The following is a 922746-nucleotide window of genomic DNA, read 5'->3' as shown; positions in this document are numbered from 1 at the left end:
TGAAGTTCGGCTCCGGCGCGTTCATGAAGGACCAGGATCGCAGCCGCGAGCTCGCCGAGACGATGGTGCGCCTCGGCAAGGACGCCGGCGTCAACACGGTCGCCCTCCTCACCAACATGAACGTGCCGCTTGGCCTCGCCATCGGCAACGCCAACGAGGTGCGCGAGTCAGTCGAGGTGCTCGCCGGTGGTGGGCCAGCGGATGTCGTGGAGCTCACGGTCGCACTCGCGCGCGAGATGCTCGCACTCGCGGGGCAGCCCGACGCCGATGTCGAGGCCGCATTGCAGGACGGCCGCGCGATGGACACCTGGAACGCCATGATCCGCGCGCAGGGTGGGGACCCGGATGCCGCGTTGCCGGAGCCGCGGGAGTCGCACACGGTCACCGCTCAGGCCGACGGCATCCTGTCGATCCAGGAGGCACTGCCGTTCGGCGTGGCCGCCTGGCGCCTGGGTGCCGGACGCGCGCGCAAGGAGGACCCGGTGCAGCACGCCGCGGGGATCGACCTGCACGCCAAGCTGGGGGATGCCGTGACCAAGGGCCAGCCCCTGTTCACGCTCCACGCCGACGAGCCAGCCCGCTTCGAGCGCGCCCTCGAGGCCCTGGACGGCGCCTACGCGATCACGCAGGACCCCCCGACCCTCACCCCCCTCATAGCCGCCCGCATCGCGTAGCGCTTTCCGAGGTAAGCCGATCCGCCCTTATTTCGGCTCCTGGACGGGCCGGTTGGCTTACCTCAGCGCGTGGGGGACCAGCCTCGCGCGACCAGAGTGCGCCTTGCTCGGCCGATGGCATCTCGGTCGTCGGCCAGGTCATCGCCGGAGAGGCGGGTGTGGTGCCATCCTGCGTCCTGGAGGCGAGGCACGCGGGCAAGATCCTTTCGCCACTGTGCGCGGTCAGTGCGATGATGATCGCCCTCATAGTCAAAAGCCATCTTGTACTTGGAGAACTGAAGATCTGGCATCGCCAGAAAACGCCCCGATGTGTCGTAGATCCGCTCGTTCGGACGGCACTCGGGAAAACCCGCGCGCAGGAAGCGCAAGCGGAAGGCTGACTCCGGCGGTGCGTCTGATCTGTCAGACGCGAGCGCCGTCATCTCGAAGAGGCGAGCCCGTCCCCGTCGACCGCGGAAGCGGTGGACCGTCGCCTTCAGCCCGGCACCGGTCGCGCGCTGGTTGGTCGGCCGTCGCCACCACAGGATGTTGTCGATCGCTGCGAGCAACTCTTCATCGTGCAGTGATGCCGCGAGGTCACACGCCGTTCTCGCGAGCGACGTGACGCGGATGTCGCCCCGCAGGACGATGTCCTGTTCCGTGACCTGGAGGTGGTGTCCGGCGACTCCGCTCCACTCGGCCCCCGGCGCTCTCCCGGGACGGAGACATGGAGCGACGCATCCTCGGCCAGTTCGCGGGGCAAGGGGATGCCCCAGAGCAGCGCCGCTGTCGCGTGCGAGAAGAACGCACCGACCTGCATTCGCGCCGCGAACGCGCGTGCGCGTTCGACGAGTGTCGTGCTCGCAGTCGCGCGCACGCCCCAGAACGGCGCGGCGAGGTCGCTGCCGCGGAGCCGTTTCTCCGTGACGCCCGCGCGAAGTGCCTCGTCCACGCGGAAGGGTCGACCCCCAACGGACTCTGGCAGCGGGCGTGGCATCCACCAATCGTCCGACCGCCGGCCCGATTACGAGCCGGTCTCTCCACAGGCCTGCTGAGGTAAGCCGATCCGTCCCTAATTACCTGCTCTGAGGGGCAGTTCGGCTTACCTCGGAAGGCTCGGGTCGCCGATGCGCTCTAGCGCGTCGACGACGAGGGCCCAGAACTTGGGATGGTCCAGAGTGCGGGCCACCTGTGTCGTGCAGTCGTCCGGGGCAGGGGCCCTGAAATCGGCCACAGTCATGCCGAGGGTGAGGGTGCCCGCGAGCTCGATATCGAGCGGAACCCGCACCGTCTCCATCACGGACTGGTCGATCACGTAGGCGACGGCGCAGGGGTCGTGCACTGGCGGGTACTCGAAGCCCTGCTGGTCCTTGTAGGTCTCTCCGAAGAACTCGAGCAGCTCGCCCACAAAACGGGCTGGCGGAGTGCCGACAGCGGCGATCGCCGCTGCGACGGAGGGGGTCGCGAGCGCATCGTGGGTGAGGTCGAGCCCCACCATCGTGAGCGGCCACGTTTCGTTGAAGACGATGTGCGCGGCCTCCGGGTCGATGACGATGTTGAACTCGCTCGTCGCGCTCCAGTTGCCCACGTTCACACCGCCGCCCATGAGCACGACCTCGCGAACGCGCGAGGCGATGCGTGGCTCCTTGCGCACGGCGAGGGCGATGTTCGTGAGCGCACCCGTGGGCACGAGCGTGATCTCCCCGGGCTCGGAGGCCATGACGGTGTCGATGATGAAGTCGACGGCATGGCGCGGGTCCAGTTCGCCGACGGGCTCGGGCAGCACGGGCCCGTCCAGCCCGGAGTCGCCGTGGATCGACTCCGCGACTTCGACCTCGCGCACGAGCGGGCGGTGGGAACCGCGAGCGATCGGGACTCCCGTCATCCCACCGACTCTGGCTACCGCCCGGGCATTGCGCGTGACCTTCTCGATCGTCTGGTTGCCCATGACCGTCGTCACGCCGACGAGGTCGATCGCTGGGCTGCCCCAGGCGAGCAGCATCGCGATCGCGTCGTCGTGGCCGGGGTCGCAGTCGAGGATGATCTTTCGCGCCATGAGCCGAGCATACTGCCGACGCATATGAAAATGACATTCGTATATGTAGAATCGAGCGCATGACAGATCTCAGCAGCACCGAGCTCAGCGCACGCGGTGCCGCCCGCGTCGAGTGGATCCGGTCGCGGATGCCACTGCTCGCGAGAACCCGCGAGGACTTCGGGTCATCCCGTCCCTTCGCGGGCCACCTCATCGGCATGTCTCTTCACGTCGAACCCAAGACGGCGGTGCTTCTCGAGACCCTCGCCGCGGGAGGTGCGGAGATCGTCGCCACGGGCAACCACGGCTCCACGCAGGACGACATCGTCGCCTACCTGCGCGACCTCGGCATGACCGTCCACGGGCGGCGTGACGACAGCCTCGAGCAGCACCACGAGAACGTGGCAGCCGTGGCAGCAGCGCGCCCCGACATCCTTCTCGACAACGGCGCGGATCTCGCGGCGCTCGCCGCTGGTGCAGGCGAGGACTGGCGCATCATCGGCGGTACCGAGGAGACGACCTCGGGCGGTTTGCGCCTGCGCTCCCAGCTCGAGGGTCGCATCCCGTTCCCGGTCATCGTCATCAATGACAGTCTCCTCAAGGCGATCGGCGAGAACCGCCACGCGGTCGGCCAGTCGGTCGTCGAGAGCTTCATGCGCATCACCAACCTCATGGTGCCGGGCAGGCGTTTCGTCGTCGCGGGCTACGGATGGTGCGGCAGCGGTGTCGCGCACTACCTCCGCGCTCTCGGTGGCAAGGTGGCCGTCGCGGAGATCGACGAACTCAAGGCGTTCGAGGCCGCGATGGACGGCTATCGCGTCGCGCCCCTCGAGGATCTCGCCGAGTGGGGAGAGGTCTTCATCACGGCGACGGGTCACCCCGGCGTGCTCACCGAGCCGTTCTTCGAGCGGGTCGCGGATGGCGCCGTGCTCGCCAACTGCGGCCACTTCCCCTGGGAGATCGACGTGCCGGCGCTGCGTGCCTACTCGACGGGCGCGACGGTGCTCGACGAGGCGATCGAGCGCATCGATCTCCCGGGCGGGCGCCACGTCATCCTCCTCGCCGATGGCCGCATGTTTAACCTCGCGGGCCGCGAACCGAAGGGCAACTCCCTCGAATCGATGGACCTCGGCTTCCTCCTCCAGTCCCTCTCCCTCGAGCGCGTCGCCACCGCACCCGAGTCGCTCCTCCCGGGCGCCCAGCCCGTGCCCGACGTCCTCGACCGCGAGATCGCGAGACGGATGCTCGCCGCGATGGCCGCGCACCGCTGATGGCCGAGCAGCCCTCCACGTACCAGGCCCCTGCCCTCGACAAGGGCCTTGACATTCTCGAGCTGCTCGCCGACCAGCCGGGCGAGCTCAGCCAGTCCGAGATCGCGGACGGTGTGGGCCGCAGCGTGGGGCAGGTCTTCCGCGTGCTGGCGACCCTCGAACGGCGCGGGTACATCGTGCGGGACGCGCAGTCCGGCCTGTACTCGTCGTCCATGAAGCTCTTCGACCTCGCGCACCGCAACCCGCCACTGCGGGGGCTCATCGCCGTGGCATCCGCCCCCATGCGTGACCTCGCCGAATCCACGCGGCAGTCGTGCAATCTGAGCGTGCTCGATGCTGGCCGCGTGCGCGTGATCGCACAGGTGGAGAGCCCCGCGGACTTCGGCTACCGGGTGCGGGTCGGCGCGGAGTTCGCGGTGGAGGAGACGGCGACGGGCAGGGCGCTTACGATGGGCGAGACCGTGGTGCGGCCCGACCCGCTCCAGGCCGGGATCACCGATGTCGTGGTGCCGGTCAGCGATGCATCCGGCACGATCGCCGCCCTCACGGTGCCGTACGTCGCCACGACGTTCAGCGCGATTCCCGCCGAGGACGTCGTCGCCGCTGCCACTCGGGCGGGGGCCGCGATCTCACGCCTATTGCAGGGCGAACCCCGGTAGATTGGAGGCATGAACCCCGCTGCTGCCGAATTCCTGATGCCCGGGGGAGGAGCAAGCATCACCGCGCTCCCGAAGGTCTCCCTGCACGACCACCTCGACGGTGGGTTGCGGCCGCAGACCATCATCGATCTCGGGAGCGAGATCGGCCTCGAGCTTCCCGCCACCACGGCCGACGAACTCGGAGAGTGGTTCGCCGAGAAGAGCGATTCCGGCTCGCTCGTGGAGTACCTCAAGACCTTCGACCTCACGACGGCCGTGATGCAGACCCATGACGGTCTCGTGCGTGTCGCGCGTGAGTTCGTGCAGGATCTGGCCGCAGACGGCGTGATCTACGGCGAGATCCGCTGGGCTCCCGAGCAGCACGTCGCCCGTGGTCTCACGCTCGACCAGACCGTCGAGGCCGTGCAGGAGGGCCTGGACGCGGGAGTGGCGGATGCCGCGGCCAGCGGCCATGGCATCCGTGTCGGCCAGCTCGTCAGCGCGATGCGCCACGCGGACCGCGGCCTCGAGATCGCGGAACTCGCGAAGCGTCACTTCGGCAACGGCGTCGTCGGATTCGACATCGCGGGTGCCGAGGCGGGCTTCCCCGCTGGCAACCTCCGGGACGCCTTCGACTACCTCGCCCACAACTTCATCCCCGCCACCGTGCACGCTGGTGAGGCTGACGGCATCGAGAGCATCCGCGGTGCGCTCTTCGACGGCCGCGCGCTGCGCCTCGGCCACGGCGTGCGTCTGGCCGAAGACGTGCAGACGGCCCGCGAGGACGACGAGAACACCTACGTCACGCTCGGCCCGGTCGCGCAGTGGGTGAAGGATCGCGAGATCGCCCTCGAGCTCTCCCCGTCGTCGAACCTGCAGACCGGCGCGATCGAGCAGTGGGGCGATGAACTCATCGATCACCCCTTCGACCTGCTCTACCAGCTCGGCTTCCGCGTGACCGTCAACACCGACAACCGCCTCATGAGCGCGACGTCGCTCAGTCGCGAGCTCTACCTGCTCGCGGAGACCTTCGGCTACGACCTCACCGACCTCGCCGTCTTCCAGCTCAACGCTGCAGCAGCCGCGTTCCTCCCGCTTGAGGACCGCGAGGCGCTCGCCGACACGATCGTTGCCGCCTTCGACGAGGCCCGGTAACGGATGGCACTGCCCCCACTCCCGGAGTCCGCCATCGTCATCGGTGCCGAGGTCGCTACCTGGCGCGATGCGGTGACGGTTGCCGCCGACGCCCTCGCGGCATCCGGCGCCGCTCGCCCCGCGTACGCGCAGGAGATGATCCGCATGATCGAAGAGCACGGCCCCTACGTCGTGATCGCGCCGGGTCTCGCCCTCGCCCACGCCCGTCCGGGGCCCGAGGTTCTCACCGATGGGCTCGCGATTGTCACGCTGCGCGAACCGGTACGGTTCGGGCATCCGCACAACGACCCGGTTCGCGTCGTGCTCGGGCTTGCGATCACCGATCCAGGCACGCACCTCGGTGCCGTCGCGAGCCTCGCCAACGTCTTCAACGACAGCTCGGCGATCGCGGATCTCGCCGCGGCGACGACCGCGGCAGAGGTGCGAACCATCATGGGTGTCGCATGAAGATCGTCACGATCTGTGGCGCGGGCATCGGCAGCTCGGGCATCCTCCGGGTCAACGCCGAGCGGGTGCTGCGCAAGCTCCGCATCGAGGCGGACGTCGTGGCGGCGGATGTCACGACCATCGCACAGGTCGCGGCCGACGCCCAGGTCATCCTCACCTCCGCTGAGTTCGTCGAGGCGATCGGCTCGACCTACGCCGACGTCATCGTGATAGAGAACTACTTCGACACGGCGGAGCTCACGGACAAGCTCGAGGCCGCGCTGGGCTGATCAGACCCCGAGGAGCGTGTGCATCCCCGCGTCGAGTTCGGTGATCACGGCCTCCGCTGCCGCGATCCGCGCAGCACCGTCACCCTCGTTGGAGCTCGCATCGAGGTAGACCTTGAGCTTCGGCTCGGTTCCGCTCGGGCGCACGATGACGCGCGCGCCGTTCTCGAGGTGGATGCGCAGGATGTCGCCGGGCGGGTACGGACCGAACCCGTCGATGAAGTCATCGATGCTCGCGACGGCCAGGCTGCCGATGTGGCTCGGGGGTGCCGAGCGGAGGGCCGCCATCATCCGCCCGATGTCGGCGAGGTCGGAGACGCGGACCGAGATCTGACCAGAGGCGAAGCCGCCGAACTTCTCGGCGAACGCGAGCAGGTGCTGCTCGACGGTTGTTCCCGCGGCCTTCAGCTCGGATGCGAGGGAGAGGAAGTCGACCGCGGCCGAGATGCCGTCCTTGTCGCGGATCTTGGCGGGGTCAACGAGGTAGCCGAGTGCCTCCTCGTAGCCGAAGCTCAGGCCGGGAGCGCGAGAGATCCACTTGAATCCCGTGAGGGTCTCGACGTGCTCGAGGTGGTAGGCGACGGCGACCTCGCCGAGAGCAGGGGAGGAGACGATGGATGCGGCAAGAACACCGTCCTTGCCCGCGCGTTCTGCGGCGCGCCACCCGAGTAGCCACCCGATCTCGTTGCCGGTAAGGCGGCGCCAGCCGGTCGCTGTGGGGATCGCGATCGCGAGACGGTCGGCATCGGGGTCATTGGCCACAACGATGTCCGCGTCGGATGACTCGCCGAGCGCCATCACGAGATCCATGGCACCGGGCTCCTCGGGGTTGGGGAAGGCAACCGTAGGGAACGCAGGGTCAGGCTCCGCTTGCGCTGCGACGATCTCCGGGATGCCGAATCCCGCGGCCTCGAAGACCGCGCGGGCCGTCTCCCACCCGACGCCGTGCATGGGGGTGTAGGCAATGCGCAGGGGGCTTGCGACGCTCGCGATCGCCGCGGTTCGCCGCACGTACTCGTCGATGACGGACTCGTCAGCGAGCACGAAGTCGGTGGAGCGCGGAAGCTCCGAGATGGGCGCATGGGCAACCTGGTGGATTGCCCGGGCGATGTCGGCATCGGCGGGCGGCACGATGAGGGAGCCGTGATCGAGCCCACCCAGGTAGACCTTGTAGCCGTTGTCCCGTGCGGGATTGTGCGACGCGGTGACCATGACGCCCGCGCTCACGTCGAGGTGGCGCACGGCGAACGCGAGCACGGGGGTGGGGAGGTGACGGGGCAGAAGGATGGTGTGCACCCCGGCGCCCGCCATGATGACGGCTGTGTCGCGCGCGAAGACCTCGGAGTTGGTTCGTGCGTCGTAACCGATCACGACGCTCGGGCTCGGCTCGCGGTGGAGCAGGAAGGCGGCGAGACCAGCGGCGGCCTGCGCGACGAGAACACGGTTCATCCGGTTCGGGCCGGGACCGAGCTCGCCGCGGAGGCCAGAGGTGCCGAACTCCAGGCGGGAGCCGAACCAGTCACGGAGCTGGGCCCCAGCGACGGCGTCGCCCGCCTCGGCCGCGACGATCGCAGCCTCGAGTTGCTCGCGGGTCGTGGCATCCGGATCCTGCGCGGCCCACGCCTTGGCGTGCTCGAGCAGCTCGTCGGCACTCACAGCTGACCAACGATCTGCGCGAGCAGCGCGCTGATGCGGCCCTCGGCCTCGCGCCCGGCCTCGATGACCTCCTCGTGGCTGAGGGGGGTCTTCTGGATGCCCGCGGCGAGGTTCGTGATGAGTGACATGCCGAGGATCTCCATGCCGGCCTGTCGCGCAGCGATCGCCTCGAGAGCGGTGGACATTCCGACGATGTGTCCGCCGATGGCCTTCGCCATCTGCACCTCGGCCGGCGTCTCGTAGTGCGGGCCGCGGAACTGGCAGTACACGCCCTCGTCGAGGCTCGAGTCGACCGTGCGGGCGAGATCCCGGAGTCGCTTCGAGTAGAGGTCGGTGAGGTCGATGAACGTCGCGCCCTCGAGGGGTGAGTCGGCGGTGAGGTTGATGTGGTCGCTGATGAGCACAGGGCTGCCGGGCTTCCAGGTGTCCTTGATGCCGCCGGCGCCATTGGTGAGGATCATGGTGGTCGCGCCGGTCGCCGCTGCCGTGCGCACGGAGTGCACGACCCGGCGCACGCCGTGGTTCTCGTAGTAGTGGGTGCGGGCACCGATCACGAGGGCGCGCTTGCCCGTCGGCAGGAGCACGGAGCGGAGGGTGCCGACGTGTCCCTCGAGGGCGGGCTTCGAGAATCCGGTGATGTCGGATGCCGGAATCGTTGCCGTCGTCTCGCCGATCAGGTCGGCAGCCTTCGCCCATCCGGAACCGAGGGTGAGAGCGATGTCGTGGCGCTCGACGCCAGAGATATCGGCTATCTCCGCTGCGGCGATCCTGGCGATCTCGAAAGGGTCTGCTGAACGGTCATCCAGCGGGTTGACGGTGTGTACCTGCGACATCCCTCAAGCCTAATGATCTGACCCACGATCGTTATCTGGGCGCGCATTTTTCGTGACCAGGTGATGGCATCATGGCACCATGAGCGCTCCTCGTCTTGTTGCCGCGGTTGCCGTGGTGCTGCTCCTCGCGGGATGCGGGCCGACCGCGCCGCAGGCCACTCCGACTCCCACACCGACTCCGACGATCTCCACGCCGAGTCCGACGCCTGAAGCGCCGGCCCCGGCAGCGCTCGTGCTGTCGCTCGACGCGCTCACCCTGCAGGACCAGAACGGCGCAGCGCTCGAGTCCGCTCCGCTTGCCGACCCGGATGCCGCGATCACTCTCGTGAGTTCGCTCACGGGAATGACGCCCGACCCCGAGGACAACGGCAAGTTCGGCATGTCCTACGAATGGCCGGAGATCAGACTCACCGTGAACTTCTCCGTCACCTCGGTCCGCGTGATGTCCGCGACAGTAGCGGGCCTTCCCGTGTCGACGAGCCAGGGCATCCACGTGGGATCCTCTCGCTCCGATGTCGTTGCGCTTGACCCTTTCGTCCAGCAGTACGACGGTGACGCCGACGGGCTACCCGACATCTACGGACTCGAGCCCGTGAGCGTGCCGGAGCACGAGTCGCTGAGCAATCCCGGCAACCCGGGCACCGACTACATCGCGGTCTTCATGAGCGGCGACACCGTGGCTTCCCTTGGCGCGCCGGGCGGGGACTACCGCGACATTTAGCAGCCCAGTGCCGCTGTCGACCCGTGACACAATTTACGCATGGCCTATGAGTTCGAGCGGAAGCAACGCATTGCCGTACTCGGGGGAGGTCCGGGTGGCTACGAAGCCGCACTGGCCGCCGCGCAGCTCGGAGCAGAGGTCACGGTCGTCGAGCGCACCGGCATCGGTGGCTCGGCGGTACTCACGGACGTGGTGCCCTCCAAGACCCTGATCGCCACCGCAGAAGCGGTCGGCAATGTGGGGGAGGCCACCGACCTGGGTGTGCAGTTCTTCAGTCGAACGGATGCCGGCCGCCCCGTCCGACCGGAGATCACGGTCAATCTCGCCGCCGTCAACGCCCGCCTCCTGCGGCTGGCGCGCCAGCAGTCCGAGGACATGAAGTCGCAGTTGCTCAAGGCGGGGGTTCGCATCATCCAGGGCGACGGTCGCCTGGACGGACCCAACCGCATCGTCGTCTCGACCGGCAAGGGCAAGTCACGGGTCGACTTCGACGAGTGCGAGGTGGACACGATCGTCGTGTCCGTGGGTGCCCGCCCGCGCATCCTGCCCACCGCCAAGCCCGACGGCGAGCGCATCTTCACGTGGACCCAGCTCTACGACCTCAAGGAGGTGCCGGAGCACCTCATCGTGGTGGGCTCCGGTGTCACCGGCGCCGAGTTCGCCTCCGCGTACCGTGCGCTCGGCTCCGAGGTCACCCTCATCTCGTCGCGCGACCAGGTGCTGCCGGGTGAGGATGCCGACGCCGCCCGTGTCATCGAGGACGTCTTCAAGCGCAACGGCATGACCGTGCTCTCCAAGTCGCGGGCCGAGTCGGTCACGCGCACCGCCGATGGCGTCGTCGCGACCCTGTCGGACGGTCGCACGGTCGAGGGCTCGCACTGCCTCATGGCGGTCGGTTCGCTTCCCAACACCGAGGACATCGGGCTGGTCGAGGCGGGAGTTCAGCTCACGGCATCCGGTCACATCCGTGTCAACCGTGTTGCTCGCACGTCGGTCCCGTCGATCTATGCGGCCGGCGACTGCTCGGACTTCCTGCCCCTGGCATCCGTCGCGGCCATGCAGGGGCGCACCGGTGTCTTCCACGCGATGGGGGATGCCGTGAACCCCACCGAACTGCGCAACGTGACGTCGAACATCTTCACCCAGCCCGAGATCGCGACCGTCGGCTGGTCGCAGAAGCAGATCGAGGACGGCATCGCCCAGGGCGAGATCTACAAGCTGCCGCTGGCCTCCAACCCGCGCGCCAAGATGATGGGCATGCGCGACGGCTTCGTGAAACTCTTCGCCCGCACCGGTTCCGGCACGGTCATCGGTGGTGTGATCGTGGCGCCCCATGCATCCGAGCTCATCATGTCGGTCGCCCTCGCCGTGGAGCACCGCCTCACGGTCGATCAGCTCGCCCGCGCCTTCTCGGTCTACCCCTCCCTCACGGGCAGCATCACGGACGCCGCCCGAGCCATGCACATCGTCAACTAGGGGTCTCCCGGGGTTCTCTTCCCAAACAGCGCGCCCCTTGACTGAAAGCGCGCACATTTCGACACCTCTCGTCAACATGGACGACCCGTCGCCATCATCACCCAGATGGGTGGTGCGCGGTCTCCTCCCAGCGGCCGGCGACGCACGCTATCGGGATGCCCCACAGCACGTCGACTCCCTGGCTCAACCACCTTGTCTCATCGACCGCCATCCGCCGGTCGGGCGACGGCCCGACGTTCTACCGGCAGGCGCGCGCGGGTCACTTCACCCGGCTCTGCGAGGGATGGTACGTCCCCACCGATTACTGGCTCGGGCTCGACACCGACACGCAGTTCCTTCTCCGTATTCACGCCGCAGCAAGGGCATCCCGCTCGGGTCTCCTGTTCTCGCACCTGTCCGCGGCGGCACTCTGGAGGTTGCCGATGGTGGGCGCGTGGCCGGAGCGGCCGGAAGCCACCGTCGGTGACTCGCCTAGCGCGACGAGGCGGGCGTTCACGGCGCGACGGTACCCGCTGCCCAACGACAACGACACGATTGACGGCCTCGACGTCACCACGATGGCGCGCACCCTCATCGACGTCGGACGCACCCAACGGCTCAGCACGTCGGTAGCGATGATGGATGCTGCGCTCTCCCTCGCGACCGATGGGAGCCCGATTCGCACCCGCGTCACCCGGCCAGAGCTAATCGACGAGTTATCGCAGGGCTCCGCTCGCGGGCAGTCGCGCTGCGCTGATGCCGTGGAACTCGCGGACGGTGCCAGCGGATCGGCTGGGGAGTCGCTCAGCCGAGTAGGCATACACCTGCTCGGATTGCCAAAACCACAGTTGCAGCACGAGTTCCGCGACGAGCGTGGCCGCATCGTCGTCGACTTCTGGTGGCCCGAGTTCGGACTCGTCGGCGAGTTCGACGGGGTGGGGAAGTACCAGCGCGACGAGTTCCGCAAAGGGCGCACTCCGGGGGAGGTGGTCGTCGACGAGAAACTTCGGGAGGACCGGTTGCGCGCGCTCGGCCCTCACGTGACGCGGTGGGGTTGGGTGGTGGCATCCTCTCTGCCCGCACTTGAGGCGCACCTTCGCTCGGCGGGTCTGCGCTAGCTGCTGGCTGCGTTAGTCGATCAGAGTGACAAGCAGCGTGCACATGTTCGCGACTTTTCCCAAGGAGCGCGCTCTTTGGGAAGGAGACCCCCGGAGAGGCAGGCGGGCAGGGGTCAGTCGGTGATCGAGAGGAGGACGTGGCCCGAGGAGACCGTGGTGCCGACCGAGGCGTTGATGCCGGAGACCGTGCCATCCTTGTGCGCCACGATCGGCTGCTCCATCTTCATGGCCTCGAGCACCAGAATCAGGTCGCCCTTCACCACAACGTCGCCCTCAGTCACGGCGAGCTTCACGATCGTCGCCTGCATGGGCGCGGTCACCGAGTCGCCCGTCACGGTGCTGACGGATGCCGCCCCCCGGCGCCGCGGAGGTGCAGCCAACGCGGCTCCGCCGGCCGTCGTCGGCACGAGCTTCGTCGGAAGGGACACCTCGATGCGCTTGCCATCGACCTCGACGACCACATTGTGGCGGGCCGGCGCGGGTGCGCCCTCGACGAGGGATCCGCTCCACGGCTCGATGTCGTTGTCGAACTCGGTCTCGATCCAGCGCGTGTACACCGAGAAGGGCTCGCTCGTGAAGGCCGGGTCCCTGACGATCTTGCGGTGGAACGGCAGCACTGTGGGGAGCCCGGCGATCTCGAACTCGTCGAGTGCGCGGCGCGAGCGCTCGAGGGCATCCTCGCGGCTGACGCCCGTGACGATGAGCTTGGCGAGGAGCGAGTCGAACGCACCGGTGATGACATCGCCGGTGGTCACGCCGCTGTCGACGCGCACGCCGGGGCCGCCGGGGAAGCGGAGGGCCTGGACGGGGCCGGGGGAGGGGAGGAAGTTCATGCCCGGGTCCTCGCCGTTGATGCGGAACTCGAACGAATGGCCCTGAGGAACGGGGTCACCGTACTCGATCACGCCACCCTCCGCGATGCGGAACTGCTCACGCACGAGGTCGATGCCGGTGACCTCCTCGGAGACGGGATGCTCGACCTGGAGTCGCGTGTTCACCTCCAGGAACGAGATCGTGCCGTCCTTCGCCACGAGGAACTCGCACGTGCCAGCGCCGACGTAGCCGACCTCCTTCAGGATGGCCTTCGAGGACTCGTACAGTGCCGCATTCTGAGAATCGGTGAGGAACGGAGCCGGTGCCTCCTCCACGAGCTTCTGGTGCCGACGCTGCAGCGAGCAGTCGCGCGTGGAGATGACGACCACGTTGCCGTGCTGGTCTGCGAGGCACTGGGTCTCGACGTGGCGCGGCTGGTCGAGGTACTTCTCGACGAAGCACTCGCCGCGTCCGAAGGCTGCGACGGCTTCGCGCGTGGCCGAGTCGAAGAGTTCGGGGACCTCTTCGCGCGTACGCGCGACCTTGAGTCCGCGACCACCGCCACCGAACGCGGCCTTGATCGCGACCGGCAGCCCGTGCTGGTCGACGAACTCGAGCACTTCCTCGGCGCCGGAGACGGGGTTGAGCGTTCCGGGGGCGAGGGGGGCGCCGACCTTCTCGGCGATGTGGCGTGCGCTGACCTTGTCACCGAGCTTCTCGATCGCCTCGGGCGACGGGCCGATCCAGATGATGCCGGCGTCGATCACGGCACGGGCGAAGTCCGCGTTCTCGGCAAGGAACCCGTATCCGGGGTGGATCGCGTCGGCACCGGAGCGCTTGGCGACGGAGAGGATCTTGGGTACGACGAGGTAGGTGTCGGCACTCGTCATCCCATCGAGGGAGTACGCCTCATCCGCGAGCTTGACGTGCCGGGCATCCCGGTCCTGGTCCGCGTAGACGGCGACGGTGGCGATACCACTGTCCTTGGCGGCGCGGATGACGCGAACGGCGATCTCTCCACGATTGGCAATCAGGACTTTTGTGATTCGAGCCATAGTTTCTCCAGCTTAGGGCGCGCGCGAACGCCAGCACTGTGGGCGACACACAAAGAAGGACGGGGAGCGTTGTGAGCGTCAGCGATTCCAGAGCGCGGTCCAGGGGATGCCCACCTCACGCACCAGGCGGCGTGCGAGTGACACCGACAGCCCCACGACGGCGTGCGGGTCACCGTCGACGCTCGTGATGAAGGCGGAACCGAGGCTGTCGATCGTGAACGCGCCGGCCACCGTGAGCGGCTCACCTGTCGCGATGTAGGCGTCGAGTTCCTCGTCGTCGATGTCGTCGGCGAAGGTGACTCGCGCGGTGGAGACGCCGCCGACGGCCGAGGCGGCAACCCCGTCACGGTGGTCGATCACCCAGTGGCCGGAGTGGAGCAGGCCGCTGGCGCCGCGCATCCCGAGCCACCGTTCGCGCGCGACCTCGGGGAGGTGCGGCTTGCCGTAGACGACACCATCGAGTTCGAACATCGAGTCGCCGCCGAGGATCACGCCGTCGATCGGCTCGCCATCGACGAGCGTGCCGACGATCGCCTCTGCCTTGGCCCGCGCGAGCAGCTGCACCGTCTCCGCCGGTGAGAGCGGGCCAGCTGCCGCGACCACCGCGTCCTCGTCCACATTCGAGGGCACGAGCACGGGCTCGATGCCCGCATTGCGGAGCGTGGCCAGTCGCGCGGGAGAGGTCGAGGCGAGGTAGAACCGCACGGCACTCCTAAGCTCTACAGAATGGGTGAACTGCTGGGAAAGACGATCGAACTCGACGTTACCAACATCGCGCACGGCGGAGTCGCCGTGGCGAGGCATGAGGGTCGGGTGGTGTTCGTCTCTGATGCCATCCCCGGGGAGCGTGTGCTCGCGAGGGTCACGAATGACGCGAAGAAGTCGTTCCTGCGCGCCGACACGGTGTCGGTGGTCACGCCGAGCGAGTTCCGCCGGGACCACGTCTGGGACGCGGCATCCCTCGACCGCGACCCCGATGAGCGCGCCGGCGGCGCCGAGTTCGGGCACATCCAGCTCGCCCACCAGCGCGAGCTCAAGCGCCGCGTGCTCGCGGAGTCGCTCCAGCGCATGGCGAAGACGGACACGGATGCCACGGTCGAGCCAGTCCCTGGCGAGACCCCCGACGGCACCGGGTGGCGTACCCGTGTGCGACTCCACGTCGACGAGGCCGGCACGATCGGCCCCTACGGCGCACGCAGCCATCGCGTCATCCCCATCACCTCTCTTCCGCTCGCGACGCCGGAACTCGCCGAGGCTGCGCCGCTCGGCGAGTCGTTCCGCGGCAACGACAGCGTCGACATCCTCGCGCCCTCGGCAGGCGGAGTTCGGCTGGTCGTCGGCGCCCAGAAGCCGTCGGTGATCACCGAGGTCGTGGGGTCGCGCGAGTTCCGCCTCCACGACACGGGCTTCTGGCAGGTGCACCGCGGCGCGGCATCGCTCCTCAGCGAGGTCGTGCAGACGATGATCGACCCCGACCGATTCGATCCCTCGGCAGCCAACCTCGACCTGTACGGGGGCGTGGGCCTGCTCGCCGCAGCGGTCGCCGACCGCTTCGGCCCTGGCACCCGCCTCACCTCGATCGAGAGCGACACCTCGGCAACCGACTTCGCCTCGGACAACCTCAGCGAGTGGGTCGGTGCTCGCGCCGAGACAGCCAGGGTGGAGCGCTGGATGCCACGCTTCGCGGCCGACGCGAGTGCGACCGAGCGGGCCCGCCTGGCCCGTTCCACCATCGTCCTGGACCCGCCGCGATCGGGCGCCGGGCGCGAGGTCGTCGACGCCGTGGCCTCCGTCTCGCCCGCGCAGATCGTGTATGTCGCGTGTGACCCCGTGGCTTTCTCCCGCGACGTCGCCTACTTCGCCGAGCACGGGTACACCCTCGAGCGGTTGCGTGCGTTCGATCTCTTCCCGAACACGCACCACCTCGAGGCCGTGGGAAGGCTCTCACGCACGAACTGAGCGTCGCCGCACTGCCTTCCGCGGTATGTCACCGGCGGGAGCGGGACGGCGACACTACACTGGGGGGCAGATTTCGAGACAGGAAGCACCATGGTCGCAGAGGCAGCTACCCACCCGACGACAGGGTCGCGAGTGCGAGTCGCGGTGGTCGATGACCACGAGTCCGTTCGCCTCGGACTGAAGGCAGCATTCCTCGACGAGGGCTACGACTTCGTTCTCGAGGCGCCCACCGTCGAGCAGCTCATTACCGGCCTCGCCGGTCGCCAGGTGGATGTCGTGGTACTCGACCTGTCGCTCGGTGACGGGTCGACCGTCACCGACAACGTCAAGAACGTGCAGGCCACCGGCTCCGCCGTGCTCGTGCACTCGATCGCCGATCGAGTCGCGAGTGTGCGGGAGGCACTCGCTGCCGGTGCGGCAGGCGTCATCCCCAAGTCCTCAGCGACCAAGACGGTCCTTGCCGCGGCAGCGACTGTCGCGCGAGGCGAGGTTCTCAACAACCTCGAGTGGGCGACGGCGATCGATGCCGACCGCGACTTCGCGAAGGCACAGCTCGGTCGTCGCGAACGCGAGATTCTCCACCTCTACGCGTCCGGTCTGCCCCTCAAGCTCGCTGCGCAGCAGCTCGGCATCGGGTACTCGACCGCTCGCGAGTACCTCGACCGTATTCGCGTGAAGTATGTCGAGGTGGGCAGGCCAGCGCCCACCAAGGTCGATCTCCTCCGACGAGCCGTCGAAGACGGGATCCTTCCGGGACTCGACCCGGACGGCGGAGATGGCCGATAGGCAGGCCGCTCCCGGCCCTGTGCCCCAGGGCAAGCAGCCCAGGAATCCGATCAGCCGCAAGCAGGTCGAGAAGGTAATCTCCCGGTCCGTCGCCGTGTTCGGCCTCGTCTTCGGCGCCCAGACGGTGCCGTGGCTGATGGGACAACTCGACGAGGCGTACCCGATCTGGTTGTGGATCGTCGTGCCCGTGCTTTTCGGGCTCCTGATCTTCGTGGTGATCATGTCGTTCGCGCAGGTGTGGGTGCGCAAGGCCCACGGGACCTTCGCGATCACCTACTTCGTTGTACTCGTCTCCTGGCCCCTTGCCGTGCTTCCCGGTGCCGACATCTTCGGTGGCATCCACTGGCTCAACTACCTCATCACCGTGGCCACGGCGATGGCGGCGATCGCCTTCACCTGGCGCATTGCGACCGGCTATCTGGTCCTGACGTCCGTGATCTACTCGACCATTCGGGCGACGCCCGTCGGCGGCAACGCGGGCTGGGAGCTCGCCGTGCTCGAGGGCATGTACGCGCTCATCCTCGGTGGTGCGGTGCTCATCATCGTCACGATGCTTCGGCAGGCGGCGTCCTCGGTGGATGCCGCGCAGGCGACCGCCCTCGAACGGTACAGCCACGCGGTCCGCCAGCACGCCACCGAGGTCGAACGGGTGCAGGTCGACTCAATTGTGCACGACAGTGTGCTCACGACCCTCATCTCGGCCGCGCGTGCGTACACGCCCCAGGCCAAGGAACTCGCGGCGACGATGGCGGGCAACGCCATCGGTCATCTCCGCGACGCCGCCGGTGCCTCGCCGGAGGATGACACGACGGTGCGCTTCACGACGCTCGTCGATCGCATCACCGAGGCGGCGTCCTCGCTCTCCAGCCCCTGGGAGCTGCGGGTGCGCAGCATCGGCACGGCGTCACTGCCCGTGCAATCAGCTGACGCCATTTACGCGGCAACGGTGCAGGCGATGGTCAACAGCCTCCAGCACGCTGGGGAGGGGAACGTCACGCGCTGGGTGGCGATCCGCGGCGTGCGCCCCGGTGGCATCGAGGTGGTGATCGCCGACACGGGCGCGGGCTTCCGGCTTGCCGACATCCCCACGGAGCGGCTCGGCGTTCGCGTCTCGATCATCGAACGCGTGGCCAACGCCGAGGGACGCGCAGTCATCCAGTCAGCCCCGGGGGAGGGCACGATCATCACGATCCGCTGGCCCTACCTTCACCCGACAGCGCTTCCCGTCCCAGAGCCCCTCATCGGCTACGACGAGGAGGAACTGGCGTGAGAATCGGAGTTCCCCGCTACCTGATCGTCGGCATCGCCGCACTGTTCTCGGCCTACCACCTCGTGCTCGCGACGTACACGATCGATATGCCGCGCAACCCCGTGCCCGTCTTCGTGGCGATGGCGCTCTACGCGATCGCCACGATCATCAGCCTTCTGCCCATCGGCCCCATCAGGATGCCGATCTGGATGGCCGCCTTCAACTTCGCCATCGTGGTCGCCATCACTCTCCTGGTCTCCAATGAGCTCGACTTCACCGGGCCGGGTGGCCCCGGGTACGCGAGCTGGTACGTTGCGGCGAGCGGAACCCTGTTGACGATCACCTCGACGAGGCTCAGGCATTCCTTCGCCTGGCTCGGCATCGGGTTCCTCGTTGTGCAGTCCGCGGTGCTGGTCGGTCCGGGGCTGTTCGCCCTCGGCATCGTCGGCAGCGCCTCGTGGGTCGCCGTCTCGCACGTGCTCAGCACAGCGCTCGCGAAGGCCTCCAAGGACGCGCATCGGTTCGCGCTCGCCGAGCGCGAGGCCACCGACTGGCAGGCCGCGCAGGAGGCTCACGTCTACGAGCGCCAGTTCCGCCTCGGCCAGACGAGCGCGATGGCCCTCGGGATGCTGCGGCAGATCCAGGACAGCGGTGGCGAGCTCACCGATGCCCAACGACAGGAGTGCCTGCATCTCGAGGGTGCGATCCGCGACGAGATCCGCGGGCGCAAGCTTCTCAACGACGCGGTGCGCGATGAGGTCATGAACGCGCGCCGCCGAGGGATCACCGTGACGCTACTCGACGAGGGTGGCATTGACGACCTGTCGGAACAGGACCTCGATCGCGTGCTCAACCGCCTCGCGGTGGCGCTGCACGAGACGAAGGCCGACAAGGTCATCGCCCGCACCGTGCCGGAGGGCTCGGAGGTCGCCGTCACCGTCGTCGGGCTCCGCACTGTCGCCGATGGCGAGGCTGTGGCACTCGGCCAGGATTCGCTCGAGGACGACGAGGTCGATCTCTGGCTGGAGATCCCCCGTTCGGTGACCGTTCCGGCCGAGGCGTAGCAGCCTGTCGGTCTGCCCCGGAGATCGCTGTGAATCTGCGCCGGGTTACAGTGAGCGTCGCTAGCCTTCTGGTGTGACATCCCCCCGAACTGTCCTTGCGGCGCCACTCGGACTGGCCGTCGTGCTCGTGCTCTCCGCGTGCGGGAGCTTCTCGTCTGACGGGGCCTGGGTTCCCGCTGGCCACTGCACGGTGGGCGAGTCGATGGACGTCGCCGGCACGACGGATGCCACAACTCGCGCCGCAGCACTACAGGAGTGGCGCGAGTACTACGCGCAGCGGCTCGAGAGTCTTCCCGCGGAAACCTCGGTCGATCCGGAGTACCTCGACTACGACCGCGACAAGTTGGGGATCGTGATCGCGGGCTTCGACGCAGCACTGGAGAACGTCGGGGAGGCCGAGGATTCCCTCGGAGCCGTCGACGCCGCCGAGGACGGCGGAGAAGCGGCGAGACTCCAGGTGAGTGCAGACGGTGACGACGGCACGGCCGGCTACGTCTCGGTGAGAACGGACGATGGCGGCGCGAGCTATCTCGTCGACGCGTTCTCCGTCACGGGCCCGAGCCCGAGTGGCCACTGCTGAAGTCCCGGCGAACCCTCGAGCGAACACACGCAGGTGCTGGTGAGGCCCCGGTAGACAGGGGCTTAAATGATTCGGGTCAGGGCGATAACCCGAATATCGCCCTGACCCGCCCCCAAGGTACTGGCCCGCTTACCCTAGTCGGCCACTACCTGGTTGTGCCTCGATGAGACACCTAGCACGATCAATACTGCACCCCTTGCCGCAGGTGCGCTAGTCATCCTTTTGGGGGACACCGGGGTACGTCGTTCGGGTTGCAGCCCAGCAATATTCTGGTTGCTTCGCCCTGAGCTCCACAACGCCGATCCTGATCCGGGGTACAAATTCGGTCTCACCGACGGAATCCTCCGTCACGGCCGCGAGAACATGACGGGATGCTCCGTGGCTGCTGCGCATCCCGTTGTGGGCCCGTGGATCAGGACTGGCGCCAGGCTCCCGGCCCGGGGTGGATCGGCGAACGCAGGCCGCGCTGACTCCGGCGCCATGCGGACACCTCGGCCGGTTCCGCGGACGGCTCGGAGGAGAGTTCCTCCAGTGCGGCGGTCACAACAGCCGTCACCGCGGCGATGTCGACCGCGGTCGCGTTCCTGGACACGACCCTGATCGGGGACATCTCCACGTCGGCACCGGTCGGCTCCGCTCCGCTATCGGTCACAGCGGGATGTTCCCGTGCTTCTTCGCGGGCTGGCTCGCGCGCTTGGTGCGCAGCGCCCGCAGTGCCTTCACGACGGCGACGCGTGTGGCCGCCGGTTCGATCACGCCGTCGAGCTCGCCGCGCTCGGCCGCGAGGAACGGGGATGCCACGTTGTAGGTGTACTCGTTGGCGAGGCGTGTGCGTACCGCCGCGACATCCTCGCCAGCCTCCTCCGCGGCCTTGATCTCGCCGCGGTAGAGGATGTTGACGGCACCCTGGCCGCCCATGACGGCGATCTCTGCGGTAGGCCACGCGTAGTTGAGGTCGGCGCCCATCTGCTTGGACCCCATGACGATGTACGCGCCGCCGTAGGCCTTGCGGGTGATGACCGTCACGAGGGGAACGGTCGCCTCCGCGTAGGCGTACAGCAGCTTCGCACCACGGCGGATGACGCCGGTCCACTCCTGGTCAGTGCCGGGCAGGTAACCGGGGACATCGACGAGCGTGAGGATCGGGATGCTGAACGCGTCGCAGAAGCGGAGGAAGCGCGCTGCTTTCTCGCCAGCCTCGATGTTGAGGGTTCCGGCCATCGCGGAGGGCTGGTTGGCGATGACACCGACCGTGCGGCCCTCGACCCGACCGAAACCGACGACGATGTTCGGCGCGAAGAGCGGCTGCGTCTCGAGGAAGTCGCCGTTGTCGACGATGTGCTCGATGATCGTCTTCACGTCGTAGGGCTGGTTGGGGGAGTCGGGCACGATCGAGTTGAGCTTGCGATCCTCGTCGGTGATCTCGAGCTCGACATCGCTGTCGTAGACCTGCGGGTCGGACAGGTTGTTGTCGGGGAGGAAGCTGATGAGCGCGCGAGCGTAATCGAGCGCGTCATCCTCATCACTCGCGAGGTAGTGGGCGACACCGGACACCTTGTTGTGGGTGAGCGCGCCGCCGAGCTCCTCCATGCCGACGTCCTCGCCGGTGACGGTCTTGATGACGTCGGGACCGGTCACGAACATCTGGCTGGTTTTGTCGACCATGATGACGAAGTCGGTGAGGGCCGGGGAGTAGACGGCGCCGCCAGCGGCCGGACCCATCACGATCGAGATCTGCGGGATGACGCCGGAGGCCTGGGTGTTGCGGCGGAAGATCTCGCCGTACTTGCCGAGCGCGACGACACCCTCCTGGATGCGGGCACCACCGGAGTCGAGCATGCCGATGATCGGAACACCCGTCTTGAGCGCGTGGTCCATGACCTTGATGATCTTCTCGCCGGCGACCTCGCCGAGGGAGCCGCCGAAGATCGTGAAGTCCTGCGAGTACACGGCGACCTGGCGGCCGTGGATGGTGCCGAGACCGGTGACGACCGCGTCACCGTACGGCCGCTTCTTCTCCATGCCGAACGCGTGGGTGCGATGCCGCACGAACTCGTCGAGTTCGACGAACGAACCGTGGTCGAGGAGCTGCTCGATGCGCTCGCGGGCGGTCTTCTTGCCCTTCGCGTGCTGCTTCTCGATGGCGGCCTCGCCGCTCGCGGTCACGGCTTCGTGATACCGCACCTTGAGGTCGGCGATGCGTCCAGCTGTCGTGGAGAGGTCGGGCGTGTGGGTCTGCTCGGTCACCTTGCCACTCTACCGAGGGCCGGGCGCGAGCCTTTGGTGATCGCCTACATCGCTTTCGCCCGTTTCTTGGCCCTGGAGCCACACCGCATGACTAGCCTTGGCGGATGCACGTGGAATGGGTGGGCACGATCGACTCGACCAATGCGGAGCTGGTGCGCCGGGCATCCGTTGCCCCGCTCGCTGACCTGACGGTGCTCGCGACGACCGACCAGACCGCGGGCCGTGGTCGGCTCGGGCGCGCCTGGGTCGCACCGGACGGCTCTGCCCTCGCCGTGTCGATCTACGTCGCACAGGGGAGCGCATGGCTGCCGCTCCTCACGGGTCTCGCGATGACGCGGGCGGTGCGAGGTCTCATCGAGCCGCCCGGAGCGACGCTCAAATGGCCGAACGACGTGCTCATCGGGGAGCGCAAGGTCTCCGGCATCCTCGGCGAGATCGTCGGCGGGGGTGCCGTCATCGGTGCCGGGCTCAATCTCGGGATGACGGAACAGCAGCTGCCCGTGCCGACAGCGACGTCGCTCGTGATCGAGGGCGCCGACCCCTCCGGACTCGTCGAGCGGGCGCTCGACCGGTACCTCACGGAGTTCGTCGCGCTGTGGGAGGGGTTCGTGGCGTCCGGACTCGACGCGGAGGGCGGGCTGCGGCAGGCCGTCTCCGACGCGTGTGGCACTCTCGGCCGCGAGGTGCGGGTCGAGCTGCCGGGGGGATCCGTGCGCGAGGGGATCGCGGCATCCATCGACACCGACGGCAGGCTCGTCGTGCGTGACGGGTCTGGCGAGTTCGCGGTCGCCGCGGGTGACGTGACGCACGTGAGGGTCGTGTGAGGACGTCCGACGGGGAATGGGTCGTCGCGCGGCTCCGGTCGCACGGCAGGGCATTGTTCTGGCCGACGCTGCTCCTGCTCCTGGTCTCCGGTGGCATCGGATTCGGTTACGGGAGGCTCCCTGAGGAGTGGCAGAACCTCGCGATCCTCGGCGCAGCCGCGCTCATCGTGCTCGTCGGGTGCGTCGGGCCCTGGGTGCGGTGGATGGCACGCACCATCACCATCACGAGCGAGCGCATCATCCTCCGCAGCGGCGTCCTCGTGCGCGAGCGGCAGGAGGTTCGGCACTCGCGCATCGAGGAGGTTGCCGTGCGCCGCAGCGGACTGCAGTTGGTGTTCGCCACGGGGGACGTACTGCTGCACACCGGGGCCTCGCGGCCCGTGGTGCTGAGGGATGTCTCGTCGCCGAAGCTCGTGGCCGAGGCGATCGACGATCTCGTCGACGACGCGCCGGGCGAGGACTGGGATGACGACGAGTACGACGCCGACGGTGACTTTCCTGAAACATCGATCAGATAGGGTTCACGCGTGAAAATCTCCGTAATCGGTTGTGGGTATCTGGGGGCAGTCCACGCCGCGTGCATGGCCGAATTGGGCCATGACGTGGTGGGCATCGATGTGGACGCGGCGAAGATCGCGAGCCTGTCGGCTGGCGCCGCCCCCTTCTTCGAGCCGGGCCTGCCCGAGCTCCTGTCCAGTGGTGTCGCGAGCGGACGCCTGCGTTTCTCGACGAACATCGAGGAAACGAAGGGCGCGACCGTGCACTTCGTCGCGGTGGGCACGCCCCAGAAGCCGGGGAGCGACGCAGCCGACCTGCGATTCGTGGATGCCTCGTTCGAGGCGCTCCTCACCCAGGTGGGGCCGGGCGACCTCGTCGTCGGCAAGTCCACGGTGCCCGTGGGCACGGCCGCGCGACTCTCGGAATCCGTCGAGGCAGCCGGCGCGACCCTGGCGTGGAACCCGGAGTTCCTGCGTGAGGGCTTCGCCGTGAAGGACACGCTGGCGCCGGATCGCCTGGTCTACGGCGTCAAGGCGGGGGACGCTGCATCCGTCGCCACCCTCGACGACGTCTACGCCACTGCGATCGCCGCCGAGACCCCTCGTCTCGTGACCGACTACGCCACCGCGGAGCTCGTGAAGGTCGCGGCCAACGCGTTCCTCGCCACCAAGATCTCGTTCATCAATGCCATGTCTGTCGTGGCGGATGCCACGGGCGCGAACATCACGGAACTGGCCGACGCGATCGGCCACGATGCCCGCATCGGCCGCCGGTTCCTCAATGCCGGTGTCGGCTTCGGGGGCGGCTGCCTGCCGAAGGACATCCGTGGTTTCATGGCCCGCGCGGACGAGCTCGGCGTTGGCGACTCCCTGGACTTCCTGAAGAACGTCGACGCGATCAACCTCGCCCAGCGCGAGCGTGTCGTGCAGCTCGCGCTCGCTGCGGCAGGCGGCGACCTCGCCGGCACGCGCGTCGCGATCCTCGGACTCGCCTTCAAGCCGGATTCCGACGACGTACGCGACTCGCCGGCCCTGGATGTCGCGGTGCGGCTGAAGTCGCTCGGCGCGACCGTGCTTGCCACAGACCCCGAGGCCATCGAGACCTCGCGGCGTGTGCAGCCGGACCTCGACTACGTCGCCACCCTCGAGGAGGCCGCGAAAGGTGCCGACATCGTGCTGCTGCTCACCGAATGGAAGCAGTACCGCGAGCTCGATCCTGCGGCCCTCGCCGAGATCACGGCCGGCCGCACGATCATCGACGGCCGCAACGTGCTCGACTCGGCGCGCTGGCGCGAGGCCGGCTGGGAGTATCGCGGTCTCGGTCGCCCGTAGTACGTGCCGGTCCCGAGGGGCGTTGTCGTCTCATTGCTCTGGCAGTACACAGAGCCGCCGCAATAAGACGACAACGCCCCTCGCTCCCTGTGGCACTTCGGTCGCCGAGGCGCTGGGCGGGATAATGGTGTGACCACGTCTGCGAAAGGAATCACTGTGCGCGTTGGAGTGATCGGGGGCGGCCAGCTCGCTCGCATGATGGTGCCGCCGGCCGTCGAGCTGGGCCTCGAGATCGCCGTGCTCGCCGAGACGGTGGGCAGTTCAGCCGGCATCGCGGCGACGGCAGTGGGCGACTACCGCGGCCTCGACACCGTGCTCGCCTTCGCCGAGACCGTGGACGTGGTCACGTTCGACCACGAGCACGTGCCGCAGCCCATCCTCGCCGCGCTCGTGGACGCTGGCGTCGCCGTGCACCCCGGCCCGGATGCACTCCTCTACGCGCAGGACAAGCTCCTCATGCGCGCCAAACTCTCCGAGCTCGGGCTGCCCGTTCCCGGATGGGCCGCTGTCGAGAACGAGACACAGCTGGACGCGTTCCTCACCGAGTACGGCGGGCGGGCGGTCGTGAAGACGCCGCGCGGCGGATACGACGGCAAGGGGGTGCGGGTCGTGGCATCCGCAGCCGAGGTCGCCGACTGGTTCGGGGATGGGCCACTCCTCGCGGAGGAGCTCGTGTCGTTCCGGCGCGAGCTGTCGCAGGTGCTGGCGCGCCGCCCCTCCGGCGACATCGCGCTCTGGCCTGTCGTCGAATCGATCCAGCGTAACGGGGTGTGCGCCGAGGTCATCGCTCCCGCGCCGGGTTCGGCCGGCAAGATCGCGGACATGGCCGCCGATATCGCGACGGCCGTCGCCGAGAACCTCGGAGTCACGGGGGTGCTCGCCGTCGAACTTTTCGAGACCACCGACGACCGCATCCTGGTCAACGAACTCGCCATGCGCCCCCACAACAGCGGCCACTGGACCATCGACGGCTCGACCACGAGCCAGTTCGAACAGCACCTGCGTGCAGTGCTCGACTACCCGCTCGGGGCCACCGGATGCCGCGAGCCCTGGAGCGTCATGGTCAACGTGTTCGGCGGGGTCGCGCCAGAGCGCGTGCCGCTCGCGCTCGCGGACCCCGCGGTGAAGGTGCACGGCTACGGCAAGGAGCCGCGGCCCGGGCGCAAAGCCGGGCATGTCACAGCGGGCGGGGAGGACCTCGACGACGTCGTGTTCCGGGCGCGTGCCGCAGCAGCATTCTTTGAGGAATGACCCATACCCTTGACGGGTGACTGACCCCGCAACCGTCGCCATCGTGATGGGCTCCGATTCCGACTGGAACGTGATGTCCGCCGCTGCCGACGCCCTCGACGAGTTCGGCATCAGCCACGACGTCCAGGTCGTCTCCGCGCACCGAAGCCCCGAGAAGATGATCGAGTTCGGCAAGCTCGCCGTGAGCCACGGCTTCCGCGTGATCATCGCGGGCGCGGGCGGTGCTGCACACCTTCCCGGCATGCTCGCGTCGGTCACCACGCTCCCGGTGATCGGTGTTCCGGTTCCGCTGGCCCGACTGGACGGTATGGACTCGCTCCTGTCGATCGTGCAGATGCCTGCTGGTATCCCCGTCGCCACTGTCTCCATCGGTGGGGCCCGCAATGCAGGCATCCTCGCGGCTCGCATCCTCGCCTCGGGGGATGCCGCGCTCACACAGAAGCTCGACGCCTTCGCGGAGTCCCTCGCCGCGCTGGTCGAGGAGAAGAACGCGGCGCTCCGCAGCGGCCAGTGAGGACTGAGTGAACCAGGCATCCCCGACCGTCCGGTACCCGGACGCGAACTTTCCCGAGGGCATGACCCGTCGCGGGTGGTGGCTCGTCGGGCTCAACATCCTCGTTCCGGGTTCGGCACAGCTGCTCGCGGGCAACCGCCGTCTCGGCCGGTTCGGTGTCGGTGCCACCTTTGTGCTCTGGGCCCTGATCATCCTCGGCGTCGCGCTCTACTTCGTGTGGCCGACCGCGATCTTCACCCTTGCGACGACAGCGATCACGCTCTGGGTCGTCGCGGCCGTGCTGGTGTTCTACGCGGTGCTGTGGGTGATCCTCACCCTGGACACCCTCCGACTCGTGCGCTTCGTCAAGACGCTCCCCTCCGCCCGCGCCTGGATCGCCGGACTCGCGACGGTTTCGATGGTGCTCTTCGCCGGTGGCGCAGGCTACGCGGCGTACCTCGCGACCACGGCAGGCTCCTTCGTCGGTGATGTGTTCGCGGTCGCCCCTCCGGAGCCACCCATCGACGGCCGGTACAACATCATGCTGCTCGGAGCCGACGCCGGCCCGGATCGCGAGGGTCTTCGCCCGGACTCGATCACGGTCGTGAGCATCGACGCCACGACCGGCGAGGCGACGATGATCGGCCTCCCGCGAAACCTCGAGTACGTTCCGTTCCCCGAGGGATCCCCGCTGCAGGCCCTCTACCCCAACGGCTACGGCTGGGACGACGGGTGTGAGGTCGATGTCTGCTACCTCAACTCGATCTACACCGAGGTCGAACTCATGAGCCCCGAGATGTACCCGAACGCGGTCGCCGAGGGCAGCGAGCCGGGCATCGAGGCGATGCGGGATGCCGTGTCCGGCGTCACCGGCCTCACCATCCAGTACTACGTGCTCGTCGAGATGCAGGCGTTCATCGATCTCGTTGACTCGCTCGGCGGCGTCGACGTCAACGTCGAGAACGCCGTGCCGATCCACACCGACGAGACTTTCACCGAGGTCTCGGAGTGGATCGGGCCGGGCGTCGTGCACCTCGATGGATGGCACGCGCTCTGGTACGCCCGGTCGCGACACGAGACGAGCGACTACGACCGCATGGTGCGGCAGCACCAGTTGCAGGAGGCGATCCTCGAGCAGTCGAATCCCGCCAACGTGCTGAGCAAGTTCCAGGCGGTGGCAGCTGCAGGAGCGCGGCTTGTGAAGACAGACATCCCACAATCGACGCTGGGGCTGTTCGTCGAACTCGCGAGCAAAACGAAGGAACTGCCGATCACGCAGGTGGAGCTCACGCCCGACAACGGCGTCGACCCCGAAGAGCCCGAATACGACTACATCCACCAGCTCGTCGCGGATGCCACGGTCGTAGCCGATCCCGAGTCCCAGTAGCCGGTCGCTGAGGAGCGGCGGAGCCCTATCTCGGTCGCTGAGGAGCGGCGGAGCCCTATCTCGGTCGCTGAGGAGCGGCGAAGCCGCGTCTCGAAGCGCAACCAACGAACAACCCCTGTGCACAACCTCGAGCGCGTGCCCACCAACTCCACCATCCTCGCTGCATGACGTGGGTCTACATCCTCGAATGCTCCGATCGCAGCTACTACACGGGCAGCACTGTCGACCTCGAGCGAAGGTTGGTCGAGCACAACGAGGGTCTCGGAGCGAACTACACCCGCGAACGGAGACCGGTTCGGATCGTCTTCGCGGCGGAGACCGACAGCATTGCGACTGCATTCGAGTGGGAGAAGAAGATCCAGGGGTGGAGCCGCGCGAAGAAGCTGGCTCTCATCGAGGGGCGCCTGAGTGATCTCCCGGTGTTATCGGCGAGGGGGTACCGGAGTGGGGCGTAGGTCTCCCTTCGAGACGCGGCTTCGCCGCTCCTCAGGGAGCGGAGGTCAGGGAGCGGCCACTACAGGTCGGCGTGGAGCTGCCAGACCTTGTCGGCGGCACCGCGCCACGTGAAGACCTTGGCCCGGTCGGTGCCGATGTAGTGCAGGCGCTCGGCGAGTGCCTTGTCGCTGAGTACCGAGTTGATGCCGTCGGCGAGGCGGGCAGGGTAGTCGTCACCATCGCGCTCGACGACGATGCCCGCATCCGCCGCGAGCTCGAGCAGCGCAGGGGCGTCGGAGTGGACGACCGGGGTGCCGTGCGCGAAGGCCTCGAGCATGGGCATCCCGAATCCCTCCTCGAGGTTCGGATAGGCGAAGACGGATGCCCGGGAGAGCGCTACGGCGAGGTCGGCGTCGCTCAGCGAACCGAGATTGCGCACACGCCCCTCGTCGAGGCCAGCGTCCTGGACCGCCGAGGCGAGTGCCTCGTCCGCCACGCCGTGGCCGACGAGGAGAAGCGGGACTGCGTCGTGGACGTGGGCCATCGCGCGGATGAGCTGGTCGATCCCACGGCGTGGCTCGATGGCGCCGATCGCCAGCACGTAATGCTCGGGGAGGCCGAGCCGGGCGGCGCGCTCGTCGGCGTCGACCGGGACCGCGAGTGTGGAGCTCGGGGCACCGGCGATCACGCGTACGCGATCGCCGAAATCGGCGATCTCACGCAACTGGTCGGCCACGGAGTGGCTGGGCACCACGACGGCGTCCGCGTAGCGCTGGGCACGCTTGACCATGGCCTTGTGCCACGACACGACCCGGGGACTGAGCGACTCCGGGTGGCTCCACGCGATCGTGTCGTGGATGCTCACGGCGATCTGGTCGCCGTCGTTGAGCCGATCGTGCCGCGAGAGCGGCGCGAAGAGACTCGGGGCGTGGACCATGCCGGAGCCCGGAAGGCGGGTGAAGCCGTGCTGCCATGCTGCGGACAGCTCGCGCCGGGCGAGGGCGCTCTTGTGCAGGAGCGCGAGCCCGGGAAGCCGCCGCGTGATGGTCTCGTAGTCGGGTTCGGGTGAGGCGGCGACGAAACCCTCGACCGTGCATCCGCGCGGTGCCGCCTCAATGAGCGCGGACGCGAGTTCCGCAGTGTAGCGGGGGAGGCCGCCCGGGTTCGGCGCCAGCATGTCATCGAGGATGACGCGAAGAATTGTCATGAGATGTACCTGCTCACCTCAGAAAGGTACAGGAAGGAAACGTCGGTCACGGTTCTCCTGGTCCCACCGCGGGCCATGTGCCCGTGTCGTAGACCGATCGTCTCACACCCACCTGAGAACCCCGGAACATCGTCCACAGCCAGCGGGTTCCCCTCGAGCGTGCGAGGGCACCGCGGCCAGCCGAGGCTCCCGCGGGGAGTGTTACGGTACAACGCAGAAAGGTGAGGCCGCGCAGCGATATGAAGACGATCTCCTACATCTTCCCGATCTACAACGAGGCGGAGAACATCCCCCTCCTCTACGAGACGGTCAAGGATGTCACGCGACCCCTCACCGACCGCTACAAGCTCCAGTTCGTGTTCGTCAACGACGGTTCGCGAGACGAATCGCTCGAGCAGCTCAAGCAGATCCAGGAGCAGGACCCCTCGGTGGTCGTCGTGGACTTCGCGCGCAACTACGGACACCAGATCGCGGTCACCGCAGGCATCGACTACGCGGACGGCGACGCGATCGTCATCATGGACAGCGACCTGCAGGACCCGCCCAGGGTCAGCCTCGACCTCATCGCGAAGTGGGAGGAGGGCTTCGACGTCGTCTACGCGATCCGGGCCAGTCGCAAGGACTCGCTGTTCAAGCGCGCCACCGCCCATGCCTTCTACTGGCTCCTCCACAGCGTCGCCGACATCCACATCCCCAGGAACACCGGCGACTTCCGGTTGATCGACCGTCGCGTCGCCGAGGAGTTGAAGCGGTACACGGAGCGCAATCGCTTCCTGCGCGGAATGGTCAGCAGCATCGGGTTCAAGCAGACGGGCGTCTACTTCGATCGCGACGAGCGCAACGCGGGGGAGACGGGATACCCGCTCAGGAGGATGTGGGCCTTCGCCCTCGACGGCTTCTTCAGCTTCTCGAGCGCGCCCCTCAAGGCGATCAGCCGCCTCGGGTACGGCATGGCGATCCTCAGCCTGCTGGGCGCGCTGTACGCCCTGACGGTCAAGATCTTCTTCCCCGAGACGGTGATCGACGGCTGGACATTCATCGTCATCTCCGTGTTCCTCGTCGGCGGCATCCAGCTGATCATGCTCGGTGTGCTGGGCGGCTACATCGGCCGCATCTACACCGAGGTGCAGAACCGGCCGCTCTACAGCGTCCAGGACGTGTACGCGGCCAACAGCCCGCGAGCGAACGGATGACGCGACCGCCAGCCCCCGACGAGCCCTCAGCGCTCGCTCGGCTGCTGCGAGACCACCGTCTCCGCTTCCTTGCGGTCGGTGCGACGAACACCGCGGTCGGATACCTCGTCTTCGGCGCCCTCACGGTGTGGGTCTTCGCGCAGGTCCCCTTCGGCTACCTGATCTCCCTGGCGCTGTCCTACGCCGTATCGATCACCCTCGCGTTCTGGCTCTACCGCACCTTCGTGTTCGTGGTCCGTGGCCGGGTGCTCACCGACTTCGTGAGATTCGTGGGTGTCAACCTGGTCGCCATCGGGCTCAACGCGCTGCTCCTGCCACTCCTCGTCGAGGTTGTGGGGTTGCATCCGCTCGTCGCCCAGGCGATCAGCCTCGTCGTCACGACACTCGTGAGCTACTTCGGGCACAAGCACGTGTCGTTCCGGCGACCCGTGGCGCCATCGTCTCCGGACGGCGATGCGGAGGAGTCGCAGGGCGTCAGTCCGTGATGCGGTAGACCTCGAGGGTGCAGCCCCCGAGCCCGCCGTTCGCGAACGCCGCCGTCTCCGCGATCGCGGTCGCGACGTTCCAGGGTTCGATGCCGGTCCTCTGGCGTGCCGGAACGGTCTCCACCGTCAGTTCGAGGGGGTAGTCCGATCGGATGGCGTCGTACATCGCGCGCTCGTCGGCGTACTTCTCCGCGGTCCAGAACCTGTCGTGGAGGCAACTGGACAACAGGATGAACTTCTTGCCCTCGTACGCGGGGACGATCCGCCCGTCCTCCCACTTCACGACGTCATCGAGGTACATGGGGCCATTGGGCACGAGGGGCGAGTAGCCCTCGTCGACCGAATTGTCGGGGGTGATGCCGAGATCGGCGAAGGTCTGCGCGGCCTCGTTGCGCGAGTCCGTGGCCAGCAGACGGGCGACCGTGGCCACCGATCCCGCGGCGAGGTTGAGGAGCACAAGCGCCGACACGATGATCGTGACGAGTCGTCGCCACCTCCACTCGGGATACCGCTGGCCCACGAAACGGTACGCGTACCACCCTCCGACGGACGCGAACAGCAGCGGCGACAGGTACATGGGGATCGCCCAACGATCCCAGTGCAACGCGACAGCACTCAGGATGACCCACGTGAGGAACCCGAGTGCGAGGGGGAGCGCCACAAGGGCGCGCATGCGGATCGCGAGCACGACGCCGAGGATCGAGATTGCCGTGAGCAGCACTCCCGCGACGAGGAAGAAGCCCTCAGCGTAGAAGAGCAGGTTGCCGCCCCATCCGAGCCCGTCAGCCCCGCTGTGCTCGGTACGTGCCTCCTTCTGGATCGCGGCGATCACGCCGGTCACGTTGGTGAAGAGCACGGGGGAGATCGTGAAGAGGAACGCCACGACACCGGCGATCGCGGCCGCGCCATGGCTCAGGATGCGAAGCGGTCGCCGGTCACGGATCGCGAGAACCACCACGACGATGGCGATCATCGTCGCCGAGATCGCGCCCGGGTACTTGATGGCGATCGAGAGGGAGACTCCCGCGCTCGCCACGAGAAGACTCACGTAGCCGGGCTTCGACACGTAGTACATGAGCGCGAGGATCACGATCATCGACGCGAGCGCGAGCGGGATGTCCGGGGTCGCGTAGTGCGAACTCAGCACGAACGGCGGGAAGATCGCGAACAGCACTGCGGCGATCGCACCGACCGGGCGCGAGAAGCGACGACCGATGAGCGCGGCCATCACGATCATCGCGGTGCCGAGGACCGCGGTGATCAGGCGCGAGATGAGCAGGAACGTCGCCGGGTCGTCCGCGTACGCCACGGGCACGGGTACGCCATGGAGTATCACCGCGTACAGCGTGTACGCGAGGAAGCTCAGTTTGATCTCGACGTGGTCGGGACGCAGGAACAGCGAGGGCTCGAACGAGTTGCGCTGCGCAAGGTCGAGCGCACCCTGAACGATGGTCCACTCGTCGGGATGCAACCCCAGGGGAAGGCCCCAGCTCGTGCCGAGTACCCGCAGCGTGCCGCCGACGAGCACCGCGCCCAGCACCACGAGGGTGCTGGCGCGGAACCAGCCCCGCACGCCCTGCCGCGTCACTCTAGAGTGCAGCGCGAGCCTTCAGCGGCTCCCACCATGCTCGGTTGTCGCGGTACCACTGGACGACGTCGGCGAGGCCCTGCTCGAACGGCACCTGGGGCTCGTAGCCCAGTTCCGCGCGGATCTTGGAGATGTCCACCGAGTAGCGGAGGTCATGGCCGAGCCGGTCGGCGACGCGGTCGACGTACGACCAGTCCTTGCCCGTGGCATCCAGCAGCAGCTGGGTGAGCTCCTTGTTGGTGAGCTCCGTGCCGCCCCCGATGTTGTAGATCTCACCAGCGCGCCCGCGCGTGAGCACCATGGCGATACCGCGGGTGTGGTCGTCAACGTGCAGCCAGTCGCGGATGTTGTTGCCCTCGCCGTACAGCGGCACGTGCTTGTCATCGATGAGGTTCGTGACGAACAACGGGATGACCTTCTCGGGGAAGTGGTACGGGCCGTAGTTGTTCGAGCACCGCGTGATCGACAGGTTGAGGCCGTGGGTGCGGAAGTAGCTGCGTGCGAGCAGGTCGCTGCCCGCCTTCGACGCTGAGTAGGGCGAGTTGGGCTCGAGCGGGCGCTCCTCGTCCCACGATCCCTCGGCGATCGAGCCGTAGACCTCGTCGGTGGAGACGTGGACGAAGCGCTCGGTGCCGTGACGGAGGGCAGCGTCGAGGAGGCGCTGCGTGCCGAGCACGTTGGTCTCGACGAAGATGCCGGAGTCGCGCACGGAGCGGTCCACGTGGGATTCGGCGGCGAAGTGCACGATCGCGTCGATGCCGGGGAGAGTGGCATCCAGCAGCTCGGCGTCGCGGATGTCGCCCTTGACGAACGAGTAGCGGGGCGAGTCGGCGACGGGCGCCAGGTTCTCGAGGTTGCCGGAGTAGGTGAGGGCGTCGTAGACGACGACTTCGGCACCCTCGAGGCCCGGGTAGGCGTCCTGCAGGGTGCGCCGGACGAAGTTCGAGCCGATGAAACCGGCACCGCCGGTGACGAGAATTTTCATGGAGTTACCAGATACCAATCGTTATGAGCAGTCCAATTATCCGCTGATCGCGCGGTCGCCGCCGCAACCGGGGGGTGAGACGGGCCAGCTGGCGCCGATTGCGCCACCCATCGCCGGTCAGATAGCCGAGGATGCGACGCAGCTCCGGCCGGCTCTCCTCGGGCGCAACGTGCAGGGCAACACGGGTGAGCAGGGTCGCGTGGCGGCGGAGCCAGTGCTCGCGGATGAGCCGGAGACGCTCGAGCGCGGCGCTCGCGCCCTGGTTCGACCCGAGCACGTTGTCGTCGTGCTGGCGGTAGTTCACGCTCGGGTACCCGTCGATGTGCCAGCGCAGGCCACGCCCTCGCGCGATGGCGTAGATGAGGGAGTCGTGGTACTCGACCTGCCGTGCATCCTCGCTCGTGCGGAGGGTCTCGCGCACGAGCGCGAAGAGCTCCGGGGTCATGAGGAAGCTGCAGCCAGGCCCAGGGCTCTCGAGGAGGTAATCGAACTCGCGTTGGGGGTAGTCCTTGCGCACGAGTTCGGTGCGCCCGTTGCTCCAGAACGAGAGCACACTCGACGAGACGCCCGCGTTCCCCTGCTCGAGGAGGGCAACGTGTCGCGAGAACTTGTCGGGCTGCCACACGTCGTCCTGGTCGGAGAACGCCACGAGTTCGCCCTCATGGATCGTGGCGGTGTCGATGAGCCGGTAGAAGTTGCGGGCCGAACTCCCGCCGGTCCCGTCATCCGTGAGGACCGTCAGTCGGGGTTCGGATGCCGCGCGCGCGGCGAGCCACTCCGGCGTGCCATCCGTCGACCCGTCATCGAGCGCCACGACGCGAACCCGAGCGCCCTCCTGGGCGAGGATGCTGTCGACTTGCTCGTCCAGCCAACGCACTCCGTTGTGGGTTGCCAGGAGTACGACGATCGCGGGCTCGCCCGATCGTTCTCCACTGGCTGCAGGCATGAACACTGATGTTACCGGCGGCATCCTAAGATCAGTGCTGAGAGCCTCATTCTGACGATGGCTCACGGGGGGAACGAGATGTCAGCTGTAGGACTTCGCGCTGTGGCCGTGCCGGCTGGCCTCGCACTGGTTGTTGCGACTTTCCTGGCACCCACGCCCGCTCTCGCGGACGAGGTGCCAGGGCTTGAGCACATGCCGGTTTATGACGCAGCGGATTTTGTTGACGATGTTGCTGACCTGCCCACCGACCTGCTCGCAGCTCTCGAGCGAGATACTGACCTGACCCCAGAGCAGTACCTTGCTCAAGGAGCGGCCGCAGTGGTGGCGGTCGAGGTTGTCGACTCGATAGAGGCCTCGGGGGTCGAGGTACTTGGCTCGCGACTTGAGGGTACTGAGCTGGTGGTCAATGTTGATTCACTCGAGGACGCATCGCTCGTTGAATCAACAGGTGCGACCGCAGAATTCGGCGAGCCAGACCCGCTCTGGCAGCCGGCGACGCAGACGCCCGAGTTCGCTGCGGACCTCTACGACGGACAAGGCTGGATCTGGCAAGACTCGCAGTACCGTCACCAATGTTCGGTGGGGTTCACCGGATATCTTCTCTCCACGGGTGCACCACAGTTCGCAACCGCAGGGCACTGCACCGCCGACATGACCGGAAACGCGTTCATTTTCAATCAGACGTCCCCAGGCCAGGTTGGTACCGTCGGGGCGACGATCGGGGCTCAGGTGCCTGGAACGTCGGTATTCGGCTCAGGGAACGATGTGGGGCGCATCAGCTCGGGTGGTTCCGGCATAGTTCAGAAGAGCAGTGCTCTCACCTGGGGGATGGGCTCGGGCGCTCCCCTTTCCAGCACTCCCGACCTTGTAACCGGCCGGTCTGCGGCAATCGAAGGCCAGACCACGTGTAAGTCGGGTAGCCGCACAGGATGGGCGTGCGGTCCGATCGTTGACGTCGACTACACCGCGAGCGTGGACGGTGTCCAGGTGAATTCGATCGTGGCGGCCCTGTGCGTTCTTCCTGGGGATAGTGGCGGAATTGCCATTGCCCCGGGTGGAAAGGGGCTGGGAATCACCTCATGGACGACTACTCCAGGGGGGTGCAACAAGGACTACACGGTCTATTACGACAACCAGGGACACCCGTATGTAAACGGAAGCTATGCGGGGTTCTTTCCGCTTGTGTCTTCCGCTGGTGGCCCGAGTGTGACGCAGAACTATTCATCGACTTGGGAGATAGCCGCGACGGTGGCACCCCCGACTGTTACATCCATTTCGGCTTCCGGCGGCAGCGACACCGCGATCAACGGATCGGTGCCCGGCGCTGGCGTCGACTACAGAGTCGACCTCTACGTCGACGGGTCGTCCTCGGTCTTCTCCACGGTGAACGTCAGCGCAAGCACCGGCTCCTGGTCGGTCAACGTCTCCTCGCTCCCCACGGGCATCCACTCGTTCTCGGCGGTGGCGCGCTACGGCACGTACTCGACGTCGAGCCCGACCACGGGCTTCGTCAAGCGGGGAATGACCGTTGACCGCATCTTCGGTGCCAACCGCTACGAGACGTCCGCCGCGATCGCCAGCAGGTTCTCCGGCTCCAACACGGTGTACCTCGCCAACGGCCAGAAGTACCCGGATGCCCTGAGCGCAGCCTCCCTCGCGGGCGCCAGCAACGCACCCCTTCTGCTGACCGAGCCCGGCGTGCTGCCGCAGTCGATCAGGGACGCGATCGCGGCCGTGCAGCCCGACAAGGTCGTCATTCTCGGAGGCCCGGACTCGATCTCCGACTCCGTGTTCGACTCGGTCAGGTCACTCGTACAGGGTCTCGACTCTTCGGCGACGGTCGAGCGAGTGGCCGGGGCGAACCGATACGCGACATCCCTGCTCGTCAGCTCGCGGTTCGGCACGAGCACCAAGGCCTATGTGGCGACCGGTGAGAACTTCCCCGACGCCCTCTCCGCGGCGGCGGCAGCCGGGGATGTCTCGGCTCCCGTGATCCTCGTCAATGGCACCGCTCCCACCCTCGACACCGCCACGCGCAACCTGCTCGTCCAGCTGGGTGTCACCGACGTGAGGATCACCGGTTCGAGCCTCTCGGTCTCGACGGGTATCGCGAACGCGATCGACGCCATCCCGAACGTGAGCGTCCAGAGGCTCGAGGGCGTGAACCGCTACGTCACCTCCGTCGCGATCAACCAGAATGCCTTCAGCTCCTCCACCTCGGCATACCTCGCCGTTGGTACCGGCTTCGCGGACGCCCTCTCGGGTGCTGCGCTGGCGGGCCAGCAGGGCGTTCCCCTCTTCGTGGTGCGCAACAACTGCGTGCCGCCGGAGACGCTCGCGGCCATGAGGACGATGGGTGTGACCACAGTGCACCTCCTGGGTAGCTCCAGCACGCTCGACGCGAGCGTGTTCGCGCTTCGCTCCTGCTAGGAGGAGACCGAGCATCCGCCCCCGGAACATCGGGTTACAGTGGAATCGTGTCGTTACGATCCACGGTGGCAAGGATTCCCGGTGCCAAGTGGCTCGCGGGACGCCTGGGTCTCAGGCCTTCCCTGAAGGGCTACGACGACACTCCGCAGACCGTGGCCGACGTCGTCGAGATGGCGCGACTGTCGTGGCGCAACCGGTTCTCCCGCGAGCCCGTGGTCGAGGCATCCACCCCGCTCGTCGTCTCGATGACGACATACGGCCAGCGTGCCCGCCGCGTGCACGTGGCCCTCGAATCGATCGCCCGTGGCTCGCTGAAGCCGCGCAGACTCATCCTCTGGCTCGATGACCCCACCATCGCGATCACGCCGGCTCTTCGCCGTCTCCAGCGTCGCGGCCTCGAGATCATCACGGTCGAGCACGGACTGCGCGTCCACACCAAGTACTTCCCGTACGCGCGGTCCGAGGCGCGGCACGAGGTGCCCATGGTCACGAGCGACGACGACATCATCTACCCGAAGGACTGGCTTGCGGGCATCGCGGCCGCGGCTTCCCGGGAGCCGGACGCGATCGTCTGCTACCGCGCTCACCGCATGGACTTCGAGGGCGAGCGACTGCTGCCGTACAGCGAGTGGCAGCCCACGAGCACCATCGACGCGAGCCCCCTCAACTTCGGCACCTCCGTCTCGGGCCAGCTCTTCCCCGCGCGTCTGCTCGACCTGCTCCGCGAGAAGGGCGAGGCGTTCCGCGAGGTCTCGCCCATGAACGATGACATCTGGGTGCACTGGGTGGCCATCAGCAACGGGATGCCCGTGGCCCAGGTCACCGCGGAGACCCAGCACTTCACGCTCGTCCCCGGCACCCAGGCCTCCGGTCTCTTCATCACGAACGTGTGGGGCCGCGAGAACGACGAGCAGTTCGCGGCCACCTACTCGCCCTCCGACCTGCAGGCTCTCCGTGCCTCCCGCTGACGCAGGGCCGCTCGGAGCGGTGGCGCGCGTGCGACGCGCGGTCGGTCGCATTCCCGGGGTCCGCGCCCTCGCGGAGAAGCTGGGCGTGGTGCAGCCGCCCCCGCCGCCGGGGTTCGACGATCGCCCGATCTACCCCGAGGTACGTCAGTACCTCCGGGAGCTCGACCGGTCGAACAGGTTCTCCCGGCGCAGCGCCATCGATCCGGACTCCGAGATGGTCGTGACGATGACCACCCACGGTGACAGGTTCCGTCGGGTTCACGTCGCGCTCGAGTCGATCGCGAGCGGAGTCGAACGCCCGGGTCGTCTCATTCTCTGGCTCGACGACCCATCGCTGCGGCCCTCACGTGCCCTGCGCAGGCTCATGCGCCGAGGTGTCGAGGTGCGCCAGGTCGAGCCCGGTCTCGGCGTTCACACCAAGTACTACCCCTACGTCTCGAGCATCGATCGTCACTCGCGCCCGCTCGTCACGAGCGACGACGACAAGCTCTACCCGCCAACCTGGCTCGCCGAGCTCGCGGCAGCCGCACGCCAGGATCCCGACATCGTGCACTGCCTCCGGGCCCACCACATCGAGTTCGAGGGGGACCGGATCGCACCCTACGAGTCATGGACGCCCTGCACCTCCACCGAGCCGAGCCTGCGCACCTTCGGCACGTCCGTGTCCGGCCAGGTGTTCCCGCCACGCGTACTCGACCTGCTCCGCGAGGCGGGCACGGCGTTCCTCGAGATCGCGCCCAAGGCTGACGATGTCTGGCTGCACAGGATCGCCATCTCGGCGGGAATCCCCGTCGCGCAGGTGACCGAGACCCCGAGGATCTTCCCGTTCGTTCCGGAGACGCAGGCGGGTGGGCTCTACATGTCGAACCTCTGGGAGGGCGGCAACGACGCCCAGATCGCCGCCACCTATACGGAGGACGACCTCCGCGCTCTCCGCGCGGCCCGGTAGACTCGCTCGGTGCAGATTAGAGAGCTGTCCATTCCGGACTCGTACGAGATCACTCCCATCATCCGCGGCGACGACCGTGGGGTCTTCCTCGAGTGGTACAGGTTCGACAAGCTCTCCGAGGCGGTCGGGCACCCCCTCACGCTCCGGCAGGCGAACACCTCCGTGTCGAAGAAGGGTGTCGTTCGTGGCATCCACTTCGCCGACGTGCCGCTCGGCCAGGCCAAGTACGTCACGTGCACGCACGGTGCAGTGCTCGACTACGTCGTCGACATCCGCGTGGGCTCTCCGACCTTCGGCCAGTGGGATTCAGTGCTGCTCGACGACGTCGACCGCCGCGCCATCTACCTCTCCGAGGGGCTCGGTCACGCCTTCGTCGCCCTCACCGAGGGCGCCGTCGTGAGCTACCTCGTCTCCGACACCTACAACCCCACCGGTGAGCACGGCATCGACCCGCTCGATGTGGGCATCGGCCTCGTGTTCCCGCCTGAGGCTGGTGAGCCCCTGTTGTCTCCCAAGGACACGGATGCCCCGACTCTCGCCGAGGCGGCCGAGCAGGGGCTCCTCCCCACCTGGGACGACATGAGGGAGTACTACGCGAGCCTGTCCCGGGCCGCGGACACGGGAGGCGCGAACTGATGCGCGGAATCATCCTCGCCGGCGGGTCCGGCACGCGTTTGTGGCCCATCACCAAGGGCATCTCCAAGCAGCTCATGCCCATCTACGACAAGCCGATGATCTACTACCCCCTGTCGACGCTCATGATGGCCGACATCAGCGAGATCCTGATCATCACGACCCCCGAGTACAACGACCAGTTCCGCGCGCTGCTGGGTGACGGATCGGACCTCGGCATCCGCCTCGAGTACGCGGTGCAGCCGAGTCCGGACGGTCTCGCGCAGGCGTTCATCATCGGCGAGGAGTTCATCGGCGACGAGTCGGTCGCCCTCGTTCTCGGCGACAACATCTTCCACGGTTCGGGCCTCGGCAGCTCGCTGCGCAACAACGGCGACATCGATGGCGGCCTGATCTTCGCGTACCAGGTGGCCAATCCCACGGCGTACGGCGTTGTCGAGTTCGACGACAACAACGTCGCGATCTCCATCGAGGAGAAGCCGGTCAAGCCCAAGAGCAACTACGCGGTGCCCGGCCTCTACTTCTACGACAACGAGGTGGTGAAGATCGCCAAGACGATCGAGCCGAGCGCCCGCGGCGAGCTCGAGATCTCGACGATCAACGAGCGCTACCTCGAGGCTGGTCGCCTTCAGGTGCAGGTTCTCGACCGTGGAACGGCCTGGCTCGACACCGGGACCTTCGAGTCGATGATGCAGGCCTCCGAGTACGTGCGCGTGATCGAGGACCGGCAGGGCTTCAAGATCGGGTGCATCGAGGAGATCGCCTGGCGCGCGGGCTGGATCGACGACGCCCAGCTCGCCGTGCTCGCGGCACCGCTGCAGAAGAGCGGCTACGGAACCTACCTCCAGCGACTCCTCGCGGCGGACTACGAGTAGCAGTCCCCGGCCGGAGTCACTCCGCTAGTCGCAGGCCTCGTAGCGGGCGACACCCTCGCTGAGGGTGGGGGTTCCGCCCAGCAGTACAACTGAGCTCGCACCGAACGCGGTGATGTCGGCACCCGTGCTCCGGCGCACGCACGTGGGCTGGGTCAGGATGAGCGCCGACCGGGTCGTGGCGGCCAGGGCCGCCGCGGAGAGGGCGTCGGGGAACGACGTGCCGGCCGCGAGGTACACCGTGCTGCTCGTCGGGAAGGCATCCCGGGCGATCAGCCCAGCGGTGGCGTAGCGGTTGGCCCCGCCGAGACGGTTGACCGTGACATCCGGCAGGGCATCGATGGATGCCGCGATCCCCGCGCTGACCGTCTTGTCGCTACCCGCGATCGTCACCTTCGTGACTCCGAGCGTGGTGAGTGCGTCGGCCGTGGCCTGGTCGATGCTTCCCTCGGCACCATCGACGAGGATGATCGGCGCGGACTTCGAGCCCGCTGCCGCCCCCGCCGCCAGCGCGTCAGCGAAGTCGAGTCCGCTGACGACGTAGGCCTCGCTGGCCCGCTCGCGCGGGAAGAACTGGGTGAGCATCCTGGCCGTCTCGAAACGGTTCGCTCCGCCGACGCGTACGACCTCGGGCGTGAAGGCGGCGAGTTGCGAGGCGACATCGGCCGACACGGAACTCTCGTTGCCGACGACCACGATGCGCGTGGGGGAGAGGCGCTGCAGCTCGGCCGAGACCGAGGCGGGTATGTCGGTGCCGTTGACGAGGAGCACGGGAGCGCCGGCGACAGCCGCGGCGGGTGCAGCCGCCAGGGCGTCGGGGAACTTCACGCCGTTGGCGATGAAGACCGTCCCCGTGCTGGCCGGGATGCGCTGGGACACCTCGACGGCCGTCTCATACCGGTCGGCACCCGCGATGCGCGAGGAGGCCGGCATGTTGGGGATGGTCGGCACGGGCGCAGACCCGGTGGGGTTGCCGAACCAGTTGTAGTAGAAGGTCCAGAAGTTGCGGTTACCGTGGGCTCCGCAGCTGCCGCCGCTGCCGTAGAGGTTCGCGAGGGATGCCGCGTTCGGCTGGTACGGCGTGTAGTTGTAGAGCGCCGCGGTCGCGTTGTTCTGGATGTTCACCCACGACCCACCGCAGTCGGGGTTGGGGTTGTACTGGATGTAGTTCGATCCGGGGCGGAAGTTGAAGTACCAGTAGTCCGGCACGGAGTAGCGCTTGAGCTGCCAGGCGGCCTGGTAGACCTGGTTGAAGAAGCCGTAGTAGCCAGCGTCGCACTCGCCGGGGGTGGAGTCCGGGCATCCGTAGCCCATGGCGGCCTGCATCTGCCAGCTGGTGGGCGACTTCGCCGAGAGCAGGCTCTGCTCCTTCTGCAGGGTGACGAGCAGGACGCGGGCGCTGATGCCGCACGACTGCTGCACCTTGAAGATGATGCGTGCGGCCGACTCGTTGCTTGCGGCGGTGTAGCCGTTGCAGACCACGACACCACCGGCACGGATGTCAGCGGGCTTGGATCCCGTGTTGGCGCGGTACACGGCGAGGCAGTTGGAGGTGCTGCAGCCGCCGACTTCGGCGATCTTGCCGCTGAGGAAGGACTGGATGTCGCCTTCCGACATCGCGTTGCCGTCGTAGAAGTTCGCGTCACTGATGATGTACCCGGCGTTGAAGTCGGCACCGGTGAACGCCTGAGCGGGCGCGGCGGGCGAGGCGACGAGGGTCGCGAGAACGACGGCTGCGGTCGCCATCATTCCCCAGAATGTCGGCCTCACGCGGGCCCGTGCAGTCACCATCGAATTCCCCCACTCGGATAGCAGGGGAAAGCCTACGGTAAACCAGTGGGTTTGGCGAGGCTTATGTGACTGGTGTTACTCGTGTGATTTTGCCTAGCTGACGAGGATCTCCGCCTCGGGTTCGGTGTTGACGATGCCGTAGTGACTCCGCGGATCGTGGCTGTTGAACGAGGTGGCCTGCAGCCAATCGTGCAGATGCACGCCGCTCGGATCCATGATCGACAGGTTGATGAAGTACTTGCCGGGCCCGAAACGCGTGTCGCGCAGAGTGAAACGCAGCGTGCTGTCGCCCGGCGTGCTGGGGAGGGTGAGGCCGAGTCGCTTGGTTGTTGTGCCCCAGACATCCTGGCCTGTCGGAGTGTTGAGGTGCACGGCGATGACCATGTCGGACATGTCGAGGTCCGAGTGGATCTTGAGGTCGAACGTGACGTCGGCGCCCGGGAGGATCTCGCCGCGGGGGCCCTCCTCGCTCGCGGTGACGACGATGTCGGTGAAGCCGAGGTTCTCGCGATCCCGATCGGACGGCTTGATGCTCTCGAGCCTGCGCTCCTCGAGGATGTCGCGGAACATCGCGACCGCCTTGCTCGGGTCGCCGTCGATCACGATCTCGCCGCGATTCAGCAGGACGGCGCGGTCGCAGAGCTCGACGACCTGGCCGAGGGCGTGCGTCACGATGATGATCGTGCAGCCCTCCTCCTGGAACTCGCGGATCTTGTCGAGGCACTTGCGTTGGAACGCCTCGTCACCGACCGCGAGCACCTCGTCGACGAGGAGGATGTCGGGTTCCGTGTGCACCGCGACGGCGAAGGCCAAACGCACGTACATGCCGGAGGAGTAGAACTTCACCTGGGTGTCGATGAAGTCACCGATGCCGGAGAAGTCGAGGATCTCCTCGAAGCGTTCGTCCGTCTCATCCTTCGACATGCCGAGGATCGAGGCGTTGAGGTAGACGTTCTCGCGGCCCGTGAGGTCGGGGTGGAAGCCCGCGCCGAGTTCGAGCAGGGCGGCGATGCGGCCGCGGTTGTGGACCGTTCCTGTCGTGGACTCGAGGATGCCGCCGACGACCTTCAACAGCGTGGACTTACCGGAACCATTGTGGCCGATGAGGCCGATGGTGGTACCGGCAGTGATGGATAGCGAGATGTCCTTGAGCGCCCAGAAGTCCTCGCGGTGGGTGCGGCCTGCGCGGCCGAACGTGACGAGGCGTTCCTTGAGCGAGTTGTCACGACGCACGACGAAGCGCTTCGAGACGTTCTCGAGGCGCACGACCTCGGGGGCGTTGAGCAGTGTCCTGGCCATCGGTTGCTCCTACAGTTCCTGGGCGAAGTTGCCCTGCAGGCGGGTGAAGACTCGGTGGCTGATCGCCAGGAACACGAGTCCGATGAGGAAGGCGATCACCATCCTGAGCAGCAGGAAGTCGGGCGTCGGGAGGCCGTCTCCGCCGATCCAGAAGGCGCGCTGGAACCCGAGCACCGCGAGGGTGATCGGGTTGTTGGTGTAGACCTCGAGCAGCCAGGGAGCACCCAGGCCGCCGACGATGGCGTCACGCACCATGCCCCACGAGTAGACGATCGGGGATGCCCACATGAGCACGAGCAGGACGACCTCGAGGAGGTAGCCGATGTCGCGCAGGTAGACGTTCCATGCCGAGAGCAGGAGCGCGAAGGCAATTCCCCATACGAGGAGAACGGCGAGGCTCGGGAGCACGTAGACGATCTCCCAGTGCCACGGGATGCGACCGAACACGATGGTCGCGAGCAGGAGGATTCCCAGCTGGATCGCGAAGTTGAAGAGTGCGGAGCCCACGCTCGCGAGCGGGAATACCTCCCGCGGCAGGTAGACCTTCTTGATCAGACCGCTGTTGCCCACGATCGACGAGGTGCCGCCAGCGACGATCTCGCTGAAGAGCATGTACGCGGTGAGGCCGGTGAAGACGTAGATGGCGAAGTCGGGGATGCCCCGAGCCGCGCCGAGGAAGTGCCCGATGACCACGTAGTAGATCGCGATCTGCGTGAGCGGGCGCGCGAGGGTCCAGAGGAACCCGAGTGCGCTGTCCTTGTACCGGGACTTGAGATCGCGGCGCACGAGGAGGTTGAGCATCTCGCGGTGGCGGAAGATCTCACCGAGCTGCCGGAATCCAGCCGTTGGTGTGCGACCGCCGGCACCGACGCGCCGGAAGGGCTCGCGCTCCAGCATCGCAAAGCGTTCCTGCGCGTTCATCTGTCCATGTCTCTCGTCGGGCAACGCCCCAGTATAGCTTTGCCCCCTTGTTAGACTGCCTCGGCGATACCGCCAGCGCATCGAGAGGACAGCAATGCCCACCGTGAGACCCGGCGTCGTCTCCGTCGTACTCGTCAATTTCCGAGGCACGGATGACACGCTCGAGGCCATCCAGCGGCTCGGCGAGCTCGAGTGGCCGGCCGACCGACTGGAGATCGTCGTCGTCGAGAACGGGTCGGGGGATGACAGCGCCGAGCGTATCGCCGCCGCTGCACCCCACGTCACCCTCCTCGTCTCCACCACGAACAACGGCTTCGCCGGTGGCTGCAACCAGGGGGTCGCGGCATCCTCCGGCGAGTACATCGCCCTGCTCAACAACGACGCCAAGCCGGATCCGCAGTGGATCGCGGCCGCCGTGGCGCGTTTCGAGGAATCCGACAGGGTCGGTGCGGTGGCCAGCCGTGTCCTCGACTGGGAGGGTGAGCTCGTCGACTACATCGGCTCGGCGATGACCTGGTACGGCATGGGCTACAAGCCGTTCACGGCCGAGCGCATCCCGCGCACGCCGGATCACTCCCGGGACGTGCTCTTCGGCACGGGCTCCGCGATGTTCGTGCGCCGGAGTGTCTACGAGGCTCTCGGCGGTTTCGACGAGCGCTACTTCATGTTCTTCGAGGACGTCGACCTCGGCTGGCGCCTCAACCTCGCGGGCTATCGGTTCGTGTACGAGCCGGCCTCCCTCGCCTTCCACAAGCACCACGCGTCGATGTCGGCGTTCGGTTCGCACAAGGAGACCTTCCTGCTCGAGCGCAACGCGCTCTTCACGCTCTACAAGAACGCCGGGCAGGCGGCGCTCGCCGACCTGCTGCCCGCCGCCCTCGGCCTCTCCATCCGCCGTGGAGTCACGCGCGGCGAGCTCGACTCCACGGACTTCGACCTGCGCAAGGGCGGCAGCGACGAGCCGACGATGGAGTTCCCGACGCAGACGGTCGCCGCGGTCTACGCGATCGACCAGTTCGTCGAGGAGCTGCCCTCCCTGAAGGCGTCGCGCGAGGAGATCCAGCGCACCCGGGTCGTCTCCGAGGCGATGATCTGGAGCCTGTTCGGCCAGTACGACGCCCCGATCATCCACGAGAAGAAGTACCTGCAGGGCTACGAGAACCTCGTCGAGGCGTTCGATGCGGCATCCCCCCGCCTCACCAACCGCGTGGTGGTCGTCACGGGCGACCCCATCGGCGCCAAGATCGCCGGTCCGGCCATTCGTGCGTGGAACATGGCGCTCGCGCTGTCCGCTGCCAGCGAGGTCACCCTCGTGAGCCTGTCGGGGGTCGAGCAGGTGGATGCGCCGTTCCGGCTCGTGCACGTGGCATCCGGCAACGACCGCGAGTTCTCGAAGCTCGAGTCGTGGGCCGATGTGATCGTCTTCCAGGGGTCGGCGATGTCGGTCTTCGAGTCGCTGCGGAAGTCGTCGAAGGTGATCGTCGTCGACATCTACGACCCCATGCACCTCGAGCAGCTCGAGCAGGGTCGCGAACTCGGCCCGGCCACCTGGCACGCCCAGGTGGAGGGTGCAACGGAGGTGCTCAACGAGCAGCTCGCTCGCGGTGACTTCTTCATGGCGGCGTCCGAGCGGCAGAAGCACTTCTACCTCGGCCAGCTCGCGGCCCTCGGCCGCATCACGCCGACGACGTACGACGGCGACCCCGACTTCGACGGGCTGCTGTCTGTGGTGCCGTTCGGCATCCCCGGCGAGGAGCCTGTGCACGAGCGCGATGTGCTCAAGGGCGTGCGCCCCGGCTTCGGAGTGGACGACAAGGTGTTGCTCTGGAGCGGGGGGCTCTACAACTGGTTCGACCCGGCGACGCTCATCCGTGCCGTCGCCACGGTGGACAAGCGTCGCGGTGGTGTGCGCCTGTTCTTCCAGGGCACGAAGCACCCCCACCCCGACGTTCCCGAGATGCGGGTCGTCTCGGAATCGCGCGCGCTCGCGGCCGAGCTGGGCGTTGCGGACAAGGCCGTGTTCTTCAATGATTCCTGGGTCGACTACGCCGACCGCCAGAACTACCTGCTCGAGGCCGACGCTGGCGTGAGCACGCACTTCTCGCACGTCGAGACGACGTTCTCGTTCCGCACGCGCATCCTCGACTACCTCTGGGCGGGGTTGCCGATGGTGGTCACCGACGGGGACCACTTCGCCGACCTCATTCGTGCGGAGGGCCTCGGCATCGTTGTTCCCGCCGAGGACGCGGATGCCCTCGCCGACGCCCTCGAGACCGTGCTGTTCGACGAGCAGTTCGCGGCCTCTGCGCGGGAGAACATCGCGCGCGTGCGTGAGCGGTTCCGCTGGGACGTCGTGCTGGAGCCTCTCGTGAGGTTCATGGCCGATCCGCGGCACGCGGCCGACTGGACAGGTGACCCGCGACCCTCCCGGCCACAGATCCGCTCGCGACGTCGTTCCGGCCTCGCCCACAACGTGCGCCAGACACTGTTCCACCTCCGCCACGGAGGGGTGCGGGTCGCCTGGAGCAAGGTGCGCTCGAGGCTCGGGTTCGGCTCGTGAGCTCGGCGGAGCCGCCCGCGCCGTCGGCGCTGACCGTGAGCGTCGCGATGGCGACGTACAACGGTGCCGCCTACGTGGAGGAGCAGCTCCGCAGCATCCTGTCGCAGTCCCACGCTCCCGAGGAGCTCGTCGTCGCCGACGACGGTTCAACGGATGACACGCTCGCGATCGTTCGCGCGGTGGCGGAGGAGTACCCCGGCACGCGGCTCGTCGTGCTGGAGCCCGGCGCCAGGTCGCTGGGCGTTGCGGGAAACTTCGCGCGGGCCATAGGGGCGGCATCCGGCGACCTCGTCGCCCTGTCGGACCAGGATGACCGCTGGCACGAGGGGAGGCTCGGGGAACTCGTCGCGCGTTTCACCGTCGACGAGCAACTGCTGTTCCTGCACCACGACGCCGAGCTCGTGGACAGCGCGGGGGCACCGCTCGGCCAGCGCCTGCTCGATTGGCTGCGTGCGAGCGTCGAGGAACGCCGGGCGCTGGTCGCGGGCCACTCCTTCGGCGTCTACATCCGCCGGAACCTCGCGACGGGCGCGACGGTCGTCTTCCGTCGGCGCCTCGTCGACACGGCCTTCCCGATCGGTGATGGCTGGATCCACGACGAGTGGCTCGCCGCCGTCGCCGCCGCCCTCGGTGGCGCGCGGCTGGATGAGCGCGCCCTTGTCGACTACCGCCAGCACGGTGGCAACCAGATTGGGGTCGCGCGGCCGACGCCCGGCCACCTGATGCGCCGCATGTTCGAACCGCGCGGCACTCGCTACGAGTGGCTGGCGTCGCGGTCGTCCGCGCTGGTCGAGCGGCTGGAGGGCATCCCGCTGTCCACGGAGGTGCTCGAGCTCGCCCGCGCGAAGCAGCGCTTCGAGACCGCGCGTGCGCAGTACCCAGCGCGCCGTCTCGCGCGCGTGGCCCCGGTGCTGCGGCAGAGGCGGAACTACCCGCGGCTCTCGAGCCAGGGCAGCCTCGACATCCTGCGCGACCTGCTGCACGGTGCCTGAGCCCTCCGCTGTCTCACGAGTGTGAGGTACGCGACCCCCTCACCCCGCGGGAGGGCCGGGCTGCTTGACCCCCACGCTCCAGATGAACTCCGGCACCACGCCGTTGACCGACCAGTTGCCGAGCTCGCGGGCCTTGAAGATCCAGGGATTGTGGGATGCCACCGCGCGGGCGTTGCGCCAGTGCCGGTCGAGCCGCTTCGACCCGCTGATCGCGGAGGCTCCGACGGTGTCGAAGAGTCGGGTAGCTGACCGGGTGACGAGCTCGGAGAGCACGATCTGAGCCTGCGCGGAGCCGAGTTCGGCGGCGACGACCGCCTCGATGGCCTCAGGGCTGTCCCGGTCGCCGGAGAGGTCGACAGCGTGCTGGACCGCGCGCGCGACCGCCTGCACCGATGCCCGGGCCACCGCCGCGGCGGCGGAGATCTCACCCACGATCTGGAGCACCTGCGGGTCATCGTGCGTGCGGGCGGCCGTTCCGTGGCTGTACACGCGTGTTCGCGATCGGATCTGCTCGCCGGCATCCCGTTCCACGGCAGAGGCTATGCCCGCGAGAACGCTCAGGAGCACGAGCTGGTAGACGGCGGTCTGGTAGCGGAAGCGCGCATCGAACGCCGCGACATCCTCGGGGTCGACCACGGCACCGTCGAAGACAGCCCCTCCCGTGCCCGTGAGGGGCTGACCGAAGCCATCCCAGTCGTCCTGCACGACGACACCGGGCTGATGACGGGGGATGAGCACGGTGACGGTGGTGTCTCCCTGCGTGGCCGTCGCATCGATCCAGTCGGCGAAGATGCTGCCGGTCGTGTAGAACTTGCGGCCGTCGACCCGAAGCTCCCCGTCTTCGGCTGTGGACACCACAGTGCTGTTGGTGCCGAGCGCACCGGAGCCCACCTCGCTCCAGGCGTTGCCCACGAGCTCGCCGCCGGCGAGTCGTCGCAGCCACCGCTCGCGCCTGTCGCTCGGGGGAGAGGAGATGAGGTCCTCGACGTAGGCGATGTGCCCACGGAAGATCTGCGGGAGGTTCGAGTCCAGGGCGGCGAGCTCGACGAGGAGTTCCGCGAACTCGGGCCAGTCCAGGCCGTCGCCGCCGAACTCCACCGGGATGCGCAGGCGACCGAAGCCCGCCTCCAGCAACGCCGCGACCTCGGCGTAGGGCAGGGTGCGCGTCCTCTCGCGCTCCACGGTTCCAGCACCGATCCGGGCGAACACGGGCTGGAGCCTCGCGCGTGCGTCTGCTGCGCTGGCCATCAGGTGTACAGCGAGATCGGCTGGAGCTGGCCGTTGAGCTCCCACGCTCCGACCTCCAACTTCTTGTAGTCGACGGGGTCGTGCAGCGAGTGGGTGCGCACGTTGCGCCAGAACAGGTCGAGACCGATCGAGCTCCTGGCCGAGCTCGATCCGGTGATCTCGAAGATACGGTTTGCCACCTCGATACCGACCTCGGTCGCAACCACCTTGAGCTTGGCGATCTCGATCTCGATGCGTCCGCGATCCTCGGGGGTGGTCGCCGCTCCGAGCGCGACCGTCTCGTCGAATCGGCGCCCCGCACGGTCGGCCAGCGCCTCCACGGCGGCGATGTGGGAGGAGAATTCGCCGACGACGCGCTGGATGAACGGGTCATCCCGGTAGGTCTCCGCCTGGCTGAGGAACCACGCGTTCTTTCGGGCGCGGGTGAGCTCAAGGCCCTGCGCGAGCGCGCCCTCGGCGATACCGAGGTAGATGTTGCCGAACGCGAGCTGGATGCCCGGGGTGATGAGATTCGCGAAGGGCTCCGCGCTCAACTCGCCGAGGATGTCCGCTTCAGCAACGGCGACCGCGGAGAAGCGCACCGAGCCGCTCGCGGAGAGGCGCTGGCCGAGGGCGTCCCAGTCCCCGAGGTACTCGATGCCCTCCCGGTCGTGGTCGAGCACGGCGAAAACCTGGCGACCGTCGCGCGCCCCGCCCTTCACGAGTGCCGCTGCGAGCACGACGTCACCCGCCGAGGCGCCCGTCGAGAATCGCTTCACGCCGTCGAGTCGGTATCCGTCACCGTCGGGGGTGAGCACGAGGTCCGGGTCCACCGGGTTGACCGAGTCACCCCAGACCCAGTGGCCTGACACGGTGCGGCGGTACCAGTCGGGCTGCGAGACCGGGTCGGCGGCGAAGCCGATATTGGCCGAGTTGATGTAGTGGTACGCGAGCACCTGCGCGACGGATGCATCGGCACGCGACAGGATCCGAACTGCACGGAACGCGGTCTCCCAGTGGCCGCCACCGCCCCCGAACTCGACGGGGTGGAGCAGGTCGACCAGGCCGGCGTCGCGCAGGAGATCCAGCTCCGTCGTCGGGTCGAGATTGCGGCGGTCCCGCTCGAGCGCGTCGGTGGCGAGTTGTGCCGCGACTCGTTCAGCCACGCCGCTCCAGTGGGCCAGCTCCTCTGTCGGCGCCGTGCCGCTCCAGTAGCTGCGGGAGGTGGTGGCGGTCATGCGTTCTCCTGTCTGTTCTGTGTGTTCTCCGCGCGAGGTGCGTTCTCCAGCGGCGACGGGCGTTCGTCGTCGAGTGTGCTGGGCTTGTCGGCGTACGCGCCGCGGTACGCATGGGCGGGGTGCCACTCGGGGATCACGGGTGACCCATCGCCGCGCAGTCGCCCGCGGAGCGTGCCCCCGGGGTACTCGTCCCACATGAGACCGCGCGCCCGCAGCTCGGGGACGGCGAGTTCGATGAAGTCCTCGAACGTGCCGGGCGTCACCACGTAGGCGAGATTGAAGCCGTCGATCCCACCCACCTCCACCCAGCGCTCGAGCTCGTCCGCGACGGTCGAGGGGCTTCCCACGATGACCGCACCGATGCCCCCGATCCCGACGTAGTGGGCGATGTCCCGCGGCGTCCACTCGCGTTCGGGGTCGGCGGTCGTGAAGATCGAGAGCGCGGAGCGCGCGGCATCCGTGTCCACGTACTTGAGCGGAACGTCTGGGTCGAACTGCGAGAGGTCGAGGCCAGACCATCCGCCGTAGAGCGCGAGTGCGCCCTCGAGGCTCACGTACTCGCGGTACTCCGCGTACTTCGCCTGCGCCTCCTCATCGGTGGGCGCGACGATCACGGTGGCCAGCGTCAGGATCTTCACTGAATCGCGAGGGCGTCCGAGTGCTTCGGCGCGGTTGCGGATGTCGTCCGTCGCTTTGCGGGTGATCTCCGGGCGCAGGCCGTTGATGAAGATCGCCTCGCCGTGCCGAGCAGCGAACTCGCGACCGCGCGGCGATGCGCCGGCCTGGAAGATCACCGGGGTGCGCTGCGGGCTGGGCTCGGACAGGTGGATGCCCGGGACCCTGTAGTACGAACCCTCGTGCGAGATGGGGTGGACCTTGGCCGGGTCGGTGAACACTCCGGCCTCCCGGTCGCGGAGCACCGCGCCATCCTCCCAGGACCCCTCCCAGAGCTTGTAGCTCGCGTCGAGGAAGTCCTCGGCGACCTCGTAACGGTCATCGTGCCCGAGTTGCTGGTCGAGCCCGAGGTTCTTGGCGGCCGAGTTGAGGTAGGAGGTGACGACGTTCCATCCGATGCGACCCTTCGTGAAGTGGTCGAGCGTCGAGAACCGCCTGGCGAGCTGGTAAGGCTGGTCGTAGGTGGAGGCGACAGTGACACCGAAACCGAGGTTCTCGGTTGCCTGGGCCATCGCCGAGACCTGGATGACGGGGTCACCGAGAGGCACCTGCGCAGCGTCGACGAGAGCGGGGGCGGCGGAGTCGCGGTACACGTCGTAGACACCGAGCACGTCGGCGATGAAGACCGCGTCGAAGGTCCCGCGCTCGAGGAGCCTGGCGAGGTCGACCCAGTAGTCGAGATCGTTGTACCGGTCCGCCTGGTTGTCGGGATGGCGCCAGAGACCGGGCGCCTGGTGGGTGACACAACTCATGTCGAAGGCGTTGAAGATGATGCGCCGGGTCATGTCGGAGGCTCCTTGGGTGCGCGGTCGGGCTGTGATCGTGTGCACGCTAACCCGCACCGGAACGGCGTGCGGGCGGGCTCGTAACGGGGCGTCGCAGTTCGTCACCCTGGCCGGTCGACGCGTAACAGTGCGTCGCCCTGCGACACGTCAGCACGGCAGGCCGCTGCCGACTTTTAGCATGACGGCGTCCTCACAGCAGATCCGCTGTTTCACACCAAGGAGCACTCATGACCACCCGAACCACGCAGCAGGCCAGGCGACGCAGGATCGTCGCGGCGACTGCATCCATCGCCTCACTAGCCCTCGCCCTCACGGCGTGCGCGGCGCCGAGCGACGGCGGGGAAGGTGCCGGTGACGGCGACTTCTCCGGCCAGACGCTCAGCGCGCTCCTCATCACGTCCCACGAGGGTGCAGCGAACTGGCTCAAGGAGAACTTCGAGGCGGAGACGGGTGCGACCGTCGACCTCACGATCGTGCCCTACGACGAGATCGGGTCCACCCTCGCCCTCGACCAGCAGTCCGGCGCGAACACCATCGACGTCGCGGCTCCCTGGTACGTCTCGATCGGCGACCTCGCCGCCGGCGGCTCGATCCAGGACCTCACCGACTGGATCGACTCCACCCCGTCGCTGCAGACGGATGACTTCATCCAGTCGATCTACGACCCGTACACGCTCGTCGACGGGCGGCGCTATGGCCTCCCGTTCGACGGAGACACCCACGTGCTCTTCTACAACAAGGAGATCCTCGAGCGGAACGGCATCACCGAGCCACCCGCCACGTGGGACGAGTACCTCGAGGACATCAAGATCATCACGGCCAACGAGAGCGCGAATGGTGTCTACGGCTCGGCGATCTTCGGCCAGAAGTCCCCGTTGATCCTCGGTGCCGCCTACGCCAACCGCCTCGCTGGTTTCGGTGGAACGTTTGTGGACGAGGACGGCAAGCCGACCATCAATTCCCCGGAGGCCGTCGCGGCAGCGCAGGCGCTCGTCGACGCCGTGCCGTATGCGTTCCCGACTCCCGCCGAGACCGACTTCGGCGTCGGGAACGGAGCCTGGTACGACGGCAAGGTCGGGTTCATCGAGAACTGGACCGACCTGGGTGTCGGCTCCGAGACGAACCCCGACTCGACCGTCGCAGGCAAGTGGGGCGTAACGACACTGCCCGTCGGTGGCGACAACACGGAGCCCCGGGCATCCCTCGTCGCGGGCTTCACCTGGGTCATCGCAGCCAACACGGAGAAGACCGACCTCGCGAAGGCGTTCATCGAGTTCGCTGCATCGAGCGAGGTCAACTCCGAACTGATCGTCGCGGACCCGCAGACGGGAATCGACCCGAACCGCAAGTCCTCGCTCGAGAGCGACGCGTACGGCGAGAAGTACCCCGAGCTCCAGAACGTGAACCGCACGACCCTGTCGGGATCGCTCGCCTGGCCCACGGGTGAGAACGCCACGCAGGCAGCCCAGATCCTGACTGATGAACTCGCCAAGCTCATCGCCGGCGAGGGCGGAACCGCCCAGGAGACACTCGACCGCGTGCAGGCCGAGTGGGAGAAAATCCTTGGCTAATGCCACCACAACGGTGCGCCCGCGCCTGTCGTCCGGCTTCGTGCCGCGGCAGGCGTGGGCGCACCGCCTGTACATCTCCCCGACGGTCCTGTCGATCGTCGTGCTCGGTCTCTACCCCTTGCTCTTCATCCTCGCGGCCGCCTTCAGCGACTCGACACTCGGCAAGCCATTCCGCGAGTGGGTGGGCACCGAGAACTTCGGGGTCGTGCTCGCCGACGGTGACATCGTCGCCTCGTTTCTCCGAACCGTGCTCTACGCCCTGTCCATCTCGATCGTGAGCGTGGTGCTCGGCGTCGTCATCGCGGTCTCCCTCGACCGCGCCACCCGGTCGGGATCGGTCGTGCGAACGCTCCTGCTGCTTCCGCTCATCACGCCGCCCGTCGTGGTCGGCACGCTGTGGAAGCTCGTCTTCAACCCCGGCGGGGGGCTGCTCGACACGCTCCTGCGCGGGGTCGGTGTGGAGGGTGCATCCGTCGCCCCGCTGTCGTCGACATTCTGGGCTCTTCCCGCGATCGGACTAGCGGATGTCTGGCAGTGGACGCCACTCGTCACGCTCCTGGTCTACGCGGCGCTCCTGACCCAGGACGGCGCCGTCCGTGAGGCGGCCGCGCTCGATGGTGCGCACGGCTTCGGGCTCTTCCGGCACATCACGTGGCCGGCAATCGCGGGAACGGTTGCCGCCGTGTTCTTCGTTCGCCTCGTGATCGCCCTCAAGGTCTTCGACCTCGTCTTCATCATGACCTCGGGTGGGCCGGGCCAGGCCTCGACGACCACCTCGTACGTGATCTACCAGGTCGCCCTCAAGGAGTTCGACGTTGGTCGGGCCTCCGCCATCACCCTTCTCTTCGCGGTCGTCGTCACTCTCGTCACACTTCCGGTCGCCGCGCTCGTCAGGAGGCTCTCCCATGACTGACACCAGCCCAGTCGCACGGCCCCGCTTCGCCTTCCAACACCGCTCCGTGGTGGCCTACGCGGTACTCGGAGTCGCGCTCCTCGGCACGGTCGTGCCCCTCGCGTACCTGTTCTCCGTCTCGCTCATGGGGCGCGACGAGACGGTTTCGGGGATCCTCTGGACGCCCGACCCGCAGTGGTCGAACTGGGGTGACGTGCTGGGGTCGGGCATCCCGGCATCCATCGGCAATTCGCTGCTCGCCGCGCTCGGCGGTGCGCTCATCACGCTCGTGATCGCCCTGCCAGGGGCCTGGGCGATCGCCCGGTTCCGCGCCGGTGGTCGAACGCTCGGCGCGACACTCATGAGCCCGTGGCTGCTCCCTCCGATCGTTGCCGTCGTGCCACTGCTGACGCTCCTGCGCATCGTCGGGCTCAACAACACCGTGCTCGGTCTCGCTCTCGTCTACGCGCTGGCGAATGCTCCCGTGGCCGTGTGGCTTCTGGAGGGGTTCGTGCGTCGTCTGCCGATCGAGATCGAGGAGGCCGCGACGCTCGACGGCGCGGGCCCGTTGCGCACGCTCGTCTCGGTCATCGCGCCGCTGCTGCTCCCCAGCATGATCGCGGTGGGGATCATCGTCGCGATCCTGAACTACAACGAGTTCCTGCTCGCGACGTTCCTCACGCAGAGTGCGGATGCCCAGACCTTCCCGGTGGCCCTCTCGCTGTTCTACGGCGATCGCACGCCACACTTCGGCAAGATCGCTGCCGCGTCGTTCATCGGTGTGATCCCGGTCTTCGCTGCCGCGGTGTTCTTCCAGCGCTGGCTCGTCGGCGGGCTGACGGGCGGTGCGGTTCGGTAGGGGCGGGGCCGTCGCTCGACTCAGTCGAAGCGCGGGTCGCGCACCGAACTGCGGCGGCGCGAGAGGCGCCACCCCGCTGGTGTGCGCACAAATACGTCGCGATAGTCGCCGGAGATCGGCGGCCCCTCGTTGGAGAACCCGATGAACTTGCTGCGCACTCGCGCGGTGTCCTCGTCGACCTCCTGGATGAAGATGTTCGTCGAGTGGTGCGAGTAGACCTTGCGATTGCGAAGGGCTGACTGGAGTTCGATGACGCCGTTCAGATTGGGCCGCCCGAACTCGCTGAAGTCGAAGACGAAGTCGTCGGTGAACACGAGGTGGGCGCGATCCCAGGCGTTGTCGTCGACGACATGGCCGTAGATGGCGATGACCTCCTCGATCTCCGCGCGGTCCGACCTCGTGAGCATGATCCCTCCTGACACTTCGACGGTACGTGGGAGACGCGGCGATCGTGGTGCGCGCCTGTAACAGCGCGCAACCTGGCGACACAGAGGGAAAGGTTGGGGCAGCGGCGAGGGTTAGCGAGGCACGGATGCCGCGGCATCCGTCTCGACATCGTCCGCCGTCTCCACCGCGGTAGGGGCCGTCAGCGCCCAGCGCCAGCCCAGTGCAGCCGTGCCCGCGGCGACGACCAGGAACGCGAGCAGCACGGGGACGATACCGCCGGGGGGCTGCCATTGCGGTTCCAGGATCATGGCGAACCACGACCCGCTCGCACCGACCGTGTAGCGCTGCATGGCCGTAGTGAAGGCGAGGACCTGGCACACCAACCAGATCGCGGCCGCGATCGTGGTGAGGATCACGAGCGTGCGACGGGGAAGGCGGGCGTAATGGTCCGCGAGGGCGATGCCCAGCCCCACGATCGCGATCACCAGCACGGGGAGTGCGTAACGCCCCTGCCAGATCCACCCGCCCGAGGTGATGAACGCGCCCTGCACGAGCGCAGGCACGAGGGGAACCATCACGATGAGGGCCAGGGCGAAGAGGAGCTGGCGGCCGCGCAGGATGGCCACAGCAGCAACCACGAGCGCACCGAACAGCAGGCCCCACAGAGCGTAGACCTCGGTCGGCGCGGCGGTGTCGAGCCAGCCGAAGACGCCGATCATCTCGCGCAGGTGCTGGCCGAAGCGCAGCATCATGAGGGCGAACCCCTCGAGGGGGGATGACCCGGCATAAGGAACCTCGGGGGCCTCCCCGCCCGCCTCGGAGGAGGTCGCCACCGTGTTCGTCAGGCGCAGCCAGAGCAGCGCCACGGCCGCGCCCACGACGACGACGGAGGCCGAGATGATCACGGGTCGGCTCCGCACGAGCGACCGGATTTGCTCGCGCGAGGCGAGGATGAACGGGACGAGAACCGCGATGGCGACCCACAGTGGCGAGATCGCCCTCGTGTTGGACGCGATGACGCCAGCGACGGCGATGATCGTCGCGCGTTGGGTGAGCAGCGCGGGGTCCGGCCTCACGATCACGGCGGTGACGGCCGTGAACGCCGTGAGCGTGGCCGCGACCTCCAGAGCATTCGGATTGACCGACCCGGTGAGGAACAGCACCATGGGCGTCATGGCCGTGCCGAAGGCGATCACGGGGAGGGTCCGCGCGCGCCACCCCGCCAGGATCATCACGGTCAGGGCGAGGAACACGCTCACGAGAACACCGCTCAGGATGCGCATCGCGTAGATGCCCCCCGCGTTCTCGAACACGAGACTGGGGGCGCCCACGAGCACGTAGTACACGGGGTTGTAGCGACCCGCGGTCGTCGTCGATTCGACGAGTTCCGTGGTGTCGCCCGGCGCATCCTGGATGCAGGCTGCCGTCACCTCCGCGTTGAACGCCGCGCAGGTCTGCGCGTGGGTCCACGCGATGTACTGCGGCACGTCCACCAGGGCGCCCTTGCCCTCGTCGGCGTTGTTGAACGCGCCGCGAACCACGGAGGCTGCCTTGATGATGTGGGCGGGCTCATCGGGGGATGCCGCGAGGGGAGTTGCCACGGACCACAGGGCCGCCAAGGCCGAGAAGAGTACCCACGTCACGAGGAAGACGACCCACGGGCGCGGCGACGTGGAGCGGGCGGGCATGGCTTCGATAGTACGCGGATAGGCTGAACGGCATGCCCAAGTCCGGCCTGCCCGTGCTGCTCGGTGCCACAGCGATCGCCGGGGTTACGTCGTACCTGGTCACGTGGCTGGTGCCCCGGGCGATCGGGTTCGCCGAGTATGCGACGTTCGCGGCCTTCTGGGCGGCCCTGTACCTCGTGGTCGGTGCCCTCTACGGTCTGCAGCAGGAGGTGACGAGGGCCACCGGCGCGGTGGAACCGGGGAGTGCCCACGTGGTGAACCGGGCGCGCAACGCCGGGCTCGCGGCATCCCTTCTCACCTTCGGGGTGATCCTCGCTACCGCACCGCTGTGGGCGGATGCCGTGTTCCCGGGCCGCGGCTGGCTTCTCGTCCTTCCCTTCGCGGCGGGGACCGCGAGCTACGCGATCGTCGCCGTGCTCGCCGGAACCCTGTTTGGCCTGGCCCGCTGGCGCGAGGCTGCGGCCCTCGTGCTCGCCGATGCCCTGCTGCGACTGCTGGCCGTCGGCGTCGCGCTGCTCTTCACCCACGATGTCGTTGTGCTCGCGTGGGCCGTCGCAGCCCCGTTCCTTCTCGCGGTGGTCGTGCTGTGGCCGTTCATCCGCTCGCAGGTCGTGGGGCGCGCGCAGCTCGATGTCGGCTACCGGCAGCTCGCGTGGAACGTCGCCAGAACCATCACGGCCGCGGCATCCACCGGAATCATGGTCAGTGGCTTCCCCCTCATCTTCACCCTCGCGACCGCGGGGGAGCAGCCTGCCCTGGTGGGGATGGTCGTGCTCACCGTCACCCTCGTGCGAGCCCCGCTCATCGTGGTGACGATGTCGCTGCAGGGGTGGCTCCTCGTGCAGTTCCGCGATGCGCATGTCGCCGGTCGGCTCGCGCGTATTCTCGGGGTGCTCGCCATCGGGGGAGTCCTGCTCGGTGTGGCCAGCTGGTTGCTCGGCCCGACCATCTTCGCGTGGCTGTACCCGGGGGAGCCGGTGCCCGGGGCCTGGTTCATCGCTGTGCTCGTGGCATCCTCTGCGGTCGTCGCGGCGCTCTGCGTCACGGGTGCAGCGGTGCTCGCGCGCTCGCGCCACCACATCTTCACGGCAGGGTGGGTGACGGGAGCACTCGTGACGATCGCGACCGTGTTCCTGCCGCTTCCGCTCGAGGTGCGCGCGAGCATCTCGTTGCTCGCCGGCCCGCTCGGTGGCCTCGCCGTGCACCTCGGTGGCCTCGCCGTCAGTCGGCGCGACAGGCGGGGCGATGGCGATTCGCAGTCGTCCCCGGAACAGTGATCGTGCCAGACTGGACCGGCATTCCGCATCCGGCCATCGAGGCCGCAGTCACCCAGCAGTGAGGCAAGTCAACCAGTGACCCTAGGAACTGTGCTCGTCACCGGCGGGGCCGGCTTCATCGGCACCGCACTGGCTGACCTTCTCATCGACCGTGCAGACCGCTGGATCGCCTTCGACTCCCTCCATCCCCAGGTGCACCCCGGGGGGACACCCCCCGTCGAGCTGGATGCCCGTGTCGAGGTCATCGTCGGCGACGTCGCCGATCCGGCCGAATGGGACAGGGCGCTCGCCGTGGCCCGCCCCGATACCGTCATCCATCTCGCCGCCGAAACCGGCACTGCGCAGTCCCTCGATGAGGCGAGCCGCCACAGCAGGGTGAACGTCGTCGGCACCACCGAACTCACGGACGCCTTCGGGCGCTCGGGCCATCTCCCTGCGCACGTGGTGCTCGCCAGCAGCCGCGCCGTGTACGGCGAGGGCAGCTGGCGCCGCTCCGATGGCACCGTGTTCCAGCCGGGCATGCGCTCGCACGCGCAACTCGAGGCCGGCCAGTGGGACTTCGAGGATGCCACGGCCCTCCCCATGCAGGCAGGCGTCACACCGCCTGCGCCCACGAGTGTCTACGGCGCCACCAAGCTCGCCCAGGAGAACCTGCTCAACGCCTGGGGCGGATCCCGTGGTGTTCCCGTGAGCATCCTGCGTCTGCAGAACGTGTACGGTCCTGGCCAGTCGCTCATCAACTCCTACACGGGCATCGTCTCCCTGTTCTCGCAGTGGGCTCGCGAGGGCACAGCGATCCCGCTCTACGAGGACGGCGCCATCGTGCGCGATTTCGTGTTCATCGACGACGTCGCGTCGGCGATCGGTGCGGTGCTCACCGCGGGTCCGGATGCAGCGCGACCCGTGCTCGACGTGGGTACGGGCATCCCGACCACGATCCACGACATGGCCGACGCGATCGCGCGCTACTACGGCGCACCGGCCCCGGTGGTGGTGGGCAAGTTCCGCGATGGGGATGTGCGGGCGGCATCCGCCGACATCTCGGCGACAACGCAGTGGCTCGACTGGTCTCCGACCGTCGGCCTCGACGAGGGCGTCGCTCGTCTCCAGGAGTGGATCGCTCCGCGCCTGGCCGGCAAGTAGCGCCGGCGACTACGGCTTCTTGTCGCCCTGGGCTGACTCGAGTTCGCGGATGCGCAGCTCCAGGAGCGCGACCTGCTCGGCGAGGGTTCGCGTTTTGGCCTCCAGCCGGGTGAGCTCGGCGCTCGTCTGCAGCGCGACGAAGAACAGGATGCCGATACTCACGAAGAACAGCAGGTTCGTCGGGACTTCGATCCCGACGGCGCGCGCGGCCCAGGCCAGGGTGCTCGGGAAGACGCCCGCGATGAGGGCGAGTACGCCAGCGATGACCCACCAGACCGCGTGACGCTCGCGCAGGCGACCGCGGCGGAGCATCTCGATGACGACGACGAGGATCAGCAGCGCGGAGACGATGCCGAAGATGTAGCTGGCGACACTCATGTTCATGTCTGATCTCCCGTGCGGTACGACGACTCGGGCCGGATGTAGGCGAACACGAGGGCGATCGCGGCTCGACCGAGGTATGCCGCCGACTTCACGAAGTTCTGCGAGGGCACACCGGCCGCCCGGGGACGCATCGCCACGGGGACCTGGGTGATGCGCATGCCTGCCTTGGCCGCGATGACGAGCGCCTCGATAGTGTCGCCCAGGTACTCGGCGGGGTAGTGCTCGGCGAAGAGTGCGACGGCGCGCGGCCCGGAGGCCTTGAACCCCGAGGTCGTGTCGGTGAGCTTGGTTTTCGCAGTCCGGCTGAGAACCCCGGAGAGCACTTTCATCGCCCACGCTCGCGGCCCGCGCACGCTGTACTCACCCTCGCCGGCGAATCGTGCGCCCATCACGACGTCGTAGTTGTCCAGTTGGGCGAGGAGCGCAGGCACTCCAGCGGGATCGTGCTGGCCGTCGGCGTCCACCTGTACGACGTTGCGGTAGCCGTTCTGCAGGGCGTAGCGAAAGCCCGTTCGCATGGCGCCGCCGACACCGAGGTTGAACGGGAGGGTGGCGACGCGGGCGCCCGCAGCGCGAGCCACCTCGGTCGTGGCATCCGGCGATCCGTCGTCGACCACGAGGATGCCGACGCCGGGAAGTTTCTCGAGAACCTCGCGGACGACGTCACCGACCGCGCCCGCCTCGCGGAATGCGGGCATCACGATGAGGGTTTCCGCAAAGCTCGACGACACCCGAGAATCCTAGCGCCGTCGACCGCGCGGTTACTTGGCGCGGACGCTGCTCTCGTGGTCGAGGTACCAGTCGTAGGTGGTCTTGATGCCCTCGTCGAGGGAGGTCTGCGCGCTCCACCCGAGGTCGTTGAGGCGGCTCACGTCGAGAAGCTTGCGGGGTGTGCCATCCGGCTTCGTCGTGTCGAGAAGGATGTCGCCCTCGAAGCCGACCGTGGTCGCAATAGTCTCCGCGAGCTCGCGGATCGAGAGGTCCTCGCCGACGCCGACGTTAATTGTCTGCGGGTCGTCGTAGTTCTCGAGGAGGAAGAGGGATGCCCGTGCCAGGTCGTCCACGTAGAGGAACTCCCGCCGCGGGGTTCCGGTGCCCCAGATCGTGACGGACTCGGCACCGTCTCGCGCAGCCTCGTGCAGGCGGCGCATGAGGGCGGGCAGCACGTGCGAGTTCTCGGGGTGGAAGTTGTCGCCCGGGCCGTACAGGTTCGTCGGCATCGCGGAGATCCAGTGGCGGCCGTACTGCTTGCGCGCGGCCTGCACCTGCATGATGCCGGCGATCTTCGCGATCGCGTAGGCGTCGTTCGTGGGTTCGAGTTCACCCGTGAGGAGCGAGGACTCCTTGATGGGCTGCTCGGCGAACTTGGGGTAGATGCATGAGGAGCCGAGGAACAGGAGCCGGTCGACGTCGACCGAGTTCGCGGCATCCATCACGTTCACCTGGATCAGCAGGTTGTCGCTCAGGAAGTCGGCGGAGAAGGTGTCGTTCGCGTGGATGCCACCGACGCGGGCCGCGGCGTCGATGACGACATCGGGGCGCTGCTCGTGGAGGAAGTCGAACACCGCGGAGCGGTCACGCAGGTCGAGCTCGGAGGAGGTGGCGCCGACGAGGTTGGTGTAGCCCTCGCTCTCGAGGTGCCGCCAGATGGCGGAACCCACGAGACCGCGGTGTCCCGCGACGTAGATACGGCTGTCCTTGTTCATCGTCGTGGTTGCCATGCTCGCTCGTCGCTCCCGTGCTCTCGCTATACTCGCTGGGGCTCGCCCTGCAGCAGATCTGTGGCTAAGCCACCAGACTCAGCGCCACCGGGCACGACATTATTCCGTGCGGTGCGCTCACCCCCGCTGATCGTAGCAACAGCGCAGAAACACTCGAGGAGACAGCTCATGGCCTCACCAGAAGTGCTCGTTGTGCTTCCCACCCTGGGCGACCGGCTCGACACCCTGCGCGAGACGCTCGAGACGGTGGATGCCCAGCGCGCCGACGTCGCATTGACGCTCGCCGTCGTGCTCCCCGCCGGGGCGACCGAGGCCCGCGCGATGGCGGCGGAGTTCGGTGCCGTGATCGTCGACGACCCGAAGACCGGCATCTCCGAGGCGATCAACAGGGGACTCACCGCACGTACGACCGAGAAGTACTACGCCTGGATCGGCGACGACGACATCTTCCGCCCGGGCGGTCTCAAGCGCCTGCGTGGCATCCTCGAATCCCGCCCGGACGCGGTGCTCGCCTACGGTGGCTGCGACTACATCGACGCGGAGGGCCGCACCATCGTCACGAGCAACGCGGGGCGCCTCGCGATCTTCCTCCTGCCGTGGGGCCCTGACCTCATTCCGCACCCCGGCACGATGGTGCGCCTCGATGACTTGCTCGCGATCGGCGGCTTCGACCCGCAGCTCAAGTACGCGATGGACCTCGACGCGTTCCTCAAACTCCGCAGCCACGGAAAGTTCGCGTTCACGCGCGAGTCGGTCTCCGGCTTCCGCTGGCATCCCGATTCGCTCACCGTGGCCAACCGTCTCGCCTCGAGTCGTGAGTCCGAGGCGGTCAAGCGCCGCCACCTGCCAGCGGTCCTGCGCCCGGTCAGCCCGCTCTGGCAGTACCCGATCCGCTGGGCTTCGGCGTTCGCCGCCCGCCGAGTGAACGCCACGGCCCGCTCCCTGTAGTCTGTCTGGGTTCACCAGCCGCGCCCGGACGGGCCCTTTTCTCCCCGACCAGATGGAGCACACGTCATGACAGAGCCCGTAGCCAAGAAGGCGATCATCACCGGAATCACCGGTCAGGATGGCAGCTACCTTGCAGAACTCCTGCTCAGCAAGGGCTACGAGGTTCACGGCCTCATCCGTCGTGCGTCGACGTTCAACACCGACCGCATCGACCACATCTACCAGGACTCGCACGACGACAACCCGCGCCTCAAGCTCCACTACGCGGACCTCACCGACGGATCCCGCCTGGTGACCCTCCTCGGCGAGATCCAGCCGGACGAGGTCTACAACCTCGCGGCCCAGTCGCACGTGCGCGTGAGCTTCGACGAGCCCGAGTACACGGGGGATGTCACGGGCCTCGGCTCGATCCGCCTGCTCGAGGCCATTCGCGCCCTGGGTCTCAAGACGCGTTTCTACCAGGCGTCGAGCTCGGAGATGTTCGGTGCGACCCCGCCGCCGCAGAACGAGGAGACCCCGTTCTGGCCTCGTTCGCCGTACGGTGTCGCGAAGGTCTACTCGTACTGGATCACGCGCAACTACCGCGAGGCGTACGACATCTTCGCCGTCAACGGCATCCTGTTCAACCACGAGTCCCCGCGCCGTGGCGAGACGTTCGTGACCCGCAAGATCACCCGCGCGGTCGCCCGCATCGCCGCGGGCGTGCAGTCGGAGCTCTACATGGGCAACCTCGACGCCGTGCGTGACTGGGGCTACGCCCCCGAGTACGTCGAGGCGATGTGGCGCATGCTGCAGCACGACGAGGCCACCGACTACGTCGTCGCCACCAACACGGCCTACACGGTCAAGGACTTCCTGCAGTACTCGTTCGAGCACGTCGGGCTCGACTGGGAGAAGTACGTGAAGTTCGACGAGCGCTACCTGCGCCCCACCGAGGTTGACGCGCTCGTCGGAGACCCCGGCAAGGCGGAGCGCCTGCTCGGCTGGAAGCCCTCCGTGCTCACGCCGCGACTTGCCCAGATCATGGTCGATGCCGACATCAAGTCGCTCGAGCAGGCGGGCAGCTTCTACGTGGACACCGTCCAGACCGCCTGATCATGACCGCAGCGCCCGCAGTTGCGCTGTCGATGCTCACCCTCGTTCCCGGGGGCATGGGCGGCAGTGAGACGTACGCGAGGGAGCTTACGCGCGCGCTCGCGGGAGCCCCGGATGCCACAGCCACCGCGTACGTGCCCGCCACGGCCGCGGGCTTCAGCGCCGGCATCCCCGAGCGCGTCGCCGCGCACGTGACGACCGGCCCGTCCACGGGCCAGCGCCTGCGCGCGCTCGCCGAGGCTCGCCTGCGCTCTGGCGACGTCCTCCGCGAGATGCGGAAGGCCGACGTCGTGCACTTCCCGTTCACGGTCAGCGTGCCGCGCCCCGCCAAGGGTCAGGGCTTTGTGCAGACCCTGCTCGACGTGCAGCACCTCGACCTCCCCGAGCTCTTCTCGCGCGCTGAGCTCGCGTACCGCAAGGTGTTCTACGAGGGTGCGTCGAAGCGCGCCGACCTCGTCATCACGATCAGCGAGTTCGCGAAGGAGCGGATCGTCGAACTGCTCGGCATCGCTCCCGAGCGTGTGCGCGTGGCCCCACTCGGCGTGGACCTCGGGGGCTTCACGCCCCAGCGGGGACCACGCGAGTCGTTCGTGCTGTACCCGGCCCGGGGTTGGCCGCACAAGAACCACCGCAGACTCATCGAGGCTATGGAGATCGTTCGGCTCGAGCATCCCGACATGTCACTCGTGCTCACTGGCGGAGACCTCGACCGCCTGGGTGAACTGCCGGAGTGGGTCGACCGCCGGGGTCTCGTGTCGGGCGAGGAACTGAGGGGCCTCTACCGGTCCGCCGCGACACTCGCCTTCCCGAGCCTCTACGAGGGCTTCGGGCTGCCTCCGATCGAGGCGTTCGCATCCGGGTGCCCGGTCGCGGCATCCGCTGCTGGGTCGATCCCCGAGGTGTGTGGGGATGCCGCCGTGCTCTTCGATCCTCTCGACCCAGGAGCCATTGCGGCGGGGATACTAGAGTCGTTAGCCACGGGCAGCGACCGCATCGACGCGGGGCTCGCCCAGGCCCACCTGTTCACCTGGGATCGCTGTAAGGACGTGCACGTGACCGCTTACCGGGACGCCGCATGACCGCGCGCCGCGCCTTCGTCACCGGGGCAGCAGGCCAGGACGGCCGCTACCTCGTCGAGCGACTCCTCTCCGACGGCTTCGACGTGGTGGGCATGTGCCACTCGCAGGAGAAGGCCGACGAGCTCTCCATCGACCAGCCGGGCGTGACCGCCGTCGTGGGAGACCTCGCTGACGCGGAGGGACTCTCCGCCCTGATCGAGGCGGCAGAGCCGACCCGCATCTTCAACCTGGCCGGCAACACGTCTGTCGCACGCTCGTGGGAGTTCCCCGCCGAGACGGCCGACGTTCTCGGCGTCGGCCCGATCCGCATCTTCGACACGGCATGGCGGCTCTCGGAGCGCACGGGGACCCAGGTGCGCGTGCTCCAGGCCTCCAGCGCGGAGATCTTCGGCAACGCCACCGAGATCCCCCAGAGCGAGACGACACCCCGACGCCCCGTCACCCCGTACGGTGCTGCCAAGGGGTTCGCGCACGAGATGGCTGGCGTCTACCGGGCTCGCGGGATGCATGTGAGCTCCGCGATCCTGTACAACCACGAGTCCCCTCGGCGTCCTGAGCAGTTCGTCGCCCGCAAGATCGCCGTTGCCGTCGTCGCGATCGCACTCGGCAAGCAGGAGACCATCTCCCTCGGCAACATCGACGTCCATCGCGACTGGGGTTACGCCCCCGACTATGTTGACGCGATGATCCGCATCATCGAGAACGACGACGCGGGTGACTTCGTCGTGGCGACGGGCGAGTCGCACAGCGTGCGCGACTTCGTGGCGGAGGCGTTCCGAGCGGCGGGTGTGAGCGACTGGGAGCGCCGCGTCGTCATCGACCCGGCCTTCTACCGCCCGGCCGACCCCGAGCAGCTCGTGGGGGACTCCTCGCGGCTCCGGTCCATCGGGTGGGAGCCCACCGTCGGATTCACCGAGCTCGTCGGCATCATGGTCGAGTCGGAGTTCGAGCGGCAGGGTCGCCCCTAGCGCTTCCGGGGTGCAACCCCGTCAGAGGTCGGCGACCTCGACGCGGTACTCCTTGTTGGGGCACTCGGCGGCGAGGTCGGCCTCGCTCGCGGGGTCGGCGGTCCACACGACCGTGCGGTCCCCGAGCATTCCGATGACCTCGCACACCTGGCCAGCGGTCATGCTGGCGACGGTCGCGTAGGTTCGCACCGGGTTGGTGCGGGGGTCCGGGACATCCACCTGCAGCAGCCAGCGGTTCGGCCAGTTGTCGCCCACGGCGGTGCGCCACAGCACGTTGTAGCCGCCCTCGTCACCGGAGAGCTCGAAGGTGACCTCTGCGGCCTCGTTGGTGTTGTCGAAGGCCGTGCCGGCCACCAGTTGTGGCAGCGGCAGCTGCGCCGCGGGCGTGCCCGGACCGAACAGCAGGCTTGCGACGACCGCTGCCGCCGACACCGTCAGCACGGTGCGTCCCCGGCCGCGCACGTCGGCGAGCAGGCCGATCCCGATGCTCGCGACGACGGGAATGAGCATGCACCACGTCGTCCAGGCGAACTTCGCGGGGTAGTAGCCCCAGTAGAACTCCTCGCCGACGCGCTGGAGCAGGAGGTAGGTGAGGCCCAGGCCAAGCCCCGCGAGTACGGCGAGAATGCCGAGACCGGACTGCCGGTCGCCGCGCTGCCAGGCGAGGAGGGCGACAAAGATGGCGATGGCCCCGATGATGATCGACTGGCTCGATGGGATGTCAGGGAACCCGCCGTCGCTACCGAGGGCATCAGACTGCTCCAGGAAGAGCGGGACCGTGACGAAGAGGGCATAGGCGAGGAAGCCGAGGGGCGCGAGCGCCGCTGCCGCGAGCCGCGCGGGAGCGCTCGCGAGGAGCTCACGCCGCCGCTGGACGACGAGGATCACCCCGAGGCCCACGACACAGACGATGAGGGGGCTCCAGACCGCCAGAAGGGCGAGCAGCACGAGCCAGAGGCCCACGAAGGCCAGCAACGGATGCTCGGCCCCCGCCCGATGGAAAAGCCACGCACACAGCAGCAGCACGATGGCGAAGGAGGAGTTGATGAAGCCGAACTCGAACTGCACGCCGACCACGAACCACAGCAGCGGGATGGTGCTGCCGACCGCCGTCACTGCGAGCCTCCACCGCCGGCTCCCGCCTCGTACCGTGGAGCCGACGATGACGCCGACGAGCAGACACGTCACGGCGATCATGAGCACCCACACCTGGGCCATGCGCGCGACATCGTGCTCGAGCAGTGCGGAGTCCGCGAGAGTCGAGCGCCCGCCCTCCATGGATGCCGCCGCCATCGCGAAGGGCAGCGGGGTGGGCTGCGGCACCGCGGACTGGTCGATGCCGCCAGCCGCCAGCATGAGGCGCGAGAAGACCATGACGTTGACCGTGTCGCCGTTCATCGCCCACGCGAGGCGGAGCGCGCCCGGTACGACCTGCGTCGCGACCATGGTCAGCAGGAAGAGCCCGGCGCCGACACTCGAGGCGAGGGCCAGCCGCCAGTCACCGAGCACCGCGCCAGCACCGCGATGGGCGCGGGTGAACCACGCGCACACGAGCGAGATCGCCACGAGCAGCACGACGTGGGGGAGTGTCATTCCCGCGCCCAGCAGCGGCGTGAGCATGAGGAGGCCGAGCTCGAGCACGAGGAGACCCACGGTCGCCAGCGCGAGGGAGAGCGAGCGGGGAAGACGCGCGGCCAGCGCAAGGGCGGCGGCGGCGAGAGTCACGATCCAGAGCGGTACAAGGCCCAGCCCCAGCATCCCGACCGTGCCTGTGACGATCGCTGCGGCCGCGAGGATGACCGCGATCACCGGTCGGCTCGTTTCGCTTCTGCCACCCGCCGATCCTACCGGCGGTGCAGGCGACCCCAGCGGTGGCTAGTCCTTCGCGGGGGTGTCGAGCCGGGCGAAGGCCTGCCTCCAGCTGAGCTGCTTCGCGGCTTTCAGGGCGCAGAGCACGAAGGTCAGCCAGGCGAACTCGCCGAGGATCGAGCTCTCCGCCAGCGCGTTCGTGACGAGTGCGAGCAGCACGAGGGCAGGCCAGGCGTAGACCTCGCTGCGGCGGCGCGAGGCGAGCAGCCAGGACCTCGTGAAGGCGAGTCCGAGCAGGATCAGGAAGATCACGAGACCCACGAGCCCCAGCTGGAGCCACACGTCGACGTACGCACCCGACGCGGATGTCTCGACGCGGGCCGACACGTCGGCGAACAGGCTGAACGGCGGGAGGTCGGTGCGCCAACTCCCGATCCAGCCCCATCCTTCGAGCGGGTGGAGGGAGATGAGGCTCCACGCGCGGTACCAGACGTCGAGACGGTAGGTCAGTTCCTCGGTCGCGCCGAGAAACGTGATGATGGCCGAGCGGAACCACCACGCGAGCAACGCAACGACGATGGCGCCGCCCAGCACCGCGAACTGCCAGTACCGCCGGCGCTCGGGGGAGACCCTGCGCAGACCGTAGAGAACTCCGGCGGCGACGAGCACGAGCAGGAAGACCCCGAACGCTACGGGGGACTGCGCCAGGTAGAGACACAGGGCCGCGCCCACTGCCGACCCGATCGCGAGTCCGCGGGGAACCGACCTCGTGAGGTATTCGGTCGCGAAGGTGATGAGGGCGATGATCGCGATGAAGCCGAGCTCGTTCCGTGAGCCGACGATCCCCTGGATCGGGCCGAGATCGGCGAGATTGCCCTGGATGTCGAGGAACTCGATCGGCGAGTCGATGAGCACGCCGGACAGGATCTCGATGCCGATCGAGATGCCCAGGACGAGGCGCAGCGCGTCACCGTACGCGCGCACGATCTGGATGGTGTCGCGGACGAGCGCGATGTACAGCGCCAGCAGGGTGAACGCGAGGAGGTAGGCGAGGCCGGACAGCGTGGCCCACTGGTACTGGCTCCAGAGCAGGGTGAGGCCCGCCCACCCGATGAAGACGAGCAGCGAGATGGGCGGCACGGCGCGCCACTCGATCGTCTCCCACCGAGCCGCGACCGAGCCAGCCGCGAGGAGGACGAGCACCACGAGGATTCCGATGAGGCCAGCCCACCCGGACAGCTGCCGGATCGGGAAGGTCAGGAGCGCAACCCCGACGATCGCGGAGGTCAGGGCTGTGGCGAAACGGGGAGCGCCGAGGAACGCCCGGGCGGCGACGAGGACCCCCTCCCGTGGCATCCTCATGGCGTGGCGTCCACCCGATCGGGGCGTTTGGTCTTGAGAGCGATCATGACGAGGAACATGATGCCGAACTCGACGAGGAGCCTGCTCTCGGCGATGCTCTGGATGATGAGCGCGACCATGACGGCGAGGGGGAAGAGAGTGAGCGCGGTGTAGCGCAGCGGCTCGCCGGGCACCAGCTGCTGGCGATCGACCGCGAAGAGCCAGGATCGTGCGAGCGTCGAGATCACCAGTGCGGCGAAGATGACGACCCCCACGATTCCGAGCTGCAGCCACACATCGAGCCAGGCGTCGTGGGCCTGCAGCATTCGAACCTTGTTGCTGAAGGCGAGATTGTCGAACGGCGGCGCCCACGGCACCCAGTAGCTGACCCACCCCCAGCCGAAGACGGGCCGCTGCTGCGCCAGGGCCGTCACGCTCTCCCAGATCTCCACGCGTCCGGTGAGGTCGGTGCTACGCCCGAGCGCCCCGATGATCGCGGTCGGGAACGCGATCACTGCTGCGGTCGCAAGCGTCAGCGAGGTCGCGAGGCTCACGTAGGTGATCGTCCGTGCTCGCGGCGAATCGCGGCGCCGAAGTAGGAGAACGATTCCGATGATCACCAGGGTGACCACGAGCGCGACGGTGACCGTCGCGGACCTCGTGAACACCAGCGTGACGCCGGCGATCACGAGCCACGTGATGGCCACCGATCGGCGTCGGCGACGATCCGCGAGTTCGATCGCGAACACGATGACTCCCAGCAGTGCCAGGAAGCCGAGGTGGTTCGCGTTGCCGACGATGCCCTGGATTCGTCCCTCGTCGAAGACCTCGAGGAGCTCGTTGCGCGACCAGTAGAGCAGCGGGGGAACCTTGTCGAAGTCCTCGGGGTTGGCGTTGATCTGCGGGGCGAGGGGTAGAACCGGCTGCCGGATCACGAACGCGACGAAAGCCTCGAAGATCAGGGATGCCGCGAGCACGAACCGCACGACAGCGCCGATTCCTCGCACCAGCTCGCCCCAGCTGTAGGTGATCGCGAGCATCACGCCTGCGATCACGAGCATCCAGGTCGTGAGCAGCCCGATGGCGGTGGCCCCCGGGTAGTACGACCAGGCCAGGGACGCCGTGGCGAGCACGAGGAAGGCGATGAGCGGGTAGGGGAGTTGCCCGACGTGCCAGCGCCCGCGCTGTGCCACCAGCACGATGACGCTCACGATGGAGCTGGCCACGGCGACGACGCCGAACACCCACCAGCCGACCGAGTAGCGCCACGCGTCCGGGGCGAGCGCGAGTGCGAGAACCAGGACGAGGAACGCGAATCGCGCGCGTGGGCCGGTGATGATCCGCATTCCGTAAGGCTAGACGACGGCAACCTATGATCATGGTGGACAAGTCGTGACCCCGGCCCACCCAGAAGAAGAGTCCCTGCAATGGTGCATCCCGCTACTCCCGAGCGCCGATCGCGCGCGCCCTGGGTGCGCATGTACACGCGACGGCTCGTGTTCTCCGACTCGCTCGCGATTCTCATCGCCGTCGGCGGATCCCACCTGCTCTGGTTCGGAACCCGGCGCGTGGAGCTCGCGGGCCTGCCGCACGCCGTGCCCGTGGAGGTCGAGTACCTGACCGTGAGCGTCGTGCTCGCCGTCAGCTGGTTGATCTTCCTCAACGTGTTCGGGACGAGGGACGCCCGAATCGTCGGCTCGGGCCTGCAGGAGTACGCGCGAACCGGGGACGCCACCGTGAGGCTCTTCGGACTCGTCGCGATCGTGAGCCTCCTGCTGCTCGTCGACGTGGCCCGCGGGTACATCATCACGGCATTCCCCGTTGGGCTTTTCCTGATCCTCCTCGGTCGCTGGGGGTGGCGCCAGTGGCTTCGGGAGAAGCGCTACACGGGGCTCTACCTCGTCCGTCTGCTCATCGTCGGTTCGCCGGACTCCGTGATGGAACTGGCCGGCGAGCTCCGGCGCCACGCCTACGCCGGGTACGAGGTGGTCGGCGTGGTGCTCACGGGTCGGGATGACACGCCGGAGAGCATCGCGGGGCTCGGCGTCCCCGTCTTCCACTCCCTCGGCGACCTGACCGCCGTCATCCGTGAGACCGACGCCCACGTGGTGGCGCTCGCGGGATCCCACGGGTTGCCGCCGAGTGCGGTGCGCAGCATCAGCTGGCAACTGGAGCGCACCGGCATCGAGCTCATGGTCGCGCCCTCGATCACGGACATCGCCGGCACGCGCATCCACACCCGTCTCGTCGCAGGTCTCCCGCTCATCTACGTGGAGTCGCCGAGCTACGAGGGTGGCGCGAAGGTCATCAAGGGGCTCTTCGACTTCTCGGCAGCCATCGTCCTCACGATCCTGCTCTCTCCCGTGCTGGTCGCGATCGCGATCGCCGTGAAGGTCACCACGCGCGGCCCGATCTTCTTCACGCAGGAGCGCGTGGGGCTCGGCGGGCGACTCTTCCGGATCTTCAAGTTCCGCACGATGACGGTGGGTGCGCACGAGGAACTCATGGACCTCCTCGCCGAACGCGATCTCGCGGGCAGGCCGCTCTTCAAGATCCGCGACGACCCGAGAGTCACCCGCCTCGGCCGCTTCCTGCGGAGCACATCGCTCGACGAGCTGCCCCAGCTGTTCAACGTGATCAAGGGCGACATGAGCCTCGTCGGTCCGCGCCCGCAGATCGCCGCCGAGGTCGCGCTGTACACGGATGAAGCGGCGCGGCGCCTGCTCGTCAAGCCCGGCATCACGGGTCTCTGGCAGATCAGTGGCCGGTCCGACCTCACGTGGGAGGAGGCGGTGCGCCTCGACCTGTACTACGTCGAGAACTGGTCACTGACCGATGACTTCGTGATCCTCTTCCGCACGGCGCGCGTCGTGCTGCTGCGCATCGGCGCCCACTAGCTGTTCCGGGTCACCCACTCCCGCAGTTCCGCCCCGAACCGTTCGCGTGAGAACTGCGTTGCCCAGTCAGTGACGCCCTGCCGCGGAAGCGCCGCCGCCGCCTCGATGGCTCGCGTGACGGATGCCGCGTCCCCCGAGTCGAAGTGCACGCCCGAGACACCGGCCCCCACCGTCTCCGCCGAGCCCCCCACTCGGTTGGCGGCGACGGGTGTCCCGAGCGCCATGGCCTCGATCGGCATGATCCCGAAATCCTCGACGGGGGGAAAGACGAAGACCGCGGCGGCCTGGTAGAGCGCATACAGCAGGGCATCCCGCGGCTCGATCACGAAGGTCACGGGCACGGATGCCGCCTCAGCACGAGCACGCAGCCGCTGCTCCTCCGGTCCAGCGCCGGCCAGCACAACCGGCAGCCCACTCGCTTGCCCGGCATCGATCACGAGGTCGAGCCGCTTGTACGGGATGAACCGCGAGGCCCCGAGCACGAAGGTCTCCGGGAGTCTCGCGAGTATGTCGAGTTCCCGTGCGTCGAGTTCGGTGCGCCAGTCGGCCACGGCACGGAGGCGCTCCACCTCGACGGGCGGGTAGATGACCGTGGCATCCTGCTCCCACGTCGCGGCGATCCGGTCGGCCACGAAACGGCTGATGCCCGCGATCGCCGTTGCCTCGCCTGCCCTGCGGCGGTCGATCGGCCGCAGCGCCGTCGCCCCGAGCCGCGCCGCGAGACCTGAGCCACGATCGTCGAGCTCCGGCGTCCACAGGTAGCGGGCAGGTGTGTAGGCGTAGACGAGCTTGGCGGCGTCCCTGGAGGCCCCGCGGGGTTTGAGGTGGTGGGAGAACGAGTGCGAGCTCGCGATGACCCAGTCGAGCTGCTCGTGCGGGTCGATCGCGGTGCGCCAGGCCGCCGCGAGGGCGGGCATGGCGAGCGCCTTACGGCCGCGGAGCGGCGAGCGGGCGAGCCACAACTCGCGCACATCGCGATCCGGGAAGCGGTGCGGTGCATTCGTCCAGGGCGTGAGTATCGGGGCATCCGGAAACTCCGCAGCGATGGCCTCGAGCACATTCTCGGAGCCACCGAACGGTTCGATCCACTCGTGGGCGATCAGGCCGGGCACGCGGATGAGTCTAACGGCGGGCTTCTGTCGCCCCGTTGCCGCCGGACGAGAGCAGGCCCGCGAGCATCACGTCGAGGAGGAGCTCGCGGTCGGCGCCGTCGCCCAGTCGCACAGCATGCTCGACGCCGCACACGAGACGCTGCACGTGGCCGATCGTGATCCTCTCGCTCACCGCGCCGCTGCGCACCGCCCGATCGAGCACCACGCCTGCCGCAGTCAGGAGCTCGTCCCGCAGTGCGCTCACGGTGGGGGAGACATCCGCGGACACGAGGGTCGCCTGCAGCCCGTCGTGCTGCAGCTGCACGCCCACCGAGTCGCGAACGAGTGTCGCGACCGCCTCGCCGGGGTCGTCGATCTCGGATGCCGCGCGCGCGAGTTCGATGAGTTGCTCCAGCGCGTCGGTGTTCAGCGCCTCGACGAGCGAGGCAACTGTGGGGAAGTGGCGGTACACCGTGCCCACTCCGAGCCCTGCATCCCGCGCGAGATCGTTGAGTCGCAGGTCGGCGACCGGCACGGCTCGGGCGGTTTCGAGGATCGTCGCCCGTGATCGCGCTGCGTCGGAGCGGAGGCGGGTCATGGCACCATCGTAGCCGAAGCGGATGTTTCATCCGCTTGGTCTACTCTTAACCGGATTGCTTATCCGATTAGAGGAGAACAAATGACCTGGGACCCCGAACACCTGCCCGACCTTCGCGGCCGCGTTTATGCCGTCACCGGCGCAACGGCCGGTATCGGCTACTTCGCCGCAGAGCAGCTCGCTGCTGCGGGTGCGGAGGTGGTGCTCGCCTCGCGCTCTGCGGCCAAGATCGACGTCGCTGCCGACACCCTCCGGCACCATGTGCCGGGTGCCGTGACGCTTCCTGTGACTATCGACCTCGCCTCACTCGACTCGGTAGCGGCAGCGGCGGATGAGCTTGCGGCGCTCCCGCGGCTCGACGGCATCCTGCTCAACGGGGGACCAATGGAACTCTCGGCCAGGGCGAAGACCGTCGACAGCCTTCCGCTCATCCTCGGAGCCCACACGGTCGCGAATGTCGCGCTCCTGGCTCGCCTCCTACCCGCCCTCGCGTCCGGTGCTTCCGCTCGGGACTCTGTCGCGCGCGTCGTTCACACCTCCACCGGCTTCGTCGGCCTCTTCCCCACGGATGCCTCGGACCTCAGTTCCACACCCCGCATCGGCGTGCGTGCCTACACGAAGGCGAAGACGGTCACGGAGATCTTCGCGTTCGAGCTGGACCGGCGGCTGCGTGCGGCCGGCCTGCCCGTGGCATCCATCGTCACGCGTCCCGGTGTCGGTGTCGACGCTAAGACTCCGGAGCGCGCTGGTATTCGCGACTCGACCGTTCCGTACCGGCGTAACCCCTACACGCCGTGGGCTCAGGGCAAGGACTCTGCGGCGTGGTCGGGCGTGCGCGCCCTCGTCGACCCCTCCGCAACGGGCGGCCAGTACTACGCGCCGAGGGAGGGGAGGCGGGGAGTGCCCGTCGCCGTCGAGCCGTACCCGCACACCGCGGATCCGGACCCCGAACTCGCGACTCGCCTCTGGCGGGAGCTCGAACAGCTCGCGGGCGTGAGCTTCTCGATCTAGACGAACGCGGCCTTGCCGGTGATCGCCCGACCCACGATGAGCGTGTTCATCTCGCGCGTGCCCTCGTAGGAGTAGAGCGCCTCGGCATCCGCGAACGGGCGCATCGCCCCGTAGTCGAGCACGATGCCGTTGCCGCCGAGCGCCTCGCGGCACCAGGCGACGGTCTCGCGCATGCGACTCGTCGTGAACTCCTTGGCGAGTGCCGAGTGCTGGTCACCCTGCGTGCCCTCGTCGAGCATCTCGGAGACGCGCGTGACCATCGCGATCGACGCGGTGATGTTGCCGAGGCTCTTGGCGAGCAGCTCCTGGATGAGCTGGTGCGAGGCGATCGGCTTGCCGAACTGCACGCGCTCCTTGGCGTAGGCGACCGCCGCCTCGTAGGCCTGGATGGAATTGCCGACCGCGGCCCAGGCGACCTCGGCGCGGGTGAGGCGCAGCACGGCGGCGGTGTCGCGGAACGAGTTCGCGTTCTGCAGGCGGTTCGACTCCGGCACGACGACATCCGTGAGGGTGATGTCCGCGTTCTGGATGATCCGCAGCGAGCCCTTGCCGGCGATCGAGGTGGCCTCGTAGCCGGGGGAGTCCTGCGGAACGATGAATCCCTTGACCTGCCCGTCCTCGGCGTCCTTCGCCCAGATCACCGTGACGTCGCCGATCGACCCGTTGCCGATCCAGCGCTTCGACCCGTTGAGAATCCAGGTGTCGCCGTCGCGGCGGGCGACCGTGCGCAGACCCTGCGCGGAGTCCGAACCGGAGAGTGGCTCCGTCAGTCCGAACGCACCGAGGAGCTCAGCGGATGCCAGGCGCGGAAGCCATTCAGCGCGCTGCTCCGGCGAGCCGCACTGGGCGATCGCGCCCATCGCGAGACCGTTCTGCACGCCCACCAGGGTGGCTGCGCTCGCGTCGACCCTTGCCAGTTCCAGAGCCACCCACCCGCGGAACACCGCGGAGTTCTCGAACGGGCGGGTCTCCTCCCAGGCGAGTCCGTAGATGCCGAGATCCGCGAGACCCTGGTGCACCTCCGGGCCGAACATCTCGGCGCGCTCCCACAGCCCGTTGGCCACGGGTCGCACCGTCGCATCGAGGAACTCGCGGAGCGCGACGAGCTTGTCGAGCTCCGGTGCGGTGAGGCGGCTCTCGAAGCCGTAGAAGTCACTATCGAGGGTGGGGAAGGTCATGGTGAGCTCCGTTGCGTGGGGTCGACGAATGTCGCAGGCGTTACTCAACCAGCGTGCAGCCTGCCGTTTCCACACCGTTGTTAGGGTGATCCAATGCGTACAGGGGAGTGGGGCGGATGTTTGTAGGCATCACCAACGAGGCACGTGACTACGCGTGGGGAGGCGTCGGCGCGATCTCGCGCCTGTTCGGCCACGCGGAGTCCACCAGGCCGGAGGCCGAGCTGTGGCTGGGGGCGCACCACGGGTCTCCGAGCCGCGTGATCGGCGTGGGTGGAACGGATGCCGCAGCATCCGTCGATCTCGCCGAGTGGATCGCCGCCGACCCGACCAAGCGCGTCGGCGCGCACCGTGAGGGGCGCCTGCCGTTCCTACTCAAAGTGCTCGCCGCTGGCGGCCCGCTCTCGCTCCAGGCGCACCCCACGACGGAACAGGCCCAGGAGGGCTTCGCGCGCGAGAACGCGGCGGGCATCCCGCTGGATGCACCGCACCGCTCGTACAAGGACCCGCACGCCAAGCCCGAGCTCATCCTTGCCGTGAGTGACACCTTCGATGCCCTCTGCGGGTTTCAGGCCTCCGAAGAGACACGTGCCTCCCTGGAGCGGATGAGCGCGCTCGCGCATCCCGAGGAGCAGCGGGCCCTCGCTCGCATGCTCGATCGTCTCGGCGATGACGAATCGCTCAGGGCAGCCTTCGCATGGCTGCTGTCGCTCACCACGGGCGTCGACGACGTCATCACGGCGGTGTCCCACGTGGCCAGCAGGAACGCTGACGACTTTCCCGTGCAGGCGGAGCTCGCCGCTCTCTACCCCGGTGACCCGGGCATCGCGATCAGCCTCATGCTCCACGAGGTGACGCTCGCGAAGGGCGAGGCGCTGTACCTGCCGGCCGGCAACATCCACGCCTACCTGCACGGCGTGGGCATCGAGCTCATGGAGGCGTCGGACAATGTGCTCCGCGGCGGCCTCACACCCAAGCACGTGGATGTCGCGGAGTTGCTCTCCGTCCTCGACTTCACGCCGCGCTCCGCGCCGTACCTCGTGCCGGAGGTGCCTGTTCCCGATGTGCGGGTGTTCCGACCGGAGGATGCGTCCTTCGAGCTCATCGAGTTCGAAGGTGATGGCCCGTGCCCCCTGGACGGTCCCGCGATCGCGCTGTGCGTCTCCGGGTCGTTCATGATCTCCGGTCGCGACTCCGTGACGCTGTCCCGGGGCGAGGCGGTCTACGTGACCCCGGACGAGGGCGATCTCACCGTCGAGGGCACCGGTCAACTCGTGGTGGCGACAACCGTCTGAGTGGCGCAGCGCGCCTAACCAGGCGTTGTGATCACGTTATCGATGTTATCAATCGGTGACACATTCTCACCCTATGCTGGCGCTATGCGACCCCTTGCGATAGCTGCCCTGACTGTGCTCCTCCTGGCTGGGTGCACGGCCACCCCACAACCGGAGCCCACGCCAACGCCCACGGCGACCCCGTCTCCCACGCCCACTGCGGCTGCGGTGCCAACCTCAACGGTTCCCCTGACCTGTGAGGAACTGCTCACCGACGCCGAGGCGTCCGAGGCAGTGCAGAGGCCGGTCACCCTGCGTGATCCCGTCTACACCCGTACTGGGCTCGCGGGGGCAGCTGAGGCGCAGGCGGGCATGCTCACGTGTGCGTGGTCACCGGAGGGGTCCACTGCGCTGCCCTCGACCCTCACGGTCTCAGTGCTGTCGGGGGCCGCGGAGGACTTCGCGTCGCCCGAGACTGAGCACTACAGCGAGGGATGCGACGGAGTGCAGCCGCTGATCCGCTGCACCACCGACCAGCTCGCGGGCGAGTACTGGTTCGTGGCATCCGCCCATGACGCCGAGGCGCCCGCCGAGCGAACCAGTGCTGCGGCCTCGAGCCTCTTCGCCGAGCTCGGGTCGACTCTGGCGGAACGGCTGAACACGGCCGGTCCTTCGAACCCGCCGTGGGAGGCGCCCGGAACCGGCTTCCGTGCCGCGGCGTGCGACGAGGGTGAGGGCGCGCCATCGTCGGTTGACTACCAATCCGACTACGCGATCGAGCGCGCTCCCTTCACCCGATGCTTCCTTGCGGATCAGTGGGTATTTGGTTCGCTCGCCGATGGCGAGTGGGCCATGGGCGATATCGTCGCCGCGCTGCCCAGCGCCGGCAAGGAGATGGGCAGGTGGGAACCCATCGAGATCCCCGGCACCGACAAGGCACTGGTCGCATCGGGAGAGGCCTGCGCGGCGCTGGTCTCCATCGAGGGTGCATTGATCTCAGTCGGCGGACCACTCGTGCTCGACGGCGATCAGGCGAGCTGTGCGCAGTTCCAGCGCGACCTGCCGGGCCGCCTCCAGGAGTTCATCGCCGCTGGTTAGCCAGCCTCGCGCTCGCCGAAGGCTCGCCGGTACGTCATGGGCGAGACCTGGAGCACACGCACGAAGTGATGCCGCATGACGGCGGCCGACCCGAAGCCGGTGCGCTGGGCGATCGTCTCGAGACCGAGATCGCTCTGCTCGAGCAGTTGCTGGGCCCTCAGGAGCCGCTGGCGGTTCAGCCAGGCGGCGGGCGTCGTGCCCATCTCGGCGCGGAAGCGCCTGGCGAAGGTGCGGCTCGACATGAGCGCCTTGCGGGCGAGCTGGTCGACCGTGAGATCCTCGTGCAGGTTCTCGAGCATCCACTCGGCCACGAGCGCGAAGGAGTCACTCGTGGCTTCGGGGATCGGGGAGTCAATGTACTGGGACTGGCCGCCCTCGCGCTGCGGTGGCACCACCATGCGGCGCGCGATCACGTTCGTCGCCGCAGCTCCGTGCTCCTTGCGCACGATGTGCAGTGCGGCATCGATCCCCGCCGCTGTGCCGGCGGATGTCACGACCTTGCGATCCTCGACGAAGAGCACATCGGGGTCGACGGTCGTGTGCGGGTACATCGCCGCGAGCCTGTCGGTGTGCATCCAGTGCGTCGTCGAGCTGCGCCCGTCGAGGATGCCTGCCTGTGCAAGCGTGAAGGCGCCGCTGCACACGCTCAGAACCCACGCCCCGCGCGCCTCCGCGTCTCGGATCGCCTGGAGGAAACGTGGGTCGACGTGGTCGATCTCGTGAGCGGGCACCGCGAGAAGATCGGCGTCGGCAGCCAGTGACAGGTCATCGAGGATGTGCATGTCGTATCCCAGGCTGGTCCGGACGGGCCCAGGGTCGGCAGTGACGATCGAGAACTCGAAGGCCGGACCGCCGGTGTCGCTGCGATCGACCCCGAACACCTCACACACGACCCCGAACTCGAAGGGCGCGACTCCGGGGATGGCCAGCAGCACGACTTTCCTGAGCACGATGCCTCCCATGGCAGCAAGTGGCGGATCTCTCGTAATCCTGCCACCCGTGGCGGGATTCCACAATTCGTCCCGTTACTGCCACGAGCATTCCCGATAGCGTTGGGGCATGACCTGGCTCGTAACTGGTGGTGCTGGCTACATCGGATCCCACGTCGTTCGCGCGCTCCTGGACGCGGGAATGCGTCCGGTCGTTCTCGACGACCTCTCCACGGGGCACGAGTCGTTCGTCCCGGAGGACGTGCCCTTCGTGCGCGGCTCGCTCCTCAACGGCGGCTTGCTGATCGACGCCATGCGTGAGTACGACGTGACGGGTGTCATCCACGTCGCAGGCTTCAAATACGCGGGAGTCTCCGTCACCGAGCCGCTCCACACCTACGAGCAGAACGTCACCGGAACAGCACGCCTTCTTGCGGCGATGGAGTCGCACGGCGTGGATCGCATCGTCTTCTCGTCCAGCGCGGCCGTCTACGGCACCCCCGACGTCGATCTCGTCACCGAGGACACCCCCAAGAACCCCCAGTCGCCCTACGGCGAGTCCAAGCTCATCGGTGAGTGGCTGCTGCGCGACCAGGGTGTAGCCCGCGGCCTGCGCCACACGTCGCTCCGCTACTTCAACGTGGTGGGGTCCGGCGACCCGATGCTGTACGACTCGAGCCCCCACAACCTCCTGCCGCTCGTCTTCACAGCCCTCCTCGAGGGCCGCACCCCCCGCATCAACGGCAACGACTACCCCACTCCTGACGGAACGAACGTGCGTGACTACATCCACGTCGCCGACCTGGCGCTGTCCCATGCGGTCGCCGCTCGGCGGCTCGACGCCGGGGAGCCCCTGGAACCCGCGTACAACCTGGGCTCCGGCGACGGATCGTCGGTCGGCGAGATCATGAGGGCGGTCGCGGATGTCACGGGCATCCCCTTCACCCCGGAGATTGCACCGCGTCGCGCTGGCGACCCCGCGCGGATTGTCGCAGCCGGAACCCTCGCCGCCCGCGACCTCGACTGGCAGATGCGGCATTCGCTCGTCGACATGGTCGAGACCCAATGGATAGCGACTCGCGGCGCGTCACGTCCCTCGGAGTAGGGTCCAGCGACTTATCATCTGCGACTTGACGGGAGGGTAACTACACGGGTGTAATTATCCCTAACGGTTTCACGCGCTTCGGGTGGGCCGGAGGGGAGACGAATCATGGCGGCTATCGAGCACCGCAGCACGCCACACGGCCCGGGGGTCCCTGACAACTGGTTCGTAGACCCGGTACGACTCGGAGTTCCGGGCGTCCGACAGGTCACGGACGATGAGGAGAACCCTCTCGCCTGGCAGAGCGACTCGCTCTGCGCGCAGACCGATCCTGAGGCCTTCTTCCCTGAAAAGGGCGGGTCTACTCGCGATGCCAAGAAGATCTGCGGCTCCTGCGAGGTGCGCACGCAGTGCCTCGAGTACGCGCTGGCCAACGACGAGCGCTTCGGAATCTGGGGCGGACTGTCGGAGCGGGAGCGTCGCAAGCTCCGCAAGCGCGCCTGATCAGCATTCTGCGGCTCGCTGTGGCGTCAACTCCTTCCTGTGGATAGTCGCGAGCGCCGTGTCACGCCGGGGATGAGCAAGTCCGGCACTTAGTCTCGATCTGATGCAGCCGAGAGTCACCGCAGTTCTCGTCGCCCGCAACGGCGCCGAGTTCCTGCCGAGAACACTTGCCGCCCTTGCGGCCCAGCTTCGGCGACCCGATTCCGTCGCGCTCGTCGACGCCGGATCGACGGATGCCACGAGCGCACTGCTCGCCGACGCGGGCAACGTCATCACGACGCCGGGCCGTCGCTCCTTCGGTGGGGGAGTCGAGCACGCGCTGCAGGTCTCGGGGCAGCAGCAGTCCGACAACGAGTGGCTCTGGCTCCTCGCCCACGACAACGCGCCGGAACCGGGAGCACTCGCAGCCCTCCTCGGTGCTGTCGAAGTAGCTCCTTCGGTGGCGATCGCGGGACCTAAGCTCATGCGCTGGGATGACGCATCCATCATCGCGAGTTTCGGCGAGACGATCACGACATTCGGCAAGTCGGTTCCGCTCGTCACCGACGAACTCGACCAGGCGCAGCACGACGTGCAGAGTGACCAGCTCGCGGTCGCGGCGGGCGGGATGCTCGTGCGCCGCTCGGTGTGGGCAGCCCTCGGCGGTTTCGACCCGGCGCTTCCCTCCGCGGATGCAGCGCTCGACTTCTCCGTGCGCGCGCGCCTTGCCGGGCACCGAGTGATCGGCGTTCCCGCGGCACGTGTGGCGAGCGCTGGCCCGCCGGAGCTGTTCGGGCGTCGTTCGTTGCCCGAGGGCACGAGGACGCGCATCCAGCGCTCGGCCCAGCTCCATCGCAGGCTTGCCTGGGCGCCGGCGTTCGCGGTACCCCTGCACTGGCTCACCCTCGTCCCGCTCGCGATCGCTCGATCTCTCGGGCATTTCATCGCCAAGCGGCCCGGGTCGGTCGGCGGCGAACTCGCTGCGGGCTTCACGGCGGCCTTCGACGGGTCGATCCCCGCGGCCCGGAGCCGCATGCGACGCAATCGTGTCCTGGGCTGGGCGGCCATCGCGCCGCTGCGCATGCCGTTCTCCGAGGTGCGTGAGCGGAGGGCGCACGAACGTGCCGCCTCCGTGATCGAGTCGACGGGCATCCGCGAACGTCCCGGCTTCTTCGCCGGAGGGGGAGCGTGGGTCGTGCTCCTCACGATCCTTGTCGGACTTGTGGCGTTCGGGCGATTCATCAGCGCGCCCGCCCTCGCCGGCGGCGGACTGATCCCCCTGTCATCGACGGTCTCGCAGCTCTGGTCGAACATCGGGTACGGCTGGCACGACATCGGCGCCGGGTTCGAGGGCGCGGCCGATCCGTTCACCTACGTGCTCGCCGTCCTCGGCAGCCTCACCTTCTGGTCGCCGTCGTTCTCCATCGTGCTGCTCTACCTCGCGGCGATCCCGCTTGCGGCCCTGGCCGCGTGGTGGTGCGCTGCGGCGTTCTCGCGCCGGGGCTGGGCTCCCGCGATCGCCGCCTTCGCGTGGGCGGTGGCGCCTCCGTTCCTCGCCTCGCTGAACGGTGGACACCTGGGCGCCGTGATAGCGCACATCCTGCTGCCGACGTTCGTGCTCGCCCTCTTCCGTGCCTCGCGCAACTGGTCGATGTCGGCGGTTGCGGCACTGTTGTTCGCGGCGGTAACCGCGGCAGCCCCGATCCTTGCGCCTGCCCTCCTGGTGCTGTGGCTAGCGTGGATGCTCGCCCGCCCCCGCTCGATCCACAGGATCATCGGCATCCCCCTCCTCGGTGCTGCGCTCTTCGCACCGATCGTGATGGACAAGCTCGGGCGGGGCACGTTCGCTGCGATCTTCGCCGAACCCGGAGCCCCCGTTCTGCGCGAGGCGGTGTCCGCGTGGCAACTCGCGGTGGGATCCCCCGGGGAGGCACTGCACGGCTGGGACCAGCTCCTGGCGGCCCTCGGTCTCGCCCCGGCGGTAGGCCCGATCGTCGTGATCGCGATGCTCGCCCCGCTCGCCATCCTCGCCGTGCTCGCACTCTTCCTGCCGAGCACCGTGCGGGCCATCCCCGCGCTCCTGATCGCGCTGCTCGGGTTCGTGACCGCTGTCGTGGCGACCCACGTCGAGGTGACGCTCGTCGGGTCGCAGGCCACTCCGATCTGGCCTGGCGCGGCACTCAGCCTCTACTGGTTGGGTCTCGTCGGTGCCATGGTCGTCGCGCTCGAGACGCTCGCCACCCGGGCGGCGGTTCCCGCGTGGCTGACCGGTATTGCGCTGCTCGGTCTCGCTGCGCCCCTCCTCGTGGCCGCGGCATCCGGCACCGTTGCCGTCACCGAGAGCAGCGGCAGGCTCCTTCCGGCGTTCGTGACGGCCGAGGCCGGCACTCGCCCGACCCTCGGCACTCTCGAGCTCACCGCCCAGTCCGACGGTGGGCTCGCGCTCACGGTCCACCGCGGCGAGGGCACGACACTCGACGAGCAGTCGACGCTGGATGCCACGAACACCGAGCTGGTCCCGGGCGACGAGCGACTCGCGGTACTCGCGGGCAATCTCGCCTCGCGCAGCGGGTTCGACATCGCCGCGGAACTCGACGACCTTCAGATCGCGTTCGTTCTCGTTACGCCGGGTGCCACGACGGAGGCGGGTATCGCCGTGCACCAGCGCACCACGGAGTCGCTTGACGGGAACCGCCTCCTCACTCCCGTCGGCGATACAACTCAGGGCTTCCTGTGGGCCTACGAGGCGCTCGGTGACGGCGAGGCTCCGTCCGGCCCCGGACCCCTCGGCACCCGGTGGGGAATCACCGTGCTCGTCGTCCAGGGAGTCATCCTGCTCATCACCGTGCTGCTCGCGATCCCGACGACGCGCCGTAGGCGCGTGCACACGTCACGCGGGTCCGACGGTCCTGATGCATCGGACGTGACCGACGAGGACGCCCCGGAGCTCCCGACTGAGGAGGCCCGACCGAATGAGTGACATCGAACCCACCGGTGAGACCGTCGAGACCGACAGCTTCTTCCCCGAACAGGACGAGGACGTCCGTGAGGTGCGCGAGGAGCGCACACCCATCACGGCGCGGGGGATGGCGATCCTGGGCGCGCGCGTGGCCACGGGGGCTGTCGGTATCGCCGTGGCAGCCGTCGTCGTGACCTCCGCTGCGCTGCTTCCCCTCCCCACCGTGACCGCCGTCGCCCCGAGCGAGGTCGTCGTCCCCGTACCCACCGCCCAGCAGCTCGTGTGCCCCGGTTCCGTGCTCCGTCTCTCGGATGACACGGGCCAGGGCGCGACGCAGGCCTCCGCCGTCGGCACACCGGAGCTGAGGAGCGACTCCAGTTCCGGCGACGTCGTGCAGGACCCGTTCGTCGAGTCGGACGCCGGCACGGGCGGCACCGAAGCGGCCCCCCAGATCATCAGCACCCCGCCGGATCCGGCAGACCCCAGCCAGCGCATCCTCATCAGTGGCGCACAAGCGCAGACCGTGGGCGCGGGCGACTTCGTCGGGCTCGCCATGGGCAACTGCACGGCGGCATCGGCGGACGCCTGGCTCGTCGGTGGTGCCACGATCGTCGGCCGAACGACGCTCCTGACCCTCAGCAACCCCACCGAGGTGCCCGCGACGGTCGACCTTGAACTGTTCGGCGAATCCGGGCCCATCACCGCGCCAGGAACGAGCGGCATTGTTGTCCCCGCGAGCGGCCAGCGGGTGCTCTCGCTCGCCGGATTCGCGCCAGAGGTGGAATCGCCCGTCGTCCACGTCACGAGCGTCGGCGGCCAGGTCGTGGCAGAGCTCCAGGAGACGATCGTCCGCGGACTCCGGCCCGGTGGCGTGGATGTGTTCGGCGCCTCGACACCGCCCTCGCTCGACACTGTCATCCCCGGCCTCACCATCGAGGGCGCCGCCGACATCGAGACGACGCTCGGCATCGGTCCCGGCTTCGAGGATCTCCAGACGGTCCTGCGCGTGTTTGTCCCTGGCGACGTGGAGGCCCAGTCGACCGTCCGCGTGACGCCGGAGGACGGCGTCGGCACGGGAACGTCCTTCGACTTCACCTTCGACGCAGGACGAGTGGTGGATGTCCCGATCCCCGAGCTCGCCGATGGCCGCTACACCGTGCGCGTCGAGTCCCAGGTGCCCCTCCTCGCGGCAGCGCGTGCGTCGGCCGCGGCAGGGCAGCGGACGGACCTGGCCTGGTTCGCGGCATCCCCGGAGCTCACCGGCCCCACGCAGGTGACGATCGCCCCGGGCCCCGCCCCCGTCGTCCACATCGCCAACACGGGAGCCGAGCAGGTCACCGTGACCCTCACCAACGCGAGCGGTGACGACATCTCCGTCGATGTCCCGCCGGGAACCTCGGTGCACCGCAAGGTGACCCCGGGAGCGACGTACCTCCTGGAGGGCTTCACGGGCAGGATTCATGCCGCCGTGACCGGTCTCGCCGACGGGGCTGTGGCGCACTACACGGTCGCGCCGCCGGGAGTCGGATCCAGTTCGATCCTGATCTACCCGTAGGCATCGATCACCGGCGACCGCCCTCTACAGGTGCCGGAAGCGCTCCGGGGCCAGGTCCCAGGGGTCCTTGCCGAGCAACTCGGCGACCGCGCGGAACACGCAGCTCTCGATCATCATGCGCTTGTGCACCTCGTCGTACTTGTGCAGGCGCGACAGGCGCTCGATGGGCAGGCGGTAGAGCACGACCCTGCGCTCGAGCGCATCCGTCAACCAGCGATCGACCACGGGCCCACCACTGAGCTCGGCCGGGAGGCCGGCGACCTCGAACGTCACGCTCGAGAGCTCCTCCGGCCACAACTCGCGAAGGTACTCGGCCGTCGCCGCCACGGTCATGTCGAAGACGTCGGCGCGACTGTTGAGGAGAGGCAGATGCGGCCCCGTGACAGCCGAACGGATGCCGCGGCCATGCCGGTCCCGCCACCCTGTCCTGGCAGAACCAGCCCCGTCCCGCTTGCCCGTTCTCGCCATCACTCCAGTCTACGACCGGGCATCGGCGTTGCTCCCCGCGCGCACGGCCCGCGGGTCCTAGGCTGTCGCTCACGATGAGCGAGATCATGAGTCGCGAGGTCAGCGACGTGGAACTGAGCGATCGGCCGTGCAGCAAGGTCGCCTGCAACGCGGAAGCCGTCTCCACTCTCACCTACGTCTACGCCGACTCGATGGTCGTGCTCGGGCCGCTGAGCGGTTCGGCCGAGCCGCATTCCTACGACCTGTGCGAGCGCCACGCTGAGCGACTCTCGGCTCCGCAGGGTTGGCAGGTCGTGCGCCATGTAGTTTTGGGTGCGTGATTTCTTCTCGCCCTGCCATCCGCGCCGTCGTCTTCGACCTCGATGACACCCTCGCGGAGTCGAAGTCGACTATGCACCCCGATATGAGCGCGGCGCTCGCCGCCCTGCTCGAGCGCGTCGAGGTCTGCATCATCTCCGGGGGCCGCTTCGAGCAGTTCCAGGCACAGGCCCTCAACGGCTTCGAGGCCAGTGAGGACGCCCTCGGTCGACTGCACCTGATGCCGACCTGCGGCACCCGCTACTACCGCTGGGGAGACGGTGACTGGGCGCTCCAGTACGCCGAGGATCTGAGCGACGACGAGAAGTCGCGTGCGATCGCTGCGGTGGAGGAGGGTGCGCGAGCGCTCGGTCTGTGGCATCCGGAGCCCTGGGGGCCCATCGTGGAGGACCGCGGCAGCCAGATCACCTTCTCGGCGCTCGGCCAGCAGGCACCGGTGGCCGAGAAGGTCGCGTGGGACCCGGACGGCGCCAAGAAGCGCGCCCTGTGGGAGTACGTCTCACCGCGCCTGCCCGACCTCGAGGTGCGGGGCGGCGGCTCGACGTCCATCGATATCACCCGCAAGGGCATCGACAAGGCCTACGGCATCGCCAAGCTGCAGGAGGCCCGTGGTTACGCGCTCGACGAGCTGCTCTTCATCGGCGATCGTCTCGACGAGACGGGCAACGACTACCCGGTGTACGCGCTGGGCGTGACATCCGTTCCCGTGCACGGATGGCGCGATACCCACGCCGCCGTGACCGCCCTCGTGGCGTGGCTCGACGAGCCATCGGGCGAACTCCCCGTTACGACCCTCCCGCCTCTGGGAGAATAGGTCCATGACCACCGCAACCACCGCACTGCCCTTCAAGGTCGCAGACCTCTCCCTCGCCGAAGCGGGCCGCCACCAGATCCGCCTCGCCGAGAACGAGATGCCCGGCCTCATGGCCCTGCGCGAGGAGTTCGGACCCACCCAGCCGCTCGCCGGTGCCCGCATCATGGGTTCGCTCCACATGACCGTGCAGACTGCGGTCCTCATCGAGACGCTCGTCGCTCTCGGCGCGAAGGTGCGTTGGGTCAGCTGCAACATCTTCTCCACGCAGGATGACGCGGCCGCTGCCGTCGCCGTCGGCCCGACCGGAACCGTGGATGCACCCGCCGGTGTTCCCGTCTTCGCGTGGAAGGGTGAGACGCTCGAGGAGTACTGGTGGTGCACCGACCAGGCGTTCGACTGGAGCGCAGAGGCATCCGCCGCGGGTGCCGACTTCATCGGCCCGAACATGATCCTCGATGACGGTGGGGATGCCACCCTCCTCGTGCACAAGGGCCGCGAGTTCGAGCTCGCCGGCGCCGTGCCGCAGAAGCAGGACGGCGACAGCCAGGAGTACGGCGTCATCCTCGACCTGCTGCGTCGCTCGGTCGCCGAGAGCCCGAACCGCTGGACCACCATCGCGGCCGAGATCCAGGGCGTCACGGAGGAGACCACGACGGGCGTTCACCGGTTGTACGAGCTCGCCAAGTCCGGCGACCTGCTGTTCCCGGCCATCAACGTCAACGACTCCGTCACCAAGTCGAAGTTCGATAACAAGTACGGCATCCGCCACTCCCTGCCCGACGGCCTCAACCGCGCGACCGATGTGCTCATCGGTGGCAAGGTCGCCTTCGTTGCCGGCTATGGCGATGTCGGCAAGGGCGCCGCTGAGGCCCTGCGTGGCCAGGGCGCTCGCGTCATCGTGAGTGAGGTCGACCCGATCTGCGCGCTGCAGGCTGCGATGGACGGCTACCAGGTCACCACCATCGAGAGCGTCATCGACCAGGTCGACATTTTCGTGACGGGAACCGGCAACGAGAACGTCATCACCGTCGATCACCTGCTCGGCATGAAGCACCTCGCGATCGTCGCCAACGTCGGCCACTTCGACAACGAGATCGACATGGCCGGCCTCGAGTCGCTTCCCGGCGCCGAGAAGGTCGAGATCAAGCCGCAGGTGCACGAGTGGCGCCTCCCGTCGGGCCGCAGCGTTCTTGTGCTGTCCGAGGGTCGCCTCATGAACCTTGGCAATGCGACGGGGCATCCCTCGTTCGTCATGAGCAACTCGTTCACCAACCAGGTGCTCGCCCAGATCGAGCTGTGGGTCTACCGCGACCGCTACGAGAAGAACGTCTACGTGCTGCCGAAGCACCTCGATGAGAAGGTCGCGCGCCTGCACCTCGACGCGCTGGGCGTCGTGCTGACGGAGCTGACGCCCACGCAGGCCGCCTACATCGGCGTGCCCGTGGATGGTCCGTACAAGGTCGACCACTACCGCTACTAGCGCGGCTCGTGGCGCGACGGCATTCGCCGCCGTCGCGCCTACAAGGTCGACCACTACCGCCACTAGCGCGGGCGTGAGGCTTCGATAGCGCCGGGCTACTCAGCTATCGCTCGGGCCGCTAGCGCAGGCCGATCGCGCGCACGAGCATCGCGATGAGTTCGTTCCCGGAGACGTCCCATTTCTTCTGGGCGAGGTGCCCGGCCAGTTCCATGCCCGCAATCCCGTACGCGCTGGAGAGCAGTAGGGCGCCCACCCGCCGGGCATCCTCGTGCCCGACGATGTCGGCGACGATCTCGATGAAGTCGTCCTGGGACCTGCCAGCCGCGGAGATCAGCGATGCCTCGTCCCCAGAGGGAGGCGGCGTGAACATCAGTGCGTAGAGGTGCGGATCGTCCCGGGCGACGTTCACGAAGGCGATGAGCGCGCGCTCAAGCCTCGCCTGAGGTGTGAGGTCTGCGTCAGTTCTCAACGCGGCGAGGTCGTCGGCGAGCCGGTCCCACGCGTCGATGGCGAGCTGCGTGAGGAGTTGTTCCTTGTTAGCGAAGTGCCCGTACGGCGCTCCCCGTGAGACTCCAGCCCGCGCGCCCACAGCCCTGAGGGTTACACCATCGGGCCCGCCGTCACGAAGCAGTTCGGATGCCGCAGCCAGGAGCGCGAGGCGTGTGGCGGCTGCCGTCTCCGCTCGAGTGACCATGCTGAACATTCTAGTTGACAATGTCACTTGAATCGCCGATCATTTTCATATGACAACGTCACATAAAAATGAACTCATCGTGATCTCCGGAGCATCAACCGGCATGGGGGCAGCCACCGCACGCGACTTGGCAGCGCGCGGCTACCACGTGTTGGCGGGTGTCCGGTCGGAGAAGGATGCCAACGCCGCCAGTGCCGCAGGCATCGAACCCGTCCTCCTCGACATCACCGTGCCGGACCACATCAGCTCACTCGCGGCGCGGATCGACGGCGACCCCAACGGTCGTCAACTCCGCGCGATCGTGAACAACGCAGGGATCGCCATCAACGCCCCCGTCGAAGCACTCCCACTCGAGCAGTGGCGCCAGCAGTTCGAGGTGAACCTCTTCGGACACATCGCTGTGACCCAGGCGTTGCTGCCCTTCCTTCGTCGGAGTCACGGGCGAATCGTCAACATCAGTTCCGTCGGCGGAAAGATCTCCCTGGGCACCTACGGCGCCTATGCGGGCGCCAAGTTCGCGTTCGAGGCGGTGAGCGATTCGCTCCGTCGAGAACTTCTGCCGCAAGGCGTCCAGGTTGTCGTGGTGGAACCCGGCGGGGTCAAGACGGAGATGACGGGGCGGGGGATCGTCCGTGCGCGCAGTTTCGTCGATGATCTGGATTCGCGTCAGCGCGAGCTCTACGGCCCACTCATGCAGGCCGTCATGAGTCATGCAGCGGCATTCACCGAGTCCGGGGTCTCTGCGGAGAAAGCCGCTTCCGTCATCGCCACGGCTGCGACGGCCGCACGACCCAAGACCCGGTACACCATCGGCAGGGATGCCGCGATGATGACGCGACTCGCCAGGGTGCTGCCCGATCGAGTTCTCGATCGGATCACAGCGGCAGACCTTCGCCCCCACTTCCCGACGGTGAGTACCGCGCACTAGTAGCGCAGTTGGGGCTTAACCGCGGTCGGGGAAGCCCCTCGGCATGCCGGTGAGCGTGGGCGCGAGGCGCTCGAGCCCACGCTTCTCCTGCTCGAGGGCGGCGCGCTCGCGGTCCCGGCGCACCGAGGCCACGGCGGCGATGAAGAGCTCCGGATCGCTCGCCGGGAGCGGCGAGACGTAGGCCGCGGCCTCGTTCGCGAGGTCCAGGGCCAGGCGCTGCCGCGTGGCGGGCGTGAGTGCGCCGGCCTGGGAGAGGAACTGCGCGATCCGTCGGGCCAGCGCATCGGGCATCCGGGCCACGTCCGCGGTCAGCGACCACGCGTGCAGCTGGTACGGCACCCCGTACACCGGCCGCACCTCCTGCGCGACGCGCTCGTTCTGGCTGTAGGTACCGGCGACGAGGTCACCGAGGCGTCGGGATCGTGAGTTCAGCAGTGCGACGATCGCGGCGCCACCACCGAGGGTTCCGAAGATCTCGAATATGCCCGTGAACGCTCGGATGAGAGCGTGCCGGAAGCCGATCGCACCACCGTCGTCCCTGACGATGCGCGCGCCGACGGCAAGTCGACCGAGTGACTTGCCTTGGGTGAGAGTCTCCACCGCCGTCGGAACGCCCACGATCGCGGCCGCGAGACCGACCACGGAAAGAGCCGTCAGCATCGCGTCGTCGAGACGCAGCGAGTCCGCCACGCTGAACAGGACCCACAGCAGCAGAAGGTACCCGCCGAAGTAGGCGATGAAATCGATCGCAGCCCCAGCGGCACGCAGGATGAAGCTCGTCGGGCGCAGGTCGAGTGCCACGGCCTCACCGATGATCAGCTCGTTCGGGCGCTCGTCATGAGCGATCGCGTCAGTGTTCAGTGCCGCGTCAGAACTGAGGGTCGCTCTGGCCATGACATCATTTAATCAGAATGGATCTCGACGCCTACTCCGCCGCCCACCGCGATGAGTGGGATCGCCTTGCCGAACTTGGGTCGAAGCGCCGTTTCTCCGGTGCCGAGGCCGACGCGCTCATCGATCACTACCAGGCCGGGGCCAGCCAACTTTCGGCCATTCAGACGACCGTGGGCGAATCCGTTCCCGGTGATCGCTTGTCCCTCTCCCTCAGCCGCGCACGGCTTCGATTCACCGGGGCGTCGGCCAACGTGCTCAGTCAGATGCCTCGATTCTTCGTGGCGCAGCTCCCTGCGGCCCTGTACCGGATCCGTTGGTTCTCGCTCGCGATCGCTGCCGCTTTCGTGCTCATCGCGGTTCTCTGCGGCTGGTGGGTTGCCTCGGATCCCGCCGTCCTTGCGCAGATGGGCAGTCAATCCGAGCTCGAGGCGTACCGACAGCAGTTCATCGACTACTACTCCGAGTACTCTGGCACCTCGTTCACGAGCGTGGTTTGGACCAACAACGCGTGGCTCGCTGCCCTCGCCATCGCCTTCGGCATCACCGGCGTCTATCCGCTGTACCTGCTGTTCAACAACGCCGTGCAGCTCGGCATGAGCGGGGGCGCAATGGCCTCCGTCGGCGCGCTGGACGATTTCTTCCTGTACATCGCGCCACACGGCCAGCTCGAGCTGTACTCGATCTTCGTTGCCGGCGCGGCGGGACTCCGGCTCTTCTGGGGGTGGATCGCGCCAGGCGGGCGCACCCGTGCCCAGGCACTCGCGCACGAGGGCCGCTCCATGTTCACGATCGTCGTGGGTCTCACCATCGCGCTTCTCATGTCCGGCCTCGTGGAGGGCCTCGTCACCCGCCAGGACTGGCCGTGGCCCATCAAGATCGGCATCGGCACGATCGTGTTCGCGACCTTCCTCTTCTACCAGTGGGTCATCGGACGTCGCGCCTACCGCGCTGGCGAAACCGGGGACCTGGACGAGTTCGAGGCCGGCGCGCGGCAGCTCGTCGCGGGCTGACGCGAGCCGCGGCATCCCGCCTCGGGTATTGCGCCTTAAAGAGCGGATGCCCAGAACCGAAGCCCCGGGCATCCCCTGCAGAAGCGGCTAGGCGCTCTTCTTGCTGTCGAACAGTGCCGAGTAGGTGAAGCCGGCGATCAGTGCGCCGACGATCGGCGCCACGATGAAGACCCACAGCTGGAGCAGTGCGTCGCCGCCGCCGTAGATTGCCGTGGCGATCGAGCGGGCCGGGTTGAACGAGGCGTTGCTCACGGGGATCGCGACGAGGTGCAGGAGCGTAAGGGTGAGGCCGATCGCGAGGGGCGCGAAGCCGGTCGCCGAGCGACGGTCGGTGACACCGAGGATCACATAGAGGAACACCGCGGTGAGTACGACCTCGGTCACGATCACGGAGATGAGGCCGAATCCGCCGGGGGAGTGGTCGCCGTACCCGTTGGAGGCGAAGCCGTCGGCCTGGAAGCCGGCGAGCATCCCGGAGGGGCCGTTGGATGCGATCACGAACAGCACGGTTGTGGCGAGGGCACCACCGATGATCTGGCCGACGATGTAGTAGGGGGTGTCCTTCCAGGCGAAACGACCGGATGCCGCGGCACCGAGCGTCACGGCAGGGTTGAAGTGTCCGCCCGAGATGTGGCCCACTGCGTAGGCGCCCGCGAGGACCGCAAGGCCGACCGCGAGTGCAACACCGAGCAAGCCGGTGTTGGGGGACGAGAAGAGGGCGGTGCCGATCACACCGCCGACGAGCAGGAACGTGCCGAAGATCTCGGCGGTGACGCGCTGGGGGAGTGACGCGCTGGTATCGACGTCGATTTCAGCATCGGCAACTGGCTTGGCCATGGCAGGACCCTTCCGTAGACAACGAGGTACGCCCCGAGCCTAGTGGAGGGGCTTCACCTACAGGCGGCCTGCGGCTTTCAGTGCAATATAGCGATCCGCAAGGGCCGGAGGAAGATCCTGCGGGGCGCCCGTGACGACCTCTCCGCCGAGCTGGCGGACGGCCGCGGCGACGCGGGCCTGGTCGAGGAGCGCGCGCTCGGCGGCGGCCGCCCCGTACACCTCGTCGCGAGTCGAACGGTGGAGCGTGGCATCCAGCACCGTGGGGTCGGTCACGGACGAGACGACCACCGTGTGCTTGCGCGTGAGCTGTGGCAGCACGGTGAGGAGGCCACGCGAGGCACCAGGCGCATCGATCGTGGTGGCGAGCACCACGAGGGCATGGTGCGACGTCACCGACCGGACGAGCCCGGGGATCGAGGCCCAGTCCATGTCGATGAGTTCCGGCTCAACGGGTGCCATGGTTGTCACCATGCGCGAGAGCAGTTCAGCGCCGGTCGCGCCCTGCACGCGCCCGCGGAGGCGCCGATCGAAGATCACGAGATCGACGCGGTCGCCGGCGCTCGACGCGAGGGCGGCGAGAAGGAGCGCCGATTCGAATGCGGTGTCGATGCGCGGCTCGTTGTCGATGCGGGCGGCGGAGGTGCGACCGGAGTCGATCACGATCACCACGCGCCGGTCGCGCTCGGGGCGCCACGTGCGCACCACGAGCGCACCTCCGGGCGACGCGGACCGTCTCGCCGTCGCGCGCCAGTCGATGGACCGCACGTCGTCGCCGCGAACGTAGTCGCGTAGGCTGTCGAACTCGGTTCCCTGCCCCCGCACCATGACGCTCGTCGCACCGTCGAGCTCGCGCAGTCGCGCCAGCCTGGAGGGGAGGTGCTTGCGTGAGTTGAACGGCGGCAGCACGAGGAGCGAGTCCGGAGCGCCGAGCGTCGCCTGGCGGGCCCAGAGGCGAAGCGGGCCGTACGAGCGCAGCGTGACGTGGGTGGTGCGCCGATCCCCGCGACGGAACGGTGTCAGCGTCGTCGTGCGCGTCCGACGCTCTCCTGGCGGGATCGTGACCGGGTGCCGAGACGGCCGCGCACCCGCTGAGGGCTGCCAGCCGTCGCGCACGACGCCGCGGATGGTGCGGCGCCCCAGGTTGGTCACGGTGAGCACGGATGCCGCGGACTCCCCGAGCCGCACCCGTCCGGGCAGCTCGCGCGAGAGGCCGACCTGCCGGGGTGACCCGGCCAGCAGCAGGTCCACGGCCCCGAGCGCGACGGAGCCCAGGAGCCACCACACGGGCACGAGGGGGTCACCGAGGATGATCGTGGGCAGCACGCCGGCCACGACGAGGAGGACGAACCATCCTGAAATCGCCAACTACCTCACTCCTCCCGTGGTCACTGTCGTTCGAGCATCTCGGGGACTCCGCCCACGATTAGATCGGCACCTGCACCTGCTGGATGATCGAGCGCAGGATCGTGTCGGCGGTCACGCCCTCGAGCTCCGCCTCGGGGCGCAGTTGAATGCGGTGACGCAGCACGGGCAGGGCCATGGCCTGCACGTGGTCGGGTGTGATCGCGTCGAAGCCGTTGAGCCATGCCCACGCCTTGGACGCGGCGAGCAGCGCGGTCGATCCTCGGGGGCTCACACCGAGCTTCACGGAGGGGCTCTGGCGGGTCGCTCTCGCGAGGTCGACGGCGTAGGCGAGAACGTCCGCAGATGCTCCGACCGAGGCGACGGCGGCCTGGGCTGCGGCGAGCTGCGTGGCATCCAGCACGGGCGTGACCCCGGCGGCGCGCAGGTCGCGCGGGTTGAAGCCCGCCGCGTGGCGCTGCAGCACCTCGACCTCGTGCTCGCGAGCGGGTAGTTCGAGGGTGAGCTTCATGAGGAACCGGTCGAGCTGCGCCTCGGGGAGCGTGTAGGTGCCCTCGTATTCGATCGGGTTCATGGTCGCCGCGACCATGAAGGGCACGGGAAGCTTGCGCGTGATGCCGTCGGCGGAGACCTGCCGCTCCTCCATCGCCTCGAGCAGGGCGGACTGCGTCTTCGGGGGAGTGCGGTTGATCTCGTCGGCGAGCAGGATGTTCGTGAACACGGGCCCCTCGCGGAACTCGAACTCGCCGGCCTTGGAGTCGTACACGAGCGAGCCGGTCAGGTCGCCGGGCATGAGGTCCGGCGTGAACTGCACGCGCTTCGTCTCGAGCGCGAGCGCATGGCTGAGGGTGCGCACGAGCAGCGTCTTCGCGACGCCCGGCACGCCCTCGAGCAGCACGTGGCCCCCGGCGAGAAGCGTGATGGTCAGGCCGGTGACGGCGGCATCCTGACCGACGACGGCCTTGCCGACCTCGGCTCGCAGACGCAGGAACGACTCGCGTAGCTGGGTATCTGTCATGACTGGATTATCTCCCGGTAGTGGGTCGGTCGCCGTGCGATCACGGGCTGGTGGGTCACGGGCGGAGCGCTCGCGTCACGTCGTGTTCGAGCGTGAGGAGAGCATCGGAGTAGGCGATGAGGTCGCGATCGGTCTGGGGCTGCGCGTCGACGAGGAGGCGATGGATGTCAGCGGGCTGGGCGCCGGTGAGCCCGGCCACCGCGGCCACGACCTCATCGACCGTCGCGACCCGCGGCAGGCCGCACAGAGCCGCGAGCCGCTGGATGCTGCCGATGCGGAGCGCATCGAGCGCTCGCAGGCGCGACGATGATCGCGAGTAGAGGCGCGCTCGCCCCAGCATCGTCTCGCTGGACTTGACGGTGACCGGCAAGTTCTCGATGACGAGCGGCCCGAGACGGCGCCCGCGCCAGATCGCGGCAACGATCCCGGTGATGATGAGCAGAATGATCACGGGCGTGACCCACGGAGGGGTAAGGTCGGCCAGCGACTCGTCCACCTCGAGGTCGGCGAAGCCCGGCAGGTACCACACGAGGTTCTCGTGCTCCCCGAGTAGACCGAGCGCGAACGCCGCGTTGCCATTCTCGACAATGAGTTCGTTGGTGAGTGCTCCGACGGCGCCCAGCGCGATGAAGCTGGTTCCGTCGCGCCGCAGCTCGATGACGGAATACACATCGTCCCCGCTCCCGAGGCAGGTGATCGCGTCGGCGTCCTCGTCGATCACCCGGTAGCCCGTGCCGTCGCCCGAGACCGTGCCTGCGCGCTCGACGGGGGGCAGCGCGCAGTCGGCATCGAGGATGCCATCGACCGCACCAGCCTGGGTGAGTTCCGGTGCCACGGCCTGCAGCGCGGCGAACTCGGGATCCATGAGGATCACCGTGTCCGCCAGGCCCACGGCCTCGCGGAGCTTCGACTCGTCGAGAAAGAGCGCGGCGTCGTAGATGACGAGGGTCGTGGTGGTGCGATCGGTCACCGCATCCCTCGCGTCATCGAGCGACCGTGCGACCGAGACATCCACGCCCTGGTCGCGCAGCACCTCGGCCAACGCCATGGTTCCCCCCGGGGCAGGGCTCTCCGGGTCCAGCGGCGCTGCATCGCCGGCGGAGCCGACGGAGGCGAACGCGATGAACGCGACGAGCAACACCACGAGGCCTGCTCCCACCCAATAGGCCCAGCGACGAGCCGTGGTGCCCAGACGCGGGGTCAGCGCAGGAGCCTGCTCGAGTGTGCTCGTCACGAGGACACCGCCTCGGCCTGGGCCCGCGCTCGACGCACCTCGGCCCGGCGCACCTCAGATTCCAGGGCAGCGACCTGGTCGTACTGTGCCTGGGTGCCTTCGCGCCCGAGGTAGCGAACCTCATCGAACGCTGTGGCGGATGCCACGAACCTCTCGCCGAGCGCAGGCAGCTCATCGCTCGCCCGCGCCGCGAATCCGCTCGCCGTCGTGCCCGGCGTCGTCGACAGCACGCCCCGTTCCGCCAGCCCCCTGGCGATGGCGCGGAACATCTCGGCAATGGCCGTGGACCAGTCCGAACGCGCGGCCGCGGCCTGGGCATCCCGTCGCATCGCGGCGGCATCCCGCTCGTCGTCCTCGCCGAACAGGGCACCCGTCACGCTGCTGCGGCGGTTGAGCTTGGGAACGCCGAAGACGAGGAGGGCGACAATGATCGCCGCGACCACGAGCACGAGCACGATGCCGAGCCCGAAGGCGGGAGGTCCCTCCACCGTTCCGATCTGGAGCGAGTTCAGCCAATCCCAGAACGCCTGGGCGAGCTGATCGAAGAGCGTCGGGCGAGCCGCCTGGTACTGCGGTCCCGACAGCTCCTGGACCAGCCAGTCCCTGGCCTGCTCGACGTCGGGATCGACCGGGACATCGAGGGGGAGCACGATCACGCGGTGGTCGGTGCTGCCTGTCGCAGCAGGTAGGGGTCGGGCACCGGTACTCCGGCCTGGCGCGCCTCGACGAAGCGGGCGAGTTCGAGGTCGAGCCCCTCCTTGCGCATCCGGATGTCGATGTAGATGAGGGCGGTCGTAGCGGATTGCACGACGGCGCTCACGGCACCGATGGCCACCGAGACGAGGATGCTCAGGATGTAGGCGACCACGACGACCGCTATGGCCACCCCTTCGTCCGCCTGGGGGTTCACGAGCCCTCCCGCGAGCCCGACGACGAGGGTGAGGGGCAGCGAGACGATGTTGGAGACGGCGGAGATGATGACCGCCACGAGGAGCTGGATTCCGAGGGTCTTCCAGAAGTAGCCGGTGGTGAGCGACCAGGAGCGCCGGATTGCAGAGCGGATGCTCAGACGCTCGATCACGATGGCAATCGGGACGAGGCAGAGGCGGGTCCACAGCCAGGCCCACAACACGACCGCTCCGAGGGAGGAGAGGACTCCCAGCAGCACGGCGACGGCGATTCCCGCGCTTCCACCCAGGGTGGCGATCAGCACGATCAGCAGTACGACGAGGGTTGCGGCCACCGTCACGACCAGCGTGGCCAGGAGCGACCATCCGATGAGTGCCCAGATCCGTCCCTTGGCCGCGCGCAACAGCCCGCGAAGAGGGAGCTTCTCGCCGAGTGTTCCCCTCGCCACCTCGAGCACCACGACTCCCTGCAAGATCGCGAGAACGGCGATGGAGAGGGCGATCGGGATGAGCGAACCCAGCAGTGCGGCGGCAACCCCTCCCGCGGCGATGGCGTCGGCATCCTCACCGGTTGCCGCCGTGACCCGGCTGATTCCCCAGAACGTGAAGAACCCCAGCACGAAGAGCGTCAGGAGAAAGACGGCCCCCGTGAGCAGGAGCGAGAATCCGAACATCGGCCGCGGGTTGCGGCGGAGCACCTGGAAGGAGGCGCCGAGCAGAGTGCCGAGGGTGAGGGGGCGGAGGGGGATGAGCCCGGGTTTCGGCGGAGGCGTCCATCCGGTGCTGGCGGCGGGGTTCGGCCCTGTGGCTGGCGCGCCGGCCGGTGCCCCGAACTGCGGAGCCGGCGGACCGAACGGCGTGGCGGGAGCGCCAGCGGGTGGCGGCGCGATCGGCGGAACGGGCGGAACAGGTGACGAAGCGGGTGGGACGGGTGGAGTGGTGGGCTCAGGCTGCGGCTGGGGGGCTCCCGGTGCCTGCCACGGGCTGTTATCGGTCACCGAACACCTTCCACCGTTCACTGTGGGTTCCCAGAGCCGCGGTGCATGCTGAGAACCGAGCCCATTCTTGGTATTCATGCTTTCACACTCGGCTACTCTTGTGCGAAAGCTCCCGAGGGATGCCCACGTTATGAATGAACCCCGTTGCGAGGACGAGTGAACGCGCGAATTCTGGTGGTCGATGATGACACCGCGCTCAGCGAGATGATCGGTATCGTGCTGAGGTCCGAGGGCTTCGAGCCCTCTTTCTGCGAGGACGGCTCTGGCGCTCTCGAGGCCTTCCGCACCGTGCGCCCCGATCTGGTTCTGCTCGACCTCATGCTTCCCGGCATGAATGGCATCGAGGTGTGCTCGCGCATCCGCGAGGAATCCGGCACCCCCATCATCATGCTCACTGCCCGGAGCGACACCTCCGATGTCGTCAAAGGCCTCGAGAGTGGCGCCGATGATTACGTGGTCAAGCCGTTCAACCCCAAAGAGCTCGTCGCCCGCATCCGTACGCGCCTGCGCCCGACCCCCGAAGCGACGGCCGAGGAACTTACCATCGGCGACCTGACGGTGGATGTCGCGGGCCACGAGGTCAAGCGCGGTGACACGCCCATCAACCTCACGCCGCTGGAGTTCGAGCTCCTCCTCGCGCTCGCCATGAAGCCCCAGCAGGTGTTCACGCGCGAGATGCTGCTCGAGCAGGTGTGGGGTTACCACTACAAGGCGGACACGCGGCTCGTGAACGTGCACGTCCAGCGCCTCCGGGCCAAGGTCGAGGAGGACCCGGACAACCCTCGTATCGTCATGACCGTGCGCGGGGTCGGCTATCGCGCTGGCGCCTCCGGCTAGAGCAATGCGCTACTTCGACTGGCGCGGGTGGATGGATCGGCTCGCCCGCCTGTGGCGTTCGTCGCTGCAGGTCCGCACAGTCGCGATCACCGTCATCCTCTCGGCCATCGCAGTCTTCATCATCGGTACCACCATGTCCTTCAGCGTGGGGACCAACCTCTTCGATGCGCGACGCGCCGAACTCGAGGCGACGAGTGCCAACGCCACCCTCACCGGCCAGCGCTTCTTCAACGAGGCGGCGGAGCAGGTGGGCACCGACGACCTGGACGTCACGATGTACGACGCGGCGGCAGCGATCGCCAGCGCCGCCTCGACCACCGGGGGTACGGCGTTCGCGATACTGCGGACACCGGGCCAGGACGGCTCGCGGGCACCCGCTGATATCCAGTCACCGGGGCTCCCCGACGACGTCATCTCGCCCGAGTTGCGCGAGGCTGTCCAGACCTCCAACGACTCGAGAACCCGGTCGCAATCGGTCGGGCTGGTGGTGGACGGCGCGACGCATCCTGGTCTCGTCGTCGGGTCGTTGCTCGACATCCGCGGGATCCAGTACGAGCTCTACCTCGTGTACGACATTGAGGATGCCGCGACCACCCTCGGCTTCGTCCAGCAGACCCTCGCCGTGGGCGGCCTCGCGCTCATCCTGCTCATCGGTGCGGTCACGGTGATTGTCGTGCGTCTCGTCGTGGGACCGGTGCAGCTCGCGGCCGAGACCAGTGAGCGGCTCGCTGCCGGTGACCTTGAGGTGCGTATCCCGGAGAAGGGTGAGGACGTGATCGCGACTCTCGCCCGATCGTTCAACGGCATGGCGCAGAGCCTCCAGAACCAGATCGAGCGACTTGCCGCCCTCTCGCAGGTGCAGCAGCGTTTCGTCTCCGATGTCTCGCACGAGCTGCGCACGCCGCTCACGACCATCCGTCTGGCTGGCGACGTGCTCTACGACCAGCGCGAGACCTTCCCTCCCGCGACTGCTCGCACGGCGGAGCTCCTGCACACCCAGGTGGAGCGCTTCGAACTGCTGCTCGCCGATCTTCTCGAGATGAGCCGCTACGACGCGGGAGCCGTCGACATGGAGGCGGAGCCCACCAACCTCGTGCGACTGGCTGAGGACGCCATCGAGTCGGTAGCGGCGCTCGCCGAGTCGAAGGGCAGCGACCTGCGACTTGTGGCGCCTGGCGGCTACTTCGAGGCCGACGTTGATGCTCGTCGCATCCGTCGCATCCTGGGCAACCTGCTCGGCAACGCCATCGACCACGGTGAGGGAAAGCCCATCGTCATCTGGGTGGACAGTGACTCGGATGCCGTGGCCATCGCGGTGCGCGACTACGGTGTCGGGATGACGCCTGCCGCGATGGAGCGCGTGTTCGACAGGTTCTGGCGCGCAGACCCGTCCCGCCAGCGCACCACGGGGGGCACCGGACTCGGCCTCGCGATCTCCCTCGAGGACGCCGCACTGCACGGCGGATGGCTCGAGGTCTGGTCCGCGCCGGGTGAGGGCTCCTGCTTCCGCCTGACGCTCCCGCGTGAGCACGGCGGCGTCGTGCGCTCCTCGCCCCTCGAGCTGCCTCCGGTCGAGGACGTCCCCCTGGCGGTGGACGATGCGTAGGGGCCTCGTGGTGATCGTCGCGGCCGCACTGCTCCTGACGGGGTGCGTTGGCATCCCGACGTCCGGGAACATCGTTGCCGGCCCTGAGATCGCGGAGCAGGTCGACCAGGACTTCGTTGTGCTGCCGTCCGAGCCTCGTCCGGGGTCCACGCAGGAGGACATCCTCATCGACTTCATGCTCGCGCTCCGCGGTCCGCAGTCGGGTTATGCGATCGCGCGCCAGTACCTCGCTGACGACATCGCCGCATCATGGAATCCCGATGAGGGGACCCTCATCCGCTCTGGCGCATACTCGATCGGCGCGGGCCCGGCAGAGAACACGCTGCAGTACACATTCACGAGTAGTGCGGAGGTGGACTCCAACGGTCGCTACAGCGAGACACCGCTGGCATCCCAGTCCCTTGGCTTCTCGTTCGTGCAGGAGGACGGGGAATGGCGCATCAGCGACGCCCCCAACGGAATCGTGCTGTCGCAGTCGAGCTTCGACGTCGTCTTCACCGAGCAGGCCCTCTACTTCTTCGACCCCAGCTACCAGTACCTCGTGCCGGATGTGCGGTGGTTCCCGTCGCGTGCCAGGGTCGCCTCGCGCACCGTTCGCGAGCTGCTTCAGGGTCCGTCCCCCTGGCTCCAACAGGGCGTCGTGGTGAGTGCGTTCCCGATCGCCACCACCGTCATCAGGTCCGAGGTCGTGTCGGGCGCCGCGACGGTGGAACTGAGCGGCGAGGTCCTCACGGCCTCCCCAGTCGAACGGGACAGGATGCGTCAGCAGCTCGCTGCAAGCCTCGATGTCGCCACCGTCGACATCACCGTCGCGGGGATCGAACTCGCCACCCCCGATGGGCTCCCGGCTGCCATCCGCAATCCGCTCGTCGAGTCGGCCGTGCTGCTCGGAACGGCCGACCAGTTCGGCTTCGCCTCGGGCAACGACGTCGCCCCCATTCCCGGTATCAGCGAGCAGGCTGTCGCCGCAGCTCCGTCGGCGGCGACCCTGGCCTCTGACAAGCAGACTGTCGCCATGCTCACGGACCAGGGCGTCGCCGTCGCCCGCTCCGGTGGCTCCGAGGCGACGATCGTCGACCCGCGTGGCGGTCTCATCGCGCCCGCGCTCGATCCTTTCCGGTACGTCTGGTCGGTCGAGGGCACGAGTGCGGGCTCGCTCTCGGTCTTCGAGGCGGACGGCACGCAAGTGTCGATCACGAGCACCCTGCCCTCCGATGCGCGCGTGAAGTCCATCGATGTGTCGAGGGATGGCACGCGCATCCTGTTCTACCTCGAGACGAACGTCGGTCCCCGGCTGGTCGTCACCGGAATCATCCGGCAGCAGGGCACGAACGTGCCGACCGCGCTGGGGGAGCCTTTCGACCTGACGGTCCGCTCCGGTACCCCCGTGGATGCCACGTGGGCGAGCGATCGCACGGTGGCCACCCTCGCGCGTACCGATTCCGGAACCGAGGTCTCCCTCGTCGAGATCGGGGGACCGAGCGCTGGCCTCGGCACTGTCGAAGCCGCAACCACGATCGCGGGCGGCAACGGTGGCGTGGCTGGGTTGCGCATTCTCGACGAAGGCGGCGTCGTGCTGAGTCCACGCGGGAGCGGCGGGTGGGTCGACACCGGCCTTCGCGGTACGTTCCTCGGCACCAAGCAGTAGTTCTCCACAGATCGCGACGCCCACCGACCACGGCCCCCCGGTCGGTGGCACGGTCAGGGGATGATTCGCGATGCCTTCCGCGACGCACGGGCGCTCCTGTTCCCCGTCGAGTGCGCGGGGTGCGGGGTGCCCGACCGCGCACTCTGCGACGAGTGCCGTCTGGCGCTGCGCCCCGCTGTCACCCCGCGGAACGTGGCGGGGGTGCTCGCCCACACCGCGCTGAGGTACGAGGGGGAGGTGAGGCGCCTGATCCTCGCGCTCAAGGAGGAGGGCCGCACCGACATGGCCCGTCCGCTCGCGATCCCCTTCGCTGCGGCGATCGACGCCGCGATCGCCGCGAGCCCGTCGGCGATCCTGGTGAGAGTGCCCCGGGGCCGCAGCTCGTACCGTACGCGCGGCTACGACCCCCTCCACCTGTTGCTCAGGATGTCGCGTGCCGGTCGCGCACCCGGGCTTGCCGTCGCGCGCAGAACCCGCGCGCAGAAGTCCCTCGGCGTCGAGGAACGGCTCGGCAACACCGCAGGGTCAATGTCCGCGAGGTGGGATTTCGAGGGCCGCGAGGTGGTTCTCGTGGACGATGTCATTACCACCGGAGCCACCCTCGCGGAGGCCGCACGCGCCGTCTCGGAGGCGCGCGGAAGGGTCGTTGGGGCCGCGTCACTCGCGTTCACTCCGAGGTTGCAGGGAATCCGTGACATCCGTCTGGGCGAGGACTACGGTGGGGCCTAAAGGCGCGTGAACCGCCTGGCAGATCCGGGCGGCGAACGCAGTGAGACGGCTGGAGGTCGCCATGGAAATCACCATCACCGGACGAAACCTGGGAGTCACGGACCGCTTCCGCGAGTACGCGACGGAGAAGGCGGAGAAGGTGGAACACCTCGCCGACAAGGCGATCGCGTTCGAGGTCAAGGTGACCCGCCACCATGAGACCCGAGGGTCATCCGGGGATGATCGCGTCGAGCTCACCCTCATCGGTCCGGGACCGCTCGTGCGTGCCGAGGCGGAGGGCTCAGACAAGTACGTCGCCCTCGATCTCGCCATGGCCAAGCTCATCGAGCGCATCCGGCAGTCGAAGGACCGCCGCAAGGTGCACCGCGGCAAGCATCGTCCGGTGTCGCTGCGTGAGGCATCCGCCGACGGGTTCAGTGTCGTGGACATCACGCCCGTCACACCCGACGTGCTCGCTGCTGTCGCCACGGGTGAGATCCCGGTGCAGAACGACGAGGAGACGGAGCCGGAGTACTCGCCCGTCGTCATTCGTCAGAAGGTGTTCCCCACGAGTCTGATGACGGTGTCGGATGCCGTGGACCACATGGAACTCGTGGGCCACGACTTCTTCCTCTTCATTGACGCCGAGACGGACCGCCCGAGTGTGGTCTACCGCCGCAAGGGCTGGGATTACGGAGTCATCTCACTCGAGGAAACGGTCGAGGAGCCGCGCAAGCTCGCCGGACGTCGCTAGGGCATCGGCGACGGGGCCTCCTCTCGTGGGGCTCCGTCGCCGGACGCTCGGAAGAGTTTCCCAGCCACTAGTTGCTAGCATTACAAACCGGTAACACTGCCTATTCGTGTGCCGTCAAGTCGGGACATCCCGACGACGTAAGGGAGTCATTGGTGGCGAACGTACTCGAACGTGTGCTGCGGGTCGGCGAGGGACGGCTTCTCCGCCGTCTCTCCAACTACGCTCAGGCGGTCAACCAGCTCGAGGAGGACTTCACGTCCCTCACCGACGAGGAACTGAAGAACGAGACCGTCGAGCTCCGCGAGCGCTACGAGAAGGGTGAGTCGCTCGACGACCTCCTTCCCGAGGCCTTCGCTGCGGTGCGCGAGGCCGCCACCCGTACCCTCGGCATGCGCCACTTCGACGTGCAGCTCATGGGTGGTGCGGCCCTCCACCTCGGCAACATCGCGGAGATGAAGACCGGTGAGGGCAAGACCCTCGTCGCCACCCTCGCCGCCTACCTCAACGCGATCCCCGGCAAGGGCGTCCACGTCATCACGGTCAACGACTACCTCGCGAGCTACCAGTCCGAGCTCATGGGTCGCATCTTCCGTGCCCTCGGTATGACCACCGGCTGCATCCTCTCCGGCCAGACCCCGGCAGAGCGCCGTGAGCAGTACGCCGCCGACATCACCTACGGCACCAACAACGAGTTCGGTTTCGACTACCTGCGCGACAACATGGCCTGGCAGGCCGTCGACATGGTCCAGCGCGGACACGCCTTCGCGATCGTCGACGAGGTCGACTCGATCCTCATCGATGAGGCCCGCACCCCGCTCATCATCTCCGGCCCGTCCTCCGGCGAGGCCAACCGCTGGTTCGGCGAGTTCGCGAACATCGCGAAGAAGCTCGTCGAGGGCGAGGACTACGAGGTCGACGAGAAGAAGCGCACCGTCGGCGTGCTCGAGCCCGGTATCGAGAAGGTCGAGGACTACCTCGGCATCGACAACCTCTACGAGTCGGCGAACACCCCGCTCATCTCGTTCCTCAACAACTCCATCAAGGCCCGCGCGCTGTTCAAGAAGGACAAGGACTACGTCGTCATGAACGGCGAGGTGCTCATCGTTGACGAGCACACCGGCCGCATCCTGATGGGTCGCCGCTACAACGAGGGCATCCACCAGGCGATCGAGGCCAAGGAAGGCGTCGCGGTCAAGGCCGAGAACCAGACCCTCGCCACCGTGACCCTGCAGAACTACTTCCGTCTCTACGAGAAGCTCTCGGGCATGACCGGTACGGCCGAGACAGAGGCCGCCGAGTTCATGAGCACGTACAAGCTCGGTGTCGTTCCGATCCCGACGAACAAGCCCATGCTCCGCAAGGACCAGGTCGACCTTGTCTACAAGAACGAGCAGTCCAAGTTCGAGCAGGTCGTCGAGGACATCGTCGCCCGCCACGCCACCGGCCAGCCGGTCCTCGTGGGTACGACGAGCGTCGAGAAGAGCGAGCTGCTCTCGAAGATGCTCGCCAAGAAGGGCGTGCGCCACGAGGTGCTCAACGCCAAGAACCACGCACGTGAGGCAGCGATCATCGCCCAGGCTGGTCGCCTCGGCGCCGTCACGGTCGCCACCAACATGGCCGGTCGTGGTACCGACGTCATGCTCGGTGGCAACGCCGAGTTCCTTGCCGTGGCGCAGATGAACGCACGTGGCCTGAGCCCCGTCGACACTCCGGAGGAGTACGAGACGGAGTGGGACTCCGTCTTCCAGCAGGTCAAGGGTGAGGTCGAGGAGGAGGCAGCGAAGGTCATCGAGACTGGCGGCCTCTACGTTCTCGGTACCGAGCGTCACGAGTCGCGCCGTATCGACAACCAGCTGCGCGGTCGTTCCGGTCGTCAGGGTGACCCCGGCGAGAGCCGCTTCTACCTGTCGCTGCAGGACGACCTCATGCGCCTGTTCAACTCGGGCGCTGCCGAGGCCCTCATGGGTCGCAGCAACGTTCCGGACGATCTGGCCATCGACTCGAAGATCGTGAGCCGTGCCATCCGCTCGGCGCAGAGCCAGGTGGAGTCGCGCAACGCGGAGATCCGCAAGAACGTGCTCAAGTACGACGACGTTCTGAACCGCCAGCGCGAGGCGATCTACGCCGACCGCCGTCACATCCTCGAGGGCGACGACCTGCAGGATCGCGTCTCGAAGTTCCTCGAGGACGTCATCTCCGAGGTCGTCGACGAGCACACGCTCGGCGGATCGTCGGACGACTGGGACTTCGACGCCATGTGGGCGGAGTTCAAGACGCTCTACCCGATCTCGCTCACCCCTGACGAGGTGATCTCCGAGGCCGGCGGTCGCATCAGCCCGGCCTTCATCAAGCGCGAGGTGCTCTCCGACGCCAAGCTCGCCTACCAGCGCCGCGAGGAGTCCCTGGGTGCCGAGGCAACCCGTGAACTCGAGCGTCGTGTTGTGCTGTCGGTCATCGACCGTCGCTGGCGTGACCACCTCTACGAGATGGACTACCTCAAGGACGGCATCGGCCTGCGTGCCATGGCCCAGCGCGACCCGCTCATCGAGTACCAGCGCGAGGGCTTCGCGCTCTACCAGTCGATGATGGGTCAGATCCGCGAGGAGGCCGTCGGGTTCCTGTTCAACCTGGACGTCGAGGTGTCGAACGCCGGCGCCGGAGCTCCCGTGGTTCAGGCTCGCGGTCTCACGGCGGATGTCGCACCGGCAGCCCAGCTCAGCTACTCGGCTCCGAGCGAGGACGCCACGGGAGACGTCGAGGTGCGCAACCAGCGCGGCCAGGTCGAGCGTGCCGCCACGGCTCGCGCCCAGCAGGCTCAGCGTGCTGCCGGGTCGGGGCGCATGACGCCCGCGGCTCCCGCGCAGCCCGCTGCCCGCGGTGCCTTCGGCCAGCGCACGGACGACGGCGAGCAGGCTGCTCCGCTCAACCGCGCGCAGCGTCGGGCCCAGGACCGCAAGGGCTAGAGCCGCTCGCGTTGCGTGCGCGGGATTTCTCTGACTAGAGTCAGGGAATGGATGCAGGGTCGGTAGCCGCCGTACGTCGGTTCAACCGTGCCGTCACCCAGCGTGTGGGTGCGCTGGATGACGCGTTCCTCGCGCGCGGACGCAGTCTCGGCCAATCGCGGCTCCTCTGGGAGATTGGCGAGACGGGCGCCGGACTCAAGGAACTCCGCGACCGGCTCGGGCTCGACTCCGGGTACCTGACGCGGATGGTTCAGGCGCTGGAGGGTGCCGGGCTCGCCGTCGTCGTGGCATCCGACGGCGATGCGCGCACGCGTTCCGTGCGGTTGACCGACGCGGGACTCGCGGAGCGCGCCGAGCTGGACCGGCTCTCCGACGCGCAGGCGGAGTCGATGCTGGAGCCGCTCGACGAGAGCCAGCGACAGCGCCTCGTGGACGCGATGGAGGTGGTGGAGCGGCTTCTGCTGGCCTCAGAGGTGCAGTTCGAGGTGGTCGAGCCGTCGAATCCCGATGCCCGCGCTGCTGTGGGCGCCTACTTCGCCGAACTGGCGACGAGGTTCGACACCGGCTTCGAGCCCGGCTCGACGCTGCCTCTCGGAGATGAGGCCCTCAGCATGCCTGCCGGCCTCATGCTCATCGCGAGAGTCCACGGTGAGACGGTCGCCTGTGGCGGGCTCAAGCTCCTGGCCGATGGCGTTGCGGAGATCAAACGGGTGTGGGTGTCCCCGGCGGCGCGCGGCATGGGGCTCGGCAAACGGATGCTCGGGGAGCTGGAATCACGAGCAAGAGAGCACGGTCGCACGGTCGTGCGCCTCGACACCAACCGAGCACTCGTGGAGGCGATCGCCCTGTACCGCCGCACCGGGTACTACGAGATCGAGGACTTCAACGGCGAGCCGTATGCACATCACTGGTTCGAGAAGACGCTGTAGGAGTACACGAATGGATCGCTTCGCTTCGCTCACCACCCCGCATATCGCTGACGCCTGCCTGCGGTTGGGTCTGCCACTCCGTATCGCACCACCGGGCCTTCGTCCCGTGGTGGCGGGGCACAGGATGGCGGGCCGCGCACTTCCTGTTCGCCACGTCGGAAGCGTCGATGTCTACCTCGAGGCGCTCGAGACCGCGTCGCCGGGGGATGTGCTCGTCGTGGACAACGGCGGGCGCACCGACGAGGCCTGTGTCGGGGACCTCGTGGCGATCGAGATGCGCGAGGCTGGACTTGCCGGCATCGCCATCTGGGGACTCCATCGCGACTCGACCGAGATCGCCGCGATCGGGCTCCCCGTGTTCAGCTACGGCGCGACGCCGCCCGGCCCGCGGCGGGCGGACCCGCGTCCTGTCGATGCGCTCGTCGCGGCATCCTTCGGAGAGTTCACCGTGACCGCTGAAGACGCGGTGTACGCCGACGCGGACGGCCTGATCGCTGTGCAGCTGGATCGTCTTGACGAGGTGTTCGGCGTTGCCGAGTCCATTCGCGATACCGAGACGGCGCAGGCCGAACGGATCGGCGCGGGTCGGTCGTTGCGCGAGCAGGTGAGATTCGCGGAGTTCCTCGCGGCTCGTGAACGGGATGCCTCGCTCACGTTCCGCGAGCACCTGAGGAATGTCGGCGGCGAGATCGAGGTCTAGGAGATCACAGCACGTTGATTGCGCTCGCGCGCCAGCGACGGTCCAGGCCCTCGAGCCGGATGGCGACCGCGCGAACTCGCGCACGACCACGAACGATCACGACGGCCTCGACCACCCCGTCGGCGGGTTCGCACGTACGTACCGTGCCGATCGTGAAGGCCGGCCGCACCGTCTTCTGCCCCTTGGCGGCACGCGCCCGTGCGGAGAGCACAACCCGACGCAGCAGGTGGCGCTGCACGTCGTCGGTGATCCACCGAGCCACCTGGTCGATGTCACGGGCGCCCGCCAGTATCTCGATCACACAGCGGGCAAGGTTCTCGATCAGTGGTTGCGGGTCCGGCAGCGAGGAGGTCGAGGTGGGCTGATGGCCGAAGAAGTCTTCCGCCGCCACTCGCGCTGAGATGACGCGCGACGGGAGCCGATGCTCCACGGGGATGACCTCGGTCGGAAACTTGATCTCGACCTGCTGTACTGCTGCTGATGGCATCCGCCGCCTCGTTTCTGTAGACGAATCTGTCTAGTGAACGTTGCGGTACACACACCTAAGCAGGTCGGGGGCGCGGTGTCCAACGAGAGCGGTGGTGTGTGGACAACCGTGGCTGTGCAGGAATCGGGGGCAGATGTGTCAGGGCATGTCGCGGTGGCTGGCCAGGTTGGAACCGTTCCACAGGCTTCTGCGCCTCGTCTCCTCGTACAGCGCCTCGATGTAGGACTCCAGGACTGATCGCTCGATACGCCACGGGCCGTCTGCGCCAACACGGATAGCTGGCAGCTCGCCCGAGCCGATGAGGCTCTCGGCGTGGTCCGGTGAGATGCCGAGTACGCGCGCCGCGTCGTCCAGAGTGATGAAGCGCGACCCACCGTCGTCGAGACTCAGGGTGTTCATGCCTCGATTATCTGCACACGGTGCGCCACGGCGACGCCCCTGTGCATAAGTGCCTGCCCGATCCGCGCGCGATGGCCACCATGTCGGGATGCCCCGGCCTCGAACGTTCTCCTCAGCTCGCGTGCGACGACTCCTCGTCGATCCACGTCTCGTCATCGGCATGGTTCTCGTCGTGAGTTCGGTGGCGGGTGTCGTCGCCCTGGTCACGGCGGCGGATGATACGGCCGACGTCTACCTCGCCCCGGGCCCGCTCGCTCCCGGGCAGCACCTCGGCGCCGACGACCTCGTGGAGTCGCGAGCCGCGCTCCCGTCGAGGGGCGCGCGCTACCTCCAGCCCGGCGATGTGCCCGCGGCAGGTGTCGTGGTGCTTCGGGCCGTTGGCGAGGGGGAGGTGATCCCTCGCGACGCCGTGGGCAGCGCCTCGGGCATCCGCCTGTCCGCCGTCGTCGTGGAGTCGGGAGGGTTGCTGCCGGGCTCGGTGCGACCCGGAGCGCACGTCGACGTGTGGGCGGCGAGGGTGGGGGAGGGCGGCGCGGTCGACGCCCCGGCCGTGATCGCGCCGGGGGCGATCGTGGTTCGCCTGGTCGAGTCCGATTCGATCGTGGGGGGTGGAAGCACGGCGGGCGTCGAACTCCTCGTGCCGAAGGACCGGCTTGCGCGTGTGATCGAGGCCCTGGCGCGCGGAGACACCCTGACGGTCATCCCGGTGGGCATCCCCTTGGAGGGCTGATGGTCGACCTCCTCGTTCTCCTGCCCCACCGCGGACGCGATGAACTGCTGCGCGACGCCGAGCGTCACGGGCACGCCGTAGTGGGCCGTTGTGACACCCCCGATGCTCTCCTCCCTCTCCTGGCGGCGTCCCCGACCGCGGTGGCACTCGTTGCGGCGAGTCATGACCTGTTGACCGCGTCGGTGCTCACCGCAGCGGATGCCGCGGGTGTGAGGCTCATCGCCGTGGCAGCCAGCAGCGCTGAGCGGCTCCACGCCGCCGGGCTGGGTCTTCACGAGGTTGTCGAGTCCCGCGCCGGGTGGGACGGCATCGAGGAGGTGATCGGAGGTGCAGCGCGCAGGCGGGGGAATGCGGCATCCGCTCGGTCCACAGTGGGGCAGTTGATCGCCGTGTGGGGCGCTGCGGGCGCTCCTGGCCGGACCACGGTGGCCATCACGCTCGCGGCCGAGTTCGCGGCACTCGGGCACCGGGTGATTCTCGTGGATGCCGATACCCACGCCGCCGCGATCGCCCCCGCTCTTGGACTCGCCGAGGAGGCACCCGGATTCGCTGCTGCGTGCCGACTCGCCGCGGCGGGCAGCCTCACGGTTGCGGAGATGACTCGGGTGGCGCAGACCTATTCGTCGGTCGCGGGGTCGTTCCAGGTGCTCACGGGGCTCCCGCGCCCCGCCCTGTGGCCCGAGCTCGGCGGGCCGGCGATCGCGAGCACACTCGCGGAGTGCCGGACGTACGCCGATGTTGTTGTCGTGGACGTTGCCTCGTCGCTCGAGCATCGCGACCAGGACGATGCCTCGGGGGTGACACGCAACATCGCGACGCGCACGGCCATAGCCGCGGCCGATCGGGTGATCTCGGTGGGCTCGGCCGATCCGGTGGGGCTCTCGAGGTTCCTCCGCGGCCACGCCGACCTGCTGGAGGTCGCCACGGGCGAGGTCACCGTGCTCGTCAACCGTGTGAGGGCTTCCGCCATCGGGTTCGCGCCGCGCGACCAGGTCGCCCAGGCGCTCGCGCGGTTCGGTGACATCCGCTCCGCCGTGCTGGTGCCCGACGACCGGCCGGCGTTCGATGCGGCGATCCTCGCCGGGCGGACCGTGACGGATGCGATGCCGAGGTCCGGGGCGCGTGGTGCGCTCAGCGCCCTGGCCGCCGAACTCCTTCCACCACCGCGGCCGGCGCCCGAGCGTCGGGGCCGGAGACTTTCGAAGCGCACCAGATAGCCTTGGGATGTGTCGACCCTCAGTGATCTCGTCCAGGCGCAGGGGCGCTCCAGCGAAGCCGATATCGAATGGCTTCACCTCCTGGTGGGGGACTGGCAGCTTCTCGCCGACCTAGCCTTCGCCGATATCGTGCTCTGGGTGCCGAGCGCCGAGGGCAGCTTCGTCGCTGTCGCGCACGCTCGCCCCTCGAGCTCGGCGACGCTCTTCTACCGCGACTTCGTCGGTCAGGCCGTCAAGCCGGAGTGGAAGGCGCAGGTGACGGAGGCGTTCGAGACGGCGACGATCGTGGACACGTCCGCCCCCGACTGGTACGAGGAGACACCCACGCGCGTGAGGGCCGTGCCGGTGCTGCGGCGCCTGAGCCCGAGTGGCAGTGCCACCACGGAGCATCCGATCGGCGTCATCACGCGCCACACCAACCTGAGCGAGGCGCGCACGCCGAGCCGCCAGGAGCTGACCTTCAACGAGTGCGCCAACGACCTCTTCGCGATGATCGCGTCGGGCGACTTCCCGGACCTCGGCGCTCCGAGCGGACCGCGCCGTGGCGCGCCCCGCGCATCCGACGGTCTGATCCGGCTCGACGTTGACGGCCTCGTCACGTTCGCGAGCCCGAACGCGCTCTCCGCGTTCAACCGGATGGGTTTCGCCGGCGAACTCGAGGGTGAGTCACTCGCTGAGGTGACGACCGAACTTCTGCACGGCCGCCTCACCGTGGACGAGTCGCTGCCTCTCGTGGTGACGGGCCGTGCCCCCTGGCGCACGGACATCGAGTCGCGCGGGGTGACCGTCTCGCTGCGCACCATCCCGATTCGCAACCGGGGCGAGCGCGTCGGCGCGATCGTGCTCTGCCGCGACGTGACCGAGGTGCGCCACCAGGAGCGCGAACTGATCACGAAGGATGCCACGATCCGCGAGATCCACCACCGGGTCAAGAACAACCTCCAGACCGTGGCCTCCCTCCTGCGCATCCAGGCCCGGCGGACGCATTCGGATGTCGCGCGCGAAGCCCTCGGGCAGGCGATGCGGCGCGTGGCATCCATCGCCGTCGTGCACGACACCCTCTCCGAGGGGCTCACGCAGAACGTCGACTTCGACGTGGTCTTCGACCGCGTGCTCAAGCTCATCGCCGAGGTCGCGTCGAGCCACAACACCACCGTGCATCCCCGGTCGACCGGAAGCTTCGGCCACCTGCCGAGTGAGTACGCGACCCCGTTGGCGCTTGCGCTGACTGAGCTGGTCACGAATGCGGTCGAGCACGGGCTCGCCGGGCGTGACGGCGAGGTGGAGATCGCGGCATCCCGAACCGAGGATCACCTGAGTGTGAAGGTGCGCGACAACGGCGTCGGCCTGCCGGAGGGTCAGGTCGGGTCAGGGCTCGGCACGCAGATCGTGCGCACGCTCATCCAGGGTGAGCTCGGCGGCACTATCGACTGGCACACCCTCATGGGCAGCGGCACCGAGGTCACGATCGACGTGCCGCTCACGTGGCTCCGCGGTGGCGCGTAGCACGCCAACTGCGTGCGATCCGCGGTTGCGGTGAGGCCGAGGCGTGGTGCCGACAGTGCACCAACGACTAGTGCGCCCGAAGCGCACTAGTGCGAACTGCGTTCTCGTGGGGAGTTAGGAGGCGCGGCGAGCGCGGGCGGCCCTGCGCTTGAGGGCGCGGCGCTCGTCCTCGCTGAGGCCTCCCCAGACGCCGGAGTCCTGGGAAGTGTCGAGCGCGTACTGGAGGCACATCTCGGTGACGGAGCAGCGGCCGCAGACGGCCTTGGCCTTGTCGATCTGGTCGACGGCAGGACCGGTGTTACCGACCGGAAAGAACAATTCCGGGTCAGCTGTCAAGCAGGCAGCTTTGTCGCGCCAGTCCATGGTGGTACTCCTTCGATGCTCGCGGTGGGTGTCCGCGGACAGGCGCCGTACACGACGGTACGCCTGTTGGATGGGGTGTGGAAAAAATCCGGGGGACCCGCTCGCGACATTGGGAGCGTGAAATCAACCTCAACTAGAATCGCATACCGGTAGATGCAAATCAATGATTTTTTGGGGAAGGACGCTGTGAGCGGGCCGTCGCGTCATCCTCTCCTCACCACCCTGGCGGTCATTGTCTTCGCCGAGGCTCTCCTTCTCGCGGTGACCGCGCTGTGGCTGATCGTCGAGCTACTGGTGGACGAGCCATCCTCCATCGCGAGTGCCCTCGCGCTCACCGCCCTCGTGACCCTGGCGGCGGTCTGGCTGTCGATCGTCGGCGCCAACACACTGCGTGGCGCCCCGTGGGTGCGCAGCGCGATCGTGGTCTGGCAGATCCTGCAGATCGCGATCGGAATCGGGTTCCTGAGCTACTTCGATCGTCCGGAGATCGCGTGGGTGCTGATCGCGGTCGCGGTGTTCGCGCTCGTGCTGGTGTTCACGCGTCCGGTGATGGCGGCAACCGTCCGCGAGTAGGCCGCTACGCCGCGAGGCCCAGCTTCTTGCGCAGCATCGCCACGTGACCGGTCGCCTTCACGCTGTAGAGCGCGTGCGTGATGATGCCGTCCTCATCGATGACAAACGTGGATCGGATGACGCCCACCACCTGCTTGCCGTAGAGGTTCTTCTCGCCCCACGTGCCGTAGGCCTCGTGCACCGCGCGGTCGGGGTCGCTGAGCAGGGCGAAGTTCAGGCCGTCCTTGGCTCGGAACTCCGCCAGCTTGGCCGGGTCGTCCCGCGAGACGCCGAGCACGGTGTAGCCCTCTGACTTCAGGGACGAAAGATTATCGCGGAAGTCACAGGCCTGCTTCGTGCATCCCTCGGTCATGGCCTCGGGGTAGAAGTAGAGGATCACCTTCTGTCCGCGCAAGTCGTGGAGCGAGACATCCTTGCCCTGCTCGTCGGTGAGTGTGAAGTCAGGCGCGGCAGTGCCGGCCTCGAGTCGTGCGGACATCAATCTCCTTGGGGTCTGACTCATGCTAACCTTGTTCCTCGGCCCACCTGGTGGGCTGCGCACCTCTAGCTCAATTGGCAGAGCAACTGACTCTTAATCAGTGGGTTCCGGGTTCAAGTCCCGGGGGGTGTACGGATCGCCCCGCCAACTCTCGCCAGTTCGCGGGGCTTTTCATTTGCTCGGGCGGATTGGCCACACGCGACCCGCGACGAGAGTGGCAAGGTGCGCGAAGTTTTTCGCGCGGATCATCAAGGCGCGCGCTTCTTGCGGATTCGCCGTGAGAGTCGGACCTCGCGGAATACCCATCGGCGCGACCCGGTTGCCCCGGGCATGACTACATTCGGCATCATCGGTTCAGGCAACATCGGCAGCAACGTGGCACGGGCGGTCATCGCCCACGGGCATGACGTGGTGATCTCGAACTCCCGCGGCCCCGAGTCGCTCATTGACCTCGTCGCCGAGCTTGGCCCGAAGGCTCGCGCGGCGACCGTCGAGGATGCCGCGACCGCTGGCGAAGTCGTGCTCGTGGCCGTGCCGCTGAAGGCCTACAAGGATGTCCCGGTCGAGCCCCTCAAGGGCAAGATCGTCCTCGACGCCAACAACTACTACTTCGAGCGCGACGGACACATCGACGCGCTGGACCGCGGAGAGGCGACGACGGCCGGCCTGATGCAGGCGCACCTGCCGGAGTCGAAGGTCGTCAAGGCCTTCAACCACATCGGTTCGGCGGAGATCCCGACGACGGGGAAGCCCGCGGGCAGCGCCGACCGTCGAGCGTTGGTCGCGGCATCCGACAGCCCCGAGGCGCTCGCCTTCGTCACCGCCCTCTACGACGAGCTCGGCTTCGACACGGTGCCGATCGACAGCCTCGACGAGTCGTGGCGGATCGAGCGCGACCGCCCGGGTTACGGCATCCGGAGCACGCGCGAGCAGCTCGTGGAGCGCCTCGCAGCGGCCACTCGGCTGCCGTAGCGCTCACAGGCAGATCCAAGGTCCATTCGCAAGTATGGACCTCTAGGCTCTGACCCTCGAACGGGGGCACTGGGGAAGGGGGCGCGTGGCAGACCTCGTCGTTGACTCAAGCACACGCCGCCTGGATCTCCAGGCACTCCGCGCCCTCGCCGTCGTCGCCGTTGTCGTCTACCACTCCTGGCCGGGACTCGTTCCCGCCGGGTACCTCGGCGTGGACATCTTCTTCGTCGTGTCCGGGTACCTGATCACCAGGCATCTCGTGGGGGAGCGCCTGCGCACGGGACGCATCCGCCTCGGCCGCTTCTACCTGCGTCGTGCCCGAAGGCTCCTCCCCGCCGCCACGGTCGTGCTCGCGGTGACCGCCGTCATGACCGTGATCGTCGTGCCCACCTACCAGTGGCGCGCCTACTTCGAGCAGATCGTCGGCAGTGCCCTCTACGTTCAGAACTGGGTCGTGCTCGCCACGGCCGATCGTGTCCCGTTCGACACCGCGGTGCTGCACTTCTGGTCCCTCTCGGTGGAGGAGCAGTTCTACCTGGTCTGGCCGCTCCTCGTGATCGCGGCGGCCGCGCTCGCAGTTCGGCTGCGCAAGCCACCCAGGGCGGTGCTCATTGCCGGCGCGGGTGTGATCGTTGTGGCATCCCTCGCCCTGTGGATCATCACGAGCGCCCAGGACTACGACCTCGCCTACTTCAGCACCGCATCTCGGGCCTGGGAATTCGCGGCTGGTGGCGTGCTCGCGCTGCTTCCGGCGCTGAAGGTCACGGGCGTACGCGCGGACGCCCTGTTCTGGGCCGGGCTCGCGGCGCTCGTGGCCTCGATCCTGATCATCCACGGCAACCCCGGGGCGCTCACCGTCATCCCCATCGCGGAGACGATCGCCATCATCGTCGCCTGCAACGCCGGGCTGCCACGCTCGGCCCGGGCTCTCGTCTCCTGGAGGCCCATCCAGTGGACCGGAGACATCTCCTACGCCCTCTACCTGTGGCACTGGCCGGTGTTGGTGTTCGCTCCCTTCATCACGGGTGTGCCGAGCGAGTCGTGGTTTATGGTGCTGCTCCTGGGTTTCGCGGTCGTGCTCTCGTGGGCCACCACGCGCTTCATCGAGAACCCCGTTCGGCGCACGCCGCTCGAGGGCGCGCAGTTCCGTTCGCGACGGAGGGTCCAGGGTCTCGCGGTCAGTCTCGGCCTCGCCACGACGCTCGTGCTCGCAGGCTCCGCGACGTGGATCGCCAAGGACCACCGATCGCTCGACCAGGCCTGCATCGACCGCAACAACACGAGGATCATCAGCGACCCGCAGGGCTGACTCACGCCCTAAGGTGGGCGACATGCAGGAGCATGTGATCGGCCCGTGGGCCAAGTCGTTCCCACCGTCCGCGTGGGGGATGACGCAGCAGGAGTTCCTCGCCACGGCTCCGGCCCTCTCGACCTTCGCCACCCCACTCCTGACCCTCGACCGCGGCGCCATGGCCCACAACGTCGCCCTCATGGCCGAGTGGGCCTCGGAACGCGGCCTCGAACTCGCACCCCACGGCAAGACGACGATGGCCCCGCAGCTCTGGCAGCAGGTGCTCGACGCTGGTGCCTGGGGCATCACGCTCGCTACGGGGTGGCAGGTTCAGGTCGCCCGATCGGTGGGCGTGCGACGCGTCATTCTCGCGAACGAACTCGTGGACCCGGTCGCCCTTCGCTGGCTCGGCGCAGAGCTCGCTGACCCCGACTTTGAGTTCGTGTGCTGGGTCGACAGCGTCGCGGGAGTGGAGGCGATGGATGCGGGGCTCACGCACGCGGCTCGGCCCGTCGATGTCGTGCTCGAGGTCGGGCAGGCCGGCGGCCGCGGGGGTGCGAGGAGTGCGGATGACGCGCTCTCCGTGGTGCGCGCGGTCGAGGCATCCCGTCACCTGCGCCTCGTCGGAGTCGGCGGGTACGAGGGCACGTACTCCACCGTGCGCACACCGGAGGGCACGGCAGCGGTCGCGAAGTACCTCGACCGGATCGTCGAACTCCACGCGATGCTCGAGTGGCCCGAACGCCCGATGGTGACGGCAGGAGGCAGCGCGTGGTTCGACCTCGTTGCCGAGAAGCTGGGCCCACTTCGCGACCAGGCGACGGTGATCCTCCGCTCCGGTGCCTATCAAGTGCACGACGACGGGCTCTACGGAAGACTCACCCCGCTGGCAGACCTGCGTCCGGCGATGCACGGCTGGGCGCGGGTGGTCTCGCGGCCGGAGTCCGATCTCGCGCTGCTCGATGGCGGCAAGCGCGACTTCCCCTACGACGAGGGGATGCCGGTCACCCCGCTCGGCACCGTCGAGAAGTTCAACGACCAGCACGCCTACCTGCGCAGCGACCGCGTGGAGGTCGGGCAGGTCCTGAGGCTGGGGCTGTCGCATCCATGTACAGCCTTCGACAAGTGGCGTCTCATCCCCGTGATCGACGACGCGGACGCTGCCGACCCGACCGTGGTGGACCTGGTCCGCACGTACTTCTAGCGAGGGTGACCCCTACGCGCAGGGAACCAGTTGTTCCACGGCCGTCGACAGAGTCGGGGTGCCGCCCAAGAGCACGATTCGCTCCGGGCCCAGGCGGGCAAGATCGTTGAGTACTCGCTTGGGAACGCAAGTGGGAGGGACGATGTACAGTGGCGCACCCTGAGCACCTGCCAGAGCCGCACCTGCCAGGGCATCCGGAAAGTCCTCCCCGGTTGCAAGGTAAACCACATCAGCGGTGTCAAAGGAGGCACCGTTGAGGTTCTGCGATGTTATGTAGCGGTTGGGGCCGGAGAAACGTTCGTAGCTGAACTCTGAGCTGTAGTAGTCACCGAGCCAGTAGAAGAACTGCCAACGAAGTGAGGGCTGCCCCCCGACTGCCACAGCTTCTTTGACGCCGAGATCCGAGAGGAGGTCGATGATCTGCGGGTTCCATGTCTCGCTCGTGCCAGGAACGAGCATCACCGGGGCGCGCTCGGCACCCGCAGCGCCGCCAGCGGAAAGCGCATCGGCGAAGTTGGCTCCGGTGGCGATGAACACGCGCTCGGGCGGATTCGCCTCAAAGGCGTACCGCACGATGAGGTCGGCCGTTTCGTACCGCGTCGCGCCGGCGAGTTCCACCAGGGGTTGGGGTGCGAGTGCACGGAGCTGCGTCCTCACGGCCGACCCGATAGTAGGAAGGCCGCCGACGATGACGATCTGCTCGGGCGAGAGGCGAGCAATTTCAGTGAGCACCACCGGAGGAATCGTGTCCCGTGACACGAGTAGCAATGGCGCCTGTTGGGATGCCGCGGCCGCCGCCGCCGCGAGGGCGTCCGGGTAGTTCTGGCCCGTGGCGATCCAGAGAGTACCCACCTCGCTCGGGTACCCCTCCTCAGAGATCTTCACGGCAGTCGCGTATCGGTCGATTCCGCTCAGACGCTCCGTGAGGTCGGCCGAAACTGTCCGATCGGCGCGGGTGATGACAGAGACGGTATCGTCGCCACTGTTGGCGACAAAAACCTTCGTTCCGTCCGGGGACACCTGCACTCCACGTGGGCGCAGGCCGACCGGAATCGTCTCGATGATCGATTGGTTGCCGAGGTCAACCACTGACACGGTGCCGTCGCCGGTATTCGTCACGTAGGCGTGGGACCCGACCGGGGTCACCGCGACAGCGCTGGCTTGGTCGTCGAAACCGGAGATGTACTGGGGGTTGGCATCGTCGGTGCCTGAGATCTTGAGCTGCCCGTAACTGACGAGGCTCAGGATCTTCGAGCTGTCCGGAGTCATCGCGGCCTTCGCCCTATGCGAGCCGTAGCCTCCCTGAGAGACAACCTGGCGCGTCGCGGTGTCGATTCCGGTGTATTCGCCGGGCCAGGACCCGAGCCCGCCAGTGACGTAGGCGATTCGTCCATTCGGTGCCATCAGGAGGTCATGCGCGTCGATGGGTACCTCGACATGGCCAGCCGAGGCTCGAGTCGCGGTGTCGATGAACGTCAGTTGCCCATTGATGCCGAGAATCCACGCAAGTTGCCCGCCGGAGCTGAATTCCACTGACGATGGGGATCCAGTAAATACGTCGACGTTGACTACGGCGCCCGTGGCGATGGTGATGATCTGAACCGAGTCCAGCGCGCCGGGGTCCCAACCGACTACCCACGCGTGCACACCGTCGGGTGTGACAGCTATGTCCCGCGGCGTCCGGGCCACTGCAACCGTCCGCACTACGGAACTCGTTGCAACGTCAATGATCGAGACTGATCTGGAGCCCTCATTCGCGACGAGTGCTTTCTTGCCGTCCGGGGTGAACGTGACTGTAGTGGGCATGGTTCCCACCCCGATCGTCGTGGCCGGGGCAGCGATGGCGGACGGGGACGCTACCAGTGCCGCGAGAACGAGGGATGACGCGGAAATGAGAATCGCCACGGGGCGAGCAAGCTTCATGCTCGAAGACTAGCTTGCTTCAGTTTCCCGAAGGTTAACGACGGAACGGCCCCCGCACCCGAAGCGAGGGCCGTTCCCTGGAGGGAGTTACTTCGTGGAGTCCTTCGCATCCCCGTCGAAGACCTCGTCCTCCATCGCGTCATACCCCTCTGCCTGTGGATCTCCGTGCAGGCCCCCGCTGATCGCGTACTCCTCCTCCGGCGACAGGACGAGTCGGTGGCGTCCCCACACCCCGAACCCGATGAGGATGACGACGTACACGATCACGATCGCGATGATCGCGGGCTGGAAGGTCGGGTTCAGCAGGAACCCGAAGAACACGAGGGCGGCGATGCCTGCAGCAACGTAGGCACCGGGGAGTCCCCACGGGCTCTTGTACGGCCGCTTCGCGTCGGGGAACTTCCGGCGGAGGATGATGAACGACACCATCTGCAGGAAGTAGGCGAGAACCGCGCCCCACACCGCAATGTTGAGGATGATCGCTCCCGCGACTGCGCCTGCACCCTCCGGGTCCGCCTTACCGAGCAGGTCGAGCACAACGAGCGCAACGAATCCGATCACCGCACCGACGATGAGCGCGACCCACGGGGTCTGACGCTTGCCCGTGAGCGAGAAGAACTTCGGGTAATACCCGGCGCGGGAGAGGGAGTACATGTTGCGGCCGTAGGCGAACATGATCCCCTGCAGTGAGGCGAGCAGTCCGATGAGTGCGAACAGCGCGAGTACCGCGGCGGCCTGGTCGCCGACCATGGCGCGGAACCCGTCGAGCAGCGGCTCGAGGGAGACACCCGTCACGTCCGCGCCGAGGATGCCCGTGTTGAGGAACAGCACGAGCAGGCCCGTCACGATGAGCGTGCCACGGGCCCAGAGCCCTGCCTTCGGGATGTCACGGCTCGGGTTGTGCGATTCCTCCGCGGCCAACGGCAGCTCCTCGATGCCGAGGAAGAACCACATCGCGAACGGAAGCGCGAAGAGGATCGGAACGACACCGTGCGGGAGGAAGGCGCTCTGGCCCTCATCCGGCGGGATGTTCCAGAGCGAGTCCCAACTGAAGAGGCCGGAGAACGCCGCCATGACGGAGAACACGAGGATGATGCCGATGGAGATGATCGACACGACGATCGCGAACTTGAACGAGATGTTGGCGCCCGCCGAGTTGAGGGCGATGAAGACGACGTAGAGGATCACCCACCAGATCCACATGTTCGCCGACAGGTCGAAGCCCAGGAGTTCGGTCGTGATGCCGTTGGCGTACTGGGCGGAGAAGAAGACGATGACGCCGGTCGTCGCGACGTACTCGATGGTTTCGGCGAGTCCCGTGACCAGGCCGCCCCACGGCCCCATAGCCGATCGGGCGAATGAGTAGGCGCCGCCGGTGTGGGGCTGGGCCGCCGCCATCTCTCCGATGGAGAAGATGAGGCCGTAGTACATCGCCACCAGGATGACGAAGGCGATGAGCATCCCGCCGAAGCCGGCGAAGTCGATGCCGAAGTTCCAGCCGGAGAAGTCGCCAGAGATGACTGCGGCGACGGCGAGGCCCCAGAGACCCCAGACGCCAGCCGATCGCTTGAGCGAGCGCTTCTCGAAGTAGTCTTGGCCAGCTTTCGTATAGGTGACGCCGGACACCTTCGTGGTGTCCTTCAGCTCCGCCATGCTTCCTCCACTTGCGTCGGTTCGGGTACAGGCATCATCGCCTGCGGAATTCCCATGAGTTTGTCGGCTATTGGTACTCCATGTCTACCTTTGGATGTAAATTGCGCGTTACAGTGGGCCGGGAATCCCGTAATTGCCCTGTGGTGTAATGGTCGGCAGGCACTCGAAGAGGAGCTACAGGTGGCTAAAGAACGCACGGGTAATCTCAGTGTCGAGGAGCTGTCGGCGAAGTACGCCGCGGGCGAGATCGACACGGTGATCATCGCCTTCACCGACATGCAGGGGCGACTCATCGGCAAGCGCGCGTCCGCCCGCCTGTTCCTCGAGGAACTCGCCCAGCACGGTGCGGAGTGCTGCAACTACCTCCTGGCCGTGGACGTCGAGAACAACACGGTCGACGGCTACGCGATCTCCTCCTGGGAGCGCGGCTACGGCGACATGGCGATGATGCCCGACCTCGACACCCTCAGGCTCGCCCCGTGGCTGGATGGCACGGCCATCGTCACGGCAGACCTCACCTGGCTCGACGGTACCCCCGTGAACCCCGACCCCCGCCAGGTGCTCAAGCGCCAGCTCGCTCGCCTGGCCGAGCGCGGCCTCGAGGCCTTCGTCGGAACGGAACTCGAGTTCATCGCCTTCGAGGACACCTATCGGGATGCCTGGAAGAAGGGCTACACCGGACTCACCCCGGCCAGCGACTACAACATCGACTACGCGCTGCTTGCCTCCACGCGGATGGAACCGCTGCTGCGTGACATCCGGAACTCCATGGACGGTGCCGGAATGTACTGCGAGGGCGTGAAGGGGGAGTGCAACCTCGGCCAGCAGGAGATCGCCTTCCGCTTCACCGATGCGCTCGGCACGTGCGACAACCACTCGATCTACAAGAACGGTGCCAAGGAGATCGCGGACCGGCACGGCAAGTCGATCACGTTCATGGCCAAGTTCAATGAGCGCGAGGGCAACTCGTGCCACATCCACCTCTCGGTGCGCGGCACGGACGGGTCGACCGTGATGGCCGACAAGGACAGGCCTTACGGGTTCTCCAAGCTCATGGAGCACTGGCTCGCAGGCCAGCTCGCGACCCTCCGCGAGATGACCCTGTTCTTCGCGCCGAATATCAACTCCTACAAGCGTTACGTCGAGGGCAGCTTCGCGCCGACGGCCGTGGCGTGGGGACTCGACAACCGCACGTGTGCGCTGCGCGTGGTCGGTCACGGGCAGTCCCTGCGCGCGGAGAACCGCGTGCCGGGTGGTGACGTCAACCAGTACCTCGCGGTTGCCGCCCTCATTGCTGGCGGTCTCTACGGCATCGAGCACGAGCTGGAACTCGAGCCGATCTTTGAAGGCAACGCCTACACGTCGGATGCTCCCCGCGTGCCCTCAACGCTGCGAGACGCCGCCGAACTCTTCGAGGCCTCCGAGGTGGCTGTCGAGGCCTTCGGTGAGGACGTCGTCGCCCACTACCTGAACATGGCGAGGGTCGAGCAGGCGGCGTTCGACGCGGCGATCACCGATTGGGAACGAGTTCGCGGGTTCGAGAGGCTGTGACGTGAAGCCGGTTATTGGTCTGACGACCTACCTTGAGCGCGCCCAGACTGGCGTGTGGGACGTGCAGGCATCCTTCCTCCCGAAGGTGTACTTCGACGCGGTGAACAAGGCTGGCGGCATCGCCGTGCTGCTGCCGCCGCAGCCGGTGGATGACGCGATCGCCGCGCGCATCATCGATGGCCTCGACGGCCTCATCATCTCGGGCGGCAAGGATGTCGACCCCGCGCGCTACGGCCAGGAGCCGCATCCCACCACCGACGAACCGCGCCTCGACCGTGACGCCTGGGAGGATGCGCTCCTCACCGCCGCCCTCGACCGCGGCCTGCCCTTCCTCGGCATCTGCCGTGGCGCGCAGCTGCTCAATGTGGCACGCGGCGGAACGCTCATCCAGCACCTGCCCGACGTGATCGGCAGTGACCGGTACAACCTCGGCGGGGGAGTCTTCAACGAGAACCCGGTCGTCGTCGATTCCGGGTCCGTCGTCTCCGACCTCGTCGGCACCGAGCTGACGGTCAAGAGCTACCACCACCAGGCGATCGACGAGCTGGGGGAGGGACTCGTCGTGACCGCGCGCTCCGATGACGGCATCATCCAGGCCGTGGAGGTCGCGGGTGCACCGTTCGCCGTCGCGGTGCAGTGGCACCCCGAGGAGGACGCGGCAGAGGATGCCCGGCTCTTCGCCGGCCTCGTGGATGCCGCGACGAACCACCGGTCCCTGACGAGCGGCGAAGCCGCGTCTCGAAGGGCCCCACTCCCTGAGGCTCTCGAAGGGGCACGATGACCACCACCACCCTCGTCAACCCGGCCGACGCGACCCCCTTCCGGGACGTCGAGCAGACCTCCCTCGAGCAGGTCGACGACGCCATCGCACACGCCCTCTCGGCGCAGAGGGCCTGGCGCGCGCTCACGCCAGCGGCCCGCGGCGCCGCGCTCCGCGACTTCGCGAAAGTCGTCGACGAGCACATCGAGGACCTCGCAGCCCTCGAGGTCATCAACTCCGGGCATCCGATCACGCAGGCCCGCTGGGAGGCCGGGCACGTCCGTGACGTGCTCACCTACTACTCCGCCGCGCCCGAGCGGATGATCGGCAAGCAGATCCCGGTCGCTGGTGGCATCGACGTGACCTTTCTCGAGCCGATCGGCATCGTGGGGGTGATCGTGCCGTGGAACTTCCCGATGACGATCGCCAGCTGGGGCTTCGCGCCCGCGCTCGCCGCGGGCAACGCCGTCGTGCTCAAGCCGGCGGAGTGGACTCCGCTCACCGCGATCCGCCTCGGCGAGCTGGCTCTCGAGGCCGGGTTGCCCGAGGGTCTCTTCCAGGTGCTTCCCGGCAAGGGATCTGTGGTCGGCAACCGCTTCGTCACCCATGAGGACGTGCGCAAGATCGTCTTCACCGGGTCAACCGAGGTCGGCAAGCAGGTGATGGCCGGGTGCGCTGCCCAGGTCAAACCCGTGACGCTCGAGCTCGGCGGCAAGAGCGCGAATGTGGTGTTCGCCGACGCGGACCTCGAGAAGGCCGCGGCATCCGCCCCCTACGCCGTCTTCGAGAACGCGGGCCAGGACTGCTGTGCTCGCAGCCGGATCCTCGTCGAGCGCAGTGTGTTCGACCGGTTCATGGAACTGCTCGAGCCCGCCGTGAAGGGCGTCGTCGTCGGTGCTCCCGGCGATGAAGCCACCGAGATGGGGCCGCTCGTCTCGAAGACGCACTTCGATTCGGTGAGCGCGTTCGTGCCGGATGATGCGCCCATCGCCTTCCGTGGGTCAGCGCCCAGCGGCCCCGGTTACTGGTTCACGCCGACCGTGCTCACCCCGGCATCCCGCACCGACCCCGCGGTGACGGAGGAGATCTTCGGTCCTGTCGTGGCGGTGCTGCCGTTCGACGACGAGGCCGACGGCATCGAGCTCGCCAACGCGAGCATCTACGGCCTCAGCGGATCGATCTGGACGCGGGATATCGGTCGAGCCCTGCGCGTGAGCCGAGCGATCGAGAGCGGCAACCTCTCGGTCAACTCGAACTCGAGCGTGCGCTACTCGACCCCGTTCGGTGGCTTCAAGCAGAGCGGCCTCGGGCGCGAGCTCGGCCCCGACGCCCTCGACGCGTTCACCGAGACCAAGAACGTCTTCATCAGCACCGACTGACGCCCGACCGAACAGCTCCCGCCGCACAGCACCGACTAAGGAACCCCATGACCATCACCCCCATCGACCTCAGGCAGCGACTGGCAGGCAAGGTCGCCGTCATCACCGGCGGCGCGAGCGGCATCGGCCTGGCGACCGCACGTCGGTTCGCCGCCGAGGGCGCGACCGTCGTGATCGGCGACTTCAACGCCGAGGCCGGCGAGGCTGCCGCACTCGAGGTGGGCGGCCTCTTCGTACGGGTGGACGTGACCGACGAGGAGCAGGTCAACAACCTCTTCGACACGGCGGCCGCGACGTACGGCTCGGTCGACATCGCGTTCAACAACGCAGGCATCTCGCCCCCCGACGACGACTCGATCGAGACGACCGAGCTCCCGGCCTGGGACAAGGTGCAGGATGTCAACCTCAAGAGCGTCTACCTCTGCTCCCGGGCTGCGCTCCGCCACATGGTGAAGCAGCAGTCGGGGTCGATCATCAACACGGCATCGTTCGTCGCGGTGCTCGGGTCGGCGACCTCCCAGATCAGCTACACGGCATCGAAGGGTGGCGTCCTCGCGATGACCCGCGAGCTGGGTGTGCAGTTCGCCCGCCAGGGCATTCGAGTGAACGCACTGTGTCCTGGACCCGTCAACACCCCGTTGCTCCAGGAACTCTTCGCGAAGGATCCGGAGCGCGCCCAGCGTCGCCTCGTGCACATCCCGACGGGACGGTTCGCCGAGCCGGAGGAGCTCGCGGCATCCGTCGCCTTCCTCGCGAGCGACGATGCGAGCTTCATCACGGCGTCGACCTTCCTCGTGGATGGTGGCATCAGCTCCGCCTACGTCACCCCGCTGTAACTGCCACCGGTAGGCTCGCCGCATGGCCGATGGCGATGGAGGTCTCGCGGACGAGGTGCTGTTCCGCCCCGTCCGCAGCGGCAATGCCTTCGAGGACACCGTCGCGCGCCTGCTCCAGACGATCCGTCTCGGTATCGTCGACCCGGGCGGTGCGCTCCCGCCGGAGCGTGATCTCGCGACACGCTTCTCCGTGAGCCGCGACACCGTGCGCGACGCGATCCGATCGTTGGCGGATGCCGGCTACCTGGTCGCCCGTCGTGGCAGGTACGGCGGTACCTTCGTGAGCGACCCGCTACCCGAACCGGTGGCGCCGGACACCCCGCCCCTGACTTCCGCGGAGCTCGAGGATGTCCTCGGGCTGCGTCGGATCCTCGAGGTCGGTGCGGCGCGTGCTGCCGCCGCGCGGGAACTCTCGGCGGCCGAGCGCGAGCTGCTCTGGACGCAGTCCCGTGAAACCGCTTCTGCCTCCGTGGAGGACTACCGGAGGCTCGATTCGCGGCTGCACCTGGCGATCGGGGAGGTCGTCGGCATCCCGTCGCTGGTCTCGCTGCTCGCCGACAACCGCACGCGTGTGAACAACCTGCTCGACACGATTCCGCTGCTCTCCCGCAATATCGAGCACTCCAACCAGCAGCACGAGGCGATCGTGGTCGCGATTCTCACCGGCAACCCGGACCGAGCCGCGGACGAGATGGCTGAGCACCTCGAAGGTTCAGCTGCGCTGTTGCGCGGATTCCTCGGCTGATGGGGCCTAGCTCGCCGCTTCGACCATCTTCGCAAGGTTCTTCTCGCGGGTGGCGTCGGTCTTCGCCGCGACCCACGGGTCCACGAAGGAGCGCTGCTTGGAATACGAGAGGGCCAGGAACTTCTCCAGCACTCCTGCTGCCGTCAGCTGCTCGCGGAGCGCATCGGGAATCTCGACCACTCTGGGTGCATCGTCGATCTCGAGGGTGACCTCGACCTCGTCACCGCGCGTCACGCCCGATGCCTTCTCGTGCTCGGAACTGAAGGCGATGCGGAACGCGCCCTTGTACCAGCTCACCGAATTGCGGTAGGTGTAGCCCGCGATTGTCACGATGACCGGGTACCTCTTGGCCGGTCCGAGTTGCGCCATGGCGTCTTCGGGCACCGTGATGCCGATCGCGCCCGGAGCGGTATCGAGCGCGGTCGTGAACGTGACACTCATGTCAGGCCGTGGGAGGCGTCTTCGGTGTCCGCGGTTTCGCGGCGGGCTTGGTGGCCGGCTTCGTCGGGGTCGCGGCAGTCGGCTCGGACGCGGTCGCCGGCGCGGTCTCGGAGGCGGATTCGACGGGGGTCTCCGGCTTCTCGGCCGTGTGATTCGCGACGTAGATCTGCGCCGCCTTCGTGGCGACCAGGAGGAATCGCACGAGAAGAACGACGAGCGCAATGGTCACCAGAACGCCGACCAGCCAGAAGAAGCCCGATACCAGCATCAGGATCGTGTGGCCGATCCACGTGAACGGTCCATCTCCGTAACCCATCTCAGTCCTCCAACTCGTTGAACATCTCGCCGTCCTGGCTGTCCTTGATCACGGTTCCGACCGCGATCGCGACCGAGAGGCCCCAGCTCAACCACATGGCGATGAGTCGCCAATCCCGCGGCCCTCGTCGCGTGGTCTGCACGAGACCCCAGATTCCGAACAACGAACTCAGGATGCTCGTGTTGAACAGGAACTTACGCATTGTGCCTCCATCGGTCGTCCTCCACGCTAGCGGCTGCGGCGGATCCCTGCCCCCCTCTTGACAAGGGGAATGGCCCTCGTTTGCTGAAAGTTCTCTGGCAAACTGACCGATCGGTTAGTCTCTGACCGATCGGTCAGTTAGCGTGATGATCATGTCCACCAGCCAGGATGACCTCCGCGCGATAGCGCTCGCCGAATTCGCCTCGGCAGGCTACGTGGGCACGTCCCTCCAGAGAATCGCCGAACTGGCCGGGCTCTCGAAGTCGAGCGTGCTCTACCACTACGGCTCGAAGGAGCAGCTGCTCGAAGCGGCCATCGGCCCGGCCGTCGATCGCATGGAGGAGATCCTCGTTCCGCTCAACGCTGTGGGCCTCGCCGCGGCCAACCGCCAGGAGTTCCTCGAGGAATTCGTCGACTTCCTGCTCCAGTACCGCCTCGAAGTCCACATGTTCATCAACCAGGGGCCGGCGCTCGTCGACGTACCAGTCATCGACCGTGCCAATGCCGTCATCGTGCGCCTCGCCGAGTTCTTCTCCACCCACACGTCGTCCGTCGAGGAGAAGGCGCGCTTCGGCGTCGCCCTCGGTGGCGCGGCCTACATGCTGAGCACCGCCCGCAACCTCGGGCTGGATGCACCCCCCATCGACGAGACCAGGGCTGCTCTCGTGACGATCTTGAGTGAACTGCTCACCCCCGTCCGAATTCCCTAGCAGCCTCTCGGAGCTTCCATGGCAACCCTCCTGTACCGGCTCGGCCGGTTCTCCTACCGTCACGCCTGGCGCGTCATCCTCGTCTGGGCGGTGCTGCTCATCGGCATCCTCGGGGGAGGGTTCGCGCTTGGCGGCCAGACCCAGGAATCCTTCGCGATTCCTGGTACGGAATCGCAGAACGCGCTCGATCGACTCGAGGCTGTGTTCCCGTCGGTCGCGGGGGCGAGTGCGCAGGTCGTGCTCGTAGCGCCGGACGGTGAGAAGGTCACCGACGCGGCATCCGAGGCGGCCATCGAGGACCTCGCCGATGAGATCGACACGATCAAGGGCGTCGACTCGGTCGTCTCGCCGTTCAGCGAGTATGCAGGTGAGGCCGTCACTGACGACGAGTCCATGGCCATCCTGCGGGTGCAGTTCGACGGGCCATCATCGGATGTCACCGACGAGACCCTCGACGAGCTGAAGGCCACGGCATCCATCGCTGAGGACGCAGGGTTGCGCGCCGAGTTCGGCGGACAGGTCTTCCAGGACAACACCTTCGGCATCACCATCACCGAGGCCTTCGGCGTGATCTTCGCCGGCATCGTGCTCTTCATCACCTTCGGCTCGCTGCTCGCCGCCGGGATGCCGCTGCTCAGCGCCCTCATCGGTGTCGGTATCGCGATCGGGGGCATCACCGCGTACACCGCGTTCGCCACGGTCTCGAGCACCGCGCCCCTTCTCGCACTCATGATCGGCCTCGCGGTCGGGATCGACTATGCGTTGTTCATCCTGTCGCGCCACAGGAACCAACTCGCCAATGGCGAGGACCCCGAGGAGTCTGCCGCGATGGCCGTCGGGACGGCGGGAAGCGCCGTGGTCTTCGCCGGCGTGACCGTCATCATCGCGCTCCTCGGGCTTCTCGTGGTCGGCATCCCCTTCCTCTCCGTGATGGGCGTCGGTGCGGCCTTCGCTGTACTCGTCGCGATCTTCATCGCGGTGACCCTTCTGCCCGCCCTCATGGGTCTCGCGAAGCACCGGCTCATACCTCGCGAGGGGTCGCGCGCCTGGCGTCGCGCCCAGCCCGTGATTGACGAGGTCGTCGAGGGCAAGCGTCAGAAGGTAGCGCTCGGACAGCGCTGGGTGCGCGGCGTGATGAAACGTCCCGTCCTGGCCTCAATCGGTGTGGTCGCCCTTCTCGGCACCCTCGCGATCCCTGCCCTGAGCCTCGACCTCAACGTTCCCGACGGCGGTTCCGAGCCCACGGGTTCGACCCAGCGCGAGGCCTACGACCTCGTGACCGAGGGCTTCGGACCGGGCTTCAACGGGCCGCTGATCGTCGCAGTCGACATCACACAGACCACCGACATCCTCAACGACCTCGACGGCATCCGCGACAAGCTCGCGACCCTCGACGACGTCGCCTATGTGCAGCAGGGATTCCCGGACGAGGGACTCGACACGGCGATCATCCAGGTCACGCCGGAGAGCGCCCCGGACTCGACCGAGACCAAGGAGCTCGTGCAGGCCATCCGCGACATGGCCCCCGAGATCGACTCCGAGTTCGACACCCCCATCTCGGTGACCGGAACGACGGCAGTCGCGATCGACATCTCGAACCGCCTGTCGGCTGCCCTCCTGCCTTTCGCGCTCGTGGTGGTCGGGCTGTCCATCATCCTGCTGATGATCGTGTTCCGCTCGGTGCTCGTGCCGCTCAAGGCCGCACTCGGCTTCCTGCTGTCGGTCGTGGCATCCTTCGGTGTCGTCGTCGCGATCTTCCAGTGGGGATGGGGCGCCGACCTGCTGCACGTCGAGAATCCCGGGCCCATCCTGAGCTTCCTGCCCATCCTGCTGATGGCCGTGCTGTTCGGACTCGCGATGGACTACGAGGTGTTCCTGGTCTCGGGCATGCGCGAGGAGTTTGTGCACACCGGTGACGCGCGACGTGCCGTCGAGAAGGGCTTCGCGGGGGCCGCGCGTGTGGTCACTGCCGCCGCCCTCATCATGTTCTTCGTCTTCTTCGCCTTCGTGCCGGAGGGCTCCGGCATGATCAAGCCGATCGCGCTGGGACTCGCAGTGGGCATCGCGTTCGACGCGTTCCTCGTGCGTATGACACTCGTACCCGCCCTCATGACGCTCTTCGGCAAGGCGGCATGGTGGATGCCACGCTGGCTCGGTCGCATCCTGCCCCGTGCCGACATCGAGGGTGAGCAGCTGCGTGAGCATCGGCTCGCCGTCGAGTGGGCTGACCAGCAGGAGGGCCTGGCCATCAGCGCCGAGTACCTCGTGGTCGGCTCGCAGGACCAGCAGACCGGGCCGATCTCCGCGGAGATCCCCGCCGGTTCGCTCGTGATCGCGAGCGGGGATGCCACGTCCCGTCGACTCCTCGCCGCGACCCTCTCCGGCCGCCTCGACCCGGTCTCCGGTCGTGCACAGGTGATGGGAGTGCCCATCCCCTCCGATGCCGCGAAGGTGCGCACGATCGTCGCCCTCGCGAACGTTGGGGGATCGGAGCGCTCCGAGACGAGCGTCACGATCGGCCAGCTGCTCGTCGAGCGACTCGAGACGACCCAGCCGTGGTTCCGGTTCTTCGGCAACCACCGCCGTGCCGACCAGTGGTTGCAGCGCGTCAACGCGGCTGTGCGTAACGCGACGGGCCGTGAGGTTGTACCGGTACGGGCATCCCACACCCTTCTCGAGCTGCCGCAGCTCGAGCGGGCCGTCGCCCTCGCCGCGGTCGCCCTTGCCGAGAACACCCCCGTCGTGATGCTCGACCAGATCGACTCGTTCGCGAGTTCCGACGACGAGCAGGCCTTCATCGACGCTCTCCAGCTGCTCGCGCCGCCTGAGACGACCATCGTGATCGGCACGCCGCTCCCGGCACGCGCGATCAGCCTGGACGATCCGGATGCGCGGCTCCTCCTCACCATCGACCTCTACTCGCTCACCACGGAAGGATCCCTTCGATGAGCACCCCCGTCTCACTCCAGAAGCGCGCGAGCGTGCTGCGCAGGCTCGGTCTCGTGGCCGTCGTGCTGATCCCCCTCGCGTTCGCGGGCCTCTTCGTCGGTGCGCTCGCACAGTCCGACTCCGCGCTCGACCGCATCCCCGCGGCCGTCGTCAACAACGACGAGATGATCACGACGACCGACGCCGACGGCAACAAGCAGATCGTCTTCGCGGGCCGCCAGCTCGTGACCGAGCTCACGGGCGCCGAGGGCTTCGACTGGACCATCACCAACGAGGAGGACGCGCAGGCACTCCTCGACTCTGGCAAGGTCTACGCCGTCCTCACCGTGCCGAGTGACTTCTCCGAGTCGATCCTGTCCATCTCGGGTGACGACCCCGTGAAGGCCGACATCTCCATCGCCACGGATGACTCGCACAGCTACCTCACCGGCTCGGTTGCCCAGGTTGTCGGCCAGACCATGACCGACACCTTCGGTCGCGAGATCACCAAGCAGTACCTCGCGGGTCTCTACGACGGCATGGGGCAGCTGGGCTCTGCGCTGTCGGAGGCGGCGGATGGTGCGGACGGACTCGCCGACGGTGCGACGCAGCTCTCGAGCGGCCTCACCCAGTACACAGGCGGCGTCGACGGGCTCGCAAGCGGGCTTTCGCAGCTGGATGCTGGTGCCAGCGGTCTCACGGACCTCAGCAACGGCGTCGCTGGTTATGCGAACGGTGTTGCCCAGTTGAGGGACGGTTTGTCTACATTCGCTGAGATGCTCCAAACACCAGATCCTGAGACCGGGAAGGCCTTCACCGATCTTGGCCCTGGCGTGAAGAGTTACACCGGCGCGGTATCGGGTGTCTCGGCGACGCTTGACCAGCTCGCTCCAGACCTCCTCGCGTCGCTACCGGAGGAAAAGGCGCTAATTCTTCAAACGCAACTGGGCACGCTCCAGTACCTGAGTTCGTCCGGCCCTGAACTGGCGAACGGAACGACGAAGGGCGTGGATGGGGTGCTCGACGGACTCGAAGGCAGCATTGCGGGAGCCTCCGAGCTGGCCGGAAAGGGGCAGGAACTGGCGAGCGGAGCGGCGTCGGCGATCTCGGGTGTCCAGTCGGGCATCTCGCAGAGCGCCTCGGGCGCTGAGCAGCTCTCCGCAGGGTCCGGAGGCCTCAACTCCGGCGCCTCGGGTCTCGCCTCGGGCGCGAGCCAGCTCGCCAGCGGGCTCCAAGAGGGAGCCGACCAGGTCCCGACGACCGATGCGGACACCGCAGCCAAGACCGCTGACGTCGTCGTCGAGCCCGTCGGCGTCGATGTCACGACCGCCAACGCGGTAACGGATGTCGGCCAGGGCGTTGCCACATTCTTCGTGCCCCTGGGGCTCTGGATCGGGGCGCTCGCCGTGTTCCTCGTGCTCAAGCCGGTCTCGCGGAGGGCGCTCGCCTCGACTGCGCGCAATGGACGTCTGGTCGCGGCATCCATCGGTCGCGCTGGCGTCGTCACGGCCCTGCAGGCGCTTCTGCTCGTCGGGCTGCTGCACGGTGCGCTCGGCGTCGCGTGGAGCCTTCTCCCCGCAACGCTCCTGTTCTCGCTCATCACGGCTCTCGCGTTCACCGCGTTCCACTACCTGCTCACGATCGGCCTCGGTCGCGGGGGACTCGTGGTCTCGCTGTTCGCGCTCGCGATCCAGGTGACATCGACGGGCGGCATCTACCCCGTTGAGCTGCTGTCGACGCCGTTCCAGGTGATCAGCCCGTTCCTTCCGCTCACGTGGGCGGTCAGCGGGATGCAGGGCATCATCGCCGGGGGAAGCGCTGGCACCGTGGTGTCGTCCGCGCTCATCCTGCTCGCGTTCGGCGTGGGCAGCGTCATCCTCTCGCTCTTCGCCATCCGGCGCACGCGACGAGCCGACGTGCTCGGGCTCGTACCGCTACCCGCGTAGTCGAGTGAGCAGTTGTGGCCGGTTCTCCGCGGGAGGGCCGGTCACAACTGCGTTATCGCGAGGTTGCGAGCGTCGAGAACTTACGCGGCGTGAACGACGCGAAGGCTGGCGGCTGCGGCCTCGGCCTCGCGCTCGACCACGACGTCGATGGACTGCGGTCCGGTGCGACGGAGCAGCAACTCCTGCTCGATGTGACGCCAGAGCTGGTCGTGCGCGACCTGTGGGTCGACGGGCTCTGCGGCGTGGCTGCCCTCGTGATGCGTTGCGGTGAGAGAAGCCGTGACATCCCACGCGATCGTGTCGGCGACGGTCTCGACGAAGAGTGCGTCATCGGCAGTTGCGCGGCCGAGGGTGATGCGGAAGCTGCCACCCGGTCCGAAGAGCGCGAAGAGCTGTTCGCGGAGGAGATCGAAAACAGCCTGCTGGTCTGCTTCGTTCGCGGGCACCGGGGCATCGTGTCGCTCGACCATGCTCCCAGTGTCCTCGCTGGGGTGCGCCGGGCGCTCGACGACACGCCGCACCCGCATCCTGGATGCGATTCCCGGGTTGGATGGGTACCCTTCGCGCACGAGAGAAGGTTCGAGCGAGTGGAGGCTGGCCATGCGTCGAAAGTGGATCATCGGGGGTGCCGCAGGACTAGCTGCGGTCGGGCTTGTCGTGGCCGCACTGGTGTTCCAGCCCTGGCTCCTGTTCGTGAATGTCGAGGTGGATGACGCCCTGCCGACCGTTCCCACGTCGGCCCCGAGTGTGTCCGCACCCTCCGCAGCCCCCACGGCCACCCCCACCCCAGAGCCGCAACCCGTGCAGCTCTCGGCTGGCGAGCTCATCAGCCACGAGCACGAGACGTCGGGCAGCGTTCGCATCGTCCAGAACCCGGACGGCTCGCGGGTGCTCGCCCTCGAGAACCTGTCCACCTCGAGCGGACCGGACCTGCGCGTGTGGCTCGCGGCCACTCCGGTCGTGCCGGGGTTCGACGGCTGGTTCCTCGCCGACGACGGTGCGTACATCGACCTCGGCCCACTCAAGGGCAACCTGGGCAACCAGGTCTACGAGATCCCCGCAGACGTCGATCTCGGCCAGTACCCGAGCCTCTACGTGTGGTGCGAGCAGTTCGCGGTCTCGTTCGGTGGTGCATCCCTCGCCTGAGCGGCAAAGAGCGGCCTAGAGCCAGCCGCGTTTCTTGAAGACGAAGTACAGGGCTGCACCAGAGCCGACCATGAGTGTGACGGCGAACGGGTAGCCGAGCGGCCAGTCGAGCTCTGGCATGAAGCGGAAGTTCATGCCGTAGACGGCGGCGACGAGCCCGGGAACGAAGAGGATGGCAGCCCAGGAGGAGATCTTCTTCACCTGCTCGCCCTGTTCGACGCCGATGCGCGACAGGGTGCGCATCTCGTCGTTCTGCGCCTGGGTGACGAGCGTGGACTGCACCGTGAGGGCGTTCTGCAGCACGGCCCGGAACGAGTCGGCCCGTTCCACCGTCTTGAGGGCATGGTCCGCGACATCCCGGAAGTCACGGCGGAGTTCGATGTCCACGCCGTACTTCTCGAAACCGGCCTCGAGTGACTCGAGCATTCCGACGAGGGGATGCGTGGCGCGCTGGAAGGCCATGGCTTCACGCGCGAGCTCGTAGATGCGGCGGGAGACCGCCGAGTCACCCTGGAAGATCTGGTCCTCGATCTCGTCGATGTCGTTCTCGAGACCGTGGATGACCGGGCCGTATTCGTCGACAACCTGATCGAAGACCGCGTAGAGCACTGCCTGCGGGCCGAGGGCGAGCAGCGACGGCGTCTCCTCGACGCGCTTGCGCACCCTGCCGAGGTCGGGGGATTCAGCGTGCCGGACCGTGATCGCGAAGTTCGGACCGATGAACAGGTGCACCTCGCCGAATTCGACCTCCTCCGGCGCATCGAGGTAGCGGGCGGAGCGCAGCACCACGAACAGTACGTCGCCGTAGCGCTCGAGCTTCGGACGCTGGTGGCCGACGAGCGCGTCCTCGACGGCGAGCGGATGCAGGGTGAACTCGTTCGCGACGGCGCGAAGTTCCTCCTCCGTGGGCCGGTACAGGCCGATCCACGCGAACCCGCCATGGTCGCGGAGTTCCTCGAAAGTCTGGTCAAGAGTCACGGGGAGGGACAGGCGCGCGCCGTCCCGGTAGATCGCGTTGTCAACGATCGGCATCGGTCCCTCATTCCGTTCGACGATGCGTGCGTCTCAGGATAAGCCGGGGTGGGGCTTCGGGGCGGCTGCTACCGTGGAAGAAGGATGTCCTCCACCAGCACTACCCGTCAGTACGACTTCGTCGTCGTCTCCAATCGCCTGCCCGTCGACCGTGTGGTCGACCCGGACGGCTCGGAACGCTGGGCCACGTCGCCCGGTGGCCTGGTCGCCGCCCTCGAACCCGTCATGCGCGAAGCGGATGGCGCGTGGGTGGGGTGGGGAGGCCAGCCAGACCTCGGTCTCGAGCCCTTCGAGACCGGTGGCATCCACATCGTTCCCGTCGACCTCAGCGAGGACGACATCGAGAACTTCTACGAGGGTTTCAGCAACGACACCCTCTGGCCGCTGTACCACGACGTCATCTCGCCGCCGAGCTTCCACCGCGTCTGGTGGGACAGCTACGTCGAGGTCAACCAGCGATTCGCGGATGCCGCAGCCGCCGTGACCGCCGTCGGCGGCACCGTCTGGGTCCACGACTACCAGCTTCAGCTCGTGCCGCGCATGCTGCGGGAGTCGCGTCCCGACCTGAGCATCGGCTACTTCTGCCACATCCCGTTCCCGCCCTACGGCATCTTCTCGCAGCTCCCGTGGCGACTGCAGGTCGTCGAGGGACTCCTGGGCGCCGACGTCATCGGTTTCCAGCGGGTGGCGGATGCCGGCAACTTCTCCCGCGCGGTGCGCAGGCTCACCGGACTCGCCACGAAGAGCCCCGTCATCGAGGTCACAGCGCCGTACCAGCCCACCCGTCGCGTCATCGTCAAGGCGTTCCCCATCTCGATCGACGCGGCCAACTTCGAGGCGCTCGCCCGCACCGCGAGCGTCCAGGCGCGAGCGCGGGAGATCCGCGAGGGTCTCGGCAATCCACGCACGATCATGCTCGGCGTCGACCGCCTTGACTACACGAAGGGCATCGCCCACCGGCTGAAGGCGTTCGGCGAGCTGCTCAGCGACGGCTCGCTCGACGTCGAGGACGTGACGCTCGTGCAGGTGGCGAGCCCCAGCCGCGAGCGCGTGGCGGCCTACATGGCCCTGCGGGACGAGATCGAACTCACCGTCGGCCGAATCAACGGTGACCTCAGCACCATGAGCCACCAGGCAATCAGCTACCACCACCACGGGTATCCGCGCGAGGAGATGGCAGCGCTGTACGTGGCAGCCGACGTGCTGCTGGTCACGGCGCTGCGCGACGGCATGAACCTCGTGGCCAAGGAGTATGTGGCATCCCGGTTCACGGAGGACGGCGTGCTCGTTCTGAGCGAGTTCGCTGGCGCGTCCGACGAGTTGAAGAAGGCCGTGCGCATCAACCCGCACGACATCGACGGTCTCAAGGCCGCGATCCTCCAGGCGATCGACATGCCGCACCGCGAGCAGCAGGCGAGGATGCGTTCGCTGCGCAAGCGGGTGGCAGAGTTCGACGTGGCCCGCTGGTCGCGTGAGTTCCTCGAGACCCTCGCCGAGGCGACTCGAAGCCGCAATGGTGCGGCGCATTCCCACGACATGGACGACGTTCTCGACTGGACGATCGACCGCAGGAAGGCCGACTAGCTCCACATGGTCGACATCGATACACCACCCCGTTACTCGCGCCTACCCGAACCCCTCGTGGGTGCCCTGCGGGAACTCGCACGTACCAAGCGCCTGCTCGTGGCGCTCGATTTCGACGGCACCCTCGCGCCGGAGGTCGACGACCCGCAGCAGGCCAGGGCCCTGCCCGAGGCGCAGGAGGCGGTGCTTCGGCTGAGCCGGATGCGAAACACCCGGGTCGCTCTCGTCTCCGGTCGCGCCCTCGACAGCCTCATCCACGTGGCCCAGGTTCCCGACAACGTGCTCCTGATCGGCTCGCACGGCATCGAGATCCGCTTGGATGACCCGGCCGACCATCTGGCCCTGGACGACGCCGAACGGCAGAGGGTCGACCGCCTCGGGGCGGTGCTCGAGGAGGTCGCCGACTCCCTCGACCAGATCTGGATCGAACCGAAGCCCGCCGGGTTCGCCCTGCACACGCGACTGGCGACAGAGCACAACAGCCGCATCGCCCACCTGGTCGCGCGGACCGAGGCGACGGCAGCGCTCGACGAGCTCACGATCCGCGAGGGCAAGAACGTTCTCGAGTTCTCCGTGCGATCGACGACCAAGGGCGAGGCGATCGAGCACCTCCGCCGGTACACCGACGCCGACGCGGTCTTCTTCGCGGGAGACGACGTGACCGACGAGGATGCCTTCGCGGCGCTCGGGGCCGATGACCTCGGGCTGAAGAGTGGAGAGGGCACCACCCTTGCGGGCTTCCGTGTGCCGGGGCCGGTGCAGGTGGCAGCCGCGCTCGCCCTGCTCGCCGACCTGCGCGAGGGCGACGTCCACGAGCAGTAGGCGTCCACCGGGGACGTTCAGGAGGCCCGGGTAGACTGGTCCCAGCCGCCGCTGCGAAGCGCGACTTCCCTCCGGAAAACGCGACGTGGCTCCGACCCGGGGGAGGACCCATGATTGGCATCCTCCTGTCGTTCGCCATCGGATCCCTCCTGGTTCCGCCTCTCACCCGGCTTCTCGGCACCAAAGTCTTCCTCGTCGCTGCTCTCGTCCCGACCGCAGCGTTCGTCTACACCCTGCTGCAGTCCTCCGCAGTAGCGGCAGGGGATGCCGTGATCCAGACGGTCCCGTGGATCCCCGAGCTCGGCCTCGCCCTCTCCTTCCGCATGGAGACGCTGTCGTGGGTCATGGCACTCATCGTCTCGGGCGTCGGAGCGATCGTGATGCTCTACTGCGTCTGGTACTTCAGCGACGACGAGGCCTCGCTCGGCCGTTTCGCGGGCGTGCTGCTCGCCTTCGCCGGGGCGATGTTCGGCCTCGTCCTCTCTGATGACGTGTTCCTGCTCTTCATCTTCTGGGAGGCGACGAGCGTGCTGTCGTACCTCCTCATCGGCCACAAGACGTCGAGCAAGGCCAGTCGCGGGGCAGCCCTCGAGGCACTCCTCGTCACCACGTTCGGCGGCCTCGTCATGCTCGTCGGGCTCGTCATGCTCGCCGTGACCACCGGCACGACGAGCCTGGCCCGCATCATCGAGCTGGCGCCAGGTGGCGGTGTCACGGTGGTGGCGATCGTCCTGGTTCTGGTCGGCGCGCTCTCGAAGTCCGCGATCTTCCCCTTCCACTTCTGGCTCCCCGCCGCGATGGCAGCGCCGACCCCCGTCAGTGCCTACCTGCACGCCGCGGCGATGGTGAAGGCGGGAATCTTCCTCGTCGCCCTCCTCGCGACCGGCTTCGCCGACCTGCCGGGATGGCGGGAGATCATCATCACCCTCGGCGTCGTGACGATGCTGCTCGGCGGCTGGTTGGCCACACGCCAGAACGACCTCAAGCTGCTCCTGGCGTACGGCACGGTCAGCCAACTCGGCTTCCTCATGATCGTCATGGGGATGGGTACGCGCGACACGGCCCTCGCCGGCATCGCTCTCGTCACCGCCCACGCGCTTTTCAAGGCCACGCTCTTCCTGGTGGTCGGCATTATCGATCACCGCGCGGGAACCCGCGATCTGCGCAGGCTCTCCGGCATCGGCCGTGAGATGCCGCTCGTCTCGCTGTTCACGGCGCTGGCCCTGGCATCCATGATCGGTCTCCCGCCCCTGCTCGGGTACGTCGCGAAGGAAGCGGCCCTCACAGGTCTCATCGAGGCGGCTGGCACGCACGGGCTGATCGGATGGATCGCACTCCTCGGTGTCGTCGTGGGGTCCGCTCTCACGGCCGCCTACGCGTTCAGGTTCTTCTGGGGCGCCTTCGCCGTGAAGGAGGGGGTGGAACCGCATCGTCGGGCGCCGGAGCACCCCGCGTTCCTGATCGCGCCGGGCATCCTCGCGGTGACGGGCCTCGCTCTGGGGCTCCTCGCCCACCTCGTCGATGGGTGGGTTCGGGGGTACGCCGACCTGTTCCCACCGCAGGGCGACCACGAGTACCACCTGGCCCTCTGGCACGGGTGGGAGCCCGCGCTCGCGATCTCCGCGGGGACGATCCTCGCCGGGCTCGGGCTGTTCGCACTCCAGCGGCGCATCGGTGCCACCGCAGAGGCACCGATGTTCCCGTTCACGGCGGCCCAGGGTTACGCCGCGACCATGCGCTCGATCGATCGTCTGGCGGCTCGCACCACGAGCCTCACGCAGCGCGGATCGCTGCCGTTCTACCTCGGCGTGATCTTCCTCGTCTTCGTCGTCACCCTCTCAACGGCCCTGCTGCTCAACGGCTCGTGGCCCACCGAGTTCCGATTCTGGGACTACCCGGCGCAGCTCGCGATCGCCCTCATCATGATGGTGGCCGCGATCGCGGCCCTCCGGGCATCGAAGCGTTTCCAGGCCGTCGTTCTCGTGGGCGTCACGGGCTTCGGGATGTCAGCACTCTTCGCGCTTCAGGGTGCACCCGACCTCGCCCTCACCCAGATCCTCGTGGAGGTTGTGACGCTCGTCGCGTTCGTACTCGTCCTGCGGCGCCTCCCGGCGCGACTGGGGGAGCGCAACGGCACCGCGCATCGTGGCATCCGTGCGGCCATCGGGATCTCCGTTGGCCTGCTCATGGCGGCCGTGGCCGTGGTTGCAGCGGGCGCACGCAGCGACCTGCCCATCTCCCTCGAGTGGCCCCAGCTGGCCTACGAGGAGGGCCACGGGTTGAACGTGGTCAATGTCGCCCTCGTCGACCTGCGGGGCTGGGACACCATGGGCGAGCTCTCGGTCGTCATCGCCGCGGCGACCGGCGTGGCAAGCCTCATCTTCATCTCGGGGCGCACCGACAACCTGCCCCGGCTGCCCCGCCGCGATGCGCGCAAAACCATGCTCGGCCGGCGCGAGAGCCGAGCGAACAACCCGGAGGAGCGCGGCTCGTGGCTGCTGGCCGGTCGCACTCTCGCCGCGCGCAACCGGTCGATCCTGCTCGAGGTCGTCGTGCGCCTCATCTTCCACGCCGTGATCGTGGTCTCGCTCTACATCCTCCTCGTCGGGCACAACGCACCGGGCGGAGGCTTCGCGGGTGGTCTCGTCGCAGGCATGGCACTCGTCGCGAGGTACCTCGCGGGCGGCCGGGTGGAATTGGGTGCCGCCGCTCCCGTGGATGCCGGCAAGCTCCTCGGTACCGGTCTCATCCTCGCCGTCGGAACGGCCCTGGTCCCGCTGTTCTTCGGCGCGGACGCCCTCACCTCGACGTGGTTCACGATTCCCCTCGGCGTCTTCGGCAGCCTCGACTTTGTCACGTCGACGATCTTCGACATCGGTGTCTACCTCGTGGTCGTCGGCCTTGTGCTCGACGTCCTGCGCAGCCTCGGTGCCGAAGTCGATCGCCAGCAGGAGAGCGAGGTGGTCGGCTCATGAGCGTCTCCCTCGTGCTCCTCGCCGTCATGGCCGTGCTCTACGCGTGCGGTGTCTACCTTCTTCTCGAGCGCAGCATGACCAAAGTGCTGCTCGGCTTTCTCCTTGTGGGCAACGCGACCAACCTCCTCATCATCACGATGGCAGGCAAGGCCGGCTTTGCGCCGATCGTCGCGCCGGGTGTCGACGCCGATGAGATGACCGACCCGCTGCCCGAGGCCCTCATCCTCACGGCGATCGTCATCACCTTCGCCGTGTCCGCCTTCCTCATGGCGCTCATCTACCGCTCGTGGCGTCTCGGCACGCAGGACCGCCTCGAGGACGATGTCGATGACGTCGCCATGCGTCGCGGTGAGTCGATCCAGGGAGAGTCCCACGACGAGCTCACGAGCGACACCGAGTTCAACGACCAAACGCCCGTCGACGTGCCATCCGAGGAGGAGTCCTCGTGAACGCGCTCGTGCCCCTCGTCGTGCTGATCCCCCTCATCGGGGCGGCGACGGCCCTCGCTCTCGGCAAGCGTCCCCACGCGCAGCGTGCTGTCGCGATCGTCGCCCTCAGCTCGGTCGTCGTCATCGGCAGTGTCATGCTCTTCATCGCCGACGCCGAGGAGGCACTCGTCATGGAGGTCGGCGGGTGGTCGGCACCCTTCGGCATCGTGCTGATCGTCGACAGACTCTCCGCGCTCATGGTCGTCGTCTCGGCGATCGTGCTCCTCGCCGTGCTCGTCTTCTCCATCGGCCAGGGTCTTGCCGACGGTGACGACGAGACGCCCGTCTCGATCTACTACCCGACCTACCTCATCCTCGGAACCGGCGTTTTCACGGCCTTCATCGCCGGGGATCTCTTCAACCTCTACGTGGGCTTCGAGATCCTTCTCGTGGCGAGTTACGTGCTCATCACGCTCGGCGGCACGGAAGCTCGCATCCGCGCCGGCGTCACCTACATCGTCGTGAGCCTCGTCTCCTCGATGATCTTCCTGGCGTCGATCGCGATGATCTACGGGGCAGTCGGCACGGTCAATATCGCGCAGATCTCGCTGCGGATGAACGAGATCCCGCCTGACGTCCAGGTGATCCTGCACGTCATGCTGCTCATCGGGTTCGGTATCAAAGCCGCAGTGTTCCCGTTGTCGTTCTGGCTGCCGGACTCCTACCCGACGGCGCCAGCGCCCGTCACGGCAGTGTTCGCGGGACTTCTCACCAAGGTCGGCGTGTATGCGATCATCCGCACCGAAACCATCATCTTCCCCGGCCCAGAGCTCAACCCGGCGCTGCTCATCGTCGCTCTGCTCACCATGGTGATCGGCGTGCTCGGTGCCGTCGCGCAGGCGGACATCAAGAGGATGCTGTCGTTCACGCTCGTCAGTCACATCGGGTACATGATCCTCGGAGTCGCGATCGGCAATGCGATCGGCACGGCTGCGGCGATCTACTACATCGTCCACCACATCATCGTGCAGGCGACCCTGTTCCTGGCCGCCGGACTCATCGAGCGGCTCGGTGGAACGACGTCCATCACCAAGCTGGGCGGGCTGCTCAAGGCATCCCCTCTCATCGCGCTGCTCTTCTTCATCCCTGCGCTGAACCTGGGCGGCATCCCGCCCTTCTCGGGGTTCATCGGCAAGCTCGCGCTCTTCCAGGCGAGCGCTGAGCTCGGCACGGCGCTCGCCTGGACGCTCGTCGGTGCTGGTGCGCTCGTGTCACTGCTCACCCTCTACGCGCTCATGCGCGTGTGGAACTTGGCGTTCTGGAGACCGGCCGCCGACGTCGAGGGGTACGAGTCGCCGATGCTGGACAACGTGCGGGAGGCGCCGGGCAACACCGACGTGAAGAAGAGCCGCAGCATCCCGAAACTCATGACCGGCGCAACCGCGGGCATGGTGCTCGTATCGCTTGCGCTCACGGTCTTCGCGGGCCCGCTCTACGGCATCAGCACGCGCGCTGGTGAGGACCTCGAGGGGCCGTCGCAGTACGTCCTCCTGGTGTTCCCCGACGGCTACGACGAGGGGGAGGCACTCAGTGAGTGACCAGCCGACCGCCAAGCAGTTGCGGTCCACCTTCGTGCAGCAGATCCCGCTGCTCGTCGCACTCGTCGTGCTCTGGATGCTGCTCTGGGGAACGATCAGCTGGATCAGCGTGCTGAGCGGCGTCATCGTCGCGATCGCGGTGACGCGCTTCTTCTACCTGCCGCCGGTCGAGCTCTCCGGCCGCTTCAACCCGTTCTGGCTCCTGGTCTTCCTCGCGCGATTCCTGTGGGATGTCGTTCGCGCATCGTTCCAGGTCGCCTGGCTGTCCTTCCGCCCGAGGGGAGTGCAGAGCAACGCCGTCATTGCCGTCGACCTCGTGACGGTGTCGGACTTCATCACCACCCTGACCGCGATCACCATCTCGCTCATCCCGGGATCCCTCGTGATCGAGGTCGACCGCGACCGCTCGATCCTCTACCTGCACGTGATGTCGGTCGACGACGACGAGAGTCTCAACAAGGTGCGCGAGAAGGTGCTGTCCGTTGAGCGTGCCCTGGTTCGCGCCGTCGGGTCGAAGGATGACGTGGAGAGGACAGCGCGATGATCGACACCGTTCTCTACTGGGTCATGGCGGCGCTCTTCACGTCGGGTGCCTTCCTGGCGCTGTACCGCATCGTTCGAGGGCCCACGATCCTCGATCGGATGATCGCCTCCGACGTTCTGCTCACGACGCTGATCCTCGTGGTGGGAGCCGAGATGGTCGTCAACGGCCACACCCGCAACATCACCCTGATGGTGGTGCTCGCGGCGATCGCGATCTTCGCGACCGTCGCCGTGGCCCGGTACGTCTCGAAACAGGACAGGGTTCCGGATGCGCCCCTCGACCCCACGAGAAAGGATGCCGACTCATGATGCTCGACGACTGGCTCGACGCGATCTCCGCCGGGTTCCTCGTGCTCGGTGGCATCCTCTCGCTCGCTGCGGGCCTCGGACTCGTACGGTTCCCGGATGCCCTCAGCCGCCTGCACGCGGCGACCAAGCCGCAGATCCTCGGCCTCATCTTCATCCTCGCGGCGATCGCGCTCGAGGACCGCAACTGGTCGACGCTCCTCGTGCTCGCCCCGATCCTGCTGTTCCAGGCGCTCACTGCCCCGATCTCGGCACATATGGTCGGGCGTGCGGTCTACCGAACCGGCAACTTCAGGGGTGACATCCTCATCGCCGACGAACTCGATGACGCGATCGAGCGGGCTTCGAAGGAAGTCGGCGCGTGACCCCGTTCGCGCGCAGAGTGGCGCTCGCGGAGGCGCTACCCTCGTAACATGCCGGAAACGCATGACATGAAGCCGCGCTCACGCACGGTCACAGACGGAATCGAAGCCACCACCTCGCGCGGAATGCTCCGTGCCGTAGGCATGGGAGACGCCGACTGGGACAAGCCCCAGATCGGTATTGCGAGCTCGTGGAACGAGATCACCCCCTGCAACCTCTCGCTCGACCGCCTCGCCCAGGCGGCGAAGGAGGGTGTGCACGGCGGGGGAGGGTACCCGCTCCAGTTCGGCACCGTCTCCGTCTCCGACGGTATCTCGATGGGCCACGAGGGGATGCACTTCTCGCTCGTCTCCCGTGAGGTGATCGCCGACTCCGTCGAGGTCGTTATGCAGGCCGAGCGTCTCGACGGCTCCGTGCTGCTGGCGGGCTGCGACAAGTCGATCCCCGGCATGCTGATGGCAGCTGCCCGCCTCGACCTCGCGAGCGTCTTCCTCTACGCCGGATCGATCGCCCCGGGCTGGGTCAAGCTCTCGGACGGCACCGAGAAGGACATCACGATCATCGACTCGTTCGAGGCCGTCGGTGCCGTCAAGGCAGGCAAGATGAGCCTCGAGGATGCCAAGCGCATCGAGTGCGCGTTCGCTCCGGGTGAGGGCGCCTGCGGTGGCATGTACACCGCCAACACCATGGCTTCCGTTGCCGAGGCCCTCGGCCTCTCGCTGCCCGGTTCCGCCAGCCCTGCTGCTGCGGACCGCCGCCGCGACTACTACGCGCACCGTTCCGGTGAGGCCGTCGTCGGCATGCTCGAGCGCGGCCAGACTGTTCGTGACATCCTCACCAAAGAGGCGTTCGAGAACGCCATCGCCGTCGGTATGGCACTCGGTGGTTCGACCAACATCGTGCTGCACCTCCTGGCCATCGCCCACGAGGCCGAGGTTGAGCTCACACTCGACGACTTCAACCGCATCGGCGCGAAGGTTCCCCACATCGGTGACCTCAAGCCGTTCGGCAAGTACGTCATGAACGACGTCGACCGTCACGGTGGCATCCCCGTGCTCATGAAGGCGTTGCTGGATGCCGGACTCCTGCACGGCGACGTGCTCACGGTCACCGGTAAGACCATGGCGGAGAACCTCGAGGAGTTGAACCTCGCGCCGCTCGACGGAGAGGTGCTCCGCACACTCGACAACCCCATCCACGCCACCGGTGGTCTCACGATCCTCCACGGTTCGCTCGCTCCCGAGGGAGCCGTCGTCAAGACGGCCGGCTTCGACGCCGAGGTCTTCGAGGGCACGGCCCGCGTCTTCGAGCGCGAGCGTGCCGCGCTGGACGCGCTGACCGAGGGAAGCATCAAGGCAGGCGAGGTCGTGGTGATCCGCTACGAGGGCCCGAAGGGTGGCCCTGGAATGCGCGAGATGCTCGCGATCACCGCCGCCATCAAGGGCGCAGGGCTCGGCAAAGATGTACTACTCTTGACGGACGGCAGATTCTCAGGCGGCACAACCGGCCTGTGCATCGGCCATATAGCTCCCGAAGCGGTGGACGCAGGTCCCATTGCCTTCGTGCGCGATGGTGATCTGATACGGGTCGATATCGCAGCTCGCTCGCTTGACCTACTGGTCGACCCAGCAGAGCTCGAAGCTCGCCGAAACGGCTGGGCTCCCCTTCCTCCGCGTTACACCCGTGGCGTCCTCGCGAAGTACTCCAAGCTGGTGCACTCCGCAGCAGTAGGCGCCGTCACGGGCTAGACGCTGATCATCTTCGATACCCGTCTGTAAGGAATCATTCATGTCTACCGACCAGGCCCCTCGGCCTAAGTCGACCACGCCCGAGATCCTCACCGGATCGGGCGCGATCCTGAAATCACTCGAGCACCTGGGCATCACCGATGTCTTCGGGCTCCCGGGCGGCGCGATCATGCCGTTCTACGACGAGCTCATGGCCTCGACCGCCATCCGGCACATCCTCGTGCGTCACGAGCAGGGCGCGGGCCACGCGGCAGAGGGCTACGCCTCCTCGACCGGCAAGGTCGGTGTCGCGATCGCGACGAGCGGCCCCGGTGCGACGAACCTCGTCACCGCGATCGCCGATGCCTACATGGACTCGGTGCCGCTCCTCGCCATCACCGGCCAGGTCTTCTCGACCTCCATGGGAACCGATGCGTTCCAGGAGGTCGACATCGTCGGCATCACGATGCCGATCACGAAGCACTCCTTCCTCGTGACCCGCCCAGAGGACGTGCCTGCCACGCTCGCGGCGGCGTACCACATCGCCACCACGGGTCGCCCCGGCCCGGTGCTCGTGGATGTCACGAAGGACGCGCAGCAGAAGAGTGCACCGTTCATCTGGCCGCCCAAGGTGGACCTCCCGGGTTATCGTCCGGTGATCAAGGCGCACGGCAAGCAGGTCCAGGCCGCCGCCCAGATGCTCGTCGAGGCCGAGAAGCCGGTGTTCTACGTCGGAGGCGGTGTCATCCGTGCCGGTGCGTCGAAGGAGCTCTTCGAGCTTGCGACGGCCGTCGGCGCGCCCATCGTCACGACACTCATGGCTCGCGGTGCGTTCCCCGATTCCAACCCGCTGCACCTGGGTATGCCCGGCATGCACGGATCGGTTCCCGCGGTCCTCTCCCTTCAGGAGTCGGACCTCATCATCTCGCTCGGCGCCCGGTTCGACGACCGCGTCACGGGCAAGCCCAGCGAGTTCGCCCCGCACGCCAAGATCGTCCACGTCGACATCGACCCGGCCGAGATCGGCAAGATCCGCGCGGCGGACGTGCCGATCGTGGGGGATGCGAAAGACGTGATCGTGGACCTGACCGCCGCATTCGCCGAGGCATCCAAGGCGACCAAGCCCGACTATGCGGCGTGGTGGAAGCGGCTCGACACCCTGCGTACGCAGTATCCGCTGGGCTACACGATGCCGGATGACGGCCTGCTCTCGCCGCAGCAGATCATCCAGCGCATCGGCGAGCTGAGCGGACCGGAGGCGATCTACGCCTCGGGCGTCGGCCAGCACCAGATGTGGGCAGCGCAGTTCATCAAGTACGAGCGCCCCAACGCGTGGTTGAACTCGGGTGGAGCAGGCACGATGGGCTACGGCGTTCCCGCCGCCATGGGTGCCAAGGTCGCGAACCCGGACCGCGTGGTGTGGGCGATCGACGGCGACGGCTGCTTCCAGATGACCAACCAGGAGTTGGCCACCTGCACGATCAACAACATCCCGATCAAGGTCGCGATCATCAACAACTCGTCGCTCGGCATGGTGCGCCAGTGGCAGACCCTGTTCTACGACGGTCGCCACTCGTTCACCGACCTCAACACGGGCCACGACACCGTCATGATCCCCGACTTCGTGAAGCTCGGTGAGGCCTACGGTGCGCTCGCGATCCGCGTCACGAAGCCTGAAGAGGTGGATGCCGCGATCAAGCTGGCCCTCGAAACCAACGATCGCCCCGTCATCATCGACTTCATCGTCAGCCGGGACGCGATGGTGTGGCCGATGGTTCCGCAGGGCGTCGGCAACTCGAGCGTGCAGTACGCCCGGGATCACGCTCCCGAGTGGGAAGAGGAGTAGGACATGTCGCACGTACTCTCACTCCTCGTCGAGGACAAGCCGGGTCTGCTCACGCGCGTCGCTGGCCTGTTCGCCCGCCGAGGATTCAACATCGAGTCGCTCGCCGTGGGCAAGAGCGAGATCGAGGGCCTCTCCCGCATCACCGTCGTGGTGGATGTCGAGCAGCTGCCCCTGGAGCAGGTCACGAAGCAGCTCAACAAGCTCGTCAACGTGATCAAGATCGTCGAGCTCGACCCGGCCTCGGCCGTTCAGCGCGAGCACCTGCTGATCAAGGTCAAGGTGGACAACGCGACCCGCTCGCAGATCCTCGAGGCCGTGAACCTCTTCCGCGCCCGCGTCGTGGATGTCGCGACCGACGCCCTCGTGATCGAGGCCACCGGCGACTCCGGCAAGATCCAGGCGCTGCTGCGCATCCTCGAGCCCTACGGCATCAAGGAGATCGCGCAGTCGGGTCTGCTGGCCATCGGCCGCGGGTCGAAGTCGATCACCGAGCGCGTTTTCAAAAGCTAGATCCTCGGTCGCTGAGGCACTCGAAGCGACTGAACACATGACCCCACGGGCCCTTCGAGAGCCTCAGGGACCGAACTCAAGAAAAGGAAATCCCATGACCGAACTCTTCTACGACAAGGACGCCGACCTGTCCATCATCCAGGGCAAGAAGGTCGCCATCGTCGGCTACGGCTCGCAGGGTCACGCCCACGCGCAGAACCTCCGCGACTCCGGTGTCGAGGTCGCCATCGCGCTCAAGGCCGGCTCGCCGTCCGCCCCCAAGGCCGAGGAGCAGGGCTTCGATGTCAAGTCCGTTGCCGACGCGACCGAGTGGGCCGACCTCATCATGATCCTCGCGCCGGACCAGTACCAGCGCACGATCTTCAGCGAGTCCATCAAGGACAAACTGACCCCCGGCAAGACGCTCGCCTTCGCCCACGGTTTCAACATCCGCTTCGGTTACATCGAGGCGCCCGAGGGTGTCGACGTGATCCTCGTCGCGCCGAAGGCGCCGGGTCACACGGTGCGTCGCGAGTTCGTCGCCGGCCGTGGCATCCCGGACATCATCGCCGTCGAGAAGGATGCCTCTGGCTCCGCTTGGGACACCGCGCTCTCGTACGCGAAGGCCATCGGTGGCACCCGTGCCGGCGTCATCAAGACGACCTTCACCGAGGAGACCGAGACCGACCTGTTCGGTGAGCAGGCAGTGCTCTGCGGTGGAACCTCGCAGCTCGTGCAGTACGGCTTCGAGACCCTCGTCGAGGCTGGCTACCAGCCCGAGATCGCCTACTTCGAGGTGCTCCACGAGCTCAAGCTCATCGTCGACCTCATGTGGGAGGGTGGCATCGCCAAGCAGCGTTGGAGTGTCTCCGACACCGCTGAGTACGGCGACTACGTCTCCGGCCCGCGCGTGATCGACCCCCGCGTCAAGGAGAACATGAAGGCTGTGCTCGGCGACATCCAGTCGGGTGCCTTCGCCAAGCGCTTCATCGACGACCAGGATGCCGGTGCCCCCGAGTTCAAGCAGCTGCGTGCCAAGGGCGAGCAGCACCCGATCGAGTCGACCGGTCGCGAGCTGCGTGCGCTCTTCGCCTGGAAGCAGCAGGACGAGGACTACGTCGACGGCAGCGCTGCGCGCTGACATCGCCGCAGTCCTGGCGGACGCTGTGTTTGTTGGCGCGTGAGCAGGCTCACGCGCGCGGACGGTAGCGCTGCGCGCTAGTTTCAGCCAGACACTCGGGGACCTCCGCTTGCGGGGGTCCCCGACGGCGTTAAGGTGGCCCCCTTAGGGGAGGTGGGCGAAGTCTCGACCTGTACCCCAGAACTGGGGTAGTCAGCCCGTGCGAAGCTGGCAAAAAGCTGGGAGCAACGCCGATAGTGTGGACAGAACGTGTCTCGCAGGCATCCGCAGATGGGTCTGTTGGCACCACATCACAAAGGGGAAACATCGCGATGAAGTCCGTCGTCAAGGCCGCCACGGCCGTAGGTATTGCAGGAATCATGGCCGTCGCAGCAGCTGCTCCGGCCCAGGCCGATCCGTGGGATGGCGGCGACGTCACTTTCGGTCTCGGCGAGTGGGACTACGAGAATTCTGACGTCGCGATGGACGATGTCTATCTCATCACCGGTCCCGACTCCTCGGAGTACACCGATATCTGGGATGGCATGGGCTACACCTACATCGACTCGGAGGACGCCAACCTCGACTTCGCCGGCGTCGCCTGTGAGCCCGAGGACAGCGTCGACGTAACCGTGGAGGAGGCCACTGGAGATCTCCTCTACACCTGTACGGCAGAGGGAACCGGCTTCGCCGAGGCCGGTCTCGTCGTTACCTCCGAGATCCGCGTGTACTCGACGAGCGACCTCGTTCGCGTGGCCACCACCATTACCAACGTGAGCGGTGCAGATATCGTGATCGACGGCGTTGGGTTCTACACCGACTTCGGAAGCTCCGGCGAGATCTGGGGCTACCAGGGCCAGGATGACGCGATCCTCCCCGTACCCGCGGCAGAGGACTCGACCAGCACCGACGCGCTGATCGCCGCTGGATCGCAGTGGGCTGTGCACTACAACGAGTACGACGCCCCCGGCGGTGTCGCTTGGGGCGCCGCTGGTGCAGAGGCCCCGGCATCCCTCGAGAGCATCAGTGGCGACGAGTACTCCGCACTGGTGAGCTCGTTCACGATTCCCGCCGGTGAGTCGCGCGCGGTCGCCTACTTCGCGCTGTGGAACCCCGCGCTGCTCATCGAGCTCGGCTACACCAACGAGACCGACAGCGGTCAGGTTGAGGCTGCCGACGCTCTCGTTCCCGCGATGGCCGAGTTCGACACCTTCGCTGGTCGCCTCACGGTCGGCCTCGAGGGAGTCTCGGTGGTCAACTGGGGCCCTGTGGCACCGGCACCCGCCCCGGTTCCGGTCCCCGAGCCTGAGGCACCAAAGCTCGCTGCCACGGGCTCAGAGAGCTCCGCCGGCACCGTCGGTGTCGCCGGCCTGCTCGTGTTGCTCGGTGCTGCTGCGCTCGCTGTCAGCCTCCGTCGCCGGAACGCGACGCGCTAGTCGCTCTGACCATCCGGTCCTAGACACATCCTCGGGGACCTCCGCGTGCGGGGGTCCCCGAGTGCGTTAAAAGGGGGCGACGGACTCGATCGTTCACCGCGGACCGAGGGCAGAATGTGCGTATGAAGGGCACCGGCGTCGTCTACTTCTGAGTGGAGCCCGCCACTCTGTGCCTATACTGAAGTTTCTACATGTCACGTTCCGCGATGCTGGGGTCATGGTCGCAGGATCTACTACGACTACTACGGAGACATATCGCCATGTCACTTCACCTCCGCCACATCTCTGGTGCCTCAGCCGCTCTCATCGTCGGGGCGATAGTCGCCGTCGGCGTGGCGGGCCCCGCATCGGCCGACACGATCACTGCCTACGATTCGATTCCCTCGTCGTACAGCGGGGCCGAGACGAGCCTTGGTTTCGGTGTGACCAGTACCGCAGAGTTGGGCCAGCACGTTGAACTCGCTGGTAGCTCTCGAACCGTCGAGACGGTATCTGTCGGCTTCACCAGTTGGGCGTGCGAGTCCGGGATCTGGAACGACGGCTGCCAGTCCACGGCCGGGGGCTCATTCGACCTCCCCATTACGCTCAATGTCCACGCCGCGCTTCCTGACTCGGATGTCGATGGCACGCTGCCAGGCGAGTTGCTCGCAACTGTGACCAAGGTCGTCGCTGTGCCCTTCCGTCCGTCGGCCGACCCGGTGGCGTGTGAGGGTTCCGCCGGGTGGTTCTTCGACACGGCAGCCGGGGAGTGCGTGCCGGGGGTGTTCTTCGTCGAGTCCTTTGATCTGTCATCCCTCGATGTCGTGTTGCCCGACAGCGTCATCGTGTCGGTGGCCTTCGACGCCGAGGCAGATCCGGGTCACTCGGACGCTCTCAACGTCAGCCTCCAGACGGATGGCCCGACCGTCGGGACTGAGCCCGACCCCGACAACCTGTTCTGGAACACGACCAACGCGAGCTACTACACGGACGGGGGAGCTGGCGGTGTTGGCATCCTGCGCAGCGACAGCGGCTGGGGTGAGAGTGGGCTCATGGTGATCGCGATCGACGTGACCGCGCCCGTCGTTCCTGCACCGGCTACTCCGGCAGCACCCGTCCTCGCTGCCACCGGGTCCGACGTTCTGGGCAGTGTCGGTATCGCAGCGGCACTCCTGCTGCTCGGTGCCGCAGCGATCGGCATGGGCCTGCGTCGACGCGCCGGAGCCGAGCACCACTAGGCAGCGCCCGCCCGATCTGCGGGGTTAGCTCGCGCGTCGCGCCTACGGGCGCTCGAGCACCACGAGGGGGATCTCGCGCGAGGTCTTCCTCTGGTAGCCGCCGTAGTGGGGGTGGCGCTCGACGATGCGCTCCCACGCTTCGGCGCGCTCGCCCCCCTCGAGAACGCGGGCTCGACGCGGCTCAGGTTGTCCGCCCTGTTGTGCGACCAGTACGTTCGGCTCCGCTTCGAGGTTGAGGAGCCATGCGGGGTGCGCGTCGTCACCGCCGCGGGATGCCACCACGACCTCGTTCCCGTGGATCCGAAGTGGGCTCGTGAGCATGCTCGTGCGGGGCTCGCCGCTACGTCTACCGGTCGTGGTCAGCTCGACCACGGGCATCCCGCGCAGGTTCCACCCGGCTCGGCCGCCAGTGACGGCAATCATCGCTCGGTGGATGGCGTTCATCGCCTTCATGGAGAACGTACTGGGCATGAGTTGAGGCTACCGCGAGTGCGAACGAGACGCAGTCGCGGCTAGTATCTAGCACATGAGTCGCAAACGCGGTAAATCATGACGAATTTCACCGTGCGTGAAGCTGCCGCGCTTCTCGCCGTGAGCGATGACACCGTGCGCCGATGGGCGGACTCCGGGCGACTCACGCTGAACCAGCGTGAGCATGGCGCTGCCGTGATCGAGGGTGCCCAGGTTGCGGCTCTCGCCCAGGAGCTCGCGGCGGATTCCGCTCTTGCCTCCGCGTTTCCGCAGACACGGGCATCCGCCCGCAATCGCATCACGGGGGTCGTCACGAAGGTGACCAAGGACGGCATCATGGCCCAGGTCGAGCTGCAGGCCGGCCCGTTCAGGATCGTGTCGCTCATGAGCCGTGAGGCCGCCGACGAGTTGGGCCTCGAGCCGGGGTCGCTCGCGACGGCGAGCGTGAAGGCCACGAACGTGGTGGTGGAGCTCCCGTGACCACGTCGCGTCTGGCTCCGGCTGTGCTTGCCGCGGCCACGTCGATCATTCTCGCCGGGTGCGCGACGAGCGCGCCTGCGCCCTCGGGAGATGCCCTCTCGGGCACCGTGACCGTTTTCGCCGCGGCATCCCTCACCGACTCCTTCGACGAGATCGCAACCGCCTTTGAGGCCGAGCACCCGGATGTCACGGTCGTACTGAACTACGGAGGCAGTTCCGGTCTCGCCACCCAGATCGTGGAGGGTGCGCCGGTCGACGTCTTCGCTGCCGCGAGTGGAACCACGATGGCGACGGTCGCCGACGAGGGGCTCATCGACGACCCCACGCCGTTCGTGACCAACACCCTCGAGATCGCGGTGCCGGCGGGCAACCCCGGCGACATCACCGGGCTCGCGGACTTCGCGGACCCCAGCCTGTCCATCGCGGTGTGCGCCGCGGAGGTGCCCTGCGGTGCCGCCGCCGACTCCGTGTTCGGCGCGGCGGGCATCACGCCCGCCGTCGACACCTACGAACAGGACGTCAAGGCGGTGCTGACCAAGGTGACACTGGGCGAGGTGGATGCCGGGCTCGTCTACCGCACTGACGTGCTCGCCGCGGGGGCCACTGTCGAGGGCATCGAGTTCCCGGAGGCGGTGGATGCCGTCAGCAGCTACCCGATCGGAGTTCTCCTCGCGGCCCCCAACCCTGCGGCTGCGGCCGCGTTCGTCGAGTTCGTGCTCGGGCCAGAGGGCACGAGCATCCTGACCGATGACGGCTTCGGCGCCCCGTAGGCGCGGGCGGGGATTCCTCGCCCCCGCCCTATGGATTCCTGCGGCCGTCGGGATTGCCCTGCTCGGATTGCCTCTCGCTGCACTCGTGGTGCGAGCGCCGTGGGCCGAGCTGCCCGAGCTGCTGTCGCGCACCGAGGTGCTGCAGGCACTCGGGCTCTCGCTCGGAACGGGTGTGCTCTCGACCCTCATCGCACTCGTGCTGGGCATCCCGCTCGCGCTCGTGCTCGCCCGGAGTGCTCAGTGGCCCGCCGTTCCGCGACGCCTGCTGCGCGCCCTCGTGACCGTGCCGCTCGTGCTCCCGCCCGTGGTCGGCGGTGTTGCGCTGCTCCTCCTGCTCGGCCGACGCGGGCTCATCGGGCGGTGGCTCGATGTGTGGTTCGGCATCACGATCCCCTTCACAACGGCTGCCGTCGTGATCGCGCAGGTGTTTGTGGCGATGCCGTTCCTGGTGCTCGCTGTCGAAGGTGCTGTGCGGGCATCCGACCGTCGTTTCGAGGTTGTCGCCGCGACGCTGGGTGCGTCACGGTGGACGGTATTCCGCAGGGTGACGCTGCCACTCGTCGCGCCCGGCGTCGCGGCGGGGGCACTGCTCTGCTTCACGCGGGCGCTCGGGGAATTCGGCGCGACGATCACGTTCGCCGGCAGCTTTCCCGGCGTCACCCAGACGCTGCCGATCGCCACCTACCTGCAGTTGCAGACCGACCCGAATTCCGCGATCGCGCTCTCCCTCCTCTTGATGGCGGTGAGCGTGATCGTGCTCGTGAGCCTGCGTGACCGTTGGGTTCCGGGGGTGACGGCGTGAGCCTCGAGGCCGCCCTCGACGTGACGCGTGGATCGTTCACTCTCTCCCTGTCGTTCACGGTGGAACCCGGCGCGACCCTGTGTGTGCTCGGGCCGAACGGGGCGGGAAAGTCGACGGTGCTCGGGGCGATCGCGGGCACCGTGGCCGCATCGGGTTCCGTGACGGTCGGTGGCCGTGAGCTGCTCGGGATGCCCGTGGAGGAGCGGCGGGTCGGCTACCTGTTCCAGGAGTACCTGTTGTTCCCGCACCTCACCGTGCTCGAGAACGTGGCATTCGGGCCGCGGGTCCAGGGCGTTCCCCGCGCGGTCGCACGGGATCGCGGCCTCGAGTGGCTCGCGCGCCTCGGCATCCGGGAGTTCGCGGATCGCCGGCCGTCGCAGCTCTCGGGCGGCCAGGCCCAGCGGGTGGCGCTTGCTCGCGCTTTAGCGGGGGATCCCGAGGTGCTGCTGCTCGACGAGCCGCTCGCCGCCCTTGATGTCGAGGTTCGCGATGACGTGCGCACCGAGCTCGCGCGGTACCTCGCCGATTGGGGTGGCGTGGCGATCGTGGTCACCCACGATGTCGCGGACGTCCGGGCCCTCGCGAGCGACGTCATCGTGCTCGAGGGTGGGAGTGCGACCCAGCGCGGCACCGTCGACGAGCTGGCGCGGCATCCCGCGACCCCCTACATCACCCGGCTTTTGGGAGCCGCTGAGGCGACGCAATAGGGTGGGCCAATGGATGCCCTGCAGCCCGGTCACGGGCCGATTCGCTCCGCGACCTACCTCCCGGCGGAGCCAACCGACGTGATCTGGGGGCAGCTGCCCTGCGAGACGGATGACCCGGTCCTGACGATCGACCCGGGAACCGAGGTCACGATCGACACGATCAGCCACGAGGGGATCCTCGAGGACCAGGGACGCAACCCCGTCGAGTTCTTCGGGAGCTTCGGGGTACCGCGCGAACTCGTGCTGGACGATGCGGTGGCGCTCGCGGCATCCGACCGCTCCCGCGGGGAGTTCGGCCCGCACGTCGTGACCGGGCCCATCCGCGTGCGCGGAGCGCGGCCGGGTGACCTGCTCAGGATGACCGTCGTCGAGACGGTGCAACGAGTGCCGTATGGCGTGGTCTCGAACCGCCACGGGCGCGGGGCGCTCTCCGGTCACTACCCCGTCGACGGCGAGACGGTGAGCGTCTTCGCGGGCGTCGACGCGGAGGGACGCGGCACCTTCCCCCGCAGGCTCGGGGCCGAGCACAGCGTGCGGTTCCCGCTCGCGCCCTTTCTCGGCATCATGGGTGTCGCCGTCCCGGGGGAGAACCGCGCGCACTCGGTGCCACCCGGTCGTCACGGGGGAAACATCGACATCAACCTTCTGACCGAGGGCGCCTCGCTCTACCTTCCCGTGCAGGTGGACGGCGCGCTCGCCTACGTCGGGGACCCGCACTTCGCCCAGGGCGACGGGGAGGTCGCGCTCACCGCGATGGAGGCCTCGCTGCGTGCGACCATCCGGTTCGAGGTGGTCGCCCACGAGGATGCGCTGCGCGAGTTCGGCGCGCTCGCCGGCCCCCTTGCTGAGACGAGCGAGTACCTCATCCCCACGGGACTCGACGAGGACCTCGACGTCGCGGTGCAGGATTGCGTGCGCGCGGCGATCGCGCTCCTCCAGGCCCGCTTCGGGATGGACGCCGAACACGCGTATGCGTACCTCAGCGCCGCGACGGACTTCAACATCAGCCAGGTCGTCGACCTCGTCAAGGGCGTGCACGCCCGAATCAGGGTGGCCGACTTTGACTGAGCACACCGCGTTCCCTGAGGCGACCCCGTTCCCTGAGGCTCTCGAAGGGGCCTTCTGGGAGTACGAGCGCGCCCTCATGGCCAACGACCTGCCAGCGCTCGATCGGCTCTTCGCGCCGGGGCCCGATACCCTGCGCGGGGATGCGTCGGGCATCCTCGTCGGGCACGACGCGATCAGCGAGTTCCGCCAGGGCAGAGGTGGGGCGCCAGCCCGTGACATCCTGCACGTCGAGGTTCGGCAGGTCACGGATGACGCGGCCCTCGTGATCGCCATCACCGCGCCACGCACCGGGGGCCGCGGGCAGCAGTCGCAGCTCTGGCGACGGATCGACGGGGAGTGGAGGGTCACGGAGGCTCACGTCTCGCTGCCGGCCCCCGCGATCGACCCTCGCGTGTGGCGAGTGATCGGCAGCCCGCTCGTCGCGGGGTCGACCGACGGGCCTCTCGTGGGGGAGACCATCGCGGTCAAGGACCTCTTCGCGATCGAGGGCCAGCGGATCGGGGCGGGCAACCCCACCTGGCTCGCCGACGCTCCCGTGGAGAACGCGACCGCACCTGCCGTGCAGCACCTCCTCGACGAGGGCGCGAGCGTCACGGGCATCGCCCAGACGGACGAGTTCGCCTACTCGATCGCTGGCCAGAACGCGCACTACGGTACCCCGCCCAATCCCGCAGTGATCGGGGGACTGCCGGGTGGTTCGTCGAGCGGGCCGGCCTCCGCTGTCGCGCTCGGGCAGGCGAGTATCGGACTCGGCACCGACACGGGTGGCTCGATCCGAGTGCCCGCCTCCTACCAGGGACTGTGGGGTCTCCGCACAACGCACGGTGCCGTGCCGGTCGACGGTCTGCTCCCGCTCTCGCCCACATTCGACACCGTGGGGTGGCTCACGCGTACCTCCGCCGCGCTCAAGGGAGCGGCCGGTGCCAGCCTGCGTTCGCACGCGCCGGCCGGCTCGCACGTCGTCGCTCCTGCGCTGCTCGAGTACGCGCAGCCTGATGTGCGGGCGGCCTTCCTCGATGCTGTTGGCGACGACCTCGACACCGTCGACCTCGGTGACATCGACGAGCTGCTCGCCATCTTCCGCACGGTGCAGGCCGCCGAGGCGTGGGAGTCCGACGGGGCGTGGGTTGCCGAGCATCCCGAGGCCCTGGGGGCGGATGTCGCGGGGCGCTTCGCCGCCGCAGCCCTCGTCACCCCCGAGCAGGAGGCCGCGGCGCGCGCCGATCTCGTGCACGCCCGGGCGCGGCTCGAGGAGGCGCTGGGGGAGCGGGTGCTGTTACTGCCCTCCGCGTCATCCGCCGCCCCGAGCGCGCTCGCCGACCCCGCGGAGATCGAGGCAACACGCCAGGGGACGATGCGCCTCACGTGCATCGCGGGCATCACCGGACGACCCGCGCTGAGCGTGCCGGTGCTGTCGGTTCCGCAGCCGGGAGCACTTCTGCCGGCGCCCGTTGGCCTGTGCCTGGTCGGTCCGCAGAACAGCGAGATCGCCCTCATCGCCATGGGTGAGCTGCTGCACACACGCCTCCTCTGACCCCGTTCCATTTCACTCTTTTCCGGAGGGCTGTTTTCCACACCCCTGGAAAGTCGCGGTGCTCGGTGTGGGCGGTGTGACTAGCACCCACAAGCTCCGGAGAAGAGTGAAACGGCGAATGTTGATCCCAGTAACATTCCCGTAGCACGCGGAGAATACGATGGGGCACATGCCAGCCGAGCCCATCAACCCGCCGCCGCGCCTGCTCATGGGCCCCGGCCCGATCAACGCCGATCCGCGCGTGCTTCGGGCGATGTCGGCGCAGCTCGTGGGGCAGTACGACCCGGCGATGACGGCGTACATGAACGAGACGATGGAGCTCTACCGCGGTGTCTTCCGCACCAGCAACGAGGCGACCCTCCTGGTGGATGGCACGAGCCGAGCCGGCATCGAGGCCGCCCTGGTCTCACTCCTCGAACCGGGCGACATCGTGCTCGTGCCGATCTTCGGGCGCTTCGGTCACCTCCTGCGCGAGATCGCGGAACGAGCCCAGGCCGATGTACGTGTCATCGAACGCGAGTGGGGAACGGTCTTCACGCCGGGCGAGATCGAGGCTGCCATCATCGAGCACAAGCCCAAGGTGCTCGCGGTCGTACACGGTGACACCTCCACCACGGTCGCCCAGCCGCTCGACGAGCTCGGCGCGATCTGCCAGCGCCACGGTGTTCTCCTGTACTCCGACACGACGGCGTCCCTCGCCGGCAACACCTTCGAGACCGACGAGTGGGGGCTCGATGTCGTGACCGCTGGCCTGCAGAAGTGCCTCGGCGGTCCGTCGGGCAGTGCGCCCATCACGATGTCGCCGGCTGCCGTGGAGGTCATCAACTCCCGCAAGTCGATCGAGGCGGGCATCCGTTCGGAGGGGGACGCTGTGAGCGCGCACCCCATCCGCAGCAACTACTTCGACCTCAGTCAGATCCTCGACTACTGGGGACCCAAGCGGCTCAACCACCACACCGAGGCCACGAGCATGCTCTACGGAGCGCGCGAATGCGCTCGGCTCCTTGTCAAGGAGGGGATCCCCAACGCGGTCGAGCGGCACCGCCTCCACGGTGGGGCGATGGTCGCGGGGCTCGACGCTATGGGCTTCCGCCTGTTCGGCGACCAGTCCGTGCGCATGAACAACGTGGTCGGCGTGTACATCCCCGACGGCATCGACGGCGATGCTGCGCGTGCTGCCATGCTGAACGACTTCGGCATCGAGATCGGCACGTCGTTCGGTCCGCTGCACGGCAAGGTGTGGCGTATCGGCGTGATGGGCTACAACACGCGCAGGGATGCGGTGCTCACGACTCTCGCGACGCTCGAGCAGGTGCTTCGCGCCGGCGGCGTGCCGATCACGGCGGGCAGTGGCGTCGGGGCTGCGGTGGACTTCTATGGGTGATGCCCAGCGCATTATGGATCGCAGTAACGAGCTCGCTGCGATCTCCGCCGACCCGGACCACCTCGTGCGAGTGCATCTCTCGAAGGAGCACAAGGCGGCCAACGAACTCGTCGCCTCGTGGATGGAGGAGGCTGGCCTGTCGACCTGGCAGGATGCCGCGGGCAACCAGTGCGGTCGGCTCGAGGGTCGCGAACCCGGCCTCCCCGCGCTTCTGCTCGGGTCTCACATCGACACCGTGCCCGACGCAGGACGTTACGACGGGATGCTCGGTGTGCTGCTCGCGATCGAGGTCGCGCGCCGGCTGCGCGATCGGGCGGCCGAGCTGCCGTTCGCCCTGGAACTCGTGGCGTTCAGCGACGAGGAGGGAACCCGCTTCGGCAATGCCCTCATGGGCAGCCGCGCGCTCTCCGGCCAGTGGGACGACGACTGGTGGAACCTCCGTGACGAGGAGGGTATCTCGCTCGCGGAAGCCTTCGTGGACTTCGGGCTGGACCCCGCGCGGCTTCCGGGGGCCTTCAGAAGGCCGGAGCAGTTCGTCGGATACCTGGAAGCGCATATTGAACAGGGGCCGTGGCTTGAGGACGCAGGCAAGGCACTCGGGGTCGTGACATCCATCGCCGGGGCTCGGAGGTTTGAGCTGACGATGGTGGGCAAGGCCGGGCACGCTGGCGGCTCGCCGTACGACCGGCGACGCGATGCGCTCGTCGGCGCCAGCGAGCTCGTCGTGGAGATCGAGCGCATCTCGAAGGAGCGGCGCGTGATCGGCACCGTCGGCAAGATGGAGGTGTTTCCGGGGGGTGTGAACGTCATCCCGGGGCGGGTCGAGTTCAGCCTCGACCTGCGCGCGGAGTTCGACGAGGACAGGGATGACGCGCTCCGCCTGATCTGGGACGCCGCGCGCGAGATCGCCGCACGCCGACGGCTGGAGTTCCACCACGAGGAGCTCTACCGCGCCGACGCGACGGTGTGCGACCTCGACCTGCGCGCGGCGGTGGAGGCGGGCATCCGTGCCACCGGCGACGAGGAGCCCATGTCGATGTGGAGCCGCGCCGGACACGACGGGATGGCTGTGGCCGCGGTGGCGCCGATCGCGATGCTCTTCATCCGCTGCAAGGGCGGCGTGAGCCACCACCCGGACGAGTCGGTCACGAAGGCGGACGTGGCGGCAGCCCTCGACGCCTACGAGGCAACGGTGCTGGCCCTGGCTGCGGGTAGTTCCGCCCCCGCGTAGGTTCATTTCACTCTTTTCCGGAGGGTCGGTTTCCCACGCCGCGGTTCTTCGCGGAAGTTGATGTGGCGCGTGTGACCCGAGGCCGAAGGCTCCGGAGAAACGCGTGATCACTCCGGCGAGGGCACTAGCGGGATGGAGGCAGGTCCACGTCCGCGCCATCCCACAGGTCGCCGCACTCGACCTCGTCGACCCCGTGCTCCAGCAGGTACGCGCGCGCGCCGCGGTCGCCGTCGAGGCTCTCGGCCGCCCACCGCACGTGGTCCCGCCCGATGAGCACCGGATGCCCCGGCCGCCCGCCGTACACGGCTTGCCGTAGCACCCCCGGCCAGGCCCCCTCGACGATCCGTTCGACGACGGATGCTGGCATCCCGGGCAGGTCCACGAGCGTCACCAGTGTGCCGTCGCCGGGTGGAACCGCCTCGAGGCCGGCACGCAGGGACGCCGACATCCCACGCTCCCACTCGGCCGCAATGACTACTCGCACACCCACGGGCACGGGGGCATCGGGCGCCGCCCCCAGCACGACGATCACGTCGTGTGTCACGCTCCGTAGCGCGTCCACGGCGAGCGAAATCCACGGCGTTCCGTCGGCGTCAACCCGCAGCGCCTTCGGCCCGCCGGCCCGAGTTCCGGCTCCAGCGGCGAGCACGATCCCGGTGATTCCCGCCATGGGTACAGTTATACACATGGCCCTGAACGTCACCGACACCGCGCTGCGTGAGGGGCTGGTCGCGAGTCTCGCGGTTCCGCGCTGGGTGCAGGATGTGGCATCCCTCGCGCCCTTCGAGTCGCTCGACGTGCTGCTCGCCGTCGCCTACGACGCGGCCACCCCGCTGAGCGTTGACGAGATCGAGCAGGCCATCGCCCACCACCCGCGTATCGGTGAGAAGCCGAAGGGCGAGGGCACGTCGCAGGCTTTCAGCCGCGCCGAGCAGGGCGCTGATACCGAGTTCGCCGACGAGATCGCCGCGGGTAATCGTGCCTACGAGGAGCGCTTCGGGCGTGTCTTCATCATCCGCGCCGCCGGTCGCAGTCGCGCCGAGATCCTCGCCGAGATCCATCGTCGGCTCGAACTCGACGACGCCACAGAACTCGCCATCGTTGGCGAACAACTGCGCGACATCGCCCTGTTGCGCCTCGAGAAACTCTTCGGAGGGGATGCCGCATGAGCCACGTCACCACACACGTGCTGGATGCCGCGCTCGGTCGCCCCGCGGAGGGTGTGCCCGTCATCCTGTCCGGCCCCGACGGCGAGATCGCTCGCGCCGTCACCAACCCCGACGGCCGCGTGCCGGACCTCGGCCCCGAGCTCCTCGCGGTGGGCGACTACCGTCTCGAGTTCGACACCGGCCTCTACTTCGAGGCCTCGGGCCGCGAGAGCTTCTACCCCCGCGTCGTGGTCGATTTCATCCTCGCCGACGCCGACGCGCACTACCACGTGCCCCTCCTGCTGAGCCCGTTCGGCTACAGCACCTACCGCGGCAGCTGAGCGGTTCCGCCGTTGTAGTCCCAAATGCAGGACATTTGGGGATGCTGCAGCTGAGACCCGCCTCGTTGCAGCGCGGGTGGCTCCGATCTCCTGCATTTGGGATGCGACGACGGGCCGTGCAACGCAAACGGGCGGGAGCGCCGCAGCACCCCCGGCCCGTTGCGCGCAACCGGGCTAGCCCAGCGCGGTGAGCGTGAGCGTCGCGGTGTAGGTGCCCTGCGTGACATCCACCGGCAGCTTCAGCAGCAGGTCAGCACCGATGCGTGCCGATCCGCGCTCGTGGCCGGATGCCGCGGACCCGAGCACCGACGGAACCGAGAGGCCGTCGCCGCCATCGAAGCCCGACTGCACCGAAGCACCAGCAACGGCGCCACCGCCCGCCTCGACAACCTGCGGCGTCCAGCCGAGGTACTTGCCCGAGAAGGTGTCGCTACCGGCGGCGAAGTCGCCGACCTGGGCCGCGATCGACCAGGCCGGTCCAGTAGTGCGGGTGTCGGTCACGCGGATCGGGTTGATCGCGCCGGCTGCCTCGAAGTGGTCGCCCTGGGCCGTTGCCGTGCCGAGGTCGATCAGCTCGTTGCTGCCGTCGATGCTCCACACGAACTCGCCGGGGAGCTGCTCCGGCACGTCAACCTCGAGGATCTGGTCGCCACTGGAGGGTTCCGGCGTTACCGTCTCGGACACGGCCGTGAGCACGGGGCGGGCATTCTGCGCGTCCATCGTCCACACGGTCGTGAAGTCCCAGCCGATGCCCTCGTAGGTCGCCTGCTCCGCCAGCTGCTGCGCGGTGCGGTTGGCTCCGTTGCGGTTGCTGGCCGTGCCATCCGTCACGACCGCTCCGTTGACCGTCGCCGTGTCGAGCGAGAGGTTGTTGGAGTAGGTCGGCGTGCCGTTCTCGCGGGCGAGGATGCGGGCGCGAGGTGTGTTCACGGTCGTGACCGACCCGCTCATCACGACGTTGCCGACCACGCGCGTGCCCGTGTATCCGTAGCCGGTGAGGATGCCACCGTTCTGCACGTCAGCCTTCACGTCGGCCCCCGAGACGTAGTTCCTGGTCAGGATGCCCGATGCCGAGTTCCACGCGACGAGGCCTCCCGCCTCCCAGTTGGAGACGACCGTCGAGTCCGCCGTGTAGCTGTCGCGCACCTCTCCGGTGTTCTCCGCGGCGATGGGGGCCGTGCGCCAGCCGCCCGAGACATCCGCGCCGATCGTGAAGACCTGCTCGATGAGCCCACTGTTGTTCACGGCGACGGCCGCGACACGGGTGGACTGCACGTATCCGCCCGTGACCTTCGAGACGGGCTCGATGAAGCCGAGCTGTCGGATCGTGCCGGAGTTGCTCACGATGAACGCCTTCGACTCGGAGCCTGCGACCTCGAGGCCCGAGATCTTGTGGCCGTTGCCGTTGATCGTGCCCAGGAACAGCGGAACGGGCGTCCACGGCTCCGTGAGCGTGATGTCGGCGGTGAGGTTGAACGTCGCCATCGGGTGCTGGGCGATGAGCGCCAGGTCCGCGGCGTCGTCGATCGAGTAGGCGTTCGAGCCACCCTCGCCGAGGGGGTTGTCGATGGCCTTCGTCGTGATGCGCACCACGAAGCCTCCGCCCGACTTGACCGTCGGGGTGAGCGTCGTGGAGCGGTCGACCGTCGAGGTGGCGCGGTCCATGCTCGTTGACGCGCTCTTGTCGGTGTAGACATCGGCGTTGTACGTGGTGCCCTCCGGGAGGAAGTCGAGCGGGATCGACAGCTGTCCGGGCGCCGTGGTGCCAGCCGTTGCCGCGATCCAGTACTCGCCGTCCGAGGTCTCGCGCACGACCGCCGCGAGGCCGCCGATGGAGCTCTGCGGAAGCATCCAGCTGCGCTTCCACGTGGTGGGCATGTTGGCGATGACGTCGCCCAGGAGGTCGTGGTACTGACCGCCGGGGGCGATGTACGACGGTCGCTCCGAGATCTGCAGGTACGGCATCGAGTACACGAGCGTCGAGGCGAGCTGGTGTGCCCACGTGACGTTGCCGCCCGAACCCGAGAGCAGAAGCGGCGTGTAGTCCGCAGTGCCAGCAACGAGTCGCGTGAACGGTGCGAGCACGTTCTGGTTCGCGTCGTAGCCCGACTGCAGGCCCTTGATCGCCTCGCGGCCGATCTCGTTGGGGTATGTCCGGTTGAGGCCGGTCGGCTCGAGCGGGTTGTGGTAGATCACCATGAGCTGGCGCGCAGCCATGTCGCGGTTCGTGTCGCGGAAGAAGTTGACCTTTGTCTCCGTCTCCTCGTTCGTGTGGTCGATCTTGAGGCCGGCAATTCCCGTCGCCTTGACGAGGTCGAGGTAGGCCTCGCGCAGGTCGGGGTTCTGCAGGCTCACCTGCGGGTACGGGCTTCCGCTGTCATAGGTGACGGTGCTCGTGAATGTCGTGTCGACGCCAGCGGCCTTGTCGTAGTCCGTCCAGAGCCACACCGACACGGGGAAGCTCTTTGCTGCTCCGCGCTCGACGAGGGCCTTGATGTTGGCGAACCGCTCAGCGGTGGTCGAACCCCACGACGAGTGCGTGATGTTGCCCTCGATGAGGATGCCGTCGATCTTGGCTTCGGATGCCGCGTCGATGAGTGCCTGCATGCCCGAGAGCGTCTGGTCGTTGGTCGAGAGGGTCGACCACGAGTTGGTGCCCGGCTTCACCCAGCTGAAGTCACCACCGGGGAAGACAGTCTCATCAATGGGGTCGTTCACCGCGGTCACGATGTCCGAGTTGGTCAGATCGCTGAGGTTGTCGGCGATCGTGATCACACGGAACGGCGAGTGCGTCGTCTGCGGCTTGACCGTGAAGGTGCCCTGACCGTTGTCCGTCGCCCAGTAGTAGGTCGAGATGCTGCCGGACGGGGTGGTCTTCAGCGCGATAGCCGGCCAGTCGAGCACGTTGGCCTCGGTGATGTTGGCGACGTGACCGTCGGTGGTCTGGACAGTCGGCAGCACCGTGATGTTCTGGTTCCCGGCCGATCCGAACGTGCCGCGGCTGAACGAGTTCTGCAGGTCGTCAATGGTGCTGGATGTCACGACCTGGTAGTTCAGCGTCGACGCTGGGTCGAACGCGAAGGTGGTGTTCTCCTTCGACACAACGGTGCCAGCGAGCGACGGGTCTAGCACGTAACGGAGTGCGACACCCGCGTCGAACACGCGGACCTCGACGGAGACGAGGCTGCCAGAGGCGGAGACAAGCGGGATGACGCTCGTGTTGCGGTGGTCGCGACCGGTGTCGTGGAAGCCGATCAGGGGGTACGTGGCATCCGTCGTCGACGTCGTGGGGGTGCCGAGCGTGACCGCGGTTCCCCAGTCCTTGCCGTCAACGACGAGGCCGAGCGTGGAGGGCTTGACGACGGTGACGCCGTCCTGGGTGACGCTGTAGCTCAGGGTTCCGGCGGCGTCGGTGGACACTGTGGCGACGGTGAGTCCGTCGGGGCTCGTCGTTGCGACCTGTGCTGCGAAGTCACTGGGTTCCTCGGTGGGCGGGTTCGTCGGCTCGATGACGGGGGGAGTGGTCTGCTCCGCGACGGCCTTGAGGTGGGGTTCACCGTTAGTGCTGAGCGTCCAGATCGTGGAGAAGTCCCAGCCGATGGCCTCGTACGTGGCTTGCTGGGCGAGCTCCGTCGCAGTCTTGCCCAAACCCTGTCGGTCGGTCGCCGTGCCCGTCACGGTCGCACCGCCGACGGTGTTGGTCGAGAGCGCGAGGTTGTTCGAGAGGGTCGCACCCTTGTTGCCGACGCTCGTGTTGTTCTGTCCGAGGATGCGGCCGATGTTGTTGGCCGACTGGCCGGAGCCCTGCGCGACGGTGCCCGCGAGGGCCACAGCGCCGGAGATCGTGGCGGTGCTGTAGCTGTAGCCGCTGATCGCGCCGATGTTGCGCGTTTCGGTGACGAACGTGCCGCCGGCCCACACGTTCGTGATGCGCTCGGTGCCTGCGTTGTCATTGCGGGCCGCGATGCCGCCAGCCTCCCAACCGGAGTGCACCGTTCCACGGAAGTAGCTGTTGCTGATCGTGCCGCCGGTGAAGTTGTCGGCGACGATTCCTCCCGTGCGCCATCCTCCGTCGACGCTGCCGAGCACGTACACCTGGTCGATGAGACCGTAGTTCTGCGCGGCGACGGTGGCCTTCTTTGTTGCCGTTGTCTGGCTCTCGGCGGAACTGGTGCCGCTGATCGAGACCTGGCTGAAGCCGATCTCCTTGACCGTGCCGCGGTTGTTGTAGATCAGGGCGGCGGAGCGGTTGACTCCGCTCGAGGTCGTGTAGGCGGTCGACGTCGAGAAGTCGACGGTCAGGCCGAAGACGGTGTGCCCGTCACCGTCGAGCACTCCGGCGAAGTTGTTCATCATGGGCACAGGGGTGGTGAGCACGATGTCGGACGCCAGCGCGTAGCTTGCCGCAGCGGCGGCGGTGCCCGCCGTGTCCGCGTTCACTCCGTCGATGAACGACCGGAATCCGGCGTCGTCGCTGATCCGGTAGGGGCTCTCGGCGGTGCCGGACCCTTCCAGCCCGGATGCCGGGGCCGCGAGCATCGCGGACGTGAGGCCGACGGCCACGAGGGCGGCCGCGAGTCCCGCGGCGAGGAACGAGCGCGGGTGTCGCGCGGACAACAGTTGCTGCAGGGGCATGAATATCTCCGTGAGGGAATGCGCATGGCGACCCTCCGGGGAGCATTGCTCGGCCCGCGAGTCGGCCTGGGTCGCTGCAAGAGTGTTGGCGGTGGGAGACTCAGCGCCTGCAAGCGAATGAAGAACGTCTCGCCGCGAGGTGAACACTTCCCCCGTGAAAGTGAATGCCGGCGCGAACGAGTCCTACAGCACGGTGAACCGGAGTGCATCGGGGTCGAGAACGCCGCGATCGATCAAGCGAGAGCGCACCGCCTCGTACTGCTGGATGAGTCGATCGGATGCACCAGCCTCCACCAGAACGTGGGCACGGGCGGGTGCATCGCTCAGCGGGCGGCTGACGGTGGGTAGCCCGAGCAGACGACGGGATGCCGCGATCCGCTCGAGGTTCCGAACCTGCTCGTCGCCCGACCATCCGAAGAGCTCCAGGTCCACGTGGGCCTGGGCCGCCGCGAACCGCAGCTCCGGCGCGCGGGACGTGTAGGCGCGCACCAGCTCGAGTCGTCCGTGCTCGTCGGCGACGACCGCGTCCGGTGCCGCTGAGAAGAACGGTGCGCCGCCGGGGATGGGTGCCGGGAGCAGCGCCTCCTGCGTGGTGACGACGGACGTGGCATCCGTCAGCGGGCCCGACACGAGGGGCGCGTAGTCCTGCGTGAGCATCCCGAACCGGCCGAGTGCATTCACTGCGAAGTGCGTGCGGGATGACACCTCCGAGAGTGCCCGCGAGGCGAACGTCACCGCGCGCGCCACGGGCCCCGCCGAGGCCGAGTTCGGGTGCCAGAACGAGTCGAGCGTCACCGCAGCGAGCTTGGTGAACGGGCGTCGTGCGCTCACCTGAAAACGCACCGGGGACCAGTCGATGTCGAGGATGCCGATCGTGCCGGAGACGATGCGCGCGCGGTGCATCTGGGCCTGGTTGTCCGACCAGAGGTGGAGGTCGGCACGTGGCGATGCCGACCGCACCCACTCGGTCAGCGGGGCGAGCGAACCGCCCTCCGCGAAGGCCGCGACGAACTCCACCGCGGGCGCGCGCAGCCACGGTTTCGTCCCCTCGCCGACTCTCACCCTTCCAGCATGCTTGACGACCAGAGGCGAAAGTCCCAAGGGGGCCAACCTTTACGACCGAGTAACCACGATGAAACAGGCGCGTAACAGCGCGCCGCGACAGTAGTACCTGTCACTTGGTGTTCTGGGAGCCTCGACTCGTTCGAGCCATGACCGGAAGACGGGAAGTGTGTGGTCGTTCACGACCGCCCATAACCGACTCCGTTCTGAGGAAGCTCCGACCATGACATTCCGCGTTCCCGCTATCGACATCTCTCCCTACATCTCCGGCTCGCCGGATGACGCCGCAGCCCGCGACCGTGTGGCCCGCGAGTTCGCCGCGGCCTGCCGCGAGGTCGGCTTCGTGCAGGTGCACGGGCACGGCATACCCGCAGACGTCATCGACGGGCTCGCCGCGGCATCCGACGACTTCTTCGTCGGCCTCGAGCCCGACGCCAAGAAGAAGTACCAGACCCCTCCCGGCATCAATCGCGGGTACTCGCCGCCCAAGTCGGAGGCCACGAGCCTGAGCCTCGGCGTCGAGCCGGCCAACAAGATGAATGACTTCTTCGAGGCGTTCAACGTCGGGCTCACCGTCGACGACTACGACGCGGACGACCTGCTCGAGGAGCAGTACCAGCAGAACGTGTGGCCGGATGTGCCGCTCTTCCGGGAGCGGGTCGAGACATACATGCAGCACGCGCGCGCCGTCTCCCAGACCCTCATGCGGATGAGCGCCGACGCGCTCGAGCTGCCCACCGACTTCTTTGACGCCGCGTTCGAGCACGCCACAGGCACCATGCGCATGAACAACTACGCGCTCACGCCCGGCATGAACGTCACCCTCGACGGCGAGCTTCGGGGCATGGGTGAGCACACCGACTTCGGCGTCATCACCGTGTTGTGGGCCGATCGCGTGCGGGGGCTCCAGGTGCTCGGCACGGACGGCGGATGGCACGACGTGCAGCCCGACGAGGGTGCACTGCTCATCAACCTCGGTGACATCACCGCACGGTGGACCAACGAGCACTGGATGTCGACGCTGCATCGGGTGAAGCCGCCCGTGATCGACGGCACGATCATCCGTCGTCGCAGCGTCGCCTACTTCCACGGCTGCAACTGGGACGCGATCGTCGAGCCGCTGCCCGAGCTGCTCGCGGAGGGCGAGGCACCGCTCTACGAGCCCGTGACCGCGACCGAGCACATGCGGGCGAAGCTCGCGGGCACTCGGGCCGGTGTGCTCAACACCAAAGCGGAGCGCGAGGGCGCCCGCGTGATCTCCGCGAAGTAGATACCGATGGGAGCAGCAATGACCTCACCAACGGAAGGCCCCCGCGTCGAGGTCGCGGGCGTCGGCAAACAGTACGGGTCCGGAGTGCGCGCCGTCGACGCGATCGCGAGCCTGGACCTGCAGCTTCGCCCCGGCACGACGACCGCTCTCGTCGGCCCGTCGGGCTGCGGCAAGTCCACCCTCCTGCGCATCATTGCGGGACTCGACCACCCGACGAGTGGCTCGGTCACGATCGACGGTGAGTCACCCGACGCCTACCGCGCTCGCGGGGACATCGCGGTGGCGTTCCAGGACCCGGCCCTGCTGCCGTGGCGCAGCATCGAGTCCAACCTCTCGCTCGCGCTCAAACTCACCCGCAGGCCGGCCGACGCCGAACGCATCGCGCACCTCTTGAAGCTCGTCGGTCTCGAGGGCTTCGAGAAGTCGCGGCCGGCGCAGCTTTCCGGCGGGATGCGGCAGCGCGCTGCGATCGCGAGGTGCCTCGTCACCCAGCCCCGGCTGCTCCTCCTCGACGAACCGTTCGGGGCGGTGGACGAGCTCACCCGCCGCCGCCTCAACCTCGAGTTGCCCGTCATCTGGCAGAGCCAGCCGACGACCACCCTCCTCGTCACGCACTCGATCACTGAGGCCGTGCTCCTGAGCGACGAGATCATCGTGCTCAGTCCCCGGCCGGCACAGATCGTTGCTCGCGTCGACGTGGAGATCGAGAAGCCGCGACGCGCCGACCAGCTCACGAGCCCCGAGTTCGTGGACCTCGTTGCCCGGGTCGAGCACCACCTCGGTATCGATTCACAGGCCGCGATTCCCGCATGACCGTTACACAGCACACCACCACCCAGCACCGCCAGAACCAGCACCGTTCCTTCCCGGCACCATCCACGAAAGGCGTTCCCATGGTCACCACAGCCCCCACCCACCGCATCACCCGACGAAAGCTGACGGCGGCCCTCGCGGCCGTCGCGACGGCAGGGCTGCTCGCAGCCTGCGCGGCTCCCGCCGAGACATCCGAATCCGCTGTCGACGACAGCCCCGTGCGTTTCGCCGTCAACTGGGTGGCCGACGTCGAGTGGGCCTCCCTGTACGTCGGTGAGAGCGAGGGCTACTTCGAGGATGAGGGTGTCTCCATCGAGATCGTCCACGGCGGCCCCAACACGCCGGCGGTTGCCCAGGTGCTCGCGGCTGGCCAGGCCGACATCGGCATCGCCTCAGACGAACTCCAGCTCATCAAGGCCAACGAGGAGGGCGCCGACTACGTCGTGATCGGTGCGATGTACCAGCAGTCGCCCTCGTCGTACACGTGGCTGAGTTCGACGGACATCTCGACCGCGGAGGACCTCGTCGGCAAGCGCATCGGTGGCATCCAGGGCGACCAGATCCGCATCGACGCGCTCTTCAAGATCAACGACCTCGAGCCCGACTACACCTTCGTGCCGATGAGCTACGACCCGCAGCCGCTCGTCGATGGCGAGGTCGACGTCATCACGTCCTACGCGACCAACCAGCCCATCCAGCTTCGACAGGCCGGCACGGATGTCACGGACCAGACCTTCTCCGAGTTCGGCCTCAAGGCCTACGGCGACGTGATCTTCGCCTCCCGCGCCTACCTCGAGGAGAACGAGGACAAGGTGATCGCGGCCCTCAAGGCGCTCATCGCGGCGACCGAGGCGAACATGGCCGACCCGTCCATCGCGGTGGACCTCACGGTCAACGAGTACGCGAAGGACAGCGGGCTCGACGAGGCCTTCGCGACCGAGGCCAACGACGGCTACATCTCCTTCATCGAGAGCGACTACACGGACGCCAACGGCATCCTCAGCGTCGACCCCGAGTACATGGAGAACGAGGTCTTCGCGGGCTACCTCGCCGCGGGTGAGACCGACCTGCCGGATGTCGCGGACTTCGTCGACACCTCGTACATGAAAGCCGCGCACGGCCAGTAAGGCTCCGCCCACTCCATGAAGATCACCGCCGTCACCCCCGTCATCCTCGGCTACCGCAAGTCGGACCCGCCGATGTCGCGCAGCTTCGCGCTCGTGCGCATCGACACCGACGCAGGTATCACCGGGTGGGGCGAGGCGAGCACCAACTGGGGACACAGCTACCCCACAGTGTTCGCCTCGGCGGTGACCGACATCTGCGCCTCGGCGCTGGTCGGCCAGGAGCCCCGAGCGATTCGGGCGCGCCTGGCCGACCTGCACGCGCGCATGGACGGCTACCTCGGCTGGGACGGCTTCACGTCGCAGACGATCGGGGCGATCGAGATGGCGCTGTGGGACATCCTCGGCAGGTCCGTGGATGCGCCCGTCTGGCAGCTGCTCGGCGGCGACGGCGGGGCGTTGGACCTGTACGGAACGGGCACGACCATGTTCGAGGCATCCGGCCAGTGGCATGCCGAGTACTTCGACCAGGCGCTCGCCGCCGGGTTTGGTGCTGTGAAGGTTCGACTCGGCCGCACGCAGGAGGCGGACGTCGACGTGGTGCGCCAGGTGCGTGAGCACGTGGGGGAGTCGGTGCGCATCGGGGTCGACTCGTACTGGTTCCACGACGCGCGGTCGGCGCTGGCACTCGCGGAGAAGCTGACCGACCTCGGTGTGTTCTTCTTCGAGGAGCCTCTTCCGCAGTATCGGGCCGCGGAGCTCGCGTGGCTTGCCGAACGGAGCCCGATCCCTATCGCGGTGGGGGAGCGGGTCTTCTCGCCGCGGCAGTACGGCGAGCTCGCACGAACTCGGGCCGCCGGTGTCTTCCAACCGGATGCCTCGATCTGCGGCGGAATCCTCGCGAGCCTCGAGATCGCCGACCTCGCAGCGCAGGCGGGCATCGCGGTGTATCCGCACGTGGGGGGACCGACGGCAGTGGGGCTCGCAGCCAACCTGCACTGGGCGAGTGTGGCATCCGTGCCGCTGCTCGAGTACGACATCGACCCGTACCAGCCGCTCGTCGACGAACTCAGCCCTTCGCTCGCCCTCAGCGCGATCAGCGACGGGATGCTCGCACCGCCCACCGGGCCCGGCCTCGGCGTCGAGGTGCCGGACGACATCGCGGAGCGCTTCCCGTACATCCCGGGCGAGACCTACGCCGACGTTTTTCCGCAGCACGAACGCGGAACAGGAGAACCAGCATGAACGAGATCGCCAGCACGGCAGCGCCTGTCTTCGTCAGAGCGCGGCAGCCGAGGCCGTGGGCCGGTTGGGGGCGTGCACGTACGACCGGCGCCTACGCCGCAGGTGTTCTCGTGCTGCTCGCCGCGTGGGAGATCGCTGGGCGCGCGGGTCTGGCCGACGGCTTCGTCATCACGCCGGGGGAGGCCGTCGCCACCGTCTTCGACAACAAGTACCGAGACCTCTACTGGAGATCGGCCGGCGCCACGTTCTCGGCCGCCGCGATCGGGCTCGTCATCGGTGGTGTGCTCGCGGCGATCTCCGCGCTCCTCGCGCACCAGGTGCGGTCGTTGCGACGCATCGTCGACCAGTTCGCAGCGCTCGCCAATTCGGCTCCCTGGGTCGCCGTCGGGCCGGTCGTGCTCGTCGTCGCGGGCCGCGAGAGCGGGCCGGTCGCCATCGCCGCGCTCGCCGTCTACTTCTACTTCTTCGTCTCCATCTCGGTCGGGCTCTCGGCCAGCGAGGGTTCGCTGCGCGACCTCTTCTCCTCCCTGGGCGCCTCGGGATGGCGCACCGCGACGCTCCTCACGATTCCCCGGGCACTGCCGTCCCTCGCGGAGGGCTTCAAGCTCGCGGCCCCCGCCGCACTCGCCGGCACGATCTACGGCGAGTGGTACGGGTCATCCACCGGGCTCGGGGTGCTGCTGATCTCTGGGATGCAGGGCGGCGACGTTCAGCGGCTGTGGGCGGCGTCGGTGCTCGCGGCCGCTGGCGGAATGGTCGCGTTCGGCGTGGCCGCGCTCGCGCAGTGGGTGCTGCGTCGGCGTTACGGGGTCGGGATCGTGTCGCGCAGCGAGCCGGACACGCGGACGACCCGGGTTCGTGTCATCCAGACCACGCTCGAGGTCGTGGGTATCGCTGTGGTGCTCATCGGGGCCTGGCAGCTGTGGATCACGGTTGGCAAGGTCTCGCCACTCATCGTGCCGGCGCCTGCCGCCGTCTTCGCCGACCTCGTGTCGCGGCCGCTCGAGTACGCGACGCTGGTCGGTCAGACCCTGTCGACTGCCTCGCTCGCCCTGCTCCTCGGCGTCGCCGTCGGCGTCGTGCTAGCGATCGTCGCGCGGCTATCGACGTTCACCTCCGGGCTCGTCGTGCCCGCCATGGTGCTGCTCACGGCGACTCCGCTCGTGGCGATGTTCCCGCTCCTCGCACGCTTGTTCGGCTACCGGGACAGCACGGTCGTTGTGATCGCCTCGGTACTCGTGATCCTGCCGGCCTTCGTGTACACGAGGTCGGGTCTGGATGCGGCGCTGCCCCAGCACCGCGACGTGGCGCGTTCGCTCGGGGCATCCGCCACCGCCACGTTCCGGTGGATCGGCCTCCCGAGCGCCCTGCCCCACATGTCGACGGGCCTGCGCATTGCGGCGAGCTCGGCGATCATCGCCACTGTCATCGGCGAATCGCTCATCGGAACCACCGGCCTCGGGGTCGAGTTCACCTACCAGTACCGCCTGCTCACGATGGCGCCCGCATTCGGTGCGGCGATCCTCATCGTGCTGCTGTCACTGCTGGTCTTCACCGTCTTCGGCTGGATCGACCGCCGAATCCACCAACGCTGGGGAGCCTGATGCCCGTTCTCACCAATGCCGACATCGTGCGCGAGTATCACGAGCGCGTCTGGGTGCGCGACGACCTGACTGCGATCGACGAGTGCTGGTCGCCGTCGGCTTCGGTCGCCGTCACGGGTTTCGAGAGTTCGACGCTCGATGCCATCCGAGAGGATGTCGCCCGCTACCGTGGCGCGTTCACCGAGGTCGAAGCGCACATCCTCGACCTCATCGCCGAGGGTGACAAGGTCGCGCTGCACTGGCGCACCTCCGGTCTCCACGTGGGCCCCTACGGATCGGTGGCAGCAACGGGTCGCGTCATCACCATGGAGGGCATGGACATCTTCCGGGTGGAGGACGGCCTCATCGTCTCGTGCCAGTCCTTGTGGGATGGCCTCAGCGTGTACGAGCAACTCGGGGTGCTCGATTACCCTGAGTAACCCTCCCAGGCACCTCACGGAGGTGGACTGAGGCTGATTCCCACACCGTGCTGCGGCTCAGCGGCGCTCACCACCCCGTGCGCAGCAGGTGCTGCACGATGAGCGCGAACGTGACCTGCAGCACGAGACCCCCTCGGCGCCAGCGTTCGGGTAGCAGGGCGGTGCCCACGAGCAGCCAGGGCACGAACGGCAGCCAGATGCGCTCCACCTCGGCTTTGCTCATCTGCGAGAGGTCGGCGATCAGGATCGTGGATGCCGCAGCCAGCGTCAGGAGCACGACCACCCGGTCTCCGCTCGTCCACTCCCGCCAGCGCCGCACTCGGGCGACCGCGCCGGCGACCGCGGAACCGACGAGCGGGCCCGCGCTGATCGACAGTGCGGCGAGGTTGCCCCATATCCAGTAGCCCGCAGGCCTCCGCGTGGCGATGCCCGCCCAGTAGCGCTCGACCAGCACGGGGTAGGCCTGCCACCACGCGAAGCCGCCCGCCGCGAAGCTCAGCGCGACGGTCGCCGCGCCCCCGAGCGCCCACGGCAGAGCCCACCACGATCGCGCGATCACGAGGATCGCGACCGCCAGGACGCCGAGTAGCGGCAGGCCGTAGGAGAGGAACACGCAGTACCCGAGAACGAGCCCCGACCCCACCCCGCCCAGGGCGAGGACCCGCCGGCGCTTCGCGGTGGCCGCGACCGACAGAAGGTACAGGCCCCACGCGGCGAAGGCCGCGAACATGGCGTCAGCGGAGACGGCCATCCAGATCGCGGCGGGCCCGAACACGAGGAGCGGTGCTGCACGGCGAGCCGCGTCATCCGCCCCCAGCCGACGCAGGGTGAGCAGCACCGCGACGGGCACCGTGGCCGCGAGCAGAAGCACGACCGTTCCCGCGGCAGGCCAACTGCCGAGGCCAAGCGTCACGAGAACCCAGAAGAACAGCACCGCCCCGGGTGGGTGGCCCGCGATGTGGATGGGCCAGTGATCTACCGAGTCGAGCGGGATGTGGGCGATGTAGTCGGCCAGGAAGGCCGGAACGTCGCTGATGGTGCTGGCCGTCCGCAGGTACTCGTGACGGCTCCCGAGGATGGCGCCCAGGCCGGAGGGGCCGTCGACGAGGGCGAGGCTCGCGAGCCAGAGCGCGGCGGTTCCGAAGGCGGCGGGAAGCAGTCCGCGCCACGGTAGCCGCGCAGCCAGATCGACGGCGAAGCGTGCCGCGAGAATCGCGAGAACGATCGCGGGAATGGTGCCGGGGCCCACGTGCGGAGCCCATTCTGCGTGCAGAGGCGGAAAGTGGTTGGCCCACACCTCCCAGGCGGTCAGCGCGGGGATCGCGACAGCCGTGACGATGAGTGCGGATGCCACACCCACCCCGATCCACGCAGACCTCGCGCGGATCGGGGTGGTGGTGGTGGCCTTTCCGCCCGGCACGGTCTACCCCCTGGCGAGCGCGACGAAGGCGCGCCCACCAGCCGACCACTGGGACGACACGACGAGTCCGGCCTGTCGTGCGTGCCGACGAAGTGCCACCGCGCCCACCTCGGCCCACGCGAACGGGAGGCTCGCCCGCCCCAGGTCGTCCACGAGCCTGGCGGTGAATCGCCGGTCACGTCGTGCCGCGGCGTGCGTCTCCACCACCAGCAGCCCCTGGGCGTCGATCAGGCTCGCGCACCGCTCGATAAGGGTCGTAGGATCGCCACCGATCCCGATGTTGCCGTCGAGCAGCAGCACGGTGCCCCATGATCCCTCACGCGGGAGCGGATCGAAGACCGACCGACGGAGCACCGGGAGGCCGCGTTCATGGGCGAGTGCCACGGCGGTGGCCGAGACATCCACTCCGAGCGCCCGCCGGCCGGCCTGCACGGCAGCCTCGACGAGTCGTCCCGGCCCGCATCCGAGATCGAGGACCCCGCCTCGTGTGCGCGTCAGGATGTCGCGGTCGACGGTGTCCGGGGCGCCTCGGTACCGCGACACCTCCAGGCTGGCCGCCCTCGAACCCCCTGCCCGGGTGCCGAACTCGTGCAGGCGCACGTCTCGCTGTGGGTCGCGCAGGGCGAGCTCGTAGGGGTGGTCGGCGGCGAGACCGAAGGTGCCGTGAGCTGGCCCCGCGAGGAGGGGTGATGACATCTTCCGAGCGTAGAAAGCCACGGACGCGAGGTGGCCCGGCAAACCTTACAAGGTGGGGACGACCGCCCCCGTATCCCTCCGGCGCCTGTCGGATCGCAGCGCACGAACCTATCCTGTGTGCATGGGCTCCACCACCTCGATTGCCGCGCGCCGCGACGTGCTTGCCGACCGACGCGTGCTCGTCGTTGAGGATGACCCGACCGTGCGTGAGGTCGCGTGCAACTATCTCAAGGCCGCAGGATTCGTCGTCACCTCGGCGCCCGACGGATTCGCCGCGCTTGATGCCGTGGAACGGGAACGTCCGGACCTCATCGTGCTCGACCGCATGCTCCCCGGTATCGACGGCGCGGAGGTGTGCCAGAGGATCCGACGCACCCTTCAGGTTCCCATCATCATGCTCACGGCCCTCGGATCGACCGAGGATCGCATCAGCGGGCTCGAGGTCGGAGCAGACGACTACCTCACCAAGCCGTTCTCGCCGCGAGAACTGGTGCTGCGCGTCAAGTCCATTCTGCGGCGCAGTGTCACCGAACTGACCCCGGAGTCCGCCTTCACCCTCGGCGATTTCTGGATCGATCCTGCCGCCCGCATCCTCCGCAAGAACGACCAGGAGATCGCGTTGTCCGCTCGGGAGTTCGACCTGTTCGCCTTCCTGCTGAAGCATCCCCGCCAGGCGTTCAGTCGCGAGCAATTGCTCAAGTCCGTGTGGAACTGGGACATCGGAGATCTCTCGACCGTCACCGTAACGGTGCGCCGCGTGCGGGAGAAGATCGAGGATGATCCGACCGAGCCGACAGCGCTCGTGACCGTCTGGGGCGTCGGCTACCGCCTCGACCTTGCGGGGAGCGATGCTCTCCCTCGCTGACATCGGCATCATCGCCGGGATCGCACTGCTGTGCTCACTTGTCGTGGCCATGCTTGCGATCGTCGTGCTGCGCCTCGTGCGGCGAGCCTCGATGTACGTGCACCTCTCGGTCATCGTCGCCGCGGCGATCCTCTCCGTAACTCTCGGCATGATCGCGACGGCGCAGTACATGTATGTCTCCGAGCATGACCTCGTCGTCACGTTCGCCGTCGCCGCATCCTCGGCGGTTGTGACCCTCGGCCTCGCCGTTGTGCTGGGTCGAGCCTTTGCCCGGCGCAGCGAACGGGTGCGGATGCTCGCCGCAGCGCTCGGGCAGGGCCAGCGCATCTCGCCCGACGTCACGGAACGGGAGAGCAGCGAGCTCGCTGCCCTCTCGGCGGAACTCGCGGCAACGGGGGAGCGGCTGGCACTGGCTCGGGAGCAGGTCGAAGCGGCCGAGGCATCCCGTCGGGAACTCGTCGCGTGGATCTCGCACGACCTGCGCACGCCGCTTGCCGGTCTTCGTGCCATGGCGGAGGCGTTGGAGGATGACCTCGCCGACGATCCCGTGCGCTTCCACCGCCAGATCCGCGTGCAGGTCGACCGGCTCTCCGCCATGGTCGACGACCTCTTCGAACTTTCGAAGATCACGTCGGGGACGCTCACCCTGAATCGCGGACCGGTGTCGCTCTACGACCTTGCGAGCGATGCGGTCGCCGAGCTCGCCCCCATCGCGGCAGCGCGGCAGGTCGAGCTCGTTGCGCCGGAGCGCGGCGACTTCCTCGTCATGGGCGACCCACAGGAACTCACGCGTGTCGTCGGCAACCTGCTCATGAACGCGATCCAGCACTCGCCACCGTCGAGCCGAATCCTCGTGACCACCCGGCACGGCGAGGAAGACGACGTCGTGCTCGCAGTCGAGGACGCCGGTGGTGGCATCGCCGAGGCCGATCTCTCGAAGGTGTTCCAGGCGGGATGGCGCGCCACGACCTCGCGGACACCCTCCGAACTGTGGGGCCGCTCGGCAGGCGCAGGGCTCGGACTCGCGATCGTGCAGGGCATCGTCGAGGCACACGATGGCGCCATCACGGTGTGCAACGTGCCGGGGGGTTGCCGCTTCGACGTGCGCCTTCCCCGCCACGACGCCGTCGCCGCATAACTGTCACCACCCCGTCACCGTCTCGGCCGGACAGCGGGGGTGTGCCGAACCTACAGTGACGACATGACCAGAGGTTCGGCATGCTCCTGATCGCTGAGCGCACGCAGCGTGTGCTCCATGAGCTGCGTCACGCGCTCATCGCGCCGTCGCGTCGGCCCCGCACGACCGTCGTTGTGGGCCGCGTGCTCGGTATCGCCTTCCTGCTGTGCTTCGCAACCGGCCTCTACAGTCACTTCCTCCAGGAGCCGCTGCCGGGCATGGCATTCCTTACGAGGCCCGTCTGGATCTACCAGCTGACGCAGGGCATCCACGTGACGGCGGGAATCGCCTGCATACCCCTGCTGCTCGCCAAGCTCTACACGGTATTCCCGAGGCTGTTCACCTACCCGCCAGTGACGTCGTTGGCGAACCTCCTCGAGCGCGCCTCGATCGCGCTGCTCGTCTCGGCTTCGCTCGTGCAGGTCACCATCGGCCTGCTCAACACCTACCAGCTGTACCGGTTCTTCCCGTTCTCGTTCCGTACAACGCACTGGGTGCTCTCGTTCGTCATCATCGGGTCGCTCCTCGTGCACCTCGCGGTCAAGCTTCCCGTGATCGCGGCCCACTGGCGCGCGTCGGATGCCACGCCAGCACCCGATCCGGACGCGGTGCGCGACGTCCCTGACGAGCTTCGCCGTGTCACGGGTCGACGAATGGACGGGGGCCTGACCGGTCGGCTCTTCGCGTGGATCGACCGCGAAGAGCCCATCGCGGAGCCGGACGCGCGTGCTGCCGTCAGCAGGCGCGGCTTCCTCGCGACGGTCACGCTTGCGACCGCGACAGTCGTGGCCTTCACGGCGGGCCAGTCGACGCGTGCGCTCGCGGGGCTCAACCTGTTCGCTCCGCGGGCCATGGGCGTGGGGCCTCAGGGGCTTCCGGTGAACCGCACGGCTCGGGCCGCGGACGTGGTGGAGGCCGCGACATCCGCCGACTGGGCGCTCACGGTCGTCCACGGCGAGAGGAGCGCGGTCTTCAGCCTCGCGGATCTGCGTGCCCTCCCGCTCACCGAGGCGCGCCTGCCGATCGCGTGCGTCGAGGGGTGGAGCCAGGATGCCACGTGGCGCGGCCCACGCGTTCGCGACCTGCTCGACGCCGTCGACGCGCCTCACGACGCATCCGTTCGCGTCGTGAGCCTGCAGACCAACAGCAGGTACGGCCACAGCACGCTCTCGCCTGAGTTCGCCCGCGACGAGCTCACCCTCGTCGCCCTCGACCTCGAGGGGGAACCACTGCATCTCGACCACGGCTTCCCTGCCCGCCTGATCGCGCCGGCCCGGCCGGGTGTGCTGCAGACCAAGTGGCTGAGTGTTCTCGAGGTGATCGTATGAGGACGGCGCGGATGGCGCTCGCCGCCGCGGGAATCGTGGTGCTCGCAATCGGTGCCGTGCTGGCTCTCACGGAGCTGCGGCCCAGCTGGTACGCCAGCATCGCGCTGTGGCTCATCGCCGCGCTGGTGATCCACGATGGCGTCATCGCCGTCGGGGTGCTCGGTGTCTCGATTCTCGCGCGTCGCGCGTCGCGCAGGATCCCCTTCGCGGTCGTGCTCGTCATCCAGGGGGCCGCGGTGATCGCGGCGATCGTCATCGCTCTCGTCGTTCCGGAGATCATCGGGCAGGCGTTCGGCACGGCCAACTCGAGCGTGCTCCCGCTCGACTACGTGCGCAACCTCCTCGGCTTCCTTGCAGCGCTCGTTGCGCTCGCGGCCGCGACGTCGGCCGGAATCGTGATCATGGGTCGGTTCAGAGAGCGAGCGTCGACGAAAGCTCCGTGAACTGCCGCGCGAAGGAGGTGTCGGGGGCGAGTTCGGCGACGGCCCTGGCATCCTCGACCGTGTCGACATCGCGGAGGGGCGGCAGGAGTCCGATCTCGAGTCCCGCAGCGACGAGCCGCTCGCGCTGCAGCGCACCCGTGTCGGACCGGGACATGGGGATGCCACGCACGAGGTCGCCGCGCGGCCGGCGCAGGCCGAGCGCCCAGAACCCGCCGTCCTCCGCGGGCCCGAACCACGCCGCGGGACCATCGTCACGAGCCAGGCCCTCGAGCGCAGGCTGGATGTGCGCGGTCGTCACCTGCGGGGTGTCCATACCGATGAGCAGTGTCGGCTCGTCGAGCTTGTCGAACAGCGTGGCAAGGCGCTCGTCGAGTTCTCCGTCGGACTGGGGGAGGAGCTCGAGGTCTCGCGCGCTCGCGGGAACCCGCGACCCCGAGTAGTAGAGAATGCGTCGAGTCGCGGCCGACTGCATCATCGTGGCAGCGGTGTCGTCGATGCTCGCGGCTGCGAGGCTGGCCGCGTCCTCGAGGCTGAGCGGTGGGTGCAGCCTCGTCTTCACCCGACCCGGGAGCGGCTCCTTGGCGATGAGTACGAGCGCCGTCACGATGCCTCCCGACGATGTGCGTCGACCTCGGAAGGCTCCGTCGGTGCGGCAAGCAGCCTCGACATGTCCGAGATCGCCGTGAGCGTTCCACGTACGGTTCCCGTCACCTTCGATCGTCCAACACGCGGCGAGTAGGGCACGGGCACCTCGCGCACACGCCAGTGCGCCTCGTGGGCGCGCAGCAGCATCTCGAGCGGATAGCCGCTCCGGCGATCCTGCAGGTCGAGTGCGACGATGTCCGCCCGGCGAGCGGCCCTCATGGGGCCGAGGTCGTGAAGAGCGAGCCCCGTGCGAGCCCGGATGAGCCCGGCCAGCACGCCATTGGCCAGGCGCGCATGCCACGGCCACGCTCCGCCGGAGGTCGCGCGACGACGGCCGAGCACGAGATCGGCGCGACCCTCGAGTATCGGGTCGGCCACCGTCGGCAGGTCGGCGGGGTCGAGGGAGGCGTCGGCATCGCAGACCGCGAGGACGGGAGCCGATGCCGCCAGCACTCCGGCATGCACGGCCGCGCCGAAGCCCCGGCGGGGCTCGGCGACCACGAGGGCGCCGTGCTCGCGTGCGACGGCGGCCGTGGCATCCGTAGAACCGTTGTCGACGACGATCGCCCGATAGCGGTCGGGAAGGCGCGAGAGCACCCAGGGAAGCGCCTGCTCCTCGTTGAGGCTGGGCAAGATCACGTCGACCTCGGTCATGCGACGGCCTCGCGCAGGAGAGCGGTCGCGAACTCTCGCATACCCTCCTCGAAGGTCACCGTCGGACGCCAGCCCAGCTCGGCGCGAAGTCGAGCCGAAGAGGCCGTGATGTGGCGCACGTCGCCGAGGCGGAACTCGCCCGTCACGACCGGTGCCACACCGTGTGCGTGAGCGGTGATCGCACTCGCGAGATCGTGGATCGTGTGCACCTCGCCGCTCGCGACGTTGAAGGCTCGGCTGTGCCCAGGCCCCGCGGTCATGGCCGCGTCGATAGCTGCGAGGTTCGCGGATGCCACGTCCCGGACGTGCACGAAGTCCCGGCGCTGGCGGCCGTCCTCGAACACCCGCGGGGCCTCGCCGCGCTCAACGGCGCTGCGGAAGAGCGACGCCACTCCGGCGTACGGGGTGTTGCTGGGCATCCCCGGCCCGTACACGTTGTGGTACCGCAGGGCGATCACGACGCCACCCGTCGAGCGCGCCCACGCGCTCGCGAGGTGCTCCTGGGCGAGCTTGGTCGCAGCGTAGACGTTGCGCGGGTCGAGCGGGAAGTTCTCGTCGATGAGCTCGGGCACGAGGGGCGTGCCGTCGGCATCGAGAGGGTCGAAGCGGCCCGCTTCGAGGTCGGCGAGCAGGCGCGGACTCGGTCGCACCGGGCCGCTCGGTGAGCCGTAGGCGCCCTCGCCGTAGACGACCATGGAGCTCGCGAGCACCAGCCGCCGCACGGATGAACCGGCCATCGCCGCCAGCAGGGTCGCGGTGCCGAGGTCATTCGACGAGACGTAGTCGGGGGCGTCCGAGAAGTCGACGCCGAGGCCGACCTTCGCGGCCTGGTGGCACACGACGTCGACCCCGCGCAGCGCGTCGGCCAGCGCGGAGGTGTCACGAACATCCGCTCGGATGCCGCTCCCGATGCTCGCGGAGGGCCCGTGAACGTCGGGGCGCAGGGAATCAAGCACGACGACCTCGTCGCCACGGGAGCGCGCCGCCTCGACGATCTGGCTCCCGATGAAGCCGGCGCCGCCCGTGACGAGGATTCTCACGCGGCCCTGCCGGCGAGCACGAGGTCGATCTCCGCGCGGTCGATGAGCTCGCGTCCGGCGTAGTCCGCGGGGATGGCCGCCGCGATGCTCTCGATCGCACCGATAATGCGCGGCTGGGCCGCCCGCAGACGGGAAAGCACGGCATCCGCCGTCACCGTGTCGCCGGGCGTCGCGTCGTTGTCGGTCACGTAGACGAGCGTCACCGTGCCCATGCCGAGTTCTGCCGCAAGAGGTACCTCGGGGTAGAGCGTCATATTCACGAGATGGGCACCAGCCTCTCGGAACCACAGCGACTCCGCACGTGTGGAGAACCGCGGCCCCTGGATGACCGCGACCGTTGCCGTCGGGCGCACCTCAGGCCCGAGGGAGGCGATCGCGACCTTCCTCAGTACGGGACAGAACGGATCGGCCGACGGCAGGTGCTGCACGTGATCGCCGTCGAAGAAGGTGTCTGCGCGACCGTAGGTGCGATCGAGGTACTGGTCGACGAGGGCGAGTGAATCGATGGGGTAGTCGGGGCTCACGGCGCCCACGGCCGCCGTCGAGACGATCGCCCGCACCCCCACCGAGGCGAGTGCCCACACGTTGGCGCGAAAGTTGATGCGATGGGGTGGCACGGTGTGACCGGCCCCATGGCGCGGAAGGAAGACGGCGTCGCGCCCGGCGAGCGTGCCGAAGGTGAGCGTTGCCTGGCCGTAGGGGGTATCGGTGACACGGGTGAGCGAGGCGTCCGGGTCGAAGAGGCTGTAGAGCCCCGAGCCGCCGATGATGCCGAGCGGTGCAGGTCCGCCGTGAGTGGGAGTGCGTGTCATCCGGTGAGTCCTTCCTCGAGGTGCGCGATCGGGTCGTACCAGCCCTGCTCGATCACGAAGGCTTGAACGACCTTGTCAATGCCCAGGGCAACGGCGAGTCCCACGACGACCATGAGCACACCGATGGTGACGCGGAACCAGCCGCGCGGAGCCGAGAGCCAGCCGAGTTTGCGGGCGAAGGCCTGACCGAGGAAGGCGACAAGCAGGAGGGCCCCGGCGAGCCCCACGGCGTACGCGACGATGTAGAGCAGACCCTCGGCAAACGACGCGGGGAGCACGGTCGCGATGATGAGCGCGTACGTGGGGGAGCAACTGCTGAACGTGGGGCCGAGCGAGGCACCCAGAAGGATGTCACCGGCTATGCCCCCACGACGGTAGGAGCGGTCCATCGCCTCGTTGGCCCGGCGCTGCAGGCCGGTCGCGGTCATGATGCGCTCCCAGGCCTGCGGGAAGAGAAGGGTGAGGCCGAAGGCGACGACGATCGTCCCCGCGAGAATCTGCCACACCTGCTGGGGAACGCCGAGCAGGCTCGTCGTTGCCTTGAGCAGGAGCGTGAAGACGATGACCGAGACCGCGAGGCTCGCAGCGATGACGAGGGGCCTGAACCACTGGCGCTGTGCGACCTCGGACGAGGCATCCGTGCGCACGATCGAGCCGCCGACGATGACAGGCAGCAGGGGCAGCACGCACGGGGCTGCGACCGTGAGTACTCCGGCGACGAACGAGACGAGAAGAAGGGTGGGCACGGCCGCCTACAGGAGGGCGTCGGTGACGGCCTGCACGCGCGGGTCGTCGTAGGCCACGAAGCTCTCGACCTTCTCGCCCGAGGCGTCCACGCGCACGAAGGTCGTCTGGAGGGTCACACCGTACTTCTGGCGCAACTCCTGGTTGCTGTCGTAGTCGACCTTGATGACGGTCACGCCGTCGGGCAGACCGTTGTGGAGGATGTCCTCCTCGACCGTCTTGCACTGGATGCACCACGGAGCGTGGAAGAACAGGATGGGAGTGCCTGCCGCATTCGCGATCGCGGTTTCGGAGTAGTCGACATACTCACCGGCGCTCGCGGTCGGCTGGGTCTCGGCGGGCGCGGTCGGTTCACCAGGCTCTGATTCGGGAGGTGCCGGCGTCGATGCCGTGGGCGTCGGTGCGGCCTCCTGCGCCACCGGTGTGCGCGAGACGGCGAGGGCGACCACGGCTCCCACGATCACGACGGCGAGCACGGCGATAATGATCACGACGCGTCTGTTCATGCTCCCAGCGTCGCATCCGTCGCCCGCTCGGCGGGTCCTGACCGGGCACCTGTCACGGCTTTGTAAGCCCTTGCCCCTGGGGGAGAGACGGGTCAGTAGTCCGTGCGCTCCTCGTGGGCGAGCCAGGCGTCGAAGGGCGCTGCCGCGTTCGCCGGGCGCGCGGCGTCGATCGTGACATCCCACTCCGAGCGGGGGCGTGCGAAGAGCTCGTAGAACTCGCGGTCATCGAAGCCGCCTCTGGCCGCGTCATCCCGGTCGGCGGCGAAGACCACGCGGTCGACGCGCGCCCAGAGAGCTGCCGAGAGGCACAGCGGGCAGGGCTCGCACGAGGTGTAGAGCGTGGCACCCGCGAGTGAGAAGTCGCCGACGGCCTGGCACGCGGCGCGGATGGCGACCACCTCCGCGTGCGCGGTGGGGTCGAGGTTCGCGGTCACCCGGTTCTGGCCCTCCGCAAGCAGCGCGCCGTCGCGCACGATGAGCGCGCCGAACGGGCCGCCACCGTTGGCCACGTTCTCGACCGCGAGCTCGATGGTGCGCGCGATCCAGTCCGAGTCGGTGCTGGTGCTCACGCGAGCCCCGCCGAGAAGTGCCAGGCGTCGCCGGCGGGGGGCGCGTCATCCGTCGTCACGGTCGCTTCGATGAGGCCGTACGGGCGGTCGTCCGCGTGGAAGACCTCACCGTTGTTCGCGATGCCGAAGCGCTGCAGGTCGTACAGGAAGTGGTGCTTGTTCGGCGCCTTCAGCCGCACCTCGACGAGCTCCGGCACCGCTTCGATCGCGGCCTTGCCCATGTGCCACAGTGTCTGCTGCAGGGCGAGCGACTGCAGGGTCGCGAACTGTTCGACCATCACCTGCTTGATCGTCGCGTAGGCCGCGTTCCAGTCGGCTGGCTCGCCACCGAAGCGCCACTTCGCCACGAGGGATGTCGCCATCACCCGGTCGTGCGTCGGCTCGAGTGTCGTGAACTCGTCCTCGAGGAAGTCCGCGAACTCGGAACCGGTGGACTTGAGGATGACGAGGTCCTTGAAGCCCCCGATGACGTACTCGCCCGTCGCATCCACAGTGATGGCGGCGGTGCGCACCTCCTGGCCCTTGCGGATCCACGCGTGATCGTGCTCGGTGCCGTCCACGAGCACACGATCCCAGTCGTACTGCTCGATCTCGATTCGTGCACCCTCGACGGGTTCGATGTCACCGACGAAGTGGCGAGCGAGCGCGAGCCCGTAGGCCTCGATCGACTCGACCCCGACCGTCTTCGCATAGGCGTAAGCCGTGTTCTTCTGTGTGTCGGTGGGCAGCACGTTGGTCTGATCGCCCACGAGGTATGCGGGCTCGAACGGACCGCGCAGCGCGGTTGTCACGTTGATGTCGCGGATCTCATGGCGAGGGGTATCGCGCACGAACCGAACGATGCGGTTCTCCGCCTTGCCGTACTGGTTGCCGCCGAGGATGATTCCCATCCCCGGATTCTCGCAGTCCCATGTGACGACGGTGTTACCGGTCCCCCTTAAGGCGGACAAGCGAGTCGATTTCAGTGTTTTCGCGTCATGAGACGACTCGGGCTCCCTCTCATGTGAGTTGCCGGGAGCCGCATCCCAGCGCCCTGACGAGAGGTGTGGGATGCGGATCCTGTGGATGCTGACACTGGTACTCATTGCGGCTGTTCTGCCGATGACGGCAGGGGGCTCTGCCGCGACGGCGGCGGAACCGGTGTGCTCGGAGCTCGTATCCTCGGCACCGTGTGACTCCGATCGGGATGGTTTCAGTGACAGCCTCGAGAAGAAGGTCTGCGGCACGGCGACGTGCGCGACCGGCCGCGAGGACAAAGACTCCGACGGCATCCCGGACACGAGCGAGTTCGTCGTCTGTGGCGAGGCAACCTGTGCAGACCCGGCGCGGGACACCGATCGCGACGGCATCCCGGACTTCGCGGAGATCTACGTGTGCGGCGAGGCACCCTGTTCGACGGGTCGCGAGGACAGCGATGGCGACGGCATTGGCGACTGGGTCGAGTTCGTCATCTGCGGCAATCGAGGATGCGCCGACGGTACCGAGGATTTCGACGCCGATGGGATCTCGGATGCCTGGCAACTCGCCGCGTGTGTGGTGAAGTTTGACGTCACGACGGCCAGCAGCCTCACGGTCGAGGAGAAGCCCGATCGCGTCACCACGACCGTTCGTGAGGTGACCGAGCGAGACGTGATCATGTGGTGGCCCTTGATTCCGGCGATCGGCCTCTTCGCGATCGGCCTCGGGTTCTTCATCGCCGCGATGCGCCGCCGCCAGGCCGAGGACGAGCCCATCGAGGACTCCGCCGAGCTGCTGGGCCTGAACCAGTGAGGCTCGGGCGCGCGGCGATCGCCGTCACTGCGATAGCCGCGATCGTTGTCGGCCTGGGAGCCACTCCAGCCTGGGCATCCGATGCCGAGCGTCTGGCCTGGATGCTCCGCGATCGCACCATCGCGCAGGCCAGGGCGGCCGCCGAGTGGGAGACGGTGGATGCCGAGGAAGAGCCCGCACCGGAGGAACCGGTCGCCGAGGCAACGCTGGATCCGGGCACACCCGTCACGGTGGCGGCACCCGAGCTGGGTGCCACCGTCGAGTTCTCGGGTTTCCAGGTCGACGAGCAGCTGACGATCGAGGCGAGCCCGCTGCCCGAGGAGGTCGTGGCATCCGCTGAGTCGGAGTTGGCCGCGCAGGTTGTGGCCGAACCATTCGAGGTCACCGCGACGACGGCCAGTGGGGAGGATGTCACGGAGTTCCCTGCGGAGCCGACCTTCGATGACCCGGATGCAGCGCAGCCCATCGTCACCGAGGTGACTCCCGGAATCGCTCTCGACATCGCTGTCGACAAACTCGAGGGCCTGGACCCGGCGAGCCTGCGCATCGTCACGCGTGAGCAGCCGGGCGACCCGTGGCTCGAGGTGCCGTCGTACTACGACGAGACGACGAGTTCGGTGAAGGGCGAGATCGACCACCTGTCGCAGTTCGCGGTGATCGGCACGCCGTTCGTGCCACCGCCCGGGCCGCGCATCGTGCTCGATCCGGACGACAACGTGGGGCACACCGTGGGGCCGAACGGTCCGGCGGAGGAGTTGCCGCTCAACGTGCGCCTCGCGAACGATCTCGCGGCGAAGCTCACGGAGATCTGCCTCGCGGATGTCGCGGTCACGCGGCCCGTGGCGTCGCCGGACTTCCTCTCCGCGGAGACGAGGGCCGCGCTCGCGGCGTCGCACAATCCCGACCTCACCGTCACCATCGCCTTCAACGCGCTGTTCGGCTACGAGTGGGACGGCGATGAGGACGGCGGCACCCAGGTCTACTCCCGCGGGGGAGCCGCCGACGATGCACTGGCCTGGTCGGTCGCCAATACGATGCCCGGCTACACGGGACGCCCTGCACACCAGATGTCAAACCCGGCGTACCCGAACGATGCGTTCGACGGCCTCCCCGGCGCCGTGGTGCAGGTCGAGACCCTCTTCATGGATCACTCGCAGGACCGTGCCGTCATCGATGCCGGGTTCGACTACATCGTCGCCGGCATGGCGACGTCGCTGGGTATGTACGCCGAATCACTTGGTGCGGATTGCACCGACCCGGCGACAGGCGGTTGGCCGGCGAAGCCCTCGGCGGCGACTCTCGCCTCGTGGAAGCAGCTCGGCTACCACTACCACCAGACCTTCATGGGCGACCCGGTGTCGATGTCGACCGGCAACCTGCTCGAGGATGAACCGCTCTTCACTCTCGCGGGTCCGGGCAACACCGACCTCGACCTCACGCTGATCTACAACTCTCAGGATGGCCGGGAGTCCCGCGTGGGCACCGGCTGGTCCTTCGGGCTCGGGGCCAGGGCGCAGCGCTTCGATGACGGTTCGGTGCTCGTGGTGCGGGGGGACGGGGCATCCGTCGTCTTCGAACCGGATGGCGCGGGCGGCTACGTGACCGACCCCGACGTGCACGACACGCTCGTCGAGGCGGGTATGGGTCGGCTGCAGCTGGCGACTCCCGCTGGTGAGGTGAGCGTTTTCGACGCGGCGGACATCGAGGGTATCGGTGAGCTCGTCTCATACCGGGACGCGCTCGGCACCGGCTACGACCTCGCTTACGGGCCACCGGATGAGGACGACCGGTTCGTTCCGCTCACGTCGATCACCGATACCGCCGGGCAGACGATCGCGATCACGAAGAACGCCGCGGGGCAGATCGAGACCCTCACTCACCCCGACGGACGCGCCTGGACTCTCGGGTACGGCACGGGCGGCGACCTCGTGTCGATCACGGGGCCGGATGGCACGCGCGCCTTCACCTACGACGACGAGCACCGCATGCTCACGGCGGCGGATGTCGCGGGCGTGACCTACCTCCGCAACCAGTTCGACGACCAGGGCCGCGTCACCAAGCAGTGGGATGCCGACGGCAACCTCCGCACGTTCGAGTACACGGGCGGCATCCTCGAGAGCGGCAGCACCGTCTACACCGACAATGAGGGCGAGAAGACGGTCTTCGAGTGGGACGAGGCATCCCGCATCACGTCGATCACCGACGCGGAGGGCGGCGTCGAACGGTTCGAGTATGACGAGGCGGGCAACACCGTCGCCCACACCGACGAGAACGGTGCGACCACCGAGTTCGCACACGACGAGAACGGCAATGTCACCCGGGAGACGCTCCCGGATGGCACGGTGCGCTCGTACACCTACACCCCGCTCGGTGTGGTCGCCTCCATCACCGACCAGGGTGGCGCGTCGGGCGCCGCCCGCACGACGACGTTCGAGGTCACTCCGCAGGGACTGACGACCGCGGCGCACCTCCCGGACGGCTCGACGGTGAACTTCACCTACACCGCTGCCGGTGACCTCGCGAGTGTCACCGACCAGGCCGGGAACGTCACGACCTTCGTCTACGACGCGGTCGGCAACCTGCTCTCGGTGACCGACCCGCTGGGGCAGGTCACCTCACACACGTACGACGCAGCCGGCCGCGTGCTCACCACGACCGACCCGACGGGTGCGGTCACGAGCTTCGCGTGGGATGACCTCGACCACCTCGTGTCGACAACCGACGGCACGGGCGCAACGACGACGTACACCTACAACCACCTCGACAAGGTGTCGTCGGTGACCGACCCGCTCGGGGCAACGACGCGATTCGAGTGGGACGACATGGTCCATCTCGTCGCGGTGACGGCCGCCGACGGCGGGGTGACGCGGTTCGAGTACAACGCGGAAGACGCGCTCGTGGCATCCGTCGATCCGCTGGGGGTGCGCACCGAGTTCGAAGTCGATGCCCTGGGCCGTGTTATCGAAACGACTGATGCCGCGGGCAACACCTGGCAGACCGCCTACGACGCCGTCGGCAACCTGACCACAGAGACCGACCCACTCGGCGGCGTCACAAAATATGCCTACGACGCGCTAGGCCAGGTCACGGTGGCGACCGATCCCACGGGTGCTGTCACACGGTTCTCCTACGACCAGGTTGGAAGACTCGCGACCGTGACGGATGCCCTGGGCGGCGTCACGACGAACCGCTACACGCTCAACGACCTCGTCGCGTCGGTGACGGATGCCGAAGGTACCCGCCAGCAGTTCCGCTACGACTCGGTGGGCAACCGCACGACGGTCATCGATCAGCGCGGTCAGACCTGGCGCACGGCCTACGACGCGCTCGGGCGAGTCACGTCGGAGACCGACCCGCTCGGCGCGGTCACGCGCTACACGTACGACTCGGCGGCGCGCACGATCAGCACCACCGATCCCGTCGGCGCGACCACGACCATCGGGCTGGATGCCGCGGGCCGAGCGGTCACGGTCACCGATCCTCTCGGCGCGGTGACCTCCGCCACCTACGATCTCGCGGGGCGCGTGACGGCTGTCACTAACCCGCTCGGCGCGACCGAACGCACCGCGTACGACACCGTCGGCCGGGTCACCGCGCTGACGGACGCGCTCGGTGCCGTCACCGCGTACGACTACGACCGTGCGGGCCGCGTGACGCAGGAGACCGACGCGCTCGGGTCGGTGACGGCGTACCGGTACACGAAGCTCGGGCAGCTGGCATCCGTCACCAAGGGCTACAAGCAGACCCCGACGACGGCGACCGGCTCCGACGTGAACCTCACGACCCGCTACACCTACACGCCGACAGGTCAGCTGGCCTCCACGACGAACCCGGTGGGTGCGGTCACGCGGTGGGAGTACGACCCCCGCGGCCTGCCCGTTGCGGAGACCAACCCGCTGGGCATCACGAGTCGCACCGCCTACGACTCCCTTGGCCGCCCGGTCGAAGCCACCGACGGCAACGGGGCGACCACCCGCACCCAGTACTCGTCGACGTCCCTCGTGGAGCGTATCGCCTACCCGGATGGCACGACGGTCGGCTTCGAGTACGACAAGGCTGGCAACCCGATCGTCATGACCGACGCTCTCGGCGCGACGGGCTGGACCTACGACAAGGCGGGTCGCCTCACGGCCCAGACCGACCCGCTGGGTACGACGCTTGGCTACGGGTACGACGCCGCAGGAAACCGCACCCGCCTCGATGTCGGGAGCACGTCGCTCGGGTACCGCTACGACAAGGCGGGCCAGCTGGTCGAGCAGACCTCGCCGGGCGCCTCGATCGGTTACGCGTGGGATGCCGCCGGCAACCTCACCCAGCAGTCCCGCTCCACGGGTGTGACGACCACGTTCGGCTACGACGCCGCAGGTCAGGTCACGCGTATCGCCCACCAGACCCCGGTCGTCGGCCCCGCCGCCACCTCGGGTGCACAGTGGCTCGAGGCTGCGGTCACCGAGACGAAGCCTGTCACGTGTGCATCTGCTGCGACGGTCGGCGACACCGCCGTGACCTCCTACCTGTCCGACCGCTCGCTGCCGACGGCGGGTGTGCAGGAGGGCTGCGAGAAGACCGACGAGTACGCCGCCGACCGCGACCTGCCGGACCTTGCTGAGGTGTTCACCGCGGGCGAGGCGATCACCTACGACTACGCCTACGACAGTGTCGGCAACGTCACCTCGGAAGTCGAGACCCTCGGGTCGCAGGGGTCAACGACGACCGGGTACCTGTATGACCGTGTCGGGCGGATGACCCAATCCTGGGACACCACCGGAACCGTCAACACGTACCGCTTCGATAAGGCGGGCAATCGCACGGCGTGGATCACTCCGAAGGCTCCGGATACGGGTGAGCCGTTGATCGTCGATTCGGCGTTCAACGCGGCCGGGCAGGTGACGAGTCAGTACAGGGCTCGCCCTGAAGAGGGTGCCACGAGTGTGGGGTTCACGTATGACGGTGCCGGTAACCGGGTTTCGCAGTTCGTGTCGGGCCCGGATGGGGAGGAGTCCACTTCCTACGCCTACACGTCCACGGGTCGCCTCGCGTCGGTCACCGCCGGGGATGACACGACGACGTTCGGATACGACGGTCTGGGTCGCAACCTCACGGTCACTGAGGAGTCGTGGGCGCAGGATGTCACGACCACCCGTTCCTGGGATGGTCTGACCCCGGTCACCCAGACTTCCACCGCGGGTGGCACGTCCACGTTGGTGCGTGACGCACTCGGTGTTATCGCGTTGCAGGGCGGGGATGACCCGACCTGGGTCCTCGGGGATCGTCTCGGGTCCTCAGTGGCGACCACCGACAGTTCCGGTCGTGTGGATGGGTTGGCGGACTACTCCGACTACGGGGTCCCCACCTACGCCTCCACCGGGTTCGCTGCCGTGACCGGGTTCAGCGGTGAACTGTCGGGCACGACGACGGGGTACTCGTCGTACTTCGCTCGGACGTTTGACACGTTCACGAGCACCTGGTTGACCCCGGACACCTGGCGGGGCACCCTCACCGACCCGGCCTCGCAGGCCCGCTACGGGTACACGGAGGGCAACCCTGCCACGTTCGTGGACGCGTTCGGATTCCTCACGGCCGACCGGTTGGAACGGGATGCGTTGGCTCGGGGTAAAGCCGGGAGTGGTTCGTGGGGGTGCCGGAGTGCGGCCTGCGACACCAGCTACACGGGCGGTGGCGGGGGCTCTGCGCCATGTGTGGGTCGTGGTTGCCGGACAGCAGCGGGTGACTCGTACTCTCCGCCGAGGCATCCACCCGTGTGCGGTGCTCGTGCGCAGCTGCCCGGATGCACACCGCGCGTGATCACACAGCAGCAACGTGACAACGCCCAGAACGTATGGGCAGCTGTCGGTGGCGTTGCGATGGGGTTTGCGTACACCGCAGCTATCGCCGGATTGCTCGCGTGCACCGTCGTCACACTCGGTGGTTGCGGTGTCGCCGCAGTGGCGATCGCCCTCGGTGTTGGTGGTGCCGCCGGGGCGCTGGCGACGTACAACTGGTCCACCGGCCCGAAAACCACCAGCGGCTACGTCAACGCAACCGTCCTTGGCGGGGCCACCGGAGCCATCGGAGGCGTCGCAGGACCAGCACTACGACCACTCGGCAGCGCCTTCACCCGACCGGCAAGTAGTGCGGGCACTTCGATCGCTCCGGTTTCTCTCGCGAACGCCACGCAGGTGACTGGCATGCGGTTCGCGAAAGAAGCAGCACCGAACACTGTGCTGTACAAGACCGGGAGCGACGGCCTGGTGACGAGTTACCAGACTTATGACTCCGTCGGTCTGCCCATCAAGAGAGTCGACCTCATTGGCGCTCCCCACAATGGAATTCCGACTCCACACGTTCAAGAGTTTGGGCGACACACGAACCCCGAGACCGGAATAACCTATGTCACGAAGTCAGGCGACGACGTTCGTCCAGCAGAGCCTTGGGAGATTCCACAGTGACCGAATCAGAGCAGGTTGGAGAGTTCTCCGGCATGAAGCCTCTCGACGTCTACCTTCGTTACGATGTGTCTGTTGAAGAGGTCGTGGAGTTTGCCCTAGCGACTGTGGACGGGCGGGCCGGGCGCATCTCGGGAATGAAGAAGGAGACTCGAGAGGCGCTCGAGAGTCTCTTCTGGCCCAGGTGGTCCCTGGTTAGCGGCTCTATCGTTCTTTCGGACTTCGCGTCCCGCAATCTGGACGCCTGGGTTGAAGAGTTCGGGGGCGATGTGCGCAGAGCCGAGGAGATGGTCAATCACATCCATCTGTGGGACTGGTTTGAAGGCGATGATTCAGAGCTCGCCCGCCTGGAGGGAACTGCAGCGATCATCGCCCAGTGTTGGGAGTCAAAGCTGCGCGACGACTTCCCGGGCCGGTCTCAACGCGTGCGTTGGTCTGTCGGAAGCTACGGGCCAGAAGTAACCATGTCCCGCGCCTAAGGTGCACGCCGTGACAGATGTGCGCCTAAGTCCCGTCGGAAGGCTCCGCACAAAGGGGCGGCTGAGCTCGTGACTCCGTACCCGGAAGCGAGATTGGGCGCGTTTGACACTGGGGATCGCCCGTTGGCATGCGAATGGACACGTCGTTGAGTGACTGGCTCTCGCCTCATCGCAGGAAGGAAATGATGTTGGATTTGTCGACCGCGCCGCAGCCCATATGCGAGGCGGTCCAAGGTCAGCCATGTGTTGACTGCGGGGTCGTAACGCCGACGCAGGTCGCGGATCACGTTGAACCGCTTGTGATTGAGTACTACAGAACCGGATCGATTGACGTTGACAATATGAGATCACTCACCGCAGTTCAGCCGCAGTGCCCGACTTGCTCTGCGAGCCAGGGTGGGACCCTAAGCCAGTTCTCTAAGCAGATGAAGGGCAAGATCCAATGACAACAATCTCCGAGCAGCGAGCCTTGTGTGATCGGTTCGGGGTAGTCCCTGATTATCCTCAAGCAGGGAGCCGACTGGGGATCTCCGAGGGTGCTCTTCGAGGTTCAGAACCCCTACATGGGCTGCGGCAGCGAGCTGACGGCTTGTCTACGTGGTACATCTGGTCGGGTGAGTACTCGGACTCGAATGACTTCTTTCGAAGCATCCACTACGAACACGTCGCGGAACACCGGCCAGAGGCGCTGGCGTACCTGGCCCTGCCGGCGGGCTGGCGGTTCCTGCTAGCCGAAGGCTTTGAAGACGTCTGGTTCGACGAGTAGCTCCTAGACCGCGAGGAATGAGTCTCGGGCACGTCCGATGGTAGGCGTCCGGCAAACCGAGGGAAGATCAGAACGCCCCGGGGGTTCAATATGTTGGAGGAAGCGGTGGGCATGGGCTCGCAAGTAACGTGACCGACGTGAGGATCATGGATCCGCACAATAAGGAGCCATTCCCACAGCCAACCGGGTATGTCTCTTACTCAGCTGCGCAGCCGTAGGCAAGCCGCAGACAGAGAACCCGTACTCGGGCAAAACGGTCGGAAAAGACGATCCTATGTGGCACTGGGAATTAGAGGGCGAGAAATGACAACGCACAAACCACGGGAGCTCGCACATTTAGCATTGGCGATGACGCATGGTCTTCAATGTCTGCATCAGAGCAATGGATTCGAAATCAGCGGTTCTTGGAAGACGCGATCTCTCAAGGTAGCGAGATTCAACTCGCGACACCCCTGAATCAGGTGAAGGAAGGAAGTTCCCTTGAGAGAGAGATCGCCTTCTTGACTAGCCGTGGGTACGTTTCAAATCCAGCTGGAACGCAGATGGTACCGGGAGGCAAATAATGCCGGACCTTTCGCTCGCACCCCCATCTGTGCGGGCTCTCGCAGAGTTCCTCACGAGCAGACGAGCTTCCCTCTCGGTGGTTCGGTTCGATTCTCCCGTCAATCAGGAGTTGCGGTCTGAGACACCTCGCGGCACCGTTCAGGTGCTGGTCGATCGCGGCCAGTGGTTCGTCGAACTCGCTCCGTCTGGCTCAAACGAGTTCTTCAACGTGGCGGTCTGGATTGCTTGTCTGGAAGGGGGGGACGAGGACGCGATACTCTTGCCTCTCGATGCGCAGACGACGTGGATTGCCAACTACCTGGCAAGCAGCGAGCCCAGAAAGTTCTCGATCGAGTGCCTACTCAACGTCAGACGCGCGCGTGCCTACAGACGAATGGGACTGCGACCGTAGCCCGACGAATTGGGCGTCACTGTTGGGTTCCTTGGGAGGGAACCGCTGGGGGTCTGAGCTGCTCCGCGCGGCGGGAGCACGCAGTATCCCTCCGCGGAAAAGTAAGTACCCTCACTGAACTGGGGTACTTGGGAAGGCGTTGCAGGGCGGGGATGACCCGACCTGGGTCCTCGGGGATCGTCTCGGGTCCGCAATCGCGACCACCGATGCTGACGGTCGTGTGGATGGGTTGGCGGACTACTCCGACTACGGGGTCCCCACCTACGCCTCCACCGGCTTCGCTGCCGTGACCGGGTTCACCGGTGAACTGTCGGGCACCACGACGGGGTACTCGTCGTACTTTGCCCGCACGTTCGACACGTTCACGAGCACCTGGTTGACCCCGGACACCTGGCGGGGCACCCTCACCGACCCGGCCTCGCAGGCCCGCTACGGGTACACGGAGGGCAACCCTGCCACGTTCGTGGATGCGTTCGGGTTCCTCACCGCCGACCGTATGGAACGAGACATCATCGCAGCCCGGAAGGCCAGCGCGAAGAGCACGGGATGTCACGGCTGGGAGTGCAACGCGATCATCACTGGCACCACCGGAGGTGGTTCACGTTCGGGTGGTGGTTCGGCGTCGGGTAGTTCGTAGTCCCCGCCGCGGCATCCGGAGACGTGGAATCCGCCCGGGTGCGGAACGATGTCGTTCAACCCGTGTGGGGTGCCACGACCAACCTCGATACGTAGGGACCAGGGTCGTGTGTTCACCTGCAACGACATGGCTGTTGGCTTCAGCTCCCAGCAGCTGGCCCTCAACCAGGCCTGCGGCAGGGCAATGCAGGATCAGGCTCTCGCGGGTCAACCGCAGTGGCTGCGGGACTACATTCGCGGCACGCAAGCCATCTCCGACAAAAAGGACGCCATGTTGCCCCTCCTCGGGGCACTGGTAGGCGGTGCCGGTGTACGGGCGCCGGGTGGTGCAATATCGGTGAACCCTCCGACCCAGTTCACCTCTGGCAGAGCGGTACCTAACGCCGTGACAGGGCCTGCGGGCGAAACTTTCGCAATCCCGCAATACGGGCCCGCTAACCTATCGAATACGGGCAAAGGCTTGGTTTACCCGATCCCGAACCCGGCAAGTCATGGGCTATCCCAACGTGTGGGATCCGTTCGAGTCATGGACCCCACGGATTCGAAGCAAAACGGCTACGTGGTGTACCAGAACTCCAACCCGACGAACCCTCAAGCAGTCCATCCGGTGACAGGACAGACTATGAAGAAGTCCGATCCGTACTGGCACATTGAGTTTGGCCCAAACGACTAGAGGACACGAAAATGACGACCACAGTTGAGCAACTGATTGAGCCGGTTGCCCTGAACAAGCTCGCATCGGAAGCGTTTCCTAACGTTGATCTGAAGGGCGGCATCTTGGACTATGCCGAACCGTTCGACGTTAGGTGGCAACCATGGCGAGGTAGCGTAGCGTCGATCCTCAGGCTGGGTGACGATAACCTCAGCATCGGCGACTTTGCACTTCTCGTTTGCCGACGAGTGTCGCAGTTTTCGTACCGCACGGAGGGTCGATTTCTTACTCCAAGTTTCCGGGCGATCGGAAAGCACTCCCTCGCGGTCGGCGACGGGATCATCGCGACTCTCGACCTAGCGCGAGGCGAGTCTGTCTCGTTTGAGTGCGAGGGTGTCGTTCTCGTTACGGGCCAGGTATCGAAGCCTGGACACCCGGATGCCTATCCGGACTATAGCGAGATGGACGAGGCATACCTGTCGACGCTCCAGCAGTCCTGGGACTATGCCATCGATCCGGTTACCTTCACTTCGCTGGGGAAATGGAGTTAGGACCACGCGAGAGTTTGGAGGAACGTTGTTTCAGTGGCGAAAGTGAGCACCTGGGTCAGCGCGTCTCGAGCGCAACCGCTGCCAAAGGAGTAGTTATGTATGGCCTCGATAAACACGCTGACCTCAGCTTCCTGCCAGCATCCGTCTTCATCCAGCTCCGAGTGGGCCAGAATGAACTAGTCCTCGCGTTTGATTCAGACGCGCTCGTCACTGTTGAGGGATCTATAGAGATCGGGATGCCTGGCAAGGAATCTCGCCATGACGACCTGCTCGGTGCAGTCCCTGCGTTGCTTGGGCTCCTCGGCAGATCAGTGATCTCGTATGAAGTCCGATCTTGCATTCCCGCGAGACTCGACAACTGTCGGCGGAAGGCAATGACAGCGGTGACGGGCCGGTCTGACGCTGATTCGAGGTCCCGCTTGGCAGGCGAGGTTCTGAGTTGAACAAGCCCGACCTAGCCTCCTACCTTCAGCAGAAGGGTGTCCCAGCGGACTCCTACTCCCTAGAAGGTGGCAACCCCTCTGAAGCCATGGTGCTCGATCATTCGCGATCAGGTCTGTGGTACGTCTACTACTCGGAGCGCGGGAACCGCGTTTCGGAGCGAGTCTTCGCCCGTGAGGAAGACGCCTGTGAGTATTTTCTCGAGCTCCTGCGGCGCGGATATGGATTTGTTCTGCCCGATCTGTAGCCAGAGTGGGGTGACGAATCGGCCGCGTTACACCACGGTCACACGAGGGGCGTAGGGTCGCGGCATCCGTTGCCGAAGGGAGCCGCCATGGCCTTCGAAGTGCCCACCGTCGACATCACGCCGTACGTGAAGGGCGGAACGCCCGAAGAGAAGGCGGCGGTCGCTAGAGCGTGGGATGGCGCGTGCCGCACGGTCGGGTTTGTGCAGGTGATCGGACACGCCGTCCCCGACGAGACCATCGACGGGTTGAAGCAGGCGATCGACGATTTCTTCGCCCAGGACATGGACACGAAGATGCTCATGCGCACGCCGCGCGGCGTCAATCGCGGGTACTCGCCGCCCAAGTCCGAGAGTCTCAGCCTCTCGCTCGGCGTCGTGAATGCGTCCCTCATGAACGACTTCTTCGAGGCGTTCAACGTGGGCCTCACGCGCGCCGACTACCCGGGCGTGGACCTGCCGGAGAGCGAGTACCAGGAGAACGTCTGGCCGGATGTTCCGCTGTTCCGGGAGCGTGTGATGGCCTACTTCGCTGAAGCGCGACGGGTGGCGGAGACGCTCGTGACGATCTTCCCCGACGCGCTTGGACTCCCGTCGGACTTCTTCGCGGATGCCACGACCCACAACACCGCGACGATGCGCATCAACAACTACGCCCTGCCGCCGGGCACCGTCGACCTCGATGGAGAGCTCCGCGGTATGGGTGAGCACACCGACTACGACATCGTGACCGTGCTGTGGGCTGACCAGGTTAAGGGGCTGCAGGTGCTCGGCACCGACGGGAGTTGGAACGACGTCAACCCCGCCGATGGCGCCCTGCTCGTGAACCTCGCCGACAACATGGCCGGCTGGACCAACGACCAATGGATGTCGACGCTCCACCGCGTGAAGCCGCCCGTGATCGACGGTCGCATCGAGCGGCGTCGGAGCGTCGCGTACTTCCACGGTGGACGACCGGATGCCGTGATCGCACCCATCCCGGAGCTGCTGGCCCCCGGCGAGGAACTGCTCTACGAGCCGATCACGGTGGCGGAGCACCGCAAGGCGAAGCTCGCGGGCTCGCGTGGCGGGCGGCTGAACACGAAGGCTGAGCGTGAGGCGGCGCGGGTGCGGGCTGCTCGGTAGGTCTCGTGGTTGTCGTTTTACGTCGGTGAGGTTTCGATAACGGCCGCTTCGCGGGCCTACTCAACCCGCAAGAACTCGCTGGTTGAGTAGCCGCGGCGAAGCCCGGCGTTATCGAAACCTCACCCGCGCCTAAGCAGCGCCCCCGCCACCGGCTCCGCACCGCGCACCCACGTGCGGCGGACGGCGCCGCGCAGCTCGCGGCCGTCGTAGGCGGAGACGGGGTTGCGGTGCAGGAGCTGTTCCTTGTGCACGGTCCACGTGGCATCCGGGGCGAAGGCTACGAGGTCGGCGTCGGCTCCCACGGCGATGCGGCCCTTCTGCGAGAGGCCTACGAAATCGGCCGGGCCCCGCGACATCCACTGCAGTACGCGTTCGAGGCCGATGCCTCGACGAGCGGCCTCCGTCCAGACGGCAGGGAGTTCGAGCTGGAGGCCTGCGATGCCGCCCCAGGCCTCCTCGAAGTCGCCGCCTCCTCGGGTCTTGAGGTCGACGGTCGCGGGGGAGTGGTCGCTCACCACGATGTCGATGTCGCCTTCGAGCAGCGCCCGCCAAAGGAGGTCGCGGTTCGCGTCATCCCGAATCGGCGGGCAGCACTTGAACTGGGTCGCCCCATCCGCGATCTGCTCCTCCGAGAGCGTGAGGTAGTGCGGGCACGTCTCCACCGTGATGGGCAGCCCCTCGGCGCGCGCGGCACGCAGCTCGGGCAGGGCAGCGGCCGAGGACAGGTGCAGGATGTGGGCGCGAGCACCCGTGCGCCGCACCCCCTCGATCACGTTGCCTATGGCAGTGATCTCGGCCTCATCGGGACGGGACTCCACGAACCGGTGGTAGTCGCGGCCGCCGTGGTTGGCGTGTGCGTCGAGCACGGCCGGGTCCTCGGCGTGCACGATGAGGAGCCCGTCGAAGGACGCGATCTCCTCCAGCGCTGCGAACAGCTGCGGGGTGTCGAGGTGCCCGAATTCGTCGACCCCCGAGGGCGCGAGGAAGGCCTTGAACCCGTAGACACCAGCTTCGTGCAGCCCGCGCAGCGTTCCGAGATTCTCGGGAACCGCGCCACCCCAGAAGCCGACGTCAATGACGGCCTTCTCAGCGGCGACCGCGCGTTTGGCCTCAAGCGCTGACACCGTCGTCGTCGCGGGGATGCTGTTGAGCGGCATGTCGATGATCGTTGTCACGCCGCCCGCGGCTGCGGCGCGAGTCGCTGTCGCGAAGCCCTCCCACTCGGTGCGGCCCGGCTCGTTCACGTGAACGTGCGAGTCGACGACACCCGGCAGGAGAACCTCATCGTCGGCGAGCGTGACGACGGTCTCACCCTGCAGCGGAAGCTCGGAGACCGCCTCGATGTGACCCTCCCGAACGCCGATCTCGCGTGGCTGGAACACCCCGTCGACGAGCACGGATGACGCGCGCACGACCAGCTCGTACCTGTTGCCCATCGTGCCGTCCGTTCCGTGTTTCCGTTGTGGCTACCATTGAAACAGACCAACATTTCAGAGGAGTTTCCCCCGTGCCGACCGAGCTCCTCGACGTGACAGAAGCCCCTTTCTCGTGCCCCAAGAGCATGGTCTACGGGCCCTGCGGTGGGGTCGAGTTCGACGGCACCTGTGAGGTCGCGCCGCACGCGTGCGTGTTCCTCGAAACGCCCACGGTGCGCTGGCACGGTGTGGACTCGGAGGAGCAGCCAGGGCACTCCGATCCCGTTCCGCCGTCGCCCGTGTCGGCGGGAGCGACCGCTATGCGCGAGCTCATGGGGGTGCGGCCGGTTGTGGTGGCCGACTTCCCGGCGCGGGCTCTGGATGCGGCATCCCTCACCGAATGCGCGACGCTGCTGGCAGGGTCGGTGGATGCCGTGCTCGCGGGTGACGCGGGGGCTGCGCGTGTGCAGTTCCCCCCTGCGTACCGGGCTTCACTCATCCAGGCGACCGGGCTCCTGGCCTGGACGGGCTTCAACTGCCGCGACCGCAACCGTGTCGCGATGGAGGGCGAACTTGCAGCCCTCGCGCACGTCGGGGTCGCCGGGGTCCACTGCGTAACGGGCGACCACACCAACACCGGCCAGCGTCCGGACGCGAAGCCCGTGTTCGACCTGGACTCGACGGAGGCGGCATCCCTCGCCCGGGCGAACGGACATCTCGTCTCGGTGGCAGAAGCTCCCGCGACGCCTCCCGTGGGTCGCCGGCCCGACCGGCTGCTCGAGAAGATGCGTGCCGGGGCCGAGGTGTGCTTCGTCAATCACGCCGGGGGTGTGGCGCCGGTCGCCGACTTCATCGGCCGGGCGCAGGATCTCGGGGCTGACATGAAGTACATCCCCTGCATCCCCGTGGTCATCGATCGCGAGAGCGCGAGCCTGCTGCGCACCTTCACCACCCTCGTGCTGCCACCCGGCTACCTCGACCGGATCCTGTCGGCGACCGACCCGTTCGAGGAGGGGATCGCGGCTGCGGTCGAGCTCGCGCATGGTTTCCTGTCGATCGAGGGCGTCGCCGGCGTCAACCTCTCGGGGGGAACCGGCCCCGGTCGTGAGGCGTGGTTCGCCGAGGCGCTCGCCCGCATCGGTCGCGAGGTTCTCGCGTGAGCCGCGAGTTCTGGGACGAGCGGTACGCAGCGGGTTCGGTCTGGTCGGACACCCCGAACGCGTGGGTGGCGGCCACCGTAGCCTCGCTCGATCCGGGCCTCGCGGTCGACCTCGGCGCCGGAGAGGGTCGCAACGCGATCTGGCTGGCCGAGCGCGGCTGGGAGGTCACGGCCGTTGACTTCTCGTCCGTGGGACTCGCGACGGGAGCTGCGAAGGCGGCCGAGAAGGGCCTCGACATCGAGTGGGTCACGGCGGATGCCACGGCCTGGGTCAGCCCGCAGCTCGTCGACCTCGTGGTCGTTGCCTACCTGCAACTCCGGGCGGACGCGCTGGCCCTCGCGATCGGCAACGCCGCCAGCTACCTCGCGCCGGGCGGCACGCTCGCGCTGGTGTCCCACGATCGCGAGAACACGGTGGGCGGGCCACAGGACCCCGCGATCCTCACGACCGTCGAGCAACTGCGCGCCGCGGCATCCGGCCTCGAGATCCTCGAGTGCGCCCAGGCCGAGCGCGAGACCGCAGCCGGTACGGCCCTCGACACGGTACTCATCGCGCGTCGATAGGACTCACAGCGGCATCTCGCGTCCGTTCCACCGTCGCCGTAGCCACCTGTCGTGGCTCGCCACGACGACCGCGCCCGGGTAGCTGTCGAGCGCATCCTCCAGCTCGGTCGCGAGGGTGAGTGACAGGTGGTTGGTCGGTTCATCGAGGAGGAACACGTGCGGCGGCTTCGCAATGATGAGCGCGAGCGCCGCGCGTCTCTGCTGCCCTATCGACAGTGCACCGACCGCTCTCTCGGCGTCCCGTTCGGTGAGAAGACCGAGGCTCGCCAGAGGCACCGCTTCGGCTCGCTGCTCACCGAGTGTGCGCTCGTAGATCGACAGCGCACTCAGCGAGGGGTCGGCCCACCGAACATCCTGTTCGAGCAATGCGATCCGGAGCCCCCGGCGTCGCTCGAGGGTGCCGGCATCCGGTCGAATCCGGCCAGCGAGCACACTGAGCAGTGTCGACTTGCCCGCGCCGTTAGCCCCGGTCACGAGCACCCGATCCGCGGATGCCACGACCAGCTCGTCGAGCCGCAGCCTCCCGTCAACTCGAACTCCCGTGGCCCTCAGCACCTCACCCTCGAGCGGGTGCGAGCCGCGCGTGATGCCACGGAACCTGAGCGCCTCGGGCGGCTCCTCGACCCGCGTCTCGAGTAGGTCCTCGATGCGCCCCTCCACGTTCCGCACGCGGCGCGCGATCGTCTTCTGCACGTTGCCGCCCTTGAACCGGGTGATGAACTTGTCGTTGTCCCGCGGGCCGCGATCGTGGGCGACGGTGCGCGCACTACCGAGAGCGTTGGCCTGCAGCGTCGCCAGCTCCTTCTCCTCCGCCGCGAAGGTTGCCTCCCACCGCGTGCGCTCGGCCGCCTTCGCAGCGAGGTACTCGCTGTAGTTGCCGCCGAAGCGCGTGACGCCAGCGCGCGACGGGTCGATGTCGAGCAACCCCGTGGCGACATCGTCGAGGAAGTCACGGTCATGGCTGGCGAACACGATGGCTCCGCGCCATTCCTGCAGGGTGTTGGCGAGGAAGTCCACCGCGTCGTCGTCGAGGTGGTTGGTCGGTTCGTCGAGCAGCAGCGCGCCGGGCCGCCCAAGGAGGAGCGCAGCGAGCGCTACTCGGCTGCGCTGTCCGCCCGAGACCTCTCCGAGCGTGCGGTCGAGTGGGATGCCGGCCACCCCGAGCCCCTCGAGCAGCGCATCACGGCGTGACTCGAGGCTCCAGAGATCCATGGCCTCCGCGAGCTCGAGCGCTGCGGCGTAGCGTGCCTCGGCTGTCGGGTCCGTGGTGAGGGATGCCGCGGCATCCGCTATCTCACGGTCGACCGCGCGCAGTGGTGCAATGGCGTCCTCGATGAGCGCCGACAGGGGAGCGGCATCGTCGAAGCGCACCTCCTGGGCTAGGTACCCGGTGCGTTCGGGGCGCTGGATGTCGCCCCGGTCGGGCTCCTCGATGCCAGCCAGCAGACGCAGCAGCGTCGACTTTCCGGCGCCGTTGTCGCCGAGGAGGCCGAGTCGTTGACCGGCGGAGACGGTGAGGGAGAGGTCGGTGAGGACCGTGCGGTCGCCGTAGGCATGCGAGATGCCGTCGGCGCGCAGCAAAGATATCGCTGGCAAGAGGGGTGTGTCCTGTCCGTGGGAACGAACCCCGCCGGGCATGGCCGCGGACGCGGGGAGGTCAGGACTTACAGGATCACGGCGTCGAGACTAAGCGCACCGGGGCGGGCGGGTCAAGTGGGGAGCCCGTCGCGCCAGGCGCGCAACCCGGCGATGCCTGCGGCGCCGACCCCGCAGCATCCGCCCACGATGCGTGCTCCGGCGTCTAGCCACTCTCCGACGACCGCGCGGTCATTGGCCGCGACGGGTGGGCCCTCCCACACGCCGAGGGCCGAGTTCCAGACCTGCCCGCCGTTGGCGTAGGCGAGCAGCGGAAGGTCGGTCACGGTGGATGCCCGGCGCAGCAGTTCCCCGATGTGCTCGGGCGACGTGCAGTTCACGCCCACCGCCGCGACCCCGGGGATGCCACTGGCCACGGTGATCGCGTCCTCGATGCGGTCACCGCCCGCCGTGTGCCCACCATCGCCGCACGTGAAGGCGAACCAGATCGGGGGAGCGTCGAGCCCGTCGAGCGCCTCGCCCAGGGCTCGGGCCTCGGCGACGGTGGGGATGGTCTCGATCGCGAGGAGGTCGGGCGCGGAGTCGATGAGCAGCTCGAGGCGCGACCGGTGGAAGTCGCGGAGGTCGTTGTGATCGATTCCGTAGCGTCCGTGGTACTCGGAGCCGTTGGCGAGGGTCGCGCCGAAGGGGCCGACGGATGCCGCGACTACGGCCGTCGCATCCGCTACGGCTTCTCGCGCCAACCTCGTGGTCGAGCGCAGTGCGGCCTCGGCCTTTGCTCGACTCAGGCCCGCGGCCTCAAACCCGCCGACGCTCGCCTGGTAGCTGGAGGTGATGATGACCTCGGCGCCGGCGGTGACGAAGGCACGGTGTGCCTCGACCAAAGCCTCGGGTTGCTGAGTGATCAGCCGCGCGGTCCACAACTCATGCCGAAGGTTGTGGCCTGCGTCCTCGAGCACGGTCGACAGCCCACCATCGAGCACGGTGAAGGGACGCTGCATCCCTCGATGGTGTCACGCTATCCGGGGAGGTAGGACTTCTCCCAGTCGCCGTCGGTGAGGGTGAACTCGGTGCGGCGGGAGGCGGCGAGCGGGTCGCCCTCCCAGAAGGTCAGGCGGTGCGGGCGCACGAGGAAGCCGACCCAGGTCGCGGGCGGCTGGAGAGCGTCGGGGTCATCGGTGAACGACGCCCAGCGCTCGCGCCGTTCCTCGACGGGCAGCTGCGCGTTCTCGTAGTCGTTGAGCCAGGCGAGCTGTTTGAGGTAGGCCGATCGCGCGCGGTAGGCGCGGGCCTGTTCTTCGATGGGGGCGAGTTCCGCGTCGCCGAGCACCACGAGCTGCCGCGTGAAGTCGGGCCACAGGAACGTCAGCGCCACGCGCGGGTCGTCCGCGAGTTGCTGCACCTTGCGGGACCGCGAGTCGGTGTGGAAGTAGAAGCCGTGCTCATCGAACTCGCTCATGAGGAGAGTTCTGGCATCCGGCACCGCCGTCGAGAGTGTGATGCGCGGGCGGTTCGGGTCGTCGTTCGCGGGAAGCCACTCGACGAGCTTCTGCCAGTGTTCGCTCACAGTTGCGCTCCCGGGCTGTGGCGGAACCGCGAGATCTCGTCGAGCGCAGCGACACCCTGGGCGACGGATGCCGCGAGCAGCGCCTCGCCCTCTGCGAGGTTCGCCGTGGTGGGGTCGCCCACCACGCCAGACGGCCCGAAGTCGTTGGAGACCCACCCGAAGGCCACCGGCCCGCCGTTGAACTTCACCTGCTCGAACTCGGCGAGGTGGTCGGGAACCCAACGCTCAGTCATCGTGAGGTGAACCAGGTCCGGGCGCAGCGCCATGATCAGCGAGGTCTCGCCGTGGCCGCCGTGGATGCCGAACCCCGCCTCGGTCTCCCCTGCGGGCACCGAGGCGCTCATGAGGAAAGTGCGGAGCCCCGTCCTGCGCCGGATCTCCCGCAGAGCCACCTGGAGGAGCGCTATATTGCCGCCGTGTCCGTTGTAGAACACGAGGGTGCGAGCGGGCGTGGCAGCGATGGAGTCACCGATCTCGACGACCGTGCGCATGAGCGTCTCCCAGCCGATCCAGACGGTGCCGGGGGCCCAGTCGTGCTCGTCGGACTTGGTGAAGGCGAGCGGCGGGAGGAGCCAGACATCCAACGGCGACGCTTCGACGATGCGTCGGGAGAGCTCGTCGGCCATGATCAGGTCGGTCGACAGCGGGAGGTGCGGTCCGTGGTGCTCGATCGAGCCGACCGGCAGCACGATGATCGATTCGGCCGTGAGGGTCGTCGCCAGAGCGGGCCCCGGCAGGTCGGTGAGCAGGCGGCTCACACCTGGCTCCCGGTCGCCACGGCGGGCTTCGCCTGGAGCTTGCCGGGGTTGAGCAGGTTCTGCGGGTCGGTCGTCTCGGCAAGTTCGAGGGTGCGCTCGGGCTCGTAGTCGACGAACCACTGGTGCGGGTTGTGGAAGCCGATCCCCAGGGCGGCGAGCTTGTCGAAGCCCGCCCAGACGTCATCGGCAGTCGTGTACGTGCCGGCGAGCATCCCGATCGGTCGGCCCTTCTGCGCTTCGATGTGCAGCATGCCGCCAGGGTAGACCGCGTGCACCTCGTCGATACGGTCGACGAGCGCGTCGCCCGCGACCTCGACGTGGAAGTACGTGTTGGGGTAAGCCTTCTGCAGCCACTCGATGGGGTGGTTGTAGCTCATCATCGAGAGCTTCATCGACTCCTGTGCTCCCTCGCGGATGTCCTCGACGCGGCCGCCGGCACCCTCGACGAGCGCGGTCGCGGCCTCGAGGGATGCGACATCCAGGATCGCCCGAAGGGATGCCCGTCCCGCGGGAATCGCGGGGTTGCTGGGCAGTGCCTCGGCCAGGGTCGGGAGGTCGGCGGACACCAGGCGCGGCGTGGGCTCGAGATCGGCGAAGGGCCGGATCACCGAGAGCGCCTGCTCGAAGGTGTCGAAGCTCGCGTAGAACGCTCGCCAGTCCTGCAGGGGCTCGAGCGCGACGGTGACCGTCGCGACGATTCCGGCGGTGCCGTAGTTGTGGATGTACGGCTCGGTGTCCTTGCCCTCGAGGTGGACTAGCTCGGCATCCGGCACGGCGTGCACGACGTCGAGCGCGAGCACGAAGTCCTCGTGGAGCATGCCGTGTTTGATCGAGCCCGTGCCGCCGGAGCCGCCCGAGATGAAGCCGCCGATCGTGGAGTTCGCGGTGGACGGGTACATGAGTACCTGCTGACCTGCCTTGTTGGCGGCGAGCTCGATGGAGACGAGCGTCGCGCCGGCCTCGGCCACGAGGTAGCCATCGCCGACCTCGACGATCTGCCGCGCGCGCGAGGTGTCGAGCACGAGACCACCCTCGAACGGGATGGCCTGGCCGTAGTTGCCGGTGCCCTTGCCGCGTGGGGTGATCGGAACCCCGTGGCGCACGGCCGCTGCGACGGTCGCGGCGATGAGCGCCGAGGTGGTCGGGTAGGCAACGATGTCCGCGAGACCCAGCGGCAACTGCTCACTGATCACGGGCGAGAGCCGCGCGCCGTCGATCGATGCTCGCTCCCGCGCCGCGAGATCCGTGCTGACACCGGTGTCCCCGAGCAGGGTCCTGAGTTCTTCGGCGAGGGCTTCGACAGTCATGGTGGTGCGTCCGTTCGTGGTGGCGATTAGTGCATGACCATCCCACCGGTGACGTTGATCGCCTGGCCGGTGAGGTAGTCGGAGTCTGAGCTTGCGAGAAAGAGAGCGACGGATGCGACATCCGACGGTTCACCGAGGCGCCCGAGCGGCGAGTACGCCGACCACGCGTCGATCTTCTCCTGGGTGCGCGTAGCCGCACCCATCTCGGTGAGGATGTAGCCGGGGCACAGCGAGTTCGCGGTGATGCCGTGCACGCCCCATTCGAGTGCGGCCTGGCGGGTCAGTGCGACGACCGCAGCCTTGGATGCAGGGTAGGCGCCCTCGCCCGCCCCGCCCTTCTTGGCTGCCATGCTCGCGAGGTTGATGATCTTGCCGCTCGTGCCCTCGGCGATCATGCTGCGCACGCACACCTGCATCGTCGTGAGCATGGCGCGCGTGTTGATGGAGAAGGTCTCGTTCCAGTCCTTGACCGTGAGGTCGAGCAGGGGAGTGAAACGCAGGATGCCGGCGGAGTTGACGAGCACGTCAACCCCTCCGAGTCCCTCGACGGCGGCCTTGGTCGCGCGCTCGGCGTCGAGCGGGTCCAGCAGGTCCACCTCGTGGAAGTCTGCGCCGAGGGATGCCGCGTGTGCGGCTCCCTCGGCGGCGAGGCGGTCGAGGATGCTCACGCGAGCCCCCTCGGCCACGTAGCGGGCCGCGATGGCTCCGCCGATACCGCGAGCCCCGCCAGTGATGACGATGCGCTTTCCTGCGAGCCGGAGCTCGGGGGTGGAGACGTCAGTCACTGGCGGGGCTCTTTCGGTGTTATCGGGTGCAGTTGTTATCCAACTGCGGGTGCTGTGTTACGGGTGGAACTAGAACCCGATGGACGGGTCGATGAACTTGTCCGTGAAGATGTCCTCGGCCGTGATGCCTTCGGTGATGTTCTTCTCGGAGTCGTCCGCGTAGATGCCGGTAGCGATGTCGACGAGCGACTGCACGCGGTCCATGTCGACATTGCCGACCGTGTCATCCGGACCGTTGCCGACGAGGCCGATCTCCTGCTGGGTTGCGACCGAGAAGTCCGCGACGCCCTGGCTGTAGACCCAGAAGGTGTCGTAGGTCTCGACAGCGTCGAGGATCAGCGCGTTCGTCTTCTCGGGGGCGGCGTAGTAGTCGACCGTTGCCTGCTGCAGCACCGGTACGAGCGCCGTGAGGCACTCCTCGTACTCCGTGATGTTCTCCGGGATCACCGAGACGACAGCGGCGTACTTGGGGTAGCCAGCGTCGTTGATGAGCTGGTAGTCAACCGGCTTGGCCCAGTCGGTGATCTCGTTCTCGTAGATGTACGGCTCGGCGGAGGCGAAGCCCTGCTGGGCGACGGTTCCGTTCGCAGCGACGAAGCCCGCGGGGGAGCCGTCGTAGCTGTAGTCGAGCTGCGACTCCTGCAGGATTCCCTCCGACAGGAAGTAGTCGATGTAGAAGCCACCGGGGAAGAGACGGATGGACGTGCCAGCCTTACCGAGGTCGGCGATGGACTTGACATCCGTCAGCGTCGCCGGGTCCCACATGATCATCTGCGGGTCCTTCTCGAGCGGTGCGAAGACACCGACCGTCGGGAACTCGCCGGAGTGGACGACGGCCTCGTCGGAACCGACGTATCCCATGAAGATGGTGGGGTCGGAGTACATCATGGCGTCCGGCTGCAGGAACGCGGAACTCGCGGCACCACCGGAGATGACGGTGACATCGACTCCGGTGTACTCGCCGCTGGCCATGAGCGGGCCCGTGACGGAGAACTCTGTGTCGGTCTCGATCGTGTAGTCGTCGCCGATGAGCTCGTAGAGGTGACCGTGCTCGGCCTCGGGGAACCAGTCGGTGGCGATACGGATGTCCGCGGGGCAACCGGCTGCGGCGAGGTCGACCGAACCGATCGTGAGCTCACCGCCGGACATGTCCTCTTCTTCTGCTGCGGGTGCGGCGCAGGCGGCGAGCGTCATCGTGCTGGCCACGAGGCCGGCGATGACGATCGCGCGGGTGCGGGATGTGCGCATTGGATCTCCTTCTGTGTTTGGTGTGTGGTGCAGGGGGTCAGGTTGGTCTGTGGGTTTTTCTTGGGGAGCGGATGCCGCGGCGTGCTGTGCCCGGTGGAATCAGCTGTAGTCGTACCACTTGCCGACGGCGAGCCGCGCGAGCAGGCCGAACAGCAGGAAGACGAGCACTCCGAAGACCACCGCGACAAGCACGGTGGCGAGAAGCTCAGCGTTGTCGACGCGGCTCTGGTACTTGCGCATGAGAGCACCGAGCCCGAGCTCTCCCTTCTGGAAGAAGAAGTCGCCGACGATCGCTCCGACGACAGCAAGTCCCGCCGAAATGCGCAGGCCAGCGAAGATCGCCGGAGTGGCCGCCGGGAGCTCGAGCTTGCGGAGCACCGTGAACCGCGAGGCCTTCTGCAGTTTGAAGAGCTCCCGATGACTGCGGTCGACCGACTGCAGTCCGAAGAGGGTGTTGGACACCATCGGGAAGAGTGCGATGAGCACACAGACGATGGTGCGAGCCCAGAACGCATCGGTGACCCAGATCGAGATGACCGGTGCGATGGCGAGAATGGGCACGGCCTGGAGGATCACTGCGTACGGGAATGTCGACCGCTCCACCCACCGCGCGACGTTCATCAGGATCGCCCAGGCGATGCCGATGACCGACGCGATGATGAGGCCGAGCACCGCAACCTGCGCCGTGCTCAGGAAGGCGTCGATGACATCCATTCGGGTCTTCTCGACGAGGAGGGTGCCCAGCACCTCGTTCGGCGGCGGAAGAAGGAACGACCTCGTGCCGAGAATCACGAGTGAGATGAAGTACCAGGCGCCGATCACTGCGGCGAGCACGAGCAGCGGTGGCCCCCACAGGAGGATCTTGCCCGGGCCGTGCGGCAGCTGGCGCCGGTGCGGGGTGCCCCCGGTCGCGGGAGCTGGAACGACCATGTCGTCGTTTGCGGTGAGAACTGTCTCGGACATCAGGCGTGCCCCTCTCGGAGTGCGTGCGAAACTTTGCCGACGAGGTCGGCGAACTCGGCGGTGAAGCGGACCTCGGGGTCACGCGGGGTGTCGAAGGGCACCTCGAACTGGTCCACGATGTGGCCGGGGCGTCCCGACATCACGATCACCCGCGTCGACAGGTACACGGCCTCGGACACGGAGTGGGTGATGAAAAGGCCCGCGAACTGCTTCTCAGTGAAGAGTCGCAGCAACTCGTCATTGAGGCGTTCGCGGGTGATCTCGTCGAGCGCACCGAAGGGCTCGTCAAACAGGAAGATCTCGGGATCGAGGGTCAGCGAGCGGGCCAGCGACGTGCGCATCCGCATGCCGCCGGAGAGCGCCTTGGGCAGGTGCTTCTCGAAACCCGCGAGGCCGACCAACTCGATGGCCTCCTGTGCTTTGGTCGCTCGCTCGGACTTGCGGATCCCCTGCAGTTCCGCGAGCAGTTCGACGTTGGATGCCACGTCCCGCCAGGGGAGGAGCGTTGCATCCTGGAACACGTAGCCGATGCGGTCGGTGCTGACCTTCGCGGTGCCGTGGGACGCCGTCTCCAGGCCGGAGGCGATGCGCAGGAGCGTCGACTTGCCGCAGCCCGAGGGGCCGACGACGGTGACGAACTCACCCCGCTTCACCGTGAGGTCGACACCGGAGAGAGCCACCGTGCCGTCGGGGAAGGTCATCGCGACATCCTGGAAGTCGAGCAGCGTGTCGGTGTCGGTCACCACGGGTGCCGTCGTCGCTGTGGACATGGGAGTCACCTCATTTCCAATTGGGGGAATCGTGCGGGGATGGCCATGTCGGTGACGACGTGGCTGCGGGCGACGAGTCGACCCGCGTGGATGACGAAGCGGTCGGCCGGGGCGTTGGCGATCACGTCGGAGAGGCTCGACCCGCGCACGGCGACGAGCTCGGCGCGCGAACCCACCGAGACGCCGGCCGGAGGCAGCGACATGACGGAGCGGGAACCCGTGCTCACCGTCGACCAGGCCTCCTCGAGCGAGAGGTGGCCAGCGGTCACGAGGAGGGATGCGGTCTCGAACGCATCGCTGCGCCCCACCGGGTTGAACGGGTCGCGCACGTTGTCGGCTCCTGCACCGACGCGAACGCCCGCGTCGATGAGAGCGCGCAGCGCGGTGAGGCCGCGAGGTGTCGAGACCGGGTGGTCCCAGCCCTGCAGGTAGAGGTTGGTGATCGGCAGCGACACGATGCCGATGTTGCTCGCGAGCACCTCAGCGATGACCTCATCGAGTTCGGACGCCTCGAGGGTGCCGAGGCGCACGCAGTGGCCGGCGGAGACGGGCTGCTGCCAGTCGCGGACGATGCGTGCGTACTCGATGATCGTCAGGTGGCCCGTGAGGCCCTCGTCGGTGTGGAGGTCCACACCGACGCCGCGGCGGGAAGCGATGGCCAGCAGTCGTCGGAGATCGGCGCTCGGGTCGGGCGCGAGGTGCGGTGCGCCCCCCACGAGATCGACTCCGAGGTCGAGGGCGGCTTCGACCGCGGCATCCGTCGCCTGCCATCCGGCGAGGGCGACGAGCTCGATGTCGATGAGGTCGGCGAGTTCGTCACGCACCTGCACGAGGGCCTGCACCCCGCGAAGGGGCTCCGGGCCGAGCAGGATGTCGACGTGGCAGCGGATCGCGGTCGTGCCGTTGCGGAGCATCGCGAGGGCCTGGGTTCGAGCGCGGTCGGCGATCGACTCGACGGTCATGCCCGCCGAGTACTCCTGCCAGGACGCGATGGCCTGCACGAGATCGCCGGCCGGGGGGTTGATGAGGTCCCAGGTCAGCGCCTTATCGAGGTGCGCGTGCGGCTCCGCTGCTGCAGGCAGCAACATGAAGCCGGTCAGGTCCAGTTCGGACGACCCGACCTCCGCCGGGCGGCCCTCGGAGGGACGCACACCGCGGACGACGTCGTCGATGAGTTCGACGTCGCAGGTGGACCCGTCAGGGAGCGTGGCGTTCCTCAACTGCGATAGCTGCAGGGGAAGTAGTGTCACGCGATTTGGCCTTCGAGTTCGGGGTGGAATGCCCCCACCGCTTCATTGGGCTGGTAGCACGCGAATGTTGATGCTCTCAACATGTTCGAATCTAGGGATCCCGCGTTTCTGGCACGTAACGCGATCATTTCCACGTGTTAATTCAGACTAATTCACTCGTGGGGCTCCTCCGCGCTGTGATAGTTCTGGTGGCTCAGCCCACCGGAGGAGACCCCAGTCACAACCCTGACCGCCGCGCTCGATCGACAGGCCGAGCTCATTGGCAGCCGAATTCGCGAACTTCGACGCGCTCGAGGATTCACGCTCGTGCAACTCGCCGCGGACTCCGACCTGTCGCACCCGTTCCTGAGCCAGCTCGAACGGGGCCTTGCGCGACCCAGCATGGTCTCGCTCGAGAAGATCGCTCGGGCGCTCGGCACCAGCCAGCTCGAGCTCATCGCCGCAGCAGAGGAACAGGACTCGGTGATCGATCGGGCAGCGACCGTCGTGCGCGCGGGGGAGGGAACGAGGGGCCACTACGCCGAGGGTGAGGCCCGCATGCTCGTCCACGGCATCCGTCGATTCCATCCGATGGAGTTCACGGGCAACAACGAGACGTTCGGCGACTACTTCGCCCACGAGGAGGACGAGTTCCTCAACGTGATCGAGGGTGCGGTCGAGGTCGATCTCGGGCCGGAGGGGACGCTCATTTTGGAGCCCGGAGATTCGCTCTATTACGGTGGGGGAACCCCGCACCGGTGGCGGGCGGTGAGCCCAGGGGGTTTCCGGTTGTTCGTGGTCAAGGAGAGGCCCCGCAAGCTATGACGGCACACGTGACCGGCGAGTTCGAAGCCGTCATCGTCGGCAAGAGCCGCGGAGCCGAGGGCATCGCATTGTTCGAGCTGGCCGCGACATCCGGCGCTCCTCTGCCTCGATGGCAGCCGGGGTCGCACATCGACGTGCTGCTGCCCGACGGGGATGCCAGGCAGTACTCGCTCTGCGGAGTGCCCGGCGACCCCACGTGGCGTATTGGAGTGCTGCGTGAGGACGACGGTCGCGGTGGATCCCGATGGATGCACGAGCGCTCGGTCGGTGACACCATCACGATCGCGGGGCCGAGCAACCACTTCGAATTCGTGCCGGAGAAGGGCACGAGCTACCTCTTCATCGCCGGCGGCATCGGCATCACGCCGATCTCGGCCATGGTGGCCTCGGCTGCGGCGGCCGGTGTCGACTTCCGTCTCGAATACGCGGGGCGCTCGCGGTCGACGATGGCACTGCTGGATGAGCTCGTGTCTGCGTACCCGTCGCAGGTGACTGTTCACGCTGCCGATGAGGGCGCGCGGCTCGACCTTTCGGCGCTATTTGCGGACCTCAAACCGTTCACGACCACGTACTGCTGCGGGCCAGCGCGACTCATCGAAGCCGTCGAGGTCGCCGCGCGTGGGCGCCAGCTGAAGGTCGAGCGCTTTGAACCGAAGGAGGTCGGGCCGCCCGTGCTGGCTGGCCCGTTCGAGGTGGAGCTCGCCTACTCGGGGCTCACGCTCGAGGTGCCGCCGGAGAAGACGGTGCTCGAGGTGATCGAGGAGGCTGGCGTGCTGCTGCTCTCCTCGTGCCGCGAGGGAACGTGCGGCACGTGCGAGACCCAGGTGATGGAGGGCGAGGTCGACCACCGCGACTCGATCCTCACCCCCGACGAGCAGGCGGCGAACACCGTCATGTACCCGTGCGTCTCCCGCTCCGCGTGCCCTCGCCTGGTGCTCGAGCTCTAACCTCGCTGCGGCAACGCACACCCGCCCACCCCGGGTATCCATTCCACAAAAAGCGCGCTCCTTAGCAACCTGCGTTGAAAGGTGCGCGCCTCTTGTACATCAGCGCGCTGTTTGGCAGATCAGCCCGTGGGGGGTGTCAGCGGGCAAGGCGTGCGGCGAGGGATGCCACGAGTTCGTGTTCGTCGGCGGTGACGAGTTCGTAGTCCCGCACCACGACGTGGCCAGCAACCACGACGTGGCGGGGACGACGGCCGGGGCTGGCCCAGAGGAGACCGGCGACGGGGTCGGCGACGCCGGCATCGGCGGCCCCCGAGACATCCCACAGGCAGAGGTCCGCGGCGGAGCCCTCCCGCAGGGTGCCGAGTTCGGGGCGGCCGAGTCCGGCGGCCGAACCGGCCATGGCCATACCGAGCACCTCGCGCGCGGCGATCGGCGGGCCGACCAGCGGCGCGACCTGCATCGCGAGCCGGGCATCCGCGAGCAGGTGTCCCGCGTCGTTGCTGCCGCCGCCGCTCGTGCCGAGACCGACGGGGATGCCGGCTGCCTTCAGGGCGGCGACCGGAGCGATGCCCCAGCCCATCGGCAGGTCGCATCCGGGTGCATGGGTCGCGGTCACGCCCGCCGAAGCGAGTCGCGCTATCTCCTCGGGCGTGACGTCGCACAGGTGGGCGAGCGTGACATCGTCGGCGAGCCAGCCCCACTCCTCGAGAAGGTCGATGGGGCGGCGTCCGTACTTCTCGAGCGCGATCGTGACGTCGACCTGCTCGTTCGACTGGGTGCGCCTGCGGAGTCCGTGCTTCGCCGCGACCTCGCCGAGCAGCTCGAAGGTCTCGCGGGAGTCGCTGTGCACGCCGGCCGGGCCGACCGCGAGTTGCAGCATCCCGTCGAGCGTGCGCGGGGCTAAAGCCGTAGCGATCGCATCGGCGGATGCCGCGGCCTCCTGCGGATCGTCGCGAGCAGAGCCGCGCACGAACACCAGCCTGGCCCCGAGTGACGCGGCGGCATCGGCCGTCGCCGTCGCGATGGCGACGGTATCCGCGCCGCTGGGCCATGTCAGGTGGTGGTCGGCCACCGTGGTGACCCCGGAGAGCAGCGCTTCGGCGAGGCCGACGGATGCCGCCACCGAGGCGAGCTCGGCATCCACCCCAACCTCGGCGTACGCGGCTGCCATCGTGGGCAGCCACTGCGCCATGGGAACGCCGCGCGTGCCGGGCAGGGTGCGGAAGGCGGTCTGGAGGAGGTGATGGTGAGCGTTGACGAGACCGGGGGTGACGATGCATCCGCTCGCGTCGAGTGTTTCTGCACCCGGCGCGGTTGCGGCGACGAGGCCGTCGGCGAGGTGGAGGTCGCCCGTCGTCTCGGTGTGGTCGTCGACGACGATGGCGGTGGCACCCGTGATGGTCAGCATGGTGTCGTTTCTAGCACCGGGTCGTGTCGGTGGAGTTACGGCCCGCGTTCACACCGACGAAACCGTCGGTGTGCGACGCTGGAGCCATGCACGAGATCGCGGATCGTCTTCTCGCGGCGTCGGCCGCAGGTCGCCCGATCGCAGTCGCCACGGCGATCTCCGTTGAAGGTAGCGCGCCCCGCACCGTGGGCACGTCGATGGCCTACGACGGCAGCGCGGTGATCGGATCGATCGCCGGTGGATGCGTCGAGGGTGCTGTTGTCGACGTGTGCGAGGAGGTGCTCGCCGACGGCGAGCCGCGCACCGTCGACTACGGGGTCGACGACGAAACAGCCTTCAGCGTCGGACTCACGTGCGGCGGGCAGATCAGGGTGCACGTGCAGATGCTGACGCCCTCGCTGTTGGCGGCGCTCGGCGACTCTGCACCGATCGAGGTATGCCGCGACTACACCGAACCGGCGCCCGTGGAGCGCCGCATGATCATCTTCGGCGCCATGGAGTTCTCGTCGGCGCTCGCCGCGGCAGCTGGCGTACTCGGGTACCGCGTCACGGTGTGCGATCCGCGGCCGCTCTTCGCGACACCAGCGCGGTTTCCGGGCGCTGAGGTCGTGGTGCAGTGGCCGACGGAGTACCTGCGCGGGGCATCCATCGACTCGAACTCCGCCATCTGTGTGCTGAGCCACGACGCGCGCTTCGATGCCGAACTGGTGGAGCTCGCCCTCGCGTCGCCAGCGGGTTTCGTCGGTGCGATGGGCTCGCGCACCACCCACGAGCGGCGGGTGGCCTCGCTGCGCGAGCGCGGTGCGAGTGAGGACGCGATCGCGCGGCTTCGGTCTCCGATCGGGCTGGATGTCGGGGCATCCACCCCCGAGGAGACGGCCGTGTCGATCCTTGCCGAGGTGCTCGCGGTGCGCTCCGGTGCGACGACGGCTCCGCTCGCGACCACGACCGGGGCGATTCACGCGTCGCTCGGGGCCTCGCAACCTCACTGACCCGGCGCTTCAACGGGGCATTAACTCCGCAAAGAGCGCGCTGCTTGGCAAGTGTCGTGCAACTTTCATCGCGTCTTGTCACTCTGAGGGCAGTACGAGCGGGCGAGTGGGGACGCCGCATTCGCGGTACGCCCTGTGGGCGACTCTTGGGCAGGCGCCCACCGCGTGCCACCGCCCGCGTGCCACGGCTCGTAAGCGTCGGCGCGCGATCGCTGGAAGCGACCAAAGTGACGAGGAGCGCCCAGATGTGCGCGCTTCTTGTCAACCAGCGCGCGTTTTGCGATGGAGGACAGACCCGAGGGGGCGCTAGGTCGGGTTGACCAGCCGCCAGAGGCGGTCGCGCGACATCGGCAACTCGTAGGGGCGGATGCCAAGAGCATCCCGTACCGCGTTGGCGAGGGCCGGCGCCACCGGGTTGTACGGCGCCTCGCTCATCGACTTGGCACCGAGCGGGCCGAGCTCGTCGAAGGTGTCGGCGAAGTACGTCTCGGTGAACGGCACATCCGCGTACTGGGGGATGTGGTAGTTCCGGAGCGCCGCCGTGGTCACGGTACCCGCGCCATCCAGGAGCACCTCCTCGTACAGCGACGACCCGATGGCCTGGGCGGTTCCGCCCTCGAGCTGGCCGCGGAGCTGTTCCGGATTGAGGACGGTCCCGGCATCCGCCGCCTGCACCGACTGGAGGATGCGCACCTCGCCGGTGGCAGGGTTCACGGCGACCCGGAAGCCGTGCACGTTGAACGCGACCGACCGTGGCGTGCCGTCGTTGTGGCCGCGTCCGATGAGCCCGGGCAGCGGGCCCGCCGAGGCGATCTGGTCGCGTAGGTTCACGGCCGCCGCGTACAGGGCCTTGCCCGCCACGACGACTCCCGCCGACCCGAAGGCTCCCGTGTCGTAACCGATGACGTCGGTGTCCGACTGCCTGATGTGGACCTGCTCGGCCGTCAGCCCCAACACGGATGCCACGAGCTGGGCGTGCACGGTGGTGGTGCCGTTGCCGAACTCGGCCGTGCCCACATGGATCTCGACGTCGCCGCCCTCGAGCAGGGTGACGGATGCTTCGGCAAAGTGCCCACGCGGTGGAAGCGTCGCGATCATCGACAGGGCCATACCCTGGCCGAGCGCCCATCCTTCCGGCGCTCGGAGTCCGCGACCGGAGGCCAGGGCCCCCTCGACGAGGTCGAGGCACTGGTCGAGGCCGTAGCTGTTCATCCCGAGGTCGGACTCCTCATCGGGGTCGGCGACGACCATGCGGTCGCCTGGCACGATCACGTTCCGGCGGCGCAGCTCGAACGGGTCGATCCCGAGTTCGCGCGCGAGCTCGTCCATCGCCGACTCGATCGCGAAGATCACCTGTCCGAGTCCGTACCCGCGGAACGCGCCCGACGGCAGGTTGTTCGTGTACACCGACTGCGCGTGGATGCGCTTATTCGCGCAGCGGTACACGCTCACCGACTCGTGCACCGAGTGGTACATCACGCCGATGCCATGGTTGCCGTACGCGCCGGTATCCATGAGCTGGTCAACGTCCATGGCGGTGAGCGTGCCGTCGGCGTCGGCCGCGAGCGTCACCCGCACGCGCATCGGGTGGCGGGGGGATGTCACAGTGAACTCCTGCTCGCGCGTGAGCTCCAGTTGCACGGCCCGCCCGGTCTTCAGCACCGCAAGGGTCACGAGGTCCTCCGTGAAGAGTTCCTGCTTGCCGCCGAAGCCGCCGCCGACCCGAGCGGTGAAGACCCGCACCCGGTCGCTCTCGAGCCCGAAGATGTGGCACAGCTCGTCGCGCACGAGGTACGGCACCTGGCTGGAGGTGCGCAGGGTGAGCCTGCCGTCCGAGTCGAGCCAGCCGCGCGTGGCGTGGGTCTCGAGCGCTGCGTGGTTGACCCGTGCGGTCTGCCAGGTTCCCGTGACGGATGCCGCGGCATCCCGAACCGCGGAGTCGACGTCGCCCGTCTCACCCGAGAACTCGGCGAGGGTGTTGCGGGATGCGTCGAAGACGCGCTGGTCGGTTCCCTTGCCGGGGTGCACGAGCGGGGCGCCGGGTTCCCGTGCCACGAGGGGGTCGAAGACGGCGGGAAGCTCCTCGTACTCGACGACGATCGCGGCAAGTGCCAGTTCGGCCTCGGCCGCCGACTCGGCAACGACCGCCGCGACGCGCTGTCCTCGGAAGCGCACGACGGTATCGAACACGAGTGTGTCGTCCGGGTCGTCGGTGCGATGCTCGTGGCGCCCGGTCGAGAAGAGGGTCGCGGGGGAGTCGCGATGATCGAGAACTGCGATCACGCCGGGCATCGCCAGCGCTGCCGTCGTGTCAATCGAGAGTATGCGCGCGTGGGCATATGGGCTCGGCAGCACGGCTATGTGGGCGAGTGCCGTTGTCGTGAAGTCGAGAGTGTAGGGCTCGCGGCCCGTCACCACGCGGCGCGCAGCGGGCGCTGCGACCGAGCGGCCCGTGGCATCCCCGGCGGGCGCGACCTCGGTGTTGGCGGTGCCGCAGATGGCGTCACGGATGCTGCGATACCCCGTGCAGCGGCATAGGTTGCCCTTGAGCAGCCGGGGCAGCTCCGCCTCGTCGACCGGGCCCTCAGACGTGATGGCGGATGCCGTGACCACCATGCCCGCCGTGCAGAACCCGCATTGGAACCCGCCCGCGTTGACGAAGCTCTCCTGCGCGGGATGCAGGTGGTCGGGGTCGCCGAGGCCCGCCACAGTCGTGACGCTCGCGCCCTCAAGACGCTGGGCCGGGTAGATGCAGGAGTGGATGGCACTGCCGTCGAGCAGCACGGTGCAGGCGCCGCAGTCCCCGGCGTCGCATCCCTTCTTCACCTCGTAGTGCTCGAGATCGCGCAGCAGCGTGCGGAGTACCTGCCCGGGGCGCGGCGTGGCGTCGACGGGCTCACCGTTCACGAAGAACTTCAAGACAGCTCCTCCCTGAGTTCTTCGGCGAAGCGCAGACTCATCGCGCGGCGCCAGTCAGGGGAACCGTGAGCGTCGTCGTACCAGTCGTCTATGCCGTCGACGGCATGCGCGAGTGTCTCGGCGTCGGGCAGAGACTCGAATCGCAGGACGTAGGGCTTCGGGGTTCCACCAGTCACGGTCACGATCATTTCTCCGGAGGGCTCCACGCGCGCCGTCACGAGCGTCCCAGTCCTCCCCAGTGGCGACAAGGCAATGCGCCGGAACCCCTGCCGTGAGTTGAGTGCATGCTCCGGAAAAACGATCGACCGGAGCACCTCGTCTGGCCTGAGCGCGGTGTGCTGCACGCCGAGCACGAACTCGGAGGCGGGCATCCGTCGCTCGGAGTCTGCCGACCACAGCACGACCTCAGCGTCCAGCGCGACGGCGAGGGAGGTCATGGGCCCGGCGGGCAACGCGGTGGCGATGTTGCCGCCCACGGTGGCGACGTGCTGGATCTTCCACGAGGCGAGCAGGGAGTCGGCGCAGAGCTGGAAGAGCGGCGAGTCAGGGAGCTCGCGCAGTGCCTCGATCGTGCAGGTCGCGGCGATCTCAAGGGCGTTATCCGTGCGAACGACGGGTTGCCACTCGAGTCCCATGAGGTCGACGACACCTGACACCTCGGGCTGCGGCTCCGAGAATAGCCACGTGCCGCCGCCGATCGCCCGTTCGCCGGGCGCGAGCGCGAGATCACTCCGGGTGGTGGCCACCCGGTACTCGCGAACGCCGACCAGATCCATTGTTCATGCAGTCAACATGATTCGTGTGTCGCGCGCATTACGGGCGCGCCCAACCCCCGCGAAAAGCCACTTATCGAGCCGTTCGTCGCGAAAACCCTCAGAAAGTGGCTTCTCGCGGGGGTTGGAGGGCGGCTACCCGACCTCCAGCGCGGTCACGCCGCGCAGGTCCACCCGCAGCCGTTCGCCCGTGCGCACGAGGGTCATGAGCACGTCACCGCACACGTGGCAGCGCACGCACCAGCCGGGCGCGGCATCCCACACCTCGGCCTCCGCGAGCACGGAGACGTCCCCGCAGTGCGCGCAACGGCCGGTCGCGGTGGTCATGTCGTCGCGGAAGAGCTCCGAGAGCGGACCAGCGAGAACGTTGCCGTCGAGGTGTGTCATCCGCCGAACCTCTCCGTCTTGATCGTGTCGGCCGGGTAGCCGAGTTCCACGAGCCAGGTCGCCACGGCCTCGACAAAGGCCGTCGGGCCGCACACGAAGATCGCCGGACTCTCGGACGCCGGGATGACGGATGCCGCGAGCACATCCTTCGTCAGCCGCCCTGGCGCCACGGGCCACCCCTCGGGCACCGCCCTGGTGTACACGTACGTCGTCGACAACGTCGGACCCTCCGAGGCCGCGAGCTCCTCCCGGTAGAACGCGTCACCGGGGGAGCGCACTGAGTACAGCAGCCTGAACGGAGCCGCGGAGCCCGAGTCGGCGTGCGACCGGACCATCGCAACGAGGGGCACGATGCCCGAGCCGCCGCCGATGAGCTGCACCGGGCCCGTCTGCTCCGGTTTCCAGACGAACCAGCCACCGAGGGGGCCGCGCAGTTCGAGCATGTCGCCGGGCAGGAGGTCGTCGACCAAATACGGGGACACCTCCCCGGTGGGGATCTTGTCGACCGCGAGTTCCACCATCTCGGACGGGCCAGCGGAGGCGATCGAGTAGGAACGCACAGCCTGGTAACCGTCAGGGGCGGTGAGCCGAACATCCACGTGTTGGCCGGCGATATTGCCCGGCCACCCGGGCAGGGACACGACGATGCTGCGCCCACTGGGCGTCTGCGTCTGAACCGTCGCGACCGTACCCACGAGCCACTTGCCTACCAATACCGTTCTTCCTGCCATGGGTCGCCGTACATGTGGTACCCGTTCTGCTCCCAGAACCCGGGCTCGTCCTGCGGCAGCATCTCGAGGCCACGGATCCACTTGGCGCTCTTCCAGAAGTACAGGTGCGGCACGAGCAGGCGCGCGGGCCCGCCGTGCTCGGGGTCGAGCGGCTCACCATCGAACTCGAACGCGATCCACGCCTTGCCGTCGAGCAAATCGGCGAGCGGAACGTTGGTCGTGTACCCGCCGTAGGAGTGCGCCATCGTGTACTCGTACGACGTGTCGACCTCCTCGAAGAGGGTGTCGAGCGAGACGCCGCGCCAGCTGGTGCCGAGCTTTGACCAGCGGGTCACACAGTGGATGTCGGTGCCGACTTCGTCGATCTTGAGGGCCATCAGCTGGTCCCACGTCCACGCGTAGCGCTTGCCCAGCTCGTTCGTGATCGTGAACTGCCAGTCGGCGGTGTCGATCTCAGGCGTCGGTCCTGCCGACAGCACAGGGAAGTCCTCGGTGAGGTACTGGCCCGGCGGAAGGTCGGGGTTGTTGTCCCGGCCCCGCCCGGAGAATCCTCGCGTAAAGATGCTCATGGTTCAGAGTATCCAGAACCCGTTCTAGGGTGAAGAGATGACTCGCCTCGGTTTGGGCCTACCGACGATCCGTCGTGCGCCCACCGAGCGCCCGGACACGACGGGGCGACCGGATGCCACGGGCCTCCTTGATCGCTTCGGACGCGTCGCCCGCGACCTCCGTATCTCCCTCACCGAGAAGTGTTCTCTCCGCTGCACGTATTGCATGCCGGCAGAGGGGCTGCCGGCCATCGCACGCGAGGACCTGCTCACCCCAGTCGAGATCGCCCGGCTCGTGCAGGTCGCGGTTCGCGACCTGGGGGTGCGTGACATCCGCTTCACCGGGGGAGAGCCGCTCATGCGTGCCGACCTCGAGGAGATCATTGCCCGGTCCACGGAGGTGGCCGAGGGGGCGAGCGTCTCGATGACGACCAACGGCATCGGGCTGGATAAGCGGATCGGCGGGCTCGTCGCCGCCGGGCTCACGCGCCTCAACGTGTCCCTCGATACTGTCGACCGCGACCACTTCGCGCGCCTCACCCGCCGCGATCGTCTCGCGGCCGTGCTCGCGGGCATCGAGGCCGCCAAGCTCGCGGGCATCGCGCCGCTCAAGATCAACGCCGTGCTCATGCGCGATACGCTCGGCGGCGCTGTCGACCTGCTCGCCTGGTCGCTCGACAACGGTGCGCGCCTGCGTTTCATCGAGCAGATGCCCCTCGACGCCGACGAGGCGTGGGCGCGCGACAACATGGTGGATGCCGCGGAGCTCCTCGATGTGCTCAGCTCCCGTTTCACCCTCAGCCAGCCGCATCGCGAAGACCCGTCCGCCCCGGCCGAGGAGTGGCTCGTCGACGGCGGACCGGCCACGGTCGGCATCATCGCGAGCGTGACGCGCAGCTTCTGCTCCGCGTGTGACCGCACCCGAGTGACCGCGGAGGGCACCGTTCGCTCGTGCCTCTTCGGCGACGACGAGACCGACCTTCGTGCGCTGCTGCGCGGCGGTGCCGACGACGCCGAGCTCGCCGACTGGTGGCGCGCAGCCATGTGGGGCAAGCAAGCCGGTCACGGCATGGAACGCTCCGACTTCGTGCGCCCAGTGCGCAGCATGGGGGCGATCGGTGGTTGACACTCGCTCCCTGAGGAGCACCGAAGGTGCGTCTCGAGGGTGGTCCCTGAGGAGCATCGAAGATGCGTCTCGAAGGGCACCCCGTGGTTGAGGTTCGCTACTTCGCGGCGGCACGGGACGCCGCGGGCGCGTCGTCCGAGCAGCTCGAGGGCCCCGCGACGGTCGGGCAGCTCAAGGCCCTGCTCGTCGAGCGTTACGGCGACGCGATGGCTCGGGTCGTGGCATCCGGCTCGTTCCTCGTCGACGGGGTCGTGAGCCGCGACGATGCGCGGCCTCTCGGTGCTCGGGTCGACGTGCTACCGCCCTTCGCCGGCGGCTGACGTTCCCACGGTGCGCGACAGGATGCCCAGGCACGCGAACGTCAGCGCGAGCTGCGCGATGCCCGTCGTGAGGTAGAGCGTGTGCAGGAACGAGTACACCGGCAGGAGAGCGACCTCCACGTAGATCCACAGCACCATACCGAAGCCCGCGACGGCGTTCGCGAGGTAGCCCCACGGTCTGCGGAGCAGCAGGAGCACGAACGCGAGGCCCTGGGTTCCGCCGACGACGATCAGCAGGATGACACCCGCCATCGGGTACGTGAAGCCCGTGCCCTCGAGCCACCAGTCGGCCATCCCGATCGCTCCCGGCGTCATGAGCCCGATGCCCCCGGCAAGCGCGGAGAGGGTGTTGAAGCCCGCAACGATGAGCAGAAGTATGCGCCAGAGTCGAGTCATGGCCTCAAGCTACGGTCGCATCGCCGCGGGCCACAGGGGCCAAGGTCCCTACAGCCCGACCCACTCCGTCACGCCGTCGGCGAGGTGCTGCCGCTTCCAGATCGGAACGCGCTGCTTGATGAGTTCCACAAGCTGCTCGCACGCCGCGAAGGCCTCCGCTCGGTGCGGTGCGGCAACGGATGCCACAAGCGCAACATCCCCGATCTGCAGCGAACCCGTCCTGTGGCCAGCGGCCACCCGTAGCCCGCTGGCGTTGCTCACCTCAGCGCAGCACGCGGCGAGGAACCCCTCAGCCTCGGGGTGCGCCTCGTACTCGAGTGCCGACACCGCTTCGCCGTGATCGTGGTTGCGCACGACTCCGCGGAACGTCACGACCGCGCCATCCGCCGAGGTCAGCACAAAGGCCTCGAAGGTGTCGGCATCGAGCGGCTCTGCGGTGACGACCGCGAGGGTGTCACTCATGTGCGCCGCCCCCCGCGACCTGGGCGACGACGTGCTCCAGGAGCTCGCCCAGCACGGCGAGACCGTCCTTGACGCCTCCGCTCGATCCGGGCAGGTTCACGATCACGGTGCCACCGGAGACCCCGGCGAGCCCACGGCTGAGTGCGGCGGTCGGCACGTGCTCGAGTCCGCGGGCGCGAATGGCCTCGGCGATGCCGGGGAGTTCGCGATCGAGCACCGCGCGCGTGGCCTCGGGGGTGGCATCCGTCGGGGAGACACCCGTGCCGCCGGTGGTGATCACGACGGCGGGGCCGGCGGCGAGCACCGTGTCGAGTTCGGTCGCGACATCCACGTCGGCGACGACGGTGTGGTTCACGGAGTAGCCGCGCTCGCCGAGCCACGCGGCGATGACGGGCCCGGTCGTGTCCTCGCGTGTTCCCGCTGCGCCACCGGTGGAGGCGACGATGACGGCGGCCGTGCCGGGAACGATCGTCGGGCGCGTTCGTCCGCCGGACTTCGAGAGGAGCCGGATGTCGCCGATCACCGAGTGCGGGTCGACGGCCTTCGTCATGTCGTGCAGGGTGAGCGCTGCGATCGAGACCGCGGTCAACGCCTCCATCTCGACCCCGGTCTTGCCGGTCGTCTTGGCGGTCGCGGTGATGTCGATCCAGTTCTCACCGAACTCGAAATCGACGCTCACCGAGCTCAGGGCGAGCTGGTGGCAGAGCGGGATGAGCTCGCTCGTCCGCTTGGCGCCGCCGATGCCGGCGAGGCGTGCGGTCGCGAGCACGTCCGCCTTCGGGAGGTCGTCGGATGCCACGAGCGCGATGACCTCGGGCGTCGAGGTGAACCGCCCGCCCGCGGTGGCGGTGCGCCGTGTGATCGCCTTGTCACCGACATCCACCATGCGGGCGCGTCCGTCGGAGTCGAGGTGGGTGAGTGCACTCGCTGAATGGCTGGTATTCACAGGGCCCATGTTTCCACGGACTCGCCCGCCGCGAGGGAGGTGATCTCCTCGGGGATGACCACGAGCAGGTCGGATGCTGCGAGCCCGGCTACGAGGTGGGAGCCCGGGCCGGCCACGATCTCCACCATGCCGGGCGCACCCGGATCGCCGGGAAGTGCCCGTCCGCGTAGGAACTGCCGCTTGCCGAGCACCGACCGGACCGGTGTAGCGAGCCAGCGTCGTTCGCGCACGGAGGCCGGAATGCCGGCGAGCTCGCGCAGCAGCGGTGCGAGGAACACCTCGAACGACAGCTGGGTGCTCACCGGGTTGCCCGGGAACGAGATCACCGGCACCCCCTCGAACACGGCCGTCGACTGCGGTCCGCCGGGCTGCATGGCCACGTGGCCGACGTGGGCCCCGCGCGGCTCGAGAAGGTCGCGCACGACCTCGAAGTCGCCGTGCGAGATGCCGCCGGACGTGATGATGACGTCGGCAACTCCGGCTGCCTCGTCGAGAGTCGCGAGGAGCGCGGCGGGGTCGTCAGGCACTCGTCGCGCGAGCGTCACAGTGGCCCCTGCGGCACGTGCCGCGGCGATGAGCGCGATGGCGTTCGAGTCGTAGATCTGGCCAGCACCGGCCTCCTCGCCGGGCTCGACGAGTTCTGCACCGGTGGTGACGATGGCGAGCCGGGCGACCCCGCGCACCTCGACCTCGGTGATGCCAGTGGCGGCGATCGCCGCGAGATGGCGGGCAGCAAGCGTGGTTCCGCCGGGCAGCAGCAGGTCGCCGGCGCGGATGTCAGAGCCCCTCTCCCGCACGAATTCCCCGGCAGCACGGCCCCGGGAGATCGTGACGGTGTCGTCACTAACCTCGGTGTCCTCGACGGGAACGACCGTGTCGGCGCCGTCCGGAACGGGGGCGCCCGTCATGATGCGCAGCGCCGTTGTCGGAGCGAGGGCGGGTGGGGTGCCGGCGGCGGCCGCGATGACACCCGCGACCGGGAGTGTGACGGGGGCGGCCGTGACATCCGCCGCCCGGACGGCGAAGCCGTCCATCTGGGAGTTGCGGAACAGCGGAAGGTCCACCGGGGACAGCAGGTCGTTCGCCGTGACCCGGCCGAGCGCCATGAGCAAGGGAAGGCGTTCAGGGGGGATGGCATCGAGCCGGGGCGCGACGAGCCCTCCAACGATCGCGGCGTGTTCGTCGACGGAGGTCGCCATCAGTACCTCGCCAGGCTCGGGTCGACGCGGCGGGCCCAGGTGTCGATGCCGCCCGAGAGGTGGCTCGCGCGGAAACCATGGTCAGCGAGGAGCTGCCGGGCGCTCGCGGAGCGGACGCCGTGGTGGCAGTAGACGACGATGGGGCGGGCCTGGTCGAGCGCGCCGAGTGATCCGGGAAGCTCGCCGAGAGGAATGAGCACCGACCCGGGAAGGCTCACGATCTCCGCCTCCCACGGCTCACGCACGTCGAGGAGGAGGAAGTCGTCGGTGCGCGATGCGAGATCCTCCGGGGTGATCGTGTCGGTTCCGCACAGGGCGTCGTAGTCGACGAGACGCGTGACGGGGGTGGCGAGCGGGTCGGGCAGGTAGTCCAGGGAGGAGAACTCGCCGGAGAGGCCGTCGAAGAGGGTGACCCGACCTCGGAGGGCCGTGCCGACCTCGCTCAGGATCTTGATGGCCTCCGTGGCCATGATCGAGCCGATCACCCCGACGACGGTCGGCAGCACGCCGCCCACCTCGCACGAGAGCACGGCTCCGGGAGGCGGTGGAGCGGGGAACAGATCGCGGTAGTTCGGGCCGGAGTCCGGCCAGGAGACGCTCGCCTGGCCTCCGTACTGCGACACGGAACCCCACACGAGAGGGATGCCGGTGACAAGAGCGGCATCGCAGGCCAGGTACCGCGTCGCGAAGTTGTCGGACCCGTCGATCACGAGGTCGTACTCCGCGAAGATCGCGAGCGCGTTGGCAGCGGTGAGTCGGTCGCGTCTGGCGATGACGATGGTCGTGGGGTTGAGGGCCGCGATCGTGTCGACCGCGGATTCGGTCTTCGAGCGGCCGACGTCCTCCATGCCGTGAATGTGCTGGCGGTGGAGGTTGCTGACCTCGACAGTGTCGTCGTCCACGATGCCGATCGTGCCGACACCGGCCCCGGCGAGGGCGGGAAGCACGGTGCTGCCGAGGCCTCCAGCCCCGATCACGAGCACTCGTGCCTCGCGGAGGCGTTGCTGCGCTGCGACGCCGAACCCGGGCAAGGCGACCTGACGGGAGTACCGGGCATCCATCTGAAGATTCTGCCACCCGAGCTCGCTGGTTGAGTAGGCCCGCGAAGCCCCCCTTCTCCGCTGGTTGAGTAGGCCCGCGAAGCGCCCCTTCTCTGCTGGTTGAGTAGGCCCGCGAAGCGGCCGTATCGAAACCCCACCAACTCCCAACCCCCAGCACACTGTTCACCCGACACGCACCCCCGTGATGCCCCTCGTTCACCGCGGCCCGCGAGTGTGGCGCCGTGCTCAGGACCCAGGTCACCGCGCTCCTGTCCCTCGCGATCGTCGCCGGGGGTGCTGCCGTCCCCGCGATGGCCGACAGTCCGCCGGAGTCGAGTCCCAGCATCCTCATCAACGAGCTCGCCAACGGAAGCAGTTCGTCCGACTCCGATGGCTTTGTCGAGCTGCGCAACTGGGGGAGTGACTCCGTCGACCTCACCGGGTGGCAGGTCTTCCGCTGCAGCGCGCAGGGCCTCCGCAGCAACGTGGGTCGCCAGGAGGCGGACCTCACCGGTGTCGTGCTGGCGCCTGGCCAGATCTTCACCATCTCGCGCGTCGGTATGCCGGGCGACGCCCACGTGACCGAACCGTATGCGGCGACCGGCTTCGGTATCTACCTCGAGGGTCCGGATGATCGTCTCGCCGACGCAGTCGGTGTCTACCCCAACGAGCCATGGCCGACGGAGTCCGAGTGCACGCACGGCAGCAACCTCGCGAACCGGCTCGACTTCGCGGCATCCGAGAGCTGGCAGCGGATCTCGGCCACGGGTGACCCGGCCAGGGACTTCATCGTCGCGCCCTCCACGATCACGAGTGCGAACCGCACGGAGCCCGTGGCGAGGGCCACGACCGGCATCGTGATCAGCGAGGTCGCCTCCGCTGGCCCTGCCTCGCCCGACGACGAGTTCATCGAACTGCTCAATGCCGGCACCCAGGTGGAGTCGCTCGATGGCTGGCAGATCTACCGCTGCACGGCGTACGGTCGCGCTACCCCCGAAACGCTGGAGGCCCGGATCGCCGCGGGCACGACGCTCGCACCGGGGGAACGCTGGGTCATCGGCGGTCACGGGTTCACCGGTGAGTCGCAGGCGACGCTTCGCAACCAGCTCGCCACTGTGACGTTCGGCGTCATGGTGCGAAGCGCGGAGGGTCTGCTGGTCGATCGGGTCGCGGCATCCCACCACGCGGACTCTGCCTGCCAGGACGGCGACGCCAAGCTGCCCGCGGTGCTCGACGCTGTTGCTGGCGAGTCGTATCAGCGCGTCGAGAGCAGCTTCATCGTTGCGCCGCGCACGCCGGGGGCGGAGAACGCGAGCGACGCGGCATCCGTCTACGCCCCCTTCGCCTACGAGACCCGCGGCGTCGCCGTGAGTGAACTCGCCAACGACCCAGCCGAGATGCCGACAGGTCACGACCAGCAGAACTACATCGAGCTCGCGAACTTCGGCACCGCCTCGGCGGACATCTCCGGCTGGACCATTCGTCGCTGCCAGTTCGATGGCACCCGGGCGCTTGACCTCCAGGCGACGATCCCGGAGGGCACGACACTCGCCCCCGGCGAGACGTGGCTCGCGGCGCGCGAGGGCACCACGGCTGCGGCGGCGGCCGACGCGACCTACGCCAACTCGCTCAACTTCCTCGGAACGGGCGTCTGGGTCGAGGATGCCACCGGCCACCGCGTCGACAGCGTCGGGGTGTACGCCACGAACGAGCTCGACTCGAGCAACGTCATTCCGAGCCCCTGCACCAAGGGAGCGGCGCTGACCGTCTACCAGCCCGATCGGATGCTCGGTGAGACGTTCCAGCGTGCGAGGTTCACCGGATCCGACTCCGATGACTTCCTGGTCGCACCCGCGACCCCGGGCGTGCTCGACGAGCTCCACTGGGTCGACCCCACGGCCCGCGTGGTCACGTCGGAGACGGCCGCTCTTCCGGAGTCGTTGCGCGCTCGCGCGGTCGTCACGAAGCAGCCGACGACGCAGGCGACCGTGGTCGAGGCATGGGGTGGCGTGAGTGATGGGCCGCTCGCCTCGCGCGTCGGGCAGGCGGAGGTGGCGCTCGACCCGGCGGCCCCGGGTGCAACGGCCGACTCCGCCTGGGGTCTCCCGTATCAGCGGCTCGTGCTCGACGCCTCGGCGCTGCGCGCGGGTTCGCTCGTCGGGTGGAACGGCAGCACCGTGGGCGGCGGTGAGGTGCAACTGAGCGTGTGGTCGGGCCGTGACTGGCGGCTTCTGGACGCCGGGGGAGCTGGACTGCTGTCGGGGGAGCTCGTGGCATCCGACATCGTCGATGGACGCGTGGAGCTGCTCATTCAGGACGGCCAGCGAGTTGCGCCCACGGTGACGACAGAGCGCGACGGGAACCTCGAGGATCCGGGTAACTACGACTTCGCGCTCACCCACATCACCGACACGCAATACCTGACCGAGAGCTACCCCGAGGTCTACGCGCAGCTCGCGAGCTGGCTCGCCGACAACGCGGCGGAGCGCAAGATCGCCTTCGCGGCCCACACGGGCGACCTCGTGCAGAACTGGGTGGACCCCGACCAGAACGAGCAGCGCGCCCGTACCGAGTTCGAGCGGGCGTCACGCGTGCAATCGATCCTGGATGACGCGGGCGTGCCCAACAGCGTTCTGCCCGGCAACCACGACAACAAGCGCGGCGTGACCAACGACCTCTTCAACGAGTACTTCCCGCCGTCGCGCTACGAGGGCACCCCCTGGTACGGCGGTTCGATCGCTCCGGGCGACAACAGTGCGAACTTCTCCACGTTCGAGGCTGCCGGGGCCAGGTTCCTCGTGCTGAGCCTGCCGTACGCCTACGGCGAGGATGACCTCGCTTTCGCCGAACAGGTGGTGACGAGTCATCCCGACCACAACGTCGTGATCGCCGCCCACGAGCACGTGAGCCCGAAGACGCTCGAGCAGCCGGCGCTGCGGTCATCGAACTCGCGCTGGGTGTCGCGGGCGAGCGAACTGTGGGAGCGCGTGATCGCGCCGAACCGCAACGTGGTTGTCGTGCTCTCGGGTCACTTCCACGGCATCGGGCAGATCGTCACCGAGAACGCCGGGGGCATCGAAGGTCACACGGTGACGGAGCTACTCGCGGACTACCAGGAGTTCCGCACCCACAGCGGTGAGCGGGCGACGGGCTTTTTCCGGATGCTGCAGGTGGACATCGATGGGGGAGCTATCGCGGTCGACACACGCTCGGTTCGGCTCGCCGCGAGCTACAGCTCCGAGTACGACTACCGCCAGTTCGTGCCGGAGAACGGGTCCGTGAATGCGCCGACCAACGCGCGACCCTGGAACGTCGTCGACGCGGGGCTGCAGCACCGTTACACCGAGGAGGACGACGAGTTCACCGCGCGGCTGCGGCTGCAGCATCCGAAGCTCGTCGACACCGCCGCGGTGCTGGTGGGCTGAGCGCTGTGTCGTCGGTTGAGGAGCCGCAGCGCCAGCCCGGCGCTATCGAAACCCTGAGCTACTCCCGCGACCGGCGCAGTGCCTCGGCCTCCTCGGCCGGGTCCATGGGTGGCATCTCCTCGGTGAGCTGACGCGCGCGGTTCGGATGCCGCAACCCAGCCATGAACATCTGGCCGAGCGCGGTCCGACGGCCGTCGCCGTGGAGCTTGCCCTCCCATCCGTTGGCCTGGTGGAAGGCATCCGCGGTGTACAGGAGCGTGGATGCCACGAACCGCCGTCTCCACTCAGGTGCGACGAAAATCTGATGCACGAGGCCTCCACCCGGATACCACCGCACCGCTCCAGCCTGCTCGCCGTTGGGGACCCCGGCGGTGGCGAACGCATAGCGAGAGACGATCGTGCCGGGGGCGAAACGGTCGCCGCCGAAGGCCACCAGGTTCGTTGCGGGCTTGGGCGCTTTCGGTTCGTCGACCCACACGTACCAGAGCTCGGGCTGCTCGGGCAGCAGGTAGCGTCCGATGGTCACGCGCGCGAGTGCATCCGTCGCCTCTCCCACAGACCATGCTGCCTCGTGGTCGGGCACCGGACCACCCTCCCGGATGCTGCCGTCCTCCGCGGAGTCGTCGCCGAAGGCCGCGACGTCCCACAGCCCGGAGGGAAGTCGACCGCGCCGCACGTAGACGGCATTCCGAGCAGTTCTCATACTGATATTGTCGTGCCAACAGCAACGCTCGCTGTACGACTTCCCAGGGGGACAACACGTGAAGAAGACTCTGGCCGCCATTGGCGCCTCCGTTCTCGGCCTCGGCTCCGTCGCAGCGGGAGCGGCACTGCCCGCATCCGCCGCAAGCGGACCCACGGAAGGCGCGTGTGCCGATATCCAGGACCAGATCGAAGCGACCGGCAACATCACCGACAACTGGTTCCAGGACTGCGTTCCCCAGTACGGCATCGGCAAGGCCGAGTTCACGATCGTGCCCGACGAGAACAACCCGTCGGAGGAGTTCCCCGAGGGCTTCGTCGATCTGACCGCTATCGAGGACCCGTCGCTCAGCGTCACCTCGACGCTCGACATGGCAGCGATCAGCCAGTACTTCGCGGGCATCGAGGCGCCCGATGTGGTGTCACCGATCTTCCCGCTGGAGATCGCGGACAGCACTCCTACCTCGCGGACCTACGCCTCGTCCGTTTTCGCCCCGATCACGTCGATCGGCCTGGCCACCGACGTTCCCGCCGCGGTCACCGCAGCATGCAGCCTCGACACCGCGGAGTATGACGGTGGCTGGGTCGCGACGTACGCTCCGATCGACACGACCTTCAGCCAGACGATCGACGGCAAGGCCTGGAACTACACGATCACCGGCACTCCGAAGCCCAGCTACTTCTTCGTCGGAACCGACACGAGCACGTTCTGCGTCACGGACGGCGAGTACACGCTCACCGACGAGGGCGAGGGCACCGGAGTCGTCCAGGCGCTCTTCGGCGGGGTGTTCACCTACATTCCCGGTTCCATCGATGAAAGCCTCACCGAGCTCCAGAGCCTCGGAGTCTTCAGCCGCGACGGACTTGTGCCGCCGCCCGCGCCTGCACCCGCTCCGGCACCCCAGCTCGCCGCGACCGGTGCGGATGCCGCATCCCTCGCCCCCGTCGGACTGCTTGCAGCCGGCGTGCTCGCCGCCGGTGGTGCTCTCGTGACACTCGGCGCGCGCCGCAAGCGTCGCAACGCGTAGTACTCACGAGCATCAACTGCCCCTCGTTCGCTTCGGCGTCGAGGGGCAGTTCTCGTTCGGGGAGTCGAAGGGGCCGCTCAGAGCGCGACGAACACCAGCAGCGCGATGAGCGCGAGCTGTGCGAGCAGTCGCGGCCAGAACGGGATCGCGGCTCGCCCGAAGCGCTCCGGGTGCCGCGCGGCGTACGCGTTCGCGGGGAACACCGCGATCAGGAACACGATGAGCGCGATCGCAGCCCAAGGGCGCAGAACTGGCACCAGGAGGCCGATGCCGCCGGCGATCTCGCAGAGCCCTGTGAATCGCACGAGGGTCTTGCCGCTCACACGCTCCTTGATCGCCGGGGGGATGATCGCCGACATCCCGCGTGCCACAGAGGGCACGAAATGCAGGATGCCCATGCCGACGAACATCACGGCGAGCAAGATCGCGACCACGAGTCGCAGGGTTTCGAGCATCCCCCATCGTCGCACTGGTCATGTCATGTGGCGCGAGGAGCCTCGGCGGGCGCAGTAAAGTGGCATTCGCGTTGTGCTCGGCGCCTGGTGCGTCGAGCCGCGCCGTTCCAGCGCCTGATGCGCACCCAGCTACCTGAAGGATTCGATCCGTGGCCAAGCCGATCGTGCTGATCGCCGAAGAACTTTCCCCCGCTACCGTCGAGGCCCTCGGCCCCGACTTCGACATCCGCACCGTGGATGGCACGGACCGCCCGGCTCTCCTCGCCGCGCTCGCCGATGCGCACGCCATCCTCATTCGCTCAGCGACGCAGGTCGACGCCGAGGCGATCGCCGCAGCGAAGAGCCTCAAGGTCGTCGCGCGTGCGGGTGTCGGCCTCGACAACGTCGACATCAAGTCGGCCACCGAGGCCGGCGTCATGGTGGTCAACGCTCCGACGTCGAACATCATCTCCGCCGCAGAGCTCACGGTCGGTCACATCCTGAGCCTCGCCCGTCACATCCCCGCAGCCCACGCGAGCCTTGCCGCGGGCACCTGGAAGCGCTCGAAGTACACCGGCGTCGAGCTGTTCGAGAAGACGGTCGGCATCATCGGCCTGGGTCGCATCGGCGCGCTCATCACTGCCCGCCTCCAGGCGTTCGGCGTCAACGTCGTGGCCTACGACCCCTACGTCACCGCCGCCCGCGCGCAGCAGCTCGGCGTGACCCTCCTGACCCTCGACGAGCTTCTCGCCGAGTCGGACTTCATCACCATCCACATGCCGAAGACGCCAGAGACGACGGGCATGATCTCGACCGAACAGCTCGCGCTCATGAAGCCGACGGCGTTCATCGTGAACGTGGCGCGCGGTGGACTGATCGACGAGGACGCGCTCTACGCGGCACTCAAGTCCAACCGCATCGCGGGTGCCGGCCTCGACGTATTCGTGAGCGAGCCGCCCACCGACTCGCCCCTGCTCGAGCTCGAGAACGTCGTGCTCACGCCGCACCTCGGCGCGTCCACCGATGAGGCGCAGGAGAAGGCTGGTGTATCCGTCGCCCGCTCGGTGCGCCTTGCGCTCGACGGCGAGCTCGTGCCCGACGCAGTGAACGTGGCTGGTGGAGTCATCGACCAGACGGTTCGCCCTGGCATCCCGCTCATGGAGAAGCTGGGCCAGGTCTTTGCGGGCCTCGCCGACTCGCCCATCACGAGTGTCGATGTGGAGGTGCGCGGCGAGATCGTCGAGTTCGACGTCAACGTGCTCAAGCTCGCCGCCCTCAAGGGCATCTTCTCGAACATCGTGAGCGAGTCGGTCAGCTACGTGAATGCCCCGCTTCTCGCCGAGGCCCGTGGCGTCGATGTTCGTCTGCTGACGGATGCCTCGAGCGACGAGTACCGCAACCTGCTCAGCATTCGCGGCGCTCTCTCGGATGGCTCGCAGATCTCCGTGTCGGGAACCCTCACGGGCACCAAGCAGACGCAGAAGATCGTCGAGATCAACGGCTACGACGTCGAGGTGCCGATGGCCGAGCACCTCATCGTGATGATGTACACGGACCGCCCTGGCATCGTCGCCGTCTACGGCAAGGAGTTCGGCGCAGCGAACATCAACATCGCCGGCATGCAGATCGCGCGTCAGAGCGCCGGCGGCGAGGCCCTCTCGGTGCTGACCGTCGACTCGCCGGTGCCCGAGGAGCTTCTCGAGACGGTCCGCACGGCGATCGAGGCAAGTCTCCTCCGCGAGATCGACATCGTCAGCGAGTAACAAACCAACCCGGCGCGATCCTGCGACCCGCTCGTCCCACCTTCACAAAGAGCGCGCTGATGTGCGTTACGCGTGCGAATTTCCGCACAGGTTGCACATCAGCGCGCTCTTTGTGGATCAAACTCGGGCCCCGCGGATGTTGCGTAGGCGAGAGGCGCAGGGTTTCAGGCCCGCGGATGTCGCGGATGCGAGAGGCTCAGACGACGTCGCTGGGCGGGGTGCTCGAGGTGCGACGCTCGGTGACGGCAGCGCCGTTGGCATCCACACCCGACTGCACAGTGGTGACGGACTGGCGCTTGCGGTACATCAGGATCAGGCCGAGCAAGAAAATGATCACTCCGGCAGCCATCAACAGGTAGCCCACCATCGTGAGGTTGATCCAGGTCACCTCAACGGTGATCGCGAACGCGAGCACAGCTCCGACGACGAACAAGAAAATTCCGCTTCCAATACTCATGTCGCCACCGTAGGGCGACCGGGGAACCAACGGTTAGCCATTGACAAACCGCGACGGGTGTGGTTGTCAGGGGCCGAGCAGGTAGGCGCGGACGGCCGGATTCTGCGTGAGACCCACCGCACGGGACTGGGCGGATGCCGCGGCATCCACCTTCCCGAGGGCGCGAAGCACCTGTGCCAGACACACCCAGTACGGCTGATACGTCGCGACGGACTCCGACGGCAGCTCGTCGAGCAGTGCGAGAGCGGCGCCGGGGTCACCAGCTTCCGACCGCGCACTGGCAGCTCCCACCGCGGCACCGATCGACGGCGCGATCGACAGGACCCCCGAGTACAGCGTGACGACGGTTGCCCAGTCGGTCGGATGCCCATCCGCCCGCGCCGAGTGGGCTGCACTGATCGCGGCCTCAAGTTGAAAGCGCCCGAGTGACCCGGCGGCGCTCGCGCGCTCGAGCAGCGAGTTCGCCTCACGCCTTAGGTCGGACAGCCAGAGCGAGGTGTCCTGTTCGGCGAGCGGAACAAACCGCCCGTCGATCACGCGGGCTGGTCTGCGGCTCTCGGTGTGCAGCAGCAGGGCGAGCAGCCCGAGGCATTCCGGGTGGTCCGGCATCACGTCGACCATGAGCCGGGCCAGCCGGATCGCCTCCTCACGCAGGTCGGCATCGCGGTCCTGAGTTTCGGCCGCTACCGGGTCGCCGACGCCGTAGCAGGCGTAGATGGCCTGGAGCACCGGCTCCAGCCGTTGCGGCAGCTCGGGGGCTTCCGGCACGCGATACCGGATGCCAGCATCGCGGATCTTCGCCTTGGCGCGACTGAGTCGCTGACCCATCGTCGAGGGCCGGGCCAGGAAGGCCGAGGCGATGCGCGCCGCGTCGATGCCGAGCACGGCCTGCAGCATCATCGGAGCGTGGATGCGCGGGTCGAGGGCCGGATGCGCGCAGACGAACAACAGGCCGAGTCGTTCATCCATTGCCGCCACAGGCGTCTCCGCGGCCTCCCAGGACTCGAAGTCCTCTGGCGCGGTGTTCAGGTTGCGGGAGGCGACGCGGAGCGCGCTCAGTGCACTGTTGCGCGAGGCCACCCGCAACCATGCCTCCGGCGAATCGGGAACACCGGATGCCCGCCATCGCGTCACCGCGGAGGCAAAAGCTGACGCGACCGCATCCTCCGCCACCTGCAGGTCGCCGCAGTACCGGAAGAGCCAGCCGACAAGACGCCCGAAGTACTGGCGGTGCGCCGTCGCGAGCGCCTCGTCGGCTGTGCTCATCGAGTGACTCAGTTGACCGGCGGGAGCACCGGGCGCACCTCGACCGACCCGGTCGCCGCGGCGGGGCACCGAGTCGCCCACTCCAGGGCGGTATCGAGGTCCGGGACGTCGATGACGAAGATCCCGCCGAGTTGTTCCTTGACGTCCGCGAAGGGCCCGTCCTGCACGTCGGTCGATCCGCCCCGCACCCGCACGGTGGTCGCGGTCGCCGGGTCCTGGAGGCCAGCCCCAGCCTTGACGATTCCGCTGGCGTAGAGGGAATCGACGTAGGCCGACCAGGCGGCGAAGTACGGACCGGCCTTCTCCGGGTCTTGCCGAATCGCGAAGTCCTCCTCGGACTCCGCCAAGAGCAGTGCATATTCCATGATCTTGATTCTCCTTCTCTGTCGCCACGGTGGCTACACCAGACAGACGCACGATCCCAACCCGTTTCGACAAGTAACCTAAAGCCATGCCCAGCACGTTGAATCTCGCCGTCATTCCCGGCGATGGAATCGGTCCAGAAGTCATTGCAGAAGCCGTCAAGGTCCTCAAGGCGACGGGGGTGGATGCCACGGTCACCGAGTACCCGTTCGGTGCAACCCACTTCCTGGCCACGGGCAACATCCTCGACCAGGCCGACCTCGACGCGCTGGCCCGGCACGACGCGATCCTCCTCGGTGCCGTCGGTGGCGACCCCCAGGATCCGCGCCTCAAGGGCGGCATCATCGAGCGCGGTCTGCTCCTGAAGCTGCGCTTCGCGTTCGACCACTACGTGAACCTCAGGCCTACGCGCATCTACCCGAGCGTGACATCCCCTCTGTCCAACCCGGGCGAGGTGGATTTCGTCGTCGTGCGCGAGGGAACAGAGGGGCCCTACGTGGGCAATGGCGGCAGCATCCGCACCGGCACCCCTCACGAGATCGCCAACGAGGTGAGCGTCAACACCGCATTCGGCATCGAGCGTGTCGTGAAGTTCGCCTTCGAGCAGGCCGAGCGGCGTCGCGGCAAGCTCACCTTTGTGCACAAGACCAACGTGCTCACCTACGCTGGCGGGCTGTGGCAGCGTCTCGTGCAGGCTGAGGCGGCCAATCACCCGTCCGTGGACTGGGATTACCTCCACGTGGATGCCGCGACTATCTTCCTCGTCACGAACCCTGCTAGGTTCGACGTCATCGTCACGGACAACCTCTTTGGCGACATCCTCACCGATCTCGCTGCCGCAATCAGCGGCGGCATCGGACTGGCTGCCTCGGGAAACATCAACCCGGACGGCGCCTTCCCCTCGATGTTCGAGCCCGTGCACGGCTCGGCTCCGGACATCGCAGGCAAGCAGCTCGCCGACCCCACGGCGGCGATCCTGTCCGTTGCACTGATGCTGGCCCAGCAGGGACAGGCGGATGCCGCGGCCAGGGTGTCCGCAGCGGTGGAGGCCGACCTCGCCTCCCGTGGCAGCGCCAAGCGCTCCACGTCCGAGGTGGGGGATGCCATCTCCGCGGCCGTCTCCGCTGGTTGAGCAACCTCCGCTGGTTGAGTGACCTCCGCTGGTTGAGTGACCTCCGCTGGTTGAGGTTCTCGAAACCCCCGGGCTTACGATTTACACACTTCTCCTCTAAGGAACCACCATGAAGAACCTTCTGGCCCCCAGAACCCTCGAGTTCACCGTGACGCGCAACGAGGCCGCGCGCGATGCGGCCGAGCACGCCGACATCATCGCCGAGCCGGGCTTCGGCAAGCACTTCACCGACCACATGGTCGACATCTGCTGGTCGGAGTGGGGTGGCTGGCACCGTCCGCGAGTGCAGCCCTACGGGCCCATCCAGCTGGACCCGGCCGCTGCCGTTCTGCACTACGCCCAGGAGATCTTCGAGGGACTCAAGGCGTACCGGTGGGCGGATGGCTCGATCTGGTCATTCCGGCCGGAGGCCAACGCCGCGCGTCTTCAGCGTTCTGCCGTTCGCCTGGCGCTCCCGGAGCTGCCCACCGAGTACTTCATCGAGTCACTCAAGCAGCTCATCGCGGTGGACGCGCGCTGGGTGCCGAGCGCACCTGAGACGAGCCTCTACCTGCGTCCGTTCATGTTCGCCAAGGAGGCATTCCTCGGCGTGCGTCCGGCGAAGAAGGTCAACTACTACGTGATCGCGAGTCCGGCCGGCCCGTACTTCACGGGCGGTGTCGCACCGCTGTCGATCTGGCTCTCCGAGGACTATGCCCGCGCAGGCAAGGGTGGCACGGGTGCTGCGAAGACGGGCGGCAACTACGCCTCGAGCCTCGTTGCCCAGCAGGAGGCCTACGACAACGGTTGCGCGCAGGTGCTCTTCCTCGACTCGCAGGAGGGCAAGTGGATCGAGGAGCTCGGCGGCATGAACGTTGTGCTCGTGAAGAAGGATGGCACGCTCGTGACTCCCGACTCCGACAGCATCCTCGAGGGCATCACCCGCGACTCCGTGCTTCAGCTCGCTGAGGACCGCGGACACAAGGTGGAGCGCCGCAAGGTCAGCATCGAGGAGTGGCGTGAGGGTGTTGCCAACGGCGACATCGCGGAGGTGTTCGCGTGCGGCACTGCTGCCGTGATCACGCCCATCGCGCAGCTGAAGGCCAAGGACTTCACTGTCGGCGATGCGGATGCTCCGGCCGGTGAACTGACGATGTCGCTGCGCGAGGAGCTCACCGACATCCAGTACGGCCGGCGTCCCGACCCGCACGGGTGGATGACGCGCCTCGACGCGTAAGCGCCACTCTGTAGGAGCCGCGGCGAAGCCCGGCGTCCACTCGTGGGTTGAGTAGCCGCGGCGAAGCCCGCCGTCATCGAAACCTCACATCCGAAGAACTTCCGTGGTGAGGTTTCGATGACGGCCGCTTCGCGGGCCTACTCAACCAGCAGAAGCGGCCCGCACGAACTCCGCCACGGCCTCCGCACCCTCCTCTAGGTTCTGTGCGTAGGTGCGTCCGCTGATCGTCTTGCGGGGCCGCAGGCTGTGGTCGCCGTCGCCTAGCCAGTGCACCGCGATCGCGGGGGAGAGGCCGTAGCCGGCGACCTCGTCGGGCGAACCGAATTCGTCGCGCGTGCCCTGGATGATGAGCGTCGGCACCGTCAGGTCCAGCAGGTGCGCGGTGCGCAACTGGTCGGGCTTGGCTGGCGGATGGAACGGGTACGAGAAGCACACGAGCCCGGCGATCACATCCGCGTCGTACTCCTCCTGCGCGACCATGCTCGCGACGCGACCACCGAGTGAGTGGCCGCCGATGACCAGGGGCTTCGCGTCCGGTGCCTCCTGCAGAACGGATGCCACGGCATCCCGGTACTCGCCCAGCAGGGTGTCGCCCCTCGGCGGTGGCTTGCGCACGCCCCCGCGGCGGCCTGCCATGTACGCGAACTCGAAGCGCGCGACACGGATGCCCTGCGCCACGACCGCGGAGGTGATCGCGTTCATCCCCGCGCTGTCCATGGCGGCTCCCGCACCGTGGGCGAGCAGCAGGGTGGCGTCGAACTCGGGCGGTGTGTCCCACAGCAGCTGCGTCATCCTGCGATCGTAGCCAGTGGTTTTACTCTTTTCCGGAGCTTCTGGCATGAAGTCACAGTGGTTGCAGGATGCCGCGGCGTGGCGGCCCAACCCTCCGGAGAAGAGTGAATGCACCGTAGGGTTGTGGGGTGAAGATCGCACGTTTCAGTCATCAGGGTGACATCCGGTTCGGCATCGTTGACGAGGACGACGTGGTGGTGCTCAAGGCAGACCCCATGTTCGCCGGTCTCGAGACGATCGATGAGCGGATCCCACTCGCCGACGTGAAGCTGCTCGCTCCCGTGATCCCGCGCTCGAAGGTCGTGGCGATCGGTCGCAACTACCGCGATCACGCTGCGGAGTTGGGCAACGATGTCCCGGACGAGCCGCTCATGTTCCTCAAGCCGAACACCTCGGTCATCGGCCCGGGCGACACCATCGTGCTTCCCCCTCAGAGCGAGAACGTCGCCTTCGAGGGTGAGCTCGCCGTGGTTGTCGGTGCGATCGCCAAGAATGTCGCCGTGGCCGATGCGGAGAGCGTCATCTTCGGCTTCACCATCGCGAACGACGTCACCGCTCGCGACCTGCAGATTCGCGATGGCCAGTGGTCGCGCGCTAAGGGCTTCGACACGTTCTGCCCGGTCGGTCCCTTCATCGAGACCGAGTTCGCGGTGCTGAGCCAGCACATCGTCACGACCGTCAACGGCGAGGTGAAGCAGGATGGCCCGGTCTCGGACCTCATCCACTCTGTCGCGGAGATCATCGCGTACGCGTCATCCGTCTTCACCCTGCTGCCGGGCGACCTCATCCTCACGGGTACGCCCGCTGGTGTCGGTCCGCTGGTCTCGGGCGATGTGGTGGATGTCACGATCGAGGGCATCGGAACGCTCTCGAACCCCGTCCGCTAGCCGCGGACGAGGCGCAGTAGTTCGTCACCGGATCGGTCGAACAGCACGAGCTCGTCGCCGTCGAACCCCGCTGTGCGCATCGCGGTGATGAGCGGAGCGACATACGGGCCGCCGCAGCCCAGCCCAACCATGACTCCCGGTCCCATCGCGACGACGTAACCATCGCCCAAGTCCTCCCAGCGGCCCGAGCCGAAGCATCCACCGCTGATCTCCCACGTGCGCTCGGTGAACTCGACGAATGTGGGGTACCGAGTTATCGCGGTGGGATCGGCTGCGCCGAGTGCTGATTCCGCGGCCTCAGTGACAAGCCACCGGCCGGCGATCGCGCCGGTTGACAGATCGACCGGGAGGGGTTGCGCGCTATATATGACGTCAGCGTCTGGCGTGCCGGCCGCCGTTCCCCCGGGTGTTCCCTCGGTCAGGGTTGCGGTGATGCCGCCGTCCGGCGCGAGAAGGTGCCAGCCGGCGTCCGTCGCCTCCACGCCTGCCGTCGACGTGAGCCACGGGGCATCCAGTGCGCCGTCGCGGACGCAACCCGGGTCGGACAGGCTCATCTCGCCGAGCCACGCGTCGCCCGCGGTGACCCAGACTCCATCGATCGTGCCGCACGGCATGGTGCCGGTCAGACCGGTGGCGGAGAGGGTGAGTTCACCGATGTCCCCCGTCGCGGAGTCCGTGAGTGTCCACGTGCCGATCATCGATGCGGCGACGCTGCCTGGCGGAGCTGGGCGTGGCGCCGGTTCGTGGGTGGTCGTGGGCGGAAGAGCGGTGCAGCTCGCGAGGAGGGCAGAGGCGAACAGGAACGGAAGCATGAAGGGAAGGCGCATCTCAGGTGACCTTTCCGAACCGAGCGAGCTCGGCACCGTAGGCGTCGAGCAGCACAAGGGTGTCCCCGTCGAATCCGGCCAACCGGGCCTCGCTGGACCAGCGCGAGTTCGTCGCTCTCTCCACGCACTGGGCCTGCTCTACGGGCGGCGGTGAGAGGAGAAGCACGTCACCGATCTGCCGCCAGCGGCCGCCGGCATCCGAGCAGTGTGACATCGACCACGTTCCATTGGCGGTGAATGCGAGCTCAATGCTGGACGCGCCTTCTACCGACCAGGCCCCTGCGACCGATCCGCTGTCGAGACTGCGAGGTAGCGGGTGCGGAGCCTGGTGTCCCGCCCGGAGCAGTGCGCGCTGGGGCTCGTCGAGAGGGTAGTTCTCGTCCTGAGGCCCGCTTCCTTCCGGCTCCCGCATCGTCGCGGTGACAGTGCCGTCACGGTTGGTGAACTGCCACGCGTCGTCGATCTTCTCGAACTCGACGCTTCGCTCGAAAGCCCGGACAGCGGGCTCGCCCGGCGCCAGACAACCGTGACCTGAGTAGGCGCTCGCCAGCATCTCGCTTCCGACCGACAGCCACGTGAACGAGACGCTCCCACAGATGTTCGTGAGCGCAAGATAGCCAGGGCCGGCAAAAAGGCTCGTGGCTTCATCGAGCCCTTCCACGTCAGCCAACCACAGCCCGAGGAGATCAACTGCGCGCATCGGGTCGCCGGTGCGAATGAAACGCCCAATCTCCCTGGCGTCCCCGTCCAGAAGCACCAGTGTCTCCCCGTCGAACCCCGCCAAACGCAGGTCAGCGAAGGCTGCCGTCAACGCAGAGACGTCGCAACTCTCGAAAGGCGCCACCACAAGCGTTGTGGCAAGGGGACCACCACCCTCTGGCTGCGCCCAGCGTCCGTAAATCTCTCCGCAATCGTCGGAGATGTTCCAGCCATCGGCCCAGAACTCAAGGATGACGCCCGCCAACGAGCCGCCCGTTGACTCCCATCGTCCGGTCACATCGCCCTCGGCAAGGCCTGAGGGCAGGGGCGCGGGAGGCGCCAACCACTGACGTGCCTCGTCGTCGAGCACCGGCGGGGGTGTGACTAGTCTCGGGGCATCCCCGTCCCTGGCCGGTACGAGTCGCACCGTTCTCTCGCCGTCGGAGTCGCGAAGACTCCAGCCGTCGCCGTCGCGCACCACCGTTGCGGCGGCCGTCAGCCACGAAAACATGGGACCTGCCATGTCCGCGTTCGGGCAGTCGGGGTATCCCTCGGGTTGCGCGACGATCGCCCCGTTCAGGGCCGCCCAGGTGCCGTGGTAGTCCTGGTCACAGGTGTGAGCGGTGAACTCTCGCGTCGCGAATGAGATCGTGTTGTCGGCGAACACCTCCCCGCCGAAGTCGAGACGCCACGTGCCGATCAGACCGTTCGGGTAGCCGGTGTCACTCGGGTATGGCTCGCGGGTGGGCTGCGGCGCAGTACACGCTGAGAGCAGCAGTGCAGCAAACGCGACCAGGCCAATGAGCGATCGTCTCGCGGTCCGCTTCGGCGCCGCTGGTTGTCGACGCGAATCCCGCAGCGTGAAGCGCATGCGCTAAGGCTAACATCCCTCACTAATCGGCCAAGGGTCCGCCGTCCGCAAACGCGAACCCAGCGAACCGCTCGCCGATCATGCGTTGAGTCTCCGCGTCGGGGTGCAGCGCGTCGGGGAGGGGGTGGGTCGCGGCATCCGTCTCGCCGTACAGTTCGAGGCCATCGAGGTGGTGGAGGTTCGGGTCCTGTGCGCGACGCTCCTCGACGATTCGTTTCAGCTCGCGTCGGATTACCGTGAGCGTGAGCTTGCCCGCGGCGACCTCGGCGGGGTCGCCCGTGGAGATGAAGCGCATCTCGCCTCGGGCGATCGCGTCGAGATCGAACGCGCCGGGCCCGGGGGTGTTCTCGTGGATACCGCAGTAAATGGGGCTGATGACGAGGAGCGGTGTCGTCGGATGCCCGTCCCTGATGGTGTCCAGGAACCCGTGTACGGCCGGACCGAACGCGCGGAGCCGCATGAGGTCGGTGTTGAGGAGATTGATGCCGAGCTTGAGGCTGATCGCGTCGGCGGGGGTGTCGCGGATGGTGCGCGCGGTGAACTGGTCGAGCAGGGCGCTTCCGCCGAAGCCCAGGTTGAGCAACTCGAATCCCGCGAGCCTGCTGGCGACTGCGGGCCACGTGCCCAGCGGGTGGGTCGCATTCGAACCGTGGCTGATCGAGCTGCCGTGGTGCACCCAGACACGCCGATCGGATGCCACGACCTCGACCGGCGCGTTGGTGCGAAGGCCGCGCACCTCGATGGTCTCGTTGTGCGGTAGCCAGATCTCGACGTCCTTGGATTCGCCAGGAAGTCCGGCGAAGAAGCTCGTCTGGGGCGGGCCGACGGTCGTGGTGGGAACGCCGGTCGCGGGGTCGATAACGATCGCGATGCCATCCGTCGTCGCATCCTCGACCGCGGGCGAGCCGTCGATGACGAGCTGGATGATGCCGTCCGGTCGCAGGGGGAACCCCGCGAGATTGATCGTGGTGCGCGAGGTCTCGAGCTCGATCTCGGTCGCCACCGTGCGGAAGGCGAGCCGCACGCCGGACGGCTGCGACTCCGCCTTCAGGATCTGCGGATCGGCGGCCTGGGTGCGCGCCCAGGCCGGGAGGCGGTGGGGAAGCACCCCGTGTTCGGTGCGCTCGAGTTCGATCGCGCCGCGGAAGAGGTTGTCGGTCAGCGGAATCGTGAGGAGGTCAGTCAATGTCATGTGCATTCGTGGAGTCGGTGGTGGGCCAGGTCTGGATCATGGTGTCGAGCGCGCGAAGGATCTCGCGCCAGCTGACGTCGGCATCGGGGGAGCTGTGCGCGAAGCTGCCGCCCTGCTCGAGCGTGATGAAGCCGCGGATGGTGCTGCCGATGAGGCGTATCGCGTGCACGCGAGCGGTGGGCGCGAGGTCGTAGCCGTCGAGGATTGCCTCCAAGAGGCGGGCGTGGCGTGGGCCGGCGCTCGCGGCGGCGGTCTTGGCATCCAGCGTGACGAGCGTTGCGGTGAAGTGTCCGGGATGCTCGCGCGCGTAGCCGCGGTAGGCGTCGGCGAGCGCGGCTATGGCATCTCCGCGAGACTTGCCCGCCGTGGCATCCGTCGCCCGGTCCGCCAGCTCCTCGAGAGCCAGCAGGCTGATGCGCTCGCTGAGATCGCCCGTGCTTGCCACGTGGGAGTACAGGCTTGCCGTGCGTACGCCCAGCCGACGCGCGACCTCGGCAACGGTCACGTGCTCGAAGCCGATCTCGTCGGCGAGTTCGGCGCCGACGCTGGTGACGCGGTCCGGGGTGATTCCTGTGCGGGGCATACGCGATTCCTAACGTGATTAGGCTTAAACCTAAGCCACTTAGGTTTGGGATGCAACCCGTAGACTGGGCGGCGATGTCTGCAGCCTTCTCCACCGCCACGGGAACCGACGTTCGCGTCCGTTTCTGCCCCTCGCCCACCGGTACGCCTCACGTCGGCCTCGTCCGCACCGCGCTCTTCAACTGGGCCTACGCGCGCCACACGGGCGGCAAGCTCGTCTTCCGCATCGAGGACACGGATGCCGCGCGCGACAGCGAGGAGAGCTACCTCCAGTTGCTCGACGCCATGCGCTGGCTCGGGCTCGACTGGGACGAGGGCATCGATGTCGGCGGCCCCCAGGCGCCCTACCGCCAGTCGCAGCGCACGGAGATCTACCTCGAGATGATCGAGAAGCTCACGGCATCCGGTCACCTCTACGAGTCGTTCGTGACCCCGGAGGAGATGGAGGCGCGCAACGTCGCCGCCGGTCGCGACCCCAAGCAGGGCTACGACAACTTCGAGCGCGACCTCACGGACGCCCAGCGCGAGGCATTCAAGGCCGAGGGTCGCCTGCCGGCGCTGCGCCTGAAGGTGCCGGACACCGACCTGAGCTTCGACGACCTGGTGCGTGGCGAGATCACGTTCCCCGCAGGTTCGTTCACCGACTTCGTCGTTGTGCGGCCGAACGGCGCTCCGCTCTACACGTTCGTCAACCCTGTGGATGACGCGCTCATGGGCATCACGCATGTGCTCCGCGGCGAGGACCTCCTGTCGTCCACCCCTCGCCAGATCGCGCTCTACACGGCGCTCATCGAGGTGGGGGTGACCACGTTCATCCCGCGCTTCGGCCACCTGCCCTACGTGATGGGGGAAGGCAACAAGAAGCTCTCCAAGCGCGACCCCGAGTCGAACCTCTTCCACCACCGCGACCGCGGCTTCATCCCGGAGGGGCTCGTCAACTACCTCTCGTTGCTCGGCTGGTCGTTCTCGGCCGATCAGGACGTCTTCTCGGTCAATGACCTCATCGCCGCGTTCGATGTGGAGAACGTCAATCCGAATCCTGCTCGCTTCGACCTCAAAAAGGCCGAGTCGATCAACGGCGACCACATCCGCCTGCTCTCCGCCGATGACCTGGCGTCGCGCCTCGAGCCGTACCTGCCCGGTCTCATCAACACCGAAGCCGATCGCCAACTGCTTCGGGATGCCACCCCCCTCGTGCAGGAGCGCATGCAGCTCCTCGGGGAGGCCCCCGGCCTGCTCTCGTTCCTCTTCACGGCGGACGACGACCTCGTCGTCGAGCCGGATGCGCTGCCCGGGGCGGACGGGGCTGCTGTGCTGGATGCTGCGTTGCGCGTGCTGCCGGGCATCCTCACTTTCGGACACGTCGAGATCGAGCAGGTGCTGCGCATCGAGCTCATCGACACGATGGGGCTCAAGCCTCGTCTCGCGTTCGGGCCTTTGCGTTCGGCGATCTCGGGTCGTCGCATCAGCCCGCCGCTGTTCGAGTCGATGGAGCTGCTGGGTCGCGAGTCGACGATCCGTCGCATCGAGAAGCTCCGCGCCGCGCTCTGAGCCGGTGTGACGAGACCCCTCGCGATACGCTAAAGTAGACAGTCGGCTCGGGCCTCGGCTCTAGCTATTGGGGTATGGTGTAATTGGCAACACGGAAGATTCTGATTCTTTTGTTCTTGGTTCGAGTCCAGGTACCCCAGCCAAAGGTTGGCTCCCGACTTACGTAGCGTCGGGCCTTATTGATCGGTTCTCGCATCTAGCTGACTTTCGCGCATTTCCCGAGACGTTTCCTCTTTGCGCGGCATATCTAGATTTGCCCAGGGTCTCGACTACGGCTTCTCACTCAGGTACTCCCGTCCCTGTTCGATCACCTACACGATCTGATTCGTCTGACTCAAACTTGATGGGCTGACGTGGACAGCGCGCCTCTTACGAGCGTCGCCTGCGCGCTGCCCACGTCATCTTCAGCAGATGGTGAAGTCCTCCATGGCGGAGCTGAGGGTGTTGTTGTTGCCGAGGATGTAGAACTCGGTGACTCGGAGGCCGCTGAGTTTTCCTCCGATGGCGGAGGGCATGCAGGACGGGCTTGTGATGAACACGGGCACGTCCCATTCTGCGGCGAGGGTTATGCCGCCGAGGGCGTCGACGTAGTCGGTTCCGTTGGTGATGAGCGCGGTGTCTGCTCCTTGCGGGAACGCGAAGGTGATCAGCTGGGCTGACGTTTCGTATCGGTTAGCTCCTGCGATGCGGATCACGCTTGTTACGCCCGCGAGCCCGCGGAGGGTGGTCTCCTTGGCGGTGGGGATGGATGATCCCACGATGACGATTCGCTCGATTCCCAGCTCCTGAATCAACGTGCTTGTTGCGGAGTCGAGGCTGGTAGACCCGTTGTCGAGGATCACAGGCGCGTGCTGTGCGGCGGCGGAGGAGCCTGCGGCGATTCCGTCGGGGAAGTCGCTACCGATCACCATGTAGGCGGTGTGGGTGTCGTAGCCTGCGAAGGCGAATCGTGCGAGTTTGCGGGAGGTGTCGTAGCGGTCGGTTCCTGCGATGCGGGTTATCTCCGCGTCAGGTACCGCGGTGGCGATCTCATCCTCGACGTCGTCTGACACCGATGTGGGGCCGCCAAGGATCACGACTTTGCGGGGTGTGAGGCGTTGTAGCTCTTCGGTGACGTGCGTTGAGAGAGCGTCCACGGCGGTGAGGAGCAGAGGGGCGCCGAGGGTTGCGGCGGCGGGTGCCCCGGAGAGGCCGTCGGCGAATCCGGTGCTGTTGGCGATGAAGACGGTTTCGGGTTCGTGGAAGCCTAGTGACGACATGAGGGCGCTGGTGTCATACCGGTTGGTGCCTGCGACGCGCTGAGATTCGCGGGTGAGGCTCATGCCGGGCTCGCTGATGCCCGGGGTTGTTTGGCCTGGCTTGACGACGACGGGGCGACTCTGCGGGATTCGGATGGTTTTCTTCCAGTAGCTTGCCGGGGTGCCGGCTGCCGGTGGCACGTACTTCACGATGTATTCGCCGGGCGGGAGGCCGGTCAGCGAGTAGCTGCCGTTGCTGGTGGTTTCGTAGGTGATGGGTTCGAACTGGAGGGCGTACGGGTTCCACAGGAGTGCATTTACGCGCCAGGTGTTGGGTGCTGAACCGGAGATACCACCGGACGCGCTGAGCGTCGCGGCGGGGACGGTCACTGCCGAGGATCCAACGGTGATGACCTGTGCTTCGGTCCTAAAACTGGTCGTGCCAGTGGGTTCGGTCGAGGTGCTCCACGCCGGAGCGGTGCCACTCGGCGGGGCAAATCGAATGAAGTACTTGCCGGACGAGAGACTCAGGGTGAACGCCCCGGACGAGGTGGTGGTGGTGGTCGTGACCGTAGAAGGGTTCGTGGAGGTGAACGGTGCGGAGTACACCTGAACGGTCACTCCGGACAACGCTCCGCTGGGTCCATTCACCGTTCCGGTGATTGTTGCTGCCGAAGCTGAATAGGCCGTTCCTAGCGCGATCACCAGCCCTAGCGCCAGTGCGGTAGCTGCCGCCACCATGCCCCTGCGTGCACGCCGAAACGCCATTTCTTCCCCCACATCTTCGATTCTCTCGGAGGTGAACACCCCTCAAAGGCCCAAACGTATCTTGTCGAAAATATGTTGCCTAATCCCCCCATATGGGGGTATCGACGGGTGGACAGGATGTTCTATGGTGAGTCCGACTGAATGTTGAGCCGGAATCGACAATAGCGCTGGGGTAGTGCGCTGGAGTTGTGTGCGCACTAGGGGGAACTGTTGTCTAACTTGTCTCGTGGTATCCGCGTTTGCCTCACGGCCGTTCTCGCGATATCGCTGGCGGGGGTTGTGAGTGTCGCACCTTCGTCCGCCCGTCCGGCTGCGGAAGCGACTCCAGCTTCAGTGTCGGAGGAGGAGCCCGAGGAGCCTTCTGAGGGTGAAGAAGAAGCGCTTGATCAGATCACCAATGAGGAGCTGATCGCGTCGGGTGAGGCGCAGCGCTTGAATGAGCCGGTCGTTGTGGAGTCGCTCACCACGGAGAACCAGTTGGTGGAGGCACTCCCGGACGGCACCTCACGCGTGACCATTGATTCAGTTCCGGCGCGGACGCAGATTGACAACGAGTGGGTGCCGGTCGACCCAACCCTCGAACAGGCCGGCCCGGAGGAGTTCTGGTCACCGGCCGCCACCACGGTCCCGGTCCGCTTCTACGGCGATGAAACGGACACCCTCGCCGAAGTGCAGATGCCGGACGGATCCTGGTTGACCGAAAAGTGGCCGCTGGGTCCGCTACCGGAACCGGTCATCGATGGACCGCACGCGACTTACGCGGATGTGTTGCCCGATGTCGACCTTCGCCTGACGGCAACGGCGACTGGTATGTCTGAAGTCTTGATCATTCACACCGAGGAGGCTGCAGCTGATCCCGACGTCCAAGACCTGTCAATCCAGATCGAGGGTGCAGCCCTATCGACGGACGCGCACGGCACCGTCACGGCAACCCCGGAAGGCGATGAACCGGCCGAGAGCGACTTGCGCTCAAACTCCCCGATCATGTGGGACTCGACCGTGGAGGGTAGCAACGCGGATGGGCCCCACCCGAGCACGATCGCTGTGGGTCTCGAGACTGAGGATGTCCCTGACGAGATCGATCTCGGCCTCGATGCCCTTGCCGAAACAGAAGACCTCAACTACCCGGTATATGTCGACCCAGACTGGACCGGCGGCCGCTTGTATGCGTGGTACATCGACGAGCTGTACCCCAACCAGTCCTACCCGGAGGGCGGCGCCTACACCGACCCGAACATGATGGTCGGATACATTCACTCCAGCATCGCGTACCCCGACTACCAGACCCACCGTGCCAGGTCCTTCTGGTGGATGGACACCTCCGCCGTCGTCGGCAAGCAGATCCTCGGCGCCGCCTTCAACACGACCGAGGTGTGGGCTGCTTCCTGTAGTCCCCGATCTGTCCAGTTGTGGCGTGTGTCGAACGCAAACGGTGGCGCCAGTTGGAACGGTTCCACTGGCGTGAGCTGGGACCAGCACCTAAGCGATGCCAATGTCGCATATGGATACAATTCCTCCTGCCCGGTGAACACCGTGGGATTTGATGCGAAGGCTGCCCTTGAGTGGTCGGCGGCAAACAACCAGAGCAGCATCGTGCTGGCGATGAGGGCTGCCGACGAGAACGACATGTACTCCTGGAAGCGTTTCTCCTTCGGCGTTCAGCTCATCGTCACCTACAACACGCGACCCCAGGCCCCGTACTCCCACAGCATTCTCAGCCCGAAGCGGTCCTGCGGCAGCTCCGGGGACCCCGAGTGGATTTCTTCGGAGATTCCGTGGACCTTCCGTTCCCGTCTCTGGGACGCTGACGGCGGCAACCTCTACCCGCTGCTCTACCTGGAGCGCAAGGTTGGCTCGTCATGGAGCAACGTCCTCGACGATGCGCACCTTATTGGACCAGCGATGGTTGGTGGTTTCCATCAGATGACGCTCAGTCCAGGCGACGACATCCTCAATCTTTCCCCTGGTGCCGGGCACAGCTATGTCATCGACGGAAGCCGCTACCTAGTAGAGGGCGTCTATCGGTGGACGATGCGATCCTGGGATGGTTACGCAAATTCGCCCTACCCTTCCCAGTACTGCTACATCCGGGTCGAGAACGACCCACCAGCAACACCGACCGTGTCGCCTCCTCCGCCAGGCCTCACCATCGGTCAGCCGGTCGAAATTACCGTGCAGGCGAACTTCGAAGAAGACCAGCCGGCGATGTACCAGTACTACTGGGAGCCCAACGGGATCGAGCTTGACCCCGTCGATCCGCCAACCGATGTGCGCGGCTGCGACCGACATGGTGCCGGATCGTCCCGCTTCGCCTGCGCCCGCGGAACCGGGCCCGTGCTCCTCACCGTTGCCCCTACGAGCGAGTTGGGAACGTTGCAGGTGCGCACGGTTGACGAGGCTCACAACGTCTCGCCGTGGTTCTCGAGGACGTTCAGTGCAAGCCCTGACTACACCAGTATCTCCACGACCGCAGGTCACACTTGGATGCTGGACACGTTCACGAACCCGATCGCGGACGCCAACACCACCGCGACGCGACCTCTCTCTCTGGGGGCGGCAGCGAACACCAACCCACTTGCGACAGCTGTTCTGGGAACAGAACACGCAGTCATTGAGCCGACCGACACCATCCCGATCTCGGTGTTCAAGAACATCGATGGCACCTACCTCGACGTTGTCGGGACCACCCCCGGGCGCGGTACCGAGCTCCTCCACACCGCAGGGTGGGTGTACAAGCCCAACGGCACGGCGACCGCGCTCACGGGACAGCGCACCCTGTGCAAGTCGGGCACCCACTCGAGCCTCACCCTGGCACCGGTGGGGGGAAGCTGTGCCGTCGGCAGCCCGCTCGGATATGTCGGTGCAACCTCGGGCGATGTGCCGTCGCCAGTCCAACTGCGCGTCTGCTCGGGGGGCACGCCCGTCGTGTACTACGTGAAGTCGGCCGCCTGTGGCTCTGATACGCAGGTTGAGCTCCTCGGATGGGGAATGTCGTACGACGCGGTTGCCAAGACGGCACTTCCCGTCATTGACACCAGCGAGTCCTTCTCTGTCTCTGCCTACCTTCAGGCCGACGCCTCTGCCCGGCCCGGCCAGGAGCAGACTGCCCTTTCGCAGGCCTCAGGTGCCAACTCCGGCTTCCGCCTCGGCATCAACGAAGACGGCGGATGGCAGTTCTGCATGTCCGATCAACGCCCAGGTTCATCCGAAGTGTGCGCCACAGGAACTGACCCTGCGGGCACCGAGTGGACGCTCGTCACCGGGGTGTGGGACAAGACCAATGAGCAGCTGCGCCTCTACCTGAACCAGGATGACAATCCCACCTGGATCTCCTGGCGTGCCCCTGCGACCTTCGAGGACGGCATCAGCTCAGGAGGCTTCACCGTGGCCAACGCCCAGCGTCGTGAAGCGCCAGCCGAACGCTGGTTCGGTGCCATCTCGGGACCGGCGATCTTCCCCGGTGTCATTGACGTTGGCCAACGCTTCTCTCTCATGTTCGAAGAACCCCTCCCGACCGGACCGTAAGTTCCGACACAACACGACGCAACAACGAAAGGCACTTACAGGTGAAGATCACGGCTCAAACGGAGGCCCGTCGGAGAGTCCGCCGGATCGGCGTCGCGACAGCAGCAGGGGTTGCACTCCTAGCAAGCCTGCTGGTGGCAACACCCGCATCCGGTGCACCACCCAAGCTGCAGGAAGACATCAGCGTCCCCGGCACCACCGCCGGACCCATCGCCGAAGCTCCCACCCCTGAGTCGTCCATCTCGGTGCTCACGGAGAAGGTGGAGCTGCCCGACGGGGAGACCGCCGTCATCGAGCTGACAAGCGAGCCCGCGCCTCTCGGATCTGCTGCGGCGCGGGCCACAGCCGGTGACGAAGAACCCACCCCGGAGGTCACCGGATCCCCGATCGAGGGGACCCCCGGTGCGGATACTGAGCCCGAACCTACCGAGACCCCTTCGGTGGAAGAGCCGGAGGAGAGCGCACCTTCTGCGACACCAGAGCCCACCGAAACTGCAGAACCCGAACAAGAGCCGGACGTCTCGGCGCAGTGGGAAGAGATCGGCGACTCGGGAATCTCGCTGTCCCTCGCTCCCTCCAACGTTGCCGCGCGAGGAACTGCCCCAACGTCTCCCTCTATCGAGGCCACAATCCTCAGCGACGACGAGCGCGAAAAGCTCGGCCTCAGCGGGCTGGCGATCGCCCTCGTGCGGGAGGACTCTGACGCATCGACCGACGTGATGCTCCGTGTTCCCGACTCTCTGATCGATGGGCTGTACGGCGCCGACTACGCCTCCCGCGTAAGGTGGCGCGTTGCTGATCTGCCTGCCTCGGCCACTTCGCTGACTTCCCGTTCGAGCACCCAGTCCGTACAAAGAGCAACACCTGCTGACACCGAGATTGACGACGAGAACGCCTACATCACCGCAAGTGTGTCTTCTGAGCCCCTGATCGTCTTCGCTGCGGCGTCCGCATCCTCCTCAAGCGGTGCGGGGGACTTCTCTGCCACCAGCCTGAAATCCTCCAGCTCCTGGGATGTCTCAGCCCAAACCGGTGCCTTCTCCTGGACCTACCCGATGGAAGCTCCACCGTCGCCCGCTGGGATGAAGCCCCAGGTTTCCCTGAGCTACAACTCCCAATCAGTGGACGGAAAGACCTCCGCAGCCAACAACCAGACATCGTTCGTTGGGGAAGGCTGGGACCTTTCTGGTCTCGGCTTTATCGAGCGGTCGTACGTGACGTGCTCGAAGGACGACGTCGACCCGATCAACGGATCGGGTGACCAGTGCTGGAAGATGGAGAACGCCACGGTCTCGTTCGGCAGCATGTCCGGGCCACTGGTTAAGGACGCGACGAATGGGTGGCACCTCGAGACGGACGAGAACGTTCGCGTCGACCAACTGTTCGAATGCGTCAGCGGTTCCGACAACAACGGCACCACGAACGACGAATGTTGGCGACTCACTTCTACAGACGGAACTCAGTACTACTTCGGGAAGCACCGCCTCCCGGGGTGGAGTTCCGGAAAGCCTGAAACGAAATCTGCCTGGGCCGTCCCTGTCATCGGCAACACCCCTGGTGAGCCCTGCGATAACGGGACGGTAACCCTCTGCATGAGGGGCTGGCGGTGGAACCTCGACTACGTCGTCGACGTGTCCGGCAACGCGATGGTCATTTACTACAACGCGGAGAAGAACAGATACAAGCTCAACGGTGGCACGCCGGTCGACTACACGCGCGGGGGATCCCCGAATCGCATCGAGTACGGGATGCGCAGCAGCGACATCTACACCACCAACGCTCCGACGGGGATCGTCCAGTTCCAATACGATGCCAACGGGCGGTGCAACGGCACAGGAGCCGATTGCAGCCCCCAAGCGGTCGACGGTCTCGTGGCCAGTCCATCCGACCCTTCAAAGTACCCCGACGTGCCATACGACCAGAACTGCATCAGCGGCACATGCACGGGACTCACAACACCGTCGTTCTTCACCACAGCAAAGCTTAAGACGGTCCTTACGAAGGCATTCGTGGTCGACAGCAGCCCCGCCTACGACACGGTCGACAAGTGGGACTTCAACCACTCATTCCCTGACCCTGGAGATGGATCACCTTCTCTGTGGCTTACGGACGCAACCCACACTGGATACTCAGGGTCCACGGCACTGGCGGAACCCGCCATCCAGTTCGCGGGGATCACGAAACAGAACCGGGTTTGGGTCACCTCGAGTGGCGTCGCCCCGCTCAACAAGTACCGCCTCAATGACGTGACCTTGGAGACGGGTGCCAAGATTTCCGTCACATACAACGACTACGACTGCAAGCCTTTCGAAGCCGCGACCTTGCTCGCGAACGTCCACAACAACTCCCGCCTGTGCTTCCCCCAAACCTGGAATCCCGAGACGGACTATCCGGTCGCGCCGCGGAAGGACCTCTTCCACAAGTTCGTTGTCACCTCGACGACAGCCTGGCCCGAAACTGGAGGGGCTGGATCGCCGAGCCTCGAAACCTACTACGACTACTCCGCTGGTACGCCGGCATGGCGGTACAACGACAACCCGTTCACTCCAGAGGATTACCGGACGTGGTCGGAATATGCCGGATACGACAAGGTCGAAATTCGGGTGGGCGCGAACAGCAACCCGTCCAAGCAGGAGACCACCCAGTACTGGTTCTACCGCGGACTTGATGGTGACCGGGCGGCTCCGGCCGGTGGGACGAAGTCGGTGAGTGTCACAGATTTCCCTGGCGTCACCGACTCGAAGTGGCTCGCCGGACGGACCTACCAATCAAAGGTCCTCAACGGTGACGGTGGAACGGTTGCCTCGACCACGGTCACAACCCCCTGGGACAGTGGTGTTCGTGCCTCCGACGGTTACCGTCAAGCGCGAACCGTGCGCGACGCAGTCGTCACGGTGACCGAGCCGCTCGCCAACGGCACGTCTCGTGTCACCTCGACCACGTCCACATATGACTCGCGCGGCTTCACCCTGAACGTCAGTAAGGCCAACGAAGCAGGAGCAGTCTCGACCTGCACCGAGTATCAGTACGTGCCGGACAACGCCTCAGCCTGGATTGTGGGTCTCACGAAGCAGGAGATCACTCGGGAGGGTGTCTGCAGCACCACGCCGACCTACCCGCAGGATCACATCTCGGGTATTCGTCACTACTACGACAGCATTCTCGACACGTCCTACGGAAGCGCGCCGACGCTCGGTCGGGAGCTTCGCACTGACGAACTCACCTCGTATGATCCGACGACGTTGGCGCCAGTCTGGACGAAGGTCGGAACGAAGTCTTTCGACACTCGCGGACGCGTTGTCAGCACTGTCGACCGTAGAGGCAGGGAAACCACCTCGACCTACACGCCTTCTGCCGGGGCAGCGGCAGCTAGCGGTGGCCTCAAGACGACGTCGGTGACGAATGTCGCGATGGGGTGGACGACCACCACTGACTACGACACCACGCGCGGCAACATCCTTGCCGTCACGGACAAGAACGGTCTAAAGCAAACAGCGGAGTACGACCCGCTTGGGCGCACTCTGCGGGTGTGGGGCAATGATCGTCCTAAGGCGAGCAACCCGATCCCGTCCGTCGCGTTCGCCTACGTCCAAGCGCCTCTGACGCCTTTGTCGGTTGCGACCACTGCACTCACGTCATCGACGACCTCAACGAGCTACACGATTTTCGATGGTCTGGGACGACAGGTGCAGACACAGTCTCCGTCACCCAACGGCGGGACGATCATCTCGGACACTGCATACGACAGCGCCGGGCGAGTGATCTCAACTCACGCACCGTACTGGAATCAGACACTGGTTCCGTCTGGTCTGATCCACGTGCCGTCTTCCCCGACGTTGATTCCCTCGAGGACCGAGAACACCTACGACGGACTTGGACGCGTCACTCAGCAGAAGCTGGTATCACTGGGCACTACCCAGTCGACGACCTCCACCACATACCTCGGTGCCGACCGGGTCGATGTCACACCGCCCAGCGGCGGCACCCCCACGACCTCCATCTCGAACTCACTGGGACAGCAAACCTCCCTGACGCAGTATCTCGGGTCAGCGCCCGGCCCCTCCGTTCCGCAAGTGACAACTACCTACGGATACGGCGTCCAGGGGCAGATGACGTCCATGACCGACGCCAACGGAAACGACTGGACCTGGACCTACGACACCGTCGGTCAGCTGGTTGCCTCGTCCGACCCCGACTCCGGCACCAGGACCACCGAGTACGACAACGTTGGACGGAAGATCGCGGCGACGGACTCGCGCGGTGAAACGATTCGCACCGTCTATGACGACGCCGACCGTGTCAAGGAAGTGTGGGAGGACTCGGTCACAACCGGCACCCTCCTGAGCTCCTACGTCTACGACACCCTGTATAAGGGGCAGCTCAGTTCGGTCTCCTCCTACGTGGCGTCCACGTCGGAGCTTGCGCATGACCCCTACGTCTACACAGTCAACTCCTACGACACGGGGTACCGGCCCACGCAGACCACGGTCAGCATCCCGAGCTCAGCTCCTGCTTTCGGCGGATTCAGCTACACCGAGAGCACCAGCTACCTGCGAGACGGGACAGTAAACACCATCTCCATGCCCGCAGTCGGCGGTCTCGGTGCTGAGAACCTGCGTACTTACTACAACTCCCAAGGCATGCCGAACCTGCTACGTGGAACCGGCGGAGCAACTGTCAACTACATCTCGACAATCGGCTACACCGCCACCGGTCTGCCACAACAGTTCAAGCGCGATGCCACCGTTGATGTCACGACAGACCTCGGGTACGACCCTGCCACGCGCCTTCTGAGCCAGATCCGCGACTACAAAATGGTTTCCGGATCCGTCTTTGACTATTCCAACCGGATCTACACCAGAAACCAGGTTGGCAGTATTACCTCGTCTTCGGTGACCGCCAATGGGGTAGCGAACAGTCACGAGTGCTTCCAGTACGACTACCTGCAGAATCTCACACAGGCATGGACAGCGAACGCGCTCTCGTGCAGCTCCGCACCGACAGAGACCACCATCGGCTCCGCAGCCCCGTACTGGAAGAGTTGGACCGTTGACCCCGTCACCGGCAACCGCACGCAGATGGTGGACCACCCCACCAGCAGCAGCGATGTCGAGACCACGGACGCCTACACCTACCCGACAACCGGGGATCAGCCCCACACCGTCGACTTGGTGTCGACGTCGGTCGACGGCGTTCACGCTAGCGCGGAAGACTTCACCTTCGACGACGCGGGAAACATGGTTGCTAGAGACGGCCTGACCTTCTCCTACGACGCAATGAACCGGCTCGAACGCATCGAGACGTCCGGATTGGAAGAGCAAGACAACGTCTACTCCGCCAACGGACAACTCCTCCTCCGCCACGACTCCGTAGAAGGCACCACCCTTTACCTCGGATCGACCGAGCTCCACGTTCCCGCAGGATCGACAACAGTCTCGGCACTCCGCACCTACTCCATCGCAGGTCAGACCGTGGCCGAACGAGAGGCAACCGCCGGCGTCTCCGGATTCACCCTTCGGTGGCTCTCGATGGACGTCGTGGGAACCTCAAAGGTGTCGATCGATGCGACGACAGGTGTCGCGATTCGCCGCAACACCGACCCATTCGGCGTCGGGACCAACCCCAACATCCTCACAACCCCGTGGCCGACGAGTCATGGCTACCTTAACTCGCCAGAGTCTCAAACAACTGGACTTACCAGGCTCGGGGCGCGTGAGTACGATCCGGAGTTGGGCAAGTTCATCTCCCTCGACCCTGTGCTCTCACCGTTCAACCCGCAACAGAACAACGGCTACTCCTACGCGAACAACAGCCCTGTCGCCAGTGCAGACGCAACCGGATACTGCAGCGCGCTAATCCAGTTCGGTGCGCGGCAATGCCCGACCGGGACCAAACCGAACAAGGACGGAACAGGCTTCGAGTACAAGCACGACACCCCACCGCCTCCGGGCGAGACCGAGTCTGGGACGGGATCGGGAGACTCGAGTGGAGGTGACCCCCAGTGGTTCAACCCCTTCACATGGTCGGGCGACACCTGGCAAGACATGGGCGCCATGGTCGCCGGCATTGCCGTCACCGTCGCGATCACCGCAGCAGTAATCGGAGCCGTCGGATGCACCGCGGTAACCTTCGGAGTCTGCGGCGCAGTCATTATCGGCGTTGGAGTGGCGGCCGGAGCGATCGGTGCGGCAGTCACCTACGGACTGCAAAGCGGCGAAAAGAGCGCCGAGGGTCTCGGTCAATCCATGCTCCTGGGTGGTTTGGGCGGATTGGTGCCCGGTGCCGGAGCAGTGCTCGGGAAAGTGCTCACCACAGCGGGCAAACCTGTCGCGGCAGCAGTCGTCACCGCAGTCACAGGTGCCGCCAGCAAACCCGCCTTCACTGCCGGGGGTGCCGGCATAAAGTCCGGCACAAACGCTATTCAGAGTGTCGCTGCCTCCGCCTCCAAAGGCCCAGTCGGAAAAGACCTTTTCCGATATGTAAGCCAACCAGAGCTGGATGACATAGCGTCGAACGGCTTCCGCGAAGGTGGCAACTCATTGGGTGGTAAGTTTTTCGCTGAATCTGCGGAAGATGCAGCAAATTGGGGTGCCAAGATGGGCCCGGAAGGTGGGTCGATCGTGCGAGTGGAAGCCCCAGACGACTTCGTATCTAGTTTGCAATCGTGGGACAATCTGGACGGAATTGGCCCGGCGCGCTACGTAGAGCCAGAGCGGTTTCCAGAACTGAACCAATTCCCTTGGAGCGTTTCCAAATGATCGAACGAGAAGGGACGCTCGAGTTCTTCTCAACATGGGCCAAGCGGCGCGAGTTTGATCCTGAGCAGAAGTTTTACGCGATCGCGATCGGAGGGCTTGTCACCAAGGGTCCCGTCGTTAGCGAACACCAGTTCAGTATCGAGGTAGCGGCGGTAGGCAAGGCAACGGATGGTCGGTTGCCTGTCAAGGTGCGCCCACTAGTCGGGGACGCCCCCGGCGTAGGAGCCCTCAGCGACGGGAGTGAAATCACAGTGTTTGATGGCACCACTCCGATTGCGCACATCACATTCGACTAATGCCGATGGAGGGATCCGTTGATACAAGGATCTGCATTGCATATCTCTGCAACCAGCGGAGGGTTACCGCCTTACTTGATAACGCCGATCGTCTCGGTTGCGATCATCGGGTTGTTTGCGTGGTTCTTGATCTCTCGCTCGCGCAAGGCGCAGGAGGTTGCCGCCGCTGAGCCTGGAGTCATCCTGTCGATCACGACGTTCCCAGCGCGACCGGTCATGAAGCAGGTTGCTGATCTTCGGCGCAGCTACGGGGTGGAAGCAGCGAAGGGGCCGAGCACTGGGTACGGGCGTCCGATTGCAGTGCTCGACTCAGGCGAGCTTCGAATGACGCTCAACGGGTCGCGCTCCACGGCGTACCTCTCGATTCCTCGGTCGGCGATTACAGATGCAGGGATCGTTGAGGTGCGCGACCGTCTCATGAAAGCCCGAGCGATACGGCTCGCAGTGAGGGCCGAAAACACCTCGCTCCCGCTCGATCTAGTGGTGCTTGACCCGAAGAATCCGACGAACGTGACTCCGGCGTACGTTGACGCCGTCTTCGCTCAGCTCAAGTCCGAGCTTGGGCTCCGTTAGCTGGACCACTCATCCAGCGATCCGAATCAGTCGATCCCTAACTCTGTCCGCACGGTGTCGGTCATGGCGGATCCGCTTCAGCTTTCTCGGTGGAGACGTGTCCGCGTCGCCAGATCATTTGTAGGGCCCGAATGCCTGCGTTAGCTGACTGATCGTCCAGCGCCGCATGTGGCGAGCAGAACTGGGCATCAAATCTTCGCCCTCACTCGGGTGAGGGCGAAGCGGACGGACTGCCACCGTGGCCCGTCGGGCGCTCTCACCTGACTCGTAGTGCGTGACCGGGGACCCAACTGCCTTACGACCTGGTCGTTCTTTAAGTCCGTGAATGCGTGAGACCTCCGGCGCCGACCGTTTCTCCGTAAGACCGCGTAGCTGCTCAACGAGTGCTTCGTCGATTGGCTTTTCCAGATGCCGAGGCTGCGCGAATCTCGTGAGCGACTCGATCTTTTGGTTTGGGTACTCAGTAACTGCGCCGTCAAAACCGAGTTAGTCAACCCCGTCGCTACCTCGCCTAACGGATATCCAAACGTAGGCTTGGTTCATGGTTGACGCTGATCTCATGTCTGCCCACAGTGAAGTGCAACGCACTGACCGCACGGGAACGATCTGGTTCGCGGCAGCGCTCCTCTCGGTCACGATTTTCGTGGCGAGCCTGATTCTCATCGGCTGGCGGCCATCAGCCCTTCCTGATGCGGCACGCATCGTCTGGTGGATCGGCTTTGCTCTCGCCGCGCTGGGTCTCGGAGGCATCGGCTACGCGGGTTGTCCGATCTACTGGGGCAACGTCGATGTCGCGCATGCCCAGAAGTCACTCGCCATTCGGGCCGGGCTGGTGCTGTTCCTCATCGGTGGGGTTTCTATTGCCGTCGTGACTCTCGCCAACTCGTAGCGCCCAGACCGGGGAGGCGTCTCGCGGCTGGTAGCGTTCGAGCGTGAGGCTGGGGCAGGCATACTTCGCGGCGCAGGCGCTCGCTGGGGTGCTCTGGTGGGTGGCCGTTTTCGCTTCCGAGATGGTTCGCTCGGCCACGCTCGGTGGTCTCGATCCGGTGTTACTCGCGCTCGCCGACATCCCCCTGTTCGCGGGTGCGTCTGCGGTGGCAGCGACGGGCAACCGTGTGGGTCTGTGGATCGCGACGGGCTGGACCGTGCTCGTGGCTGCGGGCATGGCGCTGTACGCGACACTCACTGGTGAAGCCGGGTGGGGCGCGCTGCTCATGCTCGCCGCGGGTGGTGGAAGCGTGGTTGCAGCCCTGCTGATAGTGCGCGGCAGCATCCCGACCAGATGGCTCATTGCCGGCCCGTTTCGGTTTCGAACTGCCCCGCGCGCCACAGTGACCCACTACGTACTGTGGACTCTCGGGCAGCTGGTGCTCTTCTGGTCGCTGTTCCTCGTGATCCTCCCGGCTGTGATCGTCCTGATCGAGCATCGCTGGGGTCTGTGGATACCGTTCCCGTTCGGCCTTCGAGTCTTCGGCCTTGTCGCTCTGCTGTTGTTCAGTGCGCTCGGCCTGTGGTCGGCGTTCGCGATATCCAGGAACGGCCGCGGTACCCCCCTCCCCATGGCGATGCCGACTGCGCTCGTGACCACCGGCCCCTATCGCTGGGTTCGAAACCCGATGGCGCTCGCTGGCATTGGTCAGGGGGTTGCGGTGGGGCTCAGTATCGAGTCGTGGCTGGTCGTGCTGTACGCACTTCTCGGGTCGGCGATCTGGAACTGGGCAGTTCGGCCCCATGAGGAGGCCAACCTTCTCGAGACATTTGGCGTCGTCTATACCGACTACCAGTCCAGAGTCCGCTGCTGGATCCCGACGTTCCGTGCGTCCGCGATGGTGCCGAAGGGGTGAGCGCGGGGGTGCCGTCGATGGCGAAGTTCTGAACGATCGAGCGTGTGCTCGTGAATTCGGCCAAGGCGTGCAAAGATGAGTTGTGCTCCGTTTTGTCCCGCCCCTCATCGTGGTGGGCCTGTGTCTGGCGGCTCTCACGGCATGCACGCCGAGAGGTGACGACTATGCGGCATCCCTTGCCGAGCGAGTCGCCATCGCTGTCGGCGACGATATAACCCCGCCGTACAGCCAGTCGAGAAGTGCCGAGTACCTCGCGGCCCGTGCGATTGACTCGCCCAGGATGCCGAGCGCCGGGTCCCGTGGACATCGTCGTTGACGTGCTCGGCTGGGCTGGCGAGTCCGGTCCGCAGGAGGGGGCGACGATCGACCTTCGCGTCAGTGTGCATGTGCACCCCTACAGCGCGAATCGGATCGGCGACTTCAGTTCCGTGGAGGAGGGCTTCTCCACTCGCTGTTGGACGCTGTCGATCCTGTCTCGCAACTATGACAACTACGCGCTCGACGAAGTCGCGTGCCACGAGGGCGCGGTCGCCAAGGTGCCGATGCCGGCGCCGCTGCCCGACATCCCCGAGGACGTGGAGGAGCGGTTCGCCGCGGCGTTCGCAGACGCGACGCCCGAGAACGCGGCATCCCGAGTCGCTGAGGCGTTCCCTGACGAGTTCTACGCCATCGAGGTGCGCGAGCTGTACGGCGAAATCGTCGCGGCGGTTGGCATCCCCTCTGTTCGCAAGTGCGTGCTCGGCGTGCGAGCGACGGATGGCTCGGTCAGCACCTTGCGTGGCTTCGAGTGGGAGCAACTGATGCCCGGGGAGCGGGGATGCGCGCCCAGTCTGTACACGCCGGCACCGAGAGACTTCGGCCCTCGGTCTGGCGCTCAGGGCGAGGCAACCGCCTTGGAGGACGGCACGTTCCAGTACGTCGTCGCTGAAGGAGACGCTTCCGTCGAGATCCAGAACCGGTTCGGACTCATCAGCCTTGGTCAGATTCGCAATTCCGACGGCCTCGGCGTTGGCGACAACATCCCGATCGTCACGGGCGAGGTTCTGCGGATCGTTCGCTCACCCTAGATCGCGCCAGATATAGACAGTATCACTATCGGATAGTTACACTATCCACATGCGAATCTCCGAACTCTGCGAGGTCAGCGGCGTCGCGATGCCGTCAATCAAGTACTACCTCCGCGAAGGGCTGCTGCCAGCGGGGGAGCGCACCGCCGCGAACCAGGCCGAGTATGGCCCCCAGCACGTCGAGCGGCTGCGGCTGATCCGAGCCCTGATCGATGTCGGCGGGCTCTCCATCGCGACGGCCCAGCGTGTGCTCGAGGCGATCGACACCCCGGACATGCCGCTCACGTACCTCTTCGGCGTAGCTCAGTACGCGATCTCCGACACCGCCGTCTTCGCCGAGGTCGAGCCGGAGAGTCCGGGACTCGCCCGCGTCGACGCCCTCATCGCTGAGCGCGGGTGGGCGGTCACCGCTGAGAACCCCGGTCGCCAGGGTGCGGCACGCGTGCTCGACACCATGGAGAGTCTCGGCCAGGGTCACATCGCCGAACAGCTGCCCCGATATGCGGATGCCGCCGAGCTCATCGCCGCTGCGGATCTCTCCACCCTCGCGCACCACTCCGACCCCGCCGACATGGCGGAGAACGTCGTCGTCGGCACGGTGCTGGGGGACACCCTCGTCGCCTCGCTCCGCCGCATCGCCCAGGAACACCTCTCGAATCAGGTCTACCCCGTCAGGAGCTCGTCATGACCACCACAGTCCGAACCCCCGAGAACCTCGACTCCCGCGGGATGAGCACCATCACGTGGCACCGCCCGCTGATCGTGTTGGCCGCGGCATCCGCCCTGCTCGCCGTTGCGTGCGGTATCGGCATCCTCGTGGACTCACGCGTGATCCTCGGCGTGAATCTCTGGGAGAAGCCCCTCAAGTTCGCCATCTCGATTGCGGTCTACGCGATCACGTGGTCGTGGCTCATCGGCCAGCTCACGCGGTTCCGCAAGGTCGCGTGGTGGGCCGGCACAGCGTCCGCGGTGCTGCTCGTCATCGAGATGGTGATCATCGTGGGCCTCGCGGCCGCCGGAGGCACGAGTCACTTCAACGTCTCGACGCCGTTCAACACGGCCATGTGGTCGATCATGGCGTTCTCGATCACGGCGCTGTGGGTGGCGACCTTCGTGATGAGCATCATCCTGTTCCGCAATCCGTTCGCGGACCCGGCGCGCACCCTCGCCGTGCGGGCGGGCGCGCTGATCGCGCTCGTCGGGATGGGCCTGGCGTTCCTCATGACCGGTCCGACGGCCGCCCAGCTGGACGACTGGCAGGGCATCGCCGGCGCCCACACCGTGGGGCTCGCCGACGGAGGGCCGGGTCTGCCCGTGCTCGGATGGAGCACGGTGGCAGGTGATCTCCGCATTCCCCACTTCGTCGGGATGCACGCCCTCCAGCTGATCCCGCTCGCGCTTCTGCTTCTCGAACTGGCGTCGCGTCGCGTCGCGATCCTCCGCAGCGCGACCGTGCGGCGCGATCTCGTCTGGGTCGTCACCGGAGCGTACGTGGCGACCCTCGGCCTGCTCACCTGGCAGGCGTTGCGGGGCCAGTCGATCGTGCAGCCGGATGCCACGACCCTTGCCGTCGCGGCAGTGATCGCCGCGGCATCCGTCGCCGCCGTGGTTGCCGTGCTACGGAGTAACGCGGCCAGCGTCGTTCGTGGGTGAGGTTTCGAGACGGCCGCTGCGCGGCCTCCTCAACCTGCGGGGCTGACGGCCGCTGCGCGGCCTCCTCAACCTGCGGGGCTGACGGCCGCTGTGCGGCCTCCTCAACCTGCGGGGCTGACGGCCGCTGCGCGGCCTCCTCAACCCGCGGGGCTGACGGTCGCTGCGCGGCCTCCTCAACCCGCGGGGCTGACGGCCGCTGCGCGGCCTCCTCAACCCGCTACGGGCGCTCTCGCGAGATGACCGTCCCGCCCAGTGACGCGATCGCCTTCAGCACCGACGGCCGGGCCGCGACCCACGCGACGATCATCACCACGAGCGAGACGCAGAAGATCGCGAAGCCCAGCCAGCTCACCTCGTCGCGGCTCGCGTACATGTGGTTGAGGTTGCGGAGCGCTCCGGTCGTGAACACGAGGAACACGTGCACGATCGTGAAGCCGACGAACCACCACAGGGTCCAGAAGTGCACACGCTTGGCGACGGCGAACGGGTAGAGCGCGTCGAAGCGGCGCATCCTGATCGACCAGGCAGGTGACATCCGGATGCCCGTGAGGATCGCCAGCGGTGCTGCGATGAACACCGTGATGAAGTACGTGAGCAGCTGGAGCGCGTTGTAGTTGATCCAGCCGTTCTCGAGGGGCCACTCGAGGGAGGCGTACTGGAGGCCTGCCGAGATGGCGTTGGGGATGACATCCCAGTGGGTGGGAACGAGCCGCACCCACTGTCCGGTCACGAACAGGAGTGTCACGAACACGACACCGTTCAGCACCCAGAGCGCGTCGAGGGAGAGGTGGAACCAGGTCGTAAGGGTGAGCCGGGTGGGCGGGTTCTTGGTTCGGATGAGGCCCGTGTTGTTGCGCGTCCAGAAGATGGTGGCGCGCTTGGCCTGATGCAACTGCCATCCCGTGCGCACGATCAGCAGCAGGAAGAAGCTGTTGAGGAAGTGCTGCCATCCGGCCCACGCGGGGATGCCGACGGGGGCACCCTCCGGCAGGGTCGACTGCCCGGGGAACTGCTCGATCCAGGCAGCCACCTCGGGGAGGTCACGGAGCCAGCGGGCGAAAAGAACGACGATCACAGCGAGAACGAGCGCGACGGGCACGACCCAGACGAGGGGGAACCAGCGGCTCTGGCGGAAGGTGGTCACGACCGGATCGCCGATACGGCGGCCTGCGCGTCGATGAACACGACTCCGACTTTACCGAAGTCGCGGACCCGCTACGGTTGACCAGATGCCGAACGACAACAAACTGAGCTTCAAGACCTGGTGGAGCACCAACCCGTGGGGAACGACCCGCGGTGGCCTCGCCCTGCGCCTTGCGGGCGCCGCGCTGGCGACGTGGGCGGTGGTCGTGTTCTTCTCCGTCACCGTGGAGCTCGGCAACCTGTTCCTCATCGTCGTTGTCGCCGTACTCGGTGTCCTGTTCTATGTGCTCCCGTGGCTGGTGGAGCGTGCCACGACCTCGCCGACGCGGTTGCCGCGGTGGGTCGACAATGTCACGGTCTTCCCCTCGCTCGGTCTCACCCTCATCGCGGTGCTCGTCGTCGTCTCCGTCGGGTCCGCTCACGTCGGGGTGATCATCGCCATCGTGCAGACGGTGGGGATCCTGATCGCGCTTTTTGTCCCTCCGGTACAACCAGCCGCCGAGTAGCCACTCGTCCGTCTACGGTGGGATCGATGGATGACACCGTCGACACCCCAGAGGTGCGTTTCTCCGTCGAGCGGGCGCTGGGCACCGTCACGCTCGACCGTCCGCGTGCGCTCAACGCCCTGACCCATCGCATGGTCGTCGAGATCGCCGCCCATCTCGACGAGTGGGAGACGGATCCCCAGATCGAACGCGTGCTGATCCAGGGTGCTGGCGATCGCGCGTTCTGCGCCGGCGGCGACATCGTCGGCATCTACCGGGACGCGGTCGGCGGCGGTGGCGCGACCGAGCAGTTCTGGCGCGACGAGTACACGCTCAACGCCCGCATCGCCCGCTACCCCAAACCGATTGTCACGGTCATGGACGGCATCGTGCTGGGCGGGGGAGTGGGGCTCGGCGCCCATGCGAGCCACCGCATCGTCACGGAGACCTCGAGTGTCGGGATGCCAGAACCCACGATCGGCTTCGTGCCCGACGTCGGCGGCACCTGGTTGCTGTCGCGGGCGCCGGGTGAACTCGGAACGCGTCTGGCACTCACCGCCGGCTCGACGGATGCAGCGGGCGCCATCCACCTCGGACTCGCCGACTCGTTCGTCCCCCGCGATCGCCTTGCCGAGCTGCGGGAGGCGCTCACGACTCACGGGGCGGACGAGTCGATCGCCCGCGTCGCAGAGGAGGCCAGGCATCCGCAGATCGTCGACGACCAGGTGGCGCTCGACGAGTGCTTTGCCCTCGACGACGTGGCGAGCATCCTCGCTGCGCTGCGCGACGCAGGGTACGACGACCTCACCGACGCGATCGAGTCGAAGTCGCCCTCCGCCCTTGTGCTCACGCTGGCGTCGCTGCGGCGGGCGAGGAGCCTGCCCGATCTGGAGAGTGCGCTCACGCAGGAGTTCCGGGTGTCCGTGCGCTGCCTCGGTCTTCCCGACCTCGCGGAGGGAATCCGCGCACAGGTGATCGACAAGGATCGCTCGCCACGCTGGAATCCGGCAAGCCTCGCCGACGTCGATGCCGACGCGCTCGCCGCCTTCTTCGACCCGCTGCCCCACGATCTGATCCTGCCGAACCGAAAGGACCTCCAATGACCGAGACCATCCGCACCGATACCCGCGGTTCCGTCGGCCTCATCACGCTCAACCGCCCCCAGGCTCTCAATGCCCTCAACGGGACGGTTCTGCACGAACTGCTGGAGGCGGCCGAAGCATTCGGTGCGGACCCGGGCATCGGCGCGATCGTGGTCACCGGCTCCGAAGCGGTGTTCGCCGCAGGCGCCGACATCAAGGCGATGGCAGAGCTCACCTACGAAGAGGTCAGCGCCAACGACCCGTTCGCCGAGTGGGATCGGTTCGCGGCGATACCGATCCCGGTCATCGCCGCGGTGTCCGGCTACGCACTCGGCGGCGGCTGTGAACTCGCGATGTCGTGCGACATGATCTACGCCTCCGAGACGGCCAAGTTCGGGCAGCCCGAGATCACCCTCGGCATCATCCCCGGCATGGGCGGGTCGCAGCGTCTGACCCGCGCCATCGGCAAGGCGGCCGCCATGGACCTCGTGCTCACGGGTCGCACGATAGGTGCGGCCGAAGCACTGCAGTACGGGCTGGTCGCGCGCGTCTACCCCGTGGAGACACTCCTCGAGGAGACTCTGTCCGTTGCGAACGAGATCGCAGCGCGGTCGCGGCCCGCGAACGTGGCCGCCAAGGCGGCCGTGAATCGTGTGTTCGAGGCATCCCTCGATGAGGGTCTCGCTTTCGAGCGCCATGAGTTCATCGAGCTGTTCGCGACGGAGGGTCGCGCCGAGGGGATGGCTGCCTTTATCGAGAAGCGCGCACCCGACTTTCGACGCGGGTAGGCGCTCCAGCGTTAACTGAAACATCGTCACATGCTGGCCTGCTTTTGTTTCGCTGTGGAAACAGTTTTGCCCCATGTGTTACAACTTCGTGAACTTCCACTGTGAAAGTGATGTTTGTTGCTAAGCAAGACATATGACTCAGCATGTTCATCAACATCCATCAGTACGCAAGCGATCTCGAGCGAGAATCGGGGTACTCGCAGGCGCACTGACCCTCGCCATCGTCTCGAGCACCGTTGCTCCTCTGGCGGCCTCCGCAGCCACCCCCGCAGGCATCTCGATCGCCGATGGCAAGTCGGCGATCGCCTACAGCTACGAGACCGCTATTCGCGAGCGCGTCTTCGTGCCGGTCGAGGGTGTCGACCAGGATCTCGACGGAGTGACGGATGTCACGGCCATCGACATCATCCGTCCCAACGACCCGAGCGGAACGCTCAAGTCGCCCGCCATCATCGACCCGAGCCCCTACTACACGACCCTCGGCCGTGGAACCGAGGCCCAGCTTCTCAACAACAACGGCGACGGCGTCACTGACCTGTTCCCGCTCTACTACGACAACTACTTCGTGCCCCGCGGCTACGCGATGCTCCACGCACAGATGAATGGAACCGCGTACTCGACGGGCTGCCCGAACCACGGTGGCCCCGGTGACATCCAGAGCATGAAGGTCGTCGTCGACTGGTTGAACGGACGTGTGCCCGGCTACGACGCCGACGGCGCCCCGGTCACGGCCACCTGGCACAACGGCAAGTCGGGCATGATCGGCAAGTCCTACGACGGCACCCTGGCCAACGGCGTTGCCGCGACGGGTGTCGACGGTCTCGCCACGATCGTCCCGATTGCCGCGATCAGCGATTGGTACCGCTACTCGCGCACCAACGGCATCCGCCACAACTCCAACTACCCGCAGAGCCTGTCCAACACGGTCACCAACCCCGACCGTCGCGCCCTCTGCGCCCCCGTGCGGAACTCGTGGGTCCCGCTCATCGGAGAGCCCTCCGGCGACTACACGCCGTTCTGGGACGACCGCAACTACCTGCTGGACGTGGACAACGTGAAGGCGTCCGTCTTCGCTGTGCACGGCTTCAACGACGACAACGTGCGTATGAGCCAGTTCGGTGACTGGTGGAACGCGCTCGCGGAGAATGAGGTTCCGCGCAAGACGTGGCTTGCCAAGATCGGTCACGTCGACCCGTTCGACTACCGCCGTGGCGTCTGGGTCGACACGCTCCACCGCTGGTTCGACTACTGGCTGCTCGACATCGACAACGGCATCATGACGGAGCCGATGGCGACGGTCGAGACGGCCGCGGGAACGTTCAAGGACGAGGCGAACTGGCCGGCGCCCGGCACCGCTGACGTGCCGATCCATCTGACCGGAACCGAGGCTGGCGTCGCGGGTGGTCTCGAGCTGCAGGCCGGGACCGGACTCGATTCGCTCACGTTCACCGGCGTCACCTCGGCGTCGATAAGCGAGACGAACCTCATCACGAGCCCGGAGGGATCGCAGGCCACGAGGCTCGCGTTCCTCTCCGACCCGCTCGAGTCCGAGTTGCGCCTCTCCGGAACTCCCGTCGTGTCGCTGACTGCATCGCTCGACAACACGCAGGCGAACTTCGGTGTTGCGATCGTCGACTACGGTCCCTCGACCCTCACGCCCCGTTCCCCGGGCGACGGATCCCAGAAGACGAGCCAGTCGACGTGTTGGGGTGTCTCGAACGCCACCGACAGCGCGTGCTTCCCCGAGTCGGTCAACTACTCGGCTGACGTCGAGCAGTGGCGCATCTCTCGTGGCGCGCTCGACTCGTCGAACCGCGCGAGCCTCGTCGAAGGTCAGGCGACGCCGGTCGTTGCCGGTGAGAAGAACGTGTACAACTTCCCGATGGAGCCCTACGACCACATCGTGCCTGCCGGGCACCGTATCGGTGTGCTCCTCACCACTAACCTGTCGGGCTACAGCAACGACGGCACTCGTGGCGTGACGGTGACCGTTGACGCGAAGGCGAGCACGATCACCCTTCCCGTCGTGGGCGGGATGTCCGCAGCGGCGGCGTCGGGTGCGCTCGGCGACGCGGCACCGGTCACGCTCGGCTTCGACCTCGGGGGTCACGGTGAGCCGATCGAGTCACAGACCGTGGCGTACGGTGCAACTGCGACGGCTCCTGAGGACCCGGCCGTCGAGGGCTATGTCTTCATGGGCTGGTACACGGATGCCGAGTTCACGACGCCGTTCGATTTCGAGGCGCCGATCATGGCAGACACCATGGCCTACGCGCACTGGTACACGATGGAGGAGTTCATCGAGAGCCTCGAGATCACGCCGAGCAGCCTCGCGGTCAAGAAGGGTGACACGATCACCGTCTCGGTCGAGGGCTTCGGACCGGAGAACGAGTCGGTGGGGGATGTCACAGAGCTGGTGACCCTCACGAGCTCGGTGGCGACCGACGTCATCGAGGGCAACGAGATCACGTTCCCCACCGCGAGCCCGCACGAGATCACGGCAACGCTCGGTGAGATCTCGGCGAGTGTCACCATCCAGGTCGAGGCTCCGGCCGTCGTGGCGCCGACCGACGAGGATGACACGGCCGCGCCGATCCTCGCCCTCACGGGTTCCACGCCGCTCGTTGGTGCAGGCCTCGTGGCGCTGCTCCTCGCGCTGGCCGGTGGAACACTGCTGGTCGTCCGCCGTCGCCGCGCATCGGGTGCGTCAGCGACCGACTAACGCACAACCAGCGACTGGGGCGTCTCGGGCTTCGTGCCCGGGGCGCCCCAGTGCCGTGCTGGGTCAGACGTCGAGCGTGTCTCCTGGCTCGAGCACCGTGTACTCCCCGCCCCACTGGCCCAGCACCGACTCCAGGCGAGCGTTCGCCATCGTGCGTCCGATCACGGAGAGTGTGGACTCGTGCACCGGGTACGCGCGGGCCGGCTTCACCGCGGCGACGTAGTCCATCGCCTCGCCGATCTTGAGCCACGGGGCGCCGATGGGTGCGGCCAGCACGTCGACGGGTACGCCGGGCACCGCATAGGAGTCGCCCGCGTAGTAGAGCGATTCGTTGACGAGAACCCCGACATTGTCGACCACCGGGATCGATGAGTGGATGACGGCGTGCTTGCCGCCGAAGAAGGTGAGGGTGAACGGTCCGACGTCGACCGTGTCGCCAGGGGCGACGGCCTCGATGGGGTACTCGGCGCCCGCGGCCGCCACGCCCGCGGGCCCCAGGATCCGGGCATCCGGATTCATCTCGCGGATCGCGTCGAGGTGTGCGGGTGTCCAGTGGTCCTCGTGCTCGTGCGTGATCACGATCGCCGCCACCTCCGTGAGGTCGCCCAGCGGGAGCGTGAATGCTCCCGGGTCGATGACGAGGGTCGCGCCGCCGGTTTCGATGATCTGGCAGGAGTGTTCGCGCTTGGTGATCTTCATGAAAGGAGCCTAAGCATCCGCGCGTGCATTAAATACCCCCTAGGGGTATTATGGGCGCATGATTGACGACATCAAGCGCCGTGCGCTACACCGCAGTCGGATCCTCGAGGGACAGCTCCGTGGCATCACCAAGATGATCGAGAGCGAGGACTACTGCGTCGACATCATCACGCAGTCCCTGGCGGTGCAGAAGTCACTGCGCAGCCTCAACAAGCTGCTCGTGGAGAACCACCTCCGCACGCACGTGGCCCACATGTTCGAGAACGGCGAAGAGGATGTCGCGGTCGATGAGCTGCTGCGTGTGTACGAGCTGAACAACAACCGGGCGGAGTGACCACATGAACCACGACGAGCACGAGCACCACGACATGCACGAAGGCCACGACACGCATGCTGGCCATGGCGACCACTCCGCGCACGACCCCAGGATCTTCCGCGCGAAGTTCTGGATCAGCCTCGCGCTGACCATCCCCACCCTCGTCTTCTCGGAGGGTCTGCAGGACATCCTCGGGCTAAGTGGTCCGCGATTCCCGGGCAGCCAGTTCATCCCTGCGGCCTTCGGTGTCGCGATCTTCCTCTACGGCGGCCTGGTGTTCCTCCGGGGTGCCGTCTCCGAACTGCGGGGCCGCCAGCCGGGCATGATGACGCTCATCTCGCTCGCGATCGTCGTCGCCTTCGGCTACAGCGCTGCCGTCACCCTCGGCCTTCCCGGTATGGACTTCTGGTGGGAACTCGCCACGCTCATCACGATCATGCTGCTGGGTCACTGGATCGAGATGTCCGCCGTCATGAGCGCACAGGACGCGCTGGGGGAACTCGCGAAGCTCCTTCCCGACGAGGCCGATGTGCTGCACGGTGACCACGTCATGACGATGCCGGTGTCGAGCCTGTCTGTTGGCGACGTGGTGCTCGTGCGACCGGGCGGTAGTGTCCCGATCGACGGCGAAGTGATCGAGGGCGAGTCGGAGGTCAACGAATCGCTCATCACGGGGGAGTCCGCACCCGTCTCGAAGTCGGTGGGTGACGGTGTCATCGGGGGTGCCGTCAACGGCTCCGGTGCGCTGACGGTCCGTGTGACGAAGACCGGCGGAGAGACGGCGCTCGCGGGCATCATGAAGCTCGTCAGCGACGCGCAAGCGAGCAAGTCAGGCGCGCAGGTTCTTGCCGATCGCGCCGCGGCACTGCTCTTCTACGTCGCGCTGGGTGCCGCCGTGCTAACCCTCGTCGTGTGGCTCTTCCTCGCTCCGGGTGACCCGGCCTTCGTGCTCGAGCGGGTCGTGAGTGTGCTCGTCATCGCGTGCCCCCACGCTCTCGGGCTCGCGATTCCGCTCGTGTCGCAGATCTCCACCGCCCTCGGTGCCCGACGCGGCATCCTCGTCAAGAACAAGTTGGCCCTCGAGGCTGCCCGGTCGGTCGATGTCGTGCTCTTCGACAAGACCGGAACGCTCACGACCGGAACGCTCGGGGTTGCCGTCGTCGTGCCCGCTGTGGGAACCGAGAACGAGGTGATCTCGCTGGCGGCGGCCGTGGAGGTGAAGTCCGAGCATCCGATCGCGCGTGCCATCGTTGCCGAGGCCCACGATCGTGGCGTGACTCTGCCGGAGTCCGCGGAGTTCGCCGCTCTCGCCGGTCGCGGTGCCAAGGCCGTCGTCGATGGGCGTGAGCTTGTCGTCGCCAGCCATCGCGTCGTCGTCGAGCGCGCCATCACCCTCCCTGTCGAGCTCGTTCAGGCTGCAAGGGATGCCACCGTCAACGGCAACACCATCGTGTACCTGCTCGAGGGCGAGACGGTCCTGGGGATGTTCGCGCTCGCCGACACCATTCGTCCGGAATCACTCGAGGCAGTCAGGGACCTTCAGGGGCGCGGGGTGCGCGTCGCGATGCTGACGGGCGACTCGCACGAGGTCGCGAGGACCGTGGCTGGCGCACTCGGTATCGACGAGGTGTTCGCCCACGTGCTCCCGGGCGAGAAGGCCGACGTGGTCGCGAAGCTTCAGGAGACGGCATCGGTGGCAATGGTCGGTGACGGCATCAACGATGCGCCAGCGCTTGCGCGAGCCGACGTCGGCATCGCGATCGGTGCTGGAACGGATGTCGCGATCGATTCGGCCGGCATCGTGCTGGCCTCGAGCGACCCGCGGGCCGTCGGCGCTCTCCTCACCCTCAGCAGGGCCACCTGGCGCAAGGAACTGCAGAACCTGTTCTGGGCGACCGGCTACAACGCGGTGGGAATCCCGCTCGCCGCGGGTGTGCTGTTCGGCGCTGGGATTCTCCTCCCGCCCGCGCTCGCAGCTGTCTTCATGTCGGTGTCGACAATCGTCGTCGCCATCAACGCACAGCTGCTGCGGTTCACGAAGCTCGGACTCCCGGAGCGCGCAAAGCCCAGCGCGTCGACTCCGCCGCCGTCGAGTGACGATCGTGATCATGGTTCGCACGAGCATGGCCATGAACATGGCCACGAGCACGAGCACGAGCACGAGCACGAGCACGGCGACAGTGCGGAATCCGCCGATCCGACCCACCACGCGGAGGCGTCCGCCGAGGACCTCGTCGAATGCCCCGTCATGCCGGGCAGCACCACGACCAAAGCGGTCGCGGAGGCGAAGGGACTCGTGCGCGAGTTCGAGGGCGTCACGTACTACCTCTGCTGCTCGGCGTGCGCGGCACCGTGGGACGCTGACCCTGCCAAGTACGCTCGCGCGGCCTGAGCAGCCATACTGGGCGGATGACGCCGCCGTTACGCCTCGTGGTTGCCATCAATCCGACAGCCTCGTTCGGCAAGGGGCGGGATGTCGGCCCGGCGGTCGTCCAGACGCTCCGCGCTCTCGGGCACGACGTGACGAGCCTCCAGGAGCCGGACTTCGATCAGCTCCTCGAGGCGGGTCGACGTGCCGTGGCCACCAGGCCCGACGCGCTCATCGTCGTCGGCGGTGACGGCATGGTCAACCTCGGCACCAATCTCGTGGTCGGCACCAAGGTGCCACTGGGCATCGTTCCGTCGGGCACGGGCAACGACATGGCGAGGGGACTCGGCATCCCGCACGAGAACACGGAGGAGTCGATCGAGGCGCTCATCGCCGCACTCGCGCGGCCTGCGCGCGTCATCGACACGGGTCGCATCGAGTACATCGACGACGAGACGGGGGAGCCGGCGACCCGGTGGTTCGCGTGCGTCCTCTCCGCGGGGTTCGATGCGACTGTCAACGAGCGGGCGAATCGGATGCAGCACCCCAAGGGCGCGAGCCGGTACATCCTCGCTCTCGTGCTGGAGTTGGCTGGCCTCAAGCCGATCGCCTACCGGCTGGGCCTGGACGGCTCGATGACGGACGTCGATGCCCTACTCGTATCGATCGGCAACAACGTCTCACTCGGAGGCGGGATGAAGGTCACGCCCGACGCCCTCGTCGACGATGGCCTGCTCGACGTCATGGTCGTCCGGCCGTTGTCGCGCCTGGCATTCCTACGCATTTTCCCGCGCGTGTTCAAGGGCACGCACGTGTCCGATCCGCGCGTCTCGATCGATCGCGCGAAGGCCATCACGCTGGATTCGCCGACAGCGGTCGCCTACGCCGACGGGGAGCGCATCGCCCGTTTGCCCGTCACCGTGACCGTGGACCCGAAATCGCTCAGGATGCTGGGGGCCTGACCCCTACTGAGTTGCGGCCTCGATCGTCGTGGCGGTGTCCGTCGCCAGGCACGAGTACTTCGTGAGTTCCACGCCGTCTTCCTCGAACGTCGTCGAGATGAACTGCTGCTCGGCTTTCACGCCGTCGGCGAGCGTCTCCTTGAAGACCGCGAACGGTTCGTCGCACGACGCGTTGACGGCGTTCTGCTTGCCACCCGCGGTATCGATGGCTGCAGCATCCAGGGTTCCCTGCCCGATCACCCGGAACTCGTGGGCCTCGTCGCATGGAACGACGGTGGATTTGGAGAGGTTCGTGCCGTCGACGAACGTGAAGCAGTCGTCGAGGAGAAGGTCCGCCGAATTGATCTCCGTGGGTTCCGAGAACGTGCCGTCCGCGCCGCGGGTCGGACCGAGCAGCGAGCACCCCGCGAGGAGCAGGGCTGTGCTTGCTGACAGCAGTGCAACGAGAACGGAAGTGCGGCGGCGAGTCATCGGGTCCCCCTGGTCGGTGAGCTGCGTGTTTTGGTGTGCCTTCGATCCGTGTGGCATACTCGTGTAGTTGTCGTGACGGCCCCATCGTATAGAGGCCTAGTACGCCGCCCTCTCACGGCGGTAACGCGGGTTCGAATCCCGCTGGGGTCACCATAGCGAAAAACCCCCGGTTCTCCGGGGGTTTTGTGCTGTTCCGGGCGGTGTTTCGAGCCGTCCCTGCCGTGAGCGCTACCCTCGCCTCATGCAGTTCGACGGCTTCGACCCTGACGGTTTCGCGTTCTACGACGAGCTCGAGCGCGACAACACACGCGAGTGGTGGCTCGCCAACAAGACGCGCTACGACGACCATGTCCGCGCGCCGGCTGAGGCGCTCGCGGCAGAGCTCGAGCCGGAGTTCGGGCCGCTCAAGATCTTCCGTCCCTACAAGGATGTGCGTTTCAGCGCCGACAAACGCCCGTACAAGGACCACCTCGGCATGGTGTCCACCAGTTTGTCCGAGCCCGCCCTGTACCTGCAGTTCTCGCAGCACGGGCTCGTGCTCGGTGGTGGTCTCTACCAGCCATCCCGCGAGCAGCTCGCCCGATTCCGTGAGCTCGTCGATGAGTCGCGCAGTTCAGAGGATGTCACGGCGGCGGTCGCCCGGGCCGAGGCTGCCGGTTTCGCCCTCACGACAGAGGGGAAAGTCGCGACCGCCCCGCGCGGCTACCGGACGGATCATCCGCGCATCGAACTACTGCGGCTTACCCGGCTCGCGATCTCCCGGCGGTACCCGCAGGAGGACTGGATGCTCCGTCCCGAGGCCCTCGACACGATCAGCGCCGACTGGCGCGTCGTGAGTGCCTGGAACGACTGGCTGGCTGCCGCTATTCGCCCTTGAGCTTGCGCACCTCGGCGTCGATCGCGGCATCCGTGATGACCCCGTGTTTGCCGAAGACGTCGATCGCCTGGAAGATCGCGGCTATACCCATTCCGCCGATCACCCAGCCGGGCCAGAAGTAGCCCATGCCGCTCAGAAACCAGATGAGCGTGACGAGCGCCGAGACGGCGAGCCAGACCCACAGGTAGTTGTAGAAGTTCGCTCGTGCTTTGAGTCGCTTGGCCGCGATCGACCGAAGTTCTGCGTCGTCCATGATTCGTAGCGTATCGCGCTAGAGCTATCGTGCGAAGGGGAGTATTCCACTCCACTAACCCGGCAATATGGGCATCATCATCGCGCTCGTGCTTCGCGGTATCTTCATCCTTCTCGGAGCTCAGCTCATTGAGAACTTCTCCTGGATCTTCTACATCTTCGGTGCGTTCCTGCTCTGCACGGCGGTGCGCCAGGTGTTCGCGAAGATCCGCATCGCGTTCATCCGCCTGTGGGGTGCCGACCGGGTTGCCCCCGGTCGGGGAGGTATCATCGTGCAGATTGTCGCCCTTGCGACGCAAGGCGTCGGCTGCCGTTCTCGGGCCGCGAAGAAGGAGCGCTACCGGTGAGTTCAGCAACACTCGATCCGAAGCTGATCCCCGGTAAGAAACAGCTCCAGTCGATCCAGGTTGCTCGCGGCTTCGCTGCGCTCTCGGTTGTGGCGTTCCACGCGCTCGACAGCCAACCGAGGTACTTCTCGAATATCTCCGTACTGCCCGGATTCTTCAACGGCGGTATGGCTGGCGTCGACCTGTTCTTCGTCATCAGCGGTTTCGTGATGGTGCTCACCACCCGTGGTCGCCACGGCAAGCCCCGCGAGGTGGGCAAGTTCCTCTGGAACCGTTTCTTCCGCATCTACCCGACCTACTGGTTCTACTTCCTTCTGCTTCTCCCCGTGTTGATCCTCGCGCCAACGTGGATCAACGCATCGCAGGGCAATCAGGTCGATCTCGTCGCCTCGTTCTTCCTGTTGCCCTCAGATCTACTGCCGATCCTGCTTGTCGCCTGGACCCTCACCATCGAGCTCTGGTTCTACATCGTGTTCGCCGTGCTGCTCTTCCTTCCCGAGAAGGTGCTGCCGGCGGCGCTCGCGGTCTGGTTCGTCGTGCTCGTCATCGTGAACTGGAACGGGCCCATCTCCGCGAGCCCGTTCGTCGAGGTGCCCGCCAACGCCATGGCGATCGAGTTCATCTTCGGCGGGGTGGCCGCGCTGGTGTTCCGAAAGGTCAACCTCGTGGCGGCGGCCATCACCGCGGTCGCGGGTCTGGCAATCATCGTGTTCTTCGGCGAGGCGACAGTCTCTGATCTCACGGCTGGCCCGGGTCTGCACCGCCCCCTCACCCTCGGCCTGGGATTCGCACTGCTGCTGCTCGCCTTCACGGCGTGGGAGAACCGGGCGAGCATCGGATTCCTCGGGCGCTTCACGGTGCTCGGCGACATGTCGTACTCGCTGTACCTGAGCCACGTGCTTGTGCTTGTGGCGATGGGCAGGATCTGGGCGGCAATTGCCGGTCCGTTCGCCACCAACATCCCCGCGATCATCGCGTGGTGGCTTGTGACGTTCGCGGTCGTGCTCGTGGCTGGCTATCTCAGTTACCGACTCATCGAACGCCCGGTCATGGGTCTTTCGCGTCGCTGGCGCGCGAAGGTGTTCCGGGAGACCTGACCTCGACTCGGCGCACGGTAGGCTTGCGGGGCGAAGGGGAGTATCCCACTCCACCATCCCGTCAGTACGGACCCCAGCGTTGCGGTCCCGGGAGGTGACGCGCGTCTGCGCGGGGGAGAGACTTTCGGTTATCGTCCTGCCCTCATCGCGAATGGATCTCCATGGAAGCCGCACTGCCCGTCTGGTTCGAAATCACCTCTTTCGTCGTCCTCCTGCTCATCCTGGCGGCCGACCTGACGCTCGCGTTCAAGAGGCCGCACATCCCCTCGACGCGGGAGTCCGCGCTCTGGGTGACCTTCTACGTCGTGCTGGCGCTCATCTTCGCCGGCCTGATGTTCTGGCAGGGCTCCGTTGATCACGCCGCGGAGTTCATCGCGGGCTGGGTGACCGAGTACTCGTTGTCGATCGACAACCTGTTCGTCTTCGTCATCATCATGGCTCGGTTCCAGGTGCCGAGAAAGTACCAGCAGGAAGTGCTCATGGTGGGCATCATCATCGCCCTCGTGCTGCGCGGTATCTTCATCCTTCTCGGAGCTCAGCTCATCGAGAACTTCTCCTGGATCTTCTACATCTTCGGTGCCTTCCTGCTCTACACGGCGGTGCGCCAGGTGTTCGACAACCACGACGCCATGGAGCAGCAGGAGAACGGCATCATCCGCTTCCTCCGCAAGCGTGTGGCGATCACCGACGAGTTCGACGGCGCGAAGATCCGCACCGTCATCGACGGCAAGAAGGTCTTCACGCCGATCCTCATCGTGTTCGTGGCCCTCGGCCTCACCGACCTTGTGTTCGCGCTCGATTCGATTCCCGCGATCTTCGGTATCACGCAGGACCCGTTCATCGTGTTCACGGCCAACGTCTTCGCGCTCATGGGTCTGCGCCAGCTGTACTTCCTTCTCGGGGACCTCATTGAGAAGCTCGAGTACCTCCACTACGGCATCGCTTTCATCCTCGGTTTCATCGGTGTGAAGCTGTTCTTCCACGCCCTCCACGAGAACGAGCTGCCCTTCATCAACGGTGGACAGCACGTCGAGTGGGCGCCCGAGATCTCCACGTGGACCTCTCTCATCGTCATCCTCGCGGCAATGGCTGTCGCAGTGGTGGCGAGCCTCATCAAGATCAAGGTGGACTCCAACCGCTCCCTTCGCGACGAGGTCAAGGAGCACAGCATTCCCGGGCCGGGCGCGGAGTAACGCGCTTCAGACCGCTCATGCGTGCCGACCATGGGGAGGACTCCCCATGGTCGGCACGCTGCGATTCCGGGGCGGCTTGCTACCGTGGACGAAGCGGGGGCTCGTCCCGCGCCGTTGACGCTTACTGGGAGGCGTCGACACCCCTGGGAGGCACGAATGTCGATCGAAGGCAGGCGCGATTTCGCTGCTCACGGCATCACCGCGAGCTTCCGGTTCGAGGGCTATAGCGATCGCGGCTCCGTGCGCCGGGTCAACGAGGACAGTTTCATCGCGTCGCCACCGGTTTTTGTCGTCGCCGACGGGATGGGCGGTCATGCCTACGGTGACCGTGCCAGCCAGGCGGCGATCGCCGCGTTCGCGGACTCCATCGACATGACGGCACCGGCATCCGCCCGGGAGGTGCTCGCCACAATCGCCCGAGCCAACGACGCAGTTCTCGCCCTCACCGACAACGCACAGGTTGCCGTCATCTCCGGTACAACGCTCACCGGTGTCGCGCTCGTCGATATCGGGAGCAGTGACAACTATCACTGGATGGCCTTCAACGTCGGCGACTCCCGCACCTACTCGTGGGACGGCCGTACGCTCACGCAGGTCACGGTCGACCACTCCGCGGTGCAGGAATTGATCGATCTGGGAGAACTCTCCCGGGCGGATGCCGAGCACCACCCGCACCGCAATGTGGTTACTCGCGCGTTGGGAGCCGATACCGTCGTCGACCCGGACATCTGGATCCTCCCGGCGAGAGCCAGGCAGACCTTCCTCCTGTGTTCGGATGGCCTCACTAAGGAGCTGAGCGATGACGAGATCGCTCGCATCATCGTCTTCCACGACGCCGAACAGCTGCGCGAGAGCGACAATCTCCCACTGACCCTCGCGGAGCGCCTGGTGCGCGCAGCCGTCGCGGCTGGCGGATCGGACAACATCACCGTCGTGCTCATCGAGTGCGAGTTGACGGGCGTGGTTGGGGGCGACATCGGCGACGACACGCACGAACGAGGTAATCTGCCCGGGGTACTCGAAGACACCAGGCCGAGAGGGTAGTCATGCCGTACGAAACGCTTCCCGCCGTCTCCGGTGGGTGGCTCGGGTTGTTCCGCGGGGCCCGTGCGCTACTCGTCGCCACTGCCGACGACTCATTCGTGGCTGGGGCCTGGGCAGCCATCGCCGACGACAGCGCGCTCCAGGCACTTCTCGACCTGCTCACCTCCAACGGCCTCGCACAGACGCCAGAGTTCGCGCTGCTCGAATGGCAGCCGGGAGCGGATGCCCGCGTGATCGTTCGCGGGCAGAGCACCCTCCTGGTAACGGATGCCACGGGCCAGACGGAGCTCTCCGGCGCTGGCGTCTCGACCTGGGTCGAACGGACCATCGCGGCGGTCAGCGCCATCGAGTTGACCGTCCCCGGTGCTGTGGCTGCGACATCCGGCTACCTCCCGCTCGTCGAGGGCGCCGTGCTGCTCGCGGGCGCACGGGTCACACTGCAACCCCAGTCCGCTCCACTGGGCGGCAGCAAGCTTGCCGCGCCGGTCACCGCCGCAGCGACTGCAACGCCTCCCAGCGCGACGCCCGCCAGTACCCCGCCCGCCCCGACCGAGTCACCGGTCGATGTCGAAGCCACGATCGTTGTCGCACCGGAGTCCGAGCCCGAGGTGCTGGAGCCCCAGGAGGGCGGCTACGACTACCTGTTCGGCGAGACGGTGTTCCGCTCGGTGGCCGAGGCCGCGGTGTCTGCTCCCGAGGAGGACGCAGCGGCGGACGACGAGCCCCTCGCGGGTGACCACGACGGTGAAACGGTGCTCACCTCGGACATCGCGGGTCTGCGGCGTGCGCGCAAGGCGCGCCCCGCCGAGTCCGTCGCGCCGCCAGCGCCGAAGCTCGTGCTCCTCGTCTCCACCACCGGCGCGCGCGAGCCGCTCAGCGAGCCGATCCTCGTCGGCAGGAGCCCCAGCGTGAGCAAGGTCTCCGGCGGTGCGCTCCCGCGACTGCTCGCGCTCGGCAGCATCGACCAGGACATCTCGCGCAATCACGCCCAGTTCACCCTCGAGGGTGACACTGTCGTCGTGACCGACCTCCACTCCAAGAACGGAACGGTCATCGTGCTGCCCGGCAAAGAACCCCAGACACTCCGAGCCGGCGAGCCGACGTCCGTGCTCGTCGGAACGGTCGTCGACCTTGGCGGCGGAATCACGCTGACGGTCGAGGAAGACCAGTGAGGCGCTCGGCGTCCACCCCTCCCGACCTGCCCGGGTACAGCTTCGTCAAGCTCCTCGGGTCGGGTGGCTTCTCCGATGTGTTCCTCTACGACCAGGCACTGCCCAAGCGTCGAGTCGCCGTCAAGGTACTCCTGACCGAGGAGCTGACTGCGGCGAATCGGGCGGCGTTCGTTGCCGAGGCCAACCTCATGGCCCAGCTCTCCGCGCATCCGTACATCGTGACGATCTACCAGGCCGACGTTGCCAGCGACGACCGGCCGTACTTCGTCATGGAGTATTGCTCGGGGCCGAGCCTCGCCGAGCGCTACAAGCGTGAGGCGTTCGGTGTGGCCGATGCCCTTCGCACGGGGGTCCGGCTGTCGAGTGCGGTCGCGACGGCGCACGGCGCTGGCATCCTTCATCGCGATATCAAGCCGGCCAACGTCCTCAGCAACGACTACGGCTGGCCAGCGCTGACCGACTTCGGGATCTCCTCCGCGGTCGACGACGACGCGCTGGCCTCGCACACGACGACCCTTGCGGATGCCCTTGCCGACACCGCATCGAGCGGCACGAGCCCGTCCATCGGTATGTCGGTGCCGTGGTCGCCGCCAGAGATGTTCGAGGACGACCCCAGCCCCGACGTCCGTTCCGACGTGTTCTCGCTCGCCGCCACGATCTACACGATCCTCGCCGGCCAGTCGCCCTTCGAAGTGCGCGGCCGGTCGAACGGGACCCTCGATCTGATTGGCCGAATCGAGCGCGGGGCGATCACGCCCATGTCGCGCGACGACGTACCGCGTTCCCTGCTTGCTGTACTGCAGAAGGGCATGTCGTCTGACCCAGCCGACCGGTTCGCCACTGCTGTCGACTTCGCCCGTGCACTGCAGCGGGTCGAGATGGAACTCGGCTACACCCCGACCTCCATCGAGGTACCCAACCTTCTGGTCGACGCTCCCGAGAAGTCGGGTGGCCCGGATGACGCAGACGAGACCCGCGCCCGGGGTGTTGCGACCATCAACGCCCAGCCCGCAGTGCCAACCCCACCTCCGCCGCCTTCCACGGACGACGCCACCCTCCTGCGCGAGGCGCCGAGCATCGTGGCCCAGCCGCAGCACACGCCGCCCGTCGACCCAGCGGCCAGCGAGCCCATCGGCGAAACCGTTGTTCGTCCCCGCATCATCGGCTCTCCGGCGCCGGATGAGCAGGCCACCGAGCCGCAGCCATCCGGTCGTTCCAAGGTCGTCGGCTGGGTGATTGCAGCCGTCGCCGCAGTCATCGCCGTTGCCGTGATCGTAAGCATCGTCGTGATGGGAGGACCGACGGCCCCCGTCTCCGAGACCGCTGGCGCCAGTCAGGCACCCGTCGTGATCGAGAGCGTTCCGACGCCGACTCTCGTGGGTGCCACGGCCGACGGTGCGACGCTGACCTTCACCGTCGATAACCCCGATCCGGTCGACGGCGATGTCGTCGTGTGGCGCGTGAGCAACCGAACGGAGGGGGAGCCCCTGCACCGTGCGGAGGGGACCTCGTTCCAGGTCACCGATTATGCGGAGGGTTCAACGCTGTGTGTCGAGGTGAGCATCCTGCGGGCCGGCAAGACCTCCGCTAACCCCCTTGAGGAGTGCTACCCGGCATGAACCCGTTGAAGATCGAGTTCTGCGGCGAGTGGTACGACATCGCCTCGCCCAACGATTTCCACATCGGGCGCGAGTCCGACCTGGTCATCGACGACAACCCGTACTTGCATCGCCGGTTCCTGCGGATCTACGAGGACTTCGGGATGTGGTGGCTCGCGAACGTGGGAACGCTGCTGTCTGCCACCGTGACCGATTCGAGCGGCCAGGTGCAGGCGTGGCTTGCGCCCGGTGCTCGCCTGCCGATCGTCTTCCCGCAGATGCAGGTGCTGTTCAGTGCCGGCTCGACGACCTACGAATTCACGATCCACTCCGACAACGACTACTACTCCACGGCGGCAGCGGCAGGGGTGGGCGGCGGAGAAACGACGATCTCACCGGTCGCGCTCACGACGACCCAGCGCCTGCTGATCGTCTCACTCGCCGAGAACGTTCTTCGACAGGATTCGCCCGGTCGCGGCGAGATCCCCAGCTCCACGGATGCAGCAGCGCGCCTTCACTGGTCGATGACGACGTTCAATCGCAAGCTCGACAACGTCTGCGACAAGCTCGACAAGACGGGTGTTCAGGGTCTGCGCGGCGGCAAGTCCAACCTCGCCACGAATCGCCGACAACGCCTCGTGGAGTACGCGGTGGCCACCCGCCTCGTGAGCAAGGATGATCTCTACCTGCTCGATCGCAACGATTCCGAACACCGGGCGGAGCTCGCGACAGCCGCCGAGGATGGGTAGTCCTCCCCATCGCGACGGACTAGCGTAAAAGCATCCGCGTATAAGATTTTGACGAATCCCCACCACTCGATGAGCGTGGGATCGGGAACACCAACGCGGGAGCACTTGAGTGAATGCGCTGACCGGATGGGTCAAAACTCGCAAGACGACCGCATCTGCACTCGTGATCGCGGTCATCGTCGGCGTGCCGCTCACCGTTGCCGCCCTTCATCCCGGGTTCCCCGTCTCGGATGTCGACCTCACCTCGCGTGATGTCTGGGTCACCAACGGTGAGCAGTTGCTCGGCGGGCGACTCAACCGCCAGATCGACGAGTTGAACGGCTCGGTCATCGCCTCAAGCGCCAACTTCGATGTTCGGCAGGACGGCGACACCCTGTTCCTCATCGACCCCGACGCTGGCCGAGTCGAGTCGGTCAACCCGGCGTCAACCGAGGTCACGTCCGCAATCGACGTTCCCGTCGGATCCGAGGTGACCTACGGCGGCGACACGATTGCCATCGTCGATCCCGATGGCAACCTGTGGGCCATCCCGTCGGTGGGTGACCTCGTCTTCAACTACGTGTCGAACCCTCCGCTCATCGAGCTGGGCCCGGATGCCCACGCCGTGGTCACGCGCGAGGGGGCCGTCATCGCGGTCTCGCAGCGGGACAAGAAGCTGTACCGCATCGCCGACCTCGCGAGCGTGCCCGAGCAGAAGGACTTCCCCGCCGTGGGTGAGTTCCAGCTCGCCGCCGTGGGGGAGACCGCCGTCGTCTTCGACCAGTCGACGAACGAGATCATCACCCAGGGCGGTGCTGCCTACGGCCTCGGTGAGGAGCAGGGCCTTCGCCTCCAGCAGACCGGTCCGGACTCCCCTTCAGTGATCGTAGCGACCGCGGATTCGCTGGTCAGGGTCTCTCTCGCTTCTGGCGCGACCGAGGTCATCTCCGCGGAGTTCGACAGCGACGCCACGAGCGCGGATGGCGTCGCTGCTCCCGTCAACCAGGAGGGATGCGCGCATGGCGCCTGGGCGAGCGCCCAGAAGTACCTCCTGTCGTGCGAGGGGCAGGACCCCGTTGCACTCGACATCGAGGAGCCGACCGAGGGTGGCGTGCTCGAGTTCCGCGTCAACCGCACGGTTATCGCGCTCAACGACCTGACCAACGGCAACTCGTGGCTCATGAACGAAAACATGCGGCTCGTCGACAACTGGGACGACGTGATTCCGCCGGAGGAGGAGGAATCCGAGGAGGTCGGCGAGGAGGAGTCATCCATCCAGTCCTTCGAGGACACCCTCGCCGAGCGCACGGACACCAACCGGCCCCCGACCGCCCAGGACGACCAGTTCGGTATCCGGCCCGGCCGCACGACCGTGCTCTCCGTGCTCGACAACGATTCGGACCCCGACGGGGATGTCCTCGTCATCTCGAACTACGACGCGATTTCGGAGTCCACCGGACGACTCGACCCGATCGATGGGTCGCGCGCTCTCCAGTTCACTCCGGCCGAGGGATTCGTGGGCACGATCGCTTTCAACTACACCGTCGACGACGGACGCGGGGGTACCGCGTCGGCGAATGTCTCCGCGAGGGTCGTTCCCGACGGGGTCAACGAACAGCCGTACTCCGTGCGCAATCCCGGTGTGAGCGTCGAGGCGAACCAGACGATCAATTACAACGTGCTCACCGATTGGCGCGACCCGGATGGCGACGACCTCTACCTGGTCGGGGCTTCGCCGAAGTCGGGTGACCTCGTTCGGTTCACCCCCGATGGCTTCATCACGTTCACTCACCAGACCTCGGAGCTGGGCGAGAAGGAAGTGCAGTTCCAGGTCACCGACGGCACGGGAGCACCCGCCGTCGGTACCCTCAAGGTGCAGGTCGAGCCCGCTGGCTCCCTCAATCCCGTGGGCACCCCGGACTTCGAGACCGTGTTCGTCAACGAGTCGGTAGTGATCAAGCCGCTCGCCAACGACCTCTCTCCCTCTGGCGCGCAACTCCTCCTCGTGGGCATGGATGATCCGGCCGCTGGTGCCGCCGCATCGTTCAGTACCGACCGCGAGATCATCACGTTCACCGCGGATGCACCCGGCGTCTACTACATGAAATACACGCTGCAGGCCGGAGCGAACACGAGCGTGGGGATCGTGAGAGTCGACGTTCTCGAGAGGCCGGAGAACACGAACCCGCCGCCGGTCGCGGTCAAAGACACGGCGTATCTGCGCAGCGATGAGCCCGTGACGGTGTCGGTGCTGTCGAACGACGTCAGCCCGACGGGCAAGATCCTTGCCGTCCAGTCGATCGATGTGCCAGCCGAGGCCGCAGCGAAGGGCCTCGTGGTCGAACTCCTCGAGTCGACCCTCGTGCGCATCACATCGACCTCGGCGCTCACTGAACAGGTGAACTTCACCTACACGATCTCGGATGGCGTCGCGACTGCAACAGCGGGAGTGACGGTCGTACCCGTTCCAGCGCTGACGCGTCACCAGCCGCCCGTCGCGGCGAATGACACGGCGACCGTGCGGGTGGGTGACATCGCCACGATCGACGTGCTCGACAACGATTTCCACCCGGACAGCACCACGATGTTCCTCGATGACGAGCTCATCACTGAGCCCGAGGATGGTCTCGCTTTCATCTCGCGCGACGAGCTCCGGTTCCAGGCCCCCACGACGCCGGGGGAGTACCACGCCGACTACCGCGTCCTCGATTCGTTCGGGGAGACCGCCGCGGCCACGGTGACTTTCACGGTGACCCCGCTCGACGAGGACGCGAACCAGGATCCCGCGCCCGAGCCGCTCGTCGGTCGCGTTCTCGCTGGCGGCTCGATCCGCGTCGACATTCCGCTGCAGGGCATCGACCCCGACGGCGACTCGACCCAGCTCCTCAAGTTCCCCACCAACCCGTCGCTCGGCTCGATCGCCGAGCAGGGTACCGATTACTTCATCTACGAGGCATCCACCGCCGGTGCCGGAACCGACACGTTCAGCTACCAGGTCTACGACGCCTTCGGCGCCACCGGGCAGTCCACCATCAAGATCGCGGTCATCCCCGAGCCAGACGAGCTGCAGCCACCCACCGCGGTGCCCGACAGTGTCTCCGTTCGCCCCGACCGCATCGCCCAGGTCGACCTGATGGCGAATGACTCGGACCCGCAGGGTGCTCCCATCAAGGTCTCACCTGAGCTCCTCGATGTGCCGGACGGTATCGAGGCCGAAGTCGTGAAGGAGCGCTACCTGGTGCTCACCGCCCCGGCCGACGAGCAGTCGTTCTCGCTGCGGTACGAGCTCACGAACAATCGCGGTGGCTCCTCGATTGGTTATGTGCTCGTGCAGGTCACGCCGGATGCGCCGCTCCTGCCGCCCTCGGCTGACGACCTCGCGATCGCCCGCAAGGACATCGCGGGAGAGAAATCCATCACTGTCGACGTCTTCGACGGATTCGCCTTCAACCCCGGGGGCAAGACCGAGGACCTGGTACTCACCGCCGAGGGTCCGAACGCGGGGGCAGCGGAGGTTCTCGAGCAGAACGGCAGGATCGAGGTGACCCCGGGCGCGACGCGCCAGGCGATTGCCTACCGGGTCACCAATACAGAAGACGAGCTGAGCGCGATGGCGTTCATCCTCGTTCCTGCTGCGGTGAGCGATACGTTCGATGATCCTCCGCAGATCGATCCCGATCTTCCTGTCCAGTACGTGGCGATGAACGAGACGAAGGAGTGGAACCTCGAGGACATCCTCGACGTGCCATCAGGGCGTGACGCCAGCATCTACGACAAGAGTTCGGTGAGCGGCGTGCAGGGCAACGGAGCCTCGAGCTACGTCGATGAGGACACCATCACGTTCACGCCTGCGCTCGACTACCGGGGTCCGGCTGCCATCAACTTCACGGTGTCGGATGGCGACTCGGCCGACGACCCGAAGGGCAACACCGCCTCGCTCACGCTGCCCATCATCGTCGGCGATCCGGAGTTCAAAGACACGCCTCCGGAGTTCACGACACCGAACGTGCAGGTCGAGATCGGCGAGACCACAACGATCGACCTGAGGAGTTCCACCGCCCACCCGAACCCGCAGATCCTCCAGGAGGTCGGCTATTCCGACATCCGCCCATCGAGTTCGGATCTGTCGGCGAACCTCAGCGGATCCCAGCTGTCGCTGAGCCTGCCGCGCACCACACCCAAGGGCACCACCTTCACTGTCGCAGTCACCCTCCGCTGGGGTAGTTTCACTGTCCCGGGAACGATCAATGTGACGGCGGTCGGCTCGACGCGTCCGCTGCCTGTTGCTGTCACCGACGAACTCGAGTCCGCACGCCCGGTGAGCGCCTTCACTGTGAACCCGCTGGCCAACGATTCCAACCCTTACCAGACGAGCGGCGAGCCGCTTCGGATCGTGGATGCGACGATCACGAGCGCCGGCAATGTCGGCTCCGTCTCGTTCACCGACAACGCGATCAAGATCACGCCGGCCTCGAGTCCGCCCTACTTCGTCATCGAGATCACCTACACGATCGAGGACGCCACGAAGGATCCGGACCGGCGGGTGAACGGCCTCGTTCGCTTCACCGTGACGGACGTTCCGGATGCGGCATCCAAACCCGATCGCGAGGGCGGATCGGCCATCGGCGACGACCAGAGTGCGACGATCCGATTCTCCGCCCCGGCGTCGAACGGCAAGGACATCTCGAGCTACGACGTGCGCACCGTGCAGACCAATGCGGTCACGTCGGGATGCACGGCGGGCCAGGCCTGCACGATCGGTGGCCTGACCAACGGCACCGCGTACACGTTCCAGGTGCGCGCGATCAATGCGAACGGGGCCGGCCAGTGGTCCGTGCCGAGCGACCAGATCACCCCGTACGGCACGCCCAACGCTCCGGTCCCGTCGGTGTCCGTCACCGATCCGTGGGCACCGGGGGGAGAAATCCAGGCCTCCTGGCCGGCGGTCGCGGGTACGGGCGGCGAGACCACCTACTACTGGACGGCATCCAACGGTGTGACCGGCACAACGAACGGCACCAGCACGGGCCCGATCGGTAACCTCGGCGGAGGCAGCTACACGGTGTCGGTGCGGGCCGTGAACTCGGGCGGCAAATCGAGCGGCGACGGCACCTCGAATGCCGGGGTCATCACGGCCCAGAGCCCTCCGGATACTCCCACGATCACTGCGGCAAACGCCTCCGGTCCCTACGCTGGCAGCAGTATCACGTGGACCTGGAGTGCGGTCACGGCCAACCCCGGCGGTTCGGCGAACCTCTCCTACGACGTGCGACTCAACGGCGGCGGGTGGACCAACGTCGGCTCCGTAACCTCCTACACCTGGAGTAATCGACCAGCGGGCAACTACACGCTCGAGGTGCGCGGAACGAACAAGGCGGGCCCCGGCGGTTCGAGTCCGGGTTCCACCGTGACGATCCAACCGACGCCTCCGCCCCCGAGCAACGCGACGGTGTCCGTCAACGGGGCGTGCCTGCTCAATTCGACGAACTTCTACAACTACACCGACAGCTGTTCGGGCACGCTGAACGCCGGTGATCCCATCCAGGCCGCGTGCCGCGGTGTGCGTAACGGCGTGTGGTGGTTCTACCTGAGCAGCGTCAACAACGGTGGCGGAATGTTCATCAAGGTCGGCGACACCAACCAGCCCCTCGGAATCGTGGGTGAATGCTGATGCGCGAGTCAACACTCGATAAGGAAGAGAGAGCATGCCAGTAACTCAGGAGCAGGCAACGTGGTTCGCTGACGCGTTCCAGAAGCTGGTCGCCAACATCGACAAGGCGATCGTGGGCAAGGATCACGTCATCCGTCTCGTGCTAACCGCACTCATCTCTGACGGCCACGTGCTTCTCGAGGACTACCCAGGCACCGGCAAGACCGTGCTCGCCAAGGCCCTCGCCAACACGATCGACGGCACCAACTCTCGCATCCAGTTCACGCCGGACCTCCTACCGTCGGATGTCACGGGCGTGCAGATCTACGACCAGGGCAAGGGCAAGTTCCAGTTCCACCCCGGCCCGATCTTCGCCTCGGTGGTGCTGGCCGACGAGATCAACCGGGCCAGCCCCAAGACGCAGAGCGCGTTGCTCGAGGTGATGGAGGAGGGCATCGTCACCGTCGATGGCGAGAGCCACTCCGTCGGCGCGCCCTTCCTCGTCATCGCGACACAGAACCCCGTCGAGCAGGCTGGTACCTACAAGCTGCCGGAGGCCCAGCTCGACCGGTTCCTCATCAAGACGTCGCTCGGATACCCCGACACCAAGACCGCCGTGGCGCTCCTGATGGATTCGGGCACGCGTGCCCGTGCATCCCTCGTGTCTCCCATCATCAAGTCCGAGTCGATCGTCGCCATGGCCGACCTCGCGGCCGAGGTCTTCGTCGACGAGTCAGTCATGCAATACCTGAGCGACATCGTCGACGCGACTCGGAGAAACAAGGACGTCATGCTCGGCGTGAGCATGCGCGGCGCCATGGCACTGGCCCGGGCGATCAAGACGTGGGCCATCACCATGGGGCGCACCTATGCGACTCCCGATGATGTGCGCGAGCTCGCACCGTACGTTCTCGGCCATCGTCTACTGCTCGACCCGGAGTCGGAGTTCGCCGGCGTCAAGGCGAACGATGTGATCCAGCGCATCCTGGTGGACATCGAGCCTCCCGCCTACCGCGCCGCGTAGTCCATGACCACCGCGACCAACCGCACGACCTCCCTGCCCGCGCCCCTTGCGGCCGCGGGGCGCAGTGTCGCGCGCGCCGGTCGCGTGGTGTGGGGGCTCGTTGGCCCCGTGGTCAGGGCGGTCTGGCGCATCCTCGGTCCGATCCTTGCGGTCGTCACTCCGGTCGGGTGGCTCGTGCTTGTTGTCGCCGCGGTCTCCCTCGGCTTGAGTTTCGCATTCGGATGGCAGGAGTTCACCTACCTCGGCACCGTGCTGTTGGCGGCCTTCGTGCTCGGCACCGTGTTCCTGTTCGGCCGTGCCTCCTACGGTGTCGACATCGAGCTCAACCCCCGAAGAGTGGTCGTTGGCGACCGTGCCATGGGCCGGATGGTCGTGACCAACGTCGGGCAGCGGGCGCTACCCCCCACGCGGATGGAACTCCCGGTGGGGGCTGGCATCGCCGAGTTCCAACTCCCCGCGATGAAGCCCAAGGACGAGCAGGAGGAGCTCTTCGCCGTCCCCACGAACAAGCGAGCGGTCATCGTCGCCGGCCCGGCGGAGTCGGTCAGGGGTGACCAGATCGGCATGCTTCGGAGGGCGCTGAAGTGGGCAGACCCAGTCGACCTGTTCGTGCATCCCCGGACGGTTCGCCTCGCCCCCTCTGCGGCCGGCCTCGTTCGGGACCTCGAGGGCCAGGTCTCGAAGAAGATCACCAACAACGACATCGCCTTCCACGCCCTGCGGCCCTACGTTCCCGGGGATGATCGCCGCAACGTTCACTGGCGCACGTCCGCCCGCATCGGCCAGCTCATGGTGCGCCAGTTCGAGGAGACCCGCCGGTCGCAGCTGACCATCATCCATGCCACGCGAGATGACCTCTACGCCTCCGACGAGGAGTTCGAGCTGGCGATCTCGGTGACCGCCTCGATCGCGGCCCAGGTCATCCGCGACGGAACGCAGATGAACATCGTGAGCGAGAGCGGGGTCTGGAAGACCCCCACGGTGACCTCGATGCTCGACGCATCCTGTCGGGTCGACCCGGTAGGACGAATCTTCCCGAGCGTGCGGGCATTCGCGAGGGAGCGGACCAAGCGTCTCGCGAACCCCTCCGTCGTGATGATCGTCGGCGGGTCCAGGATGTCGACGCAGGACTACCGCAGCGTGCAATCGCTCTTCGGCCAGGACACCAGCAAGGTCGCGTTCCACGTCGAGCTCGGAGCACAGGCGAAGCTCGGTTCGATCGCCGGCCTCACCGTCATCACCGTGGGTTCCCTGGAGGACCTGCCGAGTCTCGTGAGGGGGCTCCAGCAGTGAGCGAACGCCAGGCCGAGACGCTGCGGGACACGGGGCAGGGGCTACGACTGCCCTCCGGTCGCACGTGGGCGGACATCGCCGTGCTCCTCGTGCTCGCGCTCCTCGGCGTTATCGGATTCGAGCCGTCGTTCGGCGGTTACGGCTTTCTTGTCGCCGGTCTTGGAGGGCTCGTGCTCGGCGCGGCGACGGGCATCCTCGCCTCGGTATTCCGGCTCGGAGCCATCACGACGGCGCTCGGCGCGATCGTGCTGTACTTCCTCATCGGTACGCCCCTCGCGGTGCCTGCGCAGGCCGTCTTCGTGGTGTTCCCGAGCCTCCAGTCGCTCGCCAGTATCGCGATCGGCACGGTCTACGGCTGGGCGGACATCGTCACACTGAGCACGCCGATCGGTGCGCCACAGTACATCGCCGTCGTGCCGTATTTCGCCGCGTGGATTGTCGCGCTGGTGTCCACGACCCTCGCCACACGATGGCTCTCGGCCCGACCCCGCACCGCGTGGCGCTTCGGTGTCGCGCTCATCGCGCCCGTCGCGCTGTACCTCGCGGGGATCCTGATCGGCACCGACGAGCCCTATCAGGCGGGCATGAGAGGGATCGTCTTCGGCGTGCTCGCCCTCGTCTGGCTCGGGTGGCGTCGGCAGGGACTCTCCGTTGCGCAGGAGGGCGCTGCGCGGCTCCGTCGCCGCAAGCTCGCTGGTACCGCCGCGATAGTGGCGGGGGCGGTGCTTCTCGGGGGTGCTGCCGGATTCTGGGCCGCGCCAGCGAACGACCAGCGCTTCGTCCTGCGCGAAGAGATCGATCCGCCCTTCGATCCGCTCGACTACCCGAGCCCTCTCTCCGGCTTCCGTCATTACACGAAGCAGGTCACCGACGACGTGCTGTTCACCGTCGAGGGTCTTCAGGTGGGCGACGTCATCCGCGTCGCAACCCTCGACAGCTTCACCGGCAAGCTCTGGAATGTCACCGGGCCGGAGTCGAGCGCCGACGGATCCGGATCGTTTGCTCTCGTGGGCCGCGATTTGCCAGCACCCGCGTTCATCACCCCCACCGAGCGCGACAACATCACGTTCACGATCGCCGACTACGACGACGTATGGATCCCCTCGGTCGGATACGCGACCGATCTCGACTTCACGGATGGCGCGGCAGCGAGCCAGACCGACAGCCTCCGCTACAACGCACTCACGGGCACTGCGGTACTCACCACCGGCCTCACGGCAGGGGACCGCTACACGATCGACGCGGAGGCCCAGGAGGTGCTCACTCCCGAGGACCTGCGGGATGCGGAGATCGCACCGGTCGAGCTGCCGCCCATCGAGGGGTCGCCCGACATCGTCACGGTGCGCGCGCAGGAGTTCGCCGGGTCATCCGAGAGCCCCATTGCGCAACTCGAGGCGATTCGTGTTGCACTCGTCGACACGGGCTTCCTGAGTCACGGGCGCGCGTCCGACGCCGTGCCCTCTCGCGCCGGCCATGGTGCCGACCGCATCACGGAGCTCTTTGAGCGCAACCAGATGGTGGGCGACCAGGAGCAGTACGCGTCGGCGTTCGCGCTCATGGCGCGCAGTCTCGGCTATCCCGCTCGAGTCGTGATGGGTTTCGCTCCGGACATCGCGGAAGGTCAGGCATCGGTCGACGTGACGGGCGACGACGTGACCGCGTGGGTCGAGGTGGCTTTCGAGGGCGTGGGGTGGGTCGCCTTCAACCCGACTCCGGACGAGACAGACATCCCTCAAGACCAGGTGCCGAAGCCGCAGAGCGAGCCACAGCCGCAGGTGCGACAGCCGCCGCGCGCCGACAACGACGACGAGAAGCTGCTCTCCCCGGTGGAACTCGAGGAGACCGAGGACGACGACAACGGGCTGGAGTTCATCATCCCCGGCTGGGTGTACGTGCTCGCGCTCAGTGTGCTCATTCCTGCAGCCCTGTTCTTCATCCCGCTGCTCATCATCGGAGCGATCAAGGCCCGTCGCTCGCGCCGTCGGCGCGGGGCGCCGGAGGGCCATGACCAGGTGGCGGGTGCGTGGGAGGAGCTCACCGACCAGTACTCGGAGCTCGGATTCACCGTCCCGCAACGCCTGACCAGGCCCCTTGTCGCCGCCCAGCTCGAGCAGCAGTTGCATGTCGAGGAGCTGCCCCGCCTTCGCAGTCTCGCAGCGACGACGGATGAGGCGGTCTTCTCCGGTCACCCCGTCGATGAATCCACGGCCGAACAGGTCTGGACCGAGGCTCTCGCCGCAGTGGCTGTGGCGAAATCCACGCTCTCGGGCTGGCGGAGGCTCGTCAGTCGATTCCGCATCCGTTCAGCGCGGGAGTGGGTCGCTCGACTCGGCTCTCCGCGGGCAGGCAGGTAAGGGGCCCATGAAACTCAAACTCACTCTGCAGCGACCCTCGGGGCCGGACACCGACGTCGTCATCACCACGGATGCAGCCGCGACTGTTGGCGAGGTCGCATCCGTTCTTTCGACCATCGGATCCCAGAGTTCCCCCCAGCCCGCCACTGCAGCAACCCTTCGCATTGTCGATCCCGTCGGCTCGGCGCACGCCGTTCTCGAGCCCGAGGTCGCTCTGGGGGAGGCCGCGGTGGGGTCGGGCGCAACGGTCGCCGTGGTACCGCCGGGATCCACCGCACCCGCGAAGCTCGACAACGTCGCCGTCCTCACCGTGATCGAGGGCCCCGACACCGGTGCGAGTTTCGCGCTGCCTCTCGGCACGCGTTACCTCGGACGCGACGCGTCGCTGTCGGATGTCACGCTCACCGACCCGCTCGTCTCCAAGCGTCACGCCCGCCTCGACGTGTTCAGCCAGGCTGTGCGATTCGTCGACCTGAATTCCGCCAACGGGCTCGAGGTCGATGGTGGCCTCGTCACGCGCGTCGACCTCGACAACGGGGCGACCGTGCGCGTGGGAGACACCGTTCTGCGCGCGGACATCGCCCCGACCGAGGCGCCGTCCGTGCTCGTCAATGACGGGCCTGTGGCCTTCAACCGCTCGCCCCGTGTCGACGCCCGCTACCCGGGCGAGAAGTTCGTCGCGCCCCTCCTGCCGAGCGAGGAGGACAAGGCGCCCTTCCCGTGGCTCGTTCTCGCTGCACCGCTGATTCTCGGCCCCGTGATGTTCATGGTGACGGGCCAGCTCACCTCTCTCATCTTCATCGCGATGTCCCCGCTTCTCGTGGCGGGCAACTTCCTCGCACAGCGCGCTACCAAGAAGCGCAAGAAGAAGCTCGACGGCGAGAAGTTCGACACGCGGTTCGACGACCTCTCCGAGACCCTCGCTCGCGAGCGCGACCGTGAGCGCACGGTTCGTCAGGCGGAGACCCCGTCGACGAGGGAGGTCTACGACGACGCGATGCGCCTCGGCCCGCTGCTGTGGACCCGGCGGCCTGAGCACTGGCAGTTTCTTTCGCTGAACCTCGGCCGTGGCATCCTGCCCTCCCGCAATTCCGTGACCATCAGCGGCGAGGAGTCGGCCCTGCCCGAGTATCTCGTGCGGCTGCGCGAGCTCGTCGAGAGCTACGAGGAGATCGACGAGGTTCCTGTCGTCGAGAACCTGTACTTCGCCGGTGCCCTTGGGGTCGTCGGACGCCAGGATGTCGCGGCAGACCTTGCACGCGGGCTCATCGTTCAGGCGACCGGCCTGCACTCCCCGGCAGAACTCGTTATCGCGTCGATCGTCAGCCCGGCCTGGACGCCCGAGTTCGAGTGGCTCAAGTGGTTGCCCCACACCGGATCGGTGCAGAGCCCCATCACGGGCACGCATCTCGCCAACAGCTCGGCCACGGGTGCAGCGCTCCTCTCGGCGCTCGAGGAGATCGTGGCCAGCCGCACGGCGAGGGCCAAGTCGGAGAAGCGCGGGGCGGCCTCGCTCAAGACTTCCGCGATCGTGGCGGGCGCCAGCGCGGGGGAGAAGGGGGCAGCGACCGAGCCGCCGCCCACACCCACTCCCGCGATTCTCGTGATCATCTCCGACGACGCGCCCGTCGACAAGGCGCGGCTCGTGCAGATGGCCGAAGCCGCGGCCGATGTCGGCATCTTCCCCCTCTGGGTGTCGTCGAAGGTCGAGAATCTGCCTGCCGTCGCACGCACGTTCGTGACGACCGAGGGGCCCGAGTCGACCGAGGTCGGCTTCGTGCGGCTCGGGTCGCAGAGGGTGTCCGTCGTCGCCGATCATGTCACTCGCGCGGAGGCGCTCGCCTTCGGCCGTCGCCTCGCGCCGGTGTTTGATGCTGGTGCCGTGCTCGTGGACTCGAGCGACCTGCCGCGCACGGTGTCGATGCTCTCGCTCGTCGGCAGTGACCTCGCCGATGACCCGCAGGTTGCCGTCGAACGGTGGACCCAGAACGATTCCATTCACGTGCGCTCGGGCATTCCGGCTCCGCGGCGCGCTGGTCGCCTTCGTGCGATCGTCGGGCAGTCCGGTGTGGATGCCATGCATCTCGATCTCCGGAGCCAGGGCCCGCACGCCCTCGTCGGCGGCACGACCGGTGCGGGCAAGAGCGAGTTCCTCCAAGCCTGGGTCCTGGGAATGGCGGCGGAGTCGAGCCCCGACCGCGTCACCTTTCTCTTCGTGGACTACAAGGGCGGGTCGGCGTTCGCCGATTGCGTGAACCTCCCGCACTGCGTCGGCCTCGTGACCGACCTCTCTCCGCACCTCGTGCGCCGAGCGCTCACCTCGCTCAAGGCCGAGCTTCGCTACCGTGAGCATCTCTTCAACCGTAAGAAGGTCAAGGACCTCATCGAGTTCGAGAAGACCGGCGACCCCGAAGCGCCGCCAGCACTCGTGCTCGTGATTGACGAGTTCGCCGCTCTCGCCAAAGAGGTACCGGAGTTCGTTGACGGCGTCGTGGACATCGCCCAGCGTGGACGCTCGCTGGGCATCCACCTCATCATGGCCACCCAACGGCCGGCTGGTGTCATCAAGGACAACCTGCGTGCCAACACCAACCTGCGCATTGCGCTGCGCATGGCCGATGAGTCGGACTCGATGGATGTCGTGGGCGACAAGGTCGCGGCAGGCTTCGACCCCGGCATCCCGGGCAGGGCCATCGCGAAGACCGGTCCGGGGCGTCTGACATCGTTCCAGTCCGCGTATGCGGGTGGCTGGACCACCGACGAGCCGGTTGCGCCCTCGATCGAGGTAGCCGCACTGCGGTTCGGCGTCGAGATCGCGTTCGAGTCATCGGAGGGGACGAAGACGGATGCCCCGACCGACCAGGGGCCCACCGACCAGACGCGCCTGGTCAAGACCCTTATCGCGGCCGCGAACGCCGCAAAGATCCCCCTGCCGCGGCGACCGTGGCTCGACGAGCTCGCCTCTGCCTTCGACGTCACCAAGTTGCGCCAGCGCACCGACACCGAACTGGTTCTCGGCGTCAGCGACATCCCCGAGGAACAGCGCCAGGATGTCGTGGTGTTCCGCCCGGACACCGACGGTCATCTGGCTGTCTACGGCACGGGAGGGTCCGGCAAGACCGTCACCATGCGCACCCTCGCGTCGGTGGCCGGCATCACTCCGCGCGGCGGGCCCGTGAATGTGTACGCTCTCGACTTCGCCGGCAACGGACTGAGGATGCTCGAGAGTCTGCCGCACGTCGGTGCGGTGATCCCGGCCGATGACACCGAGCGAGTCATCCGTCTGCTGCGCACCCTCCGCGACGAGCTCTCGAGCAGGTCCGAGCGCTACGCGGCCGTCAACGCGTCGACGATTACGGAATACCGGGCGCTCGCGGGCAAGCCGGAGGAGCCGCGCATCCTCCTGCTCGTGGACGGCTTCCCCGCCTTCAGAACGGATTTCGAGGCCACCAGCGCCACGTCCCCCTGGTACGCGGTCTTCCTCGACCTGCTCACCGAGGGGCGCCAGGTCGGCATCCACGTCGCCATCACTGCCGACCGGCCAGGGAGCATCTCGACGTCGGTGAGCTCAGCGATCCAGAAGCGCGTCGTGCTTCGCATGGCGGATGACACGAGCTACGCGATCCTCGATGCGCCGAAAGACGTGCTCGACAGCACGTCACCTCCCGGCCGTGCGGTCATCGACGGCCTCGAAACCCAGATCGCCATCGTCGGTGGCAGCCCGAACACCGTTGACCAGTCCACGGCCACGGCCGCGCTCGGTGAAGCCATCGCTCGAACCGGCCGTGCGCCCGCGCCGGCGGTCGGCTCCCTGCCCAAGGAGTTCGCGGCATCGAGCCTGCCCGCTTCGTTCGGCGGAAAGCCCGTTCTGGGCATCTCGGATCTTGATCTCGGGCCCGTCAGTTTCGATCCGGTCGGTGTGTTCCTCCTTGGCGGCCCGCCTGCCAGTGGTCGGTCGAATGCCCTGAGATGGATGGTCGAGAGTGCGGGCCGTGCGGGCAGCACTGAGGCGTACTACCTGGGCAATCCCCGGTCCGAGCTGGGGGCGGCGGCGGGCTGGACCACGGTCGCGCGCACCCTCGATGAAGTCAACGAACTCGCGCGCACCCTGTCTGCCCGGGTGGCAGACGCCGCCGACGAGCCGCGCATCGTCATCGTCGTCGAGGGGATCGGGGATTTCCTCTCCTCCGCCGCGGACAGCGCTCTCGTCGAGCTGATCAAGGCTGTCAAGAGGTCGAATCACTTCCTCATCGCCGAAGCAGAGACCGCCGCGTGGAACTCGTCGTGGCCACTCCTCGCGGAGGTCAAAGCGGCGAGAACGGGCCTGTTGCTGCAACCGGAGACCATGGAGGGCGACATGGTGCTGCGGACCGCGTTCCCGCGAGTGTCACGCTCCGACTTCCCGCCAGGCAGGGGATTCTTCGTCGCGCGGGGCAAGGCTCTTCGCGTCCAGCTGCCCCTCGCTGAAGGGTAGTCGAATTCGATGGGGAGTGCTCCCCATCGACAGAGGAAAACTCGGCAACTAGATTCACAACTACAACCGAAGCCGTGCACACCGTGCGGAGAAACCTAAGGGGAATGCCATGAGCAACATCAACGTCAGCTACGACAGCATCAACAACGCCGCAGGCCGCCTCGAGCAGGGCCGCGACGATCTCACGACCAAGATGCAGGAGCTCAACACCCTCATCAACCAGCTCGTGGGAGACGGCTTCGTCACGTCACAGGCCTCCGGCGCGTACCAGGCCGCCTTCGAGAACTACTCGAACGGCGCCAAGCAGACCATCGAGGGTCTCACGGGGCTCTCCAACTTCCTGCGCAAGACCGCGCAGACCCTCCAGGAGACCGACCAGGCAATCGCGTCCTCCATCCAGTAGAACTCGCGACCACCGAGTGGGATCGCTCGACTAGAAGGTAGAAGGGACCGTCAGCCATGTCAGGTGATCTGAACATCTCCGGGGAGTTGCTTCGCGGGGCAGCAGGGAGCCTCACCGATCTGGTCGGCTCGATGCCTCAACACTCCATCGTCGATCTGAGCGGATGCGGCAGCCCCGCGGTCGCGCGGGCTGCGGCCGACTTCGACCTCTGGGTCGTGCTCACTGGTCGCATCGCGTCGGAGCGCATTCAGGGACTGTCGGGCGACGCGTCTCTCGCGGCCGATGAGGCCGACGAGTTGGATGCGGCCCTCGCTGCAGGAACGGAAGGCTGATCGTGGCTGAGCCATGGACCGATGACAACCCGGGGTCGGTGGAGCTCGGATGCATGACCAACGCGACCTCAGCGCTGACGACGGCCTCGACGAGCTACTGGGACGCGCAGGAGGCCCTCGGCGCGATCGCGACGAGCGTCGCAGCGTGGACGGGGCTGGCGGCCGACGCATGGCGCGAGGCGAACACCGCTCTTGCCGCTGATCTGACCGCGTCCCGCGACCGCATTCTTGAGGGAAAGAGTGCGATCAGTGCCTATCACTCGACGACGCTGAGCATCAGCAACCGCGCGGCCACCGCGAAGGGCGCTCTCGCCGATGCTCTCGATGTGTACACGGTGGCGCAGCCCAACCAGCTCACGGACCCCGAGGGTTTCGAGCGCTGGCAGAACAACCGCTACATGGCCCAGTACCAGGCGCAGGATGCCCGGGACGAGATCTACCGTCTGGCTCTGGAACGAGCGGCAGCCGACGATGACGCGATCCGCGCACTGTCAGCTGCACTGCCCGACAACTGGACGGACACCGTGGCCGCGCTCGCGAGCGTGGGGATCACTGGCGTTGGTGACCTGACTCGAGGTCTGAACAAAGAGGCGCTTCTCGAACTCGCCCAGCGGATCGCTGCGGGCGGAGCGGACCCGGCGGACTACGACGCTCTCGCGCTCATGCTCGGCATGTACGAGAACAACGAGAGCGTGATGTCGGACTTCTACCTCGCGCTCGGTGGCGAGGACACGGTCAACCTCATCGAGGCGATCGGTGACTGGGGTGCGAACGATCCGTCCGTGGCAGCGGCAGCGCTCGCGCTCGCCGTGCTCACGAGGTCCGGCCTGTCGACCGGTTCGCGCAACTGGACACAGCCCGTGGCCGACGAGTTCGCAGACAGCATGTTCGACGTTGGACAGGACAAGGGCGATTCGATCGCCTACCTGTTCAGCGATGTCGTCGATTCGCCGCTCGGCCTCACTCTCGCCATCGCCGCAGCAAACGAGATCGACGAGTTCGAGCGCGTGAATGGCTTCCAGTGGCTGATGGACGAGACTGGCGGTGGTCTCTGGCTGGGGCTCCAGGAGTTCGGCAACGACGGAAACCGCATGTCGGATGCCTCTGGGCCGATCTTCTCGACGCTCGGACAGTACCCCGATGCAGCCTTCGAGTGGCTCACGGATGGCGGCACGGGTGACGACCGCGTCGACTACTGGTACCACGACCGCTACGACAACATGTACTGGCTTGACCAGAACAACGCCGACATCCCCTGGTACATCACGCACGACGGATTCCAGGGTGTCGCCGACCTCTGGTTCGGCAGCCAACAGGCTTCCGGCGGTCCAGTCAACGGTGGTGATGGGGCCGCGACCCCGGAGGATGTCGCGATTCTTGACGGTCGGATCATGCGGGCCCTCATCACCAGCGAGCTGTTCCTGCCCGAGAACATCAGCGATGCCGCGAGCGCGTCTCTGGCGGCAGGATTCGTCGTCAACATCGCGGGGCTCACCGAGTACACGATCATGGGGAACGGCCCACAGGGCCTGCTCTCGGGCGCGACGCAACTCGAGAACGGGGAGTGGGTGCCAGTGCTCACCGAGAAGGAGCTCGCGGTGTTCCTTGCTCGGTCTGGGAGCCACGAGAGTGGAGCGGCGGTTCTCAGCTTCGGAGTCTCGTCGTACCAGGAGACGTTGCTCAACATGGCGATGTCCAGTGGCAACACCGCCGACATCGACCGTGCTCTTGATCGCATGGTGGCCCTGCAGGCCGCGGTGGAGGCCGCAACTCAGGGGCAGTTGATTGAGAATGCCGAGGGCAGTGACGCGGATCGAGAGGCGGCCGTCTCAGCTATCACGCTTGTGCTGGGCGCGGTGCCTGTTCCGATGTTGGGCGACGCCGTGGGGGGAGCGGCAGGGTTCGTCCTCAGCTGGGCCCAGGGCGTGGCTACCGGCGCTGTGCTGGATATGGGGTCAACGGCCGTCTCCGATCTCTGGGCATCTCAGACCGAGCAGGCTCTCGCGCAGTTCGACGAGAACAGGGAGGGGACTCTCCAGGACTCCATTCGAACGACAATCGCACAGTCGATCTACCAGTACTTCAGCGAGGTCGACCCGAGCTACATCGCCGGTATCGACCCACCGAGCGGCGACCTGCTCGATTGGTATAACAGCGATGGCACCGGTGCCGCTCTGCAGGATGCCCTCGAGGCCTGGACGAATTCCGGACAACCGGACAGTGCCTTCGACGACAACATCATTGACACACTGGCCCAGCAGTACGACGACAAGCTCGGCAATTGGGCGGATCATGTCGTCAAGTACGATGGCGTCGTGAAGTATGAGGACCAGTGGTGAGAAAGCCCGTGAAAGCTCTCGTTGCGGGCGTGACGGCTGTCGCCGTACTCATGCTCACGGCCTGCGACCCGTCGGGTGGTGCGCCCACGGAGATTGCCACACCAACCATTAACTGGCAGCCCTCGGAACCCACCGGAGGGCTCTACGACGATCCTTACGTAGAGGTCGCCCTCGCAGCATCCCTGGGATTCGTGCTCGCCAACAATGTGGCTGACTACACGATCTCGCAGCTGACGGAGACCACGACGGCTGAGCGTATCGAGGCGGTGTACAGGGCGCATATCTCTGATCGCGGCGAGGACAACAGCGATCCCCTCGTCTACCCGGGTCCTCTCCCTCAGATACCGATCTCGGTTACCGAAAACGATGAGGGCGGCGCCGATGTTTTGATGTGCGCCGTTTCGGGCCAGTGGTATGTGTCGGAGGACCACCCCGAAGCGACCACTGAGGGCGTCGAACCACTGAGTATCACGCTCGTCGTGATCGATGACGACGGCACTCTGAAACTCGATGATGTGCGCGGCGGAGAGGGCGGATGCGATGCGGATGACATCGCGCTTGGGTACTTCGATCCCCAGCCGTCTCTCGAGAGTAAGACCGTCCGGGCTCCCCTCAGCGCCGACTGACGCACTCCAGTAGCATCGATCCCCGGAGCATTTCTCGCGAAGGGGGCAGCCATGGCGGATGACGACGGCTTCATCTCCCTGCCGCCCGGCCTCATCGATCCCGACTCCGGCACGCATCGACGCCCTCGTCCGGAGCGCACGGAGCGGATCCCGGCCGACGAGATCGTGTTCGTGCCGGTGGTTCCCGGAGCTCCACCGGTCGTGCCGGCAGTGGCCGAGACTAGCGACGAAGTCGAAGAGCCAGGCGACGCTGCATCCGTCGAGGCGGCCGATCTCGCGGACAACGACGAGACGCGAATCGTTCCGCCCCGAACTCTCCCGCGGGCTTGGCGATTGACGGTACCGGGAATCGAGGCTCCCGTGGTGGTGGAGGGTGCGCTATTCCTCGGTCGTAACCCCTCCTCGACCGCGGAGTTCCCCGACGCTGAGTTGCTCGTGGTGCCCGATCCGTCGAAGTCCATCTCGAAGACCCACGCACTACTCGAGGTGGACGACGACGGCCTCTGGGTCCACGACCTCGACTCGACGAACGGTGTGTGGGTCGTGCTGCCGGGGGAGAGCCCCAGCGAGGTGGCCCCGGGTACTCGCGCAGCGCTCGCTCCGGGTGCCGATCTCGAACTCGGAGATGTGACGATTCAGGTCGAGTTCAGCTGACACAACCAGCGGGTGGGTTCCGCCGATTGCCCCGGCCCGCAGTGGTAACCTCGACGAATGCGTTTCGTTCGACTTCTTCTTCGCCGCCGCGACGAGGTCTAGTCACTAGCCTCCCTCGTCGCGGAGTCCGACCGCGCGCAAGGCGGCGACAAGGGCTGGGCATTCGGAATCCGACGAAGGACAGCATTCATGACGGAAACAGCACGACCCCGCACCCTCGCTGAGAAAGTGTGGGACGACCACTTGGTGGTCAAGGGTGAGAACGGCAGCCCCGACCTCATCTACATCGATCTCCACCTCGTTCACGAGGTGACGAGCCCGCAGGCCTTCGACGGTCTTCGGATGGCAGGACGCCCCGTGCGCCGCCCCGACCTGACGATCGCCACCGAGGACCACAACACCCCGACGCTGCTCATCGACCGGCCCATCGCCGACCCGATCAGTCGCACCCAGATCGAGACCCTTCGCGCCAACGCCAAGGAATTCGGCATCCGCCTGCACTCGCTCGGCGACATCGAGCAGGGCATCGTGCACGTCGTCGGCCCCCAGCTCGGCCTCACGATGCCCGGCATCACGGTGGTCTGCGGTGACTCGCACACCTCCACTCACGGTGCCTTCGGGGCCATGGCGTTCGGTATCGGAACGAGCGAGGTCGAGCACGTCATGGCGACGCAGACCCTGCCGCTGAAGCCGTTCAAGACCATGGCGATCACGGTCGAGGGCGAGCTCAAGCCGGGTGTGACAGCCAAGGACATCATCCTCGCGGTCATCGCCAAGATCGGCACCGGTGGTGGGCAGGGCTACGTCCTGGAGTACCGCGGCAGTGCCATCCGTTCGCTCTCCATGGAGGGCCGCATGACGATCTGCAATATGTCGATCGAGGCCGGCGCGCGCGCCGGCATGGTGGCCCCGGATGAGACGACCTACGCCTACCTCAAGGGTCGCCCGCACGCGCCGGAGGGGCAGGACTGGGATGACGCGGTCGCCTACTGGAACACCCTCGCCACCGACGACGACGCGGTGTTCGATGCCGAGGTCTTCCTCGACGCCGACGAGCTCGAGCCGTTCGTCACGTGGGGAACGAACCCCGGCCAGGGCATCTCGCTGAGCGGGTCCGTTCCGCAGCCGGCCGACTTCACCGACCCCAACGACCGTGCGGCCGCCGAGCGTGCACTCGAGTACATGAATCTGGTGCCCGGGACTCCCATGAAGGAGATCCCCGTGGACGCTGTCTTCATGGGCTCCTGCACCAACAGTCGTATCGAGGATCTCCGTGTCTTCGCGTCGATCATCAAGGGCCAGAAGAAGGCCGATGGCGTGCGCGTCATGGTCGTGCCCGGGTCTGCGCGAGTGCGCATCGAGGCCGAGGCAGAGGGTATCGACAAGATCGTGGAGGAGTTCGGTGCCGAGTGGCGCTTCGCCGGCTGTTCCATGTGTCTCGGGATGAACCCGGACCAGCTCGCTCCCGGTGAGCGGTGCGCCTCCACGTCCAACCGCAACTTCGAGGGCCGTCAGGGCAAGGGTGGGCGTACCCACCTCGTCTCGCCCGTCGTTGCGGCAGCGACGGCAATCCGTGGCACACTGTCGAGTCCGAGCGATCTCGACGCCCCGTTCATTGAGGCTCTCGAAATGTCACCAGCGGGAGGCAAATAATGGATGCGATCTCCACCGTCACCGGTATTGCCGTGCCGCTCCAGCGCTCGAACGTCGACACCGACCAGATCATCCCCGCGCAGTTCCTCAAGCGCGTGACCAAGACCGGTTTCGATGACGCCCTGTTCTACCAGTGGCGCCAGGACCCCGAGTTCGTGCTCAACCGTGAGCCATTCCAGGTCGCGAACCCGGGTACCGAGGTGCGCGTTCTCATTGCCGGCCCCGACTTCGGCACCGGTTCCAGTCGCGAGCACGCGGTCTGGGCCCTGCGCGACTACGGTTTCGCGGCCGTTCTCAGCCACCGCTTCGGTGACATCTTCCGCGGCAACTCGGGCAAGCAGGGCCTGCTCGCGGCGGAGCTCACGGAGAAGGACATCGAGACGATCTGGTTGATCGTCGACGAGAACCCGGGAATAGAAGCATCCGTCGACCTTGTTGCCAAGACGGTGACCGTCGGAACAGCCAGCTTCCCCTTCCAGATCGACGATTACACTAGGTGGCGCCTGCTGGAAGGTCTGGACGACATTGGCCTGACTCTTCGGGATGAAACGCACATCACCGAGTTCGAGAGCCGTCGTGAGAGCTGGCGTCCCACAACCCTCCCGGCCAAAAGCTGAGTGAACACAGGCAGACAGAGGAATACATGAATTCGGTGACGAAGGACGCACGGAAGGCGGCCGCACGAGTGGGCCTCTCCTCGGACGAGATCATCATCAACGGCGGCAAGCCGCTGCGTGGACGTGTCGATGTGCGCGGGGCCAAGAACCTCGCCACCAAGGCCATGGTCGCAGCGCTTCTCGCCGACACCCCGAGCCACCTCCAGGACGTTCCCGACATCAGTGATGTCGGCGTCGTCACCGGGATGCTCGGTGCCTACGGCGTCACGGTCACCAAGGTCGGTGAGGGCGAGCTACTGCTCGACCCCTCCAACGTGCTCAAGGCGCACTTCGCGCAGATCGATGCGCTGGCCGGCTCCAGTCGCATCCCGATCCTCTTCTGCGGGCCGCTCCTTCACCGTCTTGGTGAGGCTCTCATCCCGGACCTCGGGGGTTGCCGCATCGGTGACCGTCCCATCGACTTCCACATGGACGCGCTCCGTGCGTTCGGTGCGATCGTCGACAAGAGCTACGAGGGTATCCGCCTGACGGCTCCGAACGGTCTCAAGGGCGCCAACATCGAGCTGCCCTACCCGAGTGTCGGCGCGACCGAGCAGGTGCTGCTCACGGCCGTGCTGGCCGAGGGTGTCACCGAGCTCAAGAACGCGGCCATCGAGCCCGAGATCATGGACCTCATCGCGATCCTGCAGAAGATGGGCGCGATCATCAATGTCGAGCCCAACCGCGTGATCTTCATCGAGGGTGTTGAGAAGCTCCAGGGCTACACGCACCGTGCGCTGTTCGACCGCAACGAGGCCGCGAGCTGGGCTTCTGCCGCTCTCGCGACCGGTGGCGACATCTTCGTCGCCGGCGCCAAGCAGCAGGAACTCATGACGTTCCTCAACATCTACCGCAAGGTGGGTGGCGCGTTCGACATCCAGGAGGACGGCATCCGCTTCTGGCACCCGGGTGGTGTGCTCAAGCCCGTCGTCGTCGAGACGGACGTGCACCCCGGTTTCATGACGGACTGGCAGCAGCCCCTCATCGTCGCGCTCACGCAGGCGGAGGGACGCAGTGTCGTCCACGAGACGGTGTACGAGAACCGCTTTGGCTTCACCGACGCACTCATCGAGATGGGTGCCGACATCGTCGTGCACAAGGACGGCCTCGAGTCGGTCACCCGCCGTGTTCCGCGTCGTCCGCTCGAGCAGGCGGCCGTGATCGTCGGTCCGACCCCCCTTCACGGTGCGGATGTCGAGATCCCCGACCTGCGCGGTGGTTTCAGCCACCTCATCGCAGCGCTCACGGCCGAGGGCCAGTCGCGTGTGACCAACATCGGCATCATCAGCCGTGGTTACGAGCACTTCATCGACAAGCTGTCGGAGCTCGGTGCCGACTTCGTCTACGAGGGCTAACTAGCGTTGGCAACGGCCGGGAAGAAGAGCGAGAAGACCTTCGTCTGGCGTGTTCTCGCCGCGATCGTCGTTCCGTTTCTGCTCCTGGTGGGCCGGTATCGGTTCAGGAATCTCGACCGTCTTCCCGAGGGCGCCTTCATCCTGACGCCCAACCACTACTCGAACATCGACCCGCTCGTCACGGCGTACACGTTGTGGCGGGCAGGTCGCGTTCCCCGCTTCCTCGCGAAGGCTGGACTCTTCAGGGTGCCCGTCCTGGGTGCTGCCCTGCGTGCGACCGGGCAGATCCCGATCGAGCGCGGAGCTGTCGGGTCGAGTGGTTCGGACCCACTGATGGCCGCGTCACGGCTCGTGGACCACGGGCTCGCGGTGATCGTCTATCCGGAGGGCACCCTCACGCGCGACCCGGATATGTGGCCCATGCGCGGTAAGTCTGGAGCGGTTCGACTTGCCCTGGAGCATGACATCCCGATCATCCCGTGTGCCCACTGGGGTGCGCAGCAGATCCTGCCGCGCTACTCGAAGAAGTTGAGCCTGTTCCCGCGCAAGAACGTGGAGATCATCATCGGCGAGCCCGTCGATCTGTCCCCGTGGAAGGATGCACCGCGCACGTCTGCGACCTTCGCCGCCGCGACGAATGCCGTGATGCAGGATGTCACGGCCCTCCTTGAGGAGCTGCGTGGCGAGTCGGCGCCTTCCGAGCGCTGGGACCCGACCGAGCACGGCCAGACGGAGTTCGGCAAGCTCGAGAGCTAGGCCCGCTTCGTGACCGGCTGCCGCAGGATCGTGCGCAGCTTGCTCGGCTCGACCTTCCTGAAGTCACTGAAGTAGATCTCGTGATGCGTTCCCGTCATCGCGAGCCCGTTGTTCGGGATGAACTCGTCGTGCAGTCGCGCGAGGGTCGCGGTCTCGTCGTCGAACGAGCCGATGTGCAGGGTCTGAACGCACAGCCCTTCCTCGAGGGTCTCGAATCGCACGTTCTCGATGGCGGCGGATGAGTCGGCCTTGCGCGCGGCGACGGTCCTGGCCGTCTCGACCATCTCCGCGTCGATCCACTCCGGCACCATGATCATGAGCGTCCAGTTCCAGCGGGACTTGTCCCGCGCGCTTGTGAACGCGCTCATGTCAGGCGACCACCACAGGCCTTCGAGCGGCGGGACGACGTAGTCGCGTCCGAGTTCGTTCTTGCTCGCGAACTTGAGCTTGTAGGCGACGGGATACAGCGCCGTGATCGCTTCGGCGAAGGCCGGGGAGGTGTTGGGGTCGCCGTGTCCGTCAAGCATGAGGTACTGCATCCGGGGTACCTCGAGGATGCGGAACTCCCCGCGCCGAGCCTGGTAGCTGTCGAGTGTCTTCTTGACGTCGACAGCGGTCGATGGTGCCATGACGCTAGGCCAGGGACGACCCGACGAGCACTGCACCGGTGATGGCCAGTGCGAGGAGGACTAGCCCGGATACGGCGAGGACGATCGTCACCGCGAGGTGGGTCCGTGCGAGTGCACCGGTAGATGTGTGTCGGACGTAATAGACGACGCCCAGGACGATGGACGCCGCAGACAGGAGAAAACCCGCCACGAGGATGATGAACCACACGACCAGCACGATCGCGTAGAACAGGAGGAAGAACGGCACGCCCCGAGTCTAGGTGGATAGCGAGAACTCCTCGCGAGCCCAGACTCGACACCCGCCGGTACCGCCGCAACACACCCCCATGCCGCAGAATGGTCGAGTGTCAGACAACAGCGTGACCCCCGCTCGCCGTGTCGCCGTTCTCGGCGCTGGATCGTGGGGCACCACGTTCTCGAAGATCCTCGCGGACGGCGGCTCCGACGTCGCCATCTGGGCTCGACGCTCCGAGCTGGCGCGCGAGATCACCCAATCACATCGCAACAGTGACTACCTGCCGGGTATCAACCTGCCCCGCAACCTCTGGGCCTCCTCGCGCCTGCCCGAGGTTCTCGAGGGTGCCGAGCAGGTCTACCTCTCCGTTCCCTCGCAGTCCCTGCGCGAGAACCTCCGCATCGTGCGCGACCTCATCCCGGACACTGCCATCGTCGTCTCCCTCATGAAGGGTGTTGAGAAGGGCACAGGGGCACGCATGAGCGAGGTGATCCGCCAGGAGTTGGGCATCGGCGCGGAGCGTGTTGCCGTGGCATCCGGCCCGAACCTCGCGCTTGAGATCGCCAAGGAGCAGCCGACAGCAGCCGTGATCTCGTCGGAGCACCTGCCGACGGCGACTGTTGTCGCCATGACTGCGACGAACCCCTACTTCCGCAGTTTCGTGAACACGGATGTCATCGGCACCGAGTTCGGCGGAGTTCTCAAGAACCTCGTGGCCGTGGCGATCGGCATCGTCGACGGGGTCGGCTACGGCGAGAACACGAAGGCCTCGATCATCACACGCGGTCTTGCCGAGATGACCGACTTCGCCGTCGCCTACGGCGCCAAGGCGGAGACGCTCGCGGGCCTAGCCGGCCTTGGCGACCTCATCGCGACGTGCGAGAGTTCGCTCAGTCGCAACAACACCGCTGGACGCCTGCTCGGGCAGGGCTACAGCTACTCCGAGGTGATCTCGCAGATGAACCAGACCGCGGAGGGACTCTCGTCGGTCGCCCCGGTCCTCGAGCTCGCCCTGGCCAAGGGTGTGCAGATGCCGATCGTCAGCCAGGTCGCCGAAGTGCTTGCCGGTACGCTGAATCCGCGGGATATCGCCCCGCACCTCACCACCGACGAACTGCCGCAGGGAGAGTAATCGTGACCAGGCTGACCGTCGCCCTCCTCTTCGGCGGGCGATCGTCAGAGCACGAGATCAGCTGCTCGACGGCGGCCGGTGTGCTCTCGGCGATCGATCGCACCAAGTACGACGTGATCCCGATCGGCATCACCAAGGACGGCGCTTTCACCCTCCAGCCCGACGACGCAGCGCTCTTCGCGATGAACCCCGACAACATGCCGGTCGTGCACGACAACGGCACGCGCATCCACTGGCCGAGTTCCGCGCTCACCCGCGAGCTCACCGTCACGGATGCCTCGGGCGAGACTCGCTCGCTGGGGGATGTCGACGTGGTGTTCCCGATCCTCCACGGTCCCTTCGGCGAGGATGGCACGATCCAGGGTCTCCTCGAGCTCGCGGGTCTGCCGTATGTGGGCAACGGGGTGCTCGCGTCATCCCTCGGCATGGACAAGCACTTCGCCAAGACGGCCCTCGAGGGTGCCGGGGTCACTGTCGCGCCCTGGGTCACCGTGTCGCCGCGCAGCTGGAGCGAGGACCGCGACGCCCTGCTCGCCCAGGTCACGAGCCTGGGCCTGCCGCTCTTCGTCAAGCCTGCACGGGCCGGTTCGTCCGTGGGCGTCACGAAGGTGTCGTCGCTCGACGACCTCGACGCGGCTCTCACGGTGGCGTTCGCGGAGGATTCCCGAGCGCTCGTCGAGGCCGCAATCGTCGGTCGCGAGGTGGAGTGTGGCGTGCTGTCGGGGCGCGGCGGCTCGGCTCCGCGCGTGAGCGTTGCGGGCGAGATCATCATGCATGGGCGTGAGTTCTACGACTTCGAGGCGAAGTACATCGACCCGGATGCCGCGGAACTCGTGTGCCCGGCATCCCTCGAGCCCGACGAGCTCGCCGAGATGCAGCGCATCGCCGCACGTGCCTTCGACGCGATCGGCGGGTCGGGACTCGCCCGCGTCGACTTCTTCTTCACGGGCACGCAGTTCGTGGTGAACGAGCTCAACACCATGCCCGGCTTCACTCCGATCTCGATGTACCCGAAGTGCTGGCAGGCGAGCGGTCTCAGCTACACGGAACTGATCGACGAGCTGATCCAGCTCGGACTCGAGGCTGTGCGGTAGGGCTCAGCCCCGCATCTCGATCGCGATCTCCGACGCATCAAGGTCGGCGAGAGCTTTCTCGAGCACGTCGGCATCGAACGTCCCGTTGTCGCGAGCATCGAGCAGCGCTGTGCGCTGGGCTCGAAGCACCGTGAGCCGATACTCCTTCCGACGCGCGAAGGTTGCGAGCCGCGGCTCACCCTCCACGGTCGCAGGCTCGTCGAACTGTTTGGCCGTCGTCATGAGGAGGTCCATGATCCCGGCGGTCTCGGCGTCATGGTCGATCTCAGCGGCGCTCTTGTCCGCTGCGCGCCCGAGTCGCCTGATGACCGCCGCGAGCGTGCCACCCTGGATGGTGAGCGAGAAGAGGGCGACGGCGAAGGCGATCAACACAATCACCGACCGGGCGGGCGTCTCCTCGGGGAGAATCTGTGCCGCCGCGACCGTCACGGCTCCGCGCATGCCAGCCCAGACGACGATCGTGCCCTCTCGCCATCCCAGTGGCTGCCGCCGGAAGTAGTCGATGTCGGCCAGGACGCGCGTGACCCGGGTGGCGAATCGTTGGGCGTCCCGAGCCTTCGGCGCTCGGCCCCTCGCGAAGTCGGTATAGGCCGCGACGCGTTCGTTGGGATCGGCGAGCTTCTCCTGAAGCCCCTGAAGTTGCCCCTGCATGTTCGCACCCCGTCGAGTCAGACGGGAGAGCACGGCGAGGAGGGGAGCGACGTACGCAGCCCGGATGAGGATGATGAGCGCGAGCGCCGCAAAGGCGATCACGAGTGACACTCCGACGCCGGCATGGTCGCGCTCGACGTCGGTGATGATGGCCTTGATCTGGATGCCCATGGTGAGGAAGACAGCGCCCTCGAGGACGAGCTCCACGGTGCGCCAGTTCTGCGAATCCGACAGTCGGTGCTGGGGCGATAGCTCGCGCGGAGCGCGGATTCCCGTGATCAGCCCCGCAACGACTGCGGCGACGAGCCCGGAGGCCCCGAGGAGCTCCGCGGGCACGGAGGCCAGGAACGGCACCGTGAAGGAGATCACGGTGTTCACGGTCGGTGAGGTGATGCGCCGCCGGACCGCCAGATTGAGCGCCGCGACGACCACGCCGATGACGATGGCGATGGCGACCGAGTACGCGAACGTGCCCACGGAACCCCAGAACGAGAAGGTTGCCGCGGTGGCGACGATGGCGGTGCGCAGGACTACCAGGGCAGTCGCGTCGTTGAGGAGGCTCTCGCCGTCCAGCAGTGCGACGACCCGGGGCGAGACGGGTGAACGCTTGATGATCGAGGTGGCCACGGCATCCGTCGGGCTGATGATCGCGCCGAGTGCGACGCCCCACGCGAAACCCAGACCGGGGATAACGAGCATGAAGAACAGCCCGAGCAGGAGCGCGCTCACGACCACCAGCAGCACGGAGAGCCCGCTGATCGCCCCGAACTCACGACGGAAGTTCATCGTGGGCATGGAGACGGCCGCCGAGTAGAGGAGTGGGGGAAGCACCCCCTGCAGTATGAGCTCGGGGTCGACCTGGATCGAGTCGAAGAGGGGTAGGAAGCTCGCGCCGACACCCACGGCGACGAGGATCAGCGGAGAAGCGACACCGAAGCGCTCGCCCAGGAGAGTCGCCGCGGCGATGACGACCAGTCCGATGACGAGGATGACGAGGATCTCTTCCATGGCACCAGCCTGTCGCTCGTGTTGGCGAGTGTCGAATCAGCCCTCGGGGGTGATGCAGGCACCCTCGACGGGCAGGCGCCCGACCGCCGGGGCCAACGCTGTGAGTGCGTCCAGGCCGGAGGCGACATCGGAGTCCACGACGACCTCGACGGCGGGGGTGCGGCCGTAGCTCGTAAAGACGTAGCTCGGTGCATCCGTGTCATCCCGGAGCCAGTCGATGCCCTCGACGGTCACGCACGGGAACTCGGCGGTGGGGGCCGGGGTCGGCACGCCGCAGTGCAGCACGACCGCCACGGGCTGACCCCACGCGCCCGTCGCCTGGGCGTTGGTCTCGCGCGCGGCGAACTCGTCGATGGCGTCGGGAAGCCGAACGGTCACCTCCGCGCACAGCGGGCTCGCCGCGTCGTCCGCGGGCTCGAGCGCCACCGTCGGAGCGCATCCGGCGAGCAGGAGGGCGACGGCAGCGATGCCGAGGGGCAGTGAGACTCTCATCCCCTTCAGGCTAGCGTGGTCGCATGACGACTCTCGGCTCCCTCGGTGAGTCCGCCGTTCTTGCGCGCATCTTCCCGAAGCTTCCCGCCGCTACCGCGCAACTGCTCGGCCCGGGGGATGACGCGGCCGTCGTTGCGGCGCCCGATGGCCGGTTCGTGGTGACGACCGACATGATGATCCACGGGCCGGATTTCAGGCTCGCATGGTCGACACCGTACGACTTGGGGTGGAAGGCCGCGGCATCCAATCTCTCCGATGTCGCCGCGATGGGTGCGGTTCCCACGGCGCTCGTGGTGGCGCTCGCGGCGCCGGCCGAAACATCGATCGAGTTCCTGGAGTCGTTCGCCGACGGCCTGCGCGAGGGGTGCGCAGCGCTGGCACCCGGGGCGGGAGTCGTCGGCGGTGACCTCTCCGTCTCGAGCACGCTCACGATCGCGGTGACCGCCTTCGGGGACCTCGAGGGCAGGGCACCCGTGCTGCGATCCGGAGCGCGAGCGGGTGACATCGTGGCTGTCTCCGGCGACCTCGGCGCCGCGGCCGAGGGCCTTCGTCTGCTGTTCGAGCGCGGTGTCGTCGATGGTGTCCCGGATGCCACGGCAGCAGCCCGCGTAGCCGCCGAGCATCCCGTGCCGATCGCCGCCCAGCTCAGGCCGCACCCGCCCATCGCGGACGGCAGGGCCGCCGCGACGGCCGGAGCCACCGCGATGCTCGACCTGAGCGATGGCCTCGCGATCGACGCGGCACGCATTGCCTCCGCGAGCGGTGTCGCGCTCGCGCTGGAGGGGCTCACGCCGGAGGAGTTCACCGGAGGAGAGGACCACTCGCTGCTCGCGACGTTCCCTCCCGGCACGGAACTGCCGGGAGGTTTCCGCGCGATCGGCGTGGTCGTCGAGGGCCTGGGCATCACGCTTGACGGGGTCGACGTCGAACGCGCGGGCTGGGATCCCTATCGCGGGTGGAACGGCGGCGTGGGCTAGGCCGAGATCCAGTACAGCGCGGTGTCGCCGTAGTCCTTGCGGCGCTCGAGCTCCAGGCCCTCGGGAAGTTCTGGCTCCCGCGATCGCGTGCTGCGTTCGACGATCACGAGCGCGTCGGGGGAGAGGCGCGGAGCGAGTGACGCGAGGTTGCGCTCGAGCTCCTCGGTGCTGAGTTCGTAGGGCGGGTCGAGGAAGACGAGATCCCAGAAGCTGCGGGCGCCGTCGAGGAACGCCTGCACGGACTGGCCGGACGTCACCACCTCCGGTCGCGCACTCTTCGGGGCGAGGCCAGCGACGCGTGCGCCGTTCTTCCGAGCCGTCGCGATCGAGCGGTCGACGAGGGTGACGTGGGTGGCTCCCCGCGATAGCGACTCCAGTCCGAGTGCGCCGGAGCCGGCGTAGAGGTCGAGCACGCGCATCCCGTCGATGGCGTCCCGGGCCTCGAGGGCGGAGAACAGGGCCTCGCGCACCCGATCACTCGTGGGTCGCGTGCCGGAGCCGGGCACCGCGATCGTGATCGACCCGGCGAAGCCTGCGATGATGCGGGTCACGCGAGCCATCCTATCGAGGGCCCTGGCCACGAGTGGTGGTGGTCGCGGTTAGCCTCGTACCGTGAACTCTCCGCTCGACGCCAAGCTCGCGACCGCCCTCGGCGGCCGCACGGCTGCCGCGTTCGAGCGCGGGCTGGGACTCGCGACGATCGGCGACCTGCTCAGCCACTACCCCCGCCGCTACGCGCGGCGTGGCGAGCTCACGGTGCTCACGGAGCTCCCGCTCGACACCAACGTGACCATCGTCGCTGAGGTGCTCGAGGTGCGGTCGCGATCGATGCAGGCCAGGCGCGGCACCATCTCAGAAGTGCTCATCGGTGACGGCAAGGGAACCCTCACACTCACCTTCTTCAACCAGAAGTGGCGCGAGAACGAGTTGCGTCCAGGCGTGCGTGGCATTTTCGCCGGCAAGGTCGGCGTCTACCGCAACTCACGTCAGCTCGCGCATCCCGACTACGAGCTGTTCGACGAGCAGACCGACCCCGCGACGGTGCAGGCGTGGGCCGAGCTCCCGATTCCGATCTACCCCGCGACCTCGACGGTGTCGAGTTGGCAGATCCAGAAGTCCGTCGCGCTCGTGCTCGACACACTCCCCGAACTCGAGGATCCGGTCCCGGATGCTGTGCGCAAGGGTCGCAATCTGATGACGTTCCGTCGGGCGCTGGAGCTGGTGCACCGCCCCACGAAGGACTCGGACTGGGCGGTTGCCCGGGCCACTCTGCGGTTCCAGGAGGCGTTCGTGCTGCAGGCCGCGCTCCTGCGTCAACGCGAGCGCCTGCGCGAGACCGCGGCCACGGGTCGTACTCCGGGCGCGATCCTGGAGGGGTTCGACGCGACCCTACCGTTCACGCTCACGTCGGACCAGCGCACGGTCGGCGAGGAGGTCGCGAACGATCTCGCCGCCGAGGTGCCGATGAACCGTCTCATCCAGGGCGAGGTCGGTTCGGGCAAGACCCTCGTCGCGCTGCGGGCCATGCTCGCGGTCGCTGAGTCCGGTGGTCAGTCGGCGTTACTCGCGCCTACCGAGGTGCTCGCCCACCAGCACCTGCGATCGATCGTGCGCACGCTCGGCCCCGATCTGGCCGCACGTCTGAGGCCCACCATCCTCACGGGGCAGCTCCCCGCAGCGGAGCGCCGCAAGGCTCTGCTCGCGATCGTGTCGGGCTCCGCCCGGATCGTCGTCGGTACGCACGCCCTTCTCGGTGACGCCGTCACGTTCTTCGACCTCGGGCTCGTGGTCGTCGATGAGCAGCACCGCTTCGGTGTGGAGCAGCGTGAGGCCCTGCGGGTCAAGGGGGAGCGGCCACCGCACGTGCTCGTGCTCACGGCCACGCCGATCCCGCGAACCGTCGCGATGACCGTCTTCGGGGACCTCGACATCTCCACCATTCGTGAGCTTCCTGCCGGTCGACAGCCGATCTCCACCCACGTTGTACCCACGGCCGAGCGGCCCGGCTGGATCAACCGCGTCTGGGAGCGGCTCTCCGAGGAGTTGGCCAAGGGGCACCAGGGTTTCGTCGTATGTCCGGCGATCGACCCCTCGTCGGGCCCTGAGGCTCTCGAAGGGGCCGCCCCGGCCGACTCCGACCTTCCCGAACCGATCGAGGGGCTTCCCGCAGCACGGCTCGCCACCGTCACCGAGACTCTCGCCTCCCTCCGCGCGAACCCGCTCTTCGAGGGCAGGCGCATCGAGGGACTTCACGGCAAGCTGCCGAGCGACGAGAAGGACGCCATCATGCGTGCCTTTGCCGCGGGCGACATCGACGTGCTCGTCTCCACGACCGTGATCGAGGTGGGTGTCGACGTGCCGAACGCCTCGGCGATGGTCGTGCTCGACGCGGAGCGGTTCGGCGTCTCGCAGTTGCACCAGTTGCGTGGGCGGGTGGGTCGTGGATCCGTTCCGGGGCTGTGCCTGCTGGTGACGGGGGCGGAGGTCGAGACGCTCGCACGCGAGAGGGTGGAGGCCGTGGCATCCACGCTCGACGGCTTCGAGCTCGCGAACAAGGACCTCGAGCTGCGGCAGGAGGGCGACGTGCTCGGGAGCACGCAGTCAGGTGGCAGGTCGAGCCTGCGTCTCGTCCGCGTCACGCGAGACGCCGAGGTCATCGCCGAGGCGAGGGAGGTTGCGGCGGCGATCCTCGCGGACGATCCGACCCTCGCGCAGCACACTCCGCTTCGTGACGCGCTCGATCGGCGGCTCGACGCCGAGGCCGAGGCGTTCCTGTCGAAGAACTGAGCATCGTCGACATTTCGGGTCATTGTCACGAACCGGTAACACCAACCGGCTATCGTGAGGGACATGAGCAGGATCGCCGTTGTTCCTGGGTCGTTCGACCCGATCACCCTCGGGCACTTGGATGTGATCGAACGAGCCGCCGGCATCTTCGACGAACTCCACGTGCTCGTGGTCCACAACCCCGACAAAGCGGCGCTGCTGCCGATTGCGCAGCGTGTCTCGCTCATCCAGGAGGCCATCGCCGAAGCGGGGTTCGGCGACAACATCCTTGTGACGAGCTGGAGCGTCGGCCTCCTCGTGGATTACTGCCGCGATGTCGGCGCGACCGTGCTCGTCAAGGGCATCCGTTCGCAGGTGGATGTCGCGTACGAGACGCCCATGGCGATCGTCAACCGTGACCTCGGGGGAGTGGAGACCGTGTTCCTCCTCCCCAGCCCGGCGCACTCGCACGTGTCGAGTTCCCTCGTGCGCCAGGTGTCGGCGCTCGGTGGGGATGTCACACCCTACGTTCCGCCGGTCGTTGCACGATTCCTGCAGGTGCCGGGCGACGTCGAATAGCTCCGCCCGGCGCGAGCTGGCTGAAGCCCGAACGGGGTACAGAGGCGCTTGCCGCCCGTGCCCTAAGGTTGGGGCACTGGAGATGCGGAGCCGCAACACGGGCTTCGCATCTGCGCTTTAACAGCAGCCATTCGATCGCCGTAGGGGGAGTGCGACCGTGACTGATCCGACGATTCCGCCGTCAGCGCCACCCGCGACCGCACCCTTCGCCTCCGGTCCGACGCCTGCACCCCCTCCCGCCGCACCGGGATGGGGGACATCCGCCACGGCCATCCACGGAATCCAGCAGATCCCCAAGCCCATGCTCGTCTCCCTCTCGCCGTCGGGGTTCGGCACCATCGCCATCGACCTCCGGAGCCAGGAGTACGTGTGGCAACACCGGCTCGCGGAGTTCCCGCCGCTTCCCGACAATGTGGTCATCGGCACCTATCCGATCGAGGGGGATGCCCCCGGACTCGCCGGTGAACGTCTCGGGCTGGGGCCGTTGCTGTGGATGATCGGCCTTCACGCGTTCGGTAGTGAGCGGGCATCCTGGCTGCGGCACGGCGACAAGTACCGTCTGAAGTGGTGGCCGGACTTCGACCTCCTGCCCTCCACTCCCGAACAGGTCCACGTGGTGAAGACGAGCGTGAAGTCGCTCATGACCGTGGAGAAGCTGGCGCAGGTCGCGAAGCTGCCCCTCGAGCAGGTGCAGCCGGTGATCAACGCTCTCAGCCTCATGAACGCGCTGCGGCGCGTCGAGGGAAAGGGCGGAAGCCCCGTGCTGCCGCCCATGGCCAATGTGATCGCGGCCCAGCCCGACAGGGTCCGTGGCCGCCACGTGCGGCGCGGTGGCTAGCTCTTCTTCTTGCGCGGATCCTTCGGGGGCAGCTCGCTTGTCTGCGCGAACGCGACACCGAGCCAGTCGCTCAGTTCGTCGCGGGGCCAACTCGTCGGCAGCCCCACGTACTCGCGCAGCGGCTGCTCGCCCGGGCCGAAGCCCACGGTGCCCGGAGCGTTCCGCAGTTCTTCGCGGATCTCCTCATCGAGCAGCTTCACTCCGATGACATCGCCGAGCAGTCCCGCGAACATGTTGCCGTTCACGAACGCGCCGAGGTTGGCGAACATCGGCTTGACCGAGGCGCCCGCGAAGTCACCCACGAGATCGCGGAAAAGCTCCTTGTCGGAGTCGGTGGGCCGCGGCATCCTCATGCCGACAGGGTAGCGCTGGCCAGCACGTCGACTGAACGTGACACGAGACTCCACGCGTGGCGGCATAGCCGCCCCGCTAGGTCACCACCGCTGGAGTGTCGGCGCTACGCCCGCGCGTACAGGCCCTCGAGCGCGGCCTCGATGGACGGGAAGTTGCCCACGGTGCGACCGTTCTCGTTGCGGAGACGAAAGCCGTTGGCGGTGCGCAGGATGGTGCCCGCGAAGAAATCCGTGATCTGGTGGCGGATGATCCAGTGCCCGTGCCCATCCTCGATGAGCGAGAAGTGTGCCGTGTGGTTCACGCCTCCAGTGTGGCGGGGACGGGTGACATGGCATCTGGCGCGCCGGTGAACGTGGGGTGAACTCACGAGCGAAGTACACTCACGTCTGTGGCTACCCTCACCTGGATTCGCGCGTGGTTGATCTTCTTCATCGTGGCACTGGTGGTCAGCGGGGTGACTGCGTTCCCGCTCGAAGCCGAGGTGACGCTGGGGTCGAGCATCCTGCACGCGACGCCGATCGCCGAGTGGTTTCCGTGGCTCGTCGAGTGGATCGAGGTGGTGCGATACGGACTCACGGATACCTACGCGAGCTACCCGTGGATCGCCTACGGAACCGACTGGCTCGCCTTCGCGCACCTCGTGATCGCGATCGCGTTCATCGGCCCGTTCCGTGACCCGGTTCGCAACGTGTGGGTCATCCAGTGGGGCATGATCGCGTGCATCGCCGTGATCCCACTGGCCCTCATCGCGGGGACCATTCGCGGCCTCCCGTGGGGGTGGATGCTCATCGACATGTCCTTCGGAATCTTCGGCATCATCCCGCTCATCATCGTGCTGCGGTTGACCCGGAAGCTGGAGCGGGAGCAGTCCGAGGCCGTCGCCCCGTAACATCCGTCGCCGTATCCCGCAAGGGGGTTGATGCTTCGCGCGACCTTTGGAATCGTGGCTGACTCGTCGGGGCACACTGCACCGGCTTGCCGCGGTGCACCTCGTGTGCCGCTCTCGCTGCATAAGGAAAGGAAGCACATGCTCACCCTCACTGAAACAGCCTCCACGGTCGTCAAGTCGATCATCGACCGTGATCCCAATTCGACCGATGGGGCGCTTCGCATCGCTCCCGGAGCGAATGAGCGCGACTTCTCGATCGCCGTCGTCTCGGCCCCCGAGCCCGGCGACGAACTGGTGGAGTCGCATGGCGCCCGCGTGTTCCTGGAGCCCACGGCATCCGCCGCGCTCGGGGACAAGACGCTGGACGCCGAAGTCGCCGAGACGGGTGCGGTCAGTTTCGCGCTCGTCAACCAGGGCTGACGCTCGACCAAGTTTTCGGGGCCCGGTGGCATCTGCCACCGGGCCCCGTTCTCGTTCCTCGCCTGCCGCTACTGTTGTGCGCGTGAACGACCCCATCTCCGCACCCACGCTGATCACGGCCGCTGTCGCGCTGTTCACCATCGCGAACCCGATCGGCACCCTGCCCGTCTTCCTCGAGATCACGAAGGCGATGACGCCCCAACAGCAACGCCGGACCGGGATGCTGGTGGGCTTCGCCGTGATCGTTGTGCTCCTGATCTCACTCGTCGCGGGCACATTCGTGCTGAAGGCATTCGGCATCGACATCACTGCCTTCAAGATCGCGGGAAACCTCCTCGTCGCCATGATCGGCTGGGCGATGCTGCTCGACCGGCAGAGTCCCGTCGCCTCCAACGGATCCGAAGCGTCGCCCGTGGTCGTGCCCCTCGCCATCCCGCTCGTCGCCGGCCCCGGAGCGATAGCCCTCGCGATCACCTTCGCCCACAGTTACACCTCGGTGCTCGACTACGTGGCTGGCGGCGCTGTCGTGGTCGTCGTGGGGCTGCTCGTCTCGGTGATCTACTACTTCGGCCCCTACGTTCAGAAGCTCCTCGGCCCGGCGGGCATGAGTGTGCTCACGCGCGTCTTCGGGCTCCTCCTGCTCGCGATCGCGGTGCAGTCGATCCTCTCGGCACTCGGGCATGCCTTCCCCGAGTGGGTCGCGACGAGCAGCTGAGGCGCGAGTTGCGGCGCGCCCGCGACAAAGGAGACTATCGCGCGATTCGCGAATAGGATTCGCCAAAGCTGACCGTTTCAAGGGAGAAACCGTGGCGGAAGAAACTGCATCCAAAAGCCGACTTCCGGTGTGGGAGGAGAATGCGCGCTCGTCGATCAAGACGGGAATCCGCCGGTTCTCCAAGCCCCTCGCTGACCTCGTCAGCAGGGATGCCAACGAGGGTGATACAAGGCTCCTCATCACCGACTTCCTCTGTGAGGCTCTCGGATACGACAAGTTCGAGGACCTGACAACCGAATACGCCGTACGGTACGAATTCGCCGACTATGGAGTGCGGATCAATAAGCAGTTGACCGCCTTTATCGAGGTGAAGCGCGCGGCACAGCAGCTCAGCCAGAAGCACCTACGTCAGGTCGAGACCTACGCCGTGAAGGAAGGTCTCGAATGGCTCATCCTGACCAACGGCCAGCACTGGCAGGTGTACCACGTGACGGCCGCGACCGGCAGGCAGGTCCAGACTGAGCTCCTCTTCGAAGTCGACCTTCTTGGTGATGAGTCTCCGGCGCGCAAGACGGACAAGCTTTTCTACATACATCGCGATGCGTTGAGGAAGAACGCGATCGCAGAGGAGTGGCGCCGCCGAGCGGCCACGTCGCCCGCGGCAGTTGCGCGGGCACTTCTCTCGACAACAGTCCTTGATGCCGTGCGAAGAGAGATTCGTACGACGACGAAATTCAATGCCGACGTCGACGACCTTGCCGTAATTGTTCGATCCGAGGTGTTGAAACCAGGCTTGGCCGATTGACCTAGGGTGCGCGCCTACGCTGGAGGCATGCTCTCCGTGTTCGCGCTCGACGGGTTGCCTGAAATCCAGCCCGGCGATGATTTGGCCACGATGATCGGCGATGCCGCCGGTGAGCTCGAGGCCGGTGACATCCTCGTGGTCACGTCCAAGATCGTCAGCAAGGCCGAGGGCCGCATCGTGCGCGCCGACGACCGTGAGGCCGCCATCGACTCGGAGACTGTGCGCGTGGTTGCCACACGCGAGCACCCCGGCGGGGTCACGCGCATCGTCGAGACGCGGCACGGACTCGTGCTCGCGGCCGCGGGCGTTGACGCATCCAACGCGCCCGACGGCACGGTGCTGCTGCTCCCCGAGGACCCGGATGCCTCGGCCAGAGCCATTGCGGAGGCCCTGCGCACACGATTCGGTGTCGACCTCGGCGTCATCGTGACGGACACCCTGGGGCGACCCTGGCGCGAAGGCCAGACGGATGTCGCAATCGGGGCGGCGGGCATCCGCGTGCTGCACGACCTCCGCGGCACCACCGACACCGGCGGCAGGCGACTGGATGCCACGATCGCAGCGGTCGCGGACGAGATCGCTGCCGCCGCCGACCTCGTTAAGGGCAAGACGTCCGGGAGGCCGGTTGCCGTCGTGCGGGGGCTCGCCGAACTCGTCGGGCCGCTCGACCTGCCCGGTGCCCGCGCGATCATCCGCTCCGCGTCGGACGACATGTTCCGTCTCGGCACGGCCGAAGCGTGGGACGAGGGCTACCGCGCCGGGCTCGAGGCTCGCACCTAGAGGCCTGCGCCAGCCGTGGGTACCATCGACGCATGCAGGTGCTTCTCACGGTCGCAATCCTCGCGGTCACGATCTTCACCCTCGTCGACGCGATCAAGATCGACTCCTCCCGCGTGCGTCACCTCGACAAGGTCTTCTGGGTGATCATCATCCTTCTCGTCCCACTCGTGGGAACGCTGCTCTGGTGGACGATCGGTCGTGAGTACTGGACACGCCCCTCCCGCCCGGTCGCCTCGCAGCCGTACCGGGCGAGCCGGATCGCCGAACCCCTCAGCGAGGAGGAGATCGACGCGGCGGTGGAGGCCGAGATCCAGCGGCACGAGAACGAGGCGCGCATCCGTCGGCTCGAGCGCGAGCTGCGCGACCTGAAGGGCGAGTAGGCCCGTCCCGCCGTAGTGCCGTGGCAGACTCGTCCGGTGCAGGACTGGACGATCGTGATTCCCGTGAAGGGTGCCGCCGTGGCATCCAAGTCCCGGTTCGGGCCGGGTGATCACCGAGATCTCGCGCTCGCCATGGCGCTGGACACCGTGGAGGCCGCGCTCGCCGTCGCACCCGTGATCGTCGTCACCGTCGAAGGGGCAGAATTCCAGTCGCTCGGGGCGCGGGTGGTTCAGGAACGCGGAACCGACCTGAACGAGGCGATCGAGCAGGGCCTCGCGGAGACGAGCGGCAACACTGCGGTGCTGCTCGGCGATCACCCCGCGCTGCTGCCGGAGGAACTTCGCGCCGCATTGATGGATGCGACCGCACATCCGCTCGCTATGGTGGCCGACCACGACGGATCCGGCACGGCACTCGTGACCGCCCTCGCGGGGGAGCGTCACCGACTCGCGTTCGGCGTCGACTCGCGCGCGGCGCACCTCGCGAACGGCTACACGGAGCTGACCGGCCCCTGGCCCGGTCTCACGCGGGACATCGATGTGCCCGACCACCTCGATGGGTTGCGGCTCGGCCAGCGCACCCGCGACTTCCTCGGTAAGCCGCAGTTCTAGCCGGACCACCGCACGCTGGGGGCGAACTCACAGGGTCCGCGCACGGGTCCCTGTGAAAGAGTGAAGAGGTGGACGACACTCGAACCGATCTCACCGCTGAGTCGCAGGCCATGCCGCGCGAGGACTTCTACGCTCGCAGCGCCGCGATCCTGCGCTCCATCCAGACCGTCATCGATGGCAAGCGCGAGGCGGTGGAGATGGCTCTCACGGTGCTCCTCGCGGAGGGCCACCTCCTCATCGAGGACGTGCCCGGTGTCGGCAAGACGATGCTCGCACGGGCGATGGCCCGCTCCGTGGACTGTTCGGTCAGTCGCATCCAGTTCACGCCCGACCTGCTGCCGGCCGACATCACGGGCATCTCCGTCTACAACCAGTCCGACCGGCAGTTCGAGTTCAAGCCAGGCCCCATCTTCGCGAACATCGTCATCGGCGACGAGATCAACCGCGCGAGCCCCAAGACCCAGTCGGCCCTCCTCGAGAGCATGGAGGAACGCCAGGTCACCGTCGACGGTCGCACCTACCTTCTCGCGACACCCTTCATCGTCGTGGCGACGCAGAACCCGATCGAGATGGAGGGCACGTACCCGCTCCCGGAGGCCCAGCGCGACCGCTTCATGGCCCGTATCTCCATGGGATACCCGGATGCCTCGGCCGAACTCGAGATGCTGCGAAGCCGCGACACCTCGAGCCCGCTGGACGCGATCACGCCGGTCGTGTCGGGGCGGGAGCTCGCGAGCATGATCGCCACCGCGCGCAGTGTTTTCGCCAGTCGGCCCGTCGAGGAGTACGCCGTGGCGATCTCGCAGGCCACACGCACCGATCGCGACCTGCGACTCGGAGCGAGCCCGCGCGCCACACTCCAGCTCATCCGCGCAGCGAAGGCGCGGGCGGCTCTCAGCGGCCGCGAGTTCGTGTTGCCAGACGACATCAACGCGCTCGTGGTGCCGGTGTTCGGGCACCGGGTCGTGGCAGCCCGCCGGGTTGCGGGCAACTCGCTCGTGTCCGGGGCGGACACCGCCGACATCCTGACCAGGATCACCGCCGAGACTCCCGTTCCGCTCGGGTCACCGGCCCCGAATTAGGATGGCGGGCCTCCGACATCGTTCCGCAGCCCGCGCTGGCGGCACGCGCCTGACCCGGCGGGGCTGGTGGTTCCTCGTGTCGGCGGCGACGGCCCTCTTCGTAGCGTACGTGGGAGGTCGCGAGGTCTTCCTCTTCGTCGGATGCCTCCTCCTCGCCCTCCCGCTCCTGTCGCTGGTCACGGTGATCCTGCGGCGCCCGCGGGTCGAGGCCACGCGCGTCTTCACTCCCGCGATCATCGCCGCGGGCGGCTCGGCGACCGTCAGCATCACGGTGAGCAACAGGGCCGGCCGCCGCAGCATGGCCGGCCAGTGGCGCGACGCGCTGCCCTGGTACCCCCACGCGACAGCGCCGGCAGCCCTGCCGGCGCTCGACGCGCGCGGCCAGGGGTTCGGGGGTCGCAGCCAGACCACGGTGAGCTACGAGATCGTGCCCCCGTTCCGCGGCGTGTTCTCGATCGGGCCGCTCGCGGTCACGATCACCGACGGCTTCGGTCTCGCCACGAGTTCGGCGGTGGTCGGTGAGCCCCAACCCCTGATCGTCACGCCCGAGGTCGTTCCGCTCGCGAGCGCCGCACTCACGATTCCCGCCGGCGACGGTGAGGCAACTCTCGTCCAACGCCGAGCGGCCGGCGATGAGGACGACCTCATGACGCGCGAGTACCGCAGCGGTGACGCGATGCGACGCGTGCACTGGCGAGCATCCGCCCGGCATGGCGATCTCATGGTTCGCCAGGAGGAGCAGCGGAGTTTTCCGGAGGCCCGCATCCTCGTCGACACCCAGGAGCTCGGCTACCGCGATCTCTCCGCGGATGTGAGCGACTTCGATGTCGAGAGTCTCGCCTTCGAGTGGGTTGTGCAGATGCTCGCCTCGAGCGCGGTGCACCTTCGGCGTTCTGGCTTCCTCGTGTCGATCCTCGAGTCCGGGCAGGCGCAACTCGACGGCAGGGGCCACAGCAAGCGTCGCACCTGGGGTGATGATGAGTTCCTCGCGCAGCTCGCCATGCTCGAGCTCACCGAGCCGGAGAAGGAGCATCCCGGCCGGACGGGCAAGGGCCCGGTCATCGCGCTGTTCAGCTCGCCGACCAGGGAGACCGTCGAGTGGATGCTCGCCCAGCGGCGCCCCGGCGAGTTCGCCGTTGCGATGCCCGTGAAGGCCCTGACCGCTATGGATCGTCTCGACCGTGGTTTCGCAGCCGGTCAGGACTCCACCGCGATCGCGGAGCGGTTCATGGAGGCGGGTTGGCTCGTGGTTCCGGTACGGGCCGACGATGATCCTGCCGCCGTATGGGAAGCCGTGGTCGTGGAGACGGGACGTGCGCGTGGCCGAGAGTAAGCAGGCGAACGCGCCCCTGTCGCCGGGCACCCGGTGGCTCACCAGTGGCCTGACCGTTGCCGCGATCGGCATCGCCCTCTGGGGCCTCCACCCTGTCTTCGATGGCACGGGCTGGTGGTTGCAGGGCGTCGTGCTGGCAGCGCTCGTGGTGCTCGGCGCGACGGTCGTTCGGTCGTTCGCTCGGCGACGGGTGTGGGGGACCGTGGCGGCCGTGGTCGTGGCGATCCTGGCGATGACGCTCATGTTCGTGGCATCCACGGCGATCCTCGGCATCGTGCCCACGTGGGACAGCTTCCTGGCATTCCGGGCGCTGGACCAGGCGGGCAACCGGGACATCGCGACGCAGGTCGTGCCGGCAGAGGCGACCGAGGGCATTCGCTTTCTCGTCTGCCTCGGTGTCGCCGTCGTCGCGGTTCTGATGGATGCCCTGGCGCAACTCTTCCGTGCTCCCGCGCTCGCGGGCCTGCCCCTGCTGGTGCTCCTGCTCGTACCGAGCTTCGTGCGCTCCGAGTTCGTCGACCCTGCACCGTTCGTGCTCGCCGGCGCACTGTGGCTCGCCATGATCGCGGCCCAATCAGCAACGCCGAGGACCGCGATCGGAGTCGGTGCCATCGCCGTGGTGGCGGCGTTCCTCGCGCCGCTCGCGCTTCCGACCGTGACGCCTCCCAGCAACGACAGCACCTCGGGAGCCGGGGGCGGCTTCGCCTCGGGCATCAACCCGATGATCACCCTGGGCGATGACCTCCGCCAGGGCAATCCGACCGTCGCACTCACCTACCGCACGAGTGACGGCACGAGCGAGTACCTCAGGATGACGGTGCTCACCGACTTCTCCGGGCAGACGTGGGCTCCCACGGTGCCCGAACCGGGCGCCGACGTCGAGCAGATGGGACCGCCCCCGGGCCTCGGAGACGGTGTTCCCCTCGAGAGGCTCACGACCCAGATCTCTGTGGCGAGCATCCTGAGCACCTGGCTCCCCGTGCCGTACGCCGCCGAGTCGGTGCGTGGACTCGAGGGAACGTGGACTTGGGAGCCGGAGGGGCTCACCGTGCGCGCCGTGCGGTCCAACGCGGAGGGGCAGGCCTACCAGGTCGACAGCGTTCAGGCGCAGCCGTCGGTGCAGCAGCTGACGGGGTCCGGAAGCGGACCCTTCCAGGGAATGGACGAGTACCTCGAGCTCCCCAACGAGCTACCGCAGATCGTTCGGGATGACGCGACCGAGGTGACCGCGGGCGCCGAGTCCAACTACGACAAGGCACTCGCCCTGCAGGAGTACTTCAGGGGCGGCGAGTTCACCTATTCCGAGGAGACTCCCGTCGCGGAGGGGTTCGACGGCTCGGGTGCCGAGGCCCTCGGCCCGTTCCTCGAGGTCAAGTCCGGTTATTGCGTGCACTTCTCGTCGGCGATGGCAGCTATGGCCAGGTCTCTCGGCATCCCCGCCCGCGTCGTTGTCGGGTTCACTCCCGGCGATGCCTATCCGACCGGGGAGAACGGCGAGGCCACCGCGTACCGGGTATCGACGGACAACCTGCACGCGTGGCCGGAGCTGTACTTCGGGAACATCGGCTGGGTGCGGTTCGAGCCGACGCCCGGGCGTGGAAGCCCGCCCGCATTTGCCCCGCTCGACGCGGATGACCCCACCACCCCCGATGTCGACGAGTCCGTGCCGCCGCCCCCTGCTCCGGCACCCACCCCGACGGCAACGCCGAGCGCGGCTCCCGATGTGCCCGACGACACCGTGGACTCGCCCGTCGACCAGGCGACGTCACCGTCGGGTACCACCACAGGGTCGCCGTGGCCCATCGCCAGCGCGTTCCTGGCGCTGCTGGTGCTGGCATCCCCGGCGCTCGTGCGGTTGGCCCGGCGCACTCGCCGCCTGTCGCGAGTGCGCCAGGGTTCGGCGATCGACGGGTGGGACGAACTGCGCGACATCGCCTACGACCTCGGAATCCCCGGCGATGTCACTCTCACACCACAGCAACTCGCGTCCGTGCTCGCACCACATCTGGACGACGACGGCGCGGCATCCCTTGCCCGGTTCCGCGCCTCCCTGGAGTCGCAGGCGTACGCGCGGGAGGGCACTGCGCCCTCGGTTCCGGACCTTCGTCGGGTGCTGCGTTCCCTGCGGCGCCGGGCGGGATTGGCCCGTTCGCTGGGTGCAACCGTCGTGCCACTCTCCCTCGTGCGCGAATGGCTGCCGGCCCGGCAGTAGCACTGGGCGTCCCGGCCGAGTCCTCGGCGGGTTTCGTATCTGTGTGGGGTGAGTGGTGACGGCTGGACGGGTCGTCCGTGAGGTTTCGATACGGCGGCCTTCGCCCGCCTACTCAACCCCCAGGTAGCGCACCGCTCCGGGCGAAGCCCGCTCCTTCTGCTGGTGGAGGCGGGGCGAGCCCGCTCCCTTTCTGCTGGTGGTGGCGGGGCGGCCCTGCTCCTTTTCTGTTGGTTGAGTAGCCGGTCGAAGACCGGCGTATCGAAACCCCGCATCGCCCAATCGAATGGCTGCCGCGTGCCAGTAGCTCGATCAGGCTCGGGAGGCCGCAGCGATGGCCGACGCTATCTCGTCAGCGTCGCTGTGCACGAGCCCGACGGTGATGCGCACGTGGGGCGAGCCCGCGCCGAGCTGGAACGGGGCGCCGGGAGCGACGCGGATGCCAGCTGCCGCGAGACTCACCATCGCGGCGCGTTCATCGGCGACCGGCAACCACGCGTTGAGTCCATCTCCCGCGGAGAGCCGGACGCCCTGGCTCTCCATCGCTCCGCTGAACCCGCGCTGGCGGGCTGCGTAGGCGTCGCGGGCGTCCAGGACAGTGCCTACCGAGGCGTCGTCGGTGAGCAGGTCGTGGAGGATGGCCTGCACCATCCGCGAGGTCCAGCCCGGGCCGAGCAGGCGCCGCGCGACGATCCGGTCGACGAGGTCGCGCGATCCGCCGAGCGCCCCGATCCTGAGATCGGGTCCGTGGGTCTTGGAGAAGCTGCGGACGTGCAGCACCCGATCGGGCAACCACGTCGCGAGGGTCACATCGGGGGCCGTCGAGATCGCGCCGGAGTGGTCGTCCTCGATCACGACCGCGTTCTCCGCCGTGCGACTGCGCCGGAGCAGGCCGGCAAGGTTCTGTGCCCGCGCGGCCGTCATGGACACGCCCGTCGGGTTGTGCGCCCTGGGCTGCAGCAGCACCACGCGGGGCGCCGAATTGAGCGCGGCCGAGAACTCCTGCGGGCGCATCCCCTCGGCATCGAGCGACACCGGAACACCCTGCAGGCCGTACTGCTCGAGCAGGTCGATGAAGGGCGGGAAGGTGGGGCTCTCGATCACCACTCGGTCGCCGAAGCGCACGAGGGTGGCGAGTGCACGATCGATCGCGTCGAGGGCACCGTTGGTCACGGTGATGGACTCGACGGGGGAGGGCCAGGTCGCGCGCAGCAAGTCATGGAGTTCCGGGATGTCGGGCTTCCGCTGGTAGCTCTCGGTCTCCGTGATTGCGGCGATGCGATCCAGCGCGATCCTGGGCAGCAGCGCCGGGTCTGGGGTCCCGCGTGAGAGGTCGAGGCGGGCATCCGTCTCACCCTCGAGGTCGCGGTACCGCAGGGGGAGCCACTCGCGGGGCGCCGAACGGACGGTGCTGCCGCTGCGTCCCCTCGTCACGATGAGACCAGCCGCGGCGAGCGTCTGCCACGCGTGCGACACGGTCGCGGGGCTCACCCCGAGCTCGGCCGCGAGCGCCCTGACGGTCGGAAGACGGTCGCCAGGCGCGAGGTCTCCTGAGGTGATGAGCCGCGCGATTCCGGCCGCGATGCCGCGCGGTGTTGGTTCTTCGATCCCGAGGGCTACCGACTTCACGCCCACCACCGTAGTGTTACGCAGACGTCATAGTGCGTAACGTTCGAGAAATGTTTACGCTCCAGAATAACAAAGGCCAGTTGCAAGGAGAGCACCCATGACAGTCGTACGCGCAGCCATCACGCAGACCACCTGGACCGGTGACAAGGAGTCGATGCTCGACAAGCACGAGCAGTTCGCGCGGGATGCCGCGGCCGACGGCGCACAGGTCATCTGCTTCCAGGAACTCTTCTACGGGCCATACTTCGGCATCACGGAGGACAAGAAGTACTACCGCTACGCCGAGCCGGCGGACGGCCCCATCGTGCAGCGCTTCGCGGCCCTCGCGAAGGAACTCAACCTCGTGATGATCCTCCCGATCTACGAGGAGGACATCACGGGTGTGTACTACAACACCGCGGTCGTGGTCGATGCGGACGGCACCATCCTCGGCAAGTACCGCAAGCACCACATCCCGCACCTCGACCGCTTCTGGGAGAAGTTCTACTTCCGCCCCGGAAACCTCGGCTACCCCGTCTTCGACACCGCCGTCGGCAAGATCGGCGTCTACATCTGCTACGACCGGCACTTCCCCGAGGGATGGCGCGAGCTCGGGTTGAACGGCGCGCACATGGTCTTCAACCCCAACGCGACCAAGCCCGGTCTCTCCAATCGCCTGTGGGAGGTCGAGGGGCCGTGTGCCGCGGTCGCCAACGGGTACTTCGTGCTCCAGCCCAACCGCGTCGGCCGCGAGGACAACGAATACGGTGACCTCGCTGTCGACTTCTACGGCACGAGCCAGGTCATCGACCCGCGTGGCAACTTCGTCGGCGAGAAGGGGTCTGGCGAGAGCGAGGAGATCGTGATCCGCGATCTCGACATGGACATGGTCCAGCAGATGCGCGACGACTGGCAGTTCTACCGCGACCGTCGCCCGGAGTCCTACACGTCGATCCCCAAGCCGTAACGGAGGCACACGATGGCTACCACACTGATCACGGGCGGCACCGTCGTGACCGCCACCGGCCGCTCACTCGCAGACGTCCTCATCGACGGCGAGGTCATCGTCGGCGTTCTGGCGCCGGGCTCGCAGCTGCTCGGCACCGACCTCGCGGCATCCGTCGACACGGTCATCGACGCGACTGGAAAGTACGTCATCCCCGGCGGCGTCGACGCCCACACGCACATGGAGCTGCCCTTCGGTGGCACGTTCGCGTCCGACACGTTCGAGACCGGAACCCGCGCAGCAGCGTGGGGCGGCACGACGACCATCATCGACTTCGCGGTGCAGACCTACGGGGGGCGTGTGATGGATGGGCTTGCCGCCTGGCACGCGAAGGCCGCTGGCAACTGCGCCATCGACTACGCGTTCCACCAGATCATCGGTGACGTCAACGACGACTCGCTGCAGGCGATGCGCGCACTCCCCGACGAGGGCGTGTCGAGCTTCAAACTCTTCATGGCCTACCCGGGTGTCTTCTACTCGGACGACGCGCAGATACTCAAGGCCATGCAGGTCTCCGCCGAGACCGGGCTCATGACGATGATGCACGCCGAGAACGGGCCCGTCATCGACGTGCTCGCCGCCCAGCTCATCGAGAAGGGCAAGACCGACCCGTACTTCCACGGTGTCGCCCGCGCGTGGCAGATGGAGGAGGAGGCCACGCACCGCGCGATCATGCTCGGCAACCTCACGGGAGCTCCGCTCTACGTCGTGCACGTCTCCGCGAAGCAGGCCGTCGAGCAGCTGGCCTGGGCCCGCGACAACGGGCAGAACGTCTTCGGCGAGACCTGCCCGCAGTACCTCTACCTGTCGCTCGAGGACCAGCTCGGTGCATCCAGTGACGAGTGGGGTGCCTTCGAGGGTGCGAAGTGGGTGTGCTCGACGCCGCTGCGCTCGAAGGAGGAGGGCCACCAGCACCACATGTGGCAGTCGCTGCGCACCAACGACATCCAGATGGTCTCCACCGACCACTGCCCGTTCTGCATGAAGGGTCAGAAGGATCTCGGGCTCGGCGACTTCCGTAAGATCCCCAACGGCATCGGCTCGGTCGAGCACCGCATGGACCTGCTCTACCAGGGCGTTGTCACCGGCCAGCTCACGCTCGAGCGCTGGGTGGAGGTGACGTCGACGACGCCGGCCCGCATGTTCGGGCTCTACGGCAAGAAGGGTGTCATCCAGCCGGGCGCGGACGCCGACATCGTCGTCTACGACCCGAACGGCCACACGAGCATCGGGGTCGGCAAGACCCATCACATGAACATGGACTACTCGGCGTGGGAGGGCTACGAGATCGACGGTCACGTCGACACCGTGCTGTCGCGCGGCAAGGTCGTCATCGACGACAACCAGTACCTGGGCACCAAGGGCGACGGCCAGTTCGTCAAGCGCGGCCTCTCGCAGTACCTGATTTAGTCGGTCCCTGAGGCTCTCGAAGGGCGAGAGCCTCAGGGACCGAGTCAAACGAAACGAAAGTGTCACACATGGAATTCGGAGCAGTCCTCCAGACCCACCCGCCAGCATCGCGCACGGTGTACCTCGCCAAGCTCGCTGAGCAGTACGGCTTCGAGTACGTGTGGACGTTCGACTCCCACCTCCTGTGGGAGGAGCCCTACGTCATCTACTCCGCGATCCTCGCCGAGACCCACAGGGTGATCGTCGGCCCCATGGTGACGAACCCCGCGACCCGTGACTGGACGGTCACGGCATCCGTGTTCGCAACCCTCAACGAGATGTATGGCAACCGCACGATCATCGGCATCGGTCGTGGCGACTCGGCCGTGCGCGTGACGAACGGCAAGCCGACGACGCTCGCCGAGCTGCGCGAATCGATCCACGTGATCCGTGAGCTCGCCAACTCGCGCTCCGTCGAGTACAACGGCGCGCAGCTGCAGTTCCCGTGGTCCAAGGGATCCAAGGTCGACGTCTGGGTCGCCGCCTACGGCCCGCTCGCCCTCAAGCTCACGGGCGAGGTCGGGGATGGCTTCATCCTGCAGCTCGCCGACCTCGACATCGCCGAGTGGATGATCAAGACGGTTCGGGATGCCGCGGAGAAGGCCGGCCGCGACCCCATGGCCATCAAGTTCTGTGTCGCCGCGCCGATGTACGTCGGTGATGACTGGGAGCACATGCGCAACCAGACGCGCTGGTTCGGCGGAATGGTGGGAAACCACGTGGCCGACATCGTCGCCAAGTACGGCACGGATGGCACGGTGCCCAAGGCACTCACCGACTACATCAAGGCGCGCGAGGGCTACGACTACAACGAGCACGGCCAGGCGGGCAACTCGCACACCGACTTTGTGCCGGACGAGATCGTCGATCGTTTCTGCGTGCTCGGCACCGCCGCCGACCACATAGAGAAGCTCAAGGCCCTCAAGGAGCTCGGCGTGGACCAGTTCTCGGGCTACCTGCAGCACGACAACAAGGAGGAGACCCTCCGCGTCTACGGCGAGACGATCATGCCGGCGCTCCGCGAGCACGTCATCGCCAAGAAATCTGGCGCATGAGCTTGAGGGCCCGAGGCATCCTGCGCGCAGCCCTCCTGGGTGTCGCCGGGGTGCTTGCGCTCGTCGCGATCTGGGAGCTCTACAAGTTCCTCGGGCCCTCCGAGGGGGTCGTGCTCGGTGCCGTCGACGGCGAGACGGGGTCGGGCGTCATGATCCTGCCCCGCACGAATGACCGCGCGATGCCGCACGTCTGGGAGATGTTCATCAGGCTGGGCGAGTCGACGAGCGGCGGCAGCACGCCTCCACTCTTCGTGTCGGTCGCGACCGCAGCGCTGACCACCCTCGGCATCGCAGCAGTCGGCTGGCTGATCGGCGTTGTGGTGGGCATCCTGCTCGGGGTGCTCATGCAGCGCTGGCGCCTCGTCGAGTGGGGTCTTCTCCCGTGGATCGTGGTGAGCCAGACGGTTCCCCTCATTGCCTTCGCGCCGGTTGTCAACAGCATCGGTCTGCAGATCGACCGGGGTGGCACGCCTTGGCCCCAGTGGCTCTCCGTGGCCATCATCGCGTCATACCTCTCGTTCTTCCCGGTGGCCGTCGGCGTGCTCCGCGGGCTCGAGACGCCCGACCGCATCCATCTCGACCTCATGCGCAGCTACGCCGCGAGCTACCGGCAGACGCTCCTGAGCCTCAGGTTCCCGGCCGCGGTGCCTCACCTGCTGCCCGCGCTGCGGCTCGCCGCAGCCAGTGCCGTGGTCGGTGCGGTCGTCGCCGAGGTCTCCATCGGCATGCGCGGGGGAATCGGGCGGATGCTCATCCAGCTCGCGGGCCAGGGCTCGAGTGACCCGGCAGCACCCTGGGGACCCGTGTTCGGCTCCATCGCCCTCGGACTCGTCGCCGTGGGCTCCGTCGCCCTTGTTGGGCTCGGACTCAAGAACTACCGCAGGGGAGAGGCCACAGCGTGAAGTACAGCACCACGGCAGGCGCACACGCGGGGGACCTCGCAGTTCGTGCGACGGACATCGGCAAGGTGTTCCACGAGCGGACGGGGGATGTCACGGCCCTCGTCGACGTGCAGCTCGACGTCCGCGCCGGCGAGTTCGTCTCCCTCATCGGGCCGTCCGGGTGCGGCAAGTCGACGCTCCTGCGTCTCATCGCCGACCTGGACCAGGCATCGTCGGGCGAGCTCACCGTCTTCGGCAAGTCCGCACAGCAGGCCAGGCTCGACCAGGACTATGGTGTCGCGTTCCAGCAGGCGGGCCTGTTGCCGTGGCGCACGGTCGGCGGCAACATCGCGCTCCCGCTCGAACTGCACAAGGTCGCCAAGGCCGAACGGAGCGACCGGGTTAGGGAACTCGCGGAGCTCGTGGGGCTCACCGAGTTCATCGACTCCTACCCAGACCAGCTCTCGGGAGGGATGCAGCAGCGCGTCGCCATCGCGCGAGCCCTGGCATCCAAGCCCAGACTGCTCCTCATGGACGAGCCGTTCGGCGCGCTCGACGAGATGACGCGGGAGTACCTGCAGTCGGAGCTCACGAGGATCTGCGCCGAGACGGGCGCTGCGGTCGTGTTTGTGACCCACTCGATTCCCGAGGCCGTGTTCCTCTCCGATCGTGTTGTGGTCATGAGCCCGCGGCCGGGACGCATCACCGAGGTGATCGAGTCCGACCTCGGTGTGACCCGAGACGAGGCGCTGCGGGAGTCGCCGGAGTACTTCGACTACGTGACCGCCGTGCGAGAGGCGCTCCACGGCACCCGCGTGGAGAGGGCCAACGAGCGATGACGGTGACCTACCCCGGCTGGGTGCGCGTTGTCGCCCCCATCGTGGTCGGGCTGCTCGGGCTCACGCTCTGGGTCGTGTACGTCGACGTGCTGGGTGCTGCGCCCCGCATGCTCCCCAGCCCCTTCGCGATCGTCGAGGAGTTCATCAAGCGCTGGGACATCATCTGGAACGCCATGATCGTCACCGCCACGAACGCGTTCGTCGGGCTCGTGGCCGGGGCCATCATCGCGATCGTGCTCGCGGGTATTGCGGCATCCTTCAGGAGTTTCGATGGGATGCTGGCGCCCATCGTCGCGGCAGTCGCCGTGATCCCGATCGTGGCCCTCACACCCATCCTCAACACGATGTTCGGAGCGTCGAGCCAGTTCGGACGGCAGGCTGTTGCGGCGATCGCCGCCTTCGTGCCCGTGTTCATCAACGTCCTGAGGGGCCTGCGCCAAACCAAGCCGGTGCATCGCGACCTGTTGCGGGTATCCGCAGCGACCCCCGGCCAGTCGTTCCGGTTCCTCACCCTGCCCACGGCGCTGCCGTACCTCATGACGGGCCTTCGCATCGCCAGTTCGCTCGCGGTCATCGCAGCTCTCGTCGCCGAGTACTTCGGCGGACCAGCCGACGGCGTCGGCACCGCGATCGCGACCTACGCCAAGTCCGGGCGGGCCACCCTCGCCTGGTCGTTCGTCTTCGGGGGCATCCTCATCGGCCTCGTCTTCTTCCTCGTCACGTCGCTGCTCGAGCGGCTCGTGACGAGGCGACCGCCGGTCTGACCGGCATCCCACACAGCACCACCTACGCACCACGAAAGGAAACAGCATGAGACTCAGCACTCGACGCGGTCTCGCGGCCCTGTCTGTTGCCGCGGTCGCGGCTCTCGCGCTCAGCGCGTGCGCCCCCGCGGCGGAGGACACGGCATCGGGGGACTTCGAGCCGATCACCGACATCAAGCTCCAGCTTCAGTGGCTTCCGCAGGCGCAGTTCGCGGGTTACTACGTCGCTGCCGACCAGGGGTACTTCGAGGAGGAGGGTTTCGACTCCGTCGAGATCGTCCCCTCCGGTGGTGACATCGTTCCGCAGGACGCACTCGTGGCTGGCGACGTGGACTTCGCCATCGCCTGGGTTCCCAAGGTGCTCGGCACCCTCGAGGCACAGGGCGTCGAACTCACCAACATCGCGCAGGTCTACAAGAAGTCGGGAACACTCCAGGTCTCGTGGGCTGACAGCGGCATCGACTCGGTCGCCGACTTCGAGGGCAAGCGCATCGGCTCCTGGGGCTTCGGCAACGAGTGGGAGATCTTCGCCGCCATGGCGGACGAGGGGCTCGATGCATCCACCGTGTCCATCACGACGCAGGACTTCAGCATGAACGCCCTGCTCGACAAGGACGTGGATGCCGCACAGGCCATGACCTACAACGAGTGGGCGCAGATCCTCGAGGTCGTGAACCCGGACACCGGTGAGCTCTACACGCCGGAGGACTTCAACGTGATCTCCTACGAGGACACCGCGGGAGCCATGCTCCAGGACGCGATCTGGGCTGACACCGCTCGCCTCGCCGACGACCCGGCCTACGCCGATGCGGCCGTTCGCTTCCTCAAGGCCGTCATCAAGGGCTGGGTGTTCGCTCGTGACAACCCGGAGGAGGCAGCCACCATCACGTACGACGCAGCGATCAACGCCGAGGCGGCATTCCCGGTCGGTCCGACACACCAGCTGTGGCAGATGAACGAGGTCAACAAGCTCATCTGGGACGGCAGCGAGTTCGGTGTCATCGACCAGGCCGCCTGGGACAAGACGGTGGCCGGTGCGCTCGCCGCGGTCAACCAGGACGGTCTCGAGCTGATCACTGAGGAGCCCGCGGAATCCGCGTTCTCGAACGAGTACATCGAGGAGGCTCTCGCAGCGCTCAAGGAGGAGGGGATCGTGGTCGACGGCGAGTACACGCCGATCGATGTTGTCCTCACCGAAGGCGGGCAGTAACCACCAGCAGTACCGTGGGCGGGGGTGGTTTCGGCCGCTCCCGCCCACGGGCCCCCGGGCATCACGAACAGAAAGCAACACCATGAACGACCAGCTCAATCCTGCTGACGGCGAGCTCGCCTACGACCTCGACCGCGCCCACGTTTTCCACTCCTGGTCGGCCCAGGGGGCGCTCAAGCCGCTCGTCATCGCCGGCGGGCTCGGATGCGAGGTGTGGGAGTACGACGGAACCCGCTACCTCGACTTCTCGAGCCAACTCGTCAACACCAATATCGGCCACCAGCACCCCGCCGTCATCGACGCGATCAAGCGCCAGGCTGATGTGCTGACGACCATCGCGCCCGCCACGGCCAACCTCGCGCGCGGCGAGGCAGCCAAGCGCATCCTCGGCCTCGCAGGCCCCCAGTTCGGCAAGGTCTTCTTCACCAACGGCGGTGCGGATGCCAACGAGAACGCGATCCGCATGGCGCGACTCACCACGGGCCGAGACAAGGTGCTCTCCACCTATCGCTCGTACCACGGCAACACGGGTGCGGCGATCGTCGCCACGGGCGACTGGCGCCGTGTTCCCAACGAGTTCTCCCGGGGCCACGCCCACTTCTTCGGACCCTTCGAGTACCGCAGCGATTTCTGGTCGGACTCGCCGGAGCAGGAAACCGAGCGCGCCCTTCGCCACCTCGAGCGCGTGATCCAGTCTGAGGGTGCGTCGTCGATCGCCGCGATCCTGCTCGAGACCGTTCCCGGCACCGCCGGCGTGCTCGTGCCGCCGCCCGGCTACCTCGAGGGCGTGCGGGCGTTGTGCGACGAGTACGGCATCGTCCTCATCTTCGACGAGGTCATGTGCGGCTTCGGGCGCACGGGGGAGTGGTTCGCGTGGCAGGGCTTCGGCGTCACGCCCGACCTCATCACGTTCGCGAAGGGTGTCAACTCGGGCTACGTGCCGATCGGCGGCGTCGTGATCTCCGAATCCATCGCGAACGCCTTCGAGGACCAGGTGTTCCCCGGGGGGCTCACCTACTCGGGTCACCCGCTGGCCGCGGCATCCATCGTTGGCGCGCTCGACGCCATGAAGTCCGAGGGCATCGTCGAGAACGCTGCCATGATCGGGCGCGACCACCTGGGCCCGGGCCTTGCCGAGCTTGCGGCGAAGCATCCGCTCATCGGCGAGGTGCGCGGTCTCGGCGTCTTCTGGGCGCTCGATCTCGTGGATGACCCGGACTCGCGCCAGCCCGTCTCCGCTGGCCTCATGGCCGAGCTCAAGACCGCGCTGGTCACACGCGGTCTGCTCCCGTTCATGGCCGACAACCGCATCCACGTCGTGCCACCATGCATCGTCACGCCCGACGAGGTGGCCCGTGCCCTGGCGATCTACGATGAGGCCCTCACGGAGGTGGAGGCGCGGCTCTAGCCCGATTTATCGTGAGTTGCCGACTTCGGCCAGTGTTTTCCGCGCTGACACTGGCCGAACTGGGCAACTCGCGGATGCTCGGACGCGGGGCCGTAGAATCGTCTCTCGTGTCACACCTCAAGAAAACGCCTTACACCGTCTCGGTGGTCGATCTCGTGCACCGTCCGGGCGAGATGCGCGAGAAGGTTCTCGACATCGCGGAGCCCGAGGGTTTCGGTAACGCCGTTATCGGCGTCAAGCAGGGCTCGAACGTGCACATCGACGTGCGCCTGGAGTCGCTGCACGACGGAATCCTGGTCTCCGGAACGGTGGATGTCGACGCCGAGGGCGAGTGCGTTCGCTGCCTCACGGATGTCTCGCTCCCCGTCGAGGTCGAATTTCAGGAGCTTTTCGCGTACTCTGAGGACGAAGCTTTTGACTACACGGTGCACGAAGACCACGTGGACCTGGAACCGGTAGTCAGGGATGCGGTAGTGCTGGCACTACCATTCCAGCCAGTCTGTCAGGCCGATTGCCTCGGCCTGTGCCCGCAGTGTGGGGTGCGACTGCTGGACAACCCCGGTCACCAGCACGAGGCTCCCGTCGATCCCCGATGGGCCGCGCTCGCGGGACTCGATGCTGAAGTGCCCCAAGACGATACAGAGAAGAGATAACCATGGCAGTTCCCAAGCGCAAGATGTCGCGCGCCAGCACCCGCATGCGCCGTGCGCAGTGGAAGGCTGACGCGCCCACGCTCGTCAAGACCGTCGAGAACGGCAAAGTCACCTACAGCCTCCCGCACCGCGCGAAGGTCGTCGAGGACTCCGCCGGCAACCCCCTGTACATGGAGTACAAGGGCCGCAAGGTCGCAGACATCTAGTCAGATGGCTCGCCCCTCGGGCGATGCGTCGGACCCGAACGACGCCCGCGACTCGTCGCACCCGGACGGTTCCCCCGCCGCCACAAAGTTGTCTGCCCTGCTCGGCGTCGATATCGACGCAGAGCTGCTTCAGCTTGCCCTCACGCACCGCTCGTACGCGTACGAGCACCCCGGGGACTCGCACAACGAGCGCCTCGAGTTCCTCGGCGACTCGATCCTCGGGCAAGCGGTGACCGTGATGCTCTACACCGAGCATCCCGATCTCGATGAGGGCGACCTCGCCAAGCGTCGCGCCAGTCTCGTCTCGTCGGTGGCGCTCGCCGAAGTGGCGCGGTCGATCGGACTCGGTGAGTTCGTGCGACTGGGCAAGGGCGAGGAGCAGACCGGCGGCCGCGACAAGTCGTCGATCCTCGCCGACACCGTCGAGGCGATCATCGGTGCCGCATACCTGGACTGCGGAGGGGATGTCGCGACAGCAATGGTGCTGCGCCTGATCCAGCCCCTCCTGGCCAACCCCGAGCGCTTCGGTGCCGCGATGGACCCGAAGACGAGCCTCCAGGAACTCGCCGCCAGACGCGGCCACGGACTCCCCGTGTACCAGGTGTCGGACTCAGGCCCGGACCACTCGAAGCGCTTCCACGCGACAGTGCTCGTGGGTGGCAAGGAGATCGCCACGGGCGACGGGTCCAGCAAGAAACAGGCCGAGATGGCCGCCGCGCTCGAGGCGTGGTCCGTTCTCCAGGCGCGCTGAGGTGCCCGAACTCCCTGAGGTCGACGTCGTGCGCGCCGGGCTTGCACCGGCCGTGACCGGCGCTGTCGTGACATCCGTCGAGGTGCTCGACGAGCGCTCGCTGCGCCGCCATGTCGGCCCGGCAGAGGACTTCGTCGACAGGCTCGTCAGCTCCCGGATGCTCGCCCCGATGCGGCGCGGAAAGTTCCTGTGGATCCCGCTCGAGCCGCCCGGCTCCAGCGCGCTCGTCGTGCACCTCGGCATGAGCGGCCAGGTGCTCCTGCGTGCTGCCGGCGCCGAGGACCCGCTCACGCGCATCCGTATCGACATCGCGCACCCCACAGAGGGTGCGCTGCGACTCAACTTCGTCGACCAGCGCATCTTCGGGTCCATGGCGATTGACGAGCTGCTTCCGCTCGGCGACGGCGAGTACATCCCCTCGCAGGTGGCGCACATCGCCCGCGATCCGCTGGACCCGCGCTTTGACGACGCGGAGTTCCTCCGCAGGTTGCGCGCCCGCCGAACGACGGTCAAGCGTGCCCTGCTCGACCAGACTCTCGTGAGCGGCATCGGCAACATCTACGCCGACGAGTCGCTCTGGGCTGCTCGCGTGCACTACGACCAGCCCACCGCGACACTCAGCGCCGTGAAGGCCCGCCAGCTTCTGGCCGAGGTTCGCACGGTGCTGAACCGCGCACTGCTCGAGGGCGGTACGAGCTTCGACGCCCAGTACGTCAACGTCAACGGGCAGTCCGGGTACTTCTCGCACGCCCTGCGGGCCTATGGGCAGCAGGGCAGGCCCTGCGAGCGGTGCGGCCGCCCCATCGTGCGCGAGTCGTTCATGAACCGCGGCTCGCACTTCTGCGCCCATTGCCAGCGCATTCGCTAGAGCGTCTTCTTCCACGAGCCGATCGAGGTGAACCGCTCGAAGCCCAGGGCCTCATTGACGGAGAGCATAGGTCGGTTCTCCTCGGCGTTGAACGTCACTATGGACGGATGCCCGGGCGCGACCTCCTCGAGGTACCGGGCGTTCGCGACCTTGAGCAGCACTCCGAGACGGTGTCCTCGGTGCTCGGGAAGCACGATGGTGTCATCCTGGCGAGCTGGCCGGCGTGAGTCAGGCGGAACCGAGATGCTCGTGAACCCCACGAGACGACCGCTGGGCACATGCTCTGCGACGGTGACGACCTGCGTTCGTGGGTTCGAGCTGTACGCCGCCTCGTCGTGGGTGAGCCGTTCCACGGTCCAGGTGTCCTCTGTCGCGTCGAGGCCCCCGGCCGGTGCGTCAGTGCTCATGCGTGTGTGAAGCACGGCCATGTCGTGGAGCCATCGCTCTGGGGTGTGATCGATGTAGTGGTGGAGGCGATACTCGCCCGTCGCCCTCTCCCTGGCCTCCGCCAGGAGCTCGGCCGTGACTGTGGCGTCGAGGGGGAGCCTGAGCCGGCTGCCGCGATCGACCTGCTCGAGTGACCAGCCGCGATTCAGCAGGAATCGCACGGACTCGTCGGCGATCGAGACGCTACCGAATCCGGTCGGGGGGCTCAGTCGCTCGCCCTCGAGATCGCGTGCGAGGCTGAAGCCCTGCACAGTCGTGCGGCTGTCGGCGATCGCTCTCTCCTCGAGACGTTCGAGTAGGGCAGACCCGATGCCCTGGTCGCGCTTGTCCGGCAGAACCTGGACTGTCAGCCAGGCGACGGAGGCCGATCCTTCCGTCGAATACTCGTAGATGCCGCTGCCGACCACCCGTCCCTCGACCCGCGCGAGGATCGCGTGGCGCGGAGCGAAGGGATCGTGCCAGGCAGGTAGCTCCTCCTCGGCGACCAGCGCCAGGTCGTCCCCGCCATAGACGTCGGACTCCACGATGTTGTTCACCCGGTAGAGCTCGCGGAAGTCCGGCCCTCCGGCGACGGCGAGACTCGCAGGGCGATCGATCTCCTGGATCGTAAACGTCGGCACGTGCTCCATCCTTGGACGAGGAATCACAAGACCCATCTGCAAATCTAGGCCAAGCTGGTCCCATGGACATGGGAATTCTTCTTATTCCGTTGGCCGCTGTGATCGCCCCGCTCCTGGCGGCGCTGGTCAGTAGGGCCATCCTCGTTCCGCTCGTGGTCTTCGAGATCGGGCTCGGGATGCTCCTCGGCCCGGCTGGCCTCGGGTGGGTTCAGGATTCCGACACCCTCGACGTGTTCTCCCAGCTGGGCCTCGCCCTGTTGTTCTTCATGGCCGGCAATGAGATCAACCTGGACTCGGTGCGCGGCAAGGGCGGAGTGCGAGCCCTCGCCGGCTGGGGTGGATCGGCGGTCCTCGCGCTCGTCGCGGGATTCTTCCTCGGTGGCGGGGATGCCTCGACAGGGGTGATCATCGCTATCGCCCTCAGCGGCACCGCTCTCGGGACTCTCACGCCGATCCTCCGCGACGCGGGCCTGACCTCGGGGCCGGTGGGCAACGCTGTCGCAGCGGCGGGGGCGGTGGGCGAGTTCCTGCCCCTCGTGGCGATCTCGATCTTCCTGAGCGGGAGGCAGCCCCTCGCGGGCGTGATCTCCCTTGTCGTGTTCCTCGCGGTCGCGGGTTTCGCGTTCGCGACGTCGGCACGATCATCCGGGCATTGGCTGCAGCGCATGGTCACTCGCACGCTTCACACGAGCGGCCAGTTCGCCGTTCGCGTCGTCATCCTCATCCTGGCGGCTCTTGTGGTGCTCGCTGTTGTGCTCGATGTCGACTTCCTCCTGGGGGCCTTCACGGCAGGACTCCTGGCCCGCGTCGTCCTCCGCGGGAGTTCGCCTGCTGAGCAGCACATCATCGAAGCCAAGTTGGAGTCCATCGCGTTCGGGTTCTTCGTGCCGCTGTTCTTCGTCACGACAGGTGTCGCCTTCCCCCTGGCAACACTCCTCGCAGACCCCGCATCCCTGGCCCTGGTTCCCCTCGTCGCGGTCGCCATTCTCGTGATTCGCGGAGTGCCCGGTTTTCTCTCACCGGAGCGGGGCGTCTCGTTCCGCGACAGAACTACCGTCGGCCTATTCACCGCGACGACGCTCCCTCTCGTCATCGCGGTCACCGAGATCGGCACGGACGCAGGCGTCCTGGATGCGAGCCTCGCCGGAGCGCTCGTCGGTGGCGCGATGGTCACCGTCCTGCTCTTCCCCATGCTGGCGCTGGTCGGGCGCGCGAGATCCGTCCCTGCCGAGGGTGCAGAGGTGGGGAAGATCGACGACGACCCCCTGTCGCAGTCGCGGCACGAGTGATCCCCGGCCTTATAGGCTCGCGCCATGCGGATTGTCGTCTCGGGAACCCACTCCTCGGGCAAGAGCACTCTCATCAGCGATTTCGCGAGCGCTCGTCCTGGCTTCACGAGGCTCGACGATCCCTACGAGTCAACAGACGACCCCGACTCTGCAGGTGTCGCCTCATTCGCCGCCCAGTTCCGTCTCGCGTGTGTGCGTCTGCTCGAGGCGCCGGCGACAACGTCACTGATCGCCGAACGCGGGCCCTCGACTTCCTGGCCTATCTCATGGCGCTTGATGCCCTGGGCCGGGCAGACACGTCGGCGCTCGTGCGCAGCGGTCTTCCGGTCGCGCGCAGCACCATGGACACCGTCGACCTGCTCGTGGTCCTTCCGCCAGACACCGCGCCCGTCGCGCCGGACGAGGACCGCGCGTTGCGTGGTGCCATGGCCGATGCCCTGCTGGACCTCGTCGACGACGCGGACGTGACGGGCTCAGCACGGGTCGTCGAACTCTCGGGGTCGCCCGAGAGGCGTCTTGCCGAGCTGCTCGAAGAACTCGATGGGGGTTCGTCGCCCAGTCCCATCTAGTACCGTGGACCCAGGTCGCGCGGTATGACAGAAGGGCAGGCCCTGTGTATCTGAAGAGCCTGACCCTCAAGGGGTTCAAGTCCTTCGCGCAGCCGACCACGTTCGCCTTCGAGACGGGCGTCACGTGTGTCGTCGGTCCGAATGGCTCCGGCAAGTCGAATGTCGTGGATGCCCTCGCCTGGGTCATGGGCGAGCAGGGAGCCAAAACACTGCGCGGCGGCAAGATGGAGGACGTCATCTTCGCCGGCACCGCCACCAAGGGTCCCCTCGGTCGCGCCGAGGTCATTCTCACGATCGACAACGCGGATGGCGCGCTGCCCATCGAGTACGCCGAGGTGACGATCAGCCGCACCCTGTTCCGCAACGGCGGCAGCGAGTACGCGATCAACGGCGAGCAGTGCCGACTCCTTGACGTGCAGGAGCTGCTCTCCGACAGCGGTCTCGGCCGCGAGATGCACGTGATCGTGGGCCAGGGCCAGCTGGATGCCGTCCTTCACGCCACCCCGGAGGACCGCCGCGGCTTCATCGAGGAGGCCGCTGGCATCCTCAAGCACCGCAGGCGCAAGGAGAAGACCCTCCGCAAGCTCGACGCCATGCAGGCCAACCTCACGCGCCTCTCCGACCTGGCTGGGGAGATCCGCCGCCAGCTCAAGCCGCTCGGCGCCCAGGCCGAGGTGGCGAAGGAAGCCGCGACCATCGCCGCGATCGTGCGCGACGCCCGCGCCCGTCTGCTCGCCGACGAGGTTGTGGAGCTACGCACCGCGATCACAGCGTTCTCGCGCAGCGAGTCCGAGCGCAAGTCTGAGCGCATCGTGCTCCAGGAGCAGCTCGACCAGGCCAAACTCCGCGTGGGCAGGCTCGAGCAGGCCCAGCTCGGGGACGCCGTCGACGGCGCTCGCCGCACGGCGTTCGGGCTGGAGAGCGTGCAGGAGCGGCTCCGCGGCCTCTTCACCCTGGCGAACCAGCGGCTTGCGCTCCTTGGCCAGCAGGTCGAGAGCCCCATGATGGGCTCGACAACAAGCGAATCGGCCGTTCAGGATGCTCGCGACGAGGCGACCCGCCTGGCTGAGACGGTCTCGGAGGCCGAGGAGGCCGTGGGCGCCGCAGCGGCCGCCACGGCGACGGCCAAGGCATCCCTCGACTCTCTCGACGAGGAGATCGCCGCCCAGAGCGCCCTCGTCTCTCGGCACTCCCTCGAACTCGCCGGGCTCGCCGCACGAGTGGATGTCGCGCGCACGAGTCTCGCGTCGGCGCGGGGTGAGCTCCTCCGCCAGCAGAACGCCCTCGAGGCCGCGGAGCAGCGCCGTGACTCGACCCGCACGGAGTTCGTCGCGCTCGAGGCCGAAGCCGCGACCACCGAGGAGGGCGATGGATCCCTCGACGCCGCCTACGAGGCCGCCGAGGCGACGGTCTCGAGCATCCAGGCCGAGATCGAGACCCTGCGCGACGAGGTGCACGCGGCGGAGCGGGAACGTGACGCGCTCGCCGCACGCTCCTCGGCACTCTCGCTCGCCGTGGAGCAGAAGGACGGCTCGAACGCCCTCGTGGGCGCGAAGCTTGCCGGCATCCGCGGCCTTGTCGCCGAGCACGTCCGTGTCGAGCCCGGGTATGAGGCCGCGATCGCCGCCGCACTCGGGTCGCTGGCCGATGCTGTCCTCGCCGACTCGCGTGAGGCAGCCTTCGACGCGCTCAGCCACTCGGCGGAGAAGGACTTCGGGCGGGTCGAGGTCGTCGTGTCCGATGCCGTCGTGCGCGCGGCATCCGGTTTCACCGCCGAGGGCATCCGCCCAGCCTCCAGTGTTGTGACGGCTCCGGACGGCGTGCTCGGCCTGCTGGCTCACGTCGCCGTGGCCGACGACCTCGCCGCCGCTCGCGCCGCCTGGAAGAACGCTCCGGACGATACGACCTTCGTTACGCTCCAGGGCGACGTGCTCACCCGATACGTGTTGCGCGGGGGCTCTGGCGCGAAGCGTTCGCGCCTCGAGCTCGTGGCCGAGCGGGATGCCGCGGCAGCGCGCCTCGCGACGGTGACGACCCAGATCGAGCGGACCCGTTTCGCCCTGGCCGAGCGCCGGGGAGCCCTCGAGACCGCCAAGACGGAGGCCGCAACGGCACTGCAGGCGCTCCGCGAGTACGACGCGCAGCTCGCCGCGCAGTCCGAGCAGCTCGGCCGCTACCGCATCCAGCTCGAGGCTGCCCAGGCCGAGTGGGAGCGCCTCTCGCAGGCCGTGGAGGTCTCGAACGAGGCCGTGCGCACGGCTGAGGCCGAGGTCGAACGGGCTAAGGCAAGCCACGACGAGTACGAGGCAAAGCCCCGCCCCATGCTCGATGTCTCCGCCCGCGACGCGGTACTCGCCGAGGTGGAGGCCGCCCGCGCAGCCGAGCTCGAGCAGCGCATGGCCCTCGAGACGATCCGCGAGCGGGTGCGCGCCCAGCGGGCCCGTGCCGACCAGCTGGCGGCGCAGCTCGTGGCCGAACGGGAGGCGGCCCAGGAGCAGGCCAGACTCGCCGTCATCCGTCAGCATCAGGTGGCTGCGGCGAACGATGTCATCGCGAAACTTCCCGCCGTTCTGGATGTCGCAGACCGCGCGGTCTCGCAGGCCCGCGTCGAGCTCGCCGCCGCCGAGGCCGAGCGCGCCGCACAGAACCAGGAACTCGCCGACCTTCGCCGCGAGGAGAGCACACTGCGTGAGCGCCTCGCTGGAGTGAGTGAGAACGTGCACGGCCTCGAGATGCAGATCTACGAGAAGAAGCTGCACCTCTCCACCCTGCTGGAGCGCGCGGGGGAGGAGCTCGGTCTCGTCGAGGACGTGCTCGTCGCCGAGTACGGCCCGCAGGTTCCCGTGCCCGAGGATGGCGAGCTCACCGTGGCGGCCCTGGCCGGGGCATCCGTTTCTCCGGAGGGTCCCGCCGAGGAACCGCTCTCTGAGGGCGACACGCCGGATGCTGCGGCAGAAGCTCCGGAGAAGAGTGAAGACGAACCATCCGGAACGCCTTTTGTGCGCGCCGAGCAGGAGGCGCGACTGGCTCGTGCGGAGCGCAAGCTCGCCCAGCTGGGGCGCGTGAACCCGCTCGCCCTCGAGGAGTTCGCCGCTCTCGAGCAGCGGCACAAATTCCTCACCGAGCAACTCACGGACCTCACGAACACCCGCAAGGACCTGCTGACTATCATCGAGGAGCTCGACGAGAAGATGCAGGACATCTTCGCGAGCGCTTTCGAGGACACGAAGGCGGCCTTCAACCAGGTGTTCCCCGTGCTGTTCCCGGGCGGAACCGGCAGCATCGCGCTGACCGACCCAGACAACCTGCTCACCACCGGCATCGAGGTGAGCGTCAAGCCGGCGGGCAAAAAGATCGAACGCCTGTCGCTGCTCAGCGGTGGGGAACGATCGCTCGCCGCCGTGGCGCTCCTGATCGCGATCTTCAAGGCTCGCCCCAGCCCGTTCTACATCATGGACGAGGTCGAGGCGGCGCTGGATGACGCGAACCTCGGCCGCCTCCTCGCGATCTTCGAGGACCTCCGCCAAAACTCCCAGCTCATCGTCATCACCCACCAGAAACGCACCATGGAGATCGCTGACGCGCTCTACGGCGTGAGCATGCGTGCCGACGGCATCAGCGCCGTCGTCGGCCAGCGTGTGGGCGACCGCGCCGCTACAGAAGCGGCCGGCTGACCCTACGGCGCTGGCGGCCGCGCCACGAGCAGAGTGCCAGCGCCCTCGATTGTGATCCGGCCGTCGGATGCCGGAGCCAGGAGCGTGCTCCCCGCGCTGGCGCTCTCGCCGCCGATCGTGAGTGCACCATCCACGACGAAGAGGACCGCGAAGCCCTCGTCGATCGTCAGCCGGTCCCGCACGGTGAAGCGCTCCAGCCGGAAGAACTCATCCGCGGCAGTGGGGAGCACTGACCCGGGGGACGTGGTTCGACTCACGAGGGACTGGGGTCCGCCGAGCATCCGCCGCGACCCGTTCACCGCGGTGAGTGCCGTGGCGAAGCCCAGGCCGAGGTGCCCGGCGACAGCCCCGTCGATCGCGAAACCCTGCCATTCGAGCAGGATCGAGAGGTCCTCGGGCTGCTGCAGCTCCAGCAGGAGCACCTCGGCCCCGATCGCGTGCAGCTCGCCTGGCGGTACCCAGACGACATCGCCGGGGGACACGACCACCTCATTCAGGAGGTTGAGAAGGGCCGACGAGTCCTGGTTCTGCACGAGCGAGGCCAGGTCACTCATGCCGACGTCCTCGCGCAGCCCGATGTGCACGCTCCCGCCCTCGAGGATGTACCAGGCCTCCGCCTTGCCGTGCGCGTGACCGAGGTGCCGCTCGGCGAAGTCGTCGCTCGGATGGGCATGGACGGGAAGCCGCTGGCCGGCATCGAGCAGCTTCACGAGCAGCCGGAGGTCGGTGCCCCAGCGGGCGACATGCCGTGCCCCGAGCCAGGCGACGGGGTCCGCGACAATAGCGTCGCGCAGCAGTCGTCCGTCCGCGAGCGTGGTGAGTCCCAGGCTCGGCTCACCGAAGACGGTCGTCGTCGAGCCCACCCAGTCCTCCGGCTCGTACTCCGGCATCGCCGACTCCCCACGGAGCGCCGCGAGGCGCGCACCACCGCGGTAGAACCGGGCGGGTGGTCGATTGGAGGTGACCCGGATCGTCATGCGCCGCTGGAGAGGGCTGCGAAGAAACCGCCGACGAAGGTGTCGCCGAGACCGATCGTGGTGGGCGTCGCCACGTCGAGAACGTGCGCGGCAATGCCGACGGAGCCCGGGATGCGCCGTTCCGCAGCGTCCACGACGGCTGCTCCTCCCGCGTGCCGCGGTATCCCCGCCGTCTCAGCGAAGTCCGCAGCCGTATGTCCATCGCCGATGCGGTACCTGGTGGCAGCCATCCGCACAGCGCTCTCGACGGCCGCGCCGAGTTCGCCCGCACGAGGACCGACGCAGATCGCCCAGTACTTCGTGTGCACCAGGAGCGCCGGTGCCGGGATCAGCTCGTGCAGCTCGCGCAGGGCGGCCACCACGTCGTCGGGGTCGAGTAGATCCACCTCGCGCCCGACGTACTCCTGCAGTTCGTCCTCGTTCATGCCGTAGACATCGATCCGGGGGAGGAGTCGCTCCCGCACGATCGCCCGGAACCCTGGCACGTAGAATCCCGCGTCCTCGTAGTAGACGAGGGAGTCGGCCGGGAGGCTCTCGAGCGCGGAGAGCAGCGCGTCGAGTCGGGCCCGGAGCAGCGCGACATCCTGCATCGTGTTGAAGCCCGAGACGAGGAACGCGCGAGCCCGCGAGAGGGTCTCGGCGAGCTCAGTCGAGAGCAGCATCTCCCGGTTTGGCGGGTCGTTGGCGAAGATCAGCCGGTTGGAGTGGGGTGCCACCAGCGGTTGCCCCTCCACGAGGAGGGTCGCACCAGCCGGGTACTGCACGATCAGGTGGGGGTCGAGGGTGTCCCGGGTGGCGCTCGAGATGTAGTCGACGGATGCCGGCAGCAGCCGTCTCACGTTGTCGTCGATGCTCACGAGGTGCTGGGTACTCCCGATTCCCAGGCTGTCGAGCGCGATTCCCGCCCGCACGCCCGTTCCGCCCAGCGTGATCCTCGTGTCGAAGTGCGCGGCGAATTGCTCGACGATGGCGGATGACTCGACAAAGCGCTCGCCGCCCGAGCCACCCGCGAGGAACGCCAGGATCACCACAACGAGCGATCGTTCGTCAACGATCGGCGCCATGGTGTGCAACTCGCTCCGCGTGATCCCGTACTCGCGAACGAGTCGTTCGAGAACGTCGGAATCCCAACGGACCTCGTAGTCGACGGTTCCGCCGAGTCCGAGAACGAGTTCCTTCTCCATGGCGCCGATCATCCCAGCCCTATCCCCGATCAGTGCGTTGCGGTTAGTAGAGGTCCGCCTTGCCCGCGGCGCCGAACAGCTCGATCTTCTGCGCTGCGGTCGCCTTGAGGGCCTCCACCGACGGCGGCTGGATCTGGTTCGGCTCGCGCAGGCGCTCGTCCGTTCCGAGCACCTCACGCATGCGGTTGTGGTACGCCACCTTGATGTCGCTCGAGATGTTGATCTTGTTCACACCGAGACGCACGGCCTTGGCGATCTCGTCATCGGGGTTGGAGGAGCCGCCGTGGAGCACGAGCGGGATGCCGAGGGCAGCCTTCAGCTCCTTGAGCAGGTCGAGCTTGAGCTCGGGCTGCTTCTCGGCCGGGTACAGGCCGTGCGAGGTACCGATCGCGACGGCGAGGCTGTCGACTCCGGTCTCCTCAACGAAGCGGATGGCGTCGGCGGGGTCGGTGTAGATGATCTCGGCGGCACCCGCCTCGCCGTAGCTGTCGTTGGCACCGATCGTGCCGAGCTCACCCTCGACCTGCACACCCACCGCGTGCGCGGCCTCGACGGCGCGACGCGTCTCCGCGACGTTCACCTCGAACGGCTCGAGGGACTTGTCGATCATGACCGAGGTGAATCCCGCCTGGATCGCAACGATCATCTGCTCGTAGCTTCCCCCGTGGTCCCAGTGGATGGCGACGGGCACGCTCGAGCGGTGAGCACGCGAGCGCATGGCGAGGATCAGGTCCGTCGTGACGTGGCTGACCTCATCGGGGTGGATGGCGATGATGACCGGAGCGGCCAACTCCTCGCTGATGTCCATGACGCCGTTGAACATCGTCCAGTCGCTGATGTTGAACGCGGGAATCGCGAAGTTGTTCGCGTTCGCGACATCCAGGATGGACTTGCCGGTGTAGAGCACAGTTGGTTTCTCCTATTCGGTGGGTGGTGTCCACGAGAGCCGGGTGGCCATCGTCAACTCTTGACGGCGCCGGCGACGAGGCCGCCGACGAAGTAGCGCTGGAAGAAGAGGAAGAGGGCGAGGACCGGGATCGACCCGAGGATGCTCATCGCCATCATTTCGTTCCACTCATACGAGTGCTGCCCCATGAGCAGCTGGATGCCGATCGGCACCGTGCGCATGTCCGTGGTCTTGGTGAGGGTGAGCGCGAAGAGGTACTCGTTCCACGCGATCATGAAGGTGTAGACGCCGACCGAGACGATTCCCGGCACCGAGATCGGAACGAGGACCCGCCACAGAGCGGTCCAGGAGCCGGCGCCATCCATTCGGGCGGCCTCGTCGAGCTCGCGCGGGAGGGTGTTGAAGTACCCGGTCATCATGATGATCGCGTAGGGGAGCGTGAACACCATGTACGTGAAGATCAGCCCCGGGTAGGTGTTGAACAGCCCGAGCGCGACCACGAGACCGAAGTACGGCACCAGGAGCGTGATGGGCGGCACCGCCTGCACGCTCACGATGACGACGTTGAGCGGCTTCTTGCCCCAGAAGTCGAAACGGCTGAAGGCGTACGAGGCCAGAATGGCCACGAACAGCGTCAGGATCGTCACCGCCCCCGAGACCACGTAGCTGTTGATGAAGAAGCGAACCTTCTCGGGGTCGGTCAGGATCGAGACGTAGGCGTCGAAGGAGAATCCCTCGGTGAGCAGCCTCGGCGGGAACTCGAAGATCTCGGTGTTCGACTTGAACGAGCTCGACAGCATCCAGAGGATGGGCGAGAAGGCGAAGGCAGCCCCGGTGAGCAGGCCCAGCAGCAGGGCCACGCGCTTGAGCGTGTGCCTCTGGCGGGTGGTCGTCGTGGCCATCGGTCAGTCCCTCGCTCTCTGGTGACGCACGTAGAGGATCGCCAGGATCATCGAGAGCAGCAGCACGAGAACCGCACTGGTGGATGCCAGGGCGAATTCGTACTTCGCGAAGGCGAGCTTGTACGTGTAAGTGCTCAGAACTTCGGTGGCCACGATCGGCCCGCCGCCCGTTGTCATCCAGATGAGAGCGAACTGCTGCGACGTCCAGATGAAGTCCAGCAGCGCCATCGAGATGATGATCGGCTTGAGCTGGGGAACCGTGACGTTCCAGAACCGCTGAAGCGGCCCGGCCCCGTCCACCTTGGCGGCCTCGTGGAGGTCGGCGGGGATCCCCTGGAGGCCGGCGAGCAGGCTGATCATGAAGAAGGGGTACCCGGACCAGATGTTGATGAAGGTCACGGAAGCGAGAGCGAGTGCTGGATCGGCGAGCCACTCCGTCGAACCCGACGTGAGTCCGACACCGGCCAGCAGGAAGTTGACGACTCCGTTCGGCGCGAGCAGCATGCGCCAGAGCACCGCGACGATGGCGGCGGTGAAGAGCCATGGCAGGATGAACAGCCCTCGGAAGAATCCGATGATGCGCGGCCCGAGGAGCGTCGAGTTCAGCATGAGGGCGAACGCGAGGCCGATGAGCAGGTGGGCGAGCACGCTGCCCGCCACGAACACGAAGGTGTTGCTGATCGCGGTGGTGAACACGGGGTCCGTGATGACCGCGATGTAGTTGTCGAACCCGACGACTTCGGGGTTCTTGTTGAGGATGACGTTGTCCAGGAACGAGTACCCGATGACCATTCCGATGGGAACGAGCATCAGCACGACCATGAGCGTCACCGTGGGTGCCAGGTAGGCGTACGGTTCGATTCGACGACCGACGGCGATCCGTCGTGACGTGCGGGGGAGCGTGGCGCTCACCGGCACCTCCAATTCTGAGGGGGAGGGCCGTGCCACGGCATTCGCCGTGGCACGGCCACAGGTGGAACTTCTAGAACTCGGCCATCCAGGATTCCTGCACGGTGCTCAACATCGTGTCGACGTCGACCTCACCGGAGAGGAGCCGCTGGAACTCGGTGTCGAACTGGCGCATGAGGTCCTCCGCGACGGGCAGTCCGGTGAACTCGTTCGCCGGGTATCCGCTCTGGTAGATCTCGAAGGCCTTCTGGAAGAGTTCGCTGTTCTCGCCGAACTCCGGAGCCGACTGCGTGTTGCCGGGGAAGGCGTTGGCGATCGTGGAGAGCTCGGAGTTGACATCCGTGCTCATCAGGAACTCGACGAGCTTCAGGGCCTCGGCTTTGTGCTCGCTGCCGTCGGCGACACCGATACCCCACGATGCGTAGGGGATGCCGCGGGCTCCCGTGTAGTCGTCCTCGGCGGGGATCGCCGAGATGTCGAAGTTCAGGTCGGGGTTGCTCTCCTGGATGAGCTTGATGTGCGAGAGCGAGTCGATCATCATGCCGACGCGGCCGTTGGTGAACTCCTCGACCTTGTCCTGCTCCTTCATGGTGAACGAACCCGGCGCGATCACGCCGGCGTCCCAGAGGGACTGGACGTACTCGACAGTGCTCATGACATCCGCGTTGGTCAGGTCGGGCTGGCCCGACTCGGTGAGCATGGTGCCGCCGGAGGCCCAGTTCCACGACATGACGTCGTTCTGGATGCCGTTGGGAGCTTCGAGCGAGAGGGGCAGAACCCAGCCGCTCGCTCCCGTGCCCAGGCCCGTGATCGCCTTGGCCGCAGAGGTGAACTCGGTGCGGGTGCTCGGAGCCTCGGAAACCCCGGCTTCGCCGAGCAGGTCGGTGTTGACGAAGAGCGGGTACACGAAGTTGACGACGGGGATCATGTAGGTCGAACCGTCGATCTTGATCTGGCTCGCCAGGTTGCTGTCGTCCATGCCGTTCTCGTCCATGAGGGCGGTGAGGTCGGCGATGGCGCCCTGCTTGGCGAAGTCGCTGACCCAGGCGCCGTCGAGGCCGACGACATCGGGCATGGTGCCGGATGCTGCGCCGGCGAACAGCTGCTCCTTGGTCGACGCGTACGGGCCGCTGATGAGTTCAACGGTGATCCCGGGGTTCTCCTCTTCGAACTGGTCGATGAGGGCGCGGAATGCTCCGTCGGGGAGCTCGGGTTCCCACCACTGGGCGAACTCGATAGTGACGCCGTCTGAGCTTGAGTCGGCAGGTGCGCAGCCGGCTGTAACCAGAAGCATCGCGGATGCGGTGACCGCGCCCGCGACCGTGAGAGCGGTGCGACGCCCTCGAGCCAATATGGCCATCGTTTCTCCTCTTTGAGAGTTTGCTGTTTCACGCGCCCTTATGCGCATGTTTGCATCTTATGGGGATCATATGCTCCGTTCTTCGCGCGAGTCAACTCGACAATCGGGCACGTTTGCTCACTTCCTGCCCGGATCTGTGGGAATTCCGGGCAAGGGAGGGGTGCGTCATTGTGCGGTATTTGCGTGATTTCGAGACGAATACTGCGCATAACGGGATGCGCTGTGCTAGATATTGAAGACATGAGCGACACCAAGGAGCACGCACGGCGCCTGCCTGCGGGAAGGAAGTCGGACCTCGCGACGTACGTCGCCGAGGCCGGACAGGTGACGGTCGCGGAACTCGCAGAGCGTTTCGACGTCTCCATAGACACCGTGCGCCGCGACCTCGACCAGCTTGATCGGGAGGGCGTGCTGGTTCGCACGCACGGTGGAGCGGTGAGCATCGACGGCGGTCCCCGCACCGATCGCGGACTCGACGTGCGCCTTCGCATGCAGGCCGCGGAGAAGGACAGGATCGCGAAGGTCGCGGTGGGTCTGGTCGAGGACGGCAGCGTCATCATGCTCAACGCCGGCACGACCACTCTCGCCGTTGCCCGCGCGCTGCGCAACCATCGCGAGCTCACGATCGCCACCAACAATCTCCGTATACCCGGCGAGATCTCGCCCAAGGTCTTCCGGGACCTGTACGTCTTCGGGGGAGCGGTGCGCACGATCACGCAGGCCACGACCGGGCCGGTCGCCTTCACGATGACCCCCGGTGGTGCGGAGGTCGACATCCGGTGCGATCTCGTGCTCATCGCCGTCGGTGCTGTCTCCGAATCCGGCTACTCCACGAGCAATCTCGGCGATGCGGCCATGATGAGCGAGATGATCCAAAAGGGCACCCGCACGGCGATCCTCGCCGATTCGACCAAGTTCGGGCGGCAGCTCTTCGCGCAGGTCGGCACCCTGGACACGGCGGACTACCTCATCACGGACCGAGCGCCAGGCGCCGCGCTCCAGGCAGCCCTCGACCAAGCGGGCGTCACGGTTCTCACCCCCTGACCTCCCTGCGCCTGGCGCGCTGTATGCCCCGCAGGTCATACCCTTGGAGCATGGCAACCTGGTCACTGGGCGGGGCCCTCAAGGGCATGTTCTCGCGCGCGACGATCGACGAGACGACGTGGGAGGACCTCGAGAACGCTCTCCTCTCCGCCGACTTCGGCCCCGACATCACAGAGTCGGTCGTCGAGGAGCTCCGCGCGAGCGTCGCGAAGTACCGCACGACAGACCCCACGGACCTCAGAAGGATGCTGCGCGAGAACCTCGAGGAGCGCCTGGCGCGGCTCGACCCCACGCTCAAGCTCACGGCCCGCCCCGCGGTAGTGCTCGTGGTTGGCGTGAATGGCGTCGGCAAGACGACGACCATCGGCAAATTCGCCAAGTTCCTCGTGGGCTACGGGCGAACCGTCGTGGTGGGCGCGGCAGACACGTTCCGTGCTGCGGCCGTTGAGCAGCTCGCAACATGGGCAGAGCGGGGTGGGGCCGAGATCGTTCGACCCCAGCAACAGGGGCAGGACCCGGCATCCGTCGCCTTCCAGACAGTTGAACGCGCCCAGCGCGAGGGCATCGACATCGCCATCATCGATACGGCTGGGCGCCTTCAGACGAAGAGCGGGCTCATGGACGAGCTCGGCAAGATCCGCCGCGTGATCGAGAAGCAGACCGAGATCGCCGAGGTACTGCTGGTGCTGGATGCCACGACCGGCCAGAACGGACTCTCTCAGGCCCAGGCGTTCATCGAGCACGCCGGGGTGACCGGTCTCGTGATCACGAAGCTCGACGGCTCCGCGAAGGGCGGCTTCGTGCTCGCGGTACAGGAGAAGACGGGCATCCCGATCAAGCTCGTCGGCCAGGGCGAGGGCATTGGCGACCTGACCGGCTTCACGCCCCACGTCTTCGTGCAGGGCCTGATCGGCTAGCGGATGGCGAACCCCCAACCGTCGCGTGCGTTCGCCCTCTGGGTGATTCCCGTGCTCGCACTTGGTGCCATCGTGGGTGTGAGCATGCTCCTGGCTCTGTTCTTCGGCGTTGTTTCTGTCGTGGATGCCCTTTCCCCGAGCCGGGGCGCGAATGAGGCGGCCACGGCCCAGGACGACGGAGGGCAGCCCCTCGTCCAGGGCACCGCGAGCGCCTCCGAGGCCGAGAGTCCGATCGTCTGCCCGGATGAGTGCTACGACTCCCAGTCGGTCAGACTTTTGACGATGGGAGATGCGGACTTCCGCAAGCTCGGCGTTGCGGAGCTGGCGGAAGTGCCACCGAACTTCACTCCGATCACCGTGGGCTCCGTCTACGACAGGGAGAATGAGGACTGGACCTCGTCGGAAGGTTCGCCCGACAACTGCTTCTTCTTCCAGGCTTCGGCGGCGTACGGCTCTGTGATGGACGCTGCCCTGAGCTCCGACGATGACGAGGTCTACTACCTCGGAACCCACACGGGGGACCGGGCAGCGTTCGCGGACCAATCAGTGCGTCTCTTCGACAGCACCGAGGCGGCGAGCGCGTATCTCGCTGAACTTCAGGAGACCATCGACGGATGCTCGCGGGTGGAGATCGGTCCGCGAGACGACCGTTTCACGGCAGCGATCACGCCTGCACCCGCCCTTGACGTACCCGAGACGATTGCCGCTGTGGGGTGGGTGCACACAGCCGATCCCGGCACCCGCTGGAGGGCGTACGTGTTCGACCTTCAGGCTGCCAACGCGGTCGTGCGCATCCGGCTCGTGACCGACGGCGCCATCAGCGAGAAGCGTTTTCGCACGGCGGTTGAGACCTACATGTTCCAACTGGAGTTGAACAAGCCCTGATGAGGGAGTAGTTCCGCGGACGCTCACCTCCGCGCTACCTCGCCGCGCTAGCCTCCCAGCATGCGCACTCGCAGCGATTCCACCCTCACGAGCGGGTACCGCCTGTTCGCCTGGTCGGTTGTGGCCGTCGTGCTGCTCGCGTCTGCAGCGATCGGCCTTCTCCAGGCGACATCGGATGGCACGGGCGGCGATGCCCTGTGGTCGACGGTCGGAGTGATCGCCGTCACAATCGCCAGGGGAGTGGTCGTGGTGGCCGTCTCCAATCTGATTCGCCACCGCCACGAGGTCGTGTCCACCGCGGCCGTGCTGGTCGCCTCGGTTCCGCTGGTGGGGATCGCGATCTTCCTCGCCCCGACGTGGGGCTGACGCCGACGCATCCCGAGCCCTAGGGTGAGCGCATGAATGCTCGTCGCGGAGTCATCCCGCTCATCGCCGTGATCGTCGGTCTTGGCCTCATGGCATGGTCGTTTCTCAACGGAATCGCCGCCGCCCTCGACGGCTCAGGCACCGGCGCGCTCGGTTACCAGGTGATCTTCATCGCCTCCGCCGTGCTCGTGCTGGCCTCCCTCGTCATCGCGGTGATCAACCTGGTGCGCGGGGACTCACGTGTGCTCGCCATCATCACGATCATCGTGGCGTTCCTGCCGATCGTGGGCGCCGTCGTGTTCGCCATCGCGGCGAATCAACCATACCCGGGTTCCTAGCTGTTCGCCTCGCGGTGGGCCGCGGCGAGCTCGAGGTAGTGCTTCGCGTTCGACCGGATGCCCGCCCGCTCCTCCTCGGAGAGCTCCCGTCGCACCTTGCCCGGCACGCCTGCGACGAGCGACCCGGGAGGCACCACGGTTCCCTCGAGCACGACGGCGCCCGCCGCCACGAGGGACCCCGCCCCGATGACGGCCCCGTTGAGCACGGTCGCGCCCATACCGATGAGGCAGTCGTCCTCCACAGTGCATCCGTGCAGGATGGCGCCGTGGCCGACGCTCACGCCCGAGCCGACGCGCGTGGGCTTGCCGGCGTCGCAGTGCACGGTCACGTTGTCCTGGAGGTTGCTGCCCTCTCCTAGAGAGATGGTGTCCGAGTCGGCCCGGAGGACCGCGCCGTAGAAGACGCTCGCGCGCTCGCCGAGCGTGACCGCCCCGATGAGCGTCGCGGTCGGCGCCGCCCAGGCGCTCTCGGGGAGTGAAGGGGTGCTGCCGTTGAACGGAACGATGGTCGCCATACCTCCAGAGTAGTTTTGAGTCATGCCGCATAAGACCGACCACTGGGATGTCATCGTCATCGGCGCTGGGCCGGCAGGAACGGCGGCGGCACTCCGTGCGGCCGAGCTCGGGGCATCCGTCGCGGTCCTCGAGGCCGATCGCACCGGCGGCACGTGTGTCAACACGGGCTGCGTCCCGACGCGCGTGCTCGCCAAGACCGCCCGGCTGGTGCGTGAGGTGCAGACAGCGCAGGCCTACGGCATCCTCGAGTCCGGTCCGGTGCTCGACTGGGCCGCAACTGTCACCCGGGTGCGCGAGACCGTCGAGCGCGTCCGCTCGATCAAGGCCGAGGCCGAGCGCTTCGCCGCAGCGAGCGTCGACTTGATCCTCGAGGGCCGGGCGCGGTTCACGGATGCCACGACCCTCACGCTCGACTCCGGCCGCACCGTCACCGGCGACAGCATCATCGTGTGCGTCGGAGGTCACTCGCGCCGCCTGCCCATCCCCGGTGCCGACCTCGCGATCGTTCCCGAGCACGTGCTCGACCTCCCGGAGATCCCGAAGCGTGTCGCCATCATCGGCGCAGGCAACACGGGAGCGCAGCTCACGACCGTCTTCAACGCGTTCGGGTCACACGTGACGCTGCTCGACCTCGCCCCGCGCATCCTGATGCCGTCCGATCCCGACATCTCCGCCTCGGTGGCGCAGGCGTTCGTCGAGCAGGGAGTCGACGTGCGCACGGGCATCGACACCGTGACATCCCTCGAGCGAACGGATGCCGGAGCCATCGACATCACGTGGGCGGAGGGTGGCACACCCGTGGTGGCCACCCTCGACGCTGTGGTCATGGCGACGGGCTGGCCGGCCGACGTCGAGGACCTCGGCCTCGAGAATGCGGGCGTCGAGGTCGTGCGTTCCGCCATCCCCGTCGACCAGTACTTTCGCAGTGTCGTGCCGCACATCTTCGCCGTGGGCGACGCGAACGGCCGCGACATGCTCGTGCAGGCCGCGCACTTCGAGGGGGAGGCGGCCGCGGAGAACGCGGTGCTCGACGCCAACCGTCGAACCCCGCACCACCTCCTCCCCGCCGGTGGGTTCACCGACCCCGACTATGCGGGCGTCGGCCTCACGGAGGAGCAGGCGCGCGAGCGCGACCCGCTCTGCCTCGTTGCCTCGGTGCCGTTCACCGGTGTCGACCGTGCGGTCATCGACGACCGGGAGCGTGGGTTCCTCAAGCTCATCACCGATCGCAGGCGCGAGCTCATCCTCGGCGCGCATGCGGTGGGCGAGAACGCGGTCGAGGTCGTCCAGTCGGTGACCACGGCGATGGCCGCAGGCATCGACGTTGCGACCCTCGCTGGCGTCAAGTTCGCCTATCCGACGTACAGCGCGGTCATCGGGATGGCTGCCCGGGCGCTGCTCGCAGAACCCTCCGAGCGATAGCTCGGTAAACTGGGTTCACCATGGCCCTCTTCGGAAACCTCACGGATCGCCTCGCCGATACCTTCACCAAACTTCGCGGCAAGGGCAAGCTGAGCCCTGCGGATGTCGACGGCACCGTCCGCGAGATCCGCCGCGCCCTCCTCGACGCCGACGTTGCCCTCGAGGTCGTCAAGGATTTCACCGCGCGTGTCCGCGAGCGTGCCCTCGGCGACGAGGTGTCGAAGGCGCTCAACCCCGCCCAGCAGGTGGTGCAGATCGTCAACGACGAACTCATCACGATCCTCGGCGGCGAGACCAAGCGCATCGAATTCGCCAAGCAGCCCCCGACGGTGATCATGCTCGCGGGGCTCCAGGGTGCCGGTAAGACCACGCTTGCGGGCAAGCTCTCCAAGTGGCTGAAGTCGGAGGGTCACACGCCGATGCTCGTCGCGGCCGACCTCCAGCGCCCCAACGCCGTCACGCAGCTGCAGGTCGTCGGCGAGCAGGCCGGAGTGCCCGTCTTCGCGCCCGAGCCCGGGAATGGCAAGGGTGACCCGGTCAAGGTCGCCAAGGAGGCCGTCAAGGAGGCCAAGCGCAAGCAATACGACATCGTGATCGTCGACACCGCCGGACGCCTTGGTGTTGACGCCGAGCTCATGAAGCAGGCCTCGAACATCCGCAAGGCGATCGACCCCGACGAGGTGCTCTTCGTCATCGACGCGATGATCGGCCAGGACGCCGTGCAGACCGCACGCGCATTCCAGGACGGCGTCGACTTCACCGGAGTGGTGCTGTCGAAGCTGGACGGCGACGCACGCGGCGGTGCCGCGCTGTCCGTGGCATCCGTCACCGGCCGTCCGATCATGTTCGCCTCGACGGGTGAGGGCCTGGACGATTTCGAGCCGTTCCACCCCGACCGCATGGCGAGCCGCATCCTCGACCTCGGTGACATCCTCACGCTCATCGAGCAGGCCCAGAAGAACTTCGATGAGGAGGAGGCGCTCAAGACCGCGGAGAAGTTCGCGACCGACAGCTTCACCCTCGAGGACTTCCTCGCGCAGATGCAGCAGCTCAAGAACATGGGCTCCCTCAAGAGCATGCTCGGCATGTTGCCCGGCGGCAAGAACATGCGCCAGCAGCTCGACAACTTCGACGAGAGCGAGCTCACGCGCACCGAGGCGATCATCCAGTCGATGACCCTGCAGGAGCGACGCATGCCGAAGGTGCTCAACGGCTCGCGCCGCCTCCGTATCGCGAAGGGTTCCGGCACGACGGTGACCGAGGTCAACGCCCTCGTCAACCGGTTCGAGCAGGCCGCCAAGATGATGAAGACGGTCGCCAAGGGCGGCACGCCGCAGATCCCGGGCATGGGCCCGATCCCCGGCCAGAAGTTCGGCGGCGGCAAACAGCAGCAGAAGAAGAAGGGGTCGCGATCTGGCAACCCTGCCAAGCGCGCCGCGGAGAATGCGGCGCTCGCGGCCGGTCGCTCTGCCACCCCGGCCGCCAGTGGCTCCGGCTTCGGTCTCGGCTCCACGCCGGGAGGCCCGAGCGAGGAGGAGCTCGCGAGCCTGCAGAAGTTCCTGGGTCGCTAGGACTTTGGTGGAATCCTTGGGCGGTCGCCGCGTCAGGGTCGCAGCACAGGTCGCACCGCAGCACGCGACGTGGCAGCAGATCTCCGACGCCGTTCGTCGCGTCGAGGATCTCGGTGTCGACATCGTCTTCAACTGGGACCACTTCTACCCACTGACGGGCGATCCGGATGGCGCGCACTTCGAGGCGTGGACCATGCTGGCCGCCCTTGCCGAGAGCACCGAGCGCGTCGAACTGGGAACGCTCGTGAATTGCACGATCTTCCGCAACGCCGACCTCCAGGCCGACATGGCGCGCACGATCGACCACATCAGTGGCGGCCGCTTCATCTTCGGAACCGGTGCTGGATGGTTCGAGCGCGAGTTCGACGAGTACGGCTACCCGTACGGCACCCCCGGCCAGCGCCTCGACACCCTCGAGAGCGATCTCCACCGCATCCGCGCTCGGTGGGGCAAGCTCAACCCGCCGCCCGTGAGGCCGATCCCGGTGCTCATCGGGGGCAAGGGTGAACAGAAGACCCTGCGCATCGTCGCCGAGCACGCGGACATCTGGCACAGCTTCGTCGAGCCAGAGGCCTATCAGCAGAAGGCTGCGGTGCTCGCGCGCTGGTGCGAGACGGTGGGGCGGGATGTCTCCGAGATCGAGTTCGCGTCGGGCACCGGCCCGCGCGGCCAGGGCTCGTTGGACTTCGACTACCTCGACCGGCAGCACGAGGTCGGCGTCACGCTGTTCTCGACGCACGTCATGGGCCCGGAGTTCGACGACTCGGGCGTTCGTCGCCTGCTGGAGTGGCGTGCATCCCGGGGTCTTTCCTGACGCACGGAATACTGCCAGTGACCCGGCGTTCGCTTAACGCATGACCTCTCGCCCCGTTCGCATCGGCATCCAGCTCGCGCCCCAGCACGCCACCTACTCGAAGATTCGCGACACCGTCGTCGAGCTCGAGCAGTTGGGTGCCGACATCCTCTTCAACTGGGACCACTTCTACCCGCTGTCTGGCGACCCCGACGGGATGCACTTCGAGTCGTGGACCGAGCTCGCCTCCTGGGCCGAGATCACGAGCCGCGTCGAGTTCGGCGCGCTCGTCAACTGCAACAGCTACCGCAACCCCGACCTGCAGGCTGACATGGCCCGCACGATCGACCACATCAGTGCTGGCGATTCCGGCGTTGGCCGTTTCATCTTCGGGACGGGGTCTGGATGGTTCGAGCGCGACTACGACGAGTATGGCTACGAGTTCGGCACACCCGGCCAGCGCCTGGACGCGCTCGCCGACGCGCTTCCCCGGATCGAGTCGCGGTGGGGCAAGCTCAATCCGGCGCCGACGCGTGACATCCCAATCCTCATCGGCGGTGCCGGCGAGAAGAAGACCCTGCGCATCGTCGCCCAGCACGCCGACATCTGGCACAGCTTCGTCTCGGCGGCCGACCTGCCGCGCAAGCTCGACATTTTGCGCGAGCACGGTGAGGCAGTGGGGCGCGACATCTCCGAGATCGAGCTGTCAAACGAGCCACGCGTGAAGGACCTGCGTATCGCGGACGACCTTCGCGCACAGGGCGTCACGCTCTTCACCCTCGGCATCTCGGGGCCCGACTACCCCCTCGACACGGTGAAGGAGTGGCTCGCCTGGCGCGACGCGCAGAACGGTTAAGCGCTCGCGGCTGCCAGAGTTCGGCAGGTTTCGGTCACCGTCATCCTGATCCTTCAGTGACGTCCGAGGCCGGGTCTACGGTGAAGCCGTGAGCACTACTACGACTACCGGTCGACTCTCGACGAGGGTCATCATCGCGATCACCATCACGATCCTCGCGTGGGCGAGCGCGTTCATCGTCATCCGAGGGACGGCGCCGTACTTCTCCGGGGGAGCGCTTGCGCTCGCGCGTCTTGTGGTCGGCACAGTTCTGCTCGGGATTGTCGTGCTCGCCGGGCGGCGCTGGGTCAGGCCGACGGCCCGGGAGTGGCTGCAACTCGCGGGCTTCGGCATACTGTGGTTCGGTGCGTACAACATCGCGCTCAACGTTGCGGAGCAGACTCTGGATGCCGGTACCACGGCCATGATCGTGGGCGTCGGGCCCATCCTCATCGCGCTCGGCGCGGCGCTGTTCCTCCGCGAGGGACTCTCGAAGTGGCTCGCGATCGGCACCGGGGTGGCGTTCCTCGGAGTGCTCCTCATCGGGTTCGCGTCCGGCGGGGCCGAGCTCGGGCTGTCCGGCATCCTGTGGGCCCTCGTCGCCGCCGTCACGTATGCCGCCGGGGTGCTGCTGCAGAAGCCGACCCTCCGCAGGCTCCCGAACGCGCAGGTCACGTGGCTCGGCTGCGCGATCGGGATGCTCGTGTGCCTGCCCTTCACCGGCGAGCTGATCACGGGGCTCCAGAGCGCCCCCACACACGCGATCGTGGGCGCCATGTACCTCGGGGCCGTTCCCACGGCCCTGGCCTTCTCCACGTGGGCCTACGCCCTCTCGCGCATGCCCGCTGGCCAGCTCGGCATCTCAACCTACGTCGTGCCGCCGCTGGCGATCCTGATGGGCCTCATCGTGTTCGCGGAGGTACCCGCGCCGCTCGCGATCGTGGGCGGTGTGTTGAGCCTCGCGGGGGTTGCACTCTCGCGCAGGAAGGCTGCCGCGGCATCCGTTGCCGCCCCCGACTCGACGCCCGTTTCTGCTCCCGCCAAAACCGTGGCAGAATAGCCAGTCGAGTCCTGTCGCCCCCGACCCTCTAATCAGGCGCGGCCAGGATCCATCAGAGCTTTCGCGTTCGAGTGTGCCCCCACGCCCACGACCGCGAGTACGCCACCACACACATCAGGAGAATTGTGGCTGTAAAGATTCGTTTGAAGCGCCTCGGCAAGATCCGTGCGCCGTACTACCGCATTGTCGTGGCCGACTCGCGCACCAAGCGCGACGGCCGCTCCATCGAGGAGATCGGCAAGTACCACCCCACCGAGGAGCCCTCGTTCATCGAGGTCAACTCCGAGCGTGCCCAGTACTGGCTGAGCGTTGGCGCCCAGCCGAGCCCGCAGGTTGAGGCCATCCTCAAGCTCACGGGTGACTGGGGCAAGTTCAAGGGTGACGCGGACGCCGTGAGCACCGTGCGCACCAAGGAGGCGAAGGCGGAGTTCACCGCCGACGAGTCCAAGAAGCCCGTGCTCAAGCCCAAGGCGGAGAAGACCGAGGCCAAGGCCGAGGCTCCCGCCGAGGAGGCCCCCGCGAGCGAGGGCGCTGCCGAGGAGGCTCCCGCCCCCGAGGCTGCTGACGAGGCTCCCGCGGTTGGCGACGAGGCCCCGGCCGACGCCGCCGAGGCACCTGCCGACGACGCTGACAAGGCCTGATCTTGCTCGCTCCCGCTCTTGAGCACCTCGTCAAGGGGATCGTTGATCACCCGGACGAGGTGCAGGTGTCCTCGAAGTCGTCACCCCGCGGTGACGTGCTTGAGGTGCGCGTGCATCCCGACGACCTCGGTCGCGTGATCGGACGCGCTGGTCGCACCGCAAAGGCTCTGCGCACCCTCGTCGGCGCTCTCGCCGACGGTCGCAAGGTGCGTGTCGACGTCGTCGACACCGACCAGTAGCGGTGGCTGCGAAGAAGACGGCCGGCACCCAGCTCAGAGTGGGCCGCCTGACCAAGGCGCACGGCCTCAAGGGCGCAATCAAGATCGAGCTGTACACGGATGCCCCGGAACGACGTTTCGTTCCGGGCGCCGTGTTCACCCTGCAGGTGCCGACCAGCTCACCCTGGCACGGCAAGACTCTCGAACTCCTCGAGCTGAAGTGGTTCAACCTCCAGCCCGTCGCGTTCTTCAAGGACGTTACCGACCGCAGCACTGCGGAGACGCTCATCAAGGCGATCCTCTGGATCGAACAGGACCCCACTGAGGCTCCCGAAGAGGACGCGTGGTTCGACCACCAGCTCGTCGGCCTCAGTGTGCTGCGCGACGGCACGAATGTCGGAACGGTGGCCCGCGTCGACCACATGCCCGGCCAGGACCTCCTCACCGTCACGACCGAGAACGGTGACGTGCTCGTTCCGTTCGTCAAAGCGATCGTGCCCTCCGTCGACATCGACGCGGGAACCCTCGTGGTGACTCCACCGCTCGGCCTCTTCGAGGAGCTCACCGAGGAGCCGGCGCCCGACGCGACTCCCGAGGCGTAGCCGCTGACGCCCGTCCGCGCGACGGGCAGTGTGTGCGACGGGCCGTGTGTGCGTACGTTGCGGAGGATGGCGCGCCGCCCGAGGCCCGTGGCATCCACGGCAAGCGGCGCGGCATCCTCCGCAACGTCTCAGGACACGAGTCCCTCGCGGCGGTGAGTCGCCGACCAGACGTGCTCGCGCCGCATCACCAGCGCCCGCACGGTGTGCTCCACGAGCTGCCACTCGTTCACCACGTGGTGGTACCCGACGCGAACGACGACGTATCCGCGCCGCATGAGCGCAAGATCGCGGGTGCGGTCGCGCAGAAACGTGCCCTCGTGGGTCTCGCGTCCATCTGCTTCGATGATGACCCGATCCCCGAGGACCAGGTCGACACGGCCGATATCACCGAAAGTCACCTGCGATCGGACGGCGAGACCGAGCTGCCTGAGTCGATACCGGCACAGGGTCTCAAGACCCGACTCGCTCGCAGGGTCCGTGTCATCCAGCACGCGGGAGAACCGTGGCGGCAGAGTGGCGAGCATCTTCTTCAGTTCGGTGAGCGTGAGCCGACGCTGGTTGAGCGCCGAATCGACCATGGTCAGGGCATCCTCGTACTCGCAACACAGCAGCACCTGCCGCAGCAGGGCGGGCATGCTCTCAATCGCACTCTCTGTCGAGCCCCACGTGCTCGACTGCCAGTGTTCGATGAATCCCGTCGGATCACCGAACGTGCGCCCTGCGTGTGCGGGACGGGCGATGTGGATGCCAGGACCAAGGTCGGGCGTCCACAGGCCGGAGTATTTCGCGGCCGAGACGCAGGCGAGGCGGCCGCCGAGCGACACCGCGTGGATGAGTTCCGGTGCGGCATCGGACGTGTGCAGCCATCCCTTCCGTATGCGGGACAGGGTGCCATCCGCAACGGCCGAGCGGATGTGGGCGGCTGTAGCGCCACTCGCGTGCAACTGGGCGGTGCGAAAGACGCCACCGGTCCTGCGGGCGAGTTCTGAGTATGTCGTCATGCAGTCAGGGTGAGGTGGTTGCCCTGTCCATGGCGGCCGTCCGGGCCCGACGGGGGACGGGCTGACGCGGTCGTACGTTGTGGAGGATGACACGCCGATCCCGCCCCGCTCAGCCGAGCCAGCACGGCGCGCCATCCTCCGCACCGACCGGGCAGAACGCAGGCGAGCTTGGACGGGGCCTACGCTGGAGTGGTGCGCATCGACATCGTCACGATCTTTCCCGAGTTCTTCGGGGTGTTGGATGTCTCGCTCCTCGGTAAGGCTCGCGACCGCGGCATCCTCGACTCCCACGTGCACGACCTGCGCGACTTCACGCACGATCGTCACCGCACGGTGGATGACACGCCCTACGGTGGCGGCGCGGGCATGGTCATGCGGCCGGAGCCGTGGGGCGAGGCGCTCGACGCCGTGCTGACGCCGGACTCACTCCTGATCGTTCCGAGCCCCGCGGGGGAGCGGTTCACGCAGGCGATGGCCCGCGAGCTCGCGACCGAGGAGCGGCTCGTGTTCGCGTGCGGTCGCTACGAGGGCATCGATCAGAGGGTGGTGGAGTACGCGGCATCCGTCGCCCGTGTTCGCGAGGTGAGCCTCGGGGACTACGTGCTCAACGGCGGCGAGGTCGCCGTGATGGCGATCATCGAAGCCGTGGGGCGACTGATCCCGGGAGTGGTGGGCAACCCCGTGAGCCTCGACGAGGAGAGCCACGAGGACGGCCTGCTCGAGTACCCCAGCTACACGAAGCCCGCGGAGTGGCGCGGGCGCGAGGTGCCGCCCGTGCTCCTGAGCGGCAACCACGGTGCGATCGCCGCCTGGCGGCGCGAACAGCAGCTCGAACGCACGCGGCGGGTGCGACCCGATCTGCTCGACACCACGGATGACGCCCCGTGAAGTTCTGGTACTGGATTCTGCCTGTCACCGGCGTCGCACTGATCGTGCTCATCGTCTACACGCTGATCGCCTTCGCCGGGGACGGACGCATCTTCTCGTTCGCGTTCCTCGCCAACGGCGTGCTCGTGTTCCCGGCGATGATCATCTCGCTCGCGATCGACCAGTTCATCCTGATGCGGCGCCGACCGATCGGTCCCACCCGCACGGAGCGCGTCCTGATCGCGGTGCTCGTCGCTATCCTTGTGGCGCTCGTCACGACCTCGCTCTCGGAGGACACGAGCTTCCTCACCGTGTTCGGCTGGCCTGTGCTGCTGGTCGTCGCGATAGCCACGACGGCCGTGCTCGGAGTCACGAGCGCACGGTTGGCGCGGGCGGGCGAGTCATCCGCTGAGGACGGCGACCTCGACGACTTATTTGCGGGCGGAGAGAACTAGCGGTCCGTCATCAGTGACCGCGACGGTGTGCTCGAAGTGGGCGGCACGCGAGCCGTCATCGCTGCGAAGCGTCCAGCCGTCGTCATCGGTGTAGATCCGCTTCGTGCCGAGCATGAACCACGGCTCGATCGCGAACACGAGCCCCGGCTGCAGCGGGAAGCCACGCTTTGGTCGCCCGTCATTCGGCACATGAAGGTCACCGTGCATCACCCGTCCGACGCTGTGACCGCCGAAGTCCAGGTTGATCTTGAGACGCGCGGCCCGCGCGACATCACCGATCGCCGCGGAGACATCGCCCATGCGGTTGCCCACCACGGCCGCCGCAATACCGGCATCGAGCGCGCGCTTCGTGACCTCGATCAGCCGGGCATCCTCGTCGCGCGGGGTGCCCACGATGATGGTGACGGCCGAGTCCGAGACCCAGCCATCGACGGATGCCGCGAAGTCCAGGCTCAGCACGTCGCCATCCTTCAGCGTGTAATCGTGCGGGAGCCCGTGCAGCGCGGCGTCGTTGACCGACGTGCAGATGACCTTGCCGAAGGGCGAGCCGCCGAACGACGGGTGGTAGTCGATGTAGCAACTCTCCGCGCCTCGCGCACGGATCATGTCGTGCGCGAGGGCGTCGAGTTCGAGCAGGTTGACTCCCACGGCTGAAGCTGAGGTCGTCGCCTCGAGCACGCCGGCGACAAACTCACCAGCTGTGCGCATCTGCTCCAGTTCCGCGGGCGTGCGGAGTTCGATCACGCGACGTCGTGGGAGGTGAGGAAGTCGCGAACGATCTCGCGGAGGCGCGCGATGTAGCGCTCGTCGCCCTGCGTGTCGTAGCGGAATGCGCGGTGGAGGAGTGCGTCAGCGATCTCGACGAGCACCTCGATGTCGAAGGCGAGCTCGGGAGTCGAGCTGACGCCGTACCGCGTGACGAGCAGCTCAGTGAACATCGACGACATGCCGACGGTGACACCGGGCTCCTCGCGGATGAAGCGGTCCTCGATCACGTCGCCGAACCGGAGAGCACGGAAACCGGGCTCGGTACGGGCCATCTCGATGTAGGTGTCGATTCCCGCGTTCATGGCACCCAGCGCGTCGTTCGCGTCCTCGGGGAGCTGCTCGCGAAGGCGCGTGGTGAACTTGTCCAGGTTGCGCGCGGCCAGAGCCTTGAGCAGGGACTGGATGTTCGGGAAGTAGCGGTAGACGACGCCGACCGAGGAGCCGGAGCGGGTCGCGACGTCACTGGTGGTCAGACCGTCGATCCCGTTGGCGTCAATCAGCTCGGCAGCGGCATCCAGCAAGCTCGTGATTCGTTCCGCGCTTCGCTGCTGAACGGGTTCAGCGCGAACGGAGAGGGATGTGACTGTCATATCTGCCTTGAGGGTCATGTTCATCTTTCTGTCGTCCCTGAGACCATAACTGTCGGAAAAGGAACTCGTGGGGAGTGGCACGCCGACGTCAATCTGTGCGAGAATCGTCGTTCGTGTCCTGTTCCGGCTCTGCCACAGGGGTACCGGCATTCTACGAGACACACCTTCACCTTTCCTGAGTTTTATCAACATGGCGTTCGACCTGTGGCGGGCGCAGAGAGCGAAGAACAATGCACATCCTCGACAGCGTCGATGCAGCATCCCTCAAGGACAACATTCCTGATTTCCGCGCCGGTGACACCGTCAAGGTTCACGTGAACATCATCGAAGGTACGCGCTCGCGTATCCAGGTGTTCCAGGGCGTCGTCATCGGCCGTTCGGGCGAAGGCGTTCGCGAGACCTTCACGGTCCGCAAGGTCAGCTTCCAGGTCGGTGTCGAGCGCACCTTCCCCGTGCACTCCCCGGTGATCGACCACATCGAGATCGTCACCCGCGGTGATGTGCGTCGCGCCAAGCTCTACTACCTGCGCGGTCTGCGCGGCAAGAAGGCCAAGATCAAGGAGAAGCGCGAGTTCTAATTCGCACTGCTTCAGTGTCATCCACCTGAGCTCCCCGCCACGTAAACTGGCGGGGAGCTCAGGGGTTTAATGACAGACAACACCATCAACGATGCTGCGCCGGCGGACACGTCCGACGACCAGCCGAAGCAGCCGCGTTCCAAGGGATGGAAGCTATTCATCCGGGATGTCCTCCTCATCCTCCTCGCGGCGCTCCTCATCTCATTCCTCATCAAGACGTTCCTGATCAGGTCGTTCTACATTCCGTCGTCGTCGATGGAGGAGACCCTCCAGATCGACGACCGCATCATCGTCAATCAGCTCACCCCCGAGCTGATGCCGCTCGAGCATGGAGACGTGATCGTGTTCCGCGATCCGGGTGGCTGGCTCTCGGCCGCGCCCACCCCGCCACCGCAGAACTGGCTGACGGGTGCGGTCGACGGCGTGCTCTCCTTCGTCGGGCTGACGGCACCGGACAGCAACGAACACCTCATCAAGCGGATCATCGGGATGCCCGGCGACACCGTCGTGTGCTGCAACGATCTCGGCCAGATCACCGTGAACGGCGTGCCGCTCGACGAGCCCTACATCACGATCCCGGCGGATGCCACGAAGGCGACGCGCGAGGACTTCGAGGTCACCGTGCCTGAGGGCTACCTCTGGGTCATGGGCGACAACCGCTACAACTCCGCCGACTCCTCGTACCACTATGCCCTCGATCCGAACGGCTCCTGGGCGGTCCCGATCGAGAACGTCGTCGGCCGCGCGCTCGTCGTCAGTTGGCCCGCCGACCATTGGACCTGGCTCGACAACTACCCGCTCACGTTCGCGGATGTCGACGAGGCGAAAGTCGAGCAGGGGTCCAAGAAGTAGTGGCAGTCGCCGACCCCACTCTGAGCGTGGAGCGATCCATCCTGAAGTCCGGGGCCCGGTACGTGATCGGGTGCGACGAGGTGGGTCGCGGCGCGATAGCCGGACCGGTCGCGGTGGGGCTCTCGGTTGTGGAAGTCGGCGTGCGTGGCATCCCGGCCGGCCTTCGGGACTCCAAGCTGCTCAGCGAGAAGCGCCGTGAGGAGCTCGCTCCCGTCGCTGCGGCGTGGGTGCGCTACTCCTCTGTCGGTCTCGCAAGCGCCGAGGAGGTGGATCGCATCGGGATCATGGCCTCACTCGGGCTCGCCGGCAAGCGCGCGCTGCTCGCCCTGCACGAAGCTGGCGTGGGTATCCACGAGAGCGTCGTGCTGCTCGATGGCGCGCACGACTGGCTCACGGGCGCGCTCGTGAAGCCCCCACGGGTGCAGACACGAGTCAAGGCCGACCGGGACTGCGCGTCGGTGGCCGCGGCATCCGTCATCGCCAAGGTGCATCGCGATCACCTCATGATCGAGGCCGATGGCGACCACCCCGGATACGGATGGCCCGGCAACAAGGGCTACGGATCCGCCGACCACTACGCCGCGATCGGAACGCTGGGGCCATCGCCCCTCCACAGGCACACCTGGCTCAAGCAGCCCGCCCTGATCTAGCGACCCATCTGCTCTAGCGATAGGCGAACGCCGACCAAACGCGTCTAGACTCGACAGCAGCATGGACGAGGACGAGTTCGAGGATTACGACCGCGAGGTCGAACTGGCGCTGTACCGCGAGTATCGCGATGTAGTGAGCCAGTTCCGTTACGTCGTGGAGACCGAACGCCGTTTCTACCTCGCCAACGAGGTCACCCTGGTTCGCCAGGACACCGAGCACGACTTCTACTTCGAACTCACGATGAACGATGTCTGGGTGTGGGATGTCTACCGTTCCGACCGCTTCGTGAAGAGCGTGCGTGTGCTGACCTTCAAGGACGTCAATGTGGAGGAGCTCTCCGCGAAGGAGCTCGAGCTGCCGAAGGAACTAGCGCTCGACGAGTAGCTCGCCCCTCCTGCGTTCCTGAGCTCGCGCTCCCTTCGTTCCTGTGGCTCCTCGGGTTCCTCGGGTTCCTGCCATTCTGCAAAGAGCGCGCTGCTTGACGAGAAGCGCGCACATGTCCACGACTCTCGCCAATTTGACCACACCTCGCGAGATTCGAACATATGTTTTGGCGTGTCGCGATGACTCGACGTAATCTTCGAACACAAGTTCGAGCGCCGAGGAGATGCCATGACCCTGATCGATGCCACGCGGCTCACCATTTGGTTCGAGGGCGGGGTGCCGTATGGCCTCGTCTGGGAGGGTCGCCATTACCGGGTGACCGATACCCCGACCCATCTTGAGGACGAGATCGCGGGGCTCACGCACCCGCTCGATCTCGTCGGATGGCGCTTCCAGGGCACGGATGACGACGACCGCTCGCGCATGTTCGACATCCGCCAGATCGGCGGCGAGTGGATCGTGGTGCGCGTCTACGAGTGAGCCAGTTCGCGGGCCGCTCGCGCGATGGCGTCGGCGACCCGGTCGAGCGCGGTCGTGTGGAGCGCCCACTGCTGCCAGTAGAGCTCGACGTGTTCGGGCTTGCCGCCAGCGAGTTCCACGAGTTCGCCGCGCGACTCCGGACCGAACGACTGCTGGTCGGGAAGCATCGCCCACCCCATGCCGAGTCGCACGGCCTCGGCGAATTCGGTCGACGCCGGAACGTGGTGCCGCGGGGGAGTGAGGCCCTTGCCGAACGAGCGGAGGTAGCGATCCTGGATGTCGTCCTTGCGATCGAACACCACGACGGGCGCCGCGTTGAGGGCGGATGCTGCAACTCCATCGCCGAACCAGCGTGCGACGAAGTCCGGCGTGGCCATGGGGCGGTAGCGCATCACTCCGAGAGGGGTGGACGTGCATCCCTGCACTGGTCGTGCCTCGGTCGTGAGCGCCGCCATCACGGTGCCGTCGCGGAGCAGGTCCCACGAGTGGTCCTGATCCTCACGGTGGATGTCGAACGTGAGCTCGTCCGCGAGGGACGCGAGCGCGGGGAGTGCCCAGGTGGCGAGGGAATCCCCGTTGATGGCGAGCGGTATGACGGGGAACGCCGCCCCTTTCTCTGGAGTCGCCTCGGTCGCGGCATCCGCTGCGAGTGCCTCGATCTGACGTGCAAGACGGAGATAGGGGATGCCAGCAGCTGTCGCCGTCACGGGCTTGCCCCGCGTGAGCAGCACCCCGCCGACGGAGTTCTCGAGCGCGCGGATGCGCTGGCTGATCGCGGAGGGCGTGACATTGAGTGCCCGCGCAGCAGCGTCGAACGTGCCCGTGTCGACGGCCGCAGCGAGGGCCTCGAGCTGGGGGAGATCCATGATTAGCAATTCTAATGGTATGCAAGAAAAATGAACTGGAGTTATTGACCGGTGCGCCCTACCGTCGTGATGTGTTCACCTCGCTCTTCGCCGGCCTCGGCCTCGGTCTCTCGCTCATCGTCGCCATCGGAGCGCAGAACGCGTTCGTGCTCCGCCAGGGCCTGCGGCGCGAGCACGTGCTCGCGGTCGTCGCAATCTGCGCGGCGGCGGATGCCGTGCTCATCACCCTAGGAATCGCCGGGCTCGGCGCGATCATCCAGCAGGCGTCGTGGCTGCTCGTGGTTGTGCGGATTGGCGGCGCTGCGTTCCTCATCTGGTACGGCGTGCGGGCGGGCATCCGTGCGCTGCGGCCATCCACACTCGACACCGACCCGGCGGGTGCGCCGACCTCGCTGCGCACCGCTGTGCTGACCGTGCTCGCGCTGACCTTCCTCAACCCGCACGTGTACCTGGACACGGTCGTGCTTCTCGGCTCGATCGGCGCCACCCATGGCGAGAACCGCTGGTGGTTCGCGGTCGGTGCGGCCCTCGGCAGCGTGCTGTGGTTCAGCGCTCTCGGCTTCGGTGCACGGATGCTGCGGCCCCTGTTCGCGCGCCCCGTCTCGTGGCGCATCCTCGACGGGGTGATCGCGCTGGTCATGATCGCGATCGCGTTGAGCCTGCTGGTGGGCCTGGCGGGATAGCTGGGGTTGGACGTCGCTCAGCGCCGCGTCGCGCGCTGAGGTTTGGGCGGCGCGCTGCTGTTCAAACCCCAGCACTCGCGTCAAAGCTTGCGGCCCGGCCTTCGCGGTCTTCTCCCCATGGCCGCTGGGCATTCAGGGATGCTCCACAGTTCGCCGGTCTTCACGATGCGAGCTGTCCCGCCCGGGGGATTCTGGACCCATGGCAGCGAAAGACGACCTCGGCAGGAGGGGTGAGCTCCTCGCGGCGCAGCGCCTGGCTGCGTCCGGGTTCACGGTGATCGAGCGCAACTGGCGCTGCTCGCAGGGCGAGCTCGACATCATCGCTCGCACCGGGGACGAGCTCGTGTTCGTCGAGGTGAAGACGCGGTCGAGTGTTGCGTACGGGCATCCGTTCGAGGCGATAACACCCGTGAAGCTGGCGCGGCTGCGGAGGCTCGCGGGCGCATGGTGCGAGGCGCACCCCGACCAACGTGGTCGGGTCCGCATCGACGCGGTGGCGGTGCTCGCCCCGCGAGTCGGCGCAGTCACGATCGAGCACCTCGAGCGGGTGGGCTGATGCGCGTCGGTCGCACTCACTCCATCGCGCTGCTCGGCCTCACGGGCGTGGTGGTCGAAATTGAGGCGGACATCTCCAGCGGGCTCCCGAACTTCGCGCTCATCGGTCTCCCGGACGCCGCACTCTCCCAGTCGAAGGAGAGGGTGAGAGCTGCCATCGGCAACTCCGGCAGCGACTTTCCAGGGCAGAAGATCACGGTCAACCTTTCGCCTGCGGCGCTTCCCAAGCAGGGTTCTGCGTTCGACCTGGGGATAGCGATAGCCGTGATCGCGGCAGCGGGGGAGGTCCAGCCGGAGTCGATCCATGGGGTGGTGCACATCGGCGAGCTCGGCCTCGATGGCAGGTTGCGGCCCGTCAACGGCATCCTTCCCGCGGTACTCGCGGCCTCGCGCGCGGGGTTCGCCTCGGTCATGGTCCCCACGGCCAATGCGGACGAAGCGAGTCTTGTACCGGGCATCCGTGTCATCCCGGTGGCCTCGCTACGAGACGCCGCGATCTGGCACGGCGGCGAACTCGACCCGGAACCCGTCGAAGCCATCGCCCGCACGCCAGTCGAGTCCACACCCGAGCCCATGGGGGACCTGGCGGATGTCATCGGCAACACTGACGCCGTTGAGGCCATGCTCGTGGCGGCCGCTGGTGGCCACCACGTCTTCCTGCTCGGACCGCCCGGCGCTGGCAAGACCATGCTCGCTGCGCGCCTGCCGGGGCTCCTCCCCGATCTGGAAGCCGAGGCGGCTCTCGACGTCGGTTCGGTCCGCTCGTTGGCAGGGTTGCCGGTGGGAGGGGAGTTGAGCCTCCGCCCTCCGTTCGAGAGCCCCCACCACACCGCCTCGGCGGCAGCCCTTGTCGGGGGCGGTAGTGCAGTGATCCGTCCGGGGGCAGCGGCGCGGGCATCCGACGGTGTGCTCTTCCTCGATGAGGCTCCCGAGTTCAAGCCGACCGTTCTCGATGCCCTCCGGCAGCCGCTCGAGTCCGGGGTCATCACGATTCATCGCGCGAGCGCGGTGGCGAGCTTCCCAGGACGGTTCCAGCTCGTGCTCGCGGCAAACCCATGCCCGTGCGGGCAGTACGGCGCGCCCGACTCGGAGTGCACGTGCCCTCCGCTGTCGCGGCGCAAGTATGTCGGTCGCCTGTCCGGACCCTTGCTCGACCGCATCGACATCCAGTTCAGGGTGTCGCGGATCACTGCCGCGCATTTGCGCGCGGCACAGGACGAGCCCAGGACGTCCAGCGCGGAGGCGCGGGCGCGCGTGGCCACGGCTCGGGGTGCGGCGGCGGAACGCCTGGCCGCAACGCCGTGGCGACTGAACAGCCAGGTTCCGGGCTCCTGGCTGCGTGGCCCGAAGATGCGCCTGCCACCTGCCGTGACCGCGAGCCTCGATCGGGCGCTCGAACGTGGGGGTCTGACGATGCGGGGCTACGACCGGGTGCTCCGTTTGGCGTGGTCCGTCGCAGACCTGCACGGCGCCACACGACCCGACGCCAGCCATCTCGGTCAGGCGCTGTACCTGAGGAGGGCGATCACCACATGACCATGTTCGGGCTGAAGGAAGCGGAGGTGTCCGAGCTCATACGAGCTGTCAGTGTCGACGGGGCGTCGCTCGATCGTGACGCGATCGAGGAGCGTTTTGCTCGATCCGCGTGGTCAGGCATTGCGGAACCCGGCGACCGCGTCGCGGGTGTGCTCATCCGCGAGTTGGGCCCGGCGGCGGCACTCTCAGCGGTGATCGACCGACTCCCTGTTGAGGGAGTGCGTGTGATGCTCGGCACGGAAAGTGACGTGGTCGAAAAGGACCTCCGGGCGGCCTTGGATCGATGGGTACCCCGCCTCACCTCGGCGACCGCCCTCACGGCGCTGCGCCAGGCAGTCCGCTTCGGTGTGAGGCTCACCGTCCCCGGCGACGCGCTGTGGATCGCGGGAGTCGACGACCTCGAGCAGCATGCGCCGATCGCGCTGTGGATGCGAGGCAATGTCGTGGGACTGGCTGGGCTCGAGAGGTCGATTGCCATGGTCGGAGCACGAGCCGCGACTGGCTACGGCGAACACGTCACCATGGAGGGCGCGGCCGGTCTCGTGGATCGCGGGTTTGCGATCGTATCGGGTGCGGCGTACGGCATCGATGGAATGGCCCACCGAGCGGCTCTCGCGAGTCACGGGTACACCGTCGCCTTTCTCGCCGGGGGAGTGGATCGCTTCTATCCTTCCGGTCACGACGCGCTTCTCACGCGAATCGTCGAGAACGGGTGTGTGATCTCCGAGTTGCCCTGCGGCGCCCAGCCCTCCAAGTGGAGGTTCCTGCAGAGGAACAGGCTCATAGCGGCTGCGAGCCAAGCGACGGTCGTGCTGGAAGCGGGATGGCGGTCCGGTTCGCTGAACACGGCCAACCATGCGGCATCCCTCGGCCGTCCACTGGGAGCGGTGCCAGGTCCGGTCACGAGTGCGGCGTCGGCGGGATGCCACCGCCTCATCCGCGAGAACCTCGCCACCCTCGTCACGACCGCAGAGGAGATGGCGGAGCTCGCCGGTCTCTGGGACACTGATGCCACCGCCACCGCCCCCACGGACGATCCCCTGAGGATCCGGGTTCTCGACGCCATCAGTACTCGCGCCGCCCGTCAGCCAGCCGATATCGCGGCACGCTCGGGCCTCTCGCTCACCGACGTGATGTCGACTCTCGGCGCCCTCGACCTTGAGGGGATTACCCGCGAAACGCAGAAAGGGTGGGTGAGGCGAATCCTCCGTGATTCATGACGCGGGGGCGACGGCGAGCCTAGGCTTGGCGGGTGTTCCGACTCCGACAGGTACCGGCGATGACCTGCGTTAACTGGCAGGTTTCGCGCTGGTGAGCCGCCGATGAAACCCAGCGACGTGTCAGTCCGACCCGCGACGCCGGGCGAACTGCCACGCCTTTTTGGTTGGGCGAGCGCTGAGCCCGTCGCCTGGGTCGATGATTCGCGACTTCACCGCGAGCTGAACACGCGCAACTACAGGCCGGAGTGGTGCTGGACCGCGGAACTCGATGGAGCGCTCGTCGGACGCGCACTCTGGTGGGGTCCGGCTGACGCGGAGCTGCCGGTGAGCCTCGACTGCCTCCTAGTCCGCGATACCGCTGTCGCCCCGGAAGACATCGGAGCAGCGCTCATTGAGGTGGGGCTCGAAACGTTCGGATCGAGCCAGGTCCTGGAGTTCAACGTGGACGTCGCCACCGACTGGGCAGACGATCCAGCGGCGGTGCATGCCATCGAGTGGCGCGGGAGGGCTGCACGCGCCGGCGGTTTCGCTCGGACCACCGAGCGCGTCACGTTTGCACGGGAGTCCTCTGACCCCCGTCCCGAACGATCCTCTCGGCTGCAGTTCGCGCCGGCGGCGGACGAGGAATTCAGGGCCCACTTCGCCCGTGTTGCCGAGGGCAGTCTCGATGCCCACACCCTCGACATGGTCGCGCGCGAAGGAGTGGAGGCTCTCGCGGACAATGACCTCAAGTTCTACCTGTCGCTGCCCGGGGAACGCAGTGCGTGGCGCATCGCTACATGGACCGATCAATCGATCGGATTCATCATTCCCACGCGAACCGCGTACGACGCGAGCATCAGCTATCTCGGCGTGCTGCCGGAGTACCGGGGGCGCGGCTACGTGAACGACCTGCTGGCGGAAATGGTCCACACCCATCACGACAGCGGCGAGGCTCGAATCGTCGGGACGACCGACGCCACCAACACTCCCATGCGTGGTGCGTTCGAGCGCGCCGGTTTCGCGGCTACCAGGCGAAGGATCGTGCACGCCAAATAATCCCTGACGCCACGGCAACGCCCCGCCTAGGCTGGCCGTGTGATGCAACTCGGACAGTACCCAGCACCCACCCACGTCATCGCTCACATCAGTGACACGCACCTCCTGGCCGGCGCGCGACCGCTGTACGGCAAGGTCAACGTCATCGAGCACCTCGAGCAGGCGCTCACGCAGCTCGAGCGGTCCATTGCGAAGCCCCAGGCGCTCGTGTTCACGGGCGACCTCGCCGACCTCGGTGAGCCCGACGCCTACGAGCGGCTCAAGGCCGTCGTCGAACCGGCAGCCGAGCGCATGGGTGCGCAGCTCATCTGGGTGATGGGCAACCACGACGAGCGGCCCGAGTACTCCCGCATCCTCTTCGGCCTGGAATCCGACGCGCCCCAGGACCGCGTTTATGACATCGACGGCCTGCGCGTGATCTCCTTCGACACGACGGTTCCGGGCTACCACCACGGCGACGTCACCGAGGATCAGCTCGACTGGCTCGCCGACGTTCTGTCCTCACCCGCGCCGCACGGCAGCGTCATCGCCGTGCACCACCCGCCGATCCCCACGCCCATGCTCGAGGCCATGGGGATGCTCGAACTCCAGCACCAGAACCGTCTCGCTGACGTCATCCGGGGCACGGATGTTCGTGCCATCCTCGCGGGCCACCTGCACTACTCCACCCACTCCACCTTCGCCGGCATCCCCGTCTCGGTGGCGTCCGCCACCTGCTACACGCTCGACCTGAGCGCCGAGGACCGCATCCTCTCGGGGGTCGATTTCGGGCAGTCGATCAACCTCGTGCACGTCTACGAGGAGCAGCTCGTGCACTCGACGATCCCCGTGGGGGACACGAGCGAGGTCTCGGGTGTTCCCGCCGCGGGTTGGGAGCAGATCGCGGCCATGACGCCGGAGCAGCGCATGGAGGTTTTCTCGCGCAAGGACTCGGCCTTCAACAAGGGCGAAGTCGACAGCAGCAGCTAGCCCCCGGGGCGGTTCCAGCGATCGCGCTTCGCCGCTCGCGTCACCAGCCACATCGGCACGAGCGGCGCCACGAGCGAGATCAGTCGGTAGCGCACGGATGGCACGGAGACGGCCCGCCCGCGATCTGCGTCGCGCAGCGCCCTTCGCACGAGCGGCTCGACATCGAGCCACAGCCAGTTCGGGGCCATGCTCGAACGCTCGACGTTCATGCGCTCGTGGAACTCGGTGCGCACGAAGCCGGGGGCGAGGGCCGTGACGGTCACCCCGGCCGGGCGGTAGAACGCGTTGGCCCACCGCGTGAAGAAGTGCAGCCAGGATTTTGCCGAGGAGTACGGGCCCAGGGGCGCGTAGGCAGCGATCGACGTCACGTTGACGATCGTGCCGTGGCCGCGGGCCACCATCGCGCGCAGCGCCGCGTGCGACAACCGCAGGGGCGCGGACACGAGCACCTCGAGCAGCCGGAGCTCATCCTCGACGGGGGAGAGGTCGAAGTCGGTGTGGAGACCGAAACCGGCATTGTTGACGACAACCTCGATGGGTCGTGCCTGGTCCGCGATCCGAGCGGTGACGCGCTCGACGTCGGCGGCGTCCGCCAGATCCGCGGGCAGCACCTCCACGGCGACGCCGGATGCGCGGAGCTGCGACGCGAGGGTCCCCAGGCGCGTGGCATCCCGAGCCACAAGCACGAGATCGTGCCCGCGCGCTGCGAGTTGCCGCGAGAACTCGGCCCCGATGCCGGCAGTCGCACCGGTGACGAGTGCGGTGCCGGGGAGGATAGCCATGGTTCGACGGTATCAACACGCCACCCCACCGCGGCTCCGGCGTCGGTGCGATGGCGCACCATGGACACGTGGACCTGTCGACCGCCGTGGATGCCTACGCCGTGCACCTGTCGGCCGAGCGCGGTTTCAGCCCCAACACCGTGCGGTCGTACCGGTCGGACCTCGCCCAACTGGTGACCTTCGCCCAGGAACGAGCGGCGACCACCGCCGACGATCTCGACCTCGAACTCCTCCGCGAGTGGCTCTGGCACTCCTCCCAGGCCGGTCTCTCCAAGGCGACGCTCGCGCGGCGAGCCGCCTCGGTGCGAGGGCTCACCGCGTGGCTCAGCCGCACGAACGCAGCGCCGACGGATGCCGCCACCAGACTCAAGGCACCGAAGGGTGACCACCACCTTCCCCGCGTGCTGAACCGTGACCAGATGGCGAGCATCCTCGACCGCGTGCAGGTTCGGGCCGACACCGGCGACCCCGTCGCCGTGCGGGATCTCGCGATCATCGAGTTGCTCTACGCGTCAGCGCTCCGCGTGAGCGAGCTCACTGGCCTCGACCTCGGCGACCTCGATGTCTCGCGCCTCACCGTGCGGGTTCTCGGCAAGGGCTCCAAGCAGCGCGTGGTTCCCTTCGGTGTTCCTGCGCGGGCTGCCATCCAGCGCTACCTCGACACGGCGCGCCCGCACCTCAGTGCGGATCAGAGCGCGGCATCCCCCGTCTTCGTCGGTGCGCGTGGCGCCCGACTCCACACGCGAGCCGTCTACGAACTCGTCTCGGGCCTTCTGGCTACCGTCCCCGGCGAAGGGCCGTCAGGGCCACACACGCTCCGGCACACGGCCGCGACCCACCTGCTCGACGGGGGAGCCGACCTCCGCTCGGTGCAGGAGATGCTCGGGCACGCGAGCCTCGGCACGACGCAGCTGTACACGCACGTGAGCACTGAGCGCCTCAAGGAGGCCTACAAGCTCGCCCACCCGCGCTCGTAGCCGATCACTCGGCGTCGGGAATGTGCGTCCGGTACACCTCGAGCACGCGCTGCAGGTACGCGGTGATGACAGCCTGTTGCTCCTCGTCGAACTCGTCGAGCACTCCGTCGACACCCATGATCATGGGCATGATCGTGCCCATGGCCTTCTGCACCGAAGCGGGCTCCGGCACGATGACGACACCGCGGCGGTCGGTCGGATGCTGCGTCCTCTGCGCGTGACCGACTGCGACGAGCCGGTCGACTACGGCCGTCGTCGCTGCAGTGGAGATCCCGAGGCGACGGGAGAGCTCCGTGGGGCTCGACGGCCCATGCATGATCAGGTGCTCCATCGCCTGGAGATCAGTGGGGTTCACGGTGAGTTCCCGGCCCACGTGCGCTTCGAAGTCCTCGCTCACTGTCAGGAAGTCCCTGATGAGTTCCGTGGGACGCCGCACCGCGGGCCGCTGGGCTGCGACCGGGGGAGTCCCGGCGCCCGGGGACATCGCTGCATCCGGCGAAGTTGTCATGGCATCAGTCTACCGATAAGTTATTCGACAACCTGATTATTAGATTAATTAGCTAATACCGCTTGCGACCGGAGACACCATGAAGCGCCTCACGACATTCATCACCGCCCGCTCGACCTCGTGGATCGTCCTGGTGGCGGCTCTCCTCGTATCGGGAGCCATCTTCGCGATGGGAACGGGCGCCACCGAGGAGACCGCACCGGGCGTCGGTCTGCCGGAGTCCGCCGAGTCGGCGCAGGTCGCAGCCGCCCAGGAGGATCTGCCCGGCGCAGACTCCACGACTGCACTTCTCGTGTACTCGAAGGATGGCGCAGAGCTGACCGACAGCGACGTCGAGGCGATCACCGCCTCGACCGAGGCGCTCGCCGATCTCTCGAACGCCGACTTCGTCCCGCCGCCGACCGTCTCTGACGACGGGACCACCGCCCTCGTCGTCGTGCCGCTGGACGTCGTCTCCGACGTCGGGGAGCAGGCCGACCGTGCCGACGAGATCCGCGCCGCCGCGAACGACGGCCTGCCCAGCGGTGTCACCGCACTCCTCACCGGACCCGAGGGCTTCGCGGTCGATGTCGCCGCAGTCTTCGAGGGAGCCGACTTCACACTTCTTCTAACGACGGCGGGCGTTGTCATCGTCCTGCTGCTGGTCACGTACCGCAGCCCGTGGCTCTGGCTCGTCCCGGTCGTGGTGGTCGGCACCGCCGACGGGCTCGCGCGCATCGTCGCCACCCGCGTGGCCGACCTGGCCGGCATCGCGCTGGATGCCTCGGTCACCGGCATCCTGTCGGTGCTCGTCTTCGGTGCCGGCACGAACTACGCCCTGCTCCTGATCGCCCGATACCGCGACGAACTCCGCCTCGTCGAGGACCGCCGTCAGGCGATGGCCCGAGCCCTGCGGGGAGCTGGCCCCGCGATTCTCGCGAGCGGAAGCACGGTCGTGCTGGCGCTGCTCACGCTCGTCTTCGCGCAGCTGGAGGGCAACCGTGCGCTCGGCATCGCGTGTGCGACGGGTGTCGTCATCGCCATGATCTTCGCCCTCTTCGTGCTTCCGGCTGCCCTTCTGCTGTTCGGCCGCGGCCTGTTCTGGCCTTACGTTCCCAAGTTCGGTAGCGAGGGGAGCACGGGTCGGGGTTTCTGGTTCCGCCTCGGAACGCTCGTCTCCCGCAAGCCCGCGGTCGTCGCGATCATCGGTGCGCTCATCCTCGGTGGACTCGCGCTCGGATCGACGCAGATCCAGGTGGGTCTGGCCCAGACCGAGCGCTTCACGGCAGTCCCCGAGGCAGTCGTCGGCCAGGAGCTCCTCGCTGACGCCTTCTCAGCGGGCAGCGGTTCACCGGCGGCGGTCATCACGAATGCGGACTACGCCGACGAGGTCGCCGAGGCCGCGGCATCCGTCGAGGGTGTCGACTCCGCCCGAGTCGGCGAGACGAACGGCGACATCACCCAGGTGGACGTGGTTCTCAGCTCGGCGGCGGAGACCGACGAGTCGTTCGCGACGATCGACGCCCTGCGCGCCGAGCTCGGCCAGATCGACGGTGCCGACGCGATCGTCGGCGGCCTCGACGCGCAGGCGCTCGACGTTGACCGGGCACAGCAGGCGGACCAGGACCTGGTCATCCCGCTGATCCTCGCCCTCGTGTTCCTCGTGCTGGTGCTCCTCCTGCGGGCACTCGTGGCACCCGTGCTCCTCCTCGCCACGGTTGTCGCGTCGTTCTTCGCGAGCCTCGGCGCGAGCTGGCTGCTCTTCCAGTCCGTGTTCGGGTTCCCTGCCGTCGACACGAACGTGGTGCTCTTCAGCTTCCTCTTCCTTGTGGCTCTCGGCGTGGACTACAACATCTTCCTCGTCACGAGAGCGCGGGAGGAGGCCCTCCAGTACGGCACGCGCACGGGCATGATCCGCGCGCTCGCCGCGACCGGTGGAGTGATCACGAGCGCGGGAATCCTGCTCGCCGCGGTCTTCGCAGTGCTCGGGGTCCTGCCGCTCATCACGCTCACGCAGATCGGGATCATCGTGTGCATCGGCGTGCTGCTCGACACCCTTCTCGTGCGCACCGTGATCGTGCCATCCCTCGCGTTCCTCACGGGGGAGCGCTTCTGGTGGCCGGGCCGCGCGATCTCGGTCGGCGCAGAGGTGCGGGCCGGGTCCGACAAGGCATAGCGCGGCTCCTACCCTCGGGTGGGAAGGAGCACCGCCCGCGGGATCTCGCCGAAGAACGCCAGGGGAGACACGTACTCGCCGTCCACGCGCACCCCCACATGCACGCAGGGCGAGCGGCAGTGACCCCCGACGACCGTGCCGATCACCTGCCCGGCCGCGACGCTGTCACCCTTGGCGACGGATGCCACGACCGGCTCGTAACTCGATACCACCCCGCCCCCGTGGTCGATCGACACCACCGGTCGGTCGACCACCACGCCGGCAAACCGCACGGTGCCGTCCGCGGGCGCGTAGACGGTCGACCCGGCGCGCAGGTCCACGCCACGGTGCCCCGCGGAGTAGCGCGTCGCGGGAGCGATGAACGGCCGTTCGACGACTCGCGGTGGGTCAACGGGCCAGGTCCACGTGCCGGACGGTGCAGTCGCCGGGGAGATCAACGCGAGTGTGCCGACGAGGAGGGCGGCGAGCATCCGGACCATGCCCTCAGTGTCGGCTGCGGAACGCCCGCAGAAACGGCGGCCGTCGGGCCGGTGGAGAAGGCGGAGGCCCCGTGCATCGGGGGAGGAGCGGTGCTACCATGATCGAAGCGCCTCAGAAATGGGGCGACTTCGCGTGCCCGCGCAGCGTCAGCACAGAGCGTCACAGCTCGATGCACATGACGTGGCACACTTCCACCAGTCCTCGGGAAACCGTTGCGGAGGTGCGTCCGGGTACCAGGCTCCGCACCGACCGGTAGCGGTGAACAACTGAGTAGGCGCACGCACGCGTGCGCCAGAGAAGGAGAACGGCCATGGCCGTCGTCACCATTCGCCAGCTGCTCGACAGCGGCGTTCACTTCGGGCACCAGACCCGCCGTTGGAACCCGAAGATGAAGCGCTTCATCTTCACCGAGCGTTCCGGCATCTACATCATCGACCTGCAGCAGTCGCTGGCCTACATCGACAAGGCGTACGACTTCGTCAAGGAGACGGTCGCCCACGGCGGCACCATCCTCTTCGTCGGCACCAAGAAGCAGGCCCAGGAGTCCATCGCGGAGCAGGCGCTCCGCGTCGGCCAGCCCTATGTTAACCAGCGTTGGCTCGGCGGTCTCCTCACCAACTTCCAGACGGTCTCCAAGCGCCTCGCGCGCATGAAGGAGCTCGAGGAGCTCGACTTCGAAGACAGCTCGAAGAGCGGCTTCACCAAGAAGGAACTGCTCATCAAGAAGCGCGAGCTCGACAAGCTGCACAAGTCGCTCGGCGGTATCCGCAACCTCACCAAGACGCCGTCGGCGCTGTGGGTTGTCGACACCAAGAAGGAGCACCTCGCCATCGACGAGGCGCGCAAGCTCGGCATCCCCGTCATCGGCATCCTTGACACCAACTGCGACCCCGACGAGGTCCAGTACCCGATCCCGGGTAACGACGACGCGATCCGTTCCGTCGCCCTGCTGACCCGCATCATCGCGGATGGCGCGGCCGAGGGTCTCATCCAGCGTCACCAGAAGCCCGAAGAGGGCGCAGAGGTCGAGCCGCTGGCCGCGTGGGAGGCGGAGCTCCTCCAGGCTTCCGAGACCCCCGCGTCCGAGGCCGAGAAGATCGAGGCCGTTGACGGTCTTGTGACCTCGACCACGCATGACACCGAGGCTGTTGCCGAGGTCATCGCCGCCGAGGTCCCCGTCGAGGAGAACGACGCCGACGCCGTTGCGGCCGAGCACGAGGCAGCCGCGGACGAGACCATCGTCCCCGAGCACCACGTCGAGTCGGACGCCGAGACCGAGGCCAAGATTGAGGCGGAGGCAACGTCCGCCGAGAAGAAGCCCGCGGCCGAGAAGAAGGCTCCGGCGAAGAAGGCACCGGCCAAGAAGGCCGACGCCGACGACTCGTCCTCGAAGTAACCAGACAACAAGCAACCAGTAAGGATCCACACCGTGGCAGACATCAGCCTCGCTGACATCAAGGCCCTGCGCGAGCGCCTGGGCACCGGCATGGTCGACACGAAGAACGCTCTCGTCGAAGCCGAGGGCGACATCGAGAAGGCCGTCGAGATCCTCCGTCTCAAGGGTGCGAAGGGCAACGCGAAGCGTGCCGACCGCTCCACGAGCGAGGGCCTCATCGCCGCCGTCGAGTCGGCAACCGCCACCACGATGATTGAGCTCGCCTGCGAGACCGACTTCGTGGCCAAGAACGACAAGTTCGTCGCACTCGGCGAGAAGGTCCTCCAGGCCCTCGCCGACTCGGGTGCCGAGACCCTCGAGGCCGCTCTCGCCGTTCCGCTCGATGGCGGAACCGTGGGCAGCGTCATCGACGACCAGGCCGCAATCCTGGGCGAGAAGGTCGAGCTCCGTCGTGTTGTGCGCATCCCCGGCGACAAGTTCGCCGTGTACCTGCACCGCACCTCGAAGGACCTCCCGCCCCAGATCGGCGTCGTCGTCGCCTACACGGGTGACGACGCGGAGACGGCCCGTTCAATCGCCCAGCACATCTCGTTCGCTGCGCCCCAGTACCTGGGCCGCGACCAGGTGCCCGCTGACGAGGTCGAGAACGAGCGTCGCATCGTCGAGGAGATCAGCCGCGGCGAGGGCAAGCCCGAGGCGGCCCTGCCGAAGATCGTCGAGGGTCGCATCGGCGCCTTCTTCAAGCAGGTCGCACTGCTCGAGCAGGACTACGCGAAGGACAACAAGCTGTCCGTCAAGAAGGTCCTGGATGACGCCGGCCTGACCGTGACGGGCTTTGCCCGTTTCAAGGTCGGCGCGTAAGCATTTCGCTGAAGTAAAACCTCAGTGACGAGGGGCTCAGGACTTCGTGTCCTGGGCCCCTCTTTTCGCGCCCGGACCAATAGCCTGTACACAGCACCACCCAGCAGACACAACAGAAGGATTGATTGATGACCGAAAAGAAGCGCCGTGTTCTGTTGAAGCTGTCGGGTGAGGCCTTCGGCGGTGGGCAACTCGGCGTGAATCCCGATGTCGTCAGCGCTCTCGCGAAGGAGATCGCACTCGCCGCGCAGGATGTCGAGATCGCGATCGTCGTCGGTGGTGGCAACTTCTTCCGCGGTGCGGAACTCAGCCAGCGCGGTATGGACCGTGGCCGCGCCGACTACATGGGAATGCTCGGCACCGTCATGAACGCGCTCGCCCTGCAGGACTTCCTCGAGCAGGCTGGCGCCGCCACGCGTGTGCAGTCGGCGATCTCGATGACCCAGGTCGCCGAGCCCTACATCCCGCGTCGCGCGGAGCGTCACCTCGAGAAGGGCCGCGTCGTGATCTTCGGTGCCGGTGCCGGTCTCCCGTACTTCTCCACCGATACCGTCGCGGCCCAGCGCGCGCTCGAGATCAGCGCCGACGTCGTCCTCGTTGCCAAGAACGGCGTGGACGGGGTCTACACGGGTGATCCCCGCAAGGATGACTCGGCCTCGAAGCTCGAGCACGTGACCTACCAGGAGGCGCTCGTGCGTGGCCTCAAGGTCGTCGACTCGACGGCCTTCAGCCTCTGCATGGACAACTCGATGCCCATGGTCGTCTTCGGCATGGAGCCAGCGGGCAACGTGACCAAGGCCATCCGCGGCGAGTCCATCGGCACGCTCGTCTCCAACTAGGCCGCACCGCTAGACCGGCCCGTGTCGACTGGCCTGATCGTCGCGCTGCTCATCGCGGGCGCGGCGATCGCGCACGCCACCTGGAATGTCGTCGTCAAGAAGGCGGGGATGTCCGGCCCGAGCTACATCTGGGCCGGGATCGTCGTGGGCGCTGTGGTGTTCGCACCGTTCGGGGTTGCATCGCTCGCTGCCGATGGGGCCGACCTCCTGGAACTCCTGCCGCTCGCTCTCGTGAGCGGTGCGCTCCAGGTCGTCTACTTCCTCGTGCTCCAGCGCGGATACAGGCTCGCGGATGTCTCGGTCGTCTACCCCCTCGCGCGAGGCACCGGCCCTTTCCTCGCCGTCGTGCTCGCGGTGCTCGTGCTGGGGGAGCGCCCGGGGTGGCTCGGCATCCTCGGTGCGGTCGTGATCACGCTCGGCGTCGTGATCATCGGTCTCGCTGGAGGGCGCAGCAGTGCGCGCGATAATCGGACGGGCATCCTCTACGGTCTCGGTGTCGGCGTGCTCATCGCGATCTACACACTCTGGGATGCCTCGGCGGTGACCGTGCACGACCTGCCACCCGTTGGCTTCTACTGGGGTTCCCTCGTGGTGCAGGCGGTGCTCCTGGCCGCCCCGGCCCTTCGGCGCTGGCCGGAACCCCTGCGCATCGCGCGGTCGCACCGGGTGGCGGTGCTGCTCTTCGCGATTCTGGGGCCGCTGGCATACATCCTCATCCTCTTCGCAGTGCAGATCGCGCCCGTCTCGATCGTCGCGCCCGCGCGCGAGGTGAGCGTGGTGCTCGTGGGTCTCGCGGGCTGGTTGCTCTTCCGTGAGCCGCATCCCGTCCAGCGGCTGATCGGTGCGACGGTGGTGCTCGCGGGCGTTGCACTCCTTGCCGCCTGATGCCGTTGCATCCGTTGCGGTCACGGCTCCCAGCGGTGCCCGACTAAACTCGACCTGACACAAAGGAGTTGCCCGTGATCAGCGACGTTTTGGCTGAAGCCAAGGACAAGATGCAGAAGGCCGTGGAGGTCGCCAAGGACGATTTCTCGACGGTGCGCACCGGCCGTGCAAACCCCGCCCTCTTCCAGAAGGTGCTCGTCGACTACTACGGTTCGCCGACACCTCTCGCCCAGCTCGCATCGATGGTCAACCAGGAGGCTCGCACGCTCCTGATCACGCCGTTCGACAAGTCAGCGCTCAAGGACATCGAGAAGGCGCTCGCCGCGGCGACGCACATCGGCGCGAGCGTCGGTAACGACGGCTCGGTCATCCGCGCGACCCTCCCGGAACTCACCGAGGACCGTCGCAAGGAGTACGTCAAGATCGTGCGCGACAAGGCCGAGCAGGCGCGAGTCGCGATCCGTAACATCCGTCGCAAGGCGAAGGATGACCTCGATGGCCTCAAGGAGGTCGGCGAAGACGAGGTTGCCCGGGCCGAGAAGGAACTGGATGCCTCGACCAAGAGCCACGTCGACGCCATCGACGACGCCCTGAAGCGCAAGGAAGCCGAGCTTCTCGAGGTCTGATGGTCTCCGACTTCGAAGCCCAGGTTCGCGCGACGAACGACAAGATCAACGCGCGTACCGGGCGACCCCTCCTGCGCGCGATCCTCGTGGGCCTCGTGCTCGGCGGGGCGGTGCTCGTCAGCCTCGTCCTGATCAAAGAGCTCTACATGGTGCTCGCGGCCGTTCTGATCGGCTTCACGAGCTTCGAACTTGCCAGCGCCCTGAGGTTCGCCGGGCGCGATGTGCCCAGGGTGCCGACGGTTATCGCCGCACTCGCTGTCGTACCGGCATCGTTCTACTGGCTTGCGACGGGCCACTGGCTGGTGACCCTCGCTGGGGTGCTCGCGATCACCATCTGGCGACTCGTGGAGATGATCCGCCCGGAGCATCGTGTGTCCGGAATGGACCTGCTCAAGGATCTGGGCGCCGGCGCCTTCATCATGGCCTACGTCGCGTTCATGGCCGGCTTCACGGTGCTCCTGACGGCCCAGGAGGGCGGCCAGTGGTGGACGCTCGCGTTCCTCATCGTCGTGGTCGCCGTCGACACGGGCGCCTACGCGACGGGGCTCACGTTCGGTAAGCACAAGATGGCACCGCTCATCAGCCCAGGAAAGACCTGGGAGGGCTTCGCGGGCTCGGCTGCCGCCGCCATCCTCGCGGGAGTACTCGTCGCCATCTTCATGCTCCAGCAGCCATGGTGGGTCGGCGTGATCTTCGGTCTGGTTCTCCTCGGTACGGCGACCCTCGGTGACCTCGCGGAATCCCTCATCAAGCGTGACCTGGGCATCAAGGACATCAGCACCTGGCTGCCGGGACACGGGGGCTTCCTCGACCGTGTCGACTCCTCGCTGCTGTCGGGTGCAGCGGCCTATGCGCTCTTTCTCATCTTCGCGTAGGGCACAATGGTGCGGTGAGTACTACCTTTCCGCGAGCACGTAAGTCACACACCGGATACAGCGTTGAGCAGGTCGAGGAATTCCTCGAGGAGGCCCGCGCCGCCTACACCGCCGACCGAGGCAGCCTCGGCACCGTGACTGCCGAGAGCATCCGCACCACCGCGTTCGCGATGGAGAAGGGTGGGTACTCCACCAAGCACGTTGATGCCGCACTCGAGCGCCTTGAGGACGCCTTCGCCGCGCGCGAGCGCGAGCGGGCCTTCGCCGAGATCGGGGATGCCGCGTGGTACGCCGCGGCCCGTGCATCCGCCCAGGAGATCCTCAACCGGCTCGCACGCCCGGCGGGACAGCGCTTCTCGCGCACCGGCATCCTCACCGATGGCTACGACCCCAAGGCCGTCGACGCCTTCGCGGACCGCCTCGTGGGCTACTTCCAGAACGGCAAGCCGATGAGTGTTGAGCAGGTGCGCGCCGTTGCCTTCCCGAGCAAGAAGCGCGGGTACAACGAGGGTCAGGTCGACCTGCTCCTGGACTCGGTCATCAACGTCATGCTGGCGGTGCGCTGAGGCTCAGCCGGTGCGCGCACCCCGCTCTGGGGATGCGCATCCTCTGGGTTTTGTCAGGCTCGTGGGATACAGTTTTTCAACTGTGGGTTCACATACACGAGCGACTTCCCTTCGCGCGCAGCTGAAAAGCTCCGGCGGGGACCTTTCGGGACGCCACGTGCGGTCCACTTGGTCGCTCCCCATTTTCGCGATCGCCGTGACCACGGCACTCCTCGTGACGAACTCGCTCAGCCCCCAGTCGCAGGCCAGCGCGTCGGAGATCGTCGCGCCCGGCACGACCGTGAAGGTCGATGCCCAGGAGCTCACCGTCGCGGGCCAGTACCAGCACACCGCCGCGCGCGACACGTTCACGACGAGCGAGATCGCACCGCCTGCCCCAGTCGTCTCCGCCGCGCCCGCAGCTGGTACGCCGGACCCGGGCAGCGCGCAGGCTGCGGCGTGGGAGATCCTGCAGGGCATGGGCTGGGGTCAGGACCAGTTCGATTGCCTGGTTGCCCTCTGGAACAGGGAATCCGGATGGAACGTCTACGCGCACAACGCGAGCAGTGGCGCCTACGGCATCCCGCAGGCGCTTCCCGGAGACAAGATGGCGTCGGCTGGAGCCGACTGGGCGACGAACCCGGCTACCCAGATCTCGTGGGGCCTGAGCTACATCGCCGGACGTTACGCGACGCCGTGCGGTGCGTGGGAACACTCCGAGGTCGAAGGCTGGTACTAACCGCTCGCACCCCGCGCCATCGATAAGCTGGCGCGATGGATCAGGTGCTTGAGCTCGCCCTCTTCTTCGTCATCGCGATCATCACGATCGTGGCAGCCGGTATCTTCGGCAAGAAGCTCGGCATCGCCACCCCGCTCATCCTCATCGTGATCGGTGCTGGTCTCAGCTTCGTTCAGGGGGCGCCGGTGAGCGTTCCCAGTGAGATCGTGCTCTTCGTGCTTCTGCCCCCGATCCTCTACGCGTCCGCCATCAGCGTTCCCGTCATCGACTTCCGCAGGAACTTCCCGTCCATCGGGGTGCTGAGCGTCCTGCTCGTGATCGCGACGACCTTCATCACCGGGGCCCTCCTCTGGGCTGTGTTCCCCACCCTGTCCTTCGCGGCGGCGGTCGCCGTCGGCGCCGTGGTGAGTCCGACCGACGCCGTCGCGGCCACCGCCATCGCCAAGCGGTTCGGCCTGCCCCCGCGACTCGTCACGATCCTGGAGGGCGAGAGCCTCGTCAATGACGCCACGGCGCTCGTGCTTCTGCGGTCGGCGATCGCGGCGACCGCAGCTACCGTCACGTTCTGGGATGCACTCGGCGACTTCGCCTTCGCCGTGACCGTGGCGATCGCGGTCGGCGTCGTCGTCGGATTCATTACCGTCTGGGTGCGTTCACGGCTCAACGACCCGCTGCTCGACACCGCGATCTCCTTCGCGGTGCCGTTCATCGCGTTCCTTCCCGCCGAGCAGTTCGGGGCGAGCGGGGTGATCGCGGTCGTCACCGTTGGCCTGTATTCGGGCTATCACTCCTCACGCCGTTTCTCGCCGCAGTCACGAACGACCGAGCGCACGAACTGGCGCTCGATCCAGTTCCTCCTCGAGAACGGCGTGTTCCTGCTCATGGGGCTCGAACTGACCAACGTCGTGGGCAACGTGCGCTCGGACGACCTCAGCGTTCCCGTGGCCGTGCTGCTGGGCATCCTCGTCACCGTTGTGGTCATCGCGACGCGCTACCTGTTCGTGGGACCGCTGCTGCTCATCCTGCGACGGCAGGAGCGGCGGGCACTGCTGAGGCACGAGCGGAGCAAGGAGTATCTCGAGCGAATACCGGCTGAGAACATCACGCCTCGCCAGGAGCGTCGCCTCTCCGCTGCGCGCAGGGTTCTGGGTCGGCGCGGCAACGACATCAAGCAGTTGCACGATGACGGCCTCGAGTGGCGCGGCGGCATCATCCTGGGGTGGGCGGGGATGCGCGGCGTGGTCACCCTCGCCGCGGCCCAGTCCCTGCCCGACGACATCCCGCACCGCAACCAGCTCGTCCTCATCGCGTTCACGGTCGCTGTCGTCACGCTGCTGGTGCAGGGCGGCACCCTCCCGTGGCTCATCCGCATGCTGGGCGTGCAGGGCTCGGATGCCACGGCCGATCGCCGCGAGTTCGCCTCCCTCCTTGCCGAACTCAACGAGGCTGGCCTCCAGGTGCTCGAGGACGCCACCGACAGCGCGGGGGAGCCCGTGGACCCTGCCATCATCGAGCGTGTTCGGCACGACACCGAGATCGGAACCAACCTGCTCCATGAGCAGGTTGAGGCTGCTGGGGACCCGGAGAAGCTGGCCGACCTGCCCCTGACCCGGTATCGGATGCTCCGCTACGACGTGCTCCGCGCGGAGCGGGATGCCCTGCTCATCGCTCGCTCGGAGGGGCGCTATGCCTCCCGCATTCTCGTGCGCGCGCAGACCGTGCTCGACCTCGAGGAGACCCGCCTCGCCCAGTTCGACACCGACTGATGGTCCCTGTCGTCGTCGTAGGCTTGGAGTATGCCCAGGTCGAACCGTCCCCGCGGTCGTAGGGCCTCCGACGACGCACCGGAGATCGACCTGTCGAGAGCTCTCGCCGGCCAGCGCCACGTGGAGTCCAAGCGCGACGGAAGCTGGAACGTACAGCCCATCGCCGCGGCGAGTGCCCTCAAGTCGTACGTCTGCCCCGGCTGCAGCCTCGAGGTCTCGCCGGGCACCGCACACGTGGTGACGTGGCGCGCGGACGGACTCATGGGGGAGGCCGACGACCTGGCCGCGCGTCGGCACTGGCACACCCACTGCTGGAAGATCAGGAGCTGACACGATCGTGACAGAGATACGGGGCGGGACGATCCTGCCAGCACGCCGCGAGGAGATCGAACTGCACACGGCCGACGGGCTCACGCTCGTGGGGGAGCTGGCGCTGCCGGAGACGGCGGAGCCGGTCGCGACCATCGTGGCGTTGCATCCGTTGCCGACCGCCGGCGGTTTCATGGACTCGCATGTGCTGCGCAAGGCCGCCGCCCGGCTGCCGGCGCTCGCCGACATCGCCGTGCTTCGGTTCAACTTCCGGGGCGTCACGTCGCCCCGCGGCACCTCGGAGGGCACCTTCGGCCACGGTGTCGATGAGCGGCACGATCTCGCGGCCGCCATGGCCTTCGTAGCCCAGCGCGGGCTGCCGAACCCCTGGCTCGTTGGCTGGTCCTTCGGCACCGAGGTCACGCTCAAGTATGGGCTCGAGCATCCCATTGTCGGTGCGATCCTGCTCTCGCCGCCCCTGCATCGCGCCACCGCTGACGAGGTTGCCGCGTGGGCGGGGAGCGGCAAGCGCCTCGTCGCGATCATTCCCGAGCTCGACGACTACCTGCGCCCAGCGGAGGCGGCCGAGAGGTTCGCGAGCGTGCCAGAGCTCGAGTTCGTCGCCGTCGAGGGTGGTAAGCACCTCTGGGTGGGCGAGGAGCAGACCTATCGCGTGCTCACCGAGATTGTGGCCAGGCTGAACCCCGGCGTGCTTCCGCTGCCGCGCGAGTGGGACTAGTCAGCATCCCGCCTAGAGCTCTTCCTGCCGGGGAACGACCACCTGGTCGATGACGAGCATGATGCCAGCCGCGACGGGGATGGCGATGAGTGCCCCCAGGATGCCCAGCAGCGTGCCGCCAGCCAGTGCGGCGATCACGACCACAGCGCCGGGGATCTTGACGGCCTGCGCCATGATGCGGGGGCTCAGGAAGTATGCCTCCACCTGCATGTAGACGAGGTAGTAGATGCCCACGATGAACCACGAGGGCGCGCCGTCGAACAGCAGGACGAGAAGCGTGATCACCGCCGCGCCCGAAACGGTTCCCACGAGTGGGATGAGGGACGCCAGGAAGGCGATGAACGCGAAGAGCGCGGAGTAGCTCACCGGCACCGCGAAGGCTGGGAGGATGAGCGTCAGCACGATGAACGACAGCACACCATTGCTCAGGGCGAGCACGAACTGGCCGCTGACGAAACGCCCGACGGCCGTGCTGGTCTGCTCGGCGAGGTCGATGAACTTGGGCCGCTTCGAGGCCGGAACCAGGCGGTAGATCCCGCGCTTGAGGTTGCTCAGCGATGAGACGAAGTAGAGGGTGAGGATGAGCACGATGACAGCGCCCGTGATGCCGGTCGCTATCCCGACGCCGACGGTCAGCACACCGCCGGTGATCTGGGTCGGGTCGAGCGTTGCGACCCAGTTCTGGGCTCCCGTGATCACGCTGTCGACGTCCAGCCACGGCAGCGCATCCTGAATGGCCTTGCGCGCGCTGCCATCGAAGAACGAGTTGATGAACCCGGGGACCGTGCGGATGGCACGTTGGATCTGGTCGCTGATGACCGGGATGATCGCGAAGATGAGGCCGGCGAACACTGCGAGGACCCCGACGAGCACCGTAACGATCGCGAGCGGTCGCGGGAACTTGTGCCGTTGCAGCCAGCTCACCACCGGGTCGAGCCCGAGTGCGAGGAACAGCGCGGCGCCCACGTAGGTGAGGATCGTCGCGAGCGAGCCGATCGTCGCACCAATCGCCACCGCCACGATGACGCCCAGACCACCGAGCAGTCCTACCCGAAAAGCATTCTGGATCTTCATTTCGGTCCCGCTCCCGCTCAGCGCGCTGTTGTTACTGCCCGGTGTTGATACTGCTCGGTTCTGCTACTGCTCCGATGCAACCGATTCGACCTGCTGCAGTACGCCCCGCAGGTTCTCGAGGTATCCAGCGACCGTTTCGCGCTCAATCCTAATCTTCGCCAGTCGCTCCTCAGCGTCAGCAGTCAGCGCGGCGCTGCGGTGCTCAGCCTCTTCCACGAGTGTGCGAGCGCGCGCCTCGGCGTTCGAGACGAGCTCCTTCGCCTGCTTCTCTGCGTCGGTGCGGATCGCCTTGGCTGCCGCCGTGGACTCCGTGGTGAGGCGATCGACCTCGGCGCGGGCCTCCTCGGCGCGCGCGGTGGCCTCCCTCAGCTGGGCCTGGGCCTCCTCGAGATAAGCGGCGGTCTGCTCTGCGGCCTCCTTCTGGGCGGCCAGTGCTGCGGCCTCGGCCTCGTCACGACGCGTGGCGATCTCCAGCGCCAGGGCGTTCCTGGCCTGCTCTGCCTCGCGCTCGAGCGTCGTGCGGGTCTCGTCGCGCTGGTGCTGCAAGTCGGCGCGCGTGGCCTCCGTCTCGCTCGCCAGCTCCGCCCGCTGGCGCTCGATGTCGCGCTTGAGGTCGGCGGTCTGCTTCTCGATGTCGTGTGCGAGTGCCGCGCGGGCACTCGTGGTCTCCGCCTCGAGCGCCGCCGTCTTCTCGGCGATGTCCGCTGTGAGCGTCGCGCGCAGCTCGGCCATCTCGGTGTTGAGGGCCACCTGGGCTTCGGATGCCTGGGCCTCCAGGTCGTTCCGAGCTGCGGCGGTCTCGTTCTCCAGTTCCGCCCGCGCCGTGGCGATCTCCCGTTCGAGCTCGGCACGCGCCGTTGTGATCTCGTGCTCGAGGTCGGAACGGGCGGCCGTCGTCTCGGCCTCCAGAGCAGCCCGAGCGGAGTTCGTCTCCGCTTCAAGCGCGGCACGCGTTGCCTTGGCCTCAGCATCGAGCGCGGCTCGTGTGGAGTTCGCCTCGGACTCCAGCGCCGTGCGCGTGGCCGCGGCCTCCGACTCGAGCGTCGCCCGGGTGGCGGTCGTCTCGGACTCGAGGGCGGCGCGTGCGGCCGTCGTCTCCGCTTCGAGCGCGGCCCGCGCAGCCTCCGTGTCCGCCTCGAGCGCCGCGCGAGCGGTCTCAGTCTCGACGCGCAGCTTCTCCTCCGCGGCGGTGGTGTCGTTCTCGAGCTTCTCGCGGGCTGCGGCCATCTCGTTGGCGAGCTCCGTGCGTGCCTTGGCTGTCTCGGCCTCGAGCTGCGCCCGTCCTGTGGCGATCTCGCGCGCGAGGTCGGTGCGACCCTGCTCGAGGTCGCGGGCCAGGTCGGCACGCTTCGTCGCATTCTCGTTCTCGAAGTTTGCGCGACCCAGCTCGGAATCGCGGGCCAGCTCGGCGGCCATCTCGCGGGCATTGCTTGCCTCGCGGGCGGCGGACTCCTGGAGTTCGGCTGCGGCCTTCTCAGCTGCGGCGCGTACCGCGGCAGCCTCCCGGGCGGCGGTCGACCTGGCCTCCGCGACCTCGGTAGTGGCGGCCCCACGCAGTGCCGCGGCCTCGCGGCGAGCATCCTGCACGAGCGTCTCGGCCTCGGCGCGAGCGCGGGAAAGGAGGGCGTCGGCCTCCATGGTGGCGTCGCTGAGGGTGGCGGATGCCCGTTCCGTGGCATCCAGGATCGTGCGCTGTGCCTCGGCTGCCGCATCCGACGTGAGCTTCTTGACTTCGGCGGCGACGCTGCTGCGCATCTTCTCCGCATCGATGTCTGCCTGGGCGATGAGGCGAGTGGACTGCTCCTCGGCGACCCGCAGGGTGTTCTCGAGCTTGGTGCCGAGACCCGCATAGGTGGGGCTGCCCGTCTCGTCGAGCTCCGCCTGCAGGTCCTCGTTCACGGCGAGGAGTCGCTTGACCTCCTTGGCCGATTCGGCACGTTCCGCCGTGGCTTTCGCGAGTTCGGCGCGCAGGCTCTGGATGGTGGCATCCACTTCATCCTTGCGATAGCCGCGCATCTCGGTGCCGAAATCGGTCTCGCCTGCAGCCATGAACATCTCCTTGTGGGCGTGGGGATGCAGAGAAGTCTAGGGCGTGAAGAATACGGCTTCATTTCAGCATCCGTGCGGGGAATGCCCCTCGCTTTCCCAGTCACTTCCCAGTGCGGACGTTAGGCCCGAGCAGAGGCATCCGCTATTCTTGAACGTCTTTGTTGCTGCTTCTCCTGGGTTTGCGGGAGGTCCCTCCTCGTCCAGTGAGAGTGGTCGCGTCTGCTGCTGGAGGTCCCGACCTCCCGGATCGCGCCGAGCGGCACGAAAGGAGTAGTCCGTGAGATTTGTTCTCGCCATTGTTGCGTTCGTCGTCGCCGCAGGTCTTCTGGGCATGGGCATCGCGCAGCGCACGATCTTCGCGTCCCCCAATAACGTCACCCTGTCCGTGTCCTCGACTGCCGACGCGCCCGTGACCATCATCGACGGTGCGACGCTCGCTGCCTTCCCGGGCAGCCAGACCATAACCCTCAGCGGCAGCGAGCAGGTGGTGGCCGCCTACGGTCGCACCACCGACGTGCGCGCGTGGGTCGGTGACGCCACGCACAACGAGGTGACCTACGACGCCGAGACGGGCGAACTCGTCAGCACCCTCGTGCAGGGCGAGGAGAGCGAGGTGCCGAATCCGGATGGCTCAGACCTCTGGTTCGACGACTACGTGGAGGAGGGTGTGCTCACCCTCACCGTCACGGTTCCCGAGGACGTCTCCTTCGTGATCGCCTCGGACGGTGTCGAGCCCGCGCCCGCGAACCTCAGCATCAAGTGGCCGCTCGACAACTCGACCCCCTGGGTCGGCCCGCTGGTCGTGAGTGGGGCGATCGTCCTGCTCCTCGGTATCGGCCTGCTGATCTGGGCGACCACCCACATGCGCAGCGCCCACGGTCCGCGCCGCTCGATGCCCAACGTGCCCAAGGCCAAGCGCACGTTCGGCCTGAAGAAGCGTCAGCCCGCTCAGCCCCCGGCCAACCCGTGGGACGAGCCCGCGGTCGAATCGGACGCTGCAACCCCCGCCGAGAACGACGGTGCGCCGGAGCAGAACGCCGAACCGGCGATCGCCGTGCCGCCCATGCCAGAGCAGATCGAGTCGGGATCGCCCGATGACTCCGAGATCGCGAACGATGAGCCCACCTCCGACGACCCCGCCGATGTCGTACCGCCCCGCAAGACCGAGATCATCGAGCTGCCGGATGACACCAACCCCGAGGCGGGGCGCACCTCGATGCTGACGCGTCGTCGCGGCCTCGTCGCCGTGCCGATCTTCCTCGTCACGGCCCTCGTCATGAGTGGTTGCTCCGCGGACTTCTGGCCCGATCTCGAGGCCGGCGCGACCCCGACGCCGACCGCGACTGTGCCTGCCGCCGCCGAGCTGAGCCCCCCGGCGACCACCGTCCGCCAGGTGGAGCGCATCGTCGCGAAGGTCAGCGCCGTCACGACCGAGGCAGATGCCAACCTCGACGGCTCCCTCCTCGAGACGCGCTTCGCAGGCCCGGCACTCGAGCTCCGCCTCGCCAACTACACGATCCGCGGCGCCGACCCCAGTGCGGCTGCACTCCCCGCTATTCCTGACGGCCCGGTGAAGGTCACGCTCCCGCAGCAGACCGACACGTGGCCGCGCACGGTCTTCGCGGTCATCCAGGACGACAAGGACGCGACCATCCCCCCGGTCGCCCTGTTCCTCGTCCAGGAGGACCCCCGCAGCGACTACAAGGTGAACTACGCGATCACTCTCGAGCCGTCCGCGGTCCTGCCGGACGTCGCGCCGGCGAGCATCGGCGCCGCGCGCCTGCCGGCCGACAGCGGCCTGCTGCTCAAGACGCCGGAGAACACCGCTGTCGCGTACGCCGACATCCTCATGCAGGACGTCGACAGCGAGCACTACCTCCTGTTCGAGTCCGAGGGTGACTCGCTCCGCACGAGCGTCGGCCTCGAGGCCAAGAACGCACTGAAGGCGAGCCTGCCCACGACGGCGACGGCGTCCTTCAGCAACGCGGTGGGGGAGGCGGAGCCGATCGCCATCGCGACCAATGACGCCGGTGCGATCGTGGCCGTGAACCTCGAGGAGACGACAACCGTGACTCCCACCGAGGCTGGCGCCGCGATCAACCCCTCCGGCCAGGTCAAGACGCTCTCGGGCGTCGCGGTCAGCACGAAGGGCGTCACCGCGACGTATGGCGACCAGCTGCTGTTCTACATTCCTCCGGCCGGTGGGAATGGAAAGATTGTGCTGCTCGGTTACAGCCAGGGACTCATCAAGGCATCGGAGGTCGGATGACCAACGCACCGCTCAGCGGCGCAAACCTGCGCGGCGCCGTCGACCTCTCGTCGCTCGTGCGCCCCGCCGTTCCCGCGACGAGCGACGCTCCCGCCGGTGGCGTGAGTCGTTCGGCGACGGACGCCACGTTCACGCAGGTGCTCGACCTCTCGCAGACGGTTCCCGTCATCGTCGAGTTCTACGGCCAGGGGATTCCCGCCTCGCTCGCCCCGATCATCGGCTCATACGAGGGTCGAATCGCGCACGCTACCGTGGATGCCACGGCCAACCCCCAGCTCGTGCAGGCGTTCCAGGTCGCGGAGTTGCCCACGGTCGCCGCCGTGGTCGCAGGGCGTCCCGTCCAACTCTTCGCCGGACTCCCCGCCGAGGAGGAGGTGCGCGCAGTCCTCGACCAGGTGCTCCAGCTCGCAGCCCAGCAGAACGTGACGGGGAGCATCCCCGTGGGCGACGGCGACGCGGAGCCTGCAGAAGAGCCGCTGCCGCCGTTGCACCAGGAGGCCTACGACGCCATCACCGCGGGCAACTACCCCGCCGCGATCAAGGCGTACGAGACCGCGATTGCCCAGAACCCCCGCGACCAGCTCGCGGTGGCGGGGCTCGCGCAGGTCTCGCTCCTCGCCCGCCTCGATGGCGTGACCGCCGATGCGGTGCGGTCGGCCGCGGCCGAAGCGCCCACCGATGTCGAGGCTCAGCTCGCCGTTGCCGACCTCGACGTCTCCGGTGGTCACCTGGAGGACGCCTTCCTCCGTCTCCTCGACCTCTTCCCGACGCTCGATCCGGCAGGCAAGAACCTCGTGCGCGCACGCCTCCTCGAGTACTTCGAGATCGCCGGCGCCGAGGACCCGCGCGTGGTGGCGGCACGGCGGCGGCTGACGCTGCTGCTGTTCTAGGTCGCACGTGAGTGACCTGGGCAATGGCATCCGTCCCACTGCGTGGCAGTGGGATCTTCTGGCGAGAGTCGCCCAGCTCGCTGGTGTGCTCGCACTCGTGGGTCTCGGCATCTCTGCCGTGGCTGGCGCTGTCACGCTCGCCGGAGTCTTCGCAGGGGTGATGTTCGCGCTCTTCGTGGTGTCGATCATCCTTGCGTTCCGTGTCGGATCCGCGTCGAACCGTGAGCGTGCGGCCGGCTACTCGACGATCTTCGACTTTCCCGGGTTCGAGCTGCGGGATGGTCGCACGCTCGACGTGCTCCGCGAGGCATCGGTCGACCCCGAGACGCCAGGCCGTCGGTCCCTGCTGCGCGGCATGATCGCCTCCCTCCGCAAGGACGACAAGGAGTGACGTTCTCGGTAGCTGACGTGCGTCGTGACTTCCCGATCCTCGATACCGAGGTGAACGGGCATCCGCTCGCCTACCTGGACTCCGCCGCCACGTCGCAGAAGCCACTGGCCGTGCTGGACGCCGAGCGTGAGTACTACCTCCACGCGAATGCCGCCGTGAACCGCGGTGCGCACACGCTCGCCGCTGCCGCCACGGACGCCTTCGAGGATGCCCGAGCCACCGTCGCACGGTTCGTCGGCGCTCACGACGACGAACTGGTGTGGACCTCCAACGCCACGGAGGGCATCAACCTCGTCGCGTACGCCCTCTCCAACGCGGCGACGGCCCCCGAGCGGTACCGTTCGCTCGCTCTCCGCCCTGGCGACGAGATCGTGGTCACCGAGCTGGAACACCACGCGAACCTCATCCCGTGGCAGCAGCTCGCCGAGCGCACAGGAGCAGTGCTCCGTTACGTTCCGGTCGATGACGACGGAGCACTGCGCCTCGACCTTGTCGAGACGACGATCACCGAGCGTGCGAGGGTGGTTGCGGTCTCGCACGTGTCCAATGTGCTCGGCACGGTCACACCTGTCGAGACGTTCGTGGCGCGTGCCCGTGAGGTCGGCGCGATTGTTGTGCTCGACGCGTGCCAGTCGGTTCCTCATCTGCCCGTCGATCTCCACGCCCTCGACGTCGACTTCGCGGTCTTCTCCGGGCACAAGATGCTGGCACCGACGGGTATCGGCGCGCTGTACGGCAAGCGCGAGATGCTCGCTGCGCTCCCTCCTGTCACGACGGGCGGCTCCATGATCACGACCGTGACCATGGAGCGGGCCGAGTTCCTTCCGCCCCCGCTGCGCTTCGAGGCCGGCACCCAGCGGGTCTCGCAGGCGATCGCCCTGGCCGAGGCGGTGCGCTACCTCGACGCGCTCGGGATGCCCGCCGTCGCCGATCACTCGCACACACTCGGCGCGCGCCTCGTCGATGGCCTCCGCTCGATCGAGGGCGTCCGCGTGCTGGGGGACCAGGGCGGCGCGCCTCGCATCGGCCTCGCGGCTTTCGAGGTGGACGGCATCCACGCCCACGACGTCGGCCAGTTTCTCGACGACCTCGGCATCGCGGTGCGCGTCGGGCACCACTGCGCGCAGCCCCTCCACCGCCGGCTCGGGCTCATCGCGAGCACCCGTGCGAGTTCATCCGTGTACACGACGGACGCGGAGATCGACCGGTTCCTCGAGGCACTGTCCGGCGTTCGCGGGTTCTTCGGGGTGGGCGCATGAGCGACCTCGGCAACCTGTACCAGAACCTGATCCTCGACCATGCCAAGCGCCCGCAGGGCCGCGAACTCCTCACCGACCCGACCGCGAGCTCCCACCAGGTCAACCCGACCTGCGGTGACGAGGTCACGGTGACCATCCGCGTCGAGGGTGGAGCGGTGACGGCATTCGGATGGGAGGGGCATGGCTGCGCGATCTCGCAGTCGTCGGCATCCTTCCTCAGCCTGCTCGTCGGGGGGCAGCCAGCCGAGGACGTACGCGCACTCATCGAGGAGTTCCGCGAGGTCATCCGTTCACGCGGCACCCTGGAGCTCGACGAGGAGCGCTTCGGCGATGCGATCGCCCTCAACGGGGTCTCCCGCTACAGCGCCCGCGTGAAGTGCGCGATGCTCGCCTGGGTCGCCCTCGAGGACGCCCTGTCGCTTCCCTGACGTGACGTGCCCACTTCAGCCAGTCTCACGCGCGACACACTGGCCGAACTGGGCAAGTCACGAGGGACAGACTAGTTCGGGGCGAGCCAGAGCCCGCCCAGCGGGGGGAGGGTCAGCTCGACGGATGCCGGGCGCCCGCTCCAGGGCTCGTCGCTCGCGTCAACCGCACCGTAGTTGCCAACACCGGACCCACCGAACTCGGTGGCGTCGGTGTTGATGACCTCGCGCCAGGTGCCGCCGAACGGCAGGCCGATGCGGTACGGCCCCACCGGGTTGCCGCTGAAGTTGAAGACTCCGACGAGCGGCTGACCGTCGCGGGACCACCGCAGGAACGCGATCACGTTCTGGGTGGCGTTGCCGCCATCGATCCACTCGAAGCCCGCAGGGGAGTTGTCCTGCTCCCAGAGGGCGGGGTGCGAGCGGTAGGCGCGGTTGAGTTCACCGACCATGCGCTGCAGGCCCCGGTGCACGGGCTGGTCGAGGATCCACCAGTCGAGCCCGCGCTCCTCGCTCCACTCCGACGGCTGGCCGAACTCGCTTCCCATGAAGAGCAACTGCTTGCCGGGATGGGCCCACATGAAGGACAGGTAGACGCGCAGGTTGGCGAGCTTCTGCCACTGGTCGCCCGGCATCTTGTGCAGGAGCGACCCCTTGCCGTGAACGACCTCGTCATGGCTGATCGGCAGGATGAAGTTCTCGCTGAACGCGTAAAAGAACGAGAACGTGATGTCGTTGTGGTGGTACGAGCGGTACATCGGATCCTCCTGCATGTACTGCAGGGTGTCGTGCATCCAACCCATGTTCCACTTGGTGCCGAACCCGAGACCCGACGCGGAGGTTGGCTTGGTGACCCCGGGCCAGCTCGTCGACTCCTCGGCCATCATGACGATGCCCGGGTTGCGCTTGTAGGCGGTCGCATTGACCTCCTGCAGGAAGCTGATCGCCTCGAGGTTCTCGCGCCCGCCGTACTGGTTGGGCAGCCACTCGCCCTCCTTGCGGGAGTAGTCGAGGTAGAGCATGGATGCCACGGCATCCACCCGCAGGCCGTCGATGTGGAACTCCTCGAGCCAGTACAGTGCGTTAGCCACGAGGAAGTTGCGCACCTGCGACTGCCCGAAGTTGAAGATGTACGTGCCCCAGTCCATCTGCTCGCCGCGGCGGGGGTCGGAGTGCTCGTACAACGGCTCACCATCGAAGCGCGCAAGTGCCCACTCGTCCTTGGGGAAGTGGCCGGGCACCCAGTCCATGATCACGCCGATGCCCGCATTGTGCAGCCGGTCGATCAGGTACTTGAGGTCGTCGGCGTGCCCGAAGCGGCTCGTCGGCGCGTAGTAGCCGGTCACCTGGTAGCCCCAGGAGCCGCCGAAGGGATGCTCGGCCAGCGGCATGAACTCCACGTGCGTGAAGCCCAACTCTTCGATGTAGCCGATGAGCTCATCGGCGAGGGAGCGGTAGTCGAGACCAGGGCGCCACGAACCCAGGTGCAGCTCGTAGACGCTCATCGCCTCGTTGAGCGGCTCGGAGGACGCGCGCCGTGACATCCACTCGCTGTCGCGCCACTCGTACTGGGAATGCTCGATGCGGGATGCCGTGGCCGGCGGTACCTCGGTGAACCGGGCCATCGGGTCAGCACGCTTGACCCACTCGCCACTCGGCGTGAGGATCTCGAACTTGTACGCGTTGCCCGGCTCGAGCCCTGGCACGAAGATCTCCCACACGCCGTTGTCGTCGAGGCGGCGCATGGCGTGGCCGAGGCCGTACCAGCCGTTGAAGTCACCGATCACACGGACGGCTTGGGCGTGGGGCGCCCAGACGGAGAACGAGGTGCCCGCGACATCCTCGTGAGGCCGGAAGTGCGCGCCGAGCACGTGCCAGATCTGCTCGTGCCGACCCTCACCCCACAGGTAGAGGTCGATCTCGCCGACCGAGGGTACGAAGCGGTACGGGTCCTCGGCGGTCCACGTCGGACCGTTGTCGTACTCCGTCTCGATCGTGTAGCTCTGGCCAGCCCCGGGCAGGAGGCCGTGCCACAGACCGTCGGCGACGTGGTCGAGCGGAACGCGCGACCCGTCGCCGCGAACGATCGTGACGGCCGCGGCGAGTGGACGGACCACGCGCACGACGAAGCCCGTGTCGACGGGGTGCTGGCCGAGCGAGGCGTGCGGCTGCGGGTGGCGGCCCTCGACGAGGGCGGCGATGTGGTCGGGGTGAAGCTCGGGGAGTGCGGTGGTGGAGGCCATGCTCAACTCTTTCCCTTGGGGTACTCGACGTGCAGGATGTGCATGGGCTGCGTGAAAGCATCGAGCCGCACGTAGTTGTCCGCACCCCACTCGAAGCGCTCGCCGGTGAGGAGGTCGCGCACCGTGAAGCGCGCGTCCGACTCGAGTCCGATGCGGCTGAGATCGAGGTGCACCGTCGTCTCGCGAACCGAGTGGGGGTCAACGTTGGCCACGATGATCAGGGCATCCGTCTCGCCGCCCTCGATGTAGGCGCCGTCGAGGTACTTCGAGTAGACGAAGATCGAGTCGTCGTCGCTCCAGTGCACGTCGAGGTTGCGGAGCTGGCGGAGAGCGGGGTGCGCCGCGCGGATCAGGTTGAGCGTCGTGAGGTACGGCGCGAGCGAGACGCCGTTCTTCTCCGCGGTCGCCCAGTCGCGCTGCTTGTACTCGTACTTCTCGTTGTCGATGTTCTCCTCGCTGCCCGGGCGGGCGACGTGCTCGAAGAGCTCGAAGCCCGCGTAGACGCCCCAACTCGGGCTCGCCGTGGCCGCGAGCCCCGCACGGATGCGGTAGGCGGGGACTCCACCGAACTGGAGGTACTCGGTGAGGATGTCCGGGGTGTTGACGAAGAGGTTGGGACGCAGGAACGCCGACGTCTCGTGGGAGATCGAGGTGAAGAACTCGGCGAGCTCCTCCTTCGTGTTTCGCCACGTGAAGTAGGTGTACGACTGCTGGAAGCCGACCTGGGCGAGGGAGTAGAGCATCGCCGGGCGGGTGAAGGCCTCGGCGAGGAACACGACGTCGGGGTACTCCTCGTTGATCTCGTGCAGTACGAGCTCCCAGAACCGCAGGGGCTTGGTGTGGGGATTGTCCACCCGGAAGATCCGCACGCCGAGTCCGATCCAGTAGCGCAGCAGACGCAGCACCTCGGCACGGATGCCTGAAGGGTCGTTGTCGAAGTTGATCGGGTAGATGTCCTGGTACTTCTTGGGTGGGTTCTCCGCGAACGCGATCGTGCCGTCGGGCAGTGTCGTGAACCACTCGGGGTGCTCGGTGACCCACGGATGGTCGGGCGAGGCCTGAAGCGCGAAATCGAGCGCAACCTCCAGGCCAGCCTTCTTCGCCTGGCCGAGGAAGTACGTGAAGTCCTTGATGGTCCCCAGGTCGGGATGCACGGTGTCATGCCCGCCGTCGGCAGAGCCGATCGCCCACGGCGAGCCGGGGTCGCCCGGCTGGGTGACGAGGGTGTTGTTCGGTCCCTTGCGGAACTGGTGGCCGATGGGATGGATCGGGGGGAGGTACAGCACGTCGAAACCCATCTCCGCGACGGCCGGCAGGCGCCGCGCGGCAGTACGGAACGTGCCGCTCGTCCACGTGCCATCCTTCGCGCGCTTGGCGCCCTCGCTGCGCGGGAAGAACTCGTACCAGCTGCCGAGGCCAGCCCTGGCGCGCTCGACGCGGATCGCGAGGGTCTCGCTCTCGGTCGTGAGGCTCGCGAGGGGGCGAGCGTCGATGGCGGCGGTCAGTTTCGGGTCCTGCGCGATGGCGAGCTTGGCGTCGGGCGTGATGGATGCGTCGGCGAAGGCGGCCGCGGCATCCTTGACGACCTTGCGGGTGCCCGCTCGCGCCAGCAGCTGAGAACCCATGAGAACCATGAGGTCGACATCGACGCGGGCAGGGATCTTGATCTCCGCGTTGTGGAGCCACGTCGCCCAGTCGTCGTTGAACGCGCGGATCTTCCACGTCCACGTGCCCTCCGTGGGCAGTTGCGCCTCCGCGCGCCACCGGTCGGTGCCCGGCGCGATGGGACGCATGCGGTACGTGGCAGTCTGCCCAACCGGATCGGTGAGGAGCAGCTGCACCCCGAGAAGGTCGTGGCCCTCTCGGAAGACGGTCGCTTCGAACGGCACCACCTCCCCGGCGAAGGCCTTACTCGGCCAACGGTTCTCGGGCACCTGGGGTGCAAGGTGACGGATCGGAATGCGACCCAACGCTGGTTCGTACTCGGTAGCCACGTTCCGACCGTACCCCTTTTGGGCCTGCGGCGTCCGGGGTTCCGGGCGGGCGGCAAGTCCTCTACACTCCCGCACCTGCGCGGCCCCATCCGTGAGTGCACGGGGTCTTTACGCCACGGTAACTTTGTCGCCGTAGGGTTGACGGGTGAAGGCCATCAGAAGGTTTACCGTCCGAACCGTCCTCCCTGAGCGTCTGGCACTGCTCGAGGAACTCGCCACCAACCTGCGTCGCTCATGGCACCAGCCCACCCGCCAGCTGTTCAAATCCATGGATCCGCAGCTGTGGGAGGAGACATCGCACGACCCGGTCGCGCTGCTCGGTGCCATCCGGCCGGAGCGTCTCGCGGAACTCGCCGACGACGAGGCGTTCGTCCAGGCCGCGACAGAACTGCGTGACGAACTCCACAACTACCTGCGTGAACCGCGGTGGTACCAGTCGCTGGATGACGCGCCAGCCACGATCGCGTACTTCTCTCCCGAGTTCGGCATCGCCGCCGCACTGCCGCAGTACTCCGGCGGACTCGGAATCCTCGCCGGCGACCACCTCAAGGCCGCGAGCGACCTCGGCGTGCCGATCATTGGCGTCGGGCTCTTCTACCGTGCCGGCTACTTCCGCCAGGCGATCTCGCGCGACGGGTGGCAGCTCGAGTCATACCCCGTGCTCGACCCAGACGGCCTGCCGCTCAGTGTCCTGCGGCATCCCGACGGCAGCGCAGCCCAGGTGGTGCTCGCACTGCCCGACGGTGGGGCGCTGTACGCCCGCATCTGGCAGGTCTCGGTGGGGCGCATCCAATTGCTGCTGCTCGACACCGATATCCCCGAGAACGGGGAGGCCCTGCGCGGGGTGACCGATCGCCTCTACGGCGGTGGTGGCGAGCACCGCCTCCTCCAGGAGCTGCTGCTCGGCGTCGGCGGCGTGCGCGCCATCAAGGAGTACACCGAGCTGACCGGCACTCCCTTCCCGGGGGTGTTCCACACCAACGAGGGCCACGCAGGCTTCCTCGGGCTCGAGCGCATCTCCGACCTCATCGGCCAGGGGCTCTCGTTCACCGAGGCGCTCCAGGTTGTTCGTGCCGGCACGGTGTTCACGACCCACACACCGGTCCCTGCCGGGATTGACCGGTTCGAGGTCTCCCTCATCGAGAAGTACGCGCGCACCGACCTCCTGCCCGGCGTCGCCGCGGAGGATGTGCTCGCGCTCGGCACCGAGAACTACGAGGGCGGCGACCCGACCAAGTTCAACATGGCGGTCATGGGCCTGCGCCTGGCGCAGCGCGCCAACGGCGTTTCGAAGCTCCACGGCGAGGTCTCGCGCGGAATGTTCGGGGTGCTGTGGCCGGAGTTCGACGCCGAGGACGTGCCGATCACGTCGGTGACCAACGGGGTGCACGCGCCCACCTGGACCGACCCGCTCCTCGGAGCGCTCGCCGCCGAGAAGTTCGGCAGCTCCGACACGACGACCGCCGACTGGATGTCGAACGTTGTCAGCGACGCCGACATCTGGGCGGTGCGGGGGCGTATGCGCGACCAGCTGGTGCGGGATGCCCGCCGCCGCGTGCGGCTCGCGTGGCAGGAGCAGAACCCCGGTGTGGGAGACCCGACCTGGTTCAGCGAACTGCTCGACCCCGAGGTGCTGACGATCGGCTTCGCCCGACGCGTGCCCACCTACAAGCGCCTGACGCTCATGCTGCACGACCCGGAACGCCTGCGCGCACTGCTGCTGCACCCCGAGCGGCCCATCCAGCTCGTGATCGCTGGCAAGTCGCATCCGGCTGATGACGAGGGCAAACGCCTCATCCAGAAGCTCGTCGAGTTCGCGGCCGAGCCGGAGGTGCGCAAGCGCATCGTCTTCCTGCCGAACTACGACATCGGCATGGCGAAGGTGCTCTACCCGGGAACGGATGTGTGGCTCAACAACCCGCTGCGTCCGCTCGAGGCCTGCGGCACCTCCGGCATGAAGGCCGCCCTCAACGGCTCGCTCAACCTGTCGATCCTCGACGGCTGGTGGGCCGAGTACTACGACGAGGACAACGGCTGGGCAATCCCGTCGGCGGACTCGGCGGGCGATGGCGAGGAGCGCGACAAGCTCGAGGCCGAGTCGCTCTACGACCTCATCGAGCACCAGGTGGCACCGCGGTTCTACGACCGGGACGCGGACGGCATCCCGACCCGGTGGGTGGAGTCGATCCGCCACACGCTCGCGACCCTGTCGCCGTCGCTGTCCGCCGACCGCATGGTGAAGGAGTACGTCGAGCGCCTCTACATCCCGGCGGCGCGCGCCGAGCGCGAGATCGTCGTCAAGGGCTTCCAGCCCGCGCGCGACCTCGCAGCGTGGAAGGCCCGCGTGACGGACGCCTGGCCCGGGGTGCACGTCGCCCACGTCGAGTCCGGGGGAGTGGACTCCGTGCCGCAGGTCGGCGACGAGCTGCACCTGCGGGCCACGGTGGAGCTCGCGGGCCTCTCGCCGGACGATGTGCTCGTCGAGGTCATCTACGGTCGCGCCCAGGCGAGCGACAAGCTCATCTCGGTGCGGCGTGAGCCGCTTCTGCCGGTCACTGAGGGTGCCGGTGCTCCCGTGTTCGCGGGCACCGTGCCGCTCGAGCGAGCCGGCAGCTTCGGCTACACGGTGCGCGTCGTTCCCAAGAACCCGCTGCTCGCGTCCGACGCAGAGCTCGGGCTGGTGGCCGTCGCGGGGTAGCGGCTCGGCTAGGGCTTCGCGATGGGGGCGATCGTGGCATCCGTGATGCGCACGAGATCGGCGGGCGCCAGCTCGAGGTCGAGGCCTCGACTGCCGCCGCTCACGAAGATCGTGTCGTAGAGTTCGGCGGTCTCGTCCAGCACGGTCGGATGCACCGTCTTCTGGCCGATCGGACTGATGCCGCCCACGACGTATCCGGTGCGGCGCTCCGCCAGCTTCGGGTCGGCCATCTCGGCCCGCTTGCCGCCGACGGCCGCAGCCAGCGCCTTGAGGTCGAGCTTGCCCGTCACGGGCACGATTCCGACGACCAGCTTGCCGTCGACATCCGCAAGAAGCGTCTTGAACACCTGCTCGGGGTCGAGCTCCAGGGCCGCGGCGGCCTCGAGTCCAAAGTTCGTGTTCGCCGGATCGTGCTCGTAGGCGTGTGCGGTGAACGGGATGCCCGCTGCCGTGAGCGCAACGGTGGCTGGGGTACCTGCGGCCATAGCTTCAGAGTACCGAGCCGCTCGGAGTGCTAGCAGCGTGTCTCGCCCTCGAGGCTCACGTCCACCGTCAGCAGGCCAGCGTCCGCAAAATCCTGGTTGACGCGGTCGGCGATCAGCCTTACGAGCAGGGACGCGTCGGAAGCGCCCCTTCCCCGGAAGCGATCGAGGTCCTCTTCGGAGTACTCGTCGAGGCTGACCTCGACCGAGCTCCAGTCGCCGCCCTGCAGAAAGGCCCTCGCGGAGTCCGCGTCCGGACCGTCCCCGTTCGCGCGCACGTAGGCGACGCACTCGACCCCCGCGAACTCGCGGCGGACCACGACATCCCACTCCTCATCGATCAGGGTGGGCATGCTTTCCTCGGCTCCTGGCGACGGCATGGTCGTGGGAGGGACGGCGGCGGGTGTTTCCGCTGCCGAGCATCCGGACAGCATCAGCCCAGCCACCACCAGGGCGGCGCAACGGTGAGCAAACGTCATGTGCCGAGCCTAGTGGTGTCGCGGAGGGCACGAGAAGGCAGTTGCGACCAGTGGAGCGAGATGCTCCTGCTCACAACTGCCTTCTCGGTGCTAATTGCGTGGTGCTACTTACGGGGTGCTACTTGCGTGGTGTGGGCGTGGGTGCAGATTCGTCGGGCTTCGCGGATGCCGCGGCCGCTGCATCCGCGTGGGCTGCAGCCTCGAGCGCCTCGGCCTCCTCGCCGCCGATGGCCTCACCGCGGGCGACCAATCCGGCCACGTCCGACAGCGGGATCTCCTTGAGGAAGAGCGACAGGATGAACGCGATCCCGATGAAGGGCAGGAGATACCAGAACACGGGAGCGAGCGCGTCCGCGTAGGCGGTGACGATGCCGTCGCGCACCGCGTCGGGGAGTGCAGCGAGCGTCTGCGGGTCGAGCGTCGCGGTGGAGTTCGATGCATCCTCTGCGCTGGCACCCGCCGCCGTAAAGACCCCGGTCAGATTCTCGGTGAGGCGCGTCGTGAAGATCGTGCCGAACACGGCAACACCGAGTGACGCGCCCATCTCGCGGAAGTAGTTGTTGGTGCTCGTCGCCGTGCCGATCTCCGAGGCGGGCACAGCGTTCTGCACCACGAGAACCACGACCTGCATGATGAGGCCCAGCCCCGCGCCGAAGAAGAACAGGTACACGCAGATCAACCAGATCGGGGTGTCGGCGGTGAGTGTCGTCATCGCGACCATCGCGGCTCCCGTGACGAGTGTGCCGATGATCGGGAACAGCTTGTAGCGACCGGTCCGAGTGATGAGGATTCCCGAGGCGATCGAGGTGCCGATAAGGCCGACCATCATGGGCAGCATCAGGAGCCCGGATGCCGCGGCCGACGTTCCGGACGACATCTGCAGGAACGTCGGCACGAAACCGATGGCCGCGAACATGCCGAGCCCGAGGGTCAGACCGATCGCGGTCGCGTTGACGAAGATCGGATTCTTGAAGAGGTGCAGCGGGATGATCGGATCCTTGGCGCGTGCCTCGACGAGCACAAAGAGGAGCGCTGCGACGAGCATCCCGGCGCCGAACAGCCACGTGATGGGGGAGTCCCAGCCCTGGTCGGCGTCACCGCCGAAGTCAGTGAAGAAGATGAGGCACGTCGTGAACGCGGAGAGGAGGATGACACCGAGGACGTCGATGGGCGCGGTCGCCTTCTTGCTCGGGAGCCGCAGGGTGAACCACGCGATGGCGAATGCCGCGATACCGACCGGGATGTTGATGTAGAACGCCCACTGCCAGGTGAGGTGATCGACGAAGAAGCCGCCGAGCAGCGGTCCGCCGACGGCCGAGAGGCCGAAGACCGCGCCGAGCGGGCCGAGGTACTTGCCACGCTCGGACGCTGGCACGATGTCGGCGATGATCGCCTGGGAGAGGATCATGAGACCGCCGCCGCCGAGACCCTGGACTGCCCGCCAGATGATGAGCTGCGTGAAATCGGTCGAGAATGCGGCACCCGCCGAGGCGATCGTGAACAGCGCGATCGCGATGAGGAAGAGGTTGCGCCGACCGAGCACGTCGCCGAACTTGCCGTAGACCGGCATCACGATCGTGGTGGCGAGCAGGTAGGCCGTGGTGAGCCAGACCTGGTGCTCGACGCCGCCCAACTGGCCGACGATCGTCGGCATGGCCGTCGACACGATGGTCTGGTCGAGGCTCGACAGAAGCATGCCGGCGATGAGCGCGCCGAAGATGATCCAGATCCGCCGCTTCGTGAGAAGCAGCGGGGCGGGGGCAACGGATGTCACGGGAGAGCCTTTCGGGTCAGTTGTCGGTGAGGATGCCGCGCATGACGGCGACGGTCCTGTGGAGGGCCGTGCCGAAATCGGCAGCAACCTCGGGATCGGGGAGGCATTCGCCCGTGGAGCGAATGACCGTGGTGAAGAGGTCAAGTGTCGCCCTGGCGCGCCGGTCGTCGGTGGGGACGCCCTCGCGGTGGGCGATGAGCTCGAGGATCTGCTGATCGCGCTGACGGGAGAGGCCGATGAAGCGGGCGAGGATGCGCGGCTCCCTGTCGAGCACCCGCATGAGTTCGGCATGATCATCGGCGCCGAGGCCCACGGTGTTCGCATGGTCGGCGGCGAGATCCACGAGATCATCGAGCACGGCGGACCAGCCGCGGGATGGGCGGTCGAGGAACTGCACCGCGAGCTGCTCCATGATGCCGTCCTCGCTGACGCCGACAACTGCCTCCTCCTTGGAGGGGAAGTAGTTGAAGAAGGTGCGTCGCGAGACGCCCACCTCTGCGCAGACTTCCTCGACAGTGAACCCGGCCAGTCCCCGCTCCGCGGTCAATCGGCGGCTCACGGAGGTGAGCTGCCGAGCGGTCTGCTGCCGACGTTCGACGCTGCGGGGAGTGGTTGCACTATTGGGCACAGAGTGCAGTATTGCACGATTGAACCGAGAGTGCAATTGGGAGTCAACGGCATCCGGGCGCTCGTGGCCGCGCGGAACACGCACCCTGGACGAGCACCGTCGAGGCGCGCGCGACCGTGACCTGCACGGTGGGTGCCGGAACGGCGAGAGTTCCCGCGATGGGAATCCAACCACCCGAGCCCACGCGATACTCGGCCCGGAAGTCGACGGTCAGCGTGACCCCGAATGTGCCCTCGCGGGCGAAGACGTGACTGGTGGGCGTCGCGGAGAACTCCCGCCCGCCTGTCGTCGTCCAGGGGCTGCCGCCGGTCGCGAGTGTCGCTCGCGAACCATCGCCGTAGTCCCAGCGCCACGCGACGGGCGTGAAGCGAACGGTGGCCGCTCCACCGAGGAGGGTCCCGTCCACCGAATGAACGGATGCCCCGGACCACACATTCGCGGGCAGTCCAGCGACCGCCCATCCGTCCGGTTCCATCACGTGATCACCCACCACCGGCCGGAACTGTGCGATATCCGCGAGGGTGATGGGCGCGGTTGCCGCCTCAGTCGGCGGGGTGACGGACCAGCACGTGAGGTCACCGACGCGATCCATGCAGAAAGTGTTGGGGTCGCCGTCGCTGTCTCCGCCGTCGACGTCCACGGTCCGGTCCGACTCGGTGTCGGGATCGGTCCCGGGGGCGGTGAGGGTGCCGTCAAGCGTGACGCTGTCGCTGCCGATGGACCCGGAGGTGCAGAGGCTTAGATCGAAACCTAGGTCCCCGCAACCACCGCTGGTCGCGAGGATGATGAACGCTAAGAGGAACATGACGACCCCGTCCTCCAAAGCTCGTTCTTCGAGATCACGAAGGAGTCCGGCGTCTGAGAGAGCGTCACCTCGAAGACCGCATACCTATCGCGCGGAGGCGTGATGTCAATCCCCGAGGCGTCGATCACCTTTAGTTCGCCGTAGTCGTGGCAGGCATAGGCAGTGAGATTTGGCGGATCAATCTGCTGGAGACGAAAAGCCACCAACGGTGTTTCACCCTCAGTGTGTCGACCACTCAACCGAGCTTCTTCATAGACGCGCTGTTGAATCTCGAACCAATCGGCGGTCGTTAGCGCGCGAATGCCGTCTAGCCCAGTGTCAGCGCCAGATGAGACTGATCGGAGTTGCAGCGAGTACTCCCGATACACCTCCTCCGCTGCGGCCAGCGCCTCCTCGTCCGTCGCGAAGAGTGGCGCCTCTGTCGCGGCATCCGTGGGCGTCGGGGCGGCCGCGCGCGTCGGCACACACGCACTCAGCAGCGCGAGTAGGGCTATCGGGAGGGTGAGGTGCAGCAGTCGCATCCGGGAACGCTAGGCCAGCACAGCGCTGTGTGCGCCCGGCTTTCCACAGGAGGGTCAGACCGTGGAGTCCGCGCCGTGCGCTCTGAGGAGCTGCATCGAGGCTCCCGACACCCTGCGCAGCGAACCCGGCAGGTAGTCGACGAGCGGGTCGGCATGCTCCTCGACGGACGAGTCCCACAGCAACGAGTACCCGGCCACACCCTCGTGCGCCGGAAGCACGACGTCCACGTCGTCCTCGAGGCCGTGCACGATGAGCAGGATCCGGTTGAAGTCCTCGAACTCGGGCGTGGAGGCCGCGAGGTACTGCAGCGTGCGTTCCTCCGGCGAGTCCCAGTCCTTCTCCGACATGGAGACGCCCTGCTTGTTGAACCAGTCCATCTGCGTCGCGCTCGGCACGGTCTCGCCCCAACGCCCGTACCGCACCGGGCGCAGCGCAGGGTTCTCCCGCCGGAACCGGATGAGGTCCCGGGCGACCTGCAGCAGGTCCTCCTGCCAGGGGTCGTGCTTCCACGGCAGCCAGGTCAGCTCGCTGTCGTGGCAGTAGGCGTTGTTGTTGCCGCGCTGGCTGCGTCCGAACTCGTCGCCGGCGGTGAGCATCGGAACACCCGCCGACAGCAGCAGTGTGCCGAGGAGGTTGCGCATCGCCTTGCGTCGCGAGTCGATGATCGCGGCATCCTTCGTCGGCCCCTCGACGCCGTGATTGAACGAGTGGTTGTTGTCGGTGCCGTCGCGGTTGTTCTCACCGTTGCCCATGTTGTGCTTCTGGTTGTAGGCGGTGAGGTCGGCCATCGTGAAACCGTCGTGGGCGGTGATGAAGTTGACGGATGCCACCGGCCCCCGCTCTTGCGAGAACACGTGTGCAGACCCCGCAAGCCGTCGCGCCAGCGACCCGATGCCGTTGGGCGCCGTGCCGTTGGCGCGAGCGGCACCGATGTCGGTGAGCCAGAAGTCGCGCATCCGGTCGCGGTATCCGTCGTTCCACTCGGACCAGCCGCGGCCTGACTCGCTCACACCGGGGAAGTTGCCGACCTGCCATCCGCCCATGCCCACGTCCCAGGGTTCGGCGATGATCTTGGTGTTCTGCAGCTCCGGGTCATCCCGGATCGCGAGCAGCAGCGGGTGGTCGGGCTGGAACTCGTGGTTGGCGTCCCGCCCGAGTTCTGCGGCGAGGTCGAAGCGGAACCCGTCGATCTGGAGGTCGTTCGTCCAGTACTTGAGGGAGTCGAGGATGAGCCGCTGAACGGCTGGCGTCGCGGTGTTCACGGAGTTGCCGCATCCCGTGGTGTCGACGTAGTCGCCGTCGGCGGTCTGCCGGTAGTAGCTCTTGTTGTCGATGCCGCGGAACGACGTCGTGGGGCCGGTGGGTCCCTCCTCGGCCGTGTGGTTGTAGACGACGTCGAGCACGACCTCGAGGCCGGCCTCGTGCAGCAGCTTGACCATGCCCTTAAACTCGCGCAGCACGGCTCCCGTGCCGCCGAACTGCGCATCGCGCGAGGCGTACGCGGCATGCGGCGTGAAGAAGTTGAGGGTGTTGTATCCCCAGTAGTTGATGAGGCCCTGCTTGATGAGGCGCTGCTCGCTCACGAACGCCTGCACCGGCAGCAGCTCGACCGTCGTCACGCCGAGGTCCTTCAGGTAGGCGATCGTCGAGGGATGCGCGAGACCCGCGTACGTGCCGCGGAGCTCCTCGGGCACATCGGGGTTGAGTTTGGAGATGCCCTTGGCGTGCGCCTCGTAGAGCACCGTGTGGTCCATGGGGATGCCGGGTTTAGTCGAGGAACCCCAGTCGAACGAGTCGGGCTCCTGCACGTAGCCGCGCCACACACCGTTGGAGGCTCGTGCGAGTCCCCGCGCGTATGGGTCGATGAGGTGGGTGGTGGGGTCGAAGTCGTGCCCCGGGCCGGTCGGTCCGCTCACCCGCACGGAGTACTGGGTGCCGGGGGTGAGGTACTTGGTCGTGACCGACCAGACCTCGCCGTTCTGCGTCATCGGGAGGGTTTTTGCGACCCAGGTGCTGTCCTTCTCGTCGAAGATGCAGAGCTCCATCGCGGTGGCGTTAGCCGACCAGACGCGAAGCTGCCCACCGCGCGACGTCAGGCGCACTCCGAGGTCGGACAGGGCGTCTGGCATGCGTTCTAGAGTAATGAACGTGGCGATCTATCTTGACCACGCAGCAACGACCCCCATGACGCCCGAGGTGCTGGAGGCGTACACCTCCGCCCTCATGGTGGCTGGCAACCCCTCCTCGATCCATTCGCAGGGCCAGGCGGTGCGCGGCATGCTCGAGAACGCCAGGCACACGATCGCCGAGGCGGTGAGTGCCGACACGATGGAGGTGACCTTCACCTCCGGCGGCACCGAGTCGATCAATCTCGCCATCAAGGGCCTCTTCTGGGCGGCCGGGGAAGGTCGCACGCGCATCCTGTCGACACGGGCGGAGCACCATGCGACCATCGACTCGATCGAGTGGCTCGAACGCTACGAGGGTGCCGTGGTGGAGTGGATCCCGGTGGATGCCACGGGCCGCATCGATCTCGACGCCCTTGCCGCGGCGCTCGGCCCCGATGTCGCTCTCGTCACCACCCTGCTGGCCAACAACGAGGTCGGAACTCTCCAGCCCGTGAACGAGATCGTCGCCCTCGCCGCCGCTCACGGCGTTCCGGTCCACGTGGACGCGGTGTCCGCCCTGGGTTCGGTGCCTGTCGACTTCCGCGCGACGGGGGCAGCCGCCCTGAGCATCTCGGCGCACAAGGTCGGGGGGCCGGTCGGCGTGGGGGCTCTCGTGATCGGGCGCGGGGCATCCATCACTCCTCTCGTGCACGGGGGCAACCAGCAGCGGTCCCGCTCGGGCACCATGGATGCCGCGGGAGCGCATGCCTTCGCGGTCGCGCTCGCGGCGGCCGAGGGCGCGCGCCGGACCCATTCGGGCGAGGTGCGCGCGCTCCGCGATCGGCTGATCGCAGGGGTCCAGCGAGTGGTCCCGGAGGCGATCCTCCGCGGCGACCCGACCGAGCGGCTGCCGGGCAACGCGCACTTCACGTTCCCCGGCTGCGAGGGTGACTCCCTGCTGTACCTGCTGGATGCCGCTGGCTTCAGTGTCTCGACGGGCTCGGCATGCCAGGCGGGGGTGCCCGAGGCATCCCATGTTCTTCTCGCGATGGGACTCAGCGAGACCGACGCGCGCGGCGCCCTGCGGTTCACCCTCGGTCACACGACAACGGCGGCCGAGATCGACGCCCTCATCGGCGCCCTCCCCGACGCGGTGGAGCGCGCTCGCCGGGCCGGGATGGCCTAGCTCGAGAGTTCACGTACCGGTAACACGCGACCACTTTTCGGCGAGAGCGTTTCACTGTTAGCGTGTGGATCAGTCACTTCCGTTGAGGTGCGCTACCCGACGGGAGAAGTAACCCACCATGTCTTCACGAGTACAGCGACGTGCGCTCATCGCGATCACCACGGCCATCGCCCTGACCTTCGGAACCATCCTTGTCGGAGCGCCAGCCAACGCCGCCGTGGGAGGCACCGTCTCAGGACGGGTGTTGCTCGAGTACGGCGAGACCCTTCCGACGTACTCGGGTGAGGCGATGTTCTTCCCGCTGTGGGGTGCCGGAACCCCGACCTCGACGCCCATCGATGACGGCCACTACTCCGTCAGCGGGCTGGAGCAGGGCGACTACCGCGTGCTCTTCCGTTCGCTCGACCCGACAACGCCCTACGCCGACGTGTGGCTGGGCGGTTTCCTGCACGAGTCCGACTCGACCGTCCTCACGGTGGGTGCCTCCAACGTCGAGTTGGACGACGTGGTGATCCCCCAGGGCGGAAGCATCAGCGGCACCATCACCTCGGCGTCGTCCACGGACCGTGGAGCAGCGGCAGCCTTCCTCTGGGATCCCGCCACCGGCGAGTGGGAGCGCTACTCGCGGTGGGCCAACGCCGATTCGAGTGGCAACTACCTGCTCAACGGGCTGGGCGATGGCACGTACCTGCTCCGCTTCGCCGCACAGGGCGACAGCGTGCTCCTCTCCACGGAGTACTGGGATGATGAGGAGTACTGGTCCAACAGCACACCGGTCGTCATCGAGAGCGACGCGGACCTCACCGGGTACAACGCCTCTCTCGCCGCGGGCCCCATCGACCTGCTGCGGATTGCCGGAGCGAACCGCTACGCCACCGGAGTCTCCATCTCGTACGGCCAATGGGACACGGCCGATGCCGTGTTCATCGTGAGCGGCACCAACTTCCCGGATGCACTGAGCGCCGGTCCCGCGGCAGCGCACATTGCCTCGCCGCTCCTACTCACGGCCCCCGACTCACTGTCGCCCGTCGTCGCGGAGCGCCTGGCAGAACTCGAACCCGAGTACATCTTCATCATCGGGGGAACCCCGACCATCAGCCAGACGGTGGAGAACCAGCTGCAGGGGTACGCCTCAGACCAGGTGGTCAGGATCGCAGGCGCGAACCGATACGAGACGTCGCGCCTCATCGCCAACATCTTCTTCGATGGCACAGGTGCCGACACCGCGTACCTGGCTACCGGTGTCAACTTCCCTGACGCGCTGAGCGCGGGGCCCGCAGCGGCGAATGAACACGGTCCCGTCATCCTGGTGCCCGGGGCGAACTCTTCTGTGGGTGGCGAGACTCTCGAGCTGCTTGACGGGCTGGGGGTCTCCAAAGTCGTGATCGCCGGCGGTGCCCCGTCCGTGTCGGGTGCCATCGAGGCGGAACTGCGCGGCACCGACTTCCTCGATGAGGTGTACCGCAGGGCGGGCGCCAACCGCTTCGAGACCTCCCTCCTGATCTCGCAGGGCTCGTTCCCGATGACGGACGGTGTCTTCTTCGCCACCGGACTTGGATTCCCGGATGCGCTCGCAGGAGCGGCGCTCGCCGGCCACCCGGCCTGGCGCTCGCCGATCCTGCTTGTTCGCACCAACTGCGTTCCAGCCGGTGTCAATGAGGAGATCGCCCGTCTCAAGCCGTCGGACATCTACATCCTCGGCGGCGAGCCCACGATCGGGCAGGGAGTCGTCAACGGCGTTCCCTGCTGACCGGTCCGCCGGTCGCAGACTGGCCGACGATGATCGGACCCTCCCGCCCCCGCGCGAAGTAGCCTGAAACGAGGGGGATGCCCCCTGTGAGCTACAGGACCGAGGGGGACCGGCGAATGCGCACACGTGGAGCACGGACGAGACTGGTTGCCGCGACGGCAACGTTCGCGATGGTGCTGGGTGGCATCCTGGCGGCAACACCGGCGGCTGCGGCCGTGGGAGGTGCAGTCAGCGGCACCGTGTCCGCGACATCCGGGCCGCTCGCGAACATTCGGGTGACGTTCTTCCCGCTGTGGGGGAGTGGGGATGCCGCGGGCACCGCGCTCACGAACTCCTCCGGCGCCTACTCCGTCACGGGGCTCGAACAGGGCACGTACCGCGTGCGCTTCGCCCCCGAGGACCAGGCGAGCACCTACGCCGCGGCGTGGTGGGGAGGCGGTTCGCTCGAGAGTGAATCGAACATTCTCACGCTCGGTGCTGCGGCGGTCACCGGTGTGAACGTGACGCTCGCGGCAGGCGGGTCGATCAGCGGCACCATCACGACCGGCTCCTCGACCGACAAGGGGGCGGCAGCGGCGTTCCTCAAGAACTCCGTCACCGGGCAGTGGGAGCGCTTCTCGCGCTGGGCCAACGCCAACAGCTCCGGCGCGTACACGATCCGGGGCCTCGCGAGTGGCCAGTACCTACTGCGGTTCGCACCCCAGAGCGACAACCAGCTGATCTCGACGCGGTACTGGCAGAACAAGACCTTCTGGGCAGAGGCTCAGCTCGTCACGATCTCGGGAACGGGCACCGTTTCGGGGCGCGACGCGACACTCCCCTCGAACGGTCGCAAGGTGGCGCGCGTCGCCGGGAGCAACCGCTACGCGACGAGCGCCCTCATCGCCGGGGTGAACCCGGACTTCGCCAACCCGGACTCGGTGTTCATCGTCAACGGCACCGGTTATGCCGATGCCCTCAGTGCTGGGCCGGCCGCCGCTCACCTGGGTTCACCCGTGCTCCTCACCCGAGCGGATTCGCTCGCGCCCGAGATCACCACCAAGCTCAGCTCGATGGACCCCGACACGATCTACATCGTCGGCGGAACGCCCTCGATCAGTGCTGCCGTCGAGGCGCAACTCGCACCGTACGCCAACGTCGGTGTCGTTCGCATTGCGGGGCCTGATCGGTACGCCACCTCCCGGCTCGTCGCGCAGACGATCTTCGGGGATGGCGCCGACACCGCGTACATTGCGACCGGGGCCAACTTCCCCGACGCCCTCAGCGCCGGACCTGCTGCCGCCGTCGAGGGTGGGCCCGTGCTCCTGGTCAACGGTGCTGCGGCGACAAGTGACGCCGACACCCTCGCGGCCCTCCAGGGGCTGGGTGTCTCGAAGGTCGTGATCGCCGGCAGCGAGGGGACGATCTCGGCGGGCATCGAGGCGTCGCTGCGGTCCGCGGCATCCGTGACCGAGGTATACCGTCGGTCGGGCAACAACCGGTACACGACATCGGTGCTTCTCGCGCAGGGGTCGATTCGTCTCGCCGATGCGGTGTTCCTCGCCACGGGCACGGACTTCCCGGATGCCCTCGCCGGGTCGGCGCTCGCCGGATATGAGAGCTTCAGGTCCCCGATCTACCTCGTGCGGCCGGACTGCGTGCCGCAGGCCGTGTTCGACGAGATCGCACGGGTCAAGCCCGCGGAGATCTACATTCTCGGCGGCACGACGACGGTCGGTGACATCCTCGGCAGCCCTGCTTGTTGATCGCTGACAGGGAGTGCCCTGGCGGCCGCTCGTAGACTGGATGCCATGAAGGTTCTGGCGGCGATGAGTGGCGGGGTTGACTCCGCCGTCGCTGCAGCGCGCGCGGTGGATGCCGGACACGATGTCGTCGGCGTGCACCTGGCGCTCAGCCGCCAGCCCGGAACCCTCCGCACGGGCGCACGCGGATGTTGCACCATCGAGGATTCGATGGATGCGCAGCGCGTCGCTGGCCAGATCGGTATCCCGTACTTCGTGTGGGACTTCTCCGAGCGGTTCAAGGCCGACGTGGTGGATGACTTCGTCGCCGAGTACTCCGCCGGCCGCACGCCGAACCCCTGCATGCGCTGCAACGAGCGCATCAAGTTCGCGGCCCTCCTCGACAAGGCCCTCGCGCTCGGATTCGACGCTGTCGCGACCGGTCACTACGCGACCATCCAGTTCGACGAGCAGGGCAATCGTGAGCTCCACCGTGCCGCCGCCTGGGCGAAGGACCAGTCATACGTGCTGGGTGTGCTCACCGCCGACCAGCTCGCGCATGCGATGTTCCCGCTCGGCGCGACCCCGAGCAAGGCCGAGGTTCGCGCGGAGGCCGCTGAGCGGGGCTTCCTGCTCGCGGCCAAGCCGGACTCGCACGACATCTGCTTCATCCCCGACGGCGACACCCGCGGCTGGCTCGCCGACAAGGTCGGGGCAGAGCCGGGCGCGATCCTCGACCGCACCGGCGCCGTTCTCGGGACCCACGAGGGTGCCGCCGCCTTCACCGTCGGGCAGCGCAAGGGCCTCAACATCGGCTTCCCGGCCGACGATGGCAAGCCGCGGTTCGTCCTCGAGGTGCGCCCGAAGACCAACGAGGTCGTCGTCGGGCCACGCGAGGCGCTCGCCGTCGCGGAGATCGCGGGCTCGCGGTTCAGTTGGGCCGGTGTACCGCCCACCCAGACAGAATTCGCCTGCGAGGTGCAGATCAGGGCCCACGCCGACCCGGTGGATGCCACGGCTCGCGTACTCGACGACGAGGTCGTCGTGACGCCCGGAGAGCCGCTGGGCGGCGTCGCGCCGGGGCAGACCGCGGTGATCTACGTGGGAACCCGTGTGCTTGGCCAGTTCACGATCGATCGCACGGTCTCGGCAGTTCCGGTGCCGACGGCCTGACGGTCATTGCCCACGTCGCCTGGTGCGGTCAAGCCCCGCGCCGAGGTCGGTGGGCGGCCCTAGGCTGGGCGCGTGGCAGGGAACACTCACGAGAGCACTGGGCCGGTAGCGAGCACGGAGTCAGCTAGCACCGAGTCATCGAGCACCGACCAGGTCGCCCAGCACGCCAACCCTGAGCTGGTTGCGGCGAAGGCAGAGGTCGATCGGCTGACCACGCGCATCCTCGAACTGCGTGACGCGTACTACGAGCGCGACGAGGAGCTCGTCAGCGATGCGGAGTACGACGGCATGATGCGCTCGCTCGAAGAACTCGAGCGAGCCTTCCCGGAGTTGCAGGGGCAGGACAGCCCGACCCAGACAGTGGGTGGGCGCGCCGCGAAACTCTTCGACCCCGTGCGCCACGCCGAGCGCATGCTGAGCCTCGACAACGTCTTCAGCATCGACGAATTCCTCGCCTGGGCCGCCAAGGTCGAGCGCGACTCCGGCAGGAGCGTCGACTACCTGTGCGAGCTCAAGATCGACGGGCTCGCCATCAACCTGCGCTACGAGAACGGTCGCCTCACGAGTGCGGCCACCCGTGGCGATGGCGTCGTGGGGGAGGACGTCACCGAGAACGTGCAGTTCGTGCCCGGTATCCCGACGCGGCTGGAGGGTTCCGGGCATCCCGAGCTCGTCGAGGTGCGCGGGGAGATCTTCTTCCCGGTCGAGGCATTCGAGCAGCTCAACGCCGAGCAGGCGGCGGCGGGCGAGCGCATCTTCGCGAACCCCCGGAACGCGGCATCCGGGTCACTGCGCCAGAAGGCGGAGGGCAAGTCAGAGGCCGGCCTCGACCTGATGCACCGCAGGCTGTCGAGGCTGCGGATGCTCGTCCACGGCATCGGCGCCTGGCCCGACCCGCCCGTCGCCTCCCAGAGTGAGGTGTACGGCCTGCTCAAGGGGTGGGGACTCCCCACCAGCAGCCACTTCTCGGTGCGGCACACCGCGGCCGAGGCTGTCGAGTTCATCGAGTACTACGGCGAGCACCGCGGCAGCGTCGAGCATGAGATCGACGGCATCGTGGTGAAGGTCGACGAGCTCGCCCTCCACGAGGAGCTGGGCGCGACATCCCGTGCTCCCCGCTGGGCGATCGCCTACAAGTACCCGCCGGAGCAGGTCAATACCAAGCTGCTCGACATCGTGGTCTCGGTCGGTCGCACGGGGCGGGCGACGCCCTTCGCCGTGATGGAGCCAGCCCGGGTCGCCGGTTCCGTCGTTCGTCAGGCGACGCTGCACAACCAGGATGTCGTCAAGGCCAAGGGTGTGCTCATCGGTGACACCGTTGTGCTGCGCAAGGCGGGTGACGTGATCCCCGAGGTGCTCGGGCCCGTCGTCGAGTTGCGTGACGGCACTGAGCGCGCGTTCGTGATGCCCGAGTTCTGCCCGGAGTGCGGAACGCGACTCGCTCCTGCCAAGGAGGGTGACATCGACCTCCGTTGCCCCAACACTCGAGCGTGCCCAGCGCAGGTTCGCGGACGCGTCGAGCACGTCGGCAGCAGGGGAGCGCTCGACATCGAGGGTCTCGGCGAGGTGGGTGCCGCTGCCCTCACGCAGCCACTCGTGCCCGAGGTGCCGCCGCTCGTGAACGAGGCACGCCTCTTCGACCTCACGCTTGAGGAGATCCTCCCGATCGAGGTCATCGTTCGCGACGCCGAGACCGGGCTCCCCAAGGAGGACGAGGATGGCGCGGCCAAGCGTCGCACCCCGTTCCAGCGGGTCGAGCTCACCTATCCACCCGGCACGGAGGACATGGACCCTGCCGAGCGCCGTCGCCAGGGCATCCGCAAGGACTACCGTCTCGTGCTGCCGTCCGCCGCAGCGACGACGCTGCTCGAGAACATCGAGATCGCCAAGACCAAGGAGCTGTGGCGGTTCCTCGTGGCGCTCTCCATTCGGCACGTCGGGCCCGTGGCCGCGCGGGCGCTCGCGGGGTACTTCGGGTCGCTCGATGCGATCCGTTCAGCATCACGTGACGAGCTCGCCGCCGTGGACGGTGTCGGCGGCATCATCGCCGACGCCCTCATCGATTGGTTCGCCGTCGATTGGCACCAGGAGATCGTCGCAGCGTGGGCTGCCGCCGGGGTACAGTTCACCACTCCTGGGCATCCGGGGCCCGGTGCTGCGGCCGACACGGAGGGTCCGCTCTCGGGCCTGACGGTGGTTGCGACGGGGTCGCTGGACGGGTTCACCCGCGAAGGTGCGATCGAGGCAATTGTTGCGGCAGGCGGCAAAGCCGCATCGAGCGTGAGCAAGAAGACGGACTTCGTCGCGGCGGGCCCAGGAGCTGGCTCGAAGCTCGGCAAAGCCGAGGAACTCGGCGTGCGAATCATCAATGCTGAGGAATTCGCAAAACTGCTGGCTGGAGGGCCGTCAGCGCTCGATTGAGTCGTCGGGAGCGCCCCTGACCGACGTATTGCGTTGTGTGCGTTCACAAACCGAGGAATGTTTTTACGCCCGAAACATTCCGTACCCCATACGGGGTGGTCTATCCCCTACCATGAGGGGGTGGTCGCCCATTTCTGGGCATTTCTTGTGAGCGACCGTGGGCAAGGGGACTGGCCAAATTGCTGTTCGAGATTGCAGCGCTACTGTCGACCTCGGTGGGATCCGCCACCGAGGCGTTCAGCCTGCCCTCGCCCGCCTATTCGGTGGTGTCCACCTCCGTTAACGGGGGAAATTACAGTCTCACCTCGCCGATCCGACTCGGAACTCCGCAGGCGAGCGTTCCCGGACCGTTCATCGGTCCGGACCCCGGCGCGAGCGTGCAGCTCCGGGGTACAAGATTGCTCCAGGAACTCACCCTCCTGAGCGCGCCGCAGGTGACGGAGTTCCTCCACGCAAACCCTGCAGCAGTCGACAGTCTTCTCGCGCAACCGCCCGCGGCCCAGGAGGTCACCATGTGGTGGGGTGCCATGGGCGACGAGCACCGCGATGCGGTGATGGCAGCAAGCCCACAACTCGTCGGCAACCTCGAGGGCATTCCCTACCAGTTTCGGGATGAAGCGAACCGGGCCTTCCTCACGGCAACCATCAACGACCTCAACGCCGTGATCGCGCAGCCCGACACTGGCCGAACGGTCGTGGACCTCGCCCAGCGCCAGCTCGTGATGCTCGACTCCATCTCCACCGCGCTCAACGTGGAGGACACGGCAGCGCCGCGAACTCTCCTGAGCCTCGACGTCACGGGGCAGGGCCGCGCCGCGATCATTCTCGGTGACCTCCGCGAAGCGGACTACGTGACCTACCTCGTGCCGGGCATGTTCTTCACGATCGAGAATCAGATGTCGGACTGGTCCAAGGCCGCCAGTGACCTGTACACCGAGCAGCTGCAGTGGCTCGACCGTCTGGGCGAGAGGGACAGCTCGGTCGCGACCATCGCCTGGATCGGCTACCCGACGCCCAACCTCACCAACGTCGGCGGCATCGGCAACGCCGAGATCGGCCGGGACACGTTGGCGAGGTCGATCGAGGGCCTGCAGGCGCTGCGTTCCGCTGACGAGCCGTACGTCTCCGTCATCGCCCACTCCTACGGGTCCACGGCCGCGCTGCTCGCCCTCGCCGAGTACGACTTCCAGATCGATGCACTCGCGCTCGTCGGGTCACCCGGCAGCCCGGCACGCTCGGTGGACGAGCTCAACGTGCGCGACAAGAACGTGTGGGTGGGGGAGGCGCCGTGGGACCCCATCCCGAACAGCGCCTACTTCGGCAGCGATCCCGGGGCCGCGTCGTACGGTGCCAAGTCGATGAGCGTCTCGGGTGGGACAGACCCCATCACCCACACCGCGCTTCTCGGCTCGACCGGCCACAACGAGTACTTCACGGCCGGCACCGAGAGCATGCGCAACTTCGCTCTGATCTCCATCGGCCGCGGCGATCTCGTGACGGGAAACTCCACGCCGGCGGTCGTGAGCGCGAGCGGCGCCCGGAAGTAGCGGGGCGGGCATCCCGCCCACCGTAGACTTGTGCGGTGTCCGAGATAACACCCCAGACCGTTACGCACCTCGCAGGCCTCGCCCGCATCGCCCTCACTCCCGAAGAGATCGAGACTCTCACCGGTGAGCTGGGCGCGATTGTGGACAACGTCGCGAAGGTCAGCGAAGTTGCCACCCCGGATGTGCCAGCGACGAGTCATCCGATTCCCCTCGTCAACGTCTTCCGGCCCGATGTGCCGGGCGTGACCCTCACCACCGAGGAGGCGCTGGCCGGTGCCCCCGAACACGACGGCAGTCGTTTCGTCGTGAGCGCGATCCTGGGGGAGGAGCAGTGAGCCTCATCTACGAGTCGGCTGCGTCGCTCGCCCAGAAGCTGTCCTCCGGCGAGGTGTCGTCGGTGGAGGCCACGCAGGCGCACCTCGATCGCATCGCGGCGGTTGACGGCGACGTTCACGCCTTCCTCCACGTCTCAGAGACCGCGCTGGCGGATGCCGCGGCCATCGATGAGCGTCGTGCATCGGGTGAGTCCCTTCCCGAGCTGGCCGGTGTCCCCGTAGCGATCAAGGACGTCCTGTGCACGATCGGGATGCCCTCGACCTCGGGGTCGAAGATCCTCGAGGGCTGGATCCCGCCCTACGACGCGACGACGGTCGCCAAGCTCAAGGCCGGTGGCCTCATCGCCCTGGGCAAGACGAACATGGACGAGTTCGCGATGGGCTCCTCGACGGAGCACTCCGCGTACGGCCCGACGAAGAACCCGTGGGACTTCGACAGGATCCCCGGCGGTTCGGGCGGTGGTTCCGCTGCGGCGGTTGCCGCATTCGAGGCGCCGCTGGCTCTCGGCTCCGACACGGGTGGCTCGATTCGTCAGCCCGCGGCCGTTACAGGTTCCGTGGGTGTCAAGCCGACCTACGGTGGTGTCTCCCGTTACGGCGCGATCGCCTTGGCGTCGTCGCTGGACCAGGTGGGCCCGGTGTCGCGTTCGGTTCTGGATGCCGCGCTGCTCCACGACGTCATCGGAGGGCACGACCCGCGCGACTCGACGTCGCTCACCGACGAGTGGCCGTCGTTCGCGGCGATCGCCCGTGAGGGTGCTCGTGCGGATTCGCTCAAGGGTCTGCGTGTTGGTGTGGTGAAGGAGCTCGACAGCCCCGGTTTCCAGGCTGGTGTGTCGCAGCGGTTCCACGAGGCGTTGCAGTTGCTGACGGCGAATGGTGCGGAGATCGTGGAGGTTAGTGCGCCCCACTTCGAGTACGCGGTGGCTGCGTATTACGTGATTCTTCCGGCCGAGGCATCCAGCAACCTGGCCAAGTTCGACTCGGTGCGCTTCGGTATGCGCGCGAAGGTTGCGGGAACGGTCGAGGATGTCATGGCCGCCACTCGCGAGGCCGGCTTCGGGCCTGAGGTGAAGCGTCGCATCATCCTCGGTACTTACGCTCTGTCGGCCGGGTACTACGACGCGTACTACGGGAGTGCCCAGAAGGTGCGCACTCTCATCCAGCGTGACTTCTCGGCGGCGTTCGAGCAGGCGGACGTTCTCGTCTCGCCGACCGCGCCGACGACAGCGTTCGAGTTCGGTGCGAAGCTCGCGGACCCGCTGGCCATGTACCTCAACGACGTCACCACGATCCCCGCGAACCTTGCTGGTATCCCCGGTATGAGCCTGCCGATTGGTCTGGCTCCGGAGGATGGTTTGCCGGTCGGCTTCCAGATCATGGCGCCGGCGCGTGAGGATGCTCGGCTCTACCGTTTCGGTGCCACTCTCGAACGTCTGCTCGAGGAGGGTTGGGGCGGTTCGCTGCTCGCGCAGGCGCCGAAGCTGTAGCCCTGGTGCGACTTGTCCGCGGTGTAGGTGTCGCGGACGGGAGGTTTCGATACGCCGGGCTTCGCCGCGGCTACTCAACCCACAGTGGTGGGGTGCCGGGCGTCGTTGCGGCTGCTGAACCCGCAGTGGTGGGGTGCGGGCCTTCGCTGCGGCTGCTGAACCCGCGGTTCTGCGGTGCTGGGCTTGCGGGGCGCCGGGCTTCGCTGCGGCTGCTCGAGTTGATGCGTGGCTGGTGTCCACTGGTGGGGCTCGGGGCTGCCGTAGCTGCTGGTTGAGGAGCGACCGCAGGTCGCGTCTCGAAACCTCACCTCCGTGAAGGCGGAGCCCCGCTACCGCCCCTGCGCCCCGCTACGCTCCTGAGCCCGTTGCTGCTCTCGAGCCCTCCACCGCACCTCGGCCCGCTAGCGCTCCTGGGCGCGCTCTCGGAACGCCAGCTGGTTCATCCGGTTGCCGCAGCGGACGCTGCAGAACCGCTTCGATCCGTTGCGCGACAGGTCGAGCAGCAGTCCCGTGCAGTCGTCCGCTTCGCAGACTCGCATGCGTCCCGTTTCGTCAGATCGGATCATGTCGGCGAGAGCCAGCGCCGCCTCCACCCGGATGCGTTCGGCGAGCGGCGCATCGTTGGACGTGGCGTGGAGGTGCCAGTCGAAGTGGTCGTGTCGGGTGAGGTACGGCATGGCCTTCGCTTCCGCGAGCATGAGGTTGATCTGTCGGGCCGCGTCATCCCGATCGAGGCTCCAGAGCCGCCGCAACAGGTCACGAGTCTCCTGGACTTCGCGCAGCTCCTGCTCGTCGCCGTCGATACGACCGGAGTAGACGTTCTCGGTCAGGAGCACCCCCAATTGCTCGGGCGTGGCGAGCTCGTCCTCCCCGCTGCGAGAGGCGCTCGGGTGTGTGTTTCCGAGCGCGACGATGAACTCGAGCGTGTCTTCGCTGTCAGGGGCAAAATGCAACTTGACTCCTTATCTGTCACGAGTCTACTGTCATGAGCGTAGTCAGTTTCGGTCATTACATGCGGTGGGCAACGCCACCCCTGTCACCTTCGTGAGGTCGCCATGAGTTCTCCTGCTTCGCGTGCCGCCGTCGTTCACTCCAGCACGCGTCTGGCGACTCCGGTAACCACCGGCACTGGCCTGCCCCGCACTACCCGCGGCCTCATCATCGGCGTGATCGCCTCGCTCACGTTCGCCACCTCCGGCGCCTTCCTGAAGCCGCTCCTCGAGTCCGGGTGGAGCCCAGCGGCGGCGGTCACGATCCGCGCCGGCATTGGGGCGATCGTTCTACTCCCGGTCGCGCTCGTCGCGCTGCGTGGCCGCTGGGATTCGGTGTGGCGTGCTCGCTGGCGCATCGTCGGCATGGGCCTCATCGGCGTCGCGGGCACGCAACTCGCATACTTCGCCTCCCTCCAGCGCATCCCCGTGAGCACCGCGCTGCTGATCGAGTACCTCGCCCCGCTGCTGCTCGTCGGATTCGTGTGGGTCTCCACGCGTCGCGCGCCGAAGGCCGTCGTGCTCGTGGGGTCTGCAGTCGCGATCAGTGGTCTCGTGATGGTCATCGGTCCTGGTTCCTTGGGGGCCTCGGATGGTCTGGGTCTGGTTTTCGCCGGCCTGGCGGCTGTGGGATGCGCGATCTACTACCTCATCGCGGCCCGCCCGAGCGACGGTCTTCCGCCGGTGGCCTTCGCCGCGTTCGGCCTTCTCCTCGGTTCGGTCGTACTTGGTGTCACCGGTCTCGTGGGTCTCGTGCCCTTCAGCATGGACTTCGATGATGTTTCGTTGTTCGGTGCTGACGTCGCGTGGTGGCTGCCGCTGGTCTTCGTCGGGGTGGTCGGCACTGCGGTTGCGTACGTGACGAGCATCGCGGCATCCGAGATGCTGGGCTCCCGCCTCATGTCGTTCGTCGGCCTGCTCGAGGTGGTGTTCGCCTCGATCTTCGCGTGGATGCTGCTCGGCGAGGCGCTCACCCTTCTGCAACTGCTCGGAGGCGTAGCGATCCTCGGGGGCATCGCCTTGGTGCGCTCGGAGAAGCAGGCCGATGTGCCCCTCGAGCCCGGTTCGGTGGATGACAAGGCGCAGGCAATCCCGGGCACCGACAACACTTCTCTCATACCGACACCAGCTCCCGTGCTTGCTGCGGCGGAGGCGGCGGATCGGCCAGAGTCCGCGCCGGCGGGTGCTTCTGCAGCGATTCCAGTCGTCTCATCGCAGGACTCTTCGTCCTGACGATTCGCGGAGTTCGACTCGGATCGATGGCCGCGGGCGGCACAATCGCGTACTGGCTGCCGCGACGGATTATCTGCCACCCGTTGTTGTGCACCAGGAGGTGATGGTGTTTGCAGAGCAGTACTCCATCGGCAATGTCGGTGCGACCGTTGCGGGACCATTCCACGATGTGATGCGCTTCACACCACGATGGTGGTCGGTCACAACCGGGCCAGATGCATCCGCCATCGCGGGCTGCAAGCGCCATCCGTTGCTTGCGGTTGTAGAGCCGAAGCTCACGACCAAGGTTCAGCACCTGGCCGCTCTCCATCAGGATCGGCAGCGAGCCCGATTCGCACACATGCCGCTTCGCGGTCTGGGTGCTGAGCGCTTCGCTCTGCCCTTCGATGAAGGCCACCCCAGCCTGCCGGTCGAGGTCCGCCTGGGTGACAAGAACCTGCACTGCTGGCTTGCGGGCACCGATGAACGCTGTGACGTCGGCGAGCGTGCCGAGGCGCAGCAGTTCGACGAAGGTGTCGAGCGCGATCTGCTCGGTCGTGCGCGAATCCTCGAGGAGGGCGTCCGCTTGCGCCGCCGCGGCAGTGGGGTCCACGAAACGCGGCCCGCCGCGGCGGGGTGAGGTGGCCGCGTCGAACACGGCGGTGACCTGTGCCGCGGACTCCGGGTCGAGCAAGCCGTCGAGTCGCGTCATGCCGGTCGACAACGGGACGAGATGCAGATACCTCTGCGACCGAAGCAGCTCCTCTCGCTCGGCGACGTGCTCAGCGTCGAGCGATGCGCGGATCTCCCGAGCCCGAGCACCGAGCTTCTCGATGGTGAGCTCCCGTGCGTAGTGCAGGAGTCGCTCGACGGCGTCCGAGAGAGCCGCGACAGTCACTCCCGAACCGGGCTTTCCCAGCCCGGTTCGTATCGCGTCCGCCGCGTCGAGCGACAGGTCGCCAGCGGCAACGGCCGCCGCGACGGGGCGCAGCCATGGCTCGGCAGGAGGCGCGTCATCCGTCAACGACGCCACAAGGCCACCCACCCGAATCTGCGTGCGCGCGTCGCGAGCGGTGACTCCTGCCACGCGCTGAATGAGCTTCTCCGGGGTGCGCGCGCCGAGCCGCTGCGCCAGGCCGTCGTAGCCGAGTTCGGGGCGTGAGCGGTTGGCGATCTCCGCAGACACTGCGGAATCTGCTGCATCCAATCGCCGACGGATCTCGGCAAGCTCACGCTTCAGTGCAAGGAGCTCGGAGTCGTCGAGACCATGAGGCGATGGGGGCGCAAAAGGCACCGCGAGGTCTGCCAGAGCGGCATACGAAGCGGTGGAGAGGGTCATGCATCCATTCTCCCAAAGCTCGAACGCATGTTCTAGAGTCGGCGATGAATCTGGGGATAGGTTCTTTCCACAAGGCCAGAAGAGGAGGAGATGCAACTAACGTGAAGCCCATGACCCCGCAGGAGCTCGAGAACCTCGCGCACCTCCGCCGCGCCCGCGACCGCATCGACCGCGACTTCGCGAGCCCCCTCGACGTGCCCACCATGGCCGCGACCGCGCTCATGTCGCCGGCCCACTTCGCGCGCCAGTTCAAGCTCGCGTACGGCGAAACCCCCTACGCGTACCTCATGACCCGTCGCATCGAGCGCGCGATGGCGCTGCTGCGCGACGGCATGTCCGTCACCGACACGTGCATGGCGGTCGGTTGTACGAGCCTCGGCTCATTCAGCAGCAGGTTCAGCGAGATCGTGGGGGAGAGCCCGACCGCCTACCGCGCGCGCAGCCACGGCGCGATCGACGAGCTCCCCACGTGCATCACCAAGACGCAGACCCGCCCGCAACGGAGCAGGATTCGAGAAGCCGCGAGCACTGTCGCCGCGTAGCTTCGGTGCATGACAATTTCTCTCCAGTACGTCAACGTCACTGTGACGGACGTCGAAGCATCCATCCCCTTCTACCAGACGCTCGGCCTCGAGATCGTCATGGACGTGCCCTACGGCGAGTTCCGCTGGCTCACCATGGGCAGCCCCGACCAGCCCGGCCTCGGCATCACGCTGTCGGTGCCGCACGCCGGCCGCTCGAAGGAGAACGGGGATGCCCTGCTGGAGCTCCTCGTGAAGGGCGAGCTGCCCGCCCTCGTGTTCGTGACCGACGATCTGGATGCCACGTTCGAAACCCTGCGCGCGAGTGGCGCCGAGGTTCTGCAGGAGCCGATCGACCAGGGTTACGCGCGGGACTGCGCATTCCGTGACCCGTCGGGCAACATGGTGCGCATCTCGGCGGCCGCCGCTGGTTGAGTAGCCGCGGCGTCGCCCGGCGGTATCGAAACCGGGCCGACGTAGTTCGATGGCTTGGTTTCGAGACGCGAACCTGCGGTCCGCTCCTCAACCAGCGCACACCTAGAATCGTTGGGTGGCTAAAGCTGACCTGATGGACTACGACAAGGCCCTTGAAATCTTCGAGCCCGTGCTCGGCTTCGAGGTGCACGTCGAGTTGAACACCCAGACGAAGATGTTCTCGGATGCTCCGAACCCGGCCGCCCTCGGCGCCGAGCACGGTGAGCCCAACACGATGATCACCCCGGTGGATCTCGGTCTGCCGGGCAGCCTGCCCGTCGTCAATGAGGCTGCGATTCGGTCATCCATCAGCCTGGGCCTGGCGCTCGGCTGCCAGATCGCGCCGACGAGCCGCTTCGCGCGCAAGAACTACTTCTACCCCGACCTCGCCAAGAACTACCAGATCAGCCAGTACGACGAGCCGATCGCGTTCGAGGGTTCCGTCGAGATCGAGCTGCCGAACGGCCGCATCATGCAGATCCCGATCGAGCGTGCGCACATGGAGGAGGATGCAGGCAAGCTCACCCACGTCGGTGGTGCAACCGGTCGCATCCAGGGTGCCGAGTACTCGCTCGTCGACTACAACCGTGCTGGTGTTCCACTCGTCGAGATCGTCACGCACATGATTCTGGGCGCCGAGTCGGACGCGCCCGAGGTGGGCAAGGCGTATGTGGCGGCGATCCGCGACATCGTGGTGGCGCTCGGCATCTCGGAGGCACGCATGGAGCGCGGCAACCTGCGTTGTGACGCGAACATCTCGCTGCGGCGTCGGTCTTCGGTCGCTGAGGCTCTCGAAGCGGGGCTGCCTGTACCGCTGGGCACCCGCACCGAGACGAAGAACGTGAACTCGCTGCGCTCGGTGGAGCGTGCCATCCGCTACGAAATCCAGCGTCAGGCCGCCATCCTGGAGAAGGGTGGCACGATCATCCAGGAGACGCGCCACTGGCACGAGGACACCGGCGTCACGAGCGCCGGTCGCCCCAAGAGTGACGCGGACGACTACCGCTACTTCCCGGAGCCCGACCTCCTGCCGGTCGAGCCGTCGGCTGAACTCATCGAGGAACTGCGCGCCGCCCTGCCCGAGGCCCCCGCGATCCGTCGCCGCCGCCTCAAGGAGGCGTGGGGCTTCACCGACCTCGAGTTCCAGGACGTCGTCAACGGCGGCCTCCTCGTCGAGATCGAGGAGACGGTCGCCGCAGGTGCCGCGCCCGCCCAGGCCCGCAAGTGGTGGACGGGCGAGCTCGCCCGCATCGCGAACGCGCAGGGGGTGGATGCTTCAACCCTCGTGACCCCGAAGGATGTCGCCGAACTCGCCGTCCTCATCGACACCGGTGCCCTCACTGACCGCCTGGCCCGCCAGGTGCTCGAAGGCGTGATCGCGGGGGAGGGGACGCCAGCCGAGGTCGTGCAGTCCCGTGGCCTCGAGGTCGTCTCGGATGACACGGCCCTCATCGCCGCCATCGACGAAGCCCTGGCGGCTCAGCCCGACGTGCTCGAGAAGATCCGCGACGGCAAGGTGCAGGCTGCCGGTGCCGTGATCGGTGCGGTCATGAAGGCGATGCAGGGCAAGGCGGATGCCGCGCGCGTGCGCGAGCTGGTGCTGGAGCGGGCGCAAGGCTAGGAGCAGGATCCCGTGGGAAGCGACAAGCTTGCCGACCATGGTTTCGGTGATCGGCTTGCCGCGGCGCTCCGCGCGGCTCCGCCTCTGGAACTCGCTCCTGAACTCGTCGCGTCATGCATCGACTCGAAACATGAAGTTGCGCAGCTTGCCGAGTCGCACTTCCGCACTGCCTTCGAATCCTCGCTCTACCGGATTCCCCGCCACGAGCGGGCCGGTGGGCTAAACGGTGTAACAGGCCACATTGCGGAGTCTGTTGCTGAGACGATTCTCGTTGATGCCGGATGGACCCCGGTCGAACATTTCGTGGGCCCATTCTCAGGCGGCCACGGGATCGATCTCGCCATGCTCTCACCAGACCAAGAGCATCTGTTCGTGGTCGAGGTGAAGGGGACCCTTCAGCCCACGCGTTGGCCGAGGCTCACTCGGGGTGAGCTCGACCAGATGTCGCCCGAGTGGCTCTCTCAGCCGGATAATCCAGGCATGCAGAGCATCGGCGTGGAGGGCGACGACGTGAGTGGTCTAGTTGTGTCAATCCAGTTCGCCCGAAGGCAATGGAAGGCGGTGGTGACGCCTGACTTCCGTGACATCCAGACCGTGTCCGCAGTCGAGCAACTAGACGAGCTTCCTGCTTCGTGGTTCAGCTCATAAGTCGCAGCGGAACAGGTCCTTCGGGATGAGCTCGCTGTTCACTACTTGGCTTTCGCGCTGAAGAACTCAGGGTTTGACTGCATTGCTAGGTTAATCACCTCGTCGCTCCTTGTCGCAGCGGTGTTGGCTGCGTTCGACGCGGACATGGCTGCGTCAGCGGCCGTGGTTGCCGCAGAGCCGGCGGACGTTGCCGCCGCATTTGCTGACGTCGCCGAGGCATTTGCGCCTTCCGCCGCTTTTCCCGCCACTTGGATGCCAAAGTATGCGGACCCGATCGCGACAACGGGAGTGGCGATAGCTGCGAAGGCTGTAGCGAGATCCGCGCCCGTATCCGAGTTGTACACAAGGATGGTGAAGACCGCGCCAAGCACGACCAGAGCAACGACCGCTACCAATGCCCCCCAAGTGAACCTGCCAAGCGCATTCCAACCGGGGTTTGTTGACGGCGACCCATTCGGAGCAGCGGGCGCCGGGGCGCCAGATGGAGCGGCCGGGACGGTTACCTTGTCGTTCATTTTGCACTCCTCGAATAGTGAAGCACTTTCTGTTCGGTTGCGGCAAGTATCACCCTCACTGATGTAGAGCGCAAGCCTTCATCGGAACAAATGGCGAACTGGATGTCGCATCCGTTGTCTCGCTCGTCGAGAGCGGCACTCTCACCGACCGTCTTGCTCGCCACGCTATAAAGGGCTTCGTAGTCAGCCCGTCTGCCATGATTCCCTCATGGTGAACAATCGAATCCACGTCAACTCATCGTGGAATCTGGATGTGTTGCGCCAGGAGTTCGACCTTGCCGAGTTTGCGACCTACAAGGCCGCGGCCCTTCAGTCGCCCTTGGGTCGGGAGGTTCGAGCACGAGCTGCTGTGGCCCGTCCCACTATTGCAGTCATGGGCCTCATAGCGGTGTGTAGTGGGTTGGTGATCCTGGGATGCGTGATCAGGTTCGCAGCCGCCTGGCCGATCACGGAGAAGGTCTTTCCCTTGCTGGGTGCTGTCTTGTTCGGACTCGTTCTTGTGTTCTCGATGCGGATTGCACGACGCGAGTCCGCTGAACTTGATCCGTGGCGCCGCTGGTACGAGTTGACGCGGTTCGCGAAAGCGAACGGGCTGTCGTTTCATCCGATGCTGCGAAACCCGCGGCACGACGGTCTGATCTTCTCTTCAGGTGAGGACCGGTTGGCGCTCGACGTTCTGGCGACCAAGGCTGGTCGGTACGTTGAGATCGGCAACTTCCGTTCAGTTGGAGAGATCGGCTCCAAGCGAGTCGCAACGTGGGGCTATCTCTGCGTACAACTGGATCGTCCGCTTCCCCACATGGTTGCGGAGTCGCGCGCACATCGTCGCTCAGAACTCCCCGGCTCATTCTCGCGTCAGCAGGTGCTCGGCCTTGAAGGTGACTTCGACAAGCACTTCACTCTCTATGCGCCACTCACGTACGAGCGCGACGCACTCTACGTCTTCACGCCCGACTTGATGGCCGTGCTCATCGACGATGCAGCGTTGTTCGATCTTGAGGTTGTGGAAGATCGCCTTTATCTCTACTCCCGAACACCATTCGATTTGCTCGGCCGGGAGCCGTACGACCTTGTGGCTAGGGTGCTCCAGTCGGTCGGAACGAAATCAATCCGACGATCCTCGACCTATCGGGCTCCAGCTGCAGTGCGCGGTGGTGCCGCGCTCCCAGGACCGCGGCTTACTCAGCGCGTCAGCCCGGTCTATATCGCTGCCGCGGTTGTGGGTATTGGGGTTGTCGCTGCCGGGATTGTGGCCATCTTTGCGAAAGTTCTTGGCTTGTAGCGACGGCTTCCCTGGCTCGACTGCAACCAAAGAGTCGCGAACGCGCAGGGGATGGATGCCTCAACCCTCGTGACTCCGAAGGATGTCGCCGAGCTCGCCGTCCTCATCGACACCGGCGCCCTCACTGACCGCCTGGCCCGCCAGGTGCTCGAAGGCCTGATCGCGGGGAGGGCACGCCGGCTGAGGTCGTGCAGACCCGTGGCCTCGAGGTCGTCTCGGATGACACGGCCCTCATCGCCGCGAACGACGAAGCCCTCGCGGCTCAGCCCGACGTGCTCGAGAAGATCCGCGACGGCAAGGTGCAGGCCGCCGGCGCCGTGATCGGCGCGGTCATGAAGGCGATGCAAGGCAAGGCGGATGCTGCGCGCGTGCGCGTGCTGGTGCTGGAGCGGGCTACTCAAAGCTAGGAGAAGGCTCCTTCGCTAGCCTCTTGCAATCAGTCGAGGCATGGCCACTACGCTCGTGCATATGGCACGAATCACGCTCCCGATTACGTTCCTCGACGCCTACACGCATGGGGTCATCGACACTGATCTCGTAGGTGAAGCTGATGACAGCGTGCAGGCCCTCATGCGTCCACTCTCTGAAACGATGTCGGGCTTTCACGTCTTCGTGAAGGTTCAGGGAAACGAACACCCCACAGCGCTGGTTGCCGATGTGACCCTTGAACAGCTAGACGAAGTGCGCGACATTCTGGAGGCCGATGACCGCGGGCGCATCCGCTTTGACAATGCCGGGCGCGGCGGCGACCCCCTGCCAACTCTTCTTGAACTCATCAACGTGCTCGGCTACATTTCGACGCCCTACGCGTTAGGCAAGGTAGCCCACAGTGCGTGGTACGAACTCGTCTATGGCCGGAAGCAGAGAGCCGCCCAGGATTGGCTACGTGGCGGGCGCGAAGACGTGCTCGAACCGCTTCGAAGCTGGGTGCGAGGCCATGACGCATGGCGAGAGGATCAGTTCCAAAGGATGTTTGGCCTGAATCGCGACGAGGCTTACCGACTCCTGAGGGCAGTGGGATACGAGTACCGGGACAGGGACGGCGCGTGGTGGATCAACGCGCGCGAGGATTGACTGTAGGCCGCAGCCCAGGTCACCGTTGAAGCTGCGGCTAGAAAGATAAGGAGCGGCGACCTATGGCAGGTTCTGGACTTCGTCTCGCAGATTCACCGGGGGACCCGCCTAGATGGTAGAGCCAACGATCTTCCTTTCTCCCGCGATTGGTCTCGTGGCAAGAATCGCCACAGCGGTGGCGCCCGGACTGTTCAACCCCGTGAGGTGGGTCTTCACCCTCCACGAGGGCGACTTGTGGCACGTGAAGCGGGCCAGTGGGCCCGCTGCGGAGAACATCAGATTCACGCACGATTTCAGCGCGGGTCCCGCCGTTGCGACGCTCGGCACACCATCCCATTTCGATCAGTTGGATCGGCTAGAGAAGGGCCACCGCTACCTCGTGGACATGAGGGGGTGCGCCAGAGGATTCAGGATTCACTGGAAGGAACGTAGCGGCCGAAAGCAACGTTGGACTTATGTCGAGCTACCGCCCTACACGAATCGTCGAGAAGTGCGAAAGTCAGAGGTCAAGAAGGGGGAAAGTCCCCGTCGGGGCCCTCGTCAGGAGCGAACAAGCTAGGCCGATCTTGAAGGAAAGCGTGGCTTTGCTGGCCGATCGAGAGCCACTTGGGCGGGCCGCAACTACGGGATGAACGGACCGTCGTCGCGGGTGCTGCACCCGCCGAAGCCTAGTAGGCCATGATGTAGCCATGGATGAACTGCCTGCGAGTAAGCTGCTAAATCTTCTGAAACTTGGGTCACCTGTGGCTGAATTTGACAGCGCACTCGCGAACTACTTCGTCGAAACGGACACGTTCAGCCAGTTGGTCAACGATGGCGGCGACACAATAGCCGGGGACAAAGGTAGCGGCAAGACAGCCCTTTTCCGGATATTGAAAGACCGATTCGCCGAGTATGAGGCCCTAGACGACGTTGAGGTAATCGCCGCCTTCAATCCCGCTGGAACGCCGAACTTTCAACGACTCATCGACGCTGGCGTACTAGATGAAGGCGAGTACAACGGGGTCTGGAAGACCTACGTATTCACCCTCGCGGGAAACTGGCTCCTAGATCTTTACGAAACTGCTCGGCCTGGAAGTCTGGATCAGCTTGAAGACCTACTGCAGCGCACCGGGCTTCGCGTACGTGAAGGCTCACCTAAATCGCTGTTCGAACGCCTTCTAGCATTTTTCCGCCCGAGGACGATAGAGGCCACCACGGCGTTCACCCCTGATGGCATACCCATCTTCACAAGCAAGATGACCTTCGAGTCGCCCACGCCACCACTGGAAGAACCAGACGGATTTGTCCCTCACGATGAGGCGCTAGCTCTACTGGAGAGGTGCCTTGAGGAAACAGGGTTCTCACTCTGGCTCGTTTTTGATCGACTTGACGAAGCATTCCAAGCAGTCCCTGAAGTCGAGAGACCTGCGCTCCGGGCACTCTTCCGCGCCTATCTGGACATGCAGGACCTGACAAGAGTGCGCCTCAAGCTCTTCGTGCGACGAGATCTTTTCGCGAGGATGATCGAGGGAGGGTTCGTCAACCTAACCCATATCAACTCGCGTCGAATCTCGATCACTTGGGAAGATGACGACCTCTACGTGCTTCTCCATAGGCGCCTAATCGAGTCAGAGGCTTTTCTGGCCGCTACCGATCTGACCCGCGAGAGTTCACCGGATGACGTGTTCAGTTTCGTTTTCCCGGCAAAAGTCGACCCAACGTCCAAGCGGCCCACGACCTGGAACTGGATCCTGACCCGCATTCGCGACGGCAATGACGTGAAGTCACCGAGGAACTTAGTTGATCTCATCATCAAGGCAGTAGAAGCGCAAAAGCGTCGAGAGGCTCAACAGCCTCGAGTGATCGGAACTGGCGGACCACTGATCACAGGAGATGCGCTTAAGCGCGCATTATCGGAGCTAAGCGAGGCAAGGGTGGAAGACACCCTTCTTGCGGAGGCTGGGGAGACCGCGGAGTTCATCAAGAGATTCGAGAATGGCAAGGCTGAGCACAACGCGGAAAGTCTGGCCAACCTGCTTGGTAAAGATGCGCCTGAACTGACCAAGAGGCTCATTACGCTGGGGTTTCTTGAGCCTGTTGGCAAGACCTACAAGGTACCGCCTCTATACCGTCAAGGACTCAAGATAACGCAAGGCAAGGCCTTCCAAACTCTCGAGGGTCAGCCGGAAGACGACGCCAATGAGGATGACGAATAACAGCCAACTGCGCGAGGTGCGCGCCCGTTTAGGCAGCCTCAACGGCGAGGGTTGTTGAGGGCGTGGGGTCTAGTCCGCGACCTCCGCGTCAGCCCCGCCCTGCACGATGACCATCGGCTCCGGCAGGGCAACCATCAGGCTCCGCGTCACCCGAGCGCGACATCCGCTGCGAAGGCGATCTCACCACCGCTCGGGACGTCGGGGCGGTGGCGCCGAACCAGCGGCCGTCTTTTAGGCGGGTGACGGCGTCCGTGGAGGAGACCGGGTCGAAGGTGCCCTACGCCTCCACCCCCACCGATTGGCCGCAGGCGTAGGAAATCTCGCGGGTTGGACGAGCTCACGTGCGTTTGCATTTTCACGCCGCGGCCCTTGTTTCACTCGATGCGCTGCGCGATGGCCTTGCGGAAAATTCGACGTCGGAAGATGAAGAAAGCGACACCCCTGAGTCCGAGAATGGGCCCCAGCACTATTGCCACCGATTGACTCTCTGTCACGGAAGGACGGTACTCCATTACGCCTTCACACGAATGATGTGGCAATCAGGCTTTCAGCTCCTCCAGCGCCCACAGGAAGAACGCCTCCGCAGCGGCGATCCCTTCAGCAGGAGCCGTAGCATCCGCCGACTCGTACAGCTCCGTCGCCAGCTCGAACTCCGACGCGATGAACGCCGTCACCTCCGCGGGCACATCGCCCGTGCCGACCTCGCGCGTGCGGCTCTTGAGCTCGATCAACTCGTCGATGCGCGAGACCAGCGGCCCCGAAACGTCGCTCTGCGCGAGAAGTGAGCCGAGGTCCATGGGCGGTACGCCCTGGCCCGAGTTGTCGCGCAGCCAGCGGAGGGTCGCCGCGGGACGCAGGGAGTAGAAGACGCGCTTGAGCGTCATCTGCTTCGCCGCCTGCTGGCGACCGACGTGGAGGTAGTGGCGTCCGGCGCGGATCGGGTCGTAGAGGGATGACGCGAGCTCGAGCATCCGGTCACGGAAGAGTTCGCTGCCGCCGTAGACGATGGGGGAGCGCAGCCACTCGGTCACCGTGGCGTTGCCCTTCACGAGTAGGCGGAGGGCTTTGGCGAGGTCCCAGCCGTTGACGTCGAAGATCTTGTCGAGCGGTGTCTCGATCACGTCGCGCGCGGGCCACGGCGAGAGATACGAGTCGCGGGACCGCAGGTAGAAGAATCGGCAGTCGTAGTCGCTGTCGGGCGACGGGAAGCCCCACGCGCGGCTACCGCTTTCGATGGCCCAGAGGATGTTGACGCTCTCGTCACGCTCGACGGCGGCGAGCCGGGCATCCACCGCCTGCACGATGGTGGGGTCCATGGAGGCTGGGATCGCGCGCATTGTGCGATGGTACCGGGGTGCGGCTACGAGGAGCCGATCGACATGAACCTCGCGATCACTCGTGCCCCGACCGGCGACACGAGGAACACGAGCACCCCGACGTTCGCCACGACCGTGAACCAGTGGTAGCCGCGGAACGGCTGCTTGATCGTCTTATGCCGCAGCGTCTGCTGCGCGACGATCGCGCCTGGCCACCCTCCGATGAAGCCGAGGAAGAGCAGCGTGTTCTCCGACACCCGTTGTCCGTAGCGTTGTGCCGCGCGCTTGTCGGCGAAGTACACGAGGAACGTGATCAGGCTCGCTCCGACGTAGATGAGTGCTGGCCACAGCGGGGCGTTCCAGACGAGCACCGTCGCCGCGTAGATGCCCGCGAAGATCGCGATCGGGAGGAAGTGGGCCGGGGATCGCCTCGACTTGCGCCGTTGCATCCGGGGCGGTTGGGTTCTCGTGCCGCTCACCCTACGACCCCCACCCACAGCCCATCGCGCGCACGCGTCATCGCCACATACAGCTCCCGCCGGAGCAACTCGTGGCGCTCCAAGCGGCCGCCGTCGGAGGGCACGCGGTTGTCGAGCACCTCGGAGGGCACGCCCGCCAGAAGCACGTGCTTGAACTCGAGACCCTTGCCCCGCTTCACGGTTCCGACCTTGACGGCGGGCACGCGCTCGCCTCGGTAGGTGTCGAGGTCGACGGTTGGGATGCCGGCGCGTTCAAGTGCGCGAAGGGTGGGGCTCAGCATCCTGCGGTCGAGGGCGAGGATCGCGACATCCCCCAGGTCCGTGCCGACCGCCGACGTCACACGACGAATGTGGTCGACCAGCAGGCCGTCGTGCTGCGTGCGCGCCGTGCAACGTGCGACGCGAGGCTGCTCACCGTTGCGCAGCACTGCGGGCGCGTCATCCGCCAGCCCCTCGAGGTCTGCCTGCTCCAGCCCTTCGACCATTCCCGCTGCATAGGACAGGATCTCCGCCGTATTGCGGTAGTTCGTCGCCATCACCACACCCCGACCGGCGAGCGAGATACCGACCTCGGCGAGCGAATAGCCGCCCGGGTAAATGGTCTGGCGGCCGTCGCCGATGAGGGTGAGACCGTCGGGCTCGTTGCCGACGAGACCGTGCAGCATGCGGATGGTCTCGCACGAGAGATCCTGAGCCTCATCGACGATCACCGCGCGGTACTTGCCGAGAGGGGTGGTGCGAATGGATGCACTCGCCATCGAGATCACGTCGGTGAAATCGTGCACCCGCCGCTCGCGCAGCCGGCGCTGGTAGTCCAGGTACAGCTCCCATACCGCGCGACGTTGCTCAAGGCGCAGAATGCGCTTGCGTCCGGCGCGGGCGAGGTTCGCATAGTCCTCGAACCGGGTGATCGTGCGGCCCTTGATGACGTGTTGCAGCTCGTCATTCCAGTAGGCGGAGTTGGCGTCGATCGTGGCCAGCGGCCCGGGAATCCCCACCGCTCGCCACGCCTCGTCGAACGCCTGACTGGCGGCCTTCGGGTCGAGACTGCAGGGAATGCCACGATCCCTCAGCAGTCGGAACGCGAAGGCGTGCGCGCTCATGAAATCGATCCGGTCGGCGACGGCGGGTGCCATCCGCTGCATGAGCGTCTGCTGCACGGCGGGGAGCGACTTCACGAACGTCGTGACCAGCACGCGATCGTCGCCGGTGACCTGTCGCGCAAGGTAGGCAGCGCGATGCAGGCCCACGACCGTCTTGCCCGTTCCGGCCGCCCCGCGGATGCGGGAAGGCCCGGAGAAGCTGCGCCGCACGAGCTTCGCCTGGTCGGGATGCAGGAACGACATCCACTCCTCGATGGGCGCCGCAAGGATTCCCTCCATCAGGGCCTCGCGCACCTCCTCGTCGCTGATGAGTGGTGGCTGGATGCTGGGTTCCGCGAGAACCGGCTCGGGCACAGCCGCCACGACCGGGGCTGGCGCGCCGACGAGAGGGAAGTGCTGGAGCGTCGCCGCGAGCACGGTATCGACCTGGGCGTTCGTGAGTCGCGTGCCGTAGTGGGCGATGTGGCGGAGGATGTCGTGCTCGCCCACCACCTCGACAGTGCCGACTCGCTCCTTGATGCCGCGTTGGCCCGCGAGCACCGCTATCGCATGCACCTCGCCCGGCGCGAGCCCGATGTCGGCCATCGCCTGTTCGGTTCCGTAGGCGAGGTCCGCGAGGTTGTCGAGGTCTTCGGTGACATCGGCCTGCCCTCGGAAAATGTGGCCCGCGGCCACGGTGACCTCTTTCCACGCCTTGGTGTCGACGATGAAGAGCCCACCCGGCCCGACGACAACGAGGTCGACCTGGGCGCTTCGGCTGCCGGGCCATCCGCGATCCGGTAGCAGGTGGTACCCGACGGCGCTCAGCGAGGTCAGCCTGCGAGCGACGCTCTCCTCGGTCACCGCCGCGATGCGGTAGCGAGCCGACGCCTGTTCTGCGTCATCCGCCGCTCGCCGATGCTCGGCCGCGAGTGCTGCCTGCCGCTCGGACTCGAGGCGCGCGGATGCCCCAGCAGAACTCATGGCACCCCCCGAGCGACATCCGGCCATCGCATACCCAGTCTGGTGCTGAGTTCGACTCAGTGAAACGCCGTGTTCGGGGGGCAGTGCGCTAGCTGAGTACGAAGACGACGATGTTGACGATGATGACGACTACGCCGAATGCTCCGATCAAGATTCCCGCGAACGCCCGTCGTGCTTGCCGGTCGGTCGCTGACGGGTCTCGCCTCACCCGAACACCCAGGATCACCGCGAGAGTGCCGAGGCCTGTACTCGGGAGCAGAGCCACCCAGGCCATCACGAGCTGGACGGTGTCAAAAGTGTTCATCGCGGATCCTCCGCCAATGAACAGCATCACCGCGTATCGCGAAAAGGTGGCGAGCAGCCTCATTCCGAACGGCGCCAGCGCGAAGATGAGCGAGAGGGCCGCCATGAGACCGATGTCACTCTGACCCGCAGCGCTTGGGGCATCGTCCACTAGAGGCGAGGGCGCGGTCGACATGAGAAGACCTTACCTTGGCCCGCAGCGCGACCTGTCGATCGTGAGGACTCCTGGTCGCTCCTACCTATCGACTCTCGATTGTTACGATTCGTCAACTGTGTGGCTGAGATGATGCTGGGATGGCGAAGCAATCGACGAAGGTACTCGTCGGTGTGCTCGTTCCCGTGGGTGTTCTGTTTGTCGCCCTGGCCGGGATCTTCGTTATCGCGGGCATCGGCCTGTTTTCGATCCTCGGTGGGAGCGAGCACGACTTCGTTGAGCCTGCGGCACACTCGGGAGAGTGCTTCCGGCTGGAGGATGGCACTGCGATAGTCCAGCTGGAGGTCGCTGGTACCGAGGGCAGCCTTGAGGTGGACCATGCCGAGTTGATCGGCGCGAGCGGGCTCGAGATCGACGCCGTCGGTCTGGCCGACGGCCCAGAGCCGCCCATTTCTCGAGTGGAACCGATCACGCGCGGGATAGTTGACGCTCTGACGGAGCCCAACGAGCGGTTCCTCGGATTGAGGAGTTTCACGCCCGAGTCCAGCTTCTTACTTCTCGTGGTCCAAGCGGATTCGGGCCAGGGAACGGCCTCAGGAGTGGAACTCGAGTATGTTCCGGGCGAGCCGCTCCTCCTGGACTCGATCGGATTCGACCTCGAGGTGTCGAACGGCAACTGCTTCGTCACGCATGTCACGGGCTAGCGGTGGCGCGCCCTGTCAGGCAGGTGTTGAGCTGCTCCCATGAATGACGCGAAAGAAGTGCGTTGGGTGGATATCGACACCGAAACGAGCCGAGATCTCGCGTTGCTCAACGAGTGCAGCGGCGACCTTGACGAGGCCGTGGATGCGCTCACCCGGGTCATCGAGATTGACGAGGGCGAGCATCCCCACGGCGACGCGGAGCTTCGACAGCACCTGATCAGCGCGGGAATGATCGCGTACTGGCGTTGCTACATGACGAACGAGCGGCCCAATCTTGGCGATCTTGTCGAGACCCCGACTGGGATGACTGAGACGCACCATGCCGCGAGGAAGTTCAGGAACCGCGCAATCGCGCATGCTGACAGTGCCACCAAGAGGGCTTCTGTGGCGGTCGAGCTCATCAGGGATGCGGGCGGCATCACGGTTGGTTCACTGTGGCCCTACACGAACACCATCGAGTGCCCAACAGAGTTCGTTGCTCAGATGATCGAGCTAATCGAGGAGCTTCAGGTTCAAGTGCACTACAAGCACCTAGAGCTTCGCGACCTTCTCGCGAGCGAGATCGCTGGCGATCGGGGACAGCAGTTGTGGGACGGTCCGCAGATGTCAGTCTCACCCCTCGCTTGGACGCCGGTGGCCAAACGAGAGCGGCCCTAAGGCTGCCTCAAGGTGGGATCGCGCTACCCTCGCCCTCGTGATCATTGATAGCCACGCATCCCTTCTCATTACGAGTAAGACGCACACCTCTGCCGAGGTCACGCGAGTGCTGGGTCTGGAACCGAGCCGCTCGTGGGAGAAGGGCGAGCCGATGGGCAAGCCGCGAGATGGTCGCGAGCAGCGATATCGCGATCGGTCCGGATGGCAACTTTCGTGCGCCGAAGGCGAGCCCAGCAGCATAAGTGGGTTCATGGGACTCGCCAGCACTCTTGAAGGCAAGGAAAGCCTCCTCGCGGATCTGCGCGCACACTACGAGATGTCGATCTGGTGGGACGGGATCACCGACAGCGAGCAACCCGGGTTCTACTTCACGATTGAGGCGCTCCGCCGCATCGCGGAGCTCGGTTGCGACGTCAAGGGGAGCGCGGCGCTCGTGTTCGGCACCGAGTCTGGGCCCATACAAAATGTGCAACAGCTTCGGGTAAGCGAGCCCGCTCAGGCGCAGTTCGAGGAGCATTTCGACAATGCTCGGTGGTCCCTGCTTGACCTCGAAGGGTTCCAGGGCGCGGACCTGGCTCGAGCGGCGGATGAACGCGGAACCTACCTGCTCACGACCCGATGGGCGACAGCGGTGGATGCCGACTCCGCTGCTTTCGCCGAATGGTGCGACGCCCTCCCCGGTGTGTCCGTCGGCGAGCCACGGCGGTACGTCGAGGTGAGCCGAACGGCGCCGTAGCTCACGGATGTCGCCAGCGAGCTAATCGACAAGCACGCCCGTGTCCGCACTCTCTGGGTCCACCATCGGCTCGATCTGCATCGGCTCCGGCAGGGCGATCACGCCGTCGACGAGGCTGACGACCGAGTTCCACCAGCCCTCGTCCATCTGCATCGCGTAGCCGGGGACGAGCCAGGCGTTGCCGTCTACGTCCCAGAGCATCACCAGAGTTGCGGTGGCGTTGTCGATGGTCACGTCGACGACCTCGGGCGTGGGCTCCGGGAGGGGAGTCTCCTCGGGCATCGGCGTGGCCGGGTCGACGGCACCGGGCTCGGGCGTCGCGGCGTCGGTGGGCTCAGCCGGTGCGGTCGGGTCGACGGGGGAGGAGATGGACGTGTCGCCCGAGTCCGTGGCATCCGTCACCGCTTCGTCGGGGCCGGCGAGGTCGACGAGGTTCGGGTCGGGGGTGCCGCGCATGCCGTCCGCCGCAAAGGCGATCGCGCCGCCGCCCTGGAAGTCCGGGCCGGCAGAGCCGAACCAGCGCCCATCCTCGAGGCGAGCAACGGCATCCGTCGCAGAGACTGTGTCGAAGGTGCCCTGCGACTCCACGCTCACTGAGTGACCGCTCGCGTAGGCGAGGCCCCCGGTGTTCGACCAGCTTGCGCTCCAGGCGAGCGCGGTTCGCTGACCATCGACGCTGAGGTAGGCGGTCGCCGAGGTGCTCCAGTTGTCGGAGTAGACATCGATGTCCGCAGCATCCACGGTGAAGCCGGTCGAGGCGAACAACTCCTGCGCGAGTGTGCGAGCCTCATCGTCGGTGGGGGCGAGGCTCACCGGGTTGTCGGCAGTCAGCCGGCAGCCGTATTCGTCGGACTCCTCCGGGGTGCCCGTGGTGTCGCATACATACGTGGACACTGCGGAGGGGTCGTTGAACCACCAGTCCCCGGTGCCGTATGCGCTGAGTGAGACGTTCTTGTCGGTGCCGTCCTGGGAACCCACAACCAGAGTGGGGTAAGCCAGGTCGGACCACTCGGGGGCCACCGCAGCACCGCTGACACCGAACCTCTCGGCTAGGTCCGCGATGCGCTGCTCAGGGTCCGATCCATCAAGCACGAGCCGGTAGACCTCCCCGCGTCCACCTTCGTTGGAGAGCGACGGGCCTGCGGTGTAGTTGTAGTCGACCCACCAGCCGATCTTCGAGTCGCTCGTAGCGCCGCGGCTGTCTCCGGCGACCATAGCGCTCGTCTGCCCAGCACTCTCGGCTGCGGCAAACAACGGCGAGGCCTGCGGCGTGACGTTCGGCACAACGACGAGGGCTGCAACGGCCAGAGCGGCGATAGCCAATCCGGCACTGCCCGCAACGCGCAGAGTGCGCGCGGGGCTCGCCAGGTGCGGTGCGGTGCGGTCGGCGGCACCCGTCACGAGGTCCGACGAGAGTTCGGGGGCGGTGCCGCGGTCGACTCCGTGGCGGAGGCGGTTGCTGAGGTCGTCGTGGTTGGTCATGTAGAGGGGATGTCGCGAGATGCGAGTTCTTTCACGTGCATCCGAAATTCTTCACTCAGCCAGCAGCGCTGCGAGTTTGGCGCGGGCCCGATGCAGCCGGATCGTCGCGGCGTTCACACTCACGCCGAGCGCCACGGCGAGCTCCGCGGGAGCCAGATCCTCCACGAGGGCGAGGGTGAGCAACTCGCGCTCGGCGGGCTTGAGCTTTCGCCACGCGGAGGCGAGCGATGCATCCGCCACCACGATGTCCTCAGCCGACGGCGCCGAATCCGCCGGGCGCAGCGATGCCAGCAGAACGACACCGGTCGCCTGCTTGCGGCGATGGTTCGACACGACGTTCGCGGCGATGCGGTACAGCCACGGCAGTTCCTCGCCCTCGGTGACGGATGCCCGCTTGCGCCAGGCAATCGCGAAAACGTCCGCTGCGAGGTCCTCCACATGCTGGCGCTCCACCCGTCGGAACAGGTAGCCGCTCACGGCAGGCAAGTACTGGCTGTAGGCGCGCTCGAAGGAGGCGTCGGGTGTGACCATGTAGTTAGCATCGCGGTTGCGGCGAGCAACGACAACGCAACGTTTCGCGCGAGTTGCGCGTCACGGGCCGAGACAGGTCGTGTCTCGGCCCGTCGCTCAGTTCAGGTGCCGGGCGAAGAACCTCGCGGCATCCTCTCCAGCGAACGCAGGGATGCCGGTGTGCCCGCCCAGATTGGCCTGCAGGGTCTTCTCGCTGGACCCGAACGCGTCGAAAAGATCGAAAGCGAGTTGCCGATCGTTGCCCTCATCGTCCCATTGGAGAAGCACGTGGAGGGGGATTGTGACCTCACGGGCCTCCTCCACCATGGCGTGCGGAACATAGCTTCCCGCGAAAAGTCCGGCGGCGACAAGCCGAGGTTCGACTCGCGCGAGACGGATACCGATGCCGATCGGGCCGCCCGAGAGGGCCACCGGGCCACAGATCTCAGGCAACTCAAGAACCGCGTCCAGCGTGGTTTGCCACTCGGGCACCGCCTTCTCTATGAGGGGCACCACAAGCCTGTCGACGATCTCCCCGACGGGGCGGCCCTCCTCAATGGCGTTGTGAAGGTCGGCCCGAGCCTGCTCGAGCTCCGGAATCGAAGGCCTGTCACCCCCACCGGGCAGCTCGATCGACACAGATGCGAGACCGGCGGTGCCGGACTGGATCGCCCGGCCCCTCAAGCGATGCCGCATTTTCCCGAGGTTGCCGGGGTGGCCCATGAGGATGAGTGGAGCGGGAGCCGAGGAAGGGGTCCACAGGATGCCCGGAATCCCCTCGATCGAGAACTCGCGTTCGAGAACGCCGCCGTCGAGAAGTTGTTCAGAAGTGAAGTGCATGGTCGTGCCTTTCGGGAGTGCGCAATGAACGGCGCTCCCGGACGACCTATCGCCCGACCGTGACCCCGTTGAGGAGCACCCACGTCGATTCGTTCACAGGTACCACCTCCTCATCTCGCTCACGATCCGCGACGAAGAGTATCAGCTAGCCCCGCCACCCACCATCGACGAAAGAGACTCCGGCGCCGCGCACCACCATCGTTCCCCATTCGGCAGCGGGGCAGCGCTTAGCCCAATCGACGGCGGCCTCCTGGTCGGGGACGTCGATCACGAACACTCCGCTCAACTGCTCGGCCGCGTCATCCGTTGTCTCGGCAATCTCGCCGCCGCGAATGGTGACGCCGCTAGCGACGGGTGTGAACACCTCGGCCGCAACGAGCACGCCAGCATCGTGGAGAGCCTTGCCGTAGCGGTCGAACTCGAGGCGTCCGGCCTCCATCTGCTCGGGGGTGAGGGCGGCGCCGCCGGCCTCGGAGTAGCTCATGAGGAGGGTGAAGCGCATCATGCGTCCTTTCGGTAGTGCAGGTGGATGACACCGTTGCTGAACACTCGGCTGGAGGCGAGCTCGAAACTGCCGACCGCGTCCTCCGCGAGGAAACGTGTGCCGCCGCCACCAACCACGACTGGGTACACGAGCATGTGGATGTCGTCGATGAGGTCGAACACCTGGGCGGCGAGTGTCGGCCCGCCGATGCCGATGTCGCGAGTGGCCGTCGCCTTGAGTTGGGCGAGCCACTCGTGGGACAGCTCGCGCATCAGGGTCGTTCGAGCGGATGCCACCTCGCTGAGTGTCGTCGAGATGACGACCTTGTCCGCATCCCGCCACAGCTCTGCGTAGTCGTTGATGACCGGCTCCGCCGGTGGCACCGTCTCCCAGAAGACCATGGTCTCGTAGAGCCGGCGACCGTAGACGTGGGTTCCGATGGTGCGATCCAGATCGTTGGCGAACTGGTGGATCTCCTCACTGGGCTCTGCCCAGTCGAAGCGGCCGTCAGCATCATTGATGTAGCCGTCGAGTGAGACGAGTCCGGTGTACACGAGGCGGCCCATGTGAACAACGTACACATCCGGGTTCCGCGCGACTAGCCCCCGCTGATAATCTCCTTCGGCCGCCCGTGTCTACACTGTCAACATGACTTCGCGAGTGACGGCGCCCGATCTCACGGGAACCAAACCGAAGGGCCCAGCGTCCTATTTCCCCAGCATCGAGAAGACGTACGGTCGCCCCATGCAGGAGTGGATCGACGTCGTCGTCGAGCGGCTCGACGGCGGTGAGGCGCACATGAAGGCTGTCGAGTTCCTCAAGGCCGAGCACGGTCTGGGGCACGGGCATGCCAACGCGATCGTTGCCTACGTGAAGGCAAAACTCGCCGAGTAGACCGTGCGTTCTCGGCGGCACGCGCTCTTCAGAACTCGCGGAGGGGGTGATCTTCTCGCTAACCTGAGTATCTACCCCCAGTTTGGAGCACATCCGCCATGAAGTCGTACCCCAAGCTTGGCGCCCTGGTCGCCGTTGGCGCCCTCGCTCTCGCCCTTCCGCTCGCAGGCGCAACCGCAGTCTCCGCGGACGAGCCGATCGTCGTCAGCATCCGTGCCGCCCTCGACCTGCCGGTCAACGCAAACTCGGACGGCCCCGTCGTCTTCGAAGTGACCGATGTCACTGCTGGCGAAGGCCCCGAGCTCACCGAGGCCGATCTCGTCGAGAACCCTTCCGCCTGGTGCGGCAGCGTCGACGTCGATGTTGACCCGGTCAGCAAGACCATCTCGATCTACACCGCCCCCGACTCCGAGGTGTGCAATTTCCAGACGGTGAGTGTGACGATCACGTCCGACCAGATCGGCGCCATCACGCTCGAGAGCGACACGCTTTTCGACCAGTCGCTGTGCCCGGACGATGAGGGCGACGAGCCCTTCACGGCCTCTAACGAGGTCTCGGTCGCTGCGGAGACCGTGCAGCTTGTCGACAACGGTGTCTGGACATTCGACTACACGTCTGAGTCCGGCGTCGTCCAGCTCGACTGGGCAACCGTGCCCTACGAAGAAGAGGGTGAGGTGTACCCCACCTCGTACAACACCTGCGGCGTGACCGTTCTCACGTTCGCTGCGCCGGTCGTCGCGGCCGCCCCGGTCGAGCCCAAGCTCGCCGAGACCGGTAGCGAGAACACGCTCGCTGCGGCGGCCTTGGGTGCGGGTGTTCTGCTCCTCGGCGCCGCGGCGGTTGCCGCCGCATCCGTTTCGCGCCGTACGGCTCGCGACTAGTTACTGGAAGAGCGCCCGGCCGCCCTCCCCGCTGAGCGGGCAGGTGGGGCCGGGCGCTCTTCTCTGCCCAGAGTTGTTCCGGAATCGTGGGTGAGAATGGATGCCCCGACCCGAAGGAGTCCTCTGTGCCCGAGACAACCACCCGCCCGCTCATGTTCGGCGCCGATTGGTGCGGAGACTGCCGCCGCTCGAAGGCGCTCCTCGATGCCTCCGGCGTGGAGTACGACTACGTGGACGTCGAGGCCGAGCGTGAGGGTGCTGACCGCGCATTTGCGATCAGCGGGCGCACGAACATCCCCGTGATCCTGTTCTCTGACGGCACTCACCTCGTCGAGCCCAGCGACGCGGAGCTCTCGGCGAAGTTGTAGCGCCCATTACACAACGAGCTATGTTCATCTCTGTCGCTAGACTTTGGTCAGATGCTCTCGGCGAGGGCGGCAAAGGAGAACGCTCGGGATGCTACGCCCCCTCACTCGCGTCGGCGCGACGATCGCGGCCCTCGCCGTCGCACTCGGCCTAGCGGCAAGCCCAGCCTCTGCCGCAGCAGAGCTCCCCGTTCCCTCACCCGGATTCGCTGCGGTCCACGGCGTTGTCACGCCGCAGGGTGATGGCCCGTGGGACCCGAGTCGAGTGCAGGTCAAGCTCATCCGGAGCGACAACTACTCGATGTCGCCGTATCCCGTGGTGGCAGCCGATGGCTCGTACGAGTTCAACAACCTGTACACCGGGACGTATCGGATTTCTTTCGCGTATGAGAACGACGTGTGGACCGAGGAAGTCTGGAAGTCGCCGCAGGGGAGCCAGACGTTCACGATCTACGACGGGAACGTCTTCGAAGCGAACGGCTCCCAGCGCCTCGCGTCGACCGTGAGTGGCACCGCGGTGCCGCCCCCGGGTGAGACTCTCAGCGACTACCTCAGCATCTATCTCAACTCCGAGAAGAACTCCTACCGCCCCAGGATCCTCGACGAGGCCGCTGGCACCTTCACCTTCGTGGGGGTCGAACCCGGCGAGTATGTGCTCAGCGTCGACGACAGGGGCAGCAGGGCCATCGGCAAGGCGTACTGGAGCGGACTGCCGGCGAGCGATCCCGGGTCGCGGATCGTGGTCACCCCCGGTTCCGCCCTCACCGGATTCGATGTCACCTTGCCGCTCGTGCGAGCCCTCAGCGGAACGGTTCAGTGGGAGTCTTCCCCCGGAGTCCTCGTCCCAGCGCCGCAGGTCTACGTCCAGCTGAAGCGAATTTCGGACGGCAGATCGGTTGAGGCGGTGCTCACCGACTCCCAGGGCCGTTGGATGCATGGAGGTGAGAGCATTCCCCCCGGTCTCTACACGATCTACGCCGTTCCAAACTCGAACACGAAGCTCAATGTCCTCCCCACCTACTGGAGCGAAGGGGCGGAGATCGAGCTGGTCGAGGCCGTCCATCAGCGCGACTTGCAGATCGTATTGAGGCTGGGTGGTGTGGTCACCGTGAAATTGACCAACCCCGACGGAACCCGACCCACCAACGGTGCCTCGCTCACGCTCATCGCTACCGATCCGAGCACTGGTGTGCGGACGCAAGCCGGGACCGAGTCGATGGACAGTGCTGGCGTCGCGCGCGTCCAGCGCCTTGAGCCGGGAACGTACGTTCCGAAGCTCCTCGGCGATATCGCGTGGGATCGAGGCGTCTACCCGGATGGTGCGAAGACCTTCAGCACGGCGAAGCCCGTCGTGGTGGAGGGGGGCTCTGTGGTGAATCTTGGAACCCAGGTCGTGGTGCAGCCCGCGGTGCCCGTTCGGCGAATCGCCGGTGCAGATCGCTACGAGACGAGCGCGCTCGTGAGCAAAGAGCTCTTCCCGAGCGGCTCGGACATCGTGTACCTGGTCAACGGGACGAAGTACGCTGATGCCCTCGCAGCCGGATCCGCCGCGATCGAGCGGGGCGGCGGCCTGCTCCTGGTCCACCCGACCCAGCTGCCCACCTCCACCGCCAAGGAACTCAAGCGGTTGAAGCCCGACCGCATCGTCATCGTCGGCAGCGCGGCGTCGATCAGCGACGACGTCATGAATGCTGTCGTCGAGCAGAACCCCGCGTCGGTGGTGCAGCGATTGGGTGGGGCGACGCGGTACGAGACGGCCGCCCTGGTGGTGGGGGATGCCTTCGACGAAGCCCCTTCGGTGGTCTTGCTGACCACCGGGCAGAACTTCCCGGATGCGCTCGCAGCGGCCCCGAGGGCTGGTCGCGACGGGGGAGCGGTACTGATCGTGGATGGCGGGGCATCCGCTGCACCGGCTCCGATCCGCGACCTCCTGGCGAACTGGACAGGGGAGACGGTGGTGCAGGCGGTGGGGAATGAGTCGAGCGTCTCACCGGACGTGCTCTGGGATGCTGCCTCCGTACTGAATTCTGACTATCCCTGGTTGGCGATCTCGCCGTCTCTGGCGGGCAAGGACCGTTGGGCAACGGCGGCCGCGCTCGACGCCGACAACTCCGGCACGATAAACAACACGGTGTACATCGCCTCCGGGCTCTCGTTCCCTGACGCGCTCACCGTGGGCCCGCTTGTCGGCTCCGGAGGCGATCGGCTCGTTCTGGCGCGGCAGAACTGCATCCCCGAAGCGCAGTTCTACACCTTCGACCGCAACGCACTCCACGAAGTGGTCGTCATCGGTGGCACGGGAACGCTAGGGCCGGAGGTGTCAGCACTCACCAAGTGCTGACGGGAAGGGCTCGCGCTGGAGGCTACTTCGCCTCCTGGCGCGGCCTGATGACGCGCTCGAAGATCAGGATGCCCGCCGCAACCACCGGGATCGCAACGAGTGCCCCGAGGATGCCGCCGAGCGAGGCTCCACCGATGGCGGCCACGATGACGAGTGCTCCAGGAACGGAGACGGCCTTGGCCATCACCCGCGGGCTCAGGATGTACGCCTCGATCTGCATGTAGACCAGCAGCAGGATGGCGACGATGAGAGCGCCCAGCGGGTTGACGAGGAGCGTGGCAACCACAGCGATGGTGGTGCCGATCACCGGGCCGACGACGGGGATCAGCGCACAGATGAATGCCACGAGCGCGAGCACGATCGGCACCGGCCCGCCCACGGCGGTAACGATCACGAAGGTGACCGTCGCGTTCACGAGGGCGAGCAGTAGCTGCCCTGCCACGTACTTGCCCACCGACTGCAGGATCTCCTCGGTGACCGACACGAACCCGTCGCGACGCGAGCGCGGTACCGCCTGGTAGACCTTCTCCATCACGAGGGGGAGGGTGAGGGTGAAATAGAGCGTGAGCACCGTCACGACGATCACCGCGGTGACGGCCTCCCCGAATCCGGAGCCCACGGCCAGGAGACCGCCTCCGATCGAGAGCCACTGGTTGGGGTCGCTGATGAAGCTCGTGAGCTGCGTGGTGAGGTAGTTGATGTCAATGTACGAGCCCACATTGGCGACGAGCCACTTCACCCACTCCTGGTCGGGCAGGCTTGCCGCGAACGCGGGCGCCGCCGCGATGAGATTCGCAATCTCCCTGATGATGATGGGCACTACGGCCAGCGCGATGAGCACGCCCACGATGAGGCCGGCCACCACGAGTCCGAACGATGCCACCCACCGGGGGATGCCACGGCCCGTCGCCCACTTGATGATCGGCTCCAACGCCAGCGAGATGAAGTAGGCGACGCCCATGTAGACGAGAACGGTCGACAGTGTCGTGATGGCGCCGATGATGGCGAGACCGATTCCCACGCCGAGAGTTCCCAGTAGACCCACCTGGAGTGCATTCACCTGGATTCGACGGGCCGGGACACTCTCTGGTGCGGGTGCACGACGCAACGCGGCGCTCGCGCGAAGCTGGGGCGAAGGTCTCATGGAGAGTGACTCTATCGGCTCGGCGCGCTACTGATACCGTCTCAGCATCATGGATCGCATTGCTCCCGGCCTCGTCGCCGTCGCCATTGGTTCGGTCATCGCGATCCTCGTGTTCGTGCCGTTCGTCTACATCAGCTACCGCCGCCGCGGGACCGTCACGCTGTGGCGGTCGATCGGCTGGGCAGCGCTGCTGGTCAGCAGCATCGCGATCCTCACCTACACGACCCTCCCCACCCCCGATTCGCTGGACTACACCTGCCGCGGCACACAGCTCGACCTCCTCGGGGACGTGCGTGCGATCATCGCTGAGCAGGCCGATGGCGGCAGTCTGCTCGCGAACCCCGCCCTGCAGGTCGTGGTCTTCAACGTGATCTTCTTCGCGCCGCTCGGGTTCCTCCTGAGGGCGATGTTCCGCTTCGGTGTGGTGCGCGCCGCCATCATCGGCTTCGTGGTGTCGCTCTTCGTCGAGACCACCCAGCTCACGGGTGTCTGGGGAATCTACCCCTGCGCCTACCGGCTCTTCTCGACGGGTGACCTGATCGCCAACACCACGGGTGCCGTGCTGGGGTCGCTGGTGGCGCTCGTCGTCTTCCGTGGACGGCGGGATGCCCCGGCGCCCGCGCCGCGCGGGATCCGTGCATCCCGTCGCATCCTGGGCATGGCGTGCGACGTGATCGTGTCACTGCTGCTGTCGCTTCTGGTTGCGCTGGGCATCCGTCTGCTCCAGGTGGCCACGGGCGGCCCGCTCATCGATGCCCTCGACGAGACCGCGCAGACGTGGATCGGCACCGGCGTGGTCGTGATCGTCCAGTTGGCGACCGTGCTCGCGACGGGGTCGACGATCGGCGAGCATGCGGTGCAGCTTCGGGGGACGGGAGGCTGGATGCCGCTCGCCGGCGCACGCGTGGTGCGAACGTTCGCCGGGTTCACCGGCTTTCTGGTGCTCGACGCGGTGGGGCATCCGCTCGCCGACGCAGCATCGTTCGCACTACTTGTGGCAACGATTGTGATGGTTTTCACCACGCGTCACCACCGTGGCCTCGCGCTTGTGGCCGCCGGGATGGAACTCGACGATGCGGGCGCTTTGCGCAAGCCCCCCGTTGCGACCACCTCGGCAACGTAATGTAAAACGGCCGAGGTTCTAACGCAGACGGGAGGCGACAGCATGGCAAAGCAGCCGACCGTCTACGACGTCGCAGCCCTCGCCGGTGTGTCGATCGCCACGGTGTCGCGGGTGCTGACGGCACCGGCGTCCGTGCGGGCGACAACTCGGGAGCGCGTCGAGGCCGCCATCGAGCAGCTCGGGTACGTTCCCTCCGCCTCCGCACGTGGGCTCGCCGCGCGGCGCACAAACGTGATCGGCCTCTTCTTTCCGCGTCATGATGACTCCGGTCTCGGCGCGCCGGAGATCACCGACGAGTCCGAGAGAGTGCTCGTGGTGCGGGATGCGGGGGAGGAGCCGCAGAACGAGAACCTCTACTACGACGAGGTGCTGCGCGGGGCCGAGCTCGAGGCCAGTCGTCGCGGGTTTGCGCTCATGATCGCGTCGGGCACGGGTCGGGAGCTCGAGTCGCTGATCACCGATCTGGCGGGGCGCGTTGATGGGCTTGCGGTTCTTGCGGGCACGGTCCCAGCTGAGATGCTCGAGCGCGCGGCGCGACACATCCCCGTCGTCCTGCTCGGTGGTGACGGCCGACAGGACCGCTTCGATCACGTGCACTCCAACAACGCACCGGGGATGCGCGCCCTGACCGAACACCTCCTCGCCGGGGGTGCCGAGACTTTCGCCTACATTGCGGGCCCGGAGGGTTCACCCGACGACATCGAGCGATTCGGAGGGTTTTCACAGGCGGTCGGCGATCGACCGGTCCAGATCGTTCGTGGTGACTTCACTCGGGACGGCGGGCGCATGGCCGCCACGGAGCTCACGACCCTGCCGGATGCTGTCGTGTGCGCAAACGACCAGACGGCGCTCGGAGTGCTCGATGTGCTTGCCGCGAGGGGGGTGGCGGTTCCCGAAGAAGTGCAGGTCACGGGCTACGACGGGATCGCAGCAGGGCGTCACTCGAGCCCGACCCTCACGACGGTGCACCAGCCCATGTCGGAGCTCGGGCGCGCGGCGGTGCACTTGGTGACGGAGCGGCTCGAGCATCCCGAACGCCCACGCCAGGCTGTGACACTCCCGGTCCGCGTGGTGCTGCGCGAAAGCTCCTACTAAACCGCGACGGTCGGGCGCAAGGGGTTGCCCCGCAAAAATGTATGCGCTTACAGTCGGAGGGCGTCCCCTGAATGGGGGTCACGCCAGACGACTGAGAGAAGCGTAGGCAATGATGCAGACGAGACGATGGCTGACGGCCGTCGCGACCGCGTCCGCGGCAGCACTGGTACTCGCGGGATGCAGCATTCAGATTCAGAGTGCACCCGATCCGTCGATCCCCGCGGACACGATGCTGGTCGCGGCCGACAACGGCTCGCCGATGTTCGAGCGCAACTTCAACCCATTCCTCAACAGCAAGCGCGTGGCGACGTTCTACATGTACGAGCCGCTCGTGATCCTCGACAACGTCACGGGCGACGAGTTCCCGTGGCTCGCGACCGGATACGAACAGCCGGACCCCTCCACGATCGTCTACGACATCCGCAAGGGTGTGACCTGGCAGGACGGCGAGCCGTTCACGCCGGAGGATGTCGTGTTCACGTTCGAGATGCTCAAGCAGTACCCGGCGGCAGACGCCCAGGGCATCTGGGAGTACATCCGATCGGTCGAGAGCGACGAGGACACGGTCACCGTGCGGCTGCAGCAGCCCGACGTTCCTGCAGCCTCGCTCATTGCAACAACGCTCATCGTGCCGGAGCACATCTGGAAGGATGTCGAGGACCCGGCGAGCTTCCGCAATCCCGACCCTGTCGGCACCGGCCCGTACATGCTCGGCAACTACGCACCGCAGCAGTACACGGTCGACAAGTACCAGGACTATTGGCAGGCCGACAAGGTCGCCGCCGAGCACCTGATCCTGCCAGCCGCGAACACCCAGCTGGATGTCGCGACCAAGGGCTACGACTGGGCCTATTCGTTCATCTCCGATGTCGACAACGTCTGGGTCGGAGCGGGCAACGACAACACGTACTGGTTCCCGCCGGGCGGAACGATCGCGCTCTTCCCCAACCTCACGAAGGCCCCCTTCAACGACCTCAACGTGCGCAAGGGCCTGTCCCTCGCGCTCGACCGTGGGGCAGTGGGGGATGCCGCGGCCGAGGGCTACATGGACGAGGCGGGCCAGACGAACATCCTGCTGCCGTACCAGCAGGACGACCTCGACCCGAGCATCCCGAACTCCGGCCTCATCGACCAGGACACGGATGCCGCGCTCGCAGCTTTCGCAGAGGCCGGGTACACCCTCCAGGGTGACCGTCTCGTCAACGCGGCCGGCGAGCAGCTGAGTCTCACGATCACCACGGCCAACGGCTACACGGACTGGCTGCGTGGCGTTCAGGAGGTGCAGCGGCAGTGGGGCGCCGTCGGGATCGACGTCGGCGTGGACACCCCCCAGCCCGCGGCCTACCAGCTCGCGCTCCGCAACGGCGAGTTCGACTTCGCGATGGGCGGCACGGGTGGAACCGGCGTGCTGTTCCGCGACTTCAACGCGCTCCTCTCGAGCGATTACCTCAAGCCCGTGGGCGAGGAGGCGACCAACAACTTCGAGCGCTACGACAACCCCGCAGCGCAGCAACTGCTCGACCAGTACAAGGTCGCGCTCGACGAGGGCGAACGGCAGCAGATCGGCTACGAGCTGCAGCAGATCGTCTACAACGACCTGCCCGTGATCTCGCTCTACTACGGCGGATCGTGGGGCCTCGTGAGCAACGCGAAGTTCACGGGATGGCCCTCCGCCGAGGACCCGTACGCGTCGCCGAAGACCTACGAATCCACTCCACTCATCGTGCTCACCAACCTGAAGGCGGTCACTCATGACTAGCGTCACGGTCGCGCCACGCGGCGCGGAAGATAAGACGGGGTCGCTCGACGACGAGCTGCCCGTCACTACGGGCAATACCGGGGGCGCGAGGCGCGCGTTCGGCTACGTCCTTCGCAAGCTCGGACTGTTCCTGCTCACCCTGTGGGCTGCGGTGACCGTGAACTTCATCCTGCCCCGACTCATGCCGGGCACGCCCGCGGATGCAGCCCTCGCCAAGCTCGCGCAGAACGGGCCGGTGAGCGACGCGACGAAGGCCGCGATCGAGGCACAGCTCGGCATCCCCGACGGAAACATGCTCGAGCAGTACGTGCAGTACCTCGGACAGGTGCTGCGGCTCGACTTCGGGGTCAGCTACACGTTCTACCCGCAGACGGTCTCCGAGCTCGTGTCGACGGCCCTGCCGTACACACTCGTGCTTGTCGGTGTGGTGACTATTGTGGCCTTCGTGCTCGGCACACTCCTGGGTGTGCTCGCCGCGTGGAAGCGCGGCACCTGGCTCGACACGCTGCCGACGGTCGGCGGAGCTTTCGCGAGCGCGTTCCCCTACTTCTGGACGGCGCTTCTGCTGCTGTTCTTCGCAGGCTACGTGTGGCGGTTGTTCCCGACATCCGGTGCCTACGGTCCAACGGCGACGCCGGCCTTCACGTGGGACTTCTTCGTGGATGCCCTGTACCACGCGATCCTCCCAGCCATCACGATCCTCATCACCTCGCTGGGTGGCTGGATCCTGGGGATGCGCAACACGATGATCCCCACGCTCGGTGACGACTACGTCGCGTTCGCGGAGGCCAATGGCCTCAAGCCGCGCGTGGTCGCACTTCGATATGCGGCACGCAATGCCATCCTGCCGAACCTCACCTCCTTCGGGCTCGCCCTCGGTGGTGTGGTCGGCGGATCCATCCTCGTCGAGCAGGTATTCGGTTACCCCGGCGTTGGATACCTGCTGTTCAACGCGGTGACCAACCAGGATTACCCGCTGATGCAGGCCCTGTTCCTGATGATCACGCTTAGCGTGCTCGTCGCCAACTTCATCGTCGACATTCTGTACGGCGTACTGGACCCGAGGACCCGCCGATGAGTACTCCACTTCGCCCTTCGACACGCGACATCCACACGATGGCGCCCATCGCTGACGCTCCGAACCCCTGGAAGGTGTTCGCCAGGACGGCGGGCACGATCTGGTCGAACCGCAAGGCTCGCGCCGGTGTGATCATCCTCGGGCTGTTCATTCTCGTGGCGATCTTCGCGCCGCTCATCGCCCCCTACGGCGCGACGGAGAACGGCTTCGACCGCAGCGCCGACCCGTCGCCCGCCCACTGGCTGGGCACGACCGCAGCGGGGGAGGACGTGCTGAGTCAGCTCATCTGGGGCTCGCAGGTCAGCATCTTCGTCGGACTCGTGGCGGGCCTCCTCTCCACCGTCGTCGCGGTGCTCATCGGGCTCAGCTGGGGGTACACGCGAGGATTCATGGCGGATGTCGTCGGCTTCATCGTCAACCTCTTCCTCGTGATCCCGGCGCTCCCGCTCATGATCGTGATCGCGGCTTACCTCTCGGGTGGCGGCATCGCGATGATCATCGTGGTGATCGTGATCACCGGATGGGCGTGGGGAGCCCGAGTGCTCCGCAGCCAGACTCAGTCGCTGCGCTCGCGGGACTTCGTGACGGCCGCCGTCTTCAGCGGGGAGCGGCCGTTCAGAATCGTCTTCCGGGAGATCCTGCCCAACATGACGTCGCTCATCGTGGGCAGCTTCTTCGGTGCTGCGACCGCAGCGATTCTGGCCGAGGCCGGACTCGAGTTTCTCGGTCTCGGTGACTCCAGCATCGTCAGCTGGGGAACGATGCTCTTCTGGGCCCAGAACTCGAGCGCTCTGCTCACCGGCCAGTGGTCGCTGCTTTTCGCACCCGGTCTCTGCATCGCGCTTCTCGCCACCTCCCTCACGCTCATCAACTTCGGTGTTGATGGCATCAGCAACCCCCGCCTCCGAGAGCAGAAGACCGTGGAAGGAAAGAAGTCATGACGACGATCCTCAACGTCAGTGACCTCGACGTCGACTACATCAATGGCGACGATGTCACCCACGCCGTGAAGAAGGTGTCGTTCACCCTCGAGGCGGGCGAGTTCGTGGGACTTGTCGGCGAGTCGGGGTCGGGCAAGTCGACGCTGGGATTCGCCATCGCGGGCCTCTCCAAGCCGCCTGCTCACATCGTGAATGGTCGGGTGATGCTCGGGGGCACCGACATTGCGAGCCTCAGCCAGGCCGAACTGCGCGAGCAGCGTCACGGGGGAGTGGCCATGGTGCTGCAGTCGGGCATGAACGCCCTCAACCCCGTGCGCACGATCCGCAACCACTTCCGGGACATTTTCGAGGCCCACGGACACGTCGAGAAGACGCGGTGGAACGATCGCGCGGAAGAGCTCGTGGGCAAGGTGGAGTTGCCAGCCACGGTGCTCGATCGCTACCCGGGAGAGCTCTCTGGCGGTATGCGGCAGCGCATCTCGATCGCCCTGGCACTCTCCCTGGAACCGAAGCTCATGGTGTTCGACGAGCCGACAACGGCCCTCGACGTGCTCGTGCAGCACGCCGTCATGGGCACGATCATGGACCTGCAGAAGCGCGAGAACTTCACCGCGCTCCTCATCAGCCACGACCTCGGCATCGTGCTCGAGTCCGCTCAGCGCGTGATGGTCATGCACGAGGGCGAGATCGTCGAGGATGCCGCGGCCACCGACATCCTGAACCGCCCGCAGGACGACTACACCCGCATGCTGCTCTCGCACTACGCCGACCCGAGGGCCGAGGTCGTCGAACTGCCCGGCCTCGAGGACCGCGGCCGACGCACGGGAACCTCGAGAGCGGCGGGAGCCGTGCATCCGCCGAGCGTCGTCGCCCGTGAGCATCGCAGCGCGCAGAACGCGCTCGTGCTCGAGAACGTCTCGAAGATCTACCCGCCGCCCCGTCGTGGTGAGGGCGAGGTCGTGGCCGTCGATGACGTGTCGTTCACGCTGGAACCGGGCTCGTCGCTTGCACTCGTGGGCGCATCGGGGTCGGGCAAGTCCACGATCGGCAAGCTCATGACTGCGGTGGAGAAGCCCACGAGTGGAAGCATCCGCTTCGGGGATCTCGACATCGGTGCCCTGCGCCGCGGTCGATTCCGCGAGCTGCACCGGGATGTGCAGATGGTGTTCCAGGACCCGTACGCGGCGCTCAACCCGCTGCACACCGTCGAGTACACGCTCATGCGCCCGGTCGTGAACTTCACGAAGAAGCGCGGCAAGGATGCCCGTCGCCGCGTTCTCGAACTGCTCGAGACCGTCGGACTCACGCCGGTCGAGGAGTTCGCCGCGAAACTGCCGCACCAGCTCTCGGGAGGACAGCGCCAGCGCGTCGTGATCGCGCGAGCCCTGGCATCCGACCCGCAGGTGATCATCGCCGACGAGCCGGTGTCGATGCTCGACGTGTCGCTGCGCGCGGGGGTTCTTGCCCTCCTTGAGGACCTGCGCGAGCAGTGGGGCGTCTCGATGCTCTACATCACACACGACCTGCTCTCCGCGCGCATCGTGACAGACAACATCATGGTGCTCAACCACGGTCGCATCGTCGAACGCGGCGACACCGCGGACGTGCTGCGCGACCCGAAGGACGAGTACACCGTTCGGTTGCTCGACGCGATCCCCAACCCCAAACGAACGAAGGCAGCGTAGGCGATGAGAGAGTTCCCGAAGGGGTTCCTGTGGGGTGCTGCGACCGCAGCGCACCAGATCGAGGGCAACAACATCAACTCGAACTGGTGGGTTCACGAGAACGAGCCGGGCACCACGATCGTGGAACCCTCGGGGGACGCCGCGGACAGCTACCACCGCTACCGCGACGACATCCGACTGCTCGCCGAGCTCGGGTTGAACTCGTACCGGTTCAGCGTCGAGTGGGCTCGCATCGAGCCAGAGCGCGGCATGGTGTCACGGGCATCCGTCGACCACTACCGGCGCATGGTCGACACCTGCCTTGAGTTCGGCATCGAGCCGATCGTCACCCTCATGCACTTCACGGTGCCTCGGTGGTTCGAGCGCGACGGCTTCTGGCGGGCACCGGATGCCGCATCCCTCTTCGCTCGCTACACCGAGCTAGCGCTGCCCATCGTCTCGTCGGGCGTGCGGTACGTGTGCACGATCAACGAGCCGAACATCGCGGCGATGCTCGCCGGGGGAGAGGACGCCTCGAACCTCGTGGCCTACGGCCTGCCCAAGCCCGACCTGAGGGTGGCGGATGCCCTGCTCGAGTCACACCTGTGGTCGCGGGCGATCCTCGCCGATGTGCCGGGGCTCCACTCCGGTTGGACGGTGGCAACCCAAGCCTTCGAGCCGGCGACCGACGAGAACGGCGCCGTGCTGGAGGGCGCCGAACTGAAGCTCGACGAGATCGCCTACCCCGCTGAGGACTGGTATCTCGAGAACGCGTCGGGTGACGACTTCGTGGGTGTGCAGGCGTACACCCGCAACATCGTCGGGCCGGAGGGCGTGCGACCGCCCGCCACCGACGTCGAGAAGACGCTCACCGGCTGGGAGTTCTGGCCGGCCGCGGCCGCCACCGGCGTGCGCAACGCGTGGAAGCAGTCCGGCCACACCCCCGTGATGGTGACCGAGAATGGCATTGCCACGTCGGACGACTCCCGCCGTATCGAGTACACCCGCGGCGCGCTCGAGGGGCTCCACGAGTGCATCGCCGACGGCATCACGCTCCTCGGCTACCAGCACTGGTCCGCCCTCGACAACTACGAGTGGGCCTCCGGCTTCGCGCCGACCTTCGGTCTCATCGGCTGGGACAAGGAGACCTTCGAGCGCACCCCCAAGCCGAGCGCGCGCTGGTACGGCGACGTCGCCCGCGCTGGCGGCCTGTAGACCTTCCGCCTCCGCGGTTGTTTTTGCTCTTCTCCGGAGGGATGGCCCCGGGGAACCGTCCATCACGTAACCATTGTGACTTGGGCCCACAACCTCCGGAGAAGAGTGAAAAAAGAAGAGGTGATGGTTGCGCTCCGCAAAGAGTGAATGTACAGTCACTCACATGACCGAACGATCCTCGATCCTCTCCACCGCCGAGCAGCGCCGGCCCCTGGTTGCCGCTGCAGCACTCCACGAGTTCGCTCGCGGCGGGTTCCACGGTGCGACGATCGCCGACGTCGCACGCGAGGCGAACATCTCGCCCGCGTACGTGTTCAAGCTCTTCCCGGGCAAGGAGTCGCTCTTCGTCTCCGCGCTCGAGAGGTGCTTCGAGAAGATCGTCGAAGCCCTGGCGGAGGGTGCGGATGCCGCGGCCGACCAGTCGCCGGAGTCCGTGCTCGACGCCATGGGTGGCGCGTACGCCAAGCTCATCAGCGACCGCCAGCTGCTCATGCTCCAGGTGCATGCGCAGTCCGTCGCCGAGATCCCGGAGGTGGGGGAGGCCCTGCGTGCCGGACTCGCGACCGTCACGACATTCGCCAAGCGGCGTTCCGGCGCCTCGGATGACGCGGTCCAGCGTTTCATCGCGTACGGGCAGCTCTGCCATCTGATCGTGACGGCCGGCCTCGAGGACGTGCCGCAGGAGTGGGCGCGGATCCTCAGCCACGGCATCCGTCACCCGGAGTAGGAGCCATGCGCCCTCGTGTCCCTTTTTCATGTCCACAAGAGTGAATGAGCATTCACTCACCACCGCAAGGAGAAACTCATGACCACCACACTCACCCCGCCCGTCGAGGGGCTTCGCAGCACCCACCGCTGGTGGGCCCTGGGGGTGCTCGCGCTCGCCCAGTTCCTGGTTGTGCTCGATGCATCCATCGTCAACATCGCACTCCCCGTGCTGGGGGAACAGCTCGAGATGGATACCGTGGCGCTCGCCTGGGTCATCACGGCGTACGTGCTCGCGTTCGGTGGGCTGCTGCTCCTCGGAGGTCGGCTGGCAGACCGCTACGGGCACCGCCGGGTGTTCGTCATCGGGGTCGCCGGCTTCGTCGCCGCATCCGCGCTCGCGGGGCTGTCGGTGTCGAGCGAGATGCTTCTCGCCGCCCGGGCCCTCCAGGGTGTCGGGGCAGCGCTCCTGGCACCGGCGGCGCTGGCCCTCGTCACCCAGCTTTTCCCGAAGCCTGGCGACCGCGCCAAGGCCCTGGGCATCTGGGGCGGTGTCGCGGGGATCGGCTCGGCCGCTGGCGTGCTGCTGGGCGGCGTGCTCACCTCGGCGTTCGGCTGGCAGTCCGTGTTCTTCGTGAACGTGCCAGTGGGAGTGGTGGTGATTGTCGCGATCCCGTTCCTCGTCAGCCGTGACATCCCGGGGCTGCGGGCCAAGCTCGACGTTCCCGGAGCTGTCACGATCACGGGCGCGCTCGTCGCTGCGGTCGGTGCGCTCAGTGCCGTCGAGCAGGTCGGGTTCGTGCATCCGCTCACCCTCGGTCTCGCGATCGCCGCCCTCGGACTGGGCGTCGCCTTCGTCACGATCGAGCGTCGCTCCCCGGAACCGCTCGTGCCGCTCGGCATCTTCCGCAACCGCAACCTGACCGTCGGCAACGTCGTCATCCTGCTCGTGGGTGGCGCGATGGTGGGGCTCTTCTTCGCGCTCTCCGTGTTCATGCAGGCGGTGCTCGGGTACGACGCCCTGACCGCCGGGCTCACGCAGCTGCCGCTCGCGGGCGCGCTCGTTGTCGCCGCCGGCGTCGCTCCCACGCTGCTGACACGGCTCGGTGCGCCCCGCTCGCTCGCTGGAGGTCTCGTCGTTCTCGCGACGGGTCTCGTGTGGCTCGCGCTCGCTCCGAGCACCGCCGATTTCGTGGCGCATCTCCTCGGTCCGTCGATCGTCATCGGGGCGGGGCTCGGCGTTGCGTTCATCGCAGCCACGAGCCTTGCCGTGGACGGCGTCCAGGGTGGCGAGGCGGGTCTCGCCGGCGGCCTGGTCAACACGAGCCAGCAGATCGGCGGTGCTCTCGGGCTCGCCGTGATGGCAACGGTCGCGGCATCCCGCACCGACGCGCTCCTCCAGTCGGGCACCTCGAGCGCGGACGCCATGACGGGCGGGTTCTCGCTGCTGTTCTTCGGTGCCGCTGTGATCGCGCTCGTCGCGGCCGGGGTGGCCACGCTCGGTCGGCGCTAGCGACCGATCTTGCGTCGACCTGACGCACATCGTTGTTCTGGAAGCTCGTGAGCGACGGTGTGCGTCAGGTCGCGGAGGCCACCCAGGCCCGAATGACGTTGGCGATCACATCAGAGTCGGATGCCGACATCCTGACGCTCGCCCGGATATTGGAGTGCCACGTCAGCAGCCCGTCGGGGTCGCCGTCGAACTGGGGCGCGGCCGCCTTGTCCTCGGCCACCTTCGTGCCCTTGTGCAGGATCAACCGGAGCGGGCCCGATCGCGGCACGTTCATCGTCAGCAGGTCGATGTCACCGAGGGAGTAGTTGGGCGAGTTCCACTTGATGGATTCCGTGAGGCCGGGGTGCGCCGACGTGACGAGCGATCGGAGCGTCTCGGCCTCCCGCCGGCCTTCGGGCGGAAGCGATTCCAGGAACTCATCGATGCTCCTGAACTGATTCGGCACGCCGACCAGCCTAGACCGACGATCCTCCGCGAACGGGTTCCGTGATCGGCACGACGGGCCGTCGGCTTCCGGGCCACCACCACGCGGCTCGGCCGAGGAGGGTCATGATCGCGGGCACGAGGAGGAGCCGGATGATCGTGGCATCCACAAAGACGGCCACCGCGAGCCCGAGGCCGAACACCTTGATCACGGGGCTCGGGTGCAGGGTGAAGCTCAGGAACACCGCGATCATGATGATGGCTGCCGCGGAGATGACGCCGCCGGTCTCTGCGAGGCCCCGAGTGACGGCGTCCTTGGCGGCGACCCCCTTCTTCCAGTGCTCGCGGACGGCGGTGAGGAGGAATACCTCGTAGTCCATCGAGAGGCCGAACAGCACCGCGAAGAGCATCATGGGAACGTAGGGGTCCAACGGCACGGGCCCGTCGAGACCGAAGATCTCGACCCCGTGGCCCTCCTGGAAGACCCAGACGAGCACACCGAAGGCCGCCGTGATGGAGATGACGTTGCACGCGGCGGCTTTGACGGGGAGCACGACGGACTTGAATGCGAACGCCACGAGGACCATCGAGGCGATGATGACGGCGGCAATGAGCCACGGCAGTCTTTCGGCAATCCGATCGCTCAGGTCGATGCGTGTTGCCACGGCCCCTCCGATGTGCGCGTCGAGCCCGCTGTCCGGGATCGTGTCCGACCGCACCTCGTGAACGAGTTCGGCAGTGCTTGCCTCACTCGGGCCGCCCTCCGGGATGACGCGGAACGACGTCACACCGTCCGCTTCGACGGGCGGAGTGACGGATGCCACGTCGTCCCGTGCCGACACCGTTTCGGCCAGTTCCGCCCACGCGGTCTCGTCACCTCCCTCTCCGACTATGGCGAGCACGGCGTTCTGCCCGGCGCCCCAGTGTTCGGCGGTCAGATCGAAGTAGGTCCGCTGGTCTGACCCGGGGAGTGCGTTTCCCGGGCTCGACTGCCCGAGTTGCAACGAGAGGGCTGGTAGTGAGATGACCACGAGGAGGATGGCCGCTGCAGTTCCCGTGATCCAGGGGCGACGGGTCAGGCGCGGTGCCAGCCGGTGCCACGCGCTCGCGCGCGTCGGTGCGCCGGAGTCGCCACGTTCGCGACGCGGCAGTGCACGCCGGCCGACGGCGGCAAGGAGCGCGGGCGACAGGGTCAGTGACGCGGCGACGGCGACGAGCACGACGATTCCCGTGGCGATCCCGAGCCATGCCACGAACTGGACTCCCGAAATCGCCAGTCCGGTCGCGCAGGCGGCGACCGTTATTCCCGCAACAGCGCAGGCCTCACCCGCACTGTGCGCAGTAGCTCCCACCGCGGGCACGATCCCCATGCCGTCTCGCAGGGCAGCGCGGAACCGCGAGAGGAGGAACAGCGAGTAGTCGATCCCCACCCCGAGCCCGACCATGATGGCGAGCGTTATCGCGCTCTCCGAGATGGTGAACTCGTGGCTGAGCATCCATGTGATTCCCACTCCGCCAGCGACGGCGATGATTCCGGTGGCAACGGGGATGAGCGCCGCGAGAGCGGAGCCGAGCGCGATGAACAGCACGATGAGGGCCACGGTGACGCCGATGAGTTCGCTGTTGACCGTGCCGGCCTTGTCGAGTTGTGTGCCGAGTGGCGCACCGATGCCGACCTCGTATCCCGCGTCGCGCGCGGGTTCCAGGGACTCGTCGACGGCGTTGCGCCAGTCCGCCCCCTCCTCCTTCGGGTCGCCGTCGACGACGAGGATGATGGCGTCACCCTCCGGCGCGATGAGGCCTGTCTTCATCGATGCGGCAGGCTCGTCCAGCGGGTTCGCGATCTCGCGTCCGGATGCCGCGGCAAGCCCATCAACGAGGGTGGCAACCAACTCGGTGTCCTCCGCGATGTCCTCGCCCGCGACGATGATGCGGCTGGACGGTGCGGAGGTCGAGTCGTCGGACTCCGACGCCAGCAGGTCATTGGCGATCTGGCTATCCGTGCCGCCGACGATGACGTCGTCCTCGAGTGCGGGTCCGATCGCCCACGCACCCCCGAAGAGCACGGCGACGATCACAACCCACGCGCCGAGCGTGACCCACTTGTGTTCGGCGCACCGCCGGGCGACCGCTGCAACCAGATTCTTCATTCGTGTTCCTCTTCTGTGGGGTCGACTGCCAGGCAGCCGAATAACTTGTTGCTGCCCTGGCCCAGGGCCTGACGGCCAGACCCGAGCGGGACGTGCAGGCTGAGGTCGAGGTATCCGTCGGCGGTGGTGACTCCCGTCACGGCGGGACCGCCGTCCCCGCGTGTCAGCGGGATGCCGTCCTGAAGCATGAGCGCCGCCTGTCCGTCACCGAGCAGCTGTGCGGCGCGCGTCGCGGGTATGGCGATGCCAGCTACCGACACCGAGTCGGCGTGAAAGACCCAGCCGGCCTCGGCGTGGCTGGGAACGAGCAGGATCGTGACGGGCACGGTGAACCCGCGGACGGTCCTCTCGGTCGCCACGGCCAACCCCGCGGGGCTCGAGGTCACCCGCAGATTCTCGAGACCGGTTGCGCACGCTGCGAGCTCAGCGATCGCCGAGTCGGTGATGGTGATCGTCAGGTCCGCGGAGCCTCCGGCCCATTGAAGGACCGCCGGTGTGGCACCCAGGGACACAGTGATGCCATCGCGTCCTGCGGCGACCGAAGCGAGACGATCGGAGATCGATGCTCGCGCGATGAGTTCCGTGGTGATGAGGGCGGCGACGACGAGTACTGCGATGGCGGAGACGGCGATCCAGGTTCTGCGGCGCTTCATGCTGCGATTCCAGCGCTCGCTCCTCCCGACGAGTGGACGGGAAGCTGACGAAATGCTGACGGATTCGTCAGTGCAGCAGCGGCAATCGCGCCTCGACGTGGGTGCCTGTGCCTGCGGTGGAGGTCAGCTCTATCGATCCGCCGTGTGCCGTCACGATGCCCCGCACGATGGCGAGGCCCAGACCGCTGCCGCTGTCCCTGTTGCCCGTGGCGAACCTGTCGAAGACACCTCCCAGCCTGTCGGTGGGGATGCCCACGCCATCGTCGTCGACCGCGAGAACGGCGTCGTTGCCGGTGGCCTTCAGGGAGAGCTCGATCGTTGCCCCGTCACCAGCATGGACGAGGGCATTGCCCACGAGATTCCTCAGCACCTGGAGCAGGGAGAACTCATCGCCGAGAACCATCACGCCTGGTTCGACCCTGGAGGTCACGACGGTATCGCTGCCCATGGATACATCGGCGAGGAACGACTCGGCGAGTGCGCTCAGGTTCACCGGCGTGCGCGACTGCGAGAGAAGGGCTTCGGCCCGCGCCAGCAGGGCGAGCTGATCCACGAGCCGTCGCATCCTGTGGGACTCCTCGACGATGCTGGAGAGCGCGCGTTCGGTGCGCTCGCGATCGTCCGGATTTTGGAAATGCAGTTCAGACCAGCCCTGGATCTTCGTGAGCGGTGTCTTGAGCTCGTGCGACGTGTCGGCGACGAAGTCGCGAAGCTCCTGCTCGGATCGCGCTCGCTTCTCGTCGAGTCGAACCAGCGCGTCCGCGAGCTCGTCCGTCTCGGAGAACCCTGCCGCGACCCCACGGACACCGGTCAAGCCGTCGTCCTCGACTCGCTCCGCCAGGGCGGCCAGGGTGCGCGTCGTACGCGAGACCACGACCGTCACAATGAAGGACGCCGCCACGAGGAGCGCCCCGAGCACGATCACTTCGGCGATGAGAAGCGCGCGGACGAGTCGCTCGGCACCCTCCGTGGCGATTCCGACCAGGGCGCCGGATAGGGGAACATCGCTACCGTCGCGATAGACCGTGCCCGGGTCGAACGTCACTCGCGTGAACGTCATGCTTCGACCGTTGAGTGACTGGTGAGTGGTCGCGCCGGCGCCGGTGGTGCTGACGAGGGAGCTCACGTCGGAGAGGGGGATCGTGGCATCCGCGGAGACGACAACGACGCCGTCATTCGAGTCCAGGAGCACTACGACCGTGGCGACGGGAGCCAGCTCCTGGAGCCGTTCCGAGTCGATCACGCGCACGCCGTCGACGGAGGTGCCCCAGCTGGCCACGGAGAGACCGGCGAGGTAGGCCTGACGTTCCGCGTTCACGTCCACGACGATCCGGAGACCGACCACCGTGGCGATTCCGACCAGAACGATGAAGACTGCAACCACGGCGAGCAGCCGCAGCCGCAGCGTTCGAATCATCGAGCGCGCAGGCCTGCTGGATCGGGTTGTCACGGCGTCTCGACCCGGAGACAGTATCCAAAACCCCGAACGGTCTGGAGCAGGGGAGTCCTCCCGTCGTCGATCTTGCGACGCAGGTTCGAGACGACCTTCTCCACGACCTCGCCCTTGCCGCCGAAGTCGTACTGCCACACGTGTTCGAGGATCTGGTTCCGGGACAGCACGCGCTCCGGATTCTCGAGAAGGTAACGCAGCACACGCAGCTCGGTCGGAGTGACGGAGACGAGGTCGCCCCCGCGAGTGACACGATGTGCCGCAAGGTCGAGGTTCAGGTCCTCGTAGTTCAGGATGTCGGGGTCTGAGCTCACGGAACCACCGCGTCGCAGCACGGCCTCAATCCGTGCGATGACCTCGCTCACGTGGAACGGCTTGGCGATGAAGTCGTCAGCGCCTCCGCGGAGACCGGCTACACGCGCCGAGACATCGCCCGACGCGCTCAGAAGAATGAGTGCGGCACCGGGGTTACTCGCTCGCAGGGGCGCGATGATGTCGAACGCATCCACCTCGGGCAGCCACCGATCCAGGAGGATCACATCGAACTCGCCGTCACGGGCGATCCGGAGTGCGTCTGCTGCCGATGCCACCACGTGGGTCGCGTAGCCCTCGGAGCGAAGCATGTTCTCGAGGAGCAGGCCGATACCCGCGTCGTCGTCCACGACGAGAACGCGTCGGGGAGCTTCCTCTCCTCTGGCCTGCACGACTAGATGCTATGCGCTGGTCCGGAGAAGCCATGGAACACGAATCAATTGAAACGGAGCAAACATCTCCGTTTAGGTGTACTCTGATCGAAGTGGAGGAGCAACCTCCGTTTATCTTCTCAAGGAGAACACAGTGAGTTCAACCGATACGGCTGCCTCGCCGATCGTCGAGGCAGGGGACGCCGCGCGGCAATTCGCTCGTCGCTGGTGGATCCTCGCGACCATCGGCCTCGCCCAGACGATGGTGGCCCTCGACGGCACCGTCATGAACATCGCACTGCCGAGCGCCCAGGCCGAACTCGGCTTCGACGACGGCAGCCGCCCGTGGATCATCACGGCCTACTCCCTCGCCTTCGCGAGCCTCCTGCTCCTGAGCGGTCGCCTCGCGGACCGCTTCGGTCGCAAGAACATCTTCATCATCGGCCTCGCCGGATTCGCCGTGGCCTCTGCCGTCGGTGGCGCGGCCATCAACTTTGAGATGCTCGTCACGGCCCGCGCCGTGCAGGGGGCCTTCGCTGCGCTTCTCGCGCCCGCCGCGCTGGCGCTGCTCACGACGACGTTCACCAACGGCCGCGAGCGTGCCCGTGCGTTCGGCGTCTTCGGCGCCATCGGCGTCGGCGGACTGACCATCGGGCTCGTGCTCGGCGGCGCGCTCACGGAGTACCTCTCGTGGCGCTCGACGATGTACATCAACCTCCTGTTCGCGATCCCCGCGATCATCGGGGCGATCATCCTCCTCGGCCACGCCGTGCGCTCGACCGAGCGCGCGCCCATTGACATCCCGGGCACCCTGACGGTCTCCGCAGGACTGTTCTCGCTCGTCTACGGTTTCTCGCGCGTGGAGAGCGATGGGTGGGATGCCCCGATCACCATCGCCTTCCTCGCGGCCGGCGTCATACTGCTCGCCGTGTTCTTCGTGCTGCAGGCACGTCTGGCCAGGCCGCTACTGCCACTCCGCGTCATCCTCGACCGCGAACGCGGGGGCGGACTGCTCGGCATGCTCCTCTCGACCGCCGGCATGCTCGGCATGGTCTTCCTCCTCGCGTACTACGTGCAGGGCATCCTCGGATACTCCGCCGTGCAGACCGGCATCGCGTTCCTGCCCATGCCGATCGCCCTCGCCACCTCCGCGATCATCATCGCGCCGAGGGTCTCGCGTCTCCTGGGCCCGAAGATCTCGGTGCCGCTGGGCTTCCTGATCGGTGCCACCGCGATGCTTCTCCTCACGCGCATCACCACCGAGGACGCCTACGTCGCGCACATCCTGCCGAGCCTGATCCTCCTGGGTCTCGGTCTCGGCCTCGCGATCCCGACGAGCACGAGCATCGCCACGATGGGCCTTCGCCGCGAGGACACGGGCGTCGGATCGTCCCTCGTCAGCACGGTGCAGCAGGTCGGCGGCGCGCTCGGTGTCGCCATCCTGAGCTCGGTCGCAGCGACCGCCGCAGTTGACTATGTCGCCGAGCACGCCGCGACGGCAACCCTGCCCCTCGAAGCTGCCGTCCACGCCGACACGATCGCGTTCTTCGTCTCGGCCGGGCTGTTCCTTCTGGGAGCGGTCGTCACCGCTACTCTGCTTCGTCCGGGACGCGTCACGGACGATAGTGACGAGCCCGCGGGGATAATGGCAGCATGACCACTTCGGGTGCGACGAAGCACGTCCGCAAGGACGCTGCCCGCAATCGCGCCCGTCTCCTCGAGGCCGCGCGCGAGGTATTCGCCGAGCGCGGCCTCGAGGCGACTCTCGACGACGTCGCGGGCCGCGCTGGTGTGGGCATCGGTACGGCCTACCGGCACTTCGCCAACAAACAGGAACTGGCGGCGGAGATCCTCATTGCATCGTCCGATCGGATGGTGGCCGAAGCCCAAGCGGCGCTCGAGGCCGAGGATGCCTGGGAGGCACTCGTCGGCTTCTTCGAGGGTGCGATCGAACGGATGTCACAAGACCGCGGTCTTCACGACACACTCGTCCAACAGCGCGGCCCCGTCACGTCCTCGCCCTTCCGTGAGGCGCTCATCGAGGCGATCGTCGAACTCTTCGAGCGTGCCCAGCGCGCCGGAGTGATCCGCCCGGACGCAGTGCCCACCGATGTCGCCCCGATCTTCGGCATGATGGGCGTCGCCATCGACATGGCCTCGGCGAGTTCCCCAGACCTCTGGCGTCGTTACCTGCAGCTGTGGTTCGACGGTCTGCGTGCGCACGACGTGGAGCCGCTCTCGACACCGCCTCTCGCGATCGAAGAGGTGAGCGCGGCGCTCGCGGCGGGCAAGCGCCACAAGTAGTCGCTACGGGCGCCCGACCAACACCGACAGGACGAGCGCCAGCCCCCAACTCGCGAGACTGCCGATGAGAAAGTACTCCGGATCCTTGCTCGGCGGGTCGCCAGCCTTGCGCTTGCGCACGCTGCGCGACAACTCCGGGAACCGTACGACACCCTTGGCCGCGAGCACGCCTCCGATCGCGGCGAACTGACCAGCTGCCGCGAGGCCGAATACGAGGAGCCGCTCGAGCGGGCCGATGATTCGCCCACCCTTGAGCTCGCTCGAGTCCTCGCTGAGTCCTGATCGGGGCGACTCGGATGCCAGCACCAGCCGCACCACGATGTTGGAGGTCTCCAGCAGGAACAAGCCGCAGCCGAGAAGCAGCACGATCTGACCGGACTGCAGGAACGTCGGCAGGTTGTTGAACGACTGCACCCAGGCGTCGATCCTCCCGGGGCCCGGTGCCGAGGGGAGGAGGGTGACCGCGACGAGCGAGACAACGAGGGCCAGGAGAGGCCAGCGCGTGCTTGCCCGCCCGCCGGGAGTGCTGAGCACCCAGGCGACGGTGAACACGAAGGGCACGAGTATGAGGAGGGGCGAGATTCCGCCGTACTCGACACCCAGCACGCCGACGGCGAGGGCGAGCGTGAGCCCACGAAGGGCGGCCCAGCGGCTGGCTGTGCGGGGCAGGCCGCGCGTGGCATCCGCGATGCCGAGCATGACGAGGTAGTAGCCGAGCAGGATCATCGTGCTGCCTCCAGGAGTTGCGTGGATGCGCTCAACGCGCTCGCCGAACCCTTGCCGAGGGTTGCGGAGACGGTGGGCTGGGTGACGCCGAGTGCCTCGGCGATCTCGCGCTGGGTCTCGCCGAGTAGCTGGCCGAGCAGGGCCCGGCGGCTGTTGGGGGACTGGGTGGCGAGGAGCTGGTCCCGGCAGAGCAGGTACGCGTTGGTGATGGCGGCGTCCGCCAGGTGTTCGTGGGTGCGCTCGACCGAGACCCAGGTGCGCAGCCAGGGCTCGCGGTCGTCCTCGCGGCTCTTCGTCTCGGTGATGGCGGCGCGGGCGTTCCACCAGGCGCTCCCATCACGGATGGGGTTTCCAGCGTTGTCGTCGATGTCGCGGGAGTCGCCGACGCCGATCCCGAAGCGGCAGTCGAGATCGTCGGGCAGTGCCAGGCGCACGAGAATCGTGGCGGCGAGAGCGTCGCGGAGGGTGGCGTACATCCCCTGGAATTCGTCTCCGACCGTGGGTCGGAGCGGAATGAGCGCCGCCCTCGCGCGATTGGCCACCTCGAGTGCCTCGATGACCTGTCTCTGTGCGAGCGCTCGATCGGCGTGCTGGCGGGAGCGCACGAGATCGACGATCACGGCCGCACCCTCGAGTTCGTTCATGGAGAGAAGCATAGGCCTATATTGGGACAAATATAGCTAAAACATCTATATTTTACGAATTATAGATCCGACTAGCGCAGGCGAACCGATCGAATCTGGCCGTCCTGGCGCAGTTCCACGGCGCCGACGGACTTGAGGAAGTCCGTGAACGACTTGAACCCGATCCGCTTCTCGTCGAAGCTCGCGTCCAGTCGTTTGATCTGACGCTTGAGCGCCGACGCCTCGACCCATTCGTCGAGATCCCCCGGGCGCTTGACGCGCAGGGCGCGCACGAGCAGGTCTGCGGCATCCTTCTGCGGGTCGGGAGGGGACTGCTCGACAGTCGCGGGCGCGCTCGCCCGGCGGCGCGTCTTCGCGACCGCGGGAGCGGGGTCGGCAGCGGTTTCTGCGACGACGACCGGCTCCACCGCAGGCTCCTCGGCCTCGACGGTCGGGGGAGGAGTGTCGACGAGATCCTCGTAGTACGAGAACTCGTCGCACGCACTCTTGAAGGCAGCGCTCGTGGACCCCGTCACCCCGATGCCCACCACAACGCGGCCCATGCGGCGGGCGCGTTGGGCGAGAGGGATGTAGTCGCTGTCGCCCGCGACGATCACCACATGCGTGATGTCCTCCAGGCGGAAGAGGTCCTCGACGACATCGATAGCGAGGCGGATGTCAGCACCGTTCTTGGTGCCAGCCGTGTTGAACAGCTGCACGAGGTCGACGGCGCGGTCGATCAGCTGCTTCTGGTAGCGCGTGTTGGCGGGAGCGGCCCAGTCCGCATAGGCGCGGCTGATGGCCACTGCCCCGAAGGATGACGCGAAGTCGAGCACCGCGCCGATGTCGACGGTCGCCTGCTGCAGCTTCTCCGCGGTCTTGCCTGCGGCGTTGCGTGCCTTGTCCTTCATGAAACTGCTGCGACCGAAGACGTGGTCGTACTGCGAGATGACGATGTTGTCGAAGTCGATGTAGACCGCGACGCGCGGGTCGAGCTGCTCAGCCATGCTGCCTCCTGAGATCGCCGATGTCGCAAGTCTCCCACGGCGCCGAGTGGCCAACCCCGCTCAGCCGCCGCCAAGCAAACGCCCAGCACCTTTCTACCCCTCTTCGGGTGACAATAGGTGAACGAACAAGGGACGGGGACTCCCATGGCGGTTTTCACGAAGAATGCCCGGACGAAGGCTGATCGCATTGCAGCGGTCGTCGGTCTAGGAGCATTCGCAGCAGGTATGACACTCATCGTGTCCGGCGCGGTGGCCGGTCCGACGGTGCCTCCGAGCGCGACGATCGTCTCGTCTCCTATCCCCGGCGAACCGGTCACGACCACCACAAGTTCGACCGCTCCACCCACGAGTCCGACCCGCGAGCCGCGCGTGTACCAGGAGACGACCACTACAGAGGGCACGGGCAATGGAACCGTCACGGTGACGTCCCCGGGCGTAGCCGACGGTCCCTGGCTCGGTAGCCAGGCGGCGGATGTCACGTTCCAGGTGATGCTCGTGACCGTGGCGTCGCTGCTCCTCGCCTACGCCTGCCGCCGCGTGCTGCTGGGGGAGTACGGGATGCGAGCGGCCGCAGCATCCGGCGCTCCCTCCAGCCGTCAGGCCATCGCCGAGGACGAGGCGACCCGCGTGAAACAGGATGTCGCGGCGGCACGCGAGGCGCAGGACCTCTCGCGTCCGCTCTTCGAGCGGGCTCCCGTGGCCGACCCTCGCCTCCGTCTCCTGCAGAACCGGATCGCGCTCGAACTCGAGGTGCGCAAGCTCGCCCAGGAGAACGACCTGCCGAGCAGCCTCACGATCCCCTTCGTCGTGAAGGGTCTCGTCGGTGCGAAGAAGATGTCGCCGAAGCTGGGCGGTGCGGTCGTCGCGCTGAGTGATGTCGGCGAGCGCATCGGGCATGGCGCCGATGTCTCCCTGGATGCGACCGCCCTGCTCGCGGACGCCTATTCACAGGCGCTCGCCACGGTGGGCGGCAAGATCCGCTAGCCGATTGCGCCCGCGTGCCCGCTGTGGAGATGCGCGAAGAATCCCTAAGGTGATTCACATGACGGGGGAGAAGCGCTGGATCGGCTACAAGCGGCACTGGATTCCGCTGCTCGCACTGGGTCTCGGGCTCGGTGCCGCGGCATGGTGGTTCCTCAGCCCGTGGCCTGCAGCGCTGCTGATTCGCGGGATGTTCGAACGCGGAGCCCAGGACACGGTCGCGGAGATGGAACCATTCGTGCCCGTCTCGGGTGTCGACGCCCAGCTGGGTCTGTCCTACTCGAAGAACCCCGACACCACGTTCGACCTCTTCCGGCCGGAGGGCGAGACGGGGCCGCTTCCCACGGTGATCTGGATCCACGGCGGTGCCTGGATCTCGGGCAACAGCCAGAACGTGGACCCCTACCTCCAGATGATCACCTCGCACGGCTACACCACCGTGAGTCTCAACTACACCGTCGCACCCGAGGCGGCCTACCCCGTTGCGATCACGCAGCTCAACGAGGCGCTGGCCTATCTCGTGGCGAACGCCGACGACCTCGGTATCGATCCGGATCGCATCGTCATCGCCGGCGACTCCGCCGGTGCCAACCTCACGAGCCAGCTCGCGGTCATCACCACCAATCCCGAGTACGCCTCGCTCGTCGGTATCAACCCCGCACTCGCGCCGGAGCAACTGAAGGGTGTGATCCTCAACTGCGGGATCTACGACGTCAGCGGCATCCCGAACGCTCCCGGCATTGGAGGCTGGGGCTTCCGTATCGCGCTCTGGTCGTACCTGGGGGAGAAGGACTGGTCGAACACGCCCGGCGGCCAGGAGATGTCGACCCTGGACTACGTCACCGCGGACTTCCCGACGACGTGGATCTCCGGCGGCAACGGCGACCCGCTCACGGATGCGCAGTCCAAGCCGCTCGCCGACAAGCTCGGGTCCCTCGGCGTTGACGTCGAGACCCTGTTCTACCCCGCCGACCACGAGCCCTCGCTCCCGCACGAGTACCAGTTCCATCTGGACTTCGGGGATGCCCAGTCCGCCCTGGTCTCAACGCTCGACTACCTCGACCGGGTGATCGGGCGCTAGCAGTACGGGCAACGTCGGACCCTCGTCGTAGCCTGTCGCCGTGCCGGAACCCGTGGACTCGTGGTGGGCGCGTCGACAGCGCTCCAAGGGCACTGCTGTGCCCTACGAGGTGGGCCGGTTCAGGGCGGACTGGGAGCGGTATCCCGTGCTCATCCGGCAGTTCCATCCCGACCTCAACTACGGTGTCGCTCTCACTCAGGTGCCCCCTGCTGCGGATGTCTGGCTGCTCTGGCAGTGCGATGTCGGACACGCATTCATCGCAACACCCTGGGAGCAGCGACAGCGGCCCGGCACCTCACGCCGCCGCTCCACGTGGTGCCCGGAGTGCGCCGCGGGCGCGACCGCGCGAGTGATTCGGCAGGAGCCCAGGACAGCGCGACCCGCAGCGCCGGCACCGCCGGTCCGGCCAGCACGTCCACTCTGTCGGCGCTCAGACGCCTACCGGCACGGGGAAGGGGATGCCTTCGCCAGCGTGTGCGCGCCGGTGCGGGCATCCGCGGTCGAGGGTGACCTCCATCATCGGTTGGCGTCCCGGCTCGAGTTCACGGAGGGCATGAACGCGGTGCGCATCCGCCAGCCCTTCTTCGAGCACCTGGAGGTCTGGCCGGACATCGTGCTGCCGGAGCTGCGCGTGGCGATCGAGTACGACTCGACGGGGCGCGACGGTCTCGAGCATGTGGGAAAGCGCGAACCCGTCGACCTGCGTAAGGACAGGCTGCTCCGTGCTGTCGACTGGGAGGTGATCCGCATCCGCGCGGGCAAGCTGCAGCCGCTCGGTCCTCACGATCTTCAGGCATCGACGGTGAGTGAGCGGCTCATCGACCGCGTACTCGATGAGCTGCGTGACATCCGTGGCCACCTTTTCGTGGACTGCTACCTGCGCTGATCCACGCATTCTCGGCGAGGAGTTCCCGTCGTTCGCGGTGCTTTAGAGTGTGAACAAACCTCGTTCGAAAGGCCCTTCGTGACCGTAGTTCGTCGCCTTCGGCTCTCCGCCGTCCTCGTCATGGTGGTTGTTGTCGCGTCTGGCGTCGTAGCCTTCTCTCCCGCCCAGGCAGCACCGCCGACCCCTGTTGCGGGCAAGGCCGCGATCTATGGGGCGGTGGCACCGGATGCCGGGCCGGTGACAAACGGCAGTCTCTCGGTTTCGTTGCTCACGCCCGAGGGCTGGGTTGTGAAGAGTGGCACCGTGAGTGCTAACGGGAGCTACTTCCTCACCGCCAACGCCGATCCCGGAACCTACCGGCTCCAATTTGACTACTCGGGATCGGGTTCGTGGGTTCGAACGTATTGGGCACCGCCCGGAGGCTCGGAGGGAGATACCTTCATCCTGACGGCGAACCAGACACTCGAAGCGAGCGGTCCGATCCATCTCGGCTCATCTATCACTGGCACGGTGACGGTGCCGGACACCCTTTCGCCCGCGGGTATCGCTGTCGAAGTCCGTGATGCCGCTGACGACACCGTTCGACGCGACACAACCGACGCGCTCGGGGCCTACGAGTTGACCAATCTGGCTCCCGGAAACTACTACATCTATGTCGAGCCGACCGACGGGATCCTGCGGCGGGAGTATTGGCCGAATGCTCGCTCGATCGCCGAGGCCACTCCCGTCATAGTCGATCTCTACAACACGGCGTACTCAGGTATTGACGTGCAGCTCGACCCGGCCCCCGTCATCACGGGCGTGGTCACCCGATTGCTCGACGATGGCAGCTCGGAACCCGTGCCAAACGTCGAAGTGCAGATATTCCGACCCTTGGACTCCGCAACCTTCAGGACGGGGACAGACAGCAAAGGACGATACGTGGTCCACTCGGGTGGAATGGGAGACTTCGTCCTGCGCTTCCAACCACCGGATGGCTCAGGGCTCGCCCCGGAGTACTGGGAGGATTCGCCAGCGCGGGCAGGTGCGATCGTTCTGAGCGATGACCACCAGTTCCACTCCGGGTACGACGTTGTTCTGTCCGAAGCGACGACGATCAGCGGCCGGGTTCGGTACGAGACCGCATCTGGTGCTGAGGCCAACCTTGCGCAGGCATGGGTACAGATTTACTGGGTGGACGAGCGCGGGGAGCCGCGGTACCACGACAGCGCATTCTCCGGCACTGATGGCGCCTTCGTGTTGCCGGCCCTGCCTCCGGGTGATTACCTGGTCCGTTTCAGCGACGGTTCGAAGAAGGGTGTTGCGCCGACGTTCTGGGGATCGAGAACTCTCGCTGGCGCGACAAAGATCACGGCGACACCCGGTAGCTCGTTCGACCTCGGAGATATCGTTCTCAGACCTCCCGTGATAACGACCGATCGAATCTCAGGATCCAATCGTTTTGCGACTGCGGTCGAGATCAGCAAGGAGCAGTTCCCGGCGCCAGACCCCGACGTGCCGGTTGTCTACATCGCGAACGGCCTCAACTACCCGGATGCGCTCACCGCTGGACCTGCTGCCATTCATCGCGGGGGAGGCCTTCTGCTCGTTACGCCTGATTCGATACCGGCCGTCGTGGCGGCCGAGCTCGAGCGACTCGACCCCGAGAAGATAGTCATCGTCGGGAGTGCGTCATCGATCAGCGATGTGGTGCGGAGCGCACTAGCGGCCTACGTCGATTCGCCGTCCCAGATCCAGCGCCTTGGAGGTGCGAACCGCTACATCACTTCGGAACTTGTGGTTCGTGATGCCTTTGGGGAAGGCGGTGCCGACACAGCATTCATCGCAACCGGCCTCAACTATCCCGACGCGCTGGCGGCGGGTCCAGCGGCCGGGTACCTCGATGCGCCGATAATTCTCGTGAACGGCGCGGCATCCGCTCCCGATGCGGGCACGCTCGATCTGATCAGTTACCTTGGCGTTGACAAGTCGTACTTCGTCGGCTCGAGCGCCAGCCTCAGCGACGGCATAGTGAATCGGATCGTTCAGGGGATGGCGTTCATAGGCCAGCGATTCGCGGGTGCAAATCGATATGAGACTGCTGCCCAGGTCAACAGTTCGATCTTCGGTCCAACAGACGATGCCCTGATCGCAACAGGCACAGGATATGCCGATGCACTCGCAGGGGGACCGCTCGCCGGAGCTCGTGGCATCCCCCTCTACTTGTCCAAACCGACCTGCGTTCCGGGGGATGTGTTCACGGCTATGAGTGATCTTGGCGTGTCTCATGCCGACCTCCTCGGAGGCGTTCCGACCCTCAGTGCCGACGTCGCGCAGATGGTGCGCTGTTGAGTCGCTACCTGCGCTGACGCTGCCCCGCGCGGTGTCAAGACCCTGACGGTCGCGGGCCGACCTGCGAGGATGGGGCCATGACGCTGCACATCACGGGAGATCCGTCAGCGGACGCTCTCCTCACCGAGAACCCGTTCGCTCTGCTCACCGGCATGATGCTCGACCAGCAGGTCACGATGGAGACCGCGTTCGCCGGTCCCGAGAAGCTCGCGCAGCGACTGGGGGAATTGACGCCCGCCTCAATCGCGGCGACGGACCCCGCCGCTCTCCTCAAGGCATTCCAGCAGTCGCCGGCCGTTCACCGGTTTCCCGGATCGATGGCCGAGCGCCTGCAGTCGCTCGCCAAAGCGCTTGTCGACAACTGGAACGGGGATGCCGCCGAGCTCTGGACCCGCGGAGACCCCACCGGTCCCGAGGTGCTCGGTCGCCTGCGCACGCTCCCCGGCTTCGGGGAGCAGAAGTCCAAGATCTTCCTCGCCCTCCTCGGCAAGCAGTACGGATTCAGCGGTACGGGCTGGCGCGAGGCTGCCGGGGCATACGGTGCGGAGGGTTCGGAACTCTCCGTCGCCGACATCGTCGACGCGGAGTCGCTTGGTCGGGTGCGCGAAGCCAAGAAGGCCGCGAAGGCTGCGGCGAAGGCGCGATGAAGAAGCGCATAGCCGACCTCGTCGCCTGGGTCATGAACCTGTTCCCGGTGCGCGTCTGGATGCACTTCGGTGAGCGCAACGGCCCAGTTCTCGCGGCGGGCATGAGCTACCAGGCGCTCTTCGCCGTGTTCGCCGGGGTCTACGTCGGCTTCTCGATCGCTGGCATCTGGCTCATCGGGCAGCCGGAGACGTTCGAGTCCCTCCTGAACGTCGTCAACACCACCATTCCGGGCCTGATCGGCGAAGACGGGGTGATCAAGCCCGAGGACGTCGCGACCATCGGCGCCTCGAGTGCGAGCTTCCTCACCTGGACGGGCATCATCGCCCTCGTCGGCCTCGTCATGACTGCCACCGGCTGGATCAGCTTCGCGCGGCTCTCGATCCGGGTGGTCTTCGGACTGCAGAAGGAGAACCGCAACTTCGCGATCCTTCTCGCGCTGGACCTCCTGGTGGCCCTCGCCCTTGGTTTCCTTCTCGTCGCTGCCGCGGTGCTCTCGGTCGCGAGCACCGCGGCGCTGGACGTCATTTTCGGCTGGTTCGGCGTCGGCACCGCCGGCCTTGGTTACACGATCCTGGCCCGCGGCATCGGTCTTCTCCTCGTGCTTGTGATCAACACCGCGGTCCTTGTGCTCATGTTCCGCTTCCTGTCGAAGGCGACCCTGCGCTGGCGCTCGCTCCTCGGTGGTTCGCTGGTCGGTGGAATCGGGATGCTCGCACTCCAACTCGGAAGCTCGCTTCTCCTGGGAGGCGCGACCGCCAACCCGCTGCTGGCCAGCTTCGCGGTGCTCATCGGTCTCCTGCTGTATTTCCGCTTCACCAATATGGTGATCCTGGTTGCCGCGTCGTGGATCGCCGTTGGCGCGGCCGACCGTCGGGAATCACTCGTTCCAGAGTCCACCGAGTTGGAGGGAGCAGGCGACGCGCCAGAGACTGCGGAGCGCTTCGCCGCGGCGTGTGCGCGTGTGGTCGACGCTCGTCGCGAACTCGCGCATTCGAGTCCGGTGCGCCGGATCGCGGCATCTCGTCGCGTGCGCAGCGCCGAACGGGAGCTCGCGAATATCGTTGTCGAGAATCCCGATACGCTCTCGGGAGTCCGCTGACTCCCCAGACTGCAACGTAGGTGCCATGAAGCAACACACGACGAGACTGATCGCGTGGGTGAAGGCCCTCTTCCCGGTGCGGGTGTGGATGCACCTGCTCGACCGCAACGGAATGCTCCTCGCCGCGGGCATGAGCTACCAGGCGCTGTTCGCCGTGTTTGCAGCCGCCTACGTCGGCTTCTCGATCGCGGGTGTCTGGCTTGCCGGTGACCCGACCACACTGGAATCCCTCATCAACATCGTGGGAACGGCGATTCCGGGCCTGGTGGGCGACGAGACCGGCATCATCCACGTCGACGACCTCATCGCGGGGACGACCGCGAGTCGTGGCATCCTGACCGCTACGGGCGTCATAGCGCTGGGGGGATTGATCTGGACCGCCATCGGCTGGGTCACGTTCTCGCGGATGGCGGTGCGTGCTGTCTTCGGGCTCGAGAAGGACCGTCGCAACTTCTTTCTGATGAAGGCCCGCGACCTGCTCGTCGCGCTCATCTTCGGTGCGCTGCTCGTGATCGCCGCCGGCCTCTCCGTTCTCACCACGGCGGCGCTCGACTGGACTTTCGAGCAGATCGGTCTCAGCACTGCGGGCCCCGGCTACACATTCCTGGCGCAGGGATCCGGTTTCGTGTTGATCTTCGTGATCAACACTGTCGTACTGGCGGCCCTGTTTCGGTTCCTGTCGCGCGCGGCCATCCAATGGCGTCGGCTGGCGGGTGGTTCTGCGCTGGGCGGCTTCGCGATGCTCCTCCTCCAGATCGGCAGCTCACTGCTTGCCGGGGGAGCGACGCGCAACCCTCTGCTGGCTACGTTCGCGGTCTTCATCGGTCTGCTGCTGTTCTTCCGGATCTCGAGCATCATTACTCTCACCGCCGCATCCTGGATCGCGGTCGGTGCCAGGGACCGCGAGGAATCGCTCGTGCATATCTCGAGCGAGGAAGCACAGCGTCGACGGGAGGAAGAGGAGCGTGCGGCCCTGCTGCTCGCTGCCGAGGTTCGGGTGCGTGAGGCGCGCAGCGACCTGGAGAGTTCGTCGTGGGTTTTGCGATTCTCGGCGACATCCCGACTAAAGCGCGCGCAAGCGGAACTCGAGAAAGTGAAAAGCGATGCTCCCTAGACCCCCACGTACTCCTTGAGGTGCTGACCTGTGAGGGTGGATGCGTCCGCGACCAGGTCGCGCGGAGTTCCCTCGAACACGACGGTCCCGCCGTCCTGACCGGCTCCAGGGCCGATGTCGATGATCCAATCGGCATGGGCCATGACCGCTTGGTGGTGCTCGATCACGATCACCGTCTTGCCGGAGTCGACCAGTCGGTCGAAGAGCCCGAGCATGTGCTCGACGTCGGCGAGGTGAAGGCCCGTCGTTGGTTCGTCGAGCACGTAGATTCCACCCTTGTCCGCCATGTGGATGGCGAGCTTGAGGCGTTGGCGTTCCCCGCCCGAGAGGGTTGTGAGCGGCTGGCCCAGGCCGAGGTAGCCGAGGCCGACGTCGACCATCCGGGAGAGGATGGCGTGTGCCGGGCCGGAACCGAAGAAATCGTGGGCTTCGGCTACCGACATCCCGAGCACTTCGGCGATGTTCTTGCCGTCGAGCGTGTACTCGAGCACCGCGGCCTGGAACCTCTTGCCCTCGCACAGCTCGCACACCGTCGCAACGCCCGCCATCATCGCGAGGTCGGTGTAGATCACGCCGTTGCCGTTGCAGTTCGGGCAGGCCCCCTCGGAGTTAGCACTGAAGAGCGCGGGCTTCACGCCGTTGGCCTTCGCGAAGGCCGTGCGGATCGGATCGAGCAGCCCGGTGTACGTGGCAGGGTTGCTGCGGCGTGACCCGCGGATCGCGGTCTGGTCGACGGTGACAACGTTCTCGCCGCGCGGGATAGACCCGTGGATGAGCGAGCTCTTGCCGCTGCCGGCAACACCCGTCACGACGGTCAGCACTCCGAGGGGGATGTCCACGTCCACGTTCTTCAGGTTGTGGCGAGTGGCACCGCGTATCTCGAGAACCCCCGTGCGTGTGCGGACCTCGTCACGAAGGGCAACACGATCATCGAGGTGGCGGCCGGTCAGGGTGTCGCTCTTACGGAGGTCGTCCACGGTGCCCTCGAACTGGATCTGCCCACCGTTGACCCCTGCGCGCGGGCCCAGGTCGATCACGTGGTCTGCGATCGCGATGGTCTCGGGCTTGTGCTCGACCACGAGCACCGTATTGCCCTTGTCGCGCAGGCGTGTGAGCAGGTTGTTCATACGCTGGATGTCGTGGGGATGCAGACCGATCGTCGGTTCATCAAAGATGTAGCTGACATCGGTGAGGGACGACCCGAGGTGGCGCACCATCTTCACGCGTTGTGCCTCACCACCTGACAGTGACCCCGAGGTGCGGTCGAGGCTCAGGTAGCCGAGACCGATCTCCACGAGCGAATCCAGCGTCTGCTGAAGGGGTGCCACGAGCGGGGCGACCTGCGGATCGGAGATGCGGCGCATGAACTCCGCGAGGTCGCTGATCTGCATGCGCGAGCAGTCCGCGATGCTCTGGCCATCGATCTTCGACGAGCGGGCGGCCTCGTTGAGGCGCGTTCCGTCACACTCCGGGCACGGCATGAAGGCCACCGCCCGGTCGATGAAGGCCCGTACGTGTGGCTGCACGGCATCCTTGTCCTTGGACAGGATGCTCTTCTGCACCTTGGGCACGAGACCCTCGTAGGTGAGGTTCATGCCGTTGACCGAGACCTTCACCGGCTCCTTGTAGAGGAAGTCCTGGAGCTGCTGCTCGGTGAAGTCCTGGATCGGCACGTCGCCGGGCACGAAGCCGGATTCGGCGAAGGTGCGTACCATCCACCCGTCCGCGCTGTAGCCGGGGATGGTGATGGCACCATCGAGCAACGACTTCGTGCGGTCGAAGAGCTCGTCCAGATCGAGGTCGGTCACATGCCCCAGCCCCTCGCATCGCGGGCACATGCCCTCCGGCGCGTTGAAGCCGTAATAGAACGACGGGCCGATGTGCGGCTCGCCGAGTCGGCTGAACACGATGCGCAGCATCGCGTTGACGTCGGTCGCCGTTCCCACCGTCGACCGAGAGTTGGCTCCCATGCGTTCCTGGTCGACGATGATCGCAGCGCTGAGATTCTGGAGGGTGTCGACGTCCGGGCGGCCGAGGCTCGGCATGAACCCCTGCACGAAGGCCGAGTAGGTCTCGTTGATCAGTCGCTGGGATTCCGCGGCGATCGTGCCGAAGACGAGTGAGGACTTGCCGGATCCAGACACACCGGTGAAGACGGTGAGGCGTCGCTTCGGGATGTCCACGGAGATGTCGCGGAGATTGTTCTCGCGAGCACCGCGCACGCGGATCACGTCATGACTGTCGGCAATGGCAGGTTCAGTGTTCACGGTGTCCACTTTGGCAGATCCCGCTGACATTAGTCGATCGAGCGGGGTCGTCAGGCCCAGACGAGCGGGCGGGCGACGAACGCGCGAAGGTCGCCGTACTCGGTGTGCCCACCGAACGTCGCCTTCTTGTACGGCATGAGCACAGCGGCGGATGCACCGTCCCGATGCTCCAACCGCACCTCCACGGCATCGGTCCGCTCCCTGGGCAGGCGCGTGTTGATGACGAGCGCCGTGCATCTCGACTGGTCGCGGACCTGCCGGAGGTGCAGCACGGCGGTGCGCACGAGATCCTGGGCCTCGGGGTGCTTGCCGAGCGCAGACCTGTCCTGGTCCACCTCGAGCACGCGCCCATCCTCGGAGATCAGGAGCGCGGCGGGTTCGAAAAGGAGTGCCTCGTTCAGCCTTGCCTGCGCGAACCGGATCGCCGTGTCGAGGAGTCGATCGAGATCGGCCTGAGCGGCCTCGCCTATCGCGTCCCCCCACGAGTGCATGCGTTCATCGTAGCCAGTGGTGCAACCCCTCCGCTGGCGACAGTACGGGGGTCACGCGGAGCACCGTGGGGTACCCTCGGCCCGTGAGACAACGCATCGATACCCTCATCATCCTCGGCGCCGGGGGAGACCTCACGGGCCGCCTGCTTCTGCCGGGCGTTGCATCCTTCCTCGCCTCGAGTCAGGCCGAGAGCCTCACGATCGTCGGCGTGGACCGTGCCGACGTGAGCCCGGAGGCCTGGCGCACCAAGATCACGACGGCGTTCGAGGCCTACCCGTCCGCGCTCGGTCGTCGGGTTGCAGAGGCGAGTCGGTACGTGAAGGCGGATGCCACGAGCGCAGACGACCTGGCGAGCATCCTGGGTTCCGCCACCGGCCGCGTTGCGCTCTACTTCGCACTCCCGCCTGCCGTGACGGTGCTCGTCTGCAAGGCTCTCTCGACCCTTCGCCTGCCCGCCGGGATCGCGCTCGTGCTCGAGAAGCCTTTCGGCACGGACCTGCGCTCGGCGCAGTCCCTCAACCGGCTGCTCGAGACGATGGTGCCGGAGACGCAGATCTTCCGGGTCGACCACTTCCTCGGCAAGTCGACCGTGCTCAACATGATCGGTCTCCGCTTCGCCAATCGCATCTTCGAGCCCCTCTTCTCCAGCGAGAACGTCGAGAAGGTGGAGATCATCGTCGACGAGCGCCTCGGCCTGGAGAATCGCGCCGGGTACTACGACAGTGCCGGCGCCCTCGAGGACATGATCCAGAGCCACCTCCTGCTCGTTCTGGCGCTCACGGCGATGGAGCCCCCTGCAAGCATGGATGCGGACGATCTCCGTGGCGCGATGGCCCAGGTGCTGCGCGCGACCCGGCCGTGGCACAAGAACGGCACGTCCTCCCGGCGTGCCCGCTACGGCGCAGGCCGGATCGATGGAAAGCGGCTTCCCGCCTACGAGGACGAGAAGGGCGTCGATCCACACCGTAAGACGGAGACGCTCGCAGAGGTGACTCTCGCGATCGACAACTGGCGCTGGGCGGGAGTTCCGTTCATCGTGCGCTCGGGCAAGGCGCTCGCCGACGACCGCCAGGACATCATCGTGACGTTCAAGAACGTTCCGCATCTGCCGCACGGCCTCACCGGCGTGCCCGGGCCGAGCCGTCTGCGCGTCTCGCTGAAGCCCGCGACGCTCGACCTCGATCTCGTCATCAACGGGTCGGGCGATCCCTTCACGCTCGACAGTTCGATCCTGCACGCCGATCTCGGCGACCCCGAGCTGAGCGCCTACGGTGAGGTGCTCGCGCAGGTTCTTGAGGGCGACCCGATCATCTCCGTACGTGGCGACATCGCGGAGCAGTGCTGGCGCATTGTCACGCCCGTGCTCGCCGCGTGGCGCAAGGACGTCGTGCCCCTCGAGACCTACCCGGCGGGCACCCCTGGTCCTTCGGGGTGGATAGTCGATTAGGCTCGCCCCATGATCTCCGTCTGGCAGCGCGTGCTCGTGCTGTTCGGCGTTGTGCTCGTCACGATGGTCCTGGCGCCGGATGCCCAGGCCATGGTCGTGGCTGGTGCAGCACTCGCGATCGCAGCCCTTCTGGCTGCGCGTTTCGCCGCAGTCGCCACCGGATCCCGTGAGATCCGTGTCGGTCACCGCTCGCGGGCCCATCGCGAGGCGTATTCGTACCTGCCTGAGCCGAGTCATCCCGCGACCCCCGGTCGCACGCGAGCCAGGGCCCCGGGCCTGGTCGTTCCGGCCGCGCTCTAACCTTCTTCCCCGACGGGATTCCCGTCCGGGCGGATGCGTGGTCGACGACGACCCCTTCCGACCCTGACGATATGGACATCCCGTGAACCTCTATGCCTTCCCCCCGATCGCCGCTGCCCTCGATGCAGCGCACAGCGCCATCACCTGGCTGATTGCCGCCCTCGAGCCCCTCGTGCCAGCGGGAGCCGCTGGCCTCGCCATCGTGCTTGTCACGGTACTCATCCGCACAGCACTTATTCCGGCATCCGTCTCCACCGTGCGCGGAGAAATAGCACGCCGCAGACTCGCCCCGCAGATCGCACGCCTGCGCAAGCGATACGGCAAGCAGCCCGAGATGCTCCAGCGCAAGACGATGGAGCTCTACTCGAACGAGAAAGTCAGCCCCTTCGCGGGAATCCTCCCGTTGCTCATCCAGGCACCGGTGCTCTCGCTGCTCTACGGCCTGTTCGTTCTTACCACGATCGGTGGCCATGCCAACGCCCTGCTCGCGGAGACGTTCCTGGGGGTGCCGCTCGGCACCTCCCTCGTCTCGGCGATCGGCACCGGGGGTGACCCGGCACAGATCGCCGTCTACGCCGTGCTTCTCCTCGCCATCGGAGTCGTGGCGTGGTTCTCCCGGCGTGCGACGGCAAGCTACCTGGGGGAGTCGGCGGTGGACACGCCACCCGGGATGCAGCGGCTGTCAGGCATCTTCAGCTGGTTGCCGTTCCTCACGGTCGTGTTCGCCGCCATCGTGCCCCTCGCGGCCGCGATCTACCTCGCGGTGACAACCACGTGGACGCTGGTGGAACGCCAGCTCCTGCGACGTGCTCTCGCCTAGCTCGCAAAGAACGAGCGCAAGTGCGGGGCGATCGCATCGTTGGAGACCTGGTGCGTCTGGCCCGGCAGCACCTCGTGCACGGCCCCGGGCACGGCATCCGCGACGCCCCGCACTGCCGCAACCATGTTCGGCTTCGCCTTGCCGCCCACCATGACGAGCGTCGGGACACGGATGCCCGCCAGCTCGCTCGACGGCACCGTGAAGTCGTTCATCAACTCGGTGTCATAGGGCAGGGTGTGCGCGACGGCCTGCAGCTGCCGATGGACCTTCGGCATGAGTCGCATCATGAGCGGCAGGAACCAGGGGCCGCCCACCATGTCCACCATGAAGAAGCTGACCATGCCCCCTCGCTCGCCGGCGGCTAGCTTCGACTTCAGCACGGCGAGGGCGTCGACGGGCTTGCCCTTGACGGTGACCTGGCCGACGAACGGAGCCTCGTAGCTCGCGAGCGCACGCATCGTGACGCCGTGCGCGGCCGCGCGAAGCGCCAGCCCGCCGCCGGAGGAGAATCCCGCGACGAAAGCGTTGCCGCCCGCCGCTCCGATGATCGCGGCGAGATCCTCGTACTCGCGTTCCGGGGCGTAGGGCGCGGTGTCGCCGCTCTCGCCACGGCCGCGGCGGTCATAGAAGTACACGGTGAACTCGCCTGCGAGGTGCTCGGCGAGGCTGCGGCACGGGCCGAAGTCGCGGTAGCACATCGCGCCATCCACGAGAACGAGCGCCGGCCCGGTGCCCACCTTTTCGTAGGCGATCCGCGTGCCGTCCTGGGACGTGGTGAACTCGGTCATTTCTCTCCTCCCGCGATGAGCGCGTCGATCTTCTCAAACGATTCCAGCCAGCCCGCGCGAGTCTGCTCGCGGAACTCCTCGCCGAACGGCCCCTGGTGCATGGTGAGGCGGGTGGTCTGCCCGTGATCGTGGAACTGTACTCGCAGGATCACGTTCTCGATGTCCCCGGCGCTCGTCTGGGCGCTCATGATGCACTCGAGGTACTCGTGCTCGACGATCTCGACGATCGTGGTGCGCAGCGGGTAGACGCCCGCGTCATCCTTCATGTCGAGACTCCACGCCCCTCCCGGTACCGGTTCGACAACCACGCTCGCCTCGTCTACGCCGACCGCGTGCGGTCCGAACCAGCGGGCGAGAAGTGCGGGATCGGTCCAGAACTTCCACACCACCGCGACGGGGGCCTGGAACGTCCTTGTGATGTACACGTCTCGTTCGGTGGCTTCTGGCATCACGCGGTCACTCATCGGGTGTCTCCTTGGTCGTTGCCTGATAGTGAGCGAGTGCCTCGTCCAGGCGGTCGAAAGTCCTGTTCCAGAAGCGTTTGTACCGATCCATGTACTCGGTCGCCTCCTTGAGAGGTGCTGCCTCGAGATGGCTGTAGCGGGCCGTTGCGACACGGCTCCGCGAGATGAGCCCTGCGGTCTCGAGAACCTTGAGGTGTCGCGATATCGCGGGCTGACTCACGGCGAACGGCTCGGCCAGCTCCGACACGCTCGCGTCACCCTCCGAGAGCCGCTGGAGCAGCGCGCGGCGGGTCGGATCCGCGAGTGCGGCGAAGACCGAGGAGAGCTGGTCCATCTATAACCAATCAGTTATGAAACAAGTGAGTTATAGAGTAACGCGCCCTGCTGCACTGTCAAGTTCAGTCCGACCGGGAACGGGCTCCGAATACCTGTCATGACTCGAAACGTGAGGCCAGTGTCCTCCACCGTGCGACGCGACGTGGCGTGCCATCCGATCGTGGCGTGGCAGTTCCAGGCGGGGCTCGATCCCGTCGGCTACTACCCGTCGTACGGTCCACTACCCGCCGTTGTGGGTGTGCGTGACCAGTCGGGCGACTGGGGAACCCCCGGCCACGAGCGCACGCTCGAACTCTCGGACGGCGGCTTCGTGATCGAACGCCTCACGGATGTCAGGTCCCCAACGTTCTTCGCGTACGACCTCCGCGACTTCCAGAAACTCTTCGGCGGGCTCGTGTCCGGAGCGCGCGCGGAGTGGAGCTTTGAGCGCATCGCGGAGGGCACGAGCATCCGGTGGACCTACGCGTTCCACCCCAGGCTCGGTCGACGGTGGATCGTCGCCCTCATCGTGAGGGCCGCGTGGGCGCCGTACATGAAGCGCGTGCTTGCTCGCATCGCAGAAGGAACGGCCAGCGCTACGCGGACCTCATGACGTCGGAGCTGAACGCATCGATGCGCGCCAGAAGGCCCTCGGCCCGGCTCGCCAGCATCTCGGCGGGCGAGGGCTGCATGTCGGAGGCCGGGGGCAGGATGCGGATCAGGTGCGAGCACGACAGGTCGGCGCAGATGTAGGTGCCCACGGTATTGCCGTCCCTGCCGGCCTGGCCCGCCTTGGGTGCCGAGAACAGCGTGACCTGGTCGCTCGGCTGGGTGATGCGACACAGCGAGCACATGGCCGGGATGCCCGACCTCAGCGCGCGCTCGCCAGCGCGCAGCACGAGCCCGACAGCCTCGTCACCCTTCCAGAACACGACGTAGCCGCGCTGCTGGGCCTGCGGGTCCCGCCAGCCGAGGTACTCGCGATCCTCCCAGATGACCTCGTGCAGCCCGGGGAGGGGGATGCGCTCAGACTCGCCATGGCTCGCATTCACGAAGCTGGCCCGGATCTGGTCAGAGTTGAGGGGCTTCATCCCTCCAGCGTAGCTTCGGCCCCGAGTGAGGCGGGCGAGGCTACAGCGTCGTCAATCCCGACTCCGCCATGTCGATGACCCGCTGGATGACGCCCTCTGCGTGTTCTCTCGGCAGGGCGCGCAGCGGTCCATCGATGAGCAGCATCGCGAGCCCGTGCACCGACGACCACGCGAGGAACTCGGCCTGGGGGCGGCTGGCCTCTGGCATGACCCCTGCTGCGACAAGCTCGTCGAGCGAGTCCCCGAGGAGCTCGAACGGGGTTCGTCCGCTGGGTCCCGCACGAGTGGGACGCGCCGCGCCCTCGAGGTCGGCCGGCACGAAGAAGGCGGTTCTGAACAGGCCGGGCTCGTCGAGCGCGAACCGCACGTAGGCCGTGCCGACCGCCCTCAGGTGTCCGCGCGCGACCGAGATGGCGTCGGAGTCCGGAACGAGCGTGAACTCCTCGTCGATCTTCTCGGCGAGCGCCGCCTGGGCCGCGTCGCAGACCGCCGCGAGGAGCGCCTCCCGATCGGCGAAGTGCCGGTAGGCGGCGTTGGGGGAGACCCCCACTCGCCGCGTGGCCTCCCGCAGTACCACGGCGTCCGGTCCTCCGACGCGCGCCAACTCGATGCCAGCAGACACGAGCGCCTGCCTCAGGTCACCGTGGTGGTAACGCTCGCGGTTCGGAAACGCTTGTGGAACGGTCATGCGACTCCCTGTGGACGTGTCCTCCATCCTATGGCAGTGTGGACACCGTCTACATCTAGCAAGGACCGACACGTGAGCGAACGGATGCCACGGGCCATCAGGCCCTTCGTTTTTGCGCAGTACCGCATCCTGGCCACCGCCCTCACGCTGTCCCTGTTCGGATCGGGCGTGTGGCTCGTCGCCTTCGTCTGGCAGGTGATCGGACTCGGCGGGTCACCCATCGACTTGTCCGTCGTGGCCACGGGGAATGCCATCGGGCTTCTCGCCGCCGTCCTGTTCGGGGGCGTCGCCGCAGACCGCATCCCGCAGAAGTACATCCTCCTCGCGGTCGAGGTGACCAAGGTCATCGTCGCCTCCGCGGTCGCATTCCTGGCGTTCTCGGGTGTCCTGGCGATCTGGCAGCTCGTGATCGCCGCCGTGATCCTCGGGCTGGCGGAAGGCTTCTTCTTCCCCGCCTACACGGCGCTCCTGCCGGGCATCCTCCCTCCCGACCAGCTGCTCGCGGCGAACGGCCTCGAGGGCATCCTCCGCCCTGCCACGATGCAGGCCCTTGGACCACTGGTGGCGAGCATCGCCATCGCGGCGTGGTCCCCGGCAGCTGCCTTCGTCATCATGGCGATCGCGCAGGGTCTCGCCGCCGTCTCGCTGCTCTCGCTCAGAACCACTCCCACGCACCGCGCACTCGAGGGCGAGGTGGGTGCGGGAGTGGCCTCGCTGCTCCGCGATGTGGGAGAGGGCTTCGGGTACATGTTCCGCACGCCGTGGCTCCTCGGCACTCTTCTCTTCGCCTGCGTCTTCGTGCTCGTCGTCGTCGGCCCCATCGAGGTGCTCCTTCCGTTCGCTGTGAAGGACCAGGTTCCCGACGAGGTCCAGGCTCTCTTCGGTGGCGGGGCCGGGGCGTTCGCCATCGTGCTCGCGGCGTTCGGCCTCGGTGGCGCGCTCGGCTCGTTCGTGACGGCATCCGTTCGCCTGCCCCGCCGCTACCTGACCGTCATGAACGTCTCATGGGGGCTCGCGTGCATACCGTTGATCGTGATCGGCTTCACGACCCAGCTGTGGGTCATGGCGGTGGCGGTCTTCATCACCGAGTTCCTGTTCTCCGTGGGCAGCGTGATCTGGGGAACGCTCCTGCAGCGCAGGGTGCCCAAGTCCCTCCTCGGCCGCGTGTCGAGCCTCGACTTCTTCGTCTCGCTCGCCCTCATGCCCGTGTCTATGGCGCTCGCAGGGCCCATCGGGGTGGCGTTCGGCATTCCCATCACCTTCGTCATCGCCGGGATCTTCCCTGTGCTCCTCGCCGTTGCCGTGATACTCATCGCGCGGATGCCACAGGACGAGATCGCGAATCCGCTCGATCACACGGATGCCGTGGCATCCACCACCTAAGGAGCAGTCATGTTGTCAGCATCGCCCGCCTTCAGCGGTTTCTCCGTGGACGACCTCGAGGCCGCGCGCGGCTTCTACGTCGACGTTCTGGGGCTCGATCCGGTCGACAATCCGATGGGGATGCTGGAGTTCCAGTTCCTCCACGGCGGTCGCGTGATCATCTACCCCAAGCCGAACCACCAGCCGGCGACGTTCACGGTGCTGAACTTCCCCGTCGATGACATCGACGCCACCGTGGACGGCCTCTCGGCACGCGGTGTCGCGATCGAGCGCTACGAGGGGATCGAGCAGGACGGGAAGGGCATCTCGAGGGGCAAGGCGGCTGGCATGGGCCCCGACATCGCCTGGTTCACCGATCCCGCGGGCAACATCCTGAGCGTCCTCAGCACCTGACCGGCAGTCTGCACCGTCACGTTGCGAGACACTGGAGCGGTGGACCGCGCTCTGATCGACCTCCTGGCCGCCGACCTTGCCGAGGCGGGTTTCACCGTCGACGGACTTGCCGAACTCTGGGGGCAGGATGCCGCCGATGCGTTGCACCGCGGACAGCGTGTGCCCGCACTCCGAGCGCTCGCCGACTCGACCGCGCCCCTCGCGGTCCTCGCGAGAGTCTTCGTGCTCGGGCTGCCGACGGAGCCCCGCACCCTCGACGGTGCCCTCCCCAGACTCGGGATGCCGGGCGCCATCGCCCTGGGACTCGTCGACGAGCACGGCGCCCCCCAACTTGACCTCCGGCCCTACAGCGTCGTGGACTCCCAGGGCGTCGCCAGCTGGTGGATCGCGTCCGACCTCGGTGAGTTGGCTCTTGGCCACGCGATACCGGAGAATCACGTGCTCGGGGTGGGCGGGGCATCCACGACACTGAGCGGGATCATGATCGATGCGCCCGTCGAGCTCGCACTCGATCTCGGCACCGGCTGTGGCATCCAGGCACTCCATCTCGCGCGCCACGCCCGCCGGGTGATCGCGACGGACATCTCGCAGCGCGCGCTCGATCTCGCCCGTTTCAACGCGGCCCTCAATGGTGTCGACTCGATCGAGTTCCGGCTCGGCAGCCTCTTCGAGCCCGTTGCGGGCGAGCGGTTCGGTCACATCGTGTCGAACCCGCCATTCGTGATCACGCCCAGGGTCGAGGGAGTGCCCTCCTACGAGTACCGGGACGGCGGAATGGTCGGCGACGCGCTCGTCGCGAAGGTCGTCGAGGACCTCGCGGAGCACCTCGAACCGGGGGGCTTCGCACAGTTGCTCGGCAACTGGGAGTACTCGGAGCGCTCGGGTCTTGACAGGGTGGGGGAGTGGGCGGAGCACACCGGTCTTGACGCGTGGGTTGTCGAGCGTGAGGTGCAATCGGTCGAGGAGTACGCCGAGACGTGGATCCGTGACGGCGGAACGCGGCCGGGGCCCGCCTTCGACAGGCTGTACTCCGCGTGGTTGGACGACTTCTCCTCGCGTGGCGTCGAGCGCGTCGGTTTCGGCTATCTCTCGTTCCGTCGCGGGCCCGGGCCCCTTCTCCGACGGGTTGAGCACTACGGCCACCCGCTGGGCGGATCGTTGGGGCAACACATCCGACAGGTCTTCGATGCCCACGACTGGCTCGGTTCCTCCGACCTCGAGGGTGCCACCCTCACGCTGGCACCGGATGTCACGGAGGAGCGCCACTACTGGCCAGGGGCCGACGATCCCACCGTGATGCTGTTGCGGCAGGGGTCCGGATTCGCCCGGAGCATCCCGATCGGTACGGCCCTCGCCGCCGTGGTCGGGGCGTGCGACGGCGACCTTCCGCTGGGCGTGATCTGCGCTGCGGTGGCGCAACTCCTCGATGTCGACGGGGAGGACCTCCGTGCAGAGATCCTCCCCGAGATTCACGAGCTGGTACTGACCGGATTTCTCCGGACCTGAACCACTCAGGGAGCAAGCCGCGACGCGACCGCCCTGATGTCCTCGGGCGTTCGACCGAGAATCTCCTCGAGATCGTCACTCGAGTCGGCGAGGGCCCCGGACCGGATCAGCGGAACCAGTGGTGCGAACTGGCCGGTGCCCTCGGCGTCAACCTCGTCGCGAGGCACGCGGAGGGTCGCAGAGAGTTCTTCGAACGTCCACGACGGTCCGCGCAGCTCCCACAGTCGCTTGCCGAGCGGTTCGACGAGCGCGCGAGCTGCGGCGGCCCCGAGATCGTGAATCGATGCAGTCGCCACAGCGGCCCCGGCCGAGGCATCCGCAACGAGACCGCGGAGCAGCGCGTCCTGTACGAAGGGTTCGGTGTAGAGCGAGTTGCGCAGGATCACGGCACCCCGTTCGCCGAGGGCGGCCTCGGTGAAGCGGTGCGCTGGGTCGTACTCAGCCCCTCGCGCGCTCGTATAGACAACGTGCTCGACATCGGAGGAGGCGTGGATGACGGCGCGGTGCTGACGCAGACGCGTCTCCGGATCGAGCACGGGGCTTGAGATGAAGAGCACCCGCTCGACGTCGACGAACACCCGCTCCAGCGACGCTGGATCGTCATAGTCGCCGAATCGGCACTCGACGCCGAGCCCGGCGAGAGCTGTCGCGTCGGCCTGAGAGCGAACAAGTGCCGTCACGCTGCCGGGATCGACACGCCTGACGAGGTGGTGAAGGGCGCTGGCGCCGAGGCGTCCGGACGCGCCGGTGATGAGAAATCTGGACATGGTTCTCCTCTGAAAGTAACTGACGTCACGGTGCTGGGGATCGACCCCAGAATCGTGACTAGCTCAGAGTGGAATTCATGTGTTTCGAGGATAGCTCCCGGCCTCGCCCGCTGCCACACTGAGTCCGTGAACGCTTCCACGACTTCTCCCACTCACTCGAAGGTCATTGGTCTTGCCGTTGCCGGTGCTGTCGGCGGCTTCCTCTTCGGGTTCGATTCGTCCGTCGTCAACGGTGCCGTTGACGCCATCCGCACCGACTTCTCGCTCGGCGAGGCGTTGACCGGCTTCGCGGTCGCCGTGGCGCTTCTCGGCTGCGCCGTTGGTGCCGTGGTCGCCGGCCGCCTCGCCGACCGCCTCGGTCGCGTGCCCGTGATGCTCATCGGCTCCGTGCTGTTCATCGCGAGCGCCATCGGTGCCGGCCTTGCCGCGGGCGTCGTCGATCTCATCATCTGGCGAGTGATCGGCGGTCTCGGCATTGGCATAGCCTCCGTGATCGCGCCGGCCTACATCGCCGAGATCTCTCCTGCGGGCATGCGCGGTCGCCTCGGTTCCCTCCAGCAGCTGGCCATCACGATCGGTATCTTCGCCGCGCTGCTCTCCGACGCCCTCTTCGCGAATGCAGCGGGCAGCGCGACCGCCACGATCGGCGGGCTCGAGGCGTGGCGATGGATGTTCCTCGTCGGCGTCGTCCCGGGCCTGATCTATGGCCTCATCGCCCTTCGCCTTCCCGAGTCGCCCCGTTATCTCGTCCTCAAGGGTCGTGATGAGAAAGCTCGGACCGTGTTCGAGAAGTACTGGCCGGGGCAAGACGCGGATGTCGCGCTCGGCGACATCCGCAAGTCGATCGCCGTCGATGCCGAAGCCCGCCGCACCGGCACTCTCGCGGGACCGACCCTCGGCCTCAAGCCCATCGTCTGGATCGGCATCATCCTCTCGGTGTTCCAGCAGTTCGTCGGCATCAACGTGATCTTCTACTACTCGACGGAGCTCTGGTCGTCCGTGGGCTTCCCCGAGTCGTCATCCTTTGCAATCTCCGTGGTGACGGGCCTGGTGAACATCGCCGTCACCCTCGTCGCCATCGCCCTCGTCGACAGGGTGGGACGCCGCCCGATCCTCCTGACCGGGTCGCTCGGCATGGCCATCTCCTTGGGCGTCATGGCGCTTGCGTTCAGCCAGGCCACAATGACGAGTTCCGGCCCGGACCTCGAGGGCGCCTGGGGACCCATCGCTCTCGTGGCCGCGAACATCTTCGTGATCGCGTTCGGGGTCTCGTGGGGCCCGCTTGTGTGGGTGCTCCTGGGTGAGATCTTCCCGAACTCGATCCGGGCAAAGGCGCTCGGTGTTGCCGCCGGAGCCCAGTGGATCGCGAACTTCGTTGTGACGGTGACCTTCCCGCCCCTCTCGGCGTTCTCCCTTCCGCTCACCTACGGGCTCTACGCGATCTTCGCGGCCCTCTCGTTCTGGTTCGTCTTCGCGGTCATCCCCGAGACCAAGGGAACGAGCCTCGAGGATGCCGACACTCTCCTCGACCGGCGTGCACGTGGTGCGGAGCCGGGTGTCGGAGCACGGGCGTAACTCGCGCCCGATTACAGTGAACCCGTGGTGCCGAACTCCGATGAACCTGACTCGACTGAAGCCGCGACGGGAGCCTCCCGGCGGGCGTTCCTGAAGACTGCCGCCGTCGGCGTTGGGGGATTCGCAGCCGGCGCGGCGGCGACTGCCGGAGTCACTGCGGCCATCAACGCAGCGAGCCCGGCACCCGGGTTCGACCCTCTGGCTCCCCGCAGCGAGCCGGGCTTCGACCACGTGGTCACGATCATGTTCGAGAACAGGTCGTTCGACAACGTGCTCGGCTTCCTCTACACGAACGATGAGCTTCCCGGAGGCACGAGCTTCGACGGGCTGAATCAGGGCTCCTACTCCAACGAGGGCCCCGACGGCCAGGCGGTCCCCGCACAGCCCTACGCGGGCAGCACCGATGAGATCATGCGGAGCCCCCAGCCCGATCCCGGCGAGAGCTTTCCGCACGTTAACACCCAGCTGTTCGGCATCATCGATCCCGAGTCGAATGGCAAGCTCTACGAGAACTCGATCGAGGCACCGTACAACTCGCCGAAGCCGGGTGATGATGCCGACATGTCGGGTTTCGTCAAGGATTACATCGTCAATTTCGAGGAGACCAAGCACGGCGAGAAGCCCACGGCCGAGGACTACAGCGTCGCGATGGGTGGTTTCACTCCCGAGATGCTGCCGGTCTTCTCCACGATCGCCAAGGGTTTCGGTGTGTACGACGCCTGGTTCTGCGGGGTGCCGTCCTCGACGTTCCCCAACCGGTCGTTCTTCCACGCCTCCACGTCGCACGGTTTCGTATCGAACAAGGACCACGGCGGCTACGACAAGTGGATCGATGCTCCCGCGGCCCCGACCATCTTCAACCGGCTGGAGGATGCCGGACTGACGTGGCGTGTCTACTACGACGCGAGCCAGATCGTGCCCTTCACGGGGGTGCTGCACGCTCCCGTCCTGGAGAAGTACTGGAAGACCAACTTCCGCGATATGACCCAGTTCTTCCACGATGTCGAACACGGCAACCTGCCCGACTATGCCTTCATCGAGCCGCGCATGGTGTTCAACCACAACGACATGCATCCACCCGTTGGCACCCTCAGGGAGAGTGAGTACGAGGGTCACGAGTTCTACGACGGTGCCCTCTCCGATGTGCGCGCCGGTGAAGCCCTGCTCCACTCGGTGTACTCGGCGCTGCGGGCGGCCAAGTCCGACACAGGGTCGAATGCCCTCAACACCGCTTTCCTCATCACCTTCGATGAGCACGGGGGTACCTACGACCACGTGTCGCCGCCCACGGCGGTTCCCCCCATGCCCGAAGCGCCGGAGGGTGAGATGGGCTTCCGTTTCAACCGCCTCGGATGCCGCGTCCCGGCAATCCTCGTGAGTGCCTACACGGCCGCTGGCTCGGTCATCCACGATGAGATGCACCATGGGTCGCTCATCGCAACCCTCAACCGCCTCCACGGGCTCAGCCCTCTCACACGGCGCGACGTCACGGCCAACAACCTGTTCAACGCCGTCAACCTCACCACTCCGCGGCAGCCCTGGGATTGGCCCGTGACCCATCCACAGTTCACTCCGCCGAACCCCGAGGATGTGCCCAAGCCGGACGAGAAGCACAAGCACCGTCCGCTCTCGAGTCCCGCAAAGGGTCTCCTCGGCCTTCTCCTGGCGAAGTTCGACCCGGATCAGCCGATTCCGGAGACCTACGGCGACGCCTACGACGTGCTGGTCAAGCACGGAACGGACCTCTTCGGTCTGCGGGATTAACGCCCAGCTGACGGTCGCCGAGCATCCACGCTTCTCTCACCATTTATCAAGGCGCGGCTGAAAGACTGGCCGTCATGATCCGCCGACGACACCTGCTCGTGCTCGTCGCTTTCGTGTACATCGGGATGCTGGTGGGCCTGACCTTCGTGCCGGGAGCCACGTCGGCCAGGCAGTGGTGGTGGCTCCCGATGATCCTCTTCGTACCGGTCGGACTGCTCCTGACACTCATGATGGGACGTCGCCGCTGGTGGGTTGCCGTGGGGTTCGGCGTTCTGGGCGCGGCGTGGGTCGAGGCGGCGCAGACGGTGTGGATGCCAGACGGTTCGGCGTCGGTTGTCGACATCCTTCTCTCGAGCCTGGGCGCCATTGTGGGTGTTGCGGTTGGCGTCGTCATCATCACAGCGCGACTGAATTCAATTCGTTCACATGGAGCTCCCAGTATCGTGTCGCAGGCTGGTAACAGGGAGATTCCCCAGGACTGAGTCGAGCAGGCGTGACCTCACCGCTGGATTTCTCGGGCTCCGGTCCGTCTGAGGGTGCCTAGCGGCACCGTACGACCGTTCCGTGCCATGACGCACTCCGAGGCGTCACTGTGCGCCGAACACGTTCAAGGATCCACGCTGTGCCCCTGCTTTCCCGTTCTGCCGTTTCGCGCGGTCGCCATTCCTTCCCCGCCGCTCCCACGCGTCTCGCTGGGTTCCTCTCCCTCGATCGCCGCATCCTCGCGTTCGGGTCGATCGGCTTCGCGGCCGCTCTCGTGAGCGTTCCCGCTCTGCCTGCCGAGGCGAACTCGATCGTCGCGACCGGTGACGCACCCGCGGTCCAGGGCTTCGCAGCGCCGTACTACCTCCCGGCAACCGCGCCGCGCGATGGTTTCGACGTCTCACTCTTCTCGCTCGTTCAGTGGCCGGTACCGGCCAACACGACGATGACCAGCGGCTACGGTTACCGAAGCTGCGATGGATGCTCGTCCGACCACAAGGGCATCGACCTCACCCCCGGACTCGGGCATCCCGTGCAGGCTGTGGCCGACGGCGTGGTGATCACTTCGGAGGAGGCCAGCGGCGGGCTCGGGGTCAACGTCGTGCTCGAGCACGTCATCGACGGCGAGGTCACCCGGACCGTCTACGGACACATGGAGTTCGGGTCGCTGCAGGTCGAGGCCGGCCAGACGGTGACCCGTGGACAACAGATCGGAACCGTGGGCAACACCGGCTCCAGCACCGGCCCGCACCTCCACTTCGAGGTCATCATCGACGACGTGCAGATCAACCCGCTTCCCTGGCTGATCGCCCACGCCAACAGCTGAGCAGGTCGGCACCGAAATCTGGTCTGATTCCCAGCCAGCTTCCCTATCGTGAAGAGGGCGGCGAGCGCCGCGGGATGGAGACTCTCATGGGACTGTTCGATCGACTCTTCGGCACCGAGCCAGAGGCATCGCCTCGCCCGCCCCAGCGCCCCCGTACCGACGACGAGATCGCGGTCGAGCGCTACCGCTACCTCCTTCGTACTGCGCCGCCCGAGACGATCGAGCAGGTTCACGCCGAGGCGTTCTCCAAACTGACGGAGGAGCAGCGCACGATGGTCTTCGAGGAGCTCACCCGCAACGCCCCCGTCGGCGAGGCGCCCCGCTCCCAGGACCCGCAGTCTCTCGCCCAGGCAGCGACGCGCTCCGAGCTGCGGCAGCCGGGCACGATGGAGCGGTCGTTCCAGGGTCCGAGTTTCGGCTCGATGGTCGGGAGCTCCCTGCTCGGAACCGTGGCTGGCTACGTCATCGGCTCTGCGCTGGTTGGCGCGTTCCTCCCCGCTGACGCCGGAAGCTCAGACGCCGGCGGCGACTCGGGGGCGACGGATGCCTCGGGCGATAGTGGCGCGGACGCAGGCTCCGCGGGCGACGGCCTCGGCGACTTCGGTGGCGGCGACTTCGGTGGGGGATTCGGCGGCGGCGACTTCGGCGGCGACTTCGGGTTCTAGCAGCCGCGTCATCCCTTCCACGGGGCCACCTGCGGTTAGCCTCGTGCGGTGACTGATGACCGGTACGGCAGCGACGTGCTCGCAGGATTCTCGCGTCGCTCTGCCTCGCCACCTCCGCGACAGGTGAGTGTGAGCCCCGGCCTCGTGGTGGAGGACCCTTCTTCGGGCTTCACGGGGGCCGTGCTCTCGTTCGCGAACGGACTCGTGCAGCTTGAGGATCGCCGGGGGGCGGTGCGTGCGTTCCCGCTGGCCACGGTGTTCCTCATCGACGGGGAGCGTGTCACTCTCGTCAAGCCCGCGCCGACACAGTCCGCACCCCGCCGCACCGCTTCCGGCTCCTTCGCTGTGGAGGATGCGCGTGCGCGAGTGGCTCTCCCCAGCCGCATCTACGTCGAGGGTTGGCACGACGCGGAGCTCGTCGAGCGGGTCTGGGGCGACGACCTGCGCATCGAGGGCGTCGTGGTCGAATACCTGGCGGGAGTGGACCATCTCGAGGAGGCGCTCCTCGAGTTCCAGCCGGGCAAGGGCCGACGCGTGGGTGTCCTCGTCGACCATCTCGTAGCTGGTTCCAAGGAGAGCCGGATCGCGGAGGCGGCAAGTCGGCGCTTCCCGGGGGCGGTGCTCGTGGTCGGGCATCCCTACGTCGACATCTGGCAGGCCGTGAAACCGCAGCGCGTCGGGCTCGAGGCATGGCCCGAGATTCCGCGCAGCATCGAGTGGAAGCATGGGATCTGTGCAGCCCTCGGATGGCCGCACGACGACCAGGCCGACATCGCCCGCGCGTGGCAGCGTATTCTGTCGCGAGTGCGCAGTTTTGCTGACCTCGAACCCGCGCTGCTCGGCAAGGTCGAAGAGCTCATCGACTTCGTGACAGCCCCCGTGGACGACCCATCGCTGTTATAGTTCGTGGCATCGAACGGTGCTTCGGCCCGCGCGAACGTGGTGAAGGGGGTGGCGGTATGGCGAAGAGATGGTTAGCGGCCGGCGCTCTCGCCGTGGGGCTCGCGCTCGGTGCTTCCAGCCCGGCGATCGCGGCATCCTCGGGCGGCTGCCTGGTGAACCCGCAGGGCGACTACGGTGTGTGTGCGACCGAATCGACAACTTCTCCGCAGCTGGCCGAAACCGGCAGTGTGCTCGGCCACGTTGAGATCATCGTCGGCGCTACCGGCGGTGCATTGCTTGTGGGATCCGCCCTCCTCGTGTGCGCTACCCGCCGCACGACACAGCGCGAATCGCGCCGCTAGACCTCGATCCTCGCCACACGCGCCGTGTACCGTGGGCGCTATGGCCCTGCCCAGCGTGTCGATCGTCATCCCCGCCTACAACGAAGAGGACACGATCAAAGCGAGCGTCGTGGCTGCACTGCACCAGACGGTTCCCGCGCACGAGATCATCGTTGTCGACAACAAGTCGACGGATGGCACAGCTGCCGTCGTGCACGCGCTCCAGATCACCTACCCCGACGCACCCATCGTCTACCTCAAGCAGGACGCCCTGCAGGGACTCATCCCCACCCGCAATTTCGGACTCGACCACGCGACGGGGGACGTCATCGGTCGCATCGATGCCGACTCGGTGCTGGAGCCCACGTGGGTTGAGGCCGTGACCATGGTCTTCGAGGATCCTGAGGTCGGGGCATCCACCGGCCCCGTCATCTACTACGACATGCCGCTGCGCCGATTCGGCCACAAGGCCGACGACGCCCTGCGCCGCGCCTTGGTGCGTGTGACGAAGGAATCGCACCTGCTCTTCGGCAGCAACATGGCGCTGCGGCGGTCCGCCTGGGAGCTCATTCGGGATGAGGCGTGCCTCGATCCCGACGACGAGCTCCACGAGGACATCGACCTGAGCCTGCACCTCCACGCCCACGACGTGCGGATCGCCTACTCGTCGGACATGGTGACGGGCATGTCCGCCCGGCGTCTGGATGACTCGCCCCGCGAGTTCTACAGCTACGTGATGCGCTTCGAGCGCACCTACGACAGGCACAAGGTTCGATCGCTCACCCTGCGTGCTCCGATGGCGATCTTCCTCTCCGCGTACCCCGCGTTGAAGGTCATGCGCGAGGTCACCCAGCTGCAGCGTTAGGGCTTCTGCAACGCTGCCGCACCAGTGAGTGTCCGGTGAGGCTTCGACTCCTGGCCCAATTGGGGGCAGACTGGAGGGGATGCTCCGTTCTCTCGCCTTTGTCTCCGTCGCTGCCCTCGGCGCGACGATGAGCCTGCCGGCGATAGCGCTCGTGGAGCAGGAAGTGGTCGAACCCCAGCTCGCGAGCGCTCTCGCGGGGCCTCCGCAGAGGGTGACGTCGCCCCAGTACGACGTTGCCCCGCTCGGCCGTGATGGCTACACCGTCGAGATGCCGAAGCCCATCGAACCGGTGGTCGTGTCTGTGACCCCGATCACCGGGCTGCTCTCCACGTGGCCGTGTTCCGCCCAGGTCAATGACGGCTTCGGCCCTCGTGGCGAGGGCATGCACAACGGCATCGACATCATGTGCTCGAACGGAACGCCGCTGGTAGCCTCCGCTGCTGGAGTGGTCGTCGAGGTGGAACTCGGCGGTAGCTGGGGCCAGTACATCAAGATCGACCACGGTGGCGGCATTGCGACCCTTTACTCCCACCTCATCGAGGGATCTCCGACGGTAGCCGTCGGCCAGGTCGTGGCGGCGGGCGAGGGCATCGGGCTCGTGGGGGCCAGCGGCAATGCATCCGTCGCCCACTGCCACTTCGAGGTGTGGGTGGACGGAACGCGCGTCGACCCCATGCCCTGGCTTCCCTAGGCGACTCTCCGCTCCGAGTGTTCCGATATGGCTGCCAAATCAGCCCAAATGACAGCCAAATCGGAACACTCGGCGTGCGGCGTGGGTCGATGCCCGAGCTCAGGTGATCGGAGGGATCATCGCGTTGATCACCACGAGGAGGATGGCGATCACAGCCATCACGGCAATGAGAGCCCCAACCCCCTTCACCCAGACGCGGCCTCCCGAAGCCCAGGGTGCGGAGAACGTCATTGACGCGCCGAGAACGGCCAGGACTGCGGCAAGTATGACGACCGTCGTGTCTAGTGGCGTCCAGGACACATCAGAACCTTCTCGTGAAGGGGAGTGGCTTGCGCATGCGCACGAGGAGCAGAAGGGGCACGAGCACATACGGCAGGTTGAACGCCAGGAACTTCGCCGGGTTGCCGGTCTGGAACTCCGGCTCGCCGAAGAACTCCACCCCGAACACGATGATGCCCGTGATCGACGCGATCATGGTCGCGTAGATCACTGCCGGCAGTTGGATCCAGTTCCATCCCCTGATCAGGGCCGGCACGAGCACCAGGTAGAAGAGCATGTACACGAACGCGCTGAGACCGGTGACGATGCGCATCCAGACGGGCGGATGCATGAACAGCGGGTCGGCGTCGTGCGCGTACCAGTAGTTGGAGTCGACGAGGAAGTTGCCGGTCGGCTGGCTGAAATCGATGCCCAGCGTCGGCAGCATGTCCGCGATGCACGACGTCACGATGAACAGCGTGAAGAACACGGCGAACACGATGTCGATGGGGCGCTTGCGGAGGGGCAGGTTGGGCAGCGTTGCATCCGTCACGGGCACCAGAGTAGCCCCGCGGATGCCACGCGCTGAGGTATGACGAGGGCGCGCGTGTTGGCACACCAGCGCCGCACGCAAACCTCAGCGCGTGAAGCGACGCTGAGCGACGTCCAGTAGAACCCCAGCGGGGTCACCCGAGCTGGGGCGCGATCTCGCGGGCGAGGTAGTCGAGCTGGTCGTGGTCCGCGAAGTCCAGCACCTGGAAGTAGATGCGCGAGACGCCGAGCTCCTGCAGTGCGCCCAGCACATCGACAACCTCGGAGGCGGTGCCCGCGAAGCCGGAGGAGCGCAGCGCCTCGAGAGGCTGGCCCGTGGCATCCGCCCGGCGGGTGAGGTCCGCGGCAGAGCCACCCACGGCTGTAGTGCCGGCGATCGAGAACACGAGTTCGCCCGGGTCACGGCCGATCGCCTCGCATGCCGCCCGCACGCGTGCGATACGTTCGGCAGTCAGCTCCAGCTCGGCTCGCCACGAGTTGAACTCGTCCGCGAAGCGAGCAGCGAGCGCCGGCGTCTTCGAGGCACCGGCGCCACCGATGATGATGGGCACGTGGGCCTGTGCCGGCTTCGGCAGCGCGGGGGAGTCGACGAGCTGGTAGTGGCTGCCGTCGTAGCTGAATCGCTCCCCGATGGGCGTGTTCCAGAGCCCGGTGATGATCTCGAGCTGCTCCTCGAACGGCCCGAAGCGCTTCTCCGGGAAGGGGATCCCGTACTGCCGGTGCTCGGCCTCGAACCATCCGGTCCCGAGCCCAAAGTCGATACGTCCACCCGACATCGCGTCAACCTGCGCGACCTGGATGGCGAGAATCCCCGGCAGGCGGAAGGTGGCGGATGACACGAGCGTCCCCAACCGGATCGTGCTGGTCTCGCGCGCCAGCCCGGCCAGCGTCACCCACGAGTCGGTCGGCCCGGGTAGCCCGTTCGACTGCGAACTCATCGTCGAGTAGTGATCGGACCGGAAGTAGGCGTTGAACCCGAGCCGTTCGGCGGCGAGGGCGAGTCCGAGCTGGTCGTCGTAGGTGGCGCCGTACTGCGGTTCGGTGAAGATGCGGAAGTCCATGATTCGAGCCTATGCTTGTCGGCGTACACGGGAGTCCGGTGAGCCGGGCTGAGAGGAAGCTTCTCCAAGCTTCGACCGTCGAACCTGATCTGGATCATGCCAGCGCAGGGAGGCCCTCTTGAAACCCGTGCCGTTTCGAATCCGAAAGGCACATCACTATGTCCGCATCATCCAACCGTTTCACCTGGCGGGTCGTCGATATCGTCGTCGCGAGCGCGATCGGCGTCGCAGCCGGTCTCGTCTTCTGGGTCTGGAACCAGTTCTACCAGCCCGCAACCGCGCCGCTCGAGGCCGCGCTCCCGGGCATGCAGGCCCTGCTCTACGGTGTGTGGCTCTTCGCCGGCGTGCTCGGTGGACTGATCATCCGCAAACCGGGTGCCGCCATCTACGTCGAGATCATCGCGGCAACCGTTTCCGCTCTGCTCGGTGCGCAGTGGGCGTTCCTCACGCTCGAGGCGGGCCTCGTGCAGGGTCTCGGCGCCGAGTTGGTGTTCCTCGCCTTCCGCTACGTCAACTGGAGCTGGTTCGTCGCGCTCCTCGCGGGTGCCCTCTCCGGTCTCGCGATGGCCCTCAACGATCTCGTGCTCTGGTACCCCGGTGCCGACACGGCTTTCGGTGTCACCTACGCGATCTCTGCCGTGCTCTCCGGCGCGGTGATCGCCGGGCTGGGCTCGTGGCTCCTCGCTCGCGGACTCGCGCGCACGGGCGCGCTGGACCGTTTCGCGTCGGGGCGCGAGAACACCGTTCGCGTGTGACCTCCCTCGTTGGTGCCGCCGCTCCCGTCTCCGTCGTCGCGCGGGGATGGGGGTGGCGACACGCCACGAGGCTCGCCTGGGCCCTCTCCGACGTGACCTTCACGGTGGAGCCAGGGGAGCGGGTGCTGCTTCTCGGCGCCTCGGGCTCCGGCAAGTCGACCCTGCTCCACGCCCTGGCGGGCGTTCTCGGGGGCGACGATGAGGGGGAGTCGGCCGGCGAGCTGCTCGTCGGCGGGGCCGACCCCCGGGCCGCCCGCGGCCGTGTGGGCCTCGTGCTGCAGGATCCCGATTCGCAGGTCATGCTCGCGCGCGTGGGCGATGATGTCGCGTTCGGTTGCGAGAACCTCGGGGTCCCGCGGGATGAGACGTGGCGACGAGTTGCGGGGTCGCTGGAGGCCGTCGGGCTCGACCTGCCACTCGACCACCCCACGAGCGAACTCTCCGGTGGACAGAAGCAGCGCCTCGCTCTCGCGGGGGTGCTCGCGATGCGGCCGGGGCTGCTGCTCTTCGATGAGCCGACCGCGAATCTCGATCCGGACGGCGTCGAACAGGTACGCGACTCGGTGGCTCGGGTCGCCGCCAGCACCGGGTCGACCCTCATCGTCGTGGAGCACAGGGTCTCGGTCTGGCGCGATCTGGTGGATCGGATCATCGTGCTGGGAGCGAGGGGCAGCGTGCTGGCCGACGGGAGCCCGGATGCCGTGCTCGGTGAGCGCGGTGCCGAGCTCGCGGCATCCGGGATCTGGGTGCCGGGGCATCCGCCCGCCGCTCCGACGCGCACCCTCGGCGCCACCACCGCAGTCATCGAGGCCCGCGACCTCTCCGTCGCCCGCGCGCCCCAGCGCGTGGTCGCCAGCAGCATCGACCTCTCCGTGAGTTCAGGGCGCGTGCTCGCCATCACGGGACCCAACGGCGCGGGAAAGTCGACACTCGGCCTCACCCTCGGAGGGCTCATCCCGGCGGCCGCGGGCACCGTGGATGCCACCCCTCTCGCCACTGGCACCGAAACGAACCCCTTCCGCTGGAAATCCCGCGATCTCCTCACGCGCGTCGGCACCGTCTTCCAGGACCCGGAACACCAGTTCCTCGCGCGAACGGTGAAGGACGAACTCCTCGTCGGGCCTCGCGTGCTCGGCCGGAGCGAGGCGGAACTCGAGGAGGTCTGCGCAGAACTCGCGTCCCGGCTTCGGCTCGATCGCCTGCTCGGTGCCAATCCGTTCACGCTTTCGGGCGGCGAGAAACGTCGGCTGTCGGTTGCGACGGCACTGGCCACCCGGCCGCGCGTGCTCATCCTCGACGAGCCCACCTTCGGCCAGGACAGTCGCACGTGGGAGGAGCTCGTCGCGCTTCTCGCTGAGCTCGCGGACGCCGGCAGCGCAGTCGTCACCATCACGCATGACACCGAGCTCGTCGAGGCCCTCGCCGACTCGGAGTTCCGGATGCCGGGTGCCGCATGACCATGCTCACTCCCGTGCGTGGCACTCAGGCCGTCTACCGCATCAACCCGGTCGCGAAGCTTGCCGCGAGCGCGATCATCAGCATCGCGCTCGTGCTCTCCATCGACTGGGTCTCGGCGACGGTCGCCCTGGGGGCCGAGGCGATCCTCCTCCCGTTCGCGGGCCTCACGTTCGCCCAGTTCTTCCGCCGCACCGCGGCGGTCTGGATCGCTGCGGTACTCGGCGGTGTCACGATCCTCCTCTACGGGCGTCCCTCAGGTGAGACCTACTTCCAGTTCCTGCTCATCCACATCAGTGATGGCTCGATCGAGCTTGCGATCGCCACCATCCTTCGCGTCCTGGCGATCGCGCTGCCGGCCGTGGTGCTCTTCGCGACCGTCGACCCGACGGATCTCGCCGACGGATTCGCGCAACGCCTCCGGCTGCCTGCCCGCTTCGTGCTGGGCGCACTCGCTGGGTTGCGCCTCGTGAGCCTTTTCGCTGACGACTGGCGGAGCCTGGAGCTGTCCCGCCGGGCCCGCGGTGTCGCCGACGGTGGTCGTGTCCGGCGGTTCTTCAGTCAGGCCTTCGCACTGCTCGTGCTGGCGATCCGACGGGGCAGCAAACTCGCGACGGCAATGGAGGCCCGGGCGTTCGGCGCGCCCGGGGAGCGGAGCTGGGCTCGGGAGTCGCGGGTGGGCGCAGCGGATGCGGTGCTCGTGCTGTTCGCGGTCGGTATTGCGGTGGCATCCGTTACCGTGTCTGTCGTGACGGGCCACTGGAACTTCATCGGCGGCCAGTGATGGATGTCACCCTCATCGACGGTCGCTCCGGCTCCGGCAAGTCCGACCTGGCAACCCTCCTCGCCAGCAGGATCAACGGTGCCCAACTCGTGCGCCTCGACGACATCTACCCCGGATGGGACGGCCTCGATGCCGCGAGCGTCGCGGTGCCGGGCATCCTCGACACCTTGTCGTGGCGGTCGTGGGACTGGACGAGCGATCGACCGGGCGCGATGCACTATCTCCGGCCGGACGCCCCGATCATCATCGAGGGCGTCGGGGCGCTGAGCCGTGCGAGCCGTTCCCGGGCGAGCACGGCGCTCTGGCTCGAAGCGGATGACGCGACCCGGCGTGAGCGCGCGCTCGCGCGCGACGGCGATACCTTCGCACCGCACTGGGAGCGCTGGGCGGCCCAGGAGGAACGTTTCATTGCCAGGGAGTCGCCGCGCGACCTCGCCGACGTCGTGGTGCGAACGGCGACCTAGCTGGTCTTCGTCCAGACCTGCGTGGTGCGCTCCCCGCGGGGGTGAATGGTGAGGCGGTCGCCGTCGCACGTGAGCTCAAGGCCGACGGAGTCGTCGAAGCTGAGGCTCGGCATGGGCCACGGCGAGCCATCCTCGATGGGCGCGCCGCCGGTCTCGGCGGTGGTCGCGATGCTGAGTTCGCTCTCATCCCAGTCACGGGGAATGGCAACCTCGCCGCTGATGTAGGCCGCACCGGTTGTCGTGCCGGTCTGCTTCTTGGTGACCGTGATGATGTAGTCGGTCGTGACGGTGACCACTGCGGTCATCGTGAGGTCCGAGGTGATGACGACGTGGCCCTTCTCGTCCCAGTCGAGTTGCTGGGTGCCATCGAGGGTGATGTCGCCACCGATTCCCTCGGCGTCGAGCTGGGACTTGATCTTGCCCGCCATGTCCTCGACATCCATCTGCCACGTGTGGCCGAGTGCGCAGGCGGCGAGTCCCGACAGGGGTGCATCTCCGCCGCCCGCCTCGAGAAGCGAGCAGCCGCTCACACCGACGACGAGCGCCAGTGAGCCCGCGATAACACCTGCAGTCCTGCGAAACATGAGACCTCCTCCAGACAGGGTAGCTCGCCTGACTGGTCCCGATTGGCGTTGCGATGAACCCGAATGTGACGTCACAGCGCTAACCCCAACCTAGCTCGTGCAACTGATTGTCATCTATCCCGTAGAAGTGGGCGATCTCATGCACGAGTGTCACGTGGATCTGGTCCTTGAGATCGTCGAGATCCTCCGCGATCGACAGCAGAGGCTCACGGTACAGGATGATCCGGTCCGGGAGTTCCCCGAAGCCGTAAGTGCCGCGCTCGGTGAGCGCAATGCCGTCGTAGAGGCCGAGGAGGTCGAGCGAGCCGTCCTCGGGCCGGTCCTCGGTGACGAAGATCACGTTGTCGAGCCCGTCGACCATGTCATCGGGCAGCAGATCCAACTCGTCGATCACCAGACGCTCGAAATCCTCTGCGGAGATATCATCCATGTGTCTCAGGCTCCCATCGCGTCGAGGAGGCTGCCCTGCAGGTAACCGAGCCAGTAGTAGACGTCCTGCATGACCTCATCGCCGGTTCCGGCGTCATCGTCCTCCACGATGCCGAGGCGCGAGGCAATGACGAGTCGCAGGTCGTTGGTCGCACGCAACCACAGTTCCGCACCCTCCCGATTGAGACTGACTTCGCCCTCGCCGAGGCTCTCCACAAGTCCGCGCGCTGACGCGATCTTGCGCGCGACCATGGAGGCCTCGGTGAGACGTCGGTACTCGGATGCCGCCTCCGCATCGTCCCGGTAGGCGTCGGGCAGCAACCGCGCCAGTGCCGGATCGCGTGGGGGAGTCGATGAGCCTCCGATGCCGACCTCCGCGAGGCTGGCATCCTCGGGATCATCGGAGCCCACCTCTGCGAGGAGAGCGATCTCCTGTTCGATGAGCTCGCGCAGGATGTCGACCTCCTGAGCCGCGAACGACGCCGTGAAGCTGTCGCCCCGTCTCTCGAACGGGATCACGAGAACGCCTTCGACACTGTGGCCCACAGGCCGAAGTCGTGCATCGCCTCGACGTGCCGCTCCATCTCCTCCTGCGGTCCGGTGGCGACCACCGCCTTGCCCTCGTTGTGCACGAGCAGCATGAGACGCTCCGCTTCGGGCCGCGCGTAGCCGAAGTACGTCGAGAAGACGTGCGTTACGTACTGTTGGAGGTTCACGGGATCGTTCCAGACGATCGTGACCCAGGGCATGTCCATCGACACAAGATCGGCGAGTTCAACGTCGCCCTCGGTCTTGGTCACGGGTTTCTCCAGCGAAAACAGGAAAACGGCCCGTCGTAATCGTCGGACCGTTTTCGTCTGGGGTGGACGACGGGGCTCGAACCCGCGACATCCGGCTCCACAAGCCAGCGCTCTGCCAACTGAGCTACGCCCACCATGCGGCCCCGTACGGGGCAACCGAACAAGTGTATTACAGCCGAGCGGCGAACGACTCCACCACGTCGGATGAGATCTCCTGGAGTTGCTCGGTGCTCGGCCCGGGCTCGCCCACGAAGACGGCCTTGCGGTAGTACTCGAGCTCGCGGATCGACTCGAGGATGTCCGCGAGGGCTCGATGCCCGCCATCCTTCGCCGGAGCGTTGAAGTAGACGCGGGGAAACCAGTGGCGCGAGAGCTCCTTGATCGACGAGACGTCAACGCTGCGGTAGTGGAGGTGGCTGTCCACGCGCGGCATGTACTTGGCGAGGAACATGCGATCGGTGCCGATCGTGTTGCCCGCCAGAGGTGCGGTCTTCGGTGTCGGCACGTGATTGATGATGTACTCGTGCACCGCGAACTCCGCATCCGCGAGCGCCACACCGTTCGGGATCTCCTCGAGCAGGCCGCTCGACGAGTGCATGTCCCGCACGAAGTCGCTCATGTTGTCGAAGGCCGATTGGTCGGGCTTGATCACGATGCTGAATCCCGGGTCGACGGCGACGAGGTTGTAGTCGGTGATGACGACGGCGACCTCGACCAGTTCGTCGATTCCGACGTCCAGTCCGGTCATCTCGCAGTCAATCCAGACCAGCAGATCAGAATTCGAGGGCATTCCGGAAGTCTATCGGCGGCCAGTGACCGCCGTGAGGTTGGGGAGCTTCGCCGGCCGGCCATCTCCAGTGGAGATGCCGCGGAGCCTTCGCGACAGCCACGGCAGTGCGTGCCTGCTCGCCCAGCCCATGACTGAGAGCGAAGATGGCCTCGCCGGCGTGGGCAGCGGGTGCGCCAATGGCGCCGAGAGTTCGTAGTACGGCACTCCCAGTGAATGCGCTGCGCGGGATGCCAGCAGCCGATGACCCGCTGGTGCGAGGTGGATCCGGTCCTCTGCCCACATTGCTCTCGCCTGGAGCTCACGGGCACCCCAGAGGTCGAGGGTGAAGGTGCCGTGGCTTCGCGCGATGCTCCACAGGTTGGCGTTGTACACCGCTGCCCGCCCCCTCAGGGGCTTGAGGAAGAAGGCGAACCGCGGGTCGAAGCACGTGGCGAGGAGCACGTCAGCTCCCGTGGCCCGGATGGCACAGACCCCGGATTCAACCTCGGCCGCGAGCGCGTCCGGGTCGGCGTGGGCGGTCATGAGGTCGTTGCCGCCGATGAGGATCGACACGAGGTCGGCGCCCAGGTCGATGGCCCTCGGGACCTGGTCGTCGATGACGTGGCGGATGCGCTTGCCACGCACGGCGAGGTTCGCAAAGGCGAACTCCTCGCCGCGAAGCCGCGCGTTGCCGTCAAGGATCATCGCGAGGCGATCGGCCCACCCCAACCACGGCTCACCGGCGCCGACGATGGGGTCGCAGAAGCCCTCGGTGATCGAATCACCCAGGGCCACGTATCGGTTCCACTCGGGGGTCACCGCATAAGTGTCCTCAGCGGCAGGTAGACGCACCAGTCCCCGCCGCGCTTGCGCACGATCTGTATACACAGAGTTCGCTGCGGGTACACCTGTGCGTCTCCCGGGTGCATCTGGTAGACCTGAGGCATGTCTGAAACCCCTGCACTCTCCCGCGGCGACGAGTACGTCGTCTTCTACAACGGCGGCCCCTACAACGGCCAGAGCGATACCCGAATCAGCACGGACGGGTCGTGGGACGACGAGGTGACCGTGATCGCGGCGGTGGATGGCAAGGAGACTCAGCTCGTCTACATCAACCCGAGCGCACACCAGGTCGGCGAGCAGGTCCAGGTCACGTACTCGTGGGATGAGCCCGACAGCGATCCGCTCGAGGCTCTCGACGAGCGCAACGACGACTAGGGAATCGTGACCGGCGCGCGACGGTTGGCTCCGGTGTGAAACTCCTCTTCTTCTCCTCGGCCTTCTGTGACCCCTGCATTGAGACCCGCGCGGTTCTGAAGCAGGTCGAACAACTCGTGCCAGCGGCGACGATCGTGGAGTTGGATGTCGCGGCGCACAACGACGAGGCGGAGCGTGCGGGCATCCGCTCGACCCCGACCGTCGTCGTGCTCGACTCCGATGACACTGAGGTGTTCCGTGCCGCTGGTGCGCCCACCGTCAATCAGGTCCTCGTGGCGCTCGCCAAGGCTGTCTGAGAGCGCCTACGCCGACCGCTGCGGTATCGTGGCACCGCCAGCCCCCGTAGCTCAGCGGATAGAGCAGGAGCCTTCTAATCTCTTGGTCGCAGGTTCAATTCCTGCCGGGGGCACTGTGCGGCGGGAGTCCGAAGGACGCGCGACGCGCAGTGCGTTTGCGCAGGATGCGAGCGTGCTCGTGGGCCCACAGCGCGCCGGTTCCGACGCGCTGCCGTAGGCGGCGTGTCGGCCGTGCCGCTGGGGAGTCAATTCCTGCCGGGGGCACTGTGCGGCGGGAGTCCGAAGGACGCGCGACGCGCAGTGCGTTTGCGCAGGATGCGAGCGTGCTCGTGGGCCCACAGCGCGCCGGTTCCGACGCGCTGCCGTAGCGAGCGTTCTAGCTGGCCTTCACGGGCTCGAACGGCTGGGTCTCCTGCTGCGCAGCCCATTCGCGCTGCTTGGCGAGGAGCTCGTCGTCGGGGGCCGAGGTGTCGTACTTCCACGTGGCGAGGTCCTGGGCGAACATCTTGCGAGCCTTGGATGGCTTGTGGTGCCAGAACACGAGACCATCCTGGAGCTGCTTGAGATCCTGCTCGGCCTGGAAGCCGTAGTTGGCGGAGTTGCGCTTCATGGAGGCCATGTAGTGGGCTGCCCAATCGGCTGCCTCGGTGGCCCCAGCAACGGGGAGAAGCCGCACACGGATCTCGGCCTCGCTCGTCTGCTGCTCTACGTGCTGCTTCTCCTGGGCGGAGAGGCTGCTCCACGCAGCCGCCTTGCGGGCGGATGCCGCGAGGCCCGCGATCGCGGAGACCTTCGCCTGCTTGTCCTGCTGCAGCACGAAGCGCTTGAGTGCGCCACGCATGATCAGGCCAGCAAGCAGCCCCGCAGCAAGAATCGCTATGAAGGGAAGTACCGCTGTCACGAAGATGGTCTGCCCGGCATCCGAGGCGAACCAGCGAACAATGTCATTCCACCACTCCAGCATCATGCCGTCACTGTAACCCCGTCAGTCACACGAGTGACGGGGCGACACGCTAGAAGCGGAAGCAATCCAAGGCATCCTCGATTGTCCAGAAGTCGCCGATGGGGAGGAATCGGCGCTGGCGCTGCAGCATTCGCTTCGCCGTGAAACGATGCCCTGCTGCGGTCACGTGACGCTCCACGTATCCGAGTACTTCCCCTCCAGCACGCGTGATGCGCCACAGGTCGTCGCCGAGCTGAGTGGTCGCGATACCCGCGTGCGTAGGACGGGTTGCTGCGAAGTCGAGCGTTGTCATTCGTGGTCTCCCTGTCGTTCGAGGTGATGCTTCGAACATAGATTCGACCACTGACAGTCGGTGGCTAGCGCGTGCTCCCCGTACCGTGCACGGCGAAGGGCTCTATCGCGGCGAGCTCGTCCGCTGTGAGCGCCGGCCCCGAGAGTGCGGCGAGGTTGTTCTCGAGTTGCGCGACGCTCGAGGCGCCGATCAGGGCCGAGGTGACCTCGGGCACGCGCAGCACCCAGAGCAGCGCGAGCTGCGCGAGACTCTGGCCACGGGCATCCGCGATCTCATTCAGTGCCCGGGCGCGCGACAGGTAGGTCTCGTCGATGGTGTTCTCGTTCATCCATCGGCCCTCCGCCACGCGCGAGTCGGCAGGAATGCCGTTCAGGTAGCGGTTGGTCAGCAGACCCTGGGCGAGGGGCGAGAAGACGATGCTCCCGATACCCAGTTCGTCGAGCACGGGGAACAGGCCGTCCTCGATGTGGCGATCGAACATGTTGTACCGGGGCTGGTGGATGAGGAGGGGAACCTTGTGCTCGGCGAGGGCCGCTGCTGCTGCCCTCGTCTGCTCGGGTGAGTAGTTCGAGACGCCGACGTACAGCGCCTTGCCGGAGTGCACAGCGCTCGCGAGGGCGCCCATGGTCTCCTCGATCGGCGTCTCCGGGTCCGGGCGGTGGGAGTAGAAGATATCGAAATACTCCAGGCCTGTTCGCGCGAGGCTCTGGTCAAGGGAGGAGAGCAGGTACTTGCGAGACCCCCACTCGCCGTAGGGCCCCTCCCACATGTCGTAGCCGGCCTTCGAGGAGACGATGAGCTCGTCGCGGTAGGGACGGAGATCCTCACGCAGGATGGTGCCGAAGTTCTTCTCCGCCGAACCGTTCGGCGGGCCGTAGTTGTTCGCGATGTCGATGTGGGTGACGCCCAGGTCGAAGGCGCGACGGATGATGGCGCGCTGCGTCTCCAGGGCGCGATCCGATCCGAAGTTGTTCCAGAGTCCGAGGGACACCCGGGGGAGTTTGAGCCCGCTCCGGCCAACACGGGCGTAGTCGAGCTTCTGGTAACGGTCTGGGGCTGCGTTGTACGGCATGGCACCAGCCTATGGGCATGCGCCGACGTCGGAACGGGCGCAGCCGTTGGGCTCTTCTCCCCAAGACGCGGGTCACCGCAGACCAACTCCCCAGACCGGCCGAGAGCTCGCTGTCTCGCCCGGGCACACGAGCACACTTGCTGCATCGGATGCCGGGGCGGCTATCCCGGCACGAGCGTCGCCCCGTGCATCCGTCCACCTCTACCCCGGAGCAGCCATGACAGACACGATCACCCTCACAGGCCTCGTGGCCACCGATCCCAAGCACATCGTGACGAGCGAGGGACTGGCCATTACGAACTTCCGCCTGGCCTCGACCCAACGCCGATACGACAAGAACGAGGGCAAGTGGGTGGACGCTGAGACCAACTGGTACACCGTCACCTGCTTCCGGCAGCTGGCCATCAACGCCAGCGCATCGCTCAGCAAGGGGGAGCGCGTTCTGGTGACGGGGCGACTCAAGCTCCGCTCGTGGGATACCGGCGAGCGGTCGGGGATGAGTGTGGATGTCGAGGCTGACGCACTCGGCCACGACCTGCTCTGGGGTTCCACGACCTTCGCCCGGTCGATGAGCGCGAGTAAGGCGCAGACCGCACCAGAACCCCAGCAGAGCCAGCCGGTGTCCCCGCCGGAGCACGATTCATTCGAGCCGTCCTCTCCCGGCCAGCCCGCACCGGAACCAGCGTTCTAGCGGTTCTCTCAGTTCCTCCGCCTTACAATGTGCGAGCGGATGTGCCGCGATCAAACAGGGGAGTCGGGATGCCAGTAACTGCAGTGCGCTTCGCCTCGGCAGGCGTGGCGTTAGTGGCAGTGCTGGCGCTGGCCGGCTGTGTCGGGGGCACTCCGGAGCCGATGCCCGTTCCCACGGGAAGTGGGTCAGCGTCTCCGACTCCGACACCGACGCCCACCAAGATCCCCGAGTTCAAGCCCCAGGGGACTGCCGCCGCGAACAAGCAGTTCTTCGACTACGTGAACAACGAGTACTGGGGCATCTACAAGATGGGTCCGGGTGCGGACATCGTCACGAACCTGGCGAACCACGGCTTCAACAAGGCGGACATGGAGGTCACCTTCGACACCACCGCCATCAACATCCCCGCGGATTCGATAGTCGTGTCGGTGCGGATGCAGGGTGAATGCCTGGTCGGGCAGCTGAGTCCCACCGCCTACACGAGCCTCGTCGCACCGCTGCTCGGCACGGGTAAGTGCCTCATCGGCACAACCCGGCCGATCGATTGGTGACCGAAGCCCTCCGTACAATGGAGTAATGGCCGAATACATTTACTCCATGGTCCGCGCCCGCAAGGCGGTCGGTGACAAGCTCATCCTCGATGACGTCACCATGTCGTTCTTCCCCGGGGCCAAGATCGGGGTGGTCGGCCCGAACGGTGCCGGTAAGTCCACGATCCTCAAGATCATGGCGGGACTCGACACCCCCTCGAACGGTGAGGCAAGGCTGTCCCCCGGGTACACCGTCGGCATCCTCATGCAGGAGCCCGAACTGGACGAGACGAAGACCGTGCTCGAGAACGTCCAGGAGGGCGTCGCCGAGATCAAGGCCAAGGTGGACCGCCACGCCGCCATCGGCATGGAGATGGCCGAGCCCGATGCGGACTTCGATGCGCTCCTCGCCGAGATGGGAACCCTTCAGGAGGAGATCGACGCGGCCGACGCGTGGGACCTCGACTCCCAGCTGGAGCAGGCGATGGATGCTCTCCGCACCCCACCCTCGGACTACAAGGTCGCCAACCTCTCCGGTGGTGAGAAGCGCCGTGTCGCACTGACCAAGCTCCTCCTCCAGAAGCCGGATCTCCTGCTCCTCGACGAGCCCACCAACCACCTCGACGCCGAGAGCGTTCTCTGGCTCGAGCAGCACCTCGCCAAGTACCCCGGCGCAGTGCTCGCCGTCACTCACGACCGGTACTTCCTCGACCATGTCGCCGAGTGGATCGCCGAGGTCGATCGCGGTCACCTCTACCCCTACGAGGGCAACTACTCGACCTACCTCGAGAAGAAGGCAGCCCGTCTTGAGGTCCAGGGCAAGAAGGACGCGAAGCTGGCCAAGCGTCTCGCGGGCGAACTCGAGTGGGTGCGCTCCAACGCCAAGGGGCGGCAGACCAAGTCCAAGGCTCGCCTTGCGCGCTACGAGGAGATGGCTGCGGAGGCCGAGAAGACGAGGGTTCTCGACTTCGAGGAGATCGTCATCCCCGTAGGCCCGCGACTCGGATCGCAGGTCATCGAGGCCAAGAACCTCCAGAAGGGCTTCGAGGGGCGCATCCTGATCGACGGCCTGAGCTTCACGCTTCCCCGCAACGGAATCGTCGGCGTCATCGGCCCGAACGGTGTCGGTAAGACCACGCTCTTCAAGACGATCGTCGGGCTCGAGCCACTCGATGGTGGAGATCTCAAGATCGGCGAGACGGTCGACATCTCCTACGTCGACCAGAGCCGCGGCGGAATCGACCCGAACAAGACCCTGTGGGAGGTCGTGTCCGAGGGGCTCGATTACATCCAGGTGGGCAAGACCGAGATCCCGTCGCGTGCGTATGTGAGCCAGTTCGGGTTCAAGGGTCCCGACCAGCAGAAGAAGGCTGGCGTTCTCTCCGGTGGTGAGCGCAACCGGCTGAACCTCGCGCTCACGCTGAAGCAGGGCGGAAACCTCCTCCTGCTCGACGAGCCCACCAACGACCTCGACGTGGAAACCCTTGGCAGCCTCGAGAACGCGCTGCTCGAGTTCCCCGGTTGCGCTGTGGTCATCACTCACGACCGGTGGTTCCTCGACCGGATCGCCACGCACATCCTCGCCTACGAGGGCACCCCGGAGAACCCGTCCAACTGGCACTGGTTCGAGGGCAACTTCGAGGCGTACGAGGAGAACAAGATCGAGCGTCTGGGCGCGGATGCTGCGAAGCCGAGCCGCATGACATACCGCAAGCTGACGCGCGATTAGCTCGCTTTGTGCGAGGCCCATTTCTGGGCCTCGCGCGGCTAATCGCCGGGCGCGTCTCGCGCCCGGTTACGCGTAACCTGTCACTATGCGCCTCCACATCCCGGTCCCGCTGCGCTGGAGCGACTTCGACGCGTACGCGCACGTCAACAACGCCGAGATGCTGCGAATCCTGGAGGAAGCGCGCATCCAGGCGTTCTGGCTGCCCGACGGTGACGTCGTGGGTGAGGCAACTGCCATCCTCGATGCGCGGCCGGGTGCCGAGACGATCAGCCTCATCGCACGGCAGGAGATCGAGTATCTGGCGCCGATCCCGTACATGCGGGCACCCATTGACATCGAGCTGTGGATCGGACGCATCGGCGGCGCTAGCCTCGAGGTCTGCTACGAGCTCTACTCGCCGATCGGCGTCGAGCCTCGCGTGCTGTTCACCCGCGCATCCACGACCATCGTCATGGTGAGAGCCGACACGGGCAGGCCGCAGCGCATCGGCGACGAGCAGCGTGAAGCCTGGGCACCCTACGTCGAGGAGCCGGTGACCTTCACCAAGCGCGGCTAGTCGTTGAGGGGCACGCGAACCATGCCCTCCTGAGCGACGCTCGCGAGGAGCAGCCCGTCTCGGCTGAAGATGCGCCCGAGCGAGAAGCCCCGCCCTCCCGTTGCCGACGGCGACTCCTGCACGTAGAGGTTCCATTCGTCGACGCGCCCGAAGCGGTGCCACCACATCGCGTGGTCGAGGCTCGCCATCTTGAGACCGGGGGTTGACCACGGCAGGCCGTGGCGCCGCAGGATCGGTTCCAGGATCGAGTAGTCGCTCGCGTAAGCGAGGGCTGCGCGATGCAGGTTGGGGTCGTCAGGGAGTGCCCCGATCGCCTTGAACCAGACTGCCTGGTGCGCGACCCGCTCGCCCTCGACGGAGAAGTAGATGGGGGATGGCACGTGGCGCATCTCGAACGGACGCTGGGTGGCCCAGAACTGGGCAATGGGATGGTCGACGCCCGCGAGCGACTGCTCTGCGGACGGAAGCGTTTCCGGGTCGGGGACTCCGGCAGGCATCTCCGCTTGGTGTTCAAGTCCTGGATCCGAGTCCTGGAACGAGGCGATCATCGAGAGGATGGGCACGCCGTCCTGGTACGCCTGCGTCCGCCTCGTGGAGAACGACCTGCCGTCGTGGATGCGGTCGACGGCGAAGGTGATCGGCAGCTCCACCTTGCCCGGCCGGAGGAAGTACCCGTGCATCGAATGGACGGTTCGATCCTCCGGCGTGGTGCGCTGCGCCGCAACGAGGGACTGCGCGAGCACTTGGCCTCCGAAGACCCTGCCCTGTGGCATCCACTGGCTGGGGCCGGTGAAGATGTCCTCGCTCGTTCGAGCGCCGGTGTCCTGCAGATCGAGGGCGGCCAGGAAGCCTGCCAGTGGGTCGTGCATGCCCTGTAGTTTAGAAGACTGATGTCTCGCACTTTCACTCTCGTCGACTCCCTTGCCCTCGGCGACCTTCACGTGTTCCTCGGTCGTGCCCTCCGCGTCGAAGACGGCTCGGTGCGCCTCATCGGCGGTTCCGGGGTGCTCGCCGTGTACGTCTCGGTGTTGCATCCCGTCGGCCTTCTCGATGAGAGCCCGACGGTGCTGGGGCTGCGCACGTTCGCGCTAGCCGACCAGGAACCGTTCGACGTCGTCGTCCCCGTGCGTTCACTGCTCATGCGGGTCGAGGCACTTCTCGAATCCGCGGCCGCCGAGGACCCGACCCAGGGCATTTCGGTGCGCCTGCCCATGGAGGTCAACACGGTGACCTGGGCGGCCATCTCGCCGCCACGGGGTGGATGGCACTCGCTCGGTCCGATCGACTGGCAGATCGTGGATGCCGCAGCCAGAGCCGGAATCGACGAGGTGGCCGCCGCGATCCCCACCGGAACGGGCGAGCAGATCGTTCATCGTGTGCGGACTGAGATCTGGGGTCGCCCGATCGATGGCTTCGACTTCGTCCCGGCAGGCGCCGCGTTCGCAGCGCTCAGCCTCGGATTCCTCCACGAGGGCGATGCCGTGACCATGCACGAATCCGGACCGTGGACACGCCTCACGACCAAGCGCGGTCACGTGCTGGTCAAGCGTCGCAGTTGGACGCTCGCGCGCTAGCGAATCAGTAACCGTAGGTCGTCATGGTCGCCATCATCTGGGCCACGAGGGTCACGGACCAGACGACCCCGATGATGATCGACAGGACGATGAGGCCGATCGTGACCCACAGGACGGCCGATCCGTGTCCTGTGCGGCGCTTGACGATCACAGCGCGACCGATCGCGTAGACGGGGCCGATTACGAGGTTCAGAAACACGAAAGCCCAGTGGAAGGGCTGCGGAACTCCTGCTCGCTGCAGCTCCCGCCAGTCCTTGTAGGCGAAGAAGATCACGAGCACGGTGCTGATGAGGCCGCCCACCACGAGTCCGATATAGGCGGGAGAGGTGAAGAGGCCCAACTCGGCCCGCAGCATCGCGCCCTGGTCTTCCAGGTTCTGGGCAGAGAACATTCCTGAGAAGTCGATCCCGAAGAGGAAGGGCAAGGTCACATACGGCAGCAGCACGACGAGCCAGATCCAGACGTTGTATGCCTTCGTGCCCTCGGGAGCGGCGAGCGCTCCGCCGGCCGCGGTCGGAGTGTAGGCCTCCTGGAAGTGCTCGGTCCACTGCGCACCATCCCACCAGCGCTGGCGGCCACTGCCTGCGGGGTCTGGGTACCAGCCGGCCGGAACACTCGGCGTCGTGGGGTTGGTCATGATCGTCCTCCGTCGCGTCGATTGACCGGGCGCCGAGTCTCGACCGACCCCCGTGTATCCAGACTATGTCTCACGCGAGGCTCGCGGCAGACCTTCCCGCGGTGCGTCCGCTGAACAAGCAGCCCCCGAGGAAGGTGCCCTCAAGGGAACGGTAGCCGTGCATCCCACCTCCACCGAAGCCGCTCGCCTCACCCGCGGCGTACAAGCCGGGAACAGCTACTCCGGAGGGGTCGAGCGCGCGTCCCGAGAGGTCCGTCTCGATTCCGCCGAGACTCTTGCGCGTGAGGATGTGGAGCTTCACCCCGATGAGAGGACCGGCTTTGGGGTCGAGGATGCGGTGCGGCGACGCCACCCTGATGAGTTTGTCGCCGCGGTAGCGCCGTGCCTGTCGAATCGCGTTGATCTGTGAGTCCTTGCTGAAGTCGTTGGCCAACTCCCGGTCCCGCGCTTCGATCTGTTCCCGCACGAGGGCCGCATCGATGGGCACGTCCGGGGCGAGTTCCTGCATCCCGCGCAGCAACTGCTCGAGAGTGTCGGCGACGACGAAGTCGACGCCCTTCTCCTTGAACGCCTCAACGGGCCCCGTTGCACCCTTGCCGAGACGCTGCTTGAGCAGCTCGCGGATGCTCTTGCCGGTGAGGTCCGGATTCTGCTCGCTGCCCGACAGCGCGAATTCCTTCTCGATGATCGCCTGGGTGAGGACGAACCAGCTGTAGTCATACCCCGTCGAGACGATGTGCTCGAGTGTTCCGAGCGTGTCGAAGCCGGGAAACAGGGGCACGGGGAGACGGTGGCCCGTGGCATCCAGCCAAATACTCGAGGGGCCGGGAAGGATCCGGATCCCGTGCTGAGGCCAGACGGGCGCGTAGTTCGTGATGCCCTCGACGTAGTGCCACATGCGATCGCCATTGATCAGGTGAGCGCCGGCCTGTTCGGTGATGCTGAGCATCCGCCCGTCGACGTGGGCGGGCACGCCGCTCAGCAGGTGCTTCGGGGGTTCGCCCATGCGCTTGGGCCATTGCTGGCGCACGAGATCGTGGTTGCCGCCGATGCCGCCACTCGTCACGATCGTCGCCTGCCCGCGGGCCTCGAAGTCCCCGACGACGTCGCGATTGCTCGGGCCGCCACGCTCAGCGTCGTCGTCTGCGAGCACCGCGCCGCGCGCGCCCACGACCGCACCACCCTCGAGGATCAGTTCATCGACCCGATGCCGGAACCTCAGGCTCACGAGGCCCTTCTCGACGCCCTCGCGGACCGCGGCGATGAACGGGGCGAGGATGCCAGGACCAGTGCCCCACGTGATGTGGAAGCGCGGCACGGAGTTGCCGTGCTCGGTCGCCGTATAGCCGCCACGCTCGGCCCAGCCCACCACGGGAAAGAAGCCGACCCCACGCTCGCGCAGCCAGGCGCGCTTCTCCTCGGCGGCGAACTGGAGGTAGGCCTCGGCCCACTGCCGAGGCCAGTTGTCCTCGGCGCGGTCGAATCCAGCGCTGCCGAACCAGTCCTGACGCGCGAGTTCGAAGCTGTCGCGGATGCCCATCCGCCGTTGCTCGGGCGAGTCCACCAGGAACAAGCCGCCGAAGGACCACCAGGCCTGGCCGCCGAAGCTCGCCTCGGGCTCCTGTTCGAGGATCGTGACGGTTTTGCCAGCAGCAACCAGTTCTGCGGCGGCGACGAGCCCTGCCAGGCCGGCTCCGACGACAATCGCGTGGCTCGACATCGGTGAAGAAGACATGAAGCGGACTCCCTTGTCACGGTTCGGATGCTCTAGCTTAGGCACGTGGATACCCCAAGAACAGCGCCCCGTTGGAGGCGCATCACCGGCTCAACGATGATCGTCATCGGCATCGTTCTGGCACCCATCGCGCTCGTGTCCGGGTGGGCAGTGAGTGAGTTGTCTGACACCGATGCGTTCGTCGATACGTTCGCGCCGCTTGCATCCAACGACGAGGTCCAGGCATTCCTCGCCGCGCAGGTGACCTCCGCGATCGAGGAGCAGGTGGACTTCGCGTCGCTCTCGCAGTCCGTCGTCAGCGCCGTCGTTCCCAACGAGGGCGCTGTCGGTTCGGCGGCCACGACCGCCCTGAGTGGGGTCGTCGAGCAATCCCTCCGCCAGCTTGTCGCTGGGGGAGTCACGCGGGTCATCGAATCGGATGCCTTCTCCGAGATCTTCGCGACATCGCTCCGGCTCAGCCACGGAGTAGTCATCTCTGCGCTCGAAGGCGGACCGGACTCCGTGGTCAGCCTCGGTGATGACGGCCAGCTGGGTATCGAGATAGGGCCGATCGTCGAGGCCGTAAAGGACTCGCTCGCTGACGGCGGACTGTCGTTCGCCGCAGACATCCCCGAAGTCGATCGCACTGTGGTGATCATGGAATCGGACACGCTCGTGACCGTCCAGGTGGCCTACCGGATCGCCACAACGGTCGCCTTCTGGCTGCCGTGGCTGGCGCTCGCGCTTGTCGTCGGCGGCCTGTTCGTAGCCGGAGCGAGCATCCGTTCACTGCTCATCTCTGCGGGAGGCATTGCCCTGACGATGGCAGTGCTTCTGGTGGGCCTGGCGATCGGACGGTCCATCGTTTTGCGCGAGTTCGACGTTGCAGGGGTGCCGGATGAGGTGGGCGCGATCCTCTTCGATCAGGTCGTCGGGGGCATCTACGCTGCGACGCTCACGGTTCTCGTGCTGGTGCTGATCATCGCGGCATCCGCATGGCTCTTCGGTCCGTTTGATGTGGTCGGTCGCGTCAAGCGACTTCGAAAGCCCGCCGAGGTCGAGAGCTAGACGCTGAGGATCTCGTCGGCGTTGTCGGCGATCCAGTCCATGAGGGGCAGCAACCGCTCGGCGAGAGCCCGACCACGGTCGGTGAGGCCGTAGTCGACCCGCGGAGGGATCGTGGCCTGGGCCTCCCGATGCACGAAACCGTCCGCCTCGAGCGTGCGCAGGGTCTGCGCGAGCATCTTCTCGCTCACGCCCTCGACCGTGCGCCGCAACTCACCCCAGCGCAGGTCACCCTGCGAAAGGGCGATGATCACGAGAACGCCCCACTTGCTGGTGACGTGGTCGAGCACAGTACGCGAGGGGCACTGTGCGGGAAGGATGCCAGAGGTGAATCCGTGACGATTGAGTTCGCTTACCTGCATTCACCTAACTTACCAAAAAGTGGGTACCTGCGATCGGGAAGTAAAGTCAAAGGGGTGAGGTTGTGCTCCGTAACCTCCAGGAAAGGACTCCCATGTCAATCGTCGTCACCGGTGCCACAGGGCACCTCGGTCGTCTCATCGTCGAAGCGCTGCTGCGCAACGGCACCCCGGCATCCGACATCGTCGCCGCCGGTCGTTCCGTCGAGAAGCTCGACGATCTCGCAGCCCAGGGTGTGCGTGTCGCGCAGATCGAATACACGGATGCCGCCACTCTCGCTGCGGCCTTCGAGGATGCCGACACTGTCATGCTCGTCTCCGGCTCAGAGGTCGGCCAGCGGTTTGCCCAGCACTCGAGCGTCATCGACGCGGCCAAGGCCGCAGGTGTCTCGCGCATCGTCTACACGAGCGCTCCAGCCGCGACGACGTCGGCGCTGATCCTCGCACCCGAGCACAAGGCGACAGAGGAGTACCTCCAGGCCTCGGGCGTGCCTTTCACGGTGCTTCGCAACGGTTGGTACAACGAGAACTACATCCAGACGGCCCAGCAGGCGGTGGCGAGCGGAACGCTCGCCTCGAGCGTCGGCGACGGTCGCGTCGCAAGTGCTGCGCGTGCTGACTACGCGGATGCCGCCGCCGTCGTGCTCGTCGGCGAGGGCCACGATGGCCGCACCTACGAGCTCTCCGGCGACTACGCATGGACGCACGGCGAACTCGCCGAGGCGATCAGCGAGGTCACTGGTACTCCGGTGACCTACGCGGCATTGTCGCCCGAGGACTACACTGCGGCGCTCGAGTCCGCGGGTCTGGATGAGGGAACCATCGGCTTCATCGTGGGCCTGGATGCGAACATCCGTGACGGCCTCCTCGCCGTCACGACCGGCGAGTTGGCATCGCTCATCGGACGGCCTACGACGCCGATCCGCGAGACTCTCGCCGCGACGCTCTAGCGCCCCCAACCCCCGCGAAAAGCCACGTACTGAGCGATTTCAGGCCGAGGGCCCCGACAGGTGGCTTTTCGCGGGGGTTCCGCCTCCGGGCGCAGGGTGGGCCGGTCTCCACGCGCTACTTTTGGCGCATGAGACACGACGACGCGGTGGCGCTGGGGAAGGCTCTACGGGCTGAGGTGCCCAGATCGCGGCATGCAGAACATGTCGTGACCGATCGCGACCCCCTAGCGATTCTGCAAGCCCAGAATGCAACGCGGCTGCCCGAACTGATCGACCTTCGGATGCAGCGTATGACCTCCAACCCTTTCGCGTTCTACCGCGGAACGGCGGCGATCATGGCCGCCGATCTCGCCGATGACCCCCATACCGGGATCTCGATCGTGAGCTGCGGTGACGCCCACATCACGAACTTCGGCTTGTACGCCTCACCCCAGCGCACCCTCCTGTTCGACCTCAACGACTTCGATGAGGCCAACGAGGCGCCGTGGGAGTGGGACGTGAAGCGCCTCGTGACGAGTGTCGTGGTCGCTGCTCGGGATGCGGGGTACGGGGAGGCCGTGGAACGCGCGACTGCCCTCACAGCGGCACGTGCCTACCGCGAGAGCATGCAGCAGATGATGACGCTGCCAGTGATCGAACGCTTCTATCGCAGCGCCGCTATCAAGAGCCTTCGCAAACGCACGTCGGGCGAAGCGCGCGAGATGATCGATCGCGCCGTGGCCCAGGCAAGGAAACGCACATCCGACCATGCAATCTCCCGTATGACCGAACTCGATGCCGACGGAGTCCGCCGCTTCGTCGATGCGCCGCCCCTGCTCACGAGACTGACAGACGATGAGCAGGCCCAACTGCTCCACCTGTTTGACGACTACCGTTCGACGGTCTCGCCGGATATCGCACTGCTCCTCTCCCAGTACGACATCACCGACATCGCGCTGCGTGTTGTCGGAGTGGGCAGTGTCGGCACGCGGTGCTACGTGCTCGTGCTCACGGGGCCGGCCGGTGATGCGCTCATCCTGCAGGTGAAGGAGGCCGAGACATCCGCTCTGGAGAGTTGGGGTGGCCATCCGGATGCAGCGCACTCGCACCACGGAGCGCGCGTCGTCGACAACCAGCGCATCCTGCAGGCGATCTCCGACCCGTTCCTGGGCTACATCACGGGGCCCACGGGGCGGCACTTCTACGTTCGGCAGTTCCGTGACATGAAGGGGGCGGTGGAACTCGCGGGCCTGGCACCCACGCCGTTCGAGGCCTACGTCAGCGAGTGCGGTTCGGTCCTCGGGCGCGCTCACGCACAGAGTCCGCAGGCGCCCGCGATGGCCGGGTATCTCGGTTCATCGAGCGTTTTCGATCACGCGGTCGTCGAGTGGTCGCTGGCGTATGCCGACCAATCGGCGAGGGACTTTCGTCAGGTCACCGAGCAGCTCTAGTCGTCGAACGTGTTCACCATGGCGTGGGCAGCGCGGTCGAGGTAACCCCACAGCGTCGCGTCCTGCAGCGGTGGCAGCTCAAGGGTGTCGACCGCGGCACGCATGTGGAGGAGCCAGCGGTCCCTGGCATCCGGGTTCACCTTGAACGGCAGGTGGCGCATGCGCAGCCGCGGATGCCCGCGCTCCTCGCTGTACGTCGTGGGACCACCCCAGTACTGCTCGAGGAATCCGGTGAGGCGCTGGATGGCACCCTCGAGATCCTCTTCTGGATACATCGGAAGCAGCACCTCATCGGTGCGGATGCCGTCGTAGAAGGCCCGTACGAGCTTCTCGAACGTCGGTCGGCCGCCGACCTGCTCCCAGAAGTTGCCCTGCACGGCATCGCCGCCGGCACTCATGCGGAGGGTCACGGGGTTGGGCTCGTGCGCGGTCATCCGTCGCCCTTCGTTGGTGTTGCGTTCTTCTTGGCGACATCGTCGAGGGATGCCGGGGGCTTCTGCCGATTCGCTTTCGAGCTGCGCAACCCCGCCGCCCCGTCGAACCCGGTGAGCACGATCGAATTGAGTGCCGGAAGCCGGACACCCATCTCGTCGAGCGCCTTCTTGAGTCGCCACCGGAGCTCTCTGGCCACGTCGTCCTTCGCCGTCGATCGGGTTTTCACGACGAGGCGCACCACCACGGCCTCGGCGGAGATCGATTCGATGCCCCACAGGGCGGGCTTCTCGATGATGCGGTGCTTCCACTTCGGGTCAGCGGCGAGTTCGTTCGCGACCTCCAGGATGCGCGCCTGGATCGCGTCGACATCCGCGTCGTAGGGCACCGCGAGGTCGATGATCGCCCGCGCCCACCCGTACGACATGTTGCCGAGGCGCAGGATCTCGCCATTGCGCACGAACCACAGCGTGCCGTTGACGTCACGGATCTGGGTGATGCGAATGCCGACATCCTCCACGACACCCGTCGCGAGGCCGGTGTCGACCACGTCGCCGATGCCGAGCTGGTCCTCGGACACGATGAAGATGCCGTTGAGCACGTCACGCACGATGTTCTGCGCTCCAAAACCCAGGCCAGCACCGACGGCAGCGGTGATCAGGGCAAAGGCGCCAGTCGCACCCGGGGCAGCCACGGCGAAGATCATGAGGATGGAGACGGCGACGATGATGGCGGTCGCGCCGTTCGAGAACACGCTGCCCAGGGACCGCGTGCGTTGGACGAGGCGCACCGCGGCAAGGGGCGACGCCTCGAGTTCACGCGTGTCGTCCACGTTGTGCCTCTTCTTCACCCCGGATACGACGCGGTTGACGACGCGACGGATGACAAAGATCAGGACGAACCGAAGCAGCACCGCACCCACGATGATGATCGCGATGAGGATGAGCCGCTTGAGCGGGTCAGGCAGCGCCTCGAAGAATGCGAAGGGGTCCAGGGCTGCTACACCTCCGCGGCGTCGCGCGCCTGGGCACGCAGCGCACGTTCCACGCCCGCGAGGTTCTCGATCACCATGCGGCGCAGGGCCGGCGAGTCGGGATGCGTGTCGAGCCAGGCGTTCGTGGCATCCACGAGGTCCTGCGACGCGAGCGGCGCGGGGTAGAGGCCCTCGACGAAGTGCTCGGCGATCTTGTAGCTGCGCGTGGCCCAGATCTCGTCGAGCGACGCGAAGTACGGCTCGACGAGCGGGGCCAGCGACGCCGGGTCATTTGTGTGCTGGAAGCCCATGGTCACCGCACGCACGATCGCGTTGCTCAGGGTGTCGCTGTCCGCGAGCGAGGCGAACGCGGTCGCCTTCGCCTCGGCGGTCGGGACTGCGGCACGTGCCCGCGCGGCGGCCTGCTGGCCGTTCGATGTGTTGTCGGCCAGCAGCGCGCTCTCGATCTCGGCATCGGAGATCGCGTTGTTGAGTGCGAGTCCCTCGAGCAACTCCCACCGGAGGTCGGTATCGATCTCGAGCCCGTCGAGCGTGATCGAGCCGTCGAGCAGCCCGCGGAGCGACGCCACGTGCTCGGACGTCGAAGCGATGTTGGCGAAGAACTTCACGAACTGGAACTGCGCGTCGGATGCCGCATCCGCCCGCTGCGCGAGAGTCCAGAGCCCATCGCCCACCGTGGCGATCGTCGCACCCCGTGCAGCAGGGTCGACGTAGTACCGGGCCACGGACAGGAGCTGCGTGAGGGTCGTGCGGATGGTGGTCGACTCGGTCTCGGCGGCGATGTTGTTCAGCACGAGCTGCACGTAGTCGCTCGGGCGGGTCTCGGCGTCACGCGTGGCATCCCAGGCGGCGCCCCAGACGATCGCACGAGCCAGCGGGTCGTCGATGTCCTCGAGGTGCTCCATCGCAACCGACTGCGACTCCGCGTCGAGTCGGATCTTGGCGTACGCCAGGTCCTCATCGTTGACGAGCACGAGGTCAGGGCGGGCGAGGCCGACGAGTTCCGGAACCTCGGTCCGCTCACCGTCGATGTCGATCTCCACGCGGTGGTCGCGACGGAGCTTGCCGTCACGGAGGTTGTAGAAACCGATCGCGAGGCGGTGCGGGCGGATCGTGGGGTAGTCGGGCTCGGCGGACTGGAGCACCGCGAACGACGCGATGGCGCCGTCATCCGTGGTCTGGATCGCGGGACGGAGCGTGTTGACGCCCGCGGTCTCGAGCCAGAGCTTGCTCCAGCTCGTGAGCTCGCGACCGGAGGTCTTCTCGAGTTCGACGAGCAGGTCGGTCAGCTCGGTGTTGGCGAACTCGTGCTTGCGGAAGTACGCGCCAACACCCGCCATGAAGGCGTCAATACCCACCCACGCGACGAGCTGCTTGAGCACCGAACCGCCCTTGGCGTAGGTGATGCCGTCGAAGTTGACCTGGACGTCCTCGAGGTCGTTGATGGTCGCGACGACCGGGTGGGTGGATGGCAGCTGGTCCTGCTTGTAGGCCCAGCTCTTCTCCATCGCCTGGAAGGTGGTCCACGCCTCATGCCACTCGGTGGCCTCGGCGGTCGCGAGCGTCGAGGCCCACTCCGCGAACGACTCGTTGAGCCAGAGGTCGTTCCACCACTTCATGGTCACGAGGTCGCCGAACCACATGTGGGCGAGCTCGTGCAGGATCGTGACGACGCGACGCTCCTTGATGGCATCCGTCACCTTCGAGCGGAACACGTACGTCTCCGTGAAGGTGATCGCGCCCGCGTTCTCCATGGCGCCGGCGTTGAACTCCGGCACGAACAGCTGGTCGTACTTGGCGAACGGGTAGGGGTAGGCGAACTTCTCCTCGTAGAACGCGAAGCCCTCGCGGGTCTTCTCGAAGATGTAGTCGGCGTCGAGGTACTGGGCGAGCGACTTGCGGGCGAAGATCCCGAGCGGGATGACACGGCCATCGCTCGACGTGAGTTCCGAGTGCACAGACTCATACGGACCAGCCACGAGCGCGGTGACGTAGCTGGACAGAACGGGTGTGGGTGCGAAGGTCCAGGTCGCAGCGCCCCCTTCGAGAGCCTCGGGGAGCACAGCAGGGGAGGGAACCGGCGTGGGGGAGTTGCTGACTACGGCCCAGTCGGCTGGCGCCGTCACCGTGAACTGGAAGGTCGCCTTCAGGTCGGGCTGCTCGAAGACGGCGAAGACGCGGCGGGAGTCCGGCACCTCGAACTGCGTGTACAGGTACACCTCGTCGTCGACCGGGTCCACGAAGCGGTGGAGGCCCTCGCCAGTGCGGGAGTACTCGACCTCTGCGACGACCTCGAGCACGTTGGTGTCCGAGAGGTTGTCGAGCTGGATGCGCGTGCCGTCGCTCACGGCCGTGGCATCCAGTGCGGTGCCGTTGAGCGTGACGGAGTGAACGGTGCGGGTGATCGCGTCGATGAACGTGGATGCGCCCTGCGTGGCGGTGAACCGCACCGTGGTCGTACTACCGAAGGTCTCGGGACCGGTCGTCAGGTCGAGCGCGACCTCGTAGGACTGCACATCGATCAGGGCCTTACGCTCCTGGGCCTCGACACGGGTGAGATTCTCTCCTGGCACAGCACACTCCCTGCTCGTTCGTGGGAGTCCAGCCTAACTGTCGACGAGCAACCGATCCGGGGTGATACCGACGCGCTGAGTCATGCGCTCACCGGCCTGGATGGCGGCGACCAGCAGGTCCTTGAGCTGCGACTCAGGGTCGGCAACGCAGGCCAGCGCGATGCCCACCGTCGACGTGTGCACGATCGCCTCGGCGGCGTGGGTCCACGATCCGCGGGCGGAGTACACCTCGTTCAGGTAGCGCTGCGCCCAGCGCTGGATGTCCGGAACCTGGGCCAGAGATTCCTCGGCGATGCGCTCCAGACGGTCGTCCTCCGCTCGCCGTACGAGCGAGATGAGGCCGGCCGCGAGTGCCCGCTGACGCTCCATGCTCGCGATCGGGAGTGCCGCCGATGCGGCGAGCACGGCGACCTCCGCCGAGTAGAGCTCGCTCGCCGGGTTGAGGCCGACCACCCGGGGCACCAGGGGCAGTAGCTCGCCTCGGTGGGCATCCGTGGTCAGGTCATTAACATCGCGCGCGAGCGAGGCCAATAGCGGGTGGGTGCAGGCGGGCCTGTCGCTCCAACGCTCACCGGCGAGGAAGGAGGCGTACTCCATGAAGCACGCTCCGCGGGACGCGTTCCGGTGGCGCCCAGCAGAGAGGATCGGCATGAGTTGCGGGGTCGACTGCGTTATGGTCATGGCGCCTCCTGCTCGAGGGAGAATCCGGTACGACCAGTGTGCTCCCGCTACCCCCTCCTGCGCCAGACCCACGTCGAACGTGAACCCTAAACTGATGGTCATGCTCATCCACATCGCAACCGACCATGCCGGCCTCGAGCTCAGCGCAGACCTCCAGGCACACCTCCGTGCCGCGGGCCATGACGTCGTCGACCACGGACCCCAGACCTACGAACCGCTCGACGACTACCCGTCGTTCTGCATCAACGCGGCGCTCGCCGTGGCGCGGGACCAGGCTGCCGGCATCGAGTGCCTCGGTATCGTCTTCGGCGGTTCGGGCAACGGCGAGCAGATTGCCGCGAACAAGGTGAAGGGCATCCGTGCCGCCCTCGTCTGGAACGAGTCGACGGCCCTGCTCGCGCGACAGCACAATGACGCCAATGTCATCTCGATCGGTGCACGCCAGCACACCGTCGAGGAGGCCAAGAACTTCATCGATCTCTTCATCGCGGAGCCGTTCTCGGGTGAGGAGCGTCACGCTCGTCGTATCGCGCAGCTGGCCGAGTACGAGCAGACAGGGCAGATCGCGGGCCACCCGATCGGCGCCTAGCCCCGAGAGGACACAGTCCATGCCCGAGGGTCACTCCGTCCACCGCATCGCCCGGCAGTTCGGGCTGCACTTCGTCGGCAAGCGCATCGCTGCCAGTTCTCCCCAGGGCCGCTTTGCGGCGGGAGCAGCCCAGCTCGACGGCCACGAGATGGTCGACGCGAAAGCCGTCGGCAAGCAGATGTTCCTCGAGTTCGATCACGATCTGTGGCTCCGCGTGCACCTGGGCATCTATGGGGCCTGGGACTTCTCCGGCGACATCACGGCGGATGCCACGATCGCCTCGGCCGCGGGACGCATGGGCCAGACCAACCAGCGTGGCACCGTCGTGGGAGGGTTCGAGGATTCGCTCTCGAGCATCGGAGCACCCCGGCGCACACGGTTGCGGATGGCCGAGCAGGAGCGACTCGAGGCACCCCTCGAGTCCTTCCCGCCGGAGCCCATCGGCGCCGTTCGCGTCCGGCTGCTGACGGATGCAACCTGCGCGGACCTCCGCGGACCGACCGCGTGCGACGTCCTCACCCCTGACGAGGTTCAGGCCGTCATCGACCGTCTCGGCCCGGATCCGCTCGTGGACACGGGCAAGAAGGCCGAAGATCGGTTCACTGCAACCGTGCTCAAGAAGCCCACGCCTATCGGACTCCTCCTCATGGACCAGTCGGTCGTGAGCGGCATCGGCAACGTGTACCGCGCCGAGCTCCTGTTCCGTGCCCGGCTCAACCCCCACACCCCAGGGCGTGACGTGCCGGAGGAGACGGTACGCGCGCTCTGGCGTGACTGGACGAAGCTCCTCAAGATCGGCGTGAAGACAGGACAGATGCTGACTATGGACGGTCTGCGTGGCGCGCGCTACGAGGCCGCGCTCGCGAGTCGTGACGATCGGCACTGGGTCTACCACCGCACCGGCAAGCCGTGCCGTCTCTGCGGAACGCCCATCGTCATGGAGGAGATCGGCGGCCGCAAGCTCTACTGGTGCCCCCTCGACCAGGCCTGACGCGCATCCCGTGGGATGCTGGCTGCATGAGACATACGCCCGGCTACATCACGACCGATCCCGAGGAAGTGAAGCGGCTCATCCGCGCCAACTCGTGGGCGACGATCGTCTCCCACACGAGCGCCGGGCTCGTCGCGAGCCACTACCCGGTCGTCCTCGAGGAGAACGAGGATGACATCGTCATCGTCTCCCACGTCGGGCGCCCAGACGAGAAGCTGCACGAGCTTGGTGAGCACGAGATCCTCGTCATCATCCAGGGCCCGCACGGCTACATCTCGCCCGGGTGGTACGACGAGGGTGACATCATCCCCACCTGGAATCACGTCACGGCGCACCTCTACGGCGTTCCCGAGATTCTCTCCGACGAGGAGAACTTCCGGGTGCTCGGCGAGCTCGTCGACTACTTCGAGGACACCATGCCCCACCCGGTGAGCCTCGAGCTGGACGAGGAGTCCTCCCGTCGCATTGCCAAGGGCACTGTGGGTATCCGACTGCGCGTCACACGGTTCGACGCGCGCCTCAAGCTGAGCCAGAACAAGTCGCCGGAGGTGCGCGAGCGCATCATCAGCGAGCTGCAGGCGGGGGAGAACTACGCCAATCCGCCGCTGGCACGCGAGATGACCCGGCTGGACCGCGATGCTTCTCGGTAACGCGCGCGTCTCCGATCGCGACGTCGACGTTCGCATCGAGGACGGTCGGATCGTCGAGATCGGGTCCATCGGCAGCGGCGACATCGATCTCGCGGGCCGATGGTTGCTTCCCGGCCTCTGGGATGAACACGTGCACTTCACGCAGTGGGCGCTCACGTCGCAGCGACTTGACGTGTCTGCCGCGGCATCCGCTCGCGAGGCTGCCGAGATCGTTCGTGCGGCCGTCGGCGACGATCTGCTGGTCGGCGTAGGTTTTCGCGACGGCCTCTGGCCTGATGCCCCGCACAAGGAGCTCCTCGATTCCGCTGCTCCCACGGTGCCGGTCGTTCTCCTCAGTGGCGACCTCCACTCGGTGTGGCTCAACACGGCCGCGCTCCAGCGGTTCGGTCATGCGCACCACCCCACTGGACTCCTCCGCGAGGACGCCGCATTCGCCGTCACCGCAGCCCTGGGAACGGTGGATGACACGATCCTCGACTCCTGGGCGCGTGAGGCAGCCACGGCTGCCGCTGCCCGCGGCGTCGTCGGTGTCGCCGATCTCGAGATGGCGTGGAACCGCGACACGTGGGAGCGCCGCATCGCCGCTGGCCACGACGCACTGCGCGTGCAGTTCGCCATCTACACGCAGGACCTCGAGCGGGCGATCGACCAGGGGCTGCACACGGGACTCGAACTCGAGCCCCTGCTCACGGTGGGGGGCTACAAGGTGCTCACGGATGGCTCGCTGGGTACGCGCACCGCGTTCACCTACGACGCCTACCCCGATGGCGGAACAGGCCTCCTGACCGTCGAACCCGACGACCTTCGCAGGTACATGACCCTAGCCTCCAAGGCCGGGATCGAGCCCTGGGTCCACGCGATCGGCGACCGCGCCAACACCCTCGCGCTCGACGCCTTCGAGGCCGTTGGCGCGACCGGCCGGATCGAGCATGCCCAGCTGCTCTCCAGCGCCGACCTGCCCCGCTTCGCCGCGCTCGGTGTTGCGGCGAGTGTCCAGCCGGAGCACGCGATGGACGACCGGGACCTCGCCGATTCGGTGTGGGACGGGCGCACTGGCGGTCTCTACGCCTTCCGGAGCCTGCTCGATGCCGGTGCAGTTCTTCGGCTCGGGTCGGATGCACCCGTCTCCCCGCTCGACCCGTGGATCGCGATCTCGGCCGCGGTCACACGCAGGCGCGGGGATCGGGAGCCGTGGCATCCGGAGCAGCGCATCACCCCGGAGGAGGCGATCGCGGCGTCCGTGCGTTCGAGCGTCGCCGAGGGGGAACCTGCTGATCTCGTCGCCGTGGAGGCAGACCCGTTCGACGCGGACGGCGCGTTACTCGAGCGGATGCCCGTTGCCCTGACCGTTCTCGGTGGGCGCATCACCCACGAGCGGCTCTAGCGGAACATCATCTTCTCGTAGAGCGTGCGACCCACGACGTGATCGGTGAGGTCATCGAGCGCGATATCGAGCTCGAGGTCCGCGTTGAAGTCGTAGTACATCGGATGCTCGGCCGCATGCACGAGCTTCGAGAAGCCATGGCGCGGCACCGCCATATCGAGCGACTCGATGAGCTTCGGGTTGGTCGCCGTCATGGAGATGGAGCCGCGGTCGCTGTGCCACGTCCACTCCATGCGCGTCGGGTAGGTCTGGTGACCGGGACCCGGCACGTCCCCGCTCGTGACCAGGCGAAGTGGGAGGAGGTCGTCGGTGATGAGCGTCTCGCCCTTGGCGAGGTAGAAGGTGGGGATGTTGATCTCCCCGAAACCCATGAAACCCTTCGTCGTCATGCGAACGTAGACGATCGTGTAGTCACCGACATGGGCTCGGCCCCAGTACCAGTGGTCGAGGAACGACCCCATGAGGTGGTTGCCCCAGTTGTGATCGTGGTAGGCGCTACCGGTGAGCGTCGAGGTCGAGCCGTTCTCCGTGATGGTTGCGCTCACCGTTCCATAGGGCACCGGCACGACCCAGGCGAGGTAGTGGTCACGCGCCGAGTCGAAGTAGTTGATGCCGGCCCCGGGTCGCCACGAGGGTGCGGCTCGCGTGATCGTGACGTCGGCGGTGAGGTCGTCGAGTTCGAGATGCATCTCGTAGGTGTCGAGGTCGCCCCTGACCGTGTTCTTGCCGATCGACACGTCGCACTGCTCGGTCGAGGCGCTGAACTGCTCTGCTGGGAACGTCGGCTCGAGGTGCTGGCGGGTGCCATCCGGGAGCTGGCGGATGGCGAGCACGGTCGGTGTGAGCGGCCCGGACGGGTCGGTATGTGGCTTGTTGGAGAACGTGACCACCAGGGTCGAGCCGTCGTCGAACTGGCAGTCGAAGTACCACCACTCGAACGTCGAGTCCGCGGCCTTCGCCGCGCGATAGCCGTCCTCCCATTTCTCGACGGTGGATGACGCGAGCCCCAGGCTCTTCATCCCCTCCGCCTGACTGGCATCCATCGTGGCTCGGATCTCAGGAGTATCCGGAATGTCGTGCGCGGCCATGGCGATCCCCTCATCGTTGGGCGGTACACGACGAGTATGCCGACGCAACAACGCCCCGCGTCATCCCCCAAGGGGGCGACACGGGGCGTTGTACGGGGTACGTGCTTACTGGCCCGCGAGGTGCGCGAAGAGGAACCAGCGGTCCTTCTCAAGGCCGCGGGCGATCTCGATCGCGACATCCTGGCTCACCGGGTCGAGCTCGCCGAGCTCGGTCACGGCGGTGCGGACGGTCACGAGGGTCGCATCGATCGCGGCGATGACCTCGGTGATCACGGCGTCCGCCTGCTGGAATCCGGCGGTCATCACGGGGGTGGTCGCCTTGCTGCCGACCGTCTGGGTGCGTGCGTCGATCGGCAGACCGAGGGCGACGACGCGCTCGGCGGCGGTGTCCGCATAGTCGCGCGCGTGGTCGACGACGGAGTCGAGGAGCTCGTGGACGGCCTGGAAGTTGGCGCCCCGTACGTGCCAGTGCGCCTGCTTGCCGTCGATCGAGAGGGCGGTGAGGTCGGTGACGACCGGCCCGAGGAACTGTGCGACGCCGCTCGTGACATCCGGGTCGCTCGTGGACTGGGGGACTGTCTTCGTTTCGGCCATTGTGTGACTCCCTTACCTGTACGTGTCGGTACGTAGTGGTTAAACGCTACGCACGCTCAGGCATTCCGCAAGCAAGCTGAGGCAACGCTAAGTGTGTCAACCAAGGGATCCGGGGGTTAGCCCCACTCCACATCCGTGTGGCTGCCCGATTCCCGGGCGACGCAGCGGTCGCAAGGCTGGGACAATCGAAAGGAATCCCATGACCGCCCCACTCACCACGGCCTCCCCGCACCCGACCGCGCTCCGCCGCTACGGCGACCTCTGGCGCTCCGTGCCACGCGAACTCGCGTTCCTCTTCATCGCGTTCCCGATCGCTCTCGTCGGCTTCGTCGTCACCATCGGGCTCTTCTCCTCTGGCGCTGGACTGCTCGCGGTACTCGTCGGCCTGCTCTTCATCATCGGCGCCCTGTACGTGGCCCGCGGGTTCGGCACCCTCACTCTGGGGCTGCTGCGATTCGCAGGTCGGCCGGCCATCGAGAAGCCGGAATGGCAGGATGCCCGTGCCAGGACGGGCTTCGTCGGATGGATCCGCGCCACCCTCGGCAACGGTCACTACTGGCTCTACCTGTTGCACACGATGGTGGTCGACTTCGTCGTGACGACCATCACGTGGTCCATCACCGTCACGTGGGTGGCTGTCGGGCTCGGTGGAATCAGCTACTGGTTCTGGGACGGGTTTATTCCGGACGGTGACCGTGACTTCTTCCTCTCGCAGTGGATCATCGAACGCCTCGGCGGTGCCGCCCCTGACCCGCTGGTGGCCGAGAACCTGTTCCAGCTCATACTCGGGATCATCTTCCTCGTCACACTCCCGTTCGTCACACGCGCGCTGACCTCCCTCCACTGGGCCGTCGCCCGCGGGATGCTCGCGGCATTCCGTTCGGATGCGCTACAGCAGGAGGTCGCGTCGCTGGCGGAGTCGCGCGGTGCCGCGGTGTCGGCGGAGGGGCACTCGCTGCGGCGGCTGGAGCGTGACATCCACGACGGTCCCCAGCAGCGGCTCGTGAGGCTCCAGATGGACATCGCTGCCGCCGAGCGGCAAATGGACACCGACCCCGAGAAGGCGAAGGGTCTGCTCTCCGACGCGATGCAGCAGTCGAAGGATGCGCTCGAAGAGCTTCGTGCCCTGTCGCGGGGATTCGCTCCGCCGATCCTGCTCGACCGGGGGCTCGTCGCCGCACTCGAGTCCGTAGCGATCCGCGGTCCCATCCCCGCCAAGGTGGTCGACGAGTTGCCGGAGGGCACGGTCATCCCGCAGGAGATCGAGCGCACCGCCTACTTCGTGGGGGCCGAAGCTCTCACGAACGCGGGCAAGCACTCCGGTGCAACCGAGGCCCATGTCACGGTTGCGGTCGATGCGGGCTGGTTGACGGTGGATGTCACGGACCACGGGTCGGGCGGAGCGACCATGGTCGACGACCACGGGCTCGCTGGCCTCCGCGAACGACTGCGCGGCGTGGGCGGCACCCTGCAGGTCGAGAGCCCTGTCGGCGGACCCACCACGATCTCAGCGCGTCTACCCCTCACCTACCCTTGACCCATGACCACGCGCGTAGTTGTCGCAGATGACTCGGTGCTGCTGCGCGAGGGGCTCGTTCGTGTGCTCGATGAGGCGGGATTCGACGTCGTTGCCGCCTACGGGAACGCGGACGAACTCCTGGCGGGCCTCCAGGGGACGACGCCAGACCTGATCGTTCTCGACGTGCGAATGCCACCGACCTTCCGCGATGAGGGTGTGCGCGCCGCGATCACGGCGCGCGGACTCATGCCGAGCGTGGGCATCCTCCTGCTGTCCCAGTACGTCGAGGTGGCGTACGCACAGGAATTACTCGCGGCCGGCAGCGGGGGAGTGGGCTACCTCCTGAAGGATCGCGTCGCCTCACTCGACGAGTTGAAGGACGCCGTGGAGAGGATCGCAGCCGGCGGAACCGTCCTCGACCCGGAGGTGGTCGGCCAGCTCCTGGGACGACGCCATGACCCTCTGACGACTCTCACCCCGAGGGAGCGTGAAGTGCTCGCGCTCATGGCGGAGGGAAGAACGAATGCGGCGATCGCCGGGGCACTCGTGATCGGCACGGGCGCGGTGGAGAAGAACGTGACATCCATCTTCCAGAAGCTGGCTCTGGATGACTCGGGCAGCGACCACCGCAGGGTGCTCGCCGTGCTCACCTGGCTTCAGCGCCAGGAGTAGCACGGCGAGCAGTGGCTGCTAGGAAGCGAGCCTGCTCGAGGAGTAACCGAACGCTGGCTGAACCTCCGGACGCGGGCGCTCGACGCGCTCCGTCCAGGCGGAACCATCCCACCAGCGCAGCAGGCCGCTGCCAGCGGGGTCCGGGTACCAGCCGAAGGGGGCAATCGACTCGTTTTCGGGCATGATCGAATCCTCGGGTAAACAGCAGGGTAAGCAATCGGGTGAACTGCTTTCGGGTGTCCTCATAGTAGAGGACACGATGGGGTACACGCCTAGACCCCCGTAGGGGTGACACGCGTCCTCCGATAGAGTGAACGCATGAAGCTGATCGCCTTCCTCGTGTCCCTGGCTCTCTTTGTCGGCGGCATTTACCTCATGGGTTCCGCGTTCTTCGTGCCGGGTCTCGAGGGCGTGCTGTTCGTTGCGGGCATCCTGATCACCACCGCCGGCCTCTTCGTGCCGGTGCACATCCTCAAGCGCGTCGACAGCTAGCCGAACCCCACGGGTGCCCTGTCGGCGATGGGGCCCGGTCTTCAAGGCCGCGGTGGGAGTTGCGTGAGCATGGGTCCGAGAGCGCTAGGGCTTGAATGGTGCGGCGTCGCACGGCTTTGCCGTGCTCCTGGGGGATGACGGGAATCCCCTACTGAGCCGCCGGTCGATCGCTGCGCGCCCGCCCGGACTGCTCAGCGGGGGCCCAATTCGATTCACTCCTCCGTTTTCACAGATGAGTAAGGCCCCCGCCGATGGCGAGGGCCTTACTCATCTGTGAGGGGATGACGGGAATCGAACCCGCGTAATCAGTTTGGAAGACTGAGGCTCTACCATTGAGCTACATCCCCGCAGCGGCATGAAACCGCGCGGAAAGAACTCTACCCGAACTTGGGTCACGCGGGGGTCAGCCGTTGTGCCACGCTATGTCCACCATCATCCGGACAGGACGCACACATGAATAACCCGAGCTTCGCCGAGCGCTTCCGCTACTGGTTCGACAACTGGATGTCGAAGGGCACGATCGCGCTCATGGGTCTCCTGGGCCTCGCTACTGTGGCGCTCGTTCTCATCGTCGGTGGCATCACGGTCGTCGTCGTGGCGCTGCTGCCGGACAAGTACAACCAGTTCTCCGAGGACTACACGCCCTGGGACATCTTCTGGGGCGGCCTCATGCGCACGCTCGACCCCGGAACCATGGGTGGGGACCAGGGATGGTACTTCCGCATCCTGATGCTTGTCATCACCATCGGCGGACTCATCATCGTCGCGAGCCTCATCGGCATCATCTCGGGAGCGTTCGACTCCAAGGTCGAAGAACTGCGCAAGGGTCGCTCCAAGGTGCTCGAGTCCGACCACACGCTCATCCTCGGCTGGAGCAGCAAGGTGTTCCCGATCATCAGTGAGATCGTCGTAGCCAACGAGTCGCGCGGAAAAGCTGTCATCGTCGTGCTTGCCGACAAGGACAAGGTCGAGATGGAGGACGAGATCAAATCCCAGGTGGGCGACACCGGCAAGACGAGAATCATCTGCCGAACCGGTGACCCCGTGAACCTCACGGATCTGGAGATCGGCAACCCGAACCTCGCGCGCAGCATCATCCTGATCGGTCCGGAGGGCAGCCCCGATCCCGACGCCGACGTCATCAAGACCGCACTCGCGCTGACGAACAACCCAGGCCGTAAGGCTGAGCCGTACCACATCGTCGGGGAGCTGGACCATCCGACCAACCTCGAGGCCGCGCGACTGGTGGGTCGTGACGAAGCACACTGGGTCATCAGCGACGAGCTCATCGGCCGCATCACCGTGCAGTCCTGCCGACAGAGCGGACTCAGCATCGTCTACTCCGAACTGCTCGACTTCGACGGCGACGAGATCTACTTCACCGAGCAGCCAAGTCTCTACGGCATGACGTACTTCGATACTCAGTTGGCCTTCGCCACGTCGGCAGTCATGGGCATGGTCAAGGCCGGCGTCGTGGAGCTCAACCCGTCGCCCGAGACCATCTACGAGCGCGGGGACCAGCTCATCGTCATCGCCGAGGACGACAGCGCCATCGTCCTCTCCGCGCCGGGCACTCCGGATGCTTCGGCCGTGAGCTCTTCACAGTCGGCCGCCGCGCGACCGGAGTCCACTCTCGTCCTCGGCTTCAACAGCGGTCTCCCGGCGATGCTCAAGGAACTCGACGAGTACGTGGCGCCCGGCTCGTCCGTCACGCTCCTCGCTGATGTCGATGAGCCCGTGTTCCCGCGCTACGAGAACCTCAGCATCACCTTCGAGCGGGGGGATGCCACGAGCCGAGCAACCCTGGATGCCCTGGGTGTCGACGCCTTCGACCACATCATCGTGCTCGCGTACAAGGGACTTCTCGACACCCAGCGGGCCGATGGCAAGACACTCATCACGCTTCTGCAGCTGCGCGACATCGAGCAGCGTGCAGGTATCGACCTCAAGATCGTGAGCGAGATGCTCGACGATCGCAATCGTGAACTTGCCGAGGTCACTCGCGCTGATGACTTCATCGTCAGCGACAAACTGGTGAGTCTCATGCTCTCGCAGGTCTCCGAGAACAAGCAGCTCACGGATGTCTTCGAGCTCCTGTTCTCCAGCGTGGGCAGCGAGATCTACCTTCAGCCGGCTGCCCTCTACGTGGAGCCCGGCACGGCGATCGACTTCTACACGGTCCTCGAGGCGGCGCGCCGACGGGGCGAGACAGCAATCGGGTATCGCATCGACGCGCTCGCCCACGCGGCCGACCGGGAGTATGGCGTCGTGGTCAACCCTGCGAAGCCGGACAGGATCAGTTTCACGGCCTCGGATAGGATCATCGTTCTGGCCGAGGGGTGATCGGTGCCGGTCCGCTCCGTATGCGGGCTCGCGGCGAACTGCCTGGCCGATCCAGATATACTTGGTCGGTTCCGGCTTGAACTCGCTTCGCGCGGGGCGTAGCTCAGCTTGGTAGAGCGCCCGCTTTGGGAGCGGGAGGTCGCAGGTTCAAATCCTGTCGCCCCGACACATCGTCACACCACCACCACAGGAGAACCACGACGTGAAGACCACCGTTGAGACGCTTAGCCCCACACGCGTCAAGCTGACCATTGATGTCACCCCGGAAGATCTCAAGCCGAGTATCGACCACGCGTACGAGCACATTGCGCAGTCCGTGAACATTCCCGGATTCCGCAAGGGCAAGGTGCCGCCGCAGCTCATCGACCAGCGCGTCGGCCGCGAAGAGGTTCTCAACCACGCCGTCAACGACGGACTGGACAAGTTCTACCGCCAGGCCGCGACCGACGAGAAGGTCCGTGCGATCGGACGCCCGCAGGCCGACATCGTCACGTGGCCGAACGTCAAGGACTTCACCGGCGACCTCGTCGTCGCGATCGAGGTTGACGTGCGCCCCGAGATCGAGCTTCCCGCGTACGACAAGCTCACGCTCACGGTGGACCCCATCGAGGTGTCCGCCGACGACCTGAAGGACGAGCTCGACAACCTGCGTGGTCGCTTCGGCACGCTCATCACCGTTGACCGCCCGGCCAAGACCGGCGACTTCGCCCAGCTCGACCTCACCGCCGCCATCGGCGACAACGAGGTCGACTCCGCCACGAGCATCTCCTACGAGGTTGGCTCCGGTGAGCTCATCGAGGGAATCGACGAGGCCCTCGACGGACTGAGCGCCGGCGAGACCACGACCTTCGAGTCCACCCTGCTCGGTGGCGACCACGAGGGCGAGACCGCACTCATCACGGTCAACCTCCTGGCCGTCAAGGAGCGTGAGCTGCCGGAGGCAGACGACGACTTCGCCCAGATCGCGAGCCAGTTCGACACCATCGCTGAACTGAAGGCCGACATCAAGGAGCAGATCGAGAAGTCGAAGGTCTTCGGTCAGGGTGCTCAGGCACGCGACCAGATCGTCGACGAGCTGCTGAAGAGCCTCGACATCCCTGTCCCGCCCAAGCTGGTCGAGGACGAGGTGCACCGTCACCTCGAGAACGAGAACCGCCTCGAGGACGACGTGCACCGCGCCGAGGTCACCGAGTCGAGCGAGAAGACGTTCCGCACCCAGATCCTCCTCGACGCAATCGTCGAGGCCGAGGGCATTAAGGTCGGCCAGAACGAGCTCACGAGTTACCTCGTGCAGTCGGCCGCGCAGTACGGCATGGAGCCGGGCGAGTTCATCCAGGTGCTCGACAAGAACGGCCAGATCCCCAGCATGGTGGCTGAGGTCGCCCGCTCGAAGGCTCTCGCCACGGTTCTCTCCAAGGCCAAGGTCGTCGACACCAAGGGCAAGTCGGTGGATGTCTCGGAGTTCACGGGTCCGCTCACGAACAACGACGACGACACGTTCATCGAGCCGTCAGACTTCGGTGGCGACGCCGGTCACGAGCACGACAACGGCAACATGAAGGACTCGCACGGCCGCAAGCCCGGTCACGAGCACTACGGACACGACCACAAGTAGCCGCATCGCCCCTCGGGGTTAGCAGCTCAGGTCAGGAGGCCGCGGACAACTCGTTCGCGGCCTTCGCCGTCTCACAATCGTGGGACTGCTCCCACGCGAACGCCAGGAACGCGCTCGTCTCGATGGGGCCGGACTCACCGCAGTCGGCGCAGTACGGCTCGTAGGCCCGAAGTTCGCGGATGTCGATGTCTGCCATACGAGCATCATCACTCTCACCACCGACAGAGCGGGTGACCACACGCCCTGGCCCCGTGAGTTGCCCACTTCGGCCGGTCTTTATCCAACAACACTGGCCGAAGTGGGCAACTCGCGGTGGGGCTGGGTGTGGTGGGGGGACACGGACTCTGCCCACGGCGAACAGGCCCGAATCGCAAGCGGCGCTCGGATAGATTCATCAGCAGGTAATAACTGAATGGAGCGCATCACATGGCCGAACCGGCACTGGTCTCATCTGTCTTCGACAGGCTGCTGAAGGACCGCATCATCTGGCTCGGATCGGAGGTCCGTGACGAGAACGCCAACGAGATTGCGGCGAAGCTGCTTCTCCTCGCGGCCGAGGACCCGAAGCGTGACATCTCCCTCTACATCAACTCGCCCGGCGGCTCGATCACCGCAGGCATGGCGATCTACGACACGATGCAGTTCGTCCCGAACGACATCGTGACCGTGGGTATCGGCATGGCTGCATCCATGGGCCAGCTCCTGCTGACCGCGGGCACCAAGGGCAAGCGATTCATCACCCCCAACGCACGCGTGCTCCTCCACCAGCCCCACGGTGGGTTCGGCGGCACGTCGAGCGACATCCAGACCCAGGCCCAGCTCATCCTCGACATGAAGCGCCGCCTCGCCGAGATCACTGCTGCCCAGACCGGCAAGACGGTCGAGCAGGTGACCGACGATGGTGATCGCGACCGTTGGTTCAACGCACAGGAAGCCCTCGAGTATGGCTTCGTCGATCACATCCGTGAGACCGCACTCGACGTGGCCGAGGTCACGGCCGGCGGCTCGAAGAAGTAAGGCAGGAAGACAACAATGGAAGCCCCCACATTCGCAGCGGCAGGAAACCTGCCCAACTCGCGCTACATCCTGCCGACCTTCGAGGAGCGCACGGCCTACGGCTACAAGCGCCAGGACCCGTACGCGAAGCTCTTCGAGGACCGCATCATCTTCCTGGGTGTCCAGGTGGATGACGCGTCCGCCGACGACGTCATGGCCCAGCTGCTCGTGCTCGAGTCGCAGGACCCCGACCGCGACATCGTGATGTACATCAACTCGCCCGGTGGCTCGTTCACCGCGATGACGGCGATCTACGACACGATGCAGTACATCCGCCCGCAGATCCAGACCGTGGTGCTCGGACAGGCCGCCTCCGCCGCCGCCGTCATCACCGCCGGTGGCACAAAGGGCAAGCGCCTCGCACTCCCGAACGCCCGTATCCTGATCCACCAGCCGGCCATTCAGGGCCAGGGTGGCGGCCAGGCTTCGGACATCGAGATCCAGGCGTTCGAGGTGCTGCGCATGCGCACCTGGCTCGAGGAGACGCTCGCCAAGCACTCGAACCGCACGGTCGAGCAGGTCAACAAGGACATCGAGCGCGACAAGATCCTCGGTGCCGAGGAGGCCGTCGAGTACGGACTCATCGACCAGGTGCTGTCGTCCCGCAAGAACGCCCCGGCGGCGCTTACCGCGTAGCCAACCACAGAACAAAGGCCGCTCCCTCAGGGGCGGCCTTTGTCGTTGGTGCGGGCAGTTCAGGAACTGGGCGGTGCGTTCCAGTTGTCGTCGTCCCCGTCCTTGCCACGGATGCCACGGAACGACCTGATCGCGAGCAGGATGACAGCGACGGCGGAGAGCGCGGAGAGCACGGCCAGGGCGATGAACATCGGATTGGTCATGGGACTCATTCTGCCGGTACAGCGAGAGGGGCGCACCCGGTGGATGCGCCCCTCAGGCTGTTGCTAGGTGTTCTCCGTGGTGGAGCCGGGGTCGTCCGCGGGCGGTTCACCGTCCGATGAGGGCGGTGTTGCATTATCCGTGCCGGCCATGCTCTGGCGGCGAGCCACCGTCACGATCACCACGATGACCGCGAGAAGCCCGATGATTCCCCCAGCGATATAGAAGGGGTTCACGGATGCGACACTCTCACCGTCGATCTCGGCGACCGGGGTCGCAGTTGCCGAGGGCTCCGGCGCGACGGCCTCGTCGGGCTCGGGCGTCGCGCTGGGAGTGGGTGTCGGCTCGGTCGCCGACTCACCGCACACCGGGGGTGCACCGAGACCGGGCGTGTTCACAGCTCCATCGCCCGGCGCCCACACGAATGGGAACTCGCCGGAAACGACGTGTCCGTCAGCCGAGATGACCTGCCAGTACACCCGGTAGTCACCCGCGTTGCCCAGCGTGGCGCCCATGGAGAGCGTGGAGCCCGACACGACCGTGCAGCCGTCGCCGTAGTAGAGGCCAGCGGCATCCACGACCTGGATCGCGAAGCCGCTCCCATCACCGTTGAGATCGAGCAGGAGCTCGTTTGCCGTGACGGAGAAGTTCTCGGGCACGTCGGAGATGGTCGAGCCCTCGGCGGGCGAACTCGCCACGATGTAGCTGTGTGCAGCCGCAGGCGCGGCTGCACCGAGCGACAGTCCGGCCAGGGCCAGAGCAGCCACGAGAGCTGCTCTTCGAGTCTTCGCGATTCGCGTCATCGTTACTTTGTCGCCTTCCTGCGGGCTGCCACGCCGAATGCGAGGCCTGCGGCACCCACGATAAGCCCCACGACTGCGAGCACCCTGGCGAGAACATCGTCAGCGGGCTGGGTCGACGAGATCGGCGCGACTTCCTCTTCCGCATGCGCGGTCTCATCCTCGGTCGCTGCGGCCCCATGGCCGTCACCCTCCTCGGCCGCGGTCAGCGTGATCGACGGGACCTCGTCGCCCACCCAGAGAGTCTCGCCCTCCTCGCAGGTCTGCGTGACCGGGAACTCGACAACGTCGCCCGCTTCACCAGCCGGCAGCTTGACGGAGAGTTCGAGGGTGTCGCGGACGCCTTCAGGCAGAGGCGTCTCCGCGCTGTAGGTGACCACGCTCACGCGCTCGGACTGGTCCTCGGTGGGTGGGTCGAGCGGAGTCTTCGTGAGTTCGAAGGTCCAGTAGGGGTTGCGGGTCGGGGTGACCGAGAGGATGTCCTCGGGGATCTCGATTGCGATCGCGGTGGTGGGAGAGCCTTCGCAGCCGTGCGGCACGCTGAACGTGATGACGCTGTACGAACCAGCGGCGGTGGAGCTTGCGCTGGCTGTCACGTGTGCGCTCGCGCTGAGGGGCGCGGCGAGGGCGAGGGCAGTGCCGGCCGTGAGGAGCGCGGCAATGGACAGGACGTTCTTCTTCATGGGAGTTCTCTTTCGGGGTGGTTGATGAGGCGCGGCATGTTTGCGCGCGCAGGACAGCCGCCGACGGGATGCCGGTGGTTCTGTCGAGGGATGAATGCCGTCAGACGGCGAGCGGCGACAGGGGTGGGCCGCGATACCTCATCAGGGAGAGAACGACGAGAAGGGGAGACGGCCGGCTGTCGCGCCGCTCCACGGGAAGCGCGACGGACACGGCAACGGGAGCGGGACGCCACAACGAGAGGAATCGAGCGACGACGAGCCGAATGGTACGGCCGAGGCTCCACAGCGCCGATTCGGCGTGCACGAGCACGACCAGGGTGACGATGCCTGCGATGACGTGCGCCAACCACATGGAACCGGCGTGGGAGTGAACCGGCATGAGGTGGGGGAGCGCGGAGTGGTGTGCAACGACGGGTGCTGTGGGATCGCCCATTCCGCTGAACACGGCGTGGTACATCACCTGGGTGATTGCGACCGCAGCGGCCAACCTCCAGAGCGACTGGCGCCGGGTGGTGAGGAGGCTACTCGCCGCGCCCGCGAGGATGAGAGACGCGAAAATTCCGAACGTTCCGGGGAAGGTGCCGCCAGCGAGTCCGTGGGACACGGCCGCGGTTGCCGTCGCGAAGACGGCGACGCCCCAGCCACGGGCAGCGCGAGCGACGCGAGTCGTCATCGCGGAGCCGGGCTCGCGGGGCGTGGGGGCGTGCATCCGTCAATCCTGCCCTGAACGGTCCGGGCGTGCAGAATCGGCCGACGAGGGTTCGTCGCCGGTTGCGGGCTCCGTGACTGGCACGTAGTGGTCGGCGTCGCGGGACCCACGGCGTCCGGTGAAGGCAGCGATGAGGGCGATGAGCCCGAGAAGCAGTGCACCGGCAGCGAGAAGTCGCGAGAGTGGGTCGGCGGCCGTCGCGGCGACGTCGGTGTGTTCGGTCTCGTGCTCGCCTGGGATGGCCGTGCCGCCCTGGTCGGGGATGATCTCGCCGCCGTGACCGTGCGCGCCACCTTCGACGGGCTCCGTCAGGATCACCTGGGGGGCTTCATCGCCGACCCAGTCCTGGGTCGCCCCGTCTTCACAGGTCTGGTACGCGGGAAAGGCGACGACATCCCCGGGCTGGCCATCGGGCATTCCTAGCCACAGGTCGAACGTGGCGCGCTGCCCGGATGGGAGGGGTGTCTCGGCGTCGAAGGTCACCGCGCTCGTGCGCTCGGTGATGCTCGTGCCCTCGACGGTCGCAGGAACCACCGTCTCGGAGATGGTCCAGTTCCACTGCGCTGTCGGGGTCACCGCGAGGATCTCCTCCGGCAGTTCGATGGTCACCGACGTGGTCGGTGAGTCCTCGCATCCATGCAACAGGCTGAAGGTGACGACCGTGTACGAGCCGGCCGGGGCCGTCGCGGTCTCGGCGATGACGTGCGCCGACGCCGGTGCTGCGGACATGACGGATGCCGCGACCAGCGCAGCACAGACGGCTGCCGCGGATGCGATCCTGCGCAAGGCCACCTCCTCGTGACGTTTGTTGGATGCGAGCACAATAGTGCCACACACGGAAGCGCCACGATCCTGAGTGCGGCACGCCGCCACCGCTTTTCCGCAGGTGACTGGATGCGCGCCACTGTCGGGTTAGGCTCGGTGTCAAGTATCCGCCGGGGAGAGGAACGACCAGATGGCCCGCATCGGGGAAAGCGCTGACCTCCTCAAGTGCTCATTCTGCGGAAAGAGCCAGAAGCAGGTGCAGCAGCTCATCGCCGGCCCCGGCGTGTACATCTGCGACGAGTGCGTCGAGTTGTGCAACGAGATCATCGAGGAGCGCCTCGCTGAAGCGGGCGAGGAGGTCTCGAGCGAGTTCGACCTGCCGAAGCCCCGCGAGATCTACAACTTCCTTGAGGAGTACGTCATCGGGCAGGAGCACGCCAAGCGTTCGCTCTCCGTCGCCGTCTACAACCACTACAAGCGAGTTCGCGCCCGCAACACGATCACCTCGGCCGACGCGATCGTCGAGGATGTCGAGATCGCCAAGTCGAACATCCTGCTCATCGGCCCCACGGGCTGCGGCAAGACCTATCTCGCCCAGACCCTCGCCAAGCGCCTCAACGTGCCCTTCGCGGTCGCGGATGCCACGGCCCTCACCGAGGCTGGCTATGTTGGTGAGGACGTGGAGAACATCCTCCTCAAGCTCATCCAGGCCGCGGACTACGACGTCAAGCGCGCCGAGACCGGCATCATCTACATCGACGAGATCGACAAGATCGCTCGCAAGGCCGAGAACCCGTCCATTACCCGGGATGTCTCGGGCGAGGGTGTGCAGCAGGCGCTGCTCAAGATCCTCGAGGGCACCGTTGCCTCCGTTCCGCCGCAGGGCGGCCGCAAGCATCCGCACCAGGAGTTCATCCAGGTCGACACCACGAACGTTCTGTTCATCGTCGCCGGTGCCTTCGCTGGCCTCGAGGAGATCATCTCCAGCCGCGCGGGCAAGAAGGGCATCGGCTTCGGCGCGCCCCTCCACAGCAAGGGCGACGACGTCAACCTGTTCAGTGAGGTGCTTCCCGAGGACCTGCACAAGTTCGGTCTCATCCCCGAGTTCATCGGACGCCTCCCCGTCGTGACGACGGTCACGCAGCTCGACCAGGTCGCCCTCATGGAGATCCTCACCAAGCCGCGCAATGCGCTTGTTCGCCAGTACCAGCGCATGTTCGAGATCGACGGTGTCGAGCTCGAGTTCGACAAGGACGCGCTCGAGGCCATCGCCGACCTGGCTGTGCTCAGACAGACCGGTGCCCGCGGTCTGCGCGCGATTCTCGAAGAGGTTCTCGGCCCGATCATGTTCGATGTGCCCTCCGACGAAGAGGTCGGTCGAGTGATCGTCACGCGTGCGGCAGTGCTCGAGAACGCTGCACCGACGATCGTTCCCCGCACGAACCTGCGCACGGAGAAGTCCGCTTAGCGCGTCGGTTTTGTTGCCAAAGGCAACGACCCTAGGCTGGCGGAATGTTCCAGTCGATTTCCGCAGGTTTTGTCGCAGCCATTGCCGGCTTTGCGTCGTCCTTCGCTCTTGTCATTGCCGCCTTCATCGCCGTAGGCGCCACCCCTGAGCAGGCCGGTTCCGGCCTCCTCGCCATCTGTCTGGCCACAGCGGTCGTCAGTACGATCGGCGCCCTCGTCCTCAGGATCCCGCTCGCGATCGCGTGGTCGACGCCCGGCGCAGCAGTGCTGCTCGCCGCGGCGGGCCAGGGCATCACCTTCTCCGACGCCGTCGGTGCCTTCATCGTCAGCGCGATTCTCATCGTGCTGTGCGGGCTCTGGCCCTGGCTCGGGCGTGCGATCACGAGCATCCCCAAGCCGCTCGCGAGCGCGATGCTCGCCGGCGTGCTCCTGCCCATCTGCCTGGCGCCGTTCCAGGCGGTGGCCGAGCTTCCCCTCCTCGCCGGCCCGATCGTTCTCACGTGGCTCGTGCTTTACCGGCTTGCGCCCCGTTGGGCGGTGCCCGCGGCCATGGTCGTCGCGATCGTGTGCGTGTTCATCTCGGCCGGCAGCGACTGGATCACCGAGGCATCCATCGCACCCCAACTGACCTTCGTCGCACCGACCTTCAACATCAACACCGTCATCAGCCTCGGGCTGCCACTCTTCATCGTCACCATGGCTGGCCAGAACATTCCGGGCTTCACCGTCATGAAGAGCAACGACTACACGGTGCCGCCGCGCTTCGCCCTCGTGGGTACCGGTCTCGGTTCGGCGGGAGCGGCGTTCTTCGGCGGACACGCCATCAACCTGGGTGCCATCACAGCAGCGATCATGGCGGGCGACGAGTCGCACCCCGACCGCTCGAAGCGGTGGACTGCGACGCTCACCAACGGACTGCTCTACATTCCGCTCGGTCTCGGTGCGGGAGCCGCGGTGGCCCTGGTGAATGCGGCCCCCTCCATCCTCATCACGGCTGTCGCAGGCCTGGCCGTGCTCGGAGCGCTCATCTCGAGCGTCGTAGGTGCCCTCGAGGCTCCCGAGCACCGGATCACGGCGATCATCACGTTCCTCGTCGTCGCCTCCGGCATCGTCATCGCCGGAATCGGCTCCGCTTTCTGGGGGCTCCTGGCCGGCGGCATCGTCATGCTGTGGCTCGGTTGGCAACGCCGCCCGAAGCCCGAGCCGATCTCCGAGACGGCACCCTCCGGGGCGCCGGGGGAGTCCGCCGAGGCTGGCTCGCCCGCCGAGCCGGAGACCACCCCGAAGGCCTAGCGTGCCGGGTGACGGAATGGGGTGGATGCCACGGGCGTTGACCCCGGCATGAGCATCCCCCTTTCCGTCCTCGACCTCGCCTCCGTCTACGAGGGGATGTCGCACGCCGAAGCGCTGCGCGACACGATCGCCACCGCGCAGGAGGCGGAGAAGCTCGGCTACCGCAGGATCTGGGTCGCGGAGCACCACGGGATGCCCGCCGTCGCGTCATCCGCCCCTGCGGTGCTCATCGGGGCGATCGCCGCCGCGACGTCCACGATCCGCGTCGGCTCCGGTGGAGTCATGCTGCCGAACCACTCGTCCCTCGTGATCGCCGAGCAGTTCGGCACGCTCGTCGCGCTCCACGGCGACCGCATCGACCTCGGGCTCGGACGTGCGCCTGGCACGGACGGTCTGACGGCGGCTGTTCTCCGCCGCGCGGCTCAGGAATCGGTCGACGACTTCCCCAACCAGGTGATCGAGCTCCTTGCATGGTTCGGCACGATCCCGCCGCTCGAGAACGGCATCGGCTCGCGCATCGTGGCCGTGCCGGGGCTCGGTGACTCGCCCGAGATGTGGCTTCTCGGTTCGAGTGACTTCAGCGCGCGCCTGGCGGGGATGATGGGCCTCCCGTTCGCCTTCGCCCATCACTTCGCGGGAGGTCCGAACACGCGTGTCGCCTTCGACATCTACCGGGAGAGCTTCACACCCTCCGTTGTTCTCACCGAGCCGCACTCGATGGTCGCGGTCTCCACTCTCGTTGCCGAGAACGCCGAAGAGGCGGAGCGTCTGGCTCTGCCGAACGGCCTGCTGTTCGTGCGGATGCGCAAGGGGGAGCGTCCCGGTCGCATCCCGAGTCTCGCCGAGGCCGAGGCGTATCCGTGGTCGGCCCAGGAACTCGAGTGGGTCAGGGAGCGCAACTCCCACCAGGCGATCGGGGATGTCACGCACGCGACGCAGCGCATCGCCGACCTCGCCGCGAGCACGGGCGCCGACGAGGTGATAGTCGCGCCGCAGGGACCGGACCTCGCGTCGAAGCTCGCCACCCTGCGTGCAATCGCCCCGTAGTTCCGCTACCCCTGCCCCTAGGCTCGGGGCATGAGCATCCCAGAGACACTCGCTACCGAACCGCACGCGCCGGACCGCACCCTCACCGGTGTCCGCCGCGCGGCAATCGTCTTCGTCATCGTGTCGCTCGCCCTTGCAGCCCTCCTGGGTATCGTCACGCTCCTCACGGGCGAGTTCGGCGAGGTCGAGTCGAAGATCCTGCTCACCACGCTGCTCACGGCGGCATTCGCGATCACGTCGCTGTGTCACCTTGCGGTGGTCGGCCGGGCATTGCGCGTCGTGGGTTTCGTCGGGATCGCGGCATCCGCCCTTGCGCTGGGGCTGGGGCTCGCGCTCATCTGGGTGAGCTGGGACACGTGGAACGGCACCTGGGACGTCATCCTGAAGTCCTTCGTGGTGCTCGCCATCGCATCCGCGAGCCTCGCGCAGGCCAACCTGTTGCTCCTCCTGGCCGCTCGCCGACAGCGGATCATCCGCACCGGCCTCATCGTCACGCTCGCGGCGGTCGCTCTGCTCGCAACACTCGTCTCGCTGTCGATCCTCACCAATGGCGAGATCCCGGGCAACGACGGCGACTTCTACTGGCGATTCGTGGGCGTTGTGGCGATCGTCGACGTGCTCGGGACGATCGTGCTCCCGGTCCTTGGCAGGGTGTTCCGCGCGGGCACCACGGCGGTGACCGTGAGGCTCGAGGGGGATGCGGCGGCAGCAGTCCTCGAACTCGCCGCCGCCCGTGGAGTCACGCCCGCCGAGGCGATCGCGGCTGTGGTGACATCGCCACCGGCAACGGACTAGTCGAGCCCGCGCCGATCGAGCAGGGGCTGGATCTCGGCGTCCCGGCCACGGAAGTCACGGAATGCCTCGAGCGGATCCTTCGAGCCGCCGACGGCGAGCAGCCGATCCCGGAAACGCTGGCCGTTCTCGCGTGTGAGCCCGCCGTTGGCCCCGAACCACGCGACCGTGTCAGCGTCGAGCACCTCGCTCCAGATGTACGAGTAGTACCCGGCGTCGTAGCCGCCGGCGAAGGTATGCGCGAAGTAGGTGCTCGCGTAGCGAGTGGGAATCGCCGGGTTGTCGAGGCCCGCCGCAGCCAGGGCCGAGGCCTCGAATTCCGCTACGTCCGCCACCGAGGTGTCGGCCGTGATCGAATGCCAGGCCTGGTCGAGGAGTGCCGCGGCCAGGTACTCGCTCGTCGAGAAGCCCTGGTTGAACGAGGCGGCGGCCTGGATCTTGGCCACGAGCTCCGTAGGCATGGGCTCGCCCGTCTCGAAGTGCGCCGCGTAGTTCTCCAGGACCTCGGGCCAGAGCATCCACATCTCATTGACCTGGCTCGGGAACTCGACGAAGTCGCGGTAGGTGTTCGTCCCGGCGAACTTCGGGTAGGTGACACGGGCGAACAGGCCGTGGAGGGCATGCCCGAACTCGTGGAAGAACGTCTCGACCTCGTCATAGGTCAAAAGGGTGGGTTCGCCCGCCGCGGGCTTCGGCACGTTGAGCGTGTTCGTGACGATGACCGGATGCCCGAGCAGCGCCGATTGCGAGCTCAGGGAGTTCATCCACGCGCCGCCACGCTTCGAGTCGCGCGTGTAGAGGTCGAGCAGGAACAGCCCGACCGACGAGCCGTCCTCCTCGAGCACCTCGAAGACGCGAACATCGGGGTGATAGGCCACGAGGTCGGTGCGCTCGGAGAACGTGATCCCGTACAGCCGAGTCGCCGCGTAGAACACGCCGTCGCGCAGCACGCGCTCCGCCTCGAAGTACGGGCGCATCGCCACCTCGTCGACGTCGTACTTCTCCTGTCGCACCTTCTCGCTGTAGAAGGCCCAGTCGTGGGCCTCGATGGGATGCCCGGCCAGTGCTTCGAGGGCGGCCTGCTCCTCCCGCGCGTTCCTGGCGGCAGGGGTGGCGAGCCGGGCGAGCATCGCCGCCACCGTCGCCGGACTTTTCGCCGTCTCATCCGCGATGACCCACGCCGCGTGCGAGTCGAAGCCCAGGAGTCGAGCTCGCTCGGCGCGGAGCCTCGTGATCTCGAGCACGAGATCGCGGTTGTCCCACGTTCCACCGCGCGTGCCACGGGCGCGTGAGGCATCCATGATCCGGGCGCGCACCGCGCGATTCGTCAGGGCCGAGAGCGACGGATGCCCGGTCGGAAGAACGAGCGTGATGAGGTAGGCGTCCTCCAGTCCACGCTCGCGAGCTGCTTCTGCCGCTGCGGAGATCTCGCCGGGTCCGAGGCCGTCGAGCTCGGCGACATCCGTGATGACGACAGCGAGGTCGTTCGTGTCGGCCAGAAGGTTCTTCTCGAAGCGTGTCGTGAGGGTGGAGAGGCGCTGGTTGTAGTCGCGCAACTGCTGCTTCTGGGGGTCATCGAGACCGGCGCCGGCGATCGAGAACTCCATGAAGTACCGCTCGACGAGATAGCGCGACTCCGCGTCGAGTCCCAGGTCGTCAAGCTGGTTGTGGAGGCTCTCGATACGCGCGAAGAGGGCGGCATCCAAGCGGATGGCGTCGGAGTGCGCCGCCAGAAGGGGTGCGATCTGCTCCTCCAGATCGTTGAGGAAGTCCGTCGAGTCGGCCGAGGTGAGCGTGAAGAAGACCGTCGCTACGCGCTCGAGGAGCTGTCCGCTCCGCTCGAGCGGCAGCATCGTGTTCTCGAAGGTTGGCTGCTCGGTTTGGCCCGTGATCGCGGAGATCTCCTCCAGTTGCTCAGCCATACCGCGTTCGAATGCCGGCAGGTAGTGCTCATCACGGATGTCCGCGAACGGAGGCAGGGTGAAGGGGAGTGGGCTGGGCGCGAAGAACGGGTTGGACATCCCACCAGCGTATGGGTGGTGCGCCGACACAGGATCGCCGTCATCACGAAACACGTTCGTGACCCACGAACGGGGCACAGGGGTCTACAGTCTGAGTACCCGAGCATCTGTGCCGCACAACAGCAAGGATCCACATGACGGACTGCGTTCTGCCCAACACTGGAGTCGACTTCCTCCCCCTGGCCCTGGGGCTCACGGCCCTCGGGCTCGGTCTGCTGGTCGCGGGGATCCTGCTCTGGCGCCAACGCCGCCGGGGCCTCCTGCTGCTCATCCTTCCTCTCGCGCTCGTCGTGTCCCTCGGTGTGGCCCCCGCGCAGCCCGCGTCCGCGGTTGACTGCCCGCCCGGAACGATCCCGGCTGTCGAGTTCACGCCAGGCGCCGCCGGAATCGGGGACGACTACTACCCGCTCGACGGCAACGGTGGCTACGACGTGCAGGACTACGACCTCCAGCTCGCCTATGACCCGGAGTCCCGCGTGCTGTCGGGCACTGCTGTCATCACGGCCGTTGCGACCCAGAACCTCTCGCGCTTCAACCTCGACTTCGACACCCGGGACACCGACCTGTCCGACGCGATCGTCGTCTCCGACGTCGTGGTCAACAACTCGCCGGCCACTTGGACCCTTGAGACGACGCAGATCAGCATCGAGACCGGCCAGCCGCAGCTTCCGGACAGCGTGGATGGCGACGCCACCCCGCCGCGCACGGAGCTCGTCGTGACGCCGGCCGCTGGCATCCCGACCGGCAGCACCATCACCACCGAGGTGGCCTACAGCGGCATCCCCATCCCGCTCGACGACGTGTTCGGCCCCGGCGGCGTGCTGCCGACGGGCGACGGGGCAGTCATCATCGGTGAGCCGCGCGTTGCAGCAACGTGGTTCCCGTCGAACGATCATCCGCTCGACAAGGCGACGTTCACGATCGAGATGACCGTTCCGGAGGGGACGGAGTCGATCGCCAACGGTCGCCTGGAGTCGGAGACGACCAGCGGTGGCGTCACGACGCGAGTCTGGGTGATGGACGAGCCGATGGCGACCTACCTCGCGACGGCAACCACCGGCGAGTACGACGAGACGGTGACCACAGCACCCGACGGCATCACCTACTACAACGCGATCGATCCTGACCTGTTCTCGGTCGAGGCCGACGGTGGCGGAGCTTTCGTGGGGGATGTCGCCACCGACGTCTTCGACAGTGAGCCCGAGGTCATCGCGTTCCTCGAGGACTTCTTCGGCCCCTATCCGTTCTCGGAGGCCGGTGGCATCGCGGTGGGCGAGATCGCGCCAGGCGAGGACCTTCCGTACGCCCTCGAGAACCAGACGAGGCCCATCTACCCGGCTTGGGCGTTCCCGGCGGACGCAGACCCCGCCACGGTCGTTCACGAGTTGGCGCACCAGTGGTACGGCGACAGCGTGACGTTGAGCCGCTGGGGTGACATGTGGCTCAACGAGGGCTTCGCGACGTACGCGGAGTGGCTCTGGGCTGAGGACGACGGCGGGCTCACCGCCCAGCAGCAGTTCGACGCGTACTACATCAACCCGCCAGGCAACAACGCGGCATTCTGGGCGGCGACGCCCGGCGAGCCCGGTCCTGCCGGTCTCTTCGACACTCCCGTGTACTACCGCAGCGCCATGGCACTGCAGGCGCTGCGCATGGAGGTGGGTGACCCGACGTTCTTCGCGATCATCGAGGGGTGGGCTACCGAGAACGCCGGTGGAAACGTGACGACGCAGCAGTTCGTCGACTACGCCTCGTCGGTCGCGGACCAGGACCTCTCGGGACTGTTCGATGCCTGGTTGTTCACCCCGGAGCAGCCGGCGCTCTGAGCACGCGGAGGAGTCCTATCCTCGGAACATGAGCGAGCGATACACCCACGGCCACCACGAGAGCGTTCTGAAGTCACACACGTGGCGAACGATCGAGAACTCGGCGGCGTATCTTGCGCCACTGCTGACCGCGGGGCGATCACTGCTCGACCTCGGCTGCGGCCCGGGCACGATCACGGTCGAGTTCGCGGACCGGCTCGCGCCGGGTCGCGTGGTGGGGTTGGATGCGGCATCCGAGGTCATCGCGCGTGCGTCATCCGAGTTCCAGCGTGACAACCTGGAGTTCATTGTGGGGGACGCGTACGAGCTGCCGTTCGATGACGACACGTTCGACATCGTCCACGCCCACCAGACACTGCAGCACGTGGCTGACCCGGTCGCCGTGCTGCGCGAGATGCGGCGCGTGGCGAAGCCGGGTGGGATCATCGCCGCACGGGACGTCGACTACGCGGGAACGTTCTGGTACCCGCAGTTGCCCGGGCTCGACGCGTGGCTCGGCCTCTACGAGCGCGTGCATCGCTCCAACGGGGGCGAACCCGATGCCGGACGGCGCCTGAAGGCGTGGGCGCGCGAGGCCGACCTTGACGAAGCCGAGACGACGGCATCCGTCTGGAACTTCGCCAACGCCACCGACCGTGAGTGGTGGGGCAGCATGTGGGAGGCGCGCGTTCTACAGTCGGCGTTCGCAGCCGACGCCCTCGGCAAGGGGTACGCGACGCAACAGGACCTCGAGGCCATCAGCCACGCCTGGCGCGAGTGGGCCGACCACGAGGACGGCTGGCTCGCCATGCCCCACGGTGAGCTCCTCGCGCGGGCCTGAGCGGTCTACTCCGCGGGTTCCTCCACCGAGATCGCACCCGTGTGATCCACCCGGACCACGGTGCCGTCGTCGAGTTCGGCGACCGGTCGACCCTCGAGCCACGTGAGCGTCCAGCGCCAGCCGGTCGTGTCGATGCCCGCGAGCTCGGCCTCGACGCCGGCGATCGCCGCGACGACATCCTCAGTGAGGCGCGACGGCGGCTGCTCGCCCACAGTCCATCTCGTGCCGAGCTGCATCAGAGCTTCACCTCGTACGTGACCCAGGTCGTCTTCGTGGCGACCCTGTCGTAGACCCGCTGGGCGCGCTCGTTGTCGGCTGCCGTGATCCACCGGAGGGTACCGGCCGGGCCGGTCTCGCGGGCGAGGTCGGCGATGTGCTCGATGAGCGCCGTCGCGTGGCCAGCGCCGCGGGCATCCGGATGCACGTACAGGTCGTCGAGGAACCAGTCACGCCCGCCGCTGAAGGTGTCGGGGTGAGAGCGGTAGTGGGCGAAGCCGACAACCGTGCCCTCGTCGTTCTCGGCCACGACAGCATCGATGCCGGAACCCGCGGTGAGCAGCACGAGCCAGACCTTCTCGAGCACCTCTTCGCTGAAGTCGGTCTCGTAGAACACGCCGTAGCTGCGGAACAGCTCTGACCAGGCCTCCCGGTCGTCGCCAAGGATGGGGCGGATCATTCGGGGGCCTCCGCAAGAACGATGTCGGTCACGAGGATCTCATCCGACTCCACGAAGGTCACGCCGGCGATTCGGCCCACGGCCTTGAGGTCGGCGAGTCCGTCCTCGAGCTGGGCTGGGCCGGTGATCGTGGCGGACAGCACCTCGGTCTTCTGGGAGGCCTTCGCATCCGTCTTCGCGCGACGGATGCTGATGAGTGCCTCGCTCACGACGGTCAGGAGTCCGTCGGGGTCGGCCGGCGAGCCGAGGTCGGCCACGGTCGGCCACGCCGACGTGTGGACCGAATCCTCGTGGGTCCAGCTCCAGACCTCCTCGGTGGCGAAGGGCAGGTACGGCGCGAGCAGCCGCAGGAACACGTCGATCGCCGTGCGGAGGGCGGCCACGGCGGATGCCTGGCCCTCGCCGGTTCCGTAGGCGCGCTCCTTCACGAGCTCGAGGTAGTCGTCGCAGAAAGTCCAGAAGAACTGCTCGGTCGTCTCGAGTGCTCGCGCGTGGTCGAAGTTCTCGAGCGACTCCGTGGCCACTCGCACCACGGACGCGAGCTCGGCGAGCATGTCCCTGTCGAGGGGCTGGGTCACGGCATCCAGTGACACGTCGCCTGTCGCGGGGAACCCGTAGACGAACTTCGCGGCGTTGAGCACCTTGATCGCGAGCCTGCGACCGATCTTGATCTGCTTCGGGTTCTGCGGGTCGAAGGCGGCATCGGTGCCGAGGCGAGAGGATGCCGCCCAGTAGCGCACTGCGTCGGAGCCGTGGTCGTCCAGCATCCCCTTGGGGGTGACGACGTTGCCCTTGGACTTGGACATCTTCTTGCGGTCGGGGTCGACGATGAAACCGGAGATGCCGGCGTTCTTCCACGGGATCGTGCCGTTCTCGAGCTCGGCGCGCAGGACGGTCGAGAAGAGCCAGGTGCGGATGATGTCCTGCCCCTGGCTGCGCAGGGCGTACGGGAAGACGAGATCGAACAGCTCGGGGTCGGTGACCCACCCGCCGGCGATCTGCGGCGTGAGGGATGAGGTGGCCCAGGTGTCCATGATGTCGACCTCGCCGACGAAGGTCTTGCCACGGTCCGTCTCGGAGTAGCCGGGTGGTACGTCACTCGACGGGTCGACGGGCAGGGACTCCTCGGTGGGCACGATGACTGCGCCCTTCTCGCCGTCGGCGTCGAGCTCGTACCAGACAGGGATGGGAACTCCGAAGAATCGCTGGCGCGAAATGAGCCAGTCACCCGTGAGGCCACCGACCCAGTTCTCGTAGCGCACGCGCATGTGATCGGGGGTGAAGGAGATCTCCCTGCCGGCGGCCACGAGCTTCTCGCGAAGCGACTCGTCGCGTGCGCCGTTGGTGATGTACCACTGGCGGGTCGAGATGATCTCGAGGGGCTTGTCGCCCTTCTCGAAGAACTTCACGGCGTGACTGATGGGCTTCGGGTCGCCGATCAGCTCGCCGGATTCGCGAAGAAGCTCAACCGTGCGGGCCTTGGCGCTGAAGACCGTCTTGCCCGCCAGTTCCGCGTAGGTCGCCTTCGCGGCATCCGTCTCGATGGCGGCTGGCGGCTCGGCGATGATGCGGCCGTCGGCCCCGATGATCGTGCGGTTCGGGAGGTCGAGCTCGCGCCACCAGACGACGTCGGTCACGTCGCCGAAGGTGCAGATCATGGCGATGCCGGAACCCTTGTCCTGCTGGGCGAGGTGGTGGGCCACCACGGGGACCTCGACTCCGAAGAGCGGGGTGGTCACCGTCGTGCCGAAGAAGGGCTTGTAGCGCTCGTCATCGGGATGCGCGACGAGGGCGACGCAGGCCGCGAGCAGCTCGGGCCGGGTCGTCTCGATGTGGATGTCACCGTCACCGTCCGTGCGGTGGAATGCGACCCGGTGGTACGCGGCGGGCTGCTCCTTGTCCTCGAGCTCGGCCTGTGCGACGGCCGTGCGGAACGTGATGTCCCACAGCGTGGGGGCGTCGGCCTGGTAGGCCTCGCCGCGGGCGAGGTTGCGGAGGAAGGCGCGCTGGGCCGCCGCCTGCGCGTGATCGCCGATCGTGCGGTAGGTCAGCGACCAGTCGACGGAGAGGCCGAGCTGGCGCCAGAGGTCCTCGAACTGCTTCTCGTCTTCGGCGGTGAGCTCCTCGCACAGCTCGATGAAGTTGCGGCGCGAGATCGGAATCTGGTCCGCTGCCTTGCCGCTCGAGCCCTCGCCACCCTGAAGTGGGGGAGTGAAGTCGGGGTCGTAGGGCAGCGACGGGTCGCAGCGCACGCCGTAGTAGTTCTGCACGCGACGCTCGGTGGGCAGGCCGTTGTCGTCCCACCCCATGGGGTAGAAGATCGCCTTGCCTCGCATGCGCTGGAAGCGCGTGACGAGGTCCATGTGGGTGTAGCTGAACACGTGGCCGATATGCAGGCTGCCCGAGGCCGTCGGCGGGGGAGTGTCAACGGAGAAGACCGACCCCTTGCCGCGCGCGATGGCGTCGGCACGATCGAACCGGTAGGTGCCCTGGGACTCCCAGGCGGGACCCCACTTGTCTTCGAGGCCCTCGAGTGCCGGCTTCTCGGGGATGCTGGCTGGCGTGGAATCAGGCATGGGTGCTCCGGTTCGATATATGCGGCACCGTGTCTGTTCGCGCCCGGTCGGACCGCGATGGTGCCTGAGTGTGAGGATGCACGCGCACGCGCACCACTGATTGCCCACCGATTCTACGCGGCGGAGCGAGGGCGGTGCTCGCGGGGACTAGCCCGTGTAGCCCGTATTGGTCACCGTGATCGACTGGGACACCTTCTGGCCGTCGCCGACGACCGTGATCGTGTAGACGTGGCTCGCCGCCGGGCAGGTGTAGAGGAACGGGTCGTATCCGGCGGGGAAGTCTGACGCGTCGCCGCTCGGCGGGAGGTTGCTGAAGAACGGTTGCGCCGAGGCATCCGTCGTGTCGATACCGAAGTAGACGGTGTCGACACGCGAACTCGACCAACTGATGTCGATCGACGGGTCCTGGGTGCCGGGCTCCGCGCACTGCACGCTCGTCGTTCCCGTCGAGAAGCTGTTGATCGTCGGCCCTGCGGGAGGCGGGGGCGTCGGCTGCGTGGGCGAGGGGGTCGGGGTGGGGGAGGCAGTCGGAGAGGGGGTGGGCGTCGGAGTCGGGGTTGGTGTCGGTGTTGGTGTGGCAGTCCGCGACGCTGTGGGGGTCGGAGTGGGTGCAGGGGGCGGACTGCCTCCTCCGCTCAGGAGGAGGATCAGAATGATGATGATGGCGAGGAGGAGCGCACCGCCCACTGAGGCCAGGATGATGATGAGGCGCTTGGACTTGGCCGCGGACTCCTCAGCCTCGCTGGGCGCGGCTGGCTCCGCGCCGGCCTCGGGCTGCTGGGAGAGGATCTCAGTCGGGGCGTCCTCCCCGGCTGCATCGAATCGTTGGGTCGGTGTGTCGTCGCTCACGTCTGGCCCCGCTCTCCCCGGTGCCCGCGCACCACGAGCAGAATCCTAGGGGTGAAGGGCGCTCAGAACAACGAGGATCATGGCACCACGAGGGGAGCCTCGGTGATAGTCACCGTGGAGCTCGCGGTCGTGCCATCCGCGGCCTGTACGGTCACCGTGTAGATCTGCGAGCCCGACGGCTGGCCACACTGGTAGTCGAGGTCGAGAGTGTGGCTGAGCGGATACTCGCCGTAGGGCTGCTGCTGCGCATCCTCGGTTCCCACACCGAGCCACAGACGCTCCCCGGTCGCTTCCCATTGCAGCGAGATGGGCACCGCGACGTCCCCGCTGCAGTCCACCTCGTCGTCCCACGCGAAGAAGTTCACGATCGAGGCTGCGGGTGGGGTGGATGGCACCTCCGATTCGTCATCGTCAGGTGCGGGCGTCAGCGTGGGGGTAGGGGTCGGAATGGGCGTTCCTTCGCTCGTGCTGGTCGATGTCGGGCTGGCCGTGGGCGCGGGTGCGGCGGCTGGCCTGCCGAGAAGCACCGCGAGCGTGATGATGATCGCGAGAAGCGCGACGCCGCCGGCGATGGCCACAACGAGGATGAGCCGCCTCCGCGACGGGTCGGGTCCCTGATCTGCTCCGGGCTCGCTGGCGGCGGCAGGCAGGATCTCCGTCCGCGACTCGTCGGCCGGTTCGTACGGTCGTGTCGGGGTGTCGTCGCTCATGGTCTTCCACCCTACGTTGGCGTGAAGGGCGAAGCCTCAGAGCGAGCGGAATCCCTCGATGACCGGTGCCAGCGCCGACTCGAGGTAGGGCCTCAACGCCCCGCGGGTCGTCCCGGCCGAGGCCCAAGCTTGGGCGGCCGCGACGCAGGCGCCGATGGTCGCGTACGCCGCGGTCCTCGCAAGCAGGGGCGAACGCGGGTCGGGAAAGCTCGGTGTGAGGAAGTCGGTGAGAAGACGAACGTGGCTGCTGAGTCGTGACATCGCTGCGGCCTGCAGCTCCTGGGTGTCCCCGATCATCGGGAACTGGGTCAGTGCCCACGGCACGCGCTCGGGCCCGAGGTCCTCCGCGATGGTGAGCAGGGCATCCCGAACGGCCTCGATGGCGGGGAGGTCGCCCGGTGCCGAGTGCAGTGCGCCTCGAAGGTGCTCCAGCGTGGAGTCGAGGTCGATCCAGAACACGTCGCTCTTGCCCGCGAAGTAGTTGAAGAAGGTGTTGCGACTGACGCCGGCACGGTTGGCGATCTGTCCGACGGTGGTTCCCGAATACCCGTTCTCGAGGAAGAGCTCGAAGGCGGCCTCCTGGAGCATCTCCCGCGACGACGACTGGGGTCGACCCCGAGTCGTCGTGTCGGCGGGAGTCATGGGGCGCGTCGTTTCTGTCACAGTTCGTCGCGATGGGTGTCGGCGGGCTCACCCTCGCAGTATTTATTGGACTGAGTCTATATATTAGAGGTATCCCTTGCCGAACTCACGAGGTTCGCGCCCGACCAGAAATGAACACCGATGCCCCGTAGGTCCCGATTCGTCCTCGGCGCCATTGCCGCAGCAGCATCCCTTGCACTCCTCTCAGGATGCGCCACTCCCGGCAACGACGACACCCAAGCCCTCACCTTCGCCATTGAGGGCGCGAACCTCAGTGCGGGTCACATGGACCCGCACTCCAGCCAACTCGACGTGAGCGCTCTCGTGCAGCGCAACGTGCTCGACTCCCTCGTCGCCCAGGACTCGGACGGATCCTTCGTGCCGTGGCTCGCCACGGACTGGGAGATCTCCGACGACCAGCTCGAGTACACGTTCCATCTCCGCGACGACGTCACCTTCCACGACGGAACACCATTCAACGCGGATGCGGTCGTCGCGAACTTCGATCACATCACCGACCCCGCCACCGCCTCGGCGCAGGCCGCGAGCATGATCGGCTACGCCGAGGACGGCGGCTCCTACGTCGGTACAGAGGCTGTTGACGAGTACACGGTTCGCGTAACCTTCTCCAAGCCCTACGCACCCTTCCTCTCCGCGGTCAGCACGTCGCTCCTCGGCTTCTGGTCTCCGAAGGTGCTCGAGGAGAAGGCGGACGAGTTGAAGACCGGTGGCCCCGACATCTCGGTCGGCACCGGCCCGTTCATCCTCAGTGAGTACGTGCCCGACCAGGAGATCGTCTACACCGCCAACCCCGACTACAACTGGGGACCGGCGAACGTCGACCACACCGGCCCGAGCGACATCGACACGCTGACCGTGCGCATTCTTCCCGAGACGTCAGTGCGCACCGGCGCGCTCACGAGCGGCGAGGTGGATGTCGCGGGCAACATCACCCCGAGCACCGTCGAGCAGATCGGCGATGGCTTCACGGTCCAGTCGGTCGAGCTGCCGGGCATTCCGTACTCGCTCTACCTCAACGAGACCTACGGCGTCTTCGCGGACGAGCGTGTTCGCGAGGCCTTCTCGATCGGTTTCGATGCGGAGTCCGCCGTCGACAGCATCTTCTTCGGCCAGTACCCGCGCGCATGGAGCATCCTCGGGCCGACGACGCCGAACTCGTACGACGCCTCGCTCGAGGGCACCTGGCCCTACGACCCGGACAAGGCGGGGCAGCTACTCGACGAGGCTGGATGGACCGGGCGCGACGCCGACGGCTACCGCACGAAGGACGGCAAGCGCCTGAGCGTGCGCTGGATCGCCTGGACTCCCATCCCGGACGACCGCGCCGCGCTCGCCGACCTTATCCAGTCCGACCTGCGCGACATCGGCTTCGAGGTCGTACGGGAGGCGCTCGAGCCTGCCGCCTACAACGAGCAGTACGGGCCGAAGACCTTCGACCTGACGGACTGGGGCTTCTCCGGCGTGGACGCCGACGCCCTGCGCAGCCACCTCCACACGGATGGCTTCCAGAACGCCTCGCAGGTGAGCGACCCCGAACTCGATGGTCTGCTGGAGTCGGCGGTTGCCACGAGCGACCCGGTGGCCCGCACCGCGATCTACACCGACGTGCAGCAGTGGAACGCCGAGCACGTCGCCATCGTCCCGCTGTATGTGCCCTCGCTCATCACCGCGTACAGCAACGACGTCGAGAACCTCACGTTCGACCTCTACGGCCGTCCGTTGTTCTACGGCGCTAGCGTGAGGTAGTGACCTCGTCTGAGCCGCCCCGCCGCCCCGCGAGCCTTCGCGTGGCGGCGGGGGTGCTTCGGGCCATCGGCGGCGTGCTCGTCGTCGTCTGGGGTGCTGCGACCGCTGGCTTCCTCGCGCTCAAGGCCATTCCGGGGGATCCCGTGGACGTCATGCTCGGTGTGCAGGCCCAGGTCAGCGAATCGGTCAAAGAGCAGATCCGTCTCGACTGGGGGCTCGGCGAACCGCCCCTCGTGCAGTACCTGAGCTACCTCGGCAGGCTCGCCACGGGCGACTTCGGACAGTCCTACCAGCTCCGCCAGCCCGTCCTCGAGGTTCTCGGGTCCCAGTTGGGCCCGACGCTCGCGCTCGCCGGGACTGCCATGGTCCTCGCCCTCGTGATCGCCCTGACGGGGGCGTTGCTGGTGCAGGGCCGATGGGGCAGGGGGGTGGCATCCGTTCTCGAACTCATCGTGGTGTCGTCGCCGACGTTCTGGATCGGACTCGTGCTCATCACGGTGTTCTCCTTCCGTCTCGGATGGTTCCCTGTCGCCTCGACAGAGGGACTGCCCGCGCTCGTGCTCCCCGCGGTCACTCTTGCGCTACCGCTCGCGGGGATCATCAGCCAGGTTCTGAGGCAGGGGCTGGATGCCGCGACCACCCAGCCGTTCGTCGTGACGGCCCGCTCGCGTGGCGTCGGCCACACCCGCCTCGTACTCCGTCACACCCTCCGTCACGCGTCAGCGGACGGAATCACCCTCACGGCCTACCTTCTGGGATCCGTGCTGGGAGGGGTGGTGCTCGTCGAGACAGTGTTCGGTCGAGCGGGCCTCGGCCGGGTGACGCTGCGTGCCATCACCGACCGTGACCTCCCGGTGGTGCTGGGCATCATCGTGCTCTCGGCCGCCACGTTCGCCGTGATCAACCTGCTCGTGGACGCGAGTTACCGGCTGGTCGATCCGCGCCAGAGGCAGGGCGGGGGTGTGCGATGAGCCTGGTCCTCAGCAGGCGCGTGCTCTCCCGGTCCACGCCCGTGGCGCCGGCGGTGGTCGCGGCATCCCTCGTGCTCGCGATTCTCGTGGTGGCTGCCGCGTTCCCCGGGGTGTTCACGCCCCTCGACCCGCTCAAGGCGGACGCCGCGGCATCCCTTATCCCGCCGAGCGCGGCGCACCCCTTCGGCACCGACCAGTCGGGGCGGGACGTGTTCGCTCGAGTCGTCTACGGCGCGCGCTACTCGCTCATCGTGGGTGTGGGCGCGAGCGCCGTCGCCCTCCTCTCCGGTCTCGTGGTCGGCGTGACGGCGGGTCTTGCGCCCAAGGGTGTCGACGGTGTCATTGCGAAGGTGATCGCCATCGCGATGTCGTTCCCGGAGTTCCTTCTCGCACTCATCGTCATCGCGATCATCGGTCCCGGACAGGGAAGCCTGCTCGTGGCCCTCGCCATCGCCGCGGCACCCGCCTATGCACGAGTCGCGCGCTCGCAGACCCTCGTGGTGCGCAACTCCGGCTATGTTCGTGCCGCGCGCACCCTGGGGGTGGCCCCCGCCGTCACGATCGTCCGCCATGTCGTGCCCAACACGCTCGGGCCCCTGCTGGTCATGGCGACGATCGGGGTCGGCACCTCGATCGTCGCCGCGGCTGGACTGAGTTTCCTCGGCCTGGGACCAGCGGCGCCGGCTCCCGAGTGGGGAGTGATCCTCGCCGACGGTCGCAACTTCCTCGATCGGGCGTGGTGGATCGCGCTGTTCCCGGGGATCGTCATCACTGTCACGGTCATCAGCGTGAGCGTGGTCGGCCGCTTCCTTCAGTCGCGAGGCGCGGGGGATGCCCGGTGAGCGCACTGGCCGTGTCCAATCTCACCGTCTCGATCGGTGGCGCCGTCGTCGTGGACGGAGTCTCCCTCGACGTGGCGCCCGGGGAGTGCCTTGCCATCGTGGGAGAGTCGGGGTCGGGCAAGACGATGACCGCCAACTCCCTGCTCGGCCTGCAGCCGCCCGGCGCAATCGTCACCGCCGACGAGCTCGTGGTTGGGGACGTGGACGCGCGAGCCTTCTCCGAGCGGCAGTGGCGCGACATCCGCGGGCGACGTGTCGGCCTCGTCAGCCAGGATGCACTCGTCGCCCTCGACCCGCTGCGACGGGTGGGGCGTGAGGTCGCCGAGCCGATCGAGGTCCACGAGCACACATCGCGTCACGACATCGGCGACCGGGTGCTCCAGCTCTTGCACGACGTTGCCGTGCCGCAGCCCGAGATCCGTGCCCGCCAGTACCCGCACGAGCTCTCCGGCGGGCTTCGCCAGCGCGCGTTGATCGCCTCGGCGCTCGCCGCCGGGCCCCGTGTGCTCATCGCGGACGAACCCACCACGGCCCTCGATGCGACAGTGCAGCGGCAGATCCTCGACCTGCTCGCCGAGCTGCGCGACTCCGGCATCGCCATCCTGCTCATCAGTCACGACCTCCGGGCCGTCGCGAGGCTCGCCGACCGAGTGGCTGTGATGCAGGCGGGCCGCATCGTGGAGACCGGTCCAACGCGACGGGTGATGGATGCACCGGAGCACCCTTACACGCAGGTGCTCCTCGCCGCGGCCCCGACCGAGCGCGTACCGTCCCGGCTCGACGGCCCGATGGCACTCGAGGCACAGGGCGTCTCGGTCGCCTACCGTCGCCCCGATGGCGGGGTCACCCGGGCCCTGGACGACGTGAGCCTGGCGGTGCGCTCGGGACGCACCCTCGGCATCGTGGGGGAGTCAGGTTCGGGAAAGAGCACCCTCGCACGCGTGCTCCTGGGCGCCGAGCAGCCGGATGCCGGAGAGGTACTGCTCGACGGGAGGCCCTGGTCTGCGCTCACTGAACGCGAGCGCAGACCCCTGCGCGCGAGCATCCAGCTCATCGACCAGGATTCGTACGCCTCCTTCGACCCGCGGTACACGGTCGCCAGGATCATCGGCGAAGCTGTCGCGCTCGCCGATGACGACAGGGGAGCACGGGATGCCCGCGTGCGTGAACTCCTCGACCAGGTGGGGCTCACACCCGAGCTGCTCGGCCGCCGCGCACGGCAGCTCTCGGGCGGCCAGCGTCAGCGCGTGGCGATCGCCCGAGCCATCGCGCGCCGTCCGAGGATTCTCGTGTGCGACGAACCCGTGTCGGCTCTCGACGCCTCGATCCAGGCGCAGGTGCTCGCACTCCTCGAGGGTCTCCAGCGTGATCTGGGCCTCACACTGGTCTTCATCTCCCACGATCTCGCGGTGATTCGGCAGATGAGCGACGAGATCGCCGTGATGTGGGAGGGCCGAGTGGTGGAGTCGGGGGAGGCATCCGAGGTGCTCGCGAGGCCGCGGCATCCCTTCACCCGGGCCTTGCTGGACGTGTAGATCGGGTGCTAGTTGTTCTAGGAGATATAGAACAATAGGATGGAGTCATGCTCGTAGCCATCGATCCCGCATCGTCGGTTCCGCTCTTCGAGCAACTCGTGGCGAGTATCCGTGGGCAGATCATCTCGGGAGCGATCTCCGCGGGAGAACGGCTGCCCGCCGCCCGCGAACTCGCACAGTCGCTCGAGATCAACCTGCACACCGTGCTGCGGGCGTATCAGGTGCTTCGCGACGAGGAGTTCATCGAACTTCGCCGCGGCCGCGGCGCCGTCGTCACCGAGCGCACGAGGGACTACGCCCAGCTCATGAACGACATCGATCATCTCGTGGCCGACGCGCAGAGGCTCGATCTCTCGCCCGCCGCGCTCTCAGACCTCATCAGGAAGGCATGGACATGACCCGCGCCCAGCACATCCGGCTGCTCCTCGTCGGAGTGGCACTTCCAGCACTCATCGGACTCGCCGGCTCTGTCGTCACGCTCAGCCTGCTTCCCGTGCTGCCCGATCCCGTCGCGGTGCACTGGGGAACGTCGGGCGAACCCGACGGATTCGGGTCGCCCTGGATCCTCGTGGCACTCCCGCTCCTCTCGCTCGGCTACGCGGCATTCGCCTTCGCCGTCACGCGCACAGCACGCACCGAGGGGATCTCGTGGTCGCAGCGCGGGGTGCTGGCCACCGGTGCGTTCCTTGCCGTCGTGGTCACCGCAGCAGGGGCAGGTTCCGCCGTGCTGCAAGCGGGGCTCGCGGATGCCACGGCCGCGCCATCCGTGCTCCCGCTTCTCTCGACTGCGATCGTCGTCGGACTTCTGGCGACTGTAGGTGCCTGGTTCGCCCTGCCGCGCCACACCGCAACGGCCGCAGCAGACCCGTCGGCCCGGCCCGTACTCGACCTCGCGCCCACCGAACGCGCCGTGTGGACCCGGCGCGTCGAGCCCGGTCGAAGGGTGGTGGGACTCGTCATCGGGGGTATCGCCCTGGCGGCGACCGCGGGTGCAATCGTGGTGTGGGCGAGTGCGCCGCTCCTCAGCCTGGTCATCTGGGTCGGCATTCTCGCGCTCGTCATTGTCGCGGTCACGTCCACCATGTTCTGGACGATCCGGGTGGACGCCTCGGGAGTCGATGTTCGGTCAGCCCTGGGCGCGCCGCGCTTCCACTACCCGATCGAGAAGCTGGCCGGGGCCACGGTGACGGAGATCAACCCCACACGCGATTTCGGGGGCTGGGGCATCCGCGCCGGAGGTGGCAGGCGCACGGGCATCGTGGTGCGTGCCGGAGGGGCAATCGAGCTGCGGCGAGTCGATGACCGGTCGTTGGTGGTGACGGTCGATGACGCCGAGCAGGGGGCTGCTCTCGTCAATGCCCTCATCGCACGATCGGCCGGACGAATCCAGTAGAATTGCCGTACAGGCACCGATCCGGCCATCACCGGGGAGCCTTCGGAAGAACACCGGGCGAGTTTCGAGTCCGGCCAGTAGAACCGAACGGGTAAGCCCGTCACAGCGGTAGTTGAGCGGTCGTAGCATCACGCTGCGGCAAGCGGGGTGGTACCGCGGCCGAGAGGTCGTCCTCGTGCGAAGAACTTTGCACTAGAGGAGACCCATGGCCTACCCCCTCAACGGACCTGACGACGGCGTCGCGCCCTCGCCGCGCTTCCCCGAGATCGAACAGCGCATCCTCGATTTCTGGAAGAAGGATGGCACGTTCCAGGCATCCATCGACCAGCGCGAGGGCGCCCCGGAATGGGTCTTCTACGATGGCCCCCCGTTCGCCAATGGACTCCCGCACTACGGCCACCTCCTCACGGGGTATGCCAAGGACCTCTTCCCGCGGTTCCAGACCATGCGCGGCAAGCAGGTCCATCGTCGCTTCGGCTGGGACACGCACGGGCTCCCGGCCGAGCTCGAGGCGATGAAGCAGCTCGGCATCAACGAGAAGAGCCAGATCGAGGAGATGGGCATCGCGGCCTTCAACGCTGCCGCCCGCGAGTCCGTCCTGCGCTATACCGAGGAGTGGGAGACGTACGTCACCCGCCAGGCGCGCTGGGTCGACTTCGAGAACGACTACAAAACGCTCGACACCACGTTCATGGAGAGCGTCATCTGGGCGTTCAAGCAGCTGCACGACAAGGGCCTCGCCTACGAGGGTTTCCGCGTGCTTCCCTACTGCTGGCACGACGAGACGCCGCTCTCCAACCACGAGCTGCGCATGGACGACGACGTCTACAAGATGCGCCAGGACCAGGCTGTCACCGTCACGTTCCCGCTCGACGGCGCGAAGGCGGAGTCTCTGGGGCTCACGGGCGTCAACGCGCTCGCCTGGACGACCACCCCCTGGACGCTTCCGACCAACCTCGCGCTCGCGGTCGGGCCCGACATCACGTACTCCGTTGTCCCGAGCGGCCCGCTCGTCGACGGTGCGGCCGAGTACCTGCTCGCGAGCGACACCGTCGGCGCGTACGCCAAGGAGCTCGGTTACGAGTCAGCGGCTGATGCTCAGGCCGCGGCATCCCGCACGCTCAGCGGTCGCGATCTCGAGGGTGTGCGCTACGTCCGCCTCTGGGACTTCTACGCGGACACCGAGCAGTGGGGCACCGAGAATGCCTGGCAGATCCTCGTCGCCGACTACGTCGCGACGGGCGAGGGTACCGGCATCGTGCACCAGGCCCCGGCCTACGGTGAGGACGACCAGCTGGTGTGTGCCGCGGCTGGCATCCCCGTCATCCTCTCGGTCGACGACGGCGGGCGCTTCCTGCCGAACATCGCGGATGTCGCGGGTCTTCAGGTCTTCGAGGCCAACAAGCCGCTCACCCAGAAGCTGCGCGCCGAGGGTCGCCTGTTCCGCATGGCGAGCTACGAGCACTCGTACCCGCACTGCTGGCGCTGCCGCAACCCGCTCATCTACAAGGCGGTGTCGAGCTGGTTCGTGCGCGTGCCAGAGTTCCGCGACCGCATGGGTGAGCTCAACCAGGGGATCAACTGGGTTCCCGACAACGTCAAGGACGGCCAGTTCGGCAAGTGGGTGGGCAATGCCCGCGACTGGTCGATCAGCCGCAACCGCTACTGGGGCAGCCCGATCCCGGTGTGGAAGAGCGACAACCCCGAGTACCCGCGCGTCGACGTCTACGGCTCGCTGGCCGAGCTCGAGGCCGACTTCGGAACCCTGCCCCTGAACGCGGACGGCGAGCCCGACCTGCACCGCCCGTACATCGACGAGCTCACGCGCCCGAATCCCGACGACCCGACGGGCCAGTCGACGATGCGTCGCATCGAGGATGTGCTCGACGTGTGGTTCGACTCCGGATCGATGCCGTTCGCTCAGGTGCACTATCCGTTCGAGAACCAGGAGTTCTTCGAGGCGCACAACCCAGCCGACTTCATCGTCGAGTACATCGGCCAGACGCGCGGCTGGTTCTACGTCATGCATGTGCTCTCGACCGCCCTGTTCGACCGCCCGGCATTCAAGAACGTCATCAGCCACGGCATCGTGCTCGGCAGCGACGGCCAGAAGATGTCGAAGAGCCTCCGCAACTACCCGGACGTCTCCGAGGTCTTTGACCGCGACGGCGCCGACGCGATGCGCTGGTTCCTCATGTCGAGTTCGGTGATCCGCGGGGGAAACCTCGTGGTGACCGAGGAGGGCATCCGCGAGGGTGTCCGCCAGTTGCTGCTGCCGCTGTGGAGCACCTACTACTTCTTCACCCTCTACGCGAATGCCACGTCGGTCCCTGAGGCACTCGAAGGGCACGCGTCGGGATACACCGCCACCTGGCGCACCGACTCGACGAACCTTCTCGACCGCTACATCCTCGCAAAGACGCGCGAGCTCATCGAGGATGTCACGGCCGACCTCGAGGCCCTCGACAGCCCGCTCGCGGCCGAGAAGCTCCGCGACTTCGCCGACGTGCTCACCAACTGGTACGTCCGTCGCAGTCGCGAGCGTTTCTGGGAGGGTGCGGGAACCGAGGCATTCGACACCCTGTTCACGGTGCTCGAGACGGTCACGCGCGTGGCCGCGCCCCTCATCCCGCTCGTCGCCGAGGAGATGTGGCAGGGCCTGACGGGTGGTCGCAGCGTGCACCTCGAGGACTGGCCGGATGCCGCGCTGTTCCCCGCCGATCACGAACTCGTGGCAGGTATGGACTCGGTGCGCGAGGTCGCGTCCGCTGGCCTCTCGCTGCGCAAGGCTCGCGGCCTGCGGGTTCGTCTGCCCCTCGCCGGTCTCACGGTTGTGTCGGCGCGCGACTACCTCGCCGATGCCGAGTCCATCCTTCGGGACGAGCTCAACCTCAAGTCGGTGTCATTCGCCCCGCTCGAGGAGGGCTCGCTCGAGTCCTTCGGCATCACGCGCAAGGTGAGCGTCAACGCGAGGGCGCTCGGCCCGCGCATCGGCAAGGACGTGCAGCGTGTCATCCAGTCGGCCAAGGCCGGCGACTGGTCGACCGATGGCGACCGCGTCATCGTCGGCGGAACCGAGCTCTTCGAGGGTGAGTACGAGCTGACGCTGGATGCCGCGGACCCGGCGAGCGCCATCGCCTTCCTCGGCGACGGCGGCTTCGTCATCCTCGACACCGTAACGACGCCGGAACTCGAGGCTGAGGGTTTCGCGCGTGACATCATCCGCGTCATCCAGGACACCCGCAAGGCTGCAGGGCTCGACGTGAGCGACCGCATCGAGCTCACGATCCTGGGCGACAACCAGGGAGACATCGCCGCTCTTGCCACCCACGCCGAGACGATCGCGGGGGAGACCCTCGCGGTCGCGCACGCGTTCGAGCTCTCGGAGGATCCGGACGCGACACCCATGGCGAGTGCCCAACGCACGACCCTCGTTTCCGGCCAGTACTCGAATGCTGGTGTACTGGTGGTTGACGTCGTGAAGTCGGGAGCAGCCAATGTCTGACGAGAAGTCGGATCACTACGAGTACGAGGACTCCGAGTTCGCGGAGAACGCTGACCGCGCGTACCAGGAGCTGTTGGCCCGCGTGGGCGAGAGCGCACCGCAGCCGCGACTGGAGCCCACGCGCAGGGTGGTCGAGCTGCTCGGGGATCCGCAGCGCAGCTACCCGATCATCCACATCACCGGCACGAATGGCAAGACGTCCGTCGCGCGCATGATCGAGAGCATCCTGCGCGCCTACGGCCTGCGCACCGGACTCGCCACGAGCCCGCACCTGGAGCGCCCCAACGAGCGCATCTCCATCGACGGCGAGCCGATCTCCAACCGTGCGTTCGCGGAGAACTGGGCGGATGTTCGTCCCTACATCGATCTCGTCGATGCCGAGCTCCAACAATCGGGCGAGGAACCTCTGACCTACTTCGAGGCCTTCACGGTGCTGACGTTCGCGGCCTTCGCGGACGCGCCCGTGGATGTCGCGGTCGTCGAGGTCGGCATGGGCGGGGAGTGGGACTCCACCAACGTCGCCGACGGCCAGGTTGCCGTCTTCACGCCCATCTCCCTCGACCACACCCAGCGTCTCGGCTCCACGGTGCAGCAGATCGCCCGCACCAAGGCCGGCATCATCAAGCCCGTCGCAGCTGTCGTCTCCGCCGAGCAGGTTCCCGAGGCTCTCGCGGAACTCGAGCGCGCGGCCGATCTCACCGAATCGACGCTCAATGTCGAGGGCGCGGCCTTCGAGCTACTCGACTCGACCGTTGCGGTCGGCGGCCAGGTCATCTCGGTGCGCGGCCTCGCGGGTGAGTACAAGGACATCTTCCTTCCGCTCTACGGCACCCACCAGGGCCACAACGCGGCGCTGGCGATCGCAGCAGTCGAGTCCTTCCTCGGGCAGGGGAGCCAGGCGCTCGTGGGGGACGTTCTCACCGAGGGGCTCGCGACCGCGACCTCCCCGGGCCGCCTGCAGCTCGTGGGCAAGGAGCCGACGGTGCTCGTGGATGCCGCCCACAACCCGCACGGGGCTGCGGCGCTGGCCGATGCCATCCGTTCGTATTTCACCTTCGACGAGATCGCGGTCGTCGTCGGCGTGCTGGGGGACAAGGATGCCGCGGGCATCATCGAAGCCCTCGCTCCCGTGACCACGACCTTCCTGGCAACCCAGTCCAGCTCGGAGCGGGCCATACCCGCGACCGACCTTGCCGAGCTCATCGCCCGGGTGGCACCCGAGCATCCCCTCCAGACCTTCGAGAGCCTCGAGTTCGCCGTTCAGGATGCCCGTGTCTGGGCCGCGCAGGCGCCTCGCCGTGCCGTCCTCGTCACGGGGTCGATCACGCTCATCGGCGAGGTCATCGGGCTCTCGGCCGCCGAGGGGTGGAAGTGACAGCCGCGACATCCCCCGGACCGCGAGCCGGCCGCTCGCGTCGCCCGAGCACGGCGACGGAGTCGCTCCTCGCCGTGGCGCTGGGCCTGGAGGCCTGTCTCGTGTTCTTCGTGACCCTCACGGTCTACGGCCTGCGGGTGCTCGAGCCCGTCACCACGTTTGTCGGCGGTGGTGTTCTGCTCATCGCGCTCATCGTTGCCACACGGCTCGTGCGCTACCGCTGGGGTGTCATGATCGGCTGGGCACTCCAGGTCATCCTGATCGCGACCGGGTTCCTCGTGCCGCTCATGTTCGTGATCGGCGCCGGTTTCGCGGGCATCTGGATCTTCTGTTTTCTCAAGGGCCGCCAGCTCGACCGGGCCAAGGCGCAGTTCATCGCACAGCACACTCAACCAGGAGCATCATGACCGTCGAAGAAACTCTCGTCCTCATCAAGCCCGATGGCGTCGCCCGCAACCTGACCGGTGAGATCCTTCGCCGCATCGAGGCCAAGGGTTACCAACTCGTGGATGTCCGGATGCTCGAGCCCGAGCTCGATCTCCTCGCTGCTCACTACGAGGAGCACCAGGGCAAGCCCTTCTATGAGCCGCTCGTCGAGTTCATGCAGTCTGGACCGATCGTGGCGCTGCGCATCGCGGGCAACCGCGTGATCGAGGGCTTCCGGTCACTCGCCGGCACCACCGACCCGACGACCGCCGCGCCCGGCACGATCCGCGGCGACTTCGGTCGCGACTGGGGCCTCAAGGTCCAGCAGAACCTCGTTCACGGCTCCGACTCGCCCGAGTCCGCCGCGCGCGAGCTCGCGCTCTGGTTCAGCTAACCCCTCTACCCCTTCTCCTGAGTTGCCCAATTCGGCCAGTCGCCGCGCGACAACACTGGCCGAACTCGGCAACTCACGGGAGCGATCAGCGCGAGGTCAGCGGAGCATCAGGGCGATCTCGGTGAGGAAGTCCAGGCGTACCTGCGCGATGATCGCGATGATGAGGTACGTGGCGAGAGTGAACACCGCGGTCCAGCCGTAGAGTCTTGCGCCGATGGGCGCGAGCCGCGCGCCGAACACTCCGGCGCGCGCATTGCTCAGGGTGAGGGTCCAGAACATCAGGATCGTCACCGACCAGGTGAGCATGCACCACGGGCACAGGGTGCCGAGCGCGAAGATGCTCTGTGTCATGAGCCAGAGGCAGAAGCCGAAGGCGGCGGCGACGCCGACGTTGAAGGCGATCCAGAACCAGCGCGCGAAGGTGGCTCCGGCGAGCAGCCCAACCCCGACCGCGATGGGTGCGACGAAACCGGCGAGTCCGAGTACCGGGTTCGGGAAGCCGAGTATGGCTCCCTGCCACGACGCGAGATTCGCCCCGCACTGCACGAGCACGCTGAGGTTGCAGTCGAGGTCCGCCTCGGGATTCACGAGCACGGCGAACTTGTCGAGAGTGAGGGCGAAGGCTGCGTACCATCCGATCGCGCCGGTAATGATGAGGATGATCGCCAGGGAGAGTGGCCTGCGCTGCGGCACGACGTCAGTCATGTTCGGATTATTGCAGCCGCCACGCAGGGAATGCTGGGCACAAAGTCCTAATCCGAGCAAAGCATGCGATAATTTGGCGTAGTCAGCCGGGCCGCGCTCGCGCTGACGCCAAACAGCTTTGCCGGGCAGCAGCCGTTGCGGCGCAACCGGGCCAGGAATGTTGCACTTCTGAAGCGCAACGCAGGGCGGATAGCCAGTTCCGCGCAGTAGTGACACCAGTGTGGTGACAGCGCACGACGTACCGCGAGCCAAGGGCCCGGTACTGACCTGAAGAATTGGTAGCGGTTCGCCGAGGGGCGAATCAGCGCACGAGAGTACCCGCAGGGGCGCGGTCCCTGCTGGGCAAGGAGTACACCAGCGATGGTGAAAGACAACGACTCAGTCGAAACCAGTCCAACGAGCGCGCCCAGGAAGAGGCTCGGCCTCTTCGGTCGGCGAGCCGCGGCCCAGCCCACGAAGGCCGAGACGACGGCGCCGGAGCCCCAGGAACTGCCCGTTCCGCCCGCGCCGCCCGAACCCCAGGCCGTGCCCGAGATCCACACCGAGGCAGCCGTGCTCCCCGCGGAGACGGATGCCGCCCCCCGTGCATCCACGCCACGCCGACGCACCACGGCGAAGAGCGCGGCCGACCACGTGTCCGCCTCCGCATCGACCGGCGTTTCGGCACCGGACGAGACGCCCGCCGAGGAGCCCGCTCCCCGCAGGACCACGCGCACTCGCGCCAAGAAGCCGGTCGAGCCCGCCACTTCCGTGGAGGCCGACGGCACCGAGGAGACCACACCGGCCGCACAGCCGCTCGTTGCGCGGTCGACGACATCCCTCCTCTTCCAGGCCCCGGATCTTCCGCCGCTGCCGCCCCTCTCACCTCGTACGGACCAGGACGAGGACGGCGGCTCGGTTCGCCGCCGCTCGCGTCGCCGCAGTGGCGAGGCGGAGCGCGCGGGGGATGACGCCCCGGGCACGGTCGTGCGCGTGCGCCAGCCGCGTCCCCAGCCCGAGCCGATCACCGAGCCGCAGCGCGTCAAGGGATCCACTCGTCTCGAGGCGAAGAAGCAGCGTCGCCGCGACGGTCGTGACGCTGGACGCCGTCGTCCCGTCGTCACCGAGAGCGAGTTCCTCGCCCGCCGCGAGAGCGTCGACCGCCAGATGGTTGTCCGTTCCAAGCACGGTCGCATCCAGATTGCCGTCCTCGAGGACTCGGTGCTCGTCGAGCACTACGTCGCCAAGTCGCAGGAGGCGAGCCTCATCGGCAACGTCTACCTGGGTCGTGTCCAGAACGTGCTCCCCAGCATGGAAGCCGCGTTCGTCGACATCGGTCGCGGACGCAACGCCGTGTTGTACTCCGGCGAGGTGGACTGGGATGCCGCCGCCGCAGAGGGTGAGGGCAAGAATCAGGCCCGTCGCATCGAGCTGGCGCTCAAGCCGGGCGACCGAGTCCTCGTGCAGGTCACGAAGGACCCCGTCGGCCACAAGGGTGCACGCCTCACCTCGCAGGTGAGCCTGCCGGGCCGCTACCTCGTCTACGTCCCGAACGGCTCGATGTCCGGGATCAGCCGGAAGCTGCCCGACACCGAGCGTGCCCGCCTCAAGAAGATCCTCAAGGAGGTGCTCCCCGAGAACGTCGGCGTGATCGTTCGTACCGCCGCGGAGGGTGCCACCGAGGAACAGCTGACGCTCGACGTCCAGCGACTCACCAGCCAGTGGGCGGAGATCAGCCGTCTCGTGGAGACGCAGCAGGCTCCGGCATTGCTGCACTCCGAGCCGGACCTGCTCGTCAAGATCATCCGGGACGTCTTCAACGAGGACTTCCACAAGCTCGTCATCGAGGGCGACGATGCGCGCGAGACGATCGAGACCTACCTCAAGTCCGTTGCACCCGACCTGCTCGATCGCCTGTCGCGCTACGAGGGCAAGGGTGACTCGTTCGACGAGTTCCGTGTCACCGAGCAGATCGAGAAGGCTCTGGACCGCAAGGTCTGGCTGCCCTCCGGTGGATCGCTCGTCATCGACCGCACCGAGGCCATGACGGTCGTCGATGTCAACACCGGCAAGTTCGTCGGCTCTGGCGGAAACCTCGAGGAGACGGTCACGAAGAACAACCTCGAGGCAGCGGAGGAGATCGTCCGCCAGCTCCGGTTGCGCGACATCGGTGGCATCATCGTGGTCGACTTCATCGACATGGTGCTCGAGACCAACCGTGATCTCGTCCTGCGCCGCCTCGTCGAGTGTCTCAGCCGCGACCGCACCAAGCACCAGGTGGCCGAGGTCACCTCGCTCGGTCTCGTGCAGATGACCCGCAAGAAGCTGGGTCTCGGCCTGCTCGAGACGTTCAGCGAGCAGTGCGACGTGTGCGCCGGTCGCGGCATCATCGTGCATCACGACCCCGTGACCAAGCACCGTCCGCAGGTGCAGTCGCCGCAGCCCGAGCAGGGTGGCGGGCGCCGTCGCAATCGTGGTGGCGGCAACGGCGGAGCATCCGCTGCCCCCACGGTCAAGAACGGCGTCGGCTCGGTCGGCACCCACGCGATCACGGAGGACGTGCGCAACGCCCTCGCCCGCGTGGCCTCGGTCACGGTGAACCACGACGAGACCGCAGAGGGCCAGGCGGAGAACGCCGAGTCCACGGCCGCTGCGCCCCTGGAGTCCTCGGACACCCGAACGCAGAAGACGGATGCCACGGCTCCCGTTGAGGCGGAGGAGACCACCGTCGCCATCCTCGACATCCCCGTGGCGAAGAAAGCACGTCGCCCGCGCAAGGCGGCCGCGCCCGAAACCGAGCAGCTGCTCGAGACTGTGCTGGACAGCCTTCCGCAGGCCAAGAGCACGACGTCGAGCAGGGGTCGCGTCTCGCGTCGCGCTGGCAGCGCCGGACAGGTTGTGAGCGCACCCGCGTCGGAGGACTGACTCCGATTCGGGCGCCCTCGCCGCCCTTGTTACACTGAGCCGGATGGCAACCAGGACCGAACCGGGCAATAATCGTCGCGCTCAGACGCACGATTCCCATCACGATCATCACCACAAACATGATCACAGCCGCCCGAAGGTCACCCGCCGCCGCATCATCTGGCTGATCGTCGGAGTCGTGGGAATCGGGGCTCTGCTCGCCGTCCGACCCATCCTGAGTGGCGGGAGCGTCACGCTTCCGAACCAGGCGCAGGATCTGCTGACGCTCGCGATCAGCGTGGTCGTGGAGTCGCTTCCCTTCGTCATCCTCGGCATCGCGCTGTCCATCGTGGTGCAGGCGTGGCTGCCGAACGACCTCCTGCAGCGCTACCTGCCGAAGAACCCCGTCCTCCGCCGGTTCTTCATCTCGCTGTTCGGCATCGCCCTTCCCGTCTGCGAGTGCGGCAACGTTCCGCTCGCCCGCGGACTCATCACCCAGGGCTTCACGGTGTCCGAATCGATGACCTTCCTGATCGCGGCGCCGATCATCAACCCGGTCACGATCATCACAACGCATGCGGCCTTCGGTTTCGACGACGGCATTCTCGTCGCCCGTATCCTCGGCGGACTGGCCATAGCGAACATCGTGGGCTGGCTCTTCAGCCTCCACCGCAAGCCCCACGAACTGCTCACTCCCGCTTTCGCCGCGCAGTGCGAGCGCGGCGAGGAGGAGCACGGCACCCGCTGGGGCAAGAGCATCGACATCTTCGTGCGTGAGACGAGCGTCATCATGCCCGCGCTGTTCATCGGCGCGCTCGTCGCCGGTGCCGTCCAGGTGGCAGTACCGCGCGACGTTCTCGTTTCGCTCGGCAGCAACCCGCTGTGGTCAGTCCTCGCGATGATGGTCCTCGCGTTCGTGATTGCCGTGTGCTCGAGCGTCGACGCCTTCTTCATCCTTCCGTTCGCCAGCACATTCCTGCCCGGGTCGATCGTCACCTTCCTCGTGTTCGGGCCCATCATCGACATCAAGATGCTCGCGATCATGCGCACGACGTTCACGACCAAGACCCTCCTCCAACTGACCGTCATAGTGGGCCTTCTGTCCGCACTTCTCGGATTGGTAGTCAATGTCCTGGCATAACCTTCAGCGCTGGCGCGGGGTGGCACTCGTCGGAGTCGTCGTGGTCGCGACGCTGATCCTCGCCGCCAACAACCAGCTCGTGCTCTACATCCACCCGCGGTACATCGTCTTCACCGTGGTCATGATGGTCATCGCCGCGGTGCTCATCGTCGCGAGCATCCTTCTCGGTGGTCGAGGCGATGTCGAGGAGCCGCCGTCGAAGGCGGCCAAGGGTCTTGGCATCGTCGCCGTCATTCTCGCGAGCGCCGTGGCGGTCAGCATGGTGGTCCTGCCTCCCGCGACCCTGTCGAGCGCGACGGCCGACCAGCGGGAGATCAACAGCTCGGCGCTCGGCGGCTCCACGGCCAACGTCTCCGAGATCGCGGAGAGTTCGGATGCCACGTTCGAGGCGTTCGACGCCCTCGATTGGGCCTCACTGCTGCGCCAGACCACCGACCTCAAGGTCTACCAGGACAAGCCCGTCAACGTCATCGGCTTCGTCACGGCCGACCAGAGCGATCCGCAGAACGTGTTCTACGTGTCGAGGTTCATCGTGACGTGCTGCGCGGTCGACGCCCAGCCCATCGGCGTGCCCGTCTACCTCGAGGACTGGCCGTCGACTCTCGAGCTCGACGAATGGGTTCAGGTCACGGGCGAGTTCGATACCAACCGCAGTTCCTCGAGCACACAGCCCCTCGCCGTGATCCCCGACGAGATCCTCCCGACAGAGCAGCCCAGTGACCCCTACCTCTTCTAAGAACCGAAGCTCAGCGAAGAACAACCGTCCCCAGAACACGATCCAGGCGAGGTCGGCCAGCGCGCGGGCCGCACGGGAGCAGAAGGCCAGGGAATCGGGGGAGAAGCCACCACCCAACGTGTTCCGCAGGGCCTTCGTCAGTCTTGTCGTCGGCCTCGTGGGCCTCTCCGCGGTCTTCCTCCTCATCGGGAGCAGCCAAGGACCGAAGGTCTCCGATGCCCAGTTCGACTCCGCGTCGATCGTGCACCTTCCCGACCAGCAATTGAGGCTCTTCCTCAACCAGCCGGTTCAGGATGCCTCGACCGCGCGCGTCACGGTGGACCCCTCCGTGCCCGCCACAGCCTCGTCCAACCAGGAGGTCGTGTCGGTGCAGTTCGATGCGCCGCTGTTCTACGACACGGACTACACCGTGCGTGTTGATGACCTCCGCGGCCTGGGCGAGCGTGCGACGTCGTCGGTCGAGCATTCCTTCACGACTGCCTCGCCCGAGCTCATGTACCTCGATCGGGGCGAGAACGTCGATGAGATCGTGCGAACGGAGCTCTCGGGGAGCGCACGCGAGGTGGTGTACTCCGCGCCCAACATCATCTCGTTCGACGTGACGGGGCAAGCACTGGCCGTGGCAACGGCATCCGACGACGGTGCGAGCAGGCTGCAGCTCGTCAGCCTTGCTGACGGGGCCGTCGAGGAGATCAGGCTGCCCGAGCCTGGAGTGATATCCAACCTCGCGGCGGCGGATGTCGGCTCGGTCATCGCCTTCACCTTCACGCCTCTCGATCAGGTCGGCGACACGGCGACGGGTAGTCCCATCCTCGCCGTCGACCTCGAGCGCGGCAGGAACATCACTGCCGTCGGCGACCTGGGTGAAGGGCCCCTCCTCGTCACGGACTGGCTCTTCCTGCCCAATTCCCCGTCGTTGATCGCCCTCGGCGTCGAGGGTGGCGCCTTCATGCTCGAGACCACGCCAGAAGCGGTGCCGCTTCCCGTGGGCCGCTTCGTCACCATCCGCGCGATATCGCAGGACGGCACCACCATCGTCGGCGAGGATGCTGCGGGGATCATCGTCGTCGACATCGCCACCGGCGAGCAGACCCGTTTCGAGCCGTCGCCCGTCGATGGGACACCCGCGTACGTCGGCGAGATCGCAATCGACTGGAAGGGGCACATCGTCGAGAAGACGGCACTCCAGACCGAGAGTGGGGTCTTCACGATCGCGATGGCCGTTGACGACGGCTCAGAGGGGCGTTCGATCTACCAGCCGCCGAGCATCGGGGACAGCATCGACGCCTTCCACCTGTCACCCAACGGGCAGTACGTGGCCGTGGAATTGATTCCGGATGGCACGGCGGAGGCACTCGACGGCAACCCCACGAATCCGCGGCCCACCTCGACCACCACGGTGATCATCGAATCGGCGACGGGCGCGACATCCCGCAGCTTCGAGGGATTCAACCTCGTGTGGCTCCCGCCATCGTCAACGGTGTCTCCGGCGTCGGAGGGCTAGCGCCGGTCGCGCTGGGGCACCCGCAGGCCGCTGGCCTCGAGCCGGCGCACGAATTCGCGCACGCCCACCGGCTGCGCGCCGAGCGCCACGAGGTCGTTCCACGATCGCGCAGGCACGTCATAGTGGTCGCGGTCGAACCCGCGCTCGGGGATGCCCGCCCTCGCCGCGAACTCGTGCAACTCCTCCAGTGAGCTGTCGCTCACGATGTGAGCCCACACAGTGCCGTGCGCTGGCCAGATCGGCTGGTCGATGAGGATCACGGCTCGCCTCCGGAGATGTGGGTTCGCCCATGGTACCTATCGGAGCGCGCGACGCCCTCGTTAGGCTCGTGAACAGGGATCAGCTGCAACGAGGGGGAGAGGCATGACGACAACGACCGAGATGTCGGTGCTGAGCGGGCGCAAGAAGGCCGCGCTCGTCGCGGCGGGTGTCGGCGGCTGGCTCGTCCTCGGCGTTCTCATCGAGAAGGTCATGGGGCTGATCGCCTACGCATCTACTTCTGGCTCGCTGGAGATGGACTCTGGCGCCTACCTGTGGTCGGACATCCCGTACCGCTCCGGCACGTTCATCGTCCCCATCACGGTGGGGCTCTTCCTTGCGTGGGCCTATGTGGTGCGAATAACCGGTGCGGAGGGCTTGCGGACGGCGATCATGCGGTCGATCGTTGCCGCCGTGCTCGCCTCCGTTTTCTACGCGCTGGTGAGGGTGATCGTCGACCTTGTGATCGCGACTTCTCTCGACCGGTCGGTCTTTGCCAACTCCTTCCCTCAACTGACCTACGGCGGCGCTGGTATTCCGGTGCTCCTCACCTGGTCGTTGCAGAGCGCGATCGTCGTCGTCGTCGACATCGTTCCGCTCGCTGTACTCGGCGGAATTCTCCTGTGGCACTGGCTTCGCCGGGACGCGCCGACACGGGAGAGCGTCGTTTGACCGTAGTGCCGCCGGTCAGGTATTGTTGACCCTTGGTGTCTGCAGGGCTGAGCCCGCTGTGATGCCCGCGATCTTTTAGCAAGATATCTTTCATAGCAACACCCCAATCAGAGGAATCCACGTGGTTTACGCAGTTGTGCGCGCCGGAGGGCGGCAGGAGAAGGTCGAGGTTGGCTCGATCGTTGTGCTCGACCGTTTGTCGGCTGAGCAGGGCGGTACGGTCGAGCTCGCTCCTGTGCTGTTCGTCGATGGTGACAAGATCACCCACGACGCGAAGGCGCTCGAGAAGATCAAGGTCAAGGCTGAGGTGCTCGGCAACGAGCGTGGCCCCAAGATCGTCATCCAGAAGTTCAAGAACAAGACCGGATACAAGAAGCGCCAGGGCCACCGCCAGGAGCTCACTCGTATCAAGATCACCAGCATCGCGTAGGGAGCTGAGCACTAATGGCACACAAAAAGGGAGCTAGCTCCACCCGTAACGGCCGCGACTCGAACGCGCAGTACCTCGGCGTCAAGCGCTTCGGTGGCCAGGTCGTCAAGTCGGGCGAGATCATCGTTCGCCAGCGCGGCACGCACTTCCACCCCGGCGTGAACGTCGGCCGTGGTGGCGACGACACGCTGTTCGCGCTGGCCGCTGGTGCGGTCGAGTTCGGCGCGAAGGGCGGCCGCAAGGTCGTCAACATCGTCACCGACTAGGTTTTCGACTGCTCGCACCGCGAGCTGTTCGACCCAGCGTCACGGAGAGCGGGCTTCGGCTCGCTTTTCCCGTTTAACACGCGGTACCGCACAAGCAAGCACGACAGGGAGGTTCATCATGGCGTCATTTGTTGACCAGGTGACACTTCACCTGCGTGCCGGTCACGGCGGCAACGGCTGCGTCTCGGTTCGTCGCGAGAAGTTCAAGCCGCTCGCTGGCCCCGACGGTGGCAACGGCGGCGACGGCGGCGACATCGTCCTCGTCTCGTCCCCACAGGTGACAACGCTTCTCGGGTTCCACCGTTCGCCCCACCGCAAGTCGGACCACGGCCAGCCTGGTATGGGAGACAACCGCGCGGGCACGTCCGGCCGGGAACTCATCCTCGAGGTGCCCGTGGGCACTGTCGTCAAGGATCCTGATGGCACGGAGCTCGTCGATCTCGATTCCCCGGGCATGCGTTTCGTCGTGGCCCCCGGTGGCCAGGGCGGTCTCGGCAATGCCGCTCTCGCGAACACCAAGCGCAAGGCCCCGGGCTTTGCGCTCCTCGGCACGCCCGGCTTCGAGGGTGACGTGCTCCTCGAACTCAAGATCGTCGCGGACATCGCACTCGTCGGATTCCCGTCAGCCGGAAAGTCCAGCCTCATCGCCGCGATGAGCGCGGCACGGCCCAAGATCGCCGACTACCCGTTCACCACGTTGCATCCGAACCTCGGTGTCGTGGAGTCGGGGGAGACCCGCTACACGATCGCGGATGTGCCGGGACTTATCGAGGGCGCAAGCGAAGGCAAGGGGCTGGGGCTTGAGTTCCTCCGCCATGTCGAGCGTTGTTCCGCGCTCCTCCACGTGCTCGACTGCGCAACCCTCGAGCCCGGCCGGGACCCGCTCAGTGACCTCGACATCATCCTCGGCGAGCTGGCCGCATACCCGGTTCCCGAGGGTCAGCGTCCGCTGCTCGACCGCCCCCAGCTCATCGCGCTGAACAAGGTGGACGTTCCTGAGGCGCACGATCTCGCCGAGATGGTCAAGCCCGAACTCGAGGCGCGCGGGTACCAGGTGTTCGAGGTCTCGGCGGCTACGCACTCCGGCCTGCGCGAGCTGTCCTACGCCCTCGCCGACATCGTCGAGTCCGAGCGGGCCGCCCGTGCCCTCGCCGAAACGGTCAAGCCCCGCATCGTGATCCGGCCGCGCCCGGTCGACGAGCAGGACTTCACGATCCGCGTCGAAGGCGGCACCTACGGCGACACGTTCCGTATTCTCGGCACGAAGCCCGAACGCTGGGTCGCCCAGACCGACTTCGCCAACGAGGAGGCCGTCGGCTACCTCGCCGACCGCCTGGCCAAGATCGGCACCGACGAGGCACTCTTCAAGGCTGGGGCGGTTCCCGGTTCCACTGTCATGATCGGCGGCGGTGACGGTGTGGTGTTCGATTGGGAGCCCACCATGACGTCGGCGGCCGAGCTCATCACGAGCCCGCGTGGCACCGACAGCCGATTCGACGACAACCATCGCCAGACCAACAAGGAGCGCCGCTCGAGCTACACCGAGCGCATGGATGCCAAGGCCGCTGCCCGAGCCGAGCTCGAAGCCGAGCGCGCCTCCGGCCTGTGGACCGACGACGAGGGATTTGCGGTGAGTAAGGACGACGAGTCAGATGGCTGAGGTTCGCAACCCCGCGGATGTCGCGAACGCGCGCCGTATCGTCGTGAAAGTCGGCTCGTCCTCCGTCAGCGGCCCGAATGTGTCGCAGATCGGTCCGCTGGTCGATGCGTTGGCTGCAGCGCACGCGCGGGGTGCCGAGGTGATACTCGTGTCGTCCGGTGCTATTGCCACGGGCATCCCCTATCTCAAGCTCGACTCTCGACCGACTGACCTCGCCACCCAGCAAGCCGCAGCCGCCGTGGGCCAGAACGTCCTCATCTTCCGCTACCAGCACAGCCTCGACCGGTACGGAATCGTGGCCGGCCAGATCCTGCTGACGGCGGGGGACATGGAGAACCCGACCCACCGCAGCAACGCTCAGCGTGCGGTGGAGCGGCTGCTCGGCCTGCGGATCCTGCCGATCGTCAACGAGAACGACACGGTGGCAACGCAGGAGATCCGCTTCGGTGACAACGATCGCCTTGCGGCCATGGTCTCGATCCTCGTGAGCGCGGACGTGTTGGTCCTGTTGAGCGATATCGACGCGCTGTACACGAGGCCTCCGGGGGAGCCTGGCGCGACCCGCATCGATCGTGTGCCGTTCGATGACGACCTCGCGGGCGTGACCTTCGGCGACATCGGAGTAGCAGGCGTGGGTACGGGCGGGGCAGGCACGAAGGTCGCAGCGGCCAAGCTCGCCGCGGCCGCAGGCATCCCAACGCTCCTGGCGGCAACGGGCGTGGTCGCGGGAGCCCTCGCGGGCACGGAATCCGGCACCTGGTTTGAGGCCGCTCCGGTCGTAGACTCTTCGCATGCCTGAGTCTGCTGTTCTCACCTCCCTGACTGACAAGCTCGCTGCCTCCCGCGTCGCTGCTCGCGCGCTGGCCACGGCCACGACGGCGCAGAAGAACGACGCGCTGCGGGCGATCTCTGAGGCGGTCGCCACCGGAGCGGCGAGCATCCTGCCGGCCAACGAGCTGGACCTCGCCAACGGGCGCGAGAACGGCCTGAGCGTTGCTCTCCAGGACCGACTTCGTCTCGACGAGTCCCGCCTGGCATCCCTCGCGAGCGCGGTGCTCGAGATCGTGGCGCTTCCCGATCCAGTGGGAGACGTCGTGCGTGGCTCCTCACTCGAGAACGGTCTGCAGCTCACGCAGGTTCGCGTTCCGTTCGGTGTTGTTGGTGCCATCTACGAGGCGCGCCCCAACGTGACCATCGATATCGCGGCGCTCGCGCTCAAGAGCGGCAATGCCGTGGTGTTGCGCGGAGGTTCGGCTGCCGAGAACACCAACCGCGTGCTCGTCTCCCTCATCCAGGGTGCGCTCAAGTCCGTTGGCCTCCCGGTGGAGTCCGTCCAGACCATCGACGAGTTCGGGCGCGAGGGTGCGACCCAGCTCATGCAGGCCCGCGGATACGTGGACGTGCTGATCCCACGAGGCAGCGCCCAGCTCATCGACACGGTTGTTCGCGAGTCGAAGGTCCCCGTGATCGAGACGGGCGCGGGCGTCGTGCATGTGTACCTGGATGACTCGGCCGACCTCACGACGGCCGTCGAAATCGTGCACAACGCGAAGGTGCAGCGTCCGAGTGTCTGCAACGCGCTCGAGACCCTGCTGGTCAGCGAGGCGGCCGCAGCGCGCCTGCTCCCCGCGGTGCTCGACCGTCTCCGCGCCTCGGGCGTGACGATCCACGCCGATGAGCGTGCCCGGTCGATCTTCCCCGATTCGGTTGCCGCCACCGAGGAGGACTGGGCCACCGAGTACATGTCGCTCGACCTCGCGGTTCGCGTCGTGGACGGGCTGGATGACGCGCTCGAGCACATCCGCGACTACTCCACGCACCACACCGAGTCGATCATCACCAACGACCTGTCTCGTGCCGAGCGGTTCCTCGCGGAGGTGGATTCCGCGGTCGTGATGGTGAACGCATCCACCCGTTTCACCGACGGGGGAGAGTTCGGGTTCGGTGCTGAGGTGGGTATCTCCACGCAGAAGCTCCACGCGCGAGGACCGATGGGTCTCCCCGAGCTCACGAGCACCAAGTGGATCGTGCGCGGCAGCGGACAGGTGCGCGCGTAACGCCGCTAGGATTACACGCATGAACTTTCTTGCCACCGTGCTCGCCGAGACAGAGGAACTCGCGCCCCTCCTGATGCCGCCGCTCGCATTCGCAGGCATCGCCGTCGCCGTCTTCACGCTTCTCGGCTTTGTCACGTGGAGCTACCGCGATGTGGCGAACCGCCACGCCAACAAGGCATCCAAGGGCCAGGACTCTCACGGCGCAGGCCACTAGGGCGACCACCGGCCTCCATGACTGAGCAAGCGCAGCGTCGCGCCCGCATCGGAATCATGGGCGGAACCTTCGATCCGATTCACAACGGCCACCTGGTCGCCGCGAGCGAGGTCCAGTCGAGCTTCGACCTCGACGAGGTCATCTTCGTTCCCACCGGCCAACCGTGGATGAAACCCGAGGTCACCGAGGGCGAGCATCGCTACCTCATGACGGTGATCGCCACGGCGGCCAACCCGCGCTTCACCGTGAGTCGCGTCGACATCGAGCGCAAAGGCCCTACGTACACGGTCGATACGCTCCGTGACATCCGCGCGGCCCGACCCGACGCCGACCTCTTCTTCATCACGGGCGCGGACGCCGTCGCCCAGATCCTCGAGTGGAAAGACGTCGATGAGGTCTGGAATCTCGCGCATTTCATAGCAGTTTCACGGCCAGGGCACCCCCTCACCATTAGCGGTTTACCAGAGCAGGGCGTAAGCTCGTTGGAAGTGCCGGCGTTGGCGATATCCTCCACGGATTGTCGAAGCAGGGTCAGTCGGGGCTTCCCGGTCTGGTATTTGGTACCTGATGGTGTCGTCCAATACATCGCCAAGCACCACTTGTATCGGAGCAGCAGATGACCAACTTCCAGGATCCGCAACCCCAGTCGCGGCGCGCTGCCCGGCAGGGAGAGCGCTCGAACACAGCAGAGGCAGAAGTCAACGGCTTCCCTCCGCCCGCGTCACCGGCCGCCAATGACGACATGTGGGACACCACGTCCCGTCGGGCTGCCCAGCTGCCGCCCGTGACTCCCGCGGCACCGGTCGAGTCCTTCGCACCTGCATCCCCCTCGTCGGGCAGGCGTTCCGCCTCACCGAGCCAGCCACAGGCCGCCCCGCAGCAGCCTTCCTCTGGTGAGCCCCTCGACTACGTCACCCAGCAGCGTCCACCGCTGCCGCCCGCCCCGGAGACCCGTCGGCCCCGCGCCGCCGAGTCCGCTCCGCTCGACGAGGACCTCGCACCGACGCAGGCGCTTCCGAAGGTAGACCAGCCGCAGTACCGCGTACGGGACTACAGCCCCGAGGCTCGCCGTTCCTCCGTCCCCGCACCCCCCGTGGTCGCCCAATCGCCGGCCGCCGCGCCGCCCGTGCCCGAGCAGCAGCCGACTACCGTCCAGTCATTCGAGACGCAGTCCCTCACCCTTCCTCCCGCTACTGCTCCCAGCGGTGCCGACTTTGCGACGCCCGAGCGCACCATGACGCGCCGCGAACTCCGCGCTCTCCAGCAGCAGCAGGCTCCAGCCGTCGCGGAGGAGCCACCTGCGCTCCAGGAGCCGGAGCCGGTCGCCGCTGCACCCTCCCAGGGCGCGGTGACGGGCATCCTCAACTCACTGGGATTCATCGACACAGGTGCCTTGCCCGTCGCCGTGCCCGACCCGAACGAGGCCTCCGCACTGGCGCTCGAGGAGCAGGCGCAGCAGGCCCAGCAGGCGGAGATCGTTCCGACCGAGGTCGAGTCCGCGTGGCCGTTCGCGAGTATGGATGCCACGGCGCCCGTTGCGCCAGCCGCCGCCGCTCAGCCCGCGCCCGCCCCGGCGCAGTCGCCCGTCGCTGAGCCCCTCTTCCCTCCGGCCCCCGCTCCGGAGCCCGTCGCGGAATCTCCGCTGCCTCCCGTGGCGCCCGAGCCCATCGCGAACACGGGGCTCAACGATGCTCTCGCGGAGTTCGATCGTCTTGCCGGGGCATCCGACGATGTCGAGCCGCAGGATGCCGCGCCCCAGGTCTTCCCGGAGTCGCTGGCACCTCCGACCCCCTCGGGCGTTCCCGCCCCGGAGCCGTACGCCGAGGAGCCGTTCCCGACGCCGGTGCCCTTCATCCCAGAGCCGGTCGCAGCTGAGCAGCCCGCTCCCGCCCTCGTCGTGGAGGACTCTCCGAGCTCGGAGATCACCTGGACGCCCCCGCGCGGCCACTGGTCGACCCAGCTCGACGAGGAGGACGAGTTCCACGAGACGACGATCAACCGCTCAGTCGGCACCGGCTCGACGACCACGAGTGCCTTGGTTCTCCCCTCGATTCCCGAGAGCAACATCAGCGGTCCGCTCGCCGGTTCCGGCGAGATCATGCTCACGGGCTCGATCGAGCTTCCCCAGACCTTCAGCGCGACAGGTGCTTCGGCGCGATTGGAGCACTCGAGCATCGACAAGCTGTTCGAGTCGCACGACGCGGAGGTCGTCTCGACCGAGTCATCCCCCGTGAGCGCCGTGAACGCCGTCAGCACGCGGTCGGGTTCCGGCCTCGGACAGGCACCCAAGCAGCAGGGCACGAAAGCGCTCACCGCGCTCATCATCGCCGCTGCCTCGATGGGTGCGCTCGTTGTGGTTCTCCTGGGAATCGCCGTCGCGGTGAACGCCTTCTAATGCTCATGACACGTCGACCATCGACTCAGACCCAAAGGACCATGTGACTGCATCCGACCACGCCCGCGAACTCCTCTCGGTGGCGGCTCTCGCTGCCGACGCGAAACAGGGCGAGGACCTCGTCGCACTCGATGTGTCAGGGCCGCTTCCGCTGACCGACGTCTTCCTTCTCGTGACGGGGCGCAATGAGCGCAACGTCCAGGCGATCGCCTCGGAGATCGAGGACAAGCTTCTCGAGATCGGCGCCAAGCCACTCCGCCGTGAGGGACGCGCAGAGGGGCGTTGGATCCTCCTCGACTTCGGCGACCTCGTTGTGCACGTCTTCCACGAGGAGGACCGCATGTACTACTCGCTCGAGCGTCTGTGGAAGGACTGCCCGGCCATCCCGATCACCCTGCCCGTCGCGCCGACGGTCGACTAGTGCCGACGGGAGACCTGCGGCCGCGCCCCGGCAAGGGCGTGCAGCAGTTCTCCTTTGTCGACGCCCTCGTCGCGGGCCTCTACGAGGGCGCCTTCTCGGCGGCGGATGTCGCGGCCGCTGGTGACCTCGGAGTCGGCTGCGGTGACGCCCTCGACGGAGAACTCGTGCTTGTCGACGGTCGCATGGTGCTGTGCCGCGCCAACGGCACGGTGCAGGACGTCGCTGCCGACGAACGCCTGCCGTTCGCCGAGGTCGTCGTCTTCGAGCCCACCTTCAGCCACGAGGTCGCAGGTCTCGGCGAGAAGCAGTTCGAGGACCTCATCGAGTCGCTGGTGCCGAGCAACAATCTCTTTTATGCGCTCCGGGTGGAGGCATCCTTCGATCGGATGACGGTGCGCGAGGCCGTGCGCCAGCAGGCGCCGTACCGGGGGCTCGCGGAGGCGGTGAAGGATCAGCGTGAGACAACGGTGGGGGAGACATCCGGCACCATGGTGGGGTTCAAGGGCCCCGATGTCTTCCAGGGGCTGAGTGTCGCGGACTTCCACCTGCACTATCTCGACAACGCTGGCACGTTCGGCGGTCACGTGCTCGACTTCGACCTCGTGTCGGGTGTGGTCTCGATGGAGGCCTACTCGACCTTCGTGCTGAAGCTGCCGGAGGTGGAGTCCTATCTTGCGGCTGAGCTCGACGACATCTCGGCCGATGCCGACATCCGGGCGGCCGAGGGCTCCTGACACGCGGCAGTAACCTCGCGTCTGGCATGCTCTGACTGTGACCAACACGACTAACCCCTACGCCAACCCCGTCAGCTCAGCGCCCCTGCTCAGCCCAGCCGAGGAGAAACAGTGGGCGGTGCTGACGCACGTACTGAGCATCTTCTTCGGGATCATCTCGGCCGCGGTGTTCTTCTTCCTTTTTCGCAATCGCGGACCCTTCGTACGCCACCACACCACGACCGAGTGGAACTTCCAGCTGACGGTGCTCATCATTAGCGCTGTGTTCTTCGCGCTGTGCTTTGTTTCGTTCTTCGTCTCGTTCGCAAGTGGCATGGCTGGCAGCACGTCGATGCCGCCCGGCATGGCACTGTTCTTCGTCGGTTACTTTATGATCTTCATCACGCGCATCGTCGCGGCCGTCCTGGGAATCCGGGCGGCGGTGCTCACGAACCGGGGCGAGTTCTACTCCTACCCGGCGTTCCGGTTCGCTCGGTAGGGAGTGACTCAGCGCGCGCGTCGTCGAGGGGTTCGAGCATCCGGTATAGTGATCAAGCACGTTTTCACGGGCCCGTGGCGCAGTTGGTAGCGCACCTGCATGGCATGCAGGGGGTCAGGGGTTCGAATCCCCTCGGGTCCACAATCGCAGCAACGTCGAACCCCGCCCGAGAGATTTCTCGGGCGGGGTTCTTTGTTTCTCCTGCCTCCACGAATAATGAGAGACAAGAAAAGGGGGCGGCCGGTGGTGAAGACGGTAGGCATGGCGGCAGTGTCTGCCGTAGTCGTCCTTTCTCTTTCGGGGTGTGTGCAGTCCCCACGCGATCGACTGTTGCTGGTCTTGAGCCACCTCGATACGCAGGCCGTCAACTATCTGGCCACTGAAGCGCGTGCTCAAGAGCACCTTGAGGATCTCGGGTCGACTGACAAGGTGGTTGTGTGGGACGGGGCTTCGCTGCCTACTCTGAACATGTCCACTTTGTACAGCGTCGATGTGCGACCTGGCGAAGGGGTCGTAAGCTACAGCGTCGTTTTGTACGGGTCGGAGTCGGGACCAGCCGGAGGAGGTCTCTGGTCCTCCACACTCGATGGCTACCTGTGTGTTGAGTACTCGGTCTCCGCTGTGGAGGACAGCGAGGTTCGCAGCCCAATGCGGCGAGAACTCACGTGCCCTGAGGAGCTGATCCCCACAGGTCGGACCGCGGTCGTCATCGAGCTACCCGAAGTCATCCAGGTGAGCGCCTAAGGTCGAGCGATGCGCGACAGCGGGCCGCACCCTGTCCTGACGACAGAGCACGGCCCACCGTGTACCCGAGGGCGGCTAGCCGCGTGCGTGCCTCCGGCGGGCCGCACCCAGGGCGAGGACGAGTCCAGCGCCGAGCAGGAGTGCACTCGCGAAGACGATGGCCTCCGAGATCTCGCCACCGGTGTGTGCGAGAGCGGGTGCCTCGGCCGCGGGCGGAATCACTTCACCGTCCTCGCCGATCACCGTCAGGCGCGGCGCGTACTGTGACTCGAGCTGGGCCTGGGTGGCCTGCTCGAGCGCGTAGCCCGCGTTCAGGACGGCCGCGTCATCCCATGCTCGTCCGACGATCTGCAGCGACATCGGGTATCCGTGCTCGTTGGCCCCCATCGGCACGACGACTGTCGGCACGCCGTAGTTCGAGGTGGGAACCCCGGTCGCGCGATCCGACGAGTGCTGGTTGCTGTTGCCGTCGTTGTTGTAGATATCGGAGATGAAGCCCGCGTAGACCACGAAGTCGACGTCCGCGGCATCCATCCACTGGGCGATGCGGTCCTTCGAGAGCTTGCGGGCGTCGATGCGTGCCTGGATCTGCTCGTCGGTCGGTCGCGGGACGACAGCACCACCGGTGTTGTCGGTTCCGCGGTTGTACGGGAGCACTCGCTCGTCGGCCTTGAGGGCGCTGCTGTTGGGGAACGGGAAGCTCTCCTGCTCTGAGATGTACAGCGCCCAGCCGTTGACGCTCGGCGCGCTGCCGGCCGACGGGGGAGTGCCCATCTCGACGAGCGTTGCGCCAGCCTTCTCCAGCTCGGAGAGGCTCGCGAGCACGGTCGCACCGGTGGTGTCGTCAGCGAAGCCCGAAACGAACGAGCCGGGGATGAACCCCACGCGCTTGCCTTGCAGGCCATCGACGGTGAGGTGATCCGTCCAGTCCTCGGGGCGGTGCGCGTCGGCCTCGGCCGTGAGGAGCTCGTCCGGGTCGGTGCCGGTGGTGGCGTTGAGGATGTAGGCGAGATCGGTCACGGTGCGGGCGATCGGTCCGGCGTAGTCCTGGCCGTAGGTCAGTGGCATCACACCGCGCGTGCTCGCCATGCCGTCGGTTCCGCGGAACATCGTCATGCTCGAACCCGTCGCCGGCGCGTAGAGCGAGACGCCGGTCTGCGTGCCCATGGCTCCAGCCGTGAGGCTCGCGGCGAGGGCGACGGCGGATCCACCACTCGATCCGAAGGAGGTCTTCGACGGCGAGAGCGCGTTCCAGACCTGCCCGTATCCGCTCTCCGAGCGGCTACCCGAGTTCGCCCACTCCGACAGGTTCGTCTTACCGAGGATCACGGCACCGGCTTCACGGAGCTTCGCGACCTGGTACGAGTCCTTGGCGGGTGTCCACCCCTCGAGAGCTGCTGAGCCGCCGGTTGTCGGCATGTCGTAGGTGTCGTAGATGTCCTTGATGCCCATCGGGATGCCGAGGAGCTCTCCGGTCTCGCCGGCCGCGCGCCGAGCATCCGCTGCCCGTGCCTGATCCAGCGCGTCGTCCGCCACGGTGATGAACGAGTGGAACCCGAAGGGCCCGTCGTCGTAGGCCGCGATGCGGTCGAGGTAGGCCTGCGTGATCTGCTCGGATGTGACGACTCCGAGCTCCATGTCGGCCTGCAGCTCGGCGATCGACTTGCTGACGACGTCGTACGTGATGGCCGTCGTGGTCGGCGCGGGCGCGGGCGTCGGTGGCAGCTCGAGAGTCAGCGACGTGCCGCAGTCATCGGATGGCAGGTCCCAGTTGGCCACGGTGCACAGCTCGTCGTCCGACAGGCCCTCGACGCTCGGCGTGGTCGCCAACGCGGTGAGGGCGGTGCTCGCCGTCGCCACGGAGTCCGGTCCCGGTGTTCCCGCATAGACGTAGCGCAGGAGCGACTGGGTCTCGCCCGGGTCGATGGTGAGGGTGTTCACGAATCCGTAGAAGTTGGCTTCGTGACCTGTCGTCACGAGGGCGGTCTCGAAGGGATTGCGCTCCTGGTTGCCGGTGCGCACCATCGCTCCCTCGAAGGGGGCCGGTGAGCCGAGCACGGTACCGATCGGCCTATTGCCCGCCGCGACGGGCTGCGACACAACGGCCCACGAGTCGGCGGGGGAGATGGTGGTGTCACCGTCCGTCGTTGCCGCGACGGTGCCCTGCTGGTTTCCCGAGCCGTATCCGAGGGCGCCGCCAAACGAGACGTCGACCGTGATCGGTGAGCTGGAGGTGTTCGTGAAGGTGTCGAAGTAGCGCGCCGAGTCGGACGCGGACTGCAGATCGACGCGTCGGGACACCGCGACGTCGCCGAGCGGAACGGAGACGGTGCTCGAGAACGTGGAGACGCCATCGAAGGTGAGACCGAAGCCTCGCATCATCTGGCCGTTCATGAGGGGAGCGGATCCGGCTCCCGCGACGCGGACGAAGATGTTGCCGTACCCGTCCACCCGGGTGTTGTTGATCGCACGAATGCTCCCGGTGTCGAGTCCGGGTCGTGCGCTGTCGTGGATCTGCCATTCTGCGCCAGCGGTCGGCACCGTGGTCACTGCGGACGCCGGGACAACACCGGCGGACAGGGCTACGGCGATGGCCGTGATGCCGGCAGCGACGGTTCCGAGGCGTCTTGCTCGGTGATGGGGAGTAGTTCTCAAGGTCATTCCGCACTCCAGGGGTAGTGGCATCCGGGCGCGGTCGGGTCCACTCCCAATGCGATCAAGTGATTGCATCTCGAAAGTATGGGATTGGTGTTTCCTTTCGTTGCGGAAATATTTCGCCGACATTTCGGGACGCGCGACACATGCTCGGTTAAGTTGCCAGTCCAGATAATTGGAGGCCTCTGGAGCGAGGTTCGTGGAGCTGTCGGGCCTCAGGCTCACGTCGATCTCCGGATTAATCGGGTTCGAAGGCTTGTGATCCAGCATGTGAGCGATAACAATTGGTGCAAGCGCCGCCCCGTTCGGGGGCCGAACGATCCGTTCACGGCGCAGATTCCCCATACAACGAAGTACGAGGAGAAATGTTGTTCAACGCACCCAATCGAAGAATCACAGCCCCGCGCGCTCTGGCGCTCGGGGTTGCGGCGACTCTGTGTCTCGGCGTCATCGCCGCGGCACCCGTCGCTGCTGACCCCCTGGAAACCGGCTTGTTGCACCACTTCAAGCTCGACGAGACGACCGGAACAGTCATCGCCAACAGTGGAAGCGCCGGAGCCGCCGCCAATGCGACGCTGGTGAACCCCGAGAAGGCAGACCTCACCGGAAAGGGCGTCCGGTTCAACCCGGATGGATATGCCACGTCGCTCGATGGCGCCTACGTCAGGCTGCCCAACAACCTCACGGCGGGTCTCACGAACTTCACCATCGACTACGAGGTGTGGATCGACCCGGCCAATGTGGGTGACCACCAGATCTGGAGCCTGGGAAGCAAGTCCGGCTCGTGCGACGTGGCGACCGGAGCCCTGGGGTCGATCTTCGCATCGAACACGCAGCGGTATCGTGTCGCCGCAGGGTCGTCCAACGTGCAGCAGAACCGGGTGCGGCTGCAGGAGGGCGTCTGGAAGCATGTCACGTACACGCAGGCGGCCAACAGCGGCGGCACGACGTGGACGGGCACGCTCTACATCGACGGCGTGCAGCACGCCCAGGTCACGAACATCGCAACGCCGCCGTCGGTCAACGCCGCCGGAACCAACTGCAACTACCTCGCACGGTCCCAGACCCCCGCGAACTACTCGTTCAAGGGAACTCTCGCCGACTTCCGGGTCTACGACTGGGCCCTGAGTGCCGTCGATGCGGCAACGCAGACCGAATTGTCGAATGACGCTGGCGTCGAAGCGGATGCCGCGGCCATCGACCTCGGGCTCACCTCCGCGATCGTCGACAACATCGAGCTCCCCAAGCTCGGCACCGAGGCCGGTTCCACCATCACGTGGTCCAGCTCGAACTCCTCGGTCGCCAACGTCGTCGTGCCACCGGCAGTGAACAGTGCACGAAAAGTGCCGGTCACGGCCGTGATCACTCGCCCAGCGGTGGGTGAACCGGATGCCACGGCCATCCTCACGGCGACCCTCCGCAAGGGCGTCGACTCGCAAACGGTGCGCCAGATCCCCATCACGGTCAAGGCCGTCTTCGGCGACCAGAGTTCTGTGGACAGGGACGCGCTGGACCTCGAGCTCTACGACACCGAGAACGTGCGGGGCAACATCACTCTGCCGAGTGTGGGCGAATTCGGCTCGACGATCACGTGGGAGTCCACGAGTGACCTCGTCTCGCACACCGGAGAGGTCACGCGGCCCTCGTATGGGCACGCGGAGGTCGAGGCAACACTGACCGCGACGGTCGCGAAGGGTTCCGCGCAGGTCACGAAGGACTTCGACATCGTGATCAAGCCGCTGCCCCGCGAGGAGGAGAAGGAACGGTACTTCCTCGGCTACTTCAAGGGGGAGGGGCTCTCGGACGGCGAGCAGATCATGTTCGCGACCTCCAACGGCAACACCGCACTGGACTGGACAGGCCTCACGGGCGGCACGCCGTCGCTCGTCTCGCAGTTGGGTGACCAGGGCCTGCGCGACCCGCACATCGTGCGCTCGCCCGACGGCGACACGTTCTACATGATCGCCACCGACCTGAACTGGTACGACCAAGGGGGCTACGCGATCAACGACACCCAGTACATCGAGGTGTTCGAGTCGAACGACCTCGTGAACTGGACACCTCAGCGGCACGTGAAGGTCGCACCGGACAACGCTGGCAACGCCTTCGCACCGGAATCGCTCTGGGTCGAGGAGACGGGGGAGTACGCCGTGTTCTGGGCGCAGTCGATGTGGGATGACCCGATCAACCGCACCGGGCAGGGCAACGCGCAGATGTGGTACAACACGACTCGCGACTTCCAGACGTTCTCAGAACCGAAGGTGTGGCAGAACCCCGCGCCGCTCTCGCGCATCGACACGACCGCGATCAAGGTGGGCGAGTACTACTACCGCGTGACCAAGAACGAGGCCGGCAACTCCGGGTCGGACATCTTCTCCGAGAAGCACACCGATTTCCTCGACAGCAACATCAACAACTGGCAGCTCGTCGCACCCGCCCTCGGCAGGACGACGTGGCAGTCGAACGCAGGCTACGAGGGTCCGGTGATCTTCGAGGCGAACCCCGGAGACACCGCGTGCCCCGGCCAGTTCTACCTCTGGGGCGACCGCTACACCAACGGCGGCGGCTACCAGGCGGCCTGCCAGGCGAACATCGAGGCGCCCACCTGGGATGCCAAGACGATCACCATGACGAATGCGGGCGTGCAGCGTCCCCGCCACGGAACGGTGATCCCGATCACCCTCCGCGAGTGGAACAGCATTCGCGGCATCCCGAACACCGACGTCGCTACGACGACGGAGCTCTCCGTCGCGCCGCAGGTCGGCGAGGGTGCCGAAACGGATGCCACGGCGACCGTTGCGGCGACCGACGGCTACGAAGCGGGCGGCCAGGTGCGGTTCTCGGTCGGATCGTGGTCGGAGACCGCGTACCTGGTCGATGGCGAAGCATCGGTGACGCTTCCGACCGACCTGGTCGCGGGCGAGTACGAGCTGACGGCCGAGTTCCTCGGTTTCGAGATCCTCGAGGCCTCCGAGGATTCGGCGGCTCTCGAGGTGATCGCGGCCCCCGTCGATCTCGTCGACCGGGTGTCGGGCACCAACCGCTACGACACCGCCGTGCAGATCTCACAGCAGGCATACCCGGATGGTGCGGACATCGTGTTCGTCGCGAACGGCACGAACTACCCGGATGCACTCTCCGCGGGTCCCGCGGCGGCGTTCTCCGGTGGTCCGCTCCTGCTCGTGGCGCCCGACGCGGTGCCCGAGATCGTGACCCAGGAGATCGCTCGTCTCGGCGCCGACCACATCGTGGTCGTCGGTGGCACGCCATCGGTCTCCGCGGCGGCATACAACCACCTGGATTCGCTTGAGGGAACGATCGAGCGGATCGCTGGCGCCGACCGGTACGAGACATCCCGCCTCATCGCGCAGAACGTGTTCGGTGAGGCGGGTGCTCCGGTGGCTTACGTGTCGACGGGAACGAACTTCCCTGACGCGCTGACGGGAGGTGCTGCTGCGGGTTCTCAGGATGCACCGGTGATCCTGGTGAACGGGGCGGCAACCGATCTCGACTCGGCGACGAGCGCGCTGCTCGACGAACTCGAGGTGGGAACCATCAAGGTGCTGGGAAGCACAGCGAGCGTCTCCGCGGGAATCTACGCCGACCTGCAGGCGGTCGCATCCACGGAGCGACTCGCCGGCGCGAACCGCTACGAGACCGCCAGGGCGATCAACGCTGACGCGTACGAGAGCGCGGAGCGGGTGCTGCTGACAACAGGTACGAACTTCCCCGACGCTCTGGCGGGCTCCGCCTGGGCGGGAGCAGCGGGAGTTCCCCTCTTCGTGGTGCAGCCGACGTGTGTACCTCAGGGTGTTCTCGATGACATCGAGGCACTCGGGGCAACGCATGTGACGCTGCTGGGCGGGGAGCCGTCACTGAGCTCGTCGGTGGCGCTCCTGGCATCCTGCACCCCGTAGAAACAAACGTTGCGGCCTGCCGCCGCTATGTGAGCGTGAACCTTGTGAAAGGGGATTCGTTTTCCTGACACGGTTCGCACCGATGTGGGCACCTCTCCTGAGGTGCCCACATCGGCCCATTTGCTGGGATGAAGTTCATCAACGATACGGCGCCGTTATCAAACCGTTACCCAAGTCGGTCAACGGACACGGTTTGTGAACGCTAACATTTGAGCCAATGCCGATGTCGTCATTCGACGCACAGGCAGGTCCTCACACCAAGAACCCGGCCTCGGTCGGGCCCGAACAAGGAGGTTTTGGGTATGAAGAAGAAGATCCTCGGTGGCATCGCCATCGCAAGCGCACTCACATTCGCACTGACCGGTTGTGCAGCATCCGGCGGTTCGAACGGCGGCGGCGACGAGCTCGTCACGGTCGGATTTGCGCAGACCGGTTCTGAAAGCGGCTGGCGCGCGGCAAACACGGAGTCGATGAAGGAGGCATTCTCGGAGGAGAACGGCTTCGAGCTCATCTTCAACGCGGCCGACAACAAGCAGGAGGCCCAGATCGCGGCCGTCCGCAGCTTCATCAACCAGGGAGTCGACGCCATCGTCATCGCCCCGATCACGGTTGACGGCTGGGACGACGTGCTGAAGGAAGCACAGGATGCCGGCATCCCCGTCATCCTCGAAGACCGCACAGTCTCGGCCAGCGATGACCTCTACGCGAGCTGGGTCGGACTCGACTTCCAGCAGGAGGGCAAGACCGCCGGTGAGTGGGCAGTGGAGGAGGCCGGCGACGCCGGTGCGAACCTCGTGATCCTCGAGGGAACGACGGGTTCGTCGGCAGCTCTTGACCGCGCCACCGGCTTTGCGGAGGCGACGGAGGGCTCGTCGATCAACGTTCTCGACTCCCAGACGGGTGACTTCACCCGCGACGGTGGCAAGAAGGTCATGGAGGGCTTCCTTCAGAAGTACGGCTCGGACATCAACATGCTGTTCGCCCACAACGACGACATGGGCCTCGGTGCACTCGACGCGATCAAGGCCGCTGGCCTCGTTCCCGGCCAGGACATCAAGATCGTGACGATCGACGCGGTCAAGGACGGCATGACGGCCCTGTCCAAGGGCGAGTTCAACTTCATCGTTGAGTGCAACCCGATCCTCGGTGAGAAGGTCGCCGACCTCGTGACGAAGGTCCTCGCGGGCGAAGAAGTCCCGAAGACCGAGATCGTTCCGGATGGCGCGTTCACGCAGGAGGACGCCATCGAGCTCCTCCCGACGCGCCCGTACTAACGGTCACAGCGAGTAACCAGTAAGACCCGGATGCATCGGGGCTCCGCACAGCCGGAGCCCCGATGCATCCACCCCCTCCCGTCACGAACCTAGGAATAGCGCCATGCCCGCGGACCCGTCAGTCGCCGCCCCACCCGTCGTTGAAATGCGAGGTATCACCATCGGATTTCCCGGGGTGAAGGCTCTGGACAACGTCGATTTCACCCTCCGCCCCGGCGAGGTTCACACCCTGATGGGTGAGAACGGTGCCGGCAAGTCGACTCTCATCAAGGCGCTGACCGGCGTCTACACGATCGATAGCGGCTCCATCACCGTCGATGGCCGCGAACGGGAATTCCGCGGGGCCGGGGATGCCCAGGCCGCTGGCATCTCGACGGTGTACCAGGAGGTCAACCTCTGCACCAACCTCTCCGTCGGTGAGAACGTCATGCTCGGCAACGAGGTGCGCAAGTTCGGTCGCATCGACTGGAAGTCCACGCACAGGGAGGCGGCACGCCACCTCGAGAGCCTCGGCGTCTACATCGACACGCGCTCGATCCTCAGCGCCCACTCCATCGCGATTCAGCAGCTCGTCGCTATCAGCCGCGCCATGGTCACGGACTCCTCGGTGCTCGTCCTCGACGAGCCGACCTCGAGCCTCGACCGCATCGAGGTCGAGCAGCTCTTCGGAGTGATGCGGTCCTTGCGCGACAAGGGCGTGGCCATCCTCTTCGTCTCCCACTTCCTCGACCAGGTCTACGAGATCTCCGACCGCCTCACGGTCCTCCGCAACGGCACGCTCGTCGGCGAGTACCTCGCCGCGGAATTGCCGCGCAACGAACTCATCTCGCACATGATCGGTCGAGAGCTCGACGAGCTCGATGCCCTGTCGCGCTCCGCCGATCGCGAGATCGATCGCGCGTCCGACCCCGTGTACCGCGCCACCGAGCTCGGTCGTAAGGGTGTTCTCGAACCTGCCGACATCGACGTCTTCGATGGTGAGGTCGTGGGTATCGCCGGCCTGCTCGGTTCTGGGCGTACCGAGCTTGTCCGCCTCATGTATGGTGCCGACCGTCCGGAGAGCGGCACTGTGACGATTCGTGGGGGCGCCGCACGGATCACCAACCCGCGCAACGCCATCGACAACCGCATTGCGTTCTCGTCGGAGAACCGTCGGTCCGAAGGCATCATCGGTGACCTCACTGTCGCCGAGAACATGGTTCTGGGCATCCAGGCCAAACGCGGCTGGCTGCGCAAGGTCCGCGGAGCGGAGCAGGCTGCTGTCGTCGCCGACTACATGAAGGCCCTCGACGTGCGGCCGGCCAACCCTAACCGCTTGATTCGCGACCTGTCCGGCGGCAACCAGCAGAAGGTTCTGCTGGCCCGTTGGCTGGCGACCGCGCCCCAACTCATCATCCTCGATGAGCCCACGCGGGGAATCGACATCGGGGCCAAGGCCGACATCCAGCGCAAGGTCACGGAGCTCGCAAGTCAGGGCCTCTCCGTGGTCTTCATCTCGTCGGAGTTGGAAGAAGTTCTGCGTATCGCGCAGCGCGTCGTCGTGATGCGCGATCGTCGTAAGATCGGCGAACTAAGTTCTCGTGACATCGACGTCAGTGACCTCGTCGATTTCATCGCGCAGGAACACCAGGAAGCCCAGCACCATCAGGAAGCCCAGGAGAGTCCGGAGAACGTGGCATGAGAAAGATCATCAAGCACCGCCTGTTCTGGCCGATTGCGGCGCTCATCACCCTGATCGTGGTCAACACGATCGCGCGGCCGTCGTTCATCGCGGTGACCGTGCAGGGCGGCCAGTTCTACGGCCCCCTTGTCGACATCCTGCGCAACAGCGCACCGCTCATGCTCGTCGCTCTCGGAATGACGATCGTGATCGCCACCCGTGGCATCGACCTCTCGGTCGGCGCCATCATGGCGGTGTCCGGTGCTGTGGCACTCACGATCATCCAGGCCTCGGCTGACCCGAACGGGCTCCCCACGGTGCTCCTCGCCGTCGTGGTGGGCGTACTCGTCGCCCTCATCCTCGGAGTCTGGAACGGCTTCCTCGTCTCGGTCGTCGGTATCCAACCCATCATCGCGACGCTTGTGCTCATGCTCGCCGGGCGCGGGATCGCGCTGCTGATCACGGGTGGATTCATCACCACGATCAACAGCGAGCCCTACAAGTTCATGGCGCAGGGCTACATGCTCGGCCTGCCGTTCGCGTTCTACGTCTCGATCGTCGCGGTGATCATCGTGGGGCTCGTGGAGCGCCGCACGGCGCTCGGTGTCCTCACGGAAGCCGTGGGCATCAACCCCGTGGCCAGCCGGCTCGCCGGGGTGCGCTCTCGCGGCATCATCTGGGGTGCGTACGCGGCGAGCGGTCTGCTCGCGGGGCTCGCTGGCATCCTCTACAGCTCGAACATCATGGCTGCGGATGCCAACGCCGCTGGCCTCTACATCGAGCTCGACGCGATCCTCGCGGTCGTACTCGGCGGTACCTCGCTCATGGGCGGAAAGTTCAGCCTTGCGGGAACCGTCGTCGGCGTCTTCACCATCCAAACCCTCAAGTCCACGATCACGTTCCTCGGCGTTCCGCCGGCCGTGAGCCCGTTGTTCCTGGCGATCGTGGTTGTGATCGTCGTCCTCGTGCAGTCTCCACGGCTGCGCCACTTCACTGAGAAATTCTGGCAATCCCTGCGTTCCAAGAGCGCAGCGGGCAAGGGCTCGGAGGTAGCCTCATGACGATTCAGGCACCCACCGCGCCGAAGGTGACGATCTCCTCGGTCACCCAGCGGTTCCTCGGCAGGCACGTTTCGTGGATCCCGGTCTTCGCGGCCCTGATCATCCTCATCGCGATGTTCATCGGAGCGCAGGCCTACTTCGGCAACTTCCTCACGCCCCGCGTGATCTCGTCGCTGCTGCTCGACAACGCCTACCTGCTGATCCTCGCCGTCGGCATGACTTTCGTGATCCTCACCGGCGGCATCGACCTCTCAGTGGGCGCCGTCATGGCCTTCACCGGGATGTTCGGGGCGAGCCTGCTGAGCGGTGGTCTCCCGGTCGGCATCGTCATCCCGATCATGCTCCTCGTGGGGGCCGGAATGGGCCTCGGCGTCGGCATCCTGGTGCAGTACTTCGACGTGCAACCGTTCATCGCCTCGCTCGCCGCTATGTTCGCAGCCCGTGGTCTCGCGTTTATGGTGAGTCTCTCGTCGATCAAGGTGGACGACCCCGCGATCCTCTGGTTGCAGTCCACGCGTCTGCAGGCTGAACCCGGGAGCTGGTTCATCACGCCGACGGGTATCCTCGCGCTCCTGATCGTCGCCATCGGTGCACTCGTTCTCGCTTACACACGATTCGGTCGTACGATCTACGCGATCGGCGGAAACGAGCAGTCCGCCCGTCTCATGGGACTCCCCGTAGTACGCACGAAGCTCCTCGCCTACGTGATCAGTGGTGTCTGCGCCGGTCTCGCCGGAGTCGTGTTCACCGCGTACACGGGCGCGTCCTACCCACTCAATGGCATCGGAACCGAGCTCGACACGATCGCTGCGGTCGTCATCGGCGGAACCCTGCTCACCGGTGGCAGCGGCTACGTGCTGGGATCGATGATCGGCGTGTTCGTGTACGGCACGATCAAGACGGCGATCTCGTTCCTCGGGGCCGAGCAGTCGTGGACGCGCATCACGATCGGCGCGCTGCTGCTCCTCTTCGTGGTTGTGCAGCGAGTGATCGTCGCCCGATCGAGTAGAAGATAGCCACGGCGCCTGCACCGCAGGTGCCGCGGCTGAGGGCATGATAGTGAGCATGGCCGATCAGACCCGCTCGACCGCCGAGGCGCCCCGCCCCGTCGTCGAGGTCGTGGGCGCCACGGTGCGGTTCCGCGCCGAGACCGCCCTCGACGGGGTGGACTTCCGGATGTATCCGGGCGAGGTCCATTCGCTCATGGGCGAGAACGGCGCGGGCAAGTCGACGCTCATCAAGGGCATCACGGGCGCGCTCCACCTCGACGAGGGCTCTATGGAGCTCGACGGTGAGCCGGTGGAGTTCACGAACCCCGCGGAAGCTCAGCGGGCGGGCATCCGTACGGTCTACCAGGAGATCGACCTCCTCCCGAACCTCAGCGTGGCTGAGAACGTGATGCTGGGACGCGAGCCGCGCAAGCCGTGGGGTGCCATCGATTGGCGCGCCATGCGTGCCGCGACCGCGGACGTTCTCGCGGACCTGAGCCTCGACATCGACCCCGCGTCGCCTTTGGCGAGCCATTCCCTCGCGGTGCAGCAGCTCATCGCCATCGCCCGCGCCATCTCCAGTGATGTCAAGGTGCTCGTCCTCGACGAACCCACCTCGAGCCTGGACCTGGACGAGGTCGCGGAGCTGTTCCGCATCATCCGTGAGCTGAAGGAGCGTGGAGTCGCGATCCTCTTCGTCTCGCACTTCCTCGACCAGGTCTACGAGATCTGCGATCGCATCACCGTGCTCCGCAACGGTCGGCTCGTGGGGGAGTACCTCACCACCGAACTGCTCCGTATCGATCTCGTGCAGAAGATGCTCGGCCGCAGCAGCGACGAGGTTATCGTCAAGCCCCGCGTCGAGAGCGAGGCCCCCCAGTCCCACGCCATACTCGAGGCGCGCAACCTGGGTCTCGGTCACCGCCTCTCGGGCGTGGACGTCATTCTCGCGGAGGGTGAGGTGCTCGGCCTCGCCGGCCTGCTCGGCTCGGGTCGCACCGAACTCGCGAGAACGCTCACCGGCATCGACAAACCCGACACGGGCACGATCTCGCTCGACGGCGTCATCGTGGTTCCCGGAAACCCGCGCAAGGCGATCGGCATAGGACTCACCTACGCCTCAGAGGATCGCAAGGCCGAGGGCATCATCAGCCAGCTGACGGTGCGCGAGAACATCACCCTCGCTCTGCAGGCCCAGCGGGGAATCTTCCGGCGGATGCGGGCCTCCCGGCAGCGTGAGCTCGCCGCCAGCTGGATCGAGGCGCTGGGCATCCGCCCGGCCTCCACGGAGCAGCTCGCGGGCAATCTCTCCGGAGGCAACCAGCAGAAGGTGCTCCTGGCTCGGCTACTCGCGCTGGCGCCCCGCGTCTTGGTGCTCGACGAGCCGACTCGTGGAATTGATATCGGCGCGAAGGTCGAAGTGCAACGACTCGTCGCAGAGCTGGCCGACAATGGGATGTCGGTGATCTTCATCTCCGCGGAACTGGAGGAGGTTCTGAGAGTGTCCTCACGCATCACTCTCCTGCGGGATGGCAGGGCCATCGCGACCGTACCGAGCGACGAGCTCAGCGTGGACTCCCTGCTGGCCCTGATTGCGCAGCCCGATGACGACGAGTGACACCAAGTCGCCCGGCTCCGACGACAAGTCGGCACGGGCGGCCAACATCTTCGATGTCGCACGACTCGCGGGGGTCTCGCACCAGACCGTCTCGCGCGTTCTCAACAACGTGCCGAGCGTGCGCCCGGCGACGAGAGAACGCGTCGAGCAGGCGATCGCCCAGCTTCGCTACAGCCCGTCGCCCGCCGCTCGCGCCCTGGTGACCAAGCGGTCGCGCACCATCGGACTCATCACGCCGGGCACCTACGAGTACGGGCCGACCTCGACCGCCGTGAACTTCAACGTCGCCGCCCGTGCGGCGCGCTTCAGTGTCGACACTGTGAGCTCCCTCGACTCCGACCCGCCGGGAGTTCGCTCGATCATCGAGTCGCTGCTTCGACAGCGGGTGGATGCGATCGTCCTCGTCGTCACCGACATCCAGGTGCTCGACATCGTTCTGGGGCTCGACCTGGGCATTCCGATCGTCATCGTCGCGGCATCCACCCGACGCAACTCCTCGGTGATCTCAATCGACCAGTACAGGGGCGCGCGCACCGCCGTGCGCCACCTCGTCGAGCTCGGTCACGACCGGATCTTCCACCTCGGCGGACCCCAGCTGGCACCCGACTCCATCGAGCGAGTGCGGGGCTGGAGAGATGAGATGATCGCCAACCGGCTCGTCGTCCACGATGTCCTTCACGGTGACTGGTCCGCGCGCAGCGGATACGAGCTCGGTATGCGCATGACCGACATCGAACCGGGAAGCGCGGTGTTCGCCGCGAACGACTACCTCGCGCTCGGCCTCATCTCCGCCCTGCACGAACGTGGCCTTCGGGTCCCGGAGGATGTCAGCGTTGTCGGTTTCGACGATGTGCCCGAGGCGGGTTACCTCATGCCGCCCCTCACGACTATCCGCCAGGACTTCGCGTCGCTCGGTGCCCTCATCATGCAGAAGGTGCTCATCGCCATGGAGGAACCGGACAACGTCTCCGAGAGCACCCCGTTGCCGACGAGTTTGGTCGTCCGGGACTCCACGCGACGCGTCGAGCGGTCCTAAGGCGAGCGCTCCGAGAGGATTTCGCCCGTGACGCCGGACACCACGAGGTCGGCCAGCTCGCGGGTCGATTCGATGAGCACGGCATTCGCGCCGTCGACGTCCCTCGCCCACGAGATGGCTTCCTCCTGGGCCCTCCCGAATTGCGTGTGCCGATGGACGAGGCGGCGTTGCCGCTCGGCATCGTCCGTCGCACAGAACCAGGCTGCATCCAGAAGGGTGCGGGCGCCGCTCCACGGCATCTCCGGCACCAGCAGGTAGTTTCCCTCGGTGATCACCAGCTCTACGTTGGGCGCTATCTCGATCTCGCCCGCGATCGGCTCGTCGACGCTCCGCTCGAAGCTCGGTGCGTAGACGGGGTTGCTCGTCTCCGAACGGATCCTGGCCAGCAGCGCCACGAATCCCCACCCGTCGAAGGTGTCGACGGCACCCTTGCGAGCTCGGCGGCCCAGCAGGTCGAGGGTGCGGTTGGCGAGGTGGAAGCCGTCCATGGGGAGGTGCGCGGCATCCTGTCCCAGCCGATCGACGAGCGAGCGGGCAAGAGTAGTCTTGCCCGCTCCGGGGCTCCCCGCGATTCCCACCACAACGCGGTGGCCCGCCGCGTCGCGCAGCGCTCTCACGCGATGCGCGAGGAGATCGAGGTGGTCATCGATGGTGTCCATGGCTGCTCTCATCCAAGCGGACCTTTCGGTTCCTTGCTCGGATGCCTCCGGCGAGCCTCACGCTCCGAACTCGTGGTGGACCGTGGGTCCGCGCGCGCTCGGCTACAGTTGGCCGGTGACCGACCTCAGCTTGCGCCTGCCCGATTCGCGACTCAGGGCGGTGCTCAATCTCGGCGCCAAGCCCGCCGCAGCGATCTCCCTGCCCCCCAGGTTCGCGGATCCCGCGCTGTTCGCCGACTGGGACCCGGACTCCGGCATGAGTTCGCTGTTCGTCGACTTCGAGGACGGCCAGCTCCACCTCGAGTTCCGTGATGGGACCGTCGATTCCCACTTCCACACGTCAGAAGGGGAGGAGACGGACAGGAGCCCGTGGCCCGCGGGCGACAGCGTGATTCTCGTGGAGTGGGCATCCGTGCTTCTCGCCGACTTCCACTCGCTGCTCCCCGGCCTGTTCGACGACATCACTCAGGCGGCGGCCTGGCATGAGGAGGGCTTCGACCTCTACGTGTGCGAGGTCGAGGGGCCCGTGCAACTCGATCTCCTGGAGATCCAGGTCCAGGGTGAGCTCATGACGCTCCCGTGGCTCGGCGCAGGTACCGTCAGCAACGACCATGTTGACGGGGAGGGCCACCGCATCGCGCTGTACTGGGGCCCCGGTGATTCCGAACCGGACCTTGCGATCGCGGATGCCTGGCTCGATCCCGGCACCGAGGAGCCCACCACGCGCGCGGTTCCGGGCGTCGACTGGACCGAGATCGGTTGGCCGGAGGATGAGGTTCTCGAGTGGCTGAAGGGGATCTACCTCAACCATCACGTGATCCCGGCGGCGGAGGGCACGCTCCTGGAGGCCGTGCTGCGACGTCTGGGCGGGCTCGAGGCGTAGCCCGAGGTCAGGCCGCCTGCGCCTCGGCCGCGCGTGCTTCTGCTGCCAAGCGCCGACGACGCACCGCACCCTTGAAGGCTGCCGTATCGGGGATGCGAGCCAGCAGCGGACCCGCGATTACCGTGATGAGCACGTACGCGGTCGCGAGTGGTGCGAGCGTCGGTTCCAACCCCGCAGAGACCGCCAGTCCCGCGATGACGAGGGAGAACTCGCCCCGCGGGGCGAGCGACAATCCTGCGCGCCAGCGGCCCGGAACGCCGATTCCCGCACGCTTCGCAGCGAGGTAGCCGCTCAGCGCCTTCGTCCCGATCGTCACGATCGCGAGGAGGAACGCCGGGATGAGCACCGGGACGATCGAGGCCGGGCTTGTCGACAAGCCGAAGAAGACGAAGAAGACCGTCGCGAAGAGGTCGCGGAGCGGGGAGAGGACGATCGTCGCGTTGTGCGCGACCTGGCCGGAGATGGCGATCCCCACGAGGAAGGCCCCGACGGCGGCGGAGACGTTGACCTGCTCGGCGAGCCCCGCGACGAGCATCGTGAGGCCAAGCACCCCGAGAAGGAGGGGCTCGGGGCTGGCCGCGGGGAAGAGCCGCGACAGCTGTTTGCCGAAGCGCAGGGCAATGAAGAGGATGACCGCGACGACACCGACCGCGATGGCCACTGTGATCGAGCCCTGCACGAGGCTGGTGCCGATGAGCAGCGCCGAGAGGATCGGCAGGTAGAAGGCCATAGCGAGGTCCTCGATCACGAGGACCGAGAGGATGACGGGGGTCTCGCGGTTACCGAGGCGTCCGAGGTCCCGCAGCACCTTGGCGATCACACCGGAGGAGGACACCCAGGTGATGCCCGCGAGCGCGAAGGCGGCGAGCCATCCCCAGCCCATGAGCAAACCAAATGCGGCGCCCGGGAGGGCGTTGAGCACGCCGTCGTAGACGCCGGCAACACGTGACTGCTTGAGGCTCGAGACGAGCTCACGGGGGGAGTACTCGAGACCGAGCATGGCGAGCAGGAGGATGACGCCGATCTGGGCGCCGATCTCGAAGAACTCCTCGCTCGCGGCCAGGGGAATGAGCCCGCCATGGCCCACCGCCAGGCCGGCCAGCAGGTACAGGGGGATGGGCGAGATACCGAATCGCAGCGCGACACGACCGACGATGCTGAGAATGAGGAGGAGGGCTCCGACCTCGATGAGCAGGACAGTCGTCTCGTGCACAGGCGGCCGCCTAGCTCGGACCGCGGTCGATGAGCTTGGCCAGGGAGTCGAGACCCTTGCGTGTTCCGACCGCAACGATGACGTCGCCGTGTTCGAAGACGGTCTCCGGACCGGGGGAGGCGATCACCTGGCTCCCGCGGAGGATCGCCACGATCGACGAACTGGTCAGGGTGCGTGCCTTGGTGTCTCCCATGGGGCGCCCGACGAATCCGGACTCGGGAGGCAGCGACACCTCCTCGGTGTAGAGCCCGATGGCGTGGTCACTCAGGCCCGAGAGCCGGGACAGCTGGATGGATGCACCGAGGAGTTCCGCAAGGGCAGCGGCCTCGTCATCCGTCATGGGGATGGAGTCGGTGCTCGCATCGGGATCGTCGGCATCGAAGAGTGCGAGATCGCGCTCGCCCGTGCGATGCGAGACAACGCTGACTCGCCTGCCACCTGCGGTGATGACGTCGTTCCGCATCCCGATACCGGGAAGGTCGACCCGCTCAATTCTTACGCTCACGCCCCCACGGTACCAGCGAGCATGTTTCCGGAATGTTCCAAGGATCGGTGACGCTTGCGCCGGAGGTTTGGCTAGTCTGGCGCCGTGGAACTTGACGACTGGAGTGAGCTGTTCGTGGCGACCGCGGGTGCGGCCGCAGCCCTCGCGGGTCTCATCATCGTTGCCATGTCGGTGAACATCGAGACAATCGTGTCGGAGCGCTCCCTCCCGTCCCGCGCCGGTGCGACAATCGCGTCACTCGTGCTCGTTGTCGTCGTCGCGGTCGCAGGTCTCATACCGGGCATCGGTACTGGCGGAATGGGGTGGGTCACGCTCGTGTTCTCGCTCGCAGCTCTCGGATTCGCGATCGATTCGGCGGTCCGGTTGGCGCGGTTGCCTGACCAGCTCGCTGTGGTGCGCCTCGTGAAGGGCGCGGTCCTGATTGTTCCGATTCTCAGCTTTGTCGCTGGCGCACTCATACTCGTCGCCGGGCTCGATGCCGGGCTGTACTTCGTGGCGGCCGGCATGCTGTTGGCGTTCGTCAGCTCGGTGCTGAACGCCTGGGTGCTGCTGGTCGAGATCAGGCGCTAGGCCGCGACGCCGTACTTCTTCATCGAGGTCTCGACGATCGTGAGGCCATCGAGGCCGGGCATACGCGAGATGTGCTCGTCGAGCTTGCGGATCTCGCGGAGTCCCTCCTCGCCAGCGAACAGATGGCCCATCACGTGGGTCACGTCGTCGGGCTCCATGATGCTCGAACCCACCGGGCCCCAGGCGTTCTTGAGGGCGAAGCGCGCGAGCACCTGGGCCTTCTTGCTCTTGGCAAGACGCTCACGAGCCTGCGTCGCGTAGAAGGCGACGTGGCGTGCCTCCTGCTTGGCGATGCGACGGAGCAACTCGGCGAGCACGGGGTGCTGCTGCAGGTCGGCAAGCCGGTTGTACGCGGCCACGGCGGACCACTCGTTCGCCGCACCCCAGATCATGTGCACGGCGATGAAGTCCTTGCCGACGATATTGCCGAGCAGGGACTGCTTGATCGGGTCGAGACGGTCCTTCCAACCGAGCTTCAGCCGCGTGGCCTTCAGCTGGTCGAAGTCGACGGTGACCCCGTGCTTGGCGAGGACGGCAGCGAGGGCCTCACCGTGCCAGAACTCCTCACGGTTCCACATGGTCATGAAGGCCGAGACATCCGCCTCCTTGTGGGAGGGCGTCACGAGCAGGTCGCGCAGGTAGCAGACGGTGTGGTACTCCACGTCGCACATGTAGCGCAGAGTCGCGAGTGTCTCGGGCGGCAGGGGGTTGGTCTCGAACTCGTCGAAGTCGAGATCCTTCCAGGCGACGCTGACCGACGTCTCGGTGTACTTGTCGATATCGAAAGCCATGGATGCACGCGGCCGAGGTTCTACGCCCGGCCTGCTCCTTCCGCGATGCTGTGGTGTGCTTCTTGTTCGGTGCGGCTGACTGCGGGGATTGGTGCTGCCCCGCGTTTCCAGTCAAGCACGTTCCAGTGCTTCTCCCGCGCGTGGCGGTACAGGCGGATGTCGGGGTTCACGGCACTCGGGTGGCCGAGCAACTGCAACCAGACAAGGTCGGCGTGGCTGTCGCCGTAGCCGTAGGACTGGCTGAGGTCGAAGCCGTTCTGCGCGGCGTAGTGGCGCAGCCAGGCGGCGCGGGCCTCGTCGACGAGCGGGGGATCGGCGAGGAAGCCCGTGAGGACACCGTCGCGCTCGTGCATCCGCCCGGCAACGACCTCGTCGAAGAACGGCACGAAGGGCTCGACCATGAGGTCGATGGTGCCGGTGACGAGGATGGTGCGGTGCCCGGCATCGCGGTGCTGCTGGACCCGCTGCAGGGCCTCGGGCAGTGCGCGTCGCATCATCGCCCTGCCGAAGCGACCGCTGACCTCGCGCTCGATCTCGGCGACCTTGAAGCCCTCGTAACGACGCATGAACGTGCGGATGAACTCGCCGCGGTCACGCCGCTCGGCCTTCCAGTACTTGCGCAGCGAGAAGGTGAACGTCGCGAGGTCGTGCGCGAACCTCTTGCGCGGCACCGTGTTCGACCACAGCTGGAGGTACTGCTTGACGAGGTTCGACTCGAGGACCGTGCCCTCCAGGTCGAAGATCGCGACGACGTCGTCCCTCGCGGGCAGAGCGCGTACCGCCTTCTCGCGTGCCGCCGGCCGCTTGCCGAAGGCACGGGTCAGGGTCGTGACCGCGGGGAAGTGGATCTCCTGGAAGTAGTGCGACCAGACGATGTCATTGACGTCGAACCCCTCGTCCTCCTGGATCTCCTTCGGGAGCGAATGGAGGAGCGCACGGGTGTTTGTGTCATCGAAGATGATCTCGGTCTGCACATAGGCGCGGTACAGCTCGGTGAAGGCGCGCAGCTGCTCGAGACCGTGCTGGCCCTTGGTCACCGTGTCGAGCCAGCGCCGCGTGCGGGGAGTCGTGGGCAGACGCTCGATGATGCGCTCGGCGCGGCCAGCCTGGCGTTCGCGGCGCACGAGCGCGCGCTCCACGCGGTGGCCGCCGGGGAAACGCCACCGGGGCACCGCGATGTCGCCCTTCTCGTCGGGCAGCGGGTTCGCCGTGAAGTAGTCGTGCACGTTCTCGTACATCTGGTGGAACGGCAGCGGGTTGGTCTTGCCCGAGACGACCTGGAAGTACTTCGCCTCACGCGGCTCCGCCGGCCGAGCCGCGACGGCGAGCGTCGCATTGACGACGAAGTCGACGGGGATGATGTCGAGCACCGAGTCGGGGAGTCCGGGGAAGTCGGGCAGCTGGCCTCGCCCGTAGGCGATGATGAGCGGGTCGGCGACCTTGAATCCGTCGATCCAGCCCGGGAAGGGATGCCGCAGCGCGCTCTCGATGATCGACGGGCGCACGATCGACAGCCGGTGCCCGGCATCCGACCACAGCTCCTCCGCTGCTCGTTCGGCGAAGGCCTTGGTGAGCGTGTAGACGTCGGTCCAGCCGAGGCTCTCGGCGCGAGTCCGACCGAAATCGACGAGGCGCTCGCGCACCCACGCCGCGCGAGCCGCTTCCGCGAATTGGGCGACAGCCTGGGGCCCGGTCTTGCCGTGGCGTGCCTTGGCGACGGCGAGGTGCTTCCGCAACGCCTCGGGCTTGCGGGACTCCAGCTCGACCCGGTCGCGGGCCGACTTCGCGGCCTCGTATTCGGCGCGCCAGTCGACCTCGTGCGTGAGGGACGCCTCCGGGGCGATCCCCTTGCGGATGCCGCCGACGTACGCGGTGGAGATGTGGACGACGTGCGGGTCGCTCCCGCTCTCGAGCAGGGCTCCGTAGACCCCGTGGGCCCCGCCGACGTTGGTCTCGAATGCCTCGTCGATGGGTGGGTCGAACGACACGGTGGATGCGCTGTGAATCACGACGTCGAGGTCGTCGGGCAGTGCACCAACCCGGCTCAGGCTGCCGTCGACGACGCGCACACGCTCGGCGAACTGTCGTCGGGCCTCGTCCTCGCCGACCCGTTCCATCCAACCGCGGAAGACCGGCTTGCGAAGGAGGTTGTCGAGCCTCGCCCGGGCGCTCTGGCTGCCCTTGCCGCGAACGAGCACGGAGATGCGGGTGCCAGGATGCGACGACAGCAGCCGTTCGAGGATCGCCTGGCCCACGAACCCTGTGCCGCCCGTGAGGAACACGTGCTCGTTGGTGAGGACGTGGCCGGGTGTCGAGCGTGCAGGGCTCACAGGCGAGCAGCCTTTCGAATCAGGGAGAGTCCGGACTGGCCGGGGAGGGAATCGATGCGTGCGTCGAGTTCCGCAACGAGGTCGGGGGCGCCGGAGAACACGTACTCGTAGAAGTGCCGGGTCTCGTCGGCTGGCTCGGCCTTCGCACCGATGGGCCACGGGGTCTTCGCGAGGCGGCGGCGGGTGAGCGATCGTGCACGAGGCGACTCCCCAAGGCGGAAGCGCGACTGTGCCTCGAAGAAGTCGAGCTGCCGTTCCTTCACCGAGCGGAAGGTGGCCAGCGTGGTGGCCAGCTGCTCACTGCCCGCGAGTCCCGCGATCCGCCCGTACGCCGTCTGCGTGAGCCATTCGTCGACGGTACCCAGCGTCATGTGAACGGCGATCATCGGGACGCCCACGATGTTCGCGTAGATCGATTCTCGGATGGTGCGCTCCACCGGTGTACGGAACACCTTGTCCGTCTCAGCACCCTCTGGCTGGTGCGCGAGGAGGACCTGCTCGAGCGCGTCCGCGATCCAGTACTTCTCGTATGCCCAGGTGACGAGGAACGCGGTGATGCGCGCGTCCTTGTGTGTCGCCGTGACGAGGACGCTCCGCAGATGGGTCATGGTCGCCCGCTCGATGACCTGCAGGTAGGAAAGCGCGCGGAGCGTTTCCGGCGGGAGCGGGGCCCGTCGGTAGGAATCGAGCCCAAGCATCTCCCGGTGGCTGCCCGCGGCAGTCCGCGCGTACTCACGAACGTCGAAATGTGGTGCGGGATAGGCCGTCAGATCGACTGATTCCACGGACGCCTCCGAGTGTTCAGGCATCCGTCAAACCTCCGTGAAGCTGGCTAGGTGTGGCCAAGTCTAGCGGCCTTACGCTACGGGGCCCGTAGCGTAAGGTATCCAGCATGGCAACGGCTCTAGTCACGGGCGGGACTTCCGGCATCGGGGCCGAGTTCGCCCGCCAGCTCGCCGTCGCCGGATATGACCTCGTGCTCGTGGCACGTGATGTCGCACGCCTCACCGAAAGCGCTGAACGCCTACATGCCGAATTCGGCATCAATGTCACGACGGTGGAGGCGGACCTGGCCCGGCGGGAAGATGTGGAGCGCGTCGCCCTGCTGATCGAGAGCTCCGAGCATCCGATCGACACCGTCGTCAACAACGCCGGCTTCGGCGTGCACGTGCCGATTACCGCTGTCGACACAGCGGTGCATGAACATGCCTTCGACGTCATGTGCCGCGCGGTGTTCATGCTCTCCTCGGCTGCCGGCCGCGTCATGAGGGCGCGCGGGAGCGGCGCGATCATCAACGTCTCCAGCTTGCAGAGCCTCCTCACCACCGGGTCGTACTCCGCCATCAAGTCCTGGGTCACGACATTCACCCAGAGCCTCGCGGTCGAGCTGCGCGATTCGGGGGTTCGCGTGACAGCGGTCCTGCCCGGGTGGGTTTCGACAGAGTGGCACGCGCGGGCGGGAGTGCGGACGAGCACAATCCCCGACTGGTTGTGGACCAGCCCGAACGATGTCGTGCGCATCGCCCTGCGGGACGCAGAGCGCGGTCGAGTGATCTCCATACCCACTGTTCGTTACCGCGTGCTCGGGTGGTTTGCCCGATATCTTCCGCGTCGCACGGTTCGCTGGATCTCCGGACGACTCAGTTCACGCCGACGGGACCCAGTCGCAGCGACAGAGGGCTCCGAACCCCCTGTACCGGCGGAAGGAGATCGGCCATGAGTGGGGACAGATTCACCTCGCGCACCGTCGCGGCGATCAGGTTCGTCGCACAGCGGGGGATGCTCAAGCCCCTCGTCTGGTCGTTGGTGCGGGTCGACACGGTGGGTCGTGAGCGGCTCTCGTCGCTCGAAGCACCCTTCATCGTGATCGCGAACCATTCCAGCCACCTCGACGCGCCGCTCATCATCGGGGCGCTCCCGCGCCGGCACGCGAGGTACCTCGCTGCCGGCGCCGCTGCCGACTACTTCTTCGATGTCGCGTGGCGCAAGTGGCTGACAACACTCTTCTTCAACGCCTTCGCGGTGGAGCGCAACTCCGAGGGCAAGCGCTCGGGTGCATCCCGTTCGCTGCTCGAGCGCGGAGTTCCTCTCCTGCTCTTCCCCGAGGGCGGACGCTCGCGCCATGGCGAGATGGGTCGCTTCAAGCCCGGCGCCGCCGCGCTCTCCATGGCGAGTGGGGTACCCATCGTGCCGATCGCCCTGGTCGGGGCGAGCGTGGCGATGCCGCGCGGTGTGAACTGGCCGAAGCGTGGCAGACTCCCCGTGACCGTCGTCTTCGGCGAGCCGATGACGGCGTTCGAGGGCGAGGCGACAGAGGATTTCTCCCGGCGACTCGCCGCCGAGGTGCGACAACTACACGAATCCGTGCGACCGATGCCCGTTCGCCAGCACGCAGAGAAGGGGAAGTAGATGACCGCGGTCAAGCACATGAAGTGGTGGGGTTGGGGCAAGGACGGGGTGGGGTTCCACCACGAGGACAAGCCCGGGTTCGCACCCTTCGTGCTTCAGGCCGTCGGTCTCGACCTGGGAACGGCCACCGCCGTCGGCGAACCCGCGTTCACCGACATCTCGGTTCCGGCGAGCAAGGCTCCCTCGACGCTCCTGTCGGCACTCGCGGGCATCACCGGCGAGGATCACGTCACGACCGATGACATGGTGCGCGTCATCCACACCTACGGCAAGAGCCTTCGCGACCTCGTGAGGATTCGCGCGAATGTCATCGAGCGCGCGCCCGACGTCGTCGTATATCCGGCGGATGAGGCGCAGGTGCAGGCTATCGTGGATGCCGCCGTCTCCGCCGATGCCGTCATCATCCCGTTCGGCGGCGGGAGCAACATCGCTGGCAGTCTCGAGCCGCGCAAGGAGGAGGAGCGCGCTGTGATCTCGCTCGACCTCGGAAGGCTCGACAAGCTCGTGGAGATCGACGAGGAGTCGGGCCTCGCCCGCATCCAGGCTGGAGCCCAGGGCCCCGACCTCGAGGCCGCCCTGAACGCCCGCGGATGGACGATCGGTCACTTCCCCGACAGCTTCACCCACTCCACGCTCGGTGGTTGGGTCGCGACACGATCCTCGGGTATGCAGTCGGACAAGTACGGCGACATCGCGGAGATCGCCCGCGGCCTTCGTATGGTCCGGCCCGGCGGCACGCTCGTGCTGAGGCCCCTTCCCAGCACCTCGAGCGGACCGAGCGTCCGCGAGATGATCCTCGGTAGCGAGGGTCGGCTCGGAGTGATCACCGAGGTCACCGTGCAGGTGCACAGGATCCCCGCGAAGCGCGATGTCTACGCGTACTTCTTCCCGACGTTCGAGGCGGGCATCCACGCGATGCGGGAGATCTCGGAATCGGATGCCGCGCCCACCATCACCCGCGTCTCCGATGCTCCCGAAACGGGCTTCTCCCTGGCCACCTCCAAGGACCGCAAGGGGTTCGACAAGTTCCTCGCGGGTACAGTGCTTCCCGGCCTCATGCGTTCGAAGGGGTGGGACCTCGACAAGATCTGCATCTCGTTCATCGGGTACGAGGGCTCGGTCGCCCACGCCAAGCGGCAGAAGAAGCTCGTCGATGCGATCGTCAAGAAGCACGGCGGTATGGGTGTGGGCAAGGGCCCGGGCATCCTCTACGACCAGAAGAAGTTCGACACCCCCTACCTGCGTGACTTCCTTCTCGACCGGGGGGCCGCTGGCGACGTGTCCGAGACGGCAGCACCGTGGTCGAAGCTCATCCAGGTGCACGACAACACGGTCGCCGCTGCGAACGCTGCATATGCCGAACTCGGCATCAAGGGGTGGATCATGTCCCATCTCTCGCACTCGTACCACTCCGGCGCGTGCCTCTACTTCACGTTCGCCTTCGTCTTCGGGGATGACCCGCTCGGCGAGTACGACGTGGTGAAGAAAGCGATCCAGCAGGCCTTCGTTGACAACGGCGCCACGATCTCGCACCACCACGGCGTCGGTCGCGAGCACTCGCCGTGGCTCGAGGAGGACATCTCCGTCGAGGGTGTCGCCGTCATGTCAGCGCTGCTCGAGGGTGCCGACCCGGGATCGAACTTCAACCCGGGCAAGATCGTCCGCGCCGGCTACTGATCCGCGGTTGGCTCGGGGGCGAGGCCGGGCCACAGAAGTGCGAGGACCTGCTCGACCCACGCGTCATCCGTCGCTCGCCCGCGGATGACCTCGGAGATCACCGCGCCCATGATCACGGTGATCGCCAGCTCGACGTCGAGATCGGCGCGGAGCTCTCCACGGTCGACGTCCTCGTGGAGCTTCGCGCGGAGTGGGTCGAGGCTCGCCCGGACGAGGCCGAGCAGTAGTGACGTCAGGTGGGGTTCGTCACCGGACACGATCGCGGCGAGTGTTCCCCGGCCGATGACGACATCGAGGCGGTCCCGGGCATGCTGGAGCACCCATCGGAGAGTCTCGCGCGCCGGAAGGTCGTCGGGGACCGAGATGGGGCCAGTCGCATTCTCGACGGCTGCGGCCAGGAGAACCTCGCGATTGTCGTATCGCCTGTAGATGGTCGTCTTGGCGACACCGGATGCCGCAGCCACCGCTTCGACGCTCACCGCGGCAGGTCCGCGCGAGCGGAGGATTTCCAATGCAGCGGCGTGAATCCTGCTGTCCACGCCGGCGCGCCCCATGCGCCCATGGTAGGGGCAAGGACGTGTGAATGTGCCTCAGGCCATTGACTTTGGGGGTAGACAGGGTCATCCTGAGCAGAAGACCGGCTGAAAATCCGAGGGGTGCACACCCCGCCGTTCATGACCGTGCAGCAGCAGATCGTGAACGAGGTACCAATGTCCCTGTCCGCAAAAACAGCTTCTCTCGCTGTTATCGCCTTCTCCGGAGCAGCAGCCCTGCTCATCGCCAGCCCGGCCTACGCCATCCCGGGAGACGTCGGTGCAGCTGACTTCCTGGGAACCAGTGCGGAGTTCACCGTGCTTGCGGGTTCGGAAGTCACCAACACCGGGGCCTCGCTCCTTCCGGGCAGCCTCGGGGTCAGCCCAGGGTCGGCCTTCACCGGGTTCACCGCCGAGATGATCGGTGGGGCGACCCATAGCAATGACGCCGTCGCCATCACCGCCAAGGGCGCGGTCGGCACGGCGGCGGACGCATTGATGGCGGTCCCGTCGTACAACATCGGGCTCGCCGACATGGATGGCAAGGTCTTCCTCGCCGGCTCCTACTCGTCGCCAAGCTCCCTCCTGAACGGTGGGACTATCACTCTCAACGGCGACGCTGATGACGTCTTCATCTTCACGGCGGTCAGCACGCTCACGATGGGTGCGGGCAGCACCGTCGTGCTGACGGGCGACGTTCAGGAATGCAACGTGTTCTGGCGACTCGGTAGCGCGGGAACGCTCGGCGCGGGGTCGCACATCGTGGGCACCGTGATCGCGCGATCCTCCGTGTCGGCGGTCACCGGCGCGACCATCGCCGGCCGCCTCTTCGCCCAGGACGCCGCCGTTACGCTCCAGAGCAACCGGTTCACGACCCAGACCTGCGACACCTCAGGGGGAAACGGCGATATCTGGAGTGCCGGCGAGGAGGGCACGGAGCCCGGAACCACCCCGCCGGTCGATTCGGAGGACGGACCCACGGGCCCCGTGCTTCCGATCCCCGACGACGAAGACATCGACATCGACACCGGCACTGACAACGGAACCGGCGGGGGCAACGGCGGTGGCGGTGCTGGAACCGGCACCGGTACGGGCAATGGCGGTTCGCTCGCAGCGACTGGCAGCGACCTCTCGACCGTCCTCGCCGTGGGTGGCGGCGCACTCGGGCTCCTCGGCATCGGAACCCTGGCCGTCATGGCTCAGCGTCGACGCGGCCGCTTGTACTCGTAGATCCGCCCGCCGAAGGCCGAGTAGACCTCTCCGACGCCCATGAGGAGGGTGCGCGACGACGTCGCCGTCACCGGTCGTCGATGGCGGAGGTCACCCAGCACCAGTCGGATCCCCACTCCGATCTGGCCGAGACCATGATCGACCACGGCGCGGCGGCCCCGTCTCTCGGCGATCAGGCGACCAGCGACGATGCCGTTGCGGGTCATCCGACGGGCGACCCACCGTCGGGTGACGCGTCCCGTGGGCATGGGTTCGTAGACGATCGCCTCGGCAACCGACTTGATGCCGAGCCCGGCTTCGCCCAGGCGCAGGAAGAACGCGGTGTCGCTCCCGCCGGTCGCGGAGAAGGCTGGGTCGAAACGTGGGGACCCGGCATCCACCCATCTGGTCCGGCGGATCGCCACGTTGTTCGTCGCCGCCGTCGGAACGTACGAGCCGGTCGGCATGATGCCGCGCTGGAGATAGCCTCCCTCGGTCACCCACGTCGGTGCGGTGTCCGGGATGGTCGTGATGACAGCGCCGAGGGCGATGTCGATGCCGGAGTCGCGGAGGAAGCCGAGAAGAGTCTCGAGCCACGCGGCATCCGCCACCTCGTCGTCGTCGACGAAGACGATCGCGTCATAGCTCTCGTCGAAGAAGTCGAGGCCGCGATTGCGCGCCTGGGCGATGCCGGGTTCAGCCTCGACAACGTAGGTTGTGACGACGGATGACGCGAGCGCAACCTCGCGCCCGGAACCCTCCGCGTCGTTGTCCACCACGACCACGTCCGCTCCGCACGCGGGCACCTGCTGCTCGAGCGACTCCAGCAGCAGTGCGAGTTCACGGGGGCGCCGGTACGTCGCAATGGCGATAAGCGCCCTGGGCAGCGTGTCGGTCACGACCGGCCTTCGCGATGCGGGTGTCGGAGCATCCCTCCATCGTATGGGCGCGAGGGCAGCGCCCTCACGAGCGGGGGCGCGGCGGTGGCGGGGGAGGAACTTCCTTCGAGGCGATGATGTCCGCGAGGGCGATCGTCTCGAGGCCGCGCTTGGTCGCGATCACGCAGTGTGTGGCATCGGAGACGTGCACCCACCCGAGCGCGTCGGTCGCGCGCCCGTCGTCGAGGCGGTAGCGGACCACGACTCGCGTGCCGGCGGGGTAGGGGAACCCGGTCACCACTGCCCCGGCCGGTAGTCCTTGAGGAATACACCGAAGAGATCCTCGCCGGCCTCACCACGCACGATGGGGTCGTACACGCGCGCCGCGCCATCCACGAGGTCGAGGGGTGCGTGGAAACCCTCCTCCGCGAGGCGCACTTTGGTCGGGTGCGGTCGTTCGTCGGTGATCCAGCCCGTGTCGACACTCGTCATGAGGATGCCGTCGCTCTCGAACATCTCGCGGGAACTCGTGCGGGTCAGCATGTTCACCGCAGCCTTGGCCATGTTGGTGTGGGGATGCCCAGGGCCCTTGTAGCCCCGATTGAACACGCCCTCCATCGCGCTCACGTTGACCACGTACTTGCGGCGAGCGGGGGAGGCGGCCATCGAGGGGCGCAGGCGTGAGATGAGGATGAACGGCGCGGTCGAGTTCGCCAGCTGCACCTCGAGCAGTTCGAGGGGCTCGACCTCCTCGACCCGCTGCGTCCACGAGTTGCTGTCGTCGAGGTCGGGCAGGAGGCCGCCGGCGTCGATGGCGGTTCCCGCGGCAAGCCGTTCGAGTGAGCTCGATCCTGCCGTCATGGCCTGCTCGGCGAGTTCCTCCGCGCGTGCGGCAGCCGCAGCGAGGATCGGGTGTGAGTTCACCGAGTCCTGCAGCGCGAGTGGGTGGGGGTCGGTCGTGTGCCCGAACGTCACGAGCTCGGGCAGGGGACCGTCGGGCAGCGGTGCGAGCTCTGCGTCCACGAGGGGCTGGTAGGCGCCGGGGGAGCGACGCACCGTCTGGGTCGCGTTGTTGATGAGGATGTCGAGGGGGCCCTGCGCGGCGACGGAGTCGCTGAGCCCGATCACCTGGGCCGGGTCGCGCAGGTCGATGCCCACGACCCTGAGGCGGTCGATCCACTCGGGGGAGTCGGGCAGCGAGGTGAAGCGGCGCACGGCATCGCGCGGGAAGCGGGTCGTGATGGTCGTGTGCGCGCCATCCCGCAGCAGGCGCAGGGCGATGTACATGCCGATCTTGGCGCGACCACCGGTCAGCAGTGCCCGCTTGCCCGTGAGGTCGGTTCGAGCGTCCCGCTTGGCGTGATTGAGAGCCGCGCAGTCCGGGCAGAGCTGATGGTAGAAGGCATCGACGACCGTGTACGGCTGCTTGCAGATGTAGCAGGCGCGTGCCTTGATGAGCGTGCCGGCTGTGGGCGCCGTGGTGCTCGTGGAGATGGGGATGCCGCGGGTCTCGTCGTCGATCCGGTCGGGGGCCCCGGTCGCGGTGGCTGCGACGACGGCGCGGTCCGCCTCGGCGACCTGGGCTCGCAGTTCGAGCCGCCTGGCCTTCTTCACGGCCTTGAACATGCGAGCGGTTGCGCGGCGCACGGCGACGAAGTCGGGATGCTCCTCGTCGAGTTCCGCCATCGACTCGAGCACACGAAGGGTGGTCGCGAGGTCCTCGGGATCGAGGCCGTCGGTGGGAGGGGAAGTCTCGGAGGGCACACGAGATTCTACTTTCCCGACCGCCCGCCACCCGACGGCTACGGTTGAGGGGTGCCCAGCCTCCTCGATGTCGCGCCAGACCCCTGGGATCCGGATGCCGCGTGGGAGGCGTTCGTCGACTGGGCGCGTGACTCCCGCGGTCTGGATCTGTACCCGGCCCAGGAGGAAGCCCTCGTCGACCTCGTGTCGGGCAACAACGTCGTCCTGAGCACACCGACCGGCACCGGCAAGTCCATGGTCGCCATCGCGGCGCACTTCGTCGCCCTTGCCCAGGGCCAGCGCACCTACTACACGGCCCCGATCAAGGCGCTCGTGAGCGAGAAGTTCTTCGCCCTCGTCGAGATCTTCGGCCCGGAGAACGTCGGCATGGTCACGGGCGACAGTTCGGTGAATCCGGATGCCCCGATCATCTGCTGCACGGCGGAGATCCTCGCGAACCTCGCCCTTCGCCACGGGGCAGCTGCGCCCGTCCAGCAGGTTGTCATGGACGAGTTCCATTACTACGGCGACCCTGAACGTGGCTGGGCGTGGCAGGTCCCCCTGCTGACGCTCCCGCAGGCGCAGTTCCTCCTCATGTCAGCCACCCTCGGCGACATGTCGGACATCGCGGACGACCTCTCGGCTCGCACGGGTCGCGAGACGAGCCTCATCACGGGCGTCGATCGCCCCGTGCCGCTGCACTACAGCTACGCGGTCGCGACTGCCCACGAGACCGTGGAGGAGCTCCTCCAGACCCACCAGTCCCCGATCTACATCGTGCACTTCTCGCAGGCCGCAGCACTCGAACGCGCTCAGGCCATGACGAGTATCAAGGTCGTCAGTCGTGAGGGCCGCGACGAGATCGCGGAGGCCATCGGCGATTTCCGTTTCACGACGGTCTTCGGACAGACGCTGAGCCGTCTCATCCGGAGCGGCATCGGTGTGCACCACGCGGGAATGCTCCCCAAGTACCGCCGACTGGTCGAGCAGCTCGCCCAGCGCGGCCTGCTTCGCGTCATCTGCGGCACGGACACTCTCGGCGTGGGCATCAATGTGCCGATTCGCACAGTGCTGCTGACGGCGCTCACGAAGTACGACGGCACTCGGATGCGCCAGTTGAGCGCTCGCGAGTTCCACCAGATCGCCGGTCGTGCCGGTCGTGCGGGGTACGACACAGCGGGCACCGTGGTGGCGCTCGCTCCCGAGCACGAGGCGGAGAACGCTAAGTCCGTCGCCAAGGCGGGGGAGGACCCCAAGAAGCTCCGCAAGATCGTGCGCAAACGACCCCCCGAGGGATTCGTCTCCTGGAGCGAGAACAGCTTCGAGCGGATGATCGCCGCACCGCCCGAGACGCTCACCTCGCACATGATCGTGAGCCACTCGATGATCCTCAACGTGATCGCGCGGGGCGGTAACGCGTTCGAGGACATGCGCGACCTCATCTTCTCCAGCCACGAGCCGTGGAAGGCCCAGCTGGCCCTCGCCCGGCGCGCACTCGCGATCTACCGCACGCTGCGCACGGCGGGAGTTGTTGTCCAGCAGCCGGACGGAAGCATCGCCCTCACGGTCGACCTCCAGGCGAACTTCGCACTCAACCAGCCCTTGTCGCCCTTCGCGCTGGCCGTTTTCGATCTTCTCGACCCTGAGCAGCCGGGATACGCCCTCGACATGATCTCGGTGCTCGAGGCCACCCTCGACGATCCGCGCCCGATCCTGTCCCAGCAGCAGTTCAAGGCCCGTGGCGAGGCCGTTGCCGCGATGAAGTCCGAGGGCATCGAGTACGACGAGCGCATGGAACTCCTCGAGGCAGTGACGTGGCCCAAACCCCTCGAAGAGCTGCTGGATGCCGCGTTCGAGACCTACAGCGCAAGCCAACCCTGGATCGGCGACTTCGCACTCAGCCCCAAGTCGGTCGTTCGGGACATGTACGAGCGCGCGATGACCTTCGCGGACTATGTCGGCTACTACGGGCTCGCGCGCAGCGAAGGGCTTGTCCTGCGGTACCTCTCCGACGCCTACCGGGCGACCCGGCAGACAATCCCGGACGGCGCCAAGACGGAGGAGCTGCGCGACCTCATCGAGTGGCTCGGAGAACTCGTCCGCCAGGTGGACTCGAGCCTCGTCGACGAGTGGGAGGCGATGATCAGCGGCGTCCAACGTGCGGCGAGCGACGCACCGATCGTGCCCCCGGCGCCGCCCTCGATCCTCAGCAACCCCCGTGCGTTCCGGGTGCTCGTGCGCAACGAGATGTTCCGCCGTGTGCAGCTGGCGGCGAGGGAGGATTGGGAGACGCTCGGCGAGCTGGATGCGGCATCCGGTTTCGACGCCGACGCCTGGGCGACCGCGATGGATGACTACTTCGACGAGTACGACACCGTCGGGACGGGGCCGGATGCCCGGGGCCCGGCACTCCTCATGATTACCGAGAAGCCCGGCCAGTGGCTGGTCCGCCAGATCTTCGAGGATCCGGAGGGCAACCACGACTGGGGCATCAGTGCAACGGTCGACCTCGAGGAGTCAGCCGAGCTGGGTGTCGCAGCGGTCACCGTCACGGCGGTCGGCCCTGTGGGAGCGGGTTAGACTACCCGCGCTGGCCGAAAATCTGGGAGTCGTCATGAACCTGAAGTCGCTCGTCGTGGGTCTGGTTTCGGTGAGCCTTGCGCTCGTCGCCGTGTCGCCTGCCACTGCAGCACAGTCCTCTGGTCCCGCGCTCGCCGCGACGGGCGCCGATCTCGCAGCCCTGCTCCCGTGGTTCATCGTGGGAGCTGTGATCGTCCTCGCGGGCGGCATTCTTCTGGTGGTTCGTTCACGCCGCAAGCCCGATGTGCCGCCGACAGCACCAGCAGCGCCGGAGCTGCAGCGAGGCGACAACCCGGAGGCGTAGGCCCACAGCTCAGAACACGTGGGTGTTCACGAAGTCGTTGCGGAACGTGCCTTCGGGGTCGAGACGCTCCGCGAGAGCGACGAAGTCGGGGAGGCGCGGGTAGCGGCTGCGGTCCACGGCATGGAAGAGCTTTCCCCAGTGCGGGCGGGCCTCGAAGGGTGCGAGCGTCTCCTCGATCAGTTCGAGGAGCGGCAGCACGGCATCCGGCTCCTTCTTCCACGTGAAGTGGATCGCGAGGGCATCCGTCTCGTAGGCCCCGCTGAGCCACAGCGAGTCCGCCGCCATGCTGCGCAACTCGCTGATGTGCAGGTGCGGCGTGATCCGCTCGCTGAGCGCCCGAATGGCGGCTACGGCCTCGACGCCGTGACGTCGCGGAACGATGTACTCGCTCTGCAGTTCGTTGCCGACGGAGGGTGTGTGGTCCATCCGGAAGTGCGGAAGCCTGTCGAGCCACGGGCCGGGCACGCCGCCCTGCTGGGTGGTGGCCTCGGTGGGCATGTCGTGGATCGGATGCCGCGCCCCGAGTGCTGGCGTCGCACCGTACAACGTCTGCGGTGGTCGGCGCTCCCCGATCACGGACTTCAGCCACACGCGGCCCACGTCCTCGCCCTGCCACTGCGTGAACACGCTCACGCTGTACGCACGGGCCATGATCGCGTCGAGGTTCTCGAGAAGGTTGGTCCAGGTGAGCCCCTCGTAGACGTCCTGGCGCACCTCGAACGTCGGCTCGATGTCGAGCGTGATGCTGCTGACGACCCCGAGTGATCCGAGCGAGACGATCGCCCCGTCGAAATCGGGGTCCGCTGGTGACATGGTCACGATCTCACCGCTCGCCGTGACGATGTCGAGGCCAGCAACGGCACGACTGAGCGTGCCATTGCCGTCCCCGGAACCGTGGGTCCCCGTCGCGATGGCTCCGGCCACGGAGATGTGGGGAAGGGACGCGAGATTGCGCAGCGCCCACCCTGCCTGGGCGAGCACCGGTGCGAGTTCGCCATAACGAACGCCACCGGAGAACGACACCGTTTCGCTCTCGACATCGATGCGAATGGCGGGGGGAAGTGCCTCGAGGCTCACGAGTTCTGCCGAATCGGCGAGGTCATGGAAGCTGTGCCGACTCCCGAGAGCGCGAATCCGAGGCGCCCTGGATACGACGTCCTGGAGTTGCTCGATCGTTCGTGGGGTGTGGAGAACGTTGGCGCGGTACTCGTAATGGCGCGCCCAGTTCGTGCCGACAGTCATGGTCTCAGGCTACTGGCCCGGCAGCGGCCAACAGCGCGACGACGATCAGGGCATCGACCATGATGAGGCGGAAGACGACGCGTGACTCCGGTCGGGTCCACACGAGCCACACGCACACGACCGCCACGGCAAGACTCGCGATGAAGCCGGCGACAGGAACCCATCCGGTGAGCCCGGCGCCAAACACGACGCTCGCGGATGCCCCGGCCAGCCCAGCAGCGATGAGCACTCCCGTCGCCTTGACGCCGATGCGGTGCGGTAATCCGCGAACCCCCGTGGCCCGGTCGTCCTCCAGGTCCGGCAGAACATTCGCACCGTGCGCAGCGATTCCGAGCAGACCGCCAGCGAGCACGACCCACGGTGACGCGAGCACCGGCTGTTCGGCGGAGAGCGAGACAAAGAGCGGGAGTGACGCGAAGCCCGCGAAGTACGGCACGACCGAGAACACGCTGCTCTTGAGGCCGGCGTTGTAGACCCACCCGGAGGCGAGGAACACGGCGTGGGCCGCGACGGCGGCCCAGCCGAGCGGGAGGCTCAGCACGACGGATGCCGCCGCGCACCCGATCGCGACCGCCCGGGCGGTACCGAGCGCCAGTTCCCCCCGCGCCACGGGCTTGTCCGCTCGGGAAGTCTCGCGGTCGCGACCGGCGTCGAGCCAATCGTTGGAGAGGCCGATCGAGAGCTGGTTCGCGAGGATGACGAGCCCGACGAGAACGGTGCGCCACACGTCCAGGCCCGCGCTGGCGGCGAGCACGATGGCCACGAGGGTCACGGCCACCGTGGGCAGCGGATGCGCGGCACGCAGCAGCGCGGGCATCCGGGCGGTCATCCCGTCATCGTATGCCCCGTGCCGTTGGACGGTAGGGGGTGGCGGGGGAAGCTCCACTCCTGCTTGAATCGGCCATGACCGTCTCCGTCAGTGATCTCCACGACATCACCATCGACACGCCCGTGGATGGCGCGAGCCCGGGGCTGCGCGGCGTGCTGGGCGTTCCCACCGGCGAGGGCCCCTGGCCTGCTGTCGTTGTGCTCCACGAGGCGTTCGGTGTCGACGAGGAGATGCGCAAGCAGGTCGCACACCTCGCCTCGCTCGGCTACATCGCGCTCATGCCCGACCTGTTCACCTCGGGCGGGATGATGAAGTGCATCCGCGCGACCATGAAGGCCCTCCAGACAGGAACGGGCAGGGCATACCGCGATATCGAGGCCGCCCGGCTCTGGCTGGCCGCTCGGGATGACACTACTCCCGGAATCGGCGCCATCGGGTTCTGCATGGGCGGCGGCTTCGCCATCATGACCGTCGCCGACTTCGACGTTGCCGCCGTGAACTACGGGATCCTCCCGAAGGATCTCGACGCCGCGTTCGAGCACTCCTGCCCGGTGGTAGCGAGCTACGGGAGCAAGGATGTGACGCTGAGGGGCGCGGCGGAGAAGATCGAGGTGGCGCTCACCCGCCGCGGCATCGAGCACGATGTGAAGGAGTACCCGGGCGCGGGACACGTCTTCCTCAACGAGGAACTGAACGGTCCGGGCTGGCTGCGACCGATCGTGCGTGTGATGAACTTCGGGCCGAAGCCCGCCGCCGCAGCGGACGCATGGCAACGGATCGATGCCTTCCTGCGGGCTCATCTCGTGCCCACCGCCGGCCGGAAGGAATGACGACGCCCGTGTGGTGTTGACTCTCACCATGACCAGAGAACAACGGCTGGTGCTCGCCATCGCCGTGCTCGCCTCCTTCGTCGCGTTCCTCGACGGTTCCGTGATCAACGTCGCGCTGCCCGCCATGAGCGAGGAACTCGGGGGCGGGCTCAGCACTCAGCAGTGGATCGTGGACGCCTACCTGATCACGCTCGGGTCCCTCATCCTGCTCGCGGGGTCACTCTCGGATGTCTTCGGCAGGATCGTGGTGCTCCGTGCTGGCCTGATCGGCTTCGGCGTGGCATCCCTCGCCATCGCCGTGGCGCCGAGCGTCGAACTCGTGATCGTGCTGCGCGGTGTGCAGGGGATCGCCGGCGCACTCCTGGTGCCCAGTTCGCTGGCCATCATCCTCTCGGCCTTCCGCAACGGTGCCCAGGCGAGGGCGATCGGTTCGTGGACGGCGTGGACGAGCGCGGCATTCCTCGCCGGACCCTTTTTGGGAGGCGTCTTCGTCCAGTTCCTGAACTGGCGCCTGGTCTTCGCCATCAACGTGCTGCCGATCGCCGTGACGCTCTGGCTCCTCTTCATCCTGCGGCAGCGGGACGAGCGGAAGCCGGACGCCCGCGTCGACATCCCCGGTGCGATCCTCGGAATCGTTGGCCTCGGCGGGCCGGTCTTCGCGCTGATCGAGCAGCAGAACTTCGGGTGGGGGAGCCCCGTCATCCTGCTGCCCATGATCATCGGTGTCCTGAGCCTGATCGCGTTCGTGTGGTGGCAGTCGAAGGCGAAGGCTCCCATGCTCCCGCTCGGCCTGTTCCGCATCCGCAACTTCTCAGTCGGCAACGTCTCAACCGCGTTCGTCTACAGTGCGCTCTCGATCAGCGGATTCATCGTCGTGATCTTCCTCCAGCAGGTTGCGGGGTTCACGCCGACGCTCGCGGCCCTCGCCTTCATCCCCGTCTCGATCGCGAACGTGGCGCTGTCACGATTCTTCGGTGGGCTGAGCGCGCGCTTCGGACCCCGGATCTTCATGACAGTGGGGCCCATCCTCGCGGGCATCGGCCACCTGCTGTTCCTGTCGATGGGGGAGAGCGTCAACTACTTCACCGACGTGCTGCCTGGTGTGCTCGTGTTCTCCCTCGGCATCTCCATGACCGTCGCGCCGCTGACTGCGGCCATCCTCGGCGACGTGCCCTCGAGCGAGGCCGGTATCGGGTCCGCGGTCAACAACGCGGTCGCGCGTGTTGCCGGCCTCATCGGCATCGCCATGATCGGCGTCGTGATCATGGGCCAGCTCGACGTGCCGAGTTTCCACCGCGTGCTCATCGTCACGGCCGCCCTGCTTTTCGCCGGTGGTCTGATCAGCCTCGCGGGCATCCGCAACCCCGCGCACGTGACGCAGGTCTAGCCAGTCATCGATCGCGCCGCGATGCACACTTCTTGACCGCTAGTCGGTGTTTTCAAGCCTCTGGTGGGGCGTGTCGCGAGCTTTGTGTGCAGTCGGACGCGGTGGGGTCGCTGAGCGGCGGTCTGGCGAGTGTTCAGCCCGAAGCCCATGTGGGCCCTAAACCCTCAGGATGCCGGCGGTTACGAGCTGCTCGGAGAGCCCGGCCCCGTCGGGCGCTGCGAGCCACGGCACGCCGACCTCGTCCGCCGCGCTGCCACTGCTGCGGCCACCAGCGAACACTGCCTCACCCGGGGACAGCTGGCGGATGGCGATCGCAGCGACGTTGTCGGGGTGTGCGAGGGCGAACTCGCGGTAGATCTGTTCGTCGTGCTGGCCATCGTCGCCGATCAGCAGCCACTTGGTCGTGGGGAACTCCCGGGCGATGCGCTCCAGGCTTGTGCGCTTGTGCTCCTGGCCGGAACGGAAGAACCGGTCGTGGGTCGGGCCCCAGTCCGTCAGCAGCATCGGCCCGCGCGGGTAGAGGTTTCTGCTCATGAACCGGCTGAGGGTCGGCGCGACATTCCATGCCCCCGTCGAGAGGTAGATGATGGGCGCGCCGGGATTGGCCCGCGTGAGGCGCTCGTAGAGCACCGACATGCCGGCGACCGGGGTTCGTGCGTGCTCGTCGAGCACGAAGGTGTTCCAGGCGGCGAGGAACGGGCGGGGGAGCGCGGTGACCATGACCGTGTCATCCACGTCGGAGATGATGCCGAACCCGGCAGCGGGGTCGACGACGAAGATGCCGGCGGTCACCGGGTCAGTGTCCGCCGTGGCCAGGATGACGGTGTTCCATCCGGGTTCCAGGTCCACGTCGATCACGGAATCGACGATGCCCGACCGGTCCGGCTGGAGGCGATGCTCGACTCCACCGATCGTCACGATCACCTCGTCGTCGACGGGGATGCTGAAGAAGCTGCGCCAGCCACGCACCTTCTCGGCGCGGCTCGGTGCGCCCGCCCCGCGCGAGAGGACAACCCGGCACAGGATGCGAGCCCACGATGGGGTGCCGTATCCCGCGTACGGGATGATCGTGGTGACCAAACCGCGGCGACGGCCTCGGCGCTCGCGCCACGCGTTGATCGAGTCCTCGATCCGCGCGGCTCGATGAAGGAGCGGCTCGGCCGCGGACGCGTTCTTACCCCGGGCCATGCCTCCAGTCTTACAGAGAGCCAGCCCGACGTCAGATCGCGCGAATCATGTCGGGCGAGTCCCCACGGATGGGCGAGGCGATGCGGTGGAACTCGAGCGCCTCGGCGACTGGGGTCGCGGCATCCACCATCGCCCCCACGAACGCCGCATCACCGACGGTCTTGGGGTCGACCCACGTCTCGATGAGATCCTTCGGCAGGGTGACGGGCGTTCGGTCGTGGACCCACGCGACCTCGCCGACGGCCTCGCGAGTGAGGATCGTCGTCGTGAGATGCCAGCGCTTGGGGTCGCCGTGCTCCTTCGCGGGGTCGGCCCACCACGAGTACAGGCCCGCGAAGTAGAGAAGACCCTCGGGCGGCTGGATGAAGTACGGGTTCTTCGCAGAGCCATCGTCATGCGTCTCGTAGTACCCGATCGCGGGGATGATGGCTCGCTGTCGCTTGACCGCGTCCCGGAACGACGCCTTCTCGGTGATCGACTCGCTGCGCGCGTTGAAGAGCGGATGCCTGCTGCGCAACTCCTTGGCGAAGCTCGGCGTGAACCACCACTGGGCCAACTCCGCACGGTGAATCGTGGGGCCCTCGGGCTCGGACCTGTCCACGAGAGTTTCGAGCAGGATCGGCACGGGATCGGTGGGGCGGATGTTGTAGGAGGGCCTCCAGTCGGCGCGCCAATCCTCCGGCGAGAGCCCCGTCGTCTCCACGAACTCGGTGATGAGTTCATTGACGGTGTCATCCATCGCGAACCTGCCGCACATGGCGCGCCCCTTCCGTCGCATCCGGTCGGAAAACGCGCCGGAGTGTGAACACTCTGTATCACCTTTCCGGGACCGCTGGGCGCTATCATAATTCTCAATCGAATAAGGAGTGGCCCGTGGCCGCGTACGACACCACCATCGAATTACCCGAAACCCGAGTCACCCTGCGCAACGAACCGGTGCAGGCGCGCAGTGCTGCGCGTCTCGGCGGACTTCTCGACGCCGCAGCGGCGATCGTGGACGAGATCGGCTTCGAGCGACTGACGACCGCGATGGTCGCCGAGCGTGCAGGAGCGTCGATCGGTACCGTGTACCGGTACTTCCCCGACCGCATAGCTGTCTTGCAGGCGCTCGGGGCACGCAACCTCGAGCGGGTGCTGAATCGCGTGGGCGACGAGGTACTCAAGCCGGAACATCCGGATTGGCTGTCAGCCCTCGCCGCCGCGATGGGCATCCTCGTCGAGGCATTCACCTCGGAGCCCGGCTTCCGGGGTCTGCGCGTCGGTGATGCGATCGACCTAGGGCCCGCCCCCGTCGAGCGGACCAACAAGTCGATCATCGCCGACCGCATGCTCGACGGAATCATCGTGCGCTTCGGGATCGAGGATTCCGAGGAGCTCCGTCTTCGCTTCGAGGCGGCGGTGGAGGTGTCGGACGCTCTTGCGACTCGCGCATTCCACGGTGACCCGAATGGCGACCAGCGCTATCTGCAGATCGGCTACGAAGTCGCCAGCATGATGCTCATTCCGTATCTGGGAGCGGTCCCCACCGAAAAGTAGCCCCACGCGGACATTCTTCGTTCAGGCAATCCGGAATGTCCGAGGCCTCGAATACGGTTGAAGCTGGAGAACTGACAGCCAACCGCGCCGTCGGGTGCGAGGAATGGGCCGTGGTCGATGATTGAGTTCCGGTCGGTAACGAAGAGCTTTGCGGACGGCACGACGGCCGTTGACGACTTCAACCTGGTGATCCCCGCACGCAAGACCACCGTTCTGGTCGGCTCCTCGGGGAGCGGCAAGACGACGCTGCTCCGCATGATCAACCGCATGGTCGAACCGAGCTCGGGGTCCATCGAGATCGACGGTGCCGACGTTCGTGATCGGGATGCCGTCCACCTCCGTCGCAGTATCGGCTACGTCATGCAGAACTCGGGCCTGCTGCCTCACTTCAAGGTCATCGACAACGTCGCGACCGTGCCCGTCCTGAACGGTGTGCCCCGCAAGAAGGCGCGTGAGCAGGCACTGGAGCTGCTCGATACCGTCGGCCTCCAGCGCGAGCTCGCCGACCGATACCCGAGCCAGCTCTCCGGCGGGCAGCAGCAGCGAGTGGGAGTAGCACGTGGTCTTGCCGCGAATCCGAACATCTTGCTCATGGACGAGCCTTTCGGTGCAGTCGACCCCATCGTGCGGGCCGAGCTGCAGCAGGAGACCATTCGCCTGCAGCGTGACCTCGACAAGACAGTAGTGTTCGTCACTCACGACATCGACGAGGCGTTCCTCCTCGGTGACCAGGTCGTCATCCTCGAGAAGGGTGCGCGCATCGCGCAGGTCGGCAGCCCGACGGAGATCGTCGAGAATCCGGCGAGCGACTTCGTGGCGAGCTTCATCGGAATCGAGCAGGGCAAGAGGGCCCTCAGCATCCGCCGCACGGATCGGGGTGCCATCCTCGTCGACGGAGCGGGCAGGGCGGCCGGAGTGCTCGTCGAGGGTGAGGCCTCTCCGTGAACTGGGTCACCAACAACCTCCCACTGATCTGGGATCTGACCCTCAAACACCTCGTGCTGGCGGTCCCGCCCATCGTGCTCGGGTTCCTCATCTCGATCCCTCTCGGCTGGTTCGCCTATCGCTTCCGCCTCACGCGCGGCCTTCTCTTGACCCTCGCTGGCCTTCTGTACACGATCCCGTCGCTTGCGCTCTTCGTGATCCTTCCCCCGCTGCTCGGCATCAGCTTCCTGAGTTCCCTCAACCTGACGATCGCCCTGACGCTCTACGCGATCGCGCTCATGTCGCGTTCAGTGGCGGATGCCCTGGCCAGTGTCGACCCGGCGGTGCGGGATTCGGCGACCGCCGTGGGCTTCAGCTCCTGGCGTCGTTTCTGGGTCGTGGAGTTCCCGCTCGCGGGACCCGTCGTGCTGGCGGGTCTGCGGGTGACTGCCGTCAGCACGATCAGCCTCGTGCCCGTGGGAATCCTCATCGGCGTGCAGAGTCTCGGCTATCTGTTCACGAACGGCTACCAGCGCAACATCGTCGCGGAGATCCTCGTCGGCGTGATCATGGTGGTGATTCTTGCGCTCGCTGTTGACGCCCTTCTGGTGCTCGTTGGACGCATGCTCATGCCGTGGGCACCCCGCAGGCGATCGCGCCGTGAGCTCGTGCGCGCGAGTTCGCAGGAGCCGATTGCGGGAGGCGCGGCATGAACCTCTTCGCTGAAGCCCTCGCCTGGATCTTCTCGCCAGACCGGCTCGTGGACAACGTTCCGCTCCCCACGTTGATCGTGCAGCACCTCTACTTCACGTTCCTGTCCGTGATCATCGCCGCCGTGGTTGCCATTCCGGTCGGGTACCTGATCGGCCATACGGGCCGGGGCAGGGAGCTGGCGGTCGGGCTCTCCGGTGCTGCGCGAGCCGTGCCATCCTTCGGTCTCATTCTCCTGTTGGTTCTCGTGATCGGCGTGACCCAGAAGCCTTTGGCGGCATCCATCGCCTTCGTGCTCCTTGCCATTCCCTCGATTCTCGCGGGAGCGTATGCCGGGCTCGAGCAGATCGACAGACGCGTCATTGATTCCGCCCGATCAGTGGGGATGACCGAGTGGCAAGTGTTGTGGAAGGTGGAGATTCCGCTTGGCCTGCCGCTCCTCATCGGTGGCCTTCGTGCCGCCACTCTCCAGGTCGTGGCGACCGTGACGCTCGCCGCGTATATCGGGCTCGGAGGCCTCGGTCTCCCGATCATCGAGGGTTTGGCCCTGCGTCGCTTCGACCAGATGCTCGGAGCCGCGCTCGTAATCGTCGTGCTCGCACTTGCCCTTGACGGCCTCTTCGCGCTCCTGCAGCACCTCGTGGTGCCGCAGGGAGTTGCGGGAAGCCGGTCGAAGAACGTCCGCACTACGCCAACCCGGCGTGCTGCGGTGATGGGGACCCCCATCCAAGAAGGAAAGAGATAAAGATGTTCACAGCAAGGAACAAAGGCCGACTCGCTCTCGGAGCAGTCGTGGTCGGGGCGGCATTGGCCCTGTCAGGGTGCGCTACAGGTGATCCGCTGGACCCGAGTACGGATGGCGGTTCCACGGACACGATCGTGATCGGGTCCCAGGCCTACTACTCCAACGAGATCATCGCGGAGATCTACGCGCAGGCCCTGGAGGCAGAGGGCTTCACCGTGGAGCGCAAGTTCCAGATCGGCCAGCGCGACGCCTACCTGCCGTCGCTCGAGTCGGGAGAGGTCGACCTCTTCCCCGAGTACACGGGCAACCTGCTCCAGTTCTACTCGCCCGACACGACGGCCACGACGTCCGACGACGTCTACGCCGAGCTCCAGGAGGTGCTCCCCGAGGGCCTCGTGGTTCTCGACCAGTCCTCGGCCACCGACCAGGACTCCTACAACGTGACCGCAGCCTTCGCCGAGGAGAACAACCTCACGTCCCTCGTCGATCTGGCCGCTGTGAGCGTGCCCCTCACTCTCGGTGGCCCCGCGGAGCTTCTCGAGCGTCCGTACGGACCGAAGGGCCTCCTCGAGAAGTACAACGTCGAGGTCGCCTTCCAAGCCACGGGTGACACCACCGTTGCCGACCTTCTCGCGGGTACCGTCAACATCGCCAACGTCTACAGCGCCGACCCGCGCATCGAGACGGACGACCTCGTGACCCTGCTCGACCCGGATGGTCTGTTCCTGGCATCCAACGTCGTTCCGCTCGCGAACGCCGACATCGCCGACGAGATCGCGCCCGTGATCAACGCCGTGAGCGCAGCTCTGACCCCCGAGGGTCTTGTCGCACTCAACGTGCAGTCGCAGGTGGACGAGCTCTCGAGCGCCGACATCGCGTCGCAGTGGCTCGAGGCGAACGGCCTCGGCTAGGTAGCAGGCTCGAGGCGAACGGCCTCGGCTCAGCACTTCCGGTACGCGGATGCCCGGTGGAGCCTGACGGCTCGCCGGGCATCCCGCGTTAACGGATGCTCAGGCCTCCGTGTCCCGCTCGGCACTGCGCTCGAGCAGGCGCTTGACGACGAAGACCACAACCAGGAACGCCGCGATGATGCCCACGAAGATGTAGCCCGCGTAGTGCAGCCGGTCGAGCAGGTCGCGGAAGCTCCCCGCGGCGAAAGCCCCGGCGGAGACGTAGGCGAGTGTCCAGATCACCGTCGCGGGAACGGTCCACTTCAGGAACCTGCGGTAGGTCATGGTGCTCATACCCACGGTGAGGGGCACGACGGAGTGCAGCACGGGCAGGAAGCGCGAGACGAAGACCGCCACCCCTCCGCGCCGGTCGACGTAGCGTGCGGCTCGAGCCCAGTTCGCCTCGCCGATGCGGCGACCGAGGCGCGATGCCCGGATGCGCGGCCCGAAGAATCGACCGAGCGCGAAGCCCACGCTCTCTCCGACGAGGGCCCCGAGGATCACGGCGACGACCAACGCCCAGTACTCGACCCACCCATCGACGGCTGTCGACGCGACGAGCACGATCGTGTCCCCGGGAACGACGAGCCCGATGAGCACGGAGGTCTCGAGCATGATGCCGACTCCCGCGAGAATGGTCCTCAGCACCGGATTGACTGACTGCACGAGGTCGAGCACCCACAGCAGGGCCGAGTTCAACCACGCCGCGAATCCATCGGTCGGTGCCTCCGCGAGCACGGCGTGGAGCGCGCTCGTTACGTCGACTGCGAGTGGCACGGTGACAGCCTAGATGGGGCTCCTGAGCGCGACCAGACGCGTGCGCCAGGCGGCGAGGCGGCCGGGCAGCTCAGCGAGCTCGGGTCCATTCACCCAGGATGTCGCGATCCGGATCCCGTGGAGAGCCGACACCGCCCACAGCTCCGTGCCGTCGAGCTCAGCCGGAGTCACGGCCTCCTCGAGGGTGTCGATGCCGATTGCCGAGGCGAGCGTGAGAACCGTGCGCGCGGTGACGCTGTTCACCCGCTCGAACTCGAGGGGAGGAGCGCACAGGATCTCCCCTCGCCACCACAGCAGGCCGCTGTACGCGCCCTCGACAACGTAGCCATCGGGCGTGAGGATCACTGCCTCGTCAGCGCCGACCGATTGAACGGAGGTGCGGATCCTCAGCATCGCCTCGAGGTCCGGGCCCTTGATCGATGGCGCGGTGCGCGGATCCCTGCCGGTCCACGTGGCCAGCACCGCCGAGCGACGCCTCTCGGGCGAGCTTCGCAGCCGGAACACGAGCCGGGGGCCGCCGTCGCGCGAGTGCAGTTCGACCCGGGGGAACCAGTCACCCTCGCGGGGAATGAGTTCGATCGCGGCATCCCAGAAGGCGTTGACGTCCAGATCGCCGAGCGCGCCGGCCGGAATGCTCTCGATGAACCGCTCGCGATGGAGTTCGAGGCCCAGGGCCCTGCCTTCGCTCACGAGCCACGAATCGGCGACCTCCATGCGGGTCTGAGTCATGTCGCAGTACTCGAGGGCTTCGAGCCCGCCGTCACCCCGCCACCGGTAGATCGAGTCCACACTCATAGGCTTAGGGTATGCGCCAGCGCCTCACCTCGGTCGATCTGGGGCGGTGGGTTGATCCCGCCGAGGCATGGGCTGCGCTGTGCGAGGGTGCAGAGGCGGCGTTCTGGCTGGACAGCGGGCCGTCGGCCACGACCGGCATGAGTTATCTCGGAGTCGCGTCGGCCGTGACCACGGACTTCGACGGACCCGTGCTCGACTGGCTGCGCGACCAGCGGCGCGATGTCGACACGTCGGCAGCCTCCCACGGATTTCGCCTCGGTTGGGTCGGATGGCTCGGCTACGAGTTGCGCTCCGAGACGATGTCCACGCCCCGAACTCGACAGTCGCGGTATCCGGACGCAGCGTGGCTCCGCATCGATCGGTGCCTCGCGTTCGATCACGCCGCCCGCACCGTCTCCGTCTACGCCCTCGAGGGTGCGGAGAGTTACCGCCTTGGCGTACTCGAGGCCCTGGCATCCGCCAGCAAGCTGCCTGAGCCGCAGCATCCCGAGGCGACCACGGGCGTGCGCTGGGCCTACGACGACGAGACGTACCTCGACATGATCCGGGCGTGCCAGGCGGCGATCCGGGAGGGCGACGCGTACCAGTTGTGCCTCACGACCGAGGCGCGTGTCGAAGGAGAACGCCACCCGTTCGAGACCTACCGCGCTCTGCGCGAGCTGAGCCCGACCCACCACGGCGCACTCATCGTCGCCGGGGGAGTGGCGCTGCTCAGCGCATCCCCCGAGCAGTTCCTCTCGGTCACGCCGGAGGGGGTCGTCACGACGAGTCCCATCAAGGGCACGCGGCCCCGCGGCGCCACTGCCGAGGCCGACGACGAGCTGCGATTCGAGCTCGAGGCGAGCCAGAAGGAGCGCGCCGAGAACCTCATGATCGTCGACCTCATGCGCAATGACCTGGCTCGTGTGTGCGAGATCGGATCGGTGGATGTCACGAGCCTCCTGTCGGTCGAGAGCTACGCGCAGGTCCACCAGCTGGTCAGCACAGTGCGAGGCCACCTCCGGGAGGGACTGACCGCCATCGATGCCATCGAGGCGTGCTTCCCGGCCGGCTCGATGACAGGCGCGCCCAAACGGTCGGCGACGCTCATCCTCGACGGCCTGGAGCGGCGCGCGAGGGGCATCTACGCCGGCGCGTTCGGTTACCTCGGCCTCGACGGGGCGCTCGACCTCGCGATGGTCATCCGCTCGATCGTCATCGACGAGCACGGTTCAACGGTGGGAACAGGCGGGGGCATCACAGCGTTATCAGTACCAGAGGAGGAACTCGCCGAGGCGAAGCTCAAGGCGCGGGTACTCCTGCAGGTTTTGGGAGCGCAGCCCTGAGTCGAAGGTTCGATACCCTTGACTGTTCCCCGGCACACCTTCCCGGCAAACGAAGTGGACTTTTCTTTGACCCAGCACGACGACGCCCCCGAGTACGACTTCGCCGCCATCCAGGCCAAGTGGCAGCCCATCTGGGATGAGCTGAAGCCCTTCGCCACGGGCGACCCCGCAGACAACCGGCCCCGCAAGTACGTGCTCGACATGTTCCCGTACCCCTCAGGCGACCTGCACATGGGTCATGCGGAGGCGTACGCGCTCGGCGACGTCATCGCGCGCTACTGGCGGCAGCAGGGCTTCAACGTGCTCCACCCGATCGGTTGGGACTCCTTCGGTCTGCCCGCCGAGAACGCCGCCATCAAGCGCGGCATCGACCCGCGCGAGTGGACGTACGCGAACATCGACCAGCAGAAGTCGAGCATGAAGCGGTACGCGGCATCCTTCGACTGGGATCGTGTGCTCGCCACGAGCGACCCCGAGTACTACAAGTGGAACCAGTGGCTGTTCCTGAAGCTCTACGAGAAGGGCCTGGCCTACCGCAAGGCGAGCTGGGTCAACTGGTGCCCCAATGACCAGACCGTGCTCGCCAACGAGCAGGTCATCAACGGGCACTGCGAGCGATGCGACTTCCTCGTCGAGAAGAAGCAGCTGACGCAGTGGTACTTCAAGATCACCGACTACGCGGACCGCCTGCTCGACGACCTGAACCAGCTCGAGGGATCGTGGCCGGCGAAGGTCATCACGATGCAGCGCAACTGGATCGGCCGCTCCATCGGTGCCGACGTCGACTTCGAGATCGAGGGCACGGACCGCAAGGTCACCGTGTTCACGACGCGCCCCGACACGCTGTTCGGCGCGACCTTCATGGTCGTCGCGCCCGATTCCGACCTCGCCGCGGAGCTCGCGGCCGGGTCAACGCCCGACGTGCGGCAGGCCTTCGCGGACTACCTCACGAAGGTGCAGAAGAGCACCGAGATCGAGCGTCAGGATGCCACGCGCGAGAAGACCGGCATCCCGCTGGGCCGTTTCGCCATCAACCCCGTCAACGGTGAGCGCATCCCGGTGTGGACCGCGGACTACGTGCTGGCCGACTATGGTCACGGGGCAGTCATGGCCGTGCCAGCGCACGACCAGCGCGACCTCGACTTCGCCCTGAAGTTCGGTCTGCCCGTCAAGATGGTTGTCGACACGCTCGCGCCCGTCACGGGTGCCATCCCCGTCATCACCGAGGAGATGCTGGCCGAGGAGCCGCCGACGATCGACCCGGCAGTCACGGGCGTTGCGCTCAGTGGCGAGGGCCGCATGATCAACTCCGGGCCGCTGGACGGCCTCAGCAAGAGCAACGCGATCAAGCGCGTCATCGAGCTGCTCGAGAAGGCAGGAACGGGCCGCGCGGCCAAGACCTACCGCCTGCGCGACTGGCTGATCAGCCGCCAGCGCTACTGGGGCACCCCGATCCCGATCATCCATGGTGCCGACGGCGAGCTCATCCCCGTGCCCGAGGACCAGCTGCCCATAACACTGCCCCCGACCGAGGGTCTCGACCTCCAGCCGAAGGGCCAGTCGCCGCTCGGTGCCGCCCACGACTGGGTGACCGTGCCCGACCCGCGGGATGGCAGCCCGGCGCGCCGCGACCCAGACACGATGGACACGTTCGTGGACTCGTCGTGGTACTTCCTGCGCTTCCTCGACCCGAACGACGACACCAAGGCGTTCGACCCGAAGGAGGCCGAGAAGTGGGCCCCCGTCGACCAGTACGTCGGTGGCGTTACCCACGCGATCCTTCACCTGCTGTACGCGCGCTTCATCACCAAGGTGCTGTTCGACCTCGGCTACGTGAGCTTCACGGAGCCGTTCAGTGCACTGCTCAACCAGGGCCTGGTGCTCATGGACGGCTCGGCGATGTCGAAGAGCCGCGGCAACCTCGTGCGCCTCTCCGACCAGCTCGACGAGCACGGTGTCGATGCTGTGCGCCTCACGATGGCCTTCGCCGGCCCGCCCGAGGATGACATCGACTGGGCGGATGTCTCGCCCGCTGCTGCCTCCAAGTTCCTGGCGCGCGCGTGGCGTCTCTCCGGAGACGTGACGAGTGACCCGGGAGTCGTGTGGAAGACCGGGGATGTCGCGCTCCGCCGCCAGACGCACCGGCTCCTGCATGATGGACCGGGGCTCATCGAGAGTTTCAAGTTCAACGTGCTCGTTGCGCGCATCATGGAGCTCGTCAACGCCACCCGCAAGGCCATCGATAGTGGCCCCGGCGCTGCCGATGCCGCCGTGCGTGAGGCCACCGAGGTCATCACGGTCGCCCTGAGCCTCTTCGCGCCGTACGTGGCGGAGGAGATGTGGGAGCGCCTCGGCAAGGAGCCCACGGTGGCGCTGGCTGGCTGGCGCAAGGCCGACCCGACCCTCCTCATCGAGGAGACGGTGACCGCGATCATCCAGGTCGACGGCAAGGTGCGCGACAAGGCCGAGGTGAGTGCTCGCGTGACCCGCGAGGAGCTGGAGGCTATCGCCGACGCATCCCCGAATGTGAAGCGCGCGATCGGCGATCGCGAGATCGTCAACGTGATCGTCCGGCCGCCTCGTCTCGTCAACATCGCGACCCGCGCCAAGTAGTTCCACGTTTCGCAGAAACAGGGCGTCCCGCTGGGGCGCCCTGTTTAGCGTCGAGGGGTGGCTGACCTCCCCACTGAGCGCCAACGGCCGCTACCCACGGAACGACGAGCACGCCTGCGTATTGGGGCGGGTGCGGTGGTCGTGCTCCTCCTCGTGGGTCTCGGCTGCGCCGTGTTGGTTTCTGCGTTACTGCCGCGCACGAGTGCGAGCACGATTGTCGAGCCCGTGGAGACCGGGTCCGTTGTCCAGTCCCGGGCGACGATCCTCGTGCACGTGCTCGGGGCTGTCGTCTCGCCGGGGCTCTACGAGCTTCGTGAGGGGGATCGGGTCGTCGATGCCATTGCCCTTGCCGACGGACTCGCCGACGATGCCGACGACGCGGGCATCAACCTCGCGCGTCCGCTCTCCGACGGCGAGCAGCTCGTGGTCCCCGTCGTCGGAGCGGCACCGCCGGTGGGTCAGCCCGTGGGGGATGGCCGGGTCAATCTCAACACCGCGGATGCCGCTGCGCTCGATACTCTTCCCCGCGTCGGGCCGGCGCTGGCCGAACGCATCATCGCCTGGCGGGAGGCCAACGGTGGCTTTAGCTCGGTCGACGACCTGCTGGAGGTCTCGGGCATCGGTGATGCGACACTCGAGGGTCTTCGCGACCTGGTGACGGTGTGACGAGCGCCGCGGCCAGACCCGTCGGCATGGCCGAAGTCCGCGTCGTCGACCTACGGCTGGCGGTTCCCGTCGCCCTGGGATGGGTCACGACGGTCATCCTCGTCGGTGTTCCCGAGGCGCAGGTTGTGGCGGTACCGGTGCTGTGGGCGTTCGCCGCGGGAGCGGTCGCACTCACTCTCCGATTCCGTGTGCTGGGGGTGGTGGCTCTCGCGCTCGTCATCGCGGCGCTCTGCGCCACCGCGGTCGCGCTCCAGGCGCCGTCTCGAGCGCCGGCTGTGCTGGTCGAGGCCTCGGCGTCGGGTGGGAGAGTTCCGGTCGTCGTGCGGGCGACCAGCGTCATCACCCCCGATGCGCGGTCGTGGCAGGGCGTCGTGGTGTCGGCGAACGACGCCCCGATGGACGTCCCGGTCATCATCTTCGGCGGAGCTCCCGACCGCCGAACGGACATCGGCACGACGCTCACAGCCACGGTTCGGCTCGAGGCCACCGATGCGGGGGACCACAGCGCCTTCATCCTGTTCCCGGATGACGCGGCCGAGGCCATCCGCGACCCGCCCTGGTACCTGGAGTGGGCCAACCACCTCAGGCGCGGGTTCCTCGCGGCTGCGAGCAGCCTCCCCGGCCAGGGCGGCGACCTCCTCGCCGGTCTCGCCATCGGGGACACGACTGCTGTCGACCAGAGCCTGGGCGCCGCCATGAAGGCGAGTTCACTCACCCACCTCACGGCCGTCTCCGGCGCCAACTGCGCTATCGTCATCGGCCTCGTGCTCCTCGCGGGGGCCGCCATCGGCCTGCCTCGAGGAGCGCGAGTCGCGATCTCGCTCCTCGTGCTCGTGGGCTTCGTCATTCTCGTGACGCCCGAGCCGAGCGTGCTCCGGGCGGCGATGATGGCGGCGATCGTGCTGGTGCTGTTGGCGCTGGGGCGTCCAGTGCGGGGGCTCCCGGTGCTCTCGCTCGCCGTCTTCGCCCTGCTGCTCGTCGATCCTTGGCTGTCCCGCACCTACGGCTTCGCTCTCTCCGTGCTCGCGACCGCCGGGCTCCTGCTGCTCGCCTCACCCCTCGCGGAGCGTCTGGCCGCATGGATGCCGCGTCCCATCGCCTTCGGCATAGCCGTACCGACGGCGGCCCAACTCGCGTGCCAGCCGGTGATCGTCCTGCTGGACCCGACGCTCCCGACCTACGGCGTCGTGGCGAACATCCTCGCTGCCCCCGCCGCGCCTCTCGCCACGGTGGTGGGGCTGGCCGCGTGCCTGATACTCCCGGTGGTGCCGCCGGTCGGAGCCGCGCTCTGTTCTCTCGCGTGGGTCCCCGCCGCCTGGATCGCGGCGGTTGCCGGGTTCTTCGCCGGGATGCCAGGGGCCCGACTGCCGTGGATCGGCGGTCCGGTCGGTGTCGGTGCACTCATCGCGGTGAGTGGGGGAGTCGTGCTTCTCATACTCGCCCGGGGCACGACGCGACGAGTCACGGCCTTGGTACTTGCCCTCGGCATGGTCGCCTACGGCTCGAGTGTCGTCACGACGCGCGTGGTGGAGCTTCTGGGTCGTCCGGCAGGCTGGCAGGTCGCCGCGTGCGACATCGGCCAGGGCGATGCCGTGCTCTTTCGGAGCGGAGCCGAGACAGCTCTCGTCGACACCGGGCCCGACCCCGCGCGCCTCGGGGCGTGCCTCGACGATCTCGGGGTGGAACGCCTGGATCTTCTGGTTCTCACCCACTTCGATCACGATCACGTTGGGGGAGCGGATCGGGTCATCGGGAAGGTCGATCGCGTGCTCGTGGGGCCGAGTGGCGAACCGTCCGATGACGAACTCGTGCAGCGGTTCGAGGCTGCGGGAGCTCGTATCGATCACGCAAGCAGGGGACTCACAGGTCTTCTCGGCTCGTGGCGTTGGACCGTTCTGTGGCCTCCTGGCGGTTCGGGGAGGGCCGTCGAGCCCGGCAACCCTGCGAGCATCGTGACCAGTTTCGAGCCGGTGGGCGACTGCCCAGCGGGCTGTCTGAGCGCACTCATGCTGGGCGACCTCGGGGAGGACTCGCAGCGCAGGCTGGTGCCACTGGGGAGCCTGCCGCATCCGGACATCGTCGGGGTCGCCCACCATGGCTCGGCAGACCAGTACCCCGAGACCTACAGCAGGCTGGGGGCGACGATCGGTGTGATTGGCGTCGGTGCGGACAACGGGTACGGGCATCCGACCTCCGAAGCTCTGGGGATGCTCGCGGCCGCCGGAACCACGGTCGTGCGAACCGACACCGCTGGCCTCATCCTGATTGCTCCGGGCCCGGACGGCAGGGGTGTGGAGGTCTGGACCGCGAAGAGCCCAGAGGATGCCGCGCCCCCGGGCGATGACGGCACCCAGCGGTAGGCTCGACGTCGTGGCAGCCGCGAAGACCGTGATCCCCGTGCTCCAGTGGCACCAGGTGCGTCCGGCACCCGTCATCCTCATCACAGGTCCGGAGACATTCCTCGCCGACCGCGCGGGCCGCGCACTCCGTGACCTGCTCAAGGCCGAGGACCCGAGTCTCGAGGTCAGCGACGTCGGCGCCGACAGCTACCAGCCCGGCGAGCTCATGACCCTCGCGAGCCCCTCGCTGTTCGGCGAGCCCCGCCTCATCCGGGTGAGCAACGTCGAGAAGAGCACCGACGCCTTCCTCAGTGAGACCCTTGCCTACCTTGAGCACCCCGCGGATGACACCTACCTTGTGCTGCGGCACGGTGGCGGCGTCCGCGGCAAGAAGCTCCTCGACGCGCTCCGTGGCGGCCTGGGTGGCGGCATCGAGATCGCCTGCGCGGAGCTCAAGAAGGACACCGACAAGCAGGACTTCGTCTCGGCCGAGTTCGCAGCGGCCGGCCGCCGGATCACCGGATCTGGCATCCGCGCGCTCGTCTCCGCCTTCCAGGACGACCTCGCCGAGCTTGCCGCCGCGTGCCAGCAACTGCTGTCCGACTCCAGCGACGAGATCACCGAGGTCACCGTCGAGCGCTACTACTCGGGCCGCGTCGAGACGAACGCGTTCAAGGTGGCGGATGCCGCGATCGCCGGCCGGGAGGGCGAGGCGCTGGTGCTCCTGCGCCATGCGGTAGCGACCGGAGCCGACGCGGTGCCCATGGTCGCAGCATTTGCCGCCAAGATCCGCACGATGGCGAAGGTGTCCGGCACTCGTGGTGGGGGCGCGCCACTGGCGCAGAAGCTCGGCATGGCGCCATGGCAGCTCGACCGCGCGCGGCGCGACCTCCAGGGCTGGACCGACGAGGGGCTTGCCCACACGATCGAGGTCATCGCCGACACCGACGAGCAGGTCAAGGGCCTCGGTCGCGACCCGGTATACGCCCTGGAACGCATGATCGCCGTCATCGCGCGGCGCGGAGATCTATAACGATCGTCCGGCCGCTGCTGCGATGACGCGACGGGTGCCAGCTCGGCTGGCGAGGTATGCGGGCTCTAGTTAGAGCGCGGAGACCTGGCTGGCGATGGCCGACTTGCGGTTCGCTGCCTGGTTCTTGTGAATGACGCCCTTGCTGGCGGCCTTGTCGAGCTTCTTCGAGGCGAGCGCGAGGCTCGCGATCGCTGCGTCCTTGTCACCGGCGGCGATGGCCTCACGGGTGGCGCGAACGGCGCTCTTCACACCGCTCTTGACGGCCTTGTTGCGCTCCTGCGCCTTCTTGTTGGTGCCATTGCGCTTGATCTGCGACTTGATGTTTGCCACGTGCGTACCTTACGTAGTAGTTCAGGGAAATTATCTCGCGAGCTTCGCCATGCGAAACTGCGCGGAAGCCAAGGGTCAACGCTACCATCAAGCGCCGGTCGAGTCGAGCGCATCGAGGAGGACGCGCTCAAACTCATCGGGTCGCGTGAGGCTGACCATGTGAGTCGCCCCGCGAACGTGCACGAGGTGCGCGTTCGGCGCTGCAGCAGCATACCGCCGCTCCTCGAGGCGGAAGTGGTCGAGCGTTCCGTTCACGAGCCAGATCGGCTGCGCGATGCCACGGAGTGATCGCACGGGGTCCAGCTCGCGCAACTCGCGGAGCGCGTCATCCATCACCTCGAGGGCAACCCCGCCGCGAAGCACGTCGTCGGCCAGTTGCGGGTCGCGCACCGCCAGCCGTACCGCCCAGTCGTTGAGGCCGCGTCCGCGGTCGGGGAACGTGTGGATGATACGAGCCGCCGCCCGCCACGCGTCGAGCACCACGCGGTAGGGCCGTGTGCCGCAACTCGCGGCCAGCAGCCCGACGATCCGTTCGCGATGAGCCGCACCCAGATAGTGGATCGACAGGTACCCGCCGAGCGAGAACCCGCAGAGGAACACGGGGTGTGCTGCGCGAGCCACAGCCTCATCGATCGCCGCGATCGCGCGCTCGAGCGTGAAGCGCTCGTCCATCCGCGACCCGTGGCCCGGCAGGTCGACGGTGACGACCTCGTACCCGCGTTGCGACAGCAGTTCCCCCTGCCGGCGCCACATGGTCGCCGACGTGCGCAGGCCGTGCACGAGCACCACTGAGCGGGACATGCTTCCGAGGCTAATCGCCGTATTAGCGTTGGCCCATGCCCTCCCTCGCGCAGCACATCCTGTCGGTGCCGGCCAGCGGCATCCGTCGCATCCACGAGATCGCTCTCCGCCTCGACGACATCGTGATGCTCGCGGTGGGGGAGCCTGATGTGCCGATCGCTCCGCACATCGCCGAAGCCGCCAAAGCCGCGTGGGACGCCGACCTCACGAACTACACCGCTAACGGCGGCATCCCTCCACTCCGGGAGGCGCTCGTCGAGAAGCTCGCACGCATCAACGACATGACGGTGGACACGGAGCAGGTCTGGGTCACCGTCGGTGCGACCCAGGCCCTGCACCAGGCGATGGCCCTCACCCTGGGCGTCGGCGACGAGGTCCTCATTCCCGATCCCGGCTACACGACCTTCACCATGAATGCGCGCATGCTGAAAGCGGTACCGGTGCCGTACCCGCTGCGACCCGACGCAGGATTCATGCCGGATGTCGCGGAGCTCGAGCGTCTCGTCACCGATCGCACGCGTGTGCTCATCATCAACTCGCCGTCGAACCCGCTGGGCACGATCTTCCCGCGCGAACTCCTCGCCGAGCTCCTGGACTTCGCCCGCCGCCACGACCTCTGGATCATCAGTGACGAGGTCTACGAGGCGTTCACGTGGGCGGGAGATCACGTGAGTATCGCGAGCCTCGACGGGGACGACCGGGTGTTCAGCGTGTTTTCGCTGTCGAAGACCTACGCGATGACGGGCATCCGCATCGGCTACCTCGTCACTCCTCCCGGATTCGCGGCCACGATGCGCACAGTGCAGGAGGCGACGATCAGCTGTGCGAGCGCGCCGGGGCAGTACGCCGCTCTTGCCGCCGTGACCGGCGAGCAGGAGCATGTTGCGAGAGCTCGTGACCACTACCGCGGCAACCTTGCCGCGGCCACCGAGGTGCTGGATGCCCGTGGCATCCGCTATCTCGCCCCGGGTGGTGCCTTCTACCTCTGGATCGACGTCTCGGGTGTCGCCGGCGGAGATGTCGCGGAGTGGGCGGAGGGCTTCCTTCTCGACCAGCACGTGGCGGTCGCGCCCGGCAACGCGTTCGGTCGTTCTGGCGAGGGCTGGATTCGCATCTGCCTTGCTGCATCGAGGGAGGACGTCATCACGGGCGTCAGCCGCCTCCCGGAGGGATGCAGCGGCGCGTGATGCGCACGCGGTGAAGTGCACAGGCGGTCATCTCGTAAACTTGAGGACGGCCACCGAAGGCCGACATGAGAGGTATGCGGTGAGTCCGAAAGCAATCAAGGCGCTGGAGCCTGCGGCGACCGACCCCGCGAACATCCGCAATTTCTGCATCATCGCGCACATCGACCACGGCAAGTCGACCCTCGCCGACCGCATGCTGCAGGTCACGGGCGTTGTCGCCGATCGCGACATGCGCGCGCAATACCTCGACCGTATGGACATCGAGCGTGAGCGCGGCATCACCATCAAGTCGCAGGCCGTGCGCATGCCGTGGGCGCAGGGTGGCTCCACATACGCGCTCAACATGATCGACACTCCCGGCCACGTGGACTTCACCTACGAGGTGTCCCGCTCGCTGGCTGCCTGCGAGGGCGCGATCCTGCTCGTGGACGCCGCGCAGGGCATCGAGGCCCAGACCCTCGCGAACCTCTACCTGGCACTCGAGAACGACCTCACGATCATCCCCGTTCTCAACAAGATCGACCTCCCTGCCGCCGACCCAGAGAAGTACTCCCGCGAGCTCGCCCAGCTGATCGGCGGCAAGCCCGAGGACGTGTTGCGGGTGAGCGGTAAGACTGGCGTTGGTGTCGAGGCGCTCCTCGACCGCGTCGTCGACCTGATCCCCGCGCCGGTGGGCAAGAAGGATGCCCCGGCCCGCGCCATGATCTTCGACTCCGTGTACGACAGCTACCGCGGCGTCGTCACCTACGTGCGTATGGTCGACGGCCAGCTCAACCCGCGCGAGCGCATCCAGATGATGTCGACGCGTGCCACCCACGAGATCCTCGAGATCGGTGTCTCGTCGCCCGAGCCAACGCCCAGCAAGGGCCTCGGCGTCGGCGAGGTCGGGTACCTCATCACGGGTGTGAAGGACGTGCGCCAGTCGAAGGTCGGCGACACAGTCACGACCCTCGCCAAGCCGGCGACCGATGCACTGCCCGGTTACACCGAGCCGCTCCCCATGGTGTTCTCTGGCCTGTACCCGATCGATGGCAGTGATTATCCGGACCTGCGTGATGCCCTCGACAAGCTGAAGCTGTCGGATGCCGCGCTCAACTACGAGCCCGAGACATCCGTCGCTCTCGGCTTCGGTTTCCGCTGCGGGTTCCTCGGACTTCTCCACCTCGAGATCGTCACCGAGCGTCTCGAGCGCGAGTTCGGCCTGGACCTGATCACGACGGCGCCGTCGGTCATCTACGAGGTGACGACAGATGACAAGAAGACCGTGACTGTCACGAACCCGAGCGAGTTCCCGGGCGGCAAGATCGCGAGCGTGACCGAGCCCATCGTCAAGGCGTCGATCCTCGCGCCCAAGGACTACGTCGGGACCATCATGGAGCTCTGCCAGGGCCGCCGCGGCACCATGCAGGGCATGGACTACCTCGGTGAGGACCGTGTCGAGCTCCACTACACGATGCCGCTCGGCGAGATCGTCTTCGACTTCTTCGACAACCTGAAGAGCCGCACCCAGGGCTACGCGAGCCTCGACTACGAGCCCGCAGGTGACCAGGAGGCCGACCTCGTGAAGGTCGATATCCTCCTGCAGGGCGAGGCCGTCGACGCGTTCAGCGCGATCGTGCACCGTGACAAGGCCTACGCCTACGGCACGATGATGGCCGAGCGCCTACGCAAGCTCATCCCTCGCCAGCAGTTCGAGGTGCCCATCCAGGCTGCCATCGGCGCGCGCATCATCGCCCGCGAGAACATTCGCGCGATGCGCAAGGACGTTCTCGCCAAGTGCTACGGCGGTGACATCACCCGCAAGCGCAAGCTCCTCGAGAAGCAGAAGGAGGGCAAGAAGCGCATGAAGATGGTGGGTCGCGTCGAGGTGCCCCAGGAGGCCTTCATCGCAGCGCTCTCCGGTGACGTCGAGGAAAAGAAGAAGTAGCTCCGAGCGTGAGGTACCCGCAGACCCTGGGCCAGGTCCCGTGGCTGCGTCCGGCCGCGTTGATTCCTGGTGCTCTCTTCGTCTGGGGGGCAGTGGCTCTCTTTGTCGAGGACGGCTTCCCCTGGGACGCGCTCATGGGATTCGCCCTTCTCGCCACTGTCGGTGTCATCCTTTCCCTGAGGCTCTGGCGCATGTGCGTCATGCTTCACGAGAACCGGATAGTTGTCCGCGGGTTCTTCTGGAGCCGCACGATTCCACGTGAGCGAGTGTTGCGGGTTTCAAACTTCGGTTGGTTGATTTCTCGCACGAGGTCCGGACGGCCGTGGGCGACCCCGATTGCTGTTTTCTGGAACTTCGGCTCTGTCCCGCTGTGGTTCGAGTCGCACAACGCTGCAGCGCTGATCCGGATCAGTCGCTGGATCGAGCGTCGCGAGAACAGGCCGGCCCGGCACAGGGAGTTCGACTGACGTGACCTGGGGTCCTGTACTTCGATTGCTAGCGCTGCTGGCCGGGATCGCACTCCTGGTATTCGGCGTGTGGCTCGAGATCGAACTGTCGCATCGCGAACCGCGTCCGTACCAGCGCGGTCGGGGAGCGCCGTTTGCCTATGGGATTGCCCTGATCTCGCTGGCGTTCACACCGTCGGTGCGGGTCCGCCGTTCGCGCAGCGACGAGATCATGGCTCGAGCGCGACGCCAGCATGGGCTTGATCGGCGATTCCCGTGGCCCACCATCGTGTTCGTAGCGCTCACGCTGTCGGCGCTGGCCGTGGGCACGTGGATGCTGTGGCCCGTGATCGCGCGGTAGTTCGCGCGCCGTGCGGTGGATGCGATCCACCGCAGCTTGCGCGACGTGCCGCGCGAACGCGGCTACGCGTCGCGCCAGCTGTGCTTCGGCTCGTAGCCGAGCACCCTCCGTGCCTTCGCGATCGAGAGCATGGTGTCGTGCTCGCCGAGGTCGCCGCGCACCTCGACCCCGGGGAACACGTCGGCCACGAGTGACGCGTTGTCGCGCTCCATGACCGTGTCCGCCGCGGCGATGATGAAGACGCCGAATCCCGGGCGCGACAGCTCGAGCGCACGCAGCACGGCCTGGCCGCCATCGCGGCCGTCGATGTAACCCCAGAGGTTCCACTTACGGATGGATGCGTCATCCTGCCACGAGGCGAAGTCCGCGTAGTCCTCGGGCGACATCACGTTCGAGAAGCGCAGCGCCGTGATCGACAGCTCCGGGTCCCACCGCACGAGCTTGCGGGCGAGCTCCTCCTCGAGGTGCTTCGCAAGGGAGTACGTCGACTCGGGGCGCGTGTCGTACTCCTCGTCGACGGGGATATACGGCGGGGGAGTCTCGAACGGCAACCCGAGCACCGTCTCGCTCGAGGCGGTCACGATGCGTTTGATACCGGCGCGGCGGGCGGCCTGAAGCACGTTGTAGGTCGACAGCATGTTGTTGTGGAAGATCGCGGCATCCGGAGCCAGGCCCGGAGCCGGAATCGCGGCGAGGTGCACCACCGCGTCGAGGCCGCTGTGGCGGTCATCGAGGCCCTGCAGCACGTCGGCGACCTGGCCGTAGTCCGTGAGGTCAACGACGACGGATGTCTCGCTCCGCTCGGCCACGCGGTCGATCACGAGCACCTCGTGCCCGTTCTCTCGCAGGTGGGCGACGACGGCACGCCCGAGTTTTCCACTGCCTCCGGTGACGGCTATTCTCATCGCCCCAGTCTGACAGGGTGGCTGCGCGCGACCGACCACCGGCCCCGGGAAGCCATGGCAAGCCGGTTTCGGCTTAGTAACGAACTACTCACAGGTGCCATGTGATGATCTCCAAGAATCACTCAGGTCGCTAATGTTGAGGACCGGTGACGAGGATGTCGCCGCGCGATCGGGGATGGGAGGTGCACTGTGGAGGATTCTGAGTTGTGGAGTCAGCCGGTGACCTACGCCGCCGTCGGCGCGACACAGGCCGGTGACCTCCTCGCGTTCCCTCCCACGGGTTTCCGTCCAATGGTTCGCCGGGTGCGGATCGGCCACGGCGAACAGCGATTCGACTTCGCCTGGTCCGAGGCGCTCAGCTGGGGCATCCAGCGTCGCAGCGGCTTCGAGGTGCATGTCGCCGAGGCGCCGCCCGAGATCCGCGAGCAGACGTACGTGCCGCTCTCGTTCGACGAGGAGGGCAACCCCGTTGCCGCGCGCCCGATCGATCATTCGATGTTCGGGCCGGACGGCACGCCGTTCCTCGTGCCCGGCGACAGCGCGACTCTCGTCATCCCCGTCTTCGGTATCTCCGCGGTCAAGGCCCCCGCGCGGGTCGTCTACGTCATCGACGAGCCGACTCGCAAGGGCTTCGCGTACGGCACGCTGCCGGGGCATCCCGAGTCCGGCGAGGAGGCCTTCGTCGTCGAACTGATGCCGGATGGCTCCGTCTGGCTGACGATCACCGCCATTTCGAGGCCTTCCGCCTGGTTCTGGTGGATGTGCTACCCGATCCTCAAGATGTTCCAGGCGTTCTACACGAGGCGCTACCTGAGCTCACTCAGTGGGCCCCTCCCCACCTCGGTCAAGGTGGAGCCGGCCGAATAGCGGTCGCCTCGGCACCTGCTCGATCCCGGTCTGCGCGAGTCGCACTCTCGTTGTCCCGGAGAATGGGATGCATGAACCGGACTGTCCGCGCGTTCACCGCTGCCCTGATGCGGAGCCCTGCCCGGTTCGTGCTCCGACCCGTCATCACTCCTCTCGACCGTGCGATCTTCCGCATCTCAGGAGGCAGGTGGAAGCTCAGCGCCCCGATGATCCCCTCCCTCGTGCTCTACACGACGGGCGCCAAGTCCGGCCTCCGGCGGGAGGTGCCGCTCATGTGCTTCCCCAGGGACGACGGCACCTGGTTCATCGCTGGCAGCAACTTCGGCATGGAGAACCACCCGGCCTGGAGCACCAACCTGCTGGTGAACCCGGATGCCGAGGTCCACTACCGTCGTGAGCTGCTCCCGGTTCGAGCCGAACTGTTGGAGCCCACGGAGCGCGAAGCGGTGTGGCCGGAGCTCGAGGAGCAGTGGCCGAACTACCGCGACTACGAGAAGACGGCGCTGCGTGACATCCGAGTCTTCCGTCTGGTGCGACGCTGATGCCGGGCGCGCTGCCGCTCGGGGATCCGGCACCCCGCGACGGTTCGCTTCCCGCATCGGTCGCGGAGGGGGCGTCGGAACGGCGTTTCGGCGTCTACGTGCATGTGCCGTTCTGCCGAGTACGCTGCGGATACTGCGATTTCAACACCTACACGGCGGAGGAACTCAGGGGCACACGCCGCAGCGACTACGCCGAGCAGGCGCAGGCCGAGATCTCGCTGGCGCAGGCGGTCCTTGAGCGAGCGGGCCTCCCCTCGCGTGCACCGTCGACAGTGTTCTTCGGCGGAGGCACGCCGACCCTCCTCCCCGTGACGGATCTCGCCGCGATGCTGGCGGCCATCCGCGACTCGTGGGGCATGGAGCCGGATGCGGAGGTCACGACCGAGGCGAACCCGGACTCCGTCGATCTCGAGTACCTCCTCGCGTTGCGCGACGCCGGATTCACGCGCGTCTCGTTTGGCATGCAGTCCGCCGTGCCACACGTTCTAGCCACTCTCGAGCGCACGCACGATCCTGAGCGCATTCCGCTCGTCGTCGACTGGGCGCGTCAGGCAGGGCTCGATGTCTCACTCGACCTCATCTACGGCACGCCGGGGGAGTCGCTCGACGACTGGCGAGCGTCCCTCGAGCAGGCGATCGCGCAGAAGCCCGATCACCTCTCCGCCTACGCGCTCATCATCGAGGAGGGCACGAAACTCGCCTCGCAGATCCGCCGCGGACAGGTCGCGATGCCCGACGACGACCTGCAGGCCGACATGTACGAGCTCGCAGACGGGATGCTCGCCGAAGCGGGATACGACTGGTACGAGGTGTCCAACTGGAGCTCGGGCCCCGGGCACGAATCCCGCCACAACCTCGCGTACTGGCAGGGACAGGACTGGTGGGGTGTCGGACCGGGCGCCCACAGTCATATCGGCGGCGTGCGCTGGTGGAACGTCAAGCATCCCGCTGCGTACGCGGACCGTATCGCCATCGGCGATTCGCCCGCGGCAGGGCGGGAGACGCTGGATGCCTCGACGCGCTACCTCGAGGAGGTGCTCCTGGCATCCCGTATCCGCGATGGGCTCTCGATCGACCGCCTCGAGTCGAGCGCTCGTACCGCGGTGGCTGGTCTCATCGCGGACGGTCTCGTGGAGGGTGCCGCCGCCATCGCTGGGCGCCTCCAACTGACCCTCAGAGGTCGGCTCCTGGCCGACGCCGTCGTGCGACGGCTCACCGAGTAGTCGTCAGCTGACGAACTTGATGCTCAGCGGGTAGACGTAGGGCTGGCCAGCATTGGCGGCGATCGCGGCGATGATGCCGAACACGATGGTCGCGACCCACGCTGCAGCGAGCACGAGCAGCCCGACCAGGATCAGCGACGTGATGCCACCGACCGCGTAGGCGATCAGGATGGTCAGCTGGAAGTTGAGGGCAGTCGCGGTGTGGGCGCGGATGAACGGACCCCGGTCCTTCAGGACCAGGTAGCCGATGAGTGCGGGGAGGAACCCGAAGAGGATGCCTCCGATGTGGATGAGCGTGGCCCAGAGCTTCTCGTCGCTCGGGCTCATGGGCTGGACCGTCTGGTACGGGTTGGCGGGGGGCGGCGTGGTCTCGGACATGTGCCCATTAAAGCAACATGCCCGGCACCAGCGGTACCGGGCATGCGTGCGTCACGGCTACTTGATGAGGCGGATCGCGAAGGGGTAGCGGTAGCTGCCACCCTCGTTGACCTTCATGAAGCCGATGATCGAGAAGATGATCGACACGACTGCCGCCGCGAGCCAGATGAAGATGCCGATGAAGACGACGGACAGGATGCTGCCCGCGATGTAGCCGAAGAGGATCGTGATCTGGAAGTTCAGCGCTTCCTTGGCCTCGACGTTGGTCTTCTCACCGCGGTCCTTGAACACGAGCCAGATGATGAGCGAGGGAAGGAAACCGAGGATGCCGCCGAGGTGGGCGAACGACGCCCACTGCTTGTCCTCTGCGGGGGTGAGCGGCGCCGCGGGGGCGGGCGCTGCGGGGGGAGGAGTCTGGTCGGTCATGGCTATGTTGGCCTTTCCTGTGAAGAGGTTGTGTGCACAAGGTAGCGCCCCCACGCCCGGCGCTGCAACGATCCTGGCGCAATGCGGCGATACAATTGGCAGTCAGGTTCCCGGAGTGCCAACAGGAGGCGGTGAGATGGTTTCGGAGCGCGGTCTCGAGGTGTTGCGTGTCATCGTGCAGGACTACGTCGCCTCGCGCGAGCCTGTGGGCTCGAAGTCGATCGTCGATCGGCACTCCTTCGGCGTCTCCGCGGCGACGATCCGCAATGACATGGCCCTCCTCGAGGATGAGGAGCTCATCTCCGCCCCCCACACCTCCTCCGGCCGAGTTCCGACCGACAAGGGCTACCGGGTCTTCGTCAACCAGCTCGCAGATCTCCGACCCCTGTCCTCGGCTCAGCGTCACGCGATCGAGACGTTCCTCGGCCAGTCCAATGACCTCGACGACGTGCTGGCCCGCACGGTTCGTCTGCTCTCGCAGCTCACGAACCAGGTCGCACTCGTGCAGTACCCGTCGCTCGCGACATCCCGCGTACGTCATATCGAGTTGGTTCCCCTCACTCCGACGCGCATCATGACGGTGTTCATCACGGATTCCGGCCGGGTGGAGCAGCGTCTCGTCGACCTCTCCCGCCCCGTTGCCGAGACGGAACTCGCCGACCTGCGCACCCGCCTCAACTCGGTTCTGGTGGGGCTGGGGCTCACGGATGCCGCGGCCAGGCTGGCCACCCTCGCAGCCGACTATCCTCCCGAGCGTCGCCCCCTCGTCAGCGAGGTCACCACGAGCCTCGTCGAACAGGTGCTGGCCAACCGCCAGGACAAGCTGGTCATGGCGGGTGCGGCCAACCTGGCGCGTACCGAGGAGGACTTCTCCGGTTCCATCTACCCCGTGCTCGAGGCGATCGAGGAGCAGGTGACCCTGCTGAGGCTGTTCGGCGAGATACAGGTGGAGAGCGGCGGAGTGACGGCCAGCATCGGGCGCGAGAACGAGAGCTTCGGCCTGGAGGAGACCTCGGTGGTCACGAGCGAGTACTCGTCGTCGGGCGGCAGCATCGCGCGTCTCGGCGTGCTCGGGCCCACACGGATGGACTACTCCAACAACATGGCAGCGGTTCGCGCGGTAGCGCGCTACCTCTCGCGACTGCTCGACGAAGACTAGACAAGCGGAACGACGAAGAACGGACACAGTGGCAGACCATTACGAGGTGCTCGGCGTTGAACGTACAGCGAGCGCCGAGGAGATCAAGAAGGCTTATCGGCGGCTCGCACGGGAACTCCACCCCGACGTGAACCCGAGTGCCGAGGCATCCGAACGGTTCAAGCAGGTGACGCACGCCTATGACGTGCTCAGCGACCCCCAGGAACGCCAGCAGTACGACCTCGGTCCCCAGGCGGGATTCGGCGGCGCAGGGTTCGGCGGGTTCGGCGACATCTTCGAGACCTTCTTCGGTGCTGGGCAGCGCACGACCGGGCCCCGGTCCCGTCGTGAACGCGGCCAGGACGGCCTCGTGCGCGTGGAGGTGGATCTCGACGAGGTCATCTTCGGCACGAAGCGCGATCTCGAGGTCAACACCGCCGTCATCTGTCCGACCTGTGACGGTTCCTGCTGCGCGCCCGGTACCTCCCCGGTGCGCTGCGACATCTGCGGCGGCTCCGGGCAGATCCAGCGCACCATGCGCAGCCTCCTCGGCAACGTCGTCACCTCGAACCCCTGCGGCACCTGCCGTGGCTACGGCACCGTCATCCCCGAGCCATGCCCCACGTGTGCCGGCCAGGGGCGCGTGCGCGCAGCGCGCACGATTCCGGTCGACATCCCCGCGGGCGTCGACACCGGCCTGCGGCTACAGATGCCCGGCCAGGGCGAGGTCGGCCCGGCCGGTGGGCCCGCCGGCGACCTCTTCCTCGAGATCAAGGTGCGCCACCACGACACGTTCAGCCGCCAGGGTGACGACCTCCTGGCCACTGTCGAGGTGCAGATGACGGATGCCATCCTCGGTACTCACACGACCCTCAAGGGCCTCGACGGCGACATCGACTTCGAGGTCCGCCCTGGCACACAGAGTGCGGAGGTCATCACGGTCAAGGACCGTGGCGTCACGCGCCTGCGGGGGAGTGGCCGTGGCGACCTGCGGATCGGCATCCAGGTGGTCACGCCCACGAAGCTGAACTCGAAGGAGCAGGATCTGGTCCGCCAGCTCGCGGGCGCGCGCAAGCAGACTCCGCCCACCCTGTCGCACTTTCAGCAGGGTCTCTTCGCCAAGTTGCGCGACCGCTTCCTCGGTCTCTGAGCGTGAGGTTCTGACGTGGCGCACTTCTACCTGGATGAGGCACTCACGCCTCCCCAGGTCGGGGAGCGCGTCTCGCTCTCCGGATCAGAGGCTCGTCACGCCGTGACCGTCAGCCGCCAGTCGGCTGGCGAGTCGATCAGCGTGGGCAACGGAGCAGGTCTCGTTGTGACAGGCACGATCGAGAGCGCCCAGCCCGCCGAGTTGGTGCTCGTGGTCGAGGAGGTCTCGGAGCACCCGAGGCGGGAGCCCGCGATCTTCCTCGCCCAGGCGCTCGCGAAGGGCGATCGCGATGAGCTCGCGGTACAGGCGGCGACCGAACTCGGCGTGGATGGCGTCATCCCGTGGCAGGCCTCCCGCAGCATCTCGCGCTGGGAGGGCGCCAAGGTCGCGAAGGGCCGTGATCGCTGGACTGCCATCGTTCGGGAGGCCAGCAAGCAGTCCCTCCGCGCGTGGGTACCGGACGTGCTCGACATTGCCACGACCCGCCAGCTCGCCGCCTTCGCCTCGGGGGCACGGATGCTCGTGCTCGAGCCCACCGCTGAAACGGCCCTGGGTTCCCTCGACTTCGATGGCCGGGACCTGATCCTTGTCGTGGGACCGGAGGGCGGAATCTCGCCGCAGGAGCGCGAGGTTCTCGAGAATGCCGGCGCCGAATCGGTGCGGCTCGGCACCGAGGTGCTCCGCACGTCGACAGCGGGACCCGCCGCCCTGGGCGCACTCAACGTCCTCCTCGGTCGTTGGTGATCGCGGTCACCCCCGGTGTGAAGTCCGAGCCCGCCATTAAGCTTGAGGGTATGACCGAATCACCCTCGATCTTCACTCGCATCGTCGACCGGGAGATCCCTGCCGACATCGTGTTCGAGAGCGACGATGTCATCGCGTTCCGCGACATCGCCCCCAAGGCGCCCGTGCACATCCTCGTTGTGCCCAAGACGGCCGAGTACGCGAACGTCACCGAGCTCGCCGCCGGTGACCCCGCACTGCTGGCGACGATCGTCAGCGTTGCCCAGAACCTCGCCGACGAGTACGCCGGCGGCGAGTACCGTTTGATCTTCAACACCGGCCAGGCCGCTGGCCAGACTGTTTTCCACGTCCACGCCCACGTGCTGGGTGGCGGGCTCGAGGAAGGAACCCTTGCCCAGTAGCGAAGTGCCAGACAACGACTATCGAGTCGAGATCGAGGTCGACGGGGTCGCAATGGTGCGATTGCTCGGCCCTCAGGACCGCCTGTTGTCGACCATCGAAGGCCAGTACCCGGGCGTCGACGTGCTCGTGCGCGGCAACCACATCACCCTCTCCGGCGACCCGGCGAAGGTGGATGCAGCGCGCGCCCTCGTCGACGAACTCGTGCAGATGGTGCGAGGCGGGCAGGATCTCGGGCCGGTCGAGGTGACCTCGTCGGCTCGCATCCTCGACTCGAAGTCGGGGAGCCCTGCGGAGCTGTTGAGCCAGGCGATCCTGACGAGTCGGGGCAAGAGCATCCGACCGAAGACGCTCGGCCAGAAGGAGTACGTCGACGCGATCGACGAGAACACGATCGTGTTCGGGATCGGTCCGGCCGGAACCGGTAAGACGTACCTGGCGATGGCAAAGGCCGTGCAGGCGCTGCAGCGCAAGGAGGTCGACCGCATCATCCTGAGCCGTCCCGCCATCGAGGCGGGCGAGCGACTCGGATTCCTGCCCGGCTCGCTCACCGACAAGATCGACCCCTACCTCCGACCGCTGTACGACGCGCTCAACGAGATGATGGACCCGGAGCTGGTTCCCAAGCTCCTCGCGAGCGGGACCGTCGAGGTCGCTCCGCTCGCCTACATGCGCGGTCGTACCCTCAACAACTCATTCATCGTGCTGGATGAGGCGCAGAACACCACGCCAGAGCAGATGAAGATGTTCCTCACCCGCCTCGGGTTCGGCTCCAAGATGGTCGTCACCGGCGACATCACCCAGGTGGACCTGCCCGCAGGTGCGAGCGGTCTGCAGCTCGTGACGAAGGTGCTGTCGTCCATCGACGACATCCACTTCGCGCGACTCACGAGCGCCGACGTCGTGCGCCATACGCTCGTCGGCCAGATTGTCGACGCGTACACCGCGTACGACGCGGAGAAGCAGCTCGAGAAGTTCCGCCGCAACGAGAACCGTGACAAGGGCCAGAACGGCCGAAAGGGCCCGAGGTAGCAGCGTGTCGATTGAGATCAACAACGAGTCCGGCCTTGAGGTTGACGAGCAGGCGATCCAGCGCCTCGCCGTCTTCGCGCTCGACCAGATGCACGTGCATCCCGACGCCGACCTGGCGATCCTCTTCGTCGACGAGGCCGCCATGGAGCAGCTCCACGTGCAGTGGATGGACGAGCCGGGTCCGACAGACGTGCTGAGCTTCCCGATGGACGAGCTGCGCCCCGGTTCCGACGACAACCCGACCCCGGCGGGCCTCCTCGGCGACATCGTCGTGTGCCCGCAGGTCGCGATCGCCCAGGCGGAGGCCGCAGGCCACTCACCGCTCGAGGAGATGCTCCTGCTGACGACCCACGGCATCCTTCACCTGCTGGGGTTCGACCACGCCGAGCCCGAGGAGGAACGCGAGATGTTCGGCATCCAGCGCGACATTCTGGTCGGTTTCGCGCTCGAAGAACGACGACGGTAGTCGCCCATGATGATCGGAATCTTCATCGGGGTGGCGGTCCTGCTCGTCGTCTTCGGTGGCCTCCTCGCTGCGGCTGACGCGGCGCTCGGAGTTCTGAGCCGGTCGGACCTCGTGGACATCGCCGCAACGAGCCGATCGAAGCGATCCCTCATCGCGATCGCCCAGGACCCCGGGGCCCACATCAATGCGTTGAACTTCATGCGCGTGGTGTCCGAGACCACGGCCGCGGTACTCGTCACACTCGCCTTCGCGACGACGTTCGACTGGTGGTGGGCTCTCCTGCTGAGTGCCGGCATCATGACCGCGACATCCTTCGTGCTCGTCGGTTCGAGCCCTCGCAGTGTCGGTCGCGCTCACGCCCGCCCCATCATCCGCTTTGCCGCGCCCATTGTGCGTGCCATTCGTGTGTCGCTCGGACCACTCGCGGCTGCTCTTGTCGCCATCGGCAACCGCGTCACGCCGGGGCGCCCCCGCACGGCCAGTTTCTCGAGCGAGGAGCAGCTCCTGAGCATGGTGGACGAGGCGACCGAGCTCGAGGTGATCGAGGAGGACGACCGCGAGCTCATCCACTCCATCTTCGAGTTCAGCGACACCGTCGTGCGCGAGGTCATGGTGCCCCGCACCGACATGGTCACGATCCCGGGGGAGGCGTCCACTGACTCGGCGATGACCCTGTTCCTCTCCAAGGGGGTCTCGCGGATTCCCGTCATCGGCGAGGACATCGACGAGGTCCTCGGCGTGCTCTACCTCAAGGACGTCACGCGTGTGGTCTTCGAGCGCACCCTGGATGCCGCGACCCTCACGGCCGCGTCCCTGGCGCGCCCGGCCGTCTTCGTTCCCGAGTCGCAGAAGGCCGACAGTCTGCTGCGCCAGCTGCAGCTCGAGTCGACGCATCTCGCCATGGTCGTCGACGAGTACGGCGGAATCGCGGGCCTCGTGACTCTCGAGGATCTCATCGAGGAGCTCGTCGGCGACATCTCCGACGAGTACGACCGAGACGTCGTGGAGATCGATGACCTCGGTGGTGGACGGTACCGCGTGAGTGCTCGCCTGCCCATCGACGAGCTCGGCGATCTCTTCGGCATCGAGCTGGAGGACGACGAGGTCGACTCCGCCGGCGGCCTCCTCACCAAGGCGCTCGGCCGTCTGCCCGACAAGGGATCGTCCGCCGCCCATTCGGGCCTCGTGCTCACAGCAGACCGCACCGAGGGACGCCGGCGCCGCCTCACCACCGTTCTGGTGGAGCGGGACCAGGCTCTCATCGAGGCGGAATCCGCCTTCGCGGAACCGGACAAGGAGAAGTAATGGCAGAGCCATACCGGGCAGGGTTCGTGACGTTCGTCGGGCGTCCGAACGTGGGCAAGTCGACGCTCACGAACGCGCTGGTCGGCGAGAAGGTCGCGATCACCTCGTCCAAGCCGCAGACCACTCGCCGTGCCATCCGCGGCATCGTCCACGCGTCGACCGGACAACTCGTCATCGTCGACACCCCGGGGATGCATCGTCCGCGCACGCTTCTCGGCGAGCGCCTCAACAGCATCGTCATCGACACCCTCGGTGAGGTGGACGTCATTGGCTTCTGCGTCCCTGCGGACGACAGGATCGGGCCCGGTGACCGGTACATCAACGAGCAGCTCGACGCGTTTCCGAAGGCACGCAAGGTGGCGATCGTTACGAAGGTCGACGTCGTGAACCCCACCCGCATCGCCGAACAACTCCTCGCCGTGAGTGAGCTTCGCGAGTGGGACCAGGTGATCCCGATCTCCTCCCTCGAGGACGTGCAGCTCGACATCCTGGTCAGGGAACTGATCGCTCTCATGCCGGAGTCGCCCCCGCTGTATCCGGATGATGCCGTGACCGACGAGTCGGAGCAGGCGCGCATCTCCGAGCTCATCCGCGAGGCAACACTCGAGGGTGTGCAGGACGAACTGCCCCACTCGATCGCGGTCACGATCGATGAGATGACCGAGCGCGACGACAAGGACCTGCTCGACATCTACGCGAACATCTTCGTCGAGCGCGACAGTCAGAAGGGCATCATCATCGGCAAGGGGGGCGAGAGGCTGCAGGATGTCGGCTCCCGTGCCCGCGTCGAGATCGAGCGCCTGCTCGGCCGCCAGGTCTATCTCTCCTTGCGCGTGAAGGTTGCCAAGGAGTGGCAGCGCGACGCGAAACAACTCGGTCGGCTGGGGTTCTGACCCCCTCAGCCCCTAAACCCCCGCGAAAAGCCACCTTCCAGCCACAGTGCGGTAGTTGTCGTCAACAGGTGGCTTCTCGCGCAGGTTGTGCACGAGTGGGCGTGAGTTGCGCACGCGACGGTGGTGCACGACGGATGCTCGGCACGTGCCCAGGAACAAGGCGAGTGCGCCCTTCCGCGGTGTTCGCACCGCGCGTGAACCCCGAAACCAGCGAGAACGGATCGACGCCTACGCTCCACTACTGCGTGAGGGGCACGCGATCAGTCACGTGTCGGCAGCAGTGCTATGGGGAATGTGGCTGCCTCCGTGGTGCGAATTCGCGCGCGAGGTGGATGTCACCAGCGTCGGCTCCACCCGACCGGCGCGCATGAGGGGAGTGAACGGTCACCACGCTGATGAGGGCACAGTGACGATTGTGGAGCGCGCTGGCCTTCCCGTCACGGCACCCCTCGATGCCTTTCGTGCTCTTTCAACTCGACTCTCGGTCTGGGAACTCGTGGCCGCGGGCGACAGCCTGGTGCGGCGCGTTGACCCGCTCCTCACGATGGTCGAACTGGAGAGAGCCATCGGACGCCATGCCGGTAACCGCGGCAATCGCGCGTTGCGGGTTGCGCTGCCCCTCGTGAGGACGGGATGCGATTCGGCGCGTGAGACCCTGTTGCGACTCATCCTCGTCTCAGGGGGACTTCCCGAGCCAGCCGTGAACCCAATCGTGTCGCTGCCCGGGGAGCGCTTGAGGCTCGGTGATCTCGTGTACGAGTCATGGAAGGTCATCGTGGAGTATGACGGCCGACATCACCTCACCGATGAGCAGGTGTCTGCAGACATCCTTCGCCTCGAGCAACTCACGAGAGCTGGTTGGACTGTGGTGAGAGTCGTCAACCGTCACCTCGACGACCACCACAGCATCGTCAGGCGTGTTGGATCAGCGCTCAGGTCGGCCGGGTGGCGCCCCTAAACCCCCGCGAAAAGCCACTTGTGCCCCCGAATTCGGGCCAACCGGTCTTTATGTGGCTTCTCGCGGGGGTTTAGGGGAGCGGCCGGGAGACGGAGCCGCGTACATCTGGAGGATGATGTTCGGCTCCGTGAGGAGGAGAAAGCGGCCGAATTGGGGCGTGCGCGCCTACCGTGGAGGGATGTTCCGTCCCCTGACCTCGGCGCAACTCGCGGTCGACATCGTCGTCGCGACGCTCTGCGTGCTGATCCGTTCCATCTTGCCGTTCGATTCCGTGGCGGGCTGGATCATGCTCCTCGCGATGGGTGGGGCCCTCGCGATCCGACGGCTGTCTCCCGGTCTCGCGTTGGCGGTCGCGTGGTTCGGTGCGCTCCTGCAGATGAGCGCGCTGCTGTCCCCGGATGCCGCGAACCTCGCGATCCTCGCGGTGCTCTACTCGACCGCCCGCTACGGAAGTCCGCGGGTGAAGTGGCTGGGCCTCGCCTCCGCGATCGTGGGCGCGTTCGTCGCCACGATGTACTTCCTGCTCACGGGCTTCGTCGGCAGCAGCGGGTCGTTTCTCGCTCTCGTGCCCCAGCTCACCTTTGCCGGCATATTCTCGCTCGGCGCGTCGCTGGCCGTGCTCGGTCTCAGCTGGACGGCGGGCCTCCTGGCACGAACCTGGCGCAACGCGCGCGAGAGCAGTGCGTTGCAGGCGGTCGCCGAGCGGGAGGTGGTCATTGAGCAGGAGCGCCACCGGATCGCCCGCGATATGCACGATGTTGTCGCGCACTCTCTCGCCGTGGTGATTGCCCAGGCCGACGGCGCACGGTATGCGCGAGCTGCAGACCCGGAGGCGGTGGATGGAGCGCTCGTCACCATCTCCACGACTGCCCGCGAGGCCCTCGCCGACGTGCGGTTGCTGCTGGGCCAGCTGCGCCAGGAGCAGGGTGACGGACCGCAACCCGTGCTCGGCGACCTCGATGCCCTCGTGACCCAGTTGCGCGCATCCGGGCTCGACGTCGAGGTGGTGCGTGAGCACGAACTCCCTCCGCTTCCCACGAGCCACCAGCTCGCGATCTACCGCATCGCGCAGGAGGCCCTCACCAACGCCCTCCGCCACGGGGATGCCGCGGCCAGGGTTCACTTCGAGCTGACGAGCACCGGCACCGACGTGACGCTCCTCGTCTCCAGCCGTCTCCGTGACGAGCGCCCCACCGAGATCGTCGACGGCCACGGCCTCACCGGCATGCGCGAACGCGCACTCCTCGTGGGAGGCACCCTCACAGCAGCGCCCGAGGGCGATCGATTCGTCGTTCGTGCCATCGTTCCCGTGCGCGCAGTGGTGGCACCGTGAGCCCGATCCGTGTCGCACTCGTCGACGACCAGGCGCTGTTCCGCGCGGGCATCCGCATGCTCGTCTCATCCCAGCCCGATCTCGCCTTCGTGGGTGAGGCGGGCGACGGGCGGGAGGGCATCATCATGGCGGCCGAGGTCAGGCCCGACGTCATCCTCATGGATATCCGGATGCCCGTACTCGACGGCATCGAGGCAACGCGCGGAATCCTCGCCCAGTCTGAGGGCCGTCGCCAGCCGCGCGTCATCGTGCTCACCACCTTCGACCTCGACGAAGCCGCCGCCCGTGCCATCCGAGCCGGTGCGAGCGGGTTCCTCCTCAAGGACACCGACCCGGAGTTCCTGCTCGCCGCGATCCGGACGGTCCATGCCGGCACCTCGGTCGTCGCGGCCACCGCAACCCGGGAGCTCTTCGAGCATTTCGGGGAGGAAGCGCAGCCCGTACCGCCCGCGTTCAAGGCCCTCACCGACCGCGAGCGGGAGATTTTCGCCCTCGCCGCTCGCGGGCTCAGCAACTCGGAGATCGCGAAGGCAGAGTTCCTCAGTGAGGCGACCGTGAAGACGCACGTGAGTCGCATCCTCGGCAAGCTCGGCCTGCGCGACAGGGTTCAGCTCGTCGTCTTCGCCTACGAGCATCGTCTGGTCTGAATCATCCGATCGGATGACGCGGCGACCCCCTGCGGCCGACGACCCCTGAGGGTTGCGGTTCCTAGCGTGGACACCATGAACATCACGCCATCAGAACTGGGCCTCGTGGCCCGCGTCGCCTCGCTCAGCAAGCACTACGGTTCAGGCTCCACCCGCGTCACGGCTCTCGATGGAGTGTCTGTGGGGATCAGGAGGGGCCAGTTCACCGCCATCATGGGCCCGAGTGGTTCGGGTAAGTCCACGCTCATGCACATCATGGCGGGTCTCGATTCCGCCACGGAGGGTCAGGTGTGGCTGGGGGACACCGAGATCACGCGGTTGGGGGACTCCGAACTCACGATGATCCGCCGCCGCCGGGTGGGCTTCGTCTTCCAGTCGTTCAACCTCGTGCCGACGCTCGACATCGAGGGGAACATCCTGCTGCCGTTCGAACTCGACGGCCGCCGCCCGACAACCCAGGAACGGGAGTGGATCGACACCCTCGTCGACTCGCTGGGTCTTCGTGACAGACTGCGCCACCGGCCCTACGAGCTCTCGGGCGGCCAGCAGCAGCGCGTCGCGATCGCTCGCGCTCTGGGGTCGCGCCCCGAACTCGTCTTCGCCGATGAGCCGACCGGCAACCTCGATTCGCGTACCGGTCGCGAGGTGCTCTCGCTCCTGGCCACCTCCGCGTCGACCTACGGCCAGTCGATCGCGATGGTCACTCACGACCCGGTCGCGGCGAGCTTCGCCGACCGCATCCTGTTCCTCGCCGACGGTCGCATCGTCGAGGACCGTCCCCGCTCGACCGCTGCCGAGATCAGCGAGCTCATGATCGGCATGGAGGCGCGCGCATGAACCGCTTCCGCTGGCGCGAGCACCGCCCGAGCATCCTCGTCGCCGTCCTGAGCTCCGCCTTCGGTGTCGCTCTCCTGCAGGTGACGGGCAATCTGGCCGTGATCATCGGCGCGGATGACACGACAGGATCGAGCGCCACGGTGGCTGTCATGCTCGCCATCGTCGCCCTCGTGTTCATCGTGATCTCGACCTACGTCGGGTCGGTGGTGACCGCCAACACGTTCTCGACGATCATTGCGGGGCGCACCCGCACGATCGCCCTCCTGAGGCTTGTCGGAGCGTCGGCCCACACCCTGCGCCGCGGCGTCGCGAAGGAGGGCCTCATCGTCGGCCTCATCGGCGCTGCACTCGGGATCGTCGTCGGCACGGCACTGTCTGGTTCCCTCGTGCTGGTCGGCGTCACGACCGACACCATTCCCGCGCTCGGGTACCGCTTCGCCGACCCTGTCCTGCTGGTACCCATCGTGGCCGTGGTGCTCACGACCTGGCTTGCCTCTTGGGTGGGAGCCCGTCGCGTTCTCCACGTCACGCCCATGCAGGCGACGGGCGCCTCGGTCGAGTCGAGGGCAGAGGATGTCTCGGCCCGCCGTGGCCGCAACGTCACTGCCGTCGTGCTCTTCGCTATCGGCACGCTGATCCTCGCGGCGTCCGTTGCCCTCGGATTCATCAACCCGGCCGCCGTACTCGTGGGCGTGGTCGGTGGCATCCTCTCGTTCACCGGAGTGATCCTCGGCGCTCCGCTCGTGATGCCGGCGGCGCTCCGGCTCGTCGGCCGCCTGTTCAGTCGTTCCGCCGCGGGGCGGCTCGCCGCGGAGAACGCGGTGCGCTACCCGGAGCGCAGTGCCAGGACGACGATCGGTCTCGTGATCGGAGTCACGCTCGTCACAATGTTCGCGGTTGCCGCAGCGACGTTCCAGCAGCTGCTCAGGCCCCTGTCGGATGCCGCTGACCTCGACCAGCTCATGGCGGTCATCGTCGGGATCTTCTCAGTGCTCATCGGCTTCAGTGCCCTGATCGCGGCCGTCGGCATGGTCAACAACCTCTCGCTGAGCGTGCTCCAGCGCACTCGTGAACTCGGCCTCCTGCGCGCGCTCGGATTCACCAACGCCCAGTTGCGCAGCATGGTCCGGGTCGAGGCGGCTCAACTCACGATCGCCGCCATGCTCGTGGGGCTTGTGCTGGGCACCGGTTACGGGTGGGTGGGGGCGCAGTCACTTCTCGGTGCGATGCCGGGCGCGAGTCTGATGCTCCCGGTCATTCCGTGGTGGCTCGTCGCTGTCGTAGTGGGTGCAGGCGCCGTGCTCACGGTCGCGGCATCCGTCGCCCCCACCCGGCGAGCGACGTCGATCGCACCGGTCGTTGCCCTCGCTGTGGAGTAGGGGTCACGCGGTCCGCCTAGAGTTGCTCCCGTGAAGGTCGGGCTCCTGGGCGGACTGCGTGTCGAGCACGAAGGTCGCTCGGTCGCGGTGAACGGCACCATGCAGGTGGCCGTGCTCTTCCGCCTTGCGATCGACGCGGGGTCGGCGGTGAGCTACCGATCGATCGCGGAGGACATCTGGGCGGGGGATGCCCCGGAGAACACCCGCGGCGCGCTCCAGTCGATCGTCTCCCGGCTGCGCACTCAACTCCCACCCGACGTCATCGAGTCCACCCCCGGCGGGTACCGCATCGCGCTCGCGCGAGCGGACGTCGACGCCCTCGCCTTCTCCGACCTTGTGGCCGAGGCGGCCGCGGCCACGGGTGACGCTGCCACCGTGCTTGCGACCAGGGCCCTCGGGCTGTGGCGCGGCGAGCCGTGGATCCCGTCCGACAACTTCGACTGGTTCGTGCGCGACCTGCTGAAGGATCGCTCCGACGCGCTGGCCCTGGGCGGCATCGCTCGTGTGGAGGCCTCAGGCTCCTCGATCCCCGCCCCGCTGACGGCGCTTGTCGGGCGCGAGATCGAGCTCGAGACCGTGTCGCTCCAACTCGGCCAGAGCAGGCTCGTCACGATCATCGGGACCGGTGGTGCGGGAAAGACCCGCCTCGCAGTCGAGGCCGCTCGATCCCGCCCGGGTGCGGTCCTGGTGGAACTCGCACCGGTCGGGCCCACCGAGCTGTACGCGGCAGTGCTGGCCGCAACGGGACGCGAGATCCGGACCTCGGAGACCTCGTCGGAGATCGTGGACACGCGCACCCGGGTGATCGAGGGACTCACGGGGCGAGAGGTGCTTGTTGTGCTCGACAACTGCGAGCACGTGATCGACCGTGCGGCCGCTCTCGCCGCAGACCTCCTTGGGGCCTTACCCCAGCTGTGCATCATCGCCACCAGTCGCGAACCGCTCGGTGTGCCGGGCGAGGCGTTCGTCGCGGTGGGTTCGCTCGCCCGAGACCGCGCCATCGAACTGTTCACGCAGCGGGCGATCTCGGCCACCGCAGGCGAGTTCTCGGAGGGTGACCTCGAGGTGGCCGGCCGCATCTGCGAACGTCTCGATGGTCTGCCGCTCGCGATCGAGTTGGCCGCCGCCCGACTGCGCACGATGTCGCTCGACGAGGTCCTGTCGGGGCTCGACGACCGTTTCGCACTCCTCACGGGTGGGTTCCGCACAGCCATGCCGCGGCATCAGACCCTCCGGGCGATGATCGACTGGAGCTGGAGCCTTCTCTCCGAGGAGGAGCAGCACGTGCTCGCGGGCTTTGCGGTGTACCCGGCGGGGGCGGATGCCGCGGACGCAGCGCTGCTCGCTCGATCGATGGGGGTGGCATCCGCTGGTGTGTTCGATTCGCTCGTAGACCGCTCGCTCCTGCAACGGAACAAGGGCCGGTATCGCCAGCTGGAGACGATCCGGGAGTACGGCATCGAGCGTCTCGCCGAGGCTGGCCTGCTCGCCCTGGCCCGGGAACGACAGGTGCACGTCATGGTGGAGAGCGCCGCGCGACACGATGCGCGCTTGCGCGGCCCCGAGATCCACGACGCGATCGCCTGGTTCGACGCGGAGGAAGACAACATCGCGGGAGCACTGCGCTTCGCCACCGAGTCGCGGATGGCAGAGGAAGCCGTCGCCCTTGCGGTGTCCTGTTTCTGGTACTGGACGATCCGAGACCGTGAGGCGGACTCGCGCACCTGGATGGCAGCGGTCGGTCCGCTCGCAGCGACGGTCGACACCGATGCTGGGCGACTCATGCATCACGTCTATCCGGTGGTTGTCGCGTTCAACGCGGGCTCGGAGACGGATGCCGACGAGGAGGATGTCGCGCAAGCCATGGCGCTGCTCCCCAGGTTCGAGGTCTCCTCGTCCGCGCCCGACGTCGTACAGCTCGTGATCCCCATCATCGGAGCCTTCTCGAAGGAGGCCGGTTCACCCGGGTGGATGACGCGGGTGGTCGTGCCTCGCGGCGAGGACCTCGGTCTCTCGGAGTGGCCGACGGCCGTCTTGACGGTCGTTCGCGCCTCGATCGCCCAGAACCGGGGGGACGTGCAGTCGCTGGGGGAGGCGTCCCAGGTCGCCGTGGACCAGTTCACCGCCATCGGTGACTGGTGGGGACTCGCGCTCGCGCAGCAGATGCGTTCCGAGTGGTTGTCGGTGAACGGTCGACTCGAGGAGGCCCTGGAGCTGAGCGACGCCTCCACCGAGAACATGCGCCGCATCACCTCCAGCTGGGATCTTGCACAGCAGCGGTCGCTCTCCATCTCCATCCTCACTCGCCTGGGTCGGGTGGAGGAGGCACGGCAGCGTGCGGAAGAACTGCTGGCAGAAGCGGACGCTGGCGGCAACATCCGCACGATCACGCAGGCACTCACGACGGCGATCGCCGCGAACGTGTCGTTTGGTGAGGCCGACGCGGCACGGCGTTATCTCGAACGGTTCGATGCGCTCGCGCCCACCCTGTCGCGGCTGCCTGGCCAATTGCTCGCTTTGGCGGAGTCGGGGCGTGCCGGCGTGGCGCTGCTTGATGGCGACCTCGTCGCGGCGGAGTCCGCGTTGCGCAGCGCCGCCGAGCATGCACTCCACAGCGGAGACCATCCGGTGATCGGCTCGGTGGCGCTGGACTTCGGGATGCTGGCGCTCGCGCGGGGCGACACGAGCGAAGCCGCGCGGGCTCTCGAACTCGCGGTCGCGGTCCTGGGTGCGGAGGATCCGACGGACCCGCGCGTCATCGCCATCGAAGCAGCGGCAGGGCGCAGCGAAACCAGGCGGGTTGGCTTGTCACCAACCCGCCCGGGAGCGCTCGAGGAACTGCGCGGACTCGTGTCCTGACCGGTCCAGCTAGATCTTGCGCCGGTACGCCCACGTCGCGAGGGGGAAGAAGACCCCGACGAGCACGACGCAGGATGCCGCGACCCACAACAGTTCGCCGAGGATCGTGTTGCCCGGCGTCATGTACTCGACGCCCGACAGCAGGCCCCTCATGGCCTCGATCACATGCGTGACCGGGTTGATCGCGACCCAGCCCTGTAGCCAGGTGGGAAGGGTGTCCGCCGGCACGAAGGTCGAGGAACCGAACGTGAGGGGGAACACGATGAGGAACGACAGTCCCTGCACCGCGCCGGAGCTGCGGGCGAGCATCCCGATGAACACCGACACCCAGCACAGGCTCACAGCGAAGACGATGATGAGCGCAACGGCCGCGAGCACATGCCACCAGGGGGTCTGGAACTGGAAGCCGATGATGGCGCCGAATCCGAGCGTCACCGCAATCGCGATGGAGTGCCGCACGACGTCGCCGACGACTGCCCCGAAGAGCGGCGCCGACCGGGCGATGGGAAGCGACCTGAACCGGTCGAACACGCCCTTCTGGATGTCGGTGTTGAGATTGACGCCGATGGTCAGGGACGTGAACATGATCGTCTGGACGACGATGCCCGGCAGCACGAACGGCAGGTAGTTCGCGGTGTCGCCAGCCACGGCCCCGCCGAAGATGAAGACGAAGAGCACCGTCATGATGATCGGCTGCACACTCACGTCGATGAACTGCTCCGGGTTCCGGAACATCTTCGTGACCGTGCGCTTGGCGAGCACGAGAGTGTCGCGGATCATGCCGCTACCTCCTCGTCCTTGGCCACCTGGCCGGTGAGCGCGTAGAAGACCTCGTCGAGGCTCGGTAGACGCAGGGAGAGCTCGGAGACGCCGATCCTCTCGCTCGCGAGCGCAGCCACCACGGTGGTGAGGGCCGAGTCGTCGTCGACGGGAACCGACAGCAGGTCGGGAGCGGGCTGCTCGGGGTTGCGAGTCCCCGCAGCGATCATGAGCTCCCGAACGCGAGGGATGTCACTGGCCAGGCTGGGGCGCACCTCGAGCGTCTGCCCGCCCACCTGCCGCTTGAGCCCCTGCGGGGTGTCGTGGGCGATGACAGAGCCATGGTCGATCACCGTGATCTGGTTGGCGAGGGCATCCGCCTCTTCCAGGTACTGCGTCGTGAGCAGCACCGTCGTTCCCTGTCGCACGAGCACACGCACCATCTCCCACACGTCATCCCGCTTCGCGGGATCCAGGCCCGTCGTGGGCTCGTCGAGGTAGACGACGGCGGGGCGTCCCATGAGGCTCGCGGCGAGGTCGAGTCGCCGGCGCATACCGCCCGAATAGGTTTTGGCGAGCCGCTTCGCGGCATCCGTGAGATCGAACTCCTCGAGGAGTTCGTTGGCCCGGATGCGCGCCTGGGCGGTCGAGAGGTCGAGGAGCTGGCCGATCATCACGAGGTTCTGGATGCCCGTGAGATCCTCGTCGACGCTTGCGTACTGCCCCGTCAGTCCGATTCTCTGGCGCACCTCCTTCGCCTGGTGCACGACGTCGAAGCCCGAGACGCGGGCGGTGCCCCCGTCCGGTCGGAGGAGTGTCGCGAGAATGCGTACCGCGGTCGTCTTGCCCGCCCCGTTCGGTCCGAGGACGCCGAGCACGGTGCCCTCCTCGACCTCCAGGTCGATGCCGGCGAGGGCCTGTGTCTTGCCGAAGTGTTTGGTGAGGCCGTGGGCCTCGATCGTCTTGGTCATGAGGAGAGTGTGTGTCGTGGGCGCTGTCACCGCTCTGTCAGGCGCTGACAGCGGCTGGCAGACGGATGCCTGGGACGGAGCCGTGCGAGCTTGCCCTCGGCAGTGCTACCCTGAAACCGTGTTCGGTCTGCTTCTTCTTAGCTGCCGCGACGGGTCCTAACTTCAGGCCTCACTCGTCGCGGCCTTTGCTGTTTGGTCTGAACCCCCCATCCAGACAACACGAAAAGACACCACGACCATGAAGAACACCCAGCAGCCTTCGGGACTGCCCATCCACCGCTACAAGCCGTACCACGAGACCCTGTCGGTGCATCTGCCCGATCGCACGTGGCCGGACAACCGCATCACCGAGGCTCCGCGCTGGTGCGCAGTTGATCTCCGCGATGGCAACCAGGCACTCATTGACCCGATGAGTCCCGAGCGCAAGCGCATCATGTTCGACCTGCTCGTGCGCATGGGCTACAAGGAGATCGAGGTCGGCTTCCCGTCGGCGAGCCAGACGGACTTCGATTTCGTCCGCGCGCTCATCGAGGAGGATCTGATCCCCGATGACGTGACGATCCAGGTGCTGACACAGGCGCGCGAGGAGCTGATCAACCGCACCTACGAGTCTCTCCGGGGTGCCAAGCGCGCGATCGTGCACCTCTACAACTCGACAAGTGTCCTGCAGCGGGACGTTGTCTTCCGCACCGACAAGCAGGGCATCATCGACATCGCCCTGAACGGCGCCCGACTGTGCCGCGCCGCCGAGGCACTCATCCCGGAGACCGAGGTCTTCTACGAGTACTCGCCGGAGTCCTACACGGGCACCGAGCTCGAGTTCGCGGTTGACGTCTGCAACCAGGTGCTCGAGGTGTTCGAGCCGACCCCCGAGCGTAAGGTCATCATCAACCTGCCCGCGACGGTGGAGATGGCAACACCCAACGTCTACGCCGACTCGATCGAGTGGATGTCGCGGCACCTGAACAACCGCGAGAACGTCATCATCTCGCTGCATCCCCACAACGACCGGGGCACCGCGATCGCCGCTGCAGAGCTGGGCTACCTGGCCGGCGCCGATCGCATCGAAGGATGCCTCTTCGGCAACGGTGAGCGCACCGGCAACGTGGACCTCGTCGCTCTCGGCATCAACCTGTTCACCCAGGGCATCGACCCGCAGATCGACTTCAGCGACCTCGACCAGGTGCGTCGCACTGCCGAGTACGCCAACCAGCTCAAGGTTCACGAGCGCAGCCCCTGGGCAGGCGACCTGGTCTACACGGCTTTCAGTGGTTCGCACCAGGACGCCATCAAGAAGGGCTTCGAGGCGATGGATGCCGCGGCCAAGGCCCAGGGCATCCCCGTCGAGCAGCTCGAATGGGCCGTTCCCTACCTGCCCGTCGACCCGAAGGACCTGGGTCGAGGCTACGAGGCCGTCGTGCGTGTCAATTCGCAGTCCGGCAAGGGCGGAGTCGCCTACCTGCTGAAGACGGACCACGCCCTCGACCTGCCGCGCAAGCTGCAGATCGAGTTCAGCGCCGTGGTGCAGGCGAAGACGGACGCCGAGGGCGGCGAGGTCACGAGCGACGAGATCTGGGAGATCTTCCAGGACGAGTACCTGCCGGCACCCGACCACCGTGCCGAGGACAAGTGGGGTCGCTTCGAGTTGCTCTCCACCCGCACGGCCAGTGAGTTGACCGGCGAGGTCGAGCTCGAGGTCAAGCTGCGTGTCGGCGAGGACGTCTCGGTCGAGACGGGCACGGGCAACGGCCCGATCGCCGCGTTCCTCGGCGTGATGGCCACTCGCGGCATCGACATCACGCTCTACGACTACGTCGAGCACGCGCTGAGCGCCGGTGGGGATGCCCTCGCCGCCGCGTACGTCGAGCTCAACGTCGGTGGCAAGCGCCTGTGGGGTGTCGGAATCGATGCCGACATCTCGACGGCCTCGCTCAAGGCCGTGGTCTCCGCTGTGAACCGTGCCGTGCGCACGGAGGCGGACGACCGGGAGCTCGTGACCGCCTAGTTCTCGAGGCCGCGCTTGGTGGATCTCGGCTTTCGCCGGATCCGCGGCACCGTTGTGATGGCCTTCTGCTCCGGCAGGCTCCAGTTGAACAGCACCGCGAGGATGCGCACGCCGAACGTGATGGCGACGCAGATGATGGCGGCGATGAACACGGGAACCCCGAGCGCGAGAAGCCCGACGAGTGACGCGGATCCGACGACCGCCGCGATCGCGTAGAGCGATCCGACGTGCATGAGTGCGATCGGGCGGTTGAGGAGCAGGTCGCGCAGGATCGAGCCGCCCACGGCCGAGAGGGCACCGAGGAAGACGGCGGGCACCGCGGGGAGCCCGGCGGCGAGGGCCTTCGTCGTGCCGATGGCCGCGAACAGGCCGATCGTGAGGGCGTCGAGCACGTTGACGAGCACGCCGAGCCGTGAGATCAGCCTCTCGAGAAGCATCCCGAGCAGGGCGGCGGCGGTCGCCACGAGCACGTACCAGTTGTTGCTGAACGCTGCAGGTACCTCGGAGAGCAGGATGTCGCGGAGAAAACCACCGCCGAGCCCCGTGGCGATACCGATGATGGCAACGCCCAGAAGGTCCAGTCGCCGGTCGCGGAACTGCGCCGCGAACAGTGCGCCCTGGGTCGCGCCGATACCGACGGCGAGGAGGTCAGCCCACAGCGGGACGATGAAGGCGACGGTCACGCCTCATTCGTACCACGTGCCTCCCTCGCCGCATACGTCTCGAAGGTCTCGCGACCGTATCCGGGGAGTCCCGTCATGTGGCGACCCTCACGGAAGGCGCGGATCGTCTTGCCGAAGAGCGGCATCGTCCACACGGGCTTGCGGGTCCCTGCGTGGCGCTGCCACGTCGCGATCGCGTCCTTCAGCTCCAGTTGCTCCGGGCCCGCGATGTCGGGCACTCGACCGGAGGGGCCTGCCTCGACGAGTTCAGCGAGGCGTGCGGCGACCTCCTCGACCGCGATGGGCTGGTCGGGCGCATCGATCACGATGATCATTGGCAGCTTCCGCTGCAGGTCGATGAACAAGCGGAGGAACTGATGGAACTGGCTCGCGCGCAGGATCGTGAACGGGATGCCCGACTCCTCGATGATCCGTTCGCTCTCGAACTTGGCGCGGTAGTACGAGTAGGGCACAACGTCCACGCCGACGATCGAGATGTACACGAGGTGGGCGACACCGGCGGCCTTCGCGGCCTCGACGACGTTGCGGGTCTGCAGCGGATCCTTGGAGCCGGTGCTTGTCGCCAGATGCAGCACCGTGTCGACGCCGCGGAGGGCATCCGCGAGTCCCGCGCCCGTGGTGACGTCGCCCACCACCCGGCCGTCACCCGAGGTTCGGCTGAGGATGCGCACGTCGTGTCCGGCGGCGCGCAGCAGGTCAACAGTGGGGCGGCCGAGTGTTCCCGTGCCGCCGGTGACGAGGATGGTCATGGTGTCCTTTCGTGGGGTTCACCAGCTATGACCGGGCGCGCCTCACGAATGTGACAGGGCCAACTCGCGGAATCCCTCGAGCTTGTGGGGGTTGAGCATGATCATGACCCGGCGCACCCCGTCCGGCGCGATGTCGACGGTCCAGAGCGCGACGGGCTCGCGGTCACGAACGCCCAGCATGGCGGGCTCACCGTTGGCGATGACCGGGTGCATGACGATGCCCTGCGCGAACTTGTCGATGACGCCGAGAAGCAGCTGCGCCACCCTGTCGCGGCCACCGACGATCCGGCGAGCGGCGCCGACGACCCCTCCGCCGTCGGAGATCGACGACGCGTCGATCGCGAGGGTCCGCTCAAGCTCATTCACGTCACCGGACTGTGCGGCGGCGAGGAACGCGTTCAGAAGCCGTGTTCGCTCCGCACGGCTCACAACAACCCCACGCTCGTGCTCGATGTGCTTGCGGGCCCTGCTCGCGAGTTGGCGGGCGTTCGCGTCACTCGTCTCAAGTACCTCGGCAATGCGGGCATACGGGTAGTCGAAGGCCTCGTGAAGCACGTAGGCGGCTCGCTCGGCCGGCGTGAGACGTTCCAGCAGGAGCAGGACCGCGAGGGAGAGCGCCTCCGCGCGCTCGGCGCCCAGGAGCGGGTCGGCCGACGTGTCGATCGGCTCGGGCAGCCACGGGCCAACGTATGTCTCCCGTCGCGCTCTCGCCGAGTCCAGGGCGTTCAACGACAGCCGGGTGACCACTGTCGCGAGGAAGGCGCCGGGGTTGTCGATCGTCTCGCTCGTGCTGTTCCAGCGCAGCCAGGCATCCTGAACGATGTCCTCTGCCTCGGACACCAAGCCGAGCATTCGGTAGGCGATGCCGAACATGCGCGGACGCTGCTGCTCGAAGACCTCCGTTGACGCCACGGGACCATTCTGCATCGGCGAAGGGCAGGGGAGACATCGTCGACCGGCCGGGCGAGGGATACAGCTGTGCGTCAGCGGTGCGGGGGATACTGGAGTGTGCCGACCTACCGTGATGAAGTTGTCGTGCTGCGCACGCACAAACTGGGCGAGGCCGACCGCATCGTGACGATGCTCTCGCGCCAGCACGGCAAGATCCGCGCGGTGGCCAAGGGCGTGCGTCGCACGGGCTCGCGTTTCGGTTCACGCCTCGAGCCCATGATGGTCGCCGACGTGCAGTGTTACGTCGGCCGTTCGCTCGACATCGTGCAGCAGGCAGAGTCCGCGGGTTCCTACGGTGCCGAGATCGCCGACGACTACGCCGCCTACACTGCCGGCAGCGCGATGGTCGAGACCGCCGACAAGGTCACGGATGACTCCGGTTCCCTGCAGCAGTACCTGCTCCTCGTCGGCGCACTCAGGTCGCTCTCGCGGCGCGAGCACCACCCCTCGCTCACCCTCGATTCGTATCTGCTCCGCTGCCTCTCGATCGCGGGATGGGCCCCGAGCTTCGACGTCTGCGCCGTCACCGGCGCTCCGGGTCCGCACACCGTCTTCGTCGCGCAGCTCGGTGGTGTCGTCGCCGACGAGGTGGCACCCCCCGGCTCCCCGCGACTGGATGCCGCGACCCTCGAGCTCCTCGGCGCTCTGCTCGAGGGCCGCTGGTCCGACGCCGAGGCCGCAACAGAACGTTCCCGTGCTCAGGCGAGCGGGATCGTCGCCGCCTACACCCAGTTCCACCTTGAGCGCACCCTGCGCTCCCTGCCCCACGTGGAGCGCACAGCGTGAAGCCCAAAACGCACAAGGATGCGGTCGACTACGTCCCCGTCGACTGGACCGGCATCTACCCGCCCGACTTCCCGAAGAAGGCGGTGCCCAAGCACGTCGCCATCGTCATGGACGGCAACGGCCGGTGGGCCAACGCGAAGGGCCTCACTCGTGTCGAGGGCCACAAGGCGGGGGAGGCCTCGCTGCTCGACGTGGTCGCCGGTGCCATCCAGGCTGGCGTCAAGTACCTGAGTGTCTACGCGTTCTCCACCGAGAACTGGAGCCGCTCGCCGGACGAGGTTCGGTTCCTCATGGGATTCAACAGGGACGTGCTCCACCGCCGCCGCGACCAGCTCAACGAGTGGGGAGTGCGTGTTCGCTGGGCCGGGCGCACACCCAGGCTCTGGGCATCCGTCATCAAGGAGCTGCAGTTCGCCGAGCGCCTCACCGAGGACAACGACGTGCTCACGCTCACCATGTGCGTCAACTACGGCGGTCGCAACGAGCTCACGGATGCCGTGCAGCGCATCGCCGAGGACGTGAAGGTCGGGCGCCTCAAGCCGTCGGGCATCAGCGAGAAGACCATCCAGAAGCACCTGTACCAGCCGAGCCTTCCCGACGTGGACCTCTTCGTGCGCAGCTCGGGGGAGCAGCGCACGAGCAACTTCATGCTCTGGCAGAGCGCCTATGCCGAGATGGTCTTCCTCGATACCCTGTGGCCCGACTTCAGCCGCCAGGACCTCTGGCACGCGATCGAGCTGTACCAGCAGCGCTCCCGTCGCTTCGGCGGCGCCATCGACGCCCCGAGCGCCTGAAAACCCCCGCGAAAAGCCACTTGTTGCGCTCTCTGGAAGAATCCGGAGCAACTAGTGGCTTTTCGCGGGGGGTGGAGTTACGGTGCACCTGACATTAAGTGCTACGATGTGTTCAGGTCGAGTTGACCTTTACTGATCGGATCACCATGAACGACGCAGCACACGGCATTGGGCTTGCTGTTTCCACGGTGATCTTCGCTCTGCGGCCGCATCCGGTCACCGGCCTCAGTGCCCTGTGGATCCCGCTCGTGCGTCGCACGCGCAACCCGTTCGAGGGCTCATGGGCGCTCCCCGGTGGTTGGGTGAGCGAGCAGGAGAGCCTCGCGGATGCCGCGGCGCGCAACCTGCTCGAGACCACCTCGGTCGAGCCGTCCTACCTCGAGCAGCTCTACTGCTTCGGTGAGGTGAACCGCTCGCCGGACCGCCGCGTCGTCTCGATCGTCTACTGGGCGCTCGTGCGGCCCGAGCAGGCGGTGCGGTCGGTCGACGGCGAGAACGTGCGGTGGTTCCTCGCCGATGAGCTGCCCGAGCTCGCCTTCGATCACAACCTGATCGTCGATTACGCCCTCTGGCGCCTGCGCACCAAGGTCGAGTACAGCCGCATCGCGCACGCACTGCTCGGTCCCACCTTCACGCTCACGGAGTTGCGCGAGGTGCACGAGGCCGTGCTGCAGCGGCCCCTCGACCCGGCCAACTTCCGACGCCAGGTCGAGAAGGACCTCGTCCCCACGGACGCGGTCGTCACGGGCGGTCGCCACCGCCCCCCACGTCTCTATCGCTACGACGAGTCCATCTCGCTCGTCGACAACGGGCCCCTCACGCACAGCGGTGCGGCGACCCACAACGGGCTGGTGCCCAGCAAGGCAAGGAGTTTCGCGTGACCTCAGTCGACACCCTCATCAAGTTGGATCCGGGGGAGACCTGCAACCCGTCTCTCGCGGAGGGTCCCTGGACGTTCGACCTCGGTCTGCCGAGCTACGGGCCCGGAGCATCGCAGGGCGACATCATCCCGACGGGCTCGCCGCGCCAGGGCCAGCTGCCCGAGGAGTACACGCGCGCGTCGAATGAGCAGCTCCACGAGCGCATCCGTGCCGCGAAGGCGACCCTCGGCGACCGTGTCGTCGTGCTTGGCCACTTCTACCAGCGCGACGAGGTCGTGCAGCACGCCGACTTCCTCGGTGACTCGTTCCAGCTCGCGAACGCGGCCCAGACGGTGCCGAACGCCGAGGCGATCGTGTTCTGCGGTGTGCACTTCATGGCCGAGACCGCTGACATCCTCGCGCAGCCGAACCAGTCGGTGATCCTCCCGAACCTCGCCGCTGGCTGCTCGATGGCCGACATGGCCGACATCGATTCGGTCGAGGAGGCGTGGGAGCAGCTCATGGAGCTGTACGGCACGGAGCCGGACGCCGACGGTCGGGTCCCCGTCATCCCCGTCACATACATGAATTCATCCGCAGCGCTCAAGGGGTTCTGCGGTCGCAACGGCGGCATCGTCTGCACGTCGTCGAACGCCGCAACCGTGCTCGAGTGGGCGTTCGAGCGCGGCCAGCGTGTGCTGTTCTTCCCCGACCAGCACCTCGGGCGCAACACGGCCAAGGCCATGGGCATCCCCGTCGAGCTCATGCCGATGTGGAATCCGAACAAGACCCTCGGCGGCAACGACGAGCAGTCGCTGACGGATGCCCGTGTCATCCTGTGGCACGGATTCTGCTCGGTGCACCGCCGCTTCACCGTCGGCCAGGTCGAGAAGGCGCGCGAGGACTACCCCGGCGTGCGCGTGATCGTGCACCCCGAGTGCCCGATGCCCGTCGTCGACGCGGCGGATGAGGCGGGTTCCACCGACTACATCCGCAAGGCGATCGCCGCGGCGACCGAGCCCACGACCTTCGCGATCGGCACCGAGATCAACATGGTCAACCGCCTCGCGGCCGAGTATCGGCAGCACACGATCTTCTGCCTCGATCCCGTGGTGTGTCCGTGCTCGACGATGTACCGCATCCACCCCGGCTACCTGGCGTGGGTGCTCGAGGGCCTCGTGCGCGGTGAGGTTCTCAACCAGATCAGCGTCCCCGACGATGTCGCCGAACCGGCTCGCGTCGCCCTCGAGCGCATGCTCGCGGCCAGGCCCAAGGACTGAACCATGGCACGGGTAGTCGTCGTCGGCACGGGAATTGCCGGCCTCATCACCGCGTATCGCGCGAGCCGTCACCACGATGTGGTGCTCGTGACGAAGGCGGAGCTTGCCGAGAGCAACACGAAGTACGCGCAGGGCGGTATCGCCGCGGCGCTCTTCCCCGATGACAGCGCGGCGTCGCACATCGCCGACACGATGCGAGCTGGCGCGGGTCTCTGTGACCCGATCGCCGTCGAGGTGCTCTGCACCGAGGGGCCGCAGCGCGTGCGCGAGCTCATGGAACTGGGTGTCGAGTTCGACAGGATCAACGGTGAACTGGCGCGCGGCCACGAGGCCGCGCACTCCGCTCGCCGCGTCATCCACGCGGGCGGGGATGCCACGGGCCTCGCGATCGAGGTCGCCCTGCTCCGCGCCGTGAAGACCCTGGCCGTCGAGGTCCACGAGCACACCTTCATGCGTGACCTCGTCGTCGCCGAGACCCCCACGGGTCGCCGTGTTGTCGGCATCGAGGCGGTGGATGCCGCGGGCACAAGCCGCGAGATCCCCGCCGACATCGTGGTTCTGGCCAGCGGCGGCGCCGGCCAGCTCTACGCGCACACGACGAACCCCACGGTGACCACGGGCGATGGCGTCGCGGCGGCGTGGCGTGCTGGCGCCGTGCTCGCGGACGTCGAGTTCTACCAGTTCCACCCGACGTCGCTCGCGGTTCCGGGCAACCCCCTCGTGTCCGAGGCGGTGCGCGGGGACGGCGCCGTGCTGCTCGACCAGAACGGGCGCCGGTTCATGTTCGACGTGCATCCCGACGGCGAACTCGCGCCGCGCGATGTCGTCGCCCGCGGCATCGCCGCCCAGATGGCGAAGCAGGGCGGCGCTCCCGTGCTGCTCGATGCGACCGCGCTGGGCGCCGAGTACCTCGAGACCCGGTTCCCCGGTATCACTCGCGTGACGCGCGAGCACGGCTTCGACTGGGCGACTGAGCCGATCCCGGTGACTCCCGCGGCGCACTACTGGATGGGCGGCATCCGCACCGACGTCGACGGTCGTACCTCGATTCCCGGGCTCTTCGCCGTCGGTGAGGCGACGTGCACCGGCGTCCACGGCGCGAACCGTCTGGCGTCGAACTCGCTTCTCGAGTCCCTCGTCTTCGCCTGGCGCGCCTCTGACGCTCTCGATATCGATGCCGAGCCGGCAGCCGCGGGCCGGCCGTCGTCGCTCGCCTTCGTCACGAGCCTGCCCGTGGGCGAGACCACCCCGGTCGACCGCGGCGAGCTGCAGTCCCTCATGTGGTCGCTCGTGGGACTCGAGAGGTCCCTTGACTCCCTGCGTGCCGCGCGAGAGCAGCTCACCGCGTGGCGAGTGGATGGCGACTCGGTCGACGCCGGTGAGGTGCGCAATCTCCTCGACCTCGCCCGCATCATCGTGCATGCAGCCCTCGTTCGCGAGGAGTCCCGCGGGGCCCACGATCGCCTCGACTTCCCGCTCACTCGCGAGGAGTTCGAGTACTCGCTCGAATGGCAGGTCCCGGTAGCCGCCACCGAGCCCGCGACGGTGGGTGCGTGATGACTCAGGCGACGCAAGCGGCGATCGACGACATCATCGTCCGCGCCCTCGCGGAGGACGCCCCCTGGGGTGATGTCACGAGTGACGCCTTTCTCCCGGCGTCGGCGCGTGCGACCGCGAGCCTCGTGCCGCGTGAGCCGGGCATCCTGAGCGGCATCGAGGTGTTCGGGCGCGTTTTCGGCCTCGTTGACCCCGATGTTGTCGTCGAACTCGGGTCGACGGATGGCGCGGCGTTCGAGCCGGGCGTCGTGCTCGCCAGGGTTGAGGGAAACGCCCGCTCGGTGCTGCGCGCCGAGCGCATCGCCCTCAACCTCAGCCAGCGGATGTCGGGGATCGCAACCCTCACGGCGCGCTACGTCGCGGCCGTCGCGGGCACCCGGGCGCGCATCGTCGATACGCGCAAGACAACCCCGGGCCTTCGGATCCTCGAGCGGCAGGCGGTACGGGATGGCGGCGGAGTCAACCACCGCTTCTCGCTGTCCGATGCCGTGCTCGCCAAGGACAATCACCTTGCGCTTCTCGCCGCCTCGGGCGTCACGCTGGGGGAAGCCATTCGACTCGCGCGCATCCGCATCAGCCACACGACTCGCCTCGAGGTCGAGGTCGACAGGCTCGACCAGGTCGAGGAGGTCGTTGCGGCTGGCGTCGACACGATCATGCTCGACAATTTCAGTCTCGACGAGCTTCGCGAGGGCGTTGCGATGGTCGCGGGTCGCGCGATCGTCGAGGCGAGCGGAGGGGTGAACCTAGAGACGGTGGCCGACATCGCGTCGACAGGTGTAGACGTCATCTCCGTCGGGGCGCTCACCCACAGCGTGCGCTCGATTGACCTCGGCCTCGACGTGGACGTCACGGCGGGCTGAACGTGATCTACCTCGACCAGGCCGCCACCACCGCCGTCAGGCGCGAGGTCCTGGAGGCCATGTGGCCCTACCTCACCGGGGACTTCGGCAATCCGTCGAGCCACCACGAGGTGGGGGAGTCGGCAGCGCGTGCGCTCACGGATGCCCGTGCCCAGGTTGCGGCCCCGCTCGGCGTGCGAGCGAGCGAGGTCGTGTTCACCTCCGGTGGCACGGAGGCGGCGAATCTCGCGATCAAGGGGATCGTGCTCGCGAGTCGTCGTGGCAAGCACATCGTGACCTCGGCGATCGAGCATCCCGCCGTCCTCGAGTCGTGCGACTACCTCGCACGCTTCCACGGGGTCGAGGTCACCGTGCTGCCGGTCGACTCCGACGGGCTCGTCGATCCCGACCAGTTCGCCGCCGCGTTGAGGGACGATACGGCTCTCGCCACGATCATGTACGCGAACAACGAGATAGGCACGGTGCAGCCGATCAGGCAGCTCGCGTCGATCGCCCGGGAGCGTGGCATCCCGTTCCACACCGACGCTGTGCAGGCTGCGGGGTGGCTACCGATCGACCTCGACCAGCTCGGTGTTGATGCCCTGAGCATCTCGGGGCACAAGCTCGGCGCCCCCAAGGGCATCGGGGCCCTTGCCGTGCGCAGCAGGGTCCCGCTCGAGCCTCTCGTGCACGGGGGAGGGCAGGAGCGCGGGCGCCGCTCCGGCACCGAGAACGTCGCGGGCGCGGTCGGCCTGGCGACGGCGCTGAGTGTCTCCGTCGTGAGCAGTGCGACGGCGGAGGAGGTCAGCCGACGGCGTGACGACTTCATCGCGCACGTTCTCGAGACGGTTCCGGATGCCCGCCTCACGGGTTCTCGCACCCACAGGCTCCCCGGGCACGCGTCCTTCTGCTTCCCGGGCACGAGCGGCGAATCCGTGCTGCTTGGGCTCGAATCGCGCGGCATCGTGTGCTCGAGCGGTTCCGCGTGCGCCGCCGGCAGCGACGAGCCATCCGATGTGCTGCTCGCCCTGGGCCTCCCGCCCGAGGTCGCGCAGACGGCGGTGCGCTTCACGTTCGGCCACGAGACGACGTCGGAGCAACTGTTCTCGGTGGCGGATGAGTTGCGGACGGCAGTGGGCGCGGTGCGCGCGCTCGGGTGAGCGCCTGTACCCCGATCATCACGATTCGGGTGAATCTGTGGGTGAAAGTCGTCCGTTGCTTGCGGGAACGCCGAATACCGGCTGATGCGTCTGGCTAGCCTTCCAGCAACACCACCCAGTGGTGGCCTGTAAGACCGCACTCAACAGGAGCAAACATGACCCGACGCATCTGCGTGGGCGCGAATCGTGCAGCCGTGGGGACGGCGCCGAACTTCGCGCAGACACGCCACGATCCCGGTGGAGCGTACCCGCGCAACCACACATCCACACACCTTTCAGGACCTGCGCGAGGCTGATCGCGCACCAGATGCCGTGCGACACTCTGTCGTCACGGTGGGGGAGCGCACCCACTCCGCCGGACACGCGTGTCACGATCTTTCGGCCCCCCTGCGAGGTCAGGCACGACGGTGACACTGCCGCAACGGGTTTACGGCACTTCCGGCCGGATGGTGCGACTCAGGGTGGTGGGAACACGGGGGTAACGCGTTCCCACCACCCATCAACACTGGCGTTCGGGTGGAGAATGTCAACGGGGATGGGGCGTGCCCGCAGCACGCGCCACAAGGGGGAAACACTGTACGTACGAGACCGCTATTCGGGTGGTACGGCTCATCATTGGGGAGTGCCAGCGGTTCCCCACGCCGTCCAGCGGCCGGGTGTGAAGGCACGACTGGACACCTGGATCGGCGAGGACGGCGTCCTCCTCGTCGAGGCACCCCACGGGTTCGGGAAGACAACGTCGGTCGCCAGTTGGTTGAGTGAACGGCGGGAGGCTGCGATCTGGATCTCCGCCGGACGCGGGGTGCACAATTGGGCCGATCTGGTGCGGGTGATCAAGTCCGCGATCGCCGATCTGGGTCTCGCTGGGACGAACGGGAGCCTTGAGGCATCCGACATTCACGTCATGCTGCAGCGCCTGACCGAGCCCCTCATCCTCGTCATCGATGACGCGCATGTCCTGGCCGACAGGATCAACATCGACCTCTTCGAGAGGGCCGCCCAAGTGTTCCGCCACGTCCGCGCCATTGTGATCACGTCGCTTCCCGTGCTCTCCGACCACGGTCGATCCCCATCGCGGGTCGTCCTCGGGAGGTCCGACCTGACGTGGACCGCCGAGGACGTTCACAGAGTTCTTCCCGCGGACCTGCAGGTTCCTGTCACCACCCTCAGCCTGGACGACGTCATCGCGGCCACGGGGGGAAGCGCGAGCGGCATCCTCGCCCATTACCGGCGGAGTGACGCCGCAGGCGCACAGCCCATGTCCGCGAGCGCCTTCCGTGTCTCCTGGGCGATGGAGCGCCTGCGGACAGTGTCGGATCCTGGGCGAGCGGAGGAGATCGTCCAGGTACTGGCCGAGTTCATCGAAGCGCCGGTCGACCTGCTTGCGGCCTTCGGTGTCTCCGTGGAGGAATCGGCGGTCGTCGGACTACTTGCTGAGGGGATCGTCCAGCCTGTCCTCACACCGGGGTCGGTGGAGATATCAGCCCTCCGGCTCGACCGCGAACTGAGGCGGGCCTTGCGCTCAATGGTGCAGCCAGGAAGCGAGCCCTTCGAGTTCCACGCGGAGGTGGCCGACTACTTCGTCTCGACTGGCCAATGGACGCGGGCGTTCTTCCATCTGGCTCGCGCGGGAAGGGCGGACGAGGCCATGCGCGTGCTCGCTGATCGGATAGATCTGGAGGCCGGTGTCGACCTCATCGATCTCCGGGACGCCGTCGATGGCCTGCCCACGCGCGTTCTCCGGGCCCGTCCCGCGGTTCTCGCGGTGCGCGTTCTCCTGGGTCTCATGCCACCGTTCGAGGACGCCGAGCAGCGTGCCGACAACGAATCACACCTGCTGATGATCTCCCCTGAGGTAGTCGACTCCCTGACGGGGCGAGAGTCGACGCTCGTCACTGCGGCACGGGTCGCCGCACTCAAACGACGCGGAAGAGCGGAACGGGCACGAGTCGTGGGTCGGGAGAACGCGAGCCGCCTCCGGCAACTCCCGTGGGAGCAGGTTCACGCTCTCGGCAGCGTCCCGACGCTTCTCTGGCTCACTCAGGCGGATGCAGAGCTTCAATGCGGGGACGTCGACCGGGCGGAGGACTTCGCGCGTGCTGCGAGCGAATCCGCCCAGAGCACGGGCCACCACTACCTGCGGTTCCACTCAGCGGCACTCCTCGCCGCGACCCACGCCCTCCGGGGAGATCTGGATGCCGCGACCGAGCGCATCCGGGAAGGTGAGCTCTACTACGCCCTGGGGGGCTGGCCACCGTCCGAGCGGCTGTATCCGATCGCCCTCGCCCGATTCCTCCTCGGGATGCACGCGTTCGACAGTGAGATGCTTGCGGCCGCCGTCGCCAGCTTCACCGCGATCGAGGCGGAGTCGACCCCGTGGATCACGTTCGCGACCAAGCTTGCCATGGCGTATCGCCTTCTCGTCGAAGGCGACCTGGAGGGTGCATCCGCCTGCGCTGCGCTCGTACCCGAGCGGATCTCCGACGCACCTGTGCTCATCCGCACGATCAGGGCGGCAGTCGCGTTCGACATCCATACGGGGCTCGGCAACCCGCACAATGCCGCGCGTTCGTTGGAGGGAGCACCGGAACTCCGCGACCACTCGTTGTGCCTCTCGTCGCGGTGGACCCTGGTGCGGCTCGTGCAGGGCAACGCGCGGGCAGCGCTCCTCGCATCCGATGCCTGTGCAGGCCTTGGCCTCGATCACTCGGCGCTGAGTGTCGGGTCGGCGCTCGTGCGCAGGGCGGTTGCGCAGGACGCGCTCGGCATGGTGGATGCCGCGGACAGCACGTTCGCCGATGCCCTGAGGGCGACTCCGCAGGTCACGTCGAGCGCCCACTTCTTCGGCATCGAACGGCGCTCCGTCGCAGGTCTCTCGCGCAGGCTCGCCCACGCGCATCCCGACCTGCATTCGCGCACGCTGCGGTCCGTGATGCCAACTCTCCACTCGGAGACCGCGGGGCCTCCCAGTCCGGCCGGGGAGCTCACTCGCAGGGAGATCCAGCTCCTGCGGCACCTCCGGCTCGGCCACGGCAACCAGCTGATCGCCGACGAGCTCTTCGTGTCGACGAATACGGTCAAGACCCAACTGCGCGGCCTCTACCGCAAACTCGGGGTGACGAGTCGCCGCGAGGCGCTCTCCATCGCCGAGACGCTCGGACTGCTCGATCAGACCGACGAGGGCACAGGGCTAGGCTGAAGAAATGCCCACGAACCGACCCATACGCACAGGAATCATCGGCTTCGGCCTGGCGGGCCGCGTGTTCCATGCGCCATTCCTCGCCACCAACCTGGATTTCCGTCTCGATGTGATCGCGACGGGCAACCCCGAGAGAGCGGCGCAGGCGGAGTCGCTGCACCCGGATGCCACGATCGTCTCCTCGCCCGATGAGCTCCTTGCTCGCATCGATGATCTCGACCTCGTCGTGCTCGCATCACCCCCGCACACTCACCTCGAGCAGGGGCTTGCCGTTCTCGACGGAGGCGCGGCGGTGGTCATTGACAAGCCCTTCGTGCCCACGACCGTCGATGCTCGCAAGCTCATCGCCAAGTCCGAGGACGTCGGCCAGCCGCTCGCGGTCTTCCACAACCGCCGGTGGGATGCCGACTTCCTGACTGTGCGCAGGCTGCTCGCCGAGGGCGCGCTCGGTACCGTCCACCGCTTCGAGTCGACCTTCGAGCGCTGGGGCAAGCCAGCGGCCGATCGCTGGCAGGACACGACCACTCCGGCACAGGGCGGCGGAATCACGTACGACCTCGGCAGCCACCTCGTCGACCAGGCGCTTCAGCTGTTCGGGCCGGCGGTCGTCGAGCATGCCGAGTTGAGCGTCGTGCGCGAAGGCGGATCGAGTGAGGATGACGCGTTCATCTCGCTGCTCCACACGAGCGGCACCCGCTCGCACCTGACCATGAGCCGTGTCGCCGCACAAAGCGGTCCACGCTTCCGCGTCCTGGGCAGCGAGTCCGGGTACCGCTCCTATGGCCTGGACACCCAGGAGCCGGCACTCAAGGGCGGGATGCTGCCCGACAACCCCGAGTACGGAACCACTCCGGAGTCCGCCTGGGGTCTGCTCGGTGTCGACGGGGATGGTGGAACTCTTGCCCCTGTTCCGATGGAGCGCGGAAACTACCCGGCCTTCTACGCGGGCGTGGCATCGAGCATCCTGGATGGCGCGCCCGCGCCCGTCGACCCGCGTGATGCTCTCGAGGTCGTGCGGATTCTCGAGCGCGCCCACGCGCTCGCGCACGCCAGCGCGAGCTGAGCGCCGATAGGCTGAGAACTTCGCAAGCCGTACGACCGGGCACCCAGCTCGGTCCGATATCAGTCGCGCCGCCGCTGTGGCGCGCAGAGGAGCACCAACCGTGGCCACCAGCAATCTCGACGCCGTCATCAACCTCGCCAAGCGACGCGGGTTCGTCTTCCAGTCGGGAGAGATCTACGGCGGTTCGCGCTCTGCCTGGGACTACGGGCCCCTCGGTACCGCGCTCAAGGAGAACATCAAGAAGCAGTGGTGGCAGACGGTGGTGCAGGGTCGAGACGACGTCGTCGGCATCGACTCCGCGGTCATCCTCCCGAAGCGGGTGTGGGAGGTGTCCGGCCACGTTGAGGTCTTCTCCGACCCGCTCGTCGAGTCGCTGCACACCCACAAGCGCTACCGCGCCGACCACCTTCTCGAGGCGTACGAGGAGAAGCACGGGCATCCTCCTGTCAACGGCCTCGCCGACATCAAGGACCCCGACACCGGTCAGCCCGGCGCCTGGACCGAGCCGCAGAACTTCTCCGGTCTTCTGAAGACCTTCCTCGGGCCCGTCGACAACGAGGAGGGCCTGCACTACCTGCGGCCCGAGACCGCGCAGGGCATCTTCGTGAACTTCGCGAACGTCATGGGTGCTTCGCGTCTCAAGCCGCCCTTCGGCATCGGCCAGGTCGGCAAGAGCTTCCGCAACGAGATCACGCCGGGCAACTTCATCTTCCGCACGCGGGAGTTCGAGCAGATGGAGATGGAGTTCTTCGTCGAGCCCGGAACGGACGAAGAGTGGCACCAGTACTGGATCGATGAGTCGATGCGCTGGTACCTGGACCTCGGCATCAACCCGGAGAACCTCCGTCTCTACGAGCACCCCCAGGAGAAGCTCAGCCACTACTCGAAGCGAACGGTCGACATCGAGTACCGCTTCCGTTTCCAGGGCAGCGAGTGGGGCGAGCTCATGGGTGTCGCCAACCGCACCGACTTCGACCTCAAGACGCACTCCGAGGCATCCGGTACCGACCTGTCCTACTTCGACCAGACGAAGGACGAGCGCTGGATCCCGTATGTGATCGAGCCGGCTTTCGGTCTCACACGTGCGCTCATGGCCTTCCTGATCGACGCGTACGCCGAGGACGAGGCACCGAACGCCAAGGGCGGCGTCGACAAGCGCACCGTCCTCCGCCTCGACCGTCGCCTCGCGCCTGTGAAGGTGGCCGTTCTTCCGCTGTCGCGCAACGAGCAGCTCTCGCCCCTCGCGAAGGAGCTCGCCGCTGACCTGCGCAAGCTCTGGAACGTCGACTTCGACGATGCCGGGGCGATCGGCCGCCGCTACCGCCGCCAGGACGAGATCGGCACGCCGTTCTGCGTCACCGTCGACTTCGACTCGCTCGAGGACAACGCGGTGACCGTGCGCGAGCGCGACTCCATGGCCCAGGAACGCATCCCGCTCGAGGGACTCCGGTCGTACCTCGGGGAGCGACTGCTGGGCGCCTAGAGCGCTCCTCCACAGTGCCACTGTCACGTCGGCCCACCACAGAACGGTCGACGTGACGCCTGTGTGCGTGCGCGCTGTCAGACCCTCGTGGGATGACACCTCGAGACCATGACACTCACCCACCTGTCCGCCGTCCGCTCGCTCGCCGACTGGTCGCCCTCGTCCTCGCGGTAGCCATCGCGGCGGTGACGCTCCCGTTGTTCTCGGAGCGCCCGGCCGCCGCCGCGACGACCGGCGCCGGCTATTCGGGTATCACCCCCTACGGCGGGTACCTCGGCAACTACATCGCGCCCGACGGCATGCGTGTCTACTGCATGGACTCCGCGCGCGACTGGCCGAGCGGCGTGACCGATACCGGCACGATCGTGAGTTCCGTCGACACACAGTGGGGCGAGTGGCTCTCGGAGACCGTCGTCCGCAAGCTGAACTACGCGATGCTCACGTGGGGTCAGACCGAGGACCCGACGACCGCCGCCGCCGTGAGCGCCTACGTCTACGCCTACACGAGCACGGTGGCACGCACCCAGGGAGCGGGATACGCGGCCGGTGCCCACTACATCAACGGAAACGCCGCGGTCATGGCGGCATACGACACGGTGTGGACCGTGACGGAATCGACGTTCGCTGGTTCGGCGAGCCCGAAGGCTTCGGTGACGGTAGCACTCGACGGCTGGGACGGATCGGTCCGCGTCACCGTCGAGCCGTCGTCGGCACAGGGGACACTGTCGCTCCAGGGCGCCGTTGTCGCCGGCACGAGGGACAGCCAGATCTCGGTGACGAACGGCTCGCTGGTGCCGGTCCGAGCCGTGGTGCCGGATGGGGAGGCCACGGCGTCGGTTGCGGCATCCGTGAGCTTCACGGTCAAGGACGGAGCCGGCGCATCCCTCGTCGTCTACAACACAGGCTCGCAGCAGCGGACGCTTCGAGGCGCGTACCACGAGGAACGCACGACCAGCGCAAGCGACAGGGCTTCGAGCAACGTCACGTTCTCGCCCATCGCCCAGACCACGGTGGCGTCGCGGTACGTCGAGACGGGCCAACCATTCGTCGACGGTGTGTCCGTGTCACTCACCGAGAATTCGCCGGAGTGGCGGACCCTGGACAACGGCTCGAAGATGCCGGTTGAGGCCGTGGGTACTCTCTACGGACCCTTCTCGCAGCAGCCCGCCGTCGCGGACGTCCCGCCGGAGGGCGTACCGGTCGTGGGCACGGAGCGGCTCACGCTCACGGGCACTGGCGACTACGCCTCGCCCGGCACGCTCATCGCACCGTCGCCCGGCTTCTACACCTGGGTCTGGCGCATCGAAGCCGCCGACCAACCGACCATCATCGCCAGGATGCTGCCCGAGGGGTACTCCTTCAGCGACCAGTTCGGCTTGATTGCAGAATCGCACGTCGTCCCGATGGGTCTGGACGCAGTCTCGCAGGTGTCAACGTCCGAAACGGGGCTGGGTGGCGAGATCTCCGACCAGCTCTCCGTCACTCTCACCTCGGGTTCCTGGCTGACCGAAGCGGGGGTACCCATTCCGGCTCGATTCGAGGGGACCGCCTACTTCGTTCCCGGCACCGACCCCCTTCCCGAGAGCGAGACGGTTCCCGCGTCTGCGGAGGTCATCGGCACGGCGGAGATCGTCGCTCGAGCGGCAGGTATCTACCCGGCATCGACTTCCGTGATCGCGCCCAACCGGGTGGGACATGTGACGTGGGTATGGCGCCTCGACCCGGCTTCGGCATCAGCACCGTACTTCGAGCCCTGGACGGACCGCTTCGGGATGCCCGCAGAGACGACCCGCGTGTCACCTCCGAGCGTCGCCACCGTCGCGATGCCCGCGTCCGTGGTGGGCGACGAGGTACGAGACAGTGCGCTGGTTGGCGGATTCCTCCCCGCGGAACCGAGCACCCTGGTGTTCCGGGCCTACCTCCAGCCGGCTAGAGGCGACGAGCCCGTGTGCGACGAGACGACACTCGCCTTCGATTCGAGCGATCGACCCGTGCCGGTGACGTCCGCAGGGACTTACGAGTCGTCCGCAACCCGCTTCACCGAGTACGGCACGTACTACTGGGTCGAGTCGTTGTACTCCAGCGATGGTGAGCTCATCCATGAGGGAGTCTGCGGGCTCCCGGAGGAGACGACGCTCGTGAGTCCGGCCGACGTCTCGACCCAGGCTGCCCACGGCGTGCAGCCGGGGGAGCGAGCGTTCGACACGGCTCAGGTCACCGGGGACACGCCCGCGGGCATGACCCTCGTCTTCCGCGCCTACGCCCAGCACGGCATCGAGGATGGACCGCTCTGTGACGACTCGACGCTCGTATTCACGTCGGATGAGGTCGCCGTCCACGGCCAGGGCACCTATCGGTCCGAGGCGACCACGTTCGACCGACCGGGCACCTACTTCTGGGTCGAGACCCTCTACGACAAGCACGGCAACCCGCTCCACGTCGGTCGATGCGGCATCCGCTCCGAAACGACCGAGGTGCAGCTCGGTTCGCTCGCCCTCACCGGGCTGCCGCTGTGGCCTGCTGCCGGGCTCGCCGGCGGGATGCTCGGGGCGGGGGTCGTCGCACTGCTCGTCGCTCTCCTCGCCGCGAGAAGGGCGAGCCGACTGCGCTAGCAGGTGCAGCCCGGGAATAGCTCCGCTACCAGGCCGTTGAACCGATCGTGAGTGAAACAATCAAGGTTGACATCTGGTCAGACGTGCAGTGCCCCTGGTGCTACATCGGAAAGCGCAAGTTCGAGGACGCCGTCTCCCGGTTCGACGGGGATGTCGAGGTCGAGTACCACTCGTTCGAGCTCGCCCCCGACACCCCCGTCGACTACGACGGCACCCCCGTGGACTACCTCAGCGACCGTAAGGGAATCGACCGCGCACAGGCCAGGCAGATGATCGACAGGGTCACCGGCATCGCCTCAGAGGTCGGGCTGGAATATGACTACGACCACATCCACCAGACCAACACGGTGATCGCCCACGAGCTGCTCCACTTCGCCAAGTCGAAGGGACGCCAACTCGAGGTGAAGGAACGCCTCCTGAAGGCCTACTTCATCAATGGCGAGCACGTGGGGCGCATCGAGGATCTTGTGCAGATCGCCGGTGAGCTCGGCTTCGACCGCGACGAGGTGACGGAGGCGCTCGAAAGCCACCGATTCCTCGCGGACGTGAAGGCGGACATGGCGCAGGCGCGCGAGTACGGCATCCAGGGTGTCCCGTTCTTCGTCTTCGACGGCAAGTACGGGGTGTCCGGTGCCCAGGACGCGAGCACGTTCGCTAACGTGCTCGAAGAGGTCCGACGCGAGAAGGGTTCCGAATGAGCGAGGCGGTAGCAACGGTGAGCCCCAGCGTCGCGGAAGTCGAGGTGCAACCCGCAGTCGCCTCCGGCCTGCAACTCCTCGGTGGAGTCGGGGCGGTGTGCGAAGGCGATTTCTGTGAGATTCCCGATCACCACGAGCAGGCGGTCGTGAACCGTCGTCTGGACGAGGACGCGGTCTGACGCGGGTCGACGCTACCTGGGGATTCGTTCGTCCTTCGGAACGAAACCCTGCTCCGACCAGCTGATGAGGTCCGACACCGGCGTCGAGTCGTCCACGTACTTCGCCATCGCTGACGGGATCCGCGTGAGGGTGGGTGTCTCCGGGCGCGGTGTCGTGGGTACGTCCGTGAGACGCGATCCGAGAATGCGTCTGTTCACCCTGGCGCCGATCACAGCGCCAACTCCGAAGCCGATCGGCAGCAGGATCAGGTAGAACACGGGGGGCAGTCCGGCGAGGGTTCCGAGACCCAGCGTTGCGGCGGTTCCCGCTACGGCACCGAGCGCGAGAGCGAGCGTCCAGTGCTGTGAGCGGAGTTGCCCGGCATCCCACCGTCGCTGCGCCGCGAACGCGTCCTGCGCGATCTCGCGTGGTTCAGGGCTGACCCAGAGCCGCCCCTCGAAGCGGAAGACGTGGGGATGGTTGTCGAGGGCCATCAGTCGCTGATGTCCGCGAGCGTCGCATCGAATCCGGCGACGAGATCGTCCGCCTGCACCCACGCGCTGTAGCCGTGCTCACCAGCACCCATGGCGATCCGCTGGCCAGCGATGCGCTCGTCGGCGAAGACGGGCCACGCGGTGGTGCTGCCGAAGGGTGTGATCGTGCCGCGCTCGTAGCCCGTCGCCTCGAGCGCGAGAGAGGCATCCGGCAGCTGCAGCTTGTTCACACCGACAACCGCGCGGAGCTTCGCCCATGAGATCTGCCGGTCTCCCGGCACGAGTGCGAAGAGAAAGCTGCCGTCGTGGCGCTTGACCACGAGCGACTTGACGATCACGCTCGGGTCGACGCCGAGGATGGCCGCAGCCTCCTCGAGAGAGGATGCCGCGGGCCGCTCGATGATCTCGATGGGAATGCCGCGCGCTGCCGCATCCCGCGCCACCCGGGCCCGCCCGGTGGTGTCACTGTCATCTTCTGGGAGAATCGTCACGTGACCATTCTCCCAGCCACGGCCGCACCTTTGCGCATCGGCCCCCTCGAGCTCGACGTTCCCGTCGTGCTCGCACCCATGGCGGGCATCACCAACACGGCATTCCGTCGCCTCTGCCGCGAGTACGGTGCGGGCCTCTACGTGTCCGAGATGATCACGAGTCGCGCTCTCGTGGAGCGCACACCCGAGAGCATGCGGTTGATCACGCACCACGAGTCGGAGACGACACGCAGCATCCAGCTCTACGGTGTCGACCCCAAGACCGTCGCCGAGGCGGTGACGATGCTCGTCGCCGAGGACCGCGCCGACCACATCGACCTCAACTTCGGCTGTCCCGTGCCCAAGGTCACGCGCAAGGGCGGGGGAGCTGCCCTACCGTGGAAGCTCGGGTTGTTCCGCGAGATCGTCGAGCGTGCCGTGGCAGCGGCAGGTGACATCCCGCTGACCGTGAAGATGCGCAAGGGCATCGACTCCGACCACCTCACGTACATCGAGGCCGCGAAGGCTGCTGAGGGCGCCGGGGTGGCGAGCATCGCCCTCCATGCCCGCACGGCGGCCGAGTTCTACTCCGGCACCGCCGACTGGTCGGCCATCGAGAAGCTCAAGAACACGATCACGAACACGCCGATCCTCGGCAACGGCGACATCTGGAGCGCCGATGACGCGCTGCGCATGGTTGACGAGACCGGATGCGACGGGGTTGTCGTCGGCCGCGGCTGCCTCGGTCGTCCGTGGCTCTTCGGGGACCTCGCCGCTGCGTTCACAGGGGATCGGGTGAAGCACGAGCCGAACCTGGGCTTCGTCGCCGACGCGTTCCGGCGTCACGCCGAGCTCCTCGTGGAGTTCTTCGGCGAGGAGGATCGCGCGTGCCGTGACATCCGCAAGCACGTCGCCTGGTACTTCAAGGGCTATTCGGTCGGCGGCGAACTTCGCGCAAGTCTTGCCACGGTTCGTTCGCTGCAGGAGCTCGATGACCTGCTCGCCCAGCTCGATGCCGACCAGCCATACCCGGGCGCGGATGCCGAGGGCCAACGCGGTCGCGCGGGTACCCCCAAGAACCCCTCGCTGCCGCAGGGCTGGCTCGACAGCCGGGAGCTGCAGGAGACGCACCAGGCTGAACTGGTCGAGGCCGAGCTCAGCACGAGTGGCGGCTAGGACTATTGCCTGAGAACACCGGATCGACCGACGGTTACTCCGCGTCGGATGCCGACCGCCGCCTGCCCGAGGAGCACTCGAGTCGTCGCAGCGACTTCGCGCGGGACAGGGCACGCGTCCTGCACTCGAGCGCGCTGCGACGTCTTGCCGCCAAGACCCAGGTGCTGAGCCCCGCCGCCGGTGCCGACTTCGCGCGCAACCGGCTCACACACTCGCTCGAGGTCGCCCAGGTCGGCCGCGAACTCGCCGACAGTCTCGGCCTCGATCCCGACGTCGTGGACACCGCCTGCCTCTCGCACGATCTCGGCCACCCGCCCTTCGGCCACAACGGCGAGCGGGCCCTCAACGAGTGGGCCGCTGATATCGGCGGCTTCGAGGGCAACGCCCAGACCCTCAGACTCCTCACCCGCATCGAGCCGAAGGTCTTCGGCACCGACGGCGAGAGCTTCGGCCTCAACCTCACGCGTGCGAGCCTCGACGCGAGCTGCAAGTACCCGTGGCCGCGTGTGCGGGGCGTTCCCGACCCGAGCGGGCGCAGCAAGTACGGCTACTACGACGACGACGTTGCCGCGTTCACGTGGATGCGCGAGGGTGCACCCGAGGGCACGCTCTGCATCGAGGCACAGGTCATGGACCTCTCCGACGACATCGCCTACTCCGTGCACGACTTCGAGGATGCGATCGTCGGCGGGTTCATCGATGTTCCGGCGCTCGGGGCCCGCGTCGACCACGACGAGCTCGTGAACTCCATGTTCGCGTGGATCGGCGGCGAGCTCTCGCACGACGAACTCATCGCAGCATTCGATCGCCTCGACAGCCTGGACTTCTGGATCGACCGGTGGGACGCGAGTCGTCGCGACCACGGCCGCCTCAAGAACCTCACGAGCCAGCTCATCGGTCGATTCGCCGGAGCCGCCGTCCAGGCCACGCGGGAGGCCCACCCCGGCTCGCTTGCGCGCTTCGGTGGCGGGATCGTCGTGCCCCGTGACATCCAGGCGGAGATCGCCGTACTCAAGGGCATCGTCGCGGCCTTCGTGATGTCGACGAACGCCCGCCGCCCCATCTACGCGCAGCAGCGCGACCAGCTCAGCGAGCTTGCCGACGTGCTGCTCTGGACGGGTGGCGCGAATCTCGATGTGGGGTTCCGTGCCGACTGGGATGCCGCGGCCGATGACAACGCGCGCAAACGCGTCATCGTCGACCAGGTCGCCTCCCTCACCGACCAGTCGGCCAACGAATGGCACGCCCGCCTCGTCGGCTGACGGGCGACGTGCACAGTCTCCGAGGTGTCGCCCCGCGGCGACCGTAGAATCGACGCGTGCCCGGCCTCATCAAACGCAGCGATATCGACGAGGTCCGATCGCGCACGAACATCGCGGACATCGTCGGCGATTATGTGAGCCTCAAGAGCGCCGGCAGCGGCTCGATGAAGGGTCTGTGTCCCTTCCATGAGGAGCGGTCGCCGAGCTTCCACGTGAGGCCCCAGGTCGGTTTCTACCACTGCTTCGGGTGCGGTGAGGGCGGCGATGTCTTCACGTTCCTGCAGAAGATGGACCACGTGTCGTTCGCCGAGGCAGTCGAGCGGATGGCTGCACGCATCGGCTACGAGCTCCACTACGAGGACGGTGGCGCTGCCCCCGACCATGGCAATCGTGCCAGGCTCCTCGCGGCCAACAAGGCCGCTGAGGACTTCTTCGTCTCCCAGCTCGAGACTCCGGAGGCCGAACCCGGCCGCGTCTTCCTCGGCCAGCGCGGATTCGACCCCGCCGCTGCGCAGCGGTTCTCCGTGGGCTTCGCCCCCAGAGGTGGCGTACTCGGCAAGCACCTCAAGGGACTCGGCTTCTCCGAAGAGGAGCTCATCACCGCTGGGCTCATCGGCAAGGGCGACCGCGGCGACGTCTACGACCGGTTCCGCGGGCGTCTCATCTGGCCGATCCGGGATGTCACCGGCCAGACCGTCGGCTTCGGCGCTCGCAAGCTCCTCGACGACGATCAGGGGCCCAAGTACCTCAACACCCCGGACACCCCGATCTACCACAAGAGCCAGGTGCTGTACGGGCTCGACCTCGCCAAGAAGGACATCTCCCGCGGTCGTCAGGTGGTGGTCGTCGAGGGCTACACCGACGTCATGGCGTGCCACCTCGCGGGCATCACGACGGCGGTCGCCACGTGTGGGACCGCCTTCGGCGTTGACCACATCCGCGTGGTGCGACGCGTGATGGGCGACGTCGACAACGCTGACACCCGCGGCACCGGCGAGGTCATCTTTACGTTCGACCCCGACGATGCCGGGCAGAAGGCGGCGAGCCGCGCCTTCGCGGAGGAGCAGCGTTTTGCTGCCCAGACCTTCGTCGCTGTTGCACCCGATGGCCTCGACCCGTGCGACCTGCGACTCAATCGCGGCGATGACGCCGTGCGCCACATGATCAAGACTCGCAAGCCCATGTTCGAGTTCATGATCCGCCGAGTGCTGGACGGCTACGACCTCGAGACCGTCGAGGGACGGGTGGCCGCCCTTCGTGCGGCAGCACCGGTCGTCGCGAGCATCCGCGACCAGGCTCTCGCGATCGGCTACGTGCGTAACCTCGCGGGATGGCTCGGCATGGATCCCACCGAGGTACAGCGGGCCGTGTCATCCCAGCGCCAGAGCGCGGCGCCCGCGCAGGCTCCGCGCCGCGGCGACGAACGCAGCGGGGGAGAGAGCGCGACACCTGTCGCACCCCAGGAGTCCGCACCATCACTCACGAACCTCCCGACCGATCCGTCCACTCGCCTGGAGCGCGACGCGCTCATGGCGATCCTGCAGTACCCGGGCGAGGTCGGGGCGGACTTCGCACGTCGAGCCGTGGGGGCCCAGTTCGGTGATCGCACGCTGTCGGTCGTGCGTGACGGGATCGCGGCATCCCTCGACCACCTCGAGGCGCCGGACTGGGTGAGCCGCGTCGTCGGGCAGGTGCCGGGCCCCTACGCGACGCTCGTGACGCAGCTCTCGGTCGCGCCGATACCCCAGCGTCCGGAGATGATCGGCATCTACTGCCGCGGGGTCGCGTCCGCCCTCATCGACCGCGACCTCCTGCGGCAGACGAGGGAGCTCCTCGGCAGCCTCCAACGTCTGGATGCTGCGGCAGAGCCCGAACGTTTCGCCGCTGTTCAACGGGATCTGGTTCGGGTCGAGGCCGAGCGCCGAGCTCTCCGGGACTGAGCGCGGCTCGCGCAGTCGTTAGTCTGGATGCATGGATTCCCCCGCCGTGCCGCAGCTCGCCGTTCGCGCACGCGACCTGACGATGCGCTACACGTCGGACAACCCGGAGACGCGCACGATCGCGGTTGAGGGCGCTGACCTCGACATCGTTCCCGGCCAGGTCGTCGCTGTTGTCGGCGAGACCGGTTCGGGCAAGTCGACCCTCGCGAAGGCGGTTGCGCTCGAGGCGGATCGCCGCGACGAGGACTCGCCCAGGATTACTGGTGGAACACTCGAGGTGCTCGGCACGACGGTGCGCGGGATCGGTGCCCGTAAGCGCGGCCTGCTGCGTCTCGGTGTCGGGTACCTGCGCCAGGAGGCCGGTGACCACCTCTCGCCGCGTCTCACCGTGGGCGAGAACATCGCCGAGCCGATCTTCGCCCGCGACCGGTGGTTCGACCAGGACGAAGCCGGCCGGGCCGTAGCGACCCTCGTCGATGCGGTGCGCCTTCCGCTCTCGACCATGAACAAGTACCCCCACGAACTCAGCAAGGGCCAGCGCCAGCGCGTTGCCATCGCACGAGCCCTCATCCTCGAGCCCGCTCTCCTGGTGGCGGATGACCCGACCGCGGGCATCGACGTCACCGTCCGCGCATCGATCCTCGACACACTCGTCGAACTGCAGCTGCAGCAGGCGTTCTCCGCCCTCATCGTGACCGCGGACCTCGGCGAGGTGCGTCGCGTGAGCTCGCACGTCGCGGTCATGCACCGGGGTCTCATCGTGGGTGCGGGGGAGCTCGATGCGGTGCTCGAGACCTCGACGCATCCCTACGTCCAGAGTCTCTCGGGAACTCTCAGCTACCTCGCGCCGAACCCGTGACGAGCTGGTGGCTCGGGGGGTTCGGGAGCGATCAGGATGGCACCGCCCGCGGTATCTCGATCATGTCGTCGCGCCCCGACGGCGGCCTCGAGCTGGGCCCGCTCGTCGTCGAGGCCCCGTCGGCGGCCTACCTCGTGAGCTCACAGTCGCACCTCTACTCCGTGGCGGAGGGGAGCGGACGCGTTCGCTCGTTCCTGCGTGACGGGGAGAGCCTGCGCGAGGACGGCGTTGTGGATTCCGGCGGCGTCTCGCCCTGCCACCTCACGCTGCTTGACGGAGTGCTCGTCGTCGCCAACTACATGACCGGTGACCTCGGTGTCATCGCGCTCGACACGGCCGGTGCCGTGGCTGGCCTGGAGCAACTCATTCCCGGGAGCGGCTCCGGACCCCATCCCGCCCAGGACGGCCCGCACGCCCACGCAAGTCTCCTGCTCGACGACTCGACACTCCTCTCGGTGGATCTCGGAGCCGACAGGATCTTCATACACCGTGTGGAGGGCGGCCGGCTGGCGCGCACCGGGGAGTTCGCACTCCCTGCCGGCACCGGTCCGCGCGATATCGTCCGGCACCCGTCCGGCCTCATCTACGTGCTGGGGGAGCACGCCAAGGACCTGCACGTGCTCGAGCGCCACCGCTCGGGGCTTCGCGGCGTGACATCCGTCGCCCTCCCCGGTCGTGTCGCGACCGATCAGGCGGCGGCGATCAGTTTCGGACCCCGCGGGTTCGTCTACGCCGGTCTGCGCGGGTCGAACCAGATCGCGGTGCTCCACGCGAGCACCGACGGCCGCGAGGTGACACCCGTGGGTGCCGTCTCGTGCGCGGGGGACTGGCCACGGCACTCCGTCGTGCACGGCGACCTCCTGCACGTCTCCAACCAGCTCTCGAATTCGGTCGCGACGTTCCGTCTGGGCGTCGACGGGATGCCCGTGCTCGTCGCCGACCCGACGCCCGCACCGTCTCCTTCGTACCTTCTCCCGCTCTGACTAGGGGTTTTTGCCCCGGAGCTGGAGTGGATTTGGAGACCCCCGTTCCTTTGCTAAAGTGGACAAGCTGAAAAGCGATCCTCGATAGCTCAATTGGCAGAGCAATCGGCTGTTAACCGATAGGTTGTTGGTTCGAGTCCAACTCGGGGAGCTAAACCCCCAGTCCTCCACGACTGGGGGTTTTTACTTTTCCGGTCGGCGAGCTCCCACGGACGTGTGAAGAAGTCGTACTCCCACGGGAGTACGTATCGAGCACCCGGCAGCCGATGGCGCGGTGCTACTGCGGGCATAGCATCGAGGCATGCGTGATCCTCGCTCCAACCGTGCCCACTGGCGCGGGCGATGGGATGGCGCACCAGAAGGCTGGCACGATCGCTGGGCCTACGACTGGCCGGAACCCCGCCGGCGGGTGTCCGCGCGAGCACGCTTGCTCATCCCGGTCGTCGTCTCCCTCGTGCTGCAGGTGCCCAGCAGCCTGTACTGGCTCCTCGCCCAGGGGCCCACGCCGCGGGAAGCGGTCGGCGTGTTTCTTGCCCTGGCCGGGCCGCTCGCCCTGCTTGGTGCCCGGCGTTTTCCTGGGCCCGTCGTGCTCGTCGTGAGTCTTCTCGGCAGCGTCGATTTCTTCATCACTCAGGGCATGGGCGGTCCGCCCTATTTCGCGCTCGCCTTTGCTGTCGTAGGCGCGCTCGTCCGTCGAGCGCGGGCGTGGGCGTGGTTGAGCGTGGGCATCGTCTGGGCGGGTTCACTCGGATTGGGACTCCTGTTGGGGCGCGAGTGGAGTCCGGTCGGGGTCGCGATCACCACCTTCGGCCTGTTGCTCGTCTTCGGCGTCGGGGAGGCGATGCGCGGCCGTCGCGAGATGCTCGCCGACTACCGCAGGACGGTTGCGCAGCGGCGCCAGACCGAAGCCCAGGCCGAACGAGTGCGCATCGCTCGCGAACTCCACGACGTTCTCGCGCACTCGCTCAGCCAGATCAACGTGCAGGCCGGAGTTGGTCTCCACCTCATGGAGAAGCAGCCGGACAAAGCGGCCGAGGCCCTCGCCAGCATCAAGGAGACGAGTAAGACGGCGCTCGACGAGGTGCGCTCCGTGCTCGGCGTCCTCCGGTCGAGCGATCGGGACCCGGATGCTCCTCTGGTTCCGGAGCCGGACCTGTCGCGGTTGCCGGGGCTCGTGGCATCCGTCACGTCGCAGGGCATCGACGTCACGCTCGACTCGGACGTGGAGAACGCGCCGCAGGCAGTTCAGCTTGCGCTATACCGGATCGTTCAGGAGTCGCTCACCAACATCGTCCGCCACTCGAGTGCCGGGCGGGCTGTCGTTTCGCTGCACCTGGAGGGCGCCGACTACGTGCTCACGGTCGACGATGACGGCGTTGGGCTGCAGGGCGAGTCTGCGGGGGATGGGCGCGGCATCCTCGGGATGCGCGAGCGCGCCGAGCTCCTCGGTGGCAGCCTCACGCACTCCGCGTCACCGCTCGGCGGTACGCGCGTGAGCGCCAGGATCCCGACGAAGGAGAGCCGATGATCCGTGTGGTGATCGCCGACGACCAGCAGCTCATCCGTGCAGGCTTCCGCAGCCTGCTGGAGGCCGAGCCAGACATCGAGATCGTCGGTGAGGCGGGAACCGCTGCCGAGGCGGTCTCCGTCGTCACGCGCACCCGTCCTGATGTGGTTCTCATGGACATCCGGATGCCCGACGGTGACGGCCTGTGGGCGACCGAGCAGCTCGTGGCGAAGAAGGAACTCGCGGAGACCCACATCGTGATCGTGACGACCTTCGAGCTCGACGAATACGTCGGCCGTGCCATCCGTGCTGGTGCGAGTGGATTTCTCGTGAAGGACACCGAGCCCGCAGAGTTCATCCGTGCCGTGCGTGTGGTCGCTGCCGGCGACGCTCTGCTGAGCCCCGGCGTGACGCGGCGACTGCTCGAGCGAATCTCGAGCCAGCTCCATGAGGCGCCGGATGCCACGATCCTCTCCGCCATCACCGAGCGCGAGCGCGAGGTGCTCGCCCTCGTCGGCCGAGGTATGACCAACGACGAGATCGGGCGCGAACTGTTCCTGAGCCCCCTCACGGCGAAGACGCACGTGTCGCGCATCATGTCGAAGCTCGCGGCCAGGGACCGGGTGCAATTAGTCGTCGTGGCGTACGAGACCGGACTGGTACGTCCGGGGGAGTAGCCCAGGTGTCGCCACCCGGCCGATGTGTGCTTGGTCGTGAATCGCGAGGCTGGATACAGACGCTCGGGAGCCCTCCCGGGCACTGATCGTCACGATTGGACACCCCATGACTCCCTCACTCGCTCTCGCCGCGACGCAGCTCGCCGAGCACGGCCCGGGCTTCGGCTTCGGCTTCGGTTGGATCTTCCTCTTCCTCATCCCGCTCTTCTGGTTCGCGCTGATCGCCCTGTTCGTCGGCCTCGGTCGACGCCGCTGGGCGCGCGCAGGGTGGGGCCCCGGACACTACCCGGGAGCCTGGGCCGCCCGCAGTGCGGAGTCCACCCTCGCCGAGCGATTCGCCCAGGGCGACATCGACGAGAAGGAGTACCGCGCTCGGCTCGAGGTGCTGAGGTCGAACGTTCCCGGCCAGCGCTAGGCAGGTAGAGTCTCCCTTCTGGCCATCGCCGATCGCGACGGTCAGGAGGGAGATGTCGTTCGTCATGGCTCGCACGCCGGAGGCTCAGGCCGCGTTCCGCTCAGCGGTGGGGGTCGGGCTCGCTGTCGCGGCGTACGGATTCTCGTTCGGGGCCCTGGCCGTGGCATCCGGGCTCGATGTCTGGCAGACGTGTGTGCTCAGCCTGCTGATGTTCTCGGGTGGCTCGCAGTTCGCACTCGTCGGAGTTCTCGCCGCGGGTGGTGCCGGCGCGGGCATCCCCGCGGTCGCGAGCGCGGCCCTGCTCGGCACGCGCAACGCCCTGTACGCGCTCCGCGTGGCGCCCATGATCAGCGGCCCGTGGCCCAAGAAGGTGCTGGCCGCTCACTGGACGATCGACGAATCGACGGCCGTGGCAACCGCCCAGGAGTCGCTCGAGGCGCAGCGCACGGGATTCTGGTGGACGGGCGGCATCATCTTCTTCGGCTGGAACCTGACGACTCTGGCCGGCGCCCTCGTCGGCGATCTGCTCGGGGACGTTCGTCAATACGGCCTGGATGCGGCGGCCGCGGCAGCCTTCCTCGGACTGCTCTGGCCCAGACTTCGACAGCTGCAGCCCGTTGTCGTCGCCATCGGGGCTGCGGTCGTCGCCACCGTACTAACGCCGGCGCTGCCGCCCGGCATTCCCGTGATCGCTGCTGCCGTCGTGGCGCTTGCCGTGGGGATCCCGAACCTGCTGCGCCCGAAGGGTGACGCGCGGGATGCCGCGACTCCCGTAGACACGGAGGGCCCGGCATGACCGTCTGGCAGACCATCCTCCTGGCCTCAATCATCGTGCTTGCGCTGAAGCTCGTCGGCTACCTCGTGCCGCCGTCGTTCGCCACGCGGCCGACGCCGTCGCGTGTCGCCAACCTGCTCACGGTCGCTCTGCTGTCGGCTCTCGTCGTGGTGCAGACGGTGGGCCAGGGCCAGGCGATCGTCGTGGATGCCCGGCTTCCCGCGATCCTCGTGGCCGCGAGTCTCTTCGCTCTGCGCGTGCCGTTCATCGTTGTGATCGTGGCTGCCGCGTTCGTCGCTGCGATGCTGCGGCTGTACGCGGGGATGGCCTAGGGCTGGACTCGCTCAGCCTTCGAGATCGTCGAGTCCTGGCATCCATTCCTGCCCGGGAACACCCCAGCCGCGCTTGCGCACGATCTTCGCTGCCGCCTTGCCGTGCGGGTGGTCGAGTCGGTCGGCGTAGAGCACGCCGTCGAGGTGGTCGTACTCGTGCTGGAAGATGCGTGCGAGCCATCCCTCAGCCTCGACCTCGTAGCGTTCGCCGTCCAGGTTGGTGGCCCGCAGGATGGCGGCGGGGGAGCGACGCAAGGGGAATCGCTCGCCCGGGATCGAGAGGCAGCCCTCCGACTCCTCGTCCTCGTCGGGCTCGCCGAGAGGAGTGGGCGCAAGCCACAGCTCCGGGTTGATGGCCACTCCCTCGTGCAGCACATCGTCATCGTCCTGCCAGCGGTACACGAAGATCCGGGAGCCCACGCCCACCTGGGGTGCTGCCAGCCCGACCCCCGGCGCAGCGATCATCGTCTCGACCATATCGGCGACGAGGGAACGGACTTCGTCCGTGATCTCCTCGACGGGGGAGGCGACGGTGTGGAGAACGGGGTCCCCTGTGATTCGTATCGGGAGCACGGCCATTCGCCCAGAATATCCGGGACCGAGCAGGTAGATTCGACGGGTGCCTCCTGAGCTGGAAGATATTGCCGATCAGCTGACGCTGGACTCCTCGGCCGCGATTGGCATACCCCTGGCGCTCATCGCGGCGGTGCTGCTTGCCATCGGTACGCAGTTCCAGCACCGTGGTGTCGGCCTCGTGAACGCGGCATCCACGACGGATGGCACGACGGGCCTCAGCCTCGGACAGCTCCGCTCACTCCTCGCCAGGCCGTCGTGGGTCATCGGCACTCTTCTGCTGGGACTCGCGATCGTGCTGCAGCTCACGAGCCTCGCGTTCGCGCCCCTCATCGTCGTCCAGCCGCTCGGTGCAGTCGCCCTCGTCGTGACCGCGATCGTGAACTCCAAGGTCACGAAGGTGCCTCTCGATCGTGTGTCGATCCGCGCGATCGTGATCTGCGTCGTGGGTATCGGCGCGTTCGTCACCATCGCAGCGTTCGTCGCGAAGACGCACCCCATCACCGCGACTCAACTTGTGACCGTGCTGATCACGCTCGCCGTCGTGCTGATCGTGTTCGTGGGGCTCTTCCTCTTCATGCGCGGGCGTACGCCGCGTCCGATCTTCTACGTGATCGCCGGGGGTGTGCTCTTCGGTTTCGTCGTGACGCTCGCCAAGGTCGTGATCGATCGGGTTCGTACCATCCTGTCGATCCCCGACTACGCGATCGGGTCGGCCGACATCCTCACCCTGCTCTGCATTGTGGGTCTTGCCGCCGCGGGTCTTCTCGGCACGTACTTCGTGCAGACGGCACACTCCTCGAACCCTCCGGACCTCGTTGTTGCGGGCCTCACTGTGATCGATCCGCTCGTCGCGGTGTCGATCGGCATCGTCGTGCTGGGCGAGGCCGCTGGGGCGCCCGTGTGGGCGATCATCGCCTTCGTGATCGCTGCCGCTGTGGCGGTCTACGGCGTGCTGTCTCTGGCTCGCCACCATCCGCAGGCCCTGGCGAATACGTCCGTCGCCGACGCGGCGGACGGGGCCTCCAAAGACTCGTGAGGTAGGTTATACGGCAGTGCCGAGCGCACTGCTGACGTGGTCGAGACCTCTTCTCGCCCCCAGACAAAAGGACATCGCCTTCCCGTGGTAGCAACCCCGCGACCCTCTTCCAGCGAGGAGAAGCCGCGACTTCGCGTCCTCATTGGCGCCGATACGTTCGCGCCCGAGATCAATGGCGCGGCGAGCTTCATCGCCCGTCTCGCTGCCGGCCTCGTTCAGCGCGGACACGACGTGCACATCATGGCTCCGTCCTACGACGGGCGGCTCGGTGCGATCGACGAGGTGCATGAGGGGGAACACATGACGGTTCACCGTGTGCGCTCGTGGCGCTGGTACCCGCACCCCACGTTCCGCTTCATGCTGCCGTGGCAGGTCCGGCGGGAGTCGGCTCGCATCCTCGATCTCGTGAAGCCCGATGTCATCCACTTCCAGTCCCACATCGTGGTCGGTCGAGGTCTCACCATCGAGGGTGAGAAGCGGGGCATCCGCCTGATCGGCACCAACCACTTCATGCCCGAGAACCTGCTCGATCACACCTACATCATTCCGCCGTTCCTTCAGCGCTGGGCGATTCGGGAGGCGTGGGCTGCGGCGGATCGGTCATTCCGTCGCGCGGAGCGGGTGAGCACCCCCACGCAGAAGGCCGCCGAGTACCTGGAGAGGAACACGTCGGTGCGCGGAGTCCTCGCGATCTCCTGTGGGATCGACGCCCACAATTACACGCCGAACTTCGAGCCGAACGCGGAGAACCTCATAGTGTTCCTCGGCCGCATCGTCGACGAGAAGCAGATCGACAAGCTTGTTCGCGCCTTCGCGAAGCTCTCGCCCGACCTCAAGGCGCGCCTGCAGATCCTCGGCACCGGTGACCAGGAGCACAAGCTGAAGGCGCTCGCTTCTCAGCTGGGCGTCGCCGATCGAGTTCAGTTCGACGGCAAGGTCACCGACGACTATCTCCGCAAGACCCTGACTTCTGCCAAGGTCTTCGCCATGCCGTCGATCGCTGAGCTTCAGAGCATCTCCACGATGGAGGCGATGGCGTCGGGTCTTCCGATCGTGGCGGCGGATGCGATGGCCCTCCCGCACCTCGTCCACGACGGGGAGAACGGCTTCCTGTTCGAGCCCGGCAACGTCGACGACCTGGCGGACAAGCTGACACGTGTGCTGACGATGCCCGAGGAGGACCTGCAGCGGATGAAGCGCGAGAGCCTCGCAATCGTGGAGGCCCACGACATCCAGCGCACCCTCAACACCTTCGAGGCCCTCTACCGCGGCGAGTCGGTTTAGGTACTGAGCCCTCGGCCCTACGTAAGCCTCGACTTCTCTGCTGGTTGAGTAGCCGCGGGCGCAGCCCCGGCGTCATCGAAACCAGGTGGTTCCTGTGGGTTGAGTAGCCGCGGCGAAGCCCGGCGTCATCGAAACCTCACCTCCGTATTACTCACCCCGACTTAGTCACACCCCGCTGTCCTAGCGCCGAACAATGTCAGCGGCCTCTGCTCAACTAGAGGCATGAACACCCCAAGTCTCGCCGCCGCGGAGCCGCCCCTGCTCCTCGACGAGACCTTCCCCGAGACGAGGGTGTTGTTCGGGATGGCCCGAGCCGAAGTAGCCCAGTTGTCGGCCACCCGCGCCATCGCGGAGCAGTGGGCGGCCATCGCCGACACCCTCCGCGAGGCAAGTGACTTCCCTGACGTATTCGTCGAGAACCTTCGCCCGACCGACAACGCGTCCGAACTCGCGGTGCGGGCAGCCGCCGCCGATCTGGCCGTCCGTTTGGGCATGACGGAGAACGCGGTCCGCAACCACGCCCACGAAGCAGGCCTGCTCCGCACTCGTACTCCGCACGTGTGGGCATGGTTCCGGGAGGGCGAGTTCGCCGTCCCCAATGCCCGCACCGTCGCAGACCTGGTCGCCCACCTTCCCGAAGACGCGTGGGATGCCTTCGACACCGCCATGGCCGAGCACCGCTTGCTGGCCCCGCCGAGGTTCCGTGCGCGCGCTCGTGCGGTGGCGTCCCGTCTCGACCAAGCAACCCTCACCGAACGACACCAGCGTGCCGCGAAGGAGCGTCGAGTGTGGATGGAGCCCGCCGTCGACGGCATGGCCTGGCTGAACCTTCACCTCACCATCGAACAGTGTCGCCGTGCGTTCGCGACTATCGACCGGATGGCCCGAAACCTCCAGGTCCCCGGTGAGACCCGCACCCTGAACCAACTGCGCGCCGATGTTGCAGCAGACCTCCTCGGTGGCGTCCTCGGCAGCGCGAACACGCGAGGCACCGGCGTCTCTATTGCCGTGACCGTGCCGGTGATGACCCTGCTGGGTTTGGAGGACACCCCCGGCACCCTCGACGGTCTCACTCCGATCGATGCAGACACGGCCCGCCGTCTGGCCGGTCACGCCCCGTCATTCACGCGCATCCTCACCCACCCGATCACCGGCACCGTTCTGGACATCGACCGCAACCCCGAGCACATCCCGGCGGACCTGTTGCGATGGCAGAGGTTCATGCACCCGATCTGCGACTTCCCCGGCTGTGGCAGACCCGCCGCCGAGTGCGACATCGACCACACCATCGCCAAAGCCGACAACGGCACCACCACCGATGCGAATGTGGGTCCGCTCTGTCGAAACCACCATCGGGTCAAGCACCACACCAAGTGGTCATTGACGAGGGATGCCACCGGCATCACCTGGACCAGCCCCACCGGTCACACCACCCGCGGCGATCCACCACCCTTCTGACCACCCCGACCGCAACCGGGGCCCGGAGCCAACCGCACTATCGATCTACGCGCTCGTTCCTGCCGCCTGCTCAGCGCACGACCGGCACCACCACCCGGTGAATCGCTCGAGCATGACCAGTTCCTTGGGGCTGCCGCACGTCTCGCACGGTGGGCTCGGTTCGAGACCGTCGCTGTGTTCCACTGCCTCGGGGCTGAGGTCCGTCATGGCGTCAGTCTAGGCGCGGCTGCATTTAGCGCACTCGGGGCGCGGTATCGTGGGTATCCGCCGCGCGCGAGCGTCCGGCGCGGGGCGGTAGCTCAGCTGGTTAGAGCAGCGGACTCATAATCCGTCGGTCACGGGTTCAAGTCCCGTCCGCCCTACCAAATTAGTGTATTACTTCGCCTGATTGTTGACGTTTGGTCTTCGGGTGATGGTTGACAGTGTTTCGGTTGATGCTTGACAGTGCCTTCGGGTGATGCTTGACACTCTCTCTATGTTGAGGGAGTTCAGTGTGTCGGAGCAGCGGTATCAGGCCGTGTTGGCTGTGATTGCGGATGGTCGGACTGTGTCGGAGGTTGCGGCGCAGTGGGGTGTTTCCCGTCAGAGTGTTCATTCTTGGTTGGCCCGGTATGAGGCTGAGGGACTAGCGGGGTTGACGGATCGGTCGCATCGGCCGGTGTTGTCTCCGTTGCAGATGCCTGCCGAGGTGGAGGCGTTGGTTCTGGAGTTGAGGCGTCAGCATCGGGGTTGGGGTCCGCGGCGGTTGGTGTTCGAGGTTGGCAAGCGTGGTGTTGTGCCGGTGCCGTCGGGGTCTGGGGTGTATCGGGCGTTGCGGCGGGCGGGTCTGATTGGGCCGGGCGCAAGACGTAAGCGGAAGGAGACCTGGAAGCGGTGGGAGCGCGGGTCTGCGATGGAGCTGTGGCAGATGGACATCGTGGGCGGGTTTCTGCTGGCAGACGGGTCGACGGTGAAGTGTCTGACCGGGGTTGATGACCATTCCCGGTTGTGTGTGTCGGCGAAGTTGATGCGTCGCGAGATCGCCAGGAACGTCTGCGACGGTTTGGTCGAGGCGTTGCGCAAGCACGGGTTGCCGGGTCAGATCCTGACCGATAACGGGAAGGTCTTCACGGGCCGTTTTAACCAGCCACCGGTGGAGGTGCTGTTTGATCGCATCTGTCGGGAGAACGGCATCGATCACATCCTGACCGCGCCGCGGTCACCGACCACGACGGGGAAGATCGAGCGGTTCCACCGGTCGTTGCGGGCAGAGTTCCTCACCGGGAAGGTCTTCTCGACGCTGGTGCAGGCTCAAGCCGAGCTGGATGAGTGGGTTGCTGACTACAACCATGAACGCCCGCATCAATCGTTGAAGATGCAAACCCCGGCGGCCCGGTTCGCCGCATCGCTGGCAGCAGATGTGCCGCTCACCGTCGATGACTCCGCGCTGCACCAGGATCGCGCGGGCAACGACTGGGTCACTCGAACCGTGTCAGCGGTCGGGGTCGTCTGTGTCGCATGGCAGCAGATCTCGGTCGGCAAGCACCGTGCTGGCGCCAAAGTCGACATCCACGTCACCGGAGAGCTCCTGCAGATCTGGGACGGCAACGAGCTCCTCAAGACCGCCGCCCGCGACAATCCAGGGAAGGAGGTTCGGGTCAAGAGAGCCTTCTCGATGCCCCCACGCGGGGCCTAACCTACCCACGAGAGTGTCAAGCATCACCCGACCCAGGACCGTCAAGGATCTACCGAAGCTCTACAGCCCTACCAAAACCCACGCGGGTTTCGGTGCCTCCGAAGCGTCAGATCACGAGCACTCCAACAGTTCTCCAAGGCCGGCATGCATAGCGGGGAGGACGACCACTCTTACGAAGACGTGAGCCAGGGCAGTTTCTGCCAAGTGTTCTAGGACAAACAGCGTTACGTATTCCGCGACTCCCTGCTCACGGGTTGATACGGTGGGCGCTGTGAGTGAGGCGAACGGCGGTGAGATTCGACTGGCGCAAGAACGGACGCGCGCAGCGATACTTGCCTATCTAGAGCCCCACTTGGGCCACGGCGACGACATGCTGGACATATGGTCTGACCTCCTCGAAGTGCAGTCAGGCGATTGGGTCACGTTGACGCTGGACCCGGCGACGTGGCCGGACTGGGTGGTGTCCTACTGGGAAGTGCGGGGAGTCTCTCTGGTTTGGGCAGGGGACTGCCTTCGTTGCAAGGCCGACCCATCGATCTTTGTCAGCCTCCCAGGCGGAGCCAATCCGGTGTGGTCTCCCATCAAGCCCGTTGGCGACGGCTTGGCTACCGAAGGTGAAGAGCTGCGCCAGTTCAAGTTCTTGAGAACCTACATTGCTCAGCGGTATTGGGCGGGCGACAGCTTGGAGGGATTCGTCGCTGCACTCAACTTGAGCGGGCCACCAGCGGGGCTGCCGGGCTGGTCGCAAGCGTGGCAGCAGTCAGGGCTGGAGAGCTGGAGTGCAAGGAATTCGGAATCCGCTTAGGGCACTGCTACCTCGATTAGTCCCGCCCTATGGAAGAAAGGCGTTGCTGCAGTCTTATCGGCGGCTTGGTGCAGAGTCCTCGGTGATCTCGCCTCCACGCCCCTGTTGGCTCAGGGCCGATACTCCTCGGGCGGGGGTGAGGAACCGAGCGGCCCGAGAAGACAGTGGCTTGACCAGAAACCACCTGTACGACTGCTCCTACCACGCTTGCCCGGCCCAGCCAGCGCGACACGTTGCAGACACATCGCATCGAAATCTACCTCTAACGAGTTCACGAGGATCTGCCTCACCTGTCGCCCAACTGCCGCTCAATCGGCACGGTCCGCTCCACGATCACATCGCCAGTATGGGCCGTGGTGACCGTCTCAATCAGCACGATGTGCACCTCTTCCTCGGCGATCGGGTTGTGCTGCACGCCTCGCGGGACGACGTAGAACTGCCCCGGCGTGAGCACCACCTCCTGGTCATCGGGCAGTTGGATACGGAGACGTCCGGAGAGCACGATGAACATCTCGTCCTCAGCCTCGTGAGCGTGCCAGACCAGTTCGCCCAGGAGCTTCGCGACCTTCACGTACTGGTCGTTGACCTGCCCGACGACTCTTGGAGTCCAGTGATCTTCAACTAGCTCGAGTTCAGAGGCGAAGTCGATGCTCGGGATGAGTGTCATGCAGCCATTCTCCGTCGCGCTCTGTCACACGTGCATCCCGCCGATAGGATCGCGCCGTGACCAATCAGCCTGAGAACCCGCGCACCTGGATGGAGGAGTGGGTTCGCTCCGAGTCGTTCTGGAAGGACGTGGCATCCAGATCGTTTGCCGGGGTCGTCGTGCTGATCGTGTCCGGACTATTCGCCGGGATGATCGGCTGGGCGGTCTCTGACTCGGTTCGGCCGATATTCGCGGCAGCGGCCGTGGGCTTCGCGCTGCTCCTAGCGGCACTCGCGGTCATTGCGTTCGTCTTTCGGACGTGGCTGTGGGCGAGCCGCAGCGGCAAGAGTTACTCGATCGGCCTCCTGGTGCTTGCCATCGCCGTGACGCTGGTGACGATCTGGGCCCTCCTCGGTCCTGGGCTCGTCCTGATCGACTGGGTTTTCGAGCTCAACCAGTAGGCCAGCTCGAGGTGGCGCTGCCCACGCTGCGAGACCGCCAGAATTGACTCATGCCGCCTCTTGTTCGTGCGTTCGTTGTGCTTCTCGCCGCACCCGTGGCTCTCGCCGGTTGCGCGACGTCGTCGACAGGAAATGATCCCGGCGACAGCGAGATTACGAACCTGCTCATGACCGAGCAGGATGTGAGCGGTTGGACGATTACGCCCGACGATGGTCCTGTGGACGGGAAAACCGACGACTGCACTGGCGCACCCTACGACTGGCCCGACCTGCAAACGCTCGATCACGCATCCCAGTTCCTCGATCGTCCAGATGAGACCGTGGCGCTCGTGGTCAAGCGGGTGGACGGGCAAGCATCGGAGAGTGTCGAAGCACTTCGGGGTGCTCTCGCTCCGTGCGCCCCACAGTCGGGCGCGGTGCCGAACGGGGCGATGATCACTCTCGTGGGCGACGACTCGTTCGCGTACCAATCGCGGTCATCCGACGATCTGGGTGACTTCACCTTCAGCAACATGCTCGTCTCATGTGAGGATCTGATCCTGGAGGTCTCGCTGTTGTCGTACTCCTCGGAGCTCGATCAGGCCGGACTGGAAGAACTGGTCTCACCGTCAATTGAGCGCCTGACCGAAGCGGGCGGCTGCTAGCCGCTGCCGACACTCTCGGTCTGGACCCGACGCCGCCTACTGTGGACGTGTGACTACCCGCAGGCTCCACGTTCTCGCGGAGGTCGTCCTCGGCGCCCAGGCCGTCGCGCTCGCTCTGCTCAACGCGACGACCGAGCCGATCCGGATGCCCGTGACAGCAGGTTTCCTCGGCGGCGACACCCTCGCCAGCGTCGACCTCAGAGTCGCAACGGTCGTGCTCCTCGGATTCAGTGCGCTGTGTTCCGCAGTCGCCGTTCGCTGGCCTTCGCGCCAACTGCGCTGGATCGAGTGGTCGCAGGTGTCGGCGATCATCGTCTTTCTCGTTGCGCAACTCAACGGAGTTCAGGATGTCGCGGCTCTCGTAGCCCTCTACGCACTGACCGCCGGCGCGAGTCTCTTCCTCGTGTCCCACGAGACATCCAAGGAGGGCACCTGGCCATTCGTTTTTGGGGCTGCCGTGGGTATCGTCCCCTGGGGTGTGATCGCCCTGTACCAGGTCGGCCCGATCATCGCCGGCGGCGAACCGACGGCGGCCGTGCGCGTGATCACGCTGGCAATGCTGGTACTGGCGGCCGCGTACTGGTTCGTGATGCGCCGCGCACGAGTGTTGGAACGTCCGATCCTCGCCGAACGAGGACACACGGTGATCGTCCTTTTTGGCGTGTCCCTACTCGCGTCGGCGACGTTCCTGTTCGTCTGAGATCCGGCCTAGGTGAGGTCCCGCATCCGAGCCGCGGCCCCCTTGCCCTGACCCACTCTGCGTTCTGAGGTGACCGCGAGCACGAGAAGCACAGCGCCCGCAGTCGCGAGGGTGATCCACCACGGCTGCGCACCGATGTTCCGCCCAACCTGGACCGCGAACACCATGATGTTCTCGATCGGCAGAACGATGATGCCGAGGATGAACGGGGCAGCAAGGCGTCGAAGGTTTCCGATCATGATCGCCACCAGAGCGAGCACGATCACGAGGATCGCGCGTTCGGTTCGCGGGTCGGTTCCTGTAGCGAGAATCGACGGCAGGAAGATCACGACGATGCCGGGCGCGAGCAACCTCCAGGAACCCTTGTACCCGATCGGCCAGCTCCAGAATGTACCGCGCTCCTCTCGCTGCGGCCACAGGGCGATGACGCCGACGGCCAGCAGGGCGAAGCCCAACGGCAGCGAGTAGGCCTCGACCCGAAGATCGCGCGCCGACCAGCTCGCCACGGCCGCGGACCACGCCGCAGCAAACGTGACGACAACGGGGGGAAGCACGACGGACCGGGTGCGAGCGAGAGCAGCGGTCACGATCATGAGGGCGAGCAGGGCCATACTGATCGTCAGCAGCGTGATGATGGGGAGCCATCCGCTCCGCATGGCAGTGATCGGCCCGACGAGGAACACGACGGCAGGCACGAAGAGCCACCGGGAACGCGCAAGACGCTCGGGCGCCGACCACGTGGCATCCGATCGCCGACTGACGAGCACTCCGATCGCGATCGCAATCACCGTCGACGTGAGCGTGTAGGCCAGTACGAGCCACATCACGCCCGGGTCACCCGCCGAAGCACCATCGAGCGAGAGTGCGAACCGCACGGACTGCACAACACCGGATGCCGCGGCAATGAGTGCCACGAAGAGCGAGGGCATCCGCAGCGAGCCGATCCGCGACAACCAGCGCCACCTCGTGAGCACGGGTATCAACGCCGCGAACAGCGTCAATCCGGCGGCGAATGCGAGGAGCAGCCACGTGCGCCAAGGAACGAGACCCTCCGAACCGACGGCGACGAGCGTGACCAGGATGGGTGCGAGTGCCGTGGTGAGGCCGGCAGCGTACAGTCCGGTGGCGGAGAGTCCGAAGCCCGGGAGACCTCGCGCTACGAGGAAAAGCCCTACGACTGCGGCACCGAGAGTGGGCGGTAGCAGGTACGGCTCGAGGCCCGTCACACCGTTGAGCGCCCACAGGCACCACAGCGCACCGGTGAAGGCGATGCCCGCGAGGGGCCAGCCGTAGCGTCTACGGGCGAAGAGGGCGGTCGCCACTGCGCCGGCTCCGAGTATGACGAGCACGATGAGGGTTGTAGGAAGACCGGCCGCCGCGCGCACGAGGGCAAGAAGGACGGCGACCGCAGCGGTCACGAGCGAAGAGATCTCGAGGGCGATTCGAGCAGAACGGGCATCGACATCGCTCACGCCGAGACGCTGGAGCGCGACGCCGACAAGATTGGTCGCCGGAAGCACGCACGCGACGATCGAGGCGATGATCGGGAGAGTGATCGGGGAGGCACTGACGGCGAGGAACTGCGCAGCCAGCGAGATCACCGCCACGGAGACCGCGGGAACAACGAGTGCGGCCGCGGACGTTCGGAGGAATCGCGTGAGTCCCTCCCGTCTGCTGAACAGCACGACGAGAAGCAGACCGACGATCACCGACGTGCTCAGGCCGGTCCAGCCGCTGCGCTCAAAGAACACCGTGCCCACCCCGATGAGGAACGGCACGGAAGTCACGATGAGGATCGCGTACCAGTGCGCGATTCTGGGCCAGTGCGTGATGGTGGTGACGAGCGCGACGAGAGCCGCTACGGAGGTCGTGAGGCACAGCACCGCGATGAGTTCCAGGTCGGCCAGAACGAGGGCTGCGGAGAGCAGGATGAGCGCCCATGAGTAGCCCACAGCCGTGTACACCGGACGCACTGGACGTGGCATCGCACGAGCGAGAAGAGCGAGCACACCGATGGATGCAGCGCCGAGCGGAACCCGGAGCGCCTCGTCATTCCAGCTGGCACTCGCGGCCACGATGACGAGAATGTGAGCCGCGACGTAGAGCGGTGATGTCAGCGTGAGCGCACGTTCACGAACCCACGGAATGTAGGCCAGCGCGAACGCGAGGCCGACTGCGATCACGAGGCAGAGGATCGCGTGCGTGATGCGTGCGAACACGGGGAAGGTCGCGAACAGCACCACCGCGGTCGCCACGAGCCAGACGGCAATCGGCGTCCACGCCGGCGCGAGCACGCTTGGTGGCTGGTCCCTACGTCCCACCCGGCGCAACAGAATGTGCGAGCCAGCCGACACCAGCAGTCCGATCAGCATCGCGGTGGCCATGGTGGGCGAGACACTGCTGACGAGGTCCTCGGCGAGAGCCGCGTTCATCACCACGGGCAGTGTGGTCACCAGACTCGGAATCACCGCGACAACTGCCACACTCCAGATGCCCGCGCGCACGAGGCTGGGGGAGAGGCCACCGGCGGCGCGGACGGCCGCGCTGAGCGCCACGGCGACGAGCACGGCGAAGGGCGCGAGTGCGAGCATCCACCCGTCGTCGAGGGGGAGCCCGAATGCCAGCACGAGGAGCGAGGATGCGAAGAGGGCACCTGTCGCCCAACTCCACCACGCTGGGGCGAGATTCCGCGCGGAGGCGGCCGCGATGGCGGCGAGGGTCGCGAGAGCGATCGTCGAACCCACCGAGCGTTCCACACCATCGGCGCTGAAGGGCAGGAGAACAATCACGAAGAAGAACGCCGCCTGCTGAATCACGAAGGCGGTGACGTGGTCCGCCTGCAGAGGGCTCGAAAAGCGCGCACTCAACCGTGACACGACGGGATGGACAACGAGGGCAATCGCTCCGGCACCGATGAATCCGATCACTGGTCCCCAACTCTCGAGGTCGATCCCGAACCCCGCGAACACCAGCGCGATCGGGAGGCCGACGAACCCGATCCAGACCCAGGCTCGAAGCTTCGCGAGGTAGCCGAGGCCCACGAGTGCGACCGACGACACGAGTGTTCCCAGCGACGCGAGCAGGAAGGTCCCCGAGATGGATGCCGCGGGCTCCGTGAATGCCCAGACGTCGAGCCCCACGAACACCGTGCCGAGGGCCCCGACCGCCTCGGCGGAGAACTGGAGAGTTCCCCGAGCGAGCAACCACGCTGCACCGAGGAAGACGAGCGTGCTCGCCGCGATGATCGCGGTGCGCGCCTCGAAACTGTCGAGGTCGGGGTTGAAGAAGGCGAAGACGATGGCCGCGACGGCGACCAGGCCGGCCCCCGCGACGGCAAGGACCGACTGGAGGCTGAGCGACGTCTTCGGCGCGACCGGGGGCGCAACGAAGGTCCAGGCGGGAGCGGGAGTGCGGACCGTGGGAACGGGTGGCGCCGAAGGCGCCGTCACCGGGACGGCAGCGGGCGCCGCTGCCGGGACATTGGGTACGGACGCGACATCCACGGGGGCAGCGGCCTCCCCACCGGCCGTCGCCAGCTTCGCCACAAGAGCACCGCGCTGGTCGAGACTCACGGCGGCCGCTTCGGAAGCAGCGAGGATGTCCCACCCGAGTTGTCCGCCCAGGTCCGCGCCACACACACCACATATGGGTCCCTGCAGCGTTGCGGAACAGCGGGGGCACCTCGTCCGATCCCTCAGTTGGCGGATGACGGGATCGGTCCACGATTCGGGCATGCGGGCCAGTCTAAGGCGACGCGAATTCGCGAACCCGGGAGTGCGCTGGTCTGTGGATGGTCATGGGGAAGCTCGGGTCTGTGAATCCCGAGTGTCGTCGTCGGTCGCTGCTAGCGTGGAAAACGTGACCGAGACCCCCACCCAGACTGCCGAAGAGCAGCTCGCCTACTACCATTCCCGTCGCGAACTCGCCGTGGTTCAACCGCAGGGCAGTCTCGCTCTCGTGAACACCCAGTGGATCGACAGCGAACAGACGATCTGGGGTGTTCCCGGCAGCTGGGCTCCCGCCGAGGGCGGCCTCACGGTCACGGCAACAGCGGCCGATGGCATCCTCGTTGATGGCGAGCTCGTCGACGGAACCGTGCTCGTCAAGGGCAAGGATGCCGCGGAACCGAGCAGCGTCGTCTTCAACGACACCACCAACGGTTTCGTCATCGCCGGTGAGGACGGCCACTACGCCCTCCGTGTCTTCGACGCCAACTCGGAGGGCATCCAGAACTTCGGGGGTATCGACGCCTTCGACTACAACCCCGACTGGATCATCACGGGCACCTTCCGTGAGAACCCGGAGGGAACAACGCTCGGCTTCGAGCAGCTCAAGAGCGAGGGCAAGACGAGGGAGCACGTCATCCCCGGCGAGATCACGTTCTCGAAGGATGGCGTCGACTACAACCTCGCCGCGTTCAAGGCGGGCCGCGCACTCCAGCTCGTCTTCGCGGATGCCACGAACGGCGAGTCCACGTACAGTGTGGGTCGCTTCCTCTTCCTGGCCCCCAACCCGGATGGCACGATCACCCTCGACTTCAACCGGGCTGTTCTCCCGCCCTGCGCGTTCAGCTACGCGTTCAACTGCCCGCTGCCTCCCAAACAAAATCGTTTCGCCGTGCCGATCGAGGCAGGGGAGAAGAACGTCATGGCGAAGAACGGTGAGCTTCTCCACGGCTAGCCGCACCGTCGCGGTGCGGTCGTGACCACGATCGTCCTCGACCACCGTGGCGACACGATCACCGCCACCATCGACGACGAGCCACCGATCACGGTGGGGGATCTCGCAAGCTTCGTCGCCGATCGTGAGCGCGAGCATCCCCGATGGGTGTGGGATGACACGTCCTGGTGGTACCCGCGACTCCTCGCTGCCCGCGTACGGGTCGAGCGCTGCTTCGATCTTCGGCTGTGCCACGCGATCCTTCGGCGATCGCACCTGACTGCCGAGTCCTCCCTTGCCCGCTCGGCGTGGAGCTCGTGGGATCGCCCCCGCAAGCAGGCAACCCAACCCTCCGGTGCACTGTTCGACCTCGACGAGCCATCCGATGAGGCCGAGGAGGATCCACTCACAGAGTTCCGCGAGCAACGTGCAGCCGTGGCAGGTTCCCCGGAGCCGGCCCGGATCGAACTGCTGCTCGCAGCCGAGTCGGTGGGGTCCCTCATCGCCGCCGAGCTGACCTTCGCTGGCCTGCCCTGGGACGCACGTCTCCACGACGCGCTCCTCACGGAGATCCTCGGGCCGCGACCGCGCCCTGGCGAACGGCCTGCGAAGATGCAGGAGATCCTCGAGAGGCTTCGAGCGGCGCTCGAGGCGCCGAACGCGAACCCCGATTCGCCGGTCGAACTGCTCAAGGTGCTCCGTGGGGCAGGAATCAATGTGACATCCACCTCCAAGTGGGAGCTACGGGAGATCGAGCACCCCGCCATCGAGCCGCTCCTCGAGTACAAGAAGCTCTCGCGCCTGCTCACCGCCAACGGCTGGGCCTGGCTCGAGTCCTGGATCGTTGACGGGAGATTCCGACCCGACTACGTGCCGGGCGGAGTCGTAACCGGGCGCTGGGCCACGAGCGGCGGGGGAGCGCTCCAACTCCCGAAGCAGATCCGCGGCGCAGTGGTCGCCGACCCCGGTTGGATGCTCGTGGTTGCCGACGCCTCGCAGCTTGAGCCGCGCATCCTCGCCGCGCTGAGTGGTGACGCCGCGATGATCGCAGCGGGTGCAGCGGGTGACATGTACGAGGGAATCGTCGCGAGCGGCGCTGTCGACACGCGCGAGCACGCCAAGCTCGGGATGCTCGGAGCAATGTACGGCGGAACCAGCGGCGAGAGCGGCCGCATGCTGCCCCGGTTGGCGCGCGCCTACCCGCGGGCCATCGGTCTCGTGGAGGATGCCGCCCGCGCGGGCGAACGCGGCGAACAGGTGAGCACGCGCCTCGGCCGCACCTCGCCGCTCCCGGATGCCGCGTGGCAGCAGACCCAACGTGATGGCCAGGGAGAACTCGCCACACCCGCCACCGCGACCATCGCGAGGACGCAGGCGCGGTCGTGGGGGCGGTTCACCCGCAACTTCGTTGTGCAGGGAACCGCAGCGGAGTGGGCGTTGTGCTGGATGGCCGGCATCCGCCAGCGGCTGACCGCTCTCGCGGGCGGCCGGTGGTTCGCCGAGTCCGCACACCTCGTGTTCTTCGTGCACGACGAGGTGGTCGTCCACTGCCCGGCGGACCAGGCGGAGGACGTTGCGCAGCACCTCAGGGAAGCGGCATCCGCTGCCGGACGGCTCCTCTTCGGCGATCACGCGCCCCCCTTTCCCGTCACGGTGGCGACGGTGCGGAGCTATGGCGAGGCCAAGTAGCTGAGGTTTCGCCACGCCGCTGAATCACATGCTTGTGATTTCGCGGGATCTTCGGCGATAATGAGGCCAGCAGGTTCAACCTTTGTTGAAGGTTCGACCCGTCCAACTTCATAAACAAGTCACAAGCAGTCCGTTCACCTGGGTCGATGGGGAAGTCGCACCCAACAAGAACGGAGGCAGAGATGTCTGAACTGCGCAACGTGACTGCACCACTCGCTCGCGGAGTGCTTTTTGTGCACTCCGCTCCTCGCGCGCTCTGCCCACACATCGAGTGGGCAGCAGGACGCGCACTTGAGCGCGCCGTAAACTTCGATTGGATCGACCAGCCGGTACTGAAGGGCGCCAAGCGCGCCGAGTACTACTGGGAGGGTCCGCGGGGGACCGGTGCGAAGCTCGCCTCTGCCCTCCGCGGCTGGGAGCACCTGCGCTACGAGGTCACCGAGGATGCCGGGCTCGGCACCGATGGTGGTCGCTGGATGCACACCCCCGACCTCGGCATCTTCTTCGCCCAGACCGACACGGTGGGCAACACTGTCATCCCCGAAGACCGGATCCGCTTCGCCATGGAGTCGGCGGGCGCGAACGCGGTCGAACTGCACCGCGAGCTTCGGCTCGCGCTCGGTCAGGCGTGGGATGACGAGCTCGACGTGTTCCGTCACGCCGGGCAGGACTCCGCTGTTGTCTGGCTACACAAGGTGGGATGAAATGGATACGCTGAACCGCGAATTGCACGACCTCATCGCTGAGGTTGCGCCACCGCTCATCGATCTCGAACAGCTCGAGCGTCTCGTCAACGAGGACGACCTGCTCCAGTTCGACGGCGAGTGCCTCATCCACGACGGGTGCCGCCCGATCAAGTGACCCGGCGGTCCCTGAGGAGCGGCGTAGCCGCGTCTCGAAGGGTGGTCCCTGAGGAGCGGCACGGCCGCGTCTCGAAGGGTTAGCCCTCGTACGTGCGGAACGCGGCGACAGCGTTGTGGCCGCCGAAGCCGAACGAGTTGCTCAGCGCGAGCAGCGAGCCCTCGCCCAACGCCCGAGGCGAGGTCACGACGTCGAGCGGGATCGCAGGGTCCTGCTCGGTGATGTTGATCGTCGGGGGAGCTGTGCGGTTGTGGAGCGCGAGGATCGTGAAGATCGCCTCGAGTGCTCCAGTGCCGCCCAACAGGTGACCGGTTGCGGCCTTCGTCGCCGACACGGCGATGTTCGGCAGGTGGTCTCCGAACACGCGCAGCATCGCGTTGTACTCGGCGATGTCTCCCACGGGAGTGCTGGTCGCGTGGGCATTGATGTGCTTGACATCGGTGAGGTCCGCGCCAGCCATCTCGATCGCGGCCTTCATGGCGCGCGCGGCCGCCGAACCCTCCGGGTCCGGGGCGGTGATGTGGAAGGAGTCGCTCGTGACGGTTCCGCCGGCGAGCTCCGCGTAGATACGGGCGCCGCGCGCGAGGGCGTGCTCCTCCGTCTCGAGAACGACGGTGCCTGCACCCTCGCCCAGCACGAAGCCGTCACGCGAGACGTCGTAGGGACGCGACGCCGTCTCCGGGGTGTCGTTGCGCTTGGACAGAGCCTGCATCGAGGCGAATGCTGCGATGGGGAGCGGATGCACGACGGCCTCCGTGCCACCGGCGATCACGACATCCGCGAGGCCCTCCTGGAGGTGCATGTAGGCGTTCGCGATGGCTTCGGTGCTCGAGGCGCAGGCCGAGACATCCGTACGGGCATAGGCGCGTGAGGGGATGGACATGCTGATGGCCGCGGCGGCAGCGTTCGGCATGAGCATGGGGATGGTCATGGGGAGGACTCGACGCGGGCCCTTCTCGCGGAGGGTGTCCCACGCGTCGAGAAGGGTCCAGAGGCCGCCGATGCCTGTGGAGTAGTCAACACCGACCCGGATGGGGTCGACGTCGGGGGAGCCGGCGTCCGCCCAGGCCTCACGGGCCGAGATGAGGGCGAACTGGCTCGAAGGGTCCAGGCGCTTGGATTCGACGCGCTCGAGGACCTCTTCCGGCCGCACCTTCGCCTCCGCAGCGAAGGTCACGGGGAGGTCGTACTGCTCAACCCAGTCGTGGGCGAGGGTGTGGGCACCGGACTCGCCTTCGAGCAGCGCAGCCCATGATTCGGGGGCCGTTCCGCCGAGCGGGGAGGTCGCGCCAATACCGGTAACAACGATCTTCTTGCTGGTCATTTCACGTTCCTGTCATGTACTGCAGAGTCCGCGGGGGCGGCCAGCCGGAAACCCGGCTGGCCAGCCGCAGACGTATTACTCGCCCGGTGGGTGGCTGTTTAGGCCTGGGCGCTGGTGATGAAGCTCACGGCGTCGCCGACGGTCTTGAGGTTCTTGACCTCTTCGTCGGGGATCTTGACGTCGAACTTCTCTTCTGCGTTGACGACGATGGTCATCATCGAGATGGAGTCGATGTCGAGGTCGTCGGTGAACGACTTGTCCAGCTCGACGGTGTCCGTCGCAATGCCGGTCTCGTCGTTGATGAGCTCGGCGAGGCCGGCCAGTACTTCTTCAGTGGACAATGCCATTGTTGTTTTCTCCTTGGTGGTGTGAAGTGACCGCTAGCAGTTTATGGGAGTACGACTACCTGGGCGCCGAAGACAAGCCCGGCGCCGAAGCCGATCTGCAGGGCGAGGCCGCCACTGAGCTCGGGGTGCTCCTCCAGCAGGCGGTGTGTCGCCAGCGGAATGGACGCGGCACTCGTGTTGCCCGTTGTCGCGATATCGCGACCGATGAGCACGGTGTCGGGCAGCCCGAGCTGCTTCGCGAACTCGTCGATGATGCGCATGTTCGCCTGGTGGGGGATGAAGGCGGCGAGATCGGATGCCTCGACACCGGCAGCCTCGAGTGCCTGCTTCGCGACCTTCGCCATCTCCCACACAGCCCACCGGAAGACGACCTGCCCGTCCTGGCGCAGCGTGGGCCACTCGGCCTCACCGTCGCGGAACTGCACGAGTGTCGCGTTCATGCCCACGGAGTCGGCCTTGGAGCCGTCCGAGCCCCAGACGGGCGCCGCAATGCCGGGGAAGTCGCTCGGTCCGATGACGACAGCACCAGCGCCGTCGCCCAGGAGGAACGAGATGGTGCGATCGGTCGGGTCGACGACATCGGAGAGCTTCTCGGCGCCGATGACGAGGGCGTAGTGCGCGGCTCCGGCACGGATGAGGGCGTCAGCCTGCGTCACGCCGTAGCTGAAGCCGGCGCAGGCCGCGTTCTCGTCGTACGCGGCCGCGGGGTTCGCACCCACGCGGTCGGCGACGACCGCGGCGATCGACGGGGTCTGCTGCACGTTGCTGATCGTCGCGACGATCACGAGGTCGATGAGGGACGGGTCCACTTCGGACTTCTCGATTGCCTCGCGCGCGGCATCCGTGGCCAGGTCGACGGCGAGCACACCGGCAGACGCGCGAGTGCGGGTCGAGATACCCGTGCGCTGGCGGATCCACTCGTCGCTCGAATCGATAGGGCCGATGAGGTCCTCGTTGGGCACCACGAGGTCGCCGCGGGCAGCACCGTAGCTGTAGATCCGCGTGAATGCGGGCCCGGTGGACTGCTTGAGGGTCGGGTTGGTCATGAGACTCCGGATTCTGAATCGATGAGATCGAAGGCCGCGGTGAGATCATCGGGCGTCTTCACGGCGACTGACGGGACACCCTTGAGACCACGCTTGGCGAGCCCCACGAGGGCACCGGCAGGCGCGAGTTCGACGATGCCCGTGACCCCCGCGTCCGCGAGGGAGGCCATGGTGAGGTCCCAGCGCACGGGGGAGGAGACCTGGCCGACAAGGAGGTCGATGAACGCCGCGCCAGTGTTGACAGACGAACCATCGCGGTTGGTCCAGATGGGGAGGGTCGGGTCGTTCGCCGTGAGGCCGGTTGCGACATCGTGAAGTCGGCCGACGGCGGGCTGCATGTATCGCGTGTGGAAGGCGCCGGCGACCTGGAGCGGGATGACACGGGTGCCGGGCACCGGCTCTGCAGCGAGCGCGGCGAGAGCATCGAGGGCTCCTGCCACAACGATCTGTCCACCGCCGTTGTAGTTGGCTGGCTCGAGACCGAGCTCTGCGAGGCGGGCGAGGAGCGCCGACTCGTCGCCGCCGAGAACGGCCGACATCCCTGTGGGCTCGAGGGCTGCGGCATCCGCCATCGCAGCGCCACGCTCACGCACGAAGGTCACCGCGTCGGTCTCGCTCAGGATGCCCGCACCAGCTGCCGCGGTGATCTCGCCGACCGAGTGCCCGGCGATACCGCCGATCTTCGAGCGACGACCGTCGGCGAAGAGTGCTGACAGCGTGAGGAGACCAGCGGCCACGATGAGCGGCTGCGCGACGCGGGTGTCGCGGATCGTGTCAGCGTCGGAGGTGGTGCCGTGGGCAACGAGGTCGAGGCCAACAGCCTCGGAGATCGCTCCGAGCTGATCGGCGAAGCGCTGCTCCGTGAGCCAGGGTTCGAGAAATCCGGGAGTCTGGGAGCCCTGACCGGGCGCGACGATAACGATCACCGGTCTAGTCTGCCAAGTTTTCGCCCGGCACCCCTGTGGCGCGTCGACTAAGAAGTCGATCAAGTCTTGTGGATGTTCCGATCTGAATACCCATGTCGTATCATTCAATGACACGACATGGAATGGATTCGCATGAGAGTGAGCGTCATCAGCACGGGAACGGTGCGTATCAGGCCCGACCACGTCGAGGGGCGGGGAGTGCCGGTGTTCTGGTGGCTCCTCACCTCGCGGAGATGGACCGCACCGCGTCCGATCAATGTCTTCGTCATCGAGCATCCGACGGCGCTCGTGCTCTTCGACACGGGTCAGGATCGACGCTCGGTGACGGATGCCGCCTACTTCCCCCGCGGGATCGTGGGGTTCCTCTACCGCAGGCTCGCGCGCTTCAGCATTGCGGCGGGGGAGACGCTGCCCGCGCTCCTCGCCGACCGTGGCTACGACATTGGAGCGGTTCGGTACGCCGTACTCTCGCACCTGCACCAGGACCACATCGGCGGACTACGGGACCTTCGCCATGCCGAGATTGTCGTGAGCGATGTGGAATGGCGACAGGTGTCGCGCCGCACGGCCGTGCTCGACGGGTACCTCGCCGATCACATCCTCCTGCCGGCCAGCCGCGTGACTCGCGTCACCCCAGTATCGACAGAGGATCCGTCGATCGCGCCATTCGCCGAGGCTCACGACCTGCTCGGGGACGGTTCGCTGCTCCTCGTGCCGACCCCTGGCCACTCGCCGGGATCGTTGTCGCTCCTGCTCCGCCGGGACGGTGAGCCTCCCCTTCTGTTCGTCGGGGACCTGACCTACGATGTCGAGCTGCTCGCGGAGGGTCGCGTTCCCGGCGTCGGCTCGCGGTCAGGCCTTCGTGCGTCGTCCAGGCTCGTCGCCGAGTTCGTCGAGCGAAACCCCGGCACGGTGGTGCTCGCAGCGCACGATCCTGCCGCCGCGGCATTGCTTGCCGATGCGAGTGTGGTCCGATGAGAGCGGCAGAGCAGCTGCGATACGCCGTGCTCGCGGCGCAGCGTGATGGCAACCGCCGTCTCTCGTTCGAGCTGGGGCGACTCGGTCTCACCCCCTCCCAGGCCGAGGTGCTTCGCCTTCTCGTCGACGGCGCGCCGCTCTCACTCACGGAACTGGGACGGCTGCTCGTGTGCGAGAGCGGCACCAACCCCAGCCGACTCGTCGACAGGATGGTCGTCGCCGACCTGGTCACGCGCGGACAGGACCCGAACGATCGCAGGCTGGTGACACTCACACCGACCGAACGCGGTCGCGCCCTCGACGCCGACGTGCGAGGCATCGAGGAGCGTCTCTACGACGAGATCGACGCAGCAACGGTCGGCCTCGACCTCGAGCGTCTAGTCGGGCTTCTGAGCGGACTGGCGACGGGTGATGCCGGCGAGGCACTGGCGAGACGGGTCAGCGCTTCCTAGCGGGATCCGGGTCGGCGATGGAGCCCACGATGAGTGCGGACTGCAGGATGAGCGCCTCACGGGCGCCCGTGGCATCCCACCCGATGACCTCGCTGACCCGCTTGAGACGGTAGCGAACGGTGTTCGGATGCACGAACAGCTCGCGAGCCGTTGCCTCCAGCGAGCGACCGTTGTCGAGGTAGCACCATAGTGTCGTGAGCAGGTCGGTCGAGTGGGCCTGGAGCGGCTTGTAGATGCGGTTGATGAGCGTCGCGCGGGCGAGCGGATCGCCGGCGAAGGCCCGCTCGGGGAGCAAGTCGTCGGCGAGCGTCGGGCGCGGGGCGTTGCGCCACGAGCGCGCCACCGCGAAGCCTGCGAGGGCGGCCTTGGCGCTGCGAGCAGCTTCCACGAGAGTCGGAACCTCCGGTCCGAGCACGAGGTGTCCCGGGCCGAAACCGGGCTCGAGCTGTTCGGCGATCGCGAGGAACGGCATCGGCTGGTCAGCCTCCGGGTCGTCCGGAATCGGGCTCGCCCGGCCGATCACGAGCACAAGGCGCGCCCCCTGAACGCCGATGAGCACATCGGCGTCGAGATGACGGGCCGTTCGACGAAGCTGGTCGACATCGAGCATCTTCGGCGCGGTGCCGACGAGCACACACACCTCACCGTGGCCGTTCCACCCGAGTGCCGCGATGCGGCTCGGCAGTTCGTTGTCGTACTCGCCGGAGAGGATCGAGTCGACGACGAGGGCTTCAAGACGTGCATCCCACAGTCCGCGGGCCTCGGCAGCACGCGCGTAGACGTCCGCTGCCGCGAAGGCGATCTCACGTGAGTACAGCAGGATCGCCTCGCGGAGCACATCGTCGCCGTCCTTGACCCGCTCCTCGACCACCTCGACGGTGATGCGGATGAGCTGCAGGGTTTGAGTCAGGGACACCGACCGGAGCAGTTCGCGCGGGGCAGCGCCGAAGACATCCGCCGCGATCCAGGGGATCGACTTGGGGTCGTCGAACCACGAGATGAAGCTCGTGATGCCGTTCTGCGCGACGAGGCCGACCGCGGAGCGCCGCCCCGGTGGCATGTCGCCGTACCAGGGCAGCGTCTCGTCGAGCCTCTTGAGCGTTGCGGTCGCCAGCTCGCCGGTGATCGTTCTCAACCAGGCGAGCGTCTGCTCCTTCGTCTTGGGGGCCACGCTCGGCTAGCTTTCGCCGCCAGCCGATCCGGTTGTTCCCGCGTTGACGTCGAGCAGGTTGTACTTCTCGATGGCGAGCTGGACCACGTTCGGATCGATCGCTCCACGACGCACGAGGGACTGGAGGGTCCGCACGACGATCGACGGGCCATCGATGAGGAAGAAGCGACGAGCTGCCTGTCGCGTGTCCGAGAAACCGAAGTCGTCGGCACCGAGCGTCGCGTAGTCGCCGGGCACGAACTGCCGGATCTGGTCGGGAACCGCGTGCATGAAGTCAGACACCGCGACGAACGGGCCGTCCGACCCCTGCAGCTTCTCCGTGACGTACGGCACCCGAGGCTGCTCGTACGGGTGGAGCAGGTTGTGCTCGTCGGCGGCGATACCGTCGCGACGCAGCTCGGTCCACGAGGTGACCGACCAGACATCGGCGGCGACACCCCAGTCCTTCGCCAGGAGCTCCTGTGCTTCGAGGGCCCACGGCACCGCGACACCCGACGCCAGCAGCTGGGCGCGAGGGCCCTCGATGGTCGGGGATGCGAGGTGGTAGATGCCCTTGATGGCACCCTCGACGTCGAAGTTCTCGGGCTCCGCCGGCTGAACGATCGGCTCGTTGTAGACCGTGAGGTAGTACATGACGTTCGGATCCGGATGCGTGCCGCCGTACATCCGCTCGATTCCGGCCTTCATGATGTGGCCGATCTCGTAGCCGTATGCGGGGTCGTAGGAGACGACAGCGGGGTTGGTGGATGCCAGCAGCAGCGAGTGTCCGTCAGCGTGCTGCAATCCCTCACCCGTCAGGGTCGTGCGTCCTGCAGTCGCACCGATGATGAAGCCGCGTGCCATCTGGTCGCCAGCAGCCCACATGGCATCGCCCGTGCGCTGGAAGCCGAACATCGAGTAGAAGACGTACACCGGGATGAGCGGCTGGCCGTTCGTCGCATACTGGGTGCCGGCAGCGGTGAAGGCCGCGAACGCGCCGGCCTCGTTGATGCCGACGTGCACGATCTGGCCCTGAGGGCTCTCCTTGTAGGCGAGCAGCAGTTCGCGGTCGACCGACAGGTAGTGCTGTCCGTTCGGGTTGTAGATCTTGGCGGTCGGGAAGTATGCGTCCATGCCGAAGGTGCGCGCCTCGTCGGGGATGATCGGCACGATGCGGTTGCCGATGCCCTTGTCGCGGAGCAGATCCTTGAGCAGACGCGCGAACGCCATGGTCGTGGCGATCTCCTGCTTGCCGGAGCCCTTCTTGACGACCGAGTACGCCGACTCCTCCGGCAGGTCGAACTGCGTGTAGCGGGTACGGCGCTCCGGCAGGTATCCGCCGAGCTCGCGACGACGCTCGTGCAGGTACTGGATTGCCTCGTCGTCCTGCCCCGGGTGGTAGAACGGGGGCTGGTAGGGGTTCTCCTCGAGCTGCGCATCCGTGATCGGGATGTGCATGACGTCACGGAAGAGCTTGAGGTTGTCGAGCGAGAGCTTCTTCATCTGGTGGGTCGCGTTGCGTCCCTCGAAGCTCGCGCCCAGGCCGTAGCCCTTGACGGTCTTCGCAAGGATGACGGTGGGCTGGCCCTTGTGCTCCGACGCTGCCTTGAACGCCGCGTACACCTTGCGGTAGTCGTGGCCACCGCGCTTGAGGCCCCAGATCTGGTCGTCCGTGTAGTCCTTGACCATCTCGAGCGTGCGGGGGTCGCGACCGAAGAAGTTCTCGCGCACGAAGGCGCCGTTCTCGGCCTTGTAGGTCTGGTAGTCGCCGTCGGGCGTGCGGTTCATGAGGTCGCGGAGTGCACCCTCGGTGTCGTTCGCGAGCAGCGAGTCCCATTCGCGGCCCCAGACGACCTTGATGACGTTCCATCCGGCACCACGGAAGAAGCTCTCGAGCTCCTGGATGATCTTGCCGTTACCGCGCACGGGGCCGTCGAGGCGCTGCAGGTTGCAGTTGATCACGAAGTTGAGGTTGTCGAGGCCCTCGTTCGCCGCCCACTGCAGGGCACCGCGGCTCTCGACCTCGTCCATTTCGCCGTCGCCGAGGAACGCCCAGACCTGCTGGTCCGAGGCATCCTTGATTCCCCGGTTGGTCAGGTACTTGTTGGACTGCGCCTGGTAGATCGCGTTGATCGGGCCGAGACCCATCGACACCGTCGGGAACTGCCAGAAGTCCGGCATGAGGCGCGGGTGCGGGTAGCTCGAGAGACCGTATGGCGCGCGCGACTTCTCCTGGCGGAACGAGTCGAGGTGCTGCTCGTTGAGGCGACCCTCGAGGTAGGCGCGGGCGTACATGCCGGGGGAGGCGTGGCCCTGGTAGAAGATCTGGTCGCCGCCGCCGGCGTGCTCCTGCCCGCGGAAGAACCAGTTGTGGCCCACCTCGTAGAGGGCTGCGGATGACGCGTACGTCGAGATGTGACCGCCGACACCGATCCCGGGGCGCTGCGCACGGTGAACCGTGATCGCGGCGTTCCACCGGATCCACGCGCGGTACCGGCGCTCGATGTCCTCGTTGCCGGGGAACTCCGGCTCATTCTCGGGAGCGATCGTGTTGAGGTAGTCCGTCGTAGGGACCATCGGCACGCCGAGGTGCAGGTCCTTGGACTCCTTGAGGAGGCTGAGCATGATCTCGCGACCGCGCTCATGACCCGCCGCAGCGACAACCGCGCGGAGCGATTCCTGCCACTCCGCAGTCTCCTCGGGATCCTGGTCGATGTTGTGAACCGAGTAGGGATCCTGGTCGTTTACAGTCACCGCTGACCTCTTCCTGGTAGAGAGATGAAGGACCGCGCCATCGGGTTACGACTGGTCGCGATCAACTACGCCAAACGAGTCTAGTTGTCGATCCGATACTGTTCGGCACTAGGCGTATCATTGCCGATCGGCCCCGCAATTCTTCCCTGCGGGAGATAAGGATTCTTCCAGCATGGCCCTGATCAATGACGTGATGGCCCCGGACTTCGAGCTCGCGAACCAGTTCGGCGAGCGCATCCGCCTCTCCGAGTTCAGGGGCGTCAAGCCGGTCGCCCTGGTCTTCTACCCGCTCGCCTTCTCGAGCACCTGCACCTCAGAACTGTGCGAACTGCGTGACAACCTGAACCTTTTCAAGGAGTCCGGTATCGAGTTGATCGGTATCTCCGTTGACTCGAAGGCCACGCTGCGTGCGTGGGCCGAGGAGGAGGGCTACGACTTCACCCTCCTCGCCGACTTCTGGCCCCACGGCGACGTCTCAAAGGAGTACGGGGTCTTCATCGAGGAGAAGGGTTTCGCCACCCGCGCGACGTTCCTCATCGACATCAACGGGGTGATCCGCGAGAGCTTCATCACCGCCCCCGGCGAAGCGCGTCCACTCGCTGCCTACCGCGAGGCCGTCGCGGCCCTGCACGCCTCGACCGCGAGCGTCTGACGCCCTCCGCGCCGCCCGTCAGTTCAGGATGTTGACGGCGCGCGAGATCACGAGTGCGAGAAGCACGAACCCCGTGAGGGCCTGTAGTCCCATGAGCACCTTCGCTGGCACCGTGAGCGGCATGGTGTCGGTGGGACTGAACGCCATCATGTTGCTGAGCGAGAAGTAGGCGTAGTCCACGTAGACGGGGCGCCACTCGGTCGGTCCGGACTCCTGCTGCGGGAAGCGGAAGTGTTGGGTGCCCATGATGGGACGCCCTTTGACCCGCCGTTCGACGGGACCACCGTTGTCGAGCTCCCAGTAGAGGAGCGCGTAGGCGATGACGTTGGTGACCCACACCGAGAGCGTCACGAGCAGCACGCTTCCGCTCGAGGCGCGGCCGCCCACGAGTTCCTCGATCACTCGCACGACGTAGAACTGGTTCACGACTGTGAGGCCTCCGGCAAACACGATCGCTGCCCAGCGGGCCCAGGTCTGTTCCGGCTCCTTGCGTAGGCGCTTGATGATCAGGAGCGGTATCAGCATCCCGACGCCCACGGTGGGAACGACCCACGAGGGCACGAATTGCACGGACTCGGGGAGGAACAGGTACGTACCGAGGGCGAGGAGGGTGGCGATGACGACGGGGAGGGGGCTCTCGCCACCGAGGATTCCGTCGCGCTGCGCCATGACGGGAAGTGTATGCCTGTACCATTGCAGGGCGTTGTTCCGGCATGCCGGACAGGGGCCTTTAGCTCAGTTGGTAGAGCGCCACGTTTACACCGTGGATGTCATCGGTTCGAGCCCGGTAGGGCCCACAGGATGCGGCGGCGGCCGCAGGCCGTCGGCGCAGCCTGTATGAGGATGCTGCGCGAGAACCGCTTGCTGGGCCCACGGCCGCCGGTTCCGGCGCACTGCGCAGCAGTGTGACGGCTGTCGAGTACGACAAAGCCCCCGGGTCTCCCCAGGGGCCTCGTCGCATGCTGTCTAGCCGAGGGCGGTCAGCGTGAGCGTCGCGCGGTAGACGCCGTCCGTGGCATCCGTCGGCATCTTCAGTGTCAGTTCTGCCCCGAGCTTGGCTGATCCCAGTTCGTGACCCGGTGCAGCTCGACCGAGCAGCGAGTCGACCGAGAGGCCGTCGCCCTCATCGAATCCGGATGCCACGGCCGCACCAGCAGCGGCTCCGCCACCCGCCTCGATCACTGCCGGCGTCCACCCGAGGTAGCGCCCACTGATGGTCTGGTCCTCGGAGGTGAAGTCGCCGATGCGGGCCGTGACGGTCCACTCTGGTGCCCCACGACGCGTGTCCGTGACGAGGATCGGGTTGATCGCACCGGTCGCGTAGTAGTGATCGCCGCGGAGCTCCGCCGTGCCCAGGTCGACGAGTTCGTTGCTGCCGGGAATCGTCCAGACGAACTCGCCGGCGCTCAGCTTGGGCACGTCGACGCTGATCTCCTGGCTGCCGGTCGACACACCCTCCTCGAGCACGATGGGGAGCGCCAGCACTGCGGCCTCGTCGTCGCCACGGACCAGCAGGGTGTGATCGCCCGGCTGTGCGTCCGCTGGCAGCGTCACCGAGACATTCAGGGCGCCAGCGGAGGTGCTCGTGCCGTCGCCGAGGACGACGTCGCCGGGCTGGAGCACGATCCTGTAGTGCGTGGACGGCAGGAGGTTCGTCGCGGAGATCGTGATGAGGCCGGCCGGCGTGAGTGTGCCCGTCACGGCGCCCTCGGGCTGGGGCACGACCGCGACGAGACCATCGAAGCCCGCGCGGAGTGCTGCATAGGTCTGCTCGTACGTCTCGTACGGCGCATCCACAGCAATCGCCTTCGCTGACTGCAACGCCGCTGTGAACGGCGCGCCGCTCTCGGGCGTGTAGCCGCTCAGGTCGATCGTGTCCGACTGGGTCACGAGCTGTTCGAGCTGGCGGATGACACGCCATTCGAGCTGTCCGGCTGCGAGTCGAAGCGCTCGAGTAGCTGACGCGACCCCCTCCTTGCTCGCCTGCGCATCCTCGCGCGCAGTGATGGCCGCATCCAGGGCTCGTGTGAAGGTGCGGAAGTCTGCGGCAAGGTAGCGATCGCCGAGTTGCGCGAGGGGCTCGTACTCCGTGATCGCTGCACGCAGCGCACCCTTGTCCACGCCGTACCCGAACTCGTACCAGTCGATGTTCCCCACGTACGGGTGGTTCGTGTAGGCCTCGGTGCGCAGGACCATGAACAGGGTGTGTTTGCCCGTGATCGCCGTGGGAAGCGCGAAGGTGGTGGTGCCGATCGCGCTCCAGGCGGAGCCGGTCACGGGGAGCGGCACCGTCGCTGTTGGTGCGCCGTCTCGCGAGTCGACGTACACCTCGATGCGTGCGTTGTTGCCCACGCGCGCCGAGTTGTTGACGTAGCGAACGGTCATCGAGGTCGCGGTGTTGGCACCGAAGTCGACGTCGTCATAGCGAAGCCACGCGGTGTCGTAGGTTCCCTTGAGGTTCGTGTAGGCGACTCCCTGCGGGTCGGTGTTGTTCTCGACGCCGAGCGTGCCACCACTGGATCCGACGTAGCTCTCGGCCTGGACGCGAAGCGAGGTTGGCACCTCCACCGCCTTCACACCGAACTGCAACCAGCTGATGTTCGCGACGTACGGGTGACCGCTGTCATTGTTGGGGGCCGTGAAGAAGAAGTAGACGTCCTGTGTTCCCACGAACTTCGTCGGGTCGACATCGATCGTCGTGGTCTTGTACGTGCCCCACCCGCTCGACGTGAACGTCAGCGGAACGATCGCCGAAGCGGGAGCGCTCACGCTGCCCAGGCGCACCTCGACGAACGTGTTCTCCGTCGTTCGGGTCGAGGGCTTGTCGTAGTTCACGGTCAGCGTCGTCGCACCCGAACCGAAGTTGATGCCGCGGTACGCCGCCCACTCCTGGTCATTGACGTTCTGAAGCATCGCCGCGCTCTTGTCGATTCCGCTGTGGAGCTCGCTCGCGTTGGTTGTGTCGAGCTTGGCGAAGGTCGGAACCTCGGGGCCAGCATCCGTGTCGTGGGCGAACTGGAAGTAGTCGAGGTTCGCCACCCACGGCAGGGCGTCGGTGATCGTTCCGCGGAACACGAAGTAGATCGAGGATGCGTTCGCGAGCACGGCCGGATCAGTGAACTCCGCGGTGATCGTTGTGTAGGCGTTCCAGTCCGCGCCGCTGTGGGGGAGCGCAACGGTGGCCGCGAGGGGACCGGTCGGGGAATCGACGCGAATCTCCACGGCGGAGTCGGGCGAAGTTCGGCCCGAGTTCGCCACGTAGCGGATGTCGATGGACGTCGGAGCCCCCTCGGAGAAGTCCATGCCGCGGTAGCCGATCCAGGAGCCGGGCTTGACGCCACCGAGGTTGATGCTCTCGTTCTTGAGGTCACCACCCGACCACGTGTCGGAGGCCTCGCCCTCGAGCCTGCGGTAGCCACCCGCTCCGAGTTCGAGCGCGTCCAGGGCCGAGTCGAGGGTGAAGTAGGCCTGCTGCAGGGCGCCGGCAGTCGACGTCGAATCGTCCAGGAGGGCCTTCGACGTGCGGCGGGCCTGGTCGAGCGCGGCGTAACTCGCAGGGGAGTAGTTGCCCTGTTCGACCAGGACAGCTTCGGAGTAGAGCGTCGAGAGCCGTTCGCGCCATTCCGCACCGATCGTCACCGTGAAGGGGCGCAGCACACCTCCGTCACCGGCCACGGTCTTCGCGGATACTCCGTTCGCGAAGGCTGAGTCGGTGAAGAGGAACGAGAAGCGCGAACCCTCGACGGTCGTGAGCGTGCCGGTGACCGTGAGCGTGAGCGTGGTGTCGCCGGAGCGCACGAGGGTCGCCGTCAATCCGTCGGGCAGGTCGTTGACGGATGCCCGGCCACTGGCGAGTAGGTCGTCACCGTTGGCGCCCGCGAAGGTCACGCCGCCGTCGACCGTAAAGGTCGCGGTGTGCTGGACGGCTCCGCCGTCGTCGGCCCGGACCTCGAGCGCATCGACGTCGAGCGCGGCGCCGGTGAAGTCCACGCGCAGGCTGAGGCTCCTGGCATCCGACGCCACCGTCGATGTGAATGCACCGCTCGCGAACTGCACGGCTATCCCGTCGATGCCGTCGGATTCGGCGTGCGATGACGCAATTCCGCTCAACGAGAGGTCGATTCGATCATTCGCGGGTTTGACCGCGTGGAGCGTGAGTCCGGCGGGGACGCCCGTCGCGCTCACAAGGCCTGCCGACACGAGGTCGCTCTGGGCCGCTCCGACGAAGGAGGTGCCATGCGCCGTCACGGCCACAGTGTTCGCGATCGTTCCGTCATTGGCATCCGACTCGGTGAACACTCGCGACGAGGTCGTCAGCGGCATGTCCCCGCGTCGGTTGTACACCGACGAGTCGACGTGGTCGCTGAGGGAGTCCGGCTGGGGGCCGTCAGCTGCCCACTCGGATGCCGCGTTCCCCATCGTGAATCGAAGCTCGCCGCCCCCGACGATCTCGTCGTACGAGACCCAGGTGCGATCGAAGGTGGAGCCGTTCAGCTGGGCTGACTGGATGTAGTAGTTGTCGGGTGAGACACCGTCTGCCGCGATGACGAAGGGATTCGCCCCCTCGCGATCGATGGTGACCTTCTCGAAGAAGGGCGATCCGATCTGGTAGGTGTCTCCACCGGCGGTGACCGGGAACAGTCCCATCGCGGCCGCGACGAACGTTGCCGACATCGTGCCAGCGTCATTGTCCATGGTGGGGAGGAAGCCAGCGGGCGAGAGGCTGAACACCTTCTTCTTCACCGGCGGACGGAACTCGCCGCCACTCGAGGGCGCTTCGCCGGTCGAGCCGGTCGCGATGTAGCGGTTCCAGGTCTCCTTCGTGTAGATGTTGCGCACCCAGTACTGCGTGCGGTTGGGAGCACCCACGTAGTTGAAGAGGTAGGGCGCCTGCAGGTCGATCTCGTTGGCGTTGGAGTGCAGCATCCGCTGTCCATCGTTGGGTGCCTGCTCTCCGAAGAGGTTGCTGACGGCGGAGAGGGCGTTCTCCTCGCCGCCCATCATCGTGACCATTCCGCCCATGTCGTTCGCGACGTACCAGTTGTACTGCCACAGGGTGCCCTGGTAGAGGTTGGCCGCCTCGAACCGCTCGGAATCGACGTTCTGCCACCAGTTGCCGGACCCGTCCTTCGGCTGGATCAGGCCGACTTGGGTGCCAGCAGAGTTGGTCCACGCCGCCGGGTTGAAGAGGTTCGTGTAATTGGTCGCCCGCTTGAGATAGAACGCGGCGTCGGCATCCGCGCCGAGCGAGGTCGCGATGGTGGCCATCGCCCAGTCGTCGTAGGCGGTGCCGAGGGTGTCGTCGACATCATCGGCAAGGTAGCCGCGCGTCGTGTTCGCGCTGTTGTAGCCACCCCCGACGGTGCGCTTGAGGCCCTCGAAGGCGAGGTCGAGGCGATCGAGGGCGATGCCCTTCGACACGGCGTCGGCGATGACGATCGGTGCTCGCTCGTACCGGACGGTCGGCGCCGAGTGCGTCAGGTTCGCCATCGAGCCTGCGTTGGTGTTGGCGAGTTCGGAATAGAGATCGACGAGCGACTGCACGATGTCGGCGTAGACCTCGGGATAGGCGATGGCCAGGATCGAGTACTTGCGGAAGTCGTCCCACAGGTACCACGAGTCGTAGTGGTCGTAGCCGTCGGCCTCGTAGATGACACCATCAGCGCCGCGGTAGGTGCCGCTCGTGCTCGTCGTGTTGACCGGTGAACCGAACAGGCGGTACAGGTGGGTGTAGAAGAGCTTCTTGAGGCTTCCGTCCGGGTCGCTTGTTCCGCTCGACTCGATGTCGACCGTCGAGAGCACCTCGTTCCACTGGTCCTTCGTGCCGGCACGCACGTCGTCGAAGGTGCGGGTGCCGATCTCGTTCGCCATGTCGATGCGCGCCTGCTCGACGCTCAGGGGCGAGAGTGTGGTCGTGAGCTGGACGACCTGGCCTGCCGTGGCATCCACGTCGAGGATGACACCGATGTCGGTGCCGTTCTGCTGCATCGCATTGGAGAGGGCGCCGTCACCGCCCCACGTCTGGATGCTCTTCACCGCAGTGCTCGTCTCCGAGTAGTAGTAGAGCTTGTAGTTGTTTCCGTTGAACGTTCCGACGACGTAGCCCGACAGAGCGGCGCGACCGTCGGTGAGCTTGTTCACGGAGACGCTCGCATCGATCCGACTCGTGAAGTTGTTGCGCAGGTCGACGACGAGCGAGGCGGTTCCCGCGTTCGGGAAGGTGTAGCGCTGCAGCGAGCTGCGCACGTCGGCGGTCAGCTCCGCCGTGATCGGCTGGCTGCCCGCGGTGTTGGAGATCGATCCGTCGAGCCCCTGCGTCGTGGTGAGCTTGACCTTGTAGTAGCCGGGCGTGGCCTCTTCGTCGGCGTGACTGTAGCTCTTCGCATAGGAGTTCGTGTTGGGACGGGTCGTGTAATCGACGTAGGTGGGGACGACCAGGATGTCACCGCCGCCACCCGACCCGCCTGCACCGTCGAGGTTCGTGCTCGTGAACCCCGCGATCTTCGTCTCGGCGTAGTCGTACCCGCTGTGCGAGCGCCCGGGAGTGGTCAGGGGATTGACCTTCGCGAGACCGTGGGGTGCTGCGGCTCCCGGCATGTCCTGACCGAAATCGTCTTCCGTCGAGACGAACGGGTCCACGAACTGCGTGTAATCCTGCGGCAGCAACTCCGCTGCGATGCTCGAGGCTGCCACGCCACCCGTCACGAGTCCGCCCGCGACGATGGCGAGGGTCAGCGTCATCGGCAGGACCTTCGCGAAGCGCCCCGTGAACCGGGTTCGACCCTGTTCTTCCCTCAGAGCTGTGTCGGGCGTCAGGGTTGAGCGCATTCGTAGGTTCCTGTCCACGTCGAATGGCACCCCGGAGGTCATCCGGTGTGCCGAAGTGTTGTTGTGCGGGGGTTCGGGCGCTGAGGCGCGGCCCTCGTCACTGTCCCGAGCCAAGGTGGCTGGCACTTGTCGCTCCGGTTACCGCCGACGAAACGAGGCTTGGCGTTCTGGGGCACGCCGCCTCGTGAGGAAACCTATGATGGTGACGAGCTAGGGCGAGGTCAGGGGAGCGGTCGGTGGTGAGTCCTGACAGTAGGCCCACCCCGGGCGTCGGCTCTGGTGCGTGGGCGCTCGTGTTCGCGTCGCTCCTCTGGGGAACCACCGGCACGGCGGCGAGCTTCATGCCGGACTCGGTCAGCCCGTTGGCTATCGGTGCATCCACGATGACGATCGGTGGCCTGCTCCTGTTCGCGATCGCCGCGCGTACCTCGCTCAGGGCGATTCGGGATGCCGCGAGCCGGAAGTGGCTTCTCATCGGGGCGATCGGCGTCGTCGTGTATCCGCTCTCCTTCTACCTGTCGATGGACCTTGCGGGTGTGGCAATCGGCAACGTCGTCTCTCTCGGTACCGGTCCCGTGTTCGCCGCTCTTCTTGAATGGCTGTTCGAGCGCCGGGGCCTGTCGCGGCGCTGGCTCGTCTGCACTGGGGTCGCCATCGTCGGCGTGGTGCTCCTGGCGCTCGGTGGCCACGGCGCGGCATCGTCAAATGCTCCGGGCACCGTGCTCCCCGGCATCCTGTTCGGCGTTCTCGCAGGCTTTGCGTACGCGTTGTACACCTACGCCTCGAGTCGCGCGATTCGCACGGGGCATCCCTCGAACGCGGTCATCGGAGGGATGTTCGGCATGGGCGCACTCGGTCTGCTTCCCGTACTGCTCGCGCTCGGGGGCCCACTTCTGCAGTCCGCACAATCCATCGGGATCGCCGCATACCTGGCGCTTGGGCCGATGTTCGTGGCCTACATCCTCTTCGGAATCGGGATGCGCACCCTGCGCAGCAGCACCGCGACAACCATCACGCTGCTGGAGCCGTTCGTGGCGACACTGCTGGCGATTCTGGTGGTGGGGGAGCGTCTTGAGGCCATCGGATGGCTCGGGCTCGGGCTCATCCTGATCGCGGTAACAGTCCTCACAACGGCCCGTCAACCGCGCAGAAATCCTCACTCGGCTTAGAATTCGCTGTATGGCAAGTGACGACGAGGTTAAGAACGAGACCTCACCAGACCCTTCTTATGCACCTCCGGGGCCCCGTCGCTCGACCTACAGCCCGCCTCCCGCGGGCGCCGAGGCACCATCGCTCCACGATGACGACGAACTTGCGAACGCGTTGGCCGCGGAGTTCGGGCGAGTAGCACCGCCCACGGCACCGGTATCCGTTCCGCCACCGGTGACGCCCCAGCAGGAGGTTCCTCCTGTGGCGGCACCGCCCGTTGCCGCGGCGCCCCCGTCGGCAGCGCCCGTGCCTCCCCCCGTCGCCACGACGCCGGTTGCCGCACCACCGGTCTCGGCGGTTCCGGCGTTTGAGGTACCGACGGCGCCTCCCGCCCCGCCCGTCGAGGCACCCCAGTCCGAGCCGGACTCGCCCGTCGCCGCAGTCCCGCAGGGCACTCCGCCTCCGCCGTCCGACGCGATCCCCGTGACCGATGTACCTCCGCCTCCACCGTGGAGCAGCCTGCCGGCCCCCGATCCATCGCAGGCCGTGCCGCTGGATGCTCCGTCGGGGCGTCCCGTGCGCAGGTCGCTCTCCGACCGCGAGCTCTTCGACCTGGCGGCATCCCAGGACCCCGCTGGGGCGATCGAACAGCTCCAGGCACAACTGCAGCTCCGCGAGCAGGACGCGCGCGAGTACACCGCGTGGGAGAGCTCCATGCTCGCCCTCGGAACTCCGGACGCCCTCGCGGAGGTCTCGGCCGCCCGCCAGGACTTCGGTGACCTCGTAGCCACAACCCCGGCCCCTGCGCCCGCTGCTTCCGCGCCAACGGTCGATGAGGCCCCCACCTCGGACGTTCCGGCGTACGAAGCGCCAACCTACGAAGCGCCGGTGGATGACGCGCCGGTGTCCGCAGCGGAGGCATCCGCTGACGTCGAGCCGGTCGATGAGGCACCAGCCGAGCAGGCCGAGGCGCCGCTGCCCGCGTGGGAGGTGCCACCTCCCAGCGACACCTGGGCCCCCGCACCGGACCTCGACGAGCCCAGCGGTTCGGTCACGGATGCCGCGGACGAGAGCCCGACGCCGGTTGCAGTTCCTTTGCCCTTCGTTGAGCCCGCCGTCGAGCCGGATGCCGAGCCCGCGGAGCCGACTTCGGAGCTTGCGGATCCCCCTGCGGAGCCCGAGCCCTCTGGGGAGCCGGAGCCCTCTGCAGAGCCCGAGCCCTCTGCAGAGCCCGAGCCTTATGCGGAGCCCGAGCCCTACGCGGAGCCCGAATCGGCTGTCGAGCCAGAGATCGACGCGGTTCCGGAGGCATCGGAACCCGACCTGGCCTCCTCCGACGCCCCATCGGAGACCGAGGAGCCTTACGTTGGCTTCGCTCCGCCCCCGCTCGTTGACCCCTCAGTGCCGAGCGACCCGGCCGAGCCAGAAGCCGTCGCGGTGCCTCTCGTGGACAGCGTGCCCGAATTCGTCGCGCCGGAGCCGGAGCCGGAGCCCACGCCTGAGCCTGAGCCGATGCCCGAGCCCGAGCCCGAGCCGGTCATCCCGGAGCTCGTCGAGCCGGTGATCGCCCCCGCTCTTCCCGTGGCCGACCAGGCTGCGCCCTTCCCCGCCGGACTCCTCTCGGGGGAAACCTTCGGCGAGGAGATCATCGACGCCGAGATCGTGGAGGATGAGCCACCGGCACCGTCGACCTCGACCGGTTTCGTGTTCGGTGCGGCAGCGGCGGGCGCGGCAGCGGCGGCACCCGCGGCCCCCGGCGCTTTCAGTTTCGATGACCTGCTGAGCGGGGCATCCGACGGCGCTGAGGAACCCCCGCTCCACGCGGACGCGGAGCCGGCGACATCCGGCTTCCCTGAGCCCATGTTCATCGAACCGATGCCCGTCGCCGCAGGCGAGAGTGTTCCCACGGAGACCGGATCGGTCACGATCGTGGACGCCGCGTATGAGGAGGAGCTCGAGGACGACGTCGACGAGACCGATCGCATCCCGCTCGTCGCGGGAGCGGCAGCTGGAGGAGTCCTGCTACCGCCGCCGATCTCCCCGCCCTCCGGTCCGATCGCGACCGTGCGGATCCCCGAGGACGAAGTCGTCATCATGGAGAGCCAGCCGATCGCCCCCAAGGCATTCGTTGTCGAGAAGGTGGCCCTCGAACCCACCCCGCTCGACCAGCGCGTCGGGCGAGCCGCACGTCTCTTCTGGCTCTGGTTCGCCGCCAATTCTTCCGTGCTCAGCCTTGCTCTCGGAGCGACGGTTGTGTCGGTCGGGCTGAGCCTGCGACAGTCGATCGTCGCGATTCTGGCGGGAGTCGCGCTCTCCTTCCTCCCGCTCGGACTGACGACCCTCGCGGGCAAGCGCAGCGGCCAGCCGACCATGGTGATCTCGCGAGCCACCTTTGGCCACCTGGGCAACGTCGTGCCCGCGACCGTTGCGCTCCTGACGCGAGTGTTCTGGGGCGCAGCGCTGCTGTGGCTCGTGGCATCCACGATCACCGCAGTCGTGATGCGCTCAGGAGGGGCCGGCGGTCTCACCAGCACGGTTCTCCTGCTCATCTGTCTGGCGGTGGTGTTCGCGATCGCCCTGGTGGTCGCCATCTTCGGTTATGGACTCCTCGCGCGCGTTCAGCTCGTGCTGACGATCCTGGCCGCCGTGCTCGTCGCGGGCTTCATCGGGCTCACCGCCAACCGCGTGGACCTGGCCGTGGCGCTCACGATCCCGGATGGTTCCTGGTTCGGAGCCATCACGGGCGCGGTCCTCGTCTTCAGCCTCATCGGCCTCGTGTGGGCGAACTCCGGCGCGGACCTTGCGCGCTACCAGCGTCCGGGGTCCAGCGGTGGTGCCTCCGTGCTGTGGGGGACCTTCGGTGCGACCCTCCCGACCTTCATCCTCATCGCCTACGGGGCACTCCTTGCCGCGTCGAACCCCGGTGTGGCGAGTGGCTTCGCCCAGTCGCCCATCGACGCCCTCGCGAACATGCTGCCGTCGTGGTACCCGATTCCCCTCATCGCAGCGACAAGCGTGAGCCTCCTCTCGGGTGTCATCATCACGATCTACTCCGGTGCATTCGCCTTCCAGTCGATGGGGATCCGTACCAGCCGCCCCGTGTCCGTCGTGATCGTCGGTGCGCTCCTCGCGGTGGTTGCGGTCGTCGTCGCTATCGCGCTGCCGGGTGGCCTCACTGCGGTGTTCCGGGATGCCGCGACGACACTCGCGGTGCCCACGGCAGCCTGGGTGGGAATCTTCGCCGCCGAGATGATGCTGCGGAACCGGCCATTCGACTCGAACTCGCTCGTGAGGCGCGGCGGTGCCTATTCCGATTGGCGGGTGGTGAACCTCGTGGGGTTCATCGTCATCACGCTTCTCGGATTCGGTCTGACGACGGCGAACGTGGCCTGGCTGGGCTGGCAGGGCTACCTGTTCACGCTCCTCGGGGTGCCTCTGGAGAGTCCGCTCGCCAGCACCGATTTCGGTGTTCTCGTCGCCCTCCTGCTGGGAATCCTGCTGCCGATCGTGGCAGGCATCCCGGCGATCCGTCGCCAGGAGGAGATCCGTATCCCGCAAGGATCGCCGCTGTCCGAGCGCCCGTAGACTGGCATCGTGACCACCACCGTTGACGATGTCCGAGCTGCGGTGGAGCGGCTGTGGCCCCGTGCAGGAGCTGAACCATGGGATGCGGTCGGGCTCGTAGCTGGCGATCCCGGTGCGACAGTCACCTCGATCCGGCTGGCCGTCGACGCCGTCACCGAGACGGTGGACGAAGCGATCGAGCTCGACACCGACCTGCTCCTCGTCCACCATCCCCTCCTGCTCCGCGGGGTGTCGTCCGTTGCCGCTGATACCTACAAGGGCTCGGTTCTCACTCGACTCATCCGGGCGGAGTGCGCGTTGCTTGCGGCTCACACGAACGCGGATGTCGTGGCATCCGGTACGTCCGCCACCCTCGCAGCGCGGCTCGGCCTTGCGGATGTTCGGCCGCTACAACCGTCGACCAACCCCGATCTCGGCCTGGGCCGCGTCGGCAGGCTCCCGTCGCCCGTCTCGCTCGGGCTCCTCGCTCGTGCCCTGGGTGAGATCCTGCCAGCCACCGCAACGGGAATCCGCGTGGCCGGCGACTTCGACGCACCCATCGAGACGATCGCACTGTGCGCGGGGGCGGGCGACTCGCTGCTCTCACACCCCGACGTTCTCTCGGCCGATGTGTACATCACCTCAGACCTTCGTCATCACCCTGCCTCTGAGGCACGCGAGAACGCGCGGGTGGCTGGCGGGCCAGCGCTCATCGACGTGTCACACTGGGCCAGCGAATGGCTGTGGCTCGACACGGCGGCCGCGGAACTCTCGGCCCAACTCCCGGGGGTGGCCGTCACCGTGAGTGACCTCCGAACCGATCCCTGGGATTTCGTCGTCACCCAGTGAACACAGACCCCGACTGACCCGGCTCTCCTGCGGAGAGCCCACCGAACGAAAGAGTGGAATCGCATGGCACTGAAGGCCAGTCCCGAGAAGCAGGCTCTCCTGCTTGACCTCCAGGCGTTCGACACGCGCCTTGCGCAGCTCGACCACCGGGCGGCAAGCCTTCCCGAGATCGCGGCCATCGCCGAGCTCCAGTCGCGCGCCGCAGCCCTCCGCAGCACGAGGGGCGAGCAGAGTGGCGTCGCCGAGAACACCCAACTGGAACTGAGCCGCCTCGAGTCGGATGTGAAGGTCGTCGAGGACCGTATCGCGCGCGATTCGTCGCGTCTCCAGGCGAGCTCGTCAGTGAAGGATGTCGCAGCCCTCGAGCAGGAACTCGGCGCGCTGAGGAAACGGCTGGATGACCTTGAGGAGATCGAGCTCGCCGTCATGGAGCGACTCGAGGCAGAGCAGGCGACTGTCGCGGCCACCACGGCCGAACTGGATGACGTGCTGGCGTCGATCACGCAGGCCGAATCCGCACGTGACCAGTCCCTCGCGACGATCGTGGAGGAGCGGGCGACAGTCGTCGCTGGGCGCACGGAACTCCAGGGCCAGCTGCCCGACGACCTTCTGGCGCTCTACGAGAAGCAGCGTTCGCGCTACGGCACCGGGGCATCCCTCCTGCGATTCGGCGTGTCCCAGGCGTCGGGAGTGGCACTCCTCGAGGACGAGCTGCAGGCGATCCGGGCGGCAGCGCCCGACGATGTGCTCATCTGCCCGTCGAGTGACGCCATCCTCGTGCGTACCGACGAGTCGGGGCTCTAGTGGCGCGGGTCCTCATCATCGAGGCCGACGGCGGTTCGCGAGGCAATCCGGGGCTGTCCGGGAGCGGCGCTGTCGTCATCGACGGCGACACGGGGGAGATCCTTGCCGAGATCGGTCTCTTCGGCGGTATCGCCTCGAACAACGTCGCCGAGTACAAGGCCATGATCGCGGGTGTTCGTCGCGCGTTGGAGATCGATCCGGATGCCGAGCTGCACATTCGTATGGACTCGAAGCTCGTGGTGGAGCAGATGTCCGGCCGCTGGAAGATCAAGCACCCCGACATGGCAGAGCTCGCGGCTGAGGCGCGCAGCGTGCTCATCGGCACGCCCGTGCGGTTCGAGTGGATACCCCGGCTCGAGAACTCCCGCGCCGACAAGCTCGCCAATCTCGCGATGGATCTCGGCGCGGACTTCGGCAACTGATTGCTGTGCGTCCCGCCCACCTACACTGGTGAGCGGAATGGGTCGGCAAGACGGTCGCGCTCATGTTCCCCTCGGGGCGCATGGTCGAGGAACGTCCGGGCTCCACAGGGCAGGGCGGTGGGTAACACCCACCCGGGGTAACCCGCGAGAAAGTGCAACAGAAAGTAGACCGCCGTTCGCAAGAACGGTAAGGGTGAAACGGTGGTGTAAGAGACCACCAGCGGCCGCGGTGACGCGGTCGGCTAGGTAAACCTCGTCCGGAGCAAGGTCAGACAGGAAGCGTTACGGGTGGCCCGCCCAGTTTCCGGGTAGACCGCTGGAGGCGTGCGGCAACGTACGTCGTAGATAGATGGCCGTCCAGCATCCCCGTGCCTGTCACGGTGATGTCAACAGAACCCGGCGTATCAGCCGGCCCATTCCCTCTCCTGTTCTGGCGCGCCCGCCCTAGAATCGCAGCATGGATGCCACGCGATCGCCGGGGTGGTACCCCGCTCCCGATGGGCGCGGTGAGCAGTGGTGGAACGGGGCGGGCTGGAGCGAGAGCCGGAAGGCCGTGACTCCAGCGGTCGCGGAACCCGCTGCGCCGCCGGATCCCCACATCATCTACTCCGCATCGAATCCTGCCCCGCAGAGTCCCAGCGAGAGTCCCGAGTTCGGCGGCCCCGTACCCGCAGCGGTCCGAATCGATGCCAGGGCGAACCCGATGGCGGTGTACGCACTTGTCGCGGGGATCGGTGCCGTGATCTTCAACGTGCTGCTCGTGCCGAGCATTCTTGCCATCGTCTTCGGCGCGAAGGGCATCACGAGAGCTCGCGAGCTCGCCGCGGCGGGCCAGCCGAACACGATGCGGGGCCTCGCCATGATCGGTCTCGCGCTGGGTATCTTCGGCGGAGCACTCTCCCTCATCTCGACCGTGTCGTTCCTGTGGTCGGTGCTGGCGAGCATCACCGTGAGCTACAGCTGACCCAGCGCTAGACGACACCCGAGGTGTCGAGGAGCATTCCGATGAGGAATGTCACGGCCAGAGCGATGGCACCCCCGATGACGATCCGCACAGTGGGGCGCAGCCAGTGGGAATCGCCGAGACGGGCGCTCACGACACCGGTGAGGCTGAGTGCGACAAGCACCGCCACGAAGGTGACGGGCACCCGTAGCTCGGCCGGCGGCAGGAGGATCGCAAGCATGGGGAGGGCCGCTCCGATGAAGAACGCGAGTGCTGACGCACCAGCGGCCTGCCACGGACTCACGACGTCCGCCTCGTTGATGCCGAGCTCGGCCTCGAGATGGGCCGTCAGGGCGTCGTGCGAGGTGAGTTCGGATGCCACGCGCGCGGCAGTCTCACGGCTGAGGCCCTTCCCCTCGTACAGGGCCGTCAACTCCTCGAGTTCCTCGTCGGGCAGACTCTCGAGCTCCGCGCGCTCCTTCGCGATGAGCGCGCGCTGGGTGTCCCGTTGGCTCGATACCGACACGTACTCGCCGAGTCCCATGGAGATGGCCCCACCGACGAGGGCAGCGACGCCCGCGACGAGTATCGGCGAGAGATCGGAGGTTGCCCCGGCGACGCCGACGACCACTGCGGCGACCGAGACGATGCCGTCATTGGCCCCGAGAACGCCAGCTCGAAGCCAGTTCAGCCGCGAGGCGAGGCCGGAACCGTGAGGTTCCCCGGGGTGCGTAGGAGGACGTGCGTCTGCTGCCATGATCGGCAGTGTATCCGTCGCCGGGTGTGTCGAACCGATCTCTCACCGTGCACGCACCGTGAGGGGTTATCGTGCTGCTATGACTCTCACACACAGGCTCGGCAGCGTCGCCGTGGTCGCCGCCGCACTCGCTCTGCTTGCAGGGTGCACGGCCGCTCCCTCGAGCACGCCCACCGGCGAGGAATTGGCAGGAACGACCTGGAGCGGAACCGACTCGCGCAATGCGGAGTGGGAGTTCGACTTCCACGAGGATCGCACGCTCGGCTTCAGCTACAAGGGGAAGAGCTTCAACGACCCGAGTGACACGTGGGTGGTCGCGGGCGGCCAGCTGCGGATCATCATCGAGTTCGCCGACGGTAACGCCACCATGGTGGGCCCCTACGAGGGTGGCGAGGACTCGATCGACCTCGACGGTTCGCAGGAGGGGCAGTCGGGCAGCTGGACCCTCACGATCACCGAGTAGGCCACATCGACGCACGCATCGACCGGCACGCCCTGGTCGCGCGGCTGCGCGCGGCCGGATGCGTCTTCGCCGAGGACGAGGCCGACCTCCTGCTGCTCGAGCCGCGAGACGCCGACTCCCTCGAGCGGATGATCGCGGCCCGGGTGAGCGGAACACCACTCGAGCACGTGCTGGGGTGGGCCGACTTCGCGGGTGTCAGGGTACCGGTGGACACCGGTGTATTCGTGCCGCGCCCGAGGTCCGAGTTCATCGTGGATGCCGCGGTCGAGGGGCTCGCTCCCGGTTCGGTGCTCGTGGACCTGTGCTGCGGCTCCGGTGCGATCGCTGCCGCCGTGGCATCCCGTGCTCGAGTGGAGGTGTTCGCCACCGACATCGATCCGCGTGCGGTCGCCAACGCGCAGCGCACTCTCGCGTCCGCCCACGCCACCGTTCTGCTCGGCGACCTCTTCGGACCCCTGCCCGCTGATCTTCGCGGTCGCGTGGCAACGGTCACGATCGTCGCGCCCTACGTGCCGACGGGGGACATCGCGCTGCTACCGCACGAAGCCCGCGATTACGAACCCCTCACCGCACTCGACGGCGGGAGCGATGGTCTCGAGGTCCTGCGTCGAGCGATCGCCGAGGCGCCCGCGTGGCTTACGCCCTTCGGTCGCTTTCTCACCGAGGTCGCCGAACACCAGGTGGACGCCGCGGTGGGCGCACTCGAGGAGGCCGGGCTGCGCGCCGAGGTCCTCACCCCGGACGAGTCGTCGCTCGTCGTCGGCTGGGCGCAGGAGTGACTACCGCGGAAGGGCGGCGAGAGCCGCGGCACCGAGGATGCCCGCGTTGTTGCGGTGCACTGCGGGCACGATCGGCGTGCTGAGCGAGAGCAGCGGCAGGAACTCCTGGTAGCTCTTGGAGACGCCGCCCCCCACGACGAAGAGGTCGGGGGAGAAGAGCATCTCGAGGTGCCCGTAGTACTTCTGGAGCCGCTTCGCCCAGGACTTCCAGCTCAGACGCGAGCGTTCCTTGGCCGCGTACGATGCGCGCTTCTCGGCGTCACGCCCGTCGACGATGAGGTGGCCGAGCTCGGAGTTCGGGATGAGCACGCCGTTGTAGATGAGCGCGCTGCCGATGCCCGTGCCGAGGGTCGTCAGCAGGACGAGGCCGGTCACGTCCTTGGCAGCGCCGTAGCGCACCTCGGCGTAGCCCGCGGCATCCGCGTCGTTGACGAAGTGGATGTCCCGCCCGAGCGCCTTCTCGAAGAGGGCTTCGGCCTCGAGTCCGATCCACTTCTTCGAGACGTTCGCGGCCGACATCGTGCGACCGTTGCGCACGATCGCCGGGAAGCACACCCCGACGGGGACTCCCTCGCCGAGTCCGCCGAGTTTTTCGACGAGCGTCACGACCGTCGCGACGATGTCGTTCGGTTCACCACCGCTCGGGGTGGGAAGCTTGATGCGCTCGCTCACCAGTTCGCCGGTGTCGGTGTCGACGATCGCGGCCTTGATTCCGGTTCCGCCGATGTCGACGCCGAGTGCATGTCCCATGGTGCGATTGTTCCTTACGGCAGTGTGAGGATGTCGGCACCGCGCTCGGTGACGACCAGGGTGTGTTCGAACTGGGCGGTGAGTGCCTTGTCGCGGGTGGTGATGGTCCAGTCATCCGCCCAGGTGTCCCACGCGATCGCGCCGGGGTGCTCAAGGGTGCCCATCGTGAGCATCGGTTCGATCGTGAACACCATACCCACCTCCATCACCTGGTCGAAGGCCGGCGCGGCGTCGTAGTGGGGAACGATGAGGCCGGAGTGGAAGGCGGTGCCCACCCCGTGACCGGTGTAGTCGCGAACGACGCCGTAGCCGAAGCGCTTGGCGTAGGACTCGATGGCCCGGCCGATGACGTTGATCTGCCGGCCGGGGGCGACCGCCTTGATCCCGCGGTTCATCGCCTCACGGGTTCGGTCGACGAGGTCGACGACCTCCTGTCGGGCCTCGCCGACGATGAACGTCTTGCTGAGGTCGCCGTGAACGCCGTTCTTGAAGGCGGTGACGTCGATGTTGATGATGTCGCCGTTCTCGAGCACCGTGTCATCCGGGATGCCATGGCAGATGACCTCGTTGATGCTCGTGCACACGGCCTTGGGGAAGCCGCGATAGCCCACTGTCGAGGGGTAGGCGTCCTGACTGACGATGTAGTCGTGGACGATGACATCCAGTTCGTCGGTGCGCACTCCTGGCCTGATCGCCTCACCTGCGAGCTCGACCGCTGTGGCAGCTATGCGCCCGGATTCGCGGATGAGCTCGACCTGCTCCGGAGTGTAGATGTCGTCGCCGTCGTACGGCGCGGGGGCCGCCCGGCCCACGTACTCGGGGCGGGGAATCGAGGCGGGGATGGGGCGTCGCGGGGACACGGTGCCCGCGACGAGATTTCCGTGTTCGTCGCGGGGCATGGTTCCACTCTAGCGACTTGACTGGCAACTAAATGGTTGCCTATTGTCGAAGCGTGGACGCGGTCTTCAAAGCCATCGCCGACCCGGTGCGCCGGGCGATCGTCGATGACCTGACGGTGCGCAACGACCAGACGCTGTTCGAGATCTGTGTCCGCCTGATCACCGAACGCGGGATGTCGATGAGTCGGCAGGCCGTGTCCAAGCACATCTCGATACTGCGCGAGGCCGGTCTTGTCACTGTGGCGAGTGTCGGCCGGACCACCGTTCATCATCTCGAGACGGATGCCCTCGCCGAGGTGCGTCGCTGGATCGAGACCGTACAGGGAGAGACACCATGAGCATCTTCATCACCACGACGTCCGTCTTCGTGGACGACCAGCAGAAGGCCCTCGACTTCTACACGGGCGTTCTGGGGTTCACCACGAAGAACGACGTGCCCGTCGGAGAGCATCGCTGGCTCACCGTTGTCGGGTCGACCAACGACGTCGAGTTACTCCTCGAACCGAACGAGCATCCCGCGGCCCAGGCCTATACCGCGGCTCTCGCTGCCGACGGCATTCCGGCCGCGAGCTTCGGCGTCGACGACATCCAGGCCGAGTTCGAGCGCCTGACGGCACTCGGGGTTGTCTTCCTTCAGCCACCGACAGACATGGGTCCGGTGACCGTCGCCACCCTGGACGACACCTGTGGCAATCTCATCCAGATCGCGAGCATGTCCTAATCTGGGCACAGTCCCATCCGGGCACTGAACCATGGAGGTAGACGCATGACCGACTGGTGGTACAACCACGTGACCGGCGAAGTCGAAGAGGGCCCACAGTCGCTCGCGACGGACCGTGACGGCCCGTTCAAGACCCGCGAGGAGGCGGCCCGCGCCCCCGAGATCATCGCGGAGCGCGCCCGCAGGTGGGCCGCCGAGGAGGCAGCCGACTGGGATAAGTCCTAGTCGCGCAACAGCTCGAGAAGCGACATCGCGTCGATCGGCGCCCGCACCTTGGTGTCATTGTCGAAGTAGATGTATGCGTCCTGCCCGTCCGCGAGCCATCCCGAAATCCGTGCCGACCACGTCGCGAGATCGTCGGGTTCGTAGAACCCTCCGGGGTAGACGGCCGTGTCCGCGTGAAGGCGCGCATAGCGGAAGTCCGTGGTGGCGTCGTCGATCACGGGCCATTTGCCGCCGGAGTCCCCGTAGACGATGGCGATGCCGTACTGGCGTGCGAGTTCCACGAAGGTCGGGTGACCGAACGAGGAATGGCGCACCTCGATGGCGTGACGGAAGGGTCGGTCGGCATCGGTCTCGAGGTGCTCGCGGCCGTGCATCCGCTCGCTCCGCTGCTGTGCTCGCTCCGCCGCCTCGGTCGTCGTGTGGGGGAGCAGGGCGAAGAAGCGCTCGATCAGGTACGGCTCGAACTCCTGGCTCGGCGGTAGCTGCCACAGGATCGCGCCGAGCTTCGACCCGAGGGCGAGGATGCCGGAGGCGAAGAAGTTGGCGAGGGGCTCCTCGACGTCGTCGAGTCGACGGATGTGCGTGATGAAGCGCGGGGCCTTCACCGAGAAGACGAACGCCTCGGGCGTGGCATCCCGCCAGGAGTACCAACTCGTCTGCTTCTGCAGGGAGTAGAACGAGCCATTGAGTTCGATGGATGTCACGTGCTCGCTCGCCCAGGCGAGCTCGTTCTTCTGCACGAGCCCCTTCGGGTAGAACGTGCCGCGCCAGTCGGGGTAGACCCACCCGGCCATGCCGACGACAACGCGCGAACCCATGGCTCATCGTACGACGCAGTGATGCCACCGTGCAGGGGTGCGACGACAGGTTGTCGCCAATCGTCCGTGACGCGGCACGGGTCGTGTCTCGCCGGTTAGCGTGAGATCACGACGTGGAAGGTGGACGAATGCGGCTGGCAGACCGGGTGATCGTGGTGACAGGAGGCGGCTCGGGAATCGGTGCCGCGACGGTTCAGCGACTTGCCGACGAGGGTGCTGTGACGGTGTCGTTCGACCTCGACGAGCAGCGGGCGAGTGCGTCGCAACCGGCGCTCGGCCTCGCGTGCGATGTCACCGACGAGGCGAGCGTCTCCGCCGCTCTCGACGCGGTGATCGAGCGGTACGGGAGGCTCGATGGTGCCGTGCTGAACGCTGGTATCGCCCTCGAGGTCCCGCTCACCGAGACGACCCTCGACCAGTGGAACCGCGTGATCGGCGTCAACCTCACGGGTGCCTTCCTCGTGGCCAAGCACGCGGTCTCCCGCATGCCGGACGGCGGCTCGCTGGTGTTCCACGCCTCGATGTCGGGCCTTGTGGCGACGGCGGACGAGCCGGCGTACTGCGCGAGCAAGGCGGGTGTTCTCGGCCTTTCGAGGGCCATCGCGGTGGACTACGCGAAGGCTGGCATCCGCTCGAACGCCGTCTGCCCCGGCGTCGTCGACACGCCCATGACACGCGAGCAGTTCGCCCCGCACCCCGAGTTCCGCACGGCGGTGGAGGGGATGCATCCGGCCGGACGTTTTGCGAGGCCCACGGAGATCGCCGCGGCGACGGCCTACCTGCTCTCCGACGACGCGAGCTTCGTGACCGGGTCGGAACTCGTCGTCGACGGTGGCTACACCGCGCGCTGAGGCTACCGACTGGCGAGGTACGCGGGCCAGCTTCCGTGGGCCGTGATGTCGAGGGCGCCCGCGAGAGCCGCTGGCGTGCATCCGAAGCCCACGACCTGCCGGCCATCGGAGAGCTCGACCCTGCCGAGCGTCATCGGCGAGGGCAGGTCGGCGAGGAACGTGCCGAGCGCTGCGGGTGACATCCGCCACAGCTCGCCGCCGATGCTGCTCCCGCCCTCGTCCACGAAGACCAGACCGGGCTTCGGCGGCGTCGTGTCGAGTGCGTGAAGCGTGTAGCTCGCGGCGGTCTCGATGCTCGTGACGAAGCGGGCACCGAGGTCGGTGAGCTGCCCATTGAGGGGTTGTCCCGTGAGATGGGCGCCGAAGACCGCAACGTCGATGCCGGGGTCGCCGGAGGCTGCTGGCGCCTCGACGCCGAGGAAGCGCGCGGCGAGGTCGAACGCGACCCGCTCTTGGAATGCGCGCGTGACGATCGTGGTGCCGAACCCAGAGTCCGCGCCGTCGTCGAAGGGCACGGCGATCGCGGACAGGTCGAGGAGGTTCACGAAGTTCGTGTAGGTGCCCATCCAGGCGTTGACCGCGAGGGGGTCGGCCGCGACCTCCTCGAGGGTCGGGTGTCCGGGGGCGGTCGGGATCACGATCCCGTCAATGCCCTCGAGAGAGGCGAGGGCCGCAACCCGGGCAGCATCGAGAGCCTCGCGATCACGGACGTACTCCCACCCGGCGACGGATTTCGCGCGCCGCACGATCCCGGCCACGGTGGGGTCCAGGCCCTTCTCGTCCGACAGGAACTCTCCCGCGGCGGCATACCGCCCCGCGACGATCGCGCCGTCGTAGAGGAGCTTGGCCGTGGCGAGGAGGGGCGAGATGTCGAGGGTGCGGAGCTCGGCCACCGTCGACCAGCGTTCGATCGCGGCATCCCACGCCGATCGCGCGGCGGGCGTGAGCGCCGCGAGGTCCTCCTCACGCGGGATCGCGAGCACGGGATGCCCCGGCGCAGCGAGAACCGCGTCCGAGGGGATGCTCCGGCTCAGGCCGTCGGCCGGATCGGGTCCCACGATGGTCGCGGTGGCGGATGCTGCGGTCTCGAGGTCGCGGGCGAATACCGTGATCGTGTCGAACGGGCGACAGGCATCCCTCATACCCGTCGTGGGCACGAGGCCGAGGGTCGGCTTGATGCCGACGATCCGATTGAGCGCCGCTGGCACCCGCCCGGAACCCGCCGTGTCCGTACCGAGCGCGATGTCGACGATGCCAAGAGCGACGGCGACCGCTGAGCCCGAGCTCGATCCCCCCGAGATCCGCTCGGGCCACAGGGCGTTGCGCACCGCACCGTAGGGGCTTCGTGTTCCGACCAGTCCCGTGGCGAACTGGTCGAGGTTGGTCTTGCCGATGACGATCGCGCCGGCAGCGCGCAGTCGTGCGACGGCCGTGGCATCCGCGGTCACCAGGTCGCCGCGTCGCTCGAGGGGAAGGCCGAGAGTCGTCGGGAGGCCCGCCACGTCGATGTTGTCCTTGACCGCGAGCGTCATGCCGCGCAGGGGAAGCTCGGCCGGGTCGGCGTCGATGTGTGTCGCCTCTGCCTCCAGGTCCGCAGGATCGCGGAGGGAGATCCAGATCTCGGGGCGGTCCGCCTCACGAATGGCCTCGAGGGCGCGGCGGACCGCGATGAGGGAGGAGGTCACTGGTGGGCCTTTCGCTGGGTTTCCGACCGCTCACGTTGCGTATCCATGACGAGCAGGGCGACCTGGAGGGTGAGGCACGTGCTCTCGTCATCGAGGTCGACACAGAGCACCTCACCGGCGAGGCGGAGTCGCTCATGCATCCAGGGACGCGAGACGAACGCCCTGCGCGCGGCGACCGTCTTGTTGCGTCCGGCATCGAGGAAGTGGCGCAGCAGGGGCACGAGCGACGTGCGGTGCTGGGCGTCGTAGTCGACGAGTGCGCCGATGGCCCGTTCTCCGAACTGCACGACGCGCGGGTCATCCCTCAGAGTGTGAATCAGCCCGCGGAGCCCCAGGTCGTTGGCCGTGACGACGTCGGACTCGACCCCCATGCTCACGGCGGTCGCTGCCGTCTCGATCGCATCGAGGAGCGCCGCCCGGGATGCGGCGGACCCGCGAGACACCCCGCCGCTGGCCACGACGACCGAGGCGCCGTCGCGCCCGAGCCGCTCGACGATGGCAGCGGCTTCGGTGAGGTCCGTCGATCCGGGGGAGAGCGAGGTGAGCATCCCGACGGTGAAGTCGTCCACCGGCGCCACGAGCGAGGCGAGCCCGCGCTCCTGCGCGATATCGGAGACGGCTCCCGCGAGGGTCCTGAGGTTGCCCTGCCGATCCCGCGGATCCTGCGACGCGGTCTCCCGCGAGCGGAAGGCGAACGCCGCCAGCCGCATCCGCCGGAACGAGACCCCGAGCGCGTGGGCCTGCTCGTCCAGTTCGGATGGGTCTCCCTCGCCCGCGAGAAGGCGACTGAGCACGCTGCTGTGCGTGGTGAGATCGAGCAGGTGGGACTCCCGGTCGACGAGCCTGCCGATGGCGAGCGTGGACGCTGCCTGCTCGACGAGCATGATGAGGCTTCGCGGGATGGTCATCGTGGGCTCGAGGGCGGAATCGAGGTCCCGCGCGCCAGCGGACGGCGCCATGAGCACGAGCCGTCCCCAGTCGTTACCGCGGGCACCCACCATGGTCTGCAGCCAGCCGCTGAGCGGGTCGTAGTACGTGCGGACCGGGCGGTGGGGCCGGTTGCTGTGTTCGGCCCACTCGGCGAGCACATCGCCGGCGGATCGCTCGCCGGGGTCGAACGCGAGAACCTGGCGGGATCGGTTCTCGAGCACGACGGCGAACCCGGAGAGCTTGGCGACCTGTCGCAGCACGATCTCGGGCTTGCTGCCCTGCACGGCGAGGGCGCTGAAGATCACGTGGATGCTCTCCGAGGCCTGCAGGTCGCGCACCTGGACGTCGATGAGGGACGCGTGCACCTCCTCCGTCACGTCGATGAACGCGATCTTGCGACGCAGGGCGATGAGGGGCAGCCCGTGCTTCTCCGCGGCTTCCACGAGGGCGTGGGGGAGGCTCTCGGGATACCGCGGGCCGAGGCCGATGACGAGTGCCGCTGCATTGGCCTCCACAAGCCGCTCGACGTAGGCCGCGAGCTCCGAGGGCTCGTCCGGGAAGACGATGCCCATCGTCAGGAGCAGTTCACCACCGTGCAGGAGTCCCGCGATGTCGACGATCTCGCTCATGTGCACCCACCGAACGCGGCGTCCGAGCCCGGCAGCCCCGGCGACGACGACGGGGTCGCCCCGCAGGATCGTGGGGAACTCGAGAGTCTGTGCGACGGTCGGCAGCTCATTCTGCGAGCGCCCGTACTGGGGGAGTCGGATCACCATGACGTCACCATGTCCCAAAGCAGGGCCGAACCGAGTTCGAGGTCGGCGATCGGCACGAATTCGTCGGCGGTATGGGCCTGATCGGTCGCTCCCGGCCCGAGCACCGTGCTCGAGGTCGATCCGGTGAGAGCAGCGATCATGGCGGAATCGGTGTAGGCCTCGTGGCCGTCGGCGCCACCGACTTCCGGTTCACGTCCCGCGACCGCGAGGTAGGAGGCACGAAGTGTGCGAACGATCTTGGAATCGTCGGATGCCCGGACCGGAGGTCGTCGAGCTCCGAGTGCATCGATCGAGTACGAGGCATCCTCGTACCGGCGCAGCACGTCGGTCGCGACGCGGTCCACCATGGTCACGGCATCCTCGGGCACGAGGGGCGGCACGATGCGGAGGTCCAGCTCGGCCGTGCACAGGGCGGGCACGACGTTCGTCGACACGCCTCCCGTGATGACGCCCGTCGTGAAGCGCGGCCGCCCCAGGATCTCATCGTCGAAAGGGAGCGCGGCGAAGGCGGACTCGAGCTCGACGACGATATGGGCCATGATGTGCGCAGCGTTGGTGCCGAGGTGCGCGCGCCCGGCGTGGGCCATCTTGCCCGTGACCGTCAGGGTCAGCCAGCGCAGCCCCATCTGGGATATCCGAAGGCGCATTCCCGAGGGCTCGGGTGCGAGGATCTGGTCGTCGGGCCGGAGGAGCGCATCCTCGACGAGCTGGTAGGCACCGAGCATCCCCGGTGCCTCCTCGTCGACCGTGTAGAAGCACACGACGTCGGCAGGAGGAACGGTCCCCGTGGAGGTCAGTGCCTCCAGGAGCCCGAGGGTCAGGGCGAGTCCCGCCTTCATGTCACACGCGCCGCGACCGTAGAGGAGCCCGTCGTCGATCTGCCCGCCGAAGGGGTCGCGTGTCCAGCCCGACCCGATCGGCACGGTGTCCATGTGCGAGACGAGGACGAACCGCGGAGCCGAGCGGTCGGCGCCGGGGATGACCACGCTCAAGTTGTCGCGTCCCAGTTGCACGGGGTGCCTGGTCACCTGGAGCCCCATGCCGCGGAGCCTGCTCTCGATCCAGTCGGCGCAGTCCGCCTCGAGCACGCCGGGGTTCGTGCTCTCGATGCCGATGAGCTTCTGGGTGTCGGCGATGACGGTCTCGACGTTGATCATGCTGCTGTTCTCCTTCTCAGGGGACCTAGTTCGGTGGGCCGTCGATGACGACCGACTGCCCGCTCATGCCGGTGGATGCCGCACTTGCGAGGAACGCGACGACCTGGGCGACCTCGCGGATGTCGATCAGCCGGTTGAAGGCGTTCGACCCCGCGAAGAGTGCGAGCGTCTCCTCGGTGGTCACGCCGTTGCGCTCGGCGACCTGCGCCGCGAGCGTGCGCAGCATGGGGGAATCGATATTGCCGGGGCACACGGCGTTCGCCCGGGCCCCGTATTGGGCGATCTCCGAGGCGTGGCACTCCATGAAGCCGATGAGCCCGAACTTGGAGGACGCGTAGACGCTCGCGCCACCTTCGCCCTTGAGACCGGCGGTCGACGAGAAGTAGACGATGCTGCACTCGCGCGGGTCGGCCTCGAGGTTGAGGGATGCTGCCTGGCCGAAGTAGGCGGCTCCCCTCAGGTTGACGCCAAGCACCCGGTCCCACGCCTCCCAGTCCGTCGTGGCGACGGGGCCCGTGTAGTTGGTTCCGGCGGCGAAGATGAGGGCGTCGTACCGTCCGACGGTGGCATCCGGGCCGAGGGTGGCGAGGACGTTCTCGCGGTCGGTGACGTCCACCCGCACCCCGGCATGACCCTCGCCCGGTAGCGCTGCGACGATGGGGGCCGTGTCGGCGAAGTCGGCGACTGTGACCCGCATCCCCTCCTCCGCAAGGACCTGCGCAACAACCGAGCCGATCGCTCCTGCCCCGCCCACGACGACGACATGGCGGGCGCTCATCGGGCCGCTCCCGCCTTCAGGATGGCGGACAGGATCGACTCGGAGTTCGGCACGATCTCCTTCTCGAGGCTCAGGGCGGCAGGCACCGGTATCCCGGGATTGCCGTGCCTGCCGACGTAGTCGAGGGAACCGAGGCCGAAGCGCTCGATGGCCCCCGTGATGAGCTCGCCGCTCAGGCCGTAGCCGAGGTAGTCCTCGTCGACAACGAGCAGGGCGCGAGTCTTCGCGAGCGAGGCGCCGATCGTCGCCCAGTCGATGGGCACGATGCTGCGGAGGTCGATCACTTCGACGTCGATACCGCTGAGGATCGCGGCATCCGTCGCCGTCAGGGCGTGCCTCACTGACCCGCTCAGGGTGACGAGGGTGAGGTCGGATCCGGGGCGCACCACGGCGGCCCTGTCGAGGGGCACGTCGTAGGCCTCACGCGGAACGTTCGCGCCGAACTCGAAGTCCTGCGCGCGCTCCAAAAGGAGGCCCTTGTGCTCGATGAAGACGACGGGGTCGTCGGATGCCACGGCAGCAGCCATCATCCCCTTCGAGTCGTACGGGTTCGATGGAGCCACCACGCGCAGGCCCGGCAGGTGGCCGAAGAGCCCCCAGAGGGTCTGCGAGTGCTGGGCGGCGGCACCGATGCTGCCACCGGCGGTCTTGATGACGACGGGCATGTCGACGCGACCGCCCGACATGTAGGGGATCTTCGCGACCGCGTTGTAGACCTGCTCGAGGCACACGCCGATGAAGTCGACGAACATGATCTCGATGACGGGACGATAGCCGTCCATCGCAAGGCCCACGGCCATGCCGGTGAACGCCATCTCCGAGATCGGCGTGTCGAGCACACGCTCGGGGCCGAACGCCTTGAGGAGCCCGCGTGTGGAGCCGAAGACGCCGCCCTGGGTCGCGACATCCTCCCCGATGACGACCACGCGGTCGTCTGCCTCCATCGCGAGCCGCAGCCCCTCGGCGACGGCCTGCGAGATGTTGATGTTGCGGGGCGCTGCATCCGTCATGGTCATGCGACGGCTCCCTTCAGGCCGGAGGTGAACACGTGGTCGTGGGCGAGGCTGCGGTCGGGCTGCTTGTCGGCGCGTACGCGCGCGAGCACGGCGTCGATCTCTGCGGAGGCATCGGCCTCGAGCGCCTCGAGTGTCGCTTCGTCGAGCAGCCCGCTGTCGCGCAGCTGTGCACGCAGCAGTACGACCGGATCCTTTGTGGTGGTGCGGTCCGTCTTCTCCGCCTGGCTGCGATAGAGATCCAGGTCCCCCTCGTAGTGCCCGCGGAACCGGTAGCACATCGCCTCGACGATGGCGGGACCGGTGGTGCGCGCATGGGCAACAGCGCGCCCGATGGCGGCGGATGTGGCATCCACGTCGAGTCCGTCGACTCGCTCACCCGGCAGCGAGTAGGCGACGGCACGCTCCGCAAGCGTGGGTGTCGAGCTTGCGGCAGAGAACGGGACGGAGATCGCCCACTCGTTGTTCTCGATGATGACCACGAGGGCGAGGCCGAGCACGCTCGCCATGTTCATCGTCTCGTGGAATCCGCCCGTGTTGACCGACCCGTCACCGATGACGGCGAATGCGACGGCGTCGCTTCCCCGGAGCTTGGAGGCGTAGGCGTGCCCAAGCGCGACCGGAAGCGACGCACCGACGATGCCCGTGGTGGAGAACCGGCGTTCCTTGTCGAAGAGGTGCATGTGGCCGCCGAACCCGCCGCACAGGCCCGTCTCCTTCTCGAAGATCTCCGCCATGAGCGGATGCAACGGTATGCGCTTCGCGATCGCGTGCAGGTGGTTGCGATGAGTGCTCGCGAGTGCGTCGTCGTCGCGAATGTGCTCGGCGAGAGCGGCCGCGATGGCCTCCTGGCCGATCGCGGTGTGAAGCTCGCCGTGGATTTCCTTCGAGGCGACGCCGGTGAGGCACGCCTCCTCGAACCGCCGCATGAGCACCATGAGCCGGTAGCGGTCGCGCCACAGCCGTGTGTCGATCACCAGGCCTCCTCCAGCTCGATGACGGTGCCCGTCGGACCCCAGCAGTAGACGGCGCGGCCCTCCTCGAACATCACGATCTCGCCCATGAGCGAGCCGCCGCGCGCAACCAGGGCGTCGATGGATGCCTCGAGCTCACGCACCTGGTACGCCCCGTGTCCCACGCCCACGTGCACGGGAAGCCGCGGGTCAAGACCCTCCGGAACGTCGCGCACGTCGATGAGTTCGAGGCGCGTGCCGCTGAACGGTGCCACCAACTGGGCGAGATCACACACGACGCCGTCGACCCCGACGGTGCGCTGGAACTGGTCGCCCATGTCCCTCACGAGGAACTCGACCGCGTAACCGAGCGTGTCCCGGTAGAACTCGATCGAACGGTCGAGGTTCTCGACGACGAGGCCCGCGTGGTGCCACGACCACGCGAGGGCGCCGCCGAACTCAGCGTGCTTGGGCATATGCGGTCCTCCGGGAGTCTGCGCCGGCCGCGAGGAGCCGCGTTCCCTCGGCGCCGGTGGTGGAAACGATCGTCTGGACGCTGCCGGCGTCGAATTCGTTGGACGGCCAATCGATGATCTCGTGGCCGAGCTCCTCCAGCCCGTGGATGACCTCCTCGCCGAACCCTGCCTCCACGAACACGAGGGATTCGCCCACGGGATGCGGGTGGAACCCGCCGGGATAGCTGGAGCCGAAGAGCCTGGGCGCCTCCACGGCCGCCTGGGGGGACTTGCCGTACACGTCCTGCTGGAGCATCGCCTGCACGATGGCCTGCACGATCACGTCGCCGCCGGGGCAGGCCGAGGCCCACACGGCGTCCTCGGGCCCGAGCGCAATGACGGAGGCAGGGGTTACGCACGGTCGACCGCCGGGTCGCAACGCGTTGGGGTGCCCGGCGACAAGGCGGCTCTGCACTCCACGCGGTGAACAGATGATCCCGAGCTCCGGAATCACGGGTGCCCCGTCGATCGTGTCGCTCGGTGAGCTCGAGAACGCGGCACCCTCCGCGTCGACCACAACGATGGCCGTTGTCGAGGGCAACTGGGGGCCAGCCTGCTCCATGGTCGGCACATTGGGAAGGGCGCGGTCGCCCACGAGTCCGGCGAGCGCGGTGAGGTGCTCGTCGTCGAGGAGGGCCTCGGCCGATTCCGCGGTGAATCGGGGGTCACCGTAGGCCCGCTCACGCTCGCTGAAGGCCAGCTTGAGCGCCTCGATGACCTCGTGCGCGTACTCGACCGAGCCCTGCTCGATGTCCCGGATGCCGCGTCGCTCCAGGATCCCGAGGGCCTGGGCGACGATCAGCCCCTGCGACCACGTCGGGGTGACGTGGACATCCCAGTCCCCGAACCGGACGGACGGCGCTGGTGTCACGTCCGCCCGGAACGCTGCGAGGTCCGACGCCTCGAGATACCCGCCGCGCTCGGCGACGAAGTCGACGATCGCCTGAGCGATGTCCCCGGCGTAGAACAACTCGTGTGCCGCTTCAATGGCCTGCTCGCGTGAAGCGCCTGCTGCGCGCGCATCCGCTGCGGCGTCGGAGAGACGCTGGAGAGTGTTCGCGAGGGCTGGCTGCACGAGACGATCGCCGGCGCCCAGCGGAACGCCGCCCGGCTGGTACACCTCGCGCGAGGTCTCCCAGCGGCCGAAGCCCGCTCCCATGTGCGCGAGGTGCGATGCGGTGCGGGGGTCGAGCGGGAATCCGTCGCGCGCGAGCTCGATGGCAGCGCTCATGATGTCCGGAAGCTCCATCGTGCCGAACCTCGAGAGCGCCGTGAGCCATCCGGAGACCGCCCCAGGCACGATGGACGGCACGCCGCCGAGCGGAAGGGCACCCCCGAACCTCGAGGCGATCGTCTCAAGGTCGGCACTCGCTCCCCAGGTGCCGACGCCTGCAACGGCCTGCACGTCGGCGGCGCCGGCCTCGCGCACGAGGATGGGGGCGATCCCCCCGAGGTTGCACATCTCCACCTGGACGACGTTCGAGGCGAACCCTGCCGCAACACCGGCGTCGGTGGCGTTTCCGCCCCGGCGCAGGATCTCGGCCCCCACCTCGCTCACGAGCGGATGGCCGGCGACGATCGACCAGCGCTCACCGTAGATGGTTGGGCGCATCGACTCTGCCTGGTCGAAGACGCCCGGCACGATACCGCCACCCATGCCGGAGCCGCGGGGGAGCGATATCCCCGAACGCGTGCTCAGCCCCGTATCGATCGTCATGACAGGTGTCCTTCCCACACTGGTCCGCCGGCAACATCTGCCTGGTAGCGGAAGAGCGACCCCGAGGTCGTGAACTCGGCGAGTTCTGCCTCCGACGCATCGACGCGTGCGGTGGTGATGTAGAGGGTCGATTCGACAAAAACGCAGCTCGACGCCCGGAGCGCAGGAACGAGTACCCGCGACACGATGGCGCCCGATGTGTCGACGCAGATCACCTCGCCCCCTCCGAATACGGCGATCCACGCGCGGTCGAGTTCATCGAGGCAGAGGCCATCGAGTGCCCCCTCGGCCTCGGGGAAGACGAGCAGGGGAGCGGGGGTTCCCAACTCGCCCGTTGCCGGGTCGTGGGGGATGCTCCAGAGCGTTCCCGTCGCACTGTCGATGTGCAGCATGCGCGTGCCATCCGCGGTGAATCCAAGTCCGTTGGAGAAGCCGATGTCGCTGCGCTGGATGCTCAGGCCGTCGTGCCCGAGGCGCACGAGCATCCCGGGCGCTGGCTGGTCGCCCGCTGGCACCACGCCGAACCAGAGGTGACCGGAGGGGCCGGCCGAGGCATCCGAGAGCCGGGTTCCCGCCGGAAGGTCGAGGGGGATCCGTTCGACCACCTCGCCGCGCTCGTCGAGCACGGCGAGCGACCGGTGGAGCGCGATGACCGACCGTCCATCCTTAAGCGGTATGAGCGCGCTCACCGTCTCGCCGGGAAAGTCGAGGACGGCGACAGCCCGGTCGCCGCGGAGGGCGTAGACGGTGCCGGTGAGGAGGTCACTGAAGTGGAGTGCCGTGTCGGGGGAGCCCAGGCGAATCCAGCGGGGCGCCTCGCCCAGCTCTGCGCGGCATTCCGCCGCGAGCTCTGCCAGTGCGGCGTTCATGACATCGCCCCCGCCAGCTCGTCGATGAGCTCCACGGTGGGAGCGAGATCCAGAACCCGGCGTGCGCGGGCCTCGGCATCGGCGTCGAGCTGGGCCCGGAGCCTGGATCGGGCGGACCCCAGGTCGACCAGGGAGTGCCCGTCCGAGACGACGAGGTCGCCCCCGACCCAGGCGCGCCGAACTGCGTTCGCGCTCCCGGATTCGACAATGCCGTGGACGGTCGGGGCCGCGAGGGAGAGCTCGATGATGTCCGCGGGTGCGCCAGCAGCGATGCGGCCGCCCTGAGGCACTCCGATCGCTCGTGACCCGCCAGTGGTCGCCATGCTGAAGACGTCCCGCGCCGAGAGCGGGTCGCCCACGGCGGAGGCGGTCGCTAGCGCCGCACGCATGACGTCGAAGTAGTCGGGTGCCGCCGTGTTCTGGCTGTCGACGCCGAGTGCCCCCGGAATACCGCGCGAGAGCCACGCCGCGACTGTGGCGCGTCCCACGCCGAGCGCCTCGTTCGAGGCCGGGCAGTGCACGAGGCTCGCGCCGGCCGCGGCGATGCGGTCGAGGTCGTCCGTCGTGAGATGCACACCGTGAGCGCAGGACATGCGGTCGTCCATGAGGCCGGCGGACAACAGCCTGTCGAGGGGGCTCGGGGTGTCCGCGAGCCAGGTGCGGTGGAGGCGGCTCTCGTGGAGGTGGGTGTGGAGGCGCGCGGTGCCGGCGGACTCCGCAATGGCGTCGAGGAGGGCATCCGTCGACCACTGCCCACCGATGGGGCCGATACCGAGGCTCGTTGTCCGTCCGGAGAACTGGGCCAGCCACTCCCGAGAGAGTTCACGAACCCTGTCGGGGGAGATCGAGAGGTCGGCCGGAGGGACCTCGACCCAGCGACCGACCGGTGGCTCTGGCGTCAGCAGGGCCCGATCGGCGAAGCCGAGCACGACGAGACCGCGAATGCCACTCGCCGCCACACCCGCGAGTGCACCCCGCGCGCCAGCGAGCGCATCCTCGGCGCCAGCATCCGCGTCGACGAATCCCTGCACAGCGGTCACACCCGTCTCGAGGAGTTCCCCGGCAGCCACGAGCGCCTCGTCCCGAGTATCGAGCGCGGAGACCGCTCCGAGCGAGCAGATCCACGACTCGAATGAGCGTGCGGGAACGCCGTGCTCCTTGAGCGGCAGGCCGCGGAGGTGCGAGTGTGCGTCCACGAAACCGGGCGAGAGCACGCCGTCGACACTCACGAGCGCTCCGGGGTGGTCCAGCGATCCCCACGGTCCCACCTCCGCGATGGTGCCGTCGGTGATGATCACGGCGGCATCGGGGAGCACGGGGGATGCCGCATCCACAACGAGATCCCTGGCCCTGATCGTGAAGGTACTCATGTGCGCACCGCCCACCCGAGGAGGAGCCGCTCGGCGAGGCTCACGATGCTGAAGAGCACCGAGGCGACGAGCGCCGAGAACAGGACAGCACCCCACATGGTGGTGATGTCGAGGCTGAGCCAGGACTGCACGACGAGTCGACCGAGGCCGGTCCCCCCGATGATCCACTCCGCGGTCATGACACCCAGCACCGCGTTCGGTGCGGAGATCTTGAGGGCGGACACGAACGACGGCATCGCGAAGGGGATGCGCACGCGCACGTACCCGAAGACGGTCGAGGCGTTCATGACCTTGAGTAGTTCGATCGTCTCGGCCGGCACCGACCGGAGCCCGAGGATGACGTTGACGAGCGTCGGGAAGAACACAATGAGTGCCGCGACGACGACGGTCGCGCCCGGCCCACGGCCGAAGGCCAGGGTGATGAAGGGCGCGAGCGCGACGATGGGGATGGCCCGCACGACCACAGCGATCGGATAGACGATGTCGGAGAAGGTCCGGGACGCGCAGATCAGGATGGCGAGTGCCAGGCCGACCACGTTTCCGACGGCGAATCCGGCGAGGGTGGCGAGCACCGTGTTGAGCGCGGCCTGGATGACGAGCGCCCAATCGGCGCCCACGGCGATCTGGGCGGGCCCCGGCAGAACGTTCGGCGACACCTGGAGCGCTGCCACCGCGAGCTGCCAGATGGCGAGCACGATGAGCACGACGATCGTCGTGACGACCCACGATGGTGCGGAGACCCTGCTGCGGAGCCGGGGAGCGGTCGTCGTCATGATTCCACCCTCGAGGAGTCGTGCCACGGTGCAGCAGCGCGCCCGGCGATATCGAAGAGGAGCACGATGAGGCCGTTGAGCGCGGTGGCCACGACGAGGACCGTCCACAGGAGCGGAACGTTGAAGTTGAACATGGCCTGGATGAGCATCACGCCGAGCCCGCCCTCCGCGCCCATCCACTCGGCGATGATCGCGCCGATGAATGCCGCTGGCCCGGCGATCTTGAACGAGGAGAACAGAGCGGGCAGCACAGCGGGCGCGCGCATCGTGAGGAGAGTGCGGGTGTAGCCCATCGCGAGCACCCTGCTGAGCTCGTTGATGCGCGGGTCGAGCGTGCGCAGGGCTCCCGTGACGTTCACGAGAACCGGGAAGTACGCCGAGAGCGCCGCGACGGCGACCTTGCTCTCCATGCCGAGGCCGAGGCTCGCGGTGAGCGGCGCCGCGATCGCGATGACCGGGATCGCGTAGATCACGAGCGCCAGCCGGTAGAGGCCCTCGCCGACGACACGGAACCGGTCAACGATCACCGCGAGAACGATCGCGGTTCCAGCGCCGATGAGGAACCCGAGGCCCGCCTCGCTGAGCGTGATTCCGGCGTTCAGGAGTAGTGCGTACCAGCGTTCCCCGAGGGTCTGGACAATGAGGCTCGGCGGGATGAGCACGGCTCCCGGCGCGGTCGCAGCCTGGCCGGCCAGCTGCCAGGCGACCAGCAGCAGTACGAAGAAGACCGCCGGGATCAGCGGACGCGGCAGGGCCCTCATTCGGTGTCCGCGCTCCGATAGTCGGCGCTCAGCAGCTCGGTGAGGGCACGCTCGTGCGCGATGAACTCCGGCGAGAGCGCCTGGTCGATCTCGCGCGGACGTGGGAGGTCGATCGAGCGGCGTTCGATCACGTGCCCGGGGTTGCGTCCCATGACGATCACGGTGTCGGACAGGAAAACCGCCTCGGCCACATTGTGGGTGACAAGGAGGGCCGTCGTACCGCTCGCACTCCAGATCCGCTGGAGTTCGACGTTCATCTGCCGCCGACGGAGCTCGTCCAGTCCGTTGAAGGGCTCGTCGAGGAACAGGATGCTCGGCTCGACGACGAGCGCACGTGCAATGGCCACGCGCCGTGCCATCCCGCCAGAGAGCTTCGCGGGCAGGTGCTGCTCGAAACCGTCGAGGCCCACGAGTTGAAGCACCGCCATCGCTCGTTCGCGCCGCTCGCTCCTCGACACGCCCTGCGCTTCGAGGGGGAGCTCCACGTTGCCGAGCGCCGTGCGCCACGGCAGGAGCACGGGGTCCTGGAACACGAAACCGAAGAGGCCGCTCGTGCGGGCCTGGTGGGGCGTCATCCCGAACAGGTCCACGGTCCCGCGGGTCGGCGAGATGACGTCCGCGATGATGCGGAGGAGGGTCGACTTGCCGCAGCCGGACGGGCCGAGGAGCGTCGTGAACCCACCCTCGGGAAGAGTGAGCGCCACGTCGTCGAGTGCGGTGAAGGTTCCGCCCTTCACCGGGAAGTCCATGCCAACGCCGTCGAGGGTGACGGTGCGGGTGTCCGCGATGGTCACGCGAGCCTCAGCAGACGCGCGAGGTTGTCACCCTCAATGAGGGCGCGGTCGGCATCGTTCGGGATGGCACGAGCGATCTTCATGCGCTCGAGCGCCGGCACGCTGCCCGGCCAGTCGGTCCCCATCACGATCTTCTCGGGCCCGACCCTCTTGTAGGCGGTCTGGACTTCGAGAAGCTGCGTGCTCGAGGTCTCCAGATAGATGTGCGGGTTGCGCTCGGAGACGATGAGCGCCTCCGTGGTGTTCCACACCGTGCCCATGTGCGCAATGAGCACAGGCGCCTCGGGAAAGTTCTTCGAGATCTCCTCGATCGAGAGGGGAGCGCACCACGGGTCGTCGAGAGCGTTGACGAGGATCATGAGGCCCTCCTCGGTCGCTGCCCTGAAGATCGGGTCCAGCAGACCGTGGTCGGCGAAGTGGTAGCCGTGGAGGGTGGGGTGGAGCTTGATGCCCTTGAGTCCGAGTTTGGCGGACTCGCGAAGCGTCTCGAGAGCATCGGGCAGTCGTGGGTTCACTCCGCCGAAGCCGATGAACCGGTCGGGGTAGCGCCCCACGACTGCCGCGATGTACTCGTTGTTGATCGCCTGTCCGAGCGAGCAGCCCACGGCCATGTCCACGCCAGCCTCATCGAGGAACGGGATCAGGTCCTCCGCGGTGAATGACTCCCCGGTGAGGTAGTCGGAGTTTCCTGACGCTTCCCAGATGTTGTTGTACGCATCGATGATCATGAGCTGTGGTGCCCTTTCAGGTGAATCGGGTTGTTAGTTGAGCAGCGAGGTCTTGTCGCCGAACACGTCGTCGAGAACCGAGGTGTCGACGATGTCGGCGGCGTCCAGGGGCCCGCTCAGCGTGCCTGCCTCGACGAGGGAGTCGATGATCGACTGGAACTTCTCGACATCGAGTCGCAGAACGCCCGAGGGACCGGCGATCAGGTCGGCCTGGATCTCCGCCGTGGCTGCCTCGGTGTCGAGGTCGAGACCACCGGTCGGGTTCACGTCGTTCACGACGATCTCCGCGCCCTCCTTGGGGTTGGCGTTGATCCACTCGTAGCCCTTGACCGTGGCGGTCATGAACTTCACGATGAGGTCGCGGTTCTCCTCGAGGTTCGCCTTGGTCGTGATGATCACGTTGCCGTAGCTCGGCACTCCGAGGTCGTCGAGGTAGAGGTAGTCCACGTCGAGGCCCTGCAGTTCGAGGGAGGCGCCCTGTGCGGTCGCGTATCCGCCGTACCCATCAACCTGTCCGGTGACGAGCTGGGTGGGGTCTGCGCCGGCCGGCACGATCGTGACGGTCGACGTGTCGACGCCCTGCGCCTCGAGCACCGACGTGAACTGGGCGATCCCGTTGTCGGGGTAGGCGATCGTTTTGCCCTCGAAGTCCTCGGGGGCGCTGATCGGGTTATCCGACAGGCTCATGATCGCCATCGGCGACTTCTGGAACACGGCACCGATGGCGACGAGGTCCTCGCCGCTCTCGATGGCCTGCAGGAGCAGGGTGTTGTCCTCGTCGCCGAGCAGGGCTGCTCCGCCCGTGACCTGCTGCCAGGCGAGGATGTTCGAGCCGCCGGCGGTGAAGGTGGGCGCGATGCCCTCCTCCTCGTAGAAGCCTTCGGCGTCGCCGGCGAAGAATCCGCCGAACTGGGTGATCTTGAGCCAGCTGAGCTGGTAGTTGACGTCGGTGAGTTCACCGGACGGCGTCTCGGCCGCCGGGGCCGCGCAGCCGGTGAGCGCGAGCGCGAACGCGGTTGCCGCGGCTGCGACGACCGCGAACCGACGTTTCGCTGCGGAAGGTGCAATGTGCTTCATGTCGATGCTTCCAATCGGGTCTGTGTGACGGGAGGTCGGCGACGGATCCGGCAGCATCCGCTCGGATGCGATGAGATCGCGTGCCGCTGCGGTGCGGGACGTTCACGGGCTGGGCCCATGAACCGATGCTCCGGCCCCGTGATGGGCACCACAATCGACAAACTGCTTCGTCTCCTCGGGAGCGAGGCTACGAAGTGTAAATTCCCGGCGTGTTTCGGGCAGGGGTCAACCCCGTGAAATAGGCCACCTGCCGCCCAATCACTGCGAAAGCGCACTACGAAATGTCAGCGACCCTGAGTCGTAACATGCGCGATACATGGCCGAATAACGGCCATCGGGTGGGAACCCGGGCTAGTCCTCGTACGAGTGCTCTGGGCCCGGGTAGGTACCCTGCTCGACGTCGGCGCGGTAGGCGTTCACGGCGTCGGTGAGGGTCTCGCGAAGGTTGGCGTACTGCTTCACGAACTTGGGGATGCGGCCCTTGGTGAAGCCAGCCCAGTCGGTCCACACCAGGAGCTGGCCGTCGACATGGGGCCCCGCTCCGACGCCGATCGTGGGGATGCGAAGCTCCTTCGTCACGCGAGCCGCGGCCTCGGCCGGAACCATCTCGAGTACCACGGAGAAAGCACCGGCATCCTCGACGGCGCGAGCGTCGGCGAGCAACTGCTCGACCTGATCGCCACGCCCCTGGATGACGTGCCCGCCGAGCCCGTGCTCACTCTGCGGTGTGAAACCGATGTGGGCCATGACCGGGATGCCCGCCGACACGATGCGACGGATCTGCTCGGCACTCCGCACACCGCCCTCGAGCTTGACGGCATGCGCTCCGGTCTCCTTCATGAACCGGAAGGCCGTGTGCAGCGCCTCATCAGGCCCGGTCTCGTACGATCCGAAGGGCATGTCGGCCACAACGAACGCGCGTGACACGGAACCGGCGACCGCTCGGGTCAGGGGGATCAGGTCGTCAATGGAGACGGGAAGGGTCGTGTCATAGCCATACACATTGTTGCCGGCTGAATCGCCCACGAGGAGGAAGTCGATGCCTGCTTCGTCGAAGATGCCTGCGGTGAGCTGGTCGTAGCTCGTGAGACCGGTGAATTTGATGCCGGATTCCTTGGCTCGCTGGAAGTGACGGGTACGAACGCGCTTCAGCGCCTGCTCAGCCATGCGCTAAGTCTAAGGCGGAGCCAGTAGCCTATGAGGGGTGCCGAGTGCGCCGCCAGAGAGCTGATGAGAGGTATTGATGGACAAGCAGCGCGACTTCGTTCTTCGCACGATCGAGGAGCGGGGTGTCAAGTTCGTTCGCCTGTGGTTCACGGACGTCGTCGGCACCCTCAAGAGCGTTGCCATCACCCCGGCGGAGGTCGAAGGCGCCTTCGCTGAAGGACTCGGCTTCGATGGTTCGGCCATCGAGGGATTCACACGCGCCTACGAGGCCGACATGCTCGCGGCGCCCGATCCAGCAACCTTCCAGATCCTTCCGTGGCGCGGCGAGATCGATCCGACCGGCCGCATGTTCTGCGACATCCTCACGCCGGACGGCCAGCCCGCCTGGAGCGACCCCCGGAATGTTCTCAAGCGCTCACTCGCGAAGGCAGCGGATCGCGGATTCTCGTTCTACACGCACCCCGAGATCGAGTTCTACCTGCTCAAGTCGTCCAAGCTCAAGGGCGGAGCACCCGAGCCGGTGGACTCCGCTGGCTTCTTCGACAACGTGCCCGGTGGCACGGCGCACGACTTCCGTCGTCGTTCGGTCCGGATGCTCGAGGACCTCGGTATCTCTGTCGAGTTCAGCCACCACGAGGCGGGTCCCGGCCAGAACGAGATCGACCTGCGCTACGCGGACGCGCTCACGACGGCAGACAACATCATGACGTTCCGCACGGTCATCAAGGAGGTGGCGATCGAGCAGGGCGTGTACGCGACGTTCATGCCGAAGCCGCTCTCCGGCCACCCGGGTTCGGGCATGCACACCCACATGTCGCTCTTCGAGGGAGACACCAATGCGTTCTACGACGGCGGCGGTCACTACCAGCTCTCGAAGATCGGTCGCCAGTTCGTCGCCGGTCTCCTGCGTCACGCACCCGAGATCACCGCGGTCACCAACCAGTTCGTGAACTCGTACAAGCGACTGTGGGGCGGGGACGAGGCACCCAGCTTCGTGACCTGGGGCCACAACAACCGTTCGGCACTCGTGCGCGTTCCGCTCTACAAGCCGGGCAAGGGCCAGAGCGCTCGCGTCGAGTACCGGGCCATGGATTCCGCCGCGAACCCGTACCTCGCCTTCTCGCTGCTGCTTGCGGCAGGCCTGAAGGGCATCGAGGAGGGCTACGAGCTTCCGCCCGAGGCCGAGAACAACGTCTGGGAGCTGTCCGACTCCGAGCGTCGTGCGCTCGGCTACGAGCAGCTTCCCGCGAGCCTCGACCACGCGGTGTCACTCATGGAGGACTCCGAGCTCGTGGCCGAGACCCTCGGCGAGGAGGTCTTCAACTACGTGCTGCTGAACAAGCGTCGCGAGTGGAAGGAATACCGCGCGCAGGTCACGCCCTACGAGCTCCAGAGCAGCCTCGAGATCCTCTAGCCGAGGTCTCCACCCCGCGCACAGGAGCACGGCACCATGACTCGCGCACAGACGACGCTCACGGAGCTGGCACGTCTCGGGTTCACCGACCTCGGCGGCACCGCCGCCGTCCTCGGCGAACTCGAGATCCCGGAGCTCGTTCCCCTGTTCGCGTCCGCCGCCGACCCCGACCAGGCACTGCGACTCCTCGTCGATCTGCGGGAGCATGCCCCTGACGAGGTGAACGCGCTCCTCGGGGACGCGGATGCAGCGGCTCGCCTGATACGCGTGCTCGGGGCATCCGAGGGCCTCGCCTCGTTCTTCACTCGCCGACCGGGGGAGTTGCAGTCACTCGCCGAGCGCCTCGTCACCCCACCCTCGGCCGAGGGCTACGTGCAGGATCTCCTGGAGTCAGTGCGCGGGCTCGAGGGGGAGGCGGCGTGGGTCGTGTTGCGCGTGCGCTATCGGCATCACCTGGCCCGCCTGGCTGCATGGGATCTCGGGCAGTCCGACACGCTCGGCGCGCTCGATCGTGTGGCCGAGGCGCTGGCGGACCTCGCCGGGGCAGCGCTCGAGGCATCCCTCGATGTGGCCCGACGCGACGTGGCGTTTCCCGCTGAGGACGTTGCCGCAACCAAGCTCGCGATCATCGGCATGGGCAAGGCGGGTGCCCGTGAACTGAACTACGTCTCGGACGTCGACGTCATCTTCGTGGCCGAGGGCTCGGACGCCATCACGGACGACCGTGCCGTCGACATCGCCACCAAACTCGCCATCCAGACGATGCGCGGCATCAATGAACTGTGTGCTGAACCGTCCCTCTGGGAGGTCGACGCCAACCTGCGGCCCGAGGGCAAGGACGGCGCCCTCGTGCGGACTCTGGCCTCGCATGTTGCCTACTACGAGCGGTGGGCGAAGAGCTGGGAGTTCCAGGCGCTGCTGAAGGCCCGCCCCCTCGCGGGCGATCGGGACTTGGGGGAGCGGTACGTGACAGCGCTCGCACCCATGGTGTGGTCGAGTGCGTCGCGGGAGAACTTCGTGGAGTCCGTGCAGCGCATGCGCGAGCGGGTGACCGAGCACATCCCCAACTCGGAGATCGACGTGCAGCTCAAGCTCGGGCCGGGCGGGCTGCGGGACGTCGAGTTCACGATCCAGCTGCTGCAACTCGTGCACGGCCAGCTGGATGACGCGGTCCACCAGCGCGCGACGCTTCCCGCCCTCGTCGCCCTCGCCGAGCAGGGCTACATCGGGCGCGTGGAGGCTGCGGAGTTCTCGGAGGACTACCGATTCCTGCGGGTGCTCGAGCACCGCCTCCAGCTGTCCCGACTGCGCCGCACGCATCTCATGCCCACCGACCCAGAGGCGCTGCGTGTGCTGGCCAGGGCGTCCGGGCTCGCGAGTACGGCATCCGATCTCACCGAACGGTGGCAGCGCACCAAGAATGCCGTGCGCAGGCTGCACGAGCGGCTCTTCTACCGCCCGCTCCTGTCCGCAGTGGCGGCCCTGCCCGAGGACGGCTTCGCGCTGTCGAGCGAGCAGGCCGAGGCTCGCCTGGCGGCGATCGGCTTCCGCGACCCGCGGGGCGCTCTCGCGCACATCGCGGCGCTCACCGGGGGAGTGTCGCGTCGGGCGACCATCCAGCGCACCCTCCTGCCCGTCATGCTGCAGTGGTTCGCGGAGGGCGCCGACCCCGACTACGGGCTGCTCGCCTTCCGACGGCTCAGTGAGGATCTCGGCGAGGCCTACTGGTTCCTCCGCATGCTGCGGGACTCCTCTGCCGCCGCCGAGCGTCTCACGCACGTGCTCTCCGGCTCCAAGTTCGTCGGTGCACTCTTCGAGCGCATCCCGGAGGCCGCAGCGTGGCTCGAGAACGAGGACGAGCTCCGCCCGCGGCCGCTCGCCCAGCTCCTCGAGGAGACCGAGGCGACGGTGGCGAGGCACCGGGACGACGAGGATGCTGCGGCCCTCGCCCTCCGCACGGCCCGCCGCCGCGAGATCCTCCGCCTCGCCCTCGCCGGCATCCTCGGCACGATCACCATCAGCGAGCTCGGCAGGGGACTCTCCGACATCACGACGGCCATCCTCACGGGCGCTCTCGCCCTGGCCCACCGCTATGGCGACGGCATCGAGTTCGGCATCATCGCCATGGGCCGCTACGGCGGGCAGGAACTCGGCTTCGGTTCTGACGCCGACGTCATGTACGTCTTCCGTCCGGCAGGCGCGACGCCCGAGGAGGCGCACCAGCGCGCCGAGCGGATCGTGCACGCGCTCGGTCGCTACACGGAGGACCTCCGCGTTCCCCTCGACCTCGACGCCGGACTGCGCCCCGAGGGACGCAACGGTGCGATCGTGCGGTCGCTCGACTCGTACCGCGCGTACTACAAGCGGTGGTCGCTCACGTGGGAGGCGCAGGCACTCTTGCGCGCCCGGGGTGCGGTGGGGGATGCCGGCGTGCTGACGGCGTTCGAGGAACTTGCCGATGAGGTGAGGTACCCGGCATCCATCTCGGAGCAGGAGATCCGCGAGGTCAAGCGCATCAAGGCGAGGGTGGAGAACGAGCGTCTGCCCCAGGCTGCGGACCCCACCCGCCACCTGAAGCTCGGACGGGGGTCGCTGAGCGACGTCGAGTGGTTCGTGCAGTTGCTCGAACTGCAGCACGGGGCGAGTGTTCCCGGGCTGCGCACCACCTCCACCCTCGGTGCACTCTCCGCCGCGGAGGCCGCCGGCCTCGTCGACACCGAGGATGCCCACAAGCTTCGGGATGCCTGGATCCTCGCGTCCCGCGCCCGCTCCGCCATGACCCTCTGGACCGCGCGGACCTCGGACGTTCTCCCGACGGACCACCAGCAGCTCGAAGGTGTCGCACGCCTCCTCGAGTACCCTCCTGGTTCGGCGGCAGTCTTCGAGGACCACTACCTGCGTGTCACGCGCCTGGCCCGCCAGGTGTTCGAGCGTCGCTTCTACGGTGCCCCGCAGCGCCCCTCGACGACCGTCTGAGACTCTTACGGAGGACGGCGCGCCCCGCGGCCGTAGACGAAGGCTCTGGTCTTCGGCGTGCCGTCCTCCGAATCGTCCGGTACACGCAGAGTCGGCACAAACAAAATGGGCCGCACCCCGAAGGATGCGACCCATTTTGTTCAGGCGTTGGTTACACCGAGAAGTACAGCTCGTACTCGAACGGGTGCGGACGCTGGGAGGCGGGGATGATCTCCTTCTCCCACTTGTACGCGATCCACGTGTCGATGAGGTCCTTGGTGAACACGTTGCCCTCGAGCAGGAACTCGTGGTCGGCCTCGAGCGCGTTGAGCGCCTCGGCGAGCGAGCCGGGAACCTGGGGGATGAGCTTGGCCTCCTCGGGGGGCAGCTCGTACAGGTCCTTGTCGACGGGCTCGTGCGGCTCGATCTTGTTCTTGATTCCGTCGAGACCAGCCATGAGCTGGGCCGCGAAGGCGAGGTACGGGTTGCCCGAGGCATCCGGCGCACGGAACTCGATGCGCTTGGCCTTGGGGTTGGTGCCCGTGATCGGGATACGGATCGACGCCGAGCGGTTACCGGCCGAGTAGACCAGGTTGACCGGGGCTTCGAAGCCAGGAACGAGACGGTGGAACGAGTTGAGCGTCGGGTTGGTGAACGCGAGCACCGCCGGGGCGTGCTTGAGAAGTCCACCGATGTACCAGCGCGCGATGTCCGACAGACCGCCGTAGCCCTGCTCGTCGTAGAACAGCGGGTTGCCGTCGTTCCACAGCGACTGGTGCGTGTGCATGCCCGAGCCGTTGTCGCCGAAGAGCGGCTTCGGCATGAAGGTGGCGACCTTGCCCCACTCGAGAGCGGTGTTCTTGACGATGTACTTGAACTTCAGGATGTCGTCTGCCGCGTGCACCATCGTGTCGAAGCGGTAGTTGATCTCAGCCTGGCCGCCGGTGCCGACCTCGTGGTGGGCACGCTCGAGAATGAGCCCGGCGTCGATCAGCTTGAGGCTGATGTCGTCGCGCAGGTCGGCCTGCTTGTCGATCGGGCTGACGGGGAAGTAACCACCCTTGTACGGGGTCTTGTTGGCGAGGTTTCCGCCCTCCTCGACGCGACCGGTGTTCCAGGCGCCCTCTTCGGAGTCGACGGAGTAGAAGCTCTGGTTCTGGGTGACCGAGTAGCGCACATCGTCGAAGATGTAGAACTCGGCCTCGGGCGCGAAGTACGCGGTGTCTGCGATGCCGGTCGAGGCGAGGTACTTCTCGGCCTTCTTGGCGACCTGGCGTGGGTCCTTGCCGTAGATCTCGCCGTTACGCGGGTTGTAGATGTCGAACACCATGATGAGCGTGCGCTCGGTGCGGAACGGGTCTACGTACGCCGTCGTGACATCCGGGATCAGCTGCATGTCGGACTCGTGGATGTTGGCGAAGCCGCGGATCGACGAACCGTCGAAAAGCTGGCCGACGGAGAAGAACTCCTCGTCAACGGTGGACGCCGGGATGTTGAAGTGCTGCTGGACCCCGGGAAGGTCCGTGAAGCGGATATCAAGGAACTTGACGTCGGTGTCCTTGATGAACTTGAGCACTTCTGAAGAATCACTGAACATGTGAAGGACTCCAATGAGCTTGGTGCTGAACGGCAGCAGACGCGGCCACCCACGAGGCTATGCGTAAGGGGTTTCGCGAGGGTCACGCAATTGTTTCCGGCATGTTACGGGTATGCGTCGCGGTAGTCTCGGGTAATGCCCGAAAAGCCTTCTGTGCCCGTCGAGTGGCCAGGCAAGCGGCTGGGTCTCCCGTACGACGGTCCGCGTTCGATCGCGCGATCCGGACGGCGGATTGCCGCCCTCGCCATCGACTTCGCCTCAGCCGCCATCATCTCAGCCGCATTCTTCAACTACGAGGGATGGGCGAGCACGGCGATCTTCGCGGTCGTGCAGATTGTGTTCCTTCTGACCTTGTCGGGCTCGCCGGGGCATCTCATCCTGGGGATGCGCGTTGTGCCGCTCCGGGGCGGCTATCTCGGTGTCTGGCGACCCTTCACGCGCACGATCCTGCTGTGCCTCGTGATTCCACCCCTGATCTGGGACAAAGACCAGCGGGGGATGCACGATCGCCTGTCCGGCACGGTGCTCGTGCGTCGCTGAGCGTCGCTGAGACTAGCGTGGGCGCTGAGCCCTGGCCTTCATCGGGTCCATACCCTTGGGGATGGGGAGGCCGTTCTTGCCCAGGGAGTTGAGGCGGTTCGACACCGCGAGAACCTCAGGCTTGCGCAGCACCGGCTTGAACTTGCCGAGCGTCGACGGGAGTTTGTGGAGCACCACGGAATCCGCGTCGGGGCCGACGTAGACGAGGTGGATCGGAACGTTGGGGAGGATGCGAGCGACAGCCTTGCGCTGCTCCTCGAGCATCGGGCGGGTGCGGCTCTGCGGGCCCTCGCCGATGAGGGCGACACCGCCACGACCTACGGCTCGGTAGACGGCATCCTGAGTGCGGGGGCTGACCGTGACGGGCATCTCGCTCGCCGTCCAGCCACGACGGAGCGAACTCTTGAGCACGGCACCAACGGCGCCGGGCTGACCGGCGATCTGGGAGTATGCGGCGCGCTCGGCGCGACGACCCAGCACGATGAGGAAGAGCAGGAGGCCACCGAGGACGCCCGCAACGATGTACAGGATCAAGCCGATGATGTTGTCGCCGGAGAAGAGAAGGCCGAGACTGACACCGGCAGCGATCGGAACGACGAAGGCCACGATGAGCAGCCAGAGGGCCGACTTGTCGTAGCGGGTGGTCATCTGGAAGACCTGGAACATCTGCTTGAGACGACCGGGTTCCTTCTGCGCCTTCGGCGGAGTGGTTGAGCTGCGAGCCATGCTCTTAGGATACCGCCCGTTCGAGAGCGTCCAGGGCGTGCTCAGGACACCGCCCTTCGAGAGCCTCAGGACACCGCCCTTCGAGAGCCTCAGGACACCGCCTGTGCGAACCCCGCATTCTTGTCGGCGAGATGCCGGAGGCTATCCGGGATCGGGCGACCCTTGGCAACCATCGACTGCGCCCACAGGCGTCCGGCCCGATAGCTGGACCGAACGAGGGGTCCCGCGAGTACACCGAGGAATCCGATCGCCTCGGCTTCCTCGCTGATCTCGAGGAACTCCTCGGGCTTGAGCCAGCGCGCGACCGGCAGGTGACGGGCGGTGGGCCGGAGGTATTGGGTGATCGTGATGATGTCCGTACCGGCGTCATGGAGGTCCTGGAGCGCCTCGGACACCTCGTGGCGCTCCTCGCCCATGCCGAGGATGAGATTCGACTTGGTGATGAGCCCGGCGGCCCGGGCCTGCCTGATGACATCGAGCGACCGATCGTAGCGAAACGCTGGTCGGATTCGCTTGAAGATCCGAGGTACGGTCTCGACGTTGTGGGCGAAGACCTCGGGACGTGACGAGAAGACCTCTGCGAGAAGGTCGGGGTTGCCCGAGAAGTCCGTCGCGAGGATCTCGACGCCGGTTCCGGGGTTCATCTCATGGATGCGACGGACTGTCTCGGCATGGAGCCAGGCCCCCTCGTCCGGCAGGTCGTCCCTGGCCACACCCGTCACGGTCGCGTACCTCAGATCCATCGTGTGAACTGACTCGGCGACCCGTCGCGGCTCGTCAGTGTCGTAGTCGGCAGGCTTCCCCGTGTCGATCTGGCAGAAATCGCAGCGCCTCGTGCACTGCGAGCCACCGATGAGGAACGTGGCCTCACGATCCTCCCAGCACTCGAAGATGTTGGGGCATCCGGCCTCCTGGCACACCGTGTGCAGGTTCTCGCCCTTCACGAGGTCGTGGATCTGGCGGTACTCCGGTCCCATCTTTGCGACGGTCTTGATCCAGGCGGGCTTGCGTTCGATCGGCGTCTCCGCGTTGCGCACTTCAAGGCGGAGCAGCTTGCGACCGCCGATCTCAGCCTGGTGCGTCGTCTGGTGGCTCACGCGATTGCTCCTTCCGTGATGGCGTCCGCGTGCCGACGGATGAGGGGGACGACATCCTCCGGCGTGACTTCGCGGTCGAGCACTCGGCTGATCGAGGTCACCCCCGCGTCGAGGATGCCGCACGCGACGATCTTCGAATAGGGCTCGAAGGAGTTGCTGCAGTTGAGGGAGAAACCGTGCATCGTCACGCCGCCGGCGACTCGAATGCCGATCGCTGCGATCTTCTCGGCACCAACGGGACTGCCGTACCCCATCCAGACGCCCGAACGCCCCGAGACCCGGCCCGCGTCTATTCCGAGGTCAGCGAGAACACCGATGAGCATGCCCTCGAGCCGTCGCACGTACCCCACGACATCGATGGGCTCCGCGAGGCGGACGATCGGATACCCGACGAGCTGCCCCGGGCCGTGCCAGGTGATCTTCCCACCTCGGTCGACGTCGATCACGGGAGTCCCATCGGCGGGGCGCTCGAAGTCCTCCGTGCGTTTCCCCGCGGTGTAGACCGAGGGATGCTCGAGGAGGAGAAGCGTGTCTGGCGAGCGTCCGCTCGACACGGCGGCATGGATTGCGCGCTGAAGCCCAAGGGCCTCGACGTACGGCACGGAGTTGGCGCTTAGCCCCGTGACGACAATGTCGATCACGAGGCGAGTCTACGACCAATCGACGAAACGCGTCCTCCACACGTGAGAGCAAACACGGGGGTTCTCCAGGTGCCGCGGTGGAGCGGGATCCGCAGGCGCCAGCGGAGCACACTCGAGGGGTGGCGGACTACGTGATCGGCGGTGATGGAGCAGCGACCGGAGATATCGTCGGCGGCTACCGGCTGGTGAGGGTCCTCGGTGAGGGAACGCGAGCCGTGGTGTTCCTGGGGCATCCCGTCGCGGAAGGGGAACGTGCTTCCCCAACGGCGCTGAAGATCTACCGCACCGGGGTCGGATATAGGTCCATCGAGGTCGAACTGGACGCACTCGCCAGTGCTGCTGGGCCACACACTGTGCGGGTGCTCGATGTCAGCACGGGAGCCGACGGGGTTCCGGTGGTCGTTCTCGATCGGCTGGGCGGCAGGAGTCTGGCATCCCTCCTCGCCGACCGCGCCGAGCTGACCATCGGGGAGGCGATCACGATCCTGGTGCCACTGGCCAGAGCGGTCGCACGACTGAGGGCCGCCGGTATCGCGCATGGGCGCGTGAACGCCAACGCCGTGTTCTTCACGGACGACGGGGCTCCGGTGCTCGCGTGCTTCGGCGCAGCGTGTGCGACGGATGCGACGAACTCCGTGCAGCGGGAGGCCCTCGAGGTCCTCACCGCCGACCTCGAGGGGCTTCGGGAGATCGCGCGAGCAGTGTTGCTCGCCGCGGGGCGATCGAGAGCCGTGGCGTCCGTGAGTGAGGTCCTGGAGTGGTTGGATGTCGGCACGCCGGGTGACGAGTTTCCTGGCGCGCTCTGTTCGCGCCTCTTTGAGCTGGGCTCAGGCGAGCCCGTGGCGCTCGCCAACGAACGACCGACGCAGGATGCCAGCGTGAGGGATGAGCTCGCTCGCAGGCGTCCGCGCGCGAGAACGGCTGGAGGACGGAGCTGGCCGACAGTCTCGGATGCCGCGGCAGCAGTCGGGAGGATGCCCGAGTTGATCTCGACCGTGAGGGAGCTGGTGGCAACGGTACGCCCACGATTCTGGGCGATCGGCGCGGGCGCACTGGCCGCGCTCGTTGCGGCTCTCGTTCTGGTGCCGCAGGGATCGAGCGACGCCATCCCCGACGCGGCGCACGTGACTTCTCCCGCCCCGACGCCTTCCGCCACCGGGGCCCCCTCGGAGGGGACGTCGGAGGAGGTCGTCGGGGATGATCCAGCTCAGGCCCTCGCGGCCCTTCTGAAGACGCGCGAGCGCTGCAGCCGATCCGCGTCGATCCTGTGTCTTGATGCGGTCGACCAGGTGGGTTCGCAAGCCCTAACAGACGATCAAGCACGGATCAGGGAGCTTCAGCAGGGAACGGACGCGACCAGCGACGTCCCCGATGACCCCGTCCCCCCGCAACCCTGGGAATTTCAGATCGAGGAGGAGCTCGGCGGTGCAGCCCTGGTGACCGTGTCCGGTGCAGAAAGCACACCGGCCTCGATCCTGATGATCAGGAGCGAGGCCGGTTGGCGGATCAGGGACTACCTCAGATGAGGCCCGAGATCAGATGCCGAGGTTCGGTGCGAAATCGCCGTTCTCGAGGCGGTTCTTGACCGCGGTCAGGAACCGCGCCGCGTCAGCACCATCCACGATCCGGTGATCGTAGGAGAGCGCGAGGTAGACCATGGAGCGAATTGCGATAGCGTCGCCGCCCGCGTCGGAGATTACGACAGGCTTCTTCGTGACGATACCCGTGCCGAGGATTGCCGACTGGGGCAGGAACACGATGGGGGTGTCGAACAGCGCGCCACGGGAACCGGTGTTGGTCAGCGTGAACGTGCCGCCCGCCAGCTCGTCGGGCTTGAGCTTGTTGTCGCGTGTGCGCTCAGCAAGATCGGCGATCTGCGTGGCGAGGCCGGCGAGATCGAGGTCGCCAGCGTCACGAACCACGGGCGTCAGCAGTCCACGCTCGGTGTCCACCGCGATGCTGATGTTCTCGTGCGGCGGGTAGACGATCGAATCGCCATCGATCGTCGCGTTGATGATCGGGTAGGCGCGAAGCGCTTCGGCGGCCGCGAGTGCGAAGAACGGCAGGAAGGAGAGCTTGACGCCCGTCTTCTCCTGGAACGCGTCCTTCACCTTGTTGCGGTACTGGGCCACCGCAGTGACATCGACCTCAACAACGGAGGTGAGCTGAGCCGACGACTGCATCGAAATCACGGCGCGCTCCGCGATGACCTTGCGCAGGCGGGACATCGGTACGGTCGTGCCTCGAAGTTCCGACGTCTCGAGAGCGACAGCCGCCGGGGCAGCGGCAGGAGCGGCTGGTGCTGCAGGTGCTGTGGCAGCGAGAACGTCCTGCTTGCGAATACGACCACCGACACCGGTGCCGGAGACGGTCGACAGGTCGACACCCTGCTCGTTCGCGAGCTTGCGAACAAGAGGAGTGACATACCCAGCGAAGGCCTCCGCGCTCGGTGCTGCGACGGGCGCCGCTGCGGGAGCGGCCTGCTCGGGCTCGGGGGCAGCCTGCGGAGCGGGCGCGGCGGCGGGAGCGGGCTCGGCTGCGGGAGCAGGAGCCGCTTCGGGAGCGGGAGTCGGCTCGGGAGCGGGCGCTGCCTCGGGAGCCGGGGCGGGGGTCGTCTCTGCTGGCGCTGCGGGAGCCTCCGGCTCGGGCGCGGCGGGCGCTGCCTCGGGAGCCGGTGCTGCCTCGGGAGCGGGAGCCGCCTCGGGAGCGGGAGCCGCCTCGGGAGCGGGAGCCGCCTCGGGAGCCGGTGCCTCCGGTGCAGCGTCGCCGCCGCCGGAACCGTCGCCGATGGTCACGAGTGCCGTGCCGACCTCGACGGTCTCATCCTCGGCGACCAGGATCGCCTCGATAACGCCAGCGACCGGCGAAGGGATCTCGGTGTCAACCTTGTCGGTGGAGACTTCGAGCAGTGGCTCGTCGACCTCCACGCGGTCGCCGACCTTCTTGAGCCAGCGGGTAACCGTACCCTCGGTGACACTCTCACCGAGTGCCGGAAGGTTGACGGATTCGCTCATCAGTGATGCTCCTTTAACGCTTCTGTGATTCTCAAGCTTAGTTGCGTGGTCTGTTGTGGGGGTCAGATGCCGTGAAGCGGCTTGCCGGCGAGTGCCAGGAACGCTTCCCCGAGCGCCTCGTTCTGCGTCGGGTGGGCGTGGATGAGGGGGGCGATGTCCTCGGGGTACGCCTCCCAGTTCACGGCGAGCTGCGCTTCACCGATCAGCTCACCGACACGGGCGCCGATCATGTGGACACCGACGACGGGGCCGTCGATGACGCGCACGACCTTCACCGAGCCCGAGGTACCGATGATGTGGCTCTTTCCGTTGCCCGCGAGGTTGTAGTCGTAGGTCTTGACGGAGTCGGCACCGTACTGCTCGACGGCCTTGGCCTCGCTGAGACCGATCGAGGCGACCTCGGGGTCGCTGTAGGTGACCTTGGGGATGTTGAGGTCACTGATGACAATCGGAGCCAGTCCCGCGATCTCCTCGGCGACGAAGATTCCCTGCTGGAACCCGCGGTGCGCGAGCTGCAGGCCGGGGACGATGTCGCCGACGGCATAGACGCCGGGGATGTTCGTGGCAAGGCGCTCGTTCGTGAGCACGAAGCCGCGGTCCATCGAGATGCCGACTTCCTCGAAGCCAAGGCCGGCAGTGCTCGGTCCGCGACCGACGGCGACGAGGAGGAGCTCGGCCTCCACGGTCTCTCCGTTCTCCAGCGTGACCACGACTCCGTCATCGTTCTGCGTGACGCCCTGGAAGCGCACACCGAGCTTGAAGTCAATGCCACGCTTGCGGAACGCGCGCTCAAACTGCTTCGAGATGGCCTCGTCCTCGTTCGGAACCAGGTGGGGAAGCGCCTCGATGATGGTGACCTCGGCACCCCATGAGCGCCACACGCTCGAGAACTCGACGCCGATGACGCCACCGCCGAGGACGGCGACCTTCTTGGGCACGAAGTCGAGCTCGAGCGCCTGCTCCGACGTGATCACGCGGCCACCGATCTCGAGGCCGGGGAGCGAGCGGGAGTACGAGCCGGTCGCGAGAATGACGTTCTTGCCCGTGTAGGTGTCATCCCCGACCTGAACGGTGGTGGGGGAGACGAGGCGGCCGGTGCCTTCGACGACAGTGATGCCGCGCATCTTGATGAGGCCCTGAAGACCCTTGTACTTGCTCGCGACGACTTCCTGGCGGTAAGCCGTGACGCCGGCGATGTCTACCCCGCCGAAGGTGGTGGTGACGCCGTACTTCGCGGACTCGCGGGAGACGTCTGCAACCTCTGCAGCGTGCAGGAGCGCCTTCGTCGGGATGCACCCGACGTGGAGACACGTGCCGCCGAGCTTGTTCTTCTCCACCAACGCGACGGACAAGCCCAGTTGGGTTGCTCGCAGCGCTGCGGCGTATCCGCCACTCCCGCCGCCGAGAATTACGAGGTCAAAAGTGTGCTCAGCCAATTGCAGCTACTCCTCCGTAAGGAACCTTCTGTGAGATTCCGTGGCTTCGGCATCCGTGGTGTGTTCGGAACCGAATCGAGAGGCGGACCATTCCGCCTGAAAAACCTTACTACCTGGCAGGAAAGGACTCGGCCAGTTCGAGGAGTGTCCTCACCGTCACTCCGGTCGGTCCTTTACCCGTGTAGCCCCAGCCCGCTCCGCCATTGTTCGCGGGTCCGGCGATGTCCAGGTGCGCCCAGGGGATGACGCGACGCTCGTCATCCTCGCCGGTCGAACCGATGAAATCTTTCAGGAAAGCCGCAGCAATGAGCATCCCTGCGGCCGTGTTTCCGGGTTTGATGTTGGCGATGTCCGCAATGTCGGATGCCAGGAGCGGACGCACCTCGGAGGGAATGGGCATCGCCCACAGGGTTTCCCCCACGCGCCCGGCAGCATCGACGACGCGACCCACCAGCTCGGAGTCACCCATGGCGCCAACGTAGCGGTCGCCCAGGGCCACACGCGCCGCGCCGGTGAGCGTCGCGACGTCGATGATGGCGTCGGGGTTCTCCTCGCTCGCGGCGACGAGACCATCGGCGAGCACCAGACGACCCTCCGCATCGGTGTTGAGGACCTCGACGGTCTTTCCACCACGCACGGTGATCACGTCGCCGGGCCGAAGCGCGGTGCCGGACGGCATGTTCTCGGCCAGGCACAGCCATCCCGTGATCTTGACGGGAATGGCGAGACGGGATGCGGCGACGACGACGGCGAGAACGGTGGCGGCACCCGTCATGTCGTACTTCATGCCGATCATCGAGGCCGGCGGTTTGAGCGAGAGGCCACCGGTGTCGAAGGTGATGCCCTTGCCGACGAGGGCGATGTGCTGCGTTGCATCCGCGGGGGAGTAGGTGACCTTGACCAGGCGCGGCCCCCTGGATGAGCCCTGACCGACGCCGAGGATGCCCCCGAAGCCACCCGCCGTGAGCTCATCGTGGGCGAGTACTTCGACACTGAGGTCATCGCCAGAGGCGAGGTCGACAGCGGCGGCCGCGAAGGTCTCCGGATAGAGGTCGGATGCTGGCGCGTTCACGAGATCGCGCACACTGTGCATCGCCTGCGAGATGATCGTCGCGCGCTCCGCGAGGGCATCGGAGCCCGGCGCAGCGACCGTGATCGATGTGGCTGGGAGCTTCGTGGAATCGAGGCTCGCGGAGCGGTACTCGGTGTACGCGTAGGCGCCGATCCCTGCACCCTCGAGGATGGCGAGCGTGTCCTCGTCGGATGTCGACGGCAATCCGACCACGAGTGATTCGACACCGCGCAACTGGCGGGCCGCCGAACCCGCTGCATAGCGGAGTGCGTCGGGGTTCACCGTGGTGCCGACACCCACGAGTGCGATGCTCTCGGTGGCCGCGACATCCCACGGCACGCGACGGAGCTCATCCTGCGCGCCGGTCACTCCGATGGCAACGAGTGCGAGGGCGAGCGGGGCGAGCGAGTTGTCGTCGGTCAGTAGTTCCGGACCCTCGTCGGTCTTGCGTACCCCGAGTACGAGCACATCGCCCGGGATGGAGAGCGGGGAATCCTGGGACAGGGAGAGAGTGGGAACAGCCATCGGGCCATCGTACCGGCGTGTTCGCTCACGGCATTCGCGTGGACCCCTGATGTGCGTTGCGGCGCGGATACAGTGGAAACATGCGAGATCCTGCCGGGCTTTACGACCTCTCCCTCGACGCGGCTGAGGTGCCACTGGGGTTGCCGATGGTCGCCGCTCTGACTGGATTCGCGGACTCGGGAAGCGCTGTGACGCAGTTCAGCGCTCATGTCCTCGATTCGCTCGCTCATCGGCCGATTGCCACCTTCGACTCCGACGAGCTGCTCGACTACCGGGCCAGGCGACCGACCATCTACTTCGACCAGGACCACCTGTCGGACTACCGGCCGCCGTCGCTCAAGCTCTACCTCGCGGAGGACGAGCTCGAGCAGCAGTTCCTGCTTCTCACCGGTTACGAGCCCGACTTCCAGTGGGAGCGATTCACCGCCGCGGTGCTCCAGCTCGTCGACCGTTTCCAGGTGTCGACGACGACGTGGGTTCATGCCATCCCGATGCCCGTTCCGCACACCCGTCCCATCGGCGTGACTGTGAGCGGCAATCGCACCGAGCTGACCGACGCGATGTCCGTGTGGCGACCGCGCACCCAGGTGCCCGCGAACGCGCTGCACCTGATCGAGTACCGGTTGCAGGAGCTCGGACACCCCACGGCGGGTTTTGTGCTGCTCATTCCGCACTACCTCGCCGATACCGAGTACCCGGCAGCGGCAGTCACCGCGCTCGAGAGTGTGAGTGCTGCCACCGGGCTTCTCTTCCCGACCGATCGTCTCCGCGAGGAGGGTCGCGATTTCGTCGCCCGGATCGAGAGTCAGGTCGAGAACAACCAGGAGTTGGCGCGCCTCGTTGGCACGTTGGAGGAGCGGCACGACAGTTACATGCTGGACAACCCGCTGCCATCGCCTCTGATCGACGAGGACGGTGAACTCCCCTCGGCTGACGAGATCGCGGCAGAGCTCCAGAACTTCCTCGCGAGTCGGCGCGACGGCACAGAAGACCAGACGTAACACGAACCCCGCTCGCCTCGAAGGCCACGGTGAGGACGGCGGCCCCGCCTAGTCTGAGTCAGTGAACTCTCGACGATCGTGGCTGGTCTTCGCCGTAGCGATGCTGGCCTATCTCGTCGCGGTTCTGCACCGGACCTCGCTCGGAGTAGCAGCGGTGGAGGCGACCGAACGGTTCGGGGTGACCGCCGCCGCGCTGTCGAGCCTTGCTGTGGTCCAGTTGGTGGTCTATGCGGCCCTGCAGGTTCCGGTGGGCGTCATGATCGACCGGGTGGGGCCCCGATTCCTCATCGTTCTTGGCGCTGCCTTGATGACGGTGGGGCAGGTCACCCTCGCGCTCGCCCCCACGCTCGAGGTGGCGGTTCTCGGTCGTATCGGGGTGGGTGCAGGGGATGCCATGACCTTCCTGTCGTGCATCCGCCTCCTGGCCACGTGGTTCGAGGGCAGAACCCTCCCCATTGCGACCCAGGTCCTGGGAACGTCGGGCCAGGTGGGGCAGATCCTCTCAGCCCTGCCCCTCGTGGCCGCGCTCCATGCGTTCGGCTGGACCAACACCTACCTCGGTATTGCGGCGCTCTCCGTCGTCGTGATCATCGTGGTGCTCATCGCCGTGCAGAGTCGGGCGTCCGAGAGCCATGAGGTCGCGACGTGGCGCGCCTCGCTCCGACAGTTGCGTGAGTCCCTCGCGAGACCAGGTACCCAACTCGGATTCTGGTCGCACTTCGTCTCGCAACCCTCGGTCACGATGATCGCGCTCCTGTGGGGGTTCCCGTTCTTCTCGGTGGGACTCGGTTACGGCCCGACAGGTGCCGCACTTCTTCTCACCCTGGTGGTTGTCGTCGCAGGCCTCGCTGGTCCGGTGCTCGGGCTGCTCTCGGCGCGATTCCCGTTCCGTCGCTCGACGCTCGTGCTGGGGATCGTGGGCACGATGGCCGTGGTCTGGGCCGCCGTGCTCGGCTGGCCGGGGCAACCCCCGCTCTGGCTCGTGGTGCTCCTCGTCGTCGTCATCGCCATCGGGGGACCGGGCGCACTCATCGGCTTCGATTTCGCCCGCACGTTCAATCCCATGCGGTCGATGGGGTCGGCCTCGGGGGTCGTCAACGTCGGGGGGTTCACGGCGAGCTTCACCATCATGCTGCTCGTCGGCTTCGCGCTCGACGCGATCGACCACGTTCGCGGGGGGTCGGGTGTGCCCGTCGAGCTGTACTCCTTGGATTCCTTCCGGATCGCGTTCCTCGCGCAGTACCTGGTCGTCGGGTTCGGAGTGGTGATGCTGTTGAGGGCGAGGCGGCGAACGCGGGCGCTCCTGCATGAGGAAGAGGGAATAACCGTGCCCCCCCTGTGGGTTGCATTAGTGAGGGCGTGGCGCCGGCGAAGCGCGTGACGTGGCCCCCACAGGCCCTCTGATCAAGCACCGCGGGCTCGCCGCTACGGCGTGTCGGCCAGCCCCGCAAAGCGTGCAATAATTGAGTACGAGACCCGGTCTGCCTGTTGCAGCCATTCCCCTCGAGGGATGCGCGTGCGAAAGGACTTGACATGGGTCTTAGTACTGCCCTGAAACCCCTGGAAGGTGTTCGAATGGCAACCCGTTCCCCGGCTTCGACGACAAGCTCGAAGTCCCCCGCCGCCGCGAAAGAGCCGCGCGCGAAGAAGGCAGCCGCCCCCGCGGATGCCGCAGAGACCACCGCTGCCGCCAGTGCAGCGACGAAGACCGCTGCTACCAAGGCGCCTGCCGCCAAAAAGGCACCAGCCAAGGCCCCCGCGAAGCCGCGCGCCAAGAAGGCAGCGACCGACGAGTCCGAAGAGGCCATCGAAATCGACGAGATCGACGAGGATGAGGCCGAAGTTGTCGCCGTTGTTGTCGAAGAAGTTGGCGACGACGCCGAGGCGAAGGACGACGCCGAGGCCACCGCAGACGACGATGACGAAGAGAAGTCGACCGGCAAGGACGAGGAGCTGCCCACCGGTGCTCTCGTGCTGTCACTGGTCGACGACGAGGACGAGGTCCCCGTCTACTCATCGGCCATCACCGGCGCCACCGCCGACCCGGTCAAGGACTACCTGAAGCAGATCGGCAAGGTCGCCCTGCTGAACGCCGCAGAGGAGGTCGAGCTGGCCATGCGTATCGAGGCCGGCCTCTTCGCCGAGGACAAGCTGTCGAGCATGTCGGCGACAGAGCAGCGGTCGTCGCTCGGTCGTGAACTGCAGTGGGTCGCCAAGGACGGCCAGCGTGCGAAGAGCCACTTGCTCGGCGCGAACCTCCGACTTGTCGTGTCCCTCGCCAAGCGCTACACGGGTCGCGGAATGCAGTTCCTGGACCTCATCCAGGAGGGCAACCTCGGTCTGATCCGTGCCGTCGAGAAGTTCGACTACACCAAGGGCTTCAAGTTCTCCACGTACGCGACCTGGTGGATCCGCCAGGCGATCACGCGCGCGATGGCCGACCAGGCGCGCACCATCCGTATTCCGGTGCACATGGTCGAGGTCATCAACAAGCTTGCGCGTGTGCAGCGACAGATGCTCCAGGACCTGGGCCGTGAGCCCACTCCCGAGGAGCTGAGCCGCGAGCTCGACATGACTCCCGAAAAGGTCATCGAGGTGCAGAAGTACGGACGCGAGCCGATCTCGCTCCACACGCCCCTCGGCGAGGACGGCGATAGTGAGTTCGGTGACCTCATCGAGGACACCGAGGCCGTCGTTCCGGCTGACGCGGTGGGCTTCACCATGCTGCAGAAGCAACTCGAGAGCCTGCTCGATTCGCTGTCCGAGCGCGAGGCGGGTGTCATCCGCATGCGCTTCGGCCTCGGCGATGGCATGCCGAAGACCCTCGACCAGATCGGCGACACGTTCGGGGTGACGCGCGAGCGCATCCGTCAGATCGAGTCGAAGACGATGGCAAAGCTCCGCCACCCGTCCCGGTCGCAGTCGCTCCGCGACTACCTCGAGTAAATGCCGACCCACCGCCGTCGGCGGTCGACCGCATCGTGACCCCGCTGGCGGTACTCGCCGGTCGTCTGGCGCGCGCCATCCTTCGTCTCCGAGGCGGGGGATCGGCGGCGCCCGGCCGAGTTCTCCTGGCGCTGTCCCCGCGATTCCTCTCGCGCGCGGTCAAGGACATGCCGCTCGGCGTGGTCTTCGTCTCTGGCTCGAACGGCAAATCGACAACGACCCACATGCTCGTGAGCATTCTGCGGGCGCACGGGGTCTCGGTCTTCTCGAACCCGTCCGGCGCGAACCTGCCCCAGGGGATCGCCTCGGCGATGCTCGCATCCGTTCCGCTGAGCGGCAGACTCTCCGAGGATGTCGCGGTGCTGGAGGTCGACGAGGCCTTCGGCCCGCGCCTGGCCACGCAGCTCACTCCGCACAGCGTTCTGCTGGTGAATCTCCAGGTCGACCAGCTGAACCGGTTCTACGACCCGGCTCGGGTCGCTGGCATGCTCGAGTCCTTCGCCCGCGTGGCCGACAGGCACCTCGTCGTGAACGGGGACGACCAGAATCTCGTCGCGATCGCCGAGCGTGTCGCATCCTCTGGTGCGAGCCAGTCGCAGTTCGCGGTGTCCCCGGAGCTGCTCGCCACGGGGCCGGCGTGGCTCGCACGCGGTGACAACCCGGCCCTGGCGGTGGCCAGTGGCGACCGCCACGCCGCGGTGACAGTCACAGCGCTCGACGGGCGTGCGGCGACGCTCTCGCTGGCGGGGGAGCCCGTCGACATCCGCCTTCCCGCGCGCGGTCTGCACTACGCGGTGGACGCCGCGGGCGCGACCGCGATGGCGCTCGCACTCCTCGGGGATCGACTGGATCGTGCTTCCGTCGCGGCGGGACTCGCGGCGATGGAACCCGTGTACGGACGGGGGGAGATCCTCCGGTCGGGCGACGAGGACATCGAGATGCTCACGATGAAGAACCCGCCGAGCCTCCAGGTGAACCTCGACTATCTCGACGAGTATCCCGAGCAGGTCTTCGTCGCGGTCGACGAGGGAACGCCGGACCCCTCGTGGATCTACGGCTCCGACCTTTCCCGTCTCGACCATGTCGACGTGCTCACCGGAACGAAGGCCTGGCAGCTGGCGACCCGGTTCGGCTACTCGGACATCGCGGTGCACGAGGTGATCCCCGAGCTTGCCCCGGCCCTCGAACGATTCCTCTCCCTGCCGAGGCCGTCGCGCGGCATGAAGACGATGATCGTCAACTACGAACAGATGATGCTCGTGCGCAAGCATCTCGGCTACCTCGACCTGGAGGGCGGCGCGTGATCACGATCCTCCACCTGTACCCGCGCGAGCTGGGGATCAATGGCGATGTGGGCAACGTCATGGCGCTCCTCAAACGCGCAGAGTGGCGCGGTCTCGACGCTCGCGTGCTCGACCATGAGGTCGGAGCCGAGCTGCCGCAGACTGCCGATCTCGTCCACATCGGAAGTGGTCCAGCTTCGGGGCAGGAACTCGTCCTCGACGATCTCCGGCGCATCGCCCCTCGGCTCAGGGAGTGGTCGGCGTCAGGCGTCCCGTTCGTGGCGATTGCGGCAGGCTGGCAGCTTCTCGGCCGGACGTTCCAGCGTGCCGACGGAAACATCGTCGAGGGCGCGGGAGTCTTCCCGACCGACTCCAGAGCGTCGACGAAGCGCATCGTCCGCGAGGTGTGGACCGAGGATGCCGCGGGCTTCGAGAACCACGGCAGTGTGACCACCTCGGACGATCCCGGGTTCGCCTGGCCCGTTGCCCGGTTCGGTGGATCGCTCGCGACGAACCTCCACGGACCCTTCCTCCCGATGAACCCCGCGTATGCCGATGAGTTGCTCAGCGCCGCTGCGGCCCGGTCAGGGCAAGCCCTGGGCGCGGGTGAGGAGCGCGTCGCACTTGTCGACGAACGCGCCGCTCGCTCGAGGGACGCTATTCGCGCCAGGCTGCGGCTCTAGTCAGCCGACGTAGACGCGGGGGAGTCGCTCGCCGGCGCGCGCGACGATCTCATCGCCAATCGTCGAGGCCCACGCGGCCCAGTCCTCGGCCGTCGCTTCGCCGCTGTCGCCTGGCCCGAACACCGTGGCGTCGTCGCCCACTGTGACGCTGCCGTCCTTCGCCTCCACCGTGAGGCTGTCGACGTCGAGCCGCGTGAGCAGGTGGCGGCGTCCGCCGATCGTGACCGAGGCGCGACCCACGGCAGGTGGCTGGATGCCGTCAGCGCTACCCAGTCCGATCGTTGCCACGTCATCGGCAACGGCGATCACGGGGGCGCGCATGGTCATGACGGGCCGCAGTCCGAGCTCACTGCCGGTCTGGTCGTCGAACGGCGAAATGCCGTAGGCCGCAATGCCGAAGCGGACGAGGCCGAACCGCGCCTCGGGCTCACGGATCCCCGCCGAACTGGCCGCGAGGTGGAGGAGCGGGGGGTTGCAGCCCAGTTCTCGGGCTACCCGCACGGCCGCCTCGAACCGCGCGAGTGCGTCGGCGTCGTCCTCGGGCGATGCGTCAGCCAGGTGCGACCAGATCGCTTCGATCTGAACCCGCCCGCTCTTCTCGGCTGCCTGTGCTGCTCTGACAAGAGCTGGCCAGTCCTCGGGACGCGCTCCGTTGCGGTGCAGCCCCGTGTCGACCTTGAGATGGATGCGGGCCGGCTTGCCTCGCCACGCTCGCACGATCGCGTCGAGCTCCCATTCTGAGGAGATCCCCAGATCGATATCTGCTTCGATGGCGCGCTCGAAATCGGTCTCCGGCGCGTGCAGCCAGGCGAAAAGCTGCGCCGTGATGCCCGCTCGCCGGAGGCCGAGTCCCGCCGGAACGTCGAGTACTGCGAGGCTGTCCGCCCCCGAGTCGAGAGCGGCGCGGGCGAGTGGGAGGATTCCGTGCCCGTAGGCATTCGCCTTGACCGCGAGCATCGTTCGTGCTGGCTCGATGATGGCCGCGAGCGTGGCAACGTTGTGCCGGAACGCTGCGAGATCGATCTCCAGCCGTGGTTCGCTCACGAGTAGACCCTCTCCACGCGATTCGCGAGCCCCGCCGTGAGTTCGAGTGGGCTCCGCTCCGTCTGCTCCGCCCACTCGATCGCGGTGGGGCTGACGATGCTGGACACGCCCCACAGTGTCACCTCGTCGCCGACGGAGGGAGTGACATCCCCGCAGTCCACCACAAATTGATCCATGGCCACCCGCCCGACGAGCGGAAGGAGGCTGTGACCGATGGTGACTGAGGCACGGTTGGAGGACAGACGCGGGACGCCGTCGGCATAGCCGAGCCCCACCAGCGCGAGGGTCGTGTTCGATTCCGTGCGGTACGTGTATCCGTAGGACACCCCGGCCCCCGCCTCGGTTGGCTTGACCGCGATGACCTCGCCCACGACCGTCATCACCGGTTCGGACTCACCATCGAGGCCGTACGCGGCCTCTGCAACGAGCGGGCGCACCGACGGCACCGTCATGAGAGCGGATCGGCGGATGCCCGGCAGCGCGCCGTCCCGGGGGCTCACGCGCACCGTCGTGACGCCCGCATCCAGGGCCGCGCGGACGATGCGCTCAGCACCGTGCCCGTAGGCGTTGGCCCTGGCATCCAGCACCAGACCGGGTTCGTCAGCCAGCAAGCGCGTGATGTTCGACGTGAAGGCGTTCAGATCGATCCGCGCGATGCGCCGAAGCCCAGCAGGAGCGTTGTGCCCAGCAGCAGCGCTGCCCTGGTTCATGGAGATCCTGACGGGTGTACGAGGTGCGGTTACTCCGCGGAGGACGTCTCGAACAGGCGAGCGGACTCGTCGTGCCAGTTCAGCGCGGTCGGGAACAGCTTGTCCTTGAACTTCGCCGCGTGGTGGGCGCAGAACAGGAGGTCGCCGCTCGCGAGGGTGACGCGCACGTAGGCCTGCGCGCCGCAGCTGTCACAGCGGTCCAGCGCGGAGAGGCTGTAGTCCAGCTCGTCGGTGCTGATGTTCTCGGTAGTGATCTGAGACATGGTCTGCTCCTTACGGCTGGGTGGGAACTGCTCTTGCTCAATACAAGCACGGGCGTGTTACCGCATTGCGTCATGAGACGGGTATTTCGCTGAACGCGTATCTCCCGCGTCCCGCTTAGGGTGGAGTGCCAGTACCCGCCAGTAGAGGAGAACGAATGCCGTCGAGCGACTATTCCGCCCGGCACCTGTCGGTGCTCGAGGGGCTGGAAGCAGTCCGCAAACGTCCCGGAATGTACATCGGGTCCACGGATTCTCGTGGTCTCATGCACTGCCTCTGGGAAATCATCGACAACTCCGTCGATGAGGCGCTCGGGGGGTTCGGCAACGAGATCTCGGTCACACTGCATCCCGACGGCAGCGTGGCCGTTCGCGACACGGCGCGCGGTATTCCCGTCGACATCGAACCCAAGACGGGCCTCAGCGGCGTGGAGGTCGTCTTCACCAAACTCCACGCGGGAGGCAAGTTCGGTTCCGGCTCCTATGCAGCCTCCGGCGGCCTGCACGGTGTTGGTGCATCCGTCGTCAACGCTCTCTCGGAACGCCTCGATGTCGAGGTCGACCGAGACGGCAAGACCTGGGCGATGTCCTTCCACCGCGGCGAGCCCGGCATCTTCACGGATGACGGTGAGCCGACCCCCGACGCGCCATTCACCCCGTTCATCTCGGGCAGCGAACTGCGCGTCGTCGGCAAGGTGGCGAAGGGTGTGACGGGCACCCGGGTGCGGTACTGGGCCGATCGCCAGATCTTCACGAAGGGTGCGACGTTCCAGACGGAGGATCTCCTCGACCGCCTGCGTCAGACTGCCTTCCTGGTGCCGAGCCTCGCCCTGCATCTCAGCGATCTCCGCGGTGCGGAAGCGCTCAACGAGACCTTCCACTACGAGGGGGGCATCGCCGAGTTCGTCGAGCACCTCGCCCCGGATGCCCCGATCACCGACACCTGGCGCCTCACCGGCGAGGGCGGCTTCACCGAGACGGTGCCCGTGCTCCAGGACACCGGCGCCATGGTCCCGACCGAGCTTCAGCGCGAGTGCAGCGTCGATATCGCCCTGCGGTGGGGAACCGGGTACGACACCGTCTTCAAGAGCTTCGTCAACATCATCGCGACGCCCAAGGGCGGCACCCACCAGTCCGGATTCGAGCAGGGGCTCCTGAAGTTCCTCCGCGCCGAGGTGGAGAAGAACGCCAGGCGACTGAAGGTCGGCAACGACAAGCTCGACAAGGACGACGTGCTCGCTGGGCTCACGGCGGTTCTCACGGTCCGCCTTCCCGAGCCGCAGTTCGAGGGACAGACCAAGGAGATTCTGGGTACTCCCGCGGTTCGCGCCATCGTCGCGAACGTTGTGGCCAAGCAGATGGCGGCGCGGTTCGGCTCCACCAAGAGGGACGACAAGGCACAGACTTCCCTCGTGCTCGACAAGATCGTCTCGGAGATGAAGTCGCGCATCTCGGCGCGCGCCCACAAGGAGACCCAGCGCCGCAAGAACGCGCTCGAGAGCTCCACCCTCCCAGCCAAGCTCGTCGACTGCCGCTCGAACGACGTGGCCAACAGCGAGTTGTTCATCGTGGAGGGCGATTCCGCGCTCGGGACGGCCAAGCTCGCGCGAGACAGCGAGTACCAGGCCCTCCTTCCCATCCGCGGCAAGATCCTCAACGTGCAGAAGGCGTCTGTTGCCGACATGCTCTCGAACACCGAGTGCGCCTCGATCATCCAGGTCATCGGGGCGGGGTCCGGGCGCAGTTTCGACCTCGAGGCCGCGCGCTACGGCAAGGTCATCATCATGAGCGACGCCGATGTCGATGGTGCCCACATCCGCACCTTGCTGCTCACCCTGTTCTTCCGCTACATGCCGGACATGATCCGCGATGGACGGGTGTACGCGGCGGTTCCTCCGCTGCACAGGGTGGTCGTCATCAACGCCGGTTCCAAACCCAACGAGACGATCTACACCTACTCTGAGGCGGAGCTCAACGGGGTTCTCGCCGGGCTCAAGAAGTCGGGGAAGAAGTACCAGGACCCGATCCAGCGGTACAAGGGTCTCGGCGAGATGGATGCCGACCAGCTTGCGATCACGACGATGGACCGCGCCCATCGAACTCTGCGGCGTGTGAACATCGGCGACGCGGAGATGGCCACCTCCGTCTTCGAACTGCTCATGGGCAACGAGGTCGCGCCGCGCAAGGAGTTCATCATCGCCGGGCAGGGTCTCGATCGCGACCGCATCGACGTCTAGGTGCACTGACGGTTAACCCGCGCTGCATAGGATGCGCGCATGCGGGTGGAGGTCAGCGGGGGAGTTGTGCAGGGCGTCATTCGACGCGATCTGAGGATGTGGCGTGGCATCCCGTATGCCTCACCTCCCGTCGGTCGGTTGCGGTTCCGTGCACCGCAACCCGTCATATCGTGGGCGGGCATACGGTCGGCCGAGCACTTCGGGCCGGTCGCACCCCAGGATAGGAACGGCCAGTTCGCGGGTCCGCCGACGAGCGTCCCGATCTCTGAGGACTGCCTGAGCCTCAACGTGATCGCACCGCTCGACTTCAGCGTGCACCTTCGACCCGTGATGGTGTTCATCCATGGGGGTGCCTACAGCGTCGGTTCGTCGCGCGAGATTCACGCCCAGGGGGAGGGCCTCGTGCGGCAGGGCGATGTGATCTTCGTCAACCTCAACTATCGACTCGGTGCGCTGGGGTACCTCGACTTCTCGCGATGGTCGACTCCGACAATTCCCCTCGACAGCAACCTGGGGCTGCGCGATCAGGTCGCGGCTCTCGAGTGGATACAACGGAATATCGCCGCATTCGGAGGTGACCCTCGCAACGTCACACTCTTCGGCGAGTCCGCTGGCGCCAACGCCGTGACGACGCTCATGGCCGTACCGCGAGCGGAGGGTCTCTTCCACCGCGCCATCGCGCAGAGTTCGCCAGCGAATGCCGTGTATCCCTCAGCGATCGCGAGCGAGTGGGCGCGGGAGTACCTCGAGTTGCTGAGTGAGGAGGTCGACGATTCCAGCACGGACAGCACGTCGGTCGAGGATGCCGCGGAGCTCCTGCTAGACGCCCCGATCGAGGCCCTCGTCGCGGCCACGACCCGCATGCAGCGCATGGTGCCCGACGCGCGACCCGGAACGATGCCGCTCGCACCGGTGATCGACGGAGACCTCCTGCCGGAGAGGCCTCTTGACGCGTTCAAGGCCGGTCGTGCCCACCGCCTGCCGCTCATCATCGGGACGAACGATCGCGAGGGATCCCTCTTCCGCGGTCGCCTCGACATCCTCGCCTCCAACCCCAAGCGCATCCGTGCGATCTTCGCCCGCACCAGGAAGCGCTACCGCAAGGCTCTCAAGGCCCTCTATCCGGGTCTGCCGGCACCCCGCGCGGCCGCGGACTTCGGCGGCGACTTCGCCTTCTGGTACCCCAGCGTCAAGGTGGCGGAACGTCACTCGGCGTTCGCCGACGTCTACATGTACCGTTTCGACATCGCCACACGCCTGCTGCGGCTGACGGGGCACGACGCCACACACGGCCTCGAACTCTTCGCGCTCTTCGACAGGATGGGCGGCATGTTCGGGCGGCTCCTGGGTGCCTTGGGCGGCCGCCGTCCGTTCATTCGCGCGGGACGACGGATGCAGGCGCACTGGCTTTCCTTCGCCACAACCGGTACCCCCGAACCCTCCTGGCCGAAGTACAAGCGCGGTCGTCGCCGCACTCTCGTCATCGACGTCGTGGACAGGGTCGAGAGCGACCCCCGGCGCGAACGTCGACGCGCCTGGCAGGACTTCGAACCCCACGTGTGACAGTCCGGCTGACCGGTCCACCCGGTCGCGATCGGATCTGGCAAGGACGCCTGCGGGCTGGGAGGCTGGGGCGGTGACTCATCCCGCGCACCAACAGCCCGATCTTCCTCCGAACCCCGCTCGGCTTCGCGCCGTTCGCCTTGCCGCGTTCCGTGACGCGGCGCTCGTCGTCCTCGGTTACATCCCGTTCGGTCTGGCCGCCGGTGCCGCTATGGCCTCGACGGGAGTTGATCCCCTCCTGTCGATCCTCAGCTCGCCCCTGATCTTCGCCGGAGCTTCCCAACTGGCCGCTGTCCAGCTTCTCGGTGCCGGCGCGGGAATCGCACTGGTGGCGGCCACGGTGGCGGTGATCAACGCCCGTCACCTGCTGTACAGCGCGGCACTCGCCCCTCACCTCGCCGACTGGACACGTGGGCAGCGCTTCGCGGCGGCGTACCTTCTTGCCGACCCCGTGTACGCCCTCGCTGCCGCACGGTGGGAGGCACCTGACGGTGGCGGGACGGCGAGTGAGAAGCGCGCCTACTACTTCGCGGCCGGTCTCACGTGCTTCGTCGGCTGGTCAGTTCTCGTCGCGATCGGGGTCGCGGTGGGTGGACTTATCCCCCCGTGGGTTCCGTTGGAACTCGCGATCCCCCTGACCTTCCTCCTGCTGGCATTGCCGCTGATCCGGGATGTTCCGGCCGTCGTCGCCGCGTCCGTGGGAGGCCTCGCGGCTCTCGCTGCCAACGGGCTGCCGATGGGTGTCAACATCCTGGTGGGCGCTGCGGCGGGCATCCTCGCCGGTGCTCTGGTCATGGGTGCCCGGAGAGACGAGACGGGGGAGACGGCTCATGCATGAACTGCTCGCGATCGTCTCAGCCGGTGTCGTGACGTTCGTGACCCGCGTCGTCTTCCTCATCGACAAGCGCATCCGGCCGCCGAAGAGCGTCGCGCGTTACCTTCCCCTGATCGGACCGGCGGTCCTCGCCGCGATCGCGGTTCCTGGCATCCTCGCGCCTCGCGGCGAACTGGCGTGGGCGGACACCATTCCCGCTCTCGCCGCAGCTGTCGTCAGTTGGTTGCTCTGGCGGATCAGCAAGCAGGTGTGGGTTGGCCTGATTGCGGGACTCGTCGTGTGGTGGGCAATTCTCGGCCTGCTCGCAGCTCTCGGTGTCGTGCGCTAGACCTGTTCGCCGATGGACCCGACGACGCCCTCGAGAGGGGAACCGGAGCCATCGCGCTTCGACCCGGACTCCGGCAACTGGCGAACGCTGCCGTCCGGCCCGACGGCAAGAGCGGGTGCTGCGCCCACCCAGGCAAGGGCAAGCACGTCCTCGCCCTTGAGGAAGGCGTGGGCTCGGACACCACCGGTAGCTCGCCCCTTGCCGGGAAACTCCGTGAAGCTTGAGAGCTTGGCACGTCCCGGATCCGTACCGGCGATGGTCGCGGTGGAGGTGGAGACGGTCGCGACGACCGTATCCACGGTCGGATCGATGGTGCCGAAGAAGATCGCCGTCGCCTTCGACCCCAGGTTGATCCCCGCCATTCCACCAGCAGCAAGGCCCTGTGGGCGTACCGCGGAAGCCGAGAAGTGCAGGAGCTGGGCATCCGACGAGACGAAGACCAGTTCGCGGGAATCGTCGCCCTGGGCAACCCCGATCACCTCGTCGCCCGGCTTGAGGGCGATGACCTCGAAATCGGGTCGGCCGGGCCATCCGCCGGGGGTGACCCTCTTGACGACACCCTGCCGGGTGCCCAGCGCGATCGGCTGGTCGGAGTCGAGCGAGACAAGACCCAGGATGCGCTCCTTGGGGCTGAGCGCGAGGTAGTCGTTGATCTTCGCGCCAGCGGCGAGCTGGATCGAGTTTGCTGGAACGCTCGGCAAGTCGACTGCGGTGAAGCGGATGAGCCGGCCACTCGCGGTGACCGCGCCGATCTCGGTCCGACTGGTTGTCATCACACGCGAGCGAATGGCATCGTGCTTGCTGCGCCGCCGGACTCCTGCGGGCGTCTGCTCCTCGCCCACGTCCACCCGGATGGCGCGACCCGTCGTCGACAGCAAGACCTCGCACGGAGCATCCGCGATCTCGAGCACGGGTGCGGTCTTGCTCCGTGAGGAGACGGACGCCACCGAAGGGCGAGCCTCGGTGAGGAGGGTACGGCGAGGTGTTCCGAAGCGCTCTGCGACTTCCTCGAGCTCGTCCGACACGAGGGCCCGAATGCGGGCCGGGTCACCGAGGATCGCCTGGAGTTCCGCGATCTCCGCGCGCAACTTGTCGCGTTCGGCCTCGAGCTCGATCCTGCTGAACTTGGTGAGTCGACGCAGTCGGAGCTCGAGGATGTACTCGGCCTGCAACTCGCTCAGGTCGAACACATCGCGCAACCGCGCTCGAGCCTGCTCGCTGTCATCGCTCGTGCGGATGACCTGGATGACCTCATCGATATCGAGGATCGCGATGAGCAGCCCCTCGACAAGGTGGAGTCGTTCCTGGCGCCGTGCGAGTCGGTACTCGCTCCGCCGTCGCACCACCGAGAGCCGGTGATCCAGGTAGACCTGCAACATCTCACGCAGGCCCAGGGTGCGCGGCTGGCCCTCGACGAGCGCGACATTGTTGATCGAGAAGCTGTCCTCCAGCGGCGTGAGGCGGTAGAGCTGCTCAAGCACGGCGTCCGGGCTGAATCCCGTCTTGATGCCGATGACGAGTCGCATCCCGTGCTTGCGATCGGTGAGGTCCGTGACATCCGAGATGCCGTTGATCTTCTTCGAGTTGACGCCGTCCTTGATCTTCTCGATCACGCGCTCGGTGCCCACCAGATAGGGCAGCTCTGTGACGATGAGACCCGTCTTGCGGGCGGTGATCGATTCGACCGAAACACGGGCGCGGGTCTTGAAGGCGCCGCGTCCCGTGGCGTACGCATCCTTGATGCCGTCCAGGCCGATGATCGTGCCACCGGAGGGGAGATCCGGTCCCGGGACGAAGCTCATGAGGTCCTCGAGCGAGGCCTCGGGATGCTCGAGCAGATGCCGAGCGGCACCGACGACCTCGATGAGGTTGTGGGGCGCCATGTTGGTGGCCATGCCGACGGCGATACCGGAGGCGCCGTTGACGAGCAGGTTCGGGAAGGCTGCCGGAAGGACACTCGGCTGCATGAACGAGTTGTCGTAGTTCGGCACGAAGTCGACGACATCCTCATCGAGGTCGTCTGTGAGGGCGAGAGCAGCGGCCTGCAAACGAGCCTCGGTGTAACGCGGGGCTGCTGGCCCGTCATCGAGCGAGCCGAAGTTGCCGTGCCCGTCGATCAGGGGCACGCGCAGCACGAAGTCCTGGGCGAGACGCACCATCGCGTCGTAGATGGGTGCATCGCCGTGGGGGTGGAGCTTGCCCATGACGTCGCCCACCACCCGCGACGATTTCACGTGGCCGCGGTCGGGCCGGAGCCCCATCTCCGTCATCTGGTACAGGATGCGGCGCTGCACCGGCTTCAGCCCATCGCGGGCGTCCGGAAGAGCGCGCGAGTGGATGACCGAGTAGGCGTACTCGAGGAACGATCCCTGCATCTCGGTCGAGACGTCGACATCTTCGATGCGCTCGCCAGCAGGCACGACTGTGGGGGGATTTTCGGGGGTAGCCATAAGATTGCCCCCATGTTACCGGCGGCCAAACCTGATGCGCCGAGCCTTGCCGACGTGCTGGAAAGTTGCCTTGCCGCCGTTCAGGCGGGACCAGCCGTCATCGGTCTTCCCGCGGTGGATCGGGCGATCGTTGTGCTCGTCGACGGCCTGGGCGCGGAGGCGCTCTCCGCTCGAGCCGGGCACGCCAGGGCGCTCTCCGGTGCGCTGACCTCCAAGTCCGCCATCGTCGCCGGATTTCCCAGCACCACCGCCACGGCCATCACGAGCCTGACGACCGGCCTACGAGCCGGTGCCCACGGGATCGTCGGGTACTCGGCACTCGATCCCGCCCGCGACGCGGTGGTCAACCAACTCACGGGTTGGGGGCCGCATCTGGATCCGCTGGACTGGCAGAGGCATCCGACACTCTTCGAGCGGGCCGCGGCGGACGGCATCGCTGCGGTGGCGATCGGTCCCGAGCGATACCGGGAGTCCGGCTTCACCCAGGTGGCGCTTCGAGGGGCGAAGTACCTCGCGGGCGCGACGATCGACGACCGCGTCTCCCGCGCTATCGAGTGGCTCAGCACCTCCGGCCCGGGGATCGCGTACCTCTACGTGCCCGAGCTCGACGTCGCCGCGCATGCGAAGGGATGGACATCGGGGGAGTGGACTGCAGCGCTGGAGGTCGCCGACTCCGCACTACGCCGACTCGCCGATTCTCTCGGACCGCGTGAGGGGATGCTCGTCACAGCCGACCACGGCATAGTGGATGTTCCCCATCACGCCCACATCCTCGTCGACACCGCTCCCGAACTCCTCGAGGGCGTCCGTCACCTCGCGGGAGAGCCTCGCTGTCTCCAGCTGCATCTCGAGCCGGAGGCCAACGCCAGCGTTGTGTTCGACCGCTGGGCAGAATCCGAATCGGGACACTCCTGGGTGGCAACCAGGCAGGAGGTCATCGATGCCGGATGGTACGGACCCGTCGACGACACGGTCCGCCCGCGCATGGGAGACATCTTCATCGCCGCACGCAAGAGCGTGGCGTACTACGACTCACGAACCGCGGGTTCTTCGCGGAACATGGTTGGCCAGCACGGATCGCTGTCCCAGACGGAACTCCGAGTACCGCTCCTGCGGTTCGGAGCATTCGCCGCGTGAGCGAACTGCTCTACGCGGGATCCTCATCGGGACGTGCGCCGAAGACGATCTCGTCCCAACTGGGCATCGATGCACGGCCCTTCTTGCGCGCGGACGGCTGTGGCGCAGTGCTGCGCTGCGAGGAGTCATCCGCGGAGAAGTCCGTGAGGGGCACATCGATCACCCTGATGGCGCCCGTCGAGGGGTGAGCGGACCGCGACTCCGACTCGTCGAAGGTTGCGGCCTCTCGCTCGCCCCGACGTCGTCGAAGGGCCTCGAGGAGGTCGGCGGTCTGGTTGCCCTGTACGGGGTCCTCGACGCGAGCGCGTCCCAGGGGCACGGGGGCAGGTGCCGGTGTCGAAGGAGCATCGTCGTCCAGCGCGAATGCTCCGCTGTCGAAGCGCGGTGCGTCCGACTGGGTCTCGCCCGGTGCCACGGCGCGGAGGCGGGGAACGAGTCCACTCGCAAGCTCGCCCTGCTGGGAGAGGGTCACCGCTTCGTTGTTGAGCGGCACGAGTGACTGCTTGCGCGGGTCGAACTGCCAGCGTGCGTCGTGGTCGATCTGGTCGGCGACGAACGAGAGCTTCACGATCCAGCCGCCGCCGGTCTCCTTCCAGCTGGCCCATCGCTCGCCGCTTCCGGCGAGGCTCGCGAGACGCTGGCGGATGACGATGCCGAAGGTCGTCGGCTGAGCCATGGGGTCGTTGTCGGCCGCCGTCCTCACAGGCACGTCGAGAGCGGACTGCACGACGAACTCCCGCTCCGCGAGCACTGGACCCTCGAATCGCTGGATGTACTCGAGCGGCGCGCCAGTGATGGACGCGACATCCTGTGCGGACATTCCCGACCGGATGTGTGCCTGGATGTCCTTGGGCGCGATGCGACGTTCTGTGCCGGAATCCTGCTGTGGGTGCCGCAGCCGGGCCTGCATGACATCGTCGATGGGAATGCTGAAACGGGTGCCATCAGCGGATGCCACGACAAGCGAGGTGTCCTCCACCCCGATAACTCGCAGTTCTTGCATGCGGAACGACCTCCAGCCGTCAAGACTCGCGATAAGGATGGCACGGTGGTGGCCCATTTCCGGGGAATAGAAAGGGCGTGCCGCGAGTTCACTCAGGCGGTAACACGACGCCCGTTCAGTGGTTTGCTATTCCCCCGGGATTGATGCACACTGTCCCCGCCGTTTTCGATACGGAACTTTACGAGTGCTGAATACAGAAGTGGAATGGCATGGCAACCGACTACGACGCCCCCCGCAAGACCGACGATGATTCCGAGTCGATCGAGGCCCTGAAGGAGCGCGTCCCGGACAAGGCATCGGCCTCGATCGATGCCGATGACGCCGACAACCCGGGCAGTTTCGAGCTCGCGGGCGGCGACCTGTCCGACCTCGATGACCTCGATGTCGTCGTGCTGCCTCCGCAGGCTGACGAGTTCACCTGCGTGAGCTGCTTCCTCGTCAAGCACCGTTCGCAGATCGACCACGAGTCGAAGCTCGGACCCATCTGCCTGGAGTGCGCCGCCTAAGCGGTTTTGTTCGCGCTCGTCTTCGCCTCGCGGAGGGCAGCGGCAATCGTGTCGGGATGCCTCGTGGACACGAGCCAGTAGGGTGCTGGGTCCGCGGCATCCTCGATCGGTATTCTCACGACCGGGTCGACCCAACCGCGGATCAGCAGCCATGCGCGGGCATCCAGACCCGGGCCCCTCTCCTGGCGGGCGTCCTCGCCCCGATGTGCAGTTGCCTCGCCCACCAGGGCCACAGGGATCCGGGCCTTGCCCGCGATGAGCTCGGTGTCGGTCACCCGAACCGTCGGCGAGGCGACGAGGAGAAGCGTCACGCAGCCGAGGTACAGCACCGCGGCGACAACGATGCCGGCCGTGTCGTTGATGGGCAGGAAGACGAGAAGGCTCGCGGGGATCACCAGCGCCACAGCGAAGAAGAGCCAGGGCGCGGGCCAGAGTCGTTCGTGGTACAGCGTCATGGAGTCCATTCGACCAGACTTCGTGCGGGTCAGCGACCAGGAGCATCCAGACTTCTGCACTAGCCTCGTCTCGTGGACTCCTCCGTCGACGTACTCATCGCGGCCGATTATGTGCCTGCCTACGCCCACCCGGGCGATGCTGGTGCTGACCTGCGTTCCGCCGTCGACGTCGTGATCGCTCCTGGTGAGCGATCCACGGTGCCCACCGGCGTCTCGATCGCCCTCCCCGACGGTTTTGTCGCGTTCGTGGTGCCCCGGAGCGGCCTCGCGGCCAAGCACGGCATCACGATCGTGAACAGCCCGGGAACGGTGGATGCCGGCTACCGGGGCGAGATCCGGGTGACACTGCTCAACACCGACGCCAGCGAGCCGTTCTCCATCGCGGCGGGGGATCGGATTGCGCAACTCATCGTGATGCCCGTCTCGCGTGCGCGATTCGTGCCCGTGGAGACCTTGCCCGGTACGCACCGGGGAGAGTCCGGTTTCGGTTCGACCGGCCGATGAGTTCCGTCCATGCCAGACCAGGCTTCGAAGATTTCAGACCAGGAGTAGATCGTGAGTGATACGGCGTCGGCTGCAGAGCAGCCCAAGTCCGCCCCGGCAGACCGCGCGAGTGCGGGTCCGCTGGATGAGGCAGAGGCCAACGCGGTTCGACCCTATGTCGACCTCGGCGGAGTGAAGGTTCTCCCGCGACCCGACCTCGCCCTGCGGCTTGAGGTGGAGGAGGGCAGCAAGCGCGTCGTGGCCGTGAGCCTCGATTACGCGGGCTCGACCCTCCAGGTGCAACCGTTCGCGGCGCCGCGGTCGAGCGGCCTCTGGCACGAGATCCGCTCGCAGATCATCGACCAGATCGGCAAGCAGGGTGGCACCACCACGCCACAGCAGGGACCGTTCGGCCCCGAGTTGCTTGCCGAGATCCCCGTTGCCGGTGCGGCGCCCCGCTCCGCCCGGTTCATCGGCGTGGACGGCCCGCGCTGGTTCCTCCGTGGCGTGATTGCGGGCGAGGGTGTGTCCAACCCGGATGCCGCGGCCAAGGTCGAGGACCTCTTCCGCTCGATCGTCGTTGTCAGGGGCAACACGCCCATGCCGCCGCGTGACCTGATTCCGCTGCAGATGCCGGCGACAGGAGCGCAGCAGGCGTGACGGACGAGAGGACCCCGGACCAGCCCTCGATCAGCGACGGGCTTGCCGCTGCCGCGAGGCGCTCTGGACTCGGACGAGTAGCTCCGGGCGAGGCCCCCTCATCGCAGGCCCTGCTTGCGGCCATGGGTGGGGTCCGCGGAATCGTCGAGTCGGTGCTGCCTGGGCTCGGATTCGTCGTGATCTTCGCCCTGACCCAGGACGTGCTCCCGTCCGTCCTCATTCCGCTGGGTCTCGCGGTGGTGTTCATCATCGCCAGGGTCGTCATGCGCCAGCCCTGGACGTCGTCGGTCGCCGGTGTGCTCCTGCTCGGGGTCTCTGCGGGTCTCGCCCTCATCACGGGTCGCGCCGAGGACAACTTCCTCGTCGGTTTCTTCATCAACGGGATCTTCCTCGTCGTGCTCGTCGTCAGTCTCGCCGTTCGCTGGCCGCTCATCGGTGTCATCGCCTCTCTCATCACGGGGGAGGGCACGTCGTGGCGGCAGGATCGCGCCAAGGTGCGCGTCGCGATCATCGCGACCGTGCTGTGGTGTGGTCTCTTCGGGGTGCGACTGGCAGTCGAGCTCCCGCTCTACTTCGCAGGCAATGCGACGGGCCTTGCGACGGCCAAGCTCCTGCTGGGCGTTCCGTTCTATGCGGCCATGCTCTGGGTGACGTGGCTCCTCGTCCGAACGGCGTGGAGTCGCCCGAAGGATGGAGTCGACGTCGAGGATCTGACGGACGAGTCGGCCGGGGACTGACACGGTCCCCGCGTACGGTAAAGTATCTTGATGTCGAGATACTTTGACCTGCGGGCTGGCAGCGCCAGCGACATCCAACGGTCTTAGGCTTACCTTGCTGGCAACGCCGCGACGCGCCCAGCGAGGATGTAGAAGTCGTAGCGCCAGCTCGTGACGCCATGCCAGCAAGGGAGACCATCGTGTCAGCAGTCAACAGCTTCGGTTCGAAGTCCACGCTTTCGGTGGGGGCAACAGAGTACGAGGTCTTCCGGATCGATACGGTCCCCGGCCACGAGCGGCTTCCCTTCAGTCTCAAGGTGCTGCTCGAGAACCTCCTGCGCACCGAGGACGGGGCGAACGTCACCAAGGCGCAGATCGAGGCGCTCGGTTCGTGGGATGCGGATGCCGAGCCGAACACCGAGATCCAGTTCACCCCGGCCCGCGTCGTCATGCAGGACTTCACCGGTGTCCCCTGCATCGTCGACCTCGCGACGATGCGCGAGGCAGTGACCGCCCTCGGCGGCGACCCCAACAAGATCAACCCCCTTTCTCCCGCTGAGATGGTCATCGACCACTCAGTGATCGCCGACCTCTTCGGCAGCGAGAACGCCCTTGAGCGCAACGTCGAGATCGAGTACGAGCGCAACGGCGAGCGCTACCAGTTCCTGCGGTGGGGACAGACCGCCTTCAATGACTTCAAGGTCGTTCCGCCCGGAACCGGCATCGTCCACCAGGTCAACATCGAGCACCTGGCCAAAGTCATCTACGACCGCGAGGTCGGGGGAGTCCTGCGCGCCTATCCAGACACCTGCGTCGGCACCGACTCGCACACGACCATGGTCAACGGTCTCGGCGTGCTCGGTTGGGGCGTCGGCGGCATCGAAGCAGAGGCGGCCATGCTCGGCCAGCCCGTCTCGATGCTCATCCCGCGCGTCGTCGGCTTCAAGCTCACCGGTGAGATTCCGGCTGGCGTGACGGCCACAGACGTCGTGCTCACGATCACGGACCTCCTGCGCAAGCACGGAGTCGTCGGTAAGTTCGTCGAGTTCTACGGTGCTGGCGTGGCATCCGTGCCGCTCGCGAACCGCGCGACCATCGGCAACATGAGCCCGGAGTTCGGATCGACCGCCGCGATGTTCCCGATCGACGACGTCACGCTCGACTACCTGCGGCTCACGGGTCGCAGCGAGGAGTCCGTCGCCCTCGTCGAGTCCTACGCGAAGCTCCAGGGCCTGTGGCACAACCCCGACATCGAGCCCGTGTTCAGCGAGTACATGGAGCTCGACCTCGGTACCGTCGTTCCCTCGATCGCGGGGCCGAAGCGCCCCCAGGATCGCATCCTCCTCTCGGACGCCAAGTCGCAGTTCGAGAAGGACATCCTCGGCTACGCATCCTCCTCAACGTCGGAGTCGATCGTCGACCTCGAGTCGAAGCACTCGTTCCCCGCCTCCGATCCCGGCTCGGTCCCCGGGGAGGAAGAAGAGGACACCCGCGAGGTTCACATTTCGAGTGGCGGCCCCGCCGCGGCATCCAACCCCGTCAAGGTGCACACGCCGGATGGTACGACCTACATGCTCGACAACGGTGCGGTGACCCTCGCCGCCATCACGTCGTGCACGAACACCTCCAACCCGTCCGTCATGCTGGCCGCTGGCCTTCTCGCTCGAAATGCCGTCGAGAAGGGCCTCAAGCAGAAGCCGTGGGTCAAGACGACGCTCGGCCCGGGATCGAAGGTCGTCACCGACTACTACGAGAAGTCCGGACTCGACAAGGCGCTCGAGGGCCTCGGCTTCTACACCGTCGGATACGGCTGCACCATTTGCATCGGCAACTCGGGACCGCTGATCGAGGAAGTCTCCGCCGCGATCAACAAGAACGACCTCGCGGTTACGGCCGTTCTCTCCGGTAACCGCAACTTCGAGGGTCGTATCAGCCCGGACGTGAAGATGAACTACCTCGCGTCGCCGCCCCTCGTGGTCGCCTATGCCCTCGCAGGGTCGATGCACTTCGACTTCGAGACCGACCCGCTCGGCAAGGACCAGGCGGGCAACGACGTTTTCCTCAAGGACATCTGGCCTTCTCCCGAGGAGGTGCAGGCCACGATCGACTCGTCGATCTCTCGCGAGCAGTTCATCAAGCAGTACGCAACCGTCTTCGACGGCGACGAGCGCTGGAAGAGCCTGCCGACTCCGGATGACGCGATCTTCCAGTGGGACGAGAACTCGACGTACGTGCGCAAGGCCCCGTACTTCGACGACATGACCATGGAGCTGACCCCGGTCACCGACATCACGGGCGCCCGCGTCATGGCCACGCTCGGCGACTCGGTCACGACCGACCACATCAGCCCGGCGGGCAACATCAAGGCGGGCACGCCCGCCGCCGAGTACCTGACCGCGCACGGAGTCGAGCGCAAGGACTTCAACTCCTTCGGCTCGCGCCGTGGCAACCACGAGGTCATGATCCGCGGCACGTTCGCCAACATCCGCCTCAAGAACATGCTCGTGAGCGCAGTCAACGACGGTGCTGTCGTCGAGGGTGGCTACACCCGCGACTTCACGCAGGATGGCGGCCCGCAGTCGTTCATCTACGACGCGTGCCAGAACTACCAGGAGGCTGGCATCCCGCTCGTCATCTTCGGTGGCAAGGAGTACGGGTCGGGTTCCTCCCGCGACTGGGCGGCCAAGGGCACGAGCCTTCTCGGCGTCAAGGCCGTCATCACCGAGAGCTTCGAGCGCATCCACCGTTCCAACCTCATCGGGATGGGTGTTGTGCCGCTGCAGTTCCCGGCAGGCCAGAGCTGGGAGTCGCTGGGTCTGGATGGCACGGAGATCGTGTCGATCACGGGCCTCGAGCAGCTCAACGAAGGCGTGACCCCCAAGACCGTCAAGGTCACGGCAACGCCCAGCGAGTTCTCGGCGCCCGGCAAGGAGACCGTGGAGTTCGACGCTGTCGTTCGAATCGACACCCCCGGTGAGGCCGATTACTACCGCAACGGCGGCATCCTCCAGTACGTTCTGAGGAGCCTCGTTTAGGCTGTGTGAATGAGCCTTCTCGAGGAGATCCGCGGTCCGCGAGACCTGGATGCCCTGACTATTGACCAGCTCGTCGAGCTCGCCGCAGAGATCCGTGAGTTCCTCGTGCGGGAGGTGTCGAAGACCGGCGGGCACCTGGGGCCGAACCTCGGTGTCGTCGAACTGACGATCGCCATGCACAAGGTCTTCGACTCGCCGAGCGATGCGATGATCTTCGACACCGGTCACCAGTCATACGTTCACAAGCTCCTGACCGGGCGGCAGGATTTCAGTCGCCTGCGGCAGGAGGGCGGACTCGCGGGCTACCCGCAGCGCTCGGAGTCGATCCACGACATCGTGGAGAGTTCTCACGCGTCGAGTTCGCTGTCGTGGGCGGACGGCATCTCTCGCGCGTTCACGATGACGGGCCAGGGAGACCGGCACGTCGTGGCGGTGGTGGGCGACGGCGCGCTCACGGGCGGTATGACCTGGGAGGCGCTCAACAACATCAGTGACGACAACAGTCGCAATCTCGTCATCATCGTCAACGACAACGGTCGCTCGTACGCCCCCACCATCGGCGGGATGGCGCACTTCCTCAACAACGTGCGCACACGGCGCTCGTATCGCAACCTGTACTCGACGACCCGCAAGCTGTTCGACAAGTTCGGCGGGCCCGGCCGTGCCCTGTACCGCGGTCTTCGTGGCGGAACGCACGGTTTCCTGGCCAGGTTCAGCAACAACGAGGCCCTCTATTCGAACCTCGACATCAAGTACCTGGGGCCGGTTCACGGCCACGACCTGCGCGCCCTCATCGAAGTTCTCGAGCAGGCGCGCGACTTCGGTGCTCCTGTGATCGTGCACGCGATCACAGAGAAGGGTCGTGGCTACCAGCCTGCGCTCCTCGACGTCGCCGACCAGTTCCACGCCGTCGGTCAGATCGATCCCGAGACGGGCGAGCCGGTCGAAGTGAGCAGCAAGCCCTCGTGGACGAGTGTCTTCGCCGACGAGATCGTCCACCTTGCCGACGCGAACCCCAGGCTCGTGGGGATCACGGCTGCGATGCTGCGTCCGACCGGCCTCCACCAGTTCGCGGAGAAGTACCCGCAGCGGGTGCTCGATGTGGGCATCGCGGAGCAGCATGCCGTGACATCCGCCGCGGGTCTCGCCTTCGGCGGCCTGCATCCGGTCGTCGCCGTGTACGCGACCTTCGTGAATCGCGCCTTCGACCAGATGCTGATGGATGTCGCGCTTCACAAGGCCGGAGTGACCTTCGTGCTCGACCGGGCCGGCGTGACCGGTCCGGATGGGCCGAGTCACCACGGCATGTGGGATCTCGCGATCCTGCAGGTCGTTCCCGGAGTGCGCATCGCAGCGCCACGCGACGCGACGCGACTGCGTGAAGAGCTCGGTGAGGCGGTCGCGATAGAGGACGGGCCCACCGTCATCCGTTTCTCCAAGGGGAGCGTGGGCAACGAGTTCGACGCTGTGCGCCGCACCGAGGACGGCGTCGATGTGCTCGTCGAGGCGCCGCACAAAGACGTTCTCATCGTGGCCGTCGGCTCGATGGTGAAACTGGGACTCGAGGTCGCGGAGCGGCTTGCGGCGCAGGGGATCGGGGCTACGGTCGTGGACCCGAGGTGGGTGGTCCCCGTACCCGAGAGCATCATCGGGCTCGCGGCTGAGCACCGGATCCTCGTGAGCATCGAGGACGGCGTTCGTGTGGGCGGCATAGGCACGCGTATCCGGCAGGATCTTCGGGCAGCGGGTGTCGACACTGCCGTCACCGAACTAGGTCTCCCGGATGAGTTCCTGGACCACGGAAGTCGCGAGTACATCCTCGATCAGGTGGGACTCACCTCGCAGCACATCGCGCGCGACGTCGTTGCACAGGTGCTGGGAAGCAAGATTCCGGTCGCTCGTCCTCTTCCCGCGGAGCCCCAGTCATCCGCCGCCCGGGAAACGTCGAACTTCGAGGAACCGCGCTCCTGAGACGACCGAAGGCCGGGTCACCGCTCCCTGAGGAGCCGTGACCCGGCCTTGGTCGTTTGGGCCCTAGGCCACCCCGCGGATCTCGGGGTGGTGGAACGTGTCACCGAATGCGCGCTGTGAGGCACCGGAGCGATCCAGGTACGGAGTCAGACCGCCCATCTGGAACGGGTAGCCGGCGCCCAGGATCATGCAGAGGTCGATGTCCTCCGGCGCCGCGACAACGCTGTCCTCGAGCATCCTGTGCACTTCGTCGGCGAGCCCGTCCTCGAAGCGGACGCGCAGGTCGTCCGCGCTGAGGGACACCGCATTCGCCGGGCGATACTTGTCGACGATGGCCTGGGCCTTGGGGTCGACGCCCGTCACCTTGCCCTTGCCGTCCTTCTGGAGGATGGTGCCGTACTCGGCGAGCTCATGCAGGGCCCTGCTCTCGAAGAAGCGATCGGGGAACGCAGCATGGTGCGTGTCGAGCACATGTGCCCCCACCTTGAGGCCGACGAGCTCGAGGAGCACGAAGGGATCCATCGGGAGGCCGAAGGGCCGTACGGCCTCCACGACGGTCTCGAACGGGGTCCCCTGTTCCACGGCGTGCATGGCCTCGCCCAGGACCTTCGCGAGCACGCGGTTGACGACGAACCCCGGGGTGTCGCGGGTGATGACGGCGTTCTTGCGCAGCTTCGCGGCGGTCGCCATGGCGGTGGCGAGAGCCTCGTCGGTCGTCTTGGGGGCGCGAACCACCTCGATGAGTGGCATGACCGCGACCGGATTGAAGAAGTGGAAGCCCACGACGCGCTCCGGGTGCTGCAGCTTGGCGCCGATCTGCTCGACCGAAAGTGACGACGTGTTCGTCGCGAGGACAGTCTCGGGCGTGATGTACTTCTCGACCTCCGCGAAGACATCCTGCTTGGCGGTGAGTTCCTCGAAGATCGCCTCGATCACCCAGTCGCACTGGGCGAAATCGGCTTTGTCCGTCGTCCCCGTCACGAGGGCGGTGAGGCGGTTCGCCTCATCCGGCGAGATGCGGCCCTTGGACTTGAGTTCATCGATCTCGCGGTGGATCCAGGCGACTCCTTCGTCAACACGGGTCTGGTCGAGGTCCGTGATGACCACAGGAACCTGAAGTCGGCGTACGAAGAGCAGGGCGAACTGGCGGGCCATGAGGCCGGCACCGATCACTCCCACTTTGGTGACGGGACGCGCGAGATCCTTGTCAGGTGCCCCGGCGGGCCGTTTGGCACGCTTCTGCACGAGGTTGAAGGCATAGATGCTCGCGCGGAACTGGTCGCCAGCGATGAGGTCGGCGAGAGCCTCGTCCTCGGCGAGAAAACCCGTCTTCTTGTCTGTGTTCTTCGCGGCCTTGAGGAGTTCGAGAGCCTTGTACGGCGACTTCGCGACACGCCCGATGCGTGAGGCGAGCATCTTCTCGGCGATACCAATGGCGATGTCCCACTTCGCGACGCGCTCGATCTTGCCTGGCGCATTCTTGCGCTTGACCTTCGTGCGGCCGGAGATCACTCCATCGGCCCACGCAATGGAGTCCTCGAGGAAATTCGCCGGATCGAACATCGCGTCGGCGATACCGAGTTCGAATGCCTCGGGGCCCTTGAGCATGCGGTTGTTCTTGAGCGGGTTCTCGATGATCACCTTGAGGGCGTTCTCGATTCCGATGAGATTCGGTAGCAGCCACGCGCCACCCCAACCGGGAATCAGTCCGAGGAACACCTCGGGAAGCGCGAGAGCCGGAACGCTGCTGTCGATTGTGCGGTAGTCGGCGTTGAGCGGGATCTCCACGCCACCGCCCAGCGCCAGCCCGTTGATGAAGACGAACGACGGCACACCGAGCTCGGAGAGTTTGCCCAGCGACCAGTGGCCGAGCTGGGCCATCTGGAGGCCGGTCTCGCGGTCGGGGATCTCGCCGACCTTCGAGAGATCGGCGCCCGCCGCGAAGATGAACGGCTTGCCGGTCACGGCAACGCCCGCAATCTCCCCGCGGGATGCGCGCTCCTTGAGTTCATCGAGAACACCGGCGAACTCGAGGAGGGTCTGAGGCCCGAGCGTGTTCGGACGCGTGTGGTCCTTGCCGTTGTCGAGCGTGACGAGGGCAAGCGTCTTGCCACCGGAGATCGGGACATCCCGAACCAACGAGTGGGTGACGACCTCGTCAGTCGAGAGCGAGGCGAGCCTGGCGAAACGGTCGGTCGTGGCGGTGGCCATTACTTTGCTCCCTTGTAGTGCGGGTTCTCCCAGATGACACTGCCGCCCTGGCCTAGGCCGATGCACATGGCCGTGAGGCCGTAGCGCACGTCGGGACGCTCGGCGAACTGAGCAGCGAGCTGGATCATGAGGCGGACGCCAGAGGAGGCGAGCGGGTGGCCCATTGCGATGGCGCCGCCCCACTGGTTGACCCTCGGGTCGTCGTCGTTGATGCCGAAGTGGTCGAGGAGCGAGAGCACCTGGACGGCGAACGCCTCGTTGAGCTCGAAGAGTCCGATGTCGTCGATCGTCAGTCCGGCCTTGCGGAGTGCCTTCTCGGTCGAGGGAACCGGTCCGATACCCATGATCTCCGGCTCCACACCTGCGAACGCGAAGCTCACCAGGCGCATCTTGGGTGCGAGGCCGAACTCCTTCGCGGCATCCGCACTCGCGATGATGCTCGCGGTGGCTCCGTCATTGAGGCCGGACGAGTTGCCAGCAGTCACTCGACCGTGGGGGCGGAAAGGCGTCTTGAGTGCCGCGAGGCCTTCCATGGTCGTCTCCGGCCGTAGGGCTTCGTCGCGCGTCGCGAGACCCCAGCCGCCCTCGCTGCGGATGGCAACGGGCACCAGGTCTGGCTGGATCTTGCCCGCCTCGTAGGCCGCGGCGGCCTTGCGCTGGCTACCCATGGCAAAACGGTCGGCGCGCTCCTTCGTGAGGCGAGGGAACCGGTCGTGGATGCGTTCGGCGGTGTTGCCCATGTTCAGGGCGTCACCGCTCACGAGCTTCTCCGCGAGGAAGCGAGGGTTGGGGTCGGCGCCGAAACCCATCGGGTGGCGTCCCATGTGCTCGACGCCACCGGCAATACCGATGTCGTAGGCACCGAACGCGATTCCACCGGCGATGGATGTCACGGAGGTCATCGCGCCAGCGCACATGCGATCGATGGCGTATCCGGGCACGGACTGGGGGAGACCCGCGAGGAGAGCGGCCGTGCGTCCGAGGGTCAGGCCCTGGTCGCCGGTCTGTGTTGTCGCGGCGATCGCTACATCGTCGAACCGATCCTTCGGAATGGAGGGATTACGTTCCAGCAGCCCGATCATGGCCTTGACGACGAGGTCGTCGGCCCGGGTCTGCCAGTACATTCCCTTTTCGCCAGCCCGTCCGAACGGCGTACGAACGCCATCCACGAACACGACTTCAGCTCTTTCGGCCACGGTGCCTCCCTAACGACTTGTTGGTCGCCACCGATCCTAGATTCGGGGGCTGAAGACACCCGTATCGTTTGATTCTTCCTACGAATCCGCCTCGGAGGCCTGCTCCGGTGTTTGGCCAGCCTCGACAAAGGCTTGGGCGATCACCTGTGATGTTGCGTCAATCTGCCACGGGCGCGCACCGGAGGTGCGAAGCGCTTCTGCGACACTCTCCGCCGTGACCGGTTCCGGTGGCGTCCAGGCGACGCGTCGGAGCAGTTCTGGGGTGAGGAGGTTCTCCACGGGGAGATTGAGCTCAGTCGCGGCATCGGTCACGGCCGAGCGGGCCTTCTTGAGGCGCCGGTCAGCCTCCGGGTTCTTGTCCGACCACACTCGGGGTGGCGGAATGCTGTCCCCCTGCACCCGCAGGGCGGGGAGGTCGGTGGTCGCCAGCCCAGCCTGGATGGCGTTCCACCATCGATCGATCTGAGTACGACTGGCGCGCCCTGTGAACTCCTTGATCCCCGCAAGGTCTCGCTTGGTCGCGGGAAGAATGCGCGCGGCCGCCGACAGCGCTGAGTCGGGCACGAGCCTGCCGGGGGCGGTATCGATCTCCCGTGCGTAGGCGTCGCGCGCGAGCCAGAGTTCACGGGCAACGGCGAGGTTGCGCTGCCCTCGCACCGTATGCAGACCGCCGAGCCTGCGCCACGGCTCAGCCCTCACAACCACGAGGTCGCGGGCGAGGACCGATTCGAACTCCTGTGCGGCGATCTCCGTTTTGTTGTCGCGATCGAGGATCTCGCCGAGCTTCTCCCGAACATCGACGAGCAACTCGACGTCGAGTGCTGCGTAGACGAGCCAAGCCTGGGGAAGCGGCCTGGTCGACCAGTCCGCGGCGGAGTGCTCCTTCGCCAGGTGGATGCCGAGCAACTCCTCGACCACCGTGCCCAGCCCCACCCGCGGCATCCCCGCGAGACGCGCTGCCAACTCCGTGTCGAACAGGTGGATCGGGTCGAGCCCGACCTCGCGGAGGCAGGTCAGATCCTGGCTGGCTGCGTGCAGGATCCACTCGGTGTCGACGATCGCGTCATTCAGCTCCCCGAAGTGCCCGATCGCGGGCGGATCGAAGAGGAAAGTCCCGGACCCGCGACGGAAGACCTGGATGAGGTAGGCGCGCTGCGAATAGCGGTAGCCCGAGGCGCGCTCCGCGTCGATCGCGATGGGGCCATGGCCGGCTCTGATCTCCTCGACTGCGCGGAGGTACCCCTCGCGGTCCGCAATCACCTCGACGGTCTCATGAGCGGCTTGCTCAGGTCCACCGGCCCGCTCCGTCGCGGGGGTCTCCTCCGGGCTACTCACGTCCCACTCGGCGGGCAGACAACACACTCACTCCCTCGGCGACCGGGGGAAGCCCGGCCAACATGCACAACAGGTCACCCCAGCTTTCCACATGCGACCCCACCTGTTCATCTGCGGGAGTCCACGAAGCGCGAATCTCGACCTGCGCGCCATCGCCCTGTGCTGCAAGTTCACCAAACCCAGTGGACAGGATGCGTGTTGCCGTCCCCGAAGCGGACGAGTACCCAGCGCCCCGGTTGTCGAGGGCGTCCACGAGCCAGGACCACGCGACATCCGCGAGGAACGGGTCGACGCCCATCTCTGTTTCGAGAGGGGCCTGCACGTAACAGATGACCCGGAAGACGCCGCCCCAGGCCTCGGGAGCGGAAGGGTCATAGAGGAGGACGAACCGGCCGGTGCCGAGATCGGAGTCCGATCCGTGGCGTGCGGGGGTGACGTCCGCTGCGAGCGCGTGTGACCAGGGGGCCAGCGTGCCGGGCGCGGGTATCTCGGTGACGGCGAGTTCCGGCCGCATCACCGCATCCTGCATAGCCCTCACGGCAGCGGTGAACGCGTGCGGAGGCTCCGGAGTCGACTGCGTTTCAGGCACTACTGAAGATTAGGCTTGGCAGGCGTGTTATCCCCAGAGGCACGCCGCCGCTGGGGGAGGGAGAGTAGTGCGCGTGAGAACACCGACGAGCCGTCACCGTCGATCCATACGTGTGGCCAGCATTGCCGCACTGTCGGCAGGCGCTGTGATCGCCCTGGGAGCGCTTGTGACGGCGGTAGTGACCGTCGCGGTGGCTCGCAAGGTCGTCACGCCGCCGCGCGTGCGCGAACAGGACCTCCGTATCCTCGCGGTAGATGCAGACACCGTGACCCTGTCCGCCACGAAGGACACCCTCACTCCGGGCGAATACAGTCTCTGGTTCTCGCGGGACACTGGGCACGCTCGCATCGGGGAGATCCTGTACTTCGATGCGCGCACCGTGGTGCGACGCCTGCTCAGTGTGGACTTCGGCGACCTCGAGCATGCGCGCGCTGGGCGGCTGAGCGGGTGGTTCTACCTCGGTCCGTCAGAACTCGGGCTGCCGTGGCAGGACGTGGTCGTCGAGACGGAACTGGGTTCCGCACCAGCGTGGCTCGTCCCCGCAGCGGGCGAATCCGCAGCCGAGCAGAAGTGGGTGATCCAGGTGCACGGTCGGGCGGTGCGCCGGGAGGAGACCCTCCGTGCCGTGCCGGTGTTCCACCGGGCCGGCTACAACGCCCTGCTCGTCTCCTACCGCAACGACGGGGACGCGCCGCGATCGTCGGACCATCGCTACGCATTGGGTGACACCGAGTGGCGTGACGTGGATGCCGCGCTCCGCTTCGCCCTCGATCAGGGCGCGCGTGAAGTTCTTCTCATGGGCTGGTCCATGGGTGGCGCTACCGTGCTCCAGACCCTCACCCGATCAGATCTCGCCGACCGCGTTCGCGGTGTCGTGCTCGACTCGCCCGTGATCGACTGGATCACGGCCCTCCAGTACCAGGGGATCGAGAATCGACTCCCCACCCCGGTCAGTTCCGGAGCGTTGCTGTTGCTCAGCAGGGGATGGGCGGGACTCCTGACGGGGCAGGAGTCGCCGGTGGACCTCGCACGTCTCAATATCGTCGCGAACGCTGCGGAGCTGTCCGTACCCATCCTGTTAATGCACAGTGCAGACGATGGTTTTGTGCCTGTCACCGCCTCCGACGCGCTCGCGCGGGAGCGGCCCGACATCATCACGTACGAGCGATTCCACACCGCTCGCCACACCAAGCTGTGGAACTACGACCGCACGCGCTGGGAGGATGCGATCACGGCGTGGATTGAGGCGATCGAGTCAGCCAACGCGCGAACAGAAAGCTAGCGTCGTCGAGGAGCAGCTGACGCAGTTCCAGTCCTTGCTCGCCCAGGCCGGTGGCCGAGAAGGCGGCCGGACTTGAGTCGCTGAGGACCGGACTGGTCGTGAGACAGAGCTCGTCGACAAGGCCCGCGCCGAGCAGTGCCGAGGCCAGGGACGGACCTCCCTCGCAGACGATCGAGGTATGGCCCGCTGCATGCAAGGAGTCCACGATGGATGCCGGGCTCAGACGCTCCGCCGGGGCGCCGACTGCGAGGACCTCCGCCCCGGGCAGCTCGCCGCGAACGGCGTCGGCGACATCGGGAGGGCAGATGACGGTGATGCGTTCCGTTTCCTCGGGGGAGAAACGGTGACCCGCGAAGTTGCCCGAGCCCGTGACGATCGCGAGTCGCGCCGTGCGAGGCAGCTGATAGCCCTCGACTCTCACGGACTCGGCACCCACGAGGACGACATCGCTGAGTTCGCGGATGACCCCCAGGATGCGTCGATCGGTCGCACTCGTGAGGGAGTTGGAGGTGCCATCCGTGCCCACGGCACTGCCGCTCACGCTTGTCACGAGATTGACGCGAAGCCAGGTCGCCTGCGGCGGGGAGTACCACTCCAGCAGTCGATCCCGCGAACCCTCCGCCCCCATGTCGATGATCTCGAGGGGAGCCGGGTGCACGCGCGAGAGCATCACGCCGCGAGCTTCTCGCGAATCTGACGCTTGGTTCGACCGAGGAGAGCCGTCATTCCTCGGATACGGAGAGGGCTGACCGCTTCGGTGAGCCCGATCGTGTTGGGGTAGTCATCCGGAACTGCAAGCACCTGCTCCGCCGTGAGCCCGGCGAGGCCCTGGGCGAGTATCGACGCGAAACCGCGTGTGGTGGGAGCTTCCCGCGGAGCGGTGGCGTAGAGGTGGACGATGCTGTCATCGTCCACCTCCACGAAGATGAATACCGGTGACTGGCACTCCTCGACACGTTCGAGAAGGTCCGGATGCTCGGCATAACGTTCCGGCAGTTCGGGAAGCTCGTTCGAGAACTCGAGCAGGAGCTGCAGCCGATCGCGGGTCTCGAGTTCGAGGAACTCCTCGCGGATTCGTTCCAGCTGTTCGGGTAGCGCCTCGGTCACGCTGCAAGCCTACTTCGCGGTCGGAATCTCACCCGGCTCCGAGCCCTTCACGATGGGAACGCGAACGGCGGACCCCCACTCGGTCCACGATCCGTCGTAGTTGCGCACCTTGTCGAAGCCCAGGAGGTGGGTCAGTACGAACCAGGTGTGACTGGAGCGCTCCCCGATGCGGCAGTAGGCGACGATGTCGTCGCCGTCCTTGAGCCCCGCACCGTCTCGGTAGATCTCGTTCAGCTCGGCAAGGGGCTTGAATGTGCCGTCCTCGGCAACGGCTTTTGCCCACGGTACGTTCTGGGCGCTCGGAATGTGCCCGGCGCGCAGGGCGCCCTCCTCCGGGTAGGCAGGAGCCGTCGTGCGCTCACCGCTGAACTCCTCCGGCGACCGGACGTCCACGAGAGGGTTCCCGAGGTGGGCGAGCACATCGTCCTTGTATGCGCGGATGGGAGCGTCATTGCGCTCGACGATCGGGTAGTCGACGGGCGTCACGTCCGAGGCATCCGTCGTGTACGGCCGGCCGTCGGCCTCCCACTTGGCGCGACCTCCGTCGAGAAGACGGACGTCCTCGTGGCCGAACAGCGTGAACACCCAAAGAGCGTAGGCAGCCCACCAGTTGTTCTTGTCGCCGTAGATGACGACGGTCGTGTCGCGGGAGATGCCCTTCGAGCCGAGGAGCGCCGCGAACCCCGCTCCGTCGATGTAGTCGCGCTCGACAGGGTCGTTGAGGTCGGTGTGCCAGTCGATCTTGACCGCGCCAGGGATGTGTCCGGTTTCGTAGAGGAGCACGTCCTCATCGGACTCCACGACAACGAGGCCCGGGGTGCCGAGACGAGCCTCGAGCCACTCGCCCGTCACAAGGCGATCGGGATGGGCGAACTGTGCGAGCTGCGGGGCCGGGTCGAGTTCGACGGGCATGGGTACCTCCGGGGTTGTTTCGCTGGTGATGGAGCGACCGGCCGGGGCAGTTGCCCGGAACAGCCCAGTAGGCTTGCTGCGCTCCCGAAAGCGAATCTACGCGCGGTAGCCCGCCCCATGACAGGGCGCCCGTAAGACTCTGACACAAATCGAAGATCAGGCTGAGACCGACAATTGAGTGCCCCCGCCCCCACGACGCCAAGCCGTCTGGTTGACCGCAATCCCGGGCTCTCCGGCGACGAGATGGTTCAGCAGCTCGTACCGCCACGACAGTTCGCGACAGCGTCGCTCGATTCGTACCGACCCGACCGCGACTATCCGTCGCAGGGGGCGGCCGTTGCGGCGATCCGTACCTTCGCGACTGGCTTCGCCGGCGGTGGAGGTCTCTTCGGTCGGCGCAAGCAGCAGGTGGCCAAGCCGGGCATCTACTTGGACGGCGGCTTCGGCGTCGGGAAGACCCACCTGCTAGCTGCCCTCTGGAACATGGCACGTGGGCGCAAGTACTTCGGGACGTTCATCGAGTACACGGCGCTCGTGGGAGCTCTGGGTTATGCCGAAACGGTCGCGCTACTCCGTGGGGCGTCGCTCGTGTGCATCGATGAGTTCGAGTTGGACGACCCGGGGGACACTCGACTCATGGCGCGGTTGCTCGGTGAGCTCGTGGCATCCGGCACCCGCATCGCCGCGACGTCCAACACTCCGCCCAACGCACTGGGGGAGGGTCGGTTCGCTGCCCAGGACTTCCTGCGGGAGATCGATTCGTTGGCCGCGAAGTTCGAAACCCTGCGCATAGACGGTCTCGATTACCGCCGTCGTGACACGGATGCCCACGCCAGGGTCTCCTCGGACGTGCCGGGCGAACTCGCCGAAGTCGACGGTGCGACGACCCTCGACAACTTCACCGACGTTCTGGCCCACCTCGCCCAGGTGCACCCGTCCCGCTATGTCGGGCTCGTCGATTCGCTGGCCGCGGTCGGTCTCTCGGGGGTCTCGGTCCTCACGAGCCAGACGGACGCCCTGCGGTTCGTTGCTTTCGTCGATCGGCTGTACGACGCGCAGGTTCGCGTCATCGCGGACGGGGTTCCCCTCGACGCGATTTTTCCTGAGGACATGCTCTCCGGCGGATATCGCAAGAAGTACCTGCGCGCCACCTCACGCCTTGTAGCTCTGACGAACATGGGCCAGCCGTAACTCACAGCACCTCGGATGGTGGGCGAAACACAGTGTTTACATGCGCCGTCGGCGCGTAACACAACCGAAACACGAGAGACACCCCGGGCGAAACCTCCTCTCGCCAGACTGATCGGCGTACCCGAGGTGAGATCCCGCCTGTGGACCCAACGGTGCATCCTTCGCAGCAACAAAGAGAGGTACACACATGGATCAGGGCAACACCGCCTTCATTCTCCTGGCCGCAGCACTCGTGCTGTTGATGACCCCGGGATTGGCATTCTTCTACGGCGGCCTCGTCAAGGCGAAGAGCGTCATCAGCATGATGATGATGAGCTTCGGCGCGATCGGCCTCATCGGCGTCCTCTGGGCGATCTACGGATACGCGATCGCGTTCCCGGGCGCGGAGGGCACGCTGTTCCCGTGGTCGATTGACACTGGCGCGATCGGCCTGGCGAACCTCCTCGAGGCACCCGAGGGCGCGGCATACCCGCCGCTCGCCTTTGTTGCATTCCAGGCGACGTTCGCCATCATCACCGTCGCGCTCGTCTCCGGAGCTATCGCCGACCGTGCCAAGTTCGGCGCATGGATGGTCTTCGCCGGTATCTGGGCGACACTCGTTTACTTCCCGGTCGCAAGCTGGGTCTTCAACTTCGGTCTCGGTGACGACGGCAGCTTCGCCTACGGCGGGTGGACCACACACGGTCTCCAGGATGTCTTCGGCCTGGGAGTCATCGACTTCGCCGGTGGTACCGCCGTTCACATCAACGCTGGTGCAGCGGCTCTTGCCCTTGCGCTGGTCCTTGGCAAGCGCGTCGGGTTCGCCAAGGGTGCGTATGTTCCCCACAACCCGCCCTTCGTCCTCCTCGGTGCTGGCCTCCTCTGGTTCGGCTGGTTCGGCTTCAACGCCGGTTCGGAGCTCGCAGCTGACAACACGGCCGCTCTTGCCTTCGTGAACACCCTCGTAGCTCCCGCTGCCGCGCTTCTTGCCTGGCTCGTCGTCGAGAAGATCCGCGACGGCAAGCCGACGTCGATCGGTGCCGCTTCCGGTGCAGTTGCTGGTCTCGTGGCCATCACCCCCGCGTGTGGTTCGCTCACGCCGATCTGGGCCATCGTGCTCGGCATCGTCGCTGGTGCGATCTGTGCCCTGGCGATCGACCTGAAGTTCAAGCTCGGCTTCGATGACTCGCTCGACGTCGTGGGTATCCACCTCGTCGGTGGTCTCATCGGAACGCTGTACCTGGGCTTCTTCGCCACCGGCACCGGCCTCTTCACGGGTGGCGACGGCACGCAGCTCCTGGTTCAGGCGATCGCGGCCCTCGCGGTCCTCGTCTACTCCTTCGTGCTGGCGTTCATCATCGGCTTCGTGATCGAGAAGACGATGGGCTTCCGCATCAAGAACGAGGACGAGATCGCTGGCATCGATACCGTTGTCCACGGTGAAGAGGGCTACGTCCTCGCGGACACCAAGTAATCTCACCTAGCGAGTAAGGGGTGTCGCTCTTCGGGGCGGCGCCCCTTACTCTTTTCCGCGTGGGGGAATCCGTGCAGAGCTGGCCGATCGTCCTCGGCGCCGCGACCACCCTCGCGCTCGTCACGGTGTCGTTTGCGCTCGTGTACACGTGGCTGGTGCCAGCACCGAACTGGCGGCGTGCCGTGGCCGCGTCCCTCGCCACGGCAGGCACGGGGAGCGGCGCCTGGCTTCTGTTCGCCCCGTTGGTCGCGCGAGAGGAGCTCGGGGAGCTCTACATACCCGTCGCCGTGCTTGCAGGCCTCTCCGCACTGCTGGCCACGCTGGCGGTGAGGTCCACGGGGGCGCCACTGAGGGTCGCCATGGTTTTTGCGACGGGATGGAGCATCCTCGTCTTCGTGCCCGTCGCCATCGCCACTTTCGTCACGGGCGTGCTCGGAATCGAGCCCCTGGACCACGGCGGAAGCCTCGCGAGCATGGTCGCAACCGGTGCCGCCGCACTCGCTGTGCTGGTGGTCCGCGGTGATCGTCATCGCTCGCTGAGCGCAGCAACCCGACTCCCCAGGGGCTTCGCGGCCCTTGCCGTGCTCACGCTGGTCGGGGGATGGCTGGGATGGCTCGTGAGCGCCGAACTCGCCATCGACGAGGTGTCGGGCACGATCCTGATCAACGGCGTGCTCGGGGCCGCTGGGGGGATAGCCGGATGGTTGGCCGTGCAGAGGATGAGCCACCAGTCAACGACCCTGGGTGCTGTAGTCGCGGGTGCCGTGAGTGGGTTGGCCGCGGTGAGCGCGGGAGCGCCGCTCCTCTCACCTGTCGCCGCGGCATCCTCTGGGGTGATCGCAGGGGGAGTGGCCTGTATCTTCACCCTGCGCCGTGTCGCCGCGAGCCGACGCCAGCAGTGGTACCTCGTCGGCTCGCACCTCATGGCTGGCGCCATAGGCATCGTGCTCATCGGCCTGCTCGCGAGCGATGCGGGGTTCTTATTCACGGGCCAGATCGGCCTCATCGGGGACCAGATCGTGAGTACGGTCGCTGTCGCCTTCTACTCCGGGGTGGTGTCCTTCCTCCTCTGGATCGGCCTGCGCCGGGTCACCAGATTGGCGGAGAGGGCCTAGTCGACAGCATCCGATGTATCACCCGATGCTGCCGCCGCCGCTTGCGTCGGCTCTCGCAAGGCGCGTCTCGCGAGGAGAGTGGCTCCAGCGACGGCGGCAGGCATCATGACGACAGCGCCCAGTGGGACGAGGAAGACGAGGTACGTTGCCGCGCCGAATCCCAGCGTGGCTGCTCGCTGACTGCGCAGTGCCGCCCGTCTCTCGCGCAGGGTGAAGCCTCGGGCATCAAAGGGAAGCCCGGTGAGTTCGAGTGTGAGATACCACCCGCCGATCACAGCTCCCAACACGGGTACGAGTATCTGACCGACTACGGGGATGAACCCGAGCACGAACAGCATGAGGCCCAGGAGGACTGTGGGAACCAGGATCCGCAGACCTGCGCCGACTCCACGCCAGAATGCTCTCCAGAATCCGAGGGAACTCTCCGGCACCGGGCCGAAGCGCCGCTCCGCATGCTTCCAGATGAGTTCGTAGAACGGTTGTCCCACGATCAGGGTGATGGTCGTGAAAGCGAAGACCACGATCAACACGGCGACGGTGAGCAGCGCCGCGGCCGCGACAAGCCTTGTTCCGGTGCGGAAGGGTTCATCCCAGCGTTCGGCGAATGGGGTGATGAGGGCGGAGAACGATTCGAGGTTCACGCCGAGCGTGATGATCGCGGCGAGAAAGACGACACCAACGATGAGCGCCGGGATCATGCCGAGGATCATCAGGCGCGGGGCGGTGCCCCACACCTTGAGCCCACGAAACAGGAGCCCGACCCCGGAGAAGAACTCGGCTGCCGGGCTGCGTCTACCTTCGCGCGGCGCCATGCAAGAACTGTAACTTGTGGGCGATACCGGACTCGAACCGATGACCTCTTCCGTGTGAAGGAAGCGCGCTACCAACTGCGCCAATCGCCCGCGGCCTCAATCTTGCCACAAGTTCGCGACCCGCCCGTCACACGAATTGGCAGTGCCCCGCGTCATCGGCTACAGTCATCTAGCACGCAGCAATGAGTGCAGTGCGGATGTGGCGCAGTGGTAGCGCATCACCTTGCCAAGGTGAGGGTCGCGAGTTCGAATCTCGTCATCCGCTCGGAGTGAGAAGTTAGCAAGACCTGCGGGTTCTGATTGGTTCTCACGCACGGTGGCGTGGCCGAGAGGCGAGGCAACGGCCTGCAAAGCCGTGTACACGGGTTCGAATCCCGTCGCCACCTCGGAGGCTCGTCCTCACACAATTCAATAAGCATGGGCGATTGGCGCAGCGGTAGCGCGCTTCCCTGACACGGAAGAGGTCACTGGTTCGATCCCAGTATCGCCCACCACAAAACCCCCGGGAAACCGGGGGTTTTTCCTTTGTTGCGAGGGCGCGTGCAATATACGTGCAACATCTCTTGCGGATTTGCGCCTCGGGACGTAGTCTTAATGCAACAGCGCCCCTCCAAGGCTAGAGACGAAAGTCTTCCTGAAATAGGAGGGGCCAGTTCCTTTTGTAGGCTGTTCCCCATGAAGCCATTCAGGGAAGTTCCTCAACTTCTAGAGCTTCTAGCGGGTCGCGGCTTGGAGCTCGACTCTGAAGACTCCGAGAAGTTCCTCTATGACTGCAACTACTACCGGTTCACGGGGTACTCGCGGCAGTTTCAGGTGAATCCGGGGGAAGACCAGGACCAGTATCTACCTGGCAGTACCCTCTCCGGAGTTCGGCAGATGATGTTCCTCGATTCCGAGATGCGGAGAATGCTCGGAGCTGCCCTCACTACGGTTGAAATGTCCCTGCGGGCGCGATTTGCCCATGACGCGGGCCGGATTCATGGAGAGGGTGCTTTCTATCTCGATCCCTCCAAGTATCTAGCGGTCACGCCAAAACTTGACCGCCTTATCGAGAAGATCAAGGACGATCTCTCGCGCACGACGTCCCCAACGGTGGTGCGGTACGCCAGTGAAGGTTCATTCGAAAAGGTTCCGGTCTGGGTCGCCGTGGAAGTTGTCTCTTTCGGATCCCTCGCCAGAGTGATGCAGTACCTGGCCGACGACTCGGCGGCACGGCAAACCGCAGCGGGCTTATCGCTCTCATGGGAGGGTTTCCTCAGCACTATTCACTCTTTCTCAGTGCTTCGAAACCGGGTAGCTCACCACGGTCAGGTATGGAATCGGAAGCTTGATATTCAATGCCCTGTGCCAAAAAAGCTCCGTCCACGTGACGTTGGATACAACCCTCAGGGACCGTACCCCGCGATCCTCATGCTCAAGCGGTATTTGCAGTCGATATCACCCTCGAGCCAATGGAGCTCAGAGATTGACAGCCTCATGGGGTCTAGTCAGCTATTCGCGGATGGAATCCTCAAGCCGTTCGCCAAGTAGCGAATCGCGAAGGTCTACGCGCTCGACCTCAACCTAGAATGCAGATTGCATGGCCGGATGCCCTAACGATGGGAGCGACCGTGCCAAAGCCATACGACGCGGAGAAACCCGCTGACCGCACACTCAGGGTGTGGGCCGACGGGCGAGACATTACCGACGAAGATCCCCGAATCTGGGGGTGGCCGTACTCAGATTGGTTTCAGCAGGGCTGGAGGCCGCTGCACGGCCCTAACGCCCACCTACCCGGATTGGTCGAGGGTGGCACTGGGAATATGCGTCAGCACTCCACCAGCGGGTTCTAAGAGGGGCTGTGGACTATTCCAGCCGCACAGCCCCTCACACGGGTACCGTCGCAACCGCACGCGACGGTAGAACGTCAGTTGCGTGCGCCGCGCGCTGCTTTCCGGGAATTGCCCCGGTTAGCGAATCCAGCCACCTCTTGCGGGGTGCTTTGCAGGTACGCCGCGATTTCGCTTCGTGTGGTGTCGCGAATCGTTTTCAGTGACGCAGGGCCCAGCTCGACCACGCCGCGCACGTTCGAAACGGCCTGAGTCGAAGATTCGGCTGTTACGTATTGCGGGATGGCGTAATTGGGCACTCCGTAGCTGGTTGCGTATCGGGATATGTCGCCGCCCGCGTTCATGTACTCGAGCGCAGCGCGGTTCTCCGGGTTCGCCACCGTCGTAGCGGCAGAGACAAACTCGCGACCATGAACAACACCAGCAACCTGCGTAGCCGGGATGTCGCCCGTGTAACCGCCCGACGCATACCCGTAGAGACCAGCAGGGATCGTGAGTGAAGCGCCAGTGCCGTACAAGCCAGACGCTTGCAGTTCAGCCACGAAGTTTGCCAGCCGTGCACTGGCCCCGGAGGTATCGAGATTCACCGTTGTATCAATGTTCCCCGGAATCAGACCGAGCTTGTTCGCGTAACCCTCAGCCTCAGCACCCGTGATGCCGTACTGCGCTAGCTGCTCAATCAGTGCGGTACGGCCCGCGTGGATTGCCGCTGTTGCCTCATCCTGGCTTCCCGTCTGCTCATAGGTTGCGGAGGCAACCTCGAGAGCGCGTTTCGCGATTGCGTCTAGGGATGCCTCATTCTGCCGACCGGCATCAGTGTTGACGTCGAGAGTTGCACCGTTCGCCGCAACCGATTCTGTGGCTTGGTCGATGGCATCTTGAAACTGGCGCTGTGCCTCTCGGGAATCGAGCGTGCCAGTTGCGAAGTTTCGAATCTGCTCTGTCAGCGAGTCAATCTGACCGCCCGCGTCGTATGCCTCGCCGCGCAACGCGGCAAGAGTTCGCTCGTTGTCCTCGGTAGCTTTCCGGGCGCTCTCGGTGGCGTCCTGGTTCAGCTTCCATGCGTCCGCGCCTGACTCGACCTGCTTAGCAACAACCTCCACGCCGCTCGAAATCAGATCGAATTGGGCGATAGCCGCAGCATCTTCCGCGTTCGCGGTACGGCGTGCGTCTGCCCACTTCGACGCAGCATCCGAACCCATCAGCGTGAGATCCACAAGCTCCTCAACACCGATCCCGTACTTTGCGGCAGCATCCACCGCGCCCTCAGTCTGGAGCCGCTGGGCCACCAGCTCGCGGGTGTAGTTCGTGACAGAACCCGTCGCCTGATCGAGCGAGTCGGCAAACGATTCAATGGTCTGCTTACGGTCCGCTGCATCCGCAGCGATCGCACCGAGAACCAGAACCGCAGCCGACAGAGCCGCCGTGGATGCCCCAATGCCGATAGCGGCAGTACGCCCGGTGATACCCAGAGTGCGGAGGGCTTTCTGGTACTCCGCATACTTCGGTATGCCCAAACTTGCGGCAGCGGTCGCGAGCGCAATTGACCCGGCCACGGTGCCCACGGCAACCCCTGTGTTGATTACTGGTTCTGGTAGTTCACCGAACCCATCCACGAGGAATGTTGCAGTCTGAACCATTTGCCGCAGCACGTCGTTAGCGGCAGAACCGGACTTGATCAGAGCCGTGTCGAACGCACCTCCGAGCTTTTCGACGTCGCCGCTGAGATTGTCGAGACGGTCAGCGGCCACACGAGACGCATAGCCGGAATCGCTAACCTCAGCGGTCCACTTCTTGATCCCGTCAGCACCCTCGTTATACAGCGCCGTAGCCGCCTGCACACCGTAGGAACCAAAGATGATCGTGTTAGCCGCGTCACGCGCCTCAGGGGTGAGATCCTTCATGGCGGTCTGGAGGTTCCCCGCCAGCTTCTCGAGCCCCACGAAGTTACCTTGCGCGTCATAGGCGGAGATACCGAGTTCGTCCATCTTTCGGGATGCCTCAGCGGACGGGGCAGAGAGAGCCTGGAGCATTGACTTGAATGCCGTGCCCGCGTCCCCGCCGATCTTCCCGTAAGACGCGAACGCGGCGAGAAACCCGGTGGTCTCCTCAATCGTCAGACCGGTGTTAGCGGCCTGTAATCCGACGTTGCCGAGTGCCTGCCCCAAATCGGTGACGTCGCCCATCGCCTTGCCAGCACCCGCAGCCATGAGGTCGGCAACATGGGCCATGTCCTCACCGTCGAGATTGAACGTCTTTAGCGCGGTCGCCGCGATTCCTGCCGCCTCAGCCACACCGAGACCGCCAGCCGCCGCAAGATCCAGAGCACCGTCGAGACCACCCGAAAGAATGTCCTCGGTGCTCACACCTGCCTTGCCTAGTTCCTCAATTGCGTTCGCAGCCTCAGTAGCCGAGAACACCGTGCGCGCCCCGGCATCCAACGCCGCGTCACGCAGCCGGTCCATGTTCGCGGAGGTTTCCTGGGTCGCAGCTTGAACCTGAGACATGGCCTCATCGAATTCAGCGAACTTCCTTACGGCCACCGCCAGACCTACGGCAATCGCACCTCCAGCGAGAGCACCAGCGGCACCGAGGGCAGTAAACGCTTCTCGCTGCTGTGCAAGCTTCTCCGCTGCGGTGCCGGTCTCGCGGGTAGCTTTAGCCGCCGCCTGCATCCCAGCGATATACCCATTCACCTGCGCTATCAGGCTGACTTTTACTTGACGTTCAGCCATTAGCCGCGTCCCTTCTCTGATTCGTTCCCTCGTCGAAAAAACAGAGGGAAAATGCGTGCTGATTCTTGTTTGCTATGCCCGACGGCCTTGCTGAGAGGGCAAAGGGAGGGGTCCCCACCCTTTCGGTGTTCTCGTTCGTGTTCATGTGTTGTTGCTCTCTTGGTTGTTGGCCTGTGGTGCGTGCTTCCCGAGGAGGGGCCCAAGCACGCACCACAGGGGCTTGTGGGGTTACCAGACGGGTGTGCGTCGGGCTTCCGTGTGTGCGATGCGTCGGTGTTGAGCCAGCGCGGTCTGGTCTTTGCGGTGGTTGGTGTCCCCGGCTGCCTGGTACTCGTCGCCCGTCGGTGGGGTAGTGGGGTTGTCCATTACCTCGGTGAGTGTGCGGAGGGTGGGGCGTCCCGCTGTGCAGGCTCTACCGATGCGAGGTACCGTGCCGCTGACTGCTGCTGTTGCGAGAGTCACAGCGGCGGGGTCTTCGTACAGGAATGCGGACAGGTTGTAGGTGTCGAGCTTTCGGGCTGGCATTCCCTTGTTGTTGAGGATGCCGTCAGCGAGCCAGATACCTATGAGTTTGCGGATGGTCTCGACCTGGGTGGCGCGCTGCTCAATGTCCAGCCAGAGGGGTTCCTGCCCGTTGCGTGTTGCCTGCTCGAGAGTGAGGGTTCCCGGTGCGATCTGTACCCACGTCTGAGCAATGACGGTTGTGTGATCGTCGTAGACGGGGCGGAGCATTTCGAGGTTCTTATCTCCGCGTGCCCTTAGTGCGTTCCATGCCTGCTCTCCGGCGCGCTGTGCGGCAAGGCGGAACGTCGAGAGGGCGTCGTCCACGTATTCGCTGGATGCGCTGAGCTGGGCCGCTTCGACCGCGTATTTTGTTGCGGCGGTGAAGTCCAGATCGGTTCCGGCGAGGTAGTTAGCTGCGGTCGCCTGGGGGACTGCTACTAGTGTCCGGTCGCGGGTGAGCTTCGTGAAGAATGCGAGCATTCGGTCTCGGCGGGCAAGGTAGGCCCGTACCGTTTCGAGGGCGTCTGTGTTTGCCCCGAGGTTGTCGAGTTCGGTCATCCACTCGTTGAGGGTGTCGGGCCGGAGGTCGTGGGGTGTGCTGCTTGGAATGTTCATCGGTTTGCCTTTCCAGCGGTTTCGGGGGTCATGGGGGAAGTGCCGTAAGCGGTGCGAATGTCTGCGCCGTATGCCCGGTCCACGACCTGCTGGGCGGTCATCTGCTCGGGGTTGGTCTCGGCGTTCAGAATCATTCGGATCTCGTCGTGGTCTAGTGGTCGGGTCATTTGTGGCTGCTCTCTGTGAGGCGTTGGCATAGGTCGCATTCCGGCCCATGTGGTGGGAGGGGTAGGGGGTAGCCGGGGTGCAGGCTGCATTCCTCGGTGGGGGAGTAGAGCACCGTTCTCGTGTTGAGCGAGCGCCATTCAGCGGCGAGGATTTCGCACGCCGTACAGCGGGGCGGGAACACTTCGCCTACGTGCCGATCACAGCGGACACCGAGGTCTGGATGCGTCATGAGGCCACCCCCACCGGGACACAGTTGGGGTGTACATACCCGTGCTCTGGGTCTTCCAAGGTGCAGGGGTTCCCGCAAACGACACAGGGTGTCTCGTTACGTAAATCCGTGTTGTCTGTACCGTGTGTATCGTTCGGGTAGTTAGACAACACACTCGATACACTCGATATACCTATTGGTAACGACACACGGGTGTATCGTCCGCGACCGGTGCGAGTAATCCGCTCCGAGCGAGTCAATCGACCGAGGTACGTTCGCGCCTGACTCTGGGGAATGTCCAACTCGTCGGAAATCTCCCGAACGGTAACTTCACCCTCAGCCTTGTTGACGTAGGCCAGAATCTCGGTCGAAAGATCCCCGAGCTGGCCGACCGCTTCCGCACGGCTCACAAGCTCATGCACCGTGAGGTTCGTTTCACCGATCAGGTGCGCCCTACCGACCACGGAGATATCGCCGTCATCGGTGGGCACATCGGCGGAGACAACCTCGAAAGCCAGAGACGGGTTTCTAAGGCCGTAGTTCGATTTGTCCACCGACAGAATGCGCTGGTCTGTCTCTTCGTCCACAGCGAGCAACAGAACGCTCCTGGCGATGTCACGGAACGCGTGTGACCCTGAAACCTTGTCTGACGCGTTGCCCGCACCCTTGCCGAAGTGCATCACCATGATTGGTGCGATATCGAGCTCAGCGGCCAGCGCGGCGATGGGGTCTAGGTTCTTCCGCACATCGGAGGATTTGATCGAGTCGCCCGACATGAGGCTCACGATGGGATCAATGATCAGTACCCGTGTGCCCCACTCCCGCAGTTGCTCTTTCAGGATTCGGAGGTCTTCGGCAATCGTCGGGAGGCTGTGCCACGTCGTGCCGTCCTCGTTCACCACTTCGACGGTGGAGAAACTTTGGATCAGCTCGAGGTTGGCCCCTGCCGCCTGTAGGCGCGGTTTCAGGGTGGTTGCTAGGTCATCCTCACCGGAGATGAAACCGACGCTCACAGGGCGCCCCTGGAAGTCACCGGGGAACGTTCCACGGGTGAGACCGGATGCCAGCCATGCGAGGATCGTGGACTTACCGATACCCCCACGGCCAGCGAGGATCGTGGGTACACCGATCGGCACAAGATCCGAATACGCCCAGTGCTGGCGACGTGTTGAAACGGACGTAAGCGGGGTGGTCAGAAGTGTGCGCGTCATGCGACACCCCCCGCCCAGAGTGCATCCGTGTGCGCCCTCATGAAATCGGCCGGCGTCTTGCCGTTCGTGTAGCAGAAGAACCAGAGGTCACGTTCCCAGCGCACCCGTTCGAGGTCGGGTGTGAGGGATTCGCGACCGTGCATGTACCCGTGTAGAAAAACCTCGTAGCGGGGACTGTCGGACCCTTGGCCGATACTCGACAGATCGACGGTCTGACCTCCCGGGAGGGTGGCTATTGCGGTAGACTGAGGCTTGTTCCGAGCGTCAGCAACCTGGACATTTGCGCCACCGTTACCAGCGGTGGCGTTTCCATTTGTGAGGCTCAAACGGAACCACCTCGCAGAACTCGGCGGACTTCTGCGACTGCATCTAGTCCGCCCTGGTTGTACGCGAGTTCGAGGGCAAGAACCTGCTTGTGCAGGTGGGCGCGTATGGCTGCGGCGTCTTTTCGGTTGACGGCCTCGAGACGTGCGAGCGCGTCAGCGGATGCCGCGAGTACGGGTAGGGGAATCTCAGCGTGGATCACGCGAACGCACCAGCCTTTGCTGGCTGCAAAGGCGTGGTCTGCATGCTGTCGATATCGACACGGATGAGATGAGGCCCGACACGCTCGGCCTGGATAAGTCCAGCCGCGATCCAGCGGCGAACCGTTTTGGTGCTGACCGAGTAATACTCTGCGGTCTCAGCAATTGTCCCCTTGCGGGGGAGGGTGGTGGACATGGGCGAGACTCCCGTAAAACACGAAAACCGAGCACACAGCAGATTCATCTGGAATCTGTTGTTGCCCGGCTCTAGCGTCTCGCCCTCAGGTTGTCACTGACATTGCCTGTTCGCCACGTTTAAGTTCGCTCGGCCCACTTTTCAGCCCATCCGGGCATCTGCCACTGGCATGTGAAGCTCTGGTCACTCAGCATTCGGTTTTCTCTCCGACGGTGTGCAGTTTAGTCGTAGATGACTTCGAGAGTCAAGCCCTGTCCGTGCGTGTCGAATGTCGTACTCGCGTCTGTCCCCCTAAGTGCGGACAACGCCCCGGCATCGTGGGAAGTGATGCCGGGGCGGTTGTTCTAGTGCGAGTAGAACTAGGCGTACGCACAATCTGGCGTACCCGGCTCATCTCAGCCGTAACGTTGGGAGCCGGTTCATCGAATCGGTCATGTTCCCGAGCGAGGGGCGTATGTAGTGGCGAAGGGTAGCCGGACTGGCATGACGCATTGCATGCTGAATGGTCAGCATGTCCGCGCCAGACTCAAGCAGCTCCGTAGCGAACCAAGCTCGAAGCTGGTGGGGACGGTGCGCTATCCCGGCCCGCGATATCGCTTGGGAGAGGGTGTTCGAGACGGACTTCGCGTTGATATGACCCCCGCGGTTGGGTCCGATACCAGGAAACCAGTACGAATCAACCGGGAACTTGGGGCGATCCGATTTTGCGTATGTGGCCACTGCCGGGTGCAAGGGCCTCCACACTTCCGAACCGCCTTTCGCTTCCACTGTGAGGATCAATCCGCGCTCCCAGTCGATATTTGCGCCCGAGGTCGCTGCGATCTCCACTGCACGGAATCCCTGATACGCCGCCAGCATGACCATCATGCGCGTGCGTCCATAGATGCCTGAATCAAGGAGAGCTTGGACTTCGCTCGTGGAGAAGGGGTTCGCCTCGATGCGCGGTGATTTTCCGCGCGGAAGTCGTGCCCCGGGGTTGTCCAGACGGAGACCTTCGTCCTGCATCAATGTGAAGAAAGTGTGGAGGAATGATTTGTAGTTCTGTCGGGTCTTCGGCGACAGATCTGGTCTGCCGAGCCACGCAACAAGCTCAGATCGCGTTGCCTCGAGTACCGGCTTCCCAAGAAATCGACCGAGGCTGCGGAAGTTGATCCTTCTTTCTTTGATCGTGCGCTCGGCACAGCCGACTGCACGCATCTCGGCCTCCCACACGGCGAAGGCCGCGCAGTCCTCCGCTGTCATCGTTGTCTCGCTCAAGTTCCCCTTCACGATGTTCCTTTCCGGCGTGACTCACTCGGCTAGGTCGCTCATGCGCCTAGCAAGCTCGGTATCTCGTCCAGCGGAATGCTGGTATCGCATTGCAGCGGCCACCGTGGAGTGTCCAATCCGCTCCTGGATCTCTCGCAAGGTTGCGCCCGTCTGCGCGAATTTCGTAGCCCCGTAGTGGCGTAGAGCGTGGAACGGCATATCAGGCCGTCCAGCGCGCTCCCGTGCCGGGTAGAAGTGCTTTGCGAACGTGGACGCGGCCAGATGGGTAACCCCGTCAGATGCCGGAAAGAGTAGGGCGTCGGGGGAGTCGTCCACGTGGTCGGCCAGATGCCGCGTGACAGCCTCGGAGACGTGCGGGGGGAGCATGACCGAACGCACCCCCGCAGCGCTCTTGGTCTTGCCGACGACAAAGCCCAGCCCCGTTGTGTGTGTGACCGCGCGAGTGACGTTGACGATAACGGTGTCATCCGTCACGGCCAGATCCTTGCGGCGTAGCTCAGTCAGCTCACCAAACCTCAGGCCACCCCACGCGGAGATGATCACGGCGGCCTTGTAACGGTCGGTGATCGCCTCCACCAGCACGGCCAACTCTGCCGACGTGGGAGGTTCGACCTTGCGCCCGGTGCTCGCATTCTGGGCACCACGTACTAGGCACGGGTTCGTGGGTATGCGCCCGTCCTCGAGCGCGGTTGCGAGGACCGATTTCAATAACCCGTAGGCGCGTGCCGCTTGTGTGAGACGTCCGGAGGCGACCTGTACTGAGTACCACTCGCGCACCATTTCCGGTGTGATCGCGTTTAGCCTGAGCCCGTCGAACGACGACAGGGGGCCGTTCAGTAGACGTTGGTACTCGACGCGGGTGCGGTCCCGCAGCCCCTCCCCGTGGCGGTTCGTGCGGGTGAGCATCCACTGTTCGGCGTACTCGGTGAATGTGCCAGCCCGTGACTTTTTCGCCTCACCCTGGCGACGGGCGAGAGTCGGTGACCAATCGCCCTTGACGATCGCGGCCTGTTGCATGGACAGCCACCCGCGCGCGTCGGTCATGTTGTCGAACGTCTGAGGGGCCGTGTAGCGCACGCCATCCGGCCCAACGTATGAGGCTTGGTGACGGCCCGAGGGGAGCAAGCGGAGCGCGCCGAACGACTCGCGACGCTTGCGAGTTTGTCTCTTCGGCATTCGATCCCACTGCCTTCCGTGCAATATCGTGCAATATCTCTTGTCCACTCGTGTCCACGGGTGGGTAACAGTGACGCTAGCATGTATTGTAGAAATCCAGTAGAAATAAGGCAGGACCGCAGAAATCCGGTCAGCTTTCAGTTTCGTGGAAACTGGTTCGATCCCAGTATCGCCCACCACACCACAGCGAAGGCCCCGGTTCACCGGGGCTTTTTGCGTAGTCGAAGGGATGCCCGTGCGAGTCACAGTCCACGTGCATCCTGGTTCCCGCCGCCCCGGGGTTGGTGGCGACTACGACGGCGCGCTCATCGTACGAGTCTCCGAGCCTGCGGTGGACGGGCGCGCCACCAGCGCCGTCGCAGCGGCCCTGGCTCAGGCCTTCGGCGTGCGGCGCTCGGCAGTGGAGCTCGTATCGGGGCCGACGAGCCGCCAGAAGCGTTTCGATGTCGAGGGCGCCACCGAGGAGCGGCTGGGCGAACTGCTTCGGAGCAAGGGCGAGGCGCAGTAGCGTCACTCCGCGTTGAGCGTGTGGCAGTGCGTCGGTACGACGGCGTTCACCCCGGAGTCACCGCACGACCCTAAAGTCGAGCGATGTTCCGCTATGTCGTGACGTTGGCCGTCGGTTTCCTTCTCAGTCTTGGCGCCGGAATGGCCGCCTCGGCGTCCACTCCGGAGACGATTCCGCTCGTCTGGCATTCGGTCGTCAACAAGACAACCGGTGAAGACATTTCGCGTGCATTCGGAATTCGTCTCCCGCCAGGCACCGTCGTCGAGGCGCGATACGGGCTGGCGAACCACGCGATCCCTGGTTCTTTCGCCACCTACCATGCTCGTTTGCAGCCGGGTGGCACGGAGATACTCGGGCTCGAGGTGAGCAGCCAATTCGTCTCACTGACATACACGATCCCTGAGTTGCCCAACGGCGAATACTCCGTCGTCATCACGACGGACGAAACCCCGACCCAGCCCGCCTATAGCCTGGGCGGTTTCTCCTGGGTGGTAGCTGGCGCGGTGACCGAGCACTTGGATCCCTGTGACCATCCCGAGATCTACGGTCCGGACCCGTGCGGCCGGGATGCGCCACCTGAGCCCGTCACCGAGAGTGCTGCGCAGCCGCCCTCTGACCCAGTTACCCCCGCGTCCACTCCGTCGGTCGTGGCAACTCCCACACCCATCAGTTCCTCGCCCATTCCGTCCGAAGCGCCAGTGGACGCGGGAGGGGAGGCCGACGCGCGCGAGTTCGTCCCAGCCGAGACCTCGTGGTTGTGGCCGGTGTTTGTCGCTGCCGTCGGCGTCGCGATCGCCGCGCTCATCGTTGCGCTCGTCGTGGCTCGTGTGCGACGGGAGGCCAGCTATCGCAGACTGGCGAAGCGGGTCGACTAGCGTTCCTTACGGTAATCCATCTCGCGCAAAGTAGGCATCCGGACGCCACTAAAGTTGTGGGGTGAGTAAGACCGGATTCGACCTGTTCTCTGACCGCTCCGTCGTCGCCATGCGCGTCAACGGTGAGTTGAAGGATCTCGCTGCCGTCACGGCCGAGACTGACACCGTGGAGCCGGTGACAATCGATTCGCCCGATGGCCTCAACATCCTTCGTCACTCCGCGGCGCACGTGATGGCGCAGGCGGTGCAGACAATCAACCCCGAGGCCAAGCTCGGGATCGGTCCGCCGGTCGAGGACGGCTTCTACTACGACTTCGACGTGGAGGAGCCCTTCACGCCCGAGGACCTGAAGGCCATCGACAAGGCGATGGATCGAATTATCCGCCAGGGCCAGCGGTTCCAGCGTCGAGTCGTCACCGAGGATGAGGCGCGCGCAGAGCTCGCGGGTGAGCCGTACAAGCTCGAACTCATCGGACTCAAGGGCAAGGAGACCGGCACCGCCCAGTTCGAAGACGGTGAGTCTGTAGAGATCGGCGGCAGTGAGCTCACGATCTACGACAACGTTGACGGCAAGACCGGCGAGGTCTACTGGAAGGACCTCTGCCGGGGACCGCACCTGCCGAACACTCGCATGATCGGCAACGGCTGGGCGCTCCTCCGCAATGCTGCGGCCTACTGGCGCGGTTCGGAAAAGAACAAGCAGCTCCAGCGCATCTACGGCACGGCCTGGCCGACCAAGGATGAGCTGCGCGCGTATCAGGAGCGCCAGGCCGAGGCGGCCAAGCGCGACCACCGCAAGCTCGGTGCGGAGCTCGATCTGTTCTCGTTCCCCGAGGAGATCGGCTCGGGTCTCGCGGTTTTCCACCCCAAGGGCGGAATCATCCGCGCCGAGATCGAGAACTACATGCGCGAGCGCCTCCGCTCCCACGACTACGAACTCGTCAACACCCCCCACATCACGAAGAAGCACCTCTTCGAGACCAGCCAGCACCTGAACTGGTATCGCGAGGGGATGTTCCCTCCTATGCACCTCGACGAGGAGGTGGATGCCGAGGGCAACATCACGCGGCAGGGTCAGGACTACTACCTCAAGCCCATGAACTGCCCGATGCACAACCTCATCTATCGGGCACGCGGCCGCAGCTATCGCGAATTGCCCCTCAGGCTCGCCGAGTTCGGCACCGTCTACCGCTACGAGAAGAGCGGAACCCTCCAGGGCCTCACCCGCGTGCGCGGTCTCACCCAGGACGACGCGCACATCTACGTGACCCAGGACCAGGTGAAGACCGAGATCGCGAGCCAGCTCGATTTCGTGTTCGAGACCCTCCGCGGTTACGGATTGACCGACTTCTATCTCGAGCTCTCAACGCGCGACCCCGACAAGTCGGTGGGCACGGACGAGCAGTGGGAGGAGGCGACCGAAACGCTCCGCGAGGTTGCGATCGATTCCGGTCTTGAACTCGTCGCGGACCCCGGTGGTGCAGCGTTCTACGGCCCGAAGATCTCTGTTCAGGCGCGCGACGCGATCGGTCGCACCTGGCAGCTGTCCACGGTCCAGCTCGACTTCAACCAGCCGGAGCTCTTCGAGCTCGAGTACACGGCGGCAGATGGCACGCGCCAGCAGCCGATCATGATCCACCGCGCACTGCTCGGCTCGATCGAGCGCTTCTTCGCGATCCTCCTCGAGCATTACGCGGGGGCATTCCCGGTCTGGCTCTCGCCCGTTCAGGTCGTTGGCATCCCGGTGTCGGAGGAGCACGAGGCCTACCTGAGCGCGATCATCCGACGACTCAAGGATGCCGGTGTCCGGGCCGAACTCGATACCTCCAGCGACCGCATGCAGAAGAAGATCCGCACGCACACGCTCCAGAAGGTGCCGTTCCTGCTGATCGCGGGTGCCGAGGACTCGGCAAACGGATCGGTGAGCTTCCGCTTCCGCGATGGATCGCAGGAGAACGGGATTGCAGTGGATGCCGCGGTCGACCGTATCCTCGAGGCGATTGCGACCAAGGCCCAGGTGTAGTCGTGCGCGACTACGACGGCGAGGAACTGGGGCCGGGCGAACCGGCGAGCAGTTTCGCGGCCGTGCCGGATGCCTTCCAGCGGCTCTGGACGCCGTACCGGATCGCCTACATCAAGTCGAACTCCGAGCAGGAGCCTGGCGCCGACGGATGTCCGTTCTGTGTGGCTCCCACGCTTCCCGACGAGCAGGCACTCATCGTCCATCGCGGGGTGCACGCGTACGTGCTGCTGAACCTGTACCCCTACAACAGCGGCCACGTGCTTGTCTGTCCCTACCGGCATGTTGCAACGTATGACGAGGCGACACCCGAGGAGGTCGCGGAGATCGGTAGCCTGACTCAGGTCGCGATGCGCGTGCTCACTGAGACTGCGCAATGCCACGGCTTCAACATCGGCATGAACCAGGGCAGGATCGCGGGTGCTGGTGTCGCGGAGCACCTGCACCAGCACATCGTGCCGAGGTGGGCCCTCGACTCCAACTTCTTCCCGATCATCGCCGGCACCAAGGCCGTACCCCGCCTCCTCGGCGAGGTGCGGGCCGAGCTCGCGGAGGCCTGGCCCGCCGAGGCGTAGCCTCGAGCCGCGCATCCAGTCAATCCGCTCCACCACGCAACGTAGAATCAAGGATCATGGGCACGAACAGCACTGAAACCGACCACCTGGGCACCACTCGCGTCAAGCGAGGGCTCGCAGAGATGCTCAAGGGCGGTGTGATCATGGACGTCGTGACCGCCGACCAGGCGAAGATCGCCGAGGATGCCGGTGCCGTTGCCGTCATGGCTCTCGAGCGAGTGCCGGCGGACATCCGCTCCCAGGGCGGCGTCGCACGCATGAGCGACCCGGACCTCATCGAGCAGATCATCTCGGCCGTGTCCATTCCCGTGATGGCGAAGGCCCGCATCGGTCACTTCGTCGAGGCGCAGGTGCTCGAGGCCCTCAAGGTCGACTACATCGACGAGTCCGAGGTACTGTCGCCCGCCGATTACGTCAACCACATCGACAAGTGGCAGTTCTCCGTTCCCTTCGTGTGCGGCGCCACCAATCTCGGCGAGGCCCTCCGTCGCATCACCGAGGGTGCTGCGATGATCCGCTCCAAGGGCGAGGCCGGTACCGGCGACGTGTCGGAGGCGACCAAGCACATCCGCACGATCTCGGGTGAGATCAACGCGCTCAAGTCCAAGACCAAGGACGAACTGTACGTCGCGGCGAAGGAGCTGCAGGCCCCCTACGAGCTCGTCCGCGAGATCGCCGAGACCGGCAAGCTCCCCGTCGTCCTCTTCACGGCTGGCGGAGTGGCCACCCCTGCGGATGCCGCGCTCATGATGCAGCTCGGAGCCGACGGCGTGTTCGTCGGATCGGGCATCTTCAAGTCGGGGGATCCCGCGAAGCGTGCTGCCGCGATCGTGAAGGCCACCACGTTCTACGACGACCCCTCGGTCATCGCCGAGGCATCCCGCGGTCTGGGCGAGGCGATGGTCGGCATCAACGTGGCCGATCTGCCCGCACCGCACCGTCTCGCCGAGCGTGGCTGGTAAGAAACCGCCCGTCGGCGTTCTCGCCCTCCAGGGCGACTTCCGCGAGCATCTGGCGGTGTTGGGCGAACTCGGTGCAGACGCGGTTCCGGTGCGACGTCCCGAGGAGCTCGCGGCCGTGAGGGGCCTCGTGATCCCCGGCGGCGAATCCAGCGTGATGGACAAGCTCAGCCGCTTGTTCGGGCTCGCAGAGCCCCTGCGTGAAGCCATCAACGGTGGCCTTCCGGTCTACGGCACGTGCGCTGGGCTCATCATGCTGGCCGATGTCGTCGTTGACGGCATAGAAGGCCAGCAGACGCTCGGCGGGCTGGACGTAGTGGTGCGGCGCAATGCTTTCGGATCCCAGCTCGATTCTTTCGAGACGGATCTCGATGTTCCCGCGCTGGGAGAGCCGCCAGTGCACGCGGTGTTCATCAGAGCTCCAATCGTGGAGTCGGTGGGATCCGCCGTGGAGACACTGTCATCCCTCGACGATGGACGCATAGTCGCTGTGGAGCAGGGACCGCTTCTCGGCACCGCGTTCCATCCCGAGATCACCGGTGAGACGCGTTTCCACGAGTACTTCCTGGCGAAGGTGCGCGCCGCCTGAGTCTCCTGCGGGATCATGGGGGCATGAGACTGTATTCCGACTTCGCGCCCCGCCGGACCCGTCAGATCGTTGCCGATGTCATCGCTCTCGCCCTGATCGCCGGGTGGGTGTGGCTCGGGGTCACGGTCTACCAGCTGATCGGGCAGCTGGCCCAGTTCGGCAGGGATATGGAGAACGCCGGAGCTGGCTTCCGCGAGACCATGTCGGAGGTGGGGGAGAACCTCGGCTCGATCCCGCTCATCGGTCCCGGCATCCGCGTTCCTTTCGATGGTGCGTCGGGCGCGGGCGGTGCTCTCGAGACGGCCGGCCAGGGCCAACAGGACGCGATCAACCAGCTAGCGACGACGCTCGGGATCGGGATCGCCGTGCTGCCCATCGCGATGATCCTCGTGCTCTGGCTCATTCCGCGGGTTCGATTCATCCGGCGGGCGAGTCGTGCAAGCGCGATGGTTCGCGCGGGCGCCGGTATCGATCTGCTGGCACTGCGTGCGCTGGCCACCCAGAAGCTGTCCACCCTCTCCGCGATCGACGAGGACGCCATGGCGGCGTGGCGAAGGGGAGACGAGACGGTAATGCGCAAACTCGCCGCGATCGAACTGCAGGCCTCCGGCATCCGCCTTCAGGACTGATCGAGGCGGCGGTACCGAGGTCGCGCCCCGCGCGTCGCGCCGTAGCCGTCGAGTGCGCGGATCTGCTGCATCGTCGACACGGCGACCTCACCGGTTGCGCTGCGGTCGGAGGTCGCGGTGTATCCGAAGGTGAGAGTCAGCTCGGACACGGGATTCCCGTGCCGCTGCATCCTCCGAATGACGGCGAATTCCCACGCCTCACCGGCCGGACCCCACCGGCACACGAGCTCGTCGAGGTCAGCGTGCTGCGGTCGGTGCTCTGAGACGAACTCGTGCATTGCGCGAACACCCTTCACGACGGTGAGGGTGTCGAGCGCAACACCACGACTCTCGAGCACGCGGAGGAAGGCGCTGCGTGCGAACGAAATCCTGAACCATCTGGCTGCCACCCGCCGATGCTACGGCACGAGGGCACGGGAGCCCTTCGTTAGGATGGTGGGCATGTCAGGCCACTCCAAGTGGGCGACGACCAAGCACAAGAAGGCGATCATCGATCAGCGCCGTGCCAAGTCGTTCGCCAAACTCATCAAGAACATCGAGGTCGCAGCCAAGATCGGCGGCGCGGATCTCTCCGGTAACCCGACCCTCGTCGACGCGGTTCAGAAGGCGAAGAAGACCTCTGTCCCGAACGACAACATCGATCGCGCGATCAAGCGCGGTGCGGGGCTCACGGGCGAGAGCGTCGACTACCAGACGATCATGTACGAGGGTTACGCCCCCAGCGGCGTCGCTCTCCTGATCGAGTGCCTTACCGACAACAAGAACCGCGCGGCCGCGGATGTCCGCACGGCGATGACGCGCAACGGAGGCACGCTCGCCGACCCCGGTAGCGTCGCGTACAACTTCCACCGCAAGGGCGTCATCTCGATCACGAAGACCGATGATGTCACCGAGGATGCCATTCTCGAGGCGGTTCTCGAGGCCGGCGCCGAGGAGGTCAAGGACCAGGGCGGCGGGTTCGAGGTCATCACGGATCCATCCCAGCTCGTGGAGGCGCGCACCGCCCTCCAGGCCGCGGGTATCGACTACGACTCTGCGGAGTCGGAGTTCGTTCCGAGCCTGAGCGTGGACATCGATGCGGAGACCGCGCGTAAGGTCTTCCGACTCATCGACGCCCTCGAGGATTCGGACGATGTCCAGAACATTTATTCGAACTTCGCCGTGTCGCCCGAGGTTCAGGCGGAATTGGACGAAGACTAGGGGCATGACACGCAGAGTCCTCGGAATTGACCCTGGGCTCACGCGGTGCGGTGTGGGAATCGTGGATGTCTCGTCGACGCGGGTAGCCACGCTCGTGCACGTCGACGTCATCCGCACTCCTCCCGATCTTGCGCTGGAGGAGCGCCTGCTCCTCATTGCGAGTGGGATCTCGCGTGCGCTCGACGAGTTCGCACCGAACGCCGTGGCGATCGAGCGTGTCTTCGCACAGCACAACCTGCGAACCGTGATGGGGACGGCGCAGGCCAGCGGCGTCGCCCTGCATCTCGCGGCGGCACGCGGCCTCACGGTGGGGCTCCACACTCCGAGTGAGGTGAAGGCAGCCATCACGGGCTACGGTGCAGCGGACAAGCGACAGGTGGGCACCATGGTGGCTCGCGTGCTCCGGCTCGCCGAGGTGCCCAAGCCAGCGGATGCCTCTGACGCCCTCGCACTGGCCATCTGCCACGCCTGGCGATCCGGTGAGACTCGCACGGGCGCCGAGGTGCGCACGTTGACTCCTGCGCAGCGCGCGTGGCGTGACGCGGAGAAGAACCAGAGGAGGGTTGGCTCGTGATCTCGTCGGTGCGGGGCACCGTGTTGCACGCTGCCGGTACTCGTGCCGTGATCGAGGTCGGGGGCGTCGGTCTCGCGATCACGGTCACGCCCCAGCATGCCCTCACTCTTCGCGCGGGACAGGAGGCGCTCGTCCTCACGGCTCTGATCGTTCGCGAGGACGACCTCTCGTTGTACGGGTTCGGCACCGCTGAGGAGCTCGAGGTGTTCGACCTCCTGCGCGGTGTGACGGGTGTCGGTCCCAAGAGCGCGCTGGGGGTTCTGGCGGCCATGAGTCCGGCGGAGATCTCCCACGCGATCGCAATCGAGGACGACGCGGCGTTTCGCAAGGTGTCGGGTATCGGTCCCAAGACGGCGAAGCTCATCGTCGTCTCACTCGCCGGCAAGCTGGCGATCACAAGGCCACGGACGCCGGCAGGGAGCGCACCAGCGGCAGTGTCGGTGGGGGAGAGCGTCACAATCGCGCTCGTCGGGCTCGGATGGCCGGAGCGCGTGGCCGCCCAGGCCGTCGAGGACGCCCTCGCCGCGGCATCCTCGCCCGATTCCGAAACTGTTGCCTCACTGTTGAGGCTCGCGCTCGCATCACTGGGACCGAGGAGCTGACGTGGACCCCGATTCCGTAGTGCGGCAGGAGCCGGAGTCCGATCTTGAGATCGCTTTCGAAGGCGCGCTCCGACCCCGCTCGCTTGCCGAGTTCGTGGGGCAGTCGAAGGTGCGCGGCCAGCTCGAGCTCCTGCTCAAGGCCGCAGCACTCCAGAACCGCACCCCCGACCACATCCTGCTCGCAGGTCCTCCCGGATTGGGCAAGACGACGCTCGCGATCATCGTCGCGCACGAGAGTGATCGTCCGCTGCGCATGTCGAGTGGCCCCGCCATCCAGCACGCGGGCGACCTGGCCGCCGTCCTGTCCTCCCTCGTGCCCGGCGAGGTTCTCTTCATCGACGAGATCCACCGCATGGCACGTTCGGCGGAGGAGATGCTCTACCTCGCCATGGAGGACTTCCGCATCGACATCATGGTGGGCAAGGGGGCCGGTGCGACGTCCATCCCGCTCGATCTCGCACCCTTCACCCTCGTGGGCGCCACGACACGTTCAGGACTGCTCCCCAACCCCCTGCGTGATCGTTTCGGTTTCACGGCCCACATGGAGTTCTACGACGAGTCCGAGCTCGAGAAGGTGTTGGAACGGGCGTCGCGACTCCTCGACCTCGACCTGTCGCCGGAGTCGCGATCCGAGATCGCCCGTCGCAGCCGAGGAACTCCGCGCATTGCGAATCGTCTGCTGCGCAGAGTGCGCGACTACGCGCTCGTTCACGGCGGCGGCCCGACGCTGTCGTCGGTGCGGGCTGCGCTCGAGCTCTACGAGGTGGACGAACTCGGGCTTGACCGACTCGACCGTGCCGTCATGAACACTGTTCTCCTTCGGTTCGGCGGTGGCCCGGTCGGGCTGAGCACCCTTGCGGTCTCAGTGGGGGAGGAGGCGGAGACCGTCGAGTCCGTTGTCGAGCCCTTCCTCGTGCGGATCGGCCTTCTCACGCGCACACCGCGGGGCAGGGTAGCCACGCGTGAAGCCTGGCGACATTTCAAGCTCCAGCCGCCGGCCTCGGCAACCGGAACGCCTGGTCTCTTCGGTGATGACTTATGATTAGGGGCGGTTGCGCAGATAACTCGACTTAGACTTGCGAACCGTAACTCGGCCGAGTGCCGGAGAACTTCACCTGGAAGGTGCCCCTCATGGATCCGTTAACTATTGGAATGCTCGCCATCCTGGCGGTGCTCGTGTTCTTCATGTTCCGAAACAGCCGCAAGCGCAAGCAGCAGGCGGAAGAGCTGCAGACCAAGATGGTTCCGGGTGCTCGCGTCATGACCAGCTTCGGCCTCTTCGCCACTCTCGTCTCGGTGGATGACATCACGAACGAAGCTGTTCTCGAGGTCAGTCCTGGTGTGCTCGTGACTGTGCACAAGCAGACTCTCGCGAAGACCGTTGACGTCGCCGAGGGTGAGCCGGGCGAGCCCCGCTCAGTCGAGGAGGCAATGGAGATCGCAAACCGCGAGGCTGCCGAGCGCGAGGCCGCAGCAGCCGCCGAGAGCGACGAGCCCGCCTATGGTGAGCGTGTCGAGCCGGAGAAGAAGCCCGGTTCGTCAAAGAAGGCCTCCGAGTAGCACTAGCCTTGGTTGCTGGCCCCGCAGTGCGGAGCCAGCACTTCACGGTGGGCACGCGACGAAGCGTCCCGCAACGCACAGAAAGCTGAGACATCCCAGTGGCACGATCTACACCCGTCCGAAAGGCGTGGCGTTCACTCACCTGGCTAGGCGTCATCATCGTGGGCCTCATCGCCATCAACGGCGCCGGAGTGCTGTGGGGTGGAGGCTCGTGGGTCCCGAAACTCGCGCTCGACCTTGAGGGTGGAACGCAGATCATCCTGGCTCCCCGGCTCGAGAGCGGGGAGACCGTCTCACCGGAGCAACTCGACCAGGCTGTGTCGATCATCCGTCAGCGTATCGACGCGAGCGGTGTCTCCGAGGCGGAGATCAGCACGCAGGGCTCGCAGAACATCGTTGTCGCGATCCCTGGTGTGCCCGACGATGAGACGATCGCCCGCATCGAGTCCTCGGCAAAGCTCGAGTTCCGTCCCGTGATCTTCACGGATGCTGCAGCGAACAGTTCCGTCGGTGGGGACGACTCGACGGCCTCGCCGTCGCCGACACCCGAGGCGGAGAACCCCGAACCGCTCTCGACAGAGCTGACCGCGTCCCCGACGGACGCGAGTGACCCCAGCTGGGTGTCGCCCGCGCTTCTCGATGAGTTCCAGAACTTCGATTGCTCCACGCTCGAGGAGAGCAACGCGAACGTTGCCCCGGCCGACCAGCCCCTCGTGACGTGCAGCACGGACGGCATCGAGAAGTTCATCCTCGGCCCGGTCGAGGTCACGGGCGAGGAGATCTCGGATGCCACGAGCGGTCCGGTAACGAACTCACAGGGCGTGAGCACCGGCCAGTGGGGTGTCTTCATCACCTTCAACGAGCAGGGCACGCAGCAGTTCGCCGAGGTCACCAAGAGGCTCTACGGCTACCTCGGGACCGACCCCAACGTTTCTGACCCGCGCAACCGTTTCGCGATCGTCCTCGACGGCAGCGTGATCTCGGCTCCGACGACGCAGGGCGTCATCCAGGACGGTCGTCCGCAGATCTCCGGCTCATTCACGCAGGAATCCGCGAAGACCCTCGCCGACCAGCTCAAGTTCGGCGCCCTCCCCATCGGGTTCGAGGTCCAGAGCCGCGACACGATCTCGGCGACGCTTGGTTCATCCCAGCTGCTCAGCGGACTCATCGCGGGTGCTATCGGACTTGCGCTCGTCATCGTCTACTCGCTCATCCAGTACCGTGCGCTCGGCTCGATCACCATCGCGTCCCTCCTCATCGCGGCGCTCATCACCTACCTGCTCATCGCGATCCTGTCGTGGCGACAGGGCTACCGACTGTCGCTCGCCGGTGTCGCAGGTCTCATCGTCGCCATCGGTATCACGGCGGACTCGTTCATCGTGTACTTCGAGCGCATCCGTGACGAGCTTCGTGACGGCAAGAGCCTCGAGTCATCCGTCGAAGCCGGGTGGAAGCGTGCATTCCGCACGATCCTCGCGTCCGATGCGGTCAACTTCCTTGCCGCGGCGATTCTCTTCATCCTCGCGGTGGGTAACGTCCGTGGATTCGCGCTGACGCTCGGTCTCACGACGATCGTTGACCTTCTCGTCGTCTCGCTGTTCACACATCCGATGCTGCAGCTCCTCGCGAGGACCAAGTTCTTCGGTGGTGGGCACCGCCTCAGTGGGCTTGATCCGCAGGCCCTCGGCGCGGTGTACCGGGGACGGGCCCAGTTCCGCGACCCGGTTGGCGTTCCCGACACCAAGAAGGCGAAGAGCAGCCGTGAGGCAGCGCGCCGACAGACCATTGCCGAGCGGAAGGCGGCCGAGGCCGCAGGATCTTCAGCCTCGAGCGAAGGGAAGGACTCCTGATGGCAAGCTTCTCCCAGTTCGGTAACGACCTCTACACGGGAAAGCGCTCGTTCGACTTCGTCGGCAAGAAGCGCATTTGGTTCACCGTCGCCATCATCGCGATCGTCGTCGCCATCGGAGGCACGTTCCTTCGCGGTGGTTTCGTGCTCGGTATCGAGTTCACCGGTGGCTCGGAGTTCACGGTCAGCAATCCGGCCGAGGTCGACCAGTCGCTCGCGCAGGATGCCGTGGCTGAGGTTGTCCCGGACGCCGCCACCCGCGTTTCCGTCGTCAACGGGGGCGACTCCATCCGCGTGCAGACGGACCTCGTGTCCACCGAGGAGTCGCAGGAGATCCGCGACGCGCTCGGTGAGGCCTACGACGTCCCCCTCGAGGATGTGACCTACTCCTTCATCGGTGCTACCTGGGGATCGGACATCACCAGATCCGCGCTGACCGCGCTCGGCGTCTTCCTCCTGTTCGCCGCCGCGATCATGGCCCTCTACTTCCGCACCTGGAAGATGTCGGCCGCGGCGATCATCGCCCTTCTGCACGACCTCATCATCACTGCGGGTGTCTACGGCATCGTCGGATTCGAGGTCACGCCGGCCGCCGTCATCGGCTTCCTGACGATCCTCGGGTACTCGCTGTATGACACGGTCGTGGTCTTCGACAAGATCCGTGAGAACACGGCGGAGGGCACGTCGCGCACGTTCGGCGAGTCCGTGAACCTCGCGGTCAACCAGACGCTCGTACGGTCGATCAACACGTCGATCGTGGCGCTCCTGCCCGTGGCATCCATTCTCTTCATCGGTGCCGTGCTGCTGGGTGCTGGGACCCTTCGTGACATCGCGCTCGCGCTCTTCATCGGAATCTTCGTTGGCACGTACTCGACGATCTTCATCGCGGCCCCGCTCTACGCGTGGATGCGACAGGGTGAGACGATCGTGCGCAAGGAGGACAAGAAGAAGTCCGCACCGCGCACGACCGCTGGAGCTGTCCGCTGATCGCGGCACGCTGACGTCGCTCCGCATGCTGTCGCTCGAGGTCCTGGGCGCAGCGTGCGTCGCGGGATGCTCCGCGCCGAAGAACTAGAATTGGTTCAGGAGGTGGGGGCATGACGGAGACGGGACAGAGCACCGCTTCGCTGCGCACCCTGCTCCCTCGGCTGTTCTCCCGTGCCCAGCCTGCCGGTGCCGTCGATCGCCTGATCAAGACCGTTCGGATGCACCACCCGAAGTCCGACATCGCCCTCATCGAGCGTGCCTACACTGCTGCCGAGAAGGCCCATCGTGGTCAGAAGCGCAAGAGCGGCGAGCCGTACATCACCCACCCGGTCGCGGTGGCGCAGATCCTCGCGGATCTCGGCATCGGCACCAAGACCGTCGCTGCCGCGCTCCTGCATGACACTGTCGAGGACACCGATTACACGCTCGACATGGTGCGTGCTGACTTCGGCGATGAGATCGCCATGCTCGTCGATGGCGTCACCAAGCTCGACAAGCTCAAGTACGGCGACAGCGCACAGGCGGAAACGGTGCGCAAGATGGTCGTGGCGATGTCCAAGGACATCCGTGTTCTCGTCATCAAGCTCGCGGACCGCCTGCACAACGCGCGCACCTGGGGCTTCGTCGAGGAGGCCTCCGCCACGCGCAAGGCGACAGAGACGCTCGAGATATACGCCCCCCTGGCTCATCGACTGGGAATCCAGGCGATCAAGCTCGAGCTCGAGGACCTCTCTTTCGCAGTGCTGCACCCCAAGCTCTACGTCGAGATCGAAAGCCTTGTCAGCAAGCGCACGCCGCAGCGCGAGCAGTTCATGCAACAGGTCATCGACGCCGTCAATGACGACCTGAAGGCCTCCAAGATCAAGGGCTCCGTCGTCGGACGACCCAAGCAGTACTACTCGATCTACCAGAAGATGATCGTGCGCGGCCGCGAGTTCGACGAGATCTACGACCTCGTCGGTATCCGCGTGCTCGTCAATTCGGTGCGCGACTGCTACGCGGTGCTCGGCTCCATCCATGCCCGGTGGATGCCGGTTCCCGGCCGTTTCAAGGACTACATCGCCACTCCCAAGTTCAACCTCTACCAGTCGCTCCACACCACGGTGATCGGTCCGCAGGGCAAGGCCGTGGAGATCCAGATCCGCACGAACGAGATGCACCAGCGTGCCGAGTTCGGCGTTGCAGCCCACTGGAAGTACAAGGACCGCGTCACAAGTGGACGCGGTGACGACCAGAACGCATCGCACGGTGATGCCGACATGGCGTGGCTCGCCCACATCACCGACTGGCAGGCGGAGACCGACGACCCGAGCGAGTTCCTCGACAGCCTGCGGTTCGAGATCGGCGCGAAGGAGGTCTACGTCTTCACACCCCAGGGCAAGGTCATCGGTCTTCCCGCTGGTGCGACCCCCGTGGACTTCGCGTACGCGGTGCACACCGAGGTCGGTCACCGCACGATGGGCGCGAAGGTCAACGGTCGACTGGTTCCCCTCGAGAGCGAGCTGCAGAGCGGCGATTCCGTGGAGGTCTTCACCTCCAAGAACCCGGATGCTGCCCCGAGCCAGGACTGGCTCGCCTTCGTCAAGAGCACCCGCGCGCGCAACAAGATCAAGGCCTGGTTCACCAAGGAGCGTCGCGAGGAGGCTATCGAGCAGGGCAAGGATGCCATCGCTCGCGCCATGCGCAAGCAGAACCTTCCCCTGCAGAAGTTGATGAGCCAGGACTCGTTCGCCGAGGTCGCGGCGCAGATGCGCTACGACGATGTGTCCGCCCTCTACGCGGCTGTCGGCGAAGGGCACGTGTCGACGCAGTCCGTGATCGAGAAGGTCGTGACATCCCTCGTCAGCGAGGACGAGCACGAGGACGACCTTACGTTTGTTCCCAAGGCGCGCAGTCGGGCCCTGAAGAACAGCGACTCCGGCGTGCTCGTGCGCGGCGCTCCCGACATCCTCGTGAAGCTCGCGAAGTGCTGCACGCCGGTCCCGGGCGACGAGATTGTCGGTTTCGTCACGCGCGGTGCCGGAGTTTCGGTGCACCGCAGCGACTGCCACAACGTCGGTTCCCTCATGCAGGAGCCTGAGCGCATGATCGATGTCGAGTGGGCGCCGAGTTCCAAGAGTGTCTTCCTCGTGCAGATCCAGGTCGAGGCGCTGGACCGGCCGGGGTTGCTGTCCGACGTGACCCGAGTGCTCAGCGAGAGCCACGTCAACATTCTTTCGGCGACCGTGTCGACGTCCAGCGAGCGGCTCGCCCTGAGCAGGTTCGTGTTTGAGATGGGTGACACGACGCATCTCGACCGCGTCCTCAATGCCGTCAGGCGTATCGACGCGGTGTACGACGTGTATCGCGTCAATTCGGGCTAACGCACTCCCGTAGTCGTTCGACAGCCCGGCGTTTGTGCGGGAGCTTGTGGCGGCTCAGCTCGTCGAGGACATCCTGCTCGCAGACGCTGCCGATGCTTAAGAGTCGGCGGGTTGTCTCACGGTCCCTCGGGGACCACGACTCGGTGAACCGCAGGAGGTCTGCTGCCGTGCGCTGGGGGGTCGTCACCGCGAGCCCGGAGATCGTCACCGTATCGGCAGGACCGAGCACCACCTCCCGGATCACGACATGAGGGGTTGGCCTCCGTGTTACCCGTGCGTCGTGTGCGGTGCAGAACTCGTGGGGTGCTGGGGGAGTGTCGACGGCGCCCCACACCCAGGCCGCGGTTCGGCGTTCTGCGATGAGGCGATCGGGAAGTCCGTCGAACAGGGCAGCGGCCCGCTGGCGCTCTGTCGGGAAGTCGTCGAACGGTGCGTACCAACGATCGACCGCGACGAGCTCACCGTCCAGCCGCATGGCACTGAGCTCTGCCAGGGGCAGGTCCGTCGACGTGAGGATCAGGTGCATCCGCCCATCATGGACCTGCGGGAGTCCTGAATCTCATCGTCGTCCAACGTCGGTGGAGAACCCGAGCTGGGGATGAGACGCGGGCGATCCGCTATGACGAGAGGGCACCCAGCCACGCCTTGCGCGCGTCGAGAGCCTCCTTGGCGGCGGCGATCTTCTTCTTGTCGCCGCTGGCCTTGGCGTCGGCGAGCTCCTGCTCGAGCTTCGCGATCGCCTCGTTGAGCTGTCCGAGGAAGCCCTGCTCGCGCTGCTGGCGCTCGGGGTTCGACTTCTGCCAGTGCTCCTCGTCGAGCTTGCGGACGGCGTTCTCGACCTTGCGAAGACGATCCTCGATCACTCTGACCTGGTCGCGGGGTACCTTGCCAATCGCGTCCCAACGCTTCTGCACGGAGAACAGTGCCTCCTTGGCCTTGGCGCGATCCGTGATCTTCAGGATGCCCTCGGCCTCGGCAACCAGTTCGAGCTTGAGCTTGAGGTTCGCGTCGAACTCCGCGTTCTCCTGCGCGTCGATCTCGGACTTGGCGGCGTAGAGCACGTCGCCGGCGGCCTTGAACTTGGCCCAGAGCGAGTCGTCGATCTTCTTGCCAGCGCGACCCGCGAGCTTCCACTCGTCGAGGAGGGCACGGTAGGCCGGGATGCCGTCCGGACCCTTGGAAGCGAGAGCTTCGGCCTTCTCGACGAGAGCCTGCTTGGCGTTGCGCGCATCGCGGTGCTGGCTGTCGAGCTCAGCGAAGAATGCCCGACGGTGGGAGTCGATCGTCGTGCGCGCGGCACGGAATCGCTTCCAGAGGTCGTTGTCCTCGCCCTTGGGGAGTCGAGGCCCCTCGGTCTGCTGCTTCTGCCACCGCGCGAACAGGTCATCAACCTGGGCCGTCACAGTCTTCCACTGGGCTTTGGCAGGATCCTGCGCCGCAAGCTTCTCGGCCTCAACGACGAGGGCCTCACGTTCCGCGAGCGCGGCGGCGATTGCCGCCTTGGCCTCTGCTTGCTGCTTCTCGGTGAGCTCGGTCACGGCGCCACCGAGTGCTTCGAGGCGTGTCGCCAGCGACTGCAGGTCCCCGACGGCGTTCGCCGTCGTGACAGTCGCGGTGAGGGTTGCGACGGCCTTCGAGACATCAGAGGGGGATGCCCCACGCTTCACGCGCTGCTCGAGGAGCGTCACCTGGCCAGCGAGCTCGGTGAACTTGCGTTCGAAGTAGGCCAGGGCCTCTTCCGGGGTGCCATCAGGGTACGAGCCGACAGCCCGTTCACCGTCGGCTTCGCGAACGTAGACCGTGCCGGTCTCGTCGACACGGCCCCATGGGGTCTTCTGGTCAGTCACGTGGATCACCCTGCCTGCCTGTGCCCGGGCGGATGCTTCGGGCGGTCATAGCTTATGACACCCGTTTCACCCGGCCGGAGTGGTTACTGGATCGAGAAGCTCGAGATGGTGGTGGGAACGAGGGGAGGCCCGTCAGCGGAGCCGTCAGCCGTGCCGAGATCGCTGATCGCGGCGATCAGGTCGTCGAGGTTGTCGCTGATGTTGCCGACCACCGTGTAGCCACCCGCTGAGTCCGCGGGAAGTGTGGTGTCGCGGAACACGATGAAGAACTGGTGGCCGTTGCTGTACGCGTCATCCGCGACTCGTGCGACCGCGATCGTTCCCGCCGGGTAGATGTTGTCCTCTGGCGCGTTCTCGATGGGTCCGTACGTGTACGACGGATCGGACGTGCCCTCAGCGTCGAGAGCACCGCACTGCAGGAGGCCAGCCGATCCACCGTTCACGAGGCGGTGGCAGGACTTGCCGACGTAGTAGCCGCTCAAAGTGTCCGCGAGGATCGACGAGACGGCCTGGGGGGCGACTGTCGCATCGAGCGTCACACCCAGCGAGATGTCGTCGTTCAGAACGAGGGTTCCCTCGTACAGGCGCGGCTCGGCGAAGTCGGCTGCGGGCACGTCAGCGCTCACGGCGCTGGACGGAGACGCGGACGGCGTGGGTGTGGGTGTGCCAGGGCCGCCGTTGAAGTAGAACAACTGGAGCGCTGCTGCGACGCCGGCAATGGCGATGACGCCGATGACGGCGACGATGTTGTCGCGGCGACGTCGCTTCTGCTGATTCTCGTGAACCGCCTGACGTGCGTTGTATCGACGGAGGCGCTCGCGCGCCTCGCGCTCTTCACGGGCGCTGCTCTTCTTGGGGGCCACGGTGCTCCTTGGGCGCAATGAGGGGACCAGTGAACCTTACGACGATGGTTGTTGCCCGAGCAAAACCGCGTCGGGGGTCGCGGTTACCATTGCGACATGGATGCGCAGCCTGGCCTGTTTTCCGGCGCCACCCCGCTGGCGGTGCGCATGCGCCCCCGAACACTCCACGAGGTGGTCGGACAGCAGCATCTTCTCGGCCCCGGCAGCCCCCTCGTGACTCTCGCCAAGGAGGACCCGAGTTCGCAGGGTTCCGTCTCGATCATCCTGTGGGGACCACCCGGAACGGGCAAGACGACCCTGGCAAAGGCCATCGCTGCAAGCTCCGGACGCAAGTTCGTGGAGCTCTCCGCCGTCACGGCTGGCGTGCGCGACGTGCGCCAGGTGATGGAGGAGGCCCTGTCATCCCGAGATCTCTACGGCGTTTCGACAGTCCTGTTCCTCGACGAGATCCACCGTTTCACCAAGGCGCAGCAGGACGCGCTGCTGCCGGGCGTCGAGAACGGGTGGGTCATCCTGGTCGCCGCCACTACCGAGAACCCGTCGTTCTCCGTGATCTCGCCGCTGCTCTCCCGCTCGCTCCTCCTCACGCTGCACACGCTCGACGACAACGATCTCGGCCTGCTCATCGATCGTGCACTCGTCGACGAACGCGGTCTCAAAGGACGTATCGAACTCGAGGATGAGGCGCGCGCCGCGATCATCCGGCTGTCGTCCGGGGATGCGCGGCGTGGGCTCACCGCACTCGAAGCCGCGGCCCAGACCGCACTGGCCTCGAGCGAGGGTGACGAACCCCCGGTGATCACGGCCGACCTCGTGGCTCTCGCGGTCGATCGTGCACTCTTGCGCTACGACAGGCAGGGTGACGAGCACTACGACGTCATCAGCGCTTTCATCAAGTCCGTGCGGGGGTCGGACGTCGATGCTGCCCTGCACTACCTCGCCCGGATGATCGAGGCGGGCGAGGACCCTCGGTTCATCGCACGGCGGGTCATTATCAGTGCCGCCGAGGACATCGGCATGGCCGATCCGCAGGCGCTCGTCATAGCGATGGCCGCGGCGGATGCCGTCCAGCTGATCGGGATGCCGGAGGGGCGAATACCCCTCGCGGAGGCTGTCGTGTACCTGGCGACCGCACCGAAATCGAACGCCTCGTACCTCGCGATCGATCAAGCGATAGCGGATGTCAGGGCTGGCCGTATCGGCAGGGTGCCCCTCCACCTCCGCGATGCGCACTATCCCGGGGCCAAGCGACTGGGCCACGGCAAGGGCTACATCTACTCGCATGACACCGACTTCGGAGTTGCCGAGCAGCAGTACCTCCCTGACGAACTGGTCGGTACGCAGTACTACACACCCACCAACCACGGCAACGAGCGGGACATCGCCGCGCGGCTGGAGAAGCTGCGCGCGATCCTGCGTGGATCGTAGCTCTGGGGATCGTGGCTCCGCGGATCGTGGTGAAGCCCGGTTTCTGCTAGGGTTACTGGGTTCGACTGGATGTCGGACACATCCCACCCCCTCTTCACTCGCGGAGTGCCCCGACGTGCGCGCCGATTCCGAGTGGGGGAGCGATGCACGTTCATGAGCCGTGATAGTCGCGGCCATGTGATGAAAGGCTCCAGTATGCCCACGAAGTCCCAGGACCGTCGTAAGGTCCGTCTCTCCCGCGCTCTCGGTATCGCGCTCACGCCTAAGGCGGCGAAGTACCTTGAGAAGCGCCCCTACGCTCCCGGCGAGCACGGCCGCACCAAGCGCAAGGCCGACAGCGACTACGCCGTTCGTCTCCGCGAGAAGCAGCGTCTGCGCGAGCAGTACGGCATCCGCGAGAAGCAGCTCCGCATCCAGTTCGAGGAGGCTCGCAAGACCGCCGGTCTGACCGGTGAGAACCTCGTCGAGCAGCTCGAGATGCGTCTCGACGCCCTCGTGCTCCGTGCCGGATTCGCCCGCACGACCGCCCAGGCTCGCCAGATGGTCGTTCACCGCCACATCCTCGTCGACGGCCAGCTCGTCGACCGCCCGTCGTTCCGCGTCAAGCCCGGCCAGCTCATCCACGTCAAGGAGAAGAGCGAAGGCATGGAGCCGTTCCAGGTTGCGGCCGCCGGCGGTCACGCCGACGTCCTGCCGAAGGTTCCGGCCTACCTCGAGGTCGAGCTCGACAAGCTCCAGGCTCGCCTGGTCCGTCGCCCGAAGCGCGCCGAGGTCCCCGTGACCTGCGAAGTGCAGCTCGTCGTCGAGTACTACGCAGCTCGCTAATCCCTCGTACTACGCTGAACGGGTCGCCTTCGGGCGGCCCGTTCGTGTCTTAAGGAGATCTTCAATGACCGGTGGCGACATTGCAGGCCTGATCGCCGCAGGGATCTTCGCGGTCCTCGTCGGCCTCCTCGCCGTTCCGCTCATCAAGCTCGGTCGCGTCTTCGACGAGACGAGCACGGCGATCCGGGAGCTCAGCGACAACGTGACGCCTCTGCTGGAGGAGGCGACGACCACGATCAGCGAGACCAACAAGCAGATCGCCAGGGTGGATGCCATCACCAGCAGCGTCGAGGAGGCCACGAGCAACGTGTCATCCCTCGTTGCGCTGTTCGCCGCGACCGTGGGCGGCCCCCTGATCAAGATCGCGGGGTTCTCGGCGGGTGTTCGTGCGGCCATCGGTGGCCTTCGCCCGAGCCGGAAGTCGGCGCCTCGAACGAAGTAAGCTGGATACGGTTCATCCGGTCATCCGACCGTTGCCGCTTCAGGCCAGAGGGCCTGCCTCATCTCTAGGGAGCAACACATGAAGGGTGCACTTCTCGTTCTTGCGGGCGTGGCCATCGGCTTCGTCGTCGCACACCAGGTTTCCAAGACGCCGGAGGGCAAAAAGTTCTTCGAGGACGTCGACTCGAAGGCGCGCGAGTTCAGCAGCGCGGTCGTGGACGGCTACAAGGCGCGCGAGGCGGAGCTGCGTGCCGCAGTCGCCGAGGCCGAAGACGCCATCGCCGACCTCAAGCGCTCACGCTAACCGCTCATTCGCTCGCCCCGGGGTAATCCCCGAACACACACAATCGGGACCCCATGCAGACCGCCGACATTCAGAACCGCTGGCTGACCTTTTTCGGTGACCGCGGCCACACCATCGTTCCTTCGGCCTCGCTCGTCAGCGACGACCCGACGCTTCTCTTCACCGTCGCCGGAATGGTGCCGTTCGTTCCGTACCTGACTGGCCTCGTGCCGCCGCCGTTCCCGCGCGCGACGAGCGTTCAGAAGTGCATCCGTACCCTCGACATCGAGGAGGTCGGCAAGACGCCTCGGCACGGCACGTTCTTCCAGATGAACGGCAACTTCTCCTTCGGCGACTACTTCAAGGAGGGCGCGATCTCCTACGCGTGGGAGTTGCTGACGTCCGAGGAGTCCAAGGGGGGACTGGGCTTCGACGAGAAGGATCTCTGGGTCACCGTCTACAAGGACGACGACGAGGCCATCGACCTGTGGAAGAAGGTCGCCGGACTGAAGGATGAGCGCATCCAGCGGCTGGAGATGGACACGAACTACTGGTCGACCGGCCAGCCGGGTCCCGCCGGCCCCTGCTCGGAGATCTTCTTCGATCGCGGCCCGAAGTACGGTGTCGATGGTGGTCCCGCCACCGACGACGACCGCTACGTCGAGATCTGGAACCTCGTCTTCATGCAGTACCTCCGTGGCGAGGGCCAGGGCAAGAACTTCGAGATCCTCGGAGAACTGCCCAAGAAGAACATCGACACCGGTATGGGCATGGAGCGTGTCGCCTTCATCAAGCAGGGTGTCGAGAACTTCTACGAGATCGACCAGGTTCGCCCCGTGCTCGACATGGCCGCAGAGCTCTCCGGTCGCAAGTACGGCCACAACCACGACGACGATGTCCGGATGCGCGTCATCGCCGACCACGTGCGCTCGAGCCTCATGCTCATGTCCGACGGGGTCGCACCGACGAACGAGGGCCGCGGATACATCCTTCGCCGTCTGCTGCGCCGCACCGTCCGGGCGATGCGACTGCTCGGTGTCGAGGAACCCACGTTCGCCGAGCTATTCCCCGCCTCGCGCGACGCCATGAAGGCGCAGTACCCCGAGGTCTCCACGGAGTACGACCGCATTTCGCGTCTCGCGCTGGGCGAGGAGGAGACCTTCCTCCGCACACTCGCGAGCGGCACTACCATTCTCGACGTCGCGGTCGCTCGCACACAGCAGGCCGGCGACAAGGAACTGCCGAGCGACACCGCGTTCCTGCTTCATGACACCTACGGATTCCCGATCGACCTGACGCTTGAGATCGCCGAGGAGGCAGGCCTTTCGGTCGACCGGGACGCTTTCGATGCGCTCATGCACCGTCAGCGCACGCTCGCGAAGGAGGATGCCAAGTCCCGCAAGCAGCACCTGGCCGATCTCTCGGTGTACAGCCAGTTCCGTGCGCAGGGTGAGACCGCGTTCACGGGATACGAGTACCTCACCACAGATACGACGGTCCTCGGCCTCATCGTCGATGGCGCGTCGGTGTCGAGCGCGACGGCAGGACAGATCGCCGAGGTCATCCTGGCCGAGACCTCGCTCTATGCGGAGTCCGGTGGCCAGGAAGCGGATGCCGGCACGATCGTCGGCTCGGGCTTCGAGCTCGAAGTGCTCGATGTGCAGCGCCCCGTGAAGGGACTCATCAGCCACAAGGTCCAGGTCACGAGTGGCGAGGTGGGCGTGGGAGACGCCGCAACGACGCTCGTCGACCCCGACTGGCGCCGTGGTGCCACCCAGGCGCACTCCGCCACCCATCTCATCCACGCCGCGCTCCGCCAGATTCTTGGCCCGGAGGCCCACCAGTCAGGTTCGTACAACAAGGCGGGCTTCATGCGCCTCGACTTCTCATGGAACCAGGCGCTGTCTCCCGCGACGAAGTCGGAGATCGAGGAGGTCGCCAACAACGCCGTGCGCGACAATCTCGAGGTCACGACCCGCATCATGAACCTCGACGAGGCGAAGGCGCTGGGAGCGATGGCGCTGTTTGGCGAGAAGTACGGCGACACCGTTCGTGTCGTTGAGATCGGTGGCCCCTGGTCGCTCGAACTCTGTGCCGGTACCCACGTCGAGCGGTCGTCGGAAATCGGTCTCATCAACCTCGTGAGCGAGTCGTCCGTCGGTTCGGCGAACCGCCGTATCGAGTCCCTTGTCGGTCTCGATGCATTCCGTGACCTGGCCGCGGAGCGGGCGATCGTCTCGGAGCTGACGTCGAGTCTCAAGACCCCGCGTGAACAGCTTCCCGACCGGATCGCGGAGCTCGTGGCGAACCTCAAGGCAGCCGAGCGCAAGATCGCCCAGTACGAGCAGGGCCAGCTCGCCCAGCGAATTCCGGCACTCGTGGAGACTGCGCAGACTGTCGGGTCAACGCGGGTGGTCGCGGAGTTCATCGGCGAGGTCCCGAGTAGCGACGACCTGAGGTCGCTCGTCACGGGTGTTCGTGAGCGGCTCGGTGACGCCCCGGCTGTCGTTGCGCTGGCCGCTGTCGCCGGTGGCAAGCCCGCCGTGATCGTTGCCACCAACGAGCGCGCCAGGGGTGCTGGCATCCGCGCCGGCGTTCTCGCCAAGGCGGCCGCTGGGGTTCTCGGCGGTGGCGGTGGTGGCAAGGACGACATCGCGCAGGGCGGCGGGTCGGATGCCGCAGCAATCCCCGCTGCGCTCGATGCGGTGATCGCTGGAGTCTCCTGAGCATGCGTCCCGGCGTGCGACTCGGAGTCGACGTCGGCACCGCACGTATTGGTGTGGCGCGCAGTGACCTGCACGGGATGCTCGCAACGCCGGTGGAGACCATCCCGCGCGGAGATGGCGACCTCAGGCGTCTCGGCGAGATCGTGCGTGAGGTCGAAGCCATCGAGATCATCGTGGGGCTTCCGCTTGCGTTGTCGGGCCGCCAGACGGCATCGACCGAGGACGCGCTGGCGTTCGCTCACGCTCTCGCAGCGGAGCGGCTCGCACCGGTCAGGACGGTGGACGAACGGCTTTCGACGGTGTCGGCCCACGCAGCGCTCCGAGCATCCGGTCGGAGTAGTCGCAGCTTCCGCCCAGTCGTCGACCAGGTGGCCGCCGTTATAATTCTTCAGCACGCCCTCGACTCGGAGCGCTCGGCCGAACGGCCTCCCGGCGCCCTGATTGACCCGGACGAAGGAGCCTGATGGCCAACGAACCGAGCTGGGAGGACATCTTCCAGCCCAAGGAGGCGGTTGCGCCGCAGCAGCAGCCTCCCGCGGTATCACAGCCACCCGCAGCCACCACACCGGTCACGGCGCAGGCGCCGGGTTCCGATCCCCTCAACTCGCTGTTCGCCGGTACGACTCCCACCGATTCGCAGGGCCCTGCATCGTCGCTCGGCACGCAGGCCGCTCCCGCTGCGGTTCAGACCGCGCCCTCCAGTCGCCGCGCACTGCGGGAGACCGAGGGGCGACGTCGTGGCGGTGGCGGATCGGATGACGGGGGTTCTGGTCGCGGTCGTCGCGGTGACAACAGCGGCAACTACGGGCGCCCTCCCCGCAAGCGCAGGCTCCTCTGGCTGTGGATCACGCTCCCGATCGTCCTGATCGTGGGTGGTCTGGGCGGTGTCGCAGCGTACGGCTGGGCGAACTACGAGGAGCAGATCCGCGAGCTCATGGGTTGGCAGCTCCCGAACGACTACACGACGGCGGGCAACGGCGTCGAGGTGATCGTGCCCGTGCGCTCGGGTGACATTGGCGCTGATGTGGCGAAGACGCTGCATGAGGCGGGCGTCACCATGACGTTCGACGCCGTGTACGACTATCTCGTCGAGAATCCGGACGTCTCGTTCATCCCCGGCAACTGGCGCCTCCAGGAGGAGATGAGCGCGGAGTCCGCCGTCAGCGCGCTGCAGGACCCGGCCAACAAGGTCACGAGCGAACTGCTGCTCACCGAGGGTTCGGTTCTGCCCGACGCCCTCGAGATCATCGCCGAGACGACCGGCATTCCGCTCGAGGAGGTCCAGGCCGCGGCCGCCGATCCCACGGCCTATGGCGTGCCCGCCGAAGCGCCGTCGCTCGAGGGCTATCTCTTCCCCGCAACATACGAACTCAGCGGGAGCGAGAGCGCGCAGGAGATCCTGCAGTTGCTCGTCAACACGATGTTCGAGCACCTCGACGCATTCGGTGTCGCGCCGGAGCAGCGGCATGAGGTGCTGACGAAGGCATCGATCATCCAGCGCGAGGCCGGCTGGAACATCGACGACTTCTACAAGGTTGCGCGGGTCTTCCAGAACCGCATCGACCAGGGGATCAATCTCGAGTCCGACGCCACGGTGGCCTACGGAACCGGAAATCTTCACACCGTGTGGACGACGGATGCCGAACGTGCGGACGCCTCGAACCCGTACAACACCTACGCGAACCCGGGCTTGCCGATCGGACCGATCGGTCTGCCCGGCGACGACGCGATCTCGGCTGCCCTGAACCCCGCCGACGGTCCGTGGCTCTTCTTCGTGCCGATCAACCTCGCGACAGGGGAAACCGTCTTCTCCGAGACGGTCGATCAGCACGAGGCCGCCGCGCAGCAGCTACGGGATTGGTGCCAGGCCAGCGAGGAGAACGCCGCCTACTGTGGCTAGCTCGCGACGCACGAGGCTTGCCGTTCTCGGCTCGCCGATCCACCATTCCCTGTCACCGGCGATCCAGTCCGCTGCCTACCGCGCGCTCGGGTTGCCGTGGAAATACAGCGCCATCGAGATGACGGGCGAGCGTCTCCCCGAGTTTGTTGCACACCTTGACGAGAGCTGGCGCGGACTCTCACTGACGATGCCGCTGAAACGAGACATCCTTCCGCTCCTCGACTGGCGTCACCCGCTCGTTGACCGCGTGGGGGCGGCGAACACGGTTCTGCTGACGGAGGAGGGCGTGCGCGGATTCAACACCGACGTGCGTGGCGCTGTCGAGGCGTTCCGCGAGGCTGGTGTGCAATCGCTCGACACGGTTCACATCCTCGGTGCGGGCGCGACTGCTGCGTCCCTGCTCGTTGCGGCAGTGGAGTTGGGTGCCTCGAGCGCTCTCGTCTCCGCCCGCACACCCGAGCGTGCGGTTGGGCTCTCCGAACTCGGTGAGCGCGAGGGCATCGACGTGACCGTGCGAGCGTGGGGAGTATCAGATCGCTCCCTGCGGATACCGGATGCCGTGATCTCGACCGTTCCGGGCGGCGGGAACGACCTCGTCTTCCCGGAGGCTGTGCGTGAGGCATCCGTTCTGTTCGACGTTGCCTACGACCCGTGGCCCACTCAGTTGGCCACGTCATGGGGCGAGACAGGGGGACGGGTGATCTCCGGATACGACCTGCTGGTTCATCAGGCGGTGGGTCAAGTGAGGATCTTCGTCTCCGGGGATCTCGAGCGTGCACTTCCCGACGAGCCCGCCGTAATCGCGGCGATGCGCGGCGCGCTCTCCTGAGGTGATGAGCGCGGCTGGTGTCGAAACCGGTCGGGTCGCTTATGGGAGGATTGACTCATGCTTCGTTGGTTGACGGCCGGAGAGTCCCACGGTCCCGAATTGGTCGCGATCCTCGAGGGTCTTCCCGCCGGTGTTCCGGTATCGCCCGAGGCCATCCAGGAGGACCTGCATCGCAGGAGCCTGGGGTATGGGCGTGGCGCCCGCATGAAGTTCGAGCAGGACGAGCTGTCGATCTCGGGTGGCGTCCGCTTCGGAGCCACCATGGGAAGCCCCGTCGCGCTGCGCATCGGCAATACGGAGTGGCCCCGCTGGGTCGACGTGATGAGTGCAACACCCGTTGACCTCGAGACCCTGCCGAAGGGCAGGGGAGCAGCGCTCACGCGCCCCCGGCCGGGACATGCCGATCTGGTCGGTATGCAGAAGTACGACTTCCCCGAGGCGCGCAACGTCCTGGAGCGCGCAAGCGCCCGGGAGACAGCTGCAAGGGTTGCGCTCGGCGCCGTCGCTCGCAGCTTCCTCGCGGAACTCGGCATCCAGATCCTCAGCCACACGCTGTCGATCGGCACGGTGAGGGTCCCGGACGGCGCAGCCCTGCCGTCTCCCACGGATGTCGCGGGCCTCGACGCCGACCCCCTGCGCTGCTTCGACCCTGCGACCTCCCTCGCCATGGTCGCTGAGGTAGATCGAGCGCACGACGACGGTGACACGCTCGGCGGCGTTGTCGAGGTCCTGGCCTACGGAGTACCGCCGGGTCTGGGTTCCTATACGCACTGGGACCGCAGGCTCGACTCGCAACTCGCCGCAGCGCTCATGGGCATCCAGGCGATCAAGGGCGTCGAGGTCGGCGATGGCTTCGCGACCGCGGCTCGCCGCGGCTCCGAGGCCCACGACGAGCTCGTGATGGGTCCCGACGGCATCACTCGCCTCAGCGATAGAGCAGGCGGCACCGAGGGAGGCATGAGCACAGGCACCCTGCTGCGCGTTCGTGCGGCGATGAAGCCGATTTCGACCGTGCCGCATGCACTGCGGACCATCGACGTGGCGACGGGCCAGGCGGCCGATGCTCATCACCAGCGTTCCGATGTCTGTGCCGTGCCGGCGGCCGGCGTGGTCGCCGAGGCGATGGTCGCCCTCGTGCTCGCCAACTCGGTGCTCGAGAAGTTCGGCGGCGACTCGGTGGGCGAGACTCGCCGCAACCTCGAGGCCTACCTCGCATCGATTCCCGACCCCCTCGTGACAGCACGGTCGTCACAGGGTGAGTGAATCGCGCGCTGCGGTTGTGCTCATCGGCGCTCCCGGTGCAGGAAAGACCCGCACCGGTAAGCGGCTCGCGCGCCTACTCGACCTCCCGCTCATCGATACCGATGCCCGTGTCGTCGCCGCCCACGGCCCCATCGCGACGATCTTCGACGAACTGGGCGAGACCCAGTTCAGGGCGTGGGAGCGCGAGGCCGTTGCCTCGGCACTCGGGGAGCGTGCGATCGTGACTCTCGGTGGGGGAGCAGTTCTGGATGCCGCAACAAGGGCCGATCTCGAGGGGCTTCCGGTCGTGCAGCTGACGATCAGCGCCGACGTTGTCGAGAGCCGGATCGCCGGGGGGAAGCGCCCGCTTCTCCGCGACGGTATCGGTGCCTGGCAGGCCATCGTTGAGGCACGACAGCCCATCTACGACAGCCTCTCGTCGCTGACCATCGATACCTCACACATCCCCTTGGATACCGTCGCCGAGCGCATCGTCGGCTGGCTGGAGACACGAGCATGAACAACACCACGGTGATCCCCGTCACCGGCACCGATCCCTACGACGTCATCATTGGCCACGGGCTTCTCGGGTCGCTGGAGGAACAACTGGGGAGTCGCGTCGCGAAAGTGCTGATCGTGCATCCCCCCACTCTGGGCGCGCGGGCAGTCAAGCTCCGGGAGCAGTTGCTCGCGACATACGAGGTCTATCTCGCCGAGGTTCCGGATGCCGAGGATGCCAAACGCATCGAGGTGGCGTCGTTCTGCTGGCAGGTCATGGGGCAGACCGACTTCACCCGAACGGATGCCGTCATCGGCCTGGGCGGGGGAGCCACGACTGACCTCGCGGGTTTCGTGGCAGCCACGTGGCTGCGAGGTGTGCGACTCATCCAGTGCCCCACGAGCGTTGCCGGAATCGTCGACGCCGCGGTGGGCGGCAAGACCGGGATCAACACGGCGGAGGGCAAGAATCTTGTCGGATCGTTCTACGCGCCCGCGGCGGTCGTCGTCGATCTGGACACGCTCGACACGCTGCCGCGCAACGAGATCCTCGCGGGTTTCGCGGAGATCGTGAAGTGCGGCTTCATCGGCGAGCCGGAGATCCTCGACATCATCGAGGCGGACCCCGATCGGGCGACCGATCCGACGACACCAGAGTTCCGGCGAGTCGTCGAGCTCTCGGTCGCGCTCAAGGCACGGGTCGTGAGCGAGGATTTCAAGGAATCCGGACTTCGGGAGATCCTGAACTACGGCCACACTCTCGGACACGCGATCGAACACGCCGAGCGGTACCGCTGGCGTCACGGTGCCGCGATCTCCGTTGGCATGGTCTTCGCTGCTGAGCTCGGCAGGATTGCGGGGTCACTGTCGGATGACGTCGTCGACAGGCACCGTGCCATCCTCTCGTCCTTGACGCTGCCGATCGACTACCCACTGGGGCGGTGGAAGACGCTGCTCGCCACGATGCAGCGCGACAAGAAGGCACGCGCGGGCATGATGCGCTTCATCGTGCTGGACGAGGTGGGCAAGCCCACGGTTCTCGCAGGACCCGACGAGACGCTGCTCTTCGCCGCCTACCAGGAGGTCGGGGTCTGACCGTCGCGCCGGTTCGCACCGGGCGGCTGCCGATACACTCGACATCGTGACCAGCTCCGTGACCAGCATCCTCGTGCTCAACGGCCCCAACCTGGGGCGTCTCGGTAGCCGCGAGCCCGATGTCTACGGCAGTGGGACGCTCGAGGATCTCGGGGTCGCCCTCGAGGAGACCCTGGCGCCGGGATTCGAGATGGACCTGCGCCAGACCAACGACGAGGCGACACTCATCGGTTGGCTTCACGAGGCCGTGGACACGCAGTCGCCGGTGATCCTGAACCCCGCGGCGTTCACGCACTACTCATACGCGCTCCGGGATGCCGCGGCTCTGGTCACAAAAGCTGGCCTGCTGCTCGTCGAAGTGCACCTCTCGAATCCGCACGCGCGCGAGGAGTTCCGGCACACGAGCGTGATCTCGGCGATCGCCACGGGCGTCATCGCCGGATTCGGTTTCGACTCGTACCTTCTCGCGCTGGACCTCATCCAGCGGCGTCTCGGCTAGACTCGACCGCTGGTTTACAAACGAACGGATTGACATACGCATGGCCTCTACAGCTGACATTCGCAACGGAGTCGTTCTCAACATGGACGGCGGACTCTGGAGCGTCATCGAGTTCCAGCACGTCAAGCCCGGCAAGGGTGGCGCCTTCGTGCGCACCAAGGTGAAGAACGTCATGACCGGCAAGGTCGTCGACCGCACGTTCAACGCCGGCGCCAAGATCGAGGTCGAGACCGTCGACCGCGCCGACTTCCAGTACCTGTACAAGGACGGCGACAACTTCGTCTTTATGGACCTGGGCAACTACGACCAGATCACGCTCTCGCCCGCCAATGTCGGGGACGCGGCCAACTTCATGCTCGAGAACCAGAACGTGACGATCGCGCTCCACAACGGTGACCCGCTCTACGTCGAGCTCCCGGCATCCGTCGTCCTCGAGATCACGTACACGGAGCCCGGCCTTCAGGGCGACCGTTCGACGGGTGGCACCAAGCCTGCGACCGTCGAGACCGGCTACCAGATCCAGGTTCCGCTGTTCCTCGAGCAGGGCACCAAGGTCAAGGTCGACACGCGCGACGGCAGCTACCTCGGACGAGTCAACGACTAGTGGGTGCTCGCACCAAGGCGCGCAAGCGCGCCCTCGACGTGCTCTACGGGGCAGACGTTCGTGGGGAGTCGATCAACACCGTCCTCGCCGCTGAGTCCATGCGTGCCGCAGAGGACACGAAGCGCGCATCCTCGTGGGACTACGCCCGCACCATCGTGACCGGCGTCACCGAGCACGGCGATGAGATCGACGAACTCATCGAGACCTACGCCCAGGGGTGGACCATCCCGAGAATGCCAGCGATCGATCGTGCCCTGCTCCGCATTGGCATCTGGGAGATCCTCTACAACGACGAGGTCCCGGACAGCGTTGCCATCGCCGAGGCGGTCGAATCAGCTCGTGTTCACAGCACCGATGACTCGGCGGGTTTTGTCAACGGTCTGCTCGGCCGAATCGCGGCAACCCGCGCCTAGGGCGCACGTCGTCAGTCGAACGCCAGTACTCGCGCGACCTCGAAGGTTTTCGGGTAACTGCCGCCCGGTTCGAACTCGAACACGGCGAGCATGAGCTGCATCGGATAGGCGGGTGCCTGATCCGACGACTTCACGGGAATGCCGTCGATAAAGTACCGCGTGCGGTCGGCATCCCACTCGACTGCGTAGTCGTGGTATTCGGTGAGATCGACGTCCACACGCACCTTCTCGAAGTCGTCGACGAGTGCTGCGTCGTACCAGGGGTGGATGCCCATTCCCACGAGTCCACCTCCCTGCTCGATCTCGCGCCCGAAGATCTCCATGACACAGATCTCCCCGGACTCGGCCGGCTGCTCCTCGAAACCGATGAGCCAGAGCGCCACCATCACCGTGGGGTCCGGATTCGCTCGCGCGCGGATCTCGACCCGACCACCCGTGCGCAGCGCCAACCTGAGTTCGGTGCCCTGCTCGACGACCGTCAGACCCTCGCGATGGCGCCCCAGACCGTCAGTGGAGCCGACCGGCCCGGACCGGTTGCCGGTCTGCAACGCGCTCACCCGAAGCCACGGTCACCCGGAGGCTGCCACACAGGCTGGTCCGGCTCGATGAGGAGCGTGAGACCGTCGGCGACGCGATAGCGGGCGGCCGCGGCATCCGAATCCGTCCAATGCGGGAGATACGCGGCGAACCACTGCGAACGGTCAAGCGATTGCCCGGGGAATCGACTCTCGAAAGCCGGCCTCTGCGCGTTCATGGGTAGAGCGTTCCACATGCAGCCGACGTCGGGACAGGCTTCTCTGGCCGCATCATGTCGTTGCGTTACGGACGATTTCGCTCACCACGCCGCGTCGCCGTAACGTGCTTCTCATGCCCCCCACGACGACCCTCGACACGCGCGCCCTCGCGGTGTCGCTCACGGACGTCGACCGCACCTTCCCTGCGGCGACCCGTGGAGGTACTCCTCGCCGCGTGCTCCGTGACGTCTCGCTCGAGATCAACCCCGGTGAGATCGTCGCGCTGATCGGCGCGTCGGGCAGCGGGAAGTCGACACTCCTCCGCCAGGTCTCGGGCCTCGACCACCCGGACAGCGGCGCTGTGCTGATCGGTGGCACGCCGCTCGTGGGCGTCGACCAGCGATGCGCTGTGGCCTTCCAGGAGCCGCGCCTCCTGCCGTGGCGCTCGATCGCCCACAACGTGGAGCTCGGGCTGCCGCACGGCACGCCGCGCGCCGAGGGCAAGCGTCGCGTTGCTGAGCTGCTCGAACTGGTGCAGCTGTCGGATGCCGCAGAGCTCCGGCCGCGCCAGATCTCCGGCGGGATGGCGCAGCGCGCCTCGCTGGCTCGGGCCCTCGCCCGCGGACCGGGCGTCCTGCTCCTGGACGAGCCTTTCGGCGCGCTCGACGCCCTCACCAGGCTCACGATGCAGGACCTCCTGCTCGACATCCACGCCGCAGAGGCGGCCACCATTCTCTTTGTCACCCACGATGTCGAGGAGGCCCTGTACCTGGCCGACCGCGTCGTGCTCCTGGGCGTCGAACAGGGCTACAAGCCTGACAGCGGCGCGGTCATCCGCTCGGTGATCACCGTCCCCGGCAAGCGGCCCCGTGACCGATCCGACGCAGCACTTGCACATCTTCGCGTCCAGCTCCTTGAGGGGCTCGGCGTATCCACCCATCACCCGCCCCACACCTTCTAGAGGAAACACAGCACCCATGACCAAGAAGTTCATTCCCCTGATCGCCGTTGCGGCGGCCGCAGCGCTCGCGCTGACCGGCTGCGTGCAGGGCGAGGGTTCGGCCACCGATGTCGAGACCCCCAGTGCAACCGAGTGGAGCTCGGATGTCCTGAACATCGACTTCGCGACGTACAACCCGCTCAGCCTCATCATCAAGGACCAGGGCTGGCTCGAGGAGGCCACCGGCGGCGACGTGACGATCAACTGGATCCAGTCTGCTGGCTCCAACAAGGCCAACGAAGGCCTGCGTGCCGGCGCCCTCGACGTCGGTTCGACGGCAGGTTCGGCCGCACTGCTGGCCCGTTCCAACGGCTCGCCGATCCAGACCATCGAGGTGTACACGCAGCCGAACTGGGCGGCACTCCTGGTTCCCGCCGGTTCGTCCATCACGAGCGTCCAGGAACTCGCCGGTAAGTCGATCGCCGCCACGAAGGGCACCGACCCCTACTTCTTCCTCCTTCAGGCTCTCGGCGAGGCCGGCCTCTCCCTGTCCGACGTCAACGTGCAGAACCTCCAGCACGCCGACGGAAAGGCAGCGCTCGAGTCCGGTGCCGTCGACGCATGGTCGGGTCTTGACCCGCTGCTCTCGACGAGCGTCGTCACCGCAGGCTCGAAGATCATCTACGACAACATCGACTTCAACAGCTACGGCTTCCTGAACGCGACGGAGTCCTTCCTCGAGAAGTCGCCCGACCTCGCACAGCTCGTGATCGACGCGTACGAGAAGGCTCGTGAGTACGCGATCGCCAACCCGGAGGAGACGGCCGCGATCCTCGCCGAGGTTGCCGCTATCGACCCGGCCATCGCTCAGACCGTCCTCGTCGACCGCACGGTTATCGACCTCGACCCGGTTCCGGGTGACAAGCAGCGCAAGGTTCTCGAGTTCATCGGCCCGATCTTCGTCGAGTCCGGGGATGTCGCGGACCAGGGCCTCATCGATGACGCGCTCGACTCCCTCTTCAACACGACGTTCATCGAAGCCGCCGACCCCTCGAGGATCGGCTGATATTGCCTGAGCGTTCCACGCACGAGCTCGCAGCCGACTCCTCCGAGGGGGAGCCGGCTGCGAGCCTTGTGCAGTACTCATCGGGTTATGGGTATTCGGCCGCGGGCACCGCGCTCGGCGGCAGGCGGCTGAACCCAGGATCACGCCGCACCTCGAGAGGATGGCTGATCGCTGCGGGAGCGGTCCTGCCGATTGTTCTCGTCGGCATCTGGTGGTTCCTCTCCGCCGCGGGGATCGTGGAGTCGTACCGGCTTCCGTCGCCGCTGTCGGTCGTCCAAGCCGGTATCGACCTCGCGGCGGACGGCCTATTGGGCCAGTACATCGCCATCTCGCTCCAACGCGTTCTCATTGGATTCTTCGCCGGCGCCGTCATGGGGCTCGCCCTTGGCGCCCTCGTCGGGCTCTCGAAGTGGGGCAGCGCGCTTCTGGCCCCGACTATTGGCGGCTTCCGCGCCGTGCCTTCGCTGGCGTGGGTGCCGCTGCTGATCCTGTACCTGAGCATCAATGAGGACTCCAAAGTGACCCTCATCGCGATCGGCGCTCTCTTCCCCGTGTACACGACGGTCTCGGGAGCGCTCCGCCACGTCGATCCGCAGCTCGTAGAGCTGGGTAAGGCCTACGGCCTGGGCCGGATGTCATTGCTCGCACAGGTACAGCTGCCGGCCGTCATCCCGAGCGTGGTCTCTGGGCTACGCCTCGCGCTCGCCCAGTCGTGGCTCTTCCTTGTGGCCGCAGAACTGATTGCGTCGTCGATGGGTCTGGGCTTCCTCCTCGTCGATTCGCAGAACAACGGCCGTATCGACCGGATGTTCCTTGCGATCATCCTTCTAGGCGTTCTCGGTAAGACCACCGACGCGCTCATCGGACTACTCGAGAGGTTCCTGCTCAAGCGCTGGGGATAGTAAGCTCGGTGTCACCAGACATCCTTTAAGTTCCGTCCTGTGAGGCGGGGAAGGAGGTCAGAATGACTGCACGCTCCGTGCTGCAGCAAGCTGACATCGCCCGAGCGTTGACTCGCATCTCCCACGAGATCCTTGAGTCCAATCGGGGCTCCTCAGATCTGGTGATTCTCGGGATCCCCACACGCGGCGTGCTTCTCGCGCAGCGCATCGGCGCGATTCTCGACAGCATCGAACCGGGCTCAGGCACGGTCGGCGCGCTCGACGTGACGATGTACCGCGACGATCTCGCGAAGAACCCCACGCGCGCGCCTGCTCGCACCGACATCCCGTCAGGCGGGATCGACGGCAAGACCGTCGTTCTCGTCGACGACGTGCTCTATTCGGGTCGAACCATCCGTGCCGCCCTCGACGCGCTCAGTGACCTCGGAAGGCCGCGCGCCGTGCGGCTCGCGGTCCTCGTGGATCGGGGTCACCGTGAGCTGCCCATTCGCGCCGACTTCGTCGGTAAGAACCTCCCCACCGCCGCCGACGAGCGCATCAATGTGCGCCTTGCCGAGATCGACGACACCGAGGAGGTGACGATCCAGTGAGGCACCTGCTCTCCACCGCCGACCTCAGCCGCGACGAAGCGATCACCCTCCTCGACATCGCGGAGGACATGTCGGATGTCGCGGGCCGAGAGGTCAAGAAGCTCCCCACTCTTCGCGGTCGCACCGTCGTCAACCTCTTCTTCGAGGACTCCACGCGCACCAGGGTCTCGTTCGAGGTGGCTGCCAAGCGCCTGAGCGCGGACGTGATCAACTTCAGCGCCAAGGGCTCGAGCGTCTCGAAGGGTGAGAGCCTCAAGGACACGTCCCAGACTCTTGCGGCGATGGGAGCGGATGCCGTCGTCATCCGACACGGTGCCTCGGGGGCGCCGCGTGTACTCGCCGACAGCGGCTGGATCGACGCGGGCATCGTCAATGCGGGCGACGGCACTCACGAGCATCCGACACAGGCTCTCCTCGATGCGTTCACGATGCGTCGGCGCCTGCACGGGGGAGCATCACGGGGCAAGGACCTCGATGGCGTCCGAGTGACGATCGTCGGAGACATCCTGCACTCCCGGGTCGCCCGGTCCAACGTGTGGCTGCTCTCCACGTTGGGAGCTTCCGTCTCGCTCGTGGCCCCGGCAACGCTCCTCCCGGTCACGACCTCGTCGTGGCCTGTCACGGTGTCCTACGACCTCGATGCCGCACTGGCAGACGCGCCGGACGTCGTCATGATGCTGCGCATCCAGGCAGAGCGGATGAACGCAGCATTCTTCCCCAGCGCGCGGGAGTACTCGCGCGAGTGGGGCCTCGACGACGACCGGGTCTCGCGGTTGCCAGCGGATACCATGGTCATGCACCCCGGACCCATGAACCGCGGCCTCGAGATCTCGGCCGGCGCAGCAGACTCGGCCCGCTCGACAGTGCTCGAACAGGTCGCCAACGGGGTATCGATAAGGATGGCTGTGCTGTATCACCTACTGGCTGGAACTGAATCATGAGCTTTGTAGTGAAGGGTGCGGCACTGCCCGACGGGACCCGCACAGACCTCTTCATCGACGAGGGCCGATTCGTCGAGGAGGCACCGGCCGGTGCCATCACGGTCGACGCAGACGGACTAGTCGCCCTTCCCGGCCTCGTCGATCTCCACACGCATCTCCGCGAGCCCGGATTCGAGCAGAGCGAGACCGTCCTCACCGGCTCGCGGGCTGCCGCGGCCGGAGGTTTCACGGCAGTGTTCGCGATGGCGAACACGAGCCCCGTGCAGGACACCGCGGGAGTCGTCGAACAGGTGCTCTCGCTGGGTGACCGTCATGGCTACGTCACGGTGCGACCGATCGGCGCCGTCACTGTCGGGCTCAAGGGCGAGCACCTCTCTGAGATCGGTGCGATGGCCCAGTCCCGCGCGCAGGTGCGCGTGTTCTCGGATGACGGATTCTGCGTCCACGACGCCCTCCTCATGCGTCGCGCTCTCGAGTACGTGAAGACCTTCGGGGGAGTGGTGGCCCAGCACGCGCAGGAGCCCCGCCTGACCGTTGGTGCACAGCTGAACGAGGGTGCGCTCTCGAGCGAACTCGGACTCGCAGGGTGGCCCGCGGTGGCCGAGGAGTCGATCATCGCGCGGGATGTGCTCCTGGCGCAGCACGTCGGTGCCCGGCTGCACGTGTGCCACGTCTCGACAGCTGGGTCGGTGGAGGTCGTGCGCTGGGCGAAGGCCCGTGGCATCCCCGTCACCGCCGAGGTCACCCCGCATCATCTCCTGCTGACCGAGGAACTCGCGCGCGGCTACGACGCTCGCTTCAAGGTCAACCCACCGCTTCGTCGTGACGAGGATGTGCACGCCCTCCGTGAAGCCCTCGCCGACGGCACAATCGATATCGTCGCGACGGACCACGCGCCGCACCCGACGGAGGCCAAGGAGTGCGCCTGGGATGAGGCGGCCAACGGCATGGTGGGTCTCGAGTCGGCACTGTCGGTGGTGCAGGCAGCCGTCGTCGAGTCGGGACTTCTCGGCTGGGAGGATGTCGCGCGAGTGCTCTCGTCCCGCCCCGCTGAAATCGGGTTGCTCGGGGGCTACGACACACCCTTCGCTGTCGGTTCCCCGGCCAACCTCACACTCGTCGATCCCTCGGCGCGGCGTTCGTTCGCGGTGTCCGACCTGCACGGAAAGTCGGTGAACTCCCCGTACCTCGGCAGGGAGCTTCCCGGTCGCATCGTCACGACCATCCACGACGGCTACGCCACGGTCATCGACGGTGAGCTCGTGGACGTCGACGCGGTGGCCGATTCTGCAGAGAGGGCGGTGAGCGCGCGTGGATAGGGGCATCCTGATGGCGCTGGTTCTCGTGCTGCTCGTCGTGCTGCTCCTGCTCCTCCCGCTGGGCTGGTTCGCACGCAAGCGCCGCCAGCGTTCCGTGGAGTCGCCGGTCCCGGTGCCCGCAGTACGCGGTGACCATTCGGGTGCTTTCACGGGCAAGTACGTTGCGACGACCACATCGGGGGACCCTCTCGACCGCATCGCGGTCCATGGTCTCGGCTTTCGCAGCGATGTCTCGGCTGAGGTCTGGAGTGAGGGACTTCTCCTCGCTCGGCCCGGCGAGGTGGACACGTGGATTCCGCGTACCGCCCTCCGAGACCTCCGCCGCGCGACGTGGACCATTGATCGCGTCGTCGAACCCGATGGACTGGAACTCGTCGAGTGGATGCTCGGCTCCCGCTCCGTCGACACCTACCTGCGCCTCGATGACCCCTCGGGATTCGATGCTGCGCTAGCTCCCCTCATCCCCACCGAAAGGCAGGCCTCGTGACCGGCACCCTCGACCCGGCAGTACTCGTTCTGGAGGACGGTTCCCGCTTCCGCGGCAACGCCTACGGAGCCCGCGGGCGTACCCTCGGCGAGGTCGTGTTCGCGACGGGGATGACCGGATACCAGGAGACGCTCACCGACCCGAGCTATGCGGGTCAGATCGTCGTGATGACGGCACCGCACATCGGGAACACCGGCGTGAACGACGAGGACCCGGAGTCCTCACAGATCTGGGTGTCCGGGTACGTGGTCAGGGATCCCAGCAGGATCGTGTCGAACTATCGGGCGAAGGGCTCCCTCGACGACGACCTCACAGCGCAGGGCGTCGTGGGGATCTCCGGCATCGACACTCGTGCAGTCACCCGCCGCATCAGGGATGCCGGGGCGATGCGCGGGGGAGTCTTCTCCGGAGCCGACGCGACGCTCGACCCGGAGGTGCAGTTATCTCTCGTGCTCGAGGGCGAGCAGATGGCGGGGCGAAATCTCTCCGCGGAGGTCTCGACGGCCGACGGCTACGTCATCCCCGCGGAGGGTGAGCTGCTCGGAGCCCTTGCGGTCCTTGACCTTGGTGTGAAGACCTCGACGCTCAATTACCTTGCCGCACGCGGGTTCGAGGTGCACGTGCTTCCCCAGTCGGTGACCCTCGACGAGGTTCTCGCGATCAACCCCGTCGCCGCGTTCTTCTCGAACGGCCCGGGCGACCCCGGCGCCTCCGACCAACATGTCGAGCTTCTGCAGGGCATCCTGCGCCATGACGTTCCATTCTTCGGCATCTGCTTCGGCAACCAGCTCCTCGGGCGCGCCCTCGGCTTCGGCACCTACAAGCTCCCGTTCGGACACCGCGGCATCAACCAGCCCGTACTGGACCGCGAGACCGGTCGCATCGAGGTCACGAGCCACAACCATGGCTTCGCTGTGGAGGCGGAGATCGGTGACATCCTCGAGTCGACCACCGGCTTCGGACGGGTCGAAGTGAGTCACGTCAACCTCAACGACAACGTCGTGGAGGGGCTCCGTGCGCTCGACATCCCCGCCTTCTCGGTGCAGTACCACCCGGAGGCTGCAGCCGGTCCCCATGACAGCAACTACCTCTTCGACCGCTTCCGCGACATGGTGCTCGCGCACCGGAAGGACACCAAGTAATGCCGAAGCGCAGTGACATCCAGTCGGTCCTCGTGATCGGCTCAGGCCCCATCGTGATCGGCCAGGCGGCGGAGTTCGACTACTCCGGCACGCAGGCGTGTCGTGTGCTTCGCGAGGAGGGCGTGCGCGTCATCCTCGTCAACTCCAACCCGGCCACGATCATGACCGACCCGGATTTCGCGGATGCCACGTACATCGAGCCCATCACGTGGGAGGTCATCGAGACGATCATCCAGAAGGAGAAGCCCGACGCGATCCTTCCTACGCTGGGTGGACAGACGGCCCTCAACGCCGCCATCGAGCTCCACAACCACGGCATCCTCGAAAAGTACGACGTCGAACTCATCGGTGCGAACTTCGAGGCCATCAACAAGGGCGAGGACCGCCAGATCTTCAAGCAGCTGGTTCTGGATGCCGGTGCCGACGTTGCCAAGTCGTACATCGCTCACACCGTCGAGGAAGCCGTCGAGTTCGCTGAGGACCTCGGGTACCCGTTGGTGATCCGCCCGAGCTTCACCATGGGTGGACTGGGATCCGGTTTCGCGTACAGTCGCGAGGAACTCATCCGCATGGTCACTGATGGCCTTCACCAGAGCCCGACCACCGAGGTGCTCCTCGAGGAGTCGATCCTCGGGTGGAAGGAGTACGAGCTCGAGCTCATGCGTGACACGGCCGATAACACCGTCGTCGTGTGTTCGATTGAGAACGTCGACCCGGTCGGCGTTCACACGGGTGATTCGATCACCGTGGCGCCCGCTCTGACGCTCACCGACCGCGAGTACCAGAACCTGCGCAACATCGGCATCGACATCATCCGCGCTGTCGGCGTGGACACGGGTGGCTGCAACATCCAGTTCGCCATCGATCCGAAGACCGGCCGCGTGATCGTCATCGAGATGAACCCGCGCGTCTCCCGCTCGAGTGCCCTGGCATCCAAGGCGACAGGCTTCCCGATCGCCAAGATCGCTGCCAAGCTCGCCATCGGCTACCGCCTCGATGAGATCCCCAACGACATCACCAAGGTCACGCCCGCGAGCTTCGAGCCGACACTCGACTACGTGGTCGTGAAGGTGCCCCGCTTCGCGTTCGAGAAGTTCCCGGCGGCGGACACCAGGCTGACGACCACGATGAAGTCCGTCGGAGAGGCGATGGCCATCGGACGCAATTACTCTACGGCTCTCCAGAAGGCGCTCCGCTCGCTCGAGAAACGGGGGAGCAGCTTCCACTGGGAGGGCGAGCCCGGCGACAAGGCGGAGCTGCTCGCGATCGCGAGCGTGCCGACCGACGGGCGCATCGTGACGGTCCAGCAGGCGATGCGCGCGGGCGCGACCGTCGAGGAGGTCTTCGAGGCGACGGGCATCGATCCCTGGTTCGTCGACCAGATCGCGCTCATCAACGAGGTGGCCATCGAGATCTCCTCGTTCCGGCCACTGGATGAGAGCCTTCTCCGGCTCGCCAAGGACCACGGGTTCAGCGACGTCCAGATCGCCCAGCTCCGCGGCATCGCCGAGGCGGAGGTTCGCGCCCTGCGCTGGCAGCTCGGCGTGCGACCCGTCTACAAGACGGTCGACACGTGCGCTGGCGAGTTCCCCGCGCTCACCCCGTACCACTACTCGAGCTACGACTCCGAGACCGAGGTCGCTCCGAGTGATCGTCGCAAGGTCGTCATCCTCGGGTCCGGTCCGAACCGCATCGGGCAAGGCATCGAATTCGACTACTCGTGTGTTCACGCGAGCTTCGCGCTCTCGGACGCGGGCTTCGAGACGATCATGATCAACTGCAACCCCGAGACGGTGTCCACCGACTACGACACGAGCGACCGCCTGTACTTCGAGCCGCTCACGCTCGAGGACGTCCTGGAGATCATCCACGCGGAGAGCCAGTCCGGTGAACTCGTGGGTGTTGTCGTCCAGCTCGGAGGCCAGACCGCACTCGGGCTCGCTCAGGGGCTCAAGGATGCCGGTGTACCCATCCTCGGCACGACGCCCGAGGCGATCGACCTCGCGGAGGAGCGCGGCCTCTTCTCGAGCATCCTGGAATCCGCCGGACTCCTCGCGCCCCGCAACGGCACCGCCGTCGACCTCACCGGGGCCGTCACGATTGCCGAAGGTATCGGCTACCCGGTCCTCGTGCGCCCGAGCCACGTGCTCGGCGGGCGCGGCATGGAGATCGTGTACGACACCGAGTCGCTCGTCGACTACTTCGACAGGGTGCGCGACCAGGCCATCATCGGACCCGGCTCACCCCTCCTCGTCGACAGGTTCCTGGATGACGCGATCGAGATCGACATCGACGCGCTCTACGACGGCACGGAGCTCTACATCGGCGGCATCATGGAGCACATCGAAGAGGCCGGGATCCACTCGGGTGACTCCGCGTGCACCCTGCCACCGGTGACTCTCGGCCGCGACATCATCGACCGCGTTCGCGAGGCCACGACGGCGATCGCCGCGGGCATTGGCGTGCGCGGCCTGCTCAACGTGCAGTTCGCCATCGGCCAGGGCATCCTGTACGTGCTCGAGGCCAACCCGCGCGCTTCCCGTACCGTTCCGTTCGTGTCGAAGGCGCTCGGGATCCCGCTCGCCAAGGCCGCGTCGCTCGTGATGGTCGGCCGCAGCATCCGCTCGCTCGTCGAGTCCGGTCTGCTGCCCGAGCAGGACGGGTCGATCGTGCCCATGGACGCACCCGTCTCGGTGAAGGAGGCCGTGCTGCCCTTCAAGCGCTTCCGTACCGTCGAGGGCTACGTCGTGGACTCCGTTCTCGGCCCGGAGATGCGCTCGACCGGTGAGGTCATGGGTATCGACTCGAACTTCCCGAAGGCGTTCGCGAAGAGCCAGGAGGCCGCGTACGGCGGGCTGCCGGCATCCGGAACCGTCTTCGTCTCCGTCGCCGACCGCGACAAGCGGGCGATCGTGCTCCCCGTCCTACGACTGAGCCAGCTCGGGTTCGACATCCTCGCGACCGAGGGCACCGCCGAGGTGCTCGCACGCAACGGCATCGAGGCTCGTGTCGTACGCAAGTACTCGATGGGCCAGGAGATCGTTCCCGACCAGCCGACGATCGTCGAGCTCATCAATGCGGGTGAGGTGGATGTCGTGATCAACACGCCGTCCGGACGCAGCGCGCGCGCCGATGGCTACGAGATCCGTACGGCGACTGTGGCTGCGGACAAGCCGATCTTCACGACGATCGCGCAGCTCGCCGCCGCTGTCGCATCGTTCGAGGCCATCCAGGACGGATTCGACGTGAGGTCGCTCCAGGACTACGCGCGCGACCGCGAGGATCGGCTTGCGCGTGGTTGATTTCGGCGCGCGACTCGAATCCGCTCTCGGCACGTTCGGCCAGATCTGCCTCGGCATCGACCCCCACCCGTTCCTTCTGGAGCAGTGGGGCCTCGACGACACGGCCGAGGGCGCACAGGAGTTCGGCCTTCGGGCAGTGGATGCAGCGGCGGGCAGTGTTGGCGTCGTCAAGCCCCAGGTCGCCTTCTTCGAGCGCCATGGGGGAGCCGGCATCCTCGCTCTCGAACAGGTCGTTCGGGCGGCCAGGGATGCGGGTCTTCTCGTGATCGCGGACGCCAAGCGCGGAGACATCGGGAGCACCGTAGAGGCCTACGGCCAGGCCTGGCTCTCCCCGGGCTCACCACTCGAGGCGGATGCGATGACGGTCGTGGCCTACCAGGGAGTCGAGTCACTACGAGGCGTTATCGATCTGGCAGGAGCCTCGGGCAAGGGGCTCTTCATCCTCGCCGCCACGAGCAATCCCGAAGCGCTGGCCACCCAGACGGCCGAGGTGCGTGTCGGTTTACACGCTGGAGCAACTGTCGCTCGCCAGGTGGTGGACGAGGTCGGGGCGTTCGGCACAGGGGCCGGATTGCGTTCGGTCGGTGTCGTCATCGGCGGGAACCTCGTTCTCGACGAGCTCGGACTCGATCCCGCTACCCTGGCGGGCACTCCGATTCTCGCCCCGGGATACGGTGAGCAGGGTGCATCTCTCACGGACATCGCCGCGACCTTCGGCGTCGCGGCCCCCGGGGTCATCGCCAACGTGGGCCGCGGCGTGTTGAAGCTGGGCCCGCAGCGGCTGTCCGATGCGCTACTCTCCGCCGTCGACGAGGTCCGGGGGGCGTTGTGAGTCCCCGCCCGGATCCGCCAGAGGTCGACAGGGTTGCCGCCTCGAAGGCCGCGGTGGCGGCCCGTCGTGCGCGAGCGGCTGTGAAGCAGGATGTCTCGTCCCGCCGCCGCACAGCGCTCGATGTGGCAACGACCGCGTGGAACGACACCGAGACACCGGAGGGTGGCCTCCGGGTGCGCGAGCTCCTGACGAGCATCCCCGGTCTCGGACCTGCGCGGGCAGACCGCACACTCGAGCGCCTGGGAATCTCGCCGCGCAAGCGGCTGGGCGGCCTCGGCGTGCGGCAGCGCGAACGCCTTGGCGAGTTCCTCGAGGCACGGGACACCCCGGCGCCCGCACGACTCACCGTGCTCGCCGGTCCGACGGCGGTGGGCAAGGGGACTGTCTCCGGGTACATTCGCGAGCACTATCCGGACGTCCTGCTGAGTGTGTCGGCGACCACTCGCAAGCCCCGGCCGGGTGAGATCGACGGCGTCCACTACTACTTCGTGAGCGACGAGGAGTTCGACCGCAAGATCGCGAACAACGAGTTGCTCGAGTGGGCCGTGGTGCACAACTCCTACCGCTACGGCACTCCGCGTCCGCCGATCGATGCCGCCCTCGCCGCCGGCCGCCGCGTTCTGCTCGAGATCGACCTGCAGGGCGCCCGTTCCGTGCGACGTGCCATGCCGGATGCGCTCCTGGTCTTCCTGCTGCCGCCGACCTGGGAGGAACTGGTCCGTCGGCTCACTGGTCGGGGCACGGAGGATGCCGAGGAACAGCAGCGCAGACTCGACACCGCACGCGTCGAGTTGGCTGCCCAGAATGAGTTCGACGCCCGTGTCGTGAACACCGAAGTGAGCGAAGCTGCACGGGAAGTCGTAGAATTGATGGATGCGCCCGTGAGCGCGAGGACTTATTCCCCGATGGCGCCGCCAGAGCGAGCAGCCACACCCCCAATTGAGGAGCACTAAGTGACCGACAAGCACGCCGGGATTATTGACCCGCCCATCGACGAGTTGCTCTCCAAGGTCGACTCCAAGTACCAGCTCGTGATCTTCGCGTCGAAGCGCGCCCGCCAGATCAACGACTACTACGCCGACCTCCACGAGGGAAGCCTGTTCGACAACGTGGGCCCGCTCGTCGATTCGACAATCGACGACAAGCCGCTCTCGGTTGCCCTTCACGAGATCAACGAGGACAAGCTCGAGCTCAAGCGTCTCTCCGGCGAGTAATCGCCGCGAGCCATAGTTCATCGCGAGACACAGGGACCGTCATGAACGTCGTCGTCGGAATCACCGGCGGAATAGCGGCGTACAAGGCGGTCTCTGTCGTTCGTGCGCTTGTGCTCGCGGGCCACGATGTCCATGTCGTGGCGACGGAGAACGCGCTGCGGTTCGTCGGACGCCCGACTCTCGAGGCGATCAGCCGCAACACCGTTCACAGCGATCTGTACGAGGGTGTGGCCGAGGTGCGGCACGTCGCGATCGGCCAGGCCGCGGATCTCATTGTCGTGGCACCCGCAACCGCGAACACGATCGCGAAGCTCGCGAGTGGCCTCGCCGACGATCTCCTGGGCAACACGATCCTCGCCAGCACTGCTCCGGTGGTCATCGCGCCAGCGATGCACACGGAGATGTGGCAGAACCCCGCGACGGTCGCGAACATCGCGACCCTGCGCGGCCGGGGCATCACGGTCGTGGGTCCGGCTTCGGGGCAGCTCACCGGACGCGATTCAGGACCGGGCAGGATGTCAGAGCCCGACGACATCGTCGCTGCGGCACTGTCGATCACTCGCCCGCAGGACCTCGCCGGCCGGCGCATCACCATCAGCGCGGGCGGCACGCGCGAGCCCCTCGATCCGGTGCGTTTCATCGGCAACCGTTCGAGCGGGCGGCAGGGCGTGGCACTCGCCGAGGCGGCCGCAGCACGCGGCGCCGCCGTGACCTTGGTGACGGCGAACCTCGAGATCGCGGCCCCGCGGGGCGTCACGATCCAGAAGGTGTCCACGACACTCGAGCTTGAGGCGACTATGGCAGCCGCCTCCACCGACGCGGACGTCGTGATCATGGCCGCTGCCGTGGCGGACTACCGGCCTGAGACCGTCGCTGAGGGCAAGATCAAGAAGGAGACGCAGGGCGATGTACTCGACCTACGTCTCGTGAAGAACCCCGACATCCTGCACGGGTTGGTCGAGCGTCGGCCCGTAGGCCAGATCATCGTTGGGTTCGCGGCCGAGACCGAGGAGGACCCGGAGGCGCTGCTTGCGCTGGCGCGCGGAAAGGTCGCCCGCAAGGGCTGCGACCTTCTCGTCGTCAACAGGGTTGGTTGGTCCGAGGGTTTCGCAACGGAGGGCAACGAGGTCGTCATCATCGATCGTGCCGGAGATATAGTGGGCGAAGCCAGCGGCTCCAAACGATCGGTAGCCGATCATGTTCTCGACCTGATCGCACGTCCGTACTGAGCCGGGCCCGCTGACATCCACTGTTGTCCCATCGCTGACGTGCCTGGAGTCCCCCTGTGAGCAACTCGCTGCGCCTCTTCACCTCTGAGTCTGTGACGGAGGGGCATCCCGACAAGATCTGCGACCAGGTGAGCGACAGCATTCTCGATGCGCTTCTCGCAGAGGACCCGCACGCTCGTGTTGCGGTGGAGACGCTCGTGACCACCGGCCTCGTGCATGTTGCTGGCGAGGTCACCACATCGGGTTACGTCGACATCCCGTCCATCGTTCGTGAACGCATCACGGCGATCGGGTACACGTCGTCCGACGTGTGGTTCGACGGTCGGTCCTGCGGGGTGTCGATCTCCATCGGTGGGCAGTCGCCCGACATCGCACAGGGCGTGAACTCCGCATACGAGGCGCGCGAGAACGCGAGCGAGGATGCCGGTGACGTTCAGGGCGCGGGCGACCAGGGCATCATGTTCGGCTACGCGACCCGCGAGACCCCCGAGCTCATGCCTCTCCCCATCTGGCTCGCACACCGCATGGCCGAGCGCCTCGCCGAGGTGCGGCACGAGGGCATCGTCGACTACCTGCGGCCGGACGGCAAGACCCAGGTGACCATCGGCTACGAGGGCGCAACGCCTCGAACGGCGAACACGGTCGTACTTTCCACACAGCATTCCCCGAGCGTGTCGACCGCCGCGTTGCGCGCCGAGATGGAGGAGCTGGTGATCCGTCCCGTCCTCGACCGCACCGATCTTGACACGTCGGACCTCCGCGTCCTCATCAACCCGACCGGGCGCTTTGAGATCGGCGGCCCGCAGGGTGACGCGGGTCTCACCGGTCGCAAGATCATCGTCGACACCTACGGCGGGGCTTCCCGTCACGGTGGCGGCGCGTTCAGCGGCAAGGACCCGTCGAAGGTCGACCGTTCTGCCGCATACGCGATGCGCTGGGTCGCCAAGAACGCAGTGGCCGCGGGGCTTGCGGACCGCCTGGAGGTCCAGGTCGCGTACGCGATCGGCACGGCGCATCCGGTGGGGCTGTACGTCGAGACGTTCGGCACGGCGCACGTTGCAGAAGATGCGATCATCGCCGCGATCGACGAGGTCTTCGACCTGCGCCCGGGAGCGATCATCCGTGAGCTCGATCTGCTGAGGCCGATCTACGCTCAGACCGCGACCTACGGCCACTTCGGCCGTGAACTTCCCGACTTCACGTGGGAGCGCACGAACCGCGTCGAGCCCCTGCGCAGCGCAGCCGGACTCTAAGGGTGAGTGCGGCACGGATCGCGCGGGTCGTCGTCGATTCGCCGCTGCCGCAGCTCGACAGGCTGTTCGACTACGCGATCCCCGACACGCTTGCGGACCAGGTGGTCCCGGGAATCCGGGTACGCGTCCCTCTCCGGTCTGCGGGGCGCATCGCCGATGGCTTCGTTGTCGAGGTGACGAGCGGTGGCGACTACGAGGGCACATTGAGCGCCCTCGAGGGCGTGACCTCGCCGATCCCGGTACTCACACCGGAGGTCTGGATGCTCGCCCGCCGAGCAGCGGATCGCGCGGCCGGTTCGGCCAGCGACATCCTGCGTCTTGCCGTGCCCGGCCGCCAGGTTCGCGTCGAGAAGGCCTATCTCGCTGACGTCGGGTCCGGTCCGCTGCCCGTCGTCGTGGCGCCGCCCATCGATCACTATGGCGTTGGCACGATCGAATCGGCGATCACCGAACGGCGACGCCTGGCCCTCGATGCTGTGCCTCGTGTGACGCAGGTTGCCGAGAACACGTGGGTGGGGACGTGGGCTCTGACGCTCGCGCAGGCGGCCGCTGCCACGATCGCGGCGGGGGAGTCCGCGATCGTCGTAGTTCCCGACTATCGCGACCAGGATCAGGTCCAGGCGGCCCTGACGTCGCTGCTCCCGCCCGAGTCGATCGTCAGGTTGGATGCTCGCCAGTCGAATCCCGACCGCTACCGCGGGTTCCTGCGATGTCTCGGTCCCGACCCGCTAGTGATCGTGGGCAACCGCTCGGTGGTCTACGCGCCAGCACGAAAGCTGGGTCTGATCGCCATGTGGGATGACGGCGACCCCCTGCACAGCGAACCCCTGGCGCCCTACGTCCACGCACGGGATGCGGCGCTGCTCCGGCAGGAGGAGCAAGGATGCGCACTGATCTTCGCGTCGCATTCACGCAGCACCGAGGTGGAGAGACTCGTGGAACTGGGGTGGGTCACCGCCGTCCAGCCGAGTCCGCGGGTCCTCCCGAAGGTCGTACCGACCGCCCAGCAGGCCGGCGGTGATCCGCTCGCGGAACGAGCACGGATTCCCTCGAGTGCGTGGCGCGCCGCACGGGAGGCTCTCAGTCAGGGCCCGGTCCTCGTACAGGTGGCCCGCCCCGGCTACTCGCCGCGCCTCGCCTGCGTCGACTGCGGCCAGACCGCGCGATGCCTTCGATGTTCCGGCCCTCTCGCGCAGAGGAACCAGCGCTCTGTTCCCTCGTGTTCCTGGTGTGGCGCGCTGGCCGTCGACTGGACCTGCTCCCACTGCGAGGGCACGCGTCTTCGACCCGCGGGGGCGGCCGGCACGTCGAGAACGGCCGAGGACCTCGGTCGCGCGTTCCCCGGCACCCGGGTGATCGTCGCCGACGGAGAGCATCCGGTACAGGCGGTGGATGCGCGCCCTGCGCTGGTGATCGCCACGCGCGGCGCGGAACCCACGGCAGCCGGAGGATACCGGGCCGTGCTCCTGCTCGATGGGGAGCAGATGATCGCCCGAGAGTCGCTGAGGGTGGCCGAGGACTGCCTGCGGTGGTGGTCGAACGCGATCGCACTGGCAGCGCCGGGAGCGCCGACCATGCTCGTGGGCGTCGGGGGTGCCCTCGCAACGGCCCTCGTGACGTGGCAACAGTCGGCTTTCGTGCGGTCGGAACTCGCGGATCGCCGCGCGCTGCGCTTCCCGCCGGCCGTGAGAGTCGCGACCGCTACCGGAACGCTCGAGGCGGTCACACGAGCAGTCGAGGCGGTCGACGGCAACCCCGCGGACATCCTGGGGCCAGTGGATGTCGCCCCCTCAACCGTGCGCACGATCATCCGCTTCGACTACTCGAAGGGGGCCGAGGTCGCCGCCACTCTCCGCGCGGAGGTGATCCGCTCCGCGACGGGCCGCCGTAGCGCCAAGGGCGGTCGCCCCACGACCCCGCTGCTCAAGGTGCGCTTCGACGATCTCGAGCCGTTCCTCGAGCAGTAGTGCGCCACCTCGGCGCCATGGTCATCGAACACCCCCCGGCGCAGGGGAGAATGGGAGCATGAGGATCGTCTTTGCCGGCAGCCCCGCTGCCGCGGTCCCGAGTCTTGAGGCTCTCGCCCGTTCGACGCATGAGATCGTCGCAGTGATCACGCGCGAGGATTCGCCCCAGGGTCGCCGAGGCACCATCACCCCGACTCCCGTAGCCGCTCGCGCCGAGGAGCTCGGCCTGCCCGTGATCCGTGCGAACCGGCTTTCCGGGGATGTCGCGGATGAGGTGATCGGGCTGCGGGTGGACCTCGGTGTGATCGTGGCCTACGGCGGTCTCGTGCGCGAGCCCCTGCTGTCGGCACCCCGACTCGGGTGGATCAACCTGCACTTCTCGCTGCTCCCGCGCTGGCGCGGTGCCGCACCAGTACAGCACTCGATCATCGCGGGCGATGACGTGACGGGAGCCACGGTGTTCCAGCTCGTTCCCGAACTCGATGCCGGTGACATCCTGGCCACGATGTCGACTCCGCTCGGCAAGCACCGCACCTCCGGCAGCCTCCTGGAGGAACTCTCCGAATCCGGCGCGGAACTCCTGGTGCGCGTGGTCGACGACCTCGCCTCGGGGTCCGCGCGAGCGAAGCCGCAGGTCGGCGAGGTCACCTACGCCCCCAAGCTGTCGCTCGCGGACGGCGAGATCGACTGGACACGCCCCGCGCAGGTCGTACACGACCTGATTCGAGGACTCACGCCGGAGCCCGGATCGTTCACGACGGTGGATGGCGCGCGGCTGAAGGTGCTCGAGGCTGCCATCGCGCACGACTCACCGCCGCTGGCGCCCGGCGAATTCGAGCTCCGGGTCAAGTCGGTTCTCGTCGGCACGGGGTCGGCGCCGCTCGAGCTTCTCTCCGTGCATCCCGCGGGCCGCAAGGCGATGGACGCTGGCTCGTGGTGGCGTGGCCGCCCGGCTCGCGGCGAAGTGAGTGCATCGTGAGCCGGGTCTCGACGGCGCGGAGCATCGCCCTGGACGTCATCCTCGCCACGCGCGAGTCCGACGCCTACGCGAACCTGCTGCTTCCCGTGCGCATCTCCCGCGCCCGGCTGTCCGACGCGGATATAGGGCTCGCGACAGAACTGACCTACGGCACACTACGCATGCAGGGGTACTACGACCGGGTCATCGCCCTCGCCGCCGGTCGGGATGTGAGCACCATCGACCCGCCGGTGCTCGACGTGCTGCGGCTCGCGTGTCATCAGCTGCTCTCGATGCGCGTGGCCACCCATGCCGCGGTCGATGAATCCGTTGAGCTCGCCAAGACCGTGGCATCCCGCTCTGCCGTGGGCTTCACGAACGGCGTCCTGCGCACCATCAGTCGCACCGACGCGGACACCTGGCGCGAGCGCGTTCTCGCCACGGCGCGCTCGGGCGAGGAGGCGCTCGCGTTCGAGTACTCGCATCCGCTGTGGATCGTCCGCGCCATCCGGCAGGTACTGACGGCCGAGGGGCGCGAAGCGGAGCTCGAGAGTGCTCTCATCGCCGACAACGTGCCACCGAGGGTGTCTGCCACAGCTCTGCCGGGTCTCTCGCACCGCGTCGAACTACCGGGCACGCCCGCGGAGTACTCACCCGTTGGTGTGAGGCTCGACCACGGCGATCCCTCACGTGTTCCCGCGATTTCCGAGGGCCGGGCCCGTGTGCAGGACGAGGGGTCGCAGCTCGCCGCTCTTGCGCTCTCCCGTGCACGCCCGATCACGCCTGGCGAGCGCTGGCTCGATCTCTGCGCTGGCCCGGGCGGCAAGTCCGCCCTGCTTGCGGCCGAGGCAGCTGCCGGCGGGGCCACGTTCACCGCCAATGAACCGGTTCCGGCCCGCGCGGGGCTCGTGCGCAATGCCCTCGCTGCGGTCGATCCCACCATCGAGGTGTGGGAGCGTGACGGTCGCCAGATCGGAGCGGACTATCCGGGTCGGTTCGATCGGATTCTCGTCGACGCACCCTGCACGGGGCTGGGAGCCCTCCGCCGCCGTCCCGAGGCGCGCTGGCGCAAGCAGCCGAGCGATGTCGCAGGTCTAGGCGGGCTGCAAGCGGCCCTTCTCACCTCTGCGCTCGATGCCCTCGCGCCGGGCGGAGTGCTCGCGTACGTCACGTGCTCCCCGCACGCGGCGGAGACCAAGGCGATCGTCGCATCCGTGCTCCGCGCTCTTCCGAACGTCACGCGCATCAACACGCAGGAGGTGCTCGCCTCCATCACGTCGGAACCGCTCGACCTTCCCGAGGGGGAGCACGTGCAGCTCTGGCCGCACCGCCACGGCACCGACGCCATGTTCATCCAACTCCTGACGAAGGCCTGATCCATGGTTCGCATCAACCCCAGCATCCTCGCCGCCGACTTCGTGAACATGGAGCGGGATCTCCGACGCATCTCCACAGCCGATCTTGTGCACGTCGATGTCATGGACAATCACTTCGTGCCGAATCTCACCTTCGGCCCGCAGATGGTCACGCGCATCCAGGCCGTCTCGCCGATCCCGCTCGACGTTCACCTGATGATCGAGAACGTGGACCGGTGGGCACCCGAGTACGCCAAGATAGGCGCCGCCTCGGTCACGTTCCACGCGGAGGCCACCGAGAAGCCTGTCGAACTCGCGCGCGCACTCCGAGCACTCGGCTCACGCGCGGGGATCGCGCTCAAGCCAGGCACGGATGCCGCGCCCTACCTCGACGACATCGCCGAATTCGACCAGGTCCTCGTCATGACGGTCGAGCCCGGTTTCGGTGGACAGAGCTTCATGGCCGACATGATGCCGAAGGTGCAGCAGGTTCGGGATGCCGCGGATGCCGCGGGCTCGAGCGTCTGGCTCCAGGTCGACGGTGGCATCGACCTGTCCACGATCGCCACGGCGAGGTCCGCTGGGGCTGACACCTTCGTCGCTGGGTCTGCGGTGTATGGCTCGGGGGACCCCGACGTCAACATCGCGGAGCTGCGGGCCCTGGCATCCGGTCACCAGCACGAAGTCTGATTGACTGGGATCATGACCGATTCACCCAGAACCAAGCCAGAAGTCGAGTTCTACGAAGGCCCCGAGCCCACCGAACTCGTCATCATCGACATCATCGAGGGCACCGGCGCAGAGGCGCAGCCCGGCTCGACCGTCGACGTCCACTACCTCGGAGTCGACTTCGAGACCGGCGAGGAGTTCGACTCCTCATGGAGCCGCGGGCAGTCCATCGAGTTCCCGCTCTCCGGCCTGATCAAGGGCTGGCAGGACGGCATCCCGGGCATGAAGGTCGGCGGACGCCGCCAGCTCATCTGCCCGCCGGCGCTCGCCTACGGCCCCGCCGGTGGCGGGCACCGCCTGTCCGGCCGCACGCTGACGTTCGTCATCGACCTCCTGGGTGTTCGCTAGCCCGTCGAGTTCACCAGCTGTACGTCATCGGCTGGCCGGGACCACCCCCGGCCAGCCGATACTGTTAACCCGTGAAAACCTTCGACGAACTCTTCTCCGAACTGGAGCAGAAGTCCGCCGCGCGCCCGGAGGGGTCGCGCACGGTCGAGCTGCTGGATGGCGGCGTGCATGCCATCGGCAAGAAGATCGTCGAGGAGGCCGCAGAGGTGTGGATGGCCGCCGAGTACCAGACGGCGGACGAGACCGCCGAGGAGATCTCGCAACTGATCTACCACCTGCAGGTCCTGATGGTCGCAAAGGGGCTGGCGCCCACGGATGTCTGGCGACATCTGTAGAGGTGCCCACCGAACTCTTCCACCCCTGACCAGGAGCCAGAAATGCTGAGAATTGCCGTCCCCAACAAGGGATCGCTGAGTGAGACTGCCGCGGAGATGCTGCAGGAGGCCGGTTACACCGGTCGACGTGACCCGCGAGCCCTGAGCGCGCTCGACGCTCGCAATGATGTCGAGTTTTTCTACCTGCGCCCGCGCGACATAGCCACCTATGTGGGATCTGGCGCGCTCGACGTCGGCATTACCGGCCGCGACCTCCTGCTCGACTCGCGCAGCGAGGCCAAGGAGATCGCCTCGCTCGACTTCGGCGACTCGACCTTCCGGTTTGCCGCCCCTCCCGGGCGCTTCTCGGAACTGTCTGACCTCGAGGGTGTTCGTGTCGCGACGAGCTATCCAGCTCTCGTGGGCGACTTCCTCGCGCGCCACGGAGTCCAGGTCTCGATCGTCTCGCTCGATGGTGCCGTCGAATCCGCTGTCAAGCTCGGAGTGGCCGATGCCGTGGCCGACGTCGTGTCGACCGGTTCAACCCTGCGCGCCCAGGGGCTCGAGATCATCGGGCCTGTGATTCTCGAGTCGTCTGCCGTGCTCATCAGTGCAACGCCCGACCTCCCGGGTATCGGCACGCTCCAGCGCCGGCTCCAGGGCGTTCTCGTTGCGCGACAGTACGTGCTCGTCGACTATGACGTCCCGCTCACCCACCTCGAGGCCGCAACCCGCATCACGCCCGGCCTCGAGAGCCCGACGCTGAGCCCGCTGCACGACCCGGAGTGGGTCGCCGTGCGGTCGATGGTGCCGAGGAGTGACGCGAACGAGGTCATGGACGCCCTGCACGAGGTCGGTGCGCGGGCGATCCTCGTGAGCGCCATCCACGCGGCTCGGATCTGACATGGGTGTCGCAGTCCGGGTCATCCCGTGTCTCGACGTGGCGGCCGGTCGTGTCGTCAAGGGCGTCAACTTCCTCAATCTTCGGGATGCCGGTGACCCCGTCGAACTCGCGCGCAAGTACTACGAGCAGGGTGCAGACGAGATCACGTTCCTCGATGTCACGGCAACCGTCGACAACCGTGACACGACGTACGATGTCGTGCGCGCGACCGCCGAGCAGGTCTTCATTCCGCTGACCGTCGGCGGGGGAGTGCGGAGCCCCGAGGACGTGTCGCGTCTGCTCGCGAGCGGCGCCGACAAGGTGGGCGTCAACAGCGCGGCGATCGCACGTCCGGAACTGATCGGGGAGATCGCCGATCGTTTCGGTGCGCAGGTGCTCGTCCTCAGCCTCGATGTGCGACGCTCAGGAGGACGTTTCATCGTCACAACACACGGCGGGCGCACGGACACCGACATCGATGCGCTCGAGTGGGCCGCGGAGGCCATTGAGCGCGGTGCGGGGGAACTGCTCGTCAACTCGATCGACGCCGACGGCACCAAGGACGGCTTCGACCTCGAACTCGTCACCGCAATGCGCGAGATCAGCTCGGTGCCCGTCATCGCGAGCGGTGGAGCTGGCGCGATCGACGACTTCCTGCCGGCGATCGCTGCAGGTGCCGATGCCGTGCTCGCGGCGTCCGTGTTCCACAATGGAGAACTGACCGTGGGCGAGATCAAGAGCGCACTGGACGATGCTGGAGTGGTGACACGATGAGCCAACTGACCGACGAGAGCGTGGTCGAGGTGCTCGACCGGGTGACCTTCGACAAGGATGGCCTGCTCCCCGCAATCATTCAGGAGGAGTCGACTCGGGACGTCCTCATGCTCGGATACATGGATCGTGAGGCTCTGCGTCGCACGTTGACCCAGGGCAGGGTGACATTCTGGAGTCGCAGTCGGCAGGAGTACTGGCGCAAGGGCGACACGAGCGGCAACATCCAGCTCGTCCGCGGCGCAGCACTCGACTGCGACGATGACACACTTCTCGTGACCGTCGAGCAGCACGGTCCCGCATGCCACACGGGCGCGCACGCGTGCTTCGATGTCGACCCGCTGGAACCGATGATCGGGGGTATCGATGAGTAACACGACCACCCGTGAGGATTTCGGGGCCAGGATCGCGGCAGGGCATCGTGTCGTTCCCGTCATCCGTGAACTCTTCGCCGACGGCGAGACCCCGGTGGGCATCTACCGCAAGCTCGCGGCCGGGCGTCCAGGCACTTTCCTCCTGGAATCAGCGGAGCAGGGCGGCATCTGGTCCCGCTTCTCCTTCGTCGGCGTCTCCACATTCGGTGTACTCACGCAGCAGGATGACGCGCCCGTGTGGCTCGACTACGGGCTCTCCGCCGAGCGTGCCCTGGGTGGTATCCCCGCTACCCCGCTTGACGCGGTCGCACACCTGTACTCCCGCTGGTCGACGCCGCGCGTCGAGGGTCACCCGCCCCTCACCGGTGGTCTCGTGGGTTTCATCGGCTGGGAGGCGATCCGTCAACTCGAACGGTTGCCCGATGCGCCGCCCGCTGACTTCGCGATTCCCGGTCAGGCACTCGGTTTCGTCTCCGAACTCATCGTGCTGGATCACCGCTTCGGCACGGTGCAGCTGATCGCGACGGCACTCGGCGACGGTGTCCAGGACGAATCGGAGTTGTGGGACGACGCCCAAACGCGTCTCGATCACTTGCAGCAGGGTCTCGCGCAGCCATCGGAGGCGGCGCTTGCCCACGTCGATCTCAGCATCGCACCGTCACCGACCCATCGCGTCACGAAGGACGAGTTCGTTGCGGCCGTGGAGCGCTCGAAGCAGCACATCGTGGACGGCGACGTTTTCCAGGTCGTGATCTCGCAGCGGTTCGACCACGAGATCTCGGCGGAGCCCCTCGATGTCTACCGTGTGCTGCGCACGCTCAACCCGTCGCCGTACATGTACTTCCTCAGCCTCGTGTCGCCAGAGGGAGAGTCGTACTCGATCATCGGTTCGAGTCCGGAGGCCCTGGTCAAAGTGACCGGGGACCGCGTCTACATGCATCCCATCGCAGGATCGCGTCCGCGCGGGGAGACACCCGAGCGCGATCTCGACCTCGCCGATGAGCTGCTGGCCGACGACAAGGAGAAGGCCGAGCACCTCATGCTCGTCGATCTCGCACGCAACGACCTCCAGAAGGTCTGCCGGGCGGGCTCCGTCGAGGTGACCGAGTTCATGCAGGTGGAGCGTTTCAGCCACATCATGCATCTCGTTTCGTCTGTCGAGGGCAACCTGCGCCCGGCGGCGAACGCTGTCGATGTCTTCCGCGCGACCTTCCCGGCGGGAACGCTCTCGGGCGCGCCGAAGCCGCGTGCCCTCGAGATCATCGATGACCTCGAACCCGCCCAGCGCGGGGTCTACGGGGGAGTGGTCGGCTACTTCGACTTCGCCGGGGATGCCGACCTCGCGATCGCTATTCGGACTGCCGTGATCGCCGGCGGACTCGCACGCGTGCAGGCCGGCGCCGGCCTGGTGGCGGACTCAGACCCGGACGCGGAGTTCGAGGAGTCCCAGAACAAGGCTGCTGCGCCGCTCCGGGCCGTCGCGGTCGCGAACGCCCTTCGTCGCGTGCCATGAACGGCCGCAGGCTCAAGTACTCGATTCTGGCGGCTGGCGTCGTGCTCGGCGCGTTGGCCCTCCTCGCGTGGACACAGGACTGGTACTCCGTCACCCTCACCACTGGCGACGAGGTCGTCGTGCCGGGAGAGGCTGCAGCGGGCGGGCTCGCGGCGCTCGGCCTGAGCGTGCTCGCGCTCGTCGGCGCGCTGTCGATCGCTGGCCCCGTCTTCCGCATCATCCTGGGCGTTCTCGCCGTGTCGATCGGTGGTCTGGTCATCGCCTCCGGTGTCATCGCCGTCGCGGATCCCATCTCCGCCGCAACCTCGACGATCTCCGAGGCCACCGGCCTCGCGGGCTCCCAATCACTACGTGAACTTGTCGCCAGCATCTCACCGACCGCCTGGCCCACTGTCACGATGGTGATCGGGTCGCTGATCGTGATCCTCGGCCTTGTCGTCATCGTGACCTCCCGATCATGGGGTGGCTCGCCCCGCCGGTTCCAAGCCGTGCGCCTGGAGAATGCCGATGGGGAGGAAACCCCCGCCGACGTCTGGGACGCCCTCAGTGAGGGCCGCGATCCGACATCGGGAGCCCGGTGATCCCCTTAGAATTGACGAGCACCCCAACGAACGGAGATCGATGAGCGAGTCAGACCCCGGCCACGGAAACTCACCGGCCGCCTGGACGGCCGTCATCATCATGCTGGTCGGATTCACGATCGGGACCGTCGCATTCTTCTTCGACCTTCCCTGGATCGTCATCGGTTCGGCCGTCCTCGTGGTGGTCGGAGCGATCGTCGGCTGGATTCTCTCGCGCGCCGGCTACGGCGTCGGCGGGGCCAAGCTGACACAGAAGGCGCACGACTAGGTGCTGGCCGACCTCGTAGCCGGAGCCCTTCACGACGCTTCGGATCGTCGTGATGCTCGCAGTCTCGCCCAGGTCGAGGCTGACGCCCTCGCGCGCCCTGCCGCGCTCGACGCTCGCGCAGCTCTCTCGCGCCGCGAGACGGTACGCATCATCGCTGAGGTCAAGCGTGCGAGCCCCTCGCGCGGACCGCTCGCCGACATCCCCGACCCGGCATCCCTCGCCTCGGACTACGAGCAGGGCGGCGCGAGTGCGGTGAGCGTCCTCACCGAGGGTCGCCGCTTCGGTGGATCGCTCGCGGATCTCGAGGCGGTGCGCGCCGCTATCAGCATCCCGGTCCTGCGCAAGGATTTCATCGCCGAGCCGTACCAGGTGTTCGAGGCCCGAGCCTCGGGAGCGGACCTCGTGCTCCTCATCGTCGCCGCGCTCGACCAGCCAACGCTCTCGGAGCTGTACGGCCTCGTCGGCGACCTCGGCATGACGCCACTCGTCGAGACCCACTCCGCCGACGAGGTGAAGCGGGCCCTGGATGTCGGCGCTGACGTCATTGGCGTCAACGCGCGGGACCTCAGTACGTTCGAGCTCGACCAGGACCTGTTCGGCAGGCTCGCCGGCGAGCTCCCGGACGGTGTCATCCGCATCGCAGAATCCGCCGTGAAGACCCCGGAGGATGTCGCGCACTATCGCCGCGCCGGCGCCGACGTCGTCCTCGTCGGCGAAGCCCTCGTGACCGGGGACCCGGTCGCCACACTCCGAAAGTTCCTGAACTCATGAAGTATCGCGACGAAGTAGGACCCTATTTCGGAGACTTCGGTGGACGTTTCGTCCCCGAGTCCCTGATCGCTGCACTGGACGAGCTGGATGCCGCGTACCGCGACGCCCGCACCGATCCGGCCTTCCAGGCCGAACTCGCTGCGCTCCACGCAACGTACACGGGCCGTCCGTCGATCATCACGGAGGTGCCGCGCTTCGCGGAACACGCCGGGGGAGCCCGCGTCATCCTGAAGCGGGAGGACCTCAACCACACGGGATCGCACAAGATCAACAACGTGCTCGGCCAGGCGCTGCTCGCACGCCGCCTCGGCAAGAAGCGCCTCATCGCGGAGACCGGCGCAGGCCAGCACGGCGTAGCCACCGCCACGGCGGCTGCGCTCTTCGGCATGGAATGCGTCGTCTACATGGGCGAGGTCGACACCGAGCGCCAGGCGCTGAACGTCGCTCGTATGCGTCTTCTCGGCGCGGAGGTCATCCCGGTCACGACCGGCTCGCGGACCCTCAAGGACGCCATCAACGACGCGCTCCGTGACTGGGTGGCCAATGTCGACACGACCCACTACCTTCTCGGCACCGTCGCGGGGCCCCATCCGTTCCCGGTGATGGTCCGTGACTTCCACAAGATCATCGGCGAGGAGGCGCGTCAGCAGGTGCTCGAGCTCACGGGCCGTCTTCCGGATGCCGTCACGGCCTGTGTCGGCGGTGGTAGCAACGCCATCGGGATCTTCCACGCCTTCCTCGACGATCCCGAAGTCGCCCTCTACGGGTACGAGGCCGCGGGCGAGGGGCACCTGACCGAGCGCCACGCCGCAACCCTCACCAGAGGTCGTCCCGGAGTGCTGCACGGCGCGAAGAGCTACATGCTCCAGGACGAGGACGGCCAGACGATCGAATCGCACTCGATCTCGGCGGGACTCGACTACCCGGGAGTCGGCCCAGAGCACGCGTGGCTCCACGACATCGGGAGGGCGAACTACTTGCCGATCACGGACGACGAGGCCATGCAAGCTCTCCGTCTGCTGTCGCGCACCGAGGGCATCATCCCGGCGATCGAGTCCTCGCACGCTCTGGCCGGCACGCTCGCCCTCGGTCGTGAACTCGGCCCAGAGTCGATCATCCTGGTCAACCTCTCCGGGCGCGGGGACAAGGACATGGAGACCGCTGGCGCGTACTTCGACATCCTGGATGCCCAATGAGCCGCGTTGCGGAGGCGATCTCCGCTCGTCGTGATGCAGGGTCAGGAGCGCTCGTCGGCTACCTCCCCGTGGGGTTCCCCGACCTCGCGACGAGCATCGATGCGGCAGTCGCCCTTGCGGAGAATGGCGTCGACGTCATCGAGCTCGGCCTGCCGTACTCCGACCCGGTGATGGATGGCACGGTCATCCAGAAGGCGACCCAGAGTGCCCTCGCGAACGGGTTCAAGCTCGCGCAGGGGTTCGACGCCGTGCGCGAGATCACGTCGCGCGTGGACATCCCGGTTCTCGTCATGACGTACTGGAACCCCGTGGTCCAGTACGGCGTCGATCGTTTCGCCGACGATCTCCTGGCCGCAGGCGGGGCCGGCCTCATCACGCCGGACCTGATCCCCGATGAGGGATCTGAATGGCTCGCTGCATCCGATCGGGACGACCTGGACCGCGTGTTCCTCGCGGCACCGTCCTCGACGGATGCGAGGTTGCGGCAGGCCGTCGACCTCAGCCGCGGTTTCGTCTACGCGGTGTCCACCATGGGCATCACGGGAGCACGCAACGACGTCGACTCCGCCGCTCGAACGCTCGTGACCAGGCTTCGCGAGGCGGGATCCACCTCTGCCTGTGTCGGGCTCGGTATCTCCACGGCCGACCAGGTACGCGAGGTCCTCGCGTACGCCGATGGTGCGATCGTCGGTTCCGCACTCGTCAAGGCCCTCGCCGATGGGGGAGTGAGCGCGGTCGCTCGCACCGCTGCCGACCTTGCCACCGGTACTAGACTCGCGTAGTTCCCTCTCAGAAAGGTGACCGGCTTGTCCTTCGTGCCGCTCAGCATCCCAAGCCCTCCTGATGCCTGGAGGGAGATCAACATCGCAGCATGGCTCGAGTCGACCTTTGGTTGGGAGCTTCCTTTCCCTCTGCGCATCACGACCTACGCGGTCATCATCCTCATCGGGATCGTGCTTGCGACCCTCTGGGTCAACCGACGTCTGAAGGCGCGCGGGGCCGAGCCCGGCGTCGTTCTCGACGTGATCATCTGGGCCGTTCCCCTGGGACTCGTGGGTGCCCGTGCGTACCACGTGCTCACTCATCTCGGCGACTACTTCGGACCTGGTTCCGAACCGTGGAGCCTCTTCGTCGACGGAGCGCTGAACCCGAACAGTGTGTGGGCCATCTGGAGTGGCGGCAACGCCATCATCGGCTCGCTCATCGGTGGAGCGATCGGCGCCTACATCGGCTGCCGTTTCGCTGGCCTTCGTTTCTGGACGTTCGCGGACGCCCTCGCTCCCGCCATGCTGCTCGCGCAGGTGCTCGGGCGCCTCGGTAACTACTTCAACCACGAACTCTTCGGCCTCCCGACCGACCTTCCCTGGGGTCTTGAGATCCCGGCTGACAACCCGGCGATCCCCGTGGGCCTTCCCGACGGCACCCTGTTCCACCCCACGTTCCTCTACGAGATGATCTGGAACACGATCGGCATCGTCTTCCTGCTCACGATGGAGCGCCAGTTCCGGCTCCAGAAGCGCCGTATCCTCGGCGTGAACGTCCTGGTACCGGTGGGGGACACCCAACCTCGCCTGCAGTGGGGCAAGGTCTGGGCGCTGTACATGATCTGGTACGGCGTGGGCCGCGTGATCTTCGAGTCGATCCGCGTCGACCCGAGCGAGGTCTTCCTCGGCCTGCGGTCGAACGTCTGGGGAGCGATCGTTCTGATCGTGCTCGGAATCATCCTGTTCCTCGTGCAGCGTCGTCGTCATCCCGGCCAGGAGCCGAGCCCGTACCTGCCCGGTCGCGAGTGGAGCGCGGGGGGTGCTGTAGACTCGACCGAGACCTACTCAGACTCCGACGACGACGGCGACGATGCCGCGGAAGAGCACGAGTTGGCCGCCACAAGCGGATCAAGCACCCCGTCCTCGTAGACCCTCGAGGACTCACATTCCCCTTGGGCCGCCGACGTCCCGCAGTTCCAGCACCAACGTGAGGACGGTAGCCATGGCTCTCACGCCAGCCTTCGAGCGCTTCAGCTCCACTCCCGCAGCAACGGGTCTTTACGACCCGCGCAACGAACGTGACGCCTGTGGGCTCGCGATGGTTGCGACCCTTCGTGGAACCGCCGGTCACGACATCATCGACACCGCACTCGGGGCCCTTCGCAACCTCGAGCACCGCGGTGCTGTGGGGTCCGACGCGGGCACCGGCGACGGCGCCGGTATCGTCACGCAGATCCCCGACGCGTTCCTGCGTGCGGTGGTCGACTTCGAGCTCCCCGCGCCCGGACGTTACGCCGTTGGAATGGCATTCCTGCCGACGGACGAGACCGAGCGCAACGAGGTCAAGGCCGGAATTGCCCGCCTCGCTGAGTCCGAGAGCCTTCGCGTGCTCGGATGGCGCGAGGTTCCCGTGGAACCGTCCCAGCTGGGCAACCTCGCCCGCGCCGCCATGCCGGCGTTCGAGCAGCTCTTCCTGCAGTCGACGGTGGACACCGGAAAGGGAACAGCAGGCGGGCTCGAACTCGAGCGGCAGGTGTTCCGCTTGCGCAAGCGCGCCGAGCACGAGCTCTACGCCTACTTCCCGTCGCTCTCGTCGCGCACTCTCGTCTACAAGGGCATGGTGACGACGCTCCAGCTGGAGCCGTTCTACCCCGACCTCTCCGACGAGCGGTTCGTCTCGAAGCTCGCTCTCGTCCACTCGCGGTACTCGACGAACACCTTCCCCTCCTGGCCGCTCGCGCAGCCGTTCCGGATGATCGCGCACAACGGCGAGATCAACACGGTTCAGGGCAACCGCAACTGGATGCGGGCGCGCCAGTCGCAGCTTGAGAGCGATGTGCTCGGTGACATCCGCTCGATCCTGCCCATCAACACCCCCGGTGCGAGTGACTCCGCCTCATTCGATGAGGTCGTGGAGCTGCTGAACCTTGCGGGTCGCAGCCTGCCGCACGCCATGATGATGATGGTTCCCGAAGCCTGGGAGAACCAGGCCGACATCGACCCCACCAAGCGTGCGTTCTATGAGTACCACTCGATGCTCATGGAGCCGTGGGACGGCCCGGCCGCCCTCGTCTTCACCGACGGGTCGCTCGTCGGTGCAACGCTCGACCGCAATGGTCTTCGCCCCGGCCGCTACCTCGTCACCGACGATGGACTTGTCGTGCTCGCCAGCGAGATCGGCGTTCTCGACGTCGAGCCGAGCAAGGTCGTGCGCAAGGGCCGCCTGCGCCCGGGAAAGATGTTCCTCGTCGACACCGTCGAGGGCCGCATCATCGAGGACGACGAGGTCAAGGCTGAACTCGCCGGGTCACAGCCGTGGGCCGAGTGGCTCGACGAGGGCCGTATCGCCCTTGCGGACCTGCCAGAGCGTGAGCACATCGTGCACACGCCTGCATCGGTCGTGCGGCGCCAGCGCACCTTCGGGTACACCGAGGAGGAAGTGCGCATCCTCATCACCCCCATGGCCCAGAACGCGGCCGAGCCGCTCGGAGCCATGGGGTCGGACACTCCCATCGCGGTGCTGTCCGAGCGACCGCGTCTGCTCTTCGACTACTTCACCCAGCAGTTCGCACAGGTGACCAACCCCCCGCTGGACTCGATCCGCGAGGAGGTCGTCACCTCGATGGCGCTCGGTCTCGGGCCGGAGCGCAACCTGCTCACGGCGACCCCGGAGCACGCGCAGCAGGTGGCCCTGCAGTTCCCGGTCATCGACAACGACGAACTCGCGAAGATCCAGCACATCGACGCCCAGCCCGGTGGTGGCAAGTGCGCCACGGTCCGAGGCCTGTACCGCGTTGACCAGGGACCCAAGGCGCTCGAGAACCGTCTCGCCGAGATGTGCACCGAGGTCGATGAGGCCATTCGTGCCGGTGCTCAGTACATCGTGCTCTCCGACCGCGACTCCAACAAGGATCTCGCACCGATCCCGTCGTTGCTCATGCTCGCTGCGGTGCATCACCACCTGATTCGCGAGGAGACTCGCATGAAGGTCGGACTCATCGTCGAGGCAGGAGATGTGCGGGAAGTCCACCACGTCGCACTGCTCGTCGGCTACGGTGCCTCCGCGATCAACCCCTATCTCGCCATGGAGACCGCTGAGGAACTCGTCCGCAGCGGGATGATCCATTCGCTCACGCCCGAGAAGGCCGTGAAGAATCTGATCAAGGCGCTCGGCAAGGGCGTTCTCAAGATCATGTCGAAGATGGGCATCTCCGTCGTGAGCTCCTACGCGGGCGCCCAGGCCTTCGAGGCTGTCGGTCTCTCGCAGGAATTCGTCGACCAGTACTTCACGGGTACGTCCAGCCTGCTCGGCGGCGTTGGCCTCGAGGTCATCGCGCAGGAGAACGCGGCGCGTCACGCCGCCGCGTACCCCGAGGACGGTGCGACGAGCGCACACGAGCGTCTGGCCACCGGTGGTGAGTACCAGTGGCGCCGTGAGGGGCCACCGCACCTCTTCAACCCTGAGACCGTGTTCCGCCTCCAGCACGCGACCCGGTCCAAGCGTTACGACATCTTCCGTGACTACACGAAGCTCGTGGATGACCAGGCCGAGAGTCTGATGACCCTGCGGGGCCTCTTCGGCCTGCGCACGGGCGAGCGCTCGCGTGTTCCCCTCGACGAGGTGGAGCCCATCGAGGCCATCATGAAGCGGTTCAACACGGGTGCGATGAGCTACGGCTCGATCAGCAAGGAAGCCCACGAGACGCTCGCGATCGCCATGAACAGCATCGGCGCCCGCTCGAACACGGGCGAGGGCGGCGAGGATGTCGAGCGGCTGCTCGACCCGACTCGTCGTTCGGCGATCAAGCAGGTGGCATCCGGACGCTTCGGCGTCACGAGCATGTACCTGACGCATGCCACGGACATCCAGATCAAGATGGCGCAGGGCGCGAAGCCCGGCGAGGGTGGCCAGCTGCCCGCGGGCAAGGTGTACCCGTGGATCGCACGCACGCGCCATGGCACGGCTGGTGTCGGCCTCATCTCGCCGCCGCCGCACCACGACATCTACTCGATCGAGGACCTCAAGCAGCTCATCTTCGACCTGAAGCGCTCGAACCCCGAAGCGCGCGTGCACGTCAAGCTCGTGAGCCAGTCGGGCATTGGTGCGGTTGCGGCCGGTGTGGCGAAGGCGAAGGCGGATGTCGTCCTGGTCTCCGGCCACGACGGCGGAACCGGCGCAAGCCCCCTCAACTCGCTCAAGCACGCAGGAACCCCGTGGGAGCTGGGACTTGCTGAGACCCAGCAGACGCTCATGCTCAACAACATGCGCGACCGCGTGGTCGTGCAGGTGGACGGCCAGATGAAGACGGGCAGGGATGTCATCATCGCTGCGCTTCTCGGCGCCGAGGAGTACGGCTTCTCGACGGCTCCACTCGTCGTGGAAGGCTGCATCCTCATGCGCGTCTGCCACCTCGACACGTGCCCTGTTGGCGTCGCCACGCAGAACCCCGAGTTGCGCGCTCGTTTCACCGGCAAGCCGGAGTTCGTCGTCAGCTTCTTCGAGTTCCTCGCGCAGGAGATCCGTGAGTACCTGTCCGAGCTGGGCTTCCGCTCGCTCGACGAGGCGATCGGCCACCGTGAGCTGCTCGACGTCGACCGTGCTGTCCAGCACTGGAAGGCAGACGGTCTCGACCTGGCGCCGATCCTCGAGGGGCCGCAGTTCCGGGACGACGAACCGCGCATCAACCGCACCTCGCAGGACCACGAGATCGACGAGCACTTCGACCGTGAACTGATCCGGCTGGCCGCTGGCACGCTCGAGCACGGGACTCCCGTGACGATCGACCTGCCCATTCGCAACACCGAGCGTGCCGTCGGCACGATGCTCGGGCACGAGGTGACGTTGCGTCACGGCGAGAACGGCCTGCCGTCCGGCACGATCGAGGTGCGTCTCACCGGCACCGCCGGCCAGTCGCTCGGAGCCTTCATGCCGTCGGGCATCACACTGCGTCTTGAGGGCGACACGAACGACTACGTGGGCAAGGGTCTGTGCGGCGGCGAGATCGTCGTGCGCCCGCACCGCTCCAGCGTGTTCCCCGCGGAGCGCAACGTGATTGCGGGCAATGTCATCGGCTACGGCGCCACTCGGGGCAGCATGTTCCTGCGCGGCATCGTCGGCGAACGTTTCCTCGTCCGCAACTCGGGCGCGACCGCTGTCGTCGAGGGCGTCGGTGACCACGCTCTGGAGTACATGACGGGTGGACTCGCCGTCATCCTGGGCGGCACGGGTCGGAACCTCGGGGCAGGGATGTCGGGAGGTACGGCGTACATCTACGACCTCCGCCCCGAGCGCGTGAACCGCGAGTCCCTCGCGTCGGGAGAGCTCGAGCTGCTGCCCCTGGGTAGCGCAGACATCGAGATCCTCGGTGACCTCCTGCAGCGACACCTCGACGAGACCGACTCCGCGGTGGCCAAGAGGATGCTCGAGAATCTCGAGGAATCCGCCGCCCGCTTCACGAAGGTTCTTCCGCGGGACTACGCCGCGGTGATGGAGACACGCCAGCACGCCATCGAAGAGGGGCTGGACCCCGATGGTGACGTGGTCTGGGGACGCATTATGGAGGTGACCGGTGGCTGACCCTAAGGGTTTCCTCAAGGTTCAGGAGCGCGAGCTGCCGAAGCGGCGGCCCGTCGCCCTTCGACTCATGGACTGGAAAGAGGTCTACGAGCAGCAGGATCCTTCGCAGCTCCGCCGACAGGCCGGTCGCTGCATGGACTGTGGTATCCCGTTCTGCCATCAGGGCTGCCCGCTCGGCAACCTGATTCCCGAGTGGAACGACCTGACCTGGCGCGGTGAGGGTTCACAGGCCATCGAGCGGCTCCACGAGACGAACAACTTCCCGGAGTTCACAGGACGCCTCTGCCCGGCGCCGTGTGAGAGCTCGTGCGTGCTCGGGATCAACCAGCCCGCGGTCACGATCAAGCAGATCGAGGTCTCGATCATCGATCAGGCCTTCGCCAACGGCCAGGTCACCCCCCACCCGCCGGAGCGCCTGACGGGCAAGACCGTCGCGGTCGTCGGTTCCGGTCCGGCCGGGCTCGCCGCCGCACAGCAGCTCACGCGTGCCGGACACACGGTCGCCGTCTATGAGAGGGACGACCGCATCGGCGGTCTGCTGCGCTACGGCATCCCGGACTTCAAGATGGAAAAGAAGCACATCGAGGCCCGTTTGGCCCAGATGCATGCTGAGGGCACGCGCTTCCGCGCGGGCATCGAGATCGGTGTCGACATCACGTGGGACGACCTCAAGTCACGGTACGACGCCGTGGTGATCGCCACGGGCGCGATGGTCCCGCGCGACCTGCCCATCCCTGGCCGCGACCTGCTCGGTGTGCACTTCGCCATGGAGTACCTGACCCAGGCGAACCGCGTGGGTGCCGGTGACTCCGTTCCCGACCAGATCACGGCGGAGGGCAAGCACGTCGTCGTCCTCGGCGGTGGCGACACGGGTGCGGACTGCATCGGCACCGCACACCGCCAGGGTGCCCTCTCGGTGACCAACCTCGCCATCGGCACGCAGCCGCCCACAGAGCGTCCCGAGAACCAGCCCTGGCCCATGATGCCGACACTCTTCGAGGTGTCTAGCGCCCACGAGGAGGGCGGCGAGCGGGTGTACCTCGCGTCCACGGTCGAGTTCCTTCGCAACGACGCCGGCGAGGTTCGTGCCATCCGTGTTGCCGAGACCGAGTACGTCGACGGCAAGCGCATCCCGAAGTCGGGAACCGAGCGCGAGATCCCCGCAGATCTCGTGCTGCTCGCCCTCGGGTTCACCGGTCCGGAGACGCACACGATCGAGGAGCAGCTCCCGGTTCCGCTCGACACCAGGGGCAACATCGAGCGCGATGGCGACTACCAGACGAGTGAGTCCGGTGTCTTCGTTGCAGGTGACGCGGGCCGCGGCCAGTCGCTCATCGTCTGGGCGATTGCTGAGGGTCGGGCTGCGGCAGCCGCCGTTGACCGCTACCTTGAAGGGGACACCCGGTTGCCCTTCCCCGTGAAGCCAACGGATCGGGCCATCTCGGTCTAGAGTCGAGCCTCGTGCGTCGACACGACCCACAATCACCAATTTCGCCCTCGGGCACCCCACCACAGAAGGAAGTCATGAGACGAGCCAAGATCGTCGCGACGCTCGGTCCCGCGACGTCGAGCTACGAGAGCATCCGAGCGATTATCGATGCAGGAGTCGACGTCGCGAGGATGAACCTCAGCCACGGATCGTACGACGTACACGAGGCGGTCTACGCCAACGTGCGTAAGGCCGCGGATGACGCCGGCAAGGCCGTCGCGGTCCTCGTGGACCTCCAGGGCCCCAAGATCCGCCTCGGCAAGTTCGAGGCCGGCCCCCACGACCTCGCGGTAGGTGACATCTTCAAGATCACCACCGAGGACATCCTCGGCACCAAGGAGATCGTCGGAACCACGTTCAAGGGCCTGCCGCAGGACGTCGCGCCCGGCGACTTCCTCCTGATCGATGACGGCAAGGTCAAGGTCCGCGTGGTCGAGACCGACGGCGTGGTCGTCACGACTGAGGTTGTCGTCGCCGGCCCCGTATCGAACAACAAGGGCATCAACCTGCCCGGCGTCGCCGTCAACGTTCCCGCGCTCTCCGAGAAGGACGAGGATGACCTGCGCTGGGGCCTCAAGCTCGGTGCCGACCTCATCGCGCTCTCGTTCGTCCGCAACGCCGAGGACATCGTCCGCGTCCACGAGATCATGGCGGAAGAGGGCCGCAAGGTCCCCGTGATCGCCAAGATCGAGAAGCCGCAGGCCGTTGATCACCTCGAGGCCATCGTCGATGCGTTCGACGCCATCATGGTCGCGCGCGGCGACCTCGGCGTCGAGCTGCCCCTCGAGGCGGTGCCGATCGTCCAGAAGCGCACCGTCGAGCTTGCGCGCCGTATGGCCAAGCCAGTCATCGTCGCCACCCAGATGCTCGAGTCGATGATCTCGAGCCCGGTTCCGACGCGCGCAGAGACCTCGGATGTCGCGAACGCGATCCTCGACGGAGCTGACGCGGTCATGCTCTCGGGTGAGACGAGCGTTGGTGCGTATCCGGTCATCACGGTTCAGACGATGGCGCGTATCGTGACCTCCACCGAAGAGCACGGGCTGGAGCGCATCCCGCCCCTCGGCACCAAGCCTCGCACCCAGGGTGGCGCGATCACGCTCGCCGCCGCCGAGGTCGCCGACTTCGTCGACGCCAAGTACGTCTGCATCTTCACGGAGTCCGGCGACTCCGCCCGTCGCATGTCGCGACTGCGCTTCCGCGTGCCCATGAAGGCGTTCACGCCGGACGAGGCGATCCGCCGCCGCATGGCGCTCATCTGGGGCATCGAGTCCTACGTGACCCCCCGCGTCACGCACACCGACTCCATGTACGCACAGGTGGACGCCGTCCTGCTCGAGCAGGGTCTTGCCGAGGTGGGCGAGAAGGTCGTCGTCATCTCCGGTTCCCCTCCCGGAATCCCCGGCGGCACGAACGACCTGCGCGTCCACGTCGTGGGCGACGCGGTCAACGCCGTTGCCCCTGCCTGGGCGAGCGACGAGACCTGATCGCCGCTGAGGCGAGATCGCGTCAGACGCGCGCTCTCGCCTCAGCAATGGCATCCGCAGCCCTGACGAGTGCGAGGTGCGAGAAGGCCTGGGGCGTATTGCCCATGTGGTCGCCGGTGTTCGGATCGATCTCCTCGGAGAGCATGCCCACGTCGTTACTGAATCCGACCAGACGGTCCATGAGCACCTTCGCGTCGTCCAGTCGCCCAGACCGTGCGTACTGTTCGACGAGCCAGAACGAGCACGCGAGGAAGGGATGCTCGTCCCCGACAAGTCCGTCGACTCCGCTGTCCGTGAGATAGCGGAGGACGAGACCGTCGCGAAGCAGCTTTCCTTCGATCGCACTGACGGTTCCTAGCATCCGTGGGTCGTCGGGCGCGAGGAACTCGACCTGCGGGAGCTGCAACAGCGAGGCATCGACCGCGGTCCCACCGTAATACTGCACGAAGGTCCCGAGTTCGTCGTTGTAGCCGAACTCGTCGATCTCAGCACGCAGTCGGTCGCGGTGGTGACGCCAGAGATCGACCGGCCCAGGAAGGTCGTAGTCCTCGACAGCACGTACGCCGCAGTCGAATGCCGCCCACATGAGGACCCGCGAGTGGGTGAAGCGACGGACGGGACCGCGGATCTCCCAGATCCCGTGATCCTCCACATCGACCGTTTCGATCAGGCGCTCGAGAAGTGCCTGCTGGAGCGCCCAGGAGAAGTCATCCTCCGTGACGCCCGTGTCGCGCGCATGGGCCAGTGCACGCATGACCTCACCGTAGACGTCGCCCTGGAACTGCGTGTACGCAGCATTGCCGACACGAACCGGAGCCGACCTGCGATAGCCGGGCAAGGTGGGCGGAGACCATTCCTCAAGTCGACGCTCGCCCGCAAGTCCGTACATCACCTGCATGTCTGCCGGGTCACCCGCAATGGCCCGCAACAACCAGTTGCGCCATTCGTGGGCCTCCGATTCGTAGCCGTGGAGCATGAGCGATTCGAGCGTGAACGCGGCATCCCTGAGCCAGACGAACCGGTAGTCCCAGTTGCGCACGCCGCCGATCTCCTCGGGGAGGCTCGTGGTCGCCGCGGCGACAATCCCGCCCGTGTCCTCGTGCGTGAGGGCGCGCAGGATGAGCAGGGAGCGCGCCACAGCATCGTCGTACTCGTCGCCGACGGGTTCGAAGTGGTCGGCCCACTCGCGCCACCACGCCTCGGTCCTCTCGATCTGGCCGCTCACGTCGACGGCGGGCGGTGGTTCCCGGTGCGCCGGATGCCACGTCAGCACGATATCGACGGTCTCACCCGCGCTCACCGTGAACTCACTCCGGTGCGCGTGGTCTCGCGCCTGGAGGCGGGGGCCGCGGACGATGATGGCGTCCGGACCAGCGACGGCAAGGAGAGCCGCGCCCGCGTCATCCGCGAACTCGGGTGCCTGGCGCACCCACGGGAGTGCCGAGGCGTAGTCGAAGCGGATGCGCAGCGTCTGCTCCATGCGCACCGACCCGCGGATGCCGCGGATCCGCCGCACGACGTCGGCCCGTCGATCTCCGTGGGGCATCAGATCCACCACCTCGACGACGCCGGATTCCGTCTCCCACATGGTCTCGAGGATGAACGTTCCCTCGCGATAGCGCCGGCTCGTGGCCCGGGTGGCACCCACGGGCGCCACCCGCCACTGCCCGTGATCCTCTGTACCGAGAAGTGCACCGAAGGTCGACCCTGAATCGAATCGCGGGAGGCACAGCCAGTCGATGCTTCCCGTGAGCGATACGAGGGCTCCGGTGTGGCAATCTCCGATGAGGGCATAGTCCTGAATGGGATGGGGCATCGTCCCATCCTTTCAGGCGGGGCCTGAGGAATCCCTGCTGCGGTGCGGAAGCGATCATGCCGCGCTGAAATCTGACATGCTAGACGAGCGCCCGTCTGGTGGAATTGGCATACACGTCCGACTCAAAATCGGATGCCGAAAGGCTTGCGAGTTCGAGTCTCGCGACGGGCACCGAAGACGTCACGTCTGGCAGTGAGGGCACCACCAGACCTGCCGGAGCTGGAGTTCGTTGTCGCCGATCTCCCCATGGAGCAGCCGTGTCCCGCAGCGACGACAGGGGGCGCCCGTCCGCCCGTAGACCCAGGTTCGATCGCGCCACAGGTTCCCGGTTGTGGTGCGCTCAGGGCGGTCGCGATTCGCAGTGATGAGTCTGTGAGCAAGGTCCACGAGCTGGGGAAGGGATCCGACCTCGCCCACTGGGCGGGTAGGGAGCACGCCGCTGAGGAAGCAGATCTCGGATCGGTAGACATTGCCAAGGCCCGCGAGCACGCGCTGGTCGAGGAGCGCGACGCCGATCGCCCTGTCCGGTTGCCGGGACAGGTTCTCGAGGGCCACCGCCGGGTCCCAGTCCGGTCCGAGGAGATCCGGCCCGAGATAACCGACGATGCTCTCCTCGTCACTCCGCCGCACGACCTCGAAGAGACCGAGCTCGAAGCCCACCGCAACGGTGCGCTCCGTCGCGAGGACAGCGCGGGCTTGCCAGGCGGGCCGCTGCCATCGCGACTTCGGCCCGTAGATGTGCCAGCTGCCCTCCATCTTGAGGTGGCTGTGAAGTGTGTGGTCGCCGACGCGCATGAGGATGTGCTTGCCTCTCGGCACCACTTCTTCGACTGTCTGCCCCGTCAGATCGACGGTCGCGAATGCCGGCACGCGGATGTCGCACCGGGTCAGGGTCTCACCGGCGAGGACCGCGTTCAGGTTGACCGCCGACCGATAGACCGTGTCACCTTCTGGCATGGGTCACGCTCGCAATCGCAGGCCCTGGGGCGTGGTGCCGAAGCCCGCGTGCACGAGTGCGTCACCCAGCTGAGTTCCGATCGCGAAGTCCCCGTCGATCTTCTCCACCCTGAGCTTTCCGAGACCGCGCCGCACCGTGGCGACCATCGACGTCGCCGCTGCTGCCAGAACGGCCGGGTCGGCCGCGAAGCTCAGGATGCTCCTGCCGCCCTTCTCCACGAAGAGCACAAGTTCTCCGTCGACGAGCACGACGAGTGCACCCGCCTTACGACCCGGTCGGTGTCCCTCGCCCTGCGGCCACGGCAGCGCAGCACCATAGGGGTTGGCGGGGTCTGTCGCAGCGAGCGTCACGGCCTCGAGAGGGGCATCCGTGTCGGAATCGCGCGCGTACGCACGGAGCCGGTCCACGGTCGCGCCGCTCGCGAATTGCGCCGCGCCCAACCGGTCGACGAAGTACCCTCGACGCGCACGGCCCTGCTCTTCGAAACCGCTCAGGACCTTGTACTGGAGCCCGAAACCGCCGCGGATGCCCTCGCTCGCGACCGCGCCTCGCGTCACGACCCCGTGTCGCTCGAGGAGGAGCTCCGCTGTCGCCTTGGCACGGACCGTGGGATCGGGCTCCGGAAGCGGCAGGAGTGACCACCTCCCGGCTCCGACAGGTGGCCCCGCCTGCGCGACGGCGAGCGACCTGCCGCGATAACTGCGTGTTCGGGGCGGCCGCGCGGAGCGTGCCGGACCGCCGAGGTAGGAGCGAAGCGGAGCGAAACTGTCGTTCGTGACGAGTCCAGCCCACACGAGGTCCCACAGCGCCGCCGCCAGCTGCTTGTCGTCGATGGGTGCCGCGACCGAGCCGCCGAGGGCAGAACCGAGCTGACGGAAGAAATACGCACCTCCGCCGGCCAGCACCCCGAGGATGTCCCGCTGGAGCTCCGTCGTCTCGTCACCCGCAGGCTCGGGCAGGGTCAGCGGTGCCGTGTCCGCGAGGTGGAGGCTCACCCAGCCATCCCCACCGGGAAGAGTACCGGCACCCGACCAGACGATCTCGCCAGAGACGGTCAGTTCATCGAGCCAGGCAGGGGAGTATCCGGACAACCGCGCTGGCAGCACAAGGGACTCCCACGCGGAGGCGGGCAACGGGACGCCGGCGAGTTGATCGACTACCTGAGCGAGCCCGTCCGCACCACGGAGCGTGCCGCCCACGTACTGCCAGGCAGGCAGGAACCTGGCGAATGCGGCCTGGTCGACGGGCTCAACCTCGTGACGCAGTGCCGCCAGGGAACGCGCCCTCAGCCGGCGTAGAACCTCCACCGAGCACCACTCCGTGCCGGACGCACCGGGGCGGAACTCCCCGTCCACGACGCGTCGATCCGCCGCGAGTCGGCGAAGCGCGTCGAGAACAACGGCACTTCCCAGGCCGAACCGGGATGCGGCATCCGCAACCTGGAACGGACCGTGGGTTCGGGCGTACCGGCTGATCAGATCACCGACGGGATCGTCGACCGGGTCGATGAAAGCGGTGGGAACCCCGATCGGCAGCGGCACTCCAAGCGCATCACGCAGCCGAGAGGCGTCCTCGATGACCGCGAACTGGTCACTACCGGCAATCGTTGCGGCGATGATCCGGTTGGCCCTTCCGAGGTCTTCGAGCACGCGCTGCAGCGAGTCGGGCGGGTCGAGCTGCGACCGTTCGGCGACCTCCGTGAGAGTCAGAGGTCCGAGCATCCTGAGGAGGTCAACGACGCCCTCGGCATCCTTGGCCAGCCTGTCGGATGCCAGGCGTTGGAGTTCCTGTTCGGTCTGCTCGATCACGACAGGATCGAGCAACTCCCGGAGCTCGGCTCGTCCCAACAGTTCCGCGAGGAGAGCAGGATCGAGGCTCAGCGCCGCGCTCCGCCGCTCGGCGAGCGGGGAGTCGCCCTCGTAGAGGAAGGCGGCGACGTAGCCGAACAACAGGCTGCGTGCGAACGGGCTCGGCACCGCGGTCTCCGTCTCCACAACGCGGATGGTGCGCTTCTCGATGTCGCGCGTGAGCGTCAGCAGCTCCGGCAGATCGTAGACGTCCTGAAGGACCTCGCGCGCGGTCTCGAGGAGGATCGGGAACGACGGGAACTTCCGGGCGACGTCCAGTAGCTGGGACGCACGCTGGCGCTGCTGCCATAGGGGGGAGCGTCGCCCGGGGTCGCGACGCGGCAAGAGGAGTGCACGCGCGGCACATTCGCGGAACCGGGCCGCGAACAGGGCCGAACCTCCTACCTCTTCCGTCACGATCTGCTCGAGCTCGGCTGACTCGAACAGGAACAGGTCGGCACCCGGCGGCTCGGCGTCCGTATCGGGGATGCGCACGACGATCCCGTCGTCTGCCGCCATCGCCGAACCGTCCACGCCGAGCCTGTCGCGGATTCGCGCACTCACCGCGATCGCCCACGGCGCATGGACGGGCATGCCGTAGGGGGAGTGAAGAACGACGCGCCAGTCACCGAGTTCGTCGCGGAAGCGTTCCACGAGCAGTGTCGTATCGCTCGGTACCTGTCCGGTGGCCGTCTTCTGCTCAGCGATCAGCGCGACGAGATTGGAGACCGCCCGGGCATCCAGTCCAATCTCCGCGAGCCCGTCGTCCCTCCCGCTTGCGACAGCGCGGGTGAAGGCCCCGATGGCGCGCCCGAGTTCCGCTGGGCGCCCGAGACCGTCGCCCTTCCAGAACGGCACCTTGCCCGGCTGCCCGAAGGCGGGTGTCACGAGCACCTGGTCGTGCGTGATCTCCTCGATGCGCCAACTCGTGGTCCCGAGAGCGAACACATCGCCGACCCTGGACTCGTAGACCATCTCCTCGTCGAGCTCGCCCACGCGTCGCCCAGCCTCCGAGCCCACCATGAACACTCCGAACAGCCCGCGGTCCGGGATGGTTCCCCCTGAGGTCACGGCGAGTCGCTGCGATCCGGGCCGCCCCTCGATCGTGCCCGAGACCCGATCCCACACGATGCGGGGACGGAGCTCGGCGAACTCATCGCTCGGGTACAAGCCGCTCACGAGGTCGAGGGTCGCGTCGAACGCGCTGCGGGGGAGCGATGCGAACGGAGCGCTGCGTCTCACAGTGTCGAACCACTCCTCGACGTCGAGCGACTCGAGTGCGACCGCGGCGACCGTCTGTTGCGCAAGCACGTCGAGCGGATTGCGCGGGATCGAGATCGCCTCGATGAGGCCCTTGCGCATTCGGTCAACGGCCACGGAGGTGTGGATGAGGTCGGTGCGATGTTTGGGGAAGAGCACGCCCTTCGAGATCTCACCGACCTGATGTCCGGCGCGCCCGATCCGCTGGAGCCCGGATGCCACGGACGGCGGCGACTCCACCTGGATCACAAGGTCGACGGCACCCATGTCGATCCCGAGCTCGAGCGAGCTCGTGGCAACCACGCACCGCAGCGTGCCCGATTTCAGCGCGTCCTCGATCTCCGCCCGTTGTTCCTTGCTGACGGACCCGTGGTGCGCCCGTGCCAGGACGGGTGCAGCGCCAGCGGTCGCGCCTGCCTGGGCCATGAGTGCGGCGGGAGGACCCGCGACATCCCGAACCAGGTCCGGGTCCAGTCGTTCCTCGTAGATCTCGTTGAGACGGGAGGTGAGGCGCTCTGCCATGCGCCTGGCATTGACGAAGACGATGGTCGAACGATGCTCGAGGATGCGATCGACGATGGCCTCCTCGACGTGCGGCCAGATCGATCCCGTTGCCTCCGGCGAAACTCCGATCGCTCCCGAGGATGACCCCTCACGCGGGGTGACGACTCCAGGCTCCGCCATGTCGTCCACCGGCACCTCGACAGTCAGGTCGAAGGTCTTGGCCGCGGGGGGCTGCACGATCGTCACGGGTGCGCGGCCGCCGAGGAATCGCGCAACCTCCTCCAGTGGCCGGACGGTGGCAGAGAGGCCGATGCGCTGCGCTGGCTTCGGCAGCAGCGCATCGAGGCGTTCGAGCGAGAGGGCGAGGTGCGCCCCACGCTTCGTGGCCGCGACGGCGTGGACCTCATCGAGGATGATGGTCTCGACGTCCCGAAGGCTCTCGCGCGCCTGCGATGTGAGCATGAGGTACAACGACTCCGGTGTGGTAATCAGGATGTTCGGAGGAGTGCGCGCGAGCACCCGCCGCTCCTGGGGAGTCGTGTCTCCCGACCTCACACCGACGGTCAGCGCGGGAACGTCGAGCCCGAGTCGATGCGCGGCCTGGGTGACCCCGACCAGCGGCGCACGCAGGTTGCGCTCGACGTCGACACCCAGGGCCTTGAGCGGCGAGACGTAGAGCACTCGTGTGCCGAGGTCGGGCTTCGGCTCCGCAATCAGTCGGTCAATCGACCAGAGGAACGCGGCGAGCGTCTTGCCGGAGCCGGTGGGTGCGACGACGAGTGCGTGGTCACCGGAGGAGACGGCATCCCACGCGCCCAACTGGGCCGGAGTCGGAGCTGGGAAGGCGCCCGTGAACCAGTCCCGCGTCGCGGGCGAGAAGCGTTCGAGCACCATCCCACCATCTTCCCGCGCCCCACCGTCATCATCGGGACCCCTTGACGGGCGGTGAGCGGTGTGGTCGCGCTCCCGCACGATCAGGCGGCCCCGTCGTGGATACCGTAGGCTTTGACCGTGACTGACCAGGATGCCACTCCCACCACCCCGCGTAGGGTCGTCGTTGCTGAAGACGAGTCCCTCATCCGCATGGACATCGTCGAGATCCTCCGCGACAACGGGTTCGAGGTCGTCGGTGAGGCCGCCGACGGTGAAACTGCCGTCGCCCTCGCCACGGAGCTGCGCCCCGACCTCGTCATCATGGATGTCAAGATGCCCCAGCTCGATGGCATCTCCGCTGCAGAGCGTCTCAGCAAGAACCACATCGCGCCTGTCGTGCTGCTGACCGCGTTCAGCCAGAAGGAGCTCGTCGAGCGCGCGTCGGAGGCCGGAGCGCTGGCGTACGTTGTCAAGCCATTCACCCCGAACGACCTGCTGCCCGCTATCGAGATCGCCCTCAGCCGCTACACCCAGATCATCACGCTCGAGTCCGAGGTCGCCGACCTCGTGGAGCGTTTCGAGACCCGCAAGCTCGTGGATCGGGCGAAGGGCCTGCTCAACGAGAAGATGGGACTCACCGAGCCCGAGGCGTTCCGCTGGATCCAGAAGGCGTCGATGGACCGCCGTCTCACCATGCACGACGTGGCACAGGCCATCATCGAGCAGCTCAGCGCAAAGAAGTAGCTGCCTACTTCTCGCTCGGCCGATCGCGCAGGATGTTGGTCATCCTGACCGTCGACAGGCGTCGACCCTCGTCATCCCTGATGACGATCTCGTGAGTGGCGAGAGTCCGACCGAGCACGAGCGCGTCGCAGGTGGCCGTGACCCAGCCGCTCGAGATCGACCGGCTGTGCGTCGCGTTGATCTCGATACCCATCGCCATGCGCCCGGGGCCCGCGTGGATGGCCGAGGAGATCGACCCGAGTGACTCTCCGAGCACGACGTGAGCTCCTCCGTGGAGGATTCCGACAACCTGGCGATTGCCCTCGACGGGCATCCGTGCAACCGAGTGCTCGGCGGACAGTTCGAGGTACTCGACGCCCATCTTGACGGTGAGCTCGCCACCTCCCGTGTCGACGATTCGCGCGTAGAGTTCGGGGTCGAGATCGTCGGGAAGTTTCAGCATGGAGCGTCCTTCTGGGCGGAGAATCGACCGTCAGCGGCCCCGGCTAGGCTGGCTGCGTGTCGGATTCCGAAAAGCCTACCCTCCTCGTCGTCGACGGCCATTCGCTGGCTTTCCGGGCGTTCTACGCCCTCCCGGTCGATAGTTTCGTCACGAGGGATGGGCAGCACACGAACGCCATCCACGGCTTCCTGTCGATGCTCATCCTCCTCCTGCAGAACGAGAAGCCCACCCACCTCGCGGTCGCCTTCGACATCTCCCGTTTCTCCTTCCGCACGCGGGAGTACGCGGAGTACAAGGGCACCCGGTCGGAGACCCCGCCGGAGTTCGTGGGCCAGATTCCCCTGCTCGAAGAAGCTCTCAAGGCGATGGGTGTGCAGACCATCAGCAAGGAGGACTTCGAGGCAGACGACATCCTCGCAACACTCTCGACGCAGGGTGCAGAGCAGGGCTTCGACGTGCTCGTCGTGTCCGGGGATCGCGATGCCATCCAGCTGGTGAAGCCAGCCGTGACCCTTCTCTACCCGAACGCTCGCGGTGTCTCAGAACTCAAGCGATACGACCGCGATGCGGTCATGGAACGCTACGGGATCGAGCCGGAACAGTACCCGGATGTCGCAGCTCTCGTGGGGGAGACCTCCGACAACCTCATCGGCATCGACAAGGTCGGCGAGAAGACCGCGGTGAAGTGGCTGAACCAGTTCGGCTCACTCGACGCGATCCTCGAGCACGCGGACGAGATCTCGGGTGTGGTGGGGCAGAACCTTCGTGACCAGAAGGACCGCGCCATCCGGAATCGCAGGCTCAACCGGCTCGTGACCGACGTGGAGCTGCCTGTGGGGCCGAAGGATCTGGCGCGACGCCCCATCGACGAGACTGCCGTGCGTGAGGTCTTCGACAAGCTCCAGTTCAAGACCCTGCTCGAACGGGTGCTGAAGATCGCTGCGGCGGAGCGTGGCGACTCGCCGACCCCGATCGCCGACACGCCCTCGGCATCCGCCATCCCGGTGATCCACACGATGGTCGACGAGGAACTGGCCAAGTGGATCCGCACCCAGTCCGCAGAAGGCACCAAGCCGCTCGGCCTTCGCGTCACCGCCGTCGGTGGCACCGTCACGGGATTCGGCCTCGCATCCGACACCGAGACCGCCTTCGTGCCGTGGGCTCCGGGCCGCATGGACTACGAGGCACTCGAGGGATGGCTCGCGAGCGATGCCCCCAAGTACCTGCACGGAGCGAAGTCCCAGTTCAAGATTCTCGCGGGCGCAGGGCTGCACCTCGGCGGCATAGCCTTCGACACGACCCTCGGAGCCTGGTTGCTCAAGCCCGGGCTGAAGCCCGAGCCACTCGAGACCCAGGTGTACGACTACCTGGGGGAGACGCTCGCCGTCTCCGACCCCACGCAGCTCGTCCCGGAGAACGAGGGCGCGAGCCCGGCAACGGAGGCCTGGTACGTGCTTCGCGTAGCCGAGTACCTGAGCGGTCGGCTCGATCCGGGATCGCGGAGCGTGCTCGACTCCATCGAACTGCCGCTCATTCCCGTCCTGGCGCGCATGGAGCTGAGGGGAATCACGGTCAACCACGATGTGCTCGCGGGCCTCACCGCCCAGCTGACCGAGACATCCACCGAGGTGGCGAAGCTTGCCTTCGCCGAGATCGGACGGGAGATCAACCTCGGCAGCCCCAAGCAGCTGCAGGAGGTGCTCTTCGACCAGCTCGGTATGCCCAAGACGCGGTCGAACAAGACCGGTTTCTCGACGGATGCCGCGAGCCTGGCCGATCTGCAGGAGCAGAATCCGCATCCCTTCCTCGACCTCCTGTTGCAGCACCGCGATGCGACCAAGCTCATGCAGATCATCGCGTCCATTGACAAGGCGATCGACTCGACCGGGCGCGTTCACACGACGTACGAGCAGGCGGGCTCCAGCACGGGACGCATCGCGTCGAACGACCCGAACCTGCAGAACGTCCCCGTGAAGACTGAGATCGGGCGCCGTATCCGGTCAGCGTTCGAGCCGAGCGAGGGCTTCGAGACGCTGCTCACCGCCGACTACTCGCAGATCGAAATGCGTATCATGGCCCACCTCTCGGGCGATTCCGGGCTCATCGAGGCGTTCAACAGCGGCGAGGATCTCCACCGGTTCGTGGGTGCGCGCATTTTCTCCGTTGCCCCTGAGGACGTCACGCCCACGATGCGCACGAAGGTCAAGGCCATGTCGTACGGCCTCGCCTACGGGCTCAGCGCATTCGGGCTGAGCAAGCAGCTGCGCATCGAAACGTCGGAGGCCAAGGAGCTCATGGCCGACTACTTCACGCGCTTCGGTGCAGTTCGCGACTATCTTCGCGACGTCGTCGAGCAGGCCAAGGTGGACGGCTACACCACCACGATCTTCGGTCGTCGCCGTCCGTTCCCCGACCTGCACTCGAACAACCGGGTGTTGCGGGAGAACGCGCAGCGGCAGGCGCTCAACTCACCGATCCAGGGTTCGGCAGCCGACATCCTCAAGCGCGCCATGCTCTCCATCGAGTCCGACATGGCCGACATGCAGTCCCGCATGCTCCTGCAGGTGCACGACGAGCTCGTCTTCGAGGTGTCCCCGGGTGAGCTCGATGCCCTGACCGAGATCGTCCGTCTGCGGATGGGTTCTGCCGCGGATCTCACGGTGCCTCTCGACGTGCAGGTGGGTACCGGACCGAACTGGGATGCGGCAGCTCACTGACCGCCCGCTTTCCTCCTTCACGGGTCGTTCGCGTAGGGTTCATGGAGGAGGTCTTCCATGAGCGAAAGAACGGCGACTGTCGCTTCTGCCATCGGGCTTCACGCACGTCCGGCATCACTCTTCTCGCAGGCAGCGGCCCGCGCCGGCGTCGTCGTGACCATCACCTCGGAGGATGGCAAGAGCGTGAATGCGGCCAGCATCCTCGGCGTGCTGTCGTTGGGTGTCGAACATGGCTCGACCGTGACTCTCTCCGCCGAGGGCGAGGGTGCGGACGCCGCACTCGACTCGCTCGTGGAGCTGCTCAGCACCGACCTCGATGCTCGCTAGGACCCCGGCCGCGGCGCTCTCGCCGTGGCAGCACGCGCTCGGTGAGGACTTCGATTCGTTGCATCCGCGACTGCGCACCTACTTCGGGGCCATCCCCGAGGGTGCCACGGGCCGAGGGGAGGGAGTCTTCGACATCGTCGGCACCCCCCGGCGCTGGCTCTGGCCGCTGTTGTCCTTCCTCGCCGTGGACAATGTCCTCTTCCCGGCGTGGGATCGGGACCTGCCCTTTCGTGTTCGCAATGCCTCGCTGAACGGGCGCGTCGCGGGGTTGAGGCGCTTCGATTTCCCCGTGCGCCCGCACACCATGACGGACAGCATCGGCTGGGAGTCTGGTGAACTCGTCGATCGCCTGGGTCGACACGGCTCGGTGCGCGTTGGTTTCCGGGCCACGGTCGAAGGGTCGGGCCTCGTGCTCCAGTCGACGTGGGTTCGCCTCGCCGGCATCCGCCTTCCGCGCGCGATCTCGCCGCGCGTCAGGCTCGAGGAGAGCTTCGACACCGATGCCGGTCGCCAGCGCGTTTCGTTCGTGATGGATCACCCCGTCTTCGGCCGCCTGTACGAGTACTCGGGTCTCTTCGATTACCGCATCACAGGCCAGCCCCGCGGAGGATCGCGTGACTGAGCGCGTTGTCCTTGCCGGCGGTTCGGGGTTCGTCGGTCGATACCTCGCCGACCGCTATCGAGAGCGGGGGATGCACGTCACCATCGTCGGTCGCACCTCCGAGGTCACGTGGGACGACCCGGAGGCGCTCGTCCGTGCTGTCGATGGAGCGCACCTACTCATCAACCTCGCAGGACGCAGTGTCGACTGCCGCTACAACGCGGCCAATCGCTCGGAGATCCTCGAGTCACGAGTGGGCACGACCGAGGCGCTGCATTCCGCGGTGCGGCAGGCGGCAGTACCGCCCCCGCTCTGGGTGAACTCGTCGACGGCCACCATCTACCGCCACGCCATGGATCGCCCGATGACCGAGTCGGGCGGTGAGCTGGGGGAGGGCTTCTCCGTCTCGATCGCGAAGGCCTGGGAGCAGGCGTTCTTCGCAGGGGAGACCCCCGGCACGCGCAGGGCCGCCCTGCGGATGGCGATCGTACTCGGCGACGGAAGCGTCCTCGAGCGACTTGTGCAGCTGTCGCGCTGGGGTCTCGGTGGCCCGCAGTGGGACTCGCCGTGGTTCCCCAGTCGTGCCCGTCGGGCTGTCGGTACGGAGCACCGCTACGGGGCACCGTGGGGGCGGCAGAAGTTCAGCTGGGTCCACGTCGAGGACGTCTACCGGATCATCGAGTTCCTGGGCGAGCATCCTGAGCTTGAGGGCCCGATCAACGCGAGCTCGCCGCGTCCCACCGACAATGTGACGCTCATGCGCACCCTGCGCAGGGCCCTGGGAGTTCCCCTCGGCATTCCGCTCCCGCGCCCGGCCCTCGAGGTCGGTGCGGCCGTCCTCGGGACGGAGACCGAGCTGGTCCTCAAGAGCAGGTGGGTTGTCCCTGAGCGTCTCGAGGATGCCGGGTTCGTCTTCCAGCACCCGGAGATCGATGAGGCCATTCGATCCAACCTCGGATCACTGGCATCCGCTCGTATCTAGCGCTAAGCTGGGATGTCACTGTCGTGACTTTCTATTCGCCTGCCACGGCGACATAACCAAGTAGCACCGTCACCGTGGCCCAACTTTGTCCAATCCGGAGCAACTACTACATGACAATCGTAACGACCGAAAAGGCACCCAAGCAGGTCGCCGTCAATGACATCGGATCTGCTGATGACTTCCTCGCCGCGGTCGAAAAGACGCTGAAGTTTTTCAACGATGGAGACCTCATCGAGGGCACCGTCGTCAAGATCGACCGGGATGAGGTTCTCCTCGATGTCGGTTACAAGACTGAGGGTGTCATCCCCTCCCGTGAACTTTCCATCAAGCACGATGTAGACCCCAGCGAGATCGTCCAGGTCGGCGACTCCGTTGAGGCTCTTGTTCTCCAGAAAGAGGACAAGGAGGGTCGTCTGATCCTGTCGAAGAAGCGTGCGCAGTACGAGCGCGCCTGGGGCGACGTCGAGAAGATCAAGGATGCCGACGGTGTTGTCACCGGTTCGGTCATCGAGGTCGTCAAGGGTGGCCTCATCGTTGACATCGGCCTGCGTGGCTTCCTGCCCGCATCGCTCATCGAGCTTCGCCGGGTCCGTGACCTGACGCCGTACCTCGGCCAGGAGATCGAGGCGAAGATCCTCGAGCTCGACAAGAACCGCAACAACGTCGTGCTGTCGCGTCGCGCACTCCTCGAGCAGACTCAGAGCGAGAGCCGCACCACGTTCCTCAACAACCTCGCCAAGGGCCAGGTTCGCAAGGGTGTCGTGTCGTCGATCGTCAACTTCGGTGCATTCGTGGACCTCGGCGGTGTCGACGGTCTCGTTCACGTTTCCGAGCTGTCGTGGAAGCACATCGAGCACGCGTCCGAGGTTGTCGAAGTTGGCCAGGAGGTCACCGTCGAGATCCTCGAGGTCGACCTCGAGCGCGAGCGCGTGTCGCTCTCCCTCAAGGCCACCCAGGAAGACCCGTGGCAGGTGTTCGCGCGCACGCACGCGATCGGCCAGGTTGCTCCCGGAAAGGTCACGAAGCTCGTTCCCTTCGGCGCGTTCGTTCGCGTTGCCGAGGGCATCGAGGGCCTCGTGCACATCTCGGAGCTCTCGGGCAAGCACGTCGAGCTCGCCGAGCAGGTTGTCTCGGTCGGCGACGAGGTGTTCGTCAAGGTCATCGACATCGACCTCGAGCGTCGCCGCATCTCGCTGAGCCTCAAGCAGGCCAACGAGGGTGTCGACCCCGAGGGCACCGAGTTCGACCCCGCACTCTACGGAATGCTCACCGAGTACGACGAGCAGGGCAACTACAAGTACCCTGACGGCTTCGACCCGGAGACCAACGAGTGGAAGGACGGCTTCGAGGAGCAGCGCGCCAAGTGGGAGGCCGACTACGCGGCTGCCCAGGCCCGTTGGGAGCAGCACAAGAAGCAGGTCGCCCAGGCGAGCATCGAGGAGGCGACCTCCAGCGAGGTTCCCGCCGGTGCATCCAGCTTCTCGAGCGAGGCATCCGGCAACGGCGGCACGCTCGCGGACGACGAGTCGCTCGCGGCTCTGCGTGAGAAGCTCTCCAGCAACTCCTAAGTCAGTTCCTGACGCAGTCAGACAAAACGGCCGGTCCCTCAGGGGGTCGGCCGTTTTGCTGTCCTCCGGCGGAAGACGGCGACGAGGCCGATGATCAGCGCCGCGAGAGCGACCACCACCAGGATCGGGATGAGCAGGGCGAACAGGCTGAGTGTGACACTGCCGACATCCTCGGCTGTGCTCACCACCGGTGCTGCCGCTCCGACCGTGATCGCGTTGAGTACCGGTCGTGCCGCCATTTTGGCGAGGTGCGTGCCCAGAGCGAGGACGATTCCGATGGCGATCGGTATCCAGGACCCGGACTCGAAGAACGAGGCAGGGTCGGTGACCACGGCCGTCGCCGAGGATGACCCGGTTCCGAAGGCGATGCCACCGGAGACGGGGCGCACGATCGTCTGGACCCAGTCGTTGATCGAGTCCACCACGGGAATCTTGTCCGCGACGATCTCGATCACAAGGAGCACCGCGATGATGCCGAGGACCCATTCGTTCTCGAGCCAGCTCCACGCGGCTGGCAAGGTGACGAAGTCGAGGAAGCGGCCGGCCAGCCCAAGAATGAGCAGTGGAATGTACGCATTGAGCCCCGCGGCAACTGCCAGCCCGGTGCCCGTGAGGAACTCCATCGTCGTCCTTCCCAGCGCGTTGCCGAGGTCGCGCCGTCACCGCCGAGGCTAGCAGCGGGTGCCGTTCTCCCGTCGAGCTAGCATTGCGCCTATGTACCTGATTGCCCTCACAGGCGGCATCGCGTCGGGCAAGTCCCTGGTCTCCGCTCGGCTACGCGAACTCGGCGCCGTGATCGTCGACGCCGATGTGCTTGCGCGGGAGGTGGTCGAGCCGGGCACCGCGGGGCTCGCAGCAATCGTGGATGCCTTCGGGCGCGGCATCCTCACCGAGGACGGTCGTCTGGATCGACCAGCGCTCGGCGCCATCGTCTTCACGGATCCGCAGGCGCTCCAGCGCCTCAACGACATCACCCATCCAGCCGTCTGGTCGCGCGCGCGCGAGTTGTTCACCGAGGCCGCGGCGGCCAATCCCGACGCGGTCATTGTGTACGACGTGCCGCTTCTCGTCGAGGGTTCTGCGGGTCGACCGATGAGTTTCGATCTTGTTGTCGTCGTCGAGGCACCGGAGCGCGTGAGAGTCGATCGCATGGTCGAGCACCGCGGGATGTCACGGCCCGATGCCGAGGCGCGCATCCGCTCCCAGGCGACCGACGCCGAGCGCCGAGCTGCCGCGGACGTGGTCATCGACAACTCGGGATCGCGCGAGAACACCTACGAACAGGTCGACGCGCTGTGGTCGAGCGCGCTCGCGTCCGCCACGGGCGCACAGGAGGACTGACACAGCCCCTAATACTGTCGGCGGCCCTGCCTAAGCTTGATGGTATGGAACCCACCCGCTCGGTCAGGCCCTTCGAGGTCGTCAGCGAGTATTCGCCGAGCGGCGATCAGCCGCAGGCCATCAAGGAGCTCGCACACCGCATCAACGCCGGCGAGACCGACGTCGTCCTCCTCGGCGCCACGGGAACCGGCAAGTCAGCCACAACGGCCTGGCTCATCGAGCAGGTGCAGCGCCCCACTCTCGTCCTCTCACACAACAAGACCCTGGCCGCTCAGCTCGCGAACGAGTTCCGCGATCTCATGCCCAACAACGCGGTCGAGTACTTCGTCTCCTACTACGACTACTACCAGCCGGAGGCCTACGTCCCCCAGACGGACACCTTCATCGAGAAGGACTCGTCCATCAACGCGGAGGTCGAGCGCCTTCGGCACTCCACCACCAATTCGCTCCTGAGTCGTAGGGACGTCGTCGTCGTCTCTACGGTGTCGTGCATCTACGGCCTGGGAGCAGCAGAGGACTACCTCGAGGCGATGCTCGCACTGCAGGTGGGCATGCGGATCGATCGGGAGACCCTCATCCGCCGCTTCATTTCCATGCAGTACGAGCGCAACGACTACGCATTCTCCCGCGGAACGTTCCGCGTGCGGGGCGACACGATTGAGATCATCCCGGTCTACGAGGAGCTGGCGATCCGTATCGAGATGTTCGGTGACGAGATCGAGGCGATCTACGCCCTCCACCCCCTCACCGGCGATGTGGTTCGCGCCATGGATGCGGTCTCGGTCTTTCCCGGCACGCACTACGCCGCGAGTCCACAGACCATCCAACGTGCCATCGGCACGATCCAGGAGGAGCTCGCAGAGCGCCTGCAGCAGCTCGAGCGCGAGGGCAAACTGCTCGAGGCGCAGCGCCTGCGCATGCGTACGACGTTCGACATCGAGATGATGGAGCAACTCGGCTTCTGCAACGGCATCGAGAACTACTCCCGTCACCTCGACGGTCGAGCACCGGGGGAGGCGCCGCACTGCCTTCTCGACTACTTCGCCGAGGATTTCCTCGTCGTCATCGACGAGTCCCACGTCACGGTTCCGCAGATCGGAGCGATGTACGAGGGGGATGCCTCGCGCAAGCGCACCCTCGTCGAGCACGGGTTCCGCCTGCCGAGCGCGATGGACAACCGCCCTCTCAAGTGGGACGAGTTTCTCGAGCGCACCGGTCAGAAGGTCTACCTGTCGGCGACTCCCGGTAAGTACGAGTTGGGGATCACGGACTCGGTCGTCGAGCAGGTCATCCGACCGACCGGCCTCGTCGACCCGCAGATCGTCGTCAAGCCGTCGAAGGGCCAGATCGACGATCTGCTTGAGCAGATCCGACTGCGCGTGGAGCGCAACGAGCGTGTGCTCGTCACCACCCTCACCAAGAAGATGGCGGAGGAGCTCACGGAGTTCCTCGGTGAGCACGGAGTCCGAGTGCGCTACCTGCACTCGGACGTAGACACGCTTCGTCGTATCGAGCTCCTGACCGAGCTGCGCCAGGGTGTCTACGACGTCCTCGTGGGTATCAACCTGCTGCGCGAGGGCCTCGACCTTCCCGAGGTGTCGCTCGTGGCCATCCTCGATGCGGACAAGGAGGGCTTCCTGCGCTCTGGCACCTCCCTCATCCAGACGATCGGCCGCGCGGCTCGCAACGTGTCCGGTGAGGTCCACATGTACGCGGACAGCATCACGGACTCCATGGCCCTCGCCATCGAGGAGACGGCCCGCCGCCGGGAGAAGCAGATTGCCTACAACACGGAGCGGGGCATCGATCCGCAACCCTTGCGCAAGAAGATCGCCGACATCACCGATGCACTTCTCCGAGAGGGCGCGGATACGGCTGAGCTGTTGAGCAGTCGCGATGGGCGCAAGCGTGCGCCGACTCCCAACCTCAAGCGCGAGGGTCTCGCTGCGGAGGGTGGGGCCGACCTGGAGAAGATCATCGCCGACCTCAACGACCAGATGCTGAAGGCGGCCGCCGAGCTCAAGTTCGAGCTCGCGGGGAGGCTCCGTGACGAGGTGGCGGACCTCAAGAAGGAACTGCGGCAGATGGAGCAGGCCGGGCATCTGCGGTAGCCACCGCTGGGATACGATCGTCCTGTCGCGGTGACCACTGTGGGGCAGTCCCCGCCTCACTGCGACCAGGAAGCGTGACGTTCATGACGTTCCGTCCCCTGACCGCGATCACCGCGGTCTTCTCGCCGTACCGCCTCGTACTCGACAGCCCGCAACGCCGGGCCTTCGTTGCCGCCGCGTGGGCCGGTCGGTTCCCGAAATCAGCCCTCGGCCTCGGCCTCATCCTCCTCATCGCCCTGACGGAGGGTGACTACGCCCTGGCGGGCACCGTCTCCGCCGCCTTCGTGGTCGCTCTTGCCATCGGTGGCCCTCGATGGTCCCGCGCCATGGACATCTTCGGGGTTCGGCGCGTGCTTCCCATCACCGCGGCGCTCCTCTCCGTCTTCGCCGTCCTGTTGCTTGTCGCGATCAGCACGGATGCCCCGGTCTGGACCTGGTTCGTGCTCGCGGTGCTCACGGGCCTCTCGGTTGTGGACATGGGTTCCGTCGTGCGCTCGAGGTGGGCTTCGATTCTCGAACAGGACGAGCGGCTGCCGGCCTTCGCCCTCGAGTCGATCAACGACGAGCTCGTCTTCGTCGTCTCGCCGCCCATCGTCACCCTTCTTGCCACGCTCGTGGACCCCGTCCTTGGTTTCGTGGTCGGACTCGTGGTCGGACTCGGTGGGTACCTCGCCTTCGCGTGGGGCTCGAGCGCATCCCGCTCCGAGCGCCCAACGCAGCGTGGCGCCGCGGTTCCCGCGGGGATTCTCGGTGTGGTGGTCGCATTCGGTGCCATGGGTGTGGTCTTCGGTGGGTTCGACATCTCCGCAGTTGCGCTGGCCGAGCAGGCTGGCGTGCCAGTCGCTGCCGGTCTCCTCATCGGCGTCTTCGCCCTCGCGAGTGTCATCTCCGGCACCATCCTGGGCGCGAGGCCCGTGGTGCGGTCGCGAGCACGACGTTTCGTCGTCGCGGCGATCGCGTACTCGATCCTCGTTCCCCTCCTCGCGCTCTCGTCGGACATCGTCTTCGCTGCCGCCGCATGCGCTGCCGCAGGCGTGGTCACGTCGCCGTTGATGATCACGGGCATCGCACTCGTGGAACACCGGGCGGAGGCATCCCGTCTCACCGAGACCCTCGCGTACCCGACCGCCGCCATCGCGGTCGGGGGAATGCTCGGGGCGTGGCTGTCCGGTCATGTGATCGAGAGCGCGGGCGCGCAGGCCGGCTTCCTGGTGCCGGCGGTCGCCGCGGCAACCGTCGTGGTGACAGTGACCGTGTCGGAGGCGCTCGTTGCCCGGGCAGCCGCCTTCCGCCCGCCCGAATGAATGTCGGCGGCTCGGTAGAATATAGAGAGTGCCGATTTCTGCAACCGAACCTGAAGAGCTCGATGAAGCCACGATGCTCCGCGTCGTCGATCGCCCTCTCGCCAACGACACCCTGTCCGTGCGTGGCGCGCGAGTCCACAACCTGAAGAATGTCGATATCGACATTCCCCGCGACTCCATGGTCGTGTTCACGGGTCTCTCGGGATCCGGCAAATCATCCCTCGCGTTCGACACGATCTTTGCCGAGGGCCAGCGTCGCTATGTCGAATCGCTCTCGGCCTACGCCCGGCAGTTCCTCGGCCAGGTCGACAGGCCCGATGTCGATTTCATCGAGGGCCTGAGCCCCGCGGTCTCGATCGACCAGAAGTCGACCAACCGCAATCCGCGGTCGACCGTCGGCACGATCACCGAGATCTACGACTACATGCGTCTCCTGTGGGCTCGCATCGGCGTTGCCCACTGCGCCGTCTGCGGAGAGTTGATCTCGCGCCAGAGTGTGCAGCAGATCGCCGACCAGCTCATGACGCTCGAATCGGGGACCCGCTACCAGGTCGTGAGCCCCGTCGTCAGCCAGAAGAAGGGCGAGTTCGTCGACCTCTTCAAGGAGCTCGCGTCGAGCGGGTATTCGCGAGCGATCGTCGATGGCGAACAGATCCAGCTCAGCGATCCCCCCAAGCTCAAGAAGCAGTTCAAGCATGACATCTCGGTCATCGTCGACCGCCTGGTCGCGAGCGACGACGTCCTGACCCGACTGACCGACTCGCTCGAGACGGCACTCCGACTCACCGACGGTCTCGTCTCCATCAACTTCGTCGACGAGACCGGGGATGCCGCGTGGCGCACGTTCTCCGAGAAGCTCTCGTGCCCCAACGGACACCCCGTCCAGCTCACCGAGATCGAACCCCGCACGTTCTCGTTCAACGCCCCCTTCGGTGCATGCCCAGAGTGCTCGGGTCTCGGCACCCGCATGTCGGTCGACGCCGATCTGCTCATCGCCGACGATTCCGTGAGCATCGCCGACGGCGCGATCCTTCCGTGGACGAGCGCCGGCAAGGGCCTCTTCAACTACTTCGAGAAACTCCTCGTCGGTCTGTCCCGCGACCTCGACTTCTCGCTCAACACACCGTGGGGCGAGCTGAGCGAAGATGTTCGCGAGGCGATCCTCCGCGGCAACAACTTCCAGGTGACGGTCAAGTGGAAGAACCGCTACGGCCGCGAGATGAAGTACTCAACGGGTTTCGAGGGCGTCATCCCGTACATGGAGCGCAAGTACATGGAGGCCGAGACCGACGTCCAGCGCCAGCGCGTCGCCGAGTATCTGCGCGAAGTTCCGTGCCCGGTCTGCGACGGAAAGCGTCTCAAGCCGGAGGTCCTGGCCGTGACGGTCAACGACATGAGCATCTCGGATGTCTGTGAACTCAGCCTCATTGAAGCCCACGAGTTCATGCAGCAGCTTGTGCTGTCGCAGCGCGACGCCCGCATCGCCGCGCAGGTCCTGCGGGAGATCCGGCTGCGGCTCGAGTTCCTCATCGAGGTCGGCCTCAGTTACCTGGACCTCATGCGTGCGGCAGCCACCCTCAGTGGTGGTGAGGCACAGCGCATCCGTCTCGCCACACAGATCGGCTCCGGGCTCACGGGGGTGCTCTACGTTCTCGACGAACCGAGCATCGGCCTGCACCAGCGCGACAACCGCCGCCTCATCGAAACGCTCGTCAAGCTCAAGAACCTGGGCAACACGCTCATCGTTGTCGAGCACGACGAGGACACGATCCGCACGGCGGACTGGCTTGTCGACATCGGTCCGGGAGCGGGAGAGCATGGCGGCAAGGTTGTGCACTCCGGATCGTACGAGGACCTCCTCGACAACCCCGAGTCGATCACCGGTGACTACCTGGCCGGACGCCGTTCGATCGGGATGCCGGAGAAGCGGCGCCCCGTCGACCCGAAGCGTCAGATCACCGTCGAGGGCGCACGCGCGAACAACCTCCGAAACCTGACGGTGTCGTTCCCGCTCGGCGTATTCACCGCGGTCACGGGCGTGAGTGGGTCCGGCAAGTCGAGTCTCGTCAACGACATCCTCTACAAGGTGCTCGCGAACGAACTCAACGGCGCCAGGCAGATCGCGGGTCGCCACACGCGCGTGACCGGGCTCGAGGACCTCGACAAGGTTGTCCACGTTGACCAGGCCCCGATCGGCCGCACGCCGCGGTCCAACCCGGCCACCTACACGGGCGTCTTCGACAAGATCCGTACGCTCTTCTCCGAGACCGCGGATGCCAAGGCCCGCGGCTACCAGCCTGGGCGCTTCAGCTTCAACGTCAAGGGCGGCCGCTGCGAGAACTGTTCGGGCGACGGCACGATCAAGATCGAGATGAACTTCCTTCCCGACGTCTACGTCGCGTGCGAGGTCTGCGGGGGAGCGCGGTACAACCGCGAGACTCTCGCGGTGCGGTACAAGGGCAAGAACATCGCCGAGGTCCTCGACATGCCGATCAGCGAGGCGGCCGAGTTCTTCGAGGCGATCTCCTCGATCCACCGCTACCTCCGCACCCTCGAGGAGGTCGGGCTCGGCTACGTCCGTCTCGGCCAGAGCGCCACCACCCTCTCGGGCGGTGAGGCCCAGCGCGTGAAGCTCGCGACCGAGCTCCAGCGTCGATCGATGGGGCGGACCGTGTACGTGCTCGACGAGCCGACGACGGGACTGCACTTCGAGGACGTTCGCAAGCTGCTCGTCGTGCTCAACGGTCTCGTCGACAAGGGGAACACTGTCATCGTCATCGAGCACAACCTCGATGTGATCAAGTCGGCTGACTGGCTCATCGATCTGGGACCGGAGGGTGGATCCGGGGGAGGGCAACTGGTCGCGGTCGGCACACCGGAGCAACTCGCTGAGTTCACGGAGAGCCACACCGCGGTCTTCCTCGCTGAGGCTCTCGCCGGCGCTCGCGCCTAGGAGCCGAGATGGCCTCCGACATCTCGTGGCGACCCAAGGCCGGTGACATCCCGCAGCAGCCCGGTGTCTACCGGTTCAGGGATGCGACGTCCCGCGTGCTCTACGTCGGCAAGGCGCGCAACCTGCGCGCGCGGCTGAGCAACTACTTCGCACCCCTGGCGACCCTGCACGAACGCACGCGAAGGATGGTGCAGACTGCAGCCTCGGTCGAGTGGACCGTCGTGGCGAGCGACTTCGAGGCTCTCCAACTGGAGTTCACGTGGATTAAGGAGTTCGATCCGCCATTCAACGTGCAGTACAAGGACGACAAGTCGTACCCGTACCTCGCGATCACCCTCGGTGATCCGGTGCCTCGCGTGCTGGTGACGCGCAACCGCGGCATCCCGAATGCACGGTATTTCGGACCGTACTCGCGGGTGTGGGCGATTCGCGAGACGGTCGACGTGCTGCTCAAGGCCTTCCCGATGCGCAGCTGCACGAACACCACCTACAAGAGGGCCCAGCAGACCGGTCGACCCTGCCTTCTCGGCGACATCGGCAAGTGCGCTGCACCGTGCGTCGGGCGTGTGAGCCTCGAGGAGCACAAGTCCATCGCGCTCGACTTCGCCTCGTTCATGGGCGGCAACGACAGGGGATTCATCCCCGCCATCACCAAGAAGATGCGGGATGCCTCGGAGGCCCAGGACTACGAGGCCGCTGCCCGCTACCGCGACCAGATCGCCGCGATCGAGCTCGTCCTCGAGAAGAACTCCGTCGTGCTCTCCGAGGACCTGGATGCCGACCTCTTCGGGATCGCGCATGACGAGCTCGCCGCGGCCGTGCAGCAGTTCATCGTGCGCGGCGGCCGAATCAGGGGTGTGCGCGGCTGGGTGGTCGACAAGGAGCTCGACATCGGCCTGCCCGAACTCGTCGAGTCGGTCCTGCAGAATGCCTACGAGGACTCGGACCCGCCCAGGACGATCTTTGTGCCCGCCCTCCCGGACGACCGACCGGAACTCGAACAGTGGCTCGGCCAGCGTGCTGGCGCACGAGTGGAGCTCAGGGTCGCGCAGCGCGGCGACAAGGCGGCGCTCGCGCAGACCGTGGCCAAGAACGCGATGAACGCACTCGTGCTGTACAAGTCGCGACGCAGTGCCGATTTCGTTGCACGGTCGCAAGCGTTGACGCATCTGCAGGAGTCCCTCGCGATGGACGTCGCACCGCTGCGCATGGAGTGCTACGACGTGTCACACCTGTCGGGCACGGGGATCGTGGCATCCATGGTCGTCTTCGAGGACGGGCTTCCCCGCAAGGACCAGTACCGGCGCTTCAGCATCGCCGAGTCGACGGATGACACGGACTCGCTGTACCAGGTGCTCACACGCCGACTCGCCTACCTCAAGGAGCCGGAAACCGAGCAGGAGGAGCTGGAGGAGACCGCAGCCGTGCGCCGCAGGAAGTTCGCCTACCGCCCCCAGCTCCTCATCGTCGACGGCGGACAGCCGCAGGTGGCGGCAGCGCAACGTGCACTGGATGATGCGGGTATCACCGACATCCAACTCTGCGGAATCGCCAAGCGCCTCGAGGAGCTCTGGCTTCCCGGGGCGGACTTCCCGGTCATCCTGCCTCGCAACAGCGACGCCCTCTTCCTGATCCAGCGCATTCGTGACGAGGCGCACCGTTTCGCCATCACCTACCAGCGCACGACACGCAAGCGGGACATCACCTCGGTGCTCTCGGAGGTGCCCGGCCTGGGGGATGCGCGCGTGAAGGAACTCCTCAAGCATTTCGGCTCCGTTGCCCGTCTCAGGGCTGCCAGCGTCGAGGAGATCCAGGGCATCCGGGGCATCGGTCCCACCCTCGCTACGGCGATCGTCGAACAGCTCGGAGCGCCGCGGGCCTCGGCTGCTCCGCGCGGGTCAGCCCGTCCTCGCGAGTAAGCTGTGTTCCGATGACGACCGAGGCCGCGCAGCAGGAGATGTTGGTTGTCACCGGCATGTCCGGTGCTGGCCGATCGACGGTCGGGAACGCCCTCGAGGACCTCGGTTGGTACGTCGTCGACAACCTGCCCCCGCAGATGCTCATGCCGCTGGTCGAGCTAGCAGGCCATGCAGGCAACGCCCTTCCGCGTATTGCCGCCGTCGTCGATGTGCGCGGCGGCAAGCTGTTCTCGGATGTCGAGACGGCTATCGACGCCCTTCGCGACACCGCCTCCGTTCGCGTGCTCTTCCTCGACGCGACCGACCAGGCTCTTGTCCGCCGGTTCGAGCAGGTGCGCCGACCGCATCCACTCCAGGGCGGGGGAACGCTCCTCGACGGTATCGAAGCCGAGCGCATGCGCATGACCGGCATCCGGGAGTCGAGCGACATCGTCATCGACACCTCGGATCTGAACATCCACCAGCTTGCGACTCGTGTCGCGGAGAAGTTCTCCGACGCGAACACCGCTGGTGTGCAGGTCACCGTCATGAGCTTCGGTTTCAAGTACGGGCTCCCCACGGACTCTGACCTCGTCGCCGACGCGCGTTTCCTGCCCAACCCGTTCT

General features: G+C 66.8%; 859 protein-coding genes, 16 tRNA genes, 1 other RNA gene, 4 pseudogenes and 1 riboswitch (2 of these 881 running past the window's edge). Of the genes and pseudogenes, 574 read left to right on the top strand and 306 right to left on the bottom strand.

The window, feature by feature from the left end; translation table 11 throughout:
- A protein-coding gene (locus HDC94_RS13815; protein WP_179498528.1) for a thymidine phosphorylase crosses the window boundary here: on the top strand, positions 1-674 show its 3' portion. 613 nt of this gene lie to the left of the window's left edge; the window shows 674 of its 1287 coding nt (coding positions 614-1287); its start codon lies off the left edge, out of view; its stop codon occupies positions 672-674.
- A 62-nt stretch (positions 675-736) separates the two neighbouring features.
- Here HDC94_RS13815 and HDC94_RS13810 read toward each other — a convergent pair whose 3' ends face one another.
- Both HDC94_RS13810 and HDC94_RS13805 read right to left on the bottom strand, forming a co-directional pair.
- A complete protein-coding gene (locus HDC94_RS13810) occupies positions 737-1222 on the bottom strand; it encodes a hypothetical protein (protein ID WP_179498527.1) in 486 nt (161 codons plus the stop codon).
- Positions 1223-1755: 533 nt separating this feature from the next.
- A complete protein-coding gene (locus tag HDC94_RS13805) occupies positions 1756-2709 on the bottom strand; it encodes a nucleoside hydrolase (RefSeq protein ID WP_179498526.1) in 954 nt (317 codons plus the stop codon).
- A gap of 59 nt (positions 2710-2768) precedes the next feature.
- Here HDC94_RS13805 and HDC94_RS13800 point away from each other — a divergent pair, with 59 nt between their 5' ends.
- Genes HDC94_RS13800 through HDC94_RS13780 form a run of 5 tightly spaced genes read left to right on the top strand, consistent with a single transcriptional unit; the run spans position 2769 to position 6468 of the window.
- Positions 2769-3959, top strand: a complete 1191-nt coding sequence (locus HDC94_RS13800; protein ID WP_179498525.1) for an adenosylhomocysteinase — start codon at positions 2769-2771, stop codon at positions 3957-3959.
- On the top strand, positions 3959-4618 hold the full coding sequence (locus HDC94_RS13795) for an IclR family transcriptional regulator (protein WP_179498523.1): 660 nt from the start codon (positions 3959-3961) through the stop codon (positions 4616-4618). Before HDC94_RS13800 ends, HDC94_RS13795 begins: the two co-directional genes overlap by 1 nt.
- 9 nt (positions 4619-4627) lie before the next feature.
- The gene (locus tag HDC94_RS13790; protein WP_179498521.1) at positions 4628-5752 is read left to right on the top strand and encodes an adenosine deaminase; all 1125 of its coding nucleotides are present in this window, start codon (positions 4628-4630) and stop codon (positions 5750-5752) included.
- Positions 5753-5755: 3 nt separating this feature from the next.
- Positions 5756-6199, top strand: coding sequence for a PTS sugar transporter subunit IIA (locus HDC94_RS13785; RefSeq protein WP_179498519.1), 444 nt, complete (start codon positions 5756-5758; stop codon positions 6197-6199).
- Positions 6196-6468: a PTS sugar transporter subunit IIB gene (locus HDC94_RS13780; protein WP_179498517.1), complete on the top strand. Its 273-nt coding sequence runs from the start codon at positions 6196-6198 to the stop codon at positions 6466-6468. The genes HDC94_RS13785 and HDC94_RS13780 overlap by 4 nt, the downstream gene beginning before the upstream one ends.
- On the opposite strand, the gene HDC94_RS13775 is transcribed toward HDC94_RS13780, so the two are convergent.
- Together HDC94_RS13775 and HDC94_RS13770 are read right to left on the bottom strand one after the other, a co-directional pair.
- Positions 6469-8121, bottom strand: coding sequence for a phospho-sugar mutase (locus tag HDC94_RS13775; protein ID WP_179498515.1), 1653 nt, complete (start codon positions 8119-8121; stop codon positions 6469-6471).
- On the bottom strand, positions 8118-8954 hold the full coding sequence (locus tag HDC94_RS13770) for a purine-nucleoside phosphorylase (RefSeq protein WP_179498513.1): 837 nt from the start codon (positions 8952-8954) through the stop codon (positions 8118-8120). Before HDC94_RS13770 ends, HDC94_RS13775 begins: the two co-directional genes overlap by 4 nt.
- Before the next feature lie 79 nt (positions 8955-9033).
- Between HDC94_RS13770 and HDC94_RS13765 the strand changes: the two genes are divergently transcribed.
- From HDC94_RS13765 to HDC94_RS13755, 3 genes are all read left to right on the top strand, one after another.
- Entirely contained in the window at positions 9034-9675 is a 642-nt protein-coding gene (locus HDC94_RS13765) for a hypothetical protein (RefSeq protein ID WP_179493705.1), read from the top strand.
- A gap of 39 nt (positions 9676-9714) precedes the next feature.
- Positions 9715-11151 carry an NAD(P)H-quinone dehydrogenase gene (locus tag HDC94_RS13760; RefSeq protein WP_179498511.1) on the top strand — a complete coding sequence of 479 codons (1437 nt, stop codon included), beginning with the start codon at positions 9715-9717 and terminating at the stop codon, positions 11149-11151.
- A gap of 155 nt (positions 11152-11306) precedes the next feature.
- On the top strand, positions 11307-12248 hold the full coding sequence (locus HDC94_RS13755; RefSeq protein WP_179498509.1) for a hypothetical protein: 942 nt from the start codon (positions 11307-11309) through the stop codon (positions 12246-12248).
- 113 nt (positions 12249-12361) lie between these two features.
- On the opposite strand, the gene HDC94_RS13750 is transcribed toward HDC94_RS13755, so the two are convergent.
- Both HDC94_RS13750 and HDC94_RS13745 read right to left on the bottom strand, forming a co-directional pair.
- The gene (locus HDC94_RS13750) at positions 12362-14116 is read right to left on the bottom strand and encodes a biotin carboxylase N-terminal domain-containing protein (RefSeq protein WP_179498507.1); all 1755 of its coding nucleotides are present in this window, start codon (positions 14114-14116) and stop codon (positions 12362-12364) included.
- A 78-nt stretch (positions 14117-14194) separates the two neighbouring features.
- Positions 14195-14821: a nucleoside triphosphate pyrophosphatase gene (locus HDC94_RS13745; protein ID WP_179498505.1), complete on the bottom strand. Its 627-nt coding sequence runs from the start codon at positions 14819-14821 to the stop codon at positions 14195-14197.
- A 21-nt stretch (positions 14822-14842) separates the two neighbouring features.
- On the opposite strand from HDC94_RS13745, the gene HDC94_RS13740 reads away from it, so the two are divergent.
- The 5 genes from HDC94_RS13740 (at position 14843) to HDC94_RS13720 (ending at position 19754) form a co-directional block, all read left to right on the top strand.
- Positions 14843-16075, top strand: coding sequence for a class I SAM-dependent RNA methyltransferase (locus HDC94_RS13740; RefSeq protein WP_179498503.1), 1233 nt, complete (start codon positions 14843-14845; stop codon positions 16073-16075).
- A 90-nt stretch (positions 16076-16165) separates the two neighbouring features.
- A complete protein-coding gene (locus tag HDC94_RS13735; RefSeq protein WP_179498501.1) occupies positions 16166-16861 on the top strand; it encodes a response regulator in 696 nt (231 codons plus the stop codon).
- A complete protein-coding gene (locus HDC94_RS13730) occupies positions 16851-18131 on the top strand; it encodes a sensor histidine kinase (RefSeq protein WP_179498499.1) in 1281 nt (426 codons plus the stop codon). Before HDC94_RS13735 ends, HDC94_RS13730 begins: the two co-directional genes overlap by 11 nt.
- Positions 18128-19174 (top strand): hypothetical protein, encoded by a 1047-nt coding sequence (locus HDC94_RS13725; protein WP_179498497.1) that lies wholly within the window; start codon positions 18128-18130, stop codon positions 19172-19174. The genes HDC94_RS13730 and HDC94_RS13725 overlap by 4 nt, the downstream gene beginning before the upstream one ends.
- A 73-nt stretch (positions 19175-19247) precedes the next feature.
- Positions 19248-19754, top strand: a complete 507-nt coding sequence (locus tag HDC94_RS13720) for a hypothetical protein (protein ID WP_179498496.1) — start codon at positions 19248-19250, stop codon at positions 19752-19754.
- 412 nt (positions 19755-20166) lie between these two features.
- On the opposite strand, the gene HDC94_RS13715 is transcribed toward HDC94_RS13720, so the two are convergent.
- Both HDC94_RS13715 and HDC94_RS13710 read right to left on the bottom strand, forming a co-directional pair.
- On the bottom strand, positions 20167-20406 hold the full coding sequence (locus HDC94_RS13715; protein ID WP_308495734.1) for an acyl-CoA carboxylase subunit epsilon: 240 nt from the start codon (positions 20404-20406) through the stop codon (positions 20167-20169).
- The gene (locus HDC94_RS13710; RefSeq protein ID WP_179498494.1) at positions 20403-22001 is read right to left on the bottom strand and encodes an acyl-CoA carboxylase subunit beta; all 1599 of its coding nucleotides are present in this window, start codon (positions 21999-22001) and stop codon (positions 20403-20405) included. The genes HDC94_RS13715 and HDC94_RS13710 overlap by 4 nt, the downstream gene beginning before the upstream one ends.
- Before the next feature lie 104 nt (positions 22002-22105).
- Between HDC94_RS13710 and HDC94_RS13705 the strand changes: the two genes are divergently transcribed.
- From HDC94_RS13705 to HDC94_RS13675, 7 genes are all read left to right on the top strand, one after another.
- Entirely contained in the window at positions 22106-22825 is a 720-nt protein-coding gene (locus HDC94_RS13705; RefSeq protein ID WP_179498492.1) for a biotin--[acetyl-CoA-carboxylase] ligase, read from the top strand.
- A complete protein-coding gene (locus HDC94_RS14930; RefSeq protein WP_179498490.1) occupies positions 22822-23343 on the top strand; it encodes a PH domain-containing protein in 522 nt (173 codons plus the stop codon). Before HDC94_RS13705 ends, HDC94_RS14930 begins: the two co-directional genes overlap by 4 nt.
- Positions 23344-23352: 9 nt before the next feature.
- The gene (locus HDC94_RS13695; protein WP_179498488.1) at positions 23353-24654 is read left to right on the top strand and encodes a UDP-glucose/GDP-mannose dehydrogenase family protein; all 1302 of its coding nucleotides are present in this window, start codon (positions 23353-23355) and stop codon (positions 24652-24654) included.
- Positions 24655-24849: 195 nt separating this feature from the next.
- Positions 24850-25905, top strand: coding sequence for a 5-(carboxyamino)imidazole ribonucleotide synthase (locus HDC94_RS13690; RefSeq protein WP_218870976.1), 1056 nt, complete (start codon positions 24850-24852; stop codon positions 25903-25905).
- Positions 25906-25951: 46 nt separating this feature from the next.
- The gene (gene purE, locus HDC94_RS13685; protein ID WP_179499119.1) at positions 25952-26419 is read left to right on the top strand and encodes a 5-(carboxyamino)imidazole ribonucleotide mutase; all 468 of its coding nucleotides are present in this window, start codon (positions 25952-25954) and stop codon (positions 26417-26419) included.
- Between the two features lie 7 nt (positions 26420-26426).
- A complete protein-coding gene (locus HDC94_RS13680) occupies positions 26427-27785 on the top strand; it encodes an LCP family protein (RefSeq protein ID WP_308495733.1) in 1359 nt (452 codons plus the stop codon).
- Positions 27786-27949: 164 nt separating this feature from the next.
- Positions 27950-28240 (top strand): GIY-YIG nuclease family protein, encoded by a 291-nt coding sequence (locus tag HDC94_RS13675; RefSeq protein WP_179498486.1) that lies wholly within the window; start codon positions 27950-27952, stop codon positions 28238-28240.
- Between the two features lie 59 nt (positions 28241-28299).
- Here HDC94_RS13675 and HDC94_RS13670 read toward each other — a convergent pair whose 3' ends face one another.
- On the bottom strand, positions 28300-29427 hold the full coding sequence (locus HDC94_RS13670) for a glycosyltransferase family 1 protein (protein WP_179498484.1): 1128 nt from the start codon (positions 29425-29427) through the stop codon (positions 28300-28302).
- Between the two features lie 239 nt (positions 29428-29666).
- On the opposite strand from HDC94_RS13670, the gene HDC94_RS13665 reads away from it, so the two are divergent.
- Both HDC94_RS13665 and HDC94_RS13660 read left to right on the top strand, forming a co-directional pair.
- Positions 29667-30620, top strand: a complete 954-nt coding sequence (locus tag HDC94_RS13665) for a glycosyltransferase family 2 protein (RefSeq protein WP_179498482.1) — start codon at positions 29667-29669, stop codon at positions 30618-30620.
- The gene (locus HDC94_RS13660) at positions 30617-31105 is read left to right on the top strand and encodes a GtrA family protein (RefSeq protein ID WP_179498480.1); all 489 of its coding nucleotides are present in this window, start codon (positions 30617-30619) and stop codon (positions 31103-31105) included. Before HDC94_RS13665 ends, HDC94_RS13660 begins: the two co-directional genes overlap by 4 nt.
- On the opposite strand, the gene HDC94_RS13655 is transcribed toward HDC94_RS13660, so the two are convergent.
- Genes HDC94_RS13655 through HDC94_RS13645 form a run of 3 tightly spaced genes read right to left on the bottom strand, consistent with a single transcriptional unit; the run spans position 31095 to position 34624 of the window.
- The gene (locus tag HDC94_RS13655) at positions 31095-32678 is read right to left on the bottom strand and encodes a glycosyltransferase family 39 protein (protein ID WP_179498478.1); all 1584 of its coding nucleotides are present in this window, start codon (positions 32676-32678) and stop codon (positions 31095-31097) included. The genes HDC94_RS13660 and HDC94_RS13655 overlap by 11 nt on opposite strands.
- A 16-nt stretch (positions 32679-32694) precedes the next feature.
- Positions 32695-33678: a dTDP-glucose 4,6-dehydratase gene (rfbB, locus tag HDC94_RS13650; protein ID WP_179498476.1), complete on the bottom strand. Its 984-nt coding sequence runs from the start codon at positions 33676-33678 to the stop codon at positions 32695-32697.
- 4 nt (positions 33679-33682) lie between these two features.
- Complete coding sequence (locus tag HDC94_RS13645) at positions 33683-34624, bottom strand: glycosyltransferase (protein ID WP_179498474.1); 942 nt, start codon at positions 34622-34624, stop codon at positions 33683-33685.
- 78 nt (positions 34625-34702) lie between these two features.
- Between HDC94_RS13645 and HDC94_RS13640 the strand changes: the two genes are divergently transcribed.
- From HDC94_RS13640 to rfbA, 5 genes are read left to right on the top strand one after another with little or no spacing between them, the layout of a single operon-like run.
- Positions 34703-37054 (top strand): cell wall-binding repeat-containing protein, encoded by a 2352-nt coding sequence (locus HDC94_RS13640; RefSeq protein ID WP_179498472.1) that lies wholly within the window; start codon positions 34703-34705, stop codon positions 37052-37054.
- Between the two features lie 47 nt (positions 37055-37101).
- Positions 37102-38022, top strand: coding sequence for a glycosyltransferase family 2 protein (locus HDC94_RS13635; RefSeq protein ID WP_179498470.1), 921 nt, complete (start codon positions 37102-37104; stop codon positions 38020-38022).
- On the top strand, positions 38009-38971 hold the full coding sequence (locus HDC94_RS13630; RefSeq protein WP_179498468.1) for a glycosyltransferase: 963 nt from the start codon (positions 38009-38011) through the stop codon (positions 38969-38971). Before HDC94_RS13635 ends, HDC94_RS13630 begins: the two co-directional genes overlap by 14 nt.
- A gap of 9 nt (positions 38972-38980) precedes the next feature.
- Positions 38981-39607, top strand: a complete 627-nt coding sequence (locus tag HDC94_RS13625; RefSeq protein WP_179498466.1) for a dTDP-4-dehydrorhamnose 3,5-epimerase family protein — start codon at positions 38981-38983, stop codon at positions 39605-39607.
- A complete protein-coding gene (rfbA, locus tag HDC94_RS13620) occupies positions 39607-40479 on the top strand; it encodes a glucose-1-phosphate thymidylyltransferase RfbA (RefSeq protein ID WP_179498464.1) in 873 nt (290 codons plus the stop codon). Before HDC94_RS13625 ends, rfbA begins: the two co-directional genes overlap by 1 nt.
- 24 nt (positions 40480-40503) lie before the next feature.
- On the opposite strand, the gene HDC94_RS13615 is transcribed toward rfbA, so the two are convergent.
- From HDC94_RS13615 to HDC94_RS13605, 3 genes are all read right to left on the bottom strand, one after another.
- Positions 40504-42225 carry a cell wall-binding repeat-containing protein gene (locus tag HDC94_RS13615; RefSeq protein ID WP_179498462.1) on the bottom strand — a complete coding sequence of 574 codons (1722 nt, stop codon included), beginning with the start codon at positions 42223-42225 and terminating at the stop codon, positions 40504-40506.
- A 135-nt stretch (positions 42226-42360) separates the two neighbouring features.
- Positions 42361-43566, bottom strand: coding sequence for an ABC transporter ATP-binding protein (locus HDC94_RS13610; RefSeq protein WP_179498460.1), 1206 nt, complete (start codon positions 43564-43566; stop codon positions 42361-42363).
- Positions 43567-43575: 9 nt separating this feature from the next.
- Positions 43576-44487, bottom strand: a complete 912-nt coding sequence (locus HDC94_RS13605; RefSeq protein WP_179499115.1) for an ABC transporter permease — start codon at positions 44485-44487, stop codon at positions 43576-43578.
- Positions 44488-44581: 94 nt separating this feature from the next.
- Between HDC94_RS13605 and HDC94_RS13600 the strand changes: the two genes are divergently transcribed.
- On the top strand, positions 44582-47047 hold the full coding sequence (locus HDC94_RS13600) for a glycosyltransferase (protein ID WP_179498458.1): 2466 nt from the start codon (positions 44582-44584) through the stop codon (positions 47045-47047).
- Positions 47044-48039 (top strand): glycosyltransferase, encoded by a 996-nt coding sequence (locus HDC94_RS13595; protein ID WP_308495732.1) that lies wholly within the window; start codon positions 47044-47046, stop codon positions 48037-48039. Before HDC94_RS13600 ends, HDC94_RS13595 begins: the two co-directional genes overlap by 4 nt.
- A 39-nt stretch (positions 48040-48078) precedes the next feature.
- On the opposite strand, the gene HDC94_RS13590 is transcribed toward HDC94_RS13595, so the two are convergent.
- The 3 genes from HDC94_RS13590 to HDC94_RS13580 are packed head-to-tail and all read right to left on the bottom strand — an operon-like array spanning position 48079 to position 51964.
- Positions 48079-49287, bottom strand: coding sequence for an acyl-CoA dehydrogenase family protein (locus HDC94_RS13590; protein ID WP_179498456.1), 1209 nt, complete (start codon positions 49285-49287; stop codon positions 48079-48081).
- On the bottom strand, positions 49287-50504 hold the full coding sequence (locus HDC94_RS13585) for an acyl-CoA dehydrogenase family protein (protein WP_179498454.1): 1218 nt from the start codon (positions 50502-50504) through the stop codon (positions 49287-49289). Before HDC94_RS13585 ends, HDC94_RS13590 begins: the two co-directional genes overlap by 1 nt.
- Positions 50501-51964, bottom strand: coding sequence for an LLM class flavin-dependent oxidoreductase (locus HDC94_RS13580; protein WP_179498452.1), 1464 nt, complete (start codon positions 51962-51964; stop codon positions 50501-50503). Before HDC94_RS13580 ends, HDC94_RS13585 begins: the two co-directional genes overlap by 4 nt.
- Positions 51965-52191: 227 nt before the next feature.
- On the opposite strand from HDC94_RS13580, the gene HDC94_RS13575 reads away from it, so the two are divergent.
- The 3 genes from HDC94_RS13575 to HDC94_RS13565 are packed head-to-tail and all read left to right on the top strand — an operon-like array spanning position 52192 to position 55286.
- Complete coding sequence (locus HDC94_RS13575; protein ID WP_179498450.1) at positions 52192-53535, top strand: sugar ABC transporter substrate-binding protein; 1344 nt, start codon at positions 52192-52194, stop codon at positions 53533-53535.
- The gene (locus tag HDC94_RS13570; protein WP_257021672.1) at positions 53528-54448 is read left to right on the top strand and encodes a carbohydrate ABC transporter permease; all 921 of its coding nucleotides are present in this window, start codon (positions 53528-53530) and stop codon (positions 54446-54448) included. The genes HDC94_RS13575 and HDC94_RS13570 overlap by 8 nt, the downstream gene beginning before the upstream one ends.
- Complete coding sequence (locus HDC94_RS13565) at positions 54441-55286, top strand: carbohydrate ABC transporter permease (protein WP_179498446.1); 846 nt, start codon at positions 54441-54443, stop codon at positions 55284-55286. Before HDC94_RS13570 ends, HDC94_RS13565 begins: the two co-directional genes overlap by 8 nt.
- A 20-nt stretch (positions 55287-55306) precedes the next feature.
- On the opposite strand, the gene HDC94_RS13560 is transcribed toward HDC94_RS13565, so the two are convergent.
- Together HDC94_RS13560 and HDC94_RS13555 are read right to left on the bottom strand one after the other, a co-directional pair.
- On the bottom strand, positions 55307-55693 hold the full coding sequence (locus HDC94_RS13560) for a nuclear transport factor 2 family protein (RefSeq protein WP_179498444.1): 387 nt from the start codon (positions 55691-55693) through the stop codon (positions 55307-55309).
- A 111-nt stretch (positions 55694-55804) separates the two neighbouring features.
- Positions 55805-57361 (bottom strand): DUF2142 domain-containing protein, encoded by a 1557-nt coding sequence (locus HDC94_RS13555; RefSeq protein ID WP_179498442.1) that lies wholly within the window; start codon positions 57359-57361, stop codon positions 55805-55807.
- Between the two features lie 32 nt (positions 57362-57393).
- Between HDC94_RS13555 and HDC94_RS13550 the strand changes: the two genes are divergently transcribed.
- Entirely contained in the window at positions 57394-58638 is a 1245-nt protein-coding gene (locus tag HDC94_RS13550) for a lipopolysaccharide biosynthesis protein (protein WP_179498440.1), read from the top strand.
- Positions 58639-58713: 75 nt separating this feature from the next.
- Positions 58714-59781 (top strand): NAD-dependent epimerase/dehydratase family protein, encoded by a 1068-nt coding sequence (locus HDC94_RS13545; protein WP_179498438.1) that lies wholly within the window; start codon positions 58714-58716, stop codon positions 59779-59781.
- Positions 59782-59790: 9 nt separating this feature from the next.
- Here HDC94_RS13545 and HDC94_RS13540 read toward each other — a convergent pair whose 3' ends face one another.
- The 3 genes from HDC94_RS13540 to HDC94_RS13530 all read right to left on the bottom strand — a co-directional run bounded on the left by HDC94_RS13540 (position 59791) and on the right by HDC94_RS13530 (position 61886).
- On the bottom strand, positions 59791-60159 hold the full coding sequence (locus HDC94_RS13540) for a DUF2304 domain-containing protein (RefSeq protein ID WP_179498437.1): 369 nt from the start codon (positions 60157-60159) through the stop codon (positions 59791-59793).
- Positions 60160-60161: 2 nt separating this feature from the next.
- Positions 60162-60863 (bottom strand): glycosyltransferase family 2 protein, encoded by a 702-nt coding sequence (locus HDC94_RS13535; RefSeq protein ID WP_179499111.1) that lies wholly within the window; start codon positions 60861-60863, stop codon positions 60162-60164.
- Positions 60864-60926: 63 nt separating this feature from the next.
- Positions 60927-61886, bottom strand: a complete 960-nt coding sequence (locus HDC94_RS13530) for a GDP-L-fucose synthase (RefSeq protein WP_306457277.1) — start codon at positions 61884-61886, stop codon at positions 60927-60929.
- Between the two features lie 168 nt (positions 61887-62054).
- Here HDC94_RS13530 and HDC94_RS13525 point away from each other — a divergent pair, with 168 nt between their 5' ends.
- From HDC94_RS13525 to HDC94_RS13510, 4 genes are all read left to right on the top strand, one after another.
- The gene (locus HDC94_RS13525) at positions 62055-62834 is read left to right on the top strand and encodes a glycosyltransferase (RefSeq protein WP_179498435.1); all 780 of its coding nucleotides are present in this window, start codon (positions 62055-62057) and stop codon (positions 62832-62834) included.
- A gap of 66 nt (positions 62835-62900) precedes the next feature.
- Complete coding sequence (gmd, locus tag HDC94_RS13520) at positions 62901-63929, top strand: GDP-mannose 4,6-dehydratase (RefSeq protein WP_179498433.1); 1029 nt, start codon at positions 62901-62903, stop codon at positions 63927-63929.
- Positions 63930-63931: 2 nt separating this feature from the next.
- Positions 63932-65008 carry a glycosyltransferase family 1 protein gene (locus HDC94_RS13515; RefSeq protein ID WP_179498431.1) on the top strand — a complete coding sequence of 359 codons (1077 nt, stop codon included), beginning with the start codon at positions 63932-63934 and terminating at the stop codon, positions 65006-65008.
- Positions 65005-65976 (top strand): GDP-mannose 4,6-dehydratase, encoded by a 972-nt coding sequence (locus tag HDC94_RS13510; RefSeq protein WP_179498429.1) that lies wholly within the window; start codon positions 65005-65007, stop codon positions 65974-65976. Before HDC94_RS13515 ends, HDC94_RS13510 begins: the two co-directional genes overlap by 4 nt.
- 21 nt (positions 65977-65997) lie before the next feature.
- Here the strand turns inward: HDC94_RS13510 and HDC94_RS13505 are convergent, their stop codons facing one another.
- The 3 genes from HDC94_RS13505 to HDC94_RS13495 all read right to left on the bottom strand — a co-directional run bounded on the left by HDC94_RS13505 (position 65998) and on the right by HDC94_RS13495 (position 70472).
- Positions 65998-67785 (bottom strand): hypothetical protein, encoded by a 1788-nt coding sequence (locus HDC94_RS13505; protein WP_179498427.1) that lies wholly within the window; start codon positions 67783-67785, stop codon positions 65998-66000.
- A 66-nt stretch (positions 67786-67851) separates the two neighbouring features.
- Positions 67852-69147, bottom strand: a complete 1296-nt coding sequence (locus HDC94_RS13500) for an O-antigen ligase (RefSeq protein ID WP_257021671.1) — start codon at positions 69145-69147, stop codon at positions 67852-67854.
- Positions 69144-70472, bottom strand: coding sequence for an O-antigen ligase (locus HDC94_RS13495; RefSeq protein ID WP_179498426.1), 1329 nt, complete (start codon positions 70470-70472; stop codon positions 69144-69146). The genes HDC94_RS13500 and HDC94_RS13495 overlap by 4 nt, the downstream gene beginning before the upstream one ends.
- Before the next feature lie 81 nt (positions 70473-70553).
- Between HDC94_RS13495 and HDC94_RS13490 the strand changes: the two genes are divergently transcribed.
- Positions 70554-72023: a sugar transferase gene (locus HDC94_RS13490; protein ID WP_179498412.1), complete on the top strand. Its 1470-nt coding sequence runs from the start codon at positions 70554-70556 to the stop codon at positions 72021-72023.
- Here HDC94_RS13490 and HDC94_RS13485 read toward each other — a convergent pair.
- A complete protein-coding gene (locus HDC94_RS13485) occupies positions 72020-73135 on the bottom strand; it encodes a glycosyltransferase (protein WP_179498410.1) in 1116 nt (371 codons plus the stop codon). The two genes, HDC94_RS13490 and HDC94_RS13485, sit on opposite strands and share 4 nt — an antisense overlap.
- A 10-nt stretch (positions 73136-73145) precedes the next feature.
- Entirely contained in the window at positions 73146-73712 is a 567-nt protein-coding gene (locus HDC94_RS13480; protein WP_179498408.1) for a TetR/AcrR family transcriptional regulator, read from the bottom strand.
- Between the two features lie 81 nt (positions 73713-73793).
- Here HDC94_RS13480 and HDC94_RS13475 point away from each other — a divergent pair, with 81 nt between their 5' ends.
- Positions 73794-74723 (top strand): SDR family NAD(P)-dependent oxidoreductase, encoded by a 930-nt coding sequence (locus HDC94_RS13475; RefSeq protein ID WP_179498406.1) that lies wholly within the window; start codon positions 73794-73796, stop codon positions 74721-74723.
- Here the strand turns inward: HDC94_RS13475 and HDC94_RS13470 are convergent.
- The gene (locus tag HDC94_RS13470) at positions 74720-75901 is read right to left on the bottom strand and encodes an acyl-CoA dehydrogenase family protein (protein ID WP_179498404.1); all 1182 of its coding nucleotides are present in this window, start codon (positions 75899-75901) and stop codon (positions 74720-74722) included. The genes HDC94_RS13475 and HDC94_RS13470 overlap by 4 nt on opposite strands.
- A gap of 116 nt (positions 75902-76017) precedes the next feature.
- Between HDC94_RS13470 and manA the strand changes: the two genes are divergently transcribed.
- On the top strand, positions 76018-77193 hold the full coding sequence (manA, locus tag HDC94_RS13465) for a mannose-6-phosphate isomerase, class I (protein ID WP_179498402.1): 1176 nt from the start codon (positions 76018-76020) through the stop codon (positions 77191-77193).
- A gap of 84 nt (positions 77194-77277) precedes the next feature.
- Positions 77278-78270, top strand: a complete 993-nt coding sequence (locus HDC94_RS13460; RefSeq protein ID WP_179493704.1) for a hypothetical protein — start codon at positions 77278-77280, stop codon at positions 78268-78270.
- On the opposite strand, the gene HDC94_RS13455 is transcribed toward HDC94_RS13460, so the two are convergent.
- The gene (locus HDC94_RS13455; protein ID WP_179498400.1) at positions 78267-79232 is read right to left on the bottom strand and encodes a GlxA family transcriptional regulator; all 966 of its coding nucleotides are present in this window, start codon (positions 79230-79232) and stop codon (positions 78267-78269) included. The two genes, HDC94_RS13460 and HDC94_RS13455, sit on opposite strands and share 4 nt — an antisense overlap.
- A gap of 97 nt (positions 79233-79329) precedes the next feature.
- Between HDC94_RS13455 and galE the strand changes: the two genes are divergently transcribed.
- From galE to HDC94_RS13435, 4 genes are all read left to right on the top strand, one after another.
- Positions 79330-80304, top strand: coding sequence for a UDP-glucose 4-epimerase GalE (galE, locus tag HDC94_RS13450; RefSeq protein ID WP_179498398.1), 975 nt, complete (start codon positions 79330-79332; stop codon positions 80302-80304).
- A 105-nt stretch (positions 80305-80409) separates the two neighbouring features.
- Positions 80410-80745 (top strand): WhiB family transcriptional regulator, encoded by a 336-nt coding sequence (locus tag HDC94_RS13445; protein ID WP_179498396.1) that lies wholly within the window; start codon positions 80410-80412, stop codon positions 80743-80745.
- Positions 80746-80848: 103 nt separating this feature from the next.
- Positions 80849-83704, top strand: a complete 2856-nt coding sequence (locus HDC94_RS13440) for a glycosyltransferase family 2 protein (RefSeq protein WP_179498394.1) — start codon at positions 80849-80851, stop codon at positions 83702-83704.
- On the top strand, positions 83697-85238 hold the full coding sequence (locus HDC94_RS13435) for a DUF5719 family protein (protein WP_179498392.1): 1542 nt from the start codon (positions 83697-83699) through the stop codon (positions 85236-85238). Before HDC94_RS13440 ends, HDC94_RS13435 begins: the two co-directional genes overlap by 8 nt.
- Before the next feature lie 24 nt (positions 85239-85262).
- Here the strand turns inward: HDC94_RS13435 and HDC94_RS13430 are convergent, their stop codons facing one another.
- Positions 85263-85706 (bottom strand): metallopeptidase family protein, encoded by a 444-nt coding sequence (locus tag HDC94_RS13430; RefSeq protein ID WP_179498390.1) that lies wholly within the window; start codon positions 85704-85706, stop codon positions 85263-85265.
- Positions 85707-85780: 74 nt separating this feature from the next.
- Between HDC94_RS13430 and HDC94_RS13425 the strand changes: the two genes are divergently transcribed.
- The 3 genes from HDC94_RS13425 to ahcY are packed head-to-tail and all read left to right on the top strand — an operon-like array spanning position 85781 to position 88318.
- The gene (locus tag HDC94_RS13425) at positions 85781-86026 is read left to right on the top strand and encodes a DUF3499 domain-containing protein (protein WP_257021670.1); all 246 of its coding nucleotides are present in this window, start codon (positions 85781-85783) and stop codon (positions 86024-86026) included.
- Positions 86023-86838, top strand: coding sequence for an HAD-IIB family hydrolase (locus HDC94_RS13420; RefSeq protein WP_374757275.1), 816 nt, complete (start codon positions 86023-86025; stop codon positions 86836-86838). Before HDC94_RS13425 ends, HDC94_RS13420 begins: the two co-directional genes overlap by 4 nt.
- Positions 86839-86842: 4 nt before the next feature.
- Positions 86843-88318: an adenosylhomocysteinase gene (gene ahcY / locus HDC94_RS13415; protein ID WP_179498388.1), complete on the top strand. Its 1476-nt coding sequence runs from the start codon at positions 86843-86845 to the stop codon at positions 88316-88318.
- Positions 88319-88436: 118 nt separating this feature from the next.
- On the opposite strand, the gene HDC94_RS13410 is transcribed toward ahcY, so the two are convergent.
- A complete protein-coding gene (locus HDC94_RS13410) occupies positions 88437-89012 on the bottom strand; it encodes a TetR/AcrR family transcriptional regulator (protein WP_179498386.1) in 576 nt (191 codons plus the stop codon).
- A 49-nt stretch (positions 89013-89061) separates the two neighbouring features.
- On the opposite strand from HDC94_RS13410, the gene HDC94_RS13405 reads away from it, so the two are divergent.
- The gene (locus HDC94_RS13405; RefSeq protein WP_179498384.1) at positions 89062-89940 is read left to right on the top strand and encodes an SDR family oxidoreductase; all 879 of its coding nucleotides are present in this window, start codon (positions 89062-89064) and stop codon (positions 89938-89940) included.
- A gap of 15 nt (positions 89941-89955) precedes the next feature.
- Here the strand turns inward: HDC94_RS13405 and HDC94_RS13400 are convergent, their stop codons facing one another.
- Positions 89956-90834, bottom strand: a complete 879-nt coding sequence (locus HDC94_RS13400) for an RDD family protein (RefSeq protein WP_179498382.1) — start codon at positions 90832-90834, stop codon at positions 89956-89958.
- A gap of 17 nt (positions 90835-90851) precedes the next feature.
- Between HDC94_RS13400 and HDC94_RS13395 the strand changes: the two genes are divergently transcribed.
- On the top strand, positions 90852-91844 hold the full coding sequence (locus tag HDC94_RS13395) for a stage II sporulation protein M (RefSeq protein ID WP_179498380.1): 993 nt from the start codon (positions 90852-90854) through the stop codon (positions 91842-91844).
- A gap of 87 nt (positions 91845-91931) precedes the next feature.
- On the opposite strand, the gene aqpZ is transcribed toward HDC94_RS13395, so the two are convergent.
- The 6 genes from aqpZ to HDC94_RS13365 are packed head-to-tail and all read right to left on the bottom strand — an operon-like array spanning position 91932 to position 98201.
- Complete coding sequence (gene aqpZ / locus HDC94_RS13390) at positions 91932-92681, bottom strand: aquaporin Z (RefSeq protein ID WP_179498378.1); 750 nt, start codon at positions 92679-92681, stop codon at positions 91932-91934.
- Positions 92682-92738: 57 nt separating this feature from the next.
- Positions 92739-94046, bottom strand: a complete 1308-nt coding sequence (locus tag HDC94_RS13385; RefSeq protein ID WP_179498376.1) for a DUF58 domain-containing protein — start codon at positions 94044-94046, stop codon at positions 92739-92741.
- A gap of 58 nt (positions 94047-94104) precedes the next feature.
- Positions 94105-95061: a MoxR family ATPase gene (locus tag HDC94_RS13380; RefSeq protein ID WP_179498374.1), complete on the bottom strand. Its 957-nt coding sequence runs from the start codon at positions 95059-95061 to the stop codon at positions 94105-94107.
- A 55-nt stretch (positions 95062-95116) separates the two neighbouring features.
- A complete protein-coding gene (locus HDC94_RS13375; protein WP_218870593.1) occupies positions 95117-96295 on the bottom strand; it encodes a DUF4350 domain-containing protein in 1179 nt (392 codons plus the stop codon).
- The gene (locus HDC94_RS14925; protein WP_179498372.1) at positions 96292-96951 is read right to left on the bottom strand and encodes a DUF4129 domain-containing protein; all 660 of its coding nucleotides are present in this window, start codon (positions 96949-96951) and stop codon (positions 96292-96294) included. Before HDC94_RS14925 ends, HDC94_RS13375 begins: the two co-directional genes overlap by 4 nt.
- The gene (locus tag HDC94_RS13365) at positions 96948-98201 is read right to left on the bottom strand and encodes a hypothetical protein (RefSeq protein ID WP_257021669.1); all 1254 of its coding nucleotides are present in this window, start codon (positions 98199-98201) and stop codon (positions 96948-96950) included. Before HDC94_RS13365 ends, HDC94_RS14925 begins: the two co-directional genes overlap by 4 nt.
- Before the next feature lie 156 nt (positions 98202-98357).
- Here HDC94_RS13365 and mtrA point away from each other — a divergent pair, with 156 nt between their 5' ends.
- The 8 genes from mtrA to HDC94_RS13325 all read left to right on the top strand — a co-directional run bounded on the left by mtrA (position 98358) and on the right by HDC94_RS13325 (position 108346).
- Entirely contained in the window at positions 98358-99038 is a 681-nt protein-coding gene (gene mtrA / locus HDC94_RS13360; protein ID WP_179498370.1) for an MtrAB system response regulator MtrA, read from the top strand.
- Between the two features lie 4 nt (positions 99039-99042).
- Positions 99043-100644, top strand: a complete 1602-nt coding sequence (gene mtrB / locus HDC94_RS13355) for an MtrAB system histidine kinase MtrB (RefSeq protein WP_179498368.1) — start codon at positions 99043-99045, stop codon at positions 100642-100644.
- Positions 100637-102292: an LpqB family beta-propeller domain-containing protein gene (locus HDC94_RS13350; protein WP_179498366.1), complete on the top strand. Its 1656-nt coding sequence runs from the start codon at positions 100637-100639 to the stop codon at positions 102290-102292. Before mtrB ends, HDC94_RS13350 begins: the two co-directional genes overlap by 8 nt.
- 60 nt (positions 102293-102352) lie before the next feature.
- Positions 102353-103021: a ComF family protein gene (locus HDC94_RS13345; RefSeq protein ID WP_179498364.1), complete on the top strand. Its 669-nt coding sequence runs from the start codon at positions 102353-102355 to the stop codon at positions 103019-103021.
- Between the two features lie 61 nt (positions 103022-103082).
- Positions 103083-103754 carry a ribosome hibernation-promoting factor, HPF/YfiA family gene (hpf, locus tag HDC94_RS13340; RefSeq protein ID WP_179498362.1) on the top strand — a complete coding sequence of 224 codons (672 nt, stop codon included), beginning with the start codon at positions 103083-103085 and terminating at the stop codon, positions 103752-103754.
- Between the two features lie 152 nt (positions 103755-103906).
- Positions 103907-106717, top strand: a complete 2811-nt coding sequence (gene secA, locus HDC94_RS13335; protein WP_179498360.1) for a preprotein translocase subunit SecA — start codon at positions 103907-103909, stop codon at positions 106715-106717.
- Between the two features lie 47 nt (positions 106718-106764).
- Positions 106765-107646, top strand: a complete 882-nt coding sequence (locus HDC94_RS13330; protein ID WP_179498358.1) for a helix-turn-helix domain-containing GNAT family N-acetyltransferase — start codon at positions 106765-106767, stop codon at positions 107644-107646.
- A gap of 10 nt (positions 107647-107656) precedes the next feature.
- Positions 107657-108346: an RraA family protein gene (locus HDC94_RS13325; RefSeq protein WP_179498356.1), complete on the top strand. Its 690-nt coding sequence runs from the start codon at positions 107657-107659 to the stop codon at positions 108344-108346.
- Positions 108347-108350: 4 nt separating this feature from the next.
- Here the strand turns inward: HDC94_RS13325 and HDC94_RS13320 are convergent, their stop codons facing one another.
- Complete coding sequence (locus HDC94_RS13320; RefSeq protein WP_218870587.1) at positions 108351-108833, bottom strand: Rv3235 family protein; 483 nt, start codon at positions 108831-108833, stop codon at positions 108351-108353.
- A 138-nt stretch (positions 108834-108971) separates the two neighbouring features.
- On the bottom strand, positions 108972-109232 hold the full coding sequence (locus HDC94_RS13315; protein WP_179498354.1) for a helix-turn-helix domain-containing protein: 261 nt from the start codon (positions 109230-109232) through the stop codon (positions 108972-108974).
- A gap of 88 nt (positions 109233-109320) precedes the next feature.
- Between HDC94_RS13315 and HDC94_RS13310 the strand changes: the two genes are divergently transcribed.
- Genes HDC94_RS13310 through HDC94_RS13300 form a run of 3 tightly spaced genes read left to right on the top strand, consistent with a single transcriptional unit; the run spans position 109321 to position 112685 of the window.
- A complete protein-coding gene (locus tag HDC94_RS13310; protein WP_179498352.1) occupies positions 109321-109962 on the top strand; it encodes a hypothetical protein in 642 nt (213 codons plus the stop codon).
- On the top strand, positions 109962-111179 hold the full coding sequence (locus HDC94_RS13305; RefSeq protein WP_179498350.1) for a tyrosine-protein kinase family protein: 1218 nt from the start codon (positions 109962-109964) through the stop codon (positions 111177-111179). The genes HDC94_RS13310 and HDC94_RS13305 overlap by 1 nt, the downstream gene beginning before the upstream one ends.
- 9 nt (positions 111180-111188) lie before the next feature.
- Complete coding sequence (locus HDC94_RS13300) at positions 111189-112685, top strand: sensor histidine kinase (RefSeq protein WP_179498348.1); 1497 nt, start codon at positions 111189-111191, stop codon at positions 112683-112685.
- Positions 112686-112799: 114 nt separating this feature from the next.
- On the opposite strand, the gene HDC94_RS13295 is transcribed toward HDC94_RS13300, so the two are convergent.
- A complete protein-coding gene (locus HDC94_RS13295) occupies positions 112800-113048 on the bottom strand; it encodes a WhiB family transcriptional regulator (RefSeq protein ID WP_179498346.1) in 249 nt (82 codons plus the stop codon).
- A gap of 153 nt (positions 113049-113201) precedes the next feature.
- On the opposite strand from HDC94_RS13295, the gene HDC94_RS13290 reads away from it, so the two are divergent.
- Complete coding sequence (locus HDC94_RS13290; protein WP_179498344.1) at positions 113202-113621, top strand: hypothetical protein; 420 nt, start codon at positions 113202-113204, stop codon at positions 113619-113621.
- Between the two features lie 4 nt (positions 113622-113625).
- On the opposite strand, the gene bcp is transcribed toward HDC94_RS13290, so the two are convergent.
- Entirely contained in the window at positions 113626-114099 is a 474-nt protein-coding gene (gene bcp, locus HDC94_RS13285) for a thioredoxin-dependent thiol peroxidase (protein WP_179498342.1), read from the bottom strand.
- A gap of 59 nt (positions 114100-114158) precedes the next feature.
- Here bcp and HDC94_RS13280 point away from each other — a divergent pair.
- The 4 genes from HDC94_RS13280 to HDC94_RS13265 all read left to right on the top strand — a co-directional run bounded on the left by HDC94_RS13280 (position 114159) and on the right by HDC94_RS13265 (position 117566).
- A tRNA-Lys gene (locus tag HDC94_RS13280) sits at positions 114159-114231 on the top strand.
- 198 nt (positions 114232-114429) lie between these two features.
- Positions 114430-115071 carry an NADPH-dependent F420 reductase gene (locus HDC94_RS13275; RefSeq protein ID WP_179498340.1) on the top strand — a complete coding sequence of 214 codons (642 nt, stop codon included), beginning with the start codon at positions 114430-114432 and terminating at the stop codon, positions 115069-115071.
- An 85-nt stretch (positions 115072-115156) separates the two neighbouring features.
- Positions 115157-116380: an acyltransferase gene (locus HDC94_RS13270; protein ID WP_179498338.1), complete on the top strand. Its 1224-nt coding sequence runs from the start codon at positions 115157-115159 to the stop codon at positions 116378-116380.
- 22 nt (positions 116381-116402) lie between these two features.
- On the top strand, positions 116403-117566 hold the full coding sequence (locus HDC94_RS13265) for an alanine racemase (RefSeq protein ID WP_179498336.1): 1164 nt from the start codon (positions 116403-116405) through the stop codon (positions 117564-117566).
- A 12-nt stretch (positions 117567-117578) separates the two neighbouring features.
- Here HDC94_RS13265 and HDC94_RS13260 read toward each other — a convergent pair whose 3' ends face one another.
- Positions 117579-119489: a cell wall-binding repeat-containing protein gene (locus HDC94_RS13260; RefSeq protein ID WP_179498334.1), complete on the bottom strand. Its 1911-nt coding sequence runs from the start codon at positions 119487-119489 to the stop codon at positions 117579-117581.
- Between the two features lie 87 nt (positions 119490-119576).
- Positions 119577-121142, bottom strand: coding sequence for an amino acid permease (locus HDC94_RS13255; RefSeq protein ID WP_179498332.1), 1566 nt, complete (start codon positions 121140-121142; stop codon positions 119577-119579).
- A gap of 180 nt (positions 121143-121322) precedes the next feature.
- Between HDC94_RS13255 and HDC94_RS13250 the strand changes: the two genes are divergently transcribed.
- The 5 genes from HDC94_RS13250 to HDC94_RS13230 are packed head-to-tail and all read left to right on the top strand — an operon-like array spanning position 121323 to position 126413.
- Positions 121323-122693: a glutamine synthetase family protein gene (locus HDC94_RS13250; RefSeq protein WP_308495730.1), complete on the top strand. Its 1371-nt coding sequence runs from the start codon at positions 121323-121325 to the stop codon at positions 122691-122693.
- A 1-nt stretch (position 122694) separates the two neighbouring features.
- Positions 122695-123474 carry a gamma-glutamyl-gamma-aminobutyrate hydrolase family protein gene (locus HDC94_RS13245; protein ID WP_179498328.1) on the top strand — a complete coding sequence of 260 codons (780 nt, stop codon included), beginning with the start codon at positions 122695-122697 and terminating at the stop codon, positions 123472-123474.
- Complete coding sequence (locus HDC94_RS13240) at positions 123471-124832, top strand: aldehyde dehydrogenase (protein WP_179498326.1); 1362 nt, start codon at positions 123471-123473, stop codon at positions 124830-124832. The genes HDC94_RS13245 and HDC94_RS13240 overlap by 4 nt, the downstream gene beginning before the upstream one ends.
- A gap of 47 nt (positions 124833-124879) precedes the next feature.
- On the top strand, positions 124880-125668 hold the full coding sequence (locus tag HDC94_RS13235) for a 3-oxoacyl-ACP reductase (protein WP_179498324.1): 789 nt from the start codon (positions 124880-124882) through the stop codon (positions 125666-125668).
- A gap of 22 nt (positions 125669-125690) precedes the next feature.
- Positions 125691-126413: a FadR/GntR family transcriptional regulator gene (locus HDC94_RS13230; protein WP_179498322.1), complete on the top strand. Its 723-nt coding sequence runs from the start codon at positions 125691-125693 to the stop codon at positions 126411-126413.
- A gap of 6 nt (positions 126414-126419) precedes the next feature.
- Here the strand turns inward: HDC94_RS13230 and HDC94_RS13225 are convergent, their stop codons facing one another.
- The 3 genes from HDC94_RS13225 to HDC94_RS13215 are packed head-to-tail and all read right to left on the bottom strand — an operon-like array spanning position 126420 to position 127372.
- On the bottom strand, positions 126420-126854 hold the full coding sequence (locus tag HDC94_RS13225) for a YdeI/OmpD-associated family protein (protein WP_179498320.1): 435 nt from the start codon (positions 126852-126854) through the stop codon (positions 126420-126422).
- 1 nt (position 126855) lies between these two features.
- Positions 126856-127170 (bottom strand): hypothetical protein, encoded by a 315-nt coding sequence (locus HDC94_RS13220; protein WP_179498318.1) that lies wholly within the window; start codon positions 127168-127170, stop codon positions 126856-126858.
- Between the two features lies 1 nt (position 127171).
- Positions 127172-127372, bottom strand: coding sequence for a hypothetical protein (locus tag HDC94_RS13215; protein ID WP_179498316.1), 201 nt, complete (start codon positions 127370-127372; stop codon positions 127172-127174).
- A 151-nt stretch (positions 127373-127523) separates the two neighbouring features.
- Between HDC94_RS13215 and HDC94_RS13210 the strand changes: the two genes are divergently transcribed.
- Genes HDC94_RS13210 through HDC94_RS13200 form a run of 3 tightly spaced genes read left to right on the top strand, consistent with a single transcriptional unit; the run spans position 127524 to position 132955 of the window.
- Positions 127524-128081, top strand: a complete 558-nt coding sequence (locus HDC94_RS13210) for a TetR/AcrR family transcriptional regulator (protein ID WP_179498314.1) — start codon at positions 127524-127526, stop codon at positions 128079-128081.
- Between the two features lie 18 nt (positions 128082-128099).
- Positions 128100-131030, top strand: a complete 2931-nt coding sequence (locus HDC94_RS13205; RefSeq protein WP_179498312.1) for an MMPL family transporter — start codon at positions 128100-128102, stop codon at positions 131028-131030.
- Positions 131027-132955, top strand: a complete 1929-nt coding sequence (locus tag HDC94_RS13200; protein ID WP_179498310.1) for a YhgE/Pip domain-containing protein — start codon at positions 131027-131029, stop codon at positions 132953-132955. Before HDC94_RS13205 ends, HDC94_RS13200 begins: the two co-directional genes overlap by 4 nt.
- A gap of 80 nt (positions 132956-133035) precedes the next feature.
- Here HDC94_RS13200 and HDC94_RS13195 read toward each other — a convergent pair whose 3' ends face one another.
- Positions 133036-133425: a hypothetical protein gene (locus HDC94_RS13195; RefSeq protein ID WP_179498308.1), complete on the bottom strand. Its 390-nt coding sequence runs from the start codon at positions 133423-133425 to the stop codon at positions 133036-133038.
- A gap of 130 nt (positions 133426-133555) precedes the next feature.
- On the opposite strand from HDC94_RS13195, the gene HDC94_RS13190 reads away from it, so the two are divergent.
- Positions 133556-134101: a DM13 domain-containing protein gene (locus HDC94_RS13190; RefSeq protein ID WP_179498305.1), complete on the top strand. Its 546-nt coding sequence runs from the start codon at positions 133556-133558 to the stop codon at positions 134099-134101.
- Positions 134102-134116: 15 nt separating this feature from the next.
- Here HDC94_RS13190 and HDC94_RS13185 read toward each other — a convergent pair whose 3' ends face one another.
- A complete protein-coding gene (locus HDC94_RS13185; protein WP_179498303.1) occupies positions 134117-135133 on the bottom strand; it encodes a magnesium and cobalt transport protein CorA in 1017 nt (338 codons plus the stop codon).
- 84 nt (positions 135134-135217) lie between these two features.
- On the opposite strand from HDC94_RS13185, the gene HDC94_RS13180 reads away from it, so the two are divergent.
- The 14 genes from HDC94_RS13180 (at position 135218) to HDC94_RS13115 (ending at position 151587) form a co-directional block, all read left to right on the top strand.
- Complete coding sequence (locus HDC94_RS13180; RefSeq protein ID WP_179498301.1) at positions 135218-136717, top strand: trehalose-6-phosphate synthase; 1500 nt, start codon at positions 135218-135220, stop codon at positions 136715-136717.
- A gap of 6 nt (positions 136718-136723) precedes the next feature.
- Entirely contained in the window at positions 136724-137539 is an 816-nt protein-coding gene (otsB, locus tag HDC94_RS13175) for a trehalose-phosphatase (protein WP_179498299.1), read from the top strand.
- Between the two features lie 110 nt (positions 137540-137649).
- A complete protein-coding gene (locus HDC94_RS13170; protein WP_179498289.1) occupies positions 137650-140514 on the top strand; it encodes a Na+/H+ antiporter subunit A in 2865 nt (954 codons plus the stop codon).
- Entirely contained in the window at positions 140511-140963 is a 453-nt protein-coding gene (locus HDC94_RS13165; protein WP_179498287.1) for a Na(+)/H(+) antiporter subunit C, read from the top strand. Before HDC94_RS13170 ends, HDC94_RS13165 begins: the two co-directional genes overlap by 4 nt.
- Positions 140960-142540, top strand: coding sequence for a Na+/H+ antiporter subunit D (locus tag HDC94_RS13160; protein ID WP_179498285.1), 1581 nt, complete (start codon positions 140960-140962; stop codon positions 142538-142540). The genes HDC94_RS13165 and HDC94_RS13160 overlap by 4 nt, the downstream gene beginning before the upstream one ends.
- Positions 142533-143084 carry a Na+/H+ antiporter subunit E gene (locus tag HDC94_RS13155; protein WP_179498283.1) on the top strand — a complete coding sequence of 184 codons (552 nt, stop codon included), beginning with the start codon at positions 142533-142535 and terminating at the stop codon, positions 143082-143084. Before HDC94_RS13160 ends, HDC94_RS13155 begins: the two co-directional genes overlap by 8 nt.
- Complete coding sequence (locus HDC94_RS13150; protein WP_179498281.1) at positions 143081-143392, top strand: monovalent cation/H+ antiporter complex subunit F; 312 nt, start codon at positions 143081-143083, stop codon at positions 143390-143392. Before HDC94_RS13155 ends, HDC94_RS13150 begins: the two co-directional genes overlap by 4 nt.
- Entirely contained in the window at positions 143389-143754 is a 366-nt protein-coding gene (gene mnhG / locus HDC94_RS13145; RefSeq protein WP_179498279.1) for a monovalent cation/H(+) antiporter subunit G, read from the top strand. Before HDC94_RS13150 ends, mnhG begins: the two co-directional genes overlap by 4 nt.
- Before the next feature lie 48 nt (positions 143755-143802).
- A complete protein-coding gene (ilvD, locus tag HDC94_RS13140; RefSeq protein WP_179498277.1) occupies positions 143803-145500 on the top strand; it encodes a dihydroxy-acid dehydratase in 1698 nt (565 codons plus the stop codon).
- A 40-nt stretch (positions 145501-145540) separates the two neighbouring features.
- Positions 145541-147325, top strand: coding sequence for an acetolactate synthase large subunit (locus HDC94_RS13135; protein WP_179498275.1), 1785 nt, complete (start codon positions 145541-145543; stop codon positions 147323-147325).
- 3 nt (positions 147326-147328) lie between these two features.
- Positions 147329-147835 (top strand): acetolactate synthase small subunit, encoded by a 507-nt coding sequence (ilvN, locus tag HDC94_RS13130; RefSeq protein WP_179498274.1) that lies wholly within the window; start codon positions 147329-147331, stop codon positions 147833-147835.
- Between the two features lie 94 nt (positions 147836-147929).
- On the top strand, positions 147930-148955 hold the full coding sequence (ilvC, locus tag HDC94_RS13125; protein ID WP_179498267.1) for a ketol-acid reductoisomerase: 1026 nt from the start codon (positions 147930-147932) through the stop codon (positions 148953-148955).
- 311 nt (positions 148956-149266) lie between these two features.
- Positions 149267-150370, top strand: coding sequence for an LPXTG cell wall anchor domain-containing protein (locus tag HDC94_RS13120; protein WP_179498265.1), 1104 nt, complete (start codon positions 149267-149269; stop codon positions 150368-150370).
- A 260-nt stretch (positions 150371-150630) separates the two neighbouring features.
- Positions 150631-151587 carry a hypothetical protein gene (locus HDC94_RS13115; protein WP_179498263.1) on the top strand — a complete coding sequence of 319 codons (957 nt, stop codon included), beginning with the start codon at positions 150631-150633 and terminating at the stop codon, positions 151585-151587.
- Between the two features lie 42 nt (positions 151588-151629).
- Here HDC94_RS13115 and HDC94_RS13110 read toward each other — a convergent pair whose 3' ends face one another.
- Positions 151630-152058 carry a nitroreductase/quinone reductase family protein gene (locus tag HDC94_RS13110; protein ID WP_179498261.1) on the bottom strand — a complete coding sequence of 143 codons (429 nt, stop codon included), beginning with the start codon at positions 152056-152058 and terminating at the stop codon, positions 151630-151632.
- A 78-nt stretch (positions 152059-152136) separates the two neighbouring features.
- Here HDC94_RS13110 and HDC94_RS13105 point away from each other — a divergent pair, with 78 nt between their 5' ends.
- The 8 genes from HDC94_RS13105 to HDC94_RS13070 all read left to right on the top strand — a co-directional run bounded on the left by HDC94_RS13105 (position 152137) and on the right by HDC94_RS13070 (position 160034).
- A complete protein-coding gene (locus HDC94_RS13105) occupies positions 152137-152538 on the top strand; it encodes a molybdopterin-binding protein (protein ID WP_179498259.1) in 402 nt (133 codons plus the stop codon).
- Complete coding sequence (gene modA, locus HDC94_RS13100) at positions 152535-153308, top strand: molybdate ABC transporter substrate-binding protein (RefSeq protein WP_308495729.1); 774 nt, start codon at positions 152535-152537, stop codon at positions 153306-153308. Before HDC94_RS13105 ends, modA begins: the two co-directional genes overlap by 4 nt.
- Positions 153286-154110 carry an ABC transporter permease gene (locus tag HDC94_RS13095; RefSeq protein ID WP_179498257.1) on the top strand — a complete coding sequence of 275 codons (825 nt, stop codon included), beginning with the start codon at positions 153286-153288 and terminating at the stop codon, positions 154108-154110. Before modA ends, HDC94_RS13095 begins: the two co-directional genes overlap by 23 nt.
- Positions 154107-154817, top strand: coding sequence for a sulfate/molybdate ABC transporter ATP-binding protein (locus HDC94_RS13090; protein WP_179498255.1), 711 nt, complete (start codon positions 154107-154109; stop codon positions 154815-154817). Before HDC94_RS13095 ends, HDC94_RS13090 begins: the two co-directional genes overlap by 4 nt.
- Before the next feature lie 9 nt (positions 154818-154826).
- Complete coding sequence (locus HDC94_RS13085) at positions 154827-155885, top strand: acetamidase/formamidase family protein (protein WP_179498253.1); 1059 nt, start codon at positions 154827-154829, stop codon at positions 155883-155885.
- Positions 155878-157419 carry an AtzH-like domain-containing protein gene (locus HDC94_RS13080; protein WP_257021666.1) on the top strand — a complete coding sequence of 514 codons (1542 nt, stop codon included), beginning with the start codon at positions 155878-155880 and terminating at the stop codon, positions 157417-157419. Before HDC94_RS13085 ends, HDC94_RS13080 begins: the two co-directional genes overlap by 8 nt.
- Before the next feature lie 160 nt (positions 157420-157579).
- Positions 157580-158803: an alanine--glyoxylate aminotransferase family protein gene (locus tag HDC94_RS13075; protein WP_374757274.1), complete on the top strand. Its 1224-nt coding sequence runs from the start codon at positions 157580-157582 to the stop codon at positions 158801-158803.
- A gap of 13 nt (positions 158804-158816) precedes the next feature.
- Positions 158817-160034, top strand: coding sequence for an allantoate amidohydrolase (locus HDC94_RS13070; protein ID WP_257021665.1), 1218 nt, complete (start codon positions 158817-158819; stop codon positions 160032-160034).
- Positions 160035-160158: 124 nt separating this feature from the next.
- Here the strand turns inward: HDC94_RS13070 and HDC94_RS13065 are convergent, their stop codons facing one another.
- Positions 160159-160704 carry an NTP transferase domain-containing protein gene (locus tag HDC94_RS13065; protein ID WP_179498245.1) on the bottom strand — a complete coding sequence of 182 codons (546 nt, stop codon included), beginning with the start codon at positions 160702-160704 and terminating at the stop codon, positions 160159-160161.
- 16 nt (positions 160705-160720) lie between these two features.
- On the opposite strand from HDC94_RS13065, the gene uraD reads away from it, so the two are divergent.
- Both uraD and uraH read left to right on the top strand, forming a co-directional pair.
- Entirely contained in the window at positions 160721-161203 is a 483-nt protein-coding gene (gene uraD, locus HDC94_RS13060) for a 2-oxo-4-hydroxy-4-carboxy-5-ureidoimidazoline decarboxylase (RefSeq protein ID WP_179498243.1), read from the top strand.
- Positions 161200-161523: a hydroxyisourate hydrolase gene (gene uraH / locus HDC94_RS13055; RefSeq protein ID WP_179498241.1), complete on the top strand. Its 324-nt coding sequence runs from the start codon at positions 161200-161202 to the stop codon at positions 161521-161523. Before uraD ends, uraH begins: the two co-directional genes overlap by 4 nt.
- 174 nt (positions 161524-161697) lie before the next feature.
- Here the strand turns inward: uraH and HDC94_RS13050 are convergent, their stop codons facing one another.
- Together HDC94_RS13050 and HDC94_RS13045 are read right to left on the bottom strand one after the other, a co-directional pair.
- On the bottom strand, positions 161698-166158 hold the full coding sequence (locus HDC94_RS13050) for a glycoside hydrolase family 97 protein (protein ID WP_179498239.1): 4461 nt from the start codon (positions 166156-166158) through the stop codon (positions 161698-161700).
- A 183-nt stretch (positions 166159-166341) separates the two neighbouring features.
- Positions 166342-167220, bottom strand: a complete 879-nt coding sequence (locus tag HDC94_RS13045; RefSeq protein WP_179498237.1) for a hypothetical protein — start codon at positions 167218-167220, stop codon at positions 166342-166344.
- Positions 167221-167443: 223 nt separating this feature from the next.
- Between HDC94_RS13045 and HDC94_RS13040 the strand changes: the two genes are divergently transcribed.
- The 6 genes from HDC94_RS13040 to HDC94_RS13015 all read left to right on the top strand — a co-directional run bounded on the left by HDC94_RS13040 (position 167444) and on the right by HDC94_RS13015 (position 173635).
- A complete protein-coding gene (locus HDC94_RS13040; RefSeq protein ID WP_179498235.1) occupies positions 167444-168490 on the top strand; it encodes an isopenicillin N synthase family oxygenase in 1047 nt (348 codons plus the stop codon).
- A gap of 18 nt (positions 168491-168508) precedes the next feature.
- Positions 168509-169303, top strand: coding sequence for an ABC transporter ATP-binding protein (locus HDC94_RS13035; protein ID WP_179498233.1), 795 nt, complete (start codon positions 168509-168511; stop codon positions 169301-169303).
- Between the two features lie 80 nt (positions 169304-169383).
- Positions 169384-170430: an ABC transporter substrate-binding protein gene (locus tag HDC94_RS13030; RefSeq protein ID WP_179498231.1), complete on the top strand. Its 1047-nt coding sequence runs from the start codon at positions 169384-169386 to the stop codon at positions 170428-170430.
- Between the two features lie 15 nt (positions 170431-170445).
- Entirely contained in the window at positions 170446-171612 is a 1167-nt protein-coding gene (locus tag HDC94_RS13025; protein WP_179498229.1) for a mandelate racemase/muconate lactonizing enzyme family protein, read from the top strand.
- A complete protein-coding gene (locus HDC94_RS13020; RefSeq protein WP_179498227.1) occupies positions 171609-173216 on the top strand; it encodes an ABC transporter permease in 1608 nt (535 codons plus the stop codon). Before HDC94_RS13025 ends, HDC94_RS13020 begins: the two co-directional genes overlap by 4 nt.
- A complete protein-coding gene (locus HDC94_RS13015) occupies positions 173216-173635 on the top strand; it encodes an ester cyclase (RefSeq protein WP_179498225.1) in 420 nt (139 codons plus the stop codon). Before HDC94_RS13020 ends, HDC94_RS13015 begins: the two co-directional genes overlap by 1 nt.
- Before the next feature lie 67 nt (positions 173636-173702).
- Here HDC94_RS13015 and HDC94_RS13010 read toward each other — a convergent pair whose 3' ends face one another.
- Both HDC94_RS13010 and HDC94_RS13005 read right to left on the bottom strand, forming a co-directional pair.
- On the bottom strand, positions 173703-175055 hold the full coding sequence (locus HDC94_RS13010; RefSeq protein ID WP_218870581.1) for a hypothetical protein: 1353 nt from the start codon (positions 175053-175055) through the stop codon (positions 173703-173705).
- 3 nt (positions 175056-175058) lie between these two features.
- Positions 175059-175751, bottom strand: coding sequence for a class I SAM-dependent methyltransferase (locus HDC94_RS13005; RefSeq protein WP_179498223.1), 693 nt, complete (start codon positions 175749-175751; stop codon positions 175059-175061).
- A gap of 121 nt (positions 175752-175872) precedes the next feature.
- Between HDC94_RS13005 and HDC94_RS13000 the strand changes: the two genes are divergently transcribed.
- The 4 genes from HDC94_RS13000 (at position 175873) to HDC94_RS12985 (ending at position 179564) form a co-directional block, all read left to right on the top strand.
- A complete protein-coding gene (locus tag HDC94_RS13000; RefSeq protein WP_179498221.1) occupies positions 175873-176616 on the top strand; it encodes a response regulator transcription factor in 744 nt (247 codons plus the stop codon).
- Positions 176600-177754 carry a sensor histidine kinase KdpD gene (locus HDC94_RS12995; protein ID WP_179498219.1) on the top strand — a complete coding sequence of 385 codons (1155 nt, stop codon included), beginning with the start codon at positions 176600-176602 and terminating at the stop codon, positions 177752-177754. The genes HDC94_RS13000 and HDC94_RS12995 overlap by 17 nt, the downstream gene beginning before the upstream one ends.
- A gap of 80 nt (positions 177755-177834) precedes the next feature.
- Complete coding sequence (locus tag HDC94_RS12990) at positions 177835-179121, top strand: molybdopterin-dependent oxidoreductase (RefSeq protein WP_179498217.1); 1287 nt, start codon at positions 177835-177837, stop codon at positions 179119-179121.
- Positions 179118-179564 (top strand): hypothetical protein, encoded by a 447-nt coding sequence (locus HDC94_RS12985; protein WP_179498215.1) that lies wholly within the window; start codon positions 179118-179120, stop codon positions 179562-179564. The genes HDC94_RS12990 and HDC94_RS12985 overlap by 4 nt, the downstream gene beginning before the upstream one ends.
- On the opposite strand, the gene HDC94_RS12980 is transcribed toward HDC94_RS12985, so the two are convergent.
- The 8 genes from HDC94_RS12980 to pucL form a co-directional block, all read right to left on the bottom strand.
- Entirely contained in the window at positions 179533-180168 is a 636-nt protein-coding gene (locus HDC94_RS12980; RefSeq protein WP_179498214.1) for a DUF2064 domain-containing protein, read from the bottom strand. The genes HDC94_RS12985 and HDC94_RS12980 overlap by 32 nt on opposite strands.
- The gene (locus tag HDC94_RS12975) at positions 180165-180863 is read right to left on the bottom strand and encodes a glycosyltransferase family 2 protein (RefSeq protein WP_179498212.1); all 699 of its coding nucleotides are present in this window, start codon (positions 180861-180863) and stop codon (positions 180165-180167) included. The genes HDC94_RS12980 and HDC94_RS12975 overlap by 4 nt, the downstream gene beginning before the upstream one ends.
- Positions 180860-181903 carry an NAD-dependent epimerase/dehydratase family protein gene (locus HDC94_RS12970; RefSeq protein ID WP_179498210.1) on the bottom strand — a complete coding sequence of 348 codons (1044 nt, stop codon included), beginning with the start codon at positions 181901-181903 and terminating at the stop codon, positions 180860-180862. The genes HDC94_RS12975 and HDC94_RS12970 overlap by 4 nt, the downstream gene beginning before the upstream one ends.
- Positions 181900-182715: an MTAP family purine nucleoside phosphorylase gene (locus tag HDC94_RS12965; protein ID WP_179498208.1), complete on the bottom strand. Its 816-nt coding sequence runs from the start codon at positions 182713-182715 to the stop codon at positions 181900-181902. Before HDC94_RS12965 ends, HDC94_RS12970 begins: the two co-directional genes overlap by 4 nt.
- Positions 182712-183461, bottom strand: coding sequence for a cytochrome c biogenesis protein CcdA (locus HDC94_RS12960; protein ID WP_179498206.1), 750 nt, complete (start codon positions 183459-183461; stop codon positions 182712-182714). Before HDC94_RS12960 ends, HDC94_RS12965 begins: the two co-directional genes overlap by 4 nt.
- 6 nt (positions 183462-183467) lie before the next feature.
- Positions 183468-183965 (bottom strand): thioredoxin domain-containing protein, encoded by a 498-nt coding sequence (locus HDC94_RS12955; protein WP_179498204.1) that lies wholly within the window; start codon positions 183963-183965, stop codon positions 183468-183470.
- A 92-nt stretch (positions 183966-184057) separates the two neighbouring features.
- A complete protein-coding gene (locus tag HDC94_RS12950; protein ID WP_179498202.1) occupies positions 184058-184534 on the bottom strand; it encodes a nucleoside deaminase in 477 nt (158 codons plus the stop codon).
- Complete coding sequence (pucL, locus tag HDC94_RS12945) at positions 184531-185424, bottom strand: factor-independent urate hydroxylase (protein ID WP_179498200.1); 894 nt, start codon at positions 185422-185424, stop codon at positions 184531-184533. The genes HDC94_RS12950 and pucL overlap by 4 nt, the downstream gene beginning before the upstream one ends.
- A 160-nt stretch (positions 185425-185584) precedes the next feature.
- Between pucL and HDC94_RS12940 the strand changes: the two genes are divergently transcribed.
- The 6 genes from HDC94_RS12940 (at position 185585) to HDC94_RS12915 (ending at position 198599) form a co-directional block, all read left to right on the top strand.
- Positions 185585-186304: a hypothetical protein gene (locus HDC94_RS12940; RefSeq protein WP_179498198.1), complete on the top strand. Its 720-nt coding sequence runs from the start codon at positions 185585-185587 to the stop codon at positions 186302-186304.
- Entirely contained in the window at positions 186301-192753 is a 6453-nt protein-coding gene (locus HDC94_RS12935; RefSeq protein ID WP_179498196.1) for a polymorphic toxin type 24 domain-containing protein, read from the top strand. Before HDC94_RS12940 ends, HDC94_RS12935 begins: the two co-directional genes overlap by 4 nt.
- Entirely contained in the window at positions 192750-193229 is a 480-nt protein-coding gene (locus tag HDC94_RS12930) for a hypothetical protein (RefSeq protein ID WP_179498194.1), read from the top strand. Before HDC94_RS12935 ends, HDC94_RS12930 begins: the two co-directional genes overlap by 4 nt.
- Positions 193230-195089: 1860 nt before the next feature.
- Entirely contained in the window at positions 195090-195587 is a 498-nt protein-coding gene (locus tag HDC94_RS12925) for an RHS repeat-associated core domain-containing protein (protein WP_179498192.1), read from the top strand.
- A gap of 683 nt (positions 195588-196270) precedes the next feature.
- Positions 196271-196789 carry a hypothetical protein gene (locus HDC94_RS12920; protein WP_179498190.1) on the top strand — a complete coding sequence of 173 codons (519 nt, stop codon included), beginning with the start codon at positions 196271-196273 and terminating at the stop codon, positions 196787-196789.
- Positions 196790-197564: 775 nt separating this feature from the next.
- Positions 197565-198599, top strand: coding sequence for an isopenicillin N synthase family oxygenase (locus HDC94_RS12915; RefSeq protein WP_179498188.1), 1035 nt, complete (start codon positions 197565-197567; stop codon positions 198597-198599).
- 119 nt (positions 198600-198718) lie between these two features.
- Here the strand turns inward: HDC94_RS12915 and allB are convergent, their stop codons facing one another.
- Positions 198719-200035, bottom strand: coding sequence for an allantoinase AllB (gene allB, locus HDC94_RS12910; protein ID WP_179498186.1), 1317 nt, complete (start codon positions 200033-200035; stop codon positions 198719-198721).
- 71 nt (positions 200036-200106) lie between these two features.
- On the opposite strand from allB, the gene HDC94_RS12905 reads away from it, so the two are divergent.
- Complete coding sequence (locus HDC94_RS12905; protein ID WP_308495728.1) at positions 200107-201174, top strand: methylenetetrahydrofolate reductase C-terminal domain-containing protein; 1068 nt, start codon at positions 200107-200109, stop codon at positions 201172-201174.
- Positions 201171-201737 carry a class I SAM-dependent methyltransferase gene (locus HDC94_RS12900; protein WP_179498182.1) on the top strand — a complete coding sequence of 189 codons (567 nt, stop codon included), beginning with the start codon at positions 201171-201173 and terminating at the stop codon, positions 201735-201737. Before HDC94_RS12905 ends, HDC94_RS12900 begins: the two co-directional genes overlap by 4 nt.
- Positions 201738-201740: 3 nt before the next feature.
- Here the strand turns inward: HDC94_RS12900 and HDC94_RS12895 are convergent, their stop codons facing one another.
- The 10 genes from HDC94_RS12895 to HDC94_RS12850 all read right to left on the bottom strand — a co-directional run bounded on the left by HDC94_RS12895 (position 201741) and on the right by HDC94_RS12850 (position 211981).
- Entirely contained in the window at positions 201741-203333 is a 1593-nt protein-coding gene (locus tag HDC94_RS12895) for an ABC-F family ATP-binding cassette domain-containing protein (protein ID WP_218870579.1), read from the bottom strand.
- A 113-nt stretch (positions 203334-203446) separates the two neighbouring features.
- Entirely contained in the window at positions 203447-204334 is an 888-nt protein-coding gene (mmuM, locus tag HDC94_RS12890; RefSeq protein ID WP_179498178.1) for a homocysteine S-methyltransferase, read from the bottom strand.
- A gap of 17 nt (positions 204335-204351) precedes the next feature.
- Positions 204352-204900 (bottom strand): pyridoxamine 5'-phosphate oxidase family protein, encoded by a 549-nt coding sequence (locus HDC94_RS12885; protein ID WP_179498176.1) that lies wholly within the window; start codon positions 204898-204900, stop codon positions 204352-204354.
- Entirely contained in the window at positions 204897-205658 is a 762-nt protein-coding gene (locus HDC94_RS12880; RefSeq protein ID WP_179498174.1) for a creatininase family protein, read from the bottom strand. Before HDC94_RS12880 ends, HDC94_RS12885 begins: the two co-directional genes overlap by 4 nt.
- Entirely contained in the window at positions 205655-206965 is a 1311-nt protein-coding gene (locus tag HDC94_RS12875) for an FAD-binding oxidoreductase (RefSeq protein WP_179498172.1), read from the bottom strand. The genes HDC94_RS12880 and HDC94_RS12875 overlap by 4 nt, the downstream gene beginning before the upstream one ends.
- 26 nt (positions 206966-206991) lie before the next feature.
- Entirely contained in the window at positions 206992-207750 is a 759-nt protein-coding gene (locus HDC94_RS12870; protein ID WP_308495727.1) for an SDR family oxidoreductase, read from the bottom strand.
- Between the two features lie 69 nt (positions 207751-207819).
- Positions 207820-208998, bottom strand: a complete 1179-nt coding sequence (locus tag HDC94_RS12865) for an ABC transporter substrate-binding protein (protein WP_179498170.1) — start codon at positions 208996-208998, stop codon at positions 207820-207822.
- Positions 208999-209097: 99 nt separating this feature from the next.
- Positions 209098-209961: an ABC transporter permease gene (locus HDC94_RS12860; protein WP_218870577.1), complete on the bottom strand. Its 864-nt coding sequence runs from the start codon at positions 209959-209961 to the stop codon at positions 209098-209100.
- Positions 209961-210731, bottom strand: coding sequence for an ABC transporter ATP-binding protein (locus tag HDC94_RS12855; RefSeq protein WP_179498168.1), 771 nt, complete (start codon positions 210729-210731; stop codon positions 209961-209963). The genes HDC94_RS12860 and HDC94_RS12855 overlap by 1 nt, the downstream gene beginning before the upstream one ends.
- Positions 210732-210736: 5 nt before the next feature.
- Positions 210737-211981: an amidohydrolase family protein gene (locus HDC94_RS12850; RefSeq protein ID WP_179498166.1), complete on the bottom strand. Its 1245-nt coding sequence runs from the start codon at positions 211979-211981 to the stop codon at positions 210737-210739.
- Positions 211982-212206: 225 nt separating this feature from the next.
- Between HDC94_RS12850 and HDC94_RS12845 the strand changes: the two genes are divergently transcribed.
- Together HDC94_RS12845 and HDC94_RS12840 are read left to right on the top strand one after the other, a co-directional pair.
- Positions 212207-212785 carry a helix-turn-helix domain-containing protein gene (locus tag HDC94_RS12845; protein WP_179499087.1) on the top strand — a complete coding sequence of 193 codons (579 nt, stop codon included), beginning with the start codon at positions 212207-212209 and terminating at the stop codon, positions 212783-212785.
- On the top strand, positions 212782-213732 hold the full coding sequence (locus tag HDC94_RS12840) for a PDR/VanB family oxidoreductase (RefSeq protein ID WP_179498164.1): 951 nt from the start codon (positions 212782-212784) through the stop codon (positions 213730-213732). Before HDC94_RS12845 ends, HDC94_RS12840 begins: the two co-directional genes overlap by 4 nt.
- 136 nt (positions 213733-213868) lie before the next feature.
- On the opposite strand, the gene HDC94_RS12835 is transcribed toward HDC94_RS12840, so the two are convergent.
- Positions 213869-215140, bottom strand: coding sequence for an amidohydrolase family protein (locus HDC94_RS12835; RefSeq protein WP_179498162.1), 1272 nt, complete (start codon positions 215138-215140; stop codon positions 213869-213871).
- Between the two features lie 86 nt (positions 215141-215226).
- Here HDC94_RS12835 and HDC94_RS12830 point away from each other — a divergent pair, with 86 nt between their 5' ends.
- Positions 215227-216132 (top strand): XdhC family protein, encoded by a 906-nt coding sequence (locus HDC94_RS12830; protein WP_179498160.1) that lies wholly within the window; start codon positions 215227-215229, stop codon positions 216130-216132.
- A gap of 306 nt (positions 216133-216438) precedes the next feature.
- Here HDC94_RS12830 and HDC94_RS12825 read toward each other — a convergent pair whose 3' ends face one another.
- The 5 genes from HDC94_RS12825 to HDC94_RS12805 all read right to left on the bottom strand — a co-directional run bounded on the left by HDC94_RS12825 (position 216439) and on the right by HDC94_RS12805 (position 221511).
- Complete coding sequence (locus HDC94_RS12825) at positions 216439-219051, bottom strand: molybdopterin cofactor-binding domain-containing protein (RefSeq protein WP_179498158.1); 2613 nt, start codon at positions 219049-219051, stop codon at positions 216439-216441.
- A complete protein-coding gene (locus tag HDC94_RS12820; RefSeq protein WP_179498156.1) occupies positions 219048-219827 on the bottom strand; it encodes a xanthine dehydrogenase family protein subunit M in 780 nt (259 codons plus the stop codon). The genes HDC94_RS12825 and HDC94_RS12820 overlap by 4 nt, the downstream gene beginning before the upstream one ends.
- A 132-nt stretch (positions 219828-219959) precedes the next feature.
- On the bottom strand, positions 219960-220211 hold the full coding sequence (locus HDC94_RS12815) for a DUF6510 family protein (RefSeq protein ID WP_179498154.1): 252 nt from the start codon (positions 220209-220211) through the stop codon (positions 219960-219962).
- Positions 220208-220924 carry a ferredoxin reductase gene (locus HDC94_RS12810; protein WP_257021664.1) on the bottom strand — a complete coding sequence of 239 codons (717 nt, stop codon included), beginning with the start codon at positions 220922-220924 and terminating at the stop codon, positions 220208-220210. Before HDC94_RS12810 ends, HDC94_RS12815 begins: the two co-directional genes overlap by 4 nt.
- The gene (locus tag HDC94_RS12805) at positions 220918-221511 is read right to left on the bottom strand and encodes a sulfite oxidase-like oxidoreductase (protein ID WP_179498150.1); all 594 of its coding nucleotides are present in this window, start codon (positions 221509-221511) and stop codon (positions 220918-220920) included. Before HDC94_RS12805 ends, HDC94_RS12810 begins: the two co-directional genes overlap by 7 nt.
- A gap of 37 nt (positions 221512-221548) precedes the next feature.
- Here HDC94_RS12805 and moaA point away from each other — a divergent pair, with 37 nt between their 5' ends.
- Together moaA and HDC94_RS12795 are read left to right on the top strand one after the other, a co-directional pair.
- Positions 221549-222616, top strand: coding sequence for a GTP 3',8-cyclase MoaA (gene moaA / locus HDC94_RS12800; RefSeq protein WP_179498149.1), 1068 nt, complete (start codon positions 221549-221551; stop codon positions 222614-222616).
- 62 nt (positions 222617-222678) lie between these two features.
- Complete coding sequence (locus HDC94_RS12795; RefSeq protein WP_179498148.1) at positions 222679-222936, top strand: MoaD/ThiS family protein; 258 nt, start codon at positions 222679-222681, stop codon at positions 222934-222936.
- Here the strand turns inward: HDC94_RS12795 and HDC94_RS12790 are convergent.
- From HDC94_RS12790 to HDC94_RS12770, 5 genes are read right to left on the bottom strand one after another with little or no spacing between them, the layout of a single operon-like run.
- A complete protein-coding gene (locus HDC94_RS12790; protein WP_179498147.1) occupies positions 222913-223332 on the bottom strand; it encodes a hypothetical protein in 420 nt (139 codons plus the stop codon). The genes HDC94_RS12795 and HDC94_RS12790 overlap by 24 nt on opposite strands.
- 48 nt (positions 223333-223380) lie before the next feature.
- Positions 223381-223794: a molybdenum cofactor biosynthesis protein MoaE gene (locus HDC94_RS12785; RefSeq protein ID WP_179498146.1), complete on the bottom strand. Its 414-nt coding sequence runs from the start codon at positions 223792-223794 to the stop codon at positions 223381-223383.
- Positions 223787-224740 (bottom strand): bifunctional molybdenum cofactor biosynthesis protein MoaC/MoaB, encoded by a 954-nt coding sequence (moaCB, locus tag HDC94_RS12780; protein WP_308495726.1) that lies wholly within the window; start codon positions 224738-224740, stop codon positions 223787-223789. Before moaCB ends, HDC94_RS12785 begins: the two co-directional genes overlap by 8 nt.
- Positions 224737-225939 (bottom strand): gephyrin-like molybdotransferase Glp, encoded by a 1203-nt coding sequence (gene glp, locus HDC94_RS12775; RefSeq protein WP_179498144.1) that lies wholly within the window; start codon positions 225937-225939, stop codon positions 224737-224739. Before glp ends, moaCB begins: the two co-directional genes overlap by 4 nt.
- A complete protein-coding gene (locus HDC94_RS12770) occupies positions 225939-227000 on the bottom strand; it encodes a ThiF family adenylyltransferase (protein ID WP_179498142.1) in 1062 nt (353 codons plus the stop codon). The genes glp and HDC94_RS12770 overlap by 1 nt, the downstream gene beginning before the upstream one ends.
- Positions 227001-227221: 221 nt before the next feature.
- Between HDC94_RS12770 and HDC94_RS12765 the strand changes: the two genes are divergently transcribed.
- Positions 227222-230404, top strand: a complete 3183-nt coding sequence (locus HDC94_RS12765; protein WP_179498140.1) for a lamin tail domain-containing protein — start codon at positions 227222-227224, stop codon at positions 230402-230404.
- Between the two features lie 58 nt (positions 230405-230462).
- Here HDC94_RS12765 and HDC94_RS12760 read toward each other — a convergent pair whose 3' ends face one another.
- Positions 230463-231107 (bottom strand): hypothetical protein, encoded by a 645-nt coding sequence (locus HDC94_RS12760; RefSeq protein ID WP_179498138.1) that lies wholly within the window; start codon positions 231105-231107, stop codon positions 230463-230465.
- A 58-nt stretch (positions 231108-231165) separates the two neighbouring features.
- On the opposite strand from HDC94_RS12760, the gene HDC94_RS12755 reads away from it, so the two are divergent.
- Positions 231166-232134, top strand: a complete 969-nt coding sequence (locus tag HDC94_RS12755) for a hypothetical protein (protein ID WP_179498136.1) — start codon at positions 231166-231168, stop codon at positions 232132-232134.
- Positions 232135-232211: 77 nt separating this feature from the next.
- Here the strand turns inward: HDC94_RS12755 and HDC94_RS12750 are convergent, their stop codons facing one another.
- Positions 232212-232589 (bottom strand): DoxX family protein, encoded by a 378-nt coding sequence (locus HDC94_RS12750; protein ID WP_179498134.1) that lies wholly within the window; start codon positions 232587-232589, stop codon positions 232212-232214.
- 149 nt (positions 232590-232738) lie between these two features.
- Between HDC94_RS12750 and serA the strand changes: the two genes are divergently transcribed.
- Entirely contained in the window at positions 232739-234331 is a 1593-nt protein-coding gene (gene serA, locus HDC94_RS12745) for a phosphoglycerate dehydrogenase (protein WP_179498132.1), read from the top strand.
- A gap of 196 nt (positions 234332-234527) precedes the next feature.
- On the opposite strand, the gene HDC94_RS12740 is transcribed toward serA, so the two are convergent.
- The 3 genes from HDC94_RS12740 to HDC94_RS12730 form a co-directional block, all read right to left on the bottom strand.
- Positions 234528-234788 carry a DUF6458 family protein gene (locus HDC94_RS12740; RefSeq protein WP_179498130.1) on the bottom strand — a complete coding sequence of 87 codons (261 nt, stop codon included), beginning with the start codon at positions 234786-234788 and terminating at the stop codon, positions 234528-234530.
- A gap of 66 nt (positions 234789-234854) precedes the next feature.
- Positions 234855-236054, bottom strand: coding sequence for an RNA polymerase sigma factor (locus tag HDC94_RS12735; RefSeq protein WP_179498128.1), 1200 nt, complete (start codon positions 236052-236054; stop codon positions 234855-234857).
- Between the two features lie 8 nt (positions 236055-236062).
- Positions 236063-236419 carry a YciI family protein gene (locus HDC94_RS12730; protein ID WP_179498126.1) on the bottom strand — a complete coding sequence of 119 codons (357 nt, stop codon included), beginning with the start codon at positions 236417-236419 and terminating at the stop codon, positions 236063-236065.
- 86 nt (positions 236420-236505) lie between these two features.
- On the opposite strand from HDC94_RS12730, the gene HDC94_RS12725 reads away from it, so the two are divergent.
- Positions 236506-237549 (top strand): 3-isopropylmalate dehydrogenase, encoded by a 1044-nt coding sequence (locus HDC94_RS12725; protein WP_179498124.1) that lies wholly within the window; start codon positions 236506-236508, stop codon positions 237547-237549.
- A gap of 109 nt (positions 237550-237658) precedes the next feature.
- Entirely contained in the window at positions 237659-238765 is a 1107-nt protein-coding gene (locus HDC94_RS12720; protein WP_179498122.1) for a branched-chain amino acid aminotransferase, read from the top strand.
- A 141-nt stretch (positions 238766-238906) separates the two neighbouring features.
- Here the strand turns inward: HDC94_RS12720 and HDC94_RS12715 are convergent, their stop codons facing one another.
- Positions 238907-239557: an alpha/beta fold hydrolase gene (locus tag HDC94_RS12715; RefSeq protein ID WP_179498120.1), complete on the bottom strand. Its 651-nt coding sequence runs from the start codon at positions 239555-239557 to the stop codon at positions 238907-238909.
- A gap of 128 nt (positions 239558-239685) precedes the next feature.
- Between HDC94_RS12715 and HDC94_RS12710 the strand changes: the two genes are divergently transcribed.
- A complete protein-coding gene (locus tag HDC94_RS12710; RefSeq protein ID WP_179498118.1) occupies positions 239686-240444 on the top strand; it encodes a fumarylacetoacetate hydrolase family protein in 759 nt (252 codons plus the stop codon).
- Here the strand turns inward: HDC94_RS12710 and HDC94_RS12705 are convergent.
- Genes HDC94_RS12705 through HDC94_RS12690 form a run of 4 tightly spaced genes read right to left on the bottom strand, consistent with a single transcriptional unit; the run spans position 240441 to position 244616 of the window.
- A complete protein-coding gene (locus HDC94_RS12705) occupies positions 240441-241271 on the bottom strand; it encodes a hypothetical protein (RefSeq protein WP_179498116.1) in 831 nt (276 codons plus the stop codon). The two genes, HDC94_RS12710 and HDC94_RS12705, sit on opposite strands and share 4 nt — an antisense overlap.
- Before the next feature lies 1 nt (position 241272).
- Positions 241273-242841 carry a hypothetical protein gene (locus HDC94_RS12700; RefSeq protein ID WP_179498114.1) on the bottom strand — a complete coding sequence of 523 codons (1569 nt, stop codon included), beginning with the start codon at positions 242839-242841 and terminating at the stop codon, positions 241273-241275.
- Positions 242842-242863: 22 nt separating this feature from the next.
- Positions 242864-244033 (bottom strand): SGNH/GDSL hydrolase family protein, encoded by a 1170-nt coding sequence (locus HDC94_RS12695; protein ID WP_218870575.1) that lies wholly within the window; start codon positions 244031-244033, stop codon positions 242864-242866.
- Entirely contained in the window at positions 244020-244616 is a 597-nt protein-coding gene (locus HDC94_RS12690; protein WP_179498110.1) for a TetR/AcrR family transcriptional regulator, read from the bottom strand. Before HDC94_RS12690 ends, HDC94_RS12695 begins: the two co-directional genes overlap by 14 nt.
- Positions 244617-244690: 74 nt before the next feature.
- On the opposite strand from HDC94_RS12690, the gene gltX reads away from it, so the two are divergent.
- Both gltX and HDC94_RS12680 read left to right on the top strand, forming a co-directional pair.
- Positions 244691-246166, top strand: coding sequence for a glutamate--tRNA ligase (gene gltX / locus HDC94_RS12685; protein ID WP_179498108.1), 1476 nt, complete (start codon positions 244691-244693; stop codon positions 246164-246166).
- 68 nt (positions 246167-246234) lie between these two features.
- Positions 246235-246309: transfer RNA gene (locus HDC94_RS12680), tRNA-Gln, on the top strand.
- A 261-nt stretch (positions 246310-246570) separates the two neighbouring features.
- Here the strand turns inward: HDC94_RS12680 and HDC94_RS12675 are convergent.
- A complete protein-coding gene (locus tag HDC94_RS12675) occupies positions 246571-247794 on the bottom strand; it encodes a cell wall-binding repeat-containing protein (RefSeq protein WP_179498106.1) in 1224 nt (407 codons plus the stop codon).
- A 16-nt stretch (positions 247795-247810) separates the two neighbouring features.
- On the opposite strand from HDC94_RS12675, the gene HDC94_RS12670 reads away from it, so the two are divergent.
- The 10 genes from HDC94_RS12670 (at position 247811) to HDC94_RS12625 (ending at position 263888) form a co-directional block, all read left to right on the top strand.
- Positions 247811-248017, top strand: coding sequence for a hypothetical protein (locus HDC94_RS12670; protein WP_179498104.1), 207 nt, complete (start codon positions 247811-247813; stop codon positions 248015-248017).
- Positions 248018-248604: 587 nt separating this feature from the next.
- Positions 248605-251697 carry a LamG-like jellyroll fold domain-containing protein gene (locus HDC94_RS12665; protein WP_179498102.1) on the top strand — a complete coding sequence of 1031 codons (3093 nt, stop codon included), beginning with the start codon at positions 248605-248607 and terminating at the stop codon, positions 251695-251697.
- A gap of 134 nt (positions 251698-251831) precedes the next feature.
- Positions 251832-258455, top strand: a complete 6624-nt coding sequence (locus HDC94_RS14825) for an RHS repeat-associated core domain-containing protein (protein ID WP_179498100.1) — start codon at positions 251832-251834, stop codon at positions 258453-258455.
- Positions 258452-258751 (top strand): hypothetical protein, encoded by a 300-nt coding sequence (locus tag HDC94_RS12655; protein ID WP_179498098.1) that lies wholly within the window; start codon positions 258452-258454, stop codon positions 258749-258751. Before HDC94_RS14825 ends, HDC94_RS12655 begins: the two co-directional genes overlap by 4 nt.
- 36 nt (positions 258752-258787) lie before the next feature.
- The gene (locus tag HDC94_RS12650) at positions 258788-259324 is read left to right on the top strand and encodes a hypothetical protein (RefSeq protein WP_179498096.1); all 537 of its coding nucleotides are present in this window, start codon (positions 258788-258790) and stop codon (positions 259322-259324) included.
- A 541-nt stretch (positions 259325-259865) separates the two neighbouring features.
- Positions 259866-260213 carry a hypothetical protein gene (locus tag HDC94_RS12645; protein ID WP_179498094.1) on the top strand — a complete coding sequence of 116 codons (348 nt, stop codon included), beginning with the start codon at positions 259866-259868 and terminating at the stop codon, positions 260211-260213.
- A 43-nt stretch (positions 260214-260256) separates the two neighbouring features.
- Positions 260257-261168 (top strand): isoprenylcysteine carboxylmethyltransferase family protein, encoded by a 912-nt coding sequence (locus HDC94_RS12640; protein WP_308495725.1) that lies wholly within the window; start codon positions 260257-260259, stop codon positions 261166-261168.
- A gap of 299 nt (positions 261169-261467) precedes the next feature.
- Entirely contained in the window at positions 261468-262235 is a 768-nt protein-coding gene (locus tag HDC94_RS12635; protein WP_179498092.1) for a hypothetical protein, read from the top strand.
- A gap of 49 nt (positions 262236-262284) precedes the next feature.
- Positions 262285-262923, top strand: a complete 639-nt coding sequence (locus HDC94_RS12630; protein ID WP_179498090.1) for a MerR family transcriptional regulator — start codon at positions 262285-262287, stop codon at positions 262921-262923.
- Entirely contained in the window at positions 262920-263888 is a 969-nt protein-coding gene (locus HDC94_RS12625; RefSeq protein ID WP_218870573.1) for a hypothetical protein, read from the top strand. Before HDC94_RS12630 ends, HDC94_RS12625 begins: the two co-directional genes overlap by 4 nt.
- Before the next feature lie 217 nt (positions 263889-264105).
- Here HDC94_RS12625 and HDC94_RS12620 read toward each other — a convergent pair whose 3' ends face one another.
- Positions 264106-265032 carry a hypothetical protein gene (locus tag HDC94_RS12620; protein WP_308495724.1) on the bottom strand — a complete coding sequence of 309 codons (927 nt, stop codon included), beginning with the start codon at positions 265030-265032 and terminating at the stop codon, positions 264106-264108.
- An 85-nt stretch (positions 265033-265117) separates the two neighbouring features.
- On the opposite strand from HDC94_RS12620, the gene HDC94_RS12615 reads away from it, so the two are divergent.
- The 4 genes from HDC94_RS12615 to HDC94_RS12600 all read left to right on the top strand — a co-directional run bounded on the left by HDC94_RS12615 (position 265118) and on the right by HDC94_RS12600 (position 270108).
- Entirely contained in the window at positions 265118-265537 is a 420-nt protein-coding gene (locus HDC94_RS12615; RefSeq protein WP_179498088.1) for a hypothetical protein, read from the top strand.
- 26 nt (positions 265538-265563) lie between these two features.
- Complete coding sequence (locus HDC94_RS12610) at positions 265564-266619, top strand: 3-hydroxyisobutyryl-CoA hydrolase (protein WP_179498086.1); 1056 nt, start codon at positions 265564-265566, stop codon at positions 266617-266619.
- Positions 266616-267386 (top strand): enoyl-CoA hydratase-related protein, encoded by a 771-nt coding sequence (locus HDC94_RS12605; RefSeq protein WP_179498084.1) that lies wholly within the window; start codon positions 266616-266618, stop codon positions 267384-267386. Before HDC94_RS12610 ends, HDC94_RS12605 begins: the two co-directional genes overlap by 4 nt.
- Positions 267387-267519: 133 nt before the next feature.
- Complete coding sequence (locus tag HDC94_RS12600) at positions 267520-270108, top strand: CocE/NonD family hydrolase (protein ID WP_179498082.1); 2589 nt, start codon at positions 267520-267522, stop codon at positions 270106-270108.
- A gap of 63 nt (positions 270109-270171) precedes the next feature.
- Here the strand turns inward: HDC94_RS12600 and HDC94_RS12595 are convergent, their stop codons facing one another.
- Positions 270172-270807, bottom strand: a complete 636-nt coding sequence (locus HDC94_RS12595) for an MBL fold metallo-hydrolase (RefSeq protein ID WP_179498080.1) — start codon at positions 270805-270807, stop codon at positions 270172-270174.
- Positions 270808-270865: 58 nt separating this feature from the next.
- Between HDC94_RS12595 and HDC94_RS12590 the strand changes: the two genes are divergently transcribed.
- The 3 genes from HDC94_RS12590 to HDC94_RS12580 are packed head-to-tail and all read left to right on the top strand — an operon-like array spanning position 270866 to position 274453.
- Complete coding sequence (locus tag HDC94_RS12590; protein WP_179498078.1) at positions 270866-271141, top strand: metal-sensitive transcriptional regulator; 276 nt, start codon at positions 270866-270868, stop codon at positions 271139-271141.
- Positions 271142-271145: 4 nt separating this feature from the next.
- Positions 271146-273515: a copper-translocating P-type ATPase gene (locus HDC94_RS12585; protein WP_179498076.1), complete on the top strand. Its 2370-nt coding sequence runs from the start codon at positions 271146-271148 to the stop codon at positions 273513-273515.
- 17 nt (positions 273516-273532) lie between these two features.
- Entirely contained in the window at positions 273533-274453 is a 921-nt protein-coding gene (locus HDC94_RS12580) for a diacylglycerol kinase family protein (protein ID WP_179498074.1), read from the top strand.
- Between the two features lie 3 nt (positions 274454-274456).
- On the opposite strand, the gene HDC94_RS12575 is transcribed toward HDC94_RS12580, so the two are convergent.
- A complete protein-coding gene (locus tag HDC94_RS12575) occupies positions 274457-274924 on the bottom strand; it encodes a hypothetical protein (RefSeq protein ID WP_179498072.1) in 468 nt (155 codons plus the stop codon).
- 77 nt (positions 274925-275001) lie between these two features.
- On the opposite strand from HDC94_RS12575, the gene HDC94_RS12570 reads away from it, so the two are divergent.
- Together HDC94_RS12570 and HDC94_RS12565 are read left to right on the top strand one after the other, a co-directional pair.
- Positions 275002-275077: transfer RNA gene (locus tag HDC94_RS12570), tRNA-Glu, on the top strand.
- A gap of 88 nt (positions 275078-275165) precedes the next feature.
- A complete protein-coding gene (locus HDC94_RS12565; protein WP_179498070.1) occupies positions 275166-275801 on the top strand; it encodes a DUF2461 domain-containing protein in 636 nt (211 codons plus the stop codon).
- Here HDC94_RS12565 and HDC94_RS12560 read toward each other — a convergent pair.
- Positions 275788-276054 carry a 2TM domain-containing protein gene (locus HDC94_RS12560; protein WP_179498068.1) on the bottom strand — a complete coding sequence of 89 codons (267 nt, stop codon included), beginning with the start codon at positions 276052-276054 and terminating at the stop codon, positions 275788-275790. The genes HDC94_RS12565 and HDC94_RS12560 overlap by 14 nt on opposite strands.
- A 67-nt stretch (positions 276055-276121) precedes the next feature.
- Here HDC94_RS12560 and HDC94_RS12555 point away from each other — a divergent pair.
- From HDC94_RS12555 to HDC94_RS12455, 21 genes and pseudogenes are all read left to right on the top strand, one after another.
- Positions 276122-276250, top strand: a pseudogene (locus HDC94_RS12555) (TerC family protein); the annotation flags it as partial.
- 146 nt (positions 276251-276396) lie between these two features.
- Entirely contained in the window at positions 276397-277497 is a 1101-nt protein-coding gene (locus HDC94_RS12550; RefSeq protein ID WP_179498066.1) for an acyltransferase, read from the top strand.
- Positions 277498-277658: 161 nt separating this feature from the next.
- Complete coding sequence (locus tag HDC94_RS12545) at positions 277659-278690, top strand: TerC family protein (protein ID WP_179498064.1); 1032 nt, start codon at positions 277659-277661, stop codon at positions 278688-278690.
- 156 nt (positions 278691-278846) lie between these two features.
- Positions 278847-279734 carry a PP2C family serine/threonine-protein phosphatase gene (locus tag HDC94_RS12540; protein ID WP_179498062.1) on the top strand — a complete coding sequence of 296 codons (888 nt, stop codon included), beginning with the start codon at positions 278847-278849 and terminating at the stop codon, positions 279732-279734.
- Positions 279735-279736: 2 nt separating this feature from the next.
- Entirely contained in the window at positions 279737-280906 is a 1170-nt protein-coding gene (locus HDC94_RS12535) for an FHA domain-containing protein (protein WP_179498059.1), read from the top strand.
- Positions 280903-282525, top strand: coding sequence for a serine/threonine-protein kinase (locus HDC94_RS12530; RefSeq protein ID WP_179498057.1), 1623 nt, complete (start codon positions 280903-280905; stop codon positions 282523-282525). The genes HDC94_RS12535 and HDC94_RS12530 overlap by 4 nt, the downstream gene beginning before the upstream one ends.
- Positions 282522-283253, top strand: a complete 732-nt coding sequence (locus HDC94_RS12525; RefSeq protein ID WP_179498056.1) for a hypothetical protein — start codon at positions 282522-282524, stop codon at positions 283251-283253. The genes HDC94_RS12530 and HDC94_RS12525 overlap by 4 nt, the downstream gene beginning before the upstream one ends.
- Positions 283254-283362: 109 nt before the next feature.
- A complete protein-coding gene (locus HDC94_RS12520; protein WP_179498054.1) occupies positions 283363-288903 on the top strand; it encodes an Ig-like domain-containing protein in 5541 nt (1846 codons plus the stop codon).
- A 34-nt stretch (positions 288904-288937) separates the two neighbouring features.
- Positions 288938-289906, top strand: coding sequence for a MoxR family ATPase (locus tag HDC94_RS12515; RefSeq protein WP_179498053.1), 969 nt, complete (start codon positions 288938-288940; stop codon positions 289904-289906).
- Positions 289907-289909: 3 nt separating this feature from the next.
- Positions 289910-291199, top strand: coding sequence for a DUF58 domain-containing protein (locus HDC94_RS12510; RefSeq protein WP_179498051.1), 1290 nt, complete (start codon positions 289910-289912; stop codon positions 291197-291199).
- Complete coding sequence (locus HDC94_RS12505) at positions 291196-293553, top strand: transglutaminase domain-containing protein (RefSeq protein WP_179498049.1); 2358 nt, start codon at positions 291196-291198, stop codon at positions 293551-293553. Before HDC94_RS12510 ends, HDC94_RS12505 begins: the two co-directional genes overlap by 4 nt.
- A gap of 7 nt (positions 293554-293560) precedes the next feature.
- Entirely contained in the window at positions 293561-298027 is a 4467-nt protein-coding gene (locus HDC94_RS12500; protein ID WP_179498048.1) for an FtsK/SpoIIIE domain-containing protein, read from the top strand.
- 109 nt (positions 298028-298136) lie between these two features.
- Entirely contained in the window at positions 298137-298430 is a 294-nt protein-coding gene (locus HDC94_RS12495; RefSeq protein WP_179498047.1) for a WXG100 family type VII secretion target, read from the top strand.
- Between the two features lie 56 nt (positions 298431-298486).
- On the top strand, positions 298487-298762 hold the full coding sequence (locus HDC94_RS12490; RefSeq protein WP_179498046.1) for a hypothetical protein: 276 nt from the start codon (positions 298487-298489) through the stop codon (positions 298760-298762).
- A 2-nt stretch (positions 298763-298764) separates the two neighbouring features.
- Positions 298765-301101, top strand: coding sequence for a hypothetical protein (locus HDC94_RS12485; RefSeq protein ID WP_179498045.1), 2337 nt, complete (start codon positions 298765-298767; stop codon positions 301099-301101).
- Positions 301098-301727 (top strand): hypothetical protein, encoded by a 630-nt coding sequence (locus tag HDC94_RS12480; protein WP_179498044.1) that lies wholly within the window; start codon positions 301098-301100, stop codon positions 301725-301727. Before HDC94_RS12485 ends, HDC94_RS12480 begins: the two co-directional genes overlap by 4 nt.
- Positions 301728-301778: 51 nt before the next feature.
- On the top strand, positions 301779-302381 hold the full coding sequence (locus HDC94_RS12475; RefSeq protein ID WP_179498043.1) for an FHA domain-containing protein: 603 nt from the start codon (positions 301779-301781) through the stop codon (positions 302379-302381).
- Between the two features lie 189 nt (positions 302382-302570).
- On the top strand, positions 302571-304034 hold the full coding sequence (gene leuC, locus HDC94_RS12470; RefSeq protein WP_179498042.1) for a 3-isopropylmalate dehydratase large subunit: 1464 nt from the start codon (positions 302571-302573) through the stop codon (positions 304032-304034).
- Positions 304034-304651, top strand: coding sequence for a 3-isopropylmalate dehydratase small subunit (gene leuD, locus HDC94_RS12465; RefSeq protein ID WP_179498041.1), 618 nt, complete (start codon positions 304034-304036; stop codon positions 304649-304651). Before leuC ends, leuD begins: the two co-directional genes overlap by 1 nt.
- A 26-nt stretch (positions 304652-304677) precedes the next feature.
- Positions 304678-306045 (top strand): UDP-N-acetylglucosamine 1-carboxyvinyltransferase, encoded by a 1368-nt coding sequence (gene murA, locus HDC94_RS12460; protein WP_179498039.1) that lies wholly within the window; start codon positions 304678-304680, stop codon positions 306043-306045.
- Between the two features lie 6 nt (positions 306046-306051).
- A complete protein-coding gene (locus HDC94_RS12455; protein WP_179498037.1) occupies positions 306052-306801 on the top strand; it encodes a 1-acyl-sn-glycerol-3-phosphate acyltransferase in 750 nt (249 codons plus the stop codon).
- Here the strand turns inward: HDC94_RS12455 and HDC94_RS12450 are convergent.
- Positions 306798-307430 carry a GyrI-like domain-containing protein gene (locus HDC94_RS12450; protein ID WP_179498035.1) on the bottom strand — a complete coding sequence of 211 codons (633 nt, stop codon included), beginning with the start codon at positions 307428-307430 and terminating at the stop codon, positions 306798-306800. The genes HDC94_RS12455 and HDC94_RS12450 overlap by 4 nt on opposite strands.
- 4 nt (positions 307431-307434) lie before the next feature.
- Positions 307435-307677: a hypothetical protein gene (locus tag HDC94_RS12445; RefSeq protein WP_179498034.1), complete on the bottom strand. Its 243-nt coding sequence runs from the start codon at positions 307675-307677 to the stop codon at positions 307435-307437.
- A gap of 79 nt (positions 307678-307756) precedes the next feature.
- Between HDC94_RS12445 and HDC94_RS12440 the strand changes: the two genes are divergently transcribed.
- Both HDC94_RS12440 and HDC94_RS12435 read left to right on the top strand, forming a co-directional pair.
- The gene (locus tag HDC94_RS12440; protein WP_179498033.1) at positions 307757-308797 is read left to right on the top strand and encodes an NAD(P)H-dependent glycerol-3-phosphate dehydrogenase; all 1041 of its coding nucleotides are present in this window, start codon (positions 307757-307759) and stop codon (positions 308795-308797) included.
- Positions 308797-309891 (top strand): D-alanine--D-alanine ligase family protein, encoded by a 1095-nt coding sequence (locus HDC94_RS12435; protein ID WP_179499079.1) that lies wholly within the window; start codon positions 308797-308799, stop codon positions 309889-309891. The genes HDC94_RS12440 and HDC94_RS12435 overlap by 1 nt, the downstream gene beginning before the upstream one ends.
- Before the next feature lie 3 nt (positions 309892-309894).
- On the opposite strand, the gene HDC94_RS12430 is transcribed toward HDC94_RS12435, so the two are convergent.
- Positions 309895-311550: a sodium:proton antiporter gene (locus tag HDC94_RS12430; protein WP_179498032.1), complete on the bottom strand. Its 1656-nt coding sequence runs from the start codon at positions 311548-311550 to the stop codon at positions 309895-309897.
- Between the two features lie 36 nt (positions 311551-311586).
- Positions 311587-312042 (bottom strand): DUF3515 family protein, encoded by a 456-nt coding sequence (locus tag HDC94_RS12425; RefSeq protein WP_179498031.1) that lies wholly within the window; start codon positions 312040-312042, stop codon positions 311587-311589.
- Between the two features lie 23 nt (positions 312043-312065).
- Here HDC94_RS12425 and thiL point away from each other — a divergent pair, with 23 nt between their 5' ends.
- Positions 312066-313019 carry a thiamine-phosphate kinase gene (thiL, locus tag HDC94_RS12420; RefSeq protein ID WP_179498030.1) on the top strand — a complete coding sequence of 318 codons (954 nt, stop codon included), beginning with the start codon at positions 312066-312068 and terminating at the stop codon, positions 313017-313019.
- Here the strand turns inward: thiL and rsmD are convergent.
- Positions 313016-313570 carry a 16S rRNA (guanine(966)-N(2))-methyltransferase RsmD gene (gene rsmD / locus HDC94_RS12415; protein WP_179498028.1) on the bottom strand — a complete coding sequence of 185 codons (555 nt, stop codon included), beginning with the start codon at positions 313568-313570 and terminating at the stop codon, positions 313016-313018. The genes thiL and rsmD overlap by 4 nt on opposite strands.
- A gap of 61 nt (positions 313571-313631) precedes the next feature.
- Here rsmD and HDC94_RS12410 point away from each other — a divergent pair, with 61 nt between their 5' ends.
- From HDC94_RS12410 to HDC94_RS12400, 3 genes are all read left to right on the top strand, one after another.
- Positions 313632-315806 carry an ATP-dependent DNA helicase RecG gene (locus HDC94_RS12410; protein WP_179498026.1) on the top strand — a complete coding sequence of 725 codons (2175 nt, stop codon included), beginning with the start codon at positions 313632-313634 and terminating at the stop codon, positions 315804-315806.
- A gap of 63 nt (positions 315807-315869) precedes the next feature.
- Positions 315870-316364: a pantetheine-phosphate adenylyltransferase gene (gene coaD, locus HDC94_RS12405; RefSeq protein WP_179498024.1), complete on the top strand. Its 495-nt coding sequence runs from the start codon at positions 315870-315872 to the stop codon at positions 316362-316364.
- Positions 316365-316521: 157 nt separating this feature from the next.
- Positions 316522-317202, top strand: coding sequence for a hypothetical protein (locus HDC94_RS12400; protein ID WP_179498022.1), 681 nt, complete (start codon positions 316522-316524; stop codon positions 317200-317202).
- Here HDC94_RS12400 and HDC94_RS12395 read toward each other — a convergent pair.
- Together HDC94_RS12395 and HDC94_RS12390 are read right to left on the bottom strand one after the other, a co-directional pair.
- Complete coding sequence (locus HDC94_RS12395) at positions 317199-317555, bottom strand: hypothetical protein (protein WP_179498020.1); 357 nt, start codon at positions 317553-317555, stop codon at positions 317199-317201. The genes HDC94_RS12400 and HDC94_RS12395 overlap by 4 nt on opposite strands.
- Positions 317556-317659: 104 nt before the next feature.
- Positions 317660-317857, bottom strand: a complete 198-nt coding sequence (locus HDC94_RS12390; RefSeq protein ID WP_179498018.1) for a hypothetical protein — start codon at positions 317855-317857, stop codon at positions 317660-317662.
- Positions 317858-317944: 87 nt separating this feature from the next.
- Here HDC94_RS12390 and HDC94_RS12385 point away from each other — a divergent pair, with 87 nt between their 5' ends.
- The 10 genes from HDC94_RS12385 (at position 317945) to HDC94_RS12340 (ending at position 326784) form a co-directional block, all read left to right on the top strand.
- Positions 317945-318445: a hypothetical protein gene (locus HDC94_RS12385; protein ID WP_179498016.1), complete on the top strand. Its 501-nt coding sequence runs from the start codon at positions 317945-317947 to the stop codon at positions 318443-318445.
- 138 nt (positions 318446-318583) lie between these two features.
- On the top strand, positions 318584-318865 hold the full coding sequence (locus HDC94_RS12380; RefSeq protein WP_179498014.1) for an iron-sulfur cluster assembly accessory protein: 282 nt from the start codon (positions 318584-318586) through the stop codon (positions 318863-318865).
- Between the two features lie 82 nt (positions 318866-318947).
- Entirely contained in the window at positions 318948-319580 is a 633-nt protein-coding gene (locus HDC94_RS12375; RefSeq protein WP_179498012.1) for a MarC family protein, read from the top strand.
- Between the two features lie 91 nt (positions 319581-319671).
- Positions 319672-320385 (top strand): type I restriction enzyme HsdR N-terminal domain-containing protein, encoded by a 714-nt coding sequence (locus HDC94_RS12370; protein WP_179498010.1) that lies wholly within the window; start codon positions 319672-319674, stop codon positions 320383-320385.
- A gap of 27 nt (positions 320386-320412) precedes the next feature.
- A complete protein-coding gene (locus HDC94_RS12365) occupies positions 320413-321165 on the top strand; it encodes a coenzyme F420-0:L-glutamate ligase (RefSeq protein WP_179498008.1) in 753 nt (250 codons plus the stop codon).
- Positions 321166-321197: 32 nt separating this feature from the next.
- Positions 321198-321545, top strand: a complete 348-nt coding sequence (locus tag HDC94_RS12360; protein WP_179498006.1) for a PLD nuclease N-terminal domain-containing protein — start codon at positions 321198-321200, stop codon at positions 321543-321545.
- A gap of 36 nt (positions 321546-321581) precedes the next feature.
- Positions 321582-322157, top strand: coding sequence for a 2-phospho-L-lactate guanylyltransferase (gene cofC / locus HDC94_RS12355; protein WP_179498004.1), 576 nt, complete (start codon positions 321582-321584; stop codon positions 322155-322157).
- Between the two features lie 110 nt (positions 322158-322267).
- On the top strand, positions 322268-323239 hold the full coding sequence (locus tag HDC94_RS12350; RefSeq protein WP_179499077.1) for a MoxR family ATPase: 972 nt from the start codon (positions 322268-322270) through the stop codon (positions 323237-323239).
- 1 nt (position 323240) lies between these two features.
- Positions 323241-324572 (top strand): DUF58 domain-containing protein, encoded by a 1332-nt coding sequence (locus HDC94_RS12345; RefSeq protein ID WP_179498002.1) that lies wholly within the window; start codon positions 323241-323243, stop codon positions 324570-324572.
- Complete coding sequence (locus tag HDC94_RS12340; RefSeq protein ID WP_179498000.1) at positions 324559-326784, top strand: DUF3488 and transglutaminase-like domain-containing protein; 2226 nt, start codon at positions 324559-324561, stop codon at positions 326782-326784. Before HDC94_RS12345 ends, HDC94_RS12340 begins: the two co-directional genes overlap by 14 nt.
- A gap of 309 nt (positions 326785-327093) precedes the next feature.
- On the opposite strand, the gene HDC94_RS12335 is transcribed toward HDC94_RS12340, so the two are convergent.
- Positions 327094-328410, bottom strand: a complete 1317-nt coding sequence (locus HDC94_RS12335; RefSeq protein WP_308495722.1) for an aminotransferase class I/II-fold pyridoxal phosphate-dependent enzyme — start codon at positions 328408-328410, stop codon at positions 327094-327096.
- A 97-nt stretch (positions 328411-328507) separates the two neighbouring features.
- Between HDC94_RS12335 and HDC94_RS12330 the strand changes: the two genes are divergently transcribed.
- The 12 genes from HDC94_RS12330 (at position 328508) to mutM (ending at position 339479) form a co-directional block, all read left to right on the top strand.
- Entirely contained in the window at positions 328508-329356 is an 849-nt protein-coding gene (locus HDC94_RS12330) for a nitrilase-related carbon-nitrogen hydrolase (RefSeq protein ID WP_179497995.1), read from the top strand.
- A 12-nt stretch (positions 329357-329368) separates the two neighbouring features.
- Positions 329369-330805, top strand: a complete 1437-nt coding sequence (gene hydA / locus HDC94_RS12325; protein ID WP_179497993.1) for a dihydropyrimidinase — start codon at positions 329369-329371, stop codon at positions 330803-330805.
- 68 nt (positions 330806-330873) lie between these two features.
- Positions 330874-331899 carry a TIGR03842 family LLM class F420-dependent oxidoreductase gene (locus HDC94_RS12320; protein WP_179497991.1) on the top strand — a complete coding sequence of 342 codons (1026 nt, stop codon included), beginning with the start codon at positions 330874-330876 and terminating at the stop codon, positions 331897-331899.
- Positions 331896-332801 (top strand): ABC transporter permease, encoded by a 906-nt coding sequence (locus HDC94_RS12315; RefSeq protein ID WP_179497989.1) that lies wholly within the window; start codon positions 331896-331898, stop codon positions 332799-332801. The genes HDC94_RS12320 and HDC94_RS12315 overlap by 4 nt, the downstream gene beginning before the upstream one ends.
- On the top strand, positions 332798-333619 hold the full coding sequence (locus HDC94_RS12310; protein WP_179497987.1) for an ABC transporter ATP-binding protein: 822 nt from the start codon (positions 332798-332800) through the stop codon (positions 333617-333619). The genes HDC94_RS12315 and HDC94_RS12310 overlap by 4 nt, the downstream gene beginning before the upstream one ends.
- Positions 333616-334383 carry an ABC transporter permease gene (locus tag HDC94_RS12305; RefSeq protein ID WP_179497985.1) on the top strand — a complete coding sequence of 256 codons (768 nt, stop codon included), beginning with the start codon at positions 333616-333618 and terminating at the stop codon, positions 334381-334383. The genes HDC94_RS12310 and HDC94_RS12305 overlap by 4 nt, the downstream gene beginning before the upstream one ends.
- A 46-nt stretch (positions 334384-334429) precedes the next feature.
- The gene (locus HDC94_RS12300) at positions 334430-335593 is read left to right on the top strand and encodes an ABC transporter substrate-binding protein (protein WP_179497983.1); all 1164 of its coding nucleotides are present in this window, start codon (positions 334430-334432) and stop codon (positions 335591-335593) included.
- A gap of 82 nt (positions 335594-335675) precedes the next feature.
- On the top strand, positions 335676-337001 hold the full coding sequence (locus HDC94_RS12295; protein ID WP_179497981.1) for an aspartate aminotransferase family protein: 1326 nt from the start codon (positions 335676-335678) through the stop codon (positions 336999-337001).
- Between the two features lie 143 nt (positions 337002-337144).
- Positions 337145-337654, top strand: coding sequence for a YceD family protein (locus HDC94_RS12290; protein WP_308495721.1), 510 nt, complete (start codon positions 337145-337147; stop codon positions 337652-337654).
- Between the two features lie 2 nt (positions 337655-337656).
- On the top strand, positions 337657-337860 hold the full coding sequence (rpmF, locus tag HDC94_RS12285) for a 50S ribosomal protein L32 (protein WP_179497979.1): 204 nt from the start codon (positions 337657-337659) through the stop codon (positions 337858-337860).
- A 4-nt stretch (positions 337861-337864) separates the two neighbouring features.
- Positions 337865-338611, top strand: a complete 747-nt coding sequence (gene rnc, locus HDC94_RS12280) for a ribonuclease III (protein WP_179497977.1) — start codon at positions 337865-337867, stop codon at positions 338609-338611.
- 1 nt (position 338612) lies between these two features.
- Positions 338613-339479, top strand: a complete 867-nt coding sequence (mutM, locus tag HDC94_RS12275; protein ID WP_179497975.1) for a bifunctional DNA-formamidopyrimidine glycosylase/DNA-(apurinic or apyrimidinic site) lyase — start codon at positions 338613-338615, stop codon at positions 339477-339479.
- Here mutM and HDC94_RS12270 read toward each other — a convergent pair.
- Positions 339476-340546 carry a GNAT family N-acetyltransferase gene (locus tag HDC94_RS12270; protein ID WP_179497972.1) on the bottom strand — a complete coding sequence of 357 codons (1071 nt, stop codon included), beginning with the start codon at positions 340544-340546 and terminating at the stop codon, positions 339476-339478. The genes mutM and HDC94_RS12270 overlap by 4 nt on opposite strands.
- 68 nt (positions 340547-340614) lie before the next feature.
- Between HDC94_RS12270 and HDC94_RS12265 the strand changes: the two genes are divergently transcribed.
- The 3 genes from HDC94_RS12265 to smc all read left to right on the top strand — a co-directional run bounded on the left by HDC94_RS12265 (position 340615) and on the right by smc (position 346078).
- Positions 340615-341835 (top strand): cation:proton antiporter, encoded by a 1221-nt coding sequence (locus tag HDC94_RS12265; RefSeq protein ID WP_257021660.1) that lies wholly within the window; start codon positions 340615-340617, stop codon positions 341833-341835.
- A 266-nt stretch (positions 341836-342101) separates the two neighbouring features.
- A complete protein-coding gene (locus HDC94_RS14675; protein WP_257021659.1) occupies positions 342102-342404 on the top strand; it encodes a hypothetical protein in 303 nt (100 codons plus the stop codon).
- A 44-nt stretch (positions 342405-342448) separates the two neighbouring features.
- Positions 342449-346078, top strand: a complete 3630-nt coding sequence (gene smc, locus HDC94_RS12255) for a chromosome segregation protein SMC (RefSeq protein WP_179497968.1) — start codon at positions 342449-342451, stop codon at positions 346076-346078.
- 2 nt (positions 346079-346080) lie between these two features.
- Here the strand turns inward: smc and HDC94_RS12250 are convergent, their stop codons facing one another.
- The 6 genes from HDC94_RS12250 to HDC94_RS12225 form a co-directional block, all read right to left on the bottom strand.
- A complete protein-coding gene (locus tag HDC94_RS12250) occupies positions 346081-347055 on the bottom strand; it encodes a class I mannose-6-phosphate isomerase (protein ID WP_179497966.1) in 975 nt (324 codons plus the stop codon).
- A complete protein-coding gene (locus HDC94_RS12245) occupies positions 347052-348239 on the bottom strand; it encodes an ADP-dependent glucokinase/phosphofructokinase (RefSeq protein WP_179497964.1) in 1188 nt (395 codons plus the stop codon). The genes HDC94_RS12250 and HDC94_RS12245 overlap by 4 nt, the downstream gene beginning before the upstream one ends.
- 43 nt (positions 348240-348282) lie before the next feature.
- On the bottom strand, positions 348283-349146 hold the full coding sequence (locus HDC94_RS12240; RefSeq protein ID WP_179497962.1) for a ketose-bisphosphate aldolase: 864 nt from the start codon (positions 349144-349146) through the stop codon (positions 348283-348285).
- A 53-nt stretch (positions 349147-349199) separates the two neighbouring features.
- Entirely contained in the window at positions 349200-350048 is an 849-nt protein-coding gene (locus tag HDC94_RS12235; RefSeq protein WP_179497960.1) for a carbohydrate ABC transporter permease, read from the bottom strand.
- 3 nt (positions 350049-350051) lie between these two features.
- A complete protein-coding gene (locus tag HDC94_RS12230) occupies positions 350052-350960 on the bottom strand; it encodes a sugar ABC transporter permease (protein ID WP_308495720.1) in 909 nt (302 codons plus the stop codon).
- Positions 350961-351030: 70 nt separating this feature from the next.
- Positions 351031-352317 carry a sugar ABC transporter substrate-binding protein gene (locus HDC94_RS12225; RefSeq protein ID WP_179497958.1) on the bottom strand — a complete coding sequence of 429 codons (1287 nt, stop codon included), beginning with the start codon at positions 352315-352317 and terminating at the stop codon, positions 351031-351033.
- 240 nt (positions 352318-352557) lie between these two features.
- Between HDC94_RS12225 and HDC94_RS12220 the strand changes: the two genes are divergently transcribed.
- From HDC94_RS12220 to HDC94_RS12200, 5 genes are read left to right on the top strand one after another with little or no spacing between them, the layout of a single operon-like run.
- Positions 352558-353361: a DeoR/GlpR family DNA-binding transcription regulator gene (locus tag HDC94_RS12220; RefSeq protein ID WP_179497956.1), complete on the top strand. Its 804-nt coding sequence runs from the start codon at positions 352558-352560 to the stop codon at positions 353359-353361.
- Between the two features lie 50 nt (positions 353362-353411).
- Positions 353412-354278, top strand: coding sequence for a signal recognition particle-docking protein FtsY (ftsY, locus tag HDC94_RS12215; protein ID WP_179497954.1), 867 nt, complete (start codon positions 353412-353414; stop codon positions 354276-354278).
- A gap of 3 nt (positions 354279-354281) precedes the next feature.
- On the top strand, positions 354282-355163 hold the full coding sequence (locus HDC94_RS12210; protein ID WP_179497952.1) for a hypothetical protein: 882 nt from the start codon (positions 354282-354284) through the stop codon (positions 355161-355163).
- 60 nt (positions 355164-355223) lie between these two features.
- Positions 355224-355529 (top strand): hypothetical protein, encoded by a 306-nt coding sequence (locus tag HDC94_RS12205; RefSeq protein WP_179497950.1) that lies wholly within the window; start codon positions 355224-355226, stop codon positions 355527-355529.
- A 32-nt stretch (positions 355530-355561) separates the two neighbouring features.
- Positions 355562-355867, top strand: coding sequence for a hypothetical protein (locus HDC94_RS12200; protein WP_179497948.1), 306 nt, complete (start codon positions 355562-355564; stop codon positions 355865-355867).
- Here HDC94_RS12200 and HDC94_RS12195 read toward each other — a convergent pair.
- Positions 355864-356382 (bottom strand): gamma carbonic anhydrase family protein, encoded by a 519-nt coding sequence (locus HDC94_RS12195; RefSeq protein ID WP_179497946.1) that lies wholly within the window; start codon positions 356380-356382, stop codon positions 355864-355866. The two genes, HDC94_RS12200 and HDC94_RS12195, sit on opposite strands and share 4 nt — an antisense overlap.
- 22 nt (positions 356383-356404) lie before the next feature.
- Between HDC94_RS12195 and HDC94_RS12190 the strand changes: the two genes are divergently transcribed.
- The 8 genes from HDC94_RS12190 (at position 356405) to rimM (ending at position 363525) form a co-directional block, all read left to right on the top strand.
- Positions 356405-357805 (top strand): NAD(P)/FAD-dependent oxidoreductase, encoded by a 1401-nt coding sequence (locus tag HDC94_RS12190; RefSeq protein ID WP_179497944.1) that lies wholly within the window; start codon positions 356405-356407, stop codon positions 357803-357805.
- Between the two features lie 20 nt (positions 357806-357825).
- On the top strand, positions 357826-359376 hold the full coding sequence (ffh, locus tag HDC94_RS12185) for a signal recognition particle protein (protein ID WP_179497942.1): 1551 nt from the start codon (positions 357826-357828) through the stop codon (positions 359374-359376).
- Between the two features lie 7 nt (positions 359377-359383).
- Positions 359384-360190 carry an LLM class F420-dependent oxidoreductase gene (locus HDC94_RS12180; RefSeq protein WP_308495719.1) on the top strand — a complete coding sequence of 269 codons (807 nt, stop codon included), beginning with the start codon at positions 359384-359386 and terminating at the stop codon, positions 360188-360190.
- 40 nt (positions 360191-360230) lie between these two features.
- Positions 360231-361025, top strand: coding sequence for an LLM class F420-dependent oxidoreductase (locus HDC94_RS12175; RefSeq protein WP_179497939.1), 795 nt, complete (start codon positions 360231-360233; stop codon positions 361023-361025).
- Between the two features lie 88 nt (positions 361026-361113).
- On the top strand, positions 361114-362064 hold the full coding sequence (locus HDC94_RS14920) for a DMT family transporter (RefSeq protein ID WP_179497937.1): 951 nt from the start codon (positions 361114-361116) through the stop codon (positions 362062-362064).
- A gap of 125 nt (positions 362065-362189) precedes the next feature.
- The gene (gene rpsP / locus HDC94_RS12165) at positions 362190-362705 is read left to right on the top strand and encodes a 30S ribosomal protein S16 (protein WP_179497917.1); all 516 of its coding nucleotides are present in this window, start codon (positions 362190-362192) and stop codon (positions 362703-362705) included.
- Positions 362706-362707: 2 nt separating this feature from the next.
- Entirely contained in the window at positions 362708-362944 is a 237-nt protein-coding gene (locus HDC94_RS12160; RefSeq protein ID WP_179497915.1) for an RNA-binding protein, read from the top strand.
- 2 nt (positions 362945-362946) lie between these two features.
- Positions 362947-363525 carry a ribosome maturation factor RimM gene (rimM, locus tag HDC94_RS12155; protein WP_308495718.1) on the top strand — a complete coding sequence of 193 codons (579 nt, stop codon included), beginning with the start codon at positions 362947-362949 and terminating at the stop codon, positions 363523-363525.
- 128 nt (positions 363526-363653) lie between these two features.
- Here rimM and HDC94_RS12150 read toward each other — a convergent pair whose 3' ends face one another.
- Positions 363654-364526: a type IV toxin-antitoxin system AbiEi family antitoxin domain-containing protein gene (locus HDC94_RS12150; RefSeq protein WP_179497913.1), complete on the bottom strand. Its 873-nt coding sequence runs from the start codon at positions 364524-364526 to the stop codon at positions 363654-363656.
- A gap of 192 nt (positions 364527-364718) precedes the next feature.
- On the opposite strand from HDC94_RS12150, the gene trmD reads away from it, so the two are divergent.
- Both trmD and HDC94_RS12140 read left to right on the top strand, forming a co-directional pair.
- A complete protein-coding gene (gene trmD / locus HDC94_RS12145) occupies positions 364719-365414 on the top strand; it encodes a tRNA (guanosine(37)-N1)-methyltransferase TrmD (protein ID WP_179497911.1) in 696 nt (231 codons plus the stop codon).
- On the top strand, positions 365411-365848 hold the full coding sequence (locus HDC94_RS12140) for a hypothetical protein (RefSeq protein WP_179497909.1): 438 nt from the start codon (positions 365411-365413) through the stop codon (positions 365846-365848). Before trmD ends, HDC94_RS12140 begins: the two co-directional genes overlap by 4 nt.
- Here HDC94_RS12140 and map (HDC94_RS12135) read toward each other — a convergent pair.
- Positions 365825-366592: a type I methionyl aminopeptidase gene (gene map / locus HDC94_RS12135; protein ID WP_179497907.1), complete on the bottom strand. Its 768-nt coding sequence runs from the start codon at positions 366590-366592 to the stop codon at positions 365825-365827. The two genes, HDC94_RS12140 and map (HDC94_RS12135), sit on opposite strands and share 24 nt — an antisense overlap.
- Positions 366589-367224, bottom strand: coding sequence for a TetR/AcrR family transcriptional regulator (locus HDC94_RS12130; protein ID WP_179497905.1), 636 nt, complete (start codon positions 367222-367224; stop codon positions 366589-366591). The genes map (HDC94_RS12135) and HDC94_RS12130 overlap by 4 nt, the downstream gene beginning before the upstream one ends.
- Positions 367225-367436: 212 nt before the next feature.
- Between HDC94_RS12130 and rplS the strand changes: the two genes are divergently transcribed.
- From rplS to HDC94_RS12105, 5 genes are all read left to right on the top strand, one after another.
- Positions 367437-367784: a 50S ribosomal protein L19 gene (gene rplS, locus HDC94_RS12125; RefSeq protein ID WP_179497903.1), complete on the top strand. Its 348-nt coding sequence runs from the start codon at positions 367437-367439 to the stop codon at positions 367782-367784.
- Positions 367785-367853: 69 nt separating this feature from the next.
- Entirely contained in the window at positions 367854-368636 is a 783-nt protein-coding gene (gene lepB / locus HDC94_RS12120; RefSeq protein WP_179497900.1) for a signal peptidase I, read from the top strand.
- On the top strand, positions 368636-369286 hold the full coding sequence (locus tag HDC94_RS12115; protein ID WP_179497898.1) for a ribonuclease HII: 651 nt from the start codon (positions 368636-368638) through the stop codon (positions 369284-369286). Before lepB ends, HDC94_RS12115 begins: the two co-directional genes overlap by 1 nt.
- Before the next feature lie 61 nt (positions 369287-369347).
- Positions 369348-369671 carry a DUF2469 family protein gene (locus HDC94_RS12110; protein ID WP_179497896.1) on the top strand — a complete coding sequence of 108 codons (324 nt, stop codon included), beginning with the start codon at positions 369348-369350 and terminating at the stop codon, positions 369669-369671.
- 228 nt (positions 369672-369899) lie between these two features.
- Positions 369900-370151, top strand: coding sequence for a hypothetical protein (locus tag HDC94_RS12105; RefSeq protein ID WP_179497894.1), 252 nt, complete (start codon positions 369900-369902; stop codon positions 370149-370151).
- Here HDC94_RS12105 and HDC94_RS12100 read toward each other — a convergent pair.
- Positions 370142-371017 carry a LysR family transcriptional regulator ArgP gene (locus HDC94_RS12100; RefSeq protein ID WP_179497892.1) on the bottom strand — a complete coding sequence of 292 codons (876 nt, stop codon included), beginning with the start codon at positions 371015-371017 and terminating at the stop codon, positions 370142-370144. The genes HDC94_RS12105 and HDC94_RS12100 overlap by 10 nt on opposite strands.
- Before the next feature lie 71 nt (positions 371018-371088).
- Here HDC94_RS12100 and HDC94_RS12095 point away from each other — a divergent pair, with 71 nt between their 5' ends.
- From HDC94_RS12095 to HDC94_RS12070, 6 genes are all read left to right on the top strand, one after another.
- Complete coding sequence (locus HDC94_RS12095; protein WP_308495717.1) at positions 371089-371700, top strand: LysE/ArgO family amino acid transporter; 612 nt, start codon at positions 371089-371091, stop codon at positions 371698-371700.
- 199 nt (positions 371701-371899) lie between these two features.
- Positions 371900-372256, top strand: coding sequence for a YraN family protein (locus tag HDC94_RS12090; RefSeq protein ID WP_179497889.1), 357 nt, complete (start codon positions 371900-371902; stop codon positions 372254-372256).
- On the top strand, positions 372256-373791 hold the full coding sequence (locus tag HDC94_RS12085) for a YifB family Mg chelatase-like AAA ATPase (RefSeq protein ID WP_179497887.1): 1536 nt from the start codon (positions 372256-372258) through the stop codon (positions 373789-373791). The genes HDC94_RS12090 and HDC94_RS12085 overlap by 1 nt, the downstream gene beginning before the upstream one ends.
- Positions 373788-375011, top strand: a complete 1224-nt coding sequence (gene dprA / locus HDC94_RS12080; RefSeq protein WP_179497885.1) for a DNA-processing protein DprA — start codon at positions 373788-373790, stop codon at positions 375009-375011. The genes HDC94_RS12085 and dprA overlap by 4 nt, the downstream gene beginning before the upstream one ends.
- A gap of 117 nt (positions 375012-375128) precedes the next feature.
- Positions 375129-376049 carry an N-acetyltransferase gene (locus tag HDC94_RS14820; protein ID WP_179497883.1) on the top strand — a complete coding sequence of 307 codons (921 nt, stop codon included), beginning with the start codon at positions 375129-375131 and terminating at the stop codon, positions 376047-376049.
- Positions 376050-376091: 42 nt separating this feature from the next.
- Positions 376092-377018, top strand: coding sequence for a phosphodiesterase (locus tag HDC94_RS12070; protein WP_179499067.1), 927 nt, complete (start codon positions 376092-376094; stop codon positions 377016-377018).
- Here HDC94_RS12070 and HDC94_RS12065 read toward each other — a convergent pair.
- A complete protein-coding gene (locus tag HDC94_RS12065) occupies positions 377015-377800 on the bottom strand; it encodes an SDR family oxidoreductase (RefSeq protein ID WP_179497881.1) in 786 nt (261 codons plus the stop codon). The two genes, HDC94_RS12070 and HDC94_RS12065, sit on opposite strands and share 4 nt — an antisense overlap.
- A gap of 68 nt (positions 377801-377868) precedes the next feature.
- On the opposite strand from HDC94_RS12065, the gene HDC94_RS12060 reads away from it, so the two are divergent.
- Entirely contained in the window at positions 377869-378777 is a 909-nt protein-coding gene (locus HDC94_RS12060) for a tyrosine recombinase XerC (protein ID WP_308495716.1), read from the top strand.
- 4 nt (positions 378778-378781) lie between these two features.
- Here the strand turns inward: HDC94_RS12060 and HDC94_RS12055 are convergent, their stop codons facing one another.
- Complete coding sequence (locus HDC94_RS12055; RefSeq protein ID WP_257021658.1) at positions 378782-379285, bottom strand: MarR family winged helix-turn-helix transcriptional regulator; 504 nt, start codon at positions 379283-379285, stop codon at positions 378782-378784.
- Positions 379286-379364: 79 nt separating this feature from the next.
- On the opposite strand from HDC94_RS12055, the gene HDC94_RS12050 reads away from it, so the two are divergent.
- Positions 379365-381440 carry an MMPL family transporter gene (locus HDC94_RS12050; RefSeq protein WP_179497877.1) on the top strand — a complete coding sequence of 692 codons (2076 nt, stop codon included), beginning with the start codon at positions 379365-379367 and terminating at the stop codon, positions 381438-381440.
- A gap of 8 nt (positions 381441-381448) precedes the next feature.
- Here HDC94_RS12050 and HDC94_RS12045 read toward each other — a convergent pair whose 3' ends face one another.
- On the bottom strand, positions 381449-381919 hold the full coding sequence (locus HDC94_RS12045; protein WP_179497875.1) for a murein hydrolase activator EnvC: 471 nt from the start codon (positions 381917-381919) through the stop codon (positions 381449-381451).
- A 311-nt stretch (positions 381920-382230) separates the two neighbouring features.
- On the opposite strand from HDC94_RS12045, the pseudogene rpsB reads away from it, so the two are divergent.
- The 12 genes and pseudogenes from rpsB to HDC94_RS11990 form a co-directional block, all read left to right on the top strand.
- A pseudogene (gene rpsB, locus HDC94_RS12040) lies at positions 382231-382984 on the top strand (30S ribosomal protein S2); the annotation flags it as partial.
- A gap of 101 nt (positions 382985-383085) precedes the next feature.
- Positions 383086-383316: pseudogene (locus tag HDC94_RS14965) on the top strand (50S ribosomal protein L15); the annotation flags it as partial.
- Between the two features lie 33 nt (positions 383317-383349).
- Positions 383350-384177 carry a translation elongation factor Ts gene (gene tsf / locus HDC94_RS12035; protein ID WP_179497871.1) on the top strand — a complete coding sequence of 276 codons (828 nt, stop codon included), beginning with the start codon at positions 383350-383352 and terminating at the stop codon, positions 384175-384177.
- Positions 384178-384305: 128 nt separating this feature from the next.
- Positions 384306-385016, top strand: a complete 711-nt coding sequence (pyrH, locus tag HDC94_RS12030; protein WP_179497869.1) for a UMP kinase — start codon at positions 384306-384308, stop codon at positions 385014-385016.
- Positions 385017-385037: 21 nt separating this feature from the next.
- Complete coding sequence (locus tag HDC94_RS12025; protein WP_308495715.1) at positions 385038-385901, top strand: DMT family transporter; 864 nt, start codon at positions 385038-385040, stop codon at positions 385899-385901.
- A gap of 74 nt (positions 385902-385975) precedes the next feature.
- On the top strand, positions 385976-386527 hold the full coding sequence (gene frr, locus HDC94_RS12020) for a ribosome recycling factor (RefSeq protein WP_179497867.1): 552 nt from the start codon (positions 385976-385978) through the stop codon (positions 386525-386527).
- Positions 386527-387402, top strand: coding sequence for a phosphatidate cytidylyltransferase (locus HDC94_RS12015; RefSeq protein ID WP_179497865.1), 876 nt, complete (start codon positions 386527-386529; stop codon positions 387400-387402). The genes frr and HDC94_RS12015 overlap by 1 nt, the downstream gene beginning before the upstream one ends.
- Positions 387403-387416: 14 nt before the next feature.
- Positions 387417-387968, top strand: coding sequence for a DivIVA domain-containing protein (locus tag HDC94_RS12010; protein WP_179497863.1), 552 nt, complete (start codon positions 387417-387419; stop codon positions 387966-387968).
- Between the two features lie 196 nt (positions 387969-388164).
- Complete coding sequence (locus tag HDC94_RS14960) at positions 388165-388686, top strand: lytic transglycosylase domain-containing protein (protein ID WP_374757273.1); 522 nt, start codon at positions 388165-388167, stop codon at positions 388684-388686.
- Between the two features lie 35 nt (positions 388687-388721).
- Positions 388722-390452 carry a sodium:proton antiporter gene (locus HDC94_RS12000; RefSeq protein ID WP_179497861.1) on the top strand — a complete coding sequence of 577 codons (1731 nt, stop codon included), beginning with the start codon at positions 388722-388724 and terminating at the stop codon, positions 390450-390452.
- A gap of 30 nt (positions 390453-390482) precedes the next feature.
- Positions 390483-390782 carry a hypothetical protein gene (locus tag HDC94_RS11995; RefSeq protein WP_179497859.1) on the top strand — a complete coding sequence of 100 codons (300 nt, stop codon included), beginning with the start codon at positions 390483-390485 and terminating at the stop codon, positions 390780-390782.
- A 4-nt stretch (positions 390783-390786) separates the two neighbouring features.
- Positions 390787-391500 carry an alpha/beta fold hydrolase gene (locus HDC94_RS11990; protein WP_179499061.1) on the top strand — a complete coding sequence of 238 codons (714 nt, stop codon included), beginning with the start codon at positions 390787-390789 and terminating at the stop codon, positions 391498-391500.
- A gap of 12 nt (positions 391501-391512) precedes the next feature.
- On the opposite strand, the gene HDC94_RS11985 is transcribed toward HDC94_RS11990, so the two are convergent.
- Both HDC94_RS11985 and HDC94_RS11980 read right to left on the bottom strand, forming a co-directional pair.
- The gene (locus tag HDC94_RS11985; RefSeq protein ID WP_179497857.1) at positions 391513-392574 is read right to left on the bottom strand and encodes an AI-2E family transporter; all 1062 of its coding nucleotides are present in this window, start codon (positions 392572-392574) and stop codon (positions 391513-391515) included.
- A gap of 63 nt (positions 392575-392637) precedes the next feature.
- Complete coding sequence (locus HDC94_RS11980; RefSeq protein WP_179497855.1) at positions 392638-394623, bottom strand: hypothetical protein; 1986 nt, start codon at positions 394621-394623, stop codon at positions 392638-392640.
- Positions 394624-394900: 277 nt separating this feature from the next.
- Between HDC94_RS11980 and HDC94_RS11975 the strand changes: the two genes are divergently transcribed.
- From HDC94_RS11975 to sufU, 5 genes are read left to right on the top strand one after another with little or no spacing between them, the layout of a single operon-like run.
- Complete coding sequence (locus HDC94_RS11975) at positions 394901-396892, top strand: hypothetical protein (RefSeq protein ID WP_179497853.1); 1992 nt, start codon at positions 394901-394903, stop codon at positions 396890-396892.
- Positions 396889-397782: a co-chaperone YbbN gene (locus tag HDC94_RS11970; protein ID WP_179497851.1), complete on the top strand. Its 894-nt coding sequence runs from the start codon at positions 396889-396891 to the stop codon at positions 397780-397782. The genes HDC94_RS11975 and HDC94_RS11970 overlap by 4 nt, the downstream gene beginning before the upstream one ends.
- 7 nt (positions 397783-397789) lie before the next feature.
- Positions 397790-398173 (top strand): hypothetical protein, encoded by a 384-nt coding sequence (locus HDC94_RS11965; protein WP_179497848.1) that lies wholly within the window; start codon positions 397790-397792, stop codon positions 398171-398173.
- Positions 398170-399432, top strand: a complete 1263-nt coding sequence (locus HDC94_RS11960; RefSeq protein ID WP_179497846.1) for a SufS family cysteine desulfurase — start codon at positions 398170-398172, stop codon at positions 399430-399432. Before HDC94_RS11965 ends, HDC94_RS11960 begins: the two co-directional genes overlap by 4 nt.
- Positions 399429-399860 carry a Fe-S cluster assembly sulfur transfer protein SufU gene (gene sufU, locus HDC94_RS11955; protein ID WP_179497844.1) on the top strand — a complete coding sequence of 144 codons (432 nt, stop codon included), beginning with the start codon at positions 399429-399431 and terminating at the stop codon, positions 399858-399860. Before HDC94_RS11960 ends, sufU begins: the two co-directional genes overlap by 4 nt.
- Positions 399861-399931: 71 nt before the next feature.
- On the opposite strand, the gene glgB is transcribed toward sufU, so the two are convergent.
- Entirely contained in the window at positions 399932-402100 is a 2169-nt protein-coding gene (glgB, locus tag HDC94_RS11950; protein ID WP_179497842.1) for a 1,4-alpha-glucan branching protein GlgB, read from the bottom strand.
- A gap of 2 nt (positions 402101-402102) precedes the next feature.
- Complete coding sequence (locus HDC94_RS11945) at positions 402103-404094, bottom strand: alpha-1,4-glucan--maltose-1-phosphate maltosyltransferase (protein WP_179497840.1); 1992 nt, start codon at positions 404092-404094, stop codon at positions 402103-402105.
- Positions 404095-404239: 145 nt separating this feature from the next.
- Between HDC94_RS11945 and glgP the strand changes: the two genes are divergently transcribed.
- Positions 404240-406792, top strand: coding sequence for an alpha-glucan family phosphorylase (gene glgP / locus HDC94_RS11940; protein ID WP_179497838.1), 2553 nt, complete (start codon positions 404240-404242; stop codon positions 406790-406792).
- An 8-nt stretch (positions 406793-406800) separates the two neighbouring features.
- Here glgP and ybaK read toward each other — a convergent pair whose 3' ends face one another.
- The 7 genes from ybaK to glgX form a co-directional block, all read right to left on the bottom strand.
- Complete coding sequence (ybaK, locus tag HDC94_RS11935) at positions 406801-407277, bottom strand: Cys-tRNA(Pro) deacylase (RefSeq protein WP_179497835.1); 477 nt, start codon at positions 407275-407277, stop codon at positions 406801-406803.
- A gap of 29 nt (positions 407278-407306) precedes the next feature.
- Complete coding sequence (locus HDC94_RS11930) at positions 407307-407753, bottom strand: hypothetical protein (protein WP_179497833.1); 447 nt, start codon at positions 407751-407753, stop codon at positions 407307-407309.
- A gap of 118 nt (positions 407754-407871) precedes the next feature.
- Complete coding sequence (locus HDC94_RS11925; protein ID WP_179497831.1) at positions 407872-409527, bottom strand: MDR family MFS transporter; 1656 nt, start codon at positions 409525-409527, stop codon at positions 407872-407874.
- Between the two features lie 16 nt (positions 409528-409543).
- Positions 409544-410155 (bottom strand): TetR/AcrR family transcriptional regulator, encoded by a 612-nt coding sequence (locus HDC94_RS11920; RefSeq protein WP_179497829.1) that lies wholly within the window; start codon positions 410153-410155, stop codon positions 409544-409546.
- 43 nt (positions 410156-410198) lie between these two features.
- Positions 410199-410960: a PKD domain-containing protein gene (locus HDC94_RS11915; RefSeq protein WP_179497827.1), complete on the bottom strand. Its 762-nt coding sequence runs from the start codon at positions 410958-410960 to the stop codon at positions 410199-410201.
- On the bottom strand, positions 410948-411481 hold the full coding sequence (locus HDC94_RS11910; RefSeq protein ID WP_179497825.1) for a hypothetical protein: 534 nt from the start codon (positions 411479-411481) through the stop codon (positions 410948-410950). The genes HDC94_RS11915 and HDC94_RS11910 overlap by 13 nt, the downstream gene beginning before the upstream one ends.
- A gap of 54 nt (positions 411482-411535) precedes the next feature.
- Entirely contained in the window at positions 411536-413611 is a 2076-nt protein-coding gene (glgX, locus tag HDC94_RS11905; RefSeq protein ID WP_179497823.1) for a glycogen debranching protein GlgX, read from the bottom strand.
- A gap of 19 nt (positions 413612-413630) precedes the next feature.
- Between glgX and HDC94_RS11900 the strand changes: the two genes are divergently transcribed.
- From HDC94_RS11900 to gatA, 8 genes are all read left to right on the top strand, one after another.
- Positions 413631-414776 carry a cysteine desulfurase family protein gene (locus HDC94_RS11900; RefSeq protein WP_179497821.1) on the top strand — a complete coding sequence of 382 codons (1146 nt, stop codon included), beginning with the start codon at positions 413631-413633 and terminating at the stop codon, positions 414774-414776.
- A 118-nt stretch (positions 414777-414894) separates the two neighbouring features.
- The gene (locus HDC94_RS11895) at positions 414895-416526 is read left to right on the top strand and encodes a cell wall-binding repeat-containing protein (RefSeq protein WP_179497819.1); all 1632 of its coding nucleotides are present in this window, start codon (positions 414895-414897) and stop codon (positions 416524-416526) included.
- A gap of 116 nt (positions 416527-416642) precedes the next feature.
- Positions 416643-418271, top strand: coding sequence for a cell wall-binding repeat-containing protein (locus tag HDC94_RS11890; RefSeq protein WP_179497817.1), 1629 nt, complete (start codon positions 416643-416645; stop codon positions 418269-418271).
- Between the two features lie 45 nt (positions 418272-418316).
- Entirely contained in the window at positions 418317-419420 is a 1104-nt protein-coding gene (gene mnmA / locus HDC94_RS11885; protein WP_179497815.1) for a tRNA 2-thiouridine(34) synthase MnmA, read from the top strand.
- A gap of 177 nt (positions 419421-419597) precedes the next feature.
- Positions 419598-421841 carry an NAD-dependent DNA ligase LigA gene (gene ligA, locus HDC94_RS11880; RefSeq protein ID WP_218870939.1) on the top strand — a complete coding sequence of 748 codons (2244 nt, stop codon included), beginning with the start codon at positions 419598-419600 and terminating at the stop codon, positions 421839-421841.
- A 215-nt stretch (positions 421842-422056) separates the two neighbouring features.
- The gene (locus tag HDC94_RS11875; protein ID WP_308495714.1) at positions 422057-423388 is read left to right on the top strand and encodes an alpha/beta hydrolase; all 1332 of its coding nucleotides are present in this window, start codon (positions 422057-422059) and stop codon (positions 423386-423388) included.
- 35 nt (positions 423389-423423) lie between these two features.
- Positions 423424-423723: an Asp-tRNA(Asn)/Glu-tRNA(Gln) amidotransferase subunit GatC gene (gatC, locus tag HDC94_RS11870; protein ID WP_179497811.1), complete on the top strand. Its 300-nt coding sequence runs from the start codon at positions 423424-423426 to the stop codon at positions 423721-423723.
- Positions 423720-425213 carry an Asp-tRNA(Asn)/Glu-tRNA(Gln) amidotransferase subunit GatA gene (gene gatA, locus HDC94_RS11865; protein ID WP_179497810.1) on the top strand — a complete coding sequence of 498 codons (1494 nt, stop codon included), beginning with the start codon at positions 423720-423722 and terminating at the stop codon, positions 425211-425213. The genes gatC and gatA overlap by 4 nt, the downstream gene beginning before the upstream one ends.
- A 401-nt stretch (positions 425214-425614) precedes the next feature.
- Here gatA and HDC94_RS11860 read toward each other — a convergent pair whose 3' ends face one another.
- Positions 425615-426166: a CGNR zinc finger domain-containing protein gene (locus HDC94_RS11860; RefSeq protein WP_179497809.1), complete on the bottom strand. Its 552-nt coding sequence runs from the start codon at positions 426164-426166 to the stop codon at positions 425615-425617.
- A gap of 102 nt (positions 426167-426268) precedes the next feature.
- Here HDC94_RS11860 and HDC94_RS11855 point away from each other — a divergent pair, with 102 nt between their 5' ends.
- Positions 426269-427435: a DMT family transporter gene (locus HDC94_RS11855; protein WP_179497808.1), complete on the top strand. Its 1167-nt coding sequence runs from the start codon at positions 426269-426271 to the stop codon at positions 427433-427435.
- Here HDC94_RS11855 and HDC94_RS11850 read toward each other — a convergent pair.
- On the bottom strand, positions 427317-428753 hold the full coding sequence (locus tag HDC94_RS11850) for an HNH endonuclease signature motif containing protein (protein ID WP_179497807.1): 1437 nt from the start codon (positions 428751-428753) through the stop codon (positions 427317-427319). The genes HDC94_RS11855 and HDC94_RS11850 overlap by 119 nt on opposite strands.
- 110 nt (positions 428754-428863) lie before the next feature.
- Here HDC94_RS11850 and HDC94_RS11845 point away from each other — a divergent pair, with 110 nt between their 5' ends.
- The 4 genes from HDC94_RS11845 to HDC94_RS11830 all read left to right on the top strand — a co-directional run bounded on the left by HDC94_RS11845 (position 428864) and on the right by HDC94_RS11830 (position 432017).
- Complete coding sequence (locus HDC94_RS11845) at positions 428864-429295, top strand: helix-turn-helix transcriptional regulator (RefSeq protein WP_179497806.1); 432 nt, start codon at positions 428864-428866, stop codon at positions 429293-429295.
- Between the two features lie 9 nt (positions 429296-429304).
- Positions 429305-429709, top strand: a complete 405-nt coding sequence (locus HDC94_RS11840) for a VOC family protein (RefSeq protein WP_179497804.1) — start codon at positions 429305-429307, stop codon at positions 429707-429709.
- Between the two features lie 115 nt (positions 429710-429824).
- Positions 429825-431369, top strand: coding sequence for an Asp-tRNA(Asn)/Glu-tRNA(Gln) amidotransferase subunit GatB (gene gatB, locus HDC94_RS11835; RefSeq protein WP_179497802.1), 1545 nt, complete (start codon positions 429825-429827; stop codon positions 431367-431369).
- A gap of 12 nt (positions 431370-431381) precedes the next feature.
- Entirely contained in the window at positions 431382-432017 is a 636-nt protein-coding gene (locus HDC94_RS11830; RefSeq protein ID WP_179497800.1) for a hypothetical protein, read from the top strand.
- A gap of 41 nt (positions 432018-432058) precedes the next feature.
- Here HDC94_RS11830 and HDC94_RS11825 read toward each other — a convergent pair whose 3' ends face one another.
- On the bottom strand, positions 432059-432532 hold the full coding sequence (locus tag HDC94_RS11825; protein ID WP_179497798.1) for a hypothetical protein: 474 nt from the start codon (positions 432530-432532) through the stop codon (positions 432059-432061).
- A gap of 208 nt (positions 432533-432740) precedes the next feature.
- Between HDC94_RS11825 and HDC94_RS11820 the strand changes: the two genes are divergently transcribed.
- From HDC94_RS11820 to HDC94_RS11805, 4 genes and pseudogenes are all read left to right on the top strand, one after another.
- The gene (locus HDC94_RS11820) at positions 432741-433814 is read left to right on the top strand and encodes a hypothetical protein (RefSeq protein ID WP_179497796.1); all 1074 of its coding nucleotides are present in this window, start codon (positions 432741-432743) and stop codon (positions 433812-433814) included.
- A gap of 30 nt (positions 433815-433844) precedes the next feature.
- Positions 433845-434221, top strand: a pseudogene (locus HDC94_RS11815) (Asp-tRNA(Asn)/Glu-tRNA(Gln) amidotransferase GatCAB subunit B); the annotation flags it as partial.
- Positions 434222-434282: 61 nt separating this feature from the next.
- A complete protein-coding gene (locus HDC94_RS11810; RefSeq protein ID WP_179497794.1) occupies positions 434283-434888 on the top strand; it encodes a hypothetical protein in 606 nt (201 codons plus the stop codon).
- Between the two features lie 689 nt (positions 434889-435577).
- A complete protein-coding gene (locus HDC94_RS11805) occupies positions 435578-437086 on the top strand; it encodes a P-loop ATPase, Sll1717 family (protein ID WP_179497792.1) in 1509 nt (502 codons plus the stop codon).
- Positions 437087-437625: 539 nt separating this feature from the next.
- On the opposite strand, the gene HDC94_RS11800 is transcribed toward HDC94_RS11805, so the two are convergent.
- The 4 genes from HDC94_RS11800 to HDC94_RS11785 form a co-directional block, all read right to left on the bottom strand.
- Complete coding sequence (locus HDC94_RS11800; protein ID WP_179497790.1) at positions 437626-438423, bottom strand: nucleotidyltransferase domain-containing protein; 798 nt, start codon at positions 438421-438423, stop codon at positions 437626-437628.
- 23 nt (positions 438424-438446) lie between these two features.
- Positions 438447-438881: a DUF1294 domain-containing protein gene (locus HDC94_RS11795; protein ID WP_308495713.1), complete on the bottom strand. Its 435-nt coding sequence runs from the start codon at positions 438879-438881 to the stop codon at positions 438447-438449.
- On the bottom strand, positions 438878-440947 hold the full coding sequence (locus HDC94_RS11790) for a nuclease-related domain-containing DEAD/DEAH box helicase (RefSeq protein WP_179497788.1): 2070 nt from the start codon (positions 440945-440947) through the stop codon (positions 438878-438880). The genes HDC94_RS11795 and HDC94_RS11790 overlap by 4 nt, the downstream gene beginning before the upstream one ends.
- A gap of 88 nt (positions 440948-441035) precedes the next feature.
- On the bottom strand, positions 441036-441251 hold the full coding sequence (locus HDC94_RS11785; RefSeq protein ID WP_179497786.1) for a hypothetical protein: 216 nt from the start codon (positions 441249-441251) through the stop codon (positions 441036-441038).
- A 293-nt stretch (positions 441252-441544) separates the two neighbouring features.
- Here HDC94_RS11785 and HDC94_RS11780 point away from each other — a divergent pair, with 293 nt between their 5' ends.
- The 3 genes from HDC94_RS11780 (at position 441545) to HDC94_RS11770 (ending at position 443501) form a co-directional block, all read left to right on the top strand.
- The gene (locus tag HDC94_RS11780; RefSeq protein ID WP_179497784.1) at positions 441545-442108 is read left to right on the top strand and encodes a hypothetical protein; all 564 of its coding nucleotides are present in this window, start codon (positions 441545-441547) and stop codon (positions 442106-442108) included.
- 66 nt (positions 442109-442174) lie between these two features.
- Positions 442175-442765, top strand: coding sequence for a hypothetical protein (locus HDC94_RS11775; RefSeq protein ID WP_179497782.1), 591 nt, complete (start codon positions 442175-442177; stop codon positions 442763-442765).
- Between the two features lie 37 nt (positions 442766-442802).
- The gene (locus HDC94_RS11770) at positions 442803-443501 is read left to right on the top strand and encodes a DUF4279 domain-containing protein (protein WP_179497780.1); all 699 of its coding nucleotides are present in this window, start codon (positions 442803-442805) and stop codon (positions 443499-443501) included.
- A gap of 21 nt (positions 443502-443522) precedes the next feature.
- Here the strand turns inward: HDC94_RS11770 and HDC94_RS11765 are convergent, their stop codons facing one another.
- The 5 genes from HDC94_RS11765 to HDC94_RS11745 all read right to left on the bottom strand — a co-directional run bounded on the left by HDC94_RS11765 (position 443523) and on the right by HDC94_RS11745 (position 447383).
- Positions 443523-444983: a hypothetical protein gene (locus tag HDC94_RS11765; RefSeq protein WP_179497778.1), complete on the bottom strand. Its 1461-nt coding sequence runs from the start codon at positions 444981-444983 to the stop codon at positions 443523-443525.
- 51 nt (positions 444984-445034) lie between these two features.
- Positions 445035-445514 carry an RNA polymerase sigma factor gene (locus tag HDC94_RS11760; RefSeq protein WP_179497776.1) on the bottom strand — a complete coding sequence of 160 codons (480 nt, stop codon included), beginning with the start codon at positions 445512-445514 and terminating at the stop codon, positions 445035-445037.
- A 96-nt stretch (positions 445515-445610) separates the two neighbouring features.
- Positions 445611-446333 (bottom strand): alpha/beta hydrolase, encoded by a 723-nt coding sequence (locus tag HDC94_RS11755; protein WP_179497774.1) that lies wholly within the window; start codon positions 446331-446333, stop codon positions 445611-445613.
- A 145-nt stretch (positions 446334-446478) separates the two neighbouring features.
- The gene (locus HDC94_RS11750) at positions 446479-446838 is read right to left on the bottom strand and encodes a YciI family protein (protein ID WP_179497773.1); all 360 of its coding nucleotides are present in this window, start codon (positions 446836-446838) and stop codon (positions 446479-446481) included.
- Entirely contained in the window at positions 446835-447383 is a 549-nt protein-coding gene (locus tag HDC94_RS11745; RefSeq protein ID WP_179497771.1) for a dihydrofolate reductase family protein, read from the bottom strand. The genes HDC94_RS11750 and HDC94_RS11745 overlap by 4 nt, the downstream gene beginning before the upstream one ends.
- 82 nt (positions 447384-447465) lie before the next feature.
- On the opposite strand from HDC94_RS11745, the gene HDC94_RS11740 reads away from it, so the two are divergent.
- The 4 genes from HDC94_RS11740 (at position 447466) to HDC94_RS11725 (ending at position 451298) form a co-directional block, all read left to right on the top strand.
- A complete protein-coding gene (locus HDC94_RS11740) occupies positions 447466-447711 on the top strand; it encodes a DUF4287 domain-containing protein (RefSeq protein WP_179497769.1) in 246 nt (81 codons plus the stop codon).
- 98 nt (positions 447712-447809) lie between these two features.
- Positions 447810-448592, top strand: coding sequence for a hypothetical protein (locus HDC94_RS11735; protein WP_179497767.1), 783 nt, complete (start codon positions 447810-447812; stop codon positions 448590-448592).
- Between the two features lie 125 nt (positions 448593-448717).
- Positions 448718-448960, top strand: a complete 243-nt coding sequence (locus HDC94_RS11730; protein WP_374757272.1) for a glutaredoxin family protein — start codon at positions 448718-448720, stop codon at positions 448958-448960.
- Between the two features lie 88 nt (positions 448961-449048).
- Positions 449049-451298 (top strand): cell wall-binding repeat-containing protein, encoded by a 2250-nt coding sequence (locus tag HDC94_RS11725; RefSeq protein ID WP_179497765.1) that lies wholly within the window; start codon positions 449049-449051, stop codon positions 451296-451298.
- A gap of 22 nt (positions 451299-451320) precedes the next feature.
- On the opposite strand, the gene HDC94_RS11720 is transcribed toward HDC94_RS11725, so the two are convergent.
- On the bottom strand, positions 451321-452442 hold the full coding sequence (locus HDC94_RS11720; protein WP_179497763.1) for an AI-2E family transporter: 1122 nt from the start codon (positions 452440-452442) through the stop codon (positions 451321-451323).
- Between the two features lie 49 nt (positions 452443-452491).
- Here HDC94_RS11720 and HDC94_RS11715 point away from each other — a divergent pair, with 49 nt between their 5' ends.
- The 9 genes from HDC94_RS11715 (at position 452492) to HDC94_RS11675 (ending at position 463535) form a co-directional block, all read left to right on the top strand.
- Positions 452492-453565 carry a VanZ family protein gene (locus tag HDC94_RS11715; protein ID WP_179497761.1) on the top strand — a complete coding sequence of 358 codons (1074 nt, stop codon included), beginning with the start codon at positions 452492-452494 and terminating at the stop codon, positions 453563-453565.
- Positions 453566-453607: 42 nt separating this feature from the next.
- Positions 453608-454660: a LacI family DNA-binding transcriptional regulator gene (locus tag HDC94_RS11710; RefSeq protein ID WP_179497759.1), complete on the top strand. Its 1053-nt coding sequence runs from the start codon at positions 453608-453610 to the stop codon at positions 454658-454660.
- A gap of 109 nt (positions 454661-454769) precedes the next feature.
- Entirely contained in the window at positions 454770-456419 is a 1650-nt protein-coding gene (locus HDC94_RS11705) for an ABC transporter substrate-binding protein (protein ID WP_179497757.1), read from the top strand.
- Positions 456412-457497, top strand: a complete 1086-nt coding sequence (locus HDC94_RS11700) for an ABC transporter permease (protein ID WP_179497755.1) — start codon at positions 456412-456414, stop codon at positions 457495-457497. The genes HDC94_RS11705 and HDC94_RS11700 overlap by 8 nt, the downstream gene beginning before the upstream one ends.
- Entirely contained in the window at positions 457494-458438 is a 945-nt protein-coding gene (locus HDC94_RS11695) for an ABC transporter permease (protein WP_179497753.1), read from the top strand. The genes HDC94_RS11700 and HDC94_RS11695 overlap by 4 nt, the downstream gene beginning before the upstream one ends.
- Positions 458435-460123, top strand: a complete 1689-nt coding sequence (locus tag HDC94_RS11690) for an ABC transporter ATP-binding protein (protein ID WP_179497751.1) — start codon at positions 458435-458437, stop codon at positions 460121-460123. The genes HDC94_RS11695 and HDC94_RS11690 overlap by 4 nt, the downstream gene beginning before the upstream one ends.
- A gap of 3 nt (positions 460124-460126) precedes the next feature.
- On the top strand, positions 460127-461317 hold the full coding sequence (locus HDC94_RS11685) for a glycoside hydrolase family 1 protein (protein ID WP_179497749.1): 1191 nt from the start codon (positions 460127-460129) through the stop codon (positions 461315-461317).
- Positions 461318-461480: 163 nt separating this feature from the next.
- A complete protein-coding gene (locus HDC94_RS11680) occupies positions 461481-462044 on the top strand; it encodes a TetR/AcrR family transcriptional regulator (protein ID WP_179497747.1) in 564 nt (187 codons plus the stop codon).
- A gap of 78 nt (positions 462045-462122) precedes the next feature.
- The gene (locus tag HDC94_RS11675; RefSeq protein WP_179497745.1) at positions 462123-463535 is read left to right on the top strand and encodes an MFS transporter; all 1413 of its coding nucleotides are present in this window, start codon (positions 462123-462125) and stop codon (positions 463533-463535) included.
- A gap of 64 nt (positions 463536-463599) precedes the next feature.
- Here HDC94_RS11675 and HDC94_RS11670 read toward each other — a convergent pair whose 3' ends face one another.
- The 5 genes from HDC94_RS11670 to HDC94_RS14915 all read right to left on the bottom strand — a co-directional run bounded on the left by HDC94_RS11670 (position 463600) and on the right by HDC94_RS14915 (position 468915).
- On the bottom strand, positions 463600-463980 hold the full coding sequence (locus HDC94_RS11670) for a DUF1801 domain-containing protein (protein ID WP_179497743.1): 381 nt from the start codon (positions 463978-463980) through the stop codon (positions 463600-463602).
- A gap of 10 nt (positions 463981-463990) precedes the next feature.
- Positions 463991-466108: an MMPL family transporter gene (locus HDC94_RS11665; RefSeq protein WP_179497741.1), complete on the bottom strand. Its 2118-nt coding sequence runs from the start codon at positions 466106-466108 to the stop codon at positions 463991-463993.
- Positions 466105-466761: a hypothetical protein gene (locus HDC94_RS11660; protein WP_179497739.1), complete on the bottom strand. Its 657-nt coding sequence runs from the start codon at positions 466759-466761 to the stop codon at positions 466105-466107. Before HDC94_RS11660 ends, HDC94_RS11665 begins: the two co-directional genes overlap by 4 nt.
- Positions 466762-466828: 67 nt before the next feature.
- Positions 466829-468211 carry a cell wall metabolism sensor histidine kinase WalK gene (locus HDC94_RS11655; protein ID WP_179497737.1) on the bottom strand — a complete coding sequence of 461 codons (1383 nt, stop codon included), beginning with the start codon at positions 468209-468211 and terminating at the stop codon, positions 466829-466831.
- The gene (locus HDC94_RS14915) at positions 468208-468915 is read right to left on the bottom strand and encodes a response regulator transcription factor (protein ID WP_179497735.1); all 708 of its coding nucleotides are present in this window, start codon (positions 468913-468915) and stop codon (positions 468208-468210) included. Before HDC94_RS14915 ends, HDC94_RS11655 begins: the two co-directional genes overlap by 4 nt.
- Positions 468916-469048: 133 nt before the next feature.
- Between HDC94_RS14915 and HDC94_RS11645 the strand changes: the two genes are divergently transcribed.
- The gene (locus HDC94_RS11645; protein ID WP_218870567.1) at positions 469049-470551 is read left to right on the top strand and encodes an MFS transporter; all 1503 of its coding nucleotides are present in this window, start codon (positions 469049-469051) and stop codon (positions 470549-470551) included.
- On the top strand, positions 470548-471198 hold the full coding sequence (locus tag HDC94_RS11640; RefSeq protein ID WP_179497733.1) for a TetR/AcrR family transcriptional regulator: 651 nt from the start codon (positions 470548-470550) through the stop codon (positions 471196-471198). The genes HDC94_RS11645 and HDC94_RS11640 overlap by 4 nt, the downstream gene beginning before the upstream one ends.
- 3 nt (positions 471199-471201) lie before the next feature.
- On the opposite strand, the gene HDC94_RS11635 is transcribed toward HDC94_RS11640, so the two are convergent.
- The 3 genes from HDC94_RS11635 to HDC94_RS11625 form a co-directional block, all read right to left on the bottom strand.
- On the bottom strand, positions 471202-471924 hold the full coding sequence (locus tag HDC94_RS11635) for a hypothetical protein (RefSeq protein WP_179497731.1): 723 nt from the start codon (positions 471922-471924) through the stop codon (positions 471202-471204).
- A complete protein-coding gene (locus tag HDC94_RS11630) occupies positions 471921-472568 on the bottom strand; it encodes a SatD family protein (RefSeq protein ID WP_179497729.1) in 648 nt (215 codons plus the stop codon). The genes HDC94_RS11635 and HDC94_RS11630 overlap by 4 nt, the downstream gene beginning before the upstream one ends.
- A 71-nt stretch (positions 472569-472639) precedes the next feature.
- The gene (locus HDC94_RS11625; protein ID WP_179497727.1) at positions 472640-473554 is read right to left on the bottom strand and encodes an NYN domain-containing protein; all 915 of its coding nucleotides are present in this window, start codon (positions 473552-473554) and stop codon (positions 472640-472642) included.
- A 225-nt stretch (positions 473555-473779) separates the two neighbouring features.
- Between HDC94_RS11625 and HDC94_RS11620 the strand changes: the two genes are divergently transcribed.
- The 7 genes from HDC94_RS11620 (at position 473780) to HDC94_RS11590 (ending at position 481694) form a co-directional block, all read left to right on the top strand.
- Positions 473780-474538 (top strand): hypothetical protein, encoded by a 759-nt coding sequence (locus HDC94_RS11620; RefSeq protein WP_179497725.1) that lies wholly within the window; start codon positions 473780-473782, stop codon positions 474536-474538.
- Between the two features lie 58 nt (positions 474539-474596).
- On the top strand, positions 474597-475616 hold the full coding sequence (locus HDC94_RS11615) for an alpha/beta hydrolase (RefSeq protein WP_179497723.1): 1020 nt from the start codon (positions 474597-474599) through the stop codon (positions 475614-475616).
- 40 nt (positions 475617-475656) lie between these two features.
- On the top strand, positions 475657-476502 hold the full coding sequence (locus HDC94_RS11610; RefSeq protein ID WP_179497721.1) for a hypothetical protein: 846 nt from the start codon (positions 475657-475659) through the stop codon (positions 476500-476502).
- A 78-nt stretch (positions 476503-476580) separates the two neighbouring features.
- Entirely contained in the window at positions 476581-478833 is a 2253-nt protein-coding gene (locus tag HDC94_RS11605) for a cell wall-binding repeat-containing protein (RefSeq protein WP_179497719.1), read from the top strand.
- A gap of 77 nt (positions 478834-478910) precedes the next feature.
- The gene (locus tag HDC94_RS11600; RefSeq protein WP_179497717.1) at positions 478911-479480 is read left to right on the top strand and encodes an HhH-GPD-type base excision DNA repair protein; all 570 of its coding nucleotides are present in this window, start codon (positions 478911-478913) and stop codon (positions 479478-479480) included.
- The gene (locus HDC94_RS11595) at positions 479477-480580 is read left to right on the top strand and encodes a YihY/virulence factor BrkB family protein (protein ID WP_179497715.1); all 1104 of its coding nucleotides are present in this window, start codon (positions 479477-479479) and stop codon (positions 480578-480580) included. Before HDC94_RS11600 ends, HDC94_RS11595 begins: the two co-directional genes overlap by 4 nt.
- 25 nt (positions 480581-480605) lie before the next feature.
- Positions 480606-481694, top strand: coding sequence for a YihY/virulence factor BrkB family protein (locus tag HDC94_RS11590; protein ID WP_179497713.1), 1089 nt, complete (start codon positions 480606-480608; stop codon positions 481692-481694).
- Here the strand turns inward: HDC94_RS11590 and HDC94_RS11585 are convergent.
- Both HDC94_RS11585 and HDC94_RS11580 read right to left on the bottom strand, forming a co-directional pair.
- Entirely contained in the window at positions 481691-483991 is a 2301-nt protein-coding gene (locus HDC94_RS11585) for an excinuclease ABC subunit UvrA (protein ID WP_179497712.1), read from the bottom strand. The genes HDC94_RS11590 and HDC94_RS11585 overlap by 4 nt on opposite strands.
- 20 nt (positions 483992-484011) lie before the next feature.
- Positions 484012-484452, bottom strand: a complete 441-nt coding sequence (locus HDC94_RS11580; protein ID WP_179497710.1) for a hypothetical protein — start codon at positions 484450-484452, stop codon at positions 484012-484014.
- A gap of 83 nt (positions 484453-484535) precedes the next feature.
- On the opposite strand from HDC94_RS11580, the gene HDC94_RS11575 reads away from it, so the two are divergent.
- The 3 genes from HDC94_RS11575 (at position 484536) to HDC94_RS11565 (ending at position 487020) form a co-directional block, all read left to right on the top strand.
- A complete protein-coding gene (locus tag HDC94_RS11575) occupies positions 484536-485900 on the top strand; it encodes a glucose-6-phosphate dehydrogenase (RefSeq protein ID WP_179497708.1) in 1365 nt (454 codons plus the stop codon).
- A gap of 9 nt (positions 485901-485909) precedes the next feature.
- Complete coding sequence (locus HDC94_RS11570; RefSeq protein WP_179497706.1) at positions 485910-486200, top strand: DUF6412 domain-containing protein; 291 nt, start codon at positions 485910-485912, stop codon at positions 486198-486200.
- A gap of 82 nt (positions 486201-486282) precedes the next feature.
- Positions 486283-487020, top strand: a complete 738-nt coding sequence (locus tag HDC94_RS11565) for a YidC/Oxa1 family membrane protein insertase (RefSeq protein ID WP_179497704.1) — start codon at positions 486283-486285, stop codon at positions 487018-487020.
- On the opposite strand, the gene HDC94_RS11560 is transcribed toward HDC94_RS11565, so the two are convergent.
- The 3 genes from HDC94_RS11560 to HDC94_RS11550 are packed head-to-tail and all read right to left on the bottom strand — an operon-like array spanning position 487017 to position 488606.
- Positions 487017-487808, bottom strand: a complete 792-nt coding sequence (locus HDC94_RS11560) for an alpha/beta fold hydrolase (protein ID WP_179497702.1) — start codon at positions 487806-487808, stop codon at positions 487017-487019. The genes HDC94_RS11565 and HDC94_RS11560 overlap by 4 nt on opposite strands.
- Positions 487805-488272: an SRPBCC domain-containing protein gene (locus HDC94_RS11555; RefSeq protein WP_179497700.1), complete on the bottom strand. Its 468-nt coding sequence runs from the start codon at positions 488270-488272 to the stop codon at positions 487805-487807. Before HDC94_RS11555 ends, HDC94_RS11560 begins: the two co-directional genes overlap by 4 nt.
- Positions 488265-488606 (bottom strand): helix-turn-helix transcriptional regulator, encoded by a 342-nt coding sequence (locus tag HDC94_RS11550; RefSeq protein ID WP_179497698.1) that lies wholly within the window; start codon positions 488604-488606, stop codon positions 488265-488267. The genes HDC94_RS11555 and HDC94_RS11550 overlap by 8 nt, the downstream gene beginning before the upstream one ends.
- A gap of 120 nt (positions 488607-488726) precedes the next feature.
- Here HDC94_RS11550 and HDC94_RS11545 point away from each other — a divergent pair, with 120 nt between their 5' ends.
- Positions 488727-489200 (top strand): SRPBCC family protein, encoded by a 474-nt coding sequence (locus HDC94_RS11545; protein WP_218870563.1) that lies wholly within the window; start codon positions 488727-488729, stop codon positions 489198-489200.
- Here HDC94_RS11545 and HDC94_RS11540 read toward each other — a convergent pair.
- Together HDC94_RS11540 and HDC94_RS11535 are read right to left on the bottom strand one after the other, a co-directional pair.
- Positions 489184-489678: an FBP domain-containing protein gene (locus HDC94_RS11540; protein ID WP_179497694.1), complete on the bottom strand. Its 495-nt coding sequence runs from the start codon at positions 489676-489678 to the stop codon at positions 489184-489186. The genes HDC94_RS11545 and HDC94_RS11540 overlap by 17 nt on opposite strands.
- A gap of 40 nt (positions 489679-489718) precedes the next feature.
- Positions 489719-490366, bottom strand: a complete 648-nt coding sequence (locus tag HDC94_RS11535; RefSeq protein ID WP_179497692.1) for a TetR/AcrR family transcriptional regulator — start codon at positions 490364-490366, stop codon at positions 489719-489721.
- Between the two features lie 72 nt (positions 490367-490438).
- Between HDC94_RS11535 and HDC94_RS11530 the strand changes: the two genes are divergently transcribed.
- The 3 genes from HDC94_RS11530 to HDC94_RS11520 are packed head-to-tail and all read left to right on the top strand — an operon-like array spanning position 490439 to position 493648.
- Positions 490439-491749: an MFS transporter gene (locus HDC94_RS11530; protein WP_308495711.1), complete on the top strand. Its 1311-nt coding sequence runs from the start codon at positions 490439-490441 to the stop codon at positions 491747-491749.
- A gap of 9 nt (positions 491750-491758) precedes the next feature.
- Positions 491759-492142 carry a VOC family protein gene (locus HDC94_RS11525; protein ID WP_179497688.1) on the top strand — a complete coding sequence of 128 codons (384 nt, stop codon included), beginning with the start codon at positions 491759-491761 and terminating at the stop codon, positions 492140-492142.
- A 39-nt stretch (positions 492143-492181) separates the two neighbouring features.
- Positions 492182-493648, top strand: a complete 1467-nt coding sequence (locus HDC94_RS11520) for a methyltransferase (RefSeq protein WP_308495710.1) — start codon at positions 492182-492184, stop codon at positions 493646-493648.
- Between the two features lie 5 nt (positions 493649-493653).
- On the opposite strand, the gene HDC94_RS11515 is transcribed toward HDC94_RS11520, so the two are convergent.
- The gene (locus HDC94_RS11515) at positions 493654-494415 is read right to left on the bottom strand and encodes an NAD(P)H-binding protein (protein WP_179497684.1); all 762 of its coding nucleotides are present in this window, start codon (positions 494413-494415) and stop codon (positions 493654-493656) included.
- A gap of 126 nt (positions 494416-494541) precedes the next feature.
- Between HDC94_RS11515 and HDC94_RS11510 the strand changes: the two genes are divergently transcribed.
- From HDC94_RS11510 to HDC94_RS11470, 9 genes are all read left to right on the top strand, one after another.
- Positions 494542-495990 carry a sugar porter family MFS transporter gene (locus HDC94_RS11510; RefSeq protein WP_179497682.1) on the top strand — a complete coding sequence of 483 codons (1449 nt, stop codon included), beginning with the start codon at positions 494542-494544 and terminating at the stop codon, positions 495988-495990.
- A 24-nt stretch (positions 495991-496014) separates the two neighbouring features.
- Positions 496015-497754, top strand: coding sequence for an alkaline phosphatase family protein (locus tag HDC94_RS11505; protein WP_308495709.1), 1740 nt, complete (start codon positions 496015-496017; stop codon positions 497752-497754).
- A 74-nt stretch (positions 497755-497828) separates the two neighbouring features.
- Positions 497829-498236 carry a VanZ family protein gene (locus HDC94_RS11500; protein ID WP_179497680.1) on the top strand — a complete coding sequence of 136 codons (408 nt, stop codon included), beginning with the start codon at positions 497829-497831 and terminating at the stop codon, positions 498234-498236.
- Between the two features lie 140 nt (positions 498237-498376).
- A complete protein-coding gene (locus HDC94_RS14815; RefSeq protein WP_179497678.1) occupies positions 498377-499063 on the top strand; it encodes a M23 family metallopeptidase in 687 nt (228 codons plus the stop codon).
- A gap of 86 nt (positions 499064-499149) precedes the next feature.
- On the top strand, positions 499150-499728 hold the full coding sequence (locus HDC94_RS11490) for a hypothetical protein (RefSeq protein WP_179497676.1): 579 nt from the start codon (positions 499150-499152) through the stop codon (positions 499726-499728).
- Between the two features lie 48 nt (positions 499729-499776).
- On the top strand, positions 499777-500631 hold the full coding sequence (locus HDC94_RS11485) for a DUF3097 domain-containing protein (protein WP_179497674.1): 855 nt from the start codon (positions 499777-499779) through the stop codon (positions 500629-500631).
- Between the two features lie 56 nt (positions 500632-500687).
- Positions 500688-500972, top strand: a complete 285-nt coding sequence (locus HDC94_RS11480; RefSeq protein WP_179497672.1) for a hypothetical protein — start codon at positions 500688-500690, stop codon at positions 500970-500972.
- 40 nt (positions 500973-501012) lie between these two features.
- Positions 501013-501816: a glycosyltransferase family 2 protein gene (locus HDC94_RS11475; protein WP_179497670.1), complete on the top strand. Its 804-nt coding sequence runs from the start codon at positions 501013-501015 to the stop codon at positions 501814-501816.
- Between the two features lie 79 nt (positions 501817-501895).
- Positions 501896-502507, top strand: a complete 612-nt coding sequence (locus tag HDC94_RS11470; RefSeq protein WP_179497668.1) for a M23 family metallopeptidase — start codon at positions 501896-501898, stop codon at positions 502505-502507.
- Positions 502508-502606: 99 nt separating this feature from the next.
- Here HDC94_RS11470 and HDC94_RS11465 read toward each other — a convergent pair whose 3' ends face one another.
- The 3 genes from HDC94_RS11465 to HDC94_RS11455 form a co-directional block, all read right to left on the bottom strand.
- The gene (locus HDC94_RS11465) at positions 502607-502807 is read right to left on the bottom strand and encodes a hypothetical protein (RefSeq protein WP_179497666.1); all 201 of its coding nucleotides are present in this window, start codon (positions 502805-502807) and stop codon (positions 502607-502609) included.
- Position 502808: 1 nt separating this feature from the next.
- Positions 502809-503318 (bottom strand): emopamil-binding family protein, encoded by a 510-nt coding sequence (locus HDC94_RS11460; protein WP_308495708.1) that lies wholly within the window; start codon positions 503316-503318, stop codon positions 502809-502811.
- Between the two features lie 133 nt (positions 503319-503451).
- Complete coding sequence (locus tag HDC94_RS11455; protein WP_179497662.1) at positions 503452-504378, bottom strand: LLM class F420-dependent oxidoreductase; 927 nt, start codon at positions 504376-504378, stop codon at positions 503452-503454.
- Between the two features lie 26 nt (positions 504379-504404).
- Positions 504405-504506: riboswitch (TPP riboswitch) on the top strand.
- Positions 504507-504536: 30 nt separating this feature from the next.
- Between HDC94_RS11455 and HDC94_RS14640 the strand changes: the two genes are divergently transcribed.
- The 4 genes from HDC94_RS14640 to HDC94_RS11435 are packed head-to-tail and all read left to right on the top strand — an operon-like array spanning position 504537 to position 507836.
- The gene (locus HDC94_RS14640) at positions 504537-505133 is read left to right on the top strand and encodes an ECF transporter S component (protein WP_179497660.1); all 597 of its coding nucleotides are present in this window, start codon (positions 504537-504539) and stop codon (positions 505131-505133) included.
- The gene (locus HDC94_RS11445; protein ID WP_308495707.1) at positions 505130-506590 is read left to right on the top strand and encodes an ATP-binding cassette domain-containing protein; all 1461 of its coding nucleotides are present in this window, start codon (positions 505130-505132) and stop codon (positions 506588-506590) included. The genes HDC94_RS14640 and HDC94_RS11445 overlap by 4 nt, the downstream gene beginning before the upstream one ends.
- Positions 506587-507372 (top strand): energy-coupling factor transporter transmembrane protein EcfT, encoded by a 786-nt coding sequence (locus HDC94_RS11440; RefSeq protein ID WP_179497656.1) that lies wholly within the window; start codon positions 506587-506589, stop codon positions 507370-507372. Before HDC94_RS11445 ends, HDC94_RS11440 begins: the two co-directional genes overlap by 4 nt.
- Positions 507372-507836: an ATP-binding protein gene (locus HDC94_RS11435; RefSeq protein WP_179497654.1), complete on the top strand. Its 465-nt coding sequence runs from the start codon at positions 507372-507374 to the stop codon at positions 507834-507836. Before HDC94_RS11440 ends, HDC94_RS11435 begins: the two co-directional genes overlap by 1 nt.
- Here the strand turns inward: HDC94_RS11435 and HDC94_RS11430 are convergent.
- The 7 genes from HDC94_RS11430 to HDC94_RS11400 all read right to left on the bottom strand — a co-directional run bounded on the left by HDC94_RS11430 (position 507833) and on the right by HDC94_RS11400 (position 511237).
- Positions 507833-508420, bottom strand: coding sequence for a hypothetical protein (locus HDC94_RS11430; protein ID WP_179497652.1), 588 nt, complete (start codon positions 508418-508420; stop codon positions 507833-507835). The genes HDC94_RS11435 and HDC94_RS11430 overlap by 4 nt on opposite strands.
- Before the next feature lie 79 nt (positions 508421-508499).
- The gene (locus HDC94_RS11425; protein ID WP_179497650.1) at positions 508500-508850 is read right to left on the bottom strand and encodes a metallopeptidase family protein; all 351 of its coding nucleotides are present in this window, start codon (positions 508848-508850) and stop codon (positions 508500-508502) included.
- A 5-nt stretch (positions 508851-508855) separates the two neighbouring features.
- A complete protein-coding gene (locus HDC94_RS11420) occupies positions 508856-509368 on the bottom strand; it encodes a DUF2017 domain-containing protein (protein WP_179497648.1) in 513 nt (170 codons plus the stop codon).
- Positions 509365-509649 (bottom strand): ATP-dependent Clp protease adapter ClpS, encoded by a 285-nt coding sequence (gene clpS / locus HDC94_RS11415; RefSeq protein WP_179497646.1) that lies wholly within the window; start codon positions 509647-509649, stop codon positions 509365-509367. The genes HDC94_RS11420 and clpS overlap by 4 nt, the downstream gene beginning before the upstream one ends.
- Positions 509650-509707: 58 nt before the next feature.
- Positions 509708-509783, bottom strand: a tRNA-His gene (locus tag HDC94_RS11410).
- 35 nt (positions 509784-509818) lie between these two features.
- Positions 509819-510439, bottom strand: coding sequence for an oligoribonuclease (orn, locus tag HDC94_RS11405; protein WP_179497644.1), 621 nt, complete (start codon positions 510437-510439; stop codon positions 509819-509821).
- A gap of 9 nt (positions 510440-510448) precedes the next feature.
- Positions 510449-511237 carry an SGNH/GDSL hydrolase family protein gene (locus HDC94_RS11400; RefSeq protein ID WP_179497642.1) on the bottom strand — a complete coding sequence of 263 codons (789 nt, stop codon included), beginning with the start codon at positions 511235-511237 and terminating at the stop codon, positions 510449-510451.
- Between the two features lie 126 nt (positions 511238-511363).
- Here HDC94_RS11400 and HDC94_RS11395 point away from each other — a divergent pair, with 126 nt between their 5' ends.
- The 3 genes from HDC94_RS11395 to HDC94_RS11385 all read left to right on the top strand — a co-directional run bounded on the left by HDC94_RS11395 (position 511364) and on the right by HDC94_RS11385 (position 512045).
- On the top strand, positions 511364-511636 hold the full coding sequence (locus tag HDC94_RS11395) for an oligoribonuclease (protein ID WP_179497640.1): 273 nt from the start codon (positions 511364-511366) through the stop codon (positions 511634-511636).
- Positions 511637-511671: 35 nt separating this feature from the next.
- Complete coding sequence (locus HDC94_RS11390) at positions 511672-511932, top strand: co-chaperone YbbN (RefSeq protein ID WP_179497638.1); 261 nt, start codon at positions 511672-511674, stop codon at positions 511930-511932.
- 40 nt (positions 511933-511972) lie between these two features.
- Positions 511973-512045: transfer RNA gene (locus HDC94_RS11385), tRNA-Arg, on the top strand.
- Positions 512046-512308: 263 nt separating this feature from the next.
- Here HDC94_RS11385 and HDC94_RS11380 read toward each other — a convergent pair.
- The 3 genes from HDC94_RS11380 to HDC94_RS11370 form a co-directional block, all read right to left on the bottom strand.
- Positions 512309-512899, bottom strand: a complete 591-nt coding sequence (locus HDC94_RS11380) for a hypothetical protein (RefSeq protein ID WP_179497637.1) — start codon at positions 512897-512899, stop codon at positions 512309-512311.
- Between the two features lie 46 nt (positions 512900-512945).
- Positions 512946-513188 carry a hypothetical protein gene (locus HDC94_RS11375; protein ID WP_179497635.1) on the bottom strand — a complete coding sequence of 81 codons (243 nt, stop codon included), beginning with the start codon at positions 513186-513188 and terminating at the stop codon, positions 512946-512948.
- A gap of 64 nt (positions 513189-513252) precedes the next feature.
- Positions 513253-514260: an aldo/keto reductase gene (locus tag HDC94_RS11370; RefSeq protein WP_179497633.1), complete on the bottom strand. Its 1008-nt coding sequence runs from the start codon at positions 514258-514260 to the stop codon at positions 513253-513255.
- A gap of 217 nt (positions 514261-514477) precedes the next feature.
- Between HDC94_RS11370 and ssb the strand changes: the two genes are divergently transcribed.
- The 4 genes from ssb (at position 514478) to HDC94_RS11350 (ending at position 517766) form a co-directional block, all read left to right on the top strand.
- On the top strand, positions 514478-514951 hold the full coding sequence (gene ssb, locus HDC94_RS11365) for a single-stranded DNA-binding protein (RefSeq protein ID WP_179497631.1): 474 nt from the start codon (positions 514478-514480) through the stop codon (positions 514949-514951).
- A gap of 68 nt (positions 514952-515019) precedes the next feature.
- Entirely contained in the window at positions 515020-515502 is a 483-nt protein-coding gene (locus HDC94_RS11360; RefSeq protein WP_179497629.1) for a hypothetical protein, read from the top strand.
- A gap of 25 nt (positions 515503-515527) precedes the next feature.
- Positions 515528-517210: an energy-dependent translational throttle protein EttA gene (ettA, locus tag HDC94_RS11355; protein WP_179497627.1), complete on the top strand. Its 1683-nt coding sequence runs from the start codon at positions 515528-515530 to the stop codon at positions 517208-517210.
- Between the two features lie 85 nt (positions 517211-517295).
- A complete protein-coding gene (locus HDC94_RS11350) occupies positions 517296-517766 on the top strand; it encodes a thioesterase family protein (protein ID WP_179497625.1) in 471 nt (156 codons plus the stop codon).
- Here the strand turns inward: HDC94_RS11350 and HDC94_RS11345 are convergent.
- A complete protein-coding gene (locus HDC94_RS11345; RefSeq protein WP_179497624.1) occupies positions 517763-518635 on the bottom strand; it encodes an acyl-CoA thioesterase II in 873 nt (290 codons plus the stop codon). The two genes, HDC94_RS11350 and HDC94_RS11345, sit on opposite strands and share 4 nt — an antisense overlap.
- Before the next feature lie 21 nt (positions 518636-518656).
- On the opposite strand from HDC94_RS11345, the gene HDC94_RS11340 reads away from it, so the two are divergent.
- Complete coding sequence (locus tag HDC94_RS11340) at positions 518657-519340, top strand: hypothetical protein (protein WP_179497623.1); 684 nt, start codon at positions 518657-518659, stop codon at positions 519338-519340.
- A gap of 4 nt (positions 519341-519344) precedes the next feature.
- Here the strand turns inward: HDC94_RS11340 and HDC94_RS11335 are convergent, their stop codons facing one another.
- Positions 519345-519977, bottom strand: a complete 633-nt coding sequence (locus tag HDC94_RS11335) for a DUF2510 domain-containing protein (protein ID WP_179497622.1) — start codon at positions 519975-519977, stop codon at positions 519345-519347.
- Between the two features lie 70 nt (positions 519978-520047).
- Positions 520048-521712 carry an FAD-binding dehydrogenase gene (locus HDC94_RS11330; protein ID WP_218870561.1) on the bottom strand — a complete coding sequence of 555 codons (1665 nt, stop codon included), beginning with the start codon at positions 521710-521712 and terminating at the stop codon, positions 520048-520050.
- A 45-nt stretch (positions 521713-521757) separates the two neighbouring features.
- Here HDC94_RS11330 and HDC94_RS11325 point away from each other — a divergent pair, with 45 nt between their 5' ends.
- The gene (locus tag HDC94_RS11325; RefSeq protein ID WP_179497621.1) at positions 521758-522759 is read left to right on the top strand and encodes a hypothetical protein; all 1002 of its coding nucleotides are present in this window, start codon (positions 521758-521760) and stop codon (positions 522757-522759) included.
- Here HDC94_RS11325 and HDC94_RS11320 read toward each other — a convergent pair.
- Positions 522756-523118, bottom strand: a complete 363-nt coding sequence (locus HDC94_RS11320; RefSeq protein ID WP_179497620.1) for a helix-turn-helix domain-containing protein — start codon at positions 523116-523118, stop codon at positions 522756-522758. The two genes, HDC94_RS11325 and HDC94_RS11320, sit on opposite strands and share 4 nt — an antisense overlap.
- Before the next feature lie 92 nt (positions 523119-523210).
- Here HDC94_RS11320 and HDC94_RS11315 point away from each other — a divergent pair, with 92 nt between their 5' ends.
- Complete coding sequence (locus tag HDC94_RS11315; protein ID WP_179497619.1) at positions 523211-524065, top strand: SDR family oxidoreductase; 855 nt, start codon at positions 523211-523213, stop codon at positions 524063-524065.
- A 146-nt stretch (positions 524066-524211) separates the two neighbouring features.
- The gene (locus HDC94_RS11310; protein WP_374757283.1) at positions 524212-525495 is read left to right on the top strand and encodes a DUF2252 domain-containing protein; all 1284 of its coding nucleotides are present in this window, start codon (positions 524212-524214) and stop codon (positions 525493-525495) included.
- On the opposite strand, the gene HDC94_RS11305 is transcribed toward HDC94_RS11310, so the two are convergent.
- The 4 genes from HDC94_RS11305 to HDC94_RS11290 form a co-directional block, all read right to left on the bottom strand.
- Positions 525492-525893, bottom strand: coding sequence for a globin (locus tag HDC94_RS11305; protein WP_218870929.1), 402 nt, complete (start codon positions 525891-525893; stop codon positions 525492-525494). The genes HDC94_RS11310 and HDC94_RS11305 overlap by 4 nt on opposite strands.
- Before the next feature lie 32 nt (positions 525894-525925).
- Entirely contained in the window at positions 525926-526840 is a 915-nt protein-coding gene (locus tag HDC94_RS11300; RefSeq protein WP_374757271.1) for a mechanosensitive ion channel family protein, read from the bottom strand.
- Positions 526841-526926: 86 nt separating this feature from the next.
- Positions 526927-529494 (bottom strand): aminopeptidase N, encoded by a 2568-nt coding sequence (pepN, locus tag HDC94_RS11295; protein ID WP_179497615.1) that lies wholly within the window; start codon positions 529492-529494, stop codon positions 526927-526929.
- 33 nt (positions 529495-529527) lie between these two features.
- Positions 529528-530175 carry a hypothetical protein gene (locus tag HDC94_RS11290; protein WP_179497613.1) on the bottom strand — a complete coding sequence of 216 codons (648 nt, stop codon included), beginning with the start codon at positions 530173-530175 and terminating at the stop codon, positions 529528-529530.
- Between the two features lie 100 nt (positions 530176-530275).
- Here HDC94_RS11290 and HDC94_RS11285 point away from each other — a divergent pair, with 100 nt between their 5' ends.
- The 4 genes from HDC94_RS11285 to HDC94_RS11270 are packed head-to-tail and all read left to right on the top strand — an operon-like array spanning position 530276 to position 533789.
- The gene (locus tag HDC94_RS11285; RefSeq protein WP_179497611.1) at positions 530276-530764 is read left to right on the top strand and encodes a ribose-5-phosphate isomerase; all 489 of its coding nucleotides are present in this window, start codon (positions 530276-530278) and stop codon (positions 530762-530764) included.
- Between the two features lie 19 nt (positions 530765-530783).
- Positions 530784-531755: an Fpg/Nei family DNA glycosylase gene (locus tag HDC94_RS11280; protein ID WP_179497609.1), complete on the top strand. Its 972-nt coding sequence runs from the start codon at positions 530784-530786 to the stop codon at positions 531753-531755.
- A gap of 26 nt (positions 531756-531781) precedes the next feature.
- Entirely contained in the window at positions 531782-532405 is a 624-nt protein-coding gene (locus tag HDC94_RS11275; RefSeq protein WP_179497607.1) for an FMN-binding negative transcriptional regulator, read from the top strand.
- Positions 532392-533789 carry an amidohydrolase gene (locus tag HDC94_RS11270; protein WP_179497605.1) on the top strand — a complete coding sequence of 466 codons (1398 nt, stop codon included), beginning with the start codon at positions 532392-532394 and terminating at the stop codon, positions 533787-533789. The genes HDC94_RS11275 and HDC94_RS11270 overlap by 14 nt, the downstream gene beginning before the upstream one ends.
- Here HDC94_RS11270 and HDC94_RS11265 read toward each other — a convergent pair.
- The gene (locus HDC94_RS11265) at positions 533786-534877 is read right to left on the bottom strand and encodes a hypothetical protein (RefSeq protein ID WP_179497603.1); all 1092 of its coding nucleotides are present in this window, start codon (positions 534875-534877) and stop codon (positions 533786-533788) included. The two genes, HDC94_RS11270 and HDC94_RS11265, sit on opposite strands and share 4 nt — an antisense overlap.
- A gap of 105 nt (positions 534878-534982) precedes the next feature.
- Entirely contained in the window at positions 534983-535471 is a 489-nt protein-coding gene (locus HDC94_RS11260) for a Dps family protein (RefSeq protein WP_179497601.1), read from the bottom strand.
- Between the two features lie 199 nt (positions 535472-535670).
- Between HDC94_RS11260 and HDC94_RS11255 the strand changes: the two genes are divergently transcribed.
- Positions 535671-537008 carry a sensor histidine kinase gene (locus HDC94_RS11255; RefSeq protein WP_179497599.1) on the top strand — a complete coding sequence of 446 codons (1338 nt, stop codon included), beginning with the start codon at positions 535671-535673 and terminating at the stop codon, positions 537006-537008.
- A gap of 3 nt (positions 537009-537011) precedes the next feature.
- On the top strand, positions 537012-537662 hold the full coding sequence (locus tag HDC94_RS11250; protein ID WP_179497597.1) for a response regulator transcription factor: 651 nt from the start codon (positions 537012-537014) through the stop codon (positions 537660-537662).
- 18 nt (positions 537663-537680) lie between these two features.
- Here HDC94_RS11250 and HDC94_RS11245 read toward each other — a convergent pair whose 3' ends face one another.
- Positions 537681-537845 carry a DUF2510 domain-containing protein gene (locus tag HDC94_RS11245; protein WP_179497595.1) on the bottom strand — a complete coding sequence of 55 codons (165 nt, stop codon included), beginning with the start codon at positions 537843-537845 and terminating at the stop codon, positions 537681-537683.
- A gap of 135 nt (positions 537846-537980) precedes the next feature.
- Between HDC94_RS11245 and HDC94_RS11240 the strand changes: the two genes are divergently transcribed.
- Complete coding sequence (locus HDC94_RS11240; RefSeq protein WP_179497589.1) at positions 537981-538154, top strand: hypothetical protein; 174 nt, start codon at positions 537981-537983, stop codon at positions 538152-538154.
- 276 nt (positions 538155-538430) lie between these two features.
- Here HDC94_RS11240 and HDC94_RS11235 read toward each other — a convergent pair.
- Positions 538431-538501: transfer RNA gene (locus HDC94_RS11235), tRNA-Gly, on the bottom strand.
- Positions 538502-538607: 106 nt separating this feature from the next.
- Here HDC94_RS11235 and HDC94_RS11230 point away from each other — a divergent pair.
- The 3 genes from HDC94_RS11230 (at position 538608) to tig (ending at position 542112) form a co-directional block, all read left to right on the top strand.
- A complete protein-coding gene (locus tag HDC94_RS11230) occupies positions 538608-540497 on the top strand; it encodes an NAD-binding protein (protein ID WP_179497587.1) in 1890 nt (629 codons plus the stop codon).
- 92 nt (positions 540498-540589) lie between these two features.
- Positions 540590-540663, top strand: a tRNA-Pro gene (locus tag HDC94_RS11225).
- Positions 540664-540699: 36 nt separating this feature from the next.
- The gene (tig, locus tag HDC94_RS11220) at positions 540700-542112 is read left to right on the top strand and encodes a trigger factor (protein ID WP_179497584.1); all 1413 of its coding nucleotides are present in this window, start codon (positions 540700-540702) and stop codon (positions 542110-542112) included.
- A gap of 31 nt (positions 542113-542143) precedes the next feature.
- Here tig and HDC94_RS11215 read toward each other — a convergent pair whose 3' ends face one another.
- Entirely contained in the window at positions 542144-542308 is a 165-nt protein-coding gene (locus tag HDC94_RS11215) for a hypothetical protein (protein WP_179497582.1), read from the bottom strand.
- Between the two features lie 230 nt (positions 542309-542538).
- Between HDC94_RS11215 and HDC94_RS11210 the strand changes: the two genes are divergently transcribed.
- Complete coding sequence (locus HDC94_RS11210) at positions 542539-543129, top strand: ATP-dependent Clp protease proteolytic subunit (RefSeq protein WP_179497580.1); 591 nt, start codon at positions 542539-542541, stop codon at positions 543127-543129.
- A 15-nt stretch (positions 543130-543144) separates the two neighbouring features.
- The gene (locus HDC94_RS11205; protein WP_179497578.1) at positions 543145-543804 is read left to right on the top strand and encodes an ATP-dependent Clp protease proteolytic subunit; all 660 of its coding nucleotides are present in this window, start codon (positions 543145-543147) and stop codon (positions 543802-543804) included.
- Between the two features lie 59 nt (positions 543805-543863).
- On the opposite strand, the gene HDC94_RS11200 is transcribed toward HDC94_RS11205, so the two are convergent.
- The 5 genes from HDC94_RS11200 to HDC94_RS11180 form a co-directional block, all read right to left on the bottom strand.
- Positions 543864-544007: a hypothetical protein gene (locus HDC94_RS11200; protein WP_179497576.1), complete on the bottom strand. Its 144-nt coding sequence runs from the start codon at positions 544005-544007 to the stop codon at positions 543864-543866.
- A gap of 63 nt (positions 544008-544070) precedes the next feature.
- Complete coding sequence (locus tag HDC94_RS11195; RefSeq protein ID WP_179497575.1) at positions 544071-544772, bottom strand: copper resistance CopC family protein; 702 nt, start codon at positions 544770-544772, stop codon at positions 544071-544073.
- 38 nt (positions 544773-544810) lie between these two features.
- Positions 544811-545488, bottom strand: coding sequence for a YcnI family protein (locus HDC94_RS11190; protein WP_179497573.1), 678 nt, complete (start codon positions 545486-545488; stop codon positions 544811-544813).
- A 100-nt stretch (positions 545489-545588) separates the two neighbouring features.
- Entirely contained in the window at positions 545589-546197 is a 609-nt protein-coding gene (locus HDC94_RS11185; protein WP_179497570.1) for a hypothetical protein, read from the bottom strand.
- Positions 546198-546200: 3 nt separating this feature from the next.
- Positions 546201-546983, bottom strand: a complete 783-nt coding sequence (locus HDC94_RS11180) for a YcnI family protein (RefSeq protein ID WP_179497569.1) — start codon at positions 546981-546983, stop codon at positions 546201-546203.
- Between the two features lie 169 nt (positions 546984-547152).
- Here HDC94_RS11180 and clpX point away from each other — a divergent pair, with 169 nt between their 5' ends.
- The 4 genes from clpX to HDC94_RS11160 are packed head-to-tail and all read left to right on the top strand — an operon-like array spanning position 547153 to position 551564.
- On the top strand, positions 547153-548430 hold the full coding sequence (clpX, locus tag HDC94_RS11175) for an ATP-dependent Clp protease ATP-binding subunit ClpX (protein ID WP_179497567.1): 1278 nt from the start codon (positions 547153-547155) through the stop codon (positions 548428-548430).
- Positions 548431-548474: 44 nt separating this feature from the next.
- Positions 548475-549722 carry a benzoate/H(+) symporter BenE family transporter gene (locus HDC94_RS11170; protein WP_179497565.1) on the top strand — a complete coding sequence of 416 codons (1248 nt, stop codon included), beginning with the start codon at positions 548475-548477 and terminating at the stop codon, positions 549720-549722.
- 21 nt (positions 549723-549743) lie between these two features.
- Complete coding sequence (locus tag HDC94_RS11165; protein ID WP_218870559.1) at positions 549744-550769, top strand: LLM class flavin-dependent oxidoreductase; 1026 nt, start codon at positions 549744-549746, stop codon at positions 550767-550769.
- 30 nt (positions 550770-550799) lie between these two features.
- Entirely contained in the window at positions 550800-551564 is a 765-nt protein-coding gene (locus HDC94_RS11160; protein ID WP_179497564.1) for a hypothetical protein, read from the top strand.
- Here the strand turns inward: HDC94_RS11160 and HDC94_RS11155 are convergent.
- Positions 551561-553582, bottom strand: coding sequence for a M3 family metallopeptidase (locus HDC94_RS11155; protein WP_179497562.1), 2022 nt, complete (start codon positions 553580-553582; stop codon positions 551561-551563). The genes HDC94_RS11160 and HDC94_RS11155 overlap by 4 nt on opposite strands.
- A 134-nt stretch (positions 553583-553716) precedes the next feature.
- Between HDC94_RS11155 and HDC94_RS11150 the strand changes: the two genes are divergently transcribed.
- Together HDC94_RS11150 and HDC94_RS11145 are read left to right on the top strand one after the other, a co-directional pair.
- Positions 553717-555408, top strand: a complete 1692-nt coding sequence (locus tag HDC94_RS11150; RefSeq protein WP_179497560.1) for a M1 family metallopeptidase — start codon at positions 553717-553719, stop codon at positions 555406-555408.
- Positions 555409-555436: 28 nt separating this feature from the next.
- Positions 555437-556228, top strand: a complete 792-nt coding sequence (locus tag HDC94_RS11145) for a class I SAM-dependent methyltransferase (RefSeq protein WP_179497558.1) — start codon at positions 555437-555439, stop codon at positions 556226-556228.
- Between the two features lie 5 nt (positions 556229-556233).
- Here HDC94_RS11145 and HDC94_RS11140 read toward each other — a convergent pair whose 3' ends face one another.
- From HDC94_RS11140 to HDC94_RS11115, 6 genes are all read right to left on the bottom strand, one after another.
- Positions 556234-556464, bottom strand: coding sequence for a hypothetical protein (locus HDC94_RS11140; RefSeq protein WP_179497556.1), 231 nt, complete (start codon positions 556462-556464; stop codon positions 556234-556236).
- Positions 556464-556904, bottom strand: a complete 441-nt coding sequence (locus HDC94_RS11135) for a GNAT family N-acetyltransferase (RefSeq protein WP_179497554.1) — start codon at positions 556902-556904, stop codon at positions 556464-556466. Before HDC94_RS11135 ends, HDC94_RS11140 begins: the two co-directional genes overlap by 1 nt.
- Positions 556901-559480: a valine--tRNA ligase gene (valS, locus tag HDC94_RS11130; RefSeq protein WP_179497552.1), complete on the bottom strand. Its 2580-nt coding sequence runs from the start codon at positions 559478-559480 to the stop codon at positions 556901-556903. Before valS ends, HDC94_RS11135 begins: the two co-directional genes overlap by 4 nt.
- Before the next feature lie 147 nt (positions 559481-559627).
- Positions 559628-560329 carry a hypothetical protein gene (locus HDC94_RS11125; RefSeq protein ID WP_179497550.1) on the bottom strand — a complete coding sequence of 234 codons (702 nt, stop codon included), beginning with the start codon at positions 560327-560329 and terminating at the stop codon, positions 559628-559630.
- Positions 560330-560406: 77 nt separating this feature from the next.
- Entirely contained in the window at positions 560407-561039 is a 633-nt protein-coding gene (locus tag HDC94_RS11120; RefSeq protein ID WP_179497548.1) for a hypothetical protein, read from the bottom strand.
- 36 nt (positions 561040-561075) lie between these two features.
- Positions 561076-561681, bottom strand: a complete 606-nt coding sequence (locus tag HDC94_RS11115; protein WP_179497546.1) for a TetR/AcrR family transcriptional regulator — start codon at positions 561679-561681, stop codon at positions 561076-561078.
- 141 nt (positions 561682-561822) lie between these two features.
- Here HDC94_RS11115 and HDC94_RS11110 point away from each other — a divergent pair, with 141 nt between their 5' ends.
- The 10 genes from HDC94_RS11110 (at position 561823) to ndk (ending at position 573889) form a co-directional block, all read left to right on the top strand.
- Complete coding sequence (locus tag HDC94_RS11110; protein ID WP_179497544.1) at positions 561823-563448, top strand: ABC transporter substrate-binding protein; 1626 nt, start codon at positions 561823-561825, stop codon at positions 563446-563448.
- The gene (locus HDC94_RS11105) at positions 563448-564419 is read left to right on the top strand and encodes an ABC transporter permease (protein ID WP_308495706.1); all 972 of its coding nucleotides are present in this window, start codon (positions 563448-563450) and stop codon (positions 564417-564419) included. The genes HDC94_RS11110 and HDC94_RS11105 overlap by 1 nt, the downstream gene beginning before the upstream one ends.
- Positions 564416-565261: an ABC transporter permease gene (locus HDC94_RS11100; protein ID WP_179497542.1), complete on the top strand. Its 846-nt coding sequence runs from the start codon at positions 564416-564418 to the stop codon at positions 565259-565261. The genes HDC94_RS11105 and HDC94_RS11100 overlap by 4 nt, the downstream gene beginning before the upstream one ends.
- Positions 565258-566796, top strand: a complete 1539-nt coding sequence (locus HDC94_RS11095) for an ABC transporter ATP-binding protein (protein WP_179497540.1) — start codon at positions 565258-565260, stop codon at positions 566794-566796. The genes HDC94_RS11100 and HDC94_RS11095 overlap by 4 nt, the downstream gene beginning before the upstream one ends.
- A 47-nt stretch (positions 566797-566843) precedes the next feature.
- Positions 566844-567194: a GntR family transcriptional regulator gene (locus tag HDC94_RS11090; RefSeq protein ID WP_179497538.1), complete on the top strand. Its 351-nt coding sequence runs from the start codon at positions 566844-566846 to the stop codon at positions 567192-567194.
- Complete coding sequence (locus HDC94_RS11085) at positions 567191-568189, top strand: DUF1648 domain-containing protein (RefSeq protein ID WP_179497535.1); 999 nt, start codon at positions 567191-567193, stop codon at positions 568187-568189. Before HDC94_RS11090 ends, HDC94_RS11085 begins: the two co-directional genes overlap by 4 nt.
- 205 nt (positions 568190-568394) lie before the next feature.
- Positions 568395-571694, top strand: coding sequence for an isoleucine--tRNA ligase (ileS, locus tag HDC94_RS11080; protein ID WP_179497532.1), 3300 nt, complete (start codon positions 568395-568397; stop codon positions 571692-571694).
- A complete protein-coding gene (locus HDC94_RS11075; RefSeq protein ID WP_179497531.1) occupies positions 571687-573069 on the top strand; it encodes a folylpolyglutamate synthase/dihydrofolate synthase family protein in 1383 nt (460 codons plus the stop codon). Before ileS ends, HDC94_RS11075 begins: the two co-directional genes overlap by 8 nt.
- Positions 573066-573476, top strand: coding sequence for a DUF4233 domain-containing protein (locus tag HDC94_RS14635; RefSeq protein WP_179497529.1), 411 nt, complete (start codon positions 573066-573068; stop codon positions 573474-573476). The genes HDC94_RS11075 and HDC94_RS14635 overlap by 4 nt, the downstream gene beginning before the upstream one ends.
- Positions 573473-573889 (top strand): nucleoside-diphosphate kinase, encoded by a 417-nt coding sequence (gene ndk / locus HDC94_RS11065; RefSeq protein ID WP_179497527.1) that lies wholly within the window; start codon positions 573473-573475, stop codon positions 573887-573889. The genes HDC94_RS14635 and ndk overlap by 4 nt, the downstream gene beginning before the upstream one ends.
- A gap of 96 nt (positions 573890-573985) precedes the next feature.
- On the opposite strand, the gene HDC94_RS11060 is transcribed toward ndk, so the two are convergent.
- Positions 573986-574594, bottom strand: a complete 609-nt coding sequence (locus HDC94_RS11060; RefSeq protein ID WP_179497525.1) for a vitamin K epoxide reductase family protein — start codon at positions 574592-574594, stop codon at positions 573986-573988.
- Positions 574595-574954: 360 nt separating this feature from the next.
- On the opposite strand from HDC94_RS11060, the gene HDC94_RS11055 reads away from it, so the two are divergent.
- From HDC94_RS11055 to HDC94_RS11040, 4 genes are read left to right on the top strand one after another with little or no spacing between them, the layout of a single operon-like run.
- On the top strand, positions 574955-577498 hold the full coding sequence (locus HDC94_RS11055; protein WP_179497524.1) for an Rne/Rng family ribonuclease: 2544 nt from the start codon (positions 574955-574957) through the stop codon (positions 577496-577498).
- A gap of 43 nt (positions 577499-577541) precedes the next feature.
- Positions 577542-578618 carry a permease gene (locus tag HDC94_RS11050; protein WP_179497522.1) on the top strand — a complete coding sequence of 359 codons (1077 nt, stop codon included), beginning with the start codon at positions 577542-577544 and terminating at the stop codon, positions 578616-578618.
- Positions 578605-579354 (top strand): TIGR03943 family protein, encoded by a 750-nt coding sequence (locus tag HDC94_RS11045; protein WP_179497520.1) that lies wholly within the window; start codon positions 578605-578607, stop codon positions 579352-579354. Before HDC94_RS11050 ends, HDC94_RS11045 begins: the two co-directional genes overlap by 14 nt.
- Positions 579335-580858, top strand: a complete 1524-nt coding sequence (locus tag HDC94_RS11040) for a hypothetical protein (RefSeq protein ID WP_179497518.1) — start codon at positions 579335-579337, stop codon at positions 580856-580858. Before HDC94_RS11045 ends, HDC94_RS11040 begins: the two co-directional genes overlap by 20 nt.
- On the opposite strand, the gene HDC94_RS11035 is transcribed toward HDC94_RS11040, so the two are convergent.
- On the bottom strand, positions 580855-581118 hold the full coding sequence (locus HDC94_RS11035) for a DUF4031 domain-containing protein (protein WP_179497516.1): 264 nt from the start codon (positions 581116-581118) through the stop codon (positions 580855-580857). The genes HDC94_RS11040 and HDC94_RS11035 overlap by 4 nt on opposite strands.
- Before the next feature lie 103 nt (positions 581119-581221).
- Here HDC94_RS11035 and HDC94_RS11030 point away from each other — a divergent pair, with 103 nt between their 5' ends.
- From HDC94_RS11030 to HDC94_RS10965, 14 genes are all read left to right on the top strand, one after another.
- Positions 581222-581788, top strand: coding sequence for a hypothetical protein (locus HDC94_RS11030; RefSeq protein WP_179497514.1), 567 nt, complete (start codon positions 581222-581224; stop codon positions 581786-581788).
- Positions 581789-581909: 121 nt separating this feature from the next.
- Positions 581910-582218, top strand: a complete 309-nt coding sequence (gene rplU, locus HDC94_RS11025) for a 50S ribosomal protein L21 (RefSeq protein WP_179497512.1) — start codon at positions 581910-581912, stop codon at positions 582216-582218.
- A gap of 14 nt (positions 582219-582232) precedes the next feature.
- Positions 582233-582484: a 50S ribosomal protein L27 gene (gene rpmA, locus HDC94_RS11020; protein ID WP_179497510.1), complete on the top strand. Its 252-nt coding sequence runs from the start codon at positions 582233-582235 to the stop codon at positions 582482-582484.
- Between the two features lie 118 nt (positions 582485-582602).
- Complete coding sequence (gene obgE / locus HDC94_RS11015) at positions 582603-584144, top strand: GTPase ObgE (protein WP_179497508.1); 1542 nt, start codon at positions 582603-582605, stop codon at positions 584142-584144.
- Positions 584137-584943, top strand: a complete 807-nt coding sequence (gene proB / locus HDC94_RS11010) for a glutamate 5-kinase (protein WP_179497506.1) — start codon at positions 584137-584139, stop codon at positions 584941-584943. The genes obgE and proB overlap by 8 nt, the downstream gene beginning before the upstream one ends.
- A complete protein-coding gene (locus HDC94_RS11005) occupies positions 584936-586201 on the top strand; it encodes a glutamate-5-semialdehyde dehydrogenase (protein WP_179497504.1) in 1266 nt (421 codons plus the stop codon). The genes proB and HDC94_RS11005 overlap by 8 nt, the downstream gene beginning before the upstream one ends.
- A gap of 19 nt (positions 586202-586220) precedes the next feature.
- Positions 586221-586415 (top strand): hypothetical protein, encoded by a 195-nt coding sequence (locus HDC94_RS11000; protein WP_179497502.1) that lies wholly within the window; start codon positions 586221-586223, stop codon positions 586413-586415.
- Between the two features lie 17 nt (positions 586416-586432).
- On the top strand, positions 586433-587035 hold the full coding sequence (gene nadD, locus HDC94_RS10995; protein WP_179497500.1) for a nicotinate-nucleotide adenylyltransferase: 603 nt from the start codon (positions 586433-586435) through the stop codon (positions 587033-587035).
- On the top strand, positions 587032-588810 hold the full coding sequence (locus tag HDC94_RS10990; protein ID WP_179497498.1) for a hypothetical protein: 1779 nt from the start codon (positions 587032-587034) through the stop codon (positions 588808-588810). The genes nadD and HDC94_RS10990 overlap by 4 nt, the downstream gene beginning before the upstream one ends.
- A gap of 43 nt (positions 588811-588853) precedes the next feature.
- A complete protein-coding gene (gene rsfS, locus HDC94_RS10985) occupies positions 588854-589231 on the top strand; it encodes a ribosome silencing factor (protein ID WP_179497496.1) in 378 nt (125 codons plus the stop codon).
- A complete protein-coding gene (gene budA, locus HDC94_RS10980; RefSeq protein WP_179497494.1) occupies positions 589231-589965 on the top strand; it encodes an acetolactate decarboxylase in 735 nt (244 codons plus the stop codon). The genes rsfS and budA overlap by 1 nt, the downstream gene beginning before the upstream one ends.
- Positions 589966-590002: 37 nt before the next feature.
- Positions 590003-590443: a DUF4870 domain-containing protein gene (locus HDC94_RS10975; protein WP_179497492.1), complete on the top strand. Its 441-nt coding sequence runs from the start codon at positions 590003-590005 to the stop codon at positions 590441-590443.
- 68 nt (positions 590444-590511) lie between these two features.
- A tRNA-Ala gene (locus HDC94_RS10970) sits at positions 590512-590584 on the top strand.
- A 102-nt stretch (positions 590585-590686) separates the two neighbouring features.
- A complete protein-coding gene (locus tag HDC94_RS10965) occupies positions 590687-591187 on the top strand; it encodes a hypothetical protein (protein ID WP_179497490.1) in 501 nt (166 codons plus the stop codon).
- Positions 591188-591262: 75 nt separating this feature from the next.
- Here HDC94_RS10965 and HDC94_RS10960 read toward each other — a convergent pair whose 3' ends face one another.
- Positions 591263-593848 (bottom strand): amidase, encoded by a 2586-nt coding sequence (locus HDC94_RS10960; protein WP_179497488.1) that lies wholly within the window; start codon positions 593846-593848, stop codon positions 591263-591265.
- Positions 593849-594207: 359 nt separating this feature from the next.
- On the opposite strand from HDC94_RS10960, the gene HDC94_RS10955 reads away from it, so the two are divergent.
- The 7 genes from HDC94_RS10955 to HDC94_RS10925 all read left to right on the top strand — a co-directional run bounded on the left by HDC94_RS10955 (position 594208) and on the right by HDC94_RS10925 (position 605397).
- Entirely contained in the window at positions 594208-597759 is a 3552-nt protein-coding gene (locus tag HDC94_RS10955; protein WP_179497487.1) for a cell wall-binding repeat-containing protein, read from the top strand.
- Positions 597760-598061: 302 nt separating this feature from the next.
- Complete coding sequence (locus HDC94_RS10950; RefSeq protein WP_179497486.1) at positions 598062-599033, top strand: ABC transporter substrate-binding protein; 972 nt, start codon at positions 598062-598064, stop codon at positions 599031-599033.
- A gap of 103 nt (positions 599034-599136) precedes the next feature.
- The gene (locus tag HDC94_RS10945) at positions 599137-600714 is read left to right on the top strand and encodes a sugar ABC transporter ATP-binding protein (protein ID WP_179497485.1); all 1578 of its coding nucleotides are present in this window, start codon (positions 599137-599139) and stop codon (positions 600712-600714) included.
- Positions 600711-601754: an ABC transporter permease gene (locus HDC94_RS10940; protein WP_179497484.1), complete on the top strand. Its 1044-nt coding sequence runs from the start codon at positions 600711-600713 to the stop codon at positions 601752-601754. The genes HDC94_RS10945 and HDC94_RS10940 overlap by 4 nt, the downstream gene beginning before the upstream one ends.
- The gene (locus tag HDC94_RS10935) at positions 601751-602770 is read left to right on the top strand and encodes a sugar ABC transporter permease YjfF (RefSeq protein WP_179497483.1); all 1020 of its coding nucleotides are present in this window, start codon (positions 601751-601753) and stop codon (positions 602768-602770) included. Before HDC94_RS10940 ends, HDC94_RS10935 begins: the two co-directional genes overlap by 4 nt.
- 49 nt (positions 602771-602819) lie before the next feature.
- Entirely contained in the window at positions 602820-604361 is a 1542-nt protein-coding gene (locus HDC94_RS10930; protein ID WP_179497482.1) for a sugar ABC transporter ATP-binding protein, read from the top strand.
- Positions 604348-605397: a LacI family DNA-binding transcriptional regulator gene (locus tag HDC94_RS10925; RefSeq protein ID WP_179497480.1), complete on the top strand. Its 1050-nt coding sequence runs from the start codon at positions 604348-604350 to the stop codon at positions 605395-605397. The genes HDC94_RS10930 and HDC94_RS10925 overlap by 14 nt, the downstream gene beginning before the upstream one ends.
- Here HDC94_RS10925 and HDC94_RS10920 read toward each other — a convergent pair.
- Positions 605394-606056, bottom strand: a complete 663-nt coding sequence (locus HDC94_RS10920) for a nucleoside/nucleotide kinase family protein (protein ID WP_257021656.1) — start codon at positions 606054-606056, stop codon at positions 605394-605396. The genes HDC94_RS10925 and HDC94_RS10920 overlap by 4 nt on opposite strands.
- A 115-nt stretch (positions 606057-606171) precedes the next feature.
- Here HDC94_RS10920 and HDC94_RS10915 point away from each other — a divergent pair, with 115 nt between their 5' ends.
- On the top strand, positions 606172-606939 hold the full coding sequence (locus HDC94_RS10915) for a hypothetical protein (RefSeq protein ID WP_179497476.1): 768 nt from the start codon (positions 606172-606174) through the stop codon (positions 606937-606939).
- Between the two features lie 7 nt (positions 606940-606946).
- On the opposite strand, the gene HDC94_RS10910 is transcribed toward HDC94_RS10915, so the two are convergent.
- Both HDC94_RS10910 and HDC94_RS10905 read right to left on the bottom strand, forming a co-directional pair.
- On the bottom strand, positions 606947-608152 hold the full coding sequence (locus tag HDC94_RS10910; protein WP_179497475.1) for a cation:proton antiporter: 1206 nt from the start codon (positions 608150-608152) through the stop codon (positions 606947-606949).
- 10 nt (positions 608153-608162) lie between these two features.
- A complete protein-coding gene (locus tag HDC94_RS10905; protein ID WP_179497473.1) occupies positions 608163-608657 on the bottom strand; it encodes a cation:proton antiporter regulatory subunit in 495 nt (164 codons plus the stop codon).
- Positions 608658-608741: 84 nt separating this feature from the next.
- Here HDC94_RS10905 and HDC94_RS10900 point away from each other — a divergent pair, with 84 nt between their 5' ends.
- Complete coding sequence (locus HDC94_RS10900; protein ID WP_179497471.1) at positions 608742-609227, top strand: hypothetical protein; 486 nt, start codon at positions 608742-608744, stop codon at positions 609225-609227.
- On the opposite strand, the gene HDC94_RS10895 is transcribed toward HDC94_RS10900, so the two are convergent.
- From HDC94_RS10895 to HDC94_RS10885, 3 genes are read right to left on the bottom strand one after another with little or no spacing between them, the layout of a single operon-like run.
- Positions 609224-610018: a ferritin-like domain-containing protein gene (locus HDC94_RS10895; protein ID WP_179497469.1), complete on the bottom strand. Its 795-nt coding sequence runs from the start codon at positions 610016-610018 to the stop codon at positions 609224-609226. The genes HDC94_RS10900 and HDC94_RS10895 overlap by 4 nt on opposite strands.
- A gap of 20 nt (positions 610019-610038) precedes the next feature.
- Complete coding sequence (locus HDC94_RS14910; RefSeq protein WP_179497467.1) at positions 610039-612348, bottom strand: SDR family oxidoreductase; 2310 nt, start codon at positions 612346-612348, stop codon at positions 610039-610041.
- Positions 612345-613157: a hypothetical protein gene (locus tag HDC94_RS10885; protein WP_179497465.1), complete on the bottom strand. Its 813-nt coding sequence runs from the start codon at positions 613155-613157 to the stop codon at positions 612345-612347. Before HDC94_RS10885 ends, HDC94_RS14910 begins: the two co-directional genes overlap by 4 nt.
- 83 nt (positions 613158-613240) lie before the next feature.
- Here HDC94_RS10885 and HDC94_RS10880 point away from each other — a divergent pair, with 83 nt between their 5' ends.
- Genes HDC94_RS10880 through HDC94_RS10870 form a run of 3 tightly spaced genes read left to right on the top strand, consistent with a single transcriptional unit; the run spans position 613241 to position 616434 of the window.
- Positions 613241-614068, top strand: a complete 828-nt coding sequence (locus tag HDC94_RS10880) for an SDR family oxidoreductase (RefSeq protein WP_179497463.1) — start codon at positions 613241-613243, stop codon at positions 614066-614068.
- Positions 614065-614757, top strand: coding sequence for a lysophospholipid acyltransferase family protein (locus HDC94_RS10875; protein WP_179497461.1), 693 nt, complete (start codon positions 614065-614067; stop codon positions 614755-614757). Before HDC94_RS10880 ends, HDC94_RS10875 begins: the two co-directional genes overlap by 4 nt.
- Positions 614758-616434 carry an FAD-binding oxidoreductase gene (locus HDC94_RS10870; protein ID WP_179497459.1) on the top strand — a complete coding sequence of 559 codons (1677 nt, stop codon included), beginning with the start codon at positions 614758-614760 and terminating at the stop codon, positions 616432-616434.
- Here the strand turns inward: HDC94_RS10870 and HDC94_RS10865 are convergent.
- Entirely contained in the window at positions 616428-616988 is a 561-nt protein-coding gene (locus HDC94_RS10865) for a TetR/AcrR family transcriptional regulator (protein ID WP_179497457.1), read from the bottom strand. The genes HDC94_RS10870 and HDC94_RS10865 overlap by 7 nt on opposite strands.
- 102 nt (positions 616989-617090) lie before the next feature.
- Here HDC94_RS10865 and HDC94_RS10860 point away from each other — a divergent pair, with 102 nt between their 5' ends.
- The gene (locus HDC94_RS10860; protein ID WP_179497455.1) at positions 617091-618197 is read left to right on the top strand and encodes an ice-binding family protein; all 1107 of its coding nucleotides are present in this window, start codon (positions 617091-617093) and stop codon (positions 618195-618197) included.
- Here HDC94_RS10860 and HDC94_RS10855 read toward each other — a convergent pair.
- The 3 genes from HDC94_RS10855 to HDC94_RS10845 all read right to left on the bottom strand — a co-directional run bounded on the left by HDC94_RS10855 (position 618167) and on the right by HDC94_RS10845 (position 620818).
- Positions 618167-619075, bottom strand: coding sequence for a glycosyltransferase family 2 protein (locus tag HDC94_RS10855; protein WP_179497453.1), 909 nt, complete (start codon positions 619073-619075; stop codon positions 618167-618169). The two genes, HDC94_RS10860 and HDC94_RS10855, sit on opposite strands and share 31 nt — an antisense overlap.
- Positions 619076-619139: 64 nt before the next feature.
- A complete protein-coding gene (locus HDC94_RS10850) occupies positions 619140-619352 on the bottom strand; it encodes a hypothetical protein (protein WP_179497451.1) in 213 nt (70 codons plus the stop codon).
- On the bottom strand, positions 619349-620818 hold the full coding sequence (locus HDC94_RS10845) for an SDR family NAD(P)-dependent oxidoreductase (protein WP_308495705.1): 1470 nt from the start codon (positions 620816-620818) through the stop codon (positions 619349-619351). The genes HDC94_RS10850 and HDC94_RS10845 overlap by 4 nt, the downstream gene beginning before the upstream one ends.
- Before the next feature lie 51 nt (positions 620819-620869).
- Between HDC94_RS10845 and HDC94_RS10840 the strand changes: the two genes are divergently transcribed.
- Both HDC94_RS10840 and HDC94_RS10835 read left to right on the top strand, forming a co-directional pair.
- A complete protein-coding gene (locus tag HDC94_RS10840) occupies positions 620870-623377 on the top strand; it encodes an RNA helicase (protein ID WP_179497449.1) in 2508 nt (835 codons plus the stop codon).
- A 34-nt stretch (positions 623378-623411) separates the two neighbouring features.
- The gene (locus HDC94_RS10835) at positions 623412-623681 is read left to right on the top strand and encodes a hypothetical protein (RefSeq protein WP_179497447.1); all 270 of its coding nucleotides are present in this window, start codon (positions 623412-623414) and stop codon (positions 623679-623681) included.
- A 9-nt stretch (positions 623682-623690) separates the two neighbouring features.
- On the opposite strand, the gene HDC94_RS10830 is transcribed toward HDC94_RS10835, so the two are convergent.
- On the bottom strand, positions 623691-624923 hold the full coding sequence (locus HDC94_RS10830; protein ID WP_179497445.1) for an FAD-binding protein: 1233 nt from the start codon (positions 624921-624923) through the stop codon (positions 623691-623693).
- Between the two features lie 4 nt (positions 624924-624927).
- Positions 624928-625752, bottom strand: a complete 825-nt coding sequence (locus HDC94_RS10825) for a UbiA family prenyltransferase (RefSeq protein ID WP_257021655.1) — start codon at positions 625750-625752, stop codon at positions 624928-624930.
- Positions 625753-625826: 74 nt separating this feature from the next.
- Between HDC94_RS10825 and HDC94_RS10820 the strand changes: the two genes are divergently transcribed.
- Entirely contained in the window at positions 625827-626582 is a 756-nt protein-coding gene (locus HDC94_RS10820) for a dienelactone hydrolase family protein (RefSeq protein WP_179497443.1), read from the top strand.
- A 28-nt stretch (positions 626583-626610) separates the two neighbouring features.
- Positions 626611-627969, top strand: a complete 1359-nt coding sequence (locus tag HDC94_RS10815; protein ID WP_179497441.1) for an MFS transporter — start codon at positions 626611-626613, stop codon at positions 627967-627969.
- Between the two features lie 156 nt (positions 627970-628125).
- On the opposite strand, the gene HDC94_RS10810 is transcribed toward HDC94_RS10815, so the two are convergent.
- Complete coding sequence (locus HDC94_RS10810) at positions 628126-629157, bottom strand: App1 family protein (protein WP_179497439.1); 1032 nt, start codon at positions 629155-629157, stop codon at positions 628126-628128.
- A gap of 31 nt (positions 629158-629188) precedes the next feature.
- Entirely contained in the window at positions 629189-629914 is a 726-nt protein-coding gene (locus HDC94_RS10805; protein WP_179497436.1) for an SOS response-associated peptidase, read from the bottom strand.
- A gap of 116 nt (positions 629915-630030) precedes the next feature.
- Here HDC94_RS10805 and HDC94_RS10800 point away from each other — a divergent pair, with 116 nt between their 5' ends.
- From HDC94_RS10800 to HDC94_RS10780, 5 genes are all read left to right on the top strand, one after another.
- Positions 630031-630693: a TetR/AcrR family transcriptional regulator gene (locus tag HDC94_RS10800; protein ID WP_179497434.1), complete on the top strand. Its 663-nt coding sequence runs from the start codon at positions 630031-630033 to the stop codon at positions 630691-630693.
- Between the two features lie 117 nt (positions 630694-630810).
- Positions 630811-631638: an ABC transporter ATP-binding protein gene (locus HDC94_RS10795; RefSeq protein WP_179497433.1), complete on the top strand. Its 828-nt coding sequence runs from the start codon at positions 630811-630813 to the stop codon at positions 631636-631638.
- Positions 631635-632330 (top strand): ABC transporter permease, encoded by a 696-nt coding sequence (locus tag HDC94_RS10790; protein ID WP_179497432.1) that lies wholly within the window; start codon positions 631635-631637, stop codon positions 632328-632330. The genes HDC94_RS10795 and HDC94_RS10790 overlap by 4 nt, the downstream gene beginning before the upstream one ends.
- Complete coding sequence (locus HDC94_RS10785) at positions 632327-633073, top strand: ABC transporter permease (protein WP_179497431.1); 747 nt, start codon at positions 632327-632329, stop codon at positions 633071-633073. The genes HDC94_RS10790 and HDC94_RS10785 overlap by 4 nt, the downstream gene beginning before the upstream one ends.
- Positions 633074-633075: 2 nt before the next feature.
- A complete protein-coding gene (locus HDC94_RS10780) occupies positions 633076-633984 on the top strand; it encodes an ABC transporter substrate-binding protein (RefSeq protein ID WP_179497430.1) in 909 nt (302 codons plus the stop codon).
- A 99-nt stretch (positions 633985-634083) separates the two neighbouring features.
- Here HDC94_RS10780 and HDC94_RS10775 read toward each other — a convergent pair whose 3' ends face one another.
- Complete coding sequence (locus HDC94_RS10775; RefSeq protein ID WP_179499037.1) at positions 634084-634722, bottom strand: DedA family protein; 639 nt, start codon at positions 634720-634722, stop codon at positions 634084-634086.
- A gap of 87 nt (positions 634723-634809) precedes the next feature.
- Entirely contained in the window at positions 634810-635595 is a 786-nt protein-coding gene (locus tag HDC94_RS10770; RefSeq protein WP_179497429.1) for an aminotransferase class IV, read from the bottom strand.
- Between the two features lie 11 nt (positions 635596-635606).
- Between HDC94_RS10770 and HDC94_RS10765 the strand changes: the two genes are divergently transcribed.
- The 5 genes from HDC94_RS10765 to holA all read left to right on the top strand — a co-directional run bounded on the left by HDC94_RS10765 (position 635607) and on the right by holA (position 643571).
- Entirely contained in the window at positions 635607-636920 is a 1314-nt protein-coding gene (locus HDC94_RS10765; RefSeq protein ID WP_179497428.1) for an anthranilate synthase component I family protein, read from the top strand.
- A 66-nt stretch (positions 636921-636986) separates the two neighbouring features.
- Positions 636987-639533 (top strand): leucine--tRNA ligase, encoded by a 2547-nt coding sequence (gene leuS / locus HDC94_RS10760; RefSeq protein ID WP_179497427.1) that lies wholly within the window; start codon positions 636987-636989, stop codon positions 639531-639533.
- 57 nt (positions 639534-639590) lie between these two features.
- A complete protein-coding gene (locus tag HDC94_RS10755) occupies positions 639591-640199 on the top strand; it encodes a ComEA family DNA-binding protein (protein ID WP_308495704.1) in 609 nt (202 codons plus the stop codon).
- Between the two features lie 26 nt (positions 640200-640225).
- The gene (locus HDC94_RS10750) at positions 640226-642559 is read left to right on the top strand and encodes a ComEC/Rec2 family competence protein (protein WP_179497425.1); all 2334 of its coding nucleotides are present in this window, start codon (positions 640226-640228) and stop codon (positions 642557-642559) included.
- Positions 642540-643571: a DNA polymerase III subunit delta gene (gene holA, locus HDC94_RS10745; protein WP_179499033.1), complete on the top strand. Its 1032-nt coding sequence runs from the start codon at positions 642540-642542 to the stop codon at positions 643569-643571. Before HDC94_RS10750 ends, holA begins: the two co-directional genes overlap by 20 nt.
- Before the next feature lie 69 nt (positions 643572-643640).
- Here holA and rpsT read toward each other — a convergent pair whose 3' ends face one another.
- Together rpsT and HDC94_RS10735 are read right to left on the bottom strand one after the other, a co-directional pair.
- On the bottom strand, positions 643641-643901 hold the full coding sequence (gene rpsT, locus HDC94_RS10740; RefSeq protein WP_179497423.1) for a 30S ribosomal protein S20: 261 nt from the start codon (positions 643899-643901) through the stop codon (positions 643641-643643).
- Between the two features lie 87 nt (positions 643902-643988).
- On the bottom strand, positions 643989-644702 hold the full coding sequence (locus HDC94_RS10735; protein ID WP_179497421.1) for an alpha/beta fold hydrolase: 714 nt from the start codon (positions 644700-644702) through the stop codon (positions 643989-643991).
- Between the two features lie 35 nt (positions 644703-644737).
- Between HDC94_RS10735 and HDC94_RS10730 the strand changes: the two genes are divergently transcribed.
- From HDC94_RS10730 to HDC94_RS10715, 4 genes are all read left to right on the top strand, one after another.
- Positions 644738-645889: a pyridoxal phosphate-dependent aminotransferase gene (locus tag HDC94_RS10730; protein WP_179497419.1), complete on the top strand. Its 1152-nt coding sequence runs from the start codon at positions 644738-644740 to the stop codon at positions 645887-645889.
- Between the two features lie 79 nt (positions 645890-645968).
- Positions 645969-647816, top strand: coding sequence for a translation elongation factor 4 (gene lepA / locus HDC94_RS10725; protein WP_179497417.1), 1848 nt, complete (start codon positions 645969-645971; stop codon positions 647814-647816).
- An 8-nt stretch (positions 647817-647824) separates the two neighbouring features.
- The gene (locus HDC94_RS10720; protein WP_179497415.1) at positions 647825-648283 is read left to right on the top strand and encodes a hypothetical protein; all 459 of its coding nucleotides are present in this window, start codon (positions 647825-647827) and stop codon (positions 648281-648283) included.
- Between the two features lies 1 nt (position 648284).
- The gene (locus HDC94_RS10715; RefSeq protein ID WP_179497413.1) at positions 648285-648623 is read left to right on the top strand and encodes a hypothetical protein; all 339 of its coding nucleotides are present in this window, start codon (positions 648285-648287) and stop codon (positions 648621-648623) included.
- A gap of 62 nt (positions 648624-648685) precedes the next feature.
- Here HDC94_RS10715 and HDC94_RS10710 read toward each other — a convergent pair whose 3' ends face one another.
- On the bottom strand, positions 648686-649528 hold the full coding sequence (locus tag HDC94_RS10710; protein WP_179497411.1) for an NAD(P)-dependent oxidoreductase: 843 nt from the start codon (positions 649526-649528) through the stop codon (positions 648686-648688).
- Between the two features lie 219 nt (positions 649529-649747).
- Here HDC94_RS10710 and HDC94_RS10705 point away from each other — a divergent pair, with 219 nt between their 5' ends.
- From HDC94_RS10705 to hemW, 3 genes are all read left to right on the top strand, one after another.
- Positions 649748-650395 (top strand): DUF1990 domain-containing protein, encoded by a 648-nt coding sequence (locus HDC94_RS10705; RefSeq protein ID WP_308495703.1) that lies wholly within the window; start codon positions 649748-649750, stop codon positions 650393-650395.
- 71 nt (positions 650396-650466) lie between these two features.
- Positions 650467-650937, top strand: a complete 471-nt coding sequence (locus HDC94_RS10700) for a nitroreductase family deazaflavin-dependent oxidoreductase (protein WP_179497409.1) — start codon at positions 650467-650469, stop codon at positions 650935-650937.
- Positions 650937-652160, top strand: a complete 1224-nt coding sequence (hemW, locus tag HDC94_RS10695; protein WP_179497407.1) for a radical SAM family heme chaperone HemW — start codon at positions 650937-650939, stop codon at positions 652158-652160. The genes HDC94_RS10700 and hemW overlap by 1 nt, the downstream gene beginning before the upstream one ends.
- Before the next feature lie 3 nt (positions 652161-652163).
- Here the strand turns inward: hemW and HDC94_RS10690 are convergent, their stop codons facing one another.
- Both HDC94_RS10690 and HDC94_RS10685 read right to left on the bottom strand, forming a co-directional pair.
- A complete protein-coding gene (locus HDC94_RS10690; RefSeq protein ID WP_218870554.1) occupies positions 652164-652538 on the bottom strand; it encodes a DUF4870 domain-containing protein in 375 nt (124 codons plus the stop codon).
- 57 nt (positions 652539-652595) lie between these two features.
- Complete coding sequence (locus tag HDC94_RS10685; RefSeq protein WP_179497405.1) at positions 652596-652964, bottom strand: DUF4870 domain-containing protein; 369 nt, start codon at positions 652962-652964, stop codon at positions 652596-652598.
- A 136-nt stretch (positions 652965-653100) separates the two neighbouring features.
- Between HDC94_RS10685 and hrcA the strand changes: the two genes are divergently transcribed.
- The 14 genes from hrcA to HDC94_RS10615 all read left to right on the top strand — a co-directional run bounded on the left by hrcA (position 653101) and on the right by HDC94_RS10615 (position 668104).
- Positions 653101-654123, top strand: coding sequence for a heat-inducible transcriptional repressor HrcA (gene hrcA / locus HDC94_RS10680; RefSeq protein ID WP_179497403.1), 1023 nt, complete (start codon positions 653101-653103; stop codon positions 654121-654123).
- Between the two features lie 28 nt (positions 654124-654151).
- Positions 654152-655252, top strand: a complete 1101-nt coding sequence (dnaJ, locus tag HDC94_RS10675) for a molecular chaperone DnaJ (protein WP_179497401.1) — start codon at positions 654152-654154, stop codon at positions 655250-655252.
- Between the two features lie 15 nt (positions 655253-655267).
- A complete protein-coding gene (locus tag HDC94_RS10670) occupies positions 655268-655996 on the top strand; it encodes a 16S rRNA (uracil(1498)-N(3))-methyltransferase (RefSeq protein WP_179497399.1) in 729 nt (242 codons plus the stop codon).
- Positions 655997-656046: 50 nt separating this feature from the next.
- Positions 656047-656397, top strand: a complete 351-nt coding sequence (locus HDC94_RS10665; protein WP_179497396.1) for a histidine triad nucleotide-binding protein — start codon at positions 656047-656049, stop codon at positions 656395-656397.
- A gap of 52 nt (positions 656398-656449) precedes the next feature.
- The gene (locus HDC94_RS10660) at positions 656450-657427 is read left to right on the top strand and encodes a PhoH family protein (protein WP_179499029.1); all 978 of its coding nucleotides are present in this window, start codon (positions 656450-656452) and stop codon (positions 657425-657427) included.
- Between the two features lie 4 nt (positions 657428-657431).
- The gene (ybeY, locus tag HDC94_RS10655; RefSeq protein WP_179497394.1) at positions 657432-657893 is read left to right on the top strand and encodes an rRNA maturation RNase YbeY; all 462 of its coding nucleotides are present in this window, start codon (positions 657432-657434) and stop codon (positions 657891-657893) included.
- Positions 657894-657899: 6 nt separating this feature from the next.
- Entirely contained in the window at positions 657900-659198 is a 1299-nt protein-coding gene (locus tag HDC94_RS10650; protein ID WP_179497392.1) for a hemolysin family protein, read from the top strand.
- Entirely contained in the window at positions 659198-660091 is an 894-nt protein-coding gene (era, locus tag HDC94_RS10645; protein WP_179497390.1) for a GTPase Era, read from the top strand. The genes HDC94_RS10650 and era overlap by 1 nt, the downstream gene beginning before the upstream one ends.
- A 406-nt stretch (positions 660092-660497) precedes the next feature.
- A complete protein-coding gene (locus HDC94_RS14800; RefSeq protein ID WP_179497388.1) occupies positions 660498-661049 on the top strand; it encodes an endonuclease domain-containing protein in 552 nt (183 codons plus the stop codon).
- 178 nt (positions 661050-661227) lie between these two features.
- A complete protein-coding gene (locus HDC94_RS10635; protein ID WP_179497385.1) occupies positions 661228-662382 on the top strand; it encodes a sensor histidine kinase in 1155 nt (384 codons plus the stop codon).
- The gene (locus tag HDC94_RS10630) at positions 662379-663029 is read left to right on the top strand and encodes a response regulator transcription factor (protein ID WP_179497383.1); all 651 of its coding nucleotides are present in this window, start codon (positions 662379-662381) and stop codon (positions 663027-663029) included. Before HDC94_RS10635 ends, HDC94_RS10630 begins: the two co-directional genes overlap by 4 nt.
- Before the next feature lie 75 nt (positions 663030-663104).
- A complete protein-coding gene (locus HDC94_RS10625; protein ID WP_179497381.1) occupies positions 663105-663866 on the top strand; it encodes an ABC transporter ATP-binding protein in 762 nt (253 codons plus the stop codon).
- Positions 663863-665245 carry an FtsX family ABC transporter permease gene (locus HDC94_RS10620; protein WP_179497379.1) on the top strand — a complete coding sequence of 461 codons (1383 nt, stop codon included), beginning with the start codon at positions 663863-663865 and terminating at the stop codon, positions 665243-665245. Before HDC94_RS10625 ends, HDC94_RS10620 begins: the two co-directional genes overlap by 4 nt.
- 30 nt (positions 665246-665275) lie before the next feature.
- Complete coding sequence (locus HDC94_RS10615) at positions 665276-668104, top strand: AAA family ATPase (RefSeq protein ID WP_179497377.1); 2829 nt, start codon at positions 665276-665278, stop codon at positions 668102-668104.
- A gap of 9 nt (positions 668105-668113) precedes the next feature.
- On the opposite strand, the gene HDC94_RS10610 is transcribed toward HDC94_RS10615, so the two are convergent.
- Together HDC94_RS10610 and HDC94_RS10605 are read right to left on the bottom strand one after the other, a co-directional pair.
- Positions 668114-668884, bottom strand: coding sequence for an ABC transporter permease (locus HDC94_RS10610; protein WP_179497375.1), 771 nt, complete (start codon positions 668882-668884; stop codon positions 668114-668116).
- Positions 668881-669834 carry an ATP-binding cassette domain-containing protein gene (locus tag HDC94_RS10605; protein ID WP_179497373.1) on the bottom strand — a complete coding sequence of 318 codons (954 nt, stop codon included), beginning with the start codon at positions 669832-669834 and terminating at the stop codon, positions 668881-668883. The genes HDC94_RS10610 and HDC94_RS10605 overlap by 4 nt, the downstream gene beginning before the upstream one ends.
- A 238-nt stretch (positions 669835-670072) precedes the next feature.
- Between HDC94_RS10605 and leuA the strand changes: the two genes are divergently transcribed.
- Complete coding sequence (gene leuA, locus HDC94_RS10600; protein WP_179497371.1) at positions 670073-671839, top strand: 2-isopropylmalate synthase; 1767 nt, start codon at positions 670073-670075, stop codon at positions 671837-671839.
- On the opposite strand, the gene HDC94_RS10595 is transcribed toward leuA, so the two are convergent.
- Genes HDC94_RS10595 through HDC94_RS10585 form a run of 3 tightly spaced genes read right to left on the bottom strand, consistent with a single transcriptional unit; the run spans position 671836 to position 674183 of the window.
- Positions 671836-672522 (bottom strand): trimeric intracellular cation channel family protein, encoded by a 687-nt coding sequence (locus HDC94_RS10595; protein WP_179497369.1) that lies wholly within the window; start codon positions 672520-672522, stop codon positions 671836-671838. The two genes, leuA and HDC94_RS10595, sit on opposite strands and share 4 nt — an antisense overlap.
- Positions 672519-673271, bottom strand: coding sequence for an SDR family oxidoreductase (locus HDC94_RS10590; RefSeq protein WP_179497367.1), 753 nt, complete (start codon positions 673269-673271; stop codon positions 672519-672521). The genes HDC94_RS10595 and HDC94_RS10590 overlap by 4 nt, the downstream gene beginning before the upstream one ends.
- A 42-nt stretch (positions 673272-673313) precedes the next feature.
- Positions 673314-674183, bottom strand: a complete 870-nt coding sequence (locus HDC94_RS10585; RefSeq protein ID WP_308495702.1) for an RNA polymerase sigma-70 factor — start codon at positions 674181-674183, stop codon at positions 673314-673316.
- 96 nt (positions 674184-674279) lie between these two features.
- Here HDC94_RS10585 and recO point away from each other — a divergent pair, with 96 nt between their 5' ends.
- The 13 genes from recO (at position 674280) to HDC94_RS10520 (ending at position 690735) form a co-directional block, all read left to right on the top strand.
- The gene (gene recO, locus HDC94_RS10580) at positions 674280-675008 is read left to right on the top strand and encodes a DNA repair protein RecO (RefSeq protein ID WP_179497363.1); all 729 of its coding nucleotides are present in this window, start codon (positions 674280-674282) and stop codon (positions 675006-675008) included.
- The gene (locus tag HDC94_RS10575) at positions 675005-675802 is read left to right on the top strand and encodes an isoprenyl transferase (protein WP_179497361.1); all 798 of its coding nucleotides are present in this window, start codon (positions 675005-675007) and stop codon (positions 675800-675802) included. The genes recO and HDC94_RS10575 overlap by 4 nt, the downstream gene beginning before the upstream one ends.
- Before the next feature lie 146 nt (positions 675803-675948).
- Positions 675949-676683, top strand: coding sequence for an NUDIX domain-containing protein (locus HDC94_RS10570; protein WP_179497359.1), 735 nt, complete (start codon positions 675949-675951; stop codon positions 676681-676683).
- Positions 676680-677942: a quinolinate synthase NadA gene (gene nadA / locus HDC94_RS10565; RefSeq protein ID WP_179497357.1), complete on the top strand. Its 1263-nt coding sequence runs from the start codon at positions 676680-676682 to the stop codon at positions 677940-677942. The genes HDC94_RS10570 and nadA overlap by 4 nt, the downstream gene beginning before the upstream one ends.
- Before the next feature lie 3 nt (positions 677943-677945).
- A complete protein-coding gene (gene nadB, locus HDC94_RS10560; RefSeq protein WP_179497355.1) occupies positions 677946-679499 on the top strand; it encodes an L-aspartate oxidase in 1554 nt (517 codons plus the stop codon).
- Positions 679499-680362 carry a carboxylating nicotinate-nucleotide diphosphorylase gene (gene nadC, locus HDC94_RS10555; RefSeq protein ID WP_179499027.1) on the top strand — a complete coding sequence of 288 codons (864 nt, stop codon included), beginning with the start codon at positions 679499-679501 and terminating at the stop codon, positions 680360-680362. The genes nadB and nadC overlap by 1 nt, the downstream gene beginning before the upstream one ends.
- 2 nt (positions 680363-680364) lie before the next feature.
- Positions 680365-681501 (top strand): cysteine desulfurase family protein, encoded by a 1137-nt coding sequence (locus HDC94_RS10550; RefSeq protein ID WP_179497353.1) that lies wholly within the window; start codon positions 680365-680367, stop codon positions 681499-681501.
- Between the two features lie 622 nt (positions 681502-682123).
- Entirely contained in the window at positions 682124-684700 is a 2577-nt protein-coding gene (locus HDC94_RS14795) for a LuxR C-terminal-related transcriptional regulator (RefSeq protein ID WP_179497351.1), read from the top strand.
- A gap of 4 nt (positions 684701-684704) precedes the next feature.
- Complete coding sequence (locus HDC94_RS10540) at positions 684705-685763, top strand: Gfo/Idh/MocA family oxidoreductase (protein ID WP_179497349.1); 1059 nt, start codon at positions 684705-684707, stop codon at positions 685761-685763.
- Positions 685764-685863: 100 nt separating this feature from the next.
- Positions 685864-687246, top strand: a complete 1383-nt coding sequence (locus HDC94_RS10535; protein ID WP_179497347.1) for a glycine--tRNA ligase — start codon at positions 685864-685866, stop codon at positions 687244-687246.
- A gap of 92 nt (positions 687247-687338) precedes the next feature.
- Entirely contained in the window at positions 687339-689858 is a 2520-nt protein-coding gene (locus tag HDC94_RS10530; RefSeq protein WP_179497345.1) for a hypothetical protein, read from the top strand.
- A 47-nt stretch (positions 689859-689905) separates the two neighbouring features.
- Positions 689906-690556, top strand: coding sequence for a DsbA family protein (locus tag HDC94_RS10525; protein WP_179497343.1), 651 nt, complete (start codon positions 689906-689908; stop codon positions 690554-690556).
- Positions 690553-690735: a hypothetical protein gene (locus HDC94_RS10520; RefSeq protein ID WP_179497341.1), complete on the top strand. Its 183-nt coding sequence runs from the start codon at positions 690553-690555 to the stop codon at positions 690733-690735. The genes HDC94_RS10525 and HDC94_RS10520 overlap by 4 nt, the downstream gene beginning before the upstream one ends.
- A gap of 12 nt (positions 690736-690747) precedes the next feature.
- Here the strand turns inward: HDC94_RS10520 and HDC94_RS10515 are convergent, their stop codons facing one another.
- Both HDC94_RS10515 and HDC94_RS10510 read right to left on the bottom strand, forming a co-directional pair.
- Positions 690748-691209 carry a hypothetical protein gene (locus HDC94_RS10515; protein WP_179497339.1) on the bottom strand — a complete coding sequence of 154 codons (462 nt, stop codon included), beginning with the start codon at positions 691207-691209 and terminating at the stop codon, positions 690748-690750.
- On the bottom strand, positions 691209-691700 hold the full coding sequence (locus tag HDC94_RS10510; RefSeq protein ID WP_179497337.1) for an aminoacyl-tRNA deacylase: 492 nt from the start codon (positions 691698-691700) through the stop codon (positions 691209-691211). The genes HDC94_RS10515 and HDC94_RS10510 overlap by 1 nt, the downstream gene beginning before the upstream one ends.
- Here HDC94_RS10510 and dusB point away from each other — a divergent pair, their 5' ends adjacent.
- The 11 genes from dusB to HDC94_RS10455 all read left to right on the top strand — a co-directional run bounded on the left by dusB (position 691701) and on the right by HDC94_RS10455 (position 701605).
- A complete protein-coding gene (gene dusB / locus HDC94_RS10505; protein ID WP_179497335.1) occupies positions 691701-692855 on the top strand; it encodes a tRNA dihydrouridine synthase DusB in 1155 nt (384 codons plus the stop codon).
- Positions 692856-692860: 5 nt separating this feature from the next.
- The gene (locus tag HDC94_RS10500; RefSeq protein WP_179497333.1) at positions 692861-694117 is read left to right on the top strand and encodes a deoxyguanosinetriphosphate triphosphohydrolase; all 1257 of its coding nucleotides are present in this window, start codon (positions 692861-692863) and stop codon (positions 694115-694117) included.
- A gap of 56 nt (positions 694118-694173) precedes the next feature.
- Positions 694174-696057, top strand: coding sequence for a DNA primase (gene dnaG / locus HDC94_RS10495; protein WP_179497331.1), 1884 nt, complete (start codon positions 694174-694176; stop codon positions 696055-696057).
- A gap of 31 nt (positions 696058-696088) precedes the next feature.
- Entirely contained in the window at positions 696089-696916 is an 828-nt protein-coding gene (locus HDC94_RS10490; protein ID WP_179497329.1) for an ATP-binding cassette domain-containing protein, read from the top strand.
- The gene (locus tag HDC94_RS10485) at positions 696913-697899 is read left to right on the top strand and encodes a beta-propeller fold lactonase family protein (protein ID WP_179497327.1); all 987 of its coding nucleotides are present in this window, start codon (positions 696913-696915) and stop codon (positions 697897-697899) included. Before HDC94_RS10490 ends, HDC94_RS10485 begins: the two co-directional genes overlap by 4 nt.
- Positions 697900-697977: 78 nt before the next feature.
- A tRNA-Asn gene (locus HDC94_RS10480) sits at positions 697978-698050 on the top strand.
- Positions 698051-698200: 150 nt separating this feature from the next.
- Positions 698201-699427, top strand: coding sequence for a sensor histidine kinase (locus tag HDC94_RS10475; RefSeq protein ID WP_179497325.1), 1227 nt, complete (start codon positions 698201-698203; stop codon positions 699425-699427).
- Positions 699424-700083 (top strand): response regulator transcription factor, encoded by a 660-nt coding sequence (locus HDC94_RS10470; protein ID WP_179497323.1) that lies wholly within the window; start codon positions 699424-699426, stop codon positions 700081-700083. Before HDC94_RS10475 ends, HDC94_RS10470 begins: the two co-directional genes overlap by 4 nt.
- Positions 700084-700189: 106 nt before the next feature.
- A complete protein-coding gene (locus HDC94_RS10465; protein WP_179497321.1) occupies positions 700190-700498 on the top strand; it encodes an SHOCT domain-containing protein in 309 nt (102 codons plus the stop codon).
- Positions 700499-700550: 52 nt separating this feature from the next.
- Positions 700551-701294, top strand: a complete 744-nt coding sequence (locus HDC94_RS10460; RefSeq protein ID WP_179497319.1) for an AzlC family ABC transporter permease — start codon at positions 700551-700553, stop codon at positions 701292-701294.
- On the top strand, positions 701291-701605 hold the full coding sequence (locus tag HDC94_RS10455) for an AzlD domain-containing protein (protein ID WP_179497317.1): 315 nt from the start codon (positions 701291-701293) through the stop codon (positions 701603-701605). Before HDC94_RS10460 ends, HDC94_RS10455 begins: the two co-directional genes overlap by 4 nt.
- A 12-nt stretch (positions 701606-701617) precedes the next feature.
- Here the strand turns inward: HDC94_RS10455 and def are convergent, their stop codons facing one another.
- Entirely contained in the window at positions 701618-702184 is a 567-nt protein-coding gene (gene def, locus HDC94_RS10450; RefSeq protein ID WP_179497315.1) for a peptide deformylase, read from the bottom strand.
- A gap of 40 nt (positions 702185-702224) precedes the next feature.
- Between def and HDC94_RS10445 the strand changes: the two genes are divergently transcribed.
- The 3 genes from HDC94_RS10445 (at position 702225) to HDC94_RS10435 (ending at position 705959) form a co-directional block, all read left to right on the top strand.
- The gene (locus HDC94_RS10445; protein WP_179497313.1) at positions 702225-703217 is read left to right on the top strand and encodes a multidrug DMT transporter permease; all 993 of its coding nucleotides are present in this window, start codon (positions 702225-702227) and stop codon (positions 703215-703217) included.
- 84 nt (positions 703218-703301) lie between these two features.
- Positions 703302-704501 carry a glycosyltransferase gene (locus tag HDC94_RS10440; RefSeq protein WP_308495701.1) on the top strand — a complete coding sequence of 400 codons (1200 nt, stop codon included), beginning with the start codon at positions 703302-703304 and terminating at the stop codon, positions 704499-704501.
- Positions 704502-704723: 222 nt separating this feature from the next.
- Positions 704724-705959, top strand: coding sequence for an HNH endonuclease signature motif containing protein (locus tag HDC94_RS10435; protein WP_179497311.1), 1236 nt, complete (start codon positions 704724-704726; stop codon positions 705957-705959).
- A gap of 45 nt (positions 705960-706004) precedes the next feature.
- On the opposite strand, the gene HDC94_RS10430 is transcribed toward HDC94_RS10435, so the two are convergent.
- On the bottom strand, positions 706005-706166 hold the full coding sequence (locus tag HDC94_RS10430; protein ID WP_179497309.1) for a hypothetical protein: 162 nt from the start codon (positions 706164-706166) through the stop codon (positions 706005-706007).
- Positions 706167-706247: 81 nt separating this feature from the next.
- Between HDC94_RS10430 and HDC94_RS10425 the strand changes: the two genes are divergently transcribed.
- The 3 genes from HDC94_RS10425 (at position 706248) to HDC94_RS14450 (ending at position 708439) form a co-directional block, all read left to right on the top strand.
- Positions 706248-706324 (top strand) — tRNA-Ile (locus tag HDC94_RS10425).
- 113 nt (positions 706325-706437) lie between these two features.
- Positions 706438-707634, top strand: a complete 1197-nt coding sequence (locus HDC94_RS10420; RefSeq protein WP_179499023.1) for an IS481 family transposase — start codon at positions 706438-706440, stop codon at positions 707632-707634.
- Positions 707635-707905: 271 nt separating this feature from the next.
- Complete coding sequence (locus HDC94_RS14450) at positions 707906-708439, top strand: hypothetical protein (RefSeq protein WP_218870551.1); 534 nt, start codon at positions 707906-707908, stop codon at positions 708437-708439.
- A gap of 286 nt (positions 708440-708725) precedes the next feature.
- On the opposite strand, the gene HDC94_RS10415 is transcribed toward HDC94_RS14450, so the two are convergent.
- Positions 708726-709106 carry a cupin domain-containing protein gene (locus tag HDC94_RS10415; RefSeq protein ID WP_179497307.1) on the bottom strand — a complete coding sequence of 127 codons (381 nt, stop codon included), beginning with the start codon at positions 709104-709106 and terminating at the stop codon, positions 708726-708728.
- Between the two features lie 56 nt (positions 709107-709162).
- On the opposite strand from HDC94_RS10415, the gene HDC94_RS10410 reads away from it, so the two are divergent.
- From HDC94_RS10410 to HDC94_RS10400, 3 genes are read left to right on the top strand one after another with little or no spacing between them, the layout of a single operon-like run.
- On the top strand, positions 709163-709546 hold the full coding sequence (locus tag HDC94_RS10410; RefSeq protein WP_179497305.1) for a hypothetical protein: 384 nt from the start codon (positions 709163-709165) through the stop codon (positions 709544-709546).
- Between the two features lie 50 nt (positions 709547-709596).
- Positions 709597-710190 carry a hypothetical protein gene (locus HDC94_RS10405; RefSeq protein WP_179497303.1) on the top strand — a complete coding sequence of 198 codons (594 nt, stop codon included), beginning with the start codon at positions 709597-709599 and terminating at the stop codon, positions 710188-710190.
- 49 nt (positions 710191-710239) lie between these two features.
- The gene (locus HDC94_RS10400; RefSeq protein WP_179497301.1) at positions 710240-710890 is read left to right on the top strand and encodes a hypothetical protein; all 651 of its coding nucleotides are present in this window, start codon (positions 710240-710242) and stop codon (positions 710888-710890) included.
- An 8-nt stretch (positions 710891-710898) separates the two neighbouring features.
- On the opposite strand, the gene HDC94_RS10395 is transcribed toward HDC94_RS10400, so the two are convergent.
- Positions 710899-714462, bottom strand: coding sequence for an SCO7613 C-terminal domain-containing membrane protein (locus tag HDC94_RS10395; protein ID WP_179497299.1), 3564 nt, complete (start codon positions 714460-714462; stop codon positions 710899-710901).
- Positions 714463-714748: 286 nt separating this feature from the next.
- Here HDC94_RS10395 and HDC94_RS14905 point away from each other — a divergent pair, with 286 nt between their 5' ends.
- From HDC94_RS14905 to HDC94_RS10375, 4 genes are all read left to right on the top strand, one after another.
- Entirely contained in the window at positions 714749-715570 is an 822-nt protein-coding gene (locus HDC94_RS14905; protein ID WP_308495700.1) for a DUF1684 domain-containing protein, read from the top strand.
- A gap of 21 nt (positions 715571-715591) precedes the next feature.
- Entirely contained in the window at positions 715592-717238 is a 1647-nt protein-coding gene (locus HDC94_RS10385) for a bifunctional 3'-5' exonuclease/DNA polymerase (protein ID WP_179497295.1), read from the top strand.
- Between the two features lie 182 nt (positions 717239-717420).
- Positions 717421-717942: a DUF3145 domain-containing protein gene (locus HDC94_RS10380; protein WP_179497293.1), complete on the top strand. Its 522-nt coding sequence runs from the start codon at positions 717421-717423 to the stop codon at positions 717940-717942.
- 1 nt (position 717943) lies between these two features.
- Entirely contained in the window at positions 717944-718099 is a 156-nt protein-coding gene (locus HDC94_RS10375; RefSeq protein ID WP_179497291.1) for a hypothetical protein, read from the top strand.
- A gap of 79 nt (positions 718100-718178) precedes the next feature.
- On the opposite strand, the gene HDC94_RS10370 is transcribed toward HDC94_RS10375, so the two are convergent.
- The 4 genes from HDC94_RS10370 to HDC94_RS10355 form a co-directional block, all read right to left on the bottom strand.
- Entirely contained in the window at positions 718179-719423 is a 1245-nt protein-coding gene (locus HDC94_RS10370; protein ID WP_179497289.1) for a beta-ketoacyl synthase, read from the bottom strand.
- A 98-nt stretch (positions 719424-719521) separates the two neighbouring features.
- Positions 719522-719770, bottom strand: a complete 249-nt coding sequence (locus HDC94_RS10365; protein WP_179497287.1) for an acyl carrier protein — start codon at positions 719768-719770, stop codon at positions 719522-719524.
- Positions 719771-719811: 41 nt separating this feature from the next.
- Positions 719812-720816, bottom strand: coding sequence for a beta-ketoacyl-ACP synthase III (locus HDC94_RS10360; protein ID WP_179497285.1), 1005 nt, complete (start codon positions 720814-720816; stop codon positions 719812-719814).
- Positions 720813-721742 (bottom strand): ACP S-malonyltransferase, encoded by a 930-nt coding sequence (locus HDC94_RS10355; RefSeq protein ID WP_179497283.1) that lies wholly within the window; start codon positions 721740-721742, stop codon positions 720813-720815. Before HDC94_RS10355 ends, HDC94_RS10360 begins: the two co-directional genes overlap by 4 nt.
- Before the next feature lie 132 nt (positions 721743-721874).
- Between HDC94_RS10355 and HDC94_RS10350 the strand changes: the two genes are divergently transcribed.
- Together HDC94_RS10350 and HDC94_RS10345 are read left to right on the top strand one after the other, a co-directional pair.
- Positions 721875-722720, top strand: a complete 846-nt coding sequence (locus tag HDC94_RS10350; protein ID WP_257021654.1) for an MBL fold metallo-hydrolase — start codon at positions 721875-721877, stop codon at positions 722718-722720.
- On the top strand, positions 722717-723172 hold the full coding sequence (locus HDC94_RS10345; protein WP_179497279.1) for a MarR family winged helix-turn-helix transcriptional regulator: 456 nt from the start codon (positions 722717-722719) through the stop codon (positions 723170-723172). The genes HDC94_RS10350 and HDC94_RS10345 overlap by 4 nt, the downstream gene beginning before the upstream one ends.
- Here the strand turns inward: HDC94_RS10345 and HDC94_RS10340 are convergent.
- Both HDC94_RS10340 and aceE read right to left on the bottom strand, forming a co-directional pair.
- Complete coding sequence (locus tag HDC94_RS10340; protein WP_308495699.1) at positions 723159-724343, bottom strand: helix-turn-helix domain-containing protein; 1185 nt, start codon at positions 724341-724343, stop codon at positions 723159-723161. The two genes, HDC94_RS10345 and HDC94_RS10340, sit on opposite strands and share 14 nt — an antisense overlap.
- A gap of 6 nt (positions 724344-724349) precedes the next feature.
- Entirely contained in the window at positions 724350-727076 is a 2727-nt protein-coding gene (gene aceE, locus HDC94_RS10335) for a pyruvate dehydrogenase (acetyl-transferring), homodimeric type (RefSeq protein ID WP_179497277.1), read from the bottom strand.
- A 172-nt stretch (positions 727077-727248) separates the two neighbouring features.
- Here aceE and HDC94_RS10330 point away from each other — a divergent pair, with 172 nt between their 5' ends.
- The gene (locus tag HDC94_RS10330; protein ID WP_179497275.1) at positions 727249-727728 is read left to right on the top strand and encodes a peroxiredoxin; all 480 of its coding nucleotides are present in this window, start codon (positions 727249-727251) and stop codon (positions 727726-727728) included.
- Between the two features lie 18 nt (positions 727729-727746).
- On the opposite strand, the gene HDC94_RS10325 is transcribed toward HDC94_RS10330, so the two are convergent.
- Positions 727747-728397: a DUF1345 domain-containing protein gene (locus tag HDC94_RS10325; protein ID WP_179497273.1), complete on the bottom strand. Its 651-nt coding sequence runs from the start codon at positions 728395-728397 to the stop codon at positions 727747-727749.
- 55 nt (positions 728398-728452) lie between these two features.
- On the opposite strand from HDC94_RS10325, the gene HDC94_RS10320 reads away from it, so the two are divergent.
- A tRNA-Val gene (locus tag HDC94_RS10320) sits at positions 728453-728525 on the top strand.
- A 169-nt stretch (positions 728526-728694) separates the two neighbouring features.
- Here the strand turns inward: HDC94_RS10320 and HDC94_RS10315 are convergent.
- On the bottom strand, positions 728695-734469 hold the full coding sequence (locus HDC94_RS10315; RefSeq protein WP_179497271.1) for a glycoside hydrolase domain-containing protein: 5775 nt from the start codon (positions 734467-734469) through the stop codon (positions 728695-728697).
- A gap of 326 nt (positions 734470-734795) precedes the next feature.
- On the opposite strand from HDC94_RS10315, the gene HDC94_RS14900 reads away from it, so the two are divergent.
- The 7 genes from HDC94_RS14900 to HDC94_RS10280 all read left to right on the top strand — a co-directional run bounded on the left by HDC94_RS14900 (position 734796) and on the right by HDC94_RS10280 (position 742308).
- Positions 734796-735725, top strand: a complete 930-nt coding sequence (locus HDC94_RS14900; protein ID WP_308495698.1) for an EamA family transporter — start codon at positions 734796-734798, stop codon at positions 735723-735725.
- A gap of 10 nt (positions 735726-735735) precedes the next feature.
- The gene (locus HDC94_RS10305; protein ID WP_179497269.1) at positions 735736-739290 is read left to right on the top strand and encodes a cytosine permease; all 3555 of its coding nucleotides are present in this window, start codon (positions 735736-735738) and stop codon (positions 739288-739290) included.
- Positions 739291-739299: 9 nt separating this feature from the next.
- On the top strand, positions 739300-740118 hold the full coding sequence (locus tag HDC94_RS10300; protein ID WP_179497267.1) for a Nif3-like dinuclear metal center hexameric protein: 819 nt from the start codon (positions 739300-739302) through the stop codon (positions 740116-740118).
- A 63-nt stretch (positions 740119-740181) separates the two neighbouring features.
- Complete coding sequence (locus HDC94_RS10295; RefSeq protein WP_179497258.1) at positions 740182-740922, top strand: zinc ribbon domain-containing protein; 741 nt, start codon at positions 740182-740184, stop codon at positions 740920-740922.
- Entirely contained in the window at positions 740922-741344 is a 423-nt protein-coding gene (locus tag HDC94_RS10290) for a reverse transcriptase-like protein (RefSeq protein WP_179497256.1), read from the top strand. Before HDC94_RS10295 ends, HDC94_RS10290 begins: the two co-directional genes overlap by 1 nt.
- Positions 741345-741382: 38 nt before the next feature.
- Positions 741383-741764: RNase P RNA component class A (rnpB, locus tag HDC94_RS10285), an RNA gene on the top strand.
- 37 nt (positions 741765-741801) lie between these two features.
- Positions 741802-742308 carry a DUF2510 domain-containing protein gene (locus HDC94_RS10280; protein ID WP_179497254.1) on the top strand — a complete coding sequence of 169 codons (507 nt, stop codon included), beginning with the start codon at positions 741802-741804 and terminating at the stop codon, positions 742306-742308.
- Between the two features lie 7 nt (positions 742309-742315).
- Here HDC94_RS10280 and HDC94_RS10275 read toward each other — a convergent pair whose 3' ends face one another.
- Positions 742316-743044 (bottom strand): VIT family protein, encoded by a 729-nt coding sequence (locus HDC94_RS10275; protein WP_179497252.1) that lies wholly within the window; start codon positions 743042-743044, stop codon positions 742316-742318.
- Between the two features lie 79 nt (positions 743045-743123).
- Here HDC94_RS10275 and HDC94_RS10270 point away from each other — a divergent pair, with 79 nt between their 5' ends.
- On the top strand, positions 743124-743507 hold the full coding sequence (locus tag HDC94_RS10270; RefSeq protein WP_179497250.1) for a hypothetical protein: 384 nt from the start codon (positions 743124-743126) through the stop codon (positions 743505-743507).
- A complete protein-coding gene (locus HDC94_RS10265; RefSeq protein ID WP_257021834.1) occupies positions 743483-744286 on the top strand; it encodes a putative protein N(5)-glutamine methyltransferase in 804 nt (267 codons plus the stop codon). The genes HDC94_RS10270 and HDC94_RS10265 overlap by 25 nt, the downstream gene beginning before the upstream one ends.
- On the opposite strand, the gene ppgK is transcribed toward HDC94_RS10265, so the two are convergent.
- Together ppgK and map (HDC94_RS10255) are read right to left on the bottom strand one after the other, a co-directional pair.
- Positions 744287-745036 carry a polyphosphate--glucose phosphotransferase gene (gene ppgK, locus HDC94_RS10260; RefSeq protein ID WP_179497248.1) on the bottom strand — a complete coding sequence of 250 codons (750 nt, stop codon included), beginning with the start codon at positions 745034-745036 and terminating at the stop codon, positions 744287-744289.
- 14 nt (positions 745037-745050) lie between these two features.
- Positions 745051-745935: a type I methionyl aminopeptidase gene (gene map / locus HDC94_RS10255; RefSeq protein ID WP_179497246.1), complete on the bottom strand. Its 885-nt coding sequence runs from the start codon at positions 745933-745935 to the stop codon at positions 745051-745053.
- Between the two features lie 53 nt (positions 745936-745988).
- Here map (HDC94_RS10255) and HDC94_RS10250 point away from each other — a divergent pair, with 53 nt between their 5' ends.
- Genes HDC94_RS10250 through HDC94_RS10240 form a run of 3 tightly spaced genes read left to right on the top strand, consistent with a single transcriptional unit; the run spans position 745989 to position 746881 of the window.
- Positions 745989-746273, top strand: a complete 285-nt coding sequence (locus HDC94_RS10250) for a metalloregulator ArsR/SmtB family transcription factor (protein ID WP_308495697.1) — start codon at positions 745989-745991, stop codon at positions 746271-746273.
- Positions 746270-746656 carry a VOC family protein gene (locus tag HDC94_RS10245; protein ID WP_218870545.1) on the top strand — a complete coding sequence of 129 codons (387 nt, stop codon included), beginning with the start codon at positions 746270-746272 and terminating at the stop codon, positions 746654-746656. The genes HDC94_RS10250 and HDC94_RS10245 overlap by 4 nt, the downstream gene beginning before the upstream one ends.
- Before the next feature lie 45 nt (positions 746657-746701).
- Positions 746702-746881 carry a methionine aminopeptidase gene (locus tag HDC94_RS10240; protein WP_179497242.1) on the top strand — a complete coding sequence of 60 codons (180 nt, stop codon included), beginning with the start codon at positions 746702-746704 and terminating at the stop codon, positions 746879-746881.
- Here the strand turns inward: HDC94_RS10240 and HDC94_RS10235 are convergent.
- Positions 746878-747699 (bottom strand): DUF72 domain-containing protein, encoded by an 822-nt coding sequence (locus HDC94_RS10235; RefSeq protein WP_179497240.1) that lies wholly within the window; start codon positions 747697-747699, stop codon positions 746878-746880. The genes HDC94_RS10240 and HDC94_RS10235 overlap by 4 nt on opposite strands.
- A gap of 128 nt (positions 747700-747827) precedes the next feature.
- Between HDC94_RS10235 and HDC94_RS10230 the strand changes: the two genes are divergently transcribed.
- The gene (locus tag HDC94_RS10230; protein ID WP_179497238.1) at positions 747828-748550 is read left to right on the top strand and encodes an SDR family NAD(P)-dependent oxidoreductase; all 723 of its coding nucleotides are present in this window, start codon (positions 747828-747830) and stop codon (positions 748548-748550) included.
- Positions 748551-748552: 2 nt separating this feature from the next.
- On the opposite strand, the gene atzF is transcribed toward HDC94_RS10230, so the two are convergent.
- The 16 genes from atzF to panB form a co-directional block, all read right to left on the bottom strand.
- Entirely contained in the window at positions 748553-750235 is a 1683-nt protein-coding gene (gene atzF / locus HDC94_RS10225) for an allophanate hydrolase (RefSeq protein ID WP_179497236.1), read from the bottom strand.
- Positions 750232-751941 carry a PucR family transcriptional regulator gene (locus tag HDC94_RS10220; RefSeq protein ID WP_179497234.1) on the bottom strand — a complete coding sequence of 570 codons (1710 nt, stop codon included), beginning with the start codon at positions 751939-751941 and terminating at the stop codon, positions 750232-750234. The genes atzF and HDC94_RS10220 overlap by 4 nt, the downstream gene beginning before the upstream one ends.
- Entirely contained in the window at positions 751935-753098 is a 1164-nt protein-coding gene (locus HDC94_RS10215; RefSeq protein WP_179497232.1) for a M20 family metallopeptidase, read from the bottom strand. Before HDC94_RS10215 ends, HDC94_RS10220 begins: the two co-directional genes overlap by 7 nt.
- A gap of 25 nt (positions 753099-753123) precedes the next feature.
- The gene (locus HDC94_RS10210; RefSeq protein ID WP_179497230.1) at positions 753124-753876 is read right to left on the bottom strand and encodes an SDR family NAD(P)-dependent oxidoreductase; all 753 of its coding nucleotides are present in this window, start codon (positions 753874-753876) and stop codon (positions 753124-753126) included.
- Positions 753873-754892 (bottom strand): alpha-ketoacid dehydrogenase subunit beta, encoded by a 1020-nt coding sequence (locus HDC94_RS10205; protein ID WP_179497229.1) that lies wholly within the window; start codon positions 754890-754892, stop codon positions 753873-753875. Before HDC94_RS10205 ends, HDC94_RS10210 begins: the two co-directional genes overlap by 4 nt.
- Positions 754889-755866: a thiamine pyrophosphate-dependent dehydrogenase E1 component subunit alpha gene (locus HDC94_RS10200; RefSeq protein WP_179497227.1), complete on the bottom strand. Its 978-nt coding sequence runs from the start codon at positions 755864-755866 to the stop codon at positions 754889-754891. Before HDC94_RS10200 ends, HDC94_RS10205 begins: the two co-directional genes overlap by 4 nt.
- Entirely contained in the window at positions 755863-756318 is a 456-nt protein-coding gene (locus HDC94_RS10195) for a VOC family protein (protein ID WP_179497225.1), read from the bottom strand. The genes HDC94_RS10200 and HDC94_RS10195 overlap by 4 nt, the downstream gene beginning before the upstream one ends.
- Entirely contained in the window at positions 756302-758074 is a 1773-nt protein-coding gene (locus HDC94_RS10190) for a gamma-glutamyltransferase family protein (RefSeq protein WP_179497223.1), read from the bottom strand. The genes HDC94_RS10195 and HDC94_RS10190 overlap by 17 nt, the downstream gene beginning before the upstream one ends.
- Positions 758071-758943: an SMP-30/gluconolactonase/LRE family protein gene (locus HDC94_RS10185; protein ID WP_179497221.1), complete on the bottom strand. Its 873-nt coding sequence runs from the start codon at positions 758941-758943 to the stop codon at positions 758071-758073. Before HDC94_RS10185 ends, HDC94_RS10190 begins: the two co-directional genes overlap by 4 nt.
- Positions 758940-760313 carry an amidohydrolase family protein gene (locus HDC94_RS10180; RefSeq protein ID WP_179497219.1) on the bottom strand — a complete coding sequence of 458 codons (1374 nt, stop codon included), beginning with the start codon at positions 760311-760313 and terminating at the stop codon, positions 758940-758942. The genes HDC94_RS10185 and HDC94_RS10180 overlap by 4 nt, the downstream gene beginning before the upstream one ends.
- Positions 760310-761086: an ABC transporter permease gene (locus tag HDC94_RS10175; protein ID WP_179497217.1), complete on the bottom strand. Its 777-nt coding sequence runs from the start codon at positions 761084-761086 to the stop codon at positions 760310-760312. Before HDC94_RS10175 ends, HDC94_RS10180 begins: the two co-directional genes overlap by 4 nt.
- A complete protein-coding gene (locus HDC94_RS10170) occupies positions 761083-761847 on the bottom strand; it encodes an ABC transporter permease (protein WP_179497215.1) in 765 nt (254 codons plus the stop codon). Before HDC94_RS10170 ends, HDC94_RS10175 begins: the two co-directional genes overlap by 4 nt.
- Positions 761844-762641 carry an ABC transporter ATP-binding protein gene (locus tag HDC94_RS10165; protein WP_218870543.1) on the bottom strand — a complete coding sequence of 266 codons (798 nt, stop codon included), beginning with the start codon at positions 762639-762641 and terminating at the stop codon, positions 761844-761846. Before HDC94_RS10165 ends, HDC94_RS10170 begins: the two co-directional genes overlap by 4 nt.
- Positions 762638-763369 (bottom strand): amidohydrolase family protein, encoded by a 732-nt coding sequence (locus tag HDC94_RS10160; protein ID WP_179497213.1) that lies wholly within the window; start codon positions 763367-763369, stop codon positions 762638-762640. Before HDC94_RS10160 ends, HDC94_RS10165 begins: the two co-directional genes overlap by 4 nt.
- Positions 763370-763402: 33 nt before the next feature.
- Positions 763403-764446, bottom strand: coding sequence for an ABC transporter substrate-binding protein (locus tag HDC94_RS10155; RefSeq protein ID WP_179497211.1), 1044 nt, complete (start codon positions 764444-764446; stop codon positions 763403-763405).
- 351 nt (positions 764447-764797) lie between these two features.
- The gene (gene panB / locus HDC94_RS10150) at positions 764798-765613 is read right to left on the bottom strand and encodes a 3-methyl-2-oxobutanoate hydroxymethyltransferase (protein ID WP_179497210.1); all 816 of its coding nucleotides are present in this window, start codon (positions 765611-765613) and stop codon (positions 764798-764800) included.
- A gap of 76 nt (positions 765614-765689) precedes the next feature.
- Between panB and HDC94_RS10145 the strand changes: the two genes are divergently transcribed.
- A complete protein-coding gene (locus tag HDC94_RS10145; protein WP_179497209.1) occupies positions 765690-767027 on the top strand; it encodes a glutamine synthetase family protein in 1338 nt (445 codons plus the stop codon).
- A gap of 36 nt (positions 767028-767063) precedes the next feature.
- Positions 767064-770003 (top strand): bifunctional [glutamine synthetase] adenylyltransferase/[glutamine synthetase]-adenylyl-L-tyrosine phosphorylase, encoded by a 2940-nt coding sequence (locus tag HDC94_RS10140; protein WP_179497208.1) that lies wholly within the window; start codon positions 767064-767066, stop codon positions 770001-770003.
- A gap of 151 nt (positions 770004-770154) precedes the next feature.
- Here the strand turns inward: HDC94_RS10140 and glnA are convergent, their stop codons facing one another.
- Complete coding sequence (gene glnA, locus HDC94_RS10135) at positions 770155-771579, bottom strand: type I glutamate--ammonia ligase (RefSeq protein WP_179497207.1); 1425 nt, start codon at positions 771577-771579, stop codon at positions 770155-770157.
- Positions 771580-771714: 135 nt separating this feature from the next.
- On the opposite strand from glnA, the gene HDC94_RS10130 reads away from it, so the two are divergent.
- On the top strand, positions 771715-772119 hold the full coding sequence (locus HDC94_RS10130) for an RDD family protein (protein ID WP_179497206.1): 405 nt from the start codon (positions 771715-771717) through the stop codon (positions 772117-772119).
- Positions 772120-772131: 12 nt separating this feature from the next.
- Here the strand turns inward: HDC94_RS10130 and HDC94_RS10125 are convergent, their stop codons facing one another.
- From HDC94_RS10125 to lipB, 3 genes are all read right to left on the bottom strand, one after another.
- Positions 772132-772845: a DUF4191 domain-containing protein gene (locus HDC94_RS10125; protein ID WP_179497205.1), complete on the bottom strand. Its 714-nt coding sequence runs from the start codon at positions 772843-772845 to the stop codon at positions 772132-772134.
- A gap of 89 nt (positions 772846-772934) precedes the next feature.
- Positions 772935-773912 carry a lipoyl synthase gene (gene lipA, locus HDC94_RS10120; protein ID WP_179499013.1) on the bottom strand — a complete coding sequence of 326 codons (978 nt, stop codon included), beginning with the start codon at positions 773910-773912 and terminating at the stop codon, positions 772935-772937.
- A 26-nt stretch (positions 773913-773938) separates the two neighbouring features.
- Entirely contained in the window at positions 773939-774583 is a 645-nt protein-coding gene (gene lipB, locus HDC94_RS10115; RefSeq protein ID WP_179497203.1) for a lipoyl(octanoyl) transferase LipB, read from the bottom strand.
- A gap of 119 nt (positions 774584-774702) precedes the next feature.
- Between lipB and HDC94_RS10110 the strand changes: the two genes are divergently transcribed.
- Positions 774703-776109, top strand: coding sequence for a protein kinase (locus tag HDC94_RS10110; protein ID WP_179497201.1), 1407 nt, complete (start codon positions 774703-774705; stop codon positions 776107-776109).
- Positions 776110-776118: 9 nt separating this feature from the next.
- On the opposite strand, the gene sucB is transcribed toward HDC94_RS10110, so the two are convergent.
- The 3 genes from sucB to HDC94_RS10095 form a co-directional block, all read right to left on the bottom strand.
- Positions 776119-777597, bottom strand: coding sequence for a 2-oxoglutarate dehydrogenase, E2 component, dihydrolipoamide succinyltransferase (gene sucB, locus HDC94_RS10105; protein ID WP_179497199.1), 1479 nt, complete (start codon positions 777595-777597; stop codon positions 776119-776121).
- Positions 777598-777659: 62 nt separating this feature from the next.
- Positions 777660-779033: a dihydrolipoyl dehydrogenase gene (gene lpdA / locus HDC94_RS10100; RefSeq protein ID WP_179497197.1), complete on the bottom strand. Its 1374-nt coding sequence runs from the start codon at positions 779031-779033 to the stop codon at positions 777660-777662.
- A 109-nt stretch (positions 779034-779142) separates the two neighbouring features.
- On the bottom strand, positions 779143-780630 hold the full coding sequence (locus HDC94_RS10095; RefSeq protein WP_179497195.1) for a leucyl aminopeptidase: 1488 nt from the start codon (positions 780628-780630) through the stop codon (positions 779143-779145).
- A gap of 80 nt (positions 780631-780710) precedes the next feature.
- On the opposite strand from HDC94_RS10095, the gene HDC94_RS10090 reads away from it, so the two are divergent.
- The 5 genes from HDC94_RS10090 (at position 780711) to HDC94_RS10070 (ending at position 786543) form a co-directional block, all read left to right on the top strand.
- Positions 780711-781631 carry a proteasome assembly chaperone family protein gene (locus tag HDC94_RS10090; RefSeq protein ID WP_179497193.1) on the top strand — a complete coding sequence of 307 codons (921 nt, stop codon included), beginning with the start codon at positions 780711-780713 and terminating at the stop codon, positions 781629-781631.
- A 61-nt stretch (positions 781632-781692) separates the two neighbouring features.
- The gene (locus HDC94_RS10085; RefSeq protein ID WP_179497191.1) at positions 781693-783012 is read left to right on the top strand and encodes a nitrate/nitrite transporter; all 1320 of its coding nucleotides are present in this window, start codon (positions 781693-781695) and stop codon (positions 783010-783012) included.
- A gap of 194 nt (positions 783013-783206) precedes the next feature.
- Entirely contained in the window at positions 783207-784577 is a 1371-nt protein-coding gene (locus HDC94_RS10080; protein ID WP_179497189.1) for an RNA polymerase sigma factor, read from the top strand.
- A gap of 35 nt (positions 784578-784612) precedes the next feature.
- Entirely contained in the window at positions 784613-785881 is a 1269-nt protein-coding gene (locus tag HDC94_RS10075) for a Mur ligase family protein (protein ID WP_308495696.1), read from the top strand.
- On the top strand, positions 785878-786543 hold the full coding sequence (locus HDC94_RS10070) for a type 1 glutamine amidotransferase (RefSeq protein WP_179497187.1): 666 nt from the start codon (positions 785878-785880) through the stop codon (positions 786541-786543). Before HDC94_RS10075 ends, HDC94_RS10070 begins: the two co-directional genes overlap by 4 nt.
- Here the strand turns inward: HDC94_RS10070 and HDC94_RS10065 are convergent, their stop codons facing one another.
- The 3 genes from HDC94_RS10065 to HDC94_RS10055 are packed head-to-tail and all read right to left on the bottom strand — an operon-like array spanning position 786544 to position 788560.
- On the bottom strand, positions 786544-787587 hold the full coding sequence (locus tag HDC94_RS10065; protein WP_308495695.1) for an alanine racemase: 1044 nt from the start codon (positions 787585-787587) through the stop codon (positions 786544-786546).
- Positions 787584-788297, bottom strand: coding sequence for an alanine racemase C-terminal domain-containing protein (locus tag HDC94_RS10060; RefSeq protein ID WP_179497185.1), 714 nt, complete (start codon positions 788295-788297; stop codon positions 787584-787586). Before HDC94_RS10060 ends, HDC94_RS10065 begins: the two co-directional genes overlap by 4 nt.
- A gap of 29 nt (positions 788298-788326) precedes the next feature.
- Complete coding sequence (locus HDC94_RS10055; RefSeq protein ID WP_179497183.1) at positions 788327-788560, bottom strand: hypothetical protein; 234 nt, start codon at positions 788558-788560, stop codon at positions 788327-788329.
- A 155-nt stretch (positions 788561-788715) separates the two neighbouring features.
- Here HDC94_RS10055 and HDC94_RS10050 point away from each other — a divergent pair, with 155 nt between their 5' ends.
- The 4 genes from HDC94_RS10050 (at position 788716) to HDC94_RS10035 (ending at position 793520) form a co-directional block, all read left to right on the top strand.
- Complete coding sequence (locus tag HDC94_RS10050; RefSeq protein WP_179497181.1) at positions 788716-790794, top strand: type IIA DNA topoisomerase subunit B; 2079 nt, start codon at positions 788716-788718, stop codon at positions 790792-790794.
- Between the two features lie 39 nt (positions 790795-790833).
- Positions 790834-792357 carry a carboxylesterase/lipase family protein gene (locus HDC94_RS10045; RefSeq protein ID WP_179497180.1) on the top strand — a complete coding sequence of 508 codons (1524 nt, stop codon included), beginning with the start codon at positions 790834-790836 and terminating at the stop codon, positions 792355-792357.
- Between the two features lie 73 nt (positions 792358-792430).
- Positions 792431-793195, top strand: coding sequence for an AzlC family ABC transporter permease (locus HDC94_RS10040; protein WP_179497179.1), 765 nt, complete (start codon positions 792431-792433; stop codon positions 793193-793195).
- On the top strand, positions 793188-793520 hold the full coding sequence (locus tag HDC94_RS10035; RefSeq protein WP_179497178.1) for an AzlD domain-containing protein: 333 nt from the start codon (positions 793188-793190) through the stop codon (positions 793518-793520). The genes HDC94_RS10040 and HDC94_RS10035 overlap by 8 nt, the downstream gene beginning before the upstream one ends.
- Here HDC94_RS10035 and HDC94_RS10030 read toward each other — a convergent pair.
- On the bottom strand, positions 793517-795970 hold the full coding sequence (locus HDC94_RS10030) for a DNA topoisomerase (ATP-hydrolyzing) subunit A (protein ID WP_179497177.1): 2454 nt from the start codon (positions 795968-795970) through the stop codon (positions 793517-793519). The two genes, HDC94_RS10035 and HDC94_RS10030, sit on opposite strands and share 4 nt — an antisense overlap.
- 54 nt (positions 795971-796024) lie before the next feature.
- On the opposite strand from HDC94_RS10030, the gene HDC94_RS10025 reads away from it, so the two are divergent.
- A complete protein-coding gene (locus tag HDC94_RS10025) occupies positions 796025-797107 on the top strand; it encodes an alkaline phosphatase family protein (protein ID WP_308495694.1) in 1083 nt (360 codons plus the stop codon).
- Positions 797108-797117: 10 nt separating this feature from the next.
- Here the strand turns inward: HDC94_RS10025 and sepH are convergent, their stop codons facing one another.
- Entirely contained in the window at positions 797118-798110 is a 993-nt protein-coding gene (sepH, locus tag HDC94_RS10020) for a septation protein SepH (protein ID WP_179497175.1), read from the bottom strand.
- Positions 798111-798319: 209 nt separating this feature from the next.
- On the opposite strand from sepH, the gene HDC94_RS10015 reads away from it, so the two are divergent.
- Positions 798320-798616 carry a DUF4193 domain-containing protein gene (locus HDC94_RS10015; protein WP_179497174.1) on the top strand — a complete coding sequence of 99 codons (297 nt, stop codon included), beginning with the start codon at positions 798320-798322 and terminating at the stop codon, positions 798614-798616.
- On the opposite strand, the gene HDC94_RS10010 is transcribed toward HDC94_RS10015, so the two are convergent.
- A complete protein-coding gene (locus HDC94_RS10010; RefSeq protein WP_257021652.1) occupies positions 798613-799080 on the bottom strand; it encodes a DUF3093 domain-containing protein in 468 nt (155 codons plus the stop codon). The two genes, HDC94_RS10015 and HDC94_RS10010, sit on opposite strands and share 4 nt — an antisense overlap.
- Before the next feature lie 63 nt (positions 799081-799143).
- On the opposite strand from HDC94_RS10010, the gene dut reads away from it, so the two are divergent.
- The 5 genes from dut (at position 799144) to dxs (ending at position 805936) form a co-directional block, all read left to right on the top strand.
- Entirely contained in the window at positions 799144-799575 is a 432-nt protein-coding gene (dut, locus tag HDC94_RS10005; RefSeq protein ID WP_179497173.1) for a dUTP diphosphatase, read from the top strand.
- Between the two features lie 51 nt (positions 799576-799626).
- Entirely contained in the window at positions 799627-800214 is a 588-nt protein-coding gene (locus tag HDC94_RS10000; protein ID WP_179497171.1) for a DUF3710 domain-containing protein, read from the top strand.
- Entirely contained in the window at positions 800211-800951 is a 741-nt protein-coding gene (locus tag HDC94_RS09995; protein WP_179497169.1) for a DUF3159 domain-containing protein, read from the top strand. Before HDC94_RS10000 ends, HDC94_RS09995 begins: the two co-directional genes overlap by 4 nt.
- 179 nt (positions 800952-801130) lie before the next feature.
- Complete coding sequence (locus HDC94_RS09990; protein WP_308495693.1) at positions 801131-803965, top strand: aconitate hydratase; 2835 nt, start codon at positions 801131-801133, stop codon at positions 803963-803965.
- A 9-nt stretch (positions 803966-803974) separates the two neighbouring features.
- Entirely contained in the window at positions 803975-805936 is a 1962-nt protein-coding gene (gene dxs / locus HDC94_RS09985; protein ID WP_179497164.1) for a 1-deoxy-D-xylulose-5-phosphate synthase, read from the top strand.
- A 63-nt stretch (positions 805937-805999) separates the two neighbouring features.
- Here the strand turns inward: dxs and HDC94_RS09980 are convergent, their stop codons facing one another.
- The 4 genes from HDC94_RS09980 to HDC94_RS09965 all read right to left on the bottom strand — a co-directional run bounded on the left by HDC94_RS09980 (position 806000) and on the right by HDC94_RS09965 (position 811267).
- Positions 806000-808147 (bottom strand): 3-hydroxyacyl-CoA dehydrogenase NAD-binding domain-containing protein, encoded by a 2148-nt coding sequence (locus tag HDC94_RS09980; protein WP_179497162.1) that lies wholly within the window; start codon positions 808145-808147, stop codon positions 806000-806002.
- On the bottom strand, positions 808147-809343 hold the full coding sequence (locus tag HDC94_RS09975) for a thiolase family protein (RefSeq protein ID WP_179497160.1): 1197 nt from the start codon (positions 809341-809343) through the stop codon (positions 808147-808149). Before HDC94_RS09975 ends, HDC94_RS09980 begins: the two co-directional genes overlap by 1 nt.
- Before the next feature lie 78 nt (positions 809344-809421).
- A complete protein-coding gene (locus HDC94_RS09970; protein WP_308495750.1) occupies positions 809422-810603 on the bottom strand; it encodes an HRDC domain-containing protein in 1182 nt (393 codons plus the stop codon).
- Positions 810604-810670: 67 nt separating this feature from the next.
- Positions 810671-811267, bottom strand: coding sequence for a DUF3000 domain-containing protein (locus tag HDC94_RS09965; RefSeq protein ID WP_179497156.1), 597 nt, complete (start codon positions 811265-811267; stop codon positions 810671-810673).
- A gap of 112 nt (positions 811268-811379) precedes the next feature.
- On the opposite strand from HDC94_RS09965, the gene HDC94_RS09960 reads away from it, so the two are divergent.
- Positions 811380-812549 carry an alpha/beta fold hydrolase gene (locus HDC94_RS09960; protein ID WP_308495692.1) on the top strand — a complete coding sequence of 390 codons (1170 nt, stop codon included), beginning with the start codon at positions 811380-811382 and terminating at the stop codon, positions 812547-812549.
- Here the strand turns inward: HDC94_RS09960 and HDC94_RS09955 are convergent.
- From HDC94_RS09955 to HDC94_RS09945, 3 genes are read right to left on the bottom strand one after another with little or no spacing between them, the layout of a single operon-like run.
- Complete coding sequence (locus HDC94_RS09955) at positions 812497-813219, bottom strand: dihydrofolate reductase family protein (RefSeq protein ID WP_257021828.1); 723 nt, start codon at positions 813217-813219, stop codon at positions 812497-812499. The genes HDC94_RS09960 and HDC94_RS09955 overlap by 53 nt on opposite strands.
- The gene (locus HDC94_RS09950) at positions 813219-813656 is read right to left on the bottom strand and encodes a SufE family protein (RefSeq protein WP_179497152.1); all 438 of its coding nucleotides are present in this window, start codon (positions 813654-813656) and stop codon (positions 813219-813221) included. Before HDC94_RS09950 ends, HDC94_RS09955 begins: the two co-directional genes overlap by 1 nt.
- 9 nt (positions 813657-813665) lie before the next feature.
- Positions 813666-814568: a sulfurtransferase gene (locus HDC94_RS09945; protein WP_179497150.1), complete on the bottom strand. Its 903-nt coding sequence runs from the start codon at positions 814566-814568 to the stop codon at positions 813666-813668.
- Between the two features lie 174 nt (positions 814569-814742).
- Between HDC94_RS09945 and zapE the strand changes: the two genes are divergently transcribed.
- From zapE to HDC94_RS09930, 3 genes are all read left to right on the top strand, one after another.
- On the top strand, positions 814743-815759 hold the full coding sequence (zapE, locus tag HDC94_RS09940; protein WP_257021651.1) for a cell division protein ZapE: 1017 nt from the start codon (positions 814743-814745) through the stop codon (positions 815757-815759).
- A 187-nt stretch (positions 815760-815946) separates the two neighbouring features.
- Positions 815947-817212: an ammonium transporter gene (locus HDC94_RS09935; RefSeq protein ID WP_179497148.1), complete on the top strand. Its 1266-nt coding sequence runs from the start codon at positions 815947-815949 to the stop codon at positions 817210-817212.
- A gap of 59 nt (positions 817213-817271) precedes the next feature.
- Positions 817272-818327, top strand: coding sequence for an ammonium transporter (locus HDC94_RS09930; RefSeq protein WP_179497146.1), 1056 nt, complete (start codon positions 817272-817274; stop codon positions 818325-818327).
- On the opposite strand, the gene HDC94_RS09925 is transcribed toward HDC94_RS09930, so the two are convergent.
- On the bottom strand, positions 818324-819139 hold the full coding sequence (locus HDC94_RS09925; RefSeq protein WP_179497144.1) for an EI24 domain-containing protein: 816 nt from the start codon (positions 819137-819139) through the stop codon (positions 818324-818326). The genes HDC94_RS09930 and HDC94_RS09925 overlap by 4 nt on opposite strands.
- A gap of 17 nt (positions 819140-819156) precedes the next feature.
- Positions 819157-819229 (bottom strand) — tRNA-Val (locus HDC94_RS09920).
- Between the two features lie 103 nt (positions 819230-819332).
- Between HDC94_RS09920 and HDC94_RS09915 the strand changes: the two genes are divergently transcribed.
- From HDC94_RS09915 to HDC94_RS09900, 4 genes are all read left to right on the top strand, one after another.
- Positions 819333-819404, top strand: a tRNA-Gly gene (locus HDC94_RS09915).
- Between the two features lie 50 nt (positions 819405-819454).
- Positions 819455-819525: transfer RNA gene (locus HDC94_RS09910), tRNA-Cys, on the top strand.
- A 33-nt stretch (positions 819526-819558) separates the two neighbouring features.
- Positions 819559-819633, top strand: a tRNA-Val gene (locus HDC94_RS09905).
- Between the two features lie 181 nt (positions 819634-819814).
- Positions 819815-820669: an Abi family protein gene (locus HDC94_RS09900; RefSeq protein WP_179497142.1), complete on the top strand. Its 855-nt coding sequence runs from the start codon at positions 819815-819817 to the stop codon at positions 820667-820669.
- Positions 820670-821045: 376 nt separating this feature from the next.
- Here the strand turns inward: HDC94_RS09900 and HDC94_RS09895 are convergent, their stop codons facing one another.
- The 8 genes from HDC94_RS09895 to xerC form a co-directional block, all read right to left on the bottom strand.
- Positions 821046-823703 carry a phage tail tape measure protein gene (locus HDC94_RS09895; RefSeq protein ID WP_179497140.1) on the bottom strand — a complete coding sequence of 886 codons (2658 nt, stop codon included), beginning with the start codon at positions 823701-823703 and terminating at the stop codon, positions 821046-821048.
- Between the two features lie 228 nt (positions 823704-823931).
- Positions 823932-824822, bottom strand: coding sequence for a hypothetical protein (locus HDC94_RS09890; RefSeq protein WP_179497138.1), 891 nt, complete (start codon positions 824820-824822; stop codon positions 823932-823934).
- Positions 824823-825215: 393 nt separating this feature from the next.
- Entirely contained in the window at positions 825216-826409 is a 1194-nt protein-coding gene (locus HDC94_RS09885; protein ID WP_179497136.1) for an AAA family ATPase, read from the bottom strand.
- Entirely contained in the window at positions 826406-826552 is a 147-nt protein-coding gene (locus HDC94_RS09880; RefSeq protein ID WP_179497134.1) for a hypothetical protein, read from the bottom strand. The genes HDC94_RS09885 and HDC94_RS09880 overlap by 4 nt, the downstream gene beginning before the upstream one ends.
- Before the next feature lie 179 nt (positions 826553-826731).
- Positions 826732-826935, bottom strand: a complete 204-nt coding sequence (locus tag HDC94_RS09875; RefSeq protein WP_179497132.1) for a hypothetical protein — start codon at positions 826933-826935, stop codon at positions 826732-826734.
- A complete protein-coding gene (locus HDC94_RS09870) occupies positions 826932-827129 on the bottom strand; it encodes a helix-turn-helix domain-containing protein (protein WP_179497130.1) in 198 nt (65 codons plus the stop codon). The genes HDC94_RS09875 and HDC94_RS09870 overlap by 4 nt, the downstream gene beginning before the upstream one ends.
- A gap of 390 nt (positions 827130-827519) precedes the next feature.
- Complete coding sequence (locus HDC94_RS09865) at positions 827520-828386, bottom strand: site-specific integrase (RefSeq protein ID WP_179497128.1); 867 nt, start codon at positions 828384-828386, stop codon at positions 827520-827522.
- Between the two features lie 33 nt (positions 828387-828419).
- On the bottom strand, positions 828420-829442 hold the full coding sequence (gene xerC / locus HDC94_RS09860) for a tyrosine recombinase XerC (RefSeq protein ID WP_179497126.1): 1023 nt from the start codon (positions 829440-829442) through the stop codon (positions 828420-828422).
- 367 nt (positions 829443-829809) lie between these two features.
- Here xerC and HDC94_RS09855 point away from each other — a divergent pair, with 367 nt between their 5' ends.
- The 7 genes from HDC94_RS09855 (at position 829810) to HDC94_RS09825 (ending at position 835729) form a co-directional block, all read left to right on the top strand.
- Positions 829810-830082: a DUF167 domain-containing protein gene (locus HDC94_RS09855; RefSeq protein WP_308495691.1), complete on the top strand. Its 273-nt coding sequence runs from the start codon at positions 829810-829812 to the stop codon at positions 830080-830082.
- A gap of 83 nt (positions 830083-830165) precedes the next feature.
- Positions 830166-830957, top strand: a complete 792-nt coding sequence (locus tag HDC94_RS09850) for a hypothetical protein (protein WP_179497123.1) — start codon at positions 830166-830168, stop codon at positions 830955-830957.
- A 109-nt stretch (positions 830958-831066) separates the two neighbouring features.
- Complete coding sequence (thrS, locus tag HDC94_RS09845) at positions 831067-832980, top strand: threonine--tRNA ligase (RefSeq protein WP_218870896.1); 1914 nt, start codon at positions 831067-831069, stop codon at positions 832978-832980.
- 2 nt (positions 832981-832982) lie between these two features.
- A complete protein-coding gene (locus tag HDC94_RS09840) occupies positions 832983-833552 on the top strand; it encodes an HIT domain-containing protein (protein ID WP_179497120.1) in 570 nt (189 codons plus the stop codon).
- Positions 833553-833608: 56 nt separating this feature from the next.
- Positions 833609-834514: a pyridoxal 5'-phosphate synthase lyase subunit PdxS gene (gene pdxS / locus HDC94_RS09835; RefSeq protein WP_179497118.1), complete on the top strand. Its 906-nt coding sequence runs from the start codon at positions 833609-833611 to the stop codon at positions 834512-834514.
- Complete coding sequence (gene pdxT, locus HDC94_RS09830) at positions 834504-835100, top strand: pyridoxal 5'-phosphate synthase glutaminase subunit PdxT (RefSeq protein WP_179497116.1); 597 nt, start codon at positions 834504-834506, stop codon at positions 835098-835100. Before pdxS ends, pdxT begins: the two co-directional genes overlap by 11 nt.
- 23 nt (positions 835101-835123) lie before the next feature.
- A complete protein-coding gene (locus HDC94_RS09825) occupies positions 835124-835729 on the top strand; it encodes a hypothetical protein (RefSeq protein WP_179497114.1) in 606 nt (201 codons plus the stop codon).
- On the opposite strand, the gene HDC94_RS09820 is transcribed toward HDC94_RS09825, so the two are convergent.
- The gene (locus HDC94_RS09820) at positions 835720-836118 is read right to left on the bottom strand and encodes a hypothetical protein (RefSeq protein ID WP_179497112.1); all 399 of its coding nucleotides are present in this window, start codon (positions 836116-836118) and stop codon (positions 835720-835722) included. The two genes, HDC94_RS09825 and HDC94_RS09820, sit on opposite strands and share 10 nt — an antisense overlap.
- A 52-nt stretch (positions 836119-836170) precedes the next feature.
- Here HDC94_RS09820 and HDC94_RS09815 point away from each other — a divergent pair, with 52 nt between their 5' ends.
- From HDC94_RS09815 to HDC94_RS09780, 8 genes are all read left to right on the top strand, one after another.
- Complete coding sequence (locus tag HDC94_RS09815; protein WP_179497110.1) at positions 836171-836929, top strand: YebC/PmpR family DNA-binding transcriptional regulator; 759 nt, start codon at positions 836171-836173, stop codon at positions 836927-836929.
- Between the two features lie 4 nt (positions 836930-836933).
- On the top strand, positions 836934-837503 hold the full coding sequence (gene ruvC / locus HDC94_RS09810) for a crossover junction endodeoxyribonuclease RuvC (protein WP_179497108.1): 570 nt from the start codon (positions 836934-836936) through the stop codon (positions 837501-837503).
- Complete coding sequence (ruvA, locus tag HDC94_RS09805; protein WP_179497106.1) at positions 837500-838105, top strand: Holliday junction branch migration protein RuvA; 606 nt, start codon at positions 837500-837502, stop codon at positions 838103-838105. The genes ruvC and ruvA overlap by 4 nt, the downstream gene beginning before the upstream one ends.
- 1 nt (position 838106) lies before the next feature.
- On the top strand, positions 838107-839147 hold the full coding sequence (ruvB, locus tag HDC94_RS09800) for a Holliday junction branch migration DNA helicase RuvB (RefSeq protein WP_308495690.1): 1041 nt from the start codon (positions 838107-838109) through the stop codon (positions 839145-839147).
- An 89-nt stretch (positions 839148-839236) separates the two neighbouring features.
- The gene (yajC, locus tag HDC94_RS09795; protein ID WP_179497104.1) at positions 839237-839665 is read left to right on the top strand and encodes a preprotein translocase subunit YajC; all 429 of its coding nucleotides are present in this window, start codon (positions 839237-839239) and stop codon (positions 839663-839665) included.
- A 98-nt stretch (positions 839666-839763) separates the two neighbouring features.
- Positions 839764-841515, top strand: a complete 1752-nt coding sequence (secD, locus tag HDC94_RS09790) for a protein translocase subunit SecD (RefSeq protein WP_179497102.1) — start codon at positions 839764-839766, stop codon at positions 841513-841515.
- Positions 841515-842501 (top strand): protein translocase subunit SecF, encoded by a 987-nt coding sequence (secF, locus tag HDC94_RS09785; RefSeq protein WP_179497100.1) that lies wholly within the window; start codon positions 841515-841517, stop codon positions 842499-842501. The genes secD and secF overlap by 1 nt, the downstream gene beginning before the upstream one ends.
- Before the next feature lie 110 nt (positions 842502-842611).
- Positions 842612-844864, top strand: a complete 2253-nt coding sequence (locus HDC94_RS09780; RefSeq protein WP_179497098.1) for a bifunctional (p)ppGpp synthetase/guanosine-3',5'-bis(diphosphate) 3'-pyrophosphohydrolase — start codon at positions 842612-842614, stop codon at positions 844862-844864.
- Here the strand turns inward: HDC94_RS09780 and HDC94_RS09775 are convergent.
- The 3 genes from HDC94_RS09775 to HDC94_RS09765 form a co-directional block, all read right to left on the bottom strand.
- Positions 844851-845390: a hypothetical protein gene (locus HDC94_RS09775; RefSeq protein WP_179497096.1), complete on the bottom strand. Its 540-nt coding sequence runs from the start codon at positions 845388-845390 to the stop codon at positions 844851-844853. The two genes, HDC94_RS09780 and HDC94_RS09775, sit on opposite strands and share 14 nt — an antisense overlap.
- A 91-nt stretch (positions 845391-845481) precedes the next feature.
- On the bottom strand, positions 845482-846711 hold the full coding sequence (locus HDC94_RS09770) for a DUF349 domain-containing protein (RefSeq protein ID WP_179497094.1): 1230 nt from the start codon (positions 846709-846711) through the stop codon (positions 845482-845484).
- Positions 846712-846794: 83 nt separating this feature from the next.
- A complete protein-coding gene (locus HDC94_RS09765) occupies positions 846795-847574 on the bottom strand; it encodes a peptidylprolyl isomerase (protein ID WP_179497092.1) in 780 nt (259 codons plus the stop codon).
- A gap of 96 nt (positions 847575-847670) precedes the next feature.
- Between HDC94_RS09765 and HDC94_RS09760 the strand changes: the two genes are divergently transcribed.
- From HDC94_RS09760 to nusB, 14 genes are all read left to right on the top strand, one after another.
- Positions 847671-849002, top strand: a complete 1332-nt coding sequence (locus HDC94_RS09760) for a replication-associated recombination protein A (protein WP_179497090.1) — start codon at positions 847671-847673, stop codon at positions 849000-849002.
- Positions 849003-849197: 195 nt separating this feature from the next.
- Positions 849198-849827: a 30S ribosomal protein S4 gene (gene rpsD, locus HDC94_RS09755; RefSeq protein ID WP_179497088.1), complete on the top strand. Its 630-nt coding sequence runs from the start codon at positions 849198-849200 to the stop codon at positions 849825-849827.
- Positions 849828-849891: 64 nt separating this feature from the next.
- A complete protein-coding gene (locus HDC94_RS09750; protein ID WP_179497076.1) occupies positions 849892-850269 on the top strand; it encodes a DUF948 domain-containing protein in 378 nt (125 codons plus the stop codon).
- A gap of 78 nt (positions 850270-850347) precedes the next feature.
- The gene (locus tag HDC94_RS09745) at positions 850348-850572 is read left to right on the top strand and encodes a hypothetical protein (RefSeq protein ID WP_179497074.1); all 225 of its coding nucleotides are present in this window, start codon (positions 850348-850350) and stop codon (positions 850570-850572) included.
- Positions 850573-850625: 53 nt separating this feature from the next.
- Positions 850626-853277 carry an alanine--tRNA ligase gene (gene alaS / locus HDC94_RS09740; RefSeq protein ID WP_179497072.1) on the top strand — a complete coding sequence of 884 codons (2652 nt, stop codon included), beginning with the start codon at positions 850626-850628 and terminating at the stop codon, positions 853275-853277.
- Between the two features lie 2 nt (positions 853278-853279).
- Positions 853280-853741 carry a Holliday junction resolvase RuvX gene (gene ruvX / locus HDC94_RS09735; RefSeq protein ID WP_179497070.1) on the top strand — a complete coding sequence of 154 codons (462 nt, stop codon included), beginning with the start codon at positions 853280-853282 and terminating at the stop codon, positions 853739-853741.
- Positions 853741-855177 carry an endolytic transglycosylase MltG gene (gene mltG / locus HDC94_RS09730; protein WP_179497068.1) on the top strand — a complete coding sequence of 479 codons (1437 nt, stop codon included), beginning with the start codon at positions 853741-853743 and terminating at the stop codon, positions 855175-855177. The genes ruvX and mltG overlap by 1 nt, the downstream gene beginning before the upstream one ends.
- Positions 855170-856006 (top strand): shikimate dehydrogenase, encoded by an 837-nt coding sequence (locus tag HDC94_RS09725; RefSeq protein ID WP_179497066.1) that lies wholly within the window; start codon positions 855170-855172, stop codon positions 856004-856006. The genes mltG and HDC94_RS09725 overlap by 8 nt, the downstream gene beginning before the upstream one ends.
- A 57-nt stretch (positions 856007-856063) precedes the next feature.
- A complete protein-coding gene (gene aroC / locus HDC94_RS09720) occupies positions 856064-857269 on the top strand; it encodes a chorismate synthase (protein ID WP_179497064.1) in 1206 nt (401 codons plus the stop codon).
- Positions 857262-857768, top strand: a complete 507-nt coding sequence (locus HDC94_RS09715) for a shikimate kinase (RefSeq protein ID WP_308495689.1) — start codon at positions 857262-857264, stop codon at positions 857766-857768. The genes aroC and HDC94_RS09715 overlap by 8 nt, the downstream gene beginning before the upstream one ends.
- A complete protein-coding gene (aroB, locus tag HDC94_RS09710) occupies positions 857765-858841 on the top strand; it encodes a 3-dehydroquinate synthase (RefSeq protein ID WP_179497062.1) in 1077 nt (358 codons plus the stop codon). The genes HDC94_RS09715 and aroB overlap by 4 nt, the downstream gene beginning before the upstream one ends.
- A gap of 58 nt (positions 858842-858899) precedes the next feature.
- The gene (locus HDC94_RS09705; RefSeq protein WP_179498999.1) at positions 858900-859340 is read left to right on the top strand and encodes a type II 3-dehydroquinate dehydratase; all 441 of its coding nucleotides are present in this window, start codon (positions 858900-858902) and stop codon (positions 859338-859340) included.
- Positions 859341-859380: 40 nt separating this feature from the next.
- Positions 859381-859944: an elongation factor P gene (gene efp / locus HDC94_RS09700; RefSeq protein ID WP_179497060.1), complete on the top strand. Its 564-nt coding sequence runs from the start codon at positions 859381-859383 to the stop codon at positions 859942-859944.
- Positions 859944-860357, top strand: coding sequence for a transcription antitermination factor NusB (nusB, locus tag HDC94_RS09695; RefSeq protein WP_179497058.1), 414 nt, complete (start codon positions 859944-859946; stop codon positions 860355-860357). The genes efp and nusB overlap by 1 nt, the downstream gene beginning before the upstream one ends.
- An 11-nt stretch (positions 860358-860368) precedes the next feature.
- Here nusB and HDC94_RS09690 read toward each other — a convergent pair whose 3' ends face one another.
- Entirely contained in the window at positions 860369-860914 is a 546-nt protein-coding gene (locus HDC94_RS09690; RefSeq protein WP_179497056.1) for a glycoside hydrolase family 16 protein, read from the bottom strand.
- Entirely contained in the window at positions 860911-861111 is a 201-nt protein-coding gene (locus HDC94_RS09685) for a hypothetical protein (protein ID WP_179497055.1), read from the bottom strand. Before HDC94_RS09685 ends, HDC94_RS09690 begins: the two co-directional genes overlap by 4 nt.
- A 113-nt stretch (positions 861112-861224) precedes the next feature.
- Here HDC94_RS09685 and HDC94_RS09680 point away from each other — a divergent pair, with 113 nt between their 5' ends.
- The 33 genes from HDC94_RS09680 (at position 861225) to pyk (ending at position 897873) form a co-directional block, all read left to right on the top strand.
- Positions 861225-862052 carry an ABC transporter ATP-binding protein gene (locus HDC94_RS09680; protein ID WP_179497052.1) on the top strand — a complete coding sequence of 276 codons (828 nt, stop codon included), beginning with the start codon at positions 861225-861227 and terminating at the stop codon, positions 862050-862052.
- A gap of 16 nt (positions 862053-862068) precedes the next feature.
- Positions 862069-863097: an aliphatic sulfonate ABC transporter substrate-binding protein gene (locus HDC94_RS09675; RefSeq protein WP_179497050.1), complete on the top strand. Its 1029-nt coding sequence runs from the start codon at positions 862069-862071 to the stop codon at positions 863095-863097.
- 128 nt (positions 863098-863225) lie between these two features.
- The gene (locus tag HDC94_RS09670; RefSeq protein ID WP_218870888.1) at positions 863226-863999 is read left to right on the top strand and encodes an ABC transporter permease; all 774 of its coding nucleotides are present in this window, start codon (positions 863226-863228) and stop codon (positions 863997-863999) included.
- Positions 864000-864061: 62 nt separating this feature from the next.
- Positions 864062-864589: a bifunctional pyr operon transcriptional regulator/uracil phosphoribosyltransferase PyrR gene (gene pyrR / locus HDC94_RS09665; protein ID WP_179497048.1), complete on the top strand. Its 528-nt coding sequence runs from the start codon at positions 864062-864064 to the stop codon at positions 864587-864589.
- Entirely contained in the window at positions 864586-865530 is a 945-nt protein-coding gene (locus HDC94_RS09660) for an aspartate carbamoyltransferase catalytic subunit (RefSeq protein ID WP_179497046.1), read from the top strand. Before pyrR ends, HDC94_RS09660 begins: the two co-directional genes overlap by 4 nt.
- The gene (locus HDC94_RS09655; protein ID WP_179497044.1) at positions 865527-866849 is read left to right on the top strand and encodes a dihydroorotase; all 1323 of its coding nucleotides are present in this window, start codon (positions 865527-865529) and stop codon (positions 866847-866849) included. The genes HDC94_RS09660 and HDC94_RS09655 overlap by 4 nt, the downstream gene beginning before the upstream one ends.
- 10 nt (positions 866850-866859) lie before the next feature.
- Complete coding sequence (locus HDC94_RS09650; protein ID WP_179497043.1) at positions 866860-867336, top strand: hypothetical protein; 477 nt, start codon at positions 866860-866862, stop codon at positions 867334-867336.
- On the top strand, positions 867333-868478 hold the full coding sequence (gene carA / locus HDC94_RS09645; RefSeq protein ID WP_179497041.1) for a glutamine-hydrolyzing carbamoyl-phosphate synthase small subunit: 1146 nt from the start codon (positions 867333-867335) through the stop codon (positions 868476-868478). Before HDC94_RS09650 ends, carA begins: the two co-directional genes overlap by 4 nt.
- Positions 868478-871780 carry a carbamoyl-phosphate synthase large subunit gene (carB, locus tag HDC94_RS09640; protein WP_179497032.1) on the top strand — a complete coding sequence of 1101 codons (3303 nt, stop codon included), beginning with the start codon at positions 868478-868480 and terminating at the stop codon, positions 871778-871780. Before carA ends, carB begins: the two co-directional genes overlap by 1 nt.
- Positions 871773-872612: an orotidine-5'-phosphate decarboxylase gene (gene pyrF / locus HDC94_RS09635; RefSeq protein ID WP_179497029.1), complete on the top strand. Its 840-nt coding sequence runs from the start codon at positions 871773-871775 to the stop codon at positions 872610-872612. Before carB ends, pyrF begins: the two co-directional genes overlap by 8 nt.
- Positions 872609-873565 (top strand): guanylate kinase, encoded by a 957-nt coding sequence (gmk, locus tag HDC94_RS09630; protein ID WP_179497027.1) that lies wholly within the window; start codon positions 872609-872611, stop codon positions 873563-873565. The genes pyrF and gmk overlap by 4 nt, the downstream gene beginning before the upstream one ends.
- Positions 873566-873826: a DNA-directed RNA polymerase subunit omega gene (gene rpoZ, locus HDC94_RS09625; RefSeq protein WP_179497025.1), complete on the top strand. Its 261-nt coding sequence runs from the start codon at positions 873566-873568 to the stop codon at positions 873824-873826.
- Positions 873827-873867: 41 nt separating this feature from the next.
- Complete coding sequence (coaBC, locus tag HDC94_RS09620) at positions 873868-875055, top strand: bifunctional phosphopantothenoylcysteine decarboxylase/phosphopantothenate--cysteine ligase CoaBC (RefSeq protein WP_179497023.1); 1188 nt, start codon at positions 873868-873870, stop codon at positions 875053-875055.
- 56 nt (positions 875056-875111) lie between these two features.
- Complete coding sequence (gene metK / locus HDC94_RS09615; protein ID WP_179497021.1) at positions 875112-876308, top strand: methionine adenosyltransferase; 1197 nt, start codon at positions 875112-875114, stop codon at positions 876306-876308.
- Positions 876309-876310: 2 nt separating this feature from the next.
- Entirely contained in the window at positions 876311-878275 is a 1965-nt protein-coding gene (locus tag HDC94_RS09610; protein ID WP_179497019.1) for a primosomal protein N', read from the top strand.
- A gap of 58 nt (positions 878276-878333) precedes the next feature.
- Positions 878334-879254 (top strand): methionyl-tRNA formyltransferase, encoded by a 921-nt coding sequence (gene fmt, locus HDC94_RS09605; RefSeq protein ID WP_179497017.1) that lies wholly within the window; start codon positions 878334-878336, stop codon positions 879252-879254.
- A complete protein-coding gene (locus HDC94_RS09600) occupies positions 879251-880609 on the top strand; it encodes an RsmB/NOP family class I SAM-dependent RNA methyltransferase (RefSeq protein ID WP_179497015.1) in 1359 nt (452 codons plus the stop codon). The genes fmt and HDC94_RS09600 overlap by 4 nt, the downstream gene beginning before the upstream one ends.
- 3 nt (positions 880610-880612) lie before the next feature.
- Positions 880613-881278 carry a ribulose-phosphate 3-epimerase gene (rpe, locus tag HDC94_RS09595; RefSeq protein ID WP_179497013.1) on the top strand — a complete coding sequence of 222 codons (666 nt, stop codon included), beginning with the start codon at positions 880613-880615 and terminating at the stop codon, positions 881276-881278.
- 12 nt (positions 881279-881290) lie between these two features.
- Complete coding sequence (locus HDC94_RS09590; protein WP_179497011.1) at positions 881291-881665, top strand: FKBP-type peptidyl-prolyl cis-trans isomerase; 375 nt, start codon at positions 881291-881293, stop codon at positions 881663-881665.
- Between the two features lie 71 nt (positions 881666-881736).
- A complete protein-coding gene (locus HDC94_RS09585) occupies positions 881737-882000 on the top strand; it encodes a phosphoribosyl-ATP diphosphatase (RefSeq protein WP_179497009.1) in 264 nt (87 codons plus the stop codon).
- A 42-nt stretch (positions 882001-882042) separates the two neighbouring features.
- Positions 882043-882882, top strand: a complete 840-nt coding sequence (gene hisG, locus HDC94_RS09580) for an ATP phosphoribosyltransferase (RefSeq protein WP_179497007.1) — start codon at positions 882043-882045, stop codon at positions 882880-882882.
- Between the two features lies 1 nt (position 882883).
- A complete protein-coding gene (gene hisF / locus HDC94_RS09575; protein ID WP_179497005.1) occupies positions 882884-883636 on the top strand; it encodes an imidazole glycerol phosphate synthase subunit HisF in 753 nt (250 codons plus the stop codon).
- Complete coding sequence (hisI, locus tag HDC94_RS09570) at positions 883633-884007, top strand: phosphoribosyl-AMP cyclohydrolase (protein ID WP_179497004.1); 375 nt, start codon at positions 883633-883635, stop codon at positions 884005-884007. The genes hisF and hisI overlap by 4 nt, the downstream gene beginning before the upstream one ends.
- On the top strand, positions 884000-885520 hold the full coding sequence (locus tag HDC94_RS09565) for an anthranilate synthase component I (RefSeq protein WP_179497003.1): 1521 nt from the start codon (positions 884000-884002) through the stop codon (positions 885518-885520). The genes hisI and HDC94_RS09565 overlap by 8 nt, the downstream gene beginning before the upstream one ends.
- Complete coding sequence (locus HDC94_RS09560) at positions 885517-886101, top strand: Trp biosynthesis-associated membrane protein (RefSeq protein ID WP_179497002.1); 585 nt, start codon at positions 885517-885519, stop codon at positions 886099-886101. Before HDC94_RS09565 ends, HDC94_RS09560 begins: the two co-directional genes overlap by 4 nt.
- A 40-nt stretch (positions 886102-886141) precedes the next feature.
- Positions 886142-886369 (top strand): DUF6704 family protein, encoded by a 228-nt coding sequence (locus HDC94_RS09555; protein WP_179497001.1) that lies wholly within the window; start codon positions 886142-886144, stop codon positions 886367-886369.
- Positions 886370-887140: an indole-3-glycerol phosphate synthase TrpC gene (gene trpC, locus HDC94_RS09550; RefSeq protein ID WP_179497000.1), complete on the top strand. Its 771-nt coding sequence runs from the start codon at positions 886370-886372 to the stop codon at positions 887138-887140. It abuts the gene before it with no gap.
- On the top strand, positions 887137-888336 hold the full coding sequence (gene trpB, locus HDC94_RS09545) for a tryptophan synthase subunit beta (protein ID WP_179496999.1): 1200 nt from the start codon (positions 887137-887139) through the stop codon (positions 888334-888336). The genes trpC and trpB overlap by 4 nt, the downstream gene beginning before the upstream one ends.
- Positions 888333-889118 (top strand): tryptophan synthase subunit alpha, encoded by a 786-nt coding sequence (gene trpA / locus HDC94_RS09540; protein WP_179496997.1) that lies wholly within the window; start codon positions 888333-888335, stop codon positions 889116-889118. The genes trpB and trpA overlap by 4 nt, the downstream gene beginning before the upstream one ends.
- A gap of 15 nt (positions 889119-889133) precedes the next feature.
- On the top strand, positions 889134-890249 hold the full coding sequence (lgt, locus tag HDC94_RS09535) for a prolipoprotein diacylglyceryl transferase (RefSeq protein WP_374757270.1): 1116 nt from the start codon (positions 889134-889136) through the stop codon (positions 890247-890249).
- A 73-nt stretch (positions 890250-890322) separates the two neighbouring features.
- Positions 890323-894897, top strand: coding sequence for a glutamate synthase large subunit (gltB, locus tag HDC94_RS09530; protein ID WP_179496995.1), 4575 nt, complete (start codon positions 890323-890325; stop codon positions 894895-894897).
- The gene (locus HDC94_RS09525; protein WP_179496993.1) at positions 894890-896347 is read left to right on the top strand and encodes a glutamate synthase subunit beta; all 1458 of its coding nucleotides are present in this window, start codon (positions 894890-894892) and stop codon (positions 896345-896347) included. The genes gltB and HDC94_RS09525 overlap by 8 nt, the downstream gene beginning before the upstream one ends.
- A 74-nt stretch (positions 896348-896421) precedes the next feature.
- Complete coding sequence (gene pyk, locus HDC94_RS09520; RefSeq protein WP_179496992.1) at positions 896422-897873, top strand: pyruvate kinase; 1452 nt, start codon at positions 896422-896424, stop codon at positions 897871-897873.
- A gap of 22 nt (positions 897874-897895) precedes the next feature.
- On the opposite strand, the gene HDC94_RS09515 is transcribed toward pyk, so the two are convergent.
- Positions 897896-899689, bottom strand: a complete 1794-nt coding sequence (locus HDC94_RS09515) for a glycoside hydrolase family 15 protein (RefSeq protein ID WP_179496990.1) — start codon at positions 899687-899689, stop codon at positions 897896-897898.
- Positions 899690-899778: 89 nt separating this feature from the next.
- Between HDC94_RS09515 and HDC94_RS09510 the strand changes: the two genes are divergently transcribed.
- Positions 899779-899860: transfer RNA gene (locus HDC94_RS09510), tRNA-Leu, on the top strand.
- A gap of 9 nt (positions 899861-899869) precedes the next feature.
- Here the strand turns inward: HDC94_RS09510 and HDC94_RS09505 are convergent.
- Both HDC94_RS09505 and HDC94_RS09500 read right to left on the bottom strand, forming a co-directional pair.
- The gene (locus HDC94_RS09505; protein WP_179496988.1) at positions 899870-900646 is read right to left on the bottom strand and encodes an Fpg/Nei family DNA glycosylase; all 777 of its coding nucleotides are present in this window, start codon (positions 900644-900646) and stop codon (positions 899870-899872) included.
- A gap of 3 nt (positions 900647-900649) precedes the next feature.
- On the bottom strand, positions 900650-905152 hold the full coding sequence (locus HDC94_RS09500) for an ATP-dependent helicase (RefSeq protein WP_179496986.1): 4503 nt from the start codon (positions 905150-905152) through the stop codon (positions 900650-900652).
- 117 nt (positions 905153-905269) lie between these two features.
- Between HDC94_RS09500 and HDC94_RS09495 the strand changes: the two genes are divergently transcribed.
- Positions 905270-905875, top strand: a complete 606-nt coding sequence (locus tag HDC94_RS09495; RefSeq protein ID WP_179496984.1) for an ANTAR domain-containing response regulator — start codon at positions 905270-905272, stop codon at positions 905873-905875.
- A gap of 4 nt (positions 905876-905879) precedes the next feature.
- Here the strand turns inward: HDC94_RS09495 and HDC94_RS09490 are convergent, their stop codons facing one another.
- The gene (locus tag HDC94_RS09490; protein WP_179496982.1) at positions 905880-906317 is read right to left on the bottom strand and encodes a PaaI family thioesterase; all 438 of its coding nucleotides are present in this window, start codon (positions 906315-906317) and stop codon (positions 905880-905882) included.
- Positions 906318-906373: 56 nt separating this feature from the next.
- On the opposite strand from HDC94_RS09490, the gene polA reads away from it, so the two are divergent.
- The 5 genes from polA (at position 906374) to rpsA (ending at position 912512) form a co-directional block, all read left to right on the top strand.
- Positions 906374-909034, top strand: a complete 2661-nt coding sequence (polA, locus tag HDC94_RS09485; protein WP_179496980.1) for a DNA polymerase I — start codon at positions 906374-906376, stop codon at positions 909032-909034.
- A 57-nt stretch (positions 909035-909091) separates the two neighbouring features.
- Positions 909092-909361, top strand: a complete 270-nt coding sequence (locus HDC94_RS09480) for an HPr family phosphocarrier protein (protein WP_179496978.1) — start codon at positions 909092-909094, stop codon at positions 909359-909361.
- Positions 909351-909983 (top strand): DUF4166 domain-containing protein, encoded by a 633-nt coding sequence (locus tag HDC94_RS09475; protein ID WP_179496976.1) that lies wholly within the window; start codon positions 909351-909353, stop codon positions 909981-909983. Before HDC94_RS09480 ends, HDC94_RS09475 begins: the two co-directional genes overlap by 11 nt.
- On the top strand, positions 909976-910944 hold the full coding sequence (locus tag HDC94_RS09470) for an epimerase (protein ID WP_179496974.1): 969 nt from the start codon (positions 909976-909978) through the stop codon (positions 910942-910944). The genes HDC94_RS09475 and HDC94_RS09470 overlap by 8 nt, the downstream gene beginning before the upstream one ends.
- A 110-nt stretch (positions 910945-911054) precedes the next feature.
- Complete coding sequence (gene rpsA, locus HDC94_RS09465; protein ID WP_179496972.1) at positions 911055-912512, top strand: 30S ribosomal protein S1; 1458 nt, start codon at positions 911055-911057, stop codon at positions 912510-912512.
- Positions 912513-912550: 38 nt separating this feature from the next.
- Here rpsA and HDC94_RS09460 read toward each other — a convergent pair whose 3' ends face one another.
- Entirely contained in the window at positions 912551-913135 is a 585-nt protein-coding gene (locus HDC94_RS09460) for a DUF4126 domain-containing protein (protein WP_179496970.1), read from the bottom strand.
- 91 nt (positions 913136-913226) lie between these two features.
- Between HDC94_RS09460 and coaE the strand changes: the two genes are divergently transcribed.
- The 6 genes from coaE to rapZ all read left to right on the top strand — a co-directional run.
- On the top strand, positions 913227-913853 hold the full coding sequence (coaE, locus tag HDC94_RS09455) for a dephospho-CoA kinase (protein ID WP_179496968.1): 627 nt from the start codon (positions 913227-913229) through the stop codon (positions 913851-913853).
- Between the two features lie 44 nt (positions 913854-913897).
- Positions 913898-915964, top strand: coding sequence for an excinuclease ABC subunit UvrB (gene uvrB / locus HDC94_RS09450; protein ID WP_179496966.1), 2067 nt, complete (start codon positions 913898-913900; stop codon positions 915962-915964).
- 83 nt (positions 915965-916047) lie between these two features.
- A complete protein-coding gene (locus tag HDC94_RS09445) occupies positions 916048-917268 on the top strand; it encodes an MFS transporter (RefSeq protein WP_179496964.1) in 1221 nt (406 codons plus the stop codon).
- A gap of 73 nt (positions 917269-917341) precedes the next feature.
- On the top strand, positions 917342-920221 hold the full coding sequence (uvrA, locus tag HDC94_RS09440) for an excinuclease ABC subunit UvrA (RefSeq protein WP_179498993.1): 2880 nt from the start codon (positions 917342-917344) through the stop codon (positions 920219-920221).
- 8 nt (positions 920222-920229) lie between these two features.
- Entirely contained in the window at positions 920230-922140 is a 1911-nt protein-coding gene (uvrC, locus tag HDC94_RS09435) for an excinuclease ABC subunit UvrC (RefSeq protein WP_179496962.1), read from the top strand.
- 11 nt (positions 922141-922151) lie between these two features.
- Positions 922152-922746, top strand: partial view of an RNase adapter RapZ gene (rapZ, locus tag HDC94_RS09430; protein WP_179496960.1) — the 5' portion only. 281 nt of this gene lie beyond the right edge of the window; the window shows 595 of its 876 coding nt (coding positions 1-595); the start codon lies at positions 922152-922154; its stop codon lies off the right edge, out of view.

The sequence above is a fragment of the Leifsonia sp. AK011 genome, from assembly GCF_013410945.1.
Lineage (GTDB): Bacteria > Actinomycetota > Actinomycetes > Actinomycetales > Microbacteriaceae > Rhodoglobus.
Note: the sequence above shows the minus strand (reverse complement) of the source record. Positions and strands in the feature narration are given on the sequence as shown.

Bases quoted from the DNA above. Each gene is read 5' to 3' on its own strand.
- HDC94_RS13805 (WP_179498526.1), bottom strand. From the start codon at position 2,709: ATGGCGCGAAAGATCATCCTCGACTGCGACCCCGGCCACGACGACGCG.
- HDC94_RS13800 (WP_179498525.1), top strand. From the start codon at position 2,769: ATGACAGATCTCAGCAGCACCGAGCTCAGCGCACGCGGTGCCGCCCGC.
- HDC94_RS13795 (WP_179498523.1), top strand. From the start codon at position 3,959: ATGGCCGAGCAGCCCTCCACGTACCAGGCCCCTGCCCTCGACAAGGGC.
- HDC94_RS13790 (WP_179498521.1), top strand. From the start codon at position 4,628: ATGAACCCCGCTGCTGCCGAATTCCTGATGCCCGGGGGAGGAGCAAGC.
- HDC94_RS13785 (WP_179498519.1), top strand. From the start codon at position 5,756: ATGGCACTGCCCCCACTCCCGGAGTCCGCCATCGTCATCGGTGCCGAG.
- HDC94_RS13780 (WP_179498517.1), top strand. From the start codon at position 6,196: ATGAAGATCGTCACGATCTGTGGCGCGGGCATCGGCAGCTCGGGCATC.
- HDC94_RS13770 (WP_179498513.1), bottom strand. From the start codon at position 8,954: ATGTCGCAGGTACACACCGTCAACCCGCTGGATGACCGTTCAGCAGAC.
- HDC94_RS13765 (WP_179493705.1), top strand. From the start codon at position 9,034: ATGAGCGCTCCTCGTCTTGTTGCCGCGGTTGCCGTGGTGCTGCTCCTC.
- HDC94_RS13760 (WP_179498511.1), top strand. From the start codon at position 9,715: ATGGCCTATGAGTTCGAGCGGAAGCAACGCATTGCCGTACTCGGGGGA.
- HDC94_RS13755 (WP_179498509.1), top strand. From the start codon at position 11,307: ATGCCCCACAGCACGTCGACTCCCTGGCTCAACCACCTTGTCTCATCG.
- HDC94_RS13750 (WP_179498507.1), bottom strand. From the start codon at position 14,116: ATGGCTCGAATCACAAAAGTCCTGATTGCCAATCGTGGAGAGATCGCC.
- HDC94_RS13740 (WP_179498503.1), top strand. From the start codon at position 14,843: ATGGGTGAACTGCTGGGAAAGACGATCGAACTCGACGTTACCAACATC.
- HDC94_RS13735 (WP_179498501.1), top strand. From the start codon at position 16,166: ATGGTCGCAGAGGCAGCTACCCACCCGACGACAGGGTCGCGAGTGCGA.
- HDC94_RS13730 (WP_179498499.1), top strand. From the start codon at position 16,851: ATGGCCGATAGGCAGGCCGCTCCCGGCCCTGTGCCCCAGGGCAAGCAG.
- HDC94_RS13705 (WP_179498492.1), top strand. From the start codon at position 22,106: ATGCACGTGGAATGGGTGGGCACGATCGACTCGACCAATGCGGAGCTG.
- HDC94_RS13690 (WP_218870976.1), top strand. From the start codon at position 24,850: ATGATGGTGCCGCCGGCCGTCGAGCTGGGCCTCGAGATCGCCGTGCTC.
- purE (WP_179499119.1), top strand. From the start codon at position 25,952: ATGGGCTCCGATTCCGACTGGAACGTGATGTCCGCCGCTGCCGACGCC.
- HDC94_RS13675 (WP_179498486.1), top strand. From the start codon at position 27,950: ATGACGTGGGTCTACATCCTCGAATGCTCCGATCGCAGCTACTACACG.
- HDC94_RS13670 (WP_179498484.1), bottom strand. From the start codon at position 29,427: ATGACAATTCTTCGCGTCATCCTCGATGACATGCTGGCGCCGAACCCG.
- HDC94_RS13665 (WP_179498482.1), top strand. From the start codon at position 29,667: ATGAAGACGATCTCCTACATCTTCCCGATCTACAACGAGGCGGAGAAC.
- HDC94_RS13660 (WP_179498480.1), top strand. From the start codon at position 30,617: ATGACGCGACCGCCAGCCCCCGACGAGCCCTCAGCGCTCGCTCGGCTG.
- rfbB (WP_179498476.1), bottom strand. From the start codon at position 33,678: ATGAAAATTCTCGTCACCGGCGGTGCCGGTTTCATCGGCTCGAACTTC.
- HDC94_RS13645 (WP_179498474.1), bottom strand. From the start codon at position 34,624: ATGCCTGCAGCCAGTGGAGAACGATCGGGCGAGCCCGCGATCGTCGTA.
- HDC94_RS13640 (WP_179498472.1), top strand. From the start codon at position 34,703: ATGTCAGCTGTAGGACTTCGCGCTGTGGCCGTGCCGGCTGGCCTCGCA.
- rfbA (WP_179498464.1), top strand. From the start codon at position 39,607: ATGCGCGGAATCATCCTCGCCGGCGGGTCCGGCACGCGTTTGTGGCCC.
- HDC94_RS13615 (WP_179498462.1), bottom strand. From the start codon at position 42,225: ATGATGGCGACCGCAGCCGTCGTTCTCGCGACCCTCGTCGCCTCGCCC.
- HDC94_RS13610 (WP_179498460.1), bottom strand. From the start codon at position 43,566: ATGGCCAGGACACTGCTCAACGCCCCCGAGGTCGTGCGCCTCGAGAAC.
- HDC94_RS13605 (WP_179499115.1), bottom strand. From the start codon at position 44,487: ATGAACGCGCAGGAACGCTTTGCGATGCTGGAGCGCGAGCCCTTCCGG.
- HDC94_RS13600 (WP_179498458.1), top strand. From the start codon at position 44,582: ATGCCCACCGTGAGACCCGGCGTCGTCTCCGTCGTACTCGTCAATTTC.
- HDC94_RS13590 (WP_179498456.1), bottom strand. From the start codon at position 49,287: ATGGCCAGCGCAGCAGACGCACGCGCGAGGCTCCAGCCCGTGTTCGCC.
- HDC94_RS13585 (WP_179498454.1), bottom strand. From the start codon at position 50,504: ATGACCGCCACCACCTCCCGCAGCTACTGGAGCGGCACGGCGCCGACA.
- HDC94_RS13580 (WP_179498452.1), bottom strand. From the start codon at position 51,964: ATGACCCGGCGCATCATCTTCAACGCCTTCGACATGAGTTGTGTCACC.
- HDC94_RS13575 (WP_179498450.1), top strand. From the start codon at position 52,192: ATGACCACCCGAACCACGCAGCAGGCCAGGCGACGCAGGATCGTCGCG.
- HDC94_RS13565 (WP_179498446.1), top strand. From the start codon at position 54,441: ATGACTGACACCAGCCCAGTCGCACGGCCCCGCTTCGCCTTCCAACAC.
- HDC94_RS13560 (WP_179498444.1), bottom strand. From the start codon at position 55,693: ATGCTCACGAGGTCGGACCGCGCGGAGATCGAGGAGGTCATCGCCATC.
- HDC94_RS13555 (WP_179498442.1), bottom strand. From the start codon at position 57,361: ATGCCCGCCCGCTCCACGTCGCCGCGCCCGTGGGTCGTCTTCCTCGTG.
- HDC94_RS13550 (WP_179498440.1), top strand. From the start codon at position 57,394: ATGCCCAAGTCCGGCCTGCCCGTGCTGCTCGGTGCCACAGCGATCGCC.
- HDC94_RS13540 (WP_179498437.1), bottom strand. From the start codon at position 60,159: ATGAGTGTCGCCAGCTACATCTTCGGCATCGTCTCCGCGCTGCTGATC.
- HDC94_RS13535 (WP_179499111.1), bottom strand. From the start codon at position 60,863: ATGCCCGCATTCCGCGAGGCGGGCGCGGTCGGTGACGTCGTCCGCGAG.
- HDC94_RS13530 (WP_306457277.1), bottom strand. From the start codon at position 61,886: ATGGCAACCACGACGATGAACAAGGACAGCCGTATCTACGTCGCGGGA.
- HDC94_RS13525 (WP_179498435.1), top strand. From the start codon at position 62,055: ATGGCCTCACCAGAAGTGCTCGTTGTGCTTCCCACCCTGGGCGACCGG.
- gmd (WP_179498433.1), top strand. From the start codon at position 62,901: ATGACAGAGCCCGTAGCCAAGAAGGCGATCATCACCGGAATCACCGGT.
- HDC94_RS13515 (WP_179498431.1), top strand. From the start codon at position 63,932: ATGACCGCAGCGCCCGCAGTTGCGCTGTCGATGCTCACCCTCGTTCCC.
- HDC94_RS13510 (WP_179498429.1), top strand. From the start codon at position 65,005: ATGACCGCGCGCCGCGCCTTCGTCACCGGGGCAGCAGGCCAGGACGGC.
- HDC94_RS13500 (WP_257021671.1), bottom strand. From the start codon at position 69,147: ATGAGGATGCCACGGGAGGGGGTCCTCGTCGCCGCCCGGGCGTTCCTC.
- HDC94_RS13495 (WP_179498426.1), bottom strand. From the start codon at position 70,472: ATGCGGATCATCACCGGCCCACGCGCGCGATTCGCGTTCCTCGTCCTG.
- HDC94_RS13490 (WP_179498412.1), top strand. From the start codon at position 70,554: ATGGTGCATCCCGCTACTCCCGAGCGCCGATCGCGCGCGCCCTGGGTG.
- HDC94_RS13480 (WP_179498408.1), bottom strand. From the start codon at position 73,712: ATGACCCGCCTCCGCTCCGACGCAGCGCGATCACGGGCGACGATCCTC.
- HDC94_RS13475 (WP_179498406.1), top strand. From the start codon at position 73,794: ATGACCTGGGACCCCGAACACCTGCCCGACCTTCGCGGCCGCGTTTAT.
- HDC94_RS13470 (WP_179498404.1), bottom strand. From the start codon at position 75,901: ATGACCTTCCCCACCCTCGATAGTGACTTCTACGGCTTCGAGAGCCGC.
- manA (WP_179498402.1), top strand. From the start codon at position 76,018: ATGTTTGTAGGCATCACCAACGAGGCACGTGACTACGCGTGGGGAGGC.
- HDC94_RS13460 (WP_179493704.1), top strand. From the start codon at position 77,278: ATGCGACCCCTTGCGATAGCTGCCCTGACTGTGCTCCTCCTGGCTGGG.
- HDC94_RS13455 (WP_179498400.1), bottom strand. From the start codon at position 79,232: ATGGGAGGCATCGTGCTCAGGAAAGTCGTGCTGCTGGCCATCCCCGGA.
- galE (WP_179498398.1), top strand. From the start codon at position 79,330: ATGACCTGGCTCGTAACTGGTGGTGCTGGCTACATCGGATCCCACGTC.
- HDC94_RS13445 (WP_179498396.1), top strand. From the start codon at position 80,410: ATGGCGGCTATCGAGCACCGCAGCACGCCACACGGCCCGGGGGTCCCT.
- HDC94_RS13440 (WP_179498394.1), top strand. From the start codon at position 80,849: ATGCAGCCGAGAGTCACCGCAGTTCTCGTCGCCCGCAACGGCGCCGAG.
- HDC94_RS13435 (WP_179498392.1), top strand. From the start codon at position 83,697: ATGAGTGACATCGAACCCACCGGTGAGACCGTCGAGACCGACAGCTTC.
- HDC94_RS13430 (WP_179498390.1), bottom strand. From the start codon at position 85,706: ATGGCGAGAACGGGCAAGCGGGACGGGGCTGGTTCTGCCAGGACAGGG.
- HDC94_RS13425 (WP_257021670.1), top strand. From the start codon at position 85,781: ATGAGCGAGATCATGAGTCGCGAGGTCAGCGACGTGGAACTGAGCGAT.
- ahcY (WP_179498388.1), top strand. From the start codon at position 86,843: ATGACCACCGCAACCACCGCACTGCCCTTCAAGGTCGCAGACCTCTCC.
- HDC94_RS13410 (WP_179498386.1), bottom strand. From the start codon at position 89,012: ATGGTCACTCGAGCGGAGACGGCAGCCGCCACACGCCTCGCGCTCCTG.
- HDC94_RS13405 (WP_179498384.1), top strand. From the start codon at position 89,062: ATGACAACGTCACATAAAAATGAACTCATCGTGATCTCCGGAGCATCA.
- HDC94_RS13400 (WP_179498382.1), bottom strand. From the start codon at position 90,834: ATGGCCAGAGCGACCCTCAGTTCTGACGCGGCACTGAACACTGACGCG.
- HDC94_RS13395 (WP_179498380.1), top strand. From the start codon at position 90,852: ATGGATCTCGACGCCTACTCCGCCGCCCACCGCGATGAGTGGGATCGC.
- aqpZ (WP_179498378.1), bottom strand. From the start codon at position 92,681: ATGGCCAAGCCAGTTGCCGATGCTGAAATCGACGTCGATACCAGCGCG.
- HDC94_RS13380 (WP_179498374.1), bottom strand. From the start codon at position 95,061: ATGACAGATACCCAGCTACGCGAGTCGTTCCTGCGTCTGCGAGCCGAG.
- mtrB (WP_179498368.1), top strand. From the start codon at position 99,043: ATGCGCTACTTCGACTGGCGCGGGTGGATGGATCGGCTCGCCCGCCTG.
- HDC94_RS13350 (WP_179498366.1), top strand. From the start codon at position 100,637: ATGCGTAGGGGCCTCGTGGTGATCGTCGCGGCCGCACTGCTCCTGACG.
- HDC94_RS13345 (WP_179498364.1), top strand. From the start codon at position 102,353: ATGATTCGCGATGCCTTCCGCGACGCACGGGCGCTCCTGTTCCCCGTC.
- hpf (WP_179498362.1), top strand. From the start codon at position 103,083: ATGGAAATCACCATCACCGGACGAAACCTGGGAGTCACGGACCGCTTC.
- HDC94_RS13330 (WP_179498358.1), top strand. From the start codon at position 106,765: ATGGATGCAGGGTCGGTAGCCGCCGTACGTCGGTTCAACCGTGCCGTC.
- HDC94_RS13325 (WP_179498356.1), top strand. From the start codon at position 107,657: ATGGATCGCTTCGCTTCGCTCACCACCCCGCATATCGCTGACGCCTGC.
- HDC94_RS13320 (WP_218870587.1), bottom strand. From the start codon at position 108,833: ATGCCATCAGCAGCAGTACAGCAGGTCGAGATCAAGTTTCCGACCGAG.
- HDC94_RS13315 (WP_179498354.1), bottom strand. From the start codon at position 109,232: ATGAACACCCTGAGTCTCGACGACGGTGGGTCGCGCTTCATCACTCTG.
- HDC94_RS13310 (WP_179498352.1), top strand. From the start codon at position 109,321: ATGCCCCGGCCTCGAACGTTCTCCTCAGCTCGCGTGCGACGACTCCTC.
- HDC94_RS13305 (WP_179498350.1), top strand. From the start codon at position 109,962: ATGGTCGACCTCCTCGTTCTCCTGCCCCACCGCGGACGCGATGAACTG.
- HDC94_RS13295 (WP_179498346.1), bottom strand. From the start codon at position 113,048: ATGGACTGGCGCGACAAAGCTGCCTGCTTGACAGCTGACCCGGAATTG.
- HDC94_RS13290 (WP_179498344.1), top strand. From the start codon at position 113,202: ATGCAAATCAATGATTTTTTGGGGAAGGACGCTGTGAGCGGGCCGTCG.
- bcp (WP_179498342.1), bottom strand. From the start codon at position 114,099: ATGTCCGCACGACTCGAGGCCGGCACTGCCGCGCCTGACTTCACACTC.
- HDC94_RS13275 (WP_179498340.1), top strand. From the start codon at position 114,430: ATGACTACATTCGGCATCATCGGTTCAGGCAACATCGGCAGCAACGTG.
- HDC94_RS13265 (WP_179498336.1), top strand. From the start codon at position 116,403: ATGCAGGAGCATGTGATCGGCCCGTGGGCCAAGTCGTTCCCACCGTCC.
- HDC94_RS13260 (WP_179498334.1), bottom strand. From the start codon at position 119,489: ATGAAGCTTGCTCGCCCCGTGGCGATTCTCATTTCCGCGTCATCCCTC.
- HDC94_RS13255 (WP_179498332.1), bottom strand. From the start codon at position 121,142: ATGGCGGAGCTGAAGGACACCACGAAGGTGTCCGGCGTCACCTATACG.
- HDC94_RS13240 (WP_179498326.1), top strand. From the start codon at position 123,471: ATGACCACCACCACCCTCGTCAACCCGGCCGACGCGACCCCCTTCCGG.
- HDC94_RS13235 (WP_179498324.1), top strand. From the start codon at position 124,880: ATGACCATCACCCCCATCGACCTCAGGCAGCGACTGGCAGGCAAGGTC.
- HDC94_RS13230 (WP_179498322.1), top strand. From the start codon at position 125,691: ATGGCCGATGGCGATGGAGGTCTCGCGGACGAGGTGCTGTTCCGCCCC.
- HDC94_RS13225 (WP_179498320.1), bottom strand. From the start codon at position 126,854: ATGAGTGTCACGTTCACGACCGCGCTCGATACCGCTCCGGGCGCGATC.
- HDC94_RS13220 (WP_179498318.1), bottom strand. From the start codon at position 127,170: ATGGGTTACGGAGATGGACCGTTCACGTGGATCGGCCACACGATCCTG.
- HDC94_RS13215 (WP_179498316.1), bottom strand. From the start codon at position 127,372: ATGCGTAAGTTCCTGTTCAACACGAGCATCCTGAGTTCGTTGTTCGGA.
- HDC94_RS13210 (WP_179498314.1), top strand. From the start codon at position 127,524: ATGTCCACCAGCCAGGATGACCTCCGCGCGATAGCGCTCGCCGAATTC.
- HDC94_RS13205 (WP_179498312.1), top strand. From the start codon at position 128,100: ATGGCAACCCTCCTGTACCGGCTCGGCCGGTTCTCCTACCGTCACGCC.
- HDC94_RS13200 (WP_179498310.1), top strand. From the start codon at position 131,027: ATGAGCACCCCCGTCTCACTCCAGAAGCGCGCGAGCGTGCTGCGCAGG.
- HDC94_RS13195 (WP_179498308.1), bottom strand. From the start codon at position 133,425: ATGGTCGAGCGACACGATGCCCCGGTGCCCGCGAACGAAGCAGACCAG.
- HDC94_RS13190 (WP_179498305.1), top strand. From the start codon at position 133,556: ATGCGTCGAAAGTGGATCATCGGGGGTGCCGCAGGACTAGCTGCGGTC.
- HDC94_RS13185 (WP_179498303.1), bottom strand. From the start codon at position 135,133: ATGCCGATCGTTGACAACGCGATCTACCGGGACGGCGCGCGCCTGTCC.
- HDC94_RS13180 (WP_179498301.1), top strand. From the start codon at position 135,218: ATGTCCTCCACCAGCACTACCCGTCAGTACGACTTCGTCGTCGTCTCC.
- otsB (WP_179498299.1), top strand. From the start codon at position 136,724: ATGGTCGACATCGATACACCACCCCGTTACTCGCGCCTACCCGAACCC.
- HDC94_RS13170 (WP_179498289.1), top strand. From the start codon at position 137,650: ATGATTGGCATCCTCCTGTCGTTCGCCATCGGATCCCTCCTGGTTCCG.
- HDC94_RS13165 (WP_179498287.1), top strand. From the start codon at position 140,511: ATGAGCGTCTCCCTCGTGCTCCTCGCCGTCATGGCCGTGCTCTACGCG.
- HDC94_RS13150 (WP_179498281.1), top strand. From the start codon at position 143,081: ATGATCGACACCGTTCTCTACTGGGTCATGGCGGCGCTCTTCACGTCG.
- mnhG (WP_179498279.1), top strand. From the start codon at position 143,389: ATGATGCTCGACGACTGGCTCGACGCGATCTCCGCCGGGTTCCTCGTG.
- ilvD (WP_179498277.1), top strand. From the start codon at position 143,803: ATGCCGGAAACGCATGACATGAAGCCGCGCTCACGCACGGTCACAGAC.
- HDC94_RS13135 (WP_179498275.1), top strand. From the start codon at position 145,541: ATGTCTACCGACCAGGCCCCTCGGCCTAAGTCGACCACGCCCGAGATC.
- ilvN (WP_179498274.1), top strand. From the start codon at position 147,329: ATGTCGCACGTACTCTCACTCCTCGTCGAGGACAAGCCGGGTCTGCTC.
- ilvC (WP_179498267.1), top strand. From the start codon at position 147,930: ATGACCGAACTCTTCTACGACAAGGACGCCGACCTGTCCATCATCCAG.
- HDC94_RS13120 (WP_179498265.1), top strand. From the start codon at position 149,267: ATGAAGTCCGTCGTCAAGGCCGCCACGGCCGTAGGTATTGCAGGAATC.
- HDC94_RS13115 (WP_179498263.1), top strand. From the start codon at position 150,631: ATGTCACTTCACCTCCGCCACATCTCTGGTGCCTCAGCCGCTCTCATC.
- HDC94_RS13110 (WP_179498261.1), bottom strand. From the start codon at position 152,058: ATGCCCAGTACGTTCTCCATGAAGGCGATGAACGCCATCCACCGAGCG.
- HDC94_RS13105 (WP_179498259.1), top strand. From the start codon at position 152,137: ATGACGAATTTCACCGTGCGTGAAGCTGCCGCGCTTCTCGCCGTGAGC.
- HDC94_RS13095 (WP_179498257.1), top strand. From the start codon at position 153,286: ATGACGGCTTCGGCGCCCCGTAGGCGCGGGCGGGGATTCCTCGCCCCC.
- HDC94_RS13085 (WP_179498253.1), top strand. From the start codon at position 154,827: ATGGATGCCCTGCAGCCCGGTCACGGGCCGATTCGCTCCGCGACCTAC.
- HDC94_RS13075 (WP_374757274.1), top strand. From the start codon at position 157,580: ATGGGGCACATGCCAGCCGAGCCCATCAACCCGCCGCCGCGCCTGCTC.
- HDC94_RS13070 (WP_257021665.1), top strand. From the start codon at position 158,817: ATGGATCGCAGTAACGAGCTCGCTGCGATCTCCGCCGACCCGGACCAC.
- HDC94_RS13065 (WP_179498245.1), bottom strand. From the start codon at position 160,704: ATGGCGGGAATCACCGGGATCGTGCTCGCCGCTGGAGCCGGAACTCGG.
- uraD (WP_179498243.1), top strand. From the start codon at position 160,721: ATGGCCCTGAACGTCACCGACACCGCGCTGCGTGAGGGGCTGGTCGCG.
- uraH (WP_179498241.1), top strand. From the start codon at position 161,200: ATGAGCCACGTCACCACACACGTGCTGGATGCCGCGCTCGGTCGCCCC.
- HDC94_RS13050 (WP_179498239.1), bottom strand. From the start codon at position 166,158: ATGCCCCTGCAGCAACTGTTGTCCGCGCGACACCCGCGCTCGTTCCTC.
- HDC94_RS13040 (WP_179498235.1), top strand. From the start codon at position 167,444: ATGACATTCCGCGTTCCCGCTATCGACATCTCTCCCTACATCTCCGGC.
- HDC94_RS13035 (WP_179498233.1), top strand. From the start codon at position 168,509: ATGACCTCACCAACGGAAGGCCCCCGCGTCGAGGTCGCGGGCGTCGGC.
- HDC94_RS13030 (WP_179498231.1), top strand. From the start codon at position 169,384: ATGGTCACCACAGCCCCCACCCACCGCATCACCCGACGAAAGCTGACG.
- HDC94_RS13025 (WP_179498229.1), top strand. From the start codon at position 170,446: ATGAAGATCACCGCCGTCACCCCCGTCATCCTCGGCTACCGCAAGTCG.
- HDC94_RS13020 (WP_179498227.1), top strand. From the start codon at position 171,609: ATGAACGAGATCGCCAGCACGGCAGCGCCTGTCTTCGTCAGAGCGCGG.
- HDC94_RS13015 (WP_179498225.1), top strand. From the start codon at position 173,216: ATGCCCGTTCTCACCAATGCCGACATCGTGCGCGAGTATCACGAGCGC.
- HDC94_RS13005 (WP_179498223.1), bottom strand. From the start codon at position 175,751: ATGTCATCACCCCTCCTCGCGGGGCCAGCTCACGGCACCTTCGGTCTC.
- HDC94_RS13000 (WP_179498221.1), top strand. From the start codon at position 175,873: ATGGGCTCCACCACCTCGATTGCCGCGCGCCGCGACGTGCTTGCCGAC.
- HDC94_RS12995 (WP_179498219.1), top strand. From the start codon at position 176,600: ATGCTCTCCCTCGCTGACATCGGCATCATCGCCGGGATCGCACTGCTG.
- HDC94_RS12990 (WP_179498217.1), top strand. From the start codon at position 177,835: ATGCTCCTGATCGCTGAGCGCACGCAGCGTGTGCTCCATGAGCTGCGT.
- HDC94_RS12985 (WP_179498215.1), top strand. From the start codon at position 179,118: ATGAGGACGGCGCGGATGGCGCTCGCCGCCGCGGGAATCGTGGTGCTC.
- HDC94_RS12975 (WP_179498212.1), bottom strand. From the start codon at position 180,863: ATGACCGAGGTCGACGTGATCTTGCCCAGCCTCAACGAGGAGCAGGCG.
- HDC94_RS12965 (WP_179498208.1), bottom strand. From the start codon at position 182,715: ATGACACGCACTCCCACTCACGGCGGACCTGCACCGCTCGGCATCATC.
- HDC94_RS12955 (WP_179498204.1), bottom strand. From the start codon at position 183,965: ATGAACAGACGCGTCGTGATCATTATCGCCGTGCTCGCCGTCGTGATC.
- pucL (WP_179498200.1), bottom strand. From the start codon at position 185,424: ATGGGAATCATCCTCGGCGGCAACCAGTACGGCAAGGCGGAGAACCGC.
- HDC94_RS12940 (WP_179498198.1), top strand. From the start codon at position 185,585: ATGCGGATCCTGTGGATGCTGACACTGGTACTCATTGCGGCTGTTCTG.
- HDC94_RS12920 (WP_179498190.1), top strand. From the start codon at position 196,271: ATGACGACCACAGTTGAGCAACTGATTGAGCCGGTTGCCCTGAACAAG.
- HDC94_RS12915 (WP_179498188.1), top strand. From the start codon at position 197,565: ATGGCCTTCGAAGTGCCCACCGTCGACATCACGCCGTACGTGAAGGGC.
- allB (WP_179498186.1), bottom strand. From the start codon at position 200,035: ATGGGCAACAGGTACGAGCTGGTCGTGCGCGCGTCATCCGTGCTCGTC.
- mmuM (WP_179498178.1), bottom strand. From the start codon at position 204,334: ATGCAGCGTCCCTTCACCGTGCTCGATGGTGGGCTGTCGACCGTGCTC.
- HDC94_RS12875 (WP_179498172.1), bottom strand. From the start codon at position 206,965: ATGACTGTCGAAGCCCTCGCCGAAGAACTCAGGACCCTGCTCGGGGAC.
- HDC94_RS12865 (WP_179498170.1), bottom strand. From the start codon at position 208,998: ATGCGCACATCCCGCACCCGCGCGATCGTCATCGCCGGCCTCGTGGCC.
- HDC94_RS12860 (WP_218870577.1), bottom strand. From the start codon at position 209,961: ATGTCCGAGACAGTTCTCACCGCAAACGACGACATGGTCGTTCCAGCT.
- HDC94_RS12855 (WP_179498168.1), bottom strand. From the start codon at position 210,731: ATGTCCACAGCGACGACGGCACCCGTGGTGACCGACACCGACACGCTG.
- HDC94_RS12840 (WP_179498164.1), top strand. From the start codon at position 212,782: ATGACGGCACACGTGACCGGCGAGTTCGAAGCCGTCATCGTCGGCAAG.
- HDC94_RS12835 (WP_179498162.1), bottom strand. From the start codon at position 215,140: ATGCTGACCATCACGGGTGCCACCGCCATCGTCGTCGACGACCACACC.
- HDC94_RS12830 (WP_179498160.1), top strand. From the start codon at position 215,227: ATGCACGAGATCGCGGATCGTCTTCTCGCGGCGTCGGCCGCAGGTCGC.
- HDC94_RS12820 (WP_179498156.1), bottom strand. From the start codon at position 219,827: ATGGATCTGGTCGGCGTTCGCGAGTACCGGGTGGCCACCACCCGGAGT.
- HDC94_RS12815 (WP_179498154.1), bottom strand. From the start codon at position 220,211: ATGACACACCTCGACGGCAACGTTCTCGCTGGTCCGCTCTCGGAGCTC.
- HDC94_RS12805 (WP_179498150.1), bottom strand. From the start codon at position 221,511: ATGAGCATCTTTACGCGAGGATTCTCCGGGCGGGGCCGGGACAACAAC.
- moaA (WP_179498149.1), top strand. From the start codon at position 221,549: ATGACTCGCCTCGGTTTGGGCCTACCGACGATCCGTCGTGCGCCCACC.
- HDC94_RS12795 (WP_179498148.1), top strand. From the start codon at position 222,679: ATGCGTCTCGAAGGGCACCCCGTGGTTGAGGTTCGCTACTTCGCGGCG.
- HDC94_RS12790 (WP_179498147.1), bottom strand. From the start codon at position 223,332: ATGACTCGACTCTGGCGCATACTTCTGCTCATCGTTGCGGGCTTCAAC.
- HDC94_RS12785 (WP_179498146.1), bottom strand. From the start codon at position 223,794: ATGAGTGACACCCTCGCGGTCGTCACCGCAGAGCCGCTCGATGCCGAC.
- glp (WP_179498144.1), bottom strand. From the start codon at position 225,939: ATGGCGACCTCCGTCGACGAACACGCCGCGATCGTTGGAGGGCTCGTC.
- HDC94_RS12770 (WP_179498142.1), bottom strand. From the start codon at position 227,000: ATGGATGCCCGGTACTCCCGTCAGGTCGCCTTGCCCGGGTTCGGCGTC.
- HDC94_RS12760 (WP_179498138.1), bottom strand. From the start codon at position 231,107: ATGAGAACTGCTCGGAATGCCGTCTACGTGCGGCGCGGTCGACTTCCC.
- HDC94_RS12750 (WP_179498134.1), bottom strand. From the start codon at position 232,589: ATGCTCGAAACCCTGCGACTCGTGGTCGCGATCTTGCTCGCCGTGATG.
- HDC94_RS12740 (WP_179498130.1), bottom strand. From the start codon at position 234,788: ATGAGTATTGGAAGCGGAATTTTCTTGTTCGTCGTCGGAGCTGTGCTC.
- HDC94_RS12735 (WP_179498128.1), bottom strand. From the start codon at position 236,054: ATGAGCACAGCCGACGAGGCGCTCGCGACGGCGCACCGCCAGTACTTC.
- HDC94_RS12730 (WP_179498126.1), bottom strand. From the start codon at position 236,419: ATGGAATATGCACTGCTCTTGGCGGAGTCCGAGGAGGACTTCGCGATT.
- HDC94_RS12725 (WP_179498124.1), top strand. From the start codon at position 236,506: ATGCCCAGCACGTTGAATCTCGCCGTCATTCCCGGCGATGGAATCGGT.
- HDC94_RS12720 (WP_179498122.1), top strand. From the start codon at position 237,659: ATGAAGAACCTTCTGGCCCCCAGAACCCTCGAGTTCACCGTGACGCGC.
- HDC94_RS12715 (WP_179498120.1), bottom strand. From the start codon at position 239,557: ATGACGCAGCTGCTGTGGGACACACCGCCCGAGTTCGACGCCACCCTG.
- HDC94_RS12705 (WP_179498116.1), bottom strand. From the start codon at position 241,271: ATGCGCCTTCCCTTCATGCTTCCGTTCCTGTTCGCCTCTGCCCTCCTC.
- HDC94_RS12700 (WP_179498114.1), bottom strand. From the start codon at position 242,841: ATGCGCTTCACGCTGCGGGATTCGCGTCGACAACCAGCGGCGCCGAAG.
- HDC94_RS12695 (WP_218870575.1), bottom strand. From the start codon at position 244,033: ATGACATTGACTGACCTCCTCACGATTCCGCTGACCGACAACCTCTTC.
- HDC94_RS12690 (WP_179498110.1), bottom strand. From the start codon at position 244,616: ATGCCCCGCACAGGAATCACCCCGGACCGCGTCACCAGCGTCGGCGCC.
- gltX (WP_179498108.1), top strand. From the start codon at position 244,691: ATGTCTGCAGCCTTCTCCACCGCCACGGGAACCGACGTTCGCGTCCGT.
- HDC94_RS12655 (WP_179498098.1), top strand. From the start codon at position 258,452: ATGATCGAACGAGAAGGGACGCTCGAGTTCTTCTCAACATGGGCCAAG.
- HDC94_RS12645 (WP_179498094.1), top strand. From the start codon at position 259,866: ATGGTTGACGCTGATCTCATGTCTGCCCACAGTGAAGTGCAACGCACT.
- HDC94_RS12630 (WP_179498090.1), top strand. From the start codon at position 262,285: ATGCGAATCTCCGAACTCTGCGAGGTCAGCGGCGTCGCGATGCCGTCA.
- HDC94_RS12625 (WP_218870573.1), top strand. From the start codon at position 262,920: ATGACCACCACAGTCCGAACCCCCGAGAACCTCGACTCCCGCGGGATG.
- HDC94_RS12615 (WP_179498088.1), top strand. From the start codon at position 265,118: ATGCCGAACGACAACAAACTGAGCTTCAAGACCTGGTGGAGCACCAAC.
- HDC94_RS12610 (WP_179498086.1), top strand. From the start codon at position 265,564: ATGGATGACACCGTCGACACCCCAGAGGTGCGTTTCTCCGTCGAGCGG.
- HDC94_RS12605 (WP_179498084.1), top strand. From the start codon at position 266,616: ATGACCGAGACCATCCGCACCGATACCCGCGGTTCCGTCGGCCTCATC.
- HDC94_RS12600 (WP_179498082.1), top strand. From the start codon at position 267,520: ATGACTCAGCATGTTCATCAACATCCATCAGTACGCAAGCGATCTCGA.
- HDC94_RS12595 (WP_179498080.1), bottom strand. From the start codon at position 270,807: ATGAAGATCACCAAGCGCGAACACTCCTGCCAGATCATCGAAACCGGC.
- HDC94_RS12590 (WP_179498078.1), top strand. From the start codon at position 270,866: ATGATTGACGACATCAAGCGCCGTGCGCTACACCGCAGTCGGATCCTC.
- HDC94_RS12585 (WP_179498076.1), top strand. From the start codon at position 271,146: ATGAACCACGACGAGCACGAGCACCACGACATGCACGAAGGCCACGAC.
- HDC94_RS12580 (WP_179498074.1), top strand. From the start codon at position 273,533: ATGACGCCGCCGTTACGCCTCGTGGTTGCCATCAATCCGACAGCCTCG.
- HDC94_RS12575 (WP_179498072.1), bottom strand. From the start codon at position 274,924: ATGACTCGCCGCCGCACTTCCGTTCTCGTTGCACTGCTGTCAGCAAGC.
- HDC94_RS12565 (WP_179498070.1), top strand. From the start codon at position 275,166: ATGCAGTTCGACGGCTTCGACCCTGACGGTTTCGCGTTCTACGACGAG.
- HDC94_RS12560 (WP_179498068.1), bottom strand. From the start codon at position 276,054: ATGGACGACGCAGAACTTCGGTCGATCGCGGCCAAGCGACTCAAAGCA.
- HDC94_RS12545 (WP_179498064.1), top strand. From the start codon at position 277,659: ATGGAAGCCGCACTGCCCGTCTGGTTCGAAATCACCTCTTTCGTCGTC.
- HDC94_RS12540 (WP_179498062.1), top strand. From the start codon at position 278,847: ATGTCGATCGAAGGCAGGCGCGATTTCGCTGCTCACGGCATCACCGCG.
- HDC94_RS12535 (WP_179498059.1), top strand. From the start codon at position 279,737: ATGCCGTACGAAACGCTTCCCGCCGTCTCCGGTGGGTGGCTCGGGTTG.
- HDC94_RS12525 (WP_179498056.1), top strand. From the start codon at position 282,522: ATGAACCCGTTGAAGATCGAGTTCTGCGGCGAGTGGTACGACATCGCC.
- HDC94_RS12515 (WP_179498053.1), top strand. From the start codon at position 288,938: ATGCCAGTAACTCAGGAGCAGGCAACGTGGTTCGCTGACGCGTTCCAG.
- HDC94_RS12510 (WP_179498051.1), top strand. From the start codon at position 289,910: ATGACCACCGCGACCAACCGCACGACCTCCCTGCCCGCGCCCCTTGCG.
- HDC94_RS12500 (WP_179498048.1), top strand. From the start codon at position 293,561: ATGAAACTCAAACTCACTCTGCAGCGACCCTCGGGGCCGGACACCGAC.
- HDC94_RS12495 (WP_179498047.1), top strand. From the start codon at position 298,137: ATGAGCAACATCAACGTCAGCTACGACAGCATCAACAACGCCGCAGGC.
- HDC94_RS12490 (WP_179498046.1), top strand. From the start codon at position 298,487: ATGTCAGGTGATCTGAACATCTCCGGGGAGTTGCTTCGCGGGGCAGCA.
- HDC94_RS12475 (WP_179498043.1), top strand. From the start codon at position 301,779: ATGGCGGATGACGACGGCTTCATCTCCCTGCCGCCCGGCCTCATCGAT.
- leuC (WP_179498042.1), top strand. From the start codon at position 302,571: ATGACGGAAACAGCACGACCCCGCACCCTCGCTGAGAAAGTGTGGGAC.
- leuD (WP_179498041.1), top strand. From the start codon at position 304,034: ATGGATGCGATCTCCACCGTCACCGGTATTGCCGTGCCGCTCCAGCGC.
- murA (WP_179498039.1), top strand. From the start codon at position 304,678: ATGAATTCGGTGACGAAGGACGCACGGAAGGCGGCCGCACGAGTGGGC.
- HDC94_RS12450 (WP_179498035.1), bottom strand. From the start codon at position 307,430: ATGGCACCATCGACCGCTGTCGACGTCAAGAAGACACTCGACAGCTAC.
- HDC94_RS12440 (WP_179498033.1), top strand. From the start codon at position 307,757: ATGCCGCAGAATGGTCGAGTGTCAGACAACAGCGTGACCCCCGCTCGC.
- HDC94_RS12430 (WP_179498032.1), bottom strand. From the start codon at position 311,550: ATGGAAGAGATCCTCGTCATCCTCGTCATCGGACTGGTCGTCATCGCC.
- HDC94_RS12425 (WP_179498031.1), bottom strand. From the start codon at position 312,042: ATGAGAGTCTCACTGCCCCTCGGCATCGCTGCCGTCGCCCTCCTGCTC.
- thiL (WP_179498030.1), top strand. From the start codon at position 312,066: ATGACGACTCTCGGCTCCCTCGGTGAGTCCGCCGTTCTTGCGCGCATC.
- coaD (WP_179498024.1), top strand. From the start codon at position 315,870: ATGAGCAGGATCGCCGTTGTTCCTGGGTCGTTCGACCCGATCACCCTC.
- HDC94_RS12395 (WP_179498020.1), bottom strand. From the start codon at position 317,555: ATGAGGATGCCGCGGCCCACCGACTCCGACAAGGAGCTTTTCCGCGAT.
- HDC94_RS12380 (WP_179498014.1), top strand. From the start codon at position 318,584: ATGCTCACCCTCACTGAAACAGCCTCCACGGTCGTCAAGTCGATCATC.
- HDC94_RS12365 (WP_179498008.1), top strand. From the start codon at position 320,413: ATGCTCTCCGTGTTCGCGCTCGACGGGTTGCCTGAAATCCAGCCCGGC.
- HDC94_RS12360 (WP_179498006.1), top strand. From the start codon at position 321,198: ATGCAGGTGCTTCTCACGGTCGCAATCCTCGCGGTCACGATCTTCACC.
- HDC94_RS12350 (WP_179499077.1), top strand. From the start codon at position 322,268: ATGCCGCGCGAGGACTTCTACGCTCGCAGCGCCGCGATCCTGCGCTCC.
- HDC94_RS12345 (WP_179498002.1), top strand. From the start codon at position 323,241: ATGGCGGGCCTCCGACATCGTTCCGCAGCCCGCGCTGGCGGCACGCGC.
- HDC94_RS12330 (WP_179497995.1), top strand. From the start codon at position 328,508: ATGACAGTCGTACGCGCAGCCATCACGCAGACCACCTGGACCGGTGAC.
- hydA (WP_179497993.1), top strand. From the start codon at position 329,369: ATGGCTACCACACTGATCACGGGCGGCACCGTCGTGACCGCCACCGGC.
- HDC94_RS12320 (WP_179497991.1), top strand. From the start codon at position 330,874: ATGGAATTCGGAGCAGTCCTCCAGACCCACCCGCCAGCATCGCGCACG.
- HDC94_RS12315 (WP_179497989.1), top strand. From the start codon at position 331,896: ATGAGCTTGAGGGCCCGAGGCATCCTGCGCGCAGCCCTCCTGGGTGTC.
- HDC94_RS12305 (WP_179497985.1), top strand. From the start codon at position 333,616: ATGACGGTGACCTACCCCGGCTGGGTGCGCGTTGTCGCCCCCATCGTG.
- HDC94_RS12300 (WP_179497983.1), top strand. From the start codon at position 334,430: ATGAGACTCAGCACTCGACGCGGTCTCGCGGCCCTGTCTGTTGCCGCG.
- HDC94_RS12295 (WP_179497981.1), top strand. From the start codon at position 335,676: ATGAACGACCAGCTCAATCCTGCTGACGGCGAGCTCGCCTACGACCTC.
- rpmF (WP_179497979.1), top strand. From the start codon at position 337,657: ATGGCAGTTCCCAAGCGCAAGATGTCGCGCGCCAGCACCCGCATGCGC.
- rnc (WP_179497977.1), top strand. From the start codon at position 337,865: ATGGCTCGCCCCTCGGGCGATGCGTCGGACCCGAACGACGCCCGCGAC.
- HDC94_RS12265 (WP_257021660.1), top strand. From the start codon at position 340,615: ATGGGAATTCTTCTTATTCCGTTGGCCGCTGTGATCGCCCCGCTCCTG.
- HDC94_RS14675 (WP_257021659.1), top strand. From the start codon at position 342,102: ATGGCGCTTGATGCCCTGGGCCGGGCAGACACGTCGGCGCTCGTGCGC.
- HDC94_RS12250 (WP_179497966.1), bottom strand. From the start codon at position 347,055: ATGACGATCCGGGTCACCTCCAATCGACCACCCGCCCGGTTCTACCGC.
- HDC94_RS12245 (WP_179497964.1), bottom strand. From the start codon at position 348,239: ATGGAGAAGGAACTCGTTCTCGGACTCGGCGGAACCGTCGACTACGAG.
- HDC94_RS12235 (WP_179497960.1), bottom strand. From the start codon at position 350,048: ATGGCCACGACGACCACCCGCCAGAGGCACACGCTCAAGCGCGTGGCC.
- HDC94_RS12225 (WP_179497958.1), bottom strand. From the start codon at position 352,317: ATGGCCATATTGGCTCGAGGGCGTCGCACCGCTCTCACGGTCGCGGGC.
- HDC94_RS12220 (WP_179497956.1), top strand. From the start codon at position 352,558: ATGAGCGACACCAAGGAGCACGCACGGCGCCTGCCTGCGGGAAGGAAG.
- ftsY (WP_179497954.1), top strand. From the start codon at position 353,412: ATGGCAACCTGGTCACTGGGCGGGGCCCTCAAGGGCATGTTCTCGCGC.
- HDC94_RS12210 (WP_179497952.1), top strand. From the start codon at position 354,282: ATGGCGAACCCCCAACCGTCGCGTGCGTTCGCCCTCTGGGTGATTCCC.
- HDC94_RS12205 (WP_179497950.1), top strand. From the start codon at position 355,224: ATGCGCACTCGCAGCGATTCCACCCTCACGAGCGGGTACCGCCTGTTC.
- HDC94_RS12200 (WP_179497948.1), top strand. From the start codon at position 355,562: ATGAATGCTCGTCGCGGAGTCATCCCGCTCATCGCCGTGATCGTCGGT.
- HDC94_RS12195 (WP_179497946.1), bottom strand. From the start codon at position 356,382: ATGGCGACCATCGTTCCGTTCAACGGCAGCACCCCTTCACTCCCCGAG.
- HDC94_RS12190 (WP_179497944.1), top strand. From the start codon at position 356,405: ATGCCGCATAAGACCGACCACTGGGATGTCATCGTCATCGGCGCTGGG.
- ffh (WP_179497942.1), top strand. From the start codon at position 357,826: ATGGCCCTCTTCGGAAACCTCACGGATCGCCTCGCCGATACCTTCACC.
- HDC94_RS12175 (WP_179497939.1), top strand. From the start codon at position 360,231: ATGACCTCTCGCCCCGTTCGCATCGGCATCCAGCTCGCGCCCCAGCAC.
- HDC94_RS12150 (WP_179497913.1), bottom strand. From the start codon at position 364,526: ATGACGACATACTCAGAACTCGCCCGCAGGACCGGTGGCGTCTTTCGC.
- HDC94_RS12130 (WP_179497905.1), bottom strand. From the start codon at position 367,224: ATGACCCTCAAGGCAGATATGACAGTCACATCCCTCTCCGTTCGCGCT.
- rplS (WP_179497903.1), top strand. From the start codon at position 367,437: ATGCACATCCTCGACAGCGTCGATGCAGCATCCCTCAAGGACAACATT.
- lepB (WP_179497900.1), top strand. From the start codon at position 367,854: ATGACAGACAACACCATCAACGATGCTGCGCCGGCGGACACGTCCGAC.
- HDC94_RS12110 (WP_179497896.1), top strand. From the start codon at position 369,348: ATGGACGAGGACGAGTTCGAGGATTACGACCGCGAGGTCGAACTGGCG.
- HDC94_RS12105 (WP_179497894.1), top strand. From the start codon at position 369,900: ATGACCCTGATCGATGCCACGCGGCTCACCATTTGGTTCGAGGGCGGG.
- HDC94_RS12100 (WP_179497892.1), bottom strand. From the start codon at position 371,017: ATGGATCTCCCCCAGCTCGAGGCCCTCGCTGCGGCCGTCGACACGGGC.
- HDC94_RS12090 (WP_179497889.1), top strand. From the start codon at position 371,900: ATGGCAGCGAAAGACGACCTCGGCAGGAGGGGTGAGCTCCTCGCGGCG.
- HDC94_RS12085 (WP_179497887.1), top strand. From the start codon at position 372,256: ATGCGCGTCGGTCGCACTCACTCCATCGCGCTGCTCGGCCTCACGGGC.
- dprA (WP_179497885.1), top strand. From the start codon at position 373,788: ATGACCATGTTCGGGCTGAAGGAAGCGGAGGTGTCCGAGCTCATACGA.
- HDC94_RS12070 (WP_179499067.1), top strand. From the start codon at position 376,092: ATGCAACTCGGACAGTACCCAGCACCCACCCACGTCATCGCTCACATC.
- HDC94_RS12065 (WP_179497881.1), bottom strand. From the start codon at position 377,800: ATGGCTATCCTCCCCGGCACCGCACTCGTCACCGGTGCGACTGCCGGC.
- HDC94_RS12055 (WP_257021658.1), bottom strand. From the start codon at position 379,285: ATGACAACTTCGCCGGATGCAGCGATGTCCCCGGGCGCCGGGACTCCC.
- HDC94_RS12050 (WP_179497877.1), top strand. From the start codon at position 379,365: ATGAAGCGCCTCACGACATTCATCACCGCCCGCTCGACCTCGTGGATC.
- HDC94_RS12045 (WP_179497875.1), bottom strand. From the start codon at position 381,919: ATGGTCCGGATGCTCGCCGCCCTCCTCGTCGGCACACTCGCGTTGATC.
- pyrH (WP_179497869.1), top strand. From the start codon at position 384,306: ATGACCGAAAAGAAGCGCCGTGTTCTGTTGAAGCTGTCGGGTGAGGCC.
- HDC94_RS12015 (WP_179497865.1), top strand. From the start codon at position 386,527: ATGGTCTCCGACTTCGAAGCCCAGGTTCGCGCGACGAACGACAAGATC.
- HDC94_RS12000 (WP_179497861.1), top strand. From the start codon at position 388,722: ATGGATCAGGTGCTTGAGCTCGCCCTCTTCTTCGTCATCGCGATCATC.
- HDC94_RS11995 (WP_179497859.1), top strand. From the start codon at position 390,483: ATGCCCAGGTCGAACCGTCCCCGCGGTCGTAGGGCCTCCGACGACGCA.
- HDC94_RS11985 (WP_179497857.1), bottom strand. From the start codon at position 392,574: ATGAAGATCCAGAATGCTTTTCGGGTAGGACTGCTCGGTGGTCTGGGC.
- HDC94_RS11980 (WP_179497855.1), bottom strand. From the start codon at position 394,623: ATGGCTGCAGGCGAGACCGATTTCGGCACCGAGATGCGCGGCTATCGC.
- HDC94_RS11970 (WP_179497851.1), top strand. From the start codon at position 396,889: ATGACCAACGCACCGCTCAGCGGCGCAAACCTGCGCGGCGCCGTCGAC.
- sufU (WP_179497844.1), top strand. From the start codon at position 399,429: ATGAGCGACCTCGGCAACCTGTACCAGAACCTGATCCTCGACCATGCC.
- glgB (WP_179497842.1), bottom strand. From the start codon at position 402,100: ATGGCCTCCACCACCGCACTCCCCGAGCTTCACCCCGACCACATCGCC.
- ybaK (WP_179497835.1), bottom strand. From the start codon at position 407,277: ATGGCCGCAGGTACCCCAGCCACCGTTGCGCTCACGGCAGCGGGCATC.
- HDC94_RS11930 (WP_179497833.1), bottom strand. From the start codon at position 407,753: ATGACGTTTGCTCACCGTTGCGCCGCCCTGGTGGTGGCTGGGCTGATG.
- HDC94_RS11915 (WP_179497827.1), bottom strand. From the start codon at position 410,960: ATGTTCCTCTTAGCGTTCATCATCCTCGCGACCAGCGGTGGTTGCGGG.
- HDC94_RS11910 (WP_179497825.1), bottom strand. From the start codon at position 411,481: ATGCGACTGCTGCACCTCACCCTCCCGATAGCCCTACTCGCGCTGCTG.
- glgX (WP_179497823.1), bottom strand. From the start codon at position 413,611: ATGCCAGACGCCCTGTCCGACCTCGGAGTGCGCCTGACGTCGCGCGGT.
- HDC94_RS11895 (WP_179497819.1), top strand. From the start codon at position 414,895: ATGTCTTCACGAGTACAGCGACGTGCGCTCATCGCGATCACCACGGCC.
- HDC94_RS11890 (WP_179497817.1), top strand. From the start codon at position 416,643: ATGCGCACACGTGGAGCACGGACGAGACTGGTTGCCGCGACGGCAACG.
- mnmA (WP_179497815.1), top strand. From the start codon at position 418,317: ATGAAGGTTCTGGCGGCGATGAGTGGCGGGGTTGACTCCGCCGTCGCT.
- HDC94_RS11855 (WP_179497808.1), top strand. From the start codon at position 426,269: ATGAGTTCTCCTGCTTCGCGTGCCGCCGTCGTTCACTCCAGCACGCGT.
- HDC94_RS11850 (WP_179497807.1), bottom strand. From the start codon at position 428,753: ATGACCCTCTCCACCGCTTCGTATGCCGCTCTGGCAGACCTCGCGGTG.
- HDC94_RS11845 (WP_179497806.1), top strand. From the start codon at position 428,864: ATGACCCCGCAGGAGCTCGAGAACCTCGCGCACCTCCGCCGCGCCCGC.
- HDC94_RS11840 (WP_179497804.1), top strand. From the start codon at position 429,305: ATGACAATTTCTCTCCAGTACGTCAACGTCACTGTGACGGACGTCGAA.
- HDC94_RS11825 (WP_179497798.1), bottom strand. From the start codon at position 432,532: ATGAACGACAAGGTAACCGTCCCGGCCGCTCCATCTGGCGCCCCGGCG.
- HDC94_RS11820 (WP_179497796.1), top strand. From the start codon at position 432,741: ATGGTGAACAATCGAATCCACGTCAACTCATCGTGGAATCTGGATGTG.
- HDC94_RS11810 (WP_179497794.1), top strand. From the start codon at position 434,283: ATGGCACGAATCACGCTCCCGATTACGTTCCTCGACGCCTACACGCAT.
- HDC94_RS11805 (WP_179497792.1), top strand. From the start codon at position 435,578: ATGGATGAACTGCCTGCGAGTAAGCTGCTAAATCTTCTGAAACTTGGG.
- HDC94_RS11800 (WP_179497790.1), bottom strand. From the start codon at position 438,423: ATGCGCGCGATCCCAGCCTCCATGGACCCCACCATCGTGCAGGCGGTG.
- HDC94_RS11790 (WP_179497788.1), bottom strand. From the start codon at position 440,947: ATGAGTTCTGCTGGGGCATCCGCGCGCCTCGAGTCCGAGCGGCAGGCA.
- HDC94_RS11785 (WP_179497786.1), bottom strand. From the start codon at position 441,251: ATGAACACTTTTGACACCGTCCAGCTCGTGATGGCCTGGGTGGCTCTG.
- HDC94_RS11780 (WP_179497784.1), top strand. From the start codon at position 441,545: ATGGCGAAGCAATCGACGAAGGTACTCGTCGGTGTGCTCGTTCCCGTG.
- HDC94_RS11765 (WP_179497778.1), bottom strand. From the start codon at position 444,983: ATGACCAACCACGACGACCTCAGCAACCGCCTCCGCCACGGAGTCGAC.
- HDC94_RS11760 (WP_179497776.1), bottom strand. From the start codon at position 445,514: ATGGTCACACCCGACGCCTCCTTCGAGCGCGCCTACAGCCAGTACTTG.
- HDC94_RS11755 (WP_179497774.1), bottom strand. From the start codon at position 446,333: ATGCACTTCACTTCTGAACAACTTCTCGACGGCGGCGTTCTCGAACGC.
- HDC94_RS11750 (WP_179497773.1), bottom strand. From the start codon at position 446,838: ATGATGCGCTTCACCCTCCTCATGAGCTACTCCGAGGCCGGCGGCGCC.
- HDC94_RS11745 (WP_179497771.1), bottom strand. From the start codon at position 447,383: ATGGGCCGCCTCGTGTACACCGGACTCGTCTCACTCGACGGCTACATC.
- HDC94_RS11740 (WP_179497769.1), top strand. From the start codon at position 447,466: ATGACTTCGCGAGTGACGGCGCCCGATCTCACGGGAACCAAACCGAAG.
- HDC94_RS11735 (WP_179497767.1), top strand. From the start codon at position 447,810: ATGAAGTCGTACCCCAAGCTTGGCGCCCTGGTCGCCGTTGGCGCCCTC.
- HDC94_RS11725 (WP_179497765.1), top strand. From the start codon at position 449,049: ATGCTACGCCCCCTCACTCGCGTCGGCGCGACGATCGCGGCCCTCGCC.
- HDC94_RS11720 (WP_179497763.1), bottom strand. From the start codon at position 452,442: ATGAGACCTTCGCCCCAGCTTCGCGCGAGCGCCGCGTTGCGTCGTGCA.
- HDC94_RS11715 (WP_179497761.1), top strand. From the start codon at position 452,492: ATGGATCGCATTGCTCCCGGCCTCGTCGCCGTCGCCATTGGTTCGGTC.
- HDC94_RS11710 (WP_179497759.1), top strand. From the start codon at position 453,608: ATGGCAAAGCAGCCGACCGTCTACGACGTCGCAGCCCTCGCCGGTGTG.
- HDC94_RS11705 (WP_179497757.1), top strand. From the start codon at position 454,770: ATGATGCAGACGAGACGATGGCTGACGGCCGTCGCGACCGCGTCCGCG.
- HDC94_RS11700 (WP_179497755.1), top strand. From the start codon at position 456,412: ATGACTAGCGTCACGGTCGCGCCACGCGGCGCGGAAGATAAGACGGGG.
- HDC94_RS11695 (WP_179497753.1), top strand. From the start codon at position 457,494: ATGAGTACTCCACTTCGCCCTTCGACACGCGACATCCACACGATGGCG.
- HDC94_RS11690 (WP_179497751.1), top strand. From the start codon at position 458,435: ATGACGACGATCCTCAACGTCAGTGACCTCGACGTCGACTACATCAAT.
- HDC94_RS11685 (WP_179497749.1), top strand. From the start codon at position 460,127: ATGAGAGAGTTCCCGAAGGGGTTCCTGTGGGGTGCTGCGACCGCAGCG.
- HDC94_RS11680 (WP_179497747.1), top strand. From the start codon at position 461,481: ATGACCGAACGATCCTCGATCCTCTCCACCGCCGAGCAGCGCCGGCCC.
- HDC94_RS11675 (WP_179497745.1), top strand. From the start codon at position 462,123: ATGACCACCACACTCACCCCGCCCGTCGAGGGGCTTCGCAGCACCCAC.
- HDC94_RS11665 (WP_179497741.1), bottom strand. From the start codon at position 466,108: ATGAAGAATCTGGTTGCAGCGGTCGCCCGGCGGTGCGCCGAACACAAG.
- HDC94_RS11660 (WP_179497739.1), bottom strand. From the start codon at position 466,761: ATGAAGCGCCGCAGAACCTGGATCGCCGTCTCCGCCATCGCAGTACTC.
- HDC94_RS11640 (WP_179497733.1), top strand. From the start codon at position 470,548: ATGACCACTTCGGGTGCGACGAAGCACGTCCGCAAGGACGCTGCCCGC.
- HDC94_RS11635 (WP_179497731.1), bottom strand. From the start codon at position 471,924: ATGATCCTGCTCGGCTACTACCTCGTCATGCTCGGCATCGCGGATGCC.
- HDC94_RS11630 (WP_179497729.1), bottom strand. From the start codon at position 472,568: ATGAACGAACTCGAGGGTGCGGCCGTGATCGTCGATCTCGTGCGCTCC.
- HDC94_RS11625 (WP_179497727.1), bottom strand. From the start codon at position 473,554: ATGGCTGAGCAGCTCGACCCGCGCGTCGCGGTCTACATCGACTTCGAC.
- HDC94_RS11620 (WP_179497725.1), top strand. From the start codon at position 473,780: ATGACACTCATCGTGTCCGGCGCGGTGGCCGGTCCGACGGTGCCTCCG.
- HDC94_RS11615 (WP_179497723.1), top strand. From the start codon at position 474,597: ATGACGGGGGAGAAGCGCTGGATCGGCTACAAGCGGCACTGGATTCCG.
- HDC94_RS11600 (WP_179497717.1), top strand. From the start codon at position 478,911: ATGACGCTGCACATCACGGGAGATCCGTCAGCGGACGCTCTCCTCACC.
- HDC94_RS11595 (WP_179497715.1), top strand. From the start codon at position 479,477: ATGAAGAAGCGCATAGCCGACCTCGTCGCCTGGGTCATGAACCTGTTC.
- HDC94_RS11590 (WP_179497713.1), top strand. From the start codon at position 480,606: ATGAAGCAACACACGACGAGACTGATCGCGTGGGTGAAGGCCCTCTTC.
- HDC94_RS11585 (WP_179497712.1), bottom strand. From the start codon at position 483,991: ATGTCAGCGGGATCTGCCAAAGTGGACACCGTGAACACTGAACCTGCC.
- HDC94_RS11580 (WP_179497710.1), bottom strand. From the start codon at position 484,452: ATGCACTCGTGGGGGGACGCGATAGGCGAGGCCGCTCAGGCCGATCTC.
- HDC94_RS11570 (WP_179497706.1), top strand. From the start codon at position 485,910: ATGATCTCCGTCTGGCAGCGCGTGCTCGTGCTGTTCGGCGTTGTGCTC.
- HDC94_RS11560 (WP_179497702.1), bottom strand. From the start codon at position 487,808: ATGACCGAGTTCACCACGTCCCAGGACGGCACGCGGATCGCCTACGAA.
- HDC94_RS11555 (WP_179497700.1), bottom strand. From the start codon at position 488,272: ATGAGTGACCGCGTGATGCCAGAAGCCACCGAACGAGACGTGTACATC.
- HDC94_RS11550 (WP_179497698.1), bottom strand. From the start codon at position 488,606: ATGGACCAGCTCTCCTCGGTCTTCGCCGCACTCGCGGATCCGACCCGC.
- HDC94_RS11540 (WP_179497694.1), bottom strand. From the start codon at position 489,678: ATGAAGCCCCTCAACTCTGACCAGATCCGGGCCAGCTTCGTGAATGCG.
- HDC94_RS11535 (WP_179497692.1), bottom strand. From the start codon at position 490,366: ATGACCGTTCCACAAGCGTTTCCGAACCGCGAGCGTTACCACCACGGT.
- HDC94_RS11525 (WP_179497688.1), top strand. From the start codon at position 491,759: ATGTTGTCAGCATCGCCCGCCTTCAGCGGTTTCTCCGTGGACGACCTC.
- HDC94_RS11515 (WP_179497684.1), bottom strand. From the start codon at position 494,415: ATGTCCAGATTTCTCATCACCGGCGCGTCCGGACGCCTCGGCGCCAGC.
- HDC94_RS11500 (WP_179497680.1), top strand. From the start codon at position 497,829: ATGATCCGCCGACGACACCTGCTCGTGCTCGTCGCTTTCGTGTACATC.
- HDC94_RS11490 (WP_179497676.1), top strand. From the start codon at position 499,150: ATGGGACTGTTCGATCGACTCTTCGGCACCGAGCCAGAGGCATCGCCT.
- HDC94_RS11480 (WP_179497672.1), top strand. From the start codon at position 500,688: ATGGCGAAGAGATGGTTAGCGGCCGGCGCTCTCGCCGTGGGGCTCGCG.
- HDC94_RS11475 (WP_179497670.1), top strand. From the start codon at position 501,013: ATGGCCCTGCCCAGCGTGTCGATCGTCATCCCCGCCTACAACGAAGAG.
- HDC94_RS11470 (WP_179497668.1), top strand. From the start codon at position 501,896: ATGCTCCGTTCTCTCGCCTTTGTCTCCGTCGCTGCCCTCGGCGCGACG.
- HDC94_RS11455 (WP_179497662.1), bottom strand. From the start codon at position 504,378: ATGGACTTCCGCATCTTCACCGAACCGCAGTACGGCGCCACCTACGAC.
- HDC94_RS14640 (WP_179497660.1), top strand. From the start codon at position 504,537: ATGTCCGCATCATCCAACCGTTTCACCTGGCGGGTCGTCGATATCGTC.
- HDC94_RS11440 (WP_179497656.1), top strand. From the start codon at position 506,587: ATGACCATGCTCACTCCCGTGCGTGGCACTCAGGCCGTCTACCGCATC.
- HDC94_RS11435 (WP_179497654.1), top strand. From the start codon at position 507,372: ATGGATGTCACCCTCATCGACGGTCGCTCCGGCTCCGGCAAGTCCGAC.
- HDC94_RS11430 (WP_179497652.1), bottom strand. From the start codon at position 508,420: ATGTTTCGCAGGACTGCAGGTGTTATCGCGGGCTCACTGGCGCTCGTC.
- HDC94_RS11425 (WP_179497650.1), bottom strand. From the start codon at position 508,850: ATGGATGATATCTCCGCAGAGGATTTCGAGCGTCTGGTGATCGACGAG.
- orn (WP_179497644.1), bottom strand. From the start codon at position 510,439: ATGCCCTCGAATTCTGATCTGCTGGTCTGGATTGACTGCGAGATGACC.
- HDC94_RS11395 (WP_179497640.1), top strand. From the start codon at position 511,364: ATGTCTGAAACCCCTGCACTCTCCCGCGGCGACGAGTACGTCGTCTTC.
- HDC94_RS11380 (WP_179497637.1), bottom strand. From the start codon at position 512,899: ATGATGCTGGAGTGGTGGAATGACATTGTTCGCTGGTTCGCCTCGGAT.
- HDC94_RS11375 (WP_179497635.1), bottom strand. From the start codon at position 513,188: ATGACAACGCTCGACTTCGCAGCAACCCGTCCTACGCACGCGGGTATC.
- HDC94_RS11370 (WP_179497633.1), bottom strand. From the start codon at position 514,260: ATGCCGTACAACGCAGCCCCAGACCGTTACCAGAAGCTCGACTACGCC.
- ssb (WP_179497631.1), top strand. From the start codon at position 514,478: ATGACAGACACGATCACCCTCACAGGCCTCGTGGCCACCGATCCCAAG.
- HDC94_RS11360 (WP_179497629.1), top strand. From the start codon at position 515,020: ATGCCAGTAACTGCAGTGCGCTTCGCCTCGGCAGGCGTGGCGTTAGTG.
- ettA (WP_179497627.1), top strand. From the start codon at position 515,528: ATGGCCGAATACATTTACTCCATGGTCCGCGCCCGCAAGGCGGTCGGT.
- HDC94_RS11350 (WP_179497625.1), top strand. From the start codon at position 517,296: ATGCGCCTCCACATCCCGGTCCCGCTGCGCTGGAGCGACTTCGACGCG.
- HDC94_RS11345 (WP_179497624.1), bottom strand. From the start codon at position 518,635: ATGCACGACCCACTGGCAGGCTTCCTGGCCGCCCTCGATCTGCAGGAC.
- HDC94_RS11340 (WP_179497623.1), top strand. From the start codon at position 518,657: ATGTCTCGCACTTTCACTCTCGTCGACTCCCTTGCCCTCGGCGACCTT.
- HDC94_RS11335 (WP_179497622.1), bottom strand. From the start codon at position 519,977: ATGACCAACCCCACGACGCCGAGTGTTCCGGCCGGCTGGTACCCAGAC.
- HDC94_RS11330 (WP_218870561.1), bottom strand. From the start codon at position 521,712: ATGTCTTCTTCACCGATGTCGAGCCACGCGATTGTCGTCGGAGCCGGC.
- HDC94_RS11320 (WP_179497620.1), bottom strand. From the start codon at position 523,118: ATGCAGGTAAGCGAACTCAATCGTCACGGATTCACCTCTGGCATCCTT.
- HDC94_RS11315 (WP_179497619.1), top strand. From the start codon at position 523,211: ATGTCAATCGTCGTCACCGGTGCCACAGGGCACCTCGGTCGTCTCATC.
- HDC94_RS11305 (WP_218870929.1), bottom strand. From the start codon at position 525,893: ATGAGTGCCGGCGGCGATGCCGTGCAGGGCAACTTCTGGGAGCAGGTC.
- HDC94_RS11290 (WP_179497613.1), bottom strand. From the start codon at position 530,175: ATGACCATAACGCAGTCGACCCCGCAACTCATGCCGATCCTCTCTGCT.
- HDC94_RS11285 (WP_179497611.1), top strand. From the start codon at position 530,276: ATGCTCATCCACATCGCAACCGACCATGCCGGCCTCGAGCTCAGCGCA.
- HDC94_RS11280 (WP_179497609.1), top strand. From the start codon at position 530,784: ATGCCCGAGGGTCACTCCGTCCACCGCATCGCCCGGCAGTTCGGGCTG.
- HDC94_RS11275 (WP_179497607.1), top strand. From the start codon at position 531,782: ATGAGACATACGCCCGGCTACATCACGACCGATCCCGAGGAAGTGAAG.
- HDC94_RS11270 (WP_179497605.1), top strand. From the start codon at position 532,392: ATGCTTCTCGGTAACGCGCGCGTCTCCGATCGCGACGTCGACGTTCGC.
- HDC94_RS11265 (WP_179497603.1), bottom strand. From the start codon at position 534,877: ATGGCCGCGCACGACATTCCGGATACTCCTGAGATCCGAGCCACGATG.
- HDC94_RS11260 (WP_179497601.1), bottom strand. From the start codon at position 535,471: ATGGCCGAAACGAAGACAGTCCCCCAGTCCACGAGCGACCCGGATGTC.
- HDC94_RS11255 (WP_179497599.1), top strand. From the start codon at position 535,671: ATGACCGCCCCACTCACCACGGCCTCCCCGCACCCGACCGCGCTCCGC.
- HDC94_RS11250 (WP_179497597.1), top strand. From the start codon at position 537,012: ATGACCACGCGCGTAGTTGTCGCAGATGACTCGGTGCTGCTGCGCGAG.
- HDC94_RS11245 (WP_179497595.1), bottom strand. From the start codon at position 537,845: ATGCCCGAAAACGAGTCGATTGCCCCCTTCGGCTGGTACCCGGACCCC.
- HDC94_RS11240 (WP_179497589.1), top strand. From the start codon at position 537,981: ATGAAGCTGATCGCCTTCCTCGTGTCCCTGGCTCTCTTTGTCGGCGGC.
- HDC94_RS11230 (WP_179497587.1), top strand. From the start codon at position 538,608: ATGAATAACCCGAGCTTCGCCGAGCGCTTCCGCTACTGGTTCGACAAC.
- HDC94_RS11215 (WP_179497582.1), bottom strand. From the start codon at position 542,308: ATGGCAGACATCGACATCCGCGAACTTCGGGCCTACGAGCCGTACTGC.
- HDC94_RS11210 (WP_179497580.1), top strand. From the start codon at position 542,539: ATGGCCGAACCGGCACTGGTCTCATCTGTCTTCGACAGGCTGCTGAAG.
- HDC94_RS11205 (WP_179497578.1), top strand. From the start codon at position 543,145: ATGGAAGCCCCCACATTCGCAGCGGCAGGAAACCTGCCCAACTCGCGC.
- HDC94_RS11200 (WP_179497576.1), bottom strand. From the start codon at position 544,007: ATGACCAATCCGATGTTCATCGCCCTGGCCGTGCTCTCCGCGCTCTCC.
- HDC94_RS11190 (WP_179497573.1), bottom strand. From the start codon at position 545,488: ATGAAGAAGAACGTCCTGTCCATTGCCGCGCTCCTCACGGCCGGCACT.
- HDC94_RS11185 (WP_179497570.1), bottom strand. From the start codon at position 546,197: ATGCACGCCCCCACGCCCCGCGAGCCCGGCTCCGCGATGACGACTCGC.
- clpX (WP_179497567.1), top strand. From the start codon at position 547,153: ATGGCCCGCATCGGGGAAAGCGCTGACCTCCTCAAGTGCTCATTCTGC.
- HDC94_RS11170 (WP_179497565.1), top strand. From the start codon at position 548,475: ATGTTCCAGTCGATTTCCGCAGGTTTTGTCGCAGCCATTGCCGGCTTT.
- HDC94_RS11160 (WP_179497564.1), top strand. From the start codon at position 550,800: ATGAGCATCCCAGAGACACTCGCTACCGAACCGCACGCGCCGGACCGC.
- HDC94_RS11155 (WP_179497562.1), bottom strand. From the start codon at position 553,582: ATGTCCAACCCGTTCTTCGCGCCCAGCCCACTCCCCTTCACCCTGCCT.
- HDC94_RS11150 (WP_179497560.1), top strand. From the start codon at position 553,717: ATGACGGACTGCGTTCTGCCCAACACTGGAGTCGACTTCCTCCCCCTG.
- HDC94_RS11145 (WP_179497558.1), top strand. From the start codon at position 555,437: ATGAGCGAGCGATACACCCACGGCCACCACGAGAGCGTTCTGAAGTCA.
- HDC94_RS11140 (WP_179497556.1), bottom strand. From the start codon at position 556,464: ATGCAGCTCGGCACGAGATGGACTGTGGGCGAGCAGCCGCCGTCGCGC.
- HDC94_RS11135 (WP_179497554.1), bottom strand. From the start codon at position 556,904: ATGATCCGCCCCATCCTTGGCGACGACCGGGAGGCCTGGTCAGAGCTG.
- valS (WP_179497552.1), bottom strand. From the start codon at position 559,480: ATGCCTGATTCCACGCCAGCCAGCATCCCCGAGAAGCCGGCACTCGAG.
- HDC94_RS11120 (WP_179497548.1), bottom strand. From the start codon at position 561,039: ATGAGCGACGACACCCCGACACGACCGTACGAACCGGCCGACGAGTCG.
- HDC94_RS11115 (WP_179497546.1), bottom strand. From the start codon at position 561,681: ATGACTCCCGCCGACACGACGACTCGGGGTCGACCCCAGTCGTCGTCG.
- HDC94_RS11110 (WP_179497544.1), top strand. From the start codon at position 561,823: ATGCCCCGTAGGTCCCGATTCGTCCTCGGCGCCATTGCCGCAGCAGCA.
- HDC94_RS11100 (WP_179497542.1), top strand. From the start codon at position 564,416: ATGAGCCTGGTCCTCAGCAGGCGCGTGCTCTCCCGGTCCACGCCCGTG.
- HDC94_RS11090 (WP_179497538.1), top strand. From the start codon at position 566,844: ATGCTCGTAGCCATCGATCCCGCATCGTCGGTTCCGCTCTTCGAGCAA.
- HDC94_RS11085 (WP_179497535.1), top strand. From the start codon at position 567,191: ATGACCCGCGCCCAGCACATCCGGCTGCTCCTCGTCGGAGTGGCACTT.
- ileS (WP_179497532.1), top strand. From the start codon at position 568,395: ATGGCCTACCCCCTCAACGGACCTGACGACGGCGTCGCGCCCTCGCCG.
- HDC94_RS11075 (WP_179497531.1), top strand. From the start codon at position 571,687: ATGTCTGACGAGAAGTCGGATCACTACGAGTACGAGGACTCCGAGTTC.
- ndk (WP_179497527.1), top strand. From the start codon at position 573,473: ATGACCGTCGAAGAAACTCTCGTCCTCATCAAGCCCGATGGCGTCGCC.
- HDC94_RS11060 (WP_179497525.1), bottom strand. From the start codon at position 574,594: ATGACTGACGTCGTGCCGCAGCGCAGGCCACTCTCCCTGGCGATCATC.
- HDC94_RS11055 (WP_179497524.1), top strand. From the start codon at position 574,955: ATGGTGAAAGACAACGACTCAGTCGAAACCAGTCCAACGAGCGCGCCC.
- HDC94_RS11050 (WP_179497522.1), top strand. From the start codon at position 577,542: ATGGCAACCAGGACCGAACCGGGCAATAATCGTCGCGCTCAGACGCAC.
- HDC94_RS11045 (WP_179497520.1), top strand. From the start codon at position 578,605: ATGTCCTGGCATAACCTTCAGCGCTGGCGCGGGGTGGCACTCGTCGGA.
- HDC94_RS11030 (WP_179497514.1), top strand. From the start codon at position 581,222: ATGACGACAACGACCGAGATGTCGGTGCTGAGCGGGCGCAAGAAGGCC.
- rpmA (WP_179497510.1), top strand. From the start codon at position 582,233: ATGGCACACAAAAAGGGAGCTAGCTCCACCCGTAACGGCCGCGACTCG.
- obgE (WP_179497508.1), top strand. From the start codon at position 582,603: ATGGCGTCATTTGTTGACCAGGTGACACTTCACCTGCGTGCCGGTCAC.
- proB (WP_179497506.1), top strand. From the start codon at position 584,137: ATGGCTGAGGTTCGCAACCCCGCGGATGTCGCGAACGCGCGCCGTATC.
- HDC94_RS11005 (WP_179497504.1), top strand. From the start codon at position 584,936: ATGCCTGAGTCTGCTGTTCTCACCTCCCTGACTGACAAGCTCGCTGCC.
- HDC94_RS11000 (WP_179497502.1), top strand. From the start codon at position 586,221: ATGAACTTTCTTGCCACCGTGCTCGCCGAGACAGAGGAACTCGCGCCC.
- nadD (WP_179497500.1), top strand. From the start codon at position 586,433: ATGACTGAGCAAGCGCAGCGTCGCGCCCGCATCGGAATCATGGGCGGA.
- HDC94_RS10990 (WP_179497498.1), top strand. From the start codon at position 587,032: ATGACCAACTTCCAGGATCCGCAACCCCAGTCGCGGCGCGCTGCCCGG.
- HDC94_RS10960 (WP_179497488.1), bottom strand. From the start codon at position 593,848: ATGACCTTGAGAACTACTCCCCATCACCGAGCAAGACGCCTCGGAACC.
- HDC94_RS10955 (WP_179497487.1), top strand. From the start codon at position 594,208: ATGTTGTTCAACGCACCCAATCGAAGAATCACAGCCCCGCGCGCTCTG.
- HDC94_RS10950 (WP_179497486.1), top strand. From the start codon at position 598,062: ATGAAGAAGAAGATCCTCGGTGGCATCGCCATCGCAAGCGCACTCACA.
- HDC94_RS10945 (WP_179497485.1), top strand. From the start codon at position 599,137: ATGCCCGCGGACCCGTCAGTCGCCGCCCCACCCGTCGTTGAAATGCGA.
- HDC94_RS10940 (WP_179497484.1), top strand. From the start codon at position 600,711: ATGAGAAAGATCATCAAGCACCGCCTGTTCTGGCCGATTGCGGCGCTC.
- HDC94_RS10935 (WP_179497483.1), top strand. From the start codon at position 601,751: ATGACGATTCAGGCACCCACCGCGCCGAAGGTGACGATCTCCTCGGTC.
- HDC94_RS10930 (WP_179497482.1), top strand. From the start codon at position 602,820: ATGGCCGATCAGACCCGCTCGACCGCCGAGGCGCCCCGCCCCGTCGTC.
- HDC94_RS10925 (WP_179497480.1), top strand. From the start codon at position 604,348: ATGACGACGAGTGACACCAAGTCGCCCGGCTCCGACGACAAGTCGGCA.
- HDC94_RS10920 (WP_257021656.1), bottom strand. From the start codon at position 606,056: ATGGACACCATCGATGACCACCTCGATCTCCTCGCGCATCGCGTGAGA.
- HDC94_RS10895 (WP_179497469.1), bottom strand. From the start codon at position 610,018: ATGGCTTTCGATATCGACAAGTACACCGAGACGTCGGTCAGCGTCGCC.
- HDC94_RS10885 (WP_179497465.1), bottom strand. From the start codon at position 613,157: ATGCCTGAACACTCGGAGGCGTCCGTGGAATCAGTCGATCTGACGGCC.
- HDC94_RS10880 (WP_179497463.1), top strand. From the start codon at position 613,241: ATGGCAACGGCTCTAGTCACGGGCGGGACTTCCGGCATCGGGGCCGAG.
- HDC94_RS10875 (WP_179497461.1), top strand. From the start codon at position 614,065: ATGAGTGGGGACAGATTCACCTCGCGCACCGTCGCGGCGATCAGGTTC.
- HDC94_RS10870 (WP_179497459.1), top strand. From the start codon at position 614,758: ATGACCGCGGTCAAGCACATGAAGTGGTGGGGTTGGGGCAAGGACGGG.
- HDC94_RS10865 (WP_179497457.1), bottom strand. From the start codon at position 616,988: ATGGGGCGCGCCGGCGTGGACAGCAGGATTCACGCCGCTGCATTGGAA.
- HDC94_RS10835 (WP_179497447.1), top strand. From the start codon at position 623,412: ATGAACCTGAAGTCGCTCGTCGTGGGTCTGGTTTCGGTGAGCCTTGCG.
- HDC94_RS10830 (WP_179497445.1), bottom strand. From the start codon at position 624,923: ATGACTGTCGGCACGAACTGGGCGCGCCATTACGAGTACCGCGCCAAC.
- HDC94_RS10825 (WP_257021655.1), bottom strand. From the start codon at position 625,752: ATGACCGCCCGGATGCCCGCGCTGCTGCGTGCCGCGCATCCGCTGCCC.
- HDC94_RS10820 (WP_179497443.1), top strand. From the start codon at position 625,827: ATGACCGTCTCCGTCAGTGATCTCCACGACATCACCATCGACACGCCC.
- HDC94_RS10815 (WP_179497441.1), top strand. From the start codon at position 626,611: ATGACCAGAGAACAACGGCTGGTGCTCGCCATCGCCGTGCTCGCCTCC.
- HDC94_RS10810 (WP_179497439.1), bottom strand. From the start codon at position 629,157: ATGGCCCGGGGTAAGAACGCGTCCGCGGCCGAGCCGCTCCTTCATCGA.
- HDC94_RS10805 (WP_179497436.1), bottom strand. From the start codon at position 629,914: ATGTGCGGCAGGTTCGCGATGGATGACACCGTCAATGAACTCATCACC.
- HDC94_RS10795 (WP_179497433.1), top strand. From the start codon at position 630,811: ATGATTGAGTTCCGGTCGGTAACGAAGAGCTTTGCGGACGGCACGACG.
- HDC94_RS10785 (WP_179497431.1), top strand. From the start codon at position 632,327: ATGAACCTCTTCGCTGAAGCCCTCGCCTGGATCTTCTCGCCAGACCGG.
- HDC94_RS10780 (WP_179497430.1), top strand. From the start codon at position 633,076: ATGTTCACAGCAAGGAACAAAGGCCGACTCGCTCTCGGAGCAGTCGTG.
- HDC94_RS10770 (WP_179497429.1), bottom strand. From the start codon at position 635,595: ATGAGTGTGGACTCGATCTACCGGTGGCGGGGTGACGGCGGGCTCGAA.
- HDC94_RS10765 (WP_179497428.1), top strand. From the start codon at position 635,607: ATGCGCCAGCGCCTCACCTCGGTCGATCTGGGGCGGTGGGTTGATCCC.
- HDC94_RS10750 (WP_179497425.1), top strand. From the start codon at position 640,226: ATGGCCGAAGTCCGCGTCGTCGACCTACGGCTGGCGGTTCCCGTCGCC.
- holA (WP_179499033.1), top strand. From the start codon at position 642,540: ATGACGGCACCCAGCGGTAGGCTCGACGTCGTGGCAGCCGCGAAGACC.
- HDC94_RS10735 (WP_179497421.1), bottom strand. From the start codon at position 644,702: ATGTCCCGCTCAGTGGTGCTCGTGCACGGCCTGCGCACGTCGGCGACC.
- HDC94_RS10730 (WP_179497419.1), top strand. From the start codon at position 644,738: ATGCCCTCCCTCGCGCAGCACATCCTGTCGGTGCCGGCCAGCGGCATC.
- HDC94_RS10710 (WP_179497411.1), bottom strand. From the start codon at position 649,528: ATGAGAATAGCCGTCACCGGAGGCAGTGGAAAACTCGGGCGTGCCGTC.
- HDC94_RS10700 (WP_179497409.1), top strand. From the start codon at position 650,467: ATGAACCGGACTGTCCGCGCGTTCACCGCTGCCCTGATGCGGAGCCCT.
- hemW (WP_179497407.1), top strand. From the start codon at position 650,937: ATGCCGGGCGCGCTGCCGCTCGGGGATCCGGCACCCCGCGACGGTTCG.
- HDC94_RS10690 (WP_218870554.1), bottom strand. From the start codon at position 652,538: ATGTCCGAGACCACGCCGCCCCCCGCCAACCCGTACCAGACGGTCCAG.
- HDC94_RS10685 (WP_179497405.1), bottom strand. From the start codon at position 652,964: ATGACCGACCAGACTCCTCCCCCCGCAGCGCCCGCCCCCGCGGCGCCG.
- hrcA (WP_179497403.1), top strand. From the start codon at position 653,101: ATGGTTTCGGAGCGCGGTCTCGAGGTGTTGCGTGTCATCGTGCAGGAC.
- HDC94_RS10665 (WP_179497396.1), top strand. From the start codon at position 656,047: ATGACCGAATCACCCTCGATCTTCACTCGCATCGTCGACCGGGAGATC.
- HDC94_RS10660 (WP_179499029.1), top strand. From the start codon at position 656,450: ATGGTGCGATTGCTCGGCCCTCAGGACCGCCTGTTGTCGACCATCGAA.
- HDC94_RS10650 (WP_179497392.1), top strand. From the start codon at position 657,900: ATGATGATCGGAATCTTCATCGGGGTGGCGGTCCTGCTCGTCGTCTTC.
- era (WP_179497390.1), top strand. From the start codon at position 659,198: ATGGCAGAGCCATACCGGGCAGGGTTCGTGACGTTCGTCGGGCGTCCG.
- HDC94_RS10635 (WP_179497385.1), top strand. From the start codon at position 661,228: ATGTTCCGTCCCCTGACCTCGGCGCAACTCGCGGTCGACATCGTCGTC.
- HDC94_RS10625 (WP_179497381.1), top strand. From the start codon at position 663,105: ATGAACATCACGCCATCAGAACTGGGCCTCGTGGCCCGCGTCGCCTCG.
- HDC94_RS10620 (WP_179497379.1), top strand. From the start codon at position 663,863: ATGAACCGCTTCCGCTGGCGCGAGCACCGCCCGAGCATCCTCGTCGCC.
- HDC94_RS10610 (WP_179497375.1), bottom strand. From the start codon at position 668,884: ATGATCCGCGACACTCTCGTGCTCGCCAAGCGCACGGTCACGAAGATG.
- HDC94_RS10605 (WP_179497373.1), bottom strand. From the start codon at position 669,834: ATGACCAAGACGATCGAGGCCCACGGCCTCACCAAACACTTCGGCAAG.
- leuA (WP_179497371.1), top strand. From the start codon at position 670,073: ATGAAGAACACCCAGCAGCCTTCGGGACTGCCCATCCACCGCTACAAG.
- HDC94_RS10590 (WP_179497367.1), bottom strand. From the start codon at position 673,271: ATGACCATCCTCGTCACCGGCGGCACGGGAACACTCGGCCGCCCCACT.
- HDC94_RS10570 (WP_179497359.1), top strand. From the start codon at position 675,949: ATGAACGACGCAGCACACGGCATTGGGCTTGCTGTTTCCACGGTGATC.
- nadB (WP_179497355.1), top strand. From the start codon at position 677,946: ATGGCACGGGTAGTCGTCGTCGGCACGGGAATTGCCGGCCTCATCACC.
- nadC (WP_179499027.1), top strand. From the start codon at position 679,499: ATGACTCAGGCGACGCAAGCGGCGATCGACGACATCATCGTCCGCGCC.
- HDC94_RS10540 (WP_179497349.1), top strand. From the start codon at position 684,705: ATGCCCACGAACCGACCCATACGCACAGGAATCATCGGCTTCGGCCTG.
- HDC94_RS10530 (WP_179497345.1), top strand. From the start codon at position 687,339: ATGACACCTCGAGACCATGACACTCACCCACCTGTCCGCCGTCCGCTC.
- HDC94_RS10520 (WP_179497341.1), top strand. From the start codon at position 690,553: ATGAGCGAGGCGGTAGCAACGGTGAGCCCCAGCGTCGCGGAAGTCGAG.
- HDC94_RS10515 (WP_179497339.1), bottom strand. From the start codon at position 691,209: ATGGCCCTCGACAACCATCCCCACGTCTTCCGCTTCGAGGGGCGGCTC.
- HDC94_RS10490 (WP_179497329.1), top strand. From the start codon at position 696,089: ATGGATTCCCCCGCCGTGCCGCAGCTCGCCGTTCGCGCACGCGACCTG.
- HDC94_RS10475 (WP_179497325.1), top strand. From the start codon at position 698,201: ATGCGTGATCCTCGCTCCAACCGTGCCCACTGGCGCGGGCGATGGGAT.
- HDC94_RS10470 (WP_179497323.1), top strand. From the start codon at position 699,424: ATGATCCGTGTGGTGATCGCCGACGACCAGCAGCTCATCCGTGCAGGC.
- HDC94_RS10465 (WP_179497321.1), top strand. From the start codon at position 700,190: ATGACTCCCTCACTCGCTCTCGCCGCGACGCAGCTCGCCGAGCACGGC.
- HDC94_RS10460 (WP_179497319.1), top strand. From the start codon at position 700,551: ATGTCGTTCGTCATGGCTCGCACGCCGGAGGCTCAGGCCGCGTTCCGC.
- HDC94_RS10455 (WP_179497317.1), top strand. From the start codon at position 701,291: ATGACCGTCTGGCAGACCATCCTCCTGGCCTCAATCATCGTGCTTGCG.
- def (WP_179497315.1), bottom strand. From the start codon at position 702,184: ATGGCCGTGCTCCCGATACGAATCACAGGGGACCCCGTTCTCCACACC.
- HDC94_RS10435 (WP_179497311.1), top strand. From the start codon at position 704,724: ATGAACACCCCAAGTCTCGCCGCCGCGGAGCCGCCCCTGCTCCTCGAC.
- HDC94_RS10430 (WP_179497309.1), bottom strand. From the start codon at position 706,166: ATGACGGACCTCAGCCCCGAGGCAGTGGAACACAGCGACGGTCTCGAA.
- HDC94_RS10415 (WP_179497307.1), bottom strand. From the start codon at position 709,106: ATGACACTCATCCCGAGCATCGACTTCGCCTCTGAACTCGAGCTAGTT.
- HDC94_RS10405 (WP_179497303.1), top strand. From the start codon at position 709,597: ATGCCGCCTCTTGTTCGTGCGTTCGTTGTGCTTCTCGCCGCACCCGTG.
- HDC94_RS10380 (WP_179497293.1), top strand. From the start codon at position 717,421: ATGTCTGAACTGCGCAACGTGACTGCACCACTCGCTCGCGGAGTGCTT.
- HDC94_RS10375 (WP_179497291.1), top strand. From the start codon at position 717,944: ATGGATACGCTGAACCGCGAATTGCACGACCTCATCGCTGAGGTTGCG.
- HDC94_RS10370 (WP_179497289.1), bottom strand. From the start codon at position 719,423: ATGACCAGCAAGAAGATCGTTGTTACCGGTATTGGCGCGACCTCCCCG.
- HDC94_RS10365 (WP_179497287.1), bottom strand. From the start codon at position 719,770: ATGGCATTGTCCACTGAAGAAGTACTGGCCGGCCTCGCCGAGCTCATC.
- HDC94_RS10360 (WP_179497285.1), bottom strand. From the start codon at position 720,816: ATGACCAACCCGACCCTCAAGCAGTCCACCGGGCCCGCATTCACGCGG.
- HDC94_RS10350 (WP_257021654.1), top strand. From the start codon at position 721,875: ATGAGAGTGAGCGTCATCAGCACGGGAACGGTGCGTATCAGGCCCGAC.
- HDC94_RS10345 (WP_179497279.1), top strand. From the start codon at position 722,717: ATGAGAGCGGCAGAGCAGCTGCGATACGCCGTGCTCGCGGCGCAGCGT.
- HDC94_RS10330 (WP_179497275.1), top strand. From the start codon at position 727,249: ATGGCCCTGATCAATGACGTGATGGCCCCGGACTTCGAGCTCGCGAAC.
- HDC94_RS10325 (WP_179497273.1), bottom strand. From the start codon at position 728,397: ATGGCGCAGCGCGACGGAATCCTCGGTGGCGAGAGCCCCCTCCCCGTC.
- HDC94_RS10315 (WP_179497271.1), bottom strand. From the start codon at position 734,469: ATGACGCTGACCCTCGCCATCGTCGCGGGCGGACTCGTGACGGGTGGC.
- HDC94_RS10305 (WP_179497269.1), top strand. From the start codon at position 735,736: ATGGCAAGTGACGACGAGGTTAAGAACGAGACCTCACCAGACCCTTCT.
- HDC94_RS10295 (WP_179497258.1), top strand. From the start codon at position 740,182: ATGGCACTGAAGGCCAGTCCCGAGAAGCAGGCTCTCCTGCTTGACCTC.
- HDC94_RS10280 (WP_179497254.1), top strand. From the start codon at position 741,802: ATGGATGCCACGCGATCGCCGGGGTGGTACCCCGCTCCCGATGGGCGC.
- HDC94_RS10275 (WP_179497252.1), bottom strand. From the start codon at position 743,044: ATGGCAGCAGACGCACGTCCTCCTACGCACCCCGGGGAACCTCACGGT.
- HDC94_RS10270 (WP_179497250.1), top strand. From the start codon at position 743,124: ATGACTCTCACACACAGGCTCGGCAGCGTCGCCGTGGTCGCCGCCGCA.
- ppgK (WP_179497248.1), bottom strand. From the start codon at position 745,036: ATGGGACATGCACTCGGCGTCGACATCGGCGGAACCGGAATCAAGGCC.
- map (WP_179497246.1), bottom strand. From the start codon at position 745,935: ATGCCCCGCGACGAACACGGAAATCTCGTCGCGGGCACCGTGTCCCCG.
- HDC94_RS10245 (WP_218870545.1), top strand. From the start codon at position 746,270: ATGAGCATCTTCATCACCACGACGTCCGTCTTCGTGGACGACCAGCAG.
- HDC94_RS10240 (WP_179497242.1), top strand. From the start codon at position 746,702: ATGACCGACTGGTGGTACAACCACGTGACCGGCGAAGTCGAAGAGGGC.
- HDC94_RS10235 (WP_179497240.1), bottom strand. From the start codon at position 747,699: ATGGGTTCGCGCGTTGTCGTCGGCATGGCCGGGTGGGTCTACCCCGAC.
- HDC94_RS10230 (WP_179497238.1), top strand. From the start codon at position 747,828: ATGCGGCTGGCAGACCGGGTGATCGTGGTGACAGGAGGCGGCTCGGGA.
- HDC94_RS10220 (WP_179497234.1), bottom strand. From the start codon at position 751,941: ATGGTGATCCGACTCCCCCAGTACGGGCGCTCGCAGAATGAGCTGCCG.
- HDC94_RS10215 (WP_179497232.1), bottom strand. From the start codon at position 753,098: ATGATCAACGTCGAGACCGTCATCGCCGACACCCAGAAGCTCATCGGC.
- HDC94_RS10210 (WP_179497230.1), bottom strand. From the start codon at position 753,876: ATGAGCGCCCGCCATGTCGTCGTCGTGGGCGGGGCAGGAGCGATCGGC.
- HDC94_RS10205 (WP_179497229.1), bottom strand. From the start codon at position 754,892: ATGACCATGACGGATGCAGCGCCCCGCAACATCAACATCTCGCAGGCC.
- HDC94_RS10195 (WP_179497225.1), bottom strand. From the start codon at position 756,318: ATGCCCAAGCACGCTGAGTTCGGCGGCGCCCTCGCGTGGTCGTGGCAC.
- HDC94_RS10190 (WP_179497223.1), bottom strand. From the start codon at position 758,074: ATGACGATCGATACGGGGCTGAGCACGCGTTCGGGGATATCGCTCCCC.
- HDC94_RS10185 (WP_179497221.1), bottom strand. From the start codon at position 758,943: ATGAACGCCGCACTGGCAGAGCTCGCGGCGGAATGCCGCGCAGAGCTG.
- HDC94_RS10180 (WP_179497219.1), bottom strand. From the start codon at position 760,313: ATGAGTACCTTCACGATCAGGGCCAGGGATCTCGTTGTGGATGCGGCA.
- HDC94_RS10175 (WP_179497217.1), bottom strand. From the start codon at position 761,086: ATGACGACGACCGCTCCCCGGCTCCGCAGCAGGGTCTCCGCACCATCG.
- HDC94_RS10170 (WP_179497215.1), bottom strand. From the start codon at position 761,847: ATGAGGGCCCTGCCGCGTCCGCTGATCCCGGCGGTCTTCTTCGTACTG.
- HDC94_RS10160 (WP_179497213.1), bottom strand. From the start codon at position 763,369: ATGATCATCGATGCGTACAACAACATCTGGGAAGCGTCAGGAAACTCC.
- HDC94_RS10155 (WP_179497211.1), bottom strand. From the start codon at position 764,446: ATGAAGCACATTGCACCTTCCGCAGCGAAACGTCGGTTCGCGGTCGTC.
- panB (WP_179497210.1), bottom strand. From the start codon at position 765,613: ATGGCTGAGCAGGCGCTGAAGCGCGTTCGTACCCGTCACTTCCAGCGA.
- HDC94_RS10145 (WP_179497209.1), top strand. From the start codon at position 765,690: ATGGACAAGCAGCGCGACTTCGTTCTTCGCACGATCGAGGAGCGGGGT.
- HDC94_RS10140 (WP_179497208.1), top strand. From the start codon at position 767,064: ATGACTCGCGCACAGACGACGCTCACGGAGCTGGCACGTCTCGGGTTC.
- glnA (WP_179497207.1), bottom strand. From the start codon at position 771,579: ATGTTCAGTGATTCTTCAGAAGTGCTCAAGTTCATCAAGGACACCGAC.
- HDC94_RS10130 (WP_179497206.1), top strand. From the start codon at position 771,715: ATGCCCGAAAAGCCTTCTGTGCCCGTCGAGTGGCCAGGCAAGCGGCTG.
- HDC94_RS10125 (WP_179497205.1), bottom strand. From the start codon at position 772,845: ATGGCTCGCAGCTCAACCACTCCGCCGAAGGCGCAGAAGGAACCCGGT.
- sucB (WP_179497199.1), bottom strand. From the start codon at position 777,597: ATGAGCGAATCCGTCAACCTTCCGGCACTCGGTGAGAGTGTCACCGAG.
- HDC94_RS10095 (WP_179497195.1), bottom strand. From the start codon at position 780,630: ATGGCTGTTCCCACTCTCTCCCTGTCCCAGGATTCCCCGCTCTCCATC.
- HDC94_RS10090 (WP_179497193.1), top strand. From the start codon at position 780,711: ATGCGAGATCCTGCCGGGCTTTACGACCTCTCCCTCGACGCGGCTGAG.
- HDC94_RS10080 (WP_179497189.1), top strand. From the start codon at position 783,207: ATGGCAACCCGTTCCCCGGCTTCGACGACAAGCTCGAAGTCCCCCGCC.
- HDC94_RS10060 (WP_179497185.1), bottom strand. From the start codon at position 788,297: ATGAACCAGGGCAGCGCTGCTGCTGGGCACAACGCTCCTGCTGGGCTT.
- HDC94_RS10055 (WP_179497183.1), bottom strand. From the start codon at position 788,560: ATGTCTCAGATCACTACCGAGAACATCAGCACCGACGAGCTGGACTAC.
- HDC94_RS10050 (WP_179497181.1), top strand. From the start codon at position 788,716: ATGCCGTCGAGCGACTATTCCGCCCGGCACCTGTCGGTGCTCGAGGGG.
- HDC94_RS10045 (WP_179497180.1), top strand. From the start codon at position 790,834: ATGCGGGTGGAGGTCAGCGGGGGAGTTGTGCAGGGCGTCATTCGACGC.
- HDC94_RS10035 (WP_179497178.1), top strand. From the start codon at position 793,188: ATGCATGAACTGCTCGCGATCGTCTCAGCCGGTGTCGTGACGTTCGTG.
- HDC94_RS10030 (WP_179497177.1), bottom strand. From the start codon at position 795,970: ATGGCTACCCCCGAAAATCCCCCCACAGTCGTGCCTGCTGGCGAGCGC.
- sepH (WP_179497175.1), bottom strand. From the start codon at position 798,110: ATGCAAGAACTGCGAGTTATCGGGGTGGAGGACACCTCGCTTGTCGTG.
- HDC94_RS10015 (WP_179497174.1), top strand. From the start codon at position 798,320: ATGGCAACCGACTACGACGCCCCCCGCAAGACCGACGATGATTCCGAG.
- HDC94_RS10010 (WP_257021652.1), bottom strand. From the start codon at position 799,080: ATGGACTCCATGACGCTGTACCACGAACGACTCTGGCCCGCGCCCTGG.
- dxs (WP_179497164.1), top strand. From the start codon at position 803,975: ATGAGCCTTCTCGAGGAGATCCGCGGTCCGCGAGACCTGGATGCCCTG.
- HDC94_RS09980 (WP_179497162.1), bottom strand. From the start codon at position 808,147: ATGGCCACCGCCACGACCGACCGTTTCGCCAGGCTCGCCTCGCTCTCG.
- HDC94_RS09955 (WP_257021828.1), bottom strand. From the start codon at position 813,219: ATGCTCTCGCGCGTGCACCCGGCTCCCCTCGAGATCATCGACATGGGG.
- HDC94_RS09945 (WP_179497150.1), bottom strand. From the start codon at position 814,568: ATGCCCGTCGAACTCGACCCGGCCCCGCAGCTCGCACAGTTCGCCCAT.
- HDC94_RS09935 (WP_179497148.1), top strand. From the start codon at position 815,947: ATGGATCAGGGCAACACCGCCTTCATTCTCCTGGCCGCAGCACTCGTG.
- HDC94_RS09925 (WP_179497144.1), bottom strand. From the start codon at position 819,139: ATGGCGCCGCGCGAAGGTAGACGCAGCCCGGCAGCCGAGTTCTTCTCC.
- HDC94_RS09900 (WP_179497142.1), top strand. From the start codon at position 819,815: ATGAAGCCATTCAGGGAAGTTCCTCAACTTCTAGAGCTTCTAGCGGGT.
- HDC94_RS09895 (WP_179497140.1), bottom strand. From the start codon at position 823,703: ATGGCTGAACGTCAAGTAAAAGTCAGCCTGATAGCGCAGGTGAATGGG.
- HDC94_RS09890 (WP_179497138.1), bottom strand. From the start codon at position 824,822: ATGAACATTCCAAGCAGCACACCCCACGACCTCCGGCCCGACACCCTC.
- HDC94_RS09885 (WP_179497136.1), bottom strand. From the start codon at position 826,409: ATGACGCGCACACTTCTGACCACCCCGCTTACGTCCGTTTCAACACGT.
- HDC94_RS09880 (WP_179497134.1), bottom strand. From the start codon at position 826,552: ATGCACGGTCGCGAATCCCTCACACCCGACCTCGAACGGGTGCGCTGG.
- HDC94_RS09870 (WP_179497130.1), bottom strand. From the start codon at position 827,129: ATGTCCACCACCCTCCCCCGCAAGGGGACAATTGCTGAGACCGCAGAG.
- xerC (WP_179497126.1), bottom strand. From the start codon at position 829,442: ATGACCGACGCGCGCGGGTGGCTGTCCATGCAACAGGCCGCGATCGTC.
- HDC94_RS09850 (WP_179497123.1), top strand. From the start codon at position 830,166: ATGTTCCGCTATGTCGTGACGTTGGCCGTCGGTTTCCTTCTCAGTCTT.
- thrS (WP_218870896.1), top strand. From the start codon at position 831,067: ATGCGCGTCAACGGTGAGTTGAAGGATCTCGCTGCCGTCACGGCCGAG.
- pdxS (WP_179497118.1), top strand. From the start codon at position 833,609: ATGGGCACGAACAGCACTGAAACCGACCACCTGGGCACCACTCGCGTC.
- HDC94_RS09825 (WP_179497114.1), top strand. From the start codon at position 835,124: ATGAGACTGTATTCCGACTTCGCGCCCCGCCGGACCCGTCAGATCGTT.
- HDC94_RS09815 (WP_179497110.1), top strand. From the start codon at position 836,171: ATGTCAGGCCACTCCAAGTGGGCGACGACCAAGCACAAGAAGGCGATC.
- ruvC (WP_179497108.1), top strand. From the start codon at position 836,934: ATGACACGCAGAGTCCTCGGAATTGACCCTGGGCTCACGCGGTGCGGT.
- yajC (WP_179497104.1), top strand. From the start codon at position 839,237: ATGGATCCGTTAACTATTGGAATGCTCGCCATCCTGGCGGTGCTCGTG.
- secF (WP_179497100.1), top strand. From the start codon at position 841,515: ATGGCAAGCTTCTCCCAGTTCGGTAACGACCTCTACACGGGAAAGCGC.
- HDC94_RS09780 (WP_179497098.1), top strand. From the start codon at position 842,612: ATGACGGAGACGGGACAGAGCACCGCTTCGCTGCGCACCCTGCTCCCT.
- HDC94_RS09775 (WP_179497096.1), bottom strand. From the start codon at position 845,390: ATGCACCTGATCCTCACGTCGACGGACCTGCCCCTGGCAGAGCTCAGT.
- HDC94_RS09760 (WP_179497090.1), top strand. From the start codon at position 847,671: ATGGATGCGCAGCCTGGCCTGTTTTCCGGCGCCACCCCGCTGGCGGTG.
- rpsD (WP_179497088.1), top strand. From the start codon at position 849,198: ATGCCCACGAAGTCCCAGGACCGTCGTAAGGTCCGTCTCTCCCGCGCT.
- HDC94_RS09750 (WP_179497076.1), top strand. From the start codon at position 849,892: ATGACCGGTGGCGACATTGCAGGCCTGATCGCCGCAGGGATCTTCGCG.
- HDC94_RS09745 (WP_179497074.1), top strand. From the start codon at position 850,348: ATGAAGGGTGCACTTCTCGTTCTTGCGGGCGTGGCCATCGGCTTCGTC.
- alaS (WP_179497072.1), top strand. From the start codon at position 850,626: ATGCAGACCGCCGACATTCAGAACCGCTGGCTGACCTTTTTCGGTGAC.
- ruvX (WP_179497070.1), top strand. From the start codon at position 853,280: ATGCGTCCCGGCGTGCGACTCGGAGTCGACGTCGGCACCGCACGTATT.
- mltG (WP_179497068.1), top strand. From the start codon at position 853,741: ATGGCCAACGAACCGAGCTGGGAGGACATCTTCCAGCCCAAGGAGGCG.
- aroC (WP_179497064.1), top strand. From the start codon at position 856,064: ATGCTTCGTTGGTTGACGGCCGGAGAGTCCCACGGTCCCGAATTGGTC.
- aroB (WP_179497062.1), top strand. From the start codon at position 857,765: ATGAACAACACCACGGTGATCCCCGTCACCGGCACCGATCCCTACGAC.
- efp (WP_179497060.1), top strand. From the start codon at position 859,381: ATGGCCTCTACAGCTGACATTCGCAACGGAGTCGTTCTCAACATGGAC.
- HDC94_RS09685 (WP_179497055.1), bottom strand. From the start codon at position 861,111: ATGAACGCGCAGAGGCCGGCTTTCGAGAGTCGATTCCCCGGGCAATCG.
- HDC94_RS09680 (WP_179497052.1), top strand. From the start codon at position 861,225: ATGCCCCCCACGACGACCCTCGACACGCGCGCCCTCGCGGTGTCGCTC.
- HDC94_RS09675 (WP_179497050.1), top strand. From the start codon at position 862,069: ATGACCAAGAAGTTCATTCCCCTGATCGCCGTTGCGGCGGCCGCAGCG.
- pyrR (WP_179497048.1), top strand. From the start codon at position 864,062: ATGACTGCACGCTCCGTGCTGCAGCAAGCTGACATCGCCCGAGCGTTG.
- HDC94_RS09655 (WP_179497044.1), top strand. From the start codon at position 865,527: ATGAGCTTTGTAGTGAAGGGTGCGGCACTGCCCGACGGGACCCGCACA.
- HDC94_RS09650 (WP_179497043.1), top strand. From the start codon at position 866,860: ATGGCGCTGGTTCTCGTGCTGCTCGTCGTGCTGCTCCTGCTCCTCCCG.
- carB (WP_179497032.1), top strand. From the start codon at position 868,478: ATGCCGAAGCGCAGTGACATCCAGTCGGTCCTCGTGATCGGCTCAGGC.
- coaBC (WP_179497023.1), top strand. From the start codon at position 873,868: ATGAACGTCGTCGTCGGAATCACCGGCGGAATAGCGGCGTACAAGGCG.
- fmt (WP_179497017.1), top strand. From the start codon at position 878,334: ATGAGGATCGTCTTTGCCGGCAGCCCCGCTGCCGCGGTCCCGAGTCTT.
- rpe (WP_179497013.1), top strand. From the start codon at position 880,613: ATGGTTCGCATCAACCCCAGCATCCTCGCCGCCGACTTCGTGAACATG.
- HDC94_RS09590 (WP_179497011.1), top strand. From the start codon at position 881,291: ATGACCGATTCACCCAGAACCAAGCCAGAAGTCGAGTTCTACGAAGGC.
- hisG (WP_179497007.1), top strand. From the start codon at position 882,043: ATGCTGAGAATTGCCGTCCCCAACAAGGGATCGCTGAGTGAGACTGCC.
- hisF (WP_179497005.1), top strand. From the start codon at position 882,884: ATGGGTGTCGCAGTCCGGGTCATCCCGTGTCTCGACGTGGCGGCCGGT.
- hisI (WP_179497004.1), top strand. From the start codon at position 883,633: ATGAGCCAACTGACCGACGAGAGCGTGGTCGAGGTGCTCGACCGGGTG.
- HDC94_RS09565 (WP_179497003.1), top strand. From the start codon at position 884,000: ATGAGTAACACGACCACCCGTGAGGATTTCGGGGCCAGGATCGCGGCA.
- HDC94_RS09560 (WP_179497002.1), top strand. From the start codon at position 885,517: ATGAACGGCCGCAGGCTCAAGTACTCGATTCTGGCGGCTGGCGTCGTG.
- HDC94_RS09555 (WP_179497001.1), top strand. From the start codon at position 886,142: ATGAGCGAGTCAGACCCCGGCCACGGAAACTCACCGGCCGCCTGGACG.
- trpB (WP_179496999.1), top strand. From the start codon at position 887,137: ATGAAGTATCGCGACGAAGTAGGACCCTATTTCGGAGACTTCGGTGGA.
- trpA (WP_179496997.1), top strand. From the start codon at position 888,333: ATGAGCCGCGTTGCGGAGGCGATCTCCGCTCGTCGTGATGCAGGGTCA.
- gltB (WP_179496995.1), top strand. From the start codon at position 890,323: ATGGCTCTCACGCCAGCCTTCGAGCGCTTCAGCTCCACTCCCGCAGCA.
- pyk (WP_179496992.1), top strand. From the start codon at position 896,422: ATGAGACGAGCCAAGATCGTCGCGACGCTCGGTCCCGCGACGTCGAGC.
- HDC94_RS09515 (WP_179496990.1), bottom strand. From the start codon at position 899,689: ATGCCCCATCCCATTCAGGACTATGCCCTCATCGGAGATTGCCACACC.
- HDC94_RS09505 (WP_179496988.1), bottom strand. From the start codon at position 900,646: ATGCCAGAAGGTGACACGGTCTATCGGTCGGCGGTCAACCTGAACGCG.
- HDC94_RS09500 (WP_179496986.1), bottom strand. From the start codon at position 905,152: ATGGTGCTCGAACGCTTCTCGCCCGCGACGCGGGACTGGTTCACGGGC.
- HDC94_RS09490 (WP_179496982.1), bottom strand. From the start codon at position 906,317: ATGCTGAAACTTCCCGACGATCTCGACCCCGAACTCTACGCGCGAATC.
- HDC94_RS09480 (WP_179496978.1), top strand. From the start codon at position 909,092: ATGAGCGAAAGAACGGCGACTGTCGCTTCTGCCATCGGGCTTCACGCA.
- HDC94_RS09475 (WP_179496976.1), top strand. From the start codon at position 909,351: ATGCTCGCTAGGACCCCGGCCGCGGCGCTCTCGCCGTGGCAGCACGCG.
- rpsA (WP_179496972.1), top strand. From the start codon at position 911,055: ATGACAATCGTAACGACCGAAAAGGCACCCAAGCAGGTCGCCGTCAAT.
- HDC94_RS09460 (WP_179496970.1), bottom strand. From the start codon at position 913,135: ATGGAGTTCCTCACGGGCACCGGGCTGGCAGTTGCCGCGGGGCTCAAT.
- coaE (WP_179496968.1), top strand. From the start codon at position 913,227: ATGTACCTGATTGCCCTCACAGGCGGCATCGCGTCGGGCAAGTCCCTG.
- uvrB (WP_179496966.1), top strand. From the start codon at position 913,898: ATGGAACCCACCCGCTCGGTCAGGCCCTTCGAGGTCGTCAGCGAGTAT.
- HDC94_RS09445 (WP_179496964.1), top strand. From the start codon at position 916,048: ATGACGTTCCGTCCCCTGACCGCGATCACCGCGGTCTTCTCGCCGTAC.
- uvrA (WP_179498993.1), top strand. From the start codon at position 917,342: ATGCTCCGCGTCGTCGATCGCCCTCTCGCCAACGACACCCTGTCCGTG.
- uvrC (WP_179496962.1), top strand. From the start codon at position 920,230: ATGGCCTCCGACATCTCGTGGCGACCCAAGGCCGGTGACATCCCGCAG.